Here is a 922,746-nt window from a genome sequence, read left to right as displayed (position 1 = left end):
TGGGGACGATCACCGTCGACGGGATCTCCGGCGCGGGCCCGGCGGGATGGGTGGCGAGAACGGCGGGGGCGAACAGCCGCAAGGTGTCCAAGGCCAGGTGTTCGGTCTCGGGATCGCAGTCGTGGAAGAGGAATTCCGACGCCTTCGCGGGATCCGCGGTCGGATCCACCCCGATCCACTCCGGCTCGAACAAGGCCTGGACTTCGTCCCGCAGGGTCTTCCCGCCCGCGAAGTCGGGGATGTAGGCGGCGACCCACACCATCGCCCGCGCGTCGAGCGCTTCGGCGATCGAGGGGAGCAGCACGCCCGCCCCGGAATGGGCCACGACGACCGGACGCTCGCCGTCGTACTGGTCGCGCGCGTGCTGCGCGTAGCCCTCGGCGGGCAGATCCTCCGGGGTCAGCAGGTCGACCGCGATCGCGCGGTGCCCGGCGGCGGAGAGCAGCTTGGCCACCCTGTCCCAGCTCGCGGGGCTCTGCGTCGTGCCGTGCACGAGGACGAAGTCCATCTCCCCATGCTGGCCTCCACCACGGACGAGGTGAAGGCCGGCATGGGGTGTCGTGACTAGAGCTTCACCGGGTAGACAGGTTCCGGCACCTCGGGCTTGATGCGGTTCTCGATGAAGATCCCGTGCCACAGCATGAACACCAGCAGCGCCCACAGCTGACGGCTCCGGTCGAGCTGACCGGCCTTGTGCTCGTCGAGCAGCGCCAGGACGGCCTTCTTGTCGAGCAGCGCGTCGGTCTGCGAGTCCGAGATGATGCCCTTGGCCCAGTCGTACATCTCGTTGCGCAGCCACAGCCGGATCGGCACCGGGAAGCCGAGCTTGCGCCGGTTCAGCACGTGCGCCGGGATGATCTTCGCCAGCCCCTGGCGCAGCGCGTACTTCGTGGTGCCGTGCGCGAGCTTCTGGTCGAGGGGGATGCTCGCGGCGACCTTGAACACCTCGGCGTCCAGGAACGGCACGCGCAGTTCCAGAGAGTTCGCCATGGTGACCTTGTCGGCCTTGACCAGGATGTCGCCGCGCAGCCAGGTGTAGAAGTCCACGTGCTGCATCCGCGCGACCGGGTCCCAGCCCTCGGAGATCTTGTACCAAGGCGCGGTGACGTCCTTGAAGCCGACGCCTTCCTCGTACGTGCGCAGCACCTTGCGGAGCTGGTCGTCGCGGAAGTTGCGGGCGTTGCCGTAGTAGCGGTCCTCCAGCGGCAGCGCCCCGCGCCGCAGCAGGTCCTTGCCGCGGGTGCCCTCGGGGATCTTCGTGGAGACCTTGCCGATGATCTTCCGCATCCCGCCGGGGATCTTTTCGAACGGCGCCAAGGAGATCGGCTCGTTGTAGATGGTGTAGCCGCCGAAGAGTTCGTCGGCGCCTTCACCGGACAGCACGGCCTTGACGTGCTTACGGGCTTCGCGGGCGATGAACCACAGCGGGACGAGCGCCGGGTCGGCCACCGGGTCGTCGAGGTACCAGACGATGAGCGGCAGCGCCTCCATCATCTCGTCCGGCGACACCGTGCGGACCACGTGCTTCACCCCGATCGCGGCGGCCGTCTCGGCGGCCACGTCGACCTCGGAGTAGCCCTCGCGTTCGAATCCGGTGGTGAACGCGATCAGGTTCGGGTTGTGCTCCTTGGCCAGCGTCGCCGTCGCGGTGGAGTCGATCCCGCCGGAGAGGAACGCGCCGACCGTGACGTCCGGGTCGGAGATCATGTGCTTGCCGACCGAGTCGCGCATCACGTCGGCGATGCGCTCGTACAGCGCGTCGGCCTCGGCCTGGCCGTTGACCGGCTTCGCGCTGAACTGCGGGTGGAAGTAGCGGGTGAACTCCACCTCACCGCCGGGGACCACCCGGAACGACGTGCCGGACTCCACACGGCGGATCCCGGTGTGCATCGACTCGGGCTCCGGCACGTACTGCAGCACCAGGTAGTGCTGCAACGCCGTCCGATCCAGCTCGTCCTCGACACCGAGCACGCTCGAAAGCTCCAGCAGGCTCTTCTTCTCACTCGAGAAGGCGACCTTGCCGGGTCCGGCGGCGTAGTACAGCGGCTTGATGCCGAACGGGTCGCGCGCGCCGAAGACGACCTTCTCCTGGGAGTCCCAGATCATGAAGGCGAACATGCCGCGCAGCTTCTTGACCGCGTCGTCGCCGAGGTAGTGGTACGCCGCGGCGATCGCCTCGCCGTCACCCTCCGTGGCGAATTTCGCGCCGTGCTCGGCGGCCAGTTCGTCGCGCAGCTCTTTGTAGTTGTAGATCTCGCCGTTGAAGTTCAGCGTGTAGCGCTCGGGGGCCTCCGGTGGGCCCCAGATAAGCGGCTGATGGGCGTGGTCGACGTCGATGAAGGCCAGCCGGTTGAAGCCGTAGACGACCTCGGCGTCGGCCCAGGTGTCGTGCTCGTCGGGGCCACGGTGCCGCTGGCAGCGCATGGCCGCGTCGACGGCGTCACGGGCGCTCGCAGCGTCGGCTTCGGTCGAACAGATCAGTCCAAGCAGGCCGCACACGTCTAGTTCACACACCTCTTGTTGGCCGAGCGGGGGAGAAGGGCCCAGTATGCCCGGGCGTGCGTACACCCGGATGTGGTGGGGGATACGCGTGTTGGGGTCACCCCTTGGTCAGCACGACGCCGTAACTCGGCTAGGCTCCGCCCTGTCACAAAGATCGGTCGAGGAGGCTCTGGGTGAAAGGGCAAGGCGCAGTGGGAAATCCAGAGCGCGAGCTAACGGATTCTCGGCGGGAAAGCGTGCCTCGAATCAAGGCCACACGGCCTGTCCGCGTCGCCGCGCTCGCCGCGCTGGTGCTGCTGACGGCGACAGGCTGTTCCGGGGACGAGATCCTCCGCTTCGGCTGGCCGGTCGGGGTGACCCCGCAGGCGCACGACATGCGCACCCTGTGGACGTGGACGGTCGTCGCCGCCCTGATCGTCGGTGTCATCGTCTGGGCGCTGATCTTCTGGACCGCGATCTTCCACCGCAAGAAGAAGACCGCCGACGGCGCGGAAGAGGAACTGCCCCGGCAGTTCCAGTACAACATCCCGCTGGAGATCTTCACGGTCGTCGTCCCGACGATCATGGTCTGCGTGCTGTTCTTCTTCACCGCGACCACCGAGAACCGCGTGCTCGCCGAGACGGAGAACCCGGACGTCACGGTCGACATCGTCGCGTTCCAGTGGAACTGGGAGTTCAAGTACAAGAGCGACTCCAAGAACCACGAAGACCCCGAGATCACCACGGTCGGCAGCTCGACCGAGATCCCGCTGCTCGTCCTGCCGACGAAGAAGACGATCCAGTACAACCTGCGGTCGGCGGACGTCATCCACTCGTTCTGGGTGCCGGAGTTCCACTTCAAGCGGGACGTCATGCCGGATCCGGAGAAGAACAACCAGGACTTCACCTTCCAGAACTCGATCGACAAGGAAGGTTCGTTCGTCGGCCGCTGCGCCGAACTGTGCGGCACCTACCACTCGGGGATGAACTTCGAGGTCAGGGCCCTGTCGGCGGACAAGTACGCGCAGTACATCCAGCTGCGCGGCACGGTGAACCCGAAGAGCGGCAAGCCGAACACGGCCTCCGAGGCGCTGACGGCGATGAACTGTGGCGAACTGTGCTCGCCCTACGCCGTCACCACCACCCCGTTCAACACCGACCGCACCGCGCGGGTCGCGTCCAACTGACCCGGCTGTTCGAGCCCGAAACAGGAGTGAGGCAACGTCCATGAAGGTCGAAGGACGGATTTTCTTCCTCGTCGCGGTCTTCTCCGTCGTCGTGGCGGGTATCTACGCGTACATGACCGGAACGATGACCCGGGACGGCGTCGAGCCGGTCGGTGTGGTGGCCCTGATCCTCACCGGTGGCCTGGCCTTCCTGGCCGGGAGCTACCTGCAGTTCGTGGCGCGGCGCATCGAGCCGCGGCCGGAAGACCGGGAAGACGCGGAGATCAGCGACGGCGCCGGTGAGCTGGGCTTCTTCAGCCCGGGCAGCTACTGGCCGATCGGTCTCGCGGCGGCCGCCGCGCTGACCGGTGTCGCGCTCGCGTTCTTCCACGTCTGGCTGCTGATCATCGCGCTGGGCCTGGTGATCGTCGCCATCGGCGGGCTGGTGTTCGAGTACCACACCGGTCCGAATCACGACTGAGTCTTTACTGCTTCGCGAAGCGGCGCCCCGGTCTTCGGACCGGGGCGCCGCTTTTCGCATTCAGAGGACTGAACGCGGGAGGGGTGGGCCGGGTGGGTCCAGCCGGTACTTTCGCGTGCCTGGGTGGACGACACCTGTGATCAGACGGACGACTCACGTGACCAGACGGACGCCATTCGGCGACGACCGAGTCCGCCGTGTCGTCCGTCCAGTCACGTGTGTCGTCCACTCAGTCACGTGTGTCGTCCGTCTGATCACGCGAACCGCCTGGCCGAAGGCACCTTCGGCCCTGACGCGAATCGCCACTCACGACCCGCTTGACCGACCGGCCACCGCCTCCTGCCCTGCTTCTCGCTCCTCGGGTACCGAAGGCTTGGCGGTGCGCTTCGGCGCCAGTGCGGCCGCCAGGACGGCCAGCATCCCCAAGCCCTCCGGCCACGTCGGCCGGTGCCCGTAGGCGAGGACGTCCACCACCACGGCGACCACGGGATAGATGTAGGACAGCAGCGCCACCGTCGTGGTCGGCAGCTTGCCGATGCTCGCGTACATCAGGACGTACATCAGCGCGGTGTGCACCGTTCCCAGCAGGACCAGCCACAGCAGCCCCGAGGTGTCCGTGGGCAGCGGCGTGATCAGCAGCGCGGGCGCGAGCACGATCGTGCCGGTCACCAGCTGGACGGCCGCCAGGACGTGCGGGCGCAGGTGCTTGAGCTGCTTCGCGATGAAGGAGGCGCCGGCGTAGAGCGCGGCCGCGCCGAGGGCGAGCGCGATGCCTTCCAGGCGTACGGGCTTGCCGTCGGCGCCGTGCGCGGACAGTGAGATGAGCGTCACGCCCCCGAACGCGATCAGCGCCCGGACCAGCTGGCTCTTCGCCATTCTCTCGCCGAGGAACGCCGCCGCGAGACCGACCAGCATCAGCGGTTGCGTGTGGTAGATGACGGTACTGACCGAGATCGACGACAGCGCGTACGAAGCGAACAGCAGCACCCAGTTCCCGACCAGGAACAGCCCGCCGAGGACGGCGAGCAGCAGGTCGCGGCGGGTGAGTGTCCACGGGCGGAGCCAGCCTCGGGCGGCGCTCCACACCAGGAGCAGCAGTCCGCCGACGAGGCTCCTCGCGAACGCCACGGCGGGCGCGTCGGCGCCGCTTTCGAGGACGACGGCGCCGATCGTGCCGGAGAGGGCCATCGCTGCCGTCCACTGGAGGACGGGGTTGTTCTTGTTCATGGGCACCACTTTCGCCCTCGCGCCCGCGCTCAACCAGTGTCAGAGATGACATCGACCGCAAAACTTGTGACACACTTCCCGGATGGATGTGAAGAAGGTCGCGGTGGTGCTCGCCGACCAGGTCTCGCCCTTCGAACTCGGCGTCGCGTGCGAGGTCTTCGGCACCGATCGCAGCGCCGACGGCATCGAGGGCTGGGACTTCGCGGTCTGCTCACCCGGTGGTGGGAACGTCCGGAGCTGGTCCGGCTTCGGGCTCGACGGCCTGGAGAGCCTGGACTTCGCCGCGTCCGCCGATCTGCTGATCGTCCCGACCTGCGCGCCGCGCAGCGCCAGCCCGCCGGAGCCGGTCCTCGAGGTCCTGCGGGACGCGGCGACCCGCGGTGCCTGGGTCGCGGGGTTCTGCGCGGGCGTCTTCTCGCTCGGCTACGCGGGGCTCCTCGACGGACGCAACTGCACCGTGCACTGGGTCTACGAGCAGGAGTTCCGGTCGCGTTTCCCGACGGCGAAGGTCGATCCGAAGGCGTTGTACGTCGACGACGGCGGTGTCCTCACCAGCGCGGGGACCGTCGCCGCCGTCGATCTGTGCCTGCATCTGGTGCGCGAACTGCGCGGTGTCGCCTGGCCACCGCGCTGGCCAGGCGGATGGTCGCGGCGCCGCATCGGGTCGGCGGGCAGGCCCAGTTCGTCCAGGCGCCGGTGCCCGAGACCGCCGCACCGGACGACACCGTGCTCGCCGAAGCGCTCGAATGGATCGAGCGGCGACTGGACCGGCCGTTCACCGTCGCGGAACTCGCGCGCCGCAGCGGTTTGGGGGAGCGCACGTTCCTGCGCCGGTTCTCGGCGGCCACCGGGACGACCCCGCACCGATGGCTCACCGAACGCCGTCTCGATCGCGCGCAGTCGCTGCTCGAGGAAGGCCGTCTGTCCATTGAGGACATCGCGGTCGCCTGTGGGTACGCCTCCGCCGCGGCGCTGCGGCATCAGTTCGGCAAACTCCGCGGCACCAGCCCGAGCGCCTATCGCAGGACGTTTTCCGCGGGCTAGAAGGAGATTTCCTGTCCGACCGTGACGGTGACATGGTCGGGGACCTCGTCGTGCCGGTCGCCGACGGAAAGCGTTCCGGTCGGCTCGAACAGCAACAGAGATGCACCGTCCACTGAGGACGGTTTGTGGAAGGTCCCGCGCGGCACGACGAACACCGAGCCGCGCGGCAGCGTGACGACCCGTTCGCCCGCCTCTTCGCGCAACGCGATGTCCAAGGTGCCGTCGAGGACGAGGAAGAACTCGTCGGTGTTCTCGTGGACGTGCCAGACGTGCTCGCCCGCGACCTTGGCGAGGCGGACGTCGTAATCGTTGACGTGGGCGACGATCCGCGGGCTCCAGATCTCGTCGAATCCGGCCAGTGCGGTCCCCAGATCGATCGGCTGCTTGCTCATGATCCGATCCTGGCCGCTGGACCGCTCGGGGAGTGAGTGTTAGGAATCGCATATGTCGCATGATTTCTCGCATGAGGTCGCCGTCCTGGTCGACGAGGGGTCCAATCCCTTCGAACTGGGCGTCGCGACGGAGCTCTTCGGCCTGCGGCGGCCGGAACTGGATCGACCCTGGTACGGCTTCACGCTGTGCGCCGCCGAGCCGTCCGTGCGCATGCACCTGGGGATGTTCACCCTCAGCGGGGTCGCCGGGCTCGAAGCCGTGGAGTCCGCCGACACGGTGATCGTGCCCAACCGGCCCGATCCGGAGAGCCCGGCGCGGGAAGCCGTGCTGGCGGCCGTCCGCGACGCGGCCGCGCGGGGTGCCCGCCTGGTGAGCTTCTGCACCGGCGCCTTCACCCTCGGGCAGGCGGGCGTCCTGGACGGACGGCGCGCGACGACACACTGGAGATGGGCCGAGCAGTTCCGGACGCGGTTCCCCGAGGTGGTGCTGGAGCCGGACGTCCTGTTCGTCGACGACGGCGACGTCCTGACCGCGGCTGGCAGCGCGGCCGCGCTCGATCTGGGGCTGCACCTGATCAGCCGCGACCACGGCGCCGAGATCGCCAACGCGGTGAGCAGGCGGCTGGTGTTCGCCGGGCACCGCGACGGTGGCCAGCGGCAGTTCGTCGAACGTCCGGTGCCCCCGGTGCCGGACACCTCGCTGGCACCGGTGCTCGAATGGGCGCGCGAACGGCTGGACCGGCCGCTCACCGTCGCCGATCTCGCCGCGCGGGCGGCGGCCAGCCAGGCGACGCTGCACCGGCGGTTCCGCGCCGAACTGGGGACGACGCCGCTGGCGTGGCTCACGACGGAACGGATCGCGCTGGCCTGCCGCCTGATCGAGCGCGGGGAACAGCGGCTGGACCGGGTGGCGAGGGCTTCCGGGTTCGGCACCGCGGCGAACCTGCGCACCCGGCTTCGACGGGCCACGGGACTGACACCGACGGCTTACCGGGCGCGGTTCAGCACCGCTTCGTGACCGACCACCTGGCCTGCGCTATCCCGGCGATCATGTCGCGAAAGCCACTTTCGGGACATCAGGCGTCGCGAAAGTGGCTTTCGCGGCACGTGCCTGCCCCCAGGGGCCACGACGCCCTCGGCCGGGACGGTCTGGCGGGAAAACTGCGTTGCGAAAGCCACTTTCGCAACCTTCAACGTTGCGAAAGTGGCTTTCGCAACCTCCGGGCCAGTGCGTCGGCAGGGAGCGGCCGCGACACCCTTTCGCCACTCACGACCCACTCGTCCCGTCAGGCGAAGGCGATCCACCGGTTCAGCAGATCCGCCGCCGCGCCCGAATCGACGGCCGAGGCCGCTCGCGCCAGGCCCGCGGCGAGATCGTCTTCCAGCGAACCCGAGAACCCGGTGAAGGCCGCCAGCGCGGCCGCCGAGTTGAGCAGGACCGCGTCCCGCACCGGCCCGGTCTTCCCGGCCATCACCTGGCGGAACACCTCGGCGTTGTGCGCCGCGTCGCCGCCGCGCAGGTCCTCCGCGGTCGCGCGCGCGATGCCCAGCGACGAAGGGTCGAAGGTCCGCTCGGTGATCTCGCCACCGGCCACCACCCACACCGAACTGGTGGTCGTGGTGGTGATCTCGTCGAGACCGTCGTCGCCGCGGACGAGCAGCACGGTCATCCCGCGCCGCGCGAACACCTCGGCCAGCACCCGGGTCTTGTCCTCGTAGGCGCAGCCGATCAGCGAACTGCGCGGTTGCGCGGGGTTGGTGAGCGGGCCCAGCAGGTTGAACGTCGTCGGCACGCCGAGCTCACCGCGCGTCGGGCCGGCGTGGCGCAGGGCGGGGTGGAACTTCGGCGCGAAGCAGAAGCCGATGCCCAGCTCGTTCACGCTGCGCTGCACGGTCTCGGGCGGCAGGTCGATGGTGACGCCCAGCTCCTCCAGCACGTCGGCGGCGCCGGATTTCGACGAAGCGCTCCGGTTGCCGTGTTTGGCCACCGGGGCCCCGGCCGCGGCCGTCACCACCGTGGCCATGGTGGAGATGTTGACCGAATTGGACCGGTCGCCGCCGGTGCCGACGATGTCCACCGACGGCCTGTCGATCGTCACCCGTTTGGCGTGCGCCAGCATGGCGTCGGCCATACCGGAGATTTCCGCCGGTGTCTCGCCCTTCGCGCGCAGCGCGACGGCGAATCCGGCGATCTGGGAGGGTGTCGCCGCCCCGCTCATGATCTGGTCCATCGCCCACGCGGTGTCCTCCTCGGAGAGGTCCGCGCGCGCGATGAGCTGGTTGAGCAGGGACGGCCAGGTCTTGGCGGCCGCGCTCATCGGCTCAGCCGTGCACGACTGGCACCCGGCGGGCGCGCAGCACGTCGGCGACCGTTTCCGCGGCTGTCAGCGGGTCGAGCGGGTGGACCAGCACCGCGTCGGCCTGCGACCACGTCGCGAGCCAGCGGTCGTCCTTGCGCCGCACCGAAACCACGATCGGCGGGCAATCCTCGATCTCGTTCTTGAGCTGACGGGTCAGCCCGATGCCGCCTGTCGGCTGCGCCTCGCCGTCGAGGATGGCCAGGTCCACGTTGCCCGCGTCCATCTCGACGAGCACCTCGGAGATACCGGACGCCTCGGTGTAGTCCACCCGGCCGAGGTCGGCGGCGGGCCTGCGGCCGACGGCGTTGATGATCGCCTCGCGCACCTCCGCCTTGTGGCTGAACACCAGGATCCGCATCGCCTGCTCGCCCATGAGCGCGCCTCCGCCTCGTCTAGTCATGTCGACCCCGCGATGTTATCCGCCATGACCGACATCACGTGGACGCACCCGACGGCTGGAGCGCGTCCCAGCCCAGCGAGTCTCCGCCGAGCCGCTGCGCGAGCCCCGCCATCCGCGACCGTTCCTGCGCGCAGTGGAGCGCGTCGAGCGTCTGGACGCGCACCGCGTGCGCCAGCATGAAGTCGCCGTCCGGCCCCTGTTCTCGCAGCTCCCAGCCGTCCTGGGCGAGGATCGAAGTCGCCTCCGCCACCTTTTCGGGCGGAAGTTTCAAGTGGTGGCGCAGGATCGCGGGCGCTTCGGCTACCCAAGCGGGTGATCTCGCCAGCACAGAAGAGTCCGCCTCGGCCGGATCGAAGGCCTCCGCGACGATCTCCACGCCGGGCGTGTCGACCGTCAGACCTGGGAGGTTCGGCTTCTTGACCAGGTCACGAAGCCGATCTAGTAAACCCATGAGTAGCCCTGTTCCCACTTTCGTTCAGATGTGACCCGACACGCACGCGACTTGCCGTGGACCCACCCGGCGGGCCCCATGCGTGAGAGGACATAATGCGACGCGTGACAACGGCAGCTCCCACCATCAGCCAGCGGGTCCACTCGCTGAACCGGCCGAACATGGTCAGTGTCGGCACCATCGTGTGGCTGTCCAGCGAACTGATGTTCTTCGCCGGACTGTTCGCCATGTTCTTCACCGTGAAGGCGCAGAACGCGACCGGCCAGTGGCCGCCGCCGCTGCACGGTGAGCCCTTCGAGTTGAACGTCGCACTGGCGATCCCGTTCACCGTGATCCTCGTGGCGTCCTCGTTCACCTGTCAGTTCGGCGTGTTCGCCGCTGAAAAGGGTGACGTCTTCGGACTGCGCCGCTGGTACATCATCACGTTGATCATGGGCGCGATCTTCGTCGGCGGCCAGGGCTACGAGTACCTCCACCTGATCGACGAGGGGATGACGATCCCGTCCGGCCCGTTCGGCACGGTCTTCTTCCTCGCGACCGGGTTCCACGGCCTGCACGTCATCGGCGGGCTCATCGCGTTCGTGTACCTGCTCATCCGCACCAAGCTGAGCAAGTTCACCCCGGCCCAGGCCACCTCGGCGATCGTCGTGTCGTACTACTGGCACTTCGTCGACATCGTGTGGGTGGGTCTGTTCGCGGTGATCTACATCCTTCCGTGAACAAAGCCGCCACCACGACCTATCGGCCTGAACTGACAGCAAGGGTTGCCGCAAGATGACCTCCAGCAAGGACAACACGGAGCGCCGCTTCCGGAAGCGGTCTAAAGCGCGCAGGCGGTTCGCCGGCGTGCTGGCGCTCGGGATCGCGCTGCTGAGCGTGGGCGGGCTGTACGCCGTTTTCGCTCCGGAGCCGCAGACCGCGCAGGCGCAGGGCGAGTCCGCCCTCCTGCGTGAGGGCGAGAAGCTCTACAACAACACGTGTATCGAATGTCACGGGCCGAAGCTCGAAGGTGTCACCGACCGTGGCCCGAGCCTCATCGGCATCGGCGACGCGGCCGTGTACTTCCAGACCTCGACCGGCCGCATGCCCGCGGTGCGCCAGGAAGCCCAGGCGCAGCGGAAGCCGCCGAAGTTGTCCGAGGCCGAGATCAACGCGCTGGGCGCCTACATCCAGGCCAACGGCGGCGGCGCGCAGCGTCCCACCGAGAAGGGTGACGCGCTGCGCGGCGAGGACGTCGCGCGCGGCAGCGAACTCTTCCGCCTCAACTGCGCCTCCTGTCACGGCTTCACCGGCCGCGGCGGCGCGCTCTCGTCGGGCAAGTTCGCCCCGAACCTGGACCCGGCCACGGAAGAGCAGATCTACACCGCGATGCTCACCGGGCCGCAGAACATGCCCAAGTTCTCCGACCGGCAGCTGTCGCCGGAGGAGAAGAAGGACATCATCGCGTTCGTGAAGTCCGTGAGTGACGGGAACAACTCGCCCGGCGGTAGTTCGCTCGGCGGTATCGGCCCGGCCTCGGAGGGCGCGATCGCGTGGATCGTCGGGATCGCCGCGCTGATCGGCGTGACGTTGTGGATTGGATCGAAGGCATGAGCGCCGAAGGGCCGAAGCCGCCGACAGAGGCGGAGTTGGCGGACATGGATCGCGACCAGCTGGTGAAGCTGGGTACCGCGCTCGACGGGGTCGAGATCGTCGAGTACCCGACTCCGTGGCCGGTCGAGGGGACGAAGGCGGAGAAGCGCGCTGAGCGCTCTGTCGCACTCTGGTTCGTGCTGGCCGCGCTGTCCGGTCTCGCGTTCGTCGTGATCGTCGCCTGGCCGAAGTGGTTCGAGTACACGGAGCCGGGCACGCACGGTTACACGCTGTACACGCTCTACACGCCGCTGCTCGGGATCACTCTCGGGCTCGCTGTGCTCAGCCTCGGCATCGGCGCTGTCCTCTACACCAAGAAGTTCATCCCGGCCGAGGTCGCGGTGCAGGAGCGTGGCGACGGCGGCTCGAAAGAGGTCGACAAGGCCACCATCCTCGCGCAGCTGGCCCACTCGGGCAGCCACAGCACCATCGCGCGCCGGTCGCTGATCAAGCGGTCCGCGGGCGCCGGTGCCGGTGTTCTCGGGCTCGCCGTCGCGGCCCTGCCGGTGGCGTCCTTCATCAAGGACCCCTGGAAGGACACCGAAGGCCGCGACTCGCTGTGGCACTCGGGCTGGAAGAAGAACTTCCCGGATGAGGTCGTCTACCTGCGCCGCAACACCGGCCGTCCGCACGAGGTGTCCCTGGTCCGGGTCGAGGACCTCGACGCGGGCGCGATGGAGACGGTGTTCCCGTTCCGCGAGTCGGAGCGGGAGGACGAGCACGCCTTGTCCGCCGCCTTCAAGCGGGTCGACAACCCCGTCATGCTGATCCGCCTTCGCCCCACCGACGCCGCCAAGGTCGTCAAGCGGGCGAACCAGGAGGATTACAACTTCGGCGACTACTACGCGTACACGAAGATCTGCAGCCACGTCGGCTGCCCGACCTCCCTGTACGAGCAGCGGACCAACCGCATCCTCTGCCCCTGTCACCAGTCGCAGTTCGACGCGCTCCACTACGCCAAGCCGATTTTCGGTCCGGCGACGCGGCCGTTGGCCCAGCTTCCGATTACAGTGGACAAAGAGGGCTTCCTGATCGCGCGCGGAGACTTCAACGAGGCCGTCGGACCGGCCTTTTGGGAGCGTAAGTCATGAGTTCACTCACCACCCCGACGAAGGGGACGAACCCGGTCGAGAAGGCCGCGGGTGCGGGTGCCAAGTGGGCCGACGACCGGTATCACCTGGCCAAGGGCATGCGGCACCAGATCAACAAGGTGTTCCCGACCCACTGGTCCTTCCTCCTGGGCGAGATCGCGCTCTACAGCTTCATCATCCTGCTGCTGTCGGGTGTGTACCTCACGCTGTTCTTCGACCCCTCCATGGAGGAGGTCGTCTACAACGGCAGCTACACCGGTCTCCAGGGCGTCGAGATGTCGCGGGCCTTCGCGACCACGCTCGACATCTCGTTCGACGTCCGCGGCGGTCTGTTCGTCCGCCAGCTGCACCACTGGGCCGCGCTGATCTTCGTGGCCTCGATGATGGTGCACATGTTCCGGATCTTCTTCACCGGAGCGTTCCGGCGCCCGCGTGAGGCGAACTGGGTCATCGGCGCGCTGCTGCTGGTCCTGGGCATGTTCGAGGGCTTCTTCGGCTACTCGCTCCCGGACGACCTGCTCTCCGGTACCGGTATCCGCGCGACCCTGTCGGGCATCGTGCTCTCGGTGCCGGTCATGGGCACCTGGATCCACTGGGCGCTGTTCGGCGGGGAGTTCCCCGGCAACGAGATCATCCCGCGCCTGTACACGATCCACATCCTGCTGCTGCCGGGCATCATGCTCGCCCTGGTCGGCGCGCACCTCGCGCTGGTCTGGTACCAGAAGCACACGCAGTTCCCGGGCGTGCGCCGCAAGGAGACCAACGTCGTCGGCGTCCGCATCATGCCGGTCTTCGCGCTCAAGGGCGGTGCGTTCTTCGCGCTGGTCACCGGCGTCATCGCGCTGATGTCGGGCCTCTTCCAGATCAACCCGATCTGGAACATCGGCCCGTACAACGCGGCGCAGGTCTCGGCGGGTTCGCAGCCTGACTGGTACATGGCCTGGGCCGACGGCATGCTGCGGATCTGGCCCGCTTGGGAGCTCTATCTCGGGAACTACACGGTCCCCGCGGTGTTCTTCCCCGGCGCTGTCGGGATGCCACTGCTCATCGGCTTGCTGGTGATGTATCCCTGGATCGAGCGAAAGCTGTCCAAGGACACCGCGCACCACAACCTGCTGCAGCGTCCGCGCGACGTCCCGGTCCGGACCTCGCTGGGCATCATGGCCCTGACGTTCTTCGCGGTCATCATGCTCTCGGGCTTCAACGACATCATCGCGTTCGCCTTCGACATCTCGCTGAACGCGACGACGTGGGCGGGCCGGATCGGTGTGCTGCTGGCACCGCCGATCGCGTACTACATCACCTACCGGATCTGCCTCGGCCTCCAGCGGGCCGACCGCGAGGTGCTCGAGCACGGTGTCGAAACCGGCATCATCAAGCGCCTGCCGCACGGTGAGTTCATCGAGATCCACCAGCCGCTCGGCCCGGTGGACGGCCACGGCCACCCGCTGCCGCTCGAGTACCAGGGCGCGTCGGTGCCGAAGAAGATGAACAAGCTCGGCTCGGCCGGACACGCCGTCGCGGGTTCGACTTGGTCGCCGGACCCGGTCGAGGAGACGGTCGCGCTGGAGCGCGCCCGGGCCAACGGGCACGGCAACGGCAAGGTCGACGACATCGGTGGCGAGCCCTCGCAGGAGCGCAAGGAGATCACCTCCGGGCACTAGCTCAGTAGAAGTACGTGAAGGCCCCCTTCATTGCGCCCAGCGCAATGAAGGGGGCCTTCACGTATCTGTCTTGAGCCGGGGTGGCCTGGTGACGATGAAGGAATTGGGACGTTCAACGTCCCAATTCCTTCATCGTCGATCGCGGCAACCTTCCCGAGCCAGCCGCGCGAGGTGTCAGCCGACGACCCGCAGCTCCAGCGGCCGCATGTCGTCCTCGCTCGGTACCACGGTGAGGCCCGCGGCGGAGAGGACCGCGGTGAGCGCCGCCCTCACCGCCGCGTGTGCGGAGTGCAGCTGCCGCACCCTCGGATGCTCGATCTCCCCGGCCGTCAGATGCCGGTAGACCTCCTCCTGCCAGGCGACGTTCATCCGCCAGTTCACGTAGACGCCGCCGGCTCGTCCGAAGAGGTCCACGTCGATCGCCGCGCCGCCCTCGTCGCTGAGGCCGGAGAGGTCCGGTTCGACGAGCACCCGGAAACCCGCCTCCCGCAGGACGACCGCGGTCCGGCCGCCCAGTGCGAGCAGCCGTTCCTGCTCGGCGGGGGAGACCCGTCGCGGCGACGTCATCCGGCACCCACGAGCACGCGTTCCTCCTTGGTCTCGGCGATCAGCGCACCGGGGAAGTGGATGTTGCGTTTCTTGTACGCCTTCCGCATGTAGCCCTGCAGCATCTCCTTGTACACCGAATTGAGCAGTTTGTCCTTGGTCCAGGCCACCGAGAAGGAAACCTTGAGTTTGTCCCCCATCTCGGGCACCCAATCCTGGTCACAGTCCGGGCACGGCTGTCGTTCGGAGTACAGGGCCTGGATGTCCTTCGGGTTCTTCCCGCGGGCACGTACCTTCTGGACGATGTCCCGCTCGGAGTGCCGGTCCTCGCCGTCGCTGTAACCGATCACGTAGTTCGGATACTTGCCGCCGGGGTCCCAGTTTTCCAGATAGGCGACCGCGATGTTGTGTCCGAGCCCGAAGCCGGACCCGACCCGCGCTTCCATCGCGATGGTCGACATCTCGTTGCTGTCGTAGTCGACGAGTCCGCAGGTGAAGTCCGGTAGGTCCGCGGTTTTCGCCGCGGTCGCCGGGACTTCGGAGAGCCGTTTGCACCATTTGCGGATGGTCTTGAAGACCGGCGTGACCTTCTCCACGACCTTGCGGAAGAGCGCGGATTTGCTCACGAACTTCTTGATGTTCTCGATGATCTTCACGACCGCCGAAGCCACCTTCGGCAGCTTCAGGAACACCGCGACCACCGACGCGACGTTGATCACGGTCCAGATGCAGGCTTCGATGTTGCCGTCGCCGAAGCACCGTTCCGCGTCGCGCCAGCCGATGACCTCCAGCAGCACTTCGGCGCCGATCTCGACGAGGAATTCGACGACCCCGCCGCCGCTTTGGGCTTTATCCCTCGCCTGCCGGTACTCGTCCAGGAGCGTGCGTCCGAATTCGGACGTCGAAAGCAGCGCGGCTTCCTCCGGTGTGAGGTCCGGGAGCTGCCCGGCAGCCTCGGCCGCCCGGCGTCGTTCCTCTTCCTCCTCCTGCCGTTGCCGTTCTTCGGCGCGGTCCGCGGCCTGCTGGGCCTCGGTCGCGCTCTGCCTCGCCCGCTCGGCCGCGGCGGCGGCGTTACGGGCGTGTTCTTCGGCGCGGTCCGCGGCTTCCCTGGCATCGGACGCGGACTTTTCGGCGTTCGTCGCCGCTTCCCTGGCCAGCCGCGCGTCGGTCTCGGCGCGGTCCGCGGCGTCACGGGCGGCCTGGGCCTCCCGCTCGGCGGCGGCCGCGCTCCGGCCCGCGATGGCCGCGTCGGCGTTCGCCTCGTTGGCGGCGGCCCTGGCGGTCTGCGCGTCGGCCCTGGCGGCCGCGTCGGACGCGTTCGCCCGGTCGCCCGCCGCTCGAGCCAGTGCGCCTTCGCTCGCCGCGCGTGCCGCCGCTTCTTGCGCCTCCGCAGCGGAATTGGCCGCCGCGGCGGCCGACGACGCCGCGCGTGCCGCAGCTTCGAAGGCGGGTTTCACCGTGTCCGCCGCTCGCCTGGCAGCTTCGGCGGCACGCTCGGAGGCCAACTGGGCCTCGTTGGCGCGTTCCCGGGCGGCTCTCGCCTGTTCGTCGCCGACGGCCCTGGCCTGAGTCGCGACCAGGATGACGAAGTCCGCGTCGATGTCCGTGCCCGCGTACGGCGCGACGACCCTGATCGCGGTGTTCGCCGGATCGGTGATGGCCGCCGACGACGAGCTCGCCGCCGTGGACGCCCGGAGTGCGACAGCCGCCTGCGTGGCCGCCGAAACCGACTCGTTGAAGGCCGCGTCGGCCTCGGCACGGGTCCGTTCCGCCGCCATCAGCGACCGCATCGCCTCCTGGGAGGCCTGTTCGGCCAGCTGGACGGCCGAACGCGCGGCCTCGGCAGCCTTGGTCTCCTCCAGGGTCGCTTCGCTGGCTTTGGCGTTGGCCTGGGTCGCGTGCTGGTGCGTTTCCGCCGCCGAAGACTCGGCCTGACCCGCTGCCCGGTTCGAGGCCGCGGCGGCAGCCTTGGCCTCCTGCGCGGCCGCGCGTGCCCGGGCCGCGGCCCGGGTCGACTCGGTCGCCGCTTCCCGGGCGACCACGGCCGCCCCGGTCGCCAGGTTGGCCGCGTTCCTTGCCGAGGTGGCCGCCGAGGCGGCCTGTCCCGCTTCGGCACGGGCCGCGTCGGCCGCCCGGCGTGCGTCACCTTCGGCTGTCGTCCCGCGGGCCGCCGCCTCGGCCGCGGTGAGCGCGTCCGCCTTGGCCTGGGCCGTCTGCTTCCGTTGCTCGGCCGCGTAGGCGTTGTCGCGGGCCGTCCGCGCATTGCCTTCCTCGGTGACCGCCCGCTGTTCGGCTTCGCCTGCGAGCCGCTCCTGGTGCTGTGCCCGCTGGTTGGCGTCCTCGGCGACCCCGGCCTGACGCTGGGCCTCACCGCGCTGTCGCCGCGCTTCGGCCGCGGCCTGGTCGGCGCGCTGCCGGGCGTCGGCCGCGTTGACGCGTTCCGCTTCGGCGATCTGCCGGGCGTTCTTCGCCCGGTCCCGCTGGCGTTGCGCCTCCTCCCGGTGCCCGCGGGTCCGGTCCGCGGCCGCCCTGGCCGCCTCGGCCGCGGCTTCCGCCTGTTCGCGGGCGGACTTGGCGCGGACGGCGGCGTCCTTGGCCGCCGCGGCCTGCGCGGCGGCGGCATCGGCGACCGCTTTGGCGGCCTGCGCGTGCTGTTCGGCGTGCAGGCCCCACTGACGGGCCTGTTCCGCGTGCCGCTCGGCCCGTTCCTGCGCGTTGCGGGCCTGATCGGTCGCCTCGGTGGCGTCGATCGCGTGCTGGGCGGTCTCCGACGCGTGCACCGCGCCCTGGGCGGCCGCGGCCATTCCCCGGGCCATGTCGCCCCACTGCGTGCCGTAGGGCAGTCCGGCGGCGACGAGTTCGGCCGCCTGCACGCCCGCCCGTTCGGCGGCGCCGACGGCGTCGGTCGAGGCGTTCCTGGCGTTGGCCACCTGACGTGCGGCTTCGGCCTTGACGACGGTGAACGAATCCGCCGGGTGATTCCCCGCCGCGTCGTTGGCGTCGAGGATCTGCTTGGCCTTACGGGCTTCGTTGCCCGCCAGCACCATCGCGTTGGCCACCCGCTGCAGTGCCCGCAGCGCGTCGCCGTGCGCCACCACGAGCTGTCCGCGCGCGGTCATCGCCCTGGCGGATCGCCGGGCGAGATCGCTCAGCTGGTCGGCCGCGCGCTCGGCGGCCTCCTGGTCACGGATCTGCTTGTCGCGGTCTTCGGCGTCGCGTCGCGCGGCGGCCAGGTACCCGGTGTTGAGGAACTCGGCGATCGCGGCGTCGCCGGCATCGAGCGCGGCCTGCGCCGCGGTCTTCACGTGGTGCCCGGCGACGCCGAGCAGGGTGGTGACCCGCGCGCGCAGCTGGTCGGCCCTGGCCTGTGTCCCGGCGGCGATCTGCGTGTCCCGTTCCTGCGCGATCTCCTTGCCGTAGGCCAGGAACTGCTCGCGATCGGTGTCGGTACCCGCCAGCACCCGCTGGACCTCGGCCCTGAAGATCGGGCCACCGGTGCCCGTCATCGCCTGGATCGTGGCCCGGTTCCGCGTCGCGGTTTCGGCCTTGCGAGCCTCGGCTCGGGCCTTGGCCGCGTCGAGACCGCTTTCGAGGAATTCCTCCAGTGCGGCGGCGGTGCCGGCGGCCAGCGCGGCCGCGGCGGCTTCGCGGACTTCCAGCTCCTCCGCCAGTTCCGCGTGGTCGGCGACGATCTGACGGACGAACGGTTCGCCCACGAGGGAGGGGACACCCGCCTGTCCGTCCCAGTTGCGATACGGGTCCTCCGGCATCGGCCGCGCGGGTGACGTCGGTGGCGGGGTGACGGGCGGTGGATCGTCGGCCGACGCGGAACCGGGCTGGAGCAGCCCGGCGAAAACGGTCAGAACCAAGAAAAGAACGAGCGCTCTCAGCGCGTGTTCGGGTTTGGACATCTGAACCCCCAGAAGTCTTCGTTTCCCGGAAAAGAAAGGGGGCCTCGCCGGTTTCCCGGCGAGGACACCGGTGTCACCTGCGATACGCCCACGCGCCCTTTTCGGCGGTGTGGTCGATGTTCCCGAACTGGAACATGCTCCGGCGTTTGCCCGGTTCACCCGGGACGTCCATCTCGTCGGAAATGGGATAGCCGAGCCAGCTTCGTTCCCAGCCCATGCTTTCCCACAGTCCGCGAATGGCACCGAAGATCAGCCGCGAATCCGTGCTGGGACTCCAATAGATGGACCGGCCGCTTTCGAGATGGGTCGCCCTGCCGACCCCGTCCGGGAGGAAGAGGTTGTCGACGACGGGCAGATTCGCGGGGACCTTGTGCCCGCCCATGGACCAGTACTTGGTCAGGATCGGGAACAGGATGTTCTTCGGCCCCAGCGAAGGGTTCCAGAAGGCCGCGCCGTTCTGGAACTTCCGCACCCGCACCCCGTTCTCGATGTACTCCGGGGTGGTCGCCGGTCCGAAGTACTCGCGCCACCAGTCCTCGTTGAGCAGGCGGAGGTCGATCTTCGTGGAGATGTTCGGGTTCGGGTCGACGGTCTTCCACGACGCGTCGGTCGCGAAGTTGCCCGTGGTGTCGAAGTTGTTCTCGTTGCTCTGGCCGTGCGCGGCCCACAGTTCGCCCCAGAACTGCCGCAGGTACCGGCCGGGGTGCGCCTTCGACTGCAGGCTCACGTTGCCCGCGCTGTTGTCCAGGCCCGGCCGCGCGCACCAGGTCGCGTTGAGCTTGAACCCGTCGGTGCCGTCGTTGCCCGCGAGCTGGACCCGCAGGTTCGGCGCGACCCGCAGATAGCTGCCGACCCGGGTGGCCGATTCGAGCGAGAAGCAGTTCGCGTCCGCGAGCCCGGCGACGACCTTCCAGCTTGCCTCGCCGAGCGGAGCGGTGACGGTGTTCGCCGGCTGCGTCCCCGGGGTCGCCCAGGCGTCGCCTCCGCCGCTGCGCACGTGCCAGCCGCGGGTGTTCACCGTGACGCCTGAGAAACCCTGGTCCAGCGGAAGGTACTGGCCCTTGGCGAGGAAGTCCTTGACCTGGTCCCAGGTCCCGGTCGTCGCGACCGAAGCAGCCGCCGCCGAGAGCCGCGGGCGCAGCCTGCTCGCGTCGGCCTTCGTCTTGATGTCCCGCACCTTCTGCCGGTCGGCCTCCTCACGCTCGCGCAGGATCCGGGCGTCGTCGCGGGCGCGGGCCTCGCCGATGCCGGTGGTGATGAACCGTGCCCAGTCCGCCGCACCGGCGATCAAGGCGGCGTTCGCCGCGTTCTTGATCTCGCGGTGCGCGGGATCGGCCAGTTCCGGCGTCTTCAGCAGTTCCCGGATGAAGTCGTCGTCGGGCAGCAGGAGCCAGCTCGCGACGGCGACGACCGGGATCTTGTGACAGGCGTCCTTCTTGGCCGCGACCGCCTCGGCGCGACGGCCTTCTTCCTCGCCCTTCTGCTTCTCCCGCTCGATGTAGTCGAGCTGGTCCTGGTGATGCAGCTCCCGGATCTTGTTCTCGATGAAGTCCTTCCAGACCGCCGCGTCGCCACCGAAGGCGTCGAGGGCACCGAGCTTGAGCCTGGTCCCCGCGGGAGCCCGCTGGTAGACCTTGTAGACGAAGTTCTGGTCGTTGTCGTTGAGGATGACGTCGTCGTAGGCGAGTTCGGCGTCGATCAGCGCCTCCCGCCGGACGCGGACGGTCTCGTTCCACGCGTCCTGGCGGCGCTGCCGTTCGATCCGGTCCCGCGCGGCGAAGTCGAAGACCCCGGTGCGGATGAACGCCGTCGCGTCCGGCGCGGCGGGCGTGTGCACCATGATCCGGTAGACGCGGTACGACTCTTCCTTGGTGAGTGGGAAATCGGTGCCGTTGATCCGGTCGTAGACCTTGAAGACGAAGTTCATGTCGGTGGCGTTACGCCATTCGGCCGTCGCGTCGCCGACCTCGATCTCGTGGACCGCCCTGACCTTTTCCAGTTCGGTCGCGGCGGGGAGTTCGGCCGCCGTCGCGTCCGGGCTCTCCAACGGGACCTCGGGCGCGGGCGGCGGCGGGGCGGCGCTCGCGCCCGGCGGGGCGACCAGACCGGTCAGCGCGGTGGCGACGGTCAGGATCGCGAGGGTTCGGGTCAGTCTTCTGGTGTTCCCCAGTGTTCTTCGCATTTCGGAATACCTTCGTCGAGGGGGAAGAAAACCGGACGGGGAACGGGATCACCCGATCCCCGTCCGGATTCGGGCCGGACTCAGCCCACGGGGATGACGACGCGGCGAAGCACCTTCATTTCGCCGTCGGCCGCGTTCCAGGTGATGTACCAGCCGTTCTGGAAATCACTCCGGCGTCCGCCGGGGATGTCGTACTCGTCGCTGGTCGGGAAACCGAGCTGACCGGTCTCCGCGCCGAGCGAATCCCATTTGCCGCGGATGGCGCCCATCACGAGCTTGGCCCCGGTCGCCGGGGTCCAGTAGAGCGCGACGCCCTGTTGCAGCGAGATCTTCGCCGAACCGTTCCCGGTGACCTGATGGGTGAGCGGCAACAGCCATTTGTGCCCGCCCAGGGCCAGATACCGCGTGTGGACCTCGCCCGTGACGAACCTGGCACCGGTCTCCGGGCCCCAGTAGACGCGCCCGTTCTGGAAGTCCCGGTAGCGGACGCCTGCGTCGTGGACCTCGGCGGCCTTCGGGTTCCCGGCCAGGGCGCGCAGCTGGTCGTCGTTGTACCAGCCCAGCATCAGCGGGGTGGAGACCTCGGGGTTGGGGGCGACGACCTTCCAGCCCGAGTCCTCGTTGAACAGCCGTTCGGTGTCGAACCAGTTGCCACCGCCGAGCTGCGCGACCCACAGCTGCGCGTCGATGTGCCGCAGGACCCGGCCCGGCTGCGCCTTCGACTCCAGCGCGATGCCCCAGCCGGTGCGCTTCGGGCACCAGGTCGCGTCCCGTTTGAACGCGTCCGTGCCGTCGTTGCCGTGCAGTTTGACCCGGAAGTCCTGCTGCCGCAGGTAGTTCCCGGTGCGATCGACGGATTCGAACGAGTAGCAGAGCGGGTCGGCGAGCCCGTTCGCGACCTTCCACGTCGCGTACGGCAGCGGTTTGGTGCCGTCGGTACCGGCCTGTCCGGGGGTGATCCAGGCGTCGCCGCCGCCGGTGTGCACGTACCAGCCCTTCACCCCGGGGGTCACGGTCTGGAGCGACTGGTTCAGCACCTGGTACTGGCCTTCGCGCAGGAACGCGACGACGTCGGCACGCGAACCGGTGAGCGCGGTGTCGGCGGCCGCGACCAGCCGGGGCCGGACGCCACCGTTCTCCGCCCTGGTCCTGATCTCCCGGACGACACGGCGGTTCGCCTCGTCCTCCTCACGTTCGCGGCGGGCCTTGCCCCGGTCCGCCGCCTCCTTGAGGCCGGTGTTGACGAACGTCCGCCACACGGCGGGATCGGTGCTGCGCGAAGCGAGATCGGCGGCGTCCTTGATCTCGATGTTCGCCGGGACCGCGAGTTCGGGCAGGCGCAGCAGTTCGCGGATGAAGACGTCGTCGGGGGCCTGGAGCCAAACGGTCTGGAAGGTGGCGGGGATGGCGGCCACCGCCGAACGCCGTTTGAGTTCGCGCTCGACGCGCTGGGCCTCTTCTTCGCCCTGCTGACGCGCCTTTTCGATGGCGGCGAGGTCGTCCTGCTCGGCGAGTTCGAGGACGGTGACCTCGATGAAGGTCTTCCACACGGCGGCGTCACCCTGGTACGCGGTGGCGGCGCCCGCCTTGACCTTGCTCCCGGTGGTCGCCCGGCTGAAGACCTGGAACACGAAGTTCCGGTCGGTCAGGTCGAGCATCGCCGGGTCCGGGGCGATGTGCGCGTTCTCGATCGCCTTCATCCGCGTGGTGACGCGATGCTGCTTTTCGGCGTCGCGCAGCACCTGCTCGTCCTGATCACGCTGGACGAATTCGTGGACGCCGGTCCGGATGAACACCGAGGCGTCGGGCACGGTGAGCCCGTAGACCCGCGAGGCTTCGGCCTTGGTGCGGGGGAACTTGTCGATACTGATCTTGTCGTAGATCCGGAAGACGAAGTTCTTGTCGGACAGCCTGAGCCAGTCGTCGGTCGGTTCCCCGACGTGGATGGCGTTGACGGCGTCGAACTTCTCCCGTTGCGTGGCGGCGGGAATGGTCGTCGAGCCGACGTCGGGTTCGGCCGTCGGGATCGCCGGTGGCACGCCCTGCCCCGGCGGTGGTTCGGCCGCGTGGGCGGGAATGCCCAGCAGTCCGGAGAAGGCGGCGGCGACGGTGGCCACCGCCAGGCCACGGCTCAACCGTGACGTGGACATAGTCGTTCTTCGCATACCCCAGTTCCTTTTTCTCGAGAGAGACGGTCGTGCTCAGCTCGGGTTCTTGACCCGCTGTTCGCCTTCGAGTGCCTGCCGCAGCAGCGATTCCCAGTACGCGGCCTGGTCGACGGCCATCGAGCGGTTGTTCTCCCAATCGGCCTCGGTCGCCTTCGCCGGGTCGATCATCGCGTTCCAGTTCGGGTTCTGCGCCTGCTGGGCCGCGAGCAGGATGGCGCGCCAGGTTTCGGCCTGCCGCCGCGAGAAATCACGCGCCTCCTCCCATTTGGACTGTGCGGGCGACGACTGCGTGCCGACGTTCCGCCAGGCCGCGGCGGCCTTGTCCCTGGCTTCCTTCCCGGCTTCGCCCTCGGTCTCCCTGGCGGCCTTCTCCGCGGCCTCCGCGTCGGTGATCAGCCGCGCGATGGTGTGCAGCCACTGCTGGTTCTGATCCAGCACCCGTTCACGGAACGACTCGATGTCCAGTCGCGCCGCATGCGCCCAGCCCCAGGCGAAGAAGTCGGTCAGATCGTCGTCGGTCGCGCCCGCGCGGACGGCGTAGGAGGCGGCGAACCGCACCTGCGCGCCGGGATCGTTCTGCGCCAGCATCCGGACGTAGCGGCGATCCTCCTCGACCAGCGCCCGTTTCTGCTCGCCGAGATCGGCGCGGAACTTGAGGTCGCGGGCCTTGGCGGCCTCGTACCCGCCGCCGTGGCAGAACTCTTCGCGTTTCGACGGCGGCTGGGTCAGGTAGTACGAGGCCGCTTGGTACACCTCCGGCGAATACTGCCTGGTGTGCGTTTCCAGCAGCCTGTTCAGGAAATCGATGTTGCGTTTGTCGAGGTTCTGCGCCCTTTCCTTCGCGAAGACGAGTCCTCCATCGGGCAGCCGCAGGAACTCGATGGCCGCCGCGTCCGGATCCTCGCTCAGCAGCGCCACCCACGCGTCGGTCTTCACCGTCGCGTACACGCCGTATTTCGCGTGGTACAGCACTTCCCGTCGGGCGATCTCACCCGGTGTCGCGGCCGAGACCGAGACGACGCCCGGCACGGCCGCGCCCGCCACCGGAACGGAGACCGTCCCGGTGAAAAGGACGGCCGCGCACAAGGCACAGGACAGCATTCGTTGATACACAGAAGTCCCCAATCACTTCGGTGCAGAATGGATATTCGGTTGTGTGCGGAATGATCAGCGGCGATACGCGACCGTTTGCCCGGTCGCCGGATAGTGCAGGATCCAGCCGCCCTGGAAGTCGCTGCGCCTGCCGTTTTCGACGGCGTATTCATCATTGATCGGGTATCCGAGGTAACCCGTCCCGCCGCCTTCGGCGATCCACTTGTCCTGGATGGCGCCGTAGACGAGTTTCGGTTCGATCGACTTGTCGCCCCGGTAGAGGCTCGCCCCGTTCCGGAACTTCACGCGGTGCGCGCCGTCGGGGAGGGTCTCCTGGTCGGTCTCCGGGAACGAGAACCGGAGGCCGCCGAAGGCCACGTACCTCACGACGAACGGCGAGCCCATCCACCTCGGGGCCGGCCCGAGCCGATCGTGCTGGTACATCCGGCCGTTGGCGAAGTCGCGGTACCGGAAGCCGTTGCCGTCATAGCCCTCGAACACCTCGGAGGCGGTGGGCGCGCCCACCGCCGCGGCGGCCGCGGCGTCGTTGTACCACCGGAGCATGAGGACCGTGGTGATCTCGGGGTCCGGTTGCCGGGCCGTCCACGCGATGTCGTCCATGAAGGACGGACCGCCGTCGAAGGCGTTGGATCCGGTCCGTGCCGCCACCCAGAGCTTGTTCTGGAAATGGCGGAGGAACCGGCCCGGCTGGGCCTTCGATTCCAGCGCGACGTGGGCCGACACGGGTTTCGGGCACCAGGTCGCGTCGAGTTTGAACTGGTCCGTGCCGTCGTTGCCCTGCACCTTCACCGCGAGTTCCCGCTGCCGGAGGTAGGTGCCCACCTGACGGGTGGATTCCAGCGAGTAGCAGCCCGCGTCGGCCAGCCCGGTCACCACGCGCCAGTTCGCGGCGGGGAACGGCCTGGTGCCGGTCGGCCGGTTCGGGTTGTCACCGGTGCCGATGGTGCCTTCGCCGGAGACGTTGCCGGTCACGTAGAAGCCGCGCCGCCCTTGCGAGGTGGCCATGAGCGACTGTGTCAGCGGCAGGAATTGCCCTTCCCGCAGGAAAGCGGTCACGTCGGCGGGGGTGCCCCGCAAGGCCGCGTCGGCGGCTTGGACCAGCCGCGGCCGCAATCGGGAGGTCTCGGCCTTCGCCCTGATGTCCCGCACCTTCTGGCGATCGGCCTCGTCGCGCGCGGCTTGTTCGCGGGCGCCGTCCCGTTTGACCGCGTCGTGGACGCCGCGGTCGATGTACGCCCGCCACACGAGCCTGTCGCTGCTCTGCAGCGCGGCGAGCGCGGCGGACTTGACCTCCGCGTGGACCGGATCGGCGAGCTGGGTGGTCTTGAGCAGTTCGCGGATGAAGTCGTCGTCGGCCAGAGCGAGCCACGCCGGGTTCGGCGGGATCGGGACGGCGTTGACCGCGTTGGTGCGGGCGAAGTCGGATTCCAGTTTCTTCGCGGCTTCTTCGTCCCGCTCGCGCTCACGCGCGATGGCGTCGAGCTGGTCCTGGGTGTGCAGGTCGTAGATCGTCGTGGTGATGAACGTCTTCCAGCCCGCTTCGTCACCGCCCCAGGCTTCGAGGGCGCCGTTCTTCACCTTCGGCCCGGAAGCGCGTTTCCAGACCTGGTAGACGAAGTTCTGGTCGGTCCCGTCGAGCATCGCGGCGTCGGCGGTGATCCCGGCCCAGCGTGCCGCGTCCTCCCTGGCCTTCCTGGCCAGCTCGAGTTCGTGGTCGCGCCGGATCTTCTCGTCGTGGTCACGGTCGACGAACTCGTGGATCCCGGTGCGGATGAACGCCGACGCGTCGGCGACTTCGAGTTTGTAGACGCGATACGCCTCGGCCTTGGTCAGCGGGTACCGCGCCGGATCGGCGCGGTCGTACACGCGGAACACGAACGCCTTGTCGTCCAGTGAGGTCCACTCACCGGTGATCTCTTCGCCGATGGCCGTGACGGCCCTGGCCTTTTCGAGGACACCGGCGGGCGGGACTTCCGTCGTGACGACGTCTTTCGCCCCGTCGGCGGCCATCGGTGACGCGATCGCGAGGTTTCCGGACAGAAAAACGGCAGCGGCCATCGCCGCGATCCCCAACGGGACCGATCTTCGGTACATGTTCAGTTATCCCCAGTTCCCGGAATTCCCCCAGTGAAATCCCGGTCGTGGTTCACCTAACCGCTGATGTCCGATTCGCGCAAGATCCGCCTGGACGAGTCAGGAAATCACTCTTGCGACGGGCGTCCGGAAAGGAATTGTCAGGCGCCTTCGACGCCGATGTCGAACGCGGACTCGCTTTCGGCCTTCGAGTACGAGCGGAACGCGATGTGCGTGACCGTGCTCAGGACGCCGGGGACCTTGCCGATCTTCGCCGGGATCAGATCCGCGAGGTCTTCGTGGGCCGCGACGCGGACCGAGGCGATCAGATCGACGTCGCCCGCGCAGGAGTAGACCTCGCGAACGCCCTCGATGTCCGCGATCGCCTGCGCCGCCTCGGGGATCGCATCGGCTTCGACCTGGACCAGAACGATCGCGGTGATCACTACAGCGCCTCCTGCTTCGGTGGATCCGGTGCCGCGATCCTAGCCCGCCACGTGTTCCAGCGCCGTCGCGCTCGCCGCCAGGTCGAGCCACTCCTGCCAGCCGCCCGCCACGGCGGCGGGCTCGGCCCAGGGGTGCGTGGTGCGCACGAGCCGGACGCCCGGACGGGTGAGCCAGCGCAGCAGGATGAGCACCTCCTCCGGGAACGCGCCGAAGAGCGGCCCGGGGCCGGGGATCACCGTCTCTGCCGAGGCCACCAGCATCTCGACCACGGGCATCGGCGGCACCCCGCGCCGCGCGACACCCGCCGACGCGAGCCTGCCGTACCGGATCACCGCGAGCTCCCAGCCGCCCTTTCCGTCCGGCCCGGCGGCGATCAGCTCCGGGATGCCCGCCAGCGCCGACTGCCGGTGCGCCCTGCCGACCGCGCGGATCAGCCCGGCCAGCTGATCGCGGTGCTGGGCGGCCTGTTCGTAGTGCTCGGCCTCGGCGAGCCGGGCCAGCTGATCGGCGGCGGCCCGCAGCGGCCGCCCGTCCGTCCCGGCGATGAGCCCGGACACCGCCAGCACGCCGGGCCGGTACGCCTCGACCGTCTGCTGCCCGGCGCACGGCGCCCCGCAGCGGCCGAGTTCGGCGAGGACGCAGGGCCTGCCGTTGGGGGAGGTGGCCGAGATGCGCTGGGTGCACGTCCGCAGCCCCGAGGCGCCGGCGAGGGTGTCCGCGGCCGACCGGGCGTCGGTCTGGGTGCGGAAGGGCCCCAGCATCCCGTCTCGCGGCATGCGGACCACCGAAAGGCGCGGGAACGCCTCCTCGGTCAGCGAGACCCACCACGCGTGCCGCGGGTTCTTGGAACGGCGGTTGTACATCGGGCGGTGGGCGGCGATCAGCCGCAGTTCCCGGACAGCGGCCTCCAGCGCGTGCGCGCATTCGACCGCGTCGACTCGCTCGGCCAGCGCGACCATTTCTCTGATCCGTCCCCGGCTCTCCGATCCGGTGAAGTACTGCCGGACCCGGCGGCGCAGGTCGGACGACGTCCCGACGTAGAGGACCTCGTCGCTCGGGCCGCGGAACAGGTAGACCCCGGGTTTCGACGGCAGATGCTCGGCGAGGGAACGTTTGCGCCGCTGGGCCGGGGTCACCTCGGGCAGGTAGTCGAGCAGTTCCTCGAGCGTGTGGACGCCGACGTTGCCCACCCTTTCGAGCAGCGCGTGCAGGACGTCGACGGTGGCGCGCGCGTCCGCGAGCGCGCGGTGGTTGGGCGTCGTGCGCGCCCCGAACAGCGCGGCCAGCGCGGAAAGCCGGTAGCTGGGCGTCTCGTCGCGGGAAATGACCCGGCGGGCGAGCCGGACTGTGCAGACGACGGCCGTCTTGGGCCAGTGGTAGCCGTGGCCCTCGCAGGCGGCACGCATGAAGCCGGTGTCGAAGGGGGCGTTGTGCGCCACCAGCACGGCACCGGAGATGAACTCGAGGAACGCCGGGAGCACCCTCTCGATGCGGGGAGCGTCGTAGACCATCGCCGTCGTGATGCCGGTGAGCTCGACGATCTGCGGCGGGATCGGCATCCCCGGGTTGACGAAGGTGGCGAACTCACCGACGATCTCGCCGGCGTGGACCTTGACCGCGCCGATCTCGGTGATCCCGTCCGGACCGGGTTTCGTCCCGGTGGTCTCGAGGTCGAAGACGACGAATGTGGTGTCCCGCAAAGGGGTTCCCAGCTCGTCGAAGGCGAGTTGCGCCGCGCCGGGCCGCCGTCCGGTGTCCATGATCCGGCACAGTAGGGGTGGGCACCGACAATCCCAGGATCCGCACACGCCGTCCCATCGAGCGCGCCCCGAGCCCATGGGGCCTACGCTGGAGCGATGCAGCCGCAGCCCGCAGTGCCCGAACTGCCCGAGGACGCCACTGGCGGCCCCTCGGGGGTCGTGGCGTCGTCAGGTGGGCCGTCCGACGAGGTCCCGGCCGAAGGCTGGACGTCCCTGCCGGAGACCGTACGTGAGCGGATCGCCGAGCTGGCGGCCGCCGCCGTCGGCAAGCTGCCGGTCGCCGACGTGCCGAGGCAGCTGCGGCCGGTCGCCAAGTTCGCCCCGGCGAAACGCGCGAAACTCGGCGGGACGGCGCTGCTCGTCGCGTTGGGGGAGTCTTCGCAGTTCCGGGTCGCGGTCACCGAATGGCTGCGCGACCACCGCACGGACGCCCTCGATCCGAACGCCCCCGATTCCGTCGCCGCCGCGGCCGCCGCCGTGCTGCTGGGCGAGGCGGGTGCGGCCGGACGGGTCCGGCTGGTGGCCAAGAACGCCGAGGAGACGGCGCTGCGTGCCGAACGCGACGCCGCGCTGGCCCGTAACCAGCGGCTCGAGGCCGAGCTGGCCCAGTTGCGCGAAGAGTTGCGGGAGGCCAAGGAGATCGCGGGCAGTGCGCGAGGTGAACGCGACGCCGAGGTCGAGAAGCTGTTGAAGCGCTTGCGAGAGCAAGGTGTCCAGCTGCGTCAGGCCAAGGACGCTGTCGCGCAGGCGCACGCCGAGATGGAGAGCGGCGGCGCCGAGCGCGCCGAGGAGATCAAGGCGCTGAAGGCCCAGCTGGACCGTGAGAAGCAGCGAGTCGCGGCTGAGCGGGTGCGGGCCGAGAAGGCCGTTACGGACGCCGAGATCGCCCGTCAGTCCGCCCGCGAGGCGCGTCAGGCCGACGAGGTCAGGCTCGGACTGCTGCTGGACACGATCGAAGGCGCCGTCGGCGGGCTGCGCCGGGAACTTTCGGTGAGCGCGCGGGGCCAACGCCCGGCGGACATGGTCCGCGGCGCGACGTCGGGCCTGGGCGCGGGCGGCAAGATCCAGGACGTCACTGCGCTCGACAGGCATCTCGCGCTGCCCAACGTGCACCTGATCGTCGACGGTTACAACGTCACGAAGACCGGGTATCCGGAGCTGGCGCTTTCCGACCAGCGCGACCGGTTGATCCACCAGCTTTCCGCGCTGGCCGCGCGGACCGGCGCCGAGGTGACCGTGGTGTTCGACGGCGCCGGCGTGCTCTCCGTGCCCGCGGCGGTGCCGCGCGGGGTGCGGGTGCTGTTCTCCGAACGCGGCGTGCTCGCGGACGACGTCATCCGGTCGCTGGTCGCGGCCGAGCCGCCCGGGCGGCCGATGGTGGTCGCGAGCACGGACCGCGCGGTGGCGGACTCGGTGCGGCGCAAGGGCGCGCATCCGGTGCCGTCGGCGGTGCTGGTGTCGAGGCTCAGCCGGGTCTGACCGGCTGCGGCTGCTGGTGCGCGTGCGATCCGCAAAGTCCGTGAAGGACTCCTTCACTACCTTCAGGGTAGGCAAGGGGCCCTTCACGGACCGCACCCCACGAACGAGGCCCGGAACTGTCGGTGGTCGCTCTTAATGTGCACCTCACCACCGAAAGTGAGGAGCCCGAGATGGACGACAAAGCCATCGCCGATATAGCGGACATAGAGACGTTCGTCATCGATTGCGACAGGTGCGCGGTCCGCGGTGACGCATGTCATGACTGTGTCGTCAGCGTCCTCCTCGGCGCGCCGCCGTCGCTCGAATGGGACGCCGACGAGCGCAAAGCCGTCGACGCGCTCGCGGAGGCCGGAATGGTCCCGCGCCTCCGGATGGTCGAGATCGTCGGTCAGGAGCGCCGGATGACGGCCTGAGACACGCCGCGACCGGGGCATTCGACGAGTGGTCGATCCGGTCGGATGAACGGTAGGTAGTCGTGATGAGCCCCAGGATGTAACGCCCGTCACAACTTTCCGCTCATGCTGGTCCGAAGGTGTTTCGGCGCATCACGGAGAGTTTTTGCGCCTGCCATGGTGGACGCGGTGCCCGTGGTTTCGTAACCTGTCCGAGATCTCGTGGCCGGAAGTCGTCGACAGACGACGACACGGGATCGCCACTGAAGCAGCTTTGTCGGGGAGTTGCACCAGAACCAGCCGTGCGCCAAACCTGTTGCGATAGCACTCGGCCAGGCGCAAGGCGGGAACGCGGGGAACCGCGCGGGCCTCACGGTCGGCGACGCGGCTTCGCGGAAGAGGGCCCCCGACCTCTTCATCCCGGGTTCCGGAGTAGGTGGCCGACAGCAAAGGAGACACGCGCGACCGTGCAGTCGCATCCAGTCAAGCGCGTGGTGTCAGGAGCTTTGGCCGCGGCCGCGGTGATCACAGCCGTAACGGTCGCCCAGCCTGTCGCCACTGCCGCCCCAGCCCCCGCCCCCCAGCAGCCCCCCTCCGGATCGGACGCGCTCGCCAAGTACCGCGAACTCGCGGCACAGGCCGAGACCGCGAACGAGGATCTCCTCAAGGCGAAGGACGACCTCGCCGCGAAGCAGGGCGAGCTCGACAAGGCCACCGCCGACGCCGCCGCCGCCAAGGACCTCGGCGTCAAGGCGGCCGGTGACGAGAAGACGTTCCAGACCGAGGTGAACAAGTTCGCCGGTGCGTCGTTCACCAGCGGTGTGCAGCTGAACAAGCTGTCCTCGCTGCTGTCGGGCGCGTCGACCCAGGACTTCCTGGAGCGCTCCTCGGCGCTCGAGGTCCTCGCCGCGAACAAGAACACCGCCCTGAACAATCTGAGCGGTGCCGTCGCCCAGTCCGCTGCCGCCGCGAAGCTGGCGTCGGACGCGCAGGGTGCGGCCACTTCCGCCCGTGACACCGCCGCCAAACTGACGACGGACATCGAGGCGCGCAAGAAGACGCTGGACGACCAGCTCAAGGAAATCCAGCGCGCCAGCGGCAACCTGAGCGCAGCGGACAGGAACGCCCAGAAGGACAAGGGCGGCGCGTTCCCCAACCTGCCCGCCCCGGGTCCCGCCGCCGCGGCGGCGCTCTCGGCCGCGAAGAGCAAGCTCGGCAGCCCGTACGGCTGGGGCGACGTCGGCCCGTCGTCGTTCGACTGCTCGGGTCTGATGCTGTGGGCGTACAAGCAGGCGGGGCTGACCCTGCCGCGGTCCAGCCGTCAGCAGGCGACCTTCGGCGCCCCGGTGCAGCGGGCGCAGCTCCAGCCGGGCGACCTGGTGTTCTACAACTCACCGGTTTCGCACGTCGGCATGTACGTCGGCAACGGCATGATGGTGCACGCGCCGACCACCGGTGACGTCGTCAAGGTGTCGCCGCTGCAGAACAACTACGTCGGGGCCCGTCGCCCGACGGCCTGACGTAAAAGACGAAAAGGGGCGGTACCGCGCAGGCGGTGCCGCCCCTTTCGCGTGTCGGGGGCCAAGTAGCCTGCAGGGGTGCTGAGGACCCTGCTCGTGACCAACGACTTCCCGCCCCGGCCAGGCGGCATCCAGAACTACCTGAACTCGCTGGCCACCCGCCTGCCCGCGGACGACCTCGTCGTCTACGCCCCGTCCTGGGAATCGAGCACCGGCTCGCACGGCGAGTTCGACGCCGCCGCCCCGTTCGAAGTGGTGCGCCATCCGACGTCCCTGATGCTGCCGACGCCGGACGTTCTCAAGCGGGCGAAGGAGATCATGCGGGCCCGCGACTGCGAGGCCGTCTGGTTCGGCGCCGCCGCGCCGCTCGCGTTGCTGGGGCAGCCGCTGCGGTCCGCGGGCGCCCGGCGCGTGCTGGCGTCGACGCACGGCCACGAGGTCGGCTGGTCGATGCTCCCGGGCTCACGGCAGGCGTTGCGGCGGATCGGCGACACCGTCGACGTGATCACTTACGTCAGCAAGTACACGCGCTCCCGGTTCTCGGCCGCTTTCGGCCCGATGGCGGGGCTGGAGATGCTCCCGTGCGGTGTCGACACCGCGCTCTACCGTCCGGACGAGGCGGCGGGCAAGGAGATCCGCGATCGGCACGGTCTCGGCGACCGTCCGACGATCGTCTGCGTATCGCGGCTGGTCCCGCGCAAGGGCCAGGACATGCTCATCAAGATCATGCCCGAACTCCGCAGGCGCGTCCCGGACGCGGCGCTGCTGATCGTCGGCGGCGGCCCGTACCGCAAGACGCTCACCGGCCTCGTCGAAGCGCTCGGGCTCGAAGACGACGTGGTCATCACCGGATCGGTGCCGTGGAAGGAATTGCCCGCGCACTACAACGCGGGTGACGTCTTCGCCATGCCGGCACGGACCCGTGGGAAGGGGCTCGACGTCGAGGGCCTCGGCATCGTGTACCTGGAAGCCTCGGCGACCGGGCTGCCGGTCGTCGCCGGGAATTCCGGCGGGGCACCGGAAACGGTGCTGGACGAGGTCACCGGGCACGTCGTCGACGGCCGCGACGAACAACAGCTGAGGGAGACGCTGGCCGCGTTGCTGGACGATCCGGTGCGGGCACGGCGGATGGGGGCCGCCGGTCGCGAATGGGTCAGCGAGAACTGGCGGTGGGACACCATGGCGAGCAGGCTTTCCGGCCTGCTCGACGGCGATCCGGTCGCGGCGGTCCGGTAGGCGGTCAGGGTTCGTAGCGTGCCGGATGGTTCGGGTCGTCGACGCGGATCACCACATCGGACAGCGCCACCGGATCGACTTCCTGTTCGTAGCGCTCGTAAGCGGGGAGCGCCCATTCGTCGGGCACTCGCCGTTTGAGCGCGGACGGCGAAAGCCACAGGTGCACGCTCAGGTCGAAGGCGAGCCCCGCGCCGTACAGGAACTCGCCGTCCACCAGGACGACGCCGCCTTCGGGCAGTTCGACGCGTTCGGCACGGGTGGCGCGATCGCGGACCGGATCCCACAAGGACGGGAGGACCCGGCCGCTGCCGCCCTCGGCGAGCGGGTCGAGCACCTCACGGCGCAGGGCCCCGAGGTCGAGCCAGTCGCTGTAGCGCGAGTCCGGGTCCTCTTTGCCGCGTTCGAAACGCAGTGAGGCGGGGCGGAGGAAGTCGTTCGCCGAGATCCGCAACGCCGCGTGACCGGCGATCCGCAAGGGATCGACCAGGGCGTCTGCGAGTTCTGTGGTGTTGGTCGCACCTGCGGCGCCGTCGACGGCGACAGCGATCCGGCGGCGGCCGGTGATCGCCGTGATGCGTTCGGTCAGTTCGGAGACCAGCAGAGCGGGAGAAATCGGACGGTAGCGCACAGACAGAGATCCTCCACCCGGACCGGTGACTGTCGCACGGTACACCCGATGGGATGATGGGCCGGTGACGAAAGCAGTGGCCAAGACAGCCGGAAGTGGTTGGCAGGTAGGGGTTTCCCGAACTGTGCCGCAGGGCAGCGCACAGGTGTGGGACTTCCTGGTCGGACGCGACGGGGTGGAGATCTGGCTCGGTCCGGGTGCCGAACTCGGTCGTGAGCCGGGCGCGGCGTACGAGACGGCCAACGGGACGGCCGGCGAGATCCGCGGTCGCACCGAGGGCGACAAGCTCCGGCTGACCTGGCGGCCGAAGGACTGGGACCACGATTCGACCCTGCAGATCACGGTGAGCGGCACGGATCAGAAGACCACGTTCCGTTTCCACCAGGAATGGCTCGCGGGCGCCGACGAGCGCGAAGAACAGCGGGCATACTGGACCGAGGTGACCGAGCGGGTGGTGGCCGCGCTGGCCGAACGCTGACCGGCGCGCCGGGGGAGGCGTACCGATGCGGGAAGATCTCAAGAATCTCACCGAGGACCTGGTCCAGGAGCCACACCGGATCTCCGCGCTGCTGCGGGAAGACGGCAGGGTCCGCAAGGTCCGGATGCCGCGCGGTCTGGACGTGTGGCTCGTGACAGGGCATGCAGAGGCCCGCGCCGTGCTCTCGGACCCTCGCGTGAACAAGGACACGGGCGAGATCCGGCGGCTCTTCGAACGCGACGGTTTCGAATCCGCGGGGGACAACGCCGTCCGCGCGCTGAACGGGCACATGCTCAATTCGGATCCGCCGGACCACACGCGGCTGCGCAAACTGGTCAACCAGGCCTTCACCTCGCGAACCGTTTCCCGCCTGCGGCCGAGGATCGAGCAGATCACCGCGGAACTGCTGGACGGCATCGGCGACGCGGAACGCACCGACCTGCTGCCCGCCTTCGCCGTTCCCTTGCCGATCAGGGTGATCTGCGAACTGCTCGGCGTGCACGCGGGCGACCAGCCGTCGTTCACGAAATGGTCGAACACGATGGTCGCCAGGTCGACGCCGGAGGAACTCCGCGCCGCCGCGGCGCAGATGCACGCGTACCTCGTGGACCTCATCGAGGAGAAACGCGCGCGGCCCGCCGAAGACCTGCTCTCGGGCCTGATCCACGCCAGCGACGAGGGCGATTCGCTCTCCGGCGAAGAACTGCTGTCGATGGCGTTCCTCCTGTTGGTGGCGGGGTTCGAGACAACGGTGAACCTCATCGCGAACAGCGTGTTCGCCCTGCTGCGCGAACCCGATCAGCTGGCCGCGCTGCGCGCCGATCCCTCGCTGATGCCGGGAGCGGTCGAGGAGTTCCTGCGCTACGACGGCGCGATCCATTTGGCGACCATCCGGTTCACCAGCGAGCCGTTGCCGGTCGGTGACGTCGTGATCCCGGCGGACGAGTTCGTGCTCGTGTCCCTGATCGGCGCGAACCGGGACGCCGGGCGGTTCGAAGAACCCCACCGGCTGGACGTCACGCGGTCGGCGACGGGGCATCTCGCGTTCGGGCACGGCATCCACTACTGCGTCGGCGCCCCGCTGGCCCGGCTGGAGGCCGAGATCGCGTTGCGCGGCCTGCTGGGGCGGTTCCCGCGCCTGAGCCTGGACGCCGAGCCGGAATCCTTGCGGTGGCGGGAAAGCACCCTCGTCCACGGTCTCGAAACCCTCCCTGTGCGCCTGCGCTGACGGGGGCGTGTCATAGGGTCGGGGAATGGACGCCGCCGAACTCCTCGCGCTCGACGCGGAACACGTCTGGCACCCGTACGGGCCGATGCCGAGTCCGATCGACTCCCTCCTGGTCCGCGAGGCGAGCGGGGTCCGGCTGACCCTCGACGACGGCCGTGAACTGGTCGACGGCATGTCGTCCTGGTGGGCGGCGATCCACGGCTATCGGAACCCGGTGCTGGACGCGGCGCTGGCCGAGCAGGCGGGCCGGATGAGCCACGTGATGTTCGGCGGGCTCACCCACGAACCGGCCATCAGGCTGGCGAAGACGCTGGTCGACCTCACCCCGGACGGACTGCGGCACGTCTTCCTGTGCGATTCCGGTTCGGTGTCGGTCGAGGTCGGCGTCAAGATGTGCCTGCAGTACTGGCAGTCGGTGGGGCGCAAGGAAAAGCGGCGCCTGATGACCTGGCGCGGCGGCTACCACGGCGACACGTTCACCCCGATGAGCGTCTGCGACCCCGACGGCGGGATGCATTCGCTGTGGCGCGGGATCCTGCCGGACCAGCTGTTCCTGCCCAAACCCCCCGGCGGGTTCGACGACGAGCCCGACCAGGCCTACCTCGACGTCCTCGCGGCGGAAATCGAGCGGCACGCGGGCGAACTGGCCGCGGTCATCGTCGAGCCGGTCGTCCAGGGTGCGGGCGGTATGCGGTTCCACCCGCCCGCGTATCTGCGCGCGCTGCGCGAGATCACCGAGGCCAACGACGTCCTGCTGATCTTCGACGAGATCGCCACCGGTTTCGGTCGCACCGGCAAGATGTTCGCCGCCGAGCACGCCGGTGTGACGCCGGACGTCCTGTGCCTCGGCAAGGCGCTGACCGGCGGCTACTTGACCATGGCGGCGGCGTTGTGCACACCGGAGATCGCCCAGGGGATCTCGCGGGGCGAACTGCCGGTGCTGGCGCACGGCCCGACCTTCATGGCGAACCCGCTGTCCTCGGCCGTCGCCAACGCGTCGCTGGGGATCCTCGCCGAGGGCGGCTGGAAATCCGACGTCCCGCGCATCGAGGCCGCGCTGAAAGCCGGGCTGGAACCCGCTCGTGAGCTGTCTTCGGTCGCCGACGTGCGGGTGCTCGGTGCCATCGGCGTGGTGGAACTGGACCATCCGGTGGACATGGCGGTGGCGACCGAGGTGCTCACCGCGAACGGCGTCTGGCTGCGCCCGTTCCGGAACCTGATCTACACGATGCCGCCCTACATCTCCGACGCCGAGGACCTCGCGACGATCACGTCCGCCGTGGTCGCGGCGGCGCAAAAAGCCTGAAGCGGGCCGAATTCAGCCTAAAGAGTGTGACGACGGCCACAGCAATCCGGAAAGGCCACGCTCGGTACAGCGCGTGACCTCGGGCTGATCCCGGTAAGGCGATCGGGCGAGTCCGATCGGGAGGTTTGGCCTGTGCTTTGTCGCAAAAGTGCGTTATGCCCTAGTTCTCCGGTGCACAAGCAAACCTGAGAAACCTTTGCGTAGCGGACTTTTGCCCGCTGATCAGGTTTCCTGCCCCCATGATCGACATCGTTGGTGACGAGCACGACACCGGGCCCCCGGGCCGCCGCAACCCCGCATCGACCCTCCTGAAGAACCTTCGCCACGACCTCCCGGCTTCGGTCGTCGTCTTCCTCGTGGCCGTCCCGCTCTCGCTCGGCGTCGCACACGCCGCCGGAGCCCCTCTGCTCGCCGGACTCATCTCCGCCGTCGTCGGCGGGCTCGTCGCGAGCCTCTTCGGCGCTTCCGCCCTCCAGGTCAGCGGACCGTCCGCCGCGCTGACCGTCGTCCTCGCGGAGACCATCGCCACCTTCGGCTGGGCCGCCACCTGCGCCATCACCGCCGCGGCGGGCGTGGTCCAGATCCTCTTCGGCGTCAGCCGCATCGCCAGGGCCGCGCTCGCGATCTCGCCGGCGATCGTGCACGGTCTGCTCGCCGGGATCGGCCTGATCATCGTCCTCGGCCAGTTGCACGTCGTGCTCGGCGGAGCGGCGCACGGTTCCGCGATCGCGAACGTCCTCGCGCTGCCGGGTCAGATCGTCGGCCACCACGACCAGGCCGCGCTGATCGGCGTGGTCACCGTCGGCGTCCTGCTGGCGTGGACCCGGATGCCGCGTTCGGTGCGCCGCGTCCCCGGTCCGCTCGCCGCCGTCGCGCTGGCCACCGGCCTTTCCGTCGCGGCCGGGATGGACCTGCCGCGCGTCGACCTCCCGAACGGCTTGCCGGGACTGGGTTTCGTCCCCGAGGCGCCATCGGGATCCTGGGCGGCGATCACCGCTGCCGTGCTCACCATCGCGCTCATCGCCAGCCTGGAAAGCCTGCTTTCCGTCCTCGCCGTCGACAAACTGCGCGACGGCCCTCGTACCGACCTCAACCGCGAACTGATCGGCCAGGGCCTCGCGAACGTCGCCGCCGGGTCGCTCGGCGGATTCCCGGTCACCGGCGTCGTCGTGCGCACCATGACCAATTTCGAAGCGGGCGCCCGGACCCGGATGTCGGCGATCCTGCACAGCGCCTGGATCCTCGGCTGCTGCCTGTTCCTGGCGGGCGCGCTGCGGCTGATCCCGCTCGCCGCCCTCGCCGGGCTCCTCGTCTACGTCGGCGCCAAACTGGTCAACGTCACCAGCCTCCGTGAGGTCCGCCGCCACGGCGATCTGCCGGTCTACCTCGCGACCTTGACCGGCGCTGTCGCCGTCAACCTGCTCACCGGGGTCGCCGCGGGGGTCGCGGTGGCGCTCGTGCTCATGCTGCGCCGCATGCTGTTCTCCGGCATCCACATCGAACCGGACGGCGCGCGGACCCGCGTCGTCATCGAAGGCGCGCTCACTTTCCTTTCCGTGCCAAGGCTCACGAGCGTCCTGGCCGAAGTCCCCGCGGGTTCGGAAGTCACACTGGAACTCTTCGTCGACTATCTCGACCACGCCGCTTTCGATTGCCTGCGCGGCTGGCAGCGCGCGCACGAGCGGGCCGGGGGAGTCGTGCTCGTCGACGAGATCGGGCATCCGTGGTTCGAACGCGGCAAGGCCGGTGTGCCGACGGTGCGGCGCGGTGTCGCGTCCCGGGTCGTCCCGCGCTGGCTCGCGCCGTGGTCGGAATGGCAGGCGGAACATCTCGAGCTGCCGGGCCAGCGCGGCGGCAGCGTTCCCTTGTGCCGTGGGGCTTCCGAGTTCCAGCGGCGGACCGCGCCACTGCTGCGTCGGACCTGGGACGGGCTCGCGAACGGGCAGGCGCCGCATACGCTCTTCGTCACCTGCGGCGACGCGCGGATCGTGCCGAACCTGATCACCACCAGCGGGCCGGGTGATCTGTTCACCGTGCGGAACATCGGAAACCTCGTCCCGCACGCCAGTGCCGAAGCGGATTTCTCCGTGGGAGCGGCGATCGAGTACGCCGTCGGTCTGCTACGGGTGCGGGAAGTCGTGGTGTGCGGGCATTCCGGCTGCGGAGCGATGAAGGCGCTGCTCGGGGACGCGCCCACCGGGCTGGTGCACCTCGGCGGCTGGCTGCGCCACGGCGAGGCGACCATGCGGCGCAGGGAAAGCGAAGGGCCGGTGCTGCTCGACGGCGCCCGTCCCGATCACGAGGCCGATCGGCTCGCGCTGCACAACGTCGTGCAGCAACTGGAAAACCTGCGTTCGTATCCGGTCGTCGACGCCGCGCTGGCCCGGGGCGAACTCCGCCTCACGGGTATGTACTTCGACGTCGGCAAGGCGAACGTGTACCTGCTCGACGCGGCGGGCCGATCGTTCACTTCGGCCGCCACCCCGGTGAAGTCCTGAGTCGCTCGTGCATGTCCGTGAAGGCCTCCTTGAGGGACCCAGAGTCCCTCAAGGAGGCCTTCACGGACTCGTGATCGGTTGGCCGGGCGGCCGACCGGGGTTCCCAGGATTTGGGAGCTCGCAAGGCTTTTCGAAATGCTGAGGACATCTCAAGGCAACGAAACAGCCCAAAAGTGGGCTACGCCACCCACCTGTAGGGCGATATTCACTCGATCAGGTGGTGCATAGCGGACAAATCACCAGTTTCCTGGTGATCATGCTGGTGTCCTCTAAGAAGCCCCTCGCCGTGCTTCGTCACGACCTGCCCGCCTCGTTGGTGGTGTTCCTCGTCGCCGTCCCGCTGTCACTCGGGATCGCTCTCGCGTCAGGGGCGCCGATCGTCGCGGGGCTGATCGCGGCCGTGGTGGGGGGTGTGGTCGCCGGCGCGCTCGGTGGCTCACCGCTCCAGGTCAGCGGCCCGGCCGCCGGCCTGACGGTGATCATGGCCGAAACGATCGCGACCTTCGGCTGGGCGACCACCTGCGCGATCACCGTCGCCGCGGGCGCGCTCCAGATCCTGCTCGGGCTGAGCCGCATCGCGCGCGCCGCGCTCGCGATCTCGCCAGCCATCGTCCACGGCATGCTCGCCGGGATCGGCGTCACGATCGTCCTCGGCCAGCTGCACGTCGTGCTGGGCGGATCGGCGCAGAGCTCCGCGCTCAAGAACATCGCCGAACTGCCCGCGCAGATCGTCGGCCACCACGACACCGCCGCGCTGATCGGCGTGCTCACCATCGGCATCCTGCTGCTGTGGCCGCGGCTGCCGAAGGCCGTCCGCAAGGTGCCCGCCCCGCTCGCCGCGATCGCGCTGGTGACCGTGCTGTCCGTCGCCACCGGGATGACCCTGCCCCGCGTCACCCTGCCCGGTGACCTGCTCAACATCCGTTTCGCCCCCGAATTCCCGAGCACCGGCTGGGGCGCGTTCGCCGTCGCGGTCATCACCATCGCCCTGATCGCCAGCGTGGAAAGCCTGCTGTCGGCCGTCGCGGTCGACAAGATGCACACCGGGCCGCGGTCCAACCTCGACCGCGAACTGATCGGACAGGGCGCCGCGAACATGACCTCCGGCGCGCTGGGCGGCCTCCCGGTCACCGGCGTGATCGTCCGCAGCTCGACCAACGTCGCCGCCGGTGCCCGCACCCGCGCTTCGGCGATCCTGCACGGCGTCTGGATCCTGGTGTTCGTCGCCGCGTTCGCCGGGCTGATCCAGAACATCCCGCTGGCCGCGCTCGCCGGGCTGCTCGTCCACGTCGGCGCGAAACTGGTGAACCCCGGTCACATCAAGCAGGTCCTCAAGCACGGCGACCTGGGGCTGTACCTGGTGACGCTCGCCGGTGTCGTCGTCTTCGACCTGCTCACCGGTGTCCTGCTCGGCATCGGGCTTTCGGTCCTGCTGATGCTGCGGCGCACGGTGTGGTCCGGGATCCACGCCGAAAGCGACGGCGGTGAATGGCGCGTCGTCGTCGAAGGGGTCCTGACGTTCCTTTCGGTGCCGAGGCTCAGCCGGGTGCTCGCAACCGTGCCTGACGGCGCGAAGGTGACCCTCGAGCTGGTCGTCGACTACCTCGACCACGCCGCCTTCGAGAGCCTCTCGAACTGGCAGCAAGGGCACGAGCGCACCGGCGGCGAGGTGGTCGTCGACGAGGTCGGGCATCCGTGGTTCGCCAACGGCAAATCCGGCGACCCCACCCTGACCAGGACCGACGCGGTGCGGTCGGTGCCGCGGCTCCTCGCGCCGTGGTCCGACTGGCAGGCCAAGGACGTCGAAGTGCCCGGCCAGCGCGGCGGTCCGACACTGCGCGGGGCGACCGAGTTCCAGCGGCGCACCGCCGCGCTCATGCAGCCCGCGCTCAGCAAACTGGCGGGCGGGCAGTCGCCGCACACCCTGTTCATCACCTGCGGTGACGCGCGGATCGTGCCGAACATGATCACCACGAGCGGCCCCGGCGACCTGTTCACCGTCCGCAACATCGGGAACCTGGTGCCCGCCCGCCGGGCGGACCCGTCGATGGGCGCCACCGTCGAATTCGCCGTCGGCGTGCTGAAGGTGCGCGAGATCGTGGTCTGCGGGCATTCCGGCTGCGGTGCGATGCAGGCGCTGGCCACCGGCGCCCCCGACGGCACGCCGATGCTGGCCTCCTGGCTGAAGCACGCCGAGCCGAGCGCCAAGCGCAAGGTCTCGGTGACCCTCGACGGCGAACGCCCGGACACCGAGGTCAACCGGCTCGCCCTGCAGAACGTGCTGCAGCAGCTGGAGCACCTGCGGCACTACCCGCTGATCGCCGAGGCCGAGGCACGCGGCGAACTGCATCTGACCGGGATGTACTTCGACGTCGGGGCGGCGCAGGTCTACCTGACCGACGACGGCGGCCCGTCGTTCACCCCGGTCGGCGCCGTGACCACCTCCGGGGGCTGAAGGACGCCTTACCCGCATGCGATGGGAGGAAAGCGTCCTTCACCCGATCGCATGCGGGGATGGTCCCCTTCAGCCCTCCTCGAACGGGACCCACTAGATTCAACCCACGTGAGCATGCTGGTCATAACCGGCACCGGAACCGGTGTCGGCAAGACGATCACCACCGCCGCCATCGCCGCGTTGGCCGCCGGGCAGGGCCAACGCGTCGCCGTACTGAAACCGGCGCAGACCGGGGTGGGTCCGGACGAGCCGGGTGATCTCGCCGACGTGCTCCGCCTCGCCGGCCCGGTCACCACCCGTGAGCTGCGGCGATACCCCGATCCGTTGTCACCGGAGGCGGCTTCCCGGCTTTCGGGACTGCCGACGCTCTCGCCGAGCGAGATCGCCGCCGCGGCGAGCGACCTCAACGGCGAGCACGACCTGACCCTCATCGAGGGAGCGGGCGGCCTGCTGGTCCGGTTCGACGCCGACGGCGCCTCACTGGCCGACGTCGCCTGGTCGCTCGGCGCCCTGGTGATCGTCGTGGCCGAGGCGGGGCTGGGCACGCTCAACGCGACGGCCCTGACCGCCGAGGTCGCGACCAAACGCGGCCTCACCGTGGCGGGCGTCATCATCGGCTCGTGGCCGGATGACCCCGACCTCGCGGCGGTGTCGAACCTGCGGGACCTGCCGGTCGCGGCCGGTGCGCCGCTGCTGGGCGTGCTGCCCGCCGGGATGGGCGACGCCGAACCCGAGGAGTTCGCCGCCCAGGCCAGGGCCGGTCTCTCGCCGTGGTTCGGCGGGGAATTCGACCCGGAATGCTTCGTCGGCCGCGCGTCGGCGCAGAAGTGATCTGCGTCGCTGTGTCCGAGGCGCCCGGTCATGCACGATGATGTGCCTTTGCTTTGACGCCCCACCCCGAACAGGAGCCGCCTCGTGACCACAGCCCCGGAGACCGTCGACATCCTCGCCGTGGCGCGCGACCAGGTCCTCGAGCGTGGCGTCGGACTGGGCGAGGAGCAGCTCGTCGAGATCCTGCGGCTCGGCGACGACCACCTGACCGATCTGCTGGCGCTGGCCCACGAGGTCCGGATGCGCTGGTGCGGTCCCGAGGTCGAGGTCGAGGGCATCATCAGCCTCAAGACCGGTGGCTGCCCCGAGGACTGTCACTTCTGCTCGCAGTCGGGCCGTTTCCCGACGCCGGTGCGTTCGGCGTGGCTGGACATCCCCGGCCTGGTCAAGGCCGCCCGCCAGACCGTCGAAACCGGCGCGACCGAGTTCTGCATCGTCGCCGCCGTCCGCGGCCCCGACAAGCGGCTGCTCTCGCAGGTCCGCGAGGGGATCAAGGCCATCCGCGAGGACGGCAACGACATCCAGATCGCCTGCTCGCTCGGCATGCTCACCCAGGAACAGGTCGACGAGCTCGTCGAGATGGGCGTGCACCGCTACAACCACAACCTGGAGACCGCGCGCTCGCATTTCGCGAACGTCGTCACCACGCACACGTGGGAAGAGCGCTGGGAGACCCTGCGCATGATCCGCGAGGCGGGCATGGAGGTCTGCTGCGGCGGCATCATCGGCATGGGGGAGACCGTCGAGCAGCGCGCCGAGTTCGCCGCGCAGCTGGCGGAGCTGAACCCCGACGAGTGCACGATGAACTTCCTCATCCCGCAGCCGGGGACGCCCTACGAGGGATACGAGGTCGTCGAAGGCAAGGACGCGCTGCGCACCGTGGCCGCGTTCCGGCTGGCGATGCCCCGCCCGCTGCTGCGCTTCTCCGGCGGCCGTGAGCTGACCTTCGGCGATCTGGGCACCAAGCAGGGCATGCTCGGCGGCATCAACGCGATCATCGTCGGCAACTACCTGACCAACCTCGGCCGCCCGGCCACCGCGGACCTGGAGATGCTCGACGAGCTGAAGATGCCGGTGAAGGCGATCAGTGACGTCCTCTGACCGACCGTCGTTCTGTGTCCATTGTGGACAGCCGTCCGACGGCGGTACGGAACACCCCGCTTGCCACAATCCGAGAACGGCACTCGAACCGCCGCGCTACTGCACGTTCTGCGCGCGGCGGATGGTCGTCCAGATCACCCCGGTGGGCTGGACGGCCCGATGCAGCCGTCACGGTGAACTCGACGGCTGATCGCACGCGCGGCCACCGCATCCAGAGGACTGAATGCGGGAGATGCGTGGCGGGTTGCGTGCGCTGGGGGCGTCATTGGTTACGCTCTGCACAAGCTGCGTGAGGGAGGAGTCCGGGTTGGGCGAGACGTCGGGCAAACCGGCACACCTGTCTTCCAGCGTGTCCGACCCCTGGTCGGTGCCCGTGCTGCCGAAGCCGCGCCGCCCGCATCCGAAGGTCGTCATCAAGGCCGATCTGCTGCCGGCGGTCAGCGTGCTGTCCACGGCCGGCCTGCTCGGCTTCCCGCTGGCCTGGCTGTGGTCGCGGCTCGCGCCGCCGCAGCGGATGCGGGTGATCAACGACCGCGGCGGCCTCGCGCCGCTGGAACTGGAGAGCTGGCACCGCTTCGACGACCTCGCGATCTACGGTTTTCTCGCGCTCGGCGCCGGATTGCTGATCGGCGTCGTGACCTGGCTGCTGCGGGAGCGCCGCGGCCCGGTCGTGCTGATCGCCGCGACCGGCGGTTCGGCACTCGCGGGCTGGCTGGGCACGACGATGGGCGTCTCGTTCGCCAACGGCCGCTACGAGATCGCCGCGGCACCGGCCGTCGGCGACGTCATCGCGAAGGCGCCGCAGATCGAGTCGATGTGGATCATGCTCGCCGCGCCGTTGATGACGACGCTGGCGTACACGTTGTTGACCGCGTGGAACGGACGGGAAGACCTGGGTCGCCGCCTCGGCTGACGAATTTCCTCTAGGGTGGGCGGCAACTTCTCTAGGGGGCTTTTCTTGACTGACGACATCGAGGTTTCCCGGCACAACGCCGTTCGCTTCCCGGGTATCAGCCCGCGTGCCTACGAACACCCCGTCGATCGCGGCGCGCTGGCCACGCTGCGTGCGGTTCCCGGGTTCGCGCAGGTCGTGAAGGCGGTCTCGGGTTTCTACGCCGAACGCGGTGAGCGGCTCATGGCACTCGCGTCCGGGATCCGGGTCGGCCCGAAGCAGTATCCGGAACTGGACAAACTGCGCAACGAATGCGCCGAGACGCTCGACCTCGACCGCGTGCCGAACCTGTTCGTCGCCCGCAGCCCCGAGGTCAACGCCCAGACGATCGGCATGGACGAGCCGTTCATCGTGCTCAACACCGCCGCCGTCGAGGCGATGGACCTCGCGTCGCTGCGGTTCGTGATCGGGCACGAGATGGGGCACGTGCTGTCCGGGCACGCGGTGTATCGCACCATCATGATCCGGCTGATCGGCCTGCAGATGTCGATGTCGTGGACGCCGGTGAGCGCGATCGGCATCCGCGTCGTCATCGCCGCGCTGCGCGAGTGGTACCGCAAGGCCGAGCTGTCCTGCGACCGCGCCGGGCTGCTCTGCTCGCAGGACCCGACGGCGGCGCTGCGGTCGCAGATCCTGGTCGCGGGCGGGATCGACCCGGCGAAGATCGACATCCCGGCGTTCCTGCAGCAGGCGGCGGAGTACGAATCGGTCGACGACATCCGCGACAGCTACCTGAAGCTGCGCTACGTCGAGACGATGTCGCATCCGCTGGCCGTCGTGCGCGCCGCGCAGCTGCAGAAGTGGGCCGCTTCGGAGGAGTACCGGGCGATCCTGGCCGGCGAGTACCCGCGCCGCGACGCGGACGCGCCGTCCTCCACCTGGACCGACGACCTGAAGTCGGCCGCGAAGTCCTACAAGGATTCCTGGAACAGCTCGGCCGACCCGCTGACGAAGGTGTTCAGCGACGTCGGCGAAGCCGTGTCCGGTGCGGCGGGCAAGGTGTGGAGCAAGTTCGGCGGAAGCGGGAACGGCGCCGAAGACGGTCCCGAGGGGGCCCCGGAGTCCGGCAAGTAGGGCTCAGTTCAGGTTCGAGGGGCGCGTGAACTCGCCGAGTTCCCCCGGCGGCATCGGCACCGCGCCGAGCGTGCTGAGGAACCCGGCCTCCCGCGTCAGCAGCCGGCACGCGATCCGCAGCCGCCGCAGCGGGTTGGACTCCTCCAGCAGGCGCTGCCGGTCCTCCAGCGGGAGCAGGCAATCGGCGGTCAGCCGGTACGCGAGGGCCGCGATGTCGCCGTCGTCGGGCGGGGTGGTCCAGTCGTCGTCGTGCCAGGCGGACTCGCAGTAGCGCCGATGCGCCGCCTTGGCGACGTCGGCGAGCCTGGCGACGGTGTCGCCGTGCACCGACGAGACCTTGTCGTCGGCCACCCATTCGACCGAGCCGATCAGGTAAGGCGCGGAAACGCGGTCGATCTCGAGCAGCCGGAACCGGCGCCGCGCGGTGGTGACGACGTCGAATCTGCCGTCCGGCAGCCGTTTCGCCTCGCGCAGCACCGTGCTGCAGCCGACTTCGTGGACGTGCTCGAGCCCGCTCACCTCCCTGATCATCGCCGAACGCAGCGCGACGACGCCGAACTCGCGGTCCGGGACGACGTCGCCGACGAGGTCGGCCATCAGCTGCCGGTACCGCGGTTCGAAGATGTGCAAAGGAAGGTGTGTTCCGGGCAGAAGCACGGTCTGTAGCGGGAACAGCGGCAAGATCGCCTTCCCGGTGGACTCATCGCTCGGCTCGGTCACCCGTTCAAGGTACGGGCACGGCACGCACTTCGCAGGACGGTCACTTCCCGGCCGGCGGGCGGAACACCGCGAACGGGTCGGTGATCTGCATCCCCTTGCCCGCGAAGGAGAAGAGCGCCGCCGGACGTCCGCCGCTGCGCCCGGGCGGGGCGGTGTGCCCGGTGGGGAGGAGCAGCCCGCGCCGGGACAGCACACGCTGCAGGTTCGTCGCGGACACCCGGTAACCCAGCGCAGCCGAGTACAGCCCCTTCAACGCCGATACGGTGAACTCTTCCGGGGCGAGCGCGAACCCGAGATTCGTGTAGCAGAGCTTCGACCGGAGCCGATCCCGCGCGCGCAGCACGATGGACTCGTGGTCGAAGGCCGTCCGCGGCAGCTCGGAAACGTCGTGCCACTCGGTGTCTTCCGGGATCTCCGGGTCCACATCGGACGGTACGAGGCCGAGGAACGCCGTCGCCACGACGCGCGGGCCCGGCACCCGGTCCGGCGCGCTGAACACCGCCAGCTGCTCCACATGCTTCAACTGGCGTACGTCGACCTTCTCCGCGAGCTGCCGCCGAATGGACGCCTCGACGTCTTCGTCCGGGCGAAGCCTGCCGCCCGGAAGTGACCAGCGGCCCAGATGCGGATCGAGTGCGCGCCGCCACAGCAGGACCCGGAGTGTGTCCGAGCGCACTTGCAGGACCGCTCCCAAAACCTCGTGGGCGAGGGGGGTCTGGGTGTTAAGATGACTTCGCACGGTTTTCGATTGTAAGGCGAAAACCGGCAGTGGACAAATCGGTCCGGAGGGCCAGAACGATGACGAGCACCCTGCAAAACGACTTGACCCCCTACGGCGGCGTCGTCGCCGACGCGGCTTGGGCGGAGGAGGTGCGGAGCCTCGCTCGCAAACGCGACGCGGTGCTGCTCGCGCACAACTACCAGGTCCCCGAGATCCAGGACATCGCCGATTTCACCGGCGATTCCCTCGCCCTCAGCCGGATCGCGGCGAGCAGCGACGCGTCCACCATCGTCTTCTGCGGCGTGCACTTCATGGCCGAGACGGCGAAGATCCTGGCGCCCGAGAAGACGGTCCTGATCCCGGACGCGCGGGCGGGTTGCTCGCTCGCGGACTCGATCACCGGCGCCCAACTGCGCGCCTGGAAGGCCGAGCATCCCGGCGCCGTCGTCGTGTCCTACGTGAACACCACGGCCGAGGTCAAAGCGGAGACGGACATCTGCTGCACCTCGTCGAACGCCGTCGACGTGGTCGCCTCCATCCCCGCTGACCAGGAGGTTCTGTTCCTGCCGGACCAGTTCCTCGGCGCGCACGTCAAACGCGTGACCGGCCGGGAGAACATGCACATCTGGGCCGGGGAATGCCACGTGCACGCCGGGATCAACGGCGCCGAACTGGCCGAGCGGGCCGCGGAGAACCCGGACGCCGACCTGTTCATCCACCCGGAATGCGGCTGCGCGACGTCGGCGTTGTACCTCGCGGGCGAGGGTGCCGTCGCCCCCGAGCGGGTCAAGATCCTCTCGACCGGCGACATGGTCCACGCCGCCCGCGACACCAAGGCGAAGTCGGTCCTCGTGGCCACCGAGATCGGCATGATCCACCAGCTGCGCAAGGCCGCTCCGGAGATCGACTTCCGCGCGGTGAACGACAGGGCGTCCTGCCGGTACATGAAGATGATCACGCCGGCCGCCCTGCTGCGGTCGCTGCGTGAGGGTGCCGACGAGGTCCACGTCGACATCGAGACCGCCGCCCGTGCCCGCGCTTCCGTGCAGCGCATGATCGAGATCGGGCAGCCTGGCGGCGGAGAATGACCGACCCGGTTACCGCCCTCCAGGCGAAAACCCATCCGGTGTGGGAGGCCGCTGCCGATCTCGTGGTGATCGGCAGCGGAGTGGCCGGGCTCACCGCAGCGCTGCGCGCCCAGGAACTCGGGCTGCACGTCCTGGTGGTCACCAAGGCGGCGGTCTCCGACGGGAACACCCGCTGGGCGCAAGGCGGGGTCGCGGTCGTGCTGGAGGGTGAGCACGAACCGGGCGACTCGGTCGGCAAGCACGCCGCGGACACGCTCACCGCCGGAGCCGGGCTCTGTGACGAGGACGCCGTCCGTTCGATCATCGCGGGCGGCCCGGCCGCGGTGGCGAGGCTCCGGGCCGAGGGCGCCCGCTTCGACCCGGCGGTCGACGGCGGCACCGAACTCGCCCGCACGCGGGAAGGCGGGCACAGCGCTTTCCGCGTCATCCACGCCGGCGGCGACGCGACCGGGGCGGAGGTCGAGCGGACGCTGGTCGCGACGGCCGGTGACCGGCGGATCCCGGTGCTGGAGCACCACATCGCCGTCGACGCGATCCGCACGCCCGCCGGTGAGGTGGCCGGCGTGACCGTCCTGGACCACAACGGCGTTCCCGGGGCCGTCCGGGCGCCCGCCGTGCTGCTGGCCAGCGGCGGGCTGGGGCAGCTCTACCAGGCGACGTCGAATCCGGAACTCGCCACGGGGGACGGCCTCGCGCTCGCGTTGCGCGCGGGGGCACAGCTCGCGGACGTCGAGTTCGTCCAGTTCCACCCGACGGTCCTGTTCACCCCGGGCGCGCGCGGCCGGTGCCCGCTGGTCACCGAGGCGGTGCGCGGCGAGGGAGCGACCCTGCACGACGCGACGGGCGCTTCGGTGATGCGCGGGGTGCACCCGCTCGGCGACCTCGCGCCGAGGGACGTCGTCTCGGCGGCGATCACGCGCCGGATGACGCAGGCCCCCGGCGGGGTCGACGACCACGTTTTCCTCGACGCCACCGGGATCACCGGGTTCGCGAAGCGGTTCCCGACCGTCCACGCGGCGTGCGCGGCGATCGGCGTCGACCCGGTGAAGGAACCGATCCCGGTCACCCCGGCGGCGCATTTCTCCTGCGGCGGCGTGGTGACCACTGTGGACGGACGCTCCGGTGTCCGCGGCCTCTACGCGGCGGGCGAGGTCGCGAGGACCGGCCTGCACGGCGCGAATCGCCTGGCGTCCAACAGTTTGCTCGAAGGGCTGGTCGTCGGGCGGCGGGTGGCCGAGGCTGTCGCCGCCGATCTCGCCACCGGGCTGCTCGCCGATCCGCGTCGCGGGGTGCTCGAACCTCCCGCCAAGGTCGCGGTCACCGATCGCGACGCGTTGCAGCGGGCGATGAGCCGCTATGCCGCGATCGGCCGCGACGAAGAAGGGCTCGCCGTCGTCGGCTCGGTGCTGGATCTTTCGGTCGTCGAGAGTCCTTTGTGGACCCCTCGGATCGTCGAGGACGCGGCGCTCACGCTGGTGGCGGAGGCTTTGGTCGCGGCGGCCGCGCGCCGGACGGAGTCCCGAGGCTGCCACGTGCGGACGGATTTCCCCGGACGCGACGAGAACGCCTGGCAACGCGGCCAGCTCATCCGGCTCAGCCCGTCGGGGCAGCCGGTGCTGGCCGATCCGATCGCTTTGGAGGGTGTGGCATGAGCGAATTCTCCCGATGGGTGACCAAGGCGCTGGCCGACCACGGCCTCGACGTCCCGGATGTGCACCGGGTCGTCACGACGGCGCTCGCCGAAGACCTGCGTTACGGGCCCGACGCGACGACGAACGCCACCGTGCCCGAGTCCGCGCACGCGCTGGCCGAACTCACGCCGAGGAAGGCGGGGGTGATCGCCGGGATCCCGGTGGCTTTGGCGGTCTTCGACGTCGTCCTCGGCTCGGATCTGGAGATCCTGGCCGCCCGCGACGACGGTGAGCGGCTGACGGCGGGGGAGCCCGCGCTGGTCGTGCGCGGTCCGGTGCGCGGTCTGCTCACCGCCGAGCGCACCGCGCTGAACCTGTTGTGTCACCTGTCGGGTATCGCCACCGAGACCTCCACCTGGGTGTCCACTGTGGATGGAACCGGCTGCCGTGTCCGCGATTCCCGCAAGACCCTGCCCGGGCTGAGGCTGCTGGAGAAGTACGCCGTCCGCGCGGGCGGCGGGGTGAATCACCGGCTCGGCCTCGGCGACGCGGTGCTCATCAAGGACAACCACGTGGTCGCCGCCGGTTCGGTGACGGCGGCACTGGCCGCGGCCCGCGAGCACGCGCCCGAGCTGCACTGCGAGGTCGAGGTCGACGACCTGGCCCAGCTCGAGGAGGCGCTCGCGGCGAGCGCCGACGAGGTGCTGCTCGACAACTTCACGCCCGACGAGTGCGCGAAGGCCGTCGACAGGCGCGACGAGGTCTCGCCGAAGACGCGCCTGGAATCCTCGGGCGGTTTGCAGCTGGAAGTCGCGCGGGCCTACGCGGAGTCCGGTGTGGACTTCCTCGCCGTCGGCGCGCTCACCCATTCCTCGCCCGCACTCGACCTCGGGATGGACCTGCGCTGACCTGAGTGGTCACCATCGGAAGTCCTCCTGGGGTCTCGACGGCCCAGCTTCCCGCTGGACGCACGGCCGTGAGACCCGAGTACAACCCGGTACGAGGACCTCACGGCCGCACGCCCAGCGGAAACCTGGATCCGCCGAATACCCCAGGAGGACTTCCGATGGCAACCACTGGCAAACTAGAATTCCCTTGTGTGACAAGGGAATTCTGGAGGAATGGTGGGTTTTGCCGGTAAAAGTGCCGTCGCGGGGAGTGCGGCGTTCGTGGCACTGCTCGGCTCTCCCGTCCCGGCGACGGCGGTCGCCGAGCAGTGCGCGAATCCGACGGGCACGTACACCGCGGCCGTTCCGTGGGGGCAGCGGCTGATCGATCCCGTGCGGATCTGGCCGCTGTCGCGCGGCACCGGTCAGCTGATCGCGGTGATCGGCACCGGTGTCGACGGCCGCAACGGCCAGTTCGCGTCCGGTCAGCTCGTCGGCGGACAGGGCACCGAGGCCGAGGACTGCGACGGCCGGGGCACGATCGCCGCCGGGATCGTCGGCGCGCAACCGGATCCGTCCACGACGTTCACCGGGATCGCGCCCGGCGCCAAGATCCTCCCGATCCGCTACACCCAGGCGAACGGCGGCGGCGACCCCGGCCAGCTCGCGTCCGCCATCGAGACCGCGCTGAACCGCGGCGCAGGGATCATCCTGATCGCCGTCCCGGCCGCTTCCGACGGTCCCGCGCTGACAGGCGCCGTCTCACGCGCCAAGGAGAAAGGCGCGCTGATCGTCTCGCCCGCCGCGGGCTCGCAGCAGGGTCAGACGTCCTATCCGACCGCGACCCCGGGCGTGCTCGCCGTCGGGTCGACCAACCAGGCCGGCGAGGCGGTGCAGACGGAATCCGGTTCCTACGTGGGGGTTTCGGCGCCCGGCGCCGAACTGGTCAGCACGTCCGCGGGCGCGGGCGGGACGGTGGCGCACCGGTGGCCGGTGAGCGATCCGAGCCTGGCCGCCGCGCATGTCGCCGGTGTCGCCGCGCTCGTGCGCGCGTATCACCCCGAGTTGTCGCCGGAGCAGGTCGTCGCCCGGCTGACGCTGACAGCGCACCGTGGCCCGAGCGGCGGACACGACCCCCGGCGTGGCTGGGGCGCGATCGACGCCTACGCCGCCGTTTCCGCCGCCATCCCGGCGGATACGCCGGGGCCTGGAGGGCCGGCGAGCGTCGCCCCGGACACCTTCGTCGTCCCCGCGGCGGCCCCCGCCCGCGCGAACGCGGACAAGGTCTCCGGTGTGCTCGCCATCGTCGGGGTGGCCGTCGCCATCGCGGCGGGTGTGGTCGTGGCCGCGGTCCGGCGGGGCAAGCGCCGGGGCTGGCGGCCTTCACGTTTTCGCGCCTCGTGAGCGGCAGCGGCGTACTGGGGGACACCACTGCCGCTCACGAGGTCTTTTTGCGACCCCCGGGGTACTAGGGGACGGATACGCAGGCTGTCGAGCCCACGATGGCCACGCCGTCGCCGACGCGGGAGACGTGCACGTTGAAGTCGGCGCCGTCGCGGCTGAACTGCGCGATCAGCTCACGCGGGTTGCTGCGGTCGCGCGTCCGCCAGCCCTGGCTTTCCAGCAGGGGCAGGACGACGTCGACGAGTTTGCGGATCGCGTCGGAAGCGTCGTCCACGCGGAGGCCGTACTGCCAGCAGAGCAACCGTCCCGGCTGGGTCGGGTCGCAGTCCAGTTCGCCTTCCACGGTGCGCTCCGCGCTGGTGCCGAAGGTGCCCGCGACGCCGTCGATGACCGTCGTCAGCTCTTCGGCCAGCGGGTCGAGCTCGGTGTTCCTGGTGATCATGACCACTCCCTCACAGGCCTCGGCCCACGCCTTCGACGGCCATTTCGCGCAGCGAGCCGCTCGTGAAGCCCTCGTGCGTGAGCGGTCCGCCCGTGATCACACCGTAGATGTTGTTCCACGAATCCGAACCGGGCTTGAGCACTCCGCTGTGGGAATCGAGACCCCACTGCAGATCGCCGTTCGCGTCGCGGCCGGTTTCCAGTTCGACGACGCCGGGGAAGCGGTCGGGGTCCGCTCCGTGCCCGGCGCCGAGCCATTCGATGAGGCCCGCGTTGCCCTGTGCGACCACGATCGGGTCGAAGGGGGCCGTCATGGAGTATCGCTGCACACCGGCCTGGCTGGCGGGCAGGTCGTTCGGGCTCCAGATCCCGTGTCCCATCCCCGCGGATTCGACGTGCAGCACCTGGTCGGCCCTGAGCCCGAGCTGTTCGGCGAGCCCCACGGTCGCGCCGCCGTAGCTGTGCCCGACGGCGGTGAGCACGACGCCCGGACCGGCGTGGCTGTCGATCTGGCCGCGCAGTTCGTCGCCGAAAGCCTTGAGTTCGGGCGCCATCGTCTGCGCGTAATGCGCGGCGGGCCCTTCGGTGACCACGTTCTGGGGGAAGACGCCGTCGGCCCAGACCACCATCGCGGTCCGCCCGGTGGCGTCCGCGGCGACCAGGCTCTTGCCGAGGTCGGCGTAGCTCTGGAAGTTGTCGAACGAGGTGTTGACGCCGGGGACGAACAGCCCGACGTTGCGGGTGCCCGGTTCGATCCGGCCGACCAGTTCGGCGATGCGCCCGTTGCCCGACGGATCGAACCGCAGGATCTGCCGGTCGTTGGCGAGGATGTCCTCGTACAGCGCGATCCGGTTGCGCGCGTTCGTGATGTCGTCGGCTTTTCCGCCGTGCGCCAGGAGGTTCGCGAGCCTCTCGCGCTCGGACGTCAGCGCGTCGGAGACCTTGGTGCGGTTCTCGGCGATCGCCGTCGCCCACTGCCCGGTGTCGGCCGTGCCGCCGATGCCCGACGGATTCCCGGCCTTGGGCAACGGGTTCTCCGGCATCAGCGCGCGATACGAGGCGGCGATCTGGACGTCGGCGCGCCGGTAGCCGCCCGCCGCCGCGGTGAGTCCCTGATGGATCACCGTCGCTTTGGTGAGCTGGCCGTCGAGTTTGCCCGCGACGTCCTTGATCGTCTTGGTGAACGTCGCGGAAGCCGCGCTGGAGGCCGAAACCTGGCCGAACGCGGTGGCGGGAACGTTCTCGCCCGCCAATGCGGTCTGCGCCGTCTTGAGCGCGCCCGCGCGCTGTTCGAGTTCCGACGCCGCCGCTTCGAGCCTGGCGGGGGCGACTCGGTAACCGCCCGCACTGGATGCCATCACCGAGCCGCCTCTCCTGTTCAGGGAAATCAGTACTGTTCGGGTTCTTCGCCGAGCACGGCCGGAGCGACCGGGGACGACTGACCCCAGACGTTCTCGGTCTCCACGAGCCACGGCGGGATCCGGCGTCCGGAGCCCATGTCGCCGCCCGCGCCCATGCCCATCGGCATCATGGGCATCATCGGCATGGCGCCCTTGGCGGCCGCCGCGCCCGCGGCACCGGCCGCTCCGCCCGCCAGCCCGCTCATCGCGCTGCCGGAGCCGCCGTCGCCTGCCAGACCGGAGAACGCGGCAGGTGCCTCGCCGGGACCGGCGAGCCCGCCGCCGCCGATCGCGCCGCCGTCCAACGAGGGCGCGCCGCCACCGCCGATCGGGATGCCGCCACCGGCACCGCCCGCGGTCGCGCCGGCTCCACCGGCACCACCACCGCCGACGGGTTCACCGTTCTTGTCCTTGCCGTCGTTCGGGTTCTTGCCGTTGGCCCAGCCGGGAACGCGCGGCATGATCGAGCCGAACCGGCCGAACGCGGCGGCCGACGCCGCCGCGAGACCGGCTGTGAACATGTCGCCGAACAGCGGATTCGATTTGGGCGGCTGGGGCTGCCCGGTGGTGGGCGGGGTGGAGCCGTCCGAAGGCAGCGGGTGCGTGTTGTCGCCCGGCAGCACGCCGACGCCGGGGGTGCCGCCGATGTTGTTGCCGACCGAGCCGCCGCCCGGGGCCGAGCCGCCACCGGTGACCGGCGGCGGGGCGACGGCGTTCGGCGAGGCCGGGATGGACTCCTCCGCCGAGGAGTACTCACCCGCGAGCTGGGTCATCACCACGATCGCCTTGCCGTGCGCGGCGTTGGCCGCGCCCGCGGCCTGCTGCTGCGCTTCGACGCATCTGATCGCCTGCTGCCGCTGCTGCGCGGCGTTGATGATCGTCGCCTGCGAGGAATCCGGGGGCAGCAACGGCGGGTTCACGGCCAGCGCGAGGTCGGCGGGGGAGACGTCGGGCACCGAGACCGGCGGCGGCATCTCCTTCTTGGCCTTCACCAGCGCGTCCGCCGCGTCCTCGAGGAGGTGGTTCATCGCGTGCGCGGTCTGGGCGACCTTGCGGATGCCGCCGACCAGGTCGGTGATCATCGTGTGGTACTTGTCGGCGGCGCCGCCGGTCCAGCTTCCGGAGAAATCCTTCAGCTCACCGGTCAGGTTCTCGGCCTGTTCGAACAGCCCGGAGCCGGTGGACTGCCATTTGTGGGCCGCGTGGCGGGCCGTGTTGGGGTCGCCCGCCTGCAGCATCGCGTAGAGCTGCTGGTGGGAATAGGCGGCGAAGTTCGTGTGCGCGGTGTCGGTCATCCCTTGTTCCCCCCGCCGTTCGAGCCGCTGTTGCCACCCAGCACCCCGCCGAGGACGTTGAGCAGAGGATCGAGCAGCCCGGTCTGCTGGCTGGAGTGGTTCATGTCGCCCGCCACCGAGTCGTCGGCCGCGGCGTAGCCGTCGGCGACGGTCGTGGTGACGTCCTGCGCGAAGGTGATCGCACCCTTGACCTGGTCCAGCAAGCCCTGCATCTCCGCGACCGCGGCTTGGTGCGCCTTGTTGAGGGAACCCGCCTCCCCGAACTCGCCGAACAGCAACGGCTGCTCGCTCAGGGTCAGCAGGAAGTCGTTCGGCTTGGACATCGCGTGGATCTGGGTCTCCAGTTCCCGCACGAAGTCCTTCAGTGATTCCAGATGGACGTAGTACGACTGGTCTTGCATTGATCCCGGCTCTCTCGTGATCGGCCATGCCAACAAGGGACGACTACGCGCAAAGCCGGCCGACCGGTGCCGAGGGGGGTGAAAGCACCGGCCGGCCGACGGATGGGGGGATCAGCCGGCGAACAGGCCCTGGTTGCGGTTCTCCAGGCTGTGCTGGAGATCGTGGGCGTCGCCGACCTTGCCACCGAACTGCGCGATGATCGCCACGATGTCCGCGGTGGCCTGGCGCAGGCGGGTTTCAGACGCGCGGGCCGCCTCACCGGCGGAGCTGCCGGAGGCGTACCAGGTCTGCGTGATCGGCTGCAGGTTGGTGTGCAGCTGTTCGAGCTGGGAGGTGAGCGCCTTCGCCTTGGCGGCCAGCGAGGCCGAGCTGTGCTGCAGCGCGGCGAAGTTGATTTCGACGACGTCAGCCATGATTGGTGGTCCTCTCGCGGATCAGGGGTTGAGCCGGTGGATCACGGTCTGGTCGACGGTTCCGCTGACCCCGGTCAGGCTTTCCCGGACCTGCTCGTCACCCGAGTTGTAGTTCCGGTTGCTTTCGTGGACGAGGCGCGACATCGTGTTGAGCTCGTTCACGGCGATGGTCATCTTCTCCTGCAGACGGCGCTGCAGGTCCCAGAACGCGACAGCCTGGTCACCCTTGTAGTTGTGCAGCGTCTGGGTCAGCTCGCTCTCCAAGCTGGCCATCGTCGTCTTGGCGTTCGACGCGGTTTCCTCGAACCCCTGGACGGCGCGCGCCATCGCAGCTGCGTCTGCCTGATATCCCGTACCGGTCATTGATGGGCCACCTCCTCTCATCTCGCTGGAAATCCCGGTGAGCACCAGGGGACGCCCTGTCTGCTCTTGTGAAGGACACGCTAGAAAAGAGGGGAGTGCGGTCAAACGGCACAACTGCCGGTTACGGTGACGGCACTATTACCCACAGGTCGACGGTAGGGCCTCCCCCACCTTCGATCCGGGGGAGTACTCCAGTGTTCGCGGTGGAGCCTCCCGGCACCCTCGAATCCATGGTGGACAGGGGATCCAGGACAGTACTGCACCGGCCGTTGATGATCTTGGCGGCGGCGATGGCGGTGCTCGGGACGATCGCGCTCGGCGGCCTCGTTTTCGACGATCGCAGCCTCGTCAACGCGCCCATTTGGCTCAAACCGCTCAAGTTCACGATTTCCGTGGGGCTCTACGCGGTGACGCTGGCCTGGCTGATCGGGCAGCTGACCAGGGGGCGACGGCTCGGCTGGTGGCTCGGGACGGTGTTCGCGGTCGGCCTCGGCATGGACATGGCGCTGCTGTTCTGGCAGATCGTCGTCCGCGGGCGGACCCTCCACTTCAACCGCGAGACCCCGGCCGACCAGTGGATCAACAACATGGTCGCGAACGGCGCGTTCACCGGCTGGGCCGCGACGGCGGCGATCGCGGTTCTCCTGCTGTTCCAACGTCTTCCCGACCGGGCGATGAATTCCGCGTTACGCGCGGGTGCCGCGTTGTCGGTCGTCGGCATCGGCGTCGCGATGCTGATGTTCGGGCCGAACGAGGGGCAGCTGGCCCAGTTCCGCTCCGGCGAACGGCCGTCGATCGTCGGCGCCCACGCGGTCGGTGTGCCCGACGGCGGGCCCGGGCTGCCCGTGGTGGGCTGGAGCACGGTGGGCGGGGACCTGCGGATCCCGCATTTCGTCGGGATCCACGCGATCCAGGTGCTGCCGTTGCTCGCTTTCGGACTGCTCGTGCTCGCCCGGCGGTATCCGGTGCTCGAATCGGACTTCGTGCGGCGGAATCTGGTCCGGACCGCTTCGGTCGGTTTCGCGGGACTGCTGGCGCTGCTCACCTGGCAGGCTCAGCGGGGGCAGTCCATCGTGCACCCGGACTTCTGGACGCTGGCCGCGGGTGCCGGGATCATCGCCGTCGTGGCGGCCGGTTCGGCGCTTTCGCTGAGGGCGCCGCGGCCCATGCATCAGCTGACGTGATCTTCATCGTATCGGAGCGAAATCCATTCGGGACTTTTCCCGGGATCGGATAGTTTCCGGTGCGATGAAGGGGGTAAGCGTGACTTTTCGGCGATACTCGGGTTCGGTGCTCGCGGCGACGGCACTGGTGATCGGCGGGGCGGCGTGTTCGTCGGGATCTTCTCCCGACGCGGCCGCTCCGGCGGCGCCCGAGGTGTTCGGCCCGGCGGGATACCGCGGGCTGACCTTGGGGATGGCCAAGGACGCCGCACTGGCGGGCGGGAAGCTCGCCTCGGCGCCGACGTCCACTTTGGACGGTTGTACCGATTTCTCCTATACCGGCGGCCCGGCACCCGACCCGGCGCGGATGAAGGCCGAGGCCGACGTCGAGGCCAAGGCCAAGGACCTGAACAAGAAGGCCGACGAACTCGAGGCCGACCCGGAACCGAAGCCGGGCGCGTCCGCGGAGGAGAGCGCCAAATCGGCGGAGAAGTCCGCCAAGGACGCTCAACTGTTCGCCGACGCCGCTCTGGCCTCCGCCGACCTGGCGGGCAAACGGGAGGAACGCGACAAGGCGTTCGTGGCCGCCGGTGGGGCCTCCTTCGGCAAGGACGGGCTGCGTGAGCTCGCAGCTCCGTCGGACGCGAAGACGGCCGAGGGGATCGCCGCCGGCTCGTCGCTGGCGGAGCTGAAGACGGCTTACGACGCCAAGGGGATGAAGACGGGCGGAAATGGCCGGTTCCAGGTTCCCGTCGACGGGAAACCGGACTGGGTCTACGAGTTCACCGTCAACGGCGACAAGGTCGGCTCGGTGTCGATGGTCAACCCGAAGTCGAAGTGCGCCTGAGTTTCGGGGTGTGACGAGGGGGCCGTCCGGTTTGGACGGCCCCCTCGTTTCTTTGTCAGACTCCCGCGGTGGTGCGGATCCAGCTGCGGCTGGCCGCGACGCTGGCGTAGTTCTGGGTGCCCTGCGGGTTCGTGCCGGAGTTGCTGCCGGTCGAGCAGACGCCGACCTGGACGCCGCCCGAGAGCTGCGGGCCGCCCGAGTCGCCGTGCCAGGCCGACCCGTTGACGCCGACACTGGCGATGGCCTGGCCGCCGTACGCGTCGCTGCTGGTGCCGGTGATGCGGACGTTGGCCGTCTTCAGGACGCTCGACGGCGGGTTGTTGCCCTGCGTGCGGCCCCAGCCGTAGATCTGGTTGGTGGTGCCGTTGGCCGGGTTCGCGGTGCCGAGCTTCATGTACGTCGTGCTGACCGCGGTCTTGAGGTGCAGCAGCGCGATGTCGCCGCTCGGGGCGGCTTTCTGCTGGTCCACGGCGGCCGAGGTGCCCTGGTTCAGGTTGACGTTGCCGACCTTGACGTGCATGCCGGGCTTGTTGAGGCAGTGCTTCGCGGTGAGGACCCACTGCGGGGCGATGATCGTGCCGGAGCAGTTGAAACCGCCGAACGCGGTGGCGTCGTCCCAGTAGATCTGGGCGCCCCACGGCGCGGAACTCACGGTGCCGCCGCCGATGATGTCCTGGCCCGCGTTCGCGGCGGGGGTTGCGGCAAGGGTCAGCGCCGCGGCGGCGCCGGCCACCGTTGCGACGATCTTGGACATACGCATGAATACGCCCTTCGGCCTGCGTCGGGGGAGTTCGTTTCGAATTGAAACGGTTTCACCAAGTTAGGCGGCGGTAAGGGCTTTTGTAACCTACCGAAGTCGGTAAGCGTTACGAGGAAAGTATTGGGCCGTCCGAGTGGGATCGCCGGGTGTCCGTTCGGGATCGTGAAGCTTGTGTGTTTTGAGGCGGATTCTCCGATTTCGCGGTGGCCGATCGGACCGCTCTAAGGTGTGGTGGTGGCGACTCAGGTGATCGTGCTGAACGGTGGGTCCAGTTCGGGCAAATCGGGGATCGCCCGATGCCTGCAGGCGGTACTCCCGGATCCTTGGCTCACCCTCGGCGTCGACACCCTGATCGACGCCATGCCGACCGCCTTCGACGAGGGGATCGACTTCGCGGCCGATGGTGGCGTGAGCGTCGGCTCCGGGTTCCAGGTGCTCGAGAACGCGTGGATGGCCGGTGTCGCGGCGATGGTGCGAGCCGGTGCGCGGGTGATCATCGACGACGCGTTCCTCGGTGGGGCGGTGTCGCAGCGGCGATGGCGTGAAGCGCTGGACGGGCTCCAAGTGCTGTGGGTCGGCGTCCGGTGTGACGGCGTGGTCGCCGCCGGGCGGGAGATGGCGCGGGGGGATCGGGTCGCGGGGATGGCGCGGGCGCAGGCCGAGGTCGTGCATCGGGGCGTGGTTTACGACCTCGAGGTGGATACGGGGACGGCTGAGGCTTTGGTGTGTGCTCGGGAGATCGGCGCGCGGGTTTAGGTGTATTGACCTGTGAGGTCGGGGACGCGGCTGGCGGGTGCGTTTGCGGTCGATGTCCGCGTCGCGACAAAGGCGGGACTTGTAGCAGGAGTAGGCCAGGCGGGAGCGATCATCAGCGGCGTTGTGCAGGTAGCGGGCGGTGGTGGCGGCTTTCTCGCGCCGGTCGCCAGGTCGAGGTGCGCGAGCCTGGGCATGGCATAGCGGCCCAGGACCCGGTGCCCCGTGGACGGGTTCAGCCTGAGCAGGTAGGCGATCCGGGCGGGTCCCCACCGGGGCAGAACGGGACGAGTGCGTTTCGCCGTGGGCACCGCGACCTGGAACCGTTCCGCGGCCCGCCGCAACGGCCACCGGTCGTCCACGACACACCGCGCCAGCCGCAACCTCCCGGCAGGGGTCAACGGTGCGTTGGCGTGTTTCATAAGCCAAGGTCGCGATCTTCGCGCCCAGGCGGTCCCTGGCGGCACGGCGAGATGCGTCCGAGTACAGCCCGGTACGAGGGCGATCCCGCCGCATCCCCAGGAGCCACCCTGGATCACGGGTTTTCGCGCGCGGGTGCGCCCACGTTCACGACTCAGAAAGGCCGCGTTACGCCGGAAGCGCGGTCAGAAGGGTGGGGTGTCGTCCTCGGGTTCTGGTCGTGGTTCGTGGAGTGGTTCGGGTGTGGCGTGGTAGGTGTGTCCGGTGGGGGTGGTGATGGTCATGCCGCCGTTGCCGGTAGGCGCTGCGGTCCAGCCGGGTTCTTCTTTGAGCAGGTTGTGGGTTTTGCAGGCGCCGTGGCAGTTGTGGTGATCGGTTCTGCCGTCGCGGGCCCGGGGAATGATGTGGTCGATCTCGGAGAACTCCGCGGGGCGGTGGCAGCCGGGGTGGGTGCATTCCCGGTCCCGCGCCCTGATCAACCGGGCCAGCGAGGCCGGTGACCGGTAGGTGCCGGCACCGGCTTCCAGGAGTTGCCCGGTGGCGGGGTCGGTGATCAACCGCGACCACGTCGAGCCGGGGTCCGCCGCGATCTCCCGCACCAGCCAGTCCGGGATCGGCCCGTACCCGGCCAGGGTCGCGGGATCCTCACGAGCACCGGCCAGGGTCATGAGGTCGACGTAGACGTGGATATGCGCGCGAGGCTTTCCCTGTCCGTCCTCGGCCAGCAGCCGTTCGGCGAACACGTCCGCGCGATGCTGGTCCAGGGTCCGGGACTTGTCCCGCGCCCGGCGTGCCCGCGCGGCACGGCTCATCGACGCGTAGATCGAGGACGCCACCTCGGACGGCAGGAAGCCGGACAGGGTGGACATGGTCTCGTCGTCGTGTTCCAGCGAGACATGCCGTCGCGCGCGTTTCTTCTCCGCCCGTTCCTTATATCCCGCCCGGTCGAACTTCTGCACCGCACCGTTCACCGATTTACGGATCGCCCCGGCGTCACGCTTGGCGAGCCGGCCGGCCATGAACGCGTCCACCTGCGCGGCGACCTCGTCCGAGACCTCACGGGTCAGCTGACTGACCTTCGACGCCTTGTACAGATCGATGTCACCGTCCTCCAGCGCCGCCAACGTATTCGGCAAACGCGACACCAAAGCACACGAGATCTCCAGCAGCAAGGACGCTTGATTGCGAGAGACCGAGAAGCGCAACGCGACCTCCTCGGTCACCGATCTTCGCGAACCACCGGCTTCAGCGAACCTGGCCAACGCACGCACCTGACGGCCCTGTGTCCGTCGTAGCGACACCTCCTCGGCAAACGCGGTATCGAGAAAACAAGCGGCTTTCGGGTTAAAAGCAAGAGATGTGGTCATACCCATGATCATACTCGAACATGCGTTCGATCGCCACAAGCGGAGTCGAAGGTTCTAGGTGGTAAGCGCCGCGCATATCCCAAGAAAGACCTCTTGGGGACTGGCCAGTTGAGTGTCCTTCGTAAAAGACTAATGTGCCATGAGCTCGTTTAATACGCAGACCTGTTCGCAGTGGATCACCGGCACCCGTCGAATGTTCTTGAACGGGTCAGGAACGGCGATCAACTAACGTTCCGACGCCCGCGAAAGCACGACGAACCTGTATGGCCCTGGTATGGCCCACGGAACCGCGTGTAGCGTCGTTGTCGCATCGTGAGGTCGCGGAACGGCCTGGACCCAGTTGTGGCGTGACCTCGGACGGGTCAACGGGAGTCGAGGCGAGCACCCTGTCAGCGAGCACGACATGGCTTCCCTAGAGGCCGCACCATCCCTGCGCCTGACGGTGCCGACGACCCGACGAGCGATCGGCGTGGGTTACTCCTGATTGGCGGCTTTGTTTTGCCAGCCACAGAACGAGAAGCACGCATCGCCGAGGTCACGGCAGACCTGTCTCGCCATGCCGAGGATTTCGATTCCCTGGAACTCCTTCATGATCTGACGCATCACGCGAACGTCCTCCTGCGGGTGCAAGGGGCGGGCGTCACCGTGGTCGATGATCGCGACCAGGTTCGTTATGCCACCGCGTCCGACGAGAAGTGCCGGGAGCTGGAGGAAATCCAGGTCGATCTCGGCGAAGGCCCTTGCCTGGACAGCGCCCGCAGCAACGCGGTCCTTTCCCCGACCGGGTTCGGGGGCGGTAGCCCCGGCGCGGAACGTTGGCCCCGGTTCGCCCCCTACGCCCGCGAGGCGGGAGTGATCGCCATGGCGGCGGTGCCGTTGAGCACCAGTGAGACCACGGTGGGCGCGCTGAACCTGATGAACACCCGATATCCGGTGGTCCCCGTGACGGATCTGCGCATAGCCCAGGCTTTCACGGGCGCGGCGATGGGCTGTTTCGCGCACCAAGACCAGGTGCGCGGCCTCAAACGGATCGTCGGCCAGCTCGAAGGGGCACTTTTCAGCCGGGTGGCGATCGAACAGGCCAAGGGCGTCTTGTCCGAGCGTTTCCACATCCCGCTGGACGAAGCGTTCTCCCGGCTACGCAAGCATGCTCGTAGCCGGAATCTGAAGCTCAAAGCCCTGGCGACCGACGTCGCCCAAGGACTCGGACCGGCCGAACTGCGCCTTTAGTCCTCCACGGGCTTCGTCCAAGCCACCTGCACCAGTCCCGTCCCGTGCCGCCGCGAGACCAGCACACCCCGTCCCGCGGGCTGAGGTCCCGGCTTCACGTCTCCGAGCAGTGCGCCTTCCTCCCGCGACCCGGACATCACGATCCCCGGCGACCCGAGTTCGCGAATCCGTTGCAGCACCGGCTCGAACAGCGAACGCCCGGCCCCGCCGCTCCCGCGCGCGAGGACGAGGTGGAGTCCGATGTCCCTTGCCTGCGGCAGGAATTCCAGCAGCGGCAGCAACGGGTTCCGGCCGACGGTCGCGACCATCTCGTAGTCGTCGACGAGCACGAACAGTTCCGGCCCCCGCCACCAAGACCGGTTCCGCAACTGCTCCGGCGTCACGTCCGATCCGGGAAGACGGTTCCGCATGGCCTGCTGGCACTGCTCCACCAGCCCGGTCAACGCGTTCTCGGATCCGGCGTAGCCGAGCAGATGTGATTCCGGCACCGCGCCCAGCATCCCGCGCCGGTAGTCGGCGACCACGATCGCGGCCTCCTCCGACGAGTACTTCGCGGTGATGCCTTGTGCGATCGCGCGCAGGAGTGAACTCTTGCCGGATTCCACGTCGCCGAAGGCCACGAAATGCGGTTCGGTGGCGAAATCGAGGTGCACCGGGCGCAGATTCGATTCCGCGATGCCGAGTGTGACCTGTTTGCGCGACCCGGCTTCCAGCGAGTCGAGCGGGATCTCGGCCGGCAGCAGCCGCACGGCAGGCGCCGGCGTTCCCTTCCAGGCGGCGGAAATCCGGCGGTTCAGGTCCAGCCCGCCCGCGCCGACGGTTTCCGGCCGCTGATCCGAGTCGATGCGCGGGAGCGCCGCGAGGAAGTGCAGTTTGTCCGCGGTCAGCCCACGGCCCGGTTTGTCCGCCGGGACGTTCTGCGCGATCTTGCGGTCGATCAGGGAGTCCGCCGGTTCACCCAGCCGGAGTTCGAATTTGGTGCCGATGGCGTCGCGCAGCGGCGCCCGCATGCCCATCCATTGGTTGATCGAGACGACGACGTGGATGCCGAACCCGAGCCCGCGCGAAGCCAGGCTGGTGATCTGCTCCTCCAGCTGCTCGTACTCCTGGCGGATGGTGGTCCAGTTGTCCACGAACAGGAAGACGTCGCCGAATTCGCGGCCTTCAGTGCTCTCCTTGAACTCCGCACGCCGCTGGCGGAACGTCGTGATCGACTCGATCCCGTTGGCGGAGAAGAACTCCTCACGCTGCTCGAGCAGGGTCGTCAGTTCCGCGACCACCCGGCGGCAGCGCTGGGCGTCGCGCCGGGTCGCGTATCCGGACACGTGGGGCAGCCCGGCGATCGGCGCCAGCGCGCCACCACCCATGTCCAGCACGAACAGCTGGATCTCTTCCGGTGTGTGGGTCAGCGCGAGCATCGCGGCGATGTCCCGCATCAGCGTGCTCTTGCCGCTCTGCGGCGCCCCGACGATCAGCGCGTGCCCGGCGGCACCGGAGAAGTCGGCCCACAGCATGTCGCGGCGCTGCTCGAACGGCTTGTCCACCAAGGCGACCGGGATCATCAGCTTGCCGTTGCCGCCCCAGCCCAGCGGGCACAAACCGCGCGCGGGGTCTTCGCCGAGCGGCGGCAGCAACTGGTCCAGCGTGGGCGGTTCGGCCAGCGGCGGCAGCCAGATCTGGTGCGCTTCCGGGCCTTGGCCTTCGATTCGCGAGATCATCGCGCCGATGATCGTCTCACCGGTGCCTTTTTCGACCGGTTCCTCCGCCTCGACGGTCACCGGGATCTCCACCGGCGCCAGTGTGAACGGCATCAAGCCGAGACTCCGGCCGTCCTTGCGCACGATCTTGCTGCGCGGCGGCAGTTCCCCCGAAACGTACGCGGCCTTGAGCCGGATGAGGGTGTCGTTGTCGGACTTCAGATACGCCGAGCCCGGCACGGGCGGAAGCTGGTAGGCGTCCGCGACACCGAGTACCGCGCGGCTCTCCGACGCGGAGAACGTCCGCAGGCCGATCCGGTACGACAGATGCGAATCCAGTCCGCGCAGCCGTCCCTCTTCCAGCCGCTGCGACGCCAGCAGCAGGTGGATCCCGAGACTCCGCCCCAGCCGCCCGATCGCGACGAACAGGTCGATGAACTCCGGCCGCGAGGACAGCAGTTCGCTGAATTCGTCGATGATCACCAGCAGCGACGGCATCGGCCGCAGGTTGACGCCGGATTCCCTGGCCTTTTCGTAGTCGCGCACCGACGCGTAGTTCCCGGCCGCGTGCAGGAGCTCCTGGCGCCGCAACAGTTCGCCGTTGAGCGCGTCCGCCATGCGGTCGACCAGCGCGAGATCGTCGGACAGGTTGGTGATGACGGCGCACGTATGCGGCAGCCCGGTCATCCCCGCGAAAGTCGCGCCGCCCTTGAAGTCGATGAGCGCGAGGTTGAGCTTTTCCGACGAATGGGTGACGGCGAGCGCGGTGACCAGCGTCCGCAGCAATTCGCTCTTACCGGATCCGGTCGCGCCGATGACCAGCCCGTGCGGGCCCATCCCGCCTTCCGCCGACTCCTTGAGGTCGAGGTCGACGGGCCTGCCTTCGGGGTTGATGCCCAGCGGGATCCGCAACCGGTCCCGCGCCGACCGCGGCGCCCAGGTGACCGCGGTGTCGGTGTCACGCGGGTCGCCGATGCCGAGCAGCCCGGCCAGCCCGAACGTCGCCGACATCGGCGCCTCGCTGACCACCGCCGCCCCCTGGAACAGCGGTGTCAGCATCCGGGCCAGCGCTTCGGCGGCCCCACGATCCAAGGTGTCCGGGACGCCGAGGGAACTGAGGTGCTGCTCGGTCCCGTCACCGACGACCATGCCGAGCTGCTCCGGGCTCAGGTGCAGGCTCAGCAGCCGATCGGACGACACGAACCGAGGCTGCTCGGCGCCGATTTCCACCACCGTGACGCCGAGCCTGCCCTCCTCGGCGACGAGCCGCGAGTCGCCGAGCGTGTGCCCGCCATCCACGATCACGAGGATCTGCGGCAGGTCCAGCCGGGAATCGGGCCGCCTGCTGAACGCGGGCCGGTCGCCGAGGTCGGGGCCGAGGAGGTCGGCGAGCTTGCCGGAGTCGGCGTCGACGAGCCGTCGCGGACCGGCGGCGTCGGCGGCGGTGGAGGCGACGTGCGGCAGCCACTTCGCCCATTCCCAGTCGTGCAGCCGATCGTCCTTGACGCACAGCGCTATCCGCAGGTCGCCCGGCGAGTGGAAGGTCGCGAGCTGGGTCAGCAGAGCCCGCGCGGTCCCGAGCGTGTCCGGGCGGCGACCGGACAGGCTGACCTGCGCGAACGACCTCAGCGAGACCGCGATCGGGAGTCCGTCGACCGTCGAATAGGTCCGGATGAAGTGCCTGAGGTTCGTCGAGCACACCGGGTCGAGGTCTTCCAGCGGCACCGTCTGCGGCGCCTTCAACGGCGTCGCGAGCCGCTGCGGCCCCGTCCCGATGCGCACCTGCCCGAACTGCGAGTCGGACCGGCGGCGGTCCCACAGCTTCCCGCTCTCGATGTACGCCCACAGATCCGCCGGGTCGGGCTGCAACGCCGCCATGATCGCGCGCTGGTTGTCCGCGATGTCCCGGACCTGGCCGCGCAGGCCGGTCAGATAGCGCTGGTAGTCCCGGCGCTCCTCGTTGATCTGGGCCTTCTTCTGCGCGCCGCCGCGGCCGAGCGACATCACGACCATGCCCACCATCGCGGTGAGGAACAACGCACCGAAGATGTACGTCATCACCCCGCCGTCGCGTCCGATGTAGACGAACGACATGGCGCCCATGCCCAGCATCATCGGCATGAACATCAGCAGCTGCATGGCTCCGCCGGAGGAGCCCTTCGGCAGCATCGGCGGGGACTGCAGGACGATTTCACCGGGCTGCTCGCCCAGGGCCGGCAGGCGGTCGCGAGTGGCGCTCATCAGGGTCTTTCTGGCCGCTTGTGGGTAATCCTGCCGATCATTCTGGCCACTCGTGCCGCCGTTGCGGTGGGTACTTTTGCCGTCCGCTCGCGTCTGGTGGCGAACTTACGCTGCTGGTCAACGCAGACGTGGGGGAACGAGAAAAGGAGAACCATGGTCGGCACGGGCGAGTACCGGGCGGAGCCCGAGGCCATGCGCTCGGCGGTCGGGAACCTGGGCGGCATCATCATGCAGGGCATCAACGTCGTCGGTGACCTCGAGCGCACCGTCCTGCAGCCGATGTCGTTCGCCACGTTCGGCAGCGCGGTGGCGGCGGCCAACACGGCCATGCAGAGCCAGCAGGTGGTCGCGGTCCGCACCCTCCTTCAACTGCTTCAGCAGATCAACGGCTTCATCAAGAGCAGCGCCGACGCCTACCAGGCCGCCGACGAGGCTGTCGCGGGCGGCTACGGCGGCCGTCCCGGTGGCGGCGCGGGGTCGACCTCGTCGATCTGGGGGAACTCGCACGCGTCCGAACTGGCGACGCTGGCCATCAACGACAGCGCCGGCGGCAACGGCGAGCCGTCTTCGGTCGGCAATGTCCTGCGCTACCTGGGTGACGCGCGGCTGGGGCAGCTCGGCGACCACCCGATCACCGACACGCGATTCCACGGTGTCTCGGACTTCAACGACTGGCTGGCCGGTGACGCCGACAACCAGGCGCGGGTCGGCGTCATCGAGGTCTACGCCGGTACGGCGCGCAACTTCGGCGACGTGCCCGGCGGGGTGCACAGCGGCGACGTCGTCGTGGTCGAACCGCTCCTGTTCTCCGACAGCAAGCCGGTCATCGCCATCGCCGGAGAGGGCGGACTGCTCTACAACCACGGACTCGTCGACGCGGACATCAACGGCCTGGCGAAGGTCAGCGTCTACCGCCCGGCTTCCGTCTGACTTCCGGCCTGAGGAGCGACATGCTGACTTACCCGAATTCCAGCGCGATGGACGCCACGGCGGGCTCGGGCGGGCCGATCACCATCCTGCCGCAGATCCTCACCGGCCAGCCGGAGCAGATCGCGAAGCACGTACTCGAGGTGCTCAAGAAGGCCAACGAGTTCCTCACCATGTACAACGAGGTGACGAAGGCCGCGGAGCAGCTGAAGAAGATCTGGTCCGGTGGCGCGTCGGACTCGGCGATGAAGAAGATCACCGACTCCCTCAACTCGCTGACCAAGATCGTCCAGGTCGTGCAGAAGGGCGCCGAGCTGCTCGGGATCGCCGGGACGCTGATCAAAACCGCCCAGACGGCCTACAAAGCGGTGGTCTCGGCGGTGAACCCGACGGTCGCGGGCCTGATGTCGAATCCGTGGACCTACGGCGCGGCCGTCGCGCTTTCCACCGCCACCAGCGCTTCGCTGCGCGCGTTCATCACCGCGATCGGCGCGCTGCTGAAGGCGCTCGGCGTCGTCGACCTCGCCAACCAGATCACCCAGATCGCCTCCATCATCGGCGAGGTCCAGAAACTGTTCGGGCACAGCGATTCCGGCAGCGGTTCGGCGGGCAACGCGGCCGTTTCCGGCACCCCGGTGACCAACCCGCAGGCGCCGGGTTCGGTCGCCAGCGGCGCGGGGCAGGCCGCTGTCGGCGGCTCCGGTGGCGGTGCGGGCGGAGGCGCGAGCGGCGGCTCCGGCGGTGGCACGACGCCGGGCGAGACGCCGCCGTTCACCCAGTACCGGCCGCCCGCGCTGGGCGGCAACGGTTCCCAGGGCAACTGGCCGGGCGGCGCCGACTCGTGGATCCCGGTGGACAGACCGTCGGGTGGCGGTTCCGGTGGCGGCGGCTCGCTGCCGGGCGCGGGTGCGGGCGGCGGGAACACGGTCACCATCACCACCGACCTGAGCACCGGGAAGTCCACCGTGCAGGCGCCGGGCGGGCAGGACATCGATATCGACATCGACATGAACTACGGCGGCAAGCACTTCGAACAGCACATCGACATCGACGCAGGAGCTGACTCACCGGCGAAGGGCAGGTAACCGTGTCGGGGAGCGGTGTGGTCGACGCGTCGGGCGTCGTCAGCTCGATCCTGTCGAACTATCGGCGGCTCGTGGTCGAGTACCAGCGGCGGGTCACCGGTGATCCGTCGGCGCTGAACGCGTCCGCCCAGCGGTGCGGCGAGCGGGCGTCGACGGTTTCGGGCCGGGCGGACGAGATCGGCAAAGCGGCGAAGGCGCTCAACGCGTCCTGGGAGGGCGACGCCTACATCGCGTTCGCCACGGCCGCGGCGAACCTGAGCCAGGAACTCGGTGAGCTCGGCGCGAAACTGAGCGACCAGTCGAACCGGTTGCGGGCGGGAGCGCAGGCCCTGCAGGGCGCGAAGTCCTGTGTGGACTCGATCCTCGCCCAGTTCGACCAGTACGCCGCCCAGCTCACCAGCCAGGCGCGGACGGCGAACGCGAACGCGGTCAACGCGTTCATCTCCGCCGCCCGCCAGCTCGGTGAACGTGCCGCGCAGGCGGCGCAGGAGATCGCCGACGAGCTGAGCGAGGAACTCGCGCGGCTGTTCCCGCCGGAGGGCACCGGCCGGATCGAGCACGAACTCGGCAAATGGGGTCGCGGCCCGTTGTACTGGCTCAACGGCGAAGCGCTCGACGGCCGCAAGCGGCCGCGCTCGCATCCTTCCTGGTTCGGCAATTCCGGCTGGAAGAAACTCACCTGGGACGGTCTCGAAGGCACGCGCGCACCGCGCGCCGGCGACACGCCGTTCGGCAGGCCGAAGCCGGACGGCCTGCGCGACAAGGCCTGGGGCAACACCGAGATCACCTATGCCAAGTGGAAGCAGGAGCAGGACGGCTTCACCCCGGGGTGGGACGCCAAGGTCTCCTCGCAGGGCTGGGACCTCAAGGCGTCCGGCCACGCCGAACTCGCCGCCTTCAAGGAAGAGCTCGAAGGCAAGAAGGAATGGGGCGTCGCTTCGGGCAGCGCCAAGGGGACCGCGTTCGTCGGCAGTGAGGTGAACGGATCGCTGCAGGCGGGCGCGCACGGTGTCGGCGTGCACGCCAACGCCTTCGTCGGCGGCAAGATCGAAGGCGAACTCGCGGCGGACATGGCCGGGGTGGGCGTCGGCGCGAGCGGCACCCTTCAGTACGGGATCGGCGCGCAGCTCGACGGCCAGGCCGTCTACGACGCCGGGCACATCAAGGTCAACTTCAAGGCGGGTGTCGCACTCGGTCTCGGTGCCGGGCTCGGCGCGAAGATCGACATCGACCTGCCGAAGATCGCGGACACCGTCGGCGAATACGGCGGCGCGGCCGTCGACGCGGTGAGCGGCGCGGCCGGCCAGGCGGCGGACGCCGTCGGCGAGGCGTGGGACGACGCGGTCTCCTACGTGGGCACATGGTGACGGGGATGAGCGAGATGGCCACACAGGACCGGGTTTCCCTCCCGCTCGGATTCGACATCCCCGAGGGCTGGGTGCCGGTCGAACCCGCGTCGGTCGGCGCCGAGGGCGCGGTCTTCGTCGCCGTGCACTCCGTCCCGGACGCGGAGTTCACCCCGAACATCACCTTGAGCGTCGGTCAGCGGCCGGACGAAGCGCAGATCACCGACATCGCCGACGAGGCCGTCGAACGGCTCGGCCGGACCATGGCGGCGCTCGAAGTGGTGCGGCGCAAGGTGATCGGCACCGGGCTCGCGCCCGGGGTGACGCAGGTGCTGCGCATCCGCACCGGCGAAGGGCAGGATCTCATCCAGACGCAGGTGCAGCTGACCGTGCCGGGTGCGAGCCCGGCCGAGCGGCTGATCCTCGAGATCGCCTGCACCGCAACGCCCGAGGCGGCCCGCCGCCTCGGCGACGACTTCCGGCGGTTCGTGGGCAGTGTCCACGTCCGACGGGATTTCACCGCAGATGAAGGAGAAGACTCGTGACCACCGACCCCTACGCCATGCCGGACATGGACGAGTTGCTGGACCAGGTCCGCAAGCAGACCGAAGAGGTGCAGCGCATCCAGCGTTCGGTCGAGGCGATGGAGGTCAAGGCGCACTCGCGGCAGAACGAGGTCACCGTCGTGCTGCGCGGTGACGGCCGGTTCACCTCGATCGACATCGACCCGCGCGCGCTGCGCCAGTACGACGCACGCAACCTCTCGGAGATCGTGCTGGAGGCGGTCAACAACGGGCTGCAGAAACTGGCCGAGGCCAGCAGCGCCAAATTCGCCCCGGTCATCGAGTCCGCCAAGTCGATCGAAGCATGACGGCCGCGATCGCGGGCTCCACCCGGCGCGTCACGGTGGTGACACCGCGGGCGCGGGTCGATGTGGCGCTGCCGCAGCAGAGCACGTTCGCCGAACTCGTCCCGCAGCTCGTGCGGCTCGCGGGCGCTTCGGGACAGGCGTCGGCCGAGAATCCCGGTTGGGTGCTGTCACGGCTGGGCGGCGCCCCTCTCGCGCTCGGGCTCACCGTCGCCGCGGCCCAGGTGCGCGACGGCGAAGTCCTCCATCTGACCCCGCGGGAACGCCCGCGGGGTCCGCTGCTGTTCGACGACGTCGTCGATTCGATCGCCAGCGTCGCCGAGTCGGGCACCGGCCGGTGGGGACCGTCGGTGGCGCGCAAGGCGGGCATCGTCGCGTCCGTGGTGCTGCTGCTCGCCGGTGGCCTGCTGGTGCAGGCGGCGGCGTCAGGCAGCGTGCTGGCGCCGATCGGGACCGGGCTGCTCGCACTGGTGCTGGTGCTGGGCGGCGGCGCGTTGAGCCGCGCGTACGGCGACGCGGAGGCCGGTGCCGCCGGCGCGCTCGCCGGGGTCGGCGCGGCACTGCTGGCCGGGATGTCGATCCTGCCGCCGCATCCGCTGTTCTCCCTGTCCGCGGGACCGTTGGCCGCCGGGCTCGCCGTGGTGACCGTGTACGGCGTGATCGCGGCCGTTTCGGTGGCGGACCGGCTGCCGTGGTTCGTCGCGGTGACCGTGGCGGCCGGACTCGGCGCGATCACCACCGCCATCGTCCTGCTGGCCGACGTGCGCGCGGTTTCGGCGGCCGCCGTGGTCGCCGTCGTGGCGACGGGGCTGGCCGCGGTGGCGCCGATGATGGCGCTGCGGCTCGGCAGGCTGCCGCTGCCCCGGGTGCCCGACGACATGGACGCGTTCCGTGCCGACGAGAACCCTTCGCTCGGCGAGGACATGATCGGCGGGACGACCTACGCGCAGGCGTTGCTGACCGGGCTGCTCGTCGCGCTCGGGCTCACCGTGGTCTCGGCTTCGGTGGTCCTGGCGTCTTCCGGCGGGGCTTGGGAAGCGGGCCTGTGCGGGCTGCTGGGGCTGGCGCTGATGTTGCGCTCGCGCGCGTTCGCCGGCCGTTCGCAGCGGGTCGTGCTGATCGGTTTCGGCGCGGCGGCCCTGGCGGCGGGCGCCTTCTGGCTCGCCGCGGGCGGGCCGCGTTCGTTCGTGTTCGGCGCGGGCTGCGCCGTCGTCGTCGCGGCGGGCGTCTGCCTCACCTACGCGACGCGTGTCGCGAAAGGACGTCGTTCGCCTTACTGGGCAAGGACTCTCGACATCACCGAGTTCCTCGTGCTGCTCTCGCTGATCCCGTTCGTCGGCATGATCGCCGGGGTCTACGAGGCCGTGCGGGGCTGACTCCCTTTTCTGTGCATTTGTCGAGAGGTAAGTCAGAGGTGGCGTTTTCGTGGGCGAGGCCGGCTACGGGGATGAAGGCGTCCTTCGCCGCGTTCGATGCCGAGTGGCCGTGTCGCGAAAGCCACTTTCGGGACGTCTGATGTCGCGAAAGTGGCTTTCGCGACGTCCCGGGAGATTCGTGTGGCGGAATCGCGGGAATCCATGATCGCCGCCCGATCACGCGAGATCCGTCTCCAATCACACGTGATCGCCCCCCAAACACGCGTGAACGCCGCCCGATCACGCGTGAACGCCCACCCCGCCCGAACACGCCACGTTTGCCCTTCCTCAATCAGTCCTCTGGATGCGGTACTTGCGCGTGCAAGTACCGCATCCAGAGGACTAAACGCGTTACGTCCGTGAAGGACTCCTTCCCTACCCTCAGAGAGGAAAGGAATCCTTCACGGACAGTCCCCTCAGTCCTCCAGCGCCAGCGGCAGGGTCCGCCGGACCGCCGCGGCTTGCCGTCCGTGCAGCGGGGTCACCGCGATCCCGCCGGGCCGCACCGTTTCCGCTCCCGGCCGTCCGCCGACCCGGATGGTCACCTCGGACTTCTCCCGGCCGCCAGGGGTCCGGTGCAGCGTGTACGAAGTCGCGGTGAACGCCGAGCCCGGGACGTGAAGATCGAGTGTCCGCGCGAGATCCCGCTCCGACCGCGGCCGGTAGCAGACCTGCGACGCGCCGCCCCAGTCCCACGAACGCCACCCGTTCACCGGCGCGTCCCGTCCACTCCCGAGCGCGACACGCAGTTCCTCCGCCACCTCACCGGCTTCGAGCACGGTGCTCTCGAAACCCGCTTCGGCCAGCGCGCCCATCAGTGACAACGCCGCGCACGCGGTGCTCCGCAGCGCGCCCAGTTCGCCACCGCCGCGGGCGAGCGCCGCGATCGGCGCGTCCTCGGGGCGGTACCGGACGGTGAGCCAGCGGACCCGGAGCACCGACTGTCCACTGGGGACCGTCCAGGTCAGCAGTTGCGCGCTGGACAAAGGGATCCCGGTGTTCGCGTAGGCCTCGCGCAGGATTCCGACCAAGGCGTCCGGTCCGGGTGACATCGCGCCGGGGGTGAGCCGCACGATGGCGCTCCAGCCGTCGCGGACCTCGGCGACGCCGAAGCGGTTTCCCGCGCGGTCGACGTGCTGGCGCACCCGGACGGGGCCGGCGAGCCGGTGCAGCGGATCGGGGACCTCGTTCTTGTCGCGACGCTTCAGCCGGTATCCCGCCCAGGTGAGCAGCCAGCCCGCGGCGTGACGTCCGGCGAAGCGGATCGACGTCGTCAGCACGAGGACACCGGCCGCGACGGTGATACTGATCCACACGGCCTGGGGGATCCCGTCGACGGCGAGGGCCAGCAAGATCGCGATCCCGGCGATCTCCCAGAGCGCCGCCTGCAGCGGGCGGATCGGCAGCAGCCAAGGCAACGGCGCCGTGCCCGCGGGGCCGCGAGCCGCTCGGGGTGTCTCCACCGCTGGGGCGTCAACCGACAAGGAATTCCCCTCCTCCGTGCACGCGCCCGACGGTAGTGGGCTCCCGTGCGCGGGAGGGCGTAAAAATTACCCTCACCGCGAGCCGGGTCGGAACCTAACGTGAGCACCCTCGAACGGGGTGGGTACGAACGGCGGGGGACGGGAGCGTGTGGACGCAGCGGGACCAGATCCAGGCCTACCAATTCCTCCGGAGGAGACTGGTTTCGGCACTGGTCTCGGCGGACGCCAATCATCCGGTCGCCCCGAGCCGCAGGCTGGTCATCGGAACCCTGTGCGGTCTCGGCGTGGCGCTGCTGATCACCGCGGTCTTCGGCGTGATCGGCCTGCTGAACCCCTCCGGCGGCAAGGACTGGCTGGCGGGCGGCAAGGTGATCGTCGAGGAGGGCACCGGCGCGCGCTACATCCTCGGCCAGGACGGCGCGCTGCACCCCGTGCTCAACTACTCCTCCGCGCGGCTGATGGCGGGCGGCAACGGCGAGGCCACTGTGACCGTCCCAGCCGACAAGCTCGCGAAGGCGCCGCGCGGCGCGCAGATCGGCATCCCCGGCGCCCCTGATTCGCTGCCGGCGTCGGCCTCGCTGGTGAAAGCCGCGTGGACGAGCTGCTCACGGACGACCCAGGACGCGCCCGCGTCGGCCGAACCGGAGACGACGGTGCTCCTCGGCGCGCCTGCCGCCGGGGTCGACCTGCCGAAGGATCAGGCCGTCGTGGTCCGCGTTCCCGAGGGCGAGCGTTTTCTGGTGACGGCGGGACGCCGCTACAAGCTCACCGCGGAGGCCGCCACGGCGTTGCAGTTCGACACCTACCCGGCGATCGCGGTGTCCTCCCGGTGGATCGGCACCGTCGCCGCCGGACGCGATCTGGCCTACCGCGCGGTCGACGACGCCGGGCGGGCCGGTCCGAAGGTCGGCGGCACCACGACGAAGGTCGGTTCGGTGCTCGGCGTCATCGACGCGATGGCGTCACCCAACGACGCGACGTCGTACTACCTCGTCCGTGCCGAAGGGCTCGAGCCGATCGGCCAGACCGAAGCGAGCCTGTTGATCAACACGCCGCAGAACGCGGACGCCTACGCCGGCGTCCCGGCCCCCGTCGCGGTGCGCGCGGCCGACGTCGCCGCGGTGCCGAAGGTCGGCGCGGCGAGGACCGGCGGGGCCGATCCCGCGGAGTATCCGGACCGGATCCCGCGAAAAGCGCCCGTTACCGGACAGTCCGTGACGCTATGCGCGCAGGGTTCTCGAATCGTTATCTCCGCACAGGTCCCGTTGCCGCAAGGTGCGAAGGCGATCCCGGTGACGGCGCGGACGAACGCGCTGGTCGCCGACGCGGTTTTCGTGCCTCCGTCGGGAGGCGCGGTGGTGACGGAATCCGGTTCCGGCACGGTCTACGTCGTGACCGACACGGGCCTGAAGTATCCGGTGGCGAGCACTGAGGCACTCGCTTCACTCGGATACGGCCAAGCCGAACGGCAACCGGTTCCGAATGGGTTGCTGGCACTGGTTCCGCGCGGACCCGCGCTGGATCCAGGGCAGGCGGGCCGTGCGGTGTCCGCGGCAGGTGGGACGGGGTGAGCGGGAACGTGCAGATGACTGAAGACAGGCCGGAGACCGACCGGGTCGACGTCGCGGTGATCGAGGACCATCCGTTGTACCGGCACGCCGTGGTCCGGGTCCTCACCGAGGCCGAGGGGATCGAACTGGGCGCCGTGGTCGATTCGGTGGCCCGGTTCCACGTCCATCCGCAGCCGCCCGGCAGCGTGGTGCTGCTCGACCTCGGCCTGCCGGGGATCGCCGGGGCGGCCGCGGTGTTCCAGGTGTGCGAACTGGGGCATCACGTGCTCGTGGTGTCCGCGCAGGCGGAATCCGAACAGGTGCTCGGCGCGATCGCCGCCGGTGCCAAGGGATTCCTGTCCAAGGACGTCGACGTCGACGAACTGCTGACCGCGATCAGGACGGTCGCGCAGGGCCGGGCCTACGTATCCGCGGTGGTGGCCGGAATGATCATCAAGGACAACGCCGACCGCCCCGTCGCGGCTCCCGACGTCGCGCTTTCCGCTCGGGAGAAGCAGGTCCTGCGGCTGGTCGCGGCGGGTGAACGCGACGTCGACATCGCCCGCATCCTGGGTATCGGGGTCCGGACGGTCCGTGGTTACCTGGACCGGATCCGTGACAAACTCGGAGAGAGAAGGCGGGCCGGTCTGGTCCGCAAGGCCATCCAGCTCGGGCTCGCGTCTCCGCCGGAGGTGCCCGGCCCGTCTCGGCCGGTCGCGCCCCGCGACGACGCGGGCGGATTCGAAGGACGCCGGTGAACGCAGACGAGCAGCAGCCGAAACGCACCACGCCGATCAACGTCGGGGTGATCGAGGATCATCCGCTGTACCGGGACGCCGTCGCACGTGTGCTCACCGAAGCGCCCGACATCGCGCTGGGCGCCGTCGCCGACTCCGTCGCACGGTTCGCCGTCCAGGAGCAGCCTCCGGGCAGCGTCGTCGTCCTCGACCTCAAGCTGCGCGGTGTCCAGGACGCCGCCGCCGTGCTCGAAGTGGGGCAGATGGGGCACAAGGTGCTCGTGGTGTCCGCGCACGCCGAGCAGCCCGAGGTGCTGGGCGCCATGCAGGCCGGGGCGAAGGGTTTTCTCTCCAAGGACGTCGACGGGGACGAGCTCCTGCGCGCCATCCGCACCATCGCCGACGACAACGCGTACGTGTCGCCGACGCTGGCCGGGATGATCATCCAGGACAGCGAAGACCGCCACGCCGGACCCAAGATCGTTCTGTCCGAACGGGAGAAGCAGGTCCTGCGGCTGGTCGCGGCCGGTGAACGGGATGTCGACGTGGCGGAGATCCTGAACATCAGCGTGCGGACCGTGCGGTCCTATCTCGACCGGATCCGGGACAAGACCGGGGAACGGCGGCGTGCCGGGTTCGTGCGGGTGGCGATCCGCGAGGGCCTGCTGCGCTAGCTCGCAAAGACCGCATCCAGAGGACTAAACGCGGGGCCCGAGAAGTTCACCCGCAGCGTGTAGACCGAGCTGGAAGCGGTCACGAACAGATCGTTCCGCCGCGGCCCGCCGAACGTCAGGTTCGAACAGACCTCCGGCACGTGCAGTTTCCCGATCCGCGTGCCGTCGGGCGCGAAGCAGTGCAGGCCGTCGTGCGCGGCGGCCCAGATCCGGCCGTCCGCGTCCAGGCGTACGCCGTCGAAGACGCCGGCGTCGCAGGTCGCGAAGATCTCCCCGCCGGAGAGTTTTCCGCCGTCCACCGAGAAAACCCTGATGTGACTGGGGTTCTGCCGGGTGTCCACGATGTAGAGCAGCGCTTCGTCGAGGGAGAAGGCCAGCCCGTTCGGACGCGTGAAGTCGTCCGCGACGATCCGCACCGAACCGTCCACCGGGTCGGCGCGGTAGACGTGGCAGGCGCCGATCTCGCTCTCGGCCCGATGGCCCTCGTAATCGCTGTCGATCCCGTAACTGGGATCGGTGAACCAGATCGCGCCGTCGGAACTCTCGACGACATCGTTGGGACTGTTGAACTTCTTGCCCCGATAGGTCTCCGCGAGGACGGTGGTCGTGCCGTCGTGCTCGGTGCGCGTCACCCGGCGACCGCCCTGTTCACAGCTGACGAGCCTGCCCCGGCGGTCGACGGTGTGCCCGTTGTGGAATCCGGCCGGCTCGCGGAACACGCCGACCGCGCCCGTGGTCTCGTCCCAGCGCAGGACGCGGTCGTTCGGGATGTCGCTGAAGACCAGGTACCGGCCGGCGGGGAAGTAGGCGGGCCCCTCGGTCCACCGGCAGCCGGTGTGCAGCCGTTGCATCCACTCGTCGCCGTTGACGCGCGCGAACCGCTCGTCGAGGACCTCGAAACGCGCCTTGACCTTGTCCATGCCCACCCCAGTGATCTGAACGAAATATCACCATAATCATGAACTGCTGAACCTGATACGGTCAACCCATGGATGAGGTGGATCGCATACTGCTCACCGAGTTGCAGCAGGACGCGACTCAGGCGTATGCCGCACTCGGCAAGGCGGTCGGACTCTCCGCGGGCGCCGCGCACGAACGGGTCCGCAAGCTGCGTGAGCAGGGCGTCATCCGGCGCACGACCGTCGACGTCGATCCGGCGGCCGTCGGTCGCGGGGTGATGGCGTTCGTGCTGGTCGAGGCCGGTTCGTGGATGGGTGATCCGCCCACCAAAGCGGCACTGGAGGCGTTGCCGGAGGTCGTGGAGGCGCACATCATCGCCGGCCCTGCCTCGCTCCTGGTGAAGGTGCGCGCGCCGACCACCGAGGAGCTGCAGGCGTCTTTGCGCAGGCTGTACGCCATCGAAGGCGTCACCGGCACACAGACGATCGTGGTGCTCGAATCGTTCTTCGAGCGCTCCGTGGACGCTAAAGGCGACGATTCGCCAGTGCGCCCGTCGCCGCCCGGGCCTTCCCGCTGACCGCCGGATCCACGTCGACGACCACCGTTTCCGGCCCGGCGCCCAGCTGGACGTGGACGCGGCCGAAGCCGTCGGAAACCGTCGAGTAGCCGATCCCGGTCGGCGCCTTCGGATGCACCGAAGTCCCGCTCGCGGCCGGATCGGCCTGCCCGCAGCCGAGGACCCAGGAGCCGGAGTCGAGCGCCCGGGCGCGCACCAGAACCTCCCACTGCTCGCGTTTGCCCTCGCCCGCGCCCCAGGACGTCGGCACGAGGACGATGTCGGCGCCGTCGTCGGCCAGCTTCCGGAACAGTTCGGGAAAGCGGATGTCGTAACAGGTCGCGACGCCGAAGGTGACCCCGTCGACCTCGAAGGTGACCGGAGCGGTCCCCGGCGCGACCGTGTCGGACTCGGCGAACCCGAACGCGTCGTACAGATGGATCTTGTCGTAGCCGAAGTGCTGCCCGGCGCCGGTGACGAGCAGCGTGTTGCTCACGCGCCCGTCGGGCGACGGCGTGAACATGCCCGCGACGATCACGACGCCGTGCTCCTCGGCGATCGCCGCCACAGTGGACGCCCACGGACCGTCCAAAGGTTGCGCGAGGGGTTTCAGCGGGACGCCGAAGCGCGCCATCGTCGCCTCGGGGAAGACCACGATCCGCGCGCCGTCGGCCGCCGCGGCCGCCACGCCTTCGCGAATCAGCTTCAGGTTCGTTTCGGGATCTTCGGCGGTTGTGAGCTGGCACAACCCGATTCGCGGCACGGCGGCCTCCCTCATCGTGGGATCGCTGGTCACCACCCCAGTGTGCCTGCTCGGCGCGATCGGGCCACCTCGTACCCTGGAGGCATGCTGAACCGTACCGACCTGCGTGGACAGGTCCCGTCCGTTGCCGAACTCAGGAGCACGCTCCCGCGTGCCGAGTACGACGTGGACGCGGCGCTGCATCACGTCAGGCCGGTGGTCGAGGCGGTCCGCGATCGCGGCGTCGAGGCGGTTCTCGAGTACACCGAGAAGTTCGACAAGGTCCGCCCCGGCGGCGTCCGCGTTGCCGCCGCGGAGCTCACCAGCGCGCTCGAGAACCTGGACCCGGCCGTCCGCGAGGCGCTGGAGGAGTCGATCGTCCGCGCCAGGAAGGTCCACGGCGATCAGCGCCGTCAGGACGTCACGACGGAGGTCGTCGACGGCGGCACCGTCACCGAGCGGTGGATCCCGGTCGAGCGCGTCGGGCTGTACGCGCCGGGCGGGCTCGCGGTGTACCCCTCGACCGTGGTGATGAACGTCGTCCCGGCGCAGATCGCCGGCGTCGGCACCCTCGTGCTGTGCTCGCCGCCGCAAGCCGCGTTCGGCGGGCTCCCGCACCCGACGATCCTGGCCGCCGCCGAACTGCTCGGTGTCGACGAGGTGTGGGCCGTCGGCGGCGCGCAGGCCGTCGCGCTGCTCGCGTACGGCGGCACCGACACCGACGGCGCGACGCTGGAGCCGGTCGACATCGTCACCGGGCCCGGCAACATCTACCTCACCGCGGCCAAGCGGCTGCTGCGCGGCATCATCGGCATCGACTCCGAGGCGGGCCCGACCGAGATCGCGATCCTCGCCGACGAGACCGCCGACCCGGTGCACGTCGCCGCCGACCTGATCAGCCAGGCCGAGCACGATCCGCTCGCCGCGAGCGTGCTGGTCACCACGTCCGGGGCACTCGCGGACGCGGTGGACAAGGAACTGACCGGCCGCGTGGCCGCGACCAAACACGCCGAGCGCGTGACGGAGGCCTTGAGCGGCAAGCAGTCCGGCATCATCCTGGTGTCCACTGTGGACGACGGTCTCCGTGTCGTCGACGCATACGCCGCGGAGCACCTGGAGATCCAGACCGCGGACGCGCGTTCGGTGGCGGCCCGCGTGCGCAACGCGGGCGCGATCTTCGTCGGGGCGTACGCGCCGGTTTCGCTCGGCGACTACTGCGCCGGGTCGAATCACGTGCTGCCCACCGGTGGTTTCGCGCGGCACTCGTCGGGGCTTTCGGTGCAGAGCTTCCTCAAGGGCGTGCACATCGTCGACTACGACGAGAACGCGCTGCGCGAGATCGCCGGCCGCGTCGTCGCGCTGGCCAACGCCGAGGACCTGCCCGCGCACGGCGAGGCCATCACGGCGCGGTTCGAGGGGGAGCGGGCATGACCATCGGCGAGGAGATCACGCTCGACGCGCTTCCGCTGCGGGACGACCTGCGGGGCAAGACCCCGTACGGCGCACCGCAGCTCGACGTGCCGATCCGGCTCAACACCAACGAAAACCCGTACCCGCCGCCGGACGAGCTGGTGGCCGACGTCGCCGAGGCCGTCCGAGCCGAGGCCGCTTCGCTGCACCGCTATCCGGATCGCGACGCCGTCGCGCTGCGGCAGGACCTCGCGGACTACCTCGCGGTGTCCACCGGCGTGCTGGTTTCGGAGTCGAACGTGTGGGCCGCCAACGGGTCCAACGAGATCCTGCAGCAGATCCTGCAGGCCTTCGGCGGCCCCGGCCGCTCGGCGCTCGGGTTCGAGCCGTCGTACTCGATGCACCCGATCATCTCGGCGGGCACCCGCACCGAGTGGCTGCCGGCACCGCGCCGCGACGATTTCACGCTCGACACCGAGAAGGCCGCCGCGCTCGTGCGCGAACGCCGTCCGGACATCGTGTTCGTGACCAGCCCGAACAACCCGACCGGCGGCTCGATCCCGTTCGGCGAACTGCGCGAGCTGCTCGAGGCGGCGCCGGGCATCGTGGTGGTCGACGAGGCGTACGCGGAGTTCTCGTCGCAACCGAGCGCCCTCGAACTGCTCGAGGAGTATCCGGCGCAGCTCGTCGTTTCGCGCACGATGAGCAAGGCGTTCGCCTTCGCGGGCGGGCGGCTCGGCTACCTGGCGGCCGCCCCCGCGATCGTCGACGCCTTGCAGCTGGTGCGGCTGCCGTACCACCTCTCGAAGCTCACGCAGGCGGCCGCGCGGGCGGCGCTGCGGCACGCGGACGCCACCCTGGCCTCGGTCGCCAAACTCGCGGCCGAACGCGACAGGGTGGTGGAAGCCTTGCTGGGCTTGGGATTCACCCCCGTCCCGAGTGACGCGAACTTCGTCCTCTTCGGACGGTTCGCGGACGCCCCCGCGACTTGGAAGTCCTATTTGGACAACGGTGTGCTGATCAGGGACGTCGGCATCGAAGGGCACCTGCGGGTGACCATCGGGACGCCGGAAGAGAACGACGCCTTTCTCGAGGCCAGCAAGGAGGTGCCGCGATGAGTCGCGTCGGCAAGGTGGACCGCACCACCAGGGAATCGTCCATTTCGGTCCAGCTCGACCTGGACGGCACGGGACAGGTGGAGATCGACACCGGTGTCCCGTTCTACGACCACATGCTCACCGCTTTCGGCGTGCACGGCTCGCTCGACCTCAAGGTGCAGGCGACCGGTGACGTGCACATCGACGCGCACCACACCGTCGAAGACACCGCGATCGTGCTCGGCCAGGCGCTGCGCCAGGCGCTGGGCGACAAAAGCGGCATCCGCCGGTTCGGCGACGCGTGGATCCCGATGGACGAAACCCTCGCGCACGCCGCGATCGACGTCTCCGGGCGCCCGTACTGCGTGCACCTCGGCGAGCCGGAGCAGTTCAACAGCTTCACCATCGGCGGGAACTACCCGTTCGTGCTGACGCGGCACGTGTTCGACTCGCTGTCGTTCCACGCCCAGATCGCGCTGCACGTACGCGTGCTGCACGGCCGGGATCCGCACCACATCGCGGAAGCCGAGTACAAGGCCGTCGCGCGCGCTCTGCGTGCCGCCACCGAGCCGGACCCGCGCGCGGGCGGCATCCCGTCCACGAAGGGCGTCCTCTGACGCCGCATTCAGAGGACTAAACGCGGTGAGTACCCGGGGCGGTCGGGCGCGTCGGCGTGTGGCAGCCTGACGGGCATGAGTAACTCGACCATCGCCGTGCTGCTGCTCGCGCTCGGCGGCTTCCTGATCGGCGGCGTCTACGCGACCTGGAAGAGCGTCAAGTTCCTGGCCGTGGTGCTGGGCATCGGCGCGCTGCTGGCGATCGGCGGCGCCATCGCCTGGCTGGCGTAGTCAGACCTCCTCCGGAAGTACATGAAGGCTCCCTTCCTTGCGCTAGACGCAAGGAAGGGGGCCTTCATGTACTTACTTCGCGGCGTCGACCAGTTCCCGCTCGTCAGGAGCGTCGAGCTGCTTCGTGAGCTTCTCGCCTTCGACGTCGACATCGGGCAGCACGCGGTCCAGCCACTTCGGCAGCCACCAGGCACCGCGCCCGAGCAGCGACATCAGCGCGGGCACGATGGTCATCCGGATCACGAACGCGTCCACCAGCACGCCGAAGGCCAGCGCGAACCCGATCGACTGGATCAGGGAGGACTCCGCGAGGACGAACCCGGCGAACACGCTGATCATGATCAGCGCGGCGGCGACCACGACGCGGGAGCCGTGCCGGAAACCGGTGACCATCGCCTGCTGCGGGTCGGCGCCGTGGACGTACTCCTCGCGCATCCGCGTCACCAGGAACACCTGGTAGTCCATCGCGAGCCCGAACAGCACGCCGATCAGCAGGATCGGCAGCATGCTCATGATCGGCCCGGTCGTCTTCACGCCGAGCAGGTCGGTGAGCCAGCCCCACTGGAACACGGCCACCACGGCGCCGAACGTCGCGACCACGGAGCCGAGGAAGCCCAGCGTCGCCTTCAGCGGAACCACGATCGAGCGGAACACCAGCATCAGCAACAGGAACGCGAGCCCGACGATCAGCGCGAGATAGGGCAGCATCGCGTCGGCGAGTTTCTCCGAGACGTCGATGTTCGCCGCGGTCTGCCCGGTCACCGCCAGCGACGCGCCGGTGGCCGTGCCCAGTCCCGCGTTCAGGCCGCGGATGTCGCTGACGAGGTCTTCGGTCGCGGTGCTGCTCGGGCCGCTCTTCGGAATGACGGTCAGCAGTGCCAGGTCACCGTCGCGGTTGACCTTCGCCGGCGTGACGATCGGGCGTTCCCCGAGTCCGCTGATCCGGGTGGAGGCCTGCTGGAGCGCGGCCTGCCGGTCGGCGCTGCCCGCCAGGTCGACGACGATCACCAGCGGGCCGTTGGCGCCCTCGCCGAAGCTGCGGCTGACGGTGTCGTAGGCCTTGCGCTGGGTGGTGTCCGGCGCGGCGGTGCTGTCGTTCGGGAGGCCGAGTTGCATGCTCGCGGCCGGGACGGCGACGACAGCGAGACCGGCGATCGCGGCGATCAGCACCGGGATCCGGTGGCGGGCCACGAAACTCGCCCAGCGCTCGCCGTGCGTCGTCGCGCCTTCCTTGCGGCGCAAGCGGATCTTGCCGCCCGCCAGTTTGCCGCCCGCGAAGCCGAGGATGGCGGGGAGCAGGGTCAGCGCGATGACGACCGCGATGGCGACGGTGATCGCCGCGGCGACACCCATCTCACCGAGGAACGGGATGCCGACGACGGTCAGTCCCGCCAGCGCGATGATCACGGTCAGCCCGGCGAACACCACGGCGGATCCGGCCGTACCCGTGGCGCGTCCGGCGGCCTCTTCCGGATCGCGGCCGAGGCTCAGTTCGTGCCGATAACGGGAAACGATGAAGAGCGCGTAGTCGATGCCGACGGCGAGGCCGATCATCAGCGCGAGCACCGGCGTGTTCGTGTTCAGCTCGAGGAAACCGGACGCCGTGGTGATCCCCGCCATGCCGATGCCGACACCGATGAGCGCGGTCAGCAGCGGGATCCCGGCCGCGAGCAGCGAGCCGAAGGTGATGATCAGGACGACGGCGGCGACGGCGACACCGAGGCCTTCGGTGGCGTTCGTGGCGGGCATCGCCTGGACGGCGTCACCGCCGAATTCCACCGTGTACCCGGCCTTCCGGAGGGGGTCCGCCGCGGCCATCAGGCCCTCGCGGTCGGCGTCGGTGAGCTCGAAACCCGGGACTCGGTAGCTGACCTGCGCCAGCGCGACGTGCTTGTCCGGCGAGATCGCCTGCACCTGCAGCGGGTTGATCACACCGGCGACCTTCGGCGCGTTCTCGAGTCCGGTGACGATGCCGGCGATCGCGGCCTGACCGGGTTCCTTGGTGATGTCCTGGCCGGCGGGCGCGGAGATCACGACGCGGGCGGTGGCGCCACCGGCGGCGGCCTCCGGGAACCGGTCCGCGAGCTGGTCGATCGCCTTCTGCGACTCGGTGCCGGGGATGGTCACCGAGTTCGAAAGCTGGCCGGACAGGGTCAGCGCTCCCGCGCCGAGGGCCACCAGGACAACGGCCCACACCGCCGCCACCAGTGCCCGGCGCCGGAACGAGAACCGGCCCAGGCGGTACAGGAAGCTGGCCACAAAAGTCTCCCGTTCACTCGATCAGGTTCATTCCAAGCTAGCCGATCGGCTAGTGAGCTACAAGCCGATCGGCAAGTGTGTGACTAGCCGCACGGCTAGTACTCGTTTGGCTCGACGGCCACGCTTGACGTAATCTCCGACGGCTGGAAGAGGAGGGATCATGGACGTCGTCCACGCGGAGGACACCCGCACGCGACTACTGGGTACGGCGTTGCGGTTGTTCACCGAACACGGCGTGGAAGGCACCTCGCTGCAGATGATCGCGGACGCCCTCGGCGTCACGAAGGCCGCCGTCTACTACCACTTCAAGACGAAGGCGGAGATCACCGAATCCGTCGCCGAGCCCGTGCTGCTGGAGCTGGAAGGCATCGTCGACGACGCCCGCGCCCAGCGCACGCGGGGCGCGCAGATCGATCATCTGCTCGACGGTTTCGTCGACCTCGTGGTGCGGCATCGCGCACTGGTCGCGCTGTTCTCCAGCGATCCCGGCATCGCCCGCGCGATCGAGAAGTCCGTGCACAGCTCCGAGAGCTTCAAGAACCGGCTGCTGGAGGTCCTGGTCGGCCCGGATCCGGACCTCACCGCGATCGTGACGGCGCAGGTACTGCTGGCGGGTATCGCCATCGCCGGCGGCTCGCCCGAGGTCGCCTCGCTCGACGACGAAACACTGCGCGAAACGCTCCTCGGCGTCGGCCGCAAGCTCTACAACCGTCCGCGCCGACGCACGTGACCGATGTGTTCAAGACAGCCGCCGCGATCCGCGCGACGCTGTGTTCATGAACACCAAGCTCATGAACATCGATCTGAACGCGGCGGCCACCTTCATGGCCACGCGAGCCCGGCTGCTCGACAAGCGGCGTTTCGAGGTCCTCTTCCGCGACGGTGATCCGGCGTCGGCGCTCGCCGCGCTGGAGGGATACCGCAATCCCGACGGCGGTTACGGACACGGGCTCGAACCCGACTGCCGCTCGGCGACCAGCCAGCCCGGCGGCGCGCTGCACGCTTTCGAGGTCTTCGCCGACGTCGGCCCGGCGAGCAGCCCGCGCGCGGCCGAACTGTGCGACTGGCTCGCGTCGATCTCCTTGCCGGACGGCGGGATCCCGTTCGCCCTGCCGATGCCGGATCCGTCCGGCAGCGCGCCGTTCTGGGCGAGCGCGGACCCTTCGGTCTCCTCGCTGCAGATCACGGCGATCGTCGCGGTCACCGCACGGCGCGTCGCGGCGCACGACCCCGCGGTCGCCGCGCATCCGTGGCTGGCGAAGGCCACGCGCTACTGCCTCCACGAGATCGAAAAGCTCGACGAGGCACCGCACGCGCTCGTGCTCGCTTTCGCGATGAAACTGGTGGACGCGCTGGGCGAGGCACATCTGGTCGAGAAACTCGGCCGGTTCATCCCGGACGACGGCGTGCTCGCCGTCGGCGGCGGGATAGAGGGCGAGGCCATGCGCCCGCTCGACTTCGCCCCGAGGCCGGACGGTCCGGCACGGAAGCTCTTCCGGCCGGACGTCGTCGAAGCGGATCTGCGGCGGGTGGCCGGAGGCCAGCACGACGACGGCGGCTGGCGGGTCGACTACATTAGCTACTCGCCCGCGGCCGGGCTGGAGTGGAACGGGCTGTTCACCGTGAACACGTTGTCGCTCCTGCGGGGCAACGGCCTGGTCTAGGGGAGGCGGCGCAGGAACCCCGGCGGGACGGCGGCGGTGAGCCAGACGCCGTTCGCGCTCACCTGGAATTCGTGCCCGGCGGCCGTCATGCCCCGCGCGTCGACCAGGAGCACGACCGGGGCACCGCGCCTGCCCCCGACCGTGCGCGCGGTCGCGAGGTTCGCCGAGAGATGCACGGCGTGCCGCTTCATCGGCCGGAGCCCCTCGGACAGGATCGCGTCGAGGAACCGGGCCACGGTGCCGTGATAGAGCGTGCCGGGTGGGGTGGCGGCGGGCAGCGCGAGGTCGACGTCGACGCTGTGGCCCTGGCTGGCGCGGATCCGCAGCCCGCTTTCGTCGAAGGCGAACCGGCGTTTGTCGTTGCCTTCCACCACTTCGTCGAGCTGGTCGCGGGTCAGGTCCAGCCCGTTCCGCCGCAGGGCGGCCAAGAGGGTGCCGACGTCGACCCAGCCGTCAGGGGTCAGGGTGATGCCGATGTCGCCGGGTGCGTGCCGCAGGTGCCGGGAGAGCCGTTTCGAGACTCGGATGAGGTTGTTCTTGTCCATTTCGCGTCCCAGTGACGCATACCCGGCACCCGCGTGGCAACGGAATTCAGATGCCGCCCTCGGAGGCCGGGCGCAGTTTGCCCGCGCCGGGACCGAATCGGGACATCTGGTCGTCGGCGTTGTAGAGCCCGCAGCTGCGCAGGGACAGGCAGCCGCAGCCGACGCATCCGGTCAGCCTGTCGCGCAGGCGCTGCAGCGCGTCGATCCGCGCGTCGAGCTCGTCCTGCCAGCCACGGGAAAGGCGTGCCCAGTCGGCCTTGGTGGGGGCGTGGTCCCTGGGTAAGGACTCCAAAGCCGAGCTGATGTCGTCCAGGCTGAGGCCGACCCGCTGCGCGGCACGGATGAAGGCGATCCGGCGCAGCACCGAACGCGGATACCGCCGCTGGTTGCCCGCCGAACGCTCCGAGCTGATCAGCCCTTTGTCCTCGTAGAAACGCAAAGCCGTATGGGGCACGCCGCTGCGGTCGGCGACCTGCCCGATGCTCAGGTGTTCAGCCAATCTCGTCACGTCGCCAGGCTAGCCTTGACTTCGACCTAAGTCGAGGTTGCAACCTCGGTTCATGACCACTGACACCAGGACCGGCTACGAGGATCTGCCGCGGCTGATCGCGTTGATGACCGGGGACGAGAAGCACCAGGCGGCCGCGGAGTCCACTGTGGACGTCTTGTGGGTGCTCTACGATCGTGTGCTCGACATCACCCCGGAGACCTTCCGTGATCCGGGCCGTGACCGCTTCCTGCTGTCGAAGGGACACGGTCCGATGGCCTACTACGCCGTCTTGGCGAAGAAGGGCTTCATCCAGGAGGACGAACTCGCCGGGTGGACTTCGGCCGAATCCCGCCTCGGGCACCATCCCGACCGCGCGAGGGTGCCCGGCGCCGAGATCGCCAGCGGTTCACTCGGGCACGGGCTCCCGCTGTCCATCGGCACCGTGTTCGGGCTGCGCGCCAAGGGGTTCCGTGACGCCAAGGTCGTCACCCTCGTCGGGGACGCGGAACTCGACGAGGGCTCCAACTCCGAGGCCATCGCGGTGGCGGGCCGCATCGGCATGCCGCAGCTGACCGTCGTGGTCGTCGACAACTCCTCGGCCACCCACGGCTGGCCGGGCGGGATCGCGCGCCGGTTCGAGGTCGAGGGCTGGGTGACCCGCACCGTCGACGGCCGCGATCACGAAGCGCTCTACGAAGCCTTCACCACACCCCATCCGGACCGGCCGCTCGCCGTGGTCGCGACCGTCGAGCGAAAGGCCTGAAACCGTGAACATGCGTGAGACGTTCCTCGACGCCGCCGCCGAGGTGCTCGACACCGACCCGAACGTCGCCGTCGTCCTCGCCGACATTTCCGCGGCACAACTCGCTTTCGCCGCCAGGAAGCATCCGGACCGGGTGCTCAACGTCGGCATCCGCGAACAGCTGATGATGAGCACCGCGGGCGGGCTGGCGCTGGCCGGGATGCGCCCGATCGTCCACACCTTCTCGTCGTTCCTCGTGGAGCGGGCTTTCGAGCAGGTCAAACTCGACCTCGGGCATCAGGACGTCGGCGCCGTACTGGTGTCTTCCGGCGCGTCCTACGACATGCCGACCGCCGGGCGGACCCATCAGGCGCCCGGGGACGTCGCCCTCATCGACACGCTGCCGGGCTGGACCGTGCACGTGCCCGGTCATCCCGAGGAGGCGCGGCGGCTGCTGCTGGAGTCGATCCCCGGCAACGGTCGTGTGTACCTCCGGCTTTCCGCGCAGGAGAACGCGAAACCGCATCTGGGCGCCGGATTGCAGACGTTGCGCGAGGGCGGCCGAGGTGTCGTGCTCGCCGTCGGGCCGATGCTCGACCGGGCGATGGAAGCGACGGCCGATCTCGACGTGACCGTGCTCTACACCTCGACGATCCGGCCGTTCGACGCCGCGGGCCTGCGTTCGGCCGTCGAGGCCACGGGGTCGAGCGACGTCGTGCTGATCGAGCCCTACCTCGCGGGAACGTCGGCGCACGCGGTGTCGGACGCCTTGTCCGAATCGCCGCACCGGCTGCTCTCGCTCGGTGTCCGTCGTGACGCCGAAGTCCGGATCTACGGCGAAATGGCCGATCACGACCTCGCGCACGGCCTCGACGCCGGTTCGATCACCTTGTCGGTCAAGGAATTCCTCCGCTAGCGTCACCAGGATGACGAAGATCCGCCCGCTCGTGCTCGGGGTCATCCGCCGCGGTGAAGACCTTCTCGTGTTCGAAGGCCGTGACAACGCCAAGGGGGAGACCTACCACCGTCCGCTCGGCGGCGGGATCGAGTTCGGGGAGACCGCCGTCGAGGCTTTGCACCGCGAATTCCAGGAGGAGCTCGCGGCGGAGCTGACCGCTGTCGAGCAGATCGCCGTACTGGAGAACGTGTTCACCTTCGAAGGCAGGCCGGGGCACGAGATCGTGTTCCTGTTCACCGCCGACCTGACCGACAAAGCGTTCTACGAGCGTGACGAGGTCGGCGTCGTGCTCGACGACGGCGCGCGCGTGCACTGGCTGCCGATGGCCGACGTGGCGAACGGCAAGGCGATCCTGTATCCGGACGGGCTCGCGGACCTCCTCTCAGCGCAGGACTGACCGCGCTGTCGGTGCCAGTTCCAGTTGCCGCCACGGGCGTTCGAGCCTGCCTTCGAGTTCGGCACCCGTCCGGTCGAGGAGTTCCCGGTGCGCGTCACCGAACTTGGCGAACCAGACGAACACCATCTCGTTCTCCCGCACGGGAAGCCGGGGAAAGGTGTTCTCGGCGGGCTCCGTCTCGAAGTGGCCGAACGTTTCCACACCGGACTCCCGCAGCGCCGGAGCCACGGTGTCCGCGAAGTACTCGGAGAACTCCTTGACCGGTCCCGTGGGATGGCACACCGTCACGACGAGGCGGGAAGCCTCGGCGCCGTCCGGAACGGGGAATCCCGGCCCGGACGGCCGCAGCAGCAGGACGTCCGAAGCGTCGATCATCGTCTCGTTCGCCGCCGGGCCGTGCGCACGCCACACCGGCCCGTAGTAGAACGACTCCAGGGCCGCCCGCCTGCTCTCCATGTCCCGGAAACCGCGCAGCCACAGGAACTTGTCCGGCTCCGCCGGTTCACGGAACAGGCCGAACAGGCGCATGCCGACGGCTTCCTGTGTCTCCACGAACTCACGCTCGAAGAGCTCGACCAGCTCGTCCCGGCGGCCGGGGTGCAGCGTGTACCGGCGCAGCTCGACGACGGACTGGAACTCGGCGAAATCGGTCATGCGCGGACCCTAGAGGTGCGCACCGACAGTTTCCGGGCTCAGCGGAAGGCGGCGATCCCGGTGACCGACTGACCGAGCGAAAGCGCGTGCATCTCTTCGGTGCCTTCGTAGGTCAGCACGGTTTCGAGGTTCGACATATGCCGCATCACCGGGTACTCCAGCGAGATCCCGTTGGCGCCGAGCATGGCGCGCGCGGTCCTGGCGACCTCCAGCGCGGAGCGGACGTTGGCGAGTTTGCCGAAGCTGACGTGGTTGTGGTGCAGCGTCCCGGCGTCCTTGAGCCGCCCGATCCGCAGCGCGACCAGCCCGGCGCGGTTGACCTCGACCACGAGGTCGGCGAGCTTGCGCTGGGTGAGCTGGAACCCGGCGAGCGGCTTGCCGAACTGTTCACGGCTCAGCGTGTACTCCAGCGCGGATTCGTAGCAGGAGCGAGCGGCGCCGACGACGCCGAACAGGATCCCGTAGCGCGCCTCGTTCAGACAGGACAGCGGCCCGCGCAGGCCCCTGACCTCGGGGAACGCCGCGGACTCCGGCAGGCGGACGCCGTCGAGCACGAGTTCCGCGGTCAGCGAGGCCCGCAGCGACAACTTGTGCTTGACCTCGTTCGCGGTGAAGCCGGGGGTGTTCGTGGGGACGACGAAACCGCGCACGCCCTCGTCGGTCTGCGCCCACACGACCGCGACGTCGGCCACCGTTCCGTTGGTGATCCACATCTTCGTGCCGCTGAGCAGCCAGTCCGAGCCGTCGCGGACCGCGCGGGTCCGCATGGCGCCGGGGTCGCTGCCCGCGTCCGGTTCGGTCAGGCCGAAGCAGCCGAGCGCCTCGCCGGCGGCCATCCGCGGCAGCCACTCCTGCTTGTGGTCCTCGGTGCCCCACTTGTGGATCGCGTACATCGCCAGCGAACCCTGTACCGAGACGAAGCTGCGCAGCCCGGAGTCGACGGCCTCCAGTTCGCGGCAGGCGATGCCATAGGCGACGGCGCTGGTCCCGGCGCAGCCGTAACCCTCCAGGTGCATGCCGAGCAGCCCCAGCTGCCCGAATCCCTTGGCGAGTTCGGCGGCGGGCAGAGCGCCCGTTTCGTACCATTCGGCGACGTTCGGCAGGAGCTGATCGTGCGCGTAGGAACGCACGGCGTCACGGATGGCCCGGTCCTCGCTGGAGAGCTCGGCGTCGAGATCGAGGAAATCGCGCGGATCCGGGCTGCTGCTCATGCGGTCACTCCTGGTCGGCTCGGCGGTGCGTGGCTCTATGAAGAAAACCACACACTGGACCGGAGTCGAGTGTCAGCGATCGCGCCATCCGGTGGTCTTCGTCACCTGAACCGATGCCGAGACCGTCACCGGGGGAGCGGAGCGCTGCTTCTGCTGGGGGATCAGCAGCTCCGCGAAGGTAGGGAAAGGCACGCTGTCGATGTCTTCGCGCCAGGCTTGGAGCAGGCCGGTCAGTTCGTCGGCGTCCCGCATCGTTCCTCCAGAAGTGCAGGGCGGTCCTGCGCCGGCCTTTCACTCGGAGTGCCTATTACCCGGACGAGTGAAGGTTGAAACGGGGAATCCGCAGAAAATCCGGTCCGCTAACCTGAGCGCGTGGCTACTCCGAGCGTGGTGATCCTGGACTACGGGTCCGGCAACCTCCGATCCGCCGAACGCGCCGTCGAACGCGCGGGCGCGCACGTCGAGGTCACCGCCGATCCCCATGCCGCGCTCGAGGCCGACGGCCTGGTCGTCCCCGGTGTCGGTGCCTTCTCCGCCTGCATGGAGGGGCTGCTGTCGGTTTCGGGGGAGAAGATCATCGGCAAACGTCTCGCCGGCGGCCGTCCCGTGCTGGGCATCTGCGTCGGCATGCAGATCCTGTTCGAACGCGGCGTCGAGCACGGCGAGGAGGCCGCGGGCGCCGGTGAGTGGCCCGGCACGGTCGACAAGCTGGAAGCCGACGTCCTGCCGCACATGGGCTGGAACACCGTCCGCGCGCCCGAGGACTCGGAGCTGTTCGCCGGGCTGGACGCGGAAACGCGGTTCTACTTCGTGCACTCCTACGCCGCGCGGACCTGGGAACTGGACTCCGGTCTCGCCGGGCAGCAGCCCAAGGTGACCTGGGCGAACCACGGTCAGGACTTCGTCGCCGCCGTCGAGAACGGGCCGTTGTGGGCGACGCAGTTCCACCCGGAGAAGTCCGGGGACGCCGGGGCGCACCTGCTGCGCAACTGGCTCCGCACCCTCGCTTAGAGTGGGCGCGTGACTTTCACGCTCCTTCCCGCCGTTGATGTGGCCGATGGCCAGGCCGTGCGACTCGTCCAGGGCGAGGCCGGCACCGAAACCTCCTATGGCAGCCCGCTGGAGGCGGCACTCGCCTGGCAGCGGGACGGGGCGGAGTGGATCCATCTGGTGGACCTCGACGCCGCGTTCGGCAAGGGTTCCAACCGCGAACTGCTCGCCGAGGTCGTGGCGAAGCTGGACGTCCAGGTGGAGCTGTCCGGCGGCATCCGCGACGACGCCTCGCTGGAGGCCGCGCTGGCCACCGGCGCCCGCCGGGTCAACCTCGGCACCGCCGCACTGGAGGACCCGGAGTGGACCGCGAAGGTCGTCTCCTCCTTCGGCGACCGCGTCGCCATCGGGCTGGACGTGCGGATCACCGAGGCCGGGCACCGGCTGTCCGCTCGCGGCTGGACGCAGGACGGCGGTGACCTCTGGGAGGTCCTCGACCGGCTCGACCGCGACGGCGCGCAGCGCTACGTCGTCACCGACGTGAGCAAGGACGGCACCCTCCAGGGCCCGAACATCGACCTGCTCCGCGAGGTCGCCGCCCGCACCGACGCGCCGGTCATCGCCTCCGGCGGCGTGTCCAGTGTGGACGATCTCCGCGCGCTGGCCGCGCTGGCCCGTGACGGTGTCGAAGGCTCCATCGTCGGCAAGGCGCTCTACGCCGGGGCGTTCACCCTTCCCGAGGCGCTCGCCGCCGTCGCGGAGTTCTGAGCTTTACCTCCCGGGTAATCGACGCCACGCCGTCGTTCGGTCAGGATTCCTTCCAGGAGAACAAAACCTGGGAGGACATCATGACCGCGTACGGCATCGCCCACCTTCGCCCCACCGGAGCACCGACCGAAGAGGTCTTCGAGTACCTGGAGCGGATCCAGGCCACGCTCGATCCCTTCGGCGGCAAGTTCCTCGTGCACGGGGCCGAGGTCGAGGTCCTCGAAGGGGAGTGGCCCGGGGCGTTGGTGATGATCTCGTTCCCGAGCCTGGCCGCGGCTCGCGAGTGGTACGCGTCGCCCGCCTACCAGGAGATCCTGCACCTGCGGGCGGACCACATCCCGGGCGACCTGATCCTGGTGGACGGATGCGGGGCGGACCACGACTCGGCGGCGATGGCGGCTGAGCTGAGGGCGCTCCAGGTCGCTTGACCGGCGCGGGGGGCACTCTGATGTCGCGAAAGCCACTTTCGCGACATCAGACGTCCCGAAAGTGGCTTTCGCGACACCGCGTCTTGATCACATGCGGACGATCACGGGCGCGAGAACCTTGACGAGTTCGGTCGTCTGAGTCGTCTGCAGGCTGTGACTCGACGCGGCGTTGTTGTCTTCCTTGTTGAGCGCGGACCAGTCGAGTCGCCAGCCCGCCGCGGCGGACAGTTGCCGCAGGAAGGCGCGCAGGGTTCGCCCGTTACCTTCGCGAAACGGGTGCATGGCGTTCAACTCGGAGTAGTACCAGGCGAGGCGTTCAAGGAACTTGTCCCGGTTCAAGCCGAGCAGCCAACCATCGGTTTCGAGCTTTCCCAGCACGGCCGACGTCTGCTCGTCGACGAATCTCCAGGTGCAGAACTTCGACGTACCTTTGGAGATGTCCACGGTACGGGTCTTTCCGGCCCAGTCGTAGACATCTTTGAAGAGCGCATGGTGAAAGCTCTGCAGATGCTCAAGGGTGTATTCGCCAGGGAGACTTTGACGAGCGAGCTCGACGTCTCGAATACTGACGATGCGTGCCTCGACCTGCTTGAAGACTTCTGAGTCTTCGATGTCCAGCTTGTTGCGAAGGCACTTCCCGCCGGGAATGCTGTACGGATCGCTCACTGCCGACGGGCTCGCTCTATTTCTTCGGCGATCAAGTCGTCGGCGGTGCGTGTGCTGGTCGCGACATCGCGGAGAGTCCGCTGCCAGTCGTCATCGAGATCGACACCTTCCATGGCCGCGCTGGCTGCCGCCTGAGCGACCGCGATGTCGACATCGGCGATTTGGCGTGCGTAGAAGTGACGCATCTGTTCGTGCGATATCGACTGGGAGGATTTCTCGTTTTCGGCGACTATTCCTCTCGCGACTCGCCACGGGGACTCCATGTGAGTCATCCTCGATAAGGTTTCAGCCGAGTAATGAGCGTATTTGTCCATTACCCAGTTCACCGTCGTGTTCTCGGGTTCTGTCAGTGCACCGGCATGACCACTCGGCCAGTTCGTCACCTGATACTGCTTTCGGTGCCCGGCGAAGATCGACGGAGTGACGGGCCCCTGAGGCCAGGCTTCGATCTTCTCGTCGAACATCGGTTCGTGCTGGAACACCAGATGCCAGGCCTGCGAGTAATAGAGCAGCTTCTGCAGCTTCATCGTCGTGATCGAGCCCGTGTGAGCCAGCACGGCGGCAGCCACGTCACGTGCACGGGCCACGGCTACCACCTCCTCTGATTCACTCCATCCTACCGTGCCGTGGTCGTGGATCGACCACTCGAGAGTCGCCGGCGGGAGGTGTCGAGCAACCCATCATCGAACATGTGTTCGATGATGTCAAGCGTGGCGAGCCGGTCCTACTCCGCCAGTTTGATGGCGATTCCCACGGTCCGGTCCTTCGGACCCCGCAGCTTGCTGAAGAACATCGTCACCCGGCCGGTGACACCGTATTTCCGCGCGATCACCTTGCGCACGCGTTCGGTCCCGTCGAGGTCCAGCAGCCGTGCCTCGCCCGCGACGACGTCGCCGTGCGTCTTGGCGCCGCGGAAGTCGCAGGCCTGGACCTCGACCCGGCCGCTGTTGCGGATGCGCTTGACCTTGCCCGCCTTGCGTTCGGACCAGAGGACGAGCTCGCCGTCCTCGCCCGCCGCCCAGACCGGGGTCGGCACCGGGGTGCCGTTCTTGCGGAAGGTGGTCAGGACGACGTACTTCTCGGCGGCGATCCGCTCGAACTCCGATCCCATGTGGAGAGTTTAAGCTGTTCGACGGCTTACGCAGTTCGACGGCGCAGCGTCGCGGCGCCGAGGACCAGCGCGGCCAGCGCGCACGCGCCGACGACGATCACGTTCCGGATCAGTGTCGCGTCCCCGTCCGCGCGAACGCGCTCACGAACAGGCCGAGCGCCATCCCGAGGAGGGCGTCGAGGACGGTGATGAGCAGCAGCATCCCGATCGAGCCCGCGATGTCGAGGCCCAGCCACGCCAGTGAGATCCCGGCCGCGACGCCGACCTGCACGACCGCGATCGAGCCGAACGCGATCGCGTAGCCGAAGAGCAGGTCCAGTCTGCCGATCGGCAGGGTCATCAGGCGTTCCAGCGTCGCCGTCGTGCGCTCGCGCAGCGTCGTGATCGAGGTGATCAGGAACATGATCAGGAACGGGAAGACGCCGAGCAGCGCCGGGGCGACGCGGCTGAACACCGCTTCGGAGTTGAACACGAAGCGCAGCAGCACCATCAGCAGCGACGGGACGACGACCAGCATCGCGACGGTGCGCGGATCGTGCCGCAGCTGCGACCAGAGTTCGTCGCGCAGTACGGGATCGAGGCCGACGGTCGGCTCGTCCAGGACGAGCAGTTCGGGTTTCCCGAGCAGTGCGACGGCGAGATTGGCGCGGCTGTGCTGACCGCCCGACAGCGAGCCGACCAGCTTGCCCGCGTGCTCGGCAAGGCCGACCTCGACGAGCAATCTGTCCACATCGGACAGTGGTGCGCGGAGCACGGAAGTGAAGTAGCGCAAGGCTTCCGTGATGGTGAGGTCGGCGTAGATGGCCGGATTCTGGGTCGCGTAGCCGATCAGCCCGCGTAGCTGCGGGCTGCCCGCGGGATGGCCGAGCACGGTGACGTCGCCGCCCGCGACGATCTGCACGCCGACGATCGAACGCATCAGCGTCGTCTTGCCACAGTGCTCAGGCCAGCCCGAGCAGGCCGGTGATCCGGCCGCGCGGCGTCTCGAAACCGATTTCCTTGACGACCTCGCGGCCGCCGCGGACGACCCGCAGAGCCGTCACGGAGATCGCCGAATTAGCCATACGGTTAATTCTGCGCCCGGTGAGAACCGCGAGTCAAGAGTGCGTGGTTCAGGGCAGCCGGACGGCGATGCCCGGATAGTCGACCACCAGCAGGTGCTCGTCGTAGCGCAGGACACACGAGAAAGCGAAAACCGGTGCCGCGTAGGCGAAGTCGCGGTCGCCGATCCGCTCGTAGCGCTGCTCCAGCCGCTCCACGGTGAGGTCGCCCGCCCGGACGTACGCGGCGGGCGCCTCGGCGGCCTCGCTCAAGGCGAGGCCGAGCCGGTGCACCGGCAGGGTGTTCGTCATCGACGACGATTCGAGGTCCACGTCGAAGCAGCCGTCGAGGCGCGGAGCCGGGAGGCCGTCCACGCGCCATCGCCCGTCACCGTCCGATTCGAGCACCGTGCGCCGGGTGCCGGACGACGACCTACCGGAGATCTCCGCCCGCCGCGTGTGCCAGGCGGCGTCGACGACGATCGAGTACTCGACGAACCAGGATTCCCCGTCCTCGACCGCCGTCGTGGCGCCGTTGATCCGCCAGCCGCCTTCGTACCCCTGGAAGAACGCGACCTCGAGGCCGGTCCTCGAATCCTGATGCCGCCAGCTCGCCGCCGCGGGGAGGCTCACGGCACCAGGACGAGCTTGCCCCGGACGTGCCCCGCTTCGCTCTCGTCCTGGGCCGCGCCCGCTTCGGCGAGCGGGTAGACCCGGGCGATCGGCAGGTCGAGCTTGCCTTCGGCGGCGAGCGCGGCGCCTTCGGCCAGCGCGCCGGGGACCTGCTCCGCCGGACTTCCCGAAGTGAAGCGGACGCCGTGGTCGGCCGCGTCCGGCGCGGCGATGGTGACGACGCGCTTCGGACCGCCGGTCAGCTCGACGAGCGTCGGCAGCGAGCCGCGTCCGGAGGTGTCGAAGGACGCGTCGACGCCCTGCGGCGCGGCTTCGCGGACGCGCTCGGCGAGCCCTTCGCCGTACTGCACCGGGACGGCGCCCAGCGAGCGCAGGTACTCGTGGTTCGCTTCGCTCGCGGTGCCCACGACGGTGAGTCCGCGCGCGACGGCGAGCTGGACGGCGATGGTGCCGACACCGCCCGCCGCGCCGTCGACGAGCAGTGTCTCGCCCTCGACGAGGTCCAGCAGGTTGAGCGCTCGATAGGCGGTGCCGACGACCACGGGCAGCGCCGCGGCCAGTTCCCAGGACAGCGCCTCGGGCTTGCGGGTCAGGCCCGCCGGATCCGCGAGCACGAACTCCGCGTACCCGCCGTTCCCCCTCCCGAGGACCTCGTCGCCGACGGCGAAGTCGGAAACACCTTCACCGACGGCGTCGATCACGCCGGCCACGTCTCCACCGGGAACGGAGGGGAACGTCGTCGGGTACACCTCGGCCATCAGCCCGGACCGGATCTTCCAGTCGATCGGGTTCACACCCGCGGCGCGGACGGCGACCCTGACCTGACCGGCGCCGGGCTCGGGAAGCTCCCGGTCGAAGACGCGCAGGACGCCGGAGTCGCCGTATTCGGTGAACGCGATGGAGCGGTAGGTGTCCGTCATGCTCCTCGACAACCCCTGCCCGCCCTTCACTATTCCGGCGGTTTCCCGAACCAGCTGTAGTCACCGGGGATGAGCTGCACGCCGTCGGCGATGTCGAGCAGCGTGGCCTTGTCCCGCTTGCCCGACACGGTGAGCCACTGGTCGCCCGTCAACTGGACGGCGACCGTTTCGTCCTGGGGGCCGAGCCTGCTGTCCCGTTTCGGGAGGTAGTAGCCATCGGCGCCCCGGACCTTGAGGGGAACCGGTTCCGCCCCTTCGACCTCCGGCCGGTCGCGCCGGAGCGACGCCGTGACGACCGCCGCCGCCGTGGGTTGCCCGGCGCGGGTGGCTTCGAGATCGGTCGCGCCCCCGCCGGTCGTCAGGAACGTGCTCACGCCCGACAACTCCAGATCGGCGGGCAGCCTGCCGAAGCGCAGTTCGCCCGAAACCCGGGCACGGTCGTCCCTGACCATCTCGTCCGCGATCCGCTGACCGACCGCCCGCGGATCCCGCACGCCGTACAACGTCAAGCTGAGCAGGTACACGTCGTCGGGTGACCAGGTCAGCATCGTCGAGTCGTCGTAGAGCTCGGTGACCATCCCGACCCTGCCGTGCACGATGATCTGGTTCGGCGCGGGGGCGACCTTCCATGGTTCGCCCGGTTTGGCGAGCGGGGTGGCGGTCAGCTGGACTCCTCCCGTCCCACCGCCGCCCCACCCCCGCGTTTGTGGTGCGGGGTAAGGCTTCGCGCCACGGCTCATCTCCTTGTACCCGTCGGGCAGCCAGCCGGGCTTGTACGGCAGCACCGCCCAGTCGGTGTTCACCCGCGAAGCCGGTGGAACGGCGGTGTAGGCCCGCAGACCCAGCGGGACACCGAGCGCGATGATCGCGACCGCCGCCGCGACCATGGCCAGGGCCATCTTCGGACGGCTTCGCGGCCGTTCGTACAGCGCGTCGCGGATCTCGGCCCCGTCGGGCGCCCGCGTCGCCAGGTGTTCGAGGCTCTCCCGGATCAGGTCCTCGGTGTTCTCATCACTCAGTCGGGTCATTTGCGGGCTCCCGTGGGCTGAACAGACGAGGACGGACCGGTTTCCCGCAGCGTCGCGAGCGCGCGCGAGATCTGGCTGCGCACGGTCGACGTCGCGCAGCGGAGTACCGCGCCGATCTCCTCGTCGGTGTAGTTCTCGTAGTAGCGGAGCACGATCGCGGCGCGTTGTTTGCGCGGGAGCTTCGCGAGCCTGTCCAGCATCGCGTCGCGTTCGTCGTATTCGATGGCGTGATCGGAGACCGGCGGGCTCATCAGGTCGAGCATCTCCGGCGAAGACGGCACCACGCGGCGGACCGCGAGGCGCCGTCGCCACGACAGGTACTCGTTCGTCACCATCCGGCGGACGTACGTCGGCGGCGAGTCGATCTTCGGCCAGCGTTGCTGAGCGCGCAGCAGTACCTCCTGCACGATGTCCTGCGCCAGGTGCGGGTCGTCGGTCAAGACGGTCGCGTAGCGCAGGAGCCCGTCCAGGCGATCCGCGACGAACTCGTCGAAGGTCGCAGGCACTTGGTCCCCCTCAGCCGATGGTCTCGCTCTAGTGACGCACGAGACCACCCGGCTGATGCATCGGGAACGGAACTTTCCCGGTGAACATGATCACCGCAGGGCGGTCTCCAGCCGGACGAAGGCGAAGCCGGTCGTCGCCAGTTCCTCACCCGAAGGACCGGTGGCCGCCGGACGACGCTCGCCGTCGTGCACCACCAGCAGCCCGTGCGGGAACAGCGGGCCCAGCGGCGCGGTGGCGATCGCGGCGCCGTCGGAGTGCTCGACCGAGTCGGTGCCGCGTCCGGCGACGATCCGGAAGTCCCGGCGCGGGCCGGTGCGGTCGTACACCACGAACCGCGAGTCGCCCTGGCTCGACGCGAGCAGCTTGCCACCGGCCAGCGTCAGCCCCTCGGCGTCGGCGGTCAGCCACTTGCCGCCGAAACCGGGGTCGGGACCGTCGGCGACGCACTCCTCGGTCGCCTCGTCGAAGCGCTGCGGCGCCCCGAACGAGCGGACCTTGTCGATCAGCGTGGGACGGCCGAAGCCGTCGCCGTTCACCGGGATCCGCCAGATCCCGACGTCCTCCTGCGCGGTGTAGAGCACGCGGTGCTCGACGTCGAGCACCGAACCCTCCAGCTGCGGGCGTTCGTCCGGTTCGCCGCACGGCGACCACGTCTCGCCGTTCGGCAGGCGGAACTCCGAGGGCAGGTCGATCGTGCCGATCGGCGCGGTGCCGACGGTGCCGCCCGGTTTGTCGACAAGTCGCAAGAGCGCCACGCGGGTCTCGTGCCGCCGGGTCACCGCGACCCAGCGCGCGCCGGTGCGCGGGTCGCGTCCGGCGGTGAGCCCGTACGCCGTCCGCTGTTCGTCCACTTCGGACTCCGAGGCCGAGAAGACCGGTGCCGCGGAAGGATCCGTGACGTCCCGCAGCACGTGCGAGCCTGCCGCGGCACCGGCGGGATCGATCCGGTAGACGCGGACACGGTCCCGGCCGCGGTCGCTGACCACCGCGAGGTCGCCGACGACGTCGACGTTGTTGAAGCGCCCGCCCGCGGGAACGGCGAGCTGCTGGAGCTGCCGCGCCTTCAGATCGAACGCGGCCAGCCCGCCTTCCTTGAGCGTGCCGAGCACGACGCTGGCCGACGGGTTCTTCGGATGGACCCAGATCGCCGGGTCGTCGGCGTCGGCGTTGGCCGGATCCGCCCCAGCGTCGTCGACGAACGCCCTGGTCTGCGCCACGGGTGAGGGGTCGGTGCTCGCTTCGGCGGGCACACCGGTGAGCAGGGAAGCCGCCAGCAGGGGGACGAGGACGATGCGCATCCTCGGGAAGCTAGCCGCGCGGGGTGTCCGGCCGGTGAACGCCGTCGGTCAGGTAGTACTGCGCGACGGGCGCCAGCATCGCGACGACCTCGTCCTCCGAGGCGGCGACCAGCGGCGGGAGGCCGATGACGTACCGCAGCAGCGCGAACCCGACCATCTGCGCGGCGATCCCGGCCACCCGGACCTTCGGCACGCCGCGAGCCTCGGCGACCCGTGCCAGCACCGCCCGTTCCAGGAACTGCCGCATCATGGTCGCGACCTGCTCGTTGGTGGTCGCGGACCGGATCATGGCCAGGAACGGCGCGCGGCCCTCCGGCGCCTGCCAGAGACCGAGGAACGCCCGGACGAGCCGCTCGCCGATCTCGTCTTCGGGGCCTTCGAGGATCCGGGGGACCAGCTCGCCGGGGTCGACGGGCAGGTTCATCGCCGCGGCGAAAAGCCGCTGCTTGGTGCCGAAGAAGTGGTGCAGCAACGCGGCGTTGACCCCGGCGTCGGCCGCGATGCCGCGGACGCCATTCCGCGAGCTTAGAACGCCCTTGACTACGCTTGTCCCCATGTCAGTCGCAGTCAGGGTCATCCCGTGTCTCGACGTCGACGCGGGCCGAGTGGTGAAGGGCGTCAACTTCGCCGACCTGCGCGACGCCGGCGACCCCGTCGAGCTCGCCCGCCTGTACGACGCCGAGGGCGCGGACGAGCTCACGTTCCTCGACGTCACGGCTTCCTCCGGGGACCGCGAGACCACCTTCGACGTCGTCCGCCGGACAGCGGAGCAGGTGTTCATCCCGCTCACCGTCGGTGGCGGCGTACGCACGAACGACGACGTCAACCGGCTGCTGCGCACCGGCGCGGACAAGGTGAGCATCAACACCGCGGCCATCGCGCGCCCGGAGTTCCTGCGCGAGGCGTCCCGCCGGTTCGGCGCGCAGTGCGTCGTGCTGTCGGTGGACGCCCGGCGTGTCCCCGAGGGGACCGAACCGACGCCGTCCGGCTTCGAGGTGACCACGCACGGCGGACGCCGCGGCACCGGCATCGACGCCGTCGAGTGGGCCGCGCGCGGTGAAGAACTCGGCGTCGGCGAGATCCTGCTCAACTCGATGGACGCCGACGGCACCAAGAACGGCTTCGATCTCGAACTCCTGACCAAGGTGCGCCGGGCGGTCCGCGTCCCGGTGATCGCCAGCGGTGGCGCCGGCGCGCTCGAGCACTTCCTGCCCGCCGTCGAGGCGGGCGCGGACGCGGTGCTCGCGGCCAGCGTGTTCCACTTCGGACAGTTGAAGATCGGCGAGGTCAAGGGCGCCCTGCGCGCCGGGGGAGTCGTGGTCCGGTGATCATGGACAAGTGGAAGGCCGCCACCGAGGTCAAGGTCGTCTGCGCGCTGCTGCTCGGGCTCGGCCTCGCCTACGTGGGGATGGCCGTGATCCTCATGTTCGCGCCGTACTCCTCGGCGAGGACGTTCCTGCTGCCGGGAACGTCCGTCGTGCTCGGCGGGCTCGTCGTGGCGGGGCTGGTGCTGAGGATGTCTTCGGCGCGGTTCGCCGGTTTCGTGGTCAGCTTCCTTTTCGCCTTGCTGCACGCGCTGTCCATGCTGGCGGCGGAACTCTTCTGGGTGAAGATCGTGTCCGGGCTCCTTTTCGCCGGGTACATCTACTCGGCGGTCCTGCTCAACTCGATGCCGGTGAAACGGCACCTTCTCGGAGCCACGAATGACGCTTGATCCCGCCCTCTCGGATCGCTTGAAACGCAACGCCGACGGGCTGATCGCCGCCGTCGTCGTCGAACACTCCACCTCGGACGTCCTGATGATGGCGTGGATGAACGACGAGGCGCTCGAGCGCACCCTCACCACCCGGCGCGGGACCTACTATTCGCGCAGCCGCAAGGAACTGTGGGTCAAGGGCGAGACTTCCGGCCACGTCCAGCACGTGCGCGAGATGCGGATCGACTGCGACGGCGATACCGTCCTGCTGCGCGTCGACCAGACCGGTCCGGCCTGTCACACCGGCACGCACACCTGTTTCGACACCGACGAACGGCTGCTGCTGGCCGACGAGAGCGAGAAGACCCCGTGAATGTCGTCGCCAACGTCCTGGTCGGCATCGTCGCCCTGATCCACCTGTACATCGTCGTGCTCGAGATGTTCCTGTGGACCACCCCGCGCGCCCGCGCCGCCTTCGGCACCAGCGAGGAATTCGCGAAGGAGAGCGCGCCGCTCGCGGCGAATCAGGGGCTGTACAACGGTTTCCTCGCCGCCGCGCTGATCTGGGGGCTGATCGCGACCGGCAGCACGGCGTGGCAGTTCAAGATCTTCGGCCTCGCCTGCGTGATCGTGGCCGGGCTCTACGGGACGGTGACGGCGAGCAAGCGGATCTTCTTCGTGCAGGTGGTGCCGGGAACGCTGGCGTTGATCGCGGTGCTGCTCGCGGGCTGAGCACTGCTCACTTGAACGCTCGCCGCGCTCTCGTGGTTGCCCCGGTGCGAGAGGGAACTCGTTATCCGGAAAACGCGCCGTTTCCGATTAACCTCAGCGCATGAAGCCGGGGAGAAGACCAGCCGAGCGTGACCGTCCGAGACGACGTCGGCACGTCGCCGGGCGCCCTCTGCCCTCTGCGGATGTCGACGCCGTCAAAAGCCTTGCCGCGCAGACGGTACACGACGAAGTGGCCGCTCCTCTGATCGAGAAACTGTCGCAGTACAAGCTGCGGGCACTGGCTTTGTCGGTGCTCTGGCTGACCGCCTTCGTCGTCTGCGAGAGCACTATCGACAACCCCGGGCCGGCCCCGCTGCTGCTCCTGGGTTTTCCGGTGTGCCTGGGCGCCGCCTGGCTCTGGCGGGAACGGTATCGCTCGGCTTCGAGGACCGGTTTGCGCGAGGCCACGGCGACGGTGCGGCCCGGGTGGCTGTTCCCCAAGATCGACGTGTACTTCGAAAACGAGTACAAGTTCCTCGCCACACGCCGTTCGCTGAGGATCGCGCCCCGGGTCCGGAAGGTTCCCGTCTTCGTCGGCGGTGAGGGAACGGACATGATCGTGATCTTCCCGCGCGGACGGTTCTTCAAGGACACGCTCCACACGGTTCCCGTCAAGGAGATCGAGCCGGACACGGCCTGAGGGCAGGACCTTGGTCCCTTCTTGACCATGACCTTCCGGGCGTAGTCTTTTCCCAGGTCGAGGGCGACCAGACGAGTTCCGATGGGGAGGAACGACGTCGGCGGCCTCGCTGATTGGGGGCGTTTCGCATGGTCGTCAGGGAAGTGTCGGCGGAGACGTACTGGCTCAGGCGAACCAGGTATTTCGCCTTGAGCATGCTTTTGGGTCTGCTCGGGCCCGGCGTGATGATCGCCGTCGTCCAGGCCGGTCCCGAGGTCGTGGGCTACGAAGGCTGGTCCGACGGCGCGGGAATGATCGCGATCGGCCTTCTGCTCGTGACGGCCGCGCTGGCGGCGCTCTGCGGGCATCGGGTTTGGGTCAACGACCGCCGACTGGACGAGACGGTCGCCGAACTCGTGGCGTCGCCTGCTTTCGGCGATGGCGTCGATCCGGAAACCGAGACGCGTCGGCTGCGCACCTTGTGCCGCCGGGTCTGGGGCTTCACGGTCGGATGGCTCCCGCTGGCGGCCGCGATCGTGGTCCTGGAGATGAACTACCTGCCTGATCCCGCCGAGGATCGGCAGGCCGTTGTCGCGGTCACGGTGGTGATGAGTCTGGGTGGTGTCGCGGCGGGACTGGCCATGAAGGAGGCCTGGCGCAGGCGGTATCGGTCCGTCCTCGCCACCGGATGGCGCCCCGCGACGGTGACCGTGAAAGTCGACTACGAGAAGACGAACCCGGAAGGCGAGCCGCGGATCTTCGACGTGAAGTTCCCCGATGGCGAGCGGATCCGGTTGCGAGGTTTGCAGTTCACGTCCCGCACTGGCCATCGGTTCGGCTGGCGTCCCGACATCCCGGTCTGGATCGGCGGTGAAGGTGAGTCCGTGGTCGTGCTGTTTCCGCGCGGCCCTTCGGTGCCTCCGTGCGCGGTGCCTGCCAAGCGCCTGAGCGAAGCCGGAGACGCCTGATCACTTGTACGTCCGGGAAGGCCGCTCGGTTGCCTCCCGTTCTTATGGCGATAATCGCAGGTCAGATCGCTTTCGCGGGTATTATCCTCAGCTCATGGGACTGGGGCGGGGAAGAGACGGAGCAGCGGATCGCGATCGGTCGAGACGCCGGCGGGCCGACGGTATCGTGCTGTGGTCGTCCACATCGGACGGACCGGAAACGCCGGACGCCGAAGAGGGCGCCGCACCGCGAGAGCCGTTCGCGATGCTGCGGGCGGCGGCGGCACGCGCGGCGTCGGGCGCACCGGCCTCGACCGACCCCGTGATCGCGAAGCTGCCGCTTCTCGGTTTGCGCGCGGCGGCCTTCTCCCTGCTCTGGATCACTCTTCTCGTCGCCTTGGGGTTCGGGCTCGGCGCGGTCCGGCAGCCGTCGGCGGATCTGCTGGTGACCGGGATCCGGGTCGAGGGCACGGTGGAAATGCTCTACGAGAACAGGAAAGGGAAGAACCGCACCATCACGGTCGACTACCACGTCGGCTCGGAGCCGTGGACGGCCGAAATCCGCCGGGATTCGGAGCGTGAGTACGCGGTGGGGGACAAGGTGACCGTGTTCTACGCCCCCGGCAACCCCGAGCGGGTCCGGACGCTCGAGGAGGAGAACATCAGCGAGTTCCGTCAGGGCTTGCTGATCGTTCCGGGATTCTTCGTCTTCGCCGGTATCCCGCTGTGCCTGGTCGCCGCGGCGGCGTGGTGGAACCGGTACCGCTCCGTCCTGAAGACCGGGTGGCGCGAGGCCACGGCGACGGTGAAACCCGGCCGGGTGTTCCCCGAGATCGCCCTGAACCTCGGTCGTGACGGCATCATGCTGCTTCGCGCCCGTCGTTCGCTGAGGAGCGCCTCCCGGTTCAAGGGACTCAGGAACGTTCCTGTCCTCGTCGGCGGGACGGGACAGCGCATGGTCGTGGTCTTTCCCCGCGGCCGGTGGTTCAAGGAAAGGCTCTATCCGGTCCCTGTCGAGGAGGTCCGGCCGGAGCCCGCGCTCTGAGTCAGTCGATGTTCCCGGTCAGGTAGCGCTGCACCGTCGGTGCGATCGCGGTCACCAAAGGCTCGATCTCGCTCGTCGCCATGGGTTCGAACTTCGCGACGTACCGCACCAGCCCCATCCCGACCAGTTGCGAAGCGCACAGCGACGTCCGCAGTTCGACGCGGTCCGAGCCCAGTCCGGCGATGATCTTCGTGAAGAAGTTCTGGAAGAAGCTGCGCAGCACCAGCGCGGCCTGCTCGTGCCCGGCGACGCTGCGGACGAGTGCCTGGAACACCTCGCCGCCCGCGCCGTCCCAGCGGGTGAGGAAGGTCCGCACGATCCGGCGGCCGAACTCCTCGTCGGGTCCGTTCGTCAGTTCGGCGAGCAGTTCGTGCGGGTCGAACGGCAGTTTCAGCACGGCTTGGGCGAACAGCCCCTCCTTGCTGCCGAACCAGTGGTTGACCATCGCCGCGTCGACCCCGGCGCGGGTCGCGATCGCGCGCACCGTCGCGCCGTCGAAGCCGCTCTCGCCGAACACCGCGCGGGCCGCTTCGATCAGCGCGACGCGGGTGTCCTGTCCGCCGGGCCGTCGCCCCCGGCGGCGCGCGGTAGTGTCTTCAACAGCCATAGCGCCATCATGAACGGACCCGGCGCGAAATTCAACAATCCTTGAATTCATCCCCCGGTCCCCGGCGGTTCGGCCATTGCAGCACAATGGGCGACATGGTCAGCGCCGCACACGCCAGCCCGTCCGGGCTCGGCTCGGTCAGCCCTTCGCGCGAGGATTTCCGCGCGCTCGCCGAGGGCCGTCGCGTCATCCCCGTCGTCCGTCGCGTGCTCGCCGACGGTGAGACCCCCATCGGGGTCTACCGCAAGCTCGCCGCCGACCGGCCGGGCACGTTCCTGTTCGAATCGGCGGAGAACGGCGCTTCCTGGAGCCGATGGTCGTTCATCGGCGTCGACAGTCCCGCCGCGCTGACCGTGCGTGACGGCCGGGCCGTCTGGACCGGCACCCCGCCGGTCGGCCTGCCGACCGAGGGCGACCCGCTCACCGTGCTGCGCGAGACCGTCGCCGCGCTCCACACCGAACAGCTGCCCGGGATGCCGCCGCTCACCGGCGGGATGGTCGGCTACATCGGCTACGACGCCGTCCGCTGGCTCGAACGGCTCCCCGAGCTCGCCGAGCGTGACCTCGACATCCCCGAGCTCACCATGCTCCTGGCGACCGACCTCGCCGCCTTCGACCACCACGAGGGCACGGTCACGCTGATCGCCAACGCGGTCAACTGGGACGACTCGGCCGAGCGGGTCGACGCCGCGTACGACGACGCCGTCGCGCGTCTCAACGCGATGACCAAGCAGCTGCACGTCGCGGCCCCGGCCACGGCCGCCGTCTTCGACCGGCCCGCGCCCGAATTCACCCGCCGCCGCTCCAAGCCGGACTTCCACGCCGCCGTCGAGAAGGCCGTCGAGGCGATCAAGGCGGGCGAAGCGTTCCAGATCGTGCCGTCGCAGCGGTTCGAGATCGAGACCCAGGCCGACGCGCTGGACGTCTACCGCGTGCTGCGCACGTCCAATCCGAGCCCGTACATGTACCTGCTGCGCCTGGACGGGTTCGACATCGTCGGGTCCAGCCCGGAGTCGCTGGTCACCGTCCGGGACGGCCGCGCGACCACGCATCCGATCGCGGGCACCCGCTGGCGCGGCGCCGATCCGGAAGAGGACGCGCAGCTGGCCAAGGACCTGCTCGCGGACGAGAAGGAACGCGCCGAGCACCTGATGCTCGTCGACCTCGGCCGCAACGACCTCGGCAAGGTCTGCAAGCCCGGTACCGTGCGCGTCGTCGACTTCTTCGACGTCGAGCGCTACAGCCACGTCATGCACATCGTCTCCACGGTCACCGGCGAACTCCTCGACGACAAGACGGCCTTCGACGCGGTCGCCGCCTGCTTCCCGGCGGGCACCCTCTCGGGCGCGCCGAAGGTCCGCGCGATGCAGCTGATCGAGGAGCTGGAGCCGACCCGCAGGGCGCTCTACGGCGGTGTCGTCGGTTACCTCGACTTCGCCGGCGACGCCGACACCGCGATCGCCATCCGCACCGCGCTGATGAAGGACGGCACCGCCTATGTCCAGGCGGGCGGGGGAGTCGTCGCGGACTCGGTCGCCGACTACGAGGACAACGAGTCGCTCAACAAGGCCCGCACGGTGCTTTCCGCCGTCGCGGCCGCCCAGACGATGATCGCGGCGAACGAGCTCGACCCGGCGGGTGACGGCGCTCGTGTCTGACGCCCCGCCCGCCAAGAAGGCCAAGCGTCCACTGTGGATCGCCGTGGTGGGCCTGCTGCTGGGCGCGATCGCGCTGTGGGCGGCCTCGCAGCTCGTGTGGTTCGCGGAGTTCCGCGACGGTGGCGTACGCGGCACCGTGCTGTACACGGAAACCGGTTCACAGCGTGCGGTTGCGCTGATTCCGCTCGCGCTGCTGGCGCTCGCGGGCACGGCGGGCCTGATCGCCACCGGCGGCTGGCCACGCCGGGTGCTCGGCGTGGTACTCGCCGTGTCCGGTGTCGCGGCGGTGTGGATCGGCGTGGCGGGCGGCTCGTTCAGCGGGTTCGCCGACGGGCTGCCCGTCGCCCAGATGGTGGGAGCCCGCGCACTGGCGATCCTCGGGGGAATTCTCGTGACCGCGGGCGGGTTGGCAGCCATCAAGGGCGCGGGCCGGATGCCACGCCTCGGCGCGAAGTACTCGGCGCCGGGGGCGAAGAAGCGGGCCGCGAAGGATCCGGAGACCGAGCTGTGGGAGGCGCTGTCCGAAGGCGAAGATCCCACCGCGACCCGGTGACGACGGCGGATTTCGCGGGTTTCGGAGATCTTTCCCGGCAAAGATGACACGGTTGGCATTCGGACTAACGGACATACCCGGAACCAGGCCGTATTCGTGCGGGGGTTAGCATCGTTTCGGCGGGAAGGGGAAGGTTTTTGTGAGCGACCTTGCGAAGGAATCCGTGAGTACGACGGCTGGTGAGGGACTCCGGTGAGCGTGCTCGAAGACATCGTCGCCGGCGTCCGCGCCGATCTCGCCGAGCGCGAGGCGGTTCTGCCGTTCGACGAACTGAAGAAGCGTGCGACCCAGGTCGCACCTCCCCGTGACGTGCTGGCCGCCCTGCGCGAGTCCGGTATCGGCGTCATCGCCGAGGTGAAGCGGCGCAGCCCGTCCAAGGGTGAGCTGGCCGAGATCGCGGATCCGGCCGCGCTGGCGAAGGACTACGCCGACGGCGGCGCCCGGGTGATCAGCGTGCTGACCGAGCAGCGGCGGTTCGGCGGTTCGCTCGCCGACCTCGACGCGGTCCGCGCGGCTGTCGACATCCCGGTGCTGCGCAAGGACTTCATCGTCAGCCCGTACCAGGTCCACGAGGCGAGGCTGCACGGCGCGGACATGGTCCTGCTGATCGTGGCGGCGCTGGAGCAGAACGCCCTGATCGCGTTGCTGGACCGCGTCGAATCCCTCGGGATGACGGCGCTGGTCGAGATCCACAACGCCGAAGAGGCCGACAAGGCCCTCGAAGCGGGTGCGAAGGTGATCGGCGTCAACGCCCGCAACCTGCACACGCTCGAGGTCGATCGGGACGTCTTCTCGCGGCTGGCCCCCGGCCTGCCGATGGACGTCTTCAAGATCGCCGAGTCCGGTGTCCGCGGTCCCGGCGACCTGATGTCCTACGCGGGCCACGGCGCCGACGCCGTCCTCGTGGGCGAAGGGCTCGTCGCTTCCGGAGACCCGAAGGGCGCGCTGGTCAAGCTGGTCACCGCCGGTTCGCACCCCGCGTGCCCGAGGCCTTCCCGATGACCACCGAGTACACCGAAACACCGCACGGCGAGCACGACCCGGACGAGCGGGGCTACTACGGCCCGTACGGCGGCCGGTTCATGCCCGAGGCGCTGATCGGCGTCGTCGACGAGGTCGCGGCCGAGTACGACAAGGCCAGGACCGACCCGGAGTTCGTCAACGAGTTCCGGCGCCTGCTGCGCGACTACGCCGGACGTCCGTCGCTGCTCACCGAGGCCAAGCGCTTCGGTGAGCACGCCGGCGGCGCCCGGGTCTTCCTCAAACGCGAGGATCTGAACCACACCGGTTCACACAAGATCAACAACGTGCTGGGCCAGGCACTGCTCACCAAGCGGATGGGCAAGAAGCGGGTCATCGCCGAGACCGGGGCCGGGCAGCACGGCGTGGCCACCGCCACCGCCTGCGCGCTGCTCGATCTGGAATGCATCGTCTACATGGGCGAGGTCGACACCGAGCGGCAGGCGCTGAACGTCGCCCGCATGAAGCTGCTCGGCGCCGAGGTCGTCCCGGTGAAGACCGGTTCGCGCACGCTCAAGGACGCGATCAACGAGGCGCTGCGCGACTGGGTCACCAACGCCGACACCACGCACTACCTGTTCGGAACGGCGGCGGGTCCGTACCCGTTCCCGATGATGGTGCGGAACTTCCACAAGATCATCGGTGAGGAGGCCCGCGTCCAGATCCTGGAGCAGGCGGGCCGCCTGCCGGACGCCGTCGCGGCCTGCGTCGGCGGCGGGTCGAACGCGATCGGGATCTTCCACGGCTTCATCGACGACCCCGAGGTCCGCCTGGTCGGTCTCGAGCCGGGCGGCGAAGGCGTCGAGGGCAACCGCCACGGCGCCACGCTGACCAAGGGCACCCCTGGCAACCTGCACGGCGCGATGACGTACCTGCTGCAGGACGAGGACGGCCAGACCGTCGAATCGCACTCGATCTCGGCAGGCCTGGACTACCCGGGTGTCGGCCCCGAGCACTCGTGGCTCAAGGACAGTGGCCGCGCCGAGTACCGGCCGGTGACCGACGCCGAGGCGATGGACGCGTTCAAGCTGCTTTCGCGGACCGAGGGCATCATCCCGGCGATCGAGTCGGCGCACGCGCTCGCGGGCGCGCTGGTGCTGGGCCGCGAACTCGGCCCCGACGGGCTGATCATCGTGAACCTGTCCGGTCGCGGCGACAAGGACATGGACACGGCCGCGAAGTACTTCGGCCTGGTGGAGAACGAATGAGCGGGCTTGACAAGGTTTTCGCGAAGACTCGCGCCGAGGGCCGCGGAGCACTGATCGGGTACCTGCCCGCCGGATTCCCCACGGTCGACGGGTCGAAGGACCTGCTGGCCGCGGTGGTCGACGGCGGCGCCGACCTGGTCGAGGTAGGCGTGCCCTACTCGGACCCGGTGATGGACGGTCCCACCATCCAGGCCGCGTCGGTGAGCGCGCTTTCCGGCGGTTTCAAGCTCAAGCACCTGTTCGAGGTCGTCGAGTCGGTGTCTTCGCGCGGCGGCAAGGCCGTCGTGATGACGTACTGGAACCCGGTGCACCGCTACGGCGTCGACCGCTTCGCGCGGGACCTCGCCGCCGCGGGCGGGCTCGGGATGATCACCCCGGACCTGATCCCGGACGAGGCCGACGAGTGGATGGCCGCCTCCGAGCAGCACGGTCTGGACCGGATCTTCCTGGTCGCGCCGTCCTCCTCGGAAGAGCGGATCGCGAAGACCGTCGCGGCCTCTTCGGGCTTCGTGTACGCCACCGCGGTGATGGGCGTGACCGGCGCCCGTGACCAGGTCGGCGTGCACGCCGAGGATCTGGTCGAGCGGACTCGCGCGCATACGGAGCTGCCGATCGGTGTCGGCCTCGGTGTCCGGTCCGGTGCTCAGGCGGCACAGGTCGCCGGGTTCGCGGACGGTGTCATCGTCGGGTCGGCGCTGGTGACGGCCGCGGCGAGCGGGCTCGACGCGGTGCGCGAGCTCTCGGCCGAGCTGTCCGCCGGGGTGCGGAAGGCCGTCGCCCCCGCCTGAGTTTCCTAGCGCGTGAAGGCCCCCTTCCCTCGGCTCAGCCGAGGGAAGGGGGCCTTCACGCGCTAACAGGGTCAGTGCCGCCACCGCTGCGCTTCGGTGATCTCCTCCGGGCTCGCGTTCGCGAACCGCTCGATCTCCGCCCTCCGGACGTCCACGATCGTGGTGGCCAGCGGCGCGCCGAAAGCGGCCGTCAGGTCCTTGTCCGCTTCGAAAGCCGCGACGGAGTCCTCCAGTGTCACCGGCAGCCGCTCGATCCCGCGCGCGGCGCGTTCGGCCTCGGTCAGCGACCCCGGATCGACGTCCACCGGCTCCGGCAGTGCCGCCTCCTCGTCGGCACCGGCCATCCCGGCGAACAGCAGGGCGGCCGCCAGCAGGTACGGATTCGCCGTCAGGTCGAAGCATTTGACCTCGAGGTTCGCCGCCGAGTCCCGGTTCCCGGCGACCCCGCGCACCAGCCTCAGGGGTGTCTCCCGGTTCTCCAGCCCCCACGCGGTGTACACCCCCGCCCAATGGTGCGGCTCCAGCCTCAGGTAGCTGACGACCGACGGCGCCCCGATCGCGAGCAGCGCGGGAAGCCGCCGCAGGATGCCCGCGCCGAACGATTCCGCGACCGGCGTCAGCCCGAAAATCCCTTCCCCGCCGGAGAAAAGGTTTCGTGCGCCCTCCCAGACGCTCAGGTGCACGTGCCCGCCGTTGCCGACACCGGCGGGCGTGAACTTCGGGGTGAAGGACGCCTTCAGCCCGTGCCGGTGGCTGAGCGCGCGGATCGTCTCCTTGGTCAGGACGGCGATGTCGGCCGCGCGCACCGGGTCGGCCGCGGCGACGGACAGTTCGAACTGGCCGTCTACGTACTCGGGATGGATCTGTTCCACCCCGGCGCCCTGTTGGTCCAAAGTGGACACCAGCGCGCGGAGATAGTCCGCACGCTCGGAAAGCCGCGCGTACCCGTAGGCCGGGCCGGCGGTGGCCGACGTCTGGTCGTCCGGGGTGTCGGCACTGGTGACCACCCATTCGAGTTCGAAACTCATCAGTGCGCGGTGACCGCGTGCCGCGAGCTTGCCGACCGCGGTCTCGAGGAGGGCGCGCGAGTCCTGCGGATGCGTCTGGCCTTCCTGGTCGAGCCTCGTCACCGGCGCCCACGCCCAGCCGGGTTGCCCGGCGAGCACGGTCAGCGCGTCGAGATCCGGATGCAGCCGCAGGTCGCCGACCGGTCCGAGCGAATACTCGCCGCCGGCGATGTCGTCGTCGGAACCGAAGAAGTCGAAACAATTCGAAGCACCGACGCCCCACGCGGCCGCGGACGGCAGTTTGCGCAGGGGCACCGCCTTGACCCGCGCTATCCCGGCGTTGTCCACGAAGGTCAGCGCCACGAGTTCGACACCCCGTGCCCGGAGATCCCCGGTGAGGGCGGTCGCGCGGGCGGTCAGTGCTTCCCGGTTCACCATGGTTCCTCATCCTGGCCTCATCTCGGGCCCCTTGCCACGCCCGGATCCGGTCATAAGGTGGGGCCGCACTCGTCGATCACCAGAAGGAGCGCGCCATGCCGGGAACTCCGATCCTGCCGTTCGTGGCCGAGACAAGGCTGGTGGACCACCACTGCCACGGTGTCGTCACCGGTGACCTCGGACGGATCGAGTTCGAGCAGATGCTCACCGAGGCCGACACCGTCTCGGCACTGGGCACGACCTTGTTCGACTCGCTGATCGGCCTCGCGGTCCGTGCCCGTTGCGCGCCGATGCTCGATCTGCCGCCGCACGTCCCGGCCGAGGCCTATCTGGCCCGTCGCGCCGAACTGGGGGCCACCGAGGTCAACGCGCGGTTCCTGCGCGCCACCGGCACGACCGAGTTCCTGCTCGACGGCGGTTTCCTGCCGGACGCGCTGACCACGACCGAGCAGTTCGCGCAGCTGTCCGGCGCCCGCGCGCGGGACATCGTCCGGCTCGAACAGGTCGCCGAAGCCGTCGTGAAGTCCACGACGGCGGCAGGGTTCGCCGCGGCCTTCACCACGGAACTGGCGCGCCGCGCCACGACGGCGGTGGGGTTCAAGTCCATCGCCGCCTACCGCGTCGGCCTCGACCTGGCGGGGGAGCGCCCGACGGACGCCGAAGTCACCGAGGCGGCGGGCCGCTGGCTCGCCCGGATCGAGGCAGGCGAACCGGTCCGGCTCGCCGACGAGGTGCTGCACCGGTTCCTGATCTGGACCGGGCTCGAGCTGGCGCTGCCCGTCCAGTTCCACGTCGGTTTCGGCGATTCCGACGTGGACCTGCACCGCTGCGATCCGCTGCTGCTCACCGGGCTGTTGCGGGCGACGCGATCGCGCGGGGTGCCGATCATGCTGCTGCACAACTATCCCTTCCACCGGAACGCCGCGTATCTGGCGCAGGTGTTCGAGCACGTGTTCCTCGACGTGGGTCTCGCGACGCACAACGCCGGTCACCGTGCGCCCGCGATCATCGCGGAGACCCTGGAGATCGTGCCGTTCGGGAAGCTGCTGTTCTCCACGGACGCGTTCGGGCTCGCCGAGCTGTACCACCTCGGCACCGCCCTGTTCCGGCAAGGATTGTCCGACTTCCTGTACGCGGGGCTCACCGCCGACGTACTGTCCGAAGTGGACGCACGTCGGATCGCGGCCTTGGTGGGGCACCGCAACGCCGAACGGGTATACGGACTGGAGGGGACATGACGGAGCTGGACGAGCTGCAGGACCGGTGGGAGGCGGCCGTCGAGGCGGAGCTGCCGTCGGCGATCGGGCTGCGGCACCGGGTGCACGCCGACCCTCGCGCGTCGGGGGACGAAGAGGACACCGCGCGGGTCCTCGTCGAGGCGCTGGGTGCCGGTGAAGGGGTGCGGGTCGCCAAGACCGGGCGTGCCGTGCTGTTCCCCGGCACCGGGCCGGGACCCGCCGTCGCGCTGCGGACCGAGCTGGACGCGCTGCCGGTCACCGAGCGGACCGGGATCCCGTGGGCTTCGGAGACACCGTTGATGCACGCGTGCGGGCACGACGTGCACATGGCCGCGCTCGTCGCCACCTGCCGCGCGGCGGCCGTCGTAGGGGTGCCGCGGCCGATCCTCGCGCTCCTGCAGCCGCGAGAGGAGACCTCGCCGTCCGGAGCGCTGGACATCGTCGAGTCCGGGGTGCTCACCGAGTACGGCGTCGAAACGGTCATCGGCGCGCACGTCCAGCCGCGGCTCGCGGCGGGTGTGGTGTCGGCGGTACCCGGGCCGGTCAACGCCTCCACCGACGAGTTCGACGTGGTCGTGGCCGGCCAGGGCGGGCACGCGGGCTACCCGCATCTGCTGCGGGATCCGATCCTCGCGCTCAGCCAGATCGTGGTGAGCCTGCAGCAGCTCGCGAGCCGCCGGGTCGACCCGGTGTTCGGCGCGGTCTGCTCGGTCGGCCGGATCCAGGCGGGGACGACGGCGAACGTCGTGCCGAACGAAGCCCGCCTGTCGGGATCGCTGCGGCTGATGCGCGCCGAGGACCGCGACCTCGCGCTGGAGGGGCTCGCCGAGGTCGTCCACGGCACCGCGAAGGCGCACGGCTGCCGGGCCGAACTGGAGATCAGCCCATGCGAACCGGTGCTGCACAACGACGCCGGGCTGACCCGGCACGCGCACCGGCGGCTCGTCCGGACCGGGGCGGGCGTGGACACCGATTTCCGGTCGTTCGGCGCCGACGATTTCGCGCATTACTGCGGCGTGACGCGCGGGCTGATGATGTTCGTCGGCCTCGGCGACACCGCGGGCGCGCCCAGCCTGCACGACGAGGTCTTCCTGCCGCCGGATGCCGCTGTCGGGCACGTCGCTTCGGCGCTGATCGCGGGCTATTTGGCCGCCGTCGAGGGCTGACGCCCCCAAGAAGTGGATGAAGCGCTACGGTGGCCTCCGTGAATACCGCCTCGGCAGCGTTCCTCGCGACCATCCCCAGTCCCGACCAGGGCGTCTGGCATATCGGGCCGGTCCCGATCCGGGCCTACGCGCTCTGCATCATCGCCGGCATCATCGTCGCGATCTGGCTGGGTGAGCGGCGCTGGGTGAATCGCGGCGGCACGAAGGGCACCGTCATCGACGTCGCCGTCTTCGCGGTGCCGTTCGGCCTGGTCGGCGGGCGGCTGTACCACGTCATCACCGACAACCAGCTGTACTTCGGCGAGGGCAAGAACCCGATCAACGCGCTGAAGATCTGGGACGGCGGCCTCGGCATCTGGGGCGCGATCGCGCTCGGCGCCGTCGGCGCGCTGATCGCCTGCCGCCGCCGGGGCATCCCGCTGCCCGCGATGGCGGACGCGCTCGCGCCGGGGATCGTGATCGCGCAGGCCATCGGGCGGCTCGGCAACTACTTCAACCAGGAGCTCTACGGCGCGCACACCGATCTGCCGTGGGGACTGGAGATCTACCAGCGCTACAACCCGACCAACCCGGACGACTTCCTGAACGGCATCGCGATCGGGCACGTCCCGCTGCCGGACAGCCCGGTGCACCCGACGTTCCTGTACGAGCTGATCTGGAACCTCGGTGTCGCGCTGCTGGTCATCTGGGCGGACAAGAAGTTCCGCCTCGGCCACGGCCGCGTGTTCGCGCTCTACGTCGCCGGGTACACCGCAGGCCGGTTCTGGATCGAGATGATGCGGACCGACACCGCGAACCACATCCTCGGCCTGCGGGTAAACGTGTGGACGTCGATCCTGCTGTTCGCCGCGGCGATCGCCTACTTCGTGGTGGCCGCCAAGCGGGGGCCGAGGGAAGCGCCGGAAACGCTGTGGAGCAAGGACGTCCCCCGGGAAGGCGAGCCCGCCGAGTCCGCTCCCAAGGACGAAGCACACGCGGAGGTCGCCGCCGCTCCGGACACCGTCCGGGACTCGGCCGCCGACAAGGCGACCGAGGACCCGAAGCCCGACGCCGAAAAGTAGCGGTCCGCGGGGCGCCTCCGGTAGTCGATCACGCAAGTCCGTGAAGGCCTCCTTCCCTACGCTCAAGGTAGGGAAGGGGGCCTTCGCTACTTCGCCGACCAGCGGTCGTGAGTGGTGAGGATCGTTCTGGCGGACCGGTATTTGCTTACCCATGGATGCGGGGCGTCGTTTCGGCGGGCTTGCGGAGCTAGTGCTGGGGTGACCGGAGTGTCCCGCGACGATGAAGGATTTAGGACATTGAACGTCCCAATTCCTTCATTGTCGACTTCGACGCCCGACCGGCGAGCGTGAAGGGCGAGTTTTCGCGGCGGCGTGGTCGAGCCCGTCGCAGGGGCTGAGACTGGAGTGCTCCCGTGACCCCCGTCGCTTTCGTGCAGGTCAGGCGTAGGTAGTGAATACGGGTCCGCTCTAACGCGACTTACCACCCGCACCCCATCGGATCCGGCCGGTACTTTCGCGTGTCTGGGTGGACGGCACGCCGGCGACCGGGCCTCACCGCGAGTCGTCCATCCAGTCACGCGTGTTCGCCGCTGGAGCACACTCGACACGAGTCACGCCTGGATACTCGCCGAGCCTCAGGGGGAGACCAGGCCCCGTCCGGTCACCAAAGGCAGGTCCAGCGCCGTCAGCAGCCCCGGAGGGGCCGCCACCACCGCCGGGATCGCGTTCACCAGCCGCATGGCTGTCGCCTTCAGACCGGCCGTGTTGTGGTCGCCGTCGGTGCCGACCAGCCGCAGGTCCAGCACGTAGTTCGGCTCACCGGTCACCTGGACGCGGTAGCAGCCCTGCCCGGACGGCTGCGGCCAGTCCGGGCCGAGGTCGCCGCGCAGCCGCGTGATGTGCTCCAGTACGCACACCGCCCGCCCGCCGCGCATGCCGCGCACCTCGAACCGCAGCGCCGCCGCCGTGCCCTCCTTGATGGTCCCCGAGGCGATTTCGAACGTCTCCGGAGCCGGGAGCCGTTCGTAGACCTCCTCGACGGAGTCGAGTTCGACATCCAGCCCGGCCGCGAGCTGCCGCACGACGCTGCCCCAAGCCAGCGACAGCACACCGGGCTGCAGCAGCAAGGGAAGATCGTCCATCTCCCGCCCGAAGCCCATGATTTCGAAGAGCACCTTCGCTTGGTCGTACGTCGAATAATCGAGGATCTCCATACAGCGAACCTCGTCGATCCGTTCGCATACGCCGGTGAGCACCAGCGGCAGCCAGTCGTTGGCGAAGCCGGGGTCGATGCCGTTGACCCACAGCGAAGCGCCGCCTTCGCGCGCCGCCTCGCGGATCGGCTCGATCATCTCCGGCGGGACGACGCCTTCGGGGTACTGGAGGAACACGGGGCTGCTGGAGACCACGTTGATCCCCGCGCGCAGGAAGCGTTTCAGGTCCTCGACGGCCTCGACGAGCCTGTCGTCGGCCATCGCCGTGTAGAGCACACAGTCCGGCTTCAGGGCGATGAGCGCGGCCGCGTCGGTGGTCGCCGCGACACCGAGCGAACGCCCGAGCCCGGCCAGCTCCCCGGCGTCCACACCGGCCTTGGCCTCGCTCGAAACCCAGACCCCGGCGAGTTCGAGATCGGGTCGCGCGGCTATCCCGGCCACCGCGTGACGGCCGACGTTCCCGGTACTCCACTGGACCACGCGCAAGGCGTTCGCCTCCTACAGATCGGGCAGGCCCAGTTCCAGGTTCGGGGCCTGCAGTCCACCGTCGACTTCGATGATCTTGCCGGTGACGTACCGGCCCGCGCCCGACGCCAGGAACACGACGGTGGCCGCGATGTCCTCGGCCTCGCCGATCCGGCGCAGTGGGGTGGCCGCTTCCATCCGGCCGCGCAGTTCGTCGTTGCCCACCACCACTTCGAGCGCGGACGTCGCCACCGAACCGACCGAGATCGCGTTCACCCGCACCTTCGGAGCGAGATCGGCCGCCGCGAGCCGCGTGTAATGCGCCAGAGCGGCTTTCGCCGTGCCGTACGCGGCGAAACCCCGGCCGGTCACCCGGCCCATGACCGACGAGATGTTGACGACCGATCCGCCCGCCTCCAGTAAGGACGGTGCCGCCGCGACGGTCAACGCGTGCGCGGTGGAGACGTTGAAGCGAAAGGCTTCCTCGAGGAAGTCGGCCGTGGTTTCCAGCAGTGGCCGGGGATAGGTGCCGCCGACGTTGTTGACGACCAGGTCCAGCCGCCCGAATTCCGCCTTCGCGATACACGCCAGGTCACCGGCGGCGGCCGGATCGCTCAGATCGGCGGGTACCACGCGGGCACGCCTGCCGGTGGCGGCGACCAGGGCGGCCACGTCGTCGAGCTGGCTTTCGGTACGGGACGAGATCACCACGTCGGCGCCGGCTTCGGCGAGCGCCACGGCCGTCGCCGCGCCGATCCCGCGTCCGGCGCCGGTGACCACGGCGACCTGGTCGGTGAGCCGGAAACGGTCCAGGATCATGGCGGAAACTGTAACACGTTCTATTTGCGACGCCTCAGCGTGCGAGGAGCGCCCGGAGTGACTAGAGTCGCCTCACCGCTTCTCGTCACGACCCGGAACAGGGCATATACTTAGCGGGACGAACTATCGTGACCCCATCAGGAACTGTGTCGTTCCGGACATCCAGATCGTTACCCATCGACGGGCTTTCTCGTCCGATGAACTGATGCCCCCGTGTTTCCTAGGTGTTAAAGTCGCGCTAACGAACGGGCCATCGTCGTCCCGTGCGCATCCCCCGGCCGGCCTGTCCGGCCGCTGAGCACAGACGACGAAGGAGGTCCCTTCATGATCTTCTCCGCCATTCCCGGCAAACAAGGTCTTTACGATCCCGAATCCGAACAGGACTCCTGCGGTGTGGCCATGGTGGCCGATGTCCGCGGGCGGCGCTCGCACGGCATCGTCACCGACGGCCTGTCCGCGCTGACGAACCTCGACCACCGGGGCGCCGCCGGCGCGGAGCCGACCAGTGGCGACGGCGCGGGCATCCTGTTGCAGCTGCCGGACGAGCTGCTTCGGGCCGAAGTGGACTTCATCCTGCCCGAGGCGGACGCCGAAGGTCACCAGACCTACGCGACCGGGATCGGTTTCCTGCCCTCGGACACCGAGGAGCGGGGCAAGTCCGTCGCCCTGATCGAGCGGATCGCCACCGAAGAGGGCCTCGAGGTCCTCGGCTGGCGCGAGGTACCGGTCGACGCCGATCGCGCGGACATCGGCCCGACGGCGCGTTCGGTCATGCCGCATTTCGTGATGCTGTTCGTCGCGGCCCAGGAGTCCGGCGGAAACCGTCCCGGCGGGCTCGAGCTGGACCGGTTGGCCTTCTGTCTGCGCAAACGCGTCGAGAACGAGAGCGTGACCGCGGGCTGCGGCACCTACTTCCCTTCGCTGTCCTCGCGGACGATCGTCTACAAGGGAATGCTGACCCCCGAGCAGCTCCCGCTCTTCTTCACCGACCTGACCGACACCCGGCTCGCCAGCGCCATCGCGCTCGTGCACTCCCGGTTCTCCACCAACACCTTCCCGTCGTGGCCGCTGGCGCATCCGTTCCGGTTCGTCGCGCACAACGGCGAGATCAACACCATCCGGGGCAACCGCAACCGCATGCGCGCCCGTGAGGCGCTGCTGGAATCGGACCTCATCACCGGTGACCTCACCCGGCTGTACCCGATCTGCTCGGCCGACGCGTCGGACTCCGCCTCGTTCGACGAGGTGCTGGAGCTGCTGCACCTCGGCGGGCGGTCGCTGCCGCACGCGGTGCTGATGATGATCCCCGAGGCGTGGGAGAACCACGCCGGGATGAACGCCCAGCGTCGTGCGTTCTACCAGTTCCACGCCAGCCTCATGGAGCCGTGGGACGGCCCGGCCTGTGTCACCTTCACCGACGGCACGCTCGTCGGCGCGGTGCTGGACCGCAACGGCCTGCGCCCCGCCCGATGGTGGCGCACCGCCGACGACAGGGTCGTGCTGGCCAGTGAGGCCGGGGTGCTCGACGTCGCCCCCGAGGACGTCGTGGCCAAGGGCCGCCTCAAGCCCGGCCGCATGTTCCTGGTGGACACCGAGGCGGGCCGGATCGTCGACGACGAAGAGGTCAAGTCGGAGCTGGCCAAGGAACTTCCGTACGAGGGCTGGCTGCACGCCGGTCTGCTGCAGATCGCCGATCTGCCGGATCGCGACCACATCGTGCAGAGCCACGATTCCGTGCTGCGGCGCCAGCTTTCCTTCGGCTACACCGAAGAAGAGCTGAAGATCCTTCTCGCGCCGATGGTGGTCAAGGGCATGGAGCCGATCGGATCGATGGGCTCCGACACCCCGCCCGCGGTGCTGTCACAGCGTTCGCGGCTGCTTTACGACTACTTCAAGCAGAACTTCGCGCAGGTCACCAACCCGCCGCTGGACGCGATCCGCGAAGAGCTCGTCACTTCGATGAGCCGGATCATGGGCCCCGAGCGGAACCTGCTCGCCCCCGGCCCGGCCTCCTGTCGGCACGTGCAGCTGCCGTATCCGGTGATCGACAACGACGAACTCGCCAAGCTGATCCACATCAACGACGACGGCGACCTCCCCGGCTTCGCGTGCAGCGTCCTTTCCGGACTGTACGAAGTGGACGGCGGCGCCGACGCGCTGGCGTCCGCGATCGAGCGGGTCCGGCGCGAGGCGTCCGAGGCGATCGCGGCGGGTGCGCGCACGCTCGTGCTGTCCGACCGCGACTCCGACCACCGCATGGCGCCGATCCCGTCGCTGCTGCTGGTGTCCTCGGTGCACCACCATCTGGTGCGCACCAAGGAAAGGCTCCGCGTCGCGCTGGTCGTCGAGACCGGTGACGCCCGCGAGGTCCACCACGTCGCGCTTCTGCTCGGCTATGGCGCCGCCGCGGTGAACCCGTACTTGGCCTTCGAGACCATCGAAGACATGATCTCGACCGGTGCCGTCACCGGTATCGAGCCCGCCAAGGCGATCCGCAACTACGTCAAGGCGCTCGTGAAGGGCGTCCTGAAGATCATGTCGAAGATGGGCATCTCGACCGTCGGCGCGTACACCGCCGCGCAGGTCTTCGAATCCTTCGGCCTGGCCCAAGATCTCCTTGACGAGTACTTCACCGGGACGTCGTCGAAGCTCGGCGGTGTCGGCCTGAGCGTGCTCGCCGAAGAGGTCGCCACGCGCCACCGCCGCGCGTACCCGGACAACCCGACCGATCGCGTCCACCGCGGACTCGAGACAGGCGGCGAGTACGCGTACCGCCGCGAAGGCGAACTGCACCTGTTCACCCCGGAGACCGTCTTCCTGTTGCAGCACGCGACGAAGACCGGCCGGGAAGAGGTGTACAAGCAGTACTCCGACGAGGTGCACCGCCTCTACCGCCAGGGTGGCGCGTTGCGCGGGCTGTTCTCTTTCCGTGAGGGCACGCGCGAGCCCGTCCCGCTGGACGAGGTCGAGCCGGTCGAGGCGATCTTCAAGCGCTTCAACACCGGCGCGATGTCCTACGGTTCGATTTCGGCCGAGGCACACGAAACCCTCGCCATCGCGATGAACCGCATCGGCGGCCGGTCCAACACCGGTGAGGGCGGGGAAGACCCCGAGCGGCTCTACGATCCGACCCGGCGCAGCGCGATCAAGCAGGTCGCGAGCGGCCGGTTCGGCGTCACGAGCGAGTACCTGGTCAACGCCGACGACATCCAGATCAAGATGGCGCAGGGCGCGAAGCCGGGCGAGGGCGGGCAGCTCCCGCCGAACAAGGTGTACCCGTGGATCGCGCGGACGCGGCACTCGACGCCGGGCGTCGGGCTCATCTCGCCGCCCCCGCACCACGACATCTATTCGATCGAGGATCTCGCCCAGCTGATCCACGACCTCAAGAACGCCAACGAGAACGCCCGCATCCACGTGAAGCTGGTGTCCTCGCTCGGCGTCGGTACGGTCGCGGCGGGCGTGTCCAAGGCGCACGCCGACGTCGTGCTGATCTCCGGCCACGACGGCGGCACCGGCGCCTCCCCGATGAACTCGCTCAAGCACGCGGGCACACCGTGGGAGATCGGGCTCGCCGAGACACAGCAGACGTTGCTGCTCAACGGTTTGCGTGACCGGATCACCGTTCAGGTCGACGGCGCGATGAAGACCGGCCGCGACGTCGTCGTCGCCGCGCTGCTCGGCGCGGAGGAATACGGCTTCGCGACGGCCCCGTTGATCGTCGAAGGCTGCGTCATGATGCGCGTCTGCCATCTCGACACCTGCCCGGTCGGCGTCGCGACCCAGAGCCCGGATCTGCGCAAGCGCTACACCGGCCAGGCCGACCACGTCGTCAACTACTTCCGGTTCGTCGCCGAAGAGGTCCGGGAAACGTTGGCGGCACTCGGTTTCCGGACTCTCGACGAAGCCATCGGCCACGCCGAGGTGCTCGACACCGACAAGGCGATCGAGCACTGGAAGGCCTCCGGGCTCGACCTCTCACCGATCTTCGAGATGCCGACGGAAACCCCGTACGGCGGGGCGAAGCGGCGCACGCGGACGCAGGACCACGGCCTCGAGCACGCGCTCGACCGGACGCTGATCCAGCTCGCCGAGGCGGCGCTGGAAGACGCGCATCCGGTCCGGCTGGAACTGCCGGTGCGGAACGTGAACCGGACCGTCGGCACGCTGCTCGGGTCCGAGATCACCCGTCGTTACGGCGGCGAAGGCCTGCCCGAGGACACGATCCACGTGCTGCTGACCGGTTCCGCCGGGCAGTCGCTCGGCGCGTTCCTGCCGCGCGGCATCACGCTCGACATGGTCGGCGACGCGAACGACTACGTCGGCAAGGGCCTTTCGGGCGGGCGGATCATCGTGCGCCCGCATCCGGACGCGAAGTTCGCCGCGGAAGGCCAGACCATCGCCGGGAACACCCTCGCCTACGGGGCCACCGGCGGGGAGATGTTCCTGCGCGGCCAGGTCGGCGAACGGTTCTGCGTGCGCAACTCCGGTGCGGTGGTCGTCGCCGAGGGCGTCGGCGACCACGCCTTCGAGTACATGACCGGTGGGCAGGCCGTGGTGCTCGGCCCGACCGGGCGCAACCTCGCGGCCGGCATGTCCGGCGGCGAGGCCTATGTGCTCGACCTCGACCGCGGCCGGGTCAACGAGGAGATGGTGAACCTCCTGACCCCGAGGGCCGAGGATCTCGCCTGGCTCAAGAAGACCGTGCAGAAACATTACGACCTCACACGTTCGGCCGTGGCCGCGTCGCTGCTCGGCGACTGGCCGCGTCGCTCGGCGGCGTTCACCAAGGTGATGCCCCGCGACTACCAGCGTGTCCTTGACGCGGCGAAGGCGGCGCGTGCCGCGGGCCGCGACGTCGACGAAGCGATCATGGAGGCCGCTCGTGGCTGATCCGACGGGTTTCCTCAAGCACGAACGTGAAGAGCCGAAGAAGAAGTCCAAAGAGGAACGCCTCGCCACCTGGGGCGAGGTTTACGCCGACGTGGAACCCGCCGAGCGCAACGAAAAGGTGCGCAAGCAGGCTTCGCGGTGCATGGACTGCGGCATCCCGTTCTGTCACTCCGGTGGTTCCGGCTGCCCGCTGGGCAACCTGATCCCGGAGTGGAACGACCTGGTGCGCCGCGGCGACTGGGCCGCGGCGAGCGACCGGCTCCACGCGACCAACAACTTCCCCGAGTTCACCGGGAAGCTGTGCCCCGCGCCGTGCGAGGCGGGCTGCGTCCTGTCGATCTCGCCCTTGTCCGGCGGGCCGGTGGCGATCAAACGCGTCGAGCAGACGATCGCCGACCAGTCCTGGGAAGCGGGCTACGTGCAGCCGCAGGTTTCGGCGGTGTCTTCGGGGCAGCGGGTCGCGGTGGTGGGCTCCGGCCCCGCCGGGCTCGCCGCCGCGCAGCAGCTGACCCGTGCCGGCCATGAAGTGACCGTCTACGAACGGGACGATCGGCTCGGCGGCCTGCTGCGGTACGGCATCCCCGAGTTCAAGATGGAGAAGAAGGTCCTCGACCGGCGGCTCGCGCAACTCCGCAAGGAGGGCACGAAGTTCGTCACCGGCTGCGAGGTCGGCGTCGATCTGACCGTCGAGGAACTGCGGGCGGGCTACGACGCGGTGGTGCTCGCCGTGGGCGCGCTGCGCGGCCGTGACGACACGACGACGCCCGGACGCGAGCTGTCCGGGATCCACCTGGCGATGGAGCATCTCGTCCCGGCCAACAAGTACGTCGAGGGCGACGGCCCGTCCCCGGTGGACGCGGCGGGCAAGCACGTCGTCATCATCGGCGGCGGCGACACCGGCGCCGACTCGTACGGCACCGCGACCCGTCAGGGCGCGCTTTCGGTGACACAGCTGGACCAGTACCCGACGCCACCGTCCACAAGGGACGACGAGCGCTCGCCGTGGCCGACCTGGCCGTACATCCTCCGCACCTACCCGGCGCACGAGGAGGCGGGCGAGCGCAAGTTCGCCGTCGCGGTCAAGCGGTTCGTCGGCGACGAGAACGGCACCGTGCGCGGTGTCGAACTCCAGCAGGTCAAGGTCCAGAAGGATCGCGAGACCGGCCGCCGTGAGGTCATCCCGGTCAACGACGAGGTCGAGGAAGTGCCCGCCGACCTCGTGCTGCTCGCGATCGGGTTCGAGGGTGTCGAGCACATGCCGCTGTTGGACGGGCTCGGGCTGTCGCTGACCAAACGCGGCACGCTCTCGTGCGGCGCGGACTGGCAGACGGAGTCACCTGGCGTGTTCGTCTGCGGCGACGCGCATCGCGGTGCCTCGCTCGTGGTGTGGGCGATCGCCGAAGGACGTTCGGTGGCCAGCGCCGTCGACGCCTACCTCACCGGCGCTTCCGACCTTCCCGCACCGGTGCACCCGACGGCGCTTCCGCTCGCCGTCGTCTGATCCCGGTCCGCGCCGACAGCGTCGTCGGCGCGTTCCTTCACCCCGGATTGATCGCCAGCAGGCAGGCGACGGGCGGATCGAGGTCGAGGGTCTCGACGCGGATCGCGGTGAATCCCGCCTCGACGAGCAAGTCGTGGTGTTCCTGGGCCGCTTGCGCGGTGGTCGCGCCGTCGGCGCCGGGACACCGTGGCTGGATGGCCAGCGCTATGCGTCCCGAAGGCCGGAGCAGACGTCGCAGATCGCGTAACCGTGCGGCGGGCTCCGCCCAGAATTTCGCGGAATTGACCGCCAGGATCACGTCGAGGGGTTCGCCGAATTCCGGCAACCGATCCACGGAAGCGTGCACGAGCCGGACCCGGCCGTCACGGACCGCGCGAGAATTGCGCCGGGTGGCCCTCCGCACCATCGCCGCGGAATGGTCGATGCCGTGGACCCGGCTCGCCAGGCCCGCCAGTTCGGCGACGGCGAGACCGGGACCGAAGCCGATTTCGAGAACCCGGTCCGTCGGCTGGATCTCCAGCAGGGAAACCACCCAGCCGTTGCGCCGCCGGTTGGACGCGCTGTTCGCCATGATCCAGCCGACCACCTGCCCCACCGGTCCGCGTGGATGGCCGAACTGCCGGAAGAGCCTGGGGAATACGTGTTCGGTGATGGGTCCGCCTGTTTTCGTCATGAGCCGAGTCAACGGCTTCAAGTACGCTTGAAGTCAAGATGGGCGAAGGCGAGTTGACGATCGGCGAAGTGGCGAGCCGTACCGGGGTCGCCACCTCCGCCCTGCGCTACTGGGAGGAGATCGGCCTCCTGCCCGCTCCCGACAGGGTCGCCGGACAGCGGCGGTATCCGCCGTCGGTGATCGGGCGGGTCGGGGAGATCCTGCTGCTGCAGGACGTGGGCTTCACGTTGCGCGAGCTCAAGGATCTGATCGCCGCCCGTGAGCTGGAGGCGGAGGGCTGGCGCGAGCTGCATCGGCGGAAGCTGGCCGAACTCGACCAGCGGCTGGCCCGGATCGAGGCGGCGAGGACCGCCATCGCGCACGTCCTGGCCTGTCCGCACGAGGACATCCGGACGTGCCCCAGTTTCGCGCGCGTCGTCGAGACGCGGCTGACAGAGGGTGTACTGAAGGAAGGCCCTTCTCCCACCGAAGGTTGAGGTCTCGGATCAGGCTCAGGTCCGACGCGGTAGGGCGGCCGGTCGCGCCAAGCTCTCCGCATGAGAAAAAAGTTGGCGATACTGGCTTTTCTCCCACTGGCCGTGGCCGTGCCGGCGACGGCCGAAGCGGCTCCGGCCCCGCACTGGACGTCACCCTGCCCGGATTACGGCATGACACCCTCGCCGACGGCGGGCCTCGAATGCGCGAAGCTCGAGGTCCCGATGGACTACGCGAACCCCGGCGGCCGGACCATCGAACTCACCGTTTCCCGGAAGGCGAGCACCTCGCCGAAACGCCGTGGTGTGCTGCTGATGAACCCCGGCGGCCCCGGGAGCCCCGGCCTGGCGATGCCCGCGCAACTCGCGCAGCGGCAAGGGCACACCGGCCTGCTCGACAGTTACGACGTCATCGGGTTCGACCCGCGCGGGACCACCTACAGCACGCCGGTGACCTGCGATCTGACCGCGGAACAGCGCTTCACCGTCGTGGGCCCTTACGCGGACGGCCCGCGTGACGTCGTCGAAAAGGCGGCGAAATCCCGTGTCGTGGCACGACAATGCGCCGAATCGAAGACGGCGGATCTCTTGCCGCACATGACCACCGCCAACACGGCGCGTGACATGGACCGGATCCGCGAGGCGCTGGGGGAGCGGAAGATCTCGTACTACGGCGTCTCGTACGGGAGCTACCTCGGCGCCGCCTACGCGTCGATGTTCCCGGCGAAGACGGATCGGATCGTGCTGGACAGTCTTCTCGGCCCGAACGGACTCGATGTCCAGGCGCACCAACGGTTCGCGAACGGTTTCGACGACAGGTTCGGCGACTTCGCGGCCTGGGCGGCGGCGCGGGACGACGTCTACCACCTCGGGCGGACACCCGCCGAGATCAAGGCGAAGTTCTTCGAACTGGCCGAAAAACGTGGCCAAGGAATCCGGTCCGACACCTGGGGAGCGCTGTACGACGACGCGAACTTCCCCGATCTCGCTGAGCGATGGGCCGCTCCGTCCGCGTCGGCACAGGGCGGACCGCTCGACGGCGACAATCACGCCGCGCTTCAGCTCCAGGTGCTGTGCAACGACGCCGACTGGCCGGAAAGCGTTCGCTACTACCAAAAGGTCGTCGAGCGCGCCCGCGTGACGCATCCGATGTTCGGTCCGGCCGCCGCGAACATCACCCCCTGCGCGTTCTGGCCGGTGGAGCGCCGCGAACGCCCGGTGCGGATCCACGACCGCGGACCGTCGAACCTCCTGCTGGTGCAGAACCTCCGCGACCCGGCGACGCCACTGATCGGGGCCAGGGAACTGCGTTCGGCGCTGGGCGGACGGGCGCGGATGGTGACCGTCGATGCGGGCGGGCACGGCGTTTTCACCAAGGAGAACGCATGTGGCAACGACGTCGTCGTGCGGTATCTGCGGGACGGCGTCCTCCCGGCCGCCGATTCCCACTGCCCGGCTTGACGGCAGTGGTCTTCGAACGGTTGTCTTCCTGTCTGCTCACCAGTCACGCGGGACTGTGTGGATTTCTGGTCATCCAACGCCCCAAAATCCACACAGTCGGTGGCCTGGTGCGCAGATATCTTCGGCGGCGGTCACGACCGTCGAGACGGCAAGGGCGACCAGCCCCGGCCAGCCCACGGTCCCGCTGAGGACGATCCCGGCCGACGCCAGGAGCGGCCACACCCAGGGTGCGAGAACGTTCGTGCTCAGCCGCGCGAATCCCTCCACAGTCGGAAAGGTACCGGCGCGGTCTCGGGCAGGTCATCGTATTGGGCCGAACGGCTCATCGGAGAGAACGGATGCGGCCGAACGGTCCCTTGTACGCCCGGTAGCCGGACAAATACTTTCGAAATGTCGTACAAGTCATACGGCAATTCACCGGTGGCGAAAGGTGGTACGCCATGAAGAGGACGGTTTCCCGGACGGGGATCCTGGCGGCGCTCGTGGGGCTGGCGGTGACAGCGCTGACGGCGGTCGCGAGTCCCGCTCAAGCCGGGCCGGTCCATCATCAGGCGGCGATCGACGCGCAGGCGGTGGCGGCCTACTGGACGCCGGAACGCATGCGGTCGGCGGTGCCGATCGAACAACTGGTCAAGGCTCCGAACCTTTCGCTCAAGGATGTCGCCAAGGGCGAGAGCGCGATCATCCAGAGCATCCCCAACGGCGGGGGCGCGTGGACGGGGGCGGGCAAGGTCGTGCAGACCGCGGGCCGCGTGTTCTTCACCATGGGCGGGCGGAACGCGTCGTGCTCCGGTGACGCGGTCACCAGCGCGAACGGCAGTGTCGTGATCACCGCCGGGCATTGCGTGAAGTACCAGGGCGCCTGGCACACCAACTGGACCTTCGCTCCCGGTTACAACAACGGCAACACGCCTTATGGCACCTGGGCCGCGAAGAGCACGCTGACCACTCCGCAGTGGGAAGCGAGCGAGGACATGAACTACGACGTCGGCGCGGCCGTGGTCAACCCGCTCAACGGGCAGAAACTGACGGACGTCGTCGGTGCGCAGGGGATCGCGTTCAACCAGGCGCGCAACCAGTCGATGTACACGTTCGGGTATCCGGCGGCGGCGCCGTACGACGGCACGAAACTGATCTATTGCAGCGGGAGCACGTTCACCGATTTCCTGCTGACCAAGGATCACGGGATGAACTGCAACATGACCGGCGGTTCGAGCGGCGGCCCGTGGTTCCTCAACTTCAGTGAGGCGACCGGCGCCGGCGTCCAGGCGTCGGTGAACAGCTTCGGCTACAACTTCCTGCCCGGGTACATGTTCGGGCCGTACTTCGGCACGGACGCGCAGAACCTCTACAACAAGGCGCAGGCGGCCTGATCAGTCCGCCGCCCGTCCACCGTTTGGGACTTTTGTCCCGGTGGGCGGGCGGCTTTCGGCTCGGCATATCCTGGGCCGGTGAACTGGACAGTGGACGTTCCCGTCGACACGCTCCCCGAACTGCCTCCTCTGCCGCCCGAGCTGCGCAACCGGCTCGACGACGCGCTTTCCCGGCCCGCCGCGCAGCAGCCCGAATGGCCGGACCCCGAGCTGACGAAACGCGTACGCGGCGTGCTGGAGAGTGTGCCGCCGATCACCGTCCCCGCCGAGATCGACAGGCTCTCCGACAGGCTCGCCATGGTCGCCCGCGGCGAAGCGTTCCTGCTGCAGGGCGGTGACTGCGCGGAGACGTTCGAGTCGAACACCGAACCGCATATCCGCGCCAACCTGCGCACCCTGCTGCAGATGGCCGTCGTCCTCACCTACGGCGCGAGCCTGCCGGTGGTGAAGGTCGGCCGGATCGCGGGCCAGTACGCGAAGCCGCGTTCGGCGTCCACCGACGCGCTCGGCCTGCCGGTGTACCGCGGCGACATCATCAATTCGCTCGTCGCGAAGCCCGAGCTCCGCGTGCCCGACCCGGGCCGGATGATCCGCGCGTACGCCAACGCGGGCGCCGCGATGAACCTCGTCCGCGCGCTCACCGGCGCCGGGATGGCGGATCTGCACCAGGTGCACGACTGGAACAAGGACTTCGTGAAGTCCTCGCCCGCCAGCGAGCGCTACGAGGCGCTGGCCGCGGAGATCGACCGCGGCCTGCGGTTCATGTCGGCCTGCGGCGTCACCGACACCTCGCTCCAGTCCACCGAGATCTTCGCCAGCCACGAGGCGCTGCTGCTGGACTACGAGCGCTCCATGCTGCGGATGGATCGCGCGGACGCGACGAACCCGAAGCTGTACAACCTGTCCTCGCACTTCCTGTGGGTGGGCGAGCGGACCCGGCAGCTCGACGGCGCGCACATCGCCTTCGCCGAACTGCTGGCCAACCCGATCGGTCTCAAGATCGGCCCGACGACCACGCCCGAACAGGCCGTCGAGTACGTCCGGCGGCTCGACCCGCGCAACGAGCCCGGTCGCCTGACGCTGATCGCCCGGATGGGCAACGGCAAGGTCCGCGAGGTGCTGCCCGCGATCGTCGAGAAGGTCGAGGCGTCCGGGCACAAGGTCATCTGGCAGTGCGACCCGATGCACGGCAACACCCACGAGGCGTCGACCGGGTACAAGACCCGGCACTTCGACCGGATCGTGGACGAGGTCCAAGGCTTCTTCGAGGTGCACCGCAAACTCGGCACCTACCCCGGCGGCATCCACGTCGAGCTGACCGGCGAGGACGTCACCGAATGCCTCGGCGGCGCGCAGGAGATCTCGGATCTGGACCTCTCGGGCCGGTACGAGACCGCCTGCGACCCGCGCCTGAACACGCAGCAGTCGCTGGAGCTGGCTTTCCTGGTCGCGGAGATGCTGCGCGGCTGATCAGGAAAGCCCCGGCAGTCGTGAGGTGAAGGGGTCTTTCGCCGCATGTGATGCGGGGAAAGACCCCTTCACATCACTTGATCCGTCACGTTCGCGTCACGCGCTAAGCGGCGTCCAGAAGGCGCGCGGCCGACTTGAGCACGCCGTCCCGCAGCGAACCCACGTCCGAAACCGCCGCCCCGTTCGCCTGCAGTCCGATGTGGACGGAGTCGCGGTAGGTCGCCACCGCGATGCCGACAGCCTGCCGTGGTGCCAGCGGAACGAACGGGTACACGCTTTCGAGCCGCGTCCCGTCGAGGGTGAGCCGGTTGGGCGGCACCGGTACGGTGGTCACCACGAGGTCGAACAGCAGCGGCGCGGCCAGTCCGGCGGCCCTGCTGCCGAGCCGGTGCAGCATCGGCGGCATCCGGTCGGCGAGCAGCGGGAACGCGCCCGCGCCCCGGCCGGGGCCCGCGGCCTTGTTCCGGCTCATCTCGCGCTGGACGGCCAGCAGCCGCTCCACCGGATCGTCGAGGCCGACAGGCAGATCGCACAGGTAACCGGACAGCTTGTTGCCGCCCAGCTGCTCGGCGGAGCGCCCGCGCACGCTGACCGGGATGAGCGCCCGCAGGGTCCGGTCGTCGGCGCGCTGGCCGCGGTTGATCATCCATTCGCGGAGCGCGCCGGAGAGGATCGCCAGCACGACGTCGTTGGCGGTACCGCCGTGCGCCCGTCGGATCCGCCGGATCTCGCCGGTGTCCAGCCGGACGAGGCCGAGCCGTCGCTCGGTCGACGGCGGCGCGCTGATCGGCGACAGCGGCGAGCGGGTCGCGCGGACGACCGAAGACGCGATCCCGGCCGACGCCCCGGCCTGGGCCAGGGTGGTGCCGAGGGCGTCCTTGACAGCGTCCACAGGGGAGCGTGGGGCCGGTGGTTCGGCACCGCTGTGCGCACGCTTCGTCGCTCGAGGGAGCCCATCGAGCAGGCCGACGGCGACGGCGTACGCGCCCGCCCCGTCGGTGAGCGCGTGGTGGAGTTTCAGCAGCAACGCGAACTCGCCGTCCGGCAGGCCGGTGACGAGATGCAAGTCCCACAAGGGTTTTTCGGTGTCGAGCGGCCGTCCCATCCAACGCGACGCGTAGGCGGAGAGTGGGTCCGGTTCGTACAGGGAGCTCAAGTGGTGATGTGAAATATGTTCACTGGCAACGAAATCCGGGTCTTCGGCCCAGATGGCGGCGCCGGGCGGGAACAGCGCGGTGCGGGGGCGCTGGCGCAGCTTCGGGAGCCTCGCCGCCCGCTCGGCGAGCAGCTCGGTCAGCTTACGCGCGTGCACCTGCCCGTGCGGGCGGAAAGTGACCACCGCGCCCATGTGCATGGGCGTCGTTTCGCTTTCCATACAAAGGAAAGCGACATCGAGTGCGCTCAGCTGCAGGCCTGACATCATCTGCCTTTCCTTGATGCTCCGGCTATGGGCACAACTGCACCAGCCTGACATGACGAGCGGGTGGTCGTCATGTTTCAGGGGCGCTAACTACCGTCGGTTTCACTCGAACGATGGGATCCCATTCGGACATGGACCACGGCCCTGCGGCAGATGGCGGACAGCCCGGCCGGTGGTAACTCGTTGGCGGATCATCCGAGGAAACCGGCAGACTGCAGCACCATGACCGACGAACCGAAGCGTCCCGAACCGCCGCTCACCGGCGACGAGCGCACCCAGCTGAACGGCTTTCTCGACTTCCTCCGCGCCACCGTCGTGTGGAAGTGCTCAGGCCTGACCGACGAACAGGCCAGGCGGCCGCTCGTGCCCAGCGAACTGACCACCGTCGCCGGTCTGCTCGGCCATCTGACCATCGTCGAGCAGTACTGGTTCAACGTGGTGCTCGGCGGCCAGGAGGACGTTTGGAAGGAGGCTCTCGAAGCCGACCCCGACGCCGAGTTCCGGGTCGCCATGAAGACCCCGATCGAGCAGCTGATCGCCGCCTACGAGGCCGAGTGCGAGCGGAGCCGCAAGATCGTCTCCGGGATGGGCCTGGACGACAAGGCCCCCTTCCGCGGGGACCGCGAGGTCAACGTCCGGTTCGTGGTCGCGCACATGATCGAGGAGACCGGCAGGCATGCCGGCCACCTCGACCTCTTGCGTGAAATGACCGACGGTCTCACCGGGGAGTAGCACGGCGAGGGGGCAGCGGGAAGAACCCGCTGGTCCGCTCGACGTAGGTCGCGTATCCCGGCCGGGAACGCCGCAAACCCTTCTCCAGCAAAGGTTTTCCGGTGCCCTTGGCCAGCGTGTACGTCATCGCGATCGGCGACAGGATCGTCGCCGCCCCCACCCAGCTCGAGCAGGCCAGCAGGTACAGGCCCCACCAGACGCACGCGTCCCCGAAGTAGTTGGGATGCCGCGTGTAGCGCCACAGCCCGCTGTCGAGCACCTTCCCCTTGTTGTCCGGGTCGGCTTTGAAGCGGCGCAGCTGCTCGTCACCGATCGTCTCGAACCCGAAGCCGACCAGCCACACCGCGACGCCGAGCCACGCCGTCACGCCGAAGGAGTCGCCGTACATCGCGAACTGGACCGGCAGCGAGACGAACCAGAGCACCACCGCCTGCACCAGGTACACGCGGACGAACAGCTTGAGCGCCGGATTCGGGCCGGCGCTCTCCGCCATCCGCACGTAGCGGGGGTCTTCGGGCAGCTTGTGGTTGCGCAGGTGGAGGTGGACGCCGAGGCGTACGCCCCAGACCGCGGCCAGCAGCGCGGTGACCACGCGCAGCGTCACCGACCCGTCCCCGAGCGGGGCCGCGACCACCGCGACGAGCGCGAATCCAGGCCCCCAGAGTGTGTCGACGGTGTCGTACCGCTTGCGCCACAGCGCGATGCCGAACGTGACGACGAAGGCCAGGAGGGTCGTGCCCGCCGTGACCGCGAGGGTGCCCCCGAGGGACATCAGGACCACTCCCGGGTGGCGGGCAGCGCGCTCGACCCCTGTTGGGACGAGCGGACCGCGAGGATCTGGTCCACACCCATCCGGTTCTCCTCGAACGCGAGCGCGCCGCCGACCAGGTAGAGCCGCCAGACCCGCGCGCCGGATTCACCGATCAGCGCCACGACGTCGTCCCAGTTGCTCTCGAGCGTTTTCTCCCATGCCCGGACCGTACGCACATAATGCTCGCGCAGCGCGTGGACGTCGCGGATCTCGAAGCCGGCGGTCTCCAGATGCCCGAGCGTGCGGCTCAGCGGCCGCATGGTCATGTCGGGGGCGATGTAGCGCTCGATGAACGCGCCGCCGCCGGGCGCCACCGCGCCGCGGGACATCTGCTGCAGGACCAGCCGTCCGGTGGGCTTGAGCATCCGGTACAGCGTCCGCGTGTACTCGGGGTAGTTCTCTTCGCCGACGTGTTCGCCCATCTCGATGGTGGCGACGGCGTCGAACGGCTCGTCGGTCAGCTCGCGATAGTCCTGCCGCCGGACCTCGACGCGATCTTCCAGGTCGTGCTGGGCGAGGCGGCTCCGGATGTGCTGCAGCTGCTCCGCCGAAAGCGTGATGCCGACCGCGTGCACGCCGTGATGCTTCGCCGCGTGCACCAGGAGCGAACCCCACCCGCAGCCGACGTCGAGCAGCCGCATCCCCGGCCGCAGCCCGAGCTTGCGGCAGATCAGCTCGAGTTTGTCCCACTGAGCCTGTTCGAGGTCGTAGCCGTCTTCCTCGGACGTCCAGTACGCCGACGAGTAGGCCATCGATTCGTCCATCAGCAGCTGGTAGAAGGCGTTGCTGAGGTCGTAGTGGTGCGCGATCGCCGACTTGTCGCGGAGCAGCGTGTGCAGCTTCCCGGACAGCCGGGCCTCTTCGACGGGCGGTTTGGGCGGCGGCCCGACGACGCCGAGGCCCACCGCGAGCCGCAGCGCCTCGGCCCACTCACGGGGGCCGAGCTTGGCGCCGCGCACGGCACCCGAGCGGGTCAGCGCCCAGATCCGGCGGAATCCGTCGGCGAGGTCGCCTTCGACGTCGAGATCCCCCGAGACATAGGCCCTGGCCAGGCCCAGTTCCCCGGGGGCGTAGAGGAGACGGCGCAGGGCGCGCCGGTTGCGGAGGACCACGGTCGGGGCATCCGGCGGACCGGCGCGTACGCCGTCCCAGGTGCGGAGACCGACCGGGAGGGTGCCACCGAGGAGCCGCTCGACGAACGGGACTAGGCGGGACGCGGGACTGTTCGGCATAGTCGTCATTCGACCCCGGACAGGAAAAGGATGGGTCGGACGATGCCCCGGTTCACCCGGTCCAATCCGCCTCGGCCCCTGTTCCGAATCCCTTTCGTGCACACCAAGGGTCTACGCATCGGAGTCATCGGCAGCGGCGTCGCCGGCCTCACGGCCGCCTACCTGCTGCAACGCCGCTACGAAGTGCTGCTGTTCGAAGCCGACGACAGGCTGGGCGGGCACGCGCACACCCACGACGTCCCGAGCGCGCACGGCGGCACCGTCGGTGTCGACTCCGGGTTCATCGTGCACAACGAGCGCACGTACCCGAACCTGCTCCGGCTCTTCGCCGAACTCGGCGTCGCCACCCGCGACACCGAGATGTCGATGAGCATCCGCTGTGACGGCTGCGGCCTCCAGTACGCCGGTGCCAAGGGCTTGAAGGGCCTGTTCGCGCAGCCCCGCAACGTCGCCCGCGGGCGCTACCTGCGGATGCTCGCCGACGTCAAGCGCTTCCATCTGCACGCGAACCGCGTCCTCGAATCGCCCGAGGCCGGTGACGTCACCCTCGGCGCGTTCCTCGCGATCGGCGGCTACACGAAGTACTTCGTCGACCACTTCATGCTCCCGGTCGTCTCCACCGTCTGGTCGGCCGACCGGGACGACACACTCAAGTACCCCGCGCGCTATCTGTTCGAGTTCCTGCGCAACCACGGGATGCTGTCGGTCGGCGGATCCCCGAGCTGGCGGACCGTCGTCGGCGGCTCCCGCGAGTACGTCGACCTCGCCGCCAAGCAGCTGACGGCCGTCCACCTGTCGACGCCGGTCCGCTCCGTCAAGCGCACCGTGCGGGGGATCGAGGTCCGCGACGACGCCGACACCCGGCACCGGCTCGACAAGGTCGTCCTGGCCACTCACGCGGATCAGGCGCTGAAGCTGCTTGCGTCGCCGACAGAGGCCGAGCGCGACGTCCTCGGCTCGTTCCGGTACTCCAGCAACGAGGCCTGGCTGCACACCGACACGGGCGTGCTCCCGACGGCGGAATCGGCGCGCGCGGGCTGGAACTACGCCACGCCCGCCTGTGGAGCGAACGCCGGAGCGGTCCAGGTGTCCTACGACATGAACCGCCTCATGCGGCTCGACGAGCCGACCGGCTACGTCGTCACGCTCAACCCCGGCACCGCCCCCGCCGACGGTGCGGTGCTGGCCAAGATGACCTACGAACACCCCGTCTACACCCCGGAATCGGTGGCCGCCCAGCGCCGCCTGCCCGAACTCAACGACGACACGGTCGCCTTCGCGGGCGCCTATCATGGGTGGGGATTCCACGAGGACGGCTGCGCGTCCGGTGTCCGCGCGGCCGAGAACTTCGGGGTGCGATGGTGACCGTCATGGCCGTGCTCTACGACTCCACGGTGGCGCATGTCCGGCGCAACGATCCGCCGATCTCGTTCGCCCACCGCGTCTATCTGTGGCTCATCGATCTCGACGCGCCGCCGAAGCTGCCCCGGTGGCTGCGCCCCTTCGCCCGCTTCGACCCGCGAGACCACTTCGCGCCCGAGGACACCTCCAGCATCCGGTCCAAATTGGACCGGTGGCTCGCGGCGCGCGGCGTCGACCTGGAGGGCGGGCGGGTGCTGATGCTCGCGGGCGCGCGGATGCTCGGGCACAACTTCAACCCGATCACCCTCTACTGGTGCCACCGGCCCGACGGCGAACTCGAATGCGTCGTCGCCGAGGTCCACAACACCTACCGGGGCAGGCACGCGTACCTCCTGCGTCCCGACGCCGACGGGAACGCCCACGCGGACAAGGAGTTCTACGTCTCGCCGTTCCAGTCGATGGACGGTGAGTACCGGATGGAGGTGCCGCGGCCGGAGTCGCTGCTCTCGGTCAAGATCGCCCTCCGGCAGGGCGGGCGGACACCGCTGACGGCGTCGCTGCGCGGGGTGCGGCGGCCCGCCACCGTCAAATGGCTCGTGCACATGCTGATCACCCGTCCGCTCATGCCGCACCGGGTCTCCGCGCTGATCCGGCGGCACGGGGTCAAACTGTGGTTGAAGAGGGCGCCGCTGACCCCACGGACGCCGCAGACCGCCGGAGGCAGGCTTGATGGATGAATCGGCACGTCCGCGCCGGATGGCGCCCGTTCCCGCGACGGACGGCGAACCGGCTGGGCCGACGTCCGAGGAGCTGCTCGTCCGGGTCGCGAAGGGGGACGAGAGGGCCTTCGACGCGCTGTACGACCGGCTCGCCGGTCCGATCCTCGGCCTGGTGCGGCGGATCCTCCGCGACGTCGCACAGTCCGAAGAGGTCACTCAGGAGGTCATGGTGGAGCTGTGGCGCACGGCCACGCGCTACTCCCCGGAGCGGGGGAGCGCGCTGAACTGGGCCATGACGCTCGCGCACCGCCGCGCCGTCGACCGCGTCCGTTCGGCACGGGCCAGCTCCGACCGCGAGGTCAAGGCGACCTTCGAGGCCGCCCGGGCCCGGCCCTTCGACGAAGTGGCCGAGGCCGTCGCGGCCCGCTGGGAACGCTCGCAGGTGCGCCGCTGCCTGACCAGCCTGACCGAACTGCAACGGGAATCGGTGTTGCTCGCCTATTACCAGGGCTACACCTATCGCGAGGTCGCAGAGGTGCTGCAGACCCCGCACGGAACCATCAAGACCCGTCTCCGGGACGGCCTGATCAGGCTCCGGGACTGTTTGGGGGTGACGGCATGACCATGCCCGAAATGCACACGCTCACCGGGGCTTACGCCGTCGACGCGTTGTCCGAAATGGAGCGTGCCCAGTTCCAGCGGCACCTCGGCGAGTGCGCTTCGTGCGCTCAAGAGGTCCTCGAACTGCAGATGACCGCGACCCGGCTCGGCGCCGCGCTGGCCGAAGACCCGCCGCCCGAGCTCAAGCGCCGCGTGCTCGCGGAGGCGATGGCGACCAGGCAGCAGCCGCCGAAGACGCGTTTCGAAACCGGGGAGCGCGTCAAGGACCGCCGTCGCGCCCCGCGCTGGGCGATCGGCGCGGCCGCGGCGGCGATCGTCGGGCTGGCGGGCACCGCCGTGTTCGGCGGTATCGCCTACGACAACCACACGCAGCTGACAGCCGCGAACGAACGAGCGGCGCAGTACGCGGACCGGTACGCCCCGGTCGCCGACGTCCTTTCGGCCGCCGATCTCCGGACGGGGCACGCCGAGACCTCCGCCGGGGGCGGCGGGACCGTGATGATGTCGCGCGCCAAGGACAGGCTCGTCTTCATGGCGGCTCAGCTGCCGAAGAACGATCCGGGCCGGACGTACCAGGCGTGGCTGATGTTCCCGGGCACCGCACCCAAGCCCGCCGGGCTCATTCGCGGTGGTCAGGACGGTGCGCTGCTGGTCGCGCAGGGGTTGAGCGGAGCGAACGGGTTCGCGCTGAGCGTCGAGCAGGACGGCGGTTCGGTGACCGGTTCGCCGTCGGACGACATCGTCATGAACATGTCCATGCCCACCTGATCTCCGGCTCTTACCAGGCCGCCGCCCGGCGCTTTCCCCGGGGCCGACTCTTGCGCCCGGGAAGATGTTGTGGCAAAACACCTTTGCGACACACGGCGTGGCTACTGGATTCGAGCCTGCCTGGTGCATACCGTCCTGCTTCAACGTCGGCAGTTGACATAACTCTCAATCTGAGGTTCAGCTCGAGGGTTCGATCCAGGTTCAGCGACCGGCGGGCAGCACGGGCACACACGATCAGGAAGGCGGCCCCGATGACGCCCCCGCACAACTACCTTGCGGTGATCAAGGTCGTCGGTATCGGCGGCGGCGGAGTGAACGCCGTCAACCGCATGATCGAGGTCGGCCTCAAGGGCGTCGAGTTCATCGCGGTGAACACCGACGCTCAGGCACTGCTCATGTCCGACGCCGACGTCAAGCTCGACATCGGCCGGGAACTGACCCGCGGCCTCGGTGCCGGCGCCGCCCCCGAGGTGGGGCAGAAGGCCGCCGAAGACCACCGCGAAGAGATCGAAGAGGTCATCAAGGGCGCCGACATGGTGTTCGTGACCGCGGGTGAGGGTGGTGGCACCGGCACCGGTGGCGCGCCCGTCGTCGCCCAGATCGCCCGCAAACTCGGCGCGCTGACCATCGGCGTCGTCACCCGCCCGTTCACCTTCGAGGGCAAGCGCCGCAGCAAGCAGGCCGAAGACGGCATCCAGCAGCTGCGGAACGAATGCGACACCCTCATCGTGATCCCGAACGACCGGCTGCTGCAGCTGGGCGACATCGGCGTCTCGCTGATGGACGCCTTCCGCTCGGCGGACGAGGTCCTGCTTTCGGGTGTCCAGGGCATCACCGATCTGATCACCACGCCGGGTCTGATCAACCTGGACTTCGCCGACGTCAAGAGCGTCATGTCCGGCGCGGGTTCCGCGCTGATGGGCATCGGCTCGGCGCGCGGCGAGGGCCGGGCGATCCAGGCGGCGGAGAAGGCGATCAACTCGCCGCTGCTCGAAGCGTCGATGGACGGGGCGCACGGCGCGCTGCTGTCGATCGCGGGCGGGTCGGACCTCGGCCTGTTCGAGATCAACGAGGCCGCGTCGCTGGTGCAGGAGTCCGCGCACCCCGACGCGAACATCATCTTCGGGACGATCATCGACGACTCGCTCGGCGACGAGGTCCGGGTCACCGTGATCGCGGCCGGTTTCGACGCCGGCACGCCGACGCACAAGAAGCTCGACCCGTCGACGTTCGGCTCCCGCTCGAACTCGACGGCGTCCGCCCAGGCCGGCCAGGTCAACGGCGGCGGGGCGACACCGGTGCAGAGCCCGCCCTCGGGTGCCACGCCGGTGCCGTCGACCGGTTCGAACGGCTACCCGGTCGCGCCGCCGCGCACGCATACGCCGATGCCGTCCTCCCGCGGTGAGGGCAACGGCTCGCTGACCGGCGGGCTCCCGCAGCCCGGCGGCGGTTCACGGGGCTACTCGCCGATCGGGTCGAACTCGACCCACGGCAGCCTGCCCGGCCGCGCCACCCCGGTGCACGACGACCCGTCGGACGACGAAGTCGACGTGCCGCCCTTCATGCGGCGGTAGTTCGCCAGTACGTTCCGTGAAGGCCTCCTTGACTACAGTCGAGGGGGCCTTCACTCAGGTCTAGGAGGAAACGCGTGCGGGTACGGCGGGTTGTCACGACAAGGGCGGGCGGGGCTTCCCGGCCGCCTTACGACACCTTCAACCTCGGTGATCACGTCGGTGACGACGCGGGCGACGTCTACGCCAACCGCAAACGCCTTGCCGGCGAACTCGGCCTCGCCGAGGACAGGCTGGCGTGGATGGAGCAGGTCCACGGCCGCACCGCCACCGTCGTCGACGGTTCCGAGACCGCCGCCGCCGAAGCGACCGACGCCCTCGTCACCGCTGAGACCGGTCTCGCGCTCGTAGTGCTCGTCGCCGATTGCGTCCCCGTGATGCTGGCCGACGTCGAAGCCGGTGTCGTCGCCGCCGTGCACGCGGGCCGCGTCGGCGCCCGAGTCGGTGTCGTGCCCGCCGCTGTCGAGGCGATGCGCTCGCTCGGCGCAGACCCGGCACGCACCGAAGCGTTGCTCGGGCCCGCGATCTGCGGCGACTGCTACGAAGTTCCCGCCGAAATGGCCGCCGACGTCGAAAAACACGTGCCCGGCAGCGCCTGCAAAACCCGGAAGGGCACGACGGGACTCGACCTCCGCGCCGGGCTCTGGCGGCAACTCGCCGACCTCGGCGTCGGCAAGATCGGCGTCGATCCGCGCTGTACCAACGAAGACAAGACCCTCTTCAGCTTCCGCCGCGACGGCACCACCGGCCGGATCGCGGGGATCACCTGGCTGGACGCGTCGTGAGTGACACCCGCAAGGAGGAACTCGCCGCTTCGCTTGCCGAAGTGGAAGACCGGATCGGTGCCGCGTGCAAAGCCGCCGGCCGGGAACGCGACGAGGTCCGGTTGCTCGCGGTCACCAAGACCTTCCCCGCACTCGACGCCGCGTTGCTCGCCGACCTCGGCGCGCTCGACCTCGCCGAGAATCGCGATCAGGAGGCGGGCGAGAAGGCCGAAGCGGTCGCCGAGTTGCGTCCGGACTCCGGCATCCGCTGGCATATGGTCGGCAGTCTTCAGCGGAACAAGGCCAAATCGGTCGTGCGCTGGGCCGATGAGGTCCAGTCGGTCGACTCCGAGCGCCTCGCCGACGCGCTCGCGAAAGCCACCAGGTCGGCCCTCGATTCCGGGCAACGCGATCACCCGTTGGACGTCCTCATTCAAGTAAGTCTCGATGACGATCCGAAGCGCGGGGGCACTCGGGTGAGCGAACTGGGCCAGTTGGCGGAGCGGATAGCCCATGTGGGTGATATTCGCCTCCGTGGGCTTATGGCGGTGGCTCCGCTGGGTATTGACCCGGTACAGGCGTTCGAGAAGCTCGCTCGTGCGTCGGAGCGTCTTCGGGCAGATCACTCAAATGCCCGTGAGATCTCCGCCGGAATGAGCAATGATCTCGAGCAGGCGATCGCGCACGGCTCGACCTGTGTGCGTGTCGGAACCGCGTTGCTCGGTGGACGCGGTTTAGCCTCGCCTTAAGGAATACCGTCTCGTCGTTACGGGGAGTGGTGGCGAGGGCGGGGGAGCACGGTGCGGGACGCGGCTAAGGCTAGGGAGAGGCATGAGCGCGCTGCAGAAGCTGAAGGCCTACTTCGGGATGGTGCCCGCGGACGAAGACGGCTATGACGTCGAGGATGACTACCGGCGAGGGTACGCCTCCAAGGAATATGCCGACGACGAGTACGACTACGACGATGAGCCGCCTGCCCGGTCGCGGGGTGGACGCTACCGGGACGTCGAAGACACTTATGACGAGCCTGTCGCCCGAACTCGGTCACGCTCCGTGCCCAGTTCGGAGCCGGCGGTTCACGGGGCGCTGGCGATGGATCGCCAGCCCGAACCGGTCGCCCGGCTGCGTCCGGTGACGGAGCCGGTCCGTCCGGCCGTCCGCGACCCGCTGAGCCGGATCACGACGCTGCACCCGACGAGCTACGCGGAGGCGCGGGCGATCGGCGAGCACTATCGCGAAGGCATCCCGGTGATCATGAACCTCACCGAGATGGAGAACGCGGACGCGAAGCGTCTTGTCGACTTCGCCGCGGGGCTCGCTTTCGCCTTGCGCGGGTCGATGGACAAGGTCACCAACAAGGTGTTCCTTCTCTCACCGCCCGATGTGGACGTCACCGCGGAGGACCGTCGGCGGATTGCCGAAGGCGGATTATTCCTGCGCGGCTGATCACCCGGTGACCGCTGAGCGCAGCCGGATGTGATTTTGTCGACTCATCGGCATCTCGAGGCCGTCAACTGCGTCTTTTGACGCGAGGCATGGCAGAGTGGTTACGTGAATGCTGTGTTGCTGGTCGTCTGGTACGTGCTGTTCGCTTTCTGGCTCCTGCTGACGGCACGGATCGTCGTCGAACTCGTGCGTGCTTTCGCTCGCGAGTGGCGTCCTGCCGGAGGGGTTGCGGTAACGCTCGAGACCATCTACACAGTGACCGACCCACCGGTTCGTCTGTTCAGACGAATCATCCCGACCGTACGAATCGGCGGCGTCGGACTGGACTTATCGATTATGGTGCTGCTGTTGGTTGTGTTCTTCGCGATGCAGCTGGCAACGCCAGGGTGATTTTCGGGGAAGCCCGGGTGGACCTGCAGGCCATGGAGTGCGTGAGGTGATCTGATGTCGTTGACCCCCGCTGACGTGCATAACGTCGCGTTCAGCAAGCCGCCCATAGGCAAAAGGGGCTACAACGAGGACGAGGTGGACGCGTTCCTCGACCTGGTGGAGACCGAGCTTGCCCGGTTGATCGAGGACAACAACGAGCTGCGGCAGCAGGTCGAACAGCTCGACAACGAGCTCGAGACCACCCGTGGTGAGCTCGAGAACGCCAAGGCGGGAGCAGTCGGCCCGCCGCCGCAGGTGCGCGACGAGCCGTCGCGTCGCCTGGCGCCGGTGCCGCCGCCGCAGTCGGCGATGGAGCAGACCCAGGCCCATTCGATGGTGCCGGACAACGGGGAGCCCAACGTCCAGGCCGCGAAGGTGCTCGGACTGGCGCAGGAAATGGCCGACCGGCTCACCGCCGAGGCCAAGACCGAGTCGGACGGCATGCTCGCCGAAGCCCGGACCAAGTCCGAGCAGCTGCTTTCGGACGCGCGATCGAAGTCGGACTCGATGGTGAACGAGGCGCGCACGCGTGCCGAGACCATGCTGAACGACGCCCGGACCCGTGCCGAGACCTTGGAGCGCCAGGCGCGCGACAAGGCCACGACCATGGAGCGCGAGGCTCAGCGCAAGTACACCGAAACCATGAACAACATGAACGCGGAGAAGGGCTCGCTGGGCAAGAAGATCGAAGAGCTGCGCACGATCGAGCGGGAGTACCGCACGAGGCTGCGTGGGTTCCTCGAGTCCCAGCTGCGTGAGCTCGACGACCGTGGTTCGGCCGCTCCCGCGTCGGCGTCCTCGTCCAACTCGGGGCAGCCGGCGTCGTCCTCGGGCGGCGGACAGGGCTACTCGTTCGGCCCTCGGGCCGAAGCGGGCTGATAGTTCCACGCTGATTTGTTTCTACGCTGCTTGTTCGACACAGTGGAACGGCCTCGGCACTCTCCGGAGGGTCGGGGCCGTTTCGCTTGCCCCTCGTGTTGTAATTCACCGTGCTCTACATCGTCCTAGTACTGGTACTGGCGGCTCTGGGGCTGCTCGTCGCGGCGCTCATCACCGCGAACTCCCTGTGGGCCTGGATCTCCATCGGCCTCTCCGTCGTCGCCGGGTTGCTGCTCGTCTTCGACTGGCTACGCCGCCGGAAGAAGCGAGCCGCCGAGACCGCCGCGCCCGCCGAAGACACAGAAGACTCGGAAGACGCCGATGATTCGGCTCCGGTCGAAAAGAGCGAGGCGGACGAAGAGGAAAAGCCGGAGGACGCCGAGCAGACCGTCTTGATGCCCGCCGCCGGCGAGCTGAGCGACGAGGACGAAACTCCGGAGCCCCAGCGCAACGGAGACCCCGGCGAGGAGAAGAGCGATCCCGCTGATGTGGCGGTCGTCTCCGAACTCGAGACCGAGGTCGTCGTCGTCGACGAGTACCCGCGCTACCACGTGACCACATGCGCGTGGCTCGAAACCCGGGACACGATCCCGCTCGGTATCGGCGAGGCGCGTCAGCTCGGGTTCACCCCGTGCGGGTTGTGCACGCCCGACGCCGAGATCGCCGGTCAGCATCGCGACAAGACCAAAGCGGACAGCTAGCCGTCTTCGAGCGCCTGAGCCGCTTCGCCGACCGCGACCACGTCGGCCGCGATCGTGTCGAGCACCAGGCGTTGTTCCTCGTCGGCATCTCGCGGCACCGGGATCTCGGCCGCCTCTGAGGTCCCGAGCTTTTGTGCCGCCTCTTCGACGGCGTCCGCCGCTCCGGCTGATCCGGGTCGCAGCAAAAGCGACGACGCCGTGACAGACAGGCCGCGCAAGGCTTCGGCGGCGTTCTCCAGCGCGTCCCGTTGTCCGAGCGCGGGTTCCTTGGTGCCCGGCTCCGCCGCGAGCAGGCCGTGATGCGCGATGGCGGCGGCGCGGAACTCGCGGCCGAGCGTCCGCGGGTCGACGTCCTCGCCGCGCAGCTTCCGCCCGACCGAGCCGAGCAGGGCTCGAGTGGCGTCGACAGCGGTAGCGAAGCGTTCCGCCGGACCGGGTTTCGGCACGCCGGGGATCGCGGCGAACCCGAAGAGCAGGGCGATGGCCCCGGCGAGGACCATCAGCAGCAGGTACTCGACGAGCACGTAACGCGGGTCGAGATGTCTGGTCGTCGCGTTCATGCCGACCGACATCAGGACCATGCAGCCGTTGAACACCGCCGGCCGTGTCCGCATGACCGAGAAGCCGCCGAGCAGCGCGACGAGCCCGATCGGCAGCAGAAACCCTTGCGGCAGAAGCCAAAGGGCGAGGGTGAGCACGACTGCGCCGCCGAGTGAACCGCCGATGCGCTGCCAGGCCTTGCTGAGGCTGTCGCGCCATTCCGGTTGCATGATGGCGAAAGTGCCGAGCAGGAACGACACGGTGAGCGGGTCGCCGGGCCGGAAACTCGCGACGACGAGCGCCAGCGCCACCCCGAGCCCGCAGCGGAGCGCGTGCCGGAACTGTGGTGACTGCCAGGAAAACGCGCCGCTCAACTCGATCCTGCGTAGTTCCTTCCGGAGTCCTTTCGGAACGTCCACACGCGACTCGTCGCGTTCGGTCGCCGCTGTCCGGATGGTTTCGAGGGAGTCCCACAAAGCGGTGACGAGCCTTGCCGTGGCGCCGGGCAGCTCGGCGGGTTCTTTGCGCCGCACCGGCTCGACGTCTTCCGGTGCCTGCGCCGCGCGGACCGCTTCGGCGAGCCTGGCGGCTTCCTCCCTGGCGGCGTCGAGAGTTTCGCCGATTTCGGGGTTGTCCAACCGTTTCCGGCGGATCTCGAGCATGCCCGTCGCCGCCCGGTACCGGAACGTTCCACCGAGCACTCCGGCCGTCCAGCGACGAGGACGGTCCGCGAGCCAGAGCCTCGCCGCGCGCTCCTGCGTCTCGGAAGTGCTCGTCGCGAGCGCGTCGGCCAGCGCCTCCCGGGTCGGCTTGGCCGGATCCTTCGCGCCCATCAACACCCGCAGCAGGAGCACGACTCCCACCGCCAACGCGGGAGCGCCGAGAATCTGCCCCGCCGACGCCGTCCCCGTCAACTGGAAGCCGTATCCGAACAACGAGGCCATCCCGAGCCCCAACCCGACCGTGACGAACCGCGCCCCGAGCGCGGGCAACAGCCCGGCGACGACCACGACCACCACCAGCAGGCCGATCGCGGCCCACTGCGACACCGCCCCCAGCAGCCGGGGCACCCCGACCGCCAGGATCAACGCGGGCGCGAACCACGCCTGCAGCCGCAGATCCGCCCACAGCGGCCCGCCGACCGCCGCGATGAGGCAGAAGAGCGCCGTGAGGGCCGCCAAGATGGCCGCGTTGCCCAGTCCCACCAGGAAGCCGAGCCCGCTGACGCCGCCGAGGACCACCAGTACGACGACGAGGAGTCCGGGCCCTTTCATCGGGCCTCGCTGATCGACATACCCGTCAACCTAGAGGCGATGGGCGGGACGGCAACTCGGGGATGGGGGTGGGCTTGGTTTTGAGCGAGTCCATACTTGTCGCCGGGGGCGAAGACGTGCTTCGCCGCGTTAGGTGAGGTGAGTGCCTTTGTTTTTACCTCTCACGACTTCGACCACTGTTTCCTAGAGCTATCCGCCCCCTTCGCCACTTTTATCCGTCCAGGCGTGTCACCTAAATATGCTATAGAACATGCGTTCGAATGAGAGTATCGTTGAGGTTGTGGCCAGCAACGATGCACCTCAGACGACACCCGCTGAGTGGTGGCGTGTCGACACGGCGACGCTGCATGCCCGTAAACAGGAACTGGAAGTCCTCAAGTGTCAGTTGGATGCGGAGCAGAACGCGATCCTGGCGGAAATCAATATCCGTGGGGTTCGGGGGTGTTCGGGTCATTCGACGTTGGCGGCGTTGATTTTCGAGGATTTTCATGTCACCGCGAAGGAAGCCGATGCTCGCGCCGACCGGGTCCTGGCCTTGTATCCCGGCCCGTCTATCGGCGGGGATCCTGCCCCGCCTCTGGCGCCGCTGACCGCCGACGCTGCTGCGGAAGGGGCGATCGGTGGTTCGCAGATCGACGCGATCATCGGGGCCTTGGCGCGGATCCCGTCCTTCGTCCCGGAGGAAGACGTGCGGGGTGGGGAGAAGATCCTGGTGGATCTCGCCCGCCACGCCGGGCCCCGCCAGATCGCCCAAGCCGGGCGGCGGTTGCTGGATGAGCTGGATCCCGATGGGAAAGAGCCCCGGGACGAGAACCCGAAAGACACGCGCCCGGAGTTGCGGTTTGTCAAACACCGCAACGGCACCCTCGGTCTCAAAGGCACTCTCGATCTGGAGACCTACGCACGCTTGAAGTCCGATTTGGATCCGATGGCCAAGCCGCACAAGGCCGTCGACGGGGTCCGGGACTCCCGCACCCAGGACGAACGCTACGGGGATGCGTTCACCGACTATGTGCGGTTGAAGACCACGAGTCGGAACCTTCCCGGACAGGCCGGGGAAGCCACCCACATTCTGGTGACGATGTCCTACGAGGACCTCATCAGCGATCTTGGTGAAGCACACCTGGATCTGGTCGGTCCGATCAGCGCGACCGACGCTCGCATCCTCGCCTGTGATGCTCGCGTGCGGCCTGGGGTGCTCGGTACCGCGGGCGAGCCCTTGGATATCGGCCGTTCGAAACGGACCGTGTCGTTGGCGCAGAAGTACGCGCTCACCATCCGCGACGGAGGCTGCGCGTTCCCGGGCTGTGATATGCCGGTGCCGCGCTGTACGGCACACCACATCGTTTTCTGGGAACACCACGGCGAAACGAGAATCGACAACCTCGTGCTGCTGTGCACCAAGCATCACCGCCTGATTCACCACAGTGAGTGGAAAGTCCGGATCGCTCAGGATGGCCTGCCCGAATTCACGGCCCCGGCCTACCTCGACCCCACCGGCCAACCCAGGCGCAACACCATGCACCTCAGGACATAGGCCGAACCGATGTATAACGACCTACACGTCTGCGGGCCGGCAAGCCGCCCGGTGCGTCGTGTTCGACGGGGCGCGGTCAACCGCGCCGGGATCAGTGAAGGCAAGGACGGATTCACCCGCGACCAGGGCCAGAGGCTGAGCCCCGATCCGAAGGTGCGCTTCGGCCGAGATGTCCTGTAGATCCCGTCCCAACGCCCATCGACCAGACTTACTCCGGCACCGCCTAGGCCCGCAGAAAGTAAGCCCGTTCCCTCAACTCTCGCGCCCGCACCGAGGGGGTCAGCCGGACGGCCTCCTCGGCCGCGTCGGCGGCGTCCTCGAAACGTTCCATCGTCAAGAAAAGCTCCGCGAGATCGGCGCGGGTCCAGCCGAGTGCGGCGGTGTTCCCGGCGGACTCGAAACTTTCGGCGGCCATGGGCAGCCGGAACGCGGCCTCGTCGAGGTCGCCGAGTGCCTGTGAGAGCTTCCCGTGGGTGTACAACATCTCGGCCTGCACTTCAGGGTTTCCGCCGACCGCGTCGCACTCGCCGCTCAGATCGCGAGCGGCCTCCGGATCCCCGGTGAACGCCAAGATCCACACCGCCATCAGCCGGGCGCGGGCGGCGTTCACGTGATCGAACTCCGCCTGGAACAGGTCGACGGCCTCGCGGCTGAACTTCAAGGCTCGCAAAGGGGCCTGTTCCACGGTCAGTGCGGCGCGGCGGAACGCGTGCGCTCCGGGCGGCAAAGCGCCCTCGGCAGGTTGGTCGTCGCGAGCGGCGAGACGGCGGGCCAGGAGTACGCCTTCGGGGTTCGGCAGGAGTTCGTCGAACCGGTCCCACATCGCGGCCGCGAACTCTGGATCGTCCTGGTTGCGTTCAGCCCGGCAAGCCAGTTCCTCGACGGTCGTCGGATAGATCACGATCTTCGAGCCGATTTGCTTGGTGCCTGGCAGCAAGGCGGAACCCAGTTCCCTCGAATCCAGCACCGGTTCCACGGTGAGCAGCGCCCGGATCCGGTCGCTCTGCGCGGAGTTCCCGTTGCGGGCATCGAACCGCGCGGCGATTTCCAGCGCGCGGGAGGCGTGATCCGAAGCGGCCCCCGCCACCAAAGACGCCGCGGCGTGGAAGTCCATTTCCGCGAAGGGGACCGATCGCCATCCGCCGTGCCGGTCCACCAGTTTCCGCGCCGCGGGGTGATTCCCCGTACGCGCACAGAATTCGACGTGCCGTGCGAGCATGCCCAGCTCCGACGGCTCGGCCCAAAAAGCCGAATAGGACAACCGGAACGCTTCCAACGCGTCGTCGAGCCGTCCTAGGCGGACGAACGGGAGCATCAGCGCGGCACGCATCGAATGAGGCTGACGGGAGCAGTAGTCCTCGTCGGAGAAGAGCTCGGCGGCGTCTTCGAGGCGGCCGATCCGGAGCAGGTGGTCGATTCTCAAGCCGAGGTCGCAGTGAGCGCACCGCGAGCTTTCCGGAGGGGCCTCGTACCCGACGTCCGCGATGGCGCCGAGATGCGAGGCGACGATCAGGCGATTGTCGGGCATCGGACCGAAGAGGCGTTCGCCCTCGTCGAGCGCGGTGAGGGTGTCCGCCAGCGGAACACGAGGATCCTCGGTGAACGCCGAGGCCAGGTGGTCGAACACGGACCGGAGGTCGAGTTCGGGATCGGGGTCGTCGGCGGCCAGGCACCAGGAGAGCGGCTCGAACACCTTCGCGGGCTCGCCGCCGAGGAGGTAGGCGGTGGCGAGCCGGACACGCGCCTCGTACCCGTGCGCGGCGAGCCCCAGCGCGTCCACGCGACGTGTCACCTTTTCGAGCGCGGCGATCTGCCCCGCGCCCTCCCACATCCGGTCCGTGACGCGGATCTGTCGCCATAGCTGTTCTTCGGTGTCCATCACCCTCCCGCCGGGCGGCAGCCTAATCGCGGCGCCCGCCCGGCGCCTCCGTGTTTCCCCCACCCCGGACAACCCGGTTGCCCTCGCGCGCTACCCTTGAACCACCAGGCACCGATCCGGCCATCACCGGGGAGCCTCCGGAAGAACAGGGCCCGCGCCCCCAGTAGAACCGGACGGGTACGGCCCGTCACAGCCGTCGAATGAGCGGCCCAGCCGGAACACCGCCGGCCGGGCAAGCGGGGTGGTACCGCGGAACGCGCCGGAAACGGCCGTCTCGTCCCCGTGTGGGTGAAAGCCCGTACGAGAGAGACGAACCGCGAGGAGCACCGAAGATGTATCCCAAGGCACAAGTGGACGGCGAGACCGGCGTCCCGTCCCAGCCTTCGTTCCCCGAGTCGGAAAGGCGCGTCCTCGCGTACTGGGAATCCGATCGGACCTTCCAGGCCTCGATCGACGCCCGCGACCCCGGCGTCAACGGCTCGAACGAGTACGTCTTCTACGACGGCCCGCCGTTCGCCAACGGTCTCCCGCACTACGGTCACCTGCTCACCGGGTACGTGAAGGACCTGGTGCCGCGTTACCAGACCATGAAGGGCAAGCGCGTCGAGCGCCGCTTCGGCTGGGACACCCACGGCCTGCCCGCCGAACTCGAGGCTATGCGCCAGCTCGGGATCACCGAGAAGGCCGAGATCGACGCCATGGGCATCAACGTCTTCAACGACGCGTGCCGCGAGTCCGTGCTGCGCTACACCGGCGAATGGCAGGACTACGTCACCCGCCAGGCCCGCTGGGTCGACTTCGACAACGACTACAAGACGCTCGACGTCACCTACATGGAATCGGTGATCTGGGCGTTCAAGCAGCTGTGGGACAAGGGCCTGGTCTACGAGGGCTACCGCGTTCTGCCTTACTGCTGGCGTGACGAGACGCCGCTGTCCAATCACGAGCTCCGCATGGACGACGACGTCTACGCCAGCCGCCAGGACCCGGCCGTCACGGTCGGTTTCCGCTTGGAGGGCAACGACAACGAGCTCGACGGCACGTACCTGCTGATCTGGACGACGACCCCGTGGACGCTGCCGTCCAACCTCGCGACAGCGGTGCACCCCGACGTCCGTTACGTCGTGGTGGAATCCGAGGCGCAGGAGGGCAAGCGGTTCCTGCTCGCCGAAGCGCGTGTCGCCTCGTACGCCCGCGAGCTCGGCGAGGAGCCGACGGTCGTCGGGCACTACACCGGTACCGAGCTGCTCGGAACCCGTTACGCCCCACCGTTCCCGTACTTCGCCGGACACGAGAACGCGCACCGCGTGCTGTCCGCGGACTACGTCACCACCGAGGACGGCACCGGTATCGTCCACATCGCGCCCGCCTACGGTGAAGAGGACAAGGCCGTCACCGACGCCGTCGGGATCGTGCCGGTCACGCCTGTCGACGCGCAGGGCAAGTTCGACGCGACCGTCGGGGACTACGCGGGCCAGCAGGTGTTCGACGCCAACCCGAACATCATCAAGGATCTCAAGAACGGCACCGGTTCCGCCGGCCGTCAGGGCGCGGTACTGCTGCGCCACGAGACCTACGAACACCCGTACCCGCACTGCTGGCGCTGCCGGAACCCGCTGATCTACCGCGCCGTCTCGTCGTGGTTCGTCGCGGTGACCGAGTTCAAAGACCGGATGATCGAGCTGAACCAGCAGATCACCTGGTACCCGGAGAACGTCAAGGACGGCCAGTTCGGCAAGTGGCTGGAGAACGCCCGCGACTGGTCGGTCTCCCGCAACCGGTACTGGGGCACGCCCATCCCGGTGTGGCAGTCGGACGACCCGGCGTACCCGCGCACGGACGTCTACGGCTCGCTCGAAGAGCTCGAGCGCGACTTCGGCGTGCGGCTGGACAACCTGCACCGGCCGTTCATCGACGAGCTGACCCGGCCCAACCCGGACGACCCGACCGGGAAGTCCACCATGCGCCGGATCGAGGACGTGTTCGACGTCTGGTTCGACTCGGGCTCGATGCCGTACGCCCAGGTGCACTACCCGTTCGAGAACACCGAGTGGTTCGAGCACCACTACCCGGGCGACTTCATCGTCGAGTACATCGGGCAGACCCGTGGCTGGTTCTACCTGCTGCACGTGCTGGCGACGGCGTTGTTCGACCGGCCCGCGTTCCGGACCTGTATCTCGCACGGGATCGTGCTCGGCTCGGACGGCCAGAAGATGTCCAAGTCGCTGCGCAACTACCCGGACGTCAACGAGGTCTTCGACCGCGACGGTTCCGACGCGATGCGCTGGTACCTGATGGCGAGCCCGATCCTGCGCGGCGGGAACCTGGTCGTCACCGACAAGGGCATCCGTGACGCCGTCCGCCAGGCCGTGCTGCCGCTGTGGAACTCGTACTACTTCCTCGCGCTCTACGCGAACGCCGAGGGTGTCGAGGGCCAGTGGCGCACGGATTCGAAGCACCTCCTCGACCGGTACGTGCTGGCGAAGACACACGAACTGGTGACCGACGTCGAGCACGCGCTCGACACCTACGACGTCGCCGGTGCCTGCTCGACCGTCCGCGATTTCCTCGAGGTGCTGACGAACTGGTACGTGCGCCGGTCGCGCGACCGGTTCTGGGCGGGCGAGCAGGACGCGATCGACACCCTGCACACCGTGCTCGAGGTGACGTCCCGGGTGGTGGCGCCGCTGCTGCCGCTGACTACCGAGGTCGTCTGGCGTGGGCTGACCGGCGGCCGTTCGGTGCACCTGGCCGACTGGCCGAACGCGCTCGACCTGCCCGCCGACGCGGCGCTGGTGACGGCGATGGACCGCGTGCGCCAGGTGGCGTCTTCGGCGCTTTCGCTGCGGAAGGCCAACAAACTGCGGGTGCGGTTGCCGCTGGCCAAGCTTGTCGTCGCCGCGCACGAGGCCGACTCGCTGCGCGAGTTCACCGACATCCTGCGCGATGAGGTCAACGTCAAATCGGTCGAGCTGACCGAGGACGTCGCCGCGCACGGCGGGTTCGAGGTCGCGGTCAACGCCCGTGCCGCCGGACCGCGGCTGGGCAAGGACGTCCAGACGGTGATCAAGGCCGTCAAGGCCGGTGAGTGGACGACGTCGGAGAGCGGCGCCGTCGTGGCCGCCGGGATCGAGCTCGTCGAAGGCGAGTACGACCGTCGCCTGGTCGCCAAGGGTGGCGGCGCGGCCGCGGAACTGCCCGGCGGGGCGGGACTGGTGCTGATCGACACCGAGGTCACCGACGAACTGGCGGCCGAGGGCCTGGCCCGCGACCTGGTCCGGGTCGTCCAGCAGGCACGCCGTGACGCCGGTCTCGACGTCGCCGACCGGATCGCGCTGACGGTCGACGCGCCGGAGGACGTGGTCACGGCCGCGAAGACGCACGAGGAGTTCATCGCTTCGGAGACCTTGTCGACTTCGGTGGGCTACGGCGATGTCGCCGACGGCTCGGCCGGGACGGTCGGCGAGGGCACCAAGGTGACCGTGGCGGTCGCCAAGGCCTGACCGAGGTCCCGGGATCACGAAACGGATTCGGAACCGTCGCTTTCTCGCCCCCGGGCCGCCTTGCACGTGAGCAATCGGCAGGCTGGCCCGGGGTCGCGCGCGTGGGCGCGTGCCGTACTGGGGGAGAGCGAGTCCATGAGTCCTGCCCGGAAAAGAGGGATCCTGATCGGCGCCGCGCTGACGGTCGTCGCCGTCGTGGTGGCCGCGGTGGTGTTGCTGGTCAAGGAGGATCAGGCGCCCGCCGCCGACGGCGGCCCCGGCGAGTCCACCGCGAGTGCCCAGGAGAGCCCGGCGCAGGTCGCCGCCCGGTTCCTGAGGCAGTTCGACACCGGTGAGCTGACCACCGCCCCGGTCGACGACCCGGCGGCGGCCACGGCCGCCGTGTCGGGGACGCGCGCCGCGCTTCACGGGGCGTCGGTCAGGACGTCTCTCGGCGAGGTCCCGACGACGCCGGGCGACGCGACCACGACTTCGGCCACCTTCCATGCCGCGTGGACCTTCCCCGGCGCCGGCGTCTGGAAGTACGAAGGCAAGCTGGACCTGGTCCGCAACGCCGGGAAATGGGTCGTCCGCTGGGCGATGTCGGTGATCCACCCGAAGCTCGAAGGCGGTCAGCGGCTTTCCGCGGCGCCCTTGTCGGCCAAGCCGGTCGTGGCCGACCGGGACGGCAAAGCCCTCGTCGGCGGTGACGCGGCGGGGGTCGCGCCTATCCTGCAAGGCGCGCTGTCGAAGGTCGCGTCCGAGCAGAACGGCGGCACCGGAACCCCGGCCACCATCACCGTTTCGCGGGTCGACGTCTCCGGCAAGCCGGTCGAGACGCTTTTCGGGCAGGCCGCCGAGACCGACAAACCGCTGGTCTCGACCTTGAGCGTGGCTTCCCAGAGCGCCGCGCAGAAGGCCGTCGACGGCTTCGGGGGGCCGGCGATCATCGTCGCGATGAAGACCTCGGGCGAGCTGCTGGCGGTCGCGCAGAACGGCGCCGCCGGGAACCAGCCGAAGGCGCTCAACGGTCTCTACTCGCCGGGTTCGGCCTTCAAGATCGCCACCGCGACCGCGGCGTTGCAGCAGGGCGGGGTCTCCGCCGATTCGCCGGTGGCCTGCCCGGGCAGTGAGCAGATCGGCACCCGCACGCTCAAGAACGAAAACGGGTTCGACCTGGGGACGGTCTCGCTGAAGGCGGCTTTCGCCGCGTCGTGCAATACGACCTTCGGGCGCCTCGCCGGGCAACTGCCCGCAGACGGCCTCGCGAAGGCCGCGAGCCAGCTCGGTCTCAACGCCGACTTCGAGATCCCGGGCCTGGCGACCGAGACCGGGAAGGTGGAGCCGTCGAGCAGCGGCGACGAGAAGGTCGAGGCCGGGATCGGGCAGGGAAAGGTGCAGGTCAGCCCGCTGGGCGCGGCGCTCATGGCGGCCACGGTCGCCACCGGGAAGCCGGTGGTGCCGAAGCTGTGGCAGGGGCTGGAGACCACGGTCAACACCGGCTACCAGGCCCCGCCGGCCGGGGTGCTGAACCAGGTCCGGGCGATGATGCGCGAGGTGTGCACGACAGGGACCGCGAAGGCGTTGAAGAGCAGCGGCGCCGTCTTCGGCAAGACAGGGACGGCGCAGTTCGGCTCGGGTGCCGACGCCAACGGCTGGTTCGTCGGCTACCGGGGCGACGTCGCCTTCGCCGTCATGCTCGAGGGCTCCAACGACTCCAAACCCGCGGTTCAGCTGGCGGCGAAGTTCCTGGCGGGCTGACGTTTCGGCCCGCGCCGAACCGTGCGTCTTCTACGGTGAGCGGATGGAAACGATCGCCTTGGCCGAGGTCGCGGCCGTGCTCGCCGATCCGAGCCGCGCGTCGATGTGCCTCGCGCTGCTCGACGGACGCGCCTGGACGGTGACCGAGCTGGCCGGAGCGGCCGAAGTCGCCGCGTCGACGGCGAGTGAGCACGTGTCGAAGCTGACCGAGGCCGGGTTCGTCGTGCGGGTCAAACAAGGACGGCACAGTTACGTCCGGATCGCCGATCCCCGGGTGGCGGAGCTGATCGAGCATCTGGCGCAGCACGCCGAACACCGTCCGGTGAAGGGGTTGCGCTCGTCGGTGCGGGTGAAACGGCTCGAGTTCGCTCGCACCTGCTACGACCACCTCGCCGGAACGGTCGGCGTCGCGTTGCGGGACGGGATGCTCTCCGTCGGGCTGATCGACGAAGCCGACGGCTTGACCTTGACCGGTCGCGGACGCGAGGTACTCGGCACCCTCGGGGTGGAGATCGCCGACAGCCGCCGTCCGATGTTGCGCGACTGTCTCGATTGGACAGTCCGCCGTGATCATTTGGCAGGCCGTGTCCCCGCGGCGTTACTGTCTCACGGAGTGAGTGCCGGCTGGTTGTCCCGTGAGGGCAACCGCGCGGTGAAAGTCCTGCCCGCGGCGGAGAAGCCGTTCGCGGAACTCGGTGTCGACCTGGTGGCCCTGCGCAGTCCGTAAAGGACAGTCTGTAACACAGGCTATCCGGACGGTTTTCGACCGGTACACGAACGAGTGACGACCACCGCCTCACTATTCTGTAGCCCTCACGGCGACCGGACGGGAGGCGACATGGAGCAGCTCCCGCTCGTTCTCGGTACCGGTGGCGCGGTCCTCCTCGTCGCCGTGATCGCCGTCCGGGTGTCGATCCGGGTCGGCCTTCCCTCGCTGCTGCTCTACCTGGGCATGGGGGTCCTGCTCGGCGAAGCCGGATTCGGCATCCAGTACGACAATCCCGAGCTCACCCAGTCACTCGGCCTCGCCGCGCTGGTGATGATCCTGTCCGAAGGTGGCCTCACCACCCGGTGGACGGCCGTGAAACCCTCGCTGGGCATCGGAATCGCACTGTCCACAGTGGCCGTGGCGGTGAGCATCGCGATCACCGGCGCCGCCCTGCACTGGCTGCTGGGCCTGGACTGGCGGATGGCGTTGCTGTGGGGCGCGGTGCTGGCGTCGACCGACGCCGCCGCGGTCTTCTCGGTGCTGAGATCGGCGGGGATCGGGAAACGCCTCGTCGGCGCGCTGGAGATCGAGTCGGGGATCAACGACGCCCCGGCCTACATCGCCGTCGTCGTCCTCGCCGAGGGCACGACCATCGACTGGTCGCTGCCGCTGCTGGTGGTCTACGAACTCGCCGCCGGGCTGGTGATCGGCCTGGCCTTCGGCTGGTTCGGCGCGCAGGCGCTGAGACGCGCCGCGCTGCCGGCGACCGGTCTGTATCCGCTGGCCACGGTGGCCGTGTGCGTCGTGGCGTACTCGAGCGGTCAGCTCGCCCACGCGTCGGGCCTGCTCGCCACCTACGTCGCGGCCCTGGTGCTGGGGAACTCGAAGCTCCCGCACCGCTCGGACACGCTGTCCTTCGCCGAAGGGCTCGGCTGGCTCGCGCAGATCGGGCTGTTCGTGCTGCTCGGCCTGTTCGCCTCGCCGAGCAGGATCTTCGAAAGCCTGGTCCAGGGCCTGGTCGCGGGCGCTGTCGTCCTGCTGCTCGCCCGCCCGGTTTCCGTGCTGCTCTCGGCGCTGCCGTTCAAGATCCCCTGGCGAGAACAGGTGTTCCTGTCCTGGGCGGGATTGCGCGGGGCTGTCCCGATCGTGCTCGCGCTGATCCCGCTTTCGTCCGGTGTGCCCGGCGCCCAGGAACTGGTCGACGCGGTGTTCGTGCTGGTCATCGTGCTGACTCTGCTCCAGGGCGCGACGCTGACCCCGCTCGCGAGGGCGCTCGGGCTGGCCCAGCACGCCGAACCGCACGAGATCGACGTCGACTCCGCGCCACTCGACGAGCTGGGCGCCGAGCTCCTGCAGGTCCGGATCAACCCCGGATCGAAGATGCACGGCGTCTACCTGGCGGAGCTGCGGTTGCCGATCGGGGCGACGATCAGCCTGCTCGTCCGCGACGGCACCGGCTTCACGCCCAACAAGGACACCCGGCTCCAGGAACGCGATCAGTTACTCGTCGTGACCACGTCCGACGCCCGTGACGCGGCCGAACGACGCCTCCGGGCCGTCGACCGGGCCGGACGCCTCGCCAGGTGGAAGGGCGAATCCGGCCAGTAGGTCACGAACCCGCACCAGCTGTTCGTCGGTTGATCTCAGAAAATTCTTCCCATTTGTACTCCTTTTGGATTACTTTCCCCGCAATCGACTCCATCGAATGGGTGAGTGTCACGGGGTGAGGAGTACACACGGTGACGAAACTTCCTGCACGGTTCGCCGGTCTGGGGGCCGCCGCTGTTCTCGTCGGGGTGGTTTTCTCCGCGCCGGCCGCGGCCGCGGGCGCGTTCCCGGCGTTCGGATTGCCGTTCGACACGGGCCAGTCGGTCTACTCGGCGGGGATCCACTCGGACAACGGGACCTCCGGTGTGAAGAACGCCATCGACTTCAGCCCGGGGGACAAGACCGTTCGTGCCCCGCTGGCGGGCACTGTCCGGATCCAGCACTGCGACGGCGGCGACTGGGTGACCGTCGACCACGACGGCGGCTGGCGCACCGGGTACTACCACATGGAGGGCATTTCGGTCACCGACGGCCAGCGGGTCGTCCCCGGCGACGCCCTCGGCCGGACCGGCAACGCGCTGCCCTGCGGTGGCAGCAGCACCGGCGCCCACGTGCACTTCACCCTGTGGACCTTGCCCACGGCCGCCGCCAAGGGCGGTGACTCGCGCGACTTCGGCGTCGGCGCGGGCAACTGGAACGGCATGTCGTACGACGAGGTCGCGACCAAGGTCGCCGAGGCCTACGGCGAGGCCGTCGACGGCAAGACCTTCGGCGGCTGGCGGTTCGCCGCGGGCACCGATCAGTACTCGGGGTCCGCGACCGAGGTCTCCTCGCGTTCCGTCATCCCGCTCCCCGGCCGATTCCGCGTCTGACCTCCCGTTGCCCGGCGCGGCGCGGCGCCGGGCAACGGTTCTCCTCGGCGACGGAACGCGTGACCGGCGTCTCAACATCCGGACAAGGGGTGGCTCGATCGCCGGTGCATCCGCTAACTTCGTCCGTAGGTCACGAGTGTCAGCGTCAAGCCCCGGCTAGCTGACCGGCAACCCTCCTTCCGCGGTGGGGTGCCCCGGGTGAGGACCTGGCGCGTCGCGTGGTGCGGCGGGCAAGCGCGGGATCCTCGTCGGGTCCCCAGGCCCGGAGGATGACGATGACTCTCGCTCTCGAACGCACCAGCACCCCCGCCTCTGTCGTGGAAACCGTTGCCACGCGGGAAATCCCGGCGGTCGCGTGTGCCGATCTGCGGGTCCCGCTGGTCACCGGCGGCGACATCGGCTACGCCAACCTCGACCACGCGGCGAGCGCTCCGTGTCTGGACAAGGTGCGCGACGCCGTCGACGAGTTCCTTCCCTGGTACGCCAGCGTCCACCGCGGCGCCGGGTTCGCCTCGCAGGTCTCCACCAAGCTCTACGAGCGCACGCGCGGAATCCTGCGGGACTTCGTCGACGCGCGGTCGACCGACACCGTCGTGTTCACCCGCAACACCACCGATTCCTTCAACCTTCTCGCCCGCAGCCTGCCGAAGCACACGTCGGTCGTCGTGTTCGACACCGAGCACCACGCCGCGCTGCTGCCGTGGAAGGGTCCGAACGTCCGTCGGGTTTCCACGCCGCGCACCCGCCTCGCCGCGGTGTCCGCTGTGGACGAAGCGCTCGCGGACTGCCCTCAGGGCCCGAGGCTGGTCGTCCTCACCGGCGCGTCCAACGTGACCGGGGAACTGTTGCCGGTCAAGGAGATCGCCGCCGTCGCGCGACGGCACGGCGCCCGGATCGCGCTCGACGCCGCGCAGCTCGCGCCGCACCGCGCGATCTCCTTGCGCAAACTGGACGTCGACTACATCGCGATCTCGGGACACAAGCTGTACGCGCCCTTCGGAGCCGGCGCGCTGATCGGTCGCGCCGACTGGCTGCGCGCCGCCCAGCCGTACCTCGCCGGCGGCGGCGCGACGAAGCTCGTCACGCGCGACTCCGAAGAGCTCGGTGTGGTCTGGAACGCCGGCGCCGAGCGGCACGAAGCCGGTTCCCCCAACACCGTCGGCGTCTACGCGCTCGGCGTCGCCTGCGAGACGCTGGCCGGGAACTGGGACGCGATCGTCGCCCACGAGGACGAGCTGCTGGCGCGGCTGCGTCGCGGTCTCGCCGGTGTCCCCGGTTTCGCCGAGCTGCGGCTGTTCGACGCGCCCGTCGACAGGGTCGGCACGCTGAGCTTCGTCGTCGACGGCTTCGATCCGGGCTGGCTCGCCGCGGTCCTGTCCGCGGAGTACGGCATCGGCGTGCGGGACGGCGCGTTCTGCGCGCATATCGCGACCAAGCGGCTGATCTCCGCCGCTGGTTCGACCGGTCAGCAGGCCGTCCGGGTCAGCCTCGGCCTCGGCAGCACCGCCAAGCACGTGGACCGGCTCGTCCTGGCGCTGCGCCAGATCGTCGCCCGCGGCGCCCGCTGGCAGTACGAAAAGCCGGAGGGCCGCTGGGTGCCCGAAGGGGATCCGCGGGAGCTGCCCCCGTTCTGCGCCTGACCCACTACCCTCCCCTCGCATGGGGAACGAGCGACCGCGTTACTGGTTTCCGCCAGCGTTGCTGGGATTCGCCCAGTTGGCGGTGGTGGCCTTGTCCGTCGGTACGAGCCCGCCCGAGGGGTGGTTCGCCTATACGCCTTACTCCGGTCAAGGGCGGTACCAAGGGCTTTACGGCGTGGAGATGAGCCGCGAAGCAGTGTCCGCCGTTTCGGTCATCGGCATGAGCCGGATGGACAACTGGCTGTTCGCCGTGCTCGCGGTCTACCTCGGCACGGTGCTCTTCTATGCCTTTCGGTCGAAGCGCATGGCGTGGTGGAAGGTCGCCGCGATCGCCGTCGGCGGGCTGATCGGCATCGTGCTGGCGGATCTGGTCGGCTACTGGGAATTCGACATCGACGGCGACGCGCGGAGCGCGATCCTGCTGACGCTGGGCCTGGTGCTGCTCGCCTGGCTGGAGCGCAGCGTGCCGGTGCTCGTCGTGGCCGCCGCGTATGTGCTCTGCGCGGTCGTGCTCGCCCAAGGACGGCTCGCGCTGGTGCTGTCGTCGCTGGTCGTGCTCGCCGGGGCGTTCGCGGCGCTCCTGAGCAGGCCGAAGACAGCCGCCGAGGAGACCTGAGCACGCTCCGTGGACAATGGGGGTGTGAGTACAGAGCCCGAAACCGCGCCACCGGCGCCGCCGCTGCCCAAGAAGCGCGTCGCCGTGGTGTTCGTCGTCGCCGCGGTGCTGTGGGGGATCGACCTCCTCACCAAGCAGATCGCCGTGTCCACGCTGGAGGGCAAGCAGCCGGTCGAGTTCCTCGGCGGGCTCGTGTACTTCCAGCTCGTGCGCAACCCCGGTGCCGCCTTCTCGATGGCGACCGGGCTGACCTGGGTGCTCGCGCTGGTCGCGGTGGCGGTCGTGGTCGCCATCGTCTGGCTGGCGAGGCGGCTGCGCTCGGTCGGCTGGGCGATCGGCCTCGGCCTGGTGCTGGCCGGCGCGCTCGGCAACCTGACCGACCGGATCTTCCGGGCCCCCGGCCCGCTGCAAGGACACGTCGTCGACATGATCTCGGCGTTCGCGCCGAACGGGCAGGGCTGGGCGATCTTCAACGTCGCCGACTCCGCGATCTGCGTCGGCGGTGTGCTCATCGTGATCCTTTCCTTGCTGGGCAAGGACTATGACGGATCGTCTACAAAGGACAAGAAGAAGGCGGCGAGCGCATGAGCGCGCGGATGTTGCCCGTCCCCGACGGGCTCGACGGCATGCGCGTCGACGCGGGGCTGGCGAAATTACTGGGACTTTCCCGCACGGTCGTGGCGGAACTCGCCGAATCCGGCGAGATCCTGCTCGACGGAAGGACCGCCGGGAAGTCGGACAGGCTGGCCGCCGGTGGGCTGCTCGAGGTGACGCTGCCCGATCCGGCCTCGCCCCTCGAGGTCGTCGCGGAACCCGTCGACGGGATGAAGATCCTGCACGACGATGACGACATCGTGGTGATCTCGAAGCCGGTCGGCGTCGCCGTGCACCCGAGCCCCGGCTGGAACGGGCCGACCGTGGTCGCCGGTCTCGCCGCCGCCGGGCTGCGGATCGCGACGTCGGGAGCGGCCGAACGCCAGGGCGTCGTGCACCGGCTGGACGCGGGCACCACCGGCGTGATGGTCGTGGCCAAGAGCGAGCACGCGTACACCGCGCTCAAGCGGGCGTTCAAGGAACGCACCGTCGACAAGGGCTACCACGCCATCGTCCAGGGCCACCCGGACCCGACGCGCGGCACCATCGACGCGCCGATCGACCGGCACCCCCGGCACGACTACAAGTTCGCCGTCGTCCAGGGCGGACGGCCCAGCGTCACGCACTACGAGGTCGTCGAGGCCTTCCGTGCCGCTTCGCTGGCCCACATCAAGCTGGAGACCGGCCGCACGCACCAGATCCGTGTGCACTTCTCGGCACTCAAGCATCCGTGCGTCGGAGACCTGACCTACGGCGCCGACCCGGTGCTCGCGCGCAAGCTCGGGATCTCCCGGCAGTGGCTGCACGCGAAGACGCTGGGCTTCGCCCACCCTGCCGACGGGCGCTGGGTGGAGTTCGAGTCGGAGTACCCGGACGACCTGGCGAACGCGCTGCGAATCCTGCAGGACGAGAACTAGCCGTCCCCGCATTCAGTCCTCTGAATGCGGGGCCTGCGTCGCGGATCTGGACCGGGTGGTGTTCGCGGGGCTGAACACCTCGTGAGTGGCGATTGGGTTAGAACGGCCCCGTATTCACCTACCTAAGCCTGACCTGCTGGAGGACGGCGGGTTGTGCGGGTGTTGGAGTTGACGGTGGAGGATTTGGGACGTTCAACGTCCCAAATCCTCCACCGTCGCCAGGTCACTTCAGGCTCAGACCTTGGCGACTTTTCCGCTCGCCCACGCCGGTCCAGCCGGTAGGCAATACCGGTCCGGCGCCCAGCCCAAGCCCCCGCATTCAGTCCTCTGAATGCAGTGGCAGGGCTAGTCGTCGATCGACCAGGTCAGCGTGCGTTCGTCCGGTTCCGGCCTCGGTGACCAGCGCACGGCGACCACGCGGGTGGCGTCCGGCAGCACGTAGACGGTGTGGCCGCCGAGGGTCTCGCCCGGCCGCACGCCGATCTTGTGCGGCGGCCGCGAGGTCAGCGAGACCGGCGCCTTCGTGATCGGCTTGCCGTCCGCGGTGAGCAGTTCGAGGTAATTGTCCGGAAGCGAGACGAACGGGATGTTCCCGCGGTTCGTGATCTCGGTGTGCACCACGACCGAGCGTTCCCCGGCTTCGAGCGAATAGCCCGCCGCGCTGAACAGGTAATCCGCCGGATCCTGGACCTCGAGCAGCTGGACGGTGAGCTGCTCGCCCTCCAGGCCCTGGGTCTCCATGACGTCGCCTGTCCGGCCCTTCTTGCCCTCCGGTGCCTGCCGCGGCGCGGGCTGCTCGTCGCCGCGGGCCCAGGACGCGGTCTGCGGGACGCCCCAGGTGCTCATCACCGGGTCGGCGGGCGCCATCGGGGGAGCGGCGAACTGCTGCTGCGGGGCGGGCGGACGCTGCTGGGGCGGTGCCATCGGCTGGCGGATCGGAGCCGACGGCGGGCCGGGGTAGCGGCCCGACGGCGTGCCGTGCACGTTGTACGCGCCCGACGGCGTTCCCTGGACGTTGTACGGGCCCGAGGGGGTGCCCTGGACGTTGTGCGGGCCGGACCCCTGGCCGGGCGGACGCTGTTGCTGGGGCTGCTGAGGTTGCTGCTGCGCCCAGGAGGGCGGCGAGGCGGCGATGGCGGCACGTAGCCCGTTCGGGTCGCTTTCCACGCCCACGAGCAGCGGCAACCCGCTGCCGGAGAGGGCGACCAGACGGTATGCGACCTCGCGCGGGTCCATGCCCACCTTGGCCGCGAGTTCGTGCACGGCCGCCTTGCCCAGGTCCGCGAGGGCGGCGAGCAGGCGGATGTCCACGGGATCGGTCACGGCCACGTCCGGGAACGCTACCGCCTCGCCCCCGGCGCCGCGGGAGTGCCCGCCCGCGCGCCGCAAAACCCGGCTTCGGTAGGACGTGGTCTCCATTAGGGTCGGGGATACCGCCTCCACCGACCCCTGGGGAAGAAACATGAGCGAAGTCTCCGCCCTCGCCGACGAGTTCGTCGAAGCCCTCTTCGACGCCGAGCCGGTCACGCCCGCTTTGCAGGGCTTCCGTCCGGAATCGACCGGCCTCACCGATCTCAGCGAGGCCGCGGGAGACGCCTTCCGCGCGAAGCTGGCCGGTCTCGCCGAGCGGGCCGAGGCGCTCGGCACCGACGGCTTGAGCGCGGAGGACAAGACCACCCGGGACGTCCTGATCGCGTCGGCGCGGGCGAAGATCGCGCTGCTGGACTCGCGGTTCGTCGAGTTCACCGTCAGCGATCTGTTCATCTCGCCCGCCGCCGAGGTGCTCACCGTGCTGCCGATGATGTCGGTCGGGACGGGCGCGCAGGCGGAGGCGCATCTCGGGCGGATCGCCGCGATCCCCGAGTACCTGCGGCAGGCCGCTCAGCGGCATCGCGACGGCGTCGCCCGCGGCCTGGTCCCGGTCGCGTACCTGGTCGAGGCCACCGTCGCGTATCTCGACCGTCACCTCGCCGAGCCGTCGGCCGATCCGCTGCTGCGCCAGCCCGCGCCCGACGAGGACTTCGAGACCCGGCGCGCCGATCTGCTGCGCGACGTCGTCCGGCCCGCGATCGCCGAGTACCGCGACGTGCTCGCGAACGAGATCGCGCCGCACGGCCGTCCCGAGGACAAGCCCGGCGTCTGCTGGCTGCCCGACGGCGAGCGCATCTACGCCCTGCTCGCCGAGATGCACACCACGACCGTCCGCACCCCGCGTGAGCTGCACCAGACCGGGCTCGACGGGATCGCGAACCTCGCCGCCGAGTACCGCGAGTACGGCTCCAACGTCTTCGGCACCACCGACCTCGCCGAGATCTTCTCCAAGCTCCGCACCGACCCGGCACTGCGCTGGTCCGGCGCCGACGAGATGCTCGATTCCGCCCGCGCGGCCATCACCAGGGCCGAGGCCGAGGCGCCCAACTGGTTCGGCCTGATCCCGCCGCAGCCGTGGACGGTCGAGCCGGTGCCCGCCGAATCCGCGCCCGGCGCGCCCGCCGCCTACTACATGTGGCCCGCGGTCGACGGCTCCCGGCCCGGGATCTACTTCGCCAACACCCACAAGGCGGAGGAGCGGTTCCGGCACGCGGCCGAGGCGACGGCGTTCCACGAGGCCATTCCCGGTCACCACTTCCAGCTGAGTCTCGCGCAGGGACTCACCGAGCTCCCGCTGCTGCGCCGTATCGGCGACTTCAACGCGTACGCCGAGGGCTGGGGTCTCTACACCGAGCGCCTCGCCGACGAGATGGGCCTGTACTCCGACGACGTCGCCAAGCTCGGCATGCTGACCATGGATTCGATGCGTGCCGGACGCCTGGTCGTCGACACCGGTCTGCACGCGCTCGGCTGGAGCCGCCGCCAGGCGATCGACTTCCTGACCGAGAACACGCCGATGGCACTGGTCGAGATCGAGTCCGAAGTGGACCGTTACATCGCCTTCCCCGGTCAGGCGCTGTCGTACATGGTGGGACGGCTGGAGATCCAGCGCATCCGCGAGGAAGCCGAGCTGACGCTGGGCGGCCGGTTCGACATCAAGGCCTTCCACGACGTCGTGCTCGGCGGTGGATCGCTGCCGCTTTCGGTGCTGGACGGCGTGGTCCGCGACTGGGTCGCCGGCCACGGCGACACCCCGAACAGCCTCGCCGACGAGTTGATGGAGCTCAAGTTCGAGGAGTTCCCCCTGTGGCGTTCGCTGCTCGGGCTCCCCGGCGACCACGGCGTGCTGCCCGATCCGAGCGCGGCGGCCGCGGCCGCCCAGCGCGCGTCGGCGGTCGCCATCGCCGAACGGGCCGAAGCCCTTTCCACCGAGGGACTTTCCCCGGCCGAGGCGGTCACCCGCGAGGTCGTGATCCAGCAGGCGAAGGCGATGGTCGACGTGGTCGACGCCCGCGCCGCCGAGTTCTCGGTCAGCGACGGGCTGGCTTCGCCCGCGTTGTTCATGCTCAACGAACTCGCGGTCCTGAGCCTGAACGACGAGGAGAAGGTCCGGGGTTACCTCGAGCGGCTGGGCGGGATGGGCGGCTACCTGGACGCCCTGATCGTGCGCCAGCGCGCGGCGGCCGCCGACGGGCTGGTCCCGCCCGACTTCCTCGTCGAAGGCGGGATCGCTTACGTGGAGCGCTATCTCGGTGACGAGGCCGGTGACCCGTTGGCCCTCACCGCGTCCGTTTCCGTGGAGGGCTACGAAACCGAACGGGACCGGCTGCTGGCCGAGGTCGTCCGGCCCGCGTACACCCGGTACCGCGACTTCCTCGCCACCGAGCTGCGTCCCGTGGCGAAAACGGAGAAAGAGCCGGGATTGTGCGCGCTTCCCGGCGGGCAGGAGAAGTACGCCGCGCTGATCCGCGCGCACACCTCCACCGAGCGCACCGCGCAGGATCTGCACGACACCGGGCTCGACATGATCGGGAAACTGGCCGACCAGTACCGCGATCTGGGCGAGAAGATCTTCGCCACCAAGGATCTCGGCGAGATCTTCGAACGGCTCCGCACCGATCCGGCCTTGCGCTGGCGAGACGGCGACGAGCTGCTCGACGCCGCGCGTGACGCCATCACCCGCGCCGAAGCCGTGGCCCCGCAGTGGTTCTCGACCGTTCCCGAGAAGCGGTGCGAGGTCGAGCCGGTCCCGCCCGCGGAGGCACCCGGCGGCACGCTGGCCTATTACATCGAGGCCGCGCTCGACGGCTCGCGTCCGGGCACCTACTACGCGAACACCTACGAGGCCGAGCAGCGCCCGAAGCACACGAGCGAGGCGATCGCCTTCCACGAAGCCGTTCCGGGGCACCACTTCCAGATCTGCATCGCGCACGAACTCAAGGGCCTGCCGATGCTGCGCGGGCACGCCGACGTCAACGCCTACGTCGAAGGCTGGGGCCTCTACTCGGAGCGCCTCGCCGACGAGATGGGCCTGTACTCCAGCGATCTGACCAGGTTCGGCATGCTCACGCAGGACTCGATGCGCGCCGGACGCCTCGTCGTCGACACCGGGATGCACGCGCTCGGCTGGAGCCGTCAGCAGGCCGTCGACTTCCTCGCCGAGAACACCCCGATGGCCAAGGTGGAGATCGAGGCCGAGATCGACCGCTACGCCGCGGTTCCGGGGCAGGCGCTGTCGTACATGGTGGGGCGGCTCGAGATCGAGCGGATCCGGGCCGAGGCCGAGGCCGCGCTCGGCGACCGGTTCGACATCAAGGGCTTCCACGAGGTCGTGCTGAGCAACGGCATCCTGCCGCTGCGGGTGCTCGACAACGTGGTGAAGGCGTGGGTGGCCGCACACAAATAGCGGTATCTCCGTGCCGGAGACCGTAAATACTCTCGCCCGATGGTGACCGCAGCCCAGGCGAAGGCCAAGTACGACCAACTCGTCGATCGCTACGAGGACATCTTCTTCTACGTCTCCGACGTGGGGAGGGACCTCGTCGAGTTCGCGAATCCCGCGCCCGGCTCCCGGCTGCTCGACGTCGGGGCCGGGCGCGGGGCGGTCGCGCGGGCGGCGCTCGCCAAGGGCTGCGCCGTCACCGCCATCGACGCGTCGCCGCTGATGATGCGGCGTCTGGCCGACGAACACCCCGAGATCTCCGCGAGCGAGGGAGACCTCTACCGGACGGGATTCGCGGACGGCGCGTTCGACCTGGTCACCGCCGGTTTCGTGATGCAGGTCCTCGACGATCCGGCGGCCGCGCTCGCGGAATTCCGGCGGGTCCTGGCGCCGGGCGGCACGATCGCGCTGTCCTTGGAACGGCAGTCCGTCGGCCGGTTGGCGTGGTTTCAGGACCTGAGCCTGGAGTTCTTCGCTCCCGGCGGCGCTGCCGAGCCGCCGCCCGACCAGCCTGGACCGCTGACGCACGACCGCCTCGACGAGCTGCTCGTCGAGGCGGGCTTCGCGCATCCGGTGAGGGAGGCCGTCGAGATCCCCACACCGCTGGCCGATCCTCCCGCACTATGGGACTGGATGATGCCGCGCGGTCTGGCCGAAATGATCCCGGCGTTGCCACCGGGGCGTGGTGAGGAGTTCCATCGCCGGTTCCTGGAGGGAGCTCAGCGGATGCACGACGACGGAGGCATCGTCCTCGAGTTCGCGGCCACCCTGCACCGGGCATACTATCGCTAAGCGAACGCTCAGTAACTTGTGAGGAGATGCGGATGAGGATCGGGACCGCGATCAGCTACGCCGGTGGCTTCGCCGAGAGCGTGGCGGACATCGTCGAGCTGGAGAAAGCCGGGCTGGACATCGTCTTCGTCCCCGAGGCCTACTCATTCGACGCGGTCAGCCAGCTCGGCTACGTCGCGGCGAAGACCGAGCGGGTCCAGATCGCCTCCGGCATCTTCCAGATCTACACGCGGACGCCGACCCTGACCGCGATGACGGCCGCCGGCCTCGACTTCGTCTCCGACGGCCGGTTCACACTCGGCATCGGTGCGTCCGGACCGCAGGTCATCGAGGGTTTCCACGGCGTGAAGTACGACGCGCCGCTCGGCAGGACCCGCGAGATCATCGACATCTGCCGTCAGGTGTGGCGCCGGGAGAAGGTGGTGCACTCCGGCACGCACTACAACATCCCGCTGCCGCCGGAGCAGGGCACGGGCCTCGGCAAACCGCTGAAGCTGATCAACCACCCGGTGCGTGAGCGGATCCCGATCCTGCTGGCCTCGATCGGCCCGAAGAACGTCGCGCTCACCGCCGAACTCGCCGAGGGCTGGGAGCCGATCTTCTTCCACCCCGAGAAGGCCTCCGAGGTCTGGGGCGCGTCGCTGGCCGAGGGCAAGGCGAAGCGCGACCCGTCGCTGGGCGAGCTCGACACCTTCGTCGGCACCGCGCTGGCGATCGGCGACGACGTCGACGGGCTGCTGGACCACCTGCGCGGCATGCTGGCGCTGTACATCGGCGGGATGGGCGCCCGGGGCAAGAACTTCTACAACAGCCTCGCGCAGCGCTACGGCTACGAGGCCGAAGCCAAGCTCATCCAGGACCTGTACCTGGACGGCAAGAAGGAAGAGGCCGCCGCGGCGGTGCCGAAGGAACTGATCAAGGCGATCTCGCTGGTCGGCCCCGAGGGTTACGTCAAGGAGCGGCTGGCCGCCTTCCGCGAGGCCGGTGCGACCACGCTCGTGGTCAATCCGCTGCTGCCCGGCCGTGAGGCCCGCGTCGCCCAGGTTTCGAAGTTGCGCGAACTCATTGGTTAGCCGCGCGAAGGAGTCGAACCTCTCACCTGTATCGATACGGTATACTTGACCTGCGCCGGTATACCCCGTTCGTGGTCAAAAAGCGGCCTCCCGGTGGAAAGAGAACGTAAACCACGCCTGAACGGCCGGAAAATCCGCCATTATCAGGAGTGGAAGCGAGACCTCGGGGGAATACGTTCGCGACGAAGGTGAGGTGCCTCGCGTGCGCAAGCAGATCGGGGAGCCGTCCGCCGCGGTCCTGGACGTCGGGTCGTTCAGTGCACGGCTGGTGGTTCTGGCCAAGGGCGGTTCGCCGCTCGACCCCGTGCTGAGCCACCAGACGCGCCTGCGGCTCGACAGGGAACTCGATGACGACGGGAAGCTCACCCGGCGTGGGATAGACGCGGTCTCTTCCGCCGTCGAGGCGGGTATGACGATGGCCGCCAAGCACGGCGTCGAGGACGTGTACCCGCTCGCCACGTCGTCGATCCGCGACGCGGCCAACGTGAAGCAGGTCGTCTGCGACGTCGCGAAGGCCACCGGGGTCAAACTGCGGTTCCTCACCGGCCGCCGCGAGGCCGAGCTGGCCTACGTCGGAGCACGCCGGTGGTACGGCGCTTCGGCGGGCGGGCTGCTGGTGCTCGACATCGGTGGCGGGACCGTCGAACTCGCCGCGGGGGACGCGGAGGAAGCCGGGTTCGCGCACTCGCTGCCGCTCGGCGCCCGTTCGCTGACGCGGGACTGGTTCGCCACCGAATGCCCGTCGCCCAAGGTCGTGCGGGCGATGCGGGACCACGTCCTCGACGAGGTCCGTGACGCGATGCAGGACGTCCTGCCGGAGATCCGCGATCACCGCGCCGTCGGCTGCTCCAAGGTGTTGCGGCAACTCGCCCGGCTCGCCGGCGACAGGCCGTCCCGCTCACGGGAACTGCACCTCGACGACCTCCGCGCGTGGATTCCGCGGCTGGCGAAGCTGCCCGCGAAAAGCCGCGCCGAACTGCCCGGTATCTCGCGGCAGCGCTCCCATCAGGCGCTCGCTGGCGCGATCGTCGCCGAGGCGCTGCTGACGCTTTCCGGTGGTCAGGTCGCCATCTGCCCGTGGTCCACCAGGGACGGACTGCTGCTCGGCATGCTCGACGGACTGGTCACGCTGGACGGCAAACCGGCGAAAGCCGCCTGACAAATCCACTGAAAACTGGCGTATCCGGTCGCGAACGGGTACCCCGGACACATGAGGGAAAGCAAGAAGAGCTTCGGGCAGGACGAAGAAGAAGACCTCGAGGACCTCCGGACGACCCAGCCGAAGACAGACGTGCCCAGCGCGCCCAATCGCGACATCGGCCCGCACGGCACCGAGGAGGTCGACGGCGTGCCGGGCAGCGGAGAGGTACCGATCGAACCCCCGGACTGAGCGCTCAGGCGTCTTTCGGCCGCCGCCGCACCGGGGCGCGGCCCGCGGGCTGCACCGGCGCCGGGCCCGGGTCGAGAGCCGGGATCGGCAGCCGTACCGGCTCGGAGTTCACGGTGAAAGTCTCGCCGTGATGCGCCAGTTCCAGCGGATCCCCGGTGATCACGTGATACGTCGCGCCTTCACCGTCGATCTCGACCTGGAACCGCGTGCCGCGGAAGGTCAGCCGGAACGCGATCCGCTGGAGCTGCGGCGGCAGCCGCGGCGCGAAGGTCAGCCGCCCGCCGTGGTCGCGCAGGCCGCCGAAACCGGCGACGGTGCCCTGCCACGCGCCCGCGAGCGAGGCCAGATGCAGTCCGTTGCGGACGTTGTTGTGCACGTCGTGGAGATCGGTGAGCGCGGCCTCGGCGAGGTAGTCGTAGGCCAGCTCGAGATGGCCGACCTCGGCCGCCACCACGGCCTGCGTCCCGGCCGAAAGCGAGGAATCGCGCACCGTCCGCGCCTCGTAGTAGGCGAAGTCGCGCGCCTTCTCCTCCGGAGTGAAGGAATCCCCGCACAGGTGCAGTGCCAGCACCAGATCCGCCTGTTTGACCACCTGTTTGCGGTACAGGTCGAAGTACGGGAAGTTCAGCAGCAGCGGGTAGAAGTCCGGATCCGTCGCCTCGAAGTCCCACTCGTCGTGCTCCAGGAACCCTTCGGACTGCGGGTGGACGCCGAGGTCCTCGTCGTAGGGCACGAGCATCGACTCGGCCGCCTTGCGCCACGACGCGGTTTCGTCCTCGCTGACGGCGAAAGTGTGCGCTATGTCCTCGTGCAGCCCACAGATTTCGGCGGCGTAGAACAGGTTCCGGCGTGCCATCAGGTTCGTGTAGATGTTGTTGTCCGCCACCGCGGAGTACTCGTCCGGTCCGGTGACACCGTCGATCCGGAACCGGCCGCGCCGGTCGAAATGCCCCAGCGACAGCCACATCCGCGCGGTTTCGAGGAGCAGTTCCGCGCCGCAGTTCCGCAGGAACTCGTCGTCGCCGGTGGCGTTGAGGTACCGCACGACGGCGTCCGAGATGTCCGCGCTGACGTGGAACGCCGCCGTGCCCGCGGGCCAGTACGCCGAACATTCCGCGCCGTTGATGGATCGCCAGGGGAACGCGGCGCCGCGTAGACCCAGCTGCGCGGCCCTTTCCCTGGCCTTGTCCAAAGTGGAATGACGCCAGCGCAGCGCGTCGCGGGCGGCGTCCGGCATGCTGTAGGTGAGCACGGGCAGGACGAAGGTCTCGGTGTCCCAGAACGCGTGCCCGTCGTAGCCGGGCCCGGTCAACCCCTTGCCCGCCAAGGCCCTCGTCTCACCGCGGGCACCGGCCTGCAGGAGATGGAAGAGCGCGAACCGCACCGCCTGCTGGAGTTCCGGGTCGCCGTCGATCTCGATGTCCGAGGTCGCCCAGAAGTCGTCGAGGAACTCCTTCTGTTCGGCGAGCAGCCCCTTCCAGCCCGTCTGCCGCGCGCCCGCCAGCGCGGCCTCGACCTGGGCGCGTACCGCGGGCACCGACCGCTGCGCGGACCAGCCGTAGGCGAGGAACTTGGTGATCCGCAGCCGTCCGCCCTTGGGCACGTCGACGGCGATGGTGAGGCGCGCCAAGTCCTCTTCGGCCTCGATGTGGGTGCGGACCCCGTCGGTGACGTCGATCTTGTGGTCCATCGCCGCGGCCATCCGCAGCCCGGACCGGCGGGTCTGGTGCACCAGCACGGCGTGGTAGGCCTCGGCGTGCTGGTACTCGCCGATCAGCGGCGACTCCAGCGCCGCCGCGACCCGCGGATCGCGCGTGTCGGATTCGATCGGCTCGTTGGCGAGCAGATCCGACTGCACCACCAGTTGCAGCTCGTCGTCGAGCGGTTCGACCTCGTACCGGATCGCGGCGACGGCCCGCTGGGTGAAGGAGACCAGGCGTTCGGTCTTCACCCGGACCCGGCGCCCGGTCGGCGAGGACCACACGGTGTCGCGCGCGAGCGTGCCCTTGCGGAAGTCGAGGACGCGGTCGTGGTCGGTCGCCTGGCCGTACCGCATGTCGAGCGGTTCGTCCTCGACCAGCAGCCGGATGATCTTGCCGTCGGTCACGTTGACGACGGTCTGTCCTTCTTCCGGGTAGCCGTAACCGGTTTCCGCGTAGGGAAGGTCGTGCTGCTCGTAGAAACCGTTCAGGTAGGTGCCCGGAAGGCCGCGGGGTTCGGCCTCTTCGAGGGTGCCGCGCAGCCCGATGTGCCCGTTGGACACCGCGAACGCCGATTCGGTGCGTTGCAGGGCATCGACGTCCATGCCGTGCCAGCGCAGCTCCCAGGGCGAAACCTCGTAGCCGTGGAGAAGCGATTCGGTCACTTGCGGTCCTCCAGGAGTTCGGCGAGGTCGTCCACCACGACGTCGGCGCCGTGTTCGAGCAGTTCGCCGGCTTGATGCGCGCGGTTCACCCCGACCACGTAACCGAAACCGCCGTCCTTCCCGGCTTGGACGCCCGCGAGCGCGTCCTCGAAGACGGCCGCGTGCTCGGGGGCGACGTCGAACGCCTCGGCGCCGGCGAGGAACGAATCGGGGGCGGGTTTGCCGCGCAGGCCCTTTTCGGCGAGCACGATCCCGTCGATCCGCGCTTCGACGAACTTGGTCAGGTCCGCGGCGTCGAGCACCTTCGCGCCGTTGGCCGACGACGTGACGACGCCGATGCGCAAGCCCGCCGCTTTCGCCGCTTCCAGATACCGCACGGAACCCGGGTACGGGGTGACGCCTTCTTCGTCGATGATCTTCAAGACCAGCTGGTTCTTGCGGTTCCCGACCCCGTTGACGGTGGCGGCGTCGATCCCGTCGTCCGGCTTCCCCTCGGGCAGTTCGATCCCGCGCGAGGTGAGGAAGGTGCGGACGCCGTCCGCCCGCGGCCTTCCGTCGACGTAGGCCGCGTAGTCGGTGTCGGTGAACGGCGAGAACGTGTCACCGTCGCGGGCGCGCAGGAACTCGTCGAAGGTGCGTTTCCACGCTTCGCGGTGCTGGGCCGCGGTTCCGGTCAGCACGCCGTCGAGGTCGAAGAGACAGGCCGTGATGGTGTCGGGCAGACCGATCATGCCTCCGCACGCTACCCGCGCTCGCCGGTGCCCGCTCGGCTTTCGGGATGCGGCCGCACCAGGTGGATGAGTTCGTGGACGGTCGCGTCGGCGAGGCTGTAGCGGACGATCCGGCCGTCGCGGCGGGCTGCCACCAGGCCATGCGCGCGCAGCAGCCGCAACGCCTGCGAGACCGCGGTGTCGGTCATGCCGGTGGCGGCGGCGAGGTCGGTGACGCTGATCTCGCGCGCGTAGTGGATGGACACCAGCAGGGCCAGCCGTGACGGATCCGCGACGAGCGAGAACCGTTGCGCCCATTCGGTGATCGCCTCGCGGTCGCCCATACCGGCGACGGCGGCGTCCACGCGGTCCGGCTCGATGCTCACACGGCGATGTTAGGCGGCGCGGACCACGAGTGCGACGTGCCGCGCGGCCCGCTCCAGCGGATCGGGTGACCGGCGGATCCGGCTGAGCAGCAGGGCGCCTTCGAGGTTGTTCACGATGGCGGCCGCGATGTCGTCGGCGTCCTCGACGTCGCGATCGCCGAGCAGTCCCACCAGCAGCACGTGCCAGGCGGCGAAAGCTTCTTCGCAGGCCTTCGTGATCGCAGGGGAGGCGTGCGCCATCTCGAGGGTGATCGTGGCGAGCGGGCAGCCGCCGCGGTAGTCGTCGGCGGCCAGTGCCTCGGCCGCCTTGCGATACCACCAGCTCACGGCGTCCTCGATGGTCTCGTTGCGCTCGAAGGCACGGCGCACCGTCTTGGCCACGACGGCGGTGCCGAGTTCGATCGCGGCGACGGCCAGCTGTTCCTTGCCGCCGGGGAAGTGGTGGTACGCCGAGCCCCACGGCGTCCCGGCCTGCTCGACCAGCCGCCGCCACGAGGTCGCCTGGTAGCCCTCGCGACGGAAGAGCGCCATCGCTGTCGAGATCATCCGCTCGCGGGTGGTGGCATCGGACACGTCCCTCAGCATAGCCCTTGACTAGGACGACCGTCTTAGTCAAGTCTAGGACGATCGTCTTAGGAGGCAACGCATGACCGTCGACGTCACCGGGGAGACCAGGCAGAAGACCGTCACCTGGCAGGATCCGCTGCCGACCGCCCGGCTCGGCCGCGAGCTGTCCGGGCTCGACTACCTCACCGGCATCGCGGAGGGACGGATCCCGCCGGCGCCGATCTCGGCGCATTTCGGCATGCGCTGGGTGAGTGTGGCCGAAGGTGACGTCGTACTGGCCGCGACGCCGGACGAGTCGCTGTACAACCCGATCGGGACCGTGCACGGCGGCGTCGCGGCGACCCTGCTGGACTCGGCGGTGGCGTGCGCGGTGCATTCGACCCTGCCCGCCGGGGTCGGCTACACGTCGGTCGAGCTGAAGGTGAACTACCTGCGCGCCATTTCCGGTTCGGTGGGGGAGATCCGCGCGCACGGCTGGGTCGTGAAAGCCGGTTCGCGCGTCGCGTTCGCCGAGGACGACATCCGCGACTCGCAGGGCAAGGTGCTCGCGACCGCGTCGAGCACCTGCCTGATCATCAAGCCCTAGAACATCTCGGCACCGGGCGGCACCGGCTGCTTGACGTCCCAGTGCTCCACGATGAGCCCGTCCTCCACGCGGACGATGTCGACGACGGCGGTGCCGAGTTCGTCACCCGCCGGGACCACGTGCAGGTGTACGACCACGTGATCGTCGTCGGCGATCACGCGTTTGACGGTGACGTCCGCGCCGGCCATCGGTGAATTCCGCATCGCTTCGATGAAAGCGTCACGGCCGGACGGGAAACCCGGGCTGTGGGTGCGGAAATCCGGGTGCACGTTCGCTGCCGCGGCGGCGAAGTCCTTGTGCACGAACAGGTTCTCGAAGCAGTCGAGGACGATCTTCTTGGCTGTGGTCATGCGGACATCGTTCCGCGCGGGTTCGCCGCCGTCGATTACCGCGGAGGTAATACCCGGCGGCCGCGGATCGCTTCCGGATCGCCGTAGCGGCCGAGGATCCCGGCCAGCAGGGCTTTCGCGTCCGTGATCCGTTGCTCGCCGAATTCCGTGACAAGTTCCTTTTCCAGCGCCGCCCGGTGTTTTCGTGACGCTTCGACGGCGTTTTCGGCCTGTTCCGTCAGGTGCAGCAGCCGGGTCCGCGCGTCGGCCGGATCGGGCTCGCGCCGCAGCAGGCCCCGTTGCTCCAGATCGGCGACCGCCTTCGACGCCGCCTGCTGGGTCACGCCCATCCGTTCGGCGAGCGCGGAGATCGACAGCGGTCCCGCGAGCACGTGCTGGAACACCACGCCGTCGTTGAACCGCAGCTCGCCGAGCCCGTCGGCGGTCAGCCTCCGCTGGACCTCGCCGCCCATCGCCCAGCCCGCGAACAGCGAGACGAGTGACAGGTCGAGGCTCGACGGCGTAGGATCCACAACCATGGTTGTGGAATCTAGCACGCCGCCGCCGGATGTGGCTGCGGAGTTCGTCCGCGTCGCACACCGCGTCGTCTGGTGCACGCTCGCGACGGTCGACAGGCGGGGCAGGCCGAGATCGCGGGTAGTGCACCCGATCTGGGAGGAACGGGACGGCGAACTCGTCGGGCACCTGTTCACCCGGCCGACACCGCTGAAGAAAGCGCACCTGGCTCGCACGCCGTTCGTCTCGTGCTCGTACTGGGATCCGGCGCACGAGGTCGCCGTAGCCGAATGCGGCGCCGTCTACGCCGACGACGAGGAAACGCGGCGGCACCTGTGGCGGCTGGCGTCGGAAACGCCGGAGCCGCTGGGCTTCGACCCGAAGATCATGGGCGGCGACGATCCGCTGGATCCGCACGTCACCGTGCTGCGCCTGACGCCGTGGCGGGTCAGCGCCGGAGGCAAGGCCTGGCGGCGCGTGGTTTAGGCCGCGCCGACCTTCCGTTCGAAGACCAGGCCCTCGGCGGCGCGCAGCCCGACGCTGATCGCGCCGGTCAGCACGCCGTCGTCGCCCAGTTCGCCCTGGACGACCGACGGGACGAGCGGGGTGAAGGACCGCAGAGCGCGGTCGAGAGGGTCGAGCAGCAGATCGGCCGCGGTGCCGATGCCGCCGCCGAGCACGATCAGTTCGGGGTCGATCACCGCGGCCACCGACGCCACGGTGTACGCGAGCCTGTCCGCCTCCGCCTCGACGGCACGCAAGGCGAGCTCGTCACCGTCGCGGGCGAGGCGGAAGACCTCGCGGGCCGATTTCGCCGTGCCGAGGCCGAGTTCGCGCGCGCCGCGGACCACGGACTGCGCCGCTGTCGCTTCTTCGAGATGGCCGCGGACGGGCGGGGCGTCGGCCGCGTGCGATTGGCCGTAGGGCAGGTAACCGATTTCGCCCGCCGCGCCGGTCGCGCCGCGGAAGACCGCGCCGTTGACCATCACGCCCATGCCGACGCCGGTGCCGATGGTGATGCAGGCGAAGACGGACGCGCCGCGCGCGGCACCGCGTTCCCCTTCGCCGACGGCGGTGAGATTCGCGTCGTTCTCGACCATGAGATCCGGGCCGAGGACGCCTTCGAGTTCGTCGAGCAGGCCCGCCTTGCCCCAGCCGGGCAGGTTCGGCGCGTGCCGGAAGCAGCGTTTGGCCGGATCCGCGACGCCGGGTGAGCCGAGGACGCGCACCACGATGTCGGCCTGGCTCAGTCCCGCTTCGCGCACTGTCGCCGCCGCGAGGGCGCCCACGGCGCTGACGAGCGCGGTGCCCGAACGCGAGGTGTTCCGCTCGTCACGGCGGGCGACCACGGTGTGGCCGAGATCCGAGACGGCGACGCGGAGATGCTCGCGTCCGATGTCGACACCGAGGACGTAACCGGCCGTGGGATCCGCTTCGTAGAGGACGGCGGACCGGCCGGTGCCGGTCGAGGTGTGCCCGGTCGCCCTGGCGAGACCGGCCGCTTCGAGGGCCAGCAACGCTTGGCTCACCGTGGGTTTCGAGAGACCGGTGTCCTTGGCTACTTGCGGCCGCGTCGCGGGGCCGCTGCGGCGCAGGAGGTCCAGCACGGCGCGCTGATTGATCTTCCGCATCCCGGCGGGGGTGCCGACGGGCGGACTTTCTGCGCCAACCACGAGCTTCGCCTCCTGTCGAACCAAGGTGTTCCCACCAAAGTAATCGGGTCCGGCCCGAAAAGGGCAAGAAGGTTTACATTCGGTGGTTCTCGGTGACAGTAAACGTGTCCGGAGCGCAAATCGCGCACGCCGCGCGCGAAATCCGGTGATTCACCCGGTGTCCGGACAGGTGCTCCCAGTGACCGGCAATGGTCTAGACCAAGGGGGTCAAGGCTCCGCTCAGGCGACGTGACGGCTCGCCGGGCGGCGGAATCCCCTGTGCTGACGGGGTCGTTCGGGGGCCTCTCCGGTTTCGTGACCTGATTCCGCGGGGTAGGAGTCCGTGGTGTCGGCCGTCGTCGCCGGGCTGGGCCGGGTGCGCAGGCGGTGCTGACGGTTCACCACGAGCAGCAACAGCAGGCCCGCGACGACCAGCCCGTGGGTGAGCACGCGCCCGGCGGTGACCTGCCCGGTGACGAGGTCGCCCGCCGACAACGCCAGGAGCAAGGCGACGAAACCGGTCAGCGCCGGGAGTTGCCCGGCCGCGGCCTTCGTACGGAAGGCCGCCCAGCCGAGGCCGACCCCGACGGCGAGGTTCCACGCGCTGCTCTCGTGCGAAAGGTGCCCGACCAGGGTTTCCGCGCCGTGCCCGGCGCCGTGGTCTTCGACACCCAGCAGCTGGGCGAAGGCGAGGCCGAGCTGCGCGATCGCGACCACGGCGAGCGCGATCCTGGCGGGCCAGCCCTCGCTCGGTGGGGCGGGGGTGCGCTCCAGGATGACGGCGGTGAGGTCCGGGACCAGGGGAGCGGGCCGCAGCAGCAGCGTCCGGTGCAGCCGCTCGGCGCGGGCGAGCCACGACCGGCAGGCGGCGCAGCCGGCCACATGCCGGTCGACCGCCTCGGGCGGGGCGGGTTCGGTTTCGCCGTCGAGCCGGGCCGACAGGGCCTCGCGGCAGGTCTCGCACTTCACATCTCACTTGTCGGGCGCGGACCTGCCCCGGTTCCCGGGACGCTGCTACGTTTCTCGTATGGCCGGGGCGCGCAACCACGACGACGAGCGGGTGACCGCTCTCGCTCTCGACGCCGCCCGCGGTGACCGGCGGGCGCTCGAGGACTGGGTGCGGGCCACCCAGGCCGACGTCTGGCGCTTCGTCGCGCACCTCGCCGACGTCAGCGCCGCCGACGATCTCACCCAGGAGACGTACCTGCGCGCGTTCGGCAGCCTCCGCCGATTCGCTGGACGGTCCTCCTCGCGGACGTGGCTCCTGTCGATCGCGCGCCGCGTGGTCGTCGACCGCATCCGGGCGGCTTCGGCGCGTCCGAAGCTCGCCGACGTCGACTGGGAAGCCACCGCCGAGCGTCGCGGCGCTCGTCAGGCCGAGGGTGTCGCGGGGTTTGAAGACCTCGTGGAGCTGCGGATGCTGCTCGACGGGCTCGACCCGGAACGGCGTGAGGTCCTCGTCCTCACCCAGGTGCTGGGGCTTTCGTACGCCGAGGCCGCCGAGATCTGCGGCTGCCCTGTCGGCACCGTGCGCTCGCGCATCGCGCGCGCCCGTGAAGACCTGCTCGAAGCGGGCCGGGAGCGCGACTCCATCTAGGGCCTGTCCCTCGCCGACTGTGGCGCGGCACACATTTGGGGCCCTTCGCTGTCACCTCGTCACACAGATGGGCTGACCCGACTACTCCGCGTTGACTAGGCCGAATGCCGATGCCTAGCGTGTCGCCATCCGACCCCAGGCCGCGCGAGGGTCCCCGCCTTCACCGCGCGCTCTCGAAGGGATCTTCCCGATGGCCAGTCCCACCACTGGAACCCAAGAACAGGACCCCGGCGGCCTCGGCCGTCGCCGGTTCCTGAGCTTCCTCGTCGCCGCGCCCACCCTCACGATCGCCACCAAGATCGGTATCGACGCCGTCGCGCCCGAAGAGGCCGAAGCGGTCATCCCGACACTGCCCGGACCGGCCGAGATCCTCGACCTCGGCGACGTCCTGATCCTTTCGAACGCGCCCACCGCCGGTCTGCTCGTGCTCGAAGTCCGCGAAGACGGTCGCGTGCGGCTGGAACTGCCGCGGACCGAGGTCGGCCAAGGCATCACCACGGCGAACGCGATGCTCGTCGCCGAGGAGATGGACCTGCCGCTCGACCGCGTCGACGTCGTGCTCTCCGACGCCCGCCCGGAACTGCTGTTCAACCAGCTGACCGGCGGCTCGAACACGATGCGTTCGCTGTACACCCCGGTGCGGACCGCGGCGGCCGCCGCCCGCGCCCGTCTGGTCGCCACCGCCGCGCGGCAGTGGGGCGCCAAGGCCGATCGGCTGTCCACAAGGGACGGTGCGGTGATCGCGCCCGACGGCCGCCGGATGGGTTACGGCGCGCTGTCCAAGCCCGCCGCCCGTGCCGACCTGGGGAAGCTCACGGTGACCCCGAAGGCGGAGTCCGCGCACAAGCTGGTCGGCACGCCGCAGTCGCGCAAGGACGCCCGCGCGATGGTCACCGGGCAGCTGAAGTACACGCTCGACCTGGACGTCCCCGGCGCGAAGCCGGCCATGGTCCGCCGCCCGCCGACGATCAACGGCACCGTCAAGAAGGTCAACAACGAGGCCGCCGTCCGCGCGATGCCGGGCATCATCGACATCGCCGTCATCAAGACCGGGGTCGCGGTGCTGGCCGAGACCTTCGGCCAGGCGCTCGACGGCAAGAACGCCCTCGACGTCACCTGGAACGGCGGCACCGTCGACGGCGAGAACAACGCGACGATCAAGAAGAAGCTGCGGGCCGCGGCGCTGCCGTTCGTCGTCCCGCCGCTGCTGACCCAGTACGTCGACGGCGAGTTCGACTTCGCCTTCGCGAGTCACGCGCCGCTGGAGACCAACTCGGCGGTCGCCGACGTCCGTGAAGACGGCGCCACCATCTGGTCGGGGATGAAGGTGCCGATCCTCGCGAAGCAGAACATCGCGGCGGAACTCGGCCTGCCGGTCAACAAGGTCACCGTGCACGTCCAGCAGGCGGGCGGTTCGTTCGGCCGCAGGCTGTTCTCCGACGGCGCGATCGAAGCCGCGCGGATCTCGAAGGCGATGAAGCGGCCGGTGCGGCTGATGTGGAGCCGGATCGACGACATGCGTCACGGCCGCGCCCGGGCCGCGAGCCACCACAAGATCCGCGCCACCTTCGCGCTCGGCCAGGTGCTCACCTTCGAACACCGCGTCGCCAGCGTGGAAACCGACTGGGGCCACGGGCTCGGCGAGGTCCTCACCGCCTTCGCCGCGGAACTGCCGGTGGGCGGCAACCTGAGCTTCGCGCAAACGGTGTTCCTGCTGACGGTGAAGTCGCCGTACAACTTCGGCGTCACCACGCAGCTGCTCAACGAGGTTCCGGTGGATTTCCACACCGGTGCCTGGCGTTCGGTGTATTCGTCGAGCACACGCGGCGCGGAAGAGATCATGGTCGACGAGATCGCCGCGAAGCTCGGCAAGGATCCGGTGGCGTTCCGGCGCGAGTTCATCAAGAACGAGCGGCAGCGCGCCGTACTGGACAAGGTCGCCGAACTCGGCGAGTGGGGCAAGAAGATGCCCAAGGGCTTCGCGCAGGGTGTCGCGGTGCACGGTGAGTACAAGTCGTATACCGCCTGCCTGGTCGAGATGGACGCTCGCGACCCGAAGAACCCGCGTGTCACCAAGGCGACCATCGCGGTCGACGTCGGCAAGCCGATCAACCCGCGCGGGATCGAGGCGCAGATGCTCGGCGGCCTGACCGACGGCATCTCCACGACGCTGACCGCGGGGCTGCACATCGACAAGGGCCTGCCGCTGGAAGGCAGTTACTCGCAGTTCCACTACGCACGGCAGAAGAACTCGCCGAAGGACGTCAAGGTGTTCGTGATGCCGGAGACGGGCGAGATCGGCGGCGCCGGGGAACTCGGTGTCCCCGCGCCGGTCGGCGCGATCGCGAACGCGTACGCGCGGGCGACCGGGATCAAACCGCGCAGTTTCCCGATCAACTTCCCGATCGACTTCGACCCCTTCCCCCGCTGACTTTCCTTCCCCGCCAAGGAGTTCCGATGCCCAACTACACCTTCACGGTGAACGGGAAGACCGTCACCGTCGACGCGCCCGCGGATCTGCCCATGCTGTGGGCGCTGCGGGACAAACTCGGCGTCCGCGGCCCGAAGTACGGCTGCGGGATCAACGTCTGCAAGGCCTGCACCAGTCACCTCGACGGCGAGGCGTTCAACCCGTGCGTGACGCCGGTGTCCGACTGTTCGGGCAAGGACGTCACCACCATCGAAGGTCTCGCCGACGGTGAGGACCTGCACCCGGTGCAGGAGGCCTGGCTGGAGCAGGACGTCGCGCAATGCGGCTACTGTCAGCCGGGGCAGATCATGGCCGCGGTGGCGTTGCTGAAGAAGACGAAGAACCCGACGGACGCGGAAATCGACGCGATCCAGAACGTCTGCCGGTGCGGCACCTACTTCCGGATCCGCGAGGCGATCAAGAGCGCGGCCGCGAAGATGTGATTTCCCGCTGGCGCGGCGAAAAACGGTTGTTTTCGCCGCGCCAGCGGAGCCTTTCGGCTTCGACAGGCCACTTCCGGGGGAGTCGTGTTAGATGACGTCCCCAGGGGCTCGACGAGGAGTTCCTGTCCGGAGGACGCCCATGCACTACAGAACTGTGCTCCGCGAAGGCTCGGCCGCCGTCGTCGCCGAACTGGCCGTCGAGGTCGAAAAACAGCTGCCGGGGCTCGTCGACAGCACCGTCGAGCAGATCCGCGCCGAAATGCCGGTGTACCACGACGCCCAGTTCGTCTCCCCGGCCGAACTGCGGACTTCGGTGCGGAACAACCTCGAATACGTCATGCGGACCCTGCGGGGCACCGAAGAACCCGACCTCGCGCAGGCACGCGCGACCGGGCGCGCGCGGGCGTTGCAGGGCGCGCCGCTGCCGGAACTCCTGCGGGCGTACCGGATCGGACTCACCGAGGTGTGGAACCGGTTCGTCGAACTGACCGCTTCGGGCGAGCATCAGGATCTCCGCGGTCTCGTCGCCGCGACGTCGGCGATCTGGGCGCTGATCGACGACTACGCCGAGGCGCTCACGACGACCTACCGCGACACCACCGCCGAAGTCATGCTGGCGCACCAAAGCAGACGCTCCGCGTTGGTCGAGGCGCTGTTCGCCGGCGGCGCGGCCACCGAGGGCACGCTGTGGGACATCGCGCGCGTGCTGGAACTCTCGCTCGACGGGACCTACGTGGTCGTCGCGGCGGAGACCCCGCGTGTCGGGCACGAACCGTTGCCCCAGATCGAAAACCGGCTCCGCGACCGGCATCACGCCTCCGCCTGGCGGCTCACCCCGGACCTGCAGGTCGGCGTCGTGTCGATGCGGGATCCTTCGGCGTCCCAGGTGATCATCGAGCTGCTGCGGGAGAACTCGATGGGCCGCATCGGTGTCAGCCCGGTGTTCACCGGTCTCGGGAACACCTCCCGCGCGCTGCACCTCGCGCGGGTCGCGCTCTCCAGCATGACGCCGGGGACGACGGGAATGGTGCAGTTCAACGAATCCCCGCTCGCCGGCCTCGTCGCCAGCGCGCCGGAGGCGTCGGTCCAGCTCGCGCACCACGTGCTGCGGCCGATCCTGGACCTGCCCGGCGACGACCGGAACGTGCTGCTGCTGACGTTGCGGGCGTGGTTCGAATGCCAGGGCTCCACGAAACTGACGTCGGAGCGGATGTTCTGTCACCCCAACACGATCCGGCACCGTCTCAAGCGGATCACCGAGGAACTGGGCCGTTCGCTGACCGATCCCGCCGACATCGCCGAACTCGGCGCCGCCCTGCGCGCGCTCCACATGTTCCCGGACACTTCGCATCTGCCCTCGCCCAGGTCAAGCTCGTGAGTGGTAAGGGACGGTTCTAACCGTCCTTACCACTCACGAGGCTTGACGGCCTCCACGAGCACCCGCCGTGAGTGTGCGACGAACATCCCGTCGGCCTCGATCATCCGATGGAGTTCCGCGAGCCTGTCACGGTAGTTGTCCACTTCGAACCCCGGCACGATCCAGATCACCTTCCGGAGGAAGTGGACGACAGCGGCGAGGTCGAAGAACTCCATCCGCAGTTTCGCCGGTTCCAGCCGGTTCACCCGCAGCCCGACCGCTTCCGCCTCGACGCACAGCACCTCCGGCGTCCAGTCGCCGTAGTCCTGCGGGCCGAGGAAGAACTCCTTCAGTTCGCGGACGGTGCCGGCGCCGATCTGTTGCGACAGAAAGGTTCCACCCGGACGCAGGACCCGGGCGATCTCCCGCCACGGGTTCTCGATCGGGTGGCGGCTGCTCACCACGTCGAAGGATTCGTCGGGGAAGGGCAAAGGTGCGTCGTACGCCGCCTCGACCACCTCGCCGCCGAGCGGCGCGAGGGTTTTCCTGGCGACTTCGACGTTCGGGGGCCAGCCTTCGGTGGCGGCGAGGACCGGCGGCGGTTTCGGGATCCCCGCGAGCACCTCGCCGCCGCCGGTCTGCAGGTCCAGCCCGGCTTCCGCGGTCGCCATCCGAGCACCGAGCAGCCGCGAGTAACCCCAAGGTGGCCGTTCCTCCGTGGCCCGGCCCTCGAACCACGAGAAATCCCAGCCTTCGACCGGGACGGCCTCTCCTTCGGCGAGCAGCTCTTCGAACGTCATGTCCGCAGTCTCTGCCCGGCCGCCCGGCGGGGCAACGCGTTTTCGGGACCTGTCCCCGAACGTGGCGGCCACACTGGGCGAATGAACCGAGACACCGAACCGAAACCCGTCTGGACACCGGCGAGTGTGCTCGGCTGGGTGCTCGGCACGGCGCTCACCGTGATCGTGAGTAGCTTGATCCTCGGGATGATCATCGGGAGTTTCCTCGGTGAGCAGACGCTTTCCTACGTGCTCGGGCTCATCCTTTCGGCGCTCTATGCCGCCTTCCTCGTGGCGCGCGCGATCAGGATCCGTCGGTAGACCGCTTCCACAGGTTGATGTCGGCCTCGGTGGCGTAGCGGTCGATCTCGGCCAGCTCTTCCTTGGTGAAGTGCAGGTTCTTCAGCGCGCCGACGTTGTCCTCCAGCTGGGCGACGCTGCTCGCGCCGATCAGCACCGACGTCATCCGCGGGTCTCGCAGGCCCCACGCGAGCGCGAGCTGCGCCAGCGTCTGGCCGCGCCGCCGCGCGATCTCGTTCAGCGCCCGGATCTTGCCGAGGGTGTTCTCGGTGATCGTGTCCGGGTTGAGCGACTTCCCTTGCGCGGCACGGGAGTTGTCCGGGATGCCGTCGAGGTAGCGGCTCGTCAGCATGCCCTGCGCCAGCGGCGAGAACGCGATGCAGCCCGCGCCTTCGGTTTCGAGCGTGTCGAGCAGGTTGTCGCCTTCGAGCCAGCGGTTGAACATCGAGTACGACGGCTGGTGGATCAGCAGCGGCGTGCCCAGTTCCCGCAGCAACCGGGCCGCTTCGGCGGTCTTCTCCGACGAGTACGACGAGATGCCGACGTACAGCGCTCGCCCGGAGCGGACGGCGGTGTCGAGCGCGCCGACGGTCTCCTCGAGCGGCGTCTCGGGGTCGAAGCGGTGCGAGTAGAAGATGTCGACGTAGTCCAGGCCCATCCGGCCGAGCGACTGGTCCAAAGAGGACAGCAGGTACTTGCGCGAGCCCCATTCGCCGTACGGACCGGGCCACATGTCGTAGCCCGCCTTGGTCGAGACGACCAGTTCGTCACGGTATGGCTTGAAGTCCGACGCCAGCAGCCTGCCGAAGTTCTCCTCGGCCGAACCGTAGGGCGGGCCGTAGTTGTTGGCGAGGTCGAAATGGGTGATGCCCAGGTCGAACGCCCGCCGGGCGATGTCCCGCTGCGTGCCCAACGGCTTGTCGTTCCCGAAGTTGTGCCACAGGCCCAGCGAGATCGCGGGCAGCTTCAGGCCGCTGCGCCCGGTGCGGCGGTAAGGGATGCTCTCGTATCGGCCCTCGGCCGCGACATAGGTGCTCACGGGCCGATGCTAGCCGCCGTGAAGAGCGCGGCGACGGACGCGAGGTGATCTTTGAACGCCGAAGGCGCCTCGACCTCGAAAGGCGCCCCGATGGCGGCGAGGATCAGCACGGGCCAGTCGAAGGTGTCGACGTTCATCGTCAGACGGCAGGAGGTCTCGTCGATCGCCTCGAGCGCGCCGCCGAGATACCGCACCGCGGCCTCGACCCGGGCCTTCGGCGCCTCGACCCGGACGATCAGCGAATGTGTCGTCGGCCTGGCCTTGATCTGGGCCTCGACGAACTTGACCGCGTCGCCGCCGGGGATCTCGCGCGGCCGGTAGCGGGCGCCGGTCGTCCGCGGCTCGCTGAGCCTGTCGACGCGGAAGGTGCGCCAGTCGACCCTGTCGAGGTCCCACGCCACCAGGTACCAGCGCCGTCCGAGCGAGACGAGCCGGTGCGGCTCGACCAGCCGCGCGGACTCCTCGCCACCGCGTGCCGCGTAGTCGAACTTCAGCCTCTCGTCGTCCCGGCAGGCCTGCGCGATCACCGTCAAGCTGGCCGCGTTGACCCGGGGACCCGTGACGGCCGCCGGCGTCGAGTACGCCTGGAGCGCGTCGACGCGTCTGCGCAGCCGGGGCGGCATCACCTGGACGACCTTGGTCAGCGCCCGGACCGACGTCTCCTCGATGCCCTCCACCGAGCCGCCCGCCGCCGTCCGCAGGCCGACCGCGATGGCCACGGCCTCCTCGTCGTCCAGCAGCAGCGGCGGCATGACCGTGCCCGACCTCAGCTGGTAGCCGCCCGCGACACCTCGGCTCGCGTTGACCGGATAGCCCAGCTCGCGCAGCCGTTCGACGTCGCGCCGCAGGGTCCGCTCGCTCACCTCGAGCTTGTCGCTCAGTTCGATCCCCGACCAGAAGCGGTGTGTCTGCAGCAGGGACAGCAACCGCAGCATCCGCGCACTCGTGTTCGCCATGAATCCAGATTCGCTCCGATTCCGGTCAGAAAGTGGCCGGAATTGACTTTAGCGTTGTTCCCATGACGATGACACTGGACACCCCGGGCGCCGCGACCTCGGAAAACGCGCTCGAGCCGAAGCCGTACCGCTGGCGCTGGCCCGCGCTGTTCGTGATCCTGACCGGCTCGGTGATGGAACTGCTCGACATGACGGTCACGAGCATCGCGGGGCCGGTCATGCAGGCCTCGCTCGGCGGCGGCACGTCGATGATCCAGTGGCTCGGCGTCGCGTACACCCTCGCGATGGTGTCCGGCCTGCTCACGGGCGGGCGGCTCGGCGACATCTTCGGCCGCAGGCGCATGTTCGTGATCGGCGCGATCGGCTTCGTCGTGGGTTCGCTGTTCTGCGCGATCGCGGTGAACCCCGAGATGATCATCACCGCGCGGGTGGTGCAGGGGCTGTTCGGCGCCGCGATGGTCCCGCAGGGCCTCGGCATGATGAAGGAGATGTTCTCCGGCAAGGAACTGCAGTCCGCGTTCGGCATGTTCGGCCCGGTCATGGGGCTCGCCGCGGTCGGCGGCCCGATCCTCGCGGGTTCGCTGGTCGACGCCGACCTCTTCGGCACCGGCTGGCGGATGATCTTCCTGATCAACCTCCCGATCGGCGCGCTGGCCGTGGCCGCCGCGCTGAAGTTCCTGCCCGAGTCCCGCCCCGGCGGTTCGCTCAAGCTCGACATCCCCGGCGCGCTGCTCGCCACGACCGGTGCCCTGCTGATCGTCTTCCCGCTGGTGCAGGGCCGCGAGTACGGCTGGCCGCTGTGGATCTTCGCGATGATGGCCGCCGCGGTCGTGGTGTTCGGGGTGTTCGCGTGGTTCGAGAAGCGCAAGAGCCGTCGCGGCGGTGACCCGTTGGTCGAGCCCAGCCTGTTCCGCAAGCGCAGCTTCCTCGCCGGGATGGCGACCGGCACGATCTACTTCGCGGCGTTCTCGGGCTTCGGCTTCGTGTTCGCGCTGTACTTGCAGCTCGGGCTGGGTTTCTCGCCGCTCAAGGCCGGGCTTTCCGGGGTGCCGATGTCGCTGGGCATGATCGTCGGGATGGGCCTGGTGCAGGCCGTCCGGAAACACGGCCGCAAGGTGCTGCACACCGGCGCGCTGATCATGGCCGCCGGAGTGGTCGCCCTGCTGCTGCTCCTCGGCCCGGACGTCGGCCCGTGGCAGCTCGCCCCGGCGCTGCTGGTGGTCGGGATCGGCTCCGGGCTGATCATGGGGCCGTACTTCGAGATCGCGTTGTCCGGAGTGGAGCCGTCGGAGGCCGGATCGGCTTCGGGCGCGCTGACGTCGCTCCAGCAGGTCGGCGGCGCGCTGGGGATGGCGTTGCTGGGCACGGTGTTCTTCGACGCGGGCACCGCGGGCCCGACCGACGCCGCCCAGCGGACGTTCTGGGTGGTCGCGGTGATGGTGCTGCTCACCTTCGCGGTCGGGTTCCTGCTGCCCCAGCGGATCCGCGACGTAGAGTCGGCCGGGTAGGCGATCGAGCTGGGAGGCCGCGTGGCTGGGACCGGGTACTTCACTTCCGTCGAAGACGTGACGGCGAAGCTCGCCGACACCGGCTACCTGGCCTCGGCGGCCGTCGCCACCACGGTGTTCCTCGCGGACGCCCTCGGTAAGCCGTTGCTGATCGAGGGCCCCGCGGGGGTCGGCAAGACCGAGCTGGCGAAGGCGGTCGCGGAGGCGAGCGGCTCCCGGCTCGTGCGGTTGCAGTGCTACGAAGGCGTCGACGAGTCCCGCGCGTTGTACGAGTGGAACCACGCGAAGCAGCTTCTGCGGATCACCGCCGGCAAAGACGAGACGTGGGACGAAGCCCGCAACGACATCTTCGGCGAAGAGTTCCTGCTGGCCAGGCCGCTGCTGACGGCCATCAAGGGCGACGAGCCGACCGTCCTGCTCATCGACGAGACCGACAAGGCCGACGTCGAGATCGAGGGTCTGCTGCTGGAGGTCCTCGGCGATTTCCAGATCACCGTCCCGGAACTCGGCACGATCACCGCCGGGCGCAAGCCGTTCGTGGTCCTGACCTCGAACGCGACGCGGGAACTCTCCGAGGCGCTGCGGCGGCGCTGCCTGTTCCTGCACATCGATTTCCCCGACGCGGCACTGGAACAGCGCATCGTGCGGCTCAAGGTGCCGGGTGTCGACGACGCGCTCGCGTCTTCCGTGGTCAAGGTGATCACCGCGCTGCGGGCGATGGAACTGCGCAAGGCGCCGTCGGTCGCCGAAACCCTCGACTGGGCGCGGACCCTGCTGGCGCTCGGCGCGGACAGCCTCGGTGAGGACGTCGTCCGCGCGAGCCTCGGCGTCATCCTCAAACACCAGGAAGACGTCGTGAAGGCGGACGCGCGGCTGGAACTCGGCAAGGTCCTCGACTCGTGAGCGGCGTGCCGGGCAGGCTCGTCGAGTTCGTGGAAGCGTTGCGGGAAAACGGGATCCCGTGTGGTCCCAGTGAGACCGTCGACGCCGCCGCGGCACTCGAAGTGCTGGGCCTGGCCTCCCGCGAGCAGATGCGCGAAGGGCTCGCGGCGGCGCTGGTGCGGCGCGGCGGCCAGCGCGCGGTGTTCGACGCGACGTTCGACATCTACTTCCCGCTCGGCGTCGGCGCGCCGTCCCAGGATCCCGTCGACGATCTGGCCGCGCTGCGCGATCGGCTCGCCACCGCGCTCGCCGCGAACGACCGGACGGATCTGACGCAGCTGGCCGCGCTCGCCGTCGACATGCTGGGGGAGTACGGCGGCACGGCGGGGAGCGGCGGCTGGTCGGCGCACCAGACGCTCGAACGACTTCAGCCGCAAACGCTCGTGGTGCGCGTGCTCGAAGCGATCCGCGCGGGCGCTTGGGACGAGGACTTCACTGACAGACTGGACCGCGACGACGTCCGCCGCCGCGTCGAGGGCTTCCGTGGGCTCGTCCGCACCGAAGCACGGCGGCGGGTGGCGGAAGTCCGTGGCAGGGAAAGGGTTTCGCGGCACGCCGTCCCGCCGGCCGCCGATCGCGTCGACTTCCTCCTCGCCAGCCGCGCGCAACTCGCCGAACTGCGCCGGGTCGTGCAGCCCCTGTCCCGCAAGCTCGCCACCAAGCTGGCCGCCCGGCGACGGCGGCACGCGCGCGGGCAGATCGACCTGCGCCGGACGTTACGGCGTTCGCTGTCCACCGGCGGTGTCCCGATGCGGCCGTCGTACCGGCGGCACCGGCCGGGGCGCCCGGAAATCGTGCTGCTGTGCGACATGTCGGGCTCGGTGGCCGGCTTCGCGAACTTCACCATGTTGCTGGTGCAGGCCCTGCGGGACCAGTTCAGCAAGGTGCGGGTGTTCGCGTTCATCGACGCGTGCGACGAGATCACCCATCTCGTCGACACCGGCGCGGCCGACCCGGAGGATCTCGGCGCGCGCATCCTCGCCGACGCCGAACTGACCCGCTGGGACGGTCACAGCGACTACGGGAACGCACTCGGAGAATTCGCCGAACGCTACGCGGACGCCGTGGGGCCCAAGACGTCCATGCTGATCCTCGGCGACGCCAGGACCAACGGCGGCGACCCGAATCTCGCCGCCGTGCGCGGAATCGCATCCGCGGCGAGGCATACGTACTGGCTCAATCCGGAGCGGACCGCGCTGTGGTCCACAGGGGACTCCGAGGCGCACGCCTACGCGGAAGTCGTCGAGATGTACGAATGCCGGAACGTGCACCAGCTGACCAAGCTGGTCACCCGGCTTTTGCCCGCTTAGGGTTTCAGCGCGGCCTTGCCGTAAGCGTCGGCGTTGCTGAACACTTCCTGCCCGTACTGGGTGGAGTTGTTGTAGATCAGCACCGCGGTCCACCAGCCAGTGGGTTTGCCGAGGTCACCGCCCCGCGCGCACATGTACCGCGCTGTCGTCATCGCGGCGTCGTCGATGTTCTGCGGATCCGGCGCGACGCCGTCGCCGCTCGCGCGGACGCCGTACCGCTTCCAGGTGGCGGGCAGGAACTGCATCGGCCCGACAGCGCGATCCCACTTCGCGTCACCGTCGAGGGCGCCCTTGTCGGTGTCGACGACGGCCAGCACGCCGGGCGAGCCGTCGAGCGGGATGCCGATGATCGGCGGCGTCACGATGCCGTCCTCACCGGCACGGGAACCGTCGTGCCGGGCGTGCTGCGATTCGGTCCGTCCGATCCCGGCGATGGTCGCCCAGGTGATGTCGCAGCGAGCCGGTGCTTTCGCGGCCGCGTTCACGTACGCCCGCAGCGCCCGTGACGGGATGTCCGTGTTCTCCGACACCTTCGCGATCCAGGCGTCCTTCGCGGGCTCAGCGGGCAGCGGTCCGGCGTCCCCGGGGATCGCCGAACGCGGCGCGGGTGTGAGCGCGGGCACGGTGAACACCGGTTTGACCGGCACCGGCTCACGGTCGTTGAGGCTGACCACGACCCAGACGGCGCCCGCCACCAAAGCGCCCACGACCAGGAGCGCGAGCATCACGCAGCCGCGCGGGCCGCGTTTCTTGGGCGGTGGCTGCCACTGGTCCATCAGGTCCAGCGTCGAAGGGGACGAAGCGGTCACCGGTTCCACGGTACGTGACGGATGTGGAGAACTTGTGTGGCCACCCGCGTCAGGCGAGCCAGGCGTCGATCTCCGCGTGGATCGAACGCTTCAGGTCGCTGGGCGCGAAGGAAGCGTCGACGGACGCCCTGGCGAGACCGGCGAGCGCGAGATCGTCGTAGGCGAACGCCTCCCGCGTGCGCAGGAACTCGTCGGTCAGGGTGGTCCCGGTGACCGACGGGACGTCGGTGCTGAGGGTGACGACGAGTCCGGCGTCGACCAGCCGGGGGAGCGGGTGCTCTTCGAACGACGGCACGAGCCCGAGCGTCACGTTCGAAGACGGGCAGACCTCCAGCGCGATACCGCGTTCCCGCACCTCGGCGACCAGCGCGACGTCCTCCAGGATCCGGATGCCGTGGCCGATCCGTTCGCTGTGCCCGATCTCGAGCGCCTCGCGGATGCTGGCCGGTCCGGCGTCCTCCCCGGCGTGGTGGATCAGGCGCAGCCCGGCCTCTTCGGCCTCGTCGCAGATCCCCGCGAACGGCGCGAGCGGGAACTTCTCCTCCCCGGCCAGCCCGATCGCGAACACCCCGTCCGGGGCGTACCGGCGGGCGAGATCCAGGGTGAGCCGGGCGCGTTCGACCGACCGGCGGCGCGAGTGGTCCAGGAGAACCCGCCAGTGGAGCCCGTGTTCCGCCGCACCCGCCGAAAGTCCTTTGAGGACGGACGCCAGCGGCATGTCCGGTTCGCCCAGCCGTTCGCCGTGTGCCGCCGCGGTGAAGGTGACCTCGGCGTAGCGGACGCCGTCCGCGACCTGGTCTTCGCAGAACTCGCGCGCCACCCGTTCGAAGTCCTCCGGCTTCCGCAGGCAGGACCGCAGCAGCCCGTTGTAGTCGCCGAACGCCCGGAAGCCGTCGAACACGGGTTGTTCGGCGGGTACGGCGATGCCGTTCGCCTCGCCGAGATCACGGAGCGTGTCCGGCCGGATGGTGCTTTCGAGGTGGACGTGCAGATGCGCCTTGGGCAGCAGAGAAAGATCCCGCATGAGCTCGAACCTAGCGGGCGGCGCGGGGCCGCGCTCCCGGTTTTCCGCCACGCTGAGCAGCGCCGATATCCGAAATGAGTGATTTGGCGCGCTCCGGGGAACCCGGTGGCCATGATCGGTCGTTGAGCAGGACAACCAGACGACCCCGAGGAAAGGGACCCATCGTGGCTCTACTGCGGAAGTTGACCGCCCTGGCCGGCACCGCCGGGGCCGTGCGCGCCTACGTGCGGAAAAATCCCGAGAAGGTCTCCAAGGTCGTGAACAAGGCGGCGACCTTCGTCGACGGCAAGACCAAGGGCAAGTACCACAGCCAGATCGACGGCGCGGTGCGCAAGGTCGACGGGATGACCGGACGGCCGCCCCGTCGCCCCTACGAGCACTAAGCCTCGGCGAGCGTCTCGAGGATCTGCTCGCCGTACTTCGCGAGCTTGTTCTCGCCGACGCCGCTGACAGTGCCGAGCTCCTGCAGCGTGGCGGGCCGTTTGGTGGCGATCTGGCGCAGGGTCGCGTCGTGGAAGATCACGTACGCGGGCACTCCCTGCTCCTTCGCCGCCGCGGCTCGCCACGAGCGCAGCAGTTCGAACACCGGCGCCGCCTCGGCGGGCATGTCGGCGGCCGCCGCCTTCTTCGCGCTGGACCGGGCAGCGGCCTTCGCCACCCGCTCCGGCTCACGCCGCAGCTGGACCTTCCGCTCCCCGTTCAGCACCTCGGCGCTGCCCTCGGTCAGCACGAGCGAGCCGTAGTCGCCCTCGACCGCCGCGAGCCCCTGTGCCAGCAATTGCCGGACCACGGCCCGCCATTCGGGCTCCTTCAGCTCCGTGCCGATCCCGAAGACCTTCAGCGAGTCGTGCCGGTGCTGGGTCACCTTCGGCGTCGACTTGCCGAGCAGGATGTCGATGATCTGCCCCGCGCCGAACTTCTGCCGCCGCTCGTTCTGCAGCCGGACGATGGTGGAGAGGAGTTTCTGCGCCGGGATCGTGCCGTCCCACGTCTCCGGCGGCGCCAGGCAGGTGTCGCAGTTGCCGCACGGCTCGCTCTTCTGGCCGAAGTAGGTCAGCACCTGCACACGACGGCACTCGACCGTCTCGCACAGCGCCAGCATCGCGTTGAGGTGGGCGCTCTGCGACCGTTTGTGCGCCTCGGACCCCTCCGACATGTCGATCATCTTGCGCTGCTGGACCACGTCCTGGAGGCCGTACGCCAGCCAAGCCGTCGACGGCAGCCCGTCACGGCCCGCGCGTCCTGTCTCCTGGTAGTAGCCCTCGACGGATTTCGGCAGGTCCAGATGCGCGACGAACCGGACGTCCGGTTTGTCGATGCCCATGCCGAACGCGATCGTCGCGACGACTGTCAGCCCGTCCTCGCGCAGGAAGCGCGACTGGTGCTTCGCACGTGTCCTCGCGTCCAGCCCGGCGTGATAGGGCACCGCCGGGATCCCGTTCTCCACCAGGAAATCCGCGGTCTTCTCCACCGAGTTCCGCGACAGGCAGTACACGATCCCCGCGTCACCCTTGTGCTCGGTGCGCAGCAGCTCCAGCAGCTGGCGCTGCGGCGAGTTCTTGCCGATGATCCGGTACTGGATGTTCGGCCGGTCGAAGCTCGCGACGAAGTGCTTCGCGTCCTCGAGGTTGAGCCGCGACGCGATCTCGGCGTGCGTCGTCTTGGTGGCGGTGGCGGTGAGCGCGATCCTCGGCACATCCGGCCAGCGCTCGTGCACCGCGGACAACATCAGGTAGTCGGGCCGGAAGTCGTGACCCCACTGGGAGACGCAGTGCGCCTCGTCGATCGCGAACAGCGAGATCTTGCCGCGGTCGAGCAGCCGGACGGTCGCTTCGACCGAAAGCCGCTCCGGGGCCAGATACAGCAGGTCGAGTTCGCCGGAGAGGAACGCGGCCTCGACCCGGTTGCGCTCGGCGTAGTCCTGCGTCGAGTTGAGGAAACCCGCGCGCACGCCGAGGTTCCGCAGCGCGTCGACCTGATCCTGCATCAACGCGATCAGGGGTGAGATCACCACGCCGACACCCGGCCGGACCAGGGCGGGGATCTGATAGCACAGCGACTTCCCGCCGCCGGTGGGCATGAGGACGAGCGCGTCACCGCCTGCGATGACGTGTTCGACGATGGCGTGCTGGTCGCCGCGGAAGTTGTCATAGCCGAAAACGCGGTTCAGCGTTTCGAGGGCTTCCGAGGTACCGATGTCGGGGGCTGCCACCCGGACGATTCTAGGGGCGGGGTCCGACAGTGAACGCGGCCGCGCACCTCAGCGCGGGAAATCCCAGTCCAGCGCCCGGTTTCCGGTGACGACCGCCCGGTAGCCGCCCAGGACCGTCCCGCCCGTTTCGAGGGCTGTCGCGGTCTGCTCCAGCAAGTCCGTCAGGGTGGCGGGCCACCGGTCGAAGTTCACCGATCCCTCGTGGTCCCATTCGCCGAGCCGCCCGGTGCCGGTGCGCTGGTCGAGGAACAGCCCGTCGCCGCCACCGGAGACGGCGATGGGCACGAACCGCCCGTGCCACCAGTAGCCGACGCTCTCGTCTCCTGCCGACTTCAGCACTTCGCACAGGCTCTTCGCCTCGCTCGCGACGGTTTCCGCGGAAGCGGGGTGGTTGAACGGCGGAAGACTGAAGCTCTCCCCGATGCCCGTGACGCCGTCGTGGCGCAGGAGGGAGGCGACGAGTTCGGCGGGAAGGGCGACGCCGGCCTGCCGTTGCGTCTCGGTGATCCGCTGGATCGTGGCGGGCGGGCGGAGGGAAGCCGCCGTCGTCGGCGCGTTGGCCCGGAGCCAGCGCTCGACGCGGTCCCAAGCGGCGTTCACCCGGCGGGTGGTGGTCTCGGGGACGGGGGTGAGCGCGGCGGGGCCCTGCCCGAGACGGCAACCGCTGTCGATGGTCAACGTCCGCCGGGTCGGAGGCGGGGGCGCGGCGGTCGAGTAGGACGGGGTGGCCGGTGTCTTCGGTGTGATCCACGGCGGCGGCTCGGAGGAGAGCCACTGTGCGGCCTTGCCGTGCCCGCTCCGCACCGTGACCGCGAAAACGAGACCCAGCACGATGACGACGCTCGCGGCGGCGATCACCGCCGCGCGCCCCCACTTCTTGCGCATGGGGAAAGCCTAGTTGCTCTCCTCGGCCGCTTTCCGTCGTTCGCGGCGACCGCGCGCGATTTCGGTGGCGAGCGCGTCGAGCGGCCCTGTCCAGAACCGCCGGTACTGCTCGAGCCAGCCGTCGATCTCCTTGAGCGGGCCGGGATCCACCGAGTACAGCCGTCGCGCGCCCTCGGCGCGGACGGTGGTGAAGCCGTTCTCGCGCAGGACGCGCAGATGCTGGGAGACCGCGGGCTGGGAGATCCCGAACTCGGCGCGGACCACCGCGGTCACGTCGCCGGAACTCAGTTCCCCGTCCGCCAGCAGTTCCAGGATCCGGCGGCGTACCGGATCCCCCAGGACGTCGAACGCGTGCATCCGGCAACTATCACGGCCTGGGCTTATATAAGTCAAGGTTGCAAGGCCGGGGTCACCTCGCGGTGGCATCGTGGGGCCGGAGACACCGGAAGGGGAATCGATGAAACTGGCCGAAGTGGTGGCCGACGGGTTTGGCCGGGTCCAGGAGGTCGTGCACGAGGCCGTCGAGGGTCTGAACGCGGAGCAGCTGGTCGCGAGCCCGGCGCCGGGGGCGAACACGATCGCCTGGCTGGTCTGGCATCTGGCCCGGGTGCAGGACGATCACGTCGCCGATCTGATGGGCACCGAGCAGCTCTGGACCTCGCAGGGCTGGCTGGACCGGTTCGCGCTGCCGTTCCCCGCGGCCGACATCGGGTACGGACATCGCCCCGAGGACGTCGACGCGGTCCGGGTCGACTCCGCGGACCTGTTGACCGGGTACTACGACGCGGTGCACGAGGCGACGACGGCTTGGGTCGCGGGCCTCGGCGAAGCCGACCTCGACAGGGTCGTCGACGACGCGTGGGATCCACCCGTCACCCTCGGGGTGCGCCTGGTCAGCGTCCTTTCCGACGACCTCCAGCACGCCGGACAGGCCGCGTACGTCCGGGGGCTCGTACTCCGCGATACGTAGGCGAGGTGCCGCTCCACGACGGACGACGGGAGCGCCGCCCGGCGAAACACTGGTCGCATGAGTACTTCCACGGTGCGGCGACCGCCGATGACGCTCACCCCACGGTGGCGGAAATTCGCCCTGCTCGTCCATGTCGTTTCCTCGGTCGGCTGGCTCGCGATCACCCTGGTGAACGCGGTCCTGACCTTCACCTCGGTGTTCACCGAAGACCCCCGGCGCCAGCACGCGGCCATCCTGATGATGGAGCAGGTCGGCGGCTACCTCCTGCTGCCGGTCAGCCTGATCGCCCTGCTCAGCGGGATCGTGCTCAGCCTCGGCACGAAATGGGGACTGGTCCGGTACAACTGGGTCGCGATCAAACTGGTGCTGACCCTGATCGCCGCCGGGTTGACGCTGTTCTCCCTGCTGCCGGGGCTCCGCGAGCTGGCGGAGGCGGCCACGTCCACTATGGACAGTGAGTTCGTCCCGGCAGGCCGTCGTGTGGACGGCTTCTACCCGATCATCGTGTCCACGACGATGTACGTGACCATGACGGTGCTGTCGGTGTACAAACCGGGCGGGAAGACGGCCTACGGACGCCGGGTGACCGCCACACGGGCCCGCCGGCGCCAGCCGGTCTAGAACTGTTCGAGGGCCTCGTCGATCCGCTCCGCTTCGCCGCGCAGATCGTCCAGGGTGGTCTGGGCGGCGGCGGTCTCACCGTTCGCCGCCTCCTCCTCGAGTTCGGCGTCGGCGAGCCGCTGCCGGAGATCGTTGGCCTTCTCCGTGATCTTCTCGGCCCGGCGTTCGGCGCGGGAGAGGTCGATCTCGGCCTGCTTGCGGGCCTTCGCGAGATCGGCCGCCTCGCGCCGGAGCCGGTTGAACTCCGCCAGCCGCTTCTGCTCGCGTTCGGCCTCTTCCCTGGCTTTGGCGGTCCGCTCCTGTTCGGCTTTTTCGGCGGCTCGCCGTTTCGCCTTCCGCCGATCGTCCAAATGCGACACCGTGGCGGGCGTTTCCCTTTCCGGGGCGGGCTCTCGCCTCGGTTGCGGGGCGAATCCGCTGGTCAGCCACTGGTCGCCCGCGCTGTCCGCGCCGCTGCTCAGCCGTCCGGCCAGCGCGAGCGCCGCCACCTCGGGATCGGCGACGACGGCTTCGAGCGTCGCTTCGACTTCGCGGGCGACGGGTTCGCTCATCGAGCGTTCCTCCTGCAGGATCCGGTTCACCAGATCCTGACGCTGCCGGGTGAGCTTGCGCAGATCCGCGCCGGCGAGCGCCGAATGCGCCTTCCGCAGGTCCTCGCCCAGTCTGGCCAGTTCCTCCAGCTCGGGGGAACCGGCACGGCGGTTGAGGATGGTGGCCGCGAGCGTCGGTTTCCGCAGCGCGCGGATGCGTTCGGCCAAAGCGGCGTCACCCGCGGCCTTGGCCTCTTTCGCCCGCTGGTTGCGCACCGACACGAACACGGCCGGATCGCCGGCGTAGAGCTCGTCCGCGACCTCGTCGAACTCCATCGTCCTCCGCAGGAGCACTAGTCGGAAATTTCTCGTCCGACCACGATCCCACGAAACGCCAGGGCTCTCACCTTTTCGTGAGTGTTTGTCAGGATCCGCGGTCCGCCCGTGCCTCGAGAACCCGCTCGACTTCGTGGACCAGGTGCTAGCGGATCGGCTCGTTCGGCGACACCCGCCGGACCGGTGAACCGGGGATTGCCCGGAGCCGGTCGGCCCAAGGGAAGATCGGCACTTTGGAGGTGGCGCGCCCCCGATGGTGGAACGACGATGAGCACGAGTCCCGGGGGAAGTCCGCTGCCGCTGGAGGTACGCATGTCCGTCACCGAACGCGCTCCCATTCCCCTTAGACCGCACTTCCTCGGCTCCGGCCCGTATCCGGAACACCGGTGGCGCGTGGTCTGCTGGTCGGTCCTCGCCGGTTTCGCGCTGACGGTGATCTGGTCGGCGCCCTTTGTGGACAGTGTGATCGGCGACAGCGTGGCCAACACCCTCCTGGGGCACAATGCCAAGGAGACCCCGATCGGCGGTGTGCTCGCCGGGACGTTCTTCGCGTTCGTCTCGGGGCTCGCCGGAACCTTCACCGCGTGCAACATCGCCGCGTTCGGTGCCGTCGCCCCGCTTGTCGGCGGAGAGACCACCGGGCGGCCGAAGCTCGTCGACACCTTGAAGCCGCTGGGCTGGATCGCGTCGGGCATGCTGACCGTCTCCGTGGTGTACGGCGTCATCGTCGCGCTCGTCGGCACGCGGATGCCCCAGTTCTCGACAGCTTCGTCGCCGGGCGGTCTCACGCCGCGGAACATCCAGTCGATGATCGTCTACGGCGTGATCGGGATCGTGTTCATCGTGCTGGGACTGGCTTCCGTCGGCCTCGTCCGCAATCCGATCGCCGGTCTCGCCCGCCGGTTCCCGCCCGCGCCGCTCGTCCTGATGGGCGCGCTCATCGGCGGGTTCCTCATCGGCAGGCCGTTCCCGCTGTTCCGGATGATGTTCCGGAGCGCGGCCGAGAGCCACAACGTCTTCTACGGCGCCGCCGCGTTCGCCCTGCAGTCTGTCGGCAACATCCTGGTGATGGCGTTGTTGTTCCTGCTGCTCACCCACGGCACGGGCGGACGGCTGCAGCGGTGGATGCTCGCGAAGCCCGCCAGGATCGCGGTGGTGACCGGAGCGGCGCTGCTGGTCGCGGGCACGTTCACGCTGCTGTACTGGGACCTGCGGGTGCTCGGCCGGACCGGCGTCATCTGGTATCCGACCATCAAGTGGTGAAAAGGCGGGCCAGCACCTGCTCGACCGAATCCTGAAGGCACCTCGCCGCGTCTTCCCGGCCGGCGAGGTGTTTCAGCAGGCCTTGCTGGAACAGACCGTCGAAGAGCGCGTACGTCGTCGACGGTGTGAGATCCAGCGGTTTGTCCACCAACTCCGCGTACCGGGCGACGATGCGCCAGATCATCAGTTCGAGTGTCTCGTCGATGGCGAGGACGTCGGCCCGGAACACCTTTTCGAACAGGCTCTGATTGCGCAGGTCGTACCAGAGCCGATGCAGCCGGGCGTCTTCACACAGGGTGGCCGCTGTCGCGGCACCGAAGGCCCGCTTCAGTTCTTCGGCCGTTTCCGCGGTCTCGACTATCCGGTCGTATCGGGTGACGCATTCGGCCTTGTACTGCTTGACGCAGTAGGTGATCAGCTCGACCTTGTTCCGGAAGTAGTAGTGCAGGACCCCGTGGGAGAACTCGGAGTTCTGCGCGATCTCCCGCAGGCTCGTGCGCGCGTAGCCCAATTCGGACAACGTGACCAGCGCCGACATCGCCAGCTGTGCACGTCGTTGGTCGAATCTGTCCACCTGGCGGGTGTGGTCACCGCTGCGGTCCGCCACGTCGGTCACAGTTCCCGGTTCCCGTCGTCTCGGGTGCCCGTCGGCCACGAGCACGTCGTCGGATTCTAGCCCCGGGAAGGGTTTTCTTGCGTTCGACAGAATTTATTCGAGCCATTCGGTGATGAAGTGGTCGCTCTCGTGGATGTGGACGGCTTCGTAGGTTTCCGGGCCGATCACGGCGAACTTGTGCGGTGTGTCCGCGGGGACGACCAGGACATCACCCGCCCCGCCTTCGCGTTCGGCGGCGCCGATGGTGAACCTGGCCCGGCCGCGGATGACGACGAACGTCTCGGCGTACGGGTGCTGGTGCAACCTCGGTCCGGAACCGTCGACGTCGGTCCGCTCGCGGATGATCGAGACTCCGGAGCCGATGTCGCGGCCTTCGACGTTCTCCGATATTTCGGCGGTCATGCCGCCACCCTAACCCCGGCCGCGCACGTCGTGGGCCTATTCGCCGCGGTCGACCACGAACGCCGAAAGACCGATGAGCAGCGCTCTGGCCGGACGGTCGGGGAGACCGAGCGCGAGGTCCCGGGCTTTGGCGGCGTAGCCGTGGGCTTCGGCGAGCGCGCGATCGACACCGGCGGAGCCGCGCAGGAGCCCGAGCGCCTCATCGCGGAGCGCGGGATCGGAAACCGGCCCGTGCCCGATGATTTCGCGCAACCGTGCCGCTCCGGACCCTCTGTCGTCGAGCGCATGGAGCATCGGCAGGGTGACGATGCCTTCGCGGAGGTCGGTGCCCGCCGACTTGCCGAGGTCGGTGGTGGACGCGGAGATGTCGAGCACGTCGTCGGAGATCTGGAACGCGACTCCGATCAGTTCGCCGTACTGATCCAACGTTTCGACGATCCGCTCATCCGCGCCCGACACCTGCGCGCCGAGCCGTCCCGCCATCGCTATCAGCGACGCGGACTTGTCGGCCATCACCTGGATGTGGTGTTCGTAGGGCGCGTGCCGTCCGCAGTCTTCGAACGGCCCGGTGGTCTCGAGGAACTGGCCCCGGACGAGCCTGCCGAACGTCTTCGCCTGCGCACGCAGCGCGTAATCGCCGAGGCCGGCGCCGACCCGCGCCGCGCGGGCGAGCACGTAGTCTCCGATCAGAACGGCTTTCTTGTTTCCCCACAAGGAATTCGCACTCTTCACCCCATGCCGCATCGGCGCTTCGTCCATGACGTCGTCGTGGTAGAGCGTCGCGACATGGACGAGCTCGACGAGTACCGCCGCCGAAATCGCCTCGTCCCACCCGCCGCCGAACGACGCTCCGGCCAGCGCCATCAAGGGCCGGAGCCGTTTCCCGCCCGCGCGGACGAGATGGGTGGCGGCTTCGGTGAGAGCGGGAAGACCGGGGCTGCGCAACACCTCCTGAAGTCTGTCTTCGACCTGGGACAGGCCGGTGCGGAGTTCGGCGGCGAAGGCCGCGTGCCGCTCGTCGGCCGGATCCAGCCCGAGTTCCGTGACGATCGTCGTCGTGTTCACGACCCCCAGCATCCGAGCCGACGGCACGAGGCCGCATGGCGCGCGCGGGGGAGATCGTTCCCTCCCGGGAGGGAAATCGCGAGATCAGAAGGGCGGCTCCGGGCTCCCGGCGGCCACCGGCGTTCGCTCCCACGCGCCGTCCGACGGGGTGCCGCCCGAACTACGGCCCGCCTTGTTCACCTTCGCCGTGGCATAGCGAAGCGACGGGCCGATCTCGTCGACGTCGAGTTCCACCACCGTCCGTTTCTCGCCTTCCTTCGTTTCGAACGATCGCTGCTTCAGCCTGCCCTGCACGATCACCCTGGTGCCGCGGGTGAGGGACTCGGCCAGGTTTTCCGCCGCCTGCTTCCACAGTGAGCAGCGCAGGAACAGCGGGTCTCCGTCGCGCCATTCCCCGCTTTCGCGGTCCAGCACGCGCGGCGTGGACGCGACGGTGAAGTTCGCGACCGCCGCTCCCGACGGGGTGAACCTCAGTTCCGGGTCGGTCGTCAGGTTGCCGACCACCGTGAGCACCGTTTCTCCGGCCATGACACTTTCCTCCTCGATTCCGCGCGCGGGCCCCGGCCGGGGCCCGCTGTCGCCTGGGAAGAGGAGACCACCGGGGTACGACAGTTTCGGACGGCCCGCGGCGATCGGAGGTCACGAAAGGGCCGGTGACGACATCCCCGCGGACGAAATGCCCTCTCCGAGCCGGGCGAGCCCTTCGTCGATCCGATCCGAACCGACCAGGCCGTAGCCGATGACCAGCCCGCCGCGCGTTCCCCCGTACGTGGAAAGACTTTCGACGGCCACCCCGGTCCGCGCCGCTTCCGCGACGACACCGTCCACAGTGACCGTCGCATGTGGAGCGAGCGGTGCGCACAGGTGGAGCCCGGCGCTCGAAGGGACGATCTCCAGCACGTCCCGTACCTCGTCACGGACGAAGGCCAGGATCCGGTCCCGGCGCGCGGAATACTCACGGGTTGCCTTGCGCACGTGGCGCGCGAGCAGGCCCTCGTCGATGAAGCTCGCCAGCGCCGCCTGGGTGACGAGGTCGCCGTGCCAGTCCATCAGCTGCTTCGCCTGCCGCAACGCGGGGCGCAGCGAAGCGGGAGCGACGAGGAAGCCGAGACGCAGCAAGGGAAGCAGCGTCTTCGAGAACGACCCGACGTAGAGCACCCTGCCGTCGCGATCGAGGCTTTGGAGCGGCTCGAGAGGACGGTCCGAGAACCGGTACTCGCTGTCGTAGTCGTCCTCGACGATCACCGCGTCGTTCCGTTCCGCCCACGCCAGCAACGCAGTTCTCCTGGAGAGCGACATCGGCGTGCCGAGCGGGAACTGGTGCGACGGTGTCGTGTAGACCAAGCGGGTTCCCCTGGCGAGTGCGGTGACGTCGAGGCCTTCGTCGTCCACCGGTACCTTCTCGACCCGGGCCCCGAGGGCGGTGAAAAGCCGCGCGGCCGGGGGATATCCGGGGTCTTCGACGGCGACCCGCGTGCCGGGCTCGATCAGGACCCGGCCGATCAGATCGAGGGCCTGTTGCGCCCCTTGGGTGACCAGGACGTCCTCGCCGCCCGCCCGCACCGATCGGGCGGCGCCGATGTGCCGGGCGATCGCCACCCGCAGGGCTTCGAGCCCGGCCGGGTCGGCGTATCCCGACGGAGGCAGCAACGAGGGCCGCAGTGCCTGGCTGACCAGCCGTCGCCAGGTCTGCAGCGGGAACAAGGCCGGATCCGGGACGCCGACGCGGAAGTCGAAGGCCGGTGCGGACCGGTCGGCGCCGAGCGGCGGCGGGAGCGAACGCCAGTGTGCGGACGGCCGAACTCCGGCACCCGCCGGAGCGGAGCGATCCGCGCGGGTCACGGAATCGGCGCTGACGAACGTCCCTCGCCCTACGTGGCTGCTGAGGAACCCCTCCGAGGTGAGACGTTCGTAGGCGACCGCGACGGTGTTGCGCGAGACGTCGAGTTCGCGGGCCAGTTCCCTGGTCGGCGGCAGGCGTTCCCCTGAGCGCAGGCGCCCGTCGAGGATTCCGTCGCGGAGCTGGCGGTAGATCCGCGCGGCCAGGTCGGTGTGACCGTCGAGGCTGATGTGGAACGGCACGCGCCGAGTCTATATTGGCCCAACCGAAATATCGGATATTGGAACTGGGACATGGCCAATCCGGCGCCTAACTTGAGTCCATGGAGTCCTCGAAGAGACTGGCACTGGCCCAGCTGATCAGCTCCGTCGGCGACGGCGCGTACTACGTCAGCTCGGCCCTGTACTTCACGGTGATCGTCGGGCTCTCGCCCGCGCAGGTGGGCCTCGGCCTCACCGTGGGCTGGGCGGTCGGCTCGGTGGCCGGGATCGCGCTGGGCCATCTGGCCGACCGTCGCGGGCCGAAGGGAACGGCCGTCCTGCTGGGACTCGGCACGGCGGCGTCGGTCACGGCCTTCCTCTTCGTCAGCTCGGCTGTCGCGTTCGTGATCGCGGCCTGCGTCTACGCCTGCTTCCAATGCGGCCTCGGTGCGGCGAGGCAGGCGCTGCTCGCGGGCCTGATCGACCCTGCCGAGCGCACGACGTTCCGCGCGCGGCTGCAGGCGATGTCCAACGCGGGCATCGCGCTCGGCGCGGCGCTCGGCGGGATCGCGCTGGCGGTCGGGACGCGAGAAGCCTTCCTGACCGTCCTCGTCATCGACGCGCTGAGTTTCGTCACCGCGACTCTCGTGCTCCGTAAGGTGCCTTCGGTGGCTCCAGCGCCGGTGCGGACCGGCGAGCCGTCCGTGGCCGTCCTCCGCGACCGCCCGTACGCGCTGCTGGCGCTGCTCAACATGATCATGTTGCTCTACATGCCGCTGTTCAGCCTGGTCCTGCCGCTGTGGATCTCGACCAGGACCGCGGCCCCGAGCTGGCTGGTCTCGGCGATGCTGGTGCTCAACACGGCGAGCGTCGTGGTCTTCCAGGTGCGGGTGGCGCGCGGCGTGACCGGTCTGCGCAGCGCCTCCCGGTACGCCCGGTACGCGGGCTTGCTGCTTTTCGTCTCCTGCCTGATCTTCTCGTTCTCCGCGATGAGCGACTCCGCGTGGGCGGCGGCGCTGGTCCTGCTCGCGGGCGCCGCCTTGCAGGTGGTGGGGGAAATGGCGCAGGCGGCGGGCTCGTGGGAGATCGGCTTCGGTCTCGCGCCCGACGGCAAACAGGGCCAGTACCAAGGGCTCTTCGGTGCCGGGACGGCCATCGCCCGCATGCTCGGCCCGGTGCTGCTGACCGGCCTGATCCTGGTGGGCGGCGCGGCGGGCTGGGTGGTGCTGGGCGCCCTGTTCCTGCTGGCCGGCGCGCTCACCGCACCCGCCGTCCGCTGGGCGGAGCGGAGGTCACAGCGGTTTGATCCGGAGGATGGCGGCGCCGTCACCGATGCCCAGCAGGTCGATCGCGAGGTCGTTGTAGGTGACGCCGCTGCCCGGCCCGAGCATGGCCTTGAAGTCGGAGCCCTTCGCTGAGGCTTCACACCTCTTGCCGGTGCAGCTTCCGCCTTGCCGTGGCCCGATGCCGCGGGCGATCAGCGCGACGATGTCACCCTCGATGGACTGAACGGTCACGGAGCGGACCCTCGTCCGCTCGGGAAGCGTCATCTTGCCGCCCACCGGCGCGCTGACCTCGCACAGACCGTCGGAGCAGGCTGTCAGATCGCCGCCGTCGGCGGGTTTCGGGGGCTCGGGCGAGTCCGGACCGCAGCCCGCCACGAGAAGGAGTGTGCCGAGAGAGCCCAAGACGTGTCGGAGCATGCCGGGAGCGTAGAGATGCCCATCCGGGACGGGTCCCGGATCAGAGTGCTTCGCGGAAGTGATCGGCGAGGTCCAGCCCGACGGCTTCTTCCCTGGTGTACCAAGTGAAGGCGTCGTGTTCCTCGGGATCGAGCACGACCTCGGCCTGCTCCTCTTCGGAGAGCGCGTACACCGTGGCGTGGATCCGCATCGGCCTGCCCTCGACGTCGTCCCAGCTGTGCGTGCCGCGTTCGCCGGCGACCCGGACGGTCAGCCCGGTCTCCTCGGCGAACTCGCGGACCACGGTCTCCGCGGGCCGCTCGCCCGGCTCGACGGTGCCGCCCGGCAGTTCCCAGTGACCGCCGAGGAAGGATCCCGGCCGCCGCCGGATGAACAGGATCTTCCCGCCGCGGATGAGCCTGCCGTAGGCCAAGTACTTGTCCGTCACCCGCGCATCTTCCCGTATTCGCAGTCCTTCTCCGATCGAGGACCGGACCTGTCCGCAATTGCTCCTAACGTCGGCGTCATGGAAAACACCGGGATCCGCCCCTTCCGCCTCGACGTCCCCCAGGCCCAGCTGGACGAACTGCACGCGAAGCTCGACAGCGCGCGCTGGCCGGCTCCGCTCCCCGGCGACGGCTGGGACACCGGGGTGCCCGTGGCGTGGCTGCGCGGACTCGCCGAATACTGGCGCGACGGCTACGACTGGCGTGCCGCCGAACGCGAGATCAACCGATTTCCGCAGTACACGACGGAGATCGACGGGCAGAACATCCATTTCCTGCACGTCCGCTCGCCCGAAGCCGACGCGACGCCGCTGATCCTCACGCACGGCTGGCCGGGTTCGGTGGTGGAGTTCTTGGACGTCATCGGCCCGCTCACCGACCCGAAGGCGCACGGTGGCGAGAGCCGGGACGCGTTCCACCTCGTGATCCCGTCGCTGCCCGGCTTCGGTTTCTCGGGCCCTGTCTCGGATTCCGGGTGGACGATGCCGCGGATCGGCCGGGCATGGGCGGAGCTCATGCGGCGGCTCGGCTACGAACGCTACGGAGTGCAGGGCGGCGACCTCGGCGCTTCCGTGTCGCCGGAGGTGGGCCGGGTCGCGCCGGACAAGGTGATCGGTGTGCACGTCAACGGAGGACTGACGCCGATGCCCCCGATGTCGATGCCGGACGAGGAACTCGCCTCGCTCAGCGACATCGAGCGCGATCGGATCAAGCGGATCGAAGCCTTCATGCAGGAAGAGTTCGGGTACATCTCGATCCAGTCGACGCGGCCGCAGACCCTGGGCTACGGGCTGGTGGACTCCCCGGTCGCGCAATTGGCCTGGATCATGGACAAATTCCGCGAGTGGACGCATCCGCGCCCGACTCTGCCGGAGGAGATCATCGGCAGGGACCGGTTGCTGACCAACGTCATGTTCACCTGGCTGACCGGCACGGCCGCCTCGTCCGCGTACGTCGGGTACGCGCAGGCGGAAACCTGGGGAGCCGTCGAGAAGAACTCCGGGGTGCCGACGGCGGCGCTGATCTTCGCGCACGACGTCGGGATCCGGCGGTACTCGGAGGACGCGCACACGATCGTGCGGTGGACCGACGTCGATCGCGGTGGGCACTTCGCGGCGTTGGAGGAGCCCGAGATCCTGGTCGCGGACGTGCGGGAGTTCTTCCGGTCGCTCAAATGACGAGGACGGCCGCTTCGCCGAGGAAGCGGCCGTAATCGTCCACTTCGGACTCCAGTCCGGTGATGGCGGACCGCGAAAGCGTGGTGAAGGGCTCGACGACGACCTTCGTCTGCTTCGCGGTTCGCTTGGTGTGCCAGGTTCCGGCGATCCTGCCGTCGACCAGCACGGTGGGCGCGATCATCCCGCCGCCGGAGTTGACGCGTTTCGCCTCGGCCGGGTCGAGGAGCAGATCGCGGTCGCGGTAGCCCAGAAGATAGGTGTCGAAAGCGCCGAGAAGGCGCGGGGGACACGGGGGAGCGGACAGGTCGGTCTCCGAAAGGGCGAATCCGCTGCCCGCGGGCACGAGGTCCAGCGCGCCGAAAGCCTCGCGGCAGAGCCCGAGCGGGAGTCCGGACCAGGCGCCGAAGTCCTCGGCCGTCGCGATGCCGTACGCGGTCAGGTACCGGCGGGCGAGTTCCGTTCGCGGTTCGGCCGGGGTGTCGTCCTCGGTGAGCCACTCGTCGAGGAGAACGTACGTCGGCTCCGCTCCGGCGTCCAGGCCGCGGCAGAGCAAACCGCGGTTGGCCGCGTACGCCAGGAGGTGGGCGGGCGCCTGGGACTTCGCGTCGAGCGCGATGCCGCCGGCCGCCAAGCCGTCCAGGATCTCTTGCCGGGTGAGGGCCTTGCCGGACAAGAGATCCTGGAGGTGCTGCAGTGCGCGCTCGCAGAGTTCGTCGGTGAGGCCCAGTTGCCCGCGGCGTCCCTGACCCGCCTTGACGTTGCGCGGCCCGAACAACCGGTTCAGCCAGCGGAGATCCGCCGCCGGGACCAGATGGAGCGTCTTGCGCATCAGCCAGGTGCGGGCCACCTCGCGGGACGCGTCGATGTCCTGCGCTGTCAGACCCCGGCTGCGGACACGGATCGCGAGCCTGGCGGCGGGACTCGACTGCGCCTGGATCGCGGCGACGGACCGGGCCACGGACGGCACGTCGTCGGCGGGCGGATCGAGCCGTTGCGCACGGGTGCGGACGGCGCGGATGTCGTTGTCGGACAGCGTCACCCGTTGACGATCTCATGAGCGTGCGCCGGTTCGGTGTGCACGACCGCTTCCGCGAGCCGCGGCAGGACCTCGCGCAGCCGTCGCTCGACGTGATGGGCGAGGTGATGCGCCTCGGTGACGGTCAGCTCGGCCGCGACCGACACCGCCAGTTCCGCGCGCAGGCTGTGGCCGATCCAGCGCATCCGCAGATCCCTCGTGCCGAGGACACCGGGGACCTCGGCTGCCGCGCGTTCGGCGCGATCGACGTCGGCGGGGTCGACGGCGTCCATCAGACGGCGGAAGACCTCCTTGGCGGCGTCGCGCAGGACGAACAGGATCGCGACCGTGATGGCGAGGCCGATGATCGGGTCGGCCAGCGGGAAACCGAAGGCGACCCCGATGGCGCCGAGCACGACCGCGAGCGACGTGAAGCCGTCCGTGCGCGCGTGCAGCCCGTCGGCGACCAGCGCGGCGGACCCGATCTCGCGGCCGACGGTGATCCGGTACCGGGCCACGAGTTCGTTGCCCGCGAAGCCGATGACCCCCGCCGCGGCGACGACCCACAGATGCCGGACCGGACGTGGGTCGAGCAGCCGCTCGACCGACTCGTACCCGGCGAGGAAGGCCGAGGCGGCGATGAGCAGGACGACGAGCACGCCGGCGAGGTCTTCGGCGCGCCCTAGCCCGTAGGTGTAGCGGCGGGTGGCCGCGCGGCGGCCGAGCAGGAAGGCGATGCCGAGCGGGACCGCGGTCAGCGCGTCGGCGAAGTTGTGGATCGTGTCGCCGAGCAAGGCCACCGAACCGGTGACCAGTACGAGCGCGAGCTGCGCGACGGCCGTGACGAACAGGGCGGCGAACGACCAGATCAGTGTGCGGACGCCGCGCTTGCTGGTCTCGAGCGCGGTGTCGACGCGGTCGTGGCTGTGCGGGGTCAGGAGATGGCGGAGGCGGCTCTTCCCCGGCTTGTGGCCATGACTGTGTCCGTGCCCGGTCATTTCCCCGCCTTGTTGTCATGCTATCTGCGCAGTCATGCAGATACGCAGGCAGAAGAGTAGCGGGTATCGTCGCGGTATGCACGAGTCGGTTCCGGATTTCGAGATGCCCACCGAGGAACAGGTCCACCTGGCCGCGGAGACGTTCCGGCTGCTCGCCGATCCGACGCGGATCAAGGTCCTCTGGGCGCTTCTGCAGGGCGAGTCCTCTGTCGCCTGTCTCGCGGAACTGGCGGGCGCGGCGCCGACGGCGGTCAGCCAGCATCTCGCGAAGCTGCGGCTCGCCGGGCTGGTCAAGGGGCGCCGCGAGGGGACGTTCGTCTACTACTCGGCGGCCAACGACCACGTCCGCGGCCTGCTCGCGCAGGCGTTGTTCCATGCCGACCACATCGATCGCGACATCCCGGCGTTGCATTCGGCGGGGAAACCCCACCGGCCGGCGGCGCGCTGAATCCGGCTACGGTGGAGCCGTGACCCAGTCCTCGTACCCGGCCGCCCTGCGGTGGCTGTTGCTGTGCGTGGTGGCGCTGGGGCTGGTCGGCATGCATCACGTCATCGCCGAGACCGGCCACGGCGCGGGGCACTCCGCTGTCGCGATGGCGGATCCTTGTTGCGCGGACACGCCTTCGCACGACGACGGTGGACACAGTGGACTGCACCTGTGTCTCGCGGTGCTCGCCGCGGCCGTGTTGCTGATCGTCACCTGGCTGCTCGTCCGAAGTGGACGGACGGTGGTGACGTGGAAGTCGCACCGGGGCGCCGGTTCGGCGTCGGGCCGTGATCCTCCTCGCTGGAGACCGGTTCTCCGGCGATTGTCCTTCCTCTGTGTGCTGCGGGTGTGACAGGCGAGCACGTCTCGCCCTGCCCGATATCTAGTTGAGGAAGAACCATGACCAGCAGGAAACTGGTCGGGGCGGCTCTCGCCGCCCTGGCCTCCTTCAGTGTGCTCACCGGATGCGCCAGTTCCGACACCGCTTCCAGCGGGCACACGACGTCCACGATGAACGTGCCGAACCCGCAGCAGGCCGGGCACAACGAGGCCGACGTCACCTTCGCGCAAGGGATGATCCCGCATCACGAACAGGCGCTCGCGATGGCGAAACTCGTCGACGGCCGCACCCGCAACGCGAAGGTCGTCGATCTCGCCGCGAAGATCCAGCAGGCGCAAGACCCGGAAATCCAGCAGCTGACCGGATTGCTGAAAGGCTGGGGAGTGACGCCGTCGGGCGAGCACTCCGGGCACGGCATGATGACCGAGGACGGTCTCGCGGAACTCGGCAAAGCCAAGGACGCCGCCTTCGACAAGCAGTGGCTGGAGATGATGGTCAAACATCACGAGGGCGCGCTCGCGATGGCGAAGACCGCCCTGCAGCAGGGTAGTAACGCCGAGGTCAAAGCCTTGGCGCAGAAGGTGATCGACGGTCAGCAAGCCGAGATCACCGAGATGCGGACCCTGCTCGGCTGAGCAGGACGGTGGTGCGGGCAGTGTTCACTCGGCCCGCGCCACCGCCGCCCGGAAGTGTGCGCACCGGGTGAAATCGTCGTGCTCACACCCGAGGGCGCAGTCGATGATCGCGAGCGAGGCCTGCGCGGCCGCGATACGTCGCGTGAGCTCTTCCTTGTGACGCCTGAGAACCTCGTCCCGCGCTCCAGGCTTCTGGAACATGTCACGGATGCCTTCGAGGCTGAGTCCCGCCTCCTTCGAGCGCAGGATGACCGCTATCCGAGACAGATCGGCGTCGTCATACCGTCGCCGATCGCCTTCTCTGGCAGGCGCGAGGAGGCCGACGGACTCCCAATGACGCAGGACATGCGTCGCCAGGCCGAAGCGCTCGGCGACCTCGCCGACGCTCAAGGTGCTTGACTTCATGTCGTCATTAAGTCGGACGATCGTGGGTATGTCCATGTCACAGCGGCTCGACGCCGCCGATGCCCTGCCGGGAGCCGCCGAACTACGGGCCCGGACCTGCGAACTGCTCCGGCTCGAGCCCGGCTCCGCGGTGATCGACGTCGGCTGCGGCACCGGACTCGCCGCGTCCGAACTGTCGTCACGGGGATTCCGCGCGGTCGGTGTGGATCTCTCTCCCGAGATGATCGACGAGGCCCGACGACGGTCGCCAGAGACGGACTTCCTGGTCGGAGACGCCTACGCGTTGCCAGTGGACGTCGGTTTCGCGGGGTATCGGGCGGACAAGGTGTTCCATGAACTGGCGGAGCCGGAGCTCGCTCTCGTGGAAGCGCGCCGGGTTCTGCTCCCGGGCGGGCGGATCGTTCTGTCCGGGCACGACTGGGAGGCGCTGGTGATCGATTCCGCTTATCCCGCTCTGACAAGGGAAATCGTACGCGCCCGCGCTTCGGTGATCGTCGCTCCTCGGGCCGCACGAGGGTTTCGGCGGCTGCTTGCCGGGAGCGGGTTCCGTGAGATTTCGGTGGAGGGAGTCGTCGGTTTCCTTGGAGGGGAGTCCTTTGCGCGCGGGTTGGTGGAGGTGGCCGTTCGGATGGGTGCGATTTCCTTGGAGGAGGGGGAGATCTGGTCGGCCGAGCAGGCTGGGGGTTCTGTTGCTGTGACGCAGTTTTTGGCTTGTGGAGTGGTTTGAGCGGCTGTTGCCGATATTCGGCGACGGGGTTCTTGGGTTCCGGAATTGTCGGTGGCTGGTTGTAGGTTTGTCGGGTGGATACTTCTTTGGCTGTTTTGAAGGAAATGCCCGATCCTCGTACGTTGGGTGACGAGGAGTGTGTTGCTTTGGCGCAGGCGGTGTCGGCTGATATCGCGCGGTTGGAGGCGGTGCGGTTCCGGGCGTTGGCGCAGTTGTCGCGGCATCGTGAGGGTGCGCGGAGTGTGGTGCAGGAGGTCGCGTTCGCGTTGTCTCTTGTGGACGCTCACGCGGGTGCGATGGTCGCCGCGGCTGAAGCGTTGACCACCCGCCTCCCGCGCACGTTGGGGTTGATGGACCAAGGGAAACTGAGCGGGTTCGGGGCGATGAAAGTCGCGGCGGCGACGGCGTGGTTGTCGGATGAGGACGCGCTCGCGGCGGATGCTGTGTTGGAGGATCGGTTGGAGGACAAGAATTCCGAGCAGATCCGTAAAGCGGCGGGGCATGCGGCGATCACGGTCGACCGTGAGGGGGCGGGCAGGCGGGTCGAGCGGCAACGTGGTGGGCGTCGGTTGACCGTGCGCCACGGGGAGACGGGGGTGGCGTCGATCGAGGTCGAGGACGGCCCCGTCGAGAAGGTCGCCGCGGCTTATGTGCGGATCGATCGTGAGGCTCGGGCGTTGAAGACCGGCGGCGAGACCCGCACCCTCGACCAACTCCGTGCCGACGTGGCGCTCGATCTCCTGCTCGGCGGCCAGGGCGGGAAGACCGAACGCACGGAGGTGTTCCTCTACATGGACTTGTTCACCTATCTCGGTGTGAACGACGATCCGGCGGAGCTGGCCGGGCACGGCCACATCCCCGCCACACTGGCGCGGGAGATCGCGACTGGTGCGGACACGGTGCTGCGGCGGATCATCACGGATCCGTTGTCGGGGCAGGTTCTGGATTTGGGCCGCAACCGGTATCGGCCGTCGGCGGGGCAGGGTGAGTTTGTTCGGGTGCGGGATCGTGAGTGCCGAAGACCGGGCTGTCACCGCCCGGCTCAGGCGTGCGATATCGACCACTCGGTGCCGTGGGAGTTCGGTGGGCACACCGATGCCTCCGATTTGATCGACCTGTGCCGCCGAGATCATCGGCTGAAGGACGAACCGGGCTGGATTTATCGGCTCGCGTCTGATGGCAGTCTGACTGTCACCACGCCGACCGGGCAGAGTTACGACAGCACACCTCCACCGCTGCACGGACCCCGGCCGAAGACGCCCCCAGTCGAGGAACCACCGCCGTTCTGAGCACCGTCGCCGAAAACCGGCCACGGCGACTGCGGCCGACGAACCGTCACGTTCTGGACTGTCGCCGAGAAACGACCTCGGCTCCCGCACCACAGCGAGCGGCCACCGCCGCTCCGACCCGTTGCCGCGAAACGGCGATGGCCTCACCGTGGGCCAGCTCTCCTCGTCGCGGCAAGCCCCTGAACGACGAGGCGCCGCTACCCCTGACCCTTTGCCGGAAACCGGCAACAGCTTTGGCGGCGCCCCCGGCCGACGAACCGCCACGGTCTGGACTGTCGCCGAAAAGCGACCTCGGCTCCCGCACCACAGCGAACAGCCACCGCCGCTCCGACCCGTTGCCCTGAAACGGCGAAGGTCTCACGTGGGCCAGCTCTCCCCTTCGCCGCAAGTCCCCGAATGACGAGGCGCCGCTATCCCTGACCCGTCGCCGGAAACCGGCGACAACTCTTGGCGGCGCCCCCGGCCGACGAACCGCCACGTCTGGACTGTCGCCGAAAGCGGCCAAGGCTCCCGCACCACCAACCCCGCACCACAGCGAAGAGCCGTCGCTGCTCCGACCCGTTGCCCCGAAACGGCGCAACCCCCCGAACGACGGTCCGCCACTACCCTTGACCCGTCACCGGAAACCGGCAACCCTCGGCGGCGCCCCCGGCCGACGAACCGCCACGCTCTGGACCGTCGCCGAAAAGCGGCCACGGCCCCCGCGCCCCCAACCCCGCACCACAGCGAAGAGCCACCGCCCGCTCCAACCCGTTGCCGCGAAACGGCCACGGCTCCACGTCCCAAAGCCGCCGCCATCACCACGGCAACCGAGCGGCCACCCACCAACCAGACCCAGACCGCAGCCACTCAAGATCCCAGAGCACGGCGCTGGCAGTCCCCAACCTTCCGGCCGTCGCCGAAAAACGACCACAGTCGATTGCCGGAGCGGCGGCCTTCACAAGCGGGTGCCGAGCACCGACATGCCGAGTACCAGTTCGTTCGCCGGGTCGCAGCCGAGGAGGTCCTCGACCAGTTCGTCGCGTAGAGCCGCGGTGAAGGTGACGTTCAGGCCGAGCGCGGTCGCCAGTAGGTAGACGGTCTGGCTGAGATGGCCGACGTCCATCAGCAGCACCCGGTACGTGCGGCTCACCGGGTACTTCCACTGGTTCCGCTCGATGACGCTGGTGTAGATCAGCAGCACGCCGGCGTTTCCGGTCCACTGTTGATCGCCGGCGAGCGCGATCAGCTCGTCGTCGTCGATTTTGCCGTCCAGCGGGGTGAGCCCGTGCCGGAAGCCGTCGTAGTGGTAGATCCCCTGATCCAGGCCCTCGACGTTCCTCGCGTAGACGTACACCTCCGTCGGATGCCTCGCCCCGCCCGAGGGGCTCGTCTTGAAGACGTTGCCGGTGGCCGGGATGTCGGGATGCGTTTCCGGCCTGGTCGGCCGGGCGGCCGTGAGAAGTGTGCTCAAATCGCGTAGTGGTACGGGTTCTTCGCCGAACTCGCGAGTGCTTCTGCGCTGTGTCAGCGCGTCGCCGAGCCCGATCGCGTTCAGCGGTTCCGGCGAGGGTTCGGGAAGTGCTATCACGTCGTACTCGCCCGAAGGCCGCACCGGAGAAGGCGGAGGGCTCGCCTTCGCCTTCTCCAGCAAGGTTTTCGCGGTTATTTCGCTGGTCGTGAACTCGGTCTCACGCAGGGATCGGGTGCCGAAGTGAAACGACCGCGCGGACGTTCCCCAAGGACCCCAATCCCGAAGGATCTCTTCTTCCCTTTGTTGCCGGGAAGAACCTTTGACCACCAGCACTTCGTACCGGATCATCGCTCGCGCGATACGGACGAGCCTTTCCCCCGTTTCGGGATTCTCGTCCGCTTCGCGTATCGATTCCGGTTCTCGCCAAGAACTGAACCATCGCAGCACGCGTTCGGTTCCGTCGGCGAGTTTGAGCTGGCGATGCCCGAGGTGATCGTCCCAGATGAGGTCACCGTCGGACCAATAGAGCGTTCCGCAAGTGGAAACCCTTACCAGCATCGAATGTCTTGCGCCCCAGTCCCCAGTAATACTTTCCGAATACGACGGGTCATTCAGTGTCGCGAGCGGAAAGGAGGCCCGCCGTTCGGCGGCGGCTCGAACCCACCCCAGGTGCTCTGTGCCTTGTACTCCGCCTCAAGCTCGTACAAGAACTCGTCGTCGTCATCATCGTGCATGTGCCCGATCCTCTCCGTGAGCGGTTACTCCGGTCAAGCGAATATACCTACGCCAACAGGGTACCGGAGAGGAACGACAAATTACGCCGAGTAATCGGCCAAACGCTGTTTGAGTTCGTGCACCTCGGGCGACTCCGAAACGCCGAGATCGGTGTACAGCCGCAAAGCGAACCGGCGATGACGTTCCGCATTCAGGTGCTCACCGAGAATGTCGAAAGCGGTCGCCATCTCCTTGTGGGCGATGGGCAGCATGCTGCGATTCCCGGTCGATTCGAGCACTTCCACCGCGGTGGTGAACTGGGCGACCGCGAGTGCGGGGTCGCCCAGTTCACGCGAATTGATCCCGAGCGCCAGAAAGCATTCCGCCTCGAGATCGGGCGATTCGTTCTCGTGGGCCAGTCTCAGCGCCTGGTCGAGTTCCTCGGCGGCTTCCGGATATCGCCTGTTCTCGGTGTGGATCAGGCCGATGCGGTGCCGGGCACGGGCCTCGATGAGCACGCTGCCGTGGGCATGGGCGGTCTCGCGAACCCAGCCGAGGTGCTCGATCGCCTCGTCAGACTCGCCCTTGAGCCAGTGGGTGACGCCCGAGTTGCCCCTGGCCCGGCATTGCATCCGCACGTCACCGGTGGTCGAGGCCAGTTCGAACACCTCGTTGAACAGGCGGTTCGCTTCGGTGAACTCGTTGAGCCGCCACAGGGTCAGCGCGTACATGTGCAGGGCCTGGTACTCGAGGACCACGTTCCCGGTGACCCGCGCGGCGGACAGGGCGAGCGTCTCCAGCTCCCTGGCCTGGCGGTAATAGCCGCGGTTGTCGAAGTAGCGCCACACCGCCGAGCAGAAGGGCACGAGGTCCGAGTAGTGCTGGTGGTTGTTCATCGCCACGGCCACCGGCAGGACGTTCTGCCACTGGGCGTCCATCCAGTGCGCGGCCTGGTCGTAGTCGCCGAAGGACTGTCCGAACTCGCTCTTCGGGACTTCGAGGCCGCCCGGCTCCTCTTCGGAATCCGGGTCGATGAAGTCCATCGCGGCCGCGACGGTACTGCGGTAGTAGTCGAACAGCCGCCGCATCATCGCTTCACGCTGGTGTTCGGGCTCCTCCGCGAGCAGGAGTTCGCGGCCATAGCTGCGGAGGAGGTCGTGCATCTCGTACCGGTCCATCGACGGCTGCCGCAGGAGGTTCACATCGACGAGGCGTTCGGCGAGGCGGCGGGCCTCACCGAGGTCCACTTCCGCCAGGGCCGCCGTCGAATGGAGGTCGAACGCGGCCCCCGGGTGATGGCTCAGCCGCCGGAACACCCGGCGTTCGGCCTCGGTCAGGTTCAAATAGGACACTCGGAACGCGCCCGCGACATCGCGTTCCCCGGCGGTGAGCTCGCCGAACCTGTTCCGTTCGTCGCGCAACTGCCGGGCGACGAAGTCGAGCGTCCAGGACGCCCGCGCCCGCAGCCTGCTCGCCGTGACGGCCAGCGCGAGCGGGAGGTCACCGCACAGGCTCGCGACCCTGTCGGCCGCGTCGGGGGATTCCCGCTTCAACCGGGACGGCCCGACGATCCGGCCGAGCAGGTCCACCGCGTCCGCCCGGCTGAACGGTTCCAAGGACAACAGCTCGGCGCCGTCGAGGTCCACGAGCCTGGTCCGGCTGGTGATCAGCACGCAGCAGCTCGCCGAACCGGGCAGCATGGGATGCACCTGGGCGGCCCCGATGGCGTTGTCCAGCACCAGGAGCACGCGTTTGCCCGCGAGACAGCTGCGGAACAACGCCGCGCGCTGCCCTGTCCCGGCGGGGATGTCCGAGCCCTGGATGCCGAGCGACCGCAGCAGCGCCTCCAGCGCGGTCGCCGGGTCGACGGGGTCGCCCGCCGGCGAGAAACCTTCGAGGTTCACGAAGAGCTGTCCGTCGGGGAACAGCGGGGCGAGCCGGTGTGCGGCGTGGACGGCCAGCGCGGTTTTGCCGACACCGGGCATGCCGTCGATCGCGATCAGCCGCGGCCCCGCCGAAGAGTCGTCCTGGCCGATCTCGAGAACCGTCCGCAGTTCCGCGGCACGACCGCCGAACGCGGGGAGGTCGGCGGGAAGCTGCGCGGGACGGGGGAAGAGCGCCTTCTGCGCGTCCGCGTCCTCACGCCGCCCGCCGGTGTCCATTCCGGCCCGAAGCCCTCCGACGCCGTACCGGACGAGCGCGCCGTCCTCCATCAGTTCGGCGTCGGTGCGCAGGATCTGCTGGTGGAGGGCGCTCAGTTCGGCACTCGGGTCGACGCCGAGTTCCTCCGCGAGCGCGGTCCTGGTCCGGTCGAACGCGCGGAGCGCGTCGGCGCCGCGGCCCGCCCGGTAGAGCGCCAGCATGGTGAGGACCTGCAGGGTCTCGCGGGTGGGATGCCAGGCCGCGAGGTCGAAGGCCTCGCGAGCCGCCGCTTCGGTCTCGCCGAGCCGGAGCCTGGCGCCGATCAGGAGTTCGCAGGCGGCGAGGCGTTCTTCGTCCAGCCGTCGAGCCGTCTGCTCGATGGCGTCGCCTTCGATACCGTCGAAGGCCGGGCCGCGCCAGAGCGCGAGCGCCTCGGCGAGCTTGACGGCCGCTTGGGAGATCAGCCCGGCGGCCAGGAGCTCGGCGCCCTGGCGATAGTCCGCCTCGAACCGGGTCGAGTCGAGCGAGGCGCTGCTGGTGACGACGCGGTACGCGGAGCCGGTGGTGACCACGGCGGACCGCGCCACGCCGAGGTCGTGCCGCAGCCGCGCGATCGCGTTGCTGACCTGGCGGACCGCGGTCTTCGGCGGCCGCTCCGGCCACATCGTGCCGATCAGGTACGACACCGGGACCAGCCTGCCCGCGTTGATCAGCAGGGCGGCGAGGAGACGCTGTTCACGGCGTCCGCCCAGCCGGACGGGCACGCCGTCGACCTCGGCCTCGAGCGGGCCGAGGACGGAAAAGCTGAGCTGGGATCGCTGGCCGGTGTGCTTCGGATCGCCGGGGGCTCGGGGCGATCCCGCCGAATCGGGTAAACGATCAGCGGTCATATGCGACTATGTCGTCCGAGACCGTGAGCGTGCCCACGCACTACCTCCCAGTCCGTTCGCCAGGTGACCGGCACCCTAACCCACCGCTTCGGCCTCCAGCCAGATCAGCTCGGTGCCCGCCGTGCGGCATTCGGCCTAACGGACGTGCGCGTGTCTGCCTCGAAACCGGTCTGATTCTACGCCCGGCCGCCCCTGAACTGCGCGGATACCCGGCGGTGGCGAGCCGATGTAATTCCGATGCAGGGCCTTGGAAAGCTGAAGACATCAGCTGGCGGGCACGGCGCGACGGGGCAGCGCGCCGAACCGTGTAGGGGCTCCGCGGCGGTTGGCCTTCGAACTGGGGGTGGCCAACCGCCCTGGTAGCCCCCTTTTCCCGTTCCAGCCCTGGCACAGGTTCTTCCCAGCAAAGCGCGGCACACTGGAACAAAGAGGAGTGTGCCGACATGAGTGCTCTTGGCGATCTGCTGGGCGTCCTGCTCACCCTGTTCCTGATCGTGCTCGTCGTCCGGATGGTGCTGGACTGGGCCGTCAACCTCGCCACCCGCCTGCCCGCCTGGTCGTTCCGGGCACGCGGGATCACCCACCGGCTGACCGAGCCCGTGCTCGCGCCGGTGCGCCGGGTGGTCCGCCCGGTGCGGGCCGGCGGTGTCGCTTTCGACCTCGCCTTCACCCTCGTGTTCCTCGCGGTCGTCCTCCTGCAGTCCCTCGCGTTCAGCCTCTGACCAGGTGTGATCGGCCGCGGTTCCGGGTACCCGGGCGAGGAAGGAGAGGAGCGTGCCCATGCGCCCGGTCTGGAGTGGTTCGCTTTCGCTCGGTCTGGTGACGGTGCCGGTCCGGCTGTACAGCGCGGTCGAGGACCACACAGTGCACTTCCGCCAGTTCCAGCGGGGCACCGAGGACCGCATCCGGTACCGGCGGGTGAACGAGCGCACCGGCAAAGAGGTCGGCTACGACGACATCGTCAAGGGTTACGAGCTCGACAACGGCGAGTACGTGGTCGTCGAACCCGAGGAACTCGACGAGATCGCCCCCGGCCGGTCGAAGTCGCTCGACATCGAAAGCTTCGTCGAGCTGGACGCCGTCGACCCGATGTTCTTCGACAAGACGTATTGGCTCGCGCCCGCGAAAGAGGAGTTCGAGCGTCCGTACGCGTTGCTGCTCGAGGCGATGCGTTCGTCGGGCAGGGCCGGGATCGCGAAATTCGTCATGCGCGGCCGCGAGTACCTGGCGCTGGTCCGGTCGGGAGACGGCGTCATGGTGCTCAACACCCTGCATTTCGCCGCCGACCTGCGGGACCCTGCCGAGCAGCTGCCTGATCTGCCCGGCAAGGCCAAGTCGCGCGGCAAGGAACTCGACATGGCCGTCAACCTGATCGACGCGATGAGCTACGACTGGCGGCCCGAGGAGTACCGCGACACCTACACCGATCGCGTGCGGAAGCTGATCAAGGCCAAGAAGAAGGGCGAGACCATCACACCCGCCACCGAGCCTGGCGAGCCGACGAAGGTCGTCGACCTCTTCGAGGCACTCTCGAAGAGCGTGGAGAGCGGGAAAGCCAAGAAAGACAAAGACCTGTCCTCGTTGTCGAAGGCGGACCTGGAGAAGCTGGCACGGGAGCGGGACATCAAGGGACGCTCGAAGATGACGCGCGCGGGGCTGGAAAAGGCGCTCAAGGCCTCCTGAGTTCGCCCGAGAGGGCCTCGATCAGCAGCCGCACGTCCTCGGCCGCCGTCGCGTGCAGCCCCTCTGAAACGATCAGCACGTCGGACGTGGTGGCGGAGACCGCGGAATGCCCGCTTTGCCGGTTCGTCCAACGCCGCGCGTGCGCCTGACCGTCCTCGTCGGCGAAGATCACCTCGCCCGGATTCGGATGCTCGATAGTGCCCGCGAAGGTCACGTACTTCTCGTCGCCCCGCGCGTGGCGCACTTCGAGCGAACCGCTGATCTTCGCGACGTCGAGTACCGCGACCGGGATGGCGTACGCGACCGAAACCGCGTTGCAGAGGTCGATCACCGGGTGGATCCGGGGGAGCGCGCCCTCTTTCCGCAGCCGGCGCAGCAGGGACTCCGAAGCGCAGCGATATTGCGTCGGCTTCAGGCCCATCTTGGCGAACGCCCGGCGCCAGGCCTGGATCTCGGGGAACTCCGATTCCGGGCCGTCCGCGAGCCGGCGCGTCGCCCGCTCGACGAACTTCTCGATGTCGACGGGCAGGTCAGGGGTGATGCCGGTGGCTTGGAGCGTGCCGACGGCGAGGCCGGGGTGAGCGGCGCGGACGTCGGGATGGTGCTGGAGTCGCATACGAGACCTGTCTATTGGGTGGTGAACGCGAGTTTGGCGCCGAGCGCGGCGAAGGAACCGGCGAAGATCCGCCGCATCCAGGCGAGTACGCGAGGCCGCGAGATCACGTGATCGCGCACGCCGGCGGCGAGGGCGCCGTACACGCTGAACACCACGAACGTGGCCAGCATGAACACCCCGCTCAGCAGCAGCATCCGGGGCAGCGAACCGGGTTCGCCCGCCGGGACGAACTGGGGCAGGAACGCGAAGAAGAACAGCGTCAGCTTCGGGTTCAGGACGTTGATGAGCACGCCTGAGGTGATCGTCCGCAGTGCCGACCGCGGCTCCGGATCGCCCTCCACGACGATCGCGTCGCGGTCCTTCAGCGTCGCCCACGCCATGTAGAGAAGGTAGGCCACACCCAGGTATTTGATGATTTCGAAGGCCACCGCGCTCGCGTGCAGCAGCGCCGCGAGGCCGGTGATCGCGGCGATCATATGCGGGATGATCCCGAGGGTGCAGGCGGTCGCGGCGATGACGCTCGCACGTCGTCCCCGCGCCAGCCCGGCGGACAGGGTGTAGACCACGCCGGTACCGGGCGTGGCGACCACGACCAGCGTGGTGATCAGGAAGGCGATGCTCACGAGACCACTCTGCGCGCCCTTTGGTCCGATGCACAGGACCAAAGCCATGTCACTCCACTGGACCAAAGGCCGGTGAGAGGCGGCCTGCGTGCGTCACCGGATGGAGTGGCATGATGCACGCTCGCACGTCGACGAGGAAGGCCTTGGTTTGAGCGCGCGCACCTCCCAGGTGGACGATCTCCGGCTGGTGGCACAACCGAATGCCGTTTTGTGCTCCGAGCTCTTCGTCCGTCTCATCTTGTCGGATTGGTCCTTGCGGCCGTTGCTCGATCAGGCGAAGACCGCCGCCGCCGGATTGGTGGGCGCGCTCGTCGACGCTGCCGATCCGAAGGCGCCGCCGTTCCTGACGCTGAGATTGCGGCTGCGATCGGACGTGCTGGTCATCGAGGTCGACCACGAGCTGGATGGTCTTCCCGCGCCGACACCAGCGCCGGGCGAGCGGACCGGGGTGGCGCCGAGCGAGACCGGCGGCGTGACCACCTGGTGCGAGCTCCCGCTACCCGGCGGCCTGTCCGCCGGGCAGGTGCAGCTGCCGCGACGGGGCGACCGCCGGACCCTGGTGGACGAGCCCGTCTCCGGTGAGCCCGTCGGCGCCGATCCCGAAGTCCTGGAACGGCTTTTGTCGCGGTTGAGCGGCTGGTCCGGCTGATCCTCGTGAAAGGATCCGGGGATGGGGTCGAAACGGGTCACCACACCGGTTCTGGAGATCGAGTACGAGCACGCAGGTGAGGCGGGCGCGCCGCCGGTGATCCTGCTCCACGGGTTCCCGTACGACGTGCGGGCTTACGACGAGGTCGCCCCGGTCCTCGCGGCCGGTGGCGCCTCGGTGTACGTCCCGTACCTCCGCGGGTTCGGTGGGACGAGGTTCCTCGACGACGCCACGCCCCGCTCCGGGCAGCAGGCCGCGCTCGCGCAGGATCTGCTGGAGTTCATGGACGCGCTGGGACTCGAGAAAGCCGTCGTCGCCGGGTACGACTGGGGTGGCCGCGCGGCGTGCATCGTGGCCGCGCTCCGGCCCGAGCGCGTGCGCGGACTGGTCTCGGTGGACGGCTACAACGTCCAGAACCTCGCCTACGCGGGGGAACCGGCGCCGCCCGAGTGGGAACGCACCTACTGGTACCAGTTCTATTTCCACTCCGAACGAGGCCGCCGCGGGCTGGCGGAGAATCGCGACGAGCTGTGCGCCCTGTTGTGGCGCACCTGGTCGCCGACCTGGTCCGGCGCCGACGCGGCCTTCCCGGCGAGCGCCCCCAGCCTCCACAACCCGGACTTCGTCGACGTCGTCATCCACTCCTACCGGCACCGGTTCGGGCTGGAGGAAGGGGATCCGCGCTACCAGGCGCTCGAAGACCTGATCGCGGAGGAACCGGCCATCACGGTGCCGACGGTCGTGCTGGAGAGCGGGGACGACGGTATCGGCGGGCCCGGCGCGGAGGGCGATCGCGAGCACTTCACAGGGTCTTACGACCATCGTGTGCTGCCTGGCGTGGGACATAACGTTCCCCAGGAAGCTCCGGAAGCTTTCGCTGACGCCGTCGCTTCGTTGCTTATCCGGTGAAAGGACGCCCATGACCCAGCCCGCACCCCCGGTCCCGCCGGGGACGTTCCTGCTCGAACTCGTCCCGGTTCCGGTCAGCGACATCGACCGGGCGAAGGAGTTCTACGTCGAACGCCTCGGTTTCCATCTCGACGTCGATGTGCGGCCCGCCGACGGGGTCCGGATCGTCCAGCTCACCCCGCCCGGTTCGGCCTGCTCGATCACCTTGGCCGCCGGGATCGCGTCGCTCGACATGCCCGCCGGGACCCTGCGCGGGCTCCATCTGGTGGTCGCCGACATCGAAGAAGCCCGCGCCGCGCTCATCGCCAGGGGCACCGAGGTCGGGCCGGTCGAGGACATGGGTGGCGTTTTCTACGCGGCTTTCAGCGATCCGGACGGCAACACCTGGACACTCCAGCACATGCCCTGGCGGATGGGGTGAGCGTGATCACCCGTCCGTGCGCATGACGAATCCGGATCTCGGGATGTCCTTCCAGTGAGGCGCACGATCCGCGCGCCACGGACGGAGGAGGACCCGATGTCGTTGGGCGACAAGATCAGCAACAAGGCCGAGGAGCTCGGCGGTAAGGCCAAGGAGGCCGCCGGCGACGCCACCGGCAACGAGGAACTGCGTGCGGAAGGCCAGACGGACCAGGCGAAGGCCGGTCTCAAGGGCGCCGTCGAAAACGTGAAGGACGCCGTCGGCGACGCCGCGGACAAGATCCGCGACACGTTCAAGAAGTAGCGGAACCCTTCCGGGCCGGGGCGGCGACTGCCCCGGCCCGTTCCTCATCCGTGCAGGAGCACGGGGAGACCGGTGATCCGCGTGCCCTGGATGCCGCCGAGGAACGTCTGCCGGAGTTCGGCGTACGGCACGGCGAGCCTGGCCCGGGGGAAGTCCGTGCGCAGGACCGTCGCCGCCGCCCGTAGTTCGAGCTGCGCGAGCTGGGCTCCGACGCAGAAGTGCGCGCCGGCGCCGAAGGTCAGGTCCGGGCCGGGCAGGCGGCCGGGATCGGTGTTGATGCCCTGGATGTCGACGAGCACGGGCGCGCGGGCGGGGAGCCGGACCCCGGCCAGGTCGAGCTCCACGGCGGTGAACCGCCAGAGTGTGAACGGCGCGGGCGGATGGTCTCGGAGGGTTTCGCGGACCAGGTCCTCCTCGGGTGTCGTGTCCCCGTCGAGGAGCCGCGAAACCATGAAGCCGATCGACGCGTCGGTGGTGAGCTGCCCTGCGAAGATCAACGAGAACAGGTGATACCGCAGGTCGTCGTCGGTCGTCCCGGCCGGGACGCGGTCGCGGAGTTCCGCCGCGAGCCCGTGCCGATCCGGCGTCAGTCCCGCCGCCGCGAGACCCGCGATCGCGGCGATGGCCTTGCCCTGTGCGCCCGGTTCCGGACTGGACATGCGGCGGCAGGCGTCCACGGCCGCGTCGAGCAGGTCCAGCGGGATGCCGAGCAGATCGAGCAGCACGGTGAGCGGGAATCGGGTGGAGAAGCCGTCCATCAGGTCGACGGTGTCGCCGCCCATGTCCGTCAGGAGATCCCGCGCGATTTCGTGGATCCGGGCGGATTGCGCCTGGATGCGCTTGGCGCTGAGCAGCGGAGCGTGCGCCCGCCGCAGTCGGGTGTGGTCCGGGCCGTCCAGTGTGGTGAGGGACGGCTGTTCGGCGGCGGTTTGTTCTAGCCCGGCGGCGTCCCAGGTTTCCGGCGCCAGCGCGGGGTCCTTGACGATGCGGGGATCCGCGAGCACTTCACGGGCCAGCTCCTCTTCGGTCACGATCCACGCGCTTCCGCCTGCCGGGGCGGCCACTTCGACGAGGGGACCGGCGGCGCGCAGCGCGGGGCGGACGGAGTCGGGCTCGGTGATACCGCGGGTCGTCGCGGCGAACGGATCGGGGAGCAACGGAACTCCTTCATGAGAAAGTAGCTTCACCATGAAGGTATATTCGTGACCGGTAGGTTGTCAAAGCACGGATTCGAGGAGGGGCGATGGAGGATGAGGTCGCGGCGCGGAGCGCGTCGCTGCTGGACGGCCTCCGGAGCTTCGGGGCGAACTACACCGAGTTCACGCGGCGTTTCGCGGACTGGCTCGGCCTGCACGCCACCGACGCCGCCGCGCTGGTGGAGATCCTCTACGCCGAAGACACCGGCTCACCGCTCTCCCCGGCCCGCCTCGGCGAACGCATCTCGCTGACCTCCGGCGCGACCACGAACCTGCTGAACCGCCTGGAGAACCTCGGTTACGTGGTGCGGACCCGGGAGAACACCGACAGGCGGATGGTGACCCTGCGCAGCGGCCCGGACATCCAGGGGCCGGCGCGGGAGTTCTTCGGCCCGTTCAGCGCGGGGCTCACGGCGCTGGTGGCGGAGTACCCGGCGGACGAGATCGAGCGGTTCGAGGCCTTCCTGCGGCATTTGAAGTCCACAATGGACGACGTGCTCGAGAAGCAGGGCCGCTAGGCCCCGTTCGGGTGGGTTCCCCCACTCGACCAGTCCGCGCCGCCTCCGGCACCGAATCCCTCCCAGACGCCATGGAAACCGCGTAGCCGGGCGTCGGGTGAGGTGGAGGCAGCTTGATGGTCGAGGGTGTGCGGACGAGTCTGCGCGAAAACGGCGGCACCGGAGCGGAGCCCGCCGAGGCGACCCTGATGCAACGGGTCGCGGCCGGCGACGAACAAGCGTTCGCCGATCTGTACGACGTCGTGGCGGGGCCGGTGTGGGGTGTGGTGAACAGGGTCGTCCGCAACGGCACGTTCGCCGAGGAGGTGACCCAGGAGGTCCTGGTGGAGGTGTGGCGGACGGCGGCCCGGTTCAAACCGGGCAAGGGGACCACGCTGGCCTGGGTGCTCACCATCGCGCACCGGCGGGCCGTGGACCGGGTGCGTTCGCACCAGGCCGCGCTCGACAGGGACGACCGCGCGGGCAGGCTCGACTTCCGGCGCCCGTTCGACGAGGTCGCCGAGTCGACGATCACCAATCTGGAGCAGCAGCGGGTGCGCCAATGCCTGTCCGCGCTGACCGATCTGCAACGGGAATCGGTCGTGCTCGCTTATTACAACGGGTACACCTACCCGGAAGTCGCGGAAGTGCTCAAAACCGCGCCCGGCACGGTGAAGACCCGCATCCGCGACGGCCTGATCCGGCTGCGTGACTGCTTGGGGGTGGGGCAATGACGGCGGAACTGCACACGCTGACCGGGGCTTACGCCGTGGACGCCGTCCCGGACGAGGAGGCCGCGGCGTTCAAACGGCATCTGCGGGGTTGTCCCGCGTGCGGCCAAGAGGTCCGGGAACTGCGGGAGACCGCGGCCCGGTTGGGGGCGTCGCTCACCGCCGCGCCGCCGCCGAGGCTGCGCGAAGCGACCCTCACGCAGGTCGCCCAGACCCGCCAGTGGCCTCCGCTGGTCGCGGCCGTCCGGCGGGCTCAGCCCGCGAAGCGGCCACCCGTGCGGATAGCGCTCTGGGGTGCCGCGGCGGCCGCCGTCGGGGCGCTGGTGTTCGGTTTGGTCACCACGAACACCGAACCGGGGGCCGATCCCGCGCAGCAGCTCGCCTCGGTGAACTCGGTGCTCACCGCGCCCGACGCCTCGACGGTGAAGGGCGCCGAGCGCGGGACGACCACCGTGGTGACCTCGCGGAGTCAGGGCAAGGTCGTCGTGCTGGCGGGTGAGCTCCCGCCGTTGGCGCCAGGCAAGGCGTATCAGGTCTGGCTCATCGGGGCGAGCGGCGTGCATTCGGCCGGGCTGCTGGCTCAGGACGGTCCACATCGGACTCATCCGGTGCTCGCGGATCTGCCGGGAGGGATCGACCGGGTCGGCATCACCGCGGAACCCGCCGGAGGGTCGCGGACGCCGTCCACGCCGGCGGTCGCGATGATCCCGCTCGGGGCTTAGATGCCGGTGAGCCGCCCGCAGGCCTGCCAGAGTTCCTGGCGCTGCGCGGCGGTTTCCCGGGTCTTGCCGAGGTAGTGCGTCGGCCGCTGGGCGCGGTCGTGCCAGAACATCCCGTTGTACCGGCCCGGTTCCTCGGCCGCGGCGAGCCAGACGAAGGTGTCGGCGCCCTGTTCGGGGGTCCGCAGGATCGGCCGGGTCAGCTTCTGGAACGTCGGCAGGGAGGTCGCGACGCCGGGGGTGCCGGCCCAGCCGGGGTGGGCGCCGTGCACGGTGACCGAGGAGCCGTCCAGCTCGTCCGCCCAGAGTTCGGCGAGCACCACCTGCATCCGTTTGGTGCGCGCGTACCCGGCGGCCGGTTTGTACTCGCCTTGGCGGTACTGGAGGTCGTCGGTGCGCAAGGGCTGGCCGTACATCCCGCCCGAGCTGACCCAGATCACCCGCGCGCCGTCGGCGAATTTCGGCCGCAGCGACGCGGTGAGCAGATGCGGGCCGAGCACATGCGTGGCCAGCATGACTTCGTTGCCCTCGGCCGTTTCCGTGCGCTCGGCGGGCATCACCCCGGCGTTGTGGATCAGAACGTCGATCTCGCCGTCGAGATCCTTCGCGTAGTCGCGCACGGAGGAGATCAGGCTGACGTCGCACTGGTCGACGACGACCCGCGCACCGGGTGCGGCGCGCTCGATCTCGGCGCGGGCGGCGTCACCGTCGCCGCGGACCGCGATCCGGACGGTCGCGCCCAGTTTCGCCAGCCCGATGGCGGTCGCCTTGCCCAGGCCCGCCTTCGCGCCGGTCACCACGGCGACCTTGCCCGCGAGCGCGTCCGGCGCCGGGTCGCCGGGCCACCACCGCCGTCGCAGGAAGTGCCCGACGCTGCTGTAACCGAGCAGGGTCCGGTCGAGCACGGTGTCGGCGGCCCGGGTCACGGTGGACATGCGGGAACTCCTCATCGCTCGTAGTACATCTGCGCGGGAACCAGCGCCCAAACCGCTTTCCCGGTCCGCTCGGTCCGGAAACCCCAATCGAGGGAAAGCTGGCCGACCAGCCGGAGACCGTAGTGCGTCGTGGTGGGGGCGGAGCGCAGGGCCGCCAGCCCCGGATCATCGTCGGAGACCTCGACCATGAAGCTGCGGACCTGCCGCGCGACACGCAACTCGGCAGGTCCGTCCGTATGCCGATAGGCGTTGCTGACCAGCTCGTCGATCACCAGCAGCAGGGCGCCGAGCGGTTCGTCCTCGCTCCGGCCGAAGCCCAGGTTGTCGGCGGCCACGGACCGGATCCGGCGCAGTTCGGGGCGATTTCGCAGGTCGATGGTGACTTCCGCGGCGCCGGCGACCCGGCGGCACAATCGGTCGAGTTCCGCTTCCAGATCCGCCTGGCCACCGTTCACCGCACCCAGCTCCCCTCACCGAACACCTCTCACAGGGGTGTTCGGTGCCGACGGCGTCGCGGACGGGTGCTAGTGAATTCTGGAACCGGTTTTGGCGGAGAAGCGGAACTCGATGGTCATCGGGAGTTCGCCGAGGTCCAGCGCCTGACGCAGGCGCGGCAGGCCTTCCTCGGTGACCCGTTCGCGGATGGCGGCCAGATCGCCGTCCTGCTCGGCGCTCAGCACCACGGCCAGCACCGGCGAGTCCTGGGTGCCACCCAGCGTGGCGTGCGCGGCGTGGACGCCGGGATAGGTCGCCACCTCCGCCACGAACGGTTCCACCGCGGTGCTCGCGGCCAGCGCGGTCTGGCCCGTGTCCTGGTCGAAACGCCAGGTGCGGGACTTGGGTTTGCGGACGGGCTGCGCGATGAGCCAGCGCAGCGCCAGCAGCCCGACGACCACCGCACCCCCGGCGACGGCGTACCAGGCCCAGCCGGGCGGCAGTGCCGTGCCGGGAACGAGCGTGGTGCCGGGCGCGAGCAGGGGGATCTTGCCGAAATGGGTGCCGACGGCGAACCCGCCACCGGCGAGCAGTACGAGACCGGTCAGCACCAGAAGGGTGCGGTTCAGACGGGCGGGACGGTTGAGGTCGGTCATGACGCGCTCCTGGTGGCCTTGACCCGGACCCGCACGGCGGGCACGGTCGCGGGGCCGATCTGGGCGAGACGGTGCTCGATGGCGGCGCGGACGGCGTCGGCGAGTCCCGCGGTGTTGGTCCGCCCGGTGGTCACCACCGAGACGATGCCGCGCCGCTTGACCTTCAGCTTCGCCGCCGAAACGCCGTCCACAGTGGAGGCGGCGGTGCGCAGTGTCGACCGGTAGCTGCGCCGGGAGGCGCCGGTGTCCGTGCCGCCTTCGAGCGGCAGCACGGTCGGCCTTCCCGGGACGATCGCGCTCACGAGGAGCAGCAGGCCGATCAGCGCGACCACACCACCGGCGATCGCCGGAATCGGATCACTCCATCGGGTGTCGTGCAGCGCGGACGCGACGGCGTCGTAACTGATCCACGGTTTCTCCCCGATGATCGTCTGGACCGCGACGGCGGCGGCCAGGACACAGCCGGCGAGCACCACGAGGGCGACGAGTACGGCCGGAAGGCTGCGGCGGGGGCGCCGTTTCATCGGACCCTCCTCGTTTCGGTCTCCGCGGAGTGCAGGGCCGTCACGGTGATGTCGACCCGGGTGACGGTCAGGCCCGAGAGTTCGCCGACGCGGTGGATCAAGTGCTTCCGCGCGGTTTCGGTGGTGGCGCGGACCGAAAGCGGGTACGTCACCGACAGCCGGACGTCCAAAGTGGCCGTCGAGCCGGTGACGTTCGCGCTCACCTTGGCGCCTTGGTCGAGGTCTTCGCCGCCGACCGCGATCCCGAGCACCCGGGAGGCCGCGCCGCCGATGCCGTCGAGTTCGGTGATCGCCCGTGCGGCGATCCGTTCGACGGCACCGACGGCCACGGTCAGCCCGCCGCGCCCGTCCGTTTCCGGCGCGGCGGGGGTCATGGTCGTCATGGCGCTCAGCCCCTGTCGCGGCCGGCCAGGGCCGAAAGGTCGAGCTTGCCGTCGAGGAACCGGCCGACCAGCAGGCCGAGGACGGCGAGCACGAGCACGACGAGGAAGGCGCCGAAGCCGCCGAACGCGCCGGCCACGCCGAGCACGAGACCGGTCAACAGGCCGAGATGGGTGGCGTTCATGAACGTTCTCCTTGCTGTGGGGCGCGGACCGGCGCCGGTGGTCACTGGACGCGGCCGGACTCGGGCTGCTCGTCGGTGTCGTCGTCGCCCGGGATGTGCACGTCGGACACGTTGATGTTGACCTCGACGACCTCGAGTCCGGTCATCTGCTCGACGGCGCCGATCACGTTGCGGCGCACGGACTTGGCGAGATCCGCGATCGCGACGCCGTATTCGACGACGATCTGCAGGTCGACGGCGGCCTGGCGTTCGCCGACCTCGACGGAGACACCCTGCCCGGCGGACGCGGTGGCGCCCGGGATGCGCTCGCGCAGCGCGTTGAACGCCCGCACGGCGCCACCGCCGAGCGCGTGGACGCCGGTGATCTCACGGGTCGCGAGGCCCGCGACCTTCTGCACGACGGTGTCGGCGATCGTGGTCACGCCCTGGGTGGAGACGAGCGCGCCGTTCTCGGCGGGGGCGGCGGAGTGGGAGTTCGAAGTCGGCTTGGCGGTGGTGGCGGTGTTCGTCATCGCGATCTCCTCGGTTCGTATTCCGTTGCCTGTGGCGGAAGTTCTTGCGCTTCCACACTCCATAGACCCAGCCGCGCCAAGATCGTCACGACCCGATCGTGTGGTCTGGATCTCACCGTTCGTGGGTATGTCTTTCGGGCTAGTCCTCGTGGCCGACGGCGGCCCGGACTTTCAGCCTGTCGAGGGTCGTGCGAGGAGGGGGCGACGGGGTTTGATCACCCGGTGTCCCGAAAGCAGGAGTTTCGTGTGAGCTGGAAGTGTGTGGTGCTGTCCGTCGCGCTGGTCGCCGGATGCACGACGTCGCAAGGAAGCCCGGCGCCGGTGGCCAAAGTGGACGAACCGGAACACCAGGCTTCGCTGACGTCGTTCTACCGTCAGGGCCTGGACTGGCGGCCGTGTGAGGCGTTCCACTGCGCGAAGCTGACCGTGCCGGCGGATTACCGGCGACCCGACGGGCCGAAGTTCACGCTGCCGTTGATCAAAGCCGGAGCGACCCGGCCGGAAAACCGGCTCGGCACGCTCGTCGCCGGCGCGGGTGGCCCCGGGCAATCCGGGGTCGCCATGGTGAAGGACGTCGCGGGCACTTGGCCCGCCTCGGTCCGGGAACGGTTCGACCTGGTCGGCTTCGACCCGCGGGGAATCGGCGGCAGTGAACCGCGGATCCGGTGCGACACCGAAGGCGAACCCACTTCGAAGGCGCCCGAGGGGCTGCCGCTGATCGGCGCCGAGGTCCCGAAAACGCGGCAGTACGCCGAGGCGTGCCTGCGGGGCACCGGTGAGGACGTGCTGCGGCATCTGGGCACCGACGACGTCGTCAGCGACCTCGACGTCCTGCGCGTGGTCACCGGTCAGGAAAAGCTGAACTACCTCGGTTACTCCTACGGGACGCGGATCGGGCAGTTGTACGCCGACCGGTTCCCGAAGAAGGTTCGCGCGATGGTGCTCGACGGCGTCGACAACACCTATCTGGATTGGCGGGCCGACACCGTCGAGCAGGCGAAGAGCGTCGAAGACACGCTGCTCACCTACGCGAGGCAATGCGCCACCAGGACGAGCAAGCCGTGCCCTGGCGAGGACGAGACCGAAATCCTCGCCACGGTGGACAGGGTGCTGTCCAAGGCGGACAAAGCGGGCGACAGCGAGGGTCTCCGTGACGAGATCTCCTCGAAGCTCACTTTTCCGGCGGACTGGGCGGAGCTGTCCGAGATCATCCTCGGCGCCGACGCTCCGGCGGACGACTCGCCGGAGGACGACGGCCCGGCGGAGACCTCGACCGACACGACCGACGCGCTCACCGTCGTCAATTGCCTGGACCGCGCGCATCCCACGGACCTGGCCGCGTACGAGGAAGCCGCGCGAGAGCTGCGCCGGGTGTCCCGGCTCTCCTCCGGCACGGAGGCGCTCGGCTGCGCCTTCCTGCCGACCTCGACGACTCCGGCCCGGACGGTCCGCGCCGACGGCGCGCCACCCATCCTGCTCGTCGGGACCACGAGAGACGCCGCCACCCCTTATGGCTGGGCGCAGCATCTGGCAGGCACTCTCAAATCGGCGGTGCTGCTGTCCAATGAGGACGTCGGGCACGCCGTCTACGGCGGCGGCGCGTCCTGTGTGGACGAAGGTGTCAGCCGGTATCTGGTCGACTTGACGATTCCCGCCGCCCCGGCCCGCTGCGCCACCGGTCCCGTGTGATGCTGAAAGCGTGACCGTGCTCGCGGAGGTACTCCTCGCCGGATTCGTCGCGGGCGTGACGATCTTCCTCTCCGATCTGCTGCCCGCGTGGGGCTGGCCGGAGGTGTTCTCCCCGTCGGCGCCGGTGCTGACCGCGGTGATCGCGTGCGCCGTCGTGCTGACGGTGGCGCGCCGCCGGTTCGCGGTGACCGCGCTGCTCGCCGCGACGGTGCTGTTCGGGTTGTTCCCCGCCACCGGTGTCGCTCTCGCCGTCATCGCGTACACGGCGGGGACGCGGGACCGGCGGTGGCCGCTGTTCGGCCTCGCGGCGCTGCTCCCGGCCGCCGTCGTACTGCTGACCCAGCCCGCTTTCCGCTGGCAGTACGTGCTCGTGGTGATCGCCGTCTCGACGGTGTCCTGCCTCGTCCTGCCCGCGCTGGTCGGCGCGATGCAGGCGCAGCAGGTCCGGCTGGTGGTGGCGTTGCGGGAGCGGGCGGAATCGCTCGCGGAAGCCCGTCAGGTGACCAGGGAACGGGCGCGGCTGGAAGAACGTTCGCGGATCGCCGAGGAGATGCACGATCAGCTCGGGCACCGGCTCAGCCTCATCACGATGTTCTCGGGCGCGCTGGAGGTCGCCGCCGAGGGCAGGGATCCGGAGCTGCGGCAGGCGGCGCGGCACGTCCGGACCACGGCGAAGGTCGCGCTCGAGGAACTGCGGCAGTCCCTCGGCATCCTGCGGCCGGGCGGGGAACCGGTGGAGCCCGCGGAGGCCACCGACGCGGCCGGGACCGAGAGCGATATCGCGGATCTGGTGGCGTCCTCGCGCGACGCCGGCCTCGACGTGACGTTCGAGTGGCGCGGGACGGACCTCGACGGCGTCCGGCCACCGGTCCGCCGCGCCGTGCACCGGGTGGTGCGGGAGGCGCTGACCAACGTCCACAAACACGCCGCCGCGGCTTCGGTCTCCGTCGTCGTCGACCATGGCCCCGACCTGGTGAAGATCGTGGTGCGCAACGGTGCCGAGCCGGTCGTGGGGGAGCGGTTGCCCGGCACCGGGCGAGGGCTCGTCGGCCTTCGCGAGCGTGTCCGTCTCCTCGGTGGCACGTTCACGGCCGGGCCGGATCCGGATGGTGGCTTCGCCGTCACGGCGGATCTGCCGAAGCGGGCGGACGCGCCTCTGGCCGAAGAAGCGGGCGAAGACCCGCCTGTCGCGGATACCGGGAAGCGGCCGGGCCGGATCCTGTCCGGTCTGATGCTGACCACCGGCCTCGCCGCCGTCGCCGCGCTGCTGCTGACGACGCTGGCCTTCGTACCGCCGCTCACCCCCGCCGACCACGAGGATCCGCTCGCCAGCGTCAAGATCGGGATGACACCGGAAGAGGTCGAGGCCTGGTTCGGTCCGAACGAACCCTCCGCTCAGGTCGCCGCGCAGGGCCACGAGCCGCCGATCCCCGAGGACACCTACTGCGTCTACGCCCCCGCGGACGATCCGCCGGACGCCGAAACCGCCGCGATCTTCCGGTTCTGTTTCGGCGACAACGGGTTGGTGGAGAAGACATGGTTCGAAGTCCCGGTGCCACGATGATCCGGGTTCTGCTCGCCGACGACGAACCGCTGCTGCGAGCGGGCGCACGACTCCTGCTGAACCAGGCGGGCGACATCGACGTCGTGGCCGAGGCGTCCGACGGCGCGGAGGCGATCGACGTCGTCCGGCGGATGCCCGTGGACGTCGCGCTGATGGACATCAGGATGCCCAGGGTCGACGGGCTCGCCGCGGTGGAGGAGCTCGGCCGGGTCGCGCCGGGGGTGCGGGTCATCATGCTCACCACGTTCGGGGACGAGGCCTACGTGGCGAGGGCGCTGCGCGCGGGAGCGGCCGGTTTCCTGCTCAAGGACACCGATCCGGCACAGCTCATCCAAGCCGTGCGGTCGGCCGCCACCGGCGACGCGGTGCTGTCACCCAGGATCGCGAAGCAGGTCATCGACCGGTTCCGGGACACCGACGCGGCCGACGCCGAGAGCGTCGCGCGGGCAAAGCGGAGGCTCGAGGGGCTGACCGCCCGCGAACTCGACGTCCTGGTGCGGGTGGGGCGGGGGTTGGGCAACGCGGAGATCGCGGGGGAACTGCGGCTGTCGAGCGGAACGGTGAAGATCCACGTCAGCCGGATCCTCGCCAAGCTCGGCTGCGCGAACCGCGTCCAGGCGGCGATCCTCGCCCACGACGCCGGGATGCTGCGCGGCTGAGCGGGCCTCTGGCCTTCGCGTGACTTCTCTGTTAGGAAAGGTTCCTAACTAACGGGAGGCGATGTGCGCGGACGTGGTCTGGCGGCGGCGACGGTTCTGGTGGTCCTGTGCGGTGGCTCGGCCGCCGTCGCGGACACGACGACGGCGGGGTCCGGCGCGCGGGTGGCGCGCAACATCATCTACATCCAGGGCGACGGCCTGGGCCTCGGTCAGCGGGACCTGCTCCGGCTGGCGCTCAAGGGCAAGCGCGGCGAACTGGCGATGGACGGGCTCGCGGCCACCGGTCTGGTGCGGACGTCTTCGGACGACCCGGACGAGATCGTCACCGATTCCGCCGCGGCGGCCACCGCCCTCGCGACCGGGCACAAGACGCGCAACGGCGCCGTCGGCGTGGACGTCCACGGACGGCCGCTGGAAACGATCCTCGAACGGTCGAAGCGGGCAGGGAAGTCGACAGGCCTGGTCACCACCGCGCAGGTGACGGGTGCCTCGCCTGCGGCGTTCGCGGCGCACGTGCCGAGCCGGGATTCGCAGAGCGACATCGCGAAGCAGTACATCGAAAGCAGCCGTCCGGACGTCTTGCTCGGCGGCGGCGAGGACTGGTGGTACCCGAAGGGGAACCCCGGTCTCTGGCCGGACAAGCCGGGGGAGGAGAGCCGCAGCCCCTACGGCAACCTGGTCGAACGCGCGCAGCGAACGGGCTACACCTACGTGCGTGACGCCGACGAACTGCGGAACACGCGGGCGAACCGGATCCTCGGCCTGTTCGCGAACGAGGACATGGTCGACTACGGCCCGGACGGCGTCGGGAAGTACGCGCCGCGGGTGCCGCTCCAGCAGATGGCGCGCAAGGCGCTGGACACGCTGTCGAAGAACCCGCGCGGCTTCTTCCTCTTCCTGGAAGAAGAGGGAACCGACGGGATGTCGCACGAAAACAACGCCCACGGCGTGATCGACGCGGGCCGCGCCCTCGACGCCACGATCGCCGAGGTCATGCGGTTCGTCCGCACGCACCCCGACACGCTGGTGATCATCGGCGGCGACCACGAGACCGGTGGACTGAGCATCGAGAACTACGACGACTCCGACACCGATCCCGACCAGGACGGCCCGTTCGACGTACCGGGCTCGAAGCTCCAGTTCACTGCGGACTGGACGACGCACGACCACACCGGCGCCGACACCCCCGTCACCGCCGAAGGCCCCGGCGCCACCCGTTTGGGTGGCACGGTCGAGAACACCGACGTCTACTGGGTGATGCGGGCGGCAAGCGGGTCATGAGCGGAAAAGGGCCACCTCCGTCGCCGGAGGTGGCCCTTTTTCGAGTTCGTCAGCCTTGAGTTCGTCAGCCGCCGATGCTCTCGACGACGGCCTCGGCCACCGCCTTCATCGTGGTCCTGCGGTCCATCGCGGTGCGCTGTATCCAACGGAACGCGTCCGGCTCGGTGAGCCCCTGACGGCTCATCAGCAGGCCCTTGGCCCTGTCGATGACCTTGCGGGTCTCGAGCCTGTCGGTGAGGCCCGCCACCTCGGACTCGAGCGCCTGGAGCTCGGCGAACCGGCTCACGGCCAGCTCGATGGCGGGCACCAGGTCCCGCTTGGCGAACGGTTTGACCAGGTACGCCATCGTGCCCGCGTCCCTCGCCCGCTCGACGAGGTCGCGCTGGCTGAACGCGGTGAGAATGACGACCGGCGCGATCCGGTCGCCGGTGATCTTGGAAGCGGCCTCGATCCCGTCGAGCTTGGGCATCTTGACGTCGAGAATCACCAGGTCGGGCTTCAATTCGGTGGCAAGGTTGATGGCCTGCTCGCCATCCCCGGCCTCACCGACAACCTCGTAGCCCTCTTCGCGGAGCATCTCGACGAGGTCCAGACGGATGAGGGCCTCATCTTCGGCCACGAGCACCCGCCGCTGGGGTGCGGCGACGGCACCGTTGGCCTCGGCAGCCTGCTCGGTCACCGGGGTCCTCCTGAAGGTCGTCGGGCAGTTCGGCTCGCGGGCTGTCCGCGAACCTGAAGCCTACCGGGAACGATCCAGTCGGCTAGATGGCGTTCACCACGTCAGACGGTCGTCACACTCCCGGGCCCGGCGGAAGCCGCGCTCCCGGGATCCCGTAAAGTTCACCCCGTACCGCCCCCGTAGCCCAACTGGCAGAGGCAACGGATTCAAAACCCGTCCAGTGTGAGTTCGAATCTCACCGGGGGCACACAGCAGGACCAGCAGAAACCGGCCCCTCGCCAGGGAAAATCAGGTGAGGGGCCAGTCCCATGTTGTCCGGCTGTATCTGGTGAAAACCGGTGTCCTACGGGTGGCCGCCCCCAATACGCCCCCAAATTTCCTCGGCGCTCGGTATCGGGCTGCGTCACTCGTTCTCGTCCATGTCCTCCGTCCAGCCCAGGGCCTGTTCGATCCGTTGATACGCGGCGGATTCCAGCCCGGCAATCGCCTTGGCGTAGATCTGGTGCAGCACCGCCACGGAGTGTCCGGCCCACTCGGCGCATTGGGTGGACGGGACACCGCCCGCCAGCCACGTGGACACGCAGGCGTGGCGAAGGTCGTATGGCCGCCTTGCCAGTTGTGAGGCGTACTCGGCCTCGGTCAGCGCCGCCTTGCGTGCGTTGTCCCAGCCCCTCGCGATCGTCGACTCAGCGAGATCGCCACCAGTAAGGCTTCGGAACAGGCGTCCGCCGCCACGCCGTGCTCAGCCAGGTGCGCGTGGAGGATCGCGGTGAGCGGCGGGGCGATGGCACGATGCGTATCTCGCCTTTCGCGCGCTGCTTGAGCTGTCGACGGTTTCCTTCCGAGGCAGCCATCGGCCGATTCCGCTGGTTTCCCAACTTCCCCACCTCAAGATGACGCAACTCCTGTCCGCTGGAACCGACGAATGGGTGCCGCACGTGCCCGCCGACATGGTCCTAGCCAGTGCTCGAGGCGGTCATGCGCACTCTGTCTCCGAATGGGTCCTGTCCGCAGTGCTCTGTCTGTATCGAGGATGGCCTGCTCTGCTGGATTACCAGCGCGCGAGTATTTGGGCGCACCGCAAGGTCGACCCGGACACGGTCGCTGGGAAACGGTCCTCATCATCGGCATCATCGGCGCCGGCCACATCGGCTTGGCCTCGGCAGAGCGGCTTCGCAAACTCGATGCCACTACCACGCTGGTCGCGAGTACCGTACGGGACGGCGTGCATGGCACCGATGACATTCCGAGGCTGATCGCTGACCACGACATCGTCGTGATCGCGGCACCACTTACCCTCGACACGCGCCAACTGGTCGACCAGAAGTTCCTGGCGGCGATGCCCGACGACGCGCTGCTGATCAACGTCGGACGGGGCGAAATCGTCGACACTGACGCGCTGATCTCTGAACTGTGCACTGGGCGACTCCGCGCAGCTCTTGACGTCACCCGCCCTTAGCCTCTGCCAGCTGGCCATCCACTCTTCGCCTGCCCCGGCGTCATCATTAGTCCGCACATGTCGAAGAACGTCCCTGGCATCGCTCAACGCTGCTACGACGTCGCTGTACGGCAAATCAAGGCTTTCCTCGACGGCGGCGAGCCGTCGAACATCGAACGCCGCCGCTGAGCGCTGTTTGAATCAGTACATCTTTCAGGCTCCCGATCTGCAAGGCTCGAAGGTTGTCACGAAGCAGTTGTCGTCGGGCAAGTCACTTTCATCTGCTGCCCCTGTGGCGGGCATAGTATGGGCACAGGGGCTAAAAGTTCGGCAAAATCACAGGTCAGGAGCTAGGTGGCATTAGAACACCATGCCCGCCTTCATTGCCTGAGTGTTTCCTTCCCATTCGTTCAAGCCAAGCCAAACGACTCCGAAGCCGTAATAATTGAGAATTTCCAGAACGTCTTCACTTGGTTTGACAGGAAAAAAGATGGTGTCATTTGGGTGACGCTTAGTGAGATCATCGAGCAGTCTCGGCAATCTTACTTTCATCAGGGTCGCGCGCGCAGCATAATCCTCGCTCAGGAAGCAGAATCGGAGAAGAGTGTCCTTCCTGTGGGCGTCAATGTCCCATTCGGGTGATTCGGATCTCTTCACATGGAAGCCTATTTCTTCCAGATGTTCTTCGTATCTTGTTCTAGCTTCGGACAATTCCGTGCTTAGTCTATTTCTGCGTTCATCCGACCTTTTATTGTAGAGGGCCATCTCCTCCATTTCGCTGTCCAGACTGTGCAAATGTTCCGCAACTTCGGTCGAGCTTCGTGCGGCTTCCTTTGAAGTCAAACTTGACTTTTCGCTTAACTGGGCCACCTCTTCTACCGACGAAGGACTTACGTCAACTTGCAGTGCTCGCCCTGCATGATAGAGAAGTGATTGCGTTCGCATCATGTATAATCTGGAATTAGCAAATTCGCGCATCTCGTGAATTAATTCGAGGCGTGGACCTCGCGTTTGACCGCCTTGCCGTCGATACCAATCGTCGCTACGAGAGTCGTCGGTCACGATTAGAACATCCACTTCCCGGCGGCGAGCTTCTTGAAGTGTTTGCAGCCAGAAGAGGTAGTCGCCGCAAGGGTCATCTTTCTTGGCGTCTTTGAATCCGGGAGGCTCACTGGCCGCAATGCGTCGCTCAGCTTCCTTGCGAGCTGCCACTTCCTCGCCCTCTGTAAGTCGATTTCCTACCTTTCCTACCAAAAGAGCCTGGACGCTTGCAAGTATCTGGTCCTTGTTTGTATCCCAGTGTCCATTCTTGCCCTCTAGGTCGCCTAGGTCGTTGATTGATTTGACTGCCGATTCAAACCCTTTTTTTATGGGAGTAGCTACATTGTCTCGCTTCTCGTCGTTCAAGGAAATTCGATTTGCCCAGGTTGCGAGCGCCTGCGAAGCCTGAGAGGAGAGATCATTTAAAGTGGCAGCCGCTTCCTTGGTGACTTTCTTGAGATCTCCTAGTGCATTCTCTCGGTTCTTCCAGAATTCATGTGCAACTTGATGTGGTATCCATAAGCGTTCGCCGAGCTTTCCGAGTACTGCAAGTAGATCTGCTCGTGTCGCTGGCGCGTATCTGTATAAGGTTAACAGTACGTTGGCGTCAAGTATGACAACGCCTGAATTTAAAAGGTCCTTATAGTTTTGATCTGTGGGTGTTAAGTATCCTTCGAAACTATCAGCCAGGTTGGCGAAATCGCGCGCGTTGGACATTTTCTTGCCTCTCTGAGGGGCTGCCAGGCCGGGGGTAAGGCTTCACTCCTGGTCGCGAGCCCCGGGTCATGTGGGTTCGAGACGCCGTCTAGCACCGGGGTTATTTGCCGTCTTCCTGTCCGGTCGCCTCAAGCAGGACGACGATTTGCTGAAGGGACGTGTTGGCGGCGGTGAACCCGCGGCGCATCTCCTCCCGGAGGTCGATCTGGTCCTCGCGCAGGGTATTGAGCGTTCCTGTGTGGGCTCGTAGCTCCGCGCGGACTTCTGCGACGTCCCGATCGGCGCCTGCCGCGAGTACGCGCCCCGCCGTGGCGTCGGCCGAGCGTTCGGCCAGTTCGGCCACCTGGCGTTCAAGACGGGCAACGCGCTGCGTCAGCTCCTCTTCAGGCATGGTGCGATCGTATCCTTCCGCTCGTGGGAGTCGGCAGGCCGCGAATGGCGGCCCGCTATGGTGACGTTTCGTAGCGGTCGACCAAACATGCTGACAGATGGCGGGTGGCGAGTTTTACCGTTCACCGGATGTGAGTCGCACTCACATCTGGTGACTCCGCTGGCTCGGAAAGTGCCTTTGAGCTGCACAAAGAGCTAATATTCAACGTTGGTAGATTTGCGGGTTTGCGAGTTTGTTTCCCGGGTTTCCCAGGAGCCCTATGTGTAGTTGCTAACCAACGGTTAGTGTTTGACCGATTTGGTTACGTAGCGTAGAGAATGGCTGTCGCCCTGGTAGTTCCACCACCTGCCAGCATCTTGTGCCGCTCCCGAGCTAGACCGGGAGGGGTACAGGTCTCAGTGCGGCTGGCGGGGGGCGACTGACATCCGTCCTGGACATGCTCGATGTGCCCCTGAAAGGGCGTTCAGACGGACGCACACCCCCGCCTCACCCCCAAAACGGTGGTCGCATCGACGTCGTCACAGGTGGTGGGTTACTTCCTGGCCGGATTCAAAACCCGTCCAGTGTGAGTTCGAATCTCACCGGGGGCACACAGTATCTACACGAGCTTCACCCCGAGCTGGGTGATGTCGAACAGTGCCAGGTGTGGCAGTGCGTCCAAAAGGTCGATATCTGTGCGTCGAGTGGGCGCGGCCCGGCTTTGCCTAGTTCCGCGATCGATGCCCATGCCTTGGTCTTGCTCCCTTCGAGTTCGTTGAAGCTTTCCGTGGAAAGCCTTGGCGTCTTCCCGTACATACATGGCTTTCCGGTGCCGGTTTCGGAGCGATGAAAGCGGGGTATCGCTCGACACAGAGGATCAAGGGACGAGGCGGTGAGGATGTGGCCACAGCCGACCCGGCTGTCGAGGCGTACACGATCGATCTGCGTGTGGACGGGATCGCGTACCGGTCGACCGTAGATCCCCGTCGAACCTTGCTGGACCTGGTGCAAGAGCACCTCGATGTGCACAGTGTGAAAAAAGGATGCGATCACGGCCAGTGTGGAGCCTGCACGGTTCTGCTCGACGGCCGCCGGATACTGGCCTGCCTGGTGCTCGCCGTGACCTGCGAAGGCGCCGATGTCACCACGGCCGCCGGTATGGCCGCCGAGGGTGACTTGAATCCGTTGCAAAAGGCTTTTCTGGCGTGTGACGCCTAGCAATGCGGCTACTGCACCCCTGGGCAGATCTGCTCGGCGGCGGGATTGCTGGCGGAATTCCGCGACGGTTCGCCCAGTCATGTCACCACGCCGGTGACCGCGGCTCCACAGTGGACGGAAGCCGAAGTCGCCGAACGGATGAGCGGCAACCTCTGCCGTTGCGGCGCCTACGACGGCATCGTCGCGGCCATCCACCGGACGGGGGCGAGTGAATGAGACCGTTCACCTTCACCCGGGCGGCCACCGCCGCCGACGCCGTGCAAACCGTGGCATGCGACCCCACAGCGGTCTTCCTGGGCGGCGGGACCAACCTGGTCGACCATCTGAAGCTCGGTATCACGCACCCGGCCCGCGTCGTCGACGTCACCGGTGTCATCTCCACAGAAATTCACGAGAGCGGCGACGGTTGCTTGGTGATCGGGGCTGGCGTGCGCAACAGCGATCTGGCGGCCGACCGTCGTGTGCTCGAGCGGTATCCCGTCCTGGCCGAGGCACTGTTGTCGGGTGCCTCACCGCAGCTGCGGAATATGGCGACCGTCGGCGGAAATCCTTTGCAGCGCACTCGATGCGTGTACTTCCAGGACGTCACGACGCCGTGCAACAAGCGATCACCCGGCTCCGGCTGTTCCGCACTCGACGGTTACACGCGTCACCACGCGATCCTCGGGGCGTCCGAACGGTGCGCCGCGACACATCCATCGGACATGGCGGTCGCGTTGTCGGTGCTGGAGGCGCAGGTGCGCGTACTCGGTCCGTCGGGCACGCGAAGCGTCCCGTTCGTCGAATTGCACCGGCTGCCGGGTGACCATCCGGAACACGACACCGTGCTGGAGCACGGCGAGCTCATCACCGAAATCAGCCTGCCCGCCCCCTGGACCCGCCGGTCGGCCTACCGCAAGGTCCGAGATCGGGCCTCCTATACCTTCGCGCTCGTTTCCGTCGCCGCCGCGATGTCCGAATCGGACGGAAAGATCGACGATGTCAGGATCGCTTTCGGGGGAGTGGCGCACAAACCCTGGCGCGCGCTCCGTGCCGAAGAGGTCCTCCGCGGCGGAAGGCCCGATGACCACCTTTTCCGGATGGCCGCCGAGGCCGAACTCGCCGACGCGCGTCCGTTGGACGGTCTCGATGGCGGCAACGCGTTCAAGATCCCGCTCGCGGCGCGCACCATGGCCGCGGTACTGCGAGACCTGACGGCCAGGGAGGGTGAAGGATGACCGGACTGCTGGAGCCGCGTGCGATCGGCCAGGCCCGGACTCGCGACGACGGACGGAAGAAGGTCACCGGCACGGCCCCGTATGCCTACGAAGCCCAGGTCGAGCGGCCCGCGTACGGCCATCTCATTCAGGCCGACGTCGCCAGGGGCGAATGCGTCCGGTTCGATACCGGAAAAGCGGAAGCCCTCGAAGGTGTTCTCCGCGTGATCACGCCCTTGACCGCGGAGCGGCTCGCCTCGACCGAAGACGCCGAACTGGCGGTCCTGCAGGATCGGGATGTCGCCTTCCGCGGTCAGGTGATCGCCCTCGTGCTGGCCGAGACCTCGGAAATCGCGCGGCACGCCGCCGGACTGGTGGACGTGGAGTACGACGCCCAGCCGTACGACACCCGGTTCGCGGCGGACCGATCCGACCTGTACAAGCCGGACATCCTCAACGCGGATTTCCCGTCCGACACTTCCGAAGGCGACGTCGAGACCGCGCTCCACGACGCCGCGGTGACCGTGACCGAGACCTACACGACGGCGATGTACCACAACAACCCCCTGGAACCGCACGCCACCACCGCGTTGTGGGACAACGAAACACTGACCTTGTGGGACTCGACCCAAGGCGTTCACCCGATGCGGTCCACGGTCGCGGAAGTGTTCGGATTGCCCGGCGAGCGGGTCCGGGTGATCTGCCCTTACGTCGGCGGCGGCTTCGGATCGAAAGGCACTCCGCACGCCAACGTGGTGCTCGCGGCGATGGCCGCACGGGCCCTGCCCGGACGGCCGGTCAAACTGGCGGTGACCCGGCAGCAGATGTTCAGCCTCACCGGTTATCGCACCCCCACGATTCAGCGCGTCCGGCTCGGCGCCGACCGCGACGGCAGGCTGCGGGCCCTCAGCATGGACGTCGTCGAACAGACGTCGCGGATCAAGGAGTACGCCGAACAGACCGCCGCACCCACGCGGATGATGTACGCCGTACCGAACCGGGCGACTTCTCATCGATTGGCCGCGCTCGATGTGCCGGTGCCGTCTTGGATGCGTGCGCCGGGCGAATGTCCCGGTATGTTCGGCCCCGAAGTCGCGATGGACGAACTCGCCGTCGCGCTCGGCCTCGATCCCATCGAGTTGCGCGTGCTCAACGAACCGGAGCGCGATCCCGAGACCGGCAACCCGTTCTCCAGCCGTCACCTTGTGGCTTGCCTGCGGACGGGCGCCGAACGCTTCGGATGGACGGAACGGGATCCCCGCCCCGGCAGTCGGCGAGAAGGTCGATGGCTGATCGGCACGGGCGTGGCCGCCTCCGTTCACCCGGCGAAGCGCATGCCCGGTTCCACCGCCGTGATCCGGTTCGAGAACGGCCGCTACACCGCGGAGATCGGCGCCGCCGACCTGGGCACCGGCGCGTGGACGGTCCTGCCGCAGATCACCGCCGACGCACTGGACGTGGCCACTGAATCGGTCGACGTCCGCATCGGTGACACGGTCTACCCGGCCGCGACCGTTGCCGGCGGGTCCACCGGGACCGCGTCCTGGGGGTCGGCCCTCGTCGCGTCCGCGCGGGCGTTCCGGGACAAGTTCGGTACCGAGCCCGACGAGGGTGACGAAATCAGTGCCGACACTCCGGGCAATCCGGCCGAAGACGACTACGCGATGTATGCGTTCGGCGCGCAGTTCGCCGAGGTACGGGTCGACGCCGACACCGGGGAAATACGGGTGTCACGACTCCATGGCACCTTTGACGCGGGACGCATCATCAACCCCGTCACGGCGCGATCGCAGTTCCTCGGCGGAATGACGATGGGTCTTTCCATGGCGTTGCACGAGAACAGCGTCCTGGACCCGCGTTTCGGGCATGTCGTCAACCACGATCTCGCCGAGTACCACATCGCGACCAACGCGGACGTCGAAGACCTGCGCGCCGAATGGCTCGACGAGGTCGATCCTCGCGTGAACCCCATGGGCAGCAAAGGAATCGGTGAAATCGGCATCGTCGGTACCGCGGCGGCCATCGCCAACGCCGTCCATCACGCCACCGGCGTCCGCGTCCGCGACCTGCCGATCACCCTGGACAAACTGCTGCCCGGTCTGCCGGACGCCTGCCGCTGAGGCGTTGCTGCATGATGTCGAAACGATCGCGCTGCGGGTCCGTGACCAAGTCGGGAAGGGACGACTGTCTTGTCAGGAATGGCGGATGAGGTTGTCGAACTCGCCGCGGATGCCGGCGGCGAGGGCGGCGAGCCGGTCGGGGTAGCTGTCCAGGACAGCGTCGGCGCCGGTCGCGGTCAACGCGCGGTCCACGACTCGGTCGCGGCCGCGGGCGATCCGCACCGTGACACCCGCTGCCGCGGCGGTGTCGGTGGCGTGGTGCAACGCGTGGATCCCGGCCACGGTCAGGAATGTGACCGCGTCCAGGTCGATCACGATCACCCCTGGCCGCGGGACCCGCTCCAGTACCAGGGCTGCTGCCGAGGCGAGAACGGGCACCGAAGTGGAGTCCAGGTCACCGGTCAACGCGATCACCATCGCGTTCCCCGGCACCCAGGACACCCTCGCTTGGGCGGGTGTCACACCATCAGGCACCGAGCCCCATCCGTTGACCACGTCGGCCACTCACCACACCTCCGGGTTTCGCTGATCCACGACGACACCGGCTGCGCTACTGAACCGAGAACAGCCACCACGATACAAACCGCCTCGCCGTGCGTCGGAACCAACGCGGTCTTCAACTCGGCTTCTCATGGAGTAGAAGACCGTCGCCACTCCCGCGTCGCAGTGCGGTCATGATCGTGACCTGCGCGGACTCAGAGCTGTTAGGCCAAGCGGGTTACTGTCGAATCGCGGACGACGCGCAGGAAGATTCCGTGCGCGGGCCAGGTGAGTGAGCGCGAGGCAGCTTCCGGAGACCGTGGCGACGCGGTAGCGGGCGAAGACCGCACGGACGTCGGCCGGGTGGGTGACGTCGGCCTGGAGTGCGGCAGCGTGCTGGTTTCCGGCGAGGAGAAGCTCGCCGGCGGGTGCCCAGTCGGCGTTTCCCGTCAGGGCTACGGCTTCTGTCCCACACCCGCCCAGACCACCGCTTCATTCGACGAGTTGAACGACACCGGACGGGCGGTCGGGCCGGTCTCCTCCGGATGCCAGTCCGGTGTCCACACCCAGCCCGGTTCGATGATCTCGAAATCGTCGAGTAGCGCCGAGATTTGTTCACGCGTCCGTAGGATGACGTTACTGCTGCTGGATTCGTCGTACATTCGTTTGAGCTCGGCAAGGCTCTTGGATGACGCCTCTGGCACACCTTCGTCGGTTACATGTGATATCGCGATATAAGAGCCTCGCGGCAGCAGTTCTCGGAATCGAGCGACGGATTCGGGACTGGTATCGTTGCCGTCCCTGTCTGGTTGATGAAAGTGAAGTACTGCGATGAGCAGCAAGGCGATCGGCTCATCCGGGTCAAGCAATTGGGTGTCGATCGCTTGCCGCCACAGCTCGTCCGGATCGCGAAGGTCGCCCTCGACAACGGTCTGCCGGGACGCGTCACCTTCCCGATTCAGGAGCATGTTGGCGTGCGCGACCGCCACCGGGTCGTTGTCGACGTAAACGACGCGCACGTCCGGCGTCGCGCCAGCTTCGCGCTGTGCCTCGTCGGCCACCTGGTGTGTGTTGCCCGCGGTCGGGACGCCGGCGCCGATGTCGAGGAACTGTCGTACACCTCGTTTGGTCAAATGCCGGACCACCCGGTTGAGTAATTGGCGGTTGGCCAGGGCGATATCCCTCACCAGTGGAAATTTTGACCGCACGCGATCGCCGAAGTCGCGGTCTACCGCCCAGTTGGCGGTACCTCCCAGGTAATAGTCGTATACCCGAGCGACGCTCGGTCGATTCAAGTCGACACCTTCTGGTGGAACCGGATCAGACTTTCTCTCGGACATCGGCCGAGCCTCCCCGTCGTCGCCTTCCGGAATATTCTCCGATGTTAGCGAATAAGTGGGATCGCGCTCGTCGAGGGCGGATTGCTGTCGGGCCCTCGTTACAGCCAAGGCTCTCACCACCGTGAAGCCGCGTCGTGCATCTCGAGGAGGGCGGCCCTGCTGTCTTCGATGCTGAGCGCCTGCCGGAACACCTTCTCCCACTCTCCGATGTGGCTCTCGACCTGCTGACGTCCGCGATAGATCCGGGCAGGGCCGCCGGCGTACTCGTGGTAGACCATGTCCTTGCCCTGTCCGTCGAGCCTCAGGATTGTCAGGTCATGGGGCCAGTAAGCCAGGTTGGCCTCGAAGGGCACCACGTGTACGAAGAGGTGATCTGCGTAGTCGTCCATCATCCGTCGCAGATGCTGGATCTGCTCGCGGTAAAGCCCGGCCTTCCGGCCGCCGGGAAGCCGATCGAACGACGACGGGCTGAACAACGCCCGGTACCGTGGCGGCCTGTCGCTCTGAAACAGCGCTTCCCGCTCCTGGCGTGCCTCGAGCACGGATGTGAAGTCGTAAAGGGCTCCCTCGACTTCGTACTGCTTCATGATGTACGGCTCACACTGGAACAGGTTGGGAAGGCGCTCGCTGTAACAGCCGAGAATCTCCACGGCCTCGCGCTCTGCCTTCAGGAGCGTGAGGTAGTCGCGGTTCGCGAGGATCCCCGCCACGGGCCCGCCTTTCGCTTGCGCGGCCAGCATCCGGATGCGATCAGCCTCAGCGTCGGGTACCTCGTAGAAACGCAGCAATCGGGTCAAGTCTTGAGGACGGATCGCTACGAGGTCGTTCTCGATCTTGTTGATCTTCGGCTGCGTGCAATCCAGAGCTGCCGCGGCCCGCTTCTGGGGGCATCCGATCGCCTCGCGCGCTTTCTTCAGGCTTGCGCCTAGCTCCCTGCGGGCATTGACGGCCTCGCGTGACACTCCTTCTCCCCATCTCGCCTCACGAAGGAACACTCGCCCCTCTGAGGGCCACTGAAAAGATACATTCCCGTCGACCTCGTCCGTCGATCGGGTCGTGTGAAATGCGTGACCGGGGCGCGTGCAACTGTCTGTGATGAGAGCTTAGCGCATGATGCGAGACAGGAAGGCTGTCCAGGCCTCACGGTCGAACGCCAGGGTTTCACCGCGGGCGTCCTTCGAATCCCGCACCAGGACTCCGGTGTGGAGGATTAGCAGCTCCACGCAGTTATTGTGGGGTGTTGAATAGCTGGAGCGCACCCACCGTGCCCGTCCGTCGTTGTCGTCCACGTGCCCCTGATTGATGTCAGTCATGTCCGAATCAGCCTCCCCCGAGCCTGAGCGTTGCGATTAGTCATATTCCCCGACTATTCCTGCGCGCTCATCCAGTAGATCACGCCTAGCGGTATACCCGCAGGTAGGGAGCTCGTGGGTTTCGTGGTGACGTACGCCGGAACGCAGCCAGCGGCTGCGATTGGTAGCAGGCGACTAATCGCCGACTCGGCCGAGAGTGGTAGGTGCTGCCATCTGAACAGAGCAGCATCGCGTCTCCGAAACCACCGCGTGTCGCGAGTGAGCGTAACAACGCGCCTTAAAGAGTGAACCCGTCGGCATTCAGGTAGTTCGGTCTCGCGGATAATCGCGTTTTGCCTCAGTGTATTTGCCGCGCCTATCGACCATGACCGTTCGGCGTTACGCGGCCACCGTTCAGCGCATGCGGCTTCGTCGGTCGATCGGAGCAACCAGTTCCCGGCAGACTGGCTAACGAGTCGGAATCCTGTACTAACCGCACCTGGGAAAGCTTCGTGAAAAGGAGCTCGAATAGGTGCGGCTCCCTGCTCGCAACAGGGAGCCGACTCTGCTGAACTCGCCCCTACAGAAGAGGAGTTGCAGCGTGCCCACTATAGATGGTGCGTCGCCGACTAATCCAGACGAAGCGCCGCGCGAGTCACCCCGCAAGGTGCCCCGCATCACCCTCGTCATCCATGGGTCGCCGGCTGGACTGCGGCCGACGGGCGAGCAAACAGGTGACCCGGCAACGGAAGCAAGGCCGGACTCACCGTCGGTGACGCTTCCGGAACCGGAACCGAAACACCGCAGAGACCGAAGCGGACGGCATGAGCTTGTCGACGCGACATGGTTCGGGCGGCTCGAACGCCTCCTGCAGTCCTGGCCACCCACCCTTCGTCTGGCGTTGTTGATCGCCGTCGTGCTGACCGGCACCGCGGCGATAGCCGCCACGCTGGGGATCGGTGGCCAGTTGGCGCTCATCGCGCTCAGCCTGGTCGAGCGCCGCAAACTTCGTGACCGCATGGCCCGGGGCGGCCGCACCACGCCACCGGGCAAGCGCGGCAGGAGGTAGTCGCGGTCCTTCAGCAGCGGTCGCGCGCGCCGTGAGAGGAAATTGGACGTCTCTCACGGTCGTGTGCGAAGCGCTGCGGCGAGCTTCCTGCAAGGGGCGAATCTCGGTCGCTGAAGTCCAAGGTGATCCCGTCTGCCCGCGGAAGCCTTCAGGATTGGTGTGACGGTGAGCAGTGGCCTGTAGTACTGGTCTGGGTGCGGTTCGTCGACGGGGCGGTCTCCGGCCTGGACCCAGGCGTGCGCGCTGAAGGGGTGGGTGCGTACCCCGGTGCACCACGTCGGCCACCGGCCTCGCAGACGGCAAAGCATGACCGTGGCCAGGGAGCGCTGCAGACAGCCTTCTCCGTTGCACTGATCGCTGGTCGCCACCACGTCATTGCGGGCGGCGCGGGCCTGTTCGTACGTGGGGGGCGGGCGCCGCGTCGCAGCCGCGACAGCACCGCTTCGATGCGCGAAGGCGATTTCCGCGCCAGCCACCACCCATCGGCCACCGCCAGCAGTGCTGGAGCCCGGCGCCACCAAGCCGGTGGCGGCAGGGGGGTGACGGCCACCGGCCTGCTCATCGCGTCACCGCCAAACCCCGGGAACGCAGCACGCCTCGATCACCCGGTCGTTCAGATAGGGCAGTTCGGTCTGCGGTGCACCGAGTTCCTGGCCCATCAGCCGGTAGTAGTGCGCGGCGCTGTGGATGCGTTGCAGCGCGGCGTGCCGGCCCCGGCTCGCCGCGAGGGGATGTGCGTCGGTGGCCGCCTCGCGCATCGCGTCGGTGACCACGCGCATGGGCTGCGAGCTCGACTTCGTGGTCGTCCTGTAGGCGCGCGATGCGGATATTCGCCCGAGATCCACATCAAGTCAGAGTATTCGCTTTCTGCAGGCGTCCAATGCCCATTGTTGACGCCCGTAGTTGGCGCTGAATATCCGGTAGCAGCCGGTAAGGGTGTCTTCATGGCAGGCGTAGGTCGCCAAGTGTTCGTCAGCGCCTGAGGTGATTGCATGGTCTACGCAGTCATCGACATTGGCCGACGCGGCGGGGGCGGTGGCCCATGCTCCGACGAGCACGGCGCCTGCCACGAGGACGCGAATTACCTGCTTGGTCATGGTTTTCCCTTCAATGGGCCGGCATGATGCCGGTCGCATGAACAAGAACACCAAATGCAGCGTGAGGCGGGAAGTCCCGTCGATCTCGCGTGTCCCTGTTTGATCAGACGTCGTGGAATTCCCTGGCCTCACTCTGTTTGCGAGAGTGCGTGGACCGCCAGGGCGGGTTACAGGGAGTGTTGACTGCCGGCGTTCGCCCGGAGGGTGGGTGGTCCGCCATCTCGATGGTGTGCACCGTGTACGCGTACATGGCCGGCCGGGCTCTACTGGATGTGCCGAAACCAAAACAAGGAGAACGTCATGCTGATGCGTACCGCGTTGACCGCCCTGTTCACCGCCACCGCCGCCGCGGCGCTGATCGTGCCGGCCGCCACCGCCGCCGAGGCCGACCCAGCCGACTACGTGATCGAGTCCGCGAACGGCACGGAGCGGGTGTGGCAGCAAACGTTGTGGGACGGCGAGCCCACCATCACCGGGGACTTCCACGGCAGCGACAACCAGCACTGGATTTTCTGGGGCAATCGCACCATCCAGAACACCGGAACGGACCTGTGCGCCACCGCCCATCATGGCCGCGTCATCGGCGCGGACTGCAACGGCGACGACCCGGGACAGCGGTGGCGGATCCGCGGCGACCACAACAAGAAGCAGCTCAAGAACGAAGAAACCGGCCTATGCGCCACTTATGAGGGCCACGACGACCAGTTGAGCCTGCATACCTGCGACTGGGACCGTGTCAACCAGCGCTGGTATCTCAACATCTGACCCGCTTGGATCATCGGCGTCCTTAGCCCGCGGCGACGGTCGCGCGCACTCCGAAGAACCGGAGACGTCGCGCGCGCCGTCGCCGTGGCAGGTCTGCTCGCCAAGCCCTCGAGCCGCTCCCGTGCTGTGGCGGTCGCTGGAACCCGCCCGGCGGGCCGCTTTCACCCGCTCGTGATGGTGGCAGGGCTTGTTTCCAGGGCTTCGCGAAAAGTGTGTTCGCTCCCTCGGGTACGAGGGACCGAAATCCGAGGGTCACGGCGGTCCGCCGGGTATTCCGGTTCACGTCCGTTCCCCGAGAGAGCAGGCTGTCATGACACGACCAGGAGAACAACACTCAGCGCCCGGCACCGGCTCGCGTGGACGGCCGAGGGAAACCCGGGTTCCCGGGAAATTCCAAGCCGGAGCGACCGAGGCGCCCGGTGCTCGATCGAAGAAAAGCCGCGGTTGGATCTGGTTGGCACTGCTGGCCTTGGTGATCGTCGCGGCTCTCATCCTCACTCTGACTCAATGCGGGGGCGACCGAACAGCGAACCGTGACCAGAACACCAACGGCGCCGTACCCCCGGCTGGTTCTCAGAGCGCCCCGGCGAACTCCGTTCCTCCCGCTTCCGGGCAGCCTGGCCGGCTCACCGCGGATGGTCGCGATGTGTTCCCTCTTGCCCAAGGTGATCTCACGTCGTTCGTCGGCAAGTCCGTTTCCGGTAGCGCCGTGATGGTCCAGTCGGTGCCGGGCCCCGAAGGCTTCTGGGCAGGTGAGAACGCCGCTGACCGGGTGTGGGTGAAGCTACTGCCCTCCGGTGATTCGCCTGTGGACGTCAAACCCGGCCAGTTGCTCGACTTGACGGGCACGGTCGTGGCGAACGGGGACGGGTTCGCCGCCAAGGAACGTGTCGACGGCGCGAATGGCGCCGAACAGCTTGATCGGCAGAAAGCGCATATCGAGGTATCGCACGACCAGCCACGAGTCGTCGGTTCCCGGTGACGACGCCCCCGCCACGGCTTGGTGCCGACGACTCGAGCTCCCGGGGAGGGGACGCCGTATGGTCAACGGAATCGTTTGTGACTGCAGTGCCGAGGTGTGGTGCACCGGTGATCGCGAGCCCGCCGAATCAGCTCATGTCCTGATCGAAGTGGGTTCGGATTCAAGGCCCCCGCTTTACCTGGCACGGCGTCAACACGGGTGGTTGTGGGTGAAGGATCGGCGGCACTTGCTGTCGACGCAGGTCACCCCCTTGTCGTGGCGATGGGCGATCAGTGCCGACAACGGCGTGCCCGCGACCGTACGCCGCCTGACCGAAGACGAAATGCGATCCTGGAATTCCTGAGAGAGCCGTCGGCATTCGGGAATGCGACCGCTGTCGGCGATTGCGTGGTTATCCGCCGAATCCGGCTCCGAGGATGCTCAGCCGGGTCTCGGCCAGTACCAGCCGGGTTGTTTCGTCGTCGATGTCGGAGGGCTCGGCGCTGGTGCCTGCTGCCACGACCACGGCCGCGACATCGTGCAGCTTGGCGTTGGTGTGCTGGGAGACCTGGCGTAGCGCGGCGAACGCCCGGTCCGCGCTCCAGTTCCGCAGCAGCATGATCATGCCTTTGGCTTGCTCGATCACCGGTTGCGAGGCCAGCGCCGTGTTGAGGTGGTTGATCACGGCCTGCAGGTCAGCCGGTTCGTGGGACGTACTCACCTGAGGATTCTTGCGCACGGGCGACTTGCCTTCATGATCGCCCGCAGCGCGGGGCACTGGTGGATGGGACGTCGCCGTCCAGCGCGGACGAGCAGATCGGTTCCCGGGTTGGTGCTTCCGGAGAAAACCTCCCGCTGGATTTCCTTCGGCGGGACGAACGGGCCGCCTGCGAATCCTCCTAGGGTCGTCACCAGCGAGGCTAGGAGGCAGGGTATGCGCACGCTCTTGCGCGGCGGTCGCGTCGTCGATCCGGCCACCGGGTTCGACGGCACCGCCGACGTGCTGGTCGGCGACGGCAGGGTGCTCGCCGTCGGTTCGGGGCTGCCGCCTGCCGATGACCAGGTCGAGATCGACGTCGCCGGGTACCTCGTCGGGCCGGGGTTCATCGATCTGCACAGCCATGTGCACTCGATCGCGGGTCACCGGCTGCAGGCGATGGACGGGGTCACCACGGCACTCGACCTGGAGGCCGGGATGATGCCGGTCGGCCGGGCTTACGCGGAAGCGGGTGCGGCGGGGCGTCCGCTGCACTACGGTTTTTCCGCTTCCTGGGGGTCCGCGCGGGCGAAGGTGCTGGCAGGGGTCGAGCCGGACGCGAACTTCGCCACCGCGCTGTCCACACTGAGCGATCCGGCCTGGCAACGGTCTTCGTCGAAGCCCGAGCTGGCTGCCTGGCTGTCCCTGCTGGAGGACGAGCTGGCGGCGGGCGCGCTCGGCGTCGGCGTGCTGCTCGGGTACGCGCCTGCCAGTGACCCGGCCGAGTTCTTGGCCTTGGCGAGGCTCGCCAAGCGGGCCGGGGCACCTACGTACACGCACGTCCGCGAGCTGGTCGAGGTCGACCCGGACACGCCGGTCGACGGATCGGAGGAGATCGCGATCGCCGCCGCCGAAACCGGGGCGGCCATGCATCACTGCCACGTCAGCAGCACGTCGGGACGACATGTCGAACGGGTGCTCGCCGCGCTGGAAGCGAGCCGATCCGCCGGGTCGCGGGTGACGGTGGAGACCTATCCCTACGGGGCGGGCTGCACCGCGGTCGGCGCGTTCTTCCTCGACCCGGAGCGGCTGCGGGTGACCGGGCTCGACCCGACGCGGGTGGTGCTGCTGGAGAGCGGCGAGCGGATCGCCGACGAGAGACGGTTGCTGCAGGTCCGGGCCGAGACGCCGGGAGCGCCGTGCATTCTCGAGTCGCTCGACGAGCGGGATCCGGGAGAACGGGCGCTGCTGCACAGATCGCTCGCCTTTCCCGATGCGATCGTGGCGAGCGACGCGATGCCGACGTATTGGGCCGACGGCGCGACCGAGAGCACTCGATGGCCGCTTCCACCGGGCGGGATGACACATCCGCGTACGGCGGGGACGTTCTCGAAATCGCTTCGGCTGATGGTGCGCGAGACCGGCGCCTGGACCTGGCCGGAAGCGTTCCGCCGCTGCTCCTACCTGCCCGCGCGGGTGCTGGACGAGGTCGCGCCCGCCGCGCGGGCGAAAGGCAGGCTGGACGTCGGCGCGGACGCGGACATCGTCGTCCTCGACCCGGCCACCATCACCGACACCGCCACGTATTTCGACCCGACCAGGCCTTCGATCGGCGTCCGGCACCTCTTCGTCTCGGGCACGCCGGTGGTCCGCGACGGGCAGCTGCTCACCGACGCGTTCCCCGGCAGGCCGCTGCGGGGTGAACCGCGGTGACACGAGGAAATCTTGTGCGGAAAGGCCCGGACCTCTGCCGGGAAGCGGTTGCGGCCGCGCGTGTCGCGGCCGCGGCATCGGGGGTCGAGATCCGGGAGATCACCGAGATCGCGCAGATGTCCGCGGTGGCGGTGATGTTCGAGACGATCTGGCAGACCGCGCCGGCCGCCCGGCCGGTGAGCACGGAGCTGCTGCGCGCGTTGTCCGCGGCGGGGAACTACGCGGCGGGCGCGTATGACGGCGATGAACTCGTCGGCGCCTGTGTCGGATTCTTCGGGGACCCCGGAAGGAAGAGTCTGCACAGCCATATCGCCGGTGTGGCGCGGGCCGGTGCCGGCCGGGGAATCGGCTACGCGCTGAAAGTGCATCAGCGGGCTTGGACCCTGGCGAGGAACGTCTCGGTGATCGAGTGGACCTTTGATCCGCTGGTGTGCCGCAACGCCTATTTCAACCTCGGCAAACTCGGTGCGGTCCCGGTGCGGTACCTGCCGGATTTCTACGGGCCGCTGGACGACGGCATCAACGGTTCCGGTGCCACCGACCGGCTCCTGGTTTCGTGGGAGCTGACCAGCCCGGCGGTCCGGACCGATGCGAAGGCGATGATCGGCGACGGGGCCGCGGTGGCGCTTTCGACGGACGCGAAAGGCGGCCCGGTGACCGGCGCTGCCGATACCCCTGTCGTGCTCGTCGCTGTTCCGCCCGATATCGAAACCGTGCGCCGCACCGACCCCGGCCGGGCGGCCGCGTGGCAGGACGCGGTGCGCGAAGTCCTGGGCGGGCTGCTGGCCGCCGGGGGCCGGGTGGCCGGCTTCGACCGGGCCGGCTGGTACGTGCTTTCCCTGGAGGATCGGTGAAACTCGGTTCGTAGCCGGGCGTCGGATCCGTGAAGTTATATTTCGTCAGATCGAACCGACCGGATCGAGCGAGGCCGGCTACCTTCGGGAGTGCAGAAACCGTGCCGAGCAAACCGCACACGAGTCTGAGCCGCGTCATCGAAGCACTCGGGGACGTGCTCCTCGAGCCGCTCGCGGTCGGCCTGGACACCCCGCGCCACCTCGGCGGCGTGGTGATCCACGACCCGACCGACGACGCCGAGTTCCTTGACGGGGCCGTGGTGCTCGGGGTCGGAGTGCGCGAATCCGGTGAGATCGTGAAGCTGCTGCACGCGCTCGGCGAACGCGGAGCGGCCGCGCTGGTCGTGCGGTCACCGGTGTCCGCTCCGGCCGAGCTGGCGCGGGCGGCCGAGTCCTCGGGGGTCGCGTTGATCGGGCTGGCGAGCAGGGCGTCGTGGATGCAGCTGGCCGCGATGCTCCGCACGTTGCTGGCCGAGGGCGACGTCGGCGACGTCTCCCCGCAGGCACTCGGCGGAATCCCGACCGGCGACCTGTTCGCGCTCGCCAACGCGATCGCCGCGCTGCTCGACGCGCCGATCACCGTCGAGGACCGTGACTCGCGGGTGCTCGCGTTCTCGGGCCGCCAGGACGAAACCGACCCGCCGCGGATCGAAACGATTCTCGGCCGCCAGGTGCCCGAACGCTACACCCGGGGCCTGGAGAAGAACGGCTTCTTCGACCGCCTCTATCAAGAACCAGGACCGGTTTATTTCTATCCGGACGACGATGGCGAAAACCGTCCCCGGGCGGCCGTCGCCGTCCGGGCGGGCGATGAGGTACTCGGCTCGATCTGGGCCGTTGTCGATCACGCGCTGAGCGAGGAACGCGCGATGGCGCTGGTGGAAGCCTCGAAGATCGTGGCGTTGCACCTGCTCCGGCTGCGCGCCGGAGCCGATGTCGAACGCAGGCTGCGAGCCGATTTGGTGAGCACCGCACTCGAAGGCGGGGGCCGGGCCCAGGAAGCCGTCGCGCGCCTCGGCCTGCTCGGCCAACCCGCCGTCGTGCTCGCGATGGGTTTGCTCGACCCGGCTGACGACGATCCTTGGCTCGCCACCGAACGCCAGCGCGTCGCCGACGCGTTCGCCATGCATCTGAGCGCGGTCCAGCCACGATCGGCGGTCGCGCTCATCGGCCGGATCGCCTACGGGATCGTGCCGATGCCCAGGAACCAAGGCGATCACCAGGAACGCTCCGTGCGTGTCGCCGCCACGTTCCTCGAGCGAATCGGGCACCGGGTCTCCGCCGCGATCGGCGTCGGACCGCTGGCTTTGGAGGGGTCGGGCCTGCACGACTCTCGCGGCGGCGCGGACCGGGCGCTGCGGGTGCTGCTCGCCAACGGCGGTACCAAGCGGGTGATCACGGCCGAGGACGCGCACGTCGACGCCCTGATGCTCGAACTGGCGGACCTCTCCGCGGCCCGCGGCGACGTCGCCACCGGACCGATCGCGAGGCTGCTGGCCTACGACCGGGAGCACCAATCCCACCTGGTGCACACGCTGCGGTGCTGGCTCGATTCGTTCGGGGACACCAACGCCGCGTCGGCGGCGGCCTATGTCCATCCGAGCACCTTCCGCTACCGGTTGCGCCGGCTGGCGGAGGTGGGCGGAATCGATCTCGACGACCCCAGGGACCGGTTCGCGGCGATGGTGCAGCTGCATTTGCTGCTCCACGGCATGCGGCCCGAAGCGGTCTGACACCCCGGCGCGGCCGGTCGTCCGGCTTCGTCCGCGCGGAGGAACTTTCTCCTCCGGTCTCCTCGGGCTGGACGAACAACGGACGTCCCGCCGCGACCTAGCATTCCCGCAACGCCGGACCATCCACACCGGACAAGAGGTGCACATGTCGAAAATTTCCGAAATCGATGCCTGGCTCCGGGAGAACTTCGCCGTTTTGCTGGAACGGCACCAGGTTCCCGGTGCCGCGATCGCGGTGTTCGCGGACGGCGAGGTCGTCGAGCGCGCGGCGGGTGTCGTGAACACGGACACCGGCGTGGAGTCCACAACGGACTCGGTGTTCCAGATCGGGTCGATCACCAAGGTCTGGACGATCACGCTGATCATGCAGCTGGTCGACGAGGGCCTGGTCGACCTCGACCGTCCGGTGCGCGACTACCTGCCCGAGTTCCGGGTCGCCGACGAGCGGGCCGCGGCCACGATCACCGTCCGGCAGCTGGCGTGCCACACCGGCGGGTTCGAAGGCGACGTCTTCGCCGACACCGGCACCGGCGAGGACGCGGTCGCGAAGCTCATCCCGGTGCTGTCGGACGTACCGCAGCTGTTCCCGCCGGGCGAGCGGTTCTCCTACAGCAACGCCGGCTACTGCGTGCTCGGCCGCATCGTCGAGGTGCTGCGGGGAAAGTACTGGGAAGACTGTGTGCGCGAACGGCTGATCGGCCCGCTCGGCCTGACCCACGCCGGCTGCGGGGCCGAGGACGCCATCCGCTATCGCGCCGCGGTCGGCCACCTCCAGCCGGAACCGGGTGGCGAGCCGGTGCCCACGAAGGTCTGGTCGCTCGCCCGTTCCAACGCCCCCGCCGGTTCGGTGCTGGTCATGCGTCCGCGCGATCTGCTGACCTTCGCCCGCATGCACCTGAACGAGGGCAAGGCAGACGACGGCGTCCAGGTGCTGTCGCCGGAGTCGGTGCGCGCGATGCGCGAGAGGCAGGTCTCCGTGCCGGATCTCGGCATCATGGGCGCGCACTGGGGCCTCGGCTGGGCGGACTTCGGCTGGCAGGGCGGCACGGTGATCGGTCACGACGGCGGCACGATCGGCCAGTCGGCCTTCCTGCGGGTCGCGCCGGAGCGCGACGTCGCGTTCGCGTTGCTGACCAACGGAGGGGCTCCGCTGAGGGTTTACCACGAGGTCGCCACCAAGCTGATGTCCGAACTCGCCGGGGTGACGGTTCCGCCGCTGCCCGAGCCGGATCCCGCGGCGGCTCCGGCCGATCTCTCCCGGTACGTCGGTGAGTACTCGTCGAGGGTCGTCTCCACCGTCGTCACCGCCGAGGGCGGCAGGCTCTGGCTGCGGCGCGTCCCGAAGGGGGAGTTCGCCGAACTCGACGAGCCCTCGGGCACGGTCGAGCTGCTGCCGTGGCACGGCGAAACCTTCGTCGCCCTCATCCCGGAGCTCCCGGGCGCCTATATGCCCCACGAGTTCGTCGGCGACGACGGCACCGGTCGTGCCCGGTTCCTCCACACCGGACGCGCGGACCGGCGGGTTTCGCGGTGAGCGACATCCGCGAACGGATCGAGGCCGTGTTCGCCGCCGCCGGTGCCGAAGGTTCGCTGCACGCAAAGGAAATCGGCGTGCCCGACGGTGCCGAGGTGTCGGTCGGCGGCGATGATCAGGTGGTCCTGGCCTCGGTGTTCAAGATCCCGATCGCGCTCGCCTATGCCCGTGAAGTGGTGGCGGGAAGGCTCGACGAGACCGAATACACGAAGGTGACCGCGCGGTACCGGATCGGCGGCATCGGCACCGCGGGCTGCGCCGACGACGTCGAGATGACCTGGCGCGACCTCGCCCGGTTCATGCTCACGATGAGCGACAACGCCGCGACCGACCTGATCTGGAACCGGATCGGCCAAGAGACGATCTGCCGGGTGGTCGCCGACCTCGGGCTGACCCGCACCCGGCTGATCGGCTCGTGCGAGGACTCGTCCTTGATCGGGCTGGCCGAACTCGGCGGGACCGACCTCGCCGAGATCGACGCGCTGCTCGCCGAAGCCACCGACGAACAACTGCGGAATCTGTCGATGTGCGACCCGGAAAGGGAAACCTCGTCGACTCCGCGCGAGACGACCGAACTGCTCGACGCGATCTGGACCGACCGGGCGGGCGAACCCGAAGCCTGCGAACGCGTCCGGGCGATCATGGCCCAGCAGATCTGGCCGCACCGGTTGTCCGCCGGATTCCCGTCCGGTGTGCGGATCGCCGCGAAAACCGGGACGCTGCCCGGCATCCGCAACGAAGCGGGAGTGCTGACCCTGCCCGAGGGCCGCCGGTTCGCGGTCGCGGTGTTCACCCGCGCCCATTCCTTCGACGACCGTCTTCCCGCTGTCGACGCGTCCATCGGCGCCGCCGCCCGGCTGGCGCTCGACCACCTCTTCGCCGAGAACGCGACACCGTAGGAGAACTCCGATGAAAACTGCTCGGCACACCGCCGTGACGGCAGTCGTGGTCGCCTTGACCGTGAGCGCGTGCGGGCCACCGGCGAACTCCGGCACGGACCCGAACGCGAACCGGGACCTGGCCGACGGCAAGACCTTCACCTATGCCGTCGCTTCGGACCCGGGGACGCTCGACCCGGGACTCACCGTGCTCTCGATCGCGGGCGAGATCGGCCGCTACCTCTATGACGGCCTGCTCGGCATGGACGACAAAGGGCAGCCCCAGGCCGGGCTCGCGGCACAGTGGGAGGCCACCACGACCACCGCGTCCTTCACCCTGCGCAAGGACATCACCTGTCCCGACGGAAGCCCGCTCACCGCGAAGGACGTCGCGGCGAACATCGACTTCATCGGCGACCCGGCGAACAAGTCGCCGATCGCGGGCAACACGGTGAAGGTCGGCACGAAGGCCGTCGCCGACGATGCCGCGGGCACCGTGAAGGTCACCAGCGGGGCACCGGACGCGTTCCTGCTGCGCAACGTCGGCAACGTGCCGATCGTCTGCGCGAAGGGCCTCGCCGATCGTGCGACGCTGGCCAAGGGCGAGAACGGCACCGGCATGTTCACCGTGTCCGAGATCGTCCCGAACGACCACTACACGCTGTCCCGGCGCAAGGATTACGCCTGGGGCCCGGGAACCTTCGATCCCCGGCAGAAAGGCTTGCCGGACAAGGTGATCATCCGGGTCATCCCGAACATGACGACCATCGCGAACCTGCTGCTGTCCGGCGAACTCAACGCCGCGCAGGTGATCGGACCGGACCAGCAGCGGCTGCGGGCGCGCGGGCTGTTCCACGCCGACACGACCGTGGCGTTCGGCGAGTTGTGGTTCAACCAGGCACCCGGCCGGTTCGGCGCGGACCAGGCGATGCGCCGCGCACTGGTGCAGGCACTCGACCTCGCCCAGGTCGCCAAGGTGCTGACCCGGGACGCCGACGCCCCGGTCCGGGGCTTGATCACCATGGAGCCCCCGGCGTGCACCGGAGATTCCGCCACCGGGCACATCCCCGGCTTCGACCTCGCCGCGGCCAAGGCCGCACTCGAGGCGGCAGGCTGGAAACCGGGCCCGGACGGCATCCGGACGAAGGAGGGCAAACGCCTCGCGCTGACCGCCATCTACGGCACGCAGATCGGATCGACCATGGCGCCGGCCGCCGAGCTGATGCAGCGGGGCTGGAAGGAGGCCGGTGTCGACGTCACCCTCAAGGGCCTGGACAGCCCGGCGACCAGCCAGACGCTGTTCGCCACCGGCGACTGGGACCTCTCGATGACCCCGGTCAGCCTGAATCTGCCGAGCCAGCTGACCCCGTTCGTGTCCGGCAGCCGTCCCCCGGAAGGCACGAACTTCGCGCACATCGACAACCCGCGGTACGACGCGCTGGTCGCCAAAGCGGCCACCCAGGCCGGGGCCGCGGGCTGCCCGGACTGGCTGGCCGCGGAGACGGCTCTGTTCGAGGACCAGGACGTCGCACAGTTCGCGAACTCGGTACTCCCGACCTTCGGGAACAAAACGCGGTTCGAGATCTCGAACACCTTCCTCCAACCGTCGTCGATCCGGATGTATGCCTGATGACCGGCGTGGTCGCCGTCGCGGGACCGAAGGCAGGCCCTTGGCCCGCCTTCTTCGCCCGCCGCCTCGGTCGCTTGGTCCTTTCGCTGTGGGTGCTGGTGACGGCGGCGTTCCTGATGATCCAGCTGATCCCCGGCGACCCGGTGCGCGCGGCGCTCGGCATGACCGCGCCCGCCGAGCTGGTGAACGCCCGCCGGGCGGCGCTCGGGCTGGACCATTCGCTCCTGCGGCAGTACTCCGACTACCTGGGGGGCCTGTTCCGCGGCGATTTCGGCACCTCGATGCTCAGCGGGCAGCCGGTGGGTCAGGTCATCGCCGACCGGCTGCCCGCGACCTTGCAGCTGGCGCTGCCCGCGTTCGTGGTGTGCATGGCACTCGCCGTCCCGCTCGGCCTGACCTTCGCGGTGCTGACGCGTGGCGGGCGGCGGCGCGGGGCCGAGCTGGGGTTCACCTCCACCACCGCGCTGTTCGCCGCGATCCCGGAGTTCCTGGTCGCGGTCGCGCTGGTGGCGTTCTTCGCGGTGCGGCTCGGCTGGTTCCCGGTCGCCGGGCAGGACGGCGAGGGCTCGCTGGTGCTCCCGGTGGTCGCGCTGGCGCTCGGTCCCGCCTCGACCCTGTCGCGGATCGTGCGGGTGGAGACGCTTTCGGTGCTGGGCAACGATTTCGTCCGCACAGCACGGGCGAAGCGGCTGCCTGCCCGGTTGGTCTACCTCCGGCACGCGCTGCCCAACGCGCTGACCGCGACGCTGACGCTGGGCGGGCTGCTGCTCATCAGCATGGTCGCGGGCACCGTGCTGGTGGAGAACGTGTTCGCCTGGCCGGGGCTCGGCTCCACCATCGCGCAGTCGATCCTGCAGAAGGACTACCCGCTCGTGCAGGGGATCGTGCTCGTCTACGGGATCGGCGTGCTGCTCGTGAACCTCGTCGTGGACCTGCTGCTCGCCGTCCTCGATCCGCGTTCGACGATCCGGGAGAACTGAGATGGCGAAACGAAGGGGAGCGCGGTCCTCGGCCGCGCTGCGCACGCCCTTGGGTGCGTCCTCGGCCGCCCTGGTGCTGCTGGTGCTCACGGTCGCGGTGCTCGGCCCCGTCTTGTGGCGGGACGCGGCTTCGGCGATCGACACCGACGCGATCGGCCAGTCCGCGTCGGCCGGGCATCTGGCGGGCACGGACGAACTCGGGCGCGACATCTTGTCTCGCGTGCTGGTCGCGACGCGGCTCTCCGTGCTGCTGGCGTTGATCGCCGCGGCGATCGGCACGGTCACCGGGCTCGTGCTCGGCATGCTGCCCACGGTGCTGCCGCGGCCGCTCGCCCGCGCGGTGATCTCCGCGGTGGACATCGCGGTCGCGTTCCCCAGCCTGCTGCTGGTGCTGTCCTTCGCGGTGATCTTCGGCGTCGGCACGAGCGGCGCGACGCTGGCGATCGGGTTCGCGCTGGCTCCGCAGTTCGCCCGGCTGACGCACACGTTGGCGGCCTCGGTGGCCGGACGGGACTTCGTCCTGGCCGCGCGGGTGTCCGGGCTGAGCCGGATCCGGTTGCTGGTCCGGCACATCCTGCCCAACATCGGCGAACCGCTCGTGGTCAACGCCACGATCGGGGCGGGCAGCGCGCTGCTGGCCTTCTCGGGGCTGTCGTTCCTCGGGATCGGGGTGCAGACCCCGGATTACGACTGGGGACTGCTGCTGCGCGAAGGGCTCAACGGCATCTACCTCAACCCGGCGGCGGCGCTCGCACCCGGTGCCGCGGTGATCATCGCGGGGCTCGCGTTCACCCTGTTCGGCGAGACGGCCGCCGGGGTGATCGGCCTCCGGACCCGGCCGCCTCGACCGCTGCCGAGGCCGGTCCGGAAGCCGGAAGCGAAACCCGGCACGGCCGAAGACACCCTGCTGGTAGTGGAAAATCTGGAGGTCGCGTTCCCCCGGAAGTCCGGCTGGACGGTACCGGTGCGGGGAGTGAGCTTCACCGTGCGTCCGGGGGAAGCGATCGGGGTCGTCGGCGAATCCGGTTCCGGCAAGACCCTGACCGGACTGGCGGTGTCGCGGCTGATCGAGGCACCCGGCTCGGTGACCGCCGACCGGCTGGACTTCACGGGCACCCCGGTGCTCACCACGCCGGAGCGTGAACTGCGCACGCTGCTGGGTACGTCGCTGGCGATGGTGTTCCAGGACCCGATGACCTCGTTCAACCCGGTCCGCCGTATCGGCCGCCAGCTCGCCGAGGTTTCCGAGCAGCACCAAGGACTTTCGCGCGGCAAGGCATTTTCCCGCGCGGTCGACCGGCTGCGCGCGGTGCGTATCCCGGCGGCCGAGGCCCGGGCGCGGCAGTACCCGCACGAGTTCTCCGGCGGCATGCGCCAGCGCGCGATGATCGGCATGGGCCTGATGGGCGACCCGAAGCTGATCATCGCCGACGAACCGACCACGGCGCTGGACGTCACCGTGCAACGGCAGCTGCTGCGGCTGCTGGCCAGGACCAGGGCCGAACGGGAGACCGCGATCATCCTGATCAGCCACGACATCGCGGTGGTTTCCCAGACCTGCGAACGGATCCTGGTGATGTACGCCGGACGGATCGTCGAAGACCTGCCCATCGCGCGTACGGAGAACACGCCACGGCATCCGTACACGCGGGCGTTGCTGGCCACGACACTCGACCTGGAGACCGACCGGGACGAGCCGCTCTCGGTGATCCCCGGCCGTCCGCCGGAACCGGACCGGATGCCGGTCGGCTGTGCGTTCGCCGCCCGGTGCCCGCTGGCGACGGACCGGTGCCGCGCCGAGGATCCCGAACTGACCGAGGTCGCGCCCGGGCACCGGGTGGCGTGCTGGCATCCGGAGGAGGCACCGCCGGTGTCAGCGGGCGCCGTCTCCCTGGCAGGAGGTACGAAGTGAGCGAACTGGCCTTCGAAGCGGTCAGCGTCCGGTACGGCGGTCGCCACGGGCTCACCGCTGTCGACGGAGTGTCCTTGACCGTGCCCGCGGGCAAGGTCGTCGGTCTGGTCGGCGAGTCCGGTTCCGGCAAGTCGACGCTGGCCCGGGCCGCCGTCGGACTGTCGCCGGTGAGCGCCGGGCGGGTCCTGCTCGGCGGCGTGGACCTGCGGACGCCGCCGCGGCGGCGTCCGCTGCAGATGGTGTTCCAAGACCCGTACTCGTCGCTGAACCCGAGGATGTCGATCGGCGAGTCGATCGCGGAAGCCATCCCGCGCGGCGCGCTGCGAGGCCGGGCACAGCGCAAGGCCGAGGTCGCCCGGCTGCTGGAGCTGGTCAACCTCGACCCGGAGCGGGCCGCGCATCTGCCGGGGCAGCTGTCCGGCGGGCAGCGGCAGCGCGTGGCGCTCGCCCGCGCGCTGGCCGGACGGCCGGAGGCGCTGATCGCCGACGAGATCACCTCCGCGCTCGACGTTTCGGTGCAGGGCACGGTGCTCAATCTCGTCCGGTCGGTACAGCGGCGGCTCGATCTGTCGATGCTGTTCATCTCGCACGACCTCGCCGTGATCCGCTACCTCAGCGACTTCGTCGCGGTCATGTACCTCGGCCGGATCGTCGAGACCGGCCCCGCCGAGCAGGTGCTCGCCGATCCGCGGCACCCGTACACCCGTGACCTGCTCGACGCCGCCCCGTCGGCGTACAAGCCGTTGTTCGACAGAGCTCCCGGCCCGATCGCGGACGCGGAACCGCCGGATCCGCACCACCCACCGGCCGGATGCCGGTACCACCCGCGCTGCCCGGTCGGCCCGCTCGTGCGCGCGGACCGGGAGAGCTGCCTCACGGCGGATCCGGCATCCGCCACCACGCCCCGCTGGCGACACACCGCCTCGTGCCACTTCAGCGAACCCGAGACCACGAGTCCGCGAACCCTGACGTCGTCTTGATGCCGGGGTCGAGCGGGCTCGCCGCCACCCGCGCGCCGGTCAGACGGCCAGCTTGCGGAGCAAGCCCTCCAGATCGCGTTCGCCGTCGCGGGTCTGGGCGCCGTGGGCCAGACCGGCTCGGATCAACCGTTCGGCCGCGGGCCGGGCGAACTGGTCCGCCCAGGCGTCGTGTTCTCGCCGGTAGCCCTCGATCAGATCGGCGGGGGCGACGGCGCGTTTCGCCGCGGCGACCACGCCATCGGGCAGTGCGGCGATGTTGCGGGCCAGGCGGTCGACGACGTCGTCGAGCTCGTCGGCGGGGAGTGCCCGGTTGACCCAGCCGTAGCGTTCGGCGGTCTGCGCGTCGTACAGGTCGGCGCCGAGCACCACCTCCAAAGTGCGATTGCGGCCGATCCGGCCGGCGAGGTACTGGGTGCCCCCGCCGCCGGGCACTATGCCCATGAGGGCCTCGATCTGGCCGAGTCCGGCGGTGCCGATCGCCGCGAACGCCATGTCCGCGGCCGTGACGAATTCCGCACCTCCGCCGCGCGCCAGGCCGGTGAGCTTGACGATCGTCACCTGCGGCTGGTGCCGTACCAGTTCCCCCAGTGCTTGGAAGACGTTGACGCCCGCGGGCGCCTCGGCCGCGAGTTCGTCGAAGGCGTCCGGCGCGTCGACCAGGGACATGTCGACATGGGCGATGAAGAACTCCGGGTCGGCGCTGTCGAACACGATCACCCGGGCCGAGTCGTCGTCTCGCAGCGTGGTCAGCAGCCGCCGGAGGTCTGTCATGAGAGCGACGTCGAGGACGTTGACGGGTGGGTTGTCGAGGGTGACGCGGACGATGCCGGCCTCGCGGCTCACTCGCAGGGTCGCGTAGGCGTCGTGGTGCATGCAGATCTCCGATCCGTACCTGGCAGGCATCTAGGTTCCTGATGTATACCTAGGTTCCGGCGGGGATCGACCATCGTCAAGAACGCACTTTCGGCATCTCAAGGATCGCGGAGGATACCGGCATGGCCACTCCTGGCACCGACGCGGACACCGGCACCGTCTACCGGGCCGACTGCCCCAGCCGCCCGATTCTCGACCAGATCGCCGACAAATGGTCGATGATGGCGATGGACGTCCTCGAAACGCCTCGCCGGTTCAACGACATCAAACGCCGCCTCGGCGGCGTGACCCAGCGGGTCCTGACCCAGACCCTGCGCCGCCTGGAACGCAACGGGATGATCGAGCGGCGGGTGCTGCCGACTTCACCGGTCGGGGTGGAGTACTCCCTCACCCCGCTCGGCGAATCCCTTCGGGAGCCGTTCGGCCGGCTGTACGACTGGACGGTCGCCCACACCGACGAAATCCAAAAGTGCCAGCAAGGCTACGACCAGCGTCTCCGCTCTGAACAATCCTAGAAGCGGTAACTGCTACGTCTCCCTCAAAAGCCGCTGTCGGCAGGGGGATCGATGTACTCCACGTACAACGGTGTGGCGGCCAGTACCGTGGCGGTTCGATCATCGTCGGGCCGCCGGCCGGGGAAGACGGCGGTGATGCGTGCGTACCCTGCCATCCACGCCGCCGTGTAGTCGGTGGCCAGAGAGTTGGCGAGCGACGTCACCGCTCGCAGCTCGTCGCGGTTCGAACGGTGATTTTCGGTCGGCCCTCCGGTGTCGAAAGCGGCCCTGTCGTCGAGTTGATGCCCGGTCTCCCGCTGCTCGTGCACAAGGCCGAACAGAGTGTCGACACTCCAACGGGAGTTGGACTTGACCTCATACAGATGCTTGTCCGGGGAGCCGAGCAGATGGTTCGCCGTGCCGTGCAACAACAGCCGCAAACTGCCGCCGGTGGGGTAATCGTCGCTCGACTCGTTCGGGTCTATGAAGAACACCGAAGCCCCGTCTCTCGTCACGCCATAGCTCAAGGGAGCTTCGAAGTGCACCCATTGTCCTGGGCGCACCGCGGGATCCGCGAACCACTTCGGTGCCCGTGACGAGGACTCCAAGGTCGAGATAGCCGCTGCGAGGCTGGGCTTGGGCGGCTTGGCTGACTTGCCGATCTTCACGCCACCCAGCGGCGTCTTCACCTCGGCGTCCATGTCCCGAAAAACCTTGCCTGCCCAGCCGGACAGATAAGGCAACAGTTGCTGGAGTTTGGCCTCGGAAACATAGATCAGCTCACGCACGACCCCATGATGCCCGAAACGACGGATCGGCCCTCGATGAAAACGCTACGGCCGGTGCGTTCCGGTCAGGCGCGGCGGAAGCTGTGCACCACGAACTGGGTCTTGGCGACCTGCTTGCCCGGCCCGAGTACGAACGAGGGGCCGTTGCACGAGGAGCCGTTGTACATCCGGATGCTGTAGCCGGTGCGGCTGATCGCGGAGTTGTAGTGCTTGTCCGGGTAGCAGTGGGTGTTCTTGTCGAAATACCCGGCCGTGCTCTTCGTGCCGGTGTAGTTGATCCCCGACCACAGGCACAGGTCCGAGGTGCAACTCGGCGCGGCCATCGCGGTGGCGGGCGCGACCATCGTTGCCGCGAGGGCGACGCCGGCGGCCAGCAGGGTCGTCAGGCGAAATTTGCGACTCATCGGTTTCCCTCCCTGAACGGACGCTTTGCCCGATGCGGCAGGAGCGTAGCGGCGGCATCGCCCGGTGAGACGGCGTAGTTGCCCAATGGTGACCTTCAGGCCGTCCCGGCCAGCGCCCGAAGGCGCGCGGAAAGCCCGTCCGGGGCGCGGCCGTTCAGCCGTGCGCTCGTCGTCACTCTCGCTTCGTCGGCGTAGGCCAGGCGGAAGCCCGCGCGGGCGAGGCGGCGCCAGAGGTCGTGGTCCTCGGCGGTCCGGATCGGGAGGAAGCCGCCCACGGCGTCGTACGAACTCGCTCGGATCGAGAGATTCGCTCCGTAGACGTTCCCGTGGCCCGCCGGGTTCCGGGCGTCCCTGAGCAGGGCCTCGTACCGTGGCCGGACCATGGCCGCCAGTTCGGTGTCCAGGTTCGCGGTGCCCGCCACGGCGTCCCAGCCCGCGTCCGCTCTGCGCACGTGCCGGACCGCCCAGTCGCGGCCGACGACGGTGTCCGCGTCCGTGCTCAGCAGGAGAGTGCGGGAGGAGGTGTGATGATTCAATCCGCGTGACAGGTGCCGGGCACCGAGCGCGCGGATCTCGCCGATCGTCAGATCGCGGGTGTTGACGAGGACGTCCGCCCCCGAGCCGCGGGCCAGTTCCGCGGTCAGGTCGTGGCAGCGGTCGGCCACCACGCACACCCGCCGCTCCAGTTCCGGCGACAGCTCCCGGAGGGCGCCGCGCAGCGCACTCAGGCAGGCGGGGAGCTCGGTGGCCTCGTCGCGTGCCGGAATCAGCACGCCCACGGAAGTGATCAACGGCGGGCCAGGACGTCGACCAGGAAGTCGTCTTCGTTGTGCGCGACCAGGCCGCGCAGACCCGGATGCGTGCGCAGCCGTTCGTGGACTTCGGCTCCGTGATGCGGCGCGTCCGGGGCCTGCGGGCGCCAGTGCACGGCCAGCACCTGCCCGCCCGGGCGCAGCGCCGCCACGGTGCGATCGAGTGTCGCCGTCAGGTCCGCTTCGCTCAGGTAGTAGAGGATTTCGCTCAACACCACCAGATCCGCCGGGCCGGTCAGGTCGCCCGGCAGCTCACCCGTGGACAAGTCCACCGTGGACAGATGGGAGGCGCGTTCCCGGGCGGCCGACAGGGCAGCCGGTACCGGGTCGAACGCGAGGACCTTTTCGCATCGTGTGGCCAGCTCCACCGTCAGGGCTCCCGTTCCGCACGCCGGTTCGACGGCGACGCCGTACCGCTCGCGCGGCAGGGCGGCCAGCGCGACCGTCCTTTTGCGACGCTCGTACCAGCTGTCCATCGTCCACGGGTCGGGTTCGCGGTACAGCGTCTCGAACCGGCTCACCGGGGTCGACGCCGTGCGCGGCTCATGGAACAAGATCTCCCTGTCCCGCGCGAAATACTCCAGCGTCTCCGCCGTGAGGATCGGTTCCTCGCCCGAGGGCCCGGGCTCCGACTGTGACCGGTAGGCCTGGATCGCCTCGGCCTTGACCGTCGCGGCCGTGTCGTCGAGCCGGAATTCCGTCGCCCGCGCCCAGGGGATCGCGGGATCGTCCGGCGATACACCGTGCCAGAGCCAGATCGGGTAGGACCACCGGTGCGCGCCCAGCGGCGCGGCGGCGAACGCGGCCCTGCCCGCCACCTGGTGATCCGGATGGGGGTCGTCCGGCCAGGGTGCCAAACAGAGTTCGCTGCCCGCCGCGGCCTCACGCACCACTTCGGACAGTTCGGCTTCGTGATCGGCCAGCCCCGAATCGGGCAGACCCGCCCACACCGGTTCGACGTCGTCCATACCCTGGCACCGCAACGCCTCCCGCAGCTCCTCGCGGCGGCGTGCGCCGAGAGCCCGGCGCAGGGCGCCCGACGAGCCGGGGAACGCGGCCTCCCCGTCGGTGGCGACGACCAGCCGGATCTCCGCTCCACGGGCGTGCAACCGCTGGAGGAGGCCCGAAACACCCAAGGTCTCGTCATCCGGATGCGCGGCGACCACACAGACCTTGCGGACGTCTTCGGCCGGAAACGGCGGGAACGGTGGCAGGTCCCGCCAGCCCTCCTCGCCGCGAATCGGACCCACGGTCACAGCCGCCCGTCCTTCATCACCTCGGCGCCCAAGGCCGCGAGATCGCGGGCGCCGTGATGCTGTCGCACGTAGACCATCAAGTCGGCCAACTGCCGCGAGAACCGCAGGTCGCGGCAGAGTGCGGTCGGCCCGGTGATCTCGGGCGCCTTGTCGAGCACCTCTCTGGCCGCTCGTTCGACCGCGGCCCGGCAGAGTCCGTTCAGCGACACCGAATTCTCTTCTCCGTCGCCGTCGATCAGGCCCGCCGTCCGCACCAGCAGCGCGTCGGCTTGGTGAATCGCGGTGTGGAGCGCGCCGAGGTGGGCGAGCTGGTGGTCGTCCGCCGCGCCGCGAGCCCGCAGGTAGGCCATCACCGAGTCCACGACGGCCGCGCAGCCGCCGAGCCACACGGCCGCGACACCCGCCCCGCCCAGAGCGAACCCCGGCCGGGACACGTACCAGCCCGGCCCGCCGACGATCTGGGCCGCGGTCACCGGCACCTGGTCGAAGTGGACGTCACCGCTGTCGGAGGCGTCCATGCCGATCGCCTGCCACGTCTCCGGCAGTGCCTGGATTCCCGGCTCGTCCAGGCCGACTTCCAGCAGGATCGGCGGACCGTCTTCGTAGTCCGCCACGACCAGGGCACGATCGAGGACCTGGGCACCGGAACAGAAACGGACGGTGCCGCCGAGGGATCCGTTCGTCACGACCGCGCCGGTACCGCCCGAGCGGGCGGCCCAAACGCCGTACAGCGCGCCCGGTACGGGTTCGCGCCCGGCCTCGGCCAGGATCGCGAGGGCGTCGGTATGGCCTTCCGCGATCCGGCCGAGGACGAGATCACGACGTCCGAGCCCGGCGAGTGTGGTCCAGCGGCCCCACGTGTCGCCATCGCCGGGACGGGGCAGGTCGAGTACTCCGTTCGCCATCAGCAGCCGCACCATGGCGGTGATGGTCTCGATGGTCCTCGGCTCCGGAAGGTTTTCCGGAGCCGAGGGCTCGAGCAAGGTTTTCATCAAGGGAGGCCATCCACGGGTAGGTCGGATTTCTCAGTCGTTCATGACCTGTTCGGCGCGCTCCCAGACCCGGTGCCATCCGATCGCGTCGATCAGCTCGGTCGAGAACGGTTTGGCGATTTCGTCGGCGAGCACCAGACCCGGTGCTTCGACGTCGATACCCGCGTCGGTCAGCACTCGCGCTCCGTCGCCCCACGCGCCGATCACCTTGCAGTGGCGGAACAGTTCCTGCAGCAACACGGTCAGCTTGATGTCGTGCAGACCCGCCGTGCCGTCCGCGACCACCACCGCGTCGAACTCGATGGATCGAGCGGTGAGGAAAGTCCGCGCCACGGGCTGTCGCCCTCGTCCCCGCTTCAGCGTTCCGCCCGCGGGTGCCAGCACCCGCAGGATCGCGCCCTTGGCTTCGACGGTCCGTCGGAGCTTGCCGATACCTCCGAGATCGGCGCCGGAAGTGGCCACGACGCCGATGACGCGGCCCGCGATCGGGCCCGGTTTCGCGGGGATCTGCGACAGCGCGGGCGACGGCGTGACGTCCGCGTCGGCCGTGCCTTCGGGAGCGGGGAGACCCAATCCGCCCGCGACCGCCGCGCACAGTTCGGCGTCGACGCGGGCGAGCGAGCCGAGGACCCGTTCCTGGATCGTCTGCGCGAAACACTTGCCGAGCTCGAACGTGAACGCTTCGATCACGTGGACCTTCTCGATCCCGGAAAGGCTCTTCCAGAAGAGTGTGGCCTGCGAGAAGTGATCGTCGAACGACACCGGGTTGGCCCTGATCTTCGGGCCCGTGACTTCGATCGGCCGGTGGACGTAGGCTCCTTCGGATTCCGTCGCGGGGGTGGGTAAAGCGTCGTCGACGCTGTTGGGCAGATACGGCGCCTGCCCGTGGTGAACGAGAGTTTGGTGCATCCCGTCACGCAGGTTGTCGTTGACGGCCGCGTGCGGGCAGTTGATCGGGAGCTGGGTGAAGTTGGGTCCCCCGAGGCGGGTGAGCTGAGTGTCCAAATAGGAGAACAGCCTCGCTTGCATCAGCGGGTCGTCGGTCACCTCGATGCCCGGCACCAGGTTCGCGGTGTGGAAGGCGACCTGTTCGGTCTCGGCGAAGTAGTTGGTCGGATTCCGGTCGAGGGTGAGCTTGCCGACCAGCTGGACCTCGGCGAGTTCCTCCGGGACGAGCTTGGTGGGGTCGAGCAGGTCGATGCCCTCGAAGGTCTCGTCCTCGCTGTCCGGCATGATCTGCAGGCCGAGTTCGAATTCCAAGGGCGCCCCGGCGTCGATGCCGTCGGCCATGTCCCGTCGATGGAAGTCGGGGTCGGCGCCCGCGGCGATCTGCGCTTCCTCCCAGACCAGCGAGTGCACCCCGGCGACCGGTTTCCAGTGGAACTTCACCAGGCTGGTCTCACCCTCGGCGTTCACCAGCCGGAAGGTGTGCACCCCGAAGCCCTCCATCGTCCGATAGGACCGCGGGATCCCGCGATCGGACATGGCCCACATGACGTGATGCGTGGCTTCGGTGTGCAGGGAAACGAAATCCCAGAAGGTGTCGTGCGCGGTCTGCGCCTGCGGGATCTCCCGGTCCGGATGGGGTTTGCCCGCGTGGATCACGTCGGGGAACTTGATGCCGTCCTGGATGAAGAACACCGGCATGTTGTTGCCGACCAGGTCGAAGTTTCCCTCGGCGGTGTAGAACTTCACCGCGAACCCGCGCACGTCTCGGACGGTGTCCGCCGACCCGCGTGAGCCGAGTACCGTGGAGAACCGTACGAAAACGGGGGTTTCCCGGTCTTTCTCCAGGAAACCGGCCTTGGTCACCGACGAGGCGGTCCCGTAGGCACGGAAAGTCCCGTGGGCCGCGGCGCCTCGTGCGTGGACCACACGTTCCGGGATGCGCTCATGGTCGAAATGGGTGATCTTCTCGCGGAGGTGGAAGTCCTCCATCAAGGACGGCCCCCGTGAACCGGCTTTCAACGAGTGATCGGTGTCCGGCAGCCGGACTCCCTGAGCGGTGGTCAGGTGGTTCCCGCGCTGGGCCTGAGCGGACCGGTCGAGAACCGCATCCGATTCGGAATTCGCGGGTTCTGTTTGCTCGCGCTGACGTTTCGGGGGCATTCTTCTCCTCGAGGGGGCGTGGTGGTGAGCCGCGAATACCCCGCCCTCACGGCTTTTAAGCGCGAGCCGGAAAACGGCGGCCGGCGGCTGGTTTTTCAACCGACCGACCACCATTCGGCCTGATACCCCGCGGCGGGCGTTCTCACACCCATGTCTTCAGCGGGCGCCGCCGCGCGGCTTGGTCCGGGAGTGTTCCTCGACGAGCCACGTGGCGATGTGATGCAGCTTCAGGTTGGTGGCTTGGGACGTATCGACGAGCATCCGGAACGCCTGGACGGGATCGAGGCCGTGCCGTTCCATCAGAATCCCCTTGGCCATGCCGATGACGTCGCGATTTCCGAGCGCGGTGTGGAGATTCGCTTCGGTCTGGGCGCCGCGCAGGGCGATCGCGGCGTGGGAGGCGAACACGCGGCCGTCCCGTTCGGTGCGGTCGCTGAACGCGTCGATGGCGCGGGAGTAGAGGTTGAGTGAGCCGAGGGTGCCCCCGTTGACGAACAGCCGGAAGGCCAGCATCGAACGCATTCCGGTCGCGGCGGCCTCAGGGGAGAACGCGGGCCAACGGCATTCGGCGGTGAGGTCGCCGGTGCGGAAGACCTGGTGGGCCGAGATCGCCTCGACGCAGGGGCCCTGCCCGGTGCGGTACTGCACCTCGTCGATGGTGCCCACCACCTCGCTGGTGGGGGCGACGGTCAGGATCCGGCCTCGCTCGACCAGGGAGATCCCGGCTTCTTCGGCGCCGGTCACGTGATCCACGGCCGCCTTGACGATCGCCATGAGTGTCGCGTCGACGTCAGGTTCGGCCTGCAGGGTGCGGGCTAGCGAGCCGAAAGCGGCCTCGAGTCCCTCACCTATGTCAGTGTCAGGGCTGGACATCGGCACCTCCTCCGTTGCCGGGAACACCAGTCGCACTGAAAGTCCGTGATTACCTCGCAGGGCGTCACCCCAAACTTCGGTGTCCTCAGCCGGACTGCGGGTCGGTCTCTTTTTCGCCACTCGGCTCGGTGGCCTTGCCATCGTCCCTCATGTCTGCGATCACCCGGCGGGCGAAGCGGCCATGCATCGGTTTTCGATCACTTCGTCCGGGTATCCGACCGGTCGGCGCCGCCCGGGGCGCCGGATCGAGCGCAAGGGAGCAGAAGACCATGGCGAAGGTTTTTCACAAGGGAGACAGGGTCCGCTGGAACAGCCATGGCGGACAGGCCGAGGGCGAGGTCCTGAAGCAGATCACCAGCGATACCGAGGCGGGCGGACGTACCGTGCGTGCTTCTCGCGAGGAACCGCAGTACCTGGTGCGCAGCGACAAGAGCGGCGGCGAAGCGGTCCACAAGCCCGACGCGTTGGAGAAGATATGAGCGACGTCCGTCAAGACTTCGGCGACGCGGTCAACATGACCGCCGCCGAACTCGGGAAATGGCTCGATACGCGCGAATCCAAAGAGGCGGGCCAGCACGACGACGGCGGAGAATCGGTCGGTCATGCTTCGGGCCGCCGGATCGTCACACTTTTGCGCAAGAAGAAGGCGGATCTCTCACCGGACGACGAGGAGCACATGCGGAAGGTGGTGGGCTACATCCACCGGCATCTCGCGCAGCGGCCGTCGGGCGACGTGCGAGACACGAAGTGGCGCCATTCGCTGAAGAACTGGGGTCACGACCCGTGCGGGTGACGGGGTTTCCACCCTCGTCCGGCAGGGTATGCGCACGTCGTGCGGATTGTGATCACCGGTGCCAGCGGTAATGTCGGGACAGCGCTTCTCCACGCCCTCGGATCCGGTGACGACGAGCTGGTCGGCGTGGCGAGGAGACTGCCCGACACCACGGCCGAGCCCTATCGCGCGGCGAGCTGGTGGGCAGCGGATCTCGGTGCGTCCGACGCCGAGGGCAGCCTGATCGGGCTGCTGGAAGGCGCGGACGCGGTCGTCCACCTCGCGTGGGCGATTTCGCCGGAGCGCGGTGACCCGCCGATGTGGCGCACGAACGACCACGGAACCCGGCACGTACTCGACGCGGTGGTGGCGGCCGGGGTCCCGCACGTGGTCGTGCTGTCGTCTGTGGCCGCATACGGACCTGCACCGCGCTGGGACAAGGTGACCGAGGACTGGCCGTGCGACGGCATCGCGACCAGCGCCTACAGCCGAGGCAAGGCCGCGCTGGAGACTCTGCTCGATCGGTTCGAGGAAAGCCACCCGGAGATCGGGGTGGCCCGGCTGCGGCCGTGCGCGATCCTGCAGCGACGAGCGGCGGGAGAGTTCGAGCGCTGGCTGCTCGGCCCGGCCGTACCCGCCCGGATCGTGGGCGCCCGCTGGTTGCCGATTCCGTTGTGGCCGGAGCTGCGGGCGCAAGCGGTACACAGCGCCGATGTCGCCGAAGCCATCCGCCTCGTGCTCGCGAGCCGCTTCTCCGGCGCCGTCAATCTGGCCGTGTCCGAAGTGCTGGACGCCGACGCGCTGACCGCCCTTCTCGGCGGGATCCGCGTCCCGGTGCCGAGACCGCTCATGCGCGTGGCGGCGCACGCCGCTTGGCGGACGGGAGCCTTGCCGCTGCACCCGGGCTGGCTGGATCTCGCCGACGAGGCGCCGCTCGTCGACACCACGCTCGCCGAAACCGCGCTGGGATGGAAACCCCGGTACGACGCGGCCAGTGTGATCGCCGAACTGGTCGCCGGACTCCGTTCGGGTGAAGGAGGGGCGAGCCCACCGCTCGCGCCGACGCGCGGTGACGGGATCCTGCGACGGCTTCTCTCCCTCGCCCGGGCGAAGCCGAGCCACCAATCACAATCTTGACGATCGAGAGGCTCGGATGAGCACGGAAGTCTTTGACGCGGTCGTCATCGGTGCCGGCCACAACGGCCTGGTCGCGGCGAACCTCCTCGCCGACGCGGGCTGGTCGGTCGTGGTGCTGGAGCAGGCGGGAAAGCCGGGCGGCGCGGTCCGGACGGACGAAGTCACCGAGCCGGGTTTCCGCAACGACCTCTGCAGCGCCTTCTTCCCACTGACCGCGGTGTCGCCGGTGATCCGGGATCTACGGCTCGAAGAGCAAGGCCTGCGCTGGCGGCATGCTCCGGAGGTGCTCGCGCACGTGTTGCCCGACAACAGATGCGTGGTGCTCTCACGGGACATCGAGCGGACCGCCGCGTCGGTCGACGAGTTCGCGCGCGGCGACGGCGCGGCCTGGCGGAGCTTGTTCGCCCAATGGCAAGACATCCGTGAGCCCTTGCTCGAAGCCCTGTTCACGCCTTTCCCTCCGGTGCGCCCGGCCCTGCGGTTGCTGCGGCACACGGGGACCGCCGACGCGCTGCGCCTGGCCCGGATGCTCACCTTGCCCGCCCGTCGCTTCGGGGAAGAGCTCTTCGACGGTGAAGGGGCACGGTTGCTGTTGGCCGGAAACGCCGCGCACAGCGACCTTTCCGTGGACAACGCGGGCAGCGCCGTCTTCGGCTGGCTGCTCGCGATGACCGGCCAGGATGTCGGCTTCCCCGTGCCGGTCGGCGGAGCGGGGGAGTTGACGGCCGCGCTGGTGCGACGGCTGGTCGCCCGCGGCGGAGAAATCCGATGCCGCTGTCCTGCCACGGAAGTGCTCATCGCGAACGGACGGGCGATGGGGGTCCGAGACGGCGCGGGCGACCCGATCCGGGCCCGCAAAGCGGTTCTCGCGGACGTCCCGGCGACGACGTTGTACGGCGAGATGATCGCCGCGGATCAGCTGCCGTCCCGTCTGCTCGAGGATCTCGGCCGGTTCCAGTGGGACAGCGCGACGGTCAAAGTGGATTGGGCGCTGTCCGGCCCCGTGCCCTGGACCGCCGAAGAGGCGCGCGGCGCGGGAACCCTCCACCTCGGTACGGACTTGGACGGCCTGTCGGCCTTCGGAGGCGACCTCGTACGTGGCCGCAGCCCGCACGAACCGTTCCTGCTGTTCGGCCAGATGACCACCAGCGACCCGGATCGCTCGCCGCCGGGTACCGAGGCGGCCTGGGCATACACCCATGTGCCTCGCGGGGTGACGGAGGACCGGACGGCCCTGGATCGACAGGTCGAGCGGATCGAAAAGACGGTCGAGGCGAACGCGCCGGGATTCAGGGACCTGATCCGGGGCCGGTACGTCCAAGGCCCGCTGGAGCTGGCGGGGCACGACCCCAGCCTGGTCGGTGGCGCGATCAACGGCGGTACCACCGCCATCCACCAGCAGCTGTTCTTCCGCCCGATGCCGGGGCTGGGCCGCGCGGACACCCCGGTGGACCGTCTCTTCCTCGCGGGCTCGGCGGCCCATCCGGGAGGAGCGGTGCACGGAGGCCCTGGCTCGAACGCGGCTCGCGCGGCCTTGGCCAGGGCGGGCGTGCTCGGCGACGGATACGCGGCGATCGTCCGCGCGGCCAACCGGGCCGTCTACGGCTGAGCGTTCTTCCGGTTCGCGTACTTGCCGGTGACCAGATCGGCCAGCCGGGCGAGGGCCTCGTTGTTGCGTGGTTTGGCGACGAGCGCCTGGACCGGTTCCGGCAGTACCTTGCCAGGGCCTCGCACGACGCGCTCCGTCATCAGGATCCGCGTCCGGCCTTCGCCGTGCGGTGCGAGGGTGAGCCCGACCTCGGCCGCGCCGAGCGGCCAGCCTCGTGCCTCCAGCTTCAAGAAGCTCCCGGGCTCGACGGCTTTCACCACCGTGACGTCCTGGATGTGGAAGGGCCACGGGCCGACGCTGTGATGGATCCGGGAACCGACGGCGGGCCAGTCCTCGTCGACGTCGCGGATATGCGAGCTGCCGACCACCCAGCCCGCGTATTGCCAGCCATCGGCGAGCACGGCGAAAACGGCGTCCGGCGGTACTTCGACGAGTTTGCTGACCTCGGTCACGGTGTTCTCCTGCTCTCGCGGTGGTCTTGGACGAGTACCCCGCCGAAAGCACTCGAAGCCCGGAATTCGAGCAGGTCGAAAACGCGGATCCGGCTCGCGGGCGGCGAAGCACAGGTAAGGGAACGGTTCACCGGGACGTACCTTTCGCGCAGGTGCACGACGCATTCGGGTTCGGCGAATCCCACCCGCCAGCCTGAGTCGCCGTCGTGGACTTCGCCGAGGGGGCGGAGGTCGTCGATACCCCTCGCGCCGGTGGCCGCGCGTGCGTGATGTTGTGCCGCTTGGACGTTCGGCTTCAGCGAGGATCGGCCACGAAGGTCGCGCGGGTCGAGCGTGCCGTGTGTGTACCGGCGAACGACGTCGACCGCATGGCCGGGCCGCAGACCTCCGTAGGTGAAGCCATGAGGGAGCAGAACCAGCGACGGAGCGAAGCGGCAGCCGCCGATATGGCTGCATTCCCAGGTTTCTTCCGGGTATTCGGCCGTCAGTGTGGCGGCGAGCGAGCGGCCGCGGACGGCGCAACACGTGTCGTGCCTGCCGTGAACGCAAACCAGGGCGAGGGGCTGTGACAGCAGTTCGCCGTCGGCGAAGGGAACGGCGGCGAGTCCGGCGGCGTCGGTGAATTCGCCCGCTCGAATCTCTTCATGGCCGGGACGTGAGTCGATCCGGAACCAGCGGGAGGCCCGGTTCGATGACGAGGAACGGCGGGCGACCCGGCGTATCAGCGCGATTCGGCCCTGGTTCCGGGCAGCCCACGCGGTCAGCGACCGGAGTGCGGCCGGGTCGATGCCCGAACCCGTGAGCGCGAGCCGCCCCCAGGGTCCCGGATGCTCGATGAGCAGCCATCGCTCCGCCGGGGGAGCCGTGCCTTCGCCGGGGTCGTTCGCGGCGTCGGCGAGGTCCGCGCACCGGCCCCGCTCCGCTCCGGGTGTGGCCGTCATGGGGCGGTGGCCATGAGCACGCCTTCCCGGAGCAGGCGCCGCACGAGTACGACCTGGTCGTCCCCGTCCAGCCCCGGGATCTCGCCGACGGTCCAGGTCGCCCCGTCGAGCAACGCGGTGAGGGCGGTCGAAGTGGAGCGGGGGAGGGTGAGCCGCCGGTCCGGGAGTTCGAGCACGACGGGTCCGTCACCGGTGTCGCGAACGCGAAAGCGCAAGCCCCCGCGGCGACGCACCGTGTCTCCGGCGGTGAGACTCGCGGTGAACGTCGCGGCGGCGATCGGGGCCACTGGCTCGGGCCGGTTGCCGGTCCATACCTGACCGCGAACATGACGGGCGATGTCTTCGGGGGCGACGGCACTCAGCGCGTCGACCAGGTCTTCCCGCGCCGCGCGGACGTACGGATCGAGCATCCCGGGGTCGGCGACATCGATCCCCAGCGGCAGAGAAGCGCGCAACCGTTCGTCGGTGGCGACCAGGGCGGCGAGGGCCTCCACCAGCGCGAACCGGGTGACGACGTGGACGCCGACGGTCAGATGGGCGGAAACCTCACCCAGAGCGGTCGCGGAGTGCAGCCAGCCGCGGGGAAGGTACATCACGTCGCCGGGCTCGAGCACCTCGTCGACGATCGGAGCATCGTCTCGAGCGCGTGTCGCGACGGCGACGGCATGATCGCTCCACGGCTGTCCACGCAGCGGATCCGGGTGGACCGGCGCGTGGACCTTCCAGTGTTTCCGCCCGGCGAGCTGCAGGACGAACACGTCATGCACGTCGTAGTGGGCGGAAAAGCCCTGCGATGACGGTGGGGTGATGTAGGCGTTCACCTGCGCGGGATGGCCGAGTTCCTCGGTCAGGCCCGTGGTGAAGTCGATGATGCTCGGCCAGGTGCGGTGCAGTGCCTGCACCACGATCGTGGCGCCTTCCGCGAAAAGGGCGGCGACCCGGTCATCCTGGACCTGATCGCCGATCTCCGCGCCGACCCCGCCACCGCCGGTGAACGAACTCGAATCGAGTACCGAACCCTGCCGGGCCAGTCGAAGGAACGGCGTGCGCAAACCCCGGCGGGAAAGCAACTCGTCGACCGCGTCGAGATCGAGGAGATCCCGGAACTCGTCCGAACTCCGCCTCAACAGCGGCCTCCGGCCCCAGTGGTGATCGGAGAACCGTTGGACGTCGGAGCCGACCAACCGTGCCAGAACGCTCATCGGCGGGTGACCGTCGACCGGTACCGGGAGGCCGTGGGCGCCTTGCCCGGTACCGGTGGCCGACGGATGCGGATCAGCTGGCGCCACTGTCCGCGCCGCCGTCGGCTCCGCCGTCGTGCTGGCCAGGGGTCGCCGGGCCGGCGCCGGAGTCGGCAGGACCTTCGGCTCCTCCGTCGGCCCCGCCGTCGTGCTGGCCGGGGGTTCCCGGGGCGGCGCCGGAGTCGGCGGGTCCTTCCTTTTCCTCGTCCGATGTGGTGGAAATGTCGTCGTCGTTCAGGCTCACGTCGGTTCCCTTCGCGATGACCCGGCTGATCGCCGGGGTTGATCACCGCTTGGCTACCCCTTATTCGTGTCGCGCACACCTCAGGAGACGAGTTTTCCGGCCTCGAAAACGGGTATGCGCATTCATGACCGACTTTCGCCACACCGCCACGATCGATATGCCCGCGTCCGACCTTTTCGCGTACTTGCGGGAGCCGCGGAATCTGCCGCATTACTTCCCGCAGATGAGCCGAGTCCAGCCCGAGGGCGGCGACGCCGTGCATGTCGAAGCCGACGTGCAGGGTGAGCACGTCGAAGCCGAAGCGTGGCTGAAGGTCGACGAGGAGAAGCGGTCTTTGAGCTGGGGTTCCCAAGGCCCGCACGACTATCACGGCAACCTCTCGGTCGAAGACTGCGGCCCCAACGAGTCTCGTTTGACAGTGACCCTGAGCAGCGTCCGTGAGGCGGGCGACGAGGAAGTCCAACGTGGACTTGAGGAAACCGTCGCCGCGTTGGCGCATACCGCGGTCGCGGAATCGGACGTCGAAGCCGCCGACGAGCAAGGCGGCTGGTCCGGACACTGAACAACGCGGGCGTAGAACGTCAGAGCGACTGGATCAGGCCGAGGAAAGCGAGCGAATCGGCCGCGTCGAGAGCGGCGAGCCGGTCGGGATAGAGGTCGAGGACGGCGGCCATGCCCGTCGCGTTCAGGGCGCGGCGCACGATGGCGTGGGAACCGAGGGCGAACCGGAGTGTGACGCCTCTGGCCGCTGCTTGATCGACGGCGTCGTGCAGTGCTCGGATTCCGGTCGCGCTCAGGAACGTCACCTCGGCGAGATCGAGCACGATCGCTCGTTTTCCCCGGTTCCGGACGAGCGTCGCCGCGACCGCCGTCTCCACCACGACAAAGGTGTACGAGTCCAATTCACCGGTCAAGGCGATGACGGCCGGATCCCCGTGCGAGCACCAAGCCTGCACCGCCGCGCCGGGCACGAGGCCCGGTAACCACATTCTTTCCATGTGCACCCGACCTCTCTTGCTTCGCCGCGATGGAAAACCGGTGGTGACCCGACCGGTATGCCCGGAAACGCTAGAACCAGCGCGCGGAATTTCACAAGCGGTCGTGGTCCATCTCAGCCTCATGGGTGTGTTGCGTGGCCGGACCGGTGTGGGTTTCCTTTGTGGTACAAGGGTATGGGTGGCCGAAATGCGGCGTAACTCGATCGGACCACCAGTGTCGCGCTCAGGGAGCCGCAGCACCTACACGATGGTGGAACGGCGTGGAAAAGGCCAGGGCGCATCAGTACGTTTCCCGTGACACAGGACGAAAAACACACTTTCACCGCCGTCCTGTTCGATGCAATCGTCCTCAAGGAGAATCCATGCTGAAGAAGATCGGCTTCGTCGCGGCCGCCATGGCCGCCGGTGCCTTCCTCGGTGGTGGGGTCGCTCTCGCCGACACCCCCGCCGACCACTACGACTACGACGGCCACGACATCAGTGAGCAGGTCGGCCTGGTCAACCTGAACAACATCGACGCGCTGCACAACGTGAACGGCACGTTGGGCGTGTGTGGCAACGACGTGAACGTGCTCGGGGTCCAGGTCCCGATCCGTGATTCGCTGAACGGCATCGGTGTTCCGATCCTGTCGCCGGGTGCGCACGAGGCCAGTGGCGAGTCCCCCTACAACTGCGCCGCCGGTGGCATCACCGACGGTGGCACGCTGCAGGGCAACTAGAAACTCTCTTGCCGAGGTCGCCCGTGGTGTGTGCGGAAGTCGGCTGAGGCAAGGGATCCGGCGAGGCGCATCGAAGTCGTCAGACGTGTCCGGAACGCGGAGAAGAGATGCACACTCCGTTCCGCGCTCCGGACAGGCCGCGACGCGAAGCGACGCCGGCATGGATGGGGCCGGTTCATCCCGCCCAGGAGCTGGCCGGCCCCATCCAATGTGAAACGCACGATAGCCGATATTCCCGGATGCGGCGAAGTGAAGTTCGCTGTCCGGGTTTCCTTCCCATCGGGTTCGTCCGGTGGGTTTTCCTAGGAGTTTTTCTGTGATCAAGCAGCTTGGGTTCGTCGCTACCGCTTTGGCCGCCGGGATGGCGTTCGCGGGTGGGTCGGCGTCGGCGGAAGGTATCACTGTCGCGGGTCACCCGGTGGACCACAATGGTCAGGTCGGGCTCGCGAACGTGCAGAATCTGGACGCGGTCCACAATCTGAACGTGGTCGGTGGTGTGTGTGACAACAACGTGAACGTGCTCGGGGTTCAGGTTCCGGTGCGTGATGTGGCCGAGGGTATCGCTGTGCCTGTGTTGTCCCCGGGGGAGACCGAGGCCGAAGGAGCCACTCCGGACAACTGTGCCGGTGGCGGCATCGTAGACGGCGGGACCGTCCAGGAGAACTGAGCGATCTCGCTACCAGCCGCCGCGCGGAGCCCCACCGCGCGGCGGCTTTTCTCGTGCGACGAAACCGAAAAGCAGTGTGGGTGAGGCCAGGCTCCCGGCACGGTCCGGGCCGCCTGGCCTCACCGTTTTCGCCGCCCCGAACAGCGACTGATCAGAAGCTTGCCCGCAGGTCGCCGACGTCGCGACCCGAGTCATCCGATCCGGGACGGCGTCGTTCCCCGAGTTGCGATCGCGTCAACCGCACCGTTTCCGGCCGGGGCAACCGCGGAGGAACTTGACGACGGGGCCTCGTGGGAGGACTTCGTGCAGGCCCGGCGCCCCGTCCGGCCATTCGATGGACAGCGCGATGGACGAGGAATTGTTGCCGTAGTCGGTTTCCGCCAGCGTCCGGTCGTCGTTCACGGTGTTCACGAGGTCGTACGTCCCCGACGGGACGTCGGTGATGTCGAGCCATTGGAAGTCGACGTCGTACTTGTAGTCGTCACCGGAACCGACGGAGATCCCTTCGACCACGTCCAGCGCGGCCGGTTCGTGATGGCGGCATTTGTTCGCGCGCAGCCGCCGGGCGAGTTCCGCGTCCGGCCCGGACTCACCAGGAACCCGCGCGAGCCGGTCCGCGTCCGCGACGCGGAAGCGATCGCCGAGACAGAAGCCGTTCTTGCGATCGGTGACCACGGTTTTTCCTTGCTGCGAGACGAGTGCGAAATGCTCGAAGTTCATCAAGTGCCAATGCTGGTGATCCGTGGCGGGTTCGTAATAGGTGAAGGTGCGAGTCGAGCGCTGTGCCGCCTCGTAATCGGCCGGTATCGCACCGTCCGCGGCGTTGCGCAGGGCTTGCCGGACGGACATGCGGCTCTGCGTCGTGTCACCGCGTCGGCCGTAGAGCAGCAAGGGGCCGTCGCCGATGTTCTCCTCCGAGCTGGTGAACCGCAGCCTGACGGCTTTCGCGGCGGCAGGGAGGACGCAACGGCCGTTCGGCGCAGCCGGGTCGAGCACCATGCACACGTCCCAGTCGACGCATTTCGAGACGTCGCCGGAGAAACCCCCGGCGCATCCAGGCAGGGCCTGGCGGAGATCCGGCAAGAGGAGGCGTGGTGACGCATCGGAGGAGGGAACGGAGGTCGTGACGGCCGTCAAGAGCATCACCGCGGCCAGGGTCACGTATTTCTTGAGCAAGGGCGGGACCTGTTTCTGTGCTGAAATCTTCAACGAGGTAACCCTATTCGAGTAGTCCCTTTTCTGGTGGAACACGCAACCGGATCACACCATGGATTGATCTTGTCACCATTGCCGTGGGTCCGGTGAGTAGCGTGCGTGCAAACCCGCCGTGAAAGGACGTACGAATGTCGCTTGCCGCCGGCCTCCGAGCCCCCTCGGCGGACCACAGGGGTACGACGCGAGCCGAAACGGCCGGAGGTGTCGTACTGGTCTGCGGAACACGGCCGGAACTCATCAAGCTTTCGCCGCTGATGAGCCATTTCGGGGACGACTGCACGATCGTCTACACAGGACAGCACTACGACGATTCGCTGTACTCGCGTATCCGGGCGGATCTGCCGCCGTCGGCGCGATTCCGGGAACTGGGCGTGACGGCCGCCGGTCGCGGTGCGCAGCTCGGGAAGGCGATCAGCGCGCTCGACGAGGTCCTGGCCGCGTATCCGCATCCGGTGGTGCTGGTGCAGGGCGACACGACATCCGCGCTCGCCGGCGCGCTGGCGGCCAACGCGCGCGAACTCCCGTTGGTGCACATCGAAGCCGGGCTTCGGAGCCATGACCGCGCGATGCCCGAGGAACACAACCGGATCCTGATCGATCACGTCGCCGATCTCTGCTGTGCTCCGACCGACCTCAACCGGCTGAACCTGTTGGCCGAGAACATCCCGTCCGAACGCGTCGCCGTCACGGGCAACACCGTCGTGGAGGCGCTGCGCACGGCGCTCCCGTCCGCGGAGGACCGCGCGACCGTCTTGTCCGCCCGCGGACTCCGCCGGGACGAATACGCCCTCGCCACCATCCACCGGCCGGAGAACGTCGACGATCCCGTGCGACTGGCGGAGATCCTGCGTGAGCTCTGCGGGCTGCCACTTCCGGTCGTGTTCCCCTTGCATCCACGGACGGGCAAGAGTGTCGAGCGGTTCGGCCTGACCAGGCTCTTGGAACCACTTCTGGTCATCGAGCCCCAGGCGTATCCGGCGTTCCTCGCGCTGGCTGCCGAAGCCGCGGTGGTGATCTCGGATTCCGGTGGTATCCAAGAAGAAGTGAGTGTGCTGAAACGACCGGTGGTCGTCGTGCGACGCAGCACCGAGCGTCCCGAAATCTCCGGTCTGTTCGGCGTCCTGGTTCCGGCCGGACCTCTGATCGGCATCGAGACCGCGGTGTGGCTGAACGACGTCGCGGGGCACCGCGAACGTCTCAGCCTGCTCCCCTCGCCGTACGGGGACGGGTCGGCCTGCCGCCGGATCGCGGACGCGATCGAGGCGAAGTTCCCGTGGGTATGCGGTCGAGAACCCGGTCTGTCACGTCGTTGACGAGTTTGACGCTCGAGTTCCAGCTCGTCACGTCCGGGTAGACGTGCGCGGTGGTGGCCAGCCGTAGCGTTGTGCCGTCCACAGTGGTGGGTGGCCGCCGGGCGAGATAGCCCAGTGGATACACCGGTTCGACGAACGGTGCCTTGAACACCCGTACTTCCTCGACGTCTTCGGGTGTGAGCTCGGGGAAGAGGTTCCTGAGCTGGGCCGTCCAGCGAGCGGCGATGTCCTCGACGTCACGAGCGTAGAGCCGCGACCCGCGATCGGTGTAGCGCATGACGTAGACGAGGTGCGCGCCTCCGTAGGCCTCAGGACCGGTGAGGGCGGACATCTCGACCACACCGTCGAATCCGGTGTCCGAGCGCAGGACCGGTGTCCAGTAGTGCCCTGTCAACGGGCGGCGCAGGAAGAACGCGCCGGTGACCACTCCCTGGTAGGAGAGTTCGGTCCGCGGTAGGAGGGACGCGAGTTCCTCGTCGGCGATCCGTCGAAGCATCGGCAAGGGCACCGTCGAGATCACTTGTCCGGCATCGAGCACCTCGCCGTCGGAAAGGGTGAGGGAACTGCCGTCCGGTGTGCTGCGCAACCGGCGCACCGGCGCCGACGTGCGGACGGTCCCGCCCGCGTCCTCGATGGACGCGCGCAACGCGTCGATGATCGCCTTGTAGCCGCCGACGGGATATCCCCGCGTCGCGACATTCCGTTCGCGTCCCAGCCTTTGCCACAGGTAGAGCGCGGGAACGTCACCGAAGGACGAGCCGAACTTCGAGCCGAACATCGGAGCGAAGAGCTCTTCCCACACGCGACGGCCGTAGAGCCCGCGCAGCCAGTCCTCGGTGCGGAGCGTGTCGAGGTCGCGTCCTCGGCCCAGTCTCCGCAACAACAGTGAAACCGCGCCGAAACGAACCCGCTCGTGGAACCGCAGCGGCGTGAACCGCAGCAGATCGAGAGCCGAGTTGAAGCGGTGCCGCCGTCCGTCGACGACCATGCCCATCGTCGTCTTCCGCCACCGTACCGAGTCTTCCAGGCCGAGTTCCGCCAGCAGCCGCAGGAGATCGGAGTCGGTCGGCATGACGCAGTGGTAGAACCGCTCCACCCACCGGTCCCGATACGGGAAGAAGGTTCCGAGGCCGCCGAGTTGGTCGCCGGCCTCCAACAGCGTCACCTGGACACCGTGGCGAGCGAGCCGATGGGCCGCGGCCAGGCCGCCGATACCGCCGCCGATCACCGCGACTTGTGAGGAAGTGGTCGTCACCGGGTTCACAGCTTCCGGAAGGGCGCCGGGCTGAGCCGATCGCGAGCGAGCAGTTTCACGTACTGCAGGATGGTCCGCCGGAGCTTCAGCTTGCTCGGACCCTGTTTGCGGTCGTAGTGCAGAGCCAAGGGGATCTCCGTGATCACCGGGTGGCAGTGGCGGAGTTTGAGCAGTAGCTCGACCATGCAGGCGAAGCCCTGTTCTTCGATGAGCCGCTCGCCCCAGTGGCCCGACGCCCTCGTCAGCAGGGTCGCGCGGTAGGCGCGGTAGCCACTGGTGAAATCACGGACGCCGTCGACGGCGAGCGCGTGCCGGAAGAGCCGCGCCGCCCCGCGCGAGAGCAGGCGCCTGAAGACAGGAGCGGTCCGATCGTCGCCGCCCGGGACGAACCGCGAGCAGATGGCGACGTCCGAACCGGTGGCGATTTCCGCCTGCAGCAAGCTGATCAGACCGGGGTCGTGGGTGTCGTCGGCGTCCATGACCACGACGATGTCGTCGGGACCGGACTCCTTCAGGGCCGCGCGGAGTCCGGACAGTACGGCACGGCCCAAGCCGAGGTTGACCGGATGCCGGACGACGCGCACCTCGAGTCCGCCGAAACCGGACTCCGCGACGGCGGCGGACCGGTCGGACGAACCGTCGTCGACGACCCAGACGGTGATCTGTTCGGTGAGCGCCACGTCGGCGATCCGCCGGAGCAGGGCGGGCAGTGCTGCTTCTTCGTTGAACGCGGGGAGGACGACGTGTGCGCGTCCACCCGTCTTCGCGTTCCGTTCCGGTTCCGTTCTGGTGGCCAGAACGGTCTTCTCCACTGACACGGGTCCCCTTCGGCGCTTCGATATGGTCCGCGGCCGCACACCTCAATTCGGCCGCCTGCTCATATTCGGCTATGTTGAGCCCTTTCTTTAGGGCCGTCCAAGGTCCCCCGAAAGGAGGGTCGAGTGTGCGACTACTCGGCGTTCACCCGTGTGGTTCGAAGGGGTTCACCGTGTTCCCCGATCGTGCCTTCGCCTTGGTACGCAAGGTAAGGACTCGGCGGTGGAAGCGAAACTGCCCCGAATGGATGAGCTTTGCCGGAGGTGGGAAATGACCGTAGCGGAAAAACCCGTGAGACGTGGGAGGTGCGGCATGCGGCATTTTCGACCATTCTCCGGAGTCGCGCGAAAGGGTCGACGCCGGTGACCGAATTGAGGAGCCCCGCCCCGGCCGGGCCACTGCCGGGTCAGCGGCGTCGAAGGACCGCCGCCACGACACGGAAGCGGCCGTTGCTGGCCCGGGTCAACGCCGTCGTGTTCTTGTTGCTGACGGTCGATTTCGCGTCCTGGCTGGCGGCGATCGCGGTCACCGGCGCGGAACTGCCGGAAGCGGCCGTGGCGGGGGTCGCGCTCGCGGGCGCCCGGCTCGCCGGGCGGGTGCACCGACGTCGCCTGTGGCTTTCCTGGCTCCAGGATCTGCCGCGGTCGGTGGCGACCTCGGGGGTCGCGTTCGTGCTGGTGGACTGCGTGACACTGGTGACGGACCCCGGCGGATACGGAATGTCCGCCGCGCAAGAACTCGTGCTGGTGTTCGTCGTGCTCAGCGAAAGCGTCCGGCCTGGGGTCTTCGCCGTCGGCCGGTGGGGGCGCAGACGGCTCCGGCGGTGCGACCGCGCCATCGTGGTGGGAGCGGGGGAAAGCGCGGGCGAGTTGATCCGGACCATGATGCGGCACCCCGAATTCGGCCTGCTGCCGGTCGGTTTCGTGCCTTCGGGCTCGGAGCCGTGGAACGGGGAACTCCCGGTGGAGGTGGTCCACGACGGTCTGGCCGAAGCCATCACCCGGCACGGGGCGGGCACGGTCGTGTTCGCGCACTCCGGCGACAGCGACAGCGCGGTCGCCGCCGCGGTCGTCACGGCACACCGGTTCGGTTGCGTCACCCTGGTCCTGCCTCGGTTGTCCGCGCTCTGCCCGGACAAGCCGGGGACCGATCGGTTACGCGGTCATCCTTTGGTGTGGTTGGCGGGCGTGCCGACCCGTCGGCCCGGTTGGCGGGTCAAGCGTGTGCTCGAAGGGGTGCTGGCCGCCGCCGCGCTCGGTGTCCTGGCGCCGGTCATCGCGGTGTGCGCGCTCGCCGTCGTGCTGGAGAGCGGATTTCCGGTGATCTTCCGGCAGGTGCGGGTCGGCGTCGACGGCCGGACCTTCTTGCTCTATAAGATCCGCAGCGTGCGACAGGACACTGTGGACGATTCGCGGACACGCTGGTCGGTGGCCGGGGATCGCCGGGTCGGCCCGGTCGGGCGGTTTCTGCGAAAGACCTCTTTGGACGAACTGCCACAGCTGTGGAACGTCGTACGCGGGGACATGGCGCTCGTCGGCCCGCGTCCGGAGCGTCCGGTGTTCGTCGAAGAGTTCTCCGCCGTCCACGACCTGTATTGGGCCCGGCACCGGGTTCCCACCGGGTTGACCGGTCTCGCGCAGGTGCACGGTCTCCGCGGGGACACGTCCATCGCGGAGAGGGCGCGCTACGACAACTACTACATCGCCAACTGGTCGCTCTGGCTGGATTTGAAGATCATCATCCTCACGGTGGGAGAACTGTGGTGCCGAAGGCAGCGCTGAGGCGCGATCACCCGAGGGCGACCAGGCTGTGCGCCGCACTCGTCCTGGCCGTGGGATGCGTGGCCGGGTGCACTTGGAGTTCCGCCGAAGAGGTGGCGGCGCCGCCACCGAAACCGTCGGCACCGTGCGCGTGGTGGTACGGGATCGGGCAACCGCCGACGGCCGCCGAGCTCGAACTGGCCGCGCGGCGCTACGACGTGGTCGTGCTCAACGCCGACCAGGCACCGGCGATGCGGAAGCTCCGTGAGCTCAACCCGCGGATCAAAGTGCTGGTGTACAAGGACTTGTCCAGCACCCGCAATTACGCGGGCGCGGTGAACGGCGGCGAGGACGCCGAGTTCCTGCCCAGTGGCATCGGGTATGTCGCGGCGCAGCGGGCGCACCCCGAGTGGTTCGCGACCGACACCCGGGGAAGCCGCATCGAGTGGCAGGGATACCCGAGGCACTGGCAGATGACGGTGTGGGACCAGGCCTACCAGCAGGCCTGGAAGACCGCCGTGGTGGCGGAGGTGACCAGGGAGGGTTGGGACGGGATCCTCGCCGACAACGACTTCAATTCGTTGAGTCACTACTCGGCGGCGATCCTCACCGGCACCGCGACAGCGGCCGAAACCGACCGGAAACTGCGGGATGGCCTCGAAGCCTTCCTGTCTCTGGTGGGTGAAGCGTTCCAGAAGGCGGGCAAGTTGTTCGTGCCGAACGTGTCGGAAACCCATCTGCTGCCGGGGAGATGGACGGCGCACTCCCGGTTCGGCGGTGCCATGGAAGAGAATTTCGGGTTCCGCGAGAACGGCGGGGCAGGTGGTCTGCTCACTTTCCGCGGCAACGAGTTCCAGGAGTTGCGGGCCCAAGCCGCGCTCGGTGAGTCGCTGTTGCTGCTGGTCACGCGGACGAGGTCCGCCCAGCAAGACCGGGCGGGTTATGCCAGCGCGGCACTGCTGGCCGGTCCGCGGACGTGCTGGACCCCGGCCACGACGGACGACTACCGCGATCCGGAGTGGTCCCCTCTGCAGAGCAGCGGTCTCGGGGAGGCGGTGGACGCCGCGGGCCGTCAGCCGAACGGGGTCTGGACCCGGACGTTCACCAGCGGCTGGGTCGCGGTGAACCCGACTTCGGCGACGCAGACCGTGACGCCTCCCGAAGGCCTTGTGCCGGTGGGTGGCCCGCCCGCCCGTCCCAAGACTTCTTCACCCGCCCCGGCTACCTCATCGCCGCCACCGCCCGCCACCCTCGAGTTGGCCGCGGCCGACGCGGTGGTGATGGTCAAACCGAAGTAGCGACTCGTAGAGGTCGATATGCCGCTGTGCGCACACTTCCGGCGTGAACCGCCGCCGGGCACGCGCGGCGAGCAGGACGCCGGTCCGGCCCGGATCCGGATCGGCGAACAGCGTGCGCAAGCGGGCGGCGAGGGCGCGGACGTCGCCCGGCGGCACCAGGTGACCCGGGCCGAGCATGTCGGCGACACCACCGGTATCGGTGGCGATGACCGGCTTTCCGGCGGCCATCGCCTCCGCCACGACCAGGGGCTGCTGTTCCATGGCGGACGGCAGCACCAGGGCGTCCGCGTTCGCGATCAGCGCGGGGACGTCCGGCCGGAAACCCAGGAAGGTCACGCGCCCGCGTAAGGGAGGCGCCTGAGCGGCCCGTTCGGCTTCGGCCCGCTGCGGTCCGTCGCCCACCACGGTCAGCCGGGCATCGCGGGGAAAGACACCGAGGGCGCCGAGCGCGGCGAGCAGGTCGAGGATTCCTTTGCGCTCCACCAGAAGCCCTACGAAGATCAAGTGGCGGACCGGTCCTGCCGGTGGGCTCGGCCGCACCGAGCCGACGCAGTTGTCGATCCGCGTCAGCCGTCCCGCGGGCACGCGTAGCCGTCGGCGCAGGAACCGGCCCATCGCTTCGGCGGGCACGATCGTGTGGTCCAGCATCCGGGCGACCACGGCATCCCCCGTCAGGACCGCCCGCGTGTAGGCGGACGGCCCGCCGGAACCCGGCGCGTCACGAAACCACGGCTCGGTCACGTCGTCCGGGACACCGTGGTAGGTCTGGACGAGGGCGGGCCGCACGCCACGGCCGAAGCGCGAGCCCGCGAGGACGAGCCCGGACCGTCGGTCCTGGGCGTGCACGACGTCCGGTCGCCAGGCCCGGATCGCCGCCCGGGCACGACCGGCAGCGGAAAGGTCCTGTTTCCCCGCCACGAGAAGATGTTCGTGACAGCCTTTGAGCAGCTCGGCTCCTCGCGCCGGGAGGGGACCGAACACGCGAACGTCGACACCCTCGTCGAGCAGTGTCGCGGCGAGGCGCACGGTGACGTCCACCGGGCCGCCCCGGTCCTGAGTGAGCAGATAGGCGATGCGTTTCACCGAGTTCCCTCCGTGAGGGTGAGTTTGTCGACCAGGACGGCCAGTTGGTCGGTCATCCGGCGCCGGTCGAAGGACAGTTCGGCGCGGCGGCGTCCCCGTCGGCCTTCGCCGCGGGCCAGAAACGGGTCGGCGAGCCGGTTCGCCACCGCGTCGGCGAGCAGGCCGAGATCACCCGGCGGCAGTACGGCTCCCGCGTCGGCGATGCTTTGCCGCATCCCGCCGACGTCGAACGCGACCACCGACCGGGCGCACGCCATGGCTTCCAGGGGTACGAGCGCCATGCCTTCGGCCCGTGACGGGAGCACCACGACGTCCGCCGCGGTGTAGAACGCCGCGGAGTCGTCGGTGTGACCCGGCCAGCGCACCGAAGAATGCGCCGCGACCGGATGACGTTCGCGCCACACGTCGCCCATCGGGCCGTCGCCGGCGAGGACGAGCATCGCGTCGGGCAGGCGCCGCAGGACCTCCGGCCACGCGGACAAGAGCTGGTCCTGGCCTTTGAGTTCCGCCAGCCTGCCGAGGCAGACGGCGATCGGCGCCTGTTCGGGCAAGCCGAGCGCCCGGCGCGCCGCCGCCCGGTCTCCCGGGGCGAATTTCGCCGTGTCGACGCCGTTGCAGACGACCTCGGCGTCGGCGGTGATGCCCGCGTCCTGACCGGCGGCGAGTTCGTCGTCGCTCACGCAGACGACGAGGTCGGTCCACCGGGACGCGAACCGCTCCCACGCGGCGGACGCCCGCCGCAGCGGACCGCGCGCGGTCTCGAAGGACCACAGGTGCGGCTGGAACACCGTCGGACGGCTGCCGCGCAGGGCGATACGGCCGGCCAGACCCGCCTTCGAGCTGTGCAGATGCACGACGTCCGGTCGCAGCTTCGCCAGGATCCGGTGCAACCGCACCGTTTCCACGACCATCTCGAGGCCGGGGGAGCGTGTCGCTCGCCAGCCGCGCACCTCGATCCCGGCGCGGCGGGCGCTCGCGGCCAGCCAGCCGGTCGGCGGGCACACCACGGTCACCGACCAGCCCCGCTCCCGCTGTGCCACCGCGAGTTCCAGGACGACCACGGCGACTCCCGCCGACACCGGCTGGGAAACGTGCACGATCTTCACCGCAGCACACCTCGCCGCATTTCGGCCAGTTCGCCGCGGTGCAGGACGAGCGTCGCCCCGGCGTATCCGGCGACGAGGACCACGCCTTCGCACAGAGCGCCCGGCAGCGAGTCCGAAGGACCGAACAATCCGGCCTGGGCGAGCAGAACGCTGGGTACCGCACCGACGGCGCACGCCCCCAGCACCCGCGTGATGATCCCGGCCAGTTCCCGGGCCGGAGTCGCCACGCCCAGCCCCGCCAGCACGCGCCACGCGAGTGGCACCATCAGCCAGGCCGCCCCGAACTGGACGGCGGCGACGGCCGTGATCCCGAGCCGGGCCGACGACACCAGTCCCGCCGCGAACAGCAGCAGATGGACGCATTCCAGGACCAGATACCGCCGCGCGTGCCCGGTCGCCTTCACCGCCTGGTACCAGATCTGCAGCAGACAGATCCCCAGGCCGTATCCCGCCAGCAGCGTCAGCGGACCCGCCGCGTCGGCCCAGCGCGCGCCCAGCAGGACGACGCGGTCGGCCAGGACGGCGAGCGCGAGATACAGGCCGCCGGTGAGTACGAGGACAGCCCGGGTGAAGCGCGTGAGAGCCGCTGCCAGCGTGCCGTTTTCACGGTGCAAGCGCGTGAACACCGGAAAGGCCACCGCGCCCAGTACGACCGCCACCATGATGTACGGCACCCAGGCCAGCCGGTACGCCAGCGAGTAGACGCCGACCGCTTCCGGCCCGAGCAGCTGCCCGACCACCAGATAGTCCAGGTTGACCAGCAGCGCTCCCACGACCGCGGCCGGGCCCACGACCACGGCCCAGCGCAGTGCTTCGCCCGCGGCCGCGGTGTCCCAGTACGGCCGCACGCCGCCGCCCGCCAGGGCACCGAGCAGCGGCTGGGCGACCGCGGTGCTGACGAGGCCGATCACCAGGGAGGCGGGTCCGACACCGCCGACGGCGAGCACGACCGTCACCGCCGCGCCCAGGATCGCGCCGCCACCGTCGGGCAGCAGACGGCGGCGGAAGTCCAGCTTCCGGTGCATCAACCCCATCTGCACTCCGCCCGCGGCCGAGAACGGCAGGCCGAAAGCGGCCAGGCGGACCAGTCCGGCGGCGTCGGGAGCGCCGAACGACGCGGTGATCGGTCCCGCCGCGGCGGCGAGGGCGACCGCCAGGACCAGCCCGGCGCCCACGCTCAGCGTCAGGACGGTGCCCGCCATCCGGCGCGGATCCCGTCCGGTGCGGCCGATCACGTCGTAGACACCCACCGACTGCACCACCTGGCCGACGTTGACCAGCGACACCGCGAGCGCCACCACGCCGAGCTGTCCTTCGGTCAGCAACGCCGCCAGTACCAAGGTGACCAGCATCTGACTGCTCTTGCTCACCAGGTTCACCGCGCCGAGCCACAGCGAACCCCGTACCGCCCGCGTGCCGAGGTCGCCGGTCATCCGACGGGCACCCTGGCCGGCCGGACGGCGGCGAAGACGAGCAGACACCATGCGGCGACGACGGCGACACCGTCGATCGTGACGGCCGCCCGCTCGCCGAACACCGAGACGATCGTCGAGTCCACTGTGTACAGATGCGCGAAAGGCACGGCCAGCGCCAGAAGCGCGAAGCAAGGAGCGCTCCCTCCCGGCTCGGGACGGTCGCGCCACCACAGGGCGGCCACCGCGGCCATCGAGGGCACGGCGATCAGCACGTCACCGGGCTGATGCACCAAGCAGACGACCACGGCGAGACAGGTGAGCAGATCCGCGACCGGTGCCGACCCCGCCCGGTCCAGCCGCCGCACGAGCAGGACGCTCGTCACGAGCACACCGGCCAGGACGATCGGCTCGATACCGGACGGAACCCCGCCGGTGACCCGGAACAGGACGGCCGCGACGTCGATCCGTTGCGCCGTCAGGGAATCGACGGCACCGTAGGCGGTGCCACGGGCATGGGTGAGATTCGCGACGACGACGTCGAGGAAACCGCCGATCCCGCCGCTCCGGCTCACCAGCGACACCACGACAGGCAAGCTCGCGGCGGCCGCCACGGCGGTTCCGGCCACCGCCACCCGCCGCGACCCCCTGGCGTACAACAGGATCGCCAGCGGAAAGCCGTACTGCGGTTTGAGCCACGCCAGAGCGAGGGCCACCGCGGCCCAGCCCGGCCGGTCACGCCGGGCGAGCAGTGCCCCCGCCGCGCCGAGCGCGATCAGGGGGTTGACCTGGCCGACGTAGAGCTGCGCCTTGCCGACCTGACTGGTCATCAGCAGCGCCGCGATCACGACGGTGGTGACCACGACGGGAACAGGGAGCAGCCGCCGGACCGAGTGGGCGGCCATCGCCGCGAGCGCGACCAGCAGCAGCGCGCCGAACACCGTGAAGGCCACCGCGCCCACCCGGTAGCCGGGGAGTGCGAACGGAAGGTGCACCAGCAGGTGGTACGGCTGGTAGAGATTGAAGTCCTGCCGCACCGGCCAGTGTGCGAACATCGAGGCCGGGTCGTACGGATTGCCGCCCGCGAGGAACTCCCGGATCGGGAAGTACAGCGCGTCGCGGAAATCCTGCAGCCGTTCCTCGGCCGGGTTCGCCTCGCCGGGCAGCGGCACTCGCCAGGACGGCGCGAGGGCGTGCCAGGCACTCAGCAGACCGACGGCGGCCCCGACGAGCACGACGACGCGCTGTCTCGCGCTCACGCCAGCACCACCGCCACGAGAACGGCGCCGGACGGCAGCACGGCGGCGGCGGCGATCAACTCGTCGTAACGCCGCCCTGTCACCGCCACCACCGCGGTTCCGGTTCCGTCGCCCGCCGGAAGAGCGGCCGCCAGCTTGGCCGCCACTTCGCCGCAGTCCGGTGCGACCGGTACCACGCGCAGTGGCGAACCGGCCGCGATCCCGAGCACGGTCAACCGGTCGGCCGTCTCGGGGTCGTCGCCACGCAGGACCGTCACCGGACGGTGGATCCCCGCCGCGGCCAGCGACCGGCGCACCGAACCCGCCTCACCCCGGAGTTTTCCCGGTGTCAGCCGCCGGATCGCCGCCGTCGCCAGTCCGGCCGCCACCGCGGCGACCAAGGACAGTCCCGCCACCAAAGGGACGTCCGGGGTGATAGCGGCGACGTCGGGCCGGGAATCCAGCAGCCGCAGCCTGCCCGCCGGGGCCAGCAGGTTCGCGTCGATCATCGCCTCGCCCAGTGCCGACGCCGTCGCCCCGGCCCGCTCCGCCGAAGGAGCCCGTACGGACAGTCGCGCCAGCCCGGAGGCCGGCACCAGTTCCACCGACACCTGACGCCCGAGTTCTTCGGGTGAGAAGCCGGAACCGGGGGCGGCCGCCCGCAAGACCGACGGGCTGCGGGCGAGTTCGACCAATGCGGGCAAGGCCAACGAGACGACTTCGCCGTACTGTGCGGCCGAACCCGCCACCTGTTCGGCGGGTTCGGCCAGCAGGCTCACGCGGCCCTGGTACTGCTCGCCGCGGGTCAGGCCCACGGTCAGGACGAGCAGGCCGATCACGAGCGCCGCGGCACCACCGAGGATGACGGTCCGCGCCAGTGGGTTCTTCACCGGTCACCTCCGATCGTGGTCCGGATCAGTTCGTCGTAGGTCTTCATCAAGGTGTGCGGGTCGTAATCACGGTGGATGGTGCGCAGGCCGACGACGGTGGCGAAGTCCCGGGCGGAGCGGTCGTACATCAGGGATTCCAGCGCGTTCGCGATGGCGGCCGGTTCGCCCGGCGGCACCACCAGCCCGGCCCCGCCCGAAAGCACGTCACGGACACCGCCGACGTCGGTCGCGACGACCGGGCGTCCGGCAGCCATCGCTTCGAGCACGGCCAACGGGAGACCTTCCCAATCGCTGCTCAGCACCAGCACGTCGGCCGCCGCGAGCAGATCGGGCACGTCCGTGCGGGTACCGAGGAACCGGACCCGCCCGCCCGACGACTCGCCGCGCGCTTCGAGGTCGGCGCGGAGGCTGCCGTCACCGGCGAGCCACAGCACCGCTTCGCCGTCGAGCCGGGCCCACGCGTCCAGCAGGACGTCGTGGCGTTTCTGCGGCTCCAGCCGGGCGAGGCAGAGCGCGACCGGTGTCCCGTCCGTGATCCCGAGCGACGCCCGCACCTCCGCGCGACCGAACACCGGGCGGTGCGCGAACACGGCGTTGCGGATCACGATGGGATCGCTCGTACCGGCTTCCACCAGCCTGTCGGCCGTGGCGGTGGAGACGGCGATGACACGGTCCGAGGTGCGCCGCACGATCCGCGCGGCCGTCGGGAAGTCTCGGTCGGCGACACCGTGGAAGACGGTCAGCAACGGCGGCCGTCGTCCGGGCACCAGTGCGAGCCGGGCGATCAGGCTCGCCCCGACGTTGTGGGCCAGCACGGCGTCCGGGCGGAAGCGGGCGATCGCCCGGCGCACCGCCCACGCGGCCCGCAGCGCGCCCGTCCTGCTGCGGAAGGCGAGAGGGACGGGGAAAACCGGCACCCCGTCCGCGGCAAGGGCGTCGGCGCGGAAGCCGCCTCCGCTGGCGACGGCGGACGTCCAGCCGTACTCCTCGCCGCGGCCGACCATGCCCGCCACGAGGGTCTCGGCCCCGCCTGCGCCCATCTCACTGATCACGTGCAGCACACGAATCGGCACTAATCTTCTCCACGATCTTCTCGGCGAGCCCGGATTTCGGCCGCGACGGCGAGCGCGGCCAACGACCACAACGGCAGGTAGTACTGCTCGGACAGGAACGTCGAGGCGACCAGCACGGCCAGCAGCGACGCCTGGATCGCGACGGCCTCGATCCGGCGAGGTCCCGGTGAAACCACCCATCGGATCGCCCGTTCACTCGCGACTCCGGCGATGCCGATCATCGTGGCGAACAGGGCGAACCCCGGCAGGCCCAGTTCCGCGGCCACCTCGAGGTACATGTTGTGCGCCACCGGTGTCTGCTCGTCGACCTCGGCGTTGTGGGATTGGGCGGCGTACGCCTCCCGAAACCCGCCGGGACCCACGCCCGAGAACGGCTGTTCGGCGACCATCCGGGCCGCGGCCTGCCAGCGCAGCTCCCGGGTGTCCACATTGGACGCGGCGATGAAGCTCTTCTCCTGCACGGCCCGCTCGATCTGCGGTCCGGCGAACTGCAGGGTTCCGAATCCCAGTAACGCGACCACGGCGGCGGTGGCGGCGAGGACGCGCCACGGCAGTACGCGGCGCAGGGCCAGCCACCCGATCGCCGCCGTCAGCCCCAGCGCGCCGCCGCGGGAGAACGTCGCCAGCGCCCCCGCCACCAGTACGGTGCCGCCGAGAGCGGCGGCGACCCGCTGATGTAGCGCTTCGCCCGCCAACGCGAGCAGGGGAATCGCGGCGACGAGAAAGTAGGCGAGGTCGTTCGGATCCGCCTGCGGGCCACTGGCCCGTGCCTCCCCGCCGATGATCAGGCTGTACAGCGCGCCGATCCCGGCCGCGGTGGCTCCCGTGGCCATCGCCAGCAGGAGCCCCCGGACCGGGACCTCGCGAGAGGCGACGTCCGCGAGCACGGCGGTGATCACGAGGAACGGCAGCCAGCGCAAGGTGTACTCGGCGGTGAACGCGCCGGACGAATGGATCGCGGCGGTCGTCGCCACCGTCACGGCGAGAAGTGCCAGCACCGCGTGCAGCGGGGTCGGCCGGGGGAGTCGCCGCCGCCGGACACGGACCACCAGCCAGACAGCGACCAGCAGCGCGGGCGCGACCTTGCCGAGGTGGGCGTTCGCCGCCGTCAGGTACCCCTCGACGGGCGCCAGTCCCACCGTGGCGTACGCGAGAACCCGCAGCGTCATCTCCAGGTCTCCATCCGCGTCACCGCGCGTTCCCGCCGTGACTCCGTCCGGCGGACGTACTCGCCGGTGCCGACGACGTCGAAGTGTTCGCGCAAAGCTCCCAGTACCCAGCCCAGCCAAGCGACCTTCCGGCTCCCCGGTGTGGCCATGCCCGGAAAGAACTCCATGCCGGGAGCTTCGGCGCCACCGAGGAGGTCGGTCGGGTGCAGGAGCAAGGAGGGCGCGACTCCGCGGGCGAGGCAAAGCCGAAGCGCCGTCTTGAAGTACACGCGCGCCAGCCGCGGCGAGATCTCGTGGAGGTGGAGGAGATAGGAACCGTGGATCGGGGTGCGGAGCAGCGGCATCGTCGTCACCGGCAGCTCCACGAGAGTGCCGCCTTCGATCGTCCGCCAGCGGTAGGTGTGCACGGGCGCCAGCACCCGCGAAAACCCGCCGAACAGTTCGCTTCGCCCGGAGTCGCGGGCGGCCGGGGGAGCGGTGCGGTTGTGATAGGCCCGGGCCAGCGGGCCGATCCAGGTCGGGAGCGTGCTGGCATCGTAGGAATAACCCCGATCCACCAGGACTTCGACGAGCTCGCGCGTGACACTGAAACCGGGGCCGCGAAAGCCGGCGGGAAGCGGTGCGCCCGCCAGGACGATCGCGTCTTCCGTCCGCCGCAGCTCTTCCTCGAGGCGATCACGCGAATACCGGTGGAGCCAGGGCTCGTGACCGAAGGAGTGGTTGCCGATCTCGTGGCCCGCCGCGGCGATCTCGTTGACCGCCTTGGCGCCGTCTTCACGGACGACGTCGGCTCCGACCGCGAACACCGTGGTCGTCAGCCGATGCTCACCGAGGAGCTCTACCAGCCGGGGTACGGCCGAGGGAAGAAAGCTGGGATACCGGCGCCAGGCGGGATCTCCGTGTGTCTTGAGATAGGCCCACAGATTGTCGAGATCGACCGACACGCTCGCCAACGGTCGCGCGGTCATGCGACCGCTTCGACCGAGGTGGCCGCCCGTGAACGGGAACCGAGCACCAGGACCCCGATCACGACGGCGGTGAGGCCGAACGCGACCCAGGGCCCGGTTCCCGCCGCGACCCGGTCACCGAGCACCGTGATGCCGGTGACCGAGGACAGCACGATCGTCGTGGCATCGGCCGTGGCCACCACCGCGGTGGCCAGGCCGCGTTGCAGGGCGAGCGCCATCGAAGCCTGGCCGAGCACGGCGGCGGCGAGCATCAGCCAGGTCAGCGGATTCCCCGGCAGCGAAGCGAAATCCAGATGGGCCAGCGTACGGCTCGTGATCGCCACGACGGCGAACGCGATTCCGGAAAGGATCGCGGGCAGCGGGAAAGTGGTGGTCCGGGGCAGCTGGGACATCGCGACGCCGACCCCGGCCACGACACCCGTCAGGATCAGTGCGGCGGCAGGCGAGAGATCCGCGGCGACCGATGGTTCCGAGGAACCGGCAAGGGCGATGAGGCCGATCGCCATCAGGACCAGCGTCAACGCTTCCGTGGTCCGCAACCGCCACCGCAGCACCACGACCCCGAACACGGTGGCCAAACCGATCGCCGACGACGACGCGGTTTGGACGAGGTACAGCGGCAGCGAGCCGCGAGCGAAGAAAGCGAGCGCGAAGCCGCCCACCTGACCGCCGAATCCCAGCAGGTACAAGGGATCGGAGGCGAGACGGGCGAGCAGGCCCAGCGCCGTTCCGCGCCGGTCCCCGGCCCGCCGGGCGGCGATGCTCTGAGCGACGATCCCCATCGCGTACAGCGCGGCGGAAGCGATGAGTATCCCGTAAGCGACCACGAACGGCTCCTCCGACCCATGACGCGGACCGGCCGGACCGCGGCCTCGTCACGCTGGTTTTCGGAAAGCGTAGAGGCGGAGCGGAAAAGTCACGTTCGAAGGAGCGATCGACAATTTCGTCACGCAGAGAAAGTTTCGTGGGTTTCTCGTTGGTTCAAAAGTGCGGGATCGGCGAAACCTGGCCACCGTCGAGACACGGGGCGTGATCGGTGTGGCCGGCCGAGCGTGGCCCGGATCGATTTCGGCCCCGGAAATACCGTATCGGGAAACGCGGTCAATACCCTTTAGGACTACAAGAACCTCGGTCAGAACCCGTTCAGCACCACACGATGATGCGAACGGCGGCGACCGGGTGGGGTCACCTCTGTACGTTGGCCCCCGCGGCATGGAGGCGCTTTCTCGGCGCCTTGTCCGCACCATTCCTATTTCGAGAGGTATTCATGCTGAAGAAGATTGGCTTCGTCACCGCCGCGATGGCGGCCGGAGCGTTCCTGACGGGCGGGATCGCGTCCGCCGGAACCCCCGCCGAGGAGGGCTACGGCCACCCCACGCACGACGTGAGCGAGCAGGTCGGCCTGGCCAACCTGAACAACATCGACGTGCTGCACAACGTCAACGCCGTCGTCGGCGCGTGCGACAACAACGTGAACGTGCTCGGCGTCCAGGTCCCGGTCCGCGACACGCTCAACGGCATCGGTGTGCCGGTCCTGTCGCCGGGTGCGCACGAGGCCGGCGGCGAGTCCCCGTACAACTGTGCCGCGGGCAGCGTGCTCGATGGCGGGACGACCCAGCACAACTGAGTCCAGGCGCCCGTCGGGTGTACGGGAACCGGTGATTCGCCAGTGTGCCGTGCCCGGTACGGAGGGACTTCCCCTTCGTGTCGGGCACGGTGCCGTTCTCGCGGGGCCGGACTGGATCTCGGACGACCGAAACGACTTTTCCGAGAGGGCCGGTCCGCCGGTATGGCACGATGAGTGAATCCCGGGAACAGCGGCGTGCCCGCGAACTCGCCGCCCTGCGAGCGGTGCACCCACCGGTTCCTCGCACCACGCCGAAACTCGAGCGCGTCATCGAGATCAAACTACGCCGCGACACGACGAAGACCCGCGGCCCTGTCGGCGCTTGTCTTCTGTGGAGCGCGGAATGGACACTGCGGGGCACGACTCTGGGCATCGAGCGCAGCGACGAGAACATCGCGGCCCTGATCGAAAACATCTTGGAGGATGCTCGGCTTCTGGCCGAGCACTACGCCGTAAGACTCGAATGGATCCTGTCCGGCGACCTTCGCACCGGCGGCGTGCTCGCCGCGAGCGGCGTCACCCTGCCGGACTTCGTGCCCGGACCGTGCTTCGGTCGTGTGGTCACGCTTGTCGCGTGACCGGCGGCGTGACGCGTCCCCGTGGGCCGGGCAGCCGTGGCGGCCCGGCCCACGATGGTCAGCGAAGGTAGTGCGTGTGGTGGTGGTCGTTGTCGTTGTCGTGCCAGTCGGTCACGTCGGCGACAGCTTCCACTTCGTGGCTGACGGCACCGTCCTCGTCGGCCGCGGTGTACCAGTTTTCGTAGCTGGTGTACTGGGGCCTCGCGACCGCCTTGACACCTTCGGACTCGGCGCCGTCGGGGCCCGCCGAGAGGTCACTGGATTCGTACACGGCGTGGTTGTCGCCGGCGTGGCTGGCGACATGTGACGACGTCGCGCCTGTCGAGTCCGCCGTCTTGGTGGACTCGGCGTACGCGACGTGATCGTGGTGGGTTTCCCGGACGGCGTGTGTCTTCGCGGGACGACGGGCGGGCGTGGACACGGAGTCGTCGGTGTGAGCGACGGGCCGCTTTCCGTGAGAATGCGTCGGGCGGCCGGGCTTGTCGTCGGACACCCAGTCGTTGTCGTCATTGTCGTCGTCGAGGTCGACTTCCTCGGTGTGCAACACCGCGGCACCCATCGGGCCCGCCAAGACGGCGCTCTCCTTCGTCCACTCGTTTCCGTCGTGGTCGACGACCGAAGCACTGTGGATCGTCCCGGCGCCACCGATACCCGCGTAGGTCGCGGAAGTCTTGGTGAAACCGGGCGAACCGGGGCCGTCACCCAGGTCCGCCGACGCGATACCGGCGGATACCAGGGAAAGCGGGATGACGGCCGCTGCCGCGAGCGCCAACCGACGCAATTCAGTCATGATTAATGTGATCCTTTCCGAGCTGGTGATACCTCACACGAAATTGAGTCACGAGAATCGACTCCGGACAGGGAATCCTGCCCGCTCAAGGACATTACCCGGATCTAACATGAGACAAAGTTCGCCGGCGGCATCGCACCCGTTCGGTACCTTCGTCAGCTGGCTTTTCCAGGGCGAACCGACCCCGACGCGGTATCGCCCGAACCCTGCGTCAACCGTAATGACGGGAACTTTCCCCACGCTCAACTCGTCTAACGCGACGAAGGGCGCTTTCCCCGCATGTCATACGGGGAAAGCGCCCTTCGGTTCCTTCGCTGAATTCCGTCCGGCCGACGCTTTCGTGTTAGGTCCCGGCGCCAAGAGGTCGAACTTTCCAGCCGGGACTGACTTTAGTCGCCGGATTTCCGGCTTAGAAGTGTTTCGTGGCAGGGCCATTCTTACGAGTGTCTTTCCGGTGGCGGGGAAATCGACTGGTTACCCGGTGCGAAGTCGGCCAAACAGCGCTGACGGGTGAATGCGAAGTGAGCTCGACGGAGTTCAGGTACTGCACGTTGTGTCGAGCGGCAAGCGAGAAGTCAGCCAAGGCGTGGATATTGCGCGCCCGTCAGGGTGGTCCGGCTACGCGGCGTGTCCATTCGGGTCCGTTCACCTCGGCGTGTTTCACGCGAACTTCCCGTTTGTTTCGCCGGTGCGGCTCCGGGTGTACACGGTGCGAAATTGCGTCCGAGTTCGATCCGATGGCGTCCGTTCGCTTTATCGGAGTGGAAGGTTCACCATGATTCGGTCGGCATCGGTAATCCAGAGGAGTGCGAAATGAGAAGTCAACTGACGCGGGCACTGGCCGTTTTCGTCACCGCGGCCTCCGTGACACTGGCAGGTGCCGGTGTGGCCGTGGCAGGCGGACCGGGCGGCAAAGGAGCGTCCAGCACCACCAGTGTGGCGGCGGAGGTGCAGTCCATGCGCGACAACCTGGTGTCGCGTGCGGACAACGGCGATGTGTCGGGGACGCAGGCCACCCTCGCCAGGCTCGCCCCGGTGCTCACCGATCTGGCGCAGGGCAAGCGGTACGTGATCCAGTCCGACGCGAAGGACAGCGCCGCCACCGCCCAGCAGGAGAACGCCACGGCGAAACGGGGCGTCGACGAATTGGCGGCGGACCCGGAGTCCCGCGCGGGGCTTCCTCCGGTGGCGGGCTTGCTCAACGCACTGCTGCAACGCTTGCTGATCAGTCTGTCTTCGCTGGTGAACGACCTCCTTGGTGGGCTGACCGTCCCGGTCGGTTAACCGACCGGACCCCGGACGGGGTGCCCAGGCGAAGGCCCGGTGCGGGAACTGACCTCCCTCCGCACCGGGCCTTCGCTGTCGTTCGGGACCGCCTGTCACCCGAGCTGAGGGACGTCGTTCGGGAAGCTGAGGGGGAGTTCGTACAGGCCTCGAGCCGTGCGACCGCCACCGAGCCAGCCGTGAAAGAAGATGTGACCGTCCACCACGTCGGCGCCGCCGGGCGCGTCGACCTTGCCGCCGAGGAGATCGGTGGAAAGGAACTGGGCATCGGCCTTCACGAACGGTCCGCTCAGCGTGGGCGCGGTGGCGTAACCCGTGTGATACCCGGAACTCTGGAAGGTGTCGGCGGAGTAGAAGAGCAGATACTTGCCGGGGGTCTTCACCACGGCCGGTGCCTCGACGACCGCCTTCTCGGAAGTGAGATCGGCGCGCAGGAGTTCGATGCGCGGCCCGATCGGTGTCCGGCCGTCGGGAAGCATCTTCTGCGACCAGATCGCCGCGGGCGGGCCGACAGTGCCACCATCGGCCTTGTAGAGGAGATATCGCGTGCCGTCGGTGTCCACAAAGGTCTGTGGGTCGATGTCGCCGCCGTCGCCGGCCACGCAGACGAGGGGCGTCTCGCCGACAGGGGTGTACGGGCCCTCCACTTTGGACGCCGAGGCGGTACCGATGCACATTTCCGCGCCCGGGGCGACAGCCGCGGAGAAGTAGAGCAGAAAGGTGCCGTCCGAAAGCCGGGTCACATCGGGAGCCCAGAAACCGCCGTCGGGCTTGGCCCACTTCGGGACGGCGGCGAGAGCATCACCGATGACACGCCAAGGACCCTCTGCCGCCGGCGCGCCGGCAAGCGGCACTTTCACCGCGCCGGTGCTCGTGGAGAACGCGAAATAGCCGGCATCGGTCTTGACGATGTCGGGATCGGGGAAGTCCTGTCCGAGAAGGAGCCGAGGTGCGCCGGCGGCCCATGCCGCCGGGCAGGCCGTGAAGGTCAACAGGACGACGATCGCGACGGTCAGCAGGCGGATCTTGTTTCTCATGAACGATTCTCTCGGCCTGGCGAAGAACTCGGCACGCTCACTCCGGCGCTGTCACCGGGAAGCGTGGACTTGGCCGGGCCACCGTCCGGGTGGATTCACCGGAGTATGGCGGGGTAGTGGTGTGCCGAACGGAGGACGCGTGGAAGCCGCCGCGCGGTGGGGCTCCGCGCGGCGGCTGGTAGCGAGATCGCTCAGTTCTCCTGGACGGTCCCGCCGTCTACGATGCCGCCACCGGCACAGTTGTCCGGAGTGGCTCCTTCGGCCTCGGTCTCACCCGGGGACAACACGGGCACAGCGATACCCTCGGCCACATCACGCACCGGGACCTGGACCCCGAGCACGTTCACGTTGTTGTCACACACACCACCGACCACGTTCAGATTGTGGACCGCGTCCAGATTCTGCACGTTCGCGAGCCCGATCTGCTCGTTGTGGTCCACCGGGTGGCCCGCGACAGTGATACCTTCCGCCGACGCCGACCCACCCGCGAACGCCATCCCGGCGGCCAAAGCGGTAGCGACGAACCCAAGCTGCTTGATCACAGAAAACTCCTAGGAAAACCCACCGGACAAACCCGGTGAGAGGGAACCCGGGCGGCGAAACTCCGGTTCGCCGTGCTCGGGGACGTTGGTTATGGTGCGTTCACGCCGGGTGGGACCGGTGCACTCCTGGGCGGATGGACCGGTCCCACCCGTGCCGACGTCACCCCGCGTCGCGATGCGCCCGGAACACGAAGCGGAGTGTGCATCTCTTCTTCGTGTTCCGGGCGCGCTTTACGAACTCGGTGCGAACCGCCGGACCCCTTGCCTCAGCCTGTTTCCGCGCACCACCGCGAAAGGCTTCGGCAGGGAGATCAGTTGCCCTGCAGCGTGCCACCGTCGGTGATGCCACCGGCGGCGCAGTTGTAGGGGGACTCGCCACTGGCCTCGTGCGCACCCGGCGACAGGATCGGAACACCGATGCCGTTGAGCGAATTGCGGATCGGAACCTGGACCCCGAGCACGTTCACGTCGTTGCCACACGCACCGACCACGGCGTTGACGTTGTGGAGGAGGTCGACGTTGTTCGCGTTGACCAAGCCCACCTGGCCGCTGTGGTCGTAGCCCCAGTCCGGGGTGTCGGCGGACGCGATGCCGCCGCTCAGGATCGCTCCGGCGGCCATGGCGGCCGCGACGAAACCGATTTTCTTCAGCATGATTCTCCTTGATTAGACAGATCGCGTCGTGCGGGACGGCAGCAAAGGTGTGTTTCCGTCCAGTGTGAGGAAACGTACTGACGATCGACCGCCTTTTCCACGTCGTTCCACCATCGTGTGGGCACTGCGGTCCGTTGACCGCGTAATCTGTGGTCCGATCGGGTCAAGTGTATTTCCCGGGGGTTCGGTAACTGCTCGACGCGGTGGACGACGGAACGTTTTGCCCGGCAAGAATCATTTTGGCACGACGAATAGCCCTGCTTCGTCGTGAAGTGAGCGAAGCAGGGCTGCCGCCGGTTGATTCTCTTTACTCGGGCCAGGCTTCCGCTTCGGCCGTGAGCGCCATCGCGACGTCGATCTCCCCCGAGCGCACCCGCCAGGCAAGGGAGCCGGGACGAGGTTGCAGCAGCAACCAGCCCGCGACGTCCTTGTCGGCGTAGCAAGGGTTTTCGTCGTCACCGATGCCCAGCGAAGTGAAGTACCGGCGTGCCGGCCAGGTCTCCGGAACCCAGGTTCGGGCCCAGCGCACGACGATGCGGGCGAGGTCGTTGTGGCTGTCCGCCGGATGGATCAGCCGGTCTCCGGCGGTGCAGACCAGGCGTGGCGTGAAAGCCGCGCCCAAGGGCGCGATCACATGACTGTCGTTCAATTTCCCCCCAGGTCACCAGATATGGACCAGGTTGTTCGCCGAAAGGATGCGCAGTTGCGCGAACAAGGAAGGACGGCCGCGGGGGACGTGTGGACACGACCCGTACTTCCACGGCTCCTGTTTGAACCGATTGTCATACTAGCGACGGAAGAATCCCGGCGAAATCCGGGTCGGGCGAACTGAATTCCCACACGTTCTCATGAAGTCCGGTGTGAACTCGCCCGGTGCGGGTATGCCAGGCCGAGTGGCCACCCGTCATCGAATTCGAAAGAAGGATCGAAATGAAGAGCGCATTACGGAAGACGGTCTGCGCGTGTGCGGCCTCCGCCGCCGTCCTGCTGACCGGGGGTGTTCCGGTGTCGGCGGCGGAGGTGCAGGGGCCCGCGGTGCCGCTGGCACAGCCTGTGGACGACGACGGCGACGGGAACAGGGACGAACGACCCGATGCCGATCGAGGTGACAACGGCCTGTGGGGCCTGCTCGGCTTGGTGGGCCTGCTCGGTCTCGCCGGCCTCGCCCGACGAGGACCGAAGGCCGGTGCGATGACCGGATATCCGACCCCCGGGGCGGATGCCCCGCCGGTCAATACCTATCCGCCCGCCGAGCCGCGGCGTCAGCCTCCGGGTGCCTGACCAGGCCTCTGGCTGAAACCGCCCAGATCTGTCTCCCTCTGCGAACGTCCGGCGTGACCCGCGTCGGACGTTCGCGTAATCGGTGCGAATCGCACCTTCAGCGTGTCTCGAAGTGTGGGGCCGTATTTTCGACCGCCGATGACATTAGCGAAGCCGAGCCCGAGTGAAAAGAGCCTTCGGGTGAGAACCTTCCTAAGAGTGGCTTTTTGAAGCAGTGGAAACTCCGATGATTACCCAGCAGGTCCCGCTCCAAACGACACGATCAGGTGAAGTGGTCGGAGTGGCCTGTCCGGCATTTCTCTACTGTCCGTGAAAACTCCCGACATGTGACGCGAACGAGTGAGTGCGGGCAGGGTGACTTCGTGGCACTGAGTGGCCATCGGGTGGTCTGAGGGAAAGAACGGGATCGGGCTGAACATGATCGGTGTCGCGCGACAGAAATACCCGTTCCTGCGGAATGGGCGGAATGTGGCGGTGGCGGCGGCGGAAATCGCCGGTTCGGCCGGCCTATTCGTAGAGGACGTAAGCCGGGCTCGGCGTCAGCGCGAGTACTTCCGCCGGCGTCATCAAGGCCGCACCTCGGCGGGTGTCTTCGTCGAAGAAGAGTTTGAAGCCGGACCGTACGTGGCCGGGTTTGCCTGGCATGAGTGTTTTCCAGGTCGCCTTCTTGGCGGTGGCGGACCCGATCCCGTCGACGACCTTCACCACCGAGACGCCTGGGTGGGGCTTCAGGAGGCCCTCGTCGCGCACCACCGAGGAAGCCACTTGGTGGTAGACCATGACCTTGGCGGGCAGCCGGTGAAGCTGTGCCAGTTCGCCGAGATAGCGGGCGACCCCGTCGAGCTCGGCGCCGGTGGTGCGCCCGAACTTCTTCCCGGGTACCACGCCTGGTTCGACCGCCCATTCGGGATCGAGTGCGACGCCGACGTCGGGTTCCTTCAGCCAGCGTTCGTAGGCCTGCACCTCGGGAAGGAAATCCGCACGGCCGGGCTGGATGTCCAGCAGCAGCAACCCGTTCAGCGCACGTGCCGCGTCGAGATACTCCCGCACGGTCTCGTCGGTGCACCGGCTGCGGTACATCCCGTCCGCTCCGGGCGACCGGTGCACGGTGGTGGCTATCAATTCGACGACCGGCGTGACCGGCCGCCCCGGCGGAAAGGTCCCGATCTGTTTCCGGAGCTCGCGGCTCGCGGCCGCGAGGTCCCCGGTCATCCGGCCGAGCGCCTTCGCGCCGGGTGCCCCGCAGAAGCCGATCAGCAGGTTCGAGGCGAGGGGATCGGCGGGTGGCTGGGCGACGGCCGGTGCCGCGGGTGGAGCGGGAGTCCTGGGCGCGGCCAGTGCGGAGCCCCGCGGGGGCGCGCCACACGCGCTCGCCGCGAGTCCCGCCAGGCCGACGGTGAGGATGAAGCGGCGGCTCTGCTCGGGCATCCGGTCTCCTTCAAGACTGCGTCGCGGTGGCTGATCGCGATTTCGGGACCAGAGCGGGAAAATACCCGTGTTGATCACCGGGTAAACCCGGCTCGAGGCGATCACCACATCGTGCCGGGGCCGATTTCCGAGCAGGCGTCTCCAGCTGCGGATACGCCGTTTTTCCCGTGAGGACAACAGATTTCGCACTCACCCGACTCGGTGGATCCGGGCGCCCGTCGCCGGTTCCGGCAGCACACTTCCGGAATGTCCTTCCTTCTCCGGCTCGGCGCGGGGGCCGCCGTCGTCCTCGCGTCGGCATGCGGGGCTCCAGCTCCGGCGGCCACTCCGCCGCCGGAACTGGGAACCGCCCCCGCGGTCGCACCGCCACGGGTCACACCGGCTTTCGCGCGTCAGGTGGCCGCCGACGAACTCGGCCGGATACCGATCCTGATGTATCACCGGCTCGTCGCGAAACCGAGATCGGTCTACGACCGCACCCCCGCCGACTTCGCGGCGGAGCTGGAACGGCTCGCCGCCGAGGACTACGTGCCGATCACCACGGCCGAACTGGTGAGCAGGCGGCTCGATCTGCCCGCCGGCACGCATCCGGTCGTGCTGACCTTCGATGACGGTGACCCGAGTGTGCTCACCCTCACCCCGGAAGGGCAGCCGGCGCCGGGGACCGCCGTGCGGATCCTGATGGATGTCGCGGCCGCGCACCCCCGGTTCCGGCCGGTCGCCAGCCTGTACGTCAACGAGCGCCCCTTCGGCGGGGACGAACGCGCGCTGCGCTGGCTGTCCGACCATCACTTCGAGATCGGCAACCACACCGCCAAGCACACGAACCTGCGCCGGGCGGACGAGGCTTCGGCGACAGCGGCGATCGCCGAGGGAGACGTCCTCATCAGGCGGGCTGTTCCCGGTTACGAACCCGGCACGCTCGCGCTGCCGTATGGCGCGCAGCCCCGGCGAGAAGGCCTGGCGCTGCAAGGACCGGGTTATGCGTACCGCGGCGCGCTGCTCGTAGGTGCCGGGCCGGCACCGTCCCCGTGCTCCCGCGCCTTCGAACCCGCGGCGATCCCTCGGATCCGGTCACAGGCGACCGGCCCGGAAGCGGAATACGGCTCGGCCCACTGGCTCGACGAACTCGGTTCGCCCACCGGGCATCGGTACACCTCGGACGGCGACCCGGAGACGGTGTCGTTTCCCCGGTCCGACGTCACCCCCGCGACGGCTTGTGCGAGTGTGAGCCTTGCCTACTGAGCCCGCGCACGTGCGACGCGACGGTGGAGTCGTCGACTGGCTGCCACAACCTCGTGCTCCTTTGACCAAACCGCTGGTTCGCGCGAGCGCCGCACCGGCGCCGCCTCCCAAGCACCGCTTGCCGGCACACCGCCCCAAGATGGCCACGCCTCGCACGCCGCGGAAGGCGTCGGAGGCCGACCGGACGTGGTGGCCACCGGCCGTCATCTTCATCGCCCTGGCACTTTCCTCGGCGCTCTTCCTGGCGCCCTTCGCCATCGATACTCAAGTCGCGCCGGGTTTCCCTGAGCCGAAGTTTTCTCCTCAGCCGACAGTCAGTCAGCCGACCGTCCCTCCGTCAGAGCCCGCCGCGTTGCCGGACGGCCCTCCCTTCCCGTCGGCGGGCGCGGGAACCTGGCGCGTCCTGCCCGGTACGAGTGGTGCGGTGGCCGGTACCGGGACACGGCAACTGACCTATACCGTCGAGATCGAGGACGGAATCGACTTCCCCTCGTTCGCCGCCGAGGTGGATTCGATCCTCGTGGACCCGCGTGGCTGGATCGGGCTCGACGACGTCTCACTCCGGCGGATCGATGATCCTGCTGCCGTTCCGTCGTTCCGGATCAGTCTCACCAGCCAGACCACGAGTCGTCGCCCGGACCTGTGCGGGTTCGAGATTCCCTACGACTCGTCGTGCTATCTCACCCATGACCACCGAGTCGTCGTCAACCTCGCTCGGTGGGTCCGCGGCGCCCATTCGTTCGAGGGCGATCTTCTGGGGTATCACCGGTACGCGGTCAACCACGAGGTGGGTCACGCCCTCGGCCACGGGCACGTCGGTTGTCCCGCGAACGGGGCCGTGGCACCGGTGATGATGCAGCAGACCTTCGGACTGTCCAACGGCTATGTCGCGGATCTCAACCGCGCGGAGCCCGAAGCGGCGGCGAAAGTCCGCCCGGACGGAGCGGCCTGCCGCCCCAACCCGTGGGTCACGACCAGCTGAGCCTCGAGCAGGGCACTGTTTCAGCCTCGCTCGACGAGCGATCGCCGCGATCATGCGCGCGGTGCCCGCGATCGTGTTACGCACGGACATGGTCCTGCCCGCCCCGTGGTCACCGATTCGAGTGGATTGGTACTGCGCGTATTGACCGCGTCGTCTTTTTGGCCCTCGATGAATTGTCGCTGGTCAGCTTCGTTTCGGCGGTCGCGGCAGGGCTTTCGGGGCGTCATCGGACGGGTTTTCCGGTGAGGGGCGCGAGATGGCGGCCACACGGCGCACCTATGATTCGCTCGCGACATCGAAGGGCCGATGTCGGAAACGAACCTCCCGTCACACCGGGCTGACCGTCTTCATTTCCTTTCCCGTATCAGGTTTGCGAATGGGTGAAGTACGTCCTGCGGGCCACCTTGGCCAGTGGCAGAGCGAACGGGACCGTCGTCGTCGATTCGACGACCCTGTCGCGCAAGCAGCTTCAGGGCGGTCGTTCGCGGCAGGGTCGATCACGAAAGTAGTGCTGCAATGTGTTGTCGGAACAGACAAGTAAGGAAGACGCCGTGACAGCGATCTTGATCTGTGACAGCCGGGGCAAAGTCCGGGAGATCGTGAGCCGTGTCGTGTCAGGACTGCCCGGCGTCGGCCAGATCGACGGTGTGGCGACGACCGAGGAGTTGCTGGCCAAGTATTCCCATCAGCCCGCCGATCTGGTCCTCGTCGGCTTGGAACGCACCGCGCCGACCGGCGTGGAGGTGGTTCGGCGGCTCGTCGAAGCGCACCGCCGGGCCAATGTCCTGGTCTTCGGGATCGCCAACGATCCTCTCGTGGTGGCCAGTGCCATCATCGGCGGCGCCCGCGGTTACCTTCGCTGGGACACCGTCTGGCCGGAGGTGGCGGCCGCCCTCGCCGACACGCTCAGCAGTATTTCGGTACCCACCCCGCGTCAGCCCGCCTCTCTCGGTGTCCAGCTGACAAGCCGGGAACTGCAGGTCTTGACCGGTATGAGCCAAGGCAAACGCAACGGTGAGATCGGTCGCGAACTGCACCTGGCCGAAGACACGGTGAAGACCCACGCGCAGCGGCTGTTCAAGAAGCTCGGGGCGCAAGACCGGGCCCAAGCCGTCGCCTACGGATTCCGCCGGGGTGTCTTGATCTAGCCGATTCCGCCGGACGGCCCGTGACTTCGGGATTCACTTCCGGCACGTCGCTCCCCGGATCGGGCGCGGCTCGCTTTCCCGGACCGATTCGCCGTCGGTGATCTGGATCAGGAAGCAGTACTTCCGGCCGGGTTCGACGGCCACGTTCATCGTCCGCTGCCGTCGGACGAACGTGGTCTTCGGTTCGCCCGTCTCACCGGCGATCACGACGGCCGAGTCGAATCCGTCCGGTGCGCGCCACGCGAGTTCGACCGTCGAGCCGTGGTCGATCGGCGCGGCCAGTTCGACCTGGGACACGGTCTTCACGGTGGGTGCCGAGGTGGGCGGAGCGGAGGAGGACCGGGGCGCCGGGGCGGGAAGTGACCGCGGCTCGGGTTCGCCGGAGCCGGGCAAGAGCGCCCACGTGGTGAAGCCGGCCGCGACCGCGACGCCGGCGGCGACCGCCGGCCACACGGATCTCTTCCGGGGCGTGGGCGCCGCGCCCGCCGCGGGTTCGATCGTGACGACCGGAACGCCCTCGATACCCGATGCCACGGAAACGGGTCCATCCACAGTGGACACTTCGGGCGTGTTGCGCGTTTCCTGGAGACCGGTGAGGATCTCTTCGACCAGCGCGGCGTCGGGCGGACGGGAGGCAGGATCCTCCGCGAGGAGGTTCTCGACGAGTGCCAGCAGATCGATCGGCGCGTCCTCGCGGTGGAGCGGCCGAGAGCCGGGTGGTTCACCGGTCAGCGCCAGATGCAGCACCGCACCGAGTCCGTAGAGGTCCGAGGATCGGCCGTCCGTCCCTTCCGGGGCGAGGAATTGCCGTCCGTGCCGGGGATCCCGGACGAACACGGGCCGAAGGGTGCGCTCGAAGTCGTTGATCACGGGCTCGCCCGACGCGCGGAAAAGAACGTTGGACGGGGTGAGCCTGCCGTGGACGATCCCGGCTTCATGGGCGGTGGCGAGGGTCGAGGCGATCGCGGTGCCGAGAACGAGGACGTCGTCTGTCGACAGCGGTCCCGCCGCCGTGACCAGGTCCGCGAGTGACCCGGTGCAGAGTTCTCCGCGAAGGGCGCACCGGCCGTCGGCCAGTTCCACGATCGTGCCGGGAACCAAGAGCTGGCCGTCCACCGCGGAGAGCCGGTCCAGTTCCCGCTCCAGCCGGAGCCTGGTCCGCCGGTACAACCTGCCGGAGAAGACCTTGAGCGCGAGGTCGCCCTCGTCCGACGGCACCGCGAAGACGACGCCTGTCGAGCCGCCGCCCAGTGCTTCGCCGTCCTCCGGTCGCATCGCCCCAGCGTAGATGATCGGCCCGGTCTCGGGGACCACGTCCGCCGCCGAATGAACCGCCGATGTACCGGTGATGAACCGGTGCGCCGGAGACTGCTTTCCGGCAGCGCACCGGATCAGCGAGGTGGGACGGATGAAGCAGAAGAACAATCTCCGGCGGGCGGCGGTCTACGGTGTCGCCGGTCTCGCCACCGCGGCGATCGGCGCCTCCACCGCGAACGCGCTGACCGACGACCGGACCGAGCACAAACCGGCGCTCGATGCCGCGCAGGCGGCGAAACCGCAGCAGGTGGAGGCTCCCGCGTCGCAGAAACCGTCGGCCTCGTCCGCGACACAGGGCAAGAAGGCCGCGCCGCAAGGAAAGGCGCATGCCGAACCTGCGGCGCCGAAGCGGGTTGTGCCGCCGCAAGCGGCGCAGCCGGTCCTGCCGGCCCGCGCCCCCGCGGTCGCTCAGCCTGCCGCGCAAGTCAAGCGGGTGGTCAAACCCGCGCTGGAGATCAAGAAGGCGGCTCGCACCACCCCCGTGGTGCGGAACGCGGCCGTCGTCAAGCCGCGCATGACGAAGACCGCCGACGTGAAACGAAGCGATCGCCTCGCCGTCAAGCAGTTCGTGGTCCGCGCCGCTGTCGCCGACCCGGCGCCCGTGACCGTCCGCAAACAGTTGCGGGACGCGACCGAACTCGTCGAAGCCGCGAACGATGCCGTGGACAAGGCGGGCAAGGTACTCGACAAGGCGCGGTCCGATCTGAAGAAGGCCAAGGGCGAGCTGGAAAAGCTTCGCAAGAGTCTCGAGAAGCCGAAGGAACACGACAAACCCTTCAAGATCATGACCGGGCATCGGGGCTGAGCGCCGTGACCACCACCAGCCTGGCCGAGCGTCCGACCTTGTCGCTGCGGTCCGCGTTCCGTAAGTTCGCCGCGCCCCGGATCCCGGTGACGCGGTATCTGGTGATCCCCGAAGAGGTCTGGATCGGCCAGTCTCCGTCCACTTCGGACGACGACGAGCCCGTACGGATCGAGTACGACTATTACCTGAAGCACGAGGACGCACCCCTCAACCGCGGCGTGCTGTCCGGATTCGGCGGCGGCGCCGCGTCCCTCGCGTTCGGGGTGACGACGGGCCTGGTCATCGCGACTCCGGCCGGGATCGCCGTCGGAGTGGTCGCCGGGATCTTCGGCGGCCTGATGGGCCGGTCGCTGGCCGAAGAGTTCTACGAACGTCACCACGAAGACGAACCCCGGCCGTGACGGTCACCGCCGGAACCGGAAGATCGAGGTATCCCATGAACATCAAACGAGCAGGGGTCATCGGCGTCGCCGGGCTGACCACCGCCGCTGTCGGCGCCTGGACGTTCGGCGCCTTCGAGGGCGGCGAGGTGTCCGCGAGCCCGGCGAACCACGTCGCCGCCGCGCCGAACCAGGCGGCCGCGCCCGTCGCCCCACCTGTGCAGAAGGTCGCGTCGCCCGCCGTGGTCCCCGCCGCGGCGGCCGCGAAGCCGGTGCAGGTGAAGAAAGTGGCGAGGGTGACGAAGGCGAAACCTGTCGTCAAGCAGACAAAGAAGAAGGTGCATCGGCAGAAGGCATCGACACCGGTCGTCAAGACGGCCACGGCCAAGGACGTCAAGGAAGTGCAGCCGATCCGGTTCGTGCCGCGGGTGGTCGTCGTCGAGAAGCCGACAGCGGTGCCGTCCGGCGTGAAGAAGGCCGCCGAGTCCCTCGCCAAGGCGGAGAAACTCGTCGACCAGGCGAAGAACGAGGTCAAAAAGGCCAAGGACGAACTGAAGAAACTCAAGTCCGCCAAGCACTCGCACCGGCACCAGCATCAGCATCAGCATCGGCACCAGCACGGAAAGGCCGGTCACCGCGGATCCGTTTCGGTGGACAGCAAGGGACTCAAGCCGGGCCAGTCGCGCACGGCCTCGACGTCGAGCCCGGACGGCTCGTCCTGGTCGAGCGCCACGGTGTCCGTCAAGTAGGTGAGGTGGTCCTGGCCGTGGACGGGCTTCGGGTGCGTTCGCTACGTATGCCCTGGCTCGTCCTCGATCAGGTCAGGCGCGACTGACCGCTCACGACTCGTCCCCATGTCGCGAAAGCCACTTTCGGGACATCAGACGTCCCGAAAGTGGCTTTCGCGACACCCGAAACCGACCCGAGCGAGAGCAACCCGACACGTTGCCGTACCCCTCGCCCGATTCATCCGGCGATGCTGTGAAGATCCGCGCAGCCGCGAAGAGCGTCGTGATGGGCGCTGAGGAGAACGGCACCAGGTTCGACACCCAGCTCTCGTACGATGATCGAGCGAGCCCGGCCGTACGTGGTGAGCGCTTCGTTGCGCCGCCCCGTGTCGGTGAGCAGCCGGATCAGCTTCGCCCACGCGTGTTCCCGGAGCGGGTCCTCGTCGAGGAGGCCGTGCAGCACCGTGATCGCGTCCCAGTACCGGCCGAGGCGGTGGTACGCCTCGGCCAGGTCTTCGCGCATCCGGGTGTGCAGCCGGGCCAGGCGCGCGCCTTCGACGGCGGCGGCCGGTGTCTGCAACCCCTCGAACGGACGGCCACGCCAGAGCGCCAGCCCGTCGGCGAGCAGTTCGGCGGCACGTTCGGGCTCGCCGACGGCGAACGCCCTGCCCGCTTCCGCCGCTTGGAGATCGGCGAGGTCGACGTCGACCTCGTCCGGCGCGACCCGGATCCGATACGCGCCTTGCCTGCTTTCGATGCGATCGCCGCTCGCGGGCGGCGGCAGTACGCGGCGCAGGCCGCAGATGTGCGACTTCAGGTTGCCCGCGGCGGACACCGGCGCGGGCCGGTCGTGCCAGGTCGAGTCGATCAAACTGTCGACACCCACCCAACGCCCTCGATCCAGCAGCAGCGCCGCCAGCACCGTGGCCGGCTTGCCGGGCTTGATCGTGGCTTGGACTTCGAGTGGTCCAAGGAGCTGGAACAGCATCCGACGTCCCCCTGTGAATGAGCCTGTGCGGTTGGCCCGCTCAGCATGCAGGAGGAGGTATGAGGATTCCATGACAGTCGACAGCGGCGATGTACCGCCGATGAACCGGCGCTGAACCGCGCCCGGTCACCATTCCGGAGTCGCCGAGGTTCGGAGGATTGCGATGAAACACACCAATACCGATTTGCGTCAGGCCGTCTTGTATTCCGTTTCGGGTGGGGTGCTGACGGTCGTTTTCGGCGTGCTGGGCGCCGGCGCGGCCCATGCGGCCACCGAGCCGGGCGGGTCGCCGAGCCAGCAGAACGCCGAGAAAGTGGCGATGAACAAGGCGAAGGCCTCGAAGGCCAAGGCGGCCCAGCCCGCGCAGGTGAAACCGAAAGCCGAGCCCAAGGCACAGAAGTCCAGTCCGGCGAGGGCCCGGCAGGAGCAGAAGGAAAAGAACATCGGTTCCCCGAAACAGGGTGAGTCGGCGCCGAAGAACGCCGAACAGCAGAAGCGAGGTGAGGAGGCGAGGCGGAATCCGGGAAAGGCCCGGCAGGAGCAGAAAGAGCGCGACCTCGGTTCGGAGCGGGCGAAGTCGCGGCCGGACGAGGATGCCAAGCGGAGTCGGAAGGCCGAAGAGCAGCGGGCGAAGGGTGAAGAGGCGAAGCGGAACCCGGGCCGGGCTCGGCAGGAGCAGAAGGAGAAGAACTTCGGTTCGCCGCAACGGGGCGAGACCGTGATGACGCCTCAGCAGCGGCGGGGTGAGGAAGCGAAGCGGAACCCGGGCAGAGCTCGGCAAGAGCAGAAGGAGAAGAACATCGGCTCCTCACAACGGGGTGAGGTGCCGTTGTCGTCTCAGCAGCGCAGGGGTGAGGAGGCGAGGAAGAAGCCCGGCCGGGCGAGTCAGGCGCAGAAGGAACAGAACTTCGGTGGCATCCAGCGTGGTGAACAGGGCCGCGCGCTGGAGATTCTGAAGGGCGCCGTGCAGCGGGAGCTGGGCGAGGCGGCGCGGAGGAATCCGGGCAAGGCGAAACAGGCACAGAAGGAGCTGAACTACGGCGTCATCCAGCGCGGCGAGGAGGGTCGTGCGTTGGAGATCCTGAAGGCCGCGGCGCAGCGGGAGAGGGGCGAGCTGGCCAGGCAGAATCCGGGAAGGGCGAGGCAGGCGCAGAAGGAACGGAACCTCGCCACTCCGCAGCGCGGTGTGACGGCCCCCGTCAGGAACGCCGGTACGAAGGGGCGCGCCACGGTCATGCCGGTGAACGCTCTCGCCGTACCCCAAGGGCAGGGCTGGTTCGACGACGACGGCACGCCGCCGTTCCGGATCAACCCCCTTTGCAAGACCACCGAGTGCGACCGGACGACCTGGGAGATCTTGAACCGGCTTCCCCGTCTGGTCGATCAGGGGGCGAAAGCCGACCACGAGGCCATTGAACCGGACGGCAAGGGCGGTTTCGGTGGCTACAAGGGCTATGCCTATGCCGTGCGGAACAAGGTGGTCACCTCCAGCGGACAGGTGATCGGCAAGAACTACATCGGCGCGGACGGCAAGATCGAAGGCGGGGTCTCCCTCAAGGACGGCATCAAGGGCAGCGCCGAGGGCTTCGTCGGCTACCGCGGCGCCGGCCCGGAAGTGGAGGAGAAGGTGGGCGTGATCGGCGTGTCCGGCGAGCCGGGAACCTCGCTCGGTCTCTCCGCGAACCTCGAAGCCGGGATCACCGCCAAGGAGGGCCTGAAGCTCGGTGCGGGCGCCAAGGCGGCGTGGACGAACACGTTGCCGGAAGCCGAATGGAACCTGGGACCGGTCACCGTCAAGGCCCAGCCGGAAGCCTGGATCGGGATCGGCGGCGAGGCGGAGGCCGGGCTGAGCGAGACCGACGGCAGGGTCCACCTCAAGGGCAAGGTCGGCGGCGCCGTGGCGGGCGGCGGCTCGCTCGGCCTGGACGTCTCCGTGCCCACCCTGGACCCGGCCGTCGTCGACCTCGTGAACAAGGCCTACGAGGAGGCACCCAACCCCCTCGGCTACTGATCAGCCGATGCGGTAGCCGACCCTCGGCACCGTGGTGATCAGCGGCGGATCCAGCAGCTTCCGCCGGAGGCCGGTCAGCAGCACGTCGAGGACGTTGGACGCCGGAGTGGTGAGCTCGTCCCAGCCCGCTGTGATGAGCTCACCACGGGAAACCGGCCGCCCGCTGTTCTCCAGCAGGCACCTCAGCACGGCGAACTCGGTCCGGGTCAGGCTCAGCAGCACCCCGGCACGCCGCACCTCGTGCCGCCCGGTGTCCAGTTCGAGGTCACCGGCCCGCAGCAGGGGCGGCGGGCCGGTCCGGCCGCGGCGGCACAGGCTGCGGATCCGGGCCACCACCTCGGCCATGGCGAACGGTTTCTCGAGGTAGTCGTCGCCACCACGCCGGAGGCCGGTGACCCGGTCTCCGGGAGTGCCGAGGGCAGTCAGGAACAGGACCGGGGTCGTCCAGCCACCGGAGCGTTTCCGCTCGACGTAGTCCAGCGAATCGCCACCGGGCAGCATCCGGTCGAAGACCGCGCAGTCGTACTCGCTGACGAACAACGCCTCGTCGGCGGGCCCGAGGTCGCCGACGGCGTCGACGGCGAAACCGGCGGCGCGCAGGGACGACGACACCGACGAGCGCAGCGCGTCGTCGTCCTCGATGACCAAGATCCGCACCGGTTCAAAGTAGCGAGCGAGGGACGTAAGCTCCAGCCGACATGAACACGAGGACGCTGGTCGTCGAGGACGACGAGGACATCCGGAGGGCCGTGTCCGCCGAACTGCGGGCGGCCTCGTTCACCGTGGACGCGGTGGGCACGCTGGCCGCCGCGGCCGGAGTGCTCGCTTCCACGGGTGGGGCACACGCTTGCGCCGTGTTCGACCGGATGCTGCCCGACGGGGACGCCGCCGGGTTCGTCGACGAGCGCAGGCGGCTGGGGTGGACCGTGCCGGTGCTGTTCCTGACGGCCTTGGACTCCAGCAGTGCCAGGGTCGAGGGATTCGAGCACGGCGGGGACGACTATCTCGTCAAACCGTTCGTCATGGCCGAACTGCTCGCCAGGGTGACGAACCTGTGCCGTCGAGGGGCCGGGAGCCCGCCGGTGCTGCGGCACTCCGATCTCGAAGTCGACTTCGCCCGCTGCGAGGTGCGCCGGGGCGGTGTCCTGCTGTCGCTGAGCAACCGGGAATTCGCGATCCTCGAATACCTCGCGACCCGGCAGGGACTGACGGTGTCCCGCGCGGAACTCATCGAGCATTGCTGGGACCTCGAGAACGAGCCTGTCGCGAACGTCGTCGAGGCGGTGGTGAAACGCCTGCGCCGCAAGCTGGGGGAGCCCGATCTGGTGGAGACCGTCCGCGGGATCGGATACCGGCTCTCGTGACCGAGTCGTCGACAGACAGGCTGCGACGGCTCCGCCGCCTGCTGACCCTGCTGTTCACCGCGATGAACGCGTTCGGGCTGGTGGTGCTGGCCTGGCTGGTGATCGAGGCGGACGCCGATCAGGGAAGGCAACGGCTGGACAGCGACGTCCGCCAGGTCGCCGCGACGCTGGCCCGGCTCGTCGCCGCCGACGGGGGCACCATCGTCACCGCCTACATCGGCACCGACACCGTCGACGAGCAGTGCCCGCAGTTCGCCGTCCTTCCCGGGAGCGCGCCGCGGTTCGAGCCGTACCGGGGCAAACGCGAATGCGTGGCCGTGGACGACGGCCTGCTGAACCGGCTCGCGACCGAGGCGACCGGAACGAACCGGTCGAAGGCCGGATACGAGACCACCGCCGCGGGACGGTCCGTGTACGCCGCGGCCGATCCGATCAAGGATCGCGGCGGGCAGGTCATCGGCGCGATCGTCGTGGTCGCCGACGCCGGAAGCACACAGGAGCGGCACGAGGAGTGGGTGCTGCTGGTGGTCGGCGGTTGCGTGCTGCTGGTGCTCGGCCTCGGCGCGGCCGGATACTTCATCGCCGGCCGGGCCATGCGGCCCGCCACCGCCGCGCTGGAACAGCAGAAGTCGTTGCTGGACGGCGTTTCCCGGCTCCTCGACGGCGTCGTGCACGACCTCAAGACCCCGGTCGCCGGTCTGCGCGCGCTGGCCGAAGCGGCGTTGAGGAACCCCGCCGAACGGGACGAGCTGCTGCCGAGGACGATCCGGCTGGCTTCGATGATGGGCGACATCATCGATCTGTGGCCGAGGCGCGCGCGGGTCACCGCGGGGGTCGAGGAGCTGTCGATCGGACCGTTGATGCTCGATCAGCTGGTCGAGACGGTGGTCGAGGATCTGCCCGCGCAGGACGCGCGGATCACGGTCACCACCGTGCCGAGCAGGGTCGACGGCGACGCGACCCTGCTGCGGCGTGCCGTCGCGAACCTGATCGGGAACGCGCTGAGCCACGGTCGCGCGCCCGGCGAGGAAGCCGAAATCCAGGTCACCGTCGCCGACGGCCGCGTGGTCATCGCCGACCGCGGCCCGGGAGTCGACCCGGATCAGGCCGCCGCCCTGTTCGAGCGGTTCGTCAGCGGCGGCGGCTCGACCGGGATCGGGCTGGCCGTCGTCAAATGGGTCGCCGACGTCCACGGCGGCACGTTGCGTGTCTACAACCGTGAGCAGGGCGGGGCGATCTTCGAACTGGCCTTGCCTGCCGACGCGTCCTGAGCCGCCGGGACCGGTCCCCGTCGGGACAGGGGAGCATCCAGAGGTAAGCATTCGTCTCGAGGGAGCAGGATGAATCCGACGGCTGCCACAGGGGTTTACCAGGCCCTCGCCGAGAACGTACAGCGAGTGCTGCGCGGTAAACCGGACGTCGTCCGGCTCGCGATCGCGGCACTGCTGTCCGAGGGCCATCTGCTGATCGAAGACGTCCCGGGCCTGGGGAAGACGACCCTCGCCCGGTGTCTCGCGCGGAGCATCGGCGGCAGCTGGAGCCGCATCCAGTTCACCCCCGACCTGCTGCCGGGAGACGTCACCGGGGTGATGGTCTACCACCAGAACAACGAGAAGTTCGAATTCCACCCCGGCGGCATCTTCGCCAACGTCGTGCTCGCCGACGAGATCAACCGGGGGACCCCGAAGACGCAGTCCGCGCTGCTCGAAGTGATGGCCGAACGCCGGGCGACGGTCGATTCGAAGCCGTACGCGGTACCGCATCCGTTCGTGGTGATCGCCACCCAGAACCCCATCGAGATGGAGGGCACCTATCGGCTGCCCGAAGCGCAGCTCGACCGGTTCATGATGCGGATCTCCGTCGGCTACCCCGAGCACGACGCCGAGGTGCGCGTGATCATGAGCGATTGCGCGCGGGTCAGCCCGGACGAACTCGAACCGGTCGTCGATCTGGAGACCCTGCGCCGTGCCATCGACGAGGTGCGCGACGCCCACCTCGACCCGGCGATCTGCTCGTACGCGGTCCGGCTGGCCGCGGCGACCCGGGAGCACGCCGCGGTCCGCTACGGCGCGAGCCCACGCGGGAGTATCGCGCTGGTGCGCGCGGCACAGGGGATCGCCGCCACCGACGGACGCGCCTACGTGACCCCGGACGACATCAAGGCCATCGCGAAACCGGTGCTCGCCCACCGGCTCGTGCTCACCGCCGATGCCGAGCTCAACCAGCGCCTCGCCACCGAGATCGTCGACGAGGCACTGGCGGCGACGCCTTCGCCCGCGATCAACGCGATGTGACCCATGGAAACGCACAGGGACTTCGCGTGGTTTCGCGCGCGGGCGCCGATCGCCGCGATCGTCGCCGGTTGCGTCGCGGTGGTGGGCATCGCGATCACCGGTGCGGCGAAACCGTTACCGGGCCTGGATATCACGCAGAGCGGCCATTGGATCTACAACTCCGTCCTCGGTTCCGCGTTCCATGTGGACGGTTCCGGTAAGTACGCCGACGCGCGGGTCCCGGTCCCGGGCGCCGATCCGGGCAGTCCGGTCGCGCAAGGACCGACGCAGGGTTACGTGCTTCCGCCGTCGAGTGTCATCGAATTCGGGAAGTCGACGCTGTCGGTCGAGAAGACCACACCGTCCCCCTCGAACGAGTGGCCGGTCGCGGTGGAGACCAAGGGCGGGCCGTACGGCGTGTATCGCCAGGCCGGTGTCGTCATCCGGCTCGGCGAGGCTTCGGCGAAGATCACCGTCGGAGGCAGGCTGGGTGATCCGGTCGCCACCGCGGACGGGCGGCTGTGGCTGCACCGGATCGACGACGGGCTGCTGTGCGAACTCGCGCCGGGCGCGGACAGGGTCTCTTGCCCGATCGTGCTTCCCGGCAGGCACAAGGGTTCGCTGGCGCTCACCGCGGACGGGCCGGTCTTCGTGGACAACGACGACGACACGGTGCGGCGCGTTTCGCCCGCTGGTCTCGGCGAGCCGGTCCGGCTCGGAGTGGACGTGCCCGAGACCGCCGTCGTGGCCGCCAACGAGGTCGACGGCAGGCTGGCGATCCTGGACCGGCAGGGCGCGCGGCTGCATCTCGTCGACCCCACCGGGCGGTCGACGGGGCCGGTGAGCGTTGCCCTTCCTCCCGGCGACTACGTGGGCCTCGCCTCCTCCGGATCCGCGGTCGCCTTGGTGGACAAGGGGAACCACACACTGTCCACTTACGACGGTGCGGGGCGGAAGCGGGACAGCAGGCCGATTCCCGGTGGAGCGGAGCATCCTCCTGTCCGGGGTCAGGACTCACGGGTCTATGTGGACGGTGCCGACGGTGCGCACGTCCTCGTCATGGACCCCGGTGGCGCGGTGAACGAAGTCGCGGTGACCGGCGAGAAGAAACCGGCCGAAACCCCGGCGCCGTCCGGGAACAGTGGTGACAAGCCGGCTTCGGAGCCGCCGCCGCGTGAACCGGCCGACCGGCCCATCGCGCCAGTCCAGCCGAAACCGCAACCGAAACCGCAGCCCAAGACCACTCCCGCGGTCGTCCCGGCGAGTCCGCCGGGTGCGCCGCGCTCGGTGACCGCGAGCGCGGGCGACGGCGCGGCGACGGTGAGATGGGGTGCGGCCCCCGCCAACGGCGCCACGCTCACCGGATACCGGATCACCTGGGCGGGCGGGGAGAAGACGGTCGGCGGGGGAGTGCGGACCACGACGATCACCGGCCTCGCCAACGGCACGGCGTACACGTTCACGGTGTCGGCGACCAATCGGGCGGGCACCGGTCCCAGCGCCACGTCGGCCTCGGTGACCCCGGCCGCGGCCCTCCGGCCCCCGGGCGCCCCCGCCGGGCTCAACGTCCTCATCAAGACCGGCGACACCGACGCGAACGTCACCTGGCGGGCCGCGGCGACGAACGGCTCGCCGGTCACGGCGTACCACGTCTCCTGGCGGCGGGCCGACGGTTCGGGCGCGGGTTCGGCGAGCCTGCCGGGTTCGGCCACGGCGCGGCTCATCGCGGACATCGGGATCGAGCAGCCGATCACCGTCTCCGTGGTCGCCGAGAACGCCGCGGGCCGGGGTCCGGCCGCGACGGTGACGAAGGCCAAGGGTGACACGCCCGCCGACCGGAGCATCGTCATCTCCCGCGGCGCCGACACCACGGCCGACCGATGCGAACCGCCCGCCTGCGGGCTGATCCACATCGTCATGTCCGGATTCACCGCCGGCAAGACGGTGTCGATCACCTGCACCACCGACGACGGCGTCCACGGCGGCAAGTCCGTCAAGATCGGGCCCGATGGGAAGCTGACCGTCGAGGCCTTCCCCCAGGGCACGATCGGCCGCAACGTGTGGATCAGCTCCGAGGGTGTCCAGTCCAACAAGCTGACTTGGAAGTAGCCGATGGGAATGCGGCTCACCGGACGGGGCATCGGACTGCTGATCGTCGCCGTACTGGGTTACGGCGCCGGCGAACTGGCCGGATATCCGCTGCTGCGCGTGCTGGCGGGTGCGGCGGTCGGCGCCGTGCTCGCCGGGGCGGCGATGGTCTTCCGGCGGCCACGGGTCACCGTGCGGCGCGAGGTGCTCCCGGACCGGGTCGAGCGCGGGCGGCCGGCGCTGGCCAGACTGCTGGTCGGGAATCCCGGCGAACGGCGGCAACCCGGGTTCACCGCGCGGGAGCACGGCGTCGACCTGGCGGTTCCGGTGCGGCCACTGGCACCGGGCGCCGAGGCGACGTACCACTACGAACTGCCGACCCGGCGGCGCGGCCGGTTCACCGTGGGGCCGCTCGTCCTCGAACGCGCCGACCCGTTCGGTCTCGTGCGGCGGCCGCTTCCGGCGGGTGACACCGCCACGCTGTGGGTGTTCCCGAAGCTGCATCCGGTGCGCGCGCTCGCGTCCGGGCATCCGCGCCACCATCACGAAGGCGCGACGACGGACGATTCGCTGTACGGTTCGGCGGATCTGCGGGACGTCCGAGAGTACGTCGTCGGCGACGAGGTCCGCCATCTGCACTGGAAGGCGACCGCGCGGACCGGGCAGCTCATGGTGCGCGACTACGTCGACCCCGAGCATCCCCGGTTCACCCTGCTGCTGGACACCCGCGCGAAGATGCTGGCGGAGGACGAATTCGAAGAAGCCGCGGAGCTGGCGGCCTCGCTGGTGCACGCCGCGGCGATGGCCGGGCACCGCTGCCGCCTGATCACTTCGACGGGCGAGGACCTCACCGTGTCCGGCGGGACGCAGGCCACCCGGCGGCTGATGGACATGCTGTGCGAAGTCCGCCAAGACCCGGCCGCCGATCGGCCCTTGATCCCGACTGCGTTGTCCCGCAAGGGAGTTCGCGGCGGTTGCCTCGTGGTCGTGACCGGAAGGGCCGGCCGGGAACTGAGTGCGCTCGCCGTCGTCCGGCCGCATTTCTCGACCATGGTGGTGCTCGGGGTCGGCACCCACGGGCTGGGGATGGACGGTCTCGGCGTGCACGGCGTCGAAGGGGTGCAGCGAGCCCGCCGCATCAGCGCGGCGGACGCGGCCGAGGCGGTGCGCCGGTGGAACGAGATGGTGTCGTGATCCGGCGGACCGCGGACGTCGCCGTCCTCGCGGGCGCGGCGCTCGGCGGACTGCTTTTCGCGCCGGTCTTCGGTTTTTCCGCGCTGCTCCTGCCCGTCGTCATGGTGACGCTGGCGGTCTACGGGGTGACCGAACTCGGGAGAAGGCACCCGGGCCTGGTGCCGTGGCGGCCGGTGCTCGCCGTCGTCGCCGGTCTCCTCGCGGTGATCGAGACTGTCCTGTCCGCCACGACCGTGGCAGGGATCCCGACCGGGGAGTCGTTGGCGGTGCTCGCCGACGGGGCGGTCCACGGCTGGCAACTGACCCTGCAGTCGACCTGGCCCGCCCTCCCGGAAGGGCGGTTGCTCGTCTTCGTGCCGTTGGCCGTCCTGATCGCCGCGGTGCTGGGGATCGAGTTGCTGCACCGGCTCAGGCGGCCGTCGGTCGCGCTGGTGCCCGGCCTGCTCGTGCTGGCGTTGAGCCAGGCTTTCGTCGCGGTGACCGGGACCGCCGCGGTGCTTACGGGTCTCGGATACGCGGTGATCGCGGGTCTGGCGATGGCGAGGGGCACCCGGTCGCTCAAGTCGCTCGTGCCCGCGGTGGTGCTCGCCGTTGTCGGGGCTTTCGTACTCTTCGCGGCCGACCCGCTCGCGAGGCCCGCCTATTCGTTGAAGGACAGCGAATCCGCTCCGCTCGCCGCCGAATCCGTCACGAGCCCGCTCTCCGAGATCGCTTATCGGAGCCGGAATCCCGTACCGCGGGTGTTCCGCTACACGGGGGACACCCCGTCGTCGCGGCGCTGGCCGCTGGTGGTCCTCGACGACTTCGACGGCTCGAACTGGTTCCCCGGCGGCGGTTTCCGGCGTTTGGGGGCGGAGATCCCGCCCACCACGGGGATCGGTGTCCCGGCCGTCCGGCGTCAAGCCGCCCTCGAGGTGACCGGTTCGTCCGGGCCGTGGCTTCCCGGACAGGCGTCACCCGCCTCGGCCGCCGGGGCCGACGTACTCGTGGACGAGGCACGCGGAACCCTGATCGCCGCGCGACCGGCGCCGTCGGCGCGGTACACCCTCGCCTGGTGGGAACCCGAAGTCGGCCCCGAAGCGCTGCTCGGCGCCGCGACGAATCCCGGTCTTCCCGGCGGGCTCGGTGGTCTCGGCACGGTGCCCCCGGCGATCGACGAGTTCGCCGATCGGATCCTGCCCGGCCTGCGCCCGTCCTTCCAGACCGCTGTCGCGCTCGAACGGTTCCTCACCCAGGACTACCGGCTGGCCACCGGTGACGAGTTGCCCACCGGGCACGGCTGGCCGCAACTGAGCCGGTTCCTGCTCGACGACAAACGGGGCACGAGCGAGCAGTTCGCCGCGGCGTACGTGGTCCTGGCCCGACTCAAGGGAATCCCGGCCCGGCTGGTCGTTGGCTATCGCGCGCCGGACCGGCCCGAGGGGGACGGCGCGTACACGGTCCGCAACGCCGACGTCGTCGCGTGGCCGGAGGTCGCGGTGGACAAGGTCGGCTGGGTCCCGCTCGACCCGTCGGGAGCGGCGGCGCGGAGCGGGTCCGGATCCGCGAGCGGGATCGTCGCCGCGGTGGCGGAGGTGCGGACCCGGCTTCCCCCGGAACGCCAGCTGGAGAACCCGCGGCTGCCGCCAGGAAAGTCCGAAGAAGAGCGGACACCCGGCGCGATGGACTGGGCCATGACGGCCGCCGTGGCCGGTCTCGGTCTCGGAGGCTCGGCGGCGCTCTGGGGTACCGCCGTGCCCGCGGCGACCGGGCTGCGTGCCTGGCGCCGTCGTCGCCGGAAGGGACGGGCCGCGGCGATCGCCGCCTGGGCCGAGGCCCGGGACCGGTTGCGGGCACACGGTGTCCCCGTGACAGCCGGGATGACCGTACGCGACCTCGCCAAGGCTGCCGTCGTCTTCGGCGAAAAGTCCACTGTGGATGGTCTGGTCTCGCTGGCGAGAACGGTGGACGCGGCGCTGTGGTCAGGGACGGAGCCGGACGTCGCCACCGAAGCGTGGGCCTCGGTCCGCTCCGTCCGAAAAGGACTCGGCAGGCGGCCGTGGCGCCTGAGGCTGCGGGCGGCTGTCAACGCGAGAGTCCTCCGTCCCCCGCGCTGAGTTCACCGTTTGCAGACGGCGCCGCGCAGGGACCGGAATCCGCTTTCGTAGGTCCCGCGCGGCCCCGTGCCCTGGACCTGGAAGCAGTAACGCAACCCCGGCCGGACGTCCACCCGGTAATGGTCGCTCCGCCGTGCGAAGAGCACCTGAGGTTCCGCGCGCCCTTCCTCGGCCATGACGACGGCGTAATCCAGCTCGGCGTTCGACGTCCAGGACAGTTCGACGTAGGTCCCGTGGTCGGCGGGTGGTGCCAAGTCGATCGCGATCGGGCCCGGTGTCACGACATCGTCGTCCCTGGTGGCGAGAAACCACGACACGGCGGCGAGGACCCCTGCCCCGGCGAGGATCCCGGCGGCCAGGCCGTATCGCCGCCGCGGCCGCGGCGTCCGGGCCGGTTCCAGCACGAGGACCGGTTCGGCGGGCAGGCCGAACAGCGGGCTCTGCGTGTCCTCCGGACGACGGCCCGGTTCCGCGGCGAGCAATTCGCCGACGAGCGTCACGAGTTCGGCGGGGACGTCGGCCCGGGTGATCGGCGGGACCGGCTCGGTGAGCACCCGGTGAAGCCGCGCGGCGGGCTGCTCGCCGACGACAGTCCGATGTGGAGGCTCACCGGTCAGCATGAAGTGCAGGACCGCGCCGAGGCCGTACCGGTCGGCGCGCTCGTCCATCGTCTGATCGCGGACCGTCTCCGGGGCGGTGAACTCCAGGTCGTACAGCGGATCGCGGCGGAACCGCTGCCTGAGCGCCACCCCGAAGTCCGCCAGCACGGGCTCGCCCGAGGGCAGGAACAGGACGTTCCGCGGCGTGATCGAGCCGTGTACGACGCCTGCCGTATGCGCCGCGGCGAGCGCTCGGGCGACAACCCGGCCGATGCGCAGTGTTTCCTCGACGGGCAAGGGGCCCGTCACCGTGGCGAGGGAACGGTCGCAGCGCGGCATCCGCAGCGTCGTCCGGCCGTCGGTGAGCGTGCCGACCTCCTGCACCGGCAGGATCTCCGGGACGTGGCTGACGGTCGACAGCAGTGCCTGCTCGCGGGCCAGCGCCGACCGGGTCTCGCGATCCAGCGGGACCGGGTACACCTTGAGCACCGAGTCGCCGGGGCCTGCCACGACGGTGGCCGTCGGGCCCTTTTCGCCAGCGCCGCTCATCGGTCCGGCTCCCCGGTCAGACCGCGCCATCGAGAAGACTCACCCGGTCAACGTAGCCGAAGTCGCGATACCCGCATCCTCGGATCGCTTCTGCTTGGTGAAGGAGCCGGGTGAGGCTGTGTGGAAATAGGGACGTTCAACGTCCCTATTTCCACACAGCCCCTCCGGATCCGGCGGTCACCAGGACTGCCCTTCGGGACCGTGTGGATTTTGGGACATCTGACGTCCCGAAACCCACACAGTGACGACGCGGTCCGTGCCTTTTCGGCCGCTCTCGCTTGGCCGATCGTCCCTAGACGCACCGAAATCCTCCCCGGCACCCCGCGCGGTCACTAGTTTGGTGTTCGTCGCACAAAAAGGGGGAGATCCGATGGTGTCGGACACGGCGCGCACTCCGTCGATGTCGCCGAGGCGGGCGCGGTTCGTGCGGAACTGGACCAGCAGGCTGGTCGCGTTCGGCGAGTTCATCGACGGCTACGACCTGCTCGTCATCGGCGCCGCCGTGCTGTTCCTCAAGCCGTACTTCCAGCTCACCGCGTTCCAGATCGGGCTCGTGACCGCGGCGGCGTTCGTGGGTACGGCGCTGGGCCTGGTGGTCTTCGGTGATCTGTCCGACCGGTTCGGCCGCCGGGTGATCTTCATGATCAACCTGGTGTTCTTCGTGGTGGCGTCCGTCGCCGCGGCGTTCGTCCAGGACGTGTGGCAGCTGGTCGCGGCCAGGTTCGTGCTCGGGGTCGCGGTGGGCATGGACATCCCGACCTCGCACGCGTTTCTCACCGAGATCGCGCCCAAATCCCGCCGGGGCCGGATCGCGGGCAGCCTGCCCAACATGATGTGGCTGAGCGGCGCCGTCACGTCGGTGCTGTGCGCGCTGGCGCTCCAGCCGGTGTTCGGTGACGAGACCTGGCGGTGGCTGTTCGGCCTGGCCGCGCTCCCTGCGGCCGCGGTGCTGGTGGCGAGGCAATTCCTGCCGGAGTCGCCCCGATGGCTGAGTGCGCGCGGCCGCGAGGAGGAGGCGCAGCGGATCTACGACACCCTGGGGCTGGAGCCGCCGAAGCGTGAAGTCGTCGAGAAGCGGAGCTACCGGATGCTGTTGTCCGGCGGCGCGTGGCGGCGGTTGGCGACGGTCACGGCGTTCTTCGCCATCCAGGCCTTCGGGGGAGCGGTGGCGACGGTCGCGGGACCGTTGATCATCAGCAGTACGGGTATCGGGGTGTCCAACACGCTGTACTTCTCCCTGCTGGGTTTCGTGGTGGGGTTGATCGCGGTGGCGCTCGGCGCCTTGGTCATCGACCGGATCAACCGCCGCTGGCTGGGGGTGTGGACGTGTCTCGGCGTGTTCGCCGCCGGGCTGGGCATCGCGTTCACCGGTGAGCGAGCCGGCGTCGGGCTGGTGGCCTTTTGGGTCGTGTACGCCATGTTGACCTGGTTCGGCCCGGGCGTGTTGTCCTGGGTGTGGAGCACCGAGGCGTTCCCCACCTCGTTGCGGGGGCTGGGATCCGGTATCGCGCAGTGCGTGACCCGGCTCGCGATCGCGCTCAACGTGTTCCTGGCGCCCATGCTGGCGCAGAAGCACGGCATCACGATCGTCGCGTGGTACGCCGGTGCGTTCTTGGTCAGCGCGGTGATCGTGTTGGCGTCGCCGTGGCTGGCCACCACGGGCGTCGAGCTGGAGGAAACCAACAGCGTCGAGTCCGGGAAGCCGGCATGACGACGAACCACCCGGCACTCAGCGGAACCCGGCCGCGCCAGGCCCGGCAGGCCAACACGGCCGCCGTGCTCCAACTGCTCGTCCATCGCGGTCCGCTGGCGCGCGGGGACATCGCGAAGGAGCTGTCCCTCAACCACGGCAGCGTCAGCAGGATCATCGAACCTCTGCTGTCGGCGGGCATCGTCCGCGAACTCGTCGAGCAGTCCACCCGGATCGGCAGGCCCCGGGTGCCGGTGGAGCTCGACCCGTCCAGCCGGTACGCGGTCGGCGTGCACCTCGGCCTCGAACGGACCACGGCCGGGCTGATCGACCTGGCGGGGCACAGTGTCAGGACACGGACCGAGAACCGTGATCCGGCGGACAGCGCCGCCACGCTGCGCCGCGCCGCCGAACTGGCGGCCGGGCTGGCGGACTCCGCACCCGGACCGGTGCTGGGCATCGGAGTGGCCGTCGGCGGTGAGGTGGACCGGGAGGCAGGCCGGGTCGTGCGCAACGACGTGCTGGGCTGGACCGGCGTCCAGGTCGCCGACGTGGTGCGTGAGCGGACCGGGCTCGACGTCGTGGTGGACGGGAACGTGTGTGCCCTGCTGGGCGCCGAGCTCACCTTCGGTGCGGGGCTGGGACAGGACAAGGTGCTGTACCTGTTCGTCGGCAACGTCGCGGAGACGGGATTCCTCAGCCTGCCGGCGGGGGCGTCCTCGGGCGGCACCATCCAGGGCGGCTTCGGCCGCGTCCTCGTGCCCGGCCTCACCGGTGGAGGCTACGGACCCTTCGGCGAGAACGGGACGGACGTGGCGTTGCTCGCCGCCGCCCGGTCCGCGGGCCTCACGGCGACTTCGCTGACGGACCTGATCCGCCTGGCGGAAACGGATCCGGTCGCGATCGGGCTCCTCGAAGCGCGCAGCGCCCAAGTGGCCCGGGTGGCCGACACGGCGTACGACCTGATGCGACCGCGCATGATCATCCTCGGCGGTAGCGGCGCACCGTCGGACCGATGGCTCGAGGCGGTGCGCGACCGCGTCGAGACGACACCGCCGCAGGCGCTTGCCCGGCCGCAGTCACGGGACGACCCGCTGGTCACCGCCGCGGCGGGACTCGTCGTGCGTGCCTTCTTCACCCGGGGAACCGCCGAAGGGGCAGGGGAGCGGTCATGAGCCAGGTGGTGGTGCTCGGCGGCGCGGGCGGTATCGGCTCGGCCGTCGTGCGTGCTCTGCTGGCGGAGGGACGACGGGTCGCGGTGGTGGACGTCGCGCCACCGCCACCGGAACTTGCCGACATCCCGTGGATCCGTGATGACGCGACCGATCCGGCCGTGATCGGCGCCGCGTTCGACGCCCTCGACGGCGTGACCGGGCTGGTGCATTGCCTGCTGGGCGAGCATCGCGCTCCCCTCGCCGAGCAGACGCCGGACGCGCTGCGCCGGGTGCTGGACATCGGCGCGGTGTCCGCGCTGGAACCGTTGCGGCAGCTGGTCACCCGGGCCGGCGGAAGGCCGTGCGCCGCGGTGCTGGTCAGTTCGATCCACGCGGGCCTGGCCTGGGGCGGGCAGGCGCCGTACGCGATGGCCAAGGCCGCGTTGGAGGCGCTCGGCCGTGCGGCCGCCGTGGAATTCGGACCGCGTGGGCTCCGGTGCAACGTCGTCCGGCCCGGGTTCGTCATGGTGCCGCGTAACGCGCATCGCTGGAAGGACGCGGCCACGCGTGAAGCGCTGAGGAAGGTGCAGCCACTCGGCGAGCTCGGCCGGCCCGAGGACGTCGCGCGCGTGATCGCCTTCCTGCTCGGCGATCAGGCCAGGTTCGTGTCCGGTGAGACCATCACCGTGGACGGCGCGATGACCGCGGTCCTGCCCGAACCGGGCTCACCCGGAGTTGGCGGGCTCGGCAGCCTCGGCGGGGATTGAACCGCCGGACGGCGGGACGTGCCGCAGGACGACCGCGGCCAGGACGGCCAGCGCGAGAATGGCGGCGCCGGTGATGGCGGCGGAGATGTTGAGCCCGGTGGTGAACGCTTCTTTGGCCTCAGCCAGCAGCGCGGGAGAAACCTGGGGCGCGGACATGGCCCCGGACAGGCTCTCGCTGACCGCCGGGGCGGCATCGGTCATCTGATCGCGGTACACCAGTGTGGTCAGGCTGCCCAGCATGGCCACGCCCATGGCGACGCCGAGTTCCTGGACGGTCTCGGACATCGCGGCGGCGGAGCCCGCCCTGTCGGCTGGGGTGGTGCCGACGACCAGGTCGGAGCCGAGCGCGCCCACCGCGCCGAAGCCGAGGTACACCAGGGCGAAACCGCCCACGATCAGGCCGATGCTGTCAGGCCCGCGCACCTGGGTGAGCAGCACGTAGCCGAGGGCCGACAGGACGAGGGTGCCCGCGACGACGTAGCCGGGTCGGACGCGCCGCGCGAGCAGGGGAGCGCCGATGGCGGCCACGACCATCGCCAGGGCGGGCGGGCCCATCCACGCGCCCGCGGCCAGCGGGGAGAGCTCTTCGACGAGCTGCAAATGCTGAGTGACCAGATAAAGCGCACCGCCGACGCCGACGAGTCCCACCAAAAGAACCCCGAGAGCGGTCCCGGAGGAGCGATCGGTGAACAGCGCGACGTCGAGCAGCGGATCGCTCAGGCGGCGCTGCCGGTGGACGAAGGCGAGGGTGAAGACCGCGCTGGCCACCAAAGTGACCGTGGTCTGGAGGTCGAAGCCGTGGGTGGCCGCGTGCTTGATCGCGTAGACCAAGGGAAGGATGGCCCCCAGCGAGAGCGCGACACTGACCAGGTCGACCCGTCCGGAGTCGGCGGCGCGATACTCCGGCAGCAGAACCGGCGCGGCCAGCAGCACGAGTGCGGCGATGGGAAGCGCCAGAAGGAACGCCGAGCCCCACCAGAAGGACTCCAGCAGCACGCCGCCGACGAGTGGTCCGGCTGCCATGCCGAGGGCGAAGGTGGTCGCCCACACGCCGATCGCCAGTGCCCGTTGGCGGACGTCGGTGAACATGTTGGTGATCAGGGCGAGGCAGGACGGCATGAGGGTCGCGCCCGCCACGCCCAGCAGGGCTCGCGCCGCGATGAGGATCTCGGCACTGGGGGCGAAGGCGGCGACGATCGAGACGAGGCCGAAAGCCGCGGTGCCGATCATGAGAAGACGACGGCGGCCCAGCCGGTCTCCGATCGCGCCCATGGTGACCAGCAGCCCCGCGATCACGAGTCCGTAGGAGTCGAGGATCCACAGCGCTTGGGTGCTGGTCGGCTGCAGATCGGCCGAGAGGGCCGGGAGGGCGAGATAGAGCAGGGTCACGTCGAGCCCGAGCAACATCGTCGGCAGGGCGAGGACCCCGAGGCCGGTCCACTCCCTCGGCCCGGCCCTGCTCGAGTGCGCGGTCGCTGTTTCCCCGGGATTCTCCGGCATGACGGACTCCCTCCGATCAGGTCAACGGTCTTTCGGCGAATTCAGCAGCCCATCGGGGGCGTCGGGTTCCATCTCGAGGACAGCGCTTTCCACCGGGCAGCGCGACGGCGGGCAGCTGCTGATGTCGCAGAGCCGGCACACCTCGTAGCCCCGGGACGGATGAGTGATCATCGCGGTCAACATGCGTTCGAGGAGGCTGTCGAGCACGGCGCGTTCCTGCTTGCTCGACTCGGGGAGGAGTTGCTGCAGAACCGCGCGGCGGGCGGCGAGGATGTGCCGCGCCTCGCGATGGCCGGCGTCGGTCAGCACCACCGAGGTGGTGCGGCGGTCGTCGTCGAGATTGCGCCGTTCGGCGAGCCCGTCGTTCTCGAGCAGATTCACCAGGCGGATCGTGGCCGGGCGGCTGACGCCCAGGAACCGTTGCAGGGTGCCCATGGTGAGACCTTCGTACTGAGCGGTCATGGCGAGCGTGGCCGCGAGCGCGCCGCTCCGGCCGGCCACCGTTTCGACGGCTGACACGAGTTGGTCGTGCACTCCTGTCACGACTGCGCCTAGCAGATTAAGGGTGCGGTCCGTGTCGGTAAACATGACGTCATGTTCGCCCATCCGGCGGCTTTGAGCATCGACCGGTAGGACGAGCCAGGGAGCCGGCCCAGTCGAGAATGCGCCGTGCGCCCGTTCCGTCCGGATCGCGATCCGGGTCGTAGACGCAGACGGTGATGCCGACGCATCCCGGTTCACCCAGCGCGGTGGCGGCGAGTTCGCCGAGCTGGTCCCAGCTCAGCCCGCCCGGCTGGGGGTAGCTCACCGCGTCGAGGGCGTCGCTCGACAGCACGTCGAGGTCGATGTGCAGCCACCAGTGCGCGGTGTGGGACCGGATGCGGGCCAACGCCTTCCTGGCGTGCTCGGCGGCGCTTTCCTCGCCGACGGTGAGCTGCCGCGCCGTGATCAGCCGGATCCGTTCGGCCAGCGACGGGACGTCATCGGCTGCGGCGATCTCGGCGCCGTCGCGGGGGCCCAGCGCGACCACGGCGCTCTCGTCGAGCACGGGCAACTGGGACTTGAGCGACGAAGGCAGCTGTTCGCGATACCGCCCCAGCAGGAACCCGAGCTCGCAGTCGGCGGCCTCGCCGGTGTCGGATTCGTGCGGTGGCCAGGCGTCTTCGTGGCCGTCGACGAACAGCAGTCCCACCTGATCGCTGAGCGCGTCCTGCGCCCCGCGCAGGCAGCCGGGCAGGATCGCGCAATCCCCGCCCAGTACCAAGGGACGGTCACCGTCGAGCAGGGTCTCGGCCACCGCCGAGCGCGTATTCGTGGTCACGGCTTCCAGCCCGGGAAGGGAACGCACTCCCGAGGGCTCGTCGCGGTGGGCGGAGGCCGGCGAGGTGCCGAGGGCGACGTTGCCGCCGTCGGTGACCGGCTCGTCGGACCCGAAGGCGGCGCGCAATCGCTCGATGAGCCCGGCGTCGCGCAGCGCCTTCGGCGCCAGGGCCTCGTGGTCCAGCCTGCCCGCGGAACTGTAGGGGGCGCCTATCACTCGCATTTGCGTCTGCCTCCTGACGTGACGGTTCGTGGACCCGGGGTCAGCCCAGGTCGCGTCGCACGATGACTCGTCCTGGCGAGGGGCGTTCGGTCTCGGTGAACCCGTGACGGGTGAACAGGTCCACGGTGCCCATGTGTAATTCCCCGGCGGAGTAGCGGCGGTGCCCGGCATCGGTGGGGTAGGCCTCGAGGGTGTGCGCGCCGTGCCGCTCGGCGTGCCGGACCGCGGCGGCGAGCAAATGGTCGGCGACGCCGCTGCGGCGATGCTCGTTCTTGATGTAGAAGCACGGCACCGCCCACACGCCGGAGTCGTCGGGCTCGTCCGGGCGCAGGGTTCGCGAGCGGCGCAGCCGCACATACGCGGGGCGCGGCGCCACCGCGCACCATCCCACCGGACGCCCGTCGCGGTAGGCCAGCAGCCCGGGCACCTCGTCCTCACGCACCAGGCGGGAGAACTCGGCTCGCGCGGGCTCGCCCCGCATCCGGTCGTATTCGGGTCCCGAGGGCACCCGCCAGTACATGCACCAGCAACCCTCGCAGCCCCCGTTGTCGCCGAACGCCTCCTCGAGGTCGTCCCAGCGGTCGTGTTCGACCGGGTGGATCGTCATGTCGTCCTTGGCGCTCATCGGCTGCTCCTCTCTCGATCAGCGGAACCCTTTCAGGGCACCGATCTTTCGACGGGGCAGTCGGCAGGGGGACAGACGGAGTAGTCGCAGAACCGGCACACGCGATCCGCGCGGGACCGGTCCTTGACCAGGTGGGCGAGCACCGGCTCGACGGCCTCGGACACGACGGCGCGTTGGGAATCGCTCAACGGGGCGAGGACCCGGGCCACCACCTCGCGGCGACGCTTCACGACGTCCGTGGCCGCGGCGCGCCCCTGCTCGGTCAGCCAAAGCGAAACAGCACGCTGGTCGGTGGTGTCACGGCGGCGTTCGACCAGTTCCGCCGCGACGAGCCGGTCGACGAGGCGCACCGTGCCGGAGCCGGTGAGTCCGATGACACGGCCGAGGGCGTCGACCCGGGCGCCCGGCGCCGAAAGCAGTGTCGCGAGGGCGGCCGTGCCGACCGCCGACTGGCCCGCGACGTGGGTGTTGCCCGCCTCGAGTTCGTCGGACAACGCCACGACGAGCGCGGCGAAGAGGTTCGCGGTCCGGTCGTCCATGGCTCCAGTATATATGACTGACGCAGTCATGCAATTTGAGCGAAGTGCCGCCCCGCCGCCTGTGGTCGCGGCGGGGCGGCGGGGATCACGACACGAGAATGTTGGAGAACTGCCAGGGATCGTCGGACGGGCTCACCCCGAGGAAGTCGTCGAACGGGCCTGGCCCCGTCGCCTGGGGTGTCCAATCGCTGCGCACCGAGGGGGTGGGACCGAGATAGGGCGCGGCGATCGCGAGGATCTCGTGGTGATCGAGGTCGTCGGGCCTGCACAGGCCCCGATCCGGATGGCGCACGGCGGAGAACACCGCCGCCAGTACCGAGGCCGCGACCTGCAGCGTGGTGGCGTTCTGCCCGCTCACCAGCTTCCGGGTCTCCTCGATGGTCAGCTGCGAGCCGGTCCACCAGGCCCCGAGGTCATGGCCGAGCAGCAGCACGCCGAGTTCGTCGGCGCCGCTGACGATCTCGTCGGTCATGATCCGCTGGCGTTCTTGGAGCCGGAACCCCCGCATCTTGCACTCGTGCACGGAGGCCAGTGCCGCGTCGGTGGGCAGGTAGGCGTAGTGCACCGTCGGGCGGTAGACGACCGTCCCGTCGTCCTCGGTGACGGTGAGGTGGTCGCTGATCGTCACGGCCTCGCCATGCCGGATCAACATCCCTTGGATCGGCCCCGACATGGGCACCCACGAGCGCACCCAGGTGGCCATCCCCGGACGGGCGAGGCAGATCTGGTTGCCGGAGCCGTAATCCGGGACCACCGCCGTCGGCGGCAGCTCACGTTCGTGGGTGCCCCACCCGAGTTCGGCGGGAGCGACACCTTCTTCGTAGAAGCCCTCGACCGACCAGGTGTTGACGAACTCCTCGGGGTCCTTGGGCAGCGATCCGATCTGGGTGTCGCGCTCGGAGATGTGGATGGCACGGGTCCCGGTCTCCATCGCCATCCGCGCGTGGTCGGCTTCGCCCAACGCACGCTCGATCCGAGCCCGCCGCCCCTGGTCCTCGACGCCGTTTTCGAGCATGGCCTTGGCGACATCCTCGAGTCCGACCTTGGCCCAGTGGCTCACCAGACCCGGGTTGGCGCCGTGCTCGATGATCGCGGTCGGCCCGCGGCCACCCCAGTCCCGGCTCAGGCGCCGCAGCGCGTGGTGGCGGGCGTAGAGGGTCTTTTCGGTCGGGTGCCGGGCATTCATGTCCGCGTAGGGATCCCACTGCTCGACAGACGTGTCGACGTAGAGGACACCGTTGTCGTGGCACCACCCGATGATGTCTTCGGTCCCGATGTTCCAGGTCAGGTTCACCAGCAGATCGCCGGGACCGACCTGCTCGGCGAGGGTCTCGGCGAGGTTCTCGGGGGTCAGCCGCCGCTGGACGAACCGGCATCCGGCCGCGAGCGTGTCCGGGATCTCCGAACGCCGGTCGGTCATGTCCAGCACGGTCAGCCGGTCGTGGGGCATGTCCAGGTGCGCGAGCAACAGCGGCTGCAGGCACTGCGACACCGAACCGCAGCCGAGGACCAGCACCCGTCCCTCGACGGAAAGGCGAGCTTGTCCGGTCATGATCCGCCTCCGATGCAATGCGTGGGCAACGGCGGGAAACCGTTGAAGCCGATCGAGGAATAGCTCGCGGTGTAGGCGCCGGCACTGAGGAAGTCGACCCTGTCACCGATTTCGAGCTCTTGGGGTAACGCGTAGGCGGCGTCGCGGTAGATCACGTCGATGCTGTCGCAGGTGGGCCCGGCCATGATCACCGGTTGCGTCGGCCCGCCGCGTTCGGTCTCGACCCGATACTGGATCGCCTCGCCCTCGGTCTCGGCGAGCCCGCCGAAGCGGCCCGCGTCCAAGTAGACCCAGCGGTCGGCTCCCTCGAACGGTTCTCGCACCGAGACCACCTGGGTGCGCAGCACTCCGGCCTCGGCACTGATCGAACGGCCGGGCTCGGTCACGATCCGCGGGCGCCGCGCGCCGGGGAACCAGCGGTCGAGTGCCTGCTCGATCGCCTTGCCGAACTGGATGATCGGGAGGACCGGCTCGGCGTAGCGGGCCGGAAAGCCGCCACCGAGGTTGAGCATCTCGAGCTCGACGTCGTTGGCCCGCAGCTTCTCGAAAGCCTCGGCCGCGGCGGCGATGTTGGGTTCCCACCGCGCCGGCTCGAGCTGCTGGGAACCGACGTGGAAGGACAATCCGTAGGGACGCAGGCCCAGCTGCGCCGCTCGGGTCATCAGCTCCACGGCGTACTCGAGTGAGCAGCCGAAGTTGTCGCCGAGCCGCCACCGCGCCCCGGCACTCTCGCTGAGCAACCGGCAGTACACCGCCGCCCCAGGGGCCGCTTCGGCGATCTTGTCGAGCTCGCGCACGTTGTCGAACACGAACGTCGACACCCCGCGCTGGTGGGCGTACGCGATGTCCGCGCTCTTCTTGATGGTGTTGCCGTAGGACAGTGAGCCGGGATCGGCTCCGTTGGCCAGGCACAGGTCGATCTCGGCCCGGCTCGCGACGTCGAAACAGGCTCCCAGCTTCACGAGCAGGGCGATCACGGCGGGTTCCGGGCTCGCTTTGACCGCGTAGTACGGAGTCGCGTACGGCAGCGCGGCCCGTTGTTCGTGGTAGCGCCGTGTCACCACGTCGAGGTCGAGCACCAGGCAGGGGGTGGACGGGTCGTGGTCGTGGAGCCACCGCGCGATGCGGGGGCTGAACGCGGCCACCGTCATCCGACCACCTCCGCGGTGAAGGGAGCCGCCGCACGGTCCAGTTCCACGTCGAGAGCCAGGGTCAGGCAACGGCAACCGCCGCCTGCCTTGCCGAATTCGGAGACATCGCAGACGGCCGGCTCGAAGCCGCGGCGTTCGAGTTCGCGGCCCAGTCGCGGTGTGCAGTGCGGCATCACGACGGTGCGCCCGGTCACCACGGCGTTCGCGCAGAACGCCGCGCCTTCCTCCGGTGTCAGGACCACCGGGTCCTCGACGAGCTCGGCGAGCGCGGAGCGACCGGCGGCGGTGAAGGCTTCCGGCAGCACCATGGCCGTCCGGTCGCCGAGCGGGCAGAACCCCAGATCGATGTGGTAGTAACGGGGATCGGTGAGCTCGAGCGCGGTCACCGCCCAGCCGTTGCGGGTCCGCAGGCCGGCATAGGCCGACACGGAGGACCGCTGGCCATAACCGGCCACGAGCCGGCCGTCGAAGGGCAGCGCGTCGCCCGCGCCCTCCTGCGGCGCGGCGGGCGGTTGCTCGATGGTCCAGCCCAATTCCTCGAACCGGCCGCGGACGTGATCGATCTCGGGGGCGCGTTCCGGTTTGCTCATCCGGGCGGGGGTGAATGTGGTGCCGTCGACGAGGCCGGCGTTGGCCGTGAAGACCATGTCCGGCAAACCCGGTGCGGCGGGCACGGTCCGCACCTCGGTTCCGGCGGCCTCCAATGTGGACACCAGGTGTTCCCACTGCCGCCACGCCCGATCGGAATCCACTCGCACGTCCGGGTCCATCCAGACGTTGATGGAATAGGTGACGTCGAAGTGCTCGGGCGAACACATCAGAACGCTGCGGCCCCATCCGGGACCACCCTCTATTGCCTCCTCAGGTGCCTTGGACGTCGGTGTCATTGCCATCCTTTCCTGGTGGGTCGGCGTCTTCAGCTCAGTACTCGAAGAGCTCCTCGTTGTGCGCCACGCGTGGGGGCCACGGGTTGTGGTACCGGGCGCACTCCTCGATGGGATGTCCGTGGAACAGGCCGTAGTTGACGTGGTCGGGCGGGAACTCCTCGGTGGAGATGTAGTCGAGGATCAGATACGGCCAGACCTCCGCGTCGACCTCGTCGAAGGATTCGTGCACCGTCCGCGCGTCACTGGTGACGTCCGTGGGCACGAGGACGTCGGTGTGATAGACGGCGGAATAGCGCGTCGGGTCGAAGTTGTCCGGAATGTAGTGCGGTCGCTTGCGTTCCGCCACCTCGTGGTGGCCGTCGGCGCTCTCGTTGTGCCAGCTCGCGCTGGGCACGTGCGGGCATCCGATGCCGCCGTTGCCGATCGACCGGAACGCCGTCTCGCGGACGAACTCGGTCGCCGCCTCGAACGAGTCCTGCAGTCCCCGTTTGGACAGTGAGTTGGCGTAGTGGCCGGGAGAGTTCATCGAGAACATCAGCCCACCGGGCAGGCGCCGATCGTGGTTGACCGTGCGGTGAGCGCCGGAGTAGAAGATGTTGCAGCCTGCCTTGAACACGGTCAGCACCCCGTCGGAACGGCGGAACGGGACCGCTTCGGTGTAGATCACGTCCCGTTCGATGGGCGCGTGTTCGACCAGGTAGAGATTCGACAGCTCAACGCAGACGTCGACGAGTTCCTTGCCCGGCTTGGCGTAGGCGAGGTGCCTGCTGTTGACCATGATCAGGAATCCGCTGCTCTCGCCGCGTTCGGCACGGTCCTTCCATGCGCGGCGTTCTCGCTGGATCTTCGCCGCGACGTGATCACGTCCCGCGTCGAGGTCCTCTTCGCTGATCCAGCACATGTTGGCGCCGAGCCCCTTGGGGCCGTCGGAGCCCTGCATCGCCAGGCGTCCGAACAGGCACGGCTGCTTCTGGCCGAGCCACTTGAACAGCGTGGCGCGTTTGTCCATTTCGGACACCTCGGGTGCCAGAAGTGTCTCGTGTGCCAGTGAGATGTCGTCGCCGAGATCGACATCCGGGCTCATCTGCGGGAGCTGGGCGATCACCTCCCGCAAGGACCGGTTGGCCGACGGCACTTCTCGTGTGCCGGCCAAGGTCGCCATCAGACTTGTCATGGTGAATCCATCCTCTCGTCGCCTCGGTGTTCAACCGGCGGGCCCCGCATCAGGGGACTACATCACCTGATGGACACCGTAGTGAACAAATACGTCACTCGCTGACGTGGATACGACAGGCAATTTCTTAGTGATACCGCCAGTAGAGTGGAGTGCCCTGGGTGAAAACGTCGGCATCGGACACCGGCATCGCGAGGCGAATTCGGCTCCACAGCACGGAAAACTCAGGTGACAAAGGGTGAGCGACCACTCTCCGGAGCCGCGAGACTTGACAGGGTCAGGCATGGTGGAGTCATCGTCTACAGCCGATTCCCAGCAGGATGCGGAGGAGCTTCACCATGATCACCGAAACCACCTCGCAGAAAGCTCAGGCTTATTACGAGCAGGCCGAGGCCATGTACGTCAGCCTGTACGGGCCGAACTTCCACCATGGATACTGGCCGCTTCCCGACGACGGCACGACCTACGAACAGGCGCTGGAGAACCTGACCGACCAGATCATCGACAGGGTCGTCGCGGGCCCGGGGGACCGGGTGCTCGACGTCGGTTGTGGTATCGGCGGACCGGCGATCCGGCTCGCCAGCAGGACGGGCGCGAACGTGGTCGGTATCTCGAACGTCGCCACGCAGATCGAGCGAGCCAGTGCCAGGGCAAGCTCCGAGAACATGGCCGAACAGGTCAGGTTCGAGCAGGCCGACGCGCTGGAGTTGCCCTTCCCTGACGAGTCTTTCGACGCGGCCATCGCCATCGAGTCGCTGATCCACATGGACCGCGGACCGGCGTTGAGCGAGATCGCGCGCGTTCTCCGCCCCGGCGGCGTCCTCACCGCGGCCGACTTCTGCCTCAACGCCGTCGTCACCCCCGAACGCCAGCAGGTGCTCGACCGGTATCGCGATCTCGATTCGCTCAGCCCGTTCCACCGGTTCGACGAGTTCCCGCCGATGCTCCGCCGCGCCGGTTTGGAGCCCCTCGAACTCCTCGATGCCAGCACGCACGTCGAGAAGTCCGTCAAGATGTGGTGGGAGCGCACCGAAGCCGACCTCGAAAACCTGACGAACCACTACGGCAAGCAGGAGTTGACGGACTTCATCGGCCTCTTCGACGACGTCATCAACCACGGTGGACCCGAGTACCTGATCTTCACCGCCCGCAAGCCCCTTCGTCCGTAGGTCCACTGTGGACGAAGTGCCGCGGCTCGGCACCGGCCGGACGCGCGCCGGCCGGGTGCCGGAGCCGAGGATCGTGTTCCGGCGCCGCGTGTCGTACCCGCGCTGAGCCGGCCTGGTCGCGTATCGGCTCCTTCTTCTTTCCGTTGCCGGGCAAGGTGAACAGCAGCACGGCCGCGCCGAGGAGTGCGATGACCGCGATCCAGCCCGCGCCGACGTGCATGGCATGGACGAACGCATCGTCGGCGGCCTGCGCAAGCGCGGGCCGGTCGACAGCGGTGGCGACATGGCGGGCCTGTTCGGCGGAAACCCGCGCCTGGTCCCGCACCGGATCCGGTACGCCCTCCAGCGAAGGCTCGATCGCACGCCGGTACACGATCGACATGATCGAGCCGCCCACCGCGATTCCGAGCACGCTGCCGGTCTGCCGCACGGTGTTGGTGACGGCCGAGCCCGCCCCGGCCTGATCCAGCGGCAGATCGCTGATCAAGGCGGCCGTGACGGGGCCGATCACCATGCCGATCGAGAGACCCTGGACCAGCAACAGGATCTCGATCCAGACGAGTGGGGTCTGCAGCCCGAGGAAGCCGTACCCGCCCATGGTCAGCGCGGCCACGGTCAGCGCCGGCACGGTGACGAGTCGCAGTGAAAGGCGGCGAACCAGGCGCGAGGCAAGTGGCGCCCCCGCGACCGCGCCGACCGCGGTCGGGATAGTGGCCAAACCCGCCTCCATCGGCGAAAACCCGAGCGCGCCCTGCAGGTAGAACGCGTTGTAGAAGGTGATGGCGGCCACGCCGAACAGCAACAAGCCGAGCGCCACGTTGCCGCCGCCGAAGGCGCGTTGCGCGAGCAGCCGCGGATCGAAGCTGGGCGCCTTGGCCCGCACTTCGACGAGTACGAAAACGGCCAGCAGAACCAGGCCGACGACGATCGGCGCCCAGACATCGGTACGACTCCACGCGGTCACCTGTCCCGCCCGGATCAGCCCGTACGCCAATGCCACGAGCCCGCTGATCGACAGCGCCATCCCCGCGGGGTCGAGTGGCCGCCGGGTGGGGCTGCGGAAATTCGGGACCAGCATCGTGAGCCCGGCCAACGCCGCCACCGCGACCGGGACATTGATCAGGAAGACCGAGCCCCACCGGAAATGATCGAGCAGGAACCCCGCCAGCACCGGGCCCGCGGCCATGCCGACACCGGCCGACGTCGAGAAGATACCGATCGCGGCGGCCCGCGCGGGGCCGGTGAAGGTCCACATGAGGATGGCCAACATGGCGGGCGTGATCAACGCGCTGCCCACCCCCATCGCGGCCCGAGCCGCGATCAGCTGGCCCGCATCGCTCGCGTACGCCGCCCACAGCGAAGACGCGGCGAAGATCACCAGCCCGCCGGAAAACACTGTCCGGTGGCCGAACCGATCGCCCAAGGCGCCCGCGGTGAACATCAACGTGGCGAAGGCCAGGGTGTACGAACCGGTCGCCCACTGGAGCTCGCCGGGATCGGCGCCCAGGCCGCGGACCGGGTCCGCGAGGGTCTCCAGGGTGGTACTCAGGACGGTATTGTCGAGCCAAATCAGCAGCGAACACACCATGAGAACGGCAAGAATCAACCGCTGCCTGAATTTCGGCAGCGTGGGGTGCTGGGTCATGAACACCTTCGGATATCGATCGGCGAGAGCCTGAACGACTGAAAGATAAGCAAACCCCACGGCCCTGTCAAGCTCGGAATTTCTTTTCATAACTGTTGCGGGTGAACCGAATTCATGCCCGGCTGCGGATTTGCTTTTCGAATAATCGTATGCCCTCGGGGATTTGCGATTCGAAGGATTTCATGCCCTCCGGCCTGCCGTCGCGCCGAAAATCGGTGAGGTCGGCCCGCGCCGTCATCGAGCGGCTTCGGGTGTCGCGAAAGCCACTTTCGAGACATCAGACGTCCCGAAAGTGGCTTTCGCGACACGACGGTGGCGGTGAGATGCGAGGCCCCCGCACCGACACCTGGAACCACGGGGCCGAGGTTGCGAACGCCACGCCCCCCGCCCGCGAGTCATCAGTCGATGAGCACGTTCTTGTAGAACAGGTTCGCGTAGCGGTTGATGTTCCCCATGCTGCTGCGCGACCCGAAACCCAAGTACAACCGAGTCTCTCCGGCCAGGCTGCGGTAGATCCCGAGGCCCTCCGGCTCACGGAACACCAGGGACTCGCCCGCCTTGGTCAGCGCGCGGCTCTTCACCTTGCCGGTGTTCATGTCGATGCACGTGACGTAGGAGTTGATGTCGGCGGGGTTCTCGTGGCCCGTACCGTCCAATGTGTACAGATACTGACCGTAGATGGTGTAGCCCTGGAAGGTCACCGGCCCGTCGGCCAGCGCGGGCTGCGCGAAGTGCGCCAGCGGAGCGCTGAAGTCACCGGCGGCGGCGGACGCGAGCGGGTACACGCTGATGAACATCTTGCCGCCTTCCTTGCGGCGTACCGCGATCCGCTTGTTGACCGGATCGGTGGCACAGGTGATCGTGTCGCTGCCGGTGAGGAACTTCTTCACCGACGGCGTACCACCGTTGACGAACTTGAACCGGGCCAGCGCCGTCCCGCGACCGTCGCCGGTGGGTCCGTCCGAGTCGCATTCCATCCAGATGTAGGAGTCGGCGCCCACCGGTTCGACGCCGATCGACACCCCGTGCCCGGCGTTGTTGAGATGCATCGAGCCCTGGATCTCGCCGGAGAAGTTGACCTGGGTGACGCACAGGTCGTCCCCGGTCCCGCCGTTGCGGGCGTTCACGATGAAGATGCGCACGTTCTGGTTGTCGAAGGCGAAGCCCTGCATCACATGGTGCGATTCGTGCAGGATCTTGCTGCGGAACTCGTCGTAGGACGGCTTCGTGAGGTCGAAACGCTGGGACACCGGCATCGCGGCCGAAGCCGGTCCGGCGAACACCGCGCCGGTGCCGAGCAGCGCCGTCGTCGCGGCGAGACCACCACCCGCGCGCAGCAGCGAACGCCGGGAGAACGGGGACCGGACGGGGTCCGGGGGCATCTGCTCGGACATGGGCACTCGCCTTCGTCGAATTTCACGGTCCGACCGAAAATTCTTCAAGCTCGTACAAGATCCGTACAAATCCCCGGCCCCCGCCAACGGTCTTCGAAGACGTCAGCAGAAGACTTCGGTGAGCAGTTTGCGGAACCCCTCGTTGGGGTCGCCCTCGGTCGGCGCGCTCGTGACCGACAGCTCGAGCCGCTTCTTGGTGTCCGGCGTGGTCAGCAGCTGCGAGGAGTAGCCGGGGATGCCACCGCCGTGGCCCCACACCTTGCTGCCGCACGGCAGGGTCTGCACCTGCAGGCCGAGGCCGTAGTCGGGGCTGACCGCCGTGGTCCTGCTGATCTCCTGCTGTTGCGCGGGCTTGAGCAGCTTGCCGCTCGCCAGCGCCACGCCGAACGTGTCCAGGTCACGGGTCGTGGAGATCATCTCGCCCGCGGCCCAGGCGACCGACGGGTTGATGCGGGTGATGTCGTTCGGCTTGCCGGCCACGGTCACGTAGCCGTGGGCGTGAGGGCCTCTGATGTCGACGTTGTCGCCGGGGATCTCGGTGTCGTCGAGGCGCAACGGCTTCAGGATCCGGTGCTCGACGGCTTTCTCGTATGGCCTGCCCGTCAGCTTCTCGACCAGCAGGCCCGCGACCACGTAGTTGGTGTTGGAGTAGCTCCACCGGGTGCCGGGGTCGAAGTCGAGCGGCTTGTCGGTGGAGATCTTGAGCAACTCCTGGGGCGTCCAGTGTTTGTAGCGGATCTGCTCGAACTGGTCCGGGTCGAGCGGCAACGCGTTGGTGTAGTCGTAGAGGCCGCTGGTGTGCTGCAGGATCTGGCGCACCGTGATGCGGTTGTCGATCAGACCGGGCAGGTAACGGACGACAGGCGTGTCCAGGACGACCTTGCCTTCGCCGGAGAGCTGCAGCAGCACTGTCGAAACGAAGGTCTTGGTGATGCTGCCGACGCGGAACCGGCCGTTCTCCGGCACCGGGCGGTTCGAACCCAGTTCCGCCTTGCCGGAGCGCGCGGTGAACCGCTGGTGGCCGTCGGTCACCCTGGCTTGCACGCCGAGCGATCCGCCGCTCGCGATGATCTGGTCCAGCGCCTCCTGGACGACCTTGCGGTCTGCGCCGGTGTCGGCGAGCGCCGTGCCCGTGGTGGCGATCAGTCCGGCCGCGGTGAGCACGGCCACCAGCCGGATCTTCGTCCAAGGCCGCAGCAAAGTCTTTCGCATGATCGGAAAACTCCCCTCGAAACCCGAAGGCTCTCCCCCAACGGCGGTCCGCCGCCGGTGCAACCGACGCTAGCGTCAGGTGATCACCCCCATCAGTACCGGAAATCACAACCACTCGAACAGAGCAGGGCGGCCGGTGTCGCCGTTGACGGGATGACCCGGAGGCGGTAGTCCGTGGATACATGGCCGACGCCGGGACGCGAAGATCGATGGACGCGCTGCTGCGGGCCTCGGTCGCGGGGGACGAGCCCGCCGCGAGGCAAGCCGCGCTCGCGAGCTTCGACTCTGGGCTGGACACCGAGACGGTTCTGCTCGAGGTCGTCGGCGGGGTGCAGCGGGAGATCGGTGATCTCTGGGCCACCAACCGGCTCACCGTCGCCCAGGAGCATGTGGCCACCGCGATCAACGAGCGGGTGATCGTCGCGCTGGGGACCGCCGGCCATCGTCCCCGGCCGCATCTGCCCCGCGTCACGGTGGCGTGCGTCGACGGGGATTGGCACGTGATGGCGGCCCGGTTGCTGGCCGAAGTGCTGGTGTTGCGCGGCTTTCGGGTCGACTATCTCGGCGGGCAGGTACCCGTCCCGTATCTGCTCGCCCACCTGCGGAGCACCGGACCGGAGGTGGTGGCGCTGTCCGGGTCTCTCGCGCCTCGCCTGCCGGCCGCGCATGAGGCCATCAGGGCCTGTCGGAGTGCCGGTGCCGCCGTGGTGATCGGCGGCAGTGCCTTCGGCCCCGGAGGACGCTACGCGCCGATGCTGGGCGCGGACCTGTGGGCGCCGGGTCCGCGGGAGGCCGCGGTCGAACTGGAACGGGGTTTCCCGGCCGTTCGCCGGCCGATCGAGGATCTGCCCGGCCCGGGGGAACAGGAATACGCTCTCGTGACCCGGTCCCATCCACGGCTGGTGCGCTCGATGCGGGCCGTATTCGAAACCGGTCCACGCGGCCATCGTGATCGCGACTGGTTCCTCGACAGCCTCGCGAAACTCGTCGACTTCCTCGGCGCCGCGGTCTATGTCGACGATTCCAGGGTGTTTTCCGACCATCTGGACTGGCTCGGCGCATTCCTTTCGGCCAGGGGCATCACCGAAGGATTTCTGGGTCCGATCCTCGCCGCGCTGGACACCGAACTCCGGGAATTTCCCCGCGCGCTCCGGATCCTGTCGCAGGCACGGTCGGCGGCGTCCGGCCCGCGGATGGAGTGAGCTATGCCGCCATGGACGCTCTCGCGGACACCACGAGCGTGCCGCCGTGTGACTCCGAGAGCGTGATTTCGAGGGTGGCGCCGTCCGCCAGCGGTGGGAGGTCATGCAGCAGTGCGCGGCCGATGAGGTGGCGCCCGCCTCCGGTGATCCGCTGGACCTCGACGTCGGAGCGGCGCCACAGCGCGACGCGGGCGGGCGCAGGCGTGGGTTCCCGCCACCGGAATCGGCTGAGCCGCGCACCGAGAGCGGCGCCCGCGGTGTTGAACACGATGTCGTCGAAGGTGCCGACGCGACCGTCGTCGAACAGGACCTGGAGGCATTCGATCGCGCCGGAAAGCGAAAGCGCGAGCAGGGCGACGCGGGGGATCGACCGTGCCCCGGCGAACCGCAGGGGCAGGAGGATCGCGAGCGGGATCAGCAGTGCCACGTTGCCCACGGCCTGGAACAGCGCGACGTCGCTGTGGAGCGTCGGGCCGACGTCCGCCAGCGGGTTCAGGTTCATCGGCGGGCTATGCCAGTTTCCCGGCGGCGGAAGGAAAACGACGAGCAATACCGCGGAAAGCGCGGTCAACAACGCGAAGTCGAGAGCGGTGACGAGGAGGGTCTGCGTTCGCCGGTGGACGAGTCGGAGAAGGCCCGCGCCCGTCGCCGACGCGATCAGCGCGGATGGTGCGGCATCGCAGAAAGCGCGCCACAACCAGCCCATGTCCGCTCCTTTCTTCGGCGCCTTTCTCCGGATCGTGGCAGGGCGGGGAAATCTCGACAACCCGAGCGGCTATTGTCGGTGAATAACTACCATGTGAGTGCGCATTTTCTTCGAAGGTGCTGTCATGGGTATGCCAGGGTCCCGTCGGGGCGTGCGGACGCGAGACACGGTGGGCCGATACGGTTGGCGGGCTGGCTCGCTGAAGACGCAGGGGTGACGGATGAGCGAAACGCTGGACGAGACTGTCGCGGGCGTCATGGCGGGAGTGAGCACCACGATCGCCGACGGCGACAGCATGTTCGCCGGCAACAACACCGAGCATTACCTGAGCGTCTCCAGGGACGCGTTGCGTGCGGTGCTCGCCGCGTTGCAGGTGACCGGGCGGCCGGAACCCAAGCGGGTCTTGGACTTCGGGTGTGGGTACGGGCGGGTGATGCGTTCGCTGCGCGCCGCCTTCCCGGCGGCCGAGCTGATCGCGTGCGACATGGACCCGGCCGCGCTGGCCAGTTGTGCCGAGGCGTTCGGCGCGCGGGCGGTCATCGGTGCTGCGGATGTCGACGACATCGAGCAGGTCACCGAGGTGGACCTGCTCTGGTGCGGTTCCGTGCTCACCCATCTCGACGCCCCGAATTGGGGCCCGCTGCTGCGCTACTTCTCGCGCGCGCTCGCTCCCGGCGGTGTCGCCGTGGTCACCACGCACGGCCGCCGGATGGCGATACGCGCCGAGGCGGGCGCGGACTACGGACTGGACGCGCGCGCCACCGACCGGATGCTCGCCGCGTACAAGGCCTGCGGTTTCGGCTACAACGACTACGCGGGCAACGACGGGTACGGCATCTCGCTCAGCTCGCCGGGCTGGGCGGTGCAACGCGCGCTGGAGGCGCCCGACCTGCGGCTCGCCGGGTACGACGAGGCCGCTTGGGATCGCCATCAGGATGTGATGGTGCTGGTCAAGGACGCCAACGCGACGCTGAAGGATCAGCGCTGAAGGATCATGCCTACGCGGCCGCGTGGAGGTCCGCGATCCTGTCGGCGAGGTCGCGTGCGTCGGCGTCGGCTCGGCGCAGTTCGGCTTGTGCCCAGAGCGGGCGCAGCCGGTCCGTGAGGCGGGTGGAGTTCAGGCTCGCCGCACCGGCCAGCGCCGCGTCGGCCACCTCCGCGGCGTGGTCGGCGTCGCCGTCGATGAGGTGGCTCGTGGCCAGCATCGTGAGACAGAACGCTTTGCTGCGCGCCATGGCGGAGGGGTAGGAAGCGACCACGTCGGTCAATTCGAGGATCGCCGCCTCGGCGAAGCCGGGATCCGCGGTGGTGGCGAGTTCGTTGTGCACCGTCCCGGCCATCGCCACGAGATCGGTTTCGGTGAAGAACGCCACATAGGGTGGAACGGTGACCAGGTCGGCTTTCTCGAACGCCGCGTAGGCCCGGCTCAGCCACAGGCCGGCCTGCCTGCTTTCACCGAGTTGCGCCCACGCCCAGGCCATGTTCGCGCGCAGCACGCTCAGCATCAGCGAAGAGCCGCCGGACATCGCGGCGTACTCACCGCGCCGGAACGCGCCGAGCGCCTGCCGGGATCGGCCGTGGTGCAGGAACACCCGGCCCTTGCGGTAGCAGATGTTCGAGACCAGCACGTCGTCGTCACCGGCGCGGGCCAGCTCGAGCGCCCGGTCGAACATGGTGTGCGCGAGATCGGCGTGGCCGGAGTCGAAAGCCGTCCACCCCGCCAGATTCGTCAGGTCCGCCAGCGCGGTGCACAACCGCCGCTTCACGGAATCGCCGCAGTCCCGAGCGAGCAGGCGCGAAGACCACACCTGATGGGCCGCGACGGAAACCGAGCATCCGCCACCGCCGTGGCGGTAGTCCAGCGCGCGGAACCGCTTGGTCCTCGCCTCGACCTTCCGGACGTCATCGAGTCCGATACGAGCGGAGTTCATCGTGGCGGGCTCGTCCTGCATGACGCTCACCTCAAGGTTCGAGCGGCTCCGCTCGGGTTTCGCTCCACCATGCCGTATCCCGCGCGTCGGCTTCGAGAGTCGAAAGTCCCCTCGGACCAGTGAAAACAGACCAATCGCCGTCCGGTGCCCGACGCGCCGGTTCGCGGTTTGCCCGCCGCCGCGAGACCGTGGTGAGCGGACAGAGGAGGGACGATCGTGATGAACTTGCCGACGGAGATGTACGCCTGGAAGGTCATACGGCCGGGTCCGATGGCTTCGGGACCGCTCGAGTGGGGGTGTGCCGGACGGATCTGCACGTCGCGGAAGGGGATCTGCCGGTTCATCGGCCAGGAGTGACGCCGGGGCACGAAGTCGTCGGAGAGGTGCTCGCCTTGGGCGACGGTGTCGTCGATTTCCTCGTGGGGGACAGGGTGGGGATCGCTTGGCTCCGGGAGACCTGCGGCAACTGCCGGTTCTGCCGTCGTGGTCGCGAAAACCTGTGCCCGGGCTCCCGCTACACCGGATGGGACGCCGATGGCGGTTACGCCGAATTGGCCGTCGTTCCGGCCGCCTACGCGCTTCCGCTCCCGACGGGCTACACCGATGACGAGCCGGCGCCGCTGCTGTGCGCCGGACTGATCGGCTACCACGCGCTGGAGCAGTGCTGAAGCGGCGCCGCCAACGGCGTCCTTTATGGACAATCTGTCTGGACCTCTTTGGACGGTTCGAAGTCCTCCTCGTGGGAAGTGGGTCAATTTTGTTCGCCTGAACGAAAATTGTCCGTAATCACCGGTATGGGTACTACACAAGCAGGGGGAGATTTCATAGGGTTCGGCTGCTCGGGTCGTGCGTACCGGGTCGGCCGAAGCTTCTGTGATGCCGCTGTACGGCTCGGAACCACGAGGACTGTGATGGCAAGCGTAGATCTCGACGACGCGGAGTGGCGTGCCCGGCTGTGGCGCGAAATGGCGATCGTCGAACAGGCGAAGGGTGCTCTGATGGAGCGCCAAGAGATCGATGATAACGCCGCGGTGGGACTGTTGGCCTTATGTGCCGAGCAGGGTGGCGTCGATATCGTGGAAGCGGCCGCGCGACTGAAGTGAGCGCCGTTCTGTCCTATTCGGAAAGAATGGGTGAAGAACATCAGCTACGCGATGACCGGGCGAATGCGGTTTCGGAACCGTTCGCGCGCGGTGGCGTACGCCCTGCGGACCGGGGTGTTCTGAGTACGGATCGGACATGACGGTCCCGTCCGGCGCCGTAACCGGCGACGGCCATCGCCGAGCTCAGCCCGATCAGCACGAGGAGAGCGGGAGTCCAACTGCCCGTCGTGTCGTGGAGGACCCCCAGGAGAAGCGGTCCGGCCGCGGCGACGAGATAGCCGACGGACTGCGCCATCCCCGCCAGTGCGGTGGTTTCGCTCGCGCCGGTGGCGCGCTGGCTTTGGAAGCTCAGGGCGAGTACGAGGCAGACACCGGTGCCCAGCCCGAGAAGGGTGCACGCCACGACGGTGAGAGCGGGAAGGAAGAGCAGGACCGCGAAGCCGGTGGCGACGGTCGCCGAAGCCGCGGCGGCGAGGAAGCGCTGGTCGTGGCGGCCCCGGGTGAGCAACGGCAGCACCATTCCGGTGAGCAGCGCGACGACCTGGTAGTAGAACAGCATCCAGCCCGCGGCCGTGGTGCTCACACCCTGGGTGCCGAGGATGCTGGGCAGCCAGGCGATGGCGGTGTAGAAGCCGAGGGATTGCAGGCCCATGAAGAAGGACACCTGCCACGCCAGCCAAGACCTCCACGGGGTCCGGGCGTGTGTCCCGCCGGACCGTACGCCACTGTCCCGTCGGTCCTCGCGGAGCCGGGGCAGCCATCCGGCGAGGGCGGCGAGCGCGACGATCGCTCCCCAGGCCAGTGCGGAATGCCAGGTTCCCGGCAAGACCTTGGCCAGCGGCACGGAAATCCCGGACGACAGAGCGGCCACCAGCCCCATGACGGTGACGTAGAGCGCGCTGACGGTGTGCACCCGGTCGGCGGGGACGTGGACGCGGATCACCGTGGGCAGCAGGACATTGCCCACCGCGATCGCCACCGAGAGCAGCACCGTGCCGGCGAACAGGCAGGCGATCGAAGGGAGGGAACGGATCACCGTGCCGAGCACCAGTACCGCGAGGGCGGCCACGACGAGGCGAGTGGTGCCGGTCCGATGCGAGACACGGCCGACGAACGGCGACGTCACGGCGAACATCAGCAGGGGCACGGTGTTCAGCACGCCGCCCGCCGACGCGGTCAACCCGGTGTCGGCCTCGATGGCGGGCACCAGCGTGCCCACCCCGGTCAACGTCGCGCGCAGATTGGCCGCCAGCAACAGGATGGCGATGAGGACGCCCGCGGAAAGGGCGGGCGTGGTGGTGGCGGTGCGCTTCATAAGGACACCCTAACACCGAATGTCAGACATTTGGCGTGACCTGGGCAACGCCGAGGCCGAGCGAAAGACGTCACTGTCCGTAGATCACGACCACGTTGCCCCACGGGTCGCGTGCCACGGCGCGGACCTCGTGCGGGCCACGCTCCGGCTGCCGGAGCACGGACCCGCCGTTCTCCACGATGGCGGCTACCGCCGCGGCCACGTCGGGGACTTTGAACGACGCCGCGGGCACGCCGCCGGTGACGTCCTCGGCGGGACCGGCGAGCGCCAGTGTGGTGCCGCCCGCGTCGAGAGCGGCATAGCGGTCCCCGTCCACGAACTTCGTGGCCAGGCCGAGAGCGGCGGAGTAGAACCGTACGGCGGCGTCGACATCCGCCACCGGGTGCAGCACGTTCCCGATCCTCGCGTTTTCGCTCATGGGGCGACCGTAGCCGCGTCCTTCCCCGCCGTCGAGGTGATCGCGCGCTACCTCAACTGGTCGCGGCGCCGTGTCAGATACGCGGTCTCCGCGGTGTTTCCCGCCAGGGCAAGGGCTTTGTCGTAGGCCTCGCGCGATTCCCGGCTACGGCCGAGCCGTCGCAACAGGTCGGCGCGGGTGGCGTGGTATGGGTGATAGCCGTCCAGCTTGTGCTCGAGGCGGTCGACGGCCGCCAGCGCGACCTCCGGGCCGTCGAGCTCGGCGACCGCGATGGCCCGGTTGAGGGCGATGACCGGCGAGGGCTCGAGACGCACGAGCTGGTCGTAGAGGGCGAGGACCTGCGACCAGTCGGTGTCGCGCATGTCGCGGGCCGAGGTGTGCACGGCGTTGATCGCGGCGAGGATCTGGTAGCGGCCCGGAGCCACCCCGGCGGCGGCAGCGGCGAGACGTTCGCGCACCAGCCGGTGACCTTCGGCGATCAGCGCCGTGTCCCAGGCGCCACGGTCCTGTTCGTCGAGGGCGACCAGTTCGCCGACCGCGGAGACCCGGGCGGGGCGGCGAGCCTCGGTGAGGAGCATCAGCGCCAGGAGCCCGGCCACCTCACCGTTGTCCGGGAGGAGGGCGCGGATCAGGCGGGTGAGCCGGATCGCCTCGGCTGTCAGGTCGTGGCGGAGGGGATCGGTGTCGGCGCCGGTGGCCAGGTAGCCCTCGTTGAACACGAGGAAAAGAGCGGTGAGCACACTGGAGACACGGGCCGGGAGATCCTCGGCGGAGGGCACGCGATAGGGGATGCGTGCCGCTTTGATCTTGGCCTTCGCGCGGGTGATCCGTTGTCCCATGGCACTTTCGGCCACCAGGAAGGCGCGGGCGATCTCGGGAACGGTCAGCCCGCCGACCATTCGCAGCGTCAACGCCACGCGGGCTTCCACCGCCAGGGCCGGGTGACAGCAGGTGAAGATCAGCCGGAGCCTGTCGTCGTCGATGGCGCCGAGAGGCTCGGGCGGGTCGTCGTCGTACACCATCCGAGCCTCCTTCTGTTTGTCGTCGCGTTTGTTCTCACGCCGGAGCCGGTCGATGGCCTTGCGGTTGGCGGTCGTGGTCAGCCAGGCGCCCGGGTTGGGGGGAATGCCGTCCGCCGGCCACCGCTCGACGGCGGTCACGAAGGCCTCGGCGGCCGCTTCCTCGGCGATGTCGAGATCGCCGAAGCGTCTGGTCAGGGCGGCGACCACCCGGGCCCATTCCTCGTGGTGAGCCTGGGTGATCGCCGCTTCGGTGTCGCTCACTGGAATGGCCGGACCTCGATCTTGCGATCGCAGACCTTCGACGCCTCGGCGGCGAGTGCGAGCGCCACGTCCAGATCGGGGGCCTCCCACACCCAGACGCCGGCGAGGTACTCCTTCGACTCCAGGAAAGGCCCGTCGGTGACCATCGCCTCCTCGCCCCGGCTGTCGACGACGGTCGCGGTGTCGGGCGCGGCGAGGCCACCGGCGAAAACCCAGTGGCCTTCGGCGATCAGCCGTTCGTTGAACGCGCTGATCGCGGGCTGCCGGTCCGTGCTGCCGGGGGTGATCTTGTCGTCGATCACGGAAACCAGATATCGCATCCGAGGATCATCTCCTGTGCTGTCAAGACAAAGGGGGAGTTCTGGTCAGGCGTTTCCGGCCGGCGCGTACCGCGGGCGCCCGGCGGGCCGGTAGACCTGGATCGTCACGCCCTTCGAGTCGGTGCGCGACTCGATCAGGTCGAGTGCGAGATCCGGGCCGGTCTCCGGGAACAACCGCGTGCCCTGGCCGACGATCACCGGGACCACGAGCAGTGTCATCTCGTCGACCAGGCCGTTCTCCAGCAGCCACCGGATCAAGGTGCCGCTGCCGTGCACCTGCAGCTCACCGCCCGGTTTCGCCTTCAGGTCCGCGATGGCGGCCGCGAGGTCACCGGAAAGGACGGTGGTGCCCGACCACGCCGGATCGGCGAGCTTCGTCGACGCCACGTACTTGGGCCGCGCGTTCAACGCCCGCTGGACGGGCTCCCAGCCGGGGAAATCCTGGGCCGTCAAGGAGCCCCAAGACCCGGCGAACAGCTCGTAGGTCCGACGGCCGAACAGGAACGCGTCGGCGCGCTCGTAGGTCCGGTTGATGAACTCCACGGTCTCGTGGTCGCCCTTCCCCCGTGCCCATCCGCCGCGCTCGAATCCGTTCCTGCGGTCCTCGTCCGACGCGCCGCCGTTTCCCTGCACGACTCCGTCGACGGTGACCTGGGTGATGGTCGTCAGCTTCATGATCGCGGTTCCCTTGCCTCGGCGCCGCCCCTCACGGGCGGCCTCACCCCTGCTACGAACGCCATCGCCCCGATCCGACACCGACTCCGAAACTTTTTCTATCGAGGGGTGTCCTGTCGGGGCAGGTCCGTGAAGGCCTCCTTCCCTACGCTCAAGGTAGGGAAGGAGGCCTTCACGGACATCCGGTGGCCTCAGGCGCATCAGCAGTCGCAGCGAGGCCGCGTGAAGGCCCCCTTCCCTCGATAAGCTCACGCCCTTCGAATGACACTGAGTGTCAGTGCGAGTGGGGTGCCTGCCGTCCGTCGCCGCGGTTCAGGGCCGCGGTGACCTGGGCGATGACCTCGGGCAAGGGGGCCGCCGTGCTCAATACGGCGACCACGGTGGACTCCTGGCCGGACGCGGTGGGCCCGCCGGTGCGGAACGCGTCGATGACCAGCGTGAACGCCTCGTCCGCGCCCGCCGCGATGTCGTCCTCGCCGCCGCTGCGCAACCAGCGGCGCAGCACGTGGTTGTTGGCCGCCGCGATCGCCGCGGCGGCCACCGCCGCGCGCAACGCCGCCATCGGGTCGCCCCGGTCCTCGAACCGGCCCTGGAGATAGCGGGCGAGGACACGCTGGTAGCGGTCGACGGTCGCGACTTCCTTGTCCCGCAGAGAAGGCACCGTGCGAGTCAAGGTGAAGCGCTTGAGAGAGCCGTCGATGTCGGCGGCGTACGAATCGAGCACCAGCCGCACCGCGGCACAGGCCACCTCCACCGGCTCGCACGCGGGATCCGCGGTGGCGAAGACCTCTTCCATCTCCGCCACGATCTCGTCGTGGTTGGCGAAGAGAACGTCGTCCTTCGCGTCGAAGTACCGGAAGAACGTGCGGCGGCCGACCCCCGCCGCGGCGGCGATCTCGTCCACGGTGGTGGCTTCGTATCCGTGGGTCACGAACAGGTCCACGGCCGCGACGGCGAGCGAACGGCGCAGCTGCCGCCGACCGGCCGGGGTCGCCCCGACCCGGGTGGCCGGCGCTCGTCGTGACGGATCCGTCATGGCCGGGACGTTAGCAGTCCTGCTTGCTAATGACACTGAGTGCCGTTACGGTGAGAGGTACTCCACACCGCATCCCCCTCCCCGCCGAGTGGAAGGCGTCGACGATGACCCTCGACCAGCAGATACAGCCAAGCGAGTCCTCCGCGCTGCGGGAATCGGCCGCTGACGACTTCGCGGCCTACTACGGCAGGCTCTTCGGCTGGTCGGTGAAATGGCTGGGATCGCGGCCCTTTCTGGTTCTGGAGAACGGGATCTGCGCGGTGACGGTCCCCAGGCTCAGCGCCGGACCGGTTCTCGACGGCCTCACCGCCACCGGCTGCGACGGGCCCGCTTTCGTCATCCCGTCACGGCTCGGTCCGCGCGTGGCGATGCTCGCCGAGACGGACGGTCTCGTTCCTCCCCGCAGCGCTCTGCCCAAGGACGTCGAGGTGATCGCCGGGGGCGCGCTCCTTCCACTGCCGATCGGCACCCGGCGCCCGGACGTCGCGCTGGAATGGCTCACGGCTCCCGACCCCCGGCAACGGTGGCTGCCCAGTCTGGGGGCCGTCCTCGCCGGTATCGACGCCAGGTTCTGACCCGGGCTTCAGCGGACCGAGTTCGGCGAGCCGGCGCCGGACCCGCTCCGCGTCGGTGGTCCGCCCTTTGGCCCGGAACAGGTCCAGGACCTGGTGCCATGCTTCGCTGGCTCGATCGAGGTCTCCGAGCGCGTAGTGGGTCCGGGCGAGATGTTCCACGATGCGGGTTTCTTCGTTGACGTCACCGAGTTCGCGCAAGAGCGCGCGGGATCGCCGGTAGTAGTCGAGGGCGCGAGTGTGACGGCCGGTGTGGTGGGCCAGCGCGCCCAGGGCGCCGAGTGTGTTGGCTTCGCCTTCGCGGTCTCGGTGAAGGCGTTGAAGGGTCAGCGCCGAGTGGCAGCTGGCGTGAGCCCTGCGGTAGTGCCCCAGATCGGTCGCGAGCCTGCCGACCAGGGTGAACGCTCCGGCCTCGCCGATCGGGTTTTCGAGAGCCCGGAACAGGTGCTGGGCGCGTTCGGCGTGCTCGAGCCCTTCGCGATGGCTCCCTCCTAGTTCACCGGCGATGGCGAGGGCGAGATGAGTGAAGCCTTCGCCTTCGCGGTCACCGATGTGCTCGGCAAGAGCCAGGGCTCGATGTAGATGCGCCGACGCGTCACCGTGCCGGCCCGCCCAGGCGTAGGCCTGCCCCAGGATCCGGTGGACGAGAACATGGGTGGCGGGCTCGTCGAGGTGGTGCGCCGCGGCCAGACCGGCCTGCCAGGCGGTCAGGTCGTCGTGCTGATGCCCTCTCCGGTAGTGGAACGTGGTCAAGGTCCACGCCAGCTGCCATACGGACTCATACCGGCCAAGGGCCGACGCCAGCTGCTGGGCCGCCAGCAGATTCGGCTGCTCCGCGGTGAACCAGTCCAGCGCGGTGCTTTCGTCGTGAAGCGGGTGGGGGCGGCAGCCCGGTGGCGGACCGGCGGGCTCGATCGGCGGACGATAGGGGCGCAAGAGCCGGTCGCCGGTGTGGGCCGTGTGCAAGTAGAAACCGAGCAGACGGTTCTCTGCTTCATGCCGGCTGGATACGGACTCCTCGGCGAGGGCCGTGGCGTGCGCGTGATGCCGGAGCAGGTCGTGGAATCGGTATCGGCCGGGTGAGGGTTGCTGGAGCAGGTGGACATCCACCAGGTCTTCCAGCAGCCGGTCCGCCGTGTCCTCATCGGTCGCTGTCAGGGAAGCGGCGGCACGGGAGTCGATGTCGGGGCCGGGGTGCAGGCCCAAGAGCCGGAACACGCGTCGCTGTTCGGCGGTGAGACTGGTGTACGACAGGGTGAAGGCGGCCGCGACGTTGCGGTCCCCGGCGGTGAACTCGGTGAGCCGCCGATGTCCTTCCCCGAGGCGGGTCGCGAGATGGGTGATCGCCCACGCCGGGCGGGTGCGCAACCGGCCGGCGGCGATGCGGATGGCCAAGGGCAGATGTCCGGCGAGGCGAACCACATCGGTGACGGCGTCGGGGTCTTCACCGGTGCGATCGGCGCCCACGATCTTGGTGAACAACGCCGTCGCGTCCGGGGGCGGCAGCTCGTCCAGCGACGTGACGTGAGCCGGTTCGAGGTCGGTGAGCCGTCGCCTGCTGGTGATCAGCACCAGGCAGCCCGGGGCGCCCGGGAGCAGGGGCCGGATCTGCGCGGCGTCGGCGGCGTTGTCCAGCACCACCAGTGCTCTGCGGCCTGCCAGCTCCGCCCGCCACAACGCGGCGCGTGCGTCCACTGTGGACGGTATCCGTTCGCCGGGAATCCCGAGAGAGCGCAGCAACGTGTCCAGGGCGGCCGCGGGCTCGATGGGTTCCTGGCCCTCGGTGTGGGCCCGGAGGTCGATGAACAGCTGCGCGTCGGGATAACGGTCGGCGAGCCGGTGGGCGACGTGGATCGCGAACGCCGTCTTTCCCACGCCCGCCATCCCGTCGATGGCCTCGATCGCCACGGCTCTTTGCCGTGTGCCGTCGAGCACGGCCGACAGCTCCCGCATCTCGTCCGCGCGGCCGGTGAAGTCGGTGATGTCGCCAGGGAGTTCGTTGCGGCCGACGCGTCGCGGCGCAGGGGCAGGGGCGGCCTCGTCGCGCAGGAGGCGCTGGTGCAGTTGCCGCAGTTCCCGGCCGGGGTCGACGCCGAATTCGTCGGCCAGGCGACGTTTCGTGTCCCAGAAAACCTGAAAGGCCTCTGCCTGACGGCCGCTCTGGTGCAAGGCGAGCATGAGCCGGCAAGCGACCCGCTCATTCCAGGGATACCTGGCGGCATAGGTGGCCAGATCCGGAATCAGCCCGCTGTGGTCGCCCAGTTCCAGGTGCAGGTCGACACGGTCGAGTTCGGTCACGAGCCGTTCCCGGTTCAGCGCTTCACGGGTCGTGGCGAGCCAAGGATTGTCCAGCTGCGCGAAGGCGTCCCCGCGCCACAACCCCACCGCTCGGTCCAGCAGCACCACCGCGCGATCGGCGCCGAGCCCCCGGGCCTCCGCGGTGAGCCGGCGGAACCGGTGCAGATCCACCGCTTCGGGGTCGAGGGTGAGGACGTATCCGCCCGCCCTCCTGACGATGCCGACCTCGCCCCCGGCGGGTGCGAAGACCTGACGCAGCCGGGTCAGATAGCTCGACAGAGTGCCGCGGGCCCGTGACGGTGGTCGATCGGCCCACACCCGGTCGATCAGCTGATCGGTCGAGACGACTTGGTTGGCGTCGATCAGCAGTGCCAGCAACACGTACAACTGGCGGGAATGACCGGCGTCGACCCGCCGGCCACCGATACGGACCTCGACGTCCCCGAGCACCCGGAATTCCACGGTCATAGCCGCCCCCACCCTGTCGACCGTCTCCACGATTACCGGTCCGGAGCAGGGAATTCAAGAGATCTTCAAACATCGTCCACGGGTGGCCGAGCACCGTGGTCGGTGAAGGAACAGCGAAAACAACCGGAAAGAGGAAAGAATGCACGCTTTCGCCAAGGCGGGCCGGTACGGTGCTGTCGGATTCGCCGTCGTCGGGGCACTGATGGGCTCGACCGCCGCGTCGTCGGCGGCGGAGCCGGTCGTCGCGGCGGTGCCCGGACCGGACACCGTCGAGGTGGGGTGGCCCTTCGACACGTGCGACCCGCACGACTATCTCCTCAAACGAGGTGTGTTCGAGAGAAACTGGCTGTTCGTCTTCGACCACTGGGACGGGGCCAACTTCTACAAGGTCCGTGACACGGCGGGCGACGTGGTCGGCAACGGATGGGCCAGCTGCCACCCCTGATCACCGGCCTGAAGGTGACGACGGGGCGGCTTTCCGTCCCGTCGTCACCCGCTCGTCGAAGCGGTTCGAGTGATCAGAACCGGCCGCAGTTGCCGGTGCCGGCCTGACCGTTGAACACACTCCGCAGCCAGGCCGCGGCGTCAGCGGACGCGGTGGGCATGCCCAGCGCGTGCGAGAAGAAGGGCGAGAAGGAAGCCAGGTCCTTCCACTGGACGTTGGCGCCCTTGTCACACCAGTCCTTGGCCATCTGCTTGCCCACCGCGGCGGGGATCACGTCGTCCGTCGGGCTCTGCTGGACCATCGTCGGCATGGCGGGTTTGAGGGTGCCGATCCTGTTCTCGGCGATGATCGCGTCGAACGGCGGTTGCGTCAGGTACGACGAAACCGGCTGCCCGTTCTTGGTCAGCGAGCTCGTCTGCTTGAACATGAACCTGAAGACGGCGTCCAGTGTGCAGGTCTGCCGGGCCTGCAGGAACAGTTCGGCGCCTGCCGGGTTCGCCAAGCCGACCAGGTTGGCCTCGGGGTAGGCCTGGTTGATCCCGACCAGCGCGTAGCCGAGGAACCCGGCGTACATCCCGCCGTCCAGCGACTTGGCCAGGACGGCCTTGTCGGCGGGCGGTGCGCCTGAGTAGACGCCCTTCACGTTCAGCTCGGGTGCGTAGGTCGAAGCCAGTTCCGCGGCGGCCGCGGCGGCACTGCCGCCCTCGGAATAGCCCGCGACGCCCACCGGGCCGTTCGACGGCAGCCCGGTCCCGGGCAGCCGCTGAGCCGCGCGGATCACGTCGAGTACGGTGTGCGCCTCGGAAAGCCGGTTCACATAAGGGTGATCGCCACTGCCCTCGACCCAGGGGCCGAGGTAGTCGGTCTGCGCCACGGCGAATCCGGCGCCCAGCAGCGCGTCGACGAAACCGCCCTGGAATCCGGAAACCAGGTCGCGTGCTCCCTCGCCAGCCAAGGTCTTCGAGGGTGCGCATTGCGCGCCCATGCCGAAAGTGAACGGGGCGTACGCCACGACGGGCCGTTCACCCGGACCGTTCCATGGCGTGGTCGGCACCAAGACCGTTCCGCTGACGGCGACCTGCTTGTCCTTGTTGTCCCGGGACAGGTACTGGATCCGGGTGGCTTTGGCGCCGTTGTAGGTCGAGGGCTGGGACTTGACCACATCGCCGTTCTGTCCCGAGGGCAACGGCGAAGCCGAGGTGTAGACGGAGGCGTCGTCGGCGCTCGCCGTCGACGCGCTCACGGTCAGGGTCGTTGTCGCGATCAGCGTCGCGCTCAAGGCGACGGTCATGCCACGACGAAAGGAAAAAGGCATGCGGGAACTCCACATCGAGTCGGAACGTGAGGTCGGCTGACCAGCTGCCTGACTGCGATGGCCTGTCGCAGAAAGCGCGGGGATCGTGTCCCGCGCCCTGCGAAAAATAGAAACGGTTCCGTCGCGGACTGTCAACAGACGAAGACCGGCCGGCCGCTCAGCTGTCAATGAGTGGCGACCGGCCGTCTTGTTTTCTGTCAGGTGTATTCAGGGAACGCTTACCGGTTGTCCAAATCGGCGTAGAAGTCGTTCAGCGCGGCTGCGCCCCGTTTCGGGTCTTGCATCATCCACCAATGCCCGAGGCCCTCCAGGACCACTTCTTTGGCGGCCAACCTTTCCGCGGCGCGATGGACGAATTCGGGCCCTCCGACGTACAGGTCTTCCGTCGCGTTGATGACCAGCCCCGGTTTGCGTTGCTCCCGGGGGAGGTCGATACCCCAATCGATGGCAGACAGATCCGGCGCCGAGCGGTACAGGGCCAGGATGCACCGCCCCATGGCGACACTGTCCGCGCTCGCCGTCGCCTCCGCCGCCTTGGCCGTCATCCCGAGCGCGACCATGCCCGACACCAGTTCTTCGAACGGCGTGCCGAACATCTGCTCGATCGCGGCTTCCCCGGCACCGGGTGTCTGCCAGGTTCGCGCGAGGTCGTGCCAGACGTAGTCCGGGTCGGTGCAGCCCGACACGTCGTTGCACCAGGAGCGGACGAGGTCCGGCCGGGTGCCGGCGACCCGCTGCACATGGCAGCCGCCCCAGTCGTGGCCGACCAGATCGATCGGCCCCTCGATCCGCTCGAGTTCGGCGACGAGCCAGCGGAAGTACTCGTCCGCGGTCGCGCCGAACCCGTCCGGAACCGCCGCGCCGAACCCGGGCGGTGAAAGCGTGATCACATCGGTCCTGTCGAGTTCGTGGCTCAGCGGCTCCCAGATCGCGGCCGTTTCGGGAACTCCGTGGACGAAGACGACAGGCATGGTGACTCCGATGAACGTCGGGGCGCTGGCTGATCACGCCATCTTGGCACGGAAGGCGACGCCTCAGCAGGGCTGCAACAGCCAGCAGAGCCGGTACTTCGCCTGGTAAGTCGTCGGGGTGCCCGGCGCGACGATGTTCTGCGTCCGCGCGCCACCGTGTGCCCAGCCGGTGAAGGCGTACTTCAGGTTGAGCGGCGGAAGGTTCTGCGGGCTGTCCGCGCTGATCGAGTTGGTGGATCCGGCGATCACCGTCCGGGAGAACGGCGTGCGCTGCTGGGTCCCGCCGACGGTGAGCATCGCCTGATTCGGGCTGGAGGCGAAGTTCAAGGACACCGTCTTCGGCTGCAGGTCGACGGTTTTGGCGCCGGTGCGGCCACTCGAGTCGGTCGCGGTGAGGGTCAACTGCAGATACGACGGATACTCGTGGTCCGGTGCGACGAACGAGCCGGAAGCGACCCCGGGGAAGTCCTGGACGTTGTGCGTATGGCAGGTGCCGTTGGCCGCGCAATGCCGGATCGCGAGCCGCCAGGAAAGCGCCGACGGCGGGAGCTGGCCGTCCTGGGCGTCGACAGCGCGGCCTGCGAACGTCACGGTCTCACCGACCGACCAGGTCAGCGCGCCGGTCGGACTGTCGATGACCGGCACCGGATCGAGGCCCACCGGGTTCCCGACGGTCACCCGCACGGTCGTGGTCGCGCTCGCGCCGTGGGAATCCGTGACCCGCAGGCCGGCGTCGACGGCGGCGGCCGTGGTGTAGGTCCAGGCCGGGCTGGAGGCCGACGAGTCGTCGTACGCGCCGTCGGCGTCGAGGTCCCAGGCGTAGGACAAGGTGTCCCCGGCGTCCGGATCGGTGGAGCCGGTGCCGTCGAACTGGACGCTCAGCGGCGCCGGGCCGCTCGACGGGTTCGCGGTGGCCACGGCGACCGGCGGCCGGTTGGTGCCGCCGGGGCGGCTCACGCGGTGGAGTTCGCCGCTGCCCAACGCGACGTAGAACAGGTCGCCACCCGGGCCCGTGAGTACCTGCACCGGAATGTTGACGCCTGTCACGAAGGGCACCAGACGGCTCGCGCTCGGCTGGCCGCCGACGGTCTGCATGGCCCAGATACAGCCCCGGGAGGAGTCGGAGAAGAACAGCGCGCCGGAGTACTCGGCGGGGTAGTTGCTCCCCGCTTCGAAGGCGATGCCGCTGATCGAAGAACCTCCGGTGGGGCAAGGATCACCCGCCACCACCTTGGCGTTGTGGTTGTAGGCGTAGAACGGCGCGGACTGCCCGCCCGAGCTGTACAGGGACTCGCACCGGTCGAGGTTCGCGCCGTCGTAGCCCGCCTGCCTGGCGTTGCCCTCGAAACAGGGCCAGCCGAAGTTCTCCGCCACGCCGTCGCCGACGTCGGCGACGCGGTTGATCTCCTCCCAGGTGTCCCAGCCGACGTCGCCCGCCCACAGCTCACTGGTGCCCGGACGGAAGCCGAACCGGAACTGATTCCGTGCGCCGTAGGCGATCACGCGCCGGGCGTTGGCGTCGGCGCTGCTCGCGAAGGGGTTGCCGGGGACGCCTTCGCCGGTGTCGGGGTCGATGCGCAACAACGTGCCGTTGAGCAGCACCGGCTGCCCGGCGGGACGCCGAGGTGACTGCGAACGCAGCGCGCCGCCTTCGGCCGTCGGCGGCGCGAGGTTCGTCCCGGCGGGCGAGGGCGGGTCGGCGCACGGGTTCTCGACCTGGCCGTAGTCGGCGAAGTTGAAGCTGGCGCCGTCGCCGCCGCCCGCGTACAGGGCGCCGTCCGGGCCGAAGGCGAGTGCGCCGACAGAGTGGCTGGGGAACTGCTGGCACCAGCCGGTGACCAGCGGCTTTTCGCTGACGGCCGTACCCGCCGGGCCCATGGTCAGCTGCGAGACGCGGCCGGTGACGACGCAACCCTTGGCGGTGGCTCCCGGCGGGGTCGGGCAGGCGTCACCCCAGCGCGGCGAAGTGCCGCCGGGCACCGCGTCGAACGTGTAGGAGACGTAGACGTACGGCCTGGTGGGGAAGGCGGGGTCGACGGCCAGCCCGAGCAGGCCGCGGTCCCAGAAATCCTGGGTCTGCGGGCGAAGGTCGGCGAAGACCGTCGGCGTCGTGTCCGTGAGTGAGTCGAAGACCTTGACCAGGCCGCTCTTCTCCGCGATGAACACCCGGCCGTCCGGCGCGAACGCGGTGGACGTCGGCGAGCTGAGCCCGCCGATCGCCACCGTGTCGGTGAAACCGGCGGGCACCGCGGCTTCGGCGGGCGCCACGGTGACGACCGCGACCGCGAGGGCGCCGACGAGCGGCCCGACCACGCCCACCGCCAGCGCGCGGCGTGATCTTCGCGGGAACAGTGCTTTTCTCGAGAACAGCGGACGACGAGTACCCATCACACGAACTCCTCCTGCGCAGGGACCGGAAAGAACGCGGCAGCTGTCCCGTATGGCGTGAGAAGCCCGAAAGTTGTTACGGCTCTACGAAAATTGCGCACAAAACGCTAAAGAACGTCGTCGCTGGAAGGGCCCCGGGGCCCTTCCAGCGAGCGAGGGGGAGATCAGCCCGTGACGTCGAGGTGGGCCTTGACCGGGGTGGGCGTGGGGGCCTTGCCGTCGGCGGTGGGCTTGTCGCCCGCCGGCCTGGTCGTGGCCGAGGTCGCCGGGGCGCTCGGCTTGGTGCTGGACGGCTTCCCGGTGCTCGGCTTCCCGGTGGGCGGCTCGGTGGTCGAACCGCCGCCGTCACCCGCGGCGCAGGTCACCGAGGCGAGGTCGAGCGTCTGGACACCGTCGACGCTGATCGACAGCGCGGTGACGGTGATCGAGCCGTCCTTGTGCTCGACCTGCTTGTTCAGCGTGACCGAGGCCAGTCCCTGGACGCCGACGGCGGTGTTCGGCGCGGCGGCGACGTCGAGCTTGACGCCACCGATGTTCGCCTTGGCGAGCGACGAACTCCCCTTGCCGCCCTTGCACTGCGCCTGGATGGCCGATGCGCTGACCAGTGGTTTTCCCTGCAGGCCGGTGATCCCGCCGAGGTTCACGGTGACGTCCTTGATGCTGGCCTTGGCCGCGCTCTCGCCCGCCTGGGCGTTGAGCAGGGTGAGCTTGACGAGCTGCAGCGGCAGGGAGAACTCCGCGAGCGACTTCTGCCGGAAGCCGTCCGAGCCGTCGACCGCGGGGACCGGGTCGATCTTCAGCAGGCCGGAGGCCGACAGGGCGAACGCCGAGCTGCCGTGGCCGGTGGCCGACGCCGCGGGGGCGACGACCGTGAGCGCCACCGCGCTGAGGGCGATGCCGCCGACGAGAACTTTTCTGGTGAACAAAGCGCTACCCTTTCGAGAATTGTTCAGACGATGTTGACAATGGCGCCCAGCGGAACCTTCACGAGCTCGTCGAGCGCCGCTTTCGGTACGCGAATACAGCCGTCGCTGTTCGCTTGACCCTGGTAACTGTCATTCGGCCAGGTGTGGATGCCGACCGTGCCCGGCCCGCCGCCGAACGTCTCGTGCGATTCCGAATGCGCGCTCAGCGGCAGGACGATCGGGCTGTACTCGTTGACGGTCTCCTCGATGGAGGCCAGCAGGAAGGCCCGGCCCTTGGGCGTCGGGTACTCCGGTTTCCCGGTGCCGATCGTCCACTTGCCCAGCCGCTCGCCGGAACGCGTGAGCTCGAGCGAGAAGGCCGCGCGATCGACGTTGACGGTGTAGTCGTTCTGGGCGATCTCGACCCGCGCCGGATCGAGATGCACCCAGCCCGCGGACGCGTTGGGCCTGGCCGGGAGCAGGATCTCCGCCCATTGGCCCTGTTCGGCGATCACCGGGACCCAGGTCGGGGAACCGACCTGGGTCGACGGGAGCTTGGCGACGGCCTTGCCGCCGACGCTCTGGTAGACGACGAGGTCGTCCTTGGGGTGCACGACCTTGCCGGTGGCCGCGGCACCGGAGTCCTTGGCCGCGTCGGCGAGCGTGCCGAACGTGGTGGCCTCGGGCAGCAGGGTCAGATCCTCCTGGCCGACCGCGGCCGGAGCCGGGGTCGCCGGATCGCCGCCGCAGCCCGCGGCCAGCAGGACGATCAGCGCGGCGAAACCGCGGATTCGTGCCCGGTTGCGCTTTCGCGCCCGGGGAAAGGAGACATCACAGCTTTCCATACATCCCAATCCCTGAACGGTGAGAATTGACCAGCAGGCAAAGAAAGTGTGGCCTGATCAGGCGACGCGACGAGAGCGTAGCGCCATCCGAATACGCGGTGAACTCGGGCCGCGTAAAGATTCTCGACACCGTATTTTTGTAATGCGTGGACGAAAGCGCGCAGAAGAAATTCGCACGCGCGGGAGCTTCCCCCGGCGGTGGGCGACCCGTTCGGAGCAGACCGGCCGCGACGCCGGTGAGCGGCAACGTGTGCTGGTGGCGCGGGCGCTCGCGCAGAGGACGCCGGTCCTGCTTCTGGACGAGCCGACCTACTGCGATCGCCTGGTACTGCTCCGGAACGGACGGGTGCTCGCGGCGGGACCGCCCGAGGAGGTGCTGGAGCCGGAGCGTGTCGCCGCGGCCACGTGATGGTTCAGTCTTCCTTCTGTGACAAGGACTCTCCAGCCGTCTCCCGCATCGTGAAAGCCGCGACGAGGCCGACCGCGGCGGCGACCATGAGGTACGGGCCGGGGACGAGGGTGCTGCCGGTCGTGGAGATCAAGACGGTCATCAGGTAGGGCACGGTGCCGGCGAACAGGGCGGCGGTGAGGTTGTAGGCGATCGACAGTCCGCCCTGGCGGGTGCGGGTCGGGAAGATCTCCGCGGACCACACCGCGTAGGTGCCGAGGATCGCGGCCAGCACGACACCGAGCGTGAGCCCGCCGATCCACGTTCCCGTGAGTCCCGTGCGCATCACGAGATACGCCGGTGTCGCGAGGACGAAGAGCGCGAAGCCCGCGCCGAGCAGAACCGGCCTTCGCCCGACCCGATCGGAGAGCCGCCCGAAGGCGGGTACGAGGACCAGGGCGAGCAGCGAGATCACGGTGGACAGCAAGGCGGCGCCGCCCGCGGAATGGCCGAGGTAGTCGGTCTCGTAGGTGACCAGATAGGTGAGCACCGCGTAGAACGGCACGTGCATCATGGTCATCAGGCCCGCGGCCTGGAGCAGTTGCTTCTTGTTGTCGCGGAACAGTTCCCGCACCGGGCTGCGGGGAACCTCACCGGTCGCCTCCAGCGCGCGGTACTCCGGGGTGTCCTCGATCTTGGTGCGGATGACGAAGCCGATGATCCCGAGCGGCGCCGCGAGCAGGAACGGGATCCGCCAGCCCCAGGACGCCAGCTGGTCCGCCGAGAGGCCGAGCGACAACAACAGGAACACGAACGATCCGGCGAGGAATCCCAGCAGGGAACCGACTTCGAGCCAGCTGACACCGAAACCGCGGCGGTGGCGCGGTGCGTATTCGGCGAGGAAGCTCGCCGCGCTCCCGAATTCGCCGCCCGCCGCGAACCCTTGCAGCAGCCGCAGGAAGACCAGCAACAGGGGAGCGGCGATCCCGATCGTCGAGTACCCGAGCAAGAGGCCGATGACCAGGGTGGCACCGGACATCACGAAGATGACGATGGACAGCGTGCGTTTGCGGCCGATCCGATCCCCGAGCGGTCCGAACACCAGCGCCCCGATCGGCCGGATCCCGAAGGAGACCGCGAAAACGCCGAAGACGGCGAGCAGACCGGCGGTGGCGTCGCCCGCGGGGAAGAACACCGACGCGATCGTGCTCGCGAGGTAGGCGTAGGCGGCCCAGTCGAACCAGTGCACGAACACCCCGACGGCCCCGGCGGCGATGCTGCGGCGCAGCATCGCGGGGTCGGTCGTGGTGGTGACGAACTCGTCGGGGGGAGAGTCCTGCGTGGTCATGATGCCTCCTTGAACCATGTCGCGCGAAGACGGTCAGGCGGGTGCCCGGTCCACACCGGTCCAAGCCAGTGCGATCGCGCCGTCCAGCAGCGCGCGTTCGGCGTCGCCGCCGACGCAGTGCGCGGCGAACTCGCGCTGGTGGTTGATCGCGGGCAGGGAGCCGATACCGATGTAGGGGTGGATGGCGGGCACGACCTGCGAGACGTTGCCCATGTCGGTCGACGCGCGGTTCATCCGGGACGCCGTTCCGTCCGGCGCGAACTCGCGGCCGAGTTCCAGGGCGTTGGCACGGTAGGCCGCCAACGCGGTCTCGTCGGCGCGGAACTCGGCGTAGGGCCTGCTTTCCGGCTCGACGCTCAGTTCGCAACCGGTGGCGAGCGCGCCGGCTTCGAACGCGCGCAGCACGCGCGGTTCCAGTTCTGCCAGCTCCGCGAGCGTCCCGGCGCGTACGTACCAGCGCCCGGTCGCGTGCTCGGGGATCGCGTTCGGGGCGTCACCGGCGTGCGTCACGACGCCGTGCACGCGGGCCGAAGACGGAAGATGTTGCCGCAGCAGGCCGATCGCGACCTGGGCGACGGTGAAAGCGTCGGCCGCGTTGACCCCGGCCTCCGGATACGCGGCGGCGTGCGCCGATCGGCCGCGGTAGGAGATCTTCGAGTGACTGACGGCGAACGGCCGCGCCTCGGCGACATCGACGGGCGCGGGGTGGACCATCATCGCCAAGTCGACATCGGTGAACGCGCCGCGGTCGAGCAGTTCGATCTTCCCGCCGCCGCCCTCCTCGGCCGGGGTCCCGTAGACCTCGACGGTCAGCCCCGCGTCGTCGGCGATCGCGGCCAGGCCGAGCGCGGCGCCGATCGAACTCGCCGCGATGAGGTTGTGGCCGCAGGCGTGGCCGAGACCGGGCAGCGCGTCGTATTCGGCGCACAACGCGATCCGGGTGGGGCCGCCGCCGAAGCTCGCGTGGAACGCGGTGTCGAGGCCGAGGTAGCCCGAGGTGACGGCGAAACCGGCGTTGTCGAGCAGTTCCGGCACCATCGCGGCGGCACGATGCTCTTCCCAAGCGGTCTCGGGGTCGGCGTGCAACCGTCGCGACAACCGGATCAGCGCATCGGCGTGGCGATCGATCTCGGTGCGGGCCGCGCTCTTCGGCGTCGTCATCCCTCGTCTCCCGGTACGCCGTAGGACGGCGCCGCACCGGGGTCGAGCGCGCGGGTCACGTAGTCGTCGCGTTGCGGGAGCCACACGTCGAGCAGCCCGGCCAGCCGGTCGATCGGGTCTTCGGCCCAGTCCACGCGCAGATCGGTGATCCGCCAGTCCACATCGGACACCACGACCACGCCGGCGGACCGGACGGGACCTTCTTCGCCGCCCGCCGCGAGGCCTGCCCTCAACGCGGTGACGAGTCGCTGCTCCAGCTCACCGGTCGACGCGAGAAACACGTCCACAATGGACTGTGGGACCTGCTCGTCCGCCAGCATGTTCCCCGCCGCCACGACGCCGTCGGCTGTCGCCGACGCGTGGTTTCCGAGCGTTTTGGCGCCACTGAAGGCGAAGCCAGGTCCGGTCGGGCCGAGCACGGTCAGTTGCCGGAACTCGACGCCGGACGCCGCGGCGACCACCTCGGACAGCGCCCGCTCGGGATCGCCGTGCTCGGCCAGCCTGTCGAGCAGGCGCCCGCCGAGCCGAGGGTCCGTGACGTTCTGCGAAGCGGCCGCTCCGACGCCGGGCAGCAGATGCGCGACGCGGGCGGCGACGGCGGGACTGGACGAACTGGCCGCGACACCGAACCGCACGGTGCCGCCGGAGACCTCACGGCCCACGATCGAAAAGGTCACTTGCCCTCCTCCGGGATCACCGCGACGGCGTCGATCTCGCACAGCCATTCCGGCCGCGCGAGCGCGGACACCACCACACCGGTCGAAATCGGGTGCACACCCTTGGTCCAGCGGCCGACGACGCGATAGACGTCCTCGCGGTAGCGCGGGTCGATCAGGTAGATCGTGAGCTTGACCAGATGCTCCATCCGGCTGCCCGCTTCTTCGAGCAGCTGCGCGATGTTGGCCATCGCCCGCTCGGCCTGCGCGGCCGCGTCACCGATCCCGACGGACTCGCTGGTGTCGAGGTCCTGACCGATCTGGCCGCGGACGTAAACCGTGCCGTTGGCGACGACGGCCTGGCAGAGGTCGTTGTCGAGGTTCTGCTCGGGATAGGTGTCGCGCGTGTTGAACGGGCGGATGCGGCGATGGACGGTCACTGCTCGGCCTTCCCTGGAAGAGGGGCGGCCCGCCGGACGCGGGCCTCGTCGCCACAGCGTGCCGCCGGGTCGGTGTTCTGTACAGAAGATCTTTCAGGATCAAGGCATCGATAATTCAGATGCACGAGGGAGTGGGCTGGATCTGTGAATCAGATCTTGAAGGGCGGAAACATCTGTTGGACAAAGGCAACGCCGCGCCGCCACGATCGGCGGGGAAACGTGATGACGAACCTGGAGGTCTGGATGCCGAGCCAAGAGGTGGAGGCTCTCGTGGTGGGCGGGGGCCAGGCCGGTCTGGCGATGAGCGAGCACCTGAGTGGCCACGGGGTGTCGCACCTCGTCATGGAGCGCGACCGGATCGCGGAGCGCTGGCGTTCGGAGCGGTGGGACTCGCTGGTCGCGAACGGCCCCGCTTGGCACGATCGCTTCCCCGGCTTGGAATTCGACGGTCTCGCCCCGGACGACTTCCCCACGAAGGACCGGGTCGCCGAGTATTTCGAGGCCTACGCGGAAAAGATCGCCGCACCGATCCGGACCGGGGTCGAGGTGACGTCGGTCCGCAAGCATGAAGGACGCCCGGGATTCCAGGTGGAGACTTCGGACGGGACCTTCGACACGCGGTACGTCATCGCGGCGACCGGGCCGTTCCAGCGGCCGGTGATGCCGTCGATCGTGCCCGAGGACGCCGGGATCCGGCAGCTCCACTCGAGCGGCTACCGCAATCCCGGGCAGTTGCCCGAAGGAGCGGTGCTGGTGGTCGGGGCCGGGTCTTCGGGGGTGCAGATCGCCGAAGAACTCCACCGGTCGGGCCGTCGCGTGTACCTCTCCGTCGGCCCTCACGGGCGGCCGCCGCGCAGGTATCGCGGACGCGACTTCTGCTGGTGGCTCGGCGTCCTCGGCAAGTGGGACGCCGACATCCCGCCGCAAGGGTCGGAGCACGTCACCATCGCGGTCAGCGGAGCGCGCGGCGGGCGGACGGTCGATTTCCGGGCCCTCGCCGGGATGGGGATCGAGCTCGTGGGCCTGACTTCTTCCTACGACGAAGGCGTTCTCCGCTTCGCGCCGGATCTCGCGGCCAACCTCGCCAGGGGAGACGCGGGCTATCTCGCGACTCTCGACGAAGCCGACGCCTACGTCGTGCGCAACGGACTGGACCTGCCGGAGGAGCCGGAGGCGCGCGTGCTGGGGCCGGATCCGGACCGTGCCACCGATCCGATCCTCGAACTCGACCTCGCCGCCGCCGGGGTCCGGTCGATCGTCTGGGCCACCGGCTTCACCGCCGACTACGGCTGGCTGCGGGTCGACGCGTTCGACGAGGACGGCAAGCCGGATCACCGTCGAGGCGTGTCCTCCGAGCCCGGGGTGTACTTCCTGGGACTGCCTTGGCAGGCACGGCGCGGCTCGAGCTTCATCTGGGGCGTGTGGCACGACGCCAAACTCGTGGCCGACCACATCGCGACCCATCGCGCCTACCTGCGGTATCGGTGATCGTCAGCGGGTGTAGTGGGTGCGGCACAGTTCCCGGAACTCCTGCGCCCGCCGGGTGAGCCTGGCCCCGCGCATCGAGGCGACGACGATCTCCAGCGCCGGAACGTCGTCGGTGAGCGTGAGCGGGACGGCTTTCGCACCCGAGTACGTGGTGTCTTCCGGCGGGCGCTGGTTGAGGAGGGCGAAGCCGTGCCCGGACGCGACGAGCGAGCGGACGGTCTCGTAACCGGTGCTGCGATGCCGGATCCGCGGTTCCACCCCGGCGTCGCGCAGGATCGTCAGCAGGTACTCACGGCTGTTCGGGAGGTCGAGCAGCACCATGGGCTCCTCGGCCAGCTCCTGGAGCGACACCTTGCGGCCCTTCCCGCGGGCGAGCCGGTGATCTTGGGGGACCAGGGCGTACGGCGCCGCGCTGCCCACGACTTCGTGATCGATGTCGTCGCCGAGGTCGTAGCCGTAGAGGAGGGCGAGTTCGGTACCGCCTGAGCGAAGGGCCGTCTTCAGCGCGTCATGCTCGCCTTCACGCAAGGACACGTGCACCCGCGGGTGCCGGGCTTCGAACTCCGCGAGCAGGCTGGGCAACCGAAATGGCGCGAGGGTGGCGAAGCAGCCGACAGTCAGCGTCCCCACCAGTTCGGTGCCGGACTGTCGTGCCGTCTCGACCAGTTCGGCGCCGTGGGCCAGGAAATCGAGCACCCTTTTGTAGAACGCCTCGCCCGCCGTGGTCAGGCTGAGCCCCCGGGCGTGGTGGCGCAGGAGGAACTGCACGCCCATTTCCTTCTCCAGCTGCGCGATCGCTGTCGACACGGCCGACTGCGAGACCACCAGCTCCTTCGACGCGGCGGTCATGCTCAGATGCCGGGCCGCCGCCTCGAAATAGCGCAGCTGCACGAGGGTGAAGGAGGGTTCGCTCATGGAGGCATCCTGCCTTTCAGTGATCGCGGAAGCCGAGGCCGGCGGAAACCTGTTGTGCCGCACGGCCGACGACGCGGTTCAGGCCGCGCATCCTGGCGGTGGGCATGTACGGCCGCGTCGCCGAAACGCTGATGGCTCCGGCGATCGCGCCGGTGGCGTCCCGGATGGGCGCCGCGACACAACGGATCCCGGGTTCGTTGTCTTCCAGATCCATCGCCACCCCCGCCTCCGCGTACTCGCGCATCCGCGCCAAAAACGCGTCGACGTCCTCCGGATGGACCTGACCGGGTTCCACGGGCGCCTCGGCCTGGTACAGCTCCCGCCATTCCGGCGCGGAGTCCAGGAGCAGCGCCATGCCGACACCGGTGCGCGTCAAGGGCATCCGGTGCCCGATCCGGGAGCGCATCTCCGCGCCCCGCGAACCCGGCAGCTTGTCCAGGTACAGCACCGAGTCCCCGTCGCGGACGGCCAGGTGCACCGTGTCGCGCAGCTGATCGGCCAGTTCCTCCAGCACCGGCCGGGCGACCACCGGCAACGGACTGCCGTGCAAGGCCTGGAAACCCAGCTCGATCAGCGTGGGACCGAGCGTGTAGCCGTCCCGTCCGCTGCGCAGGTAGCCCTCGCTCACCAGCAGCTGGACCAGCCGATGCGCGGTACTGCGGCCCAGCCCGGTGCGCTCGACCAGGGTGCGGAGATCGGTCGCGCCGCCGGCGACGGCGCGGATCACCGCGAGCCCGCGGGCGAGGGTCTGGGTGCCGGGCGGCGCCGTGTCGGACATAGCGCGATCCTACATATAGGGACGGTGTTCGCATTATCGGGAACGTGCCCGCACGATGTCGCTCGTGACGGACACTGGACCCGCCTTGATCGCGCTCGACTGGGGAACCTCCGGTCAGCGCGCCTGGCTGCTCGGCAAGGGCGGCGAGATCCTGGACGCCCGCAGCGCCGAGCGAGGACTGCTCAGCACGACCGAGGACGTGGACCTGCGGGACCCACGGGCGAGGGCGGCCGCCTATGAAGCGGCCTTCCGGAAGACCTGCGGAGACTGGCTCGCCGCGTTCCCCGCGGTCCCGGCCATCGCCTCCGGCATGGTGGGCAGCGCGCAGGGATGGACCGACTCCGGCTACCGCACCGTCCCGGCGAGCCTGGACTTCACCTCGCTCGTCCCCGTGCCGCATCGCGACGGTGTGCTCCACCTCGTGCCCGGACTGCGCGTCCCGTCCGGCGAAAGTCCGGGCGACGTGCTCCGCGGCGAGGAAACGCAGCTGGTCGGCGTACTCGAGGCACTCGGCGACCCTCGCGAGCCGGTCACGGTCGTGCTCCCGGGCACGCACAGCAAATGGGTCCGCGTCGAGGACGGATTCGTCACGGACTTCGCCACCGCGATGACCGGCGAGCTGTACGGATTGCTGACCGCGCACGGAATCCTCTCCAGGACGGCCGCCGACCCGGTCCGCGACGAAGCCGCGTTCCTGCGCGGTCTCGCCGCCGGAAAGCGTTCGCGAGGGCTCGCCACCGAGGCGTTCGGCGCTCGCCCGCTCGTGCTCGACGGCGTGCTGGCGCCCGCTTCGCTGCCCGACTACCTCTCGGGCGTGCTCATCGCCGACGAGGTCTCTCACCTGCTGCGCGATTCGGACACCCGCGTGGTGCTGTGCGGCGCCGGCGAACTGTGCCGCCGCTACGCCCTCGCCCTGGCAGACAGGGGAGTCGAGGCCACCGTGCTGTCCGAAGAAATCACCACCCGGGGGTTGTGGCGCCTCGCGACGGCCGCCGGCCTGCTCGAAGACCGTCTCGAAAGGACACTGAAGCCGTGACCGGTTTGATCGCGATCCTGCGCGGAGTGACCCCGGCCGAGGTCGTCGGCGTCGGGCGGGCACTCGTCGACGCGGGATTCCCCGCCATCGAGGTGCCGCTGAACTCGCCGGAGCCCTTCGAGAGCGTCCGTTTGCTCGCCGACGCGTTCGGTGACTGGTGCCTGATCGGCGCGGGCACGGTGCTCACCACCGGCGACGTCGGACGGGCGCGGGAAGCCGGGGCGCGGATGATCGTGGCGCCCAACAGCGATCCCGCGGTGATCTCCGCCGCCGTGGCCGAGGGGATGACGCCGTACCCCGGCGTGGCGACGCCCACCGAAGCCTTCTCCGCGCTGGCCGCGGGCGCCCGGCACCTGAAGCTCTTCCCCTCCGGCTCCGTCGGGATCGAGGGGATGAAGGCGTGGCGCGCGGTGCTGCCACGCGAGGTCGAACTGCTGCCTGTCGGCGGGGTCGACGAAACGAATCTGGCGGCCTGGGCCGCCGCCGGAGCGGCCGGGGCGGGGCTGGGTTCCTGCCTCTACCGGCCGGGCGACAGCGCGGACGCGGTCGCCGTCCGGGCTCGTGAACTCTCCAAGATCTGGCACCAGGATTAAGGAAGAAAACATGAAGATCGTGTCAATGACGACATATCAGGTGCCGCCGCGCTGGTCGTTCCTGAAGATCGAAACCGACGAGGGCATCACCGGATGGGGTGAGCCGGTCTTGGAGGGCCGGGCATCCTCGGTGGCAGCCACCGTCGAAGAGCTTTCCGACTACCTGATCGGCAAGGATCCCTCGCGGATCGAAGATCTGTGGACGGTCCTCTACCGCGGCGGGTTCTACCGGGGTGGCGGGATCCACATGAGCGCGCTGGCCGGGATAGACCAGGCGCTGTGGGACATCAAGGGCAAGACGCTCGGCGTGCCGGTGCACGAACTGCTCGGCGGCCGGGTGCGTGACCGGATCAAGGTGTACTCGTGGATCGGCGGCGATCGTCCCGCCGAAACCGCCCGCGCCGCGCGGGAGGTGGTGGATCGCGGGTTCAGCGCTGTCAAGATGAACGGGACCGAGGAACTGTCCTATCTGGACACTTGGGACAAGGTCGATCGCTGCGTGGCCAACGTGGCCGCCGTGCGCGAGGCCGTCGGTCCGAACGTCGGCATCGGCGTGGACTTCCACGGCCGCGTGCACAAACCGATGGCCAAGGTCCTGCTGCGCGAACTGGAGCCGTACCGGCTGATGTTCGTCGAGGAACCCGTGCTGTCCGAGCACGTCGACGGCTTCGCGGAGGTCCTTCGCAACTCGCCGATCCCGATCGCGCTCGGCGAGCGGCTGTTCTCGAGGTGGGATTTCAAGGCGGTGCTGGCCTCCGGCGCCGTCGACATCATCCAGCCGGACCCGTCGCACTGCGGCGGCATCACCGAAGCGCGCAAGATCGCGCACATGGCCGAGGCGTACGACGTCGGCCTCGCCTTGCACTGTCCACTGGGGCCGATCGCGCTGGCGGCCTGCCTGCAGATCGACGCGGGCTGCTACAACGCGACGATCCAGGAGCAGAGCCTCGGCATCCACTACAACACGAGCAACGATCTCCTCGACTACGTCACCGACCCGTCGGTGTTCGCCTACGAAGACGGACAGGTCACCATCCCCGACGGGCCGGGGCTCGGCATCGAGATCAACGAGGAATACGTCGCCGAACGCGCGGCCGAAGGACATCGCTGGCGGAATCCGGTGTGGCGGCACACCGACGGCTCGTTCGCGGAATGGTGAGCACGATGACGCGTCCCTCCCGGTATCGGGTGCTCATCGCGGTGATGCTGTTCATCACCGTCGTCATCAACTACCTGGACCGCTCGAACCTGTCGATCGCGATGCCCGCGATCGCCGGCGAACTCGACCTGTCCAAAGTGGAACAAGGCCTGCTCCTGTCGGCTTTCGGCTGGACCTACGCCGCGCTGCAGCTTCCCGGCGGCTGGCTGGTCGACAAGATCCCGCCGCGGCTGCTCTACCCGGCCTGCCTGATCATGTGGTCACTCGCGACCTTCTTCATGGGTGTCATCGGGGGTTTCGTGGCGCTGATCGCGCTGCGGCTCATGGTCGGTGTCTTCGAGGCGCCCGCCTATCCGATCAACAGCAAGATCGCGACCGTCTGGTTCCCGGAACGCGAACGCGCCACCGCGATCGGCTTCTACACCTCAGGCCAGTTCATCGGCCTCGCCCTGCTGACCCCCGTACTGTCCTGGATGCAGGCGATCCTGTCCTGGCACTGGGTGTTCATCGCCACCGGACTGGTCGGCATCCTCTGGGCCGCGCTCTGGTACGCGAAGTACCGCGAGCCGCGAGATTCGCGGGCCAACGAGGCCGAGATCGAGCTGATCCGCTCGGGCGGCGGCCTGGTGGATCTGGCTGATGAGCGGCCGGAGCGGGCGCGGATCACGCGAGCGGATCTGGCGGCCGTGCTGGGCAGCCGGAAACTGTGGGGTATCTACTTCGGCCAGTTCTGCCTGACCTCGACGCTCTGGTTCTTCCTCACCTGGTTCCCGACGTACCTCGTCGAATACCGGGACATGGACTACATCAAGTCCGGTTTCCTGGCGTCTTTGCCGTTCATCGCGGCTCTGGTCGGTGTGCTGGCTTCCGGTGTCCTGTCGGACTTCCTGGTCCGGCGCGGCGCTTCGCTCAGCGTGGCGCGCAAGGGCCCGATCATCGCGGGCCTGGTGCTGAGCACGGTGATGGTCGGGGCCGGTTTCACCGACTCGACCGCGCTGGTCATCGTCATCCTGTCCGTCGCCTTCTTCGGCAACGGCCTCGCGTCGATCACCTGGTCGCTGGTCTCCGCGCTGGCGCCGCGACGGCTGCTGGGACTGACCGGCGGGATGTTCAACTTCATCGGGAACCTGTCGTCGATCGCCACCCCCATCGTCATCGGCCTGATCGTCACCGATGACAGCTTCGCGCCCGGCTTCGCCTACATGACCGTGATCACGATCGCCGGGATCCTTTCCTACGTCTTCCTCGTCGGCAAGGTCGAGCGCGTCGACGATTCGATTACGCAGGGTGTGTCGCCCCGAGGGTAGGGTGACGCTTGATGATCGACCGACAGCGCCCGCGGGCGTGGTGGGATGCCCTGCGCCACACGGCATTCACCGGAACCGGCACCCCGCCGAAGCGCTCGGCGGGGTTGCGCCGGCTGCGCGCTCTCGCGATCGTCGCATGGGGACTGTGGGCGGCTTTCGTCACGTTCTCGACCGTTTCGGTGCCGCCGCCCGCGAAGACGTTCAACGTGATCATCACGGTGCTGCCCTGTCTGCTCGCGGTGCGCTCGCCGCTGTGGGGATGGCGCACGCTGATCGTCGCCGTCGTGAGCACCCCGCTGACGTTGCCCGGCATGGCCGCCTCCTGGGGCTGGCCGTGGGCGCCGGGACTCGCGCTGACGGCGGCGCTCCTCTTCTACCTCGTGGGAGAGGGCAACGATCAGGCGGAACTGACCTGGGCGGCGCTCATCTCGTTCGGTGCCGCGGTGCCTTTTCTCCGCGATTGGCGTGACGCGGCACTGCTCGTGCTGCTGGGCGGGATGGCGTTCTTCCTCGGCAACACCGTGCGTCAGCGCAGGCTCGCCGAAGAAGCTCGCGCGGCACAGCAGGAAAGGCGGCTCGCGGAGGAGACACGGGCGGCCCTGCTGGAGGAACGCGCGGGCATCGCGCGGGAACTCCACGACGTGGTCGCGCACCACATGTCCGTGCTCGCGTTGCGCGCGGACTCGGCGCGGTTCCGGTTCGCCGATCAGGACAAACCCGATCGCGAAGCCGAGATCTGGCGGGAATTCGCCGACCTGGCCGGGACCGCGCGCGAAGGTTTGACCGAACTGCGCAGGCTGCTCGGCGTGCTCCGGTCCGAGGATCGCGCTCTCCTGGTCGCCCCGCAGCCGGGGCTGGCCAAGGTGGTCGAGCTCGTCGAAGGGGTCGAGGCCGCCGGTACTTCGTGCGAGCTCGCCCTGAGCGGAGACCTCGACGCCGTTCCGGTGGGAGTCTCCTTGTCGATGTTCCGGATCGTGCAGGAAGCGCTCAGCAACGCGATCCAGCACGCACCCGGCGCGTCGATCTCCGTCGAACTCACGGCGGGGCCGGGTTCCGTCCGCTTGCTCATCGCGAACGGCCCCGGACAGGACCCGAAACAGGCCGAACGGGCAGGCAGCGGACACGGTTTGGTGGGGATGCGGGAGCGGGCCGCTATGCTCGCGGCGGATCTCGAGGTGGGGGAGAGACCGGACGGTGGTTTCCTGGTCGCCCTGACCGTTCCGCTCGATCGCGAAGGGCAGCCGAAACCGTGATCTCGGTGGTCATCGCCGACGACCAGACCATGGTCAGGCAGAGTTTCCGCGCGGTGCTCGACGCGCAGGCCGACATGCGGGTGGTCGGCGAGGCCGCGGACGGGACGGCCGCCGTCGCGTTGTGCGCCGAACTCGAACCGGACGTCGTGCTGATGGACGTGCGCATGCCCGAGCTAGACGGGCTCGAGGCGACCCGGCGGATCGTCGCGGGGCGGGAAGAGGTCCGCGTCCTGATCCTCACCACCTTCGACATCGACGAGTACGTGTTCGGCGGACTGCGGGCGGGCGCCAGCGGGTTCCTGCTGAAGGACTCCCCGCTGGAGGATCTGGTCACCGCGGTCCGGGTGGTCGCCTCGGGCAACGCGCTCTTCGCTCCGACGATCACCAGACGCCTGATCGGCGAGTTCACCCGCACCCACGCGTCGGCGCACGCGGGCCACTCGCTCGTGGCCGAGTTGACGGCACGCGAGACCGAAGTGCTCCGCCTGATCGCGCGCGGCCTCTCCAACACGGAGATTGCCGAAGCGCTGGTGATCGCGGAACAGACGGCGAAATCCCATGTCAGCAGGGTTTTCGCCAAGCTCGGCGTGCGAGATCGAGCGCAAGCGGTCATGGTCGCCTACGAGGCAGGGCTCGTCGTGCCGGGAAGTACGCCCTGATACCGGGGTAGGGGTTCGCGCGGGATCGGGTACCGGGGTAGCGGCGCCAAGACTGGTCCCCGGGGCGATGTTTCGCGAGGAGGTTCCGGAGATCGTTGCCGGATGGATCGGTCGAGGGGGCTGCGCGCCGACACGGCGCTGATCGTCGTCGGCGTCGCGGCGGCGGTGCTCGCCGTGGTCGCGCTCATCCGGTGGATCTCGGATACGCCGCTCGGCGTCGATTCGTCGGTCTACCGAGCCGGCGGTTTCGCCGTGGTGCAAGGGGAAAGTCTCTATTCGCCGTTGCGCGCGCTCCCCGAATGGGCGCCGGAACTGCCGTTCACCTATCCGCCGTTCGCCGCGCTGCTCTTCACCTCGCTGACCGCGCTACCGGCCCAGTTGTGCTGGGGTCTGCTCGCACTGGCCGCCGCCCCGTCGCTTTACTGGGCGCTTCGGCCGTTCGCCGACCGGGCGCACCTCCCGCTCCTGCTTCTCGGCGCCTTCGCGCTGCAGCCGGTGTGGCAGACCATCGGTCTCGGCCAGGTCAATCTCGTCCTGATGGCCGCCGTCGTGGTGGATGTACTCCTCCTGCGCGGTTCGCGCACTTGCGGAATCGCGATCGGGATCGTCGCGGCGGTCAAGCTGATCCCGCTGATCTTCATCGCCCATCTCCTGCTCACCAGGCGGATCGCGGACGCGGCACGCGCGCTCGCGACCTTCCTCGGCGCGACGGCGTTCGCGATGGTCGTCCTGCCAAAGGACTCCGTGCGCTACTGGACCTCGGCGATCTTCAACGACCACTTCGCCGAAATGAAAGGCTGGGTGGGGAACCAGTCGTGGCAAGGATTCGCCGCCAGGACGCTACCGGGAGGATGGATGGCCACGGCGCTCAGCGCGGTGTGCGCGGTGCTGGCGATGTGGCTCGTGCACCGGCTCCACCGCGCGGGCGACGACCGCGCCGCCTTGCTCGTCACGGCGGGATGTTCCCTGCTCATCAGCCCGATCTCTTGGACACACCACTGGGTGTGGGTGGTGCCCGCACTCGGCTACCTCGCCGCCAGGGGACAGCGCGGGATGGCGCTGGTGGTCGCCGCCCTGTTCACCGGATGGACGGTCGCCGTGGTCCCCGGCGGTGGCGGCGCCGAACGCGACTGGACTTTCGCGGAGGCCCTCATCGGCAACGCGTACCTGGGCGTTCTCGTGGTCGCGGGGGTCTTGTTGGCCGGCCGGATGCTCGTCAGAACGGCGTATGCGCGATCGAGTGGCTGTATGGCAGATTGAGACATCGAGTGATCGAGCAATCGTCGTAGGGATCGAGAATCATCCGTGGGTGATCAAGGACGTGGCGCCGTCGACCGTCTGACGCGGACGCCTCCTTATCGCCTGCTGCTCGTGGTGCGCAACGGAGCGACGCTGGATCGGCTGCTCAGTCTCCTGCAGGTGCTTCGTGGGGACGTGCCGGAAATCCGCTTCACCATCGAGCCCGGGTCGGTGTTCGATCACGGGCTGTCCCGGCACGTCGAGAGTCGCGGTTACCAGGTTCTGACTTGGCAGGAAGCGACCGCGTCCAGCTTCGACGTGATCCTGGCGGCTCAGGCGTCGTGGCAACTGGCCGGACTTCGAGGCTACCTCGTCGTTTGTCCTCATGGCGCCGGGTACAACAGGTTGGTGCCCGGCTCCACCGGCTGCGACACCGTGGCGACCGGCCTGGTACGCAGCCAGTTGATGCACGACGGTGAAGTGATCCCCGACCTCATCTACGTGTCCCACGCGGAGCAGATCGGCAGGCTGCGCGAAAGCGTGCCGGAGGCGGCGGAACGCGCGGTGGTGCTGGGGGATCCGGTCTTCGATCGGATCGCGGATTCCGAGGTCCTGCGGAGCCGTTTCCGGCGGAAGCTGGGCGTGGCCGAGGGCCAGAAGCTCGTGGTGGTGAGCTCGACCTGGGGACGACATGGGACCCTGGGCACCCGCGAAGACCTGATTCCGAAGCTGCTCGCCCAGCTTCCTGTCCACGAATACCGACTACTGGTCATTCTCCATCCGAATGTGTGGGCGGGTCACTCGGCGGGTGAGGTCAAACTCTATCTGCAGGATTACTGCGACAGCGGGTTGCTTTACATCCCCCCGAACACGCCATGGGAAGCGGGCGTGATCGCCGGGGACATCCTGCTCGGTGATCACGGATCCGTGACCTACTACGGAGCCGCGCTCGGGCGACCGTACCTGCTGGTCGCCGACGGCAGGGCGGAACTCGACCCGGTCTCTCCGCCCGCGCTGCTCAGCGGCGAGAGTGACTACCTCGACCTCGAGCAGGACCTCCTGCCGCAGATCGAGCGCAACCTGGATCCTCCCGAGCCCGCCGAGGTGACCGCGGTGGCCGGCGCGATGTTCCAAGAACGGGACCGCTCCTGGGAGATCCTGCGCAACGGCATCCTACGGGCCGCGGGGAGGCCTGTCCCGGAAAGGGCGCCTCGCACCATCCCGGTCGACGATCCCGAGGCACCCCCTGGCCGTCGGCTCACGGCGTGGATGGTGCTGGCGGAGGTCACCGATCCCGGAAGCGGCCCGATGGTCGCCGTCAGGTGTTTTCCTCGGATCGCCGTCGAGCGCGTCGTCGATTTCCCCGAAGACTATTTGATGGTCGCGGCGGAGGCCGAGCCTGATCGGCTTTTTCGAGAGAACAGCGAAATCATCGTGCACGTGGATCCGGTCGACCCGCCGATCGGGGAAGAATGGACCAAAAGTATCTTCGCGCGTTACCCCGGTGTCGGGCTTGTGGGATACGCCTTCCCGGAAGGCAGCGAACTGCGGTGGCGCGATGGGGCGACCGTTCGTGTCGATCATCCCGACGTGGTGCTGGCCGCCGCCGTCGTCCATTGCTGGCGGGCCAACGGGTACCCGGTCGACGTGACGGCCTCCGTCGAAGTTGATCTGGGGGGCACGTGGGAGAAGCTCACGATGACGCCGCTTGATCACGCCACTCCGCGCCTTCGTCAACCGGAGTCGTGAACTCGAGGCGATCTCGGATCACGTTCGCTCGAGTATCGAGGACAGAGCGGCGGTTGTCGATCTGAGCGGGATGGCAATAGTCGAGGTCAGTGCGCGCCTGCTTCCCTGAGGATCTGGGCGACTGTCGTCTGGCCCTTGGCCCGGGCGTGGGTGAGGGGAGTGGCACCGTCCTTGTCGGCGAGGTTCACGTCCGCGCCGGCGGCGGCGAGTGCTCGGACCACTTCCTGGTGGCGGGGTCCGCCGTCGCCGAGGATGACCGCTTCCAGCAACGCGGTCCAGCCCAGATCGTTCACGTGGTCGACGTTGATCCCGCTGTTCGCCACCAGCCGGACGTACTCGACGTGCCCCCGTTCGGAGGCGGGGATCAACGAGACGCCGCCGAACCGGTTGGTGATGGTCAGATCCGACTTGATCTTCAGCAGCACTTTCGCCATCGCGACGCTTCCGGTGACCCCGGTGACCAGCCACGGCGTGTCATGTCGCCCGTCGAGCGCGTTCGGGTCGGCGCCCGCTCCGGCGAGGATTTCGGCGATCTCGACGCGGTCTTCGGTGACGGCGACGAGCAGCGGGGTCCGGCCGTGATCGTCGCGGGTCTCCAGGTCGGCGCCTGCCTCGACGGCTTGCCTGACGAGGTTCGCGTCGGCTTGGAAGAGCTGGTCCACGGGGACTCCTTGGTGGTGCGGCTGGGACGCGACGGGTGAGGGCGGAGCGCTCGGTGCCTGCGCGGAGCAGGCACCGAGCACAAGGGCGGCGAGCAGTGCCACGACCGCCCGCTCACCGATCATCAGCGAAGTTCCCCGATGGCGCGCAGGCCCGCGGTGGCGAACCGTTCGTCGAGGTCGCCGCTGGGCGCGCCGCCGACCCCGATCCCGGCGATCGGGCCGCCGTTGGCGGCGACCGGCACACCGCCGGCGAGGAAGAGGGTGCCGGGGATGTCGCGGATGGTCGGGCCGTCGCCCTGGGCGTTCTTGGTCAGCGCGGACGTCGGCTGCCCGAAGGAGGCCGCGGTGAAGGCCTTGCGCTTGGCGGACTCCTCGGTCTGCGGTCCGGCACCGTCGCCCTTGAGCAGGACACGCACGGCGCCCGAGCGGTCCAGCACGGCCACGGTGACCCGCTGCCCCTCCTTCTCCGCGGCGTCCAGCGCGGCCTGCGCGGCACGGGTGGCGGCGTCGATACCGAGCACGCTGGTCTGCACGACGGTTGGCTGGGCGGGCGGCTGCGGCCTCCGGTCCTGTGCCTGCGCCGCGCCCAGACCGGTGGCGAGTGCGACTGTCGCGAGACCGGCCGTCATACCGAGGACGAGGCGGGTGCGGGGGAGCTTGGCGTTCATCGGATTTCCTTTGGGGTGGAGGGGTGTTCGTTCTCCTACGACTCTGGTGCTCGGCGGGCGGCGGCGAATCGGGAATGTGGAGGGTGATCGGACGCCGTCCGGTCGGTGCGGGCATCAACCGAACGATTGATGTGGCGAGACCCCCCTTCCTGCCTACGATCATCTGCGAGGAAGGGAGGACCAGGATGAAGTCGCATATCGGTGCGGCCACCCGGCTGAACGCCGCCATGCACACGGGGTTCTTCCTGCTGTTGGCCGCGTCGGTCGCGCGGTTCGTCGCGGGGCACGGGTTGAGCGGGGCCACGCCGCTGATCCTGGTGCTCACCGGCACGCTCGCGCTCGTCTACGTGGCGGGAGTGCTGAGCTGGTCCGTGCTCGGCCGATTGCGCCCGGTCTGGCTGGCCGTCGTGATCGCCGTCTGGCTCGCGTTGGTGGTGGCGGCGCCGAGCTTCGCCTGGTGTGCCGTGCCGTTGTTCTTCGTCTGTTTGCAGGTGCTGCGTTCGCGGACCGTGGTCGTGGTGGTCGTCGTGCTGACCGTCGCGACGATCCTCGCCCAGCTGCGGATCGCGAGCGAGTTCGACCCGAGCATCGTGCTCGCGCCGATCGCCGTCGCGCTGATGGCCACGATGACGTTCCTGCAACTCGATCGCGACCGGGTGAAACTGGCCGACCTCGTCAAGGATCTGCTCCGCGCCAGGGTCGAGCTCGCGCAGAGCCAGCGCCTGGCCGGGATGGTGCAGGAACGGGAGCGGCTGGCGCGAGAGATCCACGACGCCCTCGCACAGGGGCTGTCGAGTATGCGGATGTTGCTGCAAGCGGCGCAGAGAACCTGGGACACGGACCCGGAATTGGCCAAAGGACACGTCTCCCGCGCGGTCGACGCGGCGGGTGACAACCTCGCCGAGGCACGCCGGTTCGTCGCGGGCTTGGGTTCACCGCGGCTCGACAGCGCCGATCTGGCGGCTTCCTTGGAAGACCTGGTCGGGCAGGTCCGTTTCGCCGTCATGCACGTGGTGCGCTTCGAGACCAGCGGGACCCCGTATCCGTTGTCGCCGGCGGTGGAGGCGGGTCTGCTGCGGATCGCCCAGAGCGCGCTGGCGAACGTGAGTGATCACGCCGGCGCGACCGAAGCCGCGGTCACGCTGACCTATCTGACCGACAAGGTCGTCCTGGACATCCGCGACAACGGAGTCGGCTTCGAACCGGCCTCGGCGCGCGCGAGCGGCGACCGAGGGCACGGGCTGCGGATGATCGGTGAGCGACTCGCGGAACTCGGTGGTGAGATGGTCGTCGAAAGCGCGCCGGGAGAGGGCACCGCGCTCGCGGCCACCGTGCCCGTCAGGGGGGCTCCATGACCGTCCGGGTACTGATCGTCGACGACCATCCGGTGGTCCGGGCGGGGATCGCGGCGTTGCTCGCCGGGGAACCCGACATCGAGGTGATCGGCGAATGCACCGGCGCAGACGAAGCCGTCCGGGCCACCGCGGACCGGAAGCCGGATGTCGTGCTGATGGACCTGCAGCTCGGCGAGGGCCCCGACGGGGTGAACGCCACCGAGCGCCTGACCGCGCTACCGGACGCGCCGAAGGTGCTGGTGCTCACCACTTACGACGCCGAACTGGACATCACCAGGGCGGTGGCGGCCGGAGCCACCGGGTACCTGCTCAAAGCGGGACCGCCCGAGGACCTCTTCCGCGGTATCCACGCCGCCGCGCGCGGCGAGACCGTGCTGGCGCCCTCGGTCGCCGCCCGGCTCTTCGGGCATATGCGCGCACCGGCGCCCGCGCTGAGCCCTCGTGAGACAGAGATCGTGCGCTTACTCGCGGAAGGCCTGATGAACAGGCAGATCGCCGCGCGTCTGTTCATTTCCGAAGCCACGGTGAAAACACATTTGGTCCACATCTACGACAAACTCGGCGTCGACAGCCGTGCCGGTGCGGTGGCCGTCGCCACGGAACGGAGGATCATCCGAAACTGAGCACGTCCGCTCAGGGCTTGCGTCCGACGGCGGCGACGATGCAGTTTCCCGCCGCCGGCATCGGTTCCGTGCGGGGACCGGTGGGCCACCAGCGGTCGTTGACCACGATGCCGGGCTCCATGAGTTCGAGGCCGTCGAGCATCTCCTCGATCTCGCTTCGGGTGCGGAAGAAGCCTCGGCTGATGCTCTGGTTCAGGATCGACTGCACGCGGTGGGCGATGGGGCTGTTCTCGTCCTCCGGGTCGAAGAAATGCGAGAAGACCACGTAGGACCCGGAAGGGATCGCGTCGATGTAGGTCTGCAGCACCTGTGCCGGCGGCATTCCTTCGGCGGCGCTGTGGTGGTGCAGCGTGGCCACGTGCATCAGGGCCAGCGGGCGGTCGAAGTCGAGGGTGGCGGTGACGACGTCGTTCTTCAGGACCTCGTCGGGTTCGAAGATGTTGGCGCCGATGAGACGGGTCCCGTCGTTCTCCTCGAGCAGCGCGCGGCCGTGCGCGAGCACCACGGGGTCGTTGTCGACGTACACGACCTGCGCGTCAGGGTTGATCCGTTGCGCCACCTGGTGGGTGTTTTCCGCCGTGGGCAGACCGGAACCGCAGTCGAGGAACTGGTCGATCCCGGCCTTGCCCGCCAGGAAGCGGACAGCGCGGGTCAGGAAGGCGCGGTTGCTGACCGCGATGATGTTGACCTCGGGTACGGCCTGGTTCAGTTGCGCGAGCAGTTGCCTGTCGACCTCGTAGTTGTCCTTGCCGCCGAGGGCCGCGTCGTAGGCGCGCGCCACGCTGGGCACGGTCGTGTCGATCCTGTTCGAAGGAAGGTCGACATCCTTGCTGTCCTGGCCCACGGCAAACCCCACTGGTAATCAGACGATCACGCAACGTCGGGTCAAGGCTATCAGCGGGCCCTGCGGGGACAATTCAGGTCGTGCCCGAACGATGAGCCCCCAAGGCTGTCCGCATGACAGGGGACGAGCAGGTACCGAAGAAGCGTTCGACGTGGAAAGACGATGTGGCGATCGGCTTTCTGCTGGGCGCCGTTCTGGTGACACCGGCGGCGGTGGCCGTTTCCGCCTCGATCGGAGACTGGCTGTGGACCATTCTGGCGATCCCCGGCACGGTGGCCGTCGCCATGGTCATCGGCGGACTGGTCAGGACCCGCGCGGCCGCCGCACTCGGCTCGATCGGCCGAAAAACCGGCGTCGCGAGTACTTTCGCCGTGCTCGGAATGATCCTCGGGGCCGCGGCCGGGGTGGCGCTGATCTGGTTCGGGATCTCCTTCAACATCGACGCGGACATCTGCGATCCGGCGCAGAACACTTGCGTCGCCGTGGTGAACGGGGTTGCTCGCGGGGAGTCCACCGAATCGGTCGGCGGCCAGCGGTTCAAGACGTTCCTCTTGTCGCTGGTCGCCATTCTCCCCGGTGCGGTCCTGCTGGTCTTCGTCGCGCGTGCGGCGCTGGCACGCGTCCGCGGTTGACGGGCCATACTCTACAAGTTATATATGAATGATGTCATACGTTGGTCAGGGTCGAGCAGTGGTACTCGGTGCGGGCATCGCCGGTCTCGTGACCGCTCGGGTCCTGTCCGACCACTACGACGAAGTGGTCGTGGTGGAGCGCGACGAGCTCCCGGACCGGCCGGCGCACCGACGCTTCGTTCCCCAGTCGTGGCACGCGCACGGCCTGCTGGGGTCCGGTCGCCGGGTGCTGGTCAGCCTGTTCCCCGGCCTGTCCGCGGAGTTGGACGAGGCCGGCGCGCTCACCCCGGGATCCGGCGATCCCGCGATGGGGGATCGATCGATCTTCCTGGTCCGCGGTGGGACGACCATCCGGATCCCCGCCTGGTGGAGCGGCGGTTTCGGTGCCAGCCGGATCCTGCTCGAGCACGCGATCCGGACGCGGGTGCGGGCTTTGCCGAACGTCGTGATCCGAGAGCGGACACTCGCCGAGGGGCTGCTGACCGATCGGACCCGCCGCCGGGTCACCGGGGTCCGGACCCGCGGCGAAGACCTGGGCGCCGACCTGGTCGTCGACGCCTCCGGCCGCGGCTCCCGGCTGCCGGAGTGGCTGGAACGGATCGGCTACGGACCTCCGCCGGTCTCGATCGTCCATTCCGACGTCCGATACGTCAGCGTGGTCACCGAACCCGATCCGTCCTTCGATCCCGAATGGCTGATCATCCTCGGTGGCGGAACGGAATCCCGTTCGCCTGTCGGCGGTGTGGTGCTTCGCGTCGAGCACGGCGGGCTGCACATCTCGTTCGGCTCGATCGGCCGGAGCGCGCCGGTGCCCACGGAACTATCGGAACTGCGCGACTTCGCCGATCGGCGGACCGCGCCGGTGGTGGCCGAGGCGCTCCGCAGGTCGACACCGATCGGTCCCGTCCGCACCTTTCGCGTCCGCGGTAACACGCGGCGCCATTACGACCGGACGCGCGAGATGCCGGCGGGGGTCATCGCGCTCGGCGACGCCGTCTGCGCGGCGAATCCGATCTACGGTCAGGGAATGAGCGTGGCGGCCCTCTCGTCGGCCGCACTCGGCCGGGTGCTCACCGCCGAGGGCGGCGCACCACGGCCGGGGTTCGAGCGCCGCGCCGCACGCGCCATGGCCGCGACTTCCGCCGAGGCCTGGCGCCTTGCCGTCGGAGAAGATCTCCGCCACGGATGTCTCACCGAGGGCGTCCGGTCGCCCTGGACCGCCCGGTTCGGTGAGGGGTATCGCACTCGGCTGGAGCGGGCGGCGGCGCTGGATCCCGAAGTGGCGGCGGCGTTCAACGAGGTGCTCAATCTCCACCGGCCGGTGTCGTCGCTCGGCTCCCCGCGTATCGCCCGGCGGGTGCTGCGGCCGTTGCGGGACCGCGACCCCGGCACCTTGTCCGCCACCGTCGCTGCGGTTCTCGGAGTCGCCTGAACCCGCCCGAACGAGGAGCTCCCATGTTCCAGCCGCAGTTCGTGGACGTCGACGACGTCTTGCTCCACGTCGAGACCGATGGTCCCGAGACCGGTCCGGCGGCCCTGTTCCTCCACGGCTGGCCGGACCTCTGGTTCACTTTCGAGCCGCAGATGACCGCGCTCGCCGAGCGGGGGTACCGGGTGATCGCGCCGGATCAGCGCGGCTACGGCCTGTCGTCCAAACCCGCCACGGTCGCCGACTACCGGATGCCCAGGCTGGTCAAGGACATCGTGCTCCTCATCGAACGCCAGAAGGCGGCGCCGGTGCATCTGGTCGGGCACGACTGGGGCGGGGCGGTGGCCTGGATGGTGGCGATCGAACGGCCCGATCTGGTCCGGTCGCTGACCATCGTCAACTGCCCGCATCCGCAGGTGTTCGCGCACGCGCTGACCCACCGGCCCACCCAGCTGATGCGGAGCTGGTACATGCTGGCGTTCCAGATCCCGGGCCTCGCCGAGACGATCCTCGGTGCCCGTGGCGGCGCGGTTCTCGCGGCGTTGCTCGAACACGGCGCCGGCCTGAGCGACGCCGACGTGGATCGGCACCGCGCGGTCTGGCGCCATCCGGGCACGATCCACCGGCCCTTGTTCTGGTATCGCGCGCTTTTCCGGACGATGAGGACTCCCGAAGCCGATCTGACGGTCCGCGTGCCGACCCAGATCATCTGGGGACGCAGGGACGGCGCGCTCGGCCGCCTTCTCGCCGAACCCAGTGCCGCCCGGTGCGAGGAGTCCGAACTGCACTGGCTCGAAACGCGCCATTGGCCGCATCGCGAAGAACCCCGGCGTGTCACCGAGTTGCTCGAAGCCTGGTTCGCCCGGCACGCGGACCGGGCCTGATCCGGTTGATACTCTTCCGGTCGCCGCCGGAAGGAACCCGATGCTCAAATTCGCCCTGCTGGGGTTCCTGCTCCGGCAGCCCATGACGGGCTACGACCTCGCCACCGCGATCCGCACCAGCATCAATTTCGTGTGGCCCGCCCAGCTCAGCCAGATCTACCGGACACTGAGCCAGCTCGAGGACAGCGGCCTGGCGGTGTCCGAAGTGGAACCACAGCAGGGCAGGCCCGATCGCCGGGTCTATTCGGCGACCGACGCCGGACGGCGGGCTTTCGAGAGCTGGCTCGGCGAACTGGTCACCGAACGGGATCCGATCCGGGTTCCGTTCCTGGTCCGGTTCTTCTTCTCCGGATCCCGTCCGACGGAGGACACGGTGACCCAGCTCAGGGTGATGCGGGACCTCCACGTCAAGGATCGCGACAGGCTCGCCGACGAGTTGCCCCGGCAGATCGCCGCGGCGGCCGCCCTGCCCGACGGCACCGAACTCGATCCCCTGATCTGGGACTCGGTGCGCCGTGCCGGCGAGATGATGGCGCAGACCTGGATCGACTGGATCGACGAGACCATCGAGCGGTTGCAGGGCGCGGACGAGCGCCCCCCGCAGGCGTGAGGGTCAGGAACGCAGTTCCAGCGTGCAGCATTTGACGCTTCCGCCGCCCTTGAGCAGCTCCGACAGATCGGCGCCGATCGGCTCGAAGCCTCGTTCTCGGAGCCGCGTGATCAGCCCGGTGGCGGCCTGCGGCAGGACGACGTGCCGCCCGTCGGAGACCGCGTTCAGGCCGAATGCCGCGGCGTCGGCGGCCGAGGCGATGACGGCGTCCGGGTACAGCTGCTCGAGCCGTCGCCGGCTTTCTTCGGTGAAGGCCTCCGGGAAGTACATGATCGTGTCTTCGTCCAGGACGGTCAACGCGGTGTCCAGGTGGTAGTAACGCGGGTCGGTCAGGGTCAGCCCCACCACCGGGACACCGAAGAATTCCGCGGTCTCCTGGTGTGCCCGGCTGTCGGTCCTGAAGCCCGAACCCGCCAGGATCCGGGAACCCGCGACCAGGAAATCGCCCTCACCCTCGTTGTGCCACCGGGCCTGCCGCACTTCACGGTAATCGTGTCCGGTGAACCAGTTCAGGTAAGCCGCGGACTCCTGGCGGCGGAACCGATGGTGGAAGCGGGCGACCAGCGCCCGCCCGTTCACCACCGTGGCGCCGTTCGCCGCGTACACCATGTCCGGCAGGCCCGGCTCCGGATCGAGCAGTTCCACCCGGTGACCCAGTTCGATGTAGAGGTCGCGAAGCCATTCCCATTGGGCGATCGCGAGTTCGGTGTCGGTGGGCTTGCCGGGATCCATCCACGGGTTGATCGAGTACTCGACATCGAAGTACGCCGGTCTGACCATGAGATAGTGCCGCATCTGTGTTCTCCCGAAGTGATCAGGCCGTCTGCAAGGATTTTTCGTTGCCCGCCAGCCGTTTGACCAGCTGGTCGCGGATGCGGGGCGGGATGTCCGGGGCGAACCGCCGGAAGTAGCTTTCGGCGTGCACCGCGCTGTCCATCAGGAACGGCAGGTCGAAGACGACCAGTTTTCGGATGGCCAGCAACGGCACCGGCGCGCGCAGCGCCTTGAACTTCTCGTTCCACAGGCCGGGCTGGTCGCAGACCGGGTGGAACTGCCCGATCATCAGGCCGTCGTTGACGAACTTGTCCTTCGCCTCCCGCTGCAGGTCGTCCAGCGCCGTCGCGTCCTGGTAGTCCAGTTGCGGCAGCACGAGGAGGATCGTCAGCAGTTCCCGTTCCGTGGGCGAAATCCTGGCCGACAACCGCTCGTACCACGAGCGAAGGCTCTCGATCGCGTCGTTGACGTCCGTCTCGCCGTTCGTGGCGGTCAGGGCGGCGAGGTGGAACAGTCCTTTGTGGAGTGATGGTTGGGTGTAGGGGCACACCGGGCCGTTCCGGCCCAGTTCCGGGTGCGGGGAGACCAGGTATCGGCCCGCCCAGGCGAGGATTTCCCGGACATACGGTAGATGTTCCGCGGGCAGGGCGCCGTTCTCGACCTCGGCCGCCGTCCAGATGAGAACCTTGTTGTCGCCGATCATGATCCGATGCTCTGTGCGAAGGTGAAGACGCCGTCGGGGTCGACCCGTTCCTTGATCTGTTCCAGCCGCGGGTAGTTGACGCCGTAGTAGGCGTTGCGCCAGTCCGCGAGGTCCGGGTCGATGAAGTTCTGGAAAGCGCCGTCGGACACGTACGGCGACATCGCGTCCGCCAGGTCCGAAAGCCAGCGAAGGTTCGCGTCGACCACGGCGGGCTCGTCGTTCTCGGCCCACGAGGTGTCCATGGACAGCAGGAACAACGCGTTCCGGTGGGCGAAAGCGGTGTCCGTCGCGCCCACCCGGTTGATCGCGCCACCCCAGGAGAACAGGGCCGCGCCACCGCCGTCCGGGTTGCCGCTGCCGGGCCTGCGGTCGACGAACGAGAGCATCGTGGCGATCGCCTCTTCGGGCAGGGGCCGGGTGACGATGCCGGTCCGTGCCGCGAAGGCGCCCTCGGCGGTCTCGTGCAGCAGATCGTCCTTGGCCTGCCAGAAAGTCCGGTCCTCCAGGTTCATCCGGATCGGCTGGGCGACGGACAGCACCGGGTCGAGGATCTCCCGCAACTCCTTGGCGGACCCCAAATGCTGCCCGATGGCCGACACCACGGACTTCGACTCGCCGATCGTGCTGACGCCGATCCTGGCCGCGAACTCGTCCGGCCCTCCCAGTACGACGTCCTGCAGCACCGAGATGACCTTCGGCGCGTCCGCGCGATCCCACAGCAGCAGGTAGCTGGCGCAGTCGGCCACCGGCCTCGCCTGGAAGGTGAAGGACACGTTGATGCCGAAGTTCCCGCCACCACCACCGCGGCACGCCCAGAACAGGTCCGCGTTCTCGTTCGCGTCACAGTGCAGCAGTTGCCCGTCCGCGGTCACCAGCGTGGTCGCCACGAGCGCGTCCGCGGTGAGTCCGAGCACACGTGAGGTCGCCCCGCAGCCGCCGCCGAGGGTGAGGCCCGCGATGCCGACCGAGGCGCCGTTGCCCAGCGCGAACGCCATCTCGTGGGGCTGGATGGCGGCGTAGACGTCCGCCATCAGCGCGCCGCCCGCGACCGTCACGAGCCCTGTCGAACCGTTGGCGGACACGGTGTTCATCGCGCTGAGGTCGATGACGAGGCCGGTGTTGACCGAGTGTCCCGCGTAGCTGTGCCCGCCGCCCCGTGCGACGACGTCGACGCCGGTATGGCGGGCCCACTCGATGGCGTTCCGCACGTCCGCGGTGTTCGCCACGGATACGACACCACTGGGGACGGTTGCGGCGAATCTCTTGTTGAACGGCATGCTGGCCTCGGTGAAGCCGGATTCGCCCGGGCGGCGCACGCGGCCTGTCACCATGCGGTCCAGGCGTCGCCAGTCCTCGTTGGATGGGCTGCTGGACACTAGCTCACCTCGTCGAGGTAGGAAACGCCGGTGGCGGCGTGCGGGCCGTAGCGTTCCCACACCTCGCGCAGCCGGAGATGGCCGTCCTCGGCCACCTCCGGCGTGTTCACCGTGTGCCCGCAGATCACCTCACCGGTGGCGAGCACCAACGTGTACCCCAGATGGAGTGCCCCGTTCTCGCGGCGGGTGCCGGTGATCGACCCCCGCCGCACCTCGCCCCCGGCGAACTCGGCCCACACGACGTCGCCTTCTTGCCGGTATTCGGCGATCGCGTCGGCGTCGGCGCCCACTTTGCGGAATTTCCGCCCGTCGTAATTAATCATGGGACTCGGCCCGGTCGATCTCGTGCGCGACGAACTCGTCCGACATCGCGCGATCCCACCAGATCGCGTAGTAGGCGAAGTCCTCGTCATTGTCGTTGACGAGGTAGTGTTCGATCTCCGGTTTCAGGAATACGAGGTCCCCGGCCGTGAACTCGTGCCGCTGTTCACCGGTGACCACCTTCGCGCTTCCGGTCATTCCGATGAAGATCTCGTGCTCGTGATGAGCGTGGGCCACCGATACGTCGCCAGGACGCAGCACGCACCAAGCTCCTCGAAACGGTGCCGTCATACCGTTCCACGGATAAAGCAGCTTCATGTCCAATCCGTAGGCTCGCGTCAGGTTCTCGTGTTCGAGCCTGCGGATGTCCACGACAGCTTGGTCTCGGTCAGTCACATCCCACTCCGATCAGCATGCTTTTCTTGTCGGGTGTCCGGTGCTGACCGAGGTTATTCTTGGCCCGCTTCCCGGCAACAGGGGAACTATTCCCGATTACCGGTGAATCAGCCGCGGCCGAGGCCCGCGTCCCGCGCCAGCACTATCGCCTGTGCGCGATCGGCTACGCCGAGTTTGCCGAAGACCGCGGAAACACGGTTGCTGATGGTCTTCGGCGCGAGTGCGAGCTCGCGCGCGATGGCCGAGTTCGACTTGCCCGCGGCGATCCGGTCGAGCACTTCCCGTTCCCTGGTCGTCAACCGGGGGAACGGGTAGGGCTCCGGACCGGCCGCCGACCGCATCAAGGCGCCGAACCGCCCGGCGATCGTCTTCCCGACGATCGCTTCCCCCGCCGCCACCACCTGCACGCCGCGGACGACCTGGTCCAGATCGGCGCCCTTGACCAGATACCCGCGCGCGCCGGCGTGGAGCGCCGACCTGATGGAGGTGTCGTCGTCGACCGCGCTCAGTACGAGAACCCTGGTGTCCGGCGCGATTCGCGCCACCCGGCTGATGATGTCGACGGTCGCGAACTCGCCGAGCTGCGGATCGACGACCAGCACGTCCGGTTGGTGCCGGAAGGTCTCCGCGATCGTCGCGTTCGCCGTGGCCGCCTCGCCGACGATGGCGATGCCGCCGACGTCTTCGAGCGCGGATCTGACCCCGTAGCGCACCGCGGGCTGGCTGTCGGCGAGCAGTACGGTCACCCAAGCGCGACCGTTGCTTTCCTCTGTCGTGCTGTGATCGGGTAACAGGCTCGCGGTGCGCCGCTGGTCACGACGTTCGGCCGGCCACAAACGAGCGGTGTTACCGATACTGGCGTGATGATTCATCTTTCCCCTTATGCCTGCCGCTACTGAGCCTGCCTGATCGGCTCCGTTCAGTGAAGTGCGATGAAGGTGCGCGCTCGACCGCGCCGGGGATGGGACTTCCGGCCGCGAGAAGAGTGTATGTAGTAGGTATCGAACGGATCCATACGACTGTTATGGGCAATTGATCGCAATCAATTTTCCGGCGGGAGGTAAGCGTCCGATCAATAGGGAAGAACCAGCAGACAGTGTGATCGCGTTCGGCTGTGCCCGGTGACATCACCGTCCCTCACTGTATCGCGGGCGAGGATCAAGGAATCCTTCCGGCGAGCGGGTTCGATAGGGCAGGCGGGTTGGCCCATTCGGCCGCCTCGGGGCACCTGGTGCCCATTGTTCTTCCCTGGGAAAGGGGAGATCTTCCCGATGGCCGGGAACTTCGGGGATGGCTCGGCGAGATTCCCCGGGCCCCGGGAAAGCCGTCCCTATCGTCGGGGAAATGCCGGTCCTTAGTGTCGGCATCCTATTCTGGACGAACGGGGTGTATCTGTGACTGAAATACAGGTGGGTTTGCTGGCGATCGGGGCGGGACCGGCGAACCTGGCGCTCGCGGTGGCCATCGAGGAGTCCGGGAACCCGGAGCTGGCCGAGCAGACGCTGCTGCTGGAGCAGAGTCCGGACATCAAGTGGCAACGCGATCTGCTGATGCCGTGGGCGCGCAGCCAGGTTTCCTTCCTCAAGGATCTGGTGACCCTGCGCAATCCGCGCAGCAAGTTCTCGTTCCTCAACTTCCTGCACGATCAGAACCGGCTCGACGAGTTCGTCAACCTGGGCACGTTCCACCCGTTCCGCTGGGAGTTCTCCGACTATCTGCAGTGGGTGGCGCGGTCGCTGGACAAGGTCCGCATCCAGTACGACGCCAGGGTCCAGAGCATCGAGCCCGCGCGCGACGCCGACGGGTCGATCACCGGCTGGACGGCCAAGCTCACCAGCGGGGACACGATCCTCTGCCGCGACCTCGTCGTGGGCGGCGGCCGGGACGCGAACGTGCCGGACGTCTTCGCCGACCTGCCGTCCGACCGCCTCATCCACAGCGCCCAGTACCGGCGCCGGATCGCGGAACTGCCCGCGGACGCCCCGCTGCGCGCCGTCGTCGTGGGCGGAGCGCAGAGCGCGGCTGAGATGTTCATGGCGCTGCACGACAATCTGCCCAACAGCACCCGGACCATGATCGTGCGGTCGGTGGGCCCGCAGAACTATCAGACCAGCAAGTTCGTCAACGAACTGTTCTTCCCCTCCTTCGTCGACCGGTTCTACGACAGCCCGACCGAGGTCCGGGAGCAGATGCTGGAAGAGATGCGGCTGACCAACTACGCGGGCGCGGCCCCGCCGTTCCTCGATCACCTGTACACCACGCTTTATCAGCAGCGTGGTCTCGGTGTGCAGCGCTCGCAGGTGCGGACGCTGACCGAAGTGGTCGGGGCCAGGGTCTCCGACGACGAGGTCGTCCTCGATCTGCGCGACCGGACCAGCGGCAAGGTGGAGCCGTTGCACTGTGATCTGGTGCTGCTCGGCACCGGCTTCGATCAGCGGATGCCCGCGATGGTGCGCGACCTGGCCGAGCGCGTCGGCCTTTCCGAGATCTCGGTCAGCCGCTGCTACCGGGTCGACCTCGGCGATTCCGCGTGGGGCGCGGTGTACCTGCAGGGCGTCAACGAGGCCACGCACGGCATCGCCGACTCGTTGATCAGCGTGCTGGCCCACCGATCCCGTGACATCGTCAGCGACCTCCTCGCCCGCCGCGGCGCCGGCGAGTCGAGGACCGCCTGATGAACCGGCTGGTGGTGATCTCGCCGGCACCGACGGCGAACGGCGACCTGCACCTCGGCCACCTCGCCGGCCCGTTCCTGGCCGCGGACGTCTGCACCCGGTACGCCCGCGCCGCCGGCCGGGAAGCCCTCTACGGCACCGGAATGCACTTCACCCAGAACTACATCGTCACCGCGGCCGAACGCCTCGGCGTGGCCCCGGAAGAGCTGCGGGAGCGCTCCGCGGAGCAGGTCCGACAGACCTTGACCACGGTGGGCATCGAGGTCGACGGGTTCGGCTGTATCGGAGACCGGTTCACCAAGCTGGTCATGGACTTCTACGACCGCCTGCACGCCATGGGCAGGCTGGAGCTGCGGACGGTCCGGTTCCCCTACCTGCCGAGCACCGGCGAATACCTCATGGACGCCTACGTCACCGGCGGCTGCCCGTTCTGCCTTGCCGACGGATACGCGGGGATCTGCGAGAGCTGCGGCCTGCCTGTCGCGCCCGGCGACCTGATCGGCCCGCGTTCGACCCTGCGCCCGGACGAGCCGCTGGACTACCGCGAGGCGGACATCCTCGTCTTCCCGGTGGAGCGGTATCGCGCGGAGCTCGAGGCGTATTTCGCCCGGATCCCGATGCGTCCCGGCATGGCCCAGCTCGTCGAGTCCGCGCTGGCGGGGCCCCTGCCGGACTTCCCGATCACCCAGCCGACGTCGTGGGGTATCCCGGCGCCGTTTCCCGAGGTGCCAGGGCAGGTGATCTACCCGCATATGGAGGGCATGCCGTGGAGCATGTTCACCACCGCCCTCGCCGCCGAAAAGCACGGCGCGGTACTGGCCGCCGACGACGAGCTGTGGCACGCGGACTCGGGTTCGACCGTGGTGTACTTCCTCGGCCTCGACGCGACGTATCCGTTCGCGGTCGTGGGTACGGCGATGCTCACCGCGATCGGCGGTCACGTGCTGCCGGCGCAGTACATCACCAACGAGTTCTACGAGCTGGCCAACGAGAAGTTCTCCACCAGTCGCGGCCACGTCGTGTCCGGTCGGGAGCTGGCCGCCGAGGTACCGCGCGATCTCATCCGCTTCCACCTGTGCGCCACCAGTCCCGAGTACCAGCGCACCGACTTCACCCATGAGGCACTGCTCCGGGTCAGCGAGACCCGGCTGACCGGACCGTGGAACCGGGTCGCGGCGGCGGTCGACGAATGGGTGGACCGCGGTCCGCTGGCGGTTTCCGAGGACGCCAGGCGGACGGCGGTGCGGATGACCGAGCGGTTCGCCGACGGCTACGAACTCCCGAGGTTCAGCCTCACGGCCGTGGCGTCGACCCTCGCCGAGCAGCTCGGACGCCTGGACCGGCTGGCCGCCGCGGTGACCGCCGAGACCGCGGGCGACCTCTGTCACCAGGTGGACGTCTTCCTGCGCTGCGCCGCCCCGATCCTGATCGATCTCGCCGCGGGCGCGCTGTCCGACACGACGTTGCCCGGGCCGGTGGACGCGGACACGGTCATCCCCAAGAGGCTGCCACGGCTGGCCGGGGCGGTCGGCTGATGGCTTCGGTCGCCGTCGTCGGTGCCGGGGTGACCGGGCTGGTGACCGCGATCGAGTGCGCGCTCGCGGGTCACCGTGTCACCGTGCTCGACCGCGGTCCCATCCCGAACCCCGCGTCGACCTCGTCCGATCAGCATCGGGCCTTGCGGGTGCTGCGTCCGGGCGATCTCGAGGGCACGCGGCGGATGGCCGACGCCCGTCGGCGGTGGCTGGAGCTGGAGTCGTTGTTGCGGACCACGTTGTTCCGACGTGTCGGCGTGGTCACCGCGTGCACCCGGGACGAACTCGAGCCGGCACTGGACACCGCGGGCCAAGCCGGGCTGGCCGCTGTCGCCGTCTCGCCGGAAGTCCTTACGCCCGTGGTGTTTCCCGCCGGGACCGGCGGCGTGCTCGACGCGGGCGCGGGAGTGCTGCTGGCAGACCGGTTCCTGCGCGCGGCGGCCGAATGGCTCGCGGCGCATCCCTCGGTGACGTTGCGGCCGCGATGCGCTGTCGACGGCGTCGACGACCACCGGGTGACCTTGGCCGGAGGCTCGACGGTGGGCGCGGATCTCGTGCTCGTCGCGGCCGGACCCTGGAACGGCGAACTGGTCGAGCAGCCTGTCGTGCTGTATCGCCAGACCATGATCTACCTGCGCCCGCCACGGGATCTGGCCGGCTGGTGGGCTTCGGCCCCGGGAGTCGGCCGGATCGGTGACGGAACGGCCTGGCTGCTGCCGCCCGGCGCGGGCACCCTGCTCAAGATCAGCTCGGACGCGGTGTGCCGGAAGGTCGCGAACACCACGGATCCGGATTTCGAACCGTGGGCCGACCGGTTGCTCGCCGAGCCGATCCTCACCGGCGCCGCGGACTACGCCGTCGAGGCCGTACGGGAGTGCCACTACGCGGCCGATCCCGTCGACGGCGGCCCGATGCTCGGCCGGATCCGTCCGTCGGTGTGGTCCCGTCCCGCCTGCGGCGGATCCGGATTCGGTACCGCGCCACTCGTCGCCAAGGAAATCCTCGGCGCTGTCATGGAGGTCAGTGCGTGAACAAGGGGAGTGAATAGTGGAGTTCACGATCGTGGGCGCCGGTATGGCCGGCGCTTTCCTGGCGCTTTCGCTGGGCAGGCAAGGGCATGTGGTGACGGTGTACGACCGCAGGCCGGACCCCCGCGAGACGGCCAGCGCGGTGACGTCCATGAATCTCGGGCTTTCCCGGCGCGGTCTCGCGGCGTTGGACCACCTGGGGTTGTCGGAAGAGGTACGACGGCTCGTCGTGCCGATGCAGGGGCGGATGCTGCACAACACCGACGGTGGACTGCGGTTCTCGGCGTACGGCGAGGGCGGCATCCTGGCCATCCAGCGCCAGGACCTGAGCGCGCTGCTGGTGGAGGAGGCCAGCCGGGTGCCCGGCGTGCGGTTCGTGTTCGACATGCGATGCACGGGCGTGGACCGTGATCTGCCGTCGGCGTCCTTTGTGGACGCGAAGGGGCAGGCGCTCGTGGTGAAACCGGATGTCGTGGTGGGCGCGGACGGCGCGTTCTCGGCCGTCCGCCGGTTCATGCACCACGAGCAGCGCGCGGAGTTCTCGCAGAGCTACCTCGACTGGGGCTGGCGCGAACTCCACATCCCGGCGGCCGCCGACGGCACGCACCGGATGGCGGACGACGTCTTCCACCTCTGGCCCCGCGGCGACATCATGATGTTCGCCCACCCCAACCGCGACGGTTCCTTCACCTGCTCTTGCGTCCTCCCGTTCCACGGCACGCACGGTTTCGACTCACTGCGGACGGCGGCGGACGTGGAATCCTTGTTCCGCAAACACTTCCCCGACGTCCTTTCGCTGGTTCCGGATCTGGGTGAGACGTTCCTGCGGCAGCCCACCTTCAACCTCGTCACCGTCAGCACGGCGCCGTGGACCTACGAGGGCAAGGTGGTGCTGATCGGGGACGCCTGCCACGCCGTCTATCCGTTCCTGGCGCAGGGAATGAACTCGGCCTTCGAGGACGCGCTGGAGCTGACGGAGAGCCTCGCGCACCATCCGAACAGCACCTCGTCGGCGCTGACGAGGTACTACTCCCGCCGCAAGCCGAACACCGACGCCCTGGCGACCATGTCCCACCGCAACTTCGCCGAACTCCGCGACACCGTGCGCTCGCCGGCGGTCCGCCTGGAACGAGCCTGCGACAGCGTGCTCGAGAAGGTGCTGCGCCACCGTTGGATGCCTCTTCACGCGATGGTCACCAACACCACCGTCCCGTATGCCAAGGCGCTGCACCGGGCCACCCGGCAGCACCGGATCCTGAAGTACTCGGCCGCGACCGCGCTCTCGGCGGTCGCCGCGGCCGCGGTTCGACGGCTGCGCCGCTGAACGCTGCAAGCGCGTGAAGGCCCCCTTCCCTCGGCTCAGCCGAGGGAAGGGGGCCTTCACGCGAGGGCAACGCTAGGGACTGACCTCGATGCGGATCAGGCCCGCGGCCTTCTCTGCCCGTCGCAAGGCTTCGGCCGGGCTGTCCGCGACGGCCATCACCAGACCCGTCCGGTCCCACGAGCTGCGCAGCTCGGTGAACCGGTGTCCGGGTTCGACCATGATGTCCACCAGGAAGACGCCTTCCGCCTGACGGGCGTCCTCGAGCCCCAGCACGGCGTCGATCACGCCCGGTTCCATCGGGACGAACCGGACGGCGGCGCCGCCCGTGGCGCGGCGAGGCAGTTCGGGCAGCGGTTCGCCGCGCATCATCACGAAGTACGAGCGCAGCAGCCGCATCGAGTAGGCGCGGTCGATGATCTCCATGATGCCGTCCCCGGCGATCCGGCCGGCGCATTCCACCAGATACGGCACGCCGTCGGACACGATCCACTCGCAGTGCAGGATGCCGTCGGCGAACCCGACGGCCGCGACGACCTGACAAGTCTTTTCCGCCAGTGTCTCGGTGAGTTCGTCGGGGATGTCGGCCGGGACGACATGCGCCAGCTCCACCGGCCGCGGGCCGGGATAGAGCTGTTTGCCGGTGACGTTGGCGAACAAACGCCGTCCGCCGCGGACGAGCATCTCGACGCTGTACTCGGGTCCGTGCACGTAGCGCTCGACCAGCATGGACAACGGCATCGGCCGGTCGGGTACGAAGATGCCCTCGTCCTGCTCGACGCAGCTCTTCCAGGCCTGTTCGACCTCGGCGGGGTCTTGGATGATCCGCGTGCCGACCGCGGCCTGCCGGTTGGCCGGTTTGAGCACCACCGGGCCGGGATGGGCACCCATGAACGCCAGCACCTCCGCCGGGCTGGTCACGGTGGCGCTCTCCGGATTGGCCAGCCCGGCGGCCGCGCTGACCTTGCGCAGCAAGGCCTTGTCCCGCAGGATCTGCGCGGCGCCGAGGCTCGCGCCCGGCAGGCCGTAGCGTTCGGCGAGCCGGGCGGCGAACGGGGTGGCGTACTCGATCAGCGGGACCACCGCGACCGGGTCGAGGTCGCGGTGGGTGGCGTAGAACTCGTCGGCCGTGCCGGGACTGGCGTGCTCCCATTCGATGAGCTCACGGACCAAGGTGGACCCGGCGAGCTTCGCCCGCAGGTCCCGCTTGCGGATCACGTCCGGCTCTTCGACGAGGACGACCGAACCGTCGGGTTCGGTGCCGGTCAGTGCCATTAGCACCGGCGTCACGAACCCGACGATCAGGATGGGCCGCTCACTCATCGGGCTCGGACTCGGTCTTGGGCTTGTCCACGATGCCGAGCATGAACCGCATGGAAGGCTTGGCACCGACCAGATGCGCGCCCACCGTCTGGGTGACGCGGTCCCTCGCGGTCGGGTGCATGGCCATGGTCATCGAGTCCCGGAGCCACCGGTTCATCGGGTCGCCCGATCTGATCGCCGCGGTGCCGAGCAGATCGCAGAGCCGCTGCACGACCCGCTTGGACATCTGGAACGCCTGCCAGCCGGTCAAAGCGGGCGCGACCCGCTCGTCGGGGGTGAGATCGTCCAGCGTGCCGATCCCGTCGGCGGTGACCTCCCACTGCCGCTCCAGCGCCTGGTACACACCGGCCCGCGTCGTGCTGTAGTCGGCCTCGCATTCGGCCAGCGTGATCTGGATGTGCTCGTTGTCCTTCCAGGCGACGCCGCTCATCCGCCAGGGCGAACCCTTCAGCATGTCGACCCGTTCCATGGTGAGACCGCGGACGTAGTCCAGCGCGGCCCTCGCCACGCCGAGCGGGACCCCGCACATGCTGCGCTGGATCACGTCCGGCTGCACGTGCGGTCCATTGGGGACCTTCGGGTTGTCGAAGGTCAGCGAGTGGTTCTCCGGGACGAACACGTCGGTGATCGTGTAGTCGCTGCTGCCGGAACCGCACAGGCCGAGGGTGTACCAGTTGTCGACCGATTCGATCTGGTCGGCGGGCACCATGAACAGGCGCGACTCGTGCGGGTTGCTGCCGTCCGGGCTGGCGTAGGGCTCGCCGTTCTCGAACACCATGGCCCCGGAGGCCACCCAGTCGGCGTGGGTCGAACCGCTGCCGAAACCCCACCGGCCGGTGAGGCGGTAGCCGCCGGGAACCCGCTCCGCGTGCCCCGTCACCGGGAGCACCCCCGCGGAGTGCATGTCGAGGCTGGTGAACATCCGGCGTGCCTCGTCCTGGTCGAGGAAGTTGGCGTGCAACCCGATGTCCGAGCCGAGTTTGGCGCACCAGCCGACGGACGCGTCGCCGTAGGAGAGCGCCTCGATCACTTCGGTCTGCTCCATCGAGGTCATATGCGGGCCGCCCCAGTCCCTGCTGAAGCCGATCCGGAAAACTCCGGCGTCGCGCAACAGCTGGACCACGTCCGCGGGCAGGCTCCGGTTCTTCTCGATCTCCGCGGCCCGCTCGCGCAGGATCGGCGCGAGTGCTTTCGCGTTCGCGAGGATCTGCGCGCCGGTCAGCGGCACATCGGTGCGGACGGGCTCGGTCATGGTCATGCGGAAACTCCCTCGTGTTCGTCGACGTCGAGCAGCCCGGCAGGCATCTCGAACGCGGTACCGGGTTCTGGTGGGTCCACCGGATCGGCGTCGATCCGCACCATGGCGGCGGCCGAATCCAGTCGCTGGGCACAGGTTTCACGGTCTTCGGCCTCGCACACCACGAACGAGTGCCGGGCAAGGTAGCCGCCGGGCGGCAGCCGCAGGGTGGTCCCCGGGTCGATCATCGGTGAGGCGAGGACCAGTCCCGGAGCGTCGGCCGGGACCGTGACCTCATGGACGAGGCAGTCTCGATCCGGGTAGCCGAACCGGATCCCGGCGACCACGCGCCGGGTCGGGGCGACGACCGGCCGGTGCCCGGTCGCGACGGCGAACAGGATCTCGCCGGGGTCGATACCGGTGGCCGTCCTGCCGAGGAACGGGATCAGGTCGCCGCCGAGGCGGCCGTTGATCTCGATGATCAGCGGGCCGCGGTCGGTCAGCCGGACCTCGGAGTGGGTGATGCCGTCCTCGACGCCGAGCGCGCGGTGCGCCCTGGCCAGGACGTCCATCAGTTCGGTGTCGTGCAGCAGCGGATCGTCCGCGTCGACGACGTGCCCGGTCTCCTCGAAGTACGGCTGGTCTCCGGTTTCCTTGCGGGCCACGAACATCGGCAGGTACTCGCCCTTGTGCACGGCGGCGTCGACGCTGATCTCCGGCCCGGTGACGTAGCCTTCCACGATCGCGCCCCCGCCGTAGCGGCTCTGGTCGACGGTGGCCGCGCCCATGGCGACACCGAACGCGGCGTCCACTTCGGACTCGTCGGCGGCGTACACCACGCCGATGCTCGCGCCCATCGCCCTCGGCTTGAGCACCACCGGGTAGCCGATCCGGGCGGCCGCGGCACGCGCCTCGTCGAGGCCGGTGGTCAAGGCATAGCCCGGTTGCAGCAGGCCTTCGGCGGTCAACACGGTGCGGGTGCGGTTCTTGTCGCGGCAGCCGCGGACGCCGTCGACGCTCAACCCGGGTACCCCGAGTTCGGCGGCGAGCTCGCCCGCCGCGAGCACGACCGGTTCGTCCCAGCACATCAGCCCGACGATCTGGTGCCGACCGGCGACTTCGCGGGCGGAGGCGAGCATCTCGTCCGCGTCGAACACGTCGGTGTGGACGATCTCGTCGAAATAGGCGTGCTGCCAGGTGGGTTTGAGATTGTTCAGCAACACCAGGCCGATCCCGGCCGCGCGGGCGCACCGGTGGATGGACGAGACCAGGTATTCGCGATACAGCTTCAGGCCGCTGCCGATGACCAGCAGGACACCGTTGGCATTGGAATCGTTCATGGTCGCTCTCCCACGACTTCCGGCTCGAGTTCGGCCACGGGAACCGGCGCGGGGGGCTGCCTGAGGCCGTAGATGTGCATCGATCCGGCGATGACGGACAACACCGCGCAGAAGACCCAGAACGTCGGACCGCCGAATCTGCTCCAGACGTACAGTCCCAGGATCGGGCCCAAGGTCGCGGCCACACCGGACAACGTTTCCTTCGTCGCGATGTAGCGGCTTCTCACCGCGACCGGGAAAGTCGCCGGATGGGCGGCCGTGCTCGGTCCGTGGATCATCAGGCCGGATACCGCCAGCAACGCGCCGGCGACGACGAAGAACGGATGCTGCGCGATCAGCCCGTAGAGCGTGAACGCCACCGCGCTGACCAGATTGCCGAACAGACCGGCGAGGTATTTCGGGATCCGGACGATATAGGTGGTGATCTTCAGTTCACAGGTGATCAGCACCACCGACGAGATCACGAGCACCGTGCTGTACAGGCCCACCGGATAGCCGGCGGCGACGATGTTCAACGGCAGCACCGCGATCGACCCGGCATAGATCATCATGCCGAACACGCCCGCCACCAGATAGCACAGGAACCGGTTGTCCCGGATCAGCTTCCCGTACGCCTCGCGGGCGCTCATGGCCGGCGTGGTCGTGCCGTCGGGTTCGGTCTCGTGACGGGTCGCGATGCGCTTCGGCAGCAACACGAACGCCAGCAACGCCCACAGGCCCGCGGTCGCGCCGTCCAGCCAGAACAGCAGGTCCCAGTTCACCTGGATGACCACGGCGGCGATCAGCGGTGCCACGGCGGCGCCGATGTTCAGCGCGATGCGCATCATCGAGAAACCCATGACCTTGTGCTGTTCCGGCATGAACTCGGCCAGCAGCACCGCCGCCGCAGGCCGGTACGCCTGGATCGACAGCCCGGACAGCGCGATCACCGCGAGCAGCACCGGAGGTTTGTCCCAGACCAGCGGGATCGACGCGACGAGCGGTGCCGCGCACGTCATCACCGTCACGATCGTCGCGCGGCCGCCGAACCGGTGGGTCAGTTCGCCGCCCAGCATGGCGCCGAAGATCGCCCCGACGCTGTACGCGGCGAGGCAGACCCCCGCGAAGCCGACCGAGGTGCCCCGGAACGTCAGGTACAGGATCAGGAAGGTCTGGACGAACGCGCCCAGCTGGTTGACCAGCATTCCGGCGAGCAGGTACCTGACGGGGGCGGGAGTCGACCGCAGTACCGCGAAGACGCCGGTCCTCGTGTCGCCGGTCATGCCGCCGTGCCCGTCATCGCGCGCTCGGCCTGGCCTCGGCCGCATTGGGCGATGTCGATTTCTTGGTCAGTCACACAGCCACCTCCATTGTCGGATACCCGCGGCGGTTCACGAAAAGCACCGGCGCGGGCCCAGTCCATGGGAGGGACGGCGAGCGTTGCCGAGATGGCCGACCGGTGCCCCAAAGGCTAGGTTCGGATCTTTCCCGGCAGGTAGGGGAACTGTTCCCGTCGGCTGGGGAAAAGCGGCACCCTGGCCGCATGTACTCGGGTTCAGCGGCGCGCTTCGATCGTCATGTCGCCGCGCGTCAGCGCGAGGATCGTGTCGCGGGCGAGCATTTCGTGCGGGAAGCCGAGATCGATCGCGCTGGCGTCGTCCAGGCGGGCCAGTTGCGAAGCGGTGAAGTCGACTTCGAGAGCGCCCAGGTTGTCCTCCAGTTGAGCGGGCGTACGGGCGCCGATGATCGGTGCCGTCACGCCCGGGTTCCGCAGGGTCCAGGCCAGTCCGATCTGGGCGGGACTGCGGCCGAGTTCCGCGGCGACCTCCTTGACGACATCCACGATGGCGAGGTTTCGCTCGGTGAGCGTGCCCAAGGCGAGGTTGAAGTTCTTGCGGGTACCGTCGTCCGCCGGGGTCATGTCGTCGCGGCTGTACTTACCGGTGAGCACCCCGCCCGCCAGCGGCGACCACGGGACCACCCCCAGCCCCATCTCGCGCGCCATGGGGATCAGGTCACGTTCCCCCGTGCGCTCGATCAGGTTGTACTCGATCTGCAGGGCGACCAGCGGTGACCAGCCGCGCAGATCGGCGATCGCCTGCATCCGGGACACCTCCCAAGCCGGGGCGTTGGAGATCGCCACGTACAGGACCTTGCCCTGCCGGACCAGATCGTCCATCCCGCGCAGGATCTCTTCGACGGGCGTCGTGAAATCCCACACGTGCAGGTAAAGCAGATCGAGGTAGTCCGTGTTCAGGCGCCGCAGGCTGGATTCCACCGACGCGAACAGGTTTTTGCGCTGCCCGCCTCCGGAATTCGGGTCGCCGGGACGGCGCAGCGTCGTGTACTTCGTCGCCAGCACGAGGCTTTCGCGGTTGTCGCGGGTGAATTCGCCCAGCAGCCGCTCGGAGCTGCCGTCGGTGTAGGTGCCGGCGGTGTCGATGAAGTTGCCGCCGTCCTCGACGTAACGGTCGAACAGCTTGCGTGCCTCGTCCCGCTCGGCGCCCCAGCCCCATTCGGTGCCGAAGGTCGCCGCGCCCAGTGCCAGCGGGGACACCCGCAGCCCGGACCGGCCCAGCAGCCGGTAGGTGTCGAGGGTGAGCGACATCTTGTCCTCCTGTGTTCGTGATCCGTGTCGAGATCGAGTCTGCGACCGCCGCGAGCAGGGGGTAAGGGAGGAAAGATCCTGGGAACACCAGTCCTACCCAGGCTGTTGGACGGGGCATGACGACCCGCACCGTGGACACGACACAGGAGCTGGCCGCGTTCCTGCGGAGCCGGCGCGAACGCCTGGACCCGGACGATTTCGGCCTGCCGTCGCGCCGCCGGTCCCGGCGGACCCCGGGACTACGCCGCGAAGAGGTCGCCGAACTGGCGGGGGTCAGCATCGACTACATCGTGCGGCTCGAGCAGGCCCGTGGGCTGCGGCCTTCGGTGGACGTGGTCGAGGCGCTGGCGGGAGCGTTGCGCTTGGCCCCCGACGAACGCGCCTATCTCTTCGACCTGACCAGGCAGCGTCCCCGCAACGCCGACAAACTCGCCACCACCGCGGCGGCGCCGTTGGCCCGGTTGGTCGCCGATCTGTCGCCTTTGCCCGCCATGCTGCTGAACCACCGCTACGACATCCTCGCGTGGAACGACGAAATGGCGAGGCTCCTGGTCGATTTCGGTACTTTGCCGCCCTCGCGGCGCAATTCGATGTGGTTGTGCCTCAAACATCCGGAGATCCGCGAGTTCTACGCGGATCGCGAACGTGTCGTGCGCGAGGGGATCGCCCATCTGCGCGCCGCTTGGGCCGCGCATCCGGACGATCAGGAGTTGACCGATCTCATCGCCGAATTCACCACCGACGAGGAATTCGCGCGGTTGTGGGCCGAACGTGACGTCAAGGTCAACGGTCGCGGGCGCAAGGTGATGCGGCATCCCGAGGCCGGCCCGGTCGAGGTGTGGTTCGAAGTGCTCACACCACTTCAAGATCCGGATCAGCTGCTGGTGATCTACCGCGCCGCGGACGACGAAAGCCAGTCGGCGCTGGACCGGTTGTTCACGACTCCGCGCCGGATCGCGGGCATGGTCGACACCTGACAGTTTCGATATTTCCCTCAAGGAAAGCGTCGAATCGGCGTTGGACGCCATTCCTCTTCGGCCACAACCTGGAATAAAAGATTTCTCCACGGCCTTGCCATGCGTAACCATTGACCGGCCGCCGACGACTAGAACAGGAGCGGCGGCCGGAGGGTGGGATGAGAATCGCGATTCTCGACAGTGGCGGGGAACAACGGTCGCGGTCGCCGAACCGCGGCTATTCGTTCCCTCGATCCGCGAGCTGTTTGGCCACGGCTTCGCCTCGGGGAGTGGCGTACCAGCCCTTCGACCGGCCGAGCCGGGTTTTGACGACCAGGCCGCGTTCCATGAGCATCTTTCCGCTGCGGCTGATCTGTGCTTCGTGGACTCCGAGCCGGGAACAGACGTCCGAGCTGGTGATGTGTGGTTCGCGGTGTGCCAGCAGGAGCATCTTGGCCGCCCACGACTTCGGGTCCAAGGTGTCGGCGAGTGTTGCCTGCTCCGCCCTGTCGAGTGCGGCTTGTGCCACCTCGGCCAGACTCGTGACGACGGCCTCCAGGCGCATCGTGTGGCCACCGGGTTGCAGTCGCATCCCCGCCTCCTGGAAGGCGCGCAGCGCCGATCGCAGTGACGGGATGTCCGCGAGCAGGGTGGCGTCGACCAGCCACCTGCCCACCGCCGCCGCCCAACGGTCGACAGCCGCGTGGTCGCCGAGCACCTTTCCTTCGCCTGTCTCTTCTTTCAGCTTCGACGCCCAAGCGTCGAGGCCCCGAGCCACCCCCTCGGCGTCTTCGGCGGTGCTTTCGGGCGCAGGACTCGTGCCTGCCGGTGTCGTGGCCAGTGCGGGCATGGGCTCCCCACCTCCAGAATCAAGGAAGTGTTAAGTATGGATCCCGCCGACGCGTTCGTCAACCTCTACGACGAGCTCAAGAAGGTGCCCGGGGACACGCTCAGTGACTGGTCGTTACTCGCCAGGGTGCGGACCATCAAGGAAGCCGTCCGGAAAGAGGTGCGGACGACGGGTTTTCTCTCCGGGGAGTGGATCTCCGATTCTCCGGACGACGCGACGAGCTTCGGCGTCCTGCTCGGCCTGGACCTAGCGCTTCTCGACGCGAACTCCGACACGTCCCACCTGAACTCCAGGGCACTCGACTACCTCCAGGTGCGGCTGGAGATGAACGGCAGGCTCAACGAGGAGACCGGAGGCATCCTGTTGCCTCGCCGCACCTCCCCGTTCCGTCCGAACGTGGACGCGGAAGAGATCGACGATTTCTTCCAGCTGCTGCGTATTCCGCCGTATGTCAGCGCGAACCTGCAGATCTCCCGGGTCTCCGCCGTCCGCGACCTGCCGCTGTCGGACCGGCGCGGCCCGTTCGACGAACTCCCGTCGAAGCGGCCGCTCAAGATCGCGCAACTGCCGCTGCTGGCCGACGCGGCCGACCTGCGGTGGGAATCGGACCATCCCGGTGGCCGTTTCTACACCGTCGCGCCCGACAGCGCGCGACTCGACGAGCGCATCGCGAAGGCGCTGAACGTTCTCGACAAGAGCGGGGCCGTATTGGCTGTCCTCCCTGAGGGCTGCCTGGACGACAGCCTCCTCGAGCGATGGCGTGAGCTGCTCAGGGCCACGCCGAGGCCTGACGAAAGCTCGCTCACCTGGCTCCTGCTGGGAACCGGCCCGGTGACCGGGGCGGGCCCGCCCCCGGCGGGCCGCCGTCCGCCGAACCGTGCCGTCCTCGTGCACCGGAACGGCTGGATCGAGCCGATGCTCACCCAGGACAAGATGTCGGGATTCTGCTTCACGGTGGGGAAGCAGAAGGAGTACGAGGTCGAACTCGGCGGGGTCAAACGGGACGAACTCATCTCCCACGATTCCCTGATCACCGTGCTCGAGTCCCGTGCGGGGCGATTCGCCGTCCAGGTGTGCGAGGACTTCACGCGCCCGGCGCGACGCCACCATCTCATCTCGGTCGGGATCACCCATCTCCTCGTCCCGGTTCTCGCGGCCCCGATGTGGAAGAAGGGCTGGCAGGCGGAAGCGGGTCAGGTGCTGACCGTGCATCTCGGGGCGAAAGCGGCGGTGAGCAACGGGCTGGCGATCACCCGCTTCTACAAAGAGACGAAATCCGGTATGTGCGGCCCCTTCGAAATCGAGTACCCGGCGACCACGTTGCTGACCGCCGTCGGGCCGTCGCACAGACCTGACGACTATCTGACCACCGACGACATGGTCAAGGAATACCGGAACCCGGATGCCAGGCGGCAGCAGGCGCTCGAGGACGCCTTGACGCCACGGCTGGCCGATTGGTAATCGGGCCGCTGCCTTTCCCGGATCGTCGGGGAATCGCGTACCGGCCCGGAATCGGGTGGCGTCGCTACGGGCGGCGGGCGGACCTGGCGCGTATACGGAAAGTGTTTGAGCCGATCGCGTGATACCCGTATCGGGTCGGGAATACGGATAGATGGGGACTAATCCCGGTGGTACGGTCCATCGCGGTCGAGAAAATCCCGCCAAGTCCGGTCTGTTCATGCCTTTGAAACAGGAAGTAAGAGTAGTGGATTTCGATGCGCTGATCGTCGAGTTGCGGACTCTGCGGGACAACGTCGCAGGAGTGACCGACACGGTGATAGCCGCGGTGGACGGAATACCCATCGTCGCCGACGCGGCCAAGAGTATCGACCCCGCGGAGGTCTCCGCACTCGCCGCCGCGAATCTCGGGATCGCGCGTCAGGCCGCCGAAGTGACCGGAAAGGGCACGCTCAGGCAGACCGTGGTGTTCAGCAGTGACGGCTACATGGCCGTATACGCCATCGACCGGATGGCACTCATGGTCATCATGGGCGACAGGGAGTTGAATGTCGGCCGCCTTCTCTTCGAATGCCGCCCGGTCATCGACCGGATCAGCTCGATCCTGACCGCATAGCGATCGATCGCCGATCGAACCGAAGAAGTGGAGTTTGATGAACATCGAAAACGCACTGAAGGAATCCATGTCGATCGCCGGAGCCGTCGGTGTCGCGTTGGTCGATTACGAAAGCGGGATGTCGCTCGGAACCAGCGGAGGCGGTGAATGGCTCAACCTGGAGGTCGCGGCGGCGGGGAACACCGATGTCGTCAGGTCGAAACTCCGGGTGATGTCCGCGCTCGCGCTCAACGACAGTATCGAGGACATCCTCATCACACTGCACCGCCAGTATCACCTGATCCGCTTGCTGGATTCCGTGAACGCCCGGAATTCGCTCTTCCTGTACCTGGTGCTGGACCGGGAACAGGCGAATCTCGCGCTGGCGCGGCACTACCTGAAGCGGATCGAAACGGAGCTGCACGTCTGACGACGAGTGCGGCCGCGGCGGCGACCACCCGGATCGGAGGGAGCCGGCGATGACCGGAGGCGCGTCCAGCTACCACGCACTCGTCGCCGGTTCGGCGCTCTTGGGAGGTCTCGGCTCGCTGTTCCCGGCCGGAGTGAAGCTCACCGGCGATCGCCTCGAGTTCGTACTCGTCCTGCCGGACCGCGGGAACAGCCGTCACGGAACGGATCCCGAATCCTCGGACCACCCGTTCGTGGCGGTCAAGGAGCGGATCCGGCTCGGCACCGACACCTCGGTGCCGCCGCCGCGGTTCTTCCTCGACACCGACAGCCGATGGACGCGGCTCCATGTGGAGCTCACCGGAATCGCGGTCCGGGCGGCGATCGTGCTGCCCGACGAGCTCACGGCACGGTCACTGAACGCGCCGTTCCTGGGCAGCTGGCAGGGTCAAGTCCCCGGCGCGGTGCGGCTGACGCTCGACGAGATCTCCCGGATCCTCGCGCGGTGCCACCATCGGACCGGGGGACCGCGGCCCTTGATAGACCTGGAACTGAGCTACGTGCCGGACCGGAACTTCCAGGTCGCGTTCGACCGCGCCCACGAACCGGTCAGGCCCTTCATCGCGCCGGTCCGCCCCGCGTTCAAGATGCGCTGGCATTCGGTGACTTCGGCGCAGCGCAAGGTTCTCAGCGCCGAGTTGTTCGACGTCACGGCCGCGGGCTGGCGGCCCCGGCGCAGGCCAGCCGCGACGATCATGGGGCTCGAAGTGGAGCTCCCGACCGGGTTCTACTGAGATGCCGGCTAGGCGGTGTCCTGTGAGTCTGGTCGCGGTCTTCGCGCCCAGGTGGTCCCTGACGGCACGGGCGGATGCGCCCGAGTACGACCCGGTACGAGGGCGATCCGCCCGCACCGCCAGGGACCACCTGGATCACGAAGCCCATCGACCAGACTCACAGGACACCGCCTAGGGCCCAGCGAGGCTGTCCATGATCAGGCCGAGGGTGAAGTCGAACCGGTCGTGCCCGGTGCCGGAGGTCAGCTCGGCGGCGTGGCGCCGGGTCTGCGGGAAGGCGTCGGCAGGCAGCGCGGCGAACCGGCTCAGCAACTCCTCGCGGCTGAGAACCCATTCCTGGTCGGGGCTCTTCCGCCGCTGTTGGACGAGCGACTGCTCCAGGGCGTAGGCGCTCACGTAGAGGGACAAGGCGTCGAGTGTCCAGGCGGCGGTCTGCGGCTCGACTCCGCCGGCGAGCAGGATCGTCAGGAGACCTTCGCGTACTTGCAGCGTGTGAAGGTTGGTGGGCACCGTGCCCAGTACGGCGCGGGAGACACCGGGGTATTTCAGGTACTGGTCGCGGATCTGGGTGTAGACGTCACGGATCTGCCGCCGCCACCGCGCCGGATCCGGTTCGGGGAGCACGACCTCGGAGTAGAGCCGCCCGACGAGCAGATCGTCGATGTCGTCCTTGTTGACGATATGCGCGTACAGCGACGAAGGCCCGGAGCCGAGCACCGCCGCGACCCGGCGGATGGTCAGGGCTTCGTACCCCTCGGTGGCCACGACCTGGAGCGCGGCGTCGGTGATCCGCTCGACCGTGATGGGCTCCTTGCGCGGCGGCGACGTCGTGGGGTCCCCGGTGGGCTGGGCGTGACGGGCTGCTCGACGTTCCCGGGGATCGGAAGGCATGCCGGTCACTCTAGCTTGACACGAACTTAGTTCGCCAAGTAGAACTTAGTTCGTTGGAGGCGAACTTAGTTCGCCACTGTGCGGAGGTGTGTGATGCGAGTTTCCGTCGCCGGAGCGGGCCTGGGCGGCCTGTGCCTGGCGCAAGGCTTGCGCGGCGCCGGCATCGAGGCCGAGGTGTACGAGCGGGATCCGGCGATCACCGCGCGGTTCCAGGGCTATCGGCTCGTGCTGAATCCGGCGGGGCTCGAAGCGGTGCGTGGTTGCCTGCCGTCGCGCTGGCATCCGCTGCTGGACGCGATCGTCGGTGACGCCTATGGCGAGCGGCTGATCTTGGACCCGCGGCTGAACCGGATCGGCGAACTCGGCCCAGGCAGGGCCGGGACCGTGGTCGACAGGCACGTGCTCCGGCATCTGCTGCTGACCGGGCTCACGGTGCGCACCGGCTCCGGGCTGACCGGCTACGACGTGCTGCCCGACGGCAAGGTCTCCGCCCGGTTCGCGCACGGTGACCCGGTGATCGCGGACCTGCTGGTCGGGGCGGACGGGGTCGGCTCCGCGGTCCGCGCGACGTTGTCACCACTGACCACCCCGACCGACACCGGCGTCCGGTTCGTCATCGGCCGCACACCGCTGACCGAACGCTTCGCCGGGTTGAAGCAGGCCTTCGGCTCGAAGATCGCCGGGAACGGGGTGAGCCTGCTGCTCGGAGCGATGCGTTTCCGTACCCCGCCGAAGGAGGCGGCCGAGGAACTGGCGCCCGAGGTGACCCTTCCCGACGTCCGTGACTATGTGCGCTGGGCGATGATCCTGCCGGACGGCTCGCTCGGCACGTCGACCCCGCAGGAGGCCGCATTGTCCAGAATGGACGGTTGGCATCCCGATCTCCGGGCGCTCGTCGAGCAGTCCGATCCGGACAACAGCACCCTCCTGTCCATCCGCGTGGTCGAACCCCGCGAGCGGTGGGCACCGGGTCCGGTCACGCTGCTCGGCGACGCGATCCACGCCACCTCGCCGACCGGCGGCAACGGCGCGAACACGGCCTTGCGTGACGCCGATCTGTTGCGCCGCCGCCTGATCGAGGCGGCGGAGGGGCGCAAGGGCCTCCTCGACGCTGTCGGTGACTACGAGCGGCAGATGTTCGAGTATGGCGCCGAGGCCGTGCGGCACAGTCTCGACGCGCTTCCCGCCATCGTGAGTGGTGAGGGACGGTTAAAACCGCCCCTCACCACTCACGACCCGTCTGGGCAGGTCACGCGGTGACGAGTGACAAACCGTAGGTCTGCAGGATCTCGTTCACCGGCTGGAACCAGGTTTCGCCGCCGGAACCGCAGTTCCCCCAGCCGCCGGAGGTGACGCCCTGTGCCTGGTCGCCGGTGATGAAGGAGCCGCCGGAGTCGCCGGGTTCCGCGCAGACGTTGGTGCGCGTCATCTGGTGGACCGCGCCTTGCGAGTAGTTGACGGTCTCGTTGTGTCCCAGCACGGTGCCGCAGTGCCAATGCGTCGTCGAGCCGGACCGGCACACCGAGGTGCCGACGGGGGCGACCCACGATCCGCGGACGAGCGCGTCGCTCACCGTGCCCCAGCCGAGGACGACCGGCGCGGTCCACCAGCCGTTGCCGATCCGGATGAACGCGTAGTCGTTGCCGGGGAAGGAAGAACCGGCGAAGCTGCCCATCGCCGAGCCGTCCCAGCCGACGACGGAGCTGCCGGAGCCGCCGCAGTGCCCGGCGCTGACGAACCCGCCGTTGACGGAGAACCCGATCGAGCAGCGGGTGTTCCCGTTGATGTAGTACGGGTCGCCGCCGACGGTGCCCGCCGCGAACGGTTCGGCCTTCGGCGCGGAGACCACGGTGACCGGGCCGGCTTTCCTTGCCCTGGCCAGGAAGTCATCGATGTCGGAGCCGTGCGCGCCCGGCTGCACGGCGACCACGACACTCCCGCTGCGCGGGTCGGCGCGCCAGCCGCTGACGGCCGCGGGGGCGGGCCGCGTCTTGGCCGACAAGTCGATTTCGGCCTTCGCCGCGTCGAGTTTCGTCGCGCTGATCGCGACGGTGGCGGGTTCGGCACCTGCCTGCCGGACGGCGGACGCCGCCGCGGGGTCGGTCACCCCGACGACGAGTTTGCCGCGCGCCGGGTCGAACCAGGCTCCGCCGAACGCCGCACCGGCGGCCTGCTGGGCGGCGGGCATCACGCGTGAGGCGGTCATTTCCTGGGTCAGCCGGGTTTCCGCCTGTGCGGCGGTGAGTCCCAGATCTCGCTGCATGGCGGTGATCAGTCCGGGGGACGCCAGCGCGACGGGGGCGAGGGCGGCGGAAGTGAGGCTCGCGGTCAGGACGGCGGCGCCGCCGAGTGCCAGGGCGATTCTTCGACGCATGGTAATCCTCCAAGGCCGGGGGAAAGAAACACACTGCCCGACGAGTGTGCGGCCGAGGTTGGAGGATGGGCGAGAAATGTCCGGTCTTCTGTCCGAAATTCACAAGAGTAAACGAACTCGAACAGCTGTCTAAGCCAGCAGTGCCCGGTATGTCTGCTCGGCCCTGGCCGCGGCCGCGCTCGCGGCTTCTCCCCGGACGGCCTCGCGTTTGGCGAGGATCCACTCGGCGGGGCCTTCTTCGGTGAGCAGTTCGCCCCGGTACAGATCGAGGATCCGGTGCCCGAGACGCGTGACGGCCACGGAGTCCCCGCTTTGCCGCGCCATCCGCCATTGCCGGACGGTGTCGGCGAAGTCGACCACGTCCACGAGGCTGCCGGGCGGCAGGTGCAACAGGTAGGCGTTGCCGTGACGGAGGACGCCGGAGCCGGCGGGCTTGGGCGCGCAGGCCGCTCAGGTCGACGTCGCTCCCGGACACCGTCAGGGTGTGGCTGCCCAGGCAGCGCAGCTCGACCGACGCGGGCGGCTCCGGAACCACCACGGCCACTCGCGGACACGGCGTCACCCTGGTCCGCAAAACCGTCAGCAACCCGGCCCGCAGCTTGCCGACGGCGAGGAGCCAGCCCGCCAGTACGGCGCAAGCACACGCTCGCCGTGGACAACCTGGGGAACCAGCCGCATCCGGTGGAGATCACCGCGAGCGACCCGGACGCCAAACTGTCCTTCCGGCTGCGCCCGCACAGCCCGGTGCTGGAACCCGGCGCCGCGAATTTCATCCGGATCGTCGCCCGGCCGAAGAGGTGCTTCTGGAAGGGGCAGAACCGGCAGCTGCCGTTCACGGTCCAGGTGCGCGCGCCGGACGCCGACCCGATCGAGATCGCCGCGGCAACGCCCGGTCTCGATCGCGACCACGTCGCCGCCGGGCAGCACCACCCCGTCAGCCTCGCCGACGTCCTCCTCGGCCCCACCGAGCACTTCCGCGAGTCAAAGCACCGCGGCGAGCTCGACCGCAGCGGCCGCCGCGACGGACTCGTCGGCCGATGGCACCGACGGGGCGGACGGTACGGGATCCGGCTCACCGGGTACGGCCACGTTCCCCATCGCCGCCGAGGCCTATCCCAACGTGGGCGGCGGGCCCCAGCTGTTCTCCTATGTCGTCCCGCCCGGCCCGCGGTACCAGGTCACTTCGGTGCTGCTGCGCAATCCCCGCGCGGACGCCGGGCAGATCCAGATCCGGCACGGCACCAAGGTCGTCGGCACGTTCAGTCTCGCCCGGCTGAACAGGGGCGGGCTGACCTTCAAACCGGCCGAGCCGCCGCTGGTCGCGCCGGGCGAGCGCGTCACGCTGGCCGTTTCCTGCACGAACTCGCGGGAGGCCTGCACGCCGAGCGGGGAGGGCCGATCGGTGCGACCCTGGTCCGATGACCGATCTGCCTGCCCGCGGCGAGAACTGGAGCGGATCCGGGACGGTGACGGCCCCGGTGCGGACCAGGCGAGGATCGCGTTGACCGCAGAGGCTGAGCCGGACAGGACGCCGGACGGGCACTTCGTCGTGATCGACGGACGGCGCTGGCGGGCGACCGATCCCGAAATCCCGGAGGAAGCAGCGGCCCGGCTCCGCAGCCTGCTGATGCGTGCCCGGCGCGACGTCGGGGCCGCCCGCCGTGGTCAGGACACCGAGGCGGAACGAGACGCCCGCTCGCGGGTGCACCTCGCGAAGGTCGCCTTGGGCGAACGCGGCACTCCCTGGTGGGAACAGGATTCCGCCGAGCGGCGGCGACGCTGGCAAGAAGGACTGGACGCGCTGAGCTGAACCGACGATTACCGATCTGGCAAGAACGCTGCCCTGGAATCGTCCTCGAATGACAAGAACAATCCGGCTGAATCGATACCACCGAGTTGGTGTGTTGTTGACCGGTTCGGTTGGTCGTAACGTTTTCCCGGATTTCGTCATTCCTTTCCCGAATTCCCCGTCGGAGGATTTCCATGGCGCGCTTTTCTTCTTTGAGACCCGTTGTCCGGATCGCGACCGCGCTGGTCATCGCCGGAGCGGCGGTCACGCTGCCGTCCGGTGCCGTTTCCGCCGCTCCGCTCGCCGGGCCGGTGGTCAAGGATCTGACCTTCACCTGCGAAATGCCGCTCATCGGCGCACAGCAGGTCGCCGCGAAAGTGACCGCGACCTTCCCCGAAACGGTGACCGCCGGATCCCCGATCGACGTCACCGGCTTTTCCGTGGCCGTTTCCCTCGAAGGGGACAGCGTCACCGCGCTGAACCTGATCGGCGCGGCGACCATCGAAGGAACCGCGTCGGCGAACGTCGACGTCGACTACAACGGCACCGAACTCGGTGTCACGCTCAACGGCCTGGGTTTCCCGGTCACCGCCGTACCGCAGGACGGCCCGCTGGCGCTCGCCATCACCGGCCCGATCCCCGGGCTCACCGTGAAGAAGCCCGGTTCGGTCGCCTTCGCCGTGGGCGGCACCTTCACCGGGAAGGTCACGCCGAGGCGGGCGGACGGCACGCCGACGGACCTCGGCACGTTCGATCTGCCGTGCGGCATCGACCCCGGCCAGAACCCCGCGCTCGCGACCGTGACGGTGAGCTGACCCGGCACCGGGCGCCCCTGCGGGCACCCGCAGGGGCGCCAAGCGGGTGATCATCGGCTCAAGTAGGTTGCCGGACATGACCGCGTCGCCGGTGGAAGTTCCGGAGCAGGTGCTGCGCACCTCGATCGTCGAGCGGTTGTTCGCTCGCGAGACCGACCCGCGCCCGCTGTTCACACATCAGGACCACAGCGCCGGTGTGGACAACACGGTCACCTGGACAGGGTTCGCCTCCCGGGTCCGGGAAGTCGCGGGCGCGCTGGGCCGGGTCACGCGTCCGGGCGATCGCGTCGCCGTGCTGACCGGCCAGGACCTGAACTACCCCCTGGCGTTCTTCGGAGCGCTCGCCGCCGGCCTGGTGGCCGTGCCGTTGATGACGCCGGGCAGTCCGTCCCAGCGCGGCAGGCTCGCCGGTGTGCTGGAGGACTGCGGTGCCCGGGTCTGGCTGACCTCGTCTGCCGCCGCCGCGAAAACGCGGGAAGCGGGCGAGCCCGAACATCTGCTTGTGGTCGACGAGCTTTCCGGGCCGGGTGCCGACCCCCTCCCGGTGGCCCCCGAGAGTCCCGCGTACCTGCAGTACACGTCCGGGTCGACGCGGGAGCCGGCCGGTGCCGTGATCCCGCACCGGGCGGTCACCGCGGCCTGCTGGCAGGCGAGTCAGGCCTACGCGGTCGACGAGGGGACGACCTGCGCGGGCTGGATCCCGTTCTTCCACGACATGGGCCTCATCCAGCTCCTGTGCCTGCCGGTCTTCGCCGGAGCGCGGTCGGTTTTCATGTCGCCCGCGGAGTTCGTGCAGCGGCCCGCGAGGTGGCTGCGTCAACTGGCGGATCACCCGGCCGTGTTCACCGCCGCGCCGAACTTCGCGTTCGACCTGGCCGCGGACGCCGCCGGGGAGGCCGGGGACGACCTCGACCTCTCCGACGTCCGGGTCGCGCTCAACGGCGCCGAGCCGATCCAGCCGCGCACGGTCGCGCGCTTCCGGGAGGTCTTCGGCCCGCGCGGATTCCGGCCCGAAGCCCACCGCCCGTCGTACGGCCTTGCCGAGGCCACCGTGTACGTGGCGAGCGCGGGCGCGGAGGGGCCGCGAGGTGCGGTGTTCGACAGGGAAGCCCTCGCGCAGGGCCGGGCGATCGAGGTGCCGGACGGTCAGGAACTGGTCTCGGTCGGCCGCCCGCTCGGCCAGCGGGTGCGGATCGTCCGTGACGGGATGGCGCAGCCCGACGGACTGGCAGGCGAGATCTGGATCCGCGGCCCGAACGTCGCGGCCGGTTACTGGGGCCGCGGGGACGCCGCCGCGTTCGGCGGCGAACTCGAGGGCGACGGCGGCTGGTTGCGCACCGGTGACCTCGGCCTGTTCCATGGAGGGGACCTCTACATCACCGGCAGGCTCAAGGATCTCATCGTCATCGACGGCCGTAACTTCCATCCGCAGGACATCGAGGCGGTGGCGGGGGAAGCGCATCCGGCCGTCCGCCGCGACCGGGTCGCCGCTTTCGGCGTGTCGGACGAAATGGGTGAAGGGGCGATGTTGGTAGCCGAATGGGCAAAGAACGCCGAAGCCGATGTCAAAGAAGTCACCAGAGTGGTATTGCGTGCGGTGTCACGTGAACATGATCTGACGTTGCGATCGGTCCTTCTGGTTCCCTCCGGTGACCTTCCGCGCACTTCCAGTGGCAAGGTTGCGCGAGCGGCCGCGAAGGCGCGTTATAGTCGGCCCCGTGGGTGATCACCGCGCGGAGGTCGTGAAGGTCGTCAGCGAGACTTTTCGGCTTGATCCCGCCGAAATCGAGTTCGACGCACCGCTCGAAGAGCTGGGTATCGACTCCAAAGGACGGATAAAACTCCTGTCGGCGCTGGAGATCTACCACGACGTGAGGATTGATCTGGACCAGCTGGACCGGTTCACCGACATCGGGTCGGTGGCGGAAGTGCTCACCGAGGCACTCGACGGTAAGGCCGACGGATCCGACGAAAGGCGCTGAGCAGAATGAGCGGGGGCTTCACCGCGGCGACCGATGCGCTTTCATCGGCGTCGAAGAACATCGGAAAGCTGACGGAGCAGTTGCTCGAAGACAATCCCGATCTGTCGAGCACGCCCGTGAACGCGGCCGGCTTCGGTCAGGCACACGGTGACCACTCGAAGAAGTACACCGACGGTGTGGCCGCGCTGTGGGCCTCGGTCCAGGGATACAGCAAGACTCTCGGCTCGTTCGGCACGAACCTCGGCACCGCGGGCACCACCTACGGCACCAACGAGGACGAGACGAAGAACAAGATCACCAAGACGGGGATGCGCTAGTGGCCGACGAACTCACCTGGACCGAGGTCAAAGCCGTCCTCGATGACCCGAGCGTCCCGCCCGGTAACAAGACCGCGCTCATCGGCTCGTGGATCAAGACGCATCCGGCACCTCCCCCGTGGGGCGGGGTCGAGGAGCCGGAAGAGATCAAGCAGAAGCGCAAAGAAGCCGAAAAGTACGCGCAGACGTTCAACGCCCTTCCGTTCCTTCCGTATGACAGCGACACCAAGAAGATCTACGGCGGCGCGAAGGCAGCCGGCGATCAGGCCAGCTTCACCCAGAAGGAAGAGACGAAGGCCGTCAACGACGGCGACAAGAAGCTCGACGGCACAAAGGAACCCACGCCGGAAGGCGGCGGCACCAAGACTTCGGACGAGATCTTCGACGCCGCCGTACCCGCGCTCAAGGTCTTCCAGACCTTCGGTTCGCTGCTGGCGAAGCTCCCGGAGGACTGCCGGGGGACCAGCCGCGCGCTCGACTTCGAGAAGGACATCAAGAAGCCGTTCGACGAGCAGCGCGGCATCAACTTCAAGAACTTCGTCGACGACGCCGCGCACTTCAAGACGGGCTCGAAGACCGTCGAGAAGGCCATGGACGACACAGGGTCCCAGCTGAACACCCTGTACGGGACCTGGACCGGGAAGGCCGCGGACGCTTCGTCCGAGAACTACAAGGAGAAGATCCTTCCCAAGGCCAAGAAACTCTCCCAGACGCTGAACACCGCGAGCGAAGCGACGCTGCACACCACCACCACGGTGTTCAAGCTCTGCAAGGAGAAGGCCGACGAGGTCGTCAAGGGGTACAAGGAGATCGTCGGCAAGGCCGACTTCGCGATGGCGCAGAAGGTCGTCGCCATCGCCGCCGGTGAGAAGAGCGGCAAGGAAGACCTCGGCGCGATCGCGGGCTGGATGGACGCCAACTTCGGCTCCAACCTCGTTCAGCAGCTGAACAACGACGGCTGCTGCGACGACGACGAGTTCAAGAAGGCGGGCCAGAACCTCGCCAAGCAGTGGATCCAGAAGCAGTTCATCCCGGAGATGTGGACCGCCATCTACCTGGGCTTCGAGAAGAACTGCAAGGAGACCAAGGACTTCGTCAACCAGGCCTACGACGAGCTCGACAAGGTCATGGGCAAGGTCAAGAACGAGTTCGAAGGCGCGGGCGCGGACGGCAAGGGCGGCGCGGGCGGCCCCGGCGGCCCGGGCAATGGCGGACCGGACTTCACCGGCGGTCAAGGTGGCGGGAACGGCGGCGGTCAAGGCGGCGGCCAGGGCGGCGGGAACGGCGGCGGCTCGGGTACCGGTGGCCCCGGCGGCGGTCCTGGTGGCGGCTCCGGCGATGGCACCGGCTCATCGGGCCAGAAGCCTCCGCCGGTTCCGGATGTGAAGATCCCCGAGGGCGGTTCCGGTGGTGGCCCCGGCGGCGGTCCGGGCGGCTCGGGCTCCGGCACCGGTCCGTCGGGCGATCAGAAGCCCCCGCCGGTCCCGGATGTGAAGATCCCCGACAGTGGCGCCGGTGGCTCCGGCCCGGGCGGTGGTGGCCCCGGTGGCGGTGGTCCCGACCCGAGCAAGGACCAGACGTCGCCTTCGGGCTCTGCTCCGCCGCCGTCCTCCGGCGACGAGCAGAAAGCCGCGGCCGAAGAGGCCAAGAAGCAGGCCGCGGCCGCTGCCGAGAACGCGAAGAAGCAGGCGTCGGAAGCGCTGAGCAAGTTGGGCGACGGCCCCGGCGGCGGCGAACTCGGCGGTTCCGGCTCCGGTCCCGGCGGCTCCGGCCCTGGCGGCGGCGGAACCGGTGGCGGTCCCGGCGGCGGCAGCACGGACGCGGCCTCCGAAGCCAAGGCAGCGGCGGAAAAGGCCGCGGAGGACGCGAAGAAGCAGGCGTCCGAAGCCCTCGACAAGATGGGCGACGCCCCCGGCGGCGGCCTGGGCGACACCGACTCCAAGGACGGCGACTCCAAGGAAGCCGCCGACAAGGCCGCCGAGGACGCCAAGAAGAAGGCCTCCGAAGCGCTGGACAAGCTCGGCGAAGACATGCCGGGCGCGGACGGCGACAAGCTGACCGAGGACAAGGACGACAAGGACAAGGCCGAGGACGGCGAACGCGAGACCCTCAAGGTCAAGCAGGGTGACAAGACCTTCGAGATGACCGAGCCGGACAAAGACGGCGAGATGGAGATCAAGGTCGGCGACGGTTCCGGACCGGCCAAGGACTTCAAACTCGACTGGACCGGCGACGAGTCCAAGCTGGGTGACGCTCCCGACGGCGACGGCAAGAAGGACGACGTGCACCGCCCCGGGGCGGACGGCAAGATCCACATCCAGGACGGCGATGTGAAGATCACCGCCGAACGTCCCGACGGCCCGTCCGGGCCGACGGTCGTCACCGTCGACGACGGCACCGGCAAACCGACCACGTACACCCTCGGCGAGGACAAGGATCCCTCGGACACGCACAAGCCCTCGCATGAGGCCAAGCCCCTCACCGGGACGACGCAGCCCGAGCACCGGATGCCGGTCACCCCGCACCACGGTGGCGGCGGAACCGTTCCCGACGGCATCCGCGCCGGTGACCTCGAGGGAGGCGGCGGCAGCCACGGTGGAGGCGGAGGCGGCGGCCACGCCGGCGGCGGTGGCGCGGGGATCACGGCTCCGTTCGAATCCGCGACCCCCGTGAGTGGGCAACCGTCGTCGTTGACCGAAGGCGTGCACACCGGCGGCGGGGCGCACCAGCCGCAACCCTTGGCTTCGGCCGCCCCGGCCGCCCCGATGGGCGGGCCTGCCGGTCAGTCGTTCGGCGGTGGCGCGATGCCACCGATGGGCGGCATGGGCGGCGGTGGCCAGGGCGGCGGCGGTGACCAGGAACGGAGCAACCGGGCGTACCGGATCGAGGGCGAGGTGTTCGACCAGATCAACGAACCCACCGGCCGGATCACCGGTTCGTTGCTGGACGATGAGGATCAGCCGGTCACGCGCAGGCGGTAGTCCGAGGCAGGGGAGAAGCAGATGAGCGTCGACGACACCGCCGGTATGAAGGCGACCCTGGACGGTCTCGTCCGCGAGCAGGCGGAGCGCCGGGTGCTGCGGGACCAGAAGGCCGACGAGATCAAGGCCAGCTCGCAGGAGTTCATGACCAAGCAGGTCATGACCGCCCAGCGCTACGTCGAGCATCGGCGGGAGCTGGGGGAGCGCAAGACGAAGTCCGGCTGGAGCACCGACCGGTCACACGCCGAGCCGGGGAACACGTCGGCGTTCGACGAGGCTCCCGCCTTCGACGCGCCGGCGGCTCCGTTCACCCCGGAGCGGCGGGACTCGCCCCGGCGCGCTCCTCGTCGTCCGGCACCGGTGGACGACGAGGACGACGCCTTCCTCAACAACCGCTGGCGCGAGTGATCCCGCCGTCAGACGACGAGAGCGAGCAGCAGCACGAGCGGGAGTGAGATCACCGACGCCAGTGACATGGCGACGGTGTGGGTTTTGAACGTGCCTCGTGTGCTCAGCCCGAGCAGCGACTGGAACATCCAGAAGAAGTTGCTGCTGACGTGAGGAAGGAACAGCGCGCCCGAGCAGGCGGCGAGGGCGACCAGCACCACCGGGACGCCGAGTGAGCCCGCGATCGGCGCGAGGATGCCCGCCGCGGTGATCGCGGAGATCGAGATGGACCCCATCGCGATGTGCAGGACGGCGGCGATCAGCCAGACGAGCACCAACGGCGGCAGGAAACCGGTGCCGAACGAGCTCGCCAGCACGTCACGCAGTCCCGACTTGCCGATCACCTCGGCGACGGAGCCGGAGAGCCCGGACAGGACGAGAATGGGTCCGGCCAGCGCGAGTGCCTTGCCCACGGCCGCGTTGACCTCTTGGCGGGGAAGGACGCGCCGGGCCAGCAGATGTGCGAGGCCCGCGCCGATCGCCATCGCGATCACCGGCTCGCTCAGCAGCGAGACCGGGCCCAGCGGGAAGCGGAAGGCGTTGGCGAGCGCGCCCGACGCGATCAGCGACAGCGTCAGCAGCACCGGGGACACGGCCAGCGACAGGGGCAGGTGCCGGACCGTCGTGGGCGCCGGAGAACTCGAGACCTCCGCGGCACCGCTTTCGTCATCGCGCTCCAACTCGTCCGCCGCCGGATCCCAGCGCAGCAGCCGCGGCAGGAGCACCGTGAAGACCAGCGTGGTGAGCACGGCGGTGGGAAGGCCGACGGCCAGCCCGAACAGGAACATCTCACCGAGCGACACCCCGAGAAGGCCCGCGACGGCGAGCGCGGCGACCCCGGGGACGACGAAGACCAGACCGACCTCGATCCCCGCGGTCAGCGCGCCGCCCATGAGCGCGACACCCCGCGGGCCCAGACGGGCGCCGAGACGCCGGGCCAGCGGTGCGGTGAGCACCAGGACGACGTCGGAATAGATCGAGGTGAACACCGTCGACAGCGAGACGGCGAACACCATCGGCACGCGCTTTTCCCCGAAGACGCCCAGCAACCGTTCCAGGACACGATGCAAGGTGTTCGTGGCGGTGAGCAGCGAGCCGATGACGACGCCGAAGGTGATGAGCATGCCGATCTCGGCCATCACGTCACCGAATCCGGTGGCGAGCGCTTCGGTCGTGCCGCTCACCCCGAGGCCCGTGGCCAGCCCCAGGTAGGTGGCGCCGATCAGCAGGCCGAAGATCGGCGGTGTCTTGAGCCAGGTGATCATCACGACGATGCCCACGATGGCGATGCCGGTGTGGGCAAGGAGCCAGGCATCGGACACGGTGCCCTCCTCGGACTCGCGGCGGGACGGCGCCGGTGCCGTCCCTCGTAGCGACTCAGTAAGCCCCGTCGATGGGTGGCCGGTCCAAGACCGGGTTGCTGGCAAGGTGATAGGCGCCGGCTATCGACCACGAAGGGATCGCGGAGTGGATGCTCGTCAGTTGAAGTACTTCCTTGCCGTCGTCGACGCGGGAAGCGTCCACCGTGCCGCCGAGCTGCTCTATGTCGCCCAGCCCTCGGTTTCCCAGGCCCTGCGCACCCTCGAGCGGGATCTGGGGAGCCTGCTGTTCCACCGGACCGGCCGCCGTCTGGTGCTGACCGCGGCGGGACACGCGCTCGTGGCGCCCGCGCGGGAGGTCCTGCGCGGACTGGACCTCGCCCGGGCCACGGTGGAGGCCGTCGACGGTCTCCTCGGCGGGGAACTGGTCATCGCCTCGATGCCGTCGCAGTCGGTCAGCCCGCTCACGGATCTGATCGCCGCCTTCGCCGCGGTCAACCCGTTCGTGCGGATTTGCGTGCGCGCGGCGAGCACACCCGGCGACGTGCTGAAGATGCTCACGACCGGCGACGCCGAACTCGGCGTGGTGGCGGCCTCGCCGACGGCCGCCGCGCTGCCCGGTTTGGAGGCGATGCCGCTGGAGACCCAGCGCTTCGCCCTGCTGGGTCGTGACGAAGCGGCACTGCCCCCTGCCGATCCCGTCCATCCCGCCGATCTCGCCGGAGCCGCGCTCATCGTCGGCCAGCAGGGCACGGGTATGCGGCGCGTGGCCGACGCCGTGCTTCGTCAGGCTCCCGGCAGCCGGTTCGCGGTCGAAGTGGAACACCGGGAAGCCGTCCTGCCCCTCGTCCTCGCCGGGGTGGGCATCGCGGTGGTCAGCGACTCCTGGCGCGCACTGGCGAAATCGGCGGGCGCCGCCGTCCGGGCACTGGACACCTCCGATTCCTTGGAGGTGTCCTTGGTGTCCCGGCCGGGGCGCTTGAGCCCCGCCGCGGTGGCCTTCCACAGCCAGTTGGAGTCCGGACGCTGATAGGCACAGCCTTTCATCGCGGCAAGAACTGCGTCTTGGACGCGGAGGCCCGGCTCGACGTCCACTGGACCCATGACCAGCTACCGCATCGCGCTCATCCCCGGCGACGGCATCGGCACCGAAGTGCTGCCCCCGGCCCAGGCCGTGCTCGCCGCCGTCGGCAAGCGCCACGGGATCGAATTCACCTACGACTCCTTCGACTGGTCATGCGAGCGCTACCTCGCCGAGGGCGCGATGATGCCGTCCGACGGCCTCGACCGGATCCGGCGGCACGACGCGGTGCTACTGGGCGCGGTCGGCTGGCCTGGTGTGCCGGACCACGTGTCGCTGTGGGGGCTGCTGATCCCCATCCGGCGTGGCTTCCGGCAGTACGTCAACCTGCGGCCGGTCAAGGTACTCGCCGGTGTGCCCGGCCCGCTGCGCGACGTGGGCGCCGGAGACGTCGACCTCGTCGTGGTGCGGGAAAACGTCGAGGGCGAGTACTCCGAGATCGGCGGGCGGCTCGGCCGGGGCACCGAGGACGAACTGGCCGTGCAGGAGGCGGTGTTCACCCGCAAGGGAGTCACCCGCGTCGTCGAGTACGCGTACACCCTGGCCGGGAGCCGACGGAACCACGTGACCTCGGCGACGAAGAGCAACGGGATCGTCCACACGATGCCGTTCTGGGACGAACTGGTCGAAGAAGTGTCGGCACGACACCACGGCGTGCGCACCACCAAGGAACACATCGACGCGCTCGCCGCCAAACTCGTCCTGGCGCCGGAGCGGTTCGACGTGATCGTCGGCTCCAACCTCTTCGGTGACATCCTCAGCGACCTGGCCGCCGCCGTTGCCGGGAGCATCGGCGTCGCCCCGGCGGCGAACCTCAACCCGGAGCGGGAATTCCCGTCGATGTTCGAGCCGGTGCACGGCTCCGCTCCCGACATCGCCGGGCAGGGCAAGGCCAACCCGTTGGGCGCCTTGTGGTCCGCGGCCATGATGCTCGACCACCTGGGACACCCCGAAGCGAGCGAGGAAGTGCTCGCCGCCGCTTTCGGTGCGCTGGCCGATGGCGTCAGCACCGTCGATCTCGGCGGAACCGCGGACACCGCCGGGTACACGCGTGAGGTGCTGGAGCGGATCGGCGGGCGCGGTGCCTCGTAGCCAGGTGCCTGGCGTGGGTTTGATTCGTGGGCATGCCGAGGGGTCCGTCGCCGATGGGGTGGCGGAGGGTGTTGGGGTGGGGTGAACTCCGGTAGTCCCTTGGCGGCCATGCGGTGGTGGAAGCCGCAGAGCAGCACGAGGTTGCCGGGGGTTGGTGGGTCCGCGCTTGACCGGGGCAAGCTTGCGTGGCAGTTCCGTGGTCTGCGGTGGCAGCGGGGAAGGCGCAGCCTCGGTTGCGGATGTCGAGGGTTCGGCGTTGGGCTGGGGTGACGAACCGCTTTAGCCGTCCCACGTCCAGGGGTTGACCCGCCGCGTTGAGCATGATGGGGAGTATGAGGTGGTCGCGGGCGGCGGTTCTGGTCGCGATCGGGTGTGCTTCTATCGGAGGATCGGGCTGCGGGAAAATTCTTGAAGACCTTCTAGCGAGGGGTGAGGTGTCCGGGTCGGTTTCGCGGCATCCGGGTGGTCGTGAGTGGTGAGTCGCGTTCTGGTGGACCGGTATTTGGTTGTCCGTTAGGTCGGGTCCTGTCTGGGTGACCTTGTGGGGTTCGTGCTGGTTTCTGGTGTGGTTGAGCGGGGAGGCTTGCGGACGTTGACCGTCCGGAATCTTCTGTTGATCAAGAACTGCTCGGCTCTCGGGTGGTGTGGGCATGCCGAGGGGCCCGTCGCCGTGTGGGTGGCGGGCTCCTCGGGTCAGGCGGTGGCGCGGTGGAGTGTGTGCGCCGGGGTTTTCGTAGCGGGTCCAGGTATTGGGGTGGGATGAATTCGGGTAGTCCGTCGGTGGCCATGCGGACTTGCCAGTCGCCGTGGTGGATCAGGCGGTGGTGGAAGCCGCAGAGCAGGACGAGGTTGCGGAGGTCGGTGGGTCCGCCGTCTGCCCAGTGATCAATATGGTGGGCGTGACAGTTCCTGGGCCGCCGATGACAGCCCGGGAAGGCGCAGCCTCGGTCGCGGATGTTGAGTGCTCGGCGTTGCGCTGGGGTGACGAACCGCTTCAACCGTCCCACATCCAACGGCTCACCCGCCGCGTTCATCACGACCGGCAACATCAGGCAATCGCAGGCGGCCATCCTGGCTTCGCGGGCGGTCATCGTGCCGATGAAGTCCACGCAGGCGGTGCCGAGCCCGGTCTTGAGTTCCTCGAGCCCGATGGTCACGTGGATCAGAGTCCGGTAGCCGTTGGTCCCAGGCTGATCAGGACACGCGACCGCCAAGTCCAGGAGTTCGGCCCACGCATCGCCTTGACGTTCGGCTTTGGTGCGCAGATCGGCTTGGCCGGATTCGTCCACCGACCGTGGTGCCGCGTAGGCCTCGAGGGCGGCGGCGGTGCGGGCACCGAGTTCATCGTCGAGGAGGCCGTTCAGTGTCCAGAACCCGTCCTTACGGCGCTCCAGCGTGACTTCACGACAGGGCTGCTTCGGTTCCGGGTCTTTTGGCTCGTTCCCATCAGGGTCGAGCCAGGCCAGCAGGGGGTTGTCCCCGAGCTTCGACACCTGCCGGGGACCCGCGTCGCGGGCCAGATCGGCGAGGGTCTTCTCCGCACACTCCCGATCCTCCACCGACACATCCGACGGAATCCGAGCCAGAATCTCCAAGATCTGCTTGATCCGTTCACTCCCGATAGCGCCCTCAGCGGCAGCCACGCCGGTAGCGGGAGCGACCGCCGGAACCTCCGTGCCGTCCAACGCTCGGGTCGGGTTCAGCGCGATCGCCTGACTCACGATCGGGCTGGCCTCGCCCCGCGACAGTCCGGCCACATCAGCGAACCATGCCGCCGTGGAACCGTAGCCGTAGAGGTCTTTTGCGCCTCGGGATTCGATCTCCGCCAGATACCGCCCCAGTCCGGCGGAGGCGATCCGCATCATCTGCAGGAACTGCTGCACGCCGTGGGCAAGCTCCAGCTTGCCGGCGCGCCACAGCTCCTGCGGCAGTTCGGGGAGAAAGGTCTCGGACACCCCACAACAATACCGCACAACTGTCGAACAGGTGTTCGTAATTTTAAGCAACAACGCAACCGGCACATTCACCACTGACAGGTGAATCCATCAAAACGTCGCTGCTACTCGACGTGACATCGACCGTCGACCACCGCATTCGGTCGACTAAATGCGCAGGGCTGCGGTGAAGGGCGCTCTCGTGCCTTCCTCGGCCGGATCGAGGCAGCCTGATTTCCCGCAGTTCCGTTGCCCTGTCACGAAAATCGCCATACCTCGCTCACTGAAGCACGATGCGCAGGGCGACCATGCTCACGCCGCGCAGGGCCGTGGCGAAGGACGCTTTCGTGCCTTCCTCACTCGGACCGAGGCAGCCTGATTTCCCGCAGTTCCGCTGCCCCGTCACGAAAATCGCCATACCTCGCCCAACGAAGCACGACGCGCAGGACGACCACGCCCCCGCCGCCGATCGAGTCCGCGAACTCCGGGTACGCCGCCAGATAGGCGGCCTGGCACCGATCGAGCTCGTCTCCGGCCGGAGTGTCGGCGACACCTTCGGCTTGCAGCGTCGTGCCGTCCGGGCCGCCGACGACGATCGCGATCCGCCCGTCACGGCGCAGGTTCGCGACCTTGCGGGAGTCCGGCTCGCGTCGAACACGAGCTCGCCGCGATCGGTCACCGCGAGCGTGAGGTACGCGGCTTGGGGTGTGCCGCCGGGGCCGAGCGTGGACACGACACCCGTCCGCTGCGCGCGCACGTACTCGATCATCTCGCTGTGGTCCATCGTGCCAGGGTAGGGCGGGGTGTCACTCACCTTCGCGCGGCGTCGGCCTGGATGGCCAGCCAGGCTTCGTGCTGCCCTTTCGTCCTGTCCCAGAGCACGGCCAGTTCGCCGGTGCCGATGTCCGCCAGCGGGACGCGGAATTCCGTCAGCGCACTCGCGAATTCGCCCAGTGTGGACAGTGTGCGGCGATCGGTGCCGTCGCGCGTGACCGTGCGCGCGCGGAGGGCCAGTTCGTGACCGTCGCGATGGTGTTGTGCCACAAGCACTCTGACGAACGGGGAGGCCGGGTCCCTGGTCAGGGCGCGGTCGGCGAATTCGGCGAGTTCGCGGGGCGTGGTGCGGAAATCGCAGGAGGCGATCGTGCCGTTCGGATGATGGTGCACTCGCCAGGTGTCGGAGTCGAGACGTTCCATCCGGTAGGGCAGTTTTCCTTGCCAGTGTGTGCCTTCCTGTAACGGTAGCGGCTCGAGGAACGCGTCCCCGATGCCGGTGTCGGCGAGCCAGGACTCGCCGTCGACATCGATCAGCAGGGCGATGTGGTTGCCCCATTGACCGTCGCCGCGGGTCGCGCGCTGTACCGCGGCTTCCGCGATCGTCACCGTGAATCCGGCTGCCCGTAGCAGGAGGGCGAGCGCGCCGTTCATTTCGTAGCAGAGCCCGCCGCGGCCACGACGCGTGAACTTGTCGAGCAGTGCGTCCGGGGTGAGCAGGATCGGCCTGCCGAGCTGGATGTCGAGGTTCTCGTAGGGGATCCGCAGCCGCCACGCCCGGTGCAGGTTCCGCAGCGTCGCCAGATCGGGCCGGACAGGGTCGCGGTACTCCAACCGGTCGAGGAACGCGTCGAGTGTCATGCCGCCTCCATCATCTTAGACTGACTCTAAGATTAGAGTAGCTCTAAGTTTGACTCGGCTCCAGTATGCTGGGCCCATGACCGAACCGGTGGGCTTGCGGGAACGGAAGAAGTGGCGCACCCGGAAGGCGTTGATCGAGACGGCGTACCGGCTCTTCGAGCAGCAGGGCTACGACCGGACGACCACCGCCGAGATCGCCGCCGCCGCCGAGGTGTCCACCGCGACGTTCTTCAATCACTTCGCGACGAAGGAGGACCTCCTCCTCACCGAGGACGGCGAGCACATCCTGCGTGCCGGGTTGGACGTGGTCGCGGCACGAGAGCCAGGCGAGACGGCGGCGGGGCTTCTGCGGCGCGCGATGCACCGGATGCTTGCCGAGGCGGGGACCGGGATCCGCGACCCGGCGGCCGAGCCGGAGCGGATCCGGCTGGACCTGATCACGTCGGTGCCGTCGTTGCGCGCGACGATGTTGCAGCGGGCGTTCGACGCTCAGCAGCGGCTTTCGGCCGCGCTGTGCCACTCCTGCGACGGTGAACTGGACGAGATCGACGCCGCGGCGATCGTCGGCGCCGTCACTGGTGCCGTCTTCGCCGCCGGGCAAACGGCCGTGCGAGAGGGGCTTCCACTCGACGACGCGATGCGGCGGGCGATCGATCTCGCGACGGCCTGACGAGCCGCCGGTTCACGAGCGGTGCCAAGCGATCCCGCGATAAGTGGAGCTGTCCGTGGCGAAGCCGTAGCCGATGATGACGGCGCCCGCCGCGTTGATGTGCTGGGCCACGATCGCCGTGAGAGCGCGGGGCGACGGGAGCGCGGACGGTGTCGCGTCGGCGCCCCAGCGGACGGGGCGGGCCGTTCCCTGGTTCAACGACTCGCCGACGACCGTCCCGGCGTCATCGATGTCGAAACACGTACTGGCGATGTCCGAGGGCAAGGGCCGGAGCACGGTGGGCCGCCCGTCGCGATCCCAGCGCGCGCAGGTGCCGCGCCGGTCCGGTGTCACGCCCCAGCCGATCGCGACACCGGGTCCGGTGATCCGGACGACCTGTCCCGCGACGAACTCCGGTTCCCCGGTGAGCAGGACCGTCCCGCCGTCGCGGTTCCACACCACCCCGTCGCCGAGGATGGCGCCGGAATCGGTGATACCGCAGGCGGTCGCGCGGCGGGGCGGCGGCAGTTTGCTGATCTTCCCCGAGGGCGTCCAGCGCACCGCGGTCCGGGCGCCCGTGCCGTCCTTGGCGGATCCGACGACCTCGTCCAGCGCGTTCAGGTCGTGGCCCTGGGTATCGCCGCCGCCGGGCAGGGCGCCGAGTTCGACGGCCTCGCCGCCGGGTTCCCAGCGCAGAGCCCGCCAGCGGTACCCCGGCCGCATCGCGTTCCCCAGTATCGACCCGCGTTCGTTCACCCGGCACGCCGTGCCGGAGACCATTCCGGAGGGGAGTTCGAGCACCCGCACCCGGCCATCGGGTTGCCAGCACACCGGCCGGAGGTTCTCGCCGGTGTAGAGCGCGCCGGCGACGACACCGGCGGTGTTGGCGCTGACGGCGCGGCCGCCGGAATAGCCGTCGAGGATCGGCAACGGTGAGGGCCGTCCGTCGTCGTCCCAGCGCACCGGCCGCGAACCCGACTCGCCCACGATCATCCCGGCGTCGCTCACGCAGTAGGCGCCGGTGCCCTCACCCGCGGCGAGCGGCCGCAGGTCGACCGCCGTGAAACCGGGTCCCTCGGATGTCGGATCGGGCACGAGTGGGCAGCCTAGTGCGAAGAACGCTTGCGGCGCCGAAAATTGCACTGACCGGGTGACGCGGTGTCCTCATCGGAACCGGACACCGCGCTCCACAAAGGACCGGCTAGGGGGTCAGCACGATCCTGCCGAACACTTCGCCGTCGTCCATCTTCCGGTGCGCCAGAACGGCTTTCTCCAGCGGCAGCAGCTCGTGCACCACCGGGCGCAGTTCACCGCGGGCCGCGGCGGCGAACTGCGCCGCTTCCACCGCCCGCTGATCGGGACGGGGCACCGTGTCCGCGCTGAGGGTGGCGAACGACAGGGACTTCCGGAACGCCGCGATGAACTTGGCGCCGAAGTCCGCCGGCGGCATACCCGCGACCACGCCGACAGCCACCATGCGGCCGTTCGGCTCGAGCCTGTCCAAGAACGAAGGCATGTCCACACCGGACACGACGTCGATGACGACGTCGTAAGCCGCCGGACCGTCCCCGTCGCCGGAGCGGTCGAGCACGTGGGTCGCGCCCAGTGCGCGCAGACGTTCGCCACGCTCGGCCGAAGACGTCGTGACCGCCACGGCGCTCGCGCCACCGGCCGCCGCGAGCTGCACCGCCATGATCCCGATGCTGCCCGCCGCCCCGCGCACCAGCACCGACTCGCCTGCGGCGAAAGGCGCGCGGGCGAGCGCGAAATGCGCCACCACGCCGGAAGTCCCGAGGGCCACCGCGTCGGTGGCGGCCAGACCTTCGGGGAGGGCCACTATCCGCTCGACGGGGACGGCCGTGCGCTCGACGTAGCCGCCGCCCTCGCCGGTGAAGGCCCAGACGCGCTGCCCGACCCAGACCGGATCGACGCCGTCGCCGACCGAGGCGACGGTCCCGGCCACCTCGTTGCCGGGAACATGTCCTTCCTGGAAGCCGAAGCCGGCGAGAGCCCCGCTCCGGATCACGGTGTCGACGCCGCCGACACCGATCGCTTCGACGTCGATCAGCACTTCTCCCGCGACAGGAACGGGCTCGGGGCGGTCGACGACCGCCAGACCCTCCGGGCCGCCGAACGCCCGGATCTCGACTGCTCGCATTGCATCTCCCTGAGTACTTCGTTCGCTGGCCGGGCGGACGTTAACGGACGCCCCCGTCCGTTTTCGCTAAAGTGAGAGTGGTGACCAGCCGTTTGCCTCGGATCCCGCGCTCCGACGCCCTGGACAACCGCGAACGCATCCTCGAAGCGGCCCGCGCGTTGTTCGCCACCGAAGGACTGAACGTGCCGCTGAGGGAGGTCGCACGCCGCGCCGATGTCGGCCCCGCCACGCTGTACCGCCATTTCCCGACCAAGGAGATCCTGGCGACGGAGGCCTTCGCCGACCAGATGCGTTTGTGTCACCTCGTCGTGGACGAAGGGCTCGCGGACCCGGATCCGTGGCTCGGCTTCTGTTCCGTGGTCGAGAAGATCTGCGAGCTGCACGCCCGCGACAGGGGCTTCACCGCGGCCTTCGTCTCGGCCTTTCCCAAGGCGATCGACTTCACCACGGACCGCGACTACGCGCTCAAGGCGATCGCCGAGCTGGCTGGCCGGGCCAAGGACAGCGGGAACCTGCGCCCCGACTTCGTCCTCGAAGACCTGATCCTCATGCTCATGGCCAACAACGGGATCCAGGCCACTTCGCCCGCCGCGCAGGTCGCGGCGTCCCGGCGCTTCGCGGCGCTCGTGATCCAGGCTTTCCGGGCCGCACCGGAACAGGCGCCGCTGCCGCCGGTGGCGCGGCTGGCTCTCGTGGCTCCGCCGGGCATGAACCTCTGAAAATCCAGGAGAGGAGCACTCGATGCCGATACCGAGACGATGGGGCCGTGTCACCAAGCGGCTGTTCAACCCGCGCGCGATCGCCAGTGGGAAGTATCCGGTGCTGATCCACGTCGGCCGTACCTCGGGGAAGACCCACCGCACACCGCTCGACGCGCATCCCGTCGAGGGCGGCTACCTGTTCATCCCGGTGTACGGCGCGGATTCGGACTGGGTGCGCAACGTGCTGGCGGCGCGGGGAGCGCGGCTTCGGATCGACGGGCGGGAGGTGGACCTCACCGCTCCGCGGCTGGTCGGGGAGGACGAACTCCCCGCCGAGGTGACCCGTCCGCCCAAGCTGCTCCGGGTCACCGAATTCCTCCGGATGGATCTGGTCCCGGGGTGAACCCTGAGACGCCCCGCCCCGGGGTTAGTACCATGGAGGTATGCGGCATCGTCCTCGAAGCCGATGCCCGGACGAGGCGATGCTTCGTAGTTTTACCGGTATGAAACGAACTTCAGTGGTCATCGCCGCACTTTGCGCGGCAACGCTCGTTTCCCCGGCCGTCGCGTCCGCGACCCCGCAGCTGCAACGGACTCTGCAGCGCGACGCCGACAAACTCGTGGCGGACGGTTCGCCGGGCGCTCTCGTCGAAGTGAGTACGCCCGGAGGCGGCGTCAAGGTGCGCAGCGGCCATGGCGATCTTCGGATCAAGACCCCGGTCCCGTGGAACGCGCATTTCCGGATCGCCAGTTTCAGCAAGACCTTCCTGTCCGCGACGATGCTCCAGCTCGTCGGTGAGGGCCGGCTTTCCTTGGAGGACAAGGTCGATCGATGGCTGCCCGGGGTGGTGAGCGGGAACGGCAACGACGGCCGCGCCATCACCGTCCGGCAGCTGCTGCAGCACACCAGCGGTCTGCACGACTATCTGGCGGAGCTGGATCTCTTCACCGAGGAAGGTTTTCTTCGCCATCGGTTCGACAGGCTCAGCGCGTCCGAGGCGGTGAAACTGGCCGTCGGCAAGCCGCCGGAGTTCGCGCCGGGTTCGAGCTGGGGCTACTCCAACACCAACTACGTGCTCGCCGGGATGGTGACCGAGAAGGTGACCGGTAGGGACTGGCAAAAGGAGATCACCGACCGGATCATCCGGCCGCTGGACCTGCGGGAAACCTCCCACCCCTACACGTCGCCGTTCATCCCCGCCCCGCACGCGCGGGGTTACGACCGGTTCGTCGTGGAGGGCTCGAATCCGCCGCGGCTCGGACGGCGGGTGGACGTGACGCTGATGAACCCGTCGGCGGGCGGGGGAGCGGACGGTTCGATCAACAGCACCACCGCGGACGGCAACAAGTTCCTCCGGGCACTGCTGGGCGGTGAGGTGCTCGAACCCGAGCTGCTGGCCGAAATGAAAAAGACCGTGCCCGCGCCGGGGCTCGGGGCGTACGGGCTGGGGCTCATGAAGCTGACCAGCTCTTGCGGCGACTACTGGGGCCACGGCGGCGCGCTGCCCGGCTACCTCACGGGCAACGGCGTGACCGAGGACGGCAAGCGCAGCGTGATGGTGTCGCTCAACACCCTCACGCCGTACCACCCCGGCGCCGAACTGCCGGAGGGAAACCCGCTGGCCCCCGTGATCGATCACGCCCTCTGCGGTCGCGGCTGATCAGCCGCCCCAAGACCGGGCCGCCTCGACCAGGGCCGTGACGCATTCGGCGACCGCCGGCCGGGTTTCACCCTGGGGCTGCACGGCGTAGAGCTGACGGTGCAGCGGGGGTCCGAGCGCGGTGCACACCACGGTCGGCGGGGCGATCGTGGTGGCCATGCTCGGCACCAGCGTGACAGCGCCGAGCCCGGCGACGACGGCGAACTGGGTGCCGAAACCGCTGACCGTATGCCGCACCGTCGGTTCGATCCCGCGTTCGCGCAGGGTTTGCCGGAGCCAGGCGTTCGCCAGGGTGGGCCGGGCCCAGGCGACCCAGATCTCGTCCGCGAGGTCTTCGGCGAGAACCGACTCCGCGGTCGCCAGCCGGTGCCCGGCCGGGAGCACGATCATCGCCGAGTCGTCGCGCAGGACGGTCCAGCGGGTGTCCGGCGGCCGGGTGAGCGGCAGGTTCTCCCAGCTCTCGACGACCACGACGTCGAAGACGCCGTCGGCGAGCGCGGGGAGGGCCACTTCCGGTTCGACCTCGTGCAGCCGGGCCTCGATGCCGGGGTGGCGTACGGCGAGGCCGGTGAGCGCGGGCGTGATGAACGTGTGCACCCCGGAGGGGATGGCGCCGATCTCGACGACACCGGTCGTCTCGCCGGTGAGCGAGTCCAGATCGGCGCGGGCGGCCCGGAGTTCGGCGAGGACCCGGTCCGAACGCTGCGCGAGCAGCAGCCCCGCCGGGGTGAGCCGCACGCCGCGGCCGTGCCGGACGAGGAGCCGGGTGCCCGCCTCCCGTTCCAGTTTGGTCAGCTGCTGGGAGATCGCCGACGGGGTCACGTGCAGCAATTCGGCCGCCGCGGCGAGCGATCCCCGCCGCCACACCGCGTGCAGCATCCGCAGCCGCTCCACATTGGACAGATCGCCACTCATTAGCCGAGCTTAACCCTCGGGGTAAGAGGATCTCGCTGGTCCTCCCCGTCGTCGTGCGGTCGAATCGAATCCATGGCCCGCCAGAGAGTTTTCGCCGATCCGCGCGCACAAGGAGTACTCGGTGCCCTCGCGATCGCCCTGTCCGCCCCGCTCGTCGCCCTGTCCGGCACGAGTTCGACGACGGCGACGTTCTTCCGCTGCCTGTTCGCGTTGCCGATCCTCGTGGCGCTGGCGCGAACGCGAGAGCGCGGGCACCGTCCCACCCCGGCCGCGCGGCGGCGGCACGTGCTGGCGGGTGTCCTGCTCGGCATCGACATGGTGCTGTGGAGCGAGGCGATCCTCTCCGTCGGCGCGGGTGTCGCGACCGCGCTGGTCAACGTCCAGGTCGTCCTGGTCCCGCTCGCCGGGCTGCTGTGGTTCGGCGAGCGGCCGTCACGGCTCTTCTGGCTGTCGATCCCGCTCATGCTGGCGGGGACGGCGCTGGCCGGGGGACTCGCGGACGGCGGCGCCGCGGGCAGCGATCCCTGGTACGGCACCGTCATGGCGTTGCTGGCGGGCGTGGCCTACGCCGGTTACCTCCTCCTGTTGCGGCGCGCCGGAACCGAAGGCGGCCGCACGACGATGCTCGCCACCGTGACCGCGGCCTCCGCGAGTGTGGGTGGCGTTTCGGGGCTGCTGGCCGGAAACCTCGACGTGACGCCGCCGGTTTCGGCGCTGGTGTGGCTGCTCGTGCTGGCCATGACCGGGCAGGTGGTCGGCTGGCTCCTGATCGGGAAGGCGCTGTCCGCCCTGCCCGCGAGCGGCGGGTCCGCCGTGCTCATGCTGCAACCCGCCGCCGCGATCCTGTTCGGGGCCCTCCTGCTCGGCCAGTGGCCCACGCCGCTGCAACTGGCGGGCTGTGCGCTCGTCGTCGCCGCGGTGGGAGCCGTCTCGTTCCTCGGCGGCCGGTCGTCAAGGGACCACGAGCACCGGCCAGTGCCCGGCCTTGATGAGCTTCGTCGCGACGGAGCCCGCGAACCGGTGGCCCGCCTTCTGTGAGGCGCCGACCACCACCGTGTCGACCTGGTTGCGGTCGGCGGTGTCGCGGAGCGCGGTGTACGGATCGCCGTAGGTCTTCAGGAAACTGACCGGCACTTCCAGCTCTTCGGCGGCCTCGCGGATCTGTTCGCGAAGCTCGGCGTACAGCTGCAAGGTCGTGTCGTGTTCGACCGTCGCCGCGACGGCAGGCCCGAGGTTGGTCAAAGCCGTGCGGCAGACGACGAAGGCGACGATCAGCCTGCCGCCCTCGCGCCGTGCCATGCCGAAGGCGAAAGCGGCCGCCCGCATCGCCGTGTCGGAGCCGTCGACCCCGGCCAGGATGGCCCGCCCCGAAGTCCTCCGGGGCGGGCCGAAACGCTCCACTGTGGACTCGAAGGCCCCTGGGGTGCTCATCCCGCGACCTGGTCGGCCGGGGTTTCCGTCTTCGTCTCCACGTCGAGGGTGGTGCGCAGGGTGAGCGGCTTGAGCAGCAGGGCCGCGATCACGCCCACGACGCCGACCGCCGCGGAGATCAGGAAGATGTGCGCGGTCGCGTCGCCGTACACGGTGTGCACGATCGTCTGGACCTCCGGCGGCAGCGTCTTGAGGTTCAGCGCGCTGACGCTGCCCGTCGACGCCTGTCCCGCCGGCACGTGCAGCGCGGTGGACAGATCGGCGGTGACCCGGTTCGCGAGCACCGCGCCGAGCACCGAGACCCCGATGGTGCCGCCGAGCGACCGGAAGAACGTGACCGAAGCGCTCGCCGAGCCCAGATCCCGCAACGGAACCGTGTTCTGCACGGCGAGCACGAGGTTCTGCATCGTCATGCCGACACCGATGCCGACGATCGCCATCGCGACGCCGACCAGCCACAGCGGCGACGCGTGGTCGACCGTGCCCAGTCCGAGGAACCCGATCACCAGGGTGATCGTGCCCGCCACGATGTACGGCTTGATCCGCCCCGTCCGGCTGATCAGGCGGCCGGACAGGGTCGAGGAGACGAGTACACCCGCCATCAGCGGGATGGTCAGCAGACCGGCTTCGGTGGGGGAGTAGCCGCGGCCGACCTGGAAGTACTGGCCGAGGAAGACCGCGCCGCCGAACATCGCCATGCCGACGGCGAGGCTCGCGACGATCGCCAGCGCGGGGGTGCGCTGGGTGATGATGTGCAGCGGGACGACGGGTTCGCGGACCTTCCGCTCCACCATCACCGCGAACACGAGGAGCACGGCACCGCCCACCACCATGACGGCCGTCTGCCACGACAGCCAGTCGAAGGTGTTGCCGACGAAGGAAACCCAGATCAGCAGGACACTCACGCCCGCGGCGATGAGACCGGCGCCGAGGTAGTCGACGCGCACGTTCTCGCGGCGCACGGTTTCCAGTTTCAGGGTGCGTTGCAGCACGGCGAACGCGAGCACCGCGATCGGGACGCCGACGAAGAAGCACCACCGCCAGCCCAGCCACGGCACGTCCACGATCAGGCCGCCGAGGAGCGGCCCGCCGACCGTGGCGACAGCCATGACCGCGCCGAGGTAGCCGTTGTAGCGGCCGCGCTCACGCGGCGGGATGATCGCCGCGATCACGACCTGGACCAGCGCCTGCAGACCGCCGACGCCGATGCCCTGGAACGCGCGGGCGGCGATCAGCTGTCCGGTGTTCTGGCTGAACCCGCTGATCGTCGAGCCGATCACGAAGATCACGATCGCGATCTGGACCAGCGTCTTCTTGTTGAACAGGTCGGCGAGTTTGCCCCAGATCGGGGTGGTGGCCGTCGCCGCCAGCAGGGTGGCCGTGACCACCCACGTGTACTGCGTCTGCGTGCCGTTCAGCGAGCCGATGATCAACGGCAGGGCGGTCGACACGACCGTCGAGCTGATCATCGCCACGAGCAGCGCGAGCAGCAGCCCGGACAGCGACTCGAGCACCTGGCGGTGCCCCATCGCGCCGGACGGCGCCGCCGCCGTCGTTCCATCGGTCTTCATGGCGTCCCTTCGAGCGTTCGGGAGCAATTATTGCCCACTGTGCAAACTTGCACAGTGGGAACTTTATTCCCCTCGCTACGCTGTCCTGGTGGACACCCTCGACACGCTCCGCACCCGCAAGAAGGCGGCGACGCGGCACTCCCTGCACGAGGCCGCGCTGCGCCTGGCGATGGAGCACGGTCTCGACGGGGTGACCGTCGAGGACATCGCCGACGCGGTCGGGGTGTCCCGGCGGACGTTCTCGAACTACTTCGCGAACAAGGAAGACGCGATCCTGCACGCCGACCGCGAGCGGACCGGGCTGCTGGTGTCGCTGGTCGAAGGCAGGCCGTCCGGCGAGAAGCCGTGGGAAGCGCTGCGCGCCGCGTGCCGGGAGCTGTACCGGGCGCATCCCGTCCCCGACCGCGAATGGGTGGCGCAGCTACGGCTGCTGCGTCGGCATCCGTCGCTGCTCGCGCAGCAGGCCAGCGACCAGTTCGCCCTGGAGCGTGACCTGACGGCGGTGCTGCTCGCCAGGGGGCACGGTCTCGACCAGGAGTTGGCCCGGCTCACGGCGGCGACGTTCCTCGCCACTCTGCGGACCGGGAACGTGCTGTGGCTGGAAGGTCCGGACGATCAGCCGCTTCCCGACGTCGTGGACAGGGTGCTGAGCCGCGTTCAGCTCCGGTGACCGAAGGCGAAGGCCGCGGACCGGTCGTCGGGTGTTTGCTTTGCTGGAGTGTCGATCCGGGTGTCAGTCCTGTGCCGACACGGGTGAGGCGTTGTGAACGCCACTTTCGCAACCTTCACCGTTGCGAAAGCGACTTTCGCAACACGTTCACGACCGCATCCACGACCAAGACGCGCCTCGCGTTCCTTTGGAACCGTCCGTACCACTCGCGGAGGCCCGCCTCAGATCGAGCCGGTCCGCAGGGCGAACGCGACCGCGTGCGTCCGGTTGTGGAGTCCGTACCTCGCCATGACCCGATGGAGGACGTTCTTCACCGTGCTCTCCGAATAGGCGAGTTTGGCCGCGATCTCTTCCGTGCCATGGCCATCGGCCAGCAGCCGGAGGACTTCCCGCTCCCGGTCGGACAGCCCGGACAACGCGAGACCGTTGGGCACCAGCAGGTCTTCCTGTATTCGCTCGAGCTGGGAGAGCAGGCTGCCCTGCAGTCGCGGTGGCAGCGCGCCCGCGCCTTGGCTGACCGCGAGAATCGTCCGCACCAGATGCTCGCTGTCGAGGTCGCGCCGCGGCAGCAACGCGGCCATGCCGCATTCGATCGCCGTCATCAGGACCTGGACCGGGAAATGGTCGGTGACGATCACGCACCTCGGCGGTGACGCGAGCGACGACGCGGCGCGAACCTGGCGCAGGAACGTGAAAACGCCGTCGCCGATCGAATCCCCGACCGTCACGATCACCTCGGCCCGTCCGAGGTCGGTGTCGGACAGCACGTTCAGTCGTTCGTCGGCGCCGAGAATGCTCGTCGTGCCGAGCCCGGCCAGGAGATCCGGGGCGTGCACGGCGACTCTGACGCGGTCGGTCCCCCTGGTGCTCTTGCCTCCGCGATTCATGATCGAAGTCCCCATCCGAAAACGTCGGAAACCCGGAAACGGGCAGGCGGACCGGGCGTCGGGTGCCGTAGGGCCGCCGATCCGCAGTGAGTAGTTCTTGCTTTACTTAGAGGCTATAACGTTACAACGTTGCATGTCAACCGCGGAAGTCGCGGATGCCGTCAGCGTCACAGGGCAAGACGCCCGAAGGGCGTGAAAGGTTCAGTGCGAACGTGATCGGTCTTGGCGAAGGCCGATCATCGCTTCGTGAGGTCGTCCAATTCGTCCGCGATCAGCAGATCGGAATCGAACTTCATACCGGTGAAGTGGCCGGCGAGTTCGAGCGAGAGCACGCCGTGCAGACGGGTCCAGAAGGCGAGCGCGCGGTGCAGGGTCGCGGACGTGGCCGGATCGTCGCCCGCCCAGTCGCGGTGGCCTTCCAGATGCTTGTCGAACGGGGTTTCCGGCTTCTCCACGGTGATCGCTCGGCACGCTTCGAGCAGGACGGCCATGACTTCGGCCGAGATCGCGGTGGTGTCTTCGGGCGCGTGGTAGCCGGGGACGGGCGTGCCGTAGATGAGGAAGTAGCGCTGAGGGTCGCTCCGGGCCCAGTCCCGGATGGTGACGGCGAGGCCGGCCAAGTCGGCGCCGGAGTCGAACGCCGCCCGGACGGTGTCGGCGAGGCTTCGGTAGGCGTCGCGGATGAGCGCGGTGATGAGGTCGTCTCGGCTGGCGAAGTACCGGTACAGCGCCGGGCCGCTCATGCCCACCTGCTTGGCGATCGCGTTGAGCGACAGCGCGGGGACACCGGCGGCGGCGATCTGCTCCCACGCGCGCTGCTTGATCTCCGCGCGCACCTGGTCGCGGTAGCGCTCCCGCGGGCTCTGCCCGTCCGCGTCCGTCATCGGCCCTCCCGCTCCGTCGAGCCCGCAGCTTAGTTGACGAGGAATCGAAGGGGCATGATCCGTTGCACGAACCGCCCTGATCCGCCGGAATCGCCGGGCGCCCGGTCGCCGCTGATCGACAATGGACCCGTTGATCTTCATCCGCGGAGGAGGACGTGCCGGATGGCTGGCGATGATTTCACCTGGCTGGACGCGACGGCTCAGGCGGAACTGGTCCGCACCCGGCAGGTGTCACCGCTGGAACTGCTCGACGCGGCGATCGCGCGTATCGAAAGGCTCGACGGCGAACTCAACGCCGTGGTCAGCAGGCGGTTCGAGCAGGCGCGGCGTGAGGCGGTGACGTCGCGGGGACAGGGGCCGTTCCGTGGCGTGCCGATGCTGCTGAAGGATTTCCTCTGCCACACCGCGGGCGATCCGGTGCACGGCGGCATGCGCGTGCTTCGGGACCGCGACTGGCGCGCGCGGTCGGACTCGTACCTCGCCGCACGCCTGCGGGCGGCGGGTTTCCTGTTCTGCGGCAGGACGAACACGCCGGAACTGGCGACGAGCATCACCACCGAACCGCTCCTCCACGGCGCGACACGGAATCCGTGGGATCCGGCGCGCTCGCCCGGCGGATCGAGTGGCGGTTCGGCCGCCGCGGTGGCCTCGGGCATGGTCCCCGTCGCCCACGGCAACGACATGGCGGGCTCGATCCGGATCCCGGCGGCGGCCTGCGGGCTGGTCGGGCTGAAGCCGAGCCGCGCGCGGACCAGCCTCGGTCCGGACTTCGGCGAATACTGGGGACAGGTCACCCACGAACACGTCCTGACCCGGTCGGTCCGGGACACGGCGGCCGTTCTCGATGTCACGGCGGGAGCCGCTCCGGGCGACCCCTATGCCGCACCGCCGCCCGAACGTCCTTATCGGACGGAGGTCGGCGCGGATCCCGGCCGTCTGCGGATCGGGTACCGGATCACCGCGCCGGGCACCTGCGAAACCGCGCACGCCGATTGTGTCGCCGCCGTCGAACGCACCGCCCGTCTGCTCGAATCCCTCGGCCACCAGGTCGCGCCCACCGCGGCGGCCGCACTGGACGCGCCCGGGATGTTCGACGCCATGCCCCCGTTGCTCGCGGCCGCGGTCGCCTGGGAACTCGACGCCTGGTCCGAGCGCCTCGGGGAACAGCTGCCCACGTCCGTTCTGGAGCCGATGAACGCGATGCTCGCCGAAGCGGGCCGATCGGTCACCGCCGTGCAGTGGCTCGCCGGATCGCTCTCGTCGCAGCGGTGGGCACGCGGGGTGGCGGCGCTCTGGGAGGACGAACTGGACGTCCTCCTCACCCCGACGTCACCCGCGCCGCCCGCCGCGCTCGGCGAGCTGGCCCCGGACGCGAAGTCGCCAGGGGAACTGGCCGCCGGCATCGCCACGGGCGCGGCGTTCACGGCGCCGTTCAACATCACCGGACAGCCCGCGATCTCCTTGCCCCTGCACTGGAACGCCGAGGGGTTGCCGATCGGCGTCCAGCTCGTCGCCGCACAGGATCGCGAGGACGTCCTCATCCGGCTGGCCGCCCAGCTGGAGGAAGCCGCGCCGTGGTCGGCTAGGCGTCCGGAAGGAGTGCCAGTTCGGCCAGCGCCTGTTCCCTCCGGGCGCTGAACGACGGCTCGGGGGAGAGTTCGACGGCCAGGGCGAGACACTCCCTCGCCTCCTCGAAGGCGCCCGCTTCCCGCCACGCACGTCCCTCACGGAACGCGCAGATCGCTTCCATCGAGGCGAATCCGCCTTCCCACGAGAGCCACCGGCTGGTGCGGTAGTAGCCCGCCGCTTCCCGCCATTCGGCGAGATCCCCGAGCACGTCGCCGATCGCGCGCAGGGTCAGCGCCTTCAGCATCCGGTGGAGACCCGGGTACGTGTCGGCCGCCAGCCGTTCGGCGTCGGCGAGGACGGCGCGGTGGACGGCGAGCGCTTCGGACTGCCGCCCGGCCGCGAGCAGCGAACGTCCGTAGGCGTTCCGCGCCGAGTTCTGCCCGTCCCAGAACGGCAGTTCGTCCGCCGACTCGTACCCGCGCTTCGCGTATTCGAAGGCTTCGTCGCTCCGCCCGACGTACCGCAGCACCTGGCCGAGATAGATGGACGCCCAGGCCTGCTCGGTGCGATCGCCGATCCGGGTGGCGATCTCCAGCGCGCGCCGGTGCGCCGCCACGGCGCCTTCCTCGTCGTCGAGACAGACGCTGCACGCCCAGCCGACGAAGTTGAGCAGCTTCGCCTCGTCCCCGGCGTTGCCGAGTTCGCTCGCCGCGGCCGCGCCGAGCGAGAAGATCTCCAGCCACGGCCGCTGCGCGCTCCGTCCGTCGGAGTACCAGTGCAGCGCGACGGCGAGATCACTGACTTCCCGGTGCCAGCCCTTCCGCGCCGCCACCCGTTGCGCGGCGATCCAGTTCTCGCCTTCGACGTCCAGCCAGCGGGCGCCCTCGTCCCGCGAGCCGAAGCGTCCGGTCTCCGGTGCCTCCGGGTAGAACAACCGGGCCGCGTCGGCCGCCTTGTCGAGCAGGTGGACGAGCACGGTGTCCCGCGCGGCCGGGTCCTCCTCCGCCTCGAACCGTTCCTCGGCGAACAAGCGGATCAGGTCGTGGAACTGGTGACGTTCCGGTTCGGCGGTGGCCTGCAGGAGGCTGGCGTCGACGAGTTCGTCGAGGTGCTCACGGACGTCGGCGTCGCTCGCGCCGGACACGACACCCGCGAGTTCGAGACCGAAGTCGGCACCCGGAACGGTCGCCAGCCGCCGGAACAACCGTCGTGCCCCGGCCGAAACCGCGCGATAGGACAGGTCGAACGCCGACCGCAGTTGCAGATCGCCCGCCGCGAGCGCGCGCAGGCGGGTGCCTTCGTCGCGCAGCCTGTCGGCCAGGTGGGCGAGGGACCACTGCGGCCGGGTGGCGAGCCGGTTGCCCGCGATCCGGACCGCGAGCGGCAGGTATCCGCACAGTTCGACGAGTTCCCGCGCCGCGCCGGGTTCCGCGCGCACCCGGTCCGCGCCGATGATCTTGGCGAGCAGGCCGGTCGCGCCGCCGTCAGAAAGCGGCTCGAGCCCCAGCCAGCGGGCGCCTTCGAGTCCGGCGAGCGTCCGGCGGCAGGTGATCAGCGTGAGACAGCCGGGCCCGGTGACCAGCAGCGGCCGGACCTGCGCCTCGTCGGCCGCGTTGTCGAGCAGCAGCAACACCTTCCGGCCTGCGAGAAGCATCCGCAGCAACGCCGACCGTTCGCTTTCGGAGGCGGGCACCTGCCCCGGCGCGACGTCCAGCGCGCGCAACAGCCTGTCGAGCGCGGCACGGGGGCTCAGCGGTTCTTCGTCCATCCCGCGCAGGTCGACCGCGTAGCTCCCGTCCGGGAAATCGACGCGCCACCGGTCGGCCGCCGTCACCGCGAGCGCGGTCTTCCCGACCCCGGCCTGCCCGACGATCGCGACCACGCCGCCACCCTCGGCGACCTTCGCGGACAGCTGGTCCAGTTCGCTTTCCCGGCCGGACAGATCCGCGACGGGCGCGGGCAGCGAGCAGGTCGCGGCGACCTGGGCGGCCAGCGCGGGGTTCCGGCGCCGCCCCTGTTTCGCGACGGTCAGGAAGAACTCCCGGTCGCCGCCGGTCAGGCCGAGCGCGTCCGCGAGCACTTCCGAGGAACGCTGCTGGGCGGCTCGTGCGCGGCCGTGTTCCAGTTCGCGCAGGGCGCGGACGCTGAGACCGGAGGCCTCGGCCAGCCGCTCCTGTGTCCAGCCCGCGGCCCGCCGGTGTTCGAGCAGGAGCTTTCCGAACACCGACCGCTTCTCACTCGCCTCCACCGGTTTCACCGCGCTCCATTCAACCGGCAGGCTTCCGGCGGCGAAAAGCTGCCCCCTTCTTCTGCTTGTCCCGCCTTCTCGGTGGCCGGTTACCTGGAAAGCATGTCGACGATCATGACGACGCCCGTCCGGCCGGTCGTCCGGGCCGACGAGCGCCGGGAGATCCGGGTCGCGGTCCACGCCGGCGACCCGCTCGTCCTGGCGGGCCTGCGCAGTGCTCTCGGCGCCGGCCCTGGCATCACCTTGCGGGACGATCCGGCGACGGCCGACGTCCTCGTCGCGGTCGCGGGGAACGAGCCGCACCGGATCCCGGCCGGACCCGCGCGGCTGGTGCTGGTCGCCGACAAGCCCAACCAGGCCGAACTGTGGGCCGCGGTGGAACGCGGGCTCGCCGTCGTCGTCGCGCGCTCCGAGGCGACGCCCGGACGTCTGCTGCGCGCCGTCGCCGACGCGCACGCCGGCCGGGGCGATCTGCCCGCGGATCAGCTCGGCAGCCTGCTCCGGGGGATTTCGCGGCTGCACAAGGAAGTCCTCGAGCCGCGCGAGCTCACACTCAGCGGCCTTTCACCCCGCGAGACCGAAGTGCTCCGGCTGCTCGCGGAGGGATTCGACACCGGCGAGATCGCCCGGCGGGTGGCCTATTCCGACCGGACCGTGAAGAACATCCTCCACGGCCTGCTCAGCCGGTTCGGCTTGCGCAACCGCACACACGTCGTGGCCTACGCGCTCCGGGAAGGCCTCATTTGACGAGCGCGTTCAGATGACGCCTTCCCGGATCGCGTACGCCACCGCGTGCGACCGGTTCCGCAGTCGCAGCCTGTCCGTGACCGCGTAGATGATGTTCTTCACCGTTCGCTCCGAGTAGGAGAGTTCGGTGGCGATCTCCTGGGTGTCGAGCCCGTCGGCCATCAGGCGCAGGACGTCGATCTCGCGCGAGGAAAGCGCCGCCCCGGCGGGCTCGCTCGGCGCGAGCATCTCCCGGTGGAGCCGCGCGGCGTGTTCGGAGAGCCTGCCGAGCAGGGTGGACGGCGGGGTCACGGCACCCGACGCGGCGAGCCGGACGCTGTCGGTCACCCGGGAGTCGGTCGCCGCCGACCGCGGCAGGATGGCGACCACCCGGCACTCCACCGCGACCGCGAGCCCGCCTTCCTCGATCCGGTCGGTCACCAGGACGATCGGCTTGCCGAGTTCGGCGGTGACTTCGCGCAACGCGGTGGCCGCGTCGGCCGAAAGCCGCTCGAAGGCCGCGACGACGACATCGGTTTCGTCCCGCGCCCGGCCGTCGACCACCTTCACGGACACCCGTGTCCCGAGGAGGTCGGCCATTCCGGCCTTCGTGATGGGGTCCAGGGCGCAGACGCTCACCCGAACTGCTTGCATGCGTTCCTCTTCTGCCATGGACGCCCGTGTCCACTGTGGATCCTGCTTGTCAAGGGCCGCCGGTACAGAAAGCCTTGCCCCTCTGCGCGAGGGGAGTTCTTGTACCGTGGAGTTCGGGAAGCGACTCACCCCGGTGACCCCCACACCGGACGGTGGGTCGCTCCCTTTTTCTTGCGGCTCAACGCAATCCTCGCCCCGGTGGAATGGCCGCGGCAACGTGTCGGGCCGGGTCTGCTTGCCCCGCCAGCGGAACATGGCCGAAGGGGCATGTATGGCGAATTTTCCGCATCTGACCTGCGGATACGCCACTTTGGCGCCACTTGGCGCCAAGTTGTACTTGCGGTGGCGCCATCGCGGTGCCATGATGGTGTCATGGATTTGACGCCCTTTGTGGACAACGTTCGCCGGGAACTCGCCGTCGCCGCCGAGGCGGGTGGAGACGAGGCGAGCGCCCTCGCCGAACGCCTGACCGCGCCGCTCGCGTCGGCCATCCGTCTCGCGCTGCTGGACGCGTTGTCCGCGGCGTCGGACGAGATCACCCGGGATCTCGCGCCCGGTTCGGTCGAGGTCCGGCTGCGTGCCGGCGAAGCCAGCTTCGCCGTCACGCTTCCCGCGGCCGAGCCGTCCGGACCCGTCGCGGCATCGGTGCCGGAGCCGCCGATGCCCCCGACGCCACCGCTTCCGGACGAAGAAGGCGCCACCGCGCGGATCAACTTCCGGCTGCCGGAACAACTCAAGGCCCGCGTCGAGGAGGCCGCGGCCGCGCAAGGCCGCTCGGTCAACGCTTGGCTCGTGCGGGCCGCGTCCGCCGCGCTGCGGCCGTCGGAACCGCCCGCTCCGCCCACGTCGGCGAGCAGCGGTCACCGCGTCGCGCAGCGCTACACCGGCTGGGTCAGCTAGACCCTCCCGACCAGCACAAACACCGATCACGCCACCTTTGAGGGGACAACCATGCCTACTTTCGCCACCCCGGAACCCATTCTCGCGGACCTCGAGCCGGTCGTCGGCTACGTCCGCATCGTCGCCGGCGACCGCACGGACACGGTCGTCGAAGTCGCCCCGATGGACGAAAACAACGACTCCGACGTCGACGCCGCGAGGCGGACCGTCGTCGAGTTCTCCGGCGGCACGCTCACCGTCCGCGCCCCGAAAATGCGTCTGCTCGACTTCTCCCACAAGACGAGGTCGATCGACGTGACCATCGAACTGCCCGCCGGTTCCCGGGTGCAGGGGAGCACCGGCCTCGGCGACCTCACCGCGACAGGGCGGCTCGGCTCCTGCCGCTACAAGTCCGGGACCGGGCACATCCGGCTCGACCGGACCGGTGAACTGAAAGCGCACTCCGCCTCCGGGAACATCGTCGTCGAGCACGTCGACGGCAACGCCGACATCAGCACGAGCTCCGGCCGCGTGCACATCGGCGGGATCACGGGCACCGCGGTGGTGAAGAACTCCAACGGCGCCACCACGATCGGGGCGGCGGGCGACTCGATCCGCCTCCGCTCGGCCAACGGCGACATCACCGTCGAACAGGCCGAGGGCGACGTCGAAGCCAAGACCGCCAACGGTTCCGTCCGCGTACTCGACGCCGCCAGGGGCACCCTCGACCTCGACACTTCGATGGGGGACATCGAGGTCGGCATCCGCGAGGGCAGCGCTGCCTGGCTCGACGTGAACACCCGCTTCGGCCGCGTCGTCAACGACATGACCGCCGCCTCCGCCCCCGACGCCACGACCGACAAGGTCCAGGTTCGCGCCGGCACCTCCGTCGGCGACATCCTCGTCCACCGCTCCTGACCCGTCCGGTCCACACACCCCAGGGGAATCCACATGAGACACCCGGCCATTTCCGCGACCGGACTGCGCAAGTCCTACGGCGACAAGGTCGTTCTGGACGGCGTCGACCTGCACGTCCCGCCCGGCACCGTCTTCTCGTTGCTCGGCCCCAACGGCGCGGGCAAGACCACCACGGTCAACATCCTGTCCACTTTGGTCAGTCCGGACGCCGGGGGAGCGACCATCGCCGGAGCCGATCTGGCCACCGATCCGGACGGCGTCCGCGCCTCCATCGGCCTCACCGGTCAGTTCTCCGCGGTCGACAATCTGCTCACCGGCGAGGAAAACCTGTTCCTCATGGCGGATCTGCACCATCTGCCGCGGCGTACGGGACGCGTGCGCGCCGCCGAACTGCTGGAACGGTTCGAACTGACCGACGCGGCGAAGAAGACACCGGCCACCTTCTCGGGCGGCATGCGCCGCAAGCTCGATCTGGCGATGACCCTGATCGGCGACCCCGAGGTCATCTTCCTCGACGAGCCGACCACCGGCCTCGACCCGCGCAGCCGTCGCACGATGTGGCAGATCATCCGCGACCTCGTCTCCGACGGCGTGACGATCTTCCTCACCACGCAGTACCTGGAGGAGGCCGATCAGCTCGCCGATCGCGTCGCCGTGCTCGACGGCGGCCGGATCGTCGCACTGGGCACGCCCGACGAACTCAAGCGGCGCGTCCCCGGCGGGCACATGCAGCTGAAGTTCCCCGACGCGGTCTCGCTGCGCGACGCGACCCGCGTGCTGCAAGTGTCCACTTCGGACGAAGAAAGCCTGGCGCTCCGCGTGCCGACCGACGGCACCGTCACCGCTCTCCGCGCGGTGCTGGACCGGCTCGACGCCGAAGCCGTCGCCGTCGACAGCCTCACCGTGCACAACCCGGATCTCGACGACGTGTTCCTCAGCCTCACCGGTCACCGGACCGAAGCGACCAAGGAGTTGGCCCGATGACCAGCCTGACCCTCTCGATGCGCGACTCGGCGACCATGCTGCGCCGCAACATCAGACATATGCAACGCTATCCGTCACTCACCATCATGCTGATCGGCCAGCCGATCGTGTTCCTGCTGCTGTTCGTCTACGTCTTCGGCGGCACCCTCGGGAACGGCCTCGGCGGCGGAGGCGGCCGCGCCGAGTACGTCGGCTACGTGACGCCCGCCATCCTGCTCATCACCGTGTGCAGCGCGGCCCTCGGCACCGCCATCTCCGTGGCGACGGACATGACCGAGGGCATCATCGCCCGGTTCCGCACGATGGCGATCAGCAAGGCGTCCGTGCTGACCGGTCACGTCGTCGGCGCGTTCATCCAGACCGCGTTCGCGCTCGCCGTCGTGTTCGGGGTCGCGCTTCTCGTCGGCTTCTCGCCGACGGCGGGTGTCGGCGAATGGTTCGCGGCCGTCGGCGTGCTGTTGTTGCTGACCATCGCGCTCACCTGGCTGTCGGTGGCGCTGGGACTGGCCGCCAAGAGCGTGGAGACGGCGAGCAACACCCCCATGGTGTTCATGCTGCTTCCCTTCCTCGGCAGCGGTTTCGTGCCCACCGACTCCATGCCCGCCTGGCTGCGCTGGTTCGCCGACTACCAGCCGTTCACGCCGGTCATCGAGACGCTGCGAGGACTCCTGCTCGGCACCCCGATCGGCGGCAGCGCTTGGCTCGCCATCGGCTGGTGCGCGGTGTTGTCGATCGTCGGGTACCTGTGGTCGAAGTCCTTGTTCGCCAAGGAACGCGACCGCTGAGCCGGACCTGGACCGGGGGTCGTCCCGGGCCGGAGCGTCGCGCTCCGGCCCGGGACGTTGGTTTTGGCCGTCACGACCGGACCGGTCACGCGGCACTGTGTGGATTTTTGGACATCTGACGTCCCAAAATCCACACGGTCGGGCGTCACCGGTCCGCCGACAGCCGGGCCGTCAACCTCAGGACGTTCGGCGGTTCGCGGCTGGTGACGGTGAAGGGAGCGTTCCGGCACGCCGTGTTCTTGAAGGGCGACAAGTGCGTCGACACGGCTGCGCGGGACTACCTGCTGAGCGGAGAGCTCCCCGCGGACCGGACCTGCCGCGCAAGTCCGTGAAGGCCTCCTTCACTACCTTCAGGGTAGGCAAGGAGGCCTTCACGGACCGGGCCTGCGACCCACCGCAACCACCAGGGTTCAGCAGGCGAGATCGTGCCGCGGCCGCGCGCCGGTGACCAGGAAGCCCGTCGCGAGGTCGTTGGCGCACTTGTTGTCCTTGAACAGGTACGCCAGATGCCCGCCCTGGTCGACGGTGACCATCCTGGCGCGGTCGCCGAAGGCCTCACGCAGTTTCCGCGCGCCCGCCAGCGGCGTGGCCGGGTCGCGGAGGTTCTGCACGATCAGCAGATTCGACGGACCGCGGTCGGTGATCTTCACCGGCGGTTCGACCGGCTCGGACGGCCAGAACGCGCACGGCGTGATGTCCGCGGCCGCCGCGCCGAACAGCGGATGCCGGAACCGGTCGATCGCCACGTTGCGCCGGTACGTCCCGACGCTCTCCGGCCAGTCGGAGTCGTTGCAGATCACGTGCAGCTGGCTCGCGATGTAGTTGTCCGAAGGGAAACCGGCACCGGCGGAGGCGGCCGTCGGCACGGGTTTCCCGGTGTCGAGCGCGCGCCAGGTCTCGGCGAGATGCGGCAGCTTCTTGTCGTAGTAGAGATCGGCGAACGTGACGTGGCGGAACACCTGACCGTTGTAGCCCTCTGGGCTCGGTGTCTTGTCCAGCCGCGCGGCGAGCTCGAAGTACTTCGCGGTCACCTCCGCCGGCGTCCGGCCCAAGCCGTACTCGGGTTTCGAGGCGGCGAACTTCGCGAAGTCGGGGAAGCGATCTTCGACGCCTTGCCCGAACAGCCGCGAGAAGGAGGCGTCCCAGCCGCCGGGGCCGGTCGCGCTGTCGAGCAGGAACCGGTCGCTGCGCTCGGGGAACAACGAGGTGTACACCGAACCGAGGTAGGTGCCGTAGGAGATGCCGAAGTAGTTCACCTTCCGCTCGCCGAGCGCTTCGCGGACGCGGTCCATGTCACGGGCGGTGTTGGCGGTGGTCATGTACGGCAGGAGCGGCGCCGTGGCCGAGGACCCGCATTTCGCGGCGACGGCGGCGACCCGCTGGGCCTCGCTCGTCACGTCGGCGGAGTCACGGGCGTACCTCGGGATGTTGGTCGGATGCTCTTCGAGGGTCAGCCCGCACGTCACCGGGGTGCTGTTGTGGACCCCTCGCGGGTCCATCCCGATCACGTCGTAGCCGTCCAGCACCTCCTGCGGGATGTTCAGCTTCTTGAGGGTGTCCGGATAGGCGAGCCCCTCACCGCCGGGGCCGCCGGTGTTCGTCAGCAGCACGCCGCGGCGCTTCTCCGGTTTGGTGCTCGCCAGCCGCGAGATCGCGATCTCGATGGTCTTCCCGCCGGGATCGCGGTAGTCCAGCGGGACCTCGAGGGTGCCACACTCCAGGCCGAGGCCCGCCGCCTCCTCCGGGCACGGCCCCCATTTCGGCGGGGGCGCCGCCGACGCGACCGCCGGGGTCACCGCGGTCATCAAGGTGGCCGCGAGAACGGGGATCATGGCTTTGCGCATGGGTTTTCCTCCTCGGATCGACAGGGTCACCGGCGCGGTTCCCAGCGGAAGAGCCGGGAGGCGAGGACCACGGCGACGACGACCCACGCCAGGGTCGGGGCGAGCAGGAGCAACGATTCGGAGACGGCGACGCCGCCGTTCCAGGCGTTGACCGCGAGTTCGGTGGCCGAACCACCCGGCAGCAGGCGCTTGAGCAGGGTCAGGTCCTCGGTGCCGGAGATGCCGACCCAGGAAGCGACAGCGATGACACCGAGGCTCACCGGCAGCGTGGTGACCTGGGCGTGCTCGGGGGAGTTGGTCAGGCCCGCGGTGGCCAGCCCGAGGCCGATCATCATGGCGACGGTGGCGAGGACGGCCAGCACCAGCAGGCCGATGTTCGCGGGCGTACCGGTGACGACGCCCAGCACGGTCATGATCACGGCCACCTGGACGAGCGCGATGACGGTGACCGGCAGCACCAGCCCGATCAGGATGGACGCGTCACCGGCCGCCGTCGAGCGCAGCCGCTTGAGGAACAGGTTCTGCCGTCGCGAGGCGAGCGTGGTCACCGAACTGGCGTAGAGGCCGAACGCGCATACGGTGAACATCACGATCGCCGCGATGTAACCGAGACTGCCGATCTTCGCGAAGGTCTCGTGCTGGTAGACGAAGAACGCGCAGATCGCGATCGGCATCACGAAACTGGTGATCAGGACCGAGCGGTTCCGGAAGATCTGGATCAGCTCGCTGTGGGCGATCGAAAGCATGGCTGGAGTCCTTTGTGGAGTGAATGGCTAGTGGTCGTCGATGGCGCGGAACACGTCGTCGAGCCGCGTCGGGCCCGCTTCGAGGTCCTGCAGTTCGATCGCGTTGTCCTGCGCCCACCGCAACAGGGTGTGCAGATCCTTCTGCAGGCCGAAGGTCTCGATGACGAACTTCCCGTCGTGCTCCCGCCTGCCCTGCAACGGCAGCGCCGGGGCCGGGGCGGGGAGGGCGAAGCGGATCACGGCGGGCAGCGTCCGCGTGAGTTCGGAGACCGTGCCCTCCTGGTGGAAGGTCCCCCGGTGCATCAGGCCGATGCGGTCGGCGCGCTGCTGGGCTTCCTCGAGGTAGTGCGTGGTGAGCACGATCGTGGAGCCGTCCTCGCGCAGTTTGTCGACCGCGTCCCACAGCGCGTCCCGCGACTGGATGTCCAGACCGGTCGTCGGCTCGTCCAGGAACACCAGTTCCGGCGAGCCGTACACCGCGGTCGCGAAGTCGAGCCGCCGCTTCTCGCCGCCGGAAAGCTGCGAGACCTTGGTGTTCGCCTTGCGGGTGAGATCCACGATGCCGAGCACCCGTTCGAGCCGGTCCGTGCGGTGGGTCAGCGTCCCGATCAGGCGGATCGACTCCTTCACCGTCAGATCCGGTGAGAAACCACTCTCCTGCAACATGATGCCCATTTTGGGCCGTACGGCGGCGCGGTCCCGCGGGCTCTTTCCCAGGACGCGCACCGTGCCCGACGTCGGGGTCCGGTGCCCTTCGAGGGTTTCCAAGGTCGAGGTCTTCCCTGCCCCGTTGGTGCCCAGCAGGGCGTAGAATTCGCCTCGCCCGACCTGAAAGGACAGATCCTTCACGGCGTGGAAGTCGCCGTACTTCAGGTTCAGGCGGTCAACGTCGATCACTGGTGTCGAAGTCATACCTCGATCTCAACCGCTCCGGCCGGGAACGGCCAGTGCGGCCACGTCATGATCGGGCCGTGACATTCTTCGGGCGAACCCATGACGTGGTGTCACTGTTGCCCACCGTCGCCCAGGGCCGATACTGGGACCATGTCTGATGTGGACACCGAGCCGGCGCGGGGAAAGCTGCGCAAGCTCAACCTCACCATGTTCATCCCGCTCTTCACCGTCGCCGGGGTGATCGTGGTGGCGTCGGACGCGCGGACCTGGTGGCACGCCGTCGTCCTGAGCGCGAGTGCGCTGGCGGCCTTGATCGCCTTCGTGCGGTGGACGTCGGGCGAGCTCCTGCGGGTCGCGATCCCGTGTCTGGCCGTCACAGGCCTCGTGTGGCCGTTTTCCGTACTGGTGATCGGCGGCGGTTCGGCGTTCTTCGGGATCCTCCTCGTGGGTTCCTTCGTCGTTCCCCAGCTTCCCCGCCACCGGGTCGCGGCCGCGATCGCGCTCGTCGCGTACATCGCGGCGGTGGGCGCGACGAGGCTGCTGGTCTCCCACGAGGACGTCTCCGAAGAGCTGATCAGATTCGTCTTCGTCCCCGCCGCGGTCACCGCCATCGTGCTCGGGCTCATGTTCCCCAACAAGCGCTTCTACGACGTCGTCCACGAACTCGAGGAGTCGCGGGAACGGGAGGCGGAATTGGCCGTCATCCGCGAACGCGTCCGCTTCGCCAGCGATCTGCACGACATCCAAGGCCATACCCTCCACGTGGTGAAGCTGAAGACAGCGCTCGCCACGAAACTGGTGGACATCGACGCCGAGCGGGCCAAACAGGAGCTGGGGGAGATCCACGCGCTCGTCAGTGACACGATCACCCAGACGAAGGAACTCGCCTATGCTCAGCGGCGGCTCAACCTCTCCGCCGAGCTGGAGAACGCGAGGAACCTTTTCGAGGCCGCGGGGATCCGCGTGCGGATCAACCGGGAGGGGGATGTCGATCCTGAGGCGGGAAGGCTGCTCGGCCAGGTCCTCCGCGAGACCACGACCAACATCCTGCGTCACGCCCAGGCGACGCGGGTGCGGATCACCCTTTCGGAATGGAGTATCGGCATCGTCAACGACGGCGCCCAGCACTCACCGCTACCCGAACTCCGCGGGCTCGCCGCGCTCGAGCAGCGCGTCGTCGCGGAAGGCGGCGAGCTGACGGTGCAACAGGAAGACGGACAGTTCGTCACGGCCGCGTCCTTCCCCGGCCGGAGTTCCGAAGCTACGGAGAAACGATGACCACGGTGGTGCTCGCCGACGACGAAGCCCTGCTCCGCAAGGCGATGGCCGCGTTGCTCCCGCTCGAAGGCGAGATCACCGTCCTGGCGGAAGCGGAGAACGGCGAGGAGGCCGTCGAGGCCACCCTGCGGCACGAGCCCGACGTCCTCGTCATCGACCTCGAAATGCCCGGCGTCGACGGGCTCGGCGCTGTCGCGGAGATCCGCCGCACGCGGCCGAACCAGGTCATCCTCATGCTGACCAGGCACGCGAAACCCGGTGTGCTCCGCAAAGCCCTCAAACTCGGCGTCCAGGGGTTCGTCAGCAAGGCGGCCGAACCGTCGCACATCACGTTCGTCATCGCCGCCCTGCACCAGGGCAAACGCTGGATCGACCCGGACGTCTCCGCACTCGCCGTCGTCGACGACTGCCCCCTCACCGAGCGGGAGCTCGAGGTGCTGCGGGTGACCGGTGAGGGGTATTCCGTCGCCGAGATCGCCGCCCAGCTCCACCTCGCGCAGGGCACGGTGCGCAACTATCTCTCGAACGCCATGCAGAAGACCCAGACGCAGACCAGGCACGAGGCGGCCAGGTACGCGCGTGAGCACGACTGGCTCTAGTTCGCCCGGATGTGGGCGCGTTCGCCCTGCGGTCCGAAAAGGACAAGGGTCTCGACGGCGTGGCCGTCGGCCGAGCCGAGCCAATGCGGCAGCGCGGTGTCGAACTCGGCGGCCTCGCCGGGCGGCAGGACCATGTCGCGATCGCCGACCACCAGCCGGAGCCGTCCATTGAGGACATACACCCATTCGTAGCCGCCGTGGGTCTGCGGCGTCGGTTCCGCCGGTTCCGGACGGCTGGGGATGAGCATCTTGAAGGCCTGCACGCCGCCGGCGCGGCGGGTGAGCGGCAGGAAGGTCATGCCGTGACGGTGGATCGGCTGTAAATGGATCCGAGGATCGCCTGTCCGAGGTGCCCCGACGAGGTCGTCGAGGGGAACGCCGTGCACGCGGGCGAGCGGGAGCAGTAGCTCGAGCGTGGGGCGCCGCCCGCCGCTTTCCAGCCGGGACAAGGTGCTTTCGGAGATCCCGGTCGCCGCCGACACCTCGGCGAGGGTCAGGCCACGGTGTTTGCGCAGCGCGCGCAACCGGGGGCCGACAGCGTCCAGCACCTCGTCAGTCTCGTCCGCCATGCCGTCGATCTTGCCAGGTCGGCAAGTTTTCGTGCCAACCCGCGCCGCCCGAGGCGAAGGTGGCGACCATGAACGCGACGAAATTCTGGGACGAACTCCACGAACGGCGTGCCGCCGGAACGCCGAAGGTGAACGCGAGACTGGCCGAGATCGCCGGCCCGCTGACCCCTGGCGCGGCGCTCGATCTCGGCTGTGGCGGCGGGGGAGACGCGTTGTGGCTGGCCGCCCGAGGGTGGCGGGTGACCGCCGTCGACATCTCCGGAGCGGCCGTGCGCTCGCTCAAAGAACGCGGTGGGCCGATCACGGCGCTCCGTGTCGATCTCGCCGAAGACTTCCCCGGCGGCACCTTCGACCTGGTGTCGGCGCAGTACTTCCACACACCGTTCGAACTGGACCGGAGCCGCGTGCTGCGGACCGCCGCGTACTCGGTGAACCCCGGCGGACGGCTGGCCGTCGTCGATCACGGCTCGGCGGCGCCGTGGTCGTGGGACCAGGAGGCTCGGTACCCCACGCCCCTCGAAGTGGCCGCTGAGCTGGCCCTCGATCCGGCGGAATGGTCGGCCGAGCGTGCGGAGGCTTTGGACCGGCGTGCCACCGGCCCAGGTGGCCGGACCGCGACCGTCGTCGACCACGTCCTGGTGCTCCGGCGGGAGGCGGGGCGATGAGCCGGAAACGCGACGCCGGGCCGCCGTCGACGGGAGCCGGTGAGAAGGACGTGCTCGCCGGTTTCCTCGACTACCTGCGCGCCGCTGTCGTGGCCAAAGCCGAAGGGGCGCCCGAAGATCGGGCCCGGATGCCCGGTGTGCCCTCCGGCACGAACCTGCTCGGCCTGATCAAGCACCTGACCCAGGTGGAACGGCACTGGCTGCTCGGGTACGCCGTCACCGACTGGAAAGCGACGTTCCATCCCGCCACGGACGAAACGACGGCGTCACTTCTCGCCGCCTACCGGGAGACCATCGCCGAAGCGAATGACGAGATCGCGTCCTGGACCGACCTGGCCGCGGCGGGCCCCCGCCGGGGATCACGGCGCTGGACGCTGACCCACCTGATCGAGGAAACCGCGCGCCACGCGGGACACGCCGACATCCTGCGCGAACTGATCGACGGCGCCACCGGGCGCTGAAACGGAGACTTCCATGCTTCACCGAGCCGCCGCGCTCCTCGCGGCCCTCGTCCTGATGACGGCCTGCGGTTCGCCACCGGCCGCCCCACCCCACGAAGAGATCACCCGCGGTGACGCGAGTTTCGCGCAGCGGTTCCGTCACGAGTTCGCCGATGTCGACGGGGTGAAGATGCACTACGTCACCGGCGGCAAGGGTGCTCCGCTCGTCCTGCTGCACGGCTGGCCGCAGACCTGGTACGGCTGGCATCGCGTCATGCCCGCGCTGGCCGAGCATTTCACCGTGTACGCACTCGACCTCCCCGGCCTCGGGGACAGCGCCGGCGCTCCGCCCAGCTACGACAAAGCGACTCTCGCCCGCTACGTGCACGGCCTCGTCGCCGGACGGCTGGGCCTGCGCGACGCCCGGATCGTCGGCCACGACCTCGGTGCCGCCGTCGCCTTCCAGTACGCCGCGCAGTTCCCGGGCGATCTCACCAAGCTCGCCTATCTCGACCTCCCGCTGCCGGGCCCCGCACTCGACGCGACGGCGTACCGGAATCTGAGCTGGCACATCGCCTTCCACTCGCAGAAAACGGTTCCGGAAGCCGTCGTCGGTGACGACGTCCGCGAGTATCTTTCCCTTTTCTATCCCCAAGTCGCCTATTCGGGGACGGCTTTCGGCGGGCCTGGGGCGCCATCGCCGTTCGACGAGGCCGAGATCGGCGAGTACGCCCGCACCTACAGCAGGCCGGAGGTGCTGCACGGCGGTTTCGAGCTTTACCGCACACTCGGTCAGGACGCGACGGCCAATGTCGATGCGAAGCCCATCACCACTCCCACCCTGCTGATGACGGCCGAAGGACTGCTTGAACCGCAGAAGGCGACTCTGGCGCCTCGCGTCGCCAATCTCGCCCGCGCCGTGGAGGTGCCCAGGGCAGGGCATTGGCTCGCCGAGGAGAACCCGGAGTTCGTGAGCGCCGAGCTGGTCGGGTTCCTGAAGTAGGGGGTGGCTCCGCTATCTTCGGACCATGGGGGAGAAGACGAACGCCGACGACGTGGCTCGGCGGTTGGCGGATTCGGTGAACAAGGTCTCGGTCGGCCGCGTGTACGACTATCTGCTCGGCGGGGTGCACAACTACGCGGTGGATCAGGATTTCGCCGAGGAACAGCTACGGCTGATCCCGTCGATGCGGGATTTCGCCCGTGCCAACCGGGCTTTCCTCGGCCGCGCCGTTCGCTACATGGTCGATCAGGGGATCCGGCAGTTCGTGGACATCGGTTCCGGGCTGCCGACCCAGGGGAACGTGCACGAGGTCGCCGAGGAGGTCGCGCCGGGCGAATGCCGGGTCGTCTACATCGACAACGAGCCCATCGCGCAGGCCCACGCGGAGATCCTGCTGGAGCAGACGGCCGATCCGGCCCGGCACACGGCGCTGGACGGCGACTTCCACGACGGCGCGCGGCTGTGGGAACAGGTGCTCGGCACCGGGATGATCGATCCGGGCAGGCCGATCGGCCTGCTGGTGGTGGCGCTGCTGCATTTCATGCCCGACGACACCGCCCCGCACACCACCCTCGGCCGCTACCTGGAGAAGCTGCCGTCCGGCAGTCTCATGGCGCTTTCGCATATCCACGTTCCGGCCGAAGACACCGCGATGCAGGCACAATCGGCGAACGTCGTCGATTCCTACCGCCGTCGGACCAACAGCGCCATCACACTTCGCGGACGGGAGGAAATCGCCGCGTTCTTCACCGGAATGCGGCCGGTCGAACCCGGTTTGGTGTGGTTGCCGCAATGGCGTCCGGAAGGCGAACCGCTCCCCGAGGACGATTCTGTGAGGTCTCGTGGGTTGGCGGGCGTGGCTCGTAAGCCTTGATTCCCGTCCGGTCCGTGAAGGCCTCCTTCACTACCCTCAGGGTAGGCAAGGAGGCCTTCACGTACTTCAAGCGGGGCCAGGAATCGGTCAGGATCGGGTCAGCGTGACCCCGTAGTTGTTCGCCGCGTCCACGACGGGCTGGTAGAAGGAGTACGAACCGGTGGCGTTGGAGCCCTGGTTGAAGCCGCAGTCGTGCCCGTCGTTGGGGCCACCGGAGGTCATGCCCTGCGCGGTGTTGCCCGCGATGTAGGCGCCGCCGCTGTCGCCGCCTTCGGTGCAGACGGTCGACTTGGCCAGGCCCGTGGTGGCGACGCTTTCACCGCTGTAGCGGACGGTCTGGTTGTACGCGGTGATCTTGCCGCAGGTCCAGCCGGTGGTGTTGCCCGCCTTGCACAGCGTGGTGCCGACAGGCGCCTTCGAGCTGCCGGTGATCCGCACCGTGGTGCCCTTGCGGGTGTCCACGTAGCCGCGGCCGGTGTCCTCGTCGTCGATGTCCATCAGGCCCATGTCGATCGACGGGAACTCGGTGGCGACGCCCCGTCCGATGTGGACGCCGTTGCGGTTGAGGATGTCCGGGTTGCCTTCGACGCAGTGCCCGGCGGTGAGCAGCACGTTGTCGCCGTCACTGGTGGTACCGGGGAAGCCGAGGGAGCAGTTGGTGCCCGGGTCGAGGTCCATGATCTGGCCGGGGATGACGTCGGCCTGCGTCGTGTTGCCGTTGGCGACACCGGTCTTGACGGTCACGCCGGACAGTGCCGAGAGCCGCCGCACCAGGGCGCTGTCGGCGTTCGGCTGCACGGTGACGACGACCTGGTCGGCCGCGAGTTCCGGACCCCAGGACTGCACCTGCGTGACATCCTTGCCGATCACGCCGCCGACGGTGGCCGCCAGCGCGTCCAGGGCCTTCTCGCCGCGGGCGCCGGTGCGCGCGGTCAGGCCCGCCGAACGGAGTGCCTGGGCGGACCCGGCGTCGGCGTTCACCACGAGGGCGCCCGCGTCGTCGAAATACGCGCCGTCGGTGTGCAGGCCCCGTGTTCTGATGCTCTCCAGCGACGAGATCAGGCTTTTTTCCTGATCCAGCTTCTGCGCGGCCTGCAGCGGGCTGACCCGGAGCTGAGCCGCGAGGGTCTCGAGCATCGTCTGGTCGTAGGCGGTGACGGGAGCGGCGGTCGCCGGGACGGCGAGCGCGCCTATTCCGGCGCAGACGCTCAACAGGGTGAGCATGACGGGTCCGCGAATTCGCATGCGAATTTCCTTTGGTAAGGAGGGAATGACGAACCGCCGGAATAAGTTGGAAATGGCAGGGACCGGGCGGTTCATCTCGACGTCACGCAGATTACGAGCGGCTGACTATCGTGTCGTAGCGCCGAAAGTAGGTTCCGCCGAACCGGTCCTACTTTCGTATGCGAAAAACGTGAATCGCCTGCGTATTCGATTGTGTGGAAAGTGTCGTTGTCTCAAAGGTGTCATCGTCGAATTCCGCGTCGCCGGACGGATTGCTCCGTTCGAGTGATGTGACATCTGACGGCAACCTGTCAAGCTTCGCTGACGTCGAACGGGTACTTCCGGGGAATGAGGGGCGTGGATGCGAGCAGGACAAGGGTTCTCGGTGGACCCCGCGGCGGTTCGGGGGCTCGGTGATCTGGTGGTGCGGGCCGGGGCGGGTGCCGACGACTTCCGCGAGTGTTTCGACCGCGTGCTCGGCGGTGGGGGCGGCTTCGACACCGAACGGGGGGAGGGGTTCCTGGCCAACGCCTGGCCGAAGCTCGACGAGTGGCAGCGGATGGCGATGAGCCAGTCGCGGTACGCGGCCGACCTCGCGAGCGGAGTCGGGCACGAGCTTCGTTGCGTGGCGCATTGGTACGGCGTGGTCGACCGGACGGCGGCGGAACTGCTGGACCGGCTCAACCCGGAGCCGGACGCCGTGCGGGTCCCGGTGGACGAAGTGCGCGACCCGGCGGGCGCGGCGTCGTTCCGCGACGCGGTCCCCGTCGGCTACAACGGGCCCGATCAGGCGCAGATCGACAATCCGGCCTGGTGGCCGGTGCAGGCGGAGAAGAAGGCCGAGGAACTGCTGGGTCTCGGCGGGTCCCTGGGCGACGTCGCCGAGCTGATCAAGACACTGAGCGGCGCCGACAAGGACTTCATCACCATGATCGCCGACGCGCTGGTCGGCGATTGGAGCCTGCTGCAGCGGCAGGCCGTGCTCTACGCCGACGCCGGGGCGGGCTTCGAGAACATCGCGCTCAACATCAACCAGGGCCGGTTCGGGATCCAGGAACCGTGGACCGGGGAGGCGGCCGACCAGGCCAAGAACTGGCTGGCGGCCTATCACGACAGCGTCGTCGGACTGGCGCGCTACTTCAGCGGCGCGAGCCAGGTCATCCAGGCGCTCGCACGGGTCGCCTACCACCTGATGCAGGGCATCCGCCATTTCGTCAGCTCGGCCATCGACATCGCGCTGCTGATCCTCACCAAGGGCAAGAGCCTCGCGGTGCGGCGCGGGCTCCGGCTGGCGGACGTCATCAGCGAGGTCCTCGCCGAGATCGGCCGAGGCGGCGATCTCGTCAAGTTCGTCAAGGACGGCGAGATCCTCGGGCTGATCCACCTGGTGCTGTCCTTCAGCGAGACCATCAGCGCCCTGCAGACGGAGATCAGCCTCCTGCTCGGGCTGGCCCACGAGTTCGCGCGGGGAGTGGCGATCGACGATCTCCTCGAAGCCACCAGGGCCATGGGCGAAGCGCCGCAGTGGCCGGGCGGTTACGAGCACCGCGACGCGAAATGCCCCGCCAAGGACAAGCGAGTGCTGCTGTGACGATGGACGATCCTTTCGAAGCGGAGCGGGGCGAACAGGTCCGGCGGACGATGATGCGGCTGCTGGCGGCGACCGGTGGTGCCGCCGGCGACTTCGCCGGGGAGGTGCTCGCCGGACGGCGTCAGCCGCACGAACTGCTGGCGCACGGCCCGGTCCTGGACGAATTCGTCCAGGACGCGCGAGAGCTGTGGCGAGTGATCGACGCGGTGCCCGCCGAACAGCGGCAGCGGCTCACCGCCGACGCCTGGGCCGGGTTGGAACAGCAGGTCGGCGAGCTCGCCGAGATGGACGTCGACGCCGCCGTCGCCGAATTACGCGAACTGGCCACCCCGGCGCCCACCCGCCACCGGGATCTCCCCGACGACGACGGTGACGACGACTGGGCGGAGAGGACCTATTTGGAGCCGCTCTGAGCTGGCCGCGCCTCGTCGAGGTAGGCGTCCAGCGCGGCGGCACCGGAGAGCAGGGCGCGTCCCCTGGCCGCGAGCCGGGTGTGCCAGTCGTGCAGGGTCGACTCCAGCGGCACGACACCTCCGGCCGAGCGGACCTGCTCGATCAGCGGCGCGATCCGCTCCAGGAGATAGCCGCCCCGCCTGAGCTGATGGGTCAGCTTGGCGTCGCGCACGTCGGCCGCGCTGTAGACGCGGTAACCGGTGCGCGGGTCACGTTCTGGCCGGAGAAGGCCCGCGTGTTCCCATTTCCGCAGGGTCGCGGGCCGGACGCCGAGTTTCCGCGACAGCGGGCCGACGAACAGGTCGCCCCGCTCCTGCGGCACGGGCTCGAGATCGCGGAGCGCGGCCGCGACGGCCTGGAGGGTGCGGCGGTCGTCGAGCAGCTGGGCGTGACTCTCGTCGACGAGCCGCAGCGCCTCCTCGATCGCGCCCCGGTTGACCGCCTCCATGATCGACGCCGCCGTCGCGTGGCCGTGCCCCGGCAGCAGGGCGAGGAACGCGCGCAAGGCCTGCGCGTGCAACGGTGTGTAGGCGCGGTAGCCGTGCGGGCCGCGTTCGGCGGCAGGCAGGATTCCGTCCGCCTCGTAGTTGCGGACGGCCTGTGTCGACAGACCGTGCTCACGCGCCAGATCGACCGGCCTCAGCCGCTCGCGGGTTTGAAGGTTTCGGCCCACCGGTCAACGATAATCGCGACCAGGCTCCGCCCGTCGTTCGTACCGGGCGCGGGCCAGCCCGTACGCCGTGCCGAGTAGTTCGCGGGTGGCCTCTTCGGTCCGCGATGCCGGGTTCACCACCGCCAGCCAGCCCGCGGTCCCGTACACGGGATGGGCGATCACGGTGTCGGCGACGCCGGGGTCGGTTTCGGCCGGTTCCCGAGGTGTCCGGCCGAGCCGCCGGGTGAACTCCTCCTTCCCGGCGTGGATGTTCACGCGGAATGTGTCCGGCCGGTCCAGGCGCGAGGCCTCGTCGCCGGGATAGTTCTTGGTCACGACAGTCGCGAAGGGCTGGACGTTCGCAGGGACGACGCCATCGGGTGAGTAGTAGAAGAACGCGTCGCCCCAGCTGAGCTCCGGCCAGTCGTCGCCGGGTGCCGGGGTGAGGGCCAGGACGCCGTCGAGGCCGGAGACGAAGCCGATGATCTCTTCGATGGTCATGTACTCAAGCGTCACATTAAAGTGCTGGTGGAGGGTTCGGCGATGTTTTCGACGGGGTGAAGGTGTCAAGTCTCAAATCGGCCGGAATGCGCACCGCGGCTGTCGCGCGGCGGGCGGGGTACTCCGTCCAGCAGATCCGCAACCTCGAACGCGACGGCGTGCTCCCGGCGGCGACGCGGTCGGACACGGGTTACCGGAGCTACGGCGAGATCCATCTCCGGTCCGCGCTGGCCTATCACGCGCTCGCCGCCGGGGTGGGGCCCGTCGAGGCCAAGAAGATCGTCCGCGCCCTGCATCGCGGCCCGTTCGCCGAGGTGCTCGCGCTCCTCGACGCGGCCCACGCCGGTCTCGACGCCGAACGAGCGGACCTGCGAGAGGCGAGGGAAGCCGTCCGGGTGATCTCCGGCGAACCGATCGAGGACGTGCGCGGTTCGGACTCGATGAGCGTCTCCGAACTCGCGTCGGCGCTCGGCCTGCGTCCGTCGACGCTGCGGCACTGGGACGCCGAGCGGCTCGTCGTCCCCGGCCGCGATCAGCGGGGGACGCGGCGGTACACGCCGTCCCAGGTGCGGGACGCGCGGATCGTGCACCAGCTGAGGCTGGCCGGGTACCGCGTCGCACCCCTTCGCGCGCTCATGCCGGAGCTGCGGCGATCCCGGCGGCTGGAGGACGTCGCCTCCGCGCTCGCCGTCCGGGACGCCGGCATCACGGCCCGCTCGCGAGCGCTTTTCGACGGCACCGCCGCGCTTTCGCTCATCGCCGCGCAGGACAGGCCCTAGGCGGTGGTCGTCCGTTCGCGCAGGGCCGCGAGCGCCTTGTCCGCGTGGACGTCGAACTTCAGTTCGCTCTTGATCACCTCGAGGACCTTGCGGTCGGTGTCGATCACGAAGGTGCGCCGTTTGGCGTGCAGCGGGCTGAACCTGCGCCAGACGCCGAACTGCTTGGCGACGGCACCGTCCACATCGGACAACAACGGGTAGTCGAAACCGTGCAGGGTCGAGAATTCACGCTGTTTGGTGACGCCGTCCGGGCTGATCCCGACGCGGTGGGCGCCGACCTCGCCGAATTCCGCGGCCAAGTCGCGGAAGTGACAGCTCTCCGCGGTGCAGCCGCCGGTCATCGCGGCGGGATAGAAGAACAGCACGACCGGGCCGGTGGACAGAAAGTCCGACAGTGTGCGGTCCTGGCCGGTGTCGTCGGGCAGGGTGAAGTCCGGGGCGAGGTCTCCTTGGTCCATGTCCGGCTTTCGGAGCCCGGCGGCGGCCGGATTGGTCTCAGCGCGTACAGCGCCAATAAACCGTCGCGTTGTAAGGGAAAAGGATCTTGTCGTACTCCTCGCAGTCCGTGAAACCGGCCCAGGTCGCCCGGTTCCTGGCGTCATGTCTGGCGTAGATGAGTTCGAGGCCGAAGTCGCTCGACCCGTGGCCGACGAACTCCCTGGTCTCTCGAGTGGTCGCGGAGGCGGGGGTGGCGATCGTGCCCAGGACGGCGGCCGCACCGAGCAGCGCGAGCAGTGTTTTCCTCATACCGGTCACGTTAGGGCGGAAGCGGTGCGCGCTTCGCCCGCTGTACGGGCGAAAACGGATATCGTCGCGGCATGTCTTCTCGCAAGATCGGCACGCAGCGCGCCTTCGACGAGGCCGCGGCCGATTTCGCCGCGCTCGGACGCCATCTGTGGGAGCCGATCGGCGCGGCCACGGTGGCGGCCGCCGGACTCGGTCCGGGAAACCGCGTCCTCGACGCCTGTTGTGGCACCGGGGCGTCGGCGATCCCGGCGGCGCGGGCGGTCGGCGCGGGCGGCGTGGTCGACGCGCTCGACCTCTCCGGTCCGATGATCGGCGAGTTGCGCCGCCTGTCGGCGGACTTGCCGCAGCTTCGCGCGCACGAAGCCGACGCGACGGCATGGGAAACCGGCGGTTACGACGCGGTGCTGTCCGCGCTCGGCATCTTCTTCTTCCCCGACATGACGGACGGCACCGAACGGCTGATCAGCCGGGTCCGGCCCGGCGGGCGGGCCGTGTTCACCATCTGGCGCGGCGGATCCATGGTGACCGCGGGCCGCCACGTCGGTCGTGCGATGGCCGAGGTGACCGATTCCGCGCCGCCGCCGGAGCGTGAGCCCGGGCTGATCGACCGGATCAACCAGGCCGGGGCCTACGCCGAATGGCTTTCCGCGCGTGGTTTGTCCGATGTGGACGTCGTGGTCGACGAACTGCGGCTGACCATGACGCCCGAAGTGGCGTGGCTGGTCATCATCGGGTCCGGCTTCCGGGGCCTTCTCTCCGATTTGGAACCCGGCGTCGTCGAGCAGGTGCGCGAGCGGTACCTCGATTCCTTGCGCGAAGGGGGCGTGACCGAGCTCGACGCCACCACGCTGATCGGCTCCGGCACCGTCCGCTGACTCCGGCGGCGTTTTCGGTGTACAGTCGTTCACTCAAACCAGGCGAACGGCGGGTACGGGTGCGACCAGTCAAGGACTCCACTGCTCGGGACCGCGGGCAAGGGCCGTTCGGCTCCTGGCTGCTCGGTCCGCTCGATCAGGACACGGCCGTATTGCGCCGCCGCGTCCAGGGACTGCTCACCGGGACGCTGATCGCGACCAACGTCATCGGCGCGCTGGTCGTGGTCGGGCTGGCGGTGCTGCTCATGCCGTCGCCCGGCATGTCCAGCGAGCTCGTGCGGGTCACCGCGATCGCCGTCCCCGTCTATGTCGTCTCCGCCGTGGTCGTGGGCGCGCTGTGGGGCACTCGCGGCGCGCTGCGGACGTTGCGCTGGGCGGCCGAGGGCCGGACGCCGACCGACGCGGAGCGCGCCGCCAGTCTCCGTGTCCCGTTGCGCCTGACCTTGGTCCAGGCCGTGCTGTGGGGTGTGGCGACCGGGGTGTTCGGCCTGCTGGCCGCGCTGGTGCAGCCGCGGGTCGTGCTGACCGAGCTGCTCGTCGTCGCGTTCGCGGGCGTGGTCGTCTGCGCGATCGCTTATCTGGCCGGGGAGTTCATCCTCCGGCCGTACGCGGCACTGGCCTTGGCGGGGACCTCGCCCGCGCGGCCGCTGAGTGGCGGGGTCAACCTGCGGATGCTGCTGTTCTGGTGCCTCGGCACCGGGGTGCCGGTGGCCGGGCTGGTGGTCACGGCGGTGCTGGCGTGGGCGCGCGGCGACGTGTCGACCACGAAGCTCGCCGTCTCGGTCGTCGCGCTCGGTCTGGTGGTGCTGTGCTTCGGCCTGCTGGTGACGGTGTTCACCGCCCGCGCCGTGGTGAACCCGATCCGGTCGGTGCAGCACGCGCTCGGCCGGGTGCGGGCCGGTGACTTCGCCGTGGAGATCCCGGTCTACGACGGTACCGAGCTCGGTCTGCTGCAGGCGGGTTTCAACGGGATGGCCGTCGGTCTCGCCGAACGCGAACGTTTGCGGGACCTGTTCGGCAGGCATGTCGGCGAGGACGTCGCGATCGAAGCGATGCGCACGTCCGCGGAACTCGGCGGCACGGTGCGGACGGTTTCGGTGTTGTTCGTCGATCTGATCGGCTCGACGGCGCTGGCCGCGAGCCGTCCGCCCGAGGAGGTCGTCGGCCTGCTCAACCGGTTTTTCGCGGTGGTGGTCGACGAGGTCGACCGCAACCACGGGCTGGTCAACAAGTTCGTCGGGGACGCCGCGCTCGCGATCTTCGGCGCACCGGTGCGGCTGGACGACCACGCGACCCTCGCGCTGTCCGCGGCCCGCGCGATCGGGCGCAGGCTGGCCGCGGAGGTGCCGGAATGCCCGGCCGGGATCGGCGTGGCGACGGGCGAGGTGGTCGCCGGGAACGTCGGCGACCCGCGGCGGTTCGAGTACACGGTGATCGGCGACCCGGTCAACGAAGCCGCCCGGCTGACCGAACTGGCGAAGAACGTCGAAGCCCGGCTGCTCGCCTCGTGGACGGCGATCGAGTCGGCGGACGAGGCCGAGGCCGGACAGTGGAAGGCGACGGAGGACGTCACCTTGCGTGGCCGTAGCCGGCCCACCACCCTCGCGACACCGAGGTCTTGAGCCGAGGCTCCGTGGCGGATTCACATCCTTTGTGAACGGGCAGTGAATCTTGCGCGACGACAGGGTCTTCCCCGCCGTGGGCCCCTGTGAACGATCACAGCGTTTCTCCCATGCCAGGCAAGGGCGTTGTCCCCGGAGACGGGGCGGCGCACGGTGATCACGGCCGGAGCAGTCCGTCCGGTCGCCGTGCCCTCCCCATCCCCCTGTCAAAGGAGACATCTGTGAAGAGCCTATCGAGCGGGCGGGTGACCCGCGCCGTACTGGCGACCGGAGCCGCCGTGTTGGTGCTCGGCATGTTGCCCGCCACCGCCCTCGCGCAGCCCGGCGCCGGCGGAGACCGGCCGAACGGCCTGATCCAGACCCAGACCCACACCCAGGTGCGGGAAATCGCGCCGGTGGCGGGGACCGCGATGACGGTCGCCGCGACGGCCGCCTCCAAGCAGCTGAACTACACCCAGCAGGTGCAGCAGCAGAACCAGTGGTGCTGGGCCGCGGACGGTTCGAGCATCGAGCGGTCGCAGGGCGGCACCGCCACGCAGGCCCAGTTCTGCGCGGCGGGCAAGGGGACGTCGGCCGGGTACTGCCCGAACCAGGCGGCCCAGATCCCCGAGATCGTGCGCGGTTTCCGCGGTACCGGCTTCTCCGCGCAGGACGCGGGCGGGCCCATCGGGTTCAACTCGGTCGTCAGCCAGGTCGACGCCGGGATCCTGAACCTGACGGGGATCTACTGGACCTCCGGCGGCGGCCACGCCGAGGTCATCTACGGCTACGACTCGGCGAACCAGTCGATCATGGTCGGCGACCCGTGGCCGACTTACCAGCGCTACCAGACCTGGAACTACAACCAGTACCGCAGCAACGGCCAGTTCCGCTGGAACGACACCATCGTCAACATCCGGAAGGGCTGACAAGCGGTCATGGACAAGATCTGCCGGAAGTTCGCCGGTTGTTTCGTGGTGGCGGTCGCGACGCTGCTGCCCGCCACACTGCCCGCCGCGGCCGGTGAGGGAGTCGTCCCGCCCTCGGCCGACGAACTCGCGGCCGCCGTGCGCGTGGCCGGTCAGCCGGACGCGATCGGTCTCGCGAAATCGAACTTCCGGCAGGTCGACCATATCGAACCGCAGCAGATCACCATGGGGGAGAAGGGTTTCGCGGTCTACACCCTCAATCCCGATTTCGTCAGGGGCATCGCCGGGGCACCGGCCGGTGTGCTGAGATCCGTCGCCGTGACGGCCACCGCGGATTCCGGTCAGAAGGCCACACTGCAGGCGATGCCGGAAAGCCCGGGGAAGTGGGTCGCGGCGAGCGTGTTCTCCGGGAACGACGAAGAAACCCTGAGCGGACGGCTCAAACCCGGTTCGGTCCTGCTCAACGAGCCCCAGATCAACGGCTGGTACGAACTGGGCCCCGACGGCGTGGTGCTCCTGCAGGCGAGCCTGCCGCAGTCGCCGGTCGGGAAGCTCGTCCCGCTTTCCGAGTACCAGCGGGAAGTACACGGCCGCTACGCCGACAAGCTGCCGGGATCGGACTATCAGCGCGATCGCGGGATCGGCTTCGCGCAGGCGGTGCCCCTGCCCGCCGACACCGGCCTGCCCGTCTCGATCGTGGCCGGCCTGATCGCCGCCGGGGTCGCCGGGACGGGACTCGTGCTGTTCGTGGTGTGGCACAAACGCCGCCTCACTCCCAGATGAGGTCGATCCCCGCTATCCCGACGCCGAGGTCCTCGAAGTAGGCGCTGACCGTCGCACCCGGCCCCGGATGCAGCGGCTCGCTGATCACGGGGTCGAGTTCTTCGCGCTCCCGCACGGTTTTGACGCACCGGGCGGGGATCGCGTCGGCGTCGAAACGCATCCTGAGCAGGTACGCCGACATACGAGACCGCACCGTCCGGTGGAAGCAGGTCGAACGGACCGACGCCGCCAGGCGCAGGGTGAACGCGAAGGTGTACGTCTCGCCCTCGGCCAGGCCACGATCGAAGAGGAGCTCGAAAACCATCCCCGGCGACAACGCGCTTCGGCGCACCCTGCCTCTTCGGCAGCCATCGGTGGCGGAGACCGTCGTGGCCTCCATGTCGGTGCCGGGTTCGTCCTGATGGGTCACCACGAAACCGTCCGCGCCGGGCTCCCGGGCCCGCACCACCATGGTCGAGGTGATCTCCGAGATCCGCCCTTGCGCGGTCATGGTCAGCACGTCGACGACGGTCACGACGTCGAGCTTCGCGTTGCCCACCGCGCCGGGTGACTCGCTCAGTTCGTCCAGCAGCGAGCAGGTTTCGGCCCAGCTCTGCCGCAGTTCCGGTAGCGAGGGCCTGCGGTCGCCGTCGCCGGGGGGCCGCCGCTGCGGGCCGATCAGGACGACCAGGCTGTCCGCGGGCAGGCCCAGCACCGCTTCGAGCGCGCGGACGATTTCGAGCGATCGTGGCGTCGAGGGATGCCGGAGCCCGCGCTGCCAGTAGCTCAGGGTCGATTCGGCCACGGAGACCCCGCGTGCCGACAGATGCGCCCGGATCCGGGACAGGGAAAGGCCGCGAAGGTCCACCGCTTCCGAGAGCGCGCGATGGAACGGGCCGGACCGGACGGCGTCCGGTACCGCTCGCCTTGTGCTGGGCTCCTTGGTTTCCTGGTACATAGGGCACCCCCACCGAGACCGGGTCGGCGCACAGCATGTTGCAGTCCGGTGGCGGACGGCAACCGTCTAAGGTCGAGAACCGGACTTTCCGCCCCGTCAGGCGAACTCGAGCCGCAGACCCGCGAGGCCGCGCCAGCGGGGCGCCGAGGCAGAAGTGAATGCCCTGCCGAAGGCGTGACTCACGTGATCGGAGACGTGACTCGCGTGATCAGACACGGAACTCACGTGACTGGATGCCGCACTCGAATGTCACTGGTCGCCGAGGATCTCCGCGGGTGTGGCGAAGCGGTACCCCTGCGCTCGCAACGAGTTCACCAGATCTCGCAGGCCGTCCTCGCCGAGGAACGGGTGGTAGAAGAAGCTGGCGACGTTGTCCCGGACGACGAGCGCGCTCTGCGCGTCGGCGAGCATGTCGACGGCGGTGCGGGCGGCGTGCTGGTTGAACGCGATCGGCGCCACGTTGCCGATGTTCTCGGGGACGACGTTCGCGCCGTAGACGTCGCGCACCGGGTACGGGAAGAACTGGCCGTACACCTGTTCCGAAGTCGCCGTGGCCGTCGAGCCGCAGCGGCCGCCGGGGCAGAAGCCCGCGTAGTAGCTGCCGCGGTCGTAGCGTGCCTGGAAGATCCCGGTGGTCTGCTGGTAGTCCACGGCGGAACCGCCGTAGTGCGGGAACTCGAACATCGTCGGCTCCGGCAGCCCCACTCGCCGGAACTCCCCGAGGCCGGTCGCGATGCGCTCGTCGAACCATCGCGCCGAGTCCTCGGGCATCGGCCCGTCCATGCGTACGACGCCTTCGCCGTCGAGACTGGACTTGTAGAACTCGAAATCGCTCGCGCTCACCCCGTCGTACGGGTTCGGGCCGCTGTCGCTCTGGTGGCTGTAGCCGTGCATGACCAGCGTCGCGCCCGCCTGGACGGCGTCCTTGAGCACGCCGACCAGTTCCGGCGAGTCCACCAGCCGCGCGGAGGTCGGATCGCCGTCGTTGGCCCGGCCCCGCGGATCCGAGTAGTACGGGTAGACCGCGAGGGAGAACGGGATCCGCTGCCGGATGAGGAAGTCCGTGACCCGGCGGAGTTCCTCCGGCTTCGTCCGCGGGCCGACGTCTTCGAGCCGGATCAGTGCGCGGTGCCTGTCCGGTGCCTGTGGCGACAGGACGCCCAGCAGGATGTCGGCCGCGGCGAGGTAGCGATCCTGCGCTCCCGCGTACGCGTAAGGAACCTCGGCCACGTACGTCAACTGTCCTGAATGGACCGCCCAGGGCGACGGTGTGCCGCCCGGGGCGCTCGCCTTGGCCAGGATCTGGACCTTGGTCCGATCACGGACGTCGATCGCGGCGACCCCGGTGCCCGAACGGGGATCGCGGCGCAGGGGAGTGCCCTTGTAGGTGACGGTGGTGGGGTTGTCGTCGCGATAGCCCTCCACGCGCCAGTCGGGGACGGCGCGCAACTGCCAGATGTTGGCACCGATCCAGACCACGGGGACGCGAGCCGTGGTGACATCGTTCAGGAACGCCTTCGGCAAGGACGCGTCGTAGACCGAGCCGAGATACACGATGGCCTGGAACTCGTCCGCCTGCCGTGGCCGGTAGTCGGCGGCGGGCTGCATCGTCCAAGCGGTACCCCGGGAAACGAGGTTCGCGGTGAACATCGCGTACGCCTCGGCCGTCTTGACCTCGTCGGGCGGGGAAACGGACCCGTCCTTCTTCCGCCCGTCGTCGTAGAGCACGAGGGTCCGCCGGTCCGGATCGCCGCCGGGGCCCGGCAGGCCCGCCTTGCCCGCTTCGAGGCCGCGACTGGCGAGCGACACCGGCGTGGCGGGCGGCGACGCCATGACCGGAGTCTTCTCGGTGACCTGGACCAGGACGATCACGGCGACGGTGATCGCGACGACCGCGGCGACGGCGAGCCGGAACCAAGCGGGCAGGCGAAAACGTTGCGTGCCCTTGTCCTTCGTCATCGGGTCAGACCTCGGCCAGATCGCTCGCGGCGGCGGGCCGGAACGGGGCGGGCAGGTCGGGGGCCAGTCCCAGCAGATGGGCGAGCGCCTGCTCGGTCCGTTCCGCGGCGGCACCGTCGCCGAAAGGGTTGCCGCTGCTCATCATCCGAGTGCGCGCCGCCGGGTCGTTCAGCAGCCGTTTCGCGGCAGGGAGGATCCGGTCGGGGTCCGTGCCGACGAGCAGCGCGCAGCCGGCGTTCACCGCCTCCATGCGCTCGGTGACGTCGCGGAGCACCAGCACCGGGACACCGAAGGTCGGGGCTTCTTCCTGGATACCGCCCGAATCGGAGAGCACCAGGGTGCTGGCGGCCAGGGTCGCCGCCAGCTCGGGATAGGGCAGCGGACCGGTGATCAGCACGCCCGGCGTCGAGCCCAGTTCCTCGCGGACCAGGCGGCGTACTTCGGGATTCGGATGCGCGGGAAGCACCACCCGCAGTTCCGGATCCGTGGCCATCAGCTCGGCGACCGAGCGCAGGACACGGCGCATCGGCTCGCCCCAGGATTCGCGGCGGTGCAGGGTGACCAGCATCAGTTTGACCGCGCCGCGGGTCGCGTTTTCGAGCAGCGTCGCCAATTCGGGATCGTGCACCGTGGTGGATTTGTCCGTCACCGTGAGGATCGCGTCGACGACGGTGTTCCCCGCGACGAGGACGTTCCTCTCGGGCACCCCTTCGGCTCGCAGATTCGCGGCGGCGTCGGGGGTCGGCGCGAGGTGGAGCGCGGCCGCCTGGGTCACCAGTTTCCGGTTGAGCTCCTCGGGAAACGGCGCTCCCAGGTCGAACGAGCGCAGGCCCGCCTCGAGGTGCGCGACGGGGACGCGCCGCCAGAACGCGGCCAGCGCTCCGGCCAAGGTCGTCGTCGTGTCGCCCTGGACGACCACCGCGGCGGGCGGCCGCCGCTCGGCCACTTCTTCCAGCCCCGTCAGGAGTCCGGAAAGGAGCTCCGGCTGGGAACCCGTTCGCCGATTCAGCGTCAACCGTTCATCCGCCGTCAAGCCGAAGGTCGCCAAGGCCTGGTCGACCATTTCGGGATGCTGTCCCGTGGCGATGACCACGGGCCGCATCCGGCCTTCGGAAGCCAATGCCCTCGCCACCGGAGCCAGTTTCACGGCTTCCGGGCGGGTTCCCGCGACCAGCCAGATTTCGGGCATGACGTCGGTCTCGTTCTGTGCGTTACGCACCTGATCCTTCTTCCGGGTTCGCGCTTTGATACGGCGTGAATTCGTCGTTGAAGTCACGAAGGAGTGGTAGGTGAGGCGAGGATCACTAACTGATGGTCACCTTTACGGGGGATCGTCGCCCGCGAACGTTAACACAGACGGGGTACTGTACCCACCCGAAAGGCTGAATATCGCTTCCCAGGGTGACCCGAAGCTCACGGTGTGAAAACTGTGAGTAGACGTTAGTGGCGCCCTCCGTCCCCGAGGAATGACATGTCGATGGTGCCGGTGGGCCCGGTCAAGGTTTCCGCGCTCGGAATCGGCGCGACGATGGCAGGCGCGACGGTGAGCACCGTGCTCGCGATGGTGATCGGCGCGATCGCCCTGCTGCTCATGGCGCGTTCGCTGCACCTTCGTTTGAAGGACTGAACCGCCCTCCCATGACGAACCCCGCCTTCGCCGCGACCATGATGCTGTTGCTCCTGTGGTGGCCGACGCACAACATCCTGCTCGCGGCGTTCGCGTGGCGTACCGGGCGCCCGCGCCGGGCGGTGGCCGCGCGCGGGGAGGGGCTGGAGTTCTGGATCGTCATCCCGGCGCTCAACGAGGAACGGGTGGTCGGCAACACCGTCCGAAACGCTCTTTCGCTTGGTACGACAAGGAATCCGGTCCGTGTCCTGGTCATCGACGACGGCTCGGACGACGGCACTCCCGCCGTCCTGCGCGAGGTGGCAGACCCGCGTCTGCACGTCCTGCGCCGTGAGCTCCCGCACGCCCGCCAGGGCAAGGGTGAGGCGTTGAACGCCGGCTACCGCTACATCCGCCGGTTGTGCGAGGCCGAGGGAAGCGTGCCGAGGACGATCGTCGGCATCATCGACGGAGACGGCCGGGGCAGCCCGGGCATGCTGCGCGAGGTGGCCGACGTGTTCGGCGACCGAGGGGTGGGTGCCGTGCAATGCCGGGTGCGTATTCACAATCGCCGCAGCATTCTCGCCTTGCTGCAGGATTTGGAGTTCGGCGCGGTCGCCGACGCGTCACAAAGCCTGCGCGATCTCGCGGGCAGTGTCGGAATGGGCGGAAACGGGCAATTCACGAGACTGGTCGTGCTGCGCCGTTTCGATCCCGCCCCCTGGTCGGACTGTCTGGTGGAGGATCTCGAACTCGGACTGAGGCTGCATGTCGCCGGTATTCGGATGCGCTATGTGAAATCGGCGTGGGTCACCCAGCAAGGTCTCGTCGATCTGCGCAGGTTGCTGCGGCAACGCACTCGGTGGGCGCAGGGCAATTTGCAATGCGCAAGGCATTTGCGGGAATTGCTGGCTTCGCGTCACGTGGGCAGTATCGGCCTCCTGGACTTCCTCGCTTATCTCGTGACGCCTTGGTTGACGGTCCCGTTGTCCTTGGTGGTTTCGCTGTTGTTCGTGGGCACGCTCGTCGCTTCCTGGTCGGGCGTCACCTTGGGCGGGCTGATCGCGCCGCCGTCGGCGTTGCCGGGCGCGGCCCTGATCGGCGCGGTCGTGTTGCTGGTCCCCGGTGTGGTGTGGGCGATCGTGCACCGGCTGCGCCTCGGTGAGGAACCGTTCCACCGATGCCTGCTCGCGGGCCTTCTCTATCCGGGATTCCTGGTGCTGGGCGTGATCGCCACCTGGCGGGCGCTCTTCCGCGTGCTGGCCCGTCGCAACAGCTGGACCAAAACCGAGCGGCTGAGCGAGGACGAGACCGTCCCCGCCGGAGTGGCGTGAGGGCGCTTGCGCGAAAGTGGCGAGATGACTGTGGACGCGATGATCGAAGACCTCAGGACACTCGTCGAAATCGAGTCGCCTTCCGGTGATCTCGAGGCTTTGACGGTCTCGGCCCAGGCTGTCGCCGCCCTCGTCGAGACCCGCCTCGGCGGTACGGCGAGTCTGGTGGAGAGCGCGGCGGGGCCGCACGTCCGGTGGTCCGGCGGCGGTGAGCCTCGCATCCTGATCCTGGGGCATCACGACACCGTGTTCCCGATCGGCACGCTGGCCCGCCGCCCGTTCGCCGTATCCGACGGCAGGGTGACCGGCCCCGGGGTGTTCGACATGCTCGGCGGGCTGGTGCAGGCGATCCACGGTCTGGCGGCGCTCGAGGACCTGACCGGTGTCGAGATCCTGGTGACGGCCGACGAGGAAACGGGCTCGCACGAATCCCGGGCGCTCATCGAGGAACGCGCCCGCGCGTGCGGCTCGGTGCTCGTGTTCGAGGGAGCGGCCGACGGCGGCGGTCTCAAGATCGGCCGCAAGGGATGCGGCACTTTCGAGGTCGTCATCACCGGTCGGGCGTCGCACGCAGGCCTCGAGCCCGAGGCCGGGATCAACGCGCTGACCGAGGCCGCGCATCAGGTGCTGGCCATCGTCGCGCTCGACCGGCCCGAGGTGGGGACGAGCGTCACTCCCACCGTCGCCTCGGCGGGAACGGCGAGCAACGTCGTTCCCGCCTCCGCGACCGTCGTGGTCGACGTCCGTGTCGAGTCCGCCGCGGAGAAGGAGCGCGTCGAAGCGGGTTTCGCCGCGCTGACCCCGCGTCTCGACGGGGCGGAAGTCGTGGTGCGAGGCGGGATCCACCGTCCCCCGATGCCCGAGTCCGCCGCCGCGGACCTCTTCGCGGTGGCGGAACGGCTGCTGCCCGGCGTCGCCGGTGTCGCCGTCGGCGGCGGGAGTGACGGCAACCTCACGGCCGCTGTCGGCGTGCCGACGCTCGATGGGCTGGGCGCCGTCGGCGGCGGCGCGCACGCGGATCACGAGTACCTGCTGGTGGGGTCGATGATGGAGCGGGCGAACCTCGTCACCGGACTCGTGGCGGCGATCCGAGGCGACTGATCTCAGCGAGACGCCAGTTCTTGCCCGATTTCGGGCAAGAACTGGCGCTTCAAGGCCTCGCTGTGCATGATGGGAGCGTGGAGGACGCGGACATCGTCGAGCAGGTGGCCCTGTCGACGGGTCTGTCGACGGCCATCGCCGCCCGTGTCGTCGAGGACGTCCTGGCGTTCTACCGGCAGCCGGTCGAGCAGTACGTCCGGTCGCGGCACGCCCGGTTGCAGGGCGAAGGCAGGAAGAACCCCGAGATCTTCCCCCTCATCGCCGGTGAACTGGGCGCGCGGCTCGTCGCGCCTCCCGAACTGTCCGAGCGGCAACTGCGCCGCATCGTCTACGGCTGACGGAGCACGCCCGGTCTTCGCGTGCCATTCGTCCGTTTTCTTTTGTGAGGTTGACTCGTCATGTGCGGAATCGTCGGCTACATCGGCGGCCAGAACGCCGCCCCGATCCTGATCGAGGGGCTCACGCGGCTGGAATACCGCGGCTACGACTCGGCCGGGATCTCCGTCCTTGGCGGTAAAGGCGCTCAGGTGCACCGGATCGTGGGGCGGGTGCGGAACCTGACGGCGGCCCTGCCCAAACGGCTCGCGGGCAAGGTCGGCATCGGGCACACGAGGTGGGCGACGCACGGCCCGGCGACCGAGGCGAACGCCCATCCGCACGTCTCCGAGGACGGCCGGATCTCCGTGGTGCACAACGGGATCATCGACAACGCCGACAGCCTGCGCGAGCAACTCGGCCAGGCCGGGGTGACGTTGACCTCCGAGACCGACACCGAGGTGCTCGCCCACCTCATCGCGAGGTCGGGCGCGAAGACCCTCGAAGACGCCGTCGTCGAGGCCGTTTCCCGCGTCACCGGCACCTACGCGATCGCGGTGACCGACGCCGAGCACCCCGACCGCGTCGTGGTCGCGCGCAACGGTTCGCCGCTGATCATCGGCGTCGGCGACCGCGAGATGTTCGTGGCCAGCGACCTGTCCGCGCTGGTCCGGCACACCTCGCAGGTGGTGCACCTCGACGACGGCGAGTTCGCCAGCGTCTCGGCCACGGGCTACCGCACCTTCACCGTCGACGAGAGCGACACCGGCAAGGCCGCGACCGCGATCGACATCAAGGCCGACGACCTCGACCTCGGAGGCCACCGGCACTACATGTACAAGGAGATCCAGGAGCAGTCGGAATGCCTGGAGCGCATGATCCGGGGCCGCCTCGACGACCGGTTCGGTGTGTCCCGTTTGGACGGTCTGAACCTGACTCCCCGTGACCTGCGCGGATTCGCCAGGGTGAAGATCCTCGGCTGCGGCTCCGCGTACTACGCCGGCCAGATCGGCGCGACCATGATCGAGGACCTGGCGCGCGTCCCGGCCGACGCGGAGGCCGCGTCCGAGTTCCGCTATCGCAACCCCATCATCGAAGCGGACACGCTCTACATCGCGGTCAGCCAGTCGGGCGAAACCGCGGACACCGCTTTCGCCGTCGAAGAGGTCAAGCGCAAGGGCGGCCGGGTGGTCGGCCTCGTCAACGTCGTCGGCTCGACGATCGCGCGGGCCTGCGAAGGCGGCCTGTACCTGCACGCCGGGCCCGAGATCGCCGTCGCCTCGACCAAGGCGCTCACCAACATGGCCGTCGGGTTCGCGATGATCGCGCTGGCGCTGGGCCGGGTCCGCGATCTGTCCAACGCGGACGGACAGCGGATCGTCGCGGCCATCCGGGCGCTGCCCGAGCAGGTCGCGTCCATCGTCGAGGCGGAGTCGCAGATCGCCGAGCACGCCAAGACCTGCGCGGACGCGCGGAGCCTGTTCTTCATCGGCCGCGTCCGGGGTTTCCCGGTGGCACGGGAAGGCGCGCAGAAGTTCAAGGAGATCTCGTACCGGCACGCCGAGGCCTACCAGACCTCGGAACTCAAGCACGGTCCGCTCGCCCTGATCGACGAGTCGCTGCCGACGGTCGCGATCGTGCCGTCCGACGACCTCGCCGACCGCAACCTCGCCGCGATGCAGCAGATCAAGGCGCGCAAGGGCCCGGTCCTGGCGATCACCCACGAGGACGTCGACTTCGGCGACCTCGACGTGCCGCGGTTCGTGGTCCCGCGTTCGGAGCCGGAACTCGACCCGATCCTGCTCACGATCCCGCTGCAATTGCTGGCCTACCACGCCGCGCTGATCCTCGGCCACGACATCGACAAGCCGCGGAACCTCGCGAAGTCCGTCACCGTGGAGTGACCGCTCGGCTGTCCTGAAGGTCACCTTTGAGACGTTGATCGTCTCAAAGGTGGCCTTCAGGACACAGGAACAGCGCTTAGTCCAGCAGGCGCCAGAGGTGATCCGCGGTCCCGTTGTCGTCGAACTGAACCACGATCGCCGAGTCCGCCGTGGACATGAGGTCGACGCCGAGGACCTTGCTCGAATTGCGGTTCTGGAGCCGGAACCAGCCGTCCCCGTTGTCCAGGAACCGCCAGAGGTGATCCGCGGTGCCGTTGTCGTCGAACTGGACGACCCGCGCCGAGTTCGCCGTCGACATCCGGTCCACGCCGAGGACTTTGCCGGAGTTGCGGTTCTTGACGCGGAACCAGCCGTCGCCGTTGTCGATGGTGCGCCACAGATGGTCCGCGGTGCCGTTGTCGTGGAACTGCACGACCTGTGCCGAGTCCGCCGTGGACATCCGGTCGACGCCGAGGAGCTTGCCGGAGTTGCGGTTCTCGATCCGCGTCCAGCCGCTCCGCCACGGTCGGGAGCCGCCGGTGCGCGGGAACGACGTCACCCGCAGTCGCGCCGCGCCCATCGGGATCAGGGTCACGCGCTGGACCGGTGTGGTCACGGCGACCGGGCTGTCGGCCAGTTCGTCGATCACGTTCTGTTCGCTCGCCTGCCACGCGTCGATGCGCTGGGCGTCGGTGGTGAGCCGGACCGGGCTGTTCGCCGGGGTGAACGGGTCGAGCGCGTTCCCGCCCGACGTGACGACCGTGAACGCGGCCTGCGGCACCAGGCCGTAGTTCCACGCGGATCCTGGCCGGACCTCGTGGACCGGCCACTGTTCGTCGCCCGCCACCCGGCTCCAGTTCTCCTGAATCGCGAGGGAGAACGTCAGCGGCCCGCGGTCGACCGAGACGGAATCGTGGTTGCGCGCCCAGGTCCGCGTGCGGGTGACCATCGGCAGCCGCAGGGTGACCCGGTCGCCGGTCCGCCAGATGCGGCGGACGGTTTCGTAGCGCGGGCCGCCGCTCACGGCGACCGTGCCGCCGTTCACCGACAGCGCCGGTGTCGGGCACCAGCCGGGAATCCTGACCTGGAAAGGGAATTCCGTCGGTTTCGGCAGTGAGAAGGTGAACGTGATGGTGTCCGAGAACGGGTACGTGGTCGCTTCGGTGATGGTCACCGGAGTGCCGTCGGCGACCTTCGCGGTCACCGTGGACGCGCCGTACAGCATCGCGCAGAGCCCGCCGCCCGCCGTGGCCTGCCACATCTCCTCGACGTAGTACGGCCAGCCCATCCCGTAGTTGTGCGGGCAGCAGCGATAGTTGTCGATACCCGGTTCGTACGCCTGCATGGTGAAGTCGTTGTCGAACTGGCTCAACGTCTTCGGCTGCCTGTCGAGCTGGATCCCGTTCGCCGACGTCACGTAGTGCACGCCGCGGCCCGCCGGGTCCAGCGCGGCGGGGAGCAGATTGAAGGCGAGTTCCTCGACGCGGTCGGCCCAGACGGGATCGCCGGTCGTCCTGGCGAGGATCTCGTGGCTCATCATGTACTCGACGATCCCGCAGGTTTCGAAGCCCTGCCGCGGATCGTCGTAGCCGGGGCGGACGTTCTCGTCGCCGGCGAAACCGCCGCCCGGGAACTGGCCGTAGCGGCCCTGGATCCGGTCGTAGTTCGCGTAGGCGCTCGCACGATGAGCCGGATCGCCGGAGAGGACCCAGAACTGGCCCGGTTCGCGGAAGCCCTGGGTGATGTTGACGTTGTGCCCGGTGGGCAGGTTGTCCACCCAGTTCGCCGAGTGGCGGTGGATGGTCCGGACCAGGTCCAGCAGGAACGACTCGCCGGTGCGGTTGTAGAGCCAGTAGACGACGTCGATCGTGTCGGCCCAGCGGGTGTTGCCCCAGCCGTCGGTGTAGACGGATGTCGGTTGTGCCGCCATGAAACGGAAGTACCGGCTGAGGAACGGGACCACGCGAGCGTCCTTTGTGTACTCCTCGTACGAACGCAGCGCGTGCAGCATCGGCATGTGCGGCCACAGGTCCGCGTGGCCTGCTTGACGGGTGCGCAGCTCGGACGGCCCGAAGAAGCCGTCCGGGGCCTGGGTGGCGAGGACGGCGCCGATCCAGCGGCGCGTGTCGGCCAAGACGCGGGCGTCGCCGGTGACGTAGCCGAGGTCGCCGTAGCCGCGCAGCCAGTACGGAACCTCCTCCCAGCCCTTCAGCTCGGGCCGCGTCCAGCCGGTGTTGTCGAACGCGAGGTAGTGCGAGACCTCCTGATAGCGGCCGTTGAGGCCGTCGAGCTGCTTGCGGAGCTGTGTGGCCAGCCAGCCGCCTGCCCGCGCCGAGCCGGGCGGGAGCCGCAACAACGGGGCGGGCAAGAGCGGCGCGCGGTTCGCGACATAGGGCGATGCGGCCGCGGCTTCGGCCGTGGCTTGCGTGCCGACGCCGACGGCGAGGCCTGTCGCGAGGGTGGCTTTGAGGAAGTTGCGGCGGGGGACTGACATGGGGTTTCCCCTTTCCTGGCCCGGTGCGATCAGATTTACATCGTTGATACAACGTTGTAAATCCGCCGTTCGCCGGGTCTCGTTCATCGGGACCGCCGGTACGGGGGGTGGTGAGTGGCGAATCCGGGGTCCAGCGAGGGTAAGACGAGCCTGTCTTGGGTGTGGGTGTGTTGCGAAAGGGGCGTTCGCAACGTGGCTGCGCCTTCGGTACCTACGCAATCCCAACAGGTCCGTGAGTCGTCCCTCTGATCACGAGGACTGACCGAAGGGGCAAACCCGCCGCCGATTCGGGCAATGCCGAGCTGAAGTCCACCCGGCGCTGTGTCCTCAATGGACAGAGCGCCGCGGAAGGCTCCCGGTTACCGAGGGGTTCCGTTGTCGGACCGGTGAGAAAGCAACTATTGTCGCCATGACCGCTCATCCGCCAGGGCAGGAGGTGACCGTTGTACGCCGAAGAGCGGCAACGCGCCATTCTCAAGCAGGCCCGGCAGGACGGCCGCGTCGACGTGGCGACGCTCGCGGCCGCTTTCGAGATCACCAGCGAGACGGTCCGCCGTGACTTGACGGCGCTGGAGCGCAGCGGGGTGCTGCGGCGCGTGCACGGGGGAGCGATCCCGGTCGAGCGGCTGGGCATCGAGCCTGGTCTCGACGTCCGTGACACCGTGATGGCGACGGAGAAGGACCGGATCGCCGCCGCCGCGCTCGACCAGATCCCCGCCGAGGGCGCGATCCTGCTGGACGCGGGCACCACCATGGGACGGCTGGCGAGCCTCATCCCCGCCGACCGCGAGCTGACCGTGGTCACCCCTTCGCTGCCGATCGCCTCCGCGCTCGCCAACCGGCCCGGCATCACGCTGATGCTGGTCGGCGGAAGACTTCGAGGCCACACCATGGCCTCGGTCGACAGCTGGGCGCTCAACGCCCTCAAGGACACCTACGTCGACATCGCCTTCATCGGAGCCGACGGACTTTCCGTCGAGCGGGGGCTCACCACACCGGACACCGCCGAGGCGATGGTCAAACGCGCCGCCATCGCGTCCGCGCGGCGTTCGGTGCTGCTGGCCGATCACACCAAGATCGGCAACGACCACTTCGCCCGGTTCGGTGACCTCTGTGACGTCGACACCCTGATCACCGACACCGGCGTCGATCCCAGGGTGGCCGACGAAATCACCCGGACCGGCGTCAAGGTGATCATCGTTTGAGGCGGACGGGCGAGCGGCTCGCCGGATACCTGATGACAGCGCCGTTCTACGTCCTGTTCGGCGTTTTCGGCCTCTTCCCGCTGCTCTACACCGCTTGGGTGGCGCTGCACCACTGGCATCTGATCAACGGCGACACCGGGTTCACCGGGCTCGGCAACTTCGCCGTGTTGCTCCAGGACGCGCATTTCTACAACGCGCTCTTCAACACGGTCAGCATCTTCGTCCTGTCGACGGTCCCGCAGCTGCTGGCCGCGCTCGGGCTCGCCGCGCTGCTCGACCGTCCCTTGCGCGCGCGGACCCTGTGGCGGGCCAGTGTGCTGTTGCCGAACGTCGTCTCGGTGGTCGCGGTGGCGCTGGTGTTCAGCCAGCTCTTCGCCGAGGATTACGGCGTCGTCAACTGGGCGCTGGGCCTGGTGGGGCTCGACCCGGTGGACTGGCGTTCGGACAGGTTCGCCTCGCACGTCGCGGTGAGCGTGATGGTGATGTGGCGCTGGACCGGCTACAACGCGCTGCTCTACCTCGCGGCCATGCAGTCCGTGCCGCAGGAGCGCTACGACGCCGCCATGCTCGACGGCGCCTCGCGCTGGCGGACGTTCTGGTCGATCACCGTCCCCGCGATCCGGCCGACGATCGCCTTCACCGTCGTCGTCTCGACCATCGGCGGGCTGCAGCTGTTCGCCGAACCGCAGCTGTTCGACGACACCGGCACCAACGGGACCGGCGGCGCCGACCGGCAGTTCCAGACGCTCGCCATGTACTTGTACGAGAAGGGGTTCGGCGAGTTCGACGCCGGATACGCGGCGGCCATCGCGTGGCTGCTCTTCCTGTTCTCGGCGGGCTTCGCGCTGTTCAACTTCTCGCTCGTGCGCCGGATGCGGGGCGGTGAGTGAGGCATGGCGGCAAGGGAACGGACCGGTTTCGTCGTCTACGGGCTGCTGCTCGCCGTCGGCATCGCCTCGATCTTCCCGCTGTACTGGTCTTTCGTGGTGTCCTCCAAGGACAATTCCGCCCTCGGCGAGACCACCCCGCCGCTGCTGCCCGGCGGCAACCTGCTCGAGAACGTGGGCAAGGTCTTCGAAACGGTCGACTTCTGGCTGGCGATGCAGAACTCGCTGATCGTCGCCGGCACGGTGACCGTGTCGAACGTCCTGCTCTCCAGCATGGCCGGATTCGCCTTCGCGCGCCTGCGGTTCCCCGGCCGTGACTCGCTTTTCCTGGTCGTGATCGGCACCGCCATGGTGCCCGCCCAGCTCGGGGTCATCCCGCTCTACCTGGTGGTCGGCGAACTCGGCTGGTACGGGCGGCTGGAAGCGGTGATCGTGCCGGGACTCATCGGCGCCTTCAGCGTGTTCTGGATGCGGCAGGCGTGCGAGGAGGCGATCCCGAGCGAGCTGCTCGACGCCGGTCGCGTCGACGGCTGCTCGACGGCGCGGCTGTTCTGGAGCGTCGCCATGCCCGCCATCCGCCCCCAGGCCGCGGTGCTCGCGATGCTGACGTTCATGACGGCGTGGAACGACTTCTTCTGGCCCCTGATCGTGCTCGACCCCAACGAACACCCGACCGTCCAGGTGGCACTGTCACGGCTGGCCAGCGGTTACTTCACCGACTACTCGCTGATGCTCACCGCGGCCACGCTCGGTGTCCTGCCGGTCATCGTGCTGTTCATCCTGCTGGCCAGGAAGGTGGTCGACGGTGTCATGCGCGGCGCGCTACGGGGATGAAAGCCCGTTGCGCGCCACCACGTCCGCGTAGAACCGGGCACTGTCCTTGAGCACCCGCTCCTGCGTCTCGAAGTCGACGTGCACGAGGCCGAACCGCTGCGTGTACCCCATGGCCCATTCGAAATTGTCCAGCAACGACCAGGCCATGTAGCCGCGGATGTCGGCGCCGCGCTCGATCGCGTCGTGGACGGCGGCGAGATGCTCGGCGAAGTACCGCACGCGTTTCGTGTCGCGCACGCGCCCGTCCACGACCTCGTCCTCGAAGGCCGCCCCGTTCTCGGCGATCACGAGCGGCAGGCCGGGGCAGTGATCACGCAGCCACAGCAGCAGATCGGTGAACGACTCCGGCCGCTGCTCCCAGCCGAGCGAGGTCAGGTCACCGCGGGGTGGCGTGACGTCCATCCCGCGCAGACCGGGCAGCGGGCAGTTGCTGTCGGCCTCGGGGTCCGCGAGCGGGACGGCGCGGGCGGGTGCGTAATAGTTCACGCCCAGGACGTCCAGCGGCTGCGCGACGATCTCCAGGTCGCCGTCCGCGATCGCCCCTTCGAGCGTGCCGAGATGCTCCAGATCCGCCAGCAACTCGGGCGGATAGCCGCGGCCGAGCAGCGGGTCGAGGAAGAACCTGTTGTGCAGGAAGTCGAATTTGCGCGCGGCCTCGCGGTGCGCGGCGTCGTCCACATCGGTCAGCACCGGCGCGAAGTTGAGCACGATGGACACTTCCTGCTCACCGCCGCCCGCGCGCAACGCCTGCGCGGCCTGCCCGTGCGCGAGCAGGAGGTTGTGCCCCGCCACCAGTGCGGCGCCCTCGTCCTGGATACCCGGCGCGTGATCGCCGTTGCCGTAGCCGATGAAGGCGGCGCAGAACGGCTCGTTGATCGTGGTCCATTGCCGGACGCGATCGCCGAGTGCTTTGTGGACCGTCAGGGTGTAGTCGGCGAAGAGACTCGCGACATCGCGGTTCGGCCAGCCGCCTTCGTCCTGCAACGCCTGAGGAAGATCCCAGTGGTAGAGCGTGACCATCGGGGTGATCCCGTGCTCCAGCACCGTGTCGACAAGGCGATCGTAGAAGGCGAGCCCGCGTGGTTCGATCGTGCGGCCGTCCGGCATGACCCGCGACCACGCGACCGAGAAACGGTAGTACGGCACGCCGAGTTCGCTCAGCAGGCCGACGTCCTCGCGATACCGCCGGTAGTGGTCGCAAGCCGGATCTCCGGTGGCGCCGTCGAGCACCCGGCCCGGTCGCGCGGTGAAGGTGTCCCAAATGGACGGTCCGCGGCCGTCCGCCGTCGTCGAGCCCTCGATCTGATACGCCGCCGTGGCCGTTCCCCAGCGGAACCCGGCCGGAAACCCGCGTGTCACGCCGTCCCCGCTCACTTGGCGGCCGCGGCGCGGCCTTCGGTCGAAGCCTGGTCCCAGGCCTGGTCGAGCGCTTGTCTTCCCTCTTCGACACGGCCGAGCGCGTGCCCGTACACGGGCCGCACCTCACCGTCGCGCAGCCCGCGGTAGTTCGGCCTCAGTGCCTCGGCGGACGCGGCGAAGATCTTGCCGATCGGCGCGTCGCTGAAGTACTTGCTGGTGTGGGAAAGCACGGCGCCGTCCTGGTAGGCGCCCAGCGCGCTCGGCAGCAGGCCGCTCTCGAGGAAGATCCGTTTCTGCTGCTCCGGCGCGGTGAGCCAGACGGCGAGGTCGTAGGCCTCCTTGCGGTGCGCGCCCTGCTTCGGGACGGTCAGGAACGATCCGCCCCAGTTGCCCGCCTTGCCGGGAATCGAGGTGACGTCCCATTTGCCGGCCAGTTCCGGGCCGCCCGCCTCTTCGATCTGGGTGAGCATCCAGGCGGGGCAGGTGATGGCGGCGAACCGGCTCTGCTTGATCGCCACCGTCCACGGCTGGGTGAAGGTGGTGACGGCGGCCGTCTCCTTCTTCAGCGCCATCCCGCCCGCCAGGTCGAAGGCCTTGCGCACGTTCGGGTTCGTGTCGCCGATGAACGCGTCGTCCTTGGCGAAGTAGTTCTCCTGAGCCTGGTTGAGCATTGCCGTGTAGATGGTCCCCGCCGAGTCGGCGAACTTGACGCCCTGCGCCCTCGAGCTGAACTTCTCCCCGGTTTCGGCGAACTTCTCCCAGGTCGGCCACAGCGCGGCCACCTGGTCGCGATCGGCGGGCAGACCGGCGTTCGCGAACAGGTCACGGCGATAGCAGAGGGCGAGGCTGCCCATGTCGGTGCCGAGGCCCATCACGAACTTGCCGTCGTTCGCGGTGCCCTGGTCCCATTTCCAGCCGGGCCAGTTCGCCCGGAGGCCCTGCGCGCCGAATTCGGACAGATCGGTGAACTTGTCCGTCGACTGGCGGAACTTGGGGAGGTACTGCTCCTCGATCGCCACCACGTCCGCGCCGCCGCGTCCGGCGCCGAGGCCGGTGGCGAGCTGACGGTGGTGCGTCTCGAAGTCGGCGACCCGGCCTTCGACCGTGATCCCCGGATGCGCCTTCTCGTAGTCCTGGAAGAGCTTCTCGTACCCGAACTCGCCGAAGGTGGCGACGGTCAGCTTGATCGGGCCGCCGGTTTCCGCCGGCTTTCCCGAACAGCCGCTGAGCAGCAGCGCGAAGGCCGCCAATCCGGCCAGCAGGCGGGTCATGACTCTCCTCGGTCGTGCGCGATTCACGGACTGCAGGCGAATTATGTCGTGGTGATCGGGCGGTGGCAGCGCGTGTCGTCCGTTGGGACAACGGCGTTGCCCGAAGAGACGGCTCACGCGAGCCGTCTCGGCAACTGGTCGCCGACGGTCAGCCGGGAATCGGCGTGCAGTTTGGTCAGCACGCGCGAAACGAGCGACTGCACCGTCCGCCTCGGCAGGCTCAGCTCCGCGGCGATCTCCGGATTGGACAGTTTCGCCGCCACCAGCCGCGCGACCCGCAGTTCCAGCGGCGACAACGCCCCGGCGTGCCGGGGGCCCTGCTCAGCCCTGCTCAGCACGCCGTAGCGGCGCAGCCTGCTTTCCGCCCGGCGGATGTTCCAGATGGCGCCGACCGGCCCGAGCACTTCGCACGCCTCGGTGAGCGACTGGGTGGCCGCTTCGAGGTAGCCGGCGCGGCCGAGGAGTTCGGCGGCGTCCTCCAGCGAGGCCGCGAGTTCGATCGGGCGGCGGACTTCGCGGTAGTGATCGGCCGCGGCCAGCACGCCTTCCGGATCGCCGTCGATCAGCGCGCGGCACCGGGCGGCGGCCGCGGCGGCCCTGGCGGGCACGGTCTCCTGACTCGCCTCCTCCACGCAGACGGCGAGCGCTTCCCTCGCGACGTCTTCGTTCCCGGCCGCGAGCGCGATCCGGACGACGTCGGGCAGCCATTGGTGGCGCAGCATCATCCGCGCGTAGTCGGGGCGCAGCACCGGGGCGAACAGCCGCAGGGCGTCTCCGAGCCGGTCGCGCTGTTCGGCGGCCATCGCCTGGGCCGCGAGATAGAAGTCGCAGCTCTCACGCTCGGCGGAGTTCGACGGCGAGTGTGCCTCGGCCGCTTCCAGATGAGCCCGGACGGAGACGCGTTCGTTCCGGTGGCCCGCGATGAGGGCGGCGACCCCGTGCAACAGCAGGGCGGCGGCACCCGGCTCGCGCACGCCGTAGAAAGTGATGGCCGGGCCGTCCTCGGTGACCGAGTCCAGTTCGGCCAGCGCCTCGTCCCAGCGGCCTGTCCAGTAGTAGTGCACGGCCGCCGAGACCTGCGGACCGGTCGGCAGCCCGTGTCGCGCCGCCGTTTCGTATCCGGCGTGCAGCGTGGCGTCGGCTTCGTCGAGCCGGTCGAGGTTCTGCAGAGTGAAGAGGCGGTTGTCGAGCAGGTCGAACCGCAGCGTCGCCAGGCCGGCTTCGTCGCCGGTGGTCTCGAGCGCGGCGTCGATCGCCGCCAGCGCCTTGTCGTGCTCGCGGCGGATCGAGTGCACGAGCCACAGCGTCTGCTGCGCGTGCGCTGCGGGATAGCGCCCGCCCGCCTCGACGGCCTCGACGTACAGGCCGCGCGCGATCCGTTCGGTCTCGTCGAGATCGTCGAGGGTGCCGCGCCGGAAGTTGGCGAGCAGGGTGCGGGTGCTGGTCCGCCACAGTTCCGGCATGGACGGATCGTCCGCCGTGTCGGCGAGCGCCTCGATCGCGCCGGGGGTGTCGCCACGGCGGTACCGCAGCGCGGCGAGGACATGCCGCATCTGCGCCAGATCCGCCTTGTCGCCGACCGTCTTCACCGCCTGCTCGGCCTCGGCCTCCGGATCCTGTTCGAGCCGGAACAGCACGCGCACCAGCGCGGCGATCAGCGTCTCCCGCTGCTCGCGGGTGGGCACCGTGCTGTCGAGCGCGCCGCGGAGGAGGTCGGCCGCGATATGCGGGGCGCGGTTGGACACCGCGATGTGGTTGTCGGTGAGCCAGCCGACCAGCCACGGGTCGACCGGCACCGGCTCGGCCGCCAGCTGCTCGGCGACCCGTTTGATCGGCGCGCCCCCGCGCGCGAGCGCCTCGGCGGCGCGGCGGTGCAGTGCCGCGCGGACCGGCTCGGCGATGCCGCCGTAGAGCGCCTGCCGCTGGAAAGGATGGTGGAAGGCGAGTTTGTCGCCCGCGTACTCGATCACCCCCGCCGTGGTGGCCGGTTCGAGGTCCTGCAGAACCTCCAGCGGGCTCTTGCCCGCCAGCGCGGCGAGGTCCTCGACCGCGAACTCCGCGCCCAGCAGCGAGGCGGTGCGCAGGATGTCGGTCGTGGCCGGGTCGAGGCATTCCAGGGTGCGGCCCACCGCCGCCAGCAGCGACCGCGGCGCGTTCTCGGTGCCGTTCAGCGTCACCTCGGCCACGCCCGCCTTGATCCGCAGCGAGCCGGTGCGGACCAGGTCGTGCGCGATTTCCCTGGCGTAGAGCGGGTTCCCGGCCGCGCGCCGGACCAGCGGGCGCAGGCTCGGCCCCAGTTTCGCCGCGAGGATCACCTCGAAGACGGCGGTGACCTCGTCTTCGGTCAGGACCTCGACCGGCATGATCGCGCCGTCCCTCGCCTCGATCCCGCGACGCAGCTGGGCCAGATCCCGGCGGCCGTGCCCGGTGCGCGTGGCGGCGACCAGCAGCAGCGGCAGCTGGCGGGTGGCGGCGGCGAGGCGTTGCCACAGCAGCACGCTGGCCTCGTCGGCCCAGTGGAGGTCGTCGATCACCAGCACCAGCGGGCCGGCCGCGCAGGTCTCGTCGACCAGCGCCAGCAGTTTGTCCACAGTGGACAGGATCGGGTCGGTGGGGCCCCAGTTCCCGTGCGCGGGCTCGGCGTGCAGCTCACCGGCCAGTTTGGCCTTGGCCGGATCCGCGGCGCCGTGGTGCACGCCGAGGCATTCCATGATCACCTGCAGCGGGAACCGTTGCTGGAGCTCGTCGGCCGCGGTCCAGGCGAGCTGGCAGCCGCGCGCCCCGGCGCTCGCCAGCCCGGCGATCAGCAGTTCCGATTTGCCGATCCCCGGTTCGCCTTCGAGCCAGACCGGACGGCCGCGGCCGGCGAGCAGGTCCGTGACGAACCCGTCCAGGCGTTCGACCTGACGGGTCCGGCCGGGCAGATGACCCTGGCCGCCGCGTTCGATCGCCTTGGCCACCGGTGGCGGCACGACGCGGACCGGAACGGGTTTCGATCCGGTGACAGGTTTTTCGGTGCCGTCGAGGATCCGCTGGTGCAGTTCGCGCAGCGGGACGCCGGGCTCGACGCCGAGTTCGTCACGGAGCACGCGCCGGGCGTCGCGGTAGGCGGTCAGCGCTTCGGTCTGCCGCCCGCTCGCGTGCAGGGCGCGCATGAGCGTCTCGTGCAGTGACTCGCGCAACGGATGCCGCTGGACCAAGGCCGTCAGCTCGGCGACCAGTTCACGGTGGTCGCCGAGGCCGAGCAGGGCCGCGGCCCGCAGTTCGGTGGCGGTCAGCTGGAGTTCCGCGAGGCGGACGCGTTCTGCTTCGGCGAACGGGCCCGGTACGCCGGAATAGGCCTCGCCGCGCCAGCGGCCGAGCGCGGTGGTGAGCCGCGCGGCCGCGCCACGCTGGTCCGCGCGGGCGAGCAGGCGGCGGGCCTCGGCGGCGTCCTGTTCGGACAGTCGGACGTCGAGCGCCTCGCGGTCCAGCCGCAGCACGTAGCTCGATCCGGACGAATGCAGCATTTCGTGCGCGGCGCCGCCCGCCTTGCGGATCGCCCCGCGCAGACCGGAAACGTAGGTGTGGACACTGCCGGTGGCGCTGGCGGGCGCCGATCCGCCCCAGACGTCGGCGATCAGTTCGCCGAGTGAGACGGACTGGCCGCAGCGCGCCGCCAGGGTGGCGAAAACCGCGCGCTGACGGGCGGGCCCGAGCTTCAGCTCGACGTCTTCGAGCCAGGCACGAGGCGGCCCGAGCAGCTCGACGCGCAGCCCGTTCGTCACGCCGGCTCCATTTCTCGTTCTCACCGAAAGTGGCCGGATCACTACCGTGGTCCCCGCAGTTTAGGACGTGCGCGTGGCGTCCTGGTTGCGCACCCGGGTGAGCGCGTGCAGCGGCGCGCACCAGGGCTGGGCGGCCCCCAGGTGGCGTGTCGCGGGAGAGAAGGGTACGGCGTCCGTTTCGGGCAGCAGGAGCGCGGCGAGTTCGCCCGCCAGGCTCTGGTGCTGTTCCTCGGTGAGGTTCCGTTGGTGCGAAAGCAGGTGGAGCAGTTCGACCGCGGGCCCGGTGGACAGCGCGCCGACGTTGTCGAGCACCCATTGCGGGATCCAGCGCGCCGTCAGCTCGTCGCCCACCTGCAGCAACTGCTCGGCGACGCGGTCCGCTGGCGCGCCGGAACCGGCCATGGTCGCGGCGATCTCCTGGTGCAGCACGGCGCGGATGGCGGGCGGGGTGTTCGCGGCGAACACCGAGCGCACCAGGGGGACGCGGAACCGCAGGCGATCCCCTTCGGTTTCCAGCACGCGCGCGGCGAGCGCCTCCTCGACCTCTTCGATGAGCACCCGCAGCTCGCGGCCGGTGACACCGGCGAGGTCGGCGACGGTGAACGACGAGCCGAGCAACGCGGCCGAAGTCAGCGTTCGCTTGCCCGCGACGGAAAGCGTGGCGAGATGATCTTCCACCACGGCGGCGGCCCGGCTGTGCGGAGTGGTGGCCAGATCGCGGCCGTCGGCGAACTCGGCGAACAGCTCGCACAGGTAAGCGGCGTTGCCCGCGGTGTACTCGGCGGCGAATCCGAGGAAGTCCTCGCCGGGATCCCTGGCCAGGGTCTCCTCGGCGAGCGCGGTGACGGCCGGGCCGTCGAACGGCGGCAGCGAGATGATCTCGCCGTCGAGACGCGAGCGGAGGACGTCGAGCGTGCGGCGCTGGGGGAGCGGGCGCGCGGAGCCGATCAGCAGCAAGGGCAGATGCGCGGTGAGCCGGTGGAGCTGCTGCCAGGCGAGCAGGCTTTCCTCGTCGGCCCAATGCAGATCCTCGAAGACCAGTACCCGCGGCCCGGTCTCGCACAGCTCGGTGACCGTCTTGCTGAGCTTGTCGAGCGCTTCGCCGCCGAGGCAGTCGGCGATGAGGCTCAGCGGGACCGCGCTGGTCAGTTCATCGGCTTCGACCCAGTTTGTCCGGTTTCTCGCCGTCGCGAGGGCTTCCGCCAGGAACGCGCTCTTGCCGCTGCCCGCCTCGCCGTCCAGCCACACCGTCCCGCCGCGGCCCTCGTCCAGCAGGGCGGACAGCCGGCGGCGCAACCGGCCCAGTTCGAACTCGCGGCCGACGAACGCGGACGGCCGTTCGGGCAGCGCCTGCGTCGGCTTGTGGCGTTCGGGCTGGTCCTGGTGGTGCAGTGACGGGTCGCCGTCCAGGACCCGCTGCCGCAGGGCCAGCAGTTCCGGACCGGGTTCGAGCCCGGATTGCTCGATGATCGTCTCGCGGGCGCTGTCGAACGCGGCCAGCGCCTCGGCCTGCCTGCCGGACCGGAACAACGCGGTGACCAGCATGCGGTGCAGACCTTCGCGCAACGGATGACGTTCGACCAGCACGGCCAGCTCGCCCACGAGTTCGCGATAGCCGCCCAGGTGCAGCGCGACCTCGGCTTGGCGTTCGAGCGCGCCCATGCGCAGTTCGTTCAGCCGGGCGCGCTGGGTTTCGGCGAACGGGCCGGGGATGCCGTTGAGCGCGGAACCCCGCCATTGCCCGAGCGCGGAACGCAGCGACTCCAGCTCCCGGTGGGGCGCGCCCGCGAGCCGATGCGTGCGGGCCCGTTCCAGCTCGGCTTCGAAGACGTGGACGTCCACCTGCTGTCTGGGCAGGTCGAGGCTGTAGCCGGCGCGGGTGGCGACGAGCGGCTCGCCCACGGGTTCCAGCGCGCGGCGCAGCGCGGAGACGTAGGTGTACACGATTCCGGTGGCGCTGTCGGGGGGCCGTTCACCCCAGACGGCGTCGATGATGTCCTTGCGGGAGACGAACTGGCCGGCGTGCAGGGCGAGCGCGGCGAAGACCGCTTGCCGCTGGGCGGGACCGAGGGCGATCTCGCCGGAGCCGTGCCGGGCAGGGGAACCGCCCAGCAGCCGCACCGTCAGCGAGGGAACCTCGTCCATGACCTGCCGCCTGTGCGTCCGACTTTCGAAAAGAGCATCGCGCCCGGTGAAAATCCTAGTGGGGCCGTTGTGGGTTTCGCAATCAATCGGGCACTCAGCGTGTGGGTTTCGTCCGCTGGTCATGAGACATTCTCGCGTTTTGCCAGGGCAGTCCGGTTCCGGGGGTTCACCACCGTGAACGGCCCGGGGTCGAGTGCCCGTTCATGTGGTTTTCAAGATGCGGACAGACGAGGGACGACTGGGCAAAGCCGGGCGTTCTCGGGGGCAGAGTGTCGTCCGGCCCTGTCGATGGCATGCGTGGCTGTGCATGCTGTATCGGTGAGCCAGGATCAAGAGCGCTTCGCCGGTGATGTCCTGCTCAGCCTCGCCCACGGCGGCAGGCTGATGCTCGACGCCGACGAGGCCGAAGCGCGTGTCGCCGAGCTTCGGCGGACGCTGGCCTACGGCTACGCCCTCCTCGCCGACCCGGACTACACCGGACCCGAGGACAGGCTCCGCGAGATCCTCGACGAGCTGCCCAAGTACGTGGAGGCGTTTCAGCTGGCCACGAAGTTCTTCACACCTCGTTGAGAACTCGTGGAGAGTTCGTGAAGAGCTCCTTCGCAGACTGTGTCCCATCCGACTGGGGCCGCGGATCAAGCGGAGGGGACAGAGGTGGACACGGAAACCCGACAGATCACCGTGGCGGTGCACGCGCCCGATCCGATCACCACGGCAGGCCTGGCCAGTCAGCTGGGCACGCAGCAGGGGATCGACATCCGGGACTGGGAGCAACGCGCCGAGACCGACGTACTGGTGTTCGCCGCCGAGTGGCTGACGCCCGAGATCGTGCTGTGGCTGCGACGGCTGGCCTCCGAGGACGGCAAGCCGGTGGTGCTCGTGGTGAGCCAGATCAGCGAGGCTGAACTGGTCCCCGCGATCGAATGCCGGGTGGTCGCGGTCCTGCCGCGTTCGGCGACGACCGGCGAGCGGCTCGCCCACGCCGTCCGCGCGGCGGCCTCCGGCGGCGGGGTCCTCCCGCCGAGCCTGCTCGGCGAACTGCTCAAGCACGTCGAGCGGCTGCAACGCGAGGTGCTCGACCCGATGGGCGTCAACACCGCCGGGCTCACCACACGCGAGATCGACGTGCTGCGCCTGATGGCCGACGGCAAGGACACCGTCGAGATCGCGGGCGAGCTCTGCTACTCGGAACGCAGCGTGAAGCACATCATCCAAGGGATCACCGGACGCCTGAAACTGAAGAACCGGCCGCACGCCGTCGCGTACGCCGTCCGGGCCGGGGTCATCTAGACAGGGGTGCCGCGACACCGCGAGTCACGCCCTCAGATCAGCCCGGCCCGGATGGCCGCGGCCACCGCTTCCGCCCGGTTCCGCAGCGCCAGCCGGTGCTGGGCCTGGTGCAGGATGTTCTTGATGGTGCGCTGGGAGTAGCCCATCGCCTCGCCGATCTCCGCGGTGTCCCTGCCCTCCGCGATCATCCGCAAGACGCGGATCTCGCGTTCGTGGAACCGCGAGGGCTCGTCCGGGCCGCTCACCAGGGCGTCGTATCCGGCGGCCAGCCGGACGGCGGAGGTCGCGACAGCCGTCCGCGCGGACGTGACCTCCGCGATCAGCCGTTCCGGCCGGACCTCCAGCCGCGGCAGGGCGCAGCGCACCCCGGAGGTCGCGGCCGAGCGGTAGCCCGCCGGGGGCAGCGGGCCGGCGATCAGCACGCCGGGCAGGACGCCTTGTTCGGTCACCGCACGCCGGAGGACGGGGAGTTCGTGGTCGGCCGGATCCTCGGCGGCCACCAGCACGTCCGCGCCCCGGACGCCGGGCGGCACGACCTCGAGTGCCGCCGCCCGCGACAGCATGCCCACCAGCCCCGCCAGGGTCAGCGGGTCGGCCGTGTAGACCGCCACCCGGATGTCCGGCGCGCTCACGAGGCGTATCGGCCGTTCAGCAGCGCCGTGGCCAGTTCGATCCGGGACCGGTAGCCGGTCCGCGTGAAGAGCAGGCTCAAGCGCCCCTCCACACTTTTCTGGCTCGTCTGCAGCGCCGTCGCCAGTTGTTCGTTCGTCAGCCCTTCGCCCGCCAGCAGCGCCAGCAGGTGCTCGTTCTCGGCGACCGTCTCTTCCGGACCGCCGGGTGTCTCGATCCCGTTCTCCCGCATCAGGTTCCGCAGCCGCGCGCGGTACAGCAGCGCGTCCATCGAGCCGAGAACCTCGTACACCTCGGTGAGCACCTTCGGATCCGTCGCGCCGTGGCGCACCAGGCGTTCGGCCGCGATGACCAGTTCGAGCGGCTGCGCGCGTTCGCGGGCCAGCCAGAGGCATTCGCCGTCGGATTCGTGGCCGAGGCAGGCCCGGACCAGGTGACGATGCAGCAGCACCCGTCCGGTCGGCATCGCGGAAGCGAGGTCTTCCAGCGCGTCGAGGGCCTTCTTCGCGCCGGCCCGGTCGTTCTTCCGCAACGCCAGTTCGGCGAGATCGGCCCAGGCGATGTCCGTGCCGACAGCCAAACCGCAGGTCGCCGCGTGCAGGCGTCTGGCGGCGCGGTCGGTTTCGCCCAACGCGGTGTCGACGCGGGCTTCCGCGATGTCCAGCAGATGCGCCAGCATCGGTGCCGTGGCGCGGGCGGCGGTCAGCAGTTCCCGCGCCGCGGTGAACCGTCCCTGCGACAGCAGGACCGACACGGTCGAGAGGTGCATCGCGGCCGAGCCGGTGTCGTAGCCGCGCCGCGACCGGTCGGCCACGCTGCGGTGGGCGAAGTCGACCGCGCGCGAGGAGTCGCCGCGCATGGCCGCGAGCATCGAACGTTCGCTGTCGCGCAGGCCTGTCTCCGGGAAGACCTCGTCGGCGAGCAGCTTTTCCGCGCGCGCCCGTTCGCCCAGCACCAGCAGCGCGGTGACATACGACGTGATCTGGTCGTTCCTGGGCCGCCTCGCCGTCCTCAACGGCCACCGCTCGCGTTCGGTCAGGTTCGCGCCGAACCGCGCGGACCGGCCGGTCCAGAGTTCGGCCAGACCGCCGAAGAGTTCGCCCAGCATCGCGGAAACCGTCGATTCGGTCCGCCACGAGTCGTTCTCCGCCAGCAGTTCGGCCGCTTCGGCCCATCGGTCGAGCAGGCTCAGCGCGATCGCGCTCGACGCCACCGACCATTCCGGCGGGTTCGTGGCGATCCTCGCCAGTTCGGCCGTGTTGCCGGAGTTGTGCAGCGCGCAGACGGCGATCGACTGGGCTTCCTGCGCGGCGTCGGCGGAAAGGCGGTCGGGGAATTCCTCCAGCAGCCGCCGCGTTCCCGCGAGGCTCTGTTCGTGATCGCCGTTGAGATGGCACCACATCGTGTGGAGGAGGGTCACCCTCGCCCGTTGCGGCCGGTCTTCGGTCAGCTCGACGGCGGCGCGCAGCCACCGCGCGCCGCGGGTGGTCTGGTCGTCGGGCAGGAAGGCCGCGTTGTCGAGCAGCTCGGCGAGGGCGCGCCGCGGGTCGATCAGCTTGCCCGCCTCGGCGATCCGGTCGGCGAGATAGTACGGGTCCGACGTGTACGCGGTCCCGTTCCACAACGCGGTGACGGCGGCCGCGGAGAACCTCCGCCGCTCGAAAGGCCCGAGTTCGGCGATCAGCGCGTAAGCCACCACCGGTACGGTGAACCGCCATCCGCGGCCGCGGTGCAGCACCCCGTCGGCGCGCAGGACTTCCAGCGCCGCAAGGGTTTCCGCGGGATCCTGCGCCAGCACCCCGCTGATCAGCGACGGCATCGCCTCGCCGAGCGGGTGCAGGACGGCGGCCGCCTTCGCGACAGCGAGCCGCTCGCGGTCCAGGTGCACGGACCGCAGCGGGACCACGGTGCCGGGGACGAGATACGCGCGCCGGTCGACGATCCGGATGGCGCCCTGCGCGCGCAGCAGGTCCAGCGCCTGGTGCAGTGCGGCGGGCACTCCCCGGCTGAGTTCGTGCAGCCGGTCCCGCAGCGAAGCGCTCGGTACGGCGCCCAGCTCTTCGACGACCGGTCGCGTGATCTCGTCGGCCTTCAACGGCAGCAGCCGTACCGGATGCACCAGCCCGTCGGCCCGCAGCCGCCGCACCATGGCGAGCCCTTCGGCCACGTCGCGGACCGGGGTACGGGTGGTACAGACCACTCGGGCCGAGGTGCCGTCGAGGCGGCGGATCAAGGCGTCCAGGACGGCGAGGGAATCGCGGCCCATCCACTGGGTGTCGTCGAGCATCAGCACGTGCCTGCCACCGCCGAGGATCGGCGCGGCCACGGATCGCGCCGCCCGTCCGGCCACCGCGAGATCGTCGGCCGCGCCCGTCGCCGGTACGGGCCAGGGAAAGCCGCCGGGCGCCAGATCGCCGTCCTGCGTGAAGCGCACGCTCGAAACCCCTTGCCCGGACGCGGAAAGCCGCTCACACAGCCGGGCGAGCAGCGTGGTCCGGCCGGCGCCCGCCGGTCCGGTCACCCAAACGCAGGGGGCGCCCGTGCCGGTGACACGCTCCAGGATCTGCTCGGTCACCTCGTCCACGTCCGCCATCTTGAGCCGGGAAGGCCGCCACGACGTGCGCATCGGACGGGTTCTGGCCCCTATGGACGGTGGGTCGGCCCGAAAGCCGCGACCGGATGCGCGCCGGCGGTCAGCCGGCGCACATCCGTCTGCGCGGGACCGGTCGCCGTCCGGTGCGGTGCTTTCACCGGGGGGTTGTGGAGAAACACCGAATCCAGGACGTCGCCGGCCGCTTCTCCGACGCTAACGTGGTTCGGCCCGGTGCGGCGGTTTTCGGACCGCACGGCCGACGGTACTGACCGAAAGGGCAGCGCGGGGGTCAGGGCAGCTCGTGCATCGGCGCACCGAACAGAAGGCATTCCGGCGGCGCGCCCGCCGGGGCCCAAGCGACGCGATCGCAGATCTCGCGCGGGCAGCCGTGTCTCGTCTGCGAGCCGTCACCTCGATACGCGTGCGCGTCGCCGCCTTTGCCGTGACGGACGACATGGTCCAGCTCCACCTCGGCGCGGCGGGCGAGCTCGGCCTCGAGGGCGTGCCAGCCGTCCAGGGTGTCTTCCCCGGTGCGGGTCGACGCCGTCAAGTCGTCGAAATCCGGACGGAGCGAAAACCAGTTCGCGTCACCGGCGAGCCGTCGCAGCCGGGTGCACACGGCCGCCCATTCCTCACGACGAGGGTCTTGCGACATGCCACCTCCGGTGTTGCCGGGCGCCAGGATCTCGCTAGGGTGTCACCCTACGCAGGGGCGCCTCGCCGGGGAGGTTCAGGTGGCCGACGTCGAGATCTTCTCGGGAAACGTCGAAATACCGCCGGGCCGGAAAGGCATGATCTGGCACGCGTTGCACAGTATCGGCCGATCCGGGCAAGGCTGGCAGGGACCGGTCGAACGGATCGAAATCACCAGGGTGATGGACGGTGGCCGGAGCGGGGCCTTGGTCCTCGAGATCGCCTTGCTGGCGGGCGCGGAATACCGGCAGCGGGTGGTGAAGATCGGCCGCGCCGAGGAAATGGCGGCCGAGTTCGACAATTACCGGCGGCTGCTCGTCCCGTATCCGGCCGCGGTGTGCGCTCCCATTCAAGAGGCGACGCAAGGGGCCTCGGACATCGGCGGGAAGCGCGACGGTGAGATCGAGGCCGTCGTGTATTCGCACGTCGCCGACTACGCGGGCAAGCCGAGGACCACGGTGCCGACCCTGGAGGACCTCGTCCGGACGGCGCTCGCCGATCCCGCCTCGGTCTCGGCCGTCCGGCAGGTGATCCGGGATCTCTTCGCTCAGATGGCCACCCCTTTCCACAATCGCAGGGACGTCCTTTCTTCGCGGAGCTTGCGGGATCTCAACCCGACTTTGGGGCCCGATCTCGTCCTCAGTCCCGGCGAGGTGCTTGGAGATCCGATCTATCTGGAGGACGTTCTCGAAGTCTCTCTCGGCAACGGTGAGTTCGGTCCCGGGCAGGAACTGCGGATCGCGGACTCCGGAAATCCCGAAGTCCGGGTCGAACTGTCGGGGGACGACGACGGTTCCGCCCTTTCCGGACGGGTGATCCGGAGCAGGTTTTCCGGACAGCGTCACGCGCTCGACGGCGCTTTCGTTTCCCTGGAAAGGGACGAGCGCTCGGTCGTCGCGGACGGGGTGCGGACGGCCGATCCCGCCGATGGGCTGCGGCCCGCGCTGACCGAGCCACGATTCGGCAGGGTGCGCGGAGTCGTGCACGGTGATCTCAACGCCCGCAACGTGATGTGCGTCGAAGGCCGTCCGGTGCTGATAGATTTCGCGCGGACGGCCGAGGACCGTCCGGTGCTGTCGGACGCGGCGTGGCTCGAGGTCGGCCTGATGCGCGATGTCTTCGCCGGACTCCCGTACGCCGACCTCGTCCGGATCCAGCGCTTGCTCGCGCTCTCCACCCGCGTCAGGCCATTGGCGACGGACGTCGCCGAACTCGACCGGATCTTCGAGGAGTTCTTCGAAGGCCGGGCACTCGTCGCTTTTCAGATCCTCTCCGAGGTGCGGTCGGCGTCCCAGCGCCACTACCCGCTTGACGGCGCCTGGCTCGACTACGCGGCGGTGCTGCACTTGTCGGCGTACCGCACGGTGAAATGGGCATCGCATCCCGAACACGCGTTGCGCGCGACGCACGCCGTCGCCGCGGTGGCCACGGAGTGGCTGACGGCAGAGAACCCTTTCACCTCTTGGAGTCTGCTTCCCGAACTGTTCAGCAGGATCTCCCCGGAAGTCGACCTCGCCCGGCCGGGGGCCGCGCCGATGCTGACGGCACTGCTGACAGCCGTGGACGCGCGGAGTCCGGGTTTGGAGGCGCCGGCGGTCGACGAACTGCGTGATCGGTTCATCCGGACGCGTGATCTGGAGCGGGCGCGGGAGCTGATCGTCCGGCTTTCCCGCGACCACGGTGAATTCCCTCTGGCGGCCGATCACGAGGACTCGGCGGTGGTGACCGGCGGACCGGGGACCGGGAAGTCACGTCTGCTCAGGGAAGTGGCCTACTGGCGCGCCCTGGACATCGCCGGACCCGGGCCGGGCTCCGGCCCGTTGCGGTTCCCCGTGCTGACGACAGCGGCCGAACTCCTGGCGGATCCGGCGGGGCCGAGCCTGGAAACACCCCGGGAAGCGCTTGTGCTCGGCGCCGTCCACCTGCTGCTCGACGGTCTCGAAGAGATCCCGGCCGCGGGCTACGACCGGATCGCGGAGTGGGCCCGTTCACTGCTCACCCGCTTCCCCCGGGTCCGCCTGACGGTCGCCGCGCGCGACGGTGGCCGTGCGGCGGAGGCGTTCGGGCTCCCGGTGCTCAGGTTGGCCCTCTGGGACGAACAGGACATCACCTGGTTCCTCAGCAGACGTCCGCTCCAGGCGAGCATGCGGAAAGAGCTGGCGGCCACGCTCGCCGAGACGCATCGCGCCGATGGGGGAGCTCCTCCGGGGCTGGTCGCGATGCTCGCCGAGGCCGCGGCGGGAAGTCAGCCTTCCGTGTCGATCGGTGCCCTGTACGAGCACTATTTCGCGGGTGATCTGACCGAACAGGAGATCAAGGCGCTGGCCTCGGTGGCGGCCGCGGCCGTCGACACCGGCGAGCCGGTCCGGCCGGGTTTCGAGCTGGGCGGCCTGCTCGCGCGCGGAATCCTGGAATCGGGCCCGGAGGGCGTGCGCTTCCTCAGGCTCGCCGAGCGCGACTACTTCGCCACGCGGGCGTTGTCCGGTGACTTCGCCGAGGATCGGGCGCGGACCTTCGCGTGGCGTGACATCTGCGTCCTCGCGGCGAGGTCGCCGAGTACACCGGACGCCGTCGTGGACCGGATGGCGCGGAGCGTGGTCTCGGCGGATCCGCGGTTCGCGGCAAGGATGCTGGCGTTCCGGCCGGTGCTGGCGCTCGGTCAGGTGCCGGAGTGGAAAGCGTCGCTCACCGATCGCCGGGCGGGTTCCCATACGCATCGTTCGGTGGCGGAAGCCCTGCTGCTGACCGGGATCCCGCCCGCCCGCCAAGTACTTTCCGAGGTTCTCCACGACCCATGGACCCCCGCCTCGACCAGGCTCGAGATCCTGGAAGTACTCGAACTCCGCGCCAGGTCGGCGCCTTCCGACCCGATCTTCGGCGTTTGGGGCCGCTACGGCCTCGGTGAACTCCTGGCGGGGCAGTACCCGGCCGAAGTCCTGATCGCGGCCATCGCGGTGATCGACGCCGCGCGGATCAGGGGGCTCGAGGTGCTCCTGGCGGATTTGCTCGAGGCGGACGATTCGCAGCTCGCTCTCGCGGCCGATGGCGTCCTGCGCCGGCTCTCGGTCCTGGTGCCGCCCCGGCTGCGCAAGGTACGGGCCGAGCTGGCGGCACGCGGTCTTCGCGATCTCGAAGAGCGGCTTCCGAAGATGTCCGGCAGCAGGGGGATCCGGAAGGCGAACGAACTGCGGGTGAAGTCGCTGAAGTGGAAGGACTCCCCGGCGGATCTGATCAGCAGGCGGTTCTCCTATGGGATCGCTTACGAAGTCGGTGATCTGCTGTCCGAGGGCCCGTCCGAACCGCTGCCTCCGGACGCGCTTTCCCGATATCCGGCACTACCCGAGTCCGAAGCCGTCCTTCTGGCCCACCAGATGCTTTCCGGCGCTTCCCAGGACCGCGACGCGCTGGTCCTCCCCGTCCGGGCCACGTCACCGCTGCATCTGCTGCTGATCGCCGCGAACGCGGCGGCCTCGCCCATCGCCGTCGATCAGGTGGAGAAGCTGGTCACCGAACTCGCCCCCGTCGTCGAGGCCGACCGGATCGAAGGGCTGGCCGCGCTGTGCCACGCCGTGGTGCGAGCCGATCCTCGACGGGGATTCGCCGTGTCCCGGACCGCGGCACGAGTCCTCCGTGAACGCGAGCTGGCGGCACGGTTGTTCTGGCCGTGGAGCACGATGCTGGCCCACACCAGCCCGGCGCCGGACGAACTCGACCACCTTCTCGTCGCCGGTGTCGACGGCGCGATCGGGGAACTGGCGCTGTACGCGCCCTCATGGGACGGAACCTGTCACGCCGCGCTGCCGTTGAGCGCGGCCGCCTGTGAGGCCGTACTCGAGCGGCGTGACGACGACGGGGAGTGGGCACTCGCCGTCGCGGCGGCGAGGCTGACGAATGCGCTTCCCGACGTGATCGAAATCGCCGAAAACCGTACGCTCGCCACCGCGACGGAGACGATTTCGACGGGGCGTCACGGAATCGTCGAAATCGCTCCGCACGCCCGTGTTCTGGCGGCGCTGGGTCACTTCGCGCGGGAAACCGGCGAATACGCGGACGCGCACCGCGTGCTCACCGGCTTCGACGTCACGGGGCTGCATCCGACAGTCGAAGCGGGACGCTTGGCGGGGCTGGCTTTCCTGGGCGACTGGGAACCCTTGCTCCTCGCGGTGCGCGGCGACGGCGGGCCGCTGGACACCGCCTCCCGTCAGGCGATCCTGCACTGGGTGCCCGGTCCGTGCACCCCGGCCGAATCGCGCGACCCCGGGGAAATCGCGGCGAGACTGCTACGGTTCCTCGCCGTACCGACAATGAGACCGGAAAGACGGGCACTCCTCGAAGAACTAACCCACGAAGCGGAACGGAAGCACGGAAAACTTCTGACCCGTCCCTTCTGATTGGGCCGAACGGGGCGGGGCGTAACGCGCACGCTATTTCCCGCGAGCTTACTGGCGTGAAATCGGAAATCCGGGAAGGGCCGGGACCGGCGATGACCGTACGCGCTCCGATCCCGCCGGACCGAGGACTGTGCGCCGCGGTGAACCCCGGCACCTCCGCCGGACTCGTGCGGATCGGGACGGGACGAGCCTTCCGGCCTGGGGAAGTGCTGATGCGCGAAGGGGAATCGACGACTTTCGTCGTTCTCCTGCTGGAAGGCTGTGCCAAGGTGACAGCGACCACCGCCGACGGTGGCCGGGCGTTGCTGGCGATCCGGGGTGCCGGTGATCTGATCGGCGAACTGGCCGGTTTCGACGGGGAACCGCGTTCGGCCACCGTGACGGCGGTCGGACGGCTGTCCGCCCGCGTGGCGCCACGGGCCGAGTTCCACCGTTTTCTCGTGGAGCACCCGGACGCGGCGGTGGCGGTCAGCAGGCTGATGGCGGCCAAGCTGAGATGGTCGACGGATCGGCGGATCGACTTCAGCGGCTACGACGTCGCGGTGCGCCTGGCGCGAGTCCTCGTCGCCCTCGTCTCGACCTACGGCAGCCTCACTTCGCGCGGCTGGGAGATCGGTTTCCCGCTCACCCAGCCCGAACTCGCCGCGTTGATCGGCGCCGCCGAGCCGACCGTGCACAAATCGCTCACCGAGTTGCGGCACCGGGCGATCCTCGACACCGGCTACCGGCGGATGACCATCGTCGACCTGCCCGCGCTGCGGGCCGCCGCCGTCCTGCCCGCTTCCTGAAAGAGGGCACCGCCCGCCGAAACGAGCAGGCCGAATCCCGTGCCAGCACGGGGTCCGGTGGGAACACAACCGGCAAAGTGCTGCCGGTGAACGTCGAGGAATGGCCACCCGGCTCCCTGCTCGGCCTGCTCGGCCGCCGGAACAAAGAAGCACTGCTCGCTCTCGGTATGCCGATCAACTACCAGGCGCACCAACGTATCGTCCGCCAAGGCGAGTCGGCGCAGCACACCGTCCTCATCCTCGCCGGTCTGGTCAAGATCGTCGTCGACACCGAACGCGGCAAGGACGTGGTGATCGCCGTCCGGGGAGCGGGCGACCTGCTCGGGGAAATGGCGGCGCTCGAACGGCGCCCCCGTTCGGCGCATGTGATCGCGTGCGTCCCGGTGCAGGCGAAAGTGATCCACAGCCCGGATCTGGTGGAGTTCCTCGAACGCAGCCCGGAGACGTGCCTTGCCTTGGCGAAGGTGCTGAGCGAACGCCTGCGCGGCTCGGACCGCCGAGGGGTCGATCTGATCGCTTGCCCGGCACCGGTCCGGATCGCGAGGACGTTGCTGGAGGTCACGCGCAGATGGGGCGAATCGCCGATGACCGGCCGAGGTCTCGGAATCCCGTTGTCCCAGAAGGACATCGCCTCACTGGCGGGAACCGGCCTGAGTTCGGTGGAGAAAGCCTTCAGGCTCCTGGAGGAAGCGGGCGCGCTCGACAGGCTCTATCGCCGCGTCCTGGTCACCGATCTGAGCAGGTTACGGCGGTTCGGCGAACTTTCTGACGAGATCCCGTACTAGTACGGGGTCACCCGGCGCGTTGTGTCACACAGTGGGGCCGTCATTGTTCCGCCACCGCCAAACGATGGACTTTGCCCCGCGTCCGGGCGCGTCCGTCCGGGCGAAGGCGTTACGCGCAGACCGCGCCGAAAGGGTTCTTGATGCCGGCTCCCCGCGACAGCTTCCAGATCATGCGCAAGGTGGTCAGCAAGTTCGATCCCCGGCGAGCGGGGCCGGGGCCGGGGACGGAGGTCTTCGCCCGTGCCCGTCCCGAGACCGTCCGGGTCACCGAGAGGTACTACTACGAGCAGGAGATCTCCCACAACTCGGAGAACGGTGCCGCCGAAGACCCCACCGGGCAGCTCGAGATCGTCGTCCCTTTCGACGGTGCGGACCATTTCACCCGTGAGGCCTGCGACGACGTCGCCGCCGCCTTGCTCAGGCAGTCGCCCGACGAGGCGGTCAGCGCCCTGATCGGGCACGTGGTCTTCGCGGGCCACCAGGAAACCGATCTGGCCGACAGGCTCGGTCTCGACGACTCCTACGGTTCGTTCCCGATCCGGGTACCGGTGTCCGGACGGGGCAGCCCGGGCGGTGTCGAGGAGTTGAGCACCGACAGGCACGCCTGCTTCATCAGCCACGACTACACGCCCACGCCGCCCGAACTGATCCCGATCGGGGTCTCGGCGCATCTGCTCGACCCGGACACCATCAGCGACATCCACGCGTTTTCGATGAGCGGCACGGATACCGCGGATCTGTCGAAACTCAGTCAGCAACCGAATTTCCAATCGTTCCTCTGGCTGGTGATCCAGGTCAGGGTGGTCCTGCCGTGGAAGAAGGAGGAAAACGACGAACAGAATCCTTCGCGGCCGGCCGTGGAACGGCGCCCGCCGCGTCCGGTGGTCGAACGGGTCTCGATCGACTGGCCGTCGATCACGTCCCTGCACGCGCTCAGTCTCGTCTTTCCCGACCGGGGAGCCGATCCCGTCCCGATCACCTACAACCCCGTGGACCGGAGCATCGAGTGGCGGAACGTCCCCATGCGCAAGGACACCCCGGCGAAAGGCCGCAAGGACGAACTCGTCTTCGTCACCGAACCGATGGTCCTCAAGATCGAACAACCAGGTGAGCTCTATGAACAGAAGAATTTGGACGGCCGCGTCGAGGTCAAGCTCCCCGGCTTCTTGGTGTCGGGTACGCGGAGCAGGCTTTTCGACGGTACCGGCCGGATGGACGAACGTGACGGCGACGAGCAGGAAGACACCCGGCACCAGGGTGACCGCAAGGGCCACAAGGAGGTCAGCTGGATCACTTCGCGATTCCGGCTCGTCCTTTACGACGCCTTCGCGCGCCGCCCGCTGAGGCCGCATCAGCACCTGCACTTCGACGACGTGATCCCGGACGAGGCCCGGATCGCCGACATCGAGAACGCGCTCCGGACGAGGGGGTTCACCGTCCACTTCGGAGCGAAGCAGCTGAACGGCAAGAAGCAGCAATGGGAAGGCACGGCGGATCGCTCCGAGGGACCGGAGAGGATGAAGCTGAGACTGTTCGTCGAAGGCATGATGTACGACACCGAGCGACGAGTCCATCGCGGCGGCCAGAGCCAGAAGAAGATCCTCGCGAGTGGCGAGATCCTGCTGTTCATCTCCGGCGAGCTGCCGGGTACGAGCCAGGCGATCACCCGGGAGATGAACGCCCTGCACGCCATCATTTGGGAACGTTTCGCCAGGGCCCGCTGAACCAGTACGAGAGGACAGCCGAAAGATGTCGATCGAGATCCGGGCCCGCGCACCACGCCCCCGGTGTCATCGCTGTGGTTCGCGGGAAATCGCGGCCTTGTGCCACCATTGTGGCCGTCCGCTGTGCCGGAAGCACAGCTCGAAGGACTTCGTCACCAGTGAATTCGACGACCTGGGAAACCCGGATTCGGTTCCCCAGCACTGTGAAGAGCACAAACACGTCGTCAAACCGCCGATCGTCCGGTTCATCAAGGCCGGGGCGGCGGTGGCCGCGCTGGGCGTCGTGCTCATGTTCCTCTGGGTGCCCGGCGGCCTGATCCTGCTCCTGGCCGGGCTGGCGGGCGGAGCACTCGCCTGGCACGAGAACCGCAGCCGGTTCAACGCCGCGGTGGCGAGCAGACCGCCGCTGCCGGTCGAGCCGAGCATCGATTCCGTGCGGGTGCGCGAGGTCGTCCGGGGCAACCTCACCCTCGACGAGAGCGGGAACTACCACAGTTCGATGACCCCGGTCGAAGGCGAGATCACCGTCGACATGACCTTCGGCCGGACGGATCAGAACCGTCTCGGCACCTACCGGGAGAAGTTCCGGCTCGGCTCGGAGCAGGACGTCGAGTTCTCCGCCGGATACGCGGTCCTGACCGGCCGCGCGGGGCTCCAGTTCGCCGATTCGCGGTACGCCCCGCCGGTCCTGCCGCTGGCCGGTCGCGTGAGCGAGCATCCCTTCCTGTCCGCACAGGACAGCCGGGCCGGTGCCAAATGGCGGTTCAGGCTGTCCCACCGCATTTTCGGTGGCCTCGACATCCACGAGATCCCGCTCTGGCTGACCCCGGCCCTGGTTCCCGAATCCGATCAGCGGGCCCTGCAACTGGACCTGCAATGGCTGGGCGACTGGCTTTCGGAGGAGGCGAGTCTCCACGCCGATCGCGTGGAGCGGCTGACCCTGTACGTCCCCGTCGGCTGGGGGAACGTCGAATCCGCTTCCGAGTACCCGACCGTGGGCAGGCACGCGGATCCGGTCACCGGCGGACGGCTGATCGAATGGAAGCAGCTTTCGCTCGGCGAAGGCGCCGACCACCGGCTCACCCTGTCGGTCCGGTTCGAGAACACGATCGAGCTGAGCGACGTGATCACCGGTTCCATGGTGGTCTCGTTCAACGGTGCCCTTTCCGGGATCAAGAACATCGACTTCTATCCGCCGATGGGCGGGCCGTTGAAGAAGGAGAACCGGGACAGTTCGGTGAAGACCGAGGTCACCGCCGATCTTTCGCTGAGCCTGTCCGGGGTGCGTTATCAGGACAGGCGTGTCGTACCGGATCAGAAGAAGGACGATCTCACCGAGCGTCCGGAAAGCGTCTCCTTCCCGGGGGTGATCCCGGATCACTCGACGCTGATCGCGTTGACGGACGCGATGAGCGAGAACGGTTACTACGTCAAATACGTCGTCGGTCACTCTCCCCGGAACGGGGACCAGGTGAACGCCCTCAAACGGGCCTGGGACGTCGGCGGCCGGCTCTACGAAGGCGTGTACCCCGTCGACTTCTACGTCGGGCTGGCGGGCGACGAGATCTACGGCGGCGACATCCACGCTGTCGCGGGCAGCAGCAAGGTGCGGCTTTCGGTCAACGGTGCCTACGCGACCAAGGAAATGGAAGACCGCATCAAAACCGTCTGGCACAGCCTCACCGACATCGTCAGCGAGACACTCGAGCTGCGCAAGGGGCCCGAACCGAACGGCCGGGCCGCGGAAGCCCCGTACCGGCCCCGGCACAGCGGGCCGGACGACACCGAGCGGACCACCGGGACCTCGGAGCTGCAACGGCGCAGGAAGGATCTCAGGGACGCGGTGATGGACGGGCGCATTTCCGAACAGCTCTTCCGGCAGCTGGACGCCGAACTCGACAGCGAACTGGCGGGGGCGGACCAGCATTCCCGATGGGACGAGGAGGACTGAGATGGTCTGGAAATGCGGTGACTGCAACACCCGCGAGGGCGAGGAAGAGGTGGTGATCGACGCGGTCTGTCATCACTGCGGCAAACCGCTGTGCGGAAGGCATCAGAAGGTGGTGGAGACCGACGAGGGCTTCGCGGAACCTCGTTCGGACGCGCCGGTCTCGGTGATCCGGTCGGCCGTGCACTGCGAAACCTGCGTCCAGGCGCACCATTCACGGGCGACGTTCTTCGAAGGGGTCTGAGTATGATCACGGCGGAGGTGCTCGCCGGCGAGCTGAACGCCGGCCGGGCGACCGACCTCACCCTCCTGCTGGCCAACAACGGCGACCGCGTCTGCACCAACATCGTGTTCACGCTCAGGCTGCCGCCTTCGTTTTCGGCCGTGCGCGGGAGCAAGGAGCTCAAGGTGCCCAGTCTGGCGCCGGGGGAAAGCCGGAGCGCCGTGGTCCGGGTCCGCCCCTTGAGAGCCGGTTCCTGGACTGCGGGCGCGAGCTTCTCGTACCGCGACTTCCGTGGCGTGGCTTGCCGTGTCCCGGATTTCACCGCGCCGCTGCTGGTCGCTCCCGCGGTCGAGGAGATCAAGGTGCCGCCGCCGCGCTTCGAGATCTCGCTCGCCACGCCGGTGCTGGCCCATGGGGAATGGGACATCCTGCGCGGGTCCTTGACGAACATCGGCACCCAGCCGATCAGCTGGGGCGAACTGACCTTGAAGGGCCCGTTCGCCTTGGACCCCAATCGGCCTTTCGTCGAACTGGGCAGCGTGCCGCCCGGTGCCAAGGAACCGTTCGACTGTCACGTGCTGGCAAGGGAAGCCGGTCGCGAGGTTCCTGTCCACATCTCGGCGCGCTGTACCGACAAGGCCGGGCAGCGGGCCGAGATCTCCAGGAGATTCACGGTGCAGGTCAGCCACGCGGAGAAGGCGGGCCCGGATCAGATCCGGATCCTCTATCTCTCCGCGAATCCGGACAGCGAGCAGCGGCTCCGGCTGGCGAGAGAAGTCCGGGACATCAAAGAGACCTTGCGCAAGGGCGCCCATCGCGATCGCTTCGAACTGGACGATCACGGTGCTCTGCAGCCGAGGGATCTGACGCAGGCGTTGCTCGATCACAAGCCGAGGATCGTGCACTTCTCCGGGCACGGTGACGAGGACGGCCGGTTCCTCGCCGAGGACGCGGGTGGCGGGGAACGGCCGCTTCCGGTGGCCGGGGTCGCCGCGTTGTTCGCGGAGCTGAACGAAACGGTCGAGTGCGTCCTCGTCAACGCGTGTTACAGCGAGACGATGGCGAAGGCGTTGTCCGAACACATCGACTACGTGATCGGGATGCGCACCTGGATCGGGGACCAGTCCGCGATGGACTTCAGCGTGGGCTTCTACCAGGCGCTGGCTGCCGGACTGGAGATCGAACCGGCCTACGGGATCGCCAGGGCGTCGATGATGGCAGGCGACGTCCACGGCCGCGGCGGGGAGGTCCCGGTGTTGTTCCGCAAGGAACGCTGAGGGTGGAGGGGCGTGCCGGGATGAGCGCTTAGCATCCCGGCACGTACACCCTGGCCCGTTCGGCGAAGTTCTTCTCCGGTATCCGTACCTCGACGGGGTCGAAGCTCGCCGGGTCCAGTGACGCCGCGCCGTCCGCGATGACGTCGGTGAACAGCACTTCCGAAACGATCAGGGCGAAGTCCGCGCCGCTTTCCCGCAGGAGCGCGGCGCGGACCTGCGCGCTGTCGAGCAACCGGTGCACGGCGATCGGCGCGTACCCGATCCAGCCGTTGACCCCAGCGGCCACATGCCCGCGGTGAAGGGCGACGCGCAGCCGAAGCCGGGCGTGCGCGCTGAGGTCAGCGTTGGTCGAGGCGAGCGCGGTCCGCAAGCCGGTCACGAACCGGGGGATGACCACCGACTCGTCGATTCCGGCGGGGAGGATCGCGAACTGCCCGTCACCGGAATGCTGGAGGTCGACGTCCGCCTCGCGAAGGCCCGCGTGCCCCCTGGCGTGGACGAGCGCGTCGAGGAGCCGTTGCTGTGACCGGGCGGCTTCGCTGGTGGTGAACCGGCTGTAGGACTCGGTGTCCACCGCGACGCACAGCCGTACGGCCGGTGTCGCGAAACCTGTCGCGGGAGTCGCGGCGCCCGGGGCGACGGTGGGTGCCCAGCCTTCCGGTGGCCGGGTTTCGAACCGGATCGGCCGGCAGCCCCCGTGCGCGCGGCGCGGACGGCCACGACCGGTCAGGACCGTGGCGTCCAGCCGGACGAAGCCCGACAACGTCGTCAGATCCGCGGGGGCGCACAGCGTCGCCCGCACCGTGCCGGCAGGCGGTATCGGCGTGAGCCCGAGTGGATCGCCGAGCAGCCAGCCGCAGCCCCCCGGCGGTTCGCCGACCGCCATCGGACCGCCCGGCGCGACGGCCTCACCCGCCGCTTCCGGCACCCGGACGCGAGGATCGTCGAAACCCATGACGAGATGTGCCGCCACGAACGGCAGGTCGCTCCGCGCCTGTTCGAGGGAGAACCTGCCGTGTACCTCGAAGTACCCCATGTCGGCGGCCGGGTCGGCGGGAGGGGGCACCGGACGTGTCCGCGGGAGGTCGAACCGGACGCCGCCGAGGCGCGAGGCGCCGCAGACGAGGTCCGCCGCCGCGGAACCGGTGCCGCTCACCGGAGCGAGGGGAGGTCGGCGGTGAGCCTCGTCGATCCGGCGAGGAACGCGCTCTGCGGGGCGATGAGGGCGCGGCCGAGGCGGCCGTGCGCGATGTCGGCGAAGCCCGCGCAGATCACCCCCGGCCGCTCTTCGTCGTGACCGGCCTCGACCAGGTCCCGGCGCAGCCGGATGGCCGCGGGCGTCCGCATCGCCAGTTCGTACACCTCGAAGTTCCGGAGCTGCAGGTACGGCTTCCCCGGCACCTCGCTGGGCCCTTCGCGGACGGTCCGGATCGGGTCGAAGGTCAGCGACCCGATGGACGATCCCGGGGAGCCGAGGCCGACCTCGGACATTTCTTCCCGCAATTCCCGGCGCAGGCATTCGGTGGCGCTCTCCCGGTACGCGGCGGTGTCGAACCATTCCTGGAACGCGCGCAACGAGTCCGCCGGCAGTATTCCCCGGAGGTCGCCTTTCATCCGGTTGGCGCCTTCGACGGTGCGATCGGGCTGGAATCCCCAGGATTCGAGGATACGCACGGCGGGAGGGTGGATCTTGAGCACACCGCCGGGCGGTCCGTACGAACTGGGTCTCGCGGGTGAGTCGAACAGGACGTACCGATCGTCGTCGGTCACCCTGAGCAGGGCACTGAACGAGACCCGTATCGGGTGACGCCGGTTCTTGGCTCCGAAGACGGCTCGAAACGCCACGATCAGCTCCTCCCACGCTGCCCCCTCCACGATGTCACAGAGCGAGGGGAAGGCACAGCGACAGGACGAGACCGTCTCCCGAGGGGCGGGTGTCAGGCGGCGAGTGGCCCGAAGACGAGAGTGCCCGGCGCCCCGGCGTCGTCACCGGCCCAGAACTCCAGCCACAGCGCCGCGAACTCGTTCCGGGACAGCATTCCGTCGCCGTCGGAGTCGAGCAGCGGGAACGTGGCGTCGGTGTCGGTGGGGCGGCCGTTCCAGACCTCGATCAGCCGGTGGTACTCGGCCGCGGAGATCAGGCCGTCCCGGTTTTCGTCGATCGCCTCGAACATCGCGTCGGCGGTCGCTGTCACGGCCTCGGGGGTCTCCGGCAGTTTGTCCACCACCAGCAGGACCTCGTCGAGGGAGACCTTGTTGTCGCGGTCGAGATCCGACGCCGCCAGCAGGGTCGTCCACCAGCTCAGCATGATGCCGGTCAGGTGCCGCTCGTCACCGGGGCCGCGCAGTCGCGCCCAGCGGTCGGCCAAGGCCTGGAAGTCCTGCTCCTGAAGGAAACCGTCGCCGTCGACGTCCATCGCGGCGAAAACGCTCGAGACCTTGCGCCGCTGCAACTCGCTTGCCATGCGTTCGAACGATAGGACTGGACGCGTAGTGCCACATCGGCCATTCAGGGCCCCGGTGAGCCACGAAAGGGGGACGGCCGCTGACGATCAGTCCTCGGTGAGTGCTTCGAGGATCTTGCCCAGCGCGGACTGCGCCACCGCCGAGGTGTACGGGCCGACGGCGACCAGCGAGGCGATGAGCGCCGACGCCTCGCCCGGTGTCAAGGAGATCGGCGGCAGGACGGGCCGGGCGTCGATGCCGTAACCGCCGCGAGGTCCGCGGCGGATGGTGATGGGAACGCCCGCTTCGCGCAGACGGGTGATGTCGCGTTCCACGGTCCGCAGGCTCACCCCTGTCGCCGTCGCGAGGTCGGCGCCCGCCACCCGGCGCGGTGCCCGCACCCGCAGCAACTCGATGATCGCGTGCTGCCGTTCGACCAGCGGCGCCGCCTGGTGCAGCTGGGTCATCCCCGCGATTCCCCCGGAACCCACCAACCGCTGGGGCATTTCCGCACTCCTCGAGTTCGAATAACCGACCCGGCTTTGACGTGTATTGGATCTTAGGCTGATTTTCCCTTCTCGTGATCGGATTTCGATGCCTTCACCTTTTGCTTTCCCCGGTGACTTCCGGCGCCTGTGGATCGGCCAGACGATCAGCGCGTTCGGCGACAAGGTTTCGCGGATGGCGTTGCCGACGGTCGCCTTGCTCGGCTTCGGCGGCACCGCTTGGGACGTCGGGCTGCTGGCCGCGCTGAGGTTCCTCCCGTTCGTGCTGATCGGTTCCGTGGCCGGCGTCTGGGTCGACCGGATCTCGTGCCGGAGGACGATGATCTGGGCCGACGCCGGCAGGCTGGTGGCGATGGGGTCGATCCCGGTCGCGTACCTGTTCGGCGTGCTCACACTCGGCCAGTTGTTCGTCGTTTCGGGTGTGGTCGGCGTGCTGACGGTCTTCTTCGAGGTCGCCGCCCAGTCCTATCTGCCGCTGCTCGCCGGGTCCGACGGGATCGTGGCGGGCAACGAACGGCTTCAGACCTCCCGCGCGGTCGCGGAGGTCGGCGGCGCGGCCGCCGCGGGCGGGCTGATGCAGATCCTCGGCTCCGCGCTGGCGATCCTGGCCGACGCCCTGTCCTTCCTCGCTTCGCTGGTGACGCTGCTCCTGATGCGCCACCGCGAGCCGCCCGTGGCCAGGACCGAAGAGCGGCGGTCGGCACTGAAGGAGGCCAGGGAGGGCCTGGAGGTGCTGCTGTCCGACGTCCGGCTGCGCACTCTGATGTTCGCGAGCACGACGGTGAACCTCGGCGTGGCGACGGCGAACGCGCTCGTGCTGGTCTTCGCCTACGACGAGGGAAAGCTGAGTCCTGGCGCGGTCGGTCTCGCCTTCGCGATCGGGACGGCGGGCCTGATCCTGGGCGCGGTGTCGTCCGGCGCGATCGCCCGCAGGCTCACCCTCGGCCGGACGCTGGCGGCCTCGATCCTGGTGACCGGAGCGGGTTTCCTCCTCCTGCCCGCGGGCGGACCGGGTGCCGCGCTGACCACGTTGATCGTGAGCCAGTTCCTGATCGGTTTCGCCGACTCGGTGTTCAACATCCACGTGCTCAGCCTGGTCCAGCGCATCACGCCGCCGGAGATGATGGGACGGGTCAACGGCACCGCGCTCTCGGTGGTCTTCGGCACCGGGACGCTCGGCGGTCTCGCCGCGGGCTTCGTCGGCACGGTGGTCGGCGTGCTGCCGGGATTGGTGCTGTCGGCGGGGATCATCTGCTGCGGCGCGGTGTTCGTCCTCGTCAGCCCGTTGCGGACGATTCGGGATGGAGTGGGCGCGGTGGCGCGTCGACCGGAGCGGGAGAACGCCACCAGGGATAAGGCACCCCGAACACCTTGTTGACCAGCACGGCCAGCAGCGCGATGAGGGCCACGCCCACCAGGACCGCGACGATCTGCGGAGCGGTGTGCAGGAGGCCGAGCGCGATGATCAGCGTGGTCGCCCCGGCCGGTGGATGCGGGATCTCCAGCGCGGCCATCGCGGCGCAGGTGAGGCCCAGCGCGATCGCGGCCGCCCCGATCCTGGCCCACGAAGGATGGGTCAGATCCGGGGCGGCGGTGAGCAGCCCGGTGACGGCGAGCCCGGTGAGCCCCGCGAGTACGCCGGCCAGATGCCCGAGCACCGTGTTGCGAGGGCTCGCGCCCGGCGCCGCCGGGCTCGCGAACACCAGGAACGCGGTGGGCCCGAGCGAGGGGAACAGCAAGGGCGCGCCGGACAGGATCGCGCAGAGGCCGATGAACACGATGCAGCCGAACGAGCTCAGCGCGACGTAGGCGGTGCGGCGGAGCCGGGTCATTCCCAGCCACGGCGGGGATCACGGTTACCGACCGCGCCGGGAGCGCGGCGCCGGTAGACCACATACGGACGCAGCAGGTACCGCACCGGCGCGCTGAAAGCGTGCACCAGGCGGGAAAACGGCCACAGCGCGAACAACACCATGGCCAGCGCGGTGTGCAGCCGGTAGTCCAGCGGCGCCGACGCCATCAGTTCCGGCTGGGGATCGAGGAGCAGGATGCCGCGGAACCAGGGCGCGACCGTCTCGCGGTAGTCGTATCCGCCACGGACTCCGTTGTCGACCAGCGTGTTCGCCAGCCCGGCGAGCATCACCAGCACGAGCACCACGTACATGAACTTGTCGCTGACCGACGTGGCCCCGCGCACGGCGGGCACCCTGATCCGCCGCCACAGCAGGAGACCGAGCCCGCCGATCGCCACCAGCCCGGCGACACTGCCCATCCCGAGCGAGATCAGGTGATAGCCGTGTTCGTCGAGCCCGGCGAACTCGGTGACGCCCTTGGGCACGAGCAGTCCGAGCACATGCCCGCCGATGACCATCAGCAGTCCGATGTGGAACACCGGGCTGGCCACCCGCAGAAGCCGCGATTCGTGGAGCTGGCTGGAGCGGCTCGTCCAGCCGAACTTGTCGTGGCGGTACCGCCAGATCGTGCCGAACACCAGCAGCGCGATCGACGCGTAGGGCGCGGCGCCCCACAGCAGCAGGTCCAGTCCGGAACTCATCGGGCACCTCCGGCGCCGGTGGGGAACGGATCGAGGCCGACCAGTTCGGCCTGGGGCTCCACGGGGAGTGGTGCGGGGACGGCGGGCAGCGTGGCCAGCACCGCGGTGACGGCGTCGCGATACGGTGTGTCCATAGTGGACAGGTTGCGCCGCAGGAGATCCAGCGCGGGATGGAAGCGGGCGAGCACCTGCTCGGCCGCTTCCGGCTCCGCGGCGGCGGCGAACTCCAGGATCACGGGCAGGAAATCCGGGAGCTCGTTCTCGGCGGGGGCGAACCCGTGCGTGCGGTAGAACCGGCGCACCGCGGCCAGTGTTTCCCCGCGACGGCGGGTGTCACCGTCGAGGAACCAGCTCAAATGCAGTGTCCGGCGGGGTTTCCGGTCGAAGACCTCGATGTAGTGCGAGGCCAGCTCGCCGGGTTCGCCTCGTTCGAGATAGGCCACGGTGCGGGAGAGCTCGTCGTGACCGGGGCCGCCGGTCTCGTCGAGGCAAGCGCGCAGCAGGCCGAGTTTGCCGAGGACGGCTTCGTCGGGATATTGCAGGCACCATCCGGCGATCTGGCGCAGCGCCGCGTGATCGCGGGGAGCGGTGGCCCGGGGGCGGAGGAGTTTCACCGGCCCGGCCCCCGCAGAGTCGGGAACAGCGAGTCCGGGCGGGCGCCGTCGTCCCAGCTGACCAGGTCCACTGTGGACTCGCCGCCGCCCATGCCGGGGCCGCCGTCGACGTCGAGACTGCACTGGGTGGCGATACCCTCCAGGTCGTGCGCCTGCCCGACACCCGCGGTGGGGATGACATAACGTTCGTCGTACTTGGCCAACGCGAGCAGCCGGTGCATGCCGAAGATCTGCTCGCCGGTGAGCCCGACGGAAGCGGGGATGTCTTCGTCCGTCTCCTGCCCGAGGTTCACCGCCCGCATGTAGGACCGCATCGCCGCCAGCCGCCGCAGCGACCGCCGGACCGGCTCGGTGTCCCCGGCGGTGAACAGTTCGGCCAGGTACTCGATCGGGATGCGCAGGGCGTCGATGGCGCCGAACAGGTTGTCGCGGTGTTCGCCGTCGTGACCGCTGCCGCTGACGGCGTCGACCACCGGTGACAAGGGCGGGACGTACCAGACCATCGGCATCGTGCGGTACTCCGGATGCAGCGGCAGCGCCAGCCGGTAGTCGTGGATCAGCTGGTACACCGGCGAACGCCGCGCCGCGGTCAGCCAGTCGTGCGGGATGCCCGCCGCCTCGGCGGCCCGGATCACCGCGGGGTCGTGCGGATCGAGCAGCAGATCGAGTTGCGCGGGGTAGAGGTCGTGCTCGTCGGCGACGGACGCGGCCTCGGTGACCTTGTCGGCGTCGTAGAGCAGGACGCCGATGTAGCGCAGCCGCCCGACGCAGGTTTCCGCGCACACCGTCGGCTGCCCGGCTTCCACCCGCGGGTAGCAGAAGGTGCACTTCTCGGCTTTGCCGGTCTTGTGGTTGAAGTAGACCTTCTTGTACGGGCAGCCGGTGACGCACATCCGCCAGCCGCGGCACTGGTCCTGGTCGACCAGCACGATCCCGTCCTCTTCGCGTTTGTACATCGCGCCGGAAGGGCAACTGGCCACACAGGACGGATTGAGGCAGTGCTCGCAGATCCGCGGCAGGTAGAACATGAAGCTCTGCTCGAACTCGAACTTGATCCGGATGCCGAGTTCGTCGCGCAGTTTCTCGGCGATCGGGTCCTTGACGCCGTGCTCGGTGGAGCCGCCGAGGTCGTCGTCCCAGTTCGGCCCCCAGGTGGGCTGGGTGGGCTCGCCGGTGATGGCCGACCGCGGCGCGGCGGTGGGCACGTCGTCGCCCAGTGGCGCCTCGATCAGGGTGGCGTAGTCGTAGGTCCAGGGCTCGTAGTAGTCGGAGATCTCCGGCAGATCCGGGTTGGCGAAGAGCTTCGTGAGCTTGCTCAGCCGTCCGCCCGCGCGCAGTCGCAACCGGCCTTTCGCCGTCCGCTCCCAGCCGCCCTTCCAACGCTCCTGATCCTCATAGCGACGCGGATATCCTTGCCCCGGCCGGGTTTCCACGTTGTTGAACCACGCGTACTCGGTGCCGGCCCGGTTTGTCCAGGCCTGCTTGCAGGTCACCGAACAGGTGTGGCAGCCGATGCACTTGTCCAGGTTCATCACCATGGCCAGCTGTGCCATGACCCGCATCAGTAACGCACCTCCTGGGAACGGCGGCGGATCACGGTGACCTCGTCGCGCTGGTTGCCGGTGGGGCCCAGGTAGTTGAAACCGAAGGAGAGCTGGGCGTAGCCGCCGATGAGATGGGTGGGTTTGAGCAGCAGCCTGGTCAGCGAGTTGTGCGTCCCGCCGCGTTTGCCGGTGGCCTCGCTGCGCGGCACGTTCACCGCCCGGTCCTGGGCGTGGTAAAGGAAAACGGTGCCCGTCGGCATCCGGTGGGAGACGATCGCGCGCGCCACCACGACTCCGTTGCGGTTGACCGCCTCGATCCAGTCGTTGTCGCGCGCGCCGATGGCTTCGGCGTCGGCGGGGCTCATCCAGATCCCCTGCCCGCCGCGGGACAGGGTGAGCATGTGCAGGTTGTCCTGGTACGTCGAGTGGATCGACCATTTGCTGTGCGGGGTCAGATAGCGCACGGTCACTTCCGCGGCGTCCCCCGTTCCGCCGGTGAGGTGCTGCGAACCCAGCGGCGGCCGGTAGACCGGCAGCGCCTCGCCGAGTTCGTGCATCCAGTCGTGGTCGAGGAAGAAATGCTGACGGCCGGTGAGCGTATGCCACGGTTTCCCGTGTTCGACGTTGATCACGAACGCCGAGTAGCGCCGTCCGCCGCTCTCGCTGCCGGACCATTCCGGACTGGTGATCACCGCCGCCGGGCGGGACCGGGTGTCGGCGAAGGTGATCTTCTTGCCTTCGTGTTCGGCGGAAAGATGCGCCAGTTCGGTGCCGACCCGTTTCTCGAGATCGCGGAATCCCTGGGTGGCCAGCCGTCCGTTGGTGGTGCCGGACAGGGCGAGCACGGCGTCCGCCGCCTTGATGTCGGTGTCGATCAGCGCCTGGCCCTGAGCGGCCCCGGTGGTCGCGACGCCGTTCTTCGCGCGCAGCCAGTTCACTTCCTCGCCGACGTCGTAGGTCAGGCCCTTGCTGGTGGCGCCCAGTTTCTCCAGCAGCGGACCGAGTGTGGCCAGTTTCGCCGCCACCGCGGGGTAATCGCGTTCGACGACGGTCAGCCGGGGCATGGTGACACCAGGGATCGGCTCGACGTCGCCGTCGCGCCAGTCACGGACGACCCCGCCGGGTTGCGCCGTTTCGCTCGGGGTGTCGTGCGTCATCGGGGTGGCGACGAGATCCTTGCGCACCCCGAGATGCCGTTCGGAGAGCTCGCTGAACCGCTTCGCGATCGTGTGGAACGCCTCGAAGTCGGTGCGGGTCTGCCACGGCGGATCGACGGCGGCGTTGAAGGAATGCACGAAGGGATGCATGTCCGTCGACGAGAGATCGTGCTTCTCGTACCAGGTCGCGGCGGGCAGTACGACATCCGCGAACAGGGTGGTGCTGGTCATGCGGTAATCGATTGCCAGCATGAGATCCAACTTGCCGACCGGGGCGATGTCGTGCCATTTCACGGTTTTCGGCCGCGCGTCCGGCGGCGCTTCCTCGCCGCGCAGGTTCGCGTCGGTGCCGAGCAGGTGGCGCAGGAAGTACTCGTGGCCTTTGGCGGAGGAGCCGAGCAGGTTGGACCGCCACACCGTGAGCACCCGGGGCCAGTTCTTCGGCTCGTCCGGATCCTCGGCGGCGAACCCCAGCGTGCCTTCGCGGAGCCTTTCGGTGACGTGGCGGACGGGGTCGAGCCCGGCTTCCTCGGCCTCGTCGACCAGATCGAGCGGATTGCGGTCGAAAGTGGGGAACGAGGGCATCCAGCCCAGTCGCGCCGACTGCGCCAGCGTGTCCGCGGCGCTGGTCCCGGCGAGTTTGCCGGACGCCAGCGGGGAGGTCAGTTCGTCGTTGCGCAGCGCGTCGTAGCGCCATTGGCCGGTGTGGAGGTACCAGTAGGCCGTCCCGATCATCTGCCGGGCGGGGCGCATCCAGTCCATCGCGCCCGCCAGCGTCTGGTGCCCGGTCAACGGCCGCACCTTCTCCTGGCCGACGTAATGCGCCCAGCCGCCGCCGTTGCGGCCCTGGCAGCCTGTCATCGTCAGCAGCGCCAGGAAGGAGCGGTAGATGGTGTCGGAGTGGAACCAGTGGTTGGTGCCCGCGCCCATCAGGATCATGCAGCGGCCGCGGGAGGCCTCGGCGGTCTCGGCGAATTCCCTGGCGATGCGGGTGACCCGCTCGGCCGGGACCGAGGTGATCTCCTGCTGCCACGCCGGGGTGCACGGTTCCGCCGGATCGTCGTAGCCGGACGGCCACCGGCCCGGAAGATCACCGCGTCGCACGCCGTACTGCGCCATCAGCAGGTCGAACACCGTGGTGACCAGCTGCCCGCCCTGCTCCACGGCGGGCACCCCGCGCCGCAGGACGCCGTCCGCGTCGAACCGCGGGAGCAGCACCTCGACACCTTGATGGCCCGGATCGGCGAGCAGGCTCAACCGCGGCACGACGTCGCCGAGGTCGAGGTTCCATTTGCCCCGGTCGTGTTCGTTCCAGCGGTGGCCGACCGAACCGTTGGGCACGACCGGGTCCCCGGTGCGGTCGTCGACCAGCACGGTCTTCCACTGTGGTTCGGCTGTCTGGGGTTCCGCCGTCTCGACGTCGAGATCCGCGGCGGTGAGGAACTTCGCCGGTACGTACGCGCCGTCCCGTTCGGTCAGCGTGACCAGGAAGGGAAGGTCGGTGAAGCGGCGGACGTAGTCGGTGAAGTACGGAACCTGCCGTTCGGCGAAGAACTCCGTGAGGATGACGTGCCCCATGGCCATCGCCAGTGCGGCGTCGGTACCCGGGTGCGGGGCCAGCCACTCGTCGGCGAACTTGGTGTTGTCGGCGTAGTCGGGGGAGACCACGACGACCTTCTGGCCGCGGTAGCGCGCCTCCGCCATCCAGTGCGCGTCCGGTGTCCTGGTCACCGGGACGTTCGAGCCCCACATCATCAGATACGCGGCGTCCCACCAGTCCGCGGATTCCGGCACGTCGGTCTGATCGCCGAACACCTGCGGCGAGGCCACCGGCAGATCGGCGTACCAGTCGTAGAAGGACAGCATCGGGGCGCCGATCAGCGCCATGAACCGGGATCCGATCGCGTGCGAGACCATGGACATCGCCGGAATCGGCGAAAAGCCGGCGACCCGGTCCGGGCCGTAGCGCGAAATGGCGTGCACATGCGCGGCGGCGGCGATTTCCGCGGCTTCGTCCCAGCTGATCCGGACGAGCCCGCCCTTTCCGCGGGCACGGTGATAGGACAGTCTCTTCATCGGGTCGTCCATCACCGACGCCCAAGCGACGACCGGGTCTCCGTGCTGTTTCAGCGCCTCGCGGTACATTTCCACCAGTACGCCTCGCGCGTACGGAAAACGTACCCTTGTCGGGGAATAGGAATACCACGAGAAAGAGGCGCCGCGAGGACAACCGCGCGGTTCGTACTCCGGTTTGTCCGGACCGACGGAGGGATAATCCGGGTCCTGGCTCTCCCACGTTATGATCCCGTCGGAGACGTACACGTTCCAGCGGCAAGAACCGGTGCAGTTCACGCCGTGCGTCGACGGGACCACCTTGTCGTGGCTCCAGCGATCACGGTAGAAAGCGTCGGCTTCCCGGCCACCGGTCAGGTGTACGGAGCGCAGATCCGCCGAACTCTCCGCCCGGGTCAGATAACGGCCGAGCCGGAGCAGGGCCGTGGTCGCCGCGCCTTCGTTGTGGTGGTTTTCGGAGCCGTTTCCGTTGGCTTTTCGTGGCGAGCGCACGCTCGCGACCTCCCGACTAAAGTCGTGAATGAGGCAGACAGCGCGAACAGGACGTGCCGAGTCTGTCCGGGGAACGAGCGCAATGCTAGCGGCAGTGGCTGCCCACTGTCTTTCCGCGAAGGTGATCATGGGTGTTGATCACTCGAAAAGACCAGTAAGTAAAGGGTTTGGTAATGTCGGGGTAATTGGCGTGAGAAACTCGATTAATCCCTTCTGTCGGGCGATAGAAATGTGTTCCGATGCGAATTCCCGAAACCGGATGCCATGGTGCTGAGCGGATTCGGGGCCGGGTAAACCGGAAAACGCGGAACAAGTATCACCGGATGTCGGACAGGGTCGAAAGTATGTATAACGACCTATACCGGCGGGCGCGGCCGAGCCCGCCTGGATGGCGGGCCGCCGCGTCCCCCGGCAAAATGAACCGGTGACGGAATCGGAGAGAGTGGAGAGCGGGGCAGTCGCGCTGGAGGGCACGGACGACACGGCCGTGCTCGAGGTGACCGGCGCGCTCGATCTCGCCCTCGCGTCCAGGCTGCGGCTGATGGTCGAACGCGCCTTCCGGCTGCGTCCCGCGGTGATGATCGTCGATCTGACGGCCGTGGAGTTCCTGGCGTCGGCGGGAATGGCGGAGCTGGTCCGGGCGGAGCGGCTGTGCGCGGGGACCACCCAGGTCCGCGTCGTGGCGGGCAGCAGGGTCGTGCTGCGGCCCTTGGAGCTCACCCGCCTCACCGATGAGCTGGCGGTGTATCCGACGAGGACCGCGGCGCTGGAGGCCTGATGGAATCCGGTGCTGACGCCTCCCCGCTCGTCGAGCTCGTCGGGCGCCTGCGCGCCGAGGCCGCGCTGATCGACGGGCTGCATTCGGTCGGCCGCCGGCTGACGTCGCAACTCGACATCGACCGGATCGTGCAGGACGCGACGGACTCCGCCACGAAGGCGACCGGGGCGGCCTTCGGCGCGTTCTTCTACAACCTCGTCGACCAGTTCGGCGAGTCCTACACCCTGTACACGCTGTCCGGTGTCCCTCGCGAGGCCTTCTCCCAGTTCCCCATGCCGCGCAACACCGAGATCTTCGCGCCCACCTTCGACGGCGTCCGCACCGTCCGTAGCGACGACATCACCGCGGATCCCTGTTTCGGCAAGAACCCGCCCTACAACGGCATGCCGAAAGGGCATCTCCCGGTCCGCAGCTATCTCGCGGTGCCGGTACTGAGCCCGACCACCGGAAAGGTCCTCGGCGGTTTCTTCTTCGGCCACGCCGAACCGGGCCGGTTCACCGCAAGGCACGAGTACCTCGCCGAGGGCATCGCCGGCTACAGCGCGATCGCGCTGGACAACGCCCGGCTGTACGAACGGGAGCGCACCCTCGTCACCGAACTGGCCCGCAGCATGCTGCCGGAGGTGCCCGACATCCCCGGCCTGCGGATCATCACCCGCTACCTGCCCGCCGCCACCGGGATCAACGTCGGCGGCGACTGGTTCGACGTCATCCGCCTGCCCTCCGGGCGCACGGCGTTCGTCATCGGCGACGTCGTCGGGCACGGTGTCCCGGCGGCGACCGTGATGGGCCAGACCCGGACGGCCATCCGCGCCTACGCCCTGCTGGAGCTGCGGCCGTCGGAACTGCTGCGCCGCGTCTCCCAGCTGACGGAACCCGGATTCGTCACCTGTTTCTACGCGGTCCACGATCCCGAGGACCACTCGCTGACCTACGCCAACGCAGGGCATCCGCCCGCCGTGCTGAGACGCCCGGACGGCCGGATCGACCAGGTCGGCGAGGCGCTCTCACCGCCGCTGGGCGTCGGTACCGTGTTCACCGAGGAGCGGACCGGCTTCCCGCCGGGCACCGATCTGCTGCTGTACACCGACGGCCTGGTGGAGAGCCCCACGAGGGATATCACGCTGGGTATCGAACGGCTGCTCGGCGCGTTCGTCGCATACGGCGACCGGCTCGGTGACGCGGCCGCCTGGGACGACCTCATCGAGGAGATCACCCACAACCGCCACGACGACGACATCGCCGTGATCCACGTCCAGCACACGACAGGCGGCGAACGATGAAGCACGTACCGGCCCCGGTGCCGCACGAGTTCCGCGATCGGGTGCCCGCCGAACCGGGACGGCTCGTCGGGCTCCGAAAGCAGCTCTCGATCTGGCTCGCCGGCCTCGGCGTCGACGGGGAACGGCAGGAGGACATCGTCCTGGCGAGCAACGAGGCGCTGGCCAACTCCGCGGAACACGCCTACCGGGACGGCACGGACGGCGTCATCGACATCCGCGCCACCGCCGACCGCGACGAGATCGAGATCGTCGTCACCGACTACGGCAACTGGAAGCCCGCGAACCCGGCCGACACGATCCGCGGCCGCGGTCTGCTGCTGATCGAGCGCCTCGCCGACCACGCCGAATGCGCGTACCGGGGCGACGGCACCACGGTGACCATGACCTGGACGACGAGCCCCCGAGGAGGAAGATGACCGCCGAAATCGAGCGGGCGGCGCACGCTTACTGTCCCGTGTGCACCCCGGATCCCGGCCGCGGTGACCTGGTCACCGCGCTCTGCGGGGCCACCCATCCCTTCTGGGGCCGTCGCGAGCGGCCGGTGAACAACTGCCCCGCCTGCGAAGCCCTCGCGGCGGGCACGGTCTACCCGTGCGGCCACACGGGCAGTGAACGTTGAGGGATGATCGTTAAGGTTCGCGGCATTCGGGGTACTAGGTCCTCGCGAGCCCCGACTGGCCGCAGAGCACCTGGAGGTCCCCGTGTCCACCGATCAGGCCGCACGCACCGGCGCCAAGGTCGAAATCCTGACCCTGGACATCGGTGGCGACCTGAGCGAACCGGCCAGGGTGCGCGCCTGGGCGCGGGCGGAACTTCGTGACTTCACCGAAGCGGACCTCACGGACACGATCCTCGTCCTGGACGAACTGGTGTCCAACGCTGTGCGGCACGGGAAGCCGCCGAGGCAGGTGCGCCTGCTGAGGCGGCCGGGCCGCCTGCGCATCGAGGTCGACGACTCGGGCAAGGCACCCGCGATCCCGCGTCAGCCCTCGGAAACCGGTGGCCGCGGCCTCGCGCTCATCGACGCCTGCGCCACCGCGTGGGGCCAGGACCACGACGAACACGGCAAGACCGTGTGGGCGGAACTCGCCCAGGCCTGACGAAAGTCAAACGTGTCCGGCGCCACGTCCGGCCCGCTGTTTCGGGGCCCGTCCGGCGGGTATCCGAAGGCAACGGACGAGAACGAATGGAGGCCTGATGAACGACAAAGCCGAGAACAAGGTCGAAGAACTCAAGGGCAAGGCCAAGGAAGCCGTCGGGAACGCCACGGACAACGAGCAGTGGCAGGCCGAAGGCAAGGCCGAGCAGGGCAAGGCCAACGTCAAGCAGGCCGGGGAGAAGCTCAAGGACGCCGTGAAGGGCGTTCGGGACTGACCGTGCGACCAAAGGGGCCTGCCTTCGGGCAGGCCCCTTTTTCGTGTTTTCGTGCGGGAGACGGGTTTGCCCGCGCCGGTGTTCCCGGAGGGAGGGGTGTGTGGAAATAGGGACGTTCAATGTCCCTATTTCCACACACCCCTCCGTGACCGGACTCGGGCCTTGAGACTCCGTAGCCGGATCCCGGGGCTCGGTTTCGCCTTGAGCGGAACGTCGCGCACGGGCCCCGGCCCGATGTCACGATGAGCGTATGGCGGACATCCTCCCTTTCCAGCAGAAGCGCACGGATCCCGAACCGGAGCCGCTGTGGCGAGACGTGCTGGGCCAGAGCCTGCGCGCGGCGAGGGAAGAACAGGGCGGCCGTCTCATCGACATCGCGGAGCGCGCCGGCATCTCGCCGCAGTACCTCTCGGAGATCGAGCGCGGCCGCAAAGAGCCCTCCAGCGAGATGATCGCCGCGGTCACCGGCGCGCTCGGGATCGACCTGGCGGATCTCCTTTTCGGGATCGCGGGCACGGTCCGGCGGGGTGGCAGCACGGGCCTCGCGGTCGGCCGCCGCCCATCGGGACCCGTGCTGATGGCCGCCTAGGCGCACCGCCTAGCCCCGGCTGTCGAGGACCTTGTCCGCGAGCCCGTAGGCGACGGCGCCCGCCGCGTCGAACACGCGGTCCCGGTCGGTGTCGTGCCGGAGGTCCGAGACGGCGCGGCCGGTGTGCGAGGAAAGGATCTCCTCCAGCTGTGTCCGCACCCGCACGACCTCGTCGGCCTGGAGGATGAGATCCGGGATCGTGCCGCGCCCCTGCGCCGCAGGCTGGTGCAGCACCACGCGGGTGTGGGGCAGCACGAACCGGTGCCCGGCCTCGCCCGCGGCCAGCAGGATCGCACCCGCCGCGACGGCCTGGCCGACACACGTCGTCGCCACCGGCGCCTTGATGAAGCGCATGGTGTCGTACAACGCGAGCATCGCCGACGGGTCGCCGCCTTCGGTGTTGATGTAGAGGTTGATCTCCTGCTCCGGGTTGTCCGCCTCCAGGTAGAGCAGTTGCGTGATCAGCGCGTTCGCCACGCCGGAGTCGATCGCGGTGCCGAGGTAGATGATCCGCTCGGACAGCAGATGCGAGTAGACGTCCATGATCCGCTCGCCCCCGGGGCTGCGGGAGATGACGTTGGGAATGGTGTAGGTGCTCATGCGCCGACGCCCCTTTCCGTGCCGAGGCCGAGTTTGTGGGTGCGCACGGGGACGACCTGGTCGAGGCTCTCGACGATGTGGTCGATGAAGCCGTATTCGCGCGCCTGTTCGGTGGTGAACCAGCGATCGTGCAGGGAATCGGCGAAGATCCGGTCGATGGGCTGCCCGGTGTCGTCGGAGATGAGGCCGAGCACCGTGTCCCGCGTGTAGCGCAGATCGTCCGCCTGCACCTCCACCTCGACGGCCGAGCCGCCGATGCCCGCCGAACCCTGGTGCATCAGGATCCGCGCGTGCGGCAGCGCGAACCGTTTGCCCGGGGTGCCCGCGGACAGCAGGAACTGCCCGGCACTGCACGCCAGTCCCAGCGCGAGGGTGGCGACGTCGCACGGGACGAGCCGCATCACGTCGCGGATGGCCAGCATCGAGGGGACCGAGCCGCCCGGCGAGTGGATCCACAGGGCGATGTCCTTGCGGGGATCCTCGCTCGCCAGTGACAGCAGCTGGGTGGTGAGCACCGTCCCGTTGTCGTCGTCGAGCGCGCCGTCGAGGACGAGGACGCGCTGGCTGAAGAACCGTTCCCGGAGCCGTTGGTCGAAGAGGGGTTGCTTCTCGTGGTCGGTCATGTCCCGACCATGCCGCCGGGGAACCGCCGACCGCCGGTTTCTCTGCTGTGAGCGGATCAGCCCACAGCAGGACGCCGGGCGGGGACGAACCACACGGCGAGCGTCAGGCCGAGGGCGAAGACGAGGATGAGGAGATCGATGGTCAGCCCCGGCTGGACCGGAAGGCCGAGGTGTATCCGGTCATCGCCGATGAAGGTCAGCAGACAGGTCGAGATCAGCGTCAGCCCCGCGGAGACGCTGAGCATGATCTGCCCCGCCCGGACCTTGGCGAGCAGGCTCGCGCCGCCCACCACCGCGGACACTCCGGCGAGGATCAGGCTGAAGCATCCGGCGATGATCGACAGTTCCGCGAAGTCGAAGAGGTAGTAGGCGTGGTGCATCAGCATCGCGTTCGTGAGCAGCGCGAATCCGAGCACCATGCCCGCCACCCCCGCCAGGGCCGCGGACACGGAAGGCGTGCTCAAACCGGGACGCGACGGGGCGGGCAGGATCGGAACGGAGGGTTCGACACCGCTCGCGGCCTGAGTCAGGAGCGGGAGCGCGTGGTCCGGCAGCATGCGCGCGTGCGGCGCTTTCGCCATCAGCCCGCGGATGACGTCCGCCAGCACCCCGTACGTCCGGCCGAACGGCGGCTGTTCGTTGACGACGGCGTAAAGCGTGGCCGCGATGTTCACCCGCTGGAAGGGATTCATGCCCTCGCTCGCACTGAGCAGGGTCACGCCGAGCGACCAGAGATCCGAGTGGGGAGTGCCTTCGTGCCCCGCGATCCGTTCGGGGGCCAGGAAAGCCGGTGTGCCGGACGGGTCGAGGGCCTTGGCGATCCCGAGGCCGGTCAGCTTCACCGTGCCGTCGGGGGACACCAGGATGTTCGCGGGCCGCACGTCCCCGTGCACGACGCCCGCCGTATGCGCGGCGGCGAGCGCGCCGAGCACCTGCCTGCCGATATCGGCGACGAACCGCGGCGGCAGCGGACCGGCGGACGCCAGGTCCTCCAGGGTCTTCGCTTCCACCGGATCCATCACGATGAACGCCGCCGCGTCCGCCACCACGACATCGTGGACGGCCACCACCGACGGATGGTCCACCACGACACCGGCTTCGGCCTGGAGCCGCTTCACGAGAGCCGCGCGGCCCGGCTCGTCGAGTACGGGGAGCAGGAGTTCCTTGATGGCGACCTGGCTGCCGTCGGAGCCGTCCTCCCCACGCCACAGCACGGCCGCCCCGTCGCCGCCCAGCTTCTCGAGCAGGGTGTAGCGCTCGGCGATCGTGCGTGAAACTGCCGTCACAGTCGGTCTCCTCGAATCCTGAAGTGTCTTCGAGGCACGCTAGCCAGCGATCATGAAAAACCGATGAAATGGCTGATCGTCCATAAAGGTCCGGTCGGGCTGGATATATTCACAGCCATGCTGAGCTTGGCGGCGCTGGTCGCGGACCCGGATCTCGAACTGCGGGTGGTCGTCCCCGGCCGCGACGGGGCACTGGCCGAGCAGGTGCTCTGGGTGCACAACACCGAGCTGCCCGATCCCGCGCCGTATGTGCGTGAGCACGAGGTCGTGCTCACCAACGGCCTGTGGCTGGACCGCACCGGCCCGGCGGATTTCGTCGCGCGGGTGGTCCGCGCGGGAGCGGCGGGGATCATCTTCGGCCTGCGCGTGGAGCAACGCGACACCCCTCCGGAACTCGCCGAGGCGTGCCGGGAAGCCGGGCTGCCCCTGCTGGAGATCTCGGTGGCGGTGCCGTTCACGGCGGTCACGCGCGCCGCGGCCGCGATCCAGGCCGCGGACCGGCAGAACGCGCTGATGTCGTTGGTGCGCCGAGGGGACGAGCTGACTTCGGCGCTGTCGAGGGGCGCCGGGGCGTCCGGGGTGCTCGCCGTCCTTCGCGGTGAGCACGAGCTGCCGCTGGCTGTCGTGGACCGGATGGGCCGGGAACTGGCGTCCGCCGGTGCCGAACTGGACGCCGGCCAGTCGCGCGCCGCGGCGGAGGCCTTGGCCAGGCGTCCGCCGCCGCTGGAGGCGGATCTCGGCGCGGGGACGCGGGCGGCGCTGTTCCCGGTCGGCGCGATCGGCGAGGCGGACGCCGCGCTCCTGTGCCTGCGTCCCGTGGCGGAGCTGACGGGGGAGGAGCGGGACGCACTGGAGCAGACCGCCCGCTACCTCAGCCTGGAAGTGGCCCGGCACCAGGCGGTGCAGGCCATCGAGATGCGGTTCGCCGTCGAACTGCTGGACATGGTGCTCTCCGGCGCGCAGCGGGTCGCGGAGGTGCCCGGCAGGCTGCGAGCTTTCGGCGTCGACCCGGACGGTCCGCTGGCGGTGATCGCGCTGGCGTTCGCGGGCGACGACACCACCGCGACCCCGCCGGGGATGGCGGAGGCCGTGACGGACTTCCTGCTGGCGGACGGACTGCCCGCGGTCGTGGCGGCGGGCAGCCGGGACGTCGTGGCGGTGCTGCCCTTCCGCGCGGGGAGGCAGTCGCCCGCCGCCTTCGCGCCCCGGTTGGCGGCGGCCGTGTCCCATCGGCTGTCCGGTGGTCGCGTGGTCGTCGGACTGGCCGATCCGGTGTCCGGAGCGGCCGGGCTGCGCGAGCCGCTGTCGCGCAGCCGCGAAGCCTGCCGGGTGCTTCGCGGCAGGCGCGGCGGGCCGGTGGCGGCGAGTTTCGCCGAGCTGGGCAGCTACCGGCTGCTGCTGGAGTCGCACGACGAACAGTGGCGGCACACCTTCGCCGACGCCCTGATCGGTCCGCTGCGCGAGCACGACCGAGTCCGCGACGGCGACCTGGAGACGACCCTGCGGGCGTTCCTCGACCACGACGGCCAGTGGGCGGCCACCGCCGCGGCCCTGTTCGTGCACGTCAACACCTTGCGCAATCGGCTGGCGAAGGTCACCGAGCTGACCGGCCGCGACATCGGCCGGACCGCGGACCGGGTCGACCTGTTCCTGGCGCTCGAGGCGGCTCAGTCAGGGTAGACCGCCGGGTCGACTTCGAGGCGCCGCAAGGGTTCCGCGGGCAGGGCCGGATCGGCCAGCGCCGCGGCCGCCACGTCCCGGCACCGGGCGAACCGGACGTCGCCGAGGCCGAGTCCGAACTCGATGAGCGCGCGCACCGCTTCGAGCCGTCCCGGGCGGCCCGAGAGGAACGGGTGCAGGCACAGGTTGAACAGGCATCGGTAGCGGCGCATCGCGTCCAGTTCCGCGCGCCACATCTCCAGTACCCGCACGGGAGAGGTGATCACCGATCCGATCTGCGGCGCGGGAAGGAACGCGTACTGCTCCCAGTCGTCGAGCGACCAGTGCACGGGAAGTTCGGCGATCCGGCCCGCCCCGGTTTCGATCAGGTAGGGCCGGTCGTCGGCCATCAGCGACGAGTCATAGCTCAGCCCGTGCTCGGCCACCAGCGCCGGAGTGTCCCAAGTGGACTCCCAGCCCGCCGCGCGATGCCCGCTGATTTCGATGCCCTGGCTCGCGAAGACCGCCATGCCCCGCTCGAAATCGGCCCGTTGCCCGTCGGCGGTCATCGTGGTCGGCGGCCGGTGGCTGTAGGAGTGGTGCGCCACCTCGTGCCCCCGTTCCACGATCTCGGCGGCCAGGCCGGGCCGCTGTTCGGCGACCCAGCCCGGTACGAAGAACGTCGCCGGTACGGCCAGTTCGTCGAGCAGGCCGAGGATGCGCGGCACCCCGACCCGGGGCCCGTATGCCTGATGGGACATGGTGGACAGGTGGTCGGCGTAGCCCCGTCCCCGCGCGAGGATCGGGGATTCCGCGTCCACGTCGAAGGTCAGGGTCGCCACCGCGGCCGCGCCGCCGTGCCAGCTCGTTTCCGTCACGCTTGCCGACTCTCCCGCCAGCGGCGCGCGTTCGCCACCGTGACCGTCGGGGAGACCATCGCCCGGTCGAACTCCTCCAGGGGTTCCGCCGCGGCGACGCGGGCGGGCAGATCGGGGTTGGCCAGCGCGCCGTGCCCGAGCGAGAGCAGGTCGGCGTGCCCGCCGGTGAGCACCTCGTGCGCCTGGGTGGGGTCGTGCATCCCGCCGTTGGCGATCACCGGCAGTCCGGTGACGCGCCGCGCGAGGGCGGTGATGGTGCCGCCGTCGGCCAGTTTCGCCGTCTCCAGCCAGTTCCGGCCCTCGCTGGCGATGTGGAGGTAGTCCGCGCCCGTCTCGGCGACCGCGGCGAAGATCACCTCGGCGTCGTCGCGGCCGCCGGGCCAGCGATAGGTGAAGTCGTTGACCTTCGTCTGCGAAAGCCGCACGCCGGTCAGCAGCTCGGGCACGGCTTCGGCGACGGCGGTCACGACGCGGGCGGTCAGCCGGATCCGGTGCGAGACCGGGCCGCCGTAGGAGTCGGCGCGCTGATTGGTGTAGTCGGTGAGGAACTGGTCGAGCAGGTAGCCGTTGGCCGCGTGCACCTCGACACCGTCGAAACCGGCCTGACGGGCGCGCCGGGCCGCGGCGGCGAAACCGTCGACGATGTCGTCGATCTCGGCGGTGGTCAGTTCGCGGGGAGCGGGCCACGGTCCGGAACCGCCGTACGCGGGCATCATCTCCCCGCGAGGCTGGACGGCCGAAGGGCCGACGGTGTGCTCCCGGTGCGGATTTCCCTGGGAGATGGCCCCGGCGTGCATGAGCTGGGCGATCATCCGCCCGCCCGCCGCGCGGACTCCGGCGGTGACCACGCGCCAGCCCGCGACGTGCTCGTCGCGGGCGAGGCCCGGCTGGTTGAGATATCCCTGGCTGGCCGCGGTGTCGGTGTAGGTGCCCTCGCTGATCACCAGTCCGAACCCGCCGCGGGCGAATTCGGCGTAGTAGTCGGCCATTTCGCCGGTCGGCGTGCCGTCGGGCGAGGCCGAGACCCGGGTCATGGGGGCGACGGCGTAGCGGTTGCGCAGCGCGAGGTCGCCGAGCGTGACCGGGGCGAGCGCGGGGTGTTCGACGGTGGTGGTCATGATCGTGATCCTCCATTGTGGACGGTTTCGATGGCGAGCGGGGAGAGTCCGGCGGCGCTGATCCGCACGAGATCCTGGGGACAGGCGGAGACCACGACGACGCAGTCCATTTCGGCCCGCAGGGTCACCGCGTCGCCGGGCCGTGAAGACGCTGTCAGCCAGCTCAGCCGCCCGTCTTCGCCGACCGGGATGCGCATGAAGACGTTGATCGGCTGGGGAGTCGGGCCGGTGAAGGTCAGCCCGGTCTCGGCAAGTGCCTCGCGCAGATTCTCCGCGCAGGACCGATGACCGGGCGCCCCCAGGGCGGCGTACCGGGCCGGGTCGCAGGCCGGGATGAGCATGTCGTGCTCGCCGGGGGAGGTGTCCTCGACCAGGGTCAGGATCGGGCGGCGCCGGTCGGTCACGAAGGACTCGCCGACGACAGGGAACAGCCTGTCGTTCGCGGCGCGGGTGTGCGCCGCGCTGTGGTGCTCGGCCAGGTCGCTTCCGCTGTCCCGGAACGCGAACACGTCGCCGACCTGGCCGCCGTCGACGTCGATCACCCGCACCAGCTCTCCCGCGGCCACCCGGACGGCCTTGGCGGTCCCCGGTGGCACTTCCGTTCTGCTCATGTCTTCAGCAAACCGGTGAAGGGGGTGCTCCCGCCATGGAGGAACATCCATGATCCTGCTCTCCAGGTGGAGAAATCTCCAGGAGCGTGAAACTAGTTTCGACTTTGACCATTTTCGTGCCGCGGGGTTAGTGTTCGGCGATGGAAGACGGGGAAACGGCCGGGCTGGACTTCTGGTCGTTCGTGGCGCTGGCGAACCGGCGGCTCGCGCAGGAGTACGGCTTTCGGCATCAGCTGGCGACAGAGGTGCTGCTGACCCTCAACCGTGCCTCGGACCTGGTGACCTACGACCTCGAGGCGGCGGTGCACCGGCCGCGCGGCCGGTCGTGGTCGGCGTTCCGGCTGCTGTTCGTGGTGTGGCTCGCCGGCCCGCTCGAACCGACGAGCGCGGCCCGGCTGACCGGGATGAGCCGCGCGGCGGTGTCGAATCTGGTCAAGACGCTGGTCGCGGAGAGGATGCTCCACCGGGTCCCCGACGAGCGGGACGGCCGTTCGGTGCAGCTGTCGCTGACCGAGGCCGGGCACGAAGAGATGGTCTCGGTCTTCCGAGAGCACAACGAACGCGAGTTCGGCTGGACGAACGCGCTGACCGAGACCGAACAGCGCATCCTCGTGATGCTGCTGGGGAAGCTGATCACGAGCCGCGAGGAGTTCGGCACCCGGAGCCGCAACTAGGGGGCGGCTGAAGGACGCTTTCACCGCATGCGATGTGAGGAAAGCGCCCTTCACCACGTCGGATGCGGGGAAAGGCCCCTTCAGCTCCATCGGACCCTTCCCGTCGCCCGGAAGACCGGACTACGCTGCCCCACGGATAGTAAAAGTGTGAACTAAATCGGCGAGGAGGAGACCATGGTGGACGCCGGACGGATTCCCGCGCTCTTCGCCGGGTTGTGCGACGACGCCGCGGTGTTTCCGCCGGGTCTGGCTCCGCTGCCGGACGCCGTCGTGGCGCACGACGAGCACGTCTCGGCCTGGTACGCGGACCTCGTCGGACCGCTGGTGGTCGCCGCCACCGCGCTGAACGACCTCACCGAGGTGCTGGGCGAGCGGGCTCTCCCGCTGCCGGTCGCGGTGACCCTGCCGGGCGGCCCCGCGCGGCTCGATGGCGTGCTCGGGGCCGTCGGCGCGCTGCCGGTGAAGCTCGAAGCACTCGAGATCGCCGTCCCGGACGGGATGGGACCGGACGAGGTGCTCGCCGCGCTTTCCGGTGCCACCGCACCGGTCTACGTCGAGATCCCGCGTGACGACCGGCGTGTCCCGCTGCTGACCGCCCTGTCCGGCACCGGTCACCGCGCGAAGTTCCGCACCGGCGGCGTGCGGGCCGACCTGTACCCCGGCGAAGCCGAACTCGCCGACGCCGTCCGGACGGCCGTCGGGGCGGGTGTTCCGTTCAAGGCCACCGCCGGGCTGCACCACGCGCTCCGCAACACCGACCCGGAGACCGGCTTCGAACAGCACGGATTCCTGAACCTGCTGCTGGCCACCGACGCCGTCCTCCACGACGACGGCGACCCCGAAGCCCTGCTCGCGGAACGGGATGGCGCGGTCGTCGCCGCCCGTCTGCGGGCGCTGGACGCGGACCGGGCCGCCGCCACCCGCGCGGGCTTCACGTCGTTCGGCACCTGCAGCATCACCGACCCCCTGACCGAACTGGCCGGACTCGGCCTGCTCGAGAAGCCCCGAGGAGAGGCATGACCACGATCGACATCCCCGCAGGCTCCCTGTTCGGGATCGGCAACCTGCCCTACGGCGTGTTCTCCGTCGACGGCGATTCCCCTCGTGTCGGCGTGCGTGTCGGGGACTCGGTTCTCGACCTGGCCGCGGCCCTCGGTGACGACGTCTTCGCCGCGCCGACGCTGAACCCGTTCATGGCGCAGGGATACGACCGCTGGGTGGCGGTCCGCGAGCGGATCCGCGAGCTGATCGCCGGTGAACTCCCCGACGGCGTGGTCCATCCCGTCGCGCGGGTGACCACGCACCTGCCGATCGAGGTCGCGGACTACGTCGACTTCTACGCCTCCGAGCACCACGCCTCGAACGTCGGCAGGCTGTTCCGCCCCGACGCGGAACCGTTGCTGCCCAACTGGAAACACCTCCCGGTCGGCTACCACGGGCGGTCCGGCACGGTCCTGGTCTCCGGCACGGACATCGTGCGCCCGAGCGGTCAGCGCAAGACCCCGGCCGACGCCGCGCCGGTGTTCGGTCCGAGTACGCGGCTGGACATCGAAGCGGAACTGGGTTTCGTCGTCGGCACCGGAACCCCGCTGAACACCCCGATCTCCCCGGATGCCTTCTCCCGCCACGTTTTCGGCGCCGTCCTGCTCAACGACTGGTCGGCCCGCGACATCCAGGCGTGGGAATACGTTCCGCTGGGCCCGCATCTCGGGAAGAGCTTCGCGACCTCGATCTCCCCTTGGGTCGTACCGATCCTGGCGCTGGAGGCCGCGCGGGTCCCGCTGCCCGGCCAGCTGGATCCGGTGCCGCTGCCGTACCTGCGGGAAAGCAAGCCGTGGGGCCTCGACATCGACCTGGTCATCGAGTGGAACGGCGAGGAGGTCAGCCGCCCGCCGTTCCGCGAGATGTACTGGTCGCCCGCCCAGATGCTCGCCCATTTGACGGTCAACGGCGCTTCGTCGCGCACGGGCGACCTGTACGGCTCCGGAACGATCTCCGGACCGGAGAAGCACCAGCGCGGCGCGTTCCTCGAATTGTCGTGGGGTGGCAAGGAACCGCTCACGGTCAAGGGGGAGGAGCGCACCTTCCTGCTGGACGGCGACGAGGTCGTGATCACCGGAACCGCACCCGGCGCGGACGGCGCGCGGATCGGATTCGGCGAGGTGCGGGGCCGAGTGCTGCCCGCGAAGTGAGCGAGGGGCCGCTCACTCCAGCGGCGCATCGAGGCGCAACTGCCGGTTGAGCACCGCCCGCGCGACCTCCGTCACCGGGAGCCGGTGGCTGAACGCGTGGGCGCGCAACCGCACCAAGGCGTCTTCGAGGCTGATCCCGAGTTCCGTGGCCAGCATTCCCGTCGCGACGTTCACGTCGTCGTAGTGACCCGCGACGTCGGGCCGCGCCCAGTGCGCGTGCGGGTCGTCCCCGCCGTTGCTGTCGGTGAGCAGCGCCGTCGTGGCGATGGTGGCCAGTGCGAGCGCGTCGCCCAATCCCTCCCGCCCCAGCGTTCCGGGCTCGTGGCGGTAGAGATCCAGGGTGCCGAGCCGGAGCGCGCCGATCCCGAGCGGGAAGGCGAACGCCGCGCCGACCCCGCTCTCCGCGGCACCGTCGGCGAACCCCGGCCAGCGCTGTTCGTCGGCGGCGAGTTCGTCGACCAGCACGGGATCACCGACGGCGAAGGCTTCGACGCCGGGGCCTTCGCCGACCGTGTACTGGAGTTCCTCCAACGACGTGGCCCACGGGCCGTCCGCGGCCACCAGTTCCTGATCGTGATCGCGCAGGCGCAAGGAGACCGCCGAGCCGTCGACGTCGAGTTCCCCGACGGCGACCGCGCAGACCACACCGACCCATCCGGTGTCAGGGTCGCGGTCCGCCACGCGTTCGGTGACGAGCCGCCACAACCGCTCCCGGCGCCGACCGTCCACCGTCGCCACCTCCGTTCCGGGGATCCGGTTCCATCATCACCCACCGGAACACGAAGCCGCAGCACGGAACGACGCGCTCACCCGCGCCGGGGGAAGGCGGGCTTCGGATACGCCGCGAGCCGGTGCGCCAGATCGTCCTCGCCCTCGTACGAAGGGGGCGGTTCGGGTCGCGGCGAGCGTTCGCCCGAGAGCAGGCCATGGGCGAACTCGGCCACCACCCTGGGCGCCGGAAGCGGCTCCGCGGTGAGGTAACCGGCGACGACGAGGTCCTCGCCGGCGTGGGTCTCGACGGTCAACGCCCACCCGTGCCGCTCCGTCCAGAGCAACGCCACATCGCGGTCCGGCCGGTCGGGAAGCCGCCGCTCCAAGGCGATGTACGCGCTCGCCGTCGGCTCGGATTGGGTGTAGAACGCGTCACCGTGCAATCCCAGCGCCTCGTTCACGCCGCGCACATAACGTTGGAGGCCCTGTAAGGCCGCTTCGCCGAAGTTCGTTTCCATCCGATCGCCACCTCACGGTCGGTGTACTGGATGTCCGGAAAACCGCCGGTTCAAACCGGTTCAGCGAAGACGTCGGTACCGAAGGTAGACGACCCGGGAACCCAGTTTCCGGGACTCGACCAGCCGCAGGTCGTGAGATTCGGCCAGTGGCGGGAAATACGGGGTGCCGCCGCCGAGGACGACCGGGTAGACGAACTGGCGGTACTCGTCGATCAGGTCCTCGGCGATGGCGTCCGCGGCCAGACTCGCCCCGCCGATGGACACCACACCGTCACCCGGCCGGTCACGAAGCCTGGCGACCTCGGTGGCGAGGTCGTCGGTGGCCAGGCGCGCGGTGCCCTCCACCGTGTCCAGCGTCCGCGAGAACACCACTTTCGGGATCGGCCGCCAGAGCCGGGCGAACTCCAGTTCCGCCTCCCCGGACATGGTCTGCTCGGCGGTCTCCCAGACCAGCATTTCCCGGTACAGGTTGCGCCCGCACAGATATCCGGCGAGCCGACGGGTCTGCTCGACGTGGAAGCGGAACACCTCCGCTTCGGGAGCGCTCCAGCCGAAGTCGCCGTCCGGTCCCGCGATGAAACCGTCCATCGAAACGCTCATCGAGTAGATCACCGGCATCATCGGGCACTCCTCGGCGGCTGGGGATACGGCTCAGGCGGATACTGGATCAGCCTAGTCAGGTGTGCGCCTTCCTCCCGATTTCTTCGCTCAAGCTCGCCGCGGTGCTTTCCTGGCTCCTGGTCGCGATCGCGTCAGTGCGCGGTGAGTCCACCATCGACGACGAGTTCGGTCCCGGTGACGAACGATGATTCGTCGCCTGCCAAGAAGAGCATCGTGGAAGCGACCTCGGCGGGGCTGCCCGCGCGGCGCATCGGGGTACGCGCGATATCGGGTTGCCGGTCGCCCTGCTCGTCGAGCAGGTCTTGGATCATCGGGGTGGCGATGACACCGGGGTGCACGGAGTTGACCCGGACGCCACGGGTGGCGTATTCGACGGCGGCGGTTTTGGTCAGCAGCCGCACCGCTCCCTTGGTCGCCTGATACGCGGCGGCGGCTCCGCTGCCGACCAGGCCGAGCACCGAGGAGGTGTTGATGACGGACGCGTTGCCGGAGGCGCGCAGCAAGGGCATGGCGGCCTTCATCCCAAGCCAGGTTCCGGTCTGGTTGACCGCGACCACCCGGTCCCAGCCATCCTTCGTGGTCTCCTCGACACCGGGCCAGTCCACGACACCGGCGATGTTGACCAAGACGTCGAGGCGGCCGAAGCGCCGCCGGGTGAGTTCGATCGCCTCACTCCAGTTCTCCGGAGAGGTGACGTCCAACCGGACCGCCAGCACTTCGGCGCCGGTGGCTCGCAGACGTGCGGCGAGCTTTTCCGTGGTGTCCTGGGAGATGTCGGTGACGACCAGGCCTGCTCCTTCACGGGCGAACAGTTCCGCGGTGGCGTGACCGATACCGCCGGTCGCGCCCGTGATCAACGCGACCTTGCCGTCGAGGCGTGCGGGCATGATGTCTCTACTTTCCTGTGGTTGCCGGGGTGGTCAGGCGGCGGTGATCCACACGCCGACCACGTCGATATCGCTCGCTATACCGACCAGCGTCGACCACGGCGAAAGGCGAAGGCAGGACGTGTGGTGACCGGGTGTGCCGCACCCACCCAACCGGACGGACCGCGACCTACCCTGATGTCATGGGCAGTGGTGAGCTGGGAGCGTTCCTGCGCGCGCGCCGTGCACAACGGACACCCGAAGACGCGGGCGTGCTCTATTCCGGCCGGCGCAAAGTGCCCGGACTGCGCCGCGAAGAAGTCGCCGTCCTCGCCGGGGTGAACGCCGACTACTACACCCGCCTGGAACAGGGCCGCGAGACCCACCCGTCACCGCAGGTGCTCGACGCCCTGTGCCGCGCGCTGGATCTCGACCCCGACGCCCGCGAGCACCTGTACCGGCTGGCCGGTGCCACACCGGACAACACACCCTCGCCGGCATCCCGGACCGTGAGCCCCGAACTGCGGCAACTCATGGACGGCTATCCGCACACTCCCGCCTTCGTGCTCAACCACATTCTGGACGTACTGGCCACCAACACCCTGGCCGACGCGCTGTTCTCACCATTCCGCGCGGCGGACAACCTCGCCCGCATGACCTTCCTCGACCCCGAGGGACAACAGTTCTACGCCCGCTGGGACTGGACCGCACAGGCCACCGTGGCGAACCTGCGAGTAGCCGCGGGTCTCAACCCGCAAGACCCCGCCCTGGAACGTCTGGTGGCCGAACTCAGCGAGGGCAGCGCGCACTTTCGTGCCTTGTGGGAGACCCACCAGGTGCGCGGCAAGACCCGCGAACCCAAACAGCTCGTACACCCCGATGTCGGCCCGCTCACTCTCACCTACCAGGCCTTCGACGTGCGCAGCGCCCCTGGCCAGCAACTGGTCATCTACCACGCCGAACCCGCCACACCCAGCGCCCACGCCCTCGCGTTGTTGAGCAGCCTCCACGCCACCACGTACCGCACGCGCACGGCGACGCCACAGTCCACGAAGGACAGTCAGTGATCGGTCGCTCGCAGAGCCGCGGCGGCGGCGGACTGGACGGCGGGGTGGGGGTCGACCAGAGCGTCGGCGAGAAGGGAACGCAGGCCGGTGGGAGCGGTTCGGCCCAGTGCGGTCGCGGCGTTGGCCCGGACGCGTGGCCTGGTGTCGCGTAGGGCCTTGGTCAACAGCGGGATCGTCTTGTCGTGGGTGATCCGTCCGAGCGCCGCGGCGGCGCGGGATCGGACCAACTCGTCCTCGTCCTCGAGCGCGTTGGTCAGCGTCCAGATGTAGGCGGGGTCGGCTCGTTGTCCGATGATCCAGACGATGGCGCGGCGGACGAGGGGGTCGGGATCGTGGCCGGGCAGGTGGTACCGCGTGCCGATGCGGGCGAGGATTCGTCCGGCGAGCTTGCGGACACGCCGCTCGTCGGTGGTCAGCAGCACCTGCACCACGGTGAGCGCGACCGAGTCGTCGGCCAAGCGAACCAGGCCGGTGAGGGCGGTGTGGACGTGCCAGCCTTCGCAGGCGGCGGCCAACCGGCCGAGAGCGCGGTGGTCGCCGTGCTTGGCCAGGACGCGGAAGGCCCGCGCGCGGACGGCAGGGTGGACGTCGTCGGTGGCCTTGAGGGCGGCGGGCGTCGCCAACGGCCCGCCGATCCGGTTCAGGGCCAGCAGGGCACCCTCACGAACGTCAGAGGAATCATGGTCGAGCAGCGGCAAGATCGCCGACGCGGCGTCGGGCGCTTCGAGCTTGCCCAGTGCTTCCACCACGGGCAGCGCCTGGATGCCGTCGGACTCGCGCAGGACGTCGATGAGCGGGCCGGCCGCCTCGGCGACCCGCAGGTTGCCGAGCACCTCCGCGGCCGCGAAGCGACCCGGACGGCGGTGGCGGAGGTGCTCGATCAGCACGGGCGCGACCCGAAGGTCACCGGCGCGGCTCAGTGCGCGGGTGATGTCGTGCGCCGCGCCGTGCCGCACCCGCCCCAGCGCGTCGGCCAGGACGTCCAGCCGTCTCGGGTCGCTGGTCTCGGCGATGCGCTGGGCGGCGCCGCGGCTCAGCCAGGCCCGATCGCGATCCGTCTCGTTCAGCAGCGTCACCAGCAGGTCGAACACCTCGTCCGAGGACTGTGCGGTGAGACCCTCCAGGGCGGCCTGGACGACGTTGGCGGCAGGGTCGGACAAGGCCCGCACGAGGATCGGCTGATGGGCGGGATCGTGGCCGGAACCGAGGGCACCGACCGCGATGGCGCGGATCATGCCGTTCGGATGAGCCGCCAGGGTGGCCAGCCAGGCCGGCCCGACCGGATCGGACACGACCGCGTGCACATGGTGGTCGAGCGCCTCACGCGCCTCGATGCGTGCCGCCGACCAGCCCTCCGGCTTGGTCGGTTCGAGTTCGACCAGCCGCGCCACCAAGGCGTCCCCGATGGCGGTGACCGAATCCCGATGCTCGCGCATGATCTCCAGTGTGCCCGGCCGCGCCACCGAAATTCGCCCGCGGGATCAGCTTCTCCGGGTGCGCGCCTCAGGCGAGGGTGGCGCCGTAGGCGTTAAGCACGGAACGCAGCGGCTGGAAGAAGCTGACTTGGCTGTTCCCGCCGGACAGCACTCCGTAGCCGACGCCGGCGTAGAACAGCGGGCCGCCGCTATCGCCGCTCCCGATGGGGATGTCGGTGGCGATCGTCCCGACGACTTGCTTGCCCTTGCCGAAGTTCACGGTCTGGTTCAGGCCGAGGACCTTCCCGCACGTCTTCTTCGTGGTCATGCCGCTCTTGCACACCGGTTGCCCCACCTGCGGGGTGCCCGCGCGCAGGATCCGCTGGGTGCCGCCGTCGTAGAGGTTGACCCGGCTGTGCCCGGAGCCGGAAAGGTCCCGGACGCGGCCGTAGTCGGTCACCGGGAAATGGGTGTCCACGTTGGGACCGACACCTTGCCAGTCCAGCCCGTGTTCGGTGCAGTGCCCGGCCGTGAGGATGTACCGGACGCCCTTGACGAGGATCGCGAACCCCGCTGAGCAGTAATACGGTTCACGGCCGGGGCCCGGCGAGACCGTGTACATCGCATCACCGCCGTTCACCGCCGACTGCTCTGCCGCACCGGCCGAGGACGGCGCCGCGGAGACGACCGGGCAAGCCGACAAGACCGCCGCCACCGCGGAAATCAGCACCCCGGCCTGCTTACGACGTGAGCAGCCAAACATGGTCGTGTCCTTCCGTCCTTTGCAGACTGGATAGCTGCGACCAGTCCAGTGCCGCGCGCTCCGCGACGCAATGGGAGTCAGCCTGACGAGTGATCAGAAGCGGTCGGCCGCCGAAAGTGACTGATCCAGCCATTCCCGCAACTCCCTACTTGCGTAGGCTCCTCGCCCCCTTGACGAGCGCGCGGATCGTGAGGTCCTGGTTGACGACCCGGAGCACACGTCTGGCCTGATAGTTGATCGAGGCCGCCCGGCGGGTATCGCGGTCGTCGCTCTCGAGCGGGATCAGCGCGTAGTACTTGAAGTTGTCGACAACGGAGATGTCCTCGATCATCGCGAGGATTTCGTTGTCGTCGGCGAGCCTCAACTCGTTGTCGCGGATGACCCAGAGCCGGTTCTCCCGGTCGCCAAGACACGCATAGAGGCAGTTGATCTCCTGAAGAACTCGCTTGGGCATGAAGTCGTAGTAACGGTAGTGCAGGGTCGAGATCGCGTCCCGTTTCCTCGACAACTCGTCTGCGCTCGGCAGGGAGCCGATGTGCAGGCTCGCGAGCTGACTGATCTCCTCGCACAACTGCTTGCGCAGCTCCAGGTAAGTCTCGATGACCTTGGTCGCGATCCCGTTGGCCTGCTTGCGATTCTCCAGCACAAGGCCCGAGAGAGCACCGATCATTCCACCCAGCAACAGCGTCAGCAGCGGGAGCAGGACCGTGAGTGTCCCAGCGGACATCAGATCGGCTTTCCTGAAGCCTCGACGAGAGCAGCGAGGGCACTGACGGTTGGAGCATCGAACAACGTGCGAACCCCGACCGGCACACCGAGTTTGTGGCGCAGGCTGGAGACAAGCTCGACCGCGGTCAGCGACATCAGGCCCAAGCTGAACAGATCGGTGTCGTCATCACCGCTGTCCAAGCTCTCCAGCCCGAGGACACGAGCGGCTTCGTCCCGCACCACCGTGAGGCACCGCTCGCGATCGTTCGGCGCCTTCGGTATCCCCATGCGCGCCATTCTGGCATGCCGACTTCGTCGAGGCGACATAGCTGGTTCGGCAACCGATCGGCCGAGCCTGCTGAGGTATCCCAGGAAACACGTCGAGGATGGCGAGATCCGTCGTTGGTCTTGCCTGTGAGTCACGCGGCGAGTATCAGGGCAAGCCATCCCCCGACGGCCGCGGCGAGCACGCCGAAGACGAATCCCAGCCACCGCGGGTAGGTGTAGTCGTCGACGGCGAATTCTCGTACCAAGGCGATGAGCAGGCCGACCGCGCCGGTCACGATGAGGACCACGTCCTTGTCCACGGTGTTGCGCAGATCCACGACCGTGGCGCCCTTGCGCAGGAACACGATCCCGCCGGTCGCCGTCGAGACCTGCACCACCACCGGGGTACCCGGCTCGGTGTCGATCGCCTGCTGGTCATTGCCGAACTCGAAGTCCCCGGTCGCACCGCGGACGGTGATGAAGTAGGTGAACTGCGTTTCCGTGTCCAGCGAGGACATGTAGGGCTCCTGCCGGTGCGCGATGACCGTGCCTTCGATGCTGGAAGTCGGCGCGTTCCGACCGTTCAGGTCGTGGACGGCGTAGGTGAGTATGCCGGCCGAAACGCCGAACCACAGCAGGGTGACGAAGAGCCGCACTACCAGCATCACAGCAGCGTAGGGGCGGTATGCGGCAGGCAGGGAGGGCATAACCGCCCTCAAACCGGCTCCGTGCCGACAGTCCGCCCGGAGACTGTCACCCGGGGCGGATCGCGGGTCGATTCCACCGTTGTGGGGAGGCGACTCATGCGCAGATGGGGCGCGGAAGTGGCCGGGAGCGGGACAGCTCCCGGCCACCGGCCTGCTACCCGGGCAGGGTGTCAGTCCACTCGGCGCTGATCTTGGCGCCGGCGGGGTTGGTCACGTGGTACATCGCCCCGTCCATGGTGACGAAGATCGACGTCCCGTTCACCCGGCCGGTCGCCGGATCGACCACGAGCCGCTCGCCCTCGGGCAGCAACAGGCCATGCCCGCCCGGCACCGTGCCGAGGTTTTGGACACCGGGGTAGTCGGCGATCAGGCGGAAGGCCGTGGCCCGGACCTCCGGCGTGGCAGGCAGTGTGGACACCAGCGAGATCAACGACTGGAAGCCGGCTTGTTCACGGTCGCTCGCGGTGAGCGTGCCCGCACTCGTCCGGGCGTCGCTGCGTTCGAGGGCTTCCGCGATCCAGGCCTTCAACGCGTCCGGGTCCGTCGGGAGGGCACGTAACTGCTCGAGGGTCAGATCGGCGGCGACCAGCGAGAACGGGGTGGCTGAAGTTCCCTTCAGCGGCGTGACCTTGCCTCCTGTCTTCGCTCCCCGCATCCACAACCGACCGTCCGGCTTGATCCAGTACTCATATCCACTCGAAGCAGCGGCGCCGTCCACCTCGGTCACGTTCACGTGCCAGTAGGTACCGGACCCCTCGGGGGAACGCTCGGCGGCGGTGGCGGCCGCGAGCAGGATCTCCTGCCCACTGACCGTTCGCACCGGGGGACCGTCGACCGGTGCGGCCGGCATGACCGCGATCGCCACGGCGGCGGCCGCCGCCGTGAGTCCGGCGCCCGCGATCAGCCATCCGGTCCGCCGCTGGGAGGCCCGGCCGCCGCGCATCCGGTTCTGGAGCCGTTGCCTGCTGCGATCGACCACGTCCTGGGACGGCTCGTCCGAGGCCAGCGCGGCGCGCAACGTCTGCAGGTCATTCATCGAGTGCCTCCGGGGTGAGGATGAAGTTGAGCTTCTTGCGTGCACGGCTGAGCCGGGAACCGACCGTGCCGGAGGAGATACCGAGCGCCGCGGCCACTTCCTCGTATCCGAGCTGGCCGAGCGCCACGAGCAACAGCACGTCACGTTCCCCGGCGGACAGCCGCGACAGCGCGTTCGCGAGCTGAGGAAGCAGCCGCCGGGCGGCCACCGACGCGACCACCCTGCTCTCGTGCCCCTCGACCGCTGGTGCGACGCTCATCCGGGCCAGCGCCCGATAGTGGCGAGCCTCCTTGCGGCGGTGTCTGGCCACCAGATTCGTGGCGATGCCGAACAGCCAGACCCGCACCTCACCGCGTTCGGCGTCGAACGTTCCGCGCCGGTCGAACGCGACGAGGAACGTCTCCGCGGCGATGTCCTCCGCGGTCTGCGCGTCCAGGCGGCCGGCCACGTATCGGTAGATGGCCGTGAAGTGGCGATCGTGCACTTCGGTGAACAGTTCCGGGTCTTGCGGCAGCCGGGCGGCCAGGTCGGCATCGGTCACCTGCTCGCCCGTTCTCGCTGTCATATGTCCACCTCTGACATGTGGATCCTTCCTGTCGGCAACCAGCTTTCACCACCACTTCGCCGCTGGCCGGCTTCTTCTTCCCACCCAGCTGTACCGTGCCGCCCGCTGGCACCGGCACGCGGCGGTGGCGACAGGGCGGTTGGTCTTGGGCGGGGCCGCATTCAACGCGAATTCCCTAAACGGATCGGCGACAGCCGGAGATGATGTTTTCGAGAAGTCGACTCACTGACAAAGTGGGCGCGATTCACCAACTTCGGGCCCGCTGGGAAATATCTCCAGCAGACCGAGGTGTCGATCGGTATCTGACGACAACACTCCATCGGTTGATGTGCCATCACACTGATGGACCAGCCGCGAACTCGGCGGTAGTGAGTACGCTTTTGCCTCGAGTCGAACGAGCTACGCGGTGACGGCGCCACAATGATGCCTGGAACCGCACTGGCGGCGCGCGGTCGGCTACCATGAGGTCGAGGTATTGTGCGAGGACTTCACGCTGATCGAACGGGCGATATTTCGGAAATTGCCGAAATTGATTCGCGTATCCACGGCGGCGTCGCCAAGAAGGTCCGCTAGGGCATCACCCGGTGGTGAGTCTGCCGTATCCTCATCGATCTCGTACGAAAAGCGGAATCGGCGAAAGCGGCCGGTCGAGGACACGGAGATCAAGGGGTCGAGCGTCATGACCAGGCCACTATCTTCCGGTGAACAGGAGCGGCCCACCGGAACGCAGCCTCTCGCGTCGCGGCGGGAACGCGTCAAGGTCGCGCGAAAATGGGCCTATCTCGTCAGCAGCACCACCTACCTGCCCTTGTCGCACGACCAGATCGAACGGGAGTTGCTCGGCCTGCTCGATCGGCTGCTCGAGGCGGTGGCCGGGGATCGGCCCGCCACCGAGGGCGCGGCGGAGGTCGGCGCCGAACTCGTCCGGATGCACTGTGTCGGCAAGACGAGCCTGCAGTGCACGGTGGACGTACTCGCCGCCGCCTTGCTGGCACCGGCGGATTCACGATCCGCCGATCGGTTGCCGGAGCGCGTCGCCAGATTGCTCGGTGCACTGGCGTCCGGCTACGTGGAGGCGATCCGTTCCACGGCCGTCGAGCAGCGGGACACGAGTGATCAGGCGTTGCTCAACGCGGTCCGCGAGTCGCAGCGTGAGTGGCGGGCCAGTGAGGCCCAGCTGGACGAGATCTTCCTCGGTTCGCCGAGCGGGATCGCGGTCACCGGGCCCGAAGGGCGACTCGTCCGCACGAATCCCGCCCTGCACCGGATACTGGACCGGGAGTCGAGCGAGGTCACGGGCGGCATCCTGTTCGAGTTCGTGCACGAGGCGGATCGGCGGCTCCTGCTGGACGGCTACCGCGATCTCCGGGACGGCAAGATCGACAGGCTGCGATCGCGCCCGCGCTTCGTCACCAAGGACGGCGACCTGTTCCAGGCCACGCTGACCGCTTCGCTCCTACGCGGTTCGGACGGCTACGTCACGATCGTGTCCGACGACGCGGAGCTGACGCTCCTGCAGAACCAGCTGCGACACCAGTTGTTGCACGACATGCTCACCGGTCTGCCGAACCGGCAGTTCTTCGGAACGCATCTTGAGCACGTGCTGCACCTGCCGAATCCGGCGACGCTGTACCACGTGGATCTCGACGGGTTGTCGTTGGTCACCGATGGTCTCGGCAGGAAGGCGGGGGACAGCCTGCTGCGGATCGCCGCGGACCGGCTCAGAGCCGTGGTGGCGGGCGAGAACGCGATGGTCGCGCGGTTCGAGAGCGACAAGTTCGGCATTCTGATCGAGAATTCGGCGACCACGCCGGACGTCGTCACGATGATCGAGCGGATCAACGAGAAGCTGTCGGAGCCCGCCTACATCGACGGCAAGGGTCTGGCGGTGACGGCGAGTTTCGGCGTGGTCGAAGACCTTCCCCGCAACGTCGAGCCCGCCGAGTTGCTGCGTTCGGCGGACCTGGCGATGCGGCGGGCCAAGGGCAAGGGGCCCGGCCGGTGGGAACGGTACGACCCGGTGTGGGATGTCCAAGCCAGGGAAGCCATCGGCCTGGTGGCCGCCATGCCCGGCGCCTGGGAGACCGGCGAGCTGGGCATCGGCTACGAGCCGCTGGTACGTCTGGCCGACGGCGAGATCGTCGGGGCCGAGGCGCGGCTGAGGTGGGAACATCCGGAGCTGGGACTGCTGCCGAGGGAACGGTACCTCGAACTCGCCGAGCGCACCGCGCTGATCGGCACGCTCGGCGCGTGGCTGGTCAAGCGGGGCTGGACGGACAAGGCCGCGGACGGCGGCTCGGACATGCCGCTGCTGGTACCGCTCACGCCGAACCAGCTGGCCGATCCTCGGCTGGCCGAGACGATCCGAGGAGTTCTCGACAGCGCCGCGCAAACCCCCGACCGGTTGTGGCTCGGCCTGCCGGCCGGGGCATTGCTCGTAGCCGGATACGAGATCGCCGACAACGTGCGCGTGCTCGCCGACCTGGGAATAGGAGTGGTACTGCACGACTTCGGCGTGACGCCGGGCGAGCTGGCGTTGGTGGAAGACCTTCCGGTACGCGCCGTACGCCTCGACTCTCGTCTCGTGTGGCATGCCCTCGATGAGGATTCGATGGTTCTCGCCGGGACGAGGACCATGATCGCGCTGGTGCGCCAGGCCGGGATCACCGTGCTCGCCGGTGATCTCGAAACCAGCACGCAGGCACGGTGGTGGCAGCGAGCGGGAGTCGAGCTGGGGATGGGCCCGCTGTTCACCGGCGACGAGGGGCCGGTGACCGACATCGGCTCCCTCATCGGCGGTGGACGGACAGGTCCGATTCAAGGCCGGTGATTCTCACTGTCCTGAGTGGACAGTCGCCTCGCGATCGGAGTTCCGCTTCAGGGCTTGCGTGCCATCCCGGCGTAGAGGACCTGGTTCAATGTCGGGTTTTCAGCGATGTCGCCGGGCCCCGCGGGGCGCCAGGTGCCGCATCCGACCAGGCCGGGTTCGAGCAGTTCGAGGTCGCCGAACATGGTGAGTACGTCGTCGAAGGGGCGTGGCGTGACCTGGTCGCCGCCCTTTGTCGCGATCCTGAGTACTTCCCGAATCTGGTAGGGCTGGTAGTCCTCGGTGATGTGTGTGATCGCCAGATGGCTTTCGGAAGCCATCGCGTCGATGTAGTGGCACATGAGGCCGGCCGGGTCGGATTCGTCCGGGATCCAGTGCAGCAGGCACAGGAACAGCATGCCGATCGGCTCGTCGAAATTCAGCTGCCGACGCAGTTGCGGATCGTTGAGGATCCGTGAGGGGTCACGGGCGTCGGCCTTGAGCGCGATGGCGTGGTCGTTGCCGGCGAGAATCAGTTCGCTGTGCGCGACCGCGACGGGGTCGTGGTCCACGTAGACCACCCGGCATTCCGGGTCCGCGTCCTGCGCGATTTCGTGCACGTTGCCGACGGTCGGCACGCCCGAACCGATGTCGAGGAACTGGCGGACGCCCTGGTCGATCATGAACCGGACAGCCCGTCGGAGGAACGCGCGGTTGAGTCTCGCCACACCCCGCGCGTGGGGCACAACTTGCTCGGCGCGCGTGGCGGCCTCGCGGTCGACGGCGAAATTGTGGCCACCGCCCAACAAGTAGTCGTACATCCGGGCGGCGCTGGGCACCGTGTCGTCGGTCCCCGGTGGGACCCAATCCGGCAGTCGCGTCAGTGTCAACACCCCGATCCCATCGCTTTTCCTTGGAGAGCCGTCGAGTTTACTCAGCCCGGCAGGGTGATCGGGTCGGGGCTGTGTAATCACCCGATTGAGCGCTGTGGGCTTCCGCCGAATGGCGCTAACGTGTTTTGTTCCCTTTCTGCGTCGGCGATGGAGTCCGGATGCCTGTACCGGTTGCGCCCGGTCGATGGCCGTTGATCGGACATACTCCGGCGATGCTGCGGCGTCGCTTCGGTTTCACGTCGTCGTTGTACACGCGGGGAGACGTGGTGCGGGTCTACCTCGGCCCGATGGAAACGTATTTCCTGACCAGTCCGGAATTGACGCACCAGGTGCTGGTCGCCGACGGGAGCCATTTCCGCAAGGGCGCGATGTTCGAGAAATTCCGCCCGTACGTCGGCAACGGACTCGCTCTTTCCGACGGTGCTCTTCACGTGCGGCAGCGCCGGTTGATGCAACCCGCTTTCCACCACGCCACCATCGCGGGATACGCCGGGATCATGACGAGGGCGGCCGCGGATCTGGTCAAGCCGTGGAGGCCGGGCGAGGTGCGCGAGGTGGACCACGACATGCAGGCACTCGCGGTCGCCATCGTCGGCGAGGCGCTGTTCTCCGCCGAACTGGGCAAGGCCGCGATCGAGGAGGCCCGCCGGTCGATCCCGGTCATCCTCAAGTACGGCATGATCCGCGTGCTCTCGCCCGCGTTCGTGGAGAAGCTCCCCATTCCGGCCAACCGGCGGTTCGACGGGGCCGTCGACCGCATGCGCGCGATCGTGGAGGAGCTCATCGACACCTGGCGTGCCGAGCAGGCCGAGCGGAGCGACCTGCTGTCCATGCTGATACTGGCCAGGGACGCCGACACCGGCGAGGGGATGACCGACGAGCAGGTGCGCGACGAGGTCATCACCCTGCTCACCGCGGGGATCGAGACCAGCGCGCTCGCGCTTTCCTGGCTGTTCCACGAAATCGCCCGGCACCCCGAGGTCGAGCAGAAGCTCCACGACGAGATCGACGAGGTGCTCGGCGGCCGGGAGGCCACCGCCGAGGACGTGCCACGGCTCGTCTACACGCGGCAGGTCGTCAACGAGGTCCTGCGGATGTATCCACTGTGGATACTCATGCGCCGGGTCGCCGCGGAGGTCGATCTGGGCGGTGTGCGCCTGTCACCGGGCACCGAGGTGATCATCAGCCCGCACGCCATGCATTTCGATCCGAGGTTCCACGACCACCCTGATCGTTTCGACCCGGACCGCTGGGCGGGCAAGCGGGCCAAGGAGCTGCCGCGCGGGGCCTACCTCCCGTTCGGAGCGGGTGCCCATCAGTGCATCGGGAATTCCTTCGCCATGACCGAGATCGCGATCGTCGTGGCCACGATCGCCGCGCGCTGGCGGCTGGTTCCCGTCTCGGACAAGCCTGTCCGGGTGAAGTACACGACCACCGCGTATCCGAGCCGGCTGCCGATGACGGTCGTCCCGCGCTTCCGATAATCGTCGAAACACGCTATTTCAGTGGAGGTTTGTTTTCATGCATTGGCGTCATGGCAGTGTGAAGCGCCGTGCCGGCGCGCTGACGTTCGCCATCCTGCTGGCCGGGTCACTGCTGACGCACGCGCAGGCTCAGGCCGATACGGCGTCCTGCCAGGACGTGACCATCCCGGTGCGGCTGGCCGGGCTGCTTCCCCAGAGTGTGCACGGCAAGCTGTGCGAACCGCCGGGAGGCGCGCGAACCGTTCAGGTGCTGGTCCCCGGTGCCACCTACAACAGCGTGTACTGGGACTCCGCACACACCCCGGAAACCCATTCGTTCCGGCTCGCGATGAACAAGGCAGGCTACGCAACCTTTGCCATCGACAGGCTCGGCACGGGCGCCAGCTCCAAACCGCCCAGCGCACTGCTGACCGCGTTCACCGAGGCCGACGTGGTACACCAGGTGATCCAGGCGATCCGGCACGGCGACCTCGGCTCGCAGTTCGACAAGGTGATCCTCGGCGGACACTCGCTCGGCGCCGCCATCACCGTGCTCGAAGCAGGCACCTACCGCGACGTGGACGGCGTGCTGATCACCGGGCTGGCACACCGCATCAATCCTCCCGGCGCGCTGGTCGTCCTCGGCTCGTTCATCCCCGTCGCGCTCGACCCGGTGATGTCGAGGCGGGGGCTCGACCCCACCTACCTGACCACCCAGCCCGGCGCCAGATACGGGGCATTCCACGCACCCGGGATCGACGTCCCCGGGATGACCGCCTACGACGAGGCCACCAAGGACGTCGTCGCCCCCGGCGAACTGCTCGACGCCGCCGCCCTCGCCACCGTTCTCCCGTACTCCAGGCGGATCACCGTGCCGGTGCTGGTCGCGCTCGGCGGCGGGGACGGCGGCCTCTGTGGCCCGCTCGCGACCGACTGCACCTCCTCGGCCGGCCTGCTCCAGTCCGAGGCACCGTATTACGCCGCGGCCGCACGACTGCGGGCCTACGTCCTGCCCGGTTACGGCCATTCGATCAACTACGCACCCAACGCACCGGACTACCACCAAGCCGTCACACAGTGGGCCGACAGCATGGGACTGTCTCGGTAGCAGCGTCAGCCGGTCAGAGGCTGTCCCGCAGCGGCACGGTGATCTGCTTGAGCCAGGTGCCGGTGGTGAAGTCACGCGCTTTGATCACCACGGAGCGGTGGTGCACCTCGACCTGGAGGCCCTGGTTGAAGCTGCCGCCCAGGGACACCTCGCCGCCCTTGCCGTCGTCGACCCAGCCGGTCTGCACAGCGCCGGTGTTGACCACGGTGAAGCCTTCGAGGTTGCCGCTGCCCGGAACGACCCGGCGGGTCACCCAGTCGGACAGGGTGAGGTCCCAGTGGGTGTGCCCGGAGAACAGGAAGACGTCCCGGTACTTGCCGAGCACGCGGAGGAGACGGTCGGCCTGGAGGTAGTCGTTGAGGTAGAGCTTGTTGCGGGTGCCGGAAACGGTGTTCGGCAGCGGGTGGTGGGTCAGCACCATCACCGGCTTGCGCCACCGGTCCCAGTACGCCAGCCGCTGTTCCAGCCAGGTGAACTGCTGATCGCTGAGCCACACCTCGTCCCACAGCTTCGGGTCGTGGTACTTGGCGTAGCGCTCGGTGCCGATGCACAGCACCGGCACCCCGCCGAACGACGTCTCCGAGTAGACGGTGTTACGCCTGGCGAAGTTGTAGAAGCTGCGGAACAGCGAGTCTTCGGTGGTGCCGTTGGGCCAGGTTTCCTGCGCGAGGGTGTCCGGGTCGCGCCACTTCGGGACGTAGAACTCGTGGTTTCCGATGGCCCAGGCCACGTTTCTCGGGTGCGGGTGCTTGTCCAGCATCGACCGCACCTGGGCGTACTCGAAGTCGTAGCCTCGCGGGGTGATGTCGCCCGCCACGCCGAGACCGGCGCCGCGCGGGTTGGTGGCGTTGATGTCGTCCAGGGCCTTGCCGAAGTCGGCGAGGTCGCCCTGGATGTCGCTGATGATGTTGAATCGTACGGCCGGTCCGTGCGGATCCCAGCCGGGAGTGGCCTCCGCCGGGGCACCCAGCGCGGCTGTCGCGGCCACCGCGCCACCCGTCGCCACCATGAACGACCTGCGATCCATCGAACACCCACATTCAGCTCCACCGGTACCAACGAGCCAAAGGTAGGACGTCTGAGGTGATCATCGGTGACGTCGCGCCAGCCGAGATGTGTACGTGAAGATAATTTCAGGTTCTGGCCCGGTCTCATGCCGCCTCCGGGATCCCGTTCGCCGGTGGCGCGTCGTTGGCCGCCGAGTCGTCCGCCTCGATGGGGGCCTCGCCGATGTCTGTCACCAGGACCGGCGTCAGATCCTTGCCGGCACCACCCTCGAGCTCCACCACCGACATCCCGGCGATGCCCAGGTGCTTCTCGCCGGAGTAACGGAAAGGCGCGAGGCCCGGCCCTTTGAACGTCTTCCCGCTTTTCTGGAGCGCTTCGACGACGCGCTCCCGGGTCAGGTCCCGTCCGGCCGCCTGCAACGTTTGGACGAAGGTGTACGCCTGCGCCATCCCGTAGATGCGGTAGTTCGTCAGGTCGCCGCCCTTGCCGTGCTCGCTCCAGATCTTCCGCCACAGCTTCGTCCACGCGTTGTCCGGCGCGTCGACGCCGGGCAGGTACTCGGTGGTCAGAACGCCGTCGATGAGTGACGCGCCGTTGGTCACCTTGCCTTCGGAGAACCGCGCGAGCAGCGAGCCGACCAGAGCCGGATCGGAACCGACGTTGCTGTAGAACCACTTCGGCTTGAAGCCGATCTTCAGCGACGCCAGCTGGGACAGCGCGGTGTAGGACGGGACGGTGAAGCCCAGCACCAGATCCACGCCCGCGGCCTTGAGTTTCGCGATCTGCGGGGCGATGTCGGTGTTGCCCGGAGAGTACTTCGCGACCTCCACGATCTGCTTGTCCAGATAGCGGCGCGCGCCCTTCTCGCCGTCTCGGCCGAAGTCGTCGTCCTGGACGAACAGGCCGACCTTGGCGGCGGGCAGGTTCTTCCGCACCCAGTCGCCGATGATCTTGCCCTCGATCTCGTAGTCCGGCTGCCAGCCGAAGGTGAAGGGTGCCTTCTTCGGATCGTCGCCCCAGCGCAGCGAACCCGAAGACACGAACAGGTCCGGGACTTTCGAGCTGTTCAGGAAGTCGACGACGGCGCTGTGCGTCGGCGTGCCGAGGCCGCCGACCATCGCGAAGATCTCCTCCTTGAGCACCAGTTCGTTGGTGACCGCGCTGGTGGTCGTCGGGTTGTAGCCGTCGTCCTTCGCCACGAACTCGATCTTGCGGCCGTTGATCCCGCCGTTCGCGTTCACGTAGTCGTAGTAGGCCTGATGTCCGCTCGGGATCTCGCTGTAGCCCGGCGCGGCGACGCCGGTCAGCGGGAAATGCGCCCCGATCTTGACGGTGGTGTCGGTGACGCCGACGGTCGAACCCTTGTCGTCGCCCTCGGGTCTGCCGCCCGCCCCGCAGGCGGTGGTGATCGTGACGGCCAGGAAGAGGGCCACGGCCTTGGTCCAGCGTTTCATGAACTTCGCCTCCGGTGAGTGAGTTTCCGCAGCCCGCCGGCGAGGCCGGCCGGTGCGAGCAGCACGATCAGGACGGTGACCAGGCCGTAGATCAACGGCGCCAGATGCGCGGCCTGGACGTCGGACAGGCCGAGATCCGTTCCCGCGCCGGTCACCAGCGGCGGCAGGAAGGTCAGGAGCGCCGCCCCCGCGAGCGCGCCGGTGAGACTCCCCAAACCCCCGAGCACCACCGCGGAAACCAGCAGCAGCGACAACGTCAGCGCGAACCCGCTCGGCGCCGCCAGCCGCGCGGACAACGCCATCAGCGCACCGGCGAGCCCCGCGCAGCCCGCGCTGACCACGAAGGCCCGCACCCGAGTGCGGCCGAGATCGATCCCGGCCAGTTCGGCGGCCACATCCTCGTCGCGGACAGCCCGCCAATCGCGTCCGGCCCGGCCGCGGGACAGATTCGCCAGCAGGACGAACACGACGATCACGGCGAGCCAGGAAAGGTAGGCGAGATAACGGATCGACGTGAGGTCCTGGCCGGTCACGAAATACGCGGCGTCCGCCAGCCAACCGGGGATCTCCGGCATGCGGACGGGCAGACCTTGTTCGCCGCCGAGGGTTTCCCCGAAGAACAAAGGGATCCCGGGCACGGCGATGGCGAGCGCGAGCGTCGCGCCCGCGAGGTACGGCCCGTGCAGTCGCGCGGCCGCGAAACCCACGAGAGCTCCGACGGCCAGCGTGATCACCGTCGCCGTCAGCAGGACCACCAGGAGCGGCAGGGCTGACTTCAGCAGGAGTGCCGCCGAGTAGGCGCCGACGGCCATCAGCGCCCCATGACCGAGTGAGAGCTGCCCGTTCAGTCCTGTCAGGACGGTCAAGCCGCCCGCGGCGATCGCGAAGTACGCCATCGTGGTGAACTGCGCGGTGAGGAACGGGCCCGTGTTCTCCAGGACCAGCACCACGACGACCAGTCCGGCGAGGGGGAGCAGCAGATGTTTGCGCGGCATGTCAGACCCTCCGTTCGCGGACGCTCGCGAACAGTCCGCCGGGTTTGAGCAGCAGGACCACCATGAGGATCGCCAGCGCGGCGAGCGGGACCAGTTCGGCGCCGACGTAGCCGCTGACGAGGCTCAAGGACAGGCCCAGCACGATCCCGCCGACGACCGCGCCGACCGGGCTGTCCAAACCGCCGAGCACCGCCGCGACGAAGCCGTAGACGACCACACCGTCCATATAGGACGGATGGACCAGTCCGCCGCCGGCGATCAGCAGTCCGGACAGCGAACCGGCGAGGGCGGCGAGCGCCCAGCCGAGGGTCAGCATCCGCCCGACCCGCACGCCCAGCAGGCGCGCCACCTCCTGGTCGAAGGCCGCCGCTCGCATCCGCAGGCCCAGATCGGTGCCGCGGAACAGGAGGACGAGTCCGAGCAGCACCACCCCGACGGCGGCGACGGTGAACACCCCGAACCCGGTCAGCGCGATCGTCGTGCCGCCGATCTGGAAACCGGTGAGCCCGAACGGCGCCGGGAAAGACCGGTACCGCGAGCCGAACACCAGTGCCGCCAGCGCGTGCAGCACGATGAACAACCCGAGGGTGAGGATCACGGCGTTGATCTCGGGCTTGCCGGAGACGAACCGGACCACGAACCGTTCCACCACCGCGCCGAGCACCAGTCCCGCGAGCAGGGCGACGGTGAAACCGAGCCAGTACGACCAGCCCGCGTCGATCAGCACCAGCGCGAGGTACGTGGTGATCATCGCCATCGGCGCCTGCGCGAAGTTCACGATCCGCGTCGCCCGCCAGATCAGCACCAGCGCCAGGGCGAACGCGGCGTAGACCGCGCCGAGGGTCAGCCCGGTGAGCGCGGTGGTCAGCAGTTGCTGCACGAGGCTTCCTTTCAGAATCCGAGGTAGGCGTGCCGGAGGTCGTCGTCCGCGACCAGTTCGGCCGCGTCCCGCCGGACGACGACCTCGCCGAGGTTGAGCACGACCCCGTGGTCGGCGATGGACAGCGCGCTGTGCGCGTTCTGCTCGACCAGCACGACGGCCAGTCCCTCGTCGCGGACGAGACCGCGCAGCAGACCGAAGATCTGCGTCACGATCCTCGGCGCCAGGCCCAGCGACGGCTCGTCGAGCAGCAGCACTTTCGGCCGGGACAGCAGCGCCCTGCCGATCACCAGCATCTGCCGCTCCCCGCCGGAAAGGACGTGCGCGAGACCGCTTTTGCGCTCGTCGAGCACGGGAAAGAGCTCGTAGATCCGCCTCAGTCGGGACGCCGTCGCCCGGCCTCCTGCCCCGAGCGCGCCGAGCCGCAGGTTCTCCTCGACGGTCAGTTCGGCGAGCACGCCACGGCCTTCGGGCACCTGTGCGAGACCGAGCGCCGGGAGGTCCTCCGTGGACACTCGGCGCAGGTCGCGGCCCGCGAGCGAGATGCTGCCGTCCGTCGGCCGGACGAGTCCGGAAACGGCGCGCAGCAAGGTGGTCTTGCCCGCGCCGTTCGCGCCGAGTACGGCGGTGATCTCGCCGGGGGCGGCCGTCAGGCTCACGGAATCGAGCGCCCGGACGGCGCCGTAGCTCGCCGAGAGGTTTTCAACGGTCAGCACCGGCCACCTCCTCGCCGAGATAGGCGGCGCGCACCGCCGGGGCCGCGCGGATCTCGTCCGGCGTGCCGCGGGCGATCACCTTGCCGAAGTCCAGTACGACGATCTCGTCGCACACCCCCATCACCAGATCCATGTGGTGCTCGACGAGCATCACCGACATGCGCTCGGTCAGGCCGCGCACGAGGGTGCCGACGTCCGCGATCTCGGCTGCCGACAGCCCACCCGCCGGTTCGTCGAGCAGCAGCAGATCCGGTTCGCTGACCAAGGCCCGCGCGAGCGCGACCCGTTTGCGGACCGGGTACGGGAGGCTCGCGGGGTAGCGGTGGGCGACGTCGGCGATGCCGAAGTCCTCGAGGTACGCCATCGCCCGCTCGGTCAGGGCCTTCTCATCCCGCGTCAGGCCCAGCATCGAGGACCAGAAGCCGGCTTTCGCGTGTCTGCCCGCGCCGACGAGTACGTTGTCCAGCACCGTCATCCGGCCGAAGAGGCCGAGTTCCTGCAGGCTGCGGGCGATGCCGAGACCGGCGAGGTGATGCGGGCGCAGCCGTCGTAGCGCGGTTCCGCGCCAGGTCAGCGTGCCGGTGTCCGGGCGGACGAAGCCGCACGCGACGTTGAAGAGCGTGGTCTTGCCCGCCCCGTTCGGCCCGATCACGCCGAGCACCCGGCCCGGTGCGACGGTCAGGGAGACGTCGGACAGCGCGACGAGACCGCCGAAGGTCACCGACACGCCGGACATCTCGAAGGTGGACAGGGTCACGCGGGAACTCCCAACGGCGAAAGGGAAGGTCCCGGCGCGGGTGCGCCGGGACCTGGACGGCTCAGGCGTGCGGGCACGTGTCCCGGTAGTCGCTGATCGCGCGGTCGTCCGGGGCGGGGCAGAGGAACTGCTCGTAGCGGGTGTCGTTGTCCACGAACCGCTTCAGCCACGAGATCGTGTACTTCGCCATGGTGGTGTTCGCCGTGTTCGGGAAGAAGTGGCTCGCGTTGTCGAGCTCCATGTACGCCTTCTCCGCCGAGGCGGGAATGCTGGTGTAGAACGGGATCGAATGCGAGGCCACCGGCGCGACAGCGTCGGATTCCCCACCGATGACGAACGTCGGCACCCGCAGCGAGGACCACGACTTCTGCGTGTTCCACGGCGCGAGCGGGACGGCGGCCTGCAGCGACGGCCGGTCCTGTGCCGCCTCGAGCGAACCTCCGCCGCCCATCGAATGCCCGGCCACCGCGAGCCGGGAGGTGTCGATGCGGGAGCGGACGCCGCTGCGCTGGGTCAGGTAGTCGAGCGCGGCGAGCAGTTGATCACCGCGGCTGCCGGGCTGGTCGTAGATCGTGTTCGTGTCGATGGTGAACACCACGAAACCCTGCGACGCCAGCCGCGGGCCGATCCACGCGATGCTCGACTGGGTCGCGGTGTAGCCCGGTGAGATGGCGACAGCGCCGAAAGTGCCCTGAGCGGTGCTGGTGGGGTAGTAGATGGTGCCGCCGCCGAACCCGGTGACGGACACTCGAGACACCGAAGTCTCCGACACCGCGAACGAGCCACGGGAGGCCTCGATGCTGCTTTCGGTAGGGGCCGGGCCTCGTTCGTAAGGGTTCTCGGCGGCGTAGGCCGTTGGGGCGGCAGCGAGTGCCGCGACGGTCGCCAGTCCACAAAGGATCCGGGTCGTACTGCGCATGGTGCCGTCTCCGTTCGCCGGTGAACAGTCCGTGATGCTGGACTCTGGCAAACGGCCGCGGCGGGCTGCATCGGTGAAATCGCCAGTCTTCGTCCGCGGCCGCACCCGGCGGGCCGGGCGCCCGTACGATCGGCGATCGTGAATCCCTCAGCCGAGGACATAGTCCGCACCGCGGCGCGGTGGATCGATCGCGGCGTCCGCGTCGACACCTCCGCCTTCGCCCAGGATCTGGGCATCTCACGCAGCACCCTGTTCCGCCGCGTCGGCAACCGGGAAGACCTGCTCGGTGATGCCCTCTACTACCTGTCCGAGCGCACCCTGACGGCCGCCGCGCGCACCTGGGAGCGCGATGAGGGCGACGTGGTGCGCAACGCGGCCGGCGAACTGCGCTGTCTCGCGATCATGCGCGAGTACCGATCCGTCCTCGCGGCGAGCGCGGGGTTCCGCCGCTTCCTCGACGATGAACCGGTGCTGGCGATCCGGCTGCTCACCGATCCGGACGGCCGCGTCCAGCCTCGGGTGATCGCGGCGCACGTCGAGCTGCTGCGCCGCGACGTCGACGACGGCGGATTCGTGCCCGCGGTCGGCCTGGACAGTCTCTGTTACGCGATCGTCCGGCTGGGGGAGGCGTTCCTGTATTCGGACGTCCTCGCGTCCCGGACGCCGGATCTCGACGCGGCGTCGACGCTGCTCGGAGCGCTCGTGGAAGGACGGGTGCCGAGCAAGACCTTGTGAAACACTTGCGCCTGGTGTTTCATCGAAAGGGATTTTCGAGGAGGCGCCGATGCCTGTCCGGGACGCCGTGTACCCGCTGCGGGGCAGGGACGACCTCTTCGGCGGGCTGCGCTCGATCGCCGGGCGTGCCGTGCTGGTCCGCGGGACGGAGGGGCTGGGCAAGTCGGCGCTGCTCACCGCGCTGCGCGCCACGCTCGGTGTCCGCCTCGTCGGGGTGCGGGGCCTGCGGGCCGAAAGCGCGTTGCCGTACGGCGCCCTGCACCGGATGTTCGGCGCTCCCGTTTCCGGCGGCCCGGAGGCGCGTGATCGGCTCGGCACCCTCTCGGTGCCGACGATCTGCTGGGTCGACGACGCGCACTGGGTCGACCCGGAATCCCTGGCGGCGCTGGGTTTCGCGGCCCGGCGGCTCGACGGGGCCCCGGTCGGGATGGTGCTCGCGTCGCGCTCCGGATCCGACGAGTTCGAATCCGTCGACCTGACGCCGTTGACCGAGGCCGCCGCCGACCTGCTGTTGCGCGATCGCGGCGTGCCCGCCGGGGTGCGTCCGCAGCTGGTCGAACTGGGGAAGGGGAATCCGGCCGATCTGGTCGCGCTGGCCGCCTCGCTGACACCCGCGCAGGCGGCCGGGCGGGAGCCGGTTTCGCCGATCCTTCGGGAACGTTTGCCCCGCTACGCGGCCGAGCTCGACGCGATGCGGCTCGACGAGCGCGTCCGTTTTCTCGCCGCCTGTATGGATGTTTCCGCGAGGAAGGCGACGTGGTACGCGGCGGCGTCACCGGCGGACCGCCGGGCGGCGCACGCGTGGCTGGCCTCCGTCGAGGAAGGCCCGGACGCGCTTTGGCACCGTGCGATGGCGACGTCCACGCCGTTCGCGCCGCTCGCCGACGAGCTCGCTGCCGCACCCGCGGTGGATCATGCGGCCGAGGCGCGGCAACTCGAGCGCGCCGCGGCCCTGACCGCCGATCCGCCCGCGCGGGCGAGCCGGTTGCTGGCCGCGGCCGACGCGGCGTGGCAGGCGGGCAGACCGGGATGGGCGCGGCTGCTGCTGTCCAAAGTGGACGCCCGGCCGGGTGCGGTGGCGTTGCTGCACGGCGAAATCGAACTGCGGGACGGCGATCCCGCGGTCGCCACCCACGAACTCGCCGTGGCGGCGGAACTGCTGCCCGATCCCGCTGCCGCGCTCCTGCTGGCCGGTGAGGCCCGCAGGCTCGGCGGGGACCTGAGCGGTTACCGGGCGTTGGCGCGGACGGTGCCGGCCGGGGACGGTCTGGCCTTCGCGCACTTCCGTGGTCTGACCTCGGTTTACGCCGGACGCCACGACGATGCCGACCTGCCGCTGGAGGACGCCGTCCGCCGGGGGATGGCGGACTCGGACGTCGCCGGAGCCGTTTGGGCCGCCGATGCCGCCTTCGCGCGCGGGCACGCCGAACGGGCGCACGAGTACTCGTCCGCGGCCGTGAGCCGCGCGCGACTCGGCAGGCGGTGCGCGGAACTGCCGTGGGCGCTGGTCTACCTGTCGCTCTCGGCCATCGCGCTCGACCGGATCCCGTGTGCGCGAGCGGCGTCCCGGGAAGGTCTGCGCGCACCCCACAACCTGCGGATGGAACATCTGACGTTGCTGGGGCTGGCCGCCGCTCTCCTCGGCGACCGCGTCCCGGAACTGGACGAGGCGGCAGGCGGCATCGCCGAACGCGGTCTCGGCAGGCCCGCGGCCGTCGCGGCGTGGGCGTACACGTGCCTGGATCTGGCCGAAGACCGGCCGGACGACGCCTTGAGCAGGCTCGAAGATCTCGCGTCCGGTGTTTCCGGCGACCAGCCGGTGATCCGCGTGCTCGCCACGCCACAACTCGTCGAAGCGGCGGTGCGTTCGGGGCGGCCCGAGCGCGCGCGAACCGCGCTGGAGGTGTTCGACCGCTGGACCTCGGCCGGGGCGGAACCTTGCTGGCTCGCGCTGAGCCACCGGTGTCACGCGCTGACCGCGTCGGATCCGGAAGTGGCGGAACGGCATTTCCGGCTGGCCGTCGAAGCACACCGGAGGGCGGGCGGCGCGGTGGAACTCGCCAGGACCCGGCTCGCCTACGCCACCCTGCTGCGTCGACACCGTCGGAGCAGGGACGCCCGTGACCAGTTCCGCGATGCCTTGCGCGGCTTCGAGAACGTCGGCGCGACCCGGTTCGCCGACCGCGCCCGCGCCGGACTGCGGGCGACCGGCGAGACCGTCGACGTACCGCACAGGTCGCTCGCCGGGCTCACCCCGCAGCAGGACGCCATCACGCGGCTCGTGGCGGCGGGGGAGACGAACAAGGAGATCGCGCGGCGGCTGGTGATCAGCCACCGGACCGTGGATCACCACCTGCGGAACATCTTCACGGCCCTGGGGGTCCGGTCACGTGTGGAACTCGCGCGCCGCGTGGCCGCCGGGGAATGAGGTTTGCCCCTTCGCGCAGTTGGCGGTAGCGAGGGAATACCCGGCCCAGCCCGTGAGTCGTAGCAAGGTATGGACTTCGGGATCGCGACGGCAGTGACCGACGAAGGAATCCGGCCCCACTTTTTGGGGGCGGCGTTGGAGGAGAAGGGATTCGACTCCCTCTACGTCCCTGAGCACTCCCACATACCGGTCAGCAGGGAGTCTCCTTACCCCGGCGGCGAGCTGCCGCGAGGGGCCATGCGCAACTTCGACCCGTTCGTGGCGCTGGCCGCCGCCGCGACGGTCACGTCGAACCTCCGGCTCGGCACCGCGGTCGCCCTGATGATCCAGCGCGACGTGCTCTACACGGCCAAGGAAGTCGCCAGCCTCGACCTGCTCTCCGAGGGGCGGGTGATCTTCGGCGTCGGGGCGGGCTGGAACATCGAGGAGATGCGCAACCACGGCGTCGACCCGAAGACGCGGGGCGCGCTGCTGACCGAACAACTCCAGGCGCTCAAGGAGATCTGGACCAAGGACGAGGCCGAGTTCCACGGCGAGCACGTCGATTTCGACCCTGTCTTCGCCTGGCCGAAGCCGGTGCGGAAACCGCATCCGCCGATCTACGTCGCCGGTCAGGGCCCCGCCGGGCTCAAACGGCTCGCCGAGCACGCGGACGGCTGGCTGCCGCATTTCGTGACACCGCCGGAGGAACTGCGCCGGGTCCGGTCCTGGCTCGCCGATCAAGGCCGCGAAGACGTCCAGATCAGCGTGTTCGGCGCGCCGGCCGATCCCGAGTTGCTGCGACGTCTCGACGGCGCCGGGGTCGACGAAGTCTCCCTCCTCCTGCCGACGCTGCCCGAGGCCGAGACCTTGGAGCTTCTCGACCAGGTGGCGAAGACCATCGCGCCGCTGCGCGCCTCATAACAGGCCGGAACGCCGCCACAGCACCAGGCCCGGACCGCCGACGAGGTCGACTTCCCGCAGGTACCGCACCATTTTCGCGGCACCCGCGGCCAGCACCTCGCGGCGGTGCGGGCTGCGCCTGGCCAGCGCGGCCGCCCGGCGGGGACGCTCCAGACCGGCGCGGGCGTACTGCGCGGGCCTGGACAGCAGCCGGGACAACAGCATCGAGCCGATCGCCACGACGATCCGCGTGAAGGCCTTGACCGGCCAGGACGCGCGGGCCATCTGCCTGCTCAGGTCGTCGCGGGCGTAGCGCACATGCCGTGCCTCTTCGGTGACGTGGATCCGCATGACGGCGCGCACCAGCGGCTGGATCGACTCGTCCTGCAGATGCTCACGCTGGATGGCGTCGAAGACCTCCTCGCCGATCAGCGTCGCCACCCACATCGACGGGCCCCGCAGGATCAGCGGCAGCACGTGCGCGGTGAAGTGCAGCAGCCGGTTGTTCCGGTACGGACGGCCGTCGACCTTGTCGATCAGCATCGCGAACATCGTCGAATGGCGGCATTCGTCGGCGACCTCGGTCAGCGCGTACCGTGCGTGCGCGGTGGTGGGATCCGCGCGGTAGGACATCCGCAGCAGCATCTGCATCAGGATGATCTCGAACCAGATCCCGACGCTGACCGAGTTGATCAGCTCCTGCCGTGACAGCTCCACGCGCTGCTCGTGACTCATGCTGTCCCACAATTCGGTGCCGTACAACGACACCGTCCGCTCGGGGATGAAGAACGCGCCGTCGGTCAGCGGGGCTTCCCAGTCCACGTCGACTTCGGGGTCATAAGACAGCTTCGCGCTCGCCTGCAGCAAGCGCTGCGCGCCGGTCTCCCGATCGCGTAGGGGCTTCGTCCGTGCCGTCATCGCCACTCCCTCCATCGCGGATTGCATCCCGCGATGGAAAGTTACAGTGACCGATGTAAATGTTCAAGACTCGTGGCGTTCCCGGAGGTGCTGGGCCAGTTCCTCGAGGAACTCCGGGAAGGCGCGGCTCATCGACAGCGCCAGACTCGCGGTCACCGCCGACTGCGCCAGCGGCCGCAGTCGTTTCACCAGGTCGGTGAGGTCGGAAATCTCCGCGGCGTCCGGCACCCAGTCCTCCCCGCGAGGGTCGACGACGTCGCGCCGGATGGTGTCCAGGAACAACGTCGCGACGGCGTCGGTGTGCTCGATCAGCGCCTCGGCCAGGCTCAGGACCTGCTCCGGCGGGACCCCCGCCGCCAGCAGTTCACGGCCGGCCTGCAGCAGTTGCGGGCTGAAGACCTCGAAATGCGCGCCCCGGCGGGTGGCCACCCCCATCGCCAGCACCCGTTTGACGTTGGCCGGGGTGATCAGCCGCCCGAATTCCTTCCGCGCCTGCGTCACGGTGATCCGCTCGGGGGTCTCCTCCGACCACGGCTGGGAGAGCGCGTCCTCCAGGCCCATCAGATCGCCGAGATCCCGCCCCTGCTGCCAGGTCTCGATCATTTCCTCGATCTGGGCGAGGGTATACCCGCGCTCCAGCAACTGGACGATCAGCCGCAGCCGGGCCAGATGCGCGTCGTCGTACATCGCCACGCGCCCGCGTCGCGTCGGCGCGGGAAGCAGTCCCCGGTCTTGATAGGCGCGCACGTTCCGCACCGACGTCCCCGCCTGGTTCGCGAGGTCGCCCACTCGATACTCAGCCACCGGCACAGGCTAAAGGCTCTTGAGCGGTCGGGACGGTTGGAACCGAGAGTGTCTTAGGTACCTACTGGGTACTGGCTGCGGTTGTTCGCGGGTGCGGGTCCGTGAAGGGCCCCTTGCCTACCCTGAGGGTAGTGAAGGGGTCCTTCACGGACCTCAAGCAAGGAAGGAACCGTCCCTACCGCTCACGAGACGTACCTCAGGAGCAGGCGAGGACCGGCGCCTGCGGACGGCCACCACCGTGCAGGTCGCTCAGCGGAACCCTCGCCAGGCCGAGGATCGCCTGCGCGGTCGCGCGCGGGGCGGTCGCCGGGTTCAGGCCGGTGGCGTCGTAGGCGATCGCACCGCGGTCCGCCTCGGCGCCGGTGCAGCCGGTCTGCAACGACCGCAGGAATTCCCGCGCCTTGACCGCGGCGGCGGGACGGTGGCCCGCCAGCGCTTCGGCGGCGAGGCCGGTGCTGTTGGAGTTCGGCGCGTTCGTGCCGACGCCGAAGCCGCCGTTCGCGTGCTGCTTGGTGACCAGCCAGGAAGTGCCCTCGCCGGCGTTCACCGCGTCACCGGTGGCGCGCAAGGCCTGCACGACCATCGCGGTCGAGTCGACGTCGCTCGCGCACGTCGCTTCCCCGAAGTTCAGCGGGAAACCGCCGTCCGCGCACTGGGTGCCCGCGAGGAACGTCACGGCCGAGGTGGGGGCGCCGGTGGGTGTGCGGTCCAGCGCCAGCAGGGCGAGCGACTGGGTGAAGGCGTTCGAGTAGTCGCCGTACTCGGACCGGTCGGAGAACCGGCCGGACGGCGTGAGCAGCGAGAGCAGTCCCGCCTTGAGGTCGACGCCGCCGAACGACGCCGGGTTCTTGCCCCGGATCTGCGCGGCCAGCAGCAGTTTGGCGTGCGCGCCCGCGTAGGCCTCGGTGCCGCTGCCGACGTAACCCGTGGTGATCTCCGGCTTCGCCAGCCACGTGATCGCCTTGCCGGCGTTCGTGTCCGACACCCCGGCCGCGGCGAACGCGAAGATCGCGTCGATCGTCAAGCCCTGGTCGGGGAACTTCTGGCCGCCGAAGTCGGCCTCGAACCTTTCCCCGTCGGTCATCTGCCTGGCGAGCCAGCCCGCGGCGGCGTCCGCCTTGTTGTGGGTGGCCGCGGTCGCCGCCGGAGCGGCGACCAGTCCGATGCCGCACAGCATGGCGACAGCGAGGACCAAACGTCTCATGAGAACCCTTTCCCGCATTTCCACGACAGGAGTCGGTGGTGACACCGCGCGACGTGGGTGACCGGGCTCGCCCGAAAGGGCATACCGTTGCGGGACAGCGCCGGACTCTCACCGGACTTCCCCCACGACCGCGCTGATTGACGATCCGAAGAGTCTCATCCCGGTCAAGCGCCGGGGTACCGCCGGGCGCGACTCTCGATGTGATCCTGGCAACCGACCTGGTCAGCGGTGCCTGTCGCGAGTGATCGGGTGTTAACCTCGGCGGGCTCGACAACTGAACAACGCCGCCCGTGACGGGGAAGCCGGTCGAAATCCGGCGCTGTCGCGCAACCGTGGGCCCTTCACCAGGGCGAGCCGGGGTACCGCACGGGTGGATGAACGAACCACTGTCGCGATCAACAGGGGTGACTCCGGCGCCCCCGCGCCTGTCCTCCGCCATGCCGCAAGGAGGAGCCATGCGCCGCGGGTACTTGGCCGCATCGGCGTTCGCCGTCAGTGTCGGCGTGGTCGCCGCCCTGCTCACCGGGACGGCGACGGCCGCGAACGATCCCGACGCGGCGAAGGCGAACTCTCGCTGGCTCGCGACGAAGCTGAAGCCGGACGGCACGCTCGAGAACCCCAACGGCGGCGAACTGCCCGACCACGGCCTGATGATCGACGTGCTGCTCTCGATGTACGCCTCGGGCGAGGGTGCGAAGGCCGAGCCGATCGTGAAGTTCCTCGACGAGCAGGGCCACGCCACCGACTACTTCACCTGGGACGGCCTCGTCCCCGGCGCAGGCTACGACCAGGTCATCGTCGGCGGCGCCGCGGCCAAGACGCTGGTCGCCGCGCAGGCCTCCGGCCACGACCCGCGGAACTTCGACGGCTACGACATGGTCGCCGAGACCAAGGCCGCGATCATGCGCAAAGGCCCGGACAAGGGCCGGATCAGCGACTACTCGAAGAACCCCGACCTCGCCGACTCCGTGAGCAACAACGCGAACATGTTCGGCCAGTCGCTCGGCGTCATCGGGCTCGCCGCGGCGGGTGAGAATGACCAGCTCGCCATCGACAAGCTACTGACCCAGCAGTGCTCCGAGGGCTACTTCCGCATCTTCTTCGGCTACATCAAGACGACCGAGACCGGCGATCACGTCACGTCGAACGGCTACAAGATCTCCTCGTGCGACGAGGGCAAGACGATCGACCAGTCCCCGTCCGACGGTGACACCACCGGCCTCGCGCTTTCGGCGATGCTGGCCGCGCGGAAGGCGGGCGCGGGCGGACTCGACGCCCCGATCGCCAAGACCGTCTCCTGGCTCACCGCGAACCAGAACGCCGGTGGTGGCTGGGGCGGCGGCGTCGGCACCGAAGCCCCGAACACCAACAGCACCGGCCTGATCGTCCAGGCGCTCGCCGACGCGGGCGGCGCCGACGAGGCGGTCGACAAGGGCGTGCGGTTCCTCAAATCCGCGCAGGCGAACGCGGCGGCCGACTCCGGCAACCGGCTCGCGGGCGACCTCGGCGCGATCGCCTACAACCCGGCTTCCTACGTCGCGGCGCGCACCGGCGGCATCAGCGGGCTCGACACCTGGATCCGCGCGGGCGCCCAGGCCTCGCTCGGGTTGTCGCAGGTCGGCTTCTACGCGCTCGCGAAGGGCAGCGGACCGCCACCGACCAGCAGCAGTGCCTCCGAAACGCCGACCTCCACGCCGTCCGAAACGAGCTCGGCCACCGGCACGCCGACCTCGACCAGCAGCGATCCGGCGCCGACCAGCACCACGACGACCACGACCACGACCACGACGACGACCACCGCGACCACCACGACGTCGGTGACGCCGACGCCGGGCACGTCCTCGTCACTGGCGACGAGCCCGCCCGCGCCGAGCACGGTCACCGTCACGACCACCCCGCCCGCGGCCAAGCCGCAGGACACCAAGCCCGCGCCGAAGACCACGACGCCGAAACCCAAGAAGAAGCCGGTCACCCCGAGGGCGTCCACCGGCGCCCGGGTCCCGCCGCCGACGGCGATCGCGGCCCCGGTCGCCATCCCGGACACGGCGACCCCGGCTTCCCGTCTGGGCGCGTACCTGACGAACCGGCTCGTGGGCGGTGACCACGTCGAGGTCACCGAGGACGGCAAGACCTACGTCGACTACGACGCCACCGCTGATCTGGTGCTCGCGCTGCGGGCGCTGGACGTGCAGCCGGAGACGGTCGCCCGCGCATCGAAGTTCCTGCTCACGCCGGAAGCCGTGCAGGCCTACGCCCACGGCGCTCCGTACGAGCAGAGTGGGGCGTCCTACGCCGAACCGCTCGCGAAGCTGGTGCTCGTCGGCGAGTTCGCGAAGGCGGACGTCGGTCAGCTGCGCGCCGACCTGGTGAAGCTGCGCGGCACTGACGGCAAGTTCACCGACACCGGTTCCTTCGCCGACGCCGACGAGACCGTCGAGCGGCACACGTGGGCACTGCTCGCCACCACCGCCGACCCCGGCCCCGCGGTCGAACTGCTGCTTTCGCGCCAGTGCGCCGACGGAACCTTCCCGAAGCACCTCGACACCGCGGAGTGCGGCTCCGGTGACCTGGGCGCGACAGCCGCCGCGGTCACCGCGCTGGCCGCCCGTCCGCATACCGACGCCGCGCCGTCGACCAAACGACCGGACGGCTGGACCGAGCGGCGTGTGTCGGCGTTCGTCTCCGCGGTGAGCGCGCTCGGCGTCCGGCCGACCGGTGAAGGCATGGTGACCGGTGAAGCGGGCGAAGCGGACGTCGCGCTCAGCGCCGCCGTCGCCGCCGCGCGGCAGGTCGCGGGACTCGACGCGAGCGGAACCGCGCGGTCGCTGGGCAAGCTGGTCCAGGCCGACGGCGGTTTCGCCAAGGGATCCGTCGTGGCGAGCGACGGGAAGACCGATTTCCCGACGAGCCTCGCCGCCGCCCAGGGTGTCGCGGGCCGATCTTGGCTCACCGCCGCGGATTCGCCGCTGTCGTCCGCCGTCCGGCTGCCGCTCTCGGACGTCGACGCCGCGAACGCCGCGTCCGGTACCCAGCTCCAAGCCGCCGCCCAGACTACTCAGCCGTCGTGGATGACGTGGGGGCTCGTCGGCTTGGCGGGCATCCTGCTGGCCGCCGCGATCGTGCTCATCTTCCTGCTACGCCGTTTCATCAAGACAAAGGGGGCAACACCATGAGAAGACTGCTCGCCGTCACGTCCGTCCTCATCGGACTGACCGGACTGGCCACCGCCGTGGCCGCGCCCGCGCAGGCCGCGGGGTACGACGGGATCTGCACCGGCAACGACGCCCTCACCGGCGTCACCGTCGTGGTCGACTTCCAGGAACTCGACGGTAACGGCGGGACCGCCGCGCCGACGATCACCCGCTGCTCGCCCAACGCGAATCCTGGCACCGACCGCACCGGTATCAAGGCGCTGCAGGACGCCGGGATCGCCGTCGCAGGCACCGCCCGATGGGGGCTCGGTTTCGTGTGCCGCTTGGGTGGCCGCCCGTCCGCGACGGAGACGATTCCGCTGTCGAGCAACCCGAACTACAAGGAACCGTGCGTCAACACTCCGCCCGCCGGCGCGTACTGGGGTTACTGGCACGCCGACGGTTCCGGCTCGACCTGGACCTACAGCAGCTACGGCGCGCTCAACCGCAACGTCGTCCCCGGCGGTTTCGAAGGCTGGTCGTTCTCGCTGAACAAGTCGGCGACGACCAACCCGCCGCCCGGGGTCACGCCGACGAACCCGGCCGTGAACGCGAGCAACCCGACGGTTTCGTTGTCCGTCAACGACGTCGACCGCAAGATCACCCTCGGCCAGACCACCTCGCTGACCTGGACCTCGACCAACGCGACGACGGTCACCGCGGGGTCGGTCACCCCGTCGAGCGGCGGTGGCGCCTGGTCCGGTGCGCTCGCGGCGCCCGGCGGCACGCAGAACATCACGCCGACCGCGGCGGGCACCTACGTCTACACGATCGCGGCCACGGGTAACGGGGTGACGGTGTACTCGAGCGCGACCTTGACCGTCCAATGAGGAGGGTCTTCGGAGTGGTGGCGGTGATCTTCCTGATCGCCGCCACGGCGCCGTCCGCGCACGCCGTCGACCAGGGCAAGGGATACCCGGGGTTCTGCAAGGACGCCAACGGGGTCACCGTGGTCGTCGACTTCCAGAAGCTCGGCGGCACCACCATCGTGCGCTGCAATCCCCAGACCACGCGCGGCACCGGGCTGGACGCGCTCAAGGGCGCCGGTTTCCAGATCGCCGGGGTGCAACGGTGGGGTGAGGCGTTCATCTGCCGGGTCGAGAACCGGCCGTCCGCGGCCGAGAACGTCCCGATCACCGGCCGCGAGAAGTACCGCGAGCTGTGCATCGACACGCCTCCGGCCCAGGCCTACTGGTCGTACTGGCACGCCTCGAACAACTGCGCCTGGGACTACAGCCAGTGGGGCGTCAAGAACCGTGACTTCATCCCCGGTGGTTTCGAGGGCTGGTCGTTCTCGCTGAACGCCACCGCCGAGACCAACCCGGTCCCGCGGGTCTCCGCGGTGCGGCCGGGCACCGAAGGCCAGTCGTGCGTGCCGCGCGAGGAGGCCAAGCCGTCCACCAACGATCCCAACGAACGGCAACAGCAACAGCCGCAAGCGGGGAGCGATCAGCCCGCTGACAGTCAGCCCGCCGAGGGGGTGGAACCGGGCGCGGGAGAGGCTCCGGTCGCCAGTTCCGGTGCGCTGCCGCCGCCCAAACCGCGTCCGAGCGCGTCGGCGCGGCCGCAGGCGAAGGACCCTTCGATGAACGTCGCGTTCACTGGCGGTGAGAACGCCGAGGACGTCAACGCGGTGATCGAGCGAGAGTCCGGCGCGAGTGACTGGGCGCCGTGGGCGGCCGGTGGCGCGGTGCTGGCGTTGTGCGTGGCAGGATTCCTGGTGGCACGCAGACGCAAACGCGCACAAGGAGCTTGATGACGTCCTACTTCCTGCCGCGCGACCTGCATCCGGCCGCCTGGTGGGTGTGGGCGCTGGGGCTCGCCGTCGCGGCGACCCGGACGACGAACCCGTGGCTGCTGCTGACGATCGTGGCCGTCGCGGGGTACGTCGTCGTGGCCCGGCGCAGTGAGGCGCCGTGGGCGCTGGCTTTCCGGCTCTATCTGTACCTCGGCGCGGTCATCGTGGCGATCCGCGTGTTCTTCCGCATCGTCTTCGGCGGTGCCGAGGGTGCCACGATCATCCTGCGGCTGCCCGAAATCCCGCTGCCCGAATGGGCGGCGGGCATTCGGCTCTTCGGCGACGTGTCCGCGGAATCGTTGCTTGGCGGGCTTTACGACGGGATGCGGCTGGCGACGATGGTGATCTGCCTCGGCGCGGCCAACGCGCTCGCGAACCCGAAACGGCTGCTCAAGGCGATGCCGCCGGCGTTGTACGAGGTGGGGACGGCGGTGATCGTCGCGCTGTCGGTGTTCCCGCAGCTCGCCGAGAGCGTGTTGCGCGTCCGGCGTGCCCGCAAACTGCGGGGCGGTTCGGGCAAGAAGAAGGTGAAAGCCCTGCACACCGTCCTCATCCCGGTGCTGGAGGACGCGCTTTCGCGGTCACTGCAACTCGCGGCCTCCATGGATTCTCGTGGTTACGGCCGCGCGGGGCTGGTCGAGGCGCGGGCCAGGCTGATCACGGGAACGCTGATGATCGTCGGCCTGATCGGTGTCTGCGTCGGCGTTTACGCCACTTTGGACGGTTCGACACCCCGATATCTCGCCGCCCCGGTACTTTCCGCCGGGGTCGTGGTCGGGCTGATCGGGTTCTGGTCGGCGGGCAAACGGGTCCAGCGCACCCGCTACCGGCCCGACCGCTGGCATCTGCCGGAGATCGTCGTCGCCACGAGCGGGATCGCCGTCGCGGCCATCCTGTTCACGACGTCGGAAGTGAACCCGATGAACATGAACCCGTCGCTGATCAACCTGTCCTGGCCGTCGCTGTCGTGGGGGCCGTTGCTCGGGGTGCTGATCGGTGTCCTGCCCGCGTTCCTGACCCCGGTCCCCGAACCCCCGTACGCCGCGCTGGAAAAAGAAGTGCACGCATGATCGAACTCGACCACGTTTCCTTCACCTACCACGGCCGCTCCGAACCGGTGCTCGCCGACGTGACGCTGTCCATCGGTGAAGGCGAACTCGTGCTGTTCGCGGGCCAGACGGGCGCGGGCAAGTCGACGCTGCTCGGCACGATCAACGGTCTCGTCCCGCATTTCACCGGTGGTCACCTCGAAGGGACGGTGTCCGTCGACGGCGTCACGACGAGGTCCCGGCCGCCGCGCGAGTTCGCGCATCTGGTCGGCGTCGTCGGGCAGGACCCGTTGGCGGGCTTCGTCACCGACACCGTCGAGGACGAACTCGCGTACGGCATGGAACAGCTCGGCCTGAGCCCGCAGGTGATGCGCCGCCGGGTGGAAGAGACCCTCGACCTGCTCGGCATCGCGGAACTGCGCAGGCGCGCGCTGCGGACGCTGTCCGGCGGGCAGCAGCAGCGGGTGGCGATCGGCTCGGTGCTGACCACGCATCCGAAGGTGCTCGTCCTGGACGAACCGACGTCGGCGCTGGACCCGACCGCCGCCGAGGAGGTGCTGGCGACGCTCGCCAGGCTGGTGGAGGACCTCGGCACGACGGTGCTGATGGCCGAGCACCGTATGGAACGCGTGATCCCGTTCGCGGATCGGATGATCTACGTCCCCGGCACCGGGGGAGTGGTGGACGGGACTCCGCCGGAAGTGCTGAAGGACATGCCGATCGCGCCACCGATCGTCCACTTGGGACGATTGGCGTCGTGGGATCCCCTGCCGATGTCCGTCCGTGACGCGCGTCGTCGCGCTTCGTCGTTGACGCTGGGGACTCCGCCGGTGCGGACCACGACCGCGGGTGAGGAGTTGCTGGCCGCGTCCGGTGTCGTGGTCCGGTACGGGCCGAAGGTCGCGGTGCGGGAGGTCGACCTCAGCCTCCGCTCCGGTGAGGTGCTGGCGATGATGGGCCGCAACGGTTCCGGCAAGTCGTCGCTGCTGTGGGCGGTGCAGGGCTCCGGCCCCCGGCAGGGTGGCAAGGTAACCGTCGAAGGCAAGGATCCGAAGACGCTGAGCAGCGCCGCGGCCCGCGCGCTCGTCGGCATGGTGCCCCAGACCGCGAGCGACCTGCTGTACTTGCAGACCGTCGCCGCCGAATGCGAGGCCGCCGACGCGGAATCGGGCACGGAAGCGGGGTATTGCCGGGGCTTGCTCGACAGGCTCGCTCCGGGCATCGATCCGGCCTCGCATCCGCGGGACCTGTCCGAGGGACAGCGTCTCGCGCTCGTGCTCGCGGTGCAGCTGTCGGCCGCGCCGCGGATCATGCTGCTGGACGAACCGACCCGCGGTCTCGACTACACCGCGAAAGCCGCGCTGGCGCAGATGATCGCGTCGCTGACGGCCGAGGGCAAAGCGGTCGTCGTGGCCACCCACGACGTCGAGTTCGTCGCGACCATCGCGCACCGCGTCCTCGTGATGGCGGAAGGGGAAGTCGTCTCGGACGGCCCGACCGGCGAGGTGCTCGGTGGCTCCCCGGCGTTCGCCACGCAGGTCGCCAAGATCCTCGGCGAACCGTGGCTCACCGTCGACGACGTCGGTGCCGCGCTTCCGCAGGAGGTCCGGTGAACACGGCCCCCGCGGTCCGGCTGGGCCCGCGTTCGGCGACGGTGCTCGGGCTCGCGTCGCTCGCGGGACTGATGATGTTCGTCTGGCCGCTCCTGGTCCGCGTCGAACCGCAGTCGATGCAGCACGGTCCGGACGCGCCGTTCGTGTTCATCGGGATCCTGCCGATCCTGATCGTCATCGTGCTGGCCGAGATGTCCGAAGGGGGCATGGATTCCAAGGCCCTCGCGATGCTCGGCGTGCTCTCGGCGGTGAACGCGGCGATGCGGCCGCTGGGAGCGGGGACCGCGGGCATCGAGACCGTGTTCTTCCTGCTGGTGCTGGCCGGGCGGGTGCTCGGACCGGGCTTCGGTTTCGTGCTGGGCTGTACGTCGCTGTTCGCTTCGGCGCTGCTGACGGCCGGGGTGGGGCCGTGGCTGCCGTTCCAGATGATGTGCTCGGCGTGGATCGGGATGGGCGCGGGCCTGCTGCCGCGGCGCGTGACCGGCAAGGCCGAGATCGCGATGCTGGTGGGCTACGGGATCTTCGTCGCGTACGTGTTCGGCTTCCTGATGAACCTGTGGTTCTGGCCGTTCATCACCGACGCCGAAGTGCCGTACCACGATGGCCACATCTCGTACGTGCCCGGCGCTCCGCTGCTGGAGAACCTGCACCGGTTCGCCGTCTTCACGCTGCTGACGTCGACGGCGGGCTGGGACACGGGGCGCGCGATCACCAACACGGTGGCGATCCTGGTGCTGGGGCCCGCCGTGCTCGCGACGCTGCGGCGGGCTTCGCGGAAGGCTTCCTACGGCGTGATTCCGTCGTTCACGGACGGGAAGACGCTGGTGAGCGGCAAGGAGCGCTAGCGCGAGGCTCGCGCTGCCCCCAAGTCCGTGAAGGCCTCCTTGAGGGACCCAGAGTCCCTTAAGGAGGCCTTCACGGACTTGCGGGCGAGCCAACCGGTGTGGCGCAGCGCACCGAAATGCCCGGCCCCGATGATCCGTTCGGAGCTAGCGCACCCACCCCCTCGGCCATATGGTTAGGCTAACCTTCGTAGTCCAAGCCAAGGGTGCACAAGAGGGATGGGTTCCGCATGACCGCCGGCAAGACCGACCTGCTCCGGAGCGAGCCGTTCCTCCACTTCGACGCCGTGGTGCTGGCGACGGCGCCGGTCGGGGAGAGTTTGATCCGGGTGACCTTCGGCGGACCGGGGCTGCGGGACATCACCACCTGCGGGCCGGATCAGCGCATCAAGGTCTTCCTGCCGTCCGCGCCCGGCGCGAGCCCGCGGGTGCCGACCGGCGAGGACTGGTACGCCCGCTACCGCGAAATGCCCGAAGACGGCCGCCCCGCGATGCGCACGTACACCATCCGCGCGCTCCGCCCCGGCGAGATCGACGTCGACTTCGTGCGGCACGGTGACGTCGGCCCGGCGTCGAAGTGGGCGGGTGCCGCCGAGCCCGGCGACGAGGTCGTCATCTACGGCCCGAACGCCCGGTTCCCGCACGAGGAAACGGATCCCACGCGCCGCGGGGCCGACTATCTCCCGCGTCCCGGGTCCGGCTGGAAGCTGATCGCCGGTGACGAGACGGCGCTCCCGGCGATCGGTGGCATCGTCGAAGGACTCGCCGCGGGGGAGCGCGCCCAGGTCTTCGTGCAGGTGCCGGTCGACGGTGACCGCCAGCAGTGGCGGACCGACGGCGAAGTCGAGGTCACCTGGCTGACGCGGGACGGCGAGGGCGCGCCGCTGCTGGACGCCGTGCGCGCCGCGGAACTGCCCGAGGGCCCCGGTTACGCCTGGCTCGCCGGTGAGGCCGGGATGGTGAAGGAACTGCGCAGGCATCTCGTCCGCGAGCGCGGCGTCGACCGCAAGCGCATCGACTTCTGCGGGTACTGGCGGCAGGGGAAGTCCGAAGACGCCCCGTACGACGCGGAGCCCGAAGACTGACCACGGCACTGTTGCGGAACTGAAGATGGGGCAGGGAATGAAGGTGCGCGGCGAAAGCCGGGCCGCCGTCCGGCTGCTGGTGGGCGCACTGGGGCGAAACCGGGGCAGGGTGCTGGCCGCGGTCGCCGGGGGAACGCTCTTCCAGTTGGCGACGGTGGTGTTCCCGCTGTGCGTCGAGTACGCGATCGACGACGGCATCAACGCCGGGAACCAGTCGGCGACGCTCGGCTGGGCGCTGGCCGTCGTGGGCGCGGCGATCCTGCTGGTCGCCGGGCTCGCGTTGATGCAGTGGCAGATCACCCTCGCGGCGGTGTCGGCGTCGAACGACCTGCGCGGCAGGCTGCTCGACCAGGCCCTGCTGCTCGACCGGCGGGATCGCGCGCGCTTCGGTCGCGGCGACCTCGCGATCCGGGGAACGCGCGACGTCGACTTCGTGCACAACTGGCTGGCGGGTTCCGCCTCGATGGTGACCGGTATCGCCGGGTTCGCCGTCATCCTCGTCCTCATCGGCAGGCTCGACCCGTCGCTCGCCGTGGTCGGGCTGGCCACGGTCCCGGCGCTGGTCGTACTGAACATCGTGCTGCCCAAACGGTTCGCGGCCGCCAACGACCGGCTCGCCGCCGCGCACGGCGCCCGCGCGGACACGGTCGAGGAACTGCTCACGGCCAGTGTCGCGATCCGCGGTATCGGCGGCGACGGGCCGCTGCTGGAGCGGCACGCCGAGCACAGCAGGACGGTCACCGTCGAGACCATGTCGACCGCCAAGGTGGCCGCCAGCTGGGCCGCGACCGGTCCCTTCGTTCCCGGTGTGGCGACGGCGATCGGCCTGCTCGTCGGCGGCGGCGCGGTGATCGACGGCTCGCTGACCGTTGGCGGGCTGGTGGCCTTCACGACCTGGATGGCGATGCTGGGCACGTGGATCGGCGTGGTCACTCACCGGTTCACCCAGCTCGGCGAAGCGCTGACGGCGGCGAAGCGGATCAGCGAGGTGCTCGAGACCGTCCCCGGTGTCGCGGACCCGGACGCCGGAGTGCCGCTCCGCCCGCCCGCCGATCTGGTGGCCACCGGGGTCGAGGTGCATTCCGCGCACGGTCGCGTGGTCGGCCCGCTCGATCTCACCGCCCGCCCTGGGGAGTTCGTCGTGGTGACGGGCCCCTTGGGTTCGGGCAAGTCGACGCTGCTGCGGTTGCTCGCGCGGCGAGACGATCCCGATGCCGGCACGGTCGTTTTCGGAGACGTCGATCTGCGCCGGGCGGCGCTGCGGGAGGTCCGCGAGCGGCTGGTGTTCGTGCCGCAGCGGCCCGATCTGATCTCCGGGACGATCCGCGAGAACCTGCTGCTGGGCCGTCCGGAACTCACGGAGGAAGACATGCGGGCGGCGTGCGCCGCGGCGGCCATCGACGAGCACGTTTCCGGGCTGCCCAACGGTTATGACACCGAGACGGGGGAAGGCGGGGCGACCCTGTCCGGCGGGCAGCTGCAACGCCTCGCCCTGGCGCAGGCCCTGTTGCACGGCGCCGACGTCCTGCTGCTCGACGACATCACCTCGGCGGTCGACGCCGGAACCGAACAGAGTGTCCTCAACGGACTGAGGGCCTGGCTCGACGAGGCGGGGCGAGTGCGGACGATCGTTTTCGCCAGCCACCGGGCCGCGGTGGTGGACGCCGCGGACCGCGTCGTCGCCCTGCCGGTGCGGGAGGTGGCTCGGCGTGCCTGAAGCCATCGTCCTGAGCGAGCGGCCCGAACAGAAAGGCGTGCTCCGGCGTGCCTGGCCGTTCCTGAAACCGCACCGCGCGATCCTTTCCCTCGCGATCGGCCTCGGCACCGCCGCGACACTGGCGCTGACCCTGATCCCGTCGGTGGTCGGCTGGGCCGTCGAGCGGGTGGCGCAAAAGGACCTCGCGGGCCTGTACACGGCGGCGGGCGTCTTCGCCGCGCTCGTCCTGGCCCGGCTGATTCTCTTGCGCACCGGGGAAATCTGGCTCGCGAGGGCGGGGGAACGCGTCGTGGCGTCACTGCGCGACCTCGTCGTGTCCCGGCTCGCGACGGCGCCGTTGCGGTTCCTCGAGACGCAGCGGTCCGGTGATCTGCTCCGCCGCAGCACCGCGGAGATCGCCGATCTCGCGTCCTTCGTCCGCGCGGATCTCCCGGACCTGCTGTCGGTCACCGGCTACCTGATCTTCACCACGGTCCTTTTGCTGCTCTACTCGTGGCAGCTCACCCTGGTCGTGGTGCTGGTGTTCATCCCGCTGTCGGTGCTGATCATGCGGTGGTTCCAGCGCGGGGCCACGACGGCCTTCGCGGCGGAGGCCGCGGCGCAGGGTGCCGTCGCGGCGACCTACCGCGAGGGCATCCAGGCCCGCGAGCTGCTCACCTCCCGCGGCGCCGAGCAGCAGTGGCGCGACCGGTTCGACCGCGACAAGGAAACATTGCGGCGCACCACCCTGCGGTCCGAGTTCGTCGTGCTGCGCACCGGCGGCGTGACCTTGGCGCAGGCCCTGGCGGACGCCACGATCCTCGTCGTGGGCGGCGGTCTCGTCCTCGCGTGGGGTATGCCGCTGAGCACGGTCGCGGTGTTCGTGGTGGCGATGCGGCAACTGTTCGACTCCACCAACCAGCTGACGAACCTGATCGGCCAGTTGCAGACGTCCAGGGTCGGCCTCGCCCGGCTGCTGAACCTGCTCGACACCACCGAGCGCCCGCCGCGCACCGGCAACGGCACGGTGCTCCCCGAACGCGGGACGCTGGAGGCCTCCGGACTGCGGTTCTCCTACGTGGACGGGATTTCCGTGCTCAACGACGTGTCGTGCACGTTCCCGCCGGGAGCGCGCACGGGCCTGGTGGGGCCGACCGGATCCGGGAAGACCACGCTGGCCAAGATCCTCGCCGGGCTGTATCCCACGGACGGCGGAACCGTGCGCTACAGCGGCATCCCGCTCGACGAGATCGCCCCCGACGAACTGCGCAGCCGCATCATGCTGGTCCCGCAACGGGTTCACGTCGTCACCGGCACGCTGCGGGAGAACTTCCGCCTGGTGCCGGAGCCGCCGCCGGACGACCGGATCGATTGGGCGCTGGAGCGGCTGGGCCTGCGGGAGTGGGTGGCCCGGCTGCCGGAAGGGCTGGACACGCCGGTCAGCGCCGCCGCGGACACGTTGTCCGCCGGGGAACGGCAGCTGATCGGCCTGGTCCGCGCCGCGCTGGTGGACCCTGCCGTGCTGATCCTCGACGAGGCCACCGCCGACGTCGACCCGGAGACCGGTGACCGGATCGAACGCGCGCTCGACCGGCTGCACGCGGACCGGTCGCTGATCATCATCGCGCACCGGCAGTCCACGATCGACCGGTTGCCGCGCGCCGTCCGGCTGGACGCGGGCCGCGTGACGGTGGGTGGCTGATGGCCGTCGTCTCGCCGCCCCGGCCGGAACCGGTCGCCCGGCCGAAGGTCAACGTCGCCCGCGGCGCGGGGCTCGTCGCGGGCCTGGCGCTCATCGGCGTGGCCGTGATCGTCAGTGTCGCGGTCGGCGCCAAGGATCTCCCGATCGGCGTGGTGTGGGACGCGCTGTTCCACTTCGACGGTTCCTACGACGCGAACCTGGTCTGGGATCAGCGGATCCCGCGAACGCTGCTCGGCGTCCTGGTCGGCGCCGCGCTGGGCACGGCGGGCGCGCTGATGCAGGCGGTGACCCGGAACCCGCTGGCCGATCCCGGGCTGCTGGGCATCGAATCCGGCGCCTCCGCGGCCGTCGTGGTCGCCATCGCCGTCTTCGGCGTCACCTCGCTCACCGGCTACGTGTGGTTCGCCCTCGTCGGCGCGGCCATCGCGAGCGTGGTCGTCTACCTGCTCGGCTCCACCGGCCGCGGCCGGGCGAATCCGGTCCGGCTCGCGCTGGCGGGCACCGTGGTCACCGCCGTGCTGACCGGGATCATCTCGGCGTTCACCACGATGAACGCGCGGACGACGCAGTCGATGCGGTTCTGGACGATCGGTTCGCTGATCAACCGCGGCTACGACGTGCTGTTCGACGTCCTGCCGTTCCTGGTCGCAGGCGCGGTGATCAGCCTGCTGCTCACCCGCTCGCTGAACGCACTGGCACTGGGCGACCAGGTCGGCCGCGCGCTCGGCGCGCATCTCGGCCGCACGCGGCTCTTGAGCGTGATCGCGATCGTGCTGCTGTGCGGCGGGGCGACGGCGGCCGCCGGGCCGATCGGGTTCGTCGGTCTCGCGATCCCGCACGCGGTCCGCGCGGTGGTCGGCCCCGACTACCGCTGGGTCGTCCCGTACTCCATGGTTTCGGCACCGCTGCTGGTACTCGGGGCGGACGTCCTCGGCCGGGTCGTGCTGCCGACCGGCGAACTGGAGGCGGGGGCCGTCACCGCGGTGATCGGCGCGCCGGTGTTCATCTACCTGGTCCGCCGGAAACGGCTGGGGGAACTGTGACCGTCACTTCCAGTACACAGTGGACGGTCCGGAGCAGGAGCGGCCGGATCTCGGTGCGGCTGCACCGCCGGACCGTCTGGGTCGCGGTCGTGCTGGTGGTCCTCTGCTGCGCGGTGGTACTGGCCAGCCTGCTTTCCGGCAACTACCCGATCACCATGCCCGACGTCTTCCGCGCCCTCGGCGGGCACGGAACGCTGCAGCAGCGGTACTTCGTGAACGACGTCCGGTTGCCGCGGGTGCTGGTCGCCTTGCTCGTCGGGGCCGCGCTGGCGGTGAGCGGGGCGATCTTCCAGAGCCTTTCGGCCAACCCGCTGGGCAGCCCGGACATCGTCGGCTTCAACAACGGGGCCGCGGCGGGCGCACTGGTGTCCATCCTCCTGTTGAAGGATTCCAGCCTGGCGTCCACCGGTGTCGGCGCGATCGCCGGCGGTGGCGCCGTGGCGGTGCTGATCTATCTGCTGTCCTATCGCGGCGGTGTGCGCGGGTACCGGCTGATCCTGGTCGGGGTCGGCGTGAGCGCGCTGCTGAGCGCGGGAATCGCGTACCTGCTCAGCCGGGCCAACCTGAACGAGATGCTCAACGCGCAGATCTGGCTGGTCGGCAGTCTCAACGGGCGGTCGTGGGAGCACGTGTGGATCCTGCTGGCGGTGCTGGTCGTGGTGCTGCCGTCGGCCTTCCTGCTGAGCAAACCGCTGCTGACGCTGGAACTCGGCCCGGATTCGGCCACCTCGCTCGGTTTGCCGGTGGGGGCGGTGCGCCGCCGGGCGATCACGGTTTCGGTGGTGCTGAGCGCCGCCGCGATCGTCTGCGCGGGCCCGATCTCGTTCGTCGCGCTGGCGGCTCCACAGGTCGCGAAACGGCTCGCTCGCTCGGTCGGTCCCTCGTTGTCCATTTCCGCGTTGTCCGGTGGTTTCTTGCTGGCCTTCGCGGATTTGGTCGCCCAGCGACTGATTCCGGGTTCCCAGTTGCCGGTCGGGGTGACCACTTTGGTGCTCGGCGGGCTGTATCTCGGCTGGTTGCTGTCCGGCGAGATGCGCCGCGGCCGCGCCTGAGCGGAAATGCCGCCACCGTCACGTTTTCGGCCTATGGCCATGGGTAAATCATTAGGCTAGCCTTCCCTAAGTTTGCTGAGGGAGCTGTGTGATGACGAATCCGTTCGACAACGAAGACGGCCGCTTTCTGGTGCTGGTCAACGACGAGAACCAGCACTCGCTCTGGCCCTCGTTCGCCGAGGTGCCCGACGGCTGGACGGTGGCGAAGGCCGAGGCCTCCAGACAGGAGTGCCTGGACTACGTCGAGGCGACGTGGACCGATCTGAGGCCCAAGAGCCTCATCGAGGCCATGGCGGCGGCAGAGGCCGACAGGTCGTGAGCGACGGCGAAGGCGTCGACCGCCGGGGTTTTCTGCTCAAGGCGGGTTTCGCGGGCGCGCTGGCGCTGGGGATCGGGTCGGCGACGATCCAGTCCATGCCCGGCCGTGAACGCGGCCCGGTCACGATCGATCCTCGCGCGTACGCCCGGCCCCGGGCGCAAGGCGATCCGGTCGGCCAAGTGCGCCCGGTGGCCGCCACGACGCCGCGGCCGGGCACGCCGTTCCGGGGGACGGTCACCCAGCTGACGCCGTTCCGGGATCCGTTGCCCACCATGGCGACGGCGAGGGGCGATCGGGGCGGCGGCGTCGACAACCTGACGATCCGCATGCGGCCCAACGTCGTCCGGCTGCACTCGCAGCTCCCGCCGACGAAGATCTGGGGCTTCGACGGCCGGTTCCCCGGGCCGATCATCGAAGCCCGGCGCGGGAAACCGTTGCGGGTCACCTGGACCAACGAGCTCACCGGTCCGTATCCGTTGCCGGTGGTGGAGATCCTGTTCGACGAGAACGCCGATCCCTACCAGTGGGACGTTCCCGGCCGTGAGGGTGTCGCGCCGCGGGCGGACGTCGCCGCGCTGCCCGGCTGGACGTCGGTCCACCTGCACGGCCACTTCAGTGACGGCGGCAGTGACGGCTGGGCGGAGGACGCGGTCCTCGCGGGCCGTAGCCAGCTGGTGGAGTACCGCAACGACCAGCCGGCGACCACGCTCTGGTACCACGACCACGCCATGCACATCACGCGCTGGAACGTGATGTCCGGCCTGCTCGGGATGTACCTCCTCCGCGACGACGAAGAGGCCTCGCTGCGCCTGCCGTCCGGGGACCGCGAAGTGCCGCTGCTGATCTGCGACCGGAACTTCGACACCGACGACAAGAACCGCCTCACCGGCACGATGCTGCACAAGACCACCGTGATGAGCACGGACCCGCTGCGGCAGGTGCGTTCGTTCGCCGGGCCGTACACGCTGGTGAACGGGACGATCTGGCCGTTCAAGGACGTGGAGCCGGACTGGTACCGCTTCCGCATGGCCAACGCGTCCAACACGCGGCCGTACGTGGTGCAGGCGGTGACCGAGGACGGGAAACCCTTACCGCCCAACACGATCTTCGTGATCGGCTCCGACGCGGGACTGCTCGGCGCGCCGGTGGACGTCGCGGGCGGCTTCAGCCTGGCGGCGTCCGAACGGGCCGACGTCCTGATCGACTTCCGCGCGCTCGCCGGCAAGAAGGTGCTGCTGCGCAACATCGACTACGACCCAGGGCCGTGGCCGGACTTCCTGCAGTTCCGGGTCGCGCAGCGGGGCAGGCAGAGCGGCTTCCGCCTGCCAAGGACGCTGGCGAAGTCGTTCACCCGCGTCACCGAAAAGCAGCCCGTCGAGGCCGAGCGCATGGTCATGCTGACCCCGGTCGGCGTCTCGCACGCCCGGCTGTGGGAGATGCGGAAGGTCGAGGCGCCGCCGGGGCCGTTCCCCATCGACGGCATCGTGCAGCTCAAGGAACAGGACGGTTCGGTCACCACCTGGAAGCGCATGGCCTACCAGTGGACCGATCCCACGCAGTACACCGTCAAGGCGGGTTCGTGGGAGCGCTGGCGGTTCGTCAACCTCGACTGGTCCGGCTGGCCGCATCCGATGCACGTCCACGTCTGCGCGTTCCAGCCGGTGAAACGCGGCTTCTACAACATCGACGGCTTCCAGTTCATCGATCTTCCCGGTGGCGGCGTCGGCGGCGGCACCACGACACCGGTCTTCTGGGAGAGAAGCGAACCGGTGGCGCCCGACCAGGCGGGTTGGAAGGACGTCGTCAACGTGGCCGCGGGCGAGTCGGTCGACGTCGTCGCCAAGTTCGCCGACGTGACCGGCAAGTTCGTCTACCACTGCCACATGCTCGAACACGAGGACATGAGCATGATGCGGCCGTTCTTGGTGCAGCCGAAAGAGGTCATCGCGATCGCGAAGTCGATGGCCCACGAGCTGCCACCGACGGCAGGCGGCGGGCACGGGCACTAGTGGTCGGCGTGGTCGTGGGTGTCGTGTTCGGGCGGGATGGGCGTTCACGCGTGATCGGGCGGCGATCACGTGTGATCAGAGACGGATCTCTTGTGATTGGGCGGCGATCACGATGTTCGGCTTCTGATCACGCGAGATCCGTCTCCAATCACGCGAGTTACGCCTTCGCTCACCTGGGGTTCAGACACGACGCCACGATCGCCTGCCCCTCACCATGCAGAGGAAGGAACAACTGTGTCATCGGCGCACGATGACGTCCGCAGCCCGCTGACCGCGGCACAGCAGGGCGTCTGGTTCGGGCAGCGTCTCGATCAGTCCAGTCCGGCGTACAACACCGGTGAATACCTGGAGATCCGGGGCGAAATCGACGTCTCCGCCTTCCAGGAGGCGGTACACCGGACGCTCGCCGAGGCCGACGGCCTGTCCGTCCTTTTCGGACACGACGAGTCGGGGCCCTGGCGCAAGCCGGGTGTCACGCCGGTGCTGCGGATCGTGGACATCGACACCGATCCGGTTCCTTCGATGCGCGCGGAACTCGCCATCGCGCGGGATCCCGCGTCGGGCCCGCTGGTGACGCAGATCCTCTACCGGCGGGCGCAGGACCACTTCACCTGGTTCTTCGCCTGCCATCACATCCTGCTCGACGGCTATGGTTTCGGGCTGGTCCAGCGGCGCGTGGCGGCGATCTACACCGCCCTCGTCGCGGGCGGGCCTGTCGGTGACAGCCCGTTCAAACCGGTGTCGGCTCTCCTCGCCGACGAGGCGGCGTACCGGGAGTCCGAAAAGTTCGAGCGTGATCGCGCGTTCTGGCTGGACAGGCTGGCGGATCTGCCCGAGGTCGTCTCCCCGGCTGCCCCGGTCCCGGCGTCGCACCATTTCCTGCGCGAGAGCACCCGGCTCGACGCGGCCGGTTTCGCAGCGCTTTCCGTGCTGGCCAAACGGCTCGGCACCGGCTGGACCGAACTGGTCATCGCGGCGACCGGGCTCTACCTGCACCGGGTCACCGGCGCCCCCGAGATCGTCCTCGGCCTGCCTGTCATGGGCCGTCTCGGTCCGGCTGCGCGGATCCCGGCGACCACGGTCAACGTCGTCCCGCTGCGGATCCCGGTCACCGCGTCCACCACGGTGGAAGAACTGGTCAAGACCGTGACCGCGGAACTGAAGCTGACCCGCCCGCACCACCGGTACCGCGGCGAGGACCTGCGCCGCGACCTCGGCAGGCTCGGCTCGAGGCGGCTGGTCGGGCCGTGGATCAACATCAAACCGTTCGCCACCGGCCTCTCCTTCGGCGGCGTGCCCGCCACCACGCACTACCTGGCCGCCGGACCGGTCGACGACCTGACCTTCACCGTGCAGGGCCTGCCGGGTGACGGCGGGATCGAACTCGACGTCGACGCCAACCCGGCCGCCTACAGCGCGGACGACGTGAAGGACCACGCCCGGCGCTTCGCCGGTGTGCTGAAGGCCTTGGCCTCGGCCGAGCCGGACCTCCCGGCGAGCCGGTTCGACGTGACAGGCGCCGACGAGCGGTCCCGCGTCCTCGCGCTCGGCCGCTCGGAGACGACCGCGCACGATCAGGCCGACGTCTTGAGCGCGGTGCCCGATGGCGACGGGATCGCCCTCCAGGACGCGAGATCCCGGCTGTCGTATAACGACGTACATGGCCGGTCCGGGAGGCTCGCCGCCCGCCTCGTCGCGGAGGGCGTCCGGCCGGGGGACCTGGTCGCCGTCGCGCTGCCGCGGGGCGTCGATCTCGTCGTGACGCTGCTGGCGGTGCTCAAGGCCGGTGCCGCCTACCTCCCGGTGGATCCCGATTTCCCCGCCGAACGCGTGGAATTCATGCTCGCGGACGCCGCCCCGGCGCTGGTGGTCGATCCCGCCTGGCTCTCCGGTGGCCTGCCCGTCGATCCGGTGCCGCTACCGGAGCCGCCGCTCGACGCGCCCGCCTACGTGCTCTACACCTCCGGCTCGACCGGACGTCCCAAGGGTGTCGTCGTCACCCGGCGCAATCTGGCGAACCTCCTCGCCTCCTTGCGCGAACGGTTCGCCTTCCGCGCCACCGATCGGTTCCTGGCCGTCACGACGGTCAGCTTCGACATCGCCGCCCTCGAACTGTTCCTGCCCCTGCTCGACGGCGCGACGATCGTGCTCGCGGGTCGCGAGGACACGCGGGATCCGGCCCGGTTGAGCGCTTTGCTCGGCAGGGAACGCATCACCGCGATGCAGGCGACGCCGTCGTTGTGGCAGGCGCTGGCCGAATCCGCGCCGCTCGCCCTGCGCGGTGTCCGCGCGCTGGTCGGCGGCGAGGCGCTGCCGCCGTCGCTGGCCCGCACGCTGAGCGCGACGACCGCGGGCGTGACCAACGTCTACGGGCCGACCGAGACGACGATCTGGTCCACCGCGCACGAAATCGACCTGGCGGGCGCCGACCGGCCGCTGATCGGGCGCCCCCTGCACAACACCCACGCCTACGTCCTCGACGCCGCTCTCCGGCCGGTCCCGCCCGGCGCGACGGGTGAGCTCTATCTGGCGGGCTCCGGGGTCGCGCTGGGCTACCTGGGCAGACCCGGGCTGACCGCCTCGCGGTTCGTCGCGAACCCTTTCGGCGGCGGCCGGATGTACCGCACGGGCGACCTCGCGCGCTGGACCGAAACCGGTGATCTCGACTGCCTGGGCCGGACCGACCACCAGGTCAAGGTCCGGGGCTTCCGGGTCGAACTCGGCGAGGTCGAAGCCGTGCTCGGACAGGCGCCCGGCGTCGGGCCCTGCGCTGTCGTGGCCGCCGGCGCCGGGCTCGCCGGGTACTACGTGCCCAGCGGCGACACCGGTGACCTGCGCGCGGAACTGGCGCGGCGGCTCCCGGACTACATGGTGCCGGGCCTGCTCGTGCCGGTGGACGTACTTCCGTTGACCCCCAACGGAAAAGTCGACCGGCTGGCGCTGGCGAACCGGACCCACACCGGATCCGGTGAGGCCGTCACAGACCCCCGTCTCGCCCGGCTTTGCGGAGCGTTCGCCGACGTCCTCGGCGTCCCGGGGTTCGGCCCCGGCGACGACTTCTTCCGGTTCGGCGGGCATTCCCTGCTCGCCATGCGGCTGAGTGCCCGCCTCGGCGCGGAATTCGGCGTGGACGTCCCCATCGCCGCGGTGTTCGACGCCCCGACGCCCGCCGCGCTGATCCACGGTCTCGACGACCTCGCCCCGGCGAGGCCGGACGTCCCGGTGGCCGCCCGGCCCGAGCGGCTGCCGCTTTCCGCGGGGCAGCGCCGGATGTGGCTGCTCCAGGCCCTCGCCGGGCCCGACAGCGCCGCCTACAACCTGCCGCTGAGTCTGCGCCTGCGCGGCCCGCTCGATCGCCGGGCGCTGGTCGCGGCCCTCGACGACGTGATCGCCAGGCACGAACCGCTGCGCACCGTGTATCACGACGACGGAACCGAGCCGTGGCAACAGATCCTGCCGCCGTCACCGGCTGTCTGCGAGGCGCTGGAAGCCACCGTGGACGAACTGCCGTCGGTGATCGCCGGGCACAGCCGTCGTCCGTTCGCCCTCGACGCCGAGCCGCCGGTCCGCGCGGCACTGATCGTCCTCGGTGCCGAAGACCACGCGCTGGTGCTGACCACGCACCACATCGCCACGGACGAATGGTCGCTGCGACCGCTGATCGCCGACCTCGAAACCGCGTACACCGCTCGCGCGGCCGGTCACGCTCCACAGTGGACTCCGCTGGTGGTGCAGTACGCGGACTACACTTTGTGGCAGCGGGATCTTCCCGTCTCGGCCGACCTGGACTTCTGGGCGGCGGAGCTGGACGGCCTGCCCGAAGACCTGCCGGTCCCCAGTGGACGGACGCGGCCGGGTAACCCGAGCGGCCTCGGTCTGGTGCTGGACCTGGACCTGGCGGACGGCCTGCACGGACGGATCCGGGAACTCGCGGCCGAAACCGGGACCAGTGTGTTCATGGTCCTGCACGCGGCGCTGGCGACCGTGCTGTCGCGGTGCGGCGCGGGGACGGACATCCCGATCGGTGTCCCGGTGGCGGGCAGGCCCGCCGAAACACTGGATCCGCTGGTCGGATTCTTCGTGAACACCGTGGTGCTGCGCACGGATCTGTCCGGGCAGCCGACGTTCCGCGAGTTGCTGGCCCGTGTCCGCCGGACCGGCCTGGCCGCGCTCGCCCACGACGGCGTGCCGTTCGACCAGGTCGTCGACAGGGTGGCGCCGCCGCGCGCACCGGGCAGGCATCCGCTCTTCCAGGTGCTGTTCGCCTATCGGAACACTCCGGACGGCGACGGCGGGTTCGCCGGGCTCGACGCCGGGATGGACCTGATCCCGACCGGCACGGCCAAATTCGACCTCACCCTCAACGTCACCGAGACCGGCGACGGGCTCGACGGGTTCCTCGAGTTCGCGCAGGATCTGTTCGACGCCGACGAGGCCGCCCTGTTCACCGGCCGGTTCGTCCAGGTCCTCGGCGACCTGGTCGCCTCGGCCGACGAGCCCGTCGCGGACGTGCCGGTCCTGCTGCCCGCGGAACTGGCCCGGCCGGACACCGCGCACGACGTCCCAGCCGTGACGCTGACGGCGCTGCTGGAACGGGCCTTCACCGACCACGCCGACCGCGAAGCGCTGGTGTTCCAGGGAAACCGGCTGACCTACCGGGAGCTGGACGAGCGCAGCGCGCGGCTCGCCGCCGGGCTGCGGGACCGCGGGGCGGGCCCCGAATCGATCGTCGCGGTGATCCTGCCGCGTTCGGCCGATCTGGTCGTCGCCCTCGTCGGCGTCCTGCGTGCCGGGGCGGCCTACCTGCCGGTCGATCCGGAACTGCCGGACGAGCGCGTCCGCGAACTGCTCGCCGACGCGGCGCCGGACGCGGTCGTCACGGCGGGCGACCTGCCCGACGGCGACGGGTTCACGTCCGCCGTCATCGGCGAGGGCAACGCCGCCTACCTGATCTACACGTCCGGCTCCACCGGCAGGCCCAAGGGCGTGCTGGTGGAGCACCGCGCCATCGTCAACCGGCTGCTGTGGATGGCGGACCGCTACGGCTTCGACGCGGGCGACAGGGTCCTTCAGAAGACCCCGGCGACCTTCGACGTCTCGGTGTGGGAGTTCTTCCTCCCGCTGATCACCGGGGCCACGCTGGTCGTCGCGGAACCGGGCGACCACCGCGATCCCGATCGTCTCGCCGCGCTGATCGAGGTGGAACGGGTGACGACCGTCCACTTCGTCCCGTCGATGCTGGCGGCGTTCGTCGCGGCCGGGGTGCCGCACGATCTGGGTTCAGTGCGCCGCGTGGTGTGCAGCGGCGAGGAACTGCCCGCCGATCTGGTCACCAAGGCGAGGGCGGTCTTCCGTGCCCCGCTGCACAACCTCTACGGCCCGACCGAAGCCGCGGTGGACGTCACCGAATGGGACACCGCCGACGGCGAGACGCCGGTGCCCATCGGTGTCCCGGTCTGGAACACCGATCTGCTCGTGCTCGACGCGCGGCTGAACGCGGTCCCGGCCGGGGTGCCGGGCGAGCTGTACCTGGCCGGAGTCCAGCTGGCGCGTGGTTACCGCGACCGGCCGGCCCTCACCGCCGAACGCTTCGTGGCCTGCCCGTCCGGCGGCCGCATGTACCGGACCGGCGACCTCGTGCGGCGCCGTCCCGACGGCGCGCTCGTCTACCTCGGCCGCACCGACCATCAGGTCAAGATCCGTGGCCAGCGCATCGAACCGGGCGAGATCGAGGCGCGGCTGGTCGCCCGGCCCGGCGTCGACGGCGCCGTGGTCGTGGTCCGTGACGGCAGGCTCGTCGCCTACTGCGTGCCCGCGACCGTGGATCCGGCTCCGGTGCTCGCCGGACTGGCCGCCGAGCTGCCCGCGGCGATGGTGCCGTCGGCGCTGGTCCCGCTGGCCGCGTTCCCGGTGAACCGCAACGGAAAGCTGGACCGCGCGGCGCTGCCGGAGCCGCCGGGGGAGACCGCGGTGGCCACGATCGCGCCGCGGGACGCGCGGGAAGCCGCCGTCGCCGACGCGTTCGCGGAAGTGCTGCGGCGGAGTGAGATCGGTGCCGACACCGGTTTCTTCACCGCGGGCGGGGACAGCATCAGCGCGATCCACCTGGTCGCGGCGTTGCGCCGGGCCGGGCTGCTCGTCACCCCGCGCGACGTCGTCGAGGCGGGCACCGTGGCCGAACTGGCCACCCGGGTCCGGGAGATCGACGACCGCGCCGTACCCGCCACCGCGGCCGAACGGCTGGGCCCGGTGGCTCCGACCCCGATGCTGCGCTGGCTGCTGGAGCGTGGCGGCCCGATCGACCGGTACAGCCAGGCCACCCTGCTCCGGGTCCCGGCCGGGGCGAAGACCGGCGATCTGGCGCGGCTGCTCACCAGACTCGTGGCCCGGCACGACTTCCTGCGGGCACGGCTGACCGGTGACACGCTGGAGATCCGGTCTCCCCACGAAGCCAGGGTCCCGCTGCGCGCGGTGCTCGCCGAGGCGGATCCTCGGGCCGAACTGGAGCGGGAGATCTCCGCGCTCGACCCCCACGCCGGTGTCGTGTTGCGGGGCGTCCACTTCCTGTCAGGCAGGCTGCTGCTGGTGGCGCACCACCTCGTGGTCGACGCCGTCTCGTGGCCGGTCATCGGCGCCGAGCTCGCCGCGGGCTGGGCGGGGGAGCCGGCGCGGCCGGGTGAGTTCGTGGCCCGTGACTGGGCGGCGTCCCTGACCGCGGACGAGACGCAGACCTCCTTCTGGGCCGGCATGGCAGCCGGGACCAGTGTCGATCTGGCCACCGGCACCGTCGGCGACCTTCGGCATGTCGTCACCGAGCTGCCCGACGGGCTGTCCAGGGCCGTCATCACCGACATCCCGCGCGCGTTCCACACCGGAACCCGCGAGGTCCTTCTCGCCGCACTCGGGCTGGCCGCCCGCGAGGTCTGGGGCGAGCGCGAACTCCGGGCGGATCTCGAAGGGCACGGCCGGGACGGCTTGCGGGCCGCCGATTCCGCTGTCGGCTGGTTCACCAGCCTGTACCCGATCCGGGTGGCTCTCGACGGTACGCCCGAGCAGATCCTCAAGCGGGTCAAGGAAACCCTCGCCGCGGTTCCGAATGGTGGCACGGGTTACGGTCCGTTGCGCGACCGCGTCCCCGGCGCGCCGCGGCCGTTCCTGGTCAACCACCTCGGCCGGGTCCTCCGGGACGAGCGGGACTTCACCCCCGTGGACGGTCTCGGTTTCCTGGCGGGCGGCGCCGATCCGGAGCTGGCCGCGTCCCATCCGGTCGAAGTGTCCACTGTGGTCGAAGACGGTGTGCTCAAGGCACGCTGGTCGTCCGGTGAGCCCGTCGACGCTCTGCTGGAAGCGTGGCACCGCGCGATCACCGCGCTGACCGAAGGCGGCGGCCATACGCCGTCCGACTTCCCGCTGGTCGCGCTCACGCAGTCCGAAGTGGACGAACTCGGCGACGTCGAGGACGTCCTGCCGATCACTCCGCTCCAAGCCGGTCTGCTGGCCCAGGACGCCGAGACCGACGTTTACACCGTGCTCCTGTCGTTCGACCTCGCCGGGGAGCTCGCCACCGCCAGACTGCGCGCGTGCGCCGAGCAGCTGATGCGACGGAACTCCGCGCTGCGCGTGGAATTCCGGCTGCGGGCCGACGGCGACCCCGTCCAGGTGGTCCTGCCCGAACCCGCGTTGGCGTGGGAAGAAGGAGTGCTCACCGAGGAGGCCGTCGAGCGGTTCCGCCGTGCCCGGTTCGACCTGTCCCAGGCGCCGCTGATCCGGTTCGCCCTGTTGCGAGGCGGCCCGGGGCATCACCGCCTGCTCATCTGTCACCATCACATCCTGCTGGACGGCTGGTCCTCCCTGGCGCTGGCACGAGAACTGCTCGCCACGTACGGCGGGGCCGAGGCGCCGGTGCGGCGCCCGCACCGCGATCAACTGCATTGGCTGTCCACAGTGGACAAGGAAGCGGATCGCGCCGCTTGGGCCGCCGCCCTGGCGGGACTGGACGAGCCGACGCTGCTCGCCCCCGGCTCCGGTGAGCCGTGGTGGCCGGAGCACCTCCACCGTGAACTCGACGCCGAAGTCACCGCGTCGGTGGCGGAGCGCGCCCGAGTCCTCGGCTGCACGGTGAACACCCTGGTCCAGGTGGCTTGGGCGATCCTGCTCGGCAGGCTCACCGGCCGCGCCGACGTCGTGTTCGGCACCACGGTCTCCGGCCGCCCGGCGGAACTGGCGGGCAGCACCGAGATGGCCGGGCTGTTCATCAACACCCTGCCGGTGCGGATCTCGCCGCGTCCGGGCGAAACGGTGGACGCCCTGCTCTCGCGGGTGCGGCGCGAGCAGGCGGAACTGCTGGACCACCACCAGATCGGGCTCGCCGAGATCCAGCGCGAGGCGGGGATCGGCGAGTTGTTCGACACCCTGCTCGTGGTCGAGAACTACCCGGCGGCCACGAGCTGGGACGCGGGCCGGGATCTTCGAGTGACCGGCGGGCCGCCGGTGGACGCCACGCATTACCCGGTCACGCTGATCGTCGCGCCCGAGGAACGGCTGTACGTCGGGCTGAAGTTCCAGCCCGGTTTCGGCGAGCAGGCCGCCGCCGTGCTGCTGGACCGGTTCGTCCGTGTCCTGCTCGACGTCGTGGCCGACGGAACCGCGCCGGTCGGCGGCCTCGGTATCGCCGACGCCGCCGAGCGAGACCTCGTCGTACGCGCCTTCAACGACACCGGGGAGTTCCACAGTGGACGGACTCTCGCCGACGAGTTCCGGGCGCAGGCCCGCCGCACGCCGGACGCGATCGCCGTCACCGACGAGCACACGAGCCTGACCTATGCCGAGCTCGACTCCGCCGCCCGTGGCCTCGCCCTGGCACTCGCCGACCGCGGTGTCGGCGCGGAATCCGTGGTCGCACTGGCGTTGCCGCGTTCGGTGAAGCTGATCGTCGCGATGCTCGCCGTGCACAAGGCGGGCGGCGCCTACCTGCCGATCGACCTCGGGCACCCGCCCGAACGCGTGACGGGCGTCCTCACCGAGGCGTGCCCCGCCCTCGTGCTGACCATGGACACGTTCTACGACGGCTTCGAGCATCTGTCACTGGACGGTTTCGAGCCGTCCGGCGACGCCGAAGTCGCCGTGCGTCCCGGAAACGCGGCGTACGTGATCTACACGTCGGGTTCGACGGGCCGCCCCAAAGGCGTGGTCGTCGAACACGAAAGCGTCGTCGGACTGGTCGAATGGGGTCGCGCCACCTTCGGTGCAGAGGGGCTGTCGCGGGTCCTCGCGGCGACTCCGGTCACCTTCGACGTGTCCGTCTTCGAGATCTTCGCCCCGCTGCTCAGCGGCGGCAGGATCGACGTCGTCCCCGATGTCCTTTCGCTGGCCGACGCGACGGACGGCGATCGGCTGAGCCTGGTCTGCGGGGTGCCGTCGGCCATCGCGGGCGTCTTCGAACAGAACCTGTCCGGACTCGAGGTCGGCACCTTCGCCCTTGCGGGCGAGGCGTTGTCGGCGGATCTGGTGCGCTCCATCCGGACCGCGCTCCCGGACGCGCGCCTGGTCAACATCTACGGTCCGACCGAGGCCACGGTGTACGCGACCAGCTGGCCGGTGGCCGAGGGCGAACGCGTGCTCATCGGCGCGCCGCTGGCCGGATGCCGGTGCTACGTCCTGGACCGCGATCTCAACCCGGTCCCGCCCGGCGTCACGGGTGAGCTGTACCTGGCGGGCGGTCTCGCCCGCGGGTACCTCGGCCGCCCCGGCCTGACGGCGGAACGGTTCGTGGCGAACCCGTTCCACCGCGGCCGGATGTACCGCACGGGCGACCTCGCCCGCTGGACCGAAGACGGGCAGATCGACTACCTCGGCCGCGCCGACCACCAGGTCAAGGTGCGGGGCTTCCGCATCGAACTCGGCGAGATCGAACACGTCCTCGGCGCCGTCCCCGGGATCACCGGTGCCGCCGTGGCGGCCCGTCCGGGCGGACTGACCGGGTACGTCACCGCGTCGTCCACTGTGGACGTGGAACTGCTGCTGGCGCACTGCCGGGACCACCTGCCCTCGTACATGGTGCCGGCCACGATCCTGCCGTTGGCCGAGTTCCCCTTGACCCCCAGCGGAAAGCTCGACCGCGCGGCCCTGCCGGAACCCGGCGCGCGAGCCGAGGTCACGGCGTCCACGAGCGGGAACGCCACCGCGGCGCTGTTCGCGGACATCTTCGCCGAGGTGCTCGACCTGCCGTCGGTGGGCGAGCGGGACCACTTCTTCGGCCTCGGCGGCGACAGCATCCTGTCCCTGCGCGTGGTGGGCAGGGCCAGGGCCGCCGGACTGGCGGTCCGCGCCCGCGACGTCGTCGAACTCGGCACGCCGCTGGCACTGGCCGAACGCGTCGGTACGCTCGTCGAATCCGGGCAGACCGAACCGGAACCGGCCGAGATCGCCCGCACGCCGATCATGGCCTGGGCGGCCGAACGCGGCGGCGACCTCGACCGCTTCGCGCAGTGGCTGCTCCTGACCACACCGGCGGATCTCGACGCCGCGAGCCTCCAGCGCAAGCTCGACGACCTCTTCACCCGGCACCCGGAGCTGGGGAGCAGGCTCACCGAAGACGGACGGCTCGTGCCCGGCGCGACCGGCGCCCCCGCCGTCCGCGTCGTCGAGGACCTGACGGGTGAACGCGAACGCGCACTGTCCGAATTGGACTCCGCGGCCGGTGTCCTGCTGCGCGCGGTCTGGTGCCCGTCGCGGCGGAGGCTCCTGCTGGTGGTCAATCACCTCGTCGTCGACGGTGTCTCCTGGCGCATCCTCATGGAGGACCTCGCGGGCGCGCCCGCCGCGACTGGTGGCAGCTTCGCCCGCTGGGCGCGGGAAGCCACCCGGATCGACGTGGACCCCGCGGCCTGGCGGTCGTTCCTGGACCGTCCGTTCCCGAGTCTCGGCCGTCGTCCCGTCGATCCCTCGACGGATCTGGTCGCCACGGCAGCGAAGTTCGAGGTCGAACTGCCGTGGGCGGGGCTGCCCGACGTCGCGGTCCACGCGCACGGGACCGTGCAGGACGTCCTGCTGGCCGCGCTCGTGACGGCGGCGCGGCAACCGCTGCTGGTGGCCGTGGAGGGCCACGGCCGGGCGGATCTCGGCCCGGACATCTCGCGCACGGTCGGCTGGTTCACCTCGCGGTACCCCGTGCCGCTCGACCAGGGTGCCGATCCCGTCGCCACCCTCAAGGGCGTCAAGTCCGCGCTGCGCGGCCTGCCGGGCGGCGACCTCGCCGGTCTCCAGTACGGCAAGCTGCGTTACCTCGACCGCGTGCCGGGGCTGCCCGAACCCGAGGTTGGGTTCAACTACCTCGGCCGGTTCACCGGCGGCGACGGTGACTGGACACCCGCCGAGCCGATGGGCGGCCACGCCGATCCGGGTACCGCGGTCGCCGCGGCGCTGGAGATCAACGCCGCCGTCGACGGAGACGCCGTCCGCGCGTCCTGGGCCTTCGTCCCGGACGTCCTCGGCGAGGCCGAGGTGCGCGCACTGGCCGATCGTTGGCAGGAAGCCGTCGCGGCACTGGTCGAAGCCGTGCGGGAGCCGTTCCACACGCCGTCGGACTTCCCGCTCGCCGAGCTGACCCAGTCCGATGTGGACGGTCTCCCCGCGGTAGAGGACGTCCTGCCGCTCACCCCGCTGCAGACCGGTCTGCTGTTCCTGACCGATTTCGAGGCCACCGGCCCTGATCCCTACCTGATGCAGCTCCGGCTGGACTTCGACGGCGAGGTCGACGGGCCGCGCCTGCGCCGGGCCGCCGCCGCGCTGCTCGCCCGGCATCCCGCCCTGCGCGCGGGTTTCCGCCACACGGAGGCGGGAGTGCCGATCCAGTTCGTCCCGGCCGCGCTCGAGCCCCGCTGGGCCGAGCACGAAAGCGGCGACGTCGGCGCGCTGGCCGAGGCCGACCTGGAGGACCGGTTCGATCCCGGCGAGCCGCCGCTGTTGCGGCTCACCCTGATCCGCCGTCCCGGCGGGGGAGCGGTCCTCCTGCTGACCGCGCACCACCTGCTCTACGATGGCTGGTCGGGTCCGCTACTCGTCGGCGACCTGCTCGACGCCTACACCCGGGACGCGGCACCGACGCGGGTCTCGCGGCCGTTCCGCGACCACCTCGCTTGGCTGTCCACAAGGGACACCACGGCCACCGAAAAGGCCTGGCGCAGCGCACTGGACGGTTTCGACGAACCGGCACTGCTCGCACCCGCGGCCGTCGGCGACCGGATTTCGCGACACCACGAATCCGCTTTGCCGGAAGAACTGACGAGTGAGCTCGTCGCCGTCTTGCGTGCCGCGGGCCTGACCATGACGAGCCTGGTCCAGGCCGCGTGGGGGTTGCTGCTGGGCAGGCTCACCGACCGCGAGGACGTCGTGTTCGGCACCGTCGTCTCCGGCCGCCCGGCCGAGGTCGACGGCGCGGACGGCAGCATCGGCCTGTTCGCCAACACGATCCCGGTCCGCGTCCGGACCGAATACGGTGAGCCGCTGCTGGACCTGCTCGGCCGTGTCCAGGCAGAGCAGGCGGCCCTGCTGGGGCATCAGTACGCGGGACTCGGCGAGATCCAGCGGTTCGCGGATACCGGCGAACTGTTCGACACGCTGCTGGTGGTCCAGAACTACCCGCTGGACGGCGAATCCGTGCGTGCCGCCTCAGGCGAACTGGACCTTCGTTCGGTCACGGCGTCGGACGACACGCACTACCCGCTCGCGCTCGTCGTCGAACCCGGCGACAGGCTGCGCGTCACGTGGAAGTACGCGGAGAACGCCTTCGAGCCGGGTGAGATCGAGCGTCTCGCCGAGCGGTTCGCCCGGATCTGCCGGGCACTCGCCGCCGATCCCGGCGTGGCCGTTGGCGACGTCGACGTGCTCTCCGGTGCCGAGCGGCACGAACTGCTGGTGACCGCCAACGACACCGGGCACGACGTCGCGGACCTGACCATCGCCGGGTTGTTCGCACGGATCGCGGCGGCCGGTCCGGACCACGAGGCCGTCGTCGACGGGGACACCTCGCTGACCTACGCCGAACTGGACCGCCGTTCGACGGAACTGGCGCGTTCGCTGGCCGGACAAGGTGTCGGCCCGGAGTCGGTGGTGGGTGTCCGCCTGCCGCGGTCGGCCGACCTGATCGTGGCGCTGCTGGCGATCCAGAAGGCCGGCGGCGTCTACCTGCCGCTCGACCCGAACTATCCGGCCGAGCGGATCGACGCCATGATCACCGACTCCGAGCCGGTCCTCGTACTGGACGGAACCGGTCTCCCGTCCAGTACGCATACGCTTGCGGGGCCGGTATCGACGGCGTCCGGGGCGTACATCATCTACACCTCCGGCTCGACCGGGCGTCCAAAAGGGACGATGGTGAGCCACGCCGGGGTGGCCAGTCTGGCGCACACCATGATCGAAGCGTTCGGCGTCGGGCCGGGCAGCCGGGTGCTGCAGTTCGCGTCGGTCAGCTTCGACACGTCGGTGTGGGAGCTGTGCATGGGCGTGCTCACCGGCGCGACCCTGGTGATCGTCCCCGACGACGAACGCGCGGGCGATCCGCTGGCGGCCTTCCTGTCCGAAAAGGACATCACGCACGCGACCCTCCCGCCGGCGGCGCTCGCGTCGATCCGGCCCGAGCAGGTGCCCGCCGGCCTCGTCGTGATCGCGGCGGGGGAGGCGTGCCCGCCCGCGCTCGCCGCGGACTGGGCCGCGCACCGGCGGCTGTTCAACTCCTACGGCCCGACCGAGACCACCGTGGACATCACGCTATGGGAATGCGTGCCCGAGCAAGGCCAGGGCGCGGTCCCGATCGGCGGACCGGTGCACAACACCGCCGTCTACCTGCTCGACCGGCGGCTGCGGCCGGTCCCGCCCGGCACCGTCGGCGAGATCTACGCGGCCGGGACCGGGCTGGCGCGCGGCTATCTCGGCGAATCCGGGCTGACGGCGTCGCGTTTCGTCGCGAACCCGTTCGGCCCCGGACGGCTCTACCGCACCGGGGACCTCGCCCGCCGTCGCGCCGACGGCGCGCTGGTCTACGCCGGCCGCGCCGACCACCAGGTCAAGGTGCGCGGGTTCCGGATCGAACTGGCCGAGGTCGAGGCCGTGCTGTCCGGCTGTCCCGGCGTGGCGCGCGTCGCCGTGCTGGCGTTGCCGGACGCCCGCGGCGCCAACCGGCTCGTGGCCTACGTCGTGGGAGACGCGGACTTCGACGAGGTCCGGACGGCGGCGCTGACGAAGCTCCCGGACCACATGGTGCCGGCGGTCTTCGTGCCGTTGCCGGAGCTTCCGCTGACGTCGCAAGGGAAACTCGACCGTCGTGCGCTGCCCGCGCCGCCGGAACCGGCCGCGACCGGGGATCTGACCGGCGCCACCGACGCCGAACGGCTGCTCGCCGGAATCGTCGCGGGCGTCCTCGGCCTGCCGTCGGTCGGGCTGGACGACGACTACTTCACCCTCGGCGGGGACAGCATCCTGTCCATCCAGGTGTCCGGCCGGGCCCGCGCGGCCGGGCTGGAGATCCGGCCCCGGGACATCTTCGACCGCAAGACGGTGGCGAACCTCGCCGCACTGGCAGCCACCCGCGCCCCGGCCGAAGCCGTGGCCACCGAACAGATCGCGGCCACCGGGCCGACACCGATCACCCCGGTGATGCACTGGCTGCGCGAACTGGACGGCCCGATCGCCCGGTTCAGCCAGGCGCAGACCCTGTCGACGCCGCCGGGGCTCACGCTTGAGCAGCTCACCGAGCGGATCCAGTCCGTCCTGGACCGGCACGACATGCTGCGCGCCAAGCTGACCGGCGACTGGACACTGGACGTGCTCCCGCCCGGCGCGGTCCAGGCCGCCGACGTCCTCTCGCTCGGCGAGCCTGACGTCGACGCGGCCGCGGAGACCCTCGACCCCGAAGCGGGGCGGCAGGTGCGGTTCGTCTGGCAGGACAAGGGCGACGCGCCCGGCCGGTTGCTGGTGCTGATCCACCACCTCGCGGTGGACGGCGTCAGCTGGCGCGTCCTGCCCGCCACGCTCGCGGGCGAGCGGACCGCGCCAGGGACGTCGTTCCGCGCCTGGGCTCATCGTCTCGCCGAGGCCGCTGCCGAGGGTGAGTTCGCGGCTGAACTGCCGCACTGGCTGGCGACCCTGACCGACGCGCCGGTCCAGCCGGGACTCGGTTCGACCGAACCGGAACGCGACCGGGTCGGCGCGGCCAAGCGGATCCGCCGGGTCCTGACGACGGACAAGACCGAGCCGCTGCTGACCACCGTTCCGGCCGCTTACGGCGCCGGGATCCAGGACGTCCTGCTCACCGCGCTCGCCCTCGCGGCGGCGAAACGGGGGCCGAGGGACCTCCTGGTCCAGCTGGAAGGCCACGGCCGCACCGAACTCCTGGACGGTGCCGACCTTTCCGGCACCGTCGGCTGGTTCACCAGCGCGTACCCGGTGCGGTTGAAGCTCGACGGCGTCGACGTCCCCGACGCCCTGCGCGGCGGCGGCGCGGCGGGCAAGGCGCTGAAGGCGGTCAAGGAACAACTGCACGCCGTGCCGGGGGAGCAGGGCCTCGGGTTCGGGGTGCTGCGGTACCTCGACCCGGCCGCGCGGGACGGGCTCGCCGCCGTCGAACCACCCCGGATCGGCTTCAACTACCTGGGCCGGTTCGCCGTCCCCGAAGCCGAACGGCCGTGGGAGACGGCACCCGGCGGCACCGGGGTGAACGGCGCCACCGAGCCCACGTTGCCGATGGCGCACGCGCTGGAGATCACCGTCGTCGTCACCGACCACGGCGGACGGCCCGAGCTGACCGCCGACTGGACGTACGCACCGGGCGCGGTCGCCGAGACCGACGTCCTCGCGCTGGCCGACGCGTGGTGCGACGCGCTGGCCGCGCTCACCGACCACACCGCGGGACCGGGCACGGGCGGGCACACCTCGTCCGACTTCGGCCTGGTCTCGCTGAGCCAGCAGCAGATCGACCTGCTCGAAGCGAAATGGGGGAAAGCATGACGCACGGGGGACTCGAGGACGTTCTCCCGCTCACACCGCTGCAGGAAGGCTTGTTCTTCCTGTCCTCCCTCGACCGGGAGGAGCAGGACGTCTACACCGTCCAGTTGCGTTTCGAGCTGGGCGGGGCGGTGGACGCCGCCGCGCTGCGGGCGGCGGCGCAAGCCCTGCTGGACCGCCACGCGAACCTTCGCGTGGCCTTCACCGCGACCGGTGTGGAACGCCCGGTGCAGCTGGTGCTGCGCCGCGTCGAGGTGCCCTTCACCGAGGTCGACGCGGCCGACCGCGCCGAGGCAGACCGGATCGCCGAAGCCGACCGCGCGGTGCGGTTCGACCTCGAGACCCCGCCACTGATCCGCTTCACCCTGGTGCACGTGAGCGCGGACGAGCACCATCTCCTGCTGACGCATCACCATCTGCTGATGGACGGCTGGTCGGGACCGCTGCTGGGCCGCGACCTGTTCGCCCTCTACGCCGCCGCGGGCGATCCCACGGTGCTGCCGAGGGTGCGGCCGTACCGCGACTACCTGGCCTGGCTCAACGCCCAGGACAAGGCCGCCGCCCGCGCGGCCTGGCGAGCCGCGTTGTCCGATGTGGACGGCCCGACCCTGCTCGCGCCGAACACCTCGGGCTCCGTCGTGCCGGAGCAGCTCGGCCATCCTCTGTCCACAGAGGACACCGATCGGCTGGTGACGTTCGCCCGGTCGCGCGGGATCACGCTCAACACCCTCGTGCAGGCCGCGTGGGGACTCGTCCTCGGCCGGGCCACCGGCCGCGCGGACGTCGTCTTCGGCGTCACCGTGCACGGCCGTCCCGCCGACCTGCCGGGCGCGCACGAGATGGTGGGCCTGTTCATCAACACCGTGCCCGCCAGGATCACCACGAACCCCGCCGAGAGCGCCCGCGACTTCCTGAGCCGCGTGCAGTCCGAGCAGGCTGGTCTCCTGGAGCACCAGCATCTCGGCCTGACCGAGATCCAGCAGCTCGCGGGTGGCCGGGACCTGTTCGACAGCCTTCTGGTGTTCGAGAGCTATCCGGTCGACGAAGAGGCGCTCGCCCGCGGCCAGCGGGAAGCCGGGTTGGACGTCCGGTCCGTCGCCACCACCGACGCCGCGCACTACCCGGTGACCCTCACCGTCGTCCCCGGCCCGCGGCTGACGCTCGGGCTCGCGTACCGCGCCGACGTCGTGCCCGCGGATCGTGCCGAAGTGCTGCTGCGCGGCCTCGTCACCACCCTGCTCGGGTTCGCCGACGCCGAGCGGCCCGTCGGCCGTCTGCCGCTGCTGCCGGCCGACGTCGTGGCGACCGTGGTGCGCGACTGGAACGACACCGGGCACGCCGTACCCGACGAGACACTGCCCGAGCAGTTCGCGGAGCGGGTGCGCCGGACGCCGGACGCGCTCGCGGTCATCGCGGAGGACACGCGGTGGACGTTCGCCGACCTGGATCGTCTGGTCGCGCGGTACGCCGGGGCGCTCGCCGCGCACGGGGCGGCCCCCGGCGGGCTGGTCGCCCTCGTCCTGCCGCGATCGGCCGAGCTGATCGCTGCCGTGTACGCCGTCCACCGGCTCGGTGCCGCGTTCCTGGCGATCGACCCGGGGCTGCCCGAACAGCGGATCCGTTTCCTCGTCGAGGATTCCGGCGCCGCCGTGGTCGCGACACCCGAACTCCTCGCCACCGAAGCCGAACCGGTCACCGCTCAGACCCCGGTCACCGGCGCGCATCCGGCGTACGTGCTCTACACCTCGGGCTCCACGGGGCGTCCCAAGGGCGTCGTCGTCTCCCACCGGGCGATCGCGAACCGGATGGCGTGGTTCCTCGGGACCGTCGAGCCCGGACCGGCGGACCGGTTGCTCTTCAAGGCACCGGTGTCCTTCGACGTGTTCGTCGGCGAGATGAACTGGCCCGCCGCCTCCGGGCGGCCGGTGGTGATCGCCCGGCCCGACGGCCACCGCGATCCCGCGTACCTGGCCGGACTGGTCACGCGCGAGAACGTCACCATTCTCGAATTCGTGCCGTCGATGCTGAGCGCGTTCCTCGCCGAACCGGCGGCGGCCGGTGTCACGTCGTTGCGGGTGGTGATCGTCGGCGGTGAGGCGATCCAGATCGACCAGATGCTGCGCACCCGCGAACTGCTGCCCGGCGCGAGCCTGGTCAACACCTACGGCCCGACCGAAACCGCTGTCGACCTGACAGTCTGGGACACCGCGAGGGAAGACGGCGGCCGTCCGGTCCCGATCGGCACCCCGACCTGGAACACCCGCGCCTACGTGCTCGACGCCGGCCTGCGCCCGGTGGCTCCCGGGGAGCCGGGCGAGCTGTACCTGGCCGGGCCGCAGCTGGCGATCGGCTATCACGGCGCCCCCGCGCTCACCGCCCGGCGTTTCGTCGCCGATCCGTTCGGTGCCGCGGGCGATCGCATGTACCGCACCGGCGACCTCGCCGCGTGGAACACCGACGGGAGCCTCGCCTACCTCGGCCGGACCGACCAGCAGGTCAAGATCCGCGGCGTCCGGGTCGAGCTGGGCGAGATCGAGCACGCGCTGTCGCTGGTGTCCGAAGTGGACAGTTCGGCGGTGATCGTCCGGTCCGGCGAACTCCTCGGTTACGTGACCCCGGAGACGGTCGACACCGCCGCCGTCCGCGCGGAACTGGTGCGCGCGGTGCCGTCGTACCTGGTACCGGCCGCGATCGTCGCGCTGGAAACCCTTCCCGTCACGGCGAACGGCAAACTCGACCAGGCCGCGCTGCCCGAGCCGGGGCGTTCCTCGACCGGTGTGCGGCGTGAGCCGAGGACCGCGGCCGAGCAGCTGATCACCGAACGGTTCGCCGCCGTGCTCGGCCGTCCCCGCGTCTTCACCGACGAGGACTTCTTCGCGCTGGGCGGGCATTCCCTGCTCGCGATCAAGCTCGTCGCCGGGCTCAAGGCGGCGCTGCGGATCGAGTTGTCCCCGCGCACGGTTTTCGACAACCCGACCCCGGCCGCTCTCGCGACGGCACTGGCGGACGCGTCCGCGGCGCGGCCCGCCCTGGTTCCCGCGCCGCGACCGGAGTTCCCGCCGCTGTCGGCGTCCCAGCGGCAGCTGTGGTTCCTGCACCGCGTCGACGGCCCCAACGCCACCTACAACCTGCCGCTCGTGTGGCGGATCGGCGGACCGCTCGACGTCGGCGCGCTGCGGGCCGCGCTGGGCGATCTCGTCACGCGGCACGAGATCCTGCGCACCGTCTACCCCGACCGCGACGGCGTGCCGTTCCAGCGGATCCTCGGCGAGGTCGCGATCGCCTGCCCGGTCACCGACGTCACCGAGGACGAACTGCCGGACAACGTCGCCGAGGCGATCGGATACGCCTTCGACCTGGCCGAGGAGCCGCCGATCCGGCCGTCCGTGCTGCGGCTCGGGCCGGACGACCACGTGCTCGTCCTGCTGCTGCACCACATCGCGGGCGACGAGTGGTCGTCCCACCCGCTGCGCCGGGACCTGTTCGCCGCCTACGAGTCCCGGCTCACCGGCGTCGCCCCACCGTGGGCGCCGCTGCCCGTGCAGTACGCGGATTTCGCTCTGTGGCAGGAAAAGAACCTGCCGTCCGCCGAGTTCTGGCTGAAGGAACTGGCAGGACTGCCCGAACTGCTGGAGCTGCCCGCGGATCTGCCGCGGCCGCCGGTCGCCGGCCAGCACGGCGGTGCGGCCGAGTTCGAACTCCCCGCCGAGGTGACCGCGCGGCTGCGGGAACTGGCCGCCCAGACCGGCGTCACCCAGTTCATGCTCGCGCAGGCGGCCGTGGCCGCGCTGCTGCACTTGACCGGCGCCGGTGACGACATCCCGCTGGGGACGCAGGTCGCGGGCCGGTCGGACAGCGCGCTGGACGAGCTCGTCGGGTTCTTCACCAACACGATCGTGCTCCGGACCGGAGTCGGCGGACGGCCGACGTTCCGTGCGCTGCTCGACCGCGTGCGCGAGACGGACCTGGCCGCGTTCGACAACCAGGAACTGCCGTTCGACCGCCTCGTCGACCAGCTGCACCCGCGGCGTTCGACGGCGCACCACCCGCTGTTCCAGGTCGGCGTGGCGTACCAGCACGCGGAGACCGAAGCAGAACAGCACGGGAAGCTGACCGTCGCACCACATCTGTTCGCGATGCCGGTGGCCAAATTCGACCTCGACTTCGAGTTCGTCGCCCTCGGGCAGGACCGCGTCCTCGGCGCCGTGCTCCACCGCACCGACCTGTTCACCCCGGCCGCCGCGCGACGGCTCGCCGACGGGCTCGTCCGGCTGCTCACCGAGGTGGCCGCCGACCCGGACCGGCCGATCACCTCGGTGGAACTGCTGTCGGCGCCGGAACGCGACAGGCTGCTCGAAAACGGCAGGGGAGCGGCCGCCCCCGGCGAGCGCGGCATCTCCGGGTTGTTCGCCGACGCCGTGTCCCGATACCCGGAAACGCTTGCGGTGTCGGGAAACCTCGCCCTGACCTACCGGGAACTGGACGCGCGCAGCACCGAACTCGCGGCGGCGTTGAGCGATCTCGGCGCCGGACCCGGCGAGCGGGTGCTCGTCCAGCTCGAGCGCGGGGCCGACGCCGTGATCGCGTTCCTGGCGGTGGCGAAGACCGGTGCCACCTACCTGCCGCTGGCCTCCGACGCACCCGCCGCACGGCGCGACGAGATCGTCGCCGACGCCCGGCCGATCGCCGGGATCACCGCCGCCGGGGCACGCGAAATCGGTCCGCCGAGCCCGGCCGCGTCCGCCGCGTACCTGATCTACACGTCCGGCTCGACCGGCCGCCCCAAGGGTGTCCTGGTCTCCGGCGCGGGTGTCGAAAGCCTCGTCCACACCGCGCTGAACACCTATGGCGCGGGCCCCGGCGCGCGGGTCTTGCAGTTCACCTCGCCCGCGTTCGACGTCTACCTCGAAGAACTGGCGATGTCCGTGCTGTCGGGGGGAACGCTGTACATCCCCGCCGAGGGAGAGCGGCTCGGCGCGGCGCTGGGCGAGTTCGCGCGGCGTCACGACCTGACGCACGTCGACTTGCCGCCCGCCGCGCTGGAGGCGTTGCCGTCCGGCTCGCTGCCCGCGAAGACGACCGTGGTGGTCGGCTCCGACGAGGTCCCGGCCGAGCTGGTGGCGCGCTGGGCGCCGGGACGCCGGTTGTTCAACGCCTACGGGCCCACCGAAACCACCGTCAACGCGACGGTGTGGAAGTGCCCGGAGCCCTTCGACGGCCGTGTCCTCATCGGACGGCCGGACACGGGCCGGACCCTGTACGTCCTCGACGACAGACTGTGCCCGGCGCATCAGGGCGAGCTCTACGTCGGCGGGGACGCGGTCGCGTCCTGCTACTGGAACGCGCCGGGAGCGACGGCGGAACGGTTCGTGGCGAACCCGTTCGGCGGCGGCCGCCTGTACCGCACCGGAGACCGGGTCCGCTGGACCGAGGGCGGTGACCTGGAGTTCCTGGGCCGCGCCGACACTCAGCTGAAGATCCGCGGTTTCCGGATCGAACCGGCCGAGGTCGAGGCCGCGCTGACCGCCCTTCCCGAGGTCTCGCTGGCGGCCGTCGTGGCCCGCGCGGACGCCGGACCGCGGCGGCTCGTCGGCTACGTCGTCCCCACCGGCGGAGAACTCGACGGCACCGAACTGCGCCGTCGGCTGGGCGCGGTGCTGCCGGAGTACCTCGTGCCCGCCGCGGTCGTGTCGTTGAGCAGCTTGCCGCTCACCGCGAGCGGCAAGATCGACCGCCGCGTACTGGCCACCGCGGACTGGGCCGCCCCGCCGGAAACCGCGGGCCGCGCCGCGGAAACCGAGGCCGAACAGGCCGTCGCCGCCGCGTTCCGTGCCGTGCTCGGCCTCGGCGAGGTCGGCGCGGACGCGGGCTTCTTCGCGCTCGGCGGCGACAGCATCTCCTCCATCCAGGTCGTGTCCCGGCTCCGGAGCGCGGGCTGGAAGATCACCGCCCGTCAGGTGTTCGAGCACCAGACGATCACCGACCTCGCCGCCGCCGCCGAACCGCTCGCCCCGGTCGCGGAACCGGCCCGGGCCATCGAGTCCGGTGACACGCGACCGCTCGCACCGCTGCAGGAAGGGTTGCTCTACCTCGATCAGCTCGAACCCGGCGGCTACCTCGTGCAGCAGGTGTTCACCCTCGCCGGATCACTCGACCCGGCGCTGCTGCGCCGCTGCCTGCACTTGATGCTGGAGCGCTACCCGAACCTGCGGGCGGGCTTCGCCTTCAGCGAGAACTCCCGGCCGGTGCAGTTCGTGCCAGAGCGGGCCGAACTGCCGTGGCGTGAACTGGACCTGGACGAAGCCGGGTTCGCGCGGCTGCTGGACGAGGACCGCGCGACCGGCTTCGACCTGGCCGTCCCGCCGCTGATGCGGGCCACCTGCGCGCGTTTCGCCGACGGCACGCACCGTTTCGTGCTGACCCACCATCACATCCTGATGGACGGCTGGTCCGGTCCGCTGTTCGGCCGCGAGCTGTTCCTGCTCTACGCAGCGGGCGGGGACACCGCCACACTGCCGCCCGCCGCGGACTACGCCAGGTACCTGGACTGGCTGGCCCGTCAGGACCGGGGTGCCACCGAACGGGCCTGGCGCGCCAATCTGTCCGATGTGGACGGACCGACGCTGATCGGCCCGGCCGCCAGTCCCGCCGGGGAACTCACCGTCGACCTTCCGGCGGGACTGGCGGAGCTGGCCCGCGAACGAGGGCTCACGCTCAACACCGTCGTCCAGGTCCTCTGGGCGCTCACCCTGGCCGCCGAGACCGGCCGTTCCGACATCGTGTTCGGGACCACCGTCCACGGCAGGCCCGCCGATCTCGACGACGCCGAGCGGATGGTCGGGCTGTTCATCAACACCGTGCCGGTCCGGGTACGCCTGCGCCCGGAAGAACCCGCGGCCGCCTTGCTGGCGCGGGTCCAGGCCGAACAGGCGCGGCTGCTGGACCACCAGCACGCCGGGCTCGCCGACATCCAGCGCGCCGCCGGAACCGGCGAACTGTTCGACACGCTGCTGGTCTTCGAGAGCTACCCGGTCGACGACGACGCGCTCGCCGACGCCGAACGCCGCTCCGGCCTCACCGTCGCGGAACTGGCCGAACGGGACGACACGCACTATCCGCTGACCGTGCTCGTCGCTCCTGGCGAAGTCCTTTCGCTGACTTTGCGCCACCGCAAGGACGTCACGCGGCTCGCGGCCCGCTTGCGGACGATCGCGGATTGGCTCGTCGAGGACGGTGTCAGCCGGGCTGACTTCCTGACCGTGGACGAACGCCAGGCGGTGCTGCACGACTGGAACGACACCGCGCACGACGTGCCGCGCACCACGCTGCCCGACCTGTTCGCCGCGCAGGCCCTCCGCACCCCGCACGCGATCGCGGTGGTCGAGGGTGACGTCGAATGGTCCTACGCCCGGTTCTCCCACCGGGTCCGTGAGCTGGCGGCTTCCTTGCAGGGACAGGGCGTCCGCCCGGGCGACGTCGTGGCGGTGACGCTGCCGCGGTCGGCGGATCTCGTCGCGGTCCTGCACGCGGTGCAGGCCTGTGGCGCCGCGTACGTCCCGGTCGACCCGGACCTGCCCGCCGAACGGATCGCGTTCCTGCTCGAAGACGCGCGGCCCGCGATCACCGTCACGCCACAATGGCTGTCCGAAGTGGACGGTTCCGGCGGCTTCACCCCGGTCGACGTCCTGCCGGACAGCACGGCCTATGTCCTGTACACCTCGGGCTCGACCGGGCGGCCGAAGGGGGTGGCGGTCGGGCACGCGGCGATCGTCAACCGGTTGCTCTGGATGGCGCACGAGTACGGGTTCGGCCCGGAAACCCGGACCTTGCAGAAGACCCCGGCGTCGTTCGACGTCTCCGTCTGGGAGCTGTTCCTGCCGTTGATCACCGGCGGCACACTGGTGGTCGCCGAGCCGGACGCGCACCGTGATCCGGTGCGGCTGGCGGAGATCATCGGTTCCGCGAAGGTCGGCACCGTCCACTTCGTACCGTCGATGCTGGCGGCCTTCGTCGCCGAACCGGCCGCGGCCGGACTGAACCTGAGCACGGTCATTTGCAGCGGTGAGGCACTACCGCCGGAGCTGGCACTGCGGGCGAGGGAAGTGCTCGGCGTGGCCGTGCACAACCTCTACGGCCCGACGGAAGCCGCCGTCGACGTCACGGCGTGGGACACCGCCGGTGAGGACGGCACCAGGCCGGTGCCGATCGGGCGTCCGGTGTGGAACACCCGGACCTACGTGCTCGACGCCGCGCTCCGGCCGGTCGCGCCCGGCGTGCCGGGTGAGCTCTACCTCGCCGGAACCCAGCTGGGGCACGGCTACCGGAACCGGCCGGGGCTCACCGCCGGGCGGTTCGTGGCCGATCCCTTCCACGGCGGCCGGATGTACCGCACCGGCGACCTCGCCCGGTGGGACGACGACGCCACACTCACCTACCTCGGCCGCACCGACCACCAGGTGAAACTGCGCGGCCAGCGCGTCGAACTCGGCGAGATCGAGCACGCGCTGAGCCGGGTCGACGGGGTCGGGACGGCGGCGGTCGCCGTCCACCGCGATTCGGTGCTCACCGCGTACGTGACGGGCGACGTCGACGGGGAACGCGTTCTCGCGAGGCTGGCCGAGCAGTTGCCCGCCGCGATGGTGCCCGCGGTCGTCACCGTGCTCAGCGAACTCCCGCTGACCCCCAGTGGCAAGCTGGACCGGAAAGCCCTGCCTGAGCCGGATCTCGCCGCGCACGCCGGTGACGAGACGCCGGAAGGGCCGGTGGAGACGGCCATCGCCGCCGAGATCGCCGCCGTGCTGGGCCTGGACCGTGTCGGCGCGACTGCGGACTTCTTCCGGCTCGGCGGGGACAGCATCTCGTCCCTGCAACTGATCGCGCGGCTGCGGCGGGCGGGCTACCGGCTCAGCCCTCGCGAGATCTTCGAGCACCGGACGCCCGCCGCGCTCGCAGCGTTCGCGCGGCGGGAAGGCGAGGCGGTCGTGGCCGGGACGCGCACCGGCGTCGTCCCGCTGCTGCCGGTGATGGAGTCCCTGCGCGACCTCGGGGGCGACACGCGGCGGTTCAGCCAGTCGATGCTGCTGACCACGCCACCGGACCTGACCGAGGATCGGCTCAGCACGCTCCTGGACGGGATCCTCGCCGCGCACGACGCGTTGCGCGCCCGGCTCGAGCCGGGCTGGGTGTACCGGATCCGGCCCGAGGGAAGCGTTTCCGGGGCCGACGTGCTCCGTCGCGCCACCGGCGACGTCCGCGAGGAGTTCGCCGCCGCACTCGGGGAACTGGACCCGGAGGCCGGCGTCATGCTGCGCGCGGTGTGGTTCGAGCGCGAGAACCTCCTGCTGCTCGTGGCGCATCACCTCGTCGTCGACGGCGTCTCCTGGCGGATCCTCATGGACGATCTCGCCGAAGGGGCGCGGCCGTCCCCGGCCGGGACCTCGCTGCTCGACTGGGCCCGGTCCATCCGCGAACTGGCGTGGACCGATCAGGCCGGACGTTGGGAGCACGTCCTCGCCGGGAACCGTTTCCTCGGCGGCGAAACCGCCCTCGACCCGGATGTGCACACACGTTCCACTGTGGACGGACACGTCATGGAGATCCCGGCCGAGCTCACCGGGAAGCTGCTGACCGCGGTCCCGGCCGCCGCGCACGCGGGGGTGCAGGACGTCCTGCTGACCGGGTTCGCGATGGCGGTCTCACGGTGGCGTGCGAGCCGCGGCCTCAGTGACGACGGCGGGCTGATCATCGACCTCGAAGGTCATGGCCGCGACGAGCATCTGGTGCCCGGGGCCGACCTTTCGCGCACCGTCGGCTGGTTCACTAGCATCTACCCGGCGCGGATCGGCGGGGCGCGCGGTGACGCCGTCGCCTGGCTCAAGACCGTGAAGGAACAGCTGCGCACCCTGCCCGAAGCGATCAGCTTCGGCCTGCTGGAGCCGCCCGGCACCGGCGCGCGGACGGTCCTGTTCAACTATCTCGGCCGTCTCGACGGCCCGGCGGCCACCGGACCTTGGCGGCCCGCGCCGGAGTCTTCGCAGCTCGACGGCAGCGCCGACCAGGTCACCCCGGTCAGCCATCCGCTGGAGATCAACGCGGTCGCGGTCCGGCACGAGGACGGACTGCGCCTGCACGGCGAGTTCGCCTTCGTCCGTGACCTGTTCACCGCGGCCGAGATCCGCGAACTCGCCGAGGGCTGGCAGACGGCGCTGGCCGAACTGGCCGAGACGATCCGGGAGCCGTTCCGCACGCCGTCGGACTTCCCGCTGGTCACCCTCGAACAGTCCGATGTGGACGAACTGGCCGCCGCGGCCGACGTCCTGCCGCTTTCGCCGCTCCAGGAAGGGATCGCGTTCCAGGCGTCGTTCGACACCGAGGACGAGGACGTCTACGCGGTCTGCCATTCCTTCGACCTGACCGGACCGGTCGACCCGGACCGGATGCGGGCCGCCGGAAACGCCCTGCTGGCCCGGCACGGCAACCTGCGGGCGGCGTTCCGCCAGCTGCGCTCGGGCGTCACCGTCCAGGTGGTGCCGGAGTCGGTGGAGCTGCCGTGGGAGGTCGTCGAGAACGAAGACGCCGAAACCGAGTTCGCCACCCGCCGGTTCGCTCTCGCCGAGCCGCCCCTGATGCGGATGGCACTGGTCCGCCTCGGCCCGGACCGGCAGCGGCTTTTGCTGGCACACCACCACGTCCTCGCCGACGGCTGGTCCGGCCCGCTGCTGGCCGAGGAACTGTTCACGCTCTACGCGGGACGAGAGCTGCCGCAGGTCCGGCCGTACTCCGAGTACCTGAAATGGCTGGCGGGCCGCGACGAGAGCGCGGCCGAGCAGGCCTGGCGCACGGCACTCGCGGACCTGGACGGCCCGACGTTGCTCATGCCGCCGACCGAGGCACGCCACACCGTCCGGCCGGATCGCGCGAAGACCGATCTCGGCACCGCGCGCACGGCCAAAGTGGCCGCGGTGGCCCGCGATCTCGGGGTCACGGTCAGCACGCTGGTCAACACCGCCTGGGCACTCGTGCTCGGGCAGTTGACCGGGCGGACCGACGTCGTCTTCGGCGTCACCGTGCACGGCCGCCCCGCCGGTCTGCCCGGCGCCGAACGCATGATCGGCCTGTTCATCAACACCGTCCCGGTGCGGGTGCGGATCTCGCAGGCCGAGTCGTTCGCCGCGCTGGTGGGCCGGGTCGACGGCGAGCAGATCGCGCTGCTGGACCATCAGCACGCCGGCCTCACCCGCATCCAGCGCTGGGCGGGCACCGGAGAGCTGTTCGACACCCTCGTCGTGTTCGAGAGCTACCCGGTCGACGACGCGAGCCTGGCGGGCGCCGAGGATTCCGCCGGTCTCACGGTGGATGCCGTCGCCGGGACCGACGCGACGCATTACCCGCTCGCGCTCATCGTCGAGCCGGGGGAGGACCTGTCGCTCGGGCTGGACCACCGTCCCGGCGTGGTCGACGCCGACGCCGTGCTCGCGCGGCTGACCGGCGTACTCGACGCCATCACGGCCGATCCTTCGGTTCCGGTGGGACGCGTTCCCCTCGCCACCCAGGCGGAACCGCAGGGCGCCGAGGTCGACGTCGAAACCGCGACCCTGCCGGAACTGTTCGCCGCGCGGGCCGCCGCCACACCGGACGCCGTCGCCATCACCGCGGACGGGCGGTCGCTGACCTACGCCGAGTTCGACGACCTGGTCGCGCGGATCGCCGCGAAGCTCGACGTCGCTCCCGGCGAGCTCGTCGCGGTGAGCCTGCCCCGGTCGATCGAACTGGTGGCGGTGCTGCACGCGGTCCACCGCCGCGGCGCCGCGTACGTGCCGATCGACCCCGGTTATCCGCAGGCGCGCAAGGAATACCTTGCCGAGGATTCGGCGCCGTCCGTGCTCGTCACCCCGGAGAACCTGCCTGACCTGCTGGCCGGAACGACCCGGCGGCCGCTCGTGCCGATCCCGGACACCACGCCCGCGTACGTGATCTACACGTCGGGTTCGACCGGCCGTCCCAAGGGGGTGGTCGTGGACCACCGGGCGATCGTGAACCGCTTGCGCTGGATGGCCGCGGAGTACGGCTTCGGGCCGGACACCCGCACCCTCCAGAAGACGCCGATCTCGTTCGACGTCTCCGTCTGGGAGCTGTTTCTGCCGATGATCACCGGCGGCACGCTCGTCGTGGCCCCACCGGACGCACATCAGGATCCGGCACGGCTGGCCGAGGTCATCCGGGCCGAACGGGTCGACACCGTCCACTTCGTCCCGTCGATGCTCCGGCCGTTCCTTGCCGAACCCACCGCGGCGGGACTTCCGCTGCGGCGAGTCGTGTGCAGCGGCGAGGCACTGCCCGGCGATCTCGTCGCCGCGGCACGCGAGGTGCTGCCCGCGGCGGGCCTGCACAACCTGTACGGGCCCACCGAAGCGGCCGTCGACGTCACCTTCCACGACACGGCGGGCGACGATCCGGCCCGGCCGGTGCCGCTCGGGCGGCCGGTGTGGAACACCGGGGCGCACGTCCTCGACGCCGCGCTGCGACCGGTCCCGCGAGGCTGCGCCGGTGAGCTGTACCTGTCCGGAGTCCAGCTGGCGCACGGTTATCTGCGGCGCCCCGGGCTCACGGCGGCCACGTTCGTCGCCGGACCGGACGGGACCAGGCTCTACCGCACGGGCGACCTCGCCCGACGTCGCCTCGACGGCGTCCTCGAATACCTCGGCCGCGGCGACGACCAGGTGAAGATCCGCGGGGTGCGGATCGAGCTCGGCGAGGTCTCGGCCGCCCTCTCGGCGCTGCCGGGGGTGACCGGGGCCGAGGTCACGGCCGGGACAGCCGGGCTGGTCGGGTACCTGACCGGCGACGCGCGATCCGCGGAAGACCTGCGGACGGCGTTGCGGGAGAGCCTGCCGGAGCAGCTCGTGCCGGGTGCCTTCGTCTGGCTCGACGCGTTCCCGGTGACACCCAACGGAAAGCTCGATCGCGCCGCGCTGCCGGAACCGGACCGCCAGGCCGAGACCGGATCGGCGGAGCCTCGAGACGAGACCGAACGGGTCCTCGCAGTCTGCATGGCCGAGGTGCTGGACCTCGACCGTGTCGGCGTGTTCGACGACTTCTTCGCGCTCGGCGGCGACAGCATCCGGTCGCTCAACCTCGTCGGCCGGGCCAGGACCGAGGGACTGAAGATCACCCCCCGCCAGGTGTTCGAGCTGCGCTCCGTGGCCGCGCTGGCGGAGGTCACCCAGGCGGCGGAGGAACCGCTGCTCGAAGAACGACCGCTGATCGAACTGGACGACGACGAATTCGCCGAGTTCTCCGGTGATTGGAGTGTTTCGTGAGTACCGCCCGTGGCGTCCAGGAAGTGCTTCCGCTGTCCCCGCTGCAGGAAGGCCTGCTCTTCCTGTCCACATGGGACAGTGCGGCGACCGACGTCTACACCATCCAGCAGGTGTTCGACCTGCGCGGTGAACTCGACCCTGAGCGGATGCGCGCGGCGGCGGAGACGGTGCTCATCCGGCATCCCAACCTGCGTGCCGCCTTCCGTCCGCGCAAGAGCGGCGAGACCGTGCAGCTGATCCCGAAAGCGGTGACGGTGCCGTGGCAGCTGGACGAGGTCCGCGAGGCCGAAGTCCCCGCGCTGCTGGACGGCGACCGGGCGCGGCGGTTCGACCTCGCCTCGCCGCCGCTGATCCGGTTCCGGCTGCTGAGACTGGCGCCCACGCACCACAAACTCGTCGTCACCGCGCATCATCTGCTGCTCGACGGCTGGTCCGGGCCGTTGCTGGGCGAGGAACTGTTCACCGCCTACGGTCGCGGGGAACTCCCGCCCGCGCCGAAGTATCGCGACTATCTGGCCTGGCTCGGGCGGCAGGATCGGGAAGCCGCGCGCGCGGCCTGGCGTGACTCGCTGGCGGGGCTCGCGGAGCCGACACTGCTCGCCCCAGGCGGTACGCCGTCGGCGGAGTTCCCGAGCGAGCTGGAAGTCCGTCTCTCCACTGTGGACACCGGACGCCTGACGTCGTGGGCGCGCGAGCACCGGGTCACCCTCAACACCGTCGTGCAGGCGGCCTGGGCGATCACGCTGGGCAAGCTCACCGGCCGCCGCGACGTCGTCTTCGGCACCACGGTGTCCGGCAGACCCGCCGAACTGCCCGGTGTCGACCGGATGATCGGCCTGTTCATCAACACGCTCCCGGTCCGGGTCCGGCTGGACCCGGGGGAGACGCTCACCGGCCTGGTCACCCGCGTGCAGGCCGAACAAGCCGCGCTGCTCGACCACCAGTACCTCGGGCTCGCCGAGATCCAGAAGGAGGCCGGGCACGGGGAGCTGTTCGACACCCTCACGGTGTTCCAGAGCGCGCCCGCGGACGCCGACGCGCTCCGCCGCGCGGACGACGCGGCCGGACTCGCCGTGTCGCCGGAGGAGACCCGCAGTGTCACGCACTATCCGCTGACCGCCGTGGCCGCGCCTGGCGACGAGTTCGTGGTCGCCCTGGTGTACCGGGAGGACCTGCTCGAACCCGGCTTCGTCGAGCGGGTCGCCGCCGTGCTGACCGGCCTGCTGACGGCCTTGCCCGCCGAACCGGACCGCCGCGCCGGATCGGTCGAGCTCGGCACCGCCGACGAGCGGGAACTGGTGCTGCGCAAATGGAACAGCGCCACCGTGGCCCGCGCGGGCGAGTCGCTGATCGAGCTCTTCGTCCAGCAGGTGCGGGCCCGGCCGGAAGCGGTCGCGGTCGAGGACGGCGGGATCGCGGTCACCTACGGCGAACTGTACGAGCGAGCTTCGCGTCTGGCCGGTGTTCTGGCCGCCCGTGGCGCCGGGCCGGAGCGCATCGTCGGTGTCGCGATCAAACGCGGCCTCGACTTCCTCACCGCCATGCTCGGCGTTCAGCTCGCGGGCGCCGCGTACCTGCCGCTGGATCCGGAGTACCCGCCGGACCGGATCGCCTACATGCTGTCCGACGCGCGTCCCGCGTTGCTGGTCGCCGATTCCGGTACCGCGGGGAAGGTGCGCGAGCACGGCGTCCCGCTCGTCGTCCTGGACGAGGCCCTGCTCGAACCGCCCGCGGAGCTGCCTTTGCCGCATCCCGACAGCGCCGCGTACCTGATCTACACCTCCGGGTCCACCGGGCGGCCCAAGGGCGTGCTCGTACCGCACCGCGGCGTCCCCGACCTGGTGGCGATGTTCGCCGAGTCCGTCCGAAGTGGACCGGGCAGCCGGGTGCTGTTGTTCGCTTCGCCGAGTTTCGACGTCTCGCTGGCGGAGTTGTCGACCCAGCTGCTCGTCGGCGCGACCGCGGTGGTCGTACCGGAGGAGAGCCGACTCGGGGAACCGCTGGCGGACTTCGTCGCCGCACAAGGGCTGACGCATATGTTCGTGCCGCCGTCGGCGCTCACGACACTCGCCGGGAGCGATCTGCCGGAGGGGGTCACGCTCATCGCGGGCACCGACGCGCTCACCCCGGAACTGGTGGCGCGCTGGAGCCGCGGCCGCCGCATGTTCAACGCCTACGGCCCGACCGAATGCACGGTGAACTCCACGCTGTGGCGGTGCCGCGCGGACCGCCGCGTGGTCATCGGCCCACCGGACCCGAACAAGCAGGCGTACGTGCTCGACGCCGACCTGCGGCCTGTCCCGCCGGGGTTCGCCGGCGAGCTGTACATCGCCGGGGGACTGGCCCGCGGCTACTTCGGCCTGCCCGGCCTGACTTCGACCCGGTTCGTCGCCAACCCGTTCGGCGCGCCAGGGGAGCGGATGTACCGCACGGGCGACCTGGTCCGCTGGACCGCCGATGGCGAGCTGGACTTCCTCGGCCGCGTCGACCACCAGGTGAAGATCCGCGGTTTCCGCGTCGAGCTGGGCGAGGTCGAGACGGCGCTGTGCGACCGGCCGGGAGTGGCCGAGGCCGTCGCGGTGATCCGCGAGGACCAGCCCGGCGTCAAACGCATGGTCGCTTACGTGACAGCGGAACCCGGGACCGAGCCGGTGCCGGGTGACCTGCGGGCCGCGCTGTCCGCGCGGATGCCGGACTACTCGGTGCCCTCGGTCGTCGTGGTCCTCGACCGGTTGCCGCTGACCGTGAACGCGAAGGTCGACAGAGGCGCGTTGGCCGGGGCGGACGAGTTCGCCCCGGACCTGAGCGGGCTGACCGGCGGCGCCGCGCCGAGCACGCCAGAGGAGAAGACCCTCGCCGACGCCTTCGCGGCCGTACTCGGCATCCCGTCGATCTCGGTGACAGACGACTTCTTCGGCTTCGGCGGCGACAGCATCCTGTCGCTGCAAGTGGTCAGCCGCGCGCGGCAAGCCGGACTGCGGATAACCCCGCGTCAGGTGTTCGAAGCCCGCACCGTCGCCGCCTTGGCCGAACTGGCCGAACCGCTGGTCTCCGGTGGCGGGACAGTCACGGTTCCCGCCGTCGGTGTCGTCGCTCAGACCCCGATGATCGCGGCCTTGCTGGAGCGAGGCGGGGTGCCCCGCCGGTTCAGCCAGTCCGCCGTGGTCCGGACTCCGCGCGGGCTCACCGAAGCCGCACTGCACAAGGTGCTGCAAGCGATCCTGGACCGGCACGACGCGTTGCGCGCCGTCCTCGGCACCACGCTGAGGATCCCGCCGCCGGGCGCGGTGTCCGCGTCCGATGTCGTGCGGCGCGTGCCGGGCGACCCGGACCAGGATCTCCTGCACCGCGAGGCGCGCGAGGCCGAAGCCGCCCTGGATCCGGCGTCCGGCGCGATGGTCCGCGCGGTTTGGTTCGACGCCGGTGACGCGCCCGGACGGCTGCTGCTCGTGATCCACCACGTCGTCGTCGACGGCGTGTCCTGGCGGGTGCTCTTCGACGACCTCGCCGTGGCGGGCGAGGGCAAAGAACTCCCCGCTGTGCCGGTGTCGTTGCGCGCGTGGGCGGCAGGCCTGGCGCCGCGTGTCGAGCGGCATCGGCGTGAACTGCCGTATTGGCTCGAGGTGCTTGGCGAGCCCGGCCCCGCCGTCACGGGCACGATCGGCAGCACCCGCGAGATCCAGGTTTCGCTTCCGCCGGAAACCACGGCGACGTTGCTGGCGGGCGTGCCGAAGTCGTTCCGGGCGGGGATGCAGGACGCGCTGCTCGGCACGCTGGTCACCGCGATCACGCGGGTGCGGGGCACCCGTTCGGTGCTGGTGGAGACCGAAGGACACGGCCGCGACGACGAAAGCGATCTCTCGCGCACGGTCGGCTGGTTCACCACCGTGGCGCCGCTGCGGATCACCGCGGACCCCGATCAGGTCCGCCAGCTCAAACACGCCAAGGACGCCCGGCTCCGGCTGCCCGAAGGCGGCGCGGGCTACCCGCTGCTGCGCCACCTCACCGGAGAACTCGCCGGACGCGGACGGCCGGAGGTGCTGTTCAACTACCTCGGCCGCTTCGACGTCGAGACCCCTGGCGAGGAAGCCGACTGGCGTCCGGGCCCGGACCACGCCGGTCTCGGCGGCGACCTCGACCCGGCGATGCCCGCCGCGTATCCGCTGGAGGTCAACTGTTCCGTGACCCCGGACGGACTTTCCGCGAGTCTGGCCTACCTGCCGGGCGCACTGTCCGAAAAGGACGCCGAGGCGATCGGCGCGGAATGGATGTCGGCCGCGGCCGAACTCGCCGCCAGGCTGACCGCGGACGGGATCGGCGGGTTCTCCTCGGCGGACTTCCCGTTGCTGGACCTCACGCTGGACGAGGTCGACGAGCTCGGCGCCCCCGCCGATGTCTGGCCGCTTTCGCCGTTGCAGGAAGGCATGCTCTTCCTCGCCTCGTTCGACGAGGACAGCCTCGACGTCTACGTCACCCAGCAGATGCTGGACCTCGGCAACGTCGACCCGGCACGGCTGCGGTCCGCGGCGGGCCGCCTGCTGGAGCGGCATCCGAACCTGGGCGCGGCTTTCCGCTATCTCGACTCCGGGCGGGCGGTGCAGATCGTGCCGGGGGAGACCGTCCTCGACTGGCGTGATCTCCCCGGCGAGGACGTCGAGGCGGTCACGGCCGCCGAGCGGTCGCGCCCGTTCGACCTCGCCGCACCGCCGTTGATCCGGTTCACCCTGTTCGACCTCGGGAACGGCCGCCACCGGCTGCTGATCACCAGCCACCACATCGTGCTGGACGGCTGGTCGGCGCCGCTGCTCGGCCAGGAACTGCTGGAGCTCTACCGCACCGGGTCGCCGCCGAAGGCCCGTCCGTACCGGGACTATCTGGAATGGCTGGGCCGCCAGGATCGCGAGGGCGCCCGCCGGGCCTGGAAGGACGCGCTCGCCGGACTCGAAGGCGCGTCGCTGATCGCGCCGCCGGGGATCGGCCGAGGACAGAACCTGCCCGACAAACTCACCGTCGGGCTCACCGAAGAACAGACACACCGGCTGACCGGCTGGGTCCGGCAGCACGGCGTCACGCTGAACTCCGTCCTGCAAACCGTGTGGTCGTTGCTCCTGGGCGGGCTGACCGGACGGCGTGACGTGGTGTTCGGCGCGACGGTATCCGGCCGCCCCGCCGACCTGCCCGACGCGGACCGGATGATCGGCCTGTTCATCAACACCCTGCCGGTCCGCGTCCGCAGCGATGCGGCGGAAACCTTGGGAGCACTGCTTTCCCGGGTGCAGGCCGAGCAGGCCGCGCTGCTGGACCACCAGTACCTCAGTCTCGCCGAGATCCAGCGTCAGGCCGGTTCCGGCGAACTGTTCGACACGCTGCTGATCTTCCAGAGCTATCCGGTCGACGCCGAAGCGCTGGCCGAGAGCGAGCGCCAGGCGGGCGTGCAGGTGACCGGGGTCGAGGGCGAGGACGCCACGCACTACCCGCTCACCGTCGTCGCCGCGCCGGGTCCGAAGCTGGAGCTGATCCTCGAGTACCGCACCGACGTGTTCACCGCCGAACGGGTCCGCGAGCTGGGACGGTCCTTTGTGGACCTGCTGGCCGGTGTCCCCGACCGGCAGGACCTCCCGGTCGGACGGCTGGAGCTGGTGCCGCCCGCGCAACGTGAACGCGTCCTGCGGGAATGGAACGAGACGGCGCTGGCCGTCCCCGAGTCCACCGTGGTCGCCGCGTTCGAGGAACAGGTCCGCCGAGGACCGGACGCGATCGCGGTGGCCTGCGAGGACCGGGCGCTGACCTATGCCGGGCTGGACGCCCGCGCGAACCGCCTCGCCCGTGCGCTGATCGCGCGGGGCGCGGGACCGGAAGGCATCGTCGCGATCCGGCTGCGGCGATCGGAACGGTTCTTCGTGGCCATGTTGGCCGTGCTCAAATCGGGTGCCGCGTATCTGCCGATCGATCCCGCCCAGCCGGCGGACAGGACGTCCGGGATCGTCGACGACGCGAAGCCGTTGCTCATCCTGTCCGACGACGAGTGGCCCGACGACAGCGCGTTCTCCACCGAACCGGTCACCGACGCCGACCGTCGCGGTGCCCTGCTGCCTGAGCATCCGGTGCACCTGATCTACACGTCGGGCTCGACGGGACGGCCCAAGGGCGTCCTGGTCCCGCACCGGAACGTGGTGAACCTGTTCCACAGCCACGATCACGACGTGCTCGGGCCCGCGATCGCGCGGACCGGCCGGGAGCGGCTGCGGATCGGGCACAACTGGTCGTTCGCCTTCGACGCGTCCTGGCAGCCCACGCTGGGCCTGCTCGGCGGGCACGAACTGCACGTCGTCACCGACGACGTCCGCCTCGACGCGGAGGAGCTCGCACGGTTCCTGATCGACCGGCGGATCGACTTCGTCGAGGTCACCCCCTCGCATTTCGTCCAGCTCGCCGCCGCGGGACTGGTGCGCGACGGGAAGTCGCCGCTGGCCGTGCTGGGCGTCGGCGGCGAGGCCGTCCCGCCGGGGCTGTGGACCGAACTGCGGAACCTCGGCGGAACCGAGAGCTACAACTTCTACGGGCCGACCGAATGCACCGTCGACACGGTGATCGCCCGGCTGCGCGACAGCGACGGGCCGGTGATCGGCCGGGCCGTCGCGAACACGCGGATCCGGGTGCTCGACGACGCCCTGCGGCCCGTCGCGCCCGGCGTCGTCGGAGAGCTGTACCTCAGCGGCGCCCAGCTCGCCCGCGGCTACCTCGGGGCGCCGGGGCTGACCGCGAGCCGGTTCGTGGCCGATCCGTTCGGCGGTCCCGGCGAGCGCATGTACCGCACGGGCGACCTCGCCCGCTGGACCGGGGACGGCCGCGTCGAGTTCCGCGGCCGGGCCGACGACCAGGTCAAGGTCCGCGGGCACCGGGTCGAGCCGGGCGAGATCGAAGCCAGGCTCGCGGCGCATCCGGCGGTGTCGGACGCGGTCGTCGTCGTCCGGGACGACCGGCTCGTCGGCTACGCGATCGCTGACGAGTCCACTGTGGACGGTGCGGCGCTGCGCGCGTCGGTGGCGGAGGCGCTGCCGGACTTCATGGTCCCGGCGGCGGTCGTGCTGCTCGGGGAACTGCCGATGACGCCGAACGGGAAGGTCGACCGGGCCGTGCTCGCCACCGCGGCGTGGGCGGCTCCGGATCTGAGAGCGCTCAGCGGCGGGACGGCCCCGCGTAATCGGCGCGAAAGGCAGTTGGCCGGGATCGTCGCCGAAGTGCTCGGGCTGCCCGAAGTCGGAGTGGAGGACGACTTCTTCACCCTCGGCGGCGACAGCATCCTGTCCATGCGGGTGGTCGGGCGGGCGCGGGCCGCCGGGCTGCGGATCACCCCGCGCGCGGTCTTCGAACAACGGACGGTCGCCGCGCTCGCCCTGATCGCCACCGACGACACCGGCGAAAGCCGTCCCGCGGTCCCCGCCGTCGGGGAGTTCCCGGCGACACCGATCATGCTGGCGCAACGGGAACGCGGCGGCCCGATCGGCAGGCTCAGCCAGTACGCGGTCCTGCGCGTCCCGGCGGGGGTCGGACTGCCCAGGCTCACCGAAGTCCTCGCCGCGGTGCTGGACCGGCACGACATCCTCCGCGCCCGGCTGGCCGGGGACTGGACCGTCCACGTACGAGCCGAAGCCGACGCGTCCTCCCTGCTGCGCCGCGTCGATCTGGCCGACCGGCCCGTCGACGATCTGTTCACCACGGAGTTCCCGGAGTTCGAACGGACCGTGCGGGAACTGGACCCGTTCACCGGCGACGTCCTGCGCGCGGTGTGGTTCGACGCCGGGGAGAAGCGGCCGGGCAGGCTGCTGCTGATGGTGCATCACCTGGTGATCGACGCGGTGTCGTGGCAGCCGTTGTTCGAGGACATCGCGGTACTCGGCCGGGCACCGGGCGAAACACCGCCGCCGGTCGAGGTGTCCTTCCGTGAATGGGCCCTGCGGCTGAACGCGGCGGATCGCCGCGCCGAACTGCCGTACTGGCGGTCCCTTGTGGACGGTGCCGACGTCCGGCCCGCCGGGCGACCGCTCCGGTCTTCGGACACGATCTCGCGCGGGCGCAACGAAACACTCACGCTGCCTGAGGAGACGACCAGCGCACTGCTGGGCCCGGTCCCCGCCGCGCTCGGCTGCGGGGTGCAGGACCTGCTGCTGGCGGCACTCGCGGCCGCCATCGCCGAACACCGTGGCGGACAAGCGCTTCTGGTCGACCTGGAGAGCCATGGGCGGGCGGAAGGACTGCTCGGCGACGCGGACCTGTCCCGGACGGTCGGCTGGTTCACCTCGCTCCATCCGATCCGCGTCGCGGTTTCCGGCGACCTCGCCACGACCGCGCGGCAGCTGCGTGACGGCCGGGAAGCGTTGCCGGACAACGGGATCGGCTACGGCCTCTTGCGTCATCGGGACGGCGAGGACCTGGACGGAGCCGAGGTGCTGTTCAACTACGTCGGCCAGGTCGACGCGGGTGGCGCCCGCGACGAGGACTGGCTGCTCGCCGCGGGGGAGAACGTCATCGGGGGCGACGTGGACCCCGAGGCGCCCGCCACGCACGCGCTGTCGATCAACGCGTCGGTCGAACGCGGCGTGCTCACCGCGCACTGGTCGTATCTGCCCGACGTCCTGCCTGCCGCAGATCTCACCCGGATAGCCGAAGGCTGGATGACAAATCTTGACCGGTTGGTGACCTCTCGGAGCGAGAAGCGTGATTAGGATAGCCTGCCCTAATTAAGGCTGATGTTCGCTTGACAGAGAGGTAGGCGTCGTGAGGACGCAGTTCCAGAAGTGGCGTACGACGGTCGCCGTGGTTTCGGCTGCCGCACTGGCTCTGGGCACCGCCGCCTGCGGCTCGACCGACGACAGCGCCGGCAGCGCCGGTGCCACCAGGCCGTTCGACACCCCGAGCGGTCAGGTGCAGATCCCGGTCCAGCCCAAATCGGTGGTCGCGCTCGACCAGTACACCTACTTCGGGCTACTGGACGTCGGTGTGCACCCCAAGGCCACGGCGTCCGGCTACACCGACAGTTTCGCGGTGTTCCCGGCCTACGCCGACGAGTACACCAAGGCGCCCAAGGTCGGCGGCTCGATGGAGATCGACATCGAGCAGGTCGGCGCGCAGGGGCCGGATCTGATCCTCGGCAACAAGTTCCTCTCCCTGGAGAAGCACAAGATCGAGGACTACCAGAAGCTCGCGCCGACGGCGATCCTCGGCGGCGCCGCGGGCGAACCCGGTGTCGCGTGGCCGCAGTGGGTCATCCAGGCCGCCGACGCGGTCGGCAAGAAGCCCGAGGCCGAAGCGCTCAAGAAGCAGTACGAGGATCGCGCCGCCCAGATCCGCTCGACCTACGCGGACAAGCTGTCCAAGGTCAAGTTCGCGCTGATCAACGGCGGCGGCGGAAAGTGGTACCTGAACCTGGACGAATCCTGGGGCGGCACCATCCTCAAGGACCTCGGCGTCCAGTTCGCGCGGGCCGGCATCACCGACCCGAAGGAGAACACCCCGGAGTTCTCGACCGAGAACCTGGACAAGCTCAACGAAGCCGACGTGATCCTGTACCAGGCCGACTACCAGGGCAAGGCGGGCGCGGACACCCAGCAGATCATCGATCTGCCCGCGTACCAGGGTCTGCGGGCGGTCAAGGCGGGCAAATCCCTGCCGACCGGTAACTTCTACGCGCTCCACTACAAGGCCGCGATGTCCTTCCAGGACGAGATCGAGCAGATCCTCAAGGGCTTCTGAGCCGCTTGGACCAAGTCCGTGAAGGCCTCCTTCCCTACTCTGAAAGTAGGGAAGGAGGCCTTCACGGACACCGGTTCAGAGGCGGCAGCGGTACAGGTCGCCCGGCCCTTCCTCGGCGCCGTACGCCGCGGGCGGCACGGAGGTGCACGTCGTGCGCACGAACTCGTACTGCCCCTTTTCCTCCGGCAGAAGCAGAACGTGGGCGACTTCGCCCCGTTCGATCCACTCCCGGAGCCGGTCCGGCGACGGTGCCGGGTCGCGGTTGGTGAAGCCCGCCATGCCGATCACCGCCCGGTCGGTCGCCATGATGAACGGCGCGGCCGTGTCGGCGGTCTCGACCGCGAGGGTCACCCGCGTGTCACCCGATTCCCGTTCCACGTAACCGAGAAGTGCCTTGCCGGTCTCGTCGAGGGTCCCGGCCGAAGCTCGGAAGTCACGGGCGCCCCAGCCGCCGAGGAGCCCTCTCAGATCGTCGCGGACCGCCGGTTCGAGGTAGTCCGTCTGCAGGGAAACCGGTCCGGCGGCCGGAAGCATGGGCAAGCCGGCGGAATAGCCGACACCGGTCGCCGTCGACCAGGCCACCGGCGCGGCCGAGATCGCCACGAGCCCGATCACGAACCCCGGGACGGCGGCGCGGCGCGGTCCGAGTTTGGCGAGTACGAGGAGACCGACGGCCAGTGCCGTCGCGGCGGCCACGACGATGCCCGTCCAGCCGTTCCATTCCGGCGCCCGGTTCACCAGGAGCCAGGCCCAAAAACCGAGACCGGCGATGACCGTGGGCAGCAACGGCCACCAGCGTCCTTCCGCCCGGTACTGCCGCCACAGCGCGGCCAGGGCCGCCGCGGACAGCGCGGCGATCGCGGGCGCGAGTTCCGCGGTGTAGTACAGCAGCCAGATTCCGCGCATGAAGCTGAACACGGCCACGCACACGAGAAGCCAGCCGCCCCAGAGCACCCACCCCGCCACCGTCCGGCGCGGCGGCCGCCTGCCGAGGACCACCAGGACGACACCCGCCAGTACCGCCGCCAGCGCGAGCGGCAACAGCCAGCCCGCCTGGCCGCCCAAGGACGTCCCCAGCAGTCTTCCCGCCCCGGGATCGCTTTGGTAGAAGGACTTCCCGTGCTCCTCGGCGTAGCTGGCCGCCGCCGCGAAGTCCTGGCCGACGATCCGGCCCAAGCCGTTGTAACCGAAGACGAGATCACGGGCGGAGCCGTCGGCGCTGCTGCCGATGTACGGCTTCGGGCCCGGCCAGAGGTCCACCACCACGACCCACCAGAAGGACGTGACCGCGAGGACCCCGGTGGCCAAAGCGGTCGTCAGCGCCTTCGCGCGGACTCCTGACGACGAGCCCACCAGATAGGCCAAAGCCAAGGCGGGCAGGACAAGCCACGCCTGGACCATCTTCGTGGTGAACGCGCAGCCGAGGAACACCGCGGCCAGCAGCATCCAGCGACGTTCGCGGCCGGGGTCGTCGATCGCTCGCGTCACCGCGTACGCCGCGCTCACCAACAGCAGGAACAGCAAGGGATCCGGCATGTTGTCGCGGATCACCGCGACGACGATCGGCGTGCAGGAGAAGAGCGCGGCGGCGAGCAACGCGACCCGTTCACCCTGCCAGCGGCGGACGGTCAGGAACAGCACCCAGACCGTCGCCACCCCCTCCAGCACCTGCGGCAGTATCAGTGCCCAGCCGTGGAAACCCAGCGCCTGTACCGAAAGCACCTGGATCCACAATCCCATCGGTGGTTTGTCCACCGTCACCACGCCGAGTGGATCCACCGAACCGAAGAGGAAGCCGGTCCAGCTGCCGGACATCGATTCGACGGCGGCGCTGTAGTACGGATAGCCGTAGCCGAGTTCCCAGATCCCCCAGCCGTACCAAGCAGTGCTGACGAGGAGGATCGCGGCCAAGACGAGCCGGTGCCCTCTGCCGGGGGAGCGGGCGGGGACCTCCGCTGGAGTGTCCACGGCGGTGGAAAGCGAAGTGGTCATGAGTGGTCGAGCCCTCACCTGAAGTTAGTTAGGTTAGGCATAGCTAATCATAATGATCAAGCCGCGGCTCTACTCCGTACGAGGGGTGTGGCGGACGCGAAAAAGCCACGAGCGGGCGGCTCGTGGCTGATCGCGCGATCGTCGTCAGGCGGCCTCGGTGCGGGCTTTCCGGCGCAGGAGGTGGTAGGCGATCGCGAAGGCGACGCCCACGCCGACGATGATCGCGGCGAACACCGGATGCATGTCCTTGGAGAGACTCTGTGCCCGTTCGGGTCCGATCGCCCAGAGCGCCAAGGGTGTGGCGTAGGCCGCGGTGAGGGCGATCGCGCCCCAGCGGAGCGCCTTGAGGCGGGCGTCGCGCAGGGTGCCGATCAGGACGAGGGCGACCGGGACGATCGCGAGCATCGCGAACTGGCCGATGATCATGACCGGGACGGCCCAGGCCGAGATGATGACGGAGCGCGGGGCGCGGCGAACGGTGGTTTCGCGGTCGAGCGTCTGGGTGGACATCGTTTCCTCCTGAAGGTTTCGGGGTGGTCGGTCAGCAGTGGGATTCGGCGGTGGCCTTGAGGTCCTTCAGCCAGGCTTCGAGGCCCATTCCGAGGAATCGGGTCGAGGTGGGCACGTCGGCCTCGACCTGGGCGCCCGACCAGTTCTCCTCGGTGCGGACCAGCACGCCGCCCTTGACCTCGGTGAAGTTCCAGACGTGGATGCCGTTGTCGATGGCGAGCCCTTCGCCGATCGCGGGCCCGCTCCAGCGGAGGCATTCGCCGCGCTGGAACTGGTGGACGGTCGAGGTGATCGACAGCGTGGTGGCGGGGGTCGTGGCCGTGGCGGGCACCGGGGTGGTCCAGCGGAACCGCGAGTTCTTCCGGAGCGGGCCCCGGTCCAGCCGCTCGTTGCTCAGCACCGGCTCCTGCCAGGACGGCCAGCGCTCGACGTCGGTCTGCAGCCGCCAGATCTTGCTCAGGGGAGCCTTGATCAGGGTTTCGGTCCGGTAGTGGATCGGGGCCTTCGTGTCGATCGTCTTGCCCTGGCACGAAAGCGGCGCCGGAGCGGTGGTGGCGGCCTGCGCCGGGGTGACGGCGCCGCTCAGCAGGCCGATCGCCAGCGGGAGGGCGAGTGCGGCGGTGCGGCGGAGAGTCTTCCGGGTGTTCGACATGGCTTTCTCCTTGCTCGATGGTTAGTGCCGCTTGCGATAGTTAGAACCTATAACTACAACTCTGTGAGTGTCAATAGTGAAAGTGATAACCTCTAACTAGCCGAGCTCGGAAGGAGTGCCCGATGGAGACCTCGCGTGAGCGCTACCGGACTCAGGTGCGCGTGGAGATCAAGCGGTACGCGTGGGAGCAACTGGCCACGACGGGCGTGTCCGCCCTGTCCCTCAACGCGATCGCCAAGCACGTGGGCATGAGCGGCCCGGCGCTGTACCGGTACTTCGCCAGCCGCGACGACCTGATCACGGACCTCATCCGCGACGCCTATCGAAGTCTCGCCGACACCGTCCAGGCCGCCGCGGGGTCGGGCGGCGTGGCCGAAGTCGCTCACGCCATCAGGGAGTGGGCGCTGGCGGACCCGCAGCGATACCTGTTCGTCTACGGCACGCCCATCCCCGGCTACCACGCGCCCGACGACACCGCGAAGATTTCGGACGAGATCATGGCCGCACTGCTCGAGGTACACGCCGCGTGTCCGGGCGACCCTCGGGTGCCGTCCACGGTTCTCCGTCGCGCCATGAAGTTCTGGACCAGGCTCCATGGCGTGCTGTCCCTCGAACTCGCCGGGCACTTCGCCGGCATGGAGTTCGACCCCGCCGTGTTCTTCGCTTCCGAGGTGGACGACCTCCTGACGGTCCACAAAGGACAAGTCCCGCTCAGCGGGGCATCGTGACCGGCTTTCCCGCCGTACGAACGTTTTCGGTGATCGCTGTGCTAACTTCCGGGCATGCGCGGAGGATCCAAGATTCCTTTCGGCCGGACGCTCGCGGTGATCGCGTCGGCGCTTCTGCTCTCGCTGATCGGCCCCGGGGCCGTCGCCAACGCGTCCGGCGGGCATCCGCCGCGGCATGGCTGCGAATGCGAGACCCCGTCGATCGACCGGTTGCAGCAGTGGCTCGCCTCCGGTGAGGGCACCACGGTTCCGCCGACCGGCAGCCTGCTCGTCCGCGAGCGCGGCGGCTACGCGGCCAAGGTGGCCTTCCTCAACGCCGAGTGGCACGTGGTGGTCGTCTGGCTGGGGAATCAGTTCGAGGCGCAGGCGGATCTTTCGAAGTCCAAGGGCTTCTGGATGACCTACAGCGCCACGGACGACCTGTACGTCCAGCTGCGCCCGGCCTCGCACTGGAGCGGCGGCGACAAGTGGCTCACGAAGGTGCCGTCGACAGGCGGGAAGCTCGTGAAGAAGTTCTTCAGCTTCGCGCCCGACGCGTGGACGACACTGCCCGAACTGGGCAAGCCCACGTACTCCTTCGCCTCGGCGCTGACCGAAGCGCGAGGCTTGGTCTTCGTCGGCAAGACCCCGAACGAACTCGCCTTCCGCGGCCTCGCGATCGATCGCTACCGGCCGCCTTGTCTCTGAGTAACTTCCCGGTAGTCACCTGTCCGAGGTGGCGTCGAGTCGTGGCGACTGCGCACCGTGCCCGATTTGTCCTGTACGGTGGACTTTCAGCCGCCCCCGCACGATCGATCCGAGGAGTACCCCTGATGAGCCTGTTCGACTCGCTGAAGGAGAAGGCCGCCGAACTGCTGGGTGGCGCGGGCGACAAGGTCGGCGAACTGACCGGTGTCGACCTTTCCGGCGCCGCGGACCAGGCCACCCAGTCCGCCGGCGACCTGGCCGCGACCGGCCAGGGCCTCGCCGAGAGCGCCACCACCGCGGGACAGGACGCCGTCGACTCGGCCACCGCGGCCGGGCAGGGCGTCGTCGACTCGACCGGTGCCTTCGGTGACGCCGCCACCGGACTGGCGGGCGGCGTGATCGACCCGAACGCCCGGGGCTGACAGCCCCCGGTCTCCCCGGTATCCGCGAGAGCTCGCGGATACCGGGGATCCGTCATGTCCGCGCAGGCCCGCCCGCGTACTCCGGCGGGACGACGTCCGGATTTCGGCATGACGATCTTCTGTTTTCCTTGCCCCGCAAGGGAATTCTCGCCGGGACGGCGAAGAAGGAAACGGTTGTGGTAACCCGGTCGCCGACGGGAACCTCAGTTCGTGATCGTCAAACGACTGAGGCCGATCGGCCTGTGCGCCGCCCTGACCGCACCCGCCCTCGTGGTGCGGTTCTCCGGCGCCGAACCGGGTGCGGTGGCCGGTCTGCTGCTGTTCGGGCTGGCCGTCGTCGCGGCGTCCTTCCTTCTCGCCTGGGCGGCGGAGGCCGCGCAGGTGGACATCTCCGGCGGGCTCGCGATCGCCGTCCTGGCGGTCATCGCGGTGCTCCCCGAATACGCGGTCGACCTGTATTTCGCCTACACCGCGGGCTCGAATCCCGAGTACGTCGCCTATGCCGCGGCGAACATGACCGGCTCCAACCGGCTGCTGCTCGGCCTCGGCTGGTCCACCGTCGTGCTGATCGCGCTCGCCGTCGCCAAGAAGCGCAGTGGTGCCACGGTGCGGGAGCTGGTGCTCGATTCGCCGTACCGGGTCGAACTCGGCTTCCTCGCGATCGCTTCGATCGTCGCGTTCGTCATCCCGGTGACCGGGCGGATCTCGCTGGTCCTGGGTTTCGCGCTACTGGGCTTCTTCGTGTTCTACCTGTGGAAGGTCTCCCGCGCCGAACCCGGCGAACCGGAGCTGGTCGGACCGGCCGCGACCCTCGGCGGGCTGGCCAAGCGACCTCGCCGGATCCTGGTGACGACGCTGTTCGTGTTCGCGGCCGTCGTCATCCTCGCGAGCGCGGAACCGTTCGCGCACAATCTGATCGCCGTCGGGACGGAACTGGGCATCGACCGTTTCCTGCTCGTGCAATGGCTCGCACCGCTGGCGTCGGAGGCGCCGGAGTTCATCGTGGCGATCCTGTTCGCGCTGCGCGGCAAGGGCGACGCGGCGATCGGCACCCTGCTTTCCAGCAAGGTCAACCAATGGACGCTGCTCGTCGGCAGCCTGCCGATCGCCTACGTCTTCGGCGGCGGAGGGAGCGCGCTGCGTCTGGACGCGCGGCAGATCGAAGAATTCCTCCTCACCGCCACCCAGACCCTGCTCGGTGTCGCCGCCCTGCTCGCGTTGCGCTTTCCGCGCTGGGCAGCCTGGACCCTGCTCGGCCTGTTCGCGGTGCAGTTCGCGCTGCCCGGTCAGACCGCGCGCTACGTCCTGTGCGGTGTCTACGCGGTCATCGCGCTCGCCGCCCTGATTCGCAACCGTCGCCATCTCGTGCCGACCCTGGCGGCGCCGTTCCGCCGTGCACCCGGACGGGACGCGGCGGAACGGCGGCAGCGGGTTTCGGTCAGATGAGCTCCGATCAGCCGTTGGCTGCGCTGGTGTTGACGTCGCCGTTGACGCCCTTGGGGAAGAAACCGCCGGAGGTGGCGGCCTTGGGGGTCAGGTAGACGATGTTGAGGACCTGTCCGGGGGAACGGCTGTAGGCGATGCCGTTGCCGTCCGTCGGCACGATGTTGGCGCGGCCGTTCTTGTCGACGACGCCTTGGTCGAGGTCGGCGGTGCCGTCGAGGCTGTCACGGGCGTCGGAGAGTTTGACGCTGGCTTCGCGGAGATCCCGGCCGAGGAGACCGAGCCCGAGGAGACCGCCGGTGTGCTGGTAGAGCGCCGTGCGGATGTTCGCGGCGTGATAGGCCTCGACGGCGAGGATCCCCGCCGCGGCTTCGAGGTAGGTCTTGTTGCTGATCAGCGGCGCGGCGCCCTTGTAGGCGGTGACGCCGACGTCTTCGAACAGGTAGGCCGCGAGCAGGAAGTTCTCCTCGCAGGCGAACGCGTCGAAACTCTGCCCCTTCTTGACCAGCCCCGCCGCCTGTGCGGCGGCCGTGAAGCTGGCCTGCAGGTCGATCGCCGGACGGCTGACCGCCGCGGCTCCGAGCGCGGTGCGCAGGAACTCGACGTGCGCCTTCTCGTCGCCGGCGATCTCCTGGGCGTACTGTTTCGCGGCCTTCGTCTTGAATTTCACCGCCCGCCCGCCGGTGACCCCGCCCCGGGTGCCGGTTCCGGTGGTCTGGGAGTCGGCGAGTCCCTTCCCGGTGACGGCGTGGAGGTAGAACTCGGCCTCGAGGTATTCGAGGTTCAGCGCGAAGTTGAGCACCGCGCCGTCACTGACTCCCTCGGCCGCGGCCTCCGCGACAGCAGGACGGGTCACGGCGGAGGCGGCGGGGCCTGCCAGGCCGCCGAGGGCTCCCGCCCCGACGACACCGAGCCCGGTCACCCCCGCGGCGCGCAGGAAACGGCGGCGATCCGGTTCGTTCTCCGCACTGCGATTGATCATCGATGCGGCATAGCGCTTGCCGAACACGAGCGATCTCCTTCCCGCCCGGGGTGACTCAGCACGGCACCGGGCGTTCCCCGGGCACCGCGGTGGCACCGCGTGCGCGGGCTGGATCTTCCTGACCGACCTTTTCGTGGCTGTCCGGCGCGCGGATGGGTCGGGCTCGCCGAACCGGCGGGGAAAAGGGGGCGCGTCCGCGGCTCGTTCGACGCTAACCTGGTCGAAACTGACTGATCTGCGGGGGAGCGGACATGGTCGGAATCTGGATAGGGCTCGGGATACTCGTAGTGGTGATCGGCATCGCCGTGCTCACCGATCTGAGGGATCGGGGGCGAGGGGGAACCCGCAAGATCATGCTTCCGGGGTGGGCCTCGCGGCGTGCGGACTACACGGAGAACGACCTGGTCCACGGGCGGTGGGTGGAAAAGTCGCCGCGTGAGCAGGACGAAGAATTCCGGCGCCGGTACCGGTCGGGCGACGAATGAACCGGTTGTGACGTCGGTCTAAGCGGCGGTCCTCGTCCAGCGCCACGCGGCGTGCAGGACGGCGATCAGGGCCTCGTCGTCGGCGAAGGTGGGTTCTTCGCCGACCGGTAACCAGGTCCGGTCGACGATCTCGCCGCGCTGGCTGCGGACCACGGAGATCCCGGGATAGCACAGCGCCGCGCGGCCGTCGGCGGCCACGTGCCGGGGTTCCCAGCGCAGCTGGACAACGCGATCAGAGCTCATCGACCACAACTTTCCGTACTTGCGTACTGGGTAAGTCGTCTGTGGGGCGCCGTGCGTTTCATACCCGCCGACGCGGGGCGCCGCAGGCTGCGGATTCCAGCTCCGGAAACGGCTGTTTTCGTGAATTCCGCGGGAAGAACGGCGTCGCGCGGAGGCGGTGACCCCGATCACAGTGCTTCACTCGATCGTGAGAAAATAAGGCGTACCACTGCCGGCACCCGGAGGGTGAATGCTCCGCAGAATGCGTCGTTGGCTCGAATTGCTCAGTCTCGGCGGTCTGGCGGTGGTCGGCTTCACGGTCGGGATCGCGGAACAGCTCGGCTGGCTGGACAAAGTCGCGCCGAAAGGCGTCACGACCCTGACCCTGATCATGGTCAGCGGGGTGGTCGTGGTGCTGCTCATCGAGCTGACCCCGTTGCGCGCCTTGGAAGACATCCGCGACCGCCTCGCCGGTCTCGACATCGACACCATCGCCGCCGGCCTCCGCCGTTCGCATTACGGCGGGGTGCTCGAGGTGCACAAACGCTTTCCGGACGACGCGTTCGCGGCCCGCGTCGCGAAGGCCAAACAGGTGACGATCCTGAACACGTGGATCCCGAACCTGGATCTGCTGGAACACGAACTGGAAGCTGCGATCACCGACCGCCGCGCCGAGGTGCGGATCATGTTGCTGCACCCCAACTCGATGCTGGTGGGGCTGCGAGAGGCGGCGCTGGGCCGGACCGACGGGGCGGGCAACGCCTTCGTGAGCACGGGGATCGCGAACTGCCTGGAGACACTTTCCCGGCTGCACCGGCGACTGGGGAGACGTCAGGGCAACCTGAAGGTGCGGGTGTTCAATTCGCAGGCCTCGGTTTCGGTGTACCGCGCCGACGGGCGCTACCTGGTCAGCATGTTCCTGCACGGCCAGCTGGCGATCAACTCGCCGCAGTTCGAGATCGAGGGCACGCACGACACCGTGCTCGGCGAACAGATCCAGCGCGAACTCGACACGTTGTGGGATATCGGCCGCGACGTGGATCTCGGCGACTGGAACCGAAGCATCGACATGATCCGCTTCTGAGCGGGAGGAGCAGTGATGCGAGACCTTGACGAGTTCGAAGACGGTTTGATCGAGGGGTTCCGGAGTCATCCGGCGCTGCGCGGCCTCACCGACCTCCCGCAGGAGGATCTGCAGACCATCCTGCTGCAGCGCCGATTCCTGTCGCTGGCCTTCACCATGGCCTACGACCTCGCGATCGACCTGCTCACCGACGAGCAGTCCATCCGGATCGCCCGCGTCATCATCCGCGAGGAGTACCCGGACAACGCAGCACCCGGCGGCACCCCTTCGCACCGCGAGGACCTGATGGCCGACATCCTCGCGCTCGGTGTCCCCCGCGAAGCACTGGTGCGGTCACGGAGATCCTTGGCCACGACGGCCTGCGTCGACACCACCATGGAACTGATCGCCACCGCGGGCGACTCGGCGCACGCCGACGTCGAACTGCTGACGATCCTGCGCTTCTGGGGCGAGGTGCTGGTCTCCGTCGAGTACGGCGAACTGTGGCGCCGGATCGGCCCGGTCCTCGGCGGCAAATCCGTCTTCTACTACCCGCACCACGTGCACGACGCGAAATCCCGCCCGCTCGCCGCCGCGTCGCCCCTCTCGCTCACGCATTCCGATCAGCTGGGGCTGCGGCTCGTGCAGCTGATCGATTCGGACGAGGCGCGGAAGCGGTTCCGGGAGACCGAGCAGGCCGTCGTGGCGGTCAAGACGGCATTCTACGACCAGTTCACGAACGGCTCGTGAGCGGCGATTCGGGTTCTCCCCGTCCAGTCACGCGAGATCGCCTGTCCGCAGGTACTCGAGACACGGTTGGCTGAAGCACGAATGGCCACTCACGACCACGGTTCGGCGCCTTGGTCGTTGGAAGTACGCGAAGGTCGAGTTTTCTCGGCTGAGCCGCGTGAAGGGGTCCTTCACGCGCTGCCGCTGTGACTGCTGGTGCGTGTGGGGTGGGCGTGGCGATCCGCAAGTCCGTGAAGGACTCCTTCACTACCTTCAGGGTAGGCAAGGGGCCCTTCACGGACCGCACCCACCAACCGCAGCCAGAACCCAGCAGGCAGACACCGTGGTCTCTTGAACTACGTGAAGGCCCCCTTCACTGCGCTAGACGCAATGAAGGGGGCCTTCACGTACTTGGGGGAGGGGGACTACGCGTCCTTAACGCTCACCACTCACTCGCCCACGAGACCGGCGAACCGGCCCAAAGTCTCCTCACGCCCCAGCGCCTGCGTGATCGAGTGCAGGTCCGGGCTCCGGGTCGATCCCGTGATCGCGATCCGGATGATCTGCGAAGCCTCGCGAATGGAGCCCGGGAAGCCCTCGGGATTCTTCTTGAGTTCCTTGGCGTTCTTCGCGAAACCGTGCTTCGCGGCCACGTCGCGGATCTGCTGGAACCACTCCTGGCCGTCGTCGAGCTGCTGGTAGTTCCCGACGAAGTCGCGCACCACGGCCTGGACGACGTCGCGGTCGACACCGAGGGCGGTGATCCGCTCGTCGTCGGGGCTCTCGACGGCGGCGTGCAGCTGCGGGAAGAAGAAGCCGTAGACGGCGCGGAACTCGCCCCACTTCTTCAGGTCCTTGCGCGGGTTCTCGGCGCCGTCACGCTCGACGGCCAGCGCGCGGAGCGCGAGGTCCGGCTCGGCGTCGAGGACGGCGAGCAACGCGGGGTCGAACCGCTCGGCCCAGCCACGCACCTCGGAGAGGATCTCGGCGCCGGACAGCGTGGCGATGTGGTCGGCCGAGATGTCGTCGAGTTTGACCAGGTCGACCAGCGGACCCGCGACCCCGCATTCGTCCAGGTTGATCGGCTCGGACAGGGCCTGGTCGAGCGGCATTTCGGCGAGGCGGCCGTTGGCGAGGCCGCGCAGGTAGTAGAGGACGGCCTTGGTGGGGTAGCCGGACTCGATGTAGAAGTCGACGCTCGCTTCCGGGTCCTTGCGCTTCGAAAGCTTGCGCTTGCTGCCGCCCTCCTGCTTCATCAGCGGCGCGATGTGCGCGTAGGTGATCGGCTCGAAGGCGAGCGCGTCGAACAGCTGCTGGTGCACCGGCACCGACGAGATCCACTCGTCGCCGCGGATGACCAGGTTGACGCGCATGAGGTGGTCGTCGACGGCGTGCGCGAAGTGGTAGGTCGGCAGCCGCGGGCTCTGGTCGGAGCTCTTGAGGATGACGACGTCGTTGCGGTTGGCCTCGGCCTCGAGCGGGCCGCGGATGGCGTCGGTGAACCGGGCACGGGCGCCGGTGTCGTCGGGGGCGCGGAACCGCACGACGTACGGGTCTCCGGCGTCGAGCTTGGCCTGGACGTCGGCGGGCTCGGCGTCGCGCCAGATGGCCCACGAGCCGTAGTAGCCGGTGGGCAGCTTTGTCGCCTGCTGCCGGGCGGTGATCGCCGCCAGCTCGTCCTTGGTGGCGAAGTCGAGGTACGCGCGGCCGGAGCGGAGCAGGTGACGGACGTAGGTCAGGTAGATCTGCTCGCGCTCGGACTGCTGGTACGGGCCGTAGTCGCCGCCGCGATGGATGTCCTCGTCGGCGGCGAGGCCGAAGTAGGCGAAGCCGCGCTCGAACTGGTCGATGGCGCCTTCCACCTCGCGGGAGCGGTCGGTGTCCTCGACCCGGACCAGGTAGCGGCCGCCGCTGCGGCGGGCGACGTCCTGGTCGATGGTGGCGACGTAGACGCCACCGATGTGGACGAACCCGGTCGGCGAGGGGCCGAAGCGGGTGACCAGGGCGCCCTCGGGCAGCTCGCGGGCGGGGTAGCGCTGTTCCCAGTGCTCGGGTTCGGGCAGGTCGGCGGGGAAGAGGGCGTCGATGACTGCTCGGTCCAGCATGGCGGTTCAGATCTCCCGGCGTCGTGGTGCATGGCTGTTTTCGCCACCGAAGAGCCTAACCGTCCGGCCTCCCGGCCTGGTGAGGGTGGGTCCTGAAGCGCTCCGGAAGCCGAATCGAGACGTGCTTTTCTGTCGGTGCGTCCCGGTAAAATGGGAGTTGCCGGACATTCGGGGAGGAAATCGGTGACCACCGATAGCTCGCTTCGTGAAGAACCCCAGCTCACCATCAGACCGAAACCCTCGGCGTTCTTCCTGCGCCGCCGTTTTCTTCGCTCTTTCGGGCCCTCGCTGGCCGTCGCCGTGAGCGGCCTGGTCGCGCTGCTCCTGGCCGGGACGATCGTGGTGCCCTTCCAGCAGACGCTCGTCCTGCGCGGCAAGATGGGCTCCAAATCGGATCTCTTCGAGGACGCGAAGGTCCAGGAAATCCTGATGCGCCATCACATCCGGGTCCACGTGACCAGGGCGGGCTCCCGGGACGCCGCCACGCACGACCTCAGCCAGTACGACTTCGTGTTCATGTCCGGCGAGCCTGCCGCGAGTCTCATCCGGCGGTCCAGGGCGAACGAGTGGACGGGCACCGCGCGGCAGCCGTTCACCAGCCCGATCGTCCTCGCCACCTATCGCCGCTACGCGGAAACGCTGGCACGCAAGGAGATCGCGAAGCCGGCCGGACAGAACGCGCTGTACTACACGCTCGACACCGAGAAGTTCATCCAGGCGATGGAGCAGAAGCAGACCTGGGACTCGCTGGGTGTCGGGGCCTTCGGCGCGGCGAACGGCAACCAGGTGCTGGCCCAGACGTCGAACATCTGCGACTCCAACTCCGGCGCGACATACCTGATCTTGCTGGCGTTCCTCCAGAACGGCCGCCATGTCCCGGTCGTCGACCCGCAACCGGCCGGATCGCCGTCCGGGCCGCCGAACCTCTCCGGCGCGCGGACACTGGCCAACCGGGTCAAGCCGCTCGTGGCCGCGCAAGGCTTCCCGTCGGCCGACCTGTCCGAGTCCTACGCCAATCTGGCCGAGGGCGACAAGCCGATCGTCGTCATCTACGAGCACCAGTACCTCGCCATGCAGCTGCGGGCCAAAGCGCAGAGCGGGCAGCCGGATCAAGACCGTGTCCTGCTGTACCCGAAGGACAACATCCTGACGAAACCCCAGTTCCTGGCCCTCAAACCGGAGGCGGAAAGACTGGGTGACCTGATCACCTTCGATCCCGAGCTGCAGCGCCGCGCGATGGAGCTCGGGTTCGGCGTCGCGACCCCCGCGGGCAGCACGAAAAGCACGCGGCTGTACGAATTCCTGCGCGAACAGGGCCTGCCGACCCCGGAGATCGCGGACAACGACAGCACCACGCCGCTGCCGGACAACCTGGTGCTGGAAGAGATGATCAAAACCGTCGGGGACTGCCCATGAAGCGATTCCTGGTTGTCCTGCTCTGCCTGCTTCTCGTTCTCTCCGCCTGCACGAGCGGCGGGGAGCCGGTGAAACTGCGCGTGCTGGCCAGTCCCGAGTTGGCGGATCTCGGGCCGCTCCTCGAGGACCTCCGAAAGGAAACGGGAATCGAACTGGAAATGGATTTCCAGGGAACCGTCTCCATGAGCACCGCCCTCATCCCCGGCAGGGCAAGGCACGATCTCGCCTGGCTTTCCACCGACCGGTTCTTCCAGCTCGAGTTCCGGCGGGCGGCGGACAAGGGCGAACGGCCGCTCGCCACCAAGACCATGGTGTCGCCGGTCGTCGTCGGGATCACCCCGGCGAAGGCGGCGGAGCTGCGCAAGGGAAAGCCGGACGGGAAACTGTCTTGGGCGGACATGGCGGACGCGGCGGCGAGCGGCAGGTTCCGGTTCGCGATGGCGGAACCGGCCACGTCGACCAGCGGGCTCACCTCGCTCGTCGGGGTGGCGACGGCGGCCGCGGGCACCGGGGCGGCGTTGCGGCTCGAGGACGTCAAATGCGACAAGCTGCAGGGTTTTCGCACCGGGCACACACTCACGGCGGATACGGCCGCCGCGGTGGCCGACAAGTTCGCCGAGCGTCGGGACGTCGACGCGATCATCGGCTACGAGTCCACTTTGCTCACCTTGAACGGCAGCGGCAGGCTCGAGGCACCGCTGGAGCTGGTGTACCCGCGCGACGGCATCGTTCAGGCGGACTACCCGATTTTGCTGCTCGACCCGGCGAAGCGGGAGGCCTACGACAAGGTCGTCTCCTGGGCCAGAAGCCCCGCGACACAGAAGAAACTGATGGACCGGACCCTCCGCCGTCCGATCACCGGAGAAGTGGGGCTCGATCCGAGGCTGCCCGCCTCCATCGGGAACTCGCTGTACTTCCCCGACGATTCGGCCGTGGTGGACAAACTGCTCGAAGACTACGCCGGCCGCGCACCCGGCCGAGTGATCTTCGCGCTGGACTTCTCGGGCTCGATGAAAGGGCCGCGGATAGCCGCGCTCCGGGCGGCCTTCGCGGGGCTGAGCGGTGGCCCGGAAGGCGGATTCGACCGCTTTTACCGCGGTGAGCGGCTCACGGTCGTCCGATTCGGCGGGAAGATTCTGGGAGACAAGGAATTCACCGTCAACGGCCCGCAGGATCTCGACGCGCTGCGGGCCTTCATCGCCACCGACGACTTCGACGGCAACACCGCTGTCTGGTCGGCCCTCGGCGAGGCCTACGCGAAGGCCGCAGCCCACCGCCGGGCCGAACCGGGCCAGAGCGTCTCGATCGTCCTGATGACCGACGGGGAGAGCAACTCCGGCCCGGGCATCGAGGAATTCCTGCGCGCGCCGAGGGACTCCGGCGTGCACACGTACACCGTCCGGTTCGGCGAGGCGAATCCCGCCGAGCTCGCCCGCGCGGCCGAGGCCACCGGTGGCCACATGGTCGACGCGAACTCGACCTCCCTTCTCGACGCCTTCAAGGAGATCCGTGGCTGCCGATAATCTGTGGTGGGACGTCTGGGGAATGTGGCTCGCCGTCTGGGTGCTGACGGTGCTGGCCTTCGTCACCGCCGTCGTGATCTTCGTGAAGCATTGGCGTCGCGCGCGCTCCGACGGAGACCAGGGGATGATCCGGGGGATCGGGTTCTATCTGCACACGAAATCCGTGATGGGTCTCTACCAGTTGCATCGCTACAACGAGGCGCTGGAACAGGAGGTGGAGAAACGGCGGAGCCGGGGCTGGCGGCTCGGGAGTTCGGGCGGATTCGGTCCGCTGAAGGGGGAATCGGAGCGGACCGACACCGACGAAGAGTTCCGGCGCTACATCCGCAAGGCCGAACCGATCACGGTGATCGGCATCGTGATGAAGGTGCTCGAGAAGCACCACGACATCATCTACGTCGATCTGGCGAAGCAGGAACTGGTCCACAATCGCGCGCTGGTCAAGGAACTCGGCTGGTCCGACGGTCCGGAAAACACCCGGCAGCTCAAGACACGGCTACGCGGTGTCGAGGCGTTCGTCTCGGTGAAGGGCCTGTTCCGCAAACGGTCCCAGACCGACGCCGAGACGGTTTTCTTCGCACCGTACGGAAATCCGGACGATCCGGAACAGAGCAGGCGGATCCGGTTCACCTGTGTGTCCAGCGATCTGCGGGACACCGTGCCCGCCGGCGCGTTCCGGGCGCGGTGCCTCGGCAAGGTCGAAGACTGGGATCCCGAAACCGGCGAACTCGTCGTTCACCCCATCGCCATCTTCAAGTAGCCCTCCACGGCCGAATGGAGCAGACGAAAGCCACACGCCGTCCGTGGTGCTTCGCACTGTCGGCCGTCGGGTCCGAACCTGCACGATTCCGGTACCGAACACCGCAGGTTCGACAGGGAGATTTTCCATGAAGACCACCATTTCCGACGAAGTCCGCTCGTTCTTCGCCGACGCCGCCATCGACGTCACAGCGGCCGGGCAGGCCGAAGTCGACGTCGTGATCGATCGCTTCGACAACTGGAAGAACACGTCAAGCGGAGGGGCTTTCGGCTGCTTCACCGGCGCTTGCTGTCTCATGGCCTGAGTGTGCCGCGCAGAAGCAGCCGACACCCTTCGTGATCCAGTCACGGCCTTCCCATTCGGGATGGCGTTCGATCATCAGCGCTTCGACCTCCGCGGCGACGGTCTCTTCGGGGAGAGCCGAGTCCCGCCGCTTCCAGGTCTCGTCGCGCAGCAGTTCGAGGTACTCGCGGACGTCGGTCAAGATCCGGCGTCCGGAGACGTCGCCGTGGCCAGGGACGACGATGTCCGGCCCGGTGGCGGCCAGCCGTCGCAGCACTTCGATCCACCGTAGTCCCGAGACGTCGGTGTCGTAGGGCGGGAACCACGGGAAGATCGAGAACTGGCCCGCCTCGACCAGATCGCCGGTGAACAGCACCCCCGCGTCGGGCACGGTCACCACCTGATCGCCCTTGCTGTGGGCGCGTCCGGTGGCCTCCAGCCAGACGACCCGTCCGCCGAGATCGAGGTCGTATGCGTCCTCGTAGACCACGTCCGGGGCGGCCGGTTCGACACCCTCCAAGGCGCGCGCGATCGGCGTGCCGAGCCCGCGGAACATCTCGAGGTAGCCCGGTCCTTTGTGGACCAGATCCGCCGCCTGCGCCTTGTTGACGAGGTAGGTCGCCTCGTCCGCGAAAACCTGCGCGCCGAAAGCGTGCTCGGGATGGAAATGCGTCGTGGTCAGGTAGAGCTTGCGGCCGCGGGCGTATTCGGCCGCGAAAGCGAGCACCTTTTCGGCGTTGCGAGGACCCAGCCCGGTGTCGACGACGAGTACCGAGTGCTCGCCGCCGATGACACCGATGTTGGGGACCAGATCGACCCCGAGATTCGGGAGCACCACGAGGTCGCGGGCGATCTCGGCGGCCTGGCCGGGTTCGACGGAGGGCTCGTGGGTGAGCGGTTCGAAGGGCATGATCACACTGTCCCGCCGCCGCCCGCCCGCCGTCCAAGACCGATTCCGGCGCTCCGATACCCGCTGGGTATCATCGCCGGTGATGGAACTCCGCCTGCTGCGCTACTTCGTGGCCGTCGCCGAAGAGAGGCACTTCGGCCGGGCCGCCGCGAGGCTGCACATGACCCAGCCGCCGCTGAGCCGGGCCATCCAGCGGTTGGAGAACGACCTTGGGGTCGTGCTGCTGCTCCGCTCGGCCGCCGGTGTCGAACCCACCCCCGCCGGGACCACCCTGTACGCGGAGGCCCGGACCCTGCTGGACCAGGCGGAACGGGCCCGCGCTCGCGTGGCGGCGTCGGCGGGCCCCGCGACGCTCACCGTCGGCACCCTCGCCGACGGGGCCGGCGAGGCGGGTACCCGGCTGGCCGCGGCGTTCCGGCTGCGTCATCCCGAGGTCGCGATCCGGTTCCGCGAGGCGGATTTCACCGATCCCACCACCGGTTTGCGCGCCGGGCTGGCCGACGTCGCGCTGACCCGCTCGCCGTTCGACGAGACCGGCATCAGCGTCCGTGTCCTGCGCTCCGACCCGGTCGGCCTGGTCCTGCGTACCGGCGACCCGCTCGCCCGCCGGGAGTCGCTGCGGCTGGCCGACGTCGCCGATCGGCCCTGGTTCCAGCTGCCGGAGGGCACGGACCCGCTGTGGCGCGCGTACTGGAACGGGGCGGCGCCCGTCGGCGAGCGGCCGGCCGGACCGGTGGTGCGCACGGTCAGCGAATGCCTTCAGGCCGTCCTGTGGAACGGCACGGCCGGAATCGCGCCGCTCGGCCACACTCTGCCCGACGGGCTCACGTGGGTGCCGCTGGCCGACATGCCGCCGAGCCCGCTCGTCGTCGCGTGGGTGACCGGGCAGGAGAGCCCGCTGATCCGCTCGTTCGCCGGGATCGCCGTCGAAAGCCTGGTGTGAAACCGCCTGGTCCGGGGAACCAGAGAGCATGCCGGAATCACATTCGGAACCCGACGACGAGACCGTCGACGCCGTCGGCAAGCTGGTTGCCGCCCTCGAAACGGTCGAGCAGGCGCGGGGACATCTGTACGCCTTCCACCACCTGACGGGAAGCGCCGACTTCGCCCTCGACGAGGCCGCCGAGGCGCTCCGGAAGGCCGGGCATCCCGAGTGGGCCGAGCGGATCCAGACCGAGCTGATCGGGCTGAACGTGCTGCCGGAGCGGTGGACCTTCCAGATGATCGAGGAGTACGACGACGGGTACTACGCGGCCTTCCGCGGGATGACCCGGGACGTCGCCGGAGACCTGGTCGGCGGGCGGCGGCACCTGCACGAGGAGCGGATCAAGCGGCGACGGCGTACCGAGGGACGGCCGGGACACGAAATGGGTGACCCCAGCACCTGACGCTCAGAAGATCGACCAGCCGGTCAGTGTGGTGAACCGGTCCAGCGCCGCGACACCCGCGACGGAGTTGCCGCGCGCGTCCAGCCCGGGGCTCCACACGCAGACAGCGCACCGGCCGGGGACGATCGCGACGATGCCACCACCGACGCCGCTCTTGCCAGGAAGGCCGACGCGGTAGGCGAATTCGCCTGCCGCGTCGTAGGTTCCGCAGGTCAGCATCACCGCGTTGACCCGCTTGGCCGCGCTCAGCCCGAGCAGCCGGGTGCCGTCGTTGCGGACGCCGTGGCGGGCGAGGAACACCGCCGAGCGCGCCACATCCGAGCACGTCATCGCGATCGAGCACTGGCGCACGTACTGGTCGAGGACGGCGGGCACCGGATGGCGCATGTTCCGGTAGGACGCCATGAAGTACGCGAGCGCGCGGTTGCGGTCGGCGTGCCCGGCCTCCGAAGCGGCGACCTCGTCGTCGATTCCGATGTCCGAGCGACCGCTTTCCTCGCGGAGGAAGCGAAGCAGCTTCTCCGCCGCGTCACCGTGGTGCGCCAGTTCGTCGGTCACGACGAGCGCGCCGGCGTTGATGAAAGGGTTGCGGGGGATTCCGTCCTCGTTCTCCAGCTGCACCAGCGAGTTGAACGGGTTGCCGGACGGCTCGCGGCCCACCCGCGTCCACACGCCGTCGCCGTGGGAGAGCGCGAGCGCCAGCGTGAAGACCTTCGACATGCTCTGGATGGAGAACGGCGTTTCCCAGTCGCCGACTCCGTGCAACCCACCGTCCACTTCGGCCACCGCCATGCCGAAGTGGCGAGGGTCGACCCTGGCCAGTGCGGGGATGTAGTCCGCGACGGCACCGCGGCCGATCTCCGGCGCGACGTCGTCGGCGATCCGGTCCAGCAGCGCTGCGAGGTCCACGGCCGTAGCGTAGGAGGCCGCCTTCGCGCGCGAAGATCGGGGTTCGCGGGCGAATTTGTCAAATCGAAAAGGGAAATACCAGTAAAACCACCAGAGTGACGTCCCGCACACCTTAAGTCTTCCTTAGCACTGTTGGTGACCTGCCGCACACGCTCTAGCGTCTGGCAACCATGGATTCCTCGCTGCTCACCGAAAAAGGTGAAAGCTACTCAAAAGCACTGGGCAACCGCCAAGTGCAGATGATCGCCATCGGCGGCGCGATCGGCGTCGGGCTGTTCCTCGGTGCCGGTGGCAAGCTCCACCAGGTCGGGCCGTCGCTGGTCCTGTCGTACGCGCTCTGCGGCATCGCCGCTTACTTCGTGATGCGCGCGCTCGGCGAACTCGTGCTGCACGAGCCGACTTCCGGCAGTTTCGTCACCTATGCCCGCAAGTTCATCGGACCTTGGGCGGGTTTCGCCTCCGGCTGGATGTACTGGGTGAACTGGGCGATGACCGGTATCGCGGAGATCACCGCGGTCGCGATCTACGTGCACAAATGGCTGCCCGACGTACCGCAGTGGATCACCGCCCTCGTCGCGCTCGGCGTGCTGATCCTGGTGAACCTGCTTTCGGTGAAACTGTTCGGCGAGCTGGAATTCTGGTTCTCGGTGGTCAAGGTGCTGGCCATCGTGGTCTTCCTGGTGACCGCCATCGGGCTGGTCCTCACCAGCGCGGACATCGGCGGCACCACGGCCGGGGTGCACAACCTGACCGCCCACAATGGATTCTTCCCCGCGGGTATCGGCATCGCGCTGATGACGTTGCAGGCGGTCATCTTCGCGTACTCGGCGATCGAGGTCGTCGGCATCGCCGCCGGTGAGACCAAGGACGCCCGCAAGGTGCTGCCGAAGGCGATCAACGGGGTGGTCTGGCGGATCGGCGTCTTCTACGTGGGTTCCGTGCTGCTGCTGGCGATGCTGCTGCCGTGGCCGTTCTACAACGGCGGCGAGAGCCCCTTCGTCACCGTGTTCACCCGCCTCGGGATCCCGGGTATCGGCGACGTCATGAACGCCGTCGTGCTCACCGCCGCGCTGTCGAGCTGCAACTCCGGCCTCTACTCGACCGGCCGCATCCTGCGGGCGCTGGCGGACAAGGGCGAGGCGCCGAAGTTCGTCGGCAAGATGAGCAGCCGTCACGTGCCCTACGGCGGCATCCTGTTCACCTCCGCCGCCTACGTGCTGGGCGTGGTGCTCAACTACCTGGTGCCGAAGGACGCTTTCGACATCGCGATCGCGATCGCCTCGCTCGGCGTGATCACGACCTGGGCGACGCTGATCTTCTGCCAGATGCGGATGCGCCAGGCGGCGCTGCGAGGGGAGCTGGAACGGCCGTCCTACCGGATGCCGTGGGCGCCCTACAGCGGCTGGGCGACGCTGGGCTTCCTCGCGCTTGTCGTGGTCCTGATGGGCTTCTCCGACGGCGCTGAGAAGATCGCGTTCTACTCGATCCCGGTGCTGGTGGTGGTGCTGGCCGTCGGCTGGCGGGTCGTCGGCAAGAAGCAGCAGCGAGTGAGCTGACCCCTTACGCGTTTAGTCCTCTGGTTGCGGTCCTTGCGTGTGCAACTACCGCAACCAGAGGACTGAACGCGGGGAGTCAACTGGACGTGGGGAAGTTGAATCCCGCCGCGCTGTGCGGCCACCGCGTCGTGACGACCTTCGCCCGCGTGTAGAACCGGACGCCGGCCGGACCGTGGATCGGGCTGTCCCCGATGAGCGAGTCCTTCCAGCCGCCGAAGGAGTAATACGACATCGGCACCGGGATCGGCACGTTCACCCCGATCATCCCGACCTTGACCTCCCGCTGGAACCGCCGCGCGGCTTCTCCGCTGCCGGTGAAGATGGCGGTGCCGTTGCCGTAGGGGTTCGCGTTGATCAGCGCGATCGCCTCGTCCACCGTGGACACCCGGACGATCCCGAGCACCGGCCCGAAGATCTCGTCGCGGTAGGCGGACATCTCCGCGGTCACGTTGTCCAAAAGGGACGGTCCGACGAAGAAGCCGTCCTCGTGGCCGTCGACGCGCAGCTCCCGGCCGTCGACCACCACTTTCGCACCCTGCTCCGCGCCGAGGGCGACGGAGTCGATCACCCGCTGCCGTGCGGCCTCGGTGACGACAGGTCCCATGTCGTTGCCGTCCTCGTCGCCGGGGCCGACCTTGATCTCGGCCGCCTTGCGTTCGAGGATCCCGACCAGTTCGTCGCCCGCCGAACCGACGGCGACGCCGATGGAAATCGCCATGCAGCGCTGCCCGGCGGAGCCGAACGCGGCCGCCGTGAGGTGGTTCGCGGCGTATTCGAGATCGGCGTCGGGCAGGACGACGGCGTGGTTCTTGGCCCCGCCCAGCGCTTGCACACGTTTGCCGGTGGCCGTCGCGCGTTCGTGGACGTACTTGGCGATCGGGGTCGAGCCGACGAACGACACGGCCGCGATACCGGGATGGTCGAGGATCGCGTCGACCGTGATCTTGTCGCCGTTGACGACATTGAACACGCCGTCGGGAAGCCCCGCTTCGGCGTACAGTTCGGCGACCAGCCGGGACGCGGAAGGAACGCGTTCGCTGGGCTTGAGCACGAACGTGTTGCCGGTCGCGATGGCAATCGGGTGCATCCACAACGGGACCATGATCGGGAAGTTGAACGGCGTGATCCCGGCGACGACCCCGAGCGGCTGCCGGAAGTCGTGCACGTCCACGTCTCGCGAGACCTGATCGGAGAAGCCGCCCTTCAGCGCGTCGGCGATCCCGCAGGCGTACTCGACGATCTCGCGGCCGCGGACGATCTCACCGCGCGCGTCGTCGATCACCTTGCCGTGTTCGGAAAAGATGATCCGGGCGAGCTCGTCCTCGTGTTTCACCAGCAGCTCGCGGAAGGCGAACATCACCTTGGTCCGCTGCGAAAGCGACGAGTCGCCCCAAGACTCGAAAGCCTTGCCCGCCGCGGCCACCGCGGTGTCCACATCGGACGGTTCCGCGAGGAGCACCTCCGCCCGCGGGCGTCCCGCGGCGGGGTCGAAGACGAGGGAGGTGCGAGTGGAGCCCGCGGTGGTCGCGGTGCCGTTGATCCAGTGGTCGATGGTCTTCACGCGTTGTCCTCCACAGGTGGTCACAACAGTCCGACGGCGGTGTCGACGGCCTTGGCGACGTCGCCGTCGTGCGGGTAGAGCAGGGAGCGGCCGACCACGAGGCCTTGTACGGTCGGCAGCGCGAGCGCCCGCTGCCAGGCGGCGAACGCGGCGTCGGGATCCTTGACCTCGCCGCCCAGCAGGACGGCGGGCAACGTCGAGGCGGCCAGCACGCGTTCCATGTCCTCGACCACGGGGAGCTTCAGCCAGGTGTAGGCCGACGAGCGGCCCAGGCCCGAGGCGATGGTGATGGAGCGGATCACGGCGTCGGGGGAGAGGTCGTTGCGGAGGCGGCCGTCGACCCAGTCGGAGAGGAACGGCTCGACCATCGCGATCAGTTTCCGGTCCGCCAGATCGTTGATCGCCTTCGCGGTGTTCTCGAGGGCGCTCGGCGTCGCCGGGTCGGTCAGGCAGATCCTGGTGAGCGTCTTGCCGCCGTCGAACCGCATCCGCTCGATCGCTTCCGCGTCGTAGCAGGCGAAACGGTCGTCGATCTCGAAACGCGACCCCGCGAGGCCGGTGCGGTTCATCGAGCCGATGACGGTCTTGCCCTCGAGGGCGCCGAGGAGCAGCAGATCGTCGACGATGTCCGGCGTCGCCAGCACTCCCGTGACACCGGGCCGTTCCAGCGCGAGGCCGAGACGGTCCAGCAGTTCACCGCGATCGGCCATCGCGAGCGGGTCGGAGCCGACGCCGTTCGCACCGCGCGCCGGATGGTCCGCGGCGATGATCATCGTGCGGCCCTTGTCGTTGAAGGGCGATTTCGCCCGGACCCTGGTGGCCGCGGCCGCCGCGATGGCCTCCGGATCGCGCACTCGCGCGGCGACTACCCGGCGTACAGTGTCGGACACCCTTTGTTCCTCCCGGCTCGCTTGGTCCTTCGACCATCGCAAGAGCCCGGAGACTTTGTCAAGACATATGGACATAAGGTCATATGTGCCCGTCGCGGTAAACTCCGCGCATGAAGCCCTGGGCGCCCGGCGAGATCGTGGTGGATCCGAACGGCCCGGAGCCGTTGTACTCGCAGGTCGCCCGGCAGATCGGCGCCGCCATCGAGGACGGCAGGCTGCCGAACGGCGCGAGGCTGGACAACGAGCTGGATCTGGCCGCGCGACTGCATCTGTCGCGGCCGACCATCCGCCAGGCGATCCAGTCCCTGGTGAACAAGGGGCTGCTCGTCCGCAAACGCGGTGTCGGCACCCAGGTCGTCCGCACCAAGGTCGCCCGCCCGCTGCGCTTGAGCAGCCTTTTCGACGACCTGAGCGAACTCGGGGACAAGCCGGAATCCGTCGTCCTGGTCAACCAGATCGAACCCGCCGGCGACGAGGTGGCCGAGCGGCTCGAGACGCCGGGCCTGACCCACGTCCGACGGCTGAAGCGGGTGCGCTCGACCGGCGGCGAACCGCTGGCGATCATGAACAATTACCTGCCGGACGGCATCATCGACCCGGCCGACGACGAACTGCGGGACAAGGGGCTCTACCAGCTACTGCGTTCCGCGGGTGTCCGGTTGCACGCCGCCCAGCAGAACGTCGGCGCGCGGCAGGCGACCGACGAGGACGCCGAACTGCTGCACGAGCAGCCGGGCGCGGCGCTGCTCACCATGCGGCGCACCACCTACGACGACGCCGGCCGGGTCGTCGAATACGGCTGGCACGTCTACCGCGCCTCGCGCTACTCGTTCAACCTCTCACTGACCAACAACGTCTGACGGCTCGCGTTCCAGGTCGGACTCCAGCGCCGCGTACACCGAGGGGCGGAACCGGCGCAGCCAGACGGCGAGCGCGAGCCCGGCCAGCGCGACGATCAGCAGCAGCCACGGCAGGTGCGGGACGACACCGTTGCTGGAACCGGCGAGCGTCGGGAAGTTGAGGATCGCCAGCGTCACGATGAGCCCGAGCCCCACCGCGCCCAGCCCGGGAGCGACCAGCGTCTTCACGATCCTGCGGTCACGCGTGCGGCGGAAGTGGACCAGGATCGCCACCGCCGCGAACAACTGCAAGGTGAGGATGCCGAGGGTGCCGAAGCCGGTCATGCTCGCGGTGAGGTCGGCGACCGGATCGAGCCCGGCGAGGCGGAACGCCACCGCCACCACCGAACCGAAGACCAGTTGGACGATCGAGGCGTAGCGCGGGGCGCCGTTGCGAGGATTGGTCTTGCCCAGCAGCCTCGGCAGCACGCCGACCCGGCCCAGCGCGTACAGATAGCGGGTGGCCGAATTGTGCAACGCCAGCAGCGCCGCGAACAGGCTGACCACCAGCAGCAGCAACATCACCTTGGTCAGCGGTCCGCCGAGATACTCCTGCGCGACCGAGAGCACGAGATCCCCGCTCGACAGATGGGCGGCGGCCACGTCCTGCGCTTGCTCGGCGCCGATCGCACTGACCACGGCCCAGGTCGTGAAAGCGGCGAACACCCCGATGAAACCGATGGCGATGTACGTCGCGCGCGGAATCGTCCGCTTGGGCTCCTTGGCCTCCTCGCCGAACAGCGCCGTCGCCTCGAAGCCGATGAAAGCGTTGGCGGCGAACAACAACGCCAGGCCGCTCGCGCCTTGGAACATGACGGACGGGCTGAACGCGGCGAACGAGAAACCGTGCCGGAACAGCACGCTGAAGTCCATGATCAGCAGGATCGACACTTCGAGGATCAGCGAGACTCCCAGCACCTTCGCGCTGACCGCGATCCCCCGGCGGCTGAGCAGAAGGACCAGCACGACCGAAAGCGCGCTCCAGAAGATCCAATCGAGTTTGAGCCCGAAGACGTCGTCGATCGCCGTGGAGGTGAAGAACCCGCTCGTGCCGATCGCGCCCGCGACGAAACAGTTGTAACCGAGCATCGCGACGAAACCGGCGACGAGACCCGGGGTCCGGCCCAAACCCTTGACCACGAAGGCATAGAAGCCGCCCGCGCTGGTGAGGACCTTCGACATCTGCGCGTAGCCGACCGCGAACAGCAACAGGACCACCGTGGCCAGCAGGAAGGCCGCGACCATCCCGCCACCGTTCCCGACCGCGATGCCGATGGCCGCGATCACGACCATCCCGGTCAGCGGCGCGACCGCGGCGAGCACGAGGAAGACGATGCCTGGCACGCCCAGGACGTTCTTGGCGAGCGACGTCTCGTCTCGGCTCATGCGCTGCTCCTCTTGTTCGCTGGACGGCCAGTATGGGAGCGACCGGGTGCACGGGCTTTGCCTTTGCGCGCTCGGTCCTTGTTCGGCAGTGCCTGGTGCGGTGCTGCCCTGTCCGTCAGGTCGGCCCACCCAGTCACGCGAGTTGCCCGCCCGTGGGTGCCTAACACGCTTGGCCCTCAGTCGAAACGCCACTCGCGACTAACTCGACAAATGCGGGGCGAAAGCGTCCTTCGCCACGTTAGGCGACCAGAGCTTTCCTGACACGTTTTCATATTCGCTTCGCTGTCTCGCACGCGTGGGTGTCACATGAATATGTGATAGCACAGGTGTTCGACTCGGAGTGTTGTTAATGCCGTGGCCAGCGACGACAGACCCCAGACGACACCCGCTGAGTGGTGGCGTGTCGACACGGCGACGCTGCATGCCCGTAAACAGGAACTCGAAGTCCTCAAGTGTCAGTTGGATGCGGAGCAGAACGCGATCCTGGCGGAAATCAATACTCGTGGGGTTCGGGGGTGTTCGGGTCATTCGACGTTGGCGGCGATGATTTTCGAGGACTTCCATGTCACCGCGAAGGAAGCCGATGCTCGCGCCGACCGGGTCCTGGCCTTGTATCCCGGCCCGTCTATCGGCGGCGATCCTGCCCCGCCTCTGGCGCCGCTGACCGCCGACGCTGCTGCGGAGGGCGCGATCGGTGGTTCGCAGATCGATGCGATCATCGGGGCTTTGGCGCGGATCCCGTCCTTTGTCCCGGAAGAAGACGTGCGGGGTGGGGAGAAGATCCTGGTGGATCTCGCCCGCCACGCCGGGCCCCGCGCGATCGCCCAAGCCGGGCGGCGGTTGCTGGATGAGTTGGACCCTGACGGGAAAGAGCCCCGGGACGAGAGCCCGAAAGACGCCCGGCCGGAGTTGCGGTTCGTCAAACACCGCAACGGCACCCTCGGTCTCAAGGGCACTCTCGACCTCGAAACCTACGCACGCTTGAAGTCCGACCTGGATCCGATGGCGAAACCGCACAAGGCCATCGACGGGGTCCGGGACTCCCGCACTCAGGACGAGCGCTACGGGGATGCCTTCACCGACTATGTGCGGTTGAAGACCACGAGTCGGAACCTTCCCGGCCAGGCCGGGGAAGCCACCCACATTCTGGTGACGATGTCCTACGAGGACCTCATTCGGGACATCGGCGAGGCCCATCTGGATCTGGTCGGTCCGATCAGCGCCACCGACGCCCGCATCCTCGCCTGTGATGCCCGCGTCCGGCCCGGGGTGCTCGGTACCGCGGGCGAGCCCTTGGATATCGGCAGGTCGAAACGCACCGTCTCACTGGCGCAGAAGTACGCGCTCACCATTCGCGACGGTGGTTGCGCGTTCCCGGGCTGCGATATGCCGGTACCACGCTGTACCGCTCACCATATTGTTTTCTGGGAACACCACGGCGAAACGAGAATCGACAACCTCGTGCTGCTGTGCACCAAACACCACCGCCTGATTCACCACAGTGAGTGGAAAGTCCGGATCGCTCAGGATGGCCTACCGGAATTCACCGCACCCGCCTACCTCGACCCCACCGGCCAACCGAGGCGCAACACCATGCACCTCAGGACATAGGCCGATGCTGGAGAATCGCAATAGCGCGAGGTCAGCCGATTCGCCGGTCGAGCGTCTCGGTGGACAGCTGCGGCCATGACTCTGTCCATCGCTCGAGCGCGCCTGCGGACAGTCGATCCGTCGTGCGCAGGTCCTGCTGCGGGCGGAAATGGACGGTTGTCCCGGTCGTGCCGTCATCGGTGACGGGGGTCAGGTCGGTGACCGGGGTTCCGTGTTCGTAGCGTTGGGTCCAGGAGCCGTTGTGACGCCGGTTGGTATGCACGAGCCATTCGCTCAGCGCCGCGACCACGGACATTCCCCGGCGCGGATGGCCGTCGGGAAGCAGCTGGGCGTCGGGGAAGACGAAGAACCGCAGGTCCTTCGTCGCCATGATCGGCTTCTTCACGGCCTGCCCCTGGTCATCGACACGAGTGTTGGTGCCTCGCCCGTTGTCCGCCACGGTCACTGAGCCGTCGGGGTGCAGGGTGAGGGTGGAACGTCCGCCCGCGTTGCTCTCGGCTTCCTCGGCCGCGTAGGCAAGGACCTCGAGGATCAGATGTACGACACCGCCAGGCGCGAATTCCGTCGGGTTCCGCCGAATGCGTGCCAGGTGACCGGCATCCCCGGCTGCCGCCCAATCGTGCGTTGTGTTCCGCCGTGGAACTTCTGATGCACCCATCCAGGAATCATCGCAGCCAGAAGGAAGTGGGCGTGGCGGCCTCTCACGACCGCGGCTCAGGAAAGGAAGGCCATCCGTGCGGCCGATCCAGGATCTCGATGGTCGCCTGGTCGACCAGGAAATACTGGCCGCCGTCCTCGCGAGGATTCGTGTAGGCCGCTGTCGCGACAAGGCGTTCGAAGTCGGCCATCACCGCGATGGGATAGCCGCCGTCGAAGACCTCGCCGTGCGCGGCCGTCGCGACGGTCCCGGTTTCGTACCAGGTCACGAAGTACTGTGCGGGACCGACGGCGAACACGCGCAAGGTCTTTTCCTTCTGGCGGACGCCGGTGAAATCGCCGGACACGCCGGTCCAGATCATCGTCGTCCTGTCCGCGTAGTGCTGCTCCAGCACGTTCCCCGAGCCGTAGTGGAAGTTCGCGCGCAGTCCGACGAGGTCGTTGCTGAGCGTATGGGTGCCGGTCACGGGGAAGAAGCGGACATCGAGTTCCACGGGCTGAACCTCCGGAGGGATCGCTGGTTTCCGAAGGTTTAGCACCGGAACTTGCCGGAACCGTTGTCCGGCAAGGCAGTCCTGTTGTCGGCGAACGCGGGGCTCAGCCGAACATGCCGGGCTGGTAGTCGCCCGCCGGGGTTCCCGCGATGACGTTGAGCCGGTTGTACGCGTTGATCGTGGCCACCAGGGAGATCAGGGCGCCGATCTGCTCGTCGTCGTAGTGCTTGCGCACGTCGGCCCAGGTGTCCTCGCTGACACCGTGGTGCGCGTCGGCGATGCGGGTGCCCTCCTCGGTGAGCGCCAGCGCCGCGCGCTCCGCCTCGGTGAACACGTTCGCTTCCCGCCAGGCGGCGACCAGGTTGAGCCGCACCGAGGTCTCACCGGCGTGCGCGGCGTCCTTGCTGTGCATGTCGGTGCAGAAGCCGCAGCCGTTGATCTGGCTGGCGCGCAGCTTCACCAGTTCCTGGGTCGCGTGCGGCAGCGAGGACTCCTCGATCGGGCGGCTCGCGGCGCCGAGACGCTTGACGAACTTGACGGCGACCTCGTTCTCGAACAAGTTGAAGCGCGGTTCCATGATCTTTCCTCTCCGTCGGTTTCTGCACACATGACGGTTGGGCCGGAGAGGTTGTGACAGCTTTTGAAAGTGACGCCGGTCACTGGTGGAGAACGTCGGCGAGGATCTCCGCGCCGTCGACGACGCGGGGGCCCGGCCGGTTGAAATAGGCCGGGCCGTCCAGGATGTGCACGGCCGGGATGTCGTCCCAGCCGGGCAGGCCGGTCAGGAGGGGGAGTTCCGCCTCGGTCCGTTCCGGTGGGAAGCCGCAGGGGATGAGCAGCAGCACGTCTGGTCGAGCCTCGAGGACGGCGTCTCACGAGATCGGCCGCGTGTGTTCGCCCGCGGTGGCCAGCAGGGGGATGCCGCCTGCGGCTTCGATCTGCTCCGGGACCCAGTGCCCGGCCGGCCAGAGCGGGTCGAGCCATTCGATGGCCGCCACCCGCGGGCGAGGCCGTCCCGAGACCCGGGCACGGACGGCTTCGAGCCGCTCCTGGAGACGGCGAGTCTCGGCGGCTGCCCGTTCGGGGACGCCCAGCACGTCGCCGAGGGTGGTCAAGCAGCTGAAGACGCCCGGCAGTGTTCGCGGTTCGAGGCTGACGACCCGGGTTTCGCCCTCCATGGCGCGCACGGTCTCGGAGACCTGCCGGTAGGAGACCGCGCAAACGTCGCAGAGGTCCTGGGTCAGGACGACGTCGGGTTCGGCGGACGCGAGCAGGTCGGCGTCGAGTGAGTACAGGCCCGAACCGCGATGCTCGCCGCCGACGGCCGCCGAGATCTCCCGGCTCGACAGCACGTCGTGGTCGATCGCGCTGCTGGTGACCACCGGGACGTCGTCGAGTTCTCCGGGTGGCCAGTCGCATTCATGAGTCCGGCCGGCCAGTGACGGCAGGAGCCCGAGGGTCGCGACGAAGTCCGTCGCGGCGGGGAGCAGCGAGACGATCCGCATCCGTCCACGGTAGGCGACCGACCTCTTCCTGCAAATCTGAGCGGAACTATTGCGTGAAAGTGCGCTCACAGAGCATTGACGTTGCACAAAACTGCACCTAACGTGACAGCTATTGCGCACAACTGGCACGGATGGGGAGTTCATGAGCGGGACCTTCATGGCGGCGGAGATCGCGAGCCAGCCCGGCTGCTGGCGGGACGCGGCGACGCTGGCCTCGGCGAACAGTGATCTGCTGCCGCCGCCCGGCGCCCGGGTCGCGATCGTCGGCTGCGGTACGTCGTGGTTCATCGGCCAGGCGTACGCCGTCCTTCGCGAGTCCGCCGGGCTCGGCGAGACCGACGCGTTCGCCGCGTCGGAGTTCCCGGTGGGCCGTGGCTACGACCACGTCGTGGCGCTGACCCGGTCGGGTACGACGACCGAGGTCCACGCGCTGCTGGCGAAGCTGCGGGGGAAGACGCCGACCATCGCGATCACCGGCGTGCCCCGCGAGATCGAGGGCGCCGCGGACACCATCGTCGACCTGTCCGTCGTGGACGAACGTTCGGTCGTGCAGACCCGCTTCGCCACCACGGCGCTGGCGATGCTGCGGGCGCACCTCGGCGAGGACCTGAACACGGCCGCCGATCAGGCCGAACGCGTGCTCGCCGAGCCGTTGCCCGAGGAGCTGGTCTCCGCGGAGCAGTTCAGCTTCCTCGGCACCGGCTGGTCGGTGGGCATCGCGAACGAGGCGGCGCTCAAGTTCCGCGAGGCGTGCCTGCTGTGGACGGAGTCGTATCCGGCGTGGGACTACCGGCACGGGCCGATCAGCATCAGCGAGCCCGGCCGCGTGACCTGGATGTTCGGGCAGGCGCCGGACGGCCTCGCCGACGACGTCGCCCGCGCGGGCGGCCTGTTCGTCGAGAGTGGCCTGGACCCGCTCGCCGACCTGGTCCGCGCGCAGCGGGTGGCCGGCGCCATCGCCGCGCGCAAGGGGCTCGACCCGGACAACCCCCGCAGTCTCACCCGTTCCGTCGTCCTGACCTGAGGTCGCCGTGATCGTCACCGTCACGCCGAACACCGCGCTGGACGTCACGTACACAGTGGATGGTCTGCGGCCCGGCGACGTGCACCGGGCGAAGGACGTGCGGTGCCGGGCGGGTGGCAAGGGCGTCAACGTCGCCCGGGTGCTGCACGCGCTCGGCGCCGACGTCCGCGCGGTCTTGACCGCCGGTGGTGCGACGGGGTCCGCCGTCGTGGAGGACCTCACGGCGGTGGGGGTCGCCGCGGAGGTCGTCCCGATCGGCGGGGAAACCCGGCGTACCACCACGGTCTTGGCCGACGACGGATCGGTCACGCTGCTCAACGAGCCGGGGCCGAGACTCACGGAAAACGAATGGCAAGCGCTTGCGTCGGCCGTCCGGGCAAGACGGGCGGACGTGCTCGTCTGCTCGGGCAGCCTGCCGCCGGGAGCCGGGAGCTACGCGGACCTCATCGGCACCTCGAAGTCCATTTTGGACACTTCCGGTCAAGCCCTGCTCGATGGCTTGGCCGGGCGCCCGTCCGTGGTCAAGCCGAACGCCGACGAACTGCGCGAGGTCACCGGCCTGAGCGATCCGGTGGCGGCCGCGGCCGAACTCCGCGAAGCCGGGGCGGGCGCCGTCGTCGTCTCGCTGGGCTCCGAAGGGCTGTTGGCGGTGACCGGCTCCGGCACCTGGCACGCGGCACCGTCCACTGTGCTGCGGGGGAACACCACCGGCGCGGGTGACGCCGTCGTCGCGGCGCTCGCACTGGGCTTGAGCCGCGCCGAATCGTGGCCGGACATCCTGTGCCGGGCCGTCGCGTTGTCCGGCGCGGCCGTGCTCGGCCCGCTCGCCGGGGACGTCGACCTCGCGCACTACCGAGCCGAACAGGGACTGGTCGCCGTGCGCGCCCACCCGGATTAGGAGAAGTCATGCCTCTGGTGGGAACCGGGGAGATCGTCGGTGCCGCCGCGGCGGCCCGGCACGGCTGCGGCGCGTTCAACGCGATCCAGCTCGAACACATCACCGCGATCATCGACGGCGCGGCCGAGGCGGAAGCCTCGGTGATCGTGCAGTTGAGCCAGAACGCCGTGAAGTACCACGGCTCGCTGGCACCGGTCGGCACGGCGGCGCTCGCCGCGGCCAGGGGAGCCGTCGCGCCGGTCGCGGTGCATCTCGACCACGCCGAATCGGTGGATCTCGTCCGCGAGGCCGTCGCGCTCGGCTTCGGTTCCGTCATGTTCGACGCGTCCAAACTGGACTACGCCGACAACGTGCGCGCGACCCGTGAGGTCGCCGCGTACTGCCACGACCACGGAGTCTGGGTCGAGGCCGAACTCGGCGAGGTCGGGGGCAAGGACGGCGTCCACGCGCCCGGCGCGCGCACGGATCCGGACGAGGCGGCGGAGTTCGTCGCGTCGACCGGCGTCGACGCGCTGGCGGTGGCGGTGGGTAGTTCGCACGCCATGCTCACCCGTGACGCCGCATTGGACTTCGAGCTGATCGCGCGGCTGAAGGAACGGGTGCCGGTGCCGCTGGTGCTGCACGGCTCGTCGGGGGTGCCCGACGACGGGCTGGCCGAAGCGGTGCGAGCCGGGATGACGAAGATCAATATCGCCACTCAGCTCAACAAGGTGTTCACGGCGGCCGTCGCGGACGATTGGCGCGCGCATCCCGAGCGTGTCGACCCGCGGAAGTACCTCGGTGCAGGCCGTGCCGCTGTCGCCGTCGAGGTGCGGCGGCTGCTGGGAGTGCTCAAGCTTGATCATGTTGAACCGGTCAAGGTGACGATTGAGCAGAGTTTGCGCGATTGAGTGTTGACATGTGCGTGAAACCTCACAAAACTGCGCAAGAACAAGCAGAACTTGTGTGATCTTCGATCCAGGTGGTGGCGGATGCGGGTAGGCAAGCTCACGGCATTGACGGCAGGGGCGGCGCTCCTGCTCGCGGGATGCGGCGGCGGGGACACGGCCGGTGGCACCGGCGAGAACGCGCTTCCGGGCGTCGATCAGTTCCTCAACGCGCCCTGTCCGGAAGCGGGGGTGAAACCCGCGACGGACAAGGAATTCACGTACTGGTCCATGTGGACGGCCGACGAGCCGCAGGGCAAGGTCCTGCAAAAGGCTTTCAAATGCTTCCAGGAGAAGACCGGCGTCAAGGTCGACGTGCAGTGGCTGGGCCGCAAGGCCTACACCCAGAACCTGGTGCCCGCGCTGAACACCGACGCCGTCCCGGATCTGTTCGACCAGGACGTCAGCAAGGTCGGCGCCGCGATCATGACGCCTGGCGGCACGCAGAGCGTCGACGACGTCTTCGCGATGAAGGTCGGTGAGGGCGACAAGACCGTCAAGGACGTGCTTTCGCCCAGCTCATACGACTTCCCGCAGAACAAGGACCGCGAGGGACACAACTTCATGGTCCCGTACACGATCCAGTCGAGCGCCTGGTGGTTCAACAAGGACACCGCGGGCGACATCCAGCAGCCGAAGACGATGGACGAACTGATCGGCCTGTTCGACAAGGCGAAGGCCGACGGCAAGTCGGCCATCAGCCTCGACGGCGACATCCCGTTCTACAACATGTACTTCTACACCCAGCTCGCCGAGCGCTACGTCGGCGCCGGCGGGATCTACAAGGCGGCGACCGACAAGACCGGTCAGGCGTGGAAGACCGAGCCCGGTTTCCTCAAGGCCGCCACCGAAACCGCGAAGCTGCCGAAGCACTTCATCGACGGCTGGGACGCGGCGAAGTTCCCGCAGGTGCAGCAGCGCTGGGCGGACGGCGACTCCCGCTTCCTCTACGTCGGCAGCTGGGCGCCGAGCGAGACCCGCGAGTACCTGGACAAGCAGGGCGCCGGAACGAAGATCAATTACGGCTCGTTCCAGTTCCCGATGCCCGACGGCGCCACGCACGACACCGTCGAGCAGATGTCGATCGGCTTCTCGGTGACCAAGAAGGCCAAGCACGCCGAGGGCGCGAAGGCGTTCATCGCCTACTTCCTCAACAAGGACCTGCTTTCCGGGATCCCGGCGGTGGCCGACAACCTCGTGCCGCGTGCCGACCTCGCCGTGCCGGACGACCTCAAGCAGGTCAAGGCCGCGCTGGACGACCCGAAGAAGGAACACGTCCTGCAGTACGACGGGATCGACGGCATCGCCGGTGGCAAATGGCAGACCGACGTCTTCGACCCGGCCGACATCGCCCTGCTGAAGGGGCAGATCACTCCGGAACAGTTCGTGGACCAGCTCGCCACCAAGGGCGCCGAATTCTGGAGGAACCAGGGCTGATGGCCACGGTCACGACCAAGTCGGCGCGGCCCTTGAAGGCCGGGGCCCACTTGCAACGCAAGAAACGGCTGTTCTGGCCGTTCGCGGCGCCGGCGCTGGCGCTGTACCTGGCCTTCCTGGTGCTGCCGACGATCGCGACCGTGGTGCTGAGCTTCACCAGCTGGGCCGGGGCGGGGGACACGCCGAAACCCAACGGCGTCACCAACTACAGGCAGATGGTGTCGAGCGACTCGTTCCAGTACGCCTTCGGCAACACGCTGATCTACGTGTTCCTCGGCGGGATCGGCACGTTCGCGCTGGCCTTCCTGTTCACCATGGTGCTGCGGGACATGAAGGGCGGGAAGACCGTCCGCGCCATCCTGTTCTTCCCGAACATCGTGGCGCCGGTGGCGCTCGGCATGTTCCTCGGCTTCGTGTTCAAGTACCAGCCGGGGAAACAGGGGCTGGCGAACTACGTGATGGAGAGCCTCGGCGCGGACGCGGCGAAGTTCCTCGCACCGTCCAATGTGACCGGTGTGGTGACGGCGTCGCTGATCTGGGCGAGTTCGGGCTTCTACATCACCATCCTGATGGCCGCGGTCGACCGCATCCCGCCCTACCTCTACGAGGACGCCGAACTGGGCGGCGCGTCGCCGTGGCAGAAGTTCCGCAACATCACGCTGCCGATGACGTGGGACGTCGTCGGCGTCGCCGGGGTGCTGTGGACGATCAACGCGCTCAAGATCTTCGAGCTGGTGTTCGTGCTGGCGGGGCCTGGGACCTACGCCCCGCCCAACCAGGCCTGGACGCTGGGGATCTACGTGTTCGACCGGACCTTCGGCTCGAACGGCACCCCGGACTTCGGTGCCGCCTGTGCCTGCGCGGTGGCGATGATCGCGCTGGTGTCCGTGCTCGTCGTCCTGCTCCGTCGTTTGATGCGCCGTGACGCGATCCAGTTCTGAGGGAGACGAAATGTCCGTCACCGACGTCGAGGCGCCCGCGCGGCGAGCGGCGAAACCGGTGCGCAAGCCGCCGCGCAAACCGCGCCCGGCGCCCGGCTCCAAACGGTTCAGCCCGTTGCGTGTCCTGGGTTCCACGATCGTCTGGCTGTTCACCGCCGGCAACGTCCTGGTGCTGTACTGGCTGCTCACGGCGTCGTTCAAAACGCCGGTGGAGATCTTCACCAAGCCGTTCGACCTGCCGTACCAGTGGTTCAAGAACGGGAAACCGTTCCGGAACTTCATCTACGCCTGGAACAACGCGGGCTTCGGCGACGCCGTGCTGACCACCGTGGTCCTCGTCGGGCTCGCGACGGTCGTGACGGTCGCCGTCTCGGCGCCCTGCGCGTATGCCCTGACCAGGCTCGGTGTCCGCGGCGCCGGACCGATGACCAACGTCGTCGCGATCGGCATGGGCGTGCCGTTCCAGACCGTGATCATCCCGCTGTTCGTGGTGCTCAGCAAAATCCACCTGGACAACGAGTACGGCCTGTTCGTGCTGTACGTGGCGCTGTCCATCCCGTTCACGGTGTTCCTGATGACCGGTTTCTTCCGATCGCTGCCGGACGAACTGGAGGAGGCGGCCGCGCTCGACGGCGCCTCGCCGATGCGCACCTTCTTCTCGGTCATGCTGCCGCTGACACGCGGCGGCATGATCACCGCGCTGACGCTGAACGCCATCGGCCTGTGGAACGAGACGCTGCTGGCGATCGTGTTCCTCAAGGACCAGGCGCATTTCACGCTCTCCCGCGCGCTCTTCACCTTCTACGGGGCCGCGAGCTACCAGTCGGAGTACGGCGGCCTCATCGCCGGGGTGGCGATCGTCGTGCTCCCGATGCTCGTGCTCTACCTCGTACTCGCCCGCCGGATCATCACCGGCCTGACCCTCGGCGCCGGAAAGTAGGACCTGATGGCCACCGTGACCTTCTCCGACACCACCCGCTTCTACGCCGGGGTGGAACGCCCCGCCGTCGACGGCCTCGACCTCGAGGTCGCCGACGGCGAGTTCCTGGTGCTGGTCGGCCCGTCCGGCTGCGGGAAGTCGACCACGCTGCGGATGCTCGCCGGATTGGAAGGCGTCGACGACGGCTCCATCCACATCGGCGACCGCGACGTCACCGAACTGCCGCCGAAGGACCGGGACATCGCGATGGTGTTCCAGAACTACGCGCTCTACCCGCATATGACGGTGGGGGAGAACATCGGCTTCCACCTGAAGCTGGCCAAGATGCCGAAGGCCGAACGCGAACGCAAGGTGAGCGAGGCCGCCGCCGTGCTCGACCTGACCGAGTACCTGGACCGCAAACCCGCGAAGCTGTCCGGCGGGCAGCGGCAGCGCGTCGCGATGGGCCGGGCGATCGTGCGCGAGCCCAGCGTCTTCCTGATGGACGAACCACTGTCCAATCTGGACGCCAAACTCCGGGTGCAGACGCGGACCCAGATCGCGTCTTTGCAGCGGCGGCTGGGCATCACGACGCTCTACGTCACGCACGACCAGGTCGAGGCGATGACCATGGGCGATCGGGTCGCCGTGCTGAAGGACGGGATCCTCCAGCAGTGCGACACGCCGGTCGGGCTGTTCGCGCGACCGGTCAACGTGTTCGTCGCCGGGTTCATCGGCTCACCCGCGATGAACCTGCTGGAGACCACTGTGGACGCCGATGGTGCCGTGGCGGGTGGCACGCGGCTGCCGCTGACCCCGGCGCAGCGGTCGGCGCTGACCGGTCCCGGCATCGTCGTCGGTGTCCGGCCCGAGGGCTGGACGATCGGGGACGGCGGTTTCGAGGCCATCGTCGAGGTCGTCGAGGAACTGGGCAGCGATCAGTACCTTTACTGCCGTGACGGCGACCGCGTGCTCACGGTCCGCACGCCGGGCATGGCCCCGTGGAAGCGTGGCGAGTCGATCTCGCTGGCCCCGCAGCCGGGTTCGGTGCACCTGTTCGACGCCGCCACCGGTGACCGGCTCCCGGACGCATGACCCGCCTGTACCGCACCGGGCTGGTGCTCCCGGCCGCCGAGCTGGGACCGGAGAACCCGTTGCCGCCGCTCCGGAAACCCGAGGCGGTGGCCAAGGTGTCCAATGTGGACGAGCTGCCGCCGGATCTGGCGGAGAACATCGGGTACGGCCGCCTGGACACCACCTTGCCGTGCCTGCTCCAGGACGGCTACACCCGCGAGCGCGTCGAACGCGAGCTCCCGGCGATGGTGCTGGAGAACGACAAGCTCCGCGCCACCGTGCTGCCGTCGCTGGGCGGGCGGCTGTTCTCCCTGGTCCACAAGCCGTCCGGGCGCGAGCTGCTCTACCGCAATCCGGTGCTCCAGCCCGCGAACCTCGCCCTGCGGGACGCGTGGTTCGCCGGTGGCGTCGAGTGGAACCTCGGCAGCACCGGCCATACGACGCTGACCTGCGAGCCGATGTTCGCCGCGGAGATCGAGGGACCGGACGGCACGCCGGTACTGCGGCTGTGGGAATGGGAACGGACCCGCGACCTGCCGTATCAGGTCGACTTCTGGCTGCCCGACGGTTCGGACCAGCTGCTCGTGGCGGTGCGGGTGCGGAACCCGCATCCCTACGACGTCCCGGTGTACTGGTGGTCCAACATCGCGGTGCCTCAGAACGAGGGCACCCGCGTGCTGGCTCCCGCGACACAAGCTTGGCACTACGGCTATTCGGGACGGCTCGATCTGGTCGACGTCCCCGGCGAGCTGACCTACCCGGCCCGCGCGGAAACCGCGGCGGACTACTTCTTCGAGGTGGCCGGAAGGCCGTGGGTCGCGGCCGTCGAGCAGGACGGGACGGGGCTGGCCCAGCTGTCCACCGAACGTCTGCGTGGACGGAAGCTGTTCCTGTGGGGCGAGTCCGCGGGCGGGCGCCGCTGGCAGGAGTGGCTGGCTCCCGGCGCGGGCGGCTATCTGGAGATCCAGGCCGGTCTGGCCCGCACCCAGCTGGAACATCTGCGGTTGCCGCCGGGGGAGAGCTGGGACTGGCTGGAGGCCTATGGTCCGGTCACCGCGGAGCCCGCGGTGGTGCACGGGGACGACTGGACGGCGGCTCGCGAGGCCGTCGCCGCGGGTCTGCCGTCGGCGGAGCTCATGGACGAGTATCACGACGCTTGGCGGAAGATCGCCGACGCCACCCCGGAAACGTTCTTGGCCACCGGCTCCGGCTGGGGAGCGCTGGAAAACCGGCGGGCGCCGATGTGCCTGCCCGGCACGCCGTTCCCCGACGATTCCCTCGGTCCGGATCAGGAACCGTGGCTCGCGTTGCTGGACGGGACGCCGCCGGACGGGGATCCGCTCGCCGTGCCGCCGTCGACGCTGGTGAACCGGTACTGGGCGGATCTCATGGAGTACGCCCCGAAGAATTGGCTGAGCTGGTATCACCGCGGCGTCGCGCACTGGGCGGCCGGACGGCAGTCGGACGCGGTCCGGGCCTGGCGCGAGTCCGTCGCGGCGGACGAGAACCCTTGGGCACTGCGGAATCTCGCGGTGGCCACCTCCGGGCACGAGGCCGCTTGGCTGTACCGGCGGGCTGTCGGCCTAGCGCCGTCGCTGCGCCCTCTGGTCGTGGAGGCGATCGCGGCGCACCTCGCCGCGGGACTCCCGGACGAAGCGAGCGAACTGCTGGACGGGCTGCCCCAGGAGGGGCGGATCGCCCTGCTGGCCGCCCGCATCCACCTCGCGCGAGGTGACCTCGCCGCGGCCAAGGCCGTGTACGACACGGGTTTCGAGGTCGCGAACCTCAGGGAAGGGGAAACGTCTCTATCGGACACCTGGGCGGCGGTTTCCGACGAACCGCTGCCGGAACACCATGACTTCCGGATGAAGTGAGCGGCCGGGCCACTCGACCGGCGTGCCGCTCGCGGCGGACAACCGCGATGCAGCATACTGCTCGAAACAGTGGCCAACAGCGCAACGTCATGCGCGATAGGCCGCAGCGAGCTAGGAGTGGCGCGGATGGCCCGGCACGAACGGCTGAGCACCCTGCTGGACCTGCTGGGGCAGCGGGAAAAGATCGACGTCGAGGACGTGGCCGAGGAGTTGAACGTCTCCGCGGCCACGATCCGGCGCGACCTCGACCACCTGGCGGAGCAGCAATTGCTCACCCGCACCCGGGGTGGCGCGGTGGCCAACGATCTCGCCTACGACCTGCCATTGCGGTACAAGACCGCACGGCACGTGCCCGAGAAGCAGCGGATCAGTGTCGCCGCGGCGGCGCTCGTGGCGCAGGGCATGGTGGTCGGCCTCAACGGCGGGACGACCACGGCCGGGGTCGCGCGTTCACTGGCGACCCGGTCGGATCTGGCGGGCCTGCGTGATTCGCCGGGGCTGACGGTGGTCACCAACGCGCTGAACATCGCGCACGAACTGGCCGTGCGGCCGCATGTGAAGATCGTGGTGACCGGTGGTGTCGCGCGTCCGCAGTCGTTCGAGCTCAGCGGTCCGCTGGCCACCCGGGTGCTCAGCGAACTGACGATCGACCTGCTGTTCCTCGGTGTCGACGCGTTCGACGCCGAGGCCGGCGCCTTCGCCCACCACGAGGGTGAGGCGAGTATCAACCGGCTGATGGTCGAGCGGGCGGAACGCGTCGTCGCGGTCGCCGACGGTTCGAAACTGGGCCGTCGCGCGTTCGCACGGATCTGCTCGACGCCGCAGGTGCACGCCCTGGTGACGGATTCCAACGCCGACCCGAAGGTGCTGCGTGCCTTCGAGGCCGCTGGGGTCGAGGTCCAGGCGGTCTGACCAAGTCCGTGAAGGCCCCCTTTCCTACCTTGAGGGTAGGGAAGGGGGCCTTCACGACTTTGCGCACTCCTTGTGACATAAGGATCTTCGGCCGACCCGACGAAAGTCGGCTGCACCGCTTCGGCGGATGACTTTGCGCGAACCGTGCGCTATACAGAGACCATCTTGCGTATTCATGCGCGAAAGGTGTCTCGAATGAGCAGAGTTGCGCAATCCCTGAGTGGTTTGGCCGCGGTGGCCCTACTCGGACTTTCCCCGGTCCTCGCCCACGCCGATCCGGCCGCGGCGCCGTCCGGCAAGCTGGGCGATCTGACCGGAATTTCCGCCGAGGGCCCCACGGTCACGCTGAATTCGGGAAGCGCCGCCGTGCGCGTCAGCTTCCCGGCCGAAGGCGCCGTCCGGGTCTGGCTGGCGCCGGACGGCACGTTCACCGATCCCGCCGGGAGCAAGATCGTGCTGCCGCGCACGGGCGATCCGGTCACACCCAAGAGGACCGACAAGGGGGACTACTGGGCGGTTTCCACGGCCAAGGCGACGTTGCGGGCGTACAAACACCCGATGCGGCTCGCGTTGTACGACGGCGCGGATCGCAAACGCCTGTGGGAGGAGTCGGCGCCGCTCTCGTGGACCGACAAGCAGACCACCCAGACCCTGGCGCGGACGGCGGCCGAGCAGTTCGTCGGCGGTGGCGAGCAGAACGGCCGCTTCAGCCACCGTGACCAGACGATCCGGATCTTCGCCGACTACAACTGGAATGACGGCGGGGCCCCGAATTCGCAGCCGTTCTACGCCTCCACGGCGGGATACGGCGTGCTGCGCAACACCTTCGCGCAAGGCAAGTACGCCTTCACCGAGCCGGTGCGCACCACTCACGACGAGCGCCGCTTCGACGCGACCTACGTGGTCGGGAACGGCCTCAAGGACGTCATCACCGGCTACACCGATCTGGTCGGGAAGCCGTTCCTGCCGCCGCTCTACGGGCTCGAGCACGGTGACGCCGACTGCTACCTGCACAACGCCAATCGCGGCGAGCGGCACACGCTGGACGCGGTGAAGGTCGCGGAGGGGTACACCGAGCACGGGATGCCCAACGGCTGGATGCTCGTCAACGACGGTTACGGCTGCGGGTACGAAAACCTGCAGCAGACGGGCGAAGGCCTGCGCAAGAACAACATGCAGCTGGGTCTGTGGACCGAGAACGGCGTGCCGAACCAGGTGGAAGAGGTCAAGGCCGGGGTCCGGGTCCGCAAACTCGACGTCGCGTGGGTCGGCCCTGGCTACCAGTTCGCGCTGGACGCCTGCGACACCGCGCACAAGGGCATCGAGGACAACAGCGACGCGCGCGGCTTCGTCTGGACACCGGTCAGCTGGGCGGGCGCGCAGCGCTGCGGCGTGCTGTGGAGCGGCGACCAGGCCGGTTCCTACGACTACATCAAGTGGCAGATCCCGACCTACGCCGGCGCCACGACGTCCGGTATCGCCTACAACACCGGCGACATCGACGGCATCTTCGGCGGCAGTCCGCAGACCTACGTCCGCGACCTGCAGTGGAAGGCGTTCCTGCCGGTCTCGATGACGATGGACGGCTGGGCCGCCTCGGACAAGCAGCCGTGGAAGTACGGCGAGCCGTTCACCTCGATCAACCGCAAGTACCTGCTGCTCAAGGAACGGCTGCTGCCCTACACCTACAGCCATTCGGTGGAAGCCCACCGGACCGGCGTCGGGCAGGTCCGCCCGCTGGCGCTCGAATACCCCGACGACCCGAACGTCTGGGGCGAGAAGGCGAAGTACGAGTTCCTGTCCGGCAAGGACTTCCTGGTCGCGCCGGTGTACGAGAACGCCACCGTCCGCAACGGCATCTACCTGCCGAAGGGCACCTGGGTCGACTACTGGAGCGGCAAGACCTACACCGGACCGACCACTGTGGACGGTTACGACGCGCCGCTCGACACCCTGCCGCTGTTCGTCCGCGCCGGGGCCGTGGTCCCGATGTGGGCCGAGGGCACGAAGTCGTGGCAGACCCGGGACAAGGGTGTGCTCGACCTCGATGTCTACCCGCAGGGCAAGGGTTCGTTCACCCTCACCGAGGACGACGGCGCGACCCGCGCCTACAAGAACGGTGAGCAGGCGAAGCAGACGTTCACCGTGGACGCGCCGCAGTCGGGCCTGGGCACGGTGACCGTCGGGATCGGTGCCAGTTCCGGTTCCTACGCGGGAAAGCCCGCGTCACGGAACTACCAGGTGGCCGTCCACTCGGGAAGCAAGCCCGCGATGGTCCTCGCCGGGACGTCGATCCTGCGGCAGTACGGCAGCAAGGCCGAACTGGACGCGGCGCCGTCGGGCTGGTGGTTCGATCCGGCCACCGGCGGGGTCGCGCGGGTCAAGACCGGCAAGATCGGCGCCGGTGACCGCCAGGACGTCCGGCTGTTCGGCACGAGCGCCGTCGGCGGGATCTTCCCCGAGGACCGCAACGGATCGGTCGCCCTGTCCGTACCGGCCGTCGCCGGTCCCGGGCAGACCGCGACGGGCACGCTGAGCTTCACCAACGGCACGCCGCTGCCGGTGCGGGACGTCAAGTTCTCCTTGCCCGCCAACGGCTTCCGTGTCGAGGTGCCCGCCGGGCCGCGACTGGTGATGCCGGGGAAGACCGTGAGCGTCCCGGTGAAGGTGACGCCGGACGCGGGGATCAAACCGGACGACTACCAGCTCACCGCTTCGGCGTCGTACAAGGCGCGGCTCGGGGAGAACCGGGTCACCGACTCGGTGACGGTCACCGTTCCGCACGGCTCGCTGGCCGCGGCTTACGGCAACGTCGGCGTCACCGACGCGGCCCACGTCGCGGTGGGGGACATCGACGGTGGCGGCAGCAGCTTCCGGGCCGAAGGTCTGGCCGAAGCCGGGCTCGAGCCCGGTGCGGGCTTCACCGCCCTCGGTGCTCAGCTGACGTGGCCGAAGACCGGCGCGGGCGAGAAGGACAACGTCCTCGCGTCCGGTCAGACCGTCGCGGTGCGGGGGACGGGCGCCAAACTGGTGCTGGCGGGAACCGGCACGGGTACGGCGAAGGGCACTGTCGTCGTCCGCTACGCCGACGGCAGCACGAGCCAAGCCGAACTCGGCTTCCCCAACTGGTGCTGCGCCGATCCCGCCCAATACGGCGCGACGACGGTGGCGACCGTGATGGGCAAGAACACCCGCACCGGGGCGGCGTATCCGACCACGCCGTACCGGGTCTTCGCGAACTCCGTCCCGCTGACAACGGGGAAGGAGGTCGTCGCGGTGACCCTCCCGTCCAACACCGCGATGCACGTTTTCGCGGCGGGGATCGGCTGAGCTAGCCGCTTGTCCGTGAAGGACTCCTTGAGGGACCCAGAGTCCCTCAAGGAGTCCTTCACGGACTTTTCAAGCCGCCACCGGTGTCCACAGTGCGTCGATGGCGCGTTCGGCCTCCGCCTGACTGGCGTCGGCCAGCGGGATCAGGTCCGCCATCGCCGGGTTGACCTTCGCCAGGGTCAGCTCGGCGGTGACGAACCGCGGTTCGAGTCCCGTCATGGACACGCCGTGCGTGATCCAGCTTTGGGCGTGGTCCCAGCCCTCGCGCGGGGTGCCTTCGCCGTAGCCGCCGCCGCGCGAGGCCAGGACGATGAAGTCCCGCCCGCCGAGCAGGCCCTCGTGGGTCTCGGCGTCGATCGAAAGCCCGGGCACGATCAGGTGGTCGACCCAGGCCTTGACCGTGCTCGGCGCCCCGAAGTTGTAGAGCGGCAGGCCCAGCAGGACGGTGTCTGCCGCCTTGACCTCGTCCACCAGCCGCGTGATGCGCCGCCAGGCTTCGGTCTGGTCCGGGGTGTGCCGGTCCGGCGGCACCGTCCTGGCCGCGTTGCTCACCGCGTCGAAATGCGGCAGCGGTTCGGCTCCCAGGTCGCGGTAGGTGACGGTGCCCTCCGGATGTGCCGCGCGCCAGGCTGCGGCGGCCCGCGCGGTGAGACGGCGACTCGTCGAGTGTTCGCCGGTGATGCTCGAGTCGATGTGCAGCAGATGTGTCATACTCATTATCTTGCACAGATAGTTTGTGTAACGCAAACCATTGATGCTGTGGTGGTCATCATGGGGGAACGTACACTTGACACGTGTCCGAACTCCCGGTCGTGAACCAGCCCCCGCACCGCTGCGGCGCGCTGCTCGACCACGTCACCCGCCGGATCCGGCTCCGCAGCGAGTCGGTCCTGGCGCCGCTCGGCCTGCGTCCCCGGCATCTCGTCGCGCTGACCGTGCTGCGCGATCTCGCGGGTTGTTCGCAGCAGGACCTCGCGAAGACGCTGGAGATGGACAGCACGAACGTCGTCGGGCTGCTCAACGACCTCGAGTCGGCGAACCTGATCGAACGACGGCGCTCACCGGAGGACCGGCGGCGGCATATCGTCGAACTCACCGACGTCGGCGCCAAGCAGCTCGCCAAGGCGGAGTTCGCGCTCGCCGGCGTCGAGGACGACGTACTCGGCGCGCTGGACAACGATCAGCGCGAGGCGCTGTACCACTTGCTGTACCAGGCGACCAGCCGGACCGAGGCAGGCGCTTGTGTCGAAGCCGCCCACGTCGACGATTGCTAGGCCCCGAGCCCGAACAGGTCGTGAAGCTGTTTCGTAGCCTCGCCGCCGTACATGACGCTTCCGACCGGAACTCGGGCTCCCACCGCGTCGATCACCCGCGCCGTCCACACGGGACCGAAGGCGCCGCACAGTTCGATCAGCTGCGCCCCTTCGGCCACGAGCCGCTCGGCCGCGGCCACGACCTGTTCCACCTCGCCGACCCCGACCAGCACGGTCAGGCATGCCCCGGTGTCCACACGGGACACGTCCCGCGCCGGATCGCAGCCGTCGGCCAAGTACACGAAACCCCACTGTCGCATGACGATTCTCCTTCGCTCTCGAACACCGTGAGGTAATCGCGAAACGGGGAACGTTGTCCACGAGGCGGACCCGAACGGCCGTTCGGGATCACCGAACGGGCGAGGCCGGGCGGACGGCGCGCGAATCCGTTGTGGGCGCCGTCATAGCAGCGCCGCGATCCGGTCCGAAGACGCGTGCGCCGGATCCCACACGAGCGCGTGCCGGACGACAGGTGCTTCCCGCAGCGGAAGCCGGCGCAGACCCTCGGCCGGTTCTTCGCGGGGACGCAAGGCGACGACGTCGCCGCCATGCCGCAATTCGGCGATGAACAGCGTCCGCCGAGGTGGCCCGGAGCGTACGTGAGCTGGGCGCCAGCCCTTTGCCGCGCACTCGGCGAGCAGCGCGTCGTGATAGCCCGGCGCCAGCTCTCGTTCGTACAGAAGGAGGTCCAGCCCGGCGAGGTCGTCCCAGTGCACGTCCTCGAGACGAGCCAGGGGATGAGTATCGGAAACGAGCACCCCCAACGGTCTCTCGCTCACAACGACGACCCGCAGGCCGTCCACCGCCTCCGGCAGGGCGAGCAGACCCGCGTCGAGCGCGCCCCGGCGCAGGAGTTCGAGTTGCCGAGCGGCGGAGAGGTCGTCGATCTCCACCGCTCCCGCGTGCAGGCCGGGGAGTACCGACGGTGGCGCACCCGGTGTCACGCCGACACGGAGCGGCCGGTCCACGGTGTCGCGGACGGCCCTTGCGCCCAGCTCGGCTTCCTCCAGCATCCGGCGGGCGTGGGGGAGCAGCGCCAGCGCGGCGGCGGTGGGTGTCATCCCCGCCTGGGTGCGGACGAACAGGGTCGCGTCCAGTTCCCGTTCCAGCGCGATGATCTGCTGGCTGAGCGACGACGCCCGGATGCCGAGGCGCTCCGCGGCGCGGGTGAGATGCCCTTCCTCCGCCACGGCGCACAGATATCGAAGACGTCGTAACTCCACAAGCGCACAGTAGCGCCGGACCGGGCAGAATCGACGGGGTGCGTACCGGAATCATTCGTGGTCTGACGGCGGCCGCGGTCCTCCTGCTGGCCGGCTGCTCCGGCGAGCAGGCGCGGCCGCCCGCCAAACCCGTCTACGACCTGCCCGCGCGGGAGGTCCGGCCGGACGAGACCGCCCTGCACTTGCCGCCGGCGGTCAACGGGGAGACCGAGTTCTCGGTGATCGGGCTGGCCGCCGGACTCCCCAGCCTCACCGGCAGCCACACCGAGTTCGAGGCGAAGGGCCGGTTCGTCCGCCTCCGGCTGGTGGTCACCGGGAAAGGGGTGTCCGGGATCGTGTTCGACACCCGGCGGCAACAGCTGGTCACCGATGCCGGGGCCGTGATCGAGGTCGACAACCAGGCCATGACGATCAAGCGTCAGCCCGACAAGTTCGAACTGGGACGCGGTGTGCGGGTCGAGTTCGACCTCTACTTCGACCTCCCCAAGGAGGCGAAACCCTTGGTACTGCGGGCTTTCGGCGGTCCGACGCTGACCGACATGAAGAACCTCACCGGCACGGACATCAAGCTGGCATAGAAAAGGGCCCCGCCGCGAGAAGCGACGGGGCCCTTCCTGAAGGCGTCAGACGCCCAGGTCGCCACCGAGGTAGGCGGCCCGCACCTTGGGGTCGTCCAGCAGTTCGACACCGCGGGCGCTCTTGACCACTTCACCGGTCTCCAGCACGTACGCGCGGTCGGAGAGCTTCAGCGCCTGCTGCGCGTTCTGCTCCACCAGCAGGACCGTGGTCCCGCGCTTGTTGATCTCGCGGATGATGTCGAAGATCTGCGCGATCAGCATCGGCGCCAGGCCCATGGACGGCTCGTCGAGCAGCAGCACCTTGGGCTTGGTCATCAGCGCGCGGCCGATGGCGATCATCTGCTGCTCGCCACCGGACATCGTGCCGCCGAACTGGGTCTTGCGCTCGTTCAGCCGCGGGAACAGCTCGTAGACCTCGTCGAGGTCGGCCTTCAGGTCGTCCTTACGGGTGTACGCGCCCATGAGGAGGTTTTCCTGCACCGTCATCCCGGGGAACACGCCCCGGCCCTCCGGTGACTGGCCGATCCCGAGTTCGACCCGTTTGTGGCCGGGCGTCTTCGAGATGTCCTTGCCGTCGAAGAGGATCCGGCCACTGGTCAGCGGACGCAGCCCCGAGATCGTCTTCAGCGTGGTGGTCTTGCCCGCGCCGTTGGCCCCGATGAGCGAAACGATCTCGCCCTCGCCGACCTCGATGGTCATTCCCTTGAGCGCGGCGATCTTCCCGTAGTGGACATTGATGTCCTGGACCTCAAGAAGCATCTTCCGCCACCCCCAGGTAAGCCTCGATCACCTTCTGGTTGTTCTGCACCTCTTGGGGGAGCCCTTCTGCGATCTTCTGGCCGAAGTCGAGTACGGCCAGCCGGTCGGCGATCTGCATGACCAAGCCCATGTCGTGTTCGATGAGCAGCACGGTCCGGCCGTCGTCCCGGATCTTGCGGATCAGCTGCTGCAGCGAGTTCTTCTCCGCCGGGTTCATCCCGGCGGCGGGCTCGTCGAGCAGCAGCAGCTTCGGGTCGGTGGCGAGCGCCCGCGCGATCTCCAGGCGACGCTGGTCGCCGTAGGAGAGGTTCTTCGCGGTGTTGTGCTCCACCCGCCCGATGCCGACGAAGTCCAGCAGCTCCCTCGCCAGCTCGCGGCCCCGCTTCTCTTCCTTGCGGTGCACGGGAAGGCCGAACGTCGCCGAAATCGCCCCGGTCTTGTGGTGCGAGTCGGCGCCGACCATCACGTTCTCCAGCGCCGACATGTTGTGGAACAGCCGGATGTTCTGGAACGTGCGGGCGATCCCCGTCTGGTTGATCTTGAACCGCTTCATCCCGTTGACCTGGGTACCGCCGAAACGGACCTGGCCTTCGGACGGCTGGTAGACGCCGGTGATTACGTTGAACACGGTGGTCTTGCCCGCGCCGTTCGGGCCGATCAGGGCGAAGATCTCACCCTGGTCGATGGTGAGGTTGACTTCCTTCAGGGCCGTGACACCGCCGAAGCGCATCGTCACGTTGTCGAATTCGAGCAGTGCGCTCATTTCGTCACCTCCGCCGAAGCCTCGGAATCCGGACCCGCGACTTCGGCGCCCATGGCACCCATCCCGCCCGTTCCTTCTCGTAGTTCCGCCTTGCGCTGCCGTGACGGCAGCAGACCCTCCGGTCGCAGCGCCATCATCAGCACGAGCACGAACCCGAAGATCAGGATGCGGTACTCGGACATGAACCGGAACCGTTCCGGGAGCCAGGCGACCAGGAAGGCGCCGAGGATCACGCCGGGCAGGTTGCCGGCGCCACCCAGCACCACGGCCGCGAGGATCGTCGCGGACAGGATGAACGGGAAGTTGTTCGGCTCGATGAAGACGGCCTTGCTGGCGTAGACCACACCGGCCATCCCGCCGAGCATGGCGCCGATGGCGAAGGCGAGCAGCTTGAACTTGAACGTCGGGACGCCCATCAGTTCGGCCGCGTCCTCGTCCTCGCGGATGGCGGCCCATGCCCGGCCGACCCGGCTCCGGTGCAGCCGCACCGAGAAGACGATCGCGATCACGATCGCGGCGAGGACGAGGTAGTAGTACGGCGCCGGGTCGAGCAGGAACTCGACCCCGAACATCGGCTCCGGGTGCGGCACGTTGGTGATACCGCGGGCGCCGCCGATACCGTCGCTGTTGTTCGCGGTGATCCGGACGATCTCACCGAAGCCGAGCGTCACGATCGCGAGGTAGTCACCGCGCAGCCGCAGCGTCGGCGCGCCGAGGATCACGCCGGACATCGCCGCCAGGAAGATCCCGAGGGCCAGCGTGCCCCAGAATCCCCAGCCGTACTTGGTGCCCATCGTGGCCAGCGTGTAGGCGCCGATCGCGAAGAACGCCACGAACCCGAGGTCCAGCATGCCCGCGTGGCCGACCACGATGTTCAGGCCGATGGCGAGCAGGATGTAGATCCCGATCGGGAAGATCAGGACCGTCGTCCAGTCCGATTCCGGCGACATGAACGAGCCGATCGCGGGCGCGGGCAGGATCAGCGCGCCGATGATCAGGGCGATGTACACGCCATAGCGCTGCCAATGCGGAGCGTCCGCCCACCAGTCCCGGAGACCGTCGACGGGGTGAAAGCCCGCGCGCGCGGCCTTTCCGTTCTCTGAGGACTTTTCAGCCACTTCTTCGTTGCCCTTCATGCGCGTGCCCGCTGCAGCGATTCACCGAGAATGCCGGTGGGACGGAACATCAGGACCAGCACCAGCACCACGAAGGCGGTGACGTCCTTCCATTGTGAACCGAAGAAGATGGAACTCCAGTTCTCCACCAGGCCCAGCACGATGCCGCCCAGCAGGGCACCGCGCAGGTTGCCGATACCGCCGAGGACCGCGGCGGTGAACGCCTTGATCCCGAGGAGGAACCCGATCCGGTAATCGGTGTTCTCGTATTCCATGATGTACAGAGCCGCGGCGACACCGGCCATGGCGCCACCGAGCAGGAAGGTGATGCGCACGATCCGGTCGATGCTGACACCCATCAGCACGGCGGCTTCGGGATCCTGTGCGGTGGCACGGATACCGCGGCCGATACGGGTGCGGCTGACCAGCTGGTCCAGGCCGACCATCATGATCACGGCGCCGACGACGACGAACACGTGGTCGGTGCGGACCACGCCGTTGCCGATGTGGAACAGCTCCTCGTGCGGGATGAACCGCGGCGCGTTCTGTTGCACACGACCGGATTTCCCGGTGATCCAGGAGATGATCTTGAGGCCGAACGCCTCCTGGAGGAACAGCGAGGCGCCGATGGCGGAGATCAGGGCGGCCAAGCGGGTCGCGCCCTTCTTGCGGAGCGGGCGATAAGCCACTTGCTCCAGCAAGACCGCCGCGCCGCCGGACACGGCGGCCGAAGCGATGATGATGAGCAGCAGTACGGCGATCATCCCGAACACACCGAGTGTGATCGAGCCGCCGCCCGCGAGGGTGATCAGGATGAACAGGGACGTGACCGTCCCGATCATGAAGATCTCGGAGTGTGCGAAGTTGATGAGCCGGAGTACGCCGTAGACCATTGTGTAGCCGAGGGCGATGAGGGCGTAGATGCTTCCGGCGACCAGTCCGCCGATGGTGCTACCGAGGAACTGGGCTTGCAGATCTTGAAGCATGACGTGGATGCCTTACGGGACGGGGCGAGGATTCTTTCGCCACATTTGCGGGAAGCGGGGGAGCTGTGCCCGCACAGCGCCCCCGCTTCCGTTAGGTGTTCCTACCTGCTCCGTCAGCCGTTGAGCTTGGCTTCGGTCGAGACGCCGAGGTTCTTGAGGACGCCACCGGTGACCTGGTAGACGTTGATCGCGTCCGTGGACGGTTCGCCGTTCTCCTTGAACTTGATCTGCTTCGAGGCACCCTTGAAGTCGATCGTCTTGAGGGCCTCGTTGATCTTCTCCGAGGTGGTGTTGCCCGCCTTGACCGCGTTGATGATGGCGGTCGCGGCGTCGTAGCCCTCGCTCGAGTAGATCGCCGGGTCGACGTTGAACGCGGCCTTGTACTTGGTGCTGAACTCGTCGGTGGAACCGGCGTCCGGAATGTTGCAGGGGCAACCGACGACGGCCTTTTCGGCGGCCGCGGCACCCGCACCGCTGATCAGCTGGGCGTCGAGCGAACCGTCACCGGTGGCGAAGGTGGCGGTCACCTGGCTGTCACGCAGCTGCTTGAGCAGACGGCCACCCTGGGCGTAGTAGCCACCGAAGAGGATGATGTCCGGGTTCGCGGCCTTGACCTTCTGCACGGTCGAGGAGTAGTCCGACGCGTCCTTGGCGAACTTGTCGCGCTCGGTCGGGACGTTCTTTTCCTTCAAGGTCTTCTCGAAGTTGTCAGCCAAGCCGACACTGTATTCCTGGTCGTCCGAGATGACGTACGCCTTCTTGGGCGACTTCGCCGTGACGAGGAAGTTGGCGATGGCCGGCCCCTGGCTGGCGTCGCTCGCGACCACGCGGTGCCAGTACTTCCAGCCGTTCGCGGAAAGGCCCGCGTTGGTGGCCGACGGCGACACGCTCGGGATCTTGTTCTGCTCCAGCTGACCGCCGATGGCCTTCGACTCGCCGGAGAAGGCCGGGCCGATCAGCGCGGTGATCTTGTCCTGGCCGACGGCGGTCGCGATCAGCGACGTCGCCTGCTCGGGCTTGCCCTGGCTGTCGTATTCCTTGAGCTCCAGCTTGGTCGCCGGGTTCGTCTTGTTGTACTCGTCGATAGCGAGCTTCGCGCCGTTGCGGGGCGGGATGACGATCCCGGAGTTCTCACCGGTGAGGTCACCCATGAACCCGATCTTCAGCGTGCTGCTGTCACCGCCACCGGACGTGCTGCCGCCCGCGCAGCCCGCCAGCGCCAGCGACGCAGCCGCCGCGACGGCGAAAACCCGTCCAAAACGCACTCCTGACACCGACTACCTCCCATGACCAACCAGCCGCCGGTAGGCGTTGCCCCCGACACAGGGGCTAGGTTAGGGCAGGAAGATATCCCCCTGCGCCATGATCTGCACAGGCGCCCATCACTCTGTGTCCACATCGTGACGGTCGAAACCAGAACGAATTGCACGAAAAGGCGAATGTTGCCGGTTGGCGAGTCCTCGCTGGTCACGCTGGGGATTCACCGGTACCACGTCGATCATGCTTGTGGGTAATGATCATGTTTCGGCCGCGTATCCGCGCTTTTTCACCTCCTTCGGAGGCGGCCGTTCGTCGTAGCAATGCTGCCCCAAAGGGCGTCAACCGTGCCCTCCCTTCTCTTGTGTCATGACAACCGATGGTTGTCATCGAAGCCCGAACGGCTGTTGGATCACCACCCTGACCTCGCGGTTAGCTGTTCCCAGAGCCGGAAAACACCGAGAGGACCTGGGAGAATGACAATGAGTGTCGAACTGGACGGGGCGATCGAAGGCGTGGCGGCGGGAGTCCCGTTCGTGGCACTGCCGCCGTCGGACAAGGAGCGCCCGGCGCCGCTGGTGGTCACCTGGCATCTGCTGGGCGCGCCGTTCAGCGAGGCGGCCATGGCGGCGGCGCTGCCGATGCGGGAGCTGCACGCGTGGCGGGTGCACCTCGGGTTGCCGCTGACCGGGAAACGGTTCCCGGAAGGCGGTTTCGAGGGCTTCTTCCGCCTCGCGAGCGAGGACAACGTGCTCAACGTCGTCGAACCGCTCACCAAGCAGGTCGAGGCGGAGTTCCCGGCGGCGGTGGCGGAACTGCGCTCGCGGCTGTCCATTGAGGACGGTCCGGTCGGGCTGGTCGGCGGCTCGCAGGGCGGAGCGGTCGCGTTGCAGATGCTGACCCACGCCGAGATCCCGGTGGCCGCGGCCGCGCTGGTGAACCCGGTGACCCAGCTGGCGCCGGTGATCGCCGCGAACGAGCGGGTCTACGACGTCACCTATCACTGGTCGGACCGGTCCCGCGCGGTCGCGAACGAGTACGACTACGTGCGGCGGGCGGGGGAACTGACCGCGCCGGTGCTGTTCGTCATCGGCGAGGAGGACGACGTCTCGATCACCGAACCCGCCGAAGCGCTGCACAAGGCGCTGGGGGAGCAGCGATCCGAGCTCGTCACCGTCCCGGGGATGGCGCACGGGTTCGCCGAGGCGCCGGGACTCGAACCCGCTCCGCAGACGGAACACGCGAAGCTGATCGACGCCGAGCTCACGCGGTGGTTCGCCCGGCACCTAGCTGTCTGAGGTCGTCGTCCGGCAGCCACGAGCGGTCGGGATCGTAGGCGCACCAACCCTCTTCGTGGCTGGTCCGGCCCGCGAGCGCCAGCAGGCGCCGCAGGGCCGGGCCTTCGCCGCGCCGCCACACCACCGACCACGGGAACAGCGGCGACGGCTCGAAGGGCAGGACCCGCAGGTTGAGGTCGGAGGCGAGGTCCATGTCGGCGCCGGCGAGAGTGACCCGCTGCTTCCCGTAACGAGTCTGTTCCAGGGTGTGCCGGAGGTCGTAGCTGACGCCTGAGTCATCGATCGGGACGTCGAATTCTTTGCATAGGCGTTGCAAATAAGAAAGCCATTCGACCGGGCCGCCCAATTGCGGGATCCAGATGCCTTCGCTCCTGAGATCCGACAGTTTCAGCACCTCGTTGCCTGCCAGCGGATGTTCCGGGGCGAGAAGGGCGACCAAGGGTTCGAGCCGGACGAGCCGGTGATCGAGTTCCGCGGGCACCGCGCGGCCGAGGTCCGCGACGCGGCCGAACGCGAGGTCGATCTCGCCGCGGACCAGCGGGTCGAGGGCGTTGGCCAGCCCGCGCCCGGAAACGCGTTCGACGGCGAGGGCCGGGTCTCGCTGGGCGATACGCCGCAGCATGTACATGGGGGAGAGGCGGGGGTCGATGACGTCGAGGCGGGGCGGGCGGTCTTGCAGGCCCATCGCGGCGACCGCGGCGTCCGCCGCGCGGATCAGCTCGCGCGCGTGCGGGAGGAAGCGGTCACCGTCGGAGGTCAGCTCGACGGACCGGTTGGTGCGCCGGAAGAGCTGGACGGACAGCGCGTCCTCCAGCTTCCGGATCCGCTTCGACAGTGCTTGCTGGGTGAGGAACAAGGAGTCCGCCGCACGACCGAAATGGCCGTGATCCGCGGTCGCGACGAACGCGCGCACCTGAGCCGTGTCGAGATCCACGTGGCACCGTCCTTTCCTGCCCGGACGAGATGAACGGGACTCTCGGTGCAGAGTTTGCCCTGACCGAAGTACATGAAGGCCCCCTTCCCGTACCTAGGCGCAAGGATGGGGTCCTTCATGTACTAAGGAACCACACCACAAGTCACAGAAGCCCCAGAGGTCACAGCACCTCGCGCGGCGGGGTCCAGACGTAGTGAAGGCCTCCTTCCCTACCCTCAAGGTAGGGAAGGAGGCCTTCACGGACATCCGAACCGGCGTTCAGGCGCCCGGTGGGCGCTCCCGTACGACGCAGGTCAGCCGCGCGGTGCAGGATCGGCGCCCCTGGTCGTCGGTCAGCACGATCTCGGCCGTGACGGTGCCGCGTCCGACGTGCACCGGCGTCGCGACGCCGGTCACCCGCCCGGACCGGACCGCCCGATGGTGGGTGCACGAGAGTTCGAGCCCCATCGTCGCCTTGTCGGTGCCGGCGTTGAGCGCGCAGACCATCGAGCCGAGCGCCTCGGCGACGACGGCGTTCGCTCCGCCGTGGAGAAGGCCGTAGGGCTGGAGATTGCCCTCTACCGGGATGCTGCCCACGACGCGTTCGGGGCTGAATTCGCTGATCTCGAGCCCGAGCTTGTCGTTGAGCTGCTGGCCGGCGAAGGCCGGGTCGATCCCGGCGAAGGATTCGAGGGCTTGTTCGGTCACGCAGAGCTCCTTAAACGACACGACAGGTAGGACTGTCAGACCCTCACCCTAGACTCGCTCCCGTGAGCCCGAGTGAGAACACGACCGTTGCCAACGCCACACCCGCCACCGCACAGGCCGAGCGGCCCAAACTGCTGCTGATCGACGGCCATTCGATGGCGTATCGCGCGTTCTTCGCGCTGCCCGCGGAGAACTTCAAGACGAAGACCGGGCAGACGACGAACGCGGTGTTCGGGTTCACCTCGATGCTCATCAACCTGCTGCGGGACGAAGCGCCGACCCATCTCGCGGTGGCGTTCGACCTCTCCCGCAAGACGTTCCGCTCGGAGACGTTCGCGGAGTACAAGGCCAACCGCAGTGCCACCCCGGACGAGTTCAAGGGTCAGGTCGGGCTGGTCGAGGACGTCCTCAAGGTCCTCGGCATCCCCGCGCTGACCAAGGAGAACTACGAAGCCGACGACATCATCGCCACGCTCACGACACAGGCGACCGCCGAAGGCTTCGACGTCCTCATCTGTACGGGCGACCGTGACGCGCTCCAGCTGGTGACCGACCAGGTCACCGTGCTGTACCCGAAGCGCGGCGTGTCGGAGATGACCCGGTTCACCCCGGAGGCGGTCGAGGAGAAGTACGGCCTCACCCCGGCGCAGTACCCGGACTTCGCCGCGCTGCGTGGAGACCCCTCGGACAACCTGCCCAGCATCCCCGGCGTCGGTGAGAAGACGGCCGCGAAGTGGATCAGGCAGTTCGGCTCCTTCAACGAGCTGGTCGACAGGGTCGACGAGGTCAAGGGCAAGGTCGGCGACGCGCTGCGCGAGCACCTCGGCGCCGTGATGCTGAACCGCCAGCTCACCGAGCTGATCCGCGACGTCGAGCTGGAGCTCGGCCCGACAGGTCTCGAGCTGCGCCCCTGGGATCGCGAAGCCGTCCACGCGCTGTTCGACGAGCTCGAGTTCCGCGTCCTGCGTGACCGCCTCTTCGCCACCCTGCAGAGCGCCGAGCCCGAGGCCGAAGAGGGCTTCGAGGTCAGCGGCGCGAAGCTCGACCCGGGCGCGCTCGCCGCCTGGCTTTCCGCGCACACCGGGCAGGACAAGCCGGTCGGCGTGGCGTTCCGTACCACCGGGGCCTCGGTCCGCTCAGACCTGCGGGCCATCAGCTTCGCGGCGGCGGACGGTGAAGGCGCGTATGTCGACGTCACCGCGATGGACGCCGAGGACGACAAGGCGCTCACCGCCTGGCTGGCCGACGAGAAGATCCAGAAGATCGGCCACGAGCTCAAGATCCCGCTGCACGCCGTCCGCGCGCGCGGCTGGGCGTTCGCCGGGCTCGTCATGGACACCGCGCTCGCGGCGTACCTGGTCCGGCCTGGTCAGCGCACCTTCGAGCTCGACGATCTCGCCCTGCGGTACCTGCACCGCGAGCTGCGGTCCGAGGCCGACACCGGCGACGGTCAGCTGTCCCTGCTCGACGGCGGCGGCGCCGAGGATCTGGAGCTCAAGGAGATCCAGGCCGAGCTGGTCAAGGCCCGCGCGGTCGCCGAGCTGGCGGGCGCGCTGACCAAGGAGCTCGAGGAACTGGGCGGTGCGCAGCTGCTCGCCGAGCTGGAACTGCCGCTCTTGCAGGTCATCACCGGGCTCGAAGCCGCGGGTGTCGCGGTCGACATCGAGCACCTGACGGATCTGGAAGCCCACTACCTCAGCCGGGTCACCCAGGCCGCCGACGAGGCGTACGCGGTCATCGGCAAGCAGGTCAACCTCGGTTCGCCGAAGCAGCTCCAGGTGATCCTGTTCGACGAACTCGGCATGCCGAAGACCAAACGCACGAAGACCGGCTACACCACCGACGCCGAGGCCCTGCAGAGCCTGTTCGAGAAGACCGAGCACCCGTTCCTGCAGCATCTGCTGGAGCACCGGGACGCGACCCGGCTGCGCACCACGGTCGAGGGGTTGATCAAGTCGGTCGCCGACGACGGCCGCATCCACACCACGCTGCTGCAGACGATCGCCGCCACCGGACGGCTCTCGTCGGTCGACCCGAACCTGCAGAACATCCCGATCCGCACCGAGGAAGGCCGCCGCATCCGCGACGCCTTCGTCGTCGGGGAGGGATACACCGAGCTGATGACGGCGGACTACAGCCAGATCGAGATGCGGATCATGGCGCACCTCTCGCAGGACGAAGGGCTGATCCAGGCCTTCAACAGCGGTGAGGACCTGCACACGTTCGTGGCGTCGCGCGCGTTCTCGCTGCCGCCGGAGGAGATCACGCCGGAACTGCGGTTCCGCGTCAAGGCGATGTCGTACGGCCTGGCGTACGGGCTTTCGGCGTACGGGCTTTCGCAGCAGCTGCGAATCTCGACCGAAGACGCCAAGGAACAGATGGAGGCGTATTTCTCCCGTTTCGGCGGCGTGCGCGATTACCTCCATTCGGTCGTGGGCGACGCGGCGAAGGTCGGGTACACCGAAACGATCTTCGGCCGCCGCCGGTATTTGCCGGATCTCAACAGTGACAACCGCCAGCGCCGTGAAATGGCCGAGCGGATGGCGCTCAACGCGCCCATCCAGGGCAGTGCGGCCGACATCATCAAGGTCGCCATGCTCAACGTCCACAAGGCGCTGACCGAGGCGAAGCTGAAGAGCCGCGTGCTGCTCCAGGTCCACGACGAGCTCGTCCTCGAGGTCGCCGAAGGCGAGCGCGAGCAGCTGGAAGCGTTGGTGCGCCAAGGAATGGGCTCGGCGTACGAGCTGGCGGTGCCGCTGGAGGTCTCGGTCGGGTACGGCCGTTCCTGGAACGACGCCGCGCATTAGGCCTCGTGAGTGGTAATGACGGTTCTGACCGTCATCACCACTCACGATCGGTAGGGTCTTCCGGGTGACTTCCGAGCGCAGACGCTGGCGGGTGCGGCTGCGCGATCATCGTGGGCGGATCCTGGGTGCCGGGACCATGCTCGACGGTGAACACCTCCTCACCTGCGCTCACGTGATCGAAGGCCACGACGTCGTCACGGTGGATTTCGTGGCGCTTCCCGGTGTGGAGCCCGGAATCGCCACGATCGTCGCGCAGGCGGCGCCCATCGGTGACGACGGCGGGGACGTCGCGCTGCTCCGGTTGAGCCATCCGGAGGAGCAGATCTCCGGCGCCCCGCTTCACCGCACCGCTCTCGAGGACGGCCAGAACGTCCGCGCGTACGGCTTCCCGTGCGGCTCGGACGGCATGTGGTCGCTGGCGACCGTCGTCGGGGACGGTGGGCACGGTCTCGAACGCGTCCAGCTGCACCGGGCTCCCGACGCCGAGCCGATCACGCACGGGTTCAGCGGTTCCGCCGTGATCGCCGACAGGACCGGGCACGTCGTCGGCATGGTCGCGACCCGGTACGCGACCGAGGCCGCCCGCGTCTCCTGGATGATCCCGGTCGAGACCATGCTCGGGTACCTGCCGGAACTGCGCCGCTGGGCCGAGGGCAGCCCGGCGATCGACCCGAGTTTCGTCCATCGTCCCGAACCGCCCGCGATCGACGTGCTGTTCGCCCGCGAATTCGCCCGATGGCTCGGCGGGCACGGCCGCTCGGATGTCTGGGTGATCATCATGGGCGCCGACGATTCCGCCGTCGCGGGCTCGTTGCGCCGCGCCGTCGTCCTCGCCGACCGCGAACACGGCGCGGGGCGGAGCGCGTCCGGGCCGACGGTGCCGCCGGTCGGCAGTGTCGTCCTCGCCGTCGACGCGGTCGGCAAGACCGCCGACGAGGTCCGCCGCCGTATCTCCGAACGGCTCGACGTCGCCGCGGACTCGCCCGCCGGCCGCCATGGGGCGGGCCGGACCGTCGTCGTCTACGGGATCGACGAGTCGGCCGAGCCCGGCAAGCTCGTCGGTGACGTCCTCGTGCCGCTCGCCCAGCGCGCACACGAACTCGGCTTGCGTCTCGCACTGGCCTTCCGTGAGGAGAGTTCGCCGGGGGTGAGCGTGGTCCGGTCGAGCACCGACGTCCTGCCCGCCGACGAGGACGACGTCGAAGGTCGTCTCGCCCTGCTGGAGACCAGACTGGCCGAACTCGCCCGGCTGGAGAAGGACAACCTGAGCGACGCGCCCCGGTTCGCCGACACCCCGGAGGCCCAGGCCCGGGCGCGACGGCTGAAAGGCGCGTTGACGCAACTGCGTTCGGCGGAGCAGGACGGCGAACCCGAGTGGGTGAAACGGCACCTGCCCGCGTGTGAACGGACCGTGGCCAGGGACGCGGAACGCGCCCGCGACCTCCGCCGTCTCCTCGACGAGAACCTCGCCCGGCGCGCGGAACTTCGCGCGCGGCTCGACGCGTACGGCGAGATGGCCCGTAACAGCGGGCTCGTCGAGGACGTCGAACTGGACGCCGCCTACGCTCCCGCCTGGCGGATGCTCTTCGAAGGACCGTGCGACCTCGGGGCCGCGGCGGCCGCCGTCGAGCATTACGCGGACACCGTACGGAAACGGATCGACGGATGACGCAGTGCGGACGAGAAGGCTGCCCGGGTGTGCTCGGCAAGACCGGTTTCTGCAAGGTCTGCGGGCTCCCGCCCGGAACACCGGAAGAGCCCGCGCGGAGGGAAAAGCCGACCCTGGTGATCCCCGGCCCCGGTGAGGCGCCGACCAGGATCGCGAGCACGGTGGTCACCCGTTCCCCGCGGATGGCGGGCCACGCGACCGCCGACGACCGTGTCCCGCTGCCGATCGTCGAACTCCCCGCCGTCGCGGGCCGCCTGCTGACCGAACCGCACGTTCCGGAGGAGGAACGGTTCTGCGGCAAGCACGGTTGCACCACCACCCCGGTCGGCCGCTCGATCGGCGGTGGGCCCGCGCCCGCCGAGGGGTTCTGCCAGGTCTGCCGGACGCCGTTCTCCTTCTCTCCCAAGCTCGCGGCGGGCGACGTGGTCGACGGCCGCTACCACGTACTCGGTTGTGTGGCGCGCGGCGGACTGGGTTTCGTCTACCTGGCAACGGATTCCGGACTCGGCGACAGACGGGTCGCGCTCAAGGGCCTGATCAACACGAACAACACCGCCGCCGTGCGGATCGCCGAGACCGAAAGCCGGGTGCTCACCGCGCTGGACCATCCGAACATCGTCCGGATCCTGGACGTGGTCGAGCACGACGACTTCCGCTACATCGTGATGGAGTTCGTCGACGGGCTTTCCCTGCGGGAGATCAAGAACCGGGGCAGGGCCGGGCTGGATTCCAGCGAGGGACGGCTGCTGGTCGAGCACGTCGTGGCGTACGGACGCGAGATCCTGACCGCGCTCGACTATCTGCACGGCGAGGGCCTGCTGTACTGCGACATGAAGCCGGACAACGTGATCCACGGTGAGAAGCGGATCAAACTCATCGACTTCGGCGCCATCCGCAAGATCGCCGACGACGAAAGCCCGGCGGTCGGAACCGAGCACTATCAGGTGTCGCCGCGGGAACGGGCGAAACACGGGCTCACCGTCCGGTCCGACATCCACACCGTCGGCGTGACGCTGCGGGAGCTCTTCCAGGCCAGCGACGGCTGGTCGGTCACCCCCGACGCACGCGGTGTGCGGTTCGGCATCGAGTCGTTCCTCCGCGTCCTCGACCGCGCGACAGCTCCGTACGAGGAGCGGTTCGCGACCGCGCGAGAGATGCTGGTGCAGCTCGACGGGGTCCTCGGTGAGATCCTTTCCTTGCGGGACAAGCAATCTCGTCCCGCCGGATCGACACTGTTCACCGAAGGAGCGGTCCTGCTCGACGCGGGACTCGGCCAGCCGCCACCCTTGGAGCACTGGACGCGGGGCACTCCCGTCTCGCTCGGCGAACGGCCGACAGCCGCGGAGATCGCCGTCGGCCTGCCGCTGCCGCGTGAGGATCCGGCGGACCCGCAGGTGGACTTCCTCCGCGCCGTCCGCGCGCCCGACGCGGCGCGGTTGCTGAAGAAACTCGACAAGGTGCCCGGTTCGGTCGAGGTCGAGTTCCGCCGCTGCCGGGCGCAGCTGGAACTCGGGGCGAACGTCGAAGGCGCGTTGGCGGTGGCGAGGGCCGAACAGCTGCTCGGCGACCGTGCCCTCCACGACTGGCGGGTGGCGTGGCACCGGGGGCTGCTCGCGCTCGGCGCGGGCGATTTCGCCGCGGCCAAGGAGAAGTTCGCCGCCGTGTACCGCGACATCCCCGGCGAGGAGCCGCCGAAACTCGCGCTGGGCCTCTGCGAGGAGCACCTCAACGGAGCGGCCGCCGCCGAGCGGTACTACGACGCCCTGTGGGTGCGGGACCGGTCCCAGGTCAGTGCCGCGTTCGGGCTCGCGCGGGTCCGGCTGCTGCGCGGCAACCGTGCCGCCGCGGTCGAGATCCTCGACCAGGTCCCGGAATTCTCGCGCTACGACGAGGCCGCGCGGATCGCGGGGGTGCGGGTGCTGTCCGCGCCGATGCCGGGGACCGGGGACCTCCCGCTGTCGGCCGAACTCGACGACGCCGTGGTCCGGCTGACCGCTTTGGACCTCGACGGCGACGCCCTCGACAGGCTGGTGACGGCCGTGCGGGAGACCGGGCTCGCGGGGGTGCTCCTCGGGCAGGACGGGATCACCGACGGCGCGATCCTGCGCGCGGGCGAGACGGGTGCTCGCACGGTACTGGACAAGTCCTACCGGCGGCTCGCCCATCACGCGCCCGCGCCCGGACCGCACGACGTCCTGATCGATCTCGCCAACTCGGTGAGACCGGTGACCCTGGTGTGAAGAGGGAGCGATCGATGAGCGGGGAACCGAGCCTGGGCCTCGAAGTGCACCAGAACAAGTTCCTGGCCGAGGGCGACCGGGCGATGACCGCGATCGTCCGGGTCGTCTCACGTGGCGGCGAGGCGACCGTCGCCAGGACGGCCGCCGAGGTCCTGATGATCGACTGCTCCAGCTCGATGCGCTTCCCCAGCACCAAGATCGGCGAGGCCCGGCGAGCGGCCGCGGCCGCCATCGACGTCCTTCCCGACGGCGTGCGGTTCGCCGTCATCCAGGGCACTGACCGCGCGAAGATGATCTACCCGGCCGAGGACGGCTTGGTGACGGCCTCCGGGCAGACCAGGGCGGAGGCGCGCGCCGCTGTCGAGCACCTCGCGGCTGTCGGCGGCACCGCGATGGGCGCCTGGCTCGCCAAGGCACGCGACCTCTTCGAAGGTGTGCCCGACGCGGTGCGCCACGCGATCCTCCTCACCGACGGCCGCAACGATTCGCAGACCAGGGCCGACCTGATGAGCGTGCTGAACAGCTGCGAGGGCCGGTTCGTCTGCGACGCCAGGGGGATCGGCGACGGTTGGGAACCCGCCGAACTCACCCAGATCGGCAGGGTGCTGCGCGGGAACGTCGACTCCGTCGTCGAGGACGACGCGCTCGCCGAGGACTTCCGGCAGCTCGTCGAGAGCGCGATGACGAAGGTGCTGCCCGAGGTCCGGTTGCGCATCGGCACGATGCCGTTCAGCAGGCTGCGGTCGGTCAAGCAGGTGTTCCCGGACGAGTACGACCTCACCGACCGGTGCCAGGAGATCGCCGTCCGCGAGGTGGAGCTCTCGCTCGGTTCGTTCGCGAACGAGGAGACGCGGGACTACCAGCTGATCCTCGATCTCGATCCCGACCTCGAACCCAGCCACGGCCAAGATCGTCAGCTGGCGTGGACGGAGCTCGTGCCCCTTCCGGGGGCCACGGCCGAGGAAGACGCGCTGGCCATCGCGGGGCGGTGGACCCACGATCCGATCCCGCCGACGCTCGTTCACCCGATGGTCTCGAAGTACGCCGCCCAGGCCGATCTCGGTGAGGCGCTGACAGCCGGTGGCGACGCCTACGCGGCAGGCGACCGGGCCGGGGCCGAACAGGATTGGGGCCGGGCTGTCGCGTTGGCCACCGCCGCGGGTGACGAAGAGACGCTCAGCCGTCTCGCGGGGGTCGTGGAGATCGTCGACGCGGAGAAGGGTGCCGTGCGCCTGCGCGAGGACGCGACGCGCAGCCACGCCTTGCACGTCGTCATCCCGTCGAGGGTTTCGGAAATCGCTTCGGGGCAGGAGGATCGGCCGATGTCCGAATCCGCCGACGCGCCGCCTGCCACCTGCGCCGTCTGTCCCGCGCTGTCCCCGGCCGGGGCGAACTTCTGTGTCGGCTGCGGGACACCGTTCGACGAGGCGGTTTCGTGACGGCGACCCGGGTGCGGCTGGTGCGGCTCCGCACCGCCCTGCTGGCGCTCACCCTCGCTGTCCTGGTGGTCTCGCTGTGGGCGTTCCACAGTGTCCAGAGCACGGCGGAGACCGTCCGGGACCGGACTTCGCAGGCGGTGCTCGAAGTGACCGCCGCGCGGGCCGCGCTGGTGGCCGCGGACGCCGCCGCGATCACCAGTTTCGCCTCCGGTGAGGCGAAACTGGCGGGACCGGGGCAGGAGTATTCGAATCAGCTGGCGCTGGCGAGCCAGAGTCTCGCGCGGGTCGCGGAGTTCAACCAGGCGGGTGAGGCGGGCGGTAACGCGCTGCAGGTGGTGGAAAGCCAGGTCGCGGCCTACTCGGGCTCCATCGGACAGGCCGACGTGCACTTCCGCCAGCCCGACGCCGCCGTGCTGGGCGCCGTCGACCTCTGGCACGCCTCACGGCTGCTGCATGCCTCCGGCGGTGTCCTGGAGGAGCTGGAATCGTTGCAGGGCAAGCAACGTGAGGCGCTGAACCGGCAGCTGTCGTCGACCGGGATGAGTCTCGCGATGCTTCCGCTGTGGCTCCTGCCGGTGCTGGCCCTGCTGGCGCTCCTGGTGCTCACCCAGCTGTACCTCAAGAAACGCTTCCGCCGCGTGGTCAACCTCCCGCTGCTCGCCGCGACCGTACTGGTCGCCGCGATCGGGGTGGCGCTGGTGTTCACCTTGATCAGCCGTGACCGCCTGGACTCGGTCGGGGAGCGGCTCGACGGTGTCGCCGACGCGCGGGGCGCGCAGATCCAGGCGGCCGACGACCTCGGTCAGCGACGGCTCGCCGACCTGCTGACCGGGTACTGCGACGAGGAGCAGGGATGCGGTGTGACCGCCGACGAATTCCGGGCGAAGACCCGCCAGGCCACCACCGTGGCGACGGACAACACGCGGGTGGTCACCGCCGGCGCGAAGGCCGTGGCGGCCGACGCCTCCGGGGCGGCCGAAACCGGTGGACGGGAGTTCCTGATCCCGGCGGGCACCTTGCTCGCCGGCGGGCTGGTCCTGCTCGGACTGCACGCCCGTGTCGAGGAATACCGGTACCGCCGATGAAACGGTTGCTGGCCGTGGTGATGGCGCTGTCGCTGCTCGCGGGCGGGTGTTCGGCGTCGGACGACGCCGGGCCGGTCGTCGTCCTCGCGTCGTGGACCGGTCCCGAGGAGAAGGCGTTCCGTCAGGTGCTGGACGCCTTCAAGGCCGACACCGGGATCGACTACCTCTATCAGGGCACCCGTGCCGTCGACCAGGTCCTCGCCTCGGACGTCCAGCGCGGCACGCCGCCGCACGTGGCCGTCCTGCCCAATGCCGGGGTGCTGGCGAAGTACCAGAAGTCGGGCGACCTCCTGCCGCTCGACGAAGACCTCTCCGCCGCCGTGACCCGGTCTTTCAGCCCGCAATGGGTCGCCTTGCAGAAGATCGGCACGCAGAAGCTGTACGCGGTCGCGGTGAAGGCCGATCTCAAGAGCGTGATCTGGTACAACCCGGCCCGGCTGACCGGGATCCGCCCGACGACGTTCGACGGCCTCCGCGCGTTCGCCGCCGGACTGACGGCGGCGGGCGGCACGCCGTGGTGTGTCGGCATGGGCGCCCCGCCCACCTCGGGCTGGCCCGGAACCGACTGGATCGAGGACATCCTGCTGCACTCGGCCGGGCCCGACAAGTACTGGCGATGGGCTTCCGGCAGTCTGAAGTGGACGTCGCCGGAGGTCAAACAGGCTTGGCTGGACTGGGGTTCCGTGCTCGAACCCACCGCGATCCGCGGCGGGACCGCGGCCGCGCTGCTGACCGACTTCGGCGACGCGGGCAAGCCGATGTTCACCGAACCGCCGGGCTGCGTGCTCGAACACCAGGCGTCGTTCATCATGAGTCGTTACCAGAACGCCAAGCGGCCCGACGGGACCTTTCCCAAGCCCGGCACCGATTTCGACTTCCTCACCTTCCCCGGCCGTGACGTCTCCGAGGTCTCCGCCGACCTGGCGGGCATGTTCCAGGACACCCCGCGGGCGCGGAAGCTGATCGAATACCTGGCTTCGGAGAAGGCACAGCGGATCTGGCCGTCGATTCCCCGCGCGAACGCGTTCTCGGCGAACCGGAAGCTCGGCCTCGACGTCTACCCGGACCAGGTGAGCCGGAAGGTCGCGGACACGATCACCTCGGGTTCCACCCTGTGCTTCGACGCCTCCGACCTGATGCCCGCGTCGATGACCGGCGCGTTCCATCGTGCCGTCCTGGAGTACCTGAGCAACCGGGACAGGCTGGACATCCTGCTGAAACAGCTGGACGACGTCCAGACGAGCATCCAGCCCGGCGAGTGGCTGAGAATCGAATGCGGACAGTGAAGGAGCACCGGTGAACGACCTGGCACGGTTCCCGCTCGAAGGCGGCGGTTCGGTGGTCGTCGAGGTCGACCCCGTCCCCGGCACCTCCCGCGTCTCCCGGCGTGACGACCTCGTCGAGGACGCCAAAGGATCGTTCGAGGCGGCGCTCGAGAACGTGAAGGACGCGGCCGTGGCGGCGCTCGACACCTTCCGGTCGATGACCAGGGGACCGGACGAGGTCGAGCTCAAATTCGGTGTCAAGCTGACCGCGCAGGCGGGCGCGGTGATCGCCAAAACGGGGCTGGAGGGGAACTTCGAGGTCAAGCTGAAGTGGGTCCGGGAGATCAGCGACCCGGAGACCCCTTAGCGTCCCAGGCCCCGGATCAGCACCATCACCGATTCCCGGACATCGGCCCGCGTCCGCTTCGGCTGGAACACCTGCCAGTCCAGCGCGACCACCAGCATCGTGCCGAACAACCCGGCCGCGGCCGTCTGGATCTGGACGCCGTCGGGCAGCCGCCCGGCGGCGTCCAGCCGGTGGAGTTGTTCGCGCACGATCGAGATGATCTCCTCGCGCAGCAACGTCAGCGTCTCGTGCCACGTGCCCGGTGTGCGCCACATCTCGCTCACCAGGATCTGCGAAAAACCGGGGTATTCGGCGATGAACTCCAGCGCACCGTCCACTTGAGACTCGATGACATCCATCGGGTCGCCGTCTCCGGTGGCCGTGCGCAGCCGCTCCGCGAGCACGCCGACGCCGTAGCGCAGCAGCGCGTCGACGAGACCGTCTTTGCTGCCGAAGTTGTAGTAGACGGTGCCCTTGGCGACCTTCGCCTCGGCCGCGATGTCGTCCACCGTCAGCCCGACGAGGCCGCGGCTGGCGGACAGCCGCAGCGTCGCTTCGAACAGCTTCTGCTTCGTCGCCTCACCCCGGGTGGTCACAACGCCAGCTCGGGTTTCAGCGCCGAAACCGTCCAGGTGCGCCGTTTTCGCGCGGCCAGCGTCGAAACCAGGATCGCGCCGACGAGATACGCGACCAGCACACCGATGTCACCGAGGATCTTCATCGACGCGCCACTGTAGAGCAGATGCCGGAACCCGTCGATCGCGTAACCCATCGGCAGCACGATGTGCAACGGGTACAGCGCGTCCGGGATCGTCTGCCACGGGAACGTGCCGCCCGCGCTCACCAGCTGAAGCACCAGCAGTACCAGACCGAGGAACTTCCCGACAGCGCCGAAGAACGCGTTGAGCGCGTGCACCACGGCGGTGAAGGTGAGCGACACCAGCACGGCGAACCCGATCGCGCCGAGCGGATGCGCGACGTCGATGCCGACCAGCCACGTCACCGCGCCGAACAGCACGATCACCTGCGCGATCCCCAGCAGGGCCGAGGCGAGCCAGCCGCCGAGCGCGACCTTGAACGGCGACGCGCCGGCGGTCAGCGCGCGGGTCGAAAGCGGGCGCAGCAACAGGAACAGCACGAAAGCGCCGATCCAGGTCGCGAGCGAGATGAAGAACGGGGCGAGACCCGCGCCGTACGTCCCGGCCGAGGCGACGCCGGAGGAGCTGACCGCGACCGGGTCGGCGATGGTGTTGGCGGTGGCCGCCCGCGTGGGGTCGTCGGGGTTCGGGATCTCCTTGAGCCCGGCGGCGAGGCCGTCACGCAGCTGCACCGCGCCGTCGGCCAGCTGGTTCGTGCCGGTGACCGCGGACTTCTCGCCGTCGTTCAGCTTCGCCGCGCCGTCGCGGATCTGGTTCGACGCGTCGGCCGCCTGCGCGATCCCGTTGGTGAGCTGCGGCGTCGCCGAGGCCAGCTGCTTCGCGCCGTCGGACACCTGCCGCGCGCCGGACGCGAGCTGGGTGAGCTGGCTGTTCGCGCCCTGGATCTTCGTGTTGGCCTGGTCCACCGGCGACCGGAGGGTGTCGAGGCGGCTCAGGATCTCCTGGACCTTCGCCTCCGGGACTTCGGCGTTGCGCAGATCCTGCGCGAGCTGGGTGCGGTAGCCGTCGAGTTTGGTCTGGATGTCGCCGGACGCCGTCGCCGCGAGCGAGGCCGCGTCGGCGACCTTCTGGTTCCCGTCGGCGACCTGACCGGCGCCGTCGGCGAGCTTCTGGGTCTGAGCGGGCAGCTGGGCGGTGCTCGATTTCAGGGTGCCGAGCCCGGTCGCCAGTTGTGAGCTGCCGGAGGCGAGCTGGGACGCGCCGTCGGCCAGCTGCTGCTGGCCCGATTTGAGTTTGCCCGCGCCGTCGGCGAGCTGTGAGGCGCCCGTCGACGCCTCCTGGATCTTGCCGTAGATCGTGGAGAAGCCGACCAGGAACTTGTCCGCGGCCTCGCTGCCGACCTTCTCCGCGATCGTCTTGCGGACCTGTTCGGCCACCTGTTTCGCGATGGTGCCCGACAGGTAGTTGTTGGCGTCGTTGGTGGTCAGCGTGATCGTCGCCTGCTGCGGCTGGAAGTTGCCCGAGGACAGCAGCGCGGCGGAGAAGTCGCGCGGGATGCCGATGGCGAACGAGTAGGTGTCGTCGCGGACGCCCTTGGCGGCCTCCTCCTGGGAGACCTCGTGCCACTGGAAGGTGCCGGACTTGACCAGCTCGTCGGTGACCTCGCGGCCGACATTGCGTTCCGCCCCGGCCGAGTCCTTCGCGCCGGCGTCGGAGGTGAAGACGGCGGCGGGCAGTTTGTCGAGGCGCGAGTACGGGTCGAAGTTCGCGTAGAGGTAGAAGGACGCGTAGAGCAGCGGCACCAGGACGAGTGCGGCCATGGCGAGCTTCGGCAGGGTGCCGCTGCTCAGCCGGCGCAGCTCGTTGGCGGCGATCCGGACGGGGTTCATTCCTGGTCTCCTGAAGTCTCTTCGGTTCCGTCCGGCTCCGCCTCTGGCTCGAGAGGCGCGCAGCGCACGGGGTCGGGCTGCTCGAGGGCGCCGCAGAGGGCGGGCTTCTCCGGCAGGGCCGAAAGCGGGGTGGTGGCGGTCAGCACGATGACGGCGAGGCCGCGCTCGGCGTGCTCGCGGGCGAGCCGCGCCCAGCTGTCGACGTCGCTGGTGTGCCTGTCCGGGGTGTCGAGCACGAGGACGCCGACGTCCTCGCGGCCCGCGGCGAGCGCGGTGAGCAGCCGGGTGCGCGTCACCGCTTCGATGTTCTCGAAGCGGGTGGTGGCGAAGGCGGCGGCGTCGTGCTCGGCCAGCCAGCTCGCGACGGCGGCCTTGTTCGACGGCCGCTTCGCCAGTTCGAGTTCCTCACCGACGACGACCTGCAGCGACAGCGCGCCGTCCGGCTCGCTCACGCCGGGGGCGTCGACGATCGCCACGACCTTGTGCGGGTCACCGCCTTCGACGGTCACCGTCCCGGTTGCGGGCTTCAATCTGCCCGCCAGCGCCAGCCCGAAGGCCGTGACGCCCACTCCTGGCTCGCCGTGCACGATCGCCAGCTCACCACCCGAAACGGTGAGCGAAGTAGGCGACAGCAACGTGCCGTGGGGTCCGGTGACGGACACCCTGTCGGCTTGAACCCGCACGAAGAACTCCCAGGTCGGTGACTCGCGGAACTTTTAAACTGACTGGTCAGTTCAAAAGTTAGCCCTGACCTGGGAGGTGCACAACCGCGCGCGGCCCACGTCACACGCAAGGGTGACGAAACCGCCGCAAACCGGACTCGTCAGCGCAAGGCCGAGGCCGGATGGACCTCCCAGGACGTCCACAGTGGACGATAACCCTGCCGGTGCCAGAACACCGAAGAAAGCGGGTTGGTCGGGTTGTAGTAGAGGTAGGTGCCGCTCGCGCCGTCGGCGGAGAACTCCTTGTGCACCACGGCCATCAAAGTCCGGCCGAGGCCGCTCCCGCGCAGGCCCGGCACGGTGACGACGTTGTTGACGTAACCCCAGCGGCCGAGGGGGAGGAGTTCGGCCTCGGCCGACCCGGGTGACGACGTGATCCAGGCGGCGTGCGCGAACGCGGCGGTCATTCCGTCCCGCTCGGCCAGCCACAACAGCGGGTCTTCCTTGTCGAGGGCTTGTTCCAGCGCCGGGGCGAGCAGTTCGGCGGCGTTCGAGCGACGGCGGGTGGCGACCTGGCCGATGTAGTCGTGCGTCGACACGGCCATCGCGAGCACTTCCTCGAAGTCTTCCGCCCGCGCCCGGCGGACGGTCACGTCGTTTTCGGCCGCGTCGTCGTGGGCGCCGCCAGTGCGCACGGCGAGCGCGGACATCGGCACCAGCCCGTGGTCGAGGAAGGCTCGGATCGCCTCGGCGTCCCGGCTCGGCCAATTGACCACGCAGGACGAATCCTCGCCGGGGGACTCGGCGTCCAGCCACGTCCGCCACGCGCGCAGCAGCACGTCCATCCCCTCGGTGCCGGTGTCCCCGATGAACGGGAACAGCTGGCGCGCGTCGGCCGCCGACCAGAGCAGGGGGACGTCGTCCGGGCCGTGCAGTTGACGCTGCACCACGCCGGTGACCTGGACACCCGCCGCCGTGGCGGCGTCCACGCGCTCGCCCGCGACCGGGGCGGGGGCGGCTTCGGGCAGCAGCCTGTCGATCGCCGAGAACCGCGCCCGGTGCGCGTCGAACAGTGTCTTTTCGATTTCCATCCCGCCCCCAGGGTCGACCGCCACCGCTACCTCAGAGCAGAGGCGGGGCTCACCGCCCACGTCGTCCACAGAGGACGATAACCCTGCCGGTGCCAGAACACCGGGGAAAGCGGATTGGCCGGATTGTACGAGACGAAGGTACCGCGCAGCGACGGCGAGAACAGCTCGTCGTGCGCGACGGCGGTCAGTGCGCGGCCGATCCCGCGGCCCCGCGCGGCCGTGGTGACCGCGAGCGTGCCGACGTAGCCCCACTCGCCGGGCGGCAGCCGTCCGGCGAGCGCGTCACCGGGGAGCGGCGAGCGCTTTCCGCCGCTCACCATCCCCACCGTGACACCTTCTTCTTCGGCGATCCAGACGCGGCCGCCGAACTGCAATCCGCGCCGGACCTCTTCCGCGAGCAGGGCCTTGGCCCCGGGCCGGACGACGCCGTGGCCGACGAACGAGGTGTAGCGGAGTTCTTCGAACCGCAGGTCGACGATCTCCTCCAGATCGCCGCCGGAGGATTCCCGGACGGTCACGCCGGGCACGGCGTGCGCCTCGCCCAAGGCGGGCGCGCGGACGGCCAGCGCCAGTTGCGGCGCGAGCCCGTGGTCGAGCAGGGCGCGCGCGACCACGACGTCACGACTGGGCCAGGTGACCGTGCACGACGAATCGGGTTCGGCGTCGGCGCGGGCGATCCGCTCACGCCAGGCGGAGAGCAGCGCGCTCATGCCCGCGCCGGCGTCACGGGGGAGGATCGCGGTGAGGATCTGCAGGTGCGCCGGGCTCCAGAGCCGCTGCCAGGAACCCGCCGCGAACCGCACGTGCGCGACCGTCCCGGCGGCGCCGCCCGCTTCGACGGGCTCGCCGGGCGGAAGCGGCGGCGGCGACGGGAGCAGCGGGTCGAGCGCGGCGAACCGGGCTCGCTGCAGCGCCGCCGTCGAGGTCATCCCCGCTGGGTGCAGAAGATCGCGGTGCCGGGGAACAGCTTGCCGCGCAACGGGCTCCACTGTCCCCAGGTGCGGGAGTGACCCTCCGGCCAGGCGGGCTCGATGAGGTCCGTCAGCGCGAAACCCGCGTCGGCGAGCGCGCGGACGTAGTCGCCGATGGTGCGGTGGTACTCGACGTAGGTCGCGACACCCTCTTCGTCGACCTCGACGTACGGCGTGCGGTCGAAGTACGGCTGGGTGACGGTGAGCCCCTGCGGCCCGGGGTCGTCGGGGAAGATCCAGCGCATCGGATGGGTCACCGAGAACACCCAGCGGGAACCCGGCCGGAGCACCCGGTGCACCTCGGCGAACACGACGTCCACCGACGCCACGAACGGGACGGCGCCGAAGGCCGAACAAGCCGCGTCGAAGCTCGCGTCCGCGAACGGGAGCGACTCCGCAGTCGCCTGCACGAGCGGGACGACGGGACCGGTCCGCTCGTTGCCCTCCCTGGCGTGGCGGAGCATGCCCGCCGACAGATCGGTGGCGACCGCGTCGGCGCCCCGCGCGGCGAGCCAGCGCGAGCAGGCCGCCTGCCCGCAGCCGATCTCCAGGATCCGCTTGCCGCCGACTTCACCCAGAAGTGCGACATCGGCCTCGCGGACGCCCTCGGGGCACCAGACGAAGTCCGCGTCGCCGAGGAAGCCGCCGTGGGTCGCTTGGTAGTCGTCGGCGTCGGCGTCCCACCACGCCAGGTTCGCGGCCGTCGCCTCGGGTGCCGAGACCGCCCGATAGGCGACCCCCGCGGTGCCGAGCCGCTCCTCGGCCTGCGCGTGCCTTTCGGCCGCCGTCTGCTGCTCGGTCGCGGACTGCTGACTCAAACCGATATCCTTTCCCCAGGTCAGGGCTTCGCGGGACAGTTTATCCGCCCGCCGTGATCTCGGGGGCGACCCTGATTGTGCCGTGTACAGGGGGCCGCGTAGGATATCTGTTAGCGCAGTGGGTTCGCGCTACTCTTTCCCCCGGTTCGCTCAGCGTCCGGGTCAGGGGGTCGCGCACCGGATGTGGTGATGCTCGCGGTCGTTCCCTGTGGACGTTTGCTTCTGTGGTCACCTCATGCCGGAAGAGCCCATGGTGCCCTAACCGCAAACCCACTACTTCCCATCCACCGGAGCAACCCGCCTAATGACGACCGACACCGCCACCGCCCCGACCGCCCCCACTGGGCCCCAGCAAGTCGCTATCAACGACATCGGGTCGGAGGAAGACTTCCTCGCAGCGATCGACAAGACGATCAAGTACTTCAACGATGGCGACATCGTTGAGGGCACCATCGTCAAGGTTGACCGTGACGAGGTCCTGCTCGACATCGGCTACAAGACCGAGGGTGTCATCCCCTCGCGTGAGCTCTCCATCAAGCACGATGTCGACCCGGCTGAGGTTGTCACCGTCGGCGATGAGGTCGAAGCCCTGGTCCTCCAGAAGGAGGACAAGGAAGGCCGTCTGATCCTGTCCAAGAAGCGTGCGCAGTACGAGCGCGCCTGGGGCACGATCGAGGAGCTCAAGGAGAAGGACGAGCCCGTCAAGGGCACCGTCATCGAGGTCGTCAAGGGCGGCCTCATCCTGGACATCGGCCTGCGCGGCTTCCTGCCCGCGTCGCTGGTCGAGATGCGCCGTGTGCGCGACCTGCAGCCGTACGTCGGCCGCGAGCTCGAGGCGAAGATCATCGAGCTGGACAAGAACCGCAACAACGTGGTCCTGTCCCGCCGCGCGTACCTGGAGCAGACCCAGTCCGAGGTGCGCAGCGAGTTCCTCAACGCGCTCGCCAAGGGCCAGGTCCGCAAGGGCGTCGTGTCGTCCATCGTCAACTTCGGTGCCTTCGTGGACCTGGGTGGCGTCGACGGCCTGGTGCACGTCTCCGAGCTGTCCTGGAAGCACATCGACCACCCCTCCGAGGTCGTCGAGGTCGGCCAGGAGGTCACGGTCGAGGTTCTGGACGTCGACATGGACCGCGAGCGCGTCTCGCTGTCGCTGAAGGCGACCCAGGAAGACCCGTGGCGTCAGTTCGCCCGCACCCACGCGATCGGCCAGATCGTGCCGGGCAAGGTCACCAAGCTCGTTCCGTTCGGTGCGTTCGTGCGCGTCGAAGAGGGCATCGAGGGCCTGGTGCACATCTCCGAGCTGGCCGAGCGCCACGTGGAGATCCCGGAGCAGGTCGTCCAGGTCAACGGCGACGTGATGGTCAAGGTCATCGACATCGACCTCGAGCGTCGTCGCATCTCGCTCTCGCTGAAGCAGGCGAACGAGGGCGTCACGCCGGAGACCGAGTTCGACCCCACTCAGTACGGCATGGCCGCCGAGTACGACACCGAGGGGAACTACATCTACCCCGAGGGCTTCGACCCGGACACGCAGGAGTGGCAGGAAGGCTTCGACAAGCAGCGTGAGGAGTGGGAGCGTCAGTACGCCGAGGCTCACACCCGCTACGAGGCTCACATGAAGCAGGTCGTGAAGGCCGCCGAGGCCGACGCCGAGGCAGCCGCCGACGCCGCGACCGGTGTCACCAGCAGCGACTCGGGCGAGCAGAGCTACACCTCCGCTCCGGCCGAGGCCAAGAGCGGTGGCACGCTGGCCAGCGACGAGCAGCTCGCGGCTCTCCGCGAGAAGCTGTCGGGCGGCGCGTGATTCAAGCGCTCAGCCACTAGCTGACAGACAGCGGCCCCGGTCCATCACGGACCGGGGCCGCTGTCTTTTTCGCATCCAGAAGACTGAACGCGCACAAGAAACCCCGCATCCAGAGACTGAACGCGGGGAGAGGGGAAGAGTGTCAGGAGGTGGCGGGCCGGACGGCCGGCACCCAGATGCGTTCGAGTGCGGCGGCGCGGGCCTTGCGGCGGAGTCCGGCGAAGCTGTGCTTGGCGGGGACCATGAGCGCGCTCAGCCACGTGCGCCGGTATTCGGCGAGGGCTTCGGCCACGGGGCGATGGAGGACACAGTGCACCAAGCCCGGCGTTCCGAGCCGGTGCCTTCCAGCGTGCTTGCCGTCTGCCATCTTTCCTCCGTGTGGGCTACCTTCGCCGCGCACGGTACGCAATCGAGCCCCCAAATCCGCGTAACCGCCCGGCGTGTCACTCGAAATGGTTGAGTCGCGCGTCACGATGATCTTGCCTTTTGCACCCTTCTGTGCCGGATGTGCCCCTCCGGTGACCCTCAGCGTTCGGCCGGGATGCCGCCACTAGGCTGATCGTCATGCTGCGTGTGGGCCTGACCGGCGGGATCGGCGCCGGAAAATCGACGGTGGCGAACCGGCTTGCCGAGCACGGTGCCGTCCTCATCGACTCCGACAAGATCGCCAGGGAGGTCGTCGAGCCGGGGACGCCGGGGCTCGCCGAGCTCGTCGACGCGTTCGGAGGAGACATCCTCGCGTCCGACGGTGCGCTCGACCGCGCCGCGCTCGCCGCCAAGGCGTTCGCCGACGAAGAGTCCCGCAAGCGGCTGAACTCGATCGTCCATCCGAGGGTCGGCGCCCGTACGGCCGAGTTGATGGCGGAAGCGGCACCGGACGCGATCATCGTCCACGACATCCCGCTGCTGGTCGAAGGCGGCCTCGCGCCGATGTACCACCTCGTCGTGATGGTCGACGCCCCGGAAGAGGTCCGGGTCCGACGTCTGGTCGAGGCGCGGGGGATGGCCGAGAACGACGCGCGCGCCCGGATCAAGGCGCAGGCCACGACCGATCAGCGCCGCGCGGTGGCCGACGTCTGGTTCGACAACAGCGGAGCGCCCGACATCGTGCTCGCCGACGTCGACGCGTTGTGGGCGGACAGGCTGACCCCGTTCGAGGCGAACGTGCGGCTCCGCAAGCCGCGGGCGCCGATGTCGCCGAAGATCGCGCGGTACGACGAGACGTGGCCGGCACAGGCCGAGCGGGCGCTCGCGCGGATCCGCGTGGTGGTGGGGGACAACGCCGTACGGGTCGATCACATCGGTTCGACGTCCGTGCCGGGGCTGCCCGCCAAGGACATCCTCGACCTCCAGCTGACGGTGTCGACTCTGGCCAAGGCCGACGAGCTGGCCGACGCCTTGTCCGACGCGGGTTTCCCGCGGGCGGAGGGCGAGTGGTTCGACGACGCGCAAGGCGAAGAGGGCACCTGGCCGAAGCGGTTCCACTTCGGTGGTGACCCGCGTCGTCCGGTCAACCTGCACGTCCGTTCCCAGGAGACGCCTGCCTGGCGGCTCGCGCTGCTGTTCCCGGAATGGCTGCGCCGGAACCCGGACGAGCGCGACGCCTACGCGGCTGTCAAGAACGCCATGGCCGCGAAGCACGCCGGCGACGGGACCGTCGAGCGGTACACCGACGAGAAGCAGGTCTGGGTCGACGCGGCCTTCACGCGGGCCGACGTGTGGGCCGGGTCGTCCGGCTGGACGCCCTAGACCCGGAATTCCCGCAGGCCGGGCCACGCCGTCGCCCAGGATTCGGTGTGGCCGGTGACCAGCCAGATCGGCATCCCGCCGCTCACGTTGCGGACGCCGAGCGCGTTGTCGACGTGGGAAACGATCCGGGCGTCGGTGAACGAACGCAGCAGCCGCGCCGGATCGGGCCCGACGAACAGCACGCTGTCCGCGGTCTCGGGCGGACGGCCGAAGTACCAGAAACCCCGGCTGGGGCTGTACACGGCGGGGAGCCCGTAGTCGGCGCCGTACCGGTCCAAGGCCCCGGCCTGCCAGTACCCGGCCGTGACGAGCGTGGTGCGTGCCCGCTGCTCCGGCGGGAGCCGGTGATAGGCGTCCGCGACCGAACGGGCGAGGTCCGGCCAGCCGATCTCCTCCAGCGCGTACGCCGGACGCGGGACGTCCCGGCCCTCCGCGATCCAGGTGACGGGCCACACCGGCAACGCGTAGGGAAGGGTGTACAGCGCGGAAAGCAGGAACACCGGCCAGGTCGGGATCCAGCGGAACCACGAGGAGGGTTTCAACTGTCCGAAGTGGACTGCCGCGCCCGCCCACAGGACACCGAACATGCCCGCCGCGTAGTAGTAGCGGCCGTTGGACAGGATGAACAGCGCGATCACGCCGACGGCTGTCCAGCCGAGGAAACGGTATTCGCGCAGCTTGGCCGAGAACAGCAGAACCCAGAGTCCATAAAGGACGCCGACGACCCCGATGCCGAGCCCGGCCCCGGTCAGCAGGGCGGGCAGGAACCCGGCGCGGCCGCTCCAGCCACCCGTGGTCTCGTGCGCGATGACGTCGCCCATCTCCAGTTGCGGCCAGCCGTTCGCGGCCTGCCACCACAGCGTGGGCACGAGCGACACCGCGGCGATCCCCGCGCCGAGCCAGAGTTTGGGCCTGCGCAAGAGATCCCGGGGGCCGAAGACGAGGATCGCGACCCCGGCGGCGACCCAGAACGTCGCGATGAGGAGTTTGACGTTCAGCGCGACGGCGGTGGCGACGCCCAGCCACAGCAACAGGTTGTCGTCACGCGTCCGCATCCACCGCACGAGCAGCCACGCGATGAGCGCCCACAAGGCCGGGTCGATCGTCGAGGTGGCCAGGTAATGCCCGCTCCCGATGAACTGCCCGCAGATCGCGTACGCGGCGGCGGCACGGGTCTGCGCCCGGCGGTCGCCGCCCATCTCATGGGCGATGAGCCCGGTGAACACCACACCGGCGGCCGTCGCGAGGACCGCGGGGAGGCGGAACACGAAGACGTTGCCCGGCGCGAGCCAGTCCATCGCCAGCGCCAGGAAGGGGAGCACCGGTGGCTGGTCGGCGTAACCCCAGGCCAGCCGCTTGCCCGCGGAGAGGAAGTACAGTTCGTCGCCGAAGTAGCCGTACCGCCACGCCGTCGCCAGCAGGACCGCCGCGGCCGCGGCGGCGAGCAGCGCCACCGGGAGCCGGGCGAAAGCGGTGCCGGACGCGGTCGGTGTTTCGGCCGCGCTGGCGGCTTCCATCCATTCCTCGCAGATCCCTCGGGGTGCCGGTCCCCTCGCACCCTACGTGCCACCGGCGTGGCGCGTCGGTCGTGAGCGGACCGACCAGACTCAGAAGCCCCAGTCCGTGAGTCTCGGCCACACCTCGTCCCAAGTCCCGTTCCGCCCCGTGGCCAGCCAGATCTTCATACCCTGACTCGAATTCGGCACCCCGGCCCGGTTGTCGAGCGCGCCGATCTCGCGCACCCGCGTGAAGTACGGCACAAGCACCGAAGCGTCGTTCCCGACGAAAAGGATGTCCCGCGCCGATTCCGGCGGCCTCGGCAACGTCGCGTAGCCGCGGTTGGGGCTCGACGGCGAGGGAAGGCCCAGTTCCGGTCCATAGTGGTCGATGGCACTGGCCTGCCAGTACTTCGCCGCGATGATGCCGGTACCGGACGGATCGGGAACGGCGCGGTACGCCTGCGCGACCGACTCCGTGATCTCCCGCCAGCCGATCTCCTCGTCGGCGAGGAGCGGCCGCGCCCAGGCCGGGGTGCTCGCGACCGACGAACGCGGGAGGACCGGAAGCGTCTGCGGGATCGCGATCACCGCCGCCAGGACGTAGACCGGCCAGGTGGCGATCCAGCGCCAGTACTTCGACGCCTGACCCGCTTCGATCTCCACCGCGGCGGCGGCGAACAGCGGGGCGAACATCCCGGCCGCGTAGTAGTAACGCCCGTTCGCCGCCAGGAACAGGGCGAGTACGCCGAGCGCGGTCCAGCCCAGGAAGCGATACGGCCGCAGCCGTTCGGAGCGCAGCAGCCGCCACAGCCCGTAGCAGACGAGGACCATTCCCACCGGGACGCCCGCGGTCATCACCAGCGTCGGCACGAACGTGACCCGCCCGCCCCAGCCCGCCGAGACCTCCTCGGAGATCGCCACACCCATCGTCAGCTGTGGCCACCCGTTCGCGGCCTGCCAGACGAGGGTGGGCGCGATCATCGCGGCGGCGATCAGGGCGCCGAGCCAGAGCGCCGGACGGCGGAGGAGGTCGCGGGGCCCGAAGGCCACCGCGGCGACCAGCGCGACGGCCCAGAAGGCCCCGATGAGGAACTTCGTGTTCAGCGCGAACCCCGTCACCACGCCGCTCCAGAGCAGGAGCCCGTCCGCGCGGGTGCGCACCCACCGGACGAGCAGCCAGCTCAGCAGCGTCCACAGGAACGGGTCGATGGTGCTGGTCGCCAGGTAGTGCCCGCCGCCGAGCATCTGGACGGACACCGCGAAGGTCACCGCCGCGATCACCTGCGCCTTGCGGCCGCCGCCCAGTTCCCTGGCGATCAACGCGGTCAGCACGACCCCGGCGACCATCGCCAGCATCGCCGGGATCCGCAGGACGAAGGGTGAATCGGCGCCGAACGTGTCCATCAGCCGGGCCAGAAGCGGGAGCAGCGGCGGCTGGTCGGCATACCCCCAGTCCAGATGGCGGCCCGCCGCCAGGAAGTACAGCTCGTCGCCGAAGTAGCCGTAGCGGCCCGCCGTGGCCGCGAGTACCGCCCCCATCGCCCCGGCGATCGCCAGTACCGGTGTCCTGGCGAACGGCGCGACCCCCGCGCTTTCTCGTTCGCCGTACCGCTCTCGGAGTCCCTCGGCCTCGATGACCACGGGTATCCGCCCCCCTCTCGATCGGTTTCGCTCGTGATCGAGGGTCCCGCGAGGCTGTTCCTCCGGTAATCGTCCGGCCGGTCAGGTTCCTTTCATCAAAGGGATGAGCCGGAATCAACCGTTCGGTGGATGCCGACCGGTCAATGCCGTCGCCAGGCTAGCGTGACGTCCTTTGTGGACAGCCAGCCGCGCAGGTCGTGGCCGTGGGTGGCCAGCCCGTCCACGGTCGTGTGGCTGACACCGAGCGCGCGTTCGCCGTCGGCGGGGGAGATCAGCCCGGTGGTGACCGCGGTGAGGAGTTCGTCGGTGTCGATCACCTCGACGGATTTCTTGTCCCGCAGGACGAGATCGAGATAGAGGTCGGTGGCGACCCAGACACCGTCTTCACGGCGGACGTCGACGACGTCGAGGTAGAAGTCCTGATCGCGTTCGTAACCGGGGTTGAACCAGAAATCGGTGATCCGCAGGCCCAAGTCCGGCAGCAGCCAGGACTCGAGGTAGTGGAACTGCCTCCGGCCCGGGGCCGGCCGCGCCATGTAGAGGCCGAAGGGCTCTTCGCGGTATTCCTCGACGTCCCTCACGACGCCCTTGGGATCCGTGTTGGTCTTCGCGGCCGGATCGAAGTACTCGACCTTGGGTGGGTGCAGCGCGGTCATGCGCCCATCTTGGAAGGCCGTGGCGCTCGCGGCCACCGCCCAACCGGGTGGACGATCACGGTTCAGAGGTTTCCCGGGAGTAGTGCGCCAGGGGCGGATAGGGTGCGCTGGTTCCGCCATAGGGGTGACTGGGGAGACAACGCATGTTCGGCATCATCAGGCCTTGCCGCCACCGGCTTTCCGCGGGTCTGCACGCGGATTGGCTCGCTCATCTGTGCGGCCTCTGCCTGGCGTTGCGCGATGAACACGGACATCTCGCCCGAATGGTGACGAACTATGACGGCTTGATCATTTCGGCGCTCGTCGAGGCCCAGTCGCCGCGTGCGGAGGGAAGGCGCGACGCCGGCCCTTGCCCGCTTCGGGCGATGAAGGGAACGTCGGTCGCGAAGGGCGGCGGTGCCCAGCTCGCGGCGGCCGTCTCCTTGGTGCTGGCTTCGGCCAAGATCAGCGACCACGTCGAAGACCGTGACGGCGCGTTCGCACGGCGTTCCGTGTCTCTGGCCGCGAAGCGGGTGGCGACGCGCTGGGCGGACCAGGGAAGCCGCACGGGCACCCGGATCGGCTTCGACACGGCGGTCCTGACCGAGGCCGTCGACAGGCAGGGCGAGATCGAACGCGCCGTCCGCCTCGGTGATTCGGCCGTGCTCGCCACCGAACCCGCCGAACTGGCGACGTCCGCCGCGTTCGCGCACACCGCCGTGCTGGCGGGCCGCCCGGAGAACGCCGCGCCGCTGGCCGAGGCCGGACGCCTGTTCGGCAGGGCCGCGCATCTGCTCGACGCCGTCGAGGACCTCGCCGAGGACGAGGCCGCCGGCGCGTGGAACCCGCTGACGGCCACCGGGACCGGGCTCGCCGAGGCGCGGCGGCTGTGCGACGACGCCGTCCTCGGCGTCGAGCTCGCCCTTCGCGAAGTGAGGTTCGCTCAACCCACCCTGGTCCACGCGTTGCTGGTGCACGAACTGCGTCAGGCGGTGCGGCGTGCCTTCGGCCACGGCCCGCAGCAGCCCCCGCCGGGGTGGATCGGGCCCGGACCTCGACCGCAACAGCATCCGCATCAGCCCTATCCGCCTCAGCAGGGCGGTCACCGGCCGCCGCCTCCACCGGAGGGCGCTCCCGGCGGCGGAGGTCCGCCCCAGGAGCCGCCGAAGAAGAAGGGCAAACACGGCGGGGGCCCGCCGGTCGACGGCCAGGGCGGCGGCTGCTGGGTGCCGAAGTTCCGGGTGCCAGCCCAGCCGAGGGGCGCCTTCTTCGGCTGCGCCGTGGCGACCTACATGTGCTGTTCGTGCCAGTTCTGCTGCCGCGATCCCTATCCGGGACCGTGGAGCGGGAAACCGCACGCGTCCTGCGACTGCGACTGTGATTGCTGTGACTGCTGTTCCTGCTGTGACTGTTCCTGCTGAGCCGACCAGGCGAACCGGAAACTGTCGGACCTTGCGCCTACTCTGGTTCCCGTGGCTTTCGCATCCGAACACCCCGTACTCGCCCAGTCGGACCACCGGCCCGTCACCGAGATCCCCCGGACAGGCGGCCGGTTCGAGGTCGTCAGTGACTACAAGCCCGCCGGCGACCAGCCGGCGGCCATCGACGAGCTCGAACGCCGGGTCAACTCGGGCGAGCGGGACGTCGTGCTGCTGGGCGCCACGGGTACCGGCAAGTCGGCGACGACGGCCTGGCTGATCGAGCGCGTCCAGCGTCCGACGCTGGTGATGGCGCCGAACAAGACGCTCGCCGCGCAGCTGGCGAACGAGCTGAGGGAGCTGTTCCCGCACAACGCGGTCGAGTACTTCGTCAGTTACTACGACTACTACCAGCCCGAGGCGTACATCGCGCAGACGGACACCTACATCGAGAAGGACTCGTCGATCAACGACGACGTCGAGCGGCTGCGGCACTCGGCGACGATGAACCTGCTGTCCCGGCGTGACGTCATCGTGGTCGCGAGTGTCTCGTGCATCTACGGCCTCGGCACACCGCAGTCGTACCTGGACCGGTCTTCGAAGCTGAAGGTCGGCGAGCAACTCGACCGTGACGTCTTCCTCCGCGCACTGGTGGACGTGCAGTACACCCGCAACGACATCGCCTTCGCGCGCGGCACGTTCCGCGCCCGCGGCGACACGGTCGAGATCATCCCGGCGTACGAGGAGCTGGCGATCCGCGTCGAGTTCTTCGGCGACGAGATCGAGAAGCTGTACTACCTGCACCCGCTCACCGGCGACATCGTGAAAGAGGTCGACGAGGTCCGCATCTTCCCGGCCACGCACTACGTCGCGGGTCCGGAGCGGATGGAGAAGGCCATCCACGGCATCGAGGCCGAGCTGGAGCAGCGGCTGGCCGAGCTGGAGAAGCAGGGCAAGCTGCTCGAGGCGCAGCGGCTGCGGATGCGCACCGCGTACGACATCGAGATGATGCGCCAGGTCGGGTTCTGCTCCGGCATCGAGAACTACTCGCGGCATATCGACGGCCGCGAGGCCGGGACGGCGCCCGCCACGCTGATCGACTACTTCCCGGACGACTTCCTGCTGGTCATCGACGAGTCGCACCAGACGGTCCCGCAGATCGGCGGCATGTTCGAAGGCGACATGTCGCGGAAGCGGAACCTGGTCGAGTTCGGGTTCCGGCTGCCCAGCGCGGTCGACAACCGGCCGCTGACCTGGGAGGAGTTCAGCGACCGGATCGGCCAGACGGTGTACCTGTCGGCGACGCCGGGGCCGTACGAGATGGGGCAGGCGGGCGGCGAGTTCGTCGAGCAGGTCATCCGGCCCACCGGCCTCGTCGACCCGAAGGTGGTCGTGAAGCCCACCGAGGGCCAGATCGACGACCTGGTGCACGAGATCCGCGATCGGGCCGAGAAGGACGAACGCGTCCTGGTCACCACGCTCACCAAGAAGATGTCGGAGGATCTCACCGACTACCTGCTCGAGCTGGGGATCCGGGTGCGGTACCTGCACTCCGAGGTGGACACGCTTCGCCGGATCGAGCTGCTGCGGCAGCTGCGCGCGGGCGATTTCGACGTACTCGTCGGCATCAACCTGCTCCGTGAGGGTCTCGACCTGCCCGAGGTCTCGCTGGTCGCGATCCTCGACGCGGACAAGGAGGGTTTCCTCCGCAGTGGCACGTCGCTGATCCAGACGATCGGCCGCGCGGCGCGAAACGTGTCGGGCGAGGTGCACATGTACGCGGACAAGATCACCGACTCGATGCAGCACGCCATCGACGAGACCGATCGCCGTCGCGCCAAGCAGGTTGCCTACAACGAGGAACGCGGTGTCGACCCGCAGCCGCTGCGGAAGAAGATCGCCGACATCCTGGATCGCGTCTACAGCGAGGCCGAGGACTCGGAGGAGACGGTCGCCGTCGGCGGTTCGGGCCGGAACGCCTCGCGTGGCAAGAAGCCCGAGCAGGGTGACAGGGTGCGCAGCTCCGGGATGCTCGTCGACAAGGACGTCTCCGGGATGCCGCGAGCCCAGCTGGCCGACCTCATCCAGCAGATGACCGACCAGATGATGCAGGCCGCGCGCGACCTTCAGTTCGAGCTGGCCGCCCGGCTGCGGGACGAGGTCTCGGACCTGAAGAAGGAGCTTCGCGGCATGGACGCAGCGGGCATCAAGTAACCCGCGACGCGGAACTCGCGTGATCGCCCTCTGATCACGCGAGTTCCGCCTCTGATCACGTGAGTTCGCCCTCTGATCACGTCGGTTCGCCTGTCCCGCCCGAACACGCCACCTCTGCCTTTCGGCCCCGGAAGGTGGTGTTGCGAAAGCCACTTTCGCAACGTTGAAGGTTGTGAAAGTGGCTTTCGCAACGCCTTCCGGCGGGACCGCGTGGCTGGTTGGCGGCCCGGTCAGAGGCGCGGGCGGTGCCGCAGGCTCAGGTCCGCGTCGAAGTCCGGGAAGCCGGCCGGCACCGAACGGGTGGTCACCCCGGGCGAAACCGGGGGTAGCCCCGCCCAGCGCCGCACGCTGTTCGTGGCTTCGGCGGCCTGAGCCGCCGGGAGCTGCGAGATCCGGGCGCCGTGGTTCCCGCCCGGCACGGTGTAGCTGTAGGAGTCCTTCGAGCCGAAGCCGAGCCGGAAGGGTTCGGCACCCCACGGGTCGTTCCCGCCGTAGACGAACAGCAGCCGCTTCCCTTGCGTCTTCACCCAGAAGTCGATGTCCGGCATCGCCAGGTGATCGAACCGCGGGATGTCGACCGATTTCGGCACGAACGTCCGTGACACGTTGGATCCCGGGTAGCGCAGCAGGTCCCGGAGATAGTCTTCGTAGGATTCCGGGGCGCCCAGCTGGTAGGCGGCCTGGAAGTAGTAGGGGACGTAGATCCCGAGGTTCTGGTCGGAGTAGGTGTTGAGGCTCTCGACGCGTTCGAACCACGCGTAGATCTCCGCCGCCGGGGCACCGGCCTTCGGCACCGTCGCGCAGTCCGACTGCTTCTGGTACTGCCAGAAGGCGAAGTACGAGTCGATGACCGAGATCTCCAGCGAGATGTCGGCCGAGCCGACGGTCGTGAACGTGTAGCCGTTCTTGGCCGCGTCGGCGGCGGCGAGCGCCGCGAACTCCGGACGCCGGGTCAGCACGTCGCGCTGGATCGCCTTGAGCGCCGAACGGCAGGCCGGATCGTTCCCGACGTTCGCCAGGAACCGGTTGTAGCGGTCGTGCGAGTTGATCACGTCGTTGGGCGCGACGTAGGGGATCGTCGCGTCGACGTCGTTCGGGAAGAACCTACGGAAGTATGTCGCCGTCATCCCGCCCTTGCTGCCGCCGGTCGCGAGCCACTTGCCCGGGTAGAGCCGTTTGAAGGCCTCCACGGCGCGGTGCTGGTCGGCGGCGGCCTGCCAGATGGTCAGCTGCTTGCCCCAGTCCGGCCGGTCCGGTCGCGACGGGGTGAAGAACCGGTATTCCATCGACAGCTGGTTGCCGTCGACGATCTGTGTCGGCTCCGAGCGGTTGGGCGATTCCGACACGTTGTACCCGCTCGTGTACACCACGATCGGCGCGCGGAATTCCTTGTGCAGCAAGGTGAAACGCTGCTGGAAGGTACCGGCGCCCGGCCTGCGGTGGTCGATGGGCTGGGTGTAGGCGAGCTTGAAGAACCGGTACCCGGTGGGCGCCGGATTCTCCGAGACGACGGTCAGGCCGGGTATCCGCCCGAGCGCCTGCTTGATGTCCTCGGGTGCCGCCTGCGCGGCCGGGGTCAGCCCGGCCAGTGTGAGAACGGTGATCGCCAGAACCGACCACGCGGCCGTGAGCTTCCGCATCCATGCCCTCCCCATCGCGACCTTCGAGCGGTCGGATACTCACAGAGTCCCCGCTGGTGGGCAATCGCCTATCCGGACCTCGTCCCGCTGATCGGGACGATTCAGCCGGCGCGGCGGAGCACGCGGTCGACGTAGGCCTTGATGGCCGAGAGCGCTTCAGGCGAACTCCACAGTTCGAGGACGTGGGCGTCGTCGCCGGTGCGGTGTTCGGCGATCCGCTCGTGGAACGGCCGATGCAGCTGCGCCTTCGTATGCGCGTACGCGGCCGCGGGGATCTCGGCGAGTTTCCCGGCCACCTCGATCGCGCGCGGCAGCACTGCCTCGGGCGCGGCCACTTCGTTGACCAGGCCGAGCCGGAGCGCGTCCTCAGGCAGATGGGTCTCGCCGAGGAACGCGAGTTCGGCGAGGATGTCGGCGCCGAACCCGGAACGCAGGATCTCCAGCGCCGCCAACGGGAAAGGGACGCCGACGAGCAGCTCGGTGATCCCGATCCGGCTCGGTCCGTCGGCGAGGACGCGGCGGTCGCAGGCGGCGGCGAGCACCGCCCCGCCGGCGATCGCGTGCCCGTTGACGGCCGCGACCACCGGGCCGGGGAAGCCGAACACCGACAGGAACGCGTCCGACAACGCGGGCAAGAAGTCTTCGACGTAGTCCGCGCCGCCTTCGTGCACCCGCCGCAGGTCGACGCCCGCCGAGAAGATGCCGCCGGTGCCGGTCAGCACGACACCGCGACATCCGCCGAGCTGGACGTCTTCGAGCCGGATGGCCAGCTCCTGACAGAACTCCGTGTCGAGGGTGTTCGCTTTGCCGTGCTGCAGGGTGACGACGGCGATCCCGCCTTCGTCGTCCACGCGGATCGAAGAGGTGGCCATGGGCCGACCGTACCCGAGCCCGCGGAGATCTACAGTGGACCGCTCAGTCCGCGAGGCGCACGGTGATCGTCGGGCTGAAGGAGCGCTTGCGGTTCCAGCCGGACTCGGCGCCGATGCTCAGCTGGATCGCCCGGTCGGCGGGTGCCCAGTAGCCCGTCCGGACGAAGTAGGCGTCCATCGCGCACAGCCTGCTGCAGGACTTGCGGTTGCAGATGGTCTCCCAGCCCCATTGCCTGCCGCTCTCCTCGACGCCGTTGCGGCGGACGAACAGATGGGGATTGCCGATGTCGCGGCAATAGGTGCTGCCCTCGGAGATGTAGAGAACCCCGTCGATCTTGTAGAAACGCTTGTTGTCGAGAAGCGTCACCTGACCCGAAGCGGCGAATCCGACTCTGCCGCCCTTGTCGGCGGTCATCGTCCACGCAAGCGAGAATTCCTGGACCGGGATCTCGAGTGACTGGGTCATGGTCACGTCCCCGCTTTCTGCTCGCGTCGGCACCTTTCCCCTGAAGATAAGGATTTCTCGGGGATCGCCGAAGATGAATGCGAACTTTTCACCCAATGAGTCGATGATCGGAAAAAACCAATGGTCGCATGCGCATGAAACACCGATTACCGGCGCTAATGGGTGAAGGTCGCCACGGCCAGTGAAAACCGGGGCCCACCAGGGAAGCGAATTTCGTCTTCCCGGTGGGCCCCGGTGTTTTTCGAGTACGGAAACGCTCTCAGCTGGTGATGTCCTTCGTCGCGAACCGGCGTCCGGCCAGGAGGAAGAACACCGTTCCGTACAACGCCGCCGACAGCATGCCGTTGGCCATGTTCGTCCAGTCGATGTCGGTCGAGATCAGGTCCATCCACGAGAACGCGAAATGCGTCGGCAGGTAGTCCCGCAGCCCTTCCAGCGCGGTGATCTGGTCGAGGATCTGGGAAACGATCGCGACGATCACCGCACCGCCCACGGCGCCGAGCGGGGCGTCTGTGGCGACCGAGAGCAGCATCGCCAGACCGGCCACCCACGCCAGCTGCAGGATGATGTAGATCGTCGCCAGCCCCATGGCCATCAGGCTGTCGCCGAACGACACCGCGTCCCCGGTCGGGCTGATCGCGTCGCCCGCGCCGTACCAGATGACGCCGACTATCAGCGCCACCAGCGGCAACAGGATCAGCGCGACCGCGGAGAGGATGCCGGAGACGATCGCCTTCTGCCGCAGCACCCGATGCCGGGGGACCGGCATCGCGAGCAGGTACTTCAGGCTCGACCACGACGCCTCGCTCGCGATCGTGTCGCCGTAGAACAGCGCCACGATCATCGGCAGCAGGAACGTCCCGGAGACGAACAGCGCGAGCACCACGAAGTTCGGCGCGCTCGCGGTGGCGAGGTCGACGAAACCGCCGCTGCGGCGGTTCGGATTGGCCTGCCCGATCTCGAAGGCGATCACCAGGATGAACGGCAGCAGCGCGACGAACCCCAGCATGAGCTGGGTCCGGCGCCGTTTGAGCTGCCGTTTCAGCTCGACACCGAGCCGCAGCGTCCGGTCGGCGCGGTACCCCGCCACCGCCCCGTCCGGGCCGACCTCGGTCCGTTCGTGCGACGCGACCTCGGTCAGCTCCAGCAGTGCCGCCGGATCCGTGTGCACTCCGTGATCCGCCCGGGTCGCCGGGTGAGATCCATTGGTCTTACTCACTCTTGGAGTCCTCTCCGACCAGCTGCAGGAACGCGTCTTCCAGCCGTCGCCGCGGCCCGGCCTGCTCGACCGCGACCCCGGCGCGCACGAGGGCGGCGACGGCCTCGGCACGTGCGAGACCGTCGAGATCCGCGTGGACCAGTTCCCCGTCGACGTCGACGCCGGAAACGCCGCCGACCTTCCGCAGCGCTTCGGCCGCTTCGGCGGGCTTGTCGACCCGGAAGGTCGCCTCGCCGCTGGACGCGGCCAGTTCGCCGACCTCACCCGAGGCGACCAGCATGCCGCGGTGCATCACGACCACGTGCGTACAGGTCTGCTCGACCTCGGCCAGCAGGTGGCTCGAGACCACCACGGTGCGCCCGGTCGCCGCGTAACGCTGGAGCACCTCGCGCATCTGGTGGATCTGAGGCGGGTCGAGCCCGTTGGTCGGTTCGTCGAGCACCATGAGCTCCGGCAGGCCGAGCATCGCCTGCGCGATCGCGAGCCGCTGCCGCATGCCCTGGCTATAGGTGCGGACCCGCCGGTTCACCGCGTCGCCGAGTCCGGCGATCTCCAGTGCCTCGGCGAAATGCGCCTTGTCCTCCGGGCGGCCCGTGCTCGCCCAGTACAGTTCCAGGTTTTCCTTGCCGGACAGGTGCGGCAGGAAGCCCGAACCCTCCACAAAGGACCCGATCCTGGACAGTACCGGCGCGCCGGGCGCGATCAAGTGGCCGAACACGCGGATGTGGCCCGCCGTCGGCGTGATCAGCCCCATCAGCATGCGCAGGGTCGTCGTCTTGCCCGCGCCGTTCGGCCCGAGCAGCCCGAGCACCTGGCCGGGTTCGACCCGGAACGACAGGTCCTTCACCGCGACGAAACCGCCCGCGTAGGCCTTGTGCAGGCCTTCGATCACCAGCGGTGTCTTCGACAGGCTCTCGTCGACGTCGTGGGCGCGGCGGCGGCGGAACGCGGCGATCACCGTGATCGCGATACCCGCGAGCAGCGTCCCGGCGATACCCAGCAGCTGCGCGACGGGCGCTCCCGCGCCGACCGACGTGCCGTGGACGACCGGGACTCCCAGCCCTCCGCCGTCCGCCAGCCCGATGCGGAAGACCGCGGGCTCGACCGGAGTCGCGAACGCCTGATCCGTTGTGCCGACGACCAGCCGGAGCGTGTGCCCGGCTTCCAGCGGACGCACGATGCCCGGCAGGGTCACCGTCACCTCGACCGGGCTGCCGTCCGCGGGCAGACCGGAAACGCGGAAGGGCGCGACGGCGTTGGCCGGAAGCGTGCGGACGCCCTCCGAGTTGACGTCGTAGAGCTTCGCGAACAGGACGGCTTCCTTCTGTGGCGGCGCGGCGGAAGGATCCGCGGACACCTGCAGCCGGACCGTGGACGAACCGGCCACGATCGTCTGCTCGCCGAGCGGCGCCGTCGCGAACTGCGCGGCCTGACCGGGCGGGTCGATGCTGAACAGACCGGAAAGCCGGGACGAGCCCGCCACCGCCCCGTTCAACCCAGGGATCCCGCTCACCGCGGCGGGGTTTCCGCCCGCGGGCCGGACGACCGGCTGGGCCGGTCCCTCCAGTGCGAATCGCCGCCGTTCGGTGGCGTCCCCGGTGGCTCCCGGGTACGCGGGCGCGGTGACCGTCCGGACCGAGGGGGCGCCGTTCGCCCGCAGCGTGCCCTGGATGTCGTAGCTGAACCCGGTGCCGGGATCGGTGCCCTGACCGGTCAACGAGAACTTGAGGAAGTCGGCGATCTGCGTCCGCAGCTTCTGCCCGGGCTTCCCGCCGTCGTGGCCGCCGGTGTACCAGATCGTGCGGACCTTGCCGCCCGCCGCGGCGATCTGCCGGGCGGTCGCGTCGGACTGGTCCAAACCGAACAGAGTGTCGCTTTCGCCCTGCACCAGCAGGGTCGGCACGGTGATCTTGTCCGTGACGGACGCGGGCGAGACGCGGCGAAGCAGGTCGACGGTGCGCTGGCTCGCCTTGCCGGTGGTCGCGAGTTCCGTGTAGGCCTGGCAGACGTCGGCGGTGAACCGTCCACAAGGGTCGGCCGGGCCGGGTGCCGGCCGCTGGCCGTTCGGTCCGCCGAGCGGAAGGGACTGAGCCGCGGCACCGGCCGCGGCGGCGCCCTGGGAAGCACCGGACTCGCTCGTCTCGTCACCGGCTTCGGGCGCGTCGTTGGCGGGCGAGCCGCCCTGCGCCGCGCCGGAACCGGCGGAGAAGAAGATGCCCGCCCACGACCTCTTGAAGACGCCGTCCGCGGTGAACGCGCCGGCGGCCGGAGTGGTCGCCGTCGAGGGCGCGGCCGAGGCGGCGTTCGGGAAGAGGCCCTGCGCGAGGTCGTTGTAGGTGATCACCGGCGCGATCGCGTCGACCCGCTTGTCGGTCCCGGCGAGCAGCAGCGAAAGCGCGCCACCGTACGAAGCGCCGGACACGGCCACCTTCGGATCGCCGTTCTCACTGAGGACTTCGGGACGCGCGGCCAGGTTGTCGATCAGCTTCCTGGCGTCGGCGACCTCGCGGTCGGGGTCGTTCAGCGCGATCTTCCCGGTGCTGCGGCCGAAACCGCGCGCGGACCAGGCGAGGACGACGAAACCCTTCTCGGCGAGTTCGCGGGCCTCGGTGGCGACACTGTTCTTGTCACCGCCGAAACCGTGGGCGAGCAGGACGGCGGGGGCGGGGGTCTGCTCGGGGAGGTACGTGGTCGTGTCGATCTTGACGACCTCGGACGAGCCTGGGACTTCAGGCAGGTCAAGGGTCGCTTCCTGGGTTTTGACCGTGGACGGAGCGGGTTCGCTGTTCGTCCACACGACGGCCGCGGCGGCCAGGACCACCACGACCGCGGCGAGCGCGGTGAGCTTCGCGCCTCGCGTACGAGGGAGCGGGATTCGGGGCACGGAATGACCGTATTCGCCCGAAGCTGAGAACGCCTCGCCGAGCTAACACGGACCACACAGCAGGGGGCTGTTGTGACGGGAGTTACACCATCATCTTGGTGACAAGGGCAACCTTAACTGGCGTCATGCGTACAGACAGGTCAAACTGGACCAGCTGTGAGGGGAGTATTCCTTCGCGGCGGTGTCGTCAGCACGGTGGTCTTCACGGGCCCCCGGCACCGTCGGCCGGTCTCGTACCGGCGGAAGAGACCTCCGGTTAGTTGCTGCTGTGCACTATCCGGAGGGTTGGTTACATGTCTGTTCCCCTGTGGCTATGGATCGCCACGGTCGGCGGTCTGCTCGCGCTGATCGCACTCGACCTGGTCATCGTCGATCGCAAGCCGCACGAGGTCACCACCGGCGAAGCCGCGCGGTGGGTCATCTTCTACGTCGCCGTGGCGGTCGCTTTCGGTATCGGTGTCTGGATCTTCGGGGGCCATGACCCCGGCGTCGAATTCTTCACCGGGTACATCACCGAGTACTCGCTGAGCGTCGACAACCTGTTCATCTTCATGATCATCATGACGTCGTTCAAGGTGCCCGCGATCCACCAGCACCGCGTGCTGCTGATCGGCATCCTGCTCGCGCTCGCCATGCGCAGCGTGTTCATCGCCGTGGGCGCCGCGCTGATCGCGCAGTTCGTCTGGGTCTTCTTCCTCTTCGGCGCCGTCCTCATCTGGACCGCGGTGAGCATGGTCCGCAACAAGGACGAGGACGAGGAATACGAAGAGAACGCGCTCACCCGCTGGGTGCGCAAGATCTTCCCGGTCACCGAAGACTGGCACGGCCACAAGTCGTTCGTGAAGAAGGACGGCAAGCGCTGGATCACCCCGATGTTCTTGGTGATCGTCGCGATCGGCAGCGCGGACCTGCTGTTCGCCGTCGACTCGATCCCCGCGATCTTCGGCATCACCCAGGAGGCCTTCCTGGTCTTCACCGCCAACGCGTTCGCGCTGATGGGCCTGCGCCAGCTGTACTTCCTGCTCGGTGGCCTGGTCACCAAGCTGGTGTACCTGTCCTACGGCCTCGCGGTGATCCTCGCCTTCATCGGCGCCAAGCTGTTCCTGCACGCGCTGCACGAGTACCACGTCGTGCCGGACTGGCTGGACATCAACAACTGGGTCTCCCTGGGTGTCATCGTCGTGGTCTTGACCGTGACGACGCTGGCCAGCCTGTCGAAGGCGAAGAAGCTGGAAGCCGCTGAGCAGGACTCTTCAATCAGTAGTTAGAGCTGCTAAGGATCGGGTACCGTCGGGGCTGTGCGTCCCGTTGACATCGAAGCCCTGACGGTCCCCGGCCTTCCCACGCTGCGTGGAGACCTGCTGCTCACCGCTGTGAGCAGGCCTGATCTGAAGACGAACAGCTATCGCGGCGGCCTGTGCGTGGTCGATCCGAGCGGCGGGGAAGGGCCCTGGACCCACGGGACCAAGGACTCCGCCCCCGTCATCTCCCCGGACGGCCGCTGGGTCGCTTTCCTCCGGGCGGGGGATGGCTCCGGGCGCGAGGCCAAGCCGCAGGTGCACGTGATCGCGGCGGGCGGCGGCGACGCGAAGCGGATCACCGACCTGCCCCTCGGCGCGGGTGCCCCGGTCTGGGCGCCCGATTCCCGGCGGATCGCCTTCGTCGCCCGCGTGCCCGAGCCGGGCCGCTACGGCACGGAGAACGCGGACGGCGAAACCCCGGAGCCGGGCGAAGAAGCGCCGCGGCACATCACGAATCTCTTCTACCGGGTCGACGACGCCGGTTTCCTCAACGACCGTCCACAACGTCTGTTCGTCGTGGACGCCGTCGCCGCCCTGGACGAGGCCAAGCCCGCCGATCTCGTGCCGCTGACCGACGACCGGGCCGACGTCGAGCATCCTTCGTGGACGGTCGACGGCGAGTTCGTCCTGATCGTCGCGCCCCGGGACTGGGCCGCCGAGGACACCGTCCGCTCGGACGTCTACGCCGTGCCCGCCGTCGGCGGTGAACCCCGGCTGCTGGTCAGGACCCTGGGCACCGCGGCCACGCCGGTCTCGGCCCCGGACGGTTCGATCCTGTTCTACGGCACCGAATTCCCCGGTATGGAGGAGATCGCCCGCAACACCGGGCTCTGGCACGCGCCGTGGCCTTCCGGTGACGGGCCTTCGCCCGCGCGGCGGCTGACCGAGGTCGAATCGGTGGACTGCGACAACGCGGCCGGCCGTCCGGCCGTGCTCGGTGACGAGGTGCTCGTCGTGGTCCGCACCCGCGGTGCCGCCGAGTTGCGCGCCGTCCCGCTCGACGCCGAACTGGCCGAGCTGAAGTCGTTGCGATACCTGGCGGGCGAGTCCGCGGCGGTGAAGGCGTTCGCCGTCGACGGTGCGCGGATCGCCGCGGTGATCGGGACGCCCGAGAGCGCCGGCGACGTCGTACTGCTTTCGGACGCGGAGCCCCGCGTGCTCACCGACTACTCGAAGGCGTTGCGGGACACCGGGATCCGGCCGCTGGAGGAGCTGGACGCGACCGCGTCCGACGGCTACCCGGTGCACGGCTGGATCGTCCGGCCCGAGGGCGAGGGGCCGCATCCCGTGGTCCTGATGATCCACGGTGGACCGTTCGCGCCGTACGAATGGAAGGTCTTCGACGAGGCGCAGGTGCTTGCCGAGGCGGGCTACGCCGTCGTACTGGGGAATCCGCGCGGTTCCGCGGGCTACGGCGAGAGCCACGGCCGCAGCGTCATCAACGGCTTCGGTACCGTGGACGCGCTGGATCTGCTGACCCTGCTGGACGAAGCGCTCAAGCTGTCCAATTTGGACAGTGATCGCGTCGGCGTGATGGGCGGTTCGTACGGCGGCTTCATGACCAGCTGGCTCGCCGCGCACCACGGCGGGCGGTTCCGCGCCGCGTGGAGCGAGCGCGCCGTCAACGCCTGGGATTCGTTCACCGGCAGTTCCGACATCGGCTGGTTCTTCGCCGGGGGCTACGTCGGCGACGATCCCGACGAGCAGCGCAAGCGCAGCCCGCTTTCGTACGCGGGGAAGATCGACATCCCGTTCATGGTCGCGCACTCCGAGCAGGACTGGCGGTGCCCGCTGGAGCAGGGGCAGCGGATGTACGTGGCGCTCCGGCAAAACGGTGTCCCCGCCGAGTTCCTGCTGTTCCCCGGCGAAGGGCACGAACTCACGCGCTCGGGGCAGCCGCGGCACCGGGTGCAGAGGTTCGACGCCGTCCTGGAGTGGTGGGGCCGGCACCTCTGACCGGGCTTCAGCTCAACAGCGTGTAGTTCAGCTCCTCGCACACCCGGCCCAGCGGGACGTCGAGTCCCGGGTGGTCCAGTGGGAGCAGCACGTCCGGCGCGACCGGGAGCGAGTTCCCGGCGGGGGGATCCCACAGCGCGAGCGCGGGGCCTCCGGAGTCCATCGACGACCGGTACCAGACACCGTCGAGGTCACCGAAGGCCGCGCGGATGGCGCGCGCCCAGGCTTGGGTGATCTTCTTCGGGCCGCTGGAGATCTCCTGCGAGGCGCCGACGCGGGTCGGCCACAGACCGGCGAGGTCGAGCAACCGCAGCGTGCGGGTCGGCCGGACGACGACCAGGCGCGGGCCGCGGGATTTGCGGTCGACCGTCGACGTGGTCTGGAAGACCTCCGCGATGCTGGTGCGCACGGTGAGGCCGAAGTACAGGACGCCGTTCCCGGGGTCGGTGACCGGGCGTCCGCCGCGGCCCGGTGTCTGCGGGTCGAAGCGGCCGTGGGGGAGCGGGCCGCTGTAGCGGAACGAATTCCACTGCTGGGGGTGGTTGCCGTGCGCGGTGAAGATCCTGACCAGCCTGGTGCCGGGGTGCACCGTCACCACGTCGTTGGTGCGGTGCAGCTCCTTGACCAGGACAGAGCGTGCGGGCGGCAGGGGGAGCCGGGCCATACCTCGGGAGTCGTCCGTCCTTGTCGGGTGATCTTGCTCGGTGGGGTCAGCCTACGGCCTACCCCCGACTGAAATTTTCCGTCGTCGGGCAGAACACCTTAGAACGGCAGCCCCAGGGTGGCCACCAGCTTTGCGACATGTTCGGGGTCGCCGCCGGAGAGCAGCCATTGGCGCGGGGTGGCGGGGTGGTCGTTGATCACCAGATCGGCCTGCGGGGTGCTCATGAACGCGGCGACGACGAGCGCGGGCTGGTCCTCGGGTACGGCGCGCAGCACGACCTCCAGGCCGGGCAGGACCCCGGAGCCGGTGAACTGCCAGGCGGGCAGGCGCCAGCCCTGATCCTTCCAGCCGGTGAGCCTGCCCTCCTTGAGGCGGTGGCGGATGCGGCTGTCGTCCACGCCCAGTGCTTTCGCCGCCTCCAGCACGCTCAGCGCGGAGTCGGCGAGCACGGCGTGCGCGGCGACCGTGCGGGCACGGAAGTCCGGTTCGTCCTCGCTGCGGGGGGAGATGTCCAGGCCGACGTCGGTGAGCGCGGCACGTTGATCCGCCGAGAAGTAATGCGACGGATCGGGGTTCGGCGGGGAGAGCCTCCGCGCCGCGTCCTCGACGAGGTTCAGGAACTCGTTGGCGTCGACCTTCAGGCCCGCCTTGGCGAGAACGTTCTCGAGCGCTATGGACATGCGCCCAGGGTAACTCGTCTGTGCGGGTTCGTGCGGTCTCATCTCGATTTCGTGGGTGAATTCACCAGAGATGAACACAGAGCGCACGGAATCAAACACGCGCAGTAGGCAATATCGGAACAGTGTGCCCGGAACGGGCGACCTTGTCCAGGGATTCCGGCTTGACAGGTCGTAAGCGGGAATTTACCTTCCGAAAGGTAAACGATTTCTTCCCACCGCTTCGGAGAACCCGGCTGGTGTGGGGCCGGCTTGGGGGAACAAGGGGGTGGGGCGTTCCTGGGCGGCCGGTGCGAACCGGTCGCCCAGGCACGTCGTGCACCGGGATCTCCGTCGTCAGCCGCGCCGTGAACTCCGGCGCACGATCAACTTCGCCTGCAGCGTGGTCGTCGTGGCCTTGCGCGTGCTGTCGCCGATCCGGGCGAGCAGCAGCTCGGCGGCGACCTTGCCCACGTCGTTCGCGGGCTGGGCGACCACCGTCAGCGGCGGGTCGATCAACGTGGTCCACGGCGCGTCGTCGAACGACACGATCCCCACGTCCTGCCCCGATCGCAGTCCGCGCGAGGCCAGCGCCTCCAGGACGCCGATCGCCATCGTGCTGTTGCCGACCAGCAGCGCGTCCGGCGGTTCCGGCTCGTCGAGGAGGCTGAGCGCGGCGAGCCTGCCGCCCTCGGCGCGGAACTCGGCACGCCGGGTGAGCGCGTTCTCCGCGCCGACGGCGTCGGTATAGCCGGCCAGCCGGTCTTCGGCCGTGCGCACCCCGGGCGGCCCGCTGACGCAGGCGACCCGCCGGTAGCCGCCGTCGAGCAGGTGGCGTGTCGCGTCGCGGGCGGCGAGGCGGGTGTCGACGAGCACCTGGTCGCCGGTGTTCTCCAGCAGTGGCCGGTCGACGGCGACCACGGGCGTGCCGCGCTGGGTCAGCCTGTCGACGTTGGTGGCCCGGCCGGTGGGGGAGAGCACCACGCCGGCGACCCGCTCCTGGAGGGCGACGTCGATGTAGCGACGCTCCTTCTCCTCGTTGTCGTCGGCGTTGCACAGCACCACCGAGTAGCCCGCGGTCTGCGCGATGTCCTCCACGCCGCGGGCGATCGCGGTGAAGAACGGGTTCTCCACGTCGGAGATGATGAGCGCGAGTACCGCGGTTTCCTGACGGCGCAGATTCCTCGCGAGCCCGTTCGGGTGATAACCCAATTCCGCGGCGGCCGCCTGCACTCGTGCCGCGAGTACCGGGTCCACAGTGGACTTTCCGTTGAGCGTCCTCGACACGGTCGCCGTCGAAACCCCGGCCTTCGCCGCCACGTCGTTGATGGTGGCCACCGTGACCTCCCCTTCTGCAGGTGTCTTGACACCTTCGCACGGGAAGAATAGCTTGACCGACAATCGTTACCATCCGCTGATCGCGCTACTGGCGCCGGAAAGTCGGGAGGTGCCGTGGGCGAACCGGGCCTGGTGCTCGGAATCGACATCGGCACCTCGAGCTCCAAAGGTGTCCTCGTCGATTCCCGGGGCACCGTGATGGCACGAGCATCCCGGCGGCACGACACTTCCCGCCCTCGTCCCGGCTGGTTCGAACACGACGCCGAAACCGTGTGGTGGCAAGACTTCCTCGTCCTGGCCCGGGAACTCTCGGCAGGCGCCGGGGATCATCCCATCATCGGAGTGTCGGTCAGCGGAGCCGGACCGGTACTCCTTCCCGCCGATGGTTCAGGGAAACCTTTGCGCCCGGCGATCCTTTACGGCGTCGACACCCGCGCACATGACGAAATCCGTGAGCTGAACCGGGAATTCGGCGAAGAATCCATTGTGGAACGCGGTGGCAGCGCACTCGGCTCGCAGGCCGTCGGGCCGAAGTGGCGCTGGCTGGCCAAGAACGAGCCGGACGTGTTCGAACGCGCGAAGCTCTTCCTGATGGCGAGTTCGTTCCTCGTGCTCCGGCTGACCGGTGAGTACGTCCTCGACCACCATTCCGCCAGTCAATGCGACCCGATGTACGACCTGCGCGAGGCGCGGTGGGCGCCGGACCGGGTCGCCGCGATCGCTCCGGGTGTCGAGTTGCCCAGGCTCGCGTGGCCGACCGAGGTGGTCGGCTCGGTCACCGCCGAGGCGGCCGCGGAAACCGGGCTGCCGCAGGGGATCCCGGTGACGGCGGGCACTGTCGACGCCTGGGCCGAGGCGACGAGTGTCGGTGTCACCTCGCCCGGGGACACGATGCTGATGTACGGCACCACGATGTTCCTGATCCAGACGCTCGCCGATCCCCGTCCCGCCCAGGGGTTGTGGACGACGCGAGGCGCGTTCCCCGGCACCTATTCGCTCGCGGCGGGTATGGCCACTTCCGGGGCGATCACCGACTGGCTACGCGATCTCACCGGCGGCGAGTTCGGCGAACTCGCCTCGGCGGCGGGCGAGGTCCCGGCGGGCAGCCGCGGTTTGCTGATGCTGCCGTACTTCGCCGGAGAACGGACACCGATACCGGATCCGGACGCGCGCGGCGTCATCGCCGGGCTCACCACCTCCCACGGCCGCGCCGATCTGTACCGCGCGGCACTGGAAGGCACGGCGTACGGGGTGCGGCACAACCTCGAAGCCATGCGGGAAGCCGGTGGCGGCACGCGGCGGTTCGTCGCCGTCGGCGGCGGGACACAGGGCGGGGTGTGGACGCGGATCGTCAGCGACGTCGCGCGGATCGAGCAGGAGATCCCCGCGGAAACCATCGGTGCCGCGTTCGGCGACGCCGTTCTCGCGTCCTTCGCACTGGGGCGGGAGCCGGATATCGAAGCCTGGAACCCGGTCGCCGAGGTCGTGCGCCCGGGCGCCGACGCGGACGTCTACGACGAGTTCTATCCGCACTACCGCGCGCTGTACCGGTCCACAATGGACATATCGCACTTTTTGGCGCGGAAGAACTCCCTCGCCTGAACCCCGGCGAACTCGCGGCAATCCCGGCTCAGGTGGGCCTGGTCGGCGTAACCGGCCTCGAAGGCCAGCGAGGCGAGATCCGGCGCCTTCCCGGCGAGCCCGATGGCACGTTGGAACCGCGTGACGCGCAGGTACGTCGCCGGGCCGTAGCCGACCGCGAGGGTGAATCGCCGCCGCAACTGCCGTTCCCCGGTCGAGAACGGCGCCAGCGCGGCGGAGACCCGGGGGACACCGCGGTCGAGCCGGGCGATCAGTTCCGCGATCTCCCGGTCGCCTCGTCCGGTCCGGCGTTCAGCGACGACGTCGGAGAGCGAAGCGGCGCCCCGCAGCACCCGCTCGGCCAGCAGTTCGCCCTCCTTGCCCCACAGGTCGCGAAGGGGGACACGCTGATCACGCAGCTCGTCGGCACCCAGCCCCAGGACGTCGTGTGCCCTGCCTGGCGCGAACCGCACGCCGCGCGCCCGGACACCGGGCGGCGTCTCCCAGGTCCAGGCCGTGGTGTCCGGCCCGGCGACGAAGACCTCGCCGCCGCTCTCCACGAGGTCGACGCAGCCGTCGGGCACGATCCGCTTCGGCGCCCGGCCCGTGTCCTCCCACCGGCAGCGCACCACGCCCTCCAGCTCACCGGGTGCCGTCGTCTCGCGATACACGGTTGCCATGATGCCCCGGGGGTACGACAGAAGTCCGCCGGGCATATCACTCAAAGTGAGCTATCCGGCTCAGTCTGTTTACGCCAATCGCCCCATGACCAGGTGTTCCTCGGCGTTTAGGGCACCCAAAAGGGTGAATATCGGGTTTCTTCCCGATAACGGCTAACGCGGAGTCACGTTGGAACGAGAAGTAGTCGACGCACTCGTTGGAAGTGCGCTCGGACGAGAGAAGACCTCTCCATGGGTGTTCCCACCGCGACCCCTCCGGCATCGGTGCCGGCGCAGGGTGCCCCGGGCAGGCTGAAGCCGCTCGGGACCATCGTGGTCGTGCTGGGTGTGATGGCCGTCGCCGTCACCCTGACCAGTTATGTGCTGCCGAAGGCGTCCAAGCCGGTGCAGAACCCGCCCGCGCCGCAGGTCGAACAGGCCGCGGCCGCCGTGCGCACCGTGACGCACTCGGTCGTCTACGAGCTTTCCGGCGCGAAGGGCGCTCAGAACGTCACGTACGTCGCGCAGGGCTCTGAGCTCATGCAGAAGACCGAAGTGACGACGCCGTGGAGCACCACCTTCGAGCGCGCGAGCCAAGAAGGCCGCGACGAGTTCTACAGTCTCTCCGCGCAGGGCACGGGCAGCGGCGCGTTGCGGTGCCGGATCCTCGTCGACGGCGAGGTCGTCAGCGACCGCACCGCCCCCGCCGCGGGCGCGCCGGTGACCTGCACGTCCTGATCCCCGCTCTGCGGCAGGATCATCCGCGTGACGGATGGTGCGATCGCTTTCGGTCCCGTGCTCGCCGTGGTCTTGGCCGTGCTGGCCGTCTTCGGCGCGGCAGTCGTGCAGTTCGGTCGGTTGGGACAGGGCAAGGCGGTGCTGTTCGCGGCCGCGCGCGCCGTCGTGCAACTCGCCGCTGTCTCGCTGGTGATCGTCGGGATCCTGAAATCGGGCTGGCTGACCGGCGGGTTCGTGTTGCTGATGTTCGTGATCGCGGCGGTCACCTCGGCGCGCCGGATCGGGGTGGCCAAGGATCTCGTGTGGGTCGCGCTCGCCATCGCGTCCGGTGTGGTGCCGGTGCTGACGCTCGTCCTCGCGACCGGGGTGGTCCCGTGGCGGCCCATCGCGATCGTCCCGATCGCCGGGATCGTCATCGGCGGCGCGATGTCCGCGACCTCCCAAGCGGCGAGGCGCGCCCTGGACGAGCTCGTGTCCCGGCACGGCGAGTACGAAGCCGCGCTGGCGCTGGGTTTTCTCCGCCGTCCCGCCGCGCTCGAGATCTGCCGCCCTTCGGCGGGGCACGCGCTGATCCCCGCGCTCGACCAGACGCGCACCGTCGGCCTGGTGACCCTTCCCGGCGCCTACGTCGGTGTCCTCCTCGGTGGCGCCGGGCCGCTGCAGGCCGGGGTGACCCAGGTGCTCGTGCTCATCGGGCTGCTGGCGGCGGAAGCCGTCGCGGTCCTGGTCGCCGTGCACCTGGTCGCGGCCGGCCGGATCAGCCGAAAGGCGACTGAAGATGCGACGTGTCGTTGAACCGCCGCACCATCCAGTCGTCGCCGGACACCACCAGATGTGAGATCGAGCCGTTGTCCGCCCCGAGGAACGCGAACCGGTTCTTCGCGGCGCTGGCGTTCGCGAAGATTTCGCCGATGACACCGCCGTGGGTGAACACGGCGATCCTCCGGTCCGGGTTGGCCGCCGCGAGCCTGCCGATGGCCGCGCGGAGCCTGCCGTTGAACGTCTCCATCGTCTCGGCGCTGGGGATGACGTCCCAGCGCTGTTCCCGCCACAGCTTTTCGATGATCGGGTGGCCTTCGTGGGTGTAGCGGCGGAAGAGCCCGTTCTCCCAGTCGCCGAGGTGGATCTCCCGCAGGTCGGCTTCGACCTCCGGAGTGAGCCCGAGCTTCGCCGCCAACGGCGCCGCGGTCTGCGAGGTCCGGCGAAGCGTCGTCACGTACAGCGCGGAGATCCGCTCGTCCGCCAGACGGCGCCCCACCCTTTCGGCGTGGTCCCTGCCCTCCGGCGCGAGGTCCGGATCGGCCTGCCCGTCGACGAGGTCGAACGGCGCGTCGCCCTTCGCCGGGGCCGATTCACCGTGGCGGACGAGGAAGATCTCGGTCGATCCCGGAGGGGGCGAGAACCGGTGCTGGCGGTATTCGATCTCCTGCTCTGGCGTGCTCATGCATCGGACGATACCGAGCTAGCCCAGTTGTTTGTCCACGAAGCACCAGCGCCAGGTCTCGCCGGGCTCGTGGCTGCGCATCACCGGATGCAGGGTTTCGTGGAAGTGCTCGGTCGCGTGCTTGCCCGGTGAGGAGTCGCAGCAGGCGACGTTCCCGCATTTGACGCATTCGCGCAGGTGGACCCAGGTCATCCCGTTCTCGACGCAGACGGCGCACACGTCCGGAGCACTAGGCTGGACTTCTGGCCACTCCTTGGTCAGATGTTTGCAGGATCCCGCCGTCGCGGCGGGTGTCCGCAGTTCCCGATCGGAGTCCGGCACGGCCTCCTCCTCCCTGTCCAGCATGGATTCCTCGATGTCGAGGCGTTCGAGGATCCGGCGCAGGACATCATCATCGGCCATCCCGGAGTCGCGCGCCTCCAGGAACTTCTCCCGCTCGACTTCGAGCAGCCTCAACCGCAGGCGGCGATAGGCGTCGCTCGGCGTTTCGGTCAGCGCGCTCTGCCTGCCGAGCTCCTCCCAAGCCGAGTCGGAGCGATGCTGGAGCCTGCTGCGCAGCCGTTCGACGATGTCGTCCGGATCCTCGGGGGTCCGGATCTTCTCCAGCTCCTGGAGCGCGGCCCGCGTCATGTCGTTGAGGACGGCGGCCTCCTGAAGCGCGTCCTCGGCGGGATCGGGCGGGGGCAGTTTCAGGCGGCGGACCAGAATCGGCAGCGTCGTCCCGTGCAGCAGCAGCGTTCCCGCCACCACCACGAACGCGACCAGCACCAGCACGGCCCGTTGCGGGGTGTCCGCCGGCAGCACGAACGCGGCCGCGAGCGTGACGACCCCGCGCATCCCCGCCCAGGCGATCACCGTCGAGTACCGCCACGGCCAGGCGTGACGGCGGAACACGCGTCGCGTCAGGCCGATGCCGACCATCCAGACGACGCGGGTGAGGATCGTCGCGGCGAGTGTGGCGACGCAGATCAGGACGAGCTGGAGCGCGCTCAGCCCGCTGTCGCCGACTTCGGTCATGATCCGGCGGACCTGCAGCCCGATCAGCAGGAAGACGATGTTCTCCAGCAGGAACTGGATGGTCTGCCAGTTCAGCCTGCTCGCCAGCCGGGAGCGGCCCGAGAGCATGCTGGGCGCCTTGTGCCCGAGGATCAGGCCCGCGACGACCACGGCGATCACTCCCGAACCGTGGATCGCCTCGGCGGCGAGGTAGGCGACGAACGGGACCACCAGCGAAAGCGCGGTGTCGCTGACCGGATCCTCGAGCCGGGTGCGGATCATCGCCGCGAGCGCGCCGACGGCGAAACCGATCACCAGCCCGCCACCCGCGGCGAGCAGGAAGTCCCCGCCCACCTGCAGCAGGCTGACCGAACCGGCGATGGCCGCGATGGCGGTCCGCAACGCGACCAGCGCGGCCGCGTCGTTGAACAGACTTTCGCCCTCCAGCAGCCTGGTCAGCTTGCGCGGCATCCCGACCTTGCGCGCGACGGCGGTGGCCGCGACCGCGTCGGGCGGGGCCACCACCGCGCCGATCGCGAGCCCGGCGGCGAGCGGCAGACCGGGGATCACCAGCCACGCCACGACACCGACCGCGGCCGTGGTGAAGATGACGAGACCCACCGAAAGCAGCAGGATCGGCCCGCGGTTGCGGCGGAAGTCGATCAGCGAGGTGCGGATCGCGGTCGCGTACAGCAACGGGGGCAGCAGCCCCAGCAGGACGACCTCCGGGTCCAGTTCGTACTCCGGGACGCCGGGGACGTACGAAGCGACGACCCCGACCGCGATCAGGCACAGGGGCGCCGACCAGTCGAGTTTCCGCGCCGCGGCGGTGACCAGGAGGACGGCCACCACCAGTGCCACGAGTTCTACCGCGATCTCCACGCCGCTCATCATCACCCGAGAGCCCCGGTGCGCGCGCACCGAGGCCCGGCTACCGCTGTTCGATACGCACCAGGGTGCCCGCCGGGTCGCGGAAAGCGCAGTCGCGGACGCCCCAGGGCTGGTCGAGCGGCTCCTGGACGACGTCCGCGCCGGTCGCCTGGATCCGGTCGAACGTCGCGATCAGGTCCCGCGTGGAGAGCACGACGGTCGCGTAGCTGCCCTTGGCCATCAGTTCGGCGATCGTGGCGCGTTCCTCGGCGGTGATCTCCGGATCGGCGACCGGGGAATGGAGCACGAGCGACGTCCCCGGCTGGCCCGGCGGGCCGACGGTCACCCGCAGCGCGCCTTCGTCACGCACTTCGAAGCCCAAGATGTCGCGATAGAAGGAAAGAGAGGCCTCGAGATCGTCGCTGGGGAGGAAGGACGCGTGAATCGAGAGGGTCATGAGGATCAAGGTAGGTCGGGACGCGGAGAAGCCGCTTCTTTATTCCTGATCGGCCGCATGACCTGTTTGACGACGCAGCCGGGCATGCCGCGGCCCTCTTCCACCGCCTGCTTGCGATAGGCGCTCGGCGAGATCCCGACCAGCTCGGAGAACCGGGTGCTGAAGGTGCCCAGCGACGAGAAGCCGACGTCGAAGCAGACCTCGGTGACCGACATGTCCCCGCGCCGCAGCAGCATCATGGCCCGCTCGATCCGGCGGGTCATCAGGTAGCTGTACGGCGATTCGCCGTACGCGGCGCGGAACTCGCGGCTCAGGTGCCCGGCCGAGACGTGGACGCCGCGCGCCAGCGCCTCGACGTCCAAGGGCTGCGCGTAGTCGCGATCGATCCGGTCGCGGACGCGTCGCAGCATGGCGAGGTCGCGCAGGCGCGGGCCTGGGTCACGCTGTCCGGTCACCCGGAAAGCGTAACCCACGCCGGGACGCCGAAAGGCCCCCTTCACCGGGCGGCGAAGGGGGCCTCTGGCGTGCTAGACGGTGATCTTGTCCACGTTGGGACCACCGTTCGCCGTGGTGGCGACCGCCTTGATCTTGTTGGACCCCGCCGCCAAGGTCATCTTGACGGTTCTCGTCGTCCAGCTCGGCCAGGCGCCGGTGCCGCCGAAGCCGACACCCGACGCGCTGATCGAGCCGTTGACGGAGAAGTCCAGCGGCCGGTTCGCCGTGGTGCCGTTGGCGTACCGGACGAGGACGTCGTAGGTGCCCGCCGCCGGAACGTCGACCGTCCACTCGACCGAGCTGCCCGCCACGTTGTCGTAGTTGACGAACCCGGTGCCGGTGAACCCGGCGTGGTTGGACTCCACCGCGCCGTTGACGACCGCGGCGTCCTCGGCCTGGTAGTCGACAGGGTTGTTCGGGCCGGGGCCCGAACCGTCGGCGGGAACGGTCTGCGTCCCGGTGTTCCAGCCCGAGACCCGCACCGAAGGCTTGGAGCCCTTGAGGTCGGAGGTGCGGTACTTCGCGGTCAGCGTGGTCGTTTCACCCGGCCACAGGCTCACCGCGTTGTCGTTCCACTCCACCGGGAGCACCGGTTTGCCCGCGGCGTCCACGACCTTCGAGTCGACGTAGAACGCCGGGAGCTTGCCGCCCGAGGTGTTCTTCAGCGTCACGGTCGTCGTGGTGGTGCCGTCGGAACCCGCGACCGACTTCGCCGTCGCGCCGACGGCGGACTGGCCGAGGTTCTTCAGCCCGGACAGATCGGCGTAGGCCGACTGCGGCGTGTAGTACCAGTCGCTGCCGCCCCAGTTCAGCGTGTCCGCCTTGGTGGAGAGCCAGTACACGTTCCGGCTGACCTCCTTGCCGGAGGAGTCGGTGAGCACCAGCTTCGCCAGGTAGGTCGTCGACAGCCCGCTGACCGCCGGGACGGTGACCGCGGTGGCCTTGGCGCCCAGCGCCCCGACCGACACCCCGGTCTTGGTGTTGCTGTATTTCTCGGTGCCGTCGAGGTTGTACAGCTTCGTGGTCGCCGTCAGCCCGCTCACCGCGTTCGGCGTCTGGTTGATCACCACGACTGAGCGATTGTCGTGCGAGTACTGGATGTGCAGCGGCTCGTTGGCCTTCTTCGCACCGTAGTAAGCGCCGTTCTGGTCCATGTAGGCGTCGAACAGCTGCCAGTGCAACGAGGTCCACGGGCTGTTGAGCATCCAGTAGATCAACCCGGTGGAGGGATTGGTCGAGTCGGTGTAGTTGCGCGAGTGCGACTCGAATTCCGCACGCACGTTCTCGTACTGCGCGAGCTGGGACTTCCGCACGAAGTCGTTCAGGTCCGCCGGAGCGCCGTAGCGCTTGGTGAGCGCGTTGCCGAACAGCTTCAGGTTCGCGAACGTCGTCGACGAGGAACGGTGATACTGCGCCGCCGACGGGTCCTTCCACATCGTTTCCAGTTCGCCCGGCGACATCATCCGCTTGAGCGTGTCCATCGTCGGGATGTCGACGCCGGCACTGGTCTCCGAGTTGAAGTTCCAGGCGCCACCGCGGTCCTTTTGCGACTTGTCGTACCAGTAGACCGGCGGGACGTAGTCGTACGGGCCGTTCATCTTCATCCCGGAGGCGCCCGTGATCGGGGACGGCCGCTTCGACGCCGACGGGATCACCGGGAGGGTGAAGTCGGCGGCCTTCATCGCGTCGAGGTAGCCCTGCTCGATCCGCTTGTCCGGCGCGAAGTCGCTGCCGATGTGGAAGGAGATGACGCTCGGGTGGTCACGCAGGCGCTCGGCCTCGGAGAACATCGAAGCCTTGGCGATCGGGTAGTCCGATTCGACCCAGGGCTCGCCCTTCTCCTCGCCGTTGACGTGGCCTTCCCATTTGTCGCAGCATTCCCAGCCGGGCATGGTCAGCACGCCGAGGTCGTCGGCGAGGTCGAAGAACTCGTCCGGCTCGATGTGGCCTTCCAGCCGGACCGTGTTGAGCCCGAGGTTCAGCACGTACTTGAGCTTGTCGGCCGCCGCGGTCTCGTTCCAGCGCAGGAACAGGTCCGGGGTGTAGCCGCCGCCCCTGATCATCAGCGGCTTGCCGTTGACGCTGTACTGCCGTCCACCGCTGGAGTTCAGCGGTGCCTTGACGTCGCGGACACCGAACTTCGACTTCGAGGTGTCCGACGGCGCACCGCCGACGCTCGCGGTCAGGTCGAGGGAGTACCGGTTCTGGCCACCCATCCCGGCCGGCCACCAGAGGTTCGGGTTGTCGAGGCCGACCACGCCGAAGGTGACCGTCTTGCGCTCCTTGGCGGCCAGCGAGACGGTCTGGCTGACCGGCTTGCCCGCGACCGTGCCGGCGACGGTGGCCTGCACCGCGTTCGCCGAGTCGTTGCGGACGTCGGCCTTCACCGTGAGGTCCGCGTGGGTGAGCGCCGAGTTCAGCTTCTGGACCACGTGCGCGCTGCGCAGCGCGACCGGGCCGCCACGCCGGACGAGGACGTCCCGCACGATGCCCATGTTCTGGTCCGGCGGGGTCTGCGCCCAGTCGATCCACCCCATCGAGAGGTCGTTGTTGGGGTCGTTGGGGTAGACCTTGAACGCGACGCTGTTGACGCCCGCGCGGACGTGCGCGGTGATGTCCAGGTCGTGGCGGGTGTAGGCGCCGTTGACCTGGTCCTTCGTCGCGATCTTGGTGCCGTTGACCCAGACGTCGGCCTTCGAGAGCACGCCGCTGAAGTCGAGGTACGTGCGCGAAGACGTGTCTTCGACGTTCAGATCGGTGCGGTACCACCACGGTACGGAGAACTGCTCCGCCGGGACGTTCTTCATGTTCGTGGAATAGAAGGGGTCGGCGTACTTGCCGTTCTGCAGCAGCCCGGCGTAGACCGTCGAACGCGACGACACCGGGTACCAGCCGGAGGTGGGGAAGCCCGGCTTCGACACCGCCGAGTCGTCGCTGACCTGCGCCGAGGACTGGATCACGAAGCCGGGGATCGGGGTGGCGTTGCCCGCGGCGGCGCCGACGGACAGCGGTACGGCCACTTCCGCGCCGGTGGCGGCGGGAGCGGTGGTCACCCCGCAGACCGCGGCGGCCAGCGCGGTGACGGTCAAGGCCAGTAAGGGGATCCGGGTTCTCTTCTGCCGAAAACTCACGAGCGCGCCTCCTTGGGCACACGGCGGCGGACCTGGGCGGAAATTGTTAAGAAAGTTCCCTAACAATGTTGGGGGAGATAGTAGCCGCCACTTCGCGCGGGGAACAGACCCTTGCACCTGGTTCGTCAGTGATCAGGCGACGGGTTCCACGTAGATCCACTTCCCGTCGAGGCGGACGAAGTGGCTGTTCTCGTGCATGCTGCCGGGCCGGCGATCCTGCCGGTAGTGGGCCCGGAACTCGACGGTGCCTTCGGTTTCGAGCAGTCCGCCGCCGGTTTTGCCGAGGATCTCCAGGAACGTCCAGCGCTGTCCCGGGTCGAGCTCGAGATCGGCGGGGAGGGTCCTCGGGTGCCAGGTCTTCGTGAGGTACGCGGTGTCGCCGACGGCGAACGCGCTGAACCGCGAGCGCATCAGGAGTTCGGCCGTCGGCGCTGTCGCGGTTCCCCGGTGGAAGCGGCCGCAGCAAGCGCCGTAGGGCTCGCCGAGGCCGCACGGGCAACGGGATTCGTCGGTGATCGCAGGCACGCCCGCGATTGTGTCATCGCGCGGCGGCGACGCTTTCGAGGTCCCGTGCCTGCTCGAGCCAGCCGGTGAACAGCGCGGCGTCGATGTCGTCGACCGAGCGCAGCTTGACGTGGGCCATCTCGCGGGCACTCGCCTCGAGCCTTCCGGACGGGTCGTCGACGAGCTGCCCCTTCCAGAGGGCGAACGTGACGTACGACGTGTACGCCTTCACCAGGCAGACGAGGTTCTTTCCCGCGGCCGCGCCCGCACTCCAGGTCGGAGAGGCGTGGTACATCGCCTCGATGGAGCCCGGCAGGGCGGCGTTGACGATCGGGCGCAGCGCGGTGGCGATCTCGCGCAGGCCCTCGGGGAGAGCGGCGATGTAGTCGTCGACGTTCGCGAACTTGGCCATGACTTGATCCCTTCGGTCGGTGTGCGCTCAGCTAACCGTCCGAAGGTTCGAGTTGTCAAGACAAAAAAATTATTCGGTGGCCGGGCTCCGTGCCGTCGAGTCAAGGCGCGGGGAACTCCACGGCGACCTCGACGGCGGTCTCCAGCGTCGCTTCGCTCGGCCGTCCCGCGGAGGGAGCGGACTCGGCGATCACGACCAGCTTCCTGTCCAAGCGGGAGTCGTAGTTCTCGCCGGTGAAACGGCCTCCGTGTGCTGTCTCACCGAGGAGCGCGACATTGCCGGTGCCGTCCTTGTCGATGAGCCGTTTCAGCTCGCTCGCTTCGCGCGCCTTGGGCATCTTCACCCACGCGACGGATACGGCGATGGTGTTCCCGGCGCCGTCTCCGATGGTGACGATCAGGCGATCGAGATCGACGCAGGGATGACGCAAGAAGAATCGCTGGGCTTCGCCGAAGGAATGCGGCCCGCACTTCAGTTCCCGTTTAGCGGTTCTCTTGAGCTGGCGCCAGCCCAGGCGCTGCCATGCTTCGGAATGGCGGCCCTGCTGAGCGGATTTCTTGCTGGAGGTCTTGCCTTTGAGGGCTTGGCCCGCGGCGGAATCGAGGGACGCGGCGCCACCGCCACCTATCCCGCTCGTAGCGGCCATGACCACTCCCACTGTGACCACGGCTCCGGCGCCGAATTTGTATTTGACCCAACGACCGTCCGGTCCACGTGGCTGATTCACCATGAGGCATTCCGTCCCCTCCCAAGTCCGGAACGGCCGATCCTGCTCCGTGCACTGAGAAACAATCGAGGACTTTTGCGCGAATACGCCCGAATGGCGCAGCCGGTCTACGGGTTCGCGAGGAGCCCGTCGCCGTGTGGGTGGCGGGCTTCTCGGGTCATGCGGTGGCGGGTGTCGCGCCGGGCTCGTCCTAACGGGTCCAGGTATTGAGGTGGGATGAACTCCGGTAACCCATCGGCCGCCATCCGGACTTGCCAGTCGCCGTGGTGGATCAGGCGGTGGTGGAAGCCGCACAGCAGCACCAGGTTCCGGAGATCCGTGGGGCTCTCCAGCCGCGTTCAAGACGATGTGGAGCATGAGGCAGTCGCAGGCGGCCATGGTTCCGACGAAGCCCTGGTCGCGATCGGGTGTGCTTCTATCGGAGGATCGGGCCGGGAGAATCGGCTTTCGCTACATCCGGGTGGTCGTGAGTGGTGAGTCGCGTTCTGGTGGACCGGTATTTGGTTATCCGCTAGGTCGGGTCTTGTCTGGGGCCTTGTGGGGTTCGTGCTGGTTTCCAGTGTGGTTAGGGGCGTTGAGTTCCCCGATCTTCCGTTGCGGGCATGCCGAGGGGCCCGTCGCCGGTGGGGGTGGCGGGCTCCTCGGGGTTATGCGGTGGCGCGGTGGAGGGTGTTGCGCCGGGCTCGTTGTAGCGGGTCCAGGTACTGGGGTGGGATGAACTCCGGTAACCCATCGGCTGCCATCCGGACTTGCCAGTCGCCGTGGTGGATCAGGCGGTGGTGGAACCCGCAGAGCAGGACGAGGTTGCGGAGGTCGGTGGGGCCGCCGTCTGCCCAGTGATCAATGTGGTGGGCGTGACAGTTCCTCGGTCTGCGGTGACAGCTGGGGAAGGCGCAGCCTCGGTCGCGGATGTTGAGGGCTCGGCGCTGGGCGGGGGTGACGAACCGCTTCAACCGCCCCACATCCAGCGGCTCACCAGCCGCGTTCATCACGACCGGCAACATCAGGCAATCGCAGGCGGCCATCCTGGCTTCGCGGGCGGTCATCGTGCCGATGAAGTCCACGCAGGCGGTGCCGAGCCCGGTCTTGAGTTCCTCGAGCCCGATGGTCACGTGGATCAGAGTCCGGTAGCCGTTGGTCCCAGGCTGATCAGGACACGCGACCGCCAAGTCCAGGAGTTCGGCCCACGCATCGCCTTGACGTTCGGCTTTGGTGCGTATATCGGCTTGGCCGGATTCGTCGATCGGGGGTGGTGCCGCGTAGGCCTCGAGGGCTGCGGCGGTGCGGGCACCGAGTTCGTCGTCGAGGAGGCCGTTCAGTGTCCAGAACCCGTCCTTGCGCCGTTCCAGGGTGACTTCGCGGCTGGGTTGTTTGGGTTCGGGGTCTTTGGGTTCGTTCCCATCGGGGTCGAGCCAGGCGAGCAGGTTGTCCCCGAGCTTCGACACCTGCCGGGGCCCGGCGTCGCGGGCCAGATCGGCGAGGGTCTTCTCCGCGCACTCCCGATCCTCCACCGACACATCTGTTGGGATCCGGGCCAGGATCTCCAGGATCTGCTTGATCCGCTGCTCTCCGATCGCGCCCTCGGCGGCAGCCGCGCCGGTCGCGGGAGCGACCGCCGGAATCTCCGTGCCGTCCAGGGCTCGGGTCGGGTTCAGCGCGATCGCCTGACTCACGATCGGACTGGCCTCACCCCGCGACAACCCCGCCACATCAGCGAACCACGCCGCCGTGGAACCGTAGCCGTAGAGGTCTTTCGCGCCCCGGGACTCGACCTCCGCCAGATACCGCCCCAGCCCGGCGGAGGCGATCCGCATCATCTGCAGGAACTGCAGCACGCCATGGGCAAGCTCCAGCTTGCCGGCGCGCCACAGCTCCTGCGGCAGTTCGGGGAGAAAGGTCTCGGACACCCCACAACAATACCGCACAACTGTCGAACAGGTGTTCGTAATTTTAAGCAACAACGCAACCGGCACATTCACCACTGACAGGTGAATCCGCCAAAAGTAGCTGCTACCCGACGTGAGATCAAATGTCAGCCTGGCGCTTGTTCGGCGATCTCGTCGCTGGGCAGGTCGAGGACGGGGGGCCGGGCCCGACGCCGTCATCCAGGGCAGCGAGCAGAAGCTCCCCGTCGCCGATCCAGTCGCGTCCCAGTCGTAATTTTAAGCAACAACGCAACCGGCGCATTCACCACTGACGGGTGAATCCGTCAGAAAGGTGCCGCTACGCCGAGCACGGGCCGTCGCATTTAGCCGACTAATCGCGGCAGCTGCCGAGCTCAGACTAAAGGCCACCAAGGCGAAGCGCGTCGCCTAGCATCTGCGCCATGACGACAGTGGAACTGACCCGCTTCAAGGTCCCGGCCGACCGCGCGGACGAACTGCTCCAGGCCCGCCCCGCGATGCTCGCCGACTTCCGCGCCGACAGGGAAGGTTTCCTCGACGCCCAGCTGATCCGGGTCGACGACGAGACCTGGCTCGACGTGGTGTGGTGGCGGTCCTCCGAGGACTTCGCCGCCTCACGGGAGAAAGGCGCGAACCTGCCGGGCGTCAAGGCCTTCTTCGCGCCCATCGCCGAGCTGGTCGCCGCCGAAGAGGGCACCACCGAGGACTACCGAGCCCACATACCGGGATAGGAAATAACGCCGCCCGCAGGCCGTTGACCTGGGAGAACGAACAAGGTCACGGAAGGGATCGGCGATGACCACCACTTTGGACACGTTCACGCAGGACTGGCGAGGTTGGAAGGCCCAGCGCGAGCGTGATCTCGCCGATCCGCTCGGCTGGCTCGCCCTGATCTCGCTCGACTGGCTCGAGGACAAGCCGCGCGCGTACGAGGGTCTGCCCGGCCTGTGGTGGCAGGACGCCGACGCGGCCTACCTCGATCCGCAGGGCGCGGATCTCTCGCACGACGGTGAGCGGCTCACCGGTGTCCGTCGCTTCGAGCTGGTCAACAGCGGTGCGACCACCCGGGTCGCGGCCGGGGAGATCGAGATCGAGGTGGCGCGTCGCGGCGGGTACCTGATCCGAACGCATGACCCGAAGGCTCCGGTGCTGAACGCTTTCCGCGGCGTCCCGGCGTACGAGCCCGACGCGGCCTGGGTACTCTCGGGCACTTTCGAGGCCTTCGACGAGCCTCGGCCGACCACGGTCGGCGCGGTTGTCGAAGGCCTCAGTCACGTCTATGTCTCCCCGGGCATCGTGCGTTTCGAGCACGACGGCGCGGAGCACACGCTCACCGCGTTCAACGGGAAGGAGGACGGATTGCTCCTCCTGTTCACCGATGCCACGAGCGGAGTGACCACCTACGCGGCGAACAGGTCGCTCGCGGTGCCCGCGCCGGCCGAGGACGGGTCCGTCGTCCTCGACTTCACCCGAGCGGCGAACCTGCCGTGCGCGTTCACCGACTTCGCCACCTGCCCTCTGCCGCCGGCGGGCAACGAACTGCCGTTCGCGGTGGAAGCGGGGGAGAAGCTGCCCTACGAGCGGCAGGGCTGAACGGTCGCGAGCGCCGTCATCGCCTCCTGTTCGCGCTGAGCCAGCTCGGACAGGATGGCGGACGCGTCGGCCAGATGCTCGATGTCGCCGGTTTCCCCTGCCCGGGTGACCAAGTGCGCGACCTCTGTCCATAGTGGAGTGATCGCGCGGTATTTCTCATGGGCGGAGCGGAGACCGGCGTCATCGACGAGTGCCGTGCATTCTTCGAGGAAGTCGCGGTAGAGCCGGCGGAAGAGCGCGCCGCCGGTTCCCGCCCGCTCCATCAGGACGGCGGCCTGCGGGAGGTCGCGAGCGGGATCACTGCTGCGCTCCAGCCATTTTCTCACCTGGACGGACGCCTTCCCGATCCCGCGATATCCGAGGTTGGCGATCGGCGGGTTGAGGAACTCCGCCGCGTTGGCCCGTACGGCTGTCCGGATGACGTCGGCAAGCGGAACAGGGGGCGCTTCCGCGGTGATGGTGAACGAGCGGTTCTTCGCCGTCATCGGCCCTTTCTCGCCACGAGCACGTTCGAGGCTCGTCAGCGACGTCGACACGGAACCACCCTGTTGCGCGGTGTCGACCAGGAACGCCCTTTCGTCGTCGTAGCCGTACAAAGCGGCGAAGTGCCCTCCAAAGTGGACTTTCGAGGTGAAGTACTCGAGATGGTACGAGTCGAGCTGCACTCCGACCGGGACACCGGCATCGAGCTGCTCGGCCACGTTCCGCCACGCCGTCCGCGCCGACGTGGTTTCCTTGACCTGCAAGGTCAGTCCGAGGTGCCCGGTCAGTTTGCCCGTGATCTCGGCGGGTTTGCTGCGCCCGCCGAGAAAGGGGAACTGCAGGTTCTTCCCGTCCCAGTAGATGAAGCCCAGACCTTCGCCGAGTCCGAACAGCATCGGCTCGGACAGCTCGATCCCGGCGTGCCGCAAAAGTACGTCGAGAGTGCTGGTCTCGCAGTGCTCGCCGCCCGTGGTCTTGATTCCGGTGAGGATCACGTGGTCACCGGCCAGGCGATCTCGGTGCGGTAGGCCTCGGGTGCGACCGATGGTCCGGGGGCCACCAGGTACAACTCTTCGGCAGGCCCCGTCGGGACTCGGTCGCGTTCGGCGATCCAGCGGCCCAAGGAACGGTAGGCGGTTTCGACATCGCCGTAGTCACCCTCGTGGATCGTCGCCGCGAGCAGACCGCCGGGAAGCTCGGCGGAGCCGAGCTCGCCGTCGTCCCGCACCGGACCGTCCACCGGGACGAACAATTCGACGGTCAACTCGTCGGGGTCTTCGGTGAGGTAACGGGTCCCGGGCGGTCCGGACGGCGCGACGCCCTGAGCGTCGAGCGCCGCGAACAATCGCGCGTAGGCGGGGCCGATCAGCTCGGCCAGGCCGCTCAGCGGGGTCCGGATCCTCAGGCGGGCGATCGGCTGCGGAGCGCGCACGCGTTCGTAGACGTGCAGCCACCGCGTCGGCTCGGCGAGGACCGAGTCGAGTTCGCCGCTGATCGCCGCGAGTTCCGCGGCCCGCGCGGCCACCCTGTCGTGATGCCGCTTGATCGCGGCCTTCACGTCGTCCGGGGTGCCCGCGGCGAGTATTTCGGCGATCTCCGACAGCGGCACCTCCAGTTCGCGCAACCGCCGGATCAGGCTCGCGTCGGCGAACTGCTCGAGCGAGTACCGGCGGTACCCGCTGCCGGGGTCGATCCGAGCGGGTACCAGCAGGCCGAGCCGGTCGTAGTTCCGCAGCGCGCGGACCGACAGCCGGGTGGCGTGCGCGAACACGCCGATCGGCATCAAGGTCGTCATGGGACCAGCCTGAACCCTCTCCCGGGGAGAGGGTCAAGCCGGTACCTCACCCCAGTGACAACCGATCGAGATCCGGAGCGGACGCGTGGTCGTTCGCCAGCTCGATCGTGTTCTTCCCCGCTCGCAGTTCGACCGGTAACGACGTCGTGAGCCGGGTGTTGTTGCCCGCGCCGTCGACCTTTACCTCGACCGGCGTGCCGCCGTTCACCGTGACGAAGTACGACCGCGGTCCGTTCACGGTGAAGTCGATGTAGAGGGTGTAGCGCCTCGTTTCGGGCACGGTGACGTCCTCGAACACCACGGACGAGCCCGGATCGCCGCCGATGTTGCGGACCTTTTGGCCGCCCGAGCACACCCCGCAGTTCGTGACGCCCGCGCTGCCGACGTCGTTCGCCGAGTCCTCGGCCTCCCGCATGAAGACCCGATCCGACGGCAACGGACTCACCCGCACCGGTTTGCTCACCGATTTCGCCCGCCCGAGCAGGTCGAACGACGCGGTGACGGGGATGTCGGCCGCGGTGACGCCTTCGGGGGAGACCAGCGTCCACGAGCCTTCGAGTTCGTTCCCGACCCGCATGGACGCCGCCGTGGCCGGACCACCCTGCACACTCCAGCCCGCCGGAACGACCGGTGCCAGGGTGACCGCGCTGATCGCGTCATCGGCGTCGAGCCGCACCTTCGCGGTCACCCGCAGGGCTTGGCGCCCCGGCGAAAGCCATTGGACACCACCGGGTTCGACGGTCAAGGTCGTCTTCGGCGTGTAGGACGACGGCGGCAGGGGAGCGATCGCGATCCGGTCGAGAGCCGGTCCCGAGGGTGCGTTGCTGAACACCTTGACGGTGTTGGCGCCGGCATTCAGCGGGACGGGGATCGTCGTCGAGGTCACGATGCCCGGAGTGCCGTCTTCGATCGTGGTCTCGATCGGAACACCGCCGTTGACACTCACCGCCACCGACGTCGCCCGTCCGCTCTGGGTGTCGAGCTGGAGCCGGTGATTCCCGGCTTCGGAGACCGTCACTCCCTGATAGGTGACCGAGTTACGCGGGCCGCCGCCGAGCCCGGTGACCTGGAACGACCCGGAGCAAGAGGAACACCAGCCGAGGCGGGCTCGGCCGTCGTGGTCGTTGCGGAAGGACTCGGCCTCCAGCGGGACCTGCGTCCCGAAGACCGAACTCGGGGAGCCGTAGGCCACCTTGATCTCGTCGATCGCCAACTGCCGGTAGAAGGGCTTCGCCTGTGGCCCGGACCAGGTGTTCAGCACCTCGAGCTTGATGAACCGGGTCTGTCGTTCGCCGAGATCGATGAACTGCACGCCGCGAGCGCTCGGCATCGCGCCGGTGCGGACCGGCTCGCCCCAGTTCTGGCCGTCGTCACTGACATAGACGCGATAGTCCTGGATCCGGGACGAATCCTCCGGCCTGCCGAACGATTCGCGCGCGTGCGTCGGCGACATCTCGCGCTGGTTCACCGCGAGGGAGGTCGCCGGTCGCCGCCTGCCGAGGTCCAAGGTCAGGGAGACCGGTTGCTTGCCGTCGGCGTCCCAGTAGTTCTCGAAGTTCCCGTCGACGAGATTCGACGCCGGATGCCCTGCCCGCGAGGAGGAAGCGGTCGCCTTGATCGTGCGGGAGTCGTGGAAGAACTGCTGCCCGGCCGTTTCCACCTTGAACACGGTGTCGTAGGTGTCCCAGTCCTTGATGTCCACAAGGGTCAGATACCCGGCGGATTGACTGAACCGCAGCGATTTCCCCGTACGCACGTCGGACACCGCCGTCACCTTGTACCCGTTGTCGCGCAAGCGGAGCAGGTCGGTGCGGGGCCGGGTGACCACGTGGAGATACTGCGTCCGGGCGCCGGGTCCGACCGTGATGACGCCGTGCGCGCCGTCGTTCCAGAATCCGGGCTGCATCCCGCCGTACAGGTAGCCCCCGCCTTCTCTGCCCTGCAGAGAGGACTTGATCGGCGGCACCCAGCTCGCCATGAAGTCGTTGTACGCCTCCTGCTGTGGCGGGAACTTCCCGTTCACCATCGGGGTTTCGGCCATCAGCGATTTCATCGACGAACCGGCGTTGGCGATGTAGCGCCCGGTGGACAGCCGGAAGTCGACGGCCTGATCGGTGCCGTCGTACCACCAGCCGCCGTTGGTCGGCAGTTTGTAGTCGGCCTCGGTGAGCCTCGGCATCGGGGTGAAAGCGGCCTGCGGGTAGTCGTACGGCGGGGTGATGCCGGTCTTCTGCTCGTTGCTGACGGTGTCCATGATCGGCGTGTCCTCGTTGTTGTTGCTCAGCAGCCAGGACGGCCGTTTCTCACGGATCTGTTCGTAGAGTCCGTTCTTCTCCCAGTACTCGTTGTCGTTGTCGATCCAGAACCCGGCGAGGTCCGAGTAGCGGTCCATGACCTCGTGGAAGAGGTCGTAGCTGTACTCGCCGAAGCCGGGACGTGTGGTCAGGTCGACCTGCCTGCCCTTGTAGGCGGAGTACGCGGCGGAATCCAGTGACTCGACGCCGGTTTCCTTGTGCCACTGAGGATCGTCGGTCATGTAGAGGATGGTCCGGACACCCTTGGCGTTGCCCGCTTTCACGAGTTCGCCGAGGAGGTCGCGTCGCGTGGCACAGCTGCCCGGGATCTTCGACGGCCACGGCCGCGCGTAACCCAGCCTGCTGTGGAAGGTGGCGAGCACGATGTAGGAGGCACCGAGTTTGCGGGCCTCGTCCACCCAATAGTCGGCGCTCCAGCCGCCGTCGGTGACGGCGCGCTCCCAAGCGGCGCAGTCGGTCTGGCGCGGCGCGGTGAACATGCCCCAGTGGAGGAAGAGTCCGGCGGTGGCCTCGCGCAGCCACTGCTGGCGGGGATGGTGCACCTCCGCGTTCGCCGCGGTCGTGGTGAGCAGGCCCGCCAGCAGGGCGAGGACCAAGGCGAGCCAGGCGGTGCGGTGCGCTCGAACTCTCATGACCATCCGCTCTCATCCAGGGCGTGGTTACCGAGAGGTCCGATGATTGCGGCAGAAATTCCCCTGGTCAAGCCCCGTTGAGTGGGACATGGTCGTAGTCATCGGAGGTATCTCGCGACGAAGCCCCCTCGCCGGCGTGCGAGGGGGCTTCGTCGGTCTCGACTCAGATGTTGAAGCCAGGGTGGGTCGCGAAGGCGTTGTCGATCACGAGGTTCCCCCGCTGACGGGCTCGTTCACGCAGCGCCGACGTCGTGCGGGCGCCCTGGGCGAAGAACCACCAGAGGTAGAGCGCGCCGTACATCCATGCGCCCTCGTAGCCCCAGGTCGAGTCGGCGCCGCTCTTGCCGGCGCCGAACACCGAACCCGCCGGGAAGTTCGCGTTGTGCGGCTTCCCGCCCTGGTGCCGTGACTCGTGGATCAAGGTCTCGGCGCGGCCGGGAACGTCCTTGGAGTACCAGAAACCCAGGTACAACTCGATCCGGTCGTCGACGAACGCCCCTTTGAAAGAGCGCGCGATGGCGCTGCCGTCGCCGCAGAGGGAGCGAAGGTCGTCGCAGTTGTCGCGGACGTAGCGGCGCGCCCAGTTCAGCATCGGCCCCGAATACGCGTCGTTCGCGTAGTCCTGAGCCGAATAGGTCAGCAGGTAACACGCGTTGAACGTCCGGGCGAGCGGCTTGTCCGTGTTGCACGCGTCCTCCCAGCCGAAGCCGTCGTCCCAGTAGTCCTTGTTGCCCGAGAAGCCGTAGGTGTTCCAGAAATAGTCGATGTAGGTCTGATTGCAGATCGAGGCTCCGTAGAAATTGTCCCCGGTCACGTTCTTGTCCGGCACGGTGTAGCTGCAAGTGGCCATCGGAGATCGCCTGTCTGTAGAAGGAATTTCGTTCGATTCAGGAGCGCGGGGGCTCCGGTGGCGGTACGTCGTCGGTCCGTGTGTCCTTCACGTACCGGCCGCCGACGGCCTGGGGGACGGCGCGGACGTCGACCCGCCGGATGTTCAGCAGGTGCTCGTCTTCGGTACCGCTGAGCGCCTCGCGCACCTGGGTGGTGAGGTCGGTGTCACCGGTCTCGGCGATGGCCTGGACCGCCGCGCGCCGCACCGTGAACACCTCGTGCCGGGTCTGCCGCAAGAGCAGTTCCTTGGCCGCGTCGTCTCCGGCGGATGCCAGTCGTGCCAACGCTTCCACGGCGGTGGTGCGGATGATCACCTCTTCGCCGACGGTGCTGAACCCGTGTGCGGGATCCTCGGAACGCTCCGGCGGGATCGGCTGGCGCAGTACGTCTTCGAGCACCGGGACGGCGGTCGTGTGCCGCAGGTCGGTGAGCAGCTGGACCAGGCCCCAGCGCTCCAGGTACTGATCCTCGGACAGGGCGCCGTACTGCTCGCCGAGTGCGGGGACGACCTCGTCCGCCCGGTCGCGGAGCCGGTCGAGGCTCCGCTGGTAGTTGCGCTCGGCGTCCTCACCGGACGCGGCCATGGTCTCGGCGGCCTGGGTCACCAGTTCGCCGATTTCGCTGTTCGAGAAGCTTCCGAGACCCGAACTGCCCGGGCCCGCTTCGAGATTGTCTCCGCCCGGGCCCAATGAAGGGGTGTCGGGATTGCGTGGGGTCGGCATGTGGTTCTCCTTCGCAGCGGCGTGATGCTGACGGAAGGAAGGAACGCGATACCGAACCGCAGATACCTCGTTTTCCGAAATGTAGCCCCTCGGGGCATCTCGGGATTTTCACCGCGGGAATCCGAAAAGGATTTTGATCACCGGAAGTCGTCCGGCTGCCGAAAAGCCTTCACGGATTCCCGCTCGTGATCAATGGCGGACGTCGATGACGACGCGGTTCGGCGACGTCAGCGTGAAGACGGTGACCGGTGTCCTGGACCGGACGCCGAGCCCGATGGACAAGGTGGCTTCGTAGTCGCCGGTGACCGCGACCGCCATGACATTGCGCAGGTTACGGGTCCGGAACTTCTGCGGTCCGGGGTAAGTCGGGTTGCCCGCGTCATCGTGCGCGGCCGCCGGAGTGACGGTGACGGCGATGAAGTACTCGCCCGTCAGCCAGACGATCTCGCCCGAGGCGTCGGCGATCAGCTCGTCGACGAGGTCGTACCGGACGGTCGGCGCCGGACCCGCCGTCAAGTCGAGCACGATCCGGTCGAAGCCGGGGTTCTGGCCGGTGCGGATCCCCGTCATCGTGGAGATCGTCTGTGCCGCAACGGAAGCCGGTGCGACCGCGGCGACGGTGCCGGTCAGCATGAGTGCGGTGGCGGCGAGCGCCCCGAGCGCGCGCCGGAGGGTGATGACCATGGCGATGACCTCCTGCCGGAGAGTTGGTTCCGGAAAGACGTCCGTGGTGGCGCGGGGGTTGTTTTCTTCGCTTTATCGTTACTGATCGGGAAACTCCGCGTCTGTTCGGGGTAATCACCGGGGCGGCCGCGCCGAAGGTTCTCAAGGCGATAGGCCTGTCATGGACGCCGTGGTTGGTCGCGCGCTGATCTGCTGGTCGCCGTTTCTGGCCGTCATGTCGTGACAATGCCGAAGTCGGCGACGAGCACGCTATGTTCCACTTGGCTGCCTTGTCGCTCATGAGAGACCTCGTGGCCGATGGTGAGCACTGGCTTCGACGCGCGGCCGATGATGGCGATGATATGGCGATGCCGGGTGCGAGGGAGCATTTCCGGCAGTGGAGCTCGGTGACCCGGACGACGCCGAAGAATTGCTTCGACGTGGCGCGGATATCGGTGATGCGAGACACGGAACATCCTTACGCGATAAAATCGTCGCGTATGACTACGGCAGTGTAGAAGCACATCCGAAATCTTCTGTAATGGAAGCAACGCGGAACGCGACTGCCCTGGCATGTCCTACGACGCCGTGGCCGCACGGCTGACAGACCTCATCACCGGCTTTCTCGATGCGCCGGAGAGCGTCCTCGACGATTCGGTCCTGGCGGATATCGAACGGCTGTGGCTTCTGGCCAGGCCGGCCGATCCGGACAGTCCGACCGAAGAAGAGCTCAGGCGATCTGTCTTCGCGCAGCTCACGGAGGGGTGGCTGCGGTTCCTGCGCTGGCAGGCGGGCCCCAACGGCCGCCGGGCCGGGGACGACGAATACGACCGGTCCGTGGTGTTGCTGGCGTCATTCGCCGAGGAGCCCCAATTGCTTCCGCAGACCATGGCCAAGGTCCTCGGCCCGGACGCGGACGAACACCTGCGGCTGAACATCGCGATCGACCTGTTCGAGCGGGCGCATCAGAGCGTCGAGCCGGCCGCGCTCGAAGGGTGCATCGTGCTGTTTTCGGCCGCGGTCGAGTCCGCTGAGGGTGTTCCGCGGTCGATCTGCGCCAATCTCGCGAACGCGCACCGGTTGCGGTTCTCGAGATACGGCGAACTCGACGATCTCGAACGCGCAATCGAGCTGGGAGAACGTGCGGTCACCGGTGCGCCCGCCGATGACGTGCATCTGGAGAGGTTCCTGACCGACCTCGCCATGGCCCGCTTCAATCGCTTCGAGGTGCTCGACGAGCGTCATGACATCGACAAGGCCATCGAAACCGGCTTGCGGGGGATTTCCGCGCCGGATCCCGACCCCGAGGTGCGAGCCGGCTGCTTGACCGTGCTCGGTGGTTGTTTTCGTGCACGATTCGAGCGTTATCAGCAGGACACGGCCGATCTCGATCGTGCGCTCGAGCTCGCGACGCGCGCCGTGGCGACGTATCGTGCCAGCCATTCACTGAGCGCGCTCGCGACGGTGTACGAGACGTGCTTCGGCCACACCCGTGTCGAGGCGGATATCGACAAGGCGATCGACTTCGCCGCGCAGGCGATCTCCGTCGACCCGCCGGACTCAGGTGACCGCGGCAGACTTCTGGCGAAGCTGAGCTCGGCTCATCGCGTGCGGTTCACACACAGCAACATCGTCACCGACCTGGATCAGGCTGTCGACGCTGGCGAGCGGGCGTGCGCCGCCGGAATCGACACGCTCGCTGACGAGGTCTTCCATCGGCATCACCTCGGCGTCGCTTATCGATACCGCTTCCAGGCCGCCGGCGTTCTCACCGATCTCGACCGGGCCATCGAGGAGGGCGAGTACGTCCAGGCGAACACTCCAGTGGGACACGCGGATCGGGGGATGTACCTGGCCAGCCTCGGCTCCGGGTATCGACTCCGGTCGGATGCCGTCCGGGGACGCGCCGGCTCGGACCGTGACCTCGACAGGGCGATCGAGATCGGTGAAGCGTCGCTGGACGCCACCCCATCCGATCACCCGCAGCGGCCGACGAGGCTGACGCTGCTCGTCGACGCCTATCTGAGGCGGGGCGAGACGACAGGTGACCTGGACCGGGCCATCGCGCTCGGCCGGGAGACCGTCGAGCGGACCGCCGGTCACTTCACACTCGGGTCGACGCTGTCGAACCTGGGGCTCATCCACCAGCGGAGGTACGCCAAGTCAGGTGACCAGGCGGATCTCGTCGAGGCGATCCGCCTGGCCGAATCGGCGGTCGGGACGGTGCCTCGTGAGCACGCCGCGCGAACCGCGGCGATGGCCAATCTGGCGCTGGCGTTGCGGGTTTGGTCGACCGAGACCGGGGAAACGGTGAGCCTCGCGAAGCTGACCTGGCTGGCCGACGAACTGCTGGCCGCGGAACGGGGGCTGCCGGCGGAACGGCTGATCGCGTGCCGCGAGGTGGGCGTGCTCGCACTCGCCACGGGTCACCCGAGGATCGCGACGAAGCTTCTGGACGCGGCCATCGCGCTACTCCCCGCGACCCGTCCTCGCGAAGGAGACTGGTCGGATCAGACTCAGCGGCTGCGCGGTCAGACCGGGGTCGTGTCCGCCGCCGTCGCGGCACACTGCGCGGCCAACGATCCGGTCGGCGCTCTGCAAGCGGCGGAGCGGGGGCGCGGGATCATCCTCGGAGCCCGGCTCGACGCGCGGTCCGACCTGTCCGCGCTCGTCGCGGCGGAACCCGAACTCGCGCGCGAATTCGACAACATCAGGAGCCGGCTCGGCGCGGCCGAGGAAGGTGCGGGCTCCTCGTCGACCGGAGCCGATTTCACGGGACAGCTCAGGAGGCTGTGGGAAGAGTACGACGAAGTCCTCGCCAGGATCCGCGAAAGGCCTACATTCCAACGTTTCCTGATGGCCCCGTTGGTGGAGGAGATGTTCGAGGCGACCGAGGGCGGAGTGCTGGTGATGGTCAACGCCGGGGCGGACTCTGGTGACGCGGTCATCGTGACACCCGGTCGCCAACCCGTGCGTGTTCCCTTGCCGGGCTTGAATCTCGCCGCCGTCGAAGTGAACGCGGCGGAACTGGATCACGTGACGACGACCCGCTACGTGTCCGCTCATGAGCCGGTGCTGCCCAAGGTCCTGTCGTGGCTGTGGACGGCGATCGTCGAACCGGTACTCGCTCATTTCGAGCCGTCCGGTCCTGGCGATGCCCTGCCGAGAGTCCGCTGGATGCCGATCGGTTTGCTGGGCTTGTTCCCGTTGCACGCCGCGGGTCCGAGCGACGGCCCCGGCGCACTCGACGCCGTCGTCTCGTCGTACACCTCGACGATCCGTGCCCTCGCCCACGCCCGCAGCCGGCCGGTCGCGGACACTCGGCGGCAGCTGATAGTCGCCGTCGAGCACGTAGAGGGCTTGGATGATCTGCCGCACGCGAAACGCGAGGCAGTCGCCCTCCGCGACGTCCAGCCAGGTAGCCGGGAGCTGTTCGACGAACTGGCTACGACGGAGAACGTACTGAGAGAACTGCCGAAGGCCACCTGGGTGCACTTCGCCTGCCACGCGACTGCGGACCACCTCACGCCTTCGCGCACTCGCCTGCATTTACACGACGACGTGCTTTCGCTGACCCGGCTCAGCCAACTGGAGCTTTCCGCCGCGGAGTTCGCCTACCTGTCCGCTTGCTCGACGGCCGATCGGGGCCTGCATGGCATCGAGGAGTCGCTCCATCTCGCTTCGGCCTTCCAGTTGGCGGGCTTCAGGCACGTGGTCGGCAGCCTCTGGCCGCTTGACGACGCCATCGCGGCCAGGGCGGCGAAGGCCTTCTACGCCAGGTTGCCCGCCGACGCGACGGCGGACGGCGCGGCCTCGGCGCTGCACGAAGTCAGTCGCGCGCTGAGGGACGCGTACACGACGATGCCGCACCTGTGGGCGGGGTTGATCCACACCGGCTGACCCACGGGATCCAGGCGAACGGCCCCCGGCGTACCGGGGGCCGTTCGCGTCACTCGATCAGACGTGCGGGTTCAGCGGCTGGTTCATACCGCGGACCCGGTAGTAGCCGGGATCCTTGTCGTCCCGCAGGGCACGGAAGGTGGAGTGCCCGGCCTCCTTGCCGGAGGCGACGCTGAACGAGCCGGCGGCGCTGTACTTGCCCGCGATGCCGTTCCACCGCTCGCTGACCGACCAGTCGGGGATGGCGGCGAGGGCGGACTTGGCGGCGAGCTGGTCGTCCAGATTCCCGTCGTAGAAGGGCCGGCCGAGGGCCCCGAGGGCGGCGATGACGGGCGCGGCGCGGAGCACCTTGCCCTTGTCGGTGAAGTTGTCGACGCCGAGGGTCCTGAACACGTGAGTGAGCCACGTGGCCGCCGCCTTGTGGAGCTGGTCGAAGTCGACCTTCTTCCCGTCGACCTCCTCGGGGATGGAGCCACCGCCGTAGGTCACGGCGCTGATGCCGCGGGCGACGCCGGCGACCATGCCGCGGGCGGCGACGACGGTCATGACCTTGTTGCTGTTGACCTTGACCTGGCGGGACTCTTCCTCGAGCCGGATGCCGAGGTCGGCGAAGACCTTGCGGGTGACCATCATCCACGGGTCCGCGTAGTCGTGGCCGAGGAGCAGGGAGGCGTTGATGCCGACGCCGAGGCCGTTGATGTCGCGGAAGTGCTGGGCCGCGACGAGCGGGTCGATCCCGTCGTAGATGTTGATGAAGATCGGGATGTTCAGCAGCATCTCGCGCCGCTTGGGGTCGTCTTCCTTCTCGATCATCAGCTCGAGCGAGAAGCCGCGGGACTCACCGTCCAGGCAGAACCCGCGATTGGTGGGGTCGATGCCGAACTCCTGCACCGAGTTCCTCCGGTACTCGCCCTCGTGCTCGAGCCGCTTCGGGAGCCAGATGGTGAAGTTCCAGACCGGTCCGGTCCAGGTGCCGTCGTCGTCGAGCCGACGCGTGATGTATTCCGGCAGCTTGGTCTTGGCGTTGGTGCCCTTGGCGCCACTCATGTCGCGCTGGACGAGGTCGCGGACCGCGGAGATCTCCTCCACGGCGTGCCGGTAGTACGGCGACGGCTTCTTGGCGATCAGCTCGCCGACCGGGACGGTGAGGGACTGGAGGTCGCGCACCGTGGCCGTCGTGGTCTTCGGCCCGTTCTCGCCTGCGGCCATGGCCGCGATCTTGGTGTAGATCACCTGAGGTGTGCCTTTCAGAGACGGCGGCGACGCGCGTACCCTGTCGTTGTTGAGGCGATAGGAGTGGCGCGCGTCGCCGCTTCGGCGAAGCCCCCGTACCTAGTGGTGCGGGGGCTTCACCATTCAAGCCCCTCGAGTGAGCGCTCGTCAAGCTCAGGTCTGCCCTGAGGTTCATTGAGGCGACCTTGAGCTGAGCGGTCGATTCCTCGGGGTGAACGGTCAAGGGGAATTATGCCGCACAGTTCATCCGTCGCGAGATGGACGCATGTCGACTTCGATGCGCGTGGAGCTGCTGCCGAGGCCCACTCCCAGGCCCGGTCAGTGCTGGTGCGCGTATTGGCCGCGTCCGTGAACCCTCTCGACCTGCAGGCCCGGCGCGGCGACTACCGCGACCAGGTGGCACTGCCCGCGGTGATCGGCAACAACGTGTCCGGCGTGGTGGTCGAGAGCGGCCCAGGGGCAGGTGACTTCAAGTCAGGGGAGGAGGTCTGGTGCCTGGCGCCCGTGGGACCTATGCCGAGTTCCATGTGGTCGACCAGGCCCCTGGTCGCCCGCTAGTCCGCGCGGAGCCGACGGCGCGATCGACTTCTCGGCCGGTGACTAGGTGTCGCGGGTCCGCGATCTGGGTGGGTACATTCTCGCCCGCAGCCCCGGGATCTTCGCCGACCGAGGCGTGTTGTGTCCATTGTGGACATCCCCGAACTTTGGAACCTGCTCGCCGCGTGGGGCGTGAACGCGAGGGGCCACTTCCTCTTCGTTGGCCCCGGCCGGGCGAAGCGTGTAGCCCGTCGAGCTACACATCGCTACACTTGTCTTTCATGAAGGTGATCACTCAGCGCGAGTTTCGCAACAACTCCGCCGCCGTCATGGACGCCGTCGAGGCCGGCGAGATCTACCATGTCACCCGCAACGGTGTCGAAGTGGCTGAGCTGCGGCCGATACCGCGTAGACGGCGCCTGACCGCCGAGGAACTGGTCCAGCGGCATCGTGGGTTGCCCAGGGTCGAGGCGGCTCAGATGCGGCAAGAAGCTGACGGGTTCTTCGGAACTGAAGACCGTGTTGATTCTGGCGACGTGTGGGAGCAGCGCCGTGGCTGAGCGTCACGAGGCAGGCGTGCTCGACACCTGCACCTACATCGACCTTGGTTTGCTTGACCCCGCGACGTTGCCCAAGATCCCGGAGCTCACCGCCGTCACCGTGGCTGAGCTCCATCAAGGGGTGGCGATGGCGAAGGACGGCGCGGTCCGCGCGGCGCGCACCGAGAAACTCGGTGCCGCGATCGTCGACTTCGCCCCGCTTCCGTTCGACGGTGACGCCGCTGCGCGGTATGGAACGTTGGTCGCGCTGGTTCTCGCGGCGAACCGGGATCCGAAGCCTCGGCGGATGGATCTGATGATCGCCGCCATAGCGTCTTCGCGAGCATTGCCGCTCTATACCCGGAACGAAGACGACTTCAAAGGCCTGGGCAGCATGGTCGAAGTCGTCGGTGTCTGACGGGTGCGTTCCGGATTTAGCCGTCCTGCAACGAAAACGGGGCCGCCTACTGGGTAGGCGGCCCCGTTCCGAAACGCTTCAGTTCACCAGCCGCGTTCGCGCCACTCCGCCACGTGCGGCCGCTGCTCACCAAGAGTCGAGTCGTCCCCGTGCCCCGGGTAGAACCACGTCTCATCCGGCAGTTCACCGAAGATCCGCGACTCCACATCGTCGACCAGCGACTTGAACTTCTCCGGCGAATTCGTCTTCCCCACCCCGCCCGGGAACAGGGAGTCGCCGGTGAACAGGTGCGGGTGCCCGGCCGGGTCGCGGTACAGCAGCGCGATCGAGCCGGGGGTGTGGCCGCGCAGGTGGATCACCTCGAGGGTGATCTGCCCGACCTTGACCGTGTCGCCGTGTTCGACGAGGAAGTCCGGCGGGATCGGCAGCGGCTCGGCGTCCAGCGGGTGGGCGGCGGTGTTCGAGCCGTTCGCGCCGGCGACGGCGCCGAGGGCCTGCCAGTGGTCCTGGTGCTGATGGGTGGTCACGACGGTCTTCAGCGCGGGCCGGTCGGGGCCGTGGCCGATGAGGTCGGAGATCCGTTCCGGGTCGTTCGCGGCGTCGATCAGCAGTGCTTCGTTCTCGGCGCGGCAGACGAGCAGATACGCGTTGTTGTCCATCGGACCGACAGACAGCTTCGTGATGGTGAGTGCGTCCAGGGTGCGACGGGCGGCGTCACCGCCGGGCTCGACGTGCCCGGTGTAGGTCTCGACGATGTTCACACCGCACACGGTAGTCGTTCGCCTGCAATCGGTTCCACCCGCACAGGCGACGCACAGGAGTGGGACGTAGGCTCGCGTCGCCCCGCCAAGCCGAACCACAGGACCACCGTGCCCGACGCCTCGCCGCGCGCTCCGCGCAAGATCAGCTGGGACGTCCTCCGCGTGGTCGCCGTGTTCGCGGTCATGCTCGGGCACGTCACCCATCAGGGTGCTCTCCTGCATCCGGAACTGGTGGGGTACCCCTTTCGGGTCACCGCTCAGTTCGGTGCGGCCATCCTTTTGGTGATCTCCGCCTTCTTCGTGTGCGCGAGCCTTCGAAAGGGTGAACCTCGGCGGTGGCTGTGGAACCGGGTCGCGCGGCTGGTGCCCGCGTATCTGGTCGCGGTGGCCGTCACCTATGTCGTCGCGCGGTACGCGACGATCCGGTTCAGCGGCCTGCCGTTCCCGCCCGGCGTCACCGGCTTCCTCTTCGGCGTCCCGCAGGGCCCACCGTCGGATCCGTCGCCCTGGTACGTCCCGACAGGCTCCGATCTGCTCGCCAACCTGGGCATGGTCCAAGAGTGGGGCTGGCGGTACGAACTCTTCTACTACCTCGACGGCGCCTACTGGACGTTGCCGGTCCAGCTCGTCGCGTTCATCGCCGCGGCGCTGCTGTGGCCACGCCGGTGGCGCACGCACCGGCTCACCGTCGGGCTGCTCTGGGCGCTGATCCTGATCCCGCTCTTCCTCCGGTTCGTCGTGTTCGACCCGGTGTCCACGTCGAAACTCACGGAGACCTTCTTCTACGGCCTGGGCCTGCATCGCGTCCACGTCTTCGCCATCGGGATCGCGATCTGGCTGTGGGCGAAACGACGGCTGGCGCACTGGCATCTCGCGCTCTTCCTGCTCGCCGCCTGCGCCGCGCAGGACCTGCAGGTCTTCCCGTTCCACCAGGCCCTGCCCAATGATCCCGAACGCTGGCCGTCGCTCGCCGGGTTCGCGATCATGCTGCTGGCCGTGTGTCTCGCGGCGCGGGGGCCGGACTGGCGCTTCCCCGGCCTCACCCGGGTCGCCCCGGCTGTCACCTGGCTCGCGGGCATCTCGTATGGTCTTTATCTGGTGCACCAGGAACTCGGTTACATCCTGGCCCGTGCCCTGCTGAACGTCGGCGTCCCCGGCTGGCTGCGTCTCCCCATCGTGCTGGCCGCCGCCGTACTCGGGGGCTGGGCGATCACCGCGGGCGTGGAACGGCCGGTCCACCGGTGGCTCACCGCTCGCCGGGATCGACGCGAGAATCCTGGAAAACCGCAGGTCAAGGACTCGGAATCAGTTTCTGTCGGTGGTGCCTCGTAGCATGGAAGAGGCCGCCCGTGCAGCTATCGACCGGGACGGCGACCGCAGCTGAGAATGAAACCTGAAGGGACCCTGGCGTGGCTGATCGCCTCGTTGTTCGCGGCGCCCGCGAGCACAACCTCCGCGGAGTGGATCTCGACCTGCCCCGCGACAGCCTGATCGTGTTCACCGGTCTGTCCGGGTCCGGAAAGTCGAGCCTCGCCTTCGACACCATCTTCGCCGAGGGGCAGCGCCGTTACGTCGAGTCGCTGTCGGCGTACGCGCGCCAGTTCCTCGGCCAGATGGACAAGCCGGACGTCGACTTCATCGAGGGCCTGTCGCCCGCGGTGTCGATCGACCAGAAGTCCACCTCGCGCAACCCGCGTTCGACCGTCGGCACCATCACCGAGGTCTACGACTACCTGCGCCTGCTCTACGCCCGCGCCGGCAAGGCGCACTGCCCGCAGTGCGGCGAGGCGATCAGCAAGCAGACCCCGCAGCAGATCGTCGACCAGGTGCTCGCCATGGAGGAGGGCACCCGCTTCCAGGTGCTCGCCCCGGTCGTCCGCGGGCGCAAGGGGGAGTACCTCGACCTCTTCGAGAACCTGCAGCAGCAGGGTTACGCGCGCGTCGTGGTCGACGGGACGATCCACCCGCTCACCGAGCCGCCGAAGCTGAAGAAGCAGGAAAAGCACCAGATCGCCGTCATCATCGACAGGCTCTCGGTGAAGACGAGTTCACGGCAGCGGCTCACCGACTCGGTCGAGACGGCGCTCCGGCTGGCCGACGGCCTGATCGAGCTGGAGTTCGTCGACCTGCCGGACAACGACCCGCACCGCGTGCGCGGGTTCTCCGAGAACCTGGCTTGCCCCAACGGCCACCCGCTGGCGATCGAGGACCTCGAGCCGCGGTCGTTCTCCTTCAACGCGCCCTACGGCGCCTGCCCCGAATGCTCCGGTATCGGCGTCCGCAAGGAGGTCGACCCGGAACTCGTGGTCCCGGACGACGAGCTGTCCCTCGGCGAGGGCGCCATCGCGCCGTGGGCGGGCGGCCAGAGCGCGGACTACTTCATCCGCTTGCTGGAGTCGCTTTCGGAGACCGTCGGCTTCCGGATGGACACCCCGTGGCGCAGGCTGACGGCGAAGGTCCAGAAAGCCGTTCTGCACGGTGTCGACGAGCAGGTCCACGTCCGCTACAAGAACCGCTACGGCCGCCAGCGTTCGTACTACGCGGCCTTCGAGGGCGTCATCCCGTTCCTCGAGCGGCGCCAGGAGCAGACAGAGTCCGAGTACATGCGTGAGCGGTACGAGGGCTACATGCGCGAGGTGCCGTGCCCGGCCTGTCAGGGCACGCGGCTCAAGCCGGAGATCCTCGCGGTCACCCTCGAGCACAAGACGCAGGGCGACCGGTCGATCGCCGAGGTTTGCGCGCTCTCGATCGCCGAAGCCTCGCAGTTCCTCGACGAGCTGGAGCTCGGCAAACGCGAGCAGGTGATCGCCGGGGCCGTGCTCAAGGAGATCCAGGCGCGGTTGCGCTTCCTCCTGGACGTCGGCCTCAACTACCTCTCGCTCGACCGTGCCTCCGGGACGCTGTCCGGGGGCGAGGCACAGCGCATCCGGCTCGCCACGCAGATCGGCTCCGGTCTGGTCGGCGTGCTGTACGTGCTGGACGAGCCGTCGATCGGGCTGCACCAGCGCGACAACCACCGGCTGATCGAGACGCTGGTCCGGCTGCGCGACCTCGGCAACACGCTGATCGTCGTCGAGCACGACGAGGACACCATCCGCTCCAGCGACTGGGTGGTCGACATCGGCCCCGGCGCCGGTGAGCACGGCGGCCACATCGTCCACAGTGGACCGTACAAGAAGATCCTGAAGAACAAGGAATCCATCACCGGCGCGTACCTCTCGGGCCGCAGCAAGATCGAGGTCCCGGCGATCCGGCGCCCGATCGACAAGAAGCGTCAGCTGACCGTCGTCGGCGCGCGCGAGCACAACCTGCGCGGTCTCGACGTGTCGTTCCCGCTCGGCTGTCTCGTGTCGGTCACCGGTGTTTCGGGTTCCGGGAAGTCCACGCTGGTCAACGACATCCTCGCGACCGTGCTGGCGAACAAGCTCAACGGCGCCCGCCAGGTGCCGGGGCGGCACACGCGCGTCAACGGTCTCGCCGGCGTCGACAAGCTGGTCCGCGTCGACCAGTCGCCGATCGGCCGCACCCCGCGATCCAACCCGGCGACGTACACCGGCGTCTGGGATCACGTGCGCAAACTGTTCGCCGCGACCACCGAGGCGAAGGTGCGTGGTTACCAGCAGGGCCGGTTCTCCTTCAACGTCAAGGGCGGCCGGTGCGAGGCGTGCGCCGGTGACGGCACGATCAAGATCGAGATGAACTTCCTGCCGGACGTCTACGTCCCGTGCGAGGTGTGCAAGGGCGACCGGTACAACCGGGAGACCCTCGAGGTGCACTACAAGGGCAAGACCGTCTCGGACGTGCTGAACATGCCGATCGAGGAAGCGGCCGAGTTCTTCGAGCCGATCAAGGCGATCCACCGGCACCTGGCCACCCTCGTCGACGTCGGCCTCGGCTACGTCCGGCTCGGGCAGCCCGCGCCGACGCTGTCGGGCGGTGAGGCGCAGCGCGTCAAGCTCGCCAGCGAACTGCAGAAGCGGTCCACCGGCAAGACCGTGTACATTCTCGACGAGCCGACCACCGGTCTGCACTTCGAGGACATCAGCAAGCTGATCGGCGTGATCAACGGGCTGGTGGACAAGGGCAACACGGTGATCGTGATCGAACACAACCTCGACGTCATCAAGACCTCGGACTGGGTCATCGACATGGGCCCCGAGGGTGGTTCCGGCGGTGGCACCGTGATCGCGGAGGGCACGCCGGAGCAGGTCGCTTCCGTGGACGAGAGCTACACCGGCGAGTTTTTGAAGTCCGTTCTCGCTTGAGGTCCCGAGGTCCGTGAAGGCCTCCTTCCCTACCTTCAGGGTAGGCAAGGAGCCCTTCACGGACCGGGACTCACGAACAACAGCACCCAGACCCAAGGCACTCTCGGTTCTAACCGTCCCTACCACTCACGAGGTCCAGCACGGGTGACGCGGGCCCGTAGTAGAAGGCACGCAGCCGGTACGAGGCCCCTGCTTCGCCGGGCATCGAAGCGAGCCCCGCCGACGTCGTCCCCGGATCGGACATCTCGATCGGCACGAAATCCGGAGCGCCGGGTTTCCTGATCTCCACGAGGAAACCGTCCTCGTCACTGGATCGGTCGGCCCAGGTGAACCGCACCATCTCTTCGGCCCCAGGTTCCGCCCGGAACGCCGCCGGAGCGGCTGCCTGGCCACCCGTGCGCAGCGAGACCGCCGGCCCGGCCGAGCCGGAAACCAGCGGCCCGGAAACCGTGATGGCCTCCGAAACGGCTCCGTAGAAGGGCCGGATCCGGTAGTAGAACCGCGTTTCCGGGATCAGGTCCGGATGCCGGTAGGTCGTCTGCCTCGGCGGCACGAACTGCAGGATCGTGTATTCGCCGTGCGGATCGGTGGTGTATTCGACGATCCGGCCCGCGACGTCCGGATCGTCGTCGGGCCAGCTCAGGTCGACGTTCACCGGATCCGTCAGCGTCGCGGTGAAACCGGGTTCGGCACCGCAACCCGCCGCGAAGGCCACCGCCAGCAGAACGGCCGCGAGTTTCCTTGGCACGCCTCGTCCCTCCCGGGAATCAGGCGGCGGCGGAGTCCGGAGGCGTCAGCATACGAGCGCCTTCGGTGATCGACAAGCCCCGGACAAGACCCGGACAAGACCCGGTTGAACCGCATCGACGCACCGTCCGTGTGGGAGGCAAGAGGAGGCGGCATGGAGAACCGAGGAGAGGCCGGTGCCGATGCACAGTTCGATCGCGGCGCGCGCCGAACGATCCACTCTCCCCCTGCGGGTTGCAGTACTGTCCTCGCCGACCCAGAAGACCGTCGGGAGGACACGAGTGGCGATCGGAGGCTGGCGGCCCAAAAAGGCCAAAGGCGAGGACTTGGTCCGGCACTTGTACGCCGAACACGGGCGAAGCCTGCTGGCGTACGCGACGAGGCTGACCGGGGACCGCGCGGCCGCGGAGGACGTCGTGCAGGAGACCCTGGTCCGGGCTTGGAAACATGCCGAAGACCTGGAGAACGACGCGAAGGGATCGGTGCGGGGCTGGCTGCTCACGGTCGCCCGGAACATCATCACCGATCGCGCCCGCGCCAGGGCGGCGCGGCCGCCGGAAGTGGCGGAGCCCGAAGAAGGCGTGCCGACCCCCGCGGTGTCGAAGGACCACGCGCAAGGCGTCGTGGATTCCATGGCCGTGCTCGGGGCGATGGACGGCCTGTCCACGGAACATCGTGAGGTCCTGGTGGAGATCTACTACCGGGGCCGGACGGTGGCCGAAGCGGCGAGATCCCTGGGCGTGGCCCCGGGTACCGTTAAGTCGAGATCTTATTACGCGTTACGGGCGCTCAGAGCCGTGATGTCGGGAACCGGGAAGGAGGTAGCGCGATGAGCACGGTGGGACACGACCAGGGCCAGCTCGCCGCCTACGTCCTCGGCGGGTTGACCCCGGCGGAAGCGGCCACGTTCGAAACACATCTGGCGAACTGCCCCGCATGCCGCCGTGAGGTGCGTGAGCTGGGGGAGCTTCGGTATCACCTCGACGAGGTGCCGCCGGAGGCGTTCCTCGAAGGACCTCCTGACGGAGGCGACCTGCTCCTGCAGCGCACGTTGCGTCAGGTCCGCGACGAAGAAGGCACTCAGGAACGCAAGCCTCGACGGCTTCTCGCCGTCGCCGGTGCGGCCGTGCTGGTCGTGGTGGCACTGGGCGCGGGCGTGCTGGTCGGACGGCAGACGTCGCCGGAACCGTCCACGGTGGCCTTGCCGGTGCCGACGGTGACCACCCCGGTGGCAGGCACCCGCGATCTCGCGGCCACCGATCGCGACACGGGGGCACAGCTGGCTGTCCGGGTCGTCCCGGCCGCGGGCTGGGTCCGGCTCCACGCGAAGGCGGAAGGCGTCCGTGAGGGCGAGAAGTGTCAGCTCGTCGTGGTGACCAAGAGCGGTGAGCGGGTCAACGCGGGCAGCTGGCTGGTGTCGGCCAAGGGCGAGAAGGAAGGCACCGGGATCGACGGTTCCGCACTGGTCGCTCCCGCCGACGTTGCTTCGGTCGACGTCGTGACGATGGACGGCCGGAACCTGGTGTCGGCGCAGGCATGACGGGCTCGCTCACGGGTCGCGGAGGCGGTCGATACCGCTTCCGCGACACGTGGGTGCTTCCCGCTTCACCCAAGGCGGTGTTCGACGCCGTCGTCGACCTCGCCGCGTATCCGTTGTGGTGGCGTGACGTCCGTTCGGTCAGCCAGGTCGACGAGGACACCGCGGAGCTCGTCTGCCGCTCCCGGCTTCCGTACGCGTTGACAGTGCGGATGCACCGCGATCGGCAGGACGAGCGCGAGGGCCGGGTGCGGGTCCTGCTCAGCGGTGACCTGGAGGGGATGCTGGCCGGCGCCCTGATCCCGGTGGACAGCGGCACCAGGCTGGAGATCACTCAAGAGGTCGAAGCGCGGAAACCGTTGCTGCGTAAGCTCGATCGCATCGCCAGGCCGGTATTCCGGATCAACCACGCGCTCATGATGCGACGCGGGCAACACGGATTACAGGGGTATCTGGGGGCATCGGCGGGTTAGGCTCCGGCCATGCGTGTCGCCACCGTGCAGCCGTTCACCGTCCCCGCGGATCTGTCCGCGAACATCGCCGAACACGCGAGGCTCCTCCGGATCGCGGAGGCCGACCTCGGTGTCTTCCCCGAACTTTCCCTGACCGGCCTGGAGTTCGAGGCGCTCGCCGCCGATCCGGGACTCTGGCTGGCCCAGGACGATCCACGCCTCGAACCGCTCCGCGACGCTTGCCGGGCCCGCCGTGTCCACGCCGTCATCGGGCTTCCGCTCGTGGAGGACGGCCGCAGGTACATCGGCTCGCTCGTCCTCGGTCCGGACGGGGAAACCGTTGCCACCTATGCGAAACGCAATCTGCACAACAGCGAGGAAGAGCTGTTCGACGCCGGCGATCGCCAGGTGATCATCGACGTCGGCGGCAAGCGCCTCGGTCTCGCGATCTGTCTCGACGCCGCCAACCCGGATCACTCCAGGGAACTCGCCGAAGTCGGCGCCGAGGTCTACGTGCTCAGTGCGCTCTTCAGCGACGGCCAGGAGCAGCGGCTGCTGGATCAGGTCGGCGTGGCGGCCGGACACGGGATGTGGGTGGTGCTTTCCCAGTATTCCGGCAAGACCGGCGGGATGGCCGCGTTCGGCGGCAGCGGGGTCTGGAAACCCGGAGGCGCCGCCGAGGTGCGGCTCGGCGGCGAAGTCTCCGAATGGGCCTACGCGACGATCGCCTCCTGAGCCTTCCGGTTGCGCAGGACCGCGGCCGCGACGAAGACGGCGAGAGCGAGTAGCCCGGCGCTCAATGCGTACGCGGTCCTGTACCCGCTGGTGAGTGCTTCGGGCGCTGCCGCACCTTCGGTCAGCAGGGATCCGGTGCGGGACGCGGCGGCGGTCGCGAGCACCGCGGTACCGATCGCCGCGCCGATCTGCTGTGTGGTGTTGATCAAGCCTGAAGCGACCCCGGCGTCGGTGGGGGCGACGCCGGACATCGCCTGCCCCATCAACGCGGGCATCGCCACGCCGAACCCGACGCCCATCAAGACGAGCGCGGGCAGGACGTCCGTCGCGTAGTCGCCGTCCGCCTCGACCATGGCGAGGAGACCGAGCGCCAGCGCGACCACCGAAAGCCCGGTGACGAGTACCGTTCGCGCGCCGAAGCGGTGATTGAGCCTCTCGGCGAAGACCAGCGACATCACCGCTATCGAGACCGGGGCGGGAAGGAAGGCGAATCCGGTGCTCAACGCGTCGAGCAGGAGCACCCGCTGCAGGTAGAGCGCGGTGATGAACTGGAAACCGAACAGCCCGGCGACCATCAGGACCATCACCGAGTTCGCCCCGGACACCGCCCGGACACGGAAGATCCGCAGCGGCAGCAACGGTTCGCGCGCCTTCGCCTGGCGGAGTACGAATCCGGCGAGCGACAGCAGCGACACCGCGAGCAGTCCGAGCGTGCGGGTGTCGGCCCAGGTGTACTCCTCGGCCTTGACGATCGTGTAGATCAGCAGCATCAGCCCGCCGGTGACCAGTCCGGCGCCGGTGACGTCGGTGCCGCCGCGCAGCCCCGGCCCCCGATCGTCCGCGAGCAGCCGGGCGGCCATCACCAGGGCGACGGCGCCGATCGGCAGGTTGACGAAGAACGTCCAGTGCCAGTCGAGCAGCTGGGTGAGCGTGCCGCCCGCGATGAGCCCGATCGACGCGCCCGCGGCCTGGGTGAAGCTGTAGACGCCGATGGCCTTCGCCCGTGCCCGCGGTTCCGGATAAAGCGTGGTGATCATGCCGAGCACGACCGCTGACGCGAGCGCGCCGCCCGCGCCTTGCAGGAAGCGGAACACGACGAGCTGAGTCTGGTCCTGCGCGATCCCGCACAGCAGAGAAGCGAGGGTGAACACGCCGAGCCCGGCCGAGAAGACCCGTTTCCGGCCGATCAGGTCGCCCAGTCTCCCGGACAACAGCAGCAGTCCGGCGAAGGCGATCAGGTAGGCGTTGACCACCCAGGCCAGAGTGGACGGCGTGAAGCCGAGGTCGTTCTGGATCGCGGGCAGCGCGACGGCGACGATGGAGCCGTCGAGGACGACCATCAGCGAGACGGCGCAAAGAACGGCGAGGGCGAGAGCGCGCTGGGGCATTTGAATCCCTTTTTCCAGGTGATGCCTTGGTGCATCACTTGTAACAGCGCCCATCTTGTGTGACTCTGTTCCCTGCCGGAAGGAGGCACTTCCATGTCCCAGGGGAACACCGATGTGACCGCGCAGGCCAGGGTGGTCGATCCGGAAAAACTCGAGGTGTGCACCGTGCTCGAGGTGATCAACCGGATCAGCGGCAAGTGGGCGATCGGCATCCTGCTGGAGGCCACGCGCGGTCCGGTGCGGTTCACCGAACTGGAGCGATCGGTGGAGGGGATCAGCCGCCGGATGCTCACGCTGACGTTGCGGAACCTCGAACGCGACGGCCTGCTCGTGCGCACCGTGTACCCGACAGTGCCGCCGAAGGTGGAGTACGAGGCCACGGCGATGGCGAAGGAGCTGTACGCGTCGCTGAGTGGCCTGCTGCACTGGGCGGAGCGCCACCGCGATTCGATCGCCGCGTCCCGCGTCGTTTACGACGAGCGGGTCAGCGCCTGACGTGCACCGCTCGCTGGACGTGCGAGCACAGCATGTCGAAGTACCACTTGTGGAACGGCAGGTCCGTGCTGTTCTTCTCGGACCAGCTTTCCCACAGGCCGCCCGGACGCAGATAGCGTGACGTGTAGGCCGTCCGGAGGTCGGCGTCGATGTGGTGCAGGGCCGCGAGCGCCCACTCCTGGTCGTAGCGCAGGTCCGGTCGCGCGAGGTAGTGGTCCAGATAGGACACGAGGATCTCGGCGTCGGCGAGGGTGCCGAACCGAGCCAGCGCGAAGCAGTAGCCCTGTCCGGCGAAGACCATCCCGCTCTCCAGGAGCAGTTCGCGGAGGCGTCCGCGCCACGCGGTGCGGCGGTCGGCGCCGATCAGCCAGGCGGCGGTGATCCGTTCCCGCCAGCCGGCGTCGAAAAGGAACGCCAGGTCCTCGTCGGTGATCCGCGCGGCGTCCTCGACCAGGTCCCGTAGGAAGGGCTCGCGTTCGGCGCCGCTCATCATCCCGGCGAAGTTGCCGTGCAGGAGCTTCGAATACCGCGCGGGCACGTAACGGTCGATGGCGTCCGGCATGCTCGGAGTTTTCCAGAAAACGAAGAACCGCGGTGCGAGGACGGGGGACCCTCGCACCGCGGTTCCGGTCTGTCGCCGGGAGCTACGTGCCCGCCACGGCTTTCTCCCTTTCGACCTCGGGCGCGTCCGGGGCGTGATCGTCGATCAGGGTGGCTTCGTCGAACGGGGCCTGGCCACTGAAGACCCGGTTGGCCTGGTCGCGGTCGAACTCCTTGGTCCACGTGCCGACCAGGACGGTCGCGACGGCGTTGCCCGCGAAGTTGGTCAGCGCGCGGGCCTCGGACATGAACCGGTCGATCCCGAGGATGAATCCGACACCGTCGACCAGTTCCGGCCGGTGCGACTGGAGCCCGCCCGCGAGGGTGGCGATCCCGGCGCCGCTCACGCCCGCCGCGCCCTTCGACGCGATGATCATGAACAGCAGCAAGGAGATCTGCTCTCCGACGCCCAGCGGCTGGTCCTGCGCGCTGGCGATGAACAGCGTCGCCATCGTGAGGTAGATGGCCGTGCCGTCGAGGTTGAACGAGTACCCGGTGGGGACCGTGATGCCGACGACGGGCTTGGAAACCCCGAGGTGCTCCATCTTCGCGATCAGCCGCGGCAGGGCCGACTCGGACGACGACGTCGACAGGATCAGCAGGAACTCGCGGCCGAGATAGCGGAGCAGGGTGAAGATGTTGACCCGCGCGCCGAGCCACAGGACAGAGCCGAGCACGCCGAACACGAACACCAGGCAGGTCAGGTAGAAGCCGATCATGATGACGGCGAGGCTGCGAAGCGCGCCCCAGCCGGTTTCGCCGACCACCGCGGCGATCGCGCCGAACGCGCCCACCGGCGCGGCCCACATGATCATGGCGAGGATCCGGAACACGAGCCGCTGGATGTGCTCGATGCCCCGGCGGATCGGCTCGCCCTTGGTGCCCAGTTTCTGTACGGCGAATCCGGCGAGCAGCGCCACCAGCAGCGTCTGCAACACCTGGCCTTCGGTGAACGCGGAACCGAAGCTGGTCGGGATGATGCCGAGCAGGAAGTCGACGGTGCCCTCGGCGCCCTCGGCCTGTGTGTGCGCCTTCGCGGCGGCGGCGGGGTCGAGGTGCAGGCCCTCACCCGGGTGCAGGAGATTGCCGACGACGAGACCGATCGCGAGTGCGAAGGTCGACATCATCAGGAAGTAGCCGAGCGACAGCAACCCGACCTTGCCGACCTTCGCGGCCTTCGCCACCGATCCGATGCCGAGCACGATGGTGCAGAAGATGATGGGGGAGATCATCATCTTGATCAGGTTGACGAATCCGGTGCCGAGGGGCTTGAGTTCCTTGGCCAGACCCGGCGCGGCGAACCCGACGATGACGCCGAGGACGACCGCCGCGATCACGGCCAGGTACAGGTAGTGCATCTTGTCTCGGCGACGCGGCGCCGCTTCGGGCGTTGTAGGCACCTTTGCCTCCAGCTCAGGGGGTGTCCGTGGGATTGCCGGTCACTATCACCCGGGCAGGTGAGCTGGGTCACGGTTGTGTTCATTGAGTTCGCGCGAGTGGTTTCCGGGGAATTCCGGCCGGGCGGATCGAGCGGCCGGTACGCCGGTGTGCTGGTATGGGCGGGTGCCCTCGACGACGCGGATCCGGACCAGGCGCGGAAGTCTCGCCCGCCAGCTGCTGATTCTGCAGCTCGTGGTGCTTTTCGTGCTCGTCGCGGCGGGATTGACCTTCGCCTATCTGGACTCCGTGAAGGCCACCGGGGACCGGGCGCGGGATCAGGTGACCGCCGTCGCCGAAGCGGTGGCGGACGCGCCGGGCGTACTCGCCGCACTGTCCACTTCGGAGCCCAGCCGGACGTTGCAGCCGTTCGCGCAGAGTGTCCGCGCGGACACGGGCGTGGACTTCGTGACCATCATGGACAAGCACGGGATCCGCTACACCCACCCGAATCCGGAGCTGATCGGACAGCCGTTCATCGGGAACATCGGCGAGGCGCAGCGCGGTGGGAAGGTCGTCGAGACCTACGCCGGTTCGCTCGGACCGTCCGAACGTGTCGTGGTCCCGGTCCTCGGCACCGGAGGACAGGTCGTCGCGCTGGTCTCGGTCGGTATCACCGTCGAGGCGATCGACGCCGAACTCCGCGAACGCCTGTGGCCGCTGATCGGGGTCGCGGCGGCGGTACTGGTGGTCGGCGGGATCGGCAGCTACCTGGTCAGCGCCCGTCTCCGGCGGCAGACCAGGGGGATCGCGCCCGAGGAACTGAGCAACCTGTTCGAGTACCACGAAGCCGTCCTGCATTCCATGCGCGAGGGCTTGCTGCTCGTCGGCGGTGACGGGCGGGTGGTGCTGTGCAACGACGGCGCCCGCGCGCTGCTGGGCGTCGCCGATGATCCGGTCGGCCGGGAACTGTCCGCATTGGACATTCCCGAAGATCTCGTCGAGGCGTTCACCTCGGGGGAGGAGCGCACCGACGAACTCCACCTCACCGAGGCCAGGGTGCTCGTCGTCAGCACGGCGCCCGTGCGTTCGCGGGGAGAGGCGATGGGCACCGTCGTGAGCCTGCGCGACCACACGGAACTCCAGGCCTTGACCGGTGAACTGACCACGGTGCGCGGATTGGCCGAGGCGCTGCGGTCGCAGGCGCACGAGGCGGCGAATCGGCTCCACACCGTCGTTTCGCTGGTCGAGATCGGCCGCCCCGAACAGGCCGTCGAGTTCGCGACCGAAGAACTCGCGCTGGCGCAGGAACTCACCGACCGCGTGGTCGGCGCGGTCGCCGAACCGGTGCTCGCGGCGTTGCTGCTGGGCAAGGCGGCGGAGGCGAGTGAACGCGGCGTCGAATTCACGATCACGCCCGACACCGTCATGGAGGACTCGGACACCGGCATCCCGCCACGAGACCTGGTGACCATCCTCGGCAACCTGGTCGACAACGGGATCGACGCGGCCGCGGGGAACGCGGGCGACGGCGGCCGTCCCGGGGTCGAAGTCACCGTCCGATCCGATGCCGAGGGGTTGCTGCTGAGGGTCGCCGACACCGGCCCCGGCGTGGACGACGTCGAGGACGTCTTCCGGCGCGGCTGGTCCACCAAACCCGAAGACGGTCACGGGCTCGGGTTGGCACTGGTGGGTCAGGCGGTGCGGCGGCACGGTGGGATCATCGACGTCGGCCGCGAAGAGGGCGCGGTGTTCACTGTGCGCTTGCCGCCGAAGGAGCCGACACGATGATCAAGGTGCTGGTCGTCGAGGACGAACCCGTGGCCGCCGACGCGCACCGGGTGTACGTCGAGAGGATGCCCGGGTTCACCGTGTCCGGCGTCGTGCACTCCGGCGGTGACGCGTTGCGGTTCTGCGAACGCGAGCCCGTCGACCTGGTGCTGCTGGACTTCTACCTTCCGGACACGCACGGGCTCGCGGTCTGCCGGTCGCTGCGCGCGGCAGGTCTCCCGATCGACGTCATCGCGGTGACCTCGGCGCGTGATCTGGCGCTGGTCAAGGCCGCGGTGTCCGTCGGAGTGGTGCAGTACCTGCTGAAACCGTTCACTTTCGCCTCCCTGCGGGAGAAACTCGAGCGCTACGCCGAGTTCCACGGCGCCTCGGGCGAGGTCACCGGGCAAGCCGAGATCGACCGCGCGCTCGGCACCTTGCGCACCACCGAGCGGCAGGCACTGCCGAAGGGGATGAGCGGGCAGACCCTGGAGGCGATCACCGACGTCCTCGCCTCGGCCGCGGACGGCCTGTCCGCCGGGGCCGCCGCGACCGCGATCGGCGCCTCCCGGGTCACCGCGCGGCGCTACCTCGAGTACCTGGCCGACAACGGCCTCGCCCAGCGCGAACCGCGCTACGGCCAGGTCGGCCGACCCGAGGTCTGGTACAAACCGAAAACCGTATAACGGCCTATACCGCGCCCCGGCGGCTACCGTGGGCGAGGTGAAGATCGGCGAACTCGCGCGGAAGACCGGGGTCAGCGTCCGCGCGCTGCGCTACTACGAGGAAGAGGGCCTTATCCGGCCCGGCCGTGAAGACAACGGCTACCGCGACTTCCGCGACGGCTCGGTCGAGGCCGTGGTGCGGATCCGGGGAATGCTCGACGCCGGATTGCCGACCAGGCTGATCCGCGAGATCCTGCCGTATCTCGACGATCCCGACGAGGTTCGGCCGAAGGTGCCGTGCGAGTACATGATCGGCGAGGTCGCGCGGCAGCGGGACGTACTCGATCGCCGGATCGCGCTCATGACGCGCGATCGCGATGCGCTCGACGCGTACCTTCGCGACTTGACCCTCACGCAAGAGTGAGGGTTTTAGCGTGCGGACATGACTTCGATGCGCGCTTTGCGACAGGACTCCGCGAACGGTCCTGAAGACCTGCATTTGATCACCGACGCCCTCGTTCCGTCGCCGGGACCAGGCGAAATCCTGGTGAAGGTCACCGCCGCCGGTGTCAACTTCGCGGACGTCATGCAGACGCGGGGCACCTACGAAGGCGGCCCGGAAGCGCCCTACGTCGCCGGCTTCGAAGCCGCTGGTGAGGTCGTCGGCCTGGGAGAGGGCGTGACCTCGCCGCGCCTCGGTGATCACGTCGTCGGGACCGGTGGCGGCGCTTTCGCCGAGTACATGGTCATGTCCGCGGCCGGTGCGGTCCCGGTTCCCGAGGGCTGGCCGGACGAGCGGGCTCCCGGGTTGATCCTGAACTGGGTCACCGCGCTCGCCGCGCTCAAACCGTTGGGGCGGCTGGCTTCCGGTGAGACCGTACTGGTGCGGGCGGCGGCGGGCGGGGTCGGCCAGGCCGCGGTCCGGCTGGCCAAGCACTACGGCGCGACCGTCATCGGCACCGCGTCGCCCGGCAAGCACGATCTGGTGCGGGCGCTGGGTGCCGACCGCGTCCTCGACTACGGCGTGGAGACGGAGGACGTCGACCTCGTGCTCGAGTCGGCAGGTGGAGCGACCTTCGCCGCGAGTCTCGCCGCCGCCAAGCGGGTCACCGGGCGGGTCGTGGTCTACGGCGTCGCCGGGGGAGAGGTCGCGATCACCAACCGGGACCTGAACTTCCGGCATCAGATCCACGTCATCGGCCTGCATCTCGGCGTCCTGATCGAGCAAGCGCCCGAGATCTTCGCGGACCTGCTGGACGAGCTCCGGGTGCTCATCGCCGCCGGTGTCTGCACACCGGGGAACCCGACGGTGTACGACCTCGCGGACGGGCCGAAGGCGCTCGCGGAACTGGAGGCGCGGTCGACGGTCGGCAAGCTCGTGCTGAGGCCGTGAGCGCGACATAGTCGTATGCGAAGGCGTGCATGTCAATAGTGCGAAAGTGTTGGTAAATCACCAGCTGGCTGACGCGACGAAAGTCGGTGCCCAGTCTCGGCCGAGGCTCCTAAATTCACCAACCATTCCGTTGTCCTCACAAGGAGTGGGTCCATGGCAAGGAAGTTCTTCGTCTCCGCGTCCGTGAGCTTGGCACTGCTCGCCGTTCCGGTGACCGCGGGTCAGGCCGCTGCGGTCGAGCCTGCTCAGCAGACCGCGGCGGCGACCACGGTCTACTACGACGCTTCGGGAGCGCCCAGCTTCCGTGCCGCCATCCAGGCGGGCGCGGCGAACTGGAACAACTCGGTGTCCAACGTGAAGCTGCAGGAGAGCTCGTCGGGGGCCACCCTGCGCTACACCGAGGGCAACGACCCCCGGGGTTCGTACGCCCAGACCGACGGCCACGGCCGCGGCACCATCTTCATCGACTACTCGCAGGCGCAGCAGTACGACCAGACGCGGATCGCCGCGCACGAGACCGGCCACGCGCTCGGCCTGCCGGACAACTACCAGGGCCCGTGCTCCGAACTGATGTCCGGTGGCGGCCCCGGCCCGTCCTGCACCAACGCGAAGCCGAACGCCCAGGAGGTCTCCCGGGTGAACTCGCTGTGGGCCAACGGCTTGATGGCAGCCGGCGCCATGCAGCGCATCTACAACTACTGACGCTTCGCCGGTCCGTGAAGGCCTCCTTCCCTACCTTGAGAGTGGGGAAGGAGGCCTTCACGGCGTTCTAGCCTTGGAACTCGTAGGCGCCCGCGTCCACCCGGGCACCGGCGTACACGGGATTCCCGTCGACGTCGCGGTCGTCGTACTTCGTGGTGCCGAGATCGATCGCCGGGCTCCCCGCCTTCAGGACGAGGCTCGTCGCCGACGTGAACTTCGGGTCGGCCACCTTGTCCGTCGTCCCCGCCGTGAACTGCCGGAGCCCGCCGAAGTAGACGTTGTGGTCGGTCGCGGTGAAGGTCGTGTCCGCGTAGCCGACCTTGTACGCCGCCTGGACGACGTTCTGCGTCATCTTCAGCATCTGGTTCGTGCAGCCGCCGTAGCAGACGAAACCCTCCGACTCGGCGTTCGAGAGCCGGAGCGAGTTGTTGCGGAACACCGTTCCCAGCACCGGCCCGTTGCCGTCCTCGGCGCCGCGCGTGATGATCCCGCCGCGCGTCTTGGCGCCGAAGATCGCGTTGTACTCGAAGACGTTGCCGGTCGAGACGCCGTCGGGATCCTTCGTGTCCGTGCCGAGTTCGGTGAAGGTCTCGTTGTCCTCGGAGATGTTGTGGTGGATGACGTTGCGGGAGCCGTAGAAGATCTCGACCGCGGCGCCGTCGAGGCCGCCGAAGTCGTCGGACTTCGCGATCGAGCCGCTGATCCGGTTCCAGCCGATGTCGGAGTCGTTGCCCTGGACCAGCACGGCGAAGGCGCCGGAATCGTCGTTGCCACCCGGGGTCACGACGGTCATGTGGTTGTTGTCGACGAGGTCGTTCTGCGTGACCTCGGTGTGGTCGGCCGACGGCGCGATGTACACGCCCGCGCCCGCCCCGGTGATGAGGTTCGACAGCACCTTGTTGCGGTCGCCGGAGACCTTCACCCCGGCCCACGAGCAGCGTCCGGCGTCGGCCGCGACGCCGATCTGCAGGTCCCGCACCACGTTGTCGTTGCCAGGCAGGTCGACGCACGCTTCGGGGTTGCCCTTGACGATCGGGCGGGCGCCGGTGCCGTACGCGCCGATGGTGACACCCGAGCCCTTGACGGCGAGACCGCCGCTCCAGGCACCGCCTCGCCGCAGCAACACGGTGTCACCGGGGGCGAACGTGGTCGAGGAGACCTTCGCCAGTGATTTCCACGGGGTCTGCTGTGAAGTGCCCCCTGCGGTGTCACTGCCGGAGACCTGGTCGACGTAGTAGGTCTTCGAAGCGGCTTCGGCCGTCGTGAATCCGGTGCAGGCGAAAGCGGCGAGCACACTCACGGAAAGCAGTTTCCAGGACATTCCGCGCACCGTAACCCTCTGCCGCACAAGGCTCGTACAAAGACCTCGGCGGCTCTAGCATGATCGGATGCGCCGGCCGTCGCGGATCCTCGTGGTGGCCTTGTTGCTGCTCAGCGCCATGATGGCGAGCAGCGGGATCGCGCCCGCGCCGCGGCCCGAGGCCCCCGCCGCCGGGCTGAACGAACTCTGGAGCCGTTACGGCGATCAAGGCGGACACTGGACAGGCGGGGATCGCACGGTGTCGGTCCCGCTGCCGGACGGCCGCACCGCGTGGCTGTTCTCGGACACGTTCCTCGGCAAGGTGAACCCCGATCACAGCCGCCCGCCGGACAGCCCGATCGCCCGCAACACCCTGGTCGTCCAGCGGGCCGACGGCACGCTGGGGGAGACGCTGCACGGTGGCACCGCCGAGGACCCTGAGCCGCTGATCGGGCTCGCGGGCTCCGGTGAGCACTACTGGGTCGGGGACGGCGTCGTCGAAGGCGATGTCCTTCGGGTGCTCTACAACCGGTACAGGACAACAGGACCCGGCGGACTCGACTTCCGCGGCACCGGGACCTCGCTGGCCACCTTCCGGCTGCCCGCGCTGACACCGTCAGAACTGCTGGTCATCCCGGTCGGCGACCAGGTCGCGTGGGGATCGGAACTGCTCGAAAACGGTGGCTACACCTATGTCTACGGTGCGGACCAGGGACACCTCCGGCTCGCCAGGGTGCCCATCGGGGGCCTTCGCGGGCCATGGCAGTTCTGGAGCGGCTTCGGCTGGTCGTCCCGCGAGGAGGACTCCGTCCGGATGCTGTCCGGGATCGGGACGGCGTTCTCGGTGACCCGGGTCGGTGGCGAGTACGTGCTGATCACCATGGACACCAGCCCCGGCTTCAGCCCGGTGATGCTCGCGTACACGGCGAGTACGCCGACCGGCCCGTTCGGCGCTCCTGTCGTCCTCCACCGGGCGCCGGAAGCGAGTGACCGTCGCATCGTCTACGACGCGACGGCACATCCACAGCTGAGTCGTCCGGGGAAACTCACGGTGTCGTACAACGTGAACAGCCTGGACCACGGCGACAACATCGCCGACGTGCGGATATACCGGCCACGATTCGTCGAGGTCGACTGGCCTCGACCGCCGCGGTCCGACGGTCCTTTCGCGGCCCGCTCGTCTTCTTGAGAGCTTTGGCGACCTCGACCCGAAAGTCGGTGACTTCTGTTTGCGGGATCGCTTTGACGCCGAGCGCCCGGTGGCGTTCCCTGGCCGCTTCCGCCACCAAGGGATCGAGTTGCCACAGGGTGTCGCGGACCGCCACCGAGTGGCTGCGCAGACCGAGCAATACCGCTGCGACGTCGACGGTGGCGAAGCTCGGCACCGCCGCGATCACCTCACTGGGGAACTCGTACTGGTCGGCACGGGAAATGAAGGCGAGAAGCGCGATCTCGTCAGTGCTCATGAGGTCCACCACCCGCCGGGCACCCCTGAACACTTCATCGCGCAGCTTCCCCTCGACGGCAAGGTCGCCTCCGACACTGGGATAGGAGGAGAACCCCTCGTTGTTTCTGAGATGTTCTCCGAGGGCGATCAACGGCCCCGGATTGCCGTCCAGTTTCTGGACGAGATCTTTGCGACTCTTCCTGTCTACTTCGTCTTGAGCTTTCCGGTACGAATCCAGCAGCTCGGCGGCTTCGTCCGAAGACAGCGGCCCCACTCGAATGACGGGCAGATGGCCTTGGAAGGCGTCATCCTGTCCGACGAGCACCGTGTGCGCTCCGCTACCGCTGGGCAGCACGAGATGCGCGAGGTGCTTGGCGCCGCAGCCACGGGGCAGGTCGTCGACTATCCACAGACTGGCTTCCCCGGACTTGCCGAGCGTTCGTGCCACGGTCGAGGGAAGCAGCTCGTCCGGAACGGAGCCGAGGTCCATGCCGAGCTCACGACCGGCGCGCCGGAGTTCGCCGCAATAGACGGAGTGAAGCCGATCAGGGTGTGAGTCGGCTTCGGCCAAGCTCAGCCAGTGGACCCCACCGGGGAACGCGTCCCTGAACCGCCACGCGTAGTTCGCGACGAGGGCGGTCTTCCCCGAGCCGGGGGAGCCCCAGAGCGACACGAAGGAGCCGTAGGCGCGTTCTCTGATGACCGGGTACTTACTGGCGTGGAGTTCCGTGTGGAGGTGCCAAAGTTCGCGGTGCCGTCCGAGGAACCCCTGGACGTGACGAGTCAGCCAAAAAGGCCACAGATGTTTCTCGGAAGGGGGAGGAGGGCCGATGGGGCCTTCCAACTCGCGTGCGGTCCCCGCGATCCAGTGAGCGAGGTCGGCAACGCCCACTTGGGCCCGGGCGAACTTGGTGTCCGCCAGTTCGATCGGGTGAATATGATCCGTCCCAGGCTCAGGGTTGATCACCAGGATCCGCTGCCGGACGGTGCCTTCCCGCTGAGCGGCCAGGAAGGCCGTCATGAGTTCATGCTGACATGCGGGCCTGCTGCCGTAGCCCGCGGAGTAGTACGCCACCAGCGTTTTCGACCCCTGTACAGCGAGCCCGATGCGCTCCGTAAGGCTGTCGCGGCGCGCGATTCCATCTTCGTCGAGGAAGACTTGCAACCCCGCCGAGCGCAGCCGCTCCGCGAGAGCGCGCCCGTCTTCCCTATCGTCACCGGAGAACGATAGGAAGACGTCGTAGATCGCATCGGACAAGTTCGTGGGATCCTCTCAGCCGACACTGGCACAGGTGTCATCCAGTGGTCTTTTCTCCCCAAAGACTTCACCATGTGTAGTGGTCGACGCGACCTGTCGTGCCGTTCCATCGTTCCCATCGGGTTTTGTAACGGGTGAACGGCTCGGGGAGGGCTTTCGCCGAGGTGGCTTGCCTGACCATGGGTGAACGCTCGAGTAGTACGCGTGACCGCGAGAAGAGGGGCAGCGGTGGATCGAAAAGCATTCGGGGCGAGAGTGCGGGGGCTGCGCATCGGGGCCGGCTTGTCCCTGAAAGCGTTCGGGGATCTGATCCACTACAGCAAGGCGCAGATAAGTCGCGTGGAGCACGGGGTGGCACCACCGACGACCACTTTCGCCGCCGCCTGTGATCGCGTCCTGGGCACCGGTGACGAGTTGGCGCAGGCGGCCGCGGTCCTGGCCGTCGACGAACGGCGTGCCCGTTTCGAACCTCCGTGTGACCTGCCGGCCGGGCCACGCAGGCTGATCGGCCGCGACGTCGAGGCGCGGGCGCTCGAGCGGCATCTCCGCCCTGTCGAGCCGAGCCGACTGCCGCGAGTTTGCGTGCTTTACGGCATGGCCGGTGTCGGCAAGACGGCGATAGCGCTATGGGTGGCCGAGCGGCTCCATCACGACTACCCGGACGGCTGCATCTACCTCGACATGCAGGGCTACAACCCGGACAGTCAGCCTTTGGGGAAGGACGAGGCACTCGTCCGTGTCCTGCGGCGGCTGGGGGTACCCGGTGAGCTGGTACCACCGAGCGAGGAGGACCGGACCGCCCTTCTCCGGCAGAAGCTCGCGGGCCGCCGAGTCCTGGTCATGCTCGACAACGTGTCGAGTGCCCAGCAGGTGCACGCCTTACGCCCGCCCAACGGCAGGTCCGCGGTGATCATCGTCAGCCGTCAGCCACTGACCGTTCTGGACGCCGCCCTGCACCAGCACGTCCGGGCCCTGGAACCAGCCGACGCGGTGGCTTTGTTCACCTCGGTCGCCGAACTGGGGACGACGACGGAGAGGAGCGATCCGGCGGTCGTCCGGAAGGTGACCGAGATGTGCTACCGGCTCCCTCTCGCCGTGTGCATCGTCGCGTCGCGTTTCCGGGACAACCCGGCCCGGCGCCTGGAGGACGTGGCCGCCCGCCTCGCCGATCAAGCGGCTCGTCACCATGAATTCACCGATGGGCTGCGAAGCGTGACCGCGGTTCTGGAGGCCTCCTGCGCCACGCTGTCCGACGGGCAACTGGCGATGCTGCAGCTCATGGCGGCGCATCCAGGCCCTCGGGTGGACGCGTGGGCTGCCGGGGCACTGGCGGGAATCTCGCCCACCGCGGCCGAAGGCCTGTTGGACGAGCTGATCAGAGCGGGGATGCTCGAACGTCATTCCCATAGCGCGTACCGCCTGCACGACGTGCTACGGGATCACCTGCGCCGTCCTGACGCCGAACTCCTGTCCGTTCCCGAGGAGGATTCGGCAAGGGGCAGGCTCTTCGAGTACTTCTTGCACGCCGCCGCGGCGGCGGATTCCCATATCGACGAGCACCGCTATCGGCTGGAGCTCGATCTGGTGTCTCCGTCGGTGGAGACACCGCTGTTCCCGGATGGCTACTCGGCGAATATGTGGATGGAGAGTGAAGTCGACAACTTCCTCCCCCTGATCCAGGAAATGGCCTTACGGCGTGAGGACAAGGCCTGCTGGCAGTTCGCCTACTGCCTTCGAGGCTACTTCTACGCCACCAAGCAGTGGGAACTGATGACGGCTTGCTATGAGCAGGCGATGGAGGCGGCGGTACGTACCGGCGATCATCGAGCGGTCGCCATCGTGCTCAACAACCTCGGTCTGGCGAGTATGCAACTCGGCCGCAAGGACGAGGCGATGGAGCTGTACTCACGCGCCCAGACGGAGTTCTCCGCCGTCGACGATCGGTTCGGAGAGATGAACGTCGGGGCCAACCGGGCCTGGCTCGTTTACGAGAGAGGTGACTTCAACCAGGCACTGGACCTGTCGCGACGCGCCTGGGTCTTTTACCACGATCAGGCGCAGCGATCGAACGCGGCGATCGCGCTCGATTGCATCGCGCGGTGCGAGCTTCGGCTAGGTGGGCTGGTCGCCGCGAAGGCGAACTTCGAGAAGGTGTTGAACGACTACCAGGAACTTCTCTTTCGCGACGGTGATATCGCGCAGCTCATCTCTCACCTCGCTGAAACGGAATTGCTCTTGGGCGAGTTCGATGTGTCGGCGGCTCATTACCGGACCGCGATCGACCGTGCTCGATCGGGTAAAGCGCAGCGAGAAGAGGCTGTGGCCTACGAGGGCCTCGGCCGGGCGGCGGCCGGGCAAGGCCGACTGGTCGACGCCGACGCGCATCGCGCGGCGGCGATCGCCCTGTACAACGAAGTCGGGGCGGTCGCGGACGTCGAGCGGCTCCGCGGCGAGCAGGTGGTTCACCTACAGCAGGACTACGAGGAGCCGAGAGGGGACGAGCCCCGGCCCGCGGTGGCCGTCGCCGAACCTGGGCGGATTTGTGTGCTGGCTGTCAACACGGAGTGGGTCTCGCGGCACGGCGGCGGCATCAGCACCATCAACCGTGAGCTCTGCAAAGCACTCGTGGCCCAAGGTGCGGAAGTCTACTGTTCGGTCCCGAGCGCCAGTGACGATGAGCGGCGCGACGCGGCCGCGGCAGGCGTCCATCTGGTGCATCCGCCTTCCGCGTTGGGAGCGGCGGAAACCGCGTTGTCCCGGCCACCGGTCGTCACTCCGCCGATCGCCCCTGATTTCGTGATCGGGCATGGCCGTAAGACCGGCGAAGCGGCCTTGTGGCTCGTCGAAGACCACTACCGGGACGCCAAACTCCTGCATTTCTTGCATGTCGTCTCCGATCGAGTCGAAGTCGACAAACGGAGGTTGGACGGCGACCCGGCCGCGCGTGCTGACGAGCGCAGCAGGCACGAGATCGAAATAGCGAAAAAGGCGCATCTGGCGATCGGGGTCGGGCCGGCGCTGAGCAACAACCTGCGGGACCATCTGCGTGGTTCCGGAGGACCGGAAGTGGTGCGCCTCGACCCGGGGTTCGACGTCTCCGAGGATGTCGCGGAAACTCCGGTGCTCAGCGACACGGTTCGCGTGCTGCTGATGGGGCGGCTGGGGCACCAAGAGGCGCGGATCAAAGGCGTCGATATCGCGGCCAGGGCTTTGGGGCATGTGCTGGCTCAGAGAGGCGCGAACGAACCTGAAGTCGAACTGGTGCTTCGCGGGACGGAGAAAGAGGACTCCGAGCGCCTGATCCACGAAGTCAAATCCTGGGCGGGCACCGATTCCCTTCGGGTGGTCCCACGACCGTACTCTCCGGACAGCGGAGCTTTGCGACAGGACTTGCACCGTGCGAACGTCGTCATCATGCCCTCCCGCTCAGAAGGGTTCGGACTGGTCGGGCTGGAGGCGATCAAGCTGGGGGTGCCGACGCTGATCAGCAAGCGAAGCGGGTTGGGCCTCCTGCTCTCCGAAGAGCAATCCGATCTGTCGGTGGATCTGTCGAACAAGCTGATCCCGGTCACGGAAGAGGAGTACAAGGACACGTTGCGCTGGGGAGACGCGATCGCGGCCGTCCTCGCCAATCCGAAGCCCTCGTTCGGGATGGCAAGGCTGCTGCGTGCGGAGATGGCGGAAAGGCGCACCTGGTCGATGGCCGCCGATACGCTGCTGAAAGCAATGCGAGAAGTTCGCGGCGACAATGGGGGATGAAGGCAAATGCCACGTAGCTCGCCGGTCTGATCGATCGAGCTGGGCTCCTTCATTGCGTCTAGCGCGGCGAAGGGGGCCTTCACGCGGCCTCTCTGTGACTGTCAAATCAGAACACCCAGTCATCGAAAGCGTCCACAGTGGACGCCTGGAGGGATGAAGGGGCCACGGCGGCATGGGATGGGCCGGTTGCGGCGGCCCATCCCATGTCCATCACTTACCTCTGTCGCGGCCGTCCGGGCACTCCCGGCCGCGTCTGCCAGGGATGCGGGCCCTCCAGCGGCCGGTACTCGACGCCCAGCGCGTCCAGCCGGGGCAGGTGGTGGTCCCGCAGACGCGGCAGGAACTCCGCGTAGTCCCGCCCCGCCGGGTCGCTCCACGCCACCTCGGCGAAGGCGCTCAGACGCGGGAAGGCGACGTAGTCCACCCGCCGCACGGTGTCGAGATGCTCCGCCCACACCTGCGCCTGCGCGCCGAGAATCGTCTTCTCCTCGGGGAAATCGGCGGGCACCGGCTCGTAGGCGTAGACGCTCTCCAGCGTGCTCAGATAGCCGACCGGGATCGGCTCGTCGGGATGGTCGGACTGCCGGTGATCCAGATACACGTGGTCCTCGGGACACATGACGACGTCGTGACCGGCGGCGGCGGCACGCGCACCCGCCGCCTCACTCTGCCACGAGCCGATGACCATCGGCGGCAGGTCGCCCGCCTCGAGCACTTCGTCCCAGCCGAGCGGACGACGTCCGCGTTCGACCAGATGCTGCGCGATCTCGCGGACGAACCAGCCGTGTTCTTCGGTCGCGCCGGGCACTTCGTCGCCGCCGAGCGCGATGACCTCGGACGGGAAGATGTCCAGCACGTGGTCGAAGATCTTCTTGAAGAAGTCCACTGTGGACTTCTCCGTGTTCAGCAGTGACGTGCTGATACCCCAGCTCGTCCAGACCTCCCATGGCTCGGCTGTTTCCGGCCCGAGTTCGGGGTAGGCGGCGATGGCGGCGCGTGCGTGCCCGGGGATGTCGACCTCCGGGACCACCGTCACCGCACGCGCGGCGGCGTACGCGACGATCTCACGGAGATCGTCGGCCGAGTAGAACCCGCCGTGCGGCCGTCCGTCGCGCTCCGGTCCGTCGTGCCGCCCGACCATGGACGACTTCCGCCAGCCGCCGACCTCGGTCAGCCTGGGGAACTCGGGGATCTCGATCCGCCAGCCCTGGTCGTCGGTCAGGTGCAGGTTGAGCACGTTGAGCTTGTGCGCGGCGAGCAGGTCGACGAACCGCAGCACCTCGGCCTTGGTCCGGAAGTTCCTCGCCACGTCGAGCAGGCAGCCGCGCCAGCCGAAGCGCGGATGATCGGTCACCACTCCGCACGGGATCGTCCGCGGTCCCTGGTGGATGGACGTGGCCCGGAACGCGTCCGGCCCGATCAGCTGCCGGAGCGTCTGGCGGCCGTAGAACTCGCCCGCCGCGTCGGCCGCGTGCAGGGTCACGCCGGACGGGTCGATCTCCAGCCGGTAGCCCTCGGCGGGCAGGCCGGCGTCGGTGCGTACGTCCACTTCGGACGGTGCGGGACATTCTCCCGGCAGCGGTTCCACCGAGACGGGACGGGGGAGCAGAGTTTCGAAGCCAGGCATGTCAGCCCTTCACCGCGCCGCCCATGACGGACACGAGTCGTCGTTGCACGAGAATGAAGAACACCAGCACCGGGATGGTCATCAGGGTCGAACCCGCCATCACCGCGCCCCAGTCGGTGTCCTCCGGTTTGAAGAACACGAGGATCGCCAGCGGGAGCGTCTGATTCTCGGTGTTGGAGATGATGAACGTCTTGGCGAACAGGAAGTCGTTCCAGGCGTGGATGAACGCCAGCACGCTGATCGCGACCAGTCCGGGCGCCACCAGCGGGAAGAGGATCTGCCAGGTGAACCGCATCCGGCTCGCCCCGTCGATCTTCGACGCCTCTTCCAGCTCCTGCGGAACCGCGGCGACGAAGCCGCGCAGCATCCAGATCGCGAACGGCAGGCTGAACGCCAGGTGCACCAGGATCAGCGAGCCGAGGTGGTTGGTGCCGAATGCGGGCGCGACGTCGCCGACCGACCGCATCAGGAAGAACAGCGGAATGGTCAGCGCTTCGACCGGAACCATCTGAGCCACCAGCACCATCACCAGCAGGACGGTTTTGCCCTTGAAGTTGAACCGGGTCAGCGCCACCGCCGAGAGGAACGACAGCAGCAGAGACAGCGCCACCACCACGACGGCCACGATCACGCTGTTCAGGAAGAACATCGCGAAACCCTCGCCGCTCAGCACCCGTTCGAAGTGCTCGAGCGTCGGCGTCAGCGTCCAGGGGCGGGGGTTCTCCGCCTGGATCTGCCCGGTGGGCTTGAACGCCGAAAGCACCATCCAGTACACCGGGAACGCGACCATCCCCGCGATCACCACGCAGACGATCTCGGCGATCAGCCTGCCGGGCTTTCGAACTCGACGTCTTGCGGTCACACCCATCCCGCGCTCCGGCGTTGCGACCGGACGTACAGCCCGGTGATGGACAGCAGCAGCAAGGTCATCACGACTCCGAGCGCCGCGCCGAGACCGTATTCCTGTCCGGCGAAGGCTTGTTGATAGGCGAAGACGTTGAGCACGAGGTTGCGCCCGGCCACGCCGCCGCCGTTGGTCATCACGTAGATCTGGGTGAAGATCTTGAAGTCCCAGATGATCGACTGGATGGTGGCGATGGTCAGCAGCGGCCGCACCATCGGCAGCGTGATCGACCACGTGGTGCGCCAGGTCGACGCGCCGTCGAGATACGCGGCCTCGATGACCTCCTCCGGCACGCCCTTGATCCCCGCGTACATCGTCACCATGACGAACGGGAACGAGCACCAGATGACCTCGGCGGCCACCAGCCCGAAGGTGCTGTACGTGTCGAAGGTCCACGAGTGGTTCGCCATCCCGGTGAACCCGAGGCCCGAGAGCACCTCGTTGACCAGGCCGAAGTCCGCGTCGAACAGGAACAGCCAGACGTAGGAGCCCGCCATCGCCGGCGTCGCCCACGCGGCCAGCGCCGCGAGGAACAGCGGGACCCGCGCCCAGGTGCGGACCCGGGTCGCCAGGACGGCGACCCCGGTCCCGAGCGCGAGACTGCCGACGACGCAGACCGCGGTGAAGCCGAGGGTTTTGGCCAGCACCTCCCAGAACTGCACGTTCTCCAGCAGGTCGGTGTAGTTCTGGAAGCCCAGGAACACCAGCGGCGCGTTGCCGACCGCCTGCGGCTGGCCGTAGTCGTAGAACGAGATCAGGACGAGCTGGTAGATCGGGTACACCAGCATCGCGAGCAGCAGGATGCCGCCGGGCGCCAGGTAGAGCAGGGCGGCCCGCCCGTCCCGGCGACGGCGGGGTGAACGCCGTGCCGGGACGGCCGGAGCCGTGGTGCGGGGGGCTTCTTTCGTGACCACTTAGCCGAACGCCTTGTTCATCTCGGCGGCCGCGGTCGCGAGCGCGGCCGCGGGGTCCTTGCCGCCGGTCGCGATCTGCTGGATCGCTGTCGGCAGCACGTTCTGCGCGTCGATCTTCGACCACGCCGCGGTGGCGGGGACGAACTTCGTGCCCGCGGTGAGCGTGTCGACGAACGGCTTGACCGACGGGTCGCTCGCGGCGACCTTCTGCTGCACACTGCCGAGCGTGGGCAGGTTGCCCATGGCGATGTACATCTTCTCCTGGTACTTGGCGCCACCGAGCAGTTCGGTGAACTCGACAGCGAGGCTCTTGCGCTTGGTCGCGTTGAACACGCCGAGCAGGTTCCCGCCCGAGAACGCCGGGGCGATCTTGCCCGCCTCGGTGCCCGGGATCGGGATGATCGCGTACTTCCCCTTCACCTGACCGGCTTCGACGGCCTTGCGGTTGAAGTCACCACCGATCGACATGCCCGCCTTGCCGCCCGCGAACGCCGTGATGCTCTGCGTCCCGGTGAGGTTGGCGCACTGCTCGGGCGGGCAGATGTCCGCCTTCAGCAGGTTCGCGTACGCCGTCACGCCCGCCTTGGCCTGCTCGGAGTCCACAGTGGACTTCCACTTGTCGCCGTCCTGCTTGGCGATCTCGCCGCCGTGCGCCCACAGGAACGGCAGCATCGCGTAGGTGTACTTGCCACCGACGGAGATGCCGTACAGCTCGGGCTTCTTGGCGCGGATCGTCTTCGCGGTCTCGGTCAGTTCCGCCAGCGTCGTCGGCGGCTTGAGGCCGAGTTCGGCGAAGAGATCCGTGCGGTAGTACAACGCGCGAATACCGGTGAACCAGGGAAGCCCGTACGTCTTGCCACCGGACTTCGCCGTCTCCAGGACGGCGGGAAGGATGTCGGAACCTTCCTTCCACGACGAGAGATCGCCGGTCAGGTCGGCCAGCGCGCCGGTGGCGGCGTAGCTGGAGACGTCGGTGTTGCCGAACTCGGCGACGTCCGGCGCGCTCGCCGGATCGTTGAAGGCGCCGGAGAACTTGTCCGCGCGGCCTTCCACCGGGATCCACTGGACGTCGACCTCGACGCCCGAGTGCGCCGCCTTGAACTCGGCGATCGCCTCCTTGACCGCGGCCTCCTTGGGCGCGCGGTTGGCCTCGTCGAACAGCCAGACCCGGACCGTGCCGGTCTTCTCGTCACCGCCGCTCGCGGCCGGTGTGTTCTGGGCAGGCGCGCAGCCCGCGACGAGGCCGAGCGCCGCGAGGCCCGCGATGAGGACGCGAGTTCTCATGGGATTTTCTCCTTAAGCGAAAAAGACGGAATTGACCTGGGGGAGCGCCAGCTTTCCGGCGACGGCCCCCGGGAGACCGGTGGCGGGATCGCGCGGCAGCCAGCTCAGCGTGCCGGACTTGTCGCTGGAGACGTAGAACCAGCGTTCGGTCGGATCCAGGGTGAGGTGGCGCGGGTATACCCCGCCCACGGGAGTGTTGTTCAGCAGCTTCAAGGACTTCCCGTCCTCGCCGACGCCGAACGACGCGATCGTGTCGGAACCGCGCACGGACGCGTAGACGAACCTGCCGTCCTTGGACGTGGTGATCTCGCCCGGGTACTGCGCGCCCGGCGTGCCCGCCGGAACGGCCGCGACGACCTGTCCGGCGGCCAGTTTCCCGGTGGCCGGGTTCCACGCCGCGACGGTCACTTCGGCCCGGAGCTCGCCGAGGATGTAGGCGTACTTGCCGTTCGGGTGGAACGCGAGATGCCGGGGCCCGGCGCCCGACGGGAGCTTCAGCTGCTGGATCAGCTTCAGCTTCCCGGTGGCGACGTCGAGTTTGTAGACATAGACCGAGTCCGCGCCGAGGTCGACCGAGAGCACCCACTTGCCGGTGGGATCGTTGACCACCTGGTGCGCGTGCGCGGCTCGCTCGGCACCCTTGTGCTGGGCCAGATCGACGACGTCGCCGAGTTTCCCGCCCGCGAGGATCGGGAGGACGACGACACTGCCACTGCTGTAGTTCGCGGCCAGCACGTACTTCTGGCTCGAGTGGACGCTCAGATGCGTCGGGTGCTGGCCCTTCGCGGATTTCTTGTTGAGCAGCTTGGGTTTCGCCGGATCCGCCAGGCTGAGCGCGGAGATCTGGCCGTTCTCGTCCTCATTGGTCACATACAGCGTCTTCCGGTCGGCGCTGATGTCGAACCAGGAGGCGTTGCTGATTCCCGGAATCGTCCTGTCGACGACCAGTGCGCCGGTCGTCGCGTCCCGGTGAGCGACATCGAGTCCGTGCCCGGAACTGGTGTAGCTGCTGACGTAGATGGCTCCGGTTCCCTTCGGTCCGCAGGTCTGTTCGGAAGCGTTCGCGAGGTGGGAACCGAGAACGGTGGTGAGTCCAGCCGCTCCGACGGCGCCGAGGAAAGTGCGTCGATCGAGTCCGGTCATCGTGATCTCTCCCAGCTTTCAGGTGGTTTAAACCACTGCCATGAGCAATGCTGCCACGCCGAAACCGGAAACGGAAAGGACGGTTTCCAAGACGGTCCAGGTTTTCAGGGTCTGCGGCACCGTCATGTTGAAGTACCGCGAGATGATCCAGAAACCGCCGTCGTTCACGTGCGAAGCGATGATCGACCCGGCCGAAATCGCCACGACCAGCAGCGCGAGCTGGATCTGCGAGTAGCCGAGAGTGGCCACCGTCGGCGCGACGATACCGCTCGTGGTGACGATCGCGACGGTCGCCGAACCCTGCGCGATCCGCATTCCGCAACTGATCACGTAGGCCGCCAGGATGACCGGCAGGCCGGCGTTGTCCAGCGAACCCGCGACGGCCTTGCCGATACCGGTCGCGGACAGCACGGCACCGAAGAACGCGCCCGCGCCGACCACCAGCAGGATCATCGCGACCGGGCGGAGCGATTTCGCGGAAAGCTCGCTCAAGTCCTTGCCCGTCAAGCCGCGACGGAGGCCCAGCAGCCACGACGCGAGGAGCACCGAGATCGTGAGCGCGACCGCGGGGGTGCCGATGAACGCCGCGACACCGGCGGGCGCGGAGTTCTTGGGAAGCCAGATGCTGCCGAAGGTCCCGGCGAGGATCAGCACCAGCGGGACCGCGATGATCGCCGCCACCAGCTTGAGCGAGGGCGGGTTCTCCTCCTTCTCGCCTTCTTCCTCGGCGACCAGGAACTCGTCGGGAACGGCGACGTCGATGCGCTTGCCGATCCAGGTCGAGTACGCCACACCGCCGACGAGGAACGCCGGGATGCCGCAGACCAGGCCCATCAGGATGATCCAGCCGAGTTCCACGTGCAGCAGGCCCGCCGCGGCCACCGGGCCGGGGTGCGGGGGAAGGAACGCGTGCGTGATGGAAAGACCGGCGAGCAGCGGCAACGCGTACAGCACCAGCGAACGGCCGCCCTGTTTGGCGGCGACGTAGACCAGCGGCGCCAGCACGAAGATGCCGATGTCGAAGAAGACCGGGATACCGAAGACGAAACCCGCCAGACCCATCGCCAGCGGGGCCCGCTTCTCACCGATGGCCTTCAGCAGCGCGCTGGTGAGCACCTTCGCCCCACCGGAACGTTCCAAAATGGACCCGAGGATCGTGCCGAGCCCGATGATCGCCGCGATATGCCCGAGGATCCCGCCGAAACCCTTTTCCAGCAGGGAATTCGACGCCTGCTGGGCGGAGCCGACGATCTGCCCGACCGGCAGGCCCGCGGCCAGCGCGGTCAGCAGGCCGACCACGATCAGGGCGATGAAGGGCTCGAGTTTGACCTTGATGATGAGGAACAACAAGACCGCGATCGAGACGGCGGCGAGGGTCAGGAGACCTCCCGTCGAATGTTGGAGCCAGTCGATCATCGGGCACTCCCGGGGTTCCGCAGTGAATGGCCGGCGAGAGCGCCGGTCGGTTGACCATCGTCGATGGCGGCGACACCGTTGACGAAGACATAGGGGATACCGGCGGCCTGCTGCCGCGGCTCGTCGAACGTGGCGGTGTCGGCGACGGTTTCCGGGTCGAACAGCACGAGATCCGCCGCGTAGCCCGCGCGGACGAGACCCCGGTCGCTCAGCCGCAGGCGTTCCGCCGCGCGGCCGGTGAGATGGGAGACGCATTCGGCGAGGTCGAGGACGCCGAGTTCGCGGACGTAGCGCGCGAGGTAGCGCGGGAATGTACCCCAGGCGCGGGGATGCGGCCGGGCGCCGACGAGGAGCCCGTCGCTGCCGCCGGTATGCGTGCGGTGCCGCATGATCGCCTGGACGTTCTCCTCGTGCCCGACGTGCATCAGGCAGGACGTGCCGAGCTTCTCCGAGAGCAGGACGTCGAAGTACAGCTCCGCGGCCGGTTTCCCGGCCCGCTGTGCCGAAGCGGCCACGGAATGCCCGACCAGATGGGAGTTCTCGTCCCGGCGGACGCCGTTGATCTCGATGGCCTCCCAGTCGATCGGCACGCCGTGCGCGCCGTCGGAACCGGTCTCCTCGATCTCGGCACGGATCCGCTCGCGGGTGTCCACATCGGACAGCCGGGTCAGCGTGGCGTCGAGTCCGCCTTCGGTGGACCAGCTCGGCAGCAGCGCGGAAAGGTACGTGGCGCCGGGAAGATAGGGATAGGTGTCCAGCGTGATGTCGCAGCCGTCTTCCAGGGCCTGGTCGAGCAGCTCCAGCAGCTGGGGCGCCTTGCCCTTGTTCACCGAGAAGTTCATCGTGGCGTGCGCGAGGTGTAGCGGGCAGCCCGAACGGCGGGAGACGTCGACCATCTCGCCGAACGCCTCAAGCGCGCCCTTGCCGTAGCTGCGGTGGTGCGGACTGTAGAAACCACCGCGCTCGCCGACGACCCGGCAAAGGTCGACGAGCTCTTCGGTGGTCGCGTACATGCCCGGTGTGTAGGTGAGCCCGGAGGACATGCCCATCGCGCCCTCGGCGAGACCGGTCGCGATGAGTTCCTTCATCGCGTTCATCTCGGCTTCGGTCGCGGGCCGGTCTTCCCAGCCCAGCGCGAGCATGCGGACGGTGCCCTGCGGTATCAGGTAGGCCGCGTTGACCGCGACCCCTTGGTCGAGCCTGTCGAGGTACTCGCCGACCGAGCGCCAGTTCCAGTCGAAGCCGGCGGGGTCGTCGTTCCACCCGGCGAGCTGCTGGCGCAACGCGGCGAGGACCTCGTCGTTCACGGGCGCGTAGGAGAGCCCGTCCTGCCCGAGGACCTCGGTCGTGACGCCCTGCGAAAGCTTCGCGAGGTGATCCGGATTGGCGAGCAGCTGGAGGTCGGAGTGCGAGTGCATGTCGATGAACCCGGGCGCGAGCACGAGTCCTTCGGCGTCGATGGTGCGGCGGCCCGCGAGCGAGCCGGGTTCGGCGACACTGGCGATGCGGCCGTCGGTGATGCCCACGTCGTGCCTGGTGAGCGGATCCCCGGTGCCGTCGGCGACCAGTGCGGAGCGGACAACGATGTCCATGGCGATTCTTCCTCTGCGGCGGTGGAGGACGGATCAGAAATGCGTGCGGACGAAATCGAGCACGGTCTCGCCGTCGGGGCCGACGACCGGGATGAGGGGCCATTTGTCGAAGACGGTGCACGGATGCGAAAGACCCAGTGCGATCCAGTCGCCGACCTCGACCGGTGAACCGGGCGGCAGGCTCAGGAAGGCGTGCTGGTCGTTCATCTTCTGGATGGCGTGACCTTCGAGCGCGGACGGCGGTCCGTCGCCCTTGCGGATCAGGCGGGGCTCGGGCATTCCTTCGTCGAAGGAGGCGTCCCGTTTGCCGATGGTGAGCAGGGCGAGCTCGTCCGTCGGCTTCGACGTCACCTGCGCCCAAGCGCGCAGCGCGGGCCGGAACGAGGCGACGCCGCCGATGCGCGGGTGTTCGCCCAGCGGCGAGATCACCCGGTAGAAGCCGTCGTCGTGGGTCACGTAGGCGCCGCTGCGCAGGATCGGCAGGACGTCCAGGCCGCCCCAGTCCTTGGTGAGCTCGTCGGCGACGCGGTCGAAGTACGCGCTGCCGCCGCCGGTGACGATGATCTGACCGGCGTCGTCGAGCAGGCCCTTGTCGTCGAAGGCGAAGACGAGCTTCCGTAGACCGTCCACATAGGAGCTGATCAGCCGGAGCGACTTTTCGTCGGTGTGGTGGGAAAGCGCGCCCTCGTAGCCGCCGGAGCCCCGCAACCGCAGGGCCGGGCTCGCGTGCGCGGCTTCGGCCACGGCGAGCGCGGTCTCGGTGTCGCGGACGCCGGTCCGGCCGCCCTCGGCACCGAGTTCGACGAGCACGTCCACCTTGCGCCGGGCGCCGCGAAGGGCCTCGGTCATCAGCTCGACACCGCGGACCGAGTCGACCCAGCAGACGAACTCGAAGTCCTCGTCGGCGTCCAGTTCGGCGGCGAGCCACTTCAACCCCGACGGGTCGAGCAGCTGGTTCGCCAGCAGGATCCGGGAGACGCCGAAAGCCCGGTAGATCCGCAGATGTCCGGCGTTGGCGCAGGTGATGCCCCAAGAACCGTGCTGGAGCTGCCGCTCGAACAGCTGCGGCGCCATCGTCGTCTTGCCGTGCGGGGCCAGCGCGACACCACGCGCGGCGCACCATTCGGCCATCGTGCGGAGGTTGTGTTCGACGGCTTCCTCGTCGAGCACCACGAACGGGCCCAGGAAGCCGTCTTCGAACAGCTTCGCGCCGCGGGCGGCGGCCTCGCCGATCGTGAGACCGGACAGCGAAGGCGCGACCGAGCGGAAGCGCCAGTCGACGCGCTCCTCCCGGACGGCCGCGACCGCGGCTGGATCGATGGTGCCGGCTTCGAACATGAGGTCCACCTCGGTTGCGTATGTTGCAACGGACGTTGCGCATATTGCGTGGGATAGGTGTAGCATCCGGTCCGCTGGAGGTCAACGGCGTGACGATGAGGAGACGCGGAAGTGACAAGCGCGCCCGACGTGTTGTGCATCGGGGAGTCGATGGCCTTGTTCGTACCGGCCGAACCAGGGCCGCCCGACGAGGTACGGAAGTGGGTGCGGACCATCGGCGGAGCCGAATCGAACGTCGCCTGCCATCTCCCGGCGCTGGGGTTCGCCAGCGCGTGGGTGAGCGCCGTCGGCGACGATCCGTTCGGCCGAGCGCTGGTGCGCGAGATCGCCGCCGCGGGGGTGGACGTCAGCGCGGTCATGGTCGATCCGACGCGGCCGACAGGGCTCTACATCAAGGAAAGCGGCGCGCACGGCAGTCCCGTGCGCTACTACCGCAAGGGCTCGGCCGCGTCCGGGATGGACGCCGGACTCCTGGGGAAACTCGATCTCGACGGGATCCGCGTGATCCACCTGTCCGGGATCACGCCCGCGCTGTCCGACGGCTGTCTCGACCTGGTGCGGGCCCTGCTGGAGCGGCCGCGCGGCGACACACTGGTGTCGTTCGACGTGAACTTCCGGCCCGCGCTGTGGACCGGGCGAGACCCGTCGGTGCTGGCCGGGCTGGCCGCCCGCGCCGACATCGTGCTGGCGGGCGACGACGAGGCCGAGCGAGTGTGGGGGACCGGCGACCCGGAGCGGCTGCGTGTCGCATTGCCCGGGCCGAAGACGCTGGTCGTCAAGCACGGCGAGCGCGGGGTGACGCTGGTCGACGGCGACGAAACGCCACTTTTCGCGCCCGCGCTGCGGGTCGACGTCGTGGAGCCGGTCGGTGCCGGCGACGCCTTCGCGGCCGGTTTCCTCGCCGCCACCCTGCGCGGCGACGACCCCGCGACCCGCCTGCGGCGTGGCCACCTGCAGGCCGCCGCCACCCTGCTGACCCACGACGACGTGGGGACGCCGCTGCCCGAAGCCGTCATCGAAACGCTCCTGGGGGCGGATGCGGCAGCATGGGCGTCGGCGAAGCTGACGGACAAGGGATTGGTGAGCGTATGAGCCAGAGCCTGGACAGGGCTCTCACGTTGCTGGGCGGGCTCGCCCGCGAGCCGAAGACCCTCGACCAGCTCGCCGAGGAGATCGGCGTGCACAAGTCGACCGTGCTGCGGCTGCTGCGCACCCTGGAGTCGCACCATTTCGTGCGCAGGGAGGGACAGCGGCACTACCGGCTCGGCAGTGCCCTCTTCGACCTCGCGCAGCAGGCGCTGGAAGACCGCGACGTCCGCCGCACCGCGCAGTCCGCGCTCGCCGCGCTCAACGCGAGCACCGGGCACACCGTGCACCTCGCGTCCTATGAGGACGGAGAGGTCGTCTACATCGACAAGTTCGAGGGCAGGCATTCGGTGCGGATGTACTCCCGGATCGGGAAACGCGCCCCGCTGCACTGCACCGCCGTCGGCAAGGTGCTCGTCGCGGCCATGACACCGGAGAAACGCGCGGACGTGGTTTCGCGGATCGACTTCTTCGTCCGCACCCCGAACACGATCACCACCCCGGCCGCCTACGGGACCGAACTGGATCTCGTCGCCGACCGCGGTTACGCGGTGGACAACGCCGAGCACGAGGACTTCATCCACTGCATCGCCGCGCCGGTCCGCGGCCCGGGCGGCGTGGTGCTCGCCGCCGCGTCGGTGTCGGTGCCGAAGGTACTGCTCGACTACGACGGACTGATGGGGCTCGTGCCCGAGCTCATCGCCGCCACCGAAGAAGCTTCCGTCCACAGTGGATGGACGGGGAACCGAAAGGGGAAGTTGGAATGAGCAAGACCGCGATCAGCACGGAGAACGCGCCGAAGCCGGTGGCCGCGTTCTCGCAGGCGGTCCGCAAGGGCAACATCCTGCAGGTGGCCGGCCAGGTCGCCTTCGACCCGGCCACCGGCGCCATCGTCGGCGACACCGTCGGCGAGCAGACCGAGCAGACCTTCAAGAACATCGAAGCCGTACTCGAGGCCGCCGGTTCGAGCCTGGGCGACGCGCTGATGGTGCGTGTGTACCTGACCGATGTCGACCACTTCGGCGTGTTCAACGAGGTCTACAACAAGCTGATCGGCGAAGCGCCGCACCCGGCCCGCACCACCGTGTACGTCGGCCTGCCCGCCGGACTGCTGGTGGAGATCGACGTCCTGGCCGTGGTGGACTGATCCCGCGTACCTCGTGAGTGGTGAGGACGGGTTCTGACCATCCTCACCCCTCACGAGGGCTAAAGCACGCTCGTGTACCCGTTCAGCGCGGGCTGCCCGCCCAGGTGCGCGAAGAGCACGTTCGAGTCCCGCGAGATCTCACCACGGGAAACGAGGTCGATCAGGCCCGCCATGGACTTGCCTTCGTACACCGGGTCGGTGAGCACACCCTCCAGGCGCGCCAGCGTCCGGATCGCGTCCAAAGTGGACTCGTCGGGGATGCCGTAGATCCCCGCGTGATAGCGCTCGTCCAGTTCGACGTCCCCGATCTCTCCGGCGCCGATCAGCTCCGCGGTGGCGCGGGCGATGCGGGTGACCTGGTCGCGGGTCTCGGCCGGTTTCGCCGAACCGTCGATGCCGAGGATCCGCCTGGGTTTCCCCGAAAGCGCGGCCCCGGCGACCATCCCGGCCTGTGTGCTGCCGGTGACCGAGCAGACGACCACCGTGTCGAAGAAGACGCCGAGTTCGGCCTCCTGCGCTTCGAGTTCGACGATCCAGTTCGCGAAGCCGAGCCCGCCCAGGCGGTGGTCCGATCCGCCTGCCGGGATCGCGTACGGCTTGCCGCCGCCCGCTTCGATCTCCTTGACCGCGTTCTCCCAGCTCTCCTTGAAACCGACGCCGAACCCGGCCTCGACCATCCGGATGTCCGCGCCGAGGATGCGCGAGAGCTGGATGTTGCCGACCCTGTCGTACAGCGGGTCGGTCCAGTCGACCCAGCTTTCCTGCACCAGCACGGCCCGGAGCCCGGCCCGCGCGGCGGCCGCGGCGACCTGGCGGGTGTGGTTCGACTGCACGCCGCCGATGGAGATCAGCGTGTCCGCGCCGTCGGCGAGGGCGTCGGCGACCAGGTATTCGAGTTTCCGCGTCTTGTTGCCGCCGAACGCGATCCCGGAGTTGACGTCTTCGCGTTTCGCCCAGACCTTGGCGCCGCCGAGGTGGGCGGTGAGCCGTTCGAGCGGGTGCACGGGGGAGGGGCCGAACAGCAGCGGGTAGCGCGGGAAGTCGGCGAGGGTCATGACGTCTCCAAGAGGGCTTCGAGTTCGGTCCAGATGGTGGCGGTGTTCGAGCAGGCCGCGTCGACGTCGCCCGCTTCGATGGCGTCGGCCAGCTCCGAGTGGCGCTGAATCGACCGGTGCGCCGGCAGCGAGCCGAAGCGGGCATATTCGAGACGCCGGAGTAGAGGTGTGTAGCGGTCCAGCGTCGCGGCGATCGCCCGGTTGCGCGCCGCCGCCACCGGGACGTCGTGGAGTTCGTCGTCGGCGGCGATCGCGGCCGCGATGTCCCCGGCGGCGATCGCGTCGGCGAACCGGGTGTTGGCCACACGCATCGCCGCGACCTCCGCCGGTCCCATTCGCGGCGCACCCGTCCGGACCGCGAGCTCGTGCAGCGCGCGGACCAGCTGCAACGCGTCACGGACGTCGTCGGGAACGAACCCGGCCACGCGCGTATAGCTCTGCGGCTTCGACTCGACGAGGCCGTCCTCGATGAGGCGCAGCAGCGCCTGGCGCACCGGCGCCCTCGACAAGCCGAGCTGATCGGCGAGGTCGCCGTCGCGCAGGTTCGCCCCCGGCGGCAGCGTCCCGTCGATGATGGCCCGGCGGATGTTCTCGTAGGCCTCGTCCCTCAAGAGGGACCTCGGCACCTTCGCTAACCCACTCACATCTGAAATGTTAGCTGTCAGTTAGCCTGAAGGATAGAGGCGCGTTTTGGGTCGGGCTTGAAGTACATGAAGGCCCTCTTCCTTGCGCTAGGCGCAAGGAAGGGGGCCTTCACGCGCGGCCGGGTGTGACTGCTGGTGCGCGTGAGGCGGAAGTGACGATCCACAAGTCCGTGAAGGGCTCCTTCCCTACCTTCAGAGTAGGGAAGGAGGCCTTCACGGACTGTCGACGTCTCCGCGCGCTGAAGCGGGAGGGCTTAGTAAACCGGGCCCGTGTACTTCTCGCCCGGCCCCTGGCCGGGGGCGTCCGGCACGGCCGAGGCCTCGCGGAACGCCTTCTGCAGCGACTGCAGGCCGTCGCGCAACGGGCCCGCGTGCAGGCCGAGGTACTCTGCCGAAGCGGTGACCAGTCCGGCTAGGGCGGTGATCAGGCGGCGGGCCTCGTCGAGGTCGCGGTGCGGTGAGCTGGCCGGGTCCTCGTCGGCGAGGCCGAGTCGTTCGGCGCCGGCGGAGAGCAGCATGACGGCCGCCCTGCTGATCACCTCGACGCTCGGGATGTCCTCCAGGTCGCGGACGTCCGGGGAATACGGGGGTTGCTGAGCGGGTTCATCTGACACGTCTGGTACCCTTCCACGAGCGACCAGCCCCCGAGCGATCGGGGGCGGCAAGTGGAGCCCCGCTCCCACCCGCGTCACCGCCGTTTCACCAGGTGTCCGGGTCCGGTTCGCCAAGACGATTTCGGGCGTCAAGGCGGTGTGTTCGGTTCTGGAGACTGAACACGATCGGAAGAGTGGGCCTCGTGTACCTCACGGTACCGGGGCCTTCGGCATGTGGGCACCAGGTCGAAACGGTAGAAGAATTTACCTCGAACCAGGGAGGCCCCATCAGCTCCGAGACACGCATCAACGACCGAATCCGGGTACCGGAGGTCCGCCTCGTCGGACCAGCCGGTGAACAGGTCGGCATCGTCCGGATCGAAGATGCGCTGCGGCTGGCACAGGAGAACGATCTCGACCTCGTCGAGGTTGCTCCTCAGGCACGCCCGCCCGTATGCAAGCTCATGGACTTCGGCAAGTTCAAGTACGAGAGTGCGCAGAAGGCCCGCGAGTCCCGCCGCAACCAGCAGCTCACCGTCATCAAAGAGCAGAAGCTGCGGCCGAAGATCGACCAGCACGACTACGAGACCAAAAAGGGTCACGTGTCGCGATTCCTGGCCGCCGGCAACAAGGTCAAGGTCACGATCATGTTCCGCGGTCGCGAGCAGTCCCGGCCGGAACTCGGTTTCCGCCTGCTGCAGAAGCTCGCCGACGAGGTGACCGAACTCGGTTTCGTCGAGTCGTCGCCGAAGCAGGACGGTCGCAACATGATCATGGTGTTGGCTCCGCACAAGAACGTGAAGCCGCCCAAGGCCGCGAAGTCAGCCAAGGACGAGTCGACCGAGTCGTCAGAGCCGCCCGCCGACGCGTAGCGCCGACCAGCACATGTCGCGGCACACCGGAAAACACCGGTGTGCCGCCGCACGAAAGAGGACATACGTAATGCCGAAGATGAAGACGCACAGCGGGACGTCGAAGCGAGTTCGCGTCACGGGCACGGGCAAGCTGCGCCGCCAGAAGGCCGGCCGCCGCCACCTGATGGAGAAGAAGTCCAACAGGCTCACCCGTCGTCTCGAAGGCACCACCGAGATCGCCAAGAACGACGTCGGCCGCGTCAAGCGCCTTCTCGGCCGCTGACACTCCCGCACTTTGTAAACGCCGGGCGCGCCTGCGCGCCCCCAGATCGACAGGATGGACCCAGTGGCACGCGTCAAGAGGGCTGTCAACGCCCAGAAGAAGCGTCGCGCGACTCTCGAGCTCGCCAGCGGCTACCGCGGCCAGCGTTCGAGGCTGTACCGCAAGGCGAAGGAGCAGACGCTCCACTCGCTGAACTACGCCTACCGGGACCGCCGTGCCCGCAAGGGTGACTTCCGCCAGCTGTGGATCACCCGCATCAACGCGGCCGCCCGCGCCAACGGCGTCACCTACAACCGCTTCATCCAGGGCCTCAAGGCCGCGGGTGTCGAGGTCGACCGCAAGATCCTCGCGGACCTCGCGGTCAACGACGCCGCCGCCTTCACCGCGCTGGCCGAGCTGGCCAAGGCGAACGTGAACACCGAAGAGAAGAAGTCGGCCTGACCGGCCACAGCGCTCTTCCGCAACCCGGGGCGGCTCCGTTCACCGAACGGACGCCCCGGGTTGTTGCTGCGCGCAAGCTCACCCGCCGCGCCGAGCGCGAGAAAGCGGGCCGGTTCCTAGCCGAGGGCGCGAACGCCGTCGAAGCCGCGCTCGCCCACGGCGGCAAGGTGTACGAGCTGTTCGTGACCGAACGCGCCGCCGCGCAGCACGGGCACCTGCTCGCCACCGCGCACGAGGCAGGCGTCCCGGTCTCGCCGATCACCGATCGCGCCGCCGACGGGCTGTCCGAGACCGTGACGCCGCAAGGCATCGTCGCGGTCTGCGCGCTCGTCGACCGTCCACAAGAGACCGTGCTGAAGCCGGGCGCGAAGCTCGTCGTGGTCCTCGTCGACGTCGCCGACCCCGGGAACGCGGGCACCGTGATCCGCGTCGCGGACGCCGCCGGTGCCGACGCGGTCGTCCTCGCCGGTGACAGCGTCGACCCGCACAACGGCAAATGCGTCCGCGCGGCCGCCGGCAGCCTGTTCCACCCCGCCATCACCCGGATCCGGGACGTCGACGCGGCCTTGAAGGCCTGCTCCGCCGCCGGTCTTCGTACTTTCGGCGCGCACGGCTACGCCGAAACCGAACTCGATCAGGTCACCTTCGACGAGCCCGTCGCGTGGGTGTTCGGCAACGAAGCGCACGGATTGCCGCGGAACGTCCTGGAGACGGTCGACCTCGCGGTCAAGATCCCGATGTACGGCCGGGCGGAGAGCCTGAACCTCGCCACGGCCGCGGCGATCTGTGTCTACACCAACGCGATGGCGTCGCGTACGGCTCGCTAGGCTGCCGCTTCACCTTTCCGATGATTTCACTGGGGGAATCATGGGGCGTGGTCGCCGTGGTGTTCCTCGGGAGCGGTTACTGGATCTCCCACACCGAGATCGCCGACCACTCGCGGCTGACGCCCGGTTCGTACATGATGATCGGCCGTTCTACCTCGCGGCCGCGTTCGTCACGGTGTTCTTCAACGCCGCGCTCATCTCGCAGGCCGACGTCGCGCTGCGCGGTGACGACCCTCGCGTGTCCGCCGGGCTGGCCGGCGCCGCCTGGAACCTGATCACCTACCTCGTCCTGCCGGTGATGATGATCGAGGACGCCGGTGTCCGGCACGAGGCCAAGCGGTCGGCCGAGCTGCTCAATCGGACCTGGGGTGAGCAGGCCGCCGGAAGGTTCGGCATCGGGCTGGTCGGCATCCTGCTGACGCTGGCCGGATTCGCGGTCTTCATGGGCGCCGGTTTCCTGCTCGGCGGCACCATCACGATCGTCGTCTCCATCGGGATTTCACTCGTGTGGGGGTTCTTGGTCTCCGTCCTCTGCACGACGCCGGCCGGGATCTACCAGACCGCGCTCTACCGCTACGCCGCCGACGGCATCGTCCCGGAGGCGTTCGGCAAGGTGGAGTTCGAAGGCGCGTTCGCCACACGCTGAGGACGAAATGGATGGCCCGAGTGCCCGCGGCCCACGTAGAGTCGCGGGCACGACGCCGTCCGCACCACGACACCAAGGGGCTCTCATGGAACGCACCGTTCGTTCCAGCACCTTGTTTACGGCGTAAAGCGCGTTTTTCGCACTCGCGAGTGACGGTGTGCCCAGCCCGAGGGTGATCGGGGGCCGTCGTTCGCTGTCCCATAGAATTCAGCAGCTGCTAAACCCATGTGTGCGCTCGCGTGCACCGGACCAGTCCCAGCGGACGCCGAGGAGTTATGTCCGAAGCCAACGACAAGCAGGACCCCCAGGCGGGGGCGCTCGCGCCGGAAACGTTGACGGCCGCCGTCAAGCAGGCCGAGACGGATTTCGCGGCCGCCGCGGATCTCGACGCGCTGGCCGCGGTCAAACCCGCCCACCTCGGGGACCAGTCTCCGCTGCTGCTCGCGCGCCGCGAGATCGGCGCCCTGCCGAAGCAGGAGAAGGCCGAGGCCGGGAAGCGGGTCAACGAAGCGCGCCAAGGCATCCAGGCCGCCTTCGACTCGCGCCGTGCCGTGCTCCAGGTCGAGCGTGACGAAAAGGTGCTCCGTGAGGAGACAGTCGACGTCACGCTCCCGTGGGACCGGGTGCCCCGCGGCGCCCGGCACCCGATCGCGACCCTGTCGGAGCGGATCGCCGACGCCTTCGTCGCGATGGGCTACGAGGTCGCCGACGGTCCGGAACTCGAGGCCGAGTGGTTCAACTTCGACGCGCTGAACTTCGGCAAGGACCACCCCGCGCGCCAGCTGCAGGACACGTTCTACCTCGGCGAGGAGGACTCCGGCCTGGTGCTGCGGACGCACACCTCGCCGGTGCAGGCCCGCACGCTGCTGCACCGTGACCTGCCCGTGTACGTCGTCTGCCCCGGCCGCACCTACCGGACCGACGAGCTCGACGCCACGCATACGCCGGTGTTCTCGCAGGTCGAAGGGCTCGCGGTGGACAAGGGCCTGACGATGGCGCACCTCAAGGGCACCCTCGACGCCTTCGCCCGCAGGATGTTCGGCGAAAACTCGAAGACCCGCCTGCGCCCGCACTTCTTCCCGTTCACCGAGCCGTCGGCCGAGGTCGACGTCTGGTTCGAGGAGAAGAAGGGCGGTGCCGGCTGGGTCGAATGGGGCGGCTGCGGCATGGTCAACCCCAACGTCCTGCGTGCCTGCGGCGTCGACCCCGAGGTCTACTCGGGCTTCGCCTTCGGCATGGGTATCGAGCGCACCCTGCAGTTCCGCAACGGAATCCCGGACATGCGCGACATGGTGGAGGGCGACATCAGGTTCACCCTGCCCTTCGGAACGGAGGCCTGAGTGAAGGTCCCAGCCACCTGGCTGACCGAACACCTCGACGTCGACGAGGAGGTCACCGCCCAGGATCTGGCCGACGCCTTCGTGCGCATCGGCATCGAGGTCGACGACGTCCGGAAGCTCGAACCGGTCACCGGCCCGCTCGTGGTGGGCCGTGTCGCCGAGATCGAGGAGCTGACCGAGTTCAAGAAGCCGGTCCGCTTCTGCCGGGTCGACGTCGGCGAGCCCGATGACGACACCGCCGACGCCGAAAAGCCCGACGAGAACATCGACGACGATGACGACGAGGGCCCCTTCGAGGACGACGGTCCCGCGGGGATCAGGACCCGCGGGATCATCTGCGGCGCCACGAACTTCACCGAGGGCGACCTGGTCGTCGTCGCGCTGCCCGGAACGGTGCTGCCCGGCGGTTTCGAGATCGGTTCGCGCAAGACCTACGGCCGCCTCAGCGACGGCATGATCTGCTCCGCGCGCGAACTCGGCATCGGCGACGACCACTCCGGCATCCTGGTGCTGCCCCCGAGCACGGCCAGTCCGGGCGAGGACGCGAACAAGCTGCTGCAGCTCGACGACACCGTGCTCGAGGTGACGCCGACCCCGGATCGCGGCTACACGCTGTCGGTCCGCGGCCTGGCCCGCGAGCTGTCCAACGCGCTCGACGTCCCGTTCGGCGACCCGGCATCCATCGAGGTCCCGGTGGCCGAGAGCGACGCGTGGCCGGTGCATCTCGAGGACACCGAAGGCTGCAAGCGGTTCGTGCTGCGCCGGGTCAAGGATCTCGACGCGACGGCGCCGACGCCGTGGTGGATGCGCCGACGCCTGATGCTGGCCGGAATCCGCTCGATCTCGCTCGCGGTCGACGTCACCAACTACGTGATGCTCGAACTCGGGCATCCGCTGCACGCGTTCGCGACCGGTTCGGTCAAGGGCGATCTGGTGGTGCGCAAGGCGAAGCCGGGCGAGAAACTGACCACTTTGGACGATGTCGAGCGCACTCTCGACACGGACGACGTGGTGATCGCCGACGACAGCGGGGTCATCTCGCTGGCGGGCACGATGGGCGGCGCGTCGACCGAGATCACCCCCGAGAGCACCGACGTGCTGCTCGAGGCGGCGCACTGGGATCCGTCGTCGATCAGCCGGACGGCCCGCCGTCACAAGCTGTTCTCCGAGGCCGCCAAGCGGTTCGAGCGCTACACCGACCCGCAGCTGTGCGCGGTGGCCGTCGAATTCGCCGCGCGCCTGCTGCGCCAGTACGGCGACGGTTCGATCCTGCCCGGCCGCACCGACGAGGGCGGCGTCGAGCCGAACCAGCCGGTGACCATGCCGATCAGCCTGCCCGACCAGGTGGCCGGGGTGCGTTACGAGCGCGGCGTCACGGTCCGGCGGCTCTCGCAGATCGGCTGCAAGGTCAACGTGGGCACGTCCGAGGACGGCACCGCACTGGTGACCGCGGTCCCGCCGAGCTGGCGTGGCGATCTGGTGCAGCCCGCCGACCTGGTCGAGGAGGTGCTCCGGCTGGAGGGCTACGACAGCATCCCGTCGGTGCTGCCCGCCGCCCCGGCAGGCCGTGGCCTCACCGACGCGCAGCGCCGTCGCCGCTCTGTCGCGCGTGCGCTGGCCGAGGCGGGCTACGTCGAGGTGCTGCCCTTCCCGTTCGTCTCGGACTCGGTCTGGGACGCGTTCGGGCTGCCCGAGGACGACGTCCGGCGCAAGACCGTCCGAGTCCGCAACCCGCTGGAGGCGGACAAGGACCGGATGGCGAGCACGCTGCTGCCCGGGCTGCTGGAAATGGTGCAGCGCAACCTCTCCCGTGGCTTCAAGGACGTTTCGCTGTTCCACCTCGGACAGGTCGTGCTGCCCGGGCCGAACCCGATCCCGATGCCTTCGCTCGGGGTGGACCGGCGGCCGACCGACGAGGAGCTCGCGGTACTGGAGGCGGCCGTCCCGCCGCAGCCGCTGCACGTCGCCGTCGTGCTCGCGGGCCAGCGTGGCCGCGCGGGTTGGTGGGGCGAAGGAGAGCAGGCGAACTGGGCCGACGCGGTACAGGCCGCGCGGCTGGTGGCGCAGGCCGCCGGTGTCGAGCTGACCACGGCCGCGGCGGACCACCTGCCGTGGCATCCCGGCCGCTGTGCGCAGTTGCGGGTGGGGCAGTGGCCCGTCGGTTACGCCGGTGAGCTGCACCCGAAGGTCGTCGAGGCGCTCGGGCTGCCGCCGCGCACTGTCGCGATGGAGCTCGACCTGGACGCGATCCCGATCCCGGACGGCCGTCCGGCGCCGCGGATCTCGGCGTACCCGCCCGTGCTGCTCGACGTCGCCCTCGTCGCCGAAACCGGCGTGCCGTCGGCCGAGCTGGCCGAAGCCCTGCGCGAAGGCGCGGGCGAACTGCTCGAGGACATCACGCTGTTCGACTCCTACCAGGGCGAGCAGCTGGGCGAGGGCAAGCGTTCGATGGCGTACAAGCTGCGGTTCCGCGCCGCGGACCGCACGCTGACCGTCGACGAGGCCACCAAGGCCCGCGACGCCGCCGTCGCGGTCGCCGGTGAGCGCTTCGGGGCGAGTCTGCGGGCCTGATCCGGATCCTGATCCGGATCAGCGCGTGAAGGCCCCCTTCCCTCGGCTCAACCGAGGGAAGGGGGCCTTCACGCGCTGCGGGATATGGCAAAGTGAGGACCCGTGCCACGTCCAGACGGTCGTTCCAGCATCCAAGACATCGCACGTGCCCGGCTGAGCGACGGCTTCGTCGGGCGGGTCGGGGAACGCGACGGTTTCCGGGAGAACCTGGGGTTTCCGGCGAGCGACCGGCGCCGCCGGTATCTGTACTCGGTGCACGGTCTCGCCGGGGTCGGCAAGACGTTCCTCCTCGAACAGCTTCGCGGTATCGCGGAAGAGTCCCGTGCCCTGGTCGGATTCGCGGACGACCGGCAGCAGGATCTGCCGGCGACGCTGGTCAAACTTGCGAAGGACCTCGCGCGGGGCGGCCACGAGATGCGCCGGTTCGAGAAGCGCTACGAGTTCTATCTCAAGGCCCGGGAACGGCTCCACAGCGATCCGCAGGCACCGGCCGCGGGCCGTGCCCTGGTGACGAAGACCGTGGTCAAGGCCGGTCTCGGCGTGGCGAAGACCCTGCCCGGCGGGAGTATCGCCGCCGACGCGATCGACGCGGACGCGGCGGCCAAGCAACTCGATCAGCTGCAGAGCTACCTCGCGGCCAAATTCAAGCGGAAGGCCGATGTCCAGCTGCTCTTGGATCCGGCGGAGGAGCTGACCAAGCCGTTCGTCGAGGATCTCTGGCGCCTTCCGGAATCGCGGCAGGTCACCCTGTTCTTCGACACCTTCGAACGGACCGCGCAGGTCCTGGACGGCTGGCTGTTCGACCTGTTCGGCGGTCTGTACGGCGAGCTGCCGCCGAATCTGGTCCTCACCGTCGCCGGTCAGTTTCCGCTCGACAAGACGAAGTGGCTCCGGCACGAGTTGCTGACGCGGGAGATCGAACTCCGGCCGTTCACCGAACCGGAAGCACGCCAACTGCTCGCCGAGCACGGCGTCACCGACGAGCAGGTGATCGAGACCGTGTTGCGGCTCACCGACGGTCTGCCCGTCCTGGTCGCCATGCTGGCGCAGGGAAAACCCGCCGAAGCGGACGCCGTCGGCGATCCCGGCGATGATGCCGTCAAGCGTTTCCTGCGCTGGGTGCCCGACGAGGAGAAGCGTGCGCTCGCTGCGCTGGCTGCCTTGCCGCGAGTCCTCGACGAGGATGTCCTCGCCGTCCTGACCGGGCGGGAGTCCGCTGGGGAAACCTACCGCTGGCTGCGGGAACTGCCTTTCGTCGGGCGACGCGAACTGCCGGTGCGCTATCACTCGGTCGTCCGCGGTCCGATGGTGCGCATGGAGCGCGGCCGCTCGCCCGAAACCTTCACCGGACGGCACCGGAAACTCGGCGAGTACTACGAAGCCCGGTGCGCCGAACTCGGTCTCGGCAGCAACCGCGACGCGTGGGACGACGAACGCTGGCAGCGAAGGAAGCTCGAGCAGACCTACCACCGGCTCTGCGGCGACCCGGCGGAAGCGCTGCCGGACGCGCTGGTGGGCGCCGCGGAGATGATCACCACCGGCACCGCGCCCGCACGAGGCTGGGCGCGCATGATGGAGCAGGCGGGCATCGACGCGGACGCGCCCACCGTCCTGCATTGGGCGGAGCGGCTGACCGCAGCCGTCGGGGACGGCGACGGCTCGCGGGAGATCCCGGTACTCGACCTGGTCGCCGGCGCCGGGGAACTCGATGCGGCCCGGCTTTCGACGGTGATCAGACGGCGTGCTTGGGCCCATGAAGACCAGGACGATTTCGAGGCGGCGAAACGGGACTACGACCGGGCTATCGAGCTCAACCCGACCGACGCCTACGCCTGGAGCGACCGGGGAAATCTCTTCCGCAACAGGGGCGACTGGGCCGAGGCGCTGGAGGACTTGAACCGGGCCGTCGAACTCGATCCCATCTACGCCTTCTCATGGCGAGGCCGCGGCTCCGCTCGCGCCGAGCTCGGTGATCTCGAGGGCGCGATGGCCGATCTCGACGAGGCCATCCGTCTCCAACCCGAGCACGCGTGGGCGTACACCGCCCGGAGCGAGGTGTACGAGAAGCTCGAAGAACCCCGCAAGGCCATCAGCGAACTCGACATCGCGATCCGGCTCGACCCCGACTACGCCTGGGCGATCAGCGAGCGGGCGAGGCTGCTGGCGGGACTGGGGGAGAACGACGAGGCCCTCGCCGAGTACCGGGCGGCGGCGGCCTTGCGTCCCAAAGCCGTTTACTACCTGACCGAACTCGCCCGGTTCCTCGGGAAGAACGGGGACGAGGACGCCGCGTCGAAGATCTTCGACGACGCCGTCAGGGTCGACCCCGGCAACCCCAGGGCCCATGCGATCCGCGCGGGTTTCCACCAACTCGGCGGGCGGCACCGGCTCGCGATCGACGGCTTCACCGCCGCTCTCCGGATCGACCCGGGTTACGAATGGGCGTGCTACTGGCGTGGCCGGGTGCACGACGAACTGGGTGATCACCAAGCGGCGCTCGCCGATTTCGAACGGGCGAGCGAGCTGGCCCCCGAGGACGCCGAGAACCGTTTACGGTGCGGGATGTCTTTGGTCTTGATGAAGAAGCCCAGTGAAGCGCTGGAGGCGCTGGACCGCGCGATCGAGCTCGAACCCGCGGACGAGTGGGCTTACGTCTGGCGGGCGCTGGCCCGCCGAGCCCTGGACGACGACACCGCCGCTCTCGCCGAGATCGACATCGCGCTCGCGATGAGGCCGGAGCTCGCCTATTTCAACACCGCCCGTGGTGACATCCTCGCGGATCTGGACCGTCACGAGGAGGCCCGGGCCGCGCTGGACGAGGGGGTCCGCTTCGGGCAGGACGGCGGGTACGCCCGCTACCGGCGAGCCCGTCATCGTCTTCTCTTCGGTGATCACGGCGGCGCTTTGTCCGATGTGGACAGCGCACTGGCCGACGGCTATGACGTGACCGGCCGCGTCCTGCGCGCGGAGATCCACCGCCGGGCGGGCGAGTACGCGGAAGCCATCCGGGAACTCCGCGAACTGGTCGCCCTCCACCCGGACGACGTCGACCACCGCGGGAACCTGGCGGAGGCCTTGCTGTTCGCCGGGGAGCCGGACGAGGCGATGGAAGTGCTGCGTCCCGTCGCGTCGGAGACCCTCTGGACCCGCAGCCTCCTCGCGCTGGCCTGGTTGAAGACCGGGCGGACCGAAGAGGCCGAGCGGTGTTTCAGCGAGTTCCTCGAAGAAGCCGTCGCCTCGTCCAAGGTCGACCCTCATGACTGGGACGCCAGGGTCCAGCCACTCTTCTATCTGCTGGCCTTGGGCCGTGCCGAAGAGGCGAAACGTGCTCTCACGGACGTGATGGCGGAAGGGCCGCCTTCGGAGGCGCGGCTGGACCTCCTCCGTGATTTGAAGGAGACGGGCGAGCTGTTGCCCGGACTCGACGGGGTGATCGAGGAACTCATCGCTCTCGTCCCGAGGCCGGTGCTCAACCGCCCAGATGCTTGAGCGCCTCCTTCCTGGACAAAGTGGACAGTGCCGGATGCGCGGTGACGAACGCGCGCACCCAGTCCGGCTCGGTCTTCGCGTACTCGCGGAGCGCCCAGCCGATTCCCTTGCGCAGAAAGAACTCCCTGTCGTCGATATTCGCCTCGACGGCGCGGGTGAGGAGTTCCGTGTCGGTGGCGGCCTTGGCACCGACCTGGCAGATCACCGCGGTGCGGCGACGCCAGAGATCCTCGTCGTATGCCCAGGTCAGCATCAGCGGGGTCACTGTCTCCGGTTCCGCCCGCAGGATCGGCCCGACGCGGCGGATGGCGACTTCGTCCACATAGTCCCACCACGCTCCCGTCACGATCATCTCCTCGTACAGGCCGAGCAGATCGCCGTCCTGCCAGCGGGTGTAGGCGCGGTGTCCGGAAAGGGCGATCGCGGCGTAGCGCTCTTCACGGAAGTCCGCTTCACGCCACAAGGTGAGCACCGCTGTCGAAAAGCTCACTCGATCGGGTAGCGAATGTTCGGCGTAGACCTGTTTCAGCAAGGCCGCCCGGGGCGGCGACGCCACACCGAGGAACGGCATCTCCGACTTCATGTACGCCCGCATCGACGGCGCCTTCACCGGATCGGCCAGCGCGGCCAAACCGTTGCGAACCGCCGAAACCAGGCTTTTCACCTCGTCCATGTGTGCTCCTTTCCCCAGTGGGCGCCGCGAGCGTACGACAGGGGACCGACAAGACTGATATGCCCGGATCGAGGTTCGGATACCGACTAAAGAGGGATGGCGGTCAACGTGTCGGTCAGCGAGATTGAAGCCGGTTCTCGGTAGCTTCGGCCCGACCGGGTCGAACGCGGACGAAAAGGAACACAGTGAAGAAATTCGTTGCCGCCCTGGCGGTCGCGGGGATCGGCGTCGGCACCATGGCGCTCGCTCCCTCCGCCACGGCCGCCTCGGCGTCGGACTTCGATCCGAAGCCCATCTCCTGGGGAGCCTGCACGCGTCCGAGCCTGGTGAAGGCCGGCGCGGAATGCGGCTTCCTCGAGGTCCCTCTGGACTACGCGAAGCCCGGCGGGGAGAAGATCTCGGTCGCCGTCTCGCGCGTGAAGCACAAGTCCGCCCAGTCGCAGGGTGTCATGATCGTCAACCCGGGTGGTCCCGGTGGCTCCGGTCTCGGTCTGTCGACGCTCGGCCGGGCCGTCCCGAAGAAGGCGGGTGAAGAGTACGACTGGATCGGCTTCGACCCGCGCGGCGTGGGGGAGAGCAAGCCGTCGCTCACCTGCGACGGGAACTACGCCTCCTACAACCGCCCGCAGTACGTGCCGACGACACGCGCCCTCGAGAAGGCCTGGTTCGACAAGGCGAAGGGCTACGCGAAGGCGTGCGCCAAGAACGGCGCGATCCTCGAGCACATCAAGACCGTCGATGTCGCGAAGGACGTCGACAGCCTGCGCAAGGCGCTGGGCGAGAAGCAGATCAACTACTACGGCTTCTCCTACGGCACTTACCTCGGGCAGGTCTACAGCACGCTCTTCCCGCAGAACGTGCGGCGGATGGTGTTCGACGGCACGGTCGACCCCCGCGACGTCTGGTACAAGGCGAACCTGAACCAGGACATCGCCTTCGACAAGAACATCAAGACCTACTTCGGCTGGCTCGCGAAGTACGACGACGTCTACCACCTCGGCAAGTCCGCTTCCGCGGTCGAGAAGCTGTGGTACGCCGAGCAGAAGAAGCTGTACGACAAGCCCGCGGGCGGCGTCATCGGCGGTTCCGAGTGGACGGACATCTTCCTGCAGGCCGGTTACTACGTCTTCGGCTGGGAAGACATCGCGAACGCGTTCTCGGGCTGGGTGCACAAGGGCGACTGGCAGACCCTGAAGGGCCTGTACGACGACTCCAACCCGCCGGGTCAGGACAACGGGTACGCGGTGTACGCGGCCGTGCAGTGCACGGACGTGGCGTGGCCGCAGAACTGGAACCGCTGGAAGTTCGACAACTGGGTCACGCACTTCCGGGCACCCTTCGAGACCTGGGGCAACGCCTGGTTCAACGCGCCGTGCCTCAACTGGCCCGCGAAGCCGGGCAAGCCGGTGGAGATCGACGGGCGCAAGGTTCCCGGCATCCTGCTGGTCAACGAGGAGAACGACGCCGCGACGCCGTACCCCGGCAGCCTCGAGGTCCGCAAGCGTTACCCGAACTCGAGCCTGATCAGCGCACCCGGTGGCACGACGCATTCGGGTTCGTTGTCCGGCGTGTCCTGTGTGGACGACAAGATCGCGGACTACCTGCTGACCGGGAAGCTGCCCGTGCGGAAGCCGGGCAACGGTTCGGACGTGCAGTGCACCCCGGTTCCGCAGCCGGTTCCGGCTCCGGCTTCCGCGGCGCCCAAGTCCGACGAGCCGTCTCCCGCGGCTGAGGTGAAGAAGGAGGCGCTGGCTCAGGCGCTGCCTTTCTGAGCCTGATCGCGCAGAAGGCCCCGGTCCGGATTTGGCGGACCGGGGCTTCTCTGTGTCCTGACCGATCAGCAGTGGCTGGTGAGCCGCATCTTGTCCATGCGGTCGAAGTAGCCGGCGTCGAACGATCCACTCGCGAACCACCAGTGCCACTGGTTCTTGACCGTTCCCTTGACGAACTTCTGATCCCCGCCGTGGTGTACCGGTCCGAGCACGGCACTGTTGACGTCGAGGGTGCTCGGCCACATCAGCCAGGCGTCGTCACTGTCGCTGCTGATGATCGTCGCTTCGAACGATGCGCTGCCGTTGCGGTAGAGAATCCATTTCGCGTTGTCCATCGTGCAGTCCCCGGCCCGGATGCGGCCCCACTTGAACTCGCAGTAACTCGCCCCGGTGCAGGCGGCCTGCGCGGTGGTGGACGCCTCGGTCCCGGCGGAGGCCGGAGTGGCGAAGACGGTCCCGATCGCGAGCACGAGCATGGCCACGAAAAGGGACGTCCGGCGTGCGGTGGTCGTCATGTTTCCTCCCCTTGAACGGTGGTTGGAGAACCGTGGGCAAAAACTAACCCGCGGCCGGGTCGGGAAAGGATCACTTAGGTGCGGCGGCGGGGGTGGTCGCCGGTGCCCGGATCGCCTGCCATGACCGGCACCCTTTCGGCCCGGACGGCGCCGAAAGTACCGGTCGTCCACCGTGCCGGGCCGAGTTCCCGTCGCCGCGCCGGGGAATTGTCGGGGCCGCCCGTTAGCGTCCCCGGCATGACCATCGTCGAAGAGCACCGGACCGAGATCCGCGTGCAGGACACCGTTTATCGCATCGAGGTCGCCGCCCGTGAGGGTGGCGGCGCGGCCGGGGAAGACCGCTGGGTGACCGTCATGGTCGGCGGAGCCGGACCGCAGGAGGAGCCTGTCGCCGAAGGCAGGCTCGACATCGACGCCGAGGCCGTACCGGCCTTGGCGACCGTCCTTTCGGACACGCTGATGGCGTTCGCCGGCCGGAGCACCGGCCGCCGAAGATCGGCGGACCGCCCCGCGCATCAGGGCCTTCCCTGGTCCGAAGAGCTGGACGCGGAACTGGAAAGCCGTTGGCTGGCAGGGGAAAGCGTCGAGGAGATCGCGCGGCGGTTCGAGCGGTCACCGGGCGGGATCCGGGCCAGGCTCCCCAGGGTCGGCTGCGACCCGGAGCGCCGGGGCGCGTACCTCCCGATCCCGCCGAGCAGGCGAGAGGCAGGTGAACTCGGCTGAACCAGGGCGGCCGCGAGGGCCCGTGTCCTCGCGGCCGCCGTCAGTCCACTGTGGATGAAGTCCCGCGGTTCACCCGCGCCGCCATCTCCCGGAGGTGGCCGATCAGTTCCGGCGGTTCGTGCACGGTGAATTCGCAGCCGAGCCCCAAGAGCCGGAACGCGAGCCAGTCGAGGGTGTCGGCGCCCGCGTTCAGGACGCAGGTCTCGTCGTCGACAGCTTCGAGTTCGCCGACGGCGTCCCCGATCGCGGGGGCGACCTGGTTCATCGGGGCGTGCAGGGTCACGCGTGCGCTGTAGGTGGGAAGGAGGCTGTACATCCTGTCGGTGACGTAGGCCGCCACGTCCTCGGCCGGCGGTTTTCGCGGGGTGGACCGGCCGCCGGTCGCCCGTGGCCCGGAGATCCGGTCCGCGCGGAAGATCCGCCAGTCGTCGCGGTCGAGGTCGTAGCCGAGCAGGTACCAGCGGCGCCCGGCCGAGACGAGCCGGTGTGGTTCGACGTGCCGCCGGGACTCGGTCCCGTCGCCCGTCCGGTAGGAGAACCTCGCCCGTTCGGTGTTCGCGATCGCGCCCGCGAAGACGGTGAGGTGCTCGGGGTCCACCGTGGGTCCGGTGCCGGGCAGTGGCACCGTCGCGGCGCCCAGCGCGCCGACGCGATAGCGCAGCCGTGAGGGCAGTACTTGCTCGAGCTTGGCCAGCGCTCGCACCGACGACTCTTCGATACCCGAGATCGCCTGCCCGGCCGCGCCCCGGAGACCGACCGCGATCGCGACGGCCTCCTCGTCGTCGAGCAGCAAGGGTGGCATCGCCGCGCCCGCGCCCAGCCGGTAGCCACCCTCGGAGCCCCGCGACGCCTCGACCGGATAGCCGAGGTCACGCAGCCTTTCGATGTCGCGCCGGATGGTCCGCTGGCTGACCTCGAGCCGTCCGGCGAGCTCGCTGCCGGGCCACTCGCGTGGTGTCTGCAAGAGCGACAACAGGCTGAGCAACCGGGCGGGCGTGTCTGTCATGCGGCAAGGATGCCCCGTATAAGGGACAGGGGATGACCTGATCCGGGTGAGCCGCACGACTTTGTTTGATTGAACTTGCACGGCTGTGCATAATCATTCGTATGACGGTGAAGATCGCGGTGGCCGGAGCCAGCGGGTACGCGGGCGGCGAACTCCTGCGCCTGCTGCTGACCCATCCCGAAGTCCAGATCGGCGCGCTCACCGCGGCCAGCTCCGCGGGGACGCCGCTCGTCCAGCACCAGCCGCATCTCGCGCCGCTGGCGGACCGTGTGCTGCTGGAGACGACCCCGGAGACCCTGGCCGGGCACGACGTCGTCTTTCTCGCCCTGCCACACGGACATTCCGGAGCCATCGCCGCGCAGCTGGGCCCGGACGTCCTGGTGGTCGACCTCGGTGCGGACCATCGCCTCGCGAACGCGGACGACTGGCAGCGCTGGTACGGCGGTGACCACGCGGGGCAGTGGCCGTACGGGCTCCCGGAGCTCCCCGGCGCCCGCGAGCGCCTCGCCGGAACCAAACGCGTCGCGGTCCCCGGCTGCTTCCCGACCGGCGGTTCGATCGCCCTCGCCCCGGCCTTCGCCGCGGGCCTGATCGAGTCGGAGGTCAACGTCGTCGCCGTGACAGGGACCTCGGGCGCGGGCAAGAGCCTCAAACCGAACCTCCTCGGTTCGGAGGTGATGGGTTCGGCCACCGCGTACGGCGTCGGCGGCGCCCACCGCCACACCCCCGAGTTCGCGCAGAATCTCTCCGCGGTCTCAGGGGAGCAGGTCAAGGTCTCGTTCACCCCCGTGCTGGCCCCGATGCCGCGCGGGATCCTCACCACCGCGAGCGCCGCGCTCAAGTCCGGCTCGGACGCCGACGGTGTCCGCGAGGTGTACGAGAAGGCCTACGCCGCCGAGCCGTTCGTCCAGGTGCTGCCCGCGGGCCAGTGGCCCTCGACGGCCTCGGTGGTCGGCTCGAACAACGTCCAGCTGCAGGTCACCGTCGACGCCGACACCCGGCGCCTGATCGTGGTCGCGGCCATCGACAACCTGACCAAGGGCACCGCGGGAGGCGCCGTCCAGTCGATGAACCTCGCGCTCGGCCTCCCCGAAACCACCGGACTACCGACCGTAGGAGTCGCTCCGTGACCGTCACCCAGCCGAAGGGATTCCGTGCCGCGGGCGTCGCCGCCGGGATCAAGGCCGAGGGCAAGCTCGACCTCGCGCTCGTCGTCAACGACGGACCGCTGCAGGTCGCGGCCGGCGTATTCACGCGCAACGTGATCAAGGCCGCGCCCGTCCTGTGGTCGCAAGAGGTGCTCAAGCAGCGGCGGCTCAAGGCCGTCGTCCTCAACTCCGGCGGCGCGAACGCCGCCACCGGCCCCGGCGGGTTCCAGGACACCCACCAGACCGCCGAGAAGGTCGCGGGGCTCTTCGAGGCCGGCGCGATCGAGGTCGCGGTCTGCTCGACAGGCCTGATCGGTGAGCGGTTGCCGATGGACGCGCTGCTCTCCGGCGTGGACACCGCTTTCGGCGCGCTCGGCACCGGAGCCGAATCCGCTCTCGCCGCCGCCACCGCCGTCATGACCACCGACAGCAAGCCGAAGCAGGCCGTCGCGAAGCACGACAGCGGCTGGAGCGTCGGCGGGTTCGCCAAGGGCGCCGGAATGCTCGCCCCGAACCTCGCGACGATGCTCTCGGTCCTCACCACCGACGCGGTCGTCACGCCCGAGATCCTCGACAAGGCCCTGCGCACGGCCACCGGTGTCACCTTCGACAGGCTCGACGTCGACGGCGGCACTTCCACCAACGACACCGTGCTCGTCCTCGCGTCCGGCGCCAGTGGCGTCGAACCGACCGAGGCCGAACTGACCGAACTCCTCACCGCCGTCAGCCTCGACCTCGTGCTGCAACTGCGCGCGGACTCCGAAGGCGCGACCAAGTACGTCGACGTCACGGTCACCGGCGCGGCGGGCGAGGCCGACGCCATCGCCGTCGGCCGGACGATCGCCGAGGACAACCTGGTCAAGACCGCGCTGTTCGGTTCGGATCCGAACTGGGGCCGTATCGCCATGGCGCTCGGCCGGGTCCCCGCGGAGATCGACCCGGAGAAGGTCGCCATCGCGATCAACGGCGTCACCCTGTTCGCCATGGGCACCCCCGCCGCGGACCGTTCCGAGGCGGATCTTTCGGGTCGCGACATCAGGATCGTCGTCGACCTGGGACTCGGCGACGGCGAGGCGACGATCTTCACGACCGACCTCTCGCACGCGTACGTCGAAGAGAACAGCGCGTACTCCTCATGAGCCCTTCCGAATCCACGGTCCCCGCGGACGAGCGGCTCGCGACGGCCGCCGAGAAGGCCGCGATCCTCATCGAGGCACTTCCCTGGCTGCAGCGTTTCCACGGCGCCACCGTCGTGGTGAAGTACGGCGGCAACGCCATGATCGACGAGAGCCTCAAGCAAGCCTTCGCCGAGGACATGGTGTTCCTGCGTACGGTCGGGTTGCGTCCGGTGGTGGTGCACGGCGGTGGCCCGCAGATCACCGCGATGCTCAACCGGCTCGGTGTCGAAGGCGAGTTCAAGGGCGGCCTGCGCGTCACCACCCCCGAGACGATGGACATCGTCCGCATGGTGCTGACCGGCCAGGTCAGCCGCGAACTGGTCGGGCTGATCAACGCGCACGGTCCGTACGCCGTCGGTATCTCCGGTGAGGACGCGCGGCTGTTCACCGCCGAGCGCAAACAGGCCACCGTGGACGGTCTGCCGGTCGACATCGGGCTCGTCGGCGAGGTCTCCGAGGTCAACCCGGACGCGGTGCTCGACATCGTCAACGCGGGCCGGATCCCGGTGGTGTCCACCGTCGCCCCGGACGTCGACGGCGTCGTGCACAACATCAACGCCGACACCGCCGCCGGCGCGCTGGCCGCCGCGTTGGGCGCGGAGAAACTCGTCGTGCTCACCGACGTCGAAGGCCTTTACGCCAACTGGCCGGACCGCGGCTCGCTGGTCGACCGGATCCGCGTCGACCGCCTCGAAACCCTGTTGCCCGGCCTCGCCAGCGGCATGATCCCGAAGATGGAGGCCTGCGTGCGCGCCATCCGCGGCGGCGTCCGCCGCGCGCACGTGATCGACGGCCGCATCGCCCATTCGGTTCTGCTGGAGGTCTTCACCTCCCGCGGCATCGGCACCATGGTCTTCCCCGAAACGGAGCTCCCGTGACCACGTCCGAGTCCACTGCAGACGGCCAGGAACGCTGGAAGGCGTCCCTGATGGACAACTACGGCACCCCGGCGCTGACCCTGGTCCGCGGCGAGGGCGCGAAGGTCTGGGACGCCGACGGCAAGCCATACGTCGACCTGGTGGGCGGGATCGCGGTCAACGCGCTGGGCCACGCCCACCCCGCCGTGGTCGCCGCGGTCTCCGAACAGGTCGCGAAACTCGGGCACACCTCGAACCTCTACGTGAACCCGGTCGTCGTCGAACTCGCCGAGACCATCCTGGACGTCGCCGGCCTGTCCGGAAACGCGAAGGTGCTGTTCGTCAACTCCGGCGCGGAAGCCAACGAAGCCGCGCTGAAGATCAGCAGGCTCACCGGACGGACCAAGATCGTCGCCTGTGAAGGTGCCTTCCACGGCCGCACCATGGGCGCGCTGACCCTGACCGGCCAGCCCTCGAAGCGGGATCCGTTCGCGCCGCTGCTCCCGGGCGTGACCCACGTTCCCTATGGCGACGTCGAAGCGCTTCGCGCGGCGGTGGACACCGACACCGCGGCCGTGTTCCTCGAGCCGATCCTCGGGGAGGCGGGTGTCGTCCCGGCGCCGGACGGCTACCTCCAGGCCGCGCGGGAGATCACCAAGGCGACCGGAACCCTGCTGGTCCTCGACGAGGTGCAGACCGGCATCGGCCGCACCGGCGCGTGGTTCGCCTTCCAGCACGCGGGCATCGTCCCGGACGTCATCACCCTGGCGAAGGGGCTCGGCGGCGGGCTCCCGCTCGGCGCGGTCATCGGCGTCGGCGCGGCGGGCGATCTGATGAAGCCCGGCCAGCACGGCACCACCTTCGGCGGCAACCCGATCTGCTGCGCCGCCGGGCTCGCCGTGCTGAAGACCATCGCCAAGGACAACCTGAACGACCACGTCTCCGCGCTGGGCAAGGACATCGCCTCTCGCGTCGAGGAACTCGGCCACCCGCTGGTGGCCGGGGTCCGCGGGGCCGGACTGCTGCTCGGCATCGCGTTGCGCGAACCGGTCTCGGCCGCGGTCGCCAAGGCCGCGCAGGACGCGGGTTACCTGGTCAACCCGATCGCCCCCGACACCCTCCGACTGGCACCACCGCTGATCCTGAGCGCCGACGAGGCCAACGGATTCCTCGAAGCCCTTCCCGGGGCGCTCGATTCCACCACCACCTAGGACAGAGACGAACCCATGCTCCGCAACTTTCTCCGCGACGACGATCTCAGCCCAGCCGAACAGGCCGAGATCCTGGACCTCGCCGACCAGTTGAAGGCCGAGCCGCTGAGCTCCCGCGCGTTGGAGGGCAAGTCCGTCGCGGCGATCTTCGAGAAGAACTCCACCCGGACCCGGTTCTCGTTCGAGGTGGGCATCTCCCAGCTCGGCGGGCATCCGGTGATCGTCGACGGGCGCTCGATGCAGCTCGGCCGCGAAGAGACCATCGAGGACACTTCGAGGGTGCTCTCGCGGTACCTGGACGCGATCGTCTGGCGGACCTTCGCCCAGAAGCGCATCGACGCGATGGCGTCGGCGGCGAGCATCCCGGTGATCAACGCGCTCACCGACGAGTTCCACCCGTGCCAGGTGCTCACCGACCTGATGACCATCCGTGAACGCAAGGGCAAGCTCGCCGGGCTCACCCTCGTCTACCTCGGCGACGGCGCCAACAACATGGCGCATTCGCTGCTGCTGGGCGGGACCACGGCCGGGATGCACGTGCGCGTCGTCTCGCCGGAGGGTTTCCAGCCGGATCAGCAGGTCATGCTCGACGCCAAGCACCGTTCGGGCGAAACCGGCGGCAGCACCACGGTCTTCACCGATCCGTACGCCGCTGTCGAAGGCGCGGACGTCGTCGTCACCGACACCTGGACCTCGATGGGCCAGGAGAACGACGGCCTCGACCGGGTCGGACCGTTCCGTGAGCTCCAGGTCAACGCGGCGTTGATGCGCCGCGCCGCGGACGAGGCGATCGTGCTGCACTGCCTGCCCGCCCACCGCGGCTGGGAGATCACCGACGAGGTCATCGACGGCCCGTCGAGCGCGGTCTGGGACGAGGCCGAGAACCGGCTGCACGCGCAGAAGGCGCTGCTGGTGTGGCTTCTGGGCAAGGAGGCATCGTGAGCCACACTGGCGAAGCCTCGCTCGCGCATGCCGACCGGGTGCGGGTGTCCCGCACCGGCACAGAGAAGCGACGATGACCGGCAGCAGGGTCACCCGGCAGGCCCGGATCACCGAACTCGTGTCCACGATGGCCATCCGCAGCCAGACTGAGCTCGCGAAGCTCCTGGCGGCGGAAGGCATCGATGTCACCCAGGCGACGTTGTCGCGAGACCTCGACGAGCTGGGCGCCGTCAAGTTGCGGGGTGCCGATTCCGGCGCGCCGGTCTACGTCATCCCGGAGGACGGCAGTCCGGTACGCGGGGTGCAGGGCGGTACGTCCCGGCTTTCGCGTCTGCTCGCCGAGCTGCTCGTTTCGGCGGACTCGTCGGGGAACCTGACGGTGCTGCGCACCCCGCCGGGCGCGGCGCAGTTCCTCGCCAGCGCCATCGACAGGGCGGCGCTGGAGGAGGTCGTCGGTTCGATCGCCGGTGACGACACGGTCGCGGTGATCGCGCGAGAGCCGTTGTCCGGCAAGGATCTGGCCGAGCGTTTCATGGCGCTGGCCCGACGGTCGTCCATAGTGGACGGCGGTGAGGAGACCGAAGGTGACGCCTGACCCGTACGACTTCAGCACAGGCGCTACCGTCGACCGGTCAGTCGCCTGAAGAGAACCAAGGAATTCGAGGAGTGTTGTGAGCGGGAATGAGCAGCCGGTGCAGCTGTGGGGCGGCCGGTTCGCCAGCGGGCCGGCGGAAGCGATGGCGGCGCTGAGCGCGTCGACCCATTTCGACTGGCGGCTGGCGCCGTACGACATCGCCGGGTCGAGGGCCCACGCGCGAGTCCTGCGGAAGGCCGGGCTCCTCACCGACGACGAGCTGACGAACATGCTCGCCGCGCTGGACACGCTCGCCCAAGACGTCGCCTCGGGCGCGTTCACCCCGACCGTCGCCGACGAGGACGTCCACACCGCGCTCGAACGCGGTCTGCTGGAGCGGGCGGGCACCGAACTCGGCGGCAAGCTGCGGGCAGGCCGCTCGCGCAACGACCAGGTCGCGACGCTGTTCCGGATGTGGCTGCGCGACGCCGCCCGCCGCGTGGTCGCGGGCACGCTCGGCGTCGTCGACGCCCTGGTTTCGCAGGCGAAGCGGCACCCGGACGCGATCCTTCCCGGGCGCACCCATCTCCAGCACGCCCAGCCGGTCCTGCTGGCGCACCACCTGCTCGCGCACGGCCAGTCGCTGCTGCGTGACGTCACCCGGTTGCGTGACTGGGACGCGCGCACCGCCGAGTCGCCCTATGGTTCCGGCGCGCTCGCGGGTTCCTCGCTCGGACTCGACCCCGAGGCCGTCGCCGCGGAACTCGGTTTCGACACCAGCGTCGACAACTCCATCGACGGCACCGCCTCGCGGGACTTCGTCGCCGAGTTCGCCTTCGACGTCGCCATGCTCGCGGTCAACCTGTCCCGGATCGCCGAAGAGGTGATCATCTGGAACACCGCCGAATTCGGCTACGTCACCCTCGACGACGCCTGGGCGACCGGCAGTTCGATCATGCCGCAGAAGAAGAACCCGGACGTCGCCGAACTGACCCGCGGCAAGGCCGGCCGCCTCATCGGCAATCTGACCGGCCTGCTCGCGACGCTCAAGGCGCAGCCGCTCGCGTACAACCGGGATCTGCAGGAGGACAAGGAGCCGGTCTTCGACTCCGTCGAGCAGCTGGAGCTGCTGTTCCCGGCGATCGCGGGCATGCTCGAGACGCTGACCTTCCACACCGACCGGCTCGCCGAACTCGCGCCCGCCGGCTTCACCCTTGCCACGGACATCGCGGAATGGCTTGTGCGCCAAGGGGTTCCGTTCCGTGTCGCGCATGAGGCGGCGGGGGAGAGTGTCCGCGTCGCCGAGGGCCGCGGTGTCGGCCTCGACGAACTGACCGACGAAGAGTTCGAGAAGATCAACCCGGCGCTGACGCCCGCCGTGCGCGAGGTCCTGACCGTCGAGGGCTCGGTGAGCTCGCGCAACGCCCGTGGCGGTACCGCTCCGGAGCGGGTCGCCGAGCAGCGGGACCGGCTGATCGCGCGGGTCACCGAACACCGCGCCTGGCTGAGCTAGACCATCCCGCGTGAAGGCCCCTTTCCCTCTGCTCAGCCGAGGGAAGGGGGCCTTCACGCGCTTCAGGGGAGCTTGGCGGCCAGGCCGTCCAGGACGCATTCGAGGCCACGCTCGAAGTCCGCGTCGTTGGTCTCGCCGGGTTCTCGATTCCGCTGGGCGGCGTACAGCTTCTTGAGCCGCGGGTGATCCCGCACCGCTTGCTCGGCCGCGGGCCACAGCCGGTCTTTCCACTCCTGCTCGCTCTGCCCGCTGCGCTTGAGCGCGGTGAGCCACGCGGCCTCGCTGGTGGCCCGCCCGACGACGAACGCCATGACCGTGTTCCACGCCAGGTCCGCGTCTTCCAGCGAGAAACCGGCGTCCTCGAACAGTGCCAGCGCCGACTCCGACAGCTTCAGGACGTTCGGCCCCAGGTACGCCACCCCCGCCTCGCCGAGCAGCGAGCCGATCCACGGATGCCGGAGGAACACCGAACGCAGATCGTGGGCGAACCGCACCGTCGCAGCACGCCACGGACCCGGCTCCGGGAGCGTGACCTCGCCGTAGACCTCGTCGACCACCAGTTCGGTCAGCTCGTCCTTGCTCGCCACGTGCGTGTACATCGACGGGGCGGCCACGCCGAGCCGAACCCCGAGCTTCCGCATGCTCATCGCCTCGATGCCGTCGGCGTCGAGGAGCTCGATGGCCGCGAAGACGATCTGCTCACGGCTCAGCGACGGCTGTTCCCGCTTCCGCTTCGGGGGACGCGCCCATACGGACATCCGCATTCCTTCCGTACAGTGTTCAGTATGCCTAACAGTGTACGGACAATCTTCGACAAAGCCCACTGGCAGTCCAGGCTCGACGACCTGCGGGCGGAGCACGGCGTTCCGGGCGCGACCCTCGCGGTACTCGCGAACGGCGAGATCCACGAACTCGCGAGCGGGATCCTGCACCGGGGAACCGGGGTGGAAGCGACCACCGATTCGGTCTTCCAGCTCGGCTCGATCGCGAAGGTCTACACGGCCGCGTTGGTGCTCGGCCTGGCCGAGGAAGGGCGGCTGGACCTCGACGCGCCGGTCGTCGAGGTGCTGCCGGAGTTCGCGACCGTCGAACCGGCGGCGACCGCGGCCGTCACCGCTCGGCAGCTGCTCAGCCACACCAGCGGACTCACCTGCGACTTCATCGAAGACACCGGACGCGGCGACGACTGCCTGGCCAAGTACGTCGAGGCCGCCAGGGGAGTGGCGCTCGACTGCCCGCCCGGCACGGCCGCTTCCTACAGCAGCGTCGGGTACGCCGTGCTCGGCCGGATCGTCGAGGTGCTCACCGGTCTGACCTGGGACGACGCCCTGCGTGAGCGGCTCATCGTCCCGCTGGGACTCACCGAGACGATGACCCTGCCCGAGGAGGCGCTGCGGTTCCGGGTGGCGATGGGGCACCTCGGACAGGAGCCGACGGCCGCCTGGGATCTCCTGCCGCGCAACGCCGGACCCTACGGGCGGGTCCTCGCCACCGCGGGCGACGTGGTCCGCTTCGCCCGGATGCTGCTGGACGGCACCGCGGCCGACGGGACTCGCGTGCTCTCCGAGGAGACGGTGTCGGCGATGCGGCGTCGCGAGGTCGAGGTGCCGGACAAGTGGACGCTCGGTTCCGACGGGTGGGGGCTCGGCTTGTCGATCCACGACTGGAGCGGCGTTCCCGGCTTCGGGCACAACGGATCGTCGATCGGACAGCGCTCCTACCTGCGGGTGGTCCCGGACGCAGGGCTGGCCTTCGCCCTGCTCACCAACCACGGCACGACCGACAGGCTGTACACGGCGCTTTCGCGGGAGCTGCTCGGCGACCTCGCCGGCGTCCAGGTGCCCGCCGACTTCGCCCCGCCGCCGTCGCCGCTTTCGGTGGACGTCGCGCCCTTCGCGGGTACCTATCGCCGCGAAGGCGTCGTCATCACCGTCACGGAGACCGAGGGGAAGCTGCACTTCGTCTACGCATTCGCCGACGGGCTCGAGGGGATCGCCCCGGCGATCGAGGCGGAGCTCGTGCCCGTGTCGGAGAACGTCTTCGCCGGAATGAACCCGATGTTCGGCGACGACTGGATGCCGGTGCTGTTCACGAAACTCCCCGACGGCACCGAGTGCTGCTACACCAGCATGCGGGTGGCGCCGAGGATCGCCTGACACCCGGTTAAGGTCGGCACGGGAAGATCCCGAGGAACGGGGGGTGCGGAACGTGGCGACCGGCAGGCAGTTCACCCGGCGGGAGCTGGCGCTGGACCCGGTGGAGCTGGCCACGCTCCTGCTCGGCGCGGTGATCGAGGCGACCGGCCCCGACGGAACGGTTGCCGTCCGCCTGGTCGAGGTCGAGGCCTACCGCGGACTCGACGACCCCGCGTCGCACTGCTACCGCGGCAAGACCCCGCGCAACGCGGTCATGTGGGGGCCGGCGGGGCATCTGTACGTGTACTTCGTCTACGGGATGCACTTCTGCGCCAACGTCGTCGGTACCGAGGACGGACAGCCGGGCGCCGTGCTGCTGCGTGCCGGGGAGGTGGTGTCCGGCGCGGACATCGCCAGGGCGCGCAGGCCGTCGGCGCGGGGCAACGGCGAACTCGCCAAAGGCCCGGCCATCCTCACCTCGGTACTCGGCATCGACCGGGCCGAGAACGGTGTCGACCTGACCGACCCCGCGTCACCCGTCCGGCTGTTCACCGGCGAACCCGTCCCCGACGCGGACATCCGCACCGGGCCGCGCGTCGGCGTCGCGATGGCGATGGACACGCCGTGGCGGTTCTGGATCGACGGATCGCCCGCGGTCTCGACCTATCGCCGCGGCGGGAAACGGGCGGGCGGCGGCCCCCGGCCGATAGTCGTTTGACCTGGTGCGGGAGGATCTACAGGCGTGAGCGAGCACATCCTTGACGAGCTGACCTGGCGCGGCCTGATCGCGCAATCCACCGACACCGACGCACTGCGGCGAGACCTCGACCAAGGACCCCTCACGCTCTATTGCGGATTCGACCCGACCGCGCCCAGCCTCCACGCCGGCAACCTGGTCCCGCTGCTGATGCTCTCGCGCTTCCAGCGAGCCGGGCACCGGCCGATCGTGCTGGCGGGCGTCGCCACCGGGATGATCGGCGACCCGCGTGACACGGGGGAGCGCACCCTCAACACGCTGGACACCGTCTCCGAGTGGGCGGACAGGATCCGCGGTCAGCTGGAGCGCTTCGTCGACTTCGACGATTCGCCGACCGGCGCGGTCATCGAGAACAACCTGAACTGGACCGCGAAGCAGAGCGTCGTCGAGTTCCTGCGCGACGTCGGCAAGCACTTCCCGGTCAACACCATGCTGAACCGGGAGACGGTCAAGCGCCGCCTCGAAGCCGACGGCATGTCCTACACCGAGTTCAGCTACCTGCTGCTGCAGTCGCAGGACTACCTGCACCTGTACCGCGAGTACGGCTGCAAGCTGCAGATCGGCGGCTCGGACCAGTGGGGCAACCTCGTCGGCGGCGTCGACCTCATCCGCCGGACCGACGGCGGGCACACGCACGCGCTGACCGCGCCGCTGGTCACCGACGCCGAAGGCCGCAAGTTCGGGAAGTCCACCGGTGGTGGCAGTGTCTGGCTCGACCCGGAGATGACCTCGCCGTACGCGTGGTTCCAGTACTTCCTGAACGTCGCCGACGTCGACGTCATCCGCTACCTGCGGATGTTCTCCTTCCTCGGACAGGAGGAGATCGCCGCGCTCGCCGAGGACACCGAACAGCGTCCCCACCTGCGGTCCGCGCAGCGGAAGCTGGCCGAGGACTTCACGACCCTGGTGCACGGCGAGGAGGCGACCCGGCAGGTCATCGCCGCGAGCCAGGCGCTGTTCGGCAGGGGAGAGCTGCGTGAGCTCGACTCCTCCACTCTCGACGCCGCCATGGCCGAGGTGCCGAACGGCAAGGCCGACCCGGCGGGCGAGTCGACGATCGTCGACCTGCTGCTCGCGGCCGGGCTCGTCGACAGCAAGGGCGCCGCACGCCGCACCGTCAAGGAAGGCGGCGCGTACGTCAACAACACGAAGATCGCCGACGAGGCGTGGAAGCCGTCCGCGGACGACGCCCTGCACGGCCGTTGGCTCGTGGTCCGCAAGGGCAAGCGCAACGTCGCCGGCGTCCGCGTCGGGGGCTGATCGCGGCCCAGGTCCGAAACAGGGGCCTTGACCTGCGGAAACGCAGTTAAGGTACCCCCCCCTGTTTCGGGCCCTTTCGGGCCATGTAAAGTTCTCCAAGTCGCCAGGGAAACCGGGTGGCCGCGGGACACGAACCAAGCTCTCACCTCAGGGTGATTGAGTGGGTGTCTCACCAAAAACTGCTAGAAATAACTGCTTCGGATAAGGCCGGGTTTTGCCTGGTGCGATTCGGGGTGTGTTGCTTGAGAACTCAACAGTGTGCTAGTGAACTAAGCCAGTAGAGCTTATGTATTGAACCTCGTTTGAGGTTCCTTTGAGAGCATTTATTTGCCTCGATCAAATTTGACATTGTTGGAGAGTTTGATCCTGGCTCAGGACGAACGCTGGCGGCGTGCTTAACACATGCAAGTCGAACGATGAAGCCTTCGGGTGGATTAGTGGCGAACGGGTGAGTAACACGTGGGCAATCTGCCCTGTACTTTGGGATAAGCCTGGGAAACTGGGTCTAATACCGGATATCACCATTCCTCGCATGGGGGGTGGTTGAAAGTTCTGGCGGTACAGGATGAGCCCGCGGCCTATCAGCTTGTTGGTGGGGTAATGGCCTACCAAGGCGACGACGGGTAGCCGGCCTGAGAGGGTGACCGGCCACACTGGGACTGAGACACGGCCCAGACTCCTACGGGAGGCAGCAGTGGGGAATATTGCACAATGGGCGAAAGCCTGATGCAGCGACGCCGCGTGAGGGATGACGGCCTTCGGGTTGTAAACCTCTTTCGCCAGGGACGAAGCGCAAGTGACGGTACCTGGATAAGAAGCACCGGCTAACTACGTGCCAGCAGCCGCGGTAATACGTAGGGTGCGAGCGTTGTCCGGAATTATTGGGCGTAAAGAGCTCGTAGGCGGTTTGTCGCGTCGTTCGTGAAAACTCCACGCTTAACGTGGAGCGTGCGGGCGATACGGGCAGACTTGAGTTCGGTAGGGGAGACTGGAATTCCTGGTGTAGCGGTGAAATGCGCAGATATCAGGAGGAACACCGGTGGCGAAGGCGGGTCTCTGGGCCGATACTGACGCTGAGGAGCGAAAGCGTGGGGAGCGAACAGGATTAGATACCCTGGTAGTCCACGCTGTAAACGTTGGGCGCTAGGTGTGGGCGACATCCACGTTGTCCGTGCCGTAGCTAACGCATTAAGCGCCCCGCCTGGGGAGTACGGCCGCAAGGCTAAAACTCAAAGGAATTGACGGGGGCCCGCACAAGCGGCGGAGCATGTGGATTAATTCGATGCAACGCGAAGAACCTTACCTGGGCTTGACATGCGCCAGACATCCCTAGAGATAGGGCTTCCCTTGTGGTTGGTGTACAGGTGGTGCATGGCTGTCGTCAGCTCGTGTCGTGAGATGTTGGGTTAAGTCCCGCAACGAGCGCAACCCTTATCCTACGTTGCCAGCGCGTTATGGCGGGGACTCGTGGGAGACTGCCGGGGTCAACTCGGAGGAAGGTGGGGATGACGTCAAGTCATCATGCCCCTTATGTCCAGGGCTTCACACATGCTACAATGGCTGGTACAGAGGGCTGCGATACCGCGAGGTGGAGCGAATCCCTTAAAGCCGGTCTCAGTTCGGATCGCAGTCTGCAACTCGACTGCGTGAAGTCGGAGTCGCTAGTAATCGCAGATCAGCAACGCTGCGGTGAATACGTTCCCGGGCCTTGTACACACCGCCCGTCACGTCATGAAAGTCGGTAACACCCGAAGCCCATGGCCCAACCCGCAAGGGGGGGAGTGGTCGAAGGTGGGACTGGCGATTGGGACGAAGTCGTAACAAGGTAGCCGTACCGGAAGGTGCGGCTGGATCACCTCCTTTCTAAGGAGCAACACATCCACCCCGCCGGGATACCCGGACCAACGGTGGTGGAGTGGCCAGAGCTCAAGTGCCGAATGTGTACTTGTTCTGGTTGCTCAAGGAATTGTGGAACTACTGGTTTATGCTGGTTCGCTTGATGCCCGCACGGGCTAGTACTGCATCTTCGGGTGCGTGGAACGTGTGCTGTGGGGTCGAGAGGGATTGGTGTTCGCTGGCATGCTGTTGGGTCCTGAGGCAACACGCCGAGGGGCTAACCCCCCGGGAGTTTGTTTCTGGTGTGGTGTTTGAGAACTGTAGAGTGGATGCGAGCATCTTTGTGGTCAAGTTATTAAGGGCACATGGTGGATGTCTTGGCTTCAGGAGCCGATGAAGGACGTGGGAGGCTGCGATATGCCTCGGGGAGCTGTCAACCGAGCTGTGATCCGAGGATTTCCGAATGGGGAAACCCAGCACCAGTTATGTGGTGTTACCCGCATCTGAATATATAGGGTGTGTGGAGGGAACGCGGGGAAGTGAAACATCTCAGTACCCGTAGGAAGAGAAAACAACCGTGATTCCGTGAGTAGTGGCGAGCGAAAGCGGAAGAGGCTAAACCATGCACATGTCAAGCTGTCAGGCGTTGTGTGTGTGGTGTTGTGGGACCCAGCGTCGAGGATCTGACAGTCCTCGGAACGGTTACGCGTGTTAGTGGAACGCCTTGGGATGGGCGACCGGAGTGGGTGAGAGTCCCGTACGCGAAAACACGTTGTGGATTGTTTGTCTGGTGTTCCCGAGTAGCAGCGAGCTCGTGGAATTTGCTGTGAATCTGCCGGGACCACCCGGTAAGCCTAAATACTTCCTGAAGACCGATAGCGGACTAGTACCGTGAGGGAAAGATGAAAAGTACCCCGGGAGGGGAGTGAAAGAGTACCTGAAACCGTGTGCCTACAAGCCGTCAGAGCCCGAGCATATCCTTGTGATATTACGGTGATGGCGTGCCTTTTGAAGAATGAGCCTGCGAGTTAGTGCTGCGTGGCGAGGTTAACCCGTGTGGGGTAGCCGTAGCGAAAGCGAGTCTGAATAGGGCGTCTGAGTCGCGTGGTCTAGACCCGAAGCGGAGTGATCTACCCATGGCCAGGCTGAAGCGTCGGTAAGACGACGTGGAGGGCCGAACCCACTTAGGTTGAAAACTGAGGGGATGAGCTGTGGGTAGGGGTGAAAGGCCAATCAAACTCCGTGATAGCTGGTTCTCCCCGAAATGCATTTAGGTGCAGCGTCACATGTTTCACCACGGGGGTAGAGCTACTGGATGGTCTAGGGGCCTTACCGGGTTACCGAAATCAACCAAACTCCGAATACCGTGGTGTGAGAGTGTGGCAGTGAGACGGCGGGGGATAAGCTTCGTCGTCGAGAGGGAAACAGCCCAGAACACCAGCTAAGGCCCCCAAGTGTGTGCTCAGTGGGAAAGGATGTGGGATTGCCCAGACAACCAGGAGGTTGGCTTAGAAGCAGCCACCCTTGAAAGAGTGCGTAATAGCTCACTGGTCAAGTGGTCCTGCGCCGACAATGTAGCGGGGCTTAAGCACACCGCCGAAGCTGTGTCATTCACACATACAGATCGACGTGTCCCTTGAGGATCACGTCCAGTCGTGTGGATGGGTAGGGGAGCGTCCTGCATCCAGGGAAGCGGCGGCGGAAGCCAGTCGTGGAGGGTGTGGGAGTGAGAATGCAGGCATGAGTAGCGAATGCAGAGTGAGAAACTCTGCCGCCGGATGACCAAGGGTTCCTGGGCCAGGCTAATCCGCCCAGGGTAAGTCGGGACCTAAGGCGAGGCCGACAGGCGTAGTCGATGGATAACGGGTTGATATTCCCGTACCCGAGCACGTGCGCCCAGGATGAGGCGGTTGATACTAACCACCCAAAGCCAGTTACCAATGTCTTCGGACGGAGGTTTCTGTGTGGAGCGTGGGATCTGATTCCGTAGTAGTCGAGTGATGGGGTGACGCAGGAAGGTAGCTCCGCCAGTGAGTGGTAGTACTGGTGTAAGCGTGTAGGCCAGAGTGTAGGCAAATCCGCACTCTATTAAGGCTGAGACGTGATGCGTAGCCGATTGAGGTGAAGTAGAGTGATCCTATGCTGCCGAGAAAAGCCTCTAGCGAGTGCGTGCACGGCCCGTACCCCAAACCAACACAGGTGGTCAGGTAGAGAATACTAAGGCGATCGGGTGAACTGTGGTTAAGGAACTCGGCAAAATGCCCCCGTAACTTCGGGAGAAGGGGGGCCAAACACTCTGAAGTCCTTCGCGGACTAGGGGTGGGTGGCCGCAGAGACCAGCGGAAAGCGACTGTTTACTAAAAACACAGGTCCATGCGAAGTCGCAAGACGATGTATATGGACTGACGCCTGCCCGGTGCTGGAACGTTAAGAGGACCGGTTAACCTTTCGGGGTGAAGCTGAGAATTTAAGCGCCAGTAAACGGCGGTGGTAACTATAACCATCCTAAGGTAGCGAAATTCCTTGTCGGGTAAGTTCCGACCTGCACGAATGGCGTAACGACTTTCCGGCTGTCTCAACCACAGGCCCGGCGAAATTGCACTACGAGTAAAGATGCTCGTTACGCGCGGCAGGACGGAAAGACCCCGGGACCTTTACTATAGTTTGGTATTGGTTTTCGGTTCGGCTTGTGTAGGATAGGTGGGAGACTGTGAAGCTGGCACGCTAGTGTTGGTGGAGTCGTTGTTGAAATACCACTCTGGTCGGATTGGGAATCTGAACCTCGGACCATGATCTGGTTCAGGGACAGTGCCTGATGGGTAGTTTAACTGGGGCGGTTGCCTCCTAAAGAGTAACGGAGGCGCCCAAAGGTTCCCTCAGCCTGGTTGGCAATCAGGTGTTGAGTGCAAGTGCACAAGGGAGCTTGACTGTGAGACAGACATGTCGAGCAGGGACGAAAGTCGGGACTAGTGATCCGGCACCACCTGGTGGAAGGGGTGTCGCTCAACGGATAAAAGGTACCCCGGGGATAACAGGCTGATCTTGCCCAAGAGTCCATATCGACGGCATGGTTTGGCACCTCGATGTCGGCTCGTCGCATCCTGGGGCCGGAGTAGGTCCCAAGGGTTGGGCTGTTCGCCCATTAAAGCGGCACGCGAGCTGGGTTTAGAACGTCGTGAGACAGTTCGGTCCCTATCCGCCGCGCGCGTAGGATACTTGAGGAAGGCTGTCCCTAGTACGAGAGGACCGGGACGGACGAACCTCTGGTATGCCAGTTGTCACGCCAGTGGCATGGCTGGTTGGCCACGTTCGGAAGGGATAACCGCTGAAGGCATCTAAGCGGGAAGCCTGTTCCAAGATGAGGTATCCCACCCTTGATGGGTTAAGGCCCCCAACAGACCATTGGGTTGATAGGCCAGAAATGGAAGCACAGTAATGTGTTGTCGAGTTGACTGGTACTAATAGGCCGAGGACTTGCCCACAAAGATGTTACGCATCCACTCTACAGCTCTGAAACACCACACAGCCACCAGCAGTATCCGGTGGTAGTGGTTGTTTCGTAGTGTTTCGGTGGTTATAGCGTCAGGGAAACGCCCGGTCCCATTCCGAACCCGGAAGCTAAGCCTGACAGCGCCGATGGTACTGCAACCGAAGGGTTGTGGGAGAGTAGGACACCGCCGGACTAACTTCAGGACAGGGTCCTGACCTGGGTCGAGAACCCCTAACAGGTTCTCCCCGGTCAGGGCCCTGTCTCTTTTCATGTCCGAGGACGGACTAGAATGGTCCGTTGGCTCACCCGACGGGCGAGCGCAAGTGTCGAAACTTTTTCAATAGTGGCAGGAGGCCAGGTGTCCGAGTTCGGTCGACGTGACTCAGATGATGGTGCGTCCGGCCGGTCGGGTCGCCGGGACGACAGTCCCCGCGGAGGCCGGTCTGACGCGCAGCGAGGTGACCGGCGCGGTTCCGCCGGCGGCAGGCAGGACCGGGGCGGTCGCGACGGCGGCTACCAGGGCCGCCCGCGCCGTGACGACCGCGGAGCCCGCGGTACGAGCAGCTACTCCGGCAAGCCCGCGCGCAGCGGCGACGGCCCCCGTGACCAGCGCTCCGGCGGCAGCCGTTTCGCCGGTCAGGGGCGTGACGACAACCGTCCGCGCTACAACAGTGACGACCGCCGTGGCCCTGGCGCCGGCGACCGTCGTGACGACCGTTCGGGTGGTCGCGACAGCAGGGACAACCGCGGTGGCTACCGGTCCGACGACCGGCGCGACAGCCGCGACAACCGCGGGGGTTACCGCTCGGACAGCCGCGGTGGCGACAGCCGCGGCGGTGACCGTGGGGGCTATCGCGGCGGAGACAACCGCAGCGACAACCGCGGGAGTGACCGCGGCGGTTACCGGTCCGACAACCGCGACAGCAGGGACAGCCGCGGCGGCGACCGTGGGGGCTACCGCTCGGACAACCGTGGCAGCGACAGCCGTGGCAGTGACAGTCGCGGTGGAGACCGTGGCGGTTACCGCTCCTCCGACAGCCGTCCCGAGCGTCGCTACGACAACCGGTCCGACAACCGCTACGACAATCGTTCGGACAGCCGCTCGGACAACCGTTCCGAGGGCCGGTACGAGAAGCGTTCCGACAGCCGCCCGGCCCGTTCCGGCTACGGCTCGGACAACCGCGGCCGTTCCGACGACCGCCCGTCCGGCAACCGGTACGAAGGACGCCCCCAGGGCAAGTCCTACGGTGACCGCGACAGCCGGGGCGGCAGCGACGACCGTCGCCCGTCCTACCGCGATCGTGACGACCGCGGTGGTTCGCGTTCCGGTGGCCACAACAGCGACCGCCGTGACGACAAGCGTCCGTCCTCGGGAGACCGTCGCCCCAGCAGCGGTGGCTACGAGCGCAAGTCCTACGGCGACCGCGACAACCGTGGCGGCGACTACCGCCCCTCCGGTGACCGTCCGGAGAAGCGGTACGACGACAAGCGCGGAGACTCCCGTGGCGGCGAAGGACGGTTCGAGCGCAAGCGCGACGACCGTCCCCAGCGCGACCGTTCCGAGGGACGCAAGGACTTCCGGTCCTCGCCCCGTGTGGACGACAAGCCGATCGACGACGAGACCTTGGCGCGCGAGCTGCTCGAGGCTCCGGAGCTGCCCGAGGGCATCGAGTTCTCCGACCTCGACGAGGATGCCCGTCGCGAACTCCGCACCCTGCCCAAGGCACTCGCGGAGACCGTCGGCAAGCACCTCGTCGCCGCCGGCGGGCTGGTCGACGACGACCCCGAGGCCGCGCTCGCGCACGCCAAGTACGCGAAGGCCAAGGCGTCGCGGGTCCCGATCGTCCGTGAGGCGCTCGGCCTGGTCGCCTATCACGCGGGCAACTGGTCCGACGCCCTGTCCGAGCTGCGGGCCGTCCGCCGGATGACCCGGGCCGACGACCACATCGCGATCATCGCCGACGCCGAGCGGGCCATCGGCCGTCCGGAGCGGGCGCTGGACCTCGCGAAGGAGGTCGACAAGGAGCGCCTGACCAAGGCGACCCAGATCGAGCTCGCGATCGTCGCCGCCGGCGCGCGCCGCGACCTGGGTCAGCTCGAGGCCGCCGTCGTCTCCCTGCAGGGTGAGGACCTCAAGGCCGAGAAGCGCGATCCGTGGAGCGCCAGGCTTTTCTACGCCTACGCCGACAACCTCGCGGCCGCCGACCGCAAGGAAGAGGCGATCCGCTGGTTCCTCAACGCGGCAGAGGCCGACGAGGAGGACGAGACCGACGCCGCCGAGCGCGCCGCGGAGCTCACGAATGGCTGACGCCCTCTCGGCCGGGTACGACGCGGTCCTGTTCGACCTCGACGGCACGGTCTATCACGGCAGCACCGTGGTTCCGGGCGCACCGGAAGCCCTCCGTGCGCTCCGGGACGGCGGTACGGCCGTCCGATGGGTGACGAACAACGCCTCCAAGGCGCCTGAGCAGGTCTCCGAACACCTGGAGGCACTCGGACTGGCCGCCACCCCCGAAGAAGTCCACACGAGCTCTCAGGCCGCCGCCGCCCTGCTGGGTGAGCGGCTGCCTCAGGGCGCTGTCGTACTCGTTGTGGGGACGGACTCGCTGGCCGCCCAGATCGAGTCGGCGGGGCTGCGCACCGTCCGGGAAGCCGGTCCGGACGTGGCGGCCGTGGTGCAGGGGCATTCCCCGGACAACACCTGGGCCGCTCTCGCGGAGGCGTGTCTCGCCATCCGTGCGGGCGCGCTGTGGGTGGCGACCAACGTCGACGCGACCTTGCCGACCGAACGCGGTCTGCTGCCCGGCAACGGGTCGATGGTGGCCGCGTTGCGCACCGCCACCGGTGTCGAACCGCTGGTGGCGGGCAAACCGGCGCCGCTGCTGTTCACCACGGCGGCCCGGGACGCGGGCGCGGAGCGGGCGCTCGTGGTGGGCGACAGGCTGGACACCGACATCGAGGGCGCTGTCGCGGCCGGGATCGACGCGCTCTGCGTCCTGACCGGCGTCGCCGACGCGGCGTCCCTGCTCCGGGCGAGGCCCGAGGAACGACCGCGCTACCTCGCGGCGGACCTGTCCGGGCTGAGCAGCCGGGCGGAACTGCTCGAAATCGGACCCAAGAACGGCTGGCGCGTCACCGCACAGGGTGACGTGCTCGAGGCCGAGGGTGAAGGCGACTCCCTGGACCTGCTGCGCGCGTTGTGCGCGGTGGCCTGGGAGTCGGGGATCACCGAGGTCCGTGGTGTGGGCGACACCGCCCGAGCCGCGCTCGGCGAGCTGCGCCTCGCCTGACCAGCGCTGCTAACTTGGTGGGGTGCAAGACCACTTCCACCCCGTTCCGCGACCGCCGGTGCCCGGCCCTCCGCCGGTGCCCGGACCACCGGCGATCCAGACAGACCATTTCGCGCAGCAGGACACGGATCCCCGCGCCGGGATCGACGAGGCCGTGGCGGGTCTCGACGACCTCGCCGCCCTTCCGCTCTCGGAGCACGTAGACCGCTTCGAAGCCGTGCACACCGAGCTGACGGTGGCGCTGTCCACCATCGACAAGGTCTGACCGCGTGCCCAAACGCGCCCGCCTGGACGCGGAGCTCGTCCGGCGGGGTCTCGCCCGCTCCCGCGAGCAGGCGTCCGCGCTGATCGCCGAGGGCAAGGTCACCGTGCGCGGGATGGTGGCCACCAAACCCGCGACAGGGGTCGAGTCCGGCGCGCCGATAGTGGTGCGCGACGGCGACGATCCCGGCTGGGCCTCCCGCGGCGCGCACAAACTGCTCGGCGCGCTCGAAGCCTTCACCCCGCAAGGGCTTTCCACCGAGGGAAAGCGCTGCCTCGACGCGGGCGCCTCGACCGGCGGCTTCACCGACGTCCTGCTGCGCAAGGGTGCCGCCACGGTGATCGCCGCCGACGTCGGCCGCGGCCTGCTGGACTGGCGCCTGCGCACCGACGACCGCGTGGTCGTCCTCGACAAGACGAACGTCCGCAACCTGACGCCGGAAGACCTGGGCGGGCAGGTCGACCTCGTGGTCGGGGACCTCTCGTTCATCTCGCTCAAACTCGTGCTGCCCGCGCTGGCCGCCTGTGCCTCCGACGGCGCCGATCTGGTGCCGATGGTGAAACCGCAGTTCGAGGTCGGCAAGGACCGGCTCGGCAGCGGCGGCGTCGTCCGCGACCCGGAGCTGCGGGCCGAGTCGGTGCTCGCCGTGCTCGCCGAGGCCGACAAGCTGGACCTGCGCCTGCGTGGCGTCGTGGCGAGCCCGCTTCCCGGGCCGTCCGGGAACGTCGAATATTTCGTCTGGCTTACCCGCGGGGCGGGAGAGACCGTCGGCACCGACGCCGAGCGGCTCGTCCGGACCGCAGTCCTGGAGGGACCCCAATGAGCGATCGCGAGGTGCTGCTCGTCGTGCACCCGGACCGGGACGCGACCCGGGACGCGGCACGCGAGGTGTCCGCCCGTTTCGCCAAGGCCGGTGTGCGGCTGCGGGTGCTCGACGAGGACGTCCGGGAGATGCTCGAGGCGGACGGCGGGATCGGCGCGCCCTGCACGGTCATGGCGCCGGAGCAGGACCCCGCCGCCGGGACCGAGCTGGTGTTCGTCCTCGGCGGTGACGGCACGCTCCTGCGGGCCGCGGAACTGGCCAGGCCGAACGGCGTCCCGGTGCTCGGCGTGAACCTGGGCCGGGTCGGCTTCCTCGCCGAAGCCGATTCGGACAAGCTCGCCGACACCGTCCAGCGCGCCGTCGACGGCGACTACCAGGTCGAAGAGCGGATGACCGTCGACGTCGCGGTCAGTGTCGACGGTGAGGAGACCGTCCACACGTGGGCGCTCAACGAGGCCAGTGTCGAGAAGAGCTCGCGTGAGCGCGTGCTGGATGCGCTCATCGAGGTCGACGGAAGGCCTGTGTCGTCTTTCGGCTGCGACGGCGTCCTGTGCGCCACACCGACCGGCTCGACGGCGTACGCGTTCTCCGCGGGCGGGCCGATCATCTGGCCGGACGTCCAGGCGCTCCTGGTGGTCCCGAGCAACGCGCACGCGATGTTCTCCCGGCCGCTGGTCGTCTCGCGCGACTCGGAGATCACCGTCGCGATCGATCCGGACGGCTCGCCCGCCGTCCTGACCTGCGACGGATCGCGGACCTTCGATCTTCCCGCCGGTGCGTCGGTGCGGGTCACCTGCGGCCGGGTGCCGGTGCGGCTGATCCGATTGTGGGAAGGCCCGTTCACCGACCGGCTGGTGCACAAGTTCTCGTTGCCGATCAAGGGCTGGCGGGAGCGACACGCCCGCTGACGGATGTCGTGAAGGGGCTTTTGAGGACAACTTTCTCTGTCAAGGGCCCGCTCACGACGTGGCGGGTGCGGGAATGGTCGGGGTGGGCCGCTACGGTGGGCGTCGTGCTGGCCGAGATGCGCATCCAGGGCCTCGGAGTCATCGAGGACGCCCTGCTGGAACTGCACGCGGGCTTCACCGTGGTCACCGGTGAGACGGGTGCGGGCAAGACGATGGTCGTCAGCGGGTTGCACCTGCTCTCCGGCGGCCGAGCCGAAGTGTCCAAGGTGCGAACGGGAATGCTGAAGGCCTTCGTGGAAGGCCGATTCGAGCTGGGCGGTGCCGAGGGCGCCACCCGGATCGTCACCGACGCCGGGGCGGAGGTCGACGAGGACGGCAGCGTCATCGCGCTGCGCGCGGTCTCGGTCGACGGCCGGTCCCGTGCCCACCTCGGCGGCCGTTCGGTTCCGGTCGGCGTACTCGCCGATCTGTCCGAGCAGCTGATCGCCGTCCACGGGCAGAACGATCAGCTGCGGCTGCTGCGGCCCGCCGAGCAGCGCGCGGTGATCGACAGGTTCGCCGGCGAGGCCGTCACCGAACCGCTCGAGCAGTACCGCGCGGCGCGGGACGAATGGCTGGCCGTCGTCTCCGAACTGACCGAGCGGTCCACTCGCTCCCGCGAGATGGCCCAGCAGGCCGACCTGCTGCGCCACGGCCTCGCGGAGATCGACGCCGTCGCGCCGGAGCCGGGCGAGGACACCGAGCTCACCGAGCAGATCAAGCGTCTGGCAGCGGTCGACGAACTGCGTGCCGCGTCCAGCGCGGCGCACGCCGCCGTCGCGGGTTCCGCCGACGGAGACCCGGACGCGCCCGGCGCGCTGGGGCTGATCGGTGAGGCGACACGTCACCTGACCGGTTCCGAGGACGCCGTGCTGCGCGAACTCGGGCCCCGGCTGGACGAAGCTTCGGTGCTGCTGTCCGAAGTGGGCACCGAGCTGGGCAGCTACCTCGAAACGCTCGACGCCGACCCAGCGCTCCTGGAGAAGGTCCTCGCGCGCCAGGCCGACCTGAAGCGGCTCACGCGCAAGTACGCGGCCGATGTGGACGGTGTGCTCGCCTGGGCCGACGACGCCCGCCGCCGGATGTCCACGATGGACACCTCCGAGGAGGCACTGTCCGAACTGGCCAGTCGCCGTGACGCGCTCGCGGTGACACTCGCCGAGCACGCCCACACCCTGTCGGAAGCGCGTGTCGAAGCGGCCGCCGAGCTGGCCGAGGCGATCACTTCCGAGATGTCGGGGCTCGCGATGGGCCAGGCGGAGATCGAGATCACCGTCGAGCGGCGCACCGTGGACGAGAGCGACTCGCACGCGGTGAAGGTCGACGGCAGGCTCGTGCACGCAGGCCCCGACGGGGTCGACGACGTCGAACTGCTGCTGCGCGCGCACAACGGCGCACCTCCGCTTCCCGTGCACAAGGCCGCTTCCGGTGGCGAGCTCTCCCGCGTGATGCTGGCGATCGAGGTCGTCCTCGCGCATGCGGACACCGTGCAGACGCTGGTGTTCGACGAGGTCGACGCCGGGGTCGGCGGCCGCGCCGCGGTCGAGATCGGCAGGCGGCTCGCGCGGCTGGCGCGCAGTCACCAGGTCCTGGTGGTCACGCACCTGCCGCAGGTGGCCGCGTTCGCCGATCAGCATCTGGTGGTGGACAAGGGCACGAGCGGCGGGGTGACCCGCAGTGGTGTTCGCGTACTCGAACAATCGGAACGGGTCGTCGAACTCGCGCGCATGCTCGCCGGAATGGAAAGCACCGAGACCGGCCGGGCGCACGCCGAGGAATTGCTCGCCGTCGCCGAGACGGACAAGAGCACCCCGGACAAGCCCAAGGCCCGCCGTGGCGGAAAGCGCAAGAAGGCGAAATAACGCTCCGAAACCGGGTCAACCCATTCGTGGGACAACCGGCGTAGTGCGACCTGGTGTGGGTTAATCGGCGTGTTCTCATCGGCGTGGCGGACGCAGAAGGCCGCGCGAATTTGTCACTATCGGTCGCATGAAGCTCACCGGCTTGCTCACGCGTAACCAAGAGACCCTCCCCGGGATCACCGGCGTCGCCAGGGTCGACAGGCGTACGCGCGAGCTCCTCCGCCGGTTGAGCCCGGGCGACATCGTCGTCCTCGACCAGCTCGATCTCGACCGGTCGACGGCCGATGCCTTGGTGGAGGCCGAAGTCGCGGCGGTGGTGAACGCCTCGCCGTCGATCTCCGGCCGCTTCCCCAACCTCGGCCCGGAGATCCTGCTCGAGGCCGGGATCCCGCTGGTCGATTCGGTCGGCGGTGAACTGCTGCGCAAGGTGAAGGACGGGACGAAACTCCGTCTGCACGAGGGCGTCGTCTACATCGGGGAGCGGCAGCTCGGATCGGGGATCCAGCAGACGCGCGAAAGCGTCGCGGACCAGATGATCGAGGCCAAGGCCGGGATGTCCACCCAGCTGGAGGCGTTCTCCGCGAACACGATCGAATTCCTGCGCCGGGAACGCAGCCTCATTCTCGACGGTGTCGGGGTGCCGGAGATCCGGGTTCCGTTGAAGGACCGGCACGCCCTCGTGGTCGCGGGCGGCAACGGGCACGCCGAAGACCTCAAGAAGCTGAAGAAGTACATTTCCGAGCACCGGCCGGTGCTGATCGGTGTCGACGCCGGGGCCGACACCCTGCGCGCGCAGGGGTACCAGCCGGACGTCATCGTCGGCGACCCGCACGGCATCGGCGCCGAGACACTGCGCAGCGGCGGCGAGGTCGTGGTCCCGGCGCAGCCGGACGGGCACGCGCCCGGCGTCGAGCGCATCCAGGACCTCGGGATCGGCGCGGTCACGTTCCCCGCGACGGGCAACGCCGAGGACCTCGCGCTCCTGCTGGCCGACGCGCACGAAGCGAGTCTGGTGGTCACCGTCGGTTTCCAGGCGACGTTGCGGGAATTCCTCGACCACGGCCGGTCGGGATCGAACCCGTCGACGTTCCTCACCAGGCTCAAACTCGGCACGAAACTGGTGGACGGCAAGGCCGTCGCGACGCTGCACCGCAGCCGGGTGTCGATCGGCGCCGTCGTGCTGCTGGTACTGGCGACCTTGGTGGCCGTCGCGGCCGCACTGCTCGTCTCCGACGTGGGTTCGGTCTACCTCGACTGGATCCGCGACACCTGGAACTCGTTCATCGCCTGGGGCAAGGGACTCTTCAAGTGATTTCTCTGCGGTACCACATCGTTTCCATCGCCGCCTGCTTCCTGGCGCTCGCGCTCGGGGTGGTGCTCGGCTCCACCGCGTTGAACGGTTCGCTGCTCTCGGGCCTCGCCAGCCAGAAGGAGGACCTGGGTTCCCAGGTCGCGGATCTGGAGGCACAGCGCAATTCGCTCAACGCCCGGCTCGGTGACGCGGACGCGTTCGCCGGGGCGATGGGGCCGAAGGTCGTCGCCGGTCAGCTGGACAAACGTTCCGTGGTGCTGGTGACCACAGAGGACGCGAAGCCCGCGGACCGTGACGCGCTCAAGCAGCTCGTCGGTCAGGCCGGCGCCGCCGTCACCGGCGAGATCCAGCTGACCGACGCGTTCTCCGACCCGATGCGGTCCGATCAGCTGCGTGACGTCGTGACGCGGTTGCAGCCCGCCGGCGTCCAGTTCCCGACCGCGGGCGACCCCGGCACCCTCGCCGGCGCGCTGCTCGGCTCGGTGGCGTTGCTGAACAAGGACAACGCGCAGCCGCAGTCGACGCCGGTGGAACTCGCCGCCGCGCTCGGCGGGCTCACCGACGGCGGTTTCCTCAAGGCCGGTCAGGACGTCAAACCCGCGCAGCTCGCGATCGTGCTCACCGGCTCCAAGTACACCGGTGACGGCGCCGGTGACCGTGCTTCGACCGTCGCGCGCTTCGCCGCGCAGCTCGACCGTTCCGGCGCGGGCACGGTGCTGGCCGGCGACGCGGGATCCGCCGACGGCACCGGCGCGATCGGCGTCGTCCGCGCCGACACCTCGTCGACCTCGATCTTGTCCACTGTGGACAACGCGGAGACCGCGGCGGGCCGGGTCACCACGATCATGGCGCTGCGCGAACAGCTCGAAGGCGGCGCCGGCCGCTACGGCATCGCGGGCAACGCCCAGGCCCCCGCCCCCGGCATCGCCGCCGAAGGCAACTGACCCTACCGCATCCAGAGGACTAAACGCGGGGCCAGAGGCGGGTTTTGGGGAGAGGGCGGGCGTAGGAGCCCGCCCGGCTGGTCTTGAGGTTCAGCGCCACCAGGGATTCGGCCAGCCGGACGGCCGCGGCGACGCCGTCGATCACCGGGATGTCCAGCATCGCCGAGATACGGCGATCGAGACCGGTCATTCCGGCGCAGCCGAGGACGAGTACTTCCGCGCCCGCGTCCCGGGCACGCCGTCCGGCGGTCAGGAGTGCGGATTCCGTGCGGCGTTCGTCGGTCAGTTCGAGGACGCCGAGCCCGGCCCCGAGGACGCCGATGCAGTTCCGCGCGACGCCTGAGGCGTGCAGGCTGTCCTCGATCAGCCCGCACGTCCTGTCCAATGTGGTCACGACGCCGTAGCGTCTTCCCAGCAGACAGGCCAGATGCGCGGCCGCCTCGGTGATGTCGACGACGGGGACGTCGAGCAGTTCACGTGCGCCTTCCCGTCCGTGCTCGCCGAAACCGGCCATCACGAGCGCGTCGAAGGGCTCGTCCAGACCGTTCAGGAGGTCGAGGACGGCCGCCGCGCTCAGGAAGCTGTCCAGCCACCCCTCCGCGGATTCCGGGCCCCACAACGGCGTTCTGGCCAGGATCTCGGTGCCGGGGCTCGCCGCGGCCCGGGCGCCCGCTTCGATCTCCTTGGTCATCGCTTCGGTCGTGTTGCAGTTGGTGACCAGGATCCGCATCACGCGACCCGCTGTTTCCGCGAAACGGCGAAGTACAGCGTGGCCGCGGAAGCGGTGCCGATGAACCACGAATACGGCGCGGCGGGGGCGAAGAACGGCACGAGCGCGATGACCGCGGACAACGCCGCCGTCGGGAGGAAGGTGATCATCGCCAGCGGATTGAAGCCGCGCTTGTAGTGGTACGGCGAATCGGGTCCGGCCACGAACAGCTTGCCGACGTCGATCCGGCCGCGTTTCACCAGGTAGTAGTCCACGATCATGATCCCGAACAACGGACCGAGGAAGGCACCGAGGCCGCCGAGGAAGTAGTTGACCACCGCGGGGGACGAGTACAGCTTCCACGGCAGCACGCACAACGCCGCGACCGCGCTGATCATCCCGCCGACGGTGAACGTGATCCGTTTCTGCCAGATGTTGGCGAGGTCGTAGGCGGGGGAGACGAAGTTCGCGACGATGTTCACGCCCATGGTGGCGATCGCGAAGGTCAGCGCGCCGATGATCAGCACCGGCGTGTTGTCGATGCGGGCCAGCAGTTCCGCGGGATCGGTGATCGCCTCGCCGAACACCTGCAGACTGCCCGCGGTCACGAGAACGGACAGCAGCGCGAACGCTGTCGAGTTGATCGGCAGCCCCCAGAAGTTCCCGCGCCGCACCGTCTTCTGGTTCGGGGCGAATCGGGAGAAGTCGCAGAAGTTGAGCATCAGCGTGCCGTAGATCGACAGGATGAGGCCCACCGCGCCGAACCACTGCCGCACTTGCTCCCCTGTGGACAGTGCCTTCGGGTTGCTCGTCAAGGAAATGTTCCAGTCCGCGGCGGCCAGCACCCACACCGCGAGCGCGATCATCACGACCCAGATACCCGGACCGCACCAGTCCTGGAACTTGCGCACGGCCTCCATGCCGCGGGTGAGCACCAGCGCCTGCGCGAGCCACAGCGCGAGGAAACAGATCCAGCCGAGTGCGTGCAGGCCGAGGAAACCCACCTCTGTCAACGGTTTCAGTCCCGGGTCGATCGCGAGCACGAGCAGCGTGATGGCGACCGAGGCGAGATACGTCTGGATGCCGTACCAGAAGATCGCGATGATCGCGCGGATCAGCGCCGGCAGGTTCGCGCCGAAGGTGCCGAAGCTGATGCGGGCGACGACGGGGAAGGGGACGCCGGTCTTCTGCCCGATCCTGCCCATCATGTTCATGCCGAAGTAGATGAGCACGAAGCCGGTCAGCAGCGCGGTGAACACCTGCCACGCCGAGAGCCCGAGCACGAACAGGCCCGCCGCGAACGTGTAGTTCCCGAGGTTGTGCACGTCCGACATCCACAGCGCGAAGATGTCGTAGACCTTCCAGCGGCGATCTTTCGCCGGGGCGAGATCCTCGTTCCAGAGCCGCGGATCGGGCTCGGCCGAGGTGGACGTTGCGGACCGGGTTCCTGGGGCGGCGGTCATGCGGGCCTCCGGATCGACGTGAGACGACAAGCGCTGGTCGATTTGGTATCCCAAAATTTGGTATCCCAAATATCACCCCGCGGTGGCCCGCCGTCAAGGCTTCTGCCGATAAACTCGGGTTACGAGCTGTTACGGCCGTGTTGACCGAGGGGGAGCGAGTGGCCGAGGAAGGACCGCGACAGCCGCTGGCCGCGACCCGGCAGCGGGTCCGGGACGAGCTGCGCGAACGGATCCTCGCCGGACGGTTGAAGCCGGGGGACAGGCTCGTCGAACGGGAACTCGCCGAGGACCTCGGTGTCTCACGGGTACCCGTGCGGGAGGCCATCCGCAGTCTGGAAGCCGAGGGGTTCCTCGCCGTCCAGTCGCCGCGGCGCATCATCGTGCGCCGGTTGGCCAAGTCCGACGTCGAGGAGTTGTTCGACGTCCGGGAGGCGCTCGAAGGGCTCGCCGCCGGGCTGGCCGCCGAGAGGGCGGGCAAACCGGAACTCCGCGCGCTCGAACGACTGCTCGACGACGCCGCGCGCGCCACGGAAAGCGGCGATCCGGCCGAGATCACCTCGCTCAACACCCGCTTCCACGACGAGATCGTCGCGTTGGCGGGCAACGGGCTCCTGCACGAGATCCTGCGGCCGCTCGAGGGCAGGCTGCGCTGGCTCACCAGCCAGAACGAGCACTGGGGCGAACTGCTCGACGAGCACCGCCGCCTCTACGACGCGATCGCTTCGGGCGACGCGGACAGGGCTCGGGACCACGCCGTCGAGCATGTCCGGGTGAACCGCGCTGTCACGCTGAAGACGTTGTTCCCCGAGGACGGCGGAGAACGCTCCGCCTAGGTGCTGTCCTGTAAGTCTGCTCGATGGGCTTCGTGATCCAGGTGGTTCCTGGCGGTGCGGGCGGTTCTGCCTCGTACCGGGTTGTACTCGGCTGGACCGTCCGTGCCGTCAGGGACCAGCTGGGCGCGAAGACCGCGAGCATGACTTGCAGGACAGCGCCTAGCCGAGCATCGAGGTCCAGGCTTCGGCGAATCCGGGATAGGTCTTCCCGACCGTCCCCGGGTTCTCCACCTCGACGCCTTCGACCTTCAGCCCCAGCACGGCGGCCGCCATCACCAGGCGGTGGTCGTCGTAGGTGTGGAACTTCCCGCCGTGTAGCGGCGCGGGCGTGATGCGCAGCCCGTCCTCGGTCTCGCGGACGTCGGCTCCGAGAGACGACAGTTCCGTCGCGAGCGCGGTCAGCCTGTCGGTCTCGTGGCCGCGCAGATGCGCCACCCCCGAGATGACCGACGGCCCCTCGGCGAAACACAGCAGCGCCGCGATCACCGGCGTCAGCTCGCCGACGTCGTGCAGATCCAGTTCGACGCCGGGGATCGTGCCGCTGCCGGTGACCGTCAGGCCGCCCGCGTCGAGTTCGGCCGTCGCGCCGAGTACGGGCAGCAGGCTGCGGAGCCAGTCACCGGGCTGGGTCGTCTGCTGGGGCCAGCCCGCGATCCGCACGGTGCCGCCGGTCGCGACCGCGGCGGCGACGAACGGTGCCGCCGTCGAGAGGTCCGGCTCGACGACGTACTCGGGGCAGGAGAGCCTTGTCGGGGCGACGTGGAACTCGGCGCCCTCGCGGTCCACAGTGGCCCCGAAGCGGCGGAGCATCTCGACGGTCATCGCGACATGAGGCTCGCTGGGCACCGCGCCGCCGACCAGGCGCACGGTGACACCCTGCTGGAACGACGGTCCCGCGAGCAGCAGCGCGGACAGGAACTGGCTCGACGCCGACGCGTCCAGGTCGACCTTGCCGCCCCGCAGGCCGCCTTCGCCGTGGACGGTGAACGGCACCGCGTCGCGACGGTCGTCGTCGATGCGGGCACCGAGACCGCGCAGCGCCTTCAACAGCGGTCCGATCGGACGGCGGCGGAGCGCCTCGTCCCCGTCGAACAGCGCCGGGCCGGTGCCCAGCGCGGCGAGCGCCGGGGTGAAGCGGGCGACTGTGCCCGCGTTGCCCAGTTCCACCCGGACGGTGTCGTTCGGATGCACGCGCCCGGGGCCGAGCGGATGCACGAGGTAGCCGGAGATGCTTTCCTGCGAATGGGCGCCGAGGGCGTAGATGGCGCCGAGCATCAGCCGCGCGTCCCGGGAGTCGAGCGGGGTCCGCACCCGCGTCGGCGCGCTGGCGAGCGCGGCGAGGACGTAGGCCCGGTTGGTGATCGACTTCGAGCCGGGGACGCGGATGTCCGCGTCGAGCGGGCCCTCCGCGACCGGTGCGGTCCAGGTGTCGTGCGCGTCTGTCACGCCGCGAGGGTAGCGGTTTTCCACTCCATCGGACGCTTGCGGCGTGGCCGGTGAGCGCTTCGGCGGGCGTGCGATAAGGTGGAAGCCCGTGGGACTTCAGTCGCGGGCTACCAAGTATGTCTTTGTCACCGGAGGCGTTGCCTCCTCTCTGGGTAAGGGACTCACGGCTTCCAGCCTGGGTCAGCTCCTTACCGCACGTGGGCTCCGGGTCACGATGCAGAAGCTGGATCCGTACCTCAACGTCGATCCAGGCACGATGAACCCGTTTCAGCACGGTGAGGTGTTCGTCACCGACGACGGCGCCGAAACCGATCTGGACATCGGGCACTACGAGCGTTTTCTCGACCGGGCTCTCGACGGCAAGGCGAACGTCACCACCGGGCAGGTCTACTCCGAGGTCATCGCCAAGGAGCGCCGCGGTGAGTACCTCGGCGACACCGTGCAGGTCATCCCGCACATCACCGACGAGATCAAGGCCAGGATCACCGCCGCGGCCGGCGCTGACGAGGACGGGAACAGCCCGGACGTCGTGATCACCGAGGTCGGCGGCACCGTCGGCGACATCGAGTCGCTGCCGTTCCTGGAGGCCTGCCGTCAGGTCCGCCACGACGTCGGTCGCGACCAGTGCTTCTTCCTGCACGTCTCGCTGGTGCCTTACCTCGCCCCGTCGGGCGAGTTGAAGACCAAGCCGACCCAGCACTCGGTCGCCGCGCTGCGCAACATCGGCATCCAGCCCGACGCGCTCGTCTGCCGCGCCGACCGTGAGCTGCCGGAGGACCTCAAGCGCAAGATCGGCTTGATGTGCGACGTCGACACCGAGGCCGTCATCGCCTGCCCCGACGCACCGTCGATCTACGACATCCCGAAGGTGCTGCACCGTGAGGCGCTCGACGCCTACGTGGTGCGCCGTCTCGGGCTGCCGTTCCGCGACGTCGACTGGACCGTGTGGGGCGATCTGCTCGACCGGGTGCACAACCCGTCGGAAACGGTGCGGGTCGCGCTCGTCGGCAAGTACATCGACCTGCCGGACGCGTACCTGTCGGTGACCGAGGCGCTGCGTGCGGGCGGCTTCGCCCACCGCGCCAAGGTGCAGATCTCCTGGGTCCCCTCGGACTCCTGCGAGACCCCGGCGGGTGCCGCCGCCGCGCTGTCCGATGTGGACGGCGTGCTGGTGCCGGGCGGGTTCGGCGTGCGCGGTATCGAGGGCAAGGTCGGCGCCATCGCCTACGCCCGCACCCACGGGCTGCCGTTGCTGGGCCTGTGCCTCGGCCTGCAGTGCATGGTGATCGACGCGGCGCGGAACCTGGCCGGCATCAAGGACGCGAACTCGGCCGAGTTCGAGGACGGCCCGAACCCGGTCATCTCCACGATGGCCGATCAGCGCGACGTCGTCGCGGGCGAGCGCGACATGGGCGGCACGATGCGGCTCGGCGCGTACGTCGCGAAGCTCAAGCCGGGCTCGCAGGTCGCGAAGGCGTACGGCAGCACCGAGGTCTCGGAGCGGCACCGTCACCGCTACGAGGTCAACAACGCTTACCGCAAGCGCCTTTCCGAGGCCGGTCTGGTGTTCTCGGGCACGTCGCCCGACGATCACCTCGTCGAGTTCGTGGAGCTGCCCGCCGACAAGCACCCGTTCTTCGTCGGCACCCAGGCGCACCCCGAACTCAAGAGCCGCCCGACCCGGCCGCACCCGCTGTTCAGCGCGTTCGTGAAGGCCGTCGTGGACCGCAAGGTCGCCGAGCGGCTGCCGGTCGAGATTCCCGAGGTCCCCGTGGTGGCCCGGTGACCGAGCCCGGCACGCACGAGTTCACCGTCGCGTCCACAAGGGACGTCCACATCGGACGTGTCGTGGGGCTGCGGGTCGACGACGTCGTGATGCCCGGCGGCGGCACCGCCCGCCGGGAGGTCGTCGAGCACCTCGGCGCGGTCGCCGTCGTCGCGCTCGACTCCGGCGGCGCGGTCACGCTGATCCACCAGTACCGCCACCCGCTCGGGCGGCGGCTGTGGGAACTGCCCGCCGGCCTGATCGACAAGGCGGGGGAGGACCCCGTCGGAGCGGCGAAACGCGAGCTGGTCGAAGAGGTCGGGCTCAGCGCCGGACGCTGGGAGACCCTCGTCGACGTCGCGGCGTCGCCCGGCTTCACCGACGAGGTCGTCCGCGTCTACCTCGCCCGCGAACTGTCCGAAGTGGACAGGGAGATCCTCGGTGAGGAGGAGGCCGACCTCGTCATGCGGAAGTTCCCGCTCGATGAGGCCGTCCGGATGGCGCTGGCCGGTGAGCTGGTGAACGGGGCCACCGTCGGTGGCGTGCTGGCCGCGCACACGGTGCTTTCGGGCGCCGCCTCGACGCGGCCGTCGGACGCGCCTTGGGAGGACCGGCCGACGAAGTTCGCTTCGCGTCGTCCCTAGGTCTCGTGAGTGGCAAGGGCGGATATCGAGGGGCAGTCAAATCTGTCCTTCACCGCGCTAGAGGCAAGAGAACCGTCCTTGCCACTCCCGAGGTTCAGTCGCTGAGGCGGCGGCCCTGCGGATCGGTGCCGCCGTTCGCCAGCAGGACGATCCCGTCGATGATCGGCCAGACCGCCCCGATACCGCAGGTGAACACCACGACCGCCAGCTGGGCGAACGCGATCGCGACATGCCCGGTGTAGAACCGGCCGGTCCCGAACGGCAGCACGATCTGCAGCACCCCGGCGGTGACCTTCGACTTCGGCGAGTACGGCATGACCGCGGCCGTCTGCCGGTGGACATGGACCGGCTCGGTGAACCGCGGCGCGAAACAGCTCGGATGCGGTGCGGGCAGGTCCTGGAAAAGCGGACGGAGTTCCCCGACCGTCGCGGCTTCGTAGGCGGCGAGGACCCGGCCTTCGTATTCGTCCGGCGTGATCCTCCCCTGGCTGTAGTGGTCGGCGAGCAGCCGCGCCGCCTCCTCGCGCTCGGCGGTGCCGGTGCGCATCTCCTCCGGGTCCGGGTGCTGGGACATCTCTCCAAGGTATCCCGTTTCACACCCGCGTCGTACCGCGCGCGGCGAACCCCCGCGAGTGCCCCCGTGGTCCTAGAGTGTCCGTGTGTCACGGGCTGGCGGTGCCGGAGTCGCCCAGGTGGTCGCCGCTTACCTCGACCATCTGGTGGTCGAGCGCGGAACCGCGAGGAACACCCTCGACAGCTACTCCCGCGATCTGCGCCGCTACACCGCGTACCTCGGCGGCGCCGAAGTCGAACGCTTCACCGACGTCACGCCGGCGCATGTCACCTCGTTCGGCGCGGCGCTGCGCGAAGGCGATGAAGAGCATCGGCCGCTGGCCGCGTCCTCGGCGGCCCGCGCGCTCGTCGCGGTGCGAGGTCTGCACAAGTTCGCGCACGCCGACGGCATCACCGAGAACGACCCGGCGCGCGAGGTCCGCCCGCCCGCCGCGGCCAAACGGCTGCCCAAGGCGCTGCCGGTGGACGACGTGCTGAAACTGCTGGAAACCCCACCGCCCGAGGGTGAACGGCCGTTGCGGGACCGGGCGCTGCTGGAACTGCTCTACTCCACCGGCGCGCGGATCTCCGAGGCCGTCGGGCTCGACGTCGACGACATCGACGACACCGAACGGACAGTGCTGCTCGACGGGAAGGGCGGCAAACAGCGCATCGTGCCGATCGGCCGTCCCGCGCTCGAAGCGGTGCACGCGTACCTCGTCCGCGCGCGGCCGGCGCTCGCCCTGCACGGCAGGGGGACACCGGCGATGTTCCTGAACGCCCGCGGCTCCAGGCTTTCCCGGCAGAGCGCGTGGCAGGTTCTCAAGGACACCGCGGAATCCGCGGGCATCACGGCGGGCGTCTCACCGCATACGTTGCGCCATTCCTTCGCCACGCATCTCCTCGAAGGCGGCGCCGACGTCCGCGTCGTGCAGGAACTGCTCGGCCACGCTTCGGTGACCACCACCCAGGTGTACACGCTGGTCACGGTCACCACGCTCCGCGAGGTCTACGCGACAGCACATCCTCGCGCGCTCGGCTAATCGACCCTGTCGGTCCCGGCGAGCCTCTTTGTCTCGACTCGCGAATCGCGCATAGGCTGCCGAAGACCCTGCCGAGGAGGAGATTTCGCGCCATGTCGACACCGAACGAGCCGGCGAAGCCGTCCGTGTCCGCCGGTTCGGCCGCGGCGAGCCTCCACCAGGTGACCATCGCAACCCCCGCCGAACACGACGGCGACGAACCGTCGGAGGACACGATCTCTTCTCGCGGCCGCAAGGCCAAGCGCGCCAAGGAAACCAAGCAGCAAGAACGCGAGAGGGAAGGCATCGGCCCGACAGGCCGCCCGTACCGCGAGATCCCCGAACCGCGGCCACTGGAGCGGCACGGCCCCGCACTGGTGATGGCCATGTGCAATCAGAAGGGCGGCGTCGGCAAGACCACGTCGACCATCAACCTCGGTGCGGCCCTCGCCGAATGCGGCCGCCGGGTGCTGCTGGTCGACTTCGACCCCCAGGGCGCGCTTTCGGTCGGCCTCGGCATTCAGCCGCACGAACTGGACCAGACGGTCTACAACGTCATCATGGAGCGGTCGGTCAGCATCACCGACGTCATCCGGAAGACCCGCGTCGACGGCGTCGACCTGCTGCCGAGCAACATCGACCTGTCCGCGGCCGAGGTCCAGTTGGTCGCAGAGGTAGGGCGCGAACACACTTTGTTACGGGTCCTTCGACCGGTCATGAACGACTACGACTATGTTCTTGTCGACTGCCAGCCCTCGCTAGGCCTGTTGACGGTGAACGCACTGACCGCCGCGGACGGTGTGATCATCCCTCTGGAGTGCGAGTTCTTCAGTCTGCGAGGCGTAGCGCTCCTGATCGACACCATCGAGAAGGTGCAGGAACGCCTCAACCCCAAACTGGACATCACCGGGATTCTCGCCACCATGTACGACCCGAGAACCCTGCACTCGAAGGAGGTCATGGCGAGAGTGGTGGAGGCATTCGGCGACACCGTGTTCGACACGGTGATCAACCGCACCGTGCGGTTCCCCGAGACGACGGTCGCGGGCGAGCCGATCACGACCTGGGCTCCCAAATCAGCCGGTGCGGCGGCTTATCGCGCACTGGCCCGCGAGGTGATCGCTCGGTGAGCAGGCGAGCTTCCCTGCCCGGAGCGTCCGAACTGTTCAGGATCACCTCCAGCCCCGCCCTCGATCTCCCGCCCGCGCCCGAACAGCCCGCCCCCTCGACGGGGAACGGCAACGGGAACGGTTCCGGGGACGAGTCGGGGCAAGCGCACAAGGAACAGCTGGCCAGGGCCGCGCGCAGCGGTTCGGGCCGGACCAAGCACGACGCGAAGATCACCGTCTACGTCTCCGGCGACGAACTGCTGGCGATGGAACAGGCCAGGCTGAACCTCCGGGCGAAGCACGGGCTCGTACTCGACCGCGGCAGGCTGGTCCGCGAGGCGGTGGCCGTCCTGCTGGCCGATTTCGACGCGGCCGGTGAGGAATCGGTACTCGTCCAGCGATTGCGGGCGGGCAGCGAGGACGGGAAAGAGACCGAGAGCTGATGGACGACCCGGCCGAGGCTGCTCCCAGCGGCCCAGAGCCGGTCGAGCGGACAGAAGCAGACGAGACCCCCGCCGTGCACGAGACCGTGCACGGCGGGATGGTTCCCGAAGGACTGGCCAGCGAAGAGCTGAGCACGTCCAAGTTCAAGGTGAACCTGGCGAACTTCCAGGGCCCCTTCGACCTGCTGCTCCAACTGATCTCGCAGCACCAGCTCGACGTCACCGAGGTCGCGCTGCACCGGGTCACGGACGATTTCATCGCCTACACCCGCGCGCTCGGCACGGAATGGAATCTCGACGAGACGACCGAGTTCCTGGTCATCGCGGCGACCCTGCTCGACCTCAAGGCGGCGCGGCTGCTGCCCGCCGCCGAGGTGGAGAGCGAAGACGACCTCGCCCTGCTCGAAGCACGGGACCTGCTGTTCGCGCGCGTGCTGCAGTACCGCGCGTACAAGCAGGTCGCGGCGCTGTTCGGGGAGCTGGAGGCCGGCGCGCTGCGGCGCTATCCGCGGTCGGTCGCGCTCGAAGACCGGTTCATGGGGCTGCTACCCGAGGTGATGCTCGGCGTCGACCCGGCGAAGTTCGCCGAGATCGCCGTCGCGGTCTTCCGGCCGAAGCCGCCGCCGACGGTGTCGATCGCGCATATCCACATGGGCCGGGTCTCGGTCCGCGAGCACGCCGCGCTGCTGCGGCTCAAGCTGGCGGAACGAGGCGAAGCGACCTTCAGCGAGCTCGTCGAGGACTGCGAACACACCGTCGAGATCGTGGCGAGGTTCCTCGCGCTGCTGGAGCTGTACCGCGAGGCGACGGTCCAGTTCGAGCAGCTCGAGGCGCTCGCCGAACTGCACGTGCGCTGGACCGGCGGGTCCGTGGCGGAGGCGTCGGTGGCGGCCGAACACGATCGGGCCGTCGTCGAGGACGAGGAGTACGGGTGAGCCCCGAGAACACCGAAGAGACCGCGAACACCGAAGCGAGCGAGGCCCTCGAGACCAGTGATGGGCTGAAGGCTCCCATCGCCGAGTCGGATGAGGTGAGGGACGCTTTTGTCGCGTCGGATGAGGTGATGGGCCCCTTCAGCCCGCCGGAGGCCGAAGCGGAGCCGGAGGCGACTGCCGACGAAGGGCTCGTGGCGGCCGGCGACGGGGACTATCCCGACGTCACCTCCGACGAGGTACTCGAGGCGGCCCTCGAAGCGTTGCTGCTGGTCGTGGACTCGCCGATCAACGAGGAATCGCTGGCCGAGACCGTCGGCCAGCCCGAGTCCCGGGTGACCGTCGCGCTGCGCACGATGTCCCAGAAGTTCACCGACCGGGCCAGCGGAATAGACCTGCGCCGAGTCGGCGAAGGGTGGCGGTTCTACACTAGGGACGTCTATGCCCCGTTCGTGGAGAAGCTTCTGCTCGACGGCCAGCGTTCCAAGCTGACGCGAGCCGCGCTGGAGAGCCTCGCCGTGATCGCCTATCGGCAGCCGGTGACCAGGGCCAGGGTCGCCGCCGTCCGAGGTGTGAACGTGGACGGGGTGATCAGGACGCTGCTGGCGCGCGGCCTGATCGAGGAGATGGGGTCCGACCCCGAAACCACTGGCACGCTGTACGTGACGACCGAGCTGTTCCTGGAGCGACTGGGACTGTCGTCCCTGGCCGACCTTCCCCCGATCGCTCCCTTGCTACCCGAAGTGGACACCATCGATGACATCTGACGCCCATCCCGACGGCATTCGGCTGCAGAAGGTCCTTTCGCAGGCGGGCGTCGCCTCGCGGCGCGCGGCCGAGGACCTGATCGTGCGCGGTCGCGTGAGCGTGGACGGCAAGGTGGTCACCGAGCTCGGCCGCCGGGTCGATCCGGACAACTCCGTGATCCACGTCGACGGCACCCGCGTCCAGGTCCGCGAGGACCTCGTCTACCTCGTGCTGAACAAGCCCAAGGGCGTGCACAGCACGATGAGCGACGACCGCGGCCGCCCGTGCGTCGGCGACTACCTGCGCGGCCGGTACGAGGAGACGCCCGGCATCGTGCACGTCGGCAGGCTCGACGAGAACACCGAAGGCCTCCTGCTGCTCACCAACGACGGCGACCTCGGCCACCGCTTGATGCACCCGTCGTTCCAGGTGCTGAAGACCTACTTCGCCGAGGTCGAGGGCATCGTCCCGCGCGGGCTCGGCAAGGAGCTGCGGGCGGGCTTCGAGCTGCCGGACGGCATCGTCAAGGTCGACCAGTTCCGGGTCAAGGACATGCTGGCCGGCCGCACCCAGATCGAGCTCGTCATCCACGAGGGTCGCAAGCACATCGTGCGGCGGCTGATGGCGGCCACCGGGCATCCGGTGCGCAAACTGGTCCGGACCGCGCTCGGCGACGTCCAGCTCGGCGCCCAGCGGTCGGGCTCGATCCGGCGGCTCAACCGCGGTGAGGTCGGCTCGCTCTACCGCGCTGTCGATCTGTAACCAAGACTTTCCGCTCTACTGCACCGCGGACCATTCGCGTTTAGCTCTTCCTGACGGGCTTTCAGCCGACGGGGAAGGGCCAAACCGTGAAAACAGTCGTGCTGGCAGGGATTCTGGCGGTCGCCGCGGCCGTGGTCGCGGCGCCACAGGCCGCGGCGAAACCGCGCGGCAGCGAACCGGTCTACGACTTCGCCCAGGCCGTCCGCGAGACGGCTTGGGTGGACATCGGTCTCGACGGGGACGGCGACGGCCGCTCCGACCGGGTCGCCGCCGACATCATCCGGCCGAAGGAACCGGCGGCGCAGGGCAAGAAAGTCCCGGTCATCATGGACGCGAGCCCGTACTACTCGTGCTGTGGCCGAGGCAACGAGACCGAACTCAAGACCTACGACTCGGCGGGCAGGCCGGTCGGGTTCCCGCTCTACTACGACAACTTCTTCGTCCCCCGCGGGTACGCCGTGGTCCTGGTGGATCTGGCCGGTACCAACAAGTCCCGCGGCTGCACCGATATCGGCGGGCCTTCGGACGTCAACTCGGCGCGCAAGGTCGTCGACTGGCTGAACGGCCGGGCCAACGGCTACACGACGGCGACCGGCTCGGCCAAGACGCTCGCTTCGTGGTCGACGGGCGCGGTCGGCATGATAGGGAAGTCCTACGACGGCACGATCGCCAACGGCGTCGCCGCGACCGGTGTCGACGGGCTCAAGACCATCGTGCCGATCGGCGCGATCAGTTCCTGGTACGACTACTACCGCTCCGACGGCGCGAGCCTGCGCCAGGGCAGCCCGGCCGGGCTGGCGCAGACGGTCTCCCAGCGCAACGGCGGCCAGAACTGTAGTGCGGCGAACCGGAAGCTCACCGAGGGCGCGACGTCGAACGGCGACTACAACTCGTTCTGGCTCGACAGGGACCACGTGCAGAGCGCCTCGAAGGTGAAGGCCAGCGTGCTCGCGTCGCACGGGCTGGGCGACCTCAACGTCAAGATGATCAACTTCGGGCAGTGGTGGGAAGCACTGAACGTCGAGCGCAAGGTGTGGCTGACGCAGGCCGGGCACGTCGACCCGTTCGACTACCGCCGCTCGGCGTGGGTCGACACCCTGCACAAGTGGTTCGACCACTACCTGCTCGGCATCGACAACGGCATCGAGAAGACACCGGGCGCGAGTGTGGAACGCGCTCCGGACGTTTGGGTGGACCAGGCGGCGTGGCCGGCGGGCAACGCCGTCACCCTGCGCCCCGCGTCCGGCGGCACTCCGGGTGTCGGCACGCTCGGCACGACCGCGGGGACGGGCACGGCATCGTTCACGGACTCCTCAGGCCAGTCCTCGAACAGCTGGGCCGCGCGGCCGACGGAGACCTCGAGCGGACGCGTGCTGTTCAGCACCGGCGCGCTCGCGAAGGACCTCCACGTCTCCGGGACGGCGAAGGTGACAGTGACCGCGACGCCGTCGACGTCCACGGCGCGGCTCTCGGCGATCCTGGTGGACTACGGCCCGGCGACCATCCGGAACTACACCGGGCCCAAGGAAGGCATCAAGAACGAGATGACGCAGTCGTGCTGGGGCTCGAGCGCTTCCGGCAATGACGCCTGCTACCTGAACACGAGCGCCGACGCGGTCTCGGTGGGGCTGAACATCATCAGCCGTGGCTGGGCCGATCTGGCCAACCACCGTTCGCTGAGCCAGGAATCGCCGCTGACGCCGGGGCAGCCGTACACCATGACGTTCCGGCTGGCGAGTACGGATCACGTTGTCCCGCAAGGACATCAGCTCGCGCTGATCATCGGCGGGACGGACGGTTCGTTCATCTCGGGCCCGTCGCAGTACCCGAAGATCACGGTGGACCTCGGCAAGACGTCGCTCGCGCTGCCCGTCTCGGGCGCGGGTCCGGCGGCCGTTCCGGCGGCGCTTCCGGTGGCTCCGGCGCAGATCGCGCCGGGTGTCGTTTCGGGACTCGAGCGCGGCTAGGCCACTGCTATGAAAGGCCCGTTACTTGTAAATTGCGCAAGTAACGGGCCTTTCATAGCGCGAGGGGTCAGCCGGTCTGTGAAGCGGGGCTCTTCGAACCGAAGGGACGGCGCTGCAGAGCGCGCGCCACCGGTTCCACGATCCGCGCGGCCGTCGGGCCGAGGATCGCCATCAGGAGTACGTACGCCGTCGCGAGGGCCGCGAGTTCGCCGGTCACCGCTCCCGCCGCCACCGCCAGCCCGGCGATGACGATCGAGAACTCGCCTCGGGCGACCAACGCCGCCCCGGCTCTCGCCCGGCCCATCTTCCCGATGCCCTGCTTCCGCGCGGCCCACCAGCCGGTGCCGACCTTCGTGAGCGTGGTCGCCACCGCCAGGACGACCGCCCAGCCGAGGACGGGCGGGATCGACGCGGGGTTCGTGTTGAGCCCGAACACGACGAAGAACACGGCCGCGAAGAGGTCTCGTAGCGGCTCCAGCATGTGCGTCGCGTTCTCCGCCGTCGAGCCCGAGATCGCGATGCCGAGCAGGAACGCGCCGACAGCGGCCGACACCTGCATCGCCGAGGCGACCCCCGCGACCAGCAGTGCCGCGCCGAGGACCTTGAGGAGGAACACTTCGCGATCCGGGCTGTCCACCGCCGCGGAGACGTACCGGCCGAATTTCAGCGCGATCACCAGGACCACCGTGATCACCATCAGCGAGATGCCGACGGCCTTCAAACCGCCGAGGAAACTCACACCGCCGAGCACCGCCGTCAGGATCGGCAGGTACAGCGCCATCACCAGGTCTTCGAACACCAGGATCGACAGCACCACCGGCGTCTCGCGGTTACCGAGCCGGCCGAGGTCACCGAGCACCTTCGCGATGATCCCGGACGACGAGATGTAGGTGACGCCCGCCATCACGATCGCGCCGATCGGCCCCCAGCCGAGGATGAGCGCGACGATCGCGCCCGGCGCGGCGTTGAGCACGATGTCCACGACCCCCGCCATCCACGAGCGTTTCAGCCCGGTGAACAGTTCGGCGGCCGAGTACTCCAGGCCGAGCAGGAGCAGCAGCAGGACGACACCGATCTCGCTGGCGAGGTGGGTGAAGTCGCCGATGTCGCCGAGCGGGATGAGCCCGCCCTGCCCGAAACACAGGCCACCGATCAGGTACAGCGGGATCGGGGACATCCCGATCTTCCCGGCGAGCCGCCCCAACGCGCCCAGCCCGAAGAAGACCGCCCCGAGTTCGATCAAGGACAGTGCGGTGTGATCCATCCGCGATCAGCCGTACTTCAGGATCTTGACGGCGGCTTCGAGCCCTTCGGACGTCCCGACCGCGACGAGCACATCGCCCGCGGTGAGGTTGAAGTCCGGGGTGGGGGAGGGGTGGACCTGGCCCGCCCGCATCACCGCGACGACCGAGACGCTCGTGCGCGTCCGCATGGCGGTGTCGCCCAGCGTCCGCCCGTCGAAGGGGGACGAGCCCTTGATCGGGAGCTGTTTGGTGTTGATACCAGGCAGATCCCGGTGCTCTTCGGTGAGCTGGGCGACCAGCTGGGGCGCGCCGAGCAGATTCGCCAGCGCGCCCGCCTCGTCGGTGGTGAGCGGAAGTGAGGCCAGGCAGGCGTCGGGATCGTCCGTTTTGGACACGATCAGCTCGACGTGTCCATCGCGATGGGTCACCACACCCACGCGGCGGCCGTTGCGGGTGGCGAAATCCTTACGGACGCCTATGCCAGGGAGCGGGGTCACTTCGACGTTCACGTGAACAACGATAACTCACTGTCCGTTTTGCGCGGGGCGGATCAGGAACAACGCGGAGATCAGCACCATGAAGGCGGCCGTCGCGCCGTGGATGCCGAACGCGGCGCCGACGGAACCGTTGTGGGTCAACACGATCAGCATGTCGCCGAACGGGATGAACGCCAGCGCGAGGAGCGCCCGGCCCAGCGCGCGGACGTTCCGGAACAGGAGCAGCGCGACGACCACGAGCGCCGTGCCGATGTCCCGGACGCCCTTGACCGCGAGGATCGGATCGCCCTTCTGCGGCATGACCGGCAGGCCGAAGCCACCCGTCTGGGTCTCCGGGAAGAACACGTAACCGCTGCCGAAGTAAAGGACGAAGAGCGCGAGGGCGATGGACAGGATGTAGGCGATCTTGATGCGGGTCATGGTCTCCGACTCCAAAGCTAGCAGTGCTAGGAACGATGCGGACGCTAGCGTTAGCACTGCTAGCTTGTCTAGCGATGCTAGTGTGTACGTATGGTCACAAACCCCCGCCGCGAGCGAGACCGCTCGCAACGCGAACAGCTGATCGTCACCACCGCTCGCGAGATCGCCGAGGAAGAAGGCTGGGACGCGGTCACCACGCGGCGGCTCGCGGCGAAGATCGAGTACAGCCAGCCGGTGCTCTACAGCCACTTCTCCGGCAAGGGCGCGATCATGGCGGCCGCGGCGCTCGAGGGATGCACCGAAATGGCCGCCGACCTGCGGCGGGGAGCCGGTACGGCGGAGGACTCGCGGGGCGCCCTGCTGCGGCTGGCCGGGAACTACTTCGACTTCGCCGACCGCAAACCCGCGCTCTACGACGCGATCTTCACTCTCGCCACCGAACTGACCTTCGCCAGTCCGGACAGTCCCGCCCCGCTGCGGGACGCTTTCGGCGCCTTGCTCGAATGCGCGGGCCCCGCGGCGGGCGACCACGACCCCGCCCTCTACACCGAGACCTTTTGGGCGGCCCTGCACGGCCTGGTCACCCTCGAACGCAGCCGGCGGCTGCCCGCGCACGCGCGTGCGGAGCGGATCGGCATGCTCGTCGACCGGTTCGCCGTGGGCGGCTGAGGAGTGTCGCTCGCCACCAGGCAGAATGGACGTCGATCAGGTGAGCGAAGATGAGCTGAGGAGTGTTTCGGTGGCGGGAGCCCTGCGTGGTGTGGTCGCGATGGACGGCCCGTCCGGAACCGGGAAGTCCACGGTTTCGCGGAAGCTCGCGACGAAGCTCGGCGCCGGCTACCTCGACACCGGCGCGATGTACCGCATGGTCACCCTCGCCGTCCTGCGCGCCGGGGCCGACCCGGCCGACGCGGACGAGGTCTCGAAGGTCGCTCGCAAGGCGGAACTCGGCATCGGGACCAGCCCCGACGAAGCGACCGTGACCCTCGCGGGCGAGGACGTCGCCGCCGAGATCCGCGGTGCGGACGTCACCACCGCGGTGTCCCCGGTTTCGGCCGTCCCCGCGGTCCGCGAACTGCTGGTCACCCGGCAGCGCGAGATCATCGCGGAGGTGCTCGGCCGCGTCGGCGGCATCGTGGTCGAAGGCCGCGACATCGGCACCGTCGTGTCACCGGACGCCCCGCTCAAGATCTTCCTCACCGCCTCGGCCGAGGTCCGCGCCGCTCGTCGCAGCGCGCAGGACTCGGCAGCAGGCCGCGAGTCCACCGTCGACGTCGCGAAGGCCGCGGTGGAACGGCGTGACCGCCTGGACTCCACGCGCGCGGCTTCGCCCCTGCGCGCGGCCGACGATGCCGTCGAGGTCGACACCTCGGCGCTCAACATCGACCAGGTGATCGTCGCGCTGGCGGAACTGGCCCTGCACCGCGGCCTTCTCGAAGGCTGCCCCGCCGAGGTCTCCAGGTGAGCGCGAAGGGCCTGCCCGAAGGCGCGAGCGATCCGTTCCACACCTTCGGCCGGGGGATCTCGAAGTTCATCGTCCGGCCCGCGTTCCGGGTCCGGGTCCACGGTGCCGAGCGGGTTCCCGCGTCGGGTCCGGTGGTGTTCATGGCCAACCACAGTTCGATGGCGGAACCGGCGCTGCTGTTCGGAATGTTCTCGCGGCGCACCGCGTTCCTGGTCAAGGCGGAACTCTTCAAGGGTTTCGTCGGCTGGTTCTTCCCGAAACTGGGCCAGATCCCGGTGAAACGGGGTGCGGTGGACCGCAAACCGCTGATGATGGCGGTCAAGGTGCTCGAGGACGGCGGTGCGGTCGGGATCTTCCCCGAAGGCACCCGCGGCCTCGGTGACGCCGAAAACTTCGAGCGCGGCGCGGCCTTCCTGGTCCGCGCCGGGAAGGCGACCGTGGTTCCGGTCGCCACTCGGGGGACGTACAAACCCGCCGGCGCCAAGAGGCGCTGGCGGCCACGCGTCGACATCATGGTCGGCGAACCTTTCACTCCCGAAATCGGGAAGGGAAGGACAGGGCTGGAGGAGGGAACCGAGCGGCTTCGCCTCGCGCTCGCGGACCTCGTGAAGGCACTGGACGAATGGCGCTTGGAGCACGGGCTCCAAGACACGCGACAGAATGTGAAGTAACAGATGAGTGAGCTTGACGGAGTCGGCGAGATCGACGGCTCCTGGTCCGACGAGTCCGAATTCACCGCGCTGGACGCCCAGATCGCCGCGGGCGAGGCCGAGGAGGAGGCGCAGCTCGCGCAGCCGGTCCTCGCCGTCGTCGGCAGGCCGAACGTGGGCAAGTCCACCCTGGTCAACCGTATTCTCGGCCGTCGCGAGGCGGTCGTGCAGGACGTCCCCGGCGTGACCAGGGACCGCGTCGCCTACGACGCCTTCTGGGCGGGCCGCCGGTTCACCCTGGTCGACACGGGCGGCTGGGAACCGGACGCGACCGGGCTGCAGGCCTCCGTCGCCGCGCAGGCCGAGATCGCGATGGCCACCGCCGACGCGGTACTGCTGGTCATCGACGCGAGCGTCGGCGCGACCGCGACCGACGAGGCCGCCTCGAAGGTGCTGCGCCGCTCGAAGAAGCCGGTGCTGCTCGTCGCCAACAAGGTCGACGACGACCGCCTGCTCGCCGACACCGCGTCGCTGTGGTCGCTCGGCCTCGGCGAACCGCATCCGGTCAGCGCGCTGCACGGCCGTAGTTCGGGTGACCTGCTCGACGCGATCGTCAAGGCACTGCCGACGATGCCGCGCGACGGTGAGCGCGCGACCGCGGGCCCGCGCCGTGTTGCGCTGGTCGGCAAGCCGAACGTGGGCAAGTCCAGCCTGCTGAACAAGATCTCCGGCGAAGAGCGGTCCGTGGTGGACTCGGTGGCCGGTACCACTGTCGACCCGGTCGACTCGCTGGTCGAGCTGGACGGCGACGTCTGGCGGTTCGTCGACACCGCGGGTCTGCGCAAGCGCGTCAACTCGGCCAATGGCGCGGAGTACTACGCGTCGCTGCGGACCAAGACCGCGATCGACGCGGCCGAGGTCGCGATCGTGCTGCTGGACGCCGCCGAGCCGCTTTCGGAGCAGGACCTGCGGGTGCTGACCATGGTCGTCGAGGCGGGCCGCGCCTGCGTGCTCGCCTTCAACAAGTGGGACCTCGTCGACGAGGACCGCCGCCACGCCATGGTCCGTGAGCTGGACCGCGGCCTGGTGCGGGTGCCGTGGGCGGACAAGGTCAACATCTCCGCGCTCACCGGCCGGTCCGTGCGCAAGCTCGCGCCCGCGCTGCGGACCGCGCTGAAGTCGTGGGACCAGCGCGTCCCGACCGGTCAGCTGAACGGCTGGCTGGCCGAGCTCATCGCCGCGACCCCGCCGCCGGTGCGCGGCGGCAAGCAGCCGAAGGTGCTGTTCGCGACCCAGGCGGGCATCCGGCCGCCGACGCTGGTCCTTTTCACCACCGGATTCCTCGAAGCGGGCTATCGCCGGTTCATCGAACGCAAGTTCCGTGAGCGATTCGGCTTCGAAGGCAGCCCCGTCCGGGTGAATGTCCGGGTGCGGGAAAAGAAGCAAAGGCCCAAGGTCGGCGGAAAAGCGGCGGGTAATAAACCGAAGGCACGCTGACTTCTCACGATGTAGGTGAATATTTCACTGGGTGGACACGCCGATGACCTCGGGTTTCGGCGTGTCCGCCGGTGAGGTTCGACACTCTGTCGAGACCCTGCCGAGATATGCCGTTGACCTGCGGTAAAGTGATTGGTCTGCTAGCGGGCGCCTCATTCGGAGAGCGAGCCCGAATGACGCACTTCGCGAAAGGTGTGTGATGGGCTTGCGCGCCCAGGGGTTTGTTCTGCTCGGTTCTGTCTTGCCCGTGGTGATGCCCCGATGACGCTCACCGCCGATTCCCGGCCGATCGCCTGTGTCGCCGATGTCACGGTCGCCCCGTCACCCGCCCCCGTCGCCGATCGGGCCCTGTTCTGGTCCGGCCTCGGTGCCGGCGAGCGCACCCTGATCGACATCGTCGCCGAGACCGCCGCCCGCCATCCCAACGCGGGCGCGATCGACGACGGTGAGACCACGCTGTCCTACCGCAAGCTCGTCGAGGAGATCGACGCCTACGGCCGCAAGCTGACCGCCAACGGGGTCGGCGTCGGCGACCGGGTCGGCGTCCGGATCTCCTCCGGCACCGCGGAGCTCTACGTCGCGATCCTCGCCATCCTGTCCGTCGGCGCCGCCTACGTGCCTGTCGACGCGGACGACCCGGACGAGCGCGCCGAACTGGTCTTCGGCGAGGCCGACGTCGCCGCCGTCGTCTCCGATGGCGGCGCGATCACCGTGCTCGGCTCGCCCGGCGGCATCGAGGGTTCTCCCGCGCCCGCCGACGACGCCTGGATCATCTTCACCTCCGGTTCGACCGGTAAGCCGAAGGGCGTCGCGGTCTCGCACGCCTCGGCCGCCGCTTTCGTCGACGCCGAGGCCCAGCTGTTCCTCACCGAGGAGCCGATCGGCCCCGGTGACCGTGTGCTCGCCGGCCTGTCCGTCGCCTTCGACGCGTCCTGCGAAGAGATGTGGCTCGCCTGGCGCCACGGCGCCTGCCTGGTCCCGGCGCCGCGTTCGCTGGTGCGGACCGGTGTCGACCTCGGGCCGTGGCTGGTCGCGCAGGGCATCACCGTCGTCTCGACCGTTCCGACGCTGGCCGCGCTGTGGCCCGCCGACGCGCTCGAAGACGTTCGCCTGCTGATCTTCGGCGGCGAAGCCTGCCCGCCCGAGCTGGCCGAGCGTGTCGCCGTCGAAGGTCGCGAAGTCTGGAACACCTACGGCCCGACCGAGGCCACCGTCGTCGCCTGCGCAGCGCAGATGACCGGCGAGGGCCCGGTCCGGATCGGCCTGCCGCTGGCGGGCTGGCAGCTCGCCGTCGTCAACGAGGCCGGTGAGCCGGTCGCGATGGGGGAGACCGGCGAGCTGGTCATCGGCGGCGTCGGACTGGCCCGCTACCTGGACCCGGAGAAGGACGCCGAGAAGTTCGCGCCGCTGCCCTCGCTGGGCTGGCGCCGCGCGTACCGCAGCGGTGACATGGTCCGCGCCGAAGCCGAGGGCCTGCTGTTCCTCGGGCGTCTCGACGAGCAGGTCAAGCTCGGCGGCCGCCGTATCGAACTGGGCGAGGTCGACGCCGCGCTCCAGGCGCTGCCCGGCGTGCAGGGTGCCGCCGCCGCGATCCGCCGCACCAAGGCGGGCAACCAGGTTCTCGTCGGGTACGTCGTGCCCGCCGAAGGCGTGAAGTTCGACCACGACGAGGCCGCGACCCGGCTGCGCGAGCAGCTGCCCGCCGCGCTCGTCCCGTTGCTGGCGCTGATCGACGACCTGCCCACGCGCACCTCCGGCAAGGTCGACCGCAACGCGCTGCCCTGGCCGCTGTCCACTGTGGACGCCGCGAAATCCGGTCTGTCGCCGACGGAGAGCTGGCTCGCCGAAGGCTGGGCGGAGATCCTGGGCGTCTCGGTCGACAATCCGAAGGCCGACTTCTTCACCAACGGCGGCGGGAGCCTGACGGCCGCGCAGCTGATCGCGCGGATCCGCACTCGCCACCCGCAGGTGTCGGTGAACGACATCTACGCCAACCCGAAGCTCGGCGCGCTCGCGTCGATGCTGGACGCGCTGAGCGGCCAGAAGACCGAACGCCGCGACATCGCGCCGACCCCGCGCAAGGCGGGCGTCATCCAGTCGCTGCTGATGATCCCGCTGATGGGTCTCGTCGGCCTGCGCTGGACGACGATCGCCGCGACGTTGTCGAACGTCCTGTCGCTGGCCGGTTTCGCCTGGGCGCCGACGCTGAACTGGGTGTGGATCGCCGTCGCGTGGGTCGCGCTGTTCAGCCCGGCGGGCCGGATCGCCATCTCGGCGACCGGTTCGCGGCTGCTGCTGCGCGGAGTTCGTCCCGGTAGCTACCCGCGTGGCGGGAATGTCCACTTGCGACTGTGGACGGCCGAGAAGCTGGCCGAGTTCAGCGGCGCGGACAGTGTCGCGGGCGCTTCCTGGATGACGACGTACGCCAAGGCCCTCGGCGCGCGGATCGCCAAGGACGTCGACCTGCACTCCCCGCCGCCGGTCACCGGCATGCTGAAACTCGGCCGTGGCGCCGCCATCGAACCCGAGGTCGATCTGACCGGCCACTGGGTGGACGGCGATCTCGTGCACATCGGCAAGATCCGGATCGGCGCCGACGCGCGGATCGGTGCGCGCAGCACGCTGTTCCCCGGCGCGCGGATCGGCAAGGGCGCGGAGATCGCGGCCGGGTCGACCGTCCGTGGCAACGTGCCCGCCGGGCAGCGCTGGGCCGGTGCGCCCGCGGCCCGTGCCAGCAAGGACGCGCTGAAGTGGCCGTCGAGCCGCCCGCCGCGTTCGCGGTTCTGGGCCACGGTCTACGGCGCGACCTCGGTCGCGCTGGGTCTGCTGCCCGCCGCTGCCGCCCTGCCCGCCGTCGCGGTGCTGGGTTACGCGATCACCGGAGCGCCCTCGCTGGGCGCCGCGCTCGGCCAGGCGTTGCTGTTCACGCCGCTCGCGACCATCGCGTACTTCCTGAGCTACGCCCTGCTCGTGCTCGTCGGCGTCCGGTCGCTGAGCATCGGCATGGTCGAGGGCTACCACCCCGTGCACGGCCGCGTCGCGTGGCAGGTCTGGGCGACCGAACGGCTGATGGGCATGGCGCGTGAGGGCTTGTTCCCCTTGTACGCCAGCCTGTTCACCCCGGTGTGGCTGCGGATGCTCGGCGCGAAGGTCGGCCGCAACGTCGAGGCGTCCACCGTTCTCGCGCTGCCGAAGATGACCCAGGTGGACAGTGGCGCGTTCCTCGCGGACGACACCATGGTCGCCACCTACGAACTCGGCCACGGCTGGCTGCACGTCGCGCCGGCGCGGATCGGCAAGCAGGCGTTCCTCGGCAACTCGGGGATGGCCGCGCCCGGCCGTTCGGTGCCCAAGCGTGGCCTGGTCGGCGTGCTGTCGTCGGCCCCGCTGAAGGCGAAGAAGGGCTCGTCGTACCTCGGGATGCCGCCGCTGCCGGTTCGCCGGTCGGTCGGCGAGTCCGACACGAGCCGCACCTACACGCCGCCGCTGCGGCTGAAGGCGGCCCGAGCGCTCGTCGAACTGTGCCGGATCGTGCCGGTGATGTGCGGCGTCGCGCTGACCGTGCTGGTCGCCGCCGGGATCTTCGCGCTGGCGTCGTCCTTCGGGTTCTTGGTCGCGGTGCTGCTCGGCGGGCCGCTGCTGCTCGCCGCCGGAGCCGTCGCCGCGCTGACCGCCACCGCGATGAAGTGGCTGCTGGTCGGCCGGTTCCGCGCGATCGACCATCCGTTGTGGAGCTCGTTCGTCTGGCGCAACGAACTCGCCGACACCTTCGTCGAGGCGCTCGCCGTCCCGTGGCTGATCGGTTCCCTCGGCGGCACGCCGCTGCTGCCCGCGTGGCTGCGCACCATGGGCGTCAAGATCGGCCGCGGGGTGTGGCTGGAGACGTACTGGCTGCCCGAGTCGGATCTGGTGAGCCTGGGCGACGGCGCGACGATCAACCGCGGCTGTGTCGTGCAGACGCATCTGTTCCACGACCGGATCATGACGATGTCGCCGGTGACCCTGGACGAGGGAGCGACGCTCGGGCCGCACGGTATCGTGCTGCCTGGTGCGAGCATCGGCGCGCGGACGACCGTCGGACCGGGGTCCCTGGTGACCCGGGGCGACGCGGTTCCCGCCGACTCGCGCTGGCTCGGGAATCCCATCTCGGCCTGGACGAAGTAGGGAAGCGGGGTCTTTCGCGGGTGATTTCGAAGGCCTCCGCGCAGCCCTCGCCCGGCGCGGACACCTCCGGCGACTCCTATCTGCCTCATCACGGTAACGGCGGTTACCGCGTCCGGCACTACGATCTGGAGCTGGACTACAAGATCGGTCCCAACCGGCTGTCGGCCTCCGCGGCCATCACCGCGGAGGCGACGCAGGCGCTGTCGCGCTTCACGCTCGACTTCGGCGAGTTCCGGATCAACCGGGTGCTGGTCAACGGGAAACCGGCCAAGTACACGCGGCGCGGGCACAAGCTGCAGGTGAAGCCCGCGAAGTCAGTGGCGCTCGGTAGCGAGTTCCTGGTGGAGATCCACTACGTCGGCAATCCGCGTCCGCTTCCCGGGCTGTGGGGCGACATCGGCTGGGACGAACTGACCGACGGTTCGCTGGTGGCGAGCCAGCCGGTCGGGGCGCCATCGTGGTTCCCGTGCAACGACCATCCGGCGGACAAGGCGACCTACCGCGTCGCGCTGACAACGTCTTCGCCGTACCTCGTGGCCGTCACCGGGAACCTGGTGTCACGGCTTTCGCGCGCGAGCACCACGCGGTGGGTCTTCGAACGCCCGGAGCCGACGCCGACGTATCTGATGAGTGTCCAAATCGGACGGTACGACGACGTCGAACTCGTCTCCGGTCCTCAGCCCGGCTGGTTCTCGCAACCCTCGGTCGCGGCGTTCCGGATCAGTCTCGACGGTGATTCGGTGGTCGCCGCGATCCCGCAACGGGCCGCCGTCCCGCCGCGCCTGCGCCGCCCGTTCACCCGCGATTTCGGGCGGCAGGGCAAGATCATGGACTCGCTGCAACGCTTGTTCGGCCCGTATCCGTTCGGCGAATACGTCATCGTGGTCACCGACGACGACCTCGACGACCCGATCGAAGCGCAGGGCATGTCGATCTTCGGCGCCAACCACGTCGACGGACGGCGCACCCATGAGCGGCTCGTCGTGCACGAACTGGCGCATCAGTGGTTCGGCAACAGCCTGACCGTCGCCGACTGGCGGCACATCTGGCTGAACGAGGGCTTCGCGACGTACGCGGAATGGCTCTGGTCCGAGGAATCCGGCGGGCAGAGCGCGCACACCTGGGCGAAGACGTGGCACGCGCGCATGAAAGCTAAGCCCGCGGATCTGCGCCTCGCCGATCCCGGAGTGTCGCGGATGTTCGACGAGCGGGTGTACAAACGCGGCGGCCTTCTGTTGCACGCCTTGCGTTCTGATCTCGGCGACGCGGTTTTCTTCCCGCTGGTGAAGGCTTGGGCGGTGGAGAACCGGCACGGTTTGGTGACCACCGCTGCTTTCGTTGCTCTCGCTGAGCGGTTCGCCGGCCGCTCGCTGAGCTTCTTCTTCGCCGCCTGGCTGGACGCTCCGGCGCTACCCCCTCTCCCTCCGCTGCCTTGAGGGGTTCCCAATGTCGCATTTGAGACGCTCAGCGACTCAAATGCGACATTGGGAACCTCGCGCGCGAGTTGCCCCGCAAGTTATCCACAGTGGGGCTGGTGTGGCGAGTTGTCCACAGGGGTGTCAAAGGGGACTGGTGCGAGGTAATCGCGCGATCCACGATCGTGGATGTGGTGCGAACTGGCGAATGGAACCGTGAGCGCGAGGCGCTCTTCGCGCACAGTCGCGGAGGAGTGATCACTGTCGCGCGGCTGGTGGAACTCGGTGTCCCGAGGAAGACGTGTTACCGGCGATGCCGTCCCGGCCAGCCATGGCAACGTCTGCTCCCGGGAGTGCTCTTGCTCGGGCCAGGGCAGCCGACACGAAGGCAGTTGGTCGACGGAGCCTTGCTCTATGGTGGGCCGGACGCGCTCGTCACCGGTCTTGAGGCTTGTCGTCGCCAAGGCTTGAGAGGGCTGAAAATCGCGTCTGGTGCCATCCATCTGTTGGTGCCTGCTTCCTGCAAGGTCAGCAGCGCCGGGTACGTCACGGTGGAGCGGACCACAAGGATGCCCCGGCCCACGGTCATCGACGGAGTCGCCGTGGCTCCGCTCGTCCGGGCAGTCCTCGACGAAAGCCGCCGCTTCACCACGCTAGATCCGATTCGGGCGTTGCTGACCGAAGCGGTTCAGCGCGGCGGGCTGAACCCCGAGGCCCTCATGAAGGAACTCGAAGACGGTAGCGACCGCGGCAGCGCACTACCCCGCGAGGTATTGCGTGACGTCCTGCGAGGCGCGAGGTCGGTCGCGGAGATCGACGCGATGGCCGTCTGGCGCCGGACCGGTCTTCCCGAACCGGTGTGGAATCAGGAACTGAGGGATGTCGCCGGTCGCTACATCGGGACTCCGGATGGGTACTTCAGGAAGGTCCGGCTGGTTTGGGAGATCGACTCGTACGACTTCCACTTCGCGCGGGCGCAGTACGCCGGCACGCTCGAGAGGAACAGCCGGTACACCGCCGAAGGCATCATGGTGCTGCAGACGCTTCCGGGCCGGTTGCGAACCGAGCCCGCGAGGGTGGCCGCTGAACTCGTGGCCGCGCACAGCGCTGCCGAAGCCCGCCTGAGCCTCCGATAAATCGGTGGTCCGCCACCAAAGCATCTCGCTACCGTCTTCCTGTCGACGCCGAGGAGGGGCGATGGGGCGGAAGAGTCCGCAGGAGAAGAAACGGCTGAGCTACGCCAAAGATCGCCGTAACCGCTACGGCGTGAACGACAAGTCCTCGCGTAAGAACATTCCGCGCCACAAGCGGCGAGTGAACCGGGCGAACCGGCATCGGGAGCAGCAGGTGCTCGGCGGAGTGGTGAATGTCGAGAGCGCCGCGGACGCCGAGGAAAGCCTGCTGAGGGTCCGGCCCCAGCGGTGGCAGAAGTGGCCTGACGCCACTCTCGGCGCGACAGTCGGGTGGAAGCTGACGAGAACGGAAAACCTGAGGTCGTTCGAGGCGGAGACCTTGTCGCCGTTGGGCGACGACGAACTGCGCGAAACGCTGGCGGCCGCGGTGCATCTCCTGCCGCTCAGGGACGCGGCGATCCTTCATTTTCTGTACTACGCCGGGCTTCGCGCCGGTGAGCTTTCCGCGCTGGACTTGCGGGACGTGTCCGTCGACGCGGTCGTCGTGCGCGGACCGCGGCGTCGCGTGGTCCCGATCCCGGCCGAGCTTCGGCCGTTGCTGGACGCCTACCTTCGGGAGCGCGCAGACGACGGGCCGGCGTTCTTTCTCAGCACCTGCGGTCGTCGTGTGCCGCCTGCGACGGTCAACCGTCTCGTGGCGGTCTTCGGGGTGTTGATCGGACGGCCCGGCTTGTCGGCGCGGACGCTGCGCAAGACCTTCGCCGTCAACCTGCTCCGGTCGGGCGTCGATCTCGACGACGCGGCTGTGCTGCTCGGGCATGTGTCGGCTGATGCCACTCGCGCCTATCTTGACCGATAGGTCGGATGTATCTACGGCTTTACGGGTGAGCGCTCTGGTCAAAGCGGGACTATCTCTGGAAACATGCCGGTCGCCAGGACTTGATCTGCGGTAAACGTAGTATGAATCTGGAGGCGACCCATGGCCGAGCTGTCCAGGCGATCGATGCTGAGGGTCGCGGCGGGGGCGGCGGCTTTCGGCGGGCTCTGGGCTCAGGGGGCTCCGCCGGCGTTCGCCGGGCAGGACGTACACCGCCGGATCGTCGACGACGCGCGCATGGTGTGGAAGCGCTTACCGAAGAGCTGGCAGGACGGTCCGTTCCTCGCGAACGGCTTCCTGGGCGTCCAGGTCTACGCGGGGGCGCGGCCGAACGTCCTCAAGGTGATGCTCAGTCATTCCCAGGTCCAGGACCAGCGCGGACAGTGGGAAGCGGGCATCGGGTACTCGCGGCTTCCGATCGGGTACCTCACGCTCACGTTCGCGGGAGCGATCACGGCGGTCGACTGGCACCTCGACCTGTACAACGCCGAGCTCGGCGGCACGATCACCACGACCCAGGGGTCGGTGCGGTTTTCCGCGCTGATCCACAACGACCAGGACCTCCTCCTCGTCTCGCTCGCCGGGGAGGCGGCCGCGGACTGGGGGTTCACGCCGCTCAAATCGGCGACGACCCGGACGATCCGCAAACCGCCGGAGTACACGGCCAATCCTGATCCGAAGATCGCCGCCGTGGGCGCGGTCCAGTACTGCGAGCAGCCGCTTCACGCAGGTGGCGGGTACACGACGGCGTGGCGTGAGCGGACCATCGGTACGCGACGGCTGCTCGCGGCGACGGTCGCGTACGGGTTTCCGAAGCCGACCCATACCGCCGAAGCGATCAAGCGAGTCCAGTGGGCGTCGGCGGCGATTCCGGACGTGCTCGTCGCGGACCATCGGCGTTGGTGGAACGCCTTCTACCGGCGCAGCCTGGTGTCCGTTCCGGACAAGCGCGTCCAGCGGTTCTACTGGATCCAGCTGTACAAGACCGCTTGCGCCACTCGCGCGAACGGACCGGTCGTCGCCGAATGGGGGCCGTGGTTCCCGGAGGTCGGCAACAGCTGGACGGCGGTGTGGTGGAACCTCAACGTCCAGGTCACGTACCCGATCGTCAACAGCAGCAACCATCCCGAACTCGACGCGGTCACCGAGACCTTCCGTCGCGACCACGCGAATCTCGAGCTCTCGGTCCCTCCCGCTCACCGGGACGGCGACACGTACGCCCTTTCGCATCCGGGGGACTGGCGGCTGCGCCCCGGCGGCACCCGCGCGGTCGGGATTCCCGGCCCGGCCACCAAGAACGACCAGACCGGCAACTTGATCTGGGGCCTGCACAACGTCTGGCTCGCGTACCGGCACTGCATGGACGTCCGCATTCTGCGCGATGTCCTGTATCCGACGCTCGCCAAGGCGCTCAACTACTACCGCCATTTCCTCGTCACCGGACCGGACGGTTTCCTGCATCTGCCGATGACGCGCTCGCCCGAGTACGCCGACGCGGCCGACTGCACCTACGACCTGTCACTGATCCGCTGGGCCGCGCGCACCCTCGTCGACTCGGCGGCCAAGCTGCGCATCGACGATCCGCGCGTGCCCGCGTGGCGGGAGATCGGCGAGAAACTGGTGCCTTATCACCAGGATCCCGTTCAGGGAGCGCTGATCGGCGACGGTGTCCCGCTGGCCGAATCACACCGGCACTTCTCGCATCTGCTCTGGCTCTACCCGCTGCGCGAGAAGCTTTGGGATCGTCCCGCCGACCGGGACCTCATGCGCCGCACGTTCGCGCATTGGTCGGGTATCCAGGACAAATGGCACGGGTACAGCTTCGCGGCCGCATCGTCGATGAGTTCCGTGATGGACGCGCCCGAAGAAGCCTTGCGGTACTTGAAGATCTTCCTCGACGGCACGGTCGTGGCCGACACCCAGCTGACGCCGAACACGATGTACCGCGAAGGATCGAATCTCGCCATCGAAAGTCCCATCACCGCCGCGCAGTCCGTTGTGGACATGCTCCTGCAAGGTGATCACGGCGTGCTGAAGGTCTTCCCGTCGGTGTCGTCGTCTTGGCGGGACGCGTCCTTCGAGAGCCTGCGCACGGAAGGTGCCTTTCTCGTGGACGCTTCCCGCAGGAACGGTGCGACCGAGTGGATCCGCGTCCGTAGCGAGGCGGGGGAGCCGCTCACGCTCCAGCACGGGATCCCCGGCGACATCGAGGTCCGCGACGCGCGCGGGAGGCGGCTCCCTTGGCGTGCCGAAGGTCCGGGCATGATCTCGGTCCGGCTCGGCCGCGGCGGGACGGCCGTCGTCACTCGGCGCGGCGCGCGTCCGGCGCTGGAACCGCGTGACGTGCCCGGCGACCGCGAGACTCCGGCATGGGGACTCGACCAGGAGGTCTGAGGATGGACATCACCCGCAGGACGATGCTCGGCGGAGCGCTGGCGGGCGTGGCGGCGGCCGGGTTCGCGCCGTCCGCGTCGGCGGCGGAGGTCGACAGCGGCCTCGACTGGCCCGGTTTCCTCGGCGCGGCGGACCTGGTTTGGCGCAGAATGCCGAAGACCTGGTACGAAGGTCCTTTCCTCGGAAACGGTTTCCTCGGCTCGGGCGTCTACGCCGAACCGGGCCGCAACGCCATCCGGTTCAACGTCCAGCACAGTGAAGTGCAGGACCATCGCCCCGAGTTCGGCTCCCTGTTCGGCCTCGCGCGGTTGCCGATCGGCCATTTCACCCTCGAACCGGTCGGTGCCATCACCGGGATCGACTGGCGGATGGACCTGTGGAACGCCGAACTCCGGGGCGTCATCACCACGGCGGCGGGCAGTCTTTCGCTGCGGGCGATCGTCCACACCGGACAGTCTTTGCTGGCCGTCGAGATCGAACCGACCGAGGGCGAACGCGGCTTCGAGTGGATCTTCCATCCGGCCGAGGCGGTGAGCCCGAGAACGGATCCGAAGTTCGGGAAGCCGCCGCCCGCCGGTTACGTCGCCAACCCGCCCGCGACCCGGGAAACCAGCGGTGACATCAGGCTTTCCGTGCAGGGTCTGCTGGCCGGCGGCGAGCACGTGACGGCCTGGCGCGAGACCACTCGGGGATCGAAGCGGACGTTGTACACGTCGGTCGCCTGGTCGTACCCCACCAAGACGGCCGCACGAGAGGCGCTTAAGACGGTCCGCCGGGCCGAGTCGTTCAACGTCCTCACGATCGAGCATCGCCGCTGGTGGCACGACTACTACCGGCACGGCTTCCTGTCCATTCCGGACACCCGGCTCCAGAGCTTCTACTGGATCCAGCTGTACAAGATCGCTTCGGCGGCGCGAAAAGAAGCTCCCGTCATGGCGACCTGCGGACCGTGGCTCGAACCGACCCCGTGGCCCGCGACGTGGTGGAACCTCAACGTCCAGCTGGAGTACTGGCTCATCCACGGCTCGAACCACCTCGAACTGGACGCCGTCGGCCACGCGCTCGGCAAGTGCCGCGCGAATCTGACGAGCCAGATCGCCGAGCCGTACCAGCACGATTCCGCGGGGATCCCGCGTACGACCGACATGAACCTGCTCAACGGAGCGGCCGGGACGAACTCCGGCTTCCCGGTCGGCGTCCCCGGGAAGGAGACGCCGACGCCGGAGGTCGGCAACCTCACCTGGGCGCTGCACAACGTCTGGCTGTCCTATCGGCACACGATGGACTCGCGACTCCTGCGGGACACTCTGTTCCCCTTGCTGCGCAAGGCGATCAACTACTATCTCCACTTCCTCACGCCCGGCGCGGACGGGAAGCTGCACCTGCCCGCGACGTTCTCCCCGGAATACGGCGTCAACGCCCCCGACTGCAACTACGACCTCGCGCTGATCCGCTGGGGCTGCAAAACCCTCCTGGAGTCGGCGGCGGACCTGCGGATCGAGGACCCGCTCGCGCGGCGATGGCGGGAAGTGCTGGCCACGCTGGTCCCGTATCCCGCCGACGCCAACGGCTTCATGATCGGCGCGGGCGTGCCGTTCGCGAAATCGCATCGGCACTATTCGCATCTGCTGCAGGTGTACCCGCTGTACGAGATCACCTGGGAGCGGCCGGAGCACCGGCGGATCATCGAGACCTCACTCGACCACTGGGTGGGCTTCGAGGGTGCGTTGCAGGGCTACACGTTCACGGGCGCCGCCTCGATGTCGGCGCAGATGCTGCGTGGCGACAAGGCCGAGTTCTACCTCGGGGAACTGCAGCGGCGCTACATCCAGCCGAACACGATGTACAAGGAATCCGGACCGGTCATCGAGACGCCGCTTTCGGCCGCGCAGTCGCTGCACGACATGCTCGTGCAGAGCTGGGGCGGGGTCATCCGGCTCTTCCCGGCCGTACCCGCCCGATGGGCGGACGCCGCGCTGCGCGACTTCCGGACGGAGGGCGCGTTCCTGCTCAGCGCCTCGCGGCAGGGCGGGAAGACGCGCTGGATCAAGATCACCAGTGAGGCGGGGGCGCCGTGCGTGCTGCGGACGGATCTGGAAGGAGAGTTGACCGTCCGCGACCGGTGGGGGAGGCCGAAACGCTGGCGGCGGCTGCCGAACGGGGACGTCCGGATCGACCTGCGGCGCGGCGAAGAGGCCGTCGTGCACCGCGAGGGCGACAAGCCCGACCTCGAGATCCGGCCCGTGCCCGCGAACGGAGACGGCGCGTCGTGGGGGATGCCGTGACTTCGCGGGCGGTGATACGCAAGAGTGGCCCTGTACTTCCGCAGGATGACAGGAGCACGGATGTCCCAGCCGCCGCAACAGCCGTATCAGCAGCCGGGCTGGTACGGCGCACCGCAACAGCCGCCCCAGCCGCCGCCCTCGAACAAGACGGCGCTCTGGATCGGGCTGGGCGTGCTGGGACTGGTCGTGGTGGTCGCCGTCGTGGCGATCACCGGCTTCGTGGCGCCGGGGTTCTTCCTTTCGGACTCGAAGGGCAAGAGCGCGATCGCGTCGTCGTCGCAGACGCCGACGTCGAGTGCCCAGGACACGACGACTCCGCAGAGCCAGGCGCAGATCCCCACGGACCGTCTTGCGATGCCGAAACGCACCACGCCGTTGGCGGATCCGGCGAACTGCGCCTACCCGGCGAAGTCCGATGGTGAGGTGCCCAAAAAGGCCACCCCGCCCGCGGCGGGCCCGACTCCGGCGTCCGGCACGACGGCGCTCACGGTCAAGACGACGGCGGGCGACATCGGGTTGACACTGGACCGCGCGCTCGCGCCGTGCACCGTGGCGAACTTCCTTTCGCTGGCGCAGCAGGGTTACTACGACGGGACCTCGTGCCACCGTCTCGGTACCTCGGGGCTGCAGATGCTCCAGTGCGGCGACCCGGCGGGCAACGGGACGGGCGGGCCGGGGTACACCATCCCGGACGAGATCTTCCCGGAACTCCGGTACGGCCGCGGGATCCTCGCCATGGCGAAGACCCAGGACCCGGACTCGGGCGGTAGCCAGTTCTTCATGGTCTTCGGCGAAGCAGAACTGCCGCCGGAGTACACGGTGTTCGGGAGCATCTCGGACGCGGGCCTGCAGACACTCGACAAGGTCGCGCGCGGTGGCGTCGACGACGCGAAGGGCACCGGTGACGGGACAGGCCCGCCGCGGATCCCGGTGACGTTCCAGTCGATCGCGGTGGGCTGAACCGCCGAGACGTCAGAAGGCGCTGCGGACGGTTCCGCCGTCGACGCGGATCGTCGCGCCGCTGATGTACTCGGCGTACGGGCCGCAGAGGTACGCGACGGCACCGGCGATCTCCTCGGGCCTGCCGTAGCGGACCCGGTCGTTGGGCACGATCTCGCGGACCGAGTTGTACTCGATCTCCTCCCAGGTCTGGCCCCAGCCGCGCTCCGGCGCCAGCGCTGTCAGGAAGTCCTGGACGGCGGGGACGAGGATCGCGCCAGGCGCGACGACATTGGAGGTCACGCGTGTGCCCGCCAGGTCGCGGGCCAGTGAGACCGCCAGGTTGTGCCGGGCGGCCAGTGACGCGTTGTAGTGCGGATGGCTGTTGAACGGCTGGGTGCCCAGACCGCCCCCGATGGTGACGACTCGTCCGTAGTCGCGCTCGCGCATGGCGGGGACGAGCCGCTGGATCATCCGCACGCCGGAGACGACGTTGACGTTGTAGGTGTGCAGCCAGACGTCGGCGGTGGCCTCGTCCCAGTCCAGGTGTTCGTAGGCGCCGGCGTTGTTGACCAGGATGTCGACGGCGCCGCCGGCGAGCGCGTGCTCGGCGGTTTGATCCGCGCCGGCGTCGGTGCCGAGGTCTCCGATCGCGACGGCCGCCTTTCCGCCGTCTTCGGCGATCGAGTCGGCGACAGCCTGTGCGCGCCCGGCGTCGCGACCGTGGATCACGACCTCGGCGCCTTCGGCGGCGAGCAGGCGGGCGGTGGTTTCCCCGAGGCCGGCCGTCGAGCCCGTGATCAAGGCTCGACGGCCCTTGAGCTGTAGATCCATGAGAAATCCTTCCGGGTCGGCGCTATGTCTGCAGCTGTATACTACGCTCGGTTATGTATCCACCTGTAGACTTAGCCGCATGAGCCGCACCACACCCCGCGCCCGCAACGCGGCCGCGACCCGGCAGGCCATTCTCGACTCGGCGATCACGGCGTTCACCCGCCACGGATACGACGGCGTCGGCCTCCGTGAGATCGCGGCCGCGGCGGGCGTGACGGCGATCCTGATCAACCGCTACTTCGGCTCCAAGGAAGCGTTGTTCACCGAGGTCGTCGCCGTTTCCTTTGCGCAGCCCACGATGGTCCCGACCGAACCGGCCGACCTCGCCGCCCGGACCGCCCGCGCGCTCGTCGACCGCACTGCCCCGGAGGCCGAGCATCTCGGCCCGTTCGAGCTGATGCTCAAGTCGGCGGCCAATCCGAGGGCGGCGGAGATCATGCGGGAGGGGATCCTCGAGAACGTCGGCGCCCGGTTCGCCGACGCTCTGCGCGGCGATCACGCCGGGCAACGTGCCGAGCTGGGATTGGCCTTACTGGCGGGCACTTGGCTGATGCGCCGGATCATCGGCACGCCCGCACTGCGTGAAGCCGATCCTGACCAGCTGACGGCCCAGATCACCCGCGTCCTCACCGCGATCGTCGAGCCCGACCCGGAACTCACGTGACTGGACCCGGAACTCGCGTGATCAGGGACGGAACTCGCGTGATCACGGGCGGAACACTTGAGTGCGGCGTCCAGTCACGCGAGTTCCGGGTCCGATCACGCGAGTGCGGTCTCTGAGCACGCGAGTCCCGGCCGGCTCAGAGCGGGTTGTAGGCCCCCAGCGGAGCGGTGCAGAACGGTCCGCCGACGTACTCCGCCGCCGCCCCGGTCGGCGCCGGCCTGTCCGCCAGCTGATCGGCGTAGGTCTCGGCGTTGTCGAGCGATTTGTAGCCCAGTTCCTCGGCTTCGGCGAGCGAGTAGATCCGGCGGGTGTTGTCGGAGACGCCCCAGATCAGCCGGTAGCCGGGGGAGGGGTAGCTCAGGCAGGCCTCGAACAGACGGGCGCCGTCGTCGGGGGAGAGCCAGGTGGTCAGGCCGCGCGGGCCGAGGACGAGCGGATCTTCGAAGCACGAGCCGATCCGGATGACGATCACGTCCATGCCGAACCGTGAGTGGTACAGGCTGCCGAGCGATTCGATGGCCGCCTTGCTGACGCCGTAGTAGGTGTCGGGACGAGGCGTGGAGTCGGCGGGGAGGCCGGTTTCACCCGCCTCGTCGTTGCGGCGGAAGCCGACGGAGTGGTTGCTGGAAGCCAGGATCACACGCGGCACGCCGGCCGCCCGCGCGGCTTCGAGGACGGTGTGGGTGCCGTTGATGTTGACGTCGAGCGTGGCTTCCCACGAGTTCTCGCGGCTGTGCCCGCCCAAGTGGATCACCGCGTCGACGCCGGTACACGCCTTCGCCATCGCCTCCGGGTCGGTCACCGACGCGGTGATCAGCTCGACGTCCTCGCCACCCGAGGCTTCGGGCTGCGCTGCCAGGTCGAGCAGGCGCAGCACCCGGCCGGAACGGCGCAGCCGCGGCCGCATCAGGGTGCCGACGATGCCCGCCGAGCCGGTGATCAGGACGCGCTGGTCTGCCATGGGAACCCCTTGTCGGTAAAGGAAGAACGGGAAGGATCAGCGGATGCCGGCGCGGCGCAGTTGCTGGCCGAGTTCCGCGGTGATTTCGGCGAGGAGCTCACCGACGCGCTGGGCGTCGGCGTCGGTGACTTCGGTGACCGGCATGGAGCAGCTGATCGCGTCCGTGCCGGGGATGCGGTACGGGATCACGGCCGCGACGCACCGGACGCCGAGGCTGCCTTCCTCGATTTCCGCCGCATAGCCGCGTTCGCGGGTCTTCGCGCATTCGGCGTGCAGGGCTTCGGCCGAGGTGATGGTGTTCGGGGTCAGCGCGGACAGCTCTCCGGTCAGGAGTTCGCTGATCTCGTCGTGCGTCAGTTCGGCGAGCAACGCCTTCCCCAGCGCGGTGGCGTGGGTGGGCAGGGTGCGCCCGACGCGCGACACGAGGTGTGTCGAGTGCCGTGATTCGCGCGTCTCCAGGTAGACGACGTCGGTGCCCTCACGGCGCGCGAAGTGCGCGGTGAACCCGGTCTTCTCCCGGATCCGCTCCAACGCCTCGGTCGCGTACGGGACGACCGGGTCGCGGTCCAGATAGGCCGTGCCGCAGATCAGCGCGCGGACGCCGAGCCGGTAGCGGGCGGTGTTGGTGTCCACCTCCAGCCAGCCGGCTTCGAGCAGGGTGCGGAGCAGTCCGTGCAGGCTCGACCTGGGGAAACCGGTCCGCGCGTGGAGATCCGACAGGGAGAGCCAGACGTCATTCGCGGCGAAGGTCTCGATGAGGTCGATGGCCCGCCGTGCCGATTTCACCCCGGCGGGTTCGGGCGCGCCGGACGCGCCGTTCGCCACGGTGACAGCGGCTTCCTGCTGCGGCATCCGTGCTCCTCCATCCGGCCGTTGACTTGTGACTCCGGCCATATTAGCGTCCCGAACAGCGTTCTTATGGATGAACATAATCACTATAACAGACTCCGTTCATGGATGTGAACAGGTCGGGCTGGACCGCATCGTCGTGGACGCGGAAAGGAGTCAGCGGTGCATTTGCTGGACTGGATCATGGTGTCCGCGTATTTCGTGCTGATGGTGGTGATCGGACTGTGGTCGCACAGCCGGGTCAACACGGTCAGTGACTTCTTCACCGCCGGCGGGAAGATGCCGTGGTGGCTGGCCGGTATTTCCCACCACATGTCCGGCTACAGCGCGGTTCTCTTCGTCGCGTACGCGGGCGTCGCCTACACGGACGGCATCACCGTCTACTTCTGGGGCATGGCCAGCATCGGGATCGGCGTCGGCATCGGCAGCTGGCTGTTCGCCTCGCGGTGGAACCGCCTGCGCTCGAAACTCGGTGTCGCCTCGCCGCTCGAGTACCTGGCGAAACGCTTCAACGTGCCCACCCAGCAGGCCCTGGCCTGGAGCGGCAGCCTCCTGAAGATCTTCGACATCGCGGCCAAGTGGTTCGCGGTCGCGACGATCCTCAACGTCTTCGCGGGCGTGCCCTACACCTGGGGCATCATCATCACCGGCACGATCACGCTGATCTACTGCACCGTCGGCGGTCTCTGGGCCGACGCGCTCACCGACTTCGGCCAGTTCGTCATCCAGGCCATCGCGGCGATCGTGATGCTGTGGGTCGTGCTGGACAAGCTCGGCGGCGTCTCCGGACTGTGGACCGTATGGGGCGACCTCCCGCCCGCTCACCTGAACCCGACCACGTCGAAGTTCACCACCGTGGTGTTGCTCGTCTACGTGCTGGTGAAGACGCTGGAGTACAACGGCGGTATGTGGAACCTGGCGCAGCGCTACATGGCCGCGCCGAACACCTACGAAGCCCGTCGCGGCGCACGGCTCTCCTCGATCCTGTACCTGGTGTGGCCGCTGGTGATGATGTTCCCGATGTTCGCCGCCCCGCTGCTCATCCCGAACATCTCGAACCCCAACAACGCCTACGCGATCATGACCACGACGTTCCTCCCGCCGGGTCTGGTCGGGCTGGTGCTGGCCGGGATCTTCTCGCACACCATGGCGATGGTCTCCTCCGACGCCAACGCGATCTCCGCGGTCATCACCCGCGACATGATGCCGGTGCTGTGGAAGAAGGCCCGCAACTTCACCGATTCCCAGGGGCTGCTCGCGGCGCGGATCTCGACGGTGGTCTTCGTCGTGCTCACCATGGCGGTGGCCACACAGGCCGAGAAACTCGGTGGTGTGCTGGGTATCGTGGTGCTCTGGGTCGCGGCGCTGATGGGCCCGATCTCGGTACCGCTGCTGCTGGGGATGCTGCCCGCGTTCCGCCGATCCGGTTCCCGCGCGGCGCTGATCTCCTGGGCGGGCGGTCTGCTCGCTTACGCGATCGCTTACTACGGCTACAACGCCACTCTCGCGGTCACCGTGTCCACCCCGATTTTGGTCTCGCTGGCGCTGTTCATCGGGCTCGGCTACCTCATGCCCGAGCGCAAGGCCACCACCGACGAGATCATCGACACGATCGACCGTGACGACGACGTCACATCCAGCAAGTCGCAGGACGGCACCACCGTGCCCGCCTGACCGGGCCCGTACCCGGGACCATCCACAAAGAACGAAAGAGAAATCCATGGCACAGCCCAAGATCGAACTCGACGGCCTACTGGCGTTCCCCCTGACCCCCTTCACCGAGGGACTGGAACTCAACCTCGACGCGTTCGCGGAAAACGTCGAGAGCCATGTGGCCGCCGGAGCCGGCGCGCTGTTCGTCGCCTGCGGTACGGGCGAATTCAGCTCGCTGTCCCCGGAAGAGCACGCAGCGATCCTGCGTAAGGCTCGTGAGGTCGTTTCCGGGCGTGTGCCCGTGTGGGTCGGGGCGGGCGGCGGTGCCGCGTCGGCCCGTGCCGGGATCGCGGCGGCGGAGGCGGGCGGCGCGGACGGCGTCCTCCTCCTGCCGCCCTACCTGGTGACCGGTCCGCCGTCCGGGCTGGTCGACCACGTCCGGTACGCCGTCGGGGATTCGTCGATCCCGGTGATCGTGTACCACCGTTCCACCGGCGTGTTCACCCCGAACTCGGCCGTGGAGCTGCTCGACATCCCGTCGGTGGTCGGTCTCAAGGACGGCTTCGGCGACGTCGAGCTGATGAGCCGGATCATCACCACGATCCGGTCGGTCGACACCGACCGGGCCCGGGAGTTCCTGTTCTTCAACGGTCTTCCCACCGCGGAAGTCTCCGCGCGCGCCTACGCGGCGGTCGGCGTGGCGCGGTACTCCTCGGCCGTGCACTGTTTCGCCCCCGAGATCGCGGCCCGGTTCCACCGCGCGCTCGCGGAGAACGACGACGCCGTCATGGAGGCGCTGCTCGCCGGGTTCTACCTGCCGCTGGTGGCGTTGCGCGACGAGGGACAGGGCTTCGCCGTGTCGCTGGTCAAGGCCGCCGCGCGGCTGCGTGGCGACAAGGTCGGCTCGGTCCGGCCGCCGCTGGTCGAGCCGACGGCGGACCAGATCGCGCGGCTGGAGAAGATCGTCGACGACGGATTCGCCGTCCTCAAGTCCGTCGGGACCGGTGCCTGAAGATGAAGGTTCTCGACGTCGTCCTGACCCCGGTCGCCTTCGCCGACCCGCCGCTGCTCAACGCGATGGGCGTGCACGAGCCCTTCGCGCTGCGCGGTGTCGTCCAGCTGATCTGCGAGGACGGTGTGGTCGGCCTCGGTGAGTCCTACGGTGACCTCGCGTTTCTCGAGCAGGTTCGCAAGGTGCTGCCGGAACTCAAGGGACAGGACGTGTTCGACCTGCCCGGCCTCCGTCGGAAGGTCGCCACCACGCTGGGCGAGGTCGTCTTCGCCGACGCTCACGGGCTCACCGGCGGATTCTCCGTCAGCAAGACGGTCGCCAGCGTGTACTCGCTGTTCGAGGTCGCCGCGCTCGACGCCCAGGGTCACTACCTCGGCAGGCCGGTGGTGGACCTGCTCGGCGGCAAGGCGCGCGACGCCGTCGACTTCTCCGCCTACCTGTTCTACAAGTTCGGTGCCCACATCGGCGCCGAGGAGGACTCGTGGGGCGAGGTGACCACGCCGGAGGCGCTCGTCGGCGAGGCGCGGCGGATGGTCGAGGAGTACGGCTTCCGCTCCATCAAGCTCAAGGGCGGTGCCTTCGACCCCGACCAGGAGATGGACGGCATCCGCGCGCTCGCCGAGGCGTTCCCGGACCACCCGCTCCGCATCGACCCGAACGCTGCCTGGACTCCCGAAACCGGGATCCGGGTGGCCGAGGAGCTCGACGGTGTCCTGGAGTACCTCGAGGACCCGACTCCGGGCATTGAGGGCATGGCCAGGGTCGCCGAGAAGGCGAACATGCCGCTGGCCACGAACATGTGCGTCGTGCGCTTCGCGGACATCGAGCCCGCCTTCCGGCAGCGAGCGGTCGGCGTAATACTTTCGGACCATCATTACTGGGGTGGCCTGCGGGACACGCAAGCCCTCTCCACCACGGCGGAATGCTTCGACGTGGGGCTTTCCATGCATTCGAACAGTCATCTCGGGATCAGTCTGGCCGCTATGGTGCACGTGGCCGCGGCGACGCCGCACCTGACCTACGCCTGCGACACCCACTGGCCGTGGAAGACGGCCGACGTCATCGCCCCGGGTGCGCTGGAGTTCGTCGACGGTGCGGTCGCGGTGCCCGACAAGCCGGGGCTGGGGGTCGAACTCGACCCCGACGCGCTGGCACGGGCCCATGAAGACTATGTCCGAAGTGGACAGACCAAACGGGATGACGTGACCTATATGCGGAAGTTCGTCGGAAACTTCGAACCGAACACGGCACGGTGGTGACGGGGTGAAGGTCACCGGATACGCCTACCCCTGGGACGTCGTCGACGATCCCGGGTTCGTCGAGCGCGTACGGGAACTCGGCGTCGACGAGGTCGCCGTCGCCGTGTCGTACCACAGCGCCCGCGCGGCGACGCCCTGGTCGCCCGAGCGCACCTCGGTCGTCGCGCGCCACGCGGCGCTGTACCGGCCGGTGCGCGACGAGGCCTGGGGTGAGCTGAAGCCCGCCGAACCGGATTGGGTGGAGAGCCGCGACAGCGCGGGCGACGCCGTCCGGCTGCTGAACGAGGCGGGTATCCCGGCCGCGGCGTGGATCGTGCTGACGCACAACTCGCAGCTGGGCACGGAGTTCCCGGACTTCACCGTGCGCAACTGCTTCGGCGAGCGGTACCCGTGGGCGCTGTGCCCCGGCCAGCAGGCGGTCCGCGAGTACGCGGCGAACGTGACCGCGGAAAGCCTCGCGGGGCTCGATTTCGCCTCGGTCATCCTCGAGGCGTGCGGCCCGCTCGGCGCCATCCACCAGCACCAGCACGAGAAGACCGACGGCGTCTGGTCGCCCGCGGTGGCGCGGCTGCTGTCGGTCTGCTGCTGCGACGCGTGCCTCGACTCCTGGGCCGAGGCGGGCAAGGATCCGGCGAAGGCGCTGGGCAAGCTGCGTGCCGAGGTCCGGCGGCTGATCGACAGCGGTGACCTCCGCGCCACCGAGGACAAGATCCTGCCCACCCTGCGGCAGGTCCTGCTCGACACGCGGCAGAAGGCGACGGACGCGCTTCGGCGTGAAGTGCTCGCGAAGATCCCGTCGGGGATCCGGATCGTGCTGCACGGCGCGATGGACCCGTGGGTCACCGGCGCGCTGCCCGGGCTGACGCCGTCGGTGCCCGACGACGTCGACGCGGTGGTCCTGCAGAACTGGGCACCCGGCCGCCCCAGCGTGGGCGCCGTCGGGACGGCGCGGGCGAAGCTGCCGCAGAAGGTCGCCGTCGGCAGCTACATCACCGCGGTGGCGGCGAGTCCGGTTCCCGACATCGAGGCCTACACCCTCGAGCTCGGCAAAGCCGGCGCCACCGAATTGCACCTGTACCACCTCGGCCTCGCCGGCCCGGGGCGCTGGGCGGACCTCATCGCCGCCGTCAGCGCCGCACAAGAACTCGTTTAGGAGAAAGAGAACCACATGAGCCAGGCAACGGAACCCGCCACGCTCGAACAGATCCTCGCGGCCGCCGCCGCTGCGGCAGGCACGGCGGCGGCCGCGACCCCAGCCCAGCGGGCCGAGTGGCTGAACGCGGCCGCGGACGCCCTCGACGCGTCCGCCGACGAGCTGATCGCGCTGGCCAACCAGGAGACGCACCTCCCGGCCTCCCCGCGTCTGCAGGGGGAACTGAAGCGCACGACGTTCCAGCTGCGCCTGTTCGGCGAGGTGCTGGCCGACGGTTCGTTCCTCGGCGCGACCGTCGATCACGCGGACGCCGCGTGGCCGATGGGGCCGCGTCCGGACATCCGGCGGCTGCTCACCCCGATCGGACCCGTGCTGGTGTTCGCCGCCAGCAACTTCCCGTTCGCGTTCAGTGTCGCGGGCGGTGACACCGCTTCGGCGCTCGCCGCCGGGTGCCCGGTCGTGCTCAAGGCGCACTCCGGCCATCCGGAGCTGTCCGCCCGCACCGGTGAGGTCCTGCGGGAGGCGCTGGTCAAGGCCGGTGCGCCGGAAGGAATCTTCGCGGTCGTCTTCGGCCAGCAAAACGGCGTGACCGCGCTGAAGGACCCGCGGATCCAGGCGGCGTCCTTCACCGGTTCCGTGCCGGGTGGGCGCGCGCTGTTCGACATCGCGACCTCGCGGCCGTCGCCGATCCCGTTCTACGGCGAACTCGGCAGCGTCAACCCCGTCGTCGTGACCCAGACCGCGATCGACGCGCGCGGCGAGGCGATCGCCAAGGCGTACGCGGGTTCGTTCACCCTCGGCGCTGGGCAGTTCTGCACCAAGCCGGGGCTGCTGTTCCTGCCGGAGGGCCACGGGCTCGAGGACACGCTGCGCGAGGCCGTTTCGGCCATCCCGGCGCAGCCGATGCTCAACGAGCGCATCGCGGCCGGTTTCGCCGACGGGCTGGCGAAGCTGAGTGAGGTCGCGGGCGTCGAGGTGTTGTCGGAGTCCGGTGGCGCGGAAGGGATCTCGCACGGCGCGACCCTGCTCGCCACCACCGCCAAGGCCTTCCTGGCCGACGGCGACACGGTCCGCGAGGAGTGCTTCGGCCCGGCCTCGCTGATCGTCACCTACGCCGATCAGGACGAGCTGATCAGCCTGCTCGGCGTGATGGAACCCGGGCTCACCGCGACCATCCAGGGTGAAGAGTCCGATGTGGACTGGATCCGCCCGGTGCTCCCGTCGCTGACGCGCGTCGCCGGCCGTCTGCTGTGGAACGACTGGCCGACCGGCGTCACGGTCACCTGGGCGCAGGAACACGGTGGTCCCTACCCGGCGACCACCGCGCCGACCAGCACTTCGGTCGGCACCGCGGCGATCGAGCGGTTCCTCCGGCCGATCGCCTGGCAGGGCTTCCCCGACGCGCTGCTGCCGGAACCGTTGCAGGAGAACAACCCGTGGAGCCTGCCCCGCAGGACCGACGGGAAACGCTAGAAACCTCGTGAGTGGCAAGGATGGCGGGAACCGTCCTTGCCACTCACGAGTCATCATCACACGCCGCCGCCCCAGTTACCGTCTTTCGACCCCCTTGGGAGGCTCTGTCATGCCCGGATTCGGTTACGTGGACAGGAGAACGGCGTTGCGTGGAGGCGCGGCCGCGGCCGCTTCGGTGGCGCTCACGACCGCTCTCGCGAGCCCTTCGTCAGCCCAGCCCGCGTCTCCGGTGCCGTCGGGTACGTCCGCCATCGTCACCGGCTACCGCGAACTGCAGACCGGGATCAACCGGCCGTCGGCGGAACGCGCGGCCGCGCTGGCGAATCTGGACAGGGTCGCGAAGTCCTACTACGACAGCATGACGTCCGGCGGCGGTCCACTGTGGAAGGATCTCCCGCTCGGGCCGGGTAGCGAGTTCACGACGTCGATGTACGCGCGGCTTCGCGCGATCGCGGTCAACTGGGGCACCCCGGGCGGTGCGCTGGCGGGCGACGCGGCTGTGCTCGGCCGGATCAAGGCGGCGCTGGAACTGTTGTACACCAGCGATCAGTACAGTGAGAAGACCGCCGAGATCGGTAACTGGTACACCTACGAGATCGGCATTCCGCTCTACCTGCTGCACATCCTGTCGACGGTCGCGGACGAGCTGACCCAGGACGAACTCGCCAAGTACCTGAAGCCGGTGCTGAAGTTCTCCGGCAACCCGAACCTCCGCACGAACAACCCGAGCGTCGTCGAGACGGGCGCCAACCGCGCGGACAAGTCGACGATCTCCATCGTCTCCGGCGCGATGCTCGGCGACACCGAGCGGATCACCCGCGGCGTCGGGGCGTTCACCGACGTCGAAGGCGGGGGAGTGGCGAGTGTCATCGCCAAACTCCACCGCGCGGCGGGTGACGGCTTCCACACCGACGGCTCCTTCATCCAGCACGATTCGGTGCCGTACCCCGGGCACTACGGGATCGTCCTGCTCACCGCCGTCGCGTCCGCCATCCATGTCACCAAGGGCACGGAGTTCGAACTGGCGGCCGAGGTGCGCGAGGCGGCGTACGGCCTGGTGTCCGACACGTTCGCGCCGTTCGTCTACGCGGGCGCGCTGATGGAGTCGGTCCGCGGCCGCTTTCTCTCCCGGCAAGGGGAATCCGCGCACGACATCGGACATCAGCTCACCGGCGCTGTCGTGCTGCTGGCGCGGTCGGCGAGCGGGAAACGCAAGGAGGAACTCGGCGGGCTCGCCGCGAAGTGGATCACCGAGGACACGTTCGCGCCGTACCTGAAGATCCCCGACCCCGAACGGTTCGCGCCGGGCCCCGACCTCGTCGGCATCCCCGGTATCGAGTTCGCGCAGGAGTTGCTGGCGACGAAGATCCGGCCGACACCCACGGTCGCGACGCACCGCGTTTTCGGTCAGCAGGACCGGATGGTGCACGTCACCGAAGGCTGGTCGGCTTCGCTCGGTGTCGCCTCCACGCGGATCTCGCGCTACGAGTCGGTCAACTCGATGAACCTGCACGGCTGGTACACCGGCGACGGTTCGCTGTACCTGTTCCTGCCCAAGGCCAAAGGACACTTCACCGACGCCTACTGGCCGACCGTCGACCCGCTGTTGCTGCCCGGCACGACCACCAAGACCGGCGCGACTCCGGCCCTGGAGCAGGTGCCGCTGACGAGCAAGGACCACAGCGGCGGTGTCCGCTGGGACGCGCGCCATGGCGCGCACGCGCTCGACTTCGTCTCGCAGGACGGCACGCTGACCGCGAAGAAGTCGTGGTTCTTCACGCCTTCGGGGGTGGTCTGCCTCGGCGCCGGGATCACCGACACCTCCGGTGAGCGGATCCGCACCACGATCGAGAACCGCAACCTCGGCGAGAACGGTTCGGGTGTCCTGCTGGCCGACGGTCGCCTGGTCGGCGACACGGAATCGTTGCGGCGCAAGCGATGGCTGCATCTGGAGAAGGTCGGCGGATACATCCTGCTCGACGACGCGGACGTGACAGCGCTGCGCGAGGACCGGACGGGGAGCTGGCGCGACGTCGACAAGGGCGCCAACACCAAGGGCACCACGGTGCCGTACACCCGGCGCTATCAGAAGCTGGTGATCGAGCACGGCGCCAAGCCTTCGGGCGCGAGCTACGCGTACGCCGTCCTGCCCACCGCGTCGGTGTTGGAGACGATCGCGACGGCCTGGGCGTGGCGCGTGCGGTCCAACACCGCGACCGTGCAGGCCGTCCGGCTGTGGGACGCGACGCTGCTCGCGAACTTCTTCGCCGCCGGGTCGGTCGACGAGGTGTCGGTGTCCGGTCCGGCGTCGGTGGCGCTGGGACGGGGGAACAACGGCTGGCAGCTGGCCGTTTCGGACCCGACGCAGCGGCAGGACGTCATCAAGGTGACGGTGCGGCGCAAGACCTTCGAGGTGCCGGTGAAGGGCACCTTCGGCGCTACGCAGGTCGTCCGCGTTTAGTCGACTGGTCGCGGGTGTCGGGCGACACCCGCGACCAAGACATGTTCGTTTAGGTCAGGATCTGGCCTGAATGGCTCGTACGGTCCACCTCATGACCGACATCGAGCAGTTCCGTATCGACATCCCGCAGTCCGATCTGGACGACCTGACCGACAGGCTGGGCCGCACCCGCTGGCCGTCGGCGCTGCCCGGAGCCGAGTGGAGCCGGGGAGTGCCTGTCTCGTACCTCGAGGAGCTGGCCGAGTACTGGCGGGACGGCTACGACTGGCGCGCGTGGGAGAAGCAGCTCAACGAGTTTCCGCAGTACGTCACCGAGATCGACGGCCAGCGTGTGCACTTCCTCCACGTCCGCTCGCCGGAACCGGACGCGATCCCGCTGATCATGACGCACAGCTGGCCGAACTCGGTCGCCGAGTTCCTGAACGTGCTGGGACCGCTCACCGATCCCCGTGCGCATGGCCTCGACCCCTCGACGGCGTTCCACGTCGTCGCGCCGTCGTTGCCCGGCTTCGGTTTCTCGTCGTTCCCGGAACCGGCCGACGAGCGGCCGTGGGACATCGCGAGGGTGGCGCGGACCTGGGCCGAGTTGATGAGCCGTCTCGGCTATGAACGCTATGGCGCACACGGGAACGACGCCGGCGCGTTGGTGACGCCCTGCCTGGCCGTGCACGCGCCTGAGCACGTCATCGGTTCCCACATCACGTCCGGGCTCGGCGTGCCGATGGGCGATCCGGCCGATTTCGAAGGGCTCACCGAGCAGGACCAGGCCGATCTGACGGGTCTGATGGAGCGCTTCGCGGGCGGCAGCGGGTATGCGCCGTATCTGACGAACAGGCCGCAGACGCTGAGTTTCGGCTTCCTCGATTCGCCGGTAGCGCAGCTGGCCTACCTGGTCGAACGGTTCAAGGAGTTCGACGGCTGGCCGGAGGGCACCGTTCCCGTCGAGCCGATCGACCGCGATCTCCTGCTCACCAACGCGACGCTGTACTGGCTGACCGCGACCGGCGGCTCTTCGCTGTGGCCGTACTACGAAGGCGCGGCCGCGATGCCGATCGACCAGACCGTGGTGCCGACCGGCGTTTCGCACGGCGGGCCGTCGGTCCTGCGCAAGATCGCCTCGCGCAAGAACGACGTCGTGCGCTGGGCGGATCACGAAAGCCCCAGCCACATGGTGGCGATGGCCGTCCCGGACGACGTGGTCGCCGAACTCCGGGAGTTCTTCGGAAATCTCCGGCGGTGATGTCGAGAGGTGGTCGTCGGCTCCGACCCTGGGACGAAGCTAAAGTCAAGTGACCCCATGGAGGACCTGATGACCACCTCGTTCGAGACCGTGACCTCGGCCGACGGCACCCCGATCGCCTTCGAGCGCGCGGGGGAAGGCGCGCCGGTGATCCTGGTCGGCGGCGCGTTCAACGACCGGACGACCGTCGCCGGCCTGGCTTCGACACTGGCCCCGAACTTCGCCGTGGTCGCTTACGACCGGCGCGGGCGGGGCGACAGTGGCGCGGGCGCGGTCTATTCGGTGGAACGCGAGGTCGAGGACCTCGCCACGCTGATCGACCACGTGGGCGGTACGGCCGCGGTCTTCGGGCACTCGTCGGGAGCGGTGCTGGGGCTGGAGGCCGCCGCCAGGGGCGTCGCCATGACCAGCCTCGCCGTGTACGAGCCGCCGTTCGTCGTCGACGACAGCCGTCCGAGGCCCGCGACCGACCTCTTCGACCGCGTCCGCGCGCTGGTCGCCGCCGGTGACCGTGACGGCGCGGCGGAACTCTTCCTGGTCGAGGGGACGGCCACGCCGGCCGAGGTCGTCAAGGGCATGCGGGACGACCCTTTTTGGGCTTGGTTCACCGGCCTCGCCCACACGCTGCCCTACGATCTGGCCCTTTGCGGCCCCGGCAACGTCTTTCCCGCCGACAAGCTGGCCAAGGTCGCGGTGCCGACGCTGGTCATGGACGGCGGGGAGAGCGACGCCTGGATGAGGGCCGCCGCCCGCGCTGTCGCCGATGCCGTCCCCGGTGCCCGGTATGTCAGCGTCGAGGGTCAGGACCACGGCGTCCTCCAGCAGCCGGACGTTCTGCGCGGCCTGCTCACCGAGTTCCTCAGGTGACGACTTCCAGCAGGCCCATCGCGGCGTAGTGGTCGCGCGCCGCGTCGGGCTGTCCGATCCCGGCCAGCGCGCGGGCTTCCTGCAACCGGTAGCCGATCCGTCTCGCCGTTTCGAGCGCGAGGCGATGCTGCCTGAGCCCCGCCGACGTCTCGCCGAGCGCGCGGCAGGCGGTGCCGAGGCTGTTGGCCGCCATGGCCAGCAGCAGCGGATGGTTGAGCCGGGTGAGGATCTCGCACGCACGCTCGGCCTGCTCGCGCGCGTCGCCCGGCCGATCGGCGAGCAACAGCGCGTCGGCGTGGTCGATCCGGCTCCACGCCTCGCCGAACGGATACCCGAGATCCCGCGAGGCTGTGGTCGAGCCTCCGATGACCTCGAAAGCCTCCTCGAACCGGCCGAGCCGGGCGAGGACCAGGCCGAGCTGGGCCGAGCTCAGGATCATGCCGCGAGGTTCTTCGCGCAGCTCCACCGACCGCCGGGCGGCGGCCAGCGCGTCGTCCAGCCTGCCGAGGACCTCCTGCGCGTTGCTGAGGTTGGTCCAGAGCGTGGCGGCGGCATCGAGGCAGGCGGTCTCGTCCGCGACGGCGAGGCCGTCGCGGTAGAACCGGATCGCTTCGGGGTAGCGGCCGAGCATGCCGTGCAGAGCGCCCACTCTGGACAGCGCGATCGCCTCGGCCGCGCGGTCGCCGGACGCACGCACGACGGCCAACCGCTCCAGTGCGCAGTCCATTCCCTCGGTGAGCCGCCCGTTCTCCCACAACGCCAGGGTGAGGCTCGCCAGGCTCAGCTGGATCGCGTGCGCGTCGCCGGTCCGGCGGGCAGCGGTGACACCGGTGCCCGCCACGGCGAGCAGTTCGTCGAGGTGCCCGCTCTCCCGGAGGTGTTCCGCGGTGGCCGCGGCGATCCGCCAGGCGTGGTCTTCGTGACCGGTGCCGAGGGCGTGGCGGGTCACCGCGACCAGGTTGGCCCGTTCCGTCTCGTACCAGCCCGAGCCGACGCCGTCGCGGTAGTGATCGAGCAGCCTGCTCACCGCGGGAACCGATTCCTTGTCGACCGACAAGGTGCGGGCGTGTTCGGCGATCAGGTCGTGGAACGAGTACCGGCCCAGTGAAGGCTGTCTGAGCAGATGCGCGTCGAGCAGATCTTCCAGCAGGCTCTCGGCTTCGCGTTCGCCGATTCCGGCCAGCGCGGCGGCCGCGGGCACGCCGATGTCGGCGCCGGGGTTCCGGCCCAGCAGCCGGAACATCCGTTGTCGCCCGGCGTCGAGTTCCCGATAGGACAGCGCGAACGCCGCCGCCACGTCACGTCCGGCGACTTTCAGCTCGGCCAGCCTGTCGTGTTCGGAGCCCAGCCGTTCGGCGAGCGTCTCCACGGTCCACTGTGGACGATTCTGTAGCCGGGCGGCCGCGATCCGGATCGCCAGCGGCAGGTTCCCGCACAACGTGGCCACCCCCGAGTCCGGTCTCCCCGACGCCGCCGCGAACAGGGCGCCCGCCTGTTCGTCCGGCAGGACTTCGAGACTGATCGACGCGGCACCGTCGACGGCCGCCAGCCGCCGCCTGCCGGTGACCACGAGGGCGACCGTGGCCGAACCGGGAAGAAGCGGTCGCACCTGCTCGGCGTCCGCGGCGTTGTCGAGTACCACGAGCAGCGACCGGCCCGCCGTCCTCGTCCGCCACAGCTCGGCTCGCCGGTCCACGCCGCCGGGGAGGCGGCTCGCCGGGATGTCCAGCTGCCCGAGCAGGGCTTCGAGCGCGGTCTCGGGCGGGAGCGGTTCGCGGGCGGGGGAATGGCCGTGCAGATCCACGAACAGTTGCCCGTCGGGGAAATCTGCGGCGAGCCGATGCGCGGCGTGGACGGCGAGCGAGGTCTTGCCGACGCCCGCCATCCCGTCGACAGCCACCGGGCGGCCGAGCCTGACGGCGTCGAGGAGACGGCGGATCTCCTCCTCCCGGCCGGTGAAATCCGGGACGTCGTAAGGGAGAAAGCAACGAGCCTTGCCGTATTCCGGCTCGTCGCGGAGGATCCGCTCGTAGAGTTCGCGCAACTTCGGGCCGGGGTCGATCCCGAGTTCGTCCACCAATCGCGACCGCGCTGCCCGGTAGACGTTCAGCGCGTCGGCCTGCCTGCCCTGCTGGTGCAGCGCGCGCATGAGCAGTCCGGCGAACGGCTCCCGGAGCGGGTGTTCGGCGACCAGTGCCGTCAGTTCCGCGACGGAATCCTCGCCGGCGGCGATGTCCTCGTCGAGGCAACGCTCCACAACGGACAGACGTCGTTCGTCGAGCTCGTCGGCTTCCCCGCGTAGAGCGATACTGTCCACACCGGACAGAGCCGGTCCGTGCCAGCACTCGAGCGCCTCGCGGAACTCGCCGCGCGAGACGTGCTCTTCGAACGAACGAAGGTCGAAAGCGCGCGGGCGCAGGACGAAACCGGGTCCTTCGGCGGTCAGGACGTCTTCCTCGGCACCCGCGGCGACGAGGGCGCGTTTCAGCGCGGTGGTGAGGTTGCGGATCTGGCGGGTGGCCGTCGCGGGTGGCTCCTCGTCCCAGACGACGTCCACCAGCCGCGAAACCGAGACGACGCGATCGGCGCCGAGCAGCAACGCGGCCAGGATCCGCTCTTGCCGTGCGCCTGCCAGTTTCAGCGGCCGTGCGCCGATCCGGCACTGCACGGGCCCCAGAATCCGAAACTCCATCGGCACCCCCTCCCGGGAGGTTAACCGGCCGCGCGCTCGCGCCGGTGCGGAAGTGATGCAGCTGTGATGCGCCGTCCGGTGAACCTGCTGGTGGACGGAACACAGGACGTGATGAGGAGAATCCCATGCGCAAGCGGTATTACGCGGCGTTGGCCGGTGTGGTCGTGGCGGCGGCGGGAATCGGTGTGCCCGCCGCGGCGGCCGCGGGCGAGCAGAAGGCCGAGAGCGAGCGGCAGGCCTGCCAGCGCTCGTTCGACCGGGCCGTCTGGGAGGACATGGACAGCTACAACAAACGCGACGAGGCCCGCTACCGGGCGATCATCCACCGGAACATGGTCACCGTGGGGCGCAAGGGGCAGCTGTTCATCGGCTACGACGCCAACGTGCAGCCGGTGGTCGACGTGCAGTTCAAGCTCCCGTACGAGTACAGCATGCCGTGGACGGTGACCCACACCGTCGTCGAGAACTGCGCGATGGGCTTCGCGATCCTCGACGCCTACTACAAGGCGCCGTCGCAGAACATCGACAGGCACTACACGATCAGCCTGACGCTGGTCCGCGAGCACGGTAGGTGGCAGGTCATCAAGGACACCGTGACCGACGTCCTGCCCTGAGGAGTACCCCTACGGCTTGCGGCCCACGCCCGCGTACGGGAGTGAATTGATCTCCGGGTCGTTCGACATGTCGCCCGCCCCTTGGGGGTTCCACATCGCGCAGCCGACGACACCGGGTTCGATGAGGTCGAATCCGGTGAAGAACGCCTCCACCTCGTCGTGGGTCCGGGGGATGGGGTCGTTCTGGGTGCTCTTGTACGCCTCGATGGCCTCGTCGAGGCCGCTGGAGTCCGCGTCGGCCGCGACGTGCGAGATGGCGAGGAAACTGCCGGGGGCGATCCGGTCCCGGTAGCGGGCCAAGATCGCGTTCGGCTCCCAGGAGTCCGGCACGAAATGCAGCAGCAGCAACATGAACAGCCCGATCGGCTGGTCGAGGTCCAGCAGTTCCCTGGTCTCGGGGGCGTCGAGGATGTCGTTGGCGTCGCGGAGGTCGGCCTGGATCGCCGCGCACCGGTCGTTGCCGCGCAGCAGCAGTTTGGCGTGCGCGACGGCGACCGATTCGCGGTCGACGTAGACCACCCGGCAGGACGGGTCGATCTGCTGGACGATCTCGTGGAGGTTCCCGACGGTCGGGATACCGGAGCCGATGTCGAGGAACTGCCGCACACCCGCTTCCACCATGTGCAGCGCGGCCCGCCGCAGGAAGGCGCGGTTGAGCCGGGCCGCGTCGCGGATCCCCGGCATGATCTTCAGGATCTGTTCGCCCAGGTCACGGTCGGCCTGGAAGTTGTGGTCGCCGTTGAGCCAGTAGTCGTAGACCCGGGCGGGATTCGGCACCGTCGTGTCGACCTCGGGGGGTACCCAGCTCAGGTTCGAAGTCACCGTCGTCGCCGCCGTTCCGTTGGGAAACCGTTGGGGCACAGGAGTCTAGCGGGCACCCGCGGCCGGGTTGCCATCGTCCGATCGTGTGGATGTGCGGCGGTGGAACCCCGTTCGCCGCCCGGCGGTCCTAAGGTGACCGGGTTCAGCGCCGAGGCACCGGGAGACGAGCACGATGGCACCAACTCCGGAGGTCGCTGTCGCACCGGGCCGATGGCCCCTGTTGGGGCACACCGTGCCGATGCTCCGCGACCCGCTGAAACTGCTGTCGTCACTGCGATCGCACGGCGACGTCGTCCGCCTCGACTTCGGCCCGATGCCGGTCTACCTGGTCACGACCCCGGAACTGGCTTGGCGGCTGCTCGCCGTCGAAGCGGGGAAGTTCGACAAAGGAATCGTGTTCGACAAAATGCGGCCGTTGTTCGGCGACGGTCTCGCGACTTCCAACGGTGCCTTCAACCAGCGGCAACGGCGGATGATGTTGCCCGCCTTCCAGCGAAGCCGTATCGAACTCTACGCCGAGACGACGATGACGAAGATCGCTGTAGACCTTGCCGACTCGTGGAAACCGGGCGAGGTGGTCGAATTCGACCGGCGGATGCAGGATCTCGCGCTGACCATCTCCGGGCGCACGCTGTTCTCCACCGAACTCGGCGACGACGCGCTCGCCGAAATCCAGCGGTCGATCCCGATCATGCTGAAGTACGTCATGGTCCGGGCGTTCTCCCCGAAGTTCGTGGAGCGGCTGCCGATCCCGGCGAACCGCGAGTTCGACGCCGCGGCCGCGCGGCTCAGGCGGGTCATCGGCGACGCGGTCCTCAAGGCGCGCGAGAAGGGCGGCGATCAGGGGGATCTGCTGTCGATGTTGTTGCTGGCCAAGGACGACGAGACCGGCGAGACGATGACCGACCGGCAGGTGGAGGACGAGGTCATCACGATCCTCACCACCGGCGCCGAGACCACCGCCGTCGCGCTGGCGTGGTTCTTCCACGAGATCGGACAGCGGCCGGACGTCGAGCGCAGGTTCCACGCCGAGGTCGACGAGGTGCTGGACGGCGGCCCCGCGCGGTTCGAACACCTGCCACGCCTGGTCTACACGCAGCGGATCATCAACGAGGTCGTCCGCCGGACCCCGCCGGTGATCCTGATGCGGCGCGCGCGGGAGGACGTCGAACTCGGCGGGGTGCGCCTTCCCGCCGGTACCGAGGTCGCGGTCAGCCAGCACACGCTGCACCGCGATCCCCGCTGGTTCCCCGAACCCGGGCGGTTCGACCCGGACCGCTGGGAGCCGGAGCGGGCGGCCGAGGTGCCGAAGGGCGCGTTCATCCCGTTCGGCGCCGGCCCCCGGTTGTGCCCGGGCCACCAGTTCGCTCCCACGGAAATCGCCTTGGTGGCGGCGACGATCGGCGCCCGGTGGCGGCTGGAACCGGTACCGGGGGTGAAGGTCTTTCCCAAGATCAAAGCGACGATGCAGCCGAACCGGTTGCCGATGACCGTGCTGCCGCGAACCTCGGGCTGACGGTGAGCGTCCGACTACCAGGTGTAGGGTTCGTGCTCCTTCCGAGCGTTCCGATTCCGGAGAGGATTCTGTGAGAATGCCGCTCAAACTGGCCACGGCGGTGGCCGCCTGCTGCGCGCTCCTCGGTGGCTTCCTGGTCGCCGCCCCGGCCGCGGCCGTCGAGATCCGCTGTTCCGACCTGGATCTGCCGGTCACCGGCCCGCTCGGGGAACCGGCCACGGTGCACGGCCGGTTCTGCCTGCCGGACGGTCCGACGCCGGAGGCGGTCCAGCTACTGGTGCACGGCGGCACCTACAACAGCGCCTACTGGGACCTGCCCTACGACCCGGATCGCTACTCGTACCAGCGCGACATGGCCAAGCACGGCTACGCGACGTTCGCCGCGGATCAGCTCGGGTCGGGCGGGAGCAGCAAACCGTTCAGCCTCCCGCTCCTGCTGCCGGTGCTGGCGCGCTCGATGCACGAAGTGATCGGCCACCTGCGCGCGGGACGGGTCGGCGGCACGCCGTTCGGGAAGGTCGTGATCGTCGGGCATTCGGTCGGTTCGGGCATCGTCGCGGCCGAGGCGGCGACGTATCAGGACGTGGACGGCGTCATCCTCACCGGTATGACGCATCTGCCGTCGGTGCCCGCGCTGACCCTCGGTGTGCTTTTCGGCCTGCAGCCCGCTTTCGCGGACGACCGGCTCGGTTCACTCGGCAGCGATCCGCTCTATTTCACGACCAAACCGGGGGCGCGCGCCGGACTGTTCTACGCGACGGAAAATACCGACCCGGGCGTCATCGAGGCCGATGAAGCGACCAAGGACCAGGTTTCGGTCCCGGGAATGGGAACGGTCGCCGTGTTCGGCATCGTGCTGCCCGCGACGAAAGCGATCAGGGTTCCGGTTTTCCAGGCTGTCGGGGGTAAGGACATCCTGTTCTGCGGCCTGTTCGCGCTCCGGAACTGCTCGAGCGGAGAGACGCTGCGTCCGGCGGAAGCTCCGTACTACCGGCCCGAAGCCGAACTTTCCACGTATGTTCTGCCCGGTGCCGGACATTCGCTGGCGTTACATCGCAACGCGTCCCAGTATCGGGACGCCACCCGCGAATGGCTGAGGGACAAGGTCGGTGTTGCAGTACCGTAGGGTTACCACCCGATTGGGTGACCGGTAAACCGTGAGTATGGCCAGAGAATCGTGGAGGATGTTTCTCCACCACGGAATACGAAAACGACCCCAGGACCGGCGGACGTGACAGCCCCACTTCCGGACGGCGATGAGTTCTCCGTATCGCCGGACGCCCCGAAGAGAACTGCATCCTCGGCGTCGCCGAAGCGGAAGAATGCCGCGCCGACCCGGGCCACGCTCGCGCGCAAGTGGGCGTACCTGGTCACCAGCACGGCGTATCTTCCGTATACCCACGCCCAGATCGAAGAGCATTTCGCCGCGCTGCTCGACGAGGTGTTCGCGGCGGTGCTCAGCGACGACGCCGAGCCCGCGCAGGCCACCGAGGCCGGCGCGCGGCTCGTCGCGCTCAGATGCGTCGGGCCGGACAGCCTGCGTCGCACGATGGAGGTACTCGGCAAGGGGCTCTTGCACGAACCGGAGTTGCGGAGCGTGAAGTCGCTCCCCGAACGGGTGTTGCAGGTGCTCGGCGCGCTCGCGTCCGGCTACGGCGAGGCCTTACGCGAGAGCATCCAGACGCAGCAGGAGGATCTGAGCCGCACGCTGGTCACGCTCGAACGGGAGACCCGGCGTGAACTGGTGCTCACGCAGGCGCGCTTCGAGCAGTTGTTCACGGGTTCGGCGACCGGGGTGGCCGTCACCAGGGTGGACGGCCGTGTCCAGCGCGTGAACCCGAAGTTCGCCGAACTGCTGAACCGGCCCGTCGCGGATCTGATCGGGCTCAATCTCTACGACCTGGTCCACCCGGAAGACGCCGAAGGCCTGCGCGAGGGTTACCGGAAGCTGCTCGAAGGCGAGAGCCAGCGGCTCGAGCTGTCACGAAGACTCGTGACAGACGACGAAGAGCCGACGTGGGCGGGTTTCACCGGTTCGGTCATCCGCGATCCGGCGGGCGAGGCCCAGCAGTTGATCACGCTGGTCGACGGCGACACCGACGTCTCCCTGCTCCAACGGCAGCTGAGCCGCCAGGCGCTGCACGATCCGCTGACCGGCCTGCCGAACCGGCAGTTCTTCGGCACCCGCCTCGAGAAGGCGCTGCGGCACGCCGACCCGGCCTTCGGCGTCACGGTCTTCCACCTCGACCTCGACGGGTTCTCCCTGATCGCGGGCGGGCTCGGCCAGAAACAGAGCGACGACCTGCTGAAGAACGTCGCCGCGAAACTGCGGGTCGTCGTGGGCGGCGAAGACGCGCTCGTCGCCAGGCTCGGCGGCGACGAGTTCGGCATCCTCATCCAGAACACCGCCGCCAGCCCGGACGTCGCCACCGTCATCGGCATGATCAACCAGGAGCTGTCCGAACCGGTCTACCTCGAAGGCGGGAGCGGGGTCGCGGTGTCGGCGTGCGTCGGGGTCGTGCACCGGCCGCCGAGGGACATGCCGCCGACCGAACTGCTGCGCGTCTCCGACATGACGCTGCGCCGGGCGCAGGCCAACGGCTACCGGCAGTGGGCACTGTCCGACTCCGCCCTCGACACCAGGGAACGGCACGAGTTCAGCCTGGCCGTCTCCATGGCGGGTGCCTGGGAGATCGGCGAACTCGAGGTCAACTTCCGACCGTTGACCTGGCTGGCGGACAGCAGGCCCGCGGGCATCGAGGCGCGACTCGCCTGGAACCATCCCCGTCACGGCCGGATCGGTCACGACACCTGTGTCCGCTTCGCCGACGAGACCGGTCTCATCGTGCCGCTCGGCGAATGGCTCATCCGCACGGCGTGCGAGGAGGCGGACGACAGGCTCACGATGGTCGTGGGACTCACCCCGCACCAGGCCGCGGATCCGGATCTCGTCGGCTCGGTGCGGAGCGTGCTCGCCGCGACCGGTCTGGGGCCGTCACGGCTGCGGCTGGGCTTCCCCGCCGGTGCCGTGCTCGCCGACCTCGGGGAGACCGTCGACAACCTGCACCTCCTCGAGGAGATCGGCGTGGACGCCGAACTGCAGGACTTCGGTGTGGCCGGTGACGTCGTCTGTCTCGTGGACGTGCCCGTGCGGACGGTCCGGATCGCTCCACGGCTGGCGGAACGGCGGACGGAACCGCTGGCCGAACGGTCGCTGCGGAACCTGATCGAGACCGCGAACATGGCGGGCGCGACGGTGATCGCGGACGGGATCGACTCGACCGGCGACGCAGGCTGGTGGCAGTCCGTCGGTGCCCACATCGGGGCGGGCCGGTACTTCGGTTAGGCCGTTTGCCGCAGTGGCGCGGCGCTAAGTTACCCGAGGGTTGACGTGCGCGGGTGGATTGGGCAACATCCCAGGTCCTCACACCGTGTCTCGGAGGCATTCACATGCAGGTCGGCCCGAGGCGTGGACGGCGTTCCAACGCGCCCGTCGTCGTCTTGAGCCTCCTGCTGGTGGTCGCGCTCGGCGCTTGGTGGGGTGTCGACTATCTGCGGGCCCGGTTGGCGGGTAACGGTTGTGACGCGCTGACGCCTGTCGAGATCACCGCCGCGCCCGACGTGGCGCCGGTGCTCACGCGGCTCGCGGCGACAGTGCCGCAAGAGGAATGCTTCAGTGTCAACGTGACGGCGAGCGAGTCGGCCGAGACCGCCGACCTGCTCGGGACCACCACTTCCGGCGGTCCCGACGTCTGGATCCCCGAGTCCAGCACGATGTTGTCGCAGGCCAGGGACGCAGGCGCATGGAACCTGCCCGAATCCGGTCAGTCGGTGGCGAATTCCCCGGTCGTGCTGGGACTTCCCGACGAGACCGCGCGCCGCTTCGGCTGGCCGGGGAAAACCCCGGCGTGGCAAGAGATCCTCGACGGTTCCCCGGTCGGGATGCCGGATCCGGCCCGCGATCCACTGGGGATCGCCACGCTTCTCGGCCTGCGGAAGCTGACCGAGAAGGCGGCCGATCCCGCCGCGGCCTTCACCGCCGTCCTGCGGAAGCTGAACCCGGCGCCCGGACAGTTCCCCGCCGCCTTCCCGGTGACCGAACAGGCCGTCCTCGCCCGGAATCTGGTGGCGGCCTACCCGGGTGTCCCGGTGCAGGGGTTCGACTATCCGTACGTCGTGCTGCCCAAGGCGTCGGAGGCTTCCCGGGGAGCGGCGGAACGCTTTCTGCGGCTGCTGCTCGATCCGATGGCGGGCGCGACTTTCGCCGACGCGGGATTCCGCGCCCCCACCGGGCAGTTCGCCGTCCCGCGGGCACAGGACGGCCGGACCGATCCGGCGCCGCAGCCGCCCGGTGCCCCGCCCGTGACGGAGATGTACGCCGCGTTGCAGGCGTGGGCGGGGACGAACCTGAGCGCCCGGGTCCAGGTGCTGCTCGACGTCTCCGGTTCGATGGCCGCCGCCGTCCCGGGTGCGGGGAAGAGCCGGATGGAACTCACGTTGCAGGCCGCGACGCAGGGGCTCGGGCTGTTCAAACCCACCACGGAACTGGGCTTGTGGCTGTTCTCGACCAAATTGGACGGTGACAAGGACTACCGCGTCCTGTTGCCGATGAAGACCATCGCCGAACAGACGACCTCGGGCGGTGTCGGACAGCTCCAGGCGGTGCGGCCGAAATCCGGCGGGGCGACAGGGCTCTACGACTCCATCCTCGCCGCGTATCAGAACGCCAGGCAGAACTGGAAACCCGGCCGGATCAACCTGGTCGTCGTCCTCACCGACGGCCGCAACGAAGACAGCGACACGATCGGGCTGCCGCGGCTGCTGGAAGAGCTGGGGAAACTCCAGGATCCGCGGAAACCGTTGCCCGTCATCGGGATCGGCATCGGACCGGATATCGACGCGTCCGAACTGCGGCAGGTTTCCACCGCCACCGGCGGGGATTCGTTCACCACCCCCGATCCGCGGAAGATCTCGGACGTCTTCTACCAGGCGCTGAGCAAGATCATGTGCCAGCCGCCGACCTGCAAGAATTGAGGAAAGACGTGGTTGTCCGGGGGAAGAGACCTTCGCCGGTCACGATCGCCGCGATCGTCGCCGGCGTGATCCCGTTCGTCCTGCACGCGTGGGCCGCGCTGCGCGGCAGCCTGGCGCAAGACGATTTCGTCATCACCTACCACGCCGCGAAAGCGGGCCCGTTCGACTTCGGCTACTACTTCCAGGACTACCACGGCCATCTCGCGCCGGGCGGATTCCTGCTCGCCGATGTGCTGACAGCCTGGGCGCCCCTGAACTTCGCCGTGCTGATGGCGCCGGTCCTGGCGATGCAGGCGGCCGCCTCGGTGCTGTTGTGGACGGTGCTCGTGCGCTGTTTCGGGCGCCGCTGGGGGATTCTCGTCCCGTTCACGCTGTTCACGACGTCGACCTTGCTGCTCGTCCCGACGCTGTGGTGGGCGTACGCCATCCAGATCGCGCCCGTGCTGCTGGCCACCACCGCGGCCCTGCACGCGCACGTGCGGTATCTCGCCGACGGCGGGCGCTGGGCGATCGCCACCGTGGCCTGGACCGTTTTCGGGCTCGCCTTCTACGAAAAGGCGGTGTTCATCCCGCTGCTGCTGGCCGGGATCACCGTGCTGCTCGGGGTTTCCCTGCGTCGTCATGTCGTGCTCTGGGGAGTTCTCGTCGCCGTACTCGTCGGCTACGCGGCCGCTTTCCTGGCGCTGACCACGAGTCAGGTCGGGCAGGGCGGCGGGCCGGTCACCGTCGGCACGGTCGCGGACATGACGGGGCGGATGCTCGGCGACACCCTGGTGCCGGGGCTCGCGGGCGGACCGTGGTCGGGGCCGGGTCCCGGCGCGACGTTCGCCGCGTCCCCTGTCGTGGTGCGGATTCTGCTGCTGCTCGCGGCCGTGGCGGTGCTGATCGCCGGGGTCCGGGCGGGCGGGCTCCGGGCGCGGAAGGCGTGGCTGCTGCTGGGCCTGGTGTTCGTGGCGGACATCGGGCTTTCGGCTGCCACCCGGCTCACCGAAGTCGGCCCCGAACTGGGCAGTGATCCGCGCTATGTCGCGGATCTGGCGCTCGTCGCCGCGTTGTGTCTCGCTTTCGCCTTCCTGGAGCCCAAACCGTTCGACCGGGTATCGGATCCGGTGCCGTCCAAGGCGAAACGTCCACTCGCCCTGGCGTTGTGCCTCGCCCTGATCGCGAGTTCCGCCGTGGGTTTCTCCAGGCTGGCACCGGGATTGCGGTTCGAGCACTCCCGGGAGTTCCTCGCCAACGCGCGGGCCTCGATCGAACGGGATCCCGATCTCGTCCTGTACGACACGGCGGTGCCGAACGACGTCCTGCACGGCTGGTTCGGCGAGAACGCCCGCACGTCCCGGGTGGTGGGCTTGATCCCGGGCTTCCTGTTCGACCAGCCGACGAGCCGGATGTCCCTTTTGGACGACTCGGGTACCGCGAGGACGATCACCGGCGTGGAATCGATTTCTCGCGGCCTGCCCGGTCCGGTGGCGGGCTGCGGGTACACCATCGGCGAGAACCCTGTCCGGGTTCCCTTGGACACACCCGTTCTCGGCCGCCACCTGTTGCGGATCGACTACTTCACCGCGGATGGCGGCGAGGGTGTCGTCGACCGCGTGCCGGTCTGGTTCCAGCCCGGCCTGCACACGATGTACCTGCCGATCGAGGGCCTGTTCGACAAGATCGACTTCCGGTTGTCCGCGAAGGGCGCTCCCGTCTGCCTCGCGAAGGTCGACGTCGGCAGGCCGCTCACTCAGTAGGGGTCGTACGGGCTGTCGTGGCCGAAGATCTTCGCCACGGGGGCCAACCGCAGCCGCAGCAGGATCTTGATCCCGACGTTGCGCAGGAACCACGGCAGCTGGGCGAGTACGCGCAGCCTGTCCTTCGTCGACGGCGGGGTGAGCCGGAACCGGGCCATCGACGTCGCGCGGTCGAGGTAGGTGTAGCGCCGTCCGAAGAGGACTTTCGCGATCGTGCCAAGTGTGACGCCGATCGAGGAAAAACAGTCGTGGACCAGGATTTCCCCACCGTCGATCAAGTTCGTCGACCAGCGCAGATCGTCGGTGTAGGTCCAGTAGTCGTGTTTGCCGTCGATGTAGAGCAAGTGGATCGGGCGATCCCAGTGTGGCCGGAGCTTCGTGCTGTACTCGGCTACGAGTTCCACGACGTCTTCGACGCCCGCCGATCTCATGTTCGCCTCGAACCGTTGGCGTGTCGGCGATCCGCCGAACAGCCGCCCGTCGACGAACGGGTCGACCGCGACCACCACGGCGCCGACTGTCCGGGCCGCCATGGCGAGCACGATCGTCGAACGGCCTTGGTGGCTGCCGATTTCGACGACGAGGTCGCCCTTGTCCAGGCGGCACGCCGCGTTCCACAGGGCAAGGCCCTGATCCCGCGTCATCCAGCCTTTGACGGGCTCGGCGTGCGACCACGCTTCTGCGAAACCGTCTGTCATGGGCGCATAGTAGCCACGTTTCCGCCTAGTATCTACCGGATGGTAACCCCCGGCGCCCTCGCGAAGAAGCCGAGCACGTGGATCGTGCTGGCGCTGACGGTGCTGTCCTTTTTGCAGCGTCCCGGCAGGACGACGTTCGACACCAAACTCGACCTCGCCGTGGATCCGCTGGCCTTCCTCGGCCGGGCGCTGCACCTGTGGAATCCCCAGGCGACGGCGGGGGAACTGCAGAACCAGGCGTATGGCTATCTGTTCCCCATGGGGCCGTTCTTCGCGGTGTGCCAAGCCGTCGGGATGCCGGTGTGGATCGCGCAGCGGTTGTGGTGCGCGCTCCTGCTCTCGGTCGCTTTCGGGGGCGCACTCCTGGTGGCCCGCGCGCTCAAGATAGGGAACGAACGGACTCGGCTGATCGGAGCAGTCGGATATGCCCTCGCACCGCGGATGGTCACCGAAATCGGTTCGCTTTCGTCGGAGATGCTGCCCGCCGTCCTGCTTCCGTGGGTGCTGCTGCCGCTGATCCTCGCCGACCGCATCGGCTCGCCGCGCCGTGCCGCCGGGCTGTCCGCGCTCGCCGTGCTGTGCATGGGCGGGATCAACGGCGCGATGGTCGTGATGGCGCTCGTGCTGCCGGGGCTGTGGCTGCTGACCCGGAAATGGCGGAGCACGCACGTCGAGCTCGTGATCTGGTGGTTCGTCTTCGTCTCGGGTGTGGTGCTGTGGTGGATCCTGCCGCTGGTGCTGCTCGGCCAGTACAGCCTGCCGTTCCTCGACTACATCGAGTCCGCGACGAACACGACGGCGCCGATGTCGCTGTACGAGGTGCTGCGCGGGACGAACCAGTGGGTCGCCTACGTCGTGCAGGGCACGCCGTGGTGGCCTTCGGGCTGGGCGCTGATCGACAATCCCGTGCTGATGGCGGCCACCGGGCTGGTGGCCGCGGTCGGGCTGCTCGGCCTCGCGCGGCGTGGCCTGCCCGAACGGCGGTTCCTGGCGCTCGGTGTCCTGGTGGGGCTGACGCTGCTGACCGTCGGCTATGTCGGGACGCTCGACAGCCCGCTGGCGGAACCCGTGCGGCATCTGCTCGACGGCCCGCTCGCACCGCTGCGCAATGTGCACAAGTTCGAGCCGGTGCTGCGGCTGCCGTTGATGCTCGCCTTCGTGCATGGCATCACGAGCGCCGCGCCCGCGGTGCGACGGAATCTGCGGCCCGCGCTGGGCGCGGTGCTGGTCGTCGTGATGGCCGCGCCGGTCTGGCTGCTGACGCTGCGGCCGGGGCCGGGCTGGGACGAGGTGCCCGCCCATTGGTACGACGCGATGGGCTACGTCGCCAAGACCGACGCGACGGCGCGCACACTGCTGCTGCCCGCGACCGGATTCGGTGAGTACGACTGGGGTCGCACGGTGGACGAACCGGCGCAGGCCATCGCGGACAGTCCGTGGGCCGTGCGCAACCAGGTCCCGCTGGGCTCGGAGGGCAACACCCGTCTGATGGACTCGGTCGACGCGGCTTTGGCCGACGGCAGAGGGGATCCCGGGCTCGCCGCGCTGCTCGCGCGGTCGGGCTACCGGTTCCTGGTGCTGCGCGGGGACATCGACCGCGCCAAGGTCGGCGCCCCCGACTTCACCACGTTGCGGGCCGGACTGGCGGGGTCGCCGGGGATCGAGAAGTCGGCCCAGTTCGGGCCGCTCGAGATCTTCGAGGTGAAAAGGCCGGTGCCGCTCGTCACCGCGACGTCCGCGAAGGACGTTCCGACGGTGAGCGGCGGCCCGGAGAACCTGCTGCCGCTGATGAACTCCGGGCAGCTCGACCCCGGGACGCCGACGGTGCTGACCGGGGACGGCGGCTCGCCGTCCGGGCCGAGGCTGGTCACCGACGGGCTGCGCCGCGCCGAACGCAACGTCGGCGGCGTGCGGGACAACCTGAGCCAGACGCTGACCGCCGGGGAAGCGCCGAGACAGCAACGGGCCGCGCTGGACGTCCTGCCGTTCCCGGGGGAGCAGCACCAGACCGTGGCCGCGTACCGGGGGATCCGCTCGGTCAACGCGTCGACGGCGGCGTCGTTCGCGGACGCTTTCGGCGGTTCGGACCCGAGCCATCAGCCGTTCGCCGCGCTGGACGGGGATCCGCGGACCGCTTGGCATTCCTCGAGTTTCACCGGGCCGATCGGGGAATGGCTCGAAGTCGAACTGGACACCCCGAGGCTGGTGAACACGGTCGATCTCGCGATGGTCGACGACATCCGCGTCGGCTGGCCGCCGACCCGGATCCGGATCACCACGGACAACGGTTCGGTCGATCACCAGGTCGTCCGGGGCGAAGGGGCGCACACGTACCCGGCGCCGGCGGGGGTGACGCGCAAGGTGCGGATCACGCTGCTTTCGCTCGTGGTCGGCAGGCAGGACGGGAACGTCGGCATCGCGGAGCTGAAGATCCCCGGCGCGGAACCGCAACGTGCACTCGAAGTCCCCGCGGACCTGCCCGCCGGTGCGGCACCGGGGTTCGCTTTCACGCGAGGCCAGCAGCCGAGGTACGCGTGCGTGCCGGACGGCGGGCATGTCCGTTGTGGAGCTTCCGCCGCCCGCGACGGTGAAGAACCGGACGGGATCCGGCGGCTGTTCTCGACGACGTCGCAGAGCGCTTACGAGTTCGGCGGCACCGTGCTTCCCGCCGGGGGCGGCCGGTTCCCGGTAGACCTGCCTGGCGTGCGGGTGTCGGCGACTTCGCAACTGGGCGGGGACCCCTCGGCGGGTGCTTTCGCCGCCGCGGACGGGAATCCCGCGACCGCGTGGCTACCCGACGTCACCGACCTGCGGCCGACGTTGACGCTGGACTGGGCGAAACCGCAGACGATCTCCGGACTCCGCGTCGCCGTCGATCCGGGCGGGACGGCCCGGGCGCCCGCGCGGCTGGAGCTGACGACACCGACGTCGAGCCGCTCCGTCGAAGTCGACGCTTCCGGCGCGGCGACGTTCCCGCCCCTGGAGACTTCGCAGCTGAAGATCGCTTTCGCCGGTCTCGACGACGACCAGCGGACCCGGAACTCGCTGGGGATCGGGAGCCTGTCCCTGACCGGTGCCGAACTTCCCACTCCGGCGGCGGAATTCACCGTGCCCTGCGGGTCGGGTCCGAACGTCCGCCTGAACGGCTTCGAGTACGACACGTCCGTGCGCGGCACACTCGCCGATTTCGCCGCGCACCGGCCACTGACGCTTTCGGCCTGCCCGGATTCCCAAGGCGGTGTCGACCTGGCGGCGGGCGGACACGAACTGCGGACCGACCGATCCGAGTCCTTTGTGGTCCAAGACCTGTGGCTCAAACCCGCCGGGCAGACGGTCGCGCCTGCCGGCCACCGGGACGTGTCCGTGGATTCCTGGGACGCGACGTCCAGGACGGTCACCGTCGCGGGCGGCGATGAGTCCATTCTGGCCGTTCCGGAGAACGCCAACGCGGGCTGGACCGCTTCCCTGAACGGGACTCCGCTGGTGAAGACGCGCGTCGACGGCTGGCAACAGGCGTGGATCCTGCCCGCCGGGTCCGGCGGTGTCGTGCGGCTCGAGTTCACCCCGGACTGGAAATACCGCTCCGGCCTGCTGATCGGCGCCGTCGCGATCCTGGTGGTGCTGATCGGCGTGCTGTGGCCAATCCGCCGTCGTCCCGTGTCCGTCGAGGCGGGTTCCGGCGCCGTCGTCCCCGTCGTCCTCATCGGCCTGCTGGCCGTGCTCGGCGGGATGCTGCCGATCGTGCTGCTGATCGCCGTCCTGCTGGCCCGCCAGTTCACCGACCGCGCGCCGCGCTATCTCGCTTTCGGCGGGATGGCCGTGGGAACGGCCGTCGCGGTGGTGGGACGGCTGCTGGGGCACGGTCAGGAGTGGGCTTATGGTCCGGTGACGCAGGCTTCGCTGCTGCTGGCGGCCGCGGCGATGGTGGCGATGTGTGTGCCTTGGTTCGCTGGACGCGATGGGCAGGAAGGGGCTGTGTGGAAATAGGGACACTCAACGTCCCTATTTCCACACGGCCTGACGTGAGAGGACCGGTCACGACTCCGCCGCGCCCATTCTTGTCGATACCCCGGCGGAACCTGGGCGGGTGCGAAGAGGGGAGTGGGCACGGCACCCACTGTTGACGAACGGCCCGGCCGTTGCGGGCGTCAAGCGACTCGAAGAACTGGGCGTGCCCAGGAGAACGATCTGGCGCCGGTGTGAGCCCGGCGGGGTCTGGCGGATGCTGCTGCCTGGTGTGGTGCTGCTCGGAAACGGCGAGCCGTCCGCTGAGCAGCGCGTCGAAGCCGCCCTGCTTCATGGACGTGATGGTTCGATACTCACTGGTGTCCACGCGCTCAGGCGCTACGGCCTGCGCAATCTTCCGCTCACCGACGAGGTCCATGTTCTCGTCCCGGCTGAACGCGCGACCGCCAGTACCGGGTTCGTCCACATCGAACGGACGCGACGATTGCCCTCACCGCTGATCAGATCCGGGGTCCCGACAGCTCCGATCCCCCGCGCGGTGATCGACGCGGCGCGCCGAACGGCGGATCCGGACTTGGTCGTGGCGATGGCCGCCGAAGCCGTGCAGCGACGGTTCTGCCTACCGTGGGCCTTGGCCGAGGAACTCGACCAGCAGCACCGTGCGGAAACACGGGCCTTGCTTCCGGGGCTGGAGCCGATTCTGGGCGGCGCGCAGTCGGTCGCCGAAGCCGATGCTTGGAACCTGTGGAAGCGTTCGGGACTGCCGGAGTTCCAGTGGAATGTGAAGGTCTTCGATTCGGCGGGCCGGTTCGTGGCGAAACCGGACGGCTGGTGCGACGAGATCGCGTTCGCCTGGGAGATCGATTCTCTCGGCTATCACTCCGAGGGCGACCACTTCCGCGCCACCCTTGCGCGAAACGCCCGCTATGCCGCTGCCGGGATCGTCGTCCTCCAGACGTTGCCGTCCCGGCTGAGGTCTGAACCGGATGCGGTCATGACCGAGCTCCATGCGGCGTTCAGAAGTGCCCGGGGACGCCCACGGCCCGATGTGCACCTCCGGTGACCACACAGTCAGCGGCGCGACCGCAGTTCGAGTACAGCGCCGGAAAGCGCCAGAGCCCCCGCGCAACAAGCCGCGACAGTCACGACCTGCGTGGCCGACGAGTGCAGCCAGGTGGTCACCAGCACCGTCTCCACCAGCACGGTCGCCCACATCAGCACGGTCACCCGGCGGTCGCCGGCGGCGAGGCGCGAGAACAGCAGGATCTGCACGAGCGCGAGCATCGAGCCGGCGAGGGCGAACGGCCAGACCGGCATGGTGCTGGCGGCGTAGCCGGGGCCGCCGATGAAGGAGAGCAGGCGCGGGCCGACGACGAGGGAGACGAGGAGGACCAAGGCGTCGAGGGCGGCGCAGACGGCCAGCGCGGCGGGCAGGATTCGGCGCCGGTCGTCGCCGTTCGCGAATCGGGGGAGCACGAGGACACCGACGGCTTGGGGGAGCCAGTACGCGATTTTCGTGACGATCGCGCCGAGCGCGTATTCGCCCGCTTCGCTCGCGGGGAGGGTGTGGCGTGCCAGTACCAGGTCGAGGTTCACCAACAGGACCAGCGCCAGCATCGCCTGCGCCGCGTGCAGGACGTCGCCCGCCTGCCATCCCGCCTTCCTCGGCCGCTGCCGTCCACAGAGGAGCCAGCCGCAGAAGATCACCAGGTACGAGCCGATCGCGGTCCCGGCCAGCGCGCCGGTGGCGTTGCCGCCGATCAGGAGACCGATCAGGGATCCGCCGACCTTGCCCGCGCCCTCGAGCGCCATGAGCCCGGCCAGCAGCGCGAACCGGCCGCTGCCCTGCAGCAGACCGTGGAAGAGGCCGAGCAGGGTCAGCGGGCCCAAGGTGACGGCGAGCAGCAGCGCGGGCAGTACGGAATCCAGATGCAGCACGAAGACCAGTACCGGCGCCAGGATCAGGCCGATGGTCGCGACGATCGCGCTCGTCGTGAGGCCGAGCGCCAGCAGCGTTCCCGTGTCTTGAGGTTTGCGTGCGACGCGTAGAGCGACGACGGTCTGCAGGCCCATCGCGGGGACGACGCCGATCACCAACACCGCCAGCAGCGAGCTCAGCTCACCGAAAGCGCTCGGCGCGAGCAGCCGGGCGGCGATGATGCTCAGCGCGTAGGCGCCGGCGTTGTTGGCCGCCAGCGCGAGGGAGACGAGGATCGCCGCGACACGCTTGTCGGTCCTGGCCTGATCGACCTCGACGTCTACGCTCAAAGGCGTTCTCCTATTACCGGTGAGTAATCAAGGGACCATAACCGCGATCGAGTCGGAAAGGAAAGGCCGTTGGGCGCACGTGCCGAACGTTCGGTCCTGGTCGCGGTGTCGGCGGGGCTGGCGTTGCTGGTGTTCCTGCCGGTGCTCGGACGCGGCTTCGTCCTGAGCTACGACATGGTGTTCGCCCAGCGTCAGTCCCTCGTCCCGGACGCGCTCGGCCTCGGTTCCGCCCTGCCGCGTTCGGTTCCCGCGGACGCCGTGATCGCGCTGGCGACCACGATCGTTCCCGGCGACATCGTCCAGAAAATCGTTCTGTTGCTCGCCCTCTTCGGAGCGGCATACGGCGCAGCGCGGCTGGTGCCGACAGAGCAACTCGGTACGCGGATCGTCGCCGCCACCGGGTACGCGTGGACGGCCTATTTCGCGGAGCGGTTGTTCATCGGCCATTGGCCGCTCTTGCTCACTTACGCCTGTCTCCCGTGGATCGTGCGCGCCGCGCTTTCCCTGCGCGAAAGCGAGCCGAGGGCGCTCGCGCGGTTGGTGCTGGCCTGCGCGCCCGCCGTGCTCACGCCGCCGGGCGGGGTCTTGGCCGCGCTCACCGCGATCGTCCTTGCCGGGCCCCGAAAGCTCGGCCACACCCTCGGTCTCGCCGTGGTGCTCAATCTGCCGTGGCTCGTGCCGACGCTCCTGCATGAAGGCGGCTCGCTGTCCGACCCCGCCGGGGTGGCCGCGTTCAGCGCTCGCGCGGAAAGCTGGGGCCCGGCGATCCTGAGCGTGCTCGGGCTCGGCGGAATCTGGAACGGCGACGTCGTCCCCGGCAGCAGGGGCGCGCCGATGGCGCCGGTGCTGATCCTCGTCACGGTCGCCGTGGCCATGGCCGGACTCCGCCCCCTGGCGCGAAGGTGGGGGACACCGCCGGCGAGAGCGTTGCTGCTGCTGGGAGTTCTCGGTGTCGTGCTCGCCGCGCTGGCGACGTTGCCGCTCGGCGAACCCGCGCTGTCCTGGGCGATGGGCCACGTTCCCGGCGCGGGACTGCTGCGGGACGCCCAGAAATGGGTGGCGTGGTGGGCACTTCCCGTCGCGCTCGGGTTCGCGCTCGCGGTGGAAGCCGCCGCTTCCCGGCTGCGGACCGGCGCGGCGCGCGTGATGCTCGTCGTGGCCGCCGCGCTCTTCCCCCTGCTCACCATGCCCGATCTCGCCTGGGACGGCTGGGGGAAGATCGAAGCGGTGCGTTACCCGGAGGACTGGAACGCCGTCCACCGCGTGCTCGCGGAAGACGGCAGGCCTGGCGACGTCGTCGCGCTGCCGCTGTCCACGTTCCGCAGGTTCGCCTGGAACGACCATCGGACGCAGCTGGACCCGGCGCCGAGGGCGTTACCCGAAACCGTTCTCGTCGACGACACATTGCGGGTCGGCGGCGAGGAGATCTCCGGCGAAGATTCCAGAATGGACCGTGTCCGCGCCGCGAAGTCGCCGGAAGACCTGACGGCGGCGGGAATCGGCTGGATCCTGGTCGAACACGGGACGCCGGGGAGGATCGATCCGCGGTTGCTGGCGGGCGCCGAAACGGTGTGGTCCGGCGACTGGCTCACGCTTTACCGCACTCCCGGTGCACCGGTCGTGACCGAGACGGGATCACCGATCCCCGTGGTGCTGGCAAACGGAGTAGCGCTGCTATCGATCGCGGCCGCACTGTTGTGCCTTAAGTTACCGGTGCGTACATTGAGCCGACGCAGGAATTCCCTGTCGCGGAAGGAGTAGGTCTTGGGCACCCTCATCGGCGCGGCCGCAGCCGTCATCATCGGGCTCGCAACGGCGGCAGGGGGGAGTTACGCGCTGACGAACTCCGCCGATCCGGACGCCGCACCTCAGGTGCAGGCGAAGATCAAGGAGCAGTACAACCCGAACATGGGTCCCGAAAGCGTCATCTACGGCAACCGCTGAGCCGGTGTCCCAGCTCGCCTCCGACCACGCGCGCCGTGTCGTCGGGCTCTACGGCGACCCCACCGTTTCCTGGAGCATTCTCCTGGAAGCCGGGCTGTCTTCGGTGCTGACGCCGGAAAAGGCGCGGATGCGGCTGGCGGTCGCGGTCGAGGAGCGGCCCTGGCTCGGGGCCGCTCCCGACGTCGAAGCCGTTTCGGGCAAGGAACTCTCGGCGATCCGTGACCGTTTCGCCGAAGCGTCGTACGAACGCGGTGCGCCGCTGCTCCGCGTCGCTGTCGGCACCGACGAACCGGTCGTGCTGATCGCCGCGCATCACGGCGCGCTCGACGGCCTCGGTCTGCTCGCCGTCCTCGGACTCGTCCTCGACGTCCCGATCTCGTCCGCCGCCAAGGGAATCGGCGCGCGGACGGCGGATCGTTCCTTCTTCACTTCGGCCGTCCACAGGCTCGCTGAAGCGATTTTCGCGCCTCCGGCGAGGATCACCCCGGAACGGGCCGAAAGTCGCCCAGGAGACGTGTTCGGCGCCAGGATCCTCCCTCGCTCGCGGTTCGGCTCCTCGGCTTTCGCGGCGGCGGCCGCCCAGTTGACCGAGAACTGGAACGCCCGGCACGGCGAGGAAACCGCACGGGTGGTGGCCGCTGTCGGCGCGTCGTGGCGAGGCGGCGCCGCGCCGGAACCCGAGCACGACAGCGCGTTCTTCCGGTTGCGGCTCGGTGCGCGGCCGTCCGCGGCCGACGTGGGCGCGCTACTGGCCGCGCAGCCGCCGGAACCCGATTTCCCCGCCGGCAGCAGCAGGATCGCCCGGCTGGGCACGCGGCTGCTGGCGGGCAGGCTCGGCTCGACCTACCTGGTTTCCAACCTCGGCGTCGTTTCGGTGGCGGACGCGGTCACCTCGATCGCGTTCTATCCCGCCGCCAGCGGCCGCTCAGGCGTGGCGTTCGGCGCGGCGACCGTCGGGGACACGAGCACCGTCACCGTGCGCGCACGCCGCAAGGACTTCGACGACGCCGCCACGGCCGGGCTGGCCGACGGGATCGTGGAAGCCTTGCGGCGTCAGGACCCTCGGATGGGGGATGGCCACCCCGGCTACGTCGCGCACGAGTGATTCGAAGCGGTTCACGCTGTGTTCCCAGTCGAACAGACCCGCCCAGGTGACCCCCGCCTGGCCCATTTCGCTCCGGCGCGCCCGATCGGCGAGCAGTCCGTCCACCTTCGCGGTGAACTCGGCGAAGTCGTCGGCCAGCAGGCCGGTCTTGCCCTCCACAATGGATTCGGCCACCCCACCCGCCGCGCGATAGGCCACCGACGGCACGCCGTGCGCGGCGGCCTCCATGATGACGATGCCCCAGCCCTCCTTGACCGACGGGCACAGGTGCAGCCAGGACCGTTCCAAGATCTCGTGTTTCCCGGCCTCGTCCACCCAGCCGTGCAGCCGCACACGATCCTCGACGCCGCGGTCACGGGCGTGCTTGCGCAGGACCTCTTCCCATGGGCCCTGCCCGACGACCTCGAGCCGCAACGTCGGCCAGCGCGGTGCCAGCGCGGCTACGACGTCGATCGCGTGCTCGATCCGCTTGTGCGGCACCAGCCTGCTGACCGCGACCAGCGTCGGTTCCGGCTCCCGGACGGCCTTGCCGCGCGGGGGAGCGTCGAGGCCGTTGGGTACCACGGTGACGCGTGAACCTTCGATGCCGAGGCCGGCGAGTTCGCCCTTGGTGATCTCGGAAACCGTGACGTAGCGGCAGTGCCGGAACAGCCACGGCGCCAGCCGCGACTCGATCCACCAGCCGATCCGGCCCGCCGTCTCGCCGAGCGCGCTGATCCACTGTTCCTTGTGGACGTGGTGCACGAGCACGAGGACGGGACAGCCCGCCACCAGCCTGGCGAAGAACGGCATCCCGTTCTGGACGTCGACCACGAGATCCGCGTGCGCCTTCCGGATCGCCCGCAGCGCGTGGAGGTAGACACCGAACTTGTTGCCGCGACGGCGATAGCGGACCCCGTCGCGCCATTCCCCGGCGTTCGCGCCCGGATAGGCCGCGCACTGGATCTCCACCCGGTATCCGGCCTTGGCGAGTCCCTCGGCCATCCGCTCGACGTATCTTTCGGAACCGCCGCCTTCCGGATGGCCGGTGTCGCGCCAGTTGACGAGCAGCACACGTGGCCGTTCCATCGTGGTTCTCCCAACCTGTTAGCGACAATGCTAGGTTACCGGTGCGTACACGGTAGATGAATCATTCTCGGAAAGCGATGGTTCGATGGTCGGTAATCGGTCAGTGACACTCTCGGTGCCGCCTCATCGCGCCACTCTGCGCAGATCGGTGACGTTGTTCCGCGCTTTTCTCACGGAGCAGACGGATCCTGACGGTTTCTACTCGGTGCTCGCCGGGGACTCCGTCTCGCAAGTGGCCCAGCACGCTCCGTTGAACGGCCGAACCATCGTCGACGTCGGCGGTGGCCCCGGTTATTTCTCGGACGCGTTCCGCGCCGCGGGCGCCACCTATCTCGGGGTGGATCCCGATGTCGGCGAGCTGACGGCGCGGGGCGAGGCCGGGGAGAACATGGTCCGCGGCAGCGGGACGGAACTGCCGGTGCGCACCGGCTCCGTGGACATCTGCTATTCGTCGAACGTGCTCGAACACGTTTCCGAACCCGAGGTCATGCTGGCGGAGATGTGCCGGGTGACCAAACCGGGCGGGACGATTTTCGCCTCGTTCACGCCGTGGTATTCACCGTGGGGCGGGCACGAGACGGCACCGTGGCATTTCCTCGGTGGTTCCTACGCCCGGCGGCGTTATCTCGAAAAGAACGGGAAGGAGCCGAAGAACAAATTCGGGGAGAGCCTTTTCGCCTTTTCGGTCGGCGCGGCCATCCGGTGGGGGAAGGCCACGCCGCTCGCCGATCTCCAGGAGGTCTATCCGCGCTACCACCCCTCCTGGGCCCAATGGATCGTGCGTGTTCCCGGCGTCCGGGAAGTCGCGTCGTGGAATTTGGTGATGGTGCTGCGCAAGCGCTAGTGCCGCGAAGGGGCGGGGCGGCGCTTCACCAGCAGGAAGACTCCGAGCGCCAGGAAGGCCGCCCCGCCGATCCCGAGCACGATCGGCCCGGTGCTCCCGATGAAGTCGAGCTTGCCCTTGTTCTCGCCGACCTGCTTGACCATCGCGTCGACGGTTGCGTCGGTGAAGGTCAGCTTGCCGTCGAAGACCACGGTGGGCGTCGGATTCGCGGCGGACCGCAGTTCCTGGTGCGACCGCTGCTCCTGCTTGACCTGGATCCCGGTCACCGGCTCGATCCAGCTTGTGATGGTGCCCTGGTAGAACTGGCCCGCCTCGACAGAGTCCCCGGTGGCGCCGATGAGCGAGCCGGGCACCTTCTTCGTCGAGATCTTCGTGTCGGGGATCTCCTGGACGAACTTGTAGACCTCGACGCCCTTGATGTCTTCGACACCCTTGAAACGGGCCTGGACGGCACGCCCGGTGTTGTCGTCGTAGACCTGGTAATCCTTCTGCTCGGTACCGAAGGGGAACTTGAAGTTCAGACCGGGCTGCGGTTTGTACTCCTGGATCTCCTCGGGCTTCTCGTTCTCCTTCTCGGCCTTCTCCTTGAGCTTGGTGACGAAGCTGCTGTTGTCGGAGCACTTCGACTCCTGGTCGCCGCCCGGCGGCACGTAGCCCTCCGCGGTGCGGCGGTCGAAGCAGACCTGGCGCTTGCTCGCGCTGACCACGGTGTCGTCACGGGTATCGACGACCGAGACGGCCAGCAGCCAGACGGCGACGTCCGTGCCCTCCTGCATCTCCGGCGGCGCGAAGTTCGCCACCACGTGGGCTGTCGCCTTCAGTTTGGCGTCGTCACGGATCTCCGTGACGGTCTTGCCGTCTTCGGTCTTGACCGCGAGCACCTTGGACGCGGTTCCTTCGAGGACCGACGTCGATTCCTGGTTCAGCGGCACTTTGGCGAGTTCGGGTTTCACATAGGTCGGCAGCAACACCGCGCCGGCGATGGCGAACACCCCTAAGGCCAAGAAGATCAGGCTCAACGCACGTCGCAACGGTCCTCCTGGTGAGACACATTACCCATCGGTAATCAGTCGCCAGATACTGGCTGGCGGACCGGTCAGCGTCAAAGGTGTGACCGACGGTCACAGGCACGCCGTGCGCCCGGAAGGTGGTACCGGTGCCGCCATTCGGCGCAAGCAGCCAAACATGTTTGTTCCCGGGAACAACGTGAGCGGGACCACCATCGGACGACTTCCGGTGCGTGGAAAGGAATTTTGTGCCGCAGGACCCGAACGATCCCCGCGCGCTGGACATCGGCGCGTACTCGGATTCCATCACCGACGTCGAACTCCGTGACGCCGTCGCGGACGTGGCCGCGCTGCTTTCGTTGCACGGCAACGTCATCCGCGACCTCGACGCCAGGAGATCACGGTGGCGGCCCGGGCGGCGGTCCCCGCATCCCGACATCGTCCTGTCCGCGGCGGGCCGCCGTCCACAGTGGACGAGATCCGCGAACCCCGAAGTGACCCTGCCGGTCGCCACGACCGCGCGTGGCCGCACGCTCGCGGTGCGGCTCACCGCGCGGCCCGGTCTCGGGCACACGCTGCTGGACCTCGCGAGGATCATCGACGCCGACATGGCGCCGGACAGGGTGTAGCGCCTAGCGTGCGTCGTCCGCCAGCCGGACGGCCTCCAGCGCGACGTAGAGTTCGCCGACGTCGACCGGATCGGACAGGTCGCGTCTGGTCAGTTCCTGCACCCGTCGCAGCCGGTAGCGGACCGTGTTCGGGTGGACGATCAGCCTGTCCGCTGCCTCCTTCGCCGAGCCGTGCCCGGCGAACCACGCGACCAGGGTGTCGAGCAGGACGTGCCGTTCGGCCTTGGGCAGCACGAGGATCCCGGTGAGCACCGAGCGCACGACGTCCCGCGACATCGCGGGCGCGCTCGCGACCAGCGTGGTGACCGGGGAGTCGCCGAAGACGGCGACACCGGTGGTGCCGGTGGTCAGCGAACGGCGGGCGATCCGGGCCCGGTGCACCGCGTCCGGCACCTCGAGGAAGCCGTTGAACGGCCTGCTCATCCCCACCGCCAGCGGCAGGGCGCCCAGTACGTCGCGCAGCCGCCGGACGTCCTCGACACGGTCGATCACGACCAGCCCGATTTCGGCGCCCGGCCGCCAGGCCGACTTCCAGCGCCGCGCCCGTAGCAGCGCCTCGACGCCGGGACGCTCTTTCGGCTCGACGGTCTCGGTCACGACGGCGACGAACGTGCCCGCCGCCGGGAGGTCGAGCTCCTTCGCGGCGTTCTCGAGTTCCGCCTGGGTGGCGAACCGGCCCTGCAACAGGCCGTCGAGCAGGGCGAGCTTCTCGTGGGAAAGTTCGGCGGCGACCTCGCTGTACGCGGTGGTCAGCGCGTCGGAGTAGAGGTCGATGGTCTTCCACACGTTGGAATTGATCTCCACCGTGCGCGCGGGGTTGATGAAACCGGGGCCCGCCAGCTCCAGCAGGCGCTCGTAGACGAAGATCCCGCCGATCCGGAACGCGCGGAGCACGGACGGTAACGGGATACCCTGCCGGGCCTGTGCCAGGCCGGTCTTGCGGGCCGCGTCGAGGGGGAGCCCCCGGCCTTCGACGAGCGCTGTCAGCGCCCTCTCGAGATTCGCCCGGCAGACCTTGCGCAACTCGTCCGGCGCGGTGCTGTCCACCTGGTGATAGAACTCGTCCTCATCGCTGAGCAGCTGGGCGAGGCGGTCGCTGAACTCGGGCAGCCGGGTGAGCATCGCCTGCATGAGCACACGCTGCTCCCTGGGTGCGGGAGTAGCGAGAGCCTCGGTGCCCATCCGTCAACTCTAACCCGACAGAGTGGCCGATTTTTATCACGATGCGACGAAAGGGCTCTTTCCGGTGCTGGGCGAGCCTGACAAGAAGGAGCGCCGCCGGACGAGGACCCCTTCGTCCGGCGGCGCTCCGAGGTGACTCGGATGGTCAGTGGTTGATCTTGAACCACGGCTGCGACCAGCCGAGATAGGTGTAGTTCCACTTGCTCTTGATCTGCGCGATCGTGGTCTCGGTGAAGCTGCCGGGGCCGTTGATGTCGTTCGACAGGAACTTGCCGCCGCCGATGGAGATCATCGTGTGCCCGGTGCCGCCGTTGCTGAAGAAGGCGAGCCCGCCCGCGGGGACCTGGGTGTCACCGGGGTGCTTGTACGAACTCGGGAGCTGGGTCCAGTGCACGTAGGCGGTTTCCGAACCGCTCGCGGTCCAACCGTAGGCCCACGAGTTGATCCGGTCGCACCAGCGGTAGTAGTCCGGGTCGTTGTTGGTGTGCACGTGCGCCTTCGCCCACGCGACGGCTTCGGCGCAGGTCCGAGGGTTGCCGGTGCCGGCGGTGGAGCAGGAGAGGGTGCTGCCGGCGCAGTCCGGGGCGACCCGGCCGTCGGAACCGGTGTAGACGTAGGCGTCGCTGATGTAGCCGCCCTTGGACGGCACGTAGTCCCAGATGTCGGTGGTGCCGTACTTCCCGGTCACCGTCGAGCCGTTCGTCTGGCAGTCGATCGTGACGGCGGTGCCGCTCGCGACCGTGCCGACCGCGCTGCCGCCGGTGCTCGGGGTCGACCGGACGGTCACCGCGACCCCGGAGTCGGTGTTCACCGTGCCCGTCGCCGCCAGCGCCTCGCCCGCCCCGCCGAGCATGATCGCCCCGGCCATCGCGATCGCGCCCATGGCGCTTCCGACGATCCTCGATCGGATCTTCATTGCTGTCCTCCAGTGGTTTCCCCAGATAGGTGGACAGAATGCAAGATCCTCGTACAAGTGGCGTACAAGAAACGAAGGTCCGAAGTGGACGGTTCTATACCGGGACGAGCTCGGGGACGGGCATCTTTTCGAGGTCCGGGACATCGGGTACGTAACGGGCATTCCGCTCGGTGAGCAGGTCGCGAAGCCGCGTCAATGCCCGGAACTGGGCTGCGCGGACCGCGCCGGCGCTGGGCAGGCCGAGCCTTTCGGCCGTCTCCTCGGCCGAAAGGCCGAACACGAACCGGAGGGCGAGGACCTGCCGGTGCGGCATCGGGAGCCTGGCCAGCAGGACCCCGGCCTGCATCCGGTGTTCGAGCCGTTCGATCTCGTCCGGGTCGCGGCGGGCCCAGAGGGTCAGGCCGTCGGCGATCTCCGGGACGGAGGCGACCGGTTCGCGTGAGCGTCGCCGGTGGAGATCGGCCACCTTGTGCCCGGCGATCCCCAGGACGAACGCGAGGAAGCGGTCCGGGCGATACCGGTAGCGGGGCAGGGCGATCAGGACGGCCTGCAACACCTCCTGCGCGCAGTCCTGCGCGTCGCAGACACCCGTTCCGGTGCCGCCGAGCCTTCCGGCGCAGTAGCGGAACACGTGCGGGGAAAGGAATCGAGCCAAATCCCGGACCGCGTCCGGGTCGCCCGCGACGGCCGCCCGGACCAATCTGCTCTCCGGGTTGGGCAGCCGCCCCGCCGTGGCGGCTGCTCGGGAGTCCGCGGGTACCGTCGAGGGCGCTACCTCGTCCAAGTCTGCACTCCAGGTTCAGGGGAACTGGCCGCCAGGGTGCGCCCGACATCGGGGACTCGGACTTCGTGCGCGGTAGTCCAGCCTGCCGTGCCGCGCAAGTGATGTCCACACGTTCGACGGGAAGTCATCCGAACCGCGCAATGTCTACTGTGGACGGTTGGGTTGTGATCCCTTGAGACAGGACAGCACCGGGGGATAGGCGGTGGTGTCGGTGCTGAGGAAGTCCGACGTCCAGACCAGGCAATGCGCGAGCACCCGGATCCGCTGGTCGAGGTCGGCGTTCCCGCACGCCGCGCCGATCTGGTTGGCGCACGTGTCCCGGTCGTCGCGGACGCTGGCGGCGATGGCACGCACGATCGCGGCCACGCCGGGCTCGAGTTTGTCGGGCCGGACCGTCATGCCCGCGGGATCCCGCAGGCGCAGCGTGAAAGGTTCACGGATCCGCAGCGAACGGCGGCGATCCTTGGCGGCCAGGGAGAAGGTGTCGACCAGTCGTCCGACGACGTCGTCGAGCGCCGGCCCCTGACGGGTGGTCGAAGCGATGGACACCAGTGCGGAGGCGAGCCTGTCGGCCTCGCCCGATCTGGTGAGGGAAAGAAGATCGCGGGCGACGGTGTGCGCGCGTACGGGAGTGGGTTTCATTTCGGGCCCCTCGTTTTGTCGTGCCGACAACCGATACCCCGCGCGGAGAAGGCTAAACATGAAGCTCTGTCGGATTGGGGCGGGTGGGGGCGCCGATTGAGCCGTTCGGCTCACCGTAGCGGGATCAGACGGTTCTGTAACGGCGAGCGCGGGCTACGTCTGGCTTCTCGGCTTTTGGCTCGCCTTCCGGCCAGGGCTGCCCCGCCGGGGCAGGCTTCCGGCGTCTACCGGGATCTGCTGGATCTCGGTTCCTGGGCGGGCAAGGCCGCGAGGTACGCGGCCGCCACCTTCGCCGCGTACCTCCTCGGGACGATCTCCCTCGCCGTCACGCACTGGCTGGACACGGTCGTGACCCCGCTGTTCCGCCGGTCGAAACTCCAAGGGGTCGCCTGGCTGGAGCCGAAATACCGTGGCAGGCGCCGAATCCTGCGCGCTCTGCGGGACGCGGTGCTCAACAAGCTGTCGGACCGGTTCCTCTTCGACGAGGCCTTCCGGGACAAGGTGCTTTCCCACGTCACCGCGTGATCGGCGGTAACGACCTGGCTACCTGACAGGGCCACTCAGGTGGAGTTGCGCTTCGGGCGCTCCGTCGGGCCCGGAGCGTGCGGCAGCCTATTGATCGAGGGTGCGAGCGCGGTCTCGGTGGCTCCGAACACAAACCGAAAAGGAGTGGGTATGACAATCGCCGTTGAAGGCTTCACCGGCCAGGGACTCATCCCCGGCGAGTTGTTCGGACGGCTCGTGAACCGTATCGCCAAGGAACACGACATGCCGCGCGAGTTCGCGGTCAGAATCATGGATCAAGCACTGGCGTTCCTTCGGGCATGCGGTGAAAGTGACCGTGCGCCGCTAGGTCCGTCGGAACTCGTGGACATCGGGTGGCACACCTTCATTCTCTACACCCGTGACTACGCGTCCTTCTGTGAACGGGTGGCGGGCCGGTTCATCCACCACACCCCCAACGACGACGGCGAGGGTGAGAAGGATCCGGAAGAGCTGATCGCCCGGACCACCGAGGCCATCCGGTCGCTCGGGTTCGCGGTCGATGACGACCTTTGGTTGACTTTCCTGGTCAAGTGCAGCGATGGCGACGACGGTTGCCGGGCCTCGGGCAAAGACGGCAACGAAAACACCGACACCAACGGCAAGTAGTACCAGGGGCAGGACAAGGGTGAAGAAGTACGGCTGGGGCGAGTTACCGGAACCCGTCCGGGAAGCCATCCGGAATCGTGTGGGCGAAATCGGCAGGGTCGGAGAGATCGAGGTCGGCCAGAGCAGCAACTTCGCCGCCGTGTTCCATCGCGACGGATCGGCACCCATGTTCGTCAAGGGGGTCGAGGGGGTGTCGCCTGCGATGCGCTGGCTTCGGAACGAGGCCGACCTCGGCACGCTTGTATCCGGCATCGCTCCGGCCGTGCACTTCTCCGCCGATATCGAGGACTGGCTGCTCGTCGGCTTCGAGTACGTGACCGGCCGACGAGCCCAGCTCCGACCGGGCTCGCCGGATCTCGCGCGAATCGCCGAGACGGTCAATAGAATCGGTGATATCGAGGCACCCGATCTCAAGCCCCTGGAACAGCGCTGGAAGTCCTCTTGGTGGCCTGAACTCGCGCAGGAACGGCCGGAGATCGTCGGCGACTGGGACATCGACGAGTTGACGGCATGGGAGCGGAAGGCCCCGGCGCTCACGGCCGGAGGCTCCCTCCTGCATACGGATCTTCACGCCGACCAGTTCCTCATCCCGGCGACCGGAGATATCCGCGTCATCGACTGGGGCTGGCCCGCTCGAGGTGCGGCTTGGATCGATCCGGCCTTTATGGTGCTTCGCCTCATCGGTGCAGGTCATCAGGAGATGGACGCCGAGACCTGGGCGAAGACGAACACGCGCTGGAGCGAGGCCACCGAAGAGGAGATCACCGCGTTCGCCGTGTACGTCGCGGGGCTCTGGAGTTACAAGGCCGCCACCACCGCCAGGCTGGCACGGATCGCACGTGACTATGCAGGGTGGCGCCTCACGAGCGCGTCAGCAACTCTCGCAGTGCCTTCACCACCTCCGAAGGTGATTCCTCGGCCATGAAGTGGCCCGAGGTGACCGTCCGGTGGTCGAGGTCCGTCGCCCATGCCCGCCAGAGCGCGACGGCGTCGTAGCCGAGGGCGGCGCCCCAGTCCTGCTGGAGCACGGTGAGCGGCATGGTGAGCCGGTTGCCCGCTTCACGATCCGCCGTGTCGTGCTCGACGTCGATGCCCGCCGACGCGCGATAGTCGGCGACGATCGAGGTCACCGCGTTCCGTGAAGCCTCCAGGTACGCGGCCCGGACGTCGGCCGGGATCGCGTCGCCGGGCCGCGTCCACGCGTCGAGGAAGTGGCCGAAGAACGCGTCGGGCGCGGCACCGATCAGCTGTTCGGGCAGCCCGGGCGGCTGGGCCATCAGGTAGAGATGGAAGCCGACGGCGGCGCTGGTGCCGTGCAGCACGTCCCACATGTCCAGGGTCGGCAGCACGTCGAGGATCGCGAGGTGGCTCACCTCGCCCGGGTGGTCGAGTCCGGCCCGCAGGGCCACCAGCGCGCCCCGGTCGTGCCCGGCGAGGGCGAACCGGTCGTGGCCGAAAGCCTTCGCGACGGCGACGACGTCGGCCGCCATCGATCGCTTCGAGTAGGTCTCGCCGGTATCGGCGGGCTTGTCGCTTTCGCCGTATCCTCGCAGGTCAGGGCAGAGGACGGTGTGGTCGGCCGTCAGATCCGTCGCCACGTGCCGCCACATGAGGTGGGTCTCGGGGAAACCGTGCAGCAGCACGATCGGGCTGCCCGTCCCGGCGACGGCGACGTTGAGTGCCACGTCGTCGGACACGGGCACGCGCTGGTAGTCGAATCCGGTGATGCGCATGGATACCTTCCTGGTCGTTTCGAGGTGACCGCCAGCGTCCCCGGCCCGAATCAGCACCCGGTCAGCGACGACCGAGCGGCCGGGGCACGATGATCACCGTCGGTGAACGAGGAGGTGGCGATGCGGTTCGGGGTGCTCGGCCCGCTCGTGGCCGAGGACGCGCGGGGTGACGTCGGACTCCACGGCCCGCGGCATCGCGCGGTGCTGGCGAGGCTTCTGATCGCCCGCGGCCGGGTCGTGCCGGTGGAACGCCTGGTCGACGACCTGTGGGAGCGGCCGCCCGAGGGCGCTGTCGGCGCCGTCCAGACGTTCGTCGGCGCCTTGCGGCGCGCGCTGGAGCCGGATCGCGCTCCCCGCGAGCCCGCGCGGCTGCTCGTCACGGTCGCCCGCGGGTACGCCCTGCGCGCGGACGCCGTCGACGCCTGGGACTTCGAGTCGGCCGTCACCGCGACTCGCGAACTGATCGACGCCCGCCGGGCGGACGCCGCACTGTCGCAAGTGGACACCGCGCTCACGCTCTGGCGGGGGCCCGCGTATGCCGAGTTCGCCGAGGAGGGCTGGGCGCGTGGCGAGGTCTCCCGCCTGACCGAACTCCGGTCGCTGGCGGGAGAACTCCGCGCCGAGGCTCTCCTCGCGCTCGGGAGAGCCGCCGAGGCGATACCCGAGCTGGAACCGCGGGTGCGCGAACACCCGTTGCGGGAGAACGGTTCCCGCCTGCTCGCGCTGGCGCTCTACCGGTCAGGACGGCAAGGTGACGCGCTGGCCGTGCTGCGCACCACACGCGAACTGCTCGCAGACGAACTCGGCCTCGATCCGGGCGCCGGCCTGCGGGAGCTGGAAGCCGACATCCTGGCGCAGGCACCCCGCCTGGAGCCACCCGTGCCCAAGCCCGCCGCGCGGCAGCTGATCGGCCGCGACGCGGAGTTGGCGAGGCTCGAGGAAGCCGTGACACAGTCGCGGCTGGTTCTCGTCTCGGGTGACGCCGGGGTCGGGAAGACCGCGCTCATCGAGGCGTTCTCCGCCCGCCTCGCCGCACGGGGCTGGACCACGGCGTGGGGAAGCAATCCCGACGACGAAGGCCTGCCGCCCGCCTACGCGTGGAGCCGGATCCTGACCACGCTCGCCGACGCCGGACACGGCGCCGCGCCGATGGCGGGTCCAGTAACCGGGGATCCCGTGACCGCGCGTCGGCGCTGGCATCGGGCGGTCGCGTCCTACCTGACCGGTGCCGCGCCTCTCCTGCTCGTCCTCGACGACCTGCACTGGGCGGGTGAGGAGACGTTGGCACTGCTGACGTCGGTGCTCGCCGAGCCGGTGCTGATCGTCGCGACCTATCGCGGAACCGATCCACCGGCCCCCTTGACGGCGTTTCTCGGCCGGGCCGCGCGAACAGAGCCGACGCGGATCTACCTCGGAGGTCTGCCCGAGGCCGATGTCGCCGACCTGGTCCGCGTCACGACAGGCGAGGAAGTCGACCCGGAAACCGCCGCGGTGATCCACCGGCGCAGCGGCGGGAACGCCTTCTTCGTCCGCGAACTCGCCCGCCTGCTGGCCGCCGAAGGCGCCTCCGCCCTGGACGAGGTTCCACCGGGAGTCCGCGACGTCGTCCGGTACCGGCTGGAGGCGTTGCCGGACGACGTCCGCGGCGCGGTGCGCCGGGCCGCGGTGATCGGCACGGACGCCGACCTCGGCCTGATCGAAGCCCTGTCGGGGGAAACCGCGCTGGACGCGGTCGAAACCGCTGTCCGGCACGGATTCCTGACAGAGACGGCACCGCATCGGTTCCGGTTCGCGCACGCTCTCGTACGGGACACGCTCTACCACGATCTCTCGCGTTCGCGGCGCGCCCGCGAGCACGGCAAGATCGCCGAAGCGCTGGAAGGGCTCCGCCCGGACGACGTCGATGCCTTGGCACACCACTACGTGCTGTCCGAGGAGCACGCAGAACGCGCCGCGCACTACACGAAAGCCGCTGCGGAAAGGGCCGAAAGCCGTTTCGCACAGGCGGAAGCGGCGAGACTCTGGGACGCCGCGCTCACCGCGTACGACCGGTCCGGCGCCTCCGACGCGGCGGAACGGCTGGAACTGATCATGGGCAAGGCCCGCGCGTCGGCCGTTTCCGGCGGACTCGGCCGATCCCGGCGGCATCGGGCCGAAGCGCTGGAACTGGCGGAAAAGCTGGACGATCCGCTCTTCACCGCGCGGGTGATCGGCGCGTTCGACGTCCCCGCCCTCTGGACCGAAAGCGACGACACGGAACTGGCTTCCCGCATCGCGGACGCCGTCGAGCGGACCCTTGCCGCGTTGCCCGCCGGACGGACGGCCGAGCGATGCCGTCTGCTGGCCACGCTCGCCGTCGAACTGCGGAACGCGGGTGGGCAACGGGCTCGCGAGGCGGCGCGAGAAGCCGAGGAGCTCGCACGACGGCTCGACGATCCCGCGTTGCTGGCGTTCGCGCTCAACGCCCGGTTCCTGCAGTCCTTCGACCGGGCGGGGCTCGCGTCCCGGCGGGCGGGGATCGGCGCGGAACTGGTCGATCTCGCCGCACGGCACCGGTTGGTGACGTTCGAGGTGCTCGGGCATCTCGTGCTCGTGCAGGCGAACAGCGCGCTCGCGGAGTTCGCGGCCGCGGACCGGCATGCCGCGTCGGCGGACGAACTCGGGGAGAGGTACGGCCTTCCGCTCGTCGGCGTGTTCACCCGGTGGTACCGCGCGATGCGCACCGCGATGACCGGCCCCGGCGGTGAGGCCGCCTATCGTGCCGCGGCCGCCGGACTCGCCGGAACGGCCATGTCCGGAGTGGACAACGGGATCCTCGCCCTCGCCCTGTTCTGCGACCGGATTCAGCGAGGCTTGCCGCGAGAAGCGGCCGAAGAGAGCTATGGCGCCTACGAAAGCTGGTGCCGCCCTGCGCACCCGATCCCGGATTCACCCCGGGACCTGCTTTACGAGGCCCGCACCTGCCTGCACGCCGTCGTCGCGATCGAAACCGGCGACCGGACGCTGATGGAACGCCTGTACGCCGAACTCCTCCCCGCCGCCGACGAGATCGCCGGAGCCGGGAGCGGGATGCTCACCCTTCGCCCGGTCGCGTACTACCTCGGTGAGTTGGCGACCGCCCTCGACCTGCGAGAAGCCGCCGCCGAGCACTATCGGCGGGCGCGGGCGATCGCGGTCGGAGCCGGTTCACCGCACTGGGGTTAGTTCACTGCTCCCGCATGGCGCGGCGGATCTCGGCCAGTTTGTCCTTGGCCGCCTTGTCCCGGTCGGCGATCTTCTTGTCCAGCGAGGCCACGTCTTCCTTGCCGCCCAAGCCCGCGAGTTCGGTCGAGCCCAGCGAGGTCGTGTACCGCTGCTCGATCCGGTCCCGCACGTGGTCGAACGAGGGCACCCCGGTCTCGCTGTAGTCCGGTTCCGGGACCTCGACCGGCGGCGTGGGTACGTCTTCGACGATCTCGGCGTCGAGGATTTCCGGCTTCTTGTCCGGGCTGTTCTCGGTCATCGTCCACTCCGTCCTGCGTGCCATGGCACGGCTTCGGCCATCAACCCGAGCATGCCCGAAACCAGCCGCATCTGGTCGACCGTGCGGATGTCGGCCTCGACCAGCCGCGGCGAGCACACCACGACGGCGAGCGCCTGCGCCCGCGAGAGCGCCACGTTGAGCCGGTTGCGAGAGAGCAGGAAATCCAGGCCACGCGGTAGATCGATCGCCGAAGACGAGGTCATGGTGGCGATCACCACCGGCGCCTCCTGCCCCTGGAACCGGTCCACCGTGCCCACCCGCACGCCGGGATACCCGGCCTGGTCCAGGGCACGAGCGACGACGCGGGCCTGCAGGTTGTACGGCGCCACGACCAGGATGTCCTCGTCACCGAGCGGCCGGGGCTCGCCGTGATCGGTCCAGGCGCGGCCGTGGAGTTCGGCGACGAGGGCGGTGACCGCCTCGGCCTCCTCGACCGAGCGCGTCGTGTTGCCGTGGTGGTCGACTTCGGCGAGGTACAGGCCTGCCTCGACGCCGTCGATCGCCCGCTCGGCGGCCGAGGGATGCGAGTGCAGGCGGCCCGCGTAGGACAGCCGCGAGACCGGCGCGCAGACGGCCGGATGCATCCGGCGGGTCTCGTCGAGGAAGTAGCCGAGTTCGGCCGGGATGATGTCGGCGTCGCCGATCAGATGCCCGAGCGCGGAGGCCTCGGCGCCCGCGGGATGCGTGCCCTGCACGACCTGCGGCAACTGCTGCGGATCGCCCAGCAGCAGGAGGTTCTTGGCGCACATCGAGACCGCGAGCGCGTCGGCGAGGGCGAATTGGCCTGCTTCGTCGATGATCAGCAGGTCGAACGGCTCTTCCCGGATCGCGGCGTTCGCGAAAGTCCACGCGGTCCCGCCGACGAGATGGCCGGTGTCGTGCTCTTCGCGCCATTTCACCAGGGCGGGATTGGTCTTCGGCTGCTCCCACGGCGCCGCGGGATCCGGGGTCCGCTTGGCACGTTTGGCGCACGGCAGATCCGGCGCGTTCTTCAACGCGGCGGACAGTACGTTCTCCACGGCCTTGTGGCTGGTCGAGGTGACCGCGATCGTCTTGCCCGCGCGGACCAGCTTCGCGATCAGCCTGCCGGCCAGGTACGTCTTGCCCGCGCCCGGCGGGCCCTGGACGGCGAGCGCGGAGCCGTCGAGCGCCTCGACGGCCTCGATCACCGTGCTCACCAGATCCGGGCCGGGCTCGGGCAGGGTCCGGTCGTCACGCAGCCGGGGCGTCGTGCGCCGGAGCAGGTCGACACCGGGATGAGCGGGCAGCGTCGGCAGTGCGTCGACGACCAAGCGGGCGAGATCCGCGACGGCGTCGTCCTTGGGGGAGGGCCGCACCGGGCTCCCGGGCAGCACCGCGACGGGCCGGTCGGCGCTGGTCTCGTCGGGAGGGCAGCTTTCCTCGAGGATCAGTTCGACGGCGGTGGCCGAGACGACCTTGGCGTCGCGCGCGGCGGCGCCGTAGCGCAGGCGGACGTCGTCGCCGGGGGCGAAGGGATGCGGCCGGTCCGGGTCGCAGCGAAGGCTTAAAGACCGCTTCGCCTTGCGGACCCGGCCCGAGGGCGGCACCCATTCCCCGGCCTCCATGGCCACCGGGACGGTGCAGGCGTTGTCGGTCTCCAGATCTCCGAGCGGGGCGGCCAGCTGGCGGAAGTACTCCCACCACGCCGGATTCGTCTCGCGGCGGTGGTAGCCGACAGACGCGGCCAGCAGCGCGCGTGCGCGGTCCTCACCAGTGAACTCGGCCGGATCGTCGGGCAGCCCGTCCAGCAGCGGATCGACCAGCGCGGCCAGTTGCGCGGCGCGTTCGGCGCGTTTCTGAGCGGCGACGTCCTCTTCGGTCTGGCGCAGCAGAGCGTCCACATCGGACTCTTCGGGCGGCTCGGCGAGCGCGATCCCTTCCGCCACGCGGATCTTGTGGAGGAACTCGAAAAGCCGGAGCGTGGAGACGCAGTCGTATTCGTTGTAGTCGCTGATGCCGCGCAGTATTTCGTCCGCGTGCTCGGTCTCGCCGGAGGCTGTCAGCGTCAGGTATTCCTCGTAGGCCTCGATGCTCGAAACCGCGGTCTTCACGTCGCCGTCGCGGGCCTCGGGCATGTACAGCGGCTCGAGGTACTTGATGGAGTACGACCGCTGCGAGACCCGGAGTGCCTTGCGCACCACGGCATACAGATCGACGAGTCCGCCGCTGCGCAGCAGGTGGTCGACGGCGTCCTCGCGGGTCCCGTGCACGGCGGCGAGCCGTTTGATCGCGGTGACCTCGTACGGGGCGTAGTGGTAGACGTGCGAGCCGGGGTGTTCGGCGAGCCTCGCGGTGGCGAAGTCGACGAACTCCTCGAAGGCCCGCTTCTCCTGTGATCGGTTGTGCGCCCAGAAAGGCGTGAACTTCGTGTCTTCCCCGGCTGTCACCGCGCCGAAAAGGTATTCGAGTCCCTCGCCCGCCAGCGCGTAGGGATCGCCTTCCATGTCGAAGAAGACGTCGCCGGGCTCGGGCGGCGGCAGTGTGGCCAGCGCGTCCGGATCGATGATCTCGTAGGCGATCTGCCCGGTGGCGTCCTGCCGGACCTGGATCGCGGCCTGGGCGCGCAAGGTGGTGAACGACGTCGTCGAGATGTCGCGCGGCCGGTCTTCCGGCTCAGCCGCCGCGAGCGCGTCGATCGTCTCGAGGCCTGCGGCGACGAGTTTGCGCCGCTGGTCACCGCGCATCCCCGCCACCAGCGAAAGATCGCGATCGGCTTCGCGGGCGCTCGCGCAGTGCGCCGCGTAGGAGCAGCCGCCGCAAGCGGGCCGCTCGTCGGCCCATACCGGGACAGGGAGCGTGGGCGGCCGATTCTCCAGCCGGGTGCGGAGCCGGTCCACGAGCGGGAGGAAGTCGTCGACACGGAACGAGCGGGTGCTGTGGTCGCCGAGCAGCAGATGCATCCGCGGACCGGCGGGCCAGCCCGCCCGGCGCAGGGCGTCGGCGTACGCGGTCAGCTGGACCACGGCGGCGGGCTTCGCGTGCCTGGCCAGCTTCGTGTCGTAGACCTCGTAGCGGCCTTCGTCGTCGCGCATCAGGAAGTCGGCGCGGCCGGAGAACTCGCCGTCGTGGAAGACCGCCTGGTAGATCACCGGGGCGCCGGCGCGCAGCGCCTCTTCGGTGGCCTTCGCGGCGACGACCGGGTCACGTTCGTCGATTTCGACGACGGCGCTCCGCTCGCCGCGCAGCTTGTCCAGCGTCGCGGCCTCGTGCGCGCGCCCGTGTGTGACGGCCAGCTGATCCGGCCCCGAGCCCGGCCTCGGCGCTCCCGGGAGACCGGCGGCCAGCGCCTGGTTCAGGACGCTGCGGTGCTCGCATTCGAGCAGGTCGGCGAGATCGGACGGGGTGTACATCGCCCGGGAGTCTTACATGGACTCCCGGGCGGGCGGATCCGGCACGCCGGAGTCAGTCGGAGGTGTGGTCGAACTTGAGGTGTGAGGTGATCCGGTAGCGGTCGCCGCGGTAGATCGAGCGGGTGTACTCGATCACGCGGCCGGTGGCGTCGCGGGTGGTGCGCTCGAACAGCAGCGCGGGGGAGTGCTGCGGGACGCCGAGCAGGCCGGATTCGTCGGCGTCGGTGACGGTGGGCTCGATGACCTGCACCGCCGTCGCGGGGACGACCTCGTATCGCGTGCGGAGCAGTCCGTAGAACGAACCGGACTCGAAATCGGCGGCGGTGATGTCCGGCACGACGTCCCGGGGGACTAGGATCCGCTCGATCGCCATCGGCGCCTCTTCGACGACACGGACGCGGGTGACGGCCACCAGCGGGCGGCTGGGGGAGACCTCGAGCCGTTTGCCGAGCCGGGCACCCGCCGGTGTGACGGCGAAGTCGATCACCCGGCTGGTCCAGTGGCCTTCGGCGGGCGGGGCGAACTGGTCACCGCCGGTGGCGGGCACGAGGTCCTGGGAGATCTTGCGCGGCGCGGTGAACGTGCCCCTGCCGTGCTCGCGGACGACGAGACCGTCGCGTGCCAGTTCGTCGATCGCGGCTCGCAACGTGGGGCGCGAGACGCCGATTTCGGTGCTCAGCGCGCGTTCCGAAGGCAGGACCTCGCCCGGCAGCCGCCGCTCGATGAGCTTGCGCAGCCGTTCCTTGACCTCTGTCCGCCGCATGGCCACAGCCTACCCAGTGGTCATCCGGAATTGGCTGGTGGACAAGTTGTCTAGACCTATTGACTTTACCACTTCACGGGGAGACCTTGGTAAAAACTGACCAGTGGTAAGGGGACAGTGATGCCGAACTCGAAGAAGTTCCGTTTCGCCGCTTTGGCCGCGTTGTCGGTCGCCTCGCTCGGGCTGGCGCCGGGGACGGCGAGCGGCGCGGCCGCGTGCGGTGCGTTGTTCGACGACTTCCACTACGCCTCGCACACCGACGGCCTGCTCTCACAGCACGGCTGGCAGGTGCGCTCCGGTGGCGGCGGCCCCGGGGTCCCGGGCGCGCGGTGGGCGCCGGAAGGCATCACGTTCCCGACGTCCGGCGGGGACAAGGTGCTGCAACTCGCGTCCGCCACCGACGGAACGTCCGCGGGTACGACACAGACCGAGATCATGCAGTCCGACCGGCGGTTCTTCGAAGGGACCTACGCGGCACGGATCCGCTTCTCCGACGCGCCGGCGTCCGGCCCCGACGGTGACCGGATCAACCAGACGTTCTTCACGATCAGCCCGCTCCGCTACGCCAACGACCCGATCTACAGCGAACTGGACTTCTCGGAGTACCTGCCGAACGGCGGCTGGGGCGAGGCGGGGCCGGTGAATTTCCAGACCAGCTGGCACACCTACACGCCGGACCCCTGGTACGCGGAGAACAAGAGCGACAGCCAGCGCCGCAGCATCGACGGCTGGCACTCCGTGGCCGCGACCGTGTCCGACGGCCATGTGCGGTATTACATCGACGGCGCCCTGGTGGCCGACCACGATCGCGGCGGGCCGTTCGACGTCTATCCGCGGCAGAACATGTCCCTGAACCTGAACCAGTGGTTCATCGACCTCACACAGCACACCGGCGGCACGAGCACCTACCTCGAGCAGGTGGATTGGGTCTACTACGCGAAGAACGAGGTCTTGACACCGGCGACGGCCGCCGAAAGGGCCGCTTCGTACCGGTCTTCGGGTGTGCGGTTCGCCGACGATCTCGGGGGTTGTTAAATGTGATCGGGGTTCTGCGGGAACGAGGAGTGCGGTGGATCGGCTGACGGAACTTTTCGAGGAACACCGTGTCAGGCTGCGGGCCGTGGCGTACCGGATGCTGGGCTCGGCCAGTGAGGCCGAGGACGCCGTCCAGGACACGTGGTTGCGGCTCAACCGGACCGACGCCGGGGAGATCGAGAACCTCGGCGGCTGGCTGACCACGGTGGTGGCGCGGGTGTGCCTGAACGTGTTGCGCTCGCGCGACCACCGGCGTGAGGAACCGCTCGACGCCGCGTCCTCGGAGCCCGTCGACACCTCGGTCGACCCCGCCGCCGACGCGGTGCTCGCCGACTCGATCGGGCTGGCGATGCTGGTGGTCCTGGACACGCTGGCACCCGCCGAGCGGCTCGCGTTCGTCCTGCACGACATGTTCGCCGTGCCGTTCGACGAGATCGCCCCGCTGATCGACCGCACGCCGGCCGCCGCGAGGCAACTCGCGAGCCGCGCACGGCGCCGCGTCCAAGGCCGCTCCGCCGCCGCGGAACCGGACCTCGCGCGACGGCGCCAGGTCGTCGACGCCTACCTGGCCGCGGCTCGCGGAGGGGACTTCGAAGCACTCCTGGAGTTGCTCCACCCCGACGTCGTCCTCCGTGCCGACAAAGCGGCGGGCCCCTCGCGCGCGCCGATCTTCCTGCAGGGCGCTGGTGTGGTGGCCAGGGGTGCCGCGGCCGCTTCGGTGCGGGCGGCTGTCACTCAGCTCGCGCTGGTGAACGGCGGCATCGGCCTTGTGATGGCCGACGAAGGGCGGCCTTCGGTGGTGCTCGCCTTCACGTTCAAGGACGGGAAGATCGCCGAGATCGATGTCATCGCGGACCAGGAACGGCTGCGGGGTCTCGACTTGGCGATAGTGGACTGACCGGATTGCGGTTCGGTCGCGAACGAATACCCCTTCACCGAAGTGGTTAACGGTCTTCTGCTGTGGTCCGCCTTCTTTTCAAGGCTCTTTGGAGCTACGACGAGGAGGCGACCATGTCGGAGGGGACGTTCGGAACTGCTCGGCGCCACAAAGTGCACGAGAAGGAGACATACCGGGACGCGTATCAGCGAGACCGCGACCGGGTGCTCTATTCATCCGCGTTTCGGAGGCTGGCCGGGGTGGCGCAGGTCGCCGCGGTCAATGAGCAACTGGTGCTGCACAACCGGCTCACGCACAGTTTGAAAGTCGCGCAGATGGGGCGAAGACTCGTGCAGCACCTGCGCTTTCAATCGGACGAGCCGGAGTTCCCGGCGGGCTCTGATCTGAACGAAGACGTCGTCGAGACGGCGGGGCTCGTGCACGACATCGGGCATCCGCCGTTCGGCCACATCGCCGAAGAGGTCCTTGATCAGCACCTCGCCCAGGTCGGCGGGCTCGAAGGTTTCGAGGGGAACGCGCAGTCCTTCCGTGTGGTGACGAAACTCGCCCGGCGGAAGATGGAGCACCCGGGCCTCAACCTGACCCAGGCGACACTGAACGCGATCCTCAAGTATCCGCGTCTCAAGCCGCGTGATTCCGCCAAGCCGACGGCGTCGTGGACCGACCGCGGCTACGGCGACAAATGGGGCGCTTATCAGACCGAACGGGTCGACTTCGGTTGGGTGAGACAGAAAAGCTCCGGTGAGCTGAGGTCCGCGAACGCGATCCTGATGGACTGGGCCGACGACATCAGCTACGCGACCCACGATCTCGAGGACTATTTCCGCGCGGGGTTGATCCCCTTGCACAATCTCGCGGTGGACAGGGATCGGATGATCAAGCACGGATGCCGCCGTCTGAAGAAGGTCACCGGGTTCAACGAATACCGCTTCGAAGAGCAGATCGACGAGATCCTCAAGGAATTCGGCAGGAGCCTTCGGTCGCGATGCTGGGACACCCGTGAGAACCGTGTCCGGATGAACATGATCACCAGCGACCATCTCACCAGGTTCGTCGATGCCGTCCGGCTCGTCGATGGACCTCCCTATGTGGAGGTCGATCAAGAAAGTCAATACCGGGTCGCGGCCTTGAAAGAGCTCACTTGGTTCTACGTGATCGACAGACCGCCGCTGGCGATCCACCAGGAAGGCCAGAAGAGCATCATCGGTTCGCTCTTCGATCGCTTGCTCGCGTGCCTGGAGAAGTCACCGAACAGTCCGAAGATCCCCATCCAGCTCCGCGTGATCTACCGCGACATCAAGCGTGACGATGAGGCCAAGGGAACTTTCGAGAAGAACAAGGACGCTCGATGTGCCCGGGCGGTCACCGACTACATCTGCCTGCTCACCGAGGCGCAGGCCGTCGATCTCGGGAAGCGATTGGCGGGACGGTCGCAGAGTTCGATGTTCGGTACCTGGTTCAACTGAACGAGGGCATGCCGAGGGGCCCGCCTACCGGCGGGCTCCTCGGGTTCAGCGTTTGTTGCGGCGGGGTTGTTGTAGCGGGTCGAGGTATTGGGGTGGGATGAATTCGGGTCGGCCGTCGGTGGCGATGCGGACTGTCCAGCCTGATTGGCCGTGGATGACCAGGTGGTGGTAGCGGCAGAGCAGGCAGAGGTTGTTGAGGTCGGTGTCGCCGAGGTGGCCCCAGGGGAGTATGTGGTGGGCTTCGCAGTGTTTCGGTTTCCGATGGCAGCCGGGGAACGCGCAGCCGTGGTCGCGGAGGTTCAGGGCGCGTCGTTGTGCTGGGGTGACGGTGCGGGTGGCGCGGCCGATGTCGAGGGGTTCGCTGTCGGAGCCGAGGACGGCGGGGATGATCTTCGCGTCGCAGGCCAGCATGCGGGCGTGGCGGGCGGTGATCTGGGTGACCTCGTCTATGCAGGCGGATCCGAGTCCTGAGGTCAGGGTGTCGAGGGGGATGGTGACCACCACGGTGGTGCGGTCTCCGGACAAAGTCGGGGCTTTGTCGTTGGTCATGGCGTAGTGGATGGCGTCGAAGAGGGCGTCCCCGTTGCGCTCACCGGGAGTGCGCGGGTCGTGGTTCCCGTCTTCGTCGGCGGGTCTTCGTTGTCCCCAGGTTTCGAACAGGGCGTTGGCTCTCGCGCCGAATTCGGGGTCGAGGAGGCCGTTGAGCCGCCACCAGCCGTCGTCGCGTTTGCGCAGGTAGACCTCGCGGGACGGTGGAGGCAGGTCGTCGTCTTTGGGTTCGTTGCCGTCGGGGTCGAGGTGGGCCAGGAGTTCCGCGCCGATGTTGGTGATTTCTTGGGGTCCGGCGTGGCGGGCGAGGTTGACCAGGATCTGTTCCGCCCCGGACCGGTCTTCGGTCGAGGCTTCGGCGGGGATTTTCTTCAGTACCGTGAGGATCGGGTCGAGGTGCTGGTGGCCGAGTTCGCCGTCGGCCGCGGCGGCACCGGCGATCGGCGCGAACGCGGGTGCCGGGGTGCCGTCGAGGTTGCGGCCCTCGTTCACCGCTAGTGCGCGTGTGAGGGTGTCGCGGGCTTCTTTGGGGGTGATCCGGGCGGTTTCGGCGAACCAGCCCGCGGTGGAGCCGTGCCCGAAGAGTTCCATCGGCCCGCGGGATTCGATCTCCGCGAGGAACTGCCCGACCTCCGCCAGTGCCTGACGTGCCACCGACATCCGCTCGACCACGCCGTGCGCGAGTTCCCGCGCACCGGCACGCCACAGCTCCTGCGGCGGCTCGAGGATGCGCTGACTGGACACTCCACCATAATACCTCGAATCGAACACGTATTCGACTAAATAGGCCATCTCCTCGAAAGTGTAATGAAGCCAGTTCGCATTCCTGGGAGTCCGCATTTAGTCGACTAAATGCGCCACGTAGCCCCACCGTCGCAGGAAACCAGGCGGGCGGCGGTGTCGCGAAAGCCACTTTCGGGACACCAGACGTCTCGAAAGTGGCTTTCGCGACACCCGAAGCCGACAGGCGGGCCCAGGAGCCCGCATTGAGTCGCCTAGGCGCTGCCGGAGTAAGTCATGCTCGCGGTCTTCGCGCCCAGCTGGTCCCTGACGGCACGGACGGTCCAGCCGAGTACAACCCGGTACGAGGCAGAACCGCCCGCACCGCCAGGAACCACCTGGATCACGAAGCCCATCGACCAGACTTACTCCGGCAGCGCCTAAACGCGACACCCCACCGGACCTCGTCACGCCACCCGACCCATCACGCCGCCGCCGCGAGAACCCTGCCCACCTGCCCCGTATCCGCCTAAGGTGATCGAGACGCCGCAGCAACCCCCGGGAGGCACGCATGTCGTTGTTGGCCCAGTTGAACACCGCGATCACCACGGGTGCGATCGAGGTCGTCGATCTCACCGCCCCCTTGAGCGCGAGCACCCCGATCCTCCAGCTGCCGGAGCCGTTCGCGAACACGATCCCGTTCGGTCTCGAGGAGATCAGCCGGTACGACGAGCGCGGGCCGCGCTGGTACTGGAACAACATCCACACCGGCGAGCACACCGGGACCCATCTCGACGTCCCGGTGCATTGGCTGTCGGGCAAGGACGGCCACGACGTCTCCGAGGTGCCGTTGCGGTCGCTGGTCGCGCCGGCGGTGGTGCTCGACGCGTCGGCTCGCGCGGCCGAAGATCCGGATTTCCTGCTGTCCATAGAAGACGTCCGCGAGTGGGAGCGCGAGAACGGGCCACTGCCCGACGGCGGCTGGCTGCTCTACCGCACGGGGTGGGACGCCCGGTCGCACGACCAGGAGGCCTTCCTCAACAACGACGAGAACGGCCCGCATACGCCGGGCGTCTCGGCGGAATGTGCTCGCTGGCTCGCGGACGAGGCGCCGATCACCGGGTTCGGCGTGGAGACCGTCGGCACCGACGCGGGTCAGGCGCTGGCCCTCGAACCGGCCTTCCCTTGCCATGAACTCCTTCTGGGGGCGGGAAAACACGGTCTGACGCAGCTGCGGAACCTGGCGAGCCTGCCGCCCACCGGAGCCTTGCTGGTCGTCAGCCCGCTCCCGATCGTCGGCGGCTCCGGCAGTCCCGCCCGGGTCTACGCGTTGGTCGAGCGGGTATGAACGTCGCGGAGCTGGTCGGCCACACCCTCGCGGAACTCGGGGTGGGGGCCGCGTTCGGGGTGGTGGGCAGCGGCAACTTCGTGGCCACCAACGGGTTGCGGGAAGGCGGCGTGCGGTTCGTCGCCGCGCGGCACGAGGGCGGCGCGGCGAGTATGGCCGACGCGTACGCGCGGATGAGCGGCCGCGTGTCGGTGCTGAGTCTCCACCAGGGTGTCGGGTTGACCAACGCGCTCACCGGGATCACCGAGGCGGCCAAGAGCCGGACGCCGATGATCGTCCTGACCGCCGACACCGCGGCGTCGGCGGTGCTGTCCAACTTCCGGATCGACCAGGACGCGCTCGCGACCGCCGTCGGCGCCGTGCCGGAACGCGTCCACGGTGCGCCGACCGCGATCGCCGACACCGTCCGCGCGTACCGGACGGCCGTGCGGCAACGCCGGACCGTCCTGCTCAACCTCCCGCTCGACGTCCAGGCCCACGAAGCGCCCGAAGCGGTCCCGGTGCCGGAAATCCCCGGCCCGGCGCCGATCCGGCCGGACCGTCAGGCGGTCGCGAAACTCGCCGACCTCCTCGCCGGAGCGCGGCGGCCGGTGTTCATCGCCGGTCGCGGCGCACGGGAGAGCTCGGCACCACTCAGGGAACTCGCCGAAGTCTCCGGCGCGCTGTTGGCGACTTCGGCGGTGGCACACGGTCTCTTCGAGGGCGACCCCTTCTCGATCGGGATCTCGGGCGGCTTTTCCTCACCCGCCGCGGCGGACCTCATCGGAAACGCGGACCTCGTGATCGGCTGGGGGTGCGCGCTGAACATGTGGACCACCCGGCACGGCACGCTCCTCGGCCCGGACGCCCGGCTGGTCCAGGTCGACGTCGAGCAGGCCGCGCTCGGCGCGCACCGGCCGATCGACCTCGGCGTGGTCGGCGACGTCACCAGCACCGCCGCCGACGTCCACGCGGAACTCGGCACACGTGGCCACGGCGCCAAGAGACCGCGAATCCCCACGACGAGCTGGAGCGTCGTCCCGTATGACGACCTGTCCGGCAACGGGCGGATCGATCCCCGCACGCTCAGCCGACGGCTCGACGAGATCCTCCCGGAAGAACGTGTGGTCTCGATCGACTCCGGCAACTTCATGGGCTACCCGAGCGCGTACCTGTCCGTCCCCGACGAGAACGGTTTCTGTTTCACCCAGGCGTTCCAATGCGTCGGCCTCGGCTTGGGGACGGCGATCGGCGCGGCACTGGCCAGACCGGACAGGCTGCCGGTGCTCGGCGTCGGCGACGGCGGGTTCCACATGGCCATCTCGGAGCTGGAAACCGCTGTCCGGCTGCGGATCCCGCTCGTGGTCGTCGTCTACAACGACGCCGCGTACGGCGCCGAGATCCACCACTTCGGCGCCGCGGACATGACCACGGTCCGGTTCCCCGACACCGATATCGCGGCGATCGGCCGGGGCTTCGGCTGCGACGGCGTCACCGTGCGCTCGGTCGAAGACCTGGCCGCCGTCACGGAATGGCTCGGCGGACCACGGGACGCGCCGCTCGTCGTCGACGCCAAGATCGCCGACGACGGCGGCTCGTGGTGGCTCGCCGAAGCCTTTCGCCACTAGGGGCTAAACGCCCCAGTCCGGGCGCAAGGGCATGCCCGCGTCACCGTCCGGACCGACCTTCACCCCGAGCACCTGGTGCAGTTCGATCTCCCGCCGCTCGAAGGCGAGGCGGCACGCGGCCATGTACAGCGCCCAGACCCGGCTCCGCCCGGCGCCCGCTTCGACGACGGCCTCGTCCCAGTTCGCGTCGAGGTTGGCGCACCATGCGCCCAGTGTGGTGGCGTAGTGCTCGCGCAGGTTTTCCGAGTGCCGCACCTCGAGCCCGCTGTCGTGCATCGCGGTGGCGATCTCCCCGACGGACTCCAGTTCGCCGTCGGGGAACACATACCGGTCGATGAACCCGCGCGAACTGTGTGCGACCGAGGTGTCCGGGTTGGTGATGCAGTGGTTCAGCAGGCGTCCTCGCGGCTTCAGTTTCCCGGCGAGGAAACGGAAGTACGACGGGAGGTTCCGCGCGCCGATGTGTTCGGTGAGCCCGATCGACGACACCGCGTCGAAACCCGTTTCGGTGACGTCGCGGTAGTCGAGGTGCCGCACCTCGGCCCGGTCCGCGAGCCCCTTCGTCACGATGTCCTTTTGCGCCCACTGCGCCTGTTCGCGCGAAAGGGTGACACCGAGCGCCTCGACGCCGTAGTGCGCGACGGCGTGTTCGACCATCCCGCCCCAGCCGCAGCCGACGTCCAGCAGCCGCATCCCCGGCCGGAGGTCGAGTTTCCGGCACACCAGGTCGAATTTGTGCGCCTGCGCCTCTTCCAGCGAGGCGTCGGCGGACGGATACGCGGCACAGGTGTAGGCCATCGACGGGCCCAGCACCAGTTCGTAGAACCGGTTCGAGACGTCGTAGTGGTTCGAGATCGCGTTGCTGTCGCGCGTCTTGGAGTGCCGCAATCCGTCGAGGCCGCGCTTGAGACGGCTCGGCAGTTCCTCGGCGGGCGGGGCGACGCGGCGCAGATGCTTGGGACCGAGTTTGCGCAGCAGCCACAGCCGGTCGGCTGGACTGAGCTGATCGACCTGGGCCACGAGCGCACGCAGCGCCGAATAGAGGTCACCGTCCACATCGAGCGCGCCGGCGACATACGCGCGGGCGAGACCGAGGTCTCCCGGCGACGACATCAGATACGTCAGTGCCAGCGGTGACCGCACGTGGATCGACACCGGTGCGCCCGCCGGACCGCTCGTGCTGCCGTCGTAAGCGGTGATGGACACCGCGGCGCTCGGGCCGAGCAACCGCTCGAAGATCTTCCCGACGGTCGTCGTCTCAGCCATGTTCGTCTCTCTTCTTCCGGCCCGGGTCACCGCCGCCGCACGCATTTCGCGTACAGGTCGAGCAAGCGGCCGTCGGGGTCGTAGGCCGTCTTCAGTTTTCGGTAGGCGTCACCGTTGTAGAGCCGCCAGAACTCGTCTTCGGTATAGAAACTGTCTGAGTACAGCGACTTCCGCCCGCCGAGTCGCGTCACTTCGGCCTCGATCAGCCGATTGTGCGTATCCGGCTCCTCGCCGGGGTCCAGGGGGACCGCGGACCAGAAGCCGAAGTTGACGTACCGCGTTTCGGGTTCCATTTCGTACAGCGGCGAGTTCGCGCCGCCCGGCCGCTGCTTCAGCGGGCAGATCCACACCGGGCTGATCGGGATCTCGCGGCGGAAGAAGTCCAGGAACTCCGCGGCACGCGACAGCGGCACCTCGATGTCCTGGACGACGGTCTCTTCCGGGGGAAGCCGGCGCAGCTTGAGAATTTTCGCGGCGATCCCGAACCGGCGGTCGAGCGCCACCAGCTTCCAGTAGACCGACGACCGCAGCAGCTTCCTGCCCAGCAGCAGCCGGGGGAGCCTGCTTTGGACGCCGAACGCCCTCGAGCACCAGAACCAGTCCGTGTCCCAGCGCCACAGGTAGTCCCGGACGGTCAGGTGGTCGGTCTCGCGTTCGCGGATCGACTTGTAGTAGATGTCGAGCCAGGTGTAGTCGCTGGTCGCGGGCGCCGAGGTGGTGAACGTGCCGAGCGTCAAGTACTGCTCGCCCGGTCCGAAGACCGTTCCGTCCACGAAGTCGGCCGACCCGGTGCGGCAGGCCTCGTCCAGCGCCGCGAAGTACTCCTCGGTGTTTTCGTACCGGACGTGGTCGAGCCGCACGTACGGTTTGACCGGTTCCAGCTCGATCTTCAGCCGCAGCGCGTAGCCGAGCGTGCCGTACGAGTTCGGGAAGCCGTGGAACAGGTCGCTGTGCTCGTTGTCGGCCCGCGCGACGACGATCCGGCCGTCGCCGGTGAGCAGTTCCATCTCCAGCACCGACTCGTGCACGAGGCCGTTGCGGAACGACGACGACTCGATGCCGAGGCCGGTGACAGCGCCGCCGAGCGTGATCGTCTTGAGCTGCGGCACGACCAGCGGCATCAGCCCGTGGGGCAGGGTCGCGTCCACCAGTTGCTCGTAGGTGACCATGCCCTCGACCTCGGCCGTACGCGCCAAGGGATCGACGTCGAGGACGTGCGTGAACCCCGAGACGTCCAGTCCGGGTGTGCTGGTCGTCGTCCGTGCCCGGAAGAGGTTCGACGTCCGCTTCGCCAGCCGGATCGTGCCGTGCAGGCCCGCCAGCTGAGCACGGAGCGCCTCCGCGCGGGCTTCGTGTTCGGCGAACCGGACCAGCCGCGCCGTCGCTCGGATACCGCTTTCGCCGCTAGCCATTCCTGATCGCCATCAGTTCATCGTGCCCCACGGAACCGCCTGGCGCAGCACTTATTTCGCTACCTCAGCCGCGACAGCGGGACGGCGTCCGCCATGGCGGTGAAGCCCTTGTCCCCGGGGTGGAGGTGATCGCCGGAGTCGTACTCGGGTTTCATCCGCTGCGGGTCGGCGGGATCGCGGATCACCGCGTCGAAGTCGATGTACCCGTCGAAGAGCCTGCTGGTCCGGATGAACCGGTTGACCGCTTGCCGGGTCTCCTCCAGCTGCGGCGTGTACGAACCCCAGCCCTTCCACGGCGTGATCGTCGCGCCGAGCACCCGCAGACCGCGATCGTGCGCCCGGGTGGCGATCTGTTTCAGCGCCGAGATGATCTTGTTCGGATCGGCCTGATGCGGCGTCTGCTGGATGTCGTTGATGCCTTCGAACACGATCGCGGTCCGCGCGCCGGACTGCGTCAGCACGTCCCGGTCGAGCCGGGCGAGCGCGTTGACGCCGTAGTTGCCACCGTCGAGCAGCAGCCTGTTCCCGCTGATCCCGGCGTTGAGCACGCCCAGGTCCCGGCTGATCTTGTCGGCGAGCTGATCGGGCCAGCGCAGGTTCGCGCCCCAGGTCGAGTTCGCCCCGTCGGTGATCGAGTCGCCGATCGCCACGACACTGCCCCGCAGCCCCGCGCCCCGCACGTCCACTCCGGACACGTAATGCCAGACGGCGGTCTTCTCCGGGAACGCCGCGGCCGACTCGTCGGCGGCCTTGTCGCCGTTCCGGGTGAAGTACGAGTTCTGCATGGCCAGCGGGTGGTACGTGACCGGGCCGGACGGCGTCGGGGTGTACGTGGTCACCAGGAGGTCGCCGTCCCTCGGCACGGTGAGCGCCGCGCCGTCGCTGACGATGTCGGCGCCGGGCGGAACGGTGACCTCGCTGTCGCCGCCGAAGGTCAGCGTGCGCATCGTGCCGGGGACCGCCTGCGGCGTGTCGGGGCCGGCGGCGACCGCGACGGTCACCCGGCCGAACAGCACCGGCGTCCGGCCGAAGGCGTTGGACAGCCGCACGCGCACCTCGTGCCCGCCGGCGCTGGTGTGCACGATGTTGCGGATCGAGAAGTTCGGGTAGCCGTTGTCGGTCCCGGCCACCCCGGCCGCGGGCGCCGCCGCCCAGGTGCCGACCCAGCCGTTCGTGGCGGCGCTTTCCGCTTGGCCTTGGCTCACGGGAGTCGCCGCGGCGGCTCCCGGTACGACACCCAGCAGCAGGATTCCCGCCACCACGAGATGCTTCACGCGCATGTTGGTCTCGCCTCCACCCAGTCGGCTCCACCCATCGTCAGTGAATCACCGACAGACGGTCAATGCGCTGGACAGGACAGGTTTCTGTCGGTGGGGCCGCTTAGGCTGAACGCCATGACCCCTGCCGCTCTCCGGAAGCTCTGTCTCAGCTTCCCAGGTGCCTGTGAGGAGTTCCCGTTCGACGAGCACTCCAGCGTGTTCAAGGTCTCGGGCAAGATGTTCGCGCTCAGCCCGCTCAAGGCGAAACCGCTGCGGATCAACCTCAAATGCGAGCCCGACCTCGCTGTCCGGTTGCGCGCCGAACATCCGGCGATCATCCCCGGGTACCACATGAACAAGCAGCACTGGAACACCGTCCAGCTGGACGGTTCGCTGACCGACGGCTTCGTCCGTGAGCTGATCGAGGACTCGTACGACCTCGTCGTCGCGGGCCTGCCGAAACGAGAACAGGAGAAGCTGAAGTGGGTCGCGCTCAGCCAGGAATGAGCGGCTCGCGTTTCATCCGGATTTCATCCGCCCGTGCTCGTCCGGCCTCCTACCGTGGGCGGAGACGGGTGCCGCCCGCCGCACGATGACGCGCTTCCCGGCACTTCCTAGGCTGATGCCCGTGCTGGAGATCTTGGTGGACCGGTTCCGGGCACGGGTGCAGGTCAGTCTCACCCGGGCCGGACTGAGCCTGCCCTGGTGGGGGGCGTTGTGCGCGAGCGCGGTGAGCTTCGTGTTCACGGCGGTCGCGCTGGTG

Annotated in this window: 824 protein-coding genes, 1 tRNA gene, 3 rRNA genes, 13 pseudogenes and 3 riboswitches (2 of these 844 only partly in view); of the genes and pseudogenes, 458 read left to right on the top strand and 383 right to left on the bottom strand. The window is 68.9% G+C overall.

The features are described from left to right. Positions 1-508, bottom strand: the 5' portion of a protein-coding gene (locus HDA45_RS08390) for an alpha/beta fold hydrolase (protein ID WP_184893430.1). The gene continues 146 nt to the left of window position 1, outside the view; the window shows 508 of its 654 coding nt (coding positions 1-508); it begins with the start codon at positions 506-508; its stop codon lies off the left edge, out of view. A gap of 56 nt (positions 509-564) precedes the next feature. Continuing rightward, complete coding sequence (gene asnB, locus HDA45_RS08385; protein WP_184893428.1) at positions 565-2,499, bottom strand: asparagine synthase (glutamine-hydrolyzing); 1,935 nt, start codon at positions 2,497-2,499, stop codon at positions 565-567. Positions 2,500-2,738: 239 nt separating this feature from the next. Here asnB and ctaC point away from each other — a divergent pair, with 239 nt between their 5' ends. After that, entirely contained in the window at positions 2,739-3,668 is a 930-nt protein-coding gene (gene ctaC, locus HDA45_RS08380; RefSeq protein ID WP_184893426.1) for an aa3-type cytochrome oxidase subunit II, read from the top strand. Positions 3,669-3,708: 40 nt separating this feature from the next. Continuing rightward, complete coding sequence (locus HDA45_RS08375; RefSeq protein ID WP_005164186.1) at positions 3,709-4,128, top strand: cytochrome c oxidase subunit 4; 420 nt, start codon at positions 3,709-3,711, stop codon at positions 4,126-4,128. A 306-nt stretch (positions 4,129-4,434) separates the two neighbouring features. Here HDA45_RS08375 and HDA45_RS08370 read toward each other — a convergent pair whose 3' ends face one another. Then, entirely contained in the window at positions 4,435-5,355 is a 921-nt protein-coding gene (locus HDA45_RS08370; protein ID WP_184893424.1) for a DMT family transporter, read from the bottom strand. A gap of 82 nt (positions 5,356-5,437) precedes the next feature. Between HDA45_RS08370 and HDA45_RS08365 the strand changes: the two are divergent. Continuing rightward, positions 5,438-6,399 (top strand): annotated as a pseudogene (locus HDA45_RS08365) (GlxA family transcriptional regulator). On the opposite strand, the gene HDA45_RS08360 reads toward HDA45_RS08365, so the two are convergent. Then, positions 6,396-6,791 (bottom strand): cupin domain-containing protein, encoded by a 396-nt coding sequence (locus HDA45_RS08360; RefSeq protein WP_184893422.1) that lies wholly within the window; start codon positions 6,789-6,791, stop codon positions 6,396-6,398. The pseudogene HDA45_RS08365 and the gene HDA45_RS08360 sit on opposite strands and share 4 nt — an antisense overlap. Before the next feature lie 52 nt (positions 6,792-6,843). Between HDA45_RS08360 and HDA45_RS08355 the strand changes: the two genes are divergently transcribed. After that, on the top strand, positions 6,844-7,809 hold the full coding sequence (locus HDA45_RS08355) for a helix-turn-helix domain-containing protein (protein ID WP_184893420.1): 966 nt from the start codon (positions 6,844-6,846) through the stop codon (positions 7,807-7,809). A gap of 268 nt (positions 7,810-8,077) precedes the next feature. Here HDA45_RS08355 and trpD read toward each other — a convergent pair whose 3' ends face one another. The 3 genes from trpD to HDA45_RS08340 all read right to left on the bottom strand — a co-directional run bounded on the left by trpD (position 8,078) and on the right by HDA45_RS08340 (position 10,002). Then, a complete protein-coding gene (gene trpD, locus HDA45_RS08350) occupies positions 8,078-9,109 on the bottom strand; it encodes an anthranilate phosphoribosyltransferase (RefSeq protein ID WP_184893418.1) in 1,032 nt (343 codons plus the stop codon). Positions 9,110-9,113: 4 nt separating this feature from the next. Next, complete coding sequence (locus HDA45_RS08345; protein WP_037309389.1) at positions 9,114-9,524, bottom strand: hypothetical protein; 411 nt, start codon at positions 9,522-9,524, stop codon at positions 9,114-9,116. Between the two features lie 61 nt (positions 9,525-9,585). After that, positions 9,586-10,002: a hypothetical protein gene (locus tag HDA45_RS08340; protein ID WP_184893416.1), complete on the bottom strand. Its 417-nt coding sequence runs from the start codon at positions 10,000-10,002 to the stop codon at positions 9,586-9,588. A 95-nt stretch (positions 10,003-10,097) separates the two neighbouring features. Between HDA45_RS08340 and ctaE the strand changes: the two genes are divergently transcribed. From ctaE to qcrB, 4 genes are read left to right on the top strand one after another with little or no spacing between them, the layout of a single operon-like run. Further along, positions 10,098-10,721: an aa3-type cytochrome oxidase subunit III gene (ctaE, locus tag HDA45_RS08335; protein WP_005164165.1), complete on the top strand. Its 624-nt coding sequence runs from the start codon at positions 10,098-10,100 to the stop codon at positions 10,719-10,721. A 55-nt stretch (positions 10,722-10,776) separates the two neighbouring features. Continuing rightward, entirely contained in the window at positions 10,777-11,595 is an 819-nt protein-coding gene (qcrC, locus tag HDA45_RS08330; protein ID WP_184893414.1) for a cytochrome bc1 complex diheme cytochrome c subunit, read from the top strand. Next, positions 11,592-12,725: a cytochrome bc1 complex Rieske iron-sulfur subunit gene (gene qcrA / locus HDA45_RS08325; protein WP_184893412.1), complete on the top strand. Its 1,134-nt coding sequence runs from the start codon at positions 11,592-11,594 to the stop codon at positions 12,723-12,725. The genes qcrC and qcrA overlap by 4 nt, the downstream gene beginning before the upstream one ends. Continuing rightward, positions 12,722-14,389, top strand: coding sequence for a cytochrome bc1 complex cytochrome b subunit (qcrB, locus tag HDA45_RS08320; protein WP_184893410.1), 1,668 nt, complete (start codon positions 12,722-12,724; stop codon positions 14,387-14,389). Before qcrA ends, qcrB begins: the two co-directional genes overlap by 4 nt. A 174-nt stretch (positions 14,390-14,563) precedes the next feature. Here the strand turns inward: qcrB and HDA45_RS08315 are convergent, their stop codons facing one another. The 8 genes from HDA45_RS08315 to HDA45_RS08280 form a co-directional block, all read right to left on the bottom strand. Continuing rightward, positions 14,564-14,956 (bottom strand): hypothetical protein, encoded by a 393-nt coding sequence (locus HDA45_RS08315; RefSeq protein ID WP_184893408.1) that lies wholly within the window; start codon positions 14,954-14,956, stop codon positions 14,564-14,566. After that, positions 14,953-18,846, bottom strand: coding sequence for a nucleic acid/nucleotide deaminase domain-containing protein (locus HDA45_RS08310; protein ID WP_184893406.1), 3,894 nt, complete (start codon positions 18,844-18,846; stop codon positions 14,953-14,955). Before HDA45_RS08310 ends, HDA45_RS08315 begins: the two co-directional genes overlap by 4 nt. Before the next feature lie 73 nt (positions 18,847-18,919). After that, positions 18,920-21,028 carry an AbfB domain-containing protein gene (locus tag HDA45_RS08305; RefSeq protein WP_184893404.1) on the bottom strand — a complete coding sequence of 703 codons (2,109 nt, stop codon included), beginning with the start codon at positions 21,026-21,028 and terminating at the stop codon, positions 18,920-18,922. Between the two features lie 80 nt (positions 21,029-21,108). Next, the gene (locus HDA45_RS08300) at positions 21,109-23,193 is read right to left on the bottom strand and encodes an AbfB domain-containing protein (protein WP_184893402.1); all 2,085 of its coding nucleotides are present in this window, start codon (positions 23,191-23,193) and stop codon (positions 21,109-21,111) included. 36 nt (positions 23,194-23,229) lie between these two features. Then, positions 23,230-24,297 carry a hypothetical protein gene (locus HDA45_RS08295; protein ID WP_184893400.1) on the bottom strand — a complete coding sequence of 356 codons (1,068 nt, stop codon included), beginning with the start codon at positions 24,295-24,297 and terminating at the stop codon, positions 23,230-23,232. Positions 24,298-24,363: 66 nt separating this feature from the next. Beyond that, the gene (locus tag HDA45_RS08290) at positions 24,364-26,403 is read right to left on the bottom strand and encodes an AbfB domain-containing protein (RefSeq protein WP_184905434.1); all 2,040 of its coding nucleotides are present in this window, start codon (positions 26,401-26,403) and stop codon (positions 24,364-24,366) included. Between the two features lie 140 nt (positions 26,404-26,543). Further along, positions 26,544-26,828 (bottom strand): Lrp/AsnC ligand binding domain-containing protein, encoded by a 285-nt coding sequence (locus HDA45_RS08285; RefSeq protein WP_184893398.1) that lies wholly within the window; start codon positions 26,826-26,828, stop codon positions 26,544-26,546. 39 nt (positions 26,829-26,867) lie between these two features. After that, complete coding sequence (locus HDA45_RS08280) at positions 26,868-28,589, bottom strand: DEDD exonuclease domain-containing protein (RefSeq protein WP_184893396.1); 1,722 nt, start codon at positions 28,587-28,589, stop codon at positions 26,868-26,870. A 96-nt stretch (positions 28,590-28,685) separates the two neighbouring features. On the opposite strand from HDA45_RS08280, the gene HDA45_RS08275 reads away from it, so the two are divergent. From HDA45_RS08275 to HDA45_RS08260, 4 genes are all read left to right on the top strand, one after another. Next, positions 28,686-30,068, top strand: a complete 1,383-nt coding sequence (locus tag HDA45_RS08275; RefSeq protein ID WP_184893394.1) for an NYN domain-containing protein — start codon at positions 28,686-28,688, stop codon at positions 30,066-30,068. 170 nt (positions 30,069-30,238) lie between these two features. Next, entirely contained in the window at positions 30,239-30,481 is a 243-nt protein-coding gene (locus HDA45_RS08270; protein ID WP_184893392.1) for a hypothetical protein, read from the top strand. 446 nt (positions 30,482-30,927) lie between these two features. Next, positions 30,928-31,980 carry an NlpC/P60 family protein gene (locus HDA45_RS08265; RefSeq protein ID WP_184893389.1) on the top strand — a complete coding sequence of 351 codons (1,053 nt, stop codon included), beginning with the start codon at positions 30,928-30,930 and terminating at the stop codon, positions 31,978-31,980. Between the two features lie 78 nt (positions 31,981-32,058). Next, positions 32,059-33,216: a glycosyltransferase gene (locus HDA45_RS08260; RefSeq protein WP_184893387.1), complete on the top strand. Its 1,158-nt coding sequence runs from the start codon at positions 32,059-32,061 to the stop codon at positions 33,214-33,216. A gap of 4 nt (positions 33,217-33,220) precedes the next feature. Here HDA45_RS08260 and HDA45_RS08255 read toward each other — a convergent pair whose 3' ends face one another. Further along, the gene (locus tag HDA45_RS08255) at positions 33,221-33,844 is read right to left on the bottom strand and encodes a nucleoside/nucleotide kinase family protein (RefSeq protein WP_184893385.1); all 624 of its coding nucleotides are present in this window, start codon (positions 33,842-33,844) and stop codon (positions 33,221-33,223) included. Between the two features lie 124 nt (positions 33,845-33,968). On the opposite strand from HDA45_RS08255, the gene HDA45_RS08250 reads away from it, so the two are divergent. From HDA45_RS08250 to HDA45_RS08205, 10 genes are all read left to right on the top strand, one after another. Beyond that, the gene (locus tag HDA45_RS08250; protein WP_184905432.1) at positions 33,969-34,322 is read left to right on the top strand and encodes an SRPBCC domain-containing protein; all 354 of its coding nucleotides are present in this window, start codon (positions 33,969-33,971) and stop codon (positions 34,320-34,322) included. A gap of 25 nt (positions 34,323-34,347) precedes the next feature. Next, positions 34,348-35,550: a cytochrome P450 family protein gene (locus HDA45_RS08245; RefSeq protein ID WP_184893383.1), complete on the top strand. Its 1,203-nt coding sequence runs from the start codon at positions 34,348-34,350 to the stop codon at positions 35,548-35,550. Positions 35,551-35,575: 25 nt separating this feature from the next. Beyond that, positions 35,576-36,856, top strand: a complete 1,281-nt coding sequence (locus HDA45_RS08240) for an adenosylmethionine--8-amino-7-oxononanoate transaminase (protein ID WP_184893381.1) — start codon at positions 35,576-35,578, stop codon at positions 36,854-36,856. A gap of 239 nt (positions 36,857-37,095) precedes the next feature. Next, positions 37,096-39,354 carry a bifunctional SulP family inorganic anion transporter/carbonic anhydrase gene (locus tag HDA45_RS08235; RefSeq protein ID WP_184893379.1) on the top strand — a complete coding sequence of 753 codons (2,259 nt, stop codon included), beginning with the start codon at positions 37,096-37,098 and terminating at the stop codon, positions 39,352-39,354. 256 nt (positions 39,355-39,610) lie between these two features. Further along, on the top strand, positions 39,611-41,809 hold the full coding sequence (locus HDA45_RS08230) for a SulP family inorganic anion transporter (protein WP_184893377.1): 2,199 nt from the start codon (positions 39,611-39,613) through the stop codon (positions 41,807-41,809). A gap of 108 nt (positions 41,810-41,917) precedes the next feature. After that, positions 41,918-42,640 (top strand): dethiobiotin synthase, encoded by a 723-nt coding sequence (bioD, locus tag HDA45_RS08225; protein WP_343072027.1) that lies wholly within the window; start codon positions 41,918-41,920, stop codon positions 42,638-42,640. Between the two features lie 84 nt (positions 42,641-42,724). Further along, complete coding sequence (gene bioB / locus HDA45_RS08220) at positions 42,725-43,741, top strand: biotin synthase BioB (protein ID WP_184893375.1); 1,017 nt, start codon at positions 42,725-42,727, stop codon at positions 43,739-43,741. Further along, the gene (gene bsaP / locus HDA45_RS08215) at positions 43,728-43,931 is read left to right on the top strand and encodes a biotin synthase auxiliary protein BsaP (RefSeq protein ID WP_184893373.1); all 204 of its coding nucleotides are present in this window, start codon (positions 43,728-43,730) and stop codon (positions 43,929-43,931) included. The genes bioB and bsaP overlap by 14 nt, the downstream gene beginning before the upstream one ends. 117 nt (positions 43,932-44,048) lie before the next feature. Continuing rightward, entirely contained in the window at positions 44,049-44,654 is a 606-nt protein-coding gene (locus HDA45_RS08210) for a DUF2567 domain-containing protein (RefSeq protein WP_184893371.1), read from the top strand. A 45-nt stretch (positions 44,655-44,699) separates the two neighbouring features. Continuing rightward, entirely contained in the window at positions 44,700-45,767 is a 1,068-nt protein-coding gene (locus tag HDA45_RS08205; RefSeq protein WP_184893369.1) for a M48 family metallopeptidase, read from the top strand. A 3-nt stretch (positions 45,768-45,770) separates the two neighbouring features. Here the strand turns inward: HDA45_RS08205 and HDA45_RS08200 are convergent, their stop codons facing one another. Together HDA45_RS08200 and HDA45_RS08195 are read right to left on the bottom strand one after the other, a co-directional pair. Next, entirely contained in the window at positions 45,771-46,487 is a 717-nt protein-coding gene (locus HDA45_RS08200) for an LON peptidase substrate-binding domain-containing protein (protein ID WP_184893367.1), read from the bottom strand. A gap of 40 nt (positions 46,488-46,527) precedes the next feature. Then, positions 46,528-47,163 (bottom strand): NUDIX domain-containing protein, encoded by a 636-nt coding sequence (locus tag HDA45_RS08195; RefSeq protein WP_184893365.1) that lies wholly within the window; start codon positions 47,161-47,163, stop codon positions 46,528-46,530. A gap of 122 nt (positions 47,164-47,285) precedes the next feature. Here HDA45_RS08195 and nadA point away from each other — a divergent pair, with 122 nt between their 5' ends. From nadA to HDA45_RS08175, 4 genes are all read left to right on the top strand, one after another. Next, on the top strand, positions 47,286-48,296 hold the full coding sequence (gene nadA / locus HDA45_RS08190; RefSeq protein ID WP_184893363.1) for a quinolinate synthase NadA: 1,011 nt from the start codon (positions 47,286-47,288) through the stop codon (positions 48,294-48,296). Continuing rightward, positions 48,293-49,948: an L-aspartate oxidase gene (locus HDA45_RS08185; protein WP_184893361.1), complete on the top strand. Its 1,656-nt coding sequence runs from the start codon at positions 48,293-48,295 to the stop codon at positions 49,946-49,948. Before nadA ends, HDA45_RS08185 begins: the two co-directional genes overlap by 4 nt. Further along, positions 49,945-50,835, top strand: coding sequence for a carboxylating nicotinate-nucleotide diphosphorylase (gene nadC / locus HDA45_RS08180; protein WP_184893359.1), 891 nt, complete (start codon positions 49,945-49,947; stop codon positions 50,833-50,835). Before HDA45_RS08185 ends, nadC begins: the two co-directional genes overlap by 4 nt. Positions 50,836-51,048: 213 nt before the next feature. After that, positions 51,049-52,218, top strand: a complete 1,170-nt coding sequence (locus HDA45_RS08175; protein WP_184893357.1) for a S8 family serine peptidase — start codon at positions 51,049-51,051, stop codon at positions 52,216-52,218. Positions 52,219-52,282: 64 nt separating this feature from the next. On the opposite strand, the gene HDA45_RS08170 is transcribed toward HDA45_RS08175, so the two are convergent. The 6 genes from HDA45_RS08170 to HDA45_RS08145 form a co-directional block, all read right to left on the bottom strand. After that, on the bottom strand, positions 52,283-52,660 hold the full coding sequence (locus tag HDA45_RS08170) for a hypothetical protein (RefSeq protein WP_184893355.1): 378 nt from the start codon (positions 52,658-52,660) through the stop codon (positions 52,283-52,285). 10 nt (positions 52,661-52,670) lie between these two features. Then, positions 52,671-54,017 carry an alpha/beta hydrolase gene (locus HDA45_RS08165; protein ID WP_184893353.1) on the bottom strand — a complete coding sequence of 449 codons (1,347 nt, stop codon included), beginning with the start codon at positions 54,015-54,017 and terminating at the stop codon, positions 52,671-52,673. A 29-nt stretch (positions 54,018-54,046) separates the two neighbouring features. Continuing rightward, positions 54,047-55,354, bottom strand: a complete 1,308-nt coding sequence (locus HDA45_RS08160) for a WXG100 family type VII secretion target (protein ID WP_184893351.1) — start codon at positions 55,352-55,354, stop codon at positions 54,047-54,049. Then, on the bottom strand, positions 55,351-55,755 hold the full coding sequence (locus HDA45_RS08155) for a hypothetical protein (protein ID WP_038510253.1): 405 nt from the start codon (positions 55,753-55,755) through the stop codon (positions 55,351-55,353). The genes HDA45_RS08160 and HDA45_RS08155 overlap by 4 nt, the downstream gene beginning before the upstream one ends. Before the next feature lie 111 nt (positions 55,756-55,866). After that, the gene (locus HDA45_RS08150) at positions 55,867-56,169 is read right to left on the bottom strand and encodes a hypothetical protein (protein ID WP_005155348.1); all 303 of its coding nucleotides are present in this window, start codon (positions 56,167-56,169) and stop codon (positions 55,867-55,869) included. Between the two features lie 21 nt (positions 56,170-56,190). Further along, complete coding sequence (locus HDA45_RS08145) at positions 56,191-56,532, bottom strand: WXG100 family type VII secretion target (protein ID WP_073848466.1); 342 nt, start codon at positions 56,530-56,532, stop codon at positions 56,191-56,193. Positions 56,533-56,762: 230 nt separating this feature from the next. Here HDA45_RS08145 and HDA45_RS08140 point away from each other — a divergent pair, with 230 nt between their 5' ends. After that, positions 56,763-57,716 (top strand): hypothetical protein, encoded by a 954-nt coding sequence (locus HDA45_RS08140; protein WP_184893349.1) that lies wholly within the window; start codon positions 56,763-56,765, stop codon positions 57,714-57,716. 79 nt (positions 57,717-57,795) lie between these two features. Continuing rightward, entirely contained in the window at positions 57,796-58,542 is a 747-nt protein-coding gene (locus tag HDA45_RS08135) for a hypothetical protein (protein ID WP_343072026.1), read from the top strand. Positions 58,543-58,597: 55 nt separating this feature from the next. On the opposite strand, the gene HDA45_RS08130 is transcribed toward HDA45_RS08135, so the two are convergent. Next, on the bottom strand, positions 58,598-59,296 hold the full coding sequence (locus HDA45_RS08130) for a S1 family peptidase (protein WP_184905426.1): 699 nt from the start codon (positions 59,294-59,296) through the stop codon (positions 58,598-58,600). Positions 59,297-59,536: 240 nt separating this feature from the next. Here HDA45_RS08130 and cpt point away from each other — a divergent pair, with 240 nt between their 5' ends. Then, a complete protein-coding gene (cpt, locus tag HDA45_RS08125) occupies positions 59,537-60,058 on the top strand; it encodes a chloramphenicol phosphotransferase CPT (protein WP_343072024.1) in 522 nt (173 codons plus the stop codon). A gap of 158 nt (positions 60,059-60,216) precedes the next feature. Here cpt and HDA45_RS08120 read toward each other — a convergent pair. The 3 genes and pseudogenes from HDA45_RS08120 to HDA45_RS42775 all read right to left on the bottom strand — a co-directional run. After that, a pseudogene (locus HDA45_RS08120) lies at positions 60,217-60,477 on the bottom strand (IS481 family transposase); the annotation flags it as partial. Between the two features lie 183 nt (positions 60,478-60,660). Continuing rightward, entirely contained in the window at positions 60,661-61,842 is a 1,182-nt protein-coding gene (locus tag HDA45_RS08115; RefSeq protein ID WP_184893348.1) for an HNH endonuclease signature motif containing protein, read from the bottom strand. A 474-nt stretch (positions 61,843-62,316) separates the two neighbouring features. Continuing rightward, complete coding sequence (locus HDA45_RS42775) at positions 62,317-62,448, bottom strand: hypothetical protein (RefSeq protein ID WP_281401092.1); 132 nt, start codon at positions 62,446-62,448, stop codon at positions 62,317-62,319. A gap of 18 nt (positions 62,449-62,466) precedes the next feature. Between HDA45_RS42775 and HDA45_RS08110 the strand changes: the two genes are divergently transcribed. Next, on the top strand, positions 62,467-63,072 hold the full coding sequence (locus HDA45_RS08110; protein WP_378317726.1) for an ANTAR domain-containing protein: 606 nt from the start codon (positions 62,467-62,469) through the stop codon (positions 63,070-63,072). Here HDA45_RS08110 and eccCa read toward each other — a convergent pair. After that, a complete protein-coding gene (gene eccCa, locus HDA45_RS08105) occupies positions 63,069-67,010 on the bottom strand; it encodes a type VII secretion protein EccCa (RefSeq protein ID WP_184893343.1) in 3,942 nt (1,313 codons plus the stop codon). The genes HDA45_RS08110 and eccCa overlap by 4 nt on opposite strands. 153 nt (positions 67,011-67,163) lie before the next feature. On the opposite strand from eccCa, the gene HDA45_RS08100 reads away from it, so the two are divergent. The 6 genes from HDA45_RS08100 to eccD are packed head-to-tail and all read left to right on the top strand — an operon-like array spanning position 67,164 to position 72,612. After that, complete coding sequence (locus HDA45_RS08100) at positions 67,164-67,940, top strand: WXG100 family type VII secretion target (protein WP_184893341.1); 777 nt, start codon at positions 67,164-67,166, stop codon at positions 67,938-67,940. A gap of 20 nt (positions 67,941-67,960) precedes the next feature. Then, positions 67,961-69,022 carry a hypothetical protein gene (locus HDA45_RS08095; protein WP_184893339.1) on the top strand — a complete coding sequence of 354 codons (1,062 nt, stop codon included), beginning with the start codon at positions 67,961-67,963 and terminating at the stop codon, positions 69,020-69,022. 17 nt (positions 69,023-69,039) lie between these two features. Beyond that, positions 69,040-70,389, top strand: a complete 1,350-nt coding sequence (locus tag HDA45_RS08090) for a WXG100 family type VII secretion target (protein ID WP_184893337.1) — start codon at positions 69,040-69,042, stop codon at positions 70,387-70,389. A gap of 14 nt (positions 70,390-70,403) precedes the next feature. Beyond that, entirely contained in the window at positions 70,404-70,913 is a 510-nt protein-coding gene (locus HDA45_RS08085) for a hypothetical protein (protein WP_184905422.1), read from the top strand. Further along, positions 70,910-71,239 carry a YbaB/EbfC family nucleoid-associated protein gene (locus tag HDA45_RS08080; protein WP_233223736.1) on the top strand — a complete coding sequence of 110 codons (330 nt, stop codon included), beginning with the start codon at positions 70,910-70,912 and terminating at the stop codon, positions 71,237-71,239. Before HDA45_RS08085 ends, HDA45_RS08080 begins: the two co-directional genes overlap by 4 nt. Then, positions 71,236-72,612: a type VII secretion integral membrane protein EccD gene (eccD, locus tag HDA45_RS08075; RefSeq protein ID WP_184893335.1), complete on the top strand. Its 1,377-nt coding sequence runs from the start codon at positions 71,236-71,238 to the stop codon at positions 72,610-72,612. The genes HDA45_RS08080 and eccD overlap by 4 nt, the downstream gene beginning before the upstream one ends. 455 nt (positions 72,613-73,067) lie before the next feature. On the opposite strand, the gene HDA45_RS08070 is transcribed toward eccD, so the two are convergent. Continuing rightward, the gene (locus HDA45_RS08070) at positions 73,068-74,135 is read right to left on the bottom strand and encodes a type VII secretion protein EccE (RefSeq protein WP_184893333.1); all 1,068 of its coding nucleotides are present in this window, start codon (positions 74,133-74,135) and stop codon (positions 73,068-73,070) included. Positions 74,136-74,281: 146 nt separating this feature from the next. Here HDA45_RS08070 and eccB point away from each other — a divergent pair, with 146 nt between their 5' ends. The 3 genes from eccB to HDA45_RS08055 are packed head-to-tail and all read left to right on the top strand — an operon-like array spanning position 74,282 to position 77,096. Continuing rightward, on the top strand, positions 74,282-75,706 hold the full coding sequence (gene eccB, locus HDA45_RS08065; protein WP_184893331.1) for a type VII secretion protein EccB: 1,425 nt from the start codon (positions 74,282-74,284) through the stop codon (positions 75,704-75,706). Between the two features lie 14 nt (positions 75,707-75,720). Further along, the gene (locus HDA45_RS08060; protein ID WP_221471045.1) at positions 75,721-76,443 is read left to right on the top strand and encodes a response regulator; all 723 of its coding nucleotides are present in this window, start codon (positions 75,721-75,723) and stop codon (positions 76,441-76,443) included. Next, on the top strand, positions 76,440-77,096 hold the full coding sequence (locus tag HDA45_RS08055) for a response regulator (RefSeq protein ID WP_037309519.1): 657 nt from the start codon (positions 76,440-76,442) through the stop codon (positions 77,094-77,096). The genes HDA45_RS08060 and HDA45_RS08055 overlap by 4 nt, the downstream gene beginning before the upstream one ends. Here HDA45_RS08055 and HDA45_RS08050 read toward each other — a convergent pair. Continuing rightward, complete coding sequence (locus tag HDA45_RS08050) at positions 77,093-78,016, bottom strand: SMP-30/gluconolactonase/LRE family protein (protein ID WP_184893327.1); 924 nt, start codon at positions 78,014-78,016, stop codon at positions 77,093-77,095. The two genes, HDA45_RS08055 and HDA45_RS08050, sit on opposite strands and share 4 nt — an antisense overlap. A gap of 68 nt (positions 78,017-78,084) precedes the next feature. On the opposite strand from HDA45_RS08050, the gene HDA45_RS08045 reads away from it, so the two are divergent. Then, the gene (locus HDA45_RS08045; protein ID WP_184893325.1) at positions 78,085-78,573 is read left to right on the top strand and encodes an Lrp/AsnC family transcriptional regulator; all 489 of its coding nucleotides are present in this window, start codon (positions 78,085-78,087) and stop codon (positions 78,571-78,573) included. Here HDA45_RS08045 and HDA45_RS08040 read toward each other — a convergent pair. Further along, a complete protein-coding gene (locus HDA45_RS08040) occupies positions 78,521-79,315 on the bottom strand; it encodes a nitrilase-related carbon-nitrogen hydrolase (RefSeq protein WP_184905420.1) in 795 nt (264 codons plus the stop codon). The two genes, HDA45_RS08045 and HDA45_RS08040, sit on opposite strands and share 53 nt — an antisense overlap. An 84-nt stretch (positions 79,316-79,399) precedes the next feature. Between HDA45_RS08040 and hisD the strand changes: the two genes are divergently transcribed. The 4 genes from hisD to HDA45_RS08020 all read left to right on the top strand — a co-directional run bounded on the left by hisD (position 79,400) and on the right by HDA45_RS08020 (position 82,649). After that, entirely contained in the window at positions 79,400-80,725 is a 1,326-nt protein-coding gene (gene hisD, locus HDA45_RS08035) for a histidinol dehydrogenase (RefSeq protein WP_184893323.1), read from the top strand. Then, positions 80,722-81,822: a histidinol-phosphate transaminase gene (locus HDA45_RS08030; protein WP_184893321.1), complete on the top strand. Its 1,101-nt coding sequence runs from the start codon at positions 80,722-80,724 to the stop codon at positions 81,820-81,822. The genes hisD and HDA45_RS08030 overlap by 4 nt, the downstream gene beginning before the upstream one ends. Continuing rightward, positions 81,819-82,418 carry an imidazoleglycerol-phosphate dehydratase HisB gene (gene hisB / locus HDA45_RS08025; protein ID WP_005155296.1) on the top strand — a complete coding sequence of 200 codons (600 nt, stop codon included), beginning with the start codon at positions 81,819-81,821 and terminating at the stop codon, positions 82,416-82,418. Before HDA45_RS08030 ends, hisB begins: the two co-directional genes overlap by 4 nt. 75 nt (positions 82,419-82,493) lie before the next feature. Further along, positions 82,494-82,649 carry a hypothetical protein gene (locus HDA45_RS08020; protein WP_184893319.1) on the top strand — a complete coding sequence of 52 codons (156 nt, stop codon included), beginning with the start codon at positions 82,494-82,496 and terminating at the stop codon, positions 82,647-82,649. A 72-nt stretch (positions 82,650-82,721) separates the two neighbouring features. Here the strand turns inward: HDA45_RS08020 and HDA45_RS08015 are convergent, their stop codons facing one another. After that, on the bottom strand, positions 82,722-84,908 hold the full coding sequence (locus HDA45_RS08015) for an MMPL family transporter (protein ID WP_184893317.1): 2,187 nt from the start codon (positions 84,906-84,908) through the stop codon (positions 82,722-82,724). A 160-nt stretch (positions 84,909-85,068) separates the two neighbouring features. On the opposite strand from HDA45_RS08015, the gene HDA45_RS08010 reads away from it, so the two are divergent. Both HDA45_RS08010 and HDA45_RS08005 read left to right on the top strand, forming a co-directional pair. Then, positions 85,069-85,638, top strand: a complete 570-nt coding sequence (locus tag HDA45_RS08010; protein ID WP_101609441.1) for a TetR/AcrR family transcriptional regulator — start codon at positions 85,069-85,071, stop codon at positions 85,636-85,638. Positions 85,639-85,699: 61 nt separating this feature from the next. Beyond that, the gene (locus HDA45_RS08005; RefSeq protein ID WP_184905418.1) at positions 85,700-86,572 is read left to right on the top strand and encodes a prenyltransferase/squalene oxidase repeat-containing protein; all 873 of its coding nucleotides are present in this window, start codon (positions 85,700-85,702) and stop codon (positions 86,570-86,572) included. On the opposite strand, the gene HDA45_RS08000 is transcribed toward HDA45_RS08005, so the two are convergent. Beyond that, the gene (locus HDA45_RS08000; protein ID WP_184893315.1) at positions 86,569-87,117 is read right to left on the bottom strand and encodes an RNA 2'-phosphotransferase; all 549 of its coding nucleotides are present in this window, start codon (positions 87,115-87,117) and stop codon (positions 86,569-86,571) included. The genes HDA45_RS08005 and HDA45_RS08000 overlap by 4 nt on opposite strands. A gap of 46 nt (positions 87,118-87,163) precedes the next feature. Further along, positions 87,164-87,625, bottom strand: coding sequence for a redox-sensitive transcriptional activator SoxR (gene soxR, locus HDA45_RS07995; protein WP_184893313.1), 462 nt, complete (start codon positions 87,623-87,625; stop codon positions 87,164-87,166). A gap of 52 nt (positions 87,626-87,677) precedes the next feature. On the opposite strand from soxR, the gene HDA45_RS07990 reads away from it, so the two are divergent. From HDA45_RS07990 to HDA45_RS07980, 3 genes are read left to right on the top strand one after another with little or no spacing between them, the layout of a single operon-like run. After that, the gene (locus tag HDA45_RS07990; RefSeq protein ID WP_184893311.1) at positions 87,678-88,370 is read left to right on the top strand and encodes a thiamine pyrophosphate-dependent enzyme; all 693 of its coding nucleotides are present in this window, start codon (positions 87,678-87,680) and stop codon (positions 88,368-88,370) included. 4 nt (positions 88,371-88,374) lie between these two features. After that, positions 88,375-89,265 (top strand): transketolase C-terminal domain-containing protein, encoded by an 891-nt coding sequence (locus HDA45_RS07985; RefSeq protein WP_184893309.1) that lies wholly within the window; start codon positions 88,375-88,377, stop codon positions 89,263-89,265. Between the two features lie 10 nt (positions 89,266-89,275). Then, the gene (locus tag HDA45_RS07980) at positions 89,276-89,704 is read left to right on the top strand and encodes an NUDIX hydrolase (protein ID WP_184893307.1); all 429 of its coding nucleotides are present in this window, start codon (positions 89,276-89,278) and stop codon (positions 89,702-89,704) included. On the opposite strand, the gene HDA45_RS07975 is transcribed toward HDA45_RS07980, so the two are convergent. From HDA45_RS07975 to HDA45_RS07965, 3 genes are all read right to left on the bottom strand, one after another. Beyond that, on the bottom strand, positions 89,690-90,358 hold the full coding sequence (locus tag HDA45_RS07975; RefSeq protein ID WP_184893305.1) for an NIPSNAP family protein: 669 nt from the start codon (positions 90,356-90,358) through the stop codon (positions 89,690-89,692). The genes HDA45_RS07980 and HDA45_RS07975 overlap by 15 nt on opposite strands. Positions 90,359-90,396: 38 nt before the next feature. Then, the gene (locus HDA45_RS07970) at positions 90,397-91,569 is read right to left on the bottom strand and encodes an acyl-CoA dehydrogenase family protein (protein WP_184893303.1); all 1,173 of its coding nucleotides are present in this window, start codon (positions 91,567-91,569) and stop codon (positions 90,397-90,399) included. A 72-nt stretch (positions 91,570-91,641) separates the two neighbouring features. Beyond that, positions 91,642-91,821, bottom strand: a complete 180-nt coding sequence (locus HDA45_RS07965; protein WP_184893302.1) for a hypothetical protein — start codon at positions 91,819-91,821, stop codon at positions 91,642-91,644. Positions 91,822-91,956: 135 nt separating this feature from the next. Here HDA45_RS07965 and hisH point away from each other — a divergent pair, with 135 nt between their 5' ends. The 3 genes from hisH to HDA45_RS07950 all read left to right on the top strand — a co-directional run bounded on the left by hisH (position 91,957) and on the right by HDA45_RS07950 (position 93,755). Then, complete coding sequence (gene hisH, locus HDA45_RS07960; protein ID WP_184905416.1) at positions 91,957-92,580, top strand: imidazole glycerol phosphate synthase subunit HisH; 624 nt, start codon at positions 91,957-91,959, stop codon at positions 92,578-92,580. Positions 92,581-92,589: 9 nt separating this feature from the next. Continuing rightward, positions 92,590-93,327 carry a bifunctional 1-(5-phosphoribosyl)-5-((5-phosphoribosylamino)methylideneamino)imidazole-4-carboxamide isomerase/phosphoribosylanthranilate isomerase PriA gene (gene priA, locus HDA45_RS07955; RefSeq protein WP_184893299.1) on the top strand — a complete coding sequence of 246 codons (738 nt, stop codon included), beginning with the start codon at positions 92,590-92,592 and terminating at the stop codon, positions 93,325-93,327. 80 nt (positions 93,328-93,407) lie between these two features. After that, positions 93,408-93,755, top strand: coding sequence for a DUF1330 domain-containing protein (locus tag HDA45_RS07950; protein ID WP_184893298.1), 348 nt, complete (start codon positions 93,408-93,410; stop codon positions 93,753-93,755). An 87-nt stretch (positions 93,756-93,842) separates the two neighbouring features. Here the strand turns inward: HDA45_RS07950 and HDA45_RS07945 are convergent, their stop codons facing one another. The 12 genes and pseudogenes from HDA45_RS07945 to HDA45_RS07895 form a co-directional block, all read right to left on the bottom strand. After that, complete coding sequence (locus HDA45_RS07945; RefSeq protein ID WP_184893295.1) at positions 93,843-94,421, bottom strand: Fic family protein; 579 nt, start codon at positions 94,419-94,421, stop codon at positions 93,843-93,845. Further along, positions 94,418-95,008 (bottom strand): type II toxin-antitoxin system antitoxin SocA domain-containing protein, encoded by a 591-nt coding sequence (locus HDA45_RS07940; protein ID WP_184893293.1) that lies wholly within the window; start codon positions 95,006-95,008, stop codon positions 94,418-94,420. Before HDA45_RS07940 ends, HDA45_RS07945 begins: the two co-directional genes overlap by 4 nt. Positions 95,009-95,145: 137 nt before the next feature. After that, positions 95,146-95,532, bottom strand: a complete 387-nt coding sequence (locus HDA45_RS07935; protein ID WP_184893291.1) for a PPOX class F420-dependent oxidoreductase — start codon at positions 95,530-95,532, stop codon at positions 95,146-95,148. Between the two features lie 26 nt (positions 95,533-95,558). Next, positions 95,559-96,100, bottom strand: a pseudogene (locus tag HDA45_RS07930) (ABC transporter permease). A gap of 78 nt (positions 96,101-96,178) precedes the next feature. Beyond that, a pseudogene (locus HDA45_RS43215) lies at positions 96,179-96,451 on the bottom strand (P-loop NTPase family protein); the annotation flags it as partial. A gap of 22 nt (positions 96,452-96,473) precedes the next feature. Then, a complete protein-coding gene (locus HDA45_RS43210; protein ID WP_378317672.1) occupies positions 96,474-96,596 on the bottom strand; it encodes a hypothetical protein in 123 nt (40 codons plus the stop codon). Positions 96,597-96,644: 48 nt separating this feature from the next. After that, the gene (locus HDA45_RS07920) at positions 96,645-97,205 is read right to left on the bottom strand and encodes a putative glycolipid-binding domain-containing protein (protein ID WP_184893289.1); all 561 of its coding nucleotides are present in this window, start codon (positions 97,203-97,205) and stop codon (positions 96,645-96,647) included. Next, the gene (locus tag HDA45_RS07915) at positions 97,202-98,125 is read right to left on the bottom strand and encodes an NADP-dependent oxidoreductase (protein ID WP_184893287.1); all 924 of its coding nucleotides are present in this window, start codon (positions 98,123-98,125) and stop codon (positions 97,202-97,204) included. The genes HDA45_RS07920 and HDA45_RS07915 overlap by 4 nt, the downstream gene beginning before the upstream one ends. A 29-nt stretch (positions 98,126-98,154) precedes the next feature. Beyond that, positions 98,155-99,153: a hypothetical protein gene (locus HDA45_RS07910; RefSeq protein WP_184893285.1), complete on the bottom strand. Its 999-nt coding sequence runs from the start codon at positions 99,151-99,153 to the stop codon at positions 98,155-98,157. Beyond that, entirely contained in the window at positions 99,150-99,659 is a 510-nt protein-coding gene (locus HDA45_RS07905) for a sigma-70 family RNA polymerase sigma factor (protein WP_184893283.1), read from the bottom strand. Before HDA45_RS07905 ends, HDA45_RS07910 begins: the two co-directional genes overlap by 4 nt. A 90-nt stretch (positions 99,660-99,749) precedes the next feature. Continuing rightward, positions 99,750-100,958, bottom strand: coding sequence for a phytase (locus HDA45_RS07900; RefSeq protein ID WP_184893281.1), 1,209 nt, complete (start codon positions 100,956-100,958; stop codon positions 99,750-99,752). 10 nt (positions 100,959-100,968) lie between these two features. Then, complete coding sequence (locus tag HDA45_RS07895) at positions 100,969-101,514, bottom strand: TetR/AcrR family transcriptional regulator (protein ID WP_246480651.1); 546 nt, start codon at positions 101,512-101,514, stop codon at positions 100,969-100,971. Here HDA45_RS07895 and hisF point away from each other — a divergent pair. The 7 genes from hisF to HDA45_RS07860 all read left to right on the top strand — a co-directional run bounded on the left by hisF (position 101,513) and on the right by HDA45_RS07860 (position 106,036). Next, positions 101,513-102,286: an imidazole glycerol phosphate synthase subunit HisF gene (hisF, locus tag HDA45_RS07890; protein ID WP_101609420.1), complete on the top strand. Its 774-nt coding sequence runs from the start codon at positions 101,513-101,515 to the stop codon at positions 102,284-102,286. The genes HDA45_RS07895 and hisF overlap by 2 nt on opposite strands. Then, positions 102,283-102,672, top strand: a complete 390-nt coding sequence (locus tag HDA45_RS07885) for a hypothetical protein (protein ID WP_184893279.1) — start codon at positions 102,283-102,285, stop codon at positions 102,670-102,672. The genes hisF and HDA45_RS07885 overlap by 4 nt, the downstream gene beginning before the upstream one ends. Continuing rightward, on the top strand, positions 102,662-103,027 hold the full coding sequence (hisI, locus tag HDA45_RS07880) for a phosphoribosyl-AMP cyclohydrolase (protein WP_184893277.1): 366 nt from the start codon (positions 102,662-102,664) through the stop codon (positions 103,025-103,027). The genes HDA45_RS07885 and hisI overlap by 11 nt, the downstream gene beginning before the upstream one ends. Beyond that, entirely contained in the window at positions 103,024-103,386 is a 363-nt protein-coding gene (locus HDA45_RS07875) for a DUF1304 family protein (protein WP_184893275.1), read from the top strand. The genes hisI and HDA45_RS07875 overlap by 4 nt, the downstream gene beginning before the upstream one ends. Before the next feature lie 229 nt (positions 103,387-103,615). Beyond that, positions 103,616-104,065, top strand: coding sequence for a hypothetical protein (locus HDA45_RS07870; RefSeq protein ID WP_184893273.1), 450 nt, complete (start codon positions 103,616-103,618; stop codon positions 104,063-104,065). 188 nt (positions 104,066-104,253) lie between these two features. Continuing rightward, the gene (locus HDA45_RS07865; protein ID WP_184893271.1) at positions 104,254-105,012 is read left to right on the top strand and encodes a hypothetical protein; all 759 of its coding nucleotides are present in this window, start codon (positions 104,254-104,256) and stop codon (positions 105,010-105,012) included. Positions 105,013-105,106: 94 nt separating this feature from the next. Beyond that, positions 105,107-106,036, top strand: a complete 930-nt coding sequence (locus HDA45_RS07860) for a DUF3592 domain-containing protein (protein ID WP_184893269.1) — start codon at positions 105,107-105,109, stop codon at positions 106,034-106,036. Position 106,037: 1 nt separating this feature from the next. Here the strand turns inward: HDA45_RS07860 and HDA45_RS07855 are convergent, their stop codons facing one another. Beyond that, positions 106,038-106,643 (bottom strand): TetR/AcrR family transcriptional regulator, encoded by a 606-nt coding sequence (locus tag HDA45_RS07855; protein ID WP_184893266.1) that lies wholly within the window; start codon positions 106,641-106,643, stop codon positions 106,038-106,040. A gap of 95 nt (positions 106,644-106,738) precedes the next feature. On the opposite strand from HDA45_RS07855, the gene HDA45_RS07850 reads away from it, so the two are divergent. From HDA45_RS07850 to trpA, 5 genes are all read left to right on the top strand, one after another. After that, positions 106,739-108,301, top strand: coding sequence for an anthranilate synthase component I (locus HDA45_RS07850; protein ID WP_184893264.1), 1,563 nt, complete (start codon positions 106,739-106,741; stop codon positions 108,299-108,301). After that, positions 108,294-108,854: a Trp biosynthesis-associated membrane protein gene (locus HDA45_RS07845; RefSeq protein ID WP_184893262.1), complete on the top strand. Its 561-nt coding sequence runs from the start codon at positions 108,294-108,296 to the stop codon at positions 108,852-108,854. The genes HDA45_RS07850 and HDA45_RS07845 overlap by 8 nt, the downstream gene beginning before the upstream one ends. Positions 108,855-109,046: 192 nt before the next feature. Further along, positions 109,047-109,856, top strand: coding sequence for an indole-3-glycerol phosphate synthase TrpC (gene trpC / locus HDA45_RS07840; protein WP_101609411.1), 810 nt, complete (start codon positions 109,047-109,049; stop codon positions 109,854-109,856). After that, entirely contained in the window at positions 109,835-111,082 is a 1,248-nt protein-coding gene (gene trpB, locus HDA45_RS07835; protein ID WP_378317680.1) for a tryptophan synthase subunit beta, read from the top strand. The genes trpC and trpB overlap by 22 nt, the downstream gene beginning before the upstream one ends. Next, positions 111,079-111,870 carry a tryptophan synthase subunit alpha gene (trpA, locus tag HDA45_RS07830; protein WP_184893257.1) on the top strand — a complete coding sequence of 264 codons (792 nt, stop codon included), beginning with the start codon at positions 111,079-111,081 and terminating at the stop codon, positions 111,868-111,870. Before trpB ends, trpA begins: the two co-directional genes overlap by 4 nt. Before the next feature lie 71 nt (positions 111,871-111,941). Here the strand turns inward: trpA and HDA45_RS07825 are convergent, their stop codons facing one another. Beyond that, complete coding sequence (locus HDA45_RS07825; protein ID WP_184893255.1) at positions 111,942-113,315, bottom strand: type I glutamate--ammonia ligase; 1,374 nt, start codon at positions 113,313-113,315, stop codon at positions 111,942-111,944. Between the two features lie 95 nt (positions 113,316-113,410). Here HDA45_RS07825 and HDA45_RS07820 point away from each other — a divergent pair, with 95 nt between their 5' ends. The 3 genes from HDA45_RS07820 to lgt are packed head-to-tail and all read left to right on the top strand — an operon-like array spanning position 113,411 to position 116,780. Beyond that, positions 113,411-114,553 (top strand): amidohydrolase family protein, encoded by a 1,143-nt coding sequence (locus tag HDA45_RS07820; protein WP_184893253.1) that lies wholly within the window; start codon positions 113,411-113,413, stop codon positions 114,551-114,553. Beyond that, the gene (locus HDA45_RS07815; RefSeq protein ID WP_184893251.1) at positions 114,550-115,719 is read left to right on the top strand and encodes a M20 metallopeptidase family protein; all 1,170 of its coding nucleotides are present in this window, start codon (positions 114,550-114,552) and stop codon (positions 115,717-115,719) included. The genes HDA45_RS07820 and HDA45_RS07815 overlap by 4 nt, the downstream gene beginning before the upstream one ends. A gap of 29 nt (positions 115,720-115,748) precedes the next feature. Then, positions 115,749-116,780 carry a prolipoprotein diacylglyceryl transferase gene (gene lgt, locus HDA45_RS07810; RefSeq protein ID WP_184893249.1) on the top strand — a complete coding sequence of 344 codons (1,032 nt, stop codon included), beginning with the start codon at positions 115,749-115,751 and terminating at the stop codon, positions 116,778-116,780. Between the two features lie 575 nt (positions 116,781-117,355). On the opposite strand, the gene HDA45_RS07805 is transcribed toward lgt, so the two are convergent. Further along, the gene (locus tag HDA45_RS07805) at positions 117,356-118,420 is read right to left on the bottom strand and encodes an NAD(P)H-dependent amine dehydrogenase family protein (protein WP_184893247.1); all 1,065 of its coding nucleotides are present in this window, start codon (positions 118,418-118,420) and stop codon (positions 117,356-117,358) included. A gap of 12 nt (positions 118,421-118,432) precedes the next feature. Then, positions 118,433-119,218: an SDR family oxidoreductase gene (locus tag HDA45_RS07800; RefSeq protein WP_184893245.1), complete on the bottom strand. Its 786-nt coding sequence runs from the start codon at positions 119,216-119,218 to the stop codon at positions 118,433-118,435. A 324-nt stretch (positions 119,219-119,542) separates the two neighbouring features. Here HDA45_RS07800 and gltB point away from each other — a divergent pair, with 324 nt between their 5' ends. Continuing rightward, complete coding sequence (gltB, locus tag HDA45_RS07795) at positions 119,543-124,111, top strand: glutamate synthase large subunit (RefSeq protein ID WP_184893243.1); 4,569 nt, start codon at positions 119,543-119,545, stop codon at positions 124,109-124,111. Next, on the top strand, positions 124,104-125,612 hold the full coding sequence (locus HDA45_RS07790) for a glutamate synthase small subunit (protein ID WP_184893242.1): 1,509 nt from the start codon (positions 124,104-124,106) through the stop codon (positions 125,610-125,612). The genes gltB and HDA45_RS07790 overlap by 8 nt, the downstream gene beginning before the upstream one ends. 37 nt (positions 125,613-125,649) lie before the next feature. Here the strand turns inward: HDA45_RS07790 and HDA45_RS07785 are convergent, their stop codons facing one another. Continuing rightward, positions 125,650-126,285 carry a class I SAM-dependent methyltransferase gene (locus HDA45_RS07785; RefSeq protein ID WP_184893240.1) on the bottom strand — a complete coding sequence of 212 codons (636 nt, stop codon included), beginning with the start codon at positions 126,283-126,285 and terminating at the stop codon, positions 125,650-125,652. Between the two features lie 38 nt (positions 126,286-126,323). Here HDA45_RS07785 and HDA45_RS07780 point away from each other — a divergent pair, with 38 nt between their 5' ends. The 4 genes from HDA45_RS07780 to HDA45_RS07765 all read left to right on the top strand — a co-directional run bounded on the left by HDA45_RS07780 (position 126,324) and on the right by HDA45_RS07765 (position 131,062). Further along, a complete protein-coding gene (locus tag HDA45_RS07780) occupies positions 126,324-126,761 on the top strand; it encodes a MerR family transcriptional regulator (RefSeq protein ID WP_184893238.1) in 438 nt (145 codons plus the stop codon). Positions 126,762-126,821: 60 nt separating this feature from the next. Continuing rightward, a complete protein-coding gene (locus HDA45_RS07775) occupies positions 126,822-128,219 on the top strand; it encodes an alpha/beta hydrolase (RefSeq protein WP_184893236.1) in 1,398 nt (465 codons plus the stop codon). 440 nt (positions 128,220-128,659) lie between these two features. Further along, a complete protein-coding gene (locus HDA45_RS07770) occupies positions 128,660-129,592 on the top strand; it encodes a trypsin-like serine peptidase (RefSeq protein ID WP_184893234.1) in 933 nt (310 codons plus the stop codon). A gap of 78 nt (positions 129,593-129,670) precedes the next feature. Beyond that, positions 129,671-131,062: a class II 3-deoxy-7-phosphoheptulonate synthase gene (locus HDA45_RS07765; protein WP_184893232.1), complete on the top strand. Its 1,392-nt coding sequence runs from the start codon at positions 129,671-129,673 to the stop codon at positions 131,060-131,062. A gap of 103 nt (positions 131,063-131,165) precedes the next feature. On the opposite strand, the gene HDA45_RS07760 is transcribed toward HDA45_RS07765, so the two are convergent. Then, a complete protein-coding gene (locus HDA45_RS07760) occupies positions 131,166-132,485 on the bottom strand; it encodes a wax ester/triacylglycerol synthase family O-acyltransferase (RefSeq protein WP_184893230.1) in 1,320 nt (439 codons plus the stop codon). A 219-nt stretch (positions 132,486-132,704) separates the two neighbouring features. On the opposite strand from HDA45_RS07760, the gene HDA45_RS07755 reads away from it, so the two are divergent. Next, a complete protein-coding gene (locus tag HDA45_RS07755) occupies positions 132,705-133,214 on the top strand; it encodes a DinB family protein (protein ID WP_184893228.1) in 510 nt (169 codons plus the stop codon). Here the strand turns inward: HDA45_RS07755 and HDA45_RS07750 are convergent. Then, positions 133,201-133,986 carry a DUF1295 domain-containing protein gene (locus tag HDA45_RS07750; RefSeq protein WP_184893226.1) on the bottom strand — a complete coding sequence of 262 codons (786 nt, stop codon included), beginning with the start codon at positions 133,984-133,986 and terminating at the stop codon, positions 133,201-133,203. The two genes, HDA45_RS07755 and HDA45_RS07750, sit on opposite strands and share 14 nt — an antisense overlap. Beyond that, on the bottom strand, positions 133,986-135,257 hold the full coding sequence (locus tag HDA45_RS07745) for an SAM-dependent methyltransferase (RefSeq protein ID WP_184893224.1): 1,272 nt from the start codon (positions 135,255-135,257) through the stop codon (positions 133,986-133,988). The genes HDA45_RS07750 and HDA45_RS07745 overlap by 1 nt, the downstream gene beginning before the upstream one ends. A 30-nt stretch (positions 135,258-135,287) precedes the next feature. Here HDA45_RS07745 and HDA45_RS07740 point away from each other — a divergent pair, with 30 nt between their 5' ends. From HDA45_RS07740 to HDA45_RS07690, 11 genes are all read left to right on the top strand, one after another. After that, complete coding sequence (locus tag HDA45_RS07740) at positions 135,288-136,622, top strand: NAD(P)/FAD-dependent oxidoreductase (protein ID WP_425491675.1); 1,335 nt, start codon at positions 135,288-135,290, stop codon at positions 136,620-136,622. Then, positions 136,616-137,356 (top strand): DUF1365 domain-containing protein, encoded by a 741-nt coding sequence (locus HDA45_RS07735; RefSeq protein ID WP_184893222.1) that lies wholly within the window; start codon positions 136,616-136,618, stop codon positions 137,354-137,356. The genes HDA45_RS07740 and HDA45_RS07735 overlap by 7 nt, the downstream gene beginning before the upstream one ends. Next, the gene (sigK, locus tag HDA45_RS07730) at positions 137,349-137,960 is read left to right on the top strand and encodes an ECF RNA polymerase sigma factor SigK (protein ID WP_221471042.1); all 612 of its coding nucleotides are present in this window, start codon (positions 137,349-137,351) and stop codon (positions 137,958-137,960) included. The genes HDA45_RS07735 and sigK (HDA45_RS07730) overlap by 8 nt, the downstream gene beginning before the upstream one ends. Beyond that, entirely contained in the window at positions 137,957-138,727 is a 771-nt protein-coding gene (locus HDA45_RS07725) for an anti-sigma factor (RefSeq protein WP_184893220.1), read from the top strand. Before sigK (HDA45_RS07730) ends, HDA45_RS07725 begins: the two co-directional genes overlap by 4 nt. Positions 138,728-138,978: 251 nt before the next feature. After that, the gene (ftsZ, locus tag HDA45_RS07720) at positions 138,979-140,301 is read left to right on the top strand and encodes a cell division protein FtsZ (protein WP_184893218.1); all 1,323 of its coding nucleotides are present in this window, start codon (positions 138,979-138,981) and stop codon (positions 140,299-140,301) included. Between the two features lie 74 nt (positions 140,302-140,375). After that, complete coding sequence (gene pgeF / locus HDA45_RS07715) at positions 140,376-141,083, top strand: peptidoglycan editing factor PgeF (protein ID WP_184893216.1); 708 nt, start codon at positions 140,376-140,378, stop codon at positions 141,081-141,083. Then, positions 141,080-141,811 (top strand): YggS family pyridoxal phosphate-dependent enzyme, encoded by a 732-nt coding sequence (locus tag HDA45_RS07710; RefSeq protein ID WP_184893214.1) that lies wholly within the window; start codon positions 141,080-141,082, stop codon positions 141,809-141,811. Before pgeF ends, HDA45_RS07710 begins: the two co-directional genes overlap by 4 nt. Before the next feature lie 82 nt (positions 141,812-141,893). Beyond that, positions 141,894-142,508, top strand: a complete 615-nt coding sequence (locus HDA45_RS07705; RefSeq protein ID WP_184893212.1) for a cell division protein SepF — start codon at positions 141,894-141,896, stop codon at positions 142,506-142,508. 114 nt (positions 142,509-142,622) lie between these two features. Continuing rightward, the gene (locus HDA45_RS07700) at positions 142,623-142,898 is read left to right on the top strand and encodes a YggT family protein (protein WP_005155180.1); all 276 of its coding nucleotides are present in this window, start codon (positions 142,623-142,625) and stop codon (positions 142,896-142,898) included. Positions 142,899-142,952: 54 nt separating this feature from the next. After that, complete coding sequence (gene wag31, locus HDA45_RS07695; RefSeq protein WP_184893210.1) at positions 142,953-143,816, top strand: DivIVA-like cell division protein Wag31; 864 nt, start codon at positions 142,953-142,955, stop codon at positions 143,814-143,816. A gap of 110 nt (positions 143,817-143,926) precedes the next feature. Further along, positions 143,927-144,517, top strand: a complete 591-nt coding sequence (locus HDA45_RS07690; protein WP_184893208.1) for a hypothetical protein — start codon at positions 143,927-143,929, stop codon at positions 144,515-144,517. Here HDA45_RS07690 and HDA45_RS07685 read toward each other — a convergent pair. Then, positions 144,514-146,331 carry an FUSC family protein gene (locus HDA45_RS07685; protein WP_184893206.1) on the bottom strand — a complete coding sequence of 606 codons (1,818 nt, stop codon included), beginning with the start codon at positions 146,329-146,331 and terminating at the stop codon, positions 144,514-144,516. The genes HDA45_RS07690 and HDA45_RS07685 overlap by 4 nt on opposite strands. A gap of 250 nt (positions 146,332-146,581) precedes the next feature. Between HDA45_RS07685 and HDA45_RS07680 the strand changes: the two genes are divergently transcribed. After that, on the top strand, positions 146,582-147,868 hold the full coding sequence (locus HDA45_RS07680; protein ID WP_221471041.1) for an HNH endonuclease signature motif containing protein: 1,287 nt from the start codon (positions 146,582-146,584) through the stop codon (positions 147,866-147,868). 223 nt (positions 147,869-148,091) lie between these two features. On the opposite strand, the gene HDA45_RS07675 is transcribed toward HDA45_RS07680, so the two are convergent. Then, complete coding sequence (locus HDA45_RS07675) at positions 148,092-149,747, bottom strand: hypothetical protein (protein WP_184893204.1); 1,656 nt, start codon at positions 149,745-149,747, stop codon at positions 148,092-148,094. Between the two features lie 332 nt (positions 149,748-150,079). Between HDA45_RS07675 and ileS the strand changes: the two genes are divergently transcribed. From ileS to HDA45_RS07630, 9 genes are all read left to right on the top strand, one after another. Beyond that, positions 150,080-153,250 carry an isoleucine--tRNA ligase gene (gene ileS, locus HDA45_RS07670; protein ID WP_184893202.1) on the top strand — a complete coding sequence of 1,057 codons (3,171 nt, stop codon included), beginning with the start codon at positions 150,080-150,082 and terminating at the stop codon, positions 153,248-153,250. Positions 153,251-153,385: 135 nt separating this feature from the next. Continuing rightward, a complete protein-coding gene (locus HDA45_RS07665; protein ID WP_184893200.1) occupies positions 153,386-154,990 on the top strand; it encodes a penicillin-binding transpeptidase domain-containing protein in 1,605 nt (534 codons plus the stop codon). Positions 154,991-155,033: 43 nt separating this feature from the next. Then, positions 155,034-155,717, top strand: coding sequence for an ArsR/SmtB family transcription factor (locus tag HDA45_RS07660; RefSeq protein WP_184893198.1), 684 nt, complete (start codon positions 155,034-155,036; stop codon positions 155,715-155,717). A 111-nt stretch (positions 155,718-155,828) separates the two neighbouring features. Next, positions 155,829-157,307 carry a potassium/proton antiporter gene (locus HDA45_RS07655; protein WP_184893196.1) on the top strand — a complete coding sequence of 493 codons (1,479 nt, stop codon included), beginning with the start codon at positions 155,829-155,831 and terminating at the stop codon, positions 157,305-157,307. A gap of 131 nt (positions 157,308-157,438) precedes the next feature. After that, entirely contained in the window at positions 157,439-158,119 is a 681-nt protein-coding gene (locus tag HDA45_RS07650; RefSeq protein WP_184893194.1) for a peptidoglycan DD-metalloendopeptidase family protein, read from the top strand. Positions 158,120-158,247: 128 nt separating this feature from the next. After that, positions 158,248-158,362: riboswitch (SAM riboswitch) on the top strand. A gap of 32 nt (positions 158,363-158,394) precedes the next feature. Beyond that, entirely contained in the window at positions 158,395-159,759 is a 1,365-nt protein-coding gene (locus HDA45_RS07645; RefSeq protein ID WP_184893192.1) for an aminotransferase class V-fold PLP-dependent enzyme, read from the top strand. A 19-nt stretch (positions 159,760-159,778) separates the two neighbouring features. Next, positions 159,779-160,375 carry a hypothetical protein gene (locus tag HDA45_RS07640; protein WP_184893190.1) on the top strand — a complete coding sequence of 199 codons (597 nt, stop codon included), beginning with the start codon at positions 159,779-159,781 and terminating at the stop codon, positions 160,373-160,375. Between the two features lie 24 nt (positions 160,376-160,399). Next, a complete protein-coding gene (gene lspA / locus HDA45_RS07635) occupies positions 160,400-160,963 on the top strand; it encodes a signal peptidase II (RefSeq protein WP_184893188.1) in 564 nt (187 codons plus the stop codon). Continuing rightward, on the top strand, positions 160,960-161,886 hold the full coding sequence (locus HDA45_RS07630) for an RluA family pseudouridine synthase (RefSeq protein ID WP_184893187.1): 927 nt from the start codon (positions 160,960-160,962) through the stop codon (positions 161,884-161,886). The genes lspA and HDA45_RS07630 overlap by 4 nt, the downstream gene beginning before the upstream one ends. Before the next feature lie 345 nt (positions 161,887-162,231). Here HDA45_RS07630 and HDA45_RS07625 read toward each other — a convergent pair whose 3' ends face one another. Further along, positions 162,232-163,215: an AsnC family transcriptional regulator gene (locus HDA45_RS07625; protein ID WP_184893185.1), complete on the bottom strand. Its 984-nt coding sequence runs from the start codon at positions 163,213-163,215 to the stop codon at positions 162,232-162,234. A gap of 133 nt (positions 163,216-163,348) precedes the next feature. On the opposite strand from HDA45_RS07625, the gene HDA45_RS07620 reads away from it, so the two are divergent. From HDA45_RS07620 to HDA45_RS07600, 5 genes are all read left to right on the top strand, one after another. After that, complete coding sequence (locus HDA45_RS07620; protein WP_184893183.1) at positions 163,349-166,663, top strand: DUF885 domain-containing protein; 3,315 nt, start codon at positions 163,349-163,351, stop codon at positions 166,661-166,663. A 39-nt stretch (positions 166,664-166,702) separates the two neighbouring features. Further along, positions 166,703-167,491, top strand: coding sequence for a class I SAM-dependent methyltransferase (locus HDA45_RS07615; protein ID WP_184893181.1), 789 nt, complete (start codon positions 166,703-166,705; stop codon positions 167,489-167,491). A 32-nt stretch (positions 167,492-167,523) separates the two neighbouring features. Then, entirely contained in the window at positions 167,524-168,564 is a 1,041-nt protein-coding gene (locus tag HDA45_RS07610) for an LLM class F420-dependent oxidoreductase (RefSeq protein ID WP_184893179.1), read from the top strand. Between the two features lie 202 nt (positions 168,565-168,766). Further along, complete coding sequence (locus tag HDA45_RS07605) at positions 168,767-169,723, top strand: Ppx/GppA phosphatase family protein (protein WP_184893177.1); 957 nt, start codon at positions 168,767-168,769, stop codon at positions 169,721-169,723. A 51-nt stretch (positions 169,724-169,774) separates the two neighbouring features. Continuing rightward, positions 169,775-169,954, top strand: a complete 180-nt coding sequence (locus HDA45_RS07600) for a hypothetical protein (RefSeq protein WP_184893175.1) — start codon at positions 169,775-169,777, stop codon at positions 169,952-169,954. 4 nt (positions 169,955-169,958) lie between these two features. Here the strand turns inward: HDA45_RS07600 and HDA45_RS07595 are convergent, their stop codons facing one another. Genes HDA45_RS07595 through HDA45_RS07580 form a run of 4 tightly spaced genes read right to left on the bottom strand, consistent with a single transcriptional unit; the run spans position 169,959 to position 173,988 of the window. Continuing rightward, a complete protein-coding gene (locus HDA45_RS07595; protein ID WP_184893173.1) occupies positions 169,959-172,319 on the bottom strand; it encodes a glycosyl hydrolase family 65 domain-containing protein in 2,361 nt (786 codons plus the stop codon). Further along, complete coding sequence (locus tag HDA45_RS07590; protein WP_184893172.1) at positions 172,316-173,050, bottom strand: HAD family hydrolase; 735 nt, start codon at positions 173,048-173,050, stop codon at positions 172,316-172,318. Before HDA45_RS07590 ends, HDA45_RS07595 begins: the two co-directional genes overlap by 4 nt. A gap of 11 nt (positions 173,051-173,061) precedes the next feature. Then, entirely contained in the window at positions 173,062-173,373 is a 312-nt protein-coding gene (locus HDA45_RS07585; protein WP_184905408.1) for an ArsR/SmtB family transcription factor, read from the bottom strand. Between the two features lie 51 nt (positions 173,374-173,424). Continuing rightward, entirely contained in the window at positions 173,425-173,988 is a 564-nt protein-coding gene (locus HDA45_RS07580; RefSeq protein ID WP_343072020.1) for an LmrA/YxaF family transcription factor, read from the bottom strand. A 73-nt stretch (positions 173,989-174,061) separates the two neighbouring features. On the opposite strand from HDA45_RS07580, the gene HDA45_RS07575 reads away from it, so the two are divergent. Continuing rightward, positions 174,062-174,568, top strand: a complete 507-nt coding sequence (locus HDA45_RS07575; protein WP_184893168.1) for a PaaI family thioesterase — start codon at positions 174,062-174,064, stop codon at positions 174,566-174,568. On the opposite strand, the gene HDA45_RS07570 is transcribed toward HDA45_RS07575, so the two are convergent. Further along, positions 174,565-174,918, bottom strand: a complete 354-nt coding sequence (locus tag HDA45_RS07570; RefSeq protein WP_184893166.1) for a nuclear transport factor 2 family protein — start codon at positions 174,916-174,918, stop codon at positions 174,565-174,567. The genes HDA45_RS07575 and HDA45_RS07570 overlap by 4 nt on opposite strands. Before the next feature lie 35 nt (positions 174,919-174,953). After that, positions 174,954-175,436: a MarR family winged helix-turn-helix transcriptional regulator gene (locus tag HDA45_RS07565; protein WP_184893164.1), complete on the bottom strand. Its 483-nt coding sequence runs from the start codon at positions 175,434-175,436 to the stop codon at positions 174,954-174,956. On the opposite strand from HDA45_RS07565, the gene HDA45_RS07560 reads away from it, so the two are divergent. Next, entirely contained in the window at positions 175,435-175,899 is a 465-nt protein-coding gene (locus tag HDA45_RS07560; RefSeq protein WP_184893162.1) for a pyridoxamine 5'-phosphate oxidase family protein, read from the top strand. The two genes, HDA45_RS07565 and HDA45_RS07560, sit on opposite strands and share 2 nt — an antisense overlap. On the opposite strand, the gene HDA45_RS07555 is transcribed toward HDA45_RS07560, so the two are convergent. Together HDA45_RS07555 and HDA45_RS07550 are read right to left on the bottom strand one after the other, a co-directional pair. Next, positions 175,896-177,086 carry an ROK family protein gene (locus tag HDA45_RS07555; RefSeq protein ID WP_184893160.1) on the bottom strand — a complete coding sequence of 397 codons (1,191 nt, stop codon included), beginning with the start codon at positions 177,084-177,086 and terminating at the stop codon, positions 175,896-175,898. The genes HDA45_RS07560 and HDA45_RS07555 overlap by 4 nt on opposite strands. A gap of 219 nt (positions 177,087-177,305) precedes the next feature. Further along, a complete protein-coding gene (locus tag HDA45_RS07550; protein WP_184893158.1) occupies positions 177,306-178,034 on the bottom strand; it encodes a zf-HC2 domain-containing protein in 729 nt (242 codons plus the stop codon). A 58-nt stretch (positions 178,035-178,092) separates the two neighbouring features. Here HDA45_RS07550 and sigC point away from each other — a divergent pair, with 58 nt between their 5' ends. From sigC to HDA45_RS07530, 4 genes are all read left to right on the top strand, one after another. After that, positions 178,093-178,662 (top strand): RNA polymerase sigma factor SigC, encoded by a 570-nt coding sequence (gene sigC, locus HDA45_RS07545; protein WP_101609364.1) that lies wholly within the window; start codon positions 178,093-178,095, stop codon positions 178,660-178,662. 190 nt (positions 178,663-178,852) lie between these two features. Then, positions 178,853-181,093 (top strand): xanthine dehydrogenase family protein molybdopterin-binding subunit, encoded by a 2,241-nt coding sequence (locus HDA45_RS07540; protein ID WP_184893156.1) that lies wholly within the window; start codon positions 178,853-178,855, stop codon positions 181,091-181,093. A 26-nt stretch (positions 181,094-181,119) separates the two neighbouring features. Then, a complete protein-coding gene (locus HDA45_RS07535; RefSeq protein ID WP_005155104.1) occupies positions 181,120-181,575 on the top strand; it encodes a (2Fe-2S)-binding protein in 456 nt (151 codons plus the stop codon). Positions 181,576-181,714: 139 nt separating this feature from the next. Beyond that, positions 181,715-182,953, top strand: coding sequence for a PucR family transcriptional regulator (locus HDA45_RS07530; protein WP_184893154.1), 1,239 nt, complete (start codon positions 181,715-181,717; stop codon positions 182,951-182,953). 26 nt (positions 182,954-182,979) lie between these two features. Here HDA45_RS07530 and HDA45_RS07525 read toward each other — a convergent pair whose 3' ends face one another. After that, positions 182,980-183,732 (bottom strand): class I SAM-dependent methyltransferase, encoded by a 753-nt coding sequence (locus HDA45_RS07525; RefSeq protein WP_184893152.1) that lies wholly within the window; start codon positions 183,730-183,732, stop codon positions 182,980-182,982. Between the two features lie 81 nt (positions 183,733-183,813). On the opposite strand from HDA45_RS07525, the gene HDA45_RS07520 reads away from it, so the two are divergent. Continuing rightward, positions 183,814-184,032 (top strand): hypothetical protein, encoded by a 219-nt coding sequence (locus HDA45_RS07520; protein ID WP_184893149.1) that lies wholly within the window; start codon positions 183,814-183,816, stop codon positions 184,030-184,032. On the opposite strand, the gene mgrA is transcribed toward HDA45_RS07520, so the two are convergent. Then, positions 184,016-185,050, bottom strand: a complete 1,035-nt coding sequence (gene mgrA, locus HDA45_RS07515) for an L-glyceraldehyde 3-phosphate reductase (RefSeq protein WP_184893147.1) — start codon at positions 185,048-185,050, stop codon at positions 184,016-184,018. The genes HDA45_RS07520 and mgrA overlap by 17 nt on opposite strands. Then, on the bottom strand, positions 185,047-186,006 hold the full coding sequence (locus HDA45_RS07510; RefSeq protein WP_343072019.1) for a helix-turn-helix transcriptional regulator: 960 nt from the start codon (positions 186,004-186,006) through the stop codon (positions 185,047-185,049). The genes mgrA and HDA45_RS07510 overlap by 4 nt, the downstream gene beginning before the upstream one ends. Positions 186,007-186,068: 62 nt before the next feature. Between HDA45_RS07510 and HDA45_RS07505 the strand changes: the two genes are divergently transcribed. The 3 genes from HDA45_RS07505 to HDA45_RS07495 are packed head-to-tail and all read left to right on the top strand — an operon-like array spanning position 186,069 to position 189,766. Beyond that, positions 186,069-187,514, top strand: coding sequence for an MFS transporter (locus HDA45_RS07505; protein ID WP_184893145.1), 1,446 nt, complete (start codon positions 186,069-186,071; stop codon positions 187,512-187,514). A gap of 21 nt (positions 187,515-187,535) precedes the next feature. Then, entirely contained in the window at positions 187,536-188,417 is an 882-nt protein-coding gene (locus HDA45_RS07500; RefSeq protein WP_184893143.1) for an AAA family ATPase, read from the top strand. Further along, positions 188,414-189,766 carry a VWA domain-containing protein gene (locus HDA45_RS07495; RefSeq protein ID WP_184893141.1) on the top strand — a complete coding sequence of 451 codons (1,353 nt, stop codon included), beginning with the start codon at positions 188,414-188,416 and terminating at the stop codon, positions 189,764-189,766. The genes HDA45_RS07500 and HDA45_RS07495 overlap by 4 nt, the downstream gene beginning before the upstream one ends. On the opposite strand, the gene HDA45_RS07490 is transcribed toward HDA45_RS07495, so the two are convergent. Both HDA45_RS07490 and add read right to left on the bottom strand, forming a co-directional pair. Further along, entirely contained in the window at positions 189,763-190,575 is an 813-nt protein-coding gene (locus HDA45_RS07490) for a lytic murein transglycosylase (RefSeq protein ID WP_343072018.1), read from the bottom strand. The two genes, HDA45_RS07495 and HDA45_RS07490, sit on opposite strands and share 4 nt — an antisense overlap. 49 nt (positions 190,576-190,624) lie before the next feature. Beyond that, on the bottom strand, positions 190,625-191,599 hold the full coding sequence (gene add, locus HDA45_RS07485; RefSeq protein WP_184893137.1) for an adenosine deaminase: 975 nt from the start codon (positions 191,597-191,599) through the stop codon (positions 190,625-190,627). A 164-nt stretch (positions 191,600-191,763) separates the two neighbouring features. Here add and HDA45_RS07480 point away from each other — a divergent pair, with 164 nt between their 5' ends. Next, the gene (locus HDA45_RS07480) at positions 191,764-191,982 is read left to right on the top strand and encodes an Rv0909 family putative TA system antitoxin (protein WP_184893135.1); all 219 of its coding nucleotides are present in this window, start codon (positions 191,764-191,766) and stop codon (positions 191,980-191,982) included. Here the strand turns inward: HDA45_RS07480 and recQ are convergent. Genes recQ through HDA45_RS07465 form a run of 3 tightly spaced genes read right to left on the bottom strand, consistent with a single transcriptional unit; the run spans position 191,979 to position 195,053 of the window. Beyond that, positions 191,979-193,811 (bottom strand): DNA helicase RecQ, encoded by a 1,833-nt coding sequence (gene recQ / locus HDA45_RS07475; RefSeq protein ID WP_184893134.1) that lies wholly within the window; start codon positions 193,809-193,811, stop codon positions 191,979-191,981. The two genes, HDA45_RS07480 and recQ, sit on opposite strands and share 4 nt — an antisense overlap. A gap of 48 nt (positions 193,812-193,859) precedes the next feature. After that, on the bottom strand, positions 193,860-194,696 hold the full coding sequence (locus HDA45_RS07470; protein WP_184893132.1) for an SMI1/KNR4 family protein: 837 nt from the start codon (positions 194,694-194,696) through the stop codon (positions 193,860-193,862). A 9-nt stretch (positions 194,697-194,705) separates the two neighbouring features. After that, entirely contained in the window at positions 194,706-195,053 is a 348-nt protein-coding gene (locus HDA45_RS07465) for an ArsR/SmtB family transcription factor (RefSeq protein WP_184893130.1), read from the bottom strand. A gap of 100 nt (positions 195,054-195,153) precedes the next feature. Here HDA45_RS07465 and HDA45_RS07460 point away from each other — a divergent pair, with 100 nt between their 5' ends. Both HDA45_RS07460 and HDA45_RS07455 read left to right on the top strand, forming a co-directional pair. After that, entirely contained in the window at positions 195,154-195,666 is a 513-nt protein-coding gene (locus tag HDA45_RS07460) for a mycothiol transferase (RefSeq protein WP_184893128.1), read from the top strand. 57 nt (positions 195,667-195,723) lie between these two features. Then, complete coding sequence (locus HDA45_RS07455; protein ID WP_246480648.1) at positions 195,724-196,287, top strand: hypothetical protein; 564 nt, start codon at positions 195,724-195,726, stop codon at positions 196,285-196,287. On the opposite strand, the gene HDA45_RS07450 is transcribed toward HDA45_RS07455, so the two are convergent. After that, entirely contained in the window at positions 196,284-197,153 is an 870-nt protein-coding gene (locus HDA45_RS07450; RefSeq protein ID WP_184893126.1) for a hypothetical protein, read from the bottom strand. The genes HDA45_RS07455 and HDA45_RS07450 overlap by 4 nt on opposite strands. A 312-nt stretch (positions 197,154-197,465) precedes the next feature. Between HDA45_RS07450 and HDA45_RS07445 the strand changes: the two genes are divergently transcribed. Next, on the top strand, positions 197,466-198,416 hold the full coding sequence (locus HDA45_RS07445; RefSeq protein ID WP_184905402.1) for a hypothetical protein: 951 nt from the start codon (positions 197,466-197,468) through the stop codon (positions 198,414-198,416). Here HDA45_RS07445 and HDA45_RS07440 read toward each other — a convergent pair. The 5 genes from HDA45_RS07440 to pdxR form a co-directional block, all read right to left on the bottom strand. Beyond that, positions 198,406-199,032, bottom strand: a complete 627-nt coding sequence (locus HDA45_RS07440; RefSeq protein WP_184893124.1) for a TetR family transcriptional regulator — start codon at positions 199,030-199,032, stop codon at positions 198,406-198,408. The two genes, HDA45_RS07445 and HDA45_RS07440, sit on opposite strands and share 11 nt — an antisense overlap. A 93-nt stretch (positions 199,033-199,125) precedes the next feature. Then, a complete protein-coding gene (locus tag HDA45_RS07435) occupies positions 199,126-199,434 on the bottom strand; it encodes a cupin domain-containing protein (RefSeq protein WP_184893122.1) in 309 nt (102 codons plus the stop codon). A gap of 36 nt (positions 199,435-199,470) precedes the next feature. After that, entirely contained in the window at positions 199,471-200,499 is a 1,029-nt protein-coding gene (locus HDA45_RS07430) for a polyprenyl synthetase family protein (RefSeq protein WP_343072017.1), read from the bottom strand. An 84-nt stretch (positions 200,500-200,583) separates the two neighbouring features. After that, positions 200,584-201,027 carry a single-stranded DNA-binding protein gene (locus HDA45_RS07425; RefSeq protein ID WP_184893118.1) on the bottom strand — a complete coding sequence of 148 codons (444 nt, stop codon included), beginning with the start codon at positions 201,025-201,027 and terminating at the stop codon, positions 200,584-200,586. Positions 201,028-201,138: 111 nt separating this feature from the next. Beyond that, the gene (gene pdxR / locus HDA45_RS07420; protein WP_184893116.1) at positions 201,139-202,581 is read right to left on the bottom strand and encodes a MocR-like pyridoxine biosynthesis transcription factor PdxR; all 1,443 of its coding nucleotides are present in this window, start codon (positions 202,579-202,581) and stop codon (positions 201,139-201,141) included. A gap of 80 nt (positions 202,582-202,661) precedes the next feature. Between pdxR and HDA45_RS07415 the strand changes: the two genes are divergently transcribed. Then, positions 202,662-203,957 (top strand): MFS transporter, encoded by a 1,296-nt coding sequence (locus tag HDA45_RS07415; protein WP_184893114.1) that lies wholly within the window; start codon positions 202,662-202,664, stop codon positions 203,955-203,957. A gap of 325 nt (positions 203,958-204,282) precedes the next feature. Here HDA45_RS07415 and HDA45_RS07410 read toward each other — a convergent pair whose 3' ends face one another. Further along, complete coding sequence (locus HDA45_RS07410; RefSeq protein WP_184893112.1) at positions 204,283-204,669, bottom strand: NUDIX domain-containing protein; 387 nt, start codon at positions 204,667-204,669, stop codon at positions 204,283-204,285. A 78-nt stretch (positions 204,670-204,747) separates the two neighbouring features. On the opposite strand from HDA45_RS07410, the gene HDA45_RS07405 reads away from it, so the two are divergent. Beyond that, entirely contained in the window at positions 204,748-205,905 is a 1,158-nt protein-coding gene (locus tag HDA45_RS07405) for an epoxide hydrolase family protein (RefSeq protein ID WP_184893110.1), read from the top strand. Here HDA45_RS07405 and HDA45_RS07400 read toward each other — a convergent pair. Both HDA45_RS07400 and HDA45_RS07395 read right to left on the bottom strand, forming a co-directional pair. Beyond that, complete coding sequence (locus tag HDA45_RS07400; protein ID WP_184893108.1) at positions 205,898-206,944, bottom strand: DNA glycosylase AlkZ-like family protein; 1,047 nt, start codon at positions 206,942-206,944, stop codon at positions 205,898-205,900. The genes HDA45_RS07405 and HDA45_RS07400 overlap by 8 nt on opposite strands. Beyond that, positions 206,941-207,918, bottom strand: coding sequence for a cation diffusion facilitator family transporter (locus HDA45_RS07395; RefSeq protein ID WP_184893106.1), 978 nt, complete (start codon positions 207,916-207,918; stop codon positions 206,941-206,943). Before HDA45_RS07395 ends, HDA45_RS07400 begins: the two co-directional genes overlap by 4 nt. Positions 207,919-207,994: 76 nt before the next feature. On the opposite strand from HDA45_RS07395, the gene HDA45_RS07390 reads away from it, so the two are divergent. From HDA45_RS07390 to HDA45_RS07380, 3 genes are read left to right on the top strand one after another with little or no spacing between them, the layout of a single operon-like run. Beyond that, positions 207,995-208,366 carry an ArsR/SmtB family transcription factor gene (locus tag HDA45_RS07390; protein ID WP_007030039.1) on the top strand — a complete coding sequence of 124 codons (372 nt, stop codon included), beginning with the start codon at positions 207,995-207,997 and terminating at the stop codon, positions 208,364-208,366. Positions 208,367-208,385: 19 nt separating this feature from the next. Further along, positions 208,386-208,757 (top strand): DUF6153 family protein, encoded by a 372-nt coding sequence (locus HDA45_RS07385; RefSeq protein WP_184893104.1) that lies wholly within the window; start codon positions 208,386-208,388, stop codon positions 208,755-208,757. Positions 208,758-208,804: 47 nt separating this feature from the next. Next, positions 208,805-209,380, top strand: a complete 576-nt coding sequence (locus HDA45_RS07380) for a DUF305 domain-containing protein (RefSeq protein ID WP_184893102.1) — start codon at positions 208,805-208,807, stop codon at positions 209,378-209,380. 24 nt (positions 209,381-209,404) lie between these two features. On the opposite strand, the gene HDA45_RS07375 is transcribed toward HDA45_RS07380, so the two are convergent. Further along, positions 209,405-209,821, bottom strand: a complete 417-nt coding sequence (locus HDA45_RS07375) for a helix-turn-helix domain-containing protein (protein ID WP_246480646.1) — start codon at positions 209,819-209,821, stop codon at positions 209,405-209,407. Between HDA45_RS07375 and HDA45_RS07370 the strand changes: the two genes are divergently transcribed. Beyond that, the gene (locus tag HDA45_RS07370) at positions 209,814-210,512 is read left to right on the top strand and encodes a methyltransferase domain-containing protein (RefSeq protein WP_184893100.1); all 699 of its coding nucleotides are present in this window, start codon (positions 209,814-209,816) and stop codon (positions 210,510-210,512) included. The two genes, HDA45_RS07375 and HDA45_RS07370, sit on opposite strands and share 8 nt — an antisense overlap. A 104-nt stretch (positions 210,513-210,616) precedes the next feature. Further along, on the top strand, positions 210,617-211,801 hold the full coding sequence (locus tag HDA45_RS07365) for an HNH endonuclease signature motif containing protein (RefSeq protein ID WP_184905398.1): 1,185 nt from the start codon (positions 210,617-210,619) through the stop codon (positions 211,799-211,801). 937 nt (positions 211,802-212,738) lie between these two features. Here the strand turns inward: HDA45_RS07365 and HDA45_RS07360 are convergent. Next, a complete protein-coding gene (locus tag HDA45_RS07360) occupies positions 212,739-213,812 on the bottom strand; it encodes a SagB/ThcOx family dehydrogenase (protein ID WP_184893098.1) in 1,074 nt (357 codons plus the stop codon). A gap of 257 nt (positions 213,813-214,069) precedes the next feature. Continuing rightward, on the bottom strand, positions 214,070-217,000 hold the full coding sequence (locus HDA45_RS07355) for an AfsR/SARP family transcriptional regulator (protein ID WP_184893097.1): 2,931 nt from the start codon (positions 216,998-217,000) through the stop codon (positions 214,070-214,072). Positions 217,001-217,443: 443 nt separating this feature from the next. On the opposite strand from HDA45_RS07355, the gene HDA45_RS07350 reads away from it, so the two are divergent. Together HDA45_RS07350 and ku are read left to right on the top strand one after the other, a co-directional pair. Further along, positions 217,444-217,722 (top strand): YggT family protein, encoded by a 279-nt coding sequence (locus HDA45_RS07350; protein ID WP_184893095.1) that lies wholly within the window; start codon positions 217,444-217,446, stop codon positions 217,720-217,722. Between the two features lie 58 nt (positions 217,723-217,780). Beyond that, positions 217,781-218,683 carry a non-homologous end joining protein Ku gene (ku, locus tag HDA45_RS07345; protein WP_184905396.1) on the top strand — a complete coding sequence of 301 codons (903 nt, stop codon included), beginning with the start codon at positions 217,781-217,783 and terminating at the stop codon, positions 218,681-218,683. Here the strand turns inward: ku and HDA45_RS07340 are convergent. Together HDA45_RS07340 and HDA45_RS07335 are read right to left on the bottom strand one after the other, a co-directional pair. Further along, the gene (locus tag HDA45_RS07340; RefSeq protein WP_184893093.1) at positions 218,670-219,299 is read right to left on the bottom strand and encodes a B3/B4 domain-containing protein; all 630 of its coding nucleotides are present in this window, start codon (positions 219,297-219,299) and stop codon (positions 218,670-218,672) included. The two genes, ku and HDA45_RS07340, sit on opposite strands and share 14 nt — an antisense overlap. Before the next feature lie 11 nt (positions 219,300-219,310). After that, positions 219,311-219,922 (bottom strand): LysE family transporter, encoded by a 612-nt coding sequence (locus HDA45_RS07335; protein ID WP_184893091.1) that lies wholly within the window; start codon positions 219,920-219,922, stop codon positions 219,311-219,313. A 148-nt stretch (positions 219,923-220,070) separates the two neighbouring features. On the opposite strand from HDA45_RS07335, the gene HDA45_RS07330 reads away from it, so the two are divergent. The 4 genes from HDA45_RS07330 (at position 220,071) to HDA45_RS07315 (ending at position 222,204) form a co-directional block, all read left to right on the top strand. After that, positions 220,071-220,571 carry an ATP-binding protein gene (locus tag HDA45_RS07330; RefSeq protein ID WP_184893089.1) on the top strand — a complete coding sequence of 167 codons (501 nt, stop codon included), beginning with the start codon at positions 220,071-220,073 and terminating at the stop codon, positions 220,569-220,571. A 21-nt stretch (positions 220,572-220,592) separates the two neighbouring features. After that, positions 220,593-221,480: an alpha/beta fold hydrolase gene (locus tag HDA45_RS07325; RefSeq protein WP_184893087.1), complete on the top strand. Its 888-nt coding sequence runs from the start codon at positions 220,593-220,595 to the stop codon at positions 221,478-221,480. Positions 221,481-221,490: 10 nt separating this feature from the next. Then, positions 221,491-221,901: a VOC family protein gene (locus HDA45_RS07320; protein ID WP_184893085.1), complete on the top strand. Its 411-nt coding sequence runs from the start codon at positions 221,491-221,493 to the stop codon at positions 221,899-221,901. A gap of 96 nt (positions 221,902-221,997) precedes the next feature. Then, positions 221,998-222,204: a CsbD family protein gene (locus tag HDA45_RS07315; protein WP_005155015.1), complete on the top strand. Its 207-nt coding sequence runs from the start codon at positions 221,998-222,000 to the stop codon at positions 222,202-222,204. 44 nt (positions 222,205-222,248) lie between these two features. On the opposite strand, the gene HDA45_RS07310 is transcribed toward HDA45_RS07315, so the two are convergent. After that, on the bottom strand, positions 222,249-223,361 hold the full coding sequence (locus HDA45_RS07310) for a cytochrome P450 (RefSeq protein WP_184893083.1): 1,113 nt from the start codon (positions 223,359-223,361) through the stop codon (positions 222,249-222,251). 86 nt (positions 223,362-223,447) lie between these two features. Here HDA45_RS07310 and HDA45_RS07305 point away from each other — a divergent pair, with 86 nt between their 5' ends. The 3 genes from HDA45_RS07305 to HDA45_RS07295 all read left to right on the top strand — a co-directional run bounded on the left by HDA45_RS07305 (position 223,448) and on the right by HDA45_RS07295 (position 225,350). Beyond that, positions 223,448-223,918: a MarR family winged helix-turn-helix transcriptional regulator gene (locus HDA45_RS07305; RefSeq protein ID WP_184893081.1), complete on the top strand. Its 471-nt coding sequence runs from the start codon at positions 223,448-223,450 to the stop codon at positions 223,916-223,918. A gap of 116 nt (positions 223,919-224,034) precedes the next feature. Further along, positions 224,035-224,631, top strand: coding sequence for an ECF RNA polymerase sigma factor SigK (sigK, locus tag HDA45_RS07300; protein WP_184893079.1), 597 nt, complete (start codon positions 224,035-224,037; stop codon positions 224,629-224,631). Beyond that, the gene (locus HDA45_RS07295) at positions 224,628-225,350 is read left to right on the top strand and encodes an anti-sigma factor (protein WP_184893077.1); all 723 of its coding nucleotides are present in this window, start codon (positions 224,628-224,630) and stop codon (positions 225,348-225,350) included. The genes sigK (HDA45_RS07300) and HDA45_RS07295 overlap by 4 nt, the downstream gene beginning before the upstream one ends. On the opposite strand, the gene HDA45_RS07290 is transcribed toward HDA45_RS07295, so the two are convergent. The 7 genes from HDA45_RS07290 to HDA45_RS07260 all read right to left on the bottom strand — a co-directional run bounded on the left by HDA45_RS07290 (position 225,347) and on the right by HDA45_RS07260 (position 228,974). After that, on the bottom strand, positions 225,347-226,282 hold the full coding sequence (locus HDA45_RS07290; RefSeq protein WP_184893075.1) for an SDR family NAD(P)-dependent oxidoreductase: 936 nt from the start codon (positions 226,280-226,282) through the stop codon (positions 225,347-225,349). The two genes, HDA45_RS07295 and HDA45_RS07290, sit on opposite strands and share 4 nt — an antisense overlap. A gap of 11 nt (positions 226,283-226,293) precedes the next feature. Further along, positions 226,294-226,737: an ATP-binding protein gene (locus HDA45_RS07285; protein ID WP_184893074.1), complete on the bottom strand. Its 444-nt coding sequence runs from the start codon at positions 226,735-226,737 to the stop codon at positions 226,294-226,296. Between the two features lie 69 nt (positions 226,738-226,806). Next, positions 226,807-227,373, bottom strand: coding sequence for an alkaline shock response membrane anchor protein AmaP (locus HDA45_RS07280; RefSeq protein ID WP_184893071.1), 567 nt, complete (start codon positions 227,371-227,373; stop codon positions 226,807-226,809). Then, positions 227,370-227,897 carry a DUF6286 domain-containing protein gene (locus tag HDA45_RS07275; protein WP_184893070.1) on the bottom strand — a complete coding sequence of 176 codons (528 nt, stop codon included), beginning with the start codon at positions 227,895-227,897 and terminating at the stop codon, positions 227,370-227,372. Before HDA45_RS07275 ends, HDA45_RS07280 begins: the two co-directional genes overlap by 4 nt. Further along, positions 227,894-228,280, bottom strand: coding sequence for an Asp23/Gls24 family envelope stress response protein (locus HDA45_RS07270; protein WP_184893068.1), 387 nt, complete (start codon positions 228,278-228,280; stop codon positions 227,894-227,896). Before HDA45_RS07270 ends, HDA45_RS07275 begins: the two co-directional genes overlap by 4 nt. A gap of 5 nt (positions 228,281-228,285) precedes the next feature. Next, a complete protein-coding gene (locus HDA45_RS07265) occupies positions 228,286-228,462 on the bottom strand; it encodes a hypothetical protein (RefSeq protein ID WP_005154991.1) in 177 nt (58 codons plus the stop codon). 41 nt (positions 228,463-228,503) lie between these two features. Continuing rightward, positions 228,504-228,974 carry an Asp23/Gls24 family envelope stress response protein gene (locus HDA45_RS07260; protein ID WP_184893066.1) on the bottom strand — a complete coding sequence of 157 codons (471 nt, stop codon included), beginning with the start codon at positions 228,972-228,974 and terminating at the stop codon, positions 228,504-228,506. A 246-nt stretch (positions 228,975-229,220) separates the two neighbouring features. Between HDA45_RS07260 and HDA45_RS07255 the strand changes: the two genes are divergently transcribed. The 4 genes from HDA45_RS07255 to HDA45_RS07240 all read left to right on the top strand — a co-directional run bounded on the left by HDA45_RS07255 (position 229,221) and on the right by HDA45_RS07240 (position 234,167). Then, the gene (locus HDA45_RS07255; protein WP_184893064.1) at positions 229,221-230,663 is read left to right on the top strand and encodes an alpha/beta fold hydrolase; all 1,443 of its coding nucleotides are present in this window, start codon (positions 229,221-229,223) and stop codon (positions 230,661-230,663) included. Between the two features lie 10 nt (positions 230,664-230,673). Next, positions 230,674-232,227: a histidine kinase gene (locus HDA45_RS07250; protein ID WP_184893062.1), complete on the top strand. Its 1,554-nt coding sequence runs from the start codon at positions 230,674-230,676 to the stop codon at positions 232,225-232,227. Continuing rightward, complete coding sequence (locus HDA45_RS07245) at positions 232,200-232,886, top strand: response regulator (protein WP_425491674.1); 687 nt, start codon at positions 232,200-232,202, stop codon at positions 232,884-232,886. The genes HDA45_RS07250 and HDA45_RS07245 overlap by 28 nt, the downstream gene beginning before the upstream one ends. 63 nt (positions 232,887-232,949) lie before the next feature. Continuing rightward, complete coding sequence (locus HDA45_RS07240) at positions 232,950-234,167, top strand: alkaline phosphatase (protein WP_184893060.1); 1,218 nt, start codon at positions 232,950-232,952, stop codon at positions 234,165-234,167. Positions 234,168-234,231: 64 nt separating this feature from the next. On the opposite strand, the gene HDA45_RS07235 is transcribed toward HDA45_RS07240, so the two are convergent. Next, positions 234,232-234,846, bottom strand: a complete 615-nt coding sequence (locus tag HDA45_RS07235) for an ANTAR domain-containing response regulator (protein WP_037321496.1) — start codon at positions 234,844-234,846, stop codon at positions 234,232-234,234. A 173-nt stretch (positions 234,847-235,019) separates the two neighbouring features. Between HDA45_RS07235 and HDA45_RS07230 the strand changes: the two genes are divergently transcribed. Next, positions 235,020-235,093: transfer RNA gene (locus HDA45_RS07230), tRNA-Leu, on the top strand. A gap of 156 nt (positions 235,094-235,249) precedes the next feature. Here the strand turns inward: HDA45_RS07230 and HDA45_RS07225 are convergent. Next, a pseudogene (locus tag HDA45_RS07225) lies at positions 235,250-235,682 on the bottom strand (tyrosine-type recombinase/integrase); the annotation flags it as partial. Positions 235,683-235,915: 233 nt separating this feature from the next. Between HDA45_RS07225 and HDA45_RS07220 the strand changes: the two are divergent. After that, positions 235,916-236,305 (top strand): NAD(P)-dependent oxidoreductase, encoded by a 390-nt coding sequence (locus HDA45_RS07220; protein WP_184893057.1) that lies wholly within the window; start codon positions 235,916-235,918, stop codon positions 236,303-236,305. A gap of 339 nt (positions 236,306-236,644) precedes the next feature. Here HDA45_RS07220 and HDA45_RS07215 read toward each other — a convergent pair whose 3' ends face one another. Both HDA45_RS07215 and HDA45_RS07210 read right to left on the bottom strand, forming a co-directional pair. Next, positions 236,645-238,042, bottom strand: coding sequence for a PIN-like domain-containing protein (locus tag HDA45_RS07215; RefSeq protein WP_184893055.1), 1,398 nt, complete (start codon positions 238,040-238,042; stop codon positions 236,645-236,647). Between the two features lie 100 nt (positions 238,043-238,142). Further along, on the bottom strand, positions 238,143-238,433 hold the full coding sequence (locus HDA45_RS07210) for a hypothetical protein (RefSeq protein WP_184893053.1): 291 nt from the start codon (positions 238,431-238,433) through the stop codon (positions 238,143-238,145). 879 nt (positions 238,434-239,312) lie between these two features. Here HDA45_RS07210 and HDA45_RS07205 point away from each other — a divergent pair. From HDA45_RS07205 to HDA45_RS07195, 3 genes and pseudogenes are all read left to right on the top strand, one after another. Continuing rightward, positions 239,313-239,846: pseudogene (locus tag HDA45_RS07205) on the top strand ((2Fe-2S)-binding protein). After that, positions 239,843-240,847, top strand: a complete 1,005-nt coding sequence (locus HDA45_RS07200) for an FAD binding domain-containing protein (RefSeq protein ID WP_184893051.1) — start codon at positions 239,843-239,845, stop codon at positions 240,845-240,847. The pseudogene HDA45_RS07205 and the gene HDA45_RS07200 overlap by 4 nt, the downstream one beginning before the upstream one ends. Beyond that, complete coding sequence (locus tag HDA45_RS07195) at positions 240,844-242,946, top strand: xanthine dehydrogenase family protein molybdopterin-binding subunit (RefSeq protein WP_184893049.1); 2,103 nt, start codon at positions 240,844-240,846, stop codon at positions 242,944-242,946. The genes HDA45_RS07200 and HDA45_RS07195 overlap by 4 nt, the downstream gene beginning before the upstream one ends. A 72-nt stretch (positions 242,947-243,018) precedes the next feature. Here HDA45_RS07195 and HDA45_RS07190 read toward each other — a convergent pair whose 3' ends face one another. The 4 genes from HDA45_RS07190 to HDA45_RS42765 form a co-directional block, all read right to left on the bottom strand. Then, the gene (locus HDA45_RS07190; protein WP_184893047.1) at positions 243,019-243,450 is read right to left on the bottom strand and encodes an STAS domain-containing protein; all 432 of its coding nucleotides are present in this window, start codon (positions 243,448-243,450) and stop codon (positions 243,019-243,021) included. A gap of 431 nt (positions 243,451-243,881) precedes the next feature. Next, a complete protein-coding gene (locus HDA45_RS07185; RefSeq protein WP_184893045.1) occupies positions 243,882-244,766 on the bottom strand; it encodes an SAM-dependent methyltransferase in 885 nt (294 codons plus the stop codon). A 113-nt stretch (positions 244,767-244,879) separates the two neighbouring features. Continuing rightward, positions 244,880-245,728 (bottom strand): Scr1 family TA system antitoxin-like transcriptional regulator, encoded by an 849-nt coding sequence (locus HDA45_RS07180; RefSeq protein WP_184893043.1) that lies wholly within the window; start codon positions 245,726-245,728, stop codon positions 244,880-244,882. 141 nt (positions 245,729-245,869) lie between these two features. Beyond that, positions 245,870-246,079 carry a DUF397 domain-containing protein gene (locus HDA45_RS42765; protein ID WP_184893041.1) on the bottom strand — a complete coding sequence of 70 codons (210 nt, stop codon included), beginning with the start codon at positions 246,077-246,079 and terminating at the stop codon, positions 245,870-245,872. 751 nt (positions 246,080-246,830) lie between these two features. Here HDA45_RS42765 and HDA45_RS07170 point away from each other — a divergent pair. Then, entirely contained in the window at positions 246,831-247,127 is a 297-nt protein-coding gene (locus tag HDA45_RS07170) for a hypothetical protein (protein ID WP_184893039.1), read from the top strand. Between the two features lie 53 nt (positions 247,128-247,180). On the opposite strand, the gene HDA45_RS43205 is transcribed toward HDA45_RS07170, so the two are convergent. The 3 genes from HDA45_RS43205 to HDA45_RS07155 all read right to left on the bottom strand — a co-directional run bounded on the left by HDA45_RS43205 (position 247,181) and on the right by HDA45_RS07155 (position 248,224). After that, complete coding sequence (locus tag HDA45_RS43205) at positions 247,181-247,603, bottom strand: lasso peptide biosynthesis B2 protein (protein WP_221471037.1); 423 nt, start codon at positions 247,601-247,603, stop codon at positions 247,181-247,183. A 90-nt stretch (positions 247,604-247,693) separates the two neighbouring features. Beyond that, entirely contained in the window at positions 247,694-247,906 is a 213-nt protein-coding gene (locus HDA45_RS07160) for a hypothetical protein (protein ID WP_184893037.1), read from the bottom strand. A gap of 72 nt (positions 247,907-247,978) precedes the next feature. Then, complete coding sequence (locus HDA45_RS07155; protein ID WP_184893035.1) at positions 247,979-248,224, bottom strand: hypothetical protein; 246 nt, start codon at positions 248,222-248,224, stop codon at positions 247,979-247,981. A 300-nt stretch (positions 248,225-248,524) separates the two neighbouring features. Between HDA45_RS07155 and HDA45_RS07150 the strand changes: the two genes are divergently transcribed. Both HDA45_RS07150 and HDA45_RS07145 read left to right on the top strand, forming a co-directional pair. Beyond that, a complete protein-coding gene (locus HDA45_RS07150) occupies positions 248,525-248,989 on the top strand; it encodes a ricin-type beta-trefoil lectin domain protein (protein WP_184893033.1) in 465 nt (154 codons plus the stop codon). Positions 248,990-249,443: 454 nt separating this feature from the next. Next, positions 249,444-249,971, top strand: a complete 528-nt coding sequence (locus HDA45_RS07145; RefSeq protein ID WP_184893031.1) for a hypothetical protein — start codon at positions 249,444-249,446, stop codon at positions 249,969-249,971. A 391-nt stretch (positions 249,972-250,362) separates the two neighbouring features. Here the strand turns inward: HDA45_RS07145 and HDA45_RS07140 are convergent, their stop codons facing one another. Next, positions 250,363-250,671: an ANTAR domain-containing protein gene (locus HDA45_RS07140; RefSeq protein ID WP_184893029.1), complete on the bottom strand. Its 309-nt coding sequence runs from the start codon at positions 250,669-250,671 to the stop codon at positions 250,363-250,365. A 33-nt stretch (positions 250,672-250,704) separates the two neighbouring features. Between HDA45_RS07140 and HDA45_RS07135 the strand changes: the two genes are divergently transcribed. The 9 genes from HDA45_RS07135 (at position 250,705) to HDA45_RS07095 (ending at position 262,861) form a co-directional block, all read left to right on the top strand. Further along, positions 250,705-252,360, top strand: a complete 1,656-nt coding sequence (locus HDA45_RS07135; RefSeq protein ID WP_343072016.1) for an amidohydrolase family protein — start codon at positions 250,705-250,707, stop codon at positions 252,358-252,360. 14 nt (positions 252,361-252,374) lie between these two features. Beyond that, a complete protein-coding gene (locus HDA45_RS07130; protein WP_184893025.1) occupies positions 252,375-253,214 on the top strand; it encodes a GNAT family N-acetyltransferase in 840 nt (279 codons plus the stop codon). 101 nt (positions 253,215-253,315) lie between these two features. Then, the gene (locus HDA45_RS07125) at positions 253,316-254,947 is read left to right on the top strand and encodes a helix-turn-helix domain-containing protein (RefSeq protein ID WP_184893022.1); all 1,632 of its coding nucleotides are present in this window, start codon (positions 253,316-253,318) and stop codon (positions 254,945-254,947) included. A gap of 145 nt (positions 254,948-255,092) precedes the next feature. After that, positions 255,093-256,481, top strand: a complete 1,389-nt coding sequence (locus tag HDA45_RS07120) for a serine hydrolase (protein ID WP_184893020.1) — start codon at positions 255,093-255,095, stop codon at positions 256,479-256,481. Further along, positions 256,478-257,380 (top strand): serine hydrolase, encoded by a 903-nt coding sequence (locus HDA45_RS07115; protein ID WP_184893019.1) that lies wholly within the window; start codon positions 256,478-256,480, stop codon positions 257,378-257,380. Before HDA45_RS07120 ends, HDA45_RS07115 begins: the two co-directional genes overlap by 4 nt. 10 nt (positions 257,381-257,390) lie before the next feature. Continuing rightward, the gene (locus HDA45_RS07110) at positions 257,391-258,989 is read left to right on the top strand and encodes an ABC transporter substrate-binding protein (RefSeq protein WP_184893017.1); all 1,599 of its coding nucleotides are present in this window, start codon (positions 257,391-257,393) and stop codon (positions 258,987-258,989) included. Then, positions 258,989-259,969: an ABC transporter permease gene (locus tag HDA45_RS07105; RefSeq protein WP_184893015.1), complete on the top strand. Its 981-nt coding sequence runs from the start codon at positions 258,989-258,991 to the stop codon at positions 259,967-259,969. The genes HDA45_RS07110 and HDA45_RS07105 overlap by 1 nt, the downstream gene beginning before the upstream one ends. 1 nt (position 259,970) lies before the next feature. Then, positions 259,971-261,881, top strand: a complete 1,911-nt coding sequence (locus tag HDA45_RS07100) for a dipeptide/oligopeptide/nickel ABC transporter permease/ATP-binding protein (protein WP_184893013.1) — start codon at positions 259,971-259,973, stop codon at positions 261,879-261,881. Further along, on the top strand, positions 261,878-262,861 hold the full coding sequence (locus HDA45_RS07095) for an oligopeptide/dipeptide ABC transporter ATP-binding protein (protein WP_184893011.1): 984 nt from the start codon (positions 261,878-261,880) through the stop codon (positions 262,859-262,861). The genes HDA45_RS07100 and HDA45_RS07095 overlap by 4 nt, the downstream gene beginning before the upstream one ends. Before the next feature lie 39 nt (positions 262,862-262,900). Here HDA45_RS07095 and HDA45_RS07090 read toward each other — a convergent pair whose 3' ends face one another. After that, a complete protein-coding gene (locus HDA45_RS07090) occupies positions 262,901-263,764 on the bottom strand; it encodes an enoyl-CoA hydratase/isomerase family protein (protein WP_246480645.1) in 864 nt (287 codons plus the stop codon). Between the two features lie 92 nt (positions 263,765-263,856). Between HDA45_RS07090 and HDA45_RS07085 the strand changes: the two genes are divergently transcribed. Continuing rightward, positions 263,857-264,249, top strand: coding sequence for a winged helix-turn-helix transcriptional regulator (locus HDA45_RS07085; protein WP_184893009.1), 393 nt, complete (start codon positions 263,857-263,859; stop codon positions 264,247-264,249). A gap of 23 nt (positions 264,250-264,272) precedes the next feature. Here the strand turns inward: HDA45_RS07085 and HDA45_RS07080 are convergent, their stop codons facing one another. From HDA45_RS07080 to HDA45_RS07050, 7 genes are all read right to left on the bottom strand, one after another. Then, positions 264,273-265,016 carry an SAVMC3_10250 family protein gene (locus HDA45_RS07080; RefSeq protein ID WP_184893008.1) on the bottom strand — a complete coding sequence of 248 codons (744 nt, stop codon included), beginning with the start codon at positions 265,014-265,016 and terminating at the stop codon, positions 264,273-264,275. Positions 265,017-265,081: 65 nt separating this feature from the next. Next, positions 265,082-265,420 (bottom strand): peptidase inhibitor family I36 protein, encoded by a 339-nt coding sequence (locus HDA45_RS07075; RefSeq protein WP_184893006.1) that lies wholly within the window; start codon positions 265,418-265,420, stop codon positions 265,082-265,084. 95 nt (positions 265,421-265,515) lie between these two features. Beyond that, positions 265,516-266,199, bottom strand: a complete 684-nt coding sequence (locus HDA45_RS07070; protein WP_343072014.1) for a glycosyltransferase family 2 protein — start codon at positions 266,197-266,199, stop codon at positions 265,516-265,518. 8 nt (positions 266,200-266,207) lie between these two features. Continuing rightward, positions 266,208-267,488, bottom strand: a complete 1,281-nt coding sequence (locus HDA45_RS07065; RefSeq protein WP_343072013.1) for a PIG-L family deacetylase — start codon at positions 267,486-267,488, stop codon at positions 266,208-266,210. Further along, positions 267,485-268,480, bottom strand: a complete 996-nt coding sequence (locus HDA45_RS07060) for an acyl-CoA dehydrogenase family protein (protein ID WP_184893002.1) — start codon at positions 268,478-268,480, stop codon at positions 267,485-267,487. The genes HDA45_RS07065 and HDA45_RS07060 overlap by 4 nt, the downstream gene beginning before the upstream one ends. A 33-nt stretch (positions 268,481-268,513) precedes the next feature. Beyond that, on the bottom strand, positions 268,514-270,589 hold the full coding sequence (locus HDA45_RS07055) for a catalase (RefSeq protein ID WP_184893000.1): 2,076 nt from the start codon (positions 270,587-270,589) through the stop codon (positions 268,514-268,516). A 156-nt stretch (positions 270,590-270,745) separates the two neighbouring features. Further along, a complete protein-coding gene (locus tag HDA45_RS07050; protein WP_184892998.1) occupies positions 270,746-271,462 on the bottom strand; it encodes a GAF and ANTAR domain-containing protein in 717 nt (238 codons plus the stop codon). A 269-nt stretch (positions 271,463-271,731) separates the two neighbouring features. Between HDA45_RS07050 and HDA45_RS07045 the strand changes: the two genes are divergently transcribed. Genes HDA45_RS07045 through HDA45_RS07030 form a run of 4 tightly spaced genes read left to right on the top strand, consistent with a single transcriptional unit; the run spans position 271,732 to position 274,980 of the window. Continuing rightward, complete coding sequence (locus tag HDA45_RS07045; RefSeq protein WP_184892996.1) at positions 271,732-271,941, top strand: hypervirulence associated TUDOR domain-containing protein; 210 nt, start codon at positions 271,732-271,734, stop codon at positions 271,939-271,941. After that, positions 271,938-272,255 carry a DUF3140 domain-containing protein gene (locus HDA45_RS07040; protein WP_184892994.1) on the top strand — a complete coding sequence of 106 codons (318 nt, stop codon included), beginning with the start codon at positions 271,938-271,940 and terminating at the stop codon, positions 272,253-272,255. Before HDA45_RS07045 ends, HDA45_RS07040 begins: the two co-directional genes overlap by 4 nt. A 39-nt stretch (positions 272,256-272,294) precedes the next feature. Then, positions 272,295-273,371 carry an NAD-dependent epimerase/dehydratase family protein gene (locus tag HDA45_RS07035; protein WP_184892992.1) on the top strand — a complete coding sequence of 359 codons (1,077 nt, stop codon included), beginning with the start codon at positions 272,295-272,297 and terminating at the stop codon, positions 273,369-273,371. A 16-nt stretch (positions 273,372-273,387) separates the two neighbouring features. Beyond that, positions 273,388-274,980 carry a phytoene desaturase family protein gene (locus HDA45_RS07030; protein WP_184892990.1) on the top strand — a complete coding sequence of 531 codons (1,593 nt, stop codon included), beginning with the start codon at positions 273,388-273,390 and terminating at the stop codon, positions 274,978-274,980. On the opposite strand, the gene HDA45_RS07025 is transcribed toward HDA45_RS07030, so the two are convergent. From HDA45_RS07025 to HDA45_RS07010, 4 genes are all read right to left on the bottom strand, one after another. After that, positions 274,971-275,432, bottom strand: coding sequence for an SRPBCC family protein (locus HDA45_RS07025; protein WP_184892988.1), 462 nt, complete (start codon positions 275,430-275,432; stop codon positions 274,971-274,973). The two genes, HDA45_RS07030 and HDA45_RS07025, sit on opposite strands and share 10 nt — an antisense overlap. Further along, entirely contained in the window at positions 275,429-276,373 is a 945-nt protein-coding gene (locus tag HDA45_RS07020) for a sucrase ferredoxin (RefSeq protein WP_184892986.1), read from the bottom strand. Before HDA45_RS07020 ends, HDA45_RS07025 begins: the two co-directional genes overlap by 4 nt. Further along, the gene (locus HDA45_RS07015) at positions 276,370-277,575 is read right to left on the bottom strand and encodes a cupin domain-containing protein (protein ID WP_184892984.1); all 1,206 of its coding nucleotides are present in this window, start codon (positions 277,573-277,575) and stop codon (positions 276,370-276,372) included. The genes HDA45_RS07020 and HDA45_RS07015 overlap by 4 nt, the downstream gene beginning before the upstream one ends. A 73-nt stretch (positions 277,576-277,648) precedes the next feature. Then, complete coding sequence (locus tag HDA45_RS07010; RefSeq protein WP_184892982.1) at positions 277,649-277,858, bottom strand: hypothetical protein; 210 nt, start codon at positions 277,856-277,858, stop codon at positions 277,649-277,651. A gap of 124 nt (positions 277,859-277,982) precedes the next feature. On the opposite strand from HDA45_RS07010, the gene HDA45_RS07005 reads away from it, so the two are divergent. Next, on the top strand, positions 277,983-278,420 hold the full coding sequence (locus HDA45_RS07005; protein ID WP_184892980.1) for an SRPBCC family protein: 438 nt from the start codon (positions 277,983-277,985) through the stop codon (positions 278,418-278,420). 19 nt (positions 278,421-278,439) lie between these two features. On the opposite strand, the gene HDA45_RS07000 is transcribed toward HDA45_RS07005, so the two are convergent. After that, complete coding sequence (locus HDA45_RS07000; RefSeq protein ID WP_246480644.1) at positions 278,440-278,856, bottom strand: STAS domain-containing protein; 417 nt, start codon at positions 278,854-278,856, stop codon at positions 278,440-278,442. Positions 278,857-279,218: 362 nt separating this feature from the next. Here HDA45_RS07000 and HDA45_RS06995 point away from each other — a divergent pair, with 362 nt between their 5' ends. Together HDA45_RS06995 and HDA45_RS06990 are read left to right on the top strand one after the other, a co-directional pair. Next, positions 279,219-279,575, top strand: a complete 357-nt coding sequence (locus tag HDA45_RS06995; protein WP_184892978.1) for a hypothetical protein — start codon at positions 279,219-279,221, stop codon at positions 279,573-279,575. A 316-nt stretch (positions 279,576-279,891) separates the two neighbouring features. Continuing rightward, positions 279,892-280,242: a hypothetical protein gene (locus HDA45_RS06990; protein ID WP_184892976.1), complete on the top strand. Its 351-nt coding sequence runs from the start codon at positions 279,892-279,894 to the stop codon at positions 280,240-280,242. Between the two features lie 234 nt (positions 280,243-280,476). Here HDA45_RS06990 and HDA45_RS06985 read toward each other — a convergent pair whose 3' ends face one another. After that, positions 280,477-281,451 (bottom strand): lysyl oxidase family protein, encoded by a 975-nt coding sequence (locus HDA45_RS06985; RefSeq protein WP_246480643.1) that lies wholly within the window; start codon positions 281,449-281,451, stop codon positions 280,477-280,479. 134 nt (positions 281,452-281,585) lie between these two features. On the opposite strand from HDA45_RS06985, the gene wecB (HDA45_RS06980) reads away from it, so the two are divergent. Beyond that, entirely contained in the window at positions 281,586-282,770 is a 1,185-nt protein-coding gene (gene wecB / locus HDA45_RS06980; protein WP_184892974.1) for a non-hydrolyzing UDP-N-acetylglucosamine 2-epimerase, read from the top strand. Here wecB (HDA45_RS06980) and HDA45_RS06975 read toward each other — a convergent pair. Together HDA45_RS06975 and HDA45_RS06970 are read right to left on the bottom strand one after the other, a co-directional pair. Further along, positions 282,655-284,025, bottom strand: coding sequence for an FAD-dependent oxidoreductase (locus HDA45_RS06975; protein WP_184892972.1), 1,371 nt, complete (start codon positions 284,023-284,025; stop codon positions 282,655-282,657). The two genes, wecB (HDA45_RS06980) and HDA45_RS06975, sit on opposite strands and share 116 nt — an antisense overlap. Before the next feature lie 5 nt (positions 284,026-284,030). After that, positions 284,031-284,843, bottom strand: a complete 813-nt coding sequence (locus HDA45_RS06970; RefSeq protein ID WP_184892970.1) for a glycosyltransferase — start codon at positions 284,841-284,843, stop codon at positions 284,031-284,033. 360 nt (positions 284,844-285,203) lie between these two features. On the opposite strand from HDA45_RS06970, the gene HDA45_RS06965 reads away from it, so the two are divergent. Both HDA45_RS06965 and HDA45_RS06960 read left to right on the top strand, forming a co-directional pair. Continuing rightward, entirely contained in the window at positions 285,204-286,622 is a 1,419-nt protein-coding gene (locus tag HDA45_RS06965; RefSeq protein WP_184892968.1) for an exopolysaccharide biosynthesis polyprenyl glycosylphosphotransferase, read from the top strand. Further along, complete coding sequence (locus tag HDA45_RS06960; RefSeq protein WP_184892966.1) at positions 286,604-287,899, top strand: putative glycoside hydrolase; 1,296 nt, start codon at positions 286,604-286,606, stop codon at positions 287,897-287,899. Before HDA45_RS06965 ends, HDA45_RS06960 begins: the two co-directional genes overlap by 19 nt. On the opposite strand, the gene HDA45_RS06955 is transcribed toward HDA45_RS06960, so the two are convergent. From HDA45_RS06955 to HDA45_RS06915, 9 genes are read right to left on the bottom strand one after another with little or no spacing between them, the layout of a single operon-like run. Then, positions 287,828-288,982, bottom strand: coding sequence for a glycosyltransferase (locus HDA45_RS06955; protein ID WP_184892964.1), 1,155 nt, complete (start codon positions 288,980-288,982; stop codon positions 287,828-287,830). The two genes, HDA45_RS06960 and HDA45_RS06955, sit on opposite strands and share 72 nt — an antisense overlap. Then, the gene (locus HDA45_RS06950; RefSeq protein ID WP_184892962.1) at positions 288,979-290,088 is read right to left on the bottom strand and encodes a glycosyltransferase; all 1,110 of its coding nucleotides are present in this window, start codon (positions 290,086-290,088) and stop codon (positions 288,979-288,981) included. Before HDA45_RS06950 ends, HDA45_RS06955 begins: the two co-directional genes overlap by 4 nt. Beyond that, entirely contained in the window at positions 290,085-291,521 is a 1,437-nt protein-coding gene (locus HDA45_RS06945; protein WP_184892959.1) for an oligosaccharide flippase family protein, read from the bottom strand. The genes HDA45_RS06950 and HDA45_RS06945 overlap by 4 nt, the downstream gene beginning before the upstream one ends. After that, the gene (locus tag HDA45_RS06940; RefSeq protein ID WP_184892957.1) at positions 291,518-292,759 is read right to left on the bottom strand and encodes a glycosyltransferase 87 family protein; all 1,242 of its coding nucleotides are present in this window, start codon (positions 292,757-292,759) and stop codon (positions 291,518-291,520) included. Before HDA45_RS06940 ends, HDA45_RS06945 begins: the two co-directional genes overlap by 4 nt. Beyond that, on the bottom strand, positions 292,756-293,628 hold the full coding sequence (locus tag HDA45_RS06935; RefSeq protein ID WP_343072011.1) for a YveK family protein: 873 nt from the start codon (positions 293,626-293,628) through the stop codon (positions 292,756-292,758). Before HDA45_RS06935 ends, HDA45_RS06940 begins: the two co-directional genes overlap by 4 nt. Continuing rightward, positions 293,625-294,701: a glycosyltransferase gene (locus HDA45_RS06930; RefSeq protein WP_343072010.1), complete on the bottom strand. Its 1,077-nt coding sequence runs from the start codon at positions 294,699-294,701 to the stop codon at positions 293,625-293,627. The genes HDA45_RS06935 and HDA45_RS06930 overlap by 4 nt, the downstream gene beginning before the upstream one ends. Continuing rightward, positions 294,701-295,870: an O-antigen ligase family protein gene (locus HDA45_RS06925; RefSeq protein WP_246480642.1), complete on the bottom strand. Its 1,170-nt coding sequence runs from the start codon at positions 295,868-295,870 to the stop codon at positions 294,701-294,703. Before HDA45_RS06925 ends, HDA45_RS06930 begins: the two co-directional genes overlap by 1 nt. Further along, positions 295,867-296,838 (bottom strand): polysaccharide deacetylase family protein, encoded by a 972-nt coding sequence (locus HDA45_RS06920; RefSeq protein WP_184892955.1) that lies wholly within the window; start codon positions 296,836-296,838, stop codon positions 295,867-295,869. The genes HDA45_RS06925 and HDA45_RS06920 overlap by 4 nt, the downstream gene beginning before the upstream one ends. Continuing rightward, entirely contained in the window at positions 296,835-297,665 is an 831-nt protein-coding gene (locus HDA45_RS06915; RefSeq protein WP_184892953.1) for a DMT family protein, read from the bottom strand. Before HDA45_RS06915 ends, HDA45_RS06920 begins: the two co-directional genes overlap by 4 nt. A 440-nt stretch (positions 297,666-298,105) precedes the next feature. Here HDA45_RS06915 and HDA45_RS06910 point away from each other — a divergent pair, with 440 nt between their 5' ends. Both HDA45_RS06910 and HDA45_RS06905 read left to right on the top strand, forming a co-directional pair. Next, a complete protein-coding gene (locus HDA45_RS06910; protein ID WP_184892951.1) occupies positions 298,106-298,465 on the top strand; it encodes a hypothetical protein in 360 nt (119 codons plus the stop codon). Between the two features lie 170 nt (positions 298,466-298,635). Next, positions 298,636-299,043 carry a hypothetical protein gene (locus HDA45_RS06905; RefSeq protein WP_184892949.1) on the top strand — a complete coding sequence of 136 codons (408 nt, stop codon included), beginning with the start codon at positions 298,636-298,638 and terminating at the stop codon, positions 299,041-299,043. A gap of 58 nt (positions 299,044-299,101) precedes the next feature. Here the strand turns inward: HDA45_RS06905 and HDA45_RS06900 are convergent, their stop codons facing one another. After that, positions 299,102-299,833 (bottom strand): hypothetical protein, encoded by a 732-nt coding sequence (locus tag HDA45_RS06900; protein ID WP_184892948.1) that lies wholly within the window; start codon positions 299,831-299,833, stop codon positions 299,102-299,104. Positions 299,834-300,646: 813 nt separating this feature from the next. On the opposite strand from HDA45_RS06900, the gene HDA45_RS06895 reads away from it, so the two are divergent. Further along, the gene (locus tag HDA45_RS06895) at positions 300,647-301,117 is read left to right on the top strand and encodes a hypothetical protein (protein WP_184892946.1); all 471 of its coding nucleotides are present in this window, start codon (positions 300,647-300,649) and stop codon (positions 301,115-301,117) included. Between the two features lie 95 nt (positions 301,118-301,212). Here the strand turns inward: HDA45_RS06895 and HDA45_RS06890 are convergent, their stop codons facing one another. The 4 genes from HDA45_RS06890 to HDA45_RS06875 all read right to left on the bottom strand — a co-directional run bounded on the left by HDA45_RS06890 (position 301,213) and on the right by HDA45_RS06875 (position 303,983). Next, complete coding sequence (locus HDA45_RS06890) at positions 301,213-302,154, bottom strand: glycoside hydrolase family 43 protein (RefSeq protein ID WP_184892944.1); 942 nt, start codon at positions 302,152-302,154, stop codon at positions 301,213-301,215. A 191-nt stretch (positions 302,155-302,345) separates the two neighbouring features. Further along, positions 302,346-302,696, bottom strand: coding sequence for a hypothetical protein (locus HDA45_RS06885; protein ID WP_184892942.1), 351 nt, complete (start codon positions 302,694-302,696; stop codon positions 302,346-302,348). 311 nt (positions 302,697-303,007) lie between these two features. Then, positions 303,008-303,349: a hypothetical protein gene (locus HDA45_RS06880; RefSeq protein WP_184892940.1), complete on the bottom strand. Its 342-nt coding sequence runs from the start codon at positions 303,347-303,349 to the stop codon at positions 303,008-303,010. A gap of 307 nt (positions 303,350-303,656) precedes the next feature. Continuing rightward, positions 303,657-303,983 (bottom strand): hypothetical protein, encoded by a 327-nt coding sequence (locus tag HDA45_RS06875; protein ID WP_343072009.1) that lies wholly within the window; start codon positions 303,981-303,983, stop codon positions 303,657-303,659. 296 nt (positions 303,984-304,279) lie between these two features. Here HDA45_RS06875 and HDA45_RS06870 point away from each other — a divergent pair, with 296 nt between their 5' ends. Further along, positions 304,280-304,630, top strand: a complete 351-nt coding sequence (locus tag HDA45_RS06870) for a WGxxGxxG family protein (RefSeq protein ID WP_184892936.1) — start codon at positions 304,280-304,282, stop codon at positions 304,628-304,630. Positions 304,631-305,137: 507 nt separating this feature from the next. On the opposite strand, the gene HDA45_RS06865 is transcribed toward HDA45_RS06870, so the two are convergent. Continuing rightward, positions 305,138-306,058 carry a hypothetical protein gene (locus HDA45_RS06865; protein ID WP_184892934.1) on the bottom strand — a complete coding sequence of 307 codons (921 nt, stop codon included), beginning with the start codon at positions 306,056-306,058 and terminating at the stop codon, positions 305,138-305,140. 246 nt (positions 306,059-306,304) lie between these two features. Between HDA45_RS06865 and HDA45_RS06860 the strand changes: the two genes are divergently transcribed. The 3 genes from HDA45_RS06860 (at position 306,305) to HDA45_RS06850 (ending at position 309,433) form a co-directional block, all read left to right on the top strand. Next, positions 306,305-307,303 (top strand): polysaccharide deacetylase family protein, encoded by a 999-nt coding sequence (locus HDA45_RS06860; protein ID WP_184892933.1) that lies wholly within the window; start codon positions 306,305-306,307, stop codon positions 307,301-307,303. A 139-nt stretch (positions 307,304-307,442) separates the two neighbouring features. After that, complete coding sequence (locus tag HDA45_RS06855; RefSeq protein WP_184892931.1) at positions 307,443-308,285, top strand: DUF3152 domain-containing protein; 843 nt, start codon at positions 307,443-307,445, stop codon at positions 308,283-308,285. A gap of 551 nt (positions 308,286-308,836) precedes the next feature. Further along, the gene (locus HDA45_RS06850) at positions 308,837-309,433 is read left to right on the top strand and encodes a LuxR C-terminal-related transcriptional regulator (RefSeq protein ID WP_184892929.1); all 597 of its coding nucleotides are present in this window, start codon (positions 308,837-308,839) and stop codon (positions 309,431-309,433) included. Between the two features lie 33 nt (positions 309,434-309,466). On the opposite strand, the gene HDA45_RS06845 is transcribed toward HDA45_RS06850, so the two are convergent. Then, the gene (locus HDA45_RS06845) at positions 309,467-310,708 is read right to left on the bottom strand and encodes a serine/threonine protein kinase (RefSeq protein ID WP_184892928.1); all 1,242 of its coding nucleotides are present in this window, start codon (positions 310,706-310,708) and stop codon (positions 309,467-309,469) included. Positions 310,709-310,841: 133 nt separating this feature from the next. Here HDA45_RS06845 and HDA45_RS06840 point away from each other — a divergent pair, with 133 nt between their 5' ends. Genes HDA45_RS06840 through HDA45_RS06830 form a run of 3 tightly spaced genes read left to right on the top strand, consistent with a single transcriptional unit; the run spans position 310,842 to position 312,684 of the window. Next, positions 310,842-311,555, top strand: a complete 714-nt coding sequence (locus HDA45_RS06840) for a hypothetical protein (protein ID WP_184892926.1) — start codon at positions 310,842-310,844, stop codon at positions 311,553-311,555. 5 nt (positions 311,556-311,560) lie between these two features. Beyond that, complete coding sequence (locus HDA45_RS06835; protein ID WP_184892924.1) at positions 311,561-311,956, top strand: hypothetical protein; 396 nt, start codon at positions 311,561-311,563, stop codon at positions 311,954-311,956. Between the two features lie 35 nt (positions 311,957-311,991). Beyond that, on the top strand, positions 311,992-312,684 hold the full coding sequence (locus tag HDA45_RS06830) for a hypothetical protein (protein ID WP_184892922.1): 693 nt from the start codon (positions 311,992-311,994) through the stop codon (positions 312,682-312,684). Between the two features lie 217 nt (positions 312,685-312,901). Here the strand turns inward: HDA45_RS06830 and HDA45_RS06825 are convergent, their stop codons facing one another. Further along, the gene (locus HDA45_RS06825; RefSeq protein WP_184892920.1) at positions 312,902-313,651 is read right to left on the bottom strand and encodes an AfsR/SARP family transcriptional regulator; all 750 of its coding nucleotides are present in this window, start codon (positions 313,649-313,651) and stop codon (positions 312,902-312,904) included. A 163-nt stretch (positions 313,652-313,814) separates the two neighbouring features. Here HDA45_RS06825 and HDA45_RS06820 point away from each other — a divergent pair, with 163 nt between their 5' ends. Continuing rightward, entirely contained in the window at positions 313,815-315,662 is a 1,848-nt protein-coding gene (locus HDA45_RS06820; RefSeq protein ID WP_184892919.1) for a hypothetical protein, read from the top strand. Here HDA45_RS06820 and HDA45_RS06815 read toward each other — a convergent pair whose 3' ends face one another. Continuing rightward, entirely contained in the window at positions 315,663-316,319 is a 657-nt protein-coding gene (locus HDA45_RS06815) for a winged helix-turn-helix domain-containing protein (RefSeq protein WP_184892917.1), read from the bottom strand. A gap of 41 nt (positions 316,320-316,360) precedes the next feature. On the opposite strand from HDA45_RS06815, the gene HDA45_RS06810 reads away from it, so the two are divergent. From HDA45_RS06810 to HDA45_RS43015, 6 genes are all read left to right on the top strand, one after another. After that, positions 316,361-317,026, top strand: coding sequence for a response regulator transcription factor (locus HDA45_RS06810; protein ID WP_184892915.1), 666 nt, complete (start codon positions 316,361-316,363; stop codon positions 317,024-317,026). Beyond that, a complete protein-coding gene (locus tag HDA45_RS06805; protein ID WP_343072008.1) occupies positions 317,023-318,297 on the top strand; it encodes a sensor histidine kinase in 1,275 nt (424 codons plus the stop codon). Before HDA45_RS06810 ends, HDA45_RS06805 begins: the two co-directional genes overlap by 4 nt. Positions 318,298-318,366: 69 nt before the next feature. Beyond that, the gene (locus tag HDA45_RS06800; RefSeq protein ID WP_184892913.1) at positions 318,367-319,320 is read left to right on the top strand and encodes an AAA family ATPase; all 954 of its coding nucleotides are present in this window, start codon (positions 318,367-318,369) and stop codon (positions 319,318-319,320) included. A gap of 3 nt (positions 319,321-319,323) precedes the next feature. Next, entirely contained in the window at positions 319,324-321,408 is a 2,085-nt protein-coding gene (locus tag HDA45_RS06795) for a fibronectin type III domain-containing protein (protein ID WP_184892911.1), read from the top strand. Positions 321,409-321,411: 3 nt separating this feature from the next. Further along, a complete protein-coding gene (locus HDA45_RS06790) occupies positions 321,412-322,581 on the top strand; it encodes a DUF58 domain-containing protein (protein WP_343072006.1) in 1,170 nt (389 codons plus the stop codon). Continuing rightward, positions 322,560-324,677 (top strand): transglutaminase TgpA family protein, encoded by a 2,118-nt coding sequence (locus HDA45_RS43015; RefSeq protein WP_343072005.1) that lies wholly within the window; start codon positions 322,560-322,562, stop codon positions 324,675-324,677. Before HDA45_RS06790 ends, HDA45_RS43015 begins: the two co-directional genes overlap by 22 nt. Positions 324,678-324,679: 2 nt before the next feature. On the opposite strand, the gene HDA45_RS06780 is transcribed toward HDA45_RS43015, so the two are convergent. After that, entirely contained in the window at positions 324,680-325,825 is a 1,146-nt protein-coding gene (locus HDA45_RS06780; RefSeq protein ID WP_184892909.1) for a serine/threonine protein kinase, read from the bottom strand. A gap of 370 nt (positions 325,826-326,195) precedes the next feature. Here HDA45_RS06780 and HDA45_RS06775 point away from each other — a divergent pair, with 370 nt between their 5' ends. Genes HDA45_RS06775 through HDA45_RS06765 form a run of 3 tightly spaced genes read left to right on the top strand, consistent with a single transcriptional unit; the run spans position 326,196 to position 329,436 of the window. After that, the gene (locus HDA45_RS06775; protein WP_246480641.1) at positions 326,196-327,536 is read left to right on the top strand and encodes an MFS transporter; all 1,341 of its coding nucleotides are present in this window, start codon (positions 326,196-326,198) and stop codon (positions 327,534-327,536) included. Next, a complete protein-coding gene (locus tag HDA45_RS06770) occupies positions 327,533-328,690 on the top strand; it encodes an ROK family transcriptional regulator (protein ID WP_184892907.1) in 1,158 nt (385 codons plus the stop codon). The genes HDA45_RS06775 and HDA45_RS06770 overlap by 4 nt, the downstream gene beginning before the upstream one ends. After that, positions 328,687-329,436 carry an SDR family NAD(P)-dependent oxidoreductase gene (locus HDA45_RS06765; RefSeq protein WP_184892905.1) on the top strand — a complete coding sequence of 250 codons (750 nt, stop codon included), beginning with the start codon at positions 328,687-328,689 and terminating at the stop codon, positions 329,434-329,436. The genes HDA45_RS06770 and HDA45_RS06765 overlap by 4 nt, the downstream gene beginning before the upstream one ends. Here the strand turns inward: HDA45_RS06765 and HDA45_RS06760 are convergent. The 9 genes from HDA45_RS06760 to HDA45_RS06720 all read right to left on the bottom strand — a co-directional run bounded on the left by HDA45_RS06760 (position 329,395) and on the right by HDA45_RS06720 (position 338,407). Next, entirely contained in the window at positions 329,395-330,936 is a 1,542-nt protein-coding gene (locus HDA45_RS06760; protein WP_184892903.1) for an MFS transporter, read from the bottom strand. The two genes, HDA45_RS06765 and HDA45_RS06760, sit on opposite strands and share 42 nt — an antisense overlap. Positions 330,937-330,957: 21 nt before the next feature. Beyond that, positions 330,958-331,542: a MarR family winged helix-turn-helix transcriptional regulator gene (locus HDA45_RS06755; protein ID WP_184892901.1), complete on the bottom strand. Its 585-nt coding sequence runs from the start codon at positions 331,540-331,542 to the stop codon at positions 330,958-330,960. Then, the gene (locus tag HDA45_RS06750; RefSeq protein WP_184892899.1) at positions 331,529-332,479 is read right to left on the bottom strand and encodes an arginase family protein; all 951 of its coding nucleotides are present in this window, start codon (positions 332,477-332,479) and stop codon (positions 331,529-331,531) included. The genes HDA45_RS06755 and HDA45_RS06750 overlap by 14 nt, the downstream gene beginning before the upstream one ends. Before the next feature lie 40 nt (positions 332,480-332,519). Then, positions 332,520-333,104: a GNAT family N-acetyltransferase gene (locus HDA45_RS06745; RefSeq protein ID WP_184892897.1), complete on the bottom strand. Its 585-nt coding sequence runs from the start codon at positions 333,102-333,104 to the stop codon at positions 332,520-332,522. A gap of 32 nt (positions 333,105-333,136) precedes the next feature. Continuing rightward, complete coding sequence (locus tag HDA45_RS06740) at positions 333,137-333,643, bottom strand: MarR family winged helix-turn-helix transcriptional regulator (protein ID WP_184892895.1); 507 nt, start codon at positions 333,641-333,643, stop codon at positions 333,137-333,139. An 85-nt stretch (positions 333,644-333,728) separates the two neighbouring features. Continuing rightward, entirely contained in the window at positions 333,729-335,195 is a 1,467-nt protein-coding gene (locus HDA45_RS06735) for a saccharopine dehydrogenase NADP-binding domain-containing protein (RefSeq protein WP_184892894.1), read from the bottom strand. Then, the gene (locus HDA45_RS06730; protein WP_184892891.1) at positions 335,192-336,346 is read right to left on the bottom strand and encodes a type III PLP-dependent enzyme; all 1,155 of its coding nucleotides are present in this window, start codon (positions 336,344-336,346) and stop codon (positions 335,192-335,194) included. Before HDA45_RS06730 ends, HDA45_RS06735 begins: the two co-directional genes overlap by 4 nt. Further along, positions 336,343-337,233, bottom strand: a complete 891-nt coding sequence (locus HDA45_RS06725; protein ID WP_184892889.1) for a dimethylarginine dimethylaminohydrolase family protein — start codon at positions 337,231-337,233, stop codon at positions 336,343-336,345. Before HDA45_RS06725 ends, HDA45_RS06730 begins: the two co-directional genes overlap by 4 nt. 34 nt (positions 337,234-337,267) lie before the next feature. Next, entirely contained in the window at positions 337,268-338,407 is a 1,140-nt protein-coding gene (locus HDA45_RS06720) for a hypothetical protein (RefSeq protein WP_246480640.1), read from the bottom strand. Between the two features lie 338 nt (positions 338,408-338,745). On the opposite strand from HDA45_RS06720, the gene HDA45_RS06715 reads away from it, so the two are divergent. After that, entirely contained in the window at positions 338,746-339,576 is an 831-nt protein-coding gene (locus tag HDA45_RS06715; RefSeq protein WP_184892887.1) for an SAM-dependent methyltransferase, read from the top strand. Here HDA45_RS06715 and HDA45_RS06710 read toward each other — a convergent pair. The 3 genes from HDA45_RS06710 to HDA45_RS06700 all read right to left on the bottom strand — a co-directional run bounded on the left by HDA45_RS06710 (position 339,548) and on the right by HDA45_RS06700 (position 343,827). Then, on the bottom strand, positions 339,548-341,221 hold the full coding sequence (locus HDA45_RS06710) for an MFS transporter (protein ID WP_221471034.1): 1,674 nt from the start codon (positions 341,219-341,221) through the stop codon (positions 339,548-339,550). The genes HDA45_RS06715 and HDA45_RS06710 overlap by 29 nt on opposite strands. Positions 341,222-341,619: 398 nt before the next feature. Beyond that, on the bottom strand, positions 341,620-342,615 hold the full coding sequence (locus HDA45_RS06705) for a phage baseplate protein (protein WP_184892885.1): 996 nt from the start codon (positions 342,613-342,615) through the stop codon (positions 341,620-341,622). Positions 342,616-342,717: 102 nt separating this feature from the next. Continuing rightward, entirely contained in the window at positions 342,718-343,827 is a 1,110-nt protein-coding gene (locus tag HDA45_RS06700; protein WP_184892883.1) for a serine hydrolase domain-containing protein, read from the bottom strand. A gap of 182 nt (positions 343,828-344,009) precedes the next feature. Here HDA45_RS06700 and HDA45_RS06695 point away from each other — a divergent pair, with 182 nt between their 5' ends. Continuing rightward, positions 344,010-345,029 carry a cobalamin B12-binding domain-containing protein gene (locus HDA45_RS06695; protein WP_184892881.1) on the top strand — a complete coding sequence of 340 codons (1,020 nt, stop codon included), beginning with the start codon at positions 344,010-344,012 and terminating at the stop codon, positions 345,027-345,029. A 1-nt stretch (position 345,030) separates the two neighbouring features. Here the strand turns inward: HDA45_RS06695 and HDA45_RS06690 are convergent, their stop codons facing one another. Beyond that, entirely contained in the window at positions 345,031-345,735 is a 705-nt protein-coding gene (locus HDA45_RS06690; protein ID WP_184892879.1) for a VanZ family protein, read from the bottom strand. Positions 345,736-345,955: 220 nt separating this feature from the next. Between HDA45_RS06690 and HDA45_RS06685 the strand changes: the two genes are divergently transcribed. Next, the gene (locus HDA45_RS06685) at positions 345,956-346,723 is read left to right on the top strand and encodes a class I SAM-dependent methyltransferase (protein ID WP_184892877.1); all 768 of its coding nucleotides are present in this window, start codon (positions 345,956-345,958) and stop codon (positions 346,721-346,723) included. A gap of 10 nt (positions 346,724-346,733) precedes the next feature. On the opposite strand, the gene HDA45_RS06680 is transcribed toward HDA45_RS06685, so the two are convergent. After that, positions 346,734-347,687, bottom strand: coding sequence for an NsdA family TPR-like regulatory protein (locus HDA45_RS06680; protein WP_184892875.1), 954 nt, complete (start codon positions 347,685-347,687; stop codon positions 346,734-346,736). A gap of 98 nt (positions 347,688-347,785) precedes the next feature. Between HDA45_RS06680 and HDA45_RS06675 the strand changes: the two genes are divergently transcribed. Both HDA45_RS06675 and HDA45_RS06670 read left to right on the top strand, forming a co-directional pair. Next, complete coding sequence (locus HDA45_RS06675) at positions 347,786-348,334, top strand: alcohol dehydrogenase catalytic domain-containing protein (RefSeq protein WP_343072004.1); 549 nt, start codon at positions 347,786-347,788, stop codon at positions 348,332-348,334. Between the two features lie 243 nt (positions 348,335-348,577). Next, positions 348,578-348,769 carry an ANTAR domain-containing protein gene (locus tag HDA45_RS06670; RefSeq protein WP_184892873.1) on the top strand — a complete coding sequence of 64 codons (192 nt, stop codon included), beginning with the start codon at positions 348,578-348,580 and terminating at the stop codon, positions 348,767-348,769. Positions 348,770-348,809: 40 nt separating this feature from the next. Here HDA45_RS06670 and HDA45_RS06665 read toward each other — a convergent pair whose 3' ends face one another. The 8 genes from HDA45_RS06665 to HDA45_RS06630 form a co-directional block, all read right to left on the bottom strand. After that, positions 348,810-350,084 (bottom strand): CynX/NimT family MFS transporter, encoded by a 1,275-nt coding sequence (locus HDA45_RS06665; RefSeq protein ID WP_184892871.1) that lies wholly within the window; start codon positions 350,082-350,084, stop codon positions 348,810-348,812. A gap of 70 nt (positions 350,085-350,154) precedes the next feature. After that, on the bottom strand, positions 350,155-350,502 hold the full coding sequence (locus HDA45_RS06660; RefSeq protein ID WP_184892869.1) for a VOC family protein: 348 nt from the start codon (positions 350,500-350,502) through the stop codon (positions 350,155-350,157). A 47-nt stretch (positions 350,503-350,549) separates the two neighbouring features. Next, the gene (locus HDA45_RS06655; protein ID WP_184892867.1) at positions 350,550-351,785 is read right to left on the bottom strand and encodes a DUF6596 domain-containing protein; all 1,236 of its coding nucleotides are present in this window, start codon (positions 351,783-351,785) and stop codon (positions 350,550-350,552) included. Next, positions 351,782-352,105: a YciI family protein gene (locus tag HDA45_RS06650; protein ID WP_184892866.1), complete on the bottom strand. Its 324-nt coding sequence runs from the start codon at positions 352,103-352,105 to the stop codon at positions 351,782-351,784. Before HDA45_RS06650 ends, HDA45_RS06655 begins: the two co-directional genes overlap by 4 nt. A 45-nt stretch (positions 352,106-352,150) precedes the next feature. Further along, complete coding sequence (locus HDA45_RS06645) at positions 352,151-352,780, bottom strand: dihydrofolate reductase family protein (RefSeq protein WP_184892864.1); 630 nt, start codon at positions 352,778-352,780, stop codon at positions 352,151-352,153. Between the two features lie 274 nt (positions 352,781-353,054). Then, the gene (locus tag HDA45_RS06640) at positions 353,055-353,816 is read right to left on the bottom strand and encodes a TetR family transcriptional regulator (protein ID WP_184892862.1); all 762 of its coding nucleotides are present in this window, start codon (positions 353,814-353,816) and stop codon (positions 353,055-353,057) included. 181 nt (positions 353,817-353,997) lie between these two features. Continuing rightward, positions 353,998-354,156, bottom strand: coding sequence for a hypothetical protein (locus HDA45_RS06635; RefSeq protein ID WP_184892860.1), 159 nt, complete (start codon positions 354,154-354,156; stop codon positions 353,998-354,000). A gap of 4 nt (positions 354,157-354,160) precedes the next feature. Beyond that, the gene (locus HDA45_RS06630; RefSeq protein ID WP_246480639.1) at positions 354,161-357,154 is read right to left on the bottom strand and encodes an AfsR/SARP family transcriptional regulator; all 2,994 of its coding nucleotides are present in this window, start codon (positions 357,152-357,154) and stop codon (positions 354,161-354,163) included. A gap of 139 nt (positions 357,155-357,293) precedes the next feature. Between HDA45_RS06630 and HDA45_RS06625 the strand changes: the two genes are divergently transcribed. Then, positions 357,294-357,599 carry a hypothetical protein gene (locus HDA45_RS06625; protein WP_184892858.1) on the top strand — a complete coding sequence of 102 codons (306 nt, stop codon included), beginning with the start codon at positions 357,294-357,296 and terminating at the stop codon, positions 357,597-357,599. A 73-nt stretch (positions 357,600-357,672) separates the two neighbouring features. On the opposite strand, the gene HDA45_RS06620 is transcribed toward HDA45_RS06625, so the two are convergent. From HDA45_RS06620 to HDA45_RS06600, 5 genes are all read right to left on the bottom strand, one after another. After that, positions 357,673-358,890 (bottom strand): lipase family protein, encoded by a 1,218-nt coding sequence (locus HDA45_RS06620; RefSeq protein ID WP_246480637.1) that lies wholly within the window; start codon positions 358,888-358,890, stop codon positions 357,673-357,675. Positions 358,891-359,132: 242 nt separating this feature from the next. Next, entirely contained in the window at positions 359,133-359,885 is a 753-nt protein-coding gene (locus tag HDA45_RS06615) for an alpha/beta fold hydrolase (RefSeq protein ID WP_184892854.1), read from the bottom strand. A gap of 63 nt (positions 359,886-359,948) precedes the next feature. Then, positions 359,949-362,198: a PQQ-dependent sugar dehydrogenase gene (locus HDA45_RS06610; protein ID WP_184905369.1), complete on the bottom strand. Its 2,250-nt coding sequence runs from the start codon at positions 362,196-362,198 to the stop codon at positions 359,949-359,951. A gap of 239 nt (positions 362,199-362,437) precedes the next feature. Then, positions 362,438-363,199 carry a choice-of-anchor P family protein gene (locus tag HDA45_RS06605; RefSeq protein ID WP_184892852.1) on the bottom strand — a complete coding sequence of 254 codons (762 nt, stop codon included), beginning with the start codon at positions 363,197-363,199 and terminating at the stop codon, positions 362,438-362,440. Between the two features lie 23 nt (positions 363,200-363,222). After that, on the bottom strand, positions 363,223-364,023 hold the full coding sequence (locus HDA45_RS06600) for a L,D-transpeptidase (protein ID WP_184892850.1): 801 nt from the start codon (positions 364,021-364,023) through the stop codon (positions 363,223-363,225). A gap of 19 nt (positions 364,024-364,042) precedes the next feature. Here HDA45_RS06600 and HDA45_RS43200 point away from each other — a divergent pair, with 19 nt between their 5' ends. Continuing rightward, positions 364,043-364,432 carry an ATP-binding cassette domain-containing protein gene (locus tag HDA45_RS43200; RefSeq protein ID WP_378317636.1) on the top strand — a complete coding sequence of 130 codons (390 nt, stop codon included), beginning with the start codon at positions 364,043-364,045 and terminating at the stop codon, positions 364,430-364,432. A gap of 4 nt (positions 364,433-364,436) precedes the next feature. On the opposite strand, the gene HDA45_RS06590 is transcribed toward HDA45_RS43200, so the two are convergent. Genes HDA45_RS06590 through HDA45_RS06575 form a run of 4 tightly spaced genes read right to left on the bottom strand, consistent with a single transcriptional unit; the run spans position 364,437 to position 368,016 of the window. Further along, the gene (locus HDA45_RS06590) at positions 364,437-365,759 is read right to left on the bottom strand and encodes an MFS transporter (protein WP_184892848.1); all 1,323 of its coding nucleotides are present in this window, start codon (positions 365,757-365,759) and stop codon (positions 364,437-364,439) included. Positions 365,760-365,792: 33 nt separating this feature from the next. After that, entirely contained in the window at positions 365,793-366,920 is a 1,128-nt protein-coding gene (locus tag HDA45_RS06585; protein WP_184892846.1) for a M20 family metallopeptidase, read from the bottom strand. After that, on the bottom strand, positions 366,917-367,597 hold the full coding sequence (locus HDA45_RS06580; protein ID WP_184892844.1) for a DUF1028 domain-containing protein: 681 nt from the start codon (positions 367,595-367,597) through the stop codon (positions 366,917-366,919). The genes HDA45_RS06585 and HDA45_RS06580 overlap by 4 nt, the downstream gene beginning before the upstream one ends. Next, complete coding sequence (locus tag HDA45_RS06575; protein ID WP_184892842.1) at positions 367,594-368,016, bottom strand: Rid family hydrolase; 423 nt, start codon at positions 368,014-368,016, stop codon at positions 367,594-367,596. Before HDA45_RS06575 ends, HDA45_RS06580 begins: the two co-directional genes overlap by 4 nt. Before the next feature lie 222 nt (positions 368,017-368,238). Between HDA45_RS06575 and HDA45_RS06570 the strand changes: the two genes are divergently transcribed. Continuing rightward, positions 368,239-369,504, top strand: coding sequence for a flavin-containing monooxygenase (locus HDA45_RS06570; RefSeq protein ID WP_246480632.1), 1,266 nt, complete (start codon positions 368,239-368,241; stop codon positions 369,502-369,504). Positions 369,505-369,507: 3 nt separating this feature from the next. Here the strand turns inward: HDA45_RS06570 and HDA45_RS06565 are convergent, their stop codons facing one another. Together HDA45_RS06565 and HDA45_RS06560 are read right to left on the bottom strand one after the other, a co-directional pair. After that, complete coding sequence (locus tag HDA45_RS06565; RefSeq protein WP_184892840.1) at positions 369,508-370,419, bottom strand: LysR substrate-binding domain-containing protein; 912 nt, start codon at positions 370,417-370,419, stop codon at positions 369,508-369,510. Positions 370,420-370,435: 16 nt separating this feature from the next. After that, complete coding sequence (locus HDA45_RS06560) at positions 370,436-371,197, bottom strand: IclR family transcriptional regulator (RefSeq protein WP_184892838.1); 762 nt, start codon at positions 371,195-371,197, stop codon at positions 370,436-370,438. A 55-nt stretch (positions 371,198-371,252) separates the two neighbouring features. On the opposite strand from HDA45_RS06560, the gene HDA45_RS06555 reads away from it, so the two are divergent. The 8 genes from HDA45_RS06555 (at position 371,253) to HDA45_RS06520 (ending at position 380,192) form a co-directional block, all read left to right on the top strand. After that, positions 371,253-372,233, top strand: coding sequence for a 2-dehydro-3-deoxygalactonokinase (locus HDA45_RS06555; RefSeq protein ID WP_184892836.1), 981 nt, complete (start codon positions 371,253-371,255; stop codon positions 372,231-372,233). Next, entirely contained in the window at positions 372,230-372,826 is a 597-nt protein-coding gene (locus HDA45_RS06550) for a 2-dehydro-3-deoxy-6-phosphogalactonate aldolase (RefSeq protein ID WP_184892834.1), read from the top strand. The genes HDA45_RS06555 and HDA45_RS06550 overlap by 4 nt, the downstream gene beginning before the upstream one ends. A 10-nt stretch (positions 372,827-372,836) precedes the next feature. After that, complete coding sequence (gene dgoD, locus HDA45_RS06545) at positions 372,837-373,985, top strand: galactonate dehydratase (RefSeq protein ID WP_184892832.1); 1,149 nt, start codon at positions 372,837-372,839, stop codon at positions 373,983-373,985. 5 nt (positions 373,986-373,990) lie between these two features. After that, a complete protein-coding gene (locus tag HDA45_RS06540) occupies positions 373,991-375,292 on the top strand; it encodes an MFS transporter (protein ID WP_221471032.1) in 1,302 nt (433 codons plus the stop codon). Between the two features lie 11 nt (positions 375,293-375,303). Continuing rightward, positions 375,304-376,545, top strand: a complete 1,242-nt coding sequence (locus tag HDA45_RS06535; protein ID WP_184892828.1) for a sensor histidine kinase — start codon at positions 375,304-375,306, stop codon at positions 376,543-376,545. Then, positions 376,542-377,204, top strand: a complete 663-nt coding sequence (locus HDA45_RS06530; protein WP_184892826.1) for a response regulator — start codon at positions 376,542-376,544, stop codon at positions 377,202-377,204. Before HDA45_RS06535 ends, HDA45_RS06530 begins: the two co-directional genes overlap by 4 nt. Positions 377,205-377,306: 102 nt before the next feature. Continuing rightward, positions 377,307-378,464, top strand: coding sequence for a glycosyltransferase 87 family protein (locus HDA45_RS06525; RefSeq protein WP_184892825.1), 1,158 nt, complete (start codon positions 377,307-377,309; stop codon positions 378,462-378,464). A 45-nt stretch (positions 378,465-378,509) separates the two neighbouring features. Then, on the top strand, positions 378,510-380,192 hold the full coding sequence (locus tag HDA45_RS06520; protein ID WP_184892823.1) for a hypothetical protein: 1,683 nt from the start codon (positions 378,510-378,512) through the stop codon (positions 380,190-380,192). An 86-nt stretch (positions 380,193-380,278) separates the two neighbouring features. Here the strand turns inward: HDA45_RS06520 and HDA45_RS06515 are convergent, their stop codons facing one another. Together HDA45_RS06515 and HDA45_RS06510 are read right to left on the bottom strand one after the other, a co-directional pair. Beyond that, complete coding sequence (locus tag HDA45_RS06515; protein WP_221471031.1) at positions 380,279-380,977, bottom strand: ankyrin repeat domain-containing protein; 699 nt, start codon at positions 380,975-380,977, stop codon at positions 380,279-380,281. Then, on the bottom strand, positions 380,977-381,522 hold the full coding sequence (locus HDA45_RS06510; RefSeq protein WP_184892821.1) for a GlcG/HbpS family heme-binding protein: 546 nt from the start codon (positions 381,520-381,522) through the stop codon (positions 380,977-380,979). Before HDA45_RS06510 ends, HDA45_RS06515 begins: the two co-directional genes overlap by 1 nt. A 185-nt stretch (positions 381,523-381,707) precedes the next feature. Here HDA45_RS06510 and HDA45_RS06505 point away from each other — a divergent pair, with 185 nt between their 5' ends. Continuing rightward, the gene (locus HDA45_RS06505; RefSeq protein ID WP_184892819.1) at positions 381,708-382,877 is read left to right on the top strand and encodes a sensor histidine kinase; all 1,170 of its coding nucleotides are present in this window, start codon (positions 381,708-381,710) and stop codon (positions 382,875-382,877) included. Next, positions 382,874-383,500 (top strand): response regulator, encoded by a 627-nt coding sequence (locus HDA45_RS06500; protein ID WP_184892817.1) that lies wholly within the window; start codon positions 382,874-382,876, stop codon positions 383,498-383,500. Before HDA45_RS06505 ends, HDA45_RS06500 begins: the two co-directional genes overlap by 4 nt. Positions 383,501-383,510: 10 nt before the next feature. Here HDA45_RS06500 and HDA45_RS06495 read toward each other — a convergent pair whose 3' ends face one another. Beyond that, complete coding sequence (locus HDA45_RS06495; RefSeq protein WP_184892815.1) at positions 383,511-384,344, bottom strand: SAM-dependent methyltransferase; 834 nt, start codon at positions 384,342-384,344, stop codon at positions 383,511-383,513. Positions 384,345-384,457: 113 nt separating this feature from the next. Between HDA45_RS06495 and HDA45_RS06490 the strand changes: the two genes are divergently transcribed. The 4 genes from HDA45_RS06490 (at position 384,458) to HDA45_RS06475 (ending at position 387,899) form a co-directional block, all read left to right on the top strand. Continuing rightward, positions 384,458-384,976: a hypothetical protein gene (locus tag HDA45_RS06490; protein WP_184892813.1), complete on the top strand. Its 519-nt coding sequence runs from the start codon at positions 384,458-384,460 to the stop codon at positions 384,974-384,976. An 88-nt stretch (positions 384,977-385,064) separates the two neighbouring features. Then, the gene (locus HDA45_RS06485; RefSeq protein ID WP_184892811.1) at positions 385,065-386,408 is read left to right on the top strand and encodes an NAD(P)/FAD-dependent oxidoreductase; all 1,344 of its coding nucleotides are present in this window, start codon (positions 385,065-385,067) and stop codon (positions 386,406-386,408) included. A gap of 23 nt (positions 386,409-386,431) precedes the next feature. Continuing rightward, on the top strand, positions 386,432-387,289 hold the full coding sequence (locus HDA45_RS06480) for an alpha/beta fold hydrolase (RefSeq protein ID WP_184892809.1): 858 nt from the start codon (positions 386,432-386,434) through the stop codon (positions 387,287-387,289). 40 nt (positions 387,290-387,329) lie between these two features. After that, on the top strand, positions 387,330-387,899 hold the full coding sequence (locus tag HDA45_RS06475; RefSeq protein ID WP_184892808.1) for a PadR family transcriptional regulator: 570 nt from the start codon (positions 387,330-387,332) through the stop codon (positions 387,897-387,899). A 3-nt stretch (positions 387,900-387,902) separates the two neighbouring features. On the opposite strand, the gene ddaH is transcribed toward HDA45_RS06475, so the two are convergent. From ddaH to HDA45_RS06445, 6 genes are all read right to left on the bottom strand, one after another. Next, positions 387,903-388,694 carry a dimethylargininase gene (gene ddaH / locus HDA45_RS06470; protein WP_184892806.1) on the bottom strand — a complete coding sequence of 264 codons (792 nt, stop codon included), beginning with the start codon at positions 388,692-388,694 and terminating at the stop codon, positions 387,903-387,905. 19 nt (positions 388,695-388,713) lie between these two features. Next, positions 388,714-389,376 carry a DUF6875 domain-containing protein gene (locus tag HDA45_RS06465; RefSeq protein ID WP_184892804.1) on the bottom strand — a complete coding sequence of 221 codons (663 nt, stop codon included), beginning with the start codon at positions 389,374-389,376 and terminating at the stop codon, positions 388,714-388,716. After that, entirely contained in the window at positions 389,373-390,752 is a 1,380-nt protein-coding gene (locus tag HDA45_RS06460) for an FAD-binding oxidoreductase (protein ID WP_343072002.1), read from the bottom strand. The genes HDA45_RS06465 and HDA45_RS06460 overlap by 4 nt, the downstream gene beginning before the upstream one ends. After that, positions 390,752-391,042, bottom strand: a complete 291-nt coding sequence (locus HDA45_RS06455) for an avidin-fold protein (protein ID WP_343072000.1) — start codon at positions 391,040-391,042, stop codon at positions 390,752-390,754. The genes HDA45_RS06460 and HDA45_RS06455 overlap by 1 nt, the downstream gene beginning before the upstream one ends. A 25-nt stretch (positions 391,043-391,067) precedes the next feature. After that, the gene (locus HDA45_RS06450) at positions 391,068-391,364 is read right to left on the bottom strand and encodes a cupin domain-containing protein (RefSeq protein ID WP_246481129.1); all 297 of its coding nucleotides are present in this window, start codon (positions 391,362-391,364) and stop codon (positions 391,068-391,070) included. A 212-nt stretch (positions 391,365-391,576) separates the two neighbouring features. Further along, positions 391,577-392,215 (bottom strand): LuxR C-terminal-related transcriptional regulator, encoded by a 639-nt coding sequence (locus HDA45_RS06445; RefSeq protein WP_343071999.1) that lies wholly within the window; start codon positions 392,213-392,215, stop codon positions 391,577-391,579. A 648-nt stretch (positions 392,216-392,863) separates the two neighbouring features. Here HDA45_RS06445 and HDA45_RS06440 point away from each other — a divergent pair. The 4 genes from HDA45_RS06440 to HDA45_RS06425 are packed head-to-tail and all read left to right on the top strand — an operon-like array spanning position 392,864 to position 398,031. Beyond that, positions 392,864-394,144, top strand: a complete 1,281-nt coding sequence (locus HDA45_RS06440; protein WP_184892796.1) for a SidA/IucD/PvdA family monooxygenase — start codon at positions 392,864-392,866, stop codon at positions 394,142-394,144. Then, positions 394,144-395,679, top strand: a complete 1,536-nt coding sequence (locus HDA45_RS06435; protein WP_184892794.1) for a class I tRNA ligase family protein — start codon at positions 394,144-394,146, stop codon at positions 395,677-395,679. The genes HDA45_RS06440 and HDA45_RS06435 overlap by 1 nt, the downstream gene beginning before the upstream one ends. Next, a complete protein-coding gene (locus HDA45_RS06430; RefSeq protein ID WP_184892792.1) occupies positions 395,679-396,710 on the top strand; it encodes an NAD(P)/FAD-dependent oxidoreductase in 1,032 nt (343 codons plus the stop codon). The genes HDA45_RS06435 and HDA45_RS06430 overlap by 1 nt, the downstream gene beginning before the upstream one ends. Positions 396,711-396,726: 16 nt before the next feature. Further along, positions 396,727-398,031 carry an FAD-dependent oxidoreductase gene (locus HDA45_RS06425; protein ID WP_184892790.1) on the top strand — a complete coding sequence of 435 codons (1,305 nt, stop codon included), beginning with the start codon at positions 396,727-396,729 and terminating at the stop codon, positions 398,029-398,031. A gap of 72 nt (positions 398,032-398,103) precedes the next feature. Here HDA45_RS06425 and HDA45_RS06420 read toward each other — a convergent pair whose 3' ends face one another. The 5 genes from HDA45_RS06420 to HDA45_RS06400 form a co-directional block, all read right to left on the bottom strand. After that, positions 398,104-399,351 carry an ATP-grasp domain-containing protein gene (locus HDA45_RS06420; protein ID WP_184892788.1) on the bottom strand — a complete coding sequence of 416 codons (1,248 nt, stop codon included), beginning with the start codon at positions 399,349-399,351 and terminating at the stop codon, positions 398,104-398,106. Next, positions 399,344-400,609, bottom strand: a complete 1,266-nt coding sequence (locus HDA45_RS06415) for an acyl-CoA dehydrogenase family protein (protein WP_184892786.1) — start codon at positions 400,607-400,609, stop codon at positions 399,344-399,346. The genes HDA45_RS06420 and HDA45_RS06415 overlap by 8 nt, the downstream gene beginning before the upstream one ends. Beyond that, positions 400,606-401,928 carry an ATP-grasp domain-containing protein gene (locus tag HDA45_RS06410; protein WP_184892784.1) on the bottom strand — a complete coding sequence of 441 codons (1,323 nt, stop codon included), beginning with the start codon at positions 401,926-401,928 and terminating at the stop codon, positions 400,606-400,608. The genes HDA45_RS06415 and HDA45_RS06410 overlap by 4 nt, the downstream gene beginning before the upstream one ends. Then, positions 401,925-403,190: an MFS transporter gene (locus HDA45_RS06405; RefSeq protein WP_184892781.1), complete on the bottom strand. Its 1,266-nt coding sequence runs from the start codon at positions 403,188-403,190 to the stop codon at positions 401,925-401,927. Before HDA45_RS06405 ends, HDA45_RS06410 begins: the two co-directional genes overlap by 4 nt. A 272-nt stretch (positions 403,191-403,462) precedes the next feature. After that, a complete protein-coding gene (locus HDA45_RS06400) occupies positions 403,463-404,515 on the bottom strand; it encodes an aldo/keto reductase (protein ID WP_184892779.1) in 1,053 nt (350 codons plus the stop codon). Positions 404,516-404,631: 116 nt separating this feature from the next. On the opposite strand from HDA45_RS06400, the gene HDA45_RS06395 reads away from it, so the two are divergent. Continuing rightward, the gene (locus HDA45_RS06395; RefSeq protein ID WP_184892777.1) at positions 404,632-405,492 is read left to right on the top strand and encodes a helix-turn-helix transcriptional regulator; all 861 of its coding nucleotides are present in this window, start codon (positions 404,632-404,634) and stop codon (positions 405,490-405,492) included. 217 nt (positions 405,493-405,709) lie between these two features. Here HDA45_RS06395 and HDA45_RS06390 read toward each other — a convergent pair whose 3' ends face one another. Beyond that, the gene (locus HDA45_RS06390; protein ID WP_184892775.1) at positions 405,710-406,321 is read right to left on the bottom strand and encodes a helix-turn-helix domain-containing protein; all 612 of its coding nucleotides are present in this window, start codon (positions 406,319-406,321) and stop codon (positions 405,710-405,712) included. A gap of 36 nt (positions 406,322-406,357) precedes the next feature. Here HDA45_RS06390 and HDA45_RS06385 point away from each other — a divergent pair, with 36 nt between their 5' ends. The 4 genes from HDA45_RS06385 to HDA45_RS06370 all read left to right on the top strand — a co-directional run bounded on the left by HDA45_RS06385 (position 406,358) and on the right by HDA45_RS06370 (position 409,576). Continuing rightward, positions 406,358-407,782: a carbon-nitrogen hydrolase family protein gene (locus HDA45_RS06385; RefSeq protein WP_184892772.1), complete on the top strand. Its 1,425-nt coding sequence runs from the start codon at positions 406,358-406,360 to the stop codon at positions 407,780-407,782. Between the two features lie 151 nt (positions 407,783-407,933). Continuing rightward, positions 407,934-408,395 (top strand): roadblock/LC7 domain-containing protein, encoded by a 462-nt coding sequence (locus tag HDA45_RS06380; RefSeq protein ID WP_246480630.1) that lies wholly within the window; start codon positions 407,934-407,936, stop codon positions 408,393-408,395. 37 nt (positions 408,396-408,432) lie between these two features. Beyond that, on the top strand, positions 408,433-408,804 hold the full coding sequence (locus HDA45_RS06375; RefSeq protein ID WP_184892770.1) for a hypothetical protein: 372 nt from the start codon (positions 408,433-408,435) through the stop codon (positions 408,802-408,804). 49 nt (positions 408,805-408,853) lie between these two features. Beyond that, positions 408,854-409,576, top strand: a complete 723-nt coding sequence (locus HDA45_RS06370) for a hypothetical protein (protein ID WP_184892768.1) — start codon at positions 408,854-408,856, stop codon at positions 409,574-409,576. A gap of 171 nt (positions 409,577-409,747) precedes the next feature. Here HDA45_RS06370 and HDA45_RS06365 read toward each other — a convergent pair whose 3' ends face one another. Beyond that, positions 409,748-410,476 carry a TetR/AcrR family transcriptional regulator gene (locus tag HDA45_RS06365; protein ID WP_343071998.1) on the bottom strand — a complete coding sequence of 243 codons (729 nt, stop codon included), beginning with the start codon at positions 410,474-410,476 and terminating at the stop codon, positions 409,748-409,750. An 84-nt stretch (positions 410,477-410,560) separates the two neighbouring features. On the opposite strand from HDA45_RS06365, the gene HDA45_RS06360 reads away from it, so the two are divergent. Next, on the top strand, positions 410,561-411,727 hold the full coding sequence (locus HDA45_RS06360) for an FAD-dependent oxidoreductase (protein WP_184892763.1): 1,167 nt from the start codon (positions 410,561-410,563) through the stop codon (positions 411,725-411,727). Here HDA45_RS06360 and HDA45_RS06355 read toward each other — a convergent pair. The 3 genes from HDA45_RS06355 to HDA45_RS06345 all read right to left on the bottom strand — a co-directional run bounded on the left by HDA45_RS06355 (position 411,717) and on the right by HDA45_RS06345 (position 413,813). Beyond that, positions 411,717-412,841 carry a S1 family peptidase gene (locus tag HDA45_RS06355; protein ID WP_184892761.1) on the bottom strand — a complete coding sequence of 375 codons (1,125 nt, stop codon included), beginning with the start codon at positions 412,839-412,841 and terminating at the stop codon, positions 411,717-411,719. The genes HDA45_RS06360 and HDA45_RS06355 overlap by 11 nt on opposite strands. 129 nt (positions 412,842-412,970) lie before the next feature. Beyond that, positions 412,971-413,201 carry a hypothetical protein gene (locus HDA45_RS06350; protein WP_184892759.1) on the bottom strand — a complete coding sequence of 77 codons (231 nt, stop codon included), beginning with the start codon at positions 413,199-413,201 and terminating at the stop codon, positions 412,971-412,973. 219 nt (positions 413,202-413,420) lie between these two features. Next, positions 413,421-413,813, bottom strand: coding sequence for a hypothetical protein (locus HDA45_RS06345; protein ID WP_184892757.1), 393 nt, complete (start codon positions 413,811-413,813; stop codon positions 413,421-413,423). A gap of 148 nt (positions 413,814-413,961) precedes the next feature. On the opposite strand from HDA45_RS06345, the gene HDA45_RS42310 reads away from it, so the two are divergent. The 7 genes from HDA45_RS42310 to HDA45_RS06310 all read left to right on the top strand — a co-directional run bounded on the left by HDA45_RS42310 (position 413,962) and on the right by HDA45_RS06310 (position 421,133). Continuing rightward, positions 413,962-414,651 (top strand): hypothetical protein, encoded by a 690-nt coding sequence (locus HDA45_RS42310; RefSeq protein WP_246480629.1) that lies wholly within the window; start codon positions 413,962-413,964, stop codon positions 414,649-414,651. Between the two features lie 173 nt (positions 414,652-414,824). Beyond that, entirely contained in the window at positions 414,825-415,445 is a 621-nt protein-coding gene (locus HDA45_RS06335) for a DUF6801 domain-containing protein (RefSeq protein WP_184892755.1), read from the top strand. Between the two features lie 76 nt (positions 415,446-415,521). Further along, positions 415,522-417,171 carry a fatty acyl-AMP ligase gene (locus tag HDA45_RS06330; protein WP_184892753.1) on the top strand — a complete coding sequence of 550 codons (1,650 nt, stop codon included), beginning with the start codon at positions 415,522-415,524 and terminating at the stop codon, positions 417,169-417,171. Then, positions 417,164-417,427, top strand: a complete 264-nt coding sequence (locus HDA45_RS06325) for an acyl carrier protein (RefSeq protein WP_005157682.1) — start codon at positions 417,164-417,166, stop codon at positions 417,425-417,427. The genes HDA45_RS06330 and HDA45_RS06325 overlap by 8 nt, the downstream gene beginning before the upstream one ends. 5 nt (positions 417,428-417,432) lie before the next feature. Beyond that, complete coding sequence (locus HDA45_RS06320) at positions 417,433-417,744, top strand: hypothetical protein (protein ID WP_184892751.1); 312 nt, start codon at positions 417,433-417,435, stop codon at positions 417,742-417,744. Next, positions 417,744-420,725 carry a WXG100 family type VII secretion target gene (locus tag HDA45_RS42750; RefSeq protein ID WP_184892749.1) on the top strand — a complete coding sequence of 994 codons (2,982 nt, stop codon included), beginning with the start codon at positions 417,744-417,746 and terminating at the stop codon, positions 420,723-420,725. The genes HDA45_RS06320 and HDA45_RS42750 overlap by 1 nt, the downstream gene beginning before the upstream one ends. Positions 420,726-420,746: 21 nt before the next feature. After that, positions 420,747-421,133 (top strand): hypothetical protein, encoded by a 387-nt coding sequence (locus HDA45_RS06310; RefSeq protein WP_184892747.1) that lies wholly within the window; start codon positions 420,747-420,749, stop codon positions 421,131-421,133. 8 nt (positions 421,134-421,141) lie between these two features. Here the strand turns inward: HDA45_RS06310 and HDA45_RS06305 are convergent, their stop codons facing one another. Further along, positions 421,142-422,494 (bottom strand): GntT/GntP/DsdX family permease, encoded by a 1,353-nt coding sequence (locus tag HDA45_RS06305; RefSeq protein WP_184892745.1) that lies wholly within the window; start codon positions 422,492-422,494, stop codon positions 421,142-421,144. Between the two features lie 145 nt (positions 422,495-422,639). Between HDA45_RS06305 and HDA45_RS06300 the strand changes: the two genes are divergently transcribed. After that, a complete protein-coding gene (locus HDA45_RS06300) occupies positions 422,640-423,521 on the top strand; it encodes a LysR substrate-binding domain-containing protein (protein WP_184892743.1) in 882 nt (293 codons plus the stop codon). A 72-nt stretch (positions 423,522-423,593) separates the two neighbouring features. Next, positions 423,594-424,664, top strand: a complete 1,071-nt coding sequence (locus HDA45_RS06295; RefSeq protein ID WP_184892741.1) for a tartrate dehydrogenase — start codon at positions 423,594-423,596, stop codon at positions 424,662-424,664. A gap of 32 nt (positions 424,665-424,696) precedes the next feature. On the opposite strand, the pseudogene HDA45_RS42295 reads toward HDA45_RS06295, so the two are convergent. Then, a pseudogene (locus HDA45_RS42295) lies at positions 424,697-425,022 on the bottom strand (HNH endonuclease); the annotation flags it as partial. Positions 425,023-425,281: 259 nt separating this feature from the next. Further along, a complete protein-coding gene (locus HDA45_RS06290; RefSeq protein WP_184905357.1) occupies positions 425,282-426,619 on the bottom strand; it encodes a DUF222 domain-containing protein in 1,338 nt (445 codons plus the stop codon). A gap of 326 nt (positions 426,620-426,945) precedes the next feature. Between HDA45_RS06290 and HDA45_RS06285 the strand changes: the two genes are divergently transcribed. Beyond that, positions 426,946-427,395 carry a hypothetical protein gene (locus tag HDA45_RS06285; protein WP_184892739.1) on the top strand — a complete coding sequence of 150 codons (450 nt, stop codon included), beginning with the start codon at positions 426,946-426,948 and terminating at the stop codon, positions 427,393-427,395. Positions 427,396-427,408: 13 nt separating this feature from the next. Here HDA45_RS06285 and HDA45_RS06280 read toward each other — a convergent pair whose 3' ends face one another. Further along, positions 427,409-428,233 (bottom strand): arylamine N-acetyltransferase family protein, encoded by an 825-nt coding sequence (locus tag HDA45_RS06280; RefSeq protein ID WP_184892737.1) that lies wholly within the window; start codon positions 428,231-428,233, stop codon positions 427,409-427,411. A gap of 76 nt (positions 428,234-428,309) precedes the next feature. Here HDA45_RS06280 and HDA45_RS06275 point away from each other — a divergent pair, with 76 nt between their 5' ends. Further along, complete coding sequence (locus tag HDA45_RS06275; RefSeq protein WP_184892735.1) at positions 428,310-428,903, top strand: TetR/AcrR family transcriptional regulator; 594 nt, start codon at positions 428,310-428,312, stop codon at positions 428,901-428,903. A gap of 12 nt (positions 428,904-428,915) precedes the next feature. On the opposite strand, the gene HDA45_RS06270 is transcribed toward HDA45_RS06275, so the two are convergent. Together HDA45_RS06270 and HDA45_RS06265 are read right to left on the bottom strand one after the other, a co-directional pair. Further along, positions 428,916-429,977 (bottom strand): hypothetical protein, encoded by a 1,062-nt coding sequence (locus HDA45_RS06270; protein ID WP_184892732.1) that lies wholly within the window; start codon positions 429,975-429,977, stop codon positions 428,916-428,918. Between the two features lie 106 nt (positions 429,978-430,083). Continuing rightward, a complete protein-coding gene (locus HDA45_RS06265; protein ID WP_184892730.1) occupies positions 430,084-431,040 on the bottom strand; it encodes a zinc-binding dehydrogenase in 957 nt (318 codons plus the stop codon). 80 nt (positions 431,041-431,120) lie between these two features. Here HDA45_RS06265 and HDA45_RS06260 point away from each other — a divergent pair, with 80 nt between their 5' ends. From HDA45_RS06260 to HDA45_RS06250, 3 genes are all read left to right on the top strand, one after another. Next, a complete protein-coding gene (locus HDA45_RS06260; protein WP_184892726.1) occupies positions 431,121-431,759 on the top strand; it encodes a TetR family transcriptional regulator in 639 nt (212 codons plus the stop codon). 22 nt (positions 431,760-431,781) lie between these two features. Then, a complete protein-coding gene (locus tag HDA45_RS06255; protein ID WP_184892724.1) occupies positions 431,782-432,144 on the top strand; it encodes a nitroreductase/quinone reductase family protein in 363 nt (120 codons plus the stop codon). Positions 432,145-432,244: 100 nt separating this feature from the next. Beyond that, positions 432,245-433,402, top strand: coding sequence for a serine hydrolase domain-containing protein (locus HDA45_RS06250; RefSeq protein ID WP_221471029.1), 1,158 nt, complete (start codon positions 432,245-432,247; stop codon positions 433,400-433,402). Here HDA45_RS06250 and HDA45_RS06245 read toward each other — a convergent pair whose 3' ends face one another. Next, the gene (locus HDA45_RS06245) at positions 433,403-434,317 is read right to left on the bottom strand and encodes a LysR family transcriptional regulator (RefSeq protein WP_184892722.1); all 915 of its coding nucleotides are present in this window, start codon (positions 434,315-434,317) and stop codon (positions 433,403-433,405) included. Between the two features lie 72 nt (positions 434,318-434,389). Between HDA45_RS06245 and HDA45_RS06240 the strand changes: the two genes are divergently transcribed. Then, complete coding sequence (locus tag HDA45_RS06240; protein ID WP_184892720.1) at positions 434,390-435,355, top strand: DMT family transporter; 966 nt, start codon at positions 434,390-434,392, stop codon at positions 435,353-435,355. On the opposite strand, the gene HDA45_RS06235 is transcribed toward HDA45_RS06240, so the two are convergent. Together HDA45_RS06235 and HDA45_RS06230 are read right to left on the bottom strand one after the other, a co-directional pair. Then, positions 435,269-435,748 (bottom strand): universal stress protein, encoded by a 480-nt coding sequence (locus HDA45_RS06235; RefSeq protein ID WP_184892717.1) that lies wholly within the window; start codon positions 435,746-435,748, stop codon positions 435,269-435,271. The genes HDA45_RS06240 and HDA45_RS06235 overlap by 87 nt on opposite strands. Further along, the gene (locus HDA45_RS06230) at positions 435,745-437,319 is read right to left on the bottom strand and encodes an MDR family MFS transporter (RefSeq protein WP_184892715.1); all 1,575 of its coding nucleotides are present in this window, start codon (positions 437,317-437,319) and stop codon (positions 435,745-435,747) included. The genes HDA45_RS06235 and HDA45_RS06230 overlap by 4 nt, the downstream gene beginning before the upstream one ends. A gap of 88 nt (positions 437,320-437,407) precedes the next feature. On the opposite strand from HDA45_RS06230, the gene HDA45_RS06225 reads away from it, so the two are divergent. Continuing rightward, positions 437,408-437,989, top strand: coding sequence for a TetR family transcriptional regulator (locus HDA45_RS06225; RefSeq protein WP_184892713.1), 582 nt, complete (start codon positions 437,408-437,410; stop codon positions 437,987-437,989). Between the two features lie 221 nt (positions 437,990-438,210). On the opposite strand, the gene HDA45_RS06220 is transcribed toward HDA45_RS06225, so the two are convergent. Next, the gene (locus HDA45_RS06220) at positions 438,211-438,876 is read right to left on the bottom strand and encodes a helix-turn-helix transcriptional regulator (protein WP_184892711.1); all 666 of its coding nucleotides are present in this window, start codon (positions 438,874-438,876) and stop codon (positions 438,211-438,213) included. A gap of 236 nt (positions 438,877-439,112) precedes the next feature. After that, the gene (locus HDA45_RS06215) at positions 439,113-439,760 is read right to left on the bottom strand and encodes a TetR/AcrR family transcriptional regulator (protein ID WP_184892709.1); all 648 of its coding nucleotides are present in this window, start codon (positions 439,758-439,760) and stop codon (positions 439,113-439,115) included. A gap of 162 nt (positions 439,761-439,922) precedes the next feature. Here HDA45_RS06215 and HDA45_RS06210 point away from each other — a divergent pair, with 162 nt between their 5' ends. Beyond that, entirely contained in the window at positions 439,923-441,398 is a 1,476-nt protein-coding gene (locus HDA45_RS06210) for an amidase (protein ID WP_184892707.1), read from the top strand. On the opposite strand, the gene HDA45_RS06205 is transcribed toward HDA45_RS06210, so the two are convergent. Beyond that, on the bottom strand, positions 441,343-443,586 hold the full coding sequence (locus HDA45_RS06205) for a tetratricopeptide repeat protein (RefSeq protein WP_184892705.1): 2,244 nt from the start codon (positions 443,584-443,586) through the stop codon (positions 441,343-441,345). The genes HDA45_RS06210 and HDA45_RS06205 overlap by 56 nt on opposite strands. Positions 443,587-443,679: 93 nt before the next feature. On the opposite strand from HDA45_RS06205, the gene HDA45_RS06200 reads away from it, so the two are divergent. Continuing rightward, positions 443,680-444,324: a helix-turn-helix transcriptional regulator gene (locus HDA45_RS06200; RefSeq protein WP_184892703.1), complete on the top strand. Its 645-nt coding sequence runs from the start codon at positions 443,680-443,682 to the stop codon at positions 444,322-444,324. Positions 444,325-444,333: 9 nt separating this feature from the next. On the opposite strand, the gene HDA45_RS06195 is transcribed toward HDA45_RS06200, so the two are convergent. Further along, the gene (locus tag HDA45_RS06195; RefSeq protein ID WP_221471650.1) at positions 444,334-444,903 is read right to left on the bottom strand and encodes a helix-turn-helix transcriptional regulator; all 570 of its coding nucleotides are present in this window, start codon (positions 444,901-444,903) and stop codon (positions 444,334-444,336) included. A gap of 426 nt (positions 444,904-445,329) precedes the next feature. Between HDA45_RS06195 and HDA45_RS06190 the strand changes: the two genes are divergently transcribed. From HDA45_RS06190 to HDA45_RS06170, 5 genes are all read left to right on the top strand, one after another. Beyond that, complete coding sequence (locus HDA45_RS06190; protein WP_221471027.1) at positions 445,330-445,857, top strand: toxin-antitoxin system HicB family antitoxin; 528 nt, start codon at positions 445,330-445,332, stop codon at positions 445,855-445,857. A gap of 51 nt (positions 445,858-445,908) precedes the next feature. Then, complete coding sequence (locus HDA45_RS06185) at positions 445,909-446,754, top strand: DUF4097 family beta strand repeat-containing protein (RefSeq protein WP_184892699.1); 846 nt, start codon at positions 445,909-445,911, stop codon at positions 446,752-446,754. 33 nt (positions 446,755-446,787) lie between these two features. Then, a complete protein-coding gene (locus HDA45_RS06180; RefSeq protein WP_184892697.1) occupies positions 446,788-447,738 on the top strand; it encodes an ATP-binding cassette domain-containing protein in 951 nt (316 codons plus the stop codon). Further along, on the top strand, positions 447,735-448,523 hold the full coding sequence (locus HDA45_RS06175) for an ABC transporter permease (protein ID WP_184892696.1): 789 nt from the start codon (positions 447,735-447,737) through the stop codon (positions 448,521-448,523). Before HDA45_RS06180 ends, HDA45_RS06175 begins: the two co-directional genes overlap by 4 nt. Before the next feature lie 128 nt (positions 448,524-448,651). After that, complete coding sequence (locus HDA45_RS06170) at positions 448,652-448,855, top strand: alpha/beta hydrolase (protein ID WP_343072286.1); 204 nt, start codon at positions 448,652-448,654, stop codon at positions 448,853-448,855. A 78-nt stretch (positions 448,856-448,933) separates the two neighbouring features. Here the strand turns inward: HDA45_RS06170 and HDA45_RS06165 are convergent, their stop codons facing one another. From HDA45_RS06165 to HDA45_RS06155, 3 genes are read right to left on the bottom strand one after another with little or no spacing between them, the layout of a single operon-like run. Beyond that, entirely contained in the window at positions 448,934-450,367 is a 1,434-nt protein-coding gene (locus HDA45_RS06165; protein WP_184892694.1) for an alpha/beta hydrolase, read from the bottom strand. A gap of 26 nt (positions 450,368-450,393) precedes the next feature. Then, positions 450,394-451,113: an ABC transporter permease gene (locus HDA45_RS06160; protein WP_184892692.1), complete on the bottom strand. Its 720-nt coding sequence runs from the start codon at positions 451,111-451,113 to the stop codon at positions 450,394-450,396. A gap of 27 nt (positions 451,114-451,140) precedes the next feature. Further along, entirely contained in the window at positions 451,141-452,025 is an 885-nt protein-coding gene (locus HDA45_RS06155; protein ID WP_184892690.1) for an ABC transporter ATP-binding protein, read from the bottom strand. Between the two features lie 141 nt (positions 452,026-452,166). Here HDA45_RS06155 and HDA45_RS06150 point away from each other — a divergent pair, with 141 nt between their 5' ends. Further along, positions 452,167-453,285, top strand: coding sequence for a histidine kinase (locus HDA45_RS06150; protein WP_184905350.1), 1,119 nt, complete (start codon positions 452,167-452,169; stop codon positions 453,283-453,285). Next, a complete protein-coding gene (locus HDA45_RS06145) occupies positions 453,282-453,884 on the top strand; it encodes a response regulator transcription factor (RefSeq protein ID WP_184892688.1) in 603 nt (200 codons plus the stop codon). Before HDA45_RS06150 ends, HDA45_RS06145 begins: the two co-directional genes overlap by 4 nt. Here the strand turns inward: HDA45_RS06145 and HDA45_RS06140 are convergent. Continuing rightward, entirely contained in the window at positions 453,881-454,453 is a 573-nt protein-coding gene (locus tag HDA45_RS06140; protein WP_184892686.1) for a helix-turn-helix domain-containing protein, read from the bottom strand. The genes HDA45_RS06145 and HDA45_RS06140 overlap by 4 nt on opposite strands. A 68-nt stretch (positions 454,454-454,521) precedes the next feature. Between HDA45_RS06140 and HDA45_RS06135 the strand changes: the two genes are divergently transcribed. Genes HDA45_RS06135 through HDA45_RS06120 form a run of 4 tightly spaced genes read left to right on the top strand, consistent with a single transcriptional unit; the run spans position 454,522 to position 457,435 of the window. Continuing rightward, complete coding sequence (locus tag HDA45_RS06135; RefSeq protein WP_184892684.1) at positions 454,522-455,118, top strand: class I SAM-dependent methyltransferase; 597 nt, start codon at positions 454,522-454,524, stop codon at positions 455,116-455,118. Beyond that, a complete protein-coding gene (locus tag HDA45_RS06130) occupies positions 455,115-455,579 on the top strand; it encodes a DinB family protein (protein ID WP_184892682.1) in 465 nt (154 codons plus the stop codon). Before HDA45_RS06135 ends, HDA45_RS06130 begins: the two co-directional genes overlap by 4 nt. Before the next feature lie 13 nt (positions 455,580-455,592). Beyond that, the gene (locus HDA45_RS06125; RefSeq protein WP_184892680.1) at positions 455,593-456,561 is read left to right on the top strand and encodes an alpha/beta fold hydrolase; all 969 of its coding nucleotides are present in this window, start codon (positions 455,593-455,595) and stop codon (positions 456,559-456,561) included. A 25-nt stretch (positions 456,562-456,586) separates the two neighbouring features. Beyond that, a complete protein-coding gene (locus HDA45_RS06120) occupies positions 456,587-457,435 on the top strand; it encodes an SAM-dependent methyltransferase (protein WP_184892678.1) in 849 nt (282 codons plus the stop codon). An 87-nt stretch (positions 457,436-457,522) separates the two neighbouring features. Here the strand turns inward: HDA45_RS06120 and HDA45_RS06115 are convergent, their stop codons facing one another. Beyond that, entirely contained in the window at positions 457,523-458,680 is a 1,158-nt protein-coding gene (locus HDA45_RS06115) for a S1 family peptidase (RefSeq protein WP_184892676.1), read from the bottom strand. Between the two features lie 340 nt (positions 458,681-459,020). Between HDA45_RS06115 and HDA45_RS06110 the strand changes: the two genes are divergently transcribed. Further along, entirely contained in the window at positions 459,021-460,250 is a 1,230-nt protein-coding gene (locus HDA45_RS06110; RefSeq protein ID WP_184892674.1) for a hypothetical protein, read from the top strand. Positions 460,251-460,252: 2 nt separating this feature from the next. After that, complete coding sequence (locus tag HDA45_RS06105) at positions 460,253-460,663, top strand: hypothetical protein (RefSeq protein WP_246480627.1); 411 nt, start codon at positions 460,253-460,255, stop codon at positions 460,661-460,663. On the opposite strand, the gene HDA45_RS06100 is transcribed toward HDA45_RS06105, so the two are convergent. Both HDA45_RS06100 and HDA45_RS06095 read right to left on the bottom strand, forming a co-directional pair. Then, a complete protein-coding gene (locus tag HDA45_RS06100; RefSeq protein WP_184892672.1) occupies positions 460,645-461,376 on the bottom strand; it encodes a MerR family transcriptional regulator in 732 nt (243 codons plus the stop codon). The two genes, HDA45_RS06105 and HDA45_RS06100, sit on opposite strands and share 19 nt — an antisense overlap. Positions 461,377-461,379: 3 nt before the next feature. Further along, on the bottom strand, positions 461,380-461,856 hold the full coding sequence (locus HDA45_RS06095) for a DUF6194 family protein (protein ID WP_184892670.1): 477 nt from the start codon (positions 461,854-461,856) through the stop codon (positions 461,380-461,382). 62 nt (positions 461,857-461,918) lie between these two features. On the opposite strand from HDA45_RS06095, the gene HDA45_RS06090 reads away from it, so the two are divergent. Continuing rightward, positions 461,919-462,635 carry a MerR family transcriptional regulator gene (locus HDA45_RS06090; RefSeq protein ID WP_343071997.1) on the top strand — a complete coding sequence of 239 codons (717 nt, stop codon included), beginning with the start codon at positions 461,919-461,921 and terminating at the stop codon, positions 462,633-462,635. Here the strand turns inward: HDA45_RS06090 and HDA45_RS06085 are convergent. Together HDA45_RS06085 and HDA45_RS06080 are read right to left on the bottom strand one after the other, a co-directional pair. Further along, positions 462,632-463,093, bottom strand: coding sequence for a peroxiredoxin (locus tag HDA45_RS06085; RefSeq protein ID WP_184892668.1), 462 nt, complete (start codon positions 463,091-463,093; stop codon positions 462,632-462,634). The genes HDA45_RS06090 and HDA45_RS06085 overlap by 4 nt on opposite strands. Before the next feature lie 37 nt (positions 463,094-463,130). Beyond that, entirely contained in the window at positions 463,131-463,382 is a 252-nt protein-coding gene (locus HDA45_RS06080; protein WP_184892666.1) for a hypothetical protein, read from the bottom strand. Between the two features lie 71 nt (positions 463,383-463,453). Here HDA45_RS06080 and HDA45_RS06075 point away from each other — a divergent pair, with 71 nt between their 5' ends. The 4 genes from HDA45_RS06075 (at position 463,454) to HDA45_RS06060 (ending at position 467,570) form a co-directional block, all read left to right on the top strand. Beyond that, positions 463,454-464,257, top strand: a complete 804-nt coding sequence (locus tag HDA45_RS06075) for a class I SAM-dependent methyltransferase (protein WP_184892664.1) — start codon at positions 463,454-463,456, stop codon at positions 464,255-464,257. Positions 464,258-464,316: 59 nt separating this feature from the next. Beyond that, a complete protein-coding gene (locus HDA45_RS06070) occupies positions 464,317-465,879 on the top strand; it encodes an adenylate/guanylate cyclase domain-containing protein (protein WP_184892662.1) in 1,563 nt (520 codons plus the stop codon). Between the two features lie 293 nt (positions 465,880-466,172). After that, a complete protein-coding gene (locus HDA45_RS06065; protein WP_246481120.1) occupies positions 466,173-466,787 on the top strand; it encodes a papain-like cysteine protease family protein in 615 nt (204 codons plus the stop codon). Between the two features lie 9 nt (positions 466,788-466,796). Beyond that, positions 466,797-467,570, top strand: a complete 774-nt coding sequence (locus HDA45_RS06060; protein ID WP_184892658.1) for a type 1 periplasmic-binding domain-containing protein — start codon at positions 466,797-466,799, stop codon at positions 467,568-467,570. On the opposite strand, the gene HDA45_RS06055 is transcribed toward HDA45_RS06060, so the two are convergent. The 3 genes from HDA45_RS06055 to wecB (HDA45_RS06045) all read right to left on the bottom strand — a co-directional run bounded on the left by HDA45_RS06055 (position 467,557) and on the right by wecB (HDA45_RS06045) (position 471,685). Then, entirely contained in the window at positions 467,557-468,507 is a 951-nt protein-coding gene (locus HDA45_RS06055) for an XRE family transcriptional regulator (protein ID WP_184892656.1), read from the bottom strand. The genes HDA45_RS06060 and HDA45_RS06055 overlap by 14 nt on opposite strands. 249 nt (positions 468,508-468,756) lie before the next feature. Next, positions 468,757-470,466 carry a DUF2334 domain-containing protein gene (locus tag HDA45_RS06050; RefSeq protein ID WP_184892654.1) on the bottom strand — a complete coding sequence of 570 codons (1,710 nt, stop codon included), beginning with the start codon at positions 470,464-470,466 and terminating at the stop codon, positions 468,757-468,759. Positions 470,467-470,470: 4 nt separating this feature from the next. Beyond that, entirely contained in the window at positions 470,471-471,685 is a 1,215-nt protein-coding gene (wecB, locus tag HDA45_RS06045; RefSeq protein ID WP_184892652.1) for a non-hydrolyzing UDP-N-acetylglucosamine 2-epimerase, read from the bottom strand. 252 nt (positions 471,686-471,937) lie between these two features. On the opposite strand from wecB (HDA45_RS06045), the gene HDA45_RS06040 reads away from it, so the two are divergent. From HDA45_RS06040 to glmS, 5 genes are all read left to right on the top strand, one after another. Beyond that, positions 471,938-472,093 carry a hypothetical protein gene (locus HDA45_RS06040; RefSeq protein WP_168214352.1) on the top strand — a complete coding sequence of 52 codons (156 nt, stop codon included), beginning with the start codon at positions 471,938-471,940 and terminating at the stop codon, positions 472,091-472,093. Positions 472,094-472,104: 11 nt separating this feature from the next. Beyond that, the gene (locus tag HDA45_RS06035) at positions 472,105-473,406 is read left to right on the top strand and encodes a glycosyltransferase family 2 protein (protein ID WP_184892650.1); all 1,302 of its coding nucleotides are present in this window, start codon (positions 472,105-472,107) and stop codon (positions 473,404-473,406) included. Positions 473,407-473,430: 24 nt separating this feature from the next. Then, positions 473,431-474,507, top strand: a complete 1,077-nt coding sequence (locus HDA45_RS06030) for a M20 family metallopeptidase (RefSeq protein WP_184892648.1) — start codon at positions 473,431-473,433, stop codon at positions 474,505-474,507. Positions 474,508-474,584: 77 nt separating this feature from the next. Beyond that, positions 474,585-474,845: a hypothetical protein gene (locus HDA45_RS06025; RefSeq protein WP_184892646.1), complete on the top strand. Its 261-nt coding sequence runs from the start codon at positions 474,585-474,587 to the stop codon at positions 474,843-474,845. Positions 474,846-474,905: 60 nt separating this feature from the next. Beyond that, positions 474,906-476,726, top strand: a complete 1,821-nt coding sequence (glmS, locus tag HDA45_RS06020; RefSeq protein WP_184892644.1) for a glutamine--fructose-6-phosphate transaminase (isomerizing) — start codon at positions 474,906-474,908, stop codon at positions 476,724-476,726. A gap of 76 nt (positions 476,727-476,802) precedes the next feature. Here the strand turns inward: glmS and HDA45_RS06015 are convergent, their stop codons facing one another. Next, positions 476,803-479,199 (bottom strand): beta-L-arabinofuranosidase domain-containing protein, encoded by a 2,397-nt coding sequence (locus HDA45_RS06015; RefSeq protein WP_184892642.1) that lies wholly within the window; start codon positions 479,197-479,199, stop codon positions 476,803-476,805. Between the two features lie 443 nt (positions 479,200-479,642). On the opposite strand from HDA45_RS06015, the gene HDA45_RS06010 reads away from it, so the two are divergent. From HDA45_RS06010 to HDA45_RS06000, 3 genes are read left to right on the top strand one after another with little or no spacing between them, the layout of a single operon-like run. Further along, positions 479,643-480,404 carry a DeoR/GlpR family DNA-binding transcription regulator gene (locus HDA45_RS06010; RefSeq protein ID WP_184892640.1) on the top strand — a complete coding sequence of 254 codons (762 nt, stop codon included), beginning with the start codon at positions 479,643-479,645 and terminating at the stop codon, positions 480,402-480,404. Beyond that, positions 480,401-481,294 (top strand): carbohydrate ABC transporter permease, encoded by an 894-nt coding sequence (locus HDA45_RS06005; protein WP_246480625.1) that lies wholly within the window; start codon positions 480,401-480,403, stop codon positions 481,292-481,294. The genes HDA45_RS06010 and HDA45_RS06005 overlap by 4 nt, the downstream gene beginning before the upstream one ends. Positions 481,295-481,297: 3 nt before the next feature. Continuing rightward, entirely contained in the window at positions 481,298-482,125 is an 828-nt protein-coding gene (locus tag HDA45_RS06000; protein WP_184892638.1) for a carbohydrate ABC transporter permease, read from the top strand. Here the strand turns inward: HDA45_RS06000 and HDA45_RS05995 are convergent. From HDA45_RS05995 to HDA45_RS05980, 4 genes are all read right to left on the bottom strand, one after another. Continuing rightward, positions 482,114-483,484, bottom strand: a complete 1,371-nt coding sequence (locus HDA45_RS05995) for a GH1 family beta-glucosidase (protein ID WP_184892636.1) — start codon at positions 483,482-483,484, stop codon at positions 482,114-482,116. The genes HDA45_RS06000 and HDA45_RS05995 overlap by 12 nt on opposite strands. Before the next feature lie 11 nt (positions 483,485-483,495). Then, complete coding sequence (locus tag HDA45_RS05990) at positions 483,496-484,755, bottom strand: ABC transporter substrate-binding protein (protein WP_184892634.1); 1,260 nt, start codon at positions 484,753-484,755, stop codon at positions 483,496-483,498. 113 nt (positions 484,756-484,868) lie between these two features. Continuing rightward, the gene (locus HDA45_RS05985; protein ID WP_184892632.1) at positions 484,869-488,522 is read right to left on the bottom strand and encodes a BTAD domain-containing putative transcriptional regulator; all 3,654 of its coding nucleotides are present in this window, start codon (positions 488,520-488,522) and stop codon (positions 484,869-484,871) included. Positions 488,523-488,582: 60 nt separating this feature from the next. Further along, positions 488,583-490,667: an ATP-binding protein gene (locus tag HDA45_RS05980; RefSeq protein ID WP_184892630.1), complete on the bottom strand. Its 2,085-nt coding sequence runs from the start codon at positions 490,665-490,667 to the stop codon at positions 488,583-488,585. Positions 490,668-490,985: 318 nt separating this feature from the next. Between HDA45_RS05980 and HDA45_RS05975 the strand changes: the two genes are divergently transcribed. Continuing rightward, positions 490,986-491,237 carry a hypothetical protein gene (locus HDA45_RS05975; RefSeq protein WP_184892628.1) on the top strand — a complete coding sequence of 84 codons (252 nt, stop codon included), beginning with the start codon at positions 490,986-490,988 and terminating at the stop codon, positions 491,235-491,237. A gap of 84 nt (positions 491,238-491,321) precedes the next feature. Next, positions 491,322-491,957, top strand: a complete 636-nt coding sequence (locus HDA45_RS05970) for a LuxR C-terminal-related transcriptional regulator (RefSeq protein ID WP_184892626.1) — start codon at positions 491,322-491,324, stop codon at positions 491,955-491,957. Positions 491,958-491,989: 32 nt separating this feature from the next. Here HDA45_RS05970 and HDA45_RS05965 read toward each other — a convergent pair whose 3' ends face one another. From HDA45_RS05965 to HDA45_RS05955, 3 genes are all read right to left on the bottom strand, one after another. Further along, positions 491,990-492,589, bottom strand: coding sequence for a LuxR C-terminal-related transcriptional regulator (locus HDA45_RS05965; protein WP_184892624.1), 600 nt, complete (start codon positions 492,587-492,589; stop codon positions 491,990-491,992). Beyond that, the gene (locus tag HDA45_RS05960; RefSeq protein ID WP_246480623.1) at positions 492,586-495,213 is read right to left on the bottom strand and encodes an ATP-binding protein; all 2,628 of its coding nucleotides are present in this window, start codon (positions 495,211-495,213) and stop codon (positions 492,586-492,588) included. The genes HDA45_RS05965 and HDA45_RS05960 overlap by 4 nt, the downstream gene beginning before the upstream one ends. Positions 495,214-495,469: 256 nt before the next feature. Beyond that, positions 495,470-495,835, bottom strand: a complete 366-nt coding sequence (locus HDA45_RS05955) for a hypothetical protein (RefSeq protein WP_184892622.1) — start codon at positions 495,833-495,835, stop codon at positions 495,470-495,472. A gap of 79 nt (positions 495,836-495,914) precedes the next feature. On the opposite strand from HDA45_RS05955, the gene HDA45_RS05950 reads away from it, so the two are divergent. The 7 genes from HDA45_RS05950 (at position 495,915) to HDA45_RS05920 (ending at position 507,009) form a co-directional block, all read left to right on the top strand. After that, positions 495,915-500,264, top strand: coding sequence for a hypothetical protein (locus HDA45_RS05950; protein ID WP_184892620.1), 4,350 nt, complete (start codon positions 495,915-495,917; stop codon positions 500,262-500,264). Positions 500,265-500,356: 92 nt separating this feature from the next. After that, complete coding sequence (locus HDA45_RS05945; RefSeq protein ID WP_184892618.1) at positions 500,357-501,052, top strand: Crp/Fnr family transcriptional regulator; 696 nt, start codon at positions 500,357-500,359, stop codon at positions 501,050-501,052. An 86-nt stretch (positions 501,053-501,138) separates the two neighbouring features. Next, complete coding sequence (locus HDA45_RS05940) at positions 501,139-501,837, top strand: cyclic nucleotide-binding domain-containing protein (RefSeq protein WP_184892616.1); 699 nt, start codon at positions 501,139-501,141, stop codon at positions 501,835-501,837. Between the two features lie 140 nt (positions 501,838-501,977). After that, on the top strand, positions 501,978-503,561 hold the full coding sequence (locus tag HDA45_RS05935) for a hypothetical protein (protein WP_184892614.1): 1,584 nt from the start codon (positions 501,978-501,980) through the stop codon (positions 503,559-503,561). A 25-nt stretch (positions 503,562-503,586) separates the two neighbouring features. Beyond that, on the top strand, positions 503,587-505,512 hold the full coding sequence (locus HDA45_RS05930; RefSeq protein WP_184892612.1) for a PHD finger domain-containing protein: 1,926 nt from the start codon (positions 503,587-503,589) through the stop codon (positions 505,510-505,512). A 1-nt stretch (position 505,513) separates the two neighbouring features. Beyond that, the gene (locus tag HDA45_RS05925; RefSeq protein ID WP_184892610.1) at positions 505,514-505,753 is read left to right on the top strand and encodes a hypothetical protein; all 240 of its coding nucleotides are present in this window, start codon (positions 505,514-505,516) and stop codon (positions 505,751-505,753) included. Between the two features lie 2 nt (positions 505,754-505,755). Then, the gene (locus HDA45_RS05920; RefSeq protein ID WP_184892608.1) at positions 505,756-507,009 is read left to right on the top strand and encodes a CHAT domain-containing protein; all 1,254 of its coding nucleotides are present in this window, start codon (positions 505,756-505,758) and stop codon (positions 507,007-507,009) included. Positions 507,010-507,037: 28 nt separating this feature from the next. Here HDA45_RS05920 and HDA45_RS05915 read toward each other — a convergent pair whose 3' ends face one another. From HDA45_RS05915 to HDA45_RS05900, 4 genes are all read right to left on the bottom strand, one after another. Then, the gene (locus tag HDA45_RS05915; RefSeq protein WP_184892606.1) at positions 507,038-508,165 is read right to left on the bottom strand and encodes a hypothetical protein; all 1,128 of its coding nucleotides are present in this window, start codon (positions 508,163-508,165) and stop codon (positions 507,038-507,040) included. Then, on the bottom strand, positions 508,162-508,854 hold the full coding sequence (locus HDA45_RS05910; RefSeq protein ID WP_184892604.1) for an SMODS-associated NUDIX domain-containing protein: 693 nt from the start codon (positions 508,852-508,854) through the stop codon (positions 508,162-508,164). Before HDA45_RS05910 ends, HDA45_RS05915 begins: the two co-directional genes overlap by 4 nt. A gap of 92 nt (positions 508,855-508,946) precedes the next feature. Next, positions 508,947-509,474 carry an EF-hand domain-containing protein gene (locus HDA45_RS05905; protein ID WP_184892602.1) on the bottom strand — a complete coding sequence of 176 codons (528 nt, stop codon included), beginning with the start codon at positions 509,472-509,474 and terminating at the stop codon, positions 508,947-508,949. 87 nt (positions 509,475-509,561) lie between these two features. Continuing rightward, positions 509,562-509,960 carry a helix-turn-helix transcriptional regulator gene (locus HDA45_RS05900; RefSeq protein WP_184892600.1) on the bottom strand — a complete coding sequence of 133 codons (399 nt, stop codon included), beginning with the start codon at positions 509,958-509,960 and terminating at the stop codon, positions 509,562-509,564. Positions 509,961-510,048: 88 nt separating this feature from the next. Here HDA45_RS05900 and HDA45_RS05895 point away from each other — a divergent pair, with 88 nt between their 5' ends. After that, positions 510,049-511,338, top strand: a complete 1,290-nt coding sequence (locus tag HDA45_RS05895; protein ID WP_184892598.1) for an MFS transporter — start codon at positions 510,049-510,051, stop codon at positions 511,336-511,338. Here the strand turns inward: HDA45_RS05895 and HDA45_RS05890 are convergent. Genes HDA45_RS05890 through HDA45_RS05870 form a run of 5 tightly spaced genes read right to left on the bottom strand, consistent with a single transcriptional unit; the run spans position 511,238 to position 518,394 of the window. Beyond that, the gene (locus HDA45_RS05890; RefSeq protein WP_184892596.1) at positions 511,238-511,792 is read right to left on the bottom strand and encodes an HPP family protein; all 555 of its coding nucleotides are present in this window, start codon (positions 511,790-511,792) and stop codon (positions 511,238-511,240) included. The two genes, HDA45_RS05895 and HDA45_RS05890, sit on opposite strands and share 101 nt — an antisense overlap. Beyond that, positions 511,789-512,514 carry a respiratory nitrate reductase subunit gamma gene (narI, locus tag HDA45_RS05885; protein ID WP_184892594.1) on the bottom strand — a complete coding sequence of 242 codons (726 nt, stop codon included), beginning with the start codon at positions 512,512-512,514 and terminating at the stop codon, positions 511,789-511,791. Before narI ends, HDA45_RS05890 begins: the two co-directional genes overlap by 4 nt. Continuing rightward, complete coding sequence (narJ, locus tag HDA45_RS05880; RefSeq protein ID WP_184892592.1) at positions 512,511-513,128, bottom strand: nitrate reductase molybdenum cofactor assembly chaperone; 618 nt, start codon at positions 513,126-513,128, stop codon at positions 512,511-512,513. The genes narI and narJ overlap by 4 nt, the downstream gene beginning before the upstream one ends. Beyond that, positions 513,125-514,690: a nitrate reductase subunit beta gene (gene narH, locus HDA45_RS05875; protein WP_184892590.1), complete on the bottom strand. Its 1,566-nt coding sequence runs from the start codon at positions 514,688-514,690 to the stop codon at positions 513,125-513,127. Before narH ends, narJ begins: the two co-directional genes overlap by 4 nt. Continuing rightward, the gene (locus HDA45_RS05870) at positions 514,690-518,394 is read right to left on the bottom strand and encodes a nitrate reductase subunit alpha (protein ID WP_184892588.1); all 3,705 of its coding nucleotides are present in this window, start codon (positions 518,392-518,394) and stop codon (positions 514,690-514,692) included. The genes narH and HDA45_RS05870 overlap by 1 nt, the downstream gene beginning before the upstream one ends. Positions 518,395-518,818: 424 nt before the next feature. Between HDA45_RS05870 and HDA45_RS05865 the strand changes: the two genes are divergently transcribed. The 7 genes from HDA45_RS05865 to HDA45_RS05835 all read left to right on the top strand — a co-directional run bounded on the left by HDA45_RS05865 (position 518,819) and on the right by HDA45_RS05835 (position 522,418). Then, the gene (locus HDA45_RS05865; RefSeq protein ID WP_343071995.1) at positions 518,819-519,172 is read left to right on the top strand and encodes an STAS domain-containing protein; all 354 of its coding nucleotides are present in this window, start codon (positions 518,819-518,821) and stop codon (positions 519,170-519,172) included. Further along, positions 519,172-520,455 carry a PP2C family protein-serine/threonine phosphatase gene (locus HDA45_RS05860; RefSeq protein WP_184892584.1) on the top strand — a complete coding sequence of 428 codons (1,284 nt, stop codon included), beginning with the start codon at positions 519,172-519,174 and terminating at the stop codon, positions 520,453-520,455. Before HDA45_RS05865 ends, HDA45_RS05860 begins: the two co-directional genes overlap by 1 nt. Next, on the top strand, positions 520,452-520,871 hold the full coding sequence (locus HDA45_RS05855) for an ATP-binding protein (protein WP_184892582.1): 420 nt from the start codon (positions 520,452-520,454) through the stop codon (positions 520,869-520,871). The genes HDA45_RS05860 and HDA45_RS05855 overlap by 4 nt, the downstream gene beginning before the upstream one ends. Further along, positions 520,868-521,074, top strand: a complete 207-nt coding sequence (locus HDA45_RS05850) for a hypothetical protein (RefSeq protein ID WP_184892580.1) — start codon at positions 520,868-520,870, stop codon at positions 521,072-521,074. The genes HDA45_RS05855 and HDA45_RS05850 overlap by 4 nt, the downstream gene beginning before the upstream one ends. Before the next feature lie 82 nt (positions 521,075-521,156). Then, positions 521,157-521,555 carry an ATP-binding protein gene (locus tag HDA45_RS05845; protein ID WP_343071994.1) on the top strand — a complete coding sequence of 133 codons (399 nt, stop codon included), beginning with the start codon at positions 521,157-521,159 and terminating at the stop codon, positions 521,553-521,555. Between the two features lie 97 nt (positions 521,556-521,652). Then, positions 521,653-521,829, top strand: coding sequence for a CsbD family protein (locus HDA45_RS05840; RefSeq protein ID WP_184892578.1), 177 nt, complete (start codon positions 521,653-521,655; stop codon positions 521,827-521,829). Between the two features lie 250 nt (positions 521,830-522,079). Next, positions 522,080-522,418, top strand: coding sequence for a helix-turn-helix domain-containing protein (locus HDA45_RS05835; protein WP_184892576.1), 339 nt, complete (start codon positions 522,080-522,082; stop codon positions 522,416-522,418). Positions 522,419-522,427: 9 nt separating this feature from the next. On the opposite strand, the gene HDA45_RS05830 is transcribed toward HDA45_RS05835, so the two are convergent. From HDA45_RS05830 to HDA45_RS05820, 3 genes are read right to left on the bottom strand one after another with little or no spacing between them, the layout of a single operon-like run. Beyond that, on the bottom strand, positions 522,428-523,018 hold the full coding sequence (locus tag HDA45_RS05830; RefSeq protein ID WP_184892574.1) for a ClpP family protease: 591 nt from the start codon (positions 523,016-523,018) through the stop codon (positions 522,428-522,430). Further along, the gene (locus tag HDA45_RS05825; protein WP_184892572.1) at positions 523,015-523,641 is read right to left on the bottom strand and encodes a ClpP family protease; all 627 of its coding nucleotides are present in this window, start codon (positions 523,639-523,641) and stop codon (positions 523,015-523,017) included. The genes HDA45_RS05830 and HDA45_RS05825 overlap by 4 nt, the downstream gene beginning before the upstream one ends. A gap of 56 nt (positions 523,642-523,697) precedes the next feature. Continuing rightward, entirely contained in the window at positions 523,698-524,927 is a 1,230-nt protein-coding gene (locus HDA45_RS05820) for a protein kinase domain-containing protein (protein WP_184892570.1), read from the bottom strand. Positions 524,928-525,044: 117 nt separating this feature from the next. Between HDA45_RS05820 and HDA45_RS05815 the strand changes: the two genes are divergently transcribed. Then, positions 525,045-526,607, top strand: a complete 1,563-nt coding sequence (locus HDA45_RS05815) for a PucR family transcriptional regulator (RefSeq protein WP_184892568.1) — start codon at positions 525,045-525,047, stop codon at positions 526,605-526,607. Here the strand turns inward: HDA45_RS05815 and HDA45_RS05810 are convergent. Genes HDA45_RS05810 through HDA45_RS05800 form a run of 3 tightly spaced genes read right to left on the bottom strand, consistent with a single transcriptional unit; the run spans position 526,595 to position 529,193 of the window. Then, positions 526,595-527,464 (bottom strand): polysaccharide deacetylase family protein, encoded by an 870-nt coding sequence (locus HDA45_RS05810; RefSeq protein ID WP_184892566.1) that lies wholly within the window; start codon positions 527,462-527,464, stop codon positions 526,595-526,597. The two genes, HDA45_RS05815 and HDA45_RS05810, sit on opposite strands and share 13 nt — an antisense overlap. Next, the gene (locus HDA45_RS05805; protein WP_184892564.1) at positions 527,461-528,582 is read right to left on the bottom strand and encodes an oxidoreductase; all 1,122 of its coding nucleotides are present in this window, start codon (positions 528,580-528,582) and stop codon (positions 527,461-527,463) included. Before HDA45_RS05805 ends, HDA45_RS05810 begins: the two co-directional genes overlap by 4 nt. Further along, the gene (locus tag HDA45_RS05800) at positions 528,579-529,193 is read right to left on the bottom strand and encodes a DUF1989 domain-containing protein (RefSeq protein ID WP_184892562.1); all 615 of its coding nucleotides are present in this window, start codon (positions 529,191-529,193) and stop codon (positions 528,579-528,581) included. The genes HDA45_RS05805 and HDA45_RS05800 overlap by 4 nt, the downstream gene beginning before the upstream one ends. Before the next feature lie 140 nt (positions 529,194-529,333). Here HDA45_RS05800 and HDA45_RS05795 point away from each other — a divergent pair, with 140 nt between their 5' ends. The 3 genes from HDA45_RS05795 to fahA all read left to right on the top strand — a co-directional run bounded on the left by HDA45_RS05795 (position 529,334) and on the right by fahA (position 532,059). After that, complete coding sequence (locus HDA45_RS05795) at positions 529,334-529,867, top strand: MarR family winged helix-turn-helix transcriptional regulator (protein ID WP_184892560.1); 534 nt, start codon at positions 529,334-529,336, stop codon at positions 529,865-529,867. A gap of 174 nt (positions 529,868-530,041) precedes the next feature. Further along, positions 530,042-530,887, top strand: coding sequence for a hypothetical protein (locus HDA45_RS05790; RefSeq protein ID WP_184892558.1), 846 nt, complete (start codon positions 530,042-530,044; stop codon positions 530,885-530,887). Beyond that, positions 530,884-532,059: a fumarylacetoacetase gene (fahA, locus tag HDA45_RS05785; RefSeq protein WP_184892556.1), complete on the top strand. Its 1,176-nt coding sequence runs from the start codon at positions 530,884-530,886 to the stop codon at positions 532,057-532,059. The genes HDA45_RS05790 and fahA overlap by 4 nt, the downstream gene beginning before the upstream one ends. 12 nt (positions 532,060-532,071) lie before the next feature. Here the strand turns inward: fahA and HDA45_RS05780 are convergent, their stop codons facing one another. From HDA45_RS05780 to HDA45_RS05765, 4 genes are all read right to left on the bottom strand, one after another. Next, positions 532,072-532,788, bottom strand: coding sequence for an ANTAR domain-containing protein (locus tag HDA45_RS05780; protein WP_184892554.1), 717 nt, complete (start codon positions 532,786-532,788; stop codon positions 532,072-532,074). A gap of 77 nt (positions 532,789-532,865) precedes the next feature. Beyond that, entirely contained in the window at positions 532,866-533,288 is a 423-nt protein-coding gene (locus tag HDA45_RS05775) for a DUF6292 family protein (protein WP_184892552.1), read from the bottom strand. 60 nt (positions 533,289-533,348) lie between these two features. Then, positions 533,349-533,909, bottom strand: coding sequence for a dihydrofolate reductase family protein (locus HDA45_RS05770; protein ID WP_184892550.1), 561 nt, complete (start codon positions 533,907-533,909; stop codon positions 533,349-533,351). A gap of 131 nt (positions 533,910-534,040) precedes the next feature. Further along, on the bottom strand, positions 534,041-534,796 hold the full coding sequence (locus HDA45_RS05765) for an SDR family NAD(P)-dependent oxidoreductase (RefSeq protein ID WP_184892548.1): 756 nt from the start codon (positions 534,794-534,796) through the stop codon (positions 534,041-534,043). A 182-nt stretch (positions 534,797-534,978) separates the two neighbouring features. Between HDA45_RS05765 and HDA45_RS05760 the strand changes: the two genes are divergently transcribed. Continuing rightward, positions 534,979-535,842 carry a helix-turn-helix transcriptional regulator gene (locus HDA45_RS05760; RefSeq protein WP_184892546.1) on the top strand — a complete coding sequence of 288 codons (864 nt, stop codon included), beginning with the start codon at positions 534,979-534,981 and terminating at the stop codon, positions 535,840-535,842. On the opposite strand, the gene HDA45_RS05755 is transcribed toward HDA45_RS05760, so the two are convergent. From HDA45_RS05755 to HDA45_RS05720, 8 genes are all read right to left on the bottom strand, one after another. Next, positions 535,836-537,278, bottom strand: coding sequence for a HEAT repeat domain-containing protein (locus HDA45_RS05755; RefSeq protein ID WP_184892544.1), 1,443 nt, complete (start codon positions 537,276-537,278; stop codon positions 535,836-535,838). The genes HDA45_RS05760 and HDA45_RS05755 overlap by 7 nt on opposite strands. A 67-nt stretch (positions 537,279-537,345) precedes the next feature. Further along, positions 537,346-537,987: a S1 family peptidase gene (locus HDA45_RS05750; RefSeq protein ID WP_343071993.1), complete on the bottom strand. Its 642-nt coding sequence runs from the start codon at positions 537,985-537,987 to the stop codon at positions 537,346-537,348. Positions 537,988-538,165: 178 nt separating this feature from the next. Next, complete coding sequence (locus HDA45_RS05745; protein WP_184892541.1) at positions 538,166-538,747, bottom strand: hypothetical protein; 582 nt, start codon at positions 538,745-538,747, stop codon at positions 538,166-538,168. Continuing rightward, positions 538,747-539,016, bottom strand: a complete 270-nt coding sequence (locus tag HDA45_RS05740; RefSeq protein ID WP_184892539.1) for an acyl carrier protein — start codon at positions 539,014-539,016, stop codon at positions 538,747-538,749. Before HDA45_RS05740 ends, HDA45_RS05745 begins: the two co-directional genes overlap by 1 nt. A 131-nt stretch (positions 539,017-539,147) precedes the next feature. After that, positions 539,148-539,660 (bottom strand): hypothetical protein, encoded by a 513-nt coding sequence (locus HDA45_RS05735; RefSeq protein ID WP_184892537.1) that lies wholly within the window; start codon positions 539,658-539,660, stop codon positions 539,148-539,150. Between the two features lie 196 nt (positions 539,661-539,856). Next, positions 539,857-540,738, bottom strand: a complete 882-nt coding sequence (locus tag HDA45_RS05730) for a CU044_5270 family protein (RefSeq protein ID WP_184892535.1) — start codon at positions 540,736-540,738, stop codon at positions 539,857-539,859. Next, complete coding sequence (locus tag HDA45_RS05725; RefSeq protein ID WP_184892533.1) at positions 540,731-541,303, bottom strand: RNA polymerase sigma factor; 573 nt, start codon at positions 541,301-541,303, stop codon at positions 540,731-540,733. The genes HDA45_RS05730 and HDA45_RS05725 overlap by 8 nt, the downstream gene beginning before the upstream one ends. Positions 541,304-541,759: 456 nt before the next feature. Beyond that, complete coding sequence (locus HDA45_RS05720) at positions 541,760-541,984, bottom strand: hypothetical protein (protein WP_184892531.1); 225 nt, start codon at positions 541,982-541,984, stop codon at positions 541,760-541,762. Here HDA45_RS05720 and HDA45_RS05715 point away from each other — a divergent pair. Next, on the top strand, positions 541,983-544,133 hold the full coding sequence (locus HDA45_RS05715) for a putative bifunctional diguanylate cyclase/phosphodiesterase (RefSeq protein WP_184892529.1): 2,151 nt from the start codon (positions 541,983-541,985) through the stop codon (positions 544,131-544,133). The two genes, HDA45_RS05720 and HDA45_RS05715, sit on opposite strands and share 2 nt — an antisense overlap. Before the next feature lie 47 nt (positions 544,134-544,180). Here HDA45_RS05715 and HDA45_RS05710 read toward each other — a convergent pair whose 3' ends face one another. Then, a complete protein-coding gene (locus tag HDA45_RS05710) occupies positions 544,181-545,002 on the bottom strand; it encodes an SAM-dependent methyltransferase (RefSeq protein ID WP_184905338.1) in 822 nt (273 codons plus the stop codon). A gap of 158 nt (positions 545,003-545,160) precedes the next feature. Here HDA45_RS05710 and HDA45_RS05705 point away from each other — a divergent pair, with 158 nt between their 5' ends. Then, positions 545,161-546,486: a cytochrome P450 gene (locus HDA45_RS05705; RefSeq protein ID WP_184892527.1), complete on the top strand. Its 1,326-nt coding sequence runs from the start codon at positions 545,161-545,163 to the stop codon at positions 546,484-546,486. Positions 546,487-546,523: 37 nt separating this feature from the next. Then, positions 546,524-547,573 (top strand): alpha/beta hydrolase, encoded by a 1,050-nt coding sequence (locus tag HDA45_RS05700; RefSeq protein ID WP_246480619.1) that lies wholly within the window; start codon positions 546,524-546,526, stop codon positions 547,571-547,573. 13 nt (positions 547,574-547,586) lie between these two features. On the opposite strand, the gene HDA45_RS05695 is transcribed toward HDA45_RS05700, so the two are convergent. From HDA45_RS05695 to bdeA, 7 genes are all read right to left on the bottom strand, one after another. Further along, positions 547,587-548,600, bottom strand: a complete 1,014-nt coding sequence (locus HDA45_RS05695; RefSeq protein WP_184892525.1) for a metallophosphoesterase family protein — start codon at positions 548,598-548,600, stop codon at positions 547,587-547,589. Positions 548,601-548,724: 124 nt separating this feature from the next. Further along, positions 548,725-550,035, bottom strand: coding sequence for an ABC transporter substrate-binding protein (locus HDA45_RS05690; protein ID WP_184892523.1), 1,311 nt, complete (start codon positions 550,033-550,035; stop codon positions 548,725-548,727). Next, positions 550,032-551,030, bottom strand: a complete 999-nt coding sequence (locus HDA45_RS05685; protein WP_184892521.1) for a branched-chain amino acid ABC transporter permease — start codon at positions 551,028-551,030, stop codon at positions 550,032-550,034. Before HDA45_RS05685 ends, HDA45_RS05690 begins: the two co-directional genes overlap by 4 nt. A gap of 1 nt (position 551,031) precedes the next feature. After that, positions 551,032-551,910: an ABC transporter permease subunit gene (locus HDA45_RS05680; RefSeq protein ID WP_184892519.1), complete on the bottom strand. Its 879-nt coding sequence runs from the start codon at positions 551,908-551,910 to the stop codon at positions 551,032-551,034. 11 nt (positions 551,911-551,921) lie between these two features. Then, on the bottom strand, positions 551,922-552,626 hold the full coding sequence (locus HDA45_RS05675; protein ID WP_184892517.1) for an ATP-binding cassette domain-containing protein: 705 nt from the start codon (positions 552,624-552,626) through the stop codon (positions 551,922-551,924). Further along, positions 552,613-553,362, bottom strand: coding sequence for an ABC transporter ATP-binding protein (locus HDA45_RS05670; protein WP_184905334.1), 750 nt, complete (start codon positions 553,360-553,362; stop codon positions 552,613-552,615). Before HDA45_RS05670 ends, HDA45_RS05675 begins: the two co-directional genes overlap by 14 nt. A gap of 82 nt (positions 553,363-553,444) precedes the next feature. Beyond that, positions 553,445-554,302, bottom strand: a complete 858-nt coding sequence (gene bdeA / locus HDA45_RS05665) for a bis(hydroxyethyl) terephthalate hydrolase (RefSeq protein WP_184892515.1) — start codon at positions 554,300-554,302, stop codon at positions 553,445-553,447. A gap of 138 nt (positions 554,303-554,440) precedes the next feature. Here bdeA and HDA45_RS43010 point away from each other — a divergent pair, with 138 nt between their 5' ends. From HDA45_RS43010 to HDA45_RS05650, 3 genes are all read left to right on the top strand, one after another. Then, positions 554,441-555,037 carry a QsdR family transcriptional regulator gene (locus tag HDA45_RS43010; protein ID WP_184892513.1) on the top strand — a complete coding sequence of 199 codons (597 nt, stop codon included), beginning with the start codon at positions 554,441-554,443 and terminating at the stop codon, positions 555,035-555,037. A 49-nt stretch (positions 555,038-555,086) separates the two neighbouring features. After that, positions 555,087-557,465, top strand: coding sequence for a helix-turn-helix transcriptional regulator (locus HDA45_RS05655; RefSeq protein WP_184892512.1), 2,379 nt, complete (start codon positions 555,087-555,089; stop codon positions 557,463-557,465). A gap of 69 nt (positions 557,466-557,534) precedes the next feature. After that, positions 557,535-558,368: an LLM class F420-dependent oxidoreductase gene (locus tag HDA45_RS05650; RefSeq protein WP_184892509.1), complete on the top strand. Its 834-nt coding sequence runs from the start codon at positions 557,535-557,537 to the stop codon at positions 558,366-558,368. On the opposite strand, the gene HDA45_RS05645 is transcribed toward HDA45_RS05650, so the two are convergent. The 3 genes from HDA45_RS05645 to HDA45_RS05635 form a co-directional block, all read right to left on the bottom strand. After that, complete coding sequence (locus HDA45_RS05645; protein WP_184892507.1) at positions 558,363-559,265, bottom strand: AurF N-oxygenase family protein; 903 nt, start codon at positions 559,263-559,265, stop codon at positions 558,363-558,365. The two genes, HDA45_RS05650 and HDA45_RS05645, sit on opposite strands and share 6 nt — an antisense overlap. Before the next feature lie 63 nt (positions 559,266-559,328). Continuing rightward, entirely contained in the window at positions 559,329-560,069 is a 741-nt protein-coding gene (locus HDA45_RS05640) for a MerR family transcriptional regulator (protein ID WP_343071992.1), read from the bottom strand. A 196-nt stretch (positions 560,070-560,265) separates the two neighbouring features. Further along, entirely contained in the window at positions 560,266-561,273 is a 1,008-nt protein-coding gene (locus HDA45_RS05635; RefSeq protein WP_246480617.1) for a prenyltransferase/squalene oxidase repeat-containing protein, read from the bottom strand. Between the two features lie 35 nt (positions 561,274-561,308). After that, a riboswitch (cobalamin riboswitch) is annotated at positions 561,309-561,434 on the bottom strand. Between the two features lie 81 nt (positions 561,435-561,515). Then, positions 561,516-561,657: riboswitch (cobalamin riboswitch) on the top strand. Positions 561,658-561,728: 71 nt separating this feature from the next. Here HDA45_RS05635 and HDA45_RS05630 point away from each other — a divergent pair. The 20 genes and pseudogenes from HDA45_RS05630 (at position 561,729) to HDA45_RS05550 (ending at position 617,743) form a co-directional block, all read left to right on the top strand. After that, on the top strand, positions 561,729-564,446 hold the full coding sequence (locus HDA45_RS05630; protein ID WP_184892503.1) for a prenyltransferase/squalene oxidase repeat-containing protein: 2,718 nt from the start codon (positions 561,729-561,731) through the stop codon (positions 564,444-564,446). Beyond that, the gene (locus HDA45_RS05625) at positions 564,443-565,294 is read left to right on the top strand and encodes an ABC transporter substrate-binding protein (protein WP_246480616.1); all 852 of its coding nucleotides are present in this window, start codon (positions 564,443-564,445) and stop codon (positions 565,292-565,294) included. Before HDA45_RS05630 ends, HDA45_RS05625 begins: the two co-directional genes overlap by 4 nt. Before the next feature lie 17 nt (positions 565,295-565,311). Then, entirely contained in the window at positions 565,312-566,220 is a 909-nt protein-coding gene (locus tag HDA45_RS05620; protein ID WP_343071991.1) for an ABC transporter substrate-binding protein, read from the top strand. After that, a complete protein-coding gene (locus HDA45_RS05615) occupies positions 566,220-567,332 on the top strand; it encodes an energy-coupling factor transporter transmembrane component T (RefSeq protein ID WP_184892500.1) in 1,113 nt (370 codons plus the stop codon). The genes HDA45_RS05620 and HDA45_RS05615 overlap by 1 nt, the downstream gene beginning before the upstream one ends. Then, a complete protein-coding gene (locus HDA45_RS05610) occupies positions 567,329-568,924 on the top strand; it encodes an ABC transporter ATP-binding protein (RefSeq protein WP_184892498.1) in 1,596 nt (531 codons plus the stop codon). The genes HDA45_RS05615 and HDA45_RS05610 overlap by 4 nt, the downstream gene beginning before the upstream one ends. Then, on the top strand, positions 568,921-569,769 hold the full coding sequence (locus HDA45_RS05605) for an ECF transporter S component family protein (RefSeq protein WP_184892496.1): 849 nt from the start codon (positions 568,921-568,923) through the stop codon (positions 569,767-569,769). The genes HDA45_RS05610 and HDA45_RS05605 overlap by 4 nt, the downstream gene beginning before the upstream one ends. 227 nt (positions 569,770-569,996) lie before the next feature. Further along, positions 569,997-570,851 carry a siderophore-interacting protein gene (locus HDA45_RS05600; RefSeq protein ID WP_184892494.1) on the top strand — a complete coding sequence of 285 codons (855 nt, stop codon included), beginning with the start codon at positions 569,997-569,999 and terminating at the stop codon, positions 570,849-570,851. Positions 570,852-570,876: 25 nt separating this feature from the next. After that, a complete protein-coding gene (locus HDA45_RS05595) occupies positions 570,877-572,568 on the top strand; it encodes an ABC transporter ATP-binding protein (RefSeq protein WP_184892492.1) in 1,692 nt (563 codons plus the stop codon). Beyond that, positions 572,561-574,249 carry an ATP-binding cassette domain-containing protein gene (locus tag HDA45_RS05590; protein WP_184892490.1) on the top strand — a complete coding sequence of 563 codons (1,689 nt, stop codon included), beginning with the start codon at positions 572,561-572,563 and terminating at the stop codon, positions 574,247-574,249. The genes HDA45_RS05595 and HDA45_RS05590 overlap by 8 nt, the downstream gene beginning before the upstream one ends. Then, complete coding sequence (locus HDA45_RS05585) at positions 574,249-575,292, top strand: FecCD family ABC transporter permease (protein WP_184892488.1); 1,044 nt, start codon at positions 574,249-574,251, stop codon at positions 575,290-575,292. Before HDA45_RS05590 ends, HDA45_RS05585 begins: the two co-directional genes overlap by 1 nt. Then, complete coding sequence (locus HDA45_RS05580; protein ID WP_184892486.1) at positions 575,289-576,344, top strand: iron chelate uptake ABC transporter family permease subunit; 1,056 nt, start codon at positions 575,289-575,291, stop codon at positions 576,342-576,344. Before HDA45_RS05585 ends, HDA45_RS05580 begins: the two co-directional genes overlap by 4 nt. Positions 576,345-576,435: 91 nt before the next feature. Then, positions 576,436-576,663: an MbtH family protein gene (locus tag HDA45_RS05575; protein ID WP_221471024.1), complete on the top strand. Its 228-nt coding sequence runs from the start codon at positions 576,436-576,438 to the stop codon at positions 576,661-576,663. Then, positions 576,660-578,672, top strand: a complete 2,013-nt coding sequence (locus HDA45_RS05570) for a multicopper oxidase domain-containing protein (protein ID WP_221471023.1) — start codon at positions 576,660-576,662, stop codon at positions 578,670-578,672. The genes HDA45_RS05575 and HDA45_RS05570 overlap by 4 nt, the downstream gene beginning before the upstream one ends. Positions 578,673-578,906: 234 nt before the next feature. Further along, a pseudogene (locus HDA45_RS43195) lies at positions 578,907-580,190 on the top strand (condensation domain-containing protein); the annotation flags it as partial. After that, positions 580,182-589,037, top strand: a pseudogene (locus HDA45_RS43190) (amino acid adenylation domain-containing protein); the annotation flags it as partial. The pseudogenes HDA45_RS43195 and HDA45_RS43190, both read left to right, overlap by 9 nt. 75 nt (positions 589,038-589,112) lie before the next feature. Continuing rightward, positions 589,113-590,285: pseudogene (locus HDA45_RS43185) on the top strand (condensation domain-containing protein); the annotation flags it as partial. A 3-nt stretch (positions 590,286-590,288) separates the two neighbouring features. After that, positions 590,289-594,674 (top strand): amino acid adenylation domain-containing protein, encoded by a 4,386-nt coding sequence (locus tag HDA45_RS43180; protein ID WP_425491782.1) that lies wholly within the window; start codon positions 590,289-590,291, stop codon positions 594,672-594,674. After that, positions 594,671-607,990, top strand: coding sequence for a non-ribosomal peptide synthetase (locus tag HDA45_RS05560; protein WP_184892480.1), 13,320 nt, complete (start codon positions 594,671-594,673; stop codon positions 607,988-607,990). Before HDA45_RS43180 ends, HDA45_RS05560 begins: the two co-directional genes overlap by 4 nt. After that, complete coding sequence (locus HDA45_RS05555) at positions 607,987-616,716, top strand: non-ribosomal peptide synthetase (RefSeq protein WP_184892478.1); 8,730 nt, start codon at positions 607,987-607,989, stop codon at positions 616,714-616,716. Before HDA45_RS05560 ends, HDA45_RS05555 begins: the two co-directional genes overlap by 4 nt. Before the next feature lie 52 nt (positions 616,717-616,768). Next, positions 616,769-617,743: an ABC transporter substrate-binding protein gene (locus HDA45_RS05550; protein WP_184892476.1), complete on the top strand. Its 975-nt coding sequence runs from the start codon at positions 616,769-616,771 to the stop codon at positions 617,741-617,743. Positions 617,744-617,818: 75 nt separating this feature from the next. On the opposite strand, the gene HDA45_RS05545 is transcribed toward HDA45_RS05550, so the two are convergent. The 3 genes from HDA45_RS05545 to HDA45_RS05535 all read right to left on the bottom strand — a co-directional run bounded on the left by HDA45_RS05545 (position 617,819) and on the right by HDA45_RS05535 (position 620,897). After that, entirely contained in the window at positions 617,819-619,735 is a 1,917-nt protein-coding gene (locus tag HDA45_RS05545) for an ArnT family glycosyltransferase (RefSeq protein WP_184892474.1), read from the bottom strand. A gap of 144 nt (positions 619,736-619,879) precedes the next feature. Then, positions 619,880-620,245: a hypothetical protein gene (locus HDA45_RS05540; RefSeq protein ID WP_184892472.1), complete on the bottom strand. Its 366-nt coding sequence runs from the start codon at positions 620,243-620,245 to the stop codon at positions 619,880-619,882. 31 nt (positions 620,246-620,276) lie between these two features. Beyond that, positions 620,277-620,897, bottom strand: coding sequence for an SRPBCC family protein (locus tag HDA45_RS05535; protein ID WP_184892470.1), 621 nt, complete (start codon positions 620,895-620,897; stop codon positions 620,277-620,279). Between the two features lie 122 nt (positions 620,898-621,019). Between HDA45_RS05535 and HDA45_RS05530 the strand changes: the two genes are divergently transcribed. The 4 genes from HDA45_RS05530 to HDA45_RS05515 all read left to right on the top strand — a co-directional run bounded on the left by HDA45_RS05530 (position 621,020) and on the right by HDA45_RS05515 (position 624,180). Continuing rightward, a complete protein-coding gene (locus HDA45_RS05530) occupies positions 621,020-621,625 on the top strand; it encodes a TetR/AcrR family transcriptional regulator (RefSeq protein ID WP_184892468.1) in 606 nt (201 codons plus the stop codon). Between the two features lie 54 nt (positions 621,626-621,679). Further along, entirely contained in the window at positions 621,680-622,312 is a 633-nt protein-coding gene (locus tag HDA45_RS05525; protein ID WP_221471022.1) for a hypothetical protein, read from the top strand. Positions 622,313-622,437: 125 nt separating this feature from the next. Next, the gene (locus HDA45_RS05520) at positions 622,438-622,734 is read left to right on the top strand and encodes a hypothetical protein (RefSeq protein ID WP_184892466.1); all 297 of its coding nucleotides are present in this window, start codon (positions 622,438-622,440) and stop codon (positions 622,732-622,734) included. Positions 622,735-622,944: 210 nt separating this feature from the next. Next, entirely contained in the window at positions 622,945-624,180 is a 1,236-nt protein-coding gene (locus HDA45_RS05515; protein ID WP_184892464.1) for a sodium:proton exchanger, read from the top strand. Positions 624,181-624,187: 7 nt separating this feature from the next. Here the strand turns inward: HDA45_RS05515 and HDA45_RS05510 are convergent, their stop codons facing one another. Continuing rightward, positions 624,188-625,186, bottom strand: coding sequence for a ferritin-like domain-containing protein (locus HDA45_RS05510; RefSeq protein ID WP_184892462.1), 999 nt, complete (start codon positions 625,184-625,186; stop codon positions 624,188-624,190). A gap of 224 nt (positions 625,187-625,410) precedes the next feature. Here HDA45_RS05510 and HDA45_RS05505 point away from each other — a divergent pair, with 224 nt between their 5' ends. Next, positions 625,411-625,644, top strand: a complete 234-nt coding sequence (locus HDA45_RS05505; protein WP_184892460.1) for a hypothetical protein — start codon at positions 625,411-625,413, stop codon at positions 625,642-625,644. Between the two features lie 18 nt (positions 625,645-625,662). On the opposite strand, the gene HDA45_RS05500 is transcribed toward HDA45_RS05505, so the two are convergent. Beyond that, positions 625,663-625,887 (bottom strand): hypothetical protein, encoded by a 225-nt coding sequence (locus HDA45_RS05500; protein ID WP_221471020.1) that lies wholly within the window; start codon positions 625,885-625,887, stop codon positions 625,663-625,665. Positions 625,888-626,128: 241 nt separating this feature from the next. Here HDA45_RS05500 and HDA45_RS05495 point away from each other — a divergent pair, with 241 nt between their 5' ends. Both HDA45_RS05495 and HDA45_RS05490 read left to right on the top strand, forming a co-directional pair. Next, positions 626,129-626,950 (top strand): hypothetical protein, encoded by an 822-nt coding sequence (locus tag HDA45_RS05495; protein ID WP_184892458.1) that lies wholly within the window; start codon positions 626,129-626,131, stop codon positions 626,948-626,950. Between the two features lie 15 nt (positions 626,951-626,965). Next, positions 626,966-627,679 (top strand): hypothetical protein, encoded by a 714-nt coding sequence (locus HDA45_RS05490; RefSeq protein ID WP_184892456.1) that lies wholly within the window; start codon positions 626,966-626,968, stop codon positions 627,677-627,679. Positions 627,680-628,107: 428 nt separating this feature from the next. On the opposite strand, the gene HDA45_RS05485 is transcribed toward HDA45_RS05490, so the two are convergent. Next, complete coding sequence (locus HDA45_RS05485) at positions 628,108-629,763, bottom strand: glutamate--tRNA ligase (protein WP_184892454.1); 1,656 nt, start codon at positions 629,761-629,763, stop codon at positions 628,108-628,110. Positions 629,764-629,946: 183 nt separating this feature from the next. On the opposite strand from HDA45_RS05485, the gene HDA45_RS05480 reads away from it, so the two are divergent. The 4 genes from HDA45_RS05480 to HDA45_RS05465 all read left to right on the top strand — a co-directional run bounded on the left by HDA45_RS05480 (position 629,947) and on the right by HDA45_RS05465 (position 633,766). Beyond that, a complete protein-coding gene (locus HDA45_RS05480) occupies positions 629,947-631,179 on the top strand; it encodes a hypothetical protein (protein ID WP_184892452.1) in 1,233 nt (410 codons plus the stop codon). Beyond that, positions 631,176-632,702 carry a vWA domain-containing protein gene (locus HDA45_RS05475; protein WP_184892450.1) on the top strand — a complete coding sequence of 509 codons (1,527 nt, stop codon included), beginning with the start codon at positions 631,176-631,178 and terminating at the stop codon, positions 632,700-632,702. The genes HDA45_RS05480 and HDA45_RS05475 overlap by 4 nt, the downstream gene beginning before the upstream one ends. Continuing rightward, on the top strand, positions 632,689-633,462 hold the full coding sequence (locus HDA45_RS05470; RefSeq protein ID WP_343071989.1) for a hypothetical protein: 774 nt from the start codon (positions 632,689-632,691) through the stop codon (positions 633,460-633,462). The genes HDA45_RS05475 and HDA45_RS05470 overlap by 14 nt, the downstream gene beginning before the upstream one ends. A 127-nt stretch (positions 633,463-633,589) precedes the next feature. Beyond that, positions 633,590-633,766: a hypothetical protein gene (locus HDA45_RS05465; protein ID WP_184892448.1), complete on the top strand. Its 177-nt coding sequence runs from the start codon at positions 633,590-633,592 to the stop codon at positions 633,764-633,766. Here HDA45_RS05465 and HDA45_RS05460 read toward each other — a convergent pair. Continuing rightward, complete coding sequence (locus HDA45_RS05460) at positions 633,713-634,654, bottom strand: MBL fold metallo-hydrolase (protein WP_184892446.1); 942 nt, start codon at positions 634,652-634,654, stop codon at positions 633,713-633,715. The two genes, HDA45_RS05465 and HDA45_RS05460, sit on opposite strands and share 54 nt — an antisense overlap. An 82-nt stretch (positions 634,655-634,736) precedes the next feature. On the opposite strand from HDA45_RS05460, the gene HDA45_RS05455 reads away from it, so the two are divergent. Together HDA45_RS05455 and HDA45_RS05450 are read left to right on the top strand one after the other, a co-directional pair. Then, positions 634,737-635,597 carry a LysR family transcriptional regulator gene (locus HDA45_RS05455; RefSeq protein ID WP_184892444.1) on the top strand — a complete coding sequence of 287 codons (861 nt, stop codon included), beginning with the start codon at positions 634,737-634,739 and terminating at the stop codon, positions 635,595-635,597. Positions 635,598-635,625: 28 nt separating this feature from the next. Next, positions 635,626-636,042: a hypothetical protein gene (locus tag HDA45_RS05450; RefSeq protein WP_184892442.1), complete on the top strand. Its 417-nt coding sequence runs from the start codon at positions 635,626-635,628 to the stop codon at positions 636,040-636,042. A gap of 3 nt (positions 636,043-636,045) precedes the next feature. On the opposite strand, the gene HDA45_RS05445 is transcribed toward HDA45_RS05450, so the two are convergent. Next, positions 636,046-636,951: a glutaminase gene (locus HDA45_RS05445; RefSeq protein ID WP_184892440.1), complete on the bottom strand. Its 906-nt coding sequence runs from the start codon at positions 636,949-636,951 to the stop codon at positions 636,046-636,048. A 170-nt stretch (positions 636,952-637,121) separates the two neighbouring features. Between HDA45_RS05445 and HDA45_RS05440 the strand changes: the two genes are divergently transcribed. Further along, a complete protein-coding gene (locus tag HDA45_RS05440) occupies positions 637,122-638,507 on the top strand; it encodes an amino acid permease (protein ID WP_184892438.1) in 1,386 nt (461 codons plus the stop codon). A 76-nt stretch (positions 638,508-638,583) separates the two neighbouring features. Here HDA45_RS05440 and HDA45_RS05435 read toward each other — a convergent pair whose 3' ends face one another. Next, positions 638,584-640,068, bottom strand: a complete 1,485-nt coding sequence (locus tag HDA45_RS05435) for a CoA-acylating methylmalonate-semialdehyde dehydrogenase (protein WP_184892436.1) — start codon at positions 640,066-640,068, stop codon at positions 638,584-638,586. Between the two features lie 20 nt (positions 640,069-640,088). After that, positions 640,089-640,958 (bottom strand): Cgl0159 family (beta/alpha)8-fold protein, encoded by an 870-nt coding sequence (locus HDA45_RS05430; RefSeq protein WP_184892434.1) that lies wholly within the window; start codon positions 640,956-640,958, stop codon positions 640,089-640,091. 110 nt (positions 640,959-641,068) lie between these two features. Between HDA45_RS05430 and HDA45_RS05425 the strand changes: the two genes are divergently transcribed. Continuing rightward, positions 641,069-641,818, top strand: coding sequence for a GntR family transcriptional regulator (locus HDA45_RS05425; protein ID WP_184892432.1), 750 nt, complete (start codon positions 641,069-641,071; stop codon positions 641,816-641,818). Here HDA45_RS05425 and HDA45_RS05420 read toward each other — a convergent pair. Continuing rightward, positions 641,798-643,243, bottom strand: coding sequence for an APC family permease (locus HDA45_RS05420; RefSeq protein ID WP_184892430.1), 1,446 nt, complete (start codon positions 643,241-643,243; stop codon positions 641,798-641,800). The two genes, HDA45_RS05425 and HDA45_RS05420, sit on opposite strands and share 21 nt — an antisense overlap. A gap of 354 nt (positions 643,244-643,597) precedes the next feature. Between HDA45_RS05420 and HDA45_RS05415 the strand changes: the two genes are divergently transcribed. Continuing rightward, positions 643,598-644,854 carry a DUF222 domain-containing protein gene (locus HDA45_RS05415; protein WP_184892428.1) on the top strand — a complete coding sequence of 419 codons (1,257 nt, stop codon included), beginning with the start codon at positions 643,598-643,600 and terminating at the stop codon, positions 644,852-644,854. Positions 644,855-644,885: 31 nt separating this feature from the next. Here HDA45_RS05415 and HDA45_RS05410 read toward each other — a convergent pair whose 3' ends face one another. The 5 genes from HDA45_RS05410 to HDA45_RS05395 all read right to left on the bottom strand — a co-directional run bounded on the left by HDA45_RS05410 (position 644,886) and on the right by HDA45_RS05395 (position 647,510). Then, positions 644,886-645,512 (bottom strand): ATP-binding protein, encoded by a 627-nt coding sequence (locus HDA45_RS05410; RefSeq protein ID WP_246480613.1) that lies wholly within the window; start codon positions 645,510-645,512, stop codon positions 644,886-644,888. A gap of 43 nt (positions 645,513-645,555) precedes the next feature. Next, positions 645,556-646,005: a MoaF C-terminal domain-containing protein gene (locus HDA45_RS05405; protein WP_184892426.1), complete on the bottom strand. Its 450-nt coding sequence runs from the start codon at positions 646,003-646,005 to the stop codon at positions 645,556-645,558. Between the two features lie 103 nt (positions 646,006-646,108). Beyond that, positions 646,109-646,582: a carboxymuconolactone decarboxylase family protein gene (locus HDA45_RS05400; protein WP_184892424.1), complete on the bottom strand. Its 474-nt coding sequence runs from the start codon at positions 646,580-646,582 to the stop codon at positions 646,109-646,111. A gap of 79 nt (positions 646,583-646,661) precedes the next feature. Continuing rightward, positions 646,662-646,850 (bottom strand): substrate-binding domain-containing protein, encoded by a 189-nt coding sequence (locus HDA45_RS42285; RefSeq protein WP_246480612.1) that lies wholly within the window; start codon positions 646,848-646,850, stop codon positions 646,662-646,664. 27 nt (positions 646,851-646,877) lie between these two features. Continuing rightward, entirely contained in the window at positions 646,878-647,510 is a 633-nt protein-coding gene (locus tag HDA45_RS05395) for a TroA family protein (protein WP_246480611.1), read from the bottom strand. A gap of 142 nt (positions 647,511-647,652) precedes the next feature. Between HDA45_RS05395 and HDA45_RS05390 the strand changes: the two genes are divergently transcribed. The 10 genes from HDA45_RS05390 to HDA45_RS05345 all read left to right on the top strand — a co-directional run bounded on the left by HDA45_RS05390 (position 647,653) and on the right by HDA45_RS05345 (position 660,845). Continuing rightward, positions 647,653-648,534, top strand: coding sequence for an SIS domain-containing protein (locus HDA45_RS05390; protein WP_184892422.1), 882 nt, complete (start codon positions 647,653-647,655; stop codon positions 648,532-648,534). A 7-nt stretch (positions 648,535-648,541) separates the two neighbouring features. Further along, positions 648,542-649,432, top strand: a complete 891-nt coding sequence (locus tag HDA45_RS05385; protein WP_184892420.1) for a hexose kinase — start codon at positions 648,542-648,544, stop codon at positions 649,430-649,432. Between the two features lie 8 nt (positions 649,433-649,440). Beyond that, complete coding sequence (locus HDA45_RS05380) at positions 649,441-650,322, top strand: class II fructose-bisphosphate aldolase (RefSeq protein ID WP_184892418.1); 882 nt, start codon at positions 649,441-649,443, stop codon at positions 650,320-650,322. Between the two features lie 81 nt (positions 650,323-650,403). Then, positions 650,404-651,795, top strand: a complete 1,392-nt coding sequence (locus tag HDA45_RS05375) for an ABC transporter substrate-binding protein (protein ID WP_184892416.1) — start codon at positions 650,404-650,406, stop codon at positions 651,793-651,795. Beyond that, positions 651,795-652,736 (top strand): carbohydrate ABC transporter permease, encoded by a 942-nt coding sequence (locus tag HDA45_RS05370; protein ID WP_184892414.1) that lies wholly within the window; start codon positions 651,795-651,797, stop codon positions 652,734-652,736. The genes HDA45_RS05375 and HDA45_RS05370 overlap by 1 nt, the downstream gene beginning before the upstream one ends. Before the next feature lie 10 nt (positions 652,737-652,746). Further along, positions 652,747-653,676 carry a carbohydrate ABC transporter permease gene (locus HDA45_RS05365; protein ID WP_184892412.1) on the top strand — a complete coding sequence of 310 codons (930 nt, stop codon included), beginning with the start codon at positions 652,747-652,749 and terminating at the stop codon, positions 653,674-653,676. 6 nt (positions 653,677-653,682) lie between these two features. After that, positions 653,683-654,750 (top strand): ABC transporter ATP-binding protein, encoded by a 1,068-nt coding sequence (locus HDA45_RS05360; protein WP_184892410.1) that lies wholly within the window; start codon positions 653,683-653,685, stop codon positions 654,748-654,750. Next, complete coding sequence (locus HDA45_RS05355; protein WP_184892408.1) at positions 654,747-656,603, top strand: DUF5107 domain-containing protein; 1,857 nt, start codon at positions 654,747-654,749, stop codon at positions 656,601-656,603. The genes HDA45_RS05360 and HDA45_RS05355 overlap by 4 nt, the downstream gene beginning before the upstream one ends. A gap of 126 nt (positions 656,604-656,729) precedes the next feature. Then, on the top strand, positions 656,730-657,515 hold the full coding sequence (locus HDA45_RS05350) for a DeoR/GlpR family DNA-binding transcription regulator (protein ID WP_184892406.1): 786 nt from the start codon (positions 656,730-656,732) through the stop codon (positions 657,513-657,515). A gap of 195 nt (positions 657,516-657,710) precedes the next feature. Further along, positions 657,711-660,845 (top strand): TIM-barrel domain-containing protein, encoded by a 3,135-nt coding sequence (locus HDA45_RS05345; RefSeq protein WP_221471017.1) that lies wholly within the window; start codon positions 657,711-657,713, stop codon positions 660,843-660,845. Positions 660,846-660,914: 69 nt separating this feature from the next. Here the strand turns inward: HDA45_RS05345 and HDA45_RS05340 are convergent, their stop codons facing one another. Next, positions 660,915-661,556, bottom strand: a complete 642-nt coding sequence (locus HDA45_RS05340) for an FMN-dependent NADH-azoreductase (RefSeq protein WP_184892404.1) — start codon at positions 661,554-661,556, stop codon at positions 660,915-660,917. A gap of 83 nt (positions 661,557-661,639) precedes the next feature. Between HDA45_RS05340 and HDA45_RS05335 the strand changes: the two genes are divergently transcribed. Further along, complete coding sequence (locus HDA45_RS05335) at positions 661,640-662,119, top strand: MarR family transcriptional regulator (protein WP_184892402.1); 480 nt, start codon at positions 661,640-661,642, stop codon at positions 662,117-662,119. Here HDA45_RS05335 and HDA45_RS05330 read toward each other — a convergent pair. Together HDA45_RS05330 and HDA45_RS05325 are read right to left on the bottom strand one after the other, a co-directional pair. Beyond that, entirely contained in the window at positions 662,116-662,418 is a 303-nt protein-coding gene (locus HDA45_RS05330; RefSeq protein ID WP_184892400.1) for a DUF6506 family protein, read from the bottom strand. The genes HDA45_RS05335 and HDA45_RS05330 overlap by 4 nt on opposite strands. A gap of 141 nt (positions 662,419-662,559) precedes the next feature. Further along, on the bottom strand, positions 662,560-663,348 hold the full coding sequence (locus HDA45_RS05325) for a LysR family transcriptional regulator (RefSeq protein WP_343071987.1): 789 nt from the start codon (positions 663,346-663,348) through the stop codon (positions 662,560-662,562). A gap of 71 nt (positions 663,349-663,419) precedes the next feature. Between HDA45_RS05325 and HDA45_RS05320 the strand changes: the two genes are divergently transcribed. Beyond that, on the top strand, positions 663,420-663,959 hold the full coding sequence (locus HDA45_RS05320) for a DUF4352 domain-containing protein (RefSeq protein WP_343071986.1): 540 nt from the start codon (positions 663,420-663,422) through the stop codon (positions 663,957-663,959). A gap of 45 nt (positions 663,960-664,004) precedes the next feature. On the opposite strand, the gene HDA45_RS05315 is transcribed toward HDA45_RS05320, so the two are convergent. The 5 genes from HDA45_RS05315 to HDA45_RS05295 form a co-directional block, all read right to left on the bottom strand. Then, a complete protein-coding gene (locus tag HDA45_RS05315; protein ID WP_184892396.1) occupies positions 664,005-664,718 on the bottom strand; it encodes an ABC transporter ATP-binding protein in 714 nt (237 codons plus the stop codon). Then, positions 664,708-665,481: an ABC transporter ATP-binding protein gene (locus HDA45_RS05310; RefSeq protein ID WP_184892394.1), complete on the bottom strand. Its 774-nt coding sequence runs from the start codon at positions 665,479-665,481 to the stop codon at positions 664,708-664,710. The genes HDA45_RS05315 and HDA45_RS05310 overlap by 11 nt, the downstream gene beginning before the upstream one ends. Then, on the bottom strand, positions 665,478-666,617 hold the full coding sequence (locus tag HDA45_RS05305; protein WP_184892393.1) for a branched-chain amino acid ABC transporter permease: 1,140 nt from the start codon (positions 666,615-666,617) through the stop codon (positions 665,478-665,480). The genes HDA45_RS05310 and HDA45_RS05305 overlap by 4 nt, the downstream gene beginning before the upstream one ends. Further along, positions 666,614-667,582 carry a branched-chain amino acid ABC transporter permease gene (locus HDA45_RS05300; protein WP_184892391.1) on the bottom strand — a complete coding sequence of 323 codons (969 nt, stop codon included), beginning with the start codon at positions 667,580-667,582 and terminating at the stop codon, positions 666,614-666,616. Before HDA45_RS05300 ends, HDA45_RS05305 begins: the two co-directional genes overlap by 4 nt. A gap of 113 nt (positions 667,583-667,695) precedes the next feature. Continuing rightward, complete coding sequence (locus HDA45_RS05295; protein ID WP_184892389.1) at positions 667,696-668,847, bottom strand: ABC transporter substrate-binding protein; 1,152 nt, start codon at positions 668,845-668,847, stop codon at positions 667,696-667,698. 468 nt (positions 668,848-669,315) lie between these two features. On the opposite strand from HDA45_RS05295, the gene HDA45_RS05290 reads away from it, so the two are divergent. Beyond that, complete coding sequence (locus tag HDA45_RS05290; protein ID WP_184892387.1) at positions 669,316-670,137, top strand: alpha/beta hydrolase family protein; 822 nt, start codon at positions 669,316-669,318, stop codon at positions 670,135-670,137. On the opposite strand, the gene HDA45_RS05285 is transcribed toward HDA45_RS05290, so the two are convergent. Both HDA45_RS05285 and HDA45_RS05280 read right to left on the bottom strand, forming a co-directional pair. Then, on the bottom strand, positions 670,103-671,071 hold the full coding sequence (locus HDA45_RS05285) for a LysR family transcriptional regulator (RefSeq protein WP_184892385.1): 969 nt from the start codon (positions 671,069-671,071) through the stop codon (positions 670,103-670,105). The genes HDA45_RS05290 and HDA45_RS05285 overlap by 35 nt on opposite strands. A gap of 258 nt (positions 671,072-671,329) precedes the next feature. After that, the gene (locus tag HDA45_RS05280) at positions 671,330-671,758 is read right to left on the bottom strand and encodes a hotdog fold thioesterase (RefSeq protein ID WP_184892383.1); all 429 of its coding nucleotides are present in this window, start codon (positions 671,756-671,758) and stop codon (positions 671,330-671,332) included. A gap of 62 nt (positions 671,759-671,820) precedes the next feature. Between HDA45_RS05280 and polA the strand changes: the two genes are divergently transcribed. The 7 genes from polA (at position 671,821) to HDA45_RS05245 (ending at position 682,630) form a co-directional block, all read left to right on the top strand. Next, complete coding sequence (gene polA / locus HDA45_RS05275) at positions 671,821-674,565, top strand: DNA polymerase I (protein WP_184892381.1); 2,745 nt, start codon at positions 671,821-671,823, stop codon at positions 674,563-674,565. A 64-nt stretch (positions 674,566-674,629) separates the two neighbouring features. Then, complete coding sequence (locus HDA45_RS05270) at positions 674,630-676,234, top strand: trypsin-like peptidase domain-containing protein (protein WP_343071985.1); 1,605 nt, start codon at positions 674,630-674,632, stop codon at positions 676,232-676,234. Further along, complete coding sequence (locus tag HDA45_RS05265; protein ID WP_184892379.1) at positions 676,231-678,474, top strand: serine/threonine-protein kinase; 2,244 nt, start codon at positions 676,231-676,233, stop codon at positions 678,472-678,474. Before HDA45_RS05270 ends, HDA45_RS05265 begins: the two co-directional genes overlap by 4 nt. A gap of 14 nt (positions 678,475-678,488) precedes the next feature. Continuing rightward, complete coding sequence (locus HDA45_RS05260; RefSeq protein WP_184892377.1) at positions 678,489-679,913, top strand: VWA domain-containing protein; 1,425 nt, start codon at positions 678,489-678,491, stop codon at positions 679,911-679,913. Beyond that, the gene (locus HDA45_RS05255; protein ID WP_184892375.1) at positions 679,910-680,998 is read left to right on the top strand and encodes a hypothetical protein; all 1,089 of its coding nucleotides are present in this window, start codon (positions 679,910-679,912) and stop codon (positions 680,996-680,998) included. Before HDA45_RS05260 ends, HDA45_RS05255 begins: the two co-directional genes overlap by 4 nt. After that, entirely contained in the window at positions 680,995-682,284 is a 1,290-nt protein-coding gene (locus HDA45_RS05250) for an ABC transporter substrate-binding protein (RefSeq protein WP_184892373.1), read from the top strand. The genes HDA45_RS05255 and HDA45_RS05250 overlap by 4 nt, the downstream gene beginning before the upstream one ends. Positions 682,285-682,294: 10 nt before the next feature. Beyond that, complete coding sequence (locus HDA45_RS05245) at positions 682,295-682,630, top strand: CU044_2847 family protein (protein ID WP_184892371.1); 336 nt, start codon at positions 682,295-682,297, stop codon at positions 682,628-682,630. On the opposite strand, the gene HDA45_RS05240 is transcribed toward HDA45_RS05245, so the two are convergent. The 6 genes from HDA45_RS05240 to HDA45_RS05215 form a co-directional block, all read right to left on the bottom strand. Further along, a complete protein-coding gene (locus tag HDA45_RS05240; RefSeq protein WP_184892369.1) occupies positions 682,627-683,205 on the bottom strand; it encodes a TetR family transcriptional regulator in 579 nt (192 codons plus the stop codon). The genes HDA45_RS05245 and HDA45_RS05240 overlap by 4 nt on opposite strands. Continuing rightward, the gene (locus HDA45_RS05235) at positions 683,202-685,097 is read right to left on the bottom strand and encodes a YhgE/Pip domain-containing protein (protein WP_184892367.1); all 1,896 of its coding nucleotides are present in this window, start codon (positions 685,095-685,097) and stop codon (positions 683,202-683,204) included. Before HDA45_RS05235 ends, HDA45_RS05240 begins: the two co-directional genes overlap by 4 nt. Beyond that, the gene (locus HDA45_RS05230; protein ID WP_184892365.1) at positions 685,094-685,780 is read right to left on the bottom strand and encodes a P-loop NTPase family protein; all 687 of its coding nucleotides are present in this window, start codon (positions 685,778-685,780) and stop codon (positions 685,094-685,096) included. The genes HDA45_RS05235 and HDA45_RS05230 overlap by 4 nt, the downstream gene beginning before the upstream one ends. 140 nt (positions 685,781-685,920) lie before the next feature. After that, on the bottom strand, positions 685,921-686,850 hold the full coding sequence (locus HDA45_RS05225) for a GNAT family N-acetyltransferase (RefSeq protein WP_184892362.1): 930 nt from the start codon (positions 686,848-686,850) through the stop codon (positions 685,921-685,923). Between the two features lie 26 nt (positions 686,851-686,876). Further along, positions 686,877-687,779, bottom strand: a complete 903-nt coding sequence (locus tag HDA45_RS05220; RefSeq protein WP_184892360.1) for a GNAT family N-acetyltransferase — start codon at positions 687,777-687,779, stop codon at positions 686,877-686,879. After that, entirely contained in the window at positions 687,776-688,639 is an 864-nt protein-coding gene (locus tag HDA45_RS05215) for a class I SAM-dependent methyltransferase (protein ID WP_184892358.1), read from the bottom strand. The genes HDA45_RS05220 and HDA45_RS05215 overlap by 4 nt, the downstream gene beginning before the upstream one ends. Before the next feature lie 304 nt (positions 688,640-688,943). Here HDA45_RS05215 and rpsA point away from each other — a divergent pair, with 304 nt between their 5' ends. Continuing rightward, complete coding sequence (rpsA, locus tag HDA45_RS05210; protein WP_184892356.1) at positions 688,944-690,443, top strand: 30S ribosomal protein S1; 1,500 nt, start codon at positions 688,944-688,946, stop codon at positions 690,441-690,443. 142 nt (positions 690,444-690,585) lie between these two features. On the opposite strand, the gene HDA45_RS05205 is transcribed toward rpsA, so the two are convergent. Further along, positions 690,586-690,810 carry a hypothetical protein gene (locus tag HDA45_RS05205; RefSeq protein WP_184892354.1) on the bottom strand — a complete coding sequence of 75 codons (225 nt, stop codon included), beginning with the start codon at positions 690,808-690,810 and terminating at the stop codon, positions 690,586-690,588. A 197-nt stretch (positions 690,811-691,007) separates the two neighbouring features. On the opposite strand from HDA45_RS05205, the gene coaE reads away from it, so the two are divergent. Further along, on the top strand, positions 691,008-692,192 hold the full coding sequence (gene coaE, locus HDA45_RS05200; RefSeq protein WP_184892352.1) for a dephospho-CoA kinase: 1,185 nt from the start codon (positions 691,008-691,010) through the stop codon (positions 692,190-692,192). Here coaE and HDA45_RS05195 read toward each other — a convergent pair. The 3 genes from HDA45_RS05195 to HDA45_RS05185 form a co-directional block, all read right to left on the bottom strand. Beyond that, positions 692,189-693,709 carry an ArnT family glycosyltransferase gene (locus tag HDA45_RS05195; RefSeq protein WP_184892350.1) on the bottom strand — a complete coding sequence of 507 codons (1,521 nt, stop codon included), beginning with the start codon at positions 693,707-693,709 and terminating at the stop codon, positions 692,189-692,191. The genes coaE and HDA45_RS05195 overlap by 4 nt on opposite strands. 90 nt (positions 693,710-693,799) lie before the next feature. Beyond that, complete coding sequence (locus tag HDA45_RS05190) at positions 693,800-695,332, bottom strand: glycosyltransferase family 39 protein (protein WP_184892348.1); 1,533 nt, start codon at positions 695,330-695,332, stop codon at positions 693,800-693,802. 140 nt (positions 695,333-695,472) lie between these two features. Next, positions 695,473-695,988 (bottom strand): ribonuclease FAU-1 family protein, encoded by a 516-nt coding sequence (locus HDA45_RS05185; RefSeq protein WP_184892346.1) that lies wholly within the window; start codon positions 695,986-695,988, stop codon positions 695,473-695,475. 143 nt (positions 695,989-696,131) lie between these two features. Between HDA45_RS05185 and HDA45_RS05180 the strand changes: the two genes are divergently transcribed. Both HDA45_RS05180 and uvrB read left to right on the top strand, forming a co-directional pair. Next, positions 696,132-697,388, top strand: a complete 1,257-nt coding sequence (locus HDA45_RS05180) for a DUF5685 family protein (RefSeq protein ID WP_184892345.1) — start codon at positions 696,132-696,134, stop codon at positions 697,386-697,388. Between the two features lie 51 nt (positions 697,389-697,439). Continuing rightward, complete coding sequence (uvrB, locus tag HDA45_RS05175) at positions 697,440-699,599, top strand: excinuclease ABC subunit UvrB (RefSeq protein ID WP_343071983.1); 2,160 nt, start codon at positions 697,440-697,442, stop codon at positions 699,597-699,599. Between the two features lie 230 nt (positions 699,600-699,829). Here the strand turns inward: uvrB and HDA45_RS05170 are convergent, their stop codons facing one another. The 5 genes from HDA45_RS05170 to HDA45_RS05150 all read right to left on the bottom strand — a co-directional run bounded on the left by HDA45_RS05170 (position 699,830) and on the right by HDA45_RS05150 (position 706,680). Then, a complete protein-coding gene (locus HDA45_RS05170; protein WP_184892343.1) occupies positions 699,830-701,239 on the bottom strand; it encodes a S28 family serine protease in 1,410 nt (469 codons plus the stop codon). Between the two features lie 101 nt (positions 701,240-701,340). Then, positions 701,341-702,111, bottom strand: a complete 771-nt coding sequence (locus HDA45_RS05165; RefSeq protein WP_184892341.1) for an enoyl-CoA hydratase/isomerase family protein — start codon at positions 702,109-702,111, stop codon at positions 701,341-701,343. Positions 702,112-702,154: 43 nt separating this feature from the next. Further along, positions 702,155-702,577 carry a hypothetical protein gene (locus HDA45_RS05160; protein WP_184892339.1) on the bottom strand — a complete coding sequence of 141 codons (423 nt, stop codon included), beginning with the start codon at positions 702,575-702,577 and terminating at the stop codon, positions 702,155-702,157. Between the two features lie 259 nt (positions 702,578-702,836). Then, on the bottom strand, positions 702,837-703,796 hold the full coding sequence (locus tag HDA45_RS05155; protein ID WP_184892337.1) for an ABC transporter permease: 960 nt from the start codon (positions 703,794-703,796) through the stop codon (positions 702,837-702,839). Continuing rightward, positions 703,789-706,680 (bottom strand): alpha/beta fold hydrolase, encoded by a 2,892-nt coding sequence (locus HDA45_RS05150; protein WP_184892335.1) that lies wholly within the window; start codon positions 706,678-706,680, stop codon positions 703,789-703,791. Before HDA45_RS05150 ends, HDA45_RS05155 begins: the two co-directional genes overlap by 8 nt. A 293-nt stretch (positions 706,681-706,973) precedes the next feature. Here HDA45_RS05150 and HDA45_RS05145 point away from each other — a divergent pair, with 293 nt between their 5' ends. Both HDA45_RS05145 and HDA45_RS05140 read left to right on the top strand, forming a co-directional pair. Next, positions 706,974-707,948, top strand: a complete 975-nt coding sequence (locus HDA45_RS05145; RefSeq protein WP_184892333.1) for a TerC family protein — start codon at positions 706,974-706,976, stop codon at positions 707,946-707,948. Positions 707,949-707,978: 30 nt separating this feature from the next. Continuing rightward, on the top strand, positions 707,979-709,937 hold the full coding sequence (locus HDA45_RS05140) for an alpha/beta fold hydrolase (RefSeq protein WP_184892331.1): 1,959 nt from the start codon (positions 707,979-707,981) through the stop codon (positions 709,935-709,937). A gap of 7 nt (positions 709,938-709,944) precedes the next feature. Here HDA45_RS05140 and HDA45_RS05135 read toward each other — a convergent pair whose 3' ends face one another. From HDA45_RS05135 to HDA45_RS05125, 3 genes are all read right to left on the bottom strand, one after another. Then, positions 709,945-710,601: an RES family NAD+ phosphorylase gene (locus HDA45_RS05135; protein ID WP_007028108.1), complete on the bottom strand. Its 657-nt coding sequence runs from the start codon at positions 710,599-710,601 to the stop codon at positions 709,945-709,947. Positions 710,602-710,699: 98 nt separating this feature from the next. Then, positions 710,700-711,281 (bottom strand): DNA-binding protein, encoded by a 582-nt coding sequence (locus HDA45_RS05130; RefSeq protein WP_184892329.1) that lies wholly within the window; start codon positions 711,279-711,281, stop codon positions 710,700-710,702. A 333-nt stretch (positions 711,282-711,614) separates the two neighbouring features. Then, positions 711,615-712,595: a substrate-binding domain-containing protein gene (locus tag HDA45_RS05125; RefSeq protein WP_184892327.1), complete on the bottom strand. Its 981-nt coding sequence runs from the start codon at positions 712,593-712,595 to the stop codon at positions 711,615-711,617. A 114-nt stretch (positions 712,596-712,709) separates the two neighbouring features. On the opposite strand from HDA45_RS05125, the gene HDA45_RS05120 reads away from it, so the two are divergent. Then, positions 712,710-714,197 (top strand): FGGY family carbohydrate kinase, encoded by a 1,488-nt coding sequence (locus HDA45_RS05120; protein ID WP_184892325.1) that lies wholly within the window; start codon positions 712,710-712,712, stop codon positions 714,195-714,197. On the opposite strand, the gene HDA45_RS05115 is transcribed toward HDA45_RS05120, so the two are convergent. After that, positions 714,128-714,856 carry a helix-turn-helix domain-containing protein gene (locus tag HDA45_RS05115; protein WP_184892323.1) on the bottom strand — a complete coding sequence of 243 codons (729 nt, stop codon included), beginning with the start codon at positions 714,854-714,856 and terminating at the stop codon, positions 714,128-714,130. The genes HDA45_RS05120 and HDA45_RS05115 overlap by 70 nt on opposite strands. 231 nt (positions 714,857-715,087) lie before the next feature. On the opposite strand from HDA45_RS05115, the gene HDA45_RS05110 reads away from it, so the two are divergent. Together HDA45_RS05110 and HDA45_RS05105 are read left to right on the top strand one after the other, a co-directional pair. After that, complete coding sequence (locus HDA45_RS05110; RefSeq protein WP_184892321.1) at positions 715,088-715,573, top strand: MmpS family transport accessory protein; 486 nt, start codon at positions 715,088-715,090, stop codon at positions 715,571-715,573. A 27-nt stretch (positions 715,574-715,600) separates the two neighbouring features. Then, positions 715,601-716,368: an ABC transporter permease gene (locus HDA45_RS05105; RefSeq protein WP_184892319.1), complete on the top strand. Its 768-nt coding sequence runs from the start codon at positions 715,601-715,603 to the stop codon at positions 716,366-716,368. On the opposite strand, the gene HDA45_RS05100 is transcribed toward HDA45_RS05105, so the two are convergent. From HDA45_RS05100 to HDA45_RS05060, 10 genes and pseudogenes are all read right to left on the bottom strand, one after another. Beyond that, on the bottom strand, positions 716,331-717,017 hold the full coding sequence (locus HDA45_RS05100) for a histidine phosphatase family protein (RefSeq protein WP_184892317.1): 687 nt from the start codon (positions 717,015-717,017) through the stop codon (positions 716,331-716,333). The two genes, HDA45_RS05105 and HDA45_RS05100, sit on opposite strands and share 38 nt — an antisense overlap. Positions 717,018-717,035: 18 nt before the next feature. Then, complete coding sequence (locus tag HDA45_RS05095; RefSeq protein ID WP_184905313.1) at positions 717,036-718,904, bottom strand: Na+/H+ antiporter; 1,869 nt, start codon at positions 718,902-718,904, stop codon at positions 717,036-717,038. A gap of 40 nt (positions 718,905-718,944) precedes the next feature. Beyond that, positions 718,945-719,340, bottom strand: a complete 396-nt coding sequence (locus HDA45_RS05090; RefSeq protein WP_184892315.1) for a VOC family protein — start codon at positions 719,338-719,340, stop codon at positions 718,945-718,947. Positions 719,341-719,345: 5 nt separating this feature from the next. After that, positions 719,346-719,813, bottom strand: a complete 468-nt coding sequence (locus HDA45_RS05085) for a helix-turn-helix domain-containing protein (protein ID WP_184892314.1) — start codon at positions 719,811-719,813, stop codon at positions 719,346-719,348. A 54-nt stretch (positions 719,814-719,867) separates the two neighbouring features. After that, positions 719,868-722,966: a glycosyl hydrolase 2 galactose-binding domain-containing protein gene (locus tag HDA45_RS05080; protein ID WP_184892312.1), complete on the bottom strand. Its 3,099-nt coding sequence runs from the start codon at positions 722,964-722,966 to the stop codon at positions 719,868-719,870. Between the two features lie 132 nt (positions 722,967-723,098). Further along, positions 723,099-723,491, bottom strand: a complete 393-nt coding sequence (locus HDA45_RS05075; RefSeq protein WP_184892310.1) for a YchJ family metal-binding protein — start codon at positions 723,489-723,491, stop codon at positions 723,099-723,101. A gap of 13 nt (positions 723,492-723,504) precedes the next feature. Further along, positions 723,505-723,882 carry a DUF1801 domain-containing protein gene (locus HDA45_RS05070; protein WP_184892308.1) on the bottom strand — a complete coding sequence of 126 codons (378 nt, stop codon included), beginning with the start codon at positions 723,880-723,882 and terminating at the stop codon, positions 723,505-723,507. A gap of 100 nt (positions 723,883-723,982) precedes the next feature. Beyond that, on the bottom strand, positions 723,983-724,528 hold the full coding sequence (locus HDA45_RS05065; RefSeq protein ID WP_246480609.1) for a hypothetical protein: 546 nt from the start codon (positions 724,526-724,528) through the stop codon (positions 723,983-723,985). 188 nt (positions 724,529-724,716) lie between these two features. After that, positions 724,717-724,932 (bottom strand): annotated as a pseudogene (locus tag HDA45_RS42280) (hypothetical protein); the annotation flags it as partial. A gap of 324 nt (positions 724,933-725,256) precedes the next feature. After that, positions 725,257-726,516, bottom strand: coding sequence for a DUF222 domain-containing protein (locus HDA45_RS05060; protein ID WP_184892306.1), 1,260 nt, complete (start codon positions 726,514-726,516; stop codon positions 725,257-725,259). 419 nt (positions 726,517-726,935) lie between these two features. Here HDA45_RS05060 and HDA45_RS05055 point away from each other — a divergent pair, with 419 nt between their 5' ends. Continuing rightward, on the top strand, positions 726,936-727,244 hold the full coding sequence (locus HDA45_RS05055) for an antibiotic biosynthesis monooxygenase family protein (RefSeq protein WP_184892304.1): 309 nt from the start codon (positions 726,936-726,938) through the stop codon (positions 727,242-727,244). 64 nt (positions 727,245-727,308) lie between these two features. Continuing rightward, positions 727,309-728,106, top strand: coding sequence for a DUF1684 domain-containing protein (locus tag HDA45_RS05050; protein WP_184892302.1), 798 nt, complete (start codon positions 727,309-727,311; stop codon positions 728,104-728,106). Here HDA45_RS05050 and HDA45_RS05045 read toward each other — a convergent pair. From HDA45_RS05045 to HDA45_RS05015, 7 genes are all read right to left on the bottom strand, one after another. Continuing rightward, positions 728,088-729,083, bottom strand: a complete 996-nt coding sequence (locus HDA45_RS05045; protein ID WP_184892300.1) for a DUF4872 domain-containing protein — start codon at positions 729,081-729,083, stop codon at positions 728,088-728,090. The two genes, HDA45_RS05050 and HDA45_RS05045, sit on opposite strands and share 19 nt — an antisense overlap. Further along, positions 729,080-729,883, bottom strand: coding sequence for a MerR family transcriptional regulator (locus tag HDA45_RS05040; protein ID WP_184892298.1), 804 nt, complete (start codon positions 729,881-729,883; stop codon positions 729,080-729,082). Before HDA45_RS05040 ends, HDA45_RS05045 begins: the two co-directional genes overlap by 4 nt. A gap of 46 nt (positions 729,884-729,929) precedes the next feature. Next, on the bottom strand, positions 729,930-732,836 hold the full coding sequence (locus HDA45_RS05035; RefSeq protein ID WP_184892283.1) for an alpha-L-fucosidase: 2,907 nt from the start codon (positions 732,834-732,836) through the stop codon (positions 729,930-729,932). A gap of 157 nt (positions 732,837-732,993) precedes the next feature. Beyond that, positions 732,994-733,680: a hypothetical protein gene (locus HDA45_RS05030; protein ID WP_184892281.1), complete on the bottom strand. Its 687-nt coding sequence runs from the start codon at positions 733,678-733,680 to the stop codon at positions 732,994-732,996. Positions 733,681-733,717: 37 nt separating this feature from the next. Further along, on the bottom strand, positions 733,718-734,443 hold the full coding sequence (locus HDA45_RS05025; RefSeq protein WP_184892279.1) for a HEAT repeat domain-containing protein: 726 nt from the start codon (positions 734,441-734,443) through the stop codon (positions 733,718-733,720). A gap of 189 nt (positions 734,444-734,632) precedes the next feature. After that, on the bottom strand, positions 734,633-735,127 hold the full coding sequence (locus HDA45_RS05020) for an AMIN-like domain-containing (lipo)protein (RefSeq protein WP_184892277.1): 495 nt from the start codon (positions 735,125-735,127) through the stop codon (positions 734,633-734,635). 212 nt (positions 735,128-735,339) lie between these two features. Continuing rightward, positions 735,340-735,495 (bottom strand): hypothetical protein, encoded by a 156-nt coding sequence (locus tag HDA45_RS05015; protein WP_184892275.1) that lies wholly within the window; start codon positions 735,493-735,495, stop codon positions 735,340-735,342. Positions 735,496-735,679: 184 nt separating this feature from the next. On the opposite strand from HDA45_RS05015, the gene HDA45_RS05010 reads away from it, so the two are divergent. Beyond that, positions 735,680-739,006: a CHAT domain-containing protein gene (locus HDA45_RS05010; RefSeq protein ID WP_184892273.1), complete on the top strand. Its 3,327-nt coding sequence runs from the start codon at positions 735,680-735,682 to the stop codon at positions 739,004-739,006. 57 nt (positions 739,007-739,063) lie between these two features. Here the strand turns inward: HDA45_RS05010 and HDA45_RS05005 are convergent, their stop codons facing one another. Continuing rightward, positions 739,064-740,239 (bottom strand): ParB N-terminal domain-containing protein, encoded by a 1,176-nt coding sequence (locus tag HDA45_RS05005; protein ID WP_184892271.1) that lies wholly within the window; start codon positions 740,237-740,239, stop codon positions 739,064-739,066. Between the two features lie 231 nt (positions 740,240-740,470). Here HDA45_RS05005 and HDA45_RS42275 point away from each other — a divergent pair, with 231 nt between their 5' ends. The 3 genes from HDA45_RS42275 (at position 740,471) to HDA45_RS04990 (ending at position 741,733) form a co-directional block, all read left to right on the top strand. Further along, on the top strand, positions 740,471-740,797 hold the full coding sequence (locus HDA45_RS42275) for an alcohol dehydrogenase catalytic domain-containing protein (protein ID WP_246480607.1): 327 nt from the start codon (positions 740,471-740,473) through the stop codon (positions 740,795-740,797). Between the two features lie 260 nt (positions 740,798-741,057). Continuing rightward, positions 741,058-741,336, top strand: coding sequence for a type II toxin-antitoxin system Phd/YefM family antitoxin (locus HDA45_RS04995; RefSeq protein ID WP_184892269.1), 279 nt, complete (start codon positions 741,058-741,060; stop codon positions 741,334-741,336). Continuing rightward, positions 741,329-741,733, top strand: a complete 405-nt coding sequence (locus HDA45_RS04990; RefSeq protein WP_184892267.1) for a PIN domain-containing protein — start codon at positions 741,329-741,331, stop codon at positions 741,731-741,733. The genes HDA45_RS04995 and HDA45_RS04990 overlap by 8 nt, the downstream gene beginning before the upstream one ends. Positions 741,734-741,816: 83 nt before the next feature. Here HDA45_RS04990 and HDA45_RS04985 read toward each other — a convergent pair whose 3' ends face one another. Then, entirely contained in the window at positions 741,817-742,494 is a 678-nt protein-coding gene (locus HDA45_RS04985; protein ID WP_184892265.1) for an MBL fold metallo-hydrolase, read from the bottom strand. Between the two features lie 108 nt (positions 742,495-742,602). On the opposite strand from HDA45_RS04985, the gene HDA45_RS04980 reads away from it, so the two are divergent. Further along, positions 742,603-743,826, top strand: a complete 1,224-nt coding sequence (locus HDA45_RS04980; RefSeq protein ID WP_184892263.1) for an acyltransferase family protein — start codon at positions 742,603-742,605, stop codon at positions 743,824-743,826. A 77-nt stretch (positions 743,827-743,903) separates the two neighbouring features. Next, the gene (gene uvrA, locus HDA45_RS04975) at positions 743,904-746,759 is read left to right on the top strand and encodes an excinuclease ABC subunit UvrA (protein WP_184892261.1); all 2,856 of its coding nucleotides are present in this window, start codon (positions 743,904-743,906) and stop codon (positions 746,757-746,759) included. A 109-nt stretch (positions 746,760-746,868) separates the two neighbouring features. Here uvrA and HDA45_RS04970 read toward each other — a convergent pair whose 3' ends face one another. Next, positions 746,869-747,507, bottom strand: a complete 639-nt coding sequence (locus HDA45_RS04970) for a fibronectin type III domain-containing protein (protein WP_184892259.1) — start codon at positions 747,505-747,507, stop codon at positions 746,869-746,871. A gap of 280 nt (positions 747,508-747,787) precedes the next feature. On the opposite strand from HDA45_RS04970, the gene HDA45_RS04965 reads away from it, so the two are divergent. Genes HDA45_RS04965 through HDA45_RS04950 form a run of 4 tightly spaced genes read left to right on the top strand, consistent with a single transcriptional unit; the run spans position 747,788 to position 750,230 of the window. Further along, positions 747,788-748,339, top strand: coding sequence for a sigma-70 family RNA polymerase sigma factor (locus tag HDA45_RS04965; RefSeq protein ID WP_184905309.1), 552 nt, complete (start codon positions 747,788-747,790; stop codon positions 748,337-748,339). Further along, positions 748,336-749,046, top strand: coding sequence for an anti-sigma factor family protein (locus HDA45_RS04960; protein WP_184892257.1), 711 nt, complete (start codon positions 748,336-748,338; stop codon positions 749,044-749,046). The genes HDA45_RS04965 and HDA45_RS04960 overlap by 4 nt, the downstream gene beginning before the upstream one ends. Then, positions 749,043-749,516: an SRPBCC family protein gene (locus tag HDA45_RS04955; RefSeq protein WP_184892255.1), complete on the top strand. Its 474-nt coding sequence runs from the start codon at positions 749,043-749,045 to the stop codon at positions 749,514-749,516. Before HDA45_RS04960 ends, HDA45_RS04955 begins: the two co-directional genes overlap by 4 nt. A 9-nt stretch (positions 749,517-749,525) precedes the next feature. Beyond that, complete coding sequence (locus HDA45_RS04950; RefSeq protein WP_221471015.1) at positions 749,526-750,230, top strand: carbon-nitrogen hydrolase family protein; 705 nt, start codon at positions 749,526-749,528, stop codon at positions 750,228-750,230. Here the strand turns inward: HDA45_RS04950 and HDA45_RS04945 are convergent. Further along, complete coding sequence (locus HDA45_RS04945) at positions 750,209-751,618, bottom strand: MFS transporter (protein WP_184892253.1); 1,410 nt, start codon at positions 751,616-751,618, stop codon at positions 750,209-750,211. The genes HDA45_RS04950 and HDA45_RS04945 overlap by 22 nt on opposite strands. Before the next feature lie 93 nt (positions 751,619-751,711). On the opposite strand from HDA45_RS04945, the gene HDA45_RS04940 reads away from it, so the two are divergent. Beyond that, positions 751,712-752,113 carry a winged helix-turn-helix transcriptional regulator gene (locus HDA45_RS04940; RefSeq protein WP_184892251.1) on the top strand — a complete coding sequence of 134 codons (402 nt, stop codon included), beginning with the start codon at positions 751,712-751,714 and terminating at the stop codon, positions 752,111-752,113. Here the strand turns inward: HDA45_RS04940 and HDA45_RS04935 are convergent. Together HDA45_RS04935 and HDA45_RS04930 are read right to left on the bottom strand one after the other, a co-directional pair. Then, positions 752,103-752,675, bottom strand: coding sequence for a DUF6000 family protein (locus tag HDA45_RS04935; protein ID WP_184892249.1), 573 nt, complete (start codon positions 752,673-752,675; stop codon positions 752,103-752,105). The two genes, HDA45_RS04940 and HDA45_RS04935, sit on opposite strands and share 11 nt — an antisense overlap. Before the next feature lie 82 nt (positions 752,676-752,757). Further along, positions 752,758-754,071, bottom strand: a complete 1,314-nt coding sequence (locus HDA45_RS04930; protein WP_184905305.1) for a cation:dicarboxylate symporter family transporter — start codon at positions 754,069-754,071, stop codon at positions 752,758-752,760. A 205-nt stretch (positions 754,072-754,276) separates the two neighbouring features. Between HDA45_RS04930 and HDA45_RS04925 the strand changes: the two genes are divergently transcribed. The 5 genes from HDA45_RS04925 (at position 754,277) to HDA45_RS04905 (ending at position 758,620) form a co-directional block, all read left to right on the top strand. Beyond that, positions 754,277-755,881, top strand: coding sequence for an ATP-binding protein (locus HDA45_RS04925; protein ID WP_184892247.1), 1,605 nt, complete (start codon positions 754,277-754,279; stop codon positions 755,879-755,881). Beyond that, on the top strand, positions 755,878-756,546 hold the full coding sequence (locus HDA45_RS04920) for a response regulator (protein WP_026466669.1): 669 nt from the start codon (positions 755,878-755,880) through the stop codon (positions 756,544-756,546). The genes HDA45_RS04925 and HDA45_RS04920 overlap by 4 nt, the downstream gene beginning before the upstream one ends. Before the next feature lie 37 nt (positions 756,547-756,583). Then, entirely contained in the window at positions 756,584-756,949 is a 366-nt protein-coding gene (locus HDA45_RS04915; protein ID WP_184892245.1) for a MerR family transcriptional regulator, read from the top strand. Positions 756,950-756,967: 18 nt separating this feature from the next. Beyond that, positions 756,968-757,918 carry a zinc-binding dehydrogenase gene (locus HDA45_RS04910; RefSeq protein ID WP_184892243.1) on the top strand — a complete coding sequence of 317 codons (951 nt, stop codon included), beginning with the start codon at positions 756,968-756,970 and terminating at the stop codon, positions 757,916-757,918. 153 nt (positions 757,919-758,071) lie between these two features. After that, complete coding sequence (locus tag HDA45_RS04905; protein WP_184892241.1) at positions 758,072-758,620, top strand: snapalysin family zinc-dependent metalloprotease; 549 nt, start codon at positions 758,072-758,074, stop codon at positions 758,618-758,620. 67 nt (positions 758,621-758,687) lie between these two features. On the opposite strand, the gene HDA45_RS04900 is transcribed toward HDA45_RS04905, so the two are convergent. Continuing rightward, positions 758,688-759,941, bottom strand: a complete 1,254-nt coding sequence (locus HDA45_RS04900) for a choice-of-anchor Q domain-containing protein (RefSeq protein ID WP_184892239.1) — start codon at positions 759,939-759,941, stop codon at positions 758,688-758,690. A 67-nt stretch (positions 759,942-760,008) separates the two neighbouring features. Here HDA45_RS04900 and HDA45_RS04895 point away from each other — a divergent pair, with 67 nt between their 5' ends. Next, positions 760,009-761,109, top strand: a complete 1,101-nt coding sequence (locus HDA45_RS04895) for a glycoside hydrolase family 183 protein (protein ID WP_184892236.1) — start codon at positions 760,009-760,011, stop codon at positions 761,107-761,109. A 1,183-nt stretch (positions 761,110-762,292) separates the two neighbouring features. Here HDA45_RS04895 and HDA45_RS42270 read toward each other — a convergent pair. Beyond that, positions 762,293-762,625: pseudogene (locus HDA45_RS42270) on the bottom strand (toll/interleukin-1 receptor domain-containing protein); the annotation flags it as partial. A gap of 183 nt (positions 762,626-762,808) precedes the next feature. On the opposite strand from HDA45_RS42270, the gene HDA45_RS43005 reads away from it, so the two are divergent. Then, on the top strand, positions 762,809-766,384 hold the full coding sequence (locus tag HDA45_RS43005; protein WP_343071982.1) for a glycosyltransferase: 3,576 nt from the start codon (positions 762,809-762,811) through the stop codon (positions 766,382-766,384). 214 nt (positions 766,385-766,598) lie between these two features. On the opposite strand, the gene HDA45_RS04885 is transcribed toward HDA45_RS43005, so the two are convergent. Genes HDA45_RS04885 through HDA45_RS04850 form a run of 8 tightly spaced genes read right to left on the bottom strand, consistent with a single transcriptional unit; the run spans position 766,599 to position 776,602 of the window. Beyond that, entirely contained in the window at positions 766,599-768,011 is a 1,413-nt protein-coding gene (locus HDA45_RS04885) for a beta-N-acetylhexosaminidase (protein WP_184892234.1), read from the bottom strand. Position 768,012: 1 nt separating this feature from the next. Continuing rightward, the gene (locus HDA45_RS04880; RefSeq protein ID WP_184892232.1) at positions 768,013-768,879 is read right to left on the bottom strand and encodes a carbohydrate ABC transporter permease; all 867 of its coding nucleotides are present in this window, start codon (positions 768,877-768,879) and stop codon (positions 768,013-768,015) included. Further along, positions 768,870-769,829, bottom strand: coding sequence for an ABC transporter permease subunit (locus HDA45_RS04875; RefSeq protein WP_184892230.1), 960 nt, complete (start codon positions 769,827-769,829; stop codon positions 768,870-768,872). The genes HDA45_RS04880 and HDA45_RS04875 overlap by 10 nt, the downstream gene beginning before the upstream one ends. Further along, positions 769,830-771,113 carry an extracellular solute-binding protein gene (locus tag HDA45_RS04870; RefSeq protein ID WP_184892228.1) on the bottom strand — a complete coding sequence of 428 codons (1,284 nt, stop codon included), beginning with the start codon at positions 771,111-771,113 and terminating at the stop codon, positions 769,830-769,832. It abuts the gene before it with no gap. 12 nt (positions 771,114-771,125) lie between these two features. Further along, on the bottom strand, positions 771,126-772,256 hold the full coding sequence (locus HDA45_RS04865) for a lactonase family protein (RefSeq protein ID WP_184892226.1): 1,131 nt from the start codon (positions 772,254-772,256) through the stop codon (positions 771,126-771,128). Positions 772,257-772,283: 27 nt separating this feature from the next. Then, positions 772,284-773,672, bottom strand: coding sequence for a GntP family permease (locus HDA45_RS04860; RefSeq protein WP_184892224.1), 1,389 nt, complete (start codon positions 773,670-773,672; stop codon positions 772,284-772,286). Beyond that, positions 773,669-775,264, bottom strand: a complete 1,596-nt coding sequence (locus HDA45_RS04855; RefSeq protein WP_184892222.1) for an N-acyl-D-amino-acid deacylase family protein — start codon at positions 775,262-775,264, stop codon at positions 773,669-773,671. The genes HDA45_RS04860 and HDA45_RS04855 overlap by 4 nt, the downstream gene beginning before the upstream one ends. A 33-nt stretch (positions 775,265-775,297) precedes the next feature. After that, positions 775,298-776,602, bottom strand: coding sequence for an amino acid deaminase (locus tag HDA45_RS04850; protein ID WP_184892221.1), 1,305 nt, complete (start codon positions 776,600-776,602; stop codon positions 775,298-775,300). Positions 776,603-776,752: 150 nt separating this feature from the next. Between HDA45_RS04850 and HDA45_RS04845 the strand changes: the two genes are divergently transcribed. Genes HDA45_RS04845 through HDA45_RS04835 form a run of 3 tightly spaced genes read left to right on the top strand, consistent with a single transcriptional unit; the run spans position 776,753 to position 778,835 of the window. Beyond that, positions 776,753-777,694 carry a sugar kinase gene (locus tag HDA45_RS04845; protein ID WP_246481071.1) on the top strand — a complete coding sequence of 314 codons (942 nt, stop codon included), beginning with the start codon at positions 776,753-776,755 and terminating at the stop codon, positions 777,692-777,694. Next, positions 777,691-778,455, top strand: coding sequence for an IclR family transcriptional regulator (locus HDA45_RS04840; RefSeq protein ID WP_184892216.1), 765 nt, complete (start codon positions 777,691-777,693; stop codon positions 778,453-778,455). Before HDA45_RS04845 ends, HDA45_RS04840 begins: the two co-directional genes overlap by 4 nt. Then, positions 778,452-778,835 carry a RidA family protein gene (locus HDA45_RS04835; RefSeq protein WP_184892214.1) on the top strand — a complete coding sequence of 128 codons (384 nt, stop codon included), beginning with the start codon at positions 778,452-778,454 and terminating at the stop codon, positions 778,833-778,835. The genes HDA45_RS04840 and HDA45_RS04835 overlap by 4 nt, the downstream gene beginning before the upstream one ends. Positions 778,836-778,894: 59 nt before the next feature. On the opposite strand, the gene HDA45_RS04830 is transcribed toward HDA45_RS04835, so the two are convergent. The 3 genes from HDA45_RS04830 to HDA45_RS04820 all read right to left on the bottom strand — a co-directional run bounded on the left by HDA45_RS04830 (position 778,895) and on the right by HDA45_RS04820 (position 781,148). Next, the gene (locus HDA45_RS04830; RefSeq protein ID WP_184892212.1) at positions 778,895-779,890 is read right to left on the bottom strand and encodes a 1-aminocyclopropane-1-carboxylate deaminase; all 996 of its coding nucleotides are present in this window, start codon (positions 779,888-779,890) and stop codon (positions 778,895-778,897) included. Further along, positions 779,887-780,501 carry a GntR family transcriptional regulator gene (locus tag HDA45_RS04825; RefSeq protein WP_221471014.1) on the bottom strand — a complete coding sequence of 205 codons (615 nt, stop codon included), beginning with the start codon at positions 780,499-780,501 and terminating at the stop codon, positions 779,887-779,889. The genes HDA45_RS04830 and HDA45_RS04825 overlap by 4 nt, the downstream gene beginning before the upstream one ends. A gap of 287 nt (positions 780,502-780,788) precedes the next feature. Further along, entirely contained in the window at positions 780,789-781,148 is a 360-nt protein-coding gene (locus HDA45_RS04820) for a DUF1844 domain-containing protein (protein WP_184892208.1), read from the bottom strand. A 266-nt stretch (positions 781,149-781,414) separates the two neighbouring features. Between HDA45_RS04820 and infC the strand changes: the two genes are divergently transcribed. The 8 genes from infC (at position 781,415) to HDA45_RS04780 (ending at position 791,578) form a co-directional block, all read left to right on the top strand. After that, entirely contained in the window at positions 781,415-781,999 is a 585-nt protein-coding gene (gene infC, locus HDA45_RS04815) for a translation initiation factor IF-3 (RefSeq protein ID WP_343072285.1), read from the top strand. A gap of 70 nt (positions 782,000-782,069) precedes the next feature. Further along, positions 782,070-782,264: a 50S ribosomal protein L35 gene (gene rpmI / locus HDA45_RS04810; protein ID WP_005163285.1), complete on the top strand. Its 195-nt coding sequence runs from the start codon at positions 782,070-782,072 to the stop codon at positions 782,262-782,264. Positions 782,265-782,327: 63 nt separating this feature from the next. Beyond that, a complete protein-coding gene (rplT, locus tag HDA45_RS04805; RefSeq protein WP_005163284.1) occupies positions 782,328-782,705 on the top strand; it encodes a 50S ribosomal protein L20 in 378 nt (125 codons plus the stop codon). Continuing rightward, positions 782,702-783,532: a TrmH family RNA methyltransferase gene (locus HDA45_RS04800; protein ID WP_184905301.1), complete on the top strand. Its 831-nt coding sequence runs from the start codon at positions 782,702-782,704 to the stop codon at positions 783,530-783,532. Before rplT ends, HDA45_RS04800 begins: the two co-directional genes overlap by 4 nt. A gap of 175 nt (positions 783,533-783,707) precedes the next feature. Then, positions 783,708-784,178, top strand: a complete 471-nt coding sequence (locus HDA45_RS04795; protein WP_343071981.1) for a DUF6159 family protein — start codon at positions 783,708-783,710, stop codon at positions 784,176-784,178. Between the two features lie 275 nt (positions 784,179-784,453). Then, positions 784,454-785,518, top strand: coding sequence for a phenylalanine--tRNA ligase subunit alpha (gene pheS, locus HDA45_RS04790; protein WP_184892203.1), 1,065 nt, complete (start codon positions 784,454-784,456; stop codon positions 785,516-785,518). Further along, positions 785,519-788,089, top strand: a complete 2,571-nt coding sequence (gene pheT, locus HDA45_RS04785; protein WP_184892201.1) for a phenylalanine--tRNA ligase subunit beta — start codon at positions 785,519-785,521, stop codon at positions 788,087-788,089. A gap of 102 nt (positions 788,090-788,191) precedes the next feature. Then, on the top strand, positions 788,192-791,578 hold the full coding sequence (locus HDA45_RS04780; protein WP_184892199.1) for a tetratricopeptide repeat protein: 3,387 nt from the start codon (positions 788,192-788,194) through the stop codon (positions 791,576-791,578). Here the strand turns inward: HDA45_RS04780 and HDA45_RS04775 are convergent. Next, entirely contained in the window at positions 791,559-792,251 is a 693-nt protein-coding gene (locus HDA45_RS04775) for a DNA alkylation repair protein (protein ID WP_184892197.1), read from the bottom strand. The two genes, HDA45_RS04780 and HDA45_RS04775, sit on opposite strands and share 20 nt — an antisense overlap. Positions 792,252-792,436: 185 nt before the next feature. On the opposite strand from HDA45_RS04775, the gene HDA45_RS04770 reads away from it, so the two are divergent. Then, complete coding sequence (locus tag HDA45_RS04770; protein ID WP_184892195.1) at positions 792,437-794,023, top strand: alpha/beta fold hydrolase; 1,587 nt, start codon at positions 792,437-792,439, stop codon at positions 794,021-794,023. Between the two features lie 65 nt (positions 794,024-794,088). Here HDA45_RS04770 and HDA45_RS04765 read toward each other — a convergent pair whose 3' ends face one another. Together HDA45_RS04765 and HDA45_RS04760 are read right to left on the bottom strand one after the other, a co-directional pair. Beyond that, positions 794,089-794,538 (bottom strand): DUF6294 family protein, encoded by a 450-nt coding sequence (locus HDA45_RS04765; RefSeq protein WP_184892193.1) that lies wholly within the window; start codon positions 794,536-794,538, stop codon positions 794,089-794,091. Between the two features lie 74 nt (positions 794,539-794,612). After that, entirely contained in the window at positions 794,613-794,777 is a 165-nt protein-coding gene (locus HDA45_RS04760; protein ID WP_184892191.1) for a hypothetical protein, read from the bottom strand. Here HDA45_RS04760 and HDA45_RS04755 point away from each other — a divergent pair. After that, positions 794,776-795,261 carry a helix-turn-helix domain containing protein gene (locus HDA45_RS04755; RefSeq protein WP_184892189.1) on the top strand — a complete coding sequence of 162 codons (486 nt, stop codon included), beginning with the start codon at positions 794,776-794,778 and terminating at the stop codon, positions 795,259-795,261. The genes HDA45_RS04760 and HDA45_RS04755 overlap by 2 nt on opposite strands. Before the next feature lie 40 nt (positions 795,262-795,301). Here HDA45_RS04755 and HDA45_RS04750 read toward each other — a convergent pair whose 3' ends face one another. Next, on the bottom strand, positions 795,302-796,267 hold the full coding sequence (locus HDA45_RS04750) for a helix-turn-helix transcriptional regulator (protein WP_184892187.1): 966 nt from the start codon (positions 796,265-796,267) through the stop codon (positions 795,302-795,304). 101 nt (positions 796,268-796,368) lie between these two features. Here HDA45_RS04750 and argC point away from each other — a divergent pair, with 101 nt between their 5' ends. The 7 genes and pseudogenes from argC to argH all read left to right on the top strand — a co-directional run bounded on the left by argC (position 796,369) and on the right by argH (position 803,690). Beyond that, on the top strand, positions 796,369-797,397 hold the full coding sequence (argC, locus tag HDA45_RS04745) for an N-acetyl-gamma-glutamyl-phosphate reductase (protein ID WP_184892185.1): 1,029 nt from the start codon (positions 796,369-796,371) through the stop codon (positions 797,395-797,397). After that, a complete protein-coding gene (argJ, locus tag HDA45_RS04740) occupies positions 797,394-798,554 on the top strand; it encodes a bifunctional glutamate N-acetyltransferase/amino-acid acetyltransferase ArgJ (RefSeq protein WP_184892183.1) in 1,161 nt (386 codons plus the stop codon). Before argC ends, argJ begins: the two co-directional genes overlap by 4 nt. Further along, positions 798,551-799,471: an acetylglutamate kinase gene (gene argB / locus HDA45_RS04735; RefSeq protein ID WP_184892181.1), complete on the top strand. Its 921-nt coding sequence runs from the start codon at positions 798,551-798,553 to the stop codon at positions 799,469-799,471. The genes argJ and argB overlap by 4 nt, the downstream gene beginning before the upstream one ends. After that, positions 799,468-800,661: an acetylornithine transaminase gene (locus HDA45_RS04730; RefSeq protein ID WP_184892179.1), complete on the top strand. Its 1,194-nt coding sequence runs from the start codon at positions 799,468-799,470 to the stop codon at positions 800,659-800,661. The genes argB and HDA45_RS04730 overlap by 4 nt, the downstream gene beginning before the upstream one ends. Positions 800,662-800,676: 15 nt before the next feature. Then, the gene (gene argF, locus HDA45_RS04725) at positions 800,677-801,603 is read left to right on the top strand and encodes an ornithine carbamoyltransferase (RefSeq protein WP_184892177.1); all 927 of its coding nucleotides are present in this window, start codon (positions 800,677-800,679) and stop codon (positions 801,601-801,603) included. Positions 801,604-801,673: 70 nt separating this feature from the next. After that, positions 801,674-802,198 (top strand): annotated as a pseudogene (locus HDA45_RS04720) (arginine repressor); the annotation flags it as partial. Between the two features lie 76 nt (positions 802,199-802,274). Then, positions 802,275-803,690 carry an argininosuccinate lyase gene (argH, locus tag HDA45_RS04715; protein ID WP_184892173.1) on the top strand — a complete coding sequence of 472 codons (1,416 nt, stop codon included), beginning with the start codon at positions 802,275-802,277 and terminating at the stop codon, positions 803,688-803,690. A gap of 62 nt (positions 803,691-803,752) precedes the next feature. On the opposite strand, the gene HDA45_RS04710 is transcribed toward argH, so the two are convergent. Further along, positions 803,753-804,448 carry a TetR/AcrR family transcriptional regulator gene (locus tag HDA45_RS04710; protein ID WP_184892171.1) on the bottom strand — a complete coding sequence of 232 codons (696 nt, stop codon included), beginning with the start codon at positions 804,446-804,448 and terminating at the stop codon, positions 803,753-803,755. A gap of 27 nt (positions 804,449-804,475) precedes the next feature. Between HDA45_RS04710 and HDA45_RS04705 the strand changes: the two genes are divergently transcribed. The 14 genes from HDA45_RS04705 (at position 804,476) to HDA45_RS04640 (ending at position 822,608) form a co-directional block, all read left to right on the top strand. Further along, entirely contained in the window at positions 804,476-805,846 is a 1,371-nt protein-coding gene (locus HDA45_RS04705; protein ID WP_184892169.1) for a serine hydrolase domain-containing protein, read from the top strand. 43 nt (positions 805,847-805,889) lie between these two features. Then, on the top strand, positions 805,890-806,543 hold the full coding sequence (locus tag HDA45_RS04700) for a DNA-3-methyladenine glycosylase (RefSeq protein WP_343071979.1): 654 nt from the start codon (positions 805,890-805,892) through the stop codon (positions 806,541-806,543). Positions 806,544-806,567: 24 nt separating this feature from the next. Then, on the top strand, positions 806,568-807,842 hold the full coding sequence (tyrS, locus tag HDA45_RS04695) for a tyrosine--tRNA ligase (protein ID WP_184892167.1): 1,275 nt from the start codon (positions 806,568-806,570) through the stop codon (positions 807,840-807,842). A 348-nt stretch (positions 807,843-808,190) separates the two neighbouring features. Beyond that, positions 808,191-809,705: ribosomal RNA gene (locus tag HDA45_RS04690) — 16S ribosomal RNA — on the top strand. Positions 809,706-810,023: 318 nt separating this feature from the next. Next, a 23S ribosomal RNA gene (locus tag HDA45_RS04685) occupies positions 810,024-813,160 on the top strand. An 84-nt stretch (positions 813,161-813,244) separates the two neighbouring features. Continuing rightward, a 5S ribosomal RNA gene (gene rrf, locus HDA45_RS04680) occupies positions 813,245-813,361 on the top strand. The 16S, 23S and 5S rRNA genes sit together here, the layout of an rRNA operon. A gap of 165 nt (positions 813,362-813,526) precedes the next feature. Next, positions 813,527-815,476, top strand: coding sequence for a hypothetical protein (locus tag HDA45_RS42265; RefSeq protein ID WP_184892165.1), 1,950 nt, complete (start codon positions 813,527-813,529; stop codon positions 815,474-815,476). Next, positions 815,469-816,458 (top strand): HAD-IIA family hydrolase, encoded by a 990-nt coding sequence (locus HDA45_RS04670; protein WP_184892163.1) that lies wholly within the window; start codon positions 815,469-815,471, stop codon positions 816,456-816,458. Before HDA45_RS42265 ends, HDA45_RS04670 begins: the two co-directional genes overlap by 8 nt. Before the next feature lie 58 nt (positions 816,459-816,516). Beyond that, positions 816,517-816,723 (top strand): hypothetical protein, encoded by a 207-nt coding sequence (locus HDA45_RS04665; RefSeq protein WP_378317413.1) that lies wholly within the window; start codon positions 816,517-816,519, stop codon positions 816,721-816,723. A 4-nt stretch (positions 816,724-816,727) separates the two neighbouring features. After that, positions 816,728-817,543 (top strand): TlyA family rRNA (cytidine-2'-O)-methyltransferase, encoded by an 816-nt coding sequence (locus HDA45_RS04660; RefSeq protein WP_184892159.1) that lies wholly within the window; start codon positions 816,728-816,730, stop codon positions 817,541-817,543. Then, positions 817,540-818,451 carry an NAD kinase gene (locus tag HDA45_RS04655; protein WP_184892157.1) on the top strand — a complete coding sequence of 304 codons (912 nt, stop codon included), beginning with the start codon at positions 817,540-817,542 and terminating at the stop codon, positions 818,449-818,451. The genes HDA45_RS04660 and HDA45_RS04655 overlap by 4 nt, the downstream gene beginning before the upstream one ends. A gap of 104 nt (positions 818,452-818,555) precedes the next feature. Continuing rightward, positions 818,556-820,352 (top strand): DNA repair protein RecN, encoded by a 1,797-nt coding sequence (gene recN / locus HDA45_RS04650; RefSeq protein WP_184892155.1) that lies wholly within the window; start codon positions 818,556-818,558, stop codon positions 820,350-820,352. Between the two features lie 127 nt (positions 820,353-820,479). Further along, entirely contained in the window at positions 820,480-821,664 is a 1,185-nt protein-coding gene (steA, locus tag HDA45_RS04645) for a putative cytokinetic ring protein SteA (RefSeq protein WP_184892154.1), read from the top strand. Then, positions 821,661-822,608: a copper transporter gene (locus HDA45_RS04640; protein ID WP_184892152.1), complete on the top strand. Its 948-nt coding sequence runs from the start codon at positions 821,661-821,663 to the stop codon at positions 822,606-822,608. Before steA ends, HDA45_RS04640 begins: the two co-directional genes overlap by 4 nt. Positions 822,609-822,627: 19 nt before the next feature. On the opposite strand, the gene HDA45_RS04635 is transcribed toward HDA45_RS04640, so the two are convergent. Continuing rightward, complete coding sequence (locus HDA45_RS04635) at positions 822,628-823,338, bottom strand: aspartate/glutamate racemase family protein (RefSeq protein ID WP_184892150.1); 711 nt, start codon at positions 823,336-823,338, stop codon at positions 822,628-822,630. Then, positions 823,338-824,780, bottom strand: a complete 1,443-nt coding sequence (locus tag HDA45_RS04630) for an NCS1 family nucleobase:cation symporter-1 (protein WP_184892148.1) — start codon at positions 824,778-824,780, stop codon at positions 823,338-823,340. Before HDA45_RS04630 ends, HDA45_RS04635 begins: the two co-directional genes overlap by 1 nt. A 158-nt stretch (positions 824,781-824,938) precedes the next feature. Here HDA45_RS04630 and HDA45_RS04625 point away from each other — a divergent pair, with 158 nt between their 5' ends. Beyond that, entirely contained in the window at positions 824,939-825,613 is a 675-nt protein-coding gene (locus HDA45_RS04625) for an FCD domain-containing protein (RefSeq protein ID WP_184892146.1), read from the top strand. Positions 825,614-825,772: 159 nt separating this feature from the next. On the opposite strand, the gene aroA is transcribed toward HDA45_RS04625, so the two are convergent. Next, positions 825,773-827,059 carry a 3-phosphoshikimate 1-carboxyvinyltransferase gene (aroA, locus tag HDA45_RS04620; protein WP_184892144.1) on the bottom strand — a complete coding sequence of 429 codons (1,287 nt, stop codon included), beginning with the start codon at positions 827,057-827,059 and terminating at the stop codon, positions 825,773-825,775. A gap of 88 nt (positions 827,060-827,147) precedes the next feature. Between aroA and pyrG the strand changes: the two genes are divergently transcribed. Continuing rightward, positions 827,148-828,845, top strand: a complete 1,698-nt coding sequence (gene pyrG / locus HDA45_RS04615; RefSeq protein ID WP_184892142.1) for a CTP synthase — start codon at positions 827,148-827,150, stop codon at positions 828,843-828,845. Then, positions 828,842-829,468 (top strand): NUDIX domain-containing protein, encoded by a 627-nt coding sequence (locus HDA45_RS04610; RefSeq protein ID WP_184892140.1) that lies wholly within the window; start codon positions 828,842-828,844, stop codon positions 829,466-829,468. Before pyrG ends, HDA45_RS04610 begins: the two co-directional genes overlap by 4 nt. Positions 829,469-829,562: 94 nt before the next feature. Here HDA45_RS04610 and HDA45_RS04605 read toward each other — a convergent pair whose 3' ends face one another. Further along, the gene (locus HDA45_RS04605) at positions 829,563-830,042 is read right to left on the bottom strand and encodes a DUF1707 domain-containing protein (protein WP_184892138.1); all 480 of its coding nucleotides are present in this window, start codon (positions 830,040-830,042) and stop codon (positions 829,563-829,565) included. Positions 830,043-830,160: 118 nt separating this feature from the next. On the opposite strand from HDA45_RS04605, the gene xerD reads away from it, so the two are divergent. The 7 genes from xerD (at position 830,161) to HDA45_RS04570 (ending at position 837,002) form a co-directional block, all read left to right on the top strand. After that, complete coding sequence (xerD, locus tag HDA45_RS04600; protein WP_184905297.1) at positions 830,161-831,063, top strand: site-specific tyrosine recombinase XerD; 903 nt, start codon at positions 830,161-830,163, stop codon at positions 831,061-831,063. A 92-nt stretch (positions 831,064-831,155) separates the two neighbouring features. Beyond that, positions 831,156-832,172, top strand: a complete 1,017-nt coding sequence (locus HDA45_RS04595) for a ParA family protein (protein WP_184892136.1) — start codon at positions 831,156-831,158, stop codon at positions 832,170-832,172. Beyond that, positions 832,169-832,594, top strand: a complete 426-nt coding sequence (locus HDA45_RS04590) for a cobyrinic acid a,c-diamide synthase (RefSeq protein ID WP_184892134.1) — start codon at positions 832,169-832,171, stop codon at positions 832,592-832,594. The genes HDA45_RS04595 and HDA45_RS04590 overlap by 4 nt, the downstream gene beginning before the upstream one ends. Beyond that, positions 832,594-833,529, top strand: coding sequence for a segregation and condensation protein A (locus HDA45_RS04585; RefSeq protein ID WP_184892132.1), 936 nt, complete (start codon positions 832,594-832,596; stop codon positions 833,527-833,529). Before HDA45_RS04590 ends, HDA45_RS04585 begins: the two co-directional genes overlap by 1 nt. Continuing rightward, positions 833,526-834,293 (top strand): SMC-Scp complex subunit ScpB, encoded by a 768-nt coding sequence (gene scpB, locus HDA45_RS04580; RefSeq protein WP_184892130.1) that lies wholly within the window; start codon positions 833,526-833,528, stop codon positions 834,291-834,293. The genes HDA45_RS04585 and scpB overlap by 4 nt, the downstream gene beginning before the upstream one ends. Continuing rightward, the gene (locus tag HDA45_RS04575; protein WP_184892128.1) at positions 834,283-835,035 is read left to right on the top strand and encodes a pseudouridine synthase; all 753 of its coding nucleotides are present in this window, start codon (positions 834,283-834,285) and stop codon (positions 835,033-835,035) included. Before scpB ends, HDA45_RS04575 begins: the two co-directional genes overlap by 11 nt. A gap of 98 nt (positions 835,036-835,133) precedes the next feature. Next, entirely contained in the window at positions 835,134-837,002 is a 1,869-nt protein-coding gene (locus tag HDA45_RS04570) for a Xaa-Pro dipeptidyl-peptidase (RefSeq protein ID WP_184905295.1), read from the top strand. Positions 837,003-837,069: 67 nt separating this feature from the next. Here the strand turns inward: HDA45_RS04570 and HDA45_RS04565 are convergent, their stop codons facing one another. From HDA45_RS04565 to HDA45_RS04555, 3 genes are read right to left on the bottom strand one after another with little or no spacing between them, the layout of a single operon-like run. After that, positions 837,070-838,266 (bottom strand): cation:proton antiporter, encoded by a 1,197-nt coding sequence (locus tag HDA45_RS04565; RefSeq protein WP_184892126.1) that lies wholly within the window; start codon positions 838,264-838,266, stop codon positions 837,070-837,072. Positions 838,267-838,272: 6 nt separating this feature from the next. Then, the gene (locus HDA45_RS04560) at positions 838,273-838,755 is read right to left on the bottom strand and encodes a cation:proton antiporter regulatory subunit (RefSeq protein ID WP_184892124.1); all 483 of its coding nucleotides are present in this window, start codon (positions 838,753-838,755) and stop codon (positions 838,273-838,275) included. Between the two features lie 15 nt (positions 838,756-838,770). After that, the gene (locus HDA45_RS04555) at positions 838,771-839,163 is read right to left on the bottom strand and encodes a DUF4267 domain-containing protein (protein ID WP_184892122.1); all 393 of its coding nucleotides are present in this window, start codon (positions 839,161-839,163) and stop codon (positions 838,771-838,773) included. Positions 839,164-839,253: 90 nt separating this feature from the next. On the opposite strand from HDA45_RS04555, the gene HDA45_RS04550 reads away from it, so the two are divergent. The 11 genes from HDA45_RS04550 (at position 839,254) to HDA45_RS04500 (ending at position 856,003) form a co-directional block, all read left to right on the top strand. After that, a complete protein-coding gene (locus tag HDA45_RS04550; protein ID WP_184892120.1) occupies positions 839,254-839,832 on the top strand; it encodes a TetR/AcrR family transcriptional regulator in 579 nt (192 codons plus the stop codon). A gap of 91 nt (positions 839,833-839,923) precedes the next feature. Next, positions 839,924-840,628, top strand: coding sequence for a (d)CMP kinase (gene cmk, locus HDA45_RS04545; protein WP_184905293.1), 705 nt, complete (start codon positions 839,924-839,926; stop codon positions 840,626-840,628). Continuing rightward, on the top strand, positions 840,625-841,299 hold the full coding sequence (locus HDA45_RS04540) for a 1-acyl-sn-glycerol-3-phosphate acyltransferase (protein WP_184892118.1): 675 nt from the start codon (positions 840,625-840,627) through the stop codon (positions 841,297-841,299). Before cmk ends, HDA45_RS04540 begins: the two co-directional genes overlap by 4 nt. Before the next feature lie 3 nt (positions 841,300-841,302). Next, positions 841,303-842,775: a ribosome biogenesis GTPase Der gene (der, locus tag HDA45_RS04535; RefSeq protein WP_184892116.1), complete on the top strand. Its 1,473-nt coding sequence runs from the start codon at positions 841,303-841,305 to the stop codon at positions 842,773-842,775. A 261-nt stretch (positions 842,776-843,036) separates the two neighbouring features. Then, positions 843,037-846,939, top strand: a complete 3,903-nt coding sequence (locus tag HDA45_RS04530) for a Pls/PosA family non-ribosomal peptide synthetase (protein ID WP_184892114.1) — start codon at positions 843,037-843,039, stop codon at positions 846,937-846,939. Between the two features lie 20 nt (positions 846,940-846,959). Then, positions 846,960-848,375 (top strand): M1 family aminopeptidase, encoded by a 1,416-nt coding sequence (locus HDA45_RS04525; protein WP_184892112.1) that lies wholly within the window; start codon positions 846,960-846,962, stop codon positions 848,373-848,375. Between the two features lie 488 nt (positions 848,376-848,863). Further along, entirely contained in the window at positions 848,864-849,490 is a 627-nt protein-coding gene (locus tag HDA45_RS04520) for a hypothetical protein (protein ID WP_343071978.1), read from the top strand. A gap of 61 nt (positions 849,491-849,551) precedes the next feature. After that, entirely contained in the window at positions 849,552-850,346 is a 795-nt protein-coding gene (locus HDA45_RS04515) for a tyrosine-type recombinase/integrase (RefSeq protein ID WP_184892107.1), read from the top strand. A 120-nt stretch (positions 850,347-850,466) separates the two neighbouring features. Then, a complete protein-coding gene (locus HDA45_RS04510) occupies positions 850,467-852,758 on the top strand; it encodes a glycosyl hydrolase family 95 catalytic domain-containing protein (RefSeq protein WP_184892105.1) in 2,292 nt (763 codons plus the stop codon). A gap of 2 nt (positions 852,759-852,760) precedes the next feature. Then, a complete protein-coding gene (locus tag HDA45_RS04505) occupies positions 852,761-855,043 on the top strand; it encodes a glycosyl hydrolase family 95 catalytic domain-containing protein (RefSeq protein ID WP_184892103.1) in 2,283 nt (760 codons plus the stop codon). Positions 855,044-855,103: 60 nt separating this feature from the next. Next, positions 855,104-856,003, top strand: coding sequence for a peptidylprolyl isomerase (locus tag HDA45_RS04500; protein WP_184892101.1), 900 nt, complete (start codon positions 855,104-855,106; stop codon positions 856,001-856,003). 12 nt (positions 856,004-856,015) lie between these two features. Here HDA45_RS04500 and HDA45_RS04495 read toward each other — a convergent pair whose 3' ends face one another. Continuing rightward, positions 856,016-856,816 carry an SDR family NAD(P)-dependent oxidoreductase gene (locus HDA45_RS04495; RefSeq protein WP_184892099.1) on the bottom strand — a complete coding sequence of 267 codons (801 nt, stop codon included), beginning with the start codon at positions 856,814-856,816 and terminating at the stop codon, positions 856,016-856,018. 79 nt (positions 856,817-856,895) lie between these two features. Between HDA45_RS04495 and HDA45_RS04490 the strand changes: the two genes are divergently transcribed. Continuing rightward, a complete protein-coding gene (locus HDA45_RS04490; protein WP_184892097.1) occupies positions 856,896-857,480 on the top strand; it encodes a TetR/AcrR family transcriptional regulator in 585 nt (194 codons plus the stop codon). A gap of 136 nt (positions 857,481-857,616) precedes the next feature. Here HDA45_RS04490 and HDA45_RS04485 read toward each other — a convergent pair whose 3' ends face one another. Further along, positions 857,617-858,441 carry an NAD-dependent epimerase/dehydratase family protein gene (locus HDA45_RS04485; protein ID WP_184892095.1) on the bottom strand — a complete coding sequence of 275 codons (825 nt, stop codon included), beginning with the start codon at positions 858,439-858,441 and terminating at the stop codon, positions 857,617-857,619. A 36-nt stretch (positions 858,442-858,477) separates the two neighbouring features. Beyond that, complete coding sequence (locus HDA45_RS04480) at positions 858,478-859,293, bottom strand: IclR family transcriptional regulator (RefSeq protein WP_184892093.1); 816 nt, start codon at positions 859,291-859,293, stop codon at positions 858,478-858,480. Positions 859,294-859,452: 159 nt separating this feature from the next. On the opposite strand from HDA45_RS04480, the gene HDA45_RS04475 reads away from it, so the two are divergent. The 8 genes from HDA45_RS04475 (at position 859,453) to HDA45_RS04440 (ending at position 870,408) form a co-directional block, all read left to right on the top strand. After that, positions 859,453-860,964, top strand: a complete 1,512-nt coding sequence (locus tag HDA45_RS04475) for a sodium:solute symporter family transporter (RefSeq protein ID WP_184892091.1) — start codon at positions 859,453-859,455, stop codon at positions 860,962-860,964. Positions 860,965-861,010: 46 nt separating this feature from the next. Continuing rightward, a complete protein-coding gene (locus HDA45_RS04470; RefSeq protein WP_184892089.1) occupies positions 861,011-861,955 on the top strand; it encodes a 5-dehydro-4-deoxyglucarate dehydratase in 945 nt (314 codons plus the stop codon). Between the two features lie 2 nt (positions 861,956-861,957). Further along, on the top strand, positions 861,958-863,214 hold the full coding sequence (locus HDA45_RS04465) for a glucarate dehydratase family protein (protein WP_184892087.1): 1,257 nt from the start codon (positions 861,958-861,960) through the stop codon (positions 863,212-863,214). A gap of 4 nt (positions 863,215-863,218) precedes the next feature. Further along, entirely contained in the window at positions 863,219-864,367 is a 1,149-nt protein-coding gene (locus tag HDA45_RS04460) for a hypothetical protein (protein ID WP_184892085.1), read from the top strand. Positions 864,368-864,382: 15 nt separating this feature from the next. Further along, a complete protein-coding gene (locus HDA45_RS04455) occupies positions 864,383-865,840 on the top strand; it encodes an aldehyde dehydrogenase (NADP(+)) (protein ID WP_184892084.1) in 1,458 nt (485 codons plus the stop codon). A gap of 109 nt (positions 865,841-865,949) precedes the next feature. Further along, complete coding sequence (locus HDA45_RS04450) at positions 865,950-868,301, top strand: polysaccharide lyase 8 family protein (RefSeq protein ID WP_184892081.1); 2,352 nt, start codon at positions 865,950-865,952, stop codon at positions 868,299-868,301. 91 nt (positions 868,302-868,392) lie between these two features. Beyond that, positions 868,393-869,541, top strand: coding sequence for an epoxide hydrolase family protein (locus tag HDA45_RS04445; RefSeq protein ID WP_184892079.1), 1,149 nt, complete (start codon positions 868,393-868,395; stop codon positions 869,539-869,541). Positions 869,542-869,598: 57 nt separating this feature from the next. Further along, positions 869,599-870,408, top strand: coding sequence for an alpha/beta fold hydrolase (locus HDA45_RS04440; RefSeq protein ID WP_184892077.1), 810 nt, complete (start codon positions 869,599-869,601; stop codon positions 870,406-870,408). Here HDA45_RS04440 and HDA45_RS04435 read toward each other — a convergent pair. Continuing rightward, complete coding sequence (locus tag HDA45_RS04435; RefSeq protein WP_184892075.1) at positions 870,401-873,100, bottom strand: AfsR/SARP family transcriptional regulator; 2,700 nt, start codon at positions 873,098-873,100, stop codon at positions 870,401-870,403. The genes HDA45_RS04440 and HDA45_RS04435 overlap by 8 nt on opposite strands. 125 nt (positions 873,101-873,225) lie before the next feature. Here HDA45_RS04435 and HDA45_RS04430 point away from each other — a divergent pair, with 125 nt between their 5' ends. Then, a complete protein-coding gene (locus tag HDA45_RS04430) occupies positions 873,226-873,714 on the top strand; it encodes a hypothetical protein (protein ID WP_184892073.1) in 489 nt (162 codons plus the stop codon). A 9-nt stretch (positions 873,715-873,723) separates the two neighbouring features. Here the strand turns inward: HDA45_RS04430 and HDA45_RS04425 are convergent, their stop codons facing one another. After that, a complete protein-coding gene (locus HDA45_RS04425; RefSeq protein ID WP_184892071.1) occupies positions 873,724-874,536 on the bottom strand; it encodes an SAM-dependent methyltransferase in 813 nt (270 codons plus the stop codon). Positions 874,537-874,708: 172 nt separating this feature from the next. Here HDA45_RS04425 and HDA45_RS04420 point away from each other — a divergent pair, with 172 nt between their 5' ends. From HDA45_RS04420 to HDA45_RS04400, 5 genes are all read left to right on the top strand, one after another. After that, the gene (locus HDA45_RS04420) at positions 874,709-876,052 is read left to right on the top strand and encodes a cytochrome P450 (RefSeq protein WP_184892069.1); all 1,344 of its coding nucleotides are present in this window, start codon (positions 874,709-874,711) and stop codon (positions 876,050-876,052) included. A gap of 76 nt (positions 876,053-876,128) precedes the next feature. Continuing rightward, positions 876,129-877,178 (top strand): alpha/beta hydrolase, encoded by a 1,050-nt coding sequence (locus tag HDA45_RS04415; RefSeq protein WP_184892067.1) that lies wholly within the window; start codon positions 876,129-876,131, stop codon positions 877,176-877,178. A gap of 105 nt (positions 877,179-877,283) precedes the next feature. After that, positions 877,284-879,398, top strand: a complete 2,115-nt coding sequence (locus HDA45_RS04410) for an EAL domain-containing protein (protein ID WP_184892065.1) — start codon at positions 877,284-877,286, stop codon at positions 879,396-879,398. Positions 879,399-879,502: 104 nt separating this feature from the next. Beyond that, on the top strand, positions 879,503-881,086 hold the full coding sequence (locus HDA45_RS04405) for a substrate-binding and VWA domain-containing protein (protein ID WP_184892063.1): 1,584 nt from the start codon (positions 879,503-879,505) through the stop codon (positions 881,084-881,086). 8 nt (positions 881,087-881,094) lie between these two features. Then, positions 881,095-882,828, top strand: a complete 1,734-nt coding sequence (locus HDA45_RS04400; RefSeq protein ID WP_184892061.1) for a hypothetical protein — start codon at positions 881,095-881,097, stop codon at positions 882,826-882,828. On the opposite strand, the gene HDA45_RS04395 is transcribed toward HDA45_RS04400, so the two are convergent. Then, on the bottom strand, positions 882,822-883,526 hold the full coding sequence (locus HDA45_RS04395) for a class I SAM-dependent methyltransferase (RefSeq protein WP_184892059.1): 705 nt from the start codon (positions 883,524-883,526) through the stop codon (positions 882,822-882,824). The genes HDA45_RS04400 and HDA45_RS04395 overlap by 7 nt on opposite strands. 39 nt (positions 883,527-883,565) lie before the next feature. Here HDA45_RS04395 and HDA45_RS04390 point away from each other — a divergent pair, with 39 nt between their 5' ends. Both HDA45_RS04390 and HDA45_RS04385 read left to right on the top strand, forming a co-directional pair. Then, positions 883,566-887,513, top strand: coding sequence for an alpha-(1->3)-arabinofuranosyltransferase (locus HDA45_RS04390; RefSeq protein WP_184892057.1), 3,948 nt, complete (start codon positions 883,566-883,568; stop codon positions 887,511-887,513). A 184-nt stretch (positions 887,514-887,697) separates the two neighbouring features. Further along, positions 887,698-888,555, top strand: coding sequence for a hypothetical protein (locus tag HDA45_RS04385; RefSeq protein ID WP_343071976.1), 858 nt, complete (start codon positions 887,698-887,700; stop codon positions 888,553-888,555). Positions 888,556-888,563: 8 nt separating this feature from the next. Here HDA45_RS04385 and HDA45_RS04380 read toward each other — a convergent pair whose 3' ends face one another. Continuing rightward, complete coding sequence (locus tag HDA45_RS04380; RefSeq protein ID WP_184892054.1) at positions 888,564-889,760, bottom strand: lipopolysaccharide biosynthesis protein; 1,197 nt, start codon at positions 889,758-889,760, stop codon at positions 888,564-888,566. 69 nt (positions 889,761-889,829) lie between these two features. On the opposite strand from HDA45_RS04380, the gene HDA45_RS04375 reads away from it, so the two are divergent. Both HDA45_RS04375 and HDA45_RS04370 read left to right on the top strand, forming a co-directional pair. Next, positions 889,830-891,521 (top strand): MmpA family trehalose lipid delivery protein, encoded by a 1,692-nt coding sequence (locus tag HDA45_RS04375; protein WP_184892052.1) that lies wholly within the window; start codon positions 889,830-889,832, stop codon positions 891,519-891,521. A 3-nt stretch (positions 891,522-891,524) separates the two neighbouring features. Then, positions 891,525-891,704: a hypothetical protein gene (locus HDA45_RS04370; protein WP_184892050.1), complete on the top strand. Its 180-nt coding sequence runs from the start codon at positions 891,525-891,527 to the stop codon at positions 891,702-891,704. A gap of 925 nt (positions 891,705-892,629) precedes the next feature. On the opposite strand, the gene HDA45_RS04360 is transcribed toward HDA45_RS04370, so the two are convergent. Next, entirely contained in the window at positions 892,630-893,862 is a 1,233-nt protein-coding gene (locus HDA45_RS04360; protein WP_184905289.1) for a glycosyltransferase, read from the bottom strand. A gap of 163 nt (positions 893,863-894,025) precedes the next feature. On the opposite strand from HDA45_RS04360, the gene HDA45_RS04355 reads away from it, so the two are divergent. After that, positions 894,026-894,721, top strand: coding sequence for a methyltransferase domain-containing protein (locus tag HDA45_RS04355; RefSeq protein WP_184892048.1), 696 nt, complete (start codon positions 894,026-894,028; stop codon positions 894,719-894,721). Here the strand turns inward: HDA45_RS04355 and pgfA are convergent. Next, the gene (gene pgfA, locus HDA45_RS04350) at positions 894,718-895,752 is read right to left on the bottom strand and encodes a cell envelope lipid trafficking protein PgfA (protein WP_184892046.1); all 1,035 of its coding nucleotides are present in this window, start codon (positions 895,750-895,752) and stop codon (positions 894,718-894,720) included. The genes HDA45_RS04355 and pgfA overlap by 4 nt on opposite strands. Positions 895,753-895,976: 224 nt before the next feature. Between pgfA and HDA45_RS04345 the strand changes: the two genes are divergently transcribed. Next, positions 895,977-896,357 (top strand): hypothetical protein, encoded by a 381-nt coding sequence (locus HDA45_RS04345; protein WP_184892044.1) that lies wholly within the window; start codon positions 895,977-895,979, stop codon positions 896,355-896,357. Between the two features lie 3 nt (positions 896,358-896,360). On the opposite strand, the gene HDA45_RS04340 is transcribed toward HDA45_RS04345, so the two are convergent. The 4 genes from HDA45_RS04340 to HDA45_RS04325 form a co-directional block, all read right to left on the bottom strand. Continuing rightward, a complete protein-coding gene (locus tag HDA45_RS04340; RefSeq protein ID WP_184892042.1) occupies positions 896,361-897,539 on the bottom strand; it encodes a PucR family transcriptional regulator in 1,179 nt (392 codons plus the stop codon). 145 nt (positions 897,540-897,684) lie between these two features. Then, positions 897,685-898,455, bottom strand: a complete 771-nt coding sequence (locus tag HDA45_RS04335; protein WP_184892040.1) for a hypothetical protein — start codon at positions 898,453-898,455, stop codon at positions 897,685-897,687. Positions 898,456-898,549: 94 nt separating this feature from the next. Continuing rightward, the gene (locus HDA45_RS04330; protein ID WP_184892038.1) at positions 898,550-899,239 is read right to left on the bottom strand and encodes a sigma-70 family RNA polymerase sigma factor; all 690 of its coding nucleotides are present in this window, start codon (positions 899,237-899,239) and stop codon (positions 898,550-898,552) included. Positions 899,240-899,383: 144 nt separating this feature from the next. Then, a complete protein-coding gene (locus tag HDA45_RS04325) occupies positions 899,384-899,881 on the bottom strand; it encodes a hypothetical protein (RefSeq protein WP_184892036.1) in 498 nt (165 codons plus the stop codon). Positions 899,882-900,055: 174 nt separating this feature from the next. Here HDA45_RS04325 and HDA45_RS04320 point away from each other — a divergent pair, with 174 nt between their 5' ends. The 3 genes from HDA45_RS04320 to HDA45_RS04310 are packed head-to-tail and all read left to right on the top strand — an operon-like array spanning position 900,056 to position 901,958. Next, the gene (locus HDA45_RS04320) at positions 900,056-900,406 is read left to right on the top strand and encodes a hypothetical protein (protein ID WP_184892034.1); all 351 of its coding nucleotides are present in this window, start codon (positions 900,056-900,058) and stop codon (positions 900,404-900,406) included. A 39-nt stretch (positions 900,407-900,445) separates the two neighbouring features. Further along, a complete protein-coding gene (locus HDA45_RS04315; protein ID WP_343071974.1) occupies positions 900,446-901,033 on the top strand; it encodes a glycine-rich domain-containing protein in 588 nt (195 codons plus the stop codon). A gap of 19 nt (positions 901,034-901,052) precedes the next feature. Further along, positions 901,053-901,958 carry a phosphotransferase family protein gene (locus HDA45_RS04310; protein ID WP_184892032.1) on the top strand — a complete coding sequence of 302 codons (906 nt, stop codon included), beginning with the start codon at positions 901,053-901,055 and terminating at the stop codon, positions 901,956-901,958. On the opposite strand, the gene HDA45_RS04305 is transcribed toward HDA45_RS04310, so the two are convergent. Beyond that, a complete protein-coding gene (locus tag HDA45_RS04305; protein WP_184892030.1) occupies positions 901,894-902,766 on the bottom strand; it encodes an alpha/beta fold hydrolase in 873 nt (290 codons plus the stop codon). The two genes, HDA45_RS04310 and HDA45_RS04305, sit on opposite strands and share 65 nt — an antisense overlap. Before the next feature lie 120 nt (positions 902,767-902,886). Here HDA45_RS04305 and HDA45_RS04300 point away from each other — a divergent pair, with 120 nt between their 5' ends. Continuing rightward, positions 902,887-905,970 carry an ATP-binding protein gene (locus HDA45_RS04300; protein ID WP_184905284.1) on the top strand — a complete coding sequence of 1,028 codons (3,084 nt, stop codon included), beginning with the start codon at positions 902,887-902,889 and terminating at the stop codon, positions 905,968-905,970. A gap of 1 nt (position 905,971) precedes the next feature. Here HDA45_RS04300 and HDA45_RS04295 read toward each other — a convergent pair whose 3' ends face one another. The 3 genes from HDA45_RS04295 to HDA45_RS04285 are packed head-to-tail and all read right to left on the bottom strand — an operon-like array spanning position 905,972 to position 910,423. Further along, the gene (locus HDA45_RS04295) at positions 905,972-906,268 is read right to left on the bottom strand and encodes a hypothetical protein (protein WP_184892028.1); all 297 of its coding nucleotides are present in this window, start codon (positions 906,266-906,268) and stop codon (positions 905,972-905,974) included. Then, positions 906,265-909,660 (bottom strand): TM0106 family RecB-like putative nuclease, encoded by a 3,396-nt coding sequence (locus HDA45_RS04290; protein WP_184892026.1) that lies wholly within the window; start codon positions 909,658-909,660, stop codon positions 906,265-906,267. Before HDA45_RS04290 ends, HDA45_RS04295 begins: the two co-directional genes overlap by 4 nt. Before the next feature lie 52 nt (positions 909,661-909,712). Continuing rightward, on the bottom strand, positions 909,713-910,423 hold the full coding sequence (locus tag HDA45_RS04285) for a GntR family transcriptional regulator (RefSeq protein ID WP_184892024.1): 711 nt from the start codon (positions 910,421-910,423) through the stop codon (positions 909,713-909,715). Between the two features lie 120 nt (positions 910,424-910,543). Here HDA45_RS04285 and HDA45_RS04280 point away from each other — a divergent pair, with 120 nt between their 5' ends. The 3 genes from HDA45_RS04280 to HDA45_RS04270 all read left to right on the top strand — a co-directional run bounded on the left by HDA45_RS04280 (position 910,544) and on the right by HDA45_RS04270 (position 913,822). After that, positions 910,544-911,458: a glycoside hydrolase family 16 protein gene (locus HDA45_RS04280; RefSeq protein ID WP_184892022.1), complete on the top strand. Its 915-nt coding sequence runs from the start codon at positions 910,544-910,546 to the stop codon at positions 911,456-911,458. A 34-nt stretch (positions 911,459-911,492) separates the two neighbouring features. Then, positions 911,493-912,356 (top strand): sigma-70 family RNA polymerase sigma factor, encoded by an 864-nt coding sequence (locus tag HDA45_RS04275; protein ID WP_184892020.1) that lies wholly within the window; start codon positions 911,493-911,495, stop codon positions 912,354-912,356. A gap of 113 nt (positions 912,357-912,469) precedes the next feature. After that, complete coding sequence (locus tag HDA45_RS04270) at positions 912,470-913,822, top strand: deoxyguanosinetriphosphate triphosphohydrolase family protein (protein ID WP_184892018.1); 1,353 nt, start codon at positions 912,470-912,472, stop codon at positions 913,820-913,822. Between the two features lie 45 nt (positions 913,823-913,867). On the opposite strand, the gene HDA45_RS04265 is transcribed toward HDA45_RS04270, so the two are convergent. Beyond that, positions 913,868-915,115 (bottom strand): DUF222 domain-containing protein, encoded by a 1,248-nt coding sequence (locus tag HDA45_RS04265; protein ID WP_184892016.1) that lies wholly within the window; start codon positions 915,113-915,115, stop codon positions 913,868-913,870. A gap of 547 nt (positions 915,116-915,662) precedes the next feature. Here HDA45_RS04265 and HDA45_RS04260 point away from each other — a divergent pair. Beyond that, positions 915,663-916,439 carry a cyclase family protein gene (locus tag HDA45_RS04260; protein ID WP_184892014.1) on the top strand — a complete coding sequence of 259 codons (777 nt, stop codon included), beginning with the start codon at positions 915,663-915,665 and terminating at the stop codon, positions 916,437-916,439. Beyond that, positions 916,436-918,046 (top strand): thiamine pyrophosphate-binding protein, encoded by a 1,611-nt coding sequence (locus HDA45_RS04255; RefSeq protein WP_184892012.1) that lies wholly within the window; start codon positions 916,436-916,438, stop codon positions 918,044-918,046. The genes HDA45_RS04260 and HDA45_RS04255 overlap by 4 nt, the downstream gene beginning before the upstream one ends. Before the next feature lie 3 nt (positions 918,047-918,049). On the opposite strand, the gene HDA45_RS04250 is transcribed toward HDA45_RS04255, so the two are convergent. Genes HDA45_RS04250 through HDA45_RS04240 form a run of 3 tightly spaced genes read right to left on the bottom strand, consistent with a single transcriptional unit; the run spans position 918,050 to position 922,004 of the window. Beyond that, positions 918,050-919,312, bottom strand: a complete 1,263-nt coding sequence (locus tag HDA45_RS04250) for a class I SAM-dependent methyltransferase (protein WP_184892010.1) — start codon at positions 919,310-919,312, stop codon at positions 918,050-918,052. A gap of 26 nt (positions 919,313-919,338) precedes the next feature. Beyond that, a complete protein-coding gene (locus HDA45_RS04245) occupies positions 919,339-920,724 on the bottom strand; it encodes an FAD-binding oxidoreductase (protein WP_184892008.1) in 1,386 nt (461 codons plus the stop codon). Between the two features lie 59 nt (positions 920,725-920,783). Further along, positions 920,784-922,004: an SGNH/GDSL hydrolase family protein gene (locus HDA45_RS04240; protein WP_184892006.1), complete on the bottom strand. Its 1,221-nt coding sequence runs from the start codon at positions 922,002-922,004 to the stop codon at positions 920,784-920,786. Between the two features lie 114 nt (positions 922,005-922,118). Between HDA45_RS04240 and HDA45_RS04235 the strand changes: the two genes are divergently transcribed. Both HDA45_RS04235 and HDA45_RS04230 read left to right on the top strand, forming a co-directional pair. After that, positions 922,119-922,490: an MmcQ/YjbR family DNA-binding protein gene (locus HDA45_RS04235; RefSeq protein WP_184892004.1), complete on the top strand. Its 372-nt coding sequence runs from the start codon at positions 922,119-922,121 to the stop codon at positions 922,488-922,490. Between the two features lie 115 nt (positions 922,491-922,605). Continuing rightward, positions 922,606-922,746 carry the start of a sensor histidine kinase gene (locus HDA45_RS04230; protein WP_221471010.1) on the top strand. It continues 1,032 nt past the right edge of the window, so the window shows 141 of its 1,173 coding nt (coding positions 1-141); the start codon lies at positions 922,606-922,608; its stop codon lies beyond the right edge, outside the window.

The organism is Amycolatopsis umgeniensis, from assembly GCF_014205155.1.
Lineage (GTDB): Bacteria > Actinomycetota > Actinomycetes > Mycobacteriales > Pseudonocardiaceae > Amycolatopsis > Amycolatopsis umgeniensis.
This window is presented reverse-complemented; position numbering and strand designations above follow the sequence as displayed.

Coding starts and splice junctions, on each gene's coding strand:
- HDA45_RS06480 (WP_184892809.1), top strand. CDS start 386,432: ATGTTCCAGCCGCAGTTCGTGGACGTCGACGACGTCTTGCTCCACGTC.
- bdeA (WP_184892515.1), bottom strand. CDS start 554,302: ATGCGCAGTACGACCCGGATCCTTTGTGGACTGGCGACCGTCGCGGCA.
- HDA45_RS04905 (WP_184892241.1), top strand. CDS start 758,072: ATGGCAAGGAAGTTCTTCGTCTCCGCGTCCGTGAGCTTGGCACTGCTC.
- HDA45_RS04235 (WP_184892004.1), top strand. CDS start 922,119: ATGACCCCTGCCGCTCTCCGGAAGCTCTGTCTCAGCTTCCCAGGTGCC.
- HDA45_RS06775 (WP_246480641.1), top strand. CDS start 326,196: ATGGTGTCGGACACGGCGCGCACTCCGTCGATGTCGCCGAGGCGGGCG.
- HDA45_RS07045 (WP_184892996.1), top strand. CDS start 271,732: ATGGCGAAGGTTTTTCACAAGGGAGACAGGGTCCGCTGGAACAGCCAT.
- sigK (WP_221471042.1), top strand. CDS start 137,349: ATGGATGAATCGGCACGTCCGCGCCGGATGGCGCCCGTTCCCGCGACG.
- HDA45_RS04755 (WP_184892189.1), top strand. CDS start 794,776: ATGACCATCGTCGAAGAGCACCGGACCGAGATCCGCGTGCAGGACACC.
- HDA45_RS05635 (WP_246480617.1), bottom strand. CDS start 561,273: ATGAGACGTTTGGTCCTCGCTGTCGCCATGCTGTGCGGCATCGGACTG.
- HDA45_RS08165 (WP_184893353.1), bottom strand. CDS start 54,017: ATGGCATCCAGTGCGGGCGGTTACCGAGTCGCCCCCGCCAGGCTCGAA.
- HDA45_RS07750 (WP_184893226.1), bottom strand. CDS start 133,986: ATGTCCCTCGGGGGCACCCTCGCGGTCACGGCGGGCACGACCCTCCTG.
- HDA45_RS04325 (WP_184892036.1), bottom strand. CDS start 899,881: ATGAAACCCACTCCCGTACGCGCGCACACCGTCGCCCGCGATCTTCTT.
- HDA45_RS05745 (WP_184892541.1), bottom strand. CDS start 538,747: ATGTCCGCTGGGACACTCACGGTCCTGCTCCCGCTGCTGACGCTGTTG.
- HDA45_RS06800 (WP_184892913.1), top strand. CDS start 318,367: ATGAATCCGACGGCTGCCACAGGGGTTTACCAGGCCCTCGCCGAGAAC.
- HDA45_RS07150 (WP_184893033.1), top strand. CDS start 248,525: ATGCTGATGCGTACCGCGTTGACCGCCCTGTTCACCGCCACCGCCGCC.
- HDA45_RS05205 (WP_184892354.1), bottom strand. CDS start 690,810: ATGGCAGACGGCAAGCACGCTGGAAGGCACCGGCTCGGAACGCCGGGC.
- HDA45_RS05960 (WP_246480623.1), bottom strand. CDS start 495,213: ATGCGCACGTCGTGGCGGCCTTCCCGGCTCAAGATGGCGGACGTGGAC.
- HDA45_RS07415 (WP_184893114.1), top strand. CDS start 202,662: ATGGAGTCCTCGAAGAGACTGGCACTGGCCCAGCTGATCAGCTCCGTC.
- HDA45_RS08300 (WP_184893402.1), bottom strand. CDS start 23,193: ATGCGAAGAACGACTATGTCCACGTCACGGTTGAGCCGTGGCCTGGCG.
- HDA45_RS08175 (WP_184893357.1), top strand. CDS start 51,049: ATGGTGGGTTTTGCCGGTAAAAGTGCCGTCGCGGGGAGTGCGGCGTTC.
- HDA45_RS04670 (WP_184892163.1), top strand. CDS start 815,469: ATGGCTGACGCCCTCTCGGCCGGGTACGACGCGGTCCTGTTCGACCTC.
- HDA45_RS07260 (WP_184893066.1), bottom strand. CDS start 228,974: ATGACGAACACCGCCACCACCGCCAAGCCGACTTCGAACTCCCACTCC.
- HDA45_RS05040 (WP_184892298.1), bottom strand. CDS start 729,883: ATGACGACCTTGATGCCGATCGGCGTGTTCGCGCACGCCACCCGGCTG.
- HDA45_RS04595 (WP_184892136.1), top strand. CDS start 831,156: ATGTCGACACCGAACGAGCCGGCGAAGCCGTCCGTGTCCGCCGGTTCG.
- HDA45_RS05720 (WP_184892531.1), bottom strand. CDS start 541,984: ATGACGCTCGACCCCTTGATCTCCGTGTCCTCGACCGGCCGCTTTCGC.
- HDA45_RS05020 (WP_184892277.1), bottom strand. CDS start 735,127: ATGGTCATCACCCTCCGGCGCGCGCTCGGGGCGCTCGCCGCCACCGCA.
- HDA45_RS06745 (WP_184892897.1), bottom strand. CDS start 333,104: ATGAGCGCCAAGGACGACATGACGATCCACCCGGTCGAACACGACCGC.
- HDA45_RS07800 (WP_184893245.1), bottom strand. CDS start 119,218: ATGATCCTGGACCGTTTCCGGCTCACCGACCAGGTCGCCGTGGTCACC.
- HDA45_RS07600 (WP_184893175.1), top strand. CDS start 169,775: ATGAGGGAAAGCAAGAAGAGCTTCGGGCAGGACGAAGAAGAAGACCTC.
- HDA45_RS06175 (WP_184892696.1), top strand. CDS start 447,735: ATGACCAGCCTGACCCTCTCGATGCGCGACTCGGCGACCATGCTGCGC.
- HDA45_RS06685 (WP_184892877.1), top strand. CDS start 345,956: ATGAGCGAAACGCTGGACGAGACTGTCGCGGGCGTCATGGCGGGAGTG.
- HDA45_RS07745 (WP_184893224.1), bottom strand. CDS start 135,257: ATGCCGAACAGTCCCGCGTCCCGCCTAGTCCCGTTCGTCGAGCGGCTC.
- HDA45_RS07355 (WP_184893097.1), bottom strand. CDS start 217,000: ATGACCGCTGATCGTTTACCCGATTCGGCGGGATCGCCCCGAGCCCCC.
- nadA (WP_184893363.1), top strand. CDS start 47,286: ATGACGAGCACCCTGCAAAACGACTTGACCCCCTACGGCGGCGTCGTC.
- HDA45_RS06670 (WP_184892873.1), top strand. CDS start 348,578: ATGGCAAGCGTAGATCTCGACGACGCGGAGTGGCGTGCCCGGCTGTGG.
- HDA45_RS07280 (WP_184893071.1), bottom strand. CDS start 227,373: ATGACCGACCTCAACCGTCCCGCCCGTCTGAACCGCACCCTTCTGGTG.
- HDA45_RS06825 (WP_184892920.1), bottom strand. CDS start 313,651: ATGCTGTTCCAGCTCCTTGGACCACTCGAAGTCCAAGCCACGATCAAG.
- HDA45_RS06155 (WP_184892690.1), bottom strand. CDS start 452,025: ATGACTTCGACACCAGTGATCGACGTTGACCGCCTGAACCTGAAGTAC.
- HDA45_RS06740 (WP_184892895.1), bottom strand. CDS start 333,643: ATGGACGACCGGACCGCGAACCTCTTCGCCGCGCTCGTCGTGGCGTTG.
- HDA45_RS07860 (WP_184893269.1), top strand. CDS start 105,107: ATGGGACTGGGGCGGGGAAGAGACGGAGCAGCGGATCGCGATCGGTCG.
- steA (WP_184892154.1), top strand. CDS start 820,480: ATGAAGCTCACCGGCTTGCTCACGCGTAACCAAGAGACCCTCCCCGGG.
- HDA45_RS05030 (WP_184892281.1), bottom strand. CDS start 733,680: ATGGCCACTTGCAGCTACACCGTGCCGGACAAGAACGTGACCGGGGAC.
- HDA45_RS07935 (WP_184893291.1), bottom strand. CDS start 95,532: ATGGGATCGGAGTTCGAGCGGATCGCCGCCGAGAAGTACGTCGTCCTG.
- HDA45_RS05495 (WP_184892458.1), top strand. CDS start 626,129: ATGCGTCGTTGGCTCGAATTGCTCAGTCTCGGCGGTCTGGCGGTGGTC.
- HDA45_RS04575 (WP_184892128.1), top strand. CDS start 834,283: ATGACATCTGACGCCCATCCCGACGGCATTCGGCTGCAGAAGGTCCTT.
- HDA45_RS06265 (WP_184892730.1), bottom strand. CDS start 431,040: ATGCGAGCAGTCGAGATCCGGGCGTTCGGCGGCCCGGAGGGTCTGGCG.
- HDA45_RS07060 (WP_184893002.1), bottom strand. CDS start 268,480: ATGAAAACCTTGCTCGAGCCCTCGGCTCCGGAAAACCTTCCGGAGCCG.
- HDA45_RS06510 (WP_184892821.1), bottom strand. CDS start 381,522: ATGAACGCCAAGCTCCCCCGCACCCGCCTCGTCCTCGGTATGACGGCC.
- HDA45_RS07900 (WP_184893281.1), bottom strand. CDS start 100,958: ATGCGCATCGTCCTCGTCCCCCTGCTGGCGGCTTCCCTGCTCACCGGT.
- HDA45_RS05010 (WP_184892273.1), top strand. CDS start 735,680: ATGTCCTACGACGCCGTGGCCGCACGGCTGACAGACCTCATCACCGGC.
- HDA45_RS06420 (WP_184892788.1), bottom strand. CDS start 399,351: ATGAGTGAGCGGCCCATCCTGATCGTCGGGTTCGTGACGCCGGTGCTA.
- HDA45_RS04880 (WP_184892232.1), bottom strand. CDS start 768,879: ATGGGTGTGACCGCAAGACGTCGAGTTCGAAAGCCCGGCAGGCTGATC.
- HDA45_RS06375 (WP_184892770.1), top strand. CDS start 408,433: ATGAACATCGAAAACGCACTGAAGGAATCCATGTCGATCGCCGGAGCC.
- qcrB (WP_184893410.1), top strand. CDS start 12,722: ATGAGTTCACTCACCACCCCGACGAAGGGGACGAACCCGGTCGAGAAG.
- HDA45_RS06700 (WP_184892883.1), bottom strand. CDS start 343,827: ATGCGAAAGACTTTGCTGCGGCCTTGGACGAAGATCCGGCTGGTGGCC.
- HDA45_RS04530 (WP_184892114.1), top strand. CDS start 843,037: ATGACGCTCACCGCCGATTCCCGGCCGATCGCCTGTGTCGCCGATGTC.
- HDA45_RS06865 (WP_184892934.1), bottom strand. CDS start 306,058: ATGCCCGAGCAGAGCCGCCGCTTCATCCTCACCGTCGGCCTGGCGGGA.
- HDA45_RS05165 (WP_184892341.1), bottom strand. CDS start 702,111: ATGGCCACCTCTTCGATCCGCGTGGACGACGAAGGCGGGATCGCCGTC.
- HDA45_RS08270 (WP_184893392.1), top strand. CDS start 30,239: ATGGACGACAAAGCCATCGCCGATATAGCGGACATAGAGACGTTCGTC.
- HDA45_RS05855 (WP_184892582.1), top strand. CDS start 520,452: ATGAAGCACGTACCGGCCCCGGTGCCGCACGAGTTCCGCGATCGGGTG.
- HDA45_RS04465 (WP_184892087.1), top strand. CDS start 861,958: ATGAAGGTTCTCGACGTCGTCCTGACCCCGGTCGCCTTCGCCGACCCG.
- HDA45_RS05730 (WP_184892535.1), bottom strand. CDS start 540,738: ATGAATGACCTGCAGACGTTGCGCGCCGCGCTGGCCTCGGACGAGCCG.
- HDA45_RS06190 (WP_221471027.1), top strand. CDS start 445,330: ATGGATTTGACGCCCTTTGTGGACAACGTTCGCCGGGAACTCGCCGTC.
- HDA45_RS07005 (WP_184892980.1), top strand. CDS start 277,983: ATGACCGACTTTCGCCACACCGCCACGATCGATATGCCCGCGTCCGAC.
- HDA45_RS05235 (WP_184892367.1), bottom strand. CDS start 685,097: ATGAACCCCGTCCGGATCGCCGCCAACGAGCTGCGCCGGCTGAGCAGC.
- HDA45_RS05390 (WP_184892422.1), top strand. CDS start 647,653: ATGAGCGGGACCTTCATGGCGGCGGAGATCGCGAGCCAGCCCGGCTGC.
- HDA45_RS07725 (WP_184893220.1), top strand. CDS start 137,957: ATGACCATGCCCGAAATGCACACGCTCACCGGGGCTTACGCCGTCGAC.
- HDA45_RS05735 (WP_184892537.1), bottom strand. CDS start 539,660: ATGCTGGTAGTGCGGCTCTTCGTCACCCTGCTGTGGTTCGGCGTTTCG.
- HDA45_RS07850 (WP_184893264.1), top strand. CDS start 106,739: ATGGTCAGCGCCGCACACGCCAGCCCGTCCGGGCTCGGCTCGGTCAGC.
- HDA45_RS07015 (WP_184892984.1), bottom strand. CDS start 277,575: ATGAGCGTTCTGGCACGGTTGGTCGGCTCCGACGTCCAACGGTTCTCC.
- HDA45_RS07980 (WP_184893307.1), top strand. CDS start 89,276: ATGACGAAGATCCGCCCGCTCGTGCTCGGGGTCATCCGCCGCGGTGAA.
- hisF (WP_101609420.1), top strand. CDS start 101,513: ATGTCAGTCGCAGTCAGGGTCATCCCGTGTCTCGACGTCGACGCGGGC.
- HDA45_RS05955 (WP_184892622.1), bottom strand. CDS start 495,835: ATGTCGCAAGACCCTCGTCGTGAGGAATGGGCGGCCGTGTGCACCCGG.
- HDA45_RS06080 (WP_184892666.1), bottom strand. CDS start 463,382: ATGAGGAAAACACTGCTCGCGCTGCTCGGTGCGGCCGCCGTCCTGGGC.
- HDA45_RS06355 (WP_184892761.1), bottom strand. CDS start 412,841: ATGCGTCGAAGAATCGCCCTGGCACTCGGCGGCGCCGCCGTCCTGACC.
- HDA45_RS05310 (WP_184892394.1), bottom strand. CDS start 665,481: ATGAGCGCACTGCTCGAATTCGACAACGTGACGATGCGCTTCGGCGGT.
- HDA45_RS07245 (WP_425491674.1), top strand. CDS start 232,200: ATGGTTCGAAGTCCCGGTGCCACGATGATCCGGGTTCTGCTCGCCGAC.
- HDA45_RS07630 (WP_184893187.1), top strand. CDS start 160,960: ATGAGCGCGCGGATGTTGCCCGTCCCCGACGGGCTCGACGGCATGCGC.
- HDA45_RS05815 (WP_184892568.1), top strand. CDS start 525,045: ATGCTGAGCTTGGCGGCGCTGGTCGCGGACCCGGATCTCGAACTGCGG.
- HDA45_RS04280 (WP_184892022.1), top strand. CDS start 910,544: ATGCCGAACTCGAAGAAGTTCCGTTTCGCCGCTTTGGCCGCGTTGTCG.
- HDA45_RS05355 (WP_184892408.1), top strand. CDS start 654,747: ATGACCCGCCTGTACCGCACCGGGCTGGTGCTCCCGGCCGCCGAGCTG.
- HDA45_RS06335 (WP_184892755.1), top strand. CDS start 414,825: ATGGCGCGCTTTTCTTCTTTGAGACCCGTTGTCCGGATCGCGACCGCG.
- HDA45_RS07575 (WP_184893168.1), top strand. CDS start 174,062: ATGACCGTCGACGTCACCGGGGAGACCAGGCAGAAGACCGTCACCTGG.
- HDA45_RS06380 (WP_246480630.1), top strand. CDS start 407,934: ATGGGGACTAATCCCGGTGGTACGGTCCATCGCGGTCGAGAAAATCCC.
- HDA45_RS05760 (WP_184892546.1), top strand. CDS start 534,979: ATGGGCAGTGGTGAGCTGGGAGCGTTCCTGCGCGCGCGCCGTGCACAA.
- HDA45_RS07640 (WP_184893190.1), top strand. CDS start 159,779: ATGGGGAACGAGCGACCGCGTTACTGGTTTCCGCCAGCGTTGCTGGGA.
- HDA45_RS07295 (WP_184893077.1), top strand. CDS start 224,628: ATGACGGCGGAACTGCACACGCTGACCGGGGCTTACGCCGTGGACGCC.
- HDA45_RS08160 (WP_184893351.1), bottom strand. CDS start 55,354: ATGACCGACACCGCGCACACGAACTTCGCCGCCTATTCCCACCAGCAG.
- HDA45_RS06770 (WP_184892907.1), top strand. CDS start 327,533: ATGACGACGAACCACCCGGCACTCAGCGGAACCCGGCCGCGCCAGGCC.
- HDA45_RS08235 (WP_184893379.1), top strand. CDS start 37,096: ATGATCGACATCGTTGGTGACGAGCACGACACCGGGCCCCCGGGCCGC.
- HDA45_RS04505 (WP_184892103.1), top strand. CDS start 852,761: ATGGACATCACCCGCAGGACGATGCTCGGCGGAGCGCTGGCGGGCGTG.
- HDA45_RS05455 (WP_184892444.1), top strand. CDS start 634,737: ATGGAACTCCGCCTGCTGCGCTACTTCGTGGCCGTCGCCGAAGAGAGG.
- HDA45_RS05850 (WP_184892580.1), top strand. CDS start 520,868: ATGACCGCCGAAATCGAGCGGGCGGCGCACGCTTACTGTCCCGTGTGC.
- HDA45_RS05370 (WP_184892414.1), top strand. CDS start 651,795: ATGGCCACGGTCACGACCAAGTCGGCGCGGCCCTTGAAGGCCGGGGCC.
- HDA45_RS04585 (WP_184892132.1), top strand. CDS start 832,594: ATGGACGACCCGGCCGAGGCTGCTCCCAGCGGCCCAGAGCCGGTCGAG.
- HDA45_RS06085 (WP_184892668.1), bottom strand. CDS start 463,093: ATGGACCAAGGAGACCTCGCCCCGGACTTCACCCTGCCCGACGACACC.
- HDA45_RS07520 (WP_184893149.1), top strand. CDS start 183,814: ATGAACCGAGACACCGAACCGAAACCCGTCTGGACACCGGCGAGTGTG.
- HDA45_RS07370 (WP_184893100.1), top strand. CDS start 209,814: ATGTCCATGTCACAGCGGCTCGACGCCGCCGATGCCCTGCCGGGAGCC.
- HDA45_RS05425 (WP_184892432.1), top strand. CDS start 641,069: ATGAAGCCCTGGGCGCCCGGCGAGATCGTGGTGGATCCGAACGGCCCG.
- HDA45_RS08280 (WP_184893396.1), bottom strand. CDS start 28,589: ATGGACACCGGACGGCGGCCCGGCGCGGCGCAACTCGCCTTCGACGAG.
- HDA45_RS06095 (WP_184892670.1), bottom strand. CDS start 461,856: ATGACCATCGAAGAGATCATCGGCTTCGTCTCCGGCCTCGACGGCGTC.
- HDA45_RS06195 (WP_221471650.1), bottom strand. CDS start 444,903: ATGGCCGACCTCCTCGGGACACGGGTGTCCGTGAAGGTGGTCGACGGC.
- HDA45_RS08375 (WP_005164186.1), top strand. CDS start 3,709: ATGAAGGTCGAAGGACGGATTTTCTTCCTCGTCGCGGTCTTCTCCGTC.
- HDA45_RS07155 (WP_184893035.1), bottom strand. CDS start 248,224: ATGACCAAGCAGGTAATTCGCGTCCTCGTGGCAGGCGCCGTGCTCGTC.
- HDA45_RS04395 (WP_184892059.1), bottom strand. CDS start 883,526: ATGACAGACGGTTTCGCAGAAGCGTGGTCGCACGCCGAGCCCGTCAAA.
- HDA45_RS06055 (WP_184892656.1), bottom strand. CDS start 468,507: ATGTACCAGGAAACCAAGGAGCCCAGCACAAGGCGAGCGGTACCGGAC.
- HDA45_RS05185 (WP_184892346.1), bottom strand. CDS start 695,988: ATGACCGCGCTGCACCCACCCAAGGTCGAGTACTTCGATCCGGCCGCG.
- HDA45_RS06525 (WP_184892825.1), top strand. CDS start 377,307: ATGGATCGGTCGAGGGGGCTGCGCGCCGACACGGCGCTGATCGTCGTC.
- add (WP_184893137.1), bottom strand. CDS start 191,599: ATGCGGGATCTTTCTCTGCTGCCCAAGGCGCATCTGCACGTCCACCTC.
- HDA45_RS05525 (WP_221471022.1), top strand. CDS start 621,680: ATGCGCGGAGGATCCAAGATTCCTTTCGGCCGGACGCTCGCGGTGATC.
- HDA45_RS05595 (WP_184892492.1), top strand. CDS start 570,877: ATGGGGCAGGGAATGAAGGTGCGCGGCGAAAGCCGGGCCGCCGTCCGG.
- HDA45_RS05840 (WP_184892578.1), top strand. CDS start 521,653: ATGAACGACAAAGCCGAGAACAAGGTCGAAGAACTCAAGGGCAAGGCC.
- HDA45_RS07855 (WP_184893266.1), bottom strand. CDS start 106,643: ATGGCTGTTGAAGACACTACCGCGCGCCGCCGGGGGCGACGGCCCGGC.
- HDA45_RS05015 (WP_184892275.1), bottom strand. CDS start 735,495: ATGCTCCCTCGCACCCGGCATCGCCATATCATCGCCATCATCGGCCGC.
- HDA45_RS05690 (WP_184892523.1), bottom strand. CDS start 550,035: ATGAAACGCTGGACCAAGGCCGTGGCCCTCTTCCTGGCCGTCACGATC.
- narH (WP_184892590.1), bottom strand. CDS start 514,690: ATGCGGGTCATGGCACAGCTGGCCATGGTGATGAACCTGGACAAGTGC.
- HDA45_RS06725 (WP_184892889.1), bottom strand. CDS start 337,233: ATGACACCGACGTCCAAGGCACCTGAGGAGGCAATAGAGGGTGGTCCC.
- HDA45_RS05225 (WP_184892362.1), bottom strand. CDS start 686,850: ATGGAAATCGAAAAGACACTGTTCGACGCGCACCGGGCGCGGTTCTCG.
- HDA45_RS05250 (WP_184892373.1), top strand. CDS start 680,995: ATGAAACGGTTGCTGGCCGTGGTGATGGCGCTGTCGCTGCTCGCGGGC.
- HDA45_RS08155 (WP_038510253.1), bottom strand. CDS start 55,755: ATGCAAGACCAGTCGTACTACGTCCATCTGGAATCACTGAAGGACTTC.
- HDA45_RS05650 (WP_184892509.1), top strand. CDS start 557,535: ATGGACTTCGGGATCGCGACGGCAGTGACCGACGAAGGAATCCGGCCC.
- HDA45_RS07655 (WP_184893196.1), top strand. CDS start 155,829: ATGGAGCAGCTCCCGCTCGTTCTCGGTACCGGTGGCGCGGTCCTCCTC.
- HDA45_RS04830 (WP_184892212.1), bottom strand. CDS start 779,890: ATGACCCTCGCCGACTTCCCGCGCTACCCGCTGCTGTTCGGCCCCTCC.
- HDA45_RS07460 (WP_184893128.1), top strand. CDS start 195,154: ATGAAACTGGCCGAAGTGGTGGCCGACGGGTTTGGCCGGGTCCAGGAG.
- HDA45_RS04300 (WP_184905284.1), top strand. CDS start 902,887: ATGCGGTTCGGGGTGCTCGGCCCGCTCGTGGCCGAGGACGCGCGGGGT.
- HDA45_RS06135 (WP_184892684.1), top strand. CDS start 454,522: ATGAACGCGACGAAATTCTGGGACGAACTCCACGAACGGCGTGCCGCC.
- HDA45_RS04900 (WP_184892239.1), bottom strand. CDS start 759,941: ATGTCCTGGAAACTGCTTTCCGTGAGTGTGCTCGCCGCTTTCGCCTGC.
- HDA45_RS06145 (WP_184892688.1), top strand. CDS start 453,282: ATGACCACGGTGGTGCTCGCCGACGACGAAGCCCTGCTCCGCAAGGCG.
- HDA45_RS05905 (WP_184892602.1), bottom strand. CDS start 509,474: ATGGCAAGCGAGTTGCAGCGGCGCAAGGTCTCGAGCGTTTTCGCCGCG.
- HDA45_RS05725 (WP_184892533.1), bottom strand. CDS start 541,303: ATGACAGCGAGAACGGGCGAGCAGGTGACCGATGCCGACCTGGCCGCC.
- HDA45_RS06830 (WP_184892922.1), top strand. CDS start 311,992: ATGAACATCAAACGAGCAGGGGTCATCGGCGTCGCCGGGCTGACCACC.
- HDA45_RS07195 (WP_184893049.1), top strand. CDS start 240,844: ATGACCGGACTGCTGGAGCCGCGTGCGATCGGCCAGGCCCGGACTCGC.
- HDA45_RS05930 (WP_184892612.1), top strand. CDS start 503,587: ATGTCGATCGAGATCCGGGCCCGCGCACCACGCCCCCGGTGTCATCGC.
- HDA45_RS07325 (WP_184893087.1), top strand. CDS start 220,593: ATGGGGTCGAAACGGGTCACCACACCGGTTCTGGAGATCGAGTACGAG.
- HDA45_RS06855 (WP_184892931.1), top strand. CDS start 307,443: ATGGCCACGCCTCGCACGCCGCGGAAGGCGTCGGAGGCCGACCGGACG.
- HDA45_RS05340 (WP_184892404.1), bottom strand. CDS start 661,556: ATGACACATCTGCTGCACATCGACTCGAGCATCACCGGCGAACACTCG.
- HDA45_RS06900 (WP_184892948.1), bottom strand. CDS start 299,833: ATGACTGAATTGCGTCGGTTGGCGCTCGCGGCAGCGGCCGTCATCCCG.
- HDA45_RS04945 (WP_184892253.1), bottom strand. CDS start 751,618: ATGCCCCAGCGCGCTCTCGCCCTCGCCGTTCTTTGCGCCGTCTCGCTG.
- HDA45_RS06295 (WP_184892741.1), top strand. CDS start 423,594: ATGACCAGCTACCGCATCGCGCTCATCCCCGGCGACGGCATCGGCACC.
- HDA45_RS06250 (WP_221471029.1), top strand. CDS start 432,245: ATGAAACGAACTTCAGTGGTCATCGCCGCACTTTGCGCGGCAACGCTC.
- HDA45_RS04705 (WP_184892169.1), top strand. CDS start 804,476: ATGCCTAACAGTGTACGGACAATCTTCGACAAAGCCCACTGGCAGTCC.
- HDA45_RS06490 (WP_184892813.1), top strand. CDS start 384,458: ATGACAGGGGACGAGCAGGTACCGAAGAAGCGTTCGACGTGGAAAGAC.
- HDA45_RS05900 (WP_184892600.1), bottom strand. CDS start 509,960: ATGCCCCAGCGGTTGGTGGGTTCCGGGGGAATCGCGGGGATGACCCAG.
- HDA45_RS07390 (WP_007030039.1), top strand. CDS start 207,995: ATGCACGAGTCGGTTCCGGATTTCGAGATGCCCACCGAGGAACAGGTC.
- HDA45_RS07185 (WP_184893045.1), bottom strand. CDS start 244,766: ATGTCCGAGAGAAAGTCTGATCCGGTTCCACCAGAAGGTGTCGACTTG.
- HDA45_RS05770 (WP_184892550.1), bottom strand. CDS start 533,909: ATGATGCCGGTGATCTACTCGATGAGCGTTTCGATGGACGGTTTCATC.
- HDA45_RS07110 (WP_184893017.1), top strand. CDS start 257,391: ATGAAAACTGCTCGGCACACCGCCGTGACGGCAGTCGTGGTCGCCTTG.
- HDA45_RS05460 (WP_184892446.1), bottom strand. CDS start 634,654: ATGCCCTTCGAACCGCTCACCCACGAGCCCTCCGTCGAACCCGGCCAG.
- HDA45_RS07030 (WP_184892990.1), top strand. CDS start 273,388: ATGAGCACGGAAGTCTTTGACGCGGTCGTCATCGGTGCCGGCCACAAC.
- HDA45_RS05095 (WP_184905313.1), bottom strand. CDS start 718,904: ATGAGCGGCGTGGAGATCGCGGTAGAACTCGTGGCACTGGTGGTGGCC.
- HDA45_RS06705 (WP_184892885.1), bottom strand. CDS start 342,615: ATGTCCGAGCAGATGCCCCCGGACCCCGTCCGGTCCCCGTTCTCCCGG.
- HDA45_RS04270 (WP_184892018.1), top strand. CDS start 912,470: ATGTCGGAGGGGACGTTCGGAACTGCTCGGCGCCACAAAGTGCACGAG.
- HDA45_RS06570 (WP_246480632.1), top strand. CDS start 368,239: ATGACGAACCTGGAGGTCTGGATGCCGAGCCAAGAGGTGGAGGCTCTC.
- qcrA (WP_184893412.1), top strand. CDS start 11,592: ATGAGCGCCGAAGGGCCGAAGCCGCCGACAGAGGCGGAGTTGGCGGAC.
- HDA45_RS07910 (WP_184893285.1), bottom strand. CDS start 99,153: ATGACCCGACTGAGTGATGAGAACACCGAGGACCTGATCCGGGAGAGC.
- HDA45_RS06415 (WP_184892786.1), bottom strand. CDS start 400,609: ATGACCATGACCGAGCCCGTCCGCACCGATGTGCCGCTGACCGGCGCG.
- HDA45_RS07660 (WP_184893198.1), top strand. CDS start 155,034: ATGGAAACGATCGCCTTGGCCGAGGTCGCGGCCGTGCTCGCCGATCCG.
- HDA45_RS05795 (WP_184892560.1), top strand. CDS start 529,334: ATGGAAGACGGGGAAACGGCCGGGCTGGACTTCTGGTCGTTCGTGGCG.
- trpA (WP_184893257.1), top strand. CDS start 111,079: ATGAGCGGGCTTGACAAGGTTTTCGCGAAGACTCGCGCCGAGGGCCGC.
- HDA45_RS06515 (WP_221471031.1), bottom strand. CDS start 380,977: ATGATCGGTGAGCGGGCGGTCGTGGCACTGCTCGCCGCCCTTGTGCTC.
- HDA45_RS07975 (WP_184893305.1), bottom strand. CDS start 90,358: ATGACCGATTTCGCCGAGTTCCAGTCCGTCGTCGAGCTGCGCCGGTAC.
- HDA45_RS06925 (WP_246480642.1), bottom strand. CDS start 295,870: ATGACGCTGCGGGTTCTCGCGTACGCCACGGTGGGACTGGCGCCCGTC.
- HDA45_RS04435 (WP_184892075.1), bottom strand. CDS start 873,100: ATGGAGTTTCGGATTCTGGGGCCCGTGCAGTGCCGGATCGGCGCACGG.
- HDA45_RS06310 (WP_184892747.1), top strand. CDS start 420,747: ATGAGCGTCGACGACACCGCCGGTATGAAGGCGACCCTGGACGGTCTC.
- HDA45_RS05800 (WP_184892562.1), bottom strand. CDS start 529,193: ATGAGCAGAACGGAAGTGCCACCGGGGACCGCCAAGGCCGTCCGGGTG.
- HDA45_RS05755 (WP_184892544.1), bottom strand. CDS start 537,278: ATGCGCGAGCATCGGGATTCGGTCACCGCCATCGGGGACGCCTTGGTG.
- HDA45_RS07075 (WP_184893006.1), bottom strand. CDS start 265,420: ATGAGTCGCAAATTTCGCCTGACGACCCTGCTGGCCGCCGGCGTCGCC.
- HDA45_RS04480 (WP_184892093.1), bottom strand. CDS start 859,293: ATGCCGCAGCAGGAAGCCGCTGTCACCGTGGCGAACGGCGCGTCCGGC.
- HDA45_RS07780 (WP_184893238.1), top strand. CDS start 126,324: ATGGGCGAAGGCGAGTTGACGATCGGCGAAGTGGCGAGCCGTACCGGG.
- HDA45_RS07620 (WP_184893183.1), top strand. CDS start 163,349: ATGAGCGAAGTCTCCGCCCTCGCCGACGAGTTCGTCGAAGCCCTCTTC.
- HDA45_RS07590 (WP_184893172.1), bottom strand. CDS start 173,050: ATGATCGGTCTGCCCGACACCATCACGGCCTGTCTCTTCGACCTCGAC.
- HDA45_RS05330 (WP_184892400.1), bottom strand. CDS start 662,418: ATGCGACAGTGGGGTTTCGTGTACTTGGCCGACGGCTGCGATCCGGCG.
- HDA45_RS07990 (WP_184893311.1), top strand. CDS start 87,678: ATGACCACTGACACCAGGACCGGCTACGAGGATCTGCCGCGGCTGATC.
- HDA45_RS05530 (WP_184892468.1), top strand. CDS start 621,020: ATGGAGACCTCGCGTGAGCGCTACCGGACTCAGGTGCGCGTGGAGATC.
- HDA45_RS05790 (WP_184892558.1), top strand. CDS start 530,042: ATGGTGGACGCCGGACGGATTCCCGCGCTCTTCGCCGGGTTGTGCGAC.
- HDA45_RS05830 (WP_184892574.1), bottom strand. CDS start 523,018: ATGAGCACCTACACCATTCCCAACGTCATCTCCCGCAGCCCCGGGGGC.
- HDA45_RS06255 (WP_184892724.1), top strand. CDS start 431,782: ATGCCGATACCGAGACGATGGGGCCGTGTCACCAAGCGGCTGTTCAAC.
- HDA45_RS05520 (WP_184892466.1), top strand. CDS start 622,438: ATGAGCCTGTTCGACTCGCTGAAGGAGAAGGCCGCCGAACTGCTGGGT.
- HDA45_RS06280 (WP_184892737.1), bottom strand. CDS start 428,233: ATGACACTCGACGCGTTCCTCGACCGGTTGGAGTACCGCGACCCTGTC.
- HDA45_RS06405 (WP_184892781.1), bottom strand. CDS start 403,190: ATGACCGGCGACACGAGGACCGGCGTCTTCGCGGTACTGCGGTCGACT.
- HDA45_RS04760 (WP_184892191.1), bottom strand. CDS start 794,777: ATGCCGGGGACGCTAACGGGCGGCCCCGACAATTCCCCGGCGCGGCGA.
- HDA45_RS05265 (WP_184892379.1), top strand. CDS start 676,231: ATGACGCAGTGCGGACGAGAAGGCTGCCCGGGTGTGCTCGGCAAGACC.
- HDA45_RS06860 (WP_184892933.1), top strand. CDS start 306,305: ATGTCCTTCCTTCTCCGGCTCGGCGCGGGGGCCGCCGTCGTCCTCGCG.
- HDA45_RS04290 (WP_184892026.1), bottom strand. CDS start 909,660: ATGTACACCCCGTCCGATCTCGCCGACCTGCTCGAATGCGAGCACCGC.
- HDA45_RS07680 (WP_221471041.1), top strand. CDS start 146,582: ATGCGTTCGAATGAGAGTATCGTTGAGGTTGTGGCCAGCAACGATGCA.
- HDA45_RS06585 (WP_184892846.1), bottom strand. CDS start 366,920: ATGACGACGCCGAAGAGCGCGGCCCGCACCGAGATCGATCGCCACGCC.
- HDA45_RS04240 (WP_184892006.1), bottom strand. CDS start 922,004: ATGCGCGTGAAGCATCTCGTGGTGGCGGGAATCCTGCTGCTGGGTGTC.
- HDA45_RS04865 (WP_184892226.1), bottom strand. CDS start 772,256: ATGACCGGACTCGATCGACGCACTTTCCTCGGCGCCGTCGGAGCGGCT.
- HDA45_RS04775 (WP_184892197.1), bottom strand. CDS start 792,251: ATGGACGAGGTGAAAAGCCTGGTTTCGGCGGTTCGCAACGGTTTGGCC.
- HDA45_RS07085 (WP_184893009.1), top strand. CDS start 263,857: ATGGCCACTCCTGGCACCGACGCGGACACCGGCACCGTCTACCGGGCC.
- HDA45_RS04490 (WP_184892097.1), top strand. CDS start 856,896: ATGAGCCGCACCACACCCCGCGCCCGCAACGCGGCCGCGACCCGGCAG.
- HDA45_RS06370 (WP_184892768.1), top strand. CDS start 408,854: ATGACCGGAGGCGCGTCCAGCTACCACGCACTCGTCGCCGGTTCGGCG.
- HDA45_RS04850 (WP_184892221.1), bottom strand. CDS start 776,602: ATGTTCGAAGCCGGCACCATCGATCCAGCCGCGGTCGCGGCCGTCCGG.
- HDA45_RS08150 (WP_005155348.1), bottom strand. CDS start 56,169: ATGGCTGACGTCGTCGAAATCAACTTCGCCGCGCTGCAGCACAGCTCG.
- HDA45_RS04710 (WP_184892171.1), bottom strand. CDS start 804,448: ATGTCCGTATGGGCGCGTCCCCCGAAGCGGAAGCGGGAACAGCCGTCG.
- rpmI (WP_005163285.1), top strand. CDS start 782,070: ATGCCGAAGATGAAGACGCACAGCGGGACGTCGAAGCGAGTTCGCGTC.
- HDA45_RS05715 (WP_184892529.1), top strand. CDS start 541,983: ATGACCAGGCCACTATCTTCCGGTGAACAGGAGCGGCCCACCGGAACG.
- HDA45_RS05490 (WP_184892456.1), top strand. CDS start 626,966: ATGCGAGACCTTGACGAGTTCGAAGACGGTTTGATCGAGGGGTTCCGG.
- HDA45_RS07705 (WP_184893212.1), top strand. CDS start 141,894: ATGAGCGCGCTGCAGAAGCTGAAGGCCTACTTCGGGATGGTGCCCGCG.
- HDA45_RS05110 (WP_184892321.1), top strand. CDS start 715,088: ATGGGTGTTCCCACCGCGACCCCTCCGGCATCGGTGCCGGCGCAGGGT.
- HDA45_RS04260 (WP_184892014.1), top strand. CDS start 915,663: ATGTCGTTGTTGGCCCAGTTGAACACCGCGATCACCACGGGTGCGATC.
- HDA45_RS05575 (WP_221471024.1), top strand. CDS start 576,436: ATGACGAATCCGTTCGACAACGAAGACGGCCGCTTTCTGGTGCTGGTC.
- HDA45_RS07950 (WP_184893298.1), top strand. CDS start 93,408: ATGACCGCGTACGGCATCGCCCACCTTCGCCCCACCGGAGCACCGACC.
- HDA45_RS05305 (WP_184892393.1), bottom strand. CDS start 666,617: ATGAAGGGCAACGAAGAAGTGGCTGAAAAGTCCTCAGAGAACGGAAAG.
- HDA45_RS07965 (WP_184893302.1), bottom strand. CDS start 91,821: ATGCGGGACGCCGACGAACTGACCGGCCTGCTCCAAGCCTGGCGCGAA.
- HDA45_RS06120 (WP_184892678.1), top strand. CDS start 456,587: ATGGGGGAGAAGACGAACGCCGACGACGTGGCTCGGCGGTTGGCGGAT.
- HDA45_RS05050 (WP_184892302.1), top strand. CDS start 727,309: ATGACCACCACTTTGGACACGTTCACGCAGGACTGGCGAGGTTGGAAG.
- HDA45_RS07425 (WP_184893118.1), bottom strand. CDS start 201,027: ATGGCCGGAGAAACGGTGCTCACGGTGGTCGGCAACCTGACGACCGAC.
- HDA45_RS07435 (WP_184893122.1), bottom strand. CDS start 199,434: ATGACCGCCGAAATATCGGAGAACGTCGAAGGCCGCGACATCGGCTCC.
- HDA45_RS04440 (WP_184892077.1), top strand. CDS start 869,599: ATGGAGGACCTGATGACCACCTCGTTCGAGACCGTGACCTCGGCCGAC.
- HDA45_RS06385 (WP_184892772.1), top strand. CDS start 406,358: ATGGATCCCGCCGACGCGTTCGTCAACCTCTACGACGAGCTCAAGAAG.
- HDA45_RS06165 (WP_184892694.1), bottom strand. CDS start 450,367: ATGCGCAAAGCCATGATCCCCGTTCTCGCGGCCACCTTGATGACCGCG.
- HDA45_RS07455 (WP_246480648.1), top strand. CDS start 195,724: ATGAGTACTTCCACGGTGCGGCGACCGCCGATGACGCTCACCCCACGG.
- HDA45_RS05410 (WP_246480613.1), bottom strand. CDS start 645,512: ATGGGTGCATCAGAAGTTCCACGGCGGAACACAACGCACGATTGGGCG.
- HDA45_RS04895 (WP_184892236.1), top strand. CDS start 760,009: ATGCGCCGGCCGTCGCGGATCCTCGTGGTGGCCTTGTTGCTGCTCAGC.
- HDA45_RS07505 (WP_184893145.1), top strand. CDS start 186,069: ATGACGATGACACTGGACACCCCGGGCGCCGCGACCTCGGAAAACGCG.
- HDA45_RS08060 (WP_221471045.1), top strand. CDS start 75,721: ATGACTGAAGACAGGCCGGAGACCGACCGGGTCGACGTCGCGGTGATC.
- HDA45_RS05380 (WP_184892418.1), top strand. CDS start 649,441: ATGCCTCTGGTGGGAACCGGGGAGATCGTCGGTGCCGCCGCGGCGGCC.
- HDA45_RS07135 (WP_343072016.1), top strand. CDS start 250,705: ATGATCGCCCGCAGCGCGGGGCACTGGTGGATGGGACGTCGCCGTCCA.
- HDA45_RS06690 (WP_184892879.1), bottom strand. CDS start 345,735: ATGGGCTGGTTGTGGCGCGCTTTCTGCGATGCCGCACCATCCGCGCTG.
- HDA45_RS04950 (WP_221471015.1), top strand. CDS start 749,526: ATGCGTGTCGCCACCGTGCAGCCGTTCACCGTCCCCGCGGATCTGTCC.
- HDA45_RS07320 (WP_184893085.1), top strand. CDS start 221,491: ATGACCCAGCCCGCACCCCCGGTCCCGCCGGGGACGTTCCTGCTCGAA.
- HDA45_RS06505 (WP_184892819.1), top strand. CDS start 381,708: ATGAAGTCGCATATCGGTGCGGCCACCCGGCTGAACGCCGCCATGCAC.
- wecB (WP_184892974.1), top strand. CDS start 281,586: ATGTCGCTTGCCGCCGGCCTCCGAGCCCCCTCGGCGGACCACAGGGGT.
- HDA45_RS07360 (WP_184893098.1), bottom strand. CDS start 213,812: ATGCTGGTAAGGGTTTCCACTTGCGGAACGCTCTATTGGTCCGACGGT.
- ddaH (WP_184892806.1), bottom strand. CDS start 388,694: ATGCGGCACTATCTCATGGTCAGACCGGCGTACTTCGATGTCGAGTAC.
- HDA45_RS05945 (WP_184892618.1), top strand. CDS start 500,357: ATGACCGTACGCGCTCCGATCCCGCCGGACCGAGGACTGTGCGCCGCG.
- wag31 (WP_184893210.1), top strand. CDS start 142,953: ATGTCGTTGACCCCCGCTGACGTGCATAACGTCGCGTTCAGCAAGCCG.
- HDA45_RS06040 (WP_168214352.1), top strand. CDS start 471,938: ATGTCGATGGTGCCGGTGGGCCCGGTCAAGGTTTCCGCGCTCGGAATC.
- HDA45_RS06790 (WP_343072006.1), top strand. CDS start 321,412: ATGGGAATGCGGCTCACCGGACGGGGCATCGGACTGCTGATCGTCGCC.
- HDA45_RS05420 (WP_184892430.1), bottom strand. CDS start 643,243: ATGAGCCGAGACGAGACGTCGCTCGCCAAGAACGTCCTGGGCGTGCCA.
- HDA45_RS04285 (WP_184892024.1), bottom strand. CDS start 910,423: ATGCGGCGGACAGAGGTCAAGGAACGGCTGCGCAAGCTCATCGAGCGG.
- HDA45_RS05055 (WP_184892304.1), top strand. CDS start 726,936: ATGACGACAGTGGAACTGACCCGCTTCAAGGTCCCGGCCGACCGCGCG.
- HDA45_RS05345 (WP_221471017.1), top strand. CDS start 657,711: ATGAGCAGAGTTGCGCAATCCCTGAGTGGTTTGGCCGCGGTGGCCCTA.
- HDA45_RS06635 (WP_184892860.1), bottom strand. CDS start 354,156: ATGACGAAAGCGGGCCCGTCGCAGCCGGTGGCGGTGAGGCCGTCGAGA.
- HDA45_RS06320 (WP_184892751.1), top strand. CDS start 417,433: ATGAGCGGGGGCTTCACCGCGGCGACCGATGCGCTTTCATCGGCGTCG.
- HDA45_RS04495 (WP_184892099.1), bottom strand. CDS start 856,816: ATGGATCTACAGCTCAAGGGCCGTCGAGCCTTGATCACGGGCTCGACG.
- HDA45_RS05365 (WP_184892412.1), top strand. CDS start 652,747: ATGTCCGTCACCGACGTCGAGGCGCCCGCGCGGCGAGCGGCGAAACCG.
- HDA45_RS07340 (WP_184893093.1), bottom strand. CDS start 219,299: ATGCGACTCCAGCACCATCCCGACGTCCGCGCCGCTCACCCCGGCCTC.
- HDA45_RS05990 (WP_184892634.1), bottom strand. CDS start 484,755: ATGACCCGCCTGCTGGCCGGATTGGCGGCCTTCGCGCTGCTGCTCAGC.
- HDA45_RS07200 (WP_184893051.1), top strand. CDS start 239,843: ATGAGACCGTTCACCTTCACCCGGGCGGCCACCGCCGCCGACGCCGTG.
- HDA45_RS06235 (WP_184892717.1), bottom strand. CDS start 435,748: ATGAGCACCCCAGGGGCCTTCGAGTCCACAGTGGAGCGTTTCGGCCCG.
- HDA45_RS06840 (WP_184892926.1), top strand. CDS start 310,842: ATGAAGCAGAAGAACAATCTCCGGCGGGCGGCGGTCTACGGTGTCGCC.
- HDA45_RS07470 (WP_184893132.1), bottom strand. CDS start 194,696: ATGCGCAAGAAGTGGGGGCGCGCGGCGGTGATCGCCGCCGCGAGCGTC.
- HDA45_RS06245 (WP_184892722.1), bottom strand. CDS start 434,317: ATGAGTGGCGATCTGTCCAATGTGGAGCGGCTGCGGATGCTGCACGCG.
- HDA45_RS05100 (WP_184892317.1), bottom strand. CDS start 717,017: ATGAGCACGCCAGAGCAGGAGATCGAATACCGCCAGCACCGGTTCTCG.
- HDA45_RS04445 (WP_184892079.1), top strand. CDS start 868,393: ATGACCGACATCGAGCAGTTCCGTATCGACATCCCGCAGTCCGATCTG.
- HDA45_RS06695 (WP_184892881.1), top strand. CDS start 344,010: ATGGCCGACGCCGGGACGCGAAGATCGATGGACGCGCTGCTGCGGGCC.
- HDA45_RS07645 (WP_184893192.1), top strand. CDS start 158,395: ATGACTCTCGCTCTCGAACGCACCAGCACCCCCGCCTCTGTCGTGGAA.
- nadC (WP_184893359.1), top strand. CDS start 49,945: ATGAGCGAATTCTCCCGATGGGTGACCAAGGCGCTGGCCGACCACGGC.
- HDA45_RS06780 (WP_184892909.1), bottom strand. CDS start 325,825: ATGAGCGGCGCTGGCGAAAAGGGCCCGACGGCCACCGTCGTGGCAGGC.
- sigC (WP_101609364.1), top strand. CDS start 178,093: ATGGCCGGGGCGCGCAACCACGACGACGAGCGGGTGACCGCTCTCGCT.
- HDA45_RS06555 (WP_184892836.1), top strand. CDS start 371,253: ATGTCGCTCGTGACGGACACTGGACCCGCCTTGATCGCGCTCGACTGG.
- HDA45_RS04935 (WP_184892249.1), bottom strand. CDS start 752,675: ATGCCGGACGCCATCGACCGTTACGTGCCCGCGCGGTATTCGAAGCTC.
- HDA45_RS07815 (WP_184893251.1), top strand. CDS start 114,550: ATGACGGAGCTGGACGAGCTGCAGGACCGGTGGGAGGCGGCCGTCGAG.
- HDA45_RS05825 (WP_184892572.1), bottom strand. CDS start 523,641: ATGACCGACCACGAGAAGCAACCCCTCTTCGACCAACGGCTCCGGGAA.
- dgoD (WP_184892832.1), top strand. CDS start 372,837: ATGAAGATCGTGTCAATGACGACATATCAGGTGCCGCCGCGCTGGTCG.
- HDA45_RS04855 (WP_184892222.1), bottom strand. CDS start 775,264: ATGGACATCGTTGTCCGCTCCGCACTGGTCGCCGACGGCACCGGGGAT.
- HDA45_RS06130 (WP_184892682.1), top strand. CDS start 455,115: ATGAGCCGGAAACGCGACGCCGGGCCGCCGTCGACGGGAGCCGGTGAG.
- HDA45_RS07915 (WP_184893287.1), bottom strand. CDS start 98,125: ATGACGGACACCTACCGCTCCATCGCGTTCACCGAATACGGCGACTCC.
- HDA45_RS06110 (WP_184892674.1), top strand. CDS start 459,021: ATGCGAGCAGGACAAGGGTTCTCGGTGGACCCCGCGGCGGTTCGGGGG.
- HDA45_RS06660 (WP_184892869.1), bottom strand. CDS start 350,502: ATGAGCGAAAACGCGAGGATCGGGAACGTGCTGCACCCGGTGGCGGAT.
- HDA45_RS07290 (WP_184893075.1), bottom strand. CDS start 226,282: ATGTCCACCGTGACCCGGGCCGCCGACACCGTGCTCGACCGGACCCTG.
- HDA45_RS06240 (WP_184892720.1), top strand. CDS start 434,390: ATGGCCCGCCAGAGAGTTTTCGCCGATCCGCGCGCACAAGGAGTACTC.
- HDA45_RS04485 (WP_184892095.1), bottom strand. CDS start 858,441: ATGGCAGACCAGCGCGTCCTGATCACCGGCTCGGCGGGCATCGTCGGC.
- HDA45_RS07120 (WP_184893020.1), top strand. CDS start 255,093: ATGTCGAAAATTTCCGAAATCGATGCCTGGCTCCGGGAGAACTTCGCC.
- HDA45_RS05300 (WP_184892391.1), bottom strand. CDS start 667,582: ATGCTTCAAGATCTGCAAGCCCAGTTCCTCGGTAGCACCATCGGCGGA.
- HDA45_RS04930 (WP_184905305.1), bottom strand. CDS start 754,071: ATGCACTACCTGTACCTGGCCGTGATCGCGGCGGTCGTCCTCGGCGTC.
- HDA45_RS06735 (WP_184892894.1), bottom strand. CDS start 335,195: ATGACCGGACAAGCTCGCCTTTCCGTCGAGGGACGGGTGCTGGTCCTC.
- argB (WP_184892181.1), top strand. CDS start 798,551: ATGAGCCCTTCCGAATCCACGGTCCCCGCGGACGAGCGGCTCGCGACG.
- HDA45_RS06105 (WP_246480627.1), top strand. CDS start 460,253: ATGGACGATCCTTTCGAAGCGGAGCGGGGCGAACAGGTCCGGCGGACG.
- HDA45_RS04835 (WP_184892214.1), top strand. CDS start 778,452: ATGAGCAAGACCGCGATCAGCACGGAGAACGCGCCGAAGCCGGTGGCC.
- HDA45_RS04920 (WP_026466669.1), top strand. CDS start 755,878: ATGATCAAGGTGCTGGTCGTCGAGGACGAACCCGTGGCCGCCGACGCG.
- HDA45_RS06390 (WP_184892775.1), bottom strand. CDS start 406,321: ATGCCCGCACTGGCCACGACACCGGCAGGCACGAGTCCTGCGCCCGAA.
- HDA45_RS07270 (WP_184893068.1), bottom strand. CDS start 228,280: ATGACGACCATGACCCCCGCCGCGCCGGAAACGGACGGGCGCGGCGGG.
- fahA (WP_184892556.1), top strand. CDS start 530,884: ATGACCACGATCGACATCCCCGCAGGCTCCCTGTTCGGGATCGGCAAC.
- HDA45_RS07450 (WP_184893126.1), bottom strand. CDS start 197,153: ATGGAGTTCGACGAGGTCGCGGACGAGCTCTACGCCGGCGATCCGGCC.
- hisD (WP_184893323.1), top strand. CDS start 79,400: ATGCTGAACCGTACCGACCTGCGTGGACAGGTCCCGTCCGTTGCCGAA.
- HDA45_RS05130 (WP_184892329.1), bottom strand. CDS start 711,281: ATGTCCATAGCGCTCGAGAACGTTCTCGCCAAGGCGGGCCTGAAGGTC.
- HDA45_RS06220 (WP_184892711.1), bottom strand. CDS start 438,876: ATGAATCGCGGAGGCAAGAGCACCAGGGGGACCGACCGCGTCAGAGTC.
- HDA45_RS04845 (WP_246481071.1), top strand. CDS start 776,753: ATGGCCTTGTTCGTACCGGCCGAACCAGGGCCGCCCGACGAGGTACGG.
- HDA45_RS06810 (WP_184892915.1), top strand. CDS start 316,361: ATGAACACGAGGACGCTGGTCGTCGAGGACGACGAGGACATCCGGAGG.
- HDA45_RS07560 (WP_184893162.1), top strand. CDS start 175,435: ATGGTTGTGGAATCTAGCACGCCGCCGCCGGATGTGGCTGCGGAGTTC.
- HDA45_RS04390 (WP_184892057.1), top strand. CDS start 883,566: ATGGTAACCCCCGGCGCCCTCGCGAAGAAGCCGAGCACGTGGATCGTG.
- HDA45_RS43210 (WP_378317672.1), bottom strand. CDS start 96,596: ATGGCTAATTCGGCGATCTCCGTGACGGCTCTGCGGGTCGTCCGCGGC.
- HDA45_RS05315 (WP_184892396.1), bottom strand. CDS start 664,718: ATGCTTCTTGAGGTCCAGGACATCAATGTCCACTACGGGAAGATCGCC.
- HDA45_RS04470 (WP_184892089.1), top strand. CDS start 861,011: ATGGCACAGCCCAAGATCGAACTCGACGGCCTACTGGCGTTCCCCCTG.
- HDA45_RS07040 (WP_184892994.1), top strand. CDS start 271,938: ATGAGCGACGTCCGTCAAGACTTCGGCGACGCGGTCAACATGACCGCC.
- HDA45_RS05145 (WP_184892333.1), top strand. CDS start 706,974: ATGTCTGTTCCCCTGTGGCTATGGATCGCCACGGTCGGCGGTCTGCTC.
- HDA45_RS07675 (WP_184893204.1), bottom strand. CDS start 149,747: ATGGACACCGAAGAACAGCTATGGCGACAGATCCGCGTCACGGACCGG.
- HDA45_RS04255 (WP_184892012.1), top strand. CDS start 916,436: ATGAACGTCGCGGAGCTGGTCGGCCACACCCTCGCGGAACTCGGGGTG.
- eccCa (WP_184893343.1), bottom strand. CDS start 67,010: ATGAGCGCCACTCGCGACCGCCTGCCGGCCCTGGGCGAGCAGCCCGGT.
- HDA45_RS06710 (WP_221471034.1), bottom strand. CDS start 341,221: ATGACCCAGCACCCCACGCTGCCGAAATTCAGGCAGCGGTTGATTCTT.
- HDA45_RS04335 (WP_184892040.1), bottom strand. CDS start 898,455: ATGAAGATCCGATCGAGGATCGTCGGAAGCGCCATGGGCGCGATCGCG.
- HDA45_RS07535 (WP_005155104.1), top strand. CDS start 181,120: ATGCCCAACTACACCTTCACGGTGAACGGGAAGACCGTCACCGTCGAC.
- HDA45_RS07530 (WP_184893154.1), top strand. CDS start 181,715: ATGCACTACAGAACTGTGCTCCGCGAAGGCTCGGCCGCCGTCGTCGCC.
- HDA45_RS07100 (WP_184893013.1), top strand. CDS start 259,971: ATGGCGAAACGAAGGGGAGCGCGGTCCTCGGCCGCGCTGCGCACGCCC.
- HDA45_RS04655 (WP_184892157.1), top strand. CDS start 817,540: ATGAGCGATCGCGAGGTGCTGCTCGTCGTGCACCCGGACCGGGACGCG.
- sigK (WP_184893079.1), top strand. CDS start 224,035: ATGGTCGAGGGTGTGCGGACGAGTCTGCGCGAAAACGGCGGCACCGGA.
- ileS (WP_184893202.1), top strand. CDS start 150,080: ATGTATCCCAAGGCACAAGTGGACGGCGAGACCGGCGTCCCGTCCCAG.
- HDA45_RS06995 (WP_184892978.1), top strand. CDS start 279,219: ATGCTGAAGAAGATCGGCTTCGTCGCGGCCGCCATGGCCGCCGGTGCC.
- HDA45_RS04510 (WP_184892105.1), top strand. CDS start 850,467: ATGGCCGAGCTGTCCAGGCGATCGATGCTGAGGGTCGCGGCGGGGGCG.
- HDA45_RS06680 (WP_184892875.1), bottom strand. CDS start 347,687: ATGCAGGACGAGCCCGCCACGATGAACTCCGCTCGTATCGGACTCGAT.
- HDA45_RS06565 (WP_184892840.1), bottom strand. CDS start 370,419: ATGAGCGAACCCTCCTTCACCCTCGTGCAGCTGCGCTATTTCGAGGCG.
- HDA45_RS06535 (WP_184892828.1), top strand. CDS start 375,304: ATGATCGACCGACAGCGCCCGCGGGCGTGGTGGGATGCCCTGCGCCAC.
- HDA45_RS08020 (WP_184893319.1), top strand. CDS start 82,494: ATGAGTAACTCGACCATCGCCGTGCTGCTGCTCGCGCTCGGCGGCTTC.
- HDA45_RS07760 (WP_184893230.1), bottom strand. CDS start 132,485: ATGATGTCAGGCCTGCAGCTGAGCGCACTCGATGTCGCTTTCCTTTGT.
- HDA45_RS07000 (WP_246480644.1), bottom strand. CDS start 278,856: ATGGAAAGAATGTGGTTACCGGGCCTCGTGCCCGGCGCGGCGGTGCAG.
- HDA45_RS04430 (WP_184892073.1), top strand. CDS start 873,226: ATGCGCAAGCGGTATTACGCGGCGTTGGCCGGTGTGGTCGTGGCGGCG.
- HDA45_RS07570 (WP_184893166.1), bottom strand. CDS start 174,918: ATGACCACAGCCAAGAAGATCGTCCTCGACTGCTTCGAGAACCTGTTC.
- HDA45_RS06895 (WP_184892946.1), top strand. CDS start 300,647: ATGAGAAGTCAACTGACGCGGGCACTGGCCGTTTTCGTCACCGCGGCC.
- HDA45_RS06075 (WP_184892664.1), top strand. CDS start 463,454: ATGTCTTCTCGCAAGATCGGCACGCAGCGCGCCTTCGACGAGGCCGCG.
- HDA45_RS06845 (WP_184892928.1), bottom strand. CDS start 310,708: ATGCGACCGGAGGACGGCGAAGCACTGGGCGGCGGCTCGACAGGCGTC.
- HDA45_RS05260 (WP_184892377.1), top strand. CDS start 678,489: ATGAGCGGGGAACCGAGCCTGGGCCTCGAAGTGCACCAGAACAAGTTC.
- eccD (WP_184893335.1), top strand. CDS start 71,236: ATGACGGCCGCGATCGCGGGCTCCACCCGGCGCGTCACGGTGGTGACA.
- HDA45_RS06615 (WP_184892854.1), bottom strand. CDS start 359,885: ATGCCTGTCGTCTTCGTCCACGGAGTTCCCGAAACGGCCGCGATCTGG.
- HDA45_RS06180 (WP_184892697.1), top strand. CDS start 446,788: ATGAGACACCCGGCCATTTCCGCGACCGGACTGCGCAAGTCCTACGGC.
- HDA45_RS06720 (WP_246480640.1), bottom strand. CDS start 338,407: ATGACAAGTCTGATGGCGACCTTGGCCGGCACACGAGAAGTGCCGTCG.
- HDA45_RS07465 (WP_184893130.1), bottom strand. CDS start 195,053: ATGCACGCGTTCGACGTCCTGGGGGATCCGGTACGCCGCCGGATCCTG.
- HDA45_RS07895 (WP_246480651.1), bottom strand. CDS start 101,514: ATGGGGACAAGCGTAGTCAAGGGCGTTCTAAGCTCGCGGAATGGCGTC.
- HDA45_RS05600 (WP_184892494.1), top strand. CDS start 569,997: ATGACCGCCGGCAAGACCGACCTGCTCCGGAGCGAGCCGTTCCTCCAC.
- HDA45_RS06400 (WP_184892779.1), bottom strand. CDS start 404,515: ATGTCGCTCACCCTCGACACCTACCGGCTGCTGGGCCGGTCCGGGCTG.
- hisI (WP_184893277.1), top strand. CDS start 102,662: ATGACGCTTGATCCCGCCCTCTCGGATCGCTTGAAACGCAACGCCGAC.
- HDA45_RS04250 (WP_184892010.1), bottom strand. CDS start 919,312: ATGGCTGAGACGACGACCGTCGGGAAGATCTTCGAGCGGTTGCTCGGC.
- HDA45_RS08340 (WP_184893416.1), bottom strand. CDS start 10,002: ATGGGTTTACTAGATCGGCTTCGTGACCTGGTCAAGAAGCCGAACCTC.
- HDA45_RS06475 (WP_184892808.1), top strand. CDS start 387,330: ATGCTCAAATTCGCCCTGCTGGGGTTCCTGCTCCGGCAGCCCATGACG.
- qcrC (WP_184893414.1), top strand. CDS start 10,777: ATGACCTCCAGCAAGGACAACACGGAGCGCCGCTTCCGGAAGCGGTCT.
- HDA45_RS08305 (WP_184893404.1), bottom strand. CDS start 21,028: ATGCGAAGAACACTGGGGAACACCAGAAGACTGACCCGAACCCTCGCG.
- HDA45_RS08030 (WP_184893321.1), top strand. CDS start 80,722: ATGACCATCGGCGAGGAGATCACGCTCGACGCGCTTCCGCTGCGGGAC.
- HDA45_RS07525 (WP_184893152.1), bottom strand. CDS start 183,732: ATGACGTTCGAAGAGCTGCTCGCCGAAGGAGAGGCCGTCCCGGTCGAA.
- HDA45_RS04860 (WP_184892224.1), bottom strand. CDS start 773,672: ATGATCGACTGGCTCCAACATTCGACGGGAGGTCTCCTGACCCTCGCC.
- HDA45_RS08130 (WP_184905426.1), bottom strand. CDS start 59,296: ATGTCCAAGATCGTCGCAACGGTGGCCGGCGCCGCCGCGGCGCTGACC.
- HDA45_RS06765 (WP_184892905.1), top strand. CDS start 328,687: ATGAGCCAGGTGGTGGTGCTCGGCGGCGCGGGCGGTATCGGCTCGGCC.
- HDA45_RS04750 (WP_184892187.1), bottom strand. CDS start 796,267: ATGACAGACACGCCCGCCCGGTTGCTCAGCCTGTTGTCGCTCTTGCAG.
- HDA45_RS05655 (WP_184892512.1), top strand. CDS start 555,087: ATGCCTGTCCGGGACGCCGTGTACCCGCTGCGGGGCAGGGACGACCTC.
- HDA45_RS07265 (WP_005154991.1), bottom strand. CDS start 228,462: ATGAACGCCACCCATCTCGGCCTGTTGACCGGTCTCGTGCTCGGCGTG.
- HDA45_RS06160 (WP_184892692.1), bottom strand. CDS start 451,113: ATGCTTTCGATCGCCCACAGCGAGCTGATCCAGATCTTCCGGAACCGC.
- HDA45_RS07615 (WP_184893181.1), top strand. CDS start 166,703: ATGGTGACCGCAGCCCAGGCGAAGGCCAAGTACGACCAACTCGTCGAT.
- HDA45_RS08145 (WP_073848466.1), bottom strand. CDS start 56,532: ATGACCGGTACGGGATATCAGGCAGACGCAGCTGCGATGGCGCGCGCC.
- HDA45_RS06395 (WP_184892777.1), top strand. CDS start 404,632: ATGACGACCCGCACCGTGGACACGACACAGGAGCTGGCCGCGTTCCTG.
- HDA45_RS05610 (WP_184892498.1), top strand. CDS start 567,329: ATGATCGAACTCGACCACGTTTCCTTCACCTACCACGGCCGCTCCGAA.
- HDA45_RS07395 (WP_184893106.1), bottom strand. CDS start 207,918: ATGACCGGGCACGGACACAGTCATGGCCACAAGCCGGGGAAGAGCCGC.
- HDA45_RS06060 (WP_184892658.1), top strand. CDS start 466,797: ATGGACAAGATCTGCCGGAAGTTCGCCGGTTGTTTCGTGGTGGCGGTC.
- HDA45_RS07740 (WP_425491675.1), top strand. CDS start 135,288: ATGGGTCGGACGATGCCCCGGTTCACCCGGTCCAATCCGCCTCGGCCC.
- HDA45_RS05765 (WP_184892548.1), bottom strand. CDS start 534,796: ATGCCCGCACGCCTCGACGGCAAGGTCGCGTTGATCACGGGCGCGACC.
- HDA45_RS08290 (WP_184905434.1), bottom strand. CDS start 26,403: ATGTACCGAAGATCGGTCCCGTTGGGGATCGCGGCGATGGCCGCTGCC.
- HDA45_RS06650 (WP_184892866.1), bottom strand. CDS start 352,105: ATGCGATATCTGGTTTCCGTGATCGACGACAAGATCACCCCCGGCAGC.
- HDA45_RS05925 (WP_184892610.1), top strand. CDS start 505,514: ATGGTCTGGAAATGCGGTGACTGCAACACCCGCGAGGGCGAGGAAGAG.
- HDA45_RS07350 (WP_184893095.1), top strand. CDS start 217,444: ATGAGTGCTCTTGGCGATCTGCTGGGCGTCCTGCTCACCCTGTTCCTG.
- HDA45_RS05025 (WP_184892279.1), bottom strand. CDS start 734,443: ATGCCGACCCCACGCAATCCCGACACCCCTTCATTGGGCCCGGGCGGA.
- HDA45_RS06210 (WP_184892707.1), top strand. CDS start 439,923: ATGGCTGGCGATGATTTCACCTGGCTGGACGCGACGGCTCAGGCGGAA.
- HDA45_RS05700 (WP_246480619.1), top strand. CDS start 546,524: ATGCATTGGCGTCATGGCAGTGTGAAGCGCCGTGCCGGCGCGCTGACG.
- HDA45_RS04565 (WP_184892126.1), bottom strand. CDS start 838,266: ATGGATCACACCGCACTGTCCTTGATCGAACTCGGGGCGGTCTTCTTC.
- HDA45_RS06275 (WP_184892735.1), top strand. CDS start 428,310: ATGACCGAACCGGTGGGCTTGCGGGAACGGAAGAAGTGGCGCACCCGG.
- HDA45_RS08005 (WP_184905418.1), top strand. CDS start 85,700: ATGAACATCGATCTGAACGCGGCGGCCACCTTCATGGCCACGCGAGCC.
- HDA45_RS05980 (WP_184892630.1), bottom strand. CDS start 490,667: ATGGACGAGGTTCCCTCGCTGACGGTGCGGCTGCTGGGCGGTTCCCCT.
- HDA45_RS05290 (WP_184892387.1), top strand. CDS start 669,316: ATGACAATGAGTGTCGAACTGGACGGGGCGATCGAAGGCGTGGCGGCG.
- HDA45_RS08310 (WP_184893406.1), bottom strand. CDS start 18,846: ATGTCCAAACCCGAACACGCGCTGAGAGCGCTCGTTCTTTTCTTGGTT.
- HDA45_RS08345 (WP_037309389.1), bottom strand. CDS start 9,524: ATGGGCGAGCAGGCGATGCGGATCCTGGTGTTCAGCCACAAGGCGGAG.
- HDA45_RS07020 (WP_184892986.1), bottom strand. CDS start 276,373: ATGACGGCCACACCCGGAGCGGAGCGGGGCCGGTGCGCGGACCTCGCC.
- HDA45_RS08240 (WP_184893381.1), top strand. CDS start 35,576: ATGGACGCCGCCGAACTCCTCGCGCTCGACGCGGAACACGTCTGGCAC.
- HDA45_RS06795 (WP_184892911.1), top strand. CDS start 319,324: ATGGAAACGCACAGGGACTTCGCGTGGTTTCGCGCGCGGGCGCCGATC.
- HDA45_RS08140 (WP_184893349.1), top strand. CDS start 56,763: ATGGTGGACAGGGGATCCAGGACAGTACTGCACCGGCCGTTGATGATC.
- HDA45_RS07445 (WP_184905402.1), top strand. CDS start 197,466: ATGTCCGTCACCGAACGCGCTCCCATTCCCCTTAGACCGCACTTCCTC.
- HDA45_RS07585 (WP_184905408.1), bottom strand. CDS start 173,373: ATGGGCGACCGCGAGGCGATCACCGAATGGGCGCAACGGTTCTCGCTC.
- HDA45_RS05360 (WP_184892410.1), top strand. CDS start 653,683: ATGGCCACCGTGACCTTCTCCGACACCACCCGCTTCTACGCCGGGGTG.
- HDA45_RS07755 (WP_184893228.1), top strand. CDS start 132,705: ATGACCGACGAACCGAAGCGTCCCGAACCGCCGCTCACCGGCGACGAG.
- HDA45_RS07770 (WP_184893234.1), top strand. CDS start 128,660: ATGAAGAGGACGGTTTCCCGGACGGGGATCCTGGCGGCGCTCGTGGGG.
- HDA45_RS08085 (WP_184905422.1), top strand. CDS start 70,404: ATGGCCACACAGGACCGGGTTTCCCTCCCGCTCGGATTCGACATCCCC.
- HDA45_RS06030 (WP_184892648.1), top strand. CDS start 473,431: ATGACTGTGGACGCGATGATCGAAGACCTCAGGACACTCGTCGAAATC.
- HDA45_RS05440 (WP_184892438.1), top strand. CDS start 637,122: ATGGATTCCTCGCTGCTCACCGAAAAAGGTGAAAGCTACTCAAAAGCA.
- HDA45_RS06665 (WP_184892871.1), bottom strand. CDS start 350,084: ATGAAGCGCACCGCCACCACCACGCCCGCCCTTTCCGCGGGCGTCCTC.
- ctaE (WP_005164165.1), top strand. CDS start 10,098: ATGCGACGCGTGACAACGGCAGCTCCCACCATCAGCCAGCGGGTCCAC.
- HDA45_RS06755 (WP_184892901.1), bottom strand. CDS start 331,542: ATGGGCGAACATGACGTCATGTTTACCGACACGGACCGCACCCTTAAT.
- HDA45_RS08045 (WP_184893325.1), top strand. CDS start 78,085: ATGGATGAGGTGGATCGCATACTGCTCACCGAGTTGCAGCAGGACGCG.
- HDA45_RS04960 (WP_184892257.1), top strand. CDS start 748,336: ATGAGCACGGTGGGACACGACCAGGGCCAGCTCGCCGCCTACGTCCTC.
- HDA45_RS05475 (WP_184892450.1), top strand. CDS start 631,176: ATGAAGCGATTCCTGGTTGTCCTGCTCTGCCTGCTTCTCGTTCTCTCC.
- HDA45_RS06870 (WP_184892936.1), top strand. CDS start 304,280: ATGAAGAGCGCATTACGGAAGACGGTCTGCGCGTGTGCGGCCTCCGCC.
- HDA45_RS04500 (WP_184892101.1), top strand. CDS start 855,104: ATGTCCCAGCCGCCGCAACAGCCGTATCAGCAGCCGGGCTGGTACGGC.
- HDA45_RS04555 (WP_184892122.1), bottom strand. CDS start 839,163: ATGACCCGCATCAAGATCGCCTACATCCTGTCCATCGCCCTCGCGCTC.
- HDA45_RS05505 (WP_184892460.1), top strand. CDS start 625,411: ATGGTCGGAATCTGGATAGGGCTCGGGATACTCGTAGTGGTGATCGGC.
- HDA45_RS05065 (WP_246480609.1), bottom strand. CDS start 724,528: ATGGCCGCTACGAGCGGGATAGGTGGCGGTGGCGCCGCGTCCCTCGAT.
- HDA45_RS06000 (WP_184892638.1), top strand. CDS start 481,298: ATGGCGGCAAGGGAACGGACCGGTTTCGTCGTCTACGGGCTGCTGCTC.
- gltB (WP_184893243.1), top strand. CDS start 119,543: ATGATCTTCTCCGCCATTCCCGGCAAACAAGGTCTTTACGATCCCGAA.
- HDA45_RS06360 (WP_184892763.1), top strand. CDS start 410,561: ATGCGAGTTTCCGTCGCCGGAGCGGGCCTGGGCGGCCTGTGCCTGGCG.
- HDA45_RS05395 (WP_246480611.1), bottom strand. CDS start 647,510: ATGCGGATCGTCTCGCTGCTCCCCGCCGCGACGGACTTCGTCGCGACC.
- trpD (WP_184893418.1), bottom strand. CDS start 9,109: ATGAGCGCGGCCGCCAAGACCTGGCCGTCCCTGCTCAACCAGCTCATC.
- HDA45_RS06945 (WP_184892959.1), bottom strand. CDS start 291,521: ATGACCGGCGACCTCGGCACGCGGGCGGTACGGGGTTCGCTGTGGCTC.
- HDA45_RS05400 (WP_184892424.1), bottom strand. CDS start 646,582: ATGGAACCGCGCTTCAACTTGTTCGAGAACGAGGTCGCCGTCAAGTTC.
- HDA45_RS06050 (WP_184892654.1), bottom strand. CDS start 470,466: ATGACGAAGGACAAGGGCACGCAACGTTTTCGCCTGCCCGCTTGGTTC.
- HDA45_RS05615 (WP_184892500.1), top strand. CDS start 566,220: ATGACGTCCTACTTCCTGCCGCGCGACCTGCATCCGGCCGCCTGGTGG.
- HDA45_RS06640 (WP_184892862.1), bottom strand. CDS start 353,816: ATGACGGATCCGTCACGACGAGCGCCGGCCACCCGGGTCGGGGCGACC.
- HDA45_RS06065 (WP_246481120.1), top strand. CDS start 466,173: ATGTTGCCCGCCACCGCCCTCGCGCAGCCCGGCGCCGGCGGAGACCGG.
- HDA45_RS05775 (WP_184892552.1), bottom strand. CDS start 533,288: ATGGAAACGAACTTCGGCGAAGCGGCCTTACAGGGCCTCCAACGTTAT.
- HDA45_RS07160 (WP_184893037.1), bottom strand. CDS start 247,906: ATGCGCGTGGTCACCGACGCGATGCGCGAGGCGGCCACCGACGCACAT.
- HDA45_RS05630 (WP_184892503.1), top strand. CDS start 561,729: ATGCGCCGCGGGTACTTGGCCGCATCGGCGTTCGCCGTCAGTGTCGGC.
- HDA45_RS06450 (WP_246481129.1), bottom strand. CDS start 391,364: ATGACGGCACCGTTTCGAGGAGCTTGGTGCGTGCTGCGTCCTGGCGAC.
- HDA45_RS07825 (WP_184893255.1), bottom strand. CDS start 113,315: ATGGTGAACCGGGAAGCACTGACCGCCCGCGCGACCGCCCTCACCGGG.
- HDA45_RS05540 (WP_184892472.1), bottom strand. CDS start 620,245: ATGTCCACCCAGACGCTCGACCGCGAAACCACCGTTCGCCGCGCCCCG.
- HDA45_RS05645 (WP_184892507.1), bottom strand. CDS start 559,265: ATGACGGCACGGACGAAGCCCCTACGCGATCGGGAGACCGGCGCGCAG.
- HDA45_RS07565 (WP_184893164.1), bottom strand. CDS start 175,436: ATGGTTGTGGATCCTACGCCGTCGAGCCTCGACCTGTCACTCGTCTCG.
- HDA45_RS06600 (WP_184892850.1), bottom strand. CDS start 364,023: ATGGAAAGCTGTGATGTCTCCTTTCCCCGGGCGCGAAAGCGCAACCGG.
- HDA45_RS07775 (WP_184893236.1), top strand. CDS start 126,822: ATGAGAAAAAAGTTGGCGATACTGGCTTTTCTCCCACTGGCCGTGGCC.
- HDA45_RS06465 (WP_184892804.1), bottom strand. CDS start 389,376: ATGATCGGCGACAACAAGGTTCTCATCTGGACGGCGGCCGAGGTCGAG.
- der (WP_184892116.1), top strand. CDS start 841,303: ATGAGTGAGCTTGACGGAGTCGGCGAGATCGACGGCTCCTGGTCCGAC.
- HDA45_RS06560 (WP_184892838.1), bottom strand. CDS start 371,197: ATGTCCGACACGGCGCCGCCCGGCACCCAGACCCTCGCCCGCGGGCTC.
- HDA45_RS06115 (WP_184892676.1), bottom strand. CDS start 458,680: ATGCGAATTCGCGGACCCGTCATGCTCACCCTGTTGAGCGTCTGCGCC.
- HDA45_RS07315 (WP_005155015.1), top strand. CDS start 221,998: ATGTCGTTGGGCGACAAGATCAGCAACAAGGCCGAGGAGCTCGGCGGT.
- pheS (WP_184892203.1), top strand. CDS start 784,454: ATGTCCGAAGCCAACGACAAGCAGGACCCCCAGGCGGGGGCGCTCGCG.
- HDA45_RS06715 (WP_184892887.1), top strand. CDS start 338,746: ATGATCACCGAAACCACCTCGCAGAAAGCTCAGGCTTATTACGAGCAG.
- HDA45_RS05485 (WP_184892454.1), bottom strand. CDS start 629,763: ATGCTGGACCGAGCAGTCATCGACGCCCTCTTCCCCGCCGACCTGCCC.
- HDA45_RS05500 (WP_221471020.1), bottom strand. CDS start 625,887: ATGAGCTCTGATCGCGTTGTCCAGCTGCGCTGGGAACCCCGGCACGTG.
- HDA45_RS05070 (WP_184892308.1), bottom strand. CDS start 723,882: ATGGCCAAGTTCGCGAACGTCGACGACTACATCGCCGCTCTCCCCGAG.
- HDA45_RS04405 (WP_184892063.1), top strand. CDS start 879,503: ATGCAGGTCGGCCCGAGGCGTGGACGGCGTTCCAACGCGCCCGTCGTC.
- HDA45_RS05560 (WP_184892480.1), top strand. CDS start 594,671: ATGACGCACGGGGGACTCGAGGACGTTCTCCCGCTCACACCGCTGCAG.
- HDA45_RS08370 (WP_184893424.1), bottom strand. CDS start 5,355: ATGAACAAGAACAACCCCGTCCTCCAGTGGACGGCAGCGATGGCCCTC.
- HDA45_RS05895 (WP_184892598.1), top strand. CDS start 510,049: ATGCCTTCACCTTTTGCTTTCCCCGGTGACTTCCGGCGCCTGTGGATC.
- HDA45_RS05170 (WP_184892343.1), bottom strand. CDS start 701,239: ATGCGGAAGCTCACGGCCGCGTGGTCGGTTCTGGCGATCACCGTTCTC.
- HDA45_RS06905 (WP_184892949.1), top strand. CDS start 298,636: ATGAGTGAATCCCGGGAACAGCGGCGTGCCCGCGAACTCGCCGCCCTG.
- HDA45_RS07820 (WP_184893253.1), top strand. CDS start 113,411: ATGCCGGGAACTCCGATCCTGCCGTTCGTGGCCGAGACAAGGCTGGTG.
- HDA45_RS05135 (WP_007028108.1), bottom strand. CDS start 710,601: ATGGCCCGGCTCCCCCTGCCGCCCGCACGCTCTGTCCTGGTCAAGGAG.
- HDA45_RS04515 (WP_184892107.1), top strand. CDS start 849,552: ATGGGGCGGAAGAGTCCGCAGGAGAAGAAACGGCTGAGCTACGCCAAA.
- HDA45_RS06140 (WP_184892686.1), bottom strand. CDS start 454,453: ATGGCGGACGAGACTGACGAGGTGCTGGACGCTGTCGGCCCCCGGTTG.
- HDA45_RS05705 (WP_184892527.1), top strand. CDS start 545,161: ATGCCTGTACCGGTTGCGCCCGGTCGATGGCCGTTGATCGGACATACT.
- HDA45_RS04840 (WP_184892216.1), top strand. CDS start 777,691: ATGAGCCAGAGCCTGGACAGGGCTCTCACGTTGCTGGGCGGGCTCGCC.
- HDA45_RS06820 (WP_184892919.1), top strand. CDS start 313,815: ATGAAACACACCAATACCGATTTGCGTCAGGCCGTCTTGTATTCCGTT.
- HDA45_RS08185 (WP_184893361.1), top strand. CDS start 48,293: ATGACCGACCCGGTTACCGCCCTCCAGGCGAAAACCCATCCGGTGTGG.
- HDA45_RS08245 (WP_184893383.1), top strand. CDS start 34,348: ATGCGGGAAGATCTCAAGAATCTCACCGAGGACCTGGTCCAGGAGCCA.
- HDA45_RS05220 (WP_184892360.1), bottom strand. CDS start 687,779: ATGACCTCGACGGCGGCGCTGCAGCGAGCCCGGTTCGCCGCGCTCGAC.
- HDA45_RS05535 (WP_184892470.1), bottom strand. CDS start 620,897: ATGTCGAACACCCGGAAGACTCTCCGCCGCACCGCCGCACTCGCCCTC.
- HDA45_RS04420 (WP_184892069.1), top strand. CDS start 874,709: ATGGCACCAACTCCGGAGGTCGCTGTCGCACCGGGCCGATGGCCCCTG.
- HDA45_RS05935 (WP_184892614.1), top strand. CDS start 501,978: ATGCCGGCTCCCCGCGACAGCTTCCAGATCATGCGCAAGGTGGTCAGC.
- HDA45_RS05625 (WP_246480616.1), top strand. CDS start 564,443: ATGAGAAGACTGCTCGCCGTCACGTCCGTCCTCATCGGACTGACCGGA.
- HDA45_RS06540 (WP_221471032.1), top strand. CDS start 373,991: ATGACGCGTCCCTCCCGGTATCGGGTGCTCATCGCGGTGATGCTGTTC.
- HDA45_RS05740 (WP_184892539.1), bottom strand. CDS start 539,016: ATGGGGATACCGAAGGCGCCGAACGATCGCGAGCGGTGCCTCACGGTG.
- HDA45_RS08230 (WP_184893377.1), top strand. CDS start 39,611: ATGCTGGTGTCCTCTAAGAAGCCCCTCGCCGTGCTTCGTCACGACCTG.
- coaE (WP_184892352.1), top strand. CDS start 691,008: ATGCTGCGTGTGGGCCTGACCGGCGGGATCGGCGCCGGAAAATCGACG.
- HDA45_RS04295 (WP_184892028.1), bottom strand. CDS start 906,268: ATGACCGAGAACAGCCCGGACAAGAAGCCGGAAATCCTCGACGCCGAG.
- HDA45_RS05670 (WP_184905334.1), bottom strand. CDS start 553,362: ATGTCCGGCGTGTCGGTGACCTTCGGCGGTCTCGTCGCGCTGTCCGAC.
- HDA45_RS42275 (WP_246480607.1), top strand. CDS start 740,471: ATGCCGCACAGTTCATCCGTCGCGAGATGGACGCATGTCGACTTCGAT.
- HDA45_RS07275 (WP_184893070.1), bottom strand. CDS start 227,897: ATGAAACGGCGCCCCCGCCGCAGCCTTCCGGCCGTACTCGTCGCCCTC.
- HDA45_RS42765 (WP_184893041.1), bottom strand. CDS start 246,079: ATGACTGACATCAATCAGGGGCACGTGGACGACAACGACGGACGGGCA.
- HDA45_RS04635 (WP_184892150.1), bottom strand. CDS start 823,338: ATGCGGATCCTGGTCACCAACTGCAACACGACCGAAGCGATGACCAAG.
- HDA45_RS07405 (WP_184893110.1), top strand. CDS start 204,748: ATGGAAAACACCGGGATCCGCCCCTTCCGCCTCGACGTCCCCCAGGCC.
- HDA45_RS06015 (WP_184892642.1), bottom strand. CDS start 479,199: ATGTCAGTCCCCCGCCGCAACTTCCTCAAAGCCACCCTCGCGACAGGC.
- HDA45_RS08170 (WP_184893355.1), bottom strand. CDS start 52,660: ATGATCACCAGGAACACCGAGCTCGACCCGCTGGCCGAAGAGCTGACG.
- HDA45_RS07735 (WP_184893222.1), top strand. CDS start 136,616: ATGGTGACCGTCATGGCCGTGCTCTACGACTCCACGGTGGCGCATGTC.
- argF (WP_184892177.1), top strand. CDS start 800,677: ATGCTCCGCAACTTTCTCCGCGACGACGATCTCAGCCCAGCCGAACAG.
- HDA45_RS05890 (WP_184892596.1), bottom strand. CDS start 511,792: ATGACCCGGCTCCGCCGCACCGCCTACGTCGCGCTGAGCTCGTTCGGC.
- argC (WP_184892185.1), top strand. CDS start 796,369: ATGACGGTGAAGATCGCGGTGGCCGGAGCCAGCGGGTACGCGGGCGGC.
- HDA45_RS05695 (WP_184892525.1), bottom strand. CDS start 548,600: ATGGATCGCAGGTCGTTCATGGTGGCGACGGGTGGCGCGGTGGCCGCG.
- HDA45_RS08115 (WP_184893348.1), bottom strand. CDS start 61,842: ATGACCACATCTCTTGCTTTTAACCCGAAAGCCGCTTGTTTTCTCGAT.
- HDA45_RS06910 (WP_184892951.1), top strand. CDS start 298,106: ATGCTGAAGAAGATTGGCTTCGTCACCGCCGCGATGGCGGCCGGAGCG.
- HDA45_RS08360 (WP_184893422.1), bottom strand. CDS start 6,791: ATGAGCAAGCAGCCGATCGATCTGGGGACCGCACTGGCCGGATTCGAC.
- HDA45_RS06590 (WP_184892848.1), bottom strand. CDS start 365,759: ATGACCACGCAGGACTCTCCCCCCGACGAGTTCGTCACCACCACGACC.
- HDA45_RS07380 (WP_184893102.1), top strand. CDS start 208,805: ATGACCAGCAGGAAACTGGTCGGGGCGGCTCTCGCCGCCCTGGCCTCC.
- HDA45_RS04885 (WP_184892234.1), bottom strand. CDS start 768,011: ATGCCTGGCTTCGAAACTCTGCTCCCCCGTCCCGTCTCGGTGGAACCG.
- HDA45_RS07540 (WP_184893156.1), top strand. CDS start 178,853: ATGGCCAGTCCCACCACTGGAACCCAAGAACAGGACCCCGGCGGCCTC.
- HDA45_RS05180 (WP_184892345.1), top strand. CDS start 696,132: ATGTTCGGCATCATCAGGCCTTGCCGCCACCGGCTTTCCGCGGGTCTG.
- HDA45_RS05160 (WP_184892339.1), bottom strand. CDS start 702,577: ATGACCCAGTCACTCGAGATCCCGGTCCAGGAATTCTCGCTTGCGTGG.
- HDA45_RS07375 (WP_246480646.1), bottom strand. CDS start 209,821: ATGGACATACCCACGATCGTCCGACTTAATGACGACATGAAGTCAAGC.
- HDA45_RS04245 (WP_184892008.1), bottom strand. CDS start 920,724: ATGGCTAGCGGCGAAAGCGGTATCCGAGCGACGGCGCGGCTGGTCCGG.
- HDA45_RS04340 (WP_184892042.1), bottom strand. CDS start 897,539: ATGGGCACCGAGGCTCTCGCTACTCCCGCACCCAGGGAGCAGCGTGTG.
- HDA45_RS04870 (WP_184892228.1), bottom strand. CDS start 771,113: ATGAGAACTCGCGTCCTCATCGCGGGCCTCGCGGCGCTCGGCCTCGTC.
- HDA45_RS05090 (WP_184892315.1), bottom strand. CDS start 719,340: ATGACCCTCTCGATTCACGCGTCCTTCCTCCCCAGCGACGATCTCGAG.
- HDA45_RS05920 (WP_184892608.1), top strand. CDS start 505,756: ATGATCACGGCGGAGGTGCTCGCCGGCGAGCTGAACGCCGGCCGGGCG.
- hisB (WP_005155296.1), top strand. CDS start 81,819: ATGAGTCGCGTCGGCAAGGTGGACCGCACCACCAGGGAATCGTCCATT.
- HDA45_RS06750 (WP_184892899.1), bottom strand. CDS start 332,479: ATGCGAGTGATAGGCGCCCCCTACAGTTCCGCGGGCAGGCTGGACCAC.
- HDA45_RS07210 (WP_184893053.1), bottom strand. CDS start 238,433: ATGCCTGAAGAGGAGCTGACGCAGCGCGTTGCCCGTCTTGAACGCCAG.
- HDA45_RS08050 (WP_184893327.1), bottom strand. CDS start 78,016: ATGGACAAGGTCAAGGCGCGTTTCGAGGTCCTCGACGAGCGGTTCGCG.
- HDA45_RS05375 (WP_184892416.1), top strand. CDS start 650,404: ATGCGGGTAGGCAAGCTCACGGCATTGACGGCAGGGGCGGCGCTCCTG.
- HDA45_RS07685 (WP_184893206.1), bottom strand. CDS start 146,331: ATGAAAGGGCCCGGACTCCTCGTCGTCGTACTGGTGGTCCTCGGCGGC.
- HDA45_RS07970 (WP_184893303.1), bottom strand. CDS start 91,569: ATGAGCAGCAGCCCGGATCCGCGCGATTTCCTCGATCTCGACGCCGAG.
- HDA45_RS05860 (WP_184892584.1), top strand. CDS start 519,172: ATGGAATCCGGTGCTGACGCCTCCCCGCTCGTCGAGCTCGTCGGGCGC.
- HDA45_RS04605 (WP_184892138.1), bottom strand. CDS start 830,042: ATGTCCCAGCACCCGGACCCGGAGGAGATGCGCACCGGCACCGCCGAG.
- HDA45_RS06730 (WP_184892891.1), bottom strand. CDS start 336,346: ATGACGGTGGCCGCGTTCAGCCCCCGCATCGCGCGGTGGCTCCACGAC.
- HDA45_RS04955 (WP_184892255.1), top strand. CDS start 749,043: ATGACGGGCTCGCTCACGGGTCGCGGAGGCGGTCGATACCGCTTCCGC.
- HDA45_RS08095 (WP_184893339.1), top strand. CDS start 67,961: ATGCTGACTTACCCGAATTCCAGCGCGATGGACGCCACGGCGGGCTCG.
- HDA45_RS08315 (WP_184893408.1), bottom strand. CDS start 14,956: ATGACGTCGCCGCGACGGGTCTCCCCCGCCGAGCAGGAACGGCTGCTC.
- HDA45_RS06645 (WP_184892864.1), bottom strand. CDS start 352,780: ATGAAGCTGACGACCATCACCCAGGTCACCGTCGACGGAGTCGTGCAG.
- HDA45_RS06200 (WP_184892703.1), top strand. CDS start 443,680: ATGTCGACGATCATGACGACGCCCGTCCGGCCGGTCGTCCGGGCCGAC.
- HDA45_RS08100 (WP_184893341.1), top strand. CDS start 67,164: ATGGTCGGCACGGGCGAGTACCGGGCGGAGCCCGAGGCCATGCGCTCG.
- glmS (WP_184892644.1), top strand. CDS start 474,906: ATGTGCGGAATCGTCGGCTACATCGGCGGCCAGAACGCCGCCCCGATC.
- HDA45_RS04305 (WP_184892030.1), bottom strand. CDS start 902,766: ATGCGCATCACCGGATTCGACTACCAGCGCGTGCCCGTGTCCGACGAC.
- HDA45_RS07610 (WP_184893179.1), top strand. CDS start 167,524: ATGAGGATCGGGACCGCGATCAGCTACGCCGGTGGCTTCGCCGAGAGC.
- HDA45_RS07105 (WP_184893015.1), top strand. CDS start 258,989: ATGACCGGCGTGGTCGCCGTCGCGGGACCGAAGGCAGGCCCTTGGCCC.
- HDA45_RS06125 (WP_184892680.1), top strand. CDS start 455,593: ATGCTTCACCGAGCCGCCGCGCTCCTCGCGGCCCTCGTCCTGATGACG.
- HDA45_RS08275 (WP_184893394.1), top strand. CDS start 28,686: ATGCAGCCGCAGCCCGCAGTGCCCGAACTGCCCGAGGACGCCACTGGC.
- HDA45_RS06215 (WP_184892709.1), bottom strand. CDS start 439,760: ATGACGGACGCGGACGGGCAGAGCCCGCGGGAGCGCTACCGCGACCAG.
- HDA45_RS08000 (WP_184893315.1), bottom strand. CDS start 87,117: ATGGACAAGAACAACCTCATCCGAGTCTCGAAACGGCTCTCCCGGCAC.
- HDA45_RS08355 (WP_184893420.1), top strand. CDS start 6,844: ATGTCGCATGATTTCTCGCATGAGGTCGCCGTCCTGGTCGACGAGGGG.
- HDA45_RS05585 (WP_184892488.1), top strand. CDS start 574,249: ATGGCCGTCGTCTCGCCGCCCCGGCCGGAACCGGTCGCCCGGCCGAAG.
- HDA45_RS04995 (WP_184892269.1), top strand. CDS start 741,058: ATGAAGGTGATCACTCAGCGCGAGTTTCGCAACAACTCCGCCGCCGTC.
- HDA45_RS07090 (WP_246480645.1), bottom strand. CDS start 263,764: ATGCCTGCCAGGTACGGATCGGAGATCTGCATGCACCACGACGCCTAC.
- HDA45_RS04910 (WP_184892243.1), top strand. CDS start 756,968: ATGACTTCGATGCGCGCTTTGCGACAGGACTCCGCGAACGGTCCTGAA.
- HDA45_RS06890 (WP_184892944.1), bottom strand. CDS start 302,154: ATGAGAAACAAGATCCGCCTGCTGACCGTCGCGATCGTCGTCCTGTTG.
- HDA45_RS05545 (WP_184892474.1), bottom strand. CDS start 619,735: ATGACCACTTCGCTTTCCACCGCCGTGGACACTCCAGCGGAGGTCCCC.
- HDA45_RS07510 (WP_343072019.1), bottom strand. CDS start 186,006: ATGGCGAACACGAGTGCGCGGATGCTGCGGTTGCTGTCCCTGCTGCAG.
- HDA45_RS07050 (WP_184892998.1), bottom strand. CDS start 271,462: ATGTCCAGCCCTGACACTGACATAGGTGAGGGACTCGAGGCCGCTTTC.
- HDA45_RS05805 (WP_184892564.1), bottom strand. CDS start 528,582: ATGACCACCACCGTCGAACACCCCGCGCTCGCCCCGGTCACGCTCGGC.
- HDA45_RS04550 (WP_184892120.1), top strand. CDS start 839,254: ATGGTCACAAACCCCCGCCGCGAGCGAGACCGCTCGCAACGCGAACAG.
- HDA45_RS07055 (WP_184893000.1), bottom strand. CDS start 270,589: ATGCCCCCGAAACGTCAGCGCGAGCAAACAGAACCCGCGAATTCCGAA.
- HDA45_RS06230 (WP_184892715.1), bottom strand. CDS start 437,319: ATGAAGACCGATGGAACGACGGCGGCGGCGCCGTCCGGCGCGATGGGG.
- HDA45_RS07785 (WP_184893240.1), bottom strand. CDS start 126,285: ATGACGAAAACAGGCGGACCCATCACCGAACACGTATTCCCCAGGCTC.
- HDA45_RS06330 (WP_184892753.1), top strand. CDS start 415,522: ATGACCGCGTCGCCGGTGGAAGTTCCGGAGCAGGTGCTGCGCACCTCG.
- HDA45_RS05450 (WP_184892442.1), top strand. CDS start 635,626: ATGCCGGAATCACATTCGGAACCCGACGACGAGACCGTCGACGCCGTC.
- HDA45_RS05115 (WP_184892323.1), bottom strand. CDS start 714,856: ATGGCAACCGTGTATCGCGAGACGACGGCACCCGGTGAGCTGGAGGGC.
- HDA45_RS06630 (WP_246480639.1), bottom strand. CDS start 357,154: ATGACCGTGGAATTCCGGGTGCTCGGGGACGTCGAGGTCCGTATCGGT.
- HDA45_RS04765 (WP_184892193.1), bottom strand. CDS start 794,538: ATGACGACCACCGCACGCCGGACGTCCCTTTTCGTGGCCATGCTCGTG.
- HDA45_RS07665 (WP_184893200.1), top strand. CDS start 153,386: ATGAGTCCTGCCCGGAAAAGAGGGATCCTGATCGGCGCCGCGCTGACG.
- HDA45_RS04450 (WP_184892081.1), top strand. CDS start 865,950: ATGCCCGGATTCGGTTACGTGGACAGGAGAACGGCGTTGCGTGGAGGC.
- rpsA (WP_184892356.1), top strand. CDS start 688,944: ATGACGACCGACACCGCCACCGCCCCGACCGCCCCCACTGGGCCCCAG.
- HDA45_RS04940 (WP_184892251.1), top strand. CDS start 751,712: ATGTCCCAGGGGAACACCGATGTGACCGCGCAGGCCAGGGTGGTCGAT.
- HDA45_RS08295 (WP_184893400.1), bottom strand. CDS start 24,297: ATGCTGTCCTGTGCCTTGTGCGCGGCCGTCCTTTTCACCGGGACGGTC.
- HDA45_RS06620 (WP_246480637.1), bottom strand. CDS start 358,890: ATGACCGTCGCCTTGAGCGCGACGCTGATCGCGACAACGACCCTGACC.
- HDA45_RS04630 (WP_184892148.1), bottom strand. CDS start 824,780: ATGACCGCCGCCCCAGGAACCCGGTCCGCAACGTCCACCTCGGCCGAG.
- HDA45_RS05685 (WP_184892521.1), bottom strand. CDS start 551,030: ATGCCGCGCAAACATCTGCTGCTCCCCCTCGCCGGACTGGTCGTCGTG.
- HDA45_RS05465 (WP_184892448.1), top strand. CDS start 633,590: ATGAAGACCACCATTTCCGACGAAGTCCGCTCGTTCTTCGCCGACGCC.
- HDA45_RS04455 (WP_184892084.1), top strand. CDS start 864,383: ATGAGCCAGGCAACGGAACCCGCCACGCTCGAACAGATCCTCGCGGCC.
- HDA45_RS05835 (WP_184892576.1), top strand. CDS start 522,080: ATGGCGGACATCCTCCCTTTCCAGCAGAAGCGCACGGATCCCGAACCG.
- narI (WP_184892594.1), bottom strand. CDS start 512,514: ATGAGTTCCGGACTGGACCTGCTGCTGTGGGGCGCCGCGCCCTACGCG.
- HDA45_RS06920 (WP_184892955.1), bottom strand. CDS start 296,838: ATGACCGCGCGACCGTTGGCGAGCGTGTCGGTCGATCTCGACAATCTG.
- ftsZ (WP_184893218.1), top strand. CDS start 138,979: ATGACGCCCCCGCACAACTACCTTGCGGTGATCAAGGTCGTCGGTATC.
- HDA45_RS06435 (WP_184892794.1), top strand. CDS start 394,144: ATGAACCGGCTGGTGGTGATCTCGCCGGCACCGACGGCGAACGGCGAC.
- HDA45_RS06035 (WP_184892650.1), top strand. CDS start 472,105: ATGACGAACCCCGCCTTCGCCGCGACCATGATGCTGTTGCTCCTGTGG.
- HDA45_RS05195 (WP_184892350.1), bottom strand. CDS start 693,709: ATGGAAGCCGCCAGCGCGGCCGAAACACCGACCGCGTCCGGCACCGCT.
- HDA45_RS07365 (WP_184905398.1), top strand. CDS start 210,617: ATGCCCGATCCTCGTACGTTGGGTGACGAGGAGTGTGTTGCTTTGGCG.
- HDA45_RS04415 (WP_184892067.1), top strand. CDS start 876,129: ATGCCGCTCAAACTGGCCACGGCGGTGGCCGCCTGCTGCGCGCTCCTC.
- HDA45_RS07305 (WP_184893081.1), top strand. CDS start 223,448: ATGGAGGATGAGGTCGCGGCGCGGAGCGCGTCGCTGCTGGACGGCCTC.
- HDA45_RS08010 (WP_101609441.1), top strand. CDS start 85,069: ATGGACGTCGTCCACGCGGAGGACACCCGCACGCGACTACTGGGTACG.
- HDA45_RS06430 (WP_184892792.1), top strand. CDS start 395,679: ATGGCTTCGGTCGCCGTCGTCGGTGCCGGGGTGACCGGGCTGGTGACC.
- HDA45_RS06410 (WP_184892784.1), bottom strand. CDS start 401,928: ATGAACGATTCCAATGCCAACGGTGTCCTGCTGGTCATCGGCAGCGGC.
- HDA45_RS06500 (WP_184892817.1), top strand. CDS start 382,874: ATGACCGTCCGGGTACTGATCGTCGACGACCATCCGGTGGTCCGGGCG.
- ku (WP_184905396.1), top strand. CDS start 217,781: ATGCGCCCGGTCTGGAGTGGTTCGCTTTCGCTCGGTCTGGTGACGGTG.
- HDA45_RS06760 (WP_184892903.1), bottom strand. CDS start 330,936: ATGCCGGAGAATCCCGGGGAAACAGCGACCGCGCACTCGAGCAGGGCC.
- HDA45_RS06880 (WP_184892940.1), bottom strand. CDS start 303,349: ATGCTGAAGAAAATCGGTTTCGTCGCGGCCGCCATGGCCGCCGGAGCG.
- HDA45_RS05035 (WP_184892283.1), bottom strand. CDS start 732,836: ATGGTCATGAGAGTTCGAGCGCACCGCACCGCCTGGCTCGCCTTGGTC.
- HDA45_RS06185 (WP_184892699.1), top strand. CDS start 445,909: ATGCCTACTTTCGCCACCCCGGAACCCATTCTCGCGGACCTCGAGCCG.
- HDA45_RS05350 (WP_184892406.1), top strand. CDS start 656,730: ATGGCCCGGCACGAACGGCTGAGCACCCTGCTGGACCTGCTGGGGCAG.
- HDA45_RS06625 (WP_184892858.1), top strand. CDS start 357,294: ATGCACGCTTTCGCCAAGGCGGGCCGGTACGGTGCTGTCGGATTCGCC.
- HDA45_RS07215 (WP_184893055.1), bottom strand. CDS start 238,042: ATGTCCAACGCGCGCGATTTCGCCAACCTGGCTGATAGTTTCGAAGGA.